The organism is Variovorax paradoxus (assembly GCF_029919115.1).
GTDB lineage: Bacteria > Pseudomonadota > Gammaproteobacteria > Burkholderiales > Burkholderiaceae_C > Variovorax > Variovorax paradoxus_O.
Genome location: NZ_CP123990.1, coordinates 3,957,021 through 4,858,853, shown reverse-complemented (window position 1 = coordinate 4,858,853; position 901,833 = coordinate 3,957,021). Strand labels below are relative to the sequence as shown.

Sequence of the window (901,833 nt, the reverse complement as noted above, 5' to 3'; positions counted from 1 at the left end):
GCAGTGCCTTCACCACCGCGGGCGACGCCAGTTCAGCCGGAAACAGCTTGAGCCCGGTCGCGCCCGCGGCCAAGGCGCCGAAGGCTTCGGTCGGCGTCATCACGCCGGGCAGGCACACCATGCCGAGCCGCACGGCTTCGGCGATGACTTCGGCGTTGAAGTTGGGCGACACGATCAGCTCGCCGCCGGCGGAGTGCACATAGCGCACCTGCTGCGCATCGAGCACTGTGCCGGCGCCCACCAGGGCCTGCGGAAAGCGCGTGCGCATCAGCGTGATGCTGGCATAGGGCTTGGGGGAATTGAGCGGCACCTCGAGCAGCCGGAAACCCGATTCGACGATGGCGTCGCCGACATCGGCGGCCTCCGGCGGCGTGAGTCCGCGCAAGATGGCGACCAGCGGCAGCTCGCGCATGGCGGCATCGAATTTTTGTAGGGGAGTCGTCATGAGGGAGTTCTGTCTGCGTCGAGAAAACCGGACAGTGCATGCAGCCCCGCCCAGGTGGCTTCGGCGCCGAGTGTGCGGGTGGCGGTGCCGGTTGCGCTGAGCGCAAGCGTGTAGCGCTGCGTCAGTGCGGGGGAGCCGATCAGCACCACTTCGCCGAAGGCATGCAAAGACTGCGTGCGCAGTTCTTCGCCGATCAATAGGCCGGAGAGATAGCTCGCAAGCTCCTGCGTGGGCATGCGCTCGAAAAGCGACAGCGTGCGCGCGCCGAATGCGTTGTGCAGCAGGCCCTGGCCGTTGTCGGCGAGCGTAACGCCCTGCACAAAAGCGGCTTCGTCGAGCGATGCATTTGCGTCGAGCGTGCGCGCAAGAATCGAATGCTGGCTCAGCAGCGCATAGAACTCACCAGTCATGAAGGTGCGAAAGCCCGTGACCCGGCCCTTCTTGACCGTGGCCCACTTGTTGTGGGTGCCCGGCAGTACGAAGACGCCTTCGTCGACGTCCATCAACGCCATGGCACCGAAGATCTGCACCTCTTCGCCGCGCATGACATCGGGAACACCGTCATGCTCGTCGCTGAGGCCCGGCACGATGGCAATGCGCGAACCCGGCCGCGCATCGATGTCGATGATCTTGCGGCCGACTTCGACGCGGCCCGCGGGGCAGGCGCAATACGGCGCCTCGACCCAGCCCTGCTTGCTGCCGGCCATGCCGGATATGAGGCAGCGGGTGCCCTCGGGTTGCATCCAGTCGCCGAACAGTTCATCGAACACTGCGGGAAAACCACCCGCCGGCACCTTGAGAATGCCGCGCGTGTCGCTGCGCTCTTCAAGCACCTTGCCGCCGGCGTCGATCAACGCGCCGCGCAGGGAGCTTGTGCCCCAGTCGATGGCTACCAGTCTGGTCATCCTAGTGATTGTCGCGCGGCACAAACCCTCCGCGGCGGCCGCGCAAGAAGGCCAGGTCGGCGCCCTGGTCGGCCTGCAGCACTGTGTCGACATAGAGCTTCCAGTAGCCCGAATCGAGCGGCGCCTTGGGCGCGACCCATTTTTCGAGCCGCTTGGCCAGTTCCTCGTCGCTCACATGCAGGTGCAGCTTGCGGTTGGGCACATCGAGCTCGACGATGTCGCCGTCTTGCACCAGCGCGAGCGGGCCGCCCGCCGCGGCTTCGGGCGACGTGTGCAGAACCACCGTGCCGTAGGCCGTGCCGCTCATGCGCGCATCGCTGATGCGGACCATGTCCGTGATGCCCTTGCGCAGCACCTTCGGCGGCAGCGGCATGTTGCCCGACTCGGCCATGCCCGGGTAGCCGCGCGGGCCGCAGTTCTTCAGCACCATGACGCAGTGCTCGTCGATGTCCAGGTTCTCGTCGTCGATGCGCTTGTGCAGGTCGTCGGCGTTTTCGAACACCACCGCACGGCCCTTGTGCACCAGCAGCTCCGGCGTGGCGGCGCTGGGCTTGATGATGGCGCCGTTGGGTGCGAGGTTGCCGCGCAGCACGCAAATGCCGGCCTTGTCCTTGAAGGGCTCTGCCAGCGGGCGGATCACCTGCGGGTTGTAGTTTTCGGCGTCCTTTACGTTGTCCCACAGCGTCTGGCCGTTGGCAGTGATGGCGTCCTTGTGCAGGTGCTCCGCAATTTCCTTGATGACCACCGGCAGGCCGCCCGCGTAGCAGAAGTCTTCCATGAGAAAGCGGCCCGAGGGCTGCAGGTCGACCAGGCAGGGCAGCTCGGAAGCCAGCCGGTCGAAGTCGTCGAGCGAAAGGTCTACGCCAATGCGGCCCGCAATGGCCAGCAGGTGAATCACGAGGTTGGTCGAGCCGCCGATGGCCGCATTGACCTTGATGGCGTTCTCGATGGCCTGGCGCGTGAGGATCTTCGACATGTTGAGGTCTTCATGGACCATGTCGACGATGCGGCGGCCCGCCATGCGCGCCAGCACGTTGCGGCGGCCGTCGACCGCCGGATACGCCGCATTGCCCGGCAGGCCGATGCCGAGCGATTCGACCATGCAGGCCATGGTGCTTGCGGTCCCCATCGTCATGCAGTGGCCGTGGCTGCGGTGCATGCAGCTCTCGGCCTCGAAGAAGTCCTTCAGCTTGAGCGTGCCGGCGCGCACCTGCTCGCTCATTTGCCATACGCCGGTGCCCGAGCCCAGCTCCTGGCCGCGCCATTTGCCCGAGAGCATGGGGCCGCCCGAAACGCCGATGGTCGGCAGGTCGACACTGGCCGCGCCCATCATGAGCGCGGGCGTGGTCTTGTCGCATCCCATGAGCAGCACCACGCCGTCGAGCGGGTTGCCGCGAATGCTTTCTTCCACGTCCATGCTCGCGAGGTTGCGGTACAGCATGGCCGTGGGGCGCAGCAGCGTTTCGCCGAGCGACATCACCGGAAACTCGACCGGAAAACCGCCTGCCTCGTACACGCCGATCTTCACCTGCTCTGCAAGCGTGCGGAAGTGCGAATTGCAGGGCGTGAGTTCGCTGAAGGTGTTGCAAATGCCGATGACGGGGCGCCCGTCGAACTGGTCATGCGGCACACCTTTGCCCTTCATCCAGCTTCGGTAGATGAAGCCGTCGCGGTCGTTGCGGCCGAACCATTGCTGGCTGCGCAGGTCTTCGGGATTTTTCTTCTTCGGCGGGGTGGTCATCGCTTGTCTCCGGTAACTGGAAGTGTGCCGGCAGGTCAGGGTTTTTCCTGCCGAAATGCGTTTTCAATCATCATATGATAAGCGTGAGACGCTGTCACGGCGTTCAGGGTTTTCGAGTGGCTGGCGGTGTCCGCGGCCAGTCATTAACGGCAACAAGCAAACGCAAGAAAACATAACAAAGACAAACCGCAGGCACGCATGATCAAGAACGTTCACGGCAATACCGTCGACCGCATCGGAAGCGACATCGTCGCTGGCCGCTATGCGCCTGGCGCGTCGATTCCGCCGGAACCGCTTCTGTGCGAGGAGCTCGGCGTGAGCCGCACCGTGGTGCGCGAGTCGATCAAGTCGCTGATTGCAAAGGGCCTCGTGACCAGCGGGCCCAAGGTGGGCACGCGCGTGCAGCCAGCGGACCAGTGGAACTGGTTCGATGCCGACGTGATCGTCTGGCAGACCGAGGCGGGCCTGTCGGCCGAGTTTCTGCGCGACCTGCAAGACCTGCGCCGCGTGGTGGAGCCGGCCGCCGTGGGGCTTGCCGCCGCGCGCGCCACGGCCGAAGACATCGCCGACATGGAAGAAGCCTATGCGGGTATGAAGCGCGCCATCGAGTTCGGCGGCGACTACATCACGCCCGACCTGCGCTTTCACCAGGGGCTCATCCGTTCCAGCCACAACCGCATGCTGGTGCAGATGAGCCGCGCGCTGGGTGCGCTGCTGCGCACGAGCTTCGAAATATCGACCAGCCGCAAAAACGGGCCCGCCAGTTCGCTGCCGCTGCATCGCGCGGTGCTCGACGCGGTGATTGCGCGCGACTCGGCGCGGGCCGAAAAAGCCGTGCTGGTGCTGATCGACGGCGCGCGGCACGACATCGAGCAGGTGCTCGCCTCGCGCAAGAAGCTTCCGCGCATCAGCCGCCCGGCCACCCGGCTGAAGGCGTTCCCGCTTTAACGCGCCACAGATTCCATAACAACAGTAAGAGCGACAGGAGATGAACTATGAGTAGAGTGATCGACGGGTTTTTCCGGGTGCTGGAATTCCTGGTGGTGGTGTGCATGGTGGCCATGGTCGTCATGGTGTTCGGCAACGTGATCCTGCGTTATGGCTTCAACTCCGGCATTTCGGTGTCCGACGAAATGTCGCGCTACTGCTTCATCTGGCTCACCTACATCGGCGCCATGGTGGCCATGCGCGAAGGCGCGCACCTGGGCGTGGACACGCTCATCAAGCGCCTGCCGCTTGGCGGCAAGAAGTTCTGCTTCTTCCTGAGCCAGTCGCTCATGCTGTTCTGCAACGTGCTGTTTCTCATGGGCACCTACGAAATGCACGAGCTGCAGGTCACCAACATATCGCCCGTGGTGGGCATCTCGATGATCTGGATCTACGGCATCGGCTACGTGGTTGCCGTGGTCATGGGCACCTTCAATATCGAGAAGCTGTGGCGCCTGTTCCGCGGAAGGGTGCCTGAGCAGGAGCTCATACAGGTCATGGAATCCGAAGAGCAGGTGCTCGAAGTGTCCGCACACGGCAAGGTGGCCCCATGACAGTCACCATCTTCATCGTGTCGCTGCTGGGTGCCATGGCAATTGGCATTCCAATCTCCTATTCGCTGCTGGTGTGCGGCGTTTCGCTGATGGGCTGGCTGGCCGCAACCGGCGGCCTGCCGGCGTTCGACAGCCAGATCATCGCGCAGCGCTTCGTCGACGGCGCAGACAACTTTCCGCTGCTTGCAGTGCCCTTCTTCCTCTTGGCCGGGGAGTTCATGAATGCCGGGGGGCTGAGCCGGCGCATCGTCAACCTGGCGATGGCGTGGGTGGGCCACTACCGCGGCGGCATGGGGTATGTGGCGGTGGTGGCGGCCATCATCATGGCGTCGCTGTCGGGTTCGGCCGTGGCAGACACCGCCGCGCTGGCCGCATTGCTGATTCCCATGATGAAGGCGGCCGGCTACCAGCTGAACCGCTCGGCCGGCCTGATTGCCGCGGGCGGCATCATCGCGCCGGTCATTCCGCCCTCGATCGGCCTCATCGTGTTTGGCGTGGCCGGCAACGTGTCGATCACCAAGCTGTTCCTGGCCGGCATCGTGCCCGGTGTCCTGATGGGGCTGGCGGTAGGTATCGCCTGGTGGATCGTCGCCAAGAAGGAGAACGTGAAGTCCGCGCCGCGGGTGAGCTGGGGCGAGCGGCTCAAGGTCACGGCGCAAGGCAGCCTTGCGCTGGCGCTGCCCGTCATCATCATCGGCGGCATGAAGTTCGGCATCTTCACGCCGACCGAGGCCGCCGTGGTGGCGGCGGTGTATTCGCTGATCGTCGGCCTCTTCGTGTATGGCGAGCTGAAGGCCAAGGACCTGTACCGCCTGACGCTTGCCGCCGGCAAGACGACCGCCGTGGTGATGTTCCTCGTGGCCGCCGCCATGGTGAGCGCATGGCTCATTACGGTAGCCAACATCCCGACCGAAGTGGTCGCGCTTCTGGAGCCGTTCATGGGCAACAAGGTCTTGCTGATGTTCGTGATGATGGTGCTCATCGTCATCGTGGGCACCGCGCTCGACTTCACGCCCACGGTGCTGATCCTCACGCCGGTGCTGATGCCGGTGGTGCTCAAGGCCGGTATCGACCCGGTGTACTTCGGCGTGCTGTTCATCATGAACAATGCCATCGGCCTCATTACGCCGCCTGTGGGCACGGTGCTCAACGTGGTGAGCGGCGTGGCGCGCATCTCGATGGACGATGCCTTCAAGGGCGTGATGCCTTTCTTCATCGCTCACCTGGTGGTGCTTTTCACGCTGGTGTTCGTGCCTGAAATCGTCACCATTCCGCTCCAGTGGTGGATGGGACGCTGAGTTTTTCTGTCAGTTCATTCATCAACAACCTCAACCGAAGGAGACAAGCATGTTGTTTCGCAGAACCCTGATGACCGCCGCCCTCGTGGCCGGCGGCCTGCTCGCATCGACCGGCGCCATTGCGCAATTTGCCGACCGCACCATCAAGTTCACCAATGGCGTGAACGAAGACCATCCGGTGGGCGTGGGCGTCAAGAAGATGCAGGAGGTGCTGGCCGCCAAGACCGGCGGCAAGATGAAGATCGTTGCCTTCTGGGGCGGCGCTGCGGGCGGTGACCTGCCGGCTACGCAGGCGCTTCGCGCCGGTACGCAAGAAATGGTGTGCACCTCCAGCTCGCCGCTGGTCGGCATCGTGAAGGAACTCGGCGCGTTCGACCTGCCGTTCTTGTTTGCGAACGAGAAAGAGGCCGATGCGGTGCTCGACGGCCCAGCCGGTGAATACTTCAACAAGAAGCTCGAAGCCGCGGGCCTGGTGAACCTGGCCTACTGGGAGAACGGCTTCCGCAACCTGACCAACAGCAAGAAGCCGGTGGCCAAGCCCGAGGACTTCGAAGGCGTGAAGCTGCGCGTGATGCAGAACAACATCTTCCTGGACTCGTTCAAGACGCTGGGCGCCAACGCCGTGCCCATGGCCTTCGGCGAAGTGTTCACCGCGCTTGAAACCCGCACCATCGACGGCCAGGAAAACCCCTTCGTGACCATCGAGACCTCGAAGTTCAGCGAAGTGCAAAAGTACCTGAGCGTGACGCGCCATGCCTACACACCTTTCCTCATTCTCTACAGCAAGAAGTTGTGGGACCAGCTCAACCCGCAAGAGCAGGCCGTGCTGCGCGAAGCCGCCAAGGAAGGCCAGAAGGTCCAGCGCGAAGCCAATCGCGCGCTCAACGAGAAGGCGCTTGCCAACCTGCGCAAGACCATGACGGTGAACGACGTGTCGCCGGCCGAGCAGAAGCGCATGCTCGAAAAGGTGAAGCCCGTGTACGACAAGAACGTGCCCAACATCGGCGCCGAAGCCGTGGGCGTGGTGACCGACGCGCTCAAGAAGGCGCGCGGCGGCTGATCGATTCCTGAAGAGTGGTATCGGGGCCGCGCAGCGCAAGCTGCTGCGGCCCTTTTTTTTGCGGAGTTTCAAATTGAAGATCACCCAAGTGGAAACCATTCGCCTTGGCGAGTTTCCCAACATCGTGTGGGTGCGCCTGCACACCGACGAGGGCCTGGTCGGCCTTGGCGAAACCTTCATGGGCGCCGAAGCGGTCGAGGCCTATCTGCATGAATGGGCGGCGCTCAAGCTGCTCGGCACCGATCCGCTGCAGATCGAGGCACGCAATCGCGACATCACCGGCTACCTGGGCTGGCGCGGGTCGGGCGTGGAAACGCGCGGCAACTCGGCCGTCGACATTGCGCTGTGGGACTTGTTCGGCAAGGCCGCCAACATGCCGGTGCACACCGCCCTGGGCGGCAAGAGCCGCGATGCGATCCGCATCTACAACACTTGCGCCGGCTACCAGTACATCCGCAGCGCCACCAACCAGACCAGCGCCAACTGGGGCCTTGCCAACAACAACGGGCCCTACGAAGACCTGCAGGGCTTTCTGCACCATGCCGACGAGCTGGCCGAATCGCTGCTGTCCGAAGGCATCACGGCCATGAAGATCTGGCCCTTCGACCCCGCTGCGGAAAAGAGCCACGGCCAGTACATCAGCAATGCCGATCTCGACGCCGCCTTGGAGCCGTTCCGCAAGATCCGCAAGGCCGTGGGCAGCAAGATGGACATCATGGTCGAGTTCCACAGCCTGTGGCGCGTGCCGATGGCTCAAAAGATCGCCCGTGCGCTGAAGGAGTTCGACACCTTCTGGCACGAAGACGCCATTCGCATGGACAGCCTCGACCTGCTCAAGCAGTACGCGAAGGATTGCGATGCGCTCATCTGCGCGAGCGAGACGCTCAGCTACAAGTGGGGCTTCAAGGACTACCTGCAAACCGGCGTGGCCGGTGTTGCCATGCTCGACCTGAGCTGGTGTGGCGGCCTTACCGAAGCACGCAAGATCGCCGCGATGGCCGACGCATGGCAACTGCCGGTGGCGCCGCACGACTGCACCGGCCCGGTGGTCTGGGCCGCATCGACGCACCTGAGCCTGCATGCGCCGAACGCGCTCATCCAGGAGAGCGTGCGCGCCTTCTTCACCGGCTGGTACAAGGAGCTCGTTACCGAGCTGCCGAAGGTCGAAAACGGCATGATCAGCCTGAACGACAAGCCCGGGCTCGGGCTGGAACTGCTGCCGGACCTGCACAAGCGGGCCGACGCGATGGTGCGGGTCTCCAAGCTTTGAGTGTCGTTGTTGTGTTGCGGCCGACGCTCAGTCGGTGCGCAGCCTCAGCAGCGCCCGCACAAAGCCGTGGTCCGAGCGTGAACGGTCGCGTCCTTCGTGCAGGTGGTCGTTGAAATAGTCGACCCGGCGCACGTCGCCCAGGCTGCGCTTGCTGGCCGCAACGAACTCCTCGCTCACGAAGATCTGGTCGAGCACCGCCGGAAAGCCCTGGTGGATGTGCGAATAGGCCACGTCCTTCTTGAGCGCCGATTCGCCCTGCATCTCGTAGGCGTTGAACAGCGCCACGTCGCGCGCGGCCTTGTCGTAGGCCACATCGGAAGTGGCGGCCACCAGCTGCGTGGTCACGCTGTGCGGCTCGTCGTTGAAGTCGCCCATCACCACCAGCGGCGTGTCCGTGCCCTGCAGCAGGTCGATCACGATGCAGCGCAGGGCAGCCGCTTCAACGCCCCGCATGACGAGCGAGCGCAGCGAAGCCATGGCACCCACTTTGCGGTCCTCGCGGTCCTCGAGGTGATTGCCTTGTGCGTCTTGCAGGAACTTCGGGCGCTTGGACTTGAGATGTGCCGTCAACACATGCACCTGCTGCCCGTGCTTCATGCGCAGCGTGACCAGGAGGGGCGGCCGCTCGAAGCGCGTGTGCGGGCCCAGGCCCGGCACATCGACGGCGAAGCCGGGCGGAAAGTCGACGAAAGACTGCACATGGTCCACCTGCAGCCGCGTGGCAATGCCCACGCGCGGCGTGCCCTGTGCACCGTTGTGCGGCGGCGTGTTCTCGGCGCCGGGTGCAGAAACGAAGTCATAGCGCAGGCCGCTGCGCGCAATGGCGGCCTTCAGTGCGCTCTCGTCCCAGACCTCCTGAACCGCCAGCACATCGGCATTGAGCGCGTGAAAGCGCTCACCGATCCAGCCGATCTTGCGGTCGTATTCGCGCTCGTCGTAGGCGTCCTGGTTCTCGTAGTACACGCGGTGCGGGTTCGCGAGATTCAGCAGATTGCAAGTCGCAACGAAGAGGGTGGCGTAGTTGGGCGGTATGTACTGCATGGCTCCCGATTGTGTCGGGCTGGCCTGACGGGCGCGATGCCTTGGCCTGAAAAAAACAAAGGGCACCGAGGTGCCCTTGTTCAATTGCAGGGTAGGTTGTCTACCCGCGCTTCGGCTCAGCGGCCGAACGAACGGCCCCCACCGCCGCCGCCGGAGCGGTTGCCACCACCACCGCCGCCGTAGCCGCCGCCACCCGAGCGGCCACCGCCGCCCGAACGGTTGCCGCCGTAGCCGCCACCACCGCCGCCGCCCGAACGGCCGCCGCGACCGCGGCCGCCACCCATGTGGTCGACGCTCGTGCGCAACGGATCCGGCTGGCCGTCGCCACCCGCGACTGCTTCGGCGCGCAGGTGTGCAACCTGGTTGGCTTGCGTCGGGCTGTGGCTGTTGCCGTGATGGCGCGGTTGGCGCTCGTCGTGCGGCAGGTGGTTCTGCTGATGATGCTGGGGCGCGTGGTGCGGTGCGCGCGCCGGGCCTTGCGGTCCGCGGCCTTGTGCCGGGCGAGCGCCCTGGCCGCGCGGGCCTTGGCCTTGGCCGCCGCCATTCGCGTTGCGGCCTTGACCGCCGCCACCTTGGCCGCCGCCGCGGCGTTGACCGCCGCCGTTGCCGCCACCGCCGGCGCGTTCGCCGCCGCCCTGGCCGGCCTTGTTCTCGCGAATGCGTTGCAGCATTTCGGTGCGGGCAGCCTTGGCGGCCGCCTGCATGACGTCGCGGCTCGGCGGACGGCCGGCGCCGCCCCAGATCGTCTGGCGGCCCATGGCGATGGGCTCGGCGCGTTCGCCGTCTTCAGGGCCGAAGCCTTCGACGAACTGCACCGGGATCGTCTGCTTGGTGAAGCGTTCGATTTCCTGCATGAAGCCTTCTTCGTCCAGGCAGACAAAGCTCACGGCCTCGCCGCTCGAACCGGCGCGGCCGGTGCGGCCGATGCGGTGCACGTAGTCTTCGCTGACGTTCGGGATTTCGTAGTTGACGACGTGCGGCAGCTCGTCGATGTCGATGCCGCGGGCGGCGATGTCGGTGGCCACCAGCGCGCGGATCTCGCCGCTCTTGAAGCCGGCCAGCGCCTGCGTGCGTGCGCTCTGGCTCTTGTTGCCGTGCAACGCCATGGCTTCGATGCCGTTCTTGGTCAGGAACTCGGCCACGCTGTTGGCGCCGAACTTGGTGCGCGTGAACACGAGCACCTGGCTCCACTTGTTCTCGTTGATGATGTGCGCGAGCAGCGCCTTCTTCTTGCCGCGGCCCACGGGGTGGATCACCTGGGTGATGCGCTGCACGGTGGTGTTGCGCGGCGTGACCTGGATGCTTTGCGGGTTCTTGAGCAGCGTGGCGGCCAGGTCGCGGATTTCGTCGCTGAAGGTGGCCGAGAACAGCAGACTCTGCTTTTCGCGGGGCACCAGAGCAAGAATTTTCTTCACGTCGTGGATGAAGCCCATGTCGAGCATGCGGTCGGCTTCGTCGAGGATCAGCATCTGGACCTGGCTCAGGTCGAGCATGCCTTGCTGTTGCAGGTCGAGCAGGCGGCCGGGGGTGGCCACGAGGATGTCGACGCCCTTCTTGAGCTTGCTGATTTGCGGGTTCATGCCCACGCCGCCGAAGATCACGGTGGAGTCGAGCTCCAGGTACTTGCCGTAGGTGCGGACCGACTCTTCGACCTGGGCCGCGAGTTCGCGCGTGGGGGTGAGCACCAGGGCACGAATGCCGATGCCGCCGAACTTGTTGGTGGCGCTGGCGCCCATGCTGAGCTTGTGCAGCATCGGCAGGGTAAAGGCGGCCGTCTTGCCGGTGCCGGTCTGGGCGCCGCCCAGAAGGTCATGGCCTTCCAGAACCGCGGGAATGGCTTGCGCCTGGATGGGGGTGGGGGTGTCGTAACCGTGCTCGTGCACAGCCTTCAAGATGGCGGGGGCCAGCTTCAGTTCGTCAAAATTCATTGGAAACAATAAGCGCCATACACGGCGCAGTGGCATCGGCCCGCTAGGCGTCTTTTGGTAACGCCGAGCCAGTCAAGGCAGATGAAGGTCAGGGGTGGGAGCCGGAAAGTCCGCCCTCGCAAAAGGGTTGGAAAGGTCTTTCTTCGTCCCCGGCAGAGAGCCGGTGTTGCGGGCAACTGGACCCGGCAACGGTGCTTATTGTCGCATGAGTCGATAATCTATGGTTTGCCGCGTCCGAAAGCTTCTTCGGGCGCCCGCACTTTCCGCCCAATTTCCGCTACCCAAGGTAACTATCCACAGATGGCCCAATACGTCTATTCGATGAACCGTGTCAGCAAGACCGTGCCGCCCAAGCGGCAGCTCTTGAAAGACATTTCGCTCTCCTTCTTCCCCGGCGCCAAGATCGGCGTGCTCGGCCTGAACGGCTCGGGCAAGTCCACGCTGCTCAAGATCATGGCGGGCGTGGACAAGGAGTTCGAGGGCGAGGCGCTGCCCATGCCGGGCATGACGATCGGCTATCTTGAGCAGGAACCCAAGCTCAACCCCGAGCACACCGTGCGCGAATCGGTCGAAGAGTCCATGGGCGCGGTGTTTGCGGCCAAGGCGCGCCTCGAAGAGGTGTACATCGCGTATGGTGCCGAAGACGCCGACTTCGACGCGCTGGCGGCCGAGCAGGCCCAGCTCGAAGCCATCATTGCCACCGCCGGCACCGATTCCGAGCATCAGCTGGAAATTGCCGCCGACGCGCTGCGCCTTCCGCCGTGGGACGCGAAGATCGGCCTGCTGTCAGGCGGCGAAAAGCGGCGCGTGGCGCTGTGCCGCCTCTTGCTGTCCAAGCCCGACATGCTGCTGCTCGACGAGCCGACCAACCACTTGGACGCCGAATCGGTGGAGTGGCTCGAAGTGTTCTTGCAGCGCTTCACGGGCACCGTGGTGGCCATTACCCACGATCGCTACTTCCTCGACAACGCAGCCGAGTGGATCCTGGAAATGGACCGCGGCCGCGGCATTCCGTGGAAGGGCAACTACAGCACCTGGCTCGAGCAGAAGGGCGAACGCCTGGCGCAGGAGCAGAAGAGCGAAGAAGCCCACGCCAAGGCGCTGAAGAAGGAACTCGAGTGGTCGCGCCAGAACCCGAAGGCACGCCAGGCCAAGAGCAAATCCCGCCTGGCCCGCTTCGAAGAGCTGAGCGACATGGAATACCAGAAGCGCAACGAGACGCAGGAAATCTTCATTCCTGTGGCGGAGCGGCTGGGCCAGCAGGTGTTCGAGTTTCACAACGTCAGCAAGTCCTTCGGCGACCGCATGCTGATCGACAACCTGAGCTTCACCGTGCCGCCGGGCGCCATCGTCGGCATCATCGGCCCGAACGGGGCCGGCAAGTCGACGCTGTTCAAGCTGCTCGCGGGCAAGGAAAAGCCGGATTCGGGCGAGGTCGTCATCGGCCAGACCGTGAAGATGGCCTTCGTCGACCAGCACCGCGACGAGCTGGCGTCCGAAAAGACCGTGTGGGAAGACATCTCGAACGGCCTGGACATCATCAACGTTGGCAAGTTCCAGATGGCGAGCCGCGCATACGCGGGCCGCTTCAACTTCAATGGCGCCGACCAGCAGAAGAAGGTCGGCACGCTGTCGGGCGGTGAACGCGGCCGCCTGCACCTGGCCAAGACGCTGATCGCGGGCGGCAACGTGCTGCTGCTTGACGAACCGTCGAACGACCTGGACGTGGAAACCCTGCGCGCCCTGGAAGATGCACTGCTCGAGTTCGCCGGCACCGTGATGGTCATCAGCCACGACCGCTGGTTCCTCGACCGCATCGCCACGCACATCCTCGCGGCCGAAGGCGACAGCCAGTGGACCTTCTTCAACGGCAACTACCAGGAGTACGAAGCCGACAAGAAGAAGCGCCTGGGCGAAGAAGGCGCCAAGCCCAAGCGCATGCGCTACAAGGCTCTCAAGTAACCTCAGGGTGCTTCGACAGGAGCGCGTGGTTCCGCAAGGGGCCGCGCGCTTTTTTCATCGTCGGCCGCAAACACCTCGCGTGCGGCCGTCAGCCCATTCAGCGCCGCCGGAAAGCCCGCGTACACCGCCATCTGCATGATGGTCTCGACGACCTCGGTGCGCGTGACGCCGACGTTGAGTGCGCCCTGGATATGCACCTTGAGCTGCGGCGCGGCGTTGCCCATGGCCGTGAGCGCGGCCACCACCGCGATCTCGCGCGAACGCAGGTCGAGGCCGGGGCGCGAGTAGATGTCTCCGAACGGAAACTCGACGAGGAGGCGCGCGAAATCGGGCGCGATGCCGGCCAGGCTTTCGACGACCTTGGTGCCGCCTTCACCGTCGATCTGCTGGAGCTTGGCCAGCCCGCGCTCGTAGCGCAGGTTGTCGTTGCCGTTGCGGCTTGCTTGTGGGTTCATCATCGCTCGTCTTTCCTTTGTGGGCTGTGCCCGGTGACGAGGGACGCTTCTTGTCGATCGCACGGTAGTGCGCGATCTTCAGCGACAGCGCCTGCATCGATTGCTGCAGCGCCGCCACCTTGGCCTGGACTTCGGCAAGATGCTGTTCGAGCATCTCGCGCCGCGCTCCGACACTGGCGTCCCCCTGGCTTCGAAGCCTGGCGAAGGCTTGCATGCCCTGGATGGGCATGCCGGTCTCGCGCAGGCGCAACAGGAAGGCCAGCCAGTCCAGGTCGGCGCGTGCGTAGCGGCGCTGGCCGCCCGGTGCACGTGGCACCGCGGCGATCAGGCCGATGCGCTCGTAGTAGCGCAGCGTGTGAGCCGTGAGGCCGGTGCGCTGGGCGACTTCCGCAATGGTCAGGTGGTCTTCCATGGCGGGAATTCTCGAAGTTGGAGCGCGCTCTAAGTCAAGCGTTTTAAATCAAGCGGTTTCTGCAGCAGGTGCTTTCGGCGGTGGTGTCCGGGGTGCGAAGTCGCCGGGCTGCGGCCAGCGCAATTGCACTCGCCGCTGCACCGTATGGATGTTGTTGCGCAGCGCATAGAGCTCGTCGGCATAAGAAAGCGGCACGGCCACCTTGTTCACCACGCGGTCGAGCTCCTCGAGCTCGCTGAGCAATTCCTCGCGCCCGCCTTGCTGTGCATCGATCTTGGCTTCGATGTCGCGCAGCCGCGCATACCAGCGGAACACGCGCCGCCGCACGCGGAACTGGTAGAGCGGCGGCACCACGCGGCTCAGCGGCAGCATCAGCACCAAGAGGCCGCCGAGCACGAGCCACATGCGCTCGATCAGGTTGCTGGCCCAGAAGGGCAGGTAACGCTGCCAGAACGGCGGCGTGCCGTTGATGGCGCGGTCGCCCTCGGGGCTCACGGGCAGTTCGCTGGTGCGGGTGTTCGGAAAGTCGCGCGCGCGGTTGAACCAGCCGGCATCGCTGTGCAAGCCCTGGGCGGCCTGCGCAAAAAGCTGCCGCAGCGCCGAGTGCGTTTCTTCGCGCGAGAGCATCGACGTGGTGGCCGCGAGCAGCGTCACGTCCGAAGGCGGCAGGTCTTTCGACAGGTCGACCACGCCGCGCGGCAGCGTTACCGCTGAAAGAAAAGGAAAGCGCCGCGAATAGGCATCGGCCTGGCCGAAGTCCATCAGCTTGATGTCGGGCGCACGCAGCAGGCGCTGCACCTGCGGCGACTGCGGGGCCGAGGCCAGCACGATGACGTCGAGCAGGCCGGCCTGCAGGGCTTCGGCCGCGGCCGCCTGTTCAAGGTTGGAGAGCTGCAGCGCGTCGGGCTCCAGGTGGTTGGCCTTGAAAAGCCTTTCCATGATCTCGGGCAGCCCGCTGCCCGGCATGTCGACGTTCACACGCAAGCCGCGCAGTTGCGTGAGCGATGTCAGCGTGCTCGTCTTGCGGTCGATCTTCTGTGCGGTGTCCGCACGATAGAAGAGCCAGATCGGTTCGTAGAACAGGCTGCCCAGAGAGGTGAGCCCAGCTTCCTCGTCGGCCACTGCGTCGGCGCTGCCGCCGCGCACAAAGCCCACGTCGGCGCCGCCGTTGCGCAGCAGTTGCAGGTTCTCGGTCGATCCGGTGGTGGCCTTCAGCTCTACCTCGATACCGCTGCCCTTGAGCACTTCGGCATAGCGCTTGCCGAACTGCGCGTATGCGCTGCCGGTAGGGCCGGTGGCCAGCGTCACGTGCTTGGGCGGCTGCGGCTGCAGCCACCAGTAGGCGGCAATCAGCATGCCGATCACGAGGAACACGACGGGACCTGCCGAGGCGATGAGGTCGCGTATCGACAGGAGGATGAGCTTCAGCGTCTTGGGCATGGCCATGAGGAGTTCAACCTTTCGTAGCTGCGAGATCGGCCGCGCACGGAACATGCAAATCGCCGGCGGTGACGGAGCGCGCCGCCAGCACCGCGCGCAGGGTGGCGCGCGCCACTGCTTCGGCCGCCATGGTGCCGAGCACAGTCATGCCGGGCCTGGATTCGGCGCCGGGGCCTTCGAGCGGAACGCGGCCGGTGGCCAGCGCAAACAGCGTGTCGCCGTCGCTCATGGTGTGCACCGGGTTGATGGCGCGCGCGAGGCCGTCGTGCGCCACGCTGGCAAGGCGGTTGGCCTGCACCTTGGTCAGCACCGCATCGGTCGCGATCACGCCGAGCGTGGTGTTGGTGCCGGCGAGCAGCGGTGTGGGGAGCTCGCCACGCAGCAGGGCCCGGCGAGTGTCGAGCAGTGCGAGTCCGTCTTGGGTGCGCGCTCCGGCTACCGGCTGCGCGGTGTCAGGATCGATCACGTCGCCCAGGGCATTGACCGCGACGAGCGCGCCCACCGTTACGCCGCCCACGGTGACCGAGGCCGTGCCGATACCGCCCTTCATCGCCCGGTGCACGCCGAAGAGCTTGCCCACCAGCGCGCCGCTGCCGGCGCCGACGTTGCCTTCGGCCGGGGCATTGCTGCTTGCCGCATCGCAAGCCGCATAGCCGGACGCGGCGTCGGGGCGGATGCGCGCGTCGCCCATGGGCAGGTCGAACAGCACGGCCGCAGGCACGATGGGCAAGGTCCCAAAGCGCACGTCCATGCCGATGTTCCGCTCCTCGAGCCAGCGCATTGCGCCCTCGGCGGTGGCAAGGCCCCAGCCGCTGCCGCCCGCCAGCATGACGCCGTGCACTTGCTGGACCAGGTTGCCGGGCGCAAGCAGGTCGGTCTCACGCGTGCCGGGAGCGGCGCCGCGCACGTCGACGCCGGCAACAGCGCCCTCGCGGGCAAGAATCACCGTGCAGCCGGTGGGCCGGCGCGTGTCGGAAAAGTGGCCGACTTCGATGCCGGCCACATCGGTGATGGCGCCTGAAGACGACGAAAGAGAAGAGGATGCAGATGACGAAGCAGGCATGGCGGCCGATTATGGGACCGCGCCCTCTACGATAGGCACCATGACAGTTGCAAGAAGTTTCTCCGCGGGCGGCCCTGCACGCCACGTGGTCGTGATTGGAGCGGGTGCCGTGGGCAGCGCAACCGCCATCGAGGCATTGCGGGCGGGCCTGCGCGTGACCGTGGTGGAGCCCGGCGAACCGGGCGGCCCGCATGCCACGAGCTATGGCAATGCGGGTTGGTTGTCCTCGCATTCGGTGGTGCCGCCCGCGCTGCCGGGCGCATGGCGCAAGGTGCCGGGCTGGCTGGCCGATCCGCTGGGGCCCCTGGCGCTGCGTTGGCGTTACCTGCCGCGCGCGTTGCCGTGGCTGCTGCGTTATCTCGCATCGGGGTGGACCGAGTCACGCGTGCAGCGCACCGCCGACGCATTGCGCACGCTGCTCGCCGATGCGCCGGCGCTGCATTCCCGGCTTGCTGCCGAGGCCGGCGTGCCGCAGCTCATCGAACAGCGAGGGCTGTTGCATGCCTACCGTTCGCGCGAAGAGTTCGAAGGCGACGCGCTCGGCTGGCGCGTGCGCGGACGCACCGGCGTGCAATGGGAAGAATGGCCGGAGCCGCAGTTGCGGCAGCGCGAGCCTGACCTCGACGCGCGCTACACGCTGGGCATCTTCGTGCCCGAGGCCGGCCACTGCCGCAACCCGGGTGCCTATGTGTCCGCGCTCGCGCGGCATGCGCGCGAAGCCGGTGCGCAGCGTGTGGCAACGCGCGCCACGGGCTTTCGCATCGAGGGCGGGCGGCTGCGTGCGGTGCTGACGCAAGCCGGTGAAATCGCCTGCGATGCCGCCGCCATCTGCGCCGGCGCGCACTCAGGTCCGCTGGCCGCGGCGGCCGGTTCCCCGGTGCCTCTGGAGTCGGAGCGCGGCTACCACGTCATCGTCGAAGGCGCCGCAGTGGGGCCTCGCACGCCGACGATGGTGGCCGACGGCAAGCTCATCGCGCACTGGATGGACGGCGGCTTGCGCGCGGCGGGGCAGGTAGAAATCGGCGGCCTCGAAGCCGCGCCCGACTGGCGCCGCGCCGAGATCCTGCATCGGCACCTGCAATCGATGTTTCCCGCGCTCGGCGATCAGGCGGCGGAATCGGTCTCAGTGAAGCACTGGCTCGGGCACCGGCCCAGCGTGCCCGATGGCCTGCCATGCATAGGAGCCTCGAAGGCCAGCAAAGACGTTGTGCTGGCTTTCGGGCATGGGCACGTCGGCCTGTGCGGGTCTGCGCGCACCGGCCGGCTCGCAGCGCAACTGCTTGCCGGTACATCGCCTGAAACGCCGCTTGCCCCTTTCGACCCCGGCCGCTTCAGCTGAGCGGCACGCTACCGCGCGCTTTCGCCTCAGCGGTAGCTCTGGTACACGCGGCTGCCGCCATCGGCGAGCACCAGCAGCACATCGTAAGGATCGCGCCTGTCCCCGTAGGCCGGGCCGTCCATGCCGGGTGAGCCCACCGGCATGCCGGGCACCGCAAGGCCTGCGGCTTTCGGCTTTTCGCGCAGCAGCCTGTGCACCTCGCGCGCGGGCACGTGGCCCTCGAGCGCATAGCCGCCGACGAGGCCGGTATGGCACGAGCCCAGCTTGGCCGGAATGCCAAGCCGCGCGCGTGCGGCATCGTTGCCGTTGTCGTGCACGCGGGTTGCGAAGCCGTTTGCGTTGAGGTGCTTCACCCAGTCCTGGCAGCAACCGCAGTTCGGGTCTTTCCAGATCTCGACCATTGGTGCGGCGGCCAATGCGGCCAACGGCCATGCTGTCGTCGATGCGAGCGCCAGAGCTGGCGCGGCACGCAGAAGAAGGGTTCGTCTTTGCATGTGGATTCTCCTCAGGACGCGAGTTGCGCGCGGGCCTTGTCGACCCAGACCTGCAGATTGTCGAGCAGGTCTTTCTGGCTGAAGGAACAACTCTCTTCGCTGAACAGCGCGCTCGACTCCAGCCGATCGAGCAGGTTCAGCAGCACTTCGCCATAGCGCGGCGGCAGCGCCGCGAGCAGCTCGGCACTCGCCCGTGCTTTGTTCGAGAGTGCGGTGATCGATTCGCCGCGGCCGCTGCGCAGCGCGTCGATGCGCGCGCCAATCGCGTCGAGTTGCGGTGCGGCGTTCATGCGCCGGCCTTTCCGGGCGGCGGCAGCGAGAGGCCGCGCTCGCGCATCAGGTCGCGCAGCACGTCGGGGTAGTCGGTAATGATTCCATCCACGCCCCAGTCCATGAGCCGCAGCATGTCGGCGCGCTGGTTCACGGTCCAGGGCAGCACCTTGAAGCCGAGCTTTTGCGCTTCCTTGATGGCTGCTGGCGTCAGGTCGTTGTAGGCAGGCGACCAGGTCACTTGCGCGCCCGCGTTGCCGGCGGCGGCCTTCACCAATTGCGGCGTCGAAGAAAACTCGGCTGCGTTGAGCCCGGTCGTCCACCGGCTGTCCTTGAGCGTGCGCGCAGAGCTCAGGTATGCCCGCGGCAGTTGCGGTGCAAGTTGGCCGACCAGCGCCAGCGTGCGCCAGTCGAAGCTCTGCACCGTCACCCGGCCGCCCATTTGCGCCTTGTCGATTTCTGCGAGCAGGGCGCGCACCATCGGCTCGGGCGCGGCGGTTTCGTCGGGCTTGGTCGGGTCGATCTTGGTTTCGATGTTGAAGCGGACCGTTGCGGCGTTCGCGCCGCGCGCACGCACATGGTCGAACAGGGCGGCCAGTGTAGGAATTCGCTCGCCGTCGCGCGGCTGCTGCAGCGCAAACTGCTTGCCGTAGTTGCTGGCGGGATTCAGCCGGCCTACGTCGTAGCCCTGCAGCTGCGCCAGCGTAAGCGAGCGAATAGCCGGGCCCGCCTTCGATGCAAGCCAGGCGCCGTTCGCGTCGCGCGTGTGGTCTGCATTGAGCGTGGTGTCGTGCGAGATGACGACCACGCCGTCGGCCGTGAGCCCGATGTCGAGTTCGAGCGTGGTCACGCCCAGGTCGATGGCGTTGGAAAATGCGGCAAGCGTGTTCTCGGGCGCAAGGCCGCGCCCGCCCCGGTGGGCTTGCAGGTCGAAATGCTGCTTTGCAGTGGGGAGAATGGCCGCGCAGCCCGCAACAAGCAACGCGGCTGCAAGCAGTGGATATTTCATTTCAGCTGCACCTTGATGCCGTTGTCCAGTACGGTGATATCGCCAATCTCGTAGGTCTTGCGGCCGACAGTGAGCTCATCCGCGGTAAAGCTGCGCAGCACCTGGCCCTGCAGCAGTTCCTGCGCCACCACCGCGCCCACCTTCTGCAGCCGCTCGGCATCGCGGCCTTCCACACCCTGCAGCTCCAGCCGCTCGGCCTTGGGCTGGTCGAGCCGCAGCGCACGCGTGGCGGCGTCGTAGCGCAACGCGCTGCTGACCGATACCACACCCTGAACGGGCGAGGCTGCGAGCAACGGGCTTGCGATGGTCAGTGTGGCCGTGATGGCCGCCCGGTTGCCGCGTGCGTCCAGGCCCAGTTGCGGGTCGCGCAGGCCGACCATGAAGATTTCGGCATAGCGCTCGGCCACCGGAAAGCGCCTGGCGATCTGCGTTTGCAGTTCGTCGCGCGTTGCGGTGTATTCGCTGGTGAAGAAGTTGAAGCCGGCCAGCGCCGCGAGCGGCGACTGCAGGGCGGCAGCACCCAGGAGAGCACGCAGCATCCAGCGGCGGGAGTGGGGGGGCAAGGTGCGAATTTGCATACTTCTGGGAGCTTGCCACATCCTGCATGGTTCCGTTCCGCGCGCTGCTACACGAAAAGGCAATTTTCCTACGCCTGGGGAATGCCCGGCGCGCAACCTTTGCACCTCGGCGGAACAGAAGACGAACGATGCAGGGCACCACGCGAATAGGAATTTCTGGCTGGCGCTATGCGCCGTGGCGAGGGCGCTTTTACCCGAAAGGCCTGGCGCAGCGGCTCGAGCTCGACTTTGCCTCGCGCATGCTGCCCACTATCGAAATCAACGGCTCTTTCTATTCGCTGCAGCGTCCCGTGTCGTACCAGGCGTGGCACGACGCAACGCCTGACGATTTTGTTTTTGCGGTGAAGGGGCCTCGCTACATCACCCATAACCTGCGGCTGAAGGAACCGCGCGCTGCGTTGGCCAACTTCTTTGCCTCGGGTGTGTTTGCGCTGCGCGCCAAGCTGGGGCCGATCCTGTGGCAGTTGCCGCCGTCCTTCGTCTACAACGCCGATCGGCTCGAGGAGTTTCTGGCGCTTTTGCCGCGGGACGGCCGGTCTGCCCTTGCGCTGGCACGGCAACACAACGAGAAGCTGGACGACGACCGCGCGTTTCTGAAGGTGCCCGCGAAGCTGCAGATCCGTCACGCGCTAGAGGTGCGGCATGCGAGCTTCGAGAACCCCGGCTTCGTCGCAATGCTGCGCCGCCACGGCGTTGCGCTGGTGGTTGCAGATACCGCGGGGCGCTGGCCCCTGCTCGAAGACCTTTGCGCCGATTTCGTCTACATGCGGCTGCACGGCGACAAAGAGCTCTATGCCAGCGGTTACAGCAAAGAAGCTCTCGACCGCTGGGCCGAGCGCATCGACGCCTGGCGCAGCGGCCGGCAGGTCAAGGACGCAAGGCTGGCCGAACCCTCGCGCCTGCTGTCACGAAAGAAGGGGCGCGATGTGTACTGCTACTTCGACAACGATGTGAAGGTGCATGCACCGTACGACGCCGCGCACCTGGCAGCCCGGCTCGGCGTGGAGACTGGCATCGGGCCCGACGACAACTTCGATCCGCCGCCCGGAATGGTTGTGAGCAAGCGGGCGAAGGCGCGGGCTCGCAAGTAGCGAAAGCGTTCCGCTTCAGTCGGCTCAGTCGTGTAGCGACGAAAGAAACTGCTTCAGCTCCGCCGTTTGCGGATTGCCGAAAAGCTCCGCGGGCGGTCCCATCTCATGCACGCGGCCCTGGTGCATGAAGATCAAACGGTCGCTCACCTTGCGTGCAAAGCTCATCTCGTGCGTGACCATGAGCAGCGTCATGCCTTCGTCGGCCAGCGACTCCACCACGCGCAGCACGTCGCCCACCAGTTCGGGGTCTAGGGCCGAAGTGATCTCGTCGCACAGCAGCACCGCCGGCTCCATTGCCAGCGCCCGTGCAATGGCCACGCGCTGCTGCTGGCCGCCCGAAAGCTGGTCGGGCATGGCGTCGAATTTTTCGGCCAGGCCCACGCGGTCGAGCAGCTTGCGCGCTTGCGAGGCCGCTTCCATGCTGCTGCGCTTCTTTACCAGCGTGGGCGCGAGCATCACGTTCTTGCCCACGGTGAGATGCGGAAACAGGTTGAAGCTCTGGAAGATCATGCCCACCCGCTGGCGCAGCTCGCGCATTGCCATGGCGCTCTCGTGCAGCAGCGGCTTGCCGTCGACAGTGAGCGAACCTTCCTGGAACACCTCGAGCCCGTTGATGCAGCGCAGCAGCGTGCTCTTGCCCGAGCCGCTCTTGCCGATGATGGCGATGACCTCGCCGCGCTTCACTTCGAGGTCGATGCCCTTGAGGACCTCGTTGGCACCGTACGATTTGCGCAGCGCGGTCACGCGCACGATGGGTGCGGCGGAAGTCTGGGGTTCAAGCACGGCGGCCATGGGATTTCCTCTCGAGGTTCTTGGCGTACAGGCTTACCGGGAAGCACAGCACAAAATAAAGCAGCGCCACGCAGCTGAACACCACGAATGGCTGGAAGGTGGCGTTCGAAATCATGCTGCCGGCCTTGGTGAGTTCGACAAAGCCGATCACCGAGGCAAGCGCCGTGCCCTTGATCACCTGCACCAGAAAGCCGACTGTCGGCGCAATGGCGATCTTCACGGCCTGCGGCAAGATGACGTGGCGCATCTGCTCGGCAAAGCTCAGCGCCAGGCTGCCCGAGGCTTCCCACTGGCCCTTGGGAATGGAGGCCACGCAGCCGCGCCATATTTCGGTGAGAAAGGCACTGGTGTAGAGCGTGAGCGCCACGCTCGCCGCGGTCCATGCAGACACATCGACACCGAACAGCGCAATGCCGAAGTAGGCGAGAAACAGCTGCATCAGCAGCGGCGTGCCCTGGAAGAGCTGCACGTAAAAGCCGACGGCGCGGTTCATGGCGCTGCCGCCGCGCAAGCGCAGGAACAGCAACAGGCCGCCGACCAGCCCGCCGCCGATGAATGCGATGAGCGACAACACGACCGTCCAGCGCAGCGCCATGAGCAGGTTGCGCAGGATGTCCCAGAGAGAAAAATCGACCATGTGCTTTCCCTCTTCTTTCAGCGGCCGAAGAAGAATCTGGGTCCGGCCCAGTTGAGCAGCCTGCGCAGCCCAACGGCCAGCGCCAGGTAGACCAGCGTGGCGACGATGAAGGCTTCGAAGGCGCGGAAGTTGCGGCTCTGGATGAGGTTGGCCGCGTAGCTCAGCTCTTCGGTGGAAATCTGTCCGCACACCGCGGAGCCCAGCATCACGATGATGATCTGGCTCACCATGGCGGGCCACACCTTCTTGAGTGCCGGCGGCAAGATGACCCGGGTGAACACCTGCACCTTGTTGAGCGCCAGGCTCACGGCCGCTTCGATCTGCCCCTTGGGCGTGGCCTCGATGCCGGCGCGGATGATTTCGGTGGCGTAGGCGCCAAGGTTCAGCACCATCGCAATGATCGACGCCGTCTCCGGCGTGAGCTTGACGCCCGCGGCAGGCAGCCCGAAGAAGATGAAGAACAGCTGCACGATGAAGGGCGTATTGCGGATCAGCTCCACGTAGCTGCCGACCAGCCAGCGAAGCCACGCAGGCCCGCTGGCGCGCGCCCAGGCGCAGGCCACGCCCACGGCCATGCCGATGAGAGTGGCAATGGCTGTCAGCCCCACCGTCCAGGCCACCCCTTTGGCAAGCAGCCGCCAGTCGACAAGAACTGCACCGAAGTCGAATTCCATGGCTGCGCCTTCTTCTTTGCTCGTCGGGGTTCAGCGGTGGTCGGTCAGACCGGCAGGTCGCCGGCGGCCTTGCCCAGCCACTTCTTCGACATCGTGTCCAGCGTGCCGTCCTTCTTGGCCGCGGCAATGATCTCGTTGACCTTGGCCTTCAATGCGGTTTCGCCCTTGGCAATGCCGATGAAACAGGGGCTGTCTTTCAGCAGCAGCTTGAATTCGGCGCTCACCTTCGGGTTCTTGGCGAGCATGTCGCCCGCCACCGCGGCGCTGGTTGCAAGGGTTTGCGTCTGGCCGGCCACGAAGGCTGCGATGGTGGCGTTGTTGTCTTCGAAGCGGCGGTAGTCGACGTTCGGCGGCGCCACCTTGTTCAGCTCCTGGTCTTCCATTGCGCCGCGCGTCACGGCCACGGTCTTGCCGGCCATGTCGGCAAAGCTGGTGAGCTTCATGCTCTTGGCCGCGTACACGGCCTGGAAGAACGGGGCGTAGGCCGAAGAAAACTCGATCACCTTCTCGCGCTCGGCGTTCTTGCCGAGCGTGGAGATCACGAGATCGGCCTTGCGCGTCTGCAGGTAGGGAATGCGGTTGGCGCTGGTCACGGGTACCAGTTCGACCTTCACGCCCAGCTTGGCGGCAATGAGCTCGGCCATTTCAACGTCGAGGCCCTGGGGCTTCATGTTCTTGTCCACCGAGCCGTAAGGCGGGTAGTCGGTCGGCACGGCGATCTTGATGGTCTTGGCCTTCAGCACGTTGTCCAGGGCGTTCTGGGCCTGGGCGGTGCCGGCTGCGGCCAGCATGGCAACGGAAGCAAGCGCGAGCGAGAGGCGGCGTTTGGACGAAGAGAAAGTCATAGCAGGGCTCCTAGGTAAGTCGAAGAATCGGTGTCATTGGGAGAAGACGCGGCCGCCTTGCGCCGCTTGGGCCTGGCCGCGGTGTTCTGTTGCAGCGGCGCCAGCGCGTCGCGCAGTTGCGCAAGCGGATCGGTCGGCGCCTGCACACGCAGCGCTGACTGGACGGTGCCGATGTGCGCAGCCATCAGGGCTTCGGCGGCGGCGTGGTCGCCCCGTTCGAGTGCGGCAACGATCTGCACGTGGTCTTCGCAAGACTGCACCGCGTCGTGCGTGCTCTGATAGAGCATGGCGATCAACGTGGTGCGCGCCGTGAAGTCGCGCAGCGTGTCGGCCAGCAGCGTGTTGCCCAGGCACTCGGCCAGGCACACATGGAAGTCGCCCAAGAGAAAGCTGCGGTTGCCGACGTCGCTTTCCTTCAGCGCCGCCTTTTCACGCTGAAGGTGCGCCTTCAGCTGGCGCAGCGCGGTCTTGTCGATCTTGCCGGCGCTGCCCGTACTGCGGATCAGGCCAAGCTCGATGACGCGGCGCGCCTCGAAGGCTTCGCGTGCTTCTTCCTGCGAAGGCTCGATAACGAACCAGCCGCGCCGGGCGCTCACCGTCACGATGCCACGTGCCGCCAGCCGGGTGAGGGCTTCGCGCACGATGGTGCGGCTGCAGTCGAACAGCATGGCCAACTGCTGTTCGCCCAGGCGCGAGCCTGGAGCGAGCTTCTGCGCCATCACCGCTTCGACGATGCGTGCACTGATTTCGGATGCGGATGTAGACATTGGTCTGCATACCAGCAGCTTTTGTGCCAACTGGTATGCAAGATATGTGCACCGAAATGGGTTTGCGCTGCATGCCGGTGGTGCGTGGCGCTTGTTTTGGCGCCGCTGTTCAGGGCGGCGCACCCGCCGACGGGGTACCTTTCTCCGCGAATGTCCCCCGGCCTGCGGCCTCCTCCTTTATTTCGCTGCGCAAGGCACCCCGCCAGCGGGTGCGTTGCATAGAGCCGCGGTTGATCAGCGGTAAACCACGAGCGTGCCCATGCCCTGAATCGACACCCCCAAAACCGCCAGCAAATCAATCCATCCGCGCGCCCGAAGCCTTCACCGCCCTGTCCCAGCGCGGCGTTTCGGTGGCAAGAAAGCGCGCGAAATCCTCGCTGCCCAAATAGGCCGGGTCCGCCCCCTGGCTCACCATGCGGTCACGCACCTCGGGGCTGGTCAGCACTTGCTTGAACGCATCGCTCAGTCTGGCGACCACGTCCTTGGGAGTGTCCTTCGGGGCGAAGAAGCCGTAGAAGCCGACCACCTCGAAGCCCTTCACGCCCGATTCGATCACAGTGGGTACGTCCGGCAGTGCAGGGTTGCGTTCGCGGCTGGTCACGGCCAGGGCGCGCACCTTGCCTTGCTTGTGATAGTTGGCCGCCTGCGGAATCGATTCGGCCATGAACTGCACCTGCCCGCCCATCAGGTCCGTAAAGGCCGGGGCGCTGCCGCGGTAGGGGATGTGCACCATGAAGATGCCTGTCGCCGTCTTGAACATCTCGGGCACCAGGTGACTGATGCCGCCGTTGCCCGCAGAGCCGTAGTTGACCTGTCCGGGCCGCGTCTTGGCGTAGTCGACGAACTGCTTGAGGCTTTGCACCGGCAGCTTGGGCGTCACCAGCAGGGCCAGCGGCTGCATTGCGGTGCGCGCAATGGGCACGAAGTCGCGCTGCGTGTTGTAGGGCAGCTTGCTGTAGAGCGCGCCATTGATCACCGCCACGCCGGTGTTCGCCAGCATCAGCGTGTAGCCGTCGGCCGGGCTCTTGGCCACCGCGTCGGCACCCACCGAGCCGCCCGCCCCGGGCTTGTAGTCGACGATCAACGGCTGGCCGAGCACGGCCTGCAGCTTGTCGGTCAGGAGGCGCGCGTGCTGGTCCAGAGGGCCGCCGGCCGGAAAGCCGATGACCACCTTGATCGGCTTGTCGGGATAGGCGGCCAGGGCGGGGGCGGCCGCGCCGAACGACGCGATGGAAAAGCCGCCAGGATGGCGGCGCGGACGGGGTGAGCCATGGATCGTCTCCTCTTTTTAGTGGAGACGATCATAAGCAGCAGCGCTAGCCTGCCAGCGTCGCCTTCAGCGTGATCTCCGGCACGCTGGCCAACGCCTTCGACAGCGGGCAGCCCGCCTTGGCGGCGGCTGCAATCTGCTGGAACTTGGCTTCGTCCAGGTTCGGCACGGTGGCGTCCAGCTCGAGCGCGATGCGGTCGATCTTGAAGCCTTCGCCGTCCTTCGCCAGCCGCACCGCGGCCCTGGTGTCTACCTTGGTGGCGGTGAAGCCTTCTTTCTCGAGCGCGAAGGCAAAGGCCATCGTGAAGCAGGCCGCGTGGGCCGCGCCGACGATCTCCTCGGGGTTGGTGCCGCGCTTGTCATCCTCGAAGCGGCTCGCGAAGCCGTAGGGGTAGTCCTTGAGGGCGCCGGTCTCGGTGCTGATCTGGCCCTTGCCGGTCTTGCCGGCGCCTTCCCAGTGAACGCTTGCGTGCTTGTCTGCTGCCATGGGAGTTCCTTCTTTGCGGTGGGTGGATAGAGGGAGCGACAGGTATCGCGCGAAAAGCCCGCCGTGTCTGTAGTCGCACGGCGCGTGCGCGATCTGTCCAAAGTGAGAAGAATGGGCGTCACCAAGGTGACGCTCCGGGGGGCTTCCCCGATGGGAGGCGCGGCCGGGGCGGCTTAGGCTGCGGGCTGCCTTTTTTCTTTCTCTCTTCGTTCGCCCGCCTTGACCATGCAACAACGCCCGCATCACAAGTTCTGGCCCAAGCGCCTTCCGCATTCGATCACCGTTCCCGCCACCTCGTTGTGGCACAACCTCGCAACCTCGGCGGCGCGCTACCCCGACAAGGCTGCGCTCGTGTTCTTCGGCCGGGTAATGAGCTACCGTGAATTCGCCGGCCAGGTCGAGCGCCTGGCCGGCACGCTGCATGCCATGGGCGTGAAGCGCGGCGACCGCGTGGTGCTGAACATGCAGAACTGCCCGCAGCTCGTGATCGCGCATTTCGCGATCCTGCGTGCCAACGCCGTGGTGGTGCCCGTCAACCCGATGAACCGGGCCGAAGAGCTCAAGCACTACATCGTCGACCCCGATGCGAAGGTGGCCATCACCACCGGCGACCTGGCCGCCGAGCTGGCCAAGGCCAGCAATGCACTTCCGCGCGGGCAGCAGCTCGACCATCTCATCGTGACCCAGTTCACCGATGCCTTCGACGCCGATGCAAGCGGCGACGACGCGCCCGCGCCGGCATGGAAAGAATGGCTCACCACCCGCCACCCGCTGCCCGAACTGGCACAAGGCAAGGCGATGGCCTGGACCGATGCGCTGTCGGCCGGCCATGCGGCGCCCGAGCATGTGGTGGGCGCCGACGACATGGCACTGCTGCCCTACACCAGCGGCACCACCGGCCTTCCCAAGGGCTGCGTGCACCACCATTCGAGCCTCATGCACAACGCGGTGGCCGGCCAGCTCTGGGGCCAGGCCACGTCCGAAGCGGTGGTGCTGGCGGTGGTGCCCATGTTCCACATCACCGGCGTGGTGAGCATGATGCACACCTCCATCCTCGCGGCGGGCACGCTGGTCATCATGCCGCGCTGGGACCGCGAGGTGGCAGGCCGGCTCATCTCGCGCTGGAAGGTGACCAGCTGGACCAATATCCCCACCATGGTGATCGACCTCATGGCCAGCCCCAACTTCGCGAGCTACGACCTGTCGAGCATCACGCACATCGGCGGCGGGGGCGCCGCCATGCCGCAGGCGGTGGCGCAGCGCCTGTTCGAGCAATACGGCCTCAAGTACCAGGAGGGCTACGGTCTTACCGAAACCGCGGCGCCGTCGCACACCAACCCCTCGGACCACCCCAAGCAGCAGTGCCTGGGCATTCCCTTCATGAGCACCGACGCGCGCGTGGTCGACCCCGACACGCTCGCCGAAATGCCCATCGGCGAATCGGGCGAGATCATCATCCACGGCCCCGAGGTGTTCCAGGGCTACTGGAAACGGCCTGACGCGACGAGGGCCGCGTTTGTCGAATTCGAGGGCAAGCGCTTCTTCCGCTCGGGCGACATGGGCCGCATGGACGAGGACGGCTATTTCTTCATCACCGACCGGCTCAAGCGCATGATCAACGCGAGCGGCTTCAAGGTGTGGCCCGCCGAGGTGGAGCTGCTGATGTTCCGCCACCCCGCCATCCAGGAGGCCTGCGTCATCTCCACCAAGGACAACTACCGCGGCGAATCGGTCAAGGCCGTGGTGGTGCTGCGCGCCACGCACAAGAACACCACCGAGCAGGAGATCATCGACTGGTGCCGCGAGAACATGGCCGTCTACAAGATCCCGCGCAAGGTGCAGTTCGTCGACGCGCTGCCCAAGAGCGGCAGCGGCAAAGTGATGTGGCGGCTGCTGCAGGAAGACGAGAACGAGACTGCCGCGTAACAGCGGGTTCGTGGGCGAGGGCCGGGGCAGTTCGCAACGAGAATCCGTGACTTTCTCCGCCACGTTCCTTCTCTCTCTCTCTCTGCTCCATGCGTTTGCGTTCTCTCGCCGCCGTCTGCCTCGCGCTCCTTCCACTGCTTTCACCCCAGTTGTCGCACGCGGCCCCGCCGCGAACCTGCCTCGTTGTGGGCATCAGCGACGGCGACACGCTCACCGCCCGCTGCGGGCGCTTCGGCTCCTACGAGGAAGTGAAGGTACGCATCGCCGCCATCGACGCACCGGAGCGCGCCCAGCCCTACGGACAGCGCAGCCGGCAGGCTCTGAGCCGCCTGTGCTACTTCGAACAGGCCGTGATCACCGAGCGCGACACCGACCGCTACGGCCGCACGGTGGCCGACGTGAACTGCGACGGGCAGGACGCCGGAACGCGGATGGTGGCCGAAGGGTGGGCCTGGGTGTACGACTTCAACGGCATCGCCACGCGGCGCGGCGGCGGCTTGTTCAAGCTGCAGGAAAGCGCGCGTGAGCAGCGCCTGGGCCTGTGGGCCGGTGCCAAGCCGACCGCGCCGTGGGAGTGGCGGCGCCGCGAGCGCGAGAACCGCGCGAACGATTCGCTGTTCTGAGCGGCTTGACGGGAGCGGTTAGACAGCCCCTTGCGTCAGGCAGCTTCCCGCAAATTTGCTGCTAAGACTCGCTCTTGCCCTGCACGTCCGCCACCACGCGCGCGTTGCGCTGGAAGCTCCAGTACGCGCTGGCCCAGTCCATCATCACGACGATGCGGTTGCGAAAGCCGATGAGGAAATACGCGTGCGCAAACAGCCAGAAGAGCCATGCGAGCCGCCCGCTGAAGCGCAGCGGGCCCAAGGGCGTGCCCAGGTCGACCACCGCCGAGTTGCGGCCGATGGTCGCCAGGTTGCCGTAGTCGCGATAGCGAAAAGGCACGGTCGGCGTACCGGCGATGCGGCGAAGAATGTTCGAGGCGGCGGCGCGGCCCATCTGCTTGGCGCCGGGCGACACGCCCGGCACGGGCTTGGGCGGCTTGCCGGGCGCGTGGCTCATGGCGGCCGCAAGGTCACCGACCACGCTGATTTCGGGGTGGCCGGCCAGGCTCTGGTCGGGCTCGACCTTGATGCGGCCCGCGCGGTCGCATTCGGCGCCGGTCGCTTCGCCCAGCATTCGGCCCAGCGGCGAGGCGGCAACGCCCGCGGCCCACACCACGCAACTGCTCTCGATGCGGTAGCCGGTGGCCGGCGCGCCGTCTGCGCCGCCGCCTGACTGCACTTCGAGTCCGTTGGCATCGATGGCCGTCACCCGCGCATTGAGCCGCACTTCGACGCCGAGCTTTTCCAACTGCTCCAGCGCTTTCTGGCTCAGGCTTTCCGGCATGGCCTGCAGCACGCGCGGGCCGCCTTCGACCAGCAGCACCTGCGCGCTGCTGGGGTCGATGTGGCGGAACTCCCCGGACAGCGTGTGCTTGGCAATTTCAGCCAGGGTGCCGGCCATTTCGACACCCGTCGGCCCGGCACCGATCACGACGAATGTCAGCAATGCGCGGCGGCGCTGCGGGTCAGTGGCGGTTTCGGCCGCCTCGAACGACATCAGCACGCGCCGGCGGATTTCGAATGCATCGGCCAGCGTCTTGAGGCCGGGCGCGAGGGGTGCCCATTCGTCGTGGCCGAAATAGCTGTGGGTGGCGCCGGCCGCAACGATCAGGTGGTCATAGCTCACCCGGCTGCCGTTGGTCAGCTGAACCGCGCGGCCCGCCGCATCGATGGCGCTCACTTCGCCCAGCAGCGTGGTGATGCGTGGCTGCTTGCGGAAGAGGGTGCGCACTGGCGCTGCGATCGAAGGTGCGGCAAGCCCGGCGGTCGCCACCTGGTAGAGCAGGGGCTGGAACAGGTGGTGATTGGTTTTCTCGATCACCGTCACGTCCACGTCGGCGCTGTCGAGCCTGCGGGCAGCTTCGAGCCCGCCGAACCCGCAGCCGACGATGACGACGTGGGGGCGGGTGGAGGCGTTGTTCGTTTGCATCGAGCGGATGATACGCAGCCGCCCTGCAAGCCGGCGCGTCTTGTGCCAAAGTAGCTCCCCCCGACGGTTTGGCGCCCTTTCAGCAAGAGAGCGAGGGCGAGAACTTGTCCTACGTACCGCTGCAATACGAATCGGCTACAACGAGCAGTTGCCCGACTGGAGACACCATGACGCTTTCCCGGCCGATCGCCCAGGCGGCGAGCGCATTGCGCGAAAAGTTTCGCGAAGTGCGCGCCGCCAGCCTGTCGCTCGCCGCACCGCTCTCCGCCGAAGACCAGTGCATCCAGTCGATGCCCGACGCGAGCCCGACCAAGTGGCACCTTGCGCACACGACCTGGTTTTTCGAGACCGTGCTGCTGCAGCCTCACTCCGCAGGCTACCGGCCGTTCGATGTGCGCTTTCATTACCTCTTCAACTCGTATTACGAGGCGCTCGGCCCGCGGCATCCGCGGCCGCAGCGGGGGCTGCTTACGCGCCCCTCGGTGAGCGAGGTACATGCCTATCGCAGCCATGTCGACGAGGCGGTGCTCGCGCTGCTCGACCGCGACATTGCCGACCAGGACTGGGCCGACATCGAGCCCATCGTCACGCTGGGCCTGCACCATGAACAGCAGCACCAGGAACTGCTGCTCACCGACATTCTTCATGCCCTGTCATGCAACCCGCTGCTGCCCGCCTACAAGCCGGCGGCGGGGCCCGCGCTGCGGCTGGCCGCAGTGCCGCCGGCCATGCGCTGGCTGCCGCAGCCCGGCGGGGTGGTGCAGGTGGGCCATGAGGGGGCGCGGCAAGGCTTTGCCTTCGACAACGAAACGCCGCGCCACGATGCGCTGCTTCAGCCCTATGCCATTGCCGACCGGCTGGTGAATTGCGGCGACTACGCCCAGTTCATTGCCGATGGCGGCTACAAGCGGCCCGAGCTCTGGCTGTCCGACGGGTGGGCCGCGGTGCAGGCGCAGGGCTGGCGGCATCCGGCCTACTGGCTGGAGCCTGACGATCCGCGGCTCGGCCCACAGCAGCACCAGGGCGGCTGGCATGTGTTCGGTTTGCACGGCGTGCGGCCCATGGAGGCCGATGCGCCGGTCTCGCAACTGAGTTTTTATGAGGCCGCCGCGTACGCTGAATGGGCCGGCGCGCGGCTGCCCACCGAATTCGAGTGGGAGGCCGCATTCGACGCGTCCGGCATTTCGCAGATGACCGGCCATGTCTGGCAGTGGACGCGTTCCTCGTACGACCCCTACCCCGGTTTCAGGCCCATGCCCGGCATTGCCGCCGAATACAACGGCAAGTTCATGGTGGGCCAACTGGTGTTGCGCGGTGGCAGCGTGGCCACGCCGGCAGGGCACACGCGGCCCAGCTACCGCAACTTTTTTCCGCCGGCGGCGCGCTGGCAGTTCTCGGGGCTGCGGCTCGCGAAAGACATCTGAAATCATGCGCAATCCAACATCCTCGTCATCTTTGTCTTTTGCCGCCGCACAACAGCAGCGCCAGCCTGCGGTGCCGGCCCCCGCCGCTGCTGCGAGCGAACCGCCCCTCTGCGAATTCGGCCGCGCGATGCAGGCGGGTCTTGCACGCAGGCCGCGCAGCATTTCACCCAAGTTCTTCTACGACGCGGCCGGCTCGCAGCTGTTCGACCGCATCTGTGAATTGCCCGAGTACTACCCCACGCGCACCGAGCTGAGCATCCTCGGCGAACGCGCCGGCGAGATTGCCGAGCAGATCGGCCCCGGTGCCGAAATCGTGGAGTTCGGTGCCGGCTCCCTGACCAAGGTGCGGCTGCTGCTGGACGCGCTCGAGGCGCCCAGGCGCTATCTGCCCATCGACATTTCTGGCGAGCACCTGCAGGCCGCCGCCGACCGGCTGAAGGCCGACTACCCCGAGCTGGTGGTGCAGCCAATTGCGGCGGACTACACCATGCCGCTGGTGCTGCCGGCGCCGATGCCCGGCGCGGGCAAGCGCGTGGGGTTTTTTCCGGGGTCGACGATCGGGAATTTCGAGCCTGATGAAGCGCTGGCTTTTCTGCAGCTTGCCGCGCGGATGCTGCGAGGGGGCGGGCTGCTGATCGGCGTCGATCTGGTGAAGGACCCGGCTCGTCTGCACGCGGCTTACAACGATGCGCAAGGGGTGACGGCTGCGTTCAACCTGAATTTGCTGCGGCGCGCCAATGCCGAGCTCGATGCGGACTTTGATCTGGATGGCTTTGCGCATTCGGCGTTCTACAACGCGCCGAGACAGCGGATCGAGATGCACTTGGTGAGCCGTCGGGCTCAGTCTGTTTCACTGCACGGTGAGCGGTTCGGGTTCGAGGAAGGGGAGACGATTCATACCGAGTACTCGCACAAGTTCACTGTGGATGGGCTGCGGGCGCTGGCTGTGAAGGCGGGGTTTCGGCCGTTGGCGGTTTGGACGGATCCTGAGAGGCTTTTTAGTGTGCATTGGCTGGGGGCCTGATTCTTTTTTGGTTTGTTTGCTTCCCGAGGCCGGGATTCCGCCCGGCGGACGACTCAATGCCAGTCACTGCGGCGCGCAGCGCCGCAGTGGCTTGGTGGCCGAGCGAAGCAAAGGCCCGGGTGGGCTGCACCCCCTCTGTATGCGCCGAGGAGCGGAGGGTTTCGCGGATCAGGGCCGCAGCTGTTTGAGCGCAGCGAGTTCTGCGGACCCCGCGAAAACCGAGCACCGCAGGTTGCCCGTAGCGAAGCGCAGGGTCGCAGACAGTGGGGTCGCCTTTTCTTTGCTTACTTTCTTTTGGCGAAGCAAAGGATCAGGGCCGCAGCTGTTTGAGCGAAGCGAGTTCTGCGGACCCCGCGAAACCTGAGCACCGCAGGTTGCCCCGTAGCGCAGCGCAGGGGTCGCAGACAGTGGGGTCGCCTTTTCTTTGCTTACTTTCTTTTGGCGAAGCAAAAGAAAGTGAGTCCGCCGCCGGGCGGAATCCCGGCCTCGGGAAGCAACCCAAGCCAGCAGATCAAAGAGTCAGAGCGTATGACTCCGATCCCCCTCCCCAAACCCCATCGCCTCCCAAGCCTCCCCCACAGCAAACCCCACAACCTTGAACAGCTCCCCCATCTCATGCTCATGAATGAGCCGAGCCGCCATTCCCCTCTCCGCAGCAGAGCCCTGCTCCATCCTCGCAAGCAACCCGCAGTTCAACAGAAACCGAGCCTGGCTGGTATAGCCCAGCACTTCGAGCCCCGCCTCCTGCCCCGCAAGCGCAATGCCCGTGAAGTTGACGTGCGCGGTGATGTCCTTGTAGCCCACGTCGGACAGCGGATCGCCGTCGGCCTGGTGCGCGCGGTGGCACATCACGGTTCCCATGTGGCGCTGCGGGTGGTAGTACTCGCGCTCCGGAAAGCCGTAGTCGATGAAGAAGGCCGCGCCCTTCGTCAGGCGGTCCGCCAAGGTCGCGACGAACGCCTCGGCCTGATGATGGATTTCGGTCAGGTAGTCGTGCTCGCCCGGCACCTCGAGCGGCGGCCGCAGTCCGGTCTCTCGGTCGGCCCAGGTCCAGCCGGAACCTTGCGCATCGCGCACGATGCCGCGCTCGAACCATCGGCCGCCCACGCGCGCCAGCAATTGCACCGGCATTGCGTCGAGCACCTCATTGCCAATCACCACGCCTTGCATCGATTCGGGCAGTTCGGCGAGCCAATCGACGCGGTCTGCGTAGCGCACCAGTGCCTGCTGCTGGCGCTCCCGCAAGGTGCCTGAAAGATCGACGATGCGATATCGCACGTCGCTGCGGCCGATTTCATCCAATGCATGCAGCAACTGCACGGCCAGGGCGCCGGAGCCGGCGCCGAATTCCCAGACCGTGTCGGTGCCGGTCTTCTGCAGCGCCTCGGCCACCTGCGCGGCAAGCGCCTGGCCGAACATGGGCGTGAGTTCGGGGGCGGTCACAAAGTCGCTGCCCGAAGACGGCATGTGGCCGAACTTGGCCGAGGTGTTGGCGTAGTAGCCCAACCCCGGGGCATACAGGGCCAGCGCCATGAAGCGGTCGAACCCGATCCAGCCACCGGCGCGCTCCACGGCGCGGGCGATCAGGGTGTCGAGGGCGATGGGTAAACTGTTCGTCGTCTTTGTCGTCACCCCCCGATTGTCCCTTCTCTGCCCGCATGAGCACAGCACCGCTTTCTTCAGGCCCCCGCACCGTCCTCGTCACGGGTGCGGGCCGCCGGCTGGGGCGCGAGATTGCGCTGGCGCTGGCCACAGGGGGCTGGCAGGTGGCGGTGCACTACCGCAGCTCACGCGCGGAAGCCGAGCAAACGTCCGCCGAATGCGCGGGCCTTTCGGGCAACTCGGCGGTTTTCGAAGCCGACCTGCTCGACGAAGGCGCCACCCGTGCCTTGCTGCCGCGCGTGGCGGCGCATTTCGGCGGGGTCGACGCGGTGGTTCACAGCGCGGCACTCTTCGAGCATGACGACGCGGCCAGCTTCAGCTATGCCCTCATGGAGCGCCATGCGCGCAGCAACACCGGCGCGGCCATTCTGCTGGCGCAGGCGCTGCGCGACCACCTGGCGCTGCGCGATGCGCAAGGCGCGGTGGTGCACCTGCTCGACCAGAAGCTCTGGAACCCGAACCCCGACTTCCTGAGCTACACGCTCTCCAAAGCCGCTCTGGAAGCTGCCACGCCCATGCTGGCGCTGGCGCTCGCACCGCGGGTGCGGGTGGTCGGCGTGGCGCCGGGCCTCACGCTTTCGAGCCACATGCTGGACGAAGAAAAGTTTGCGCAGTTGCACAAGCTGTCGCCGCTGGGCCGCTCTTCCACGCCGGCCGATGTGGTGGCCACGGTGAAATTTGCGCTGGAGAACAACTCGATCACCGGCACCACGCTGCTGGTGGACGGCGGCCAGCACCTGATGAGATTCGAGCGCGATTTCTCGCTCATGTGAGCACCACCAACACCATGTCTTCCATACCGCACGGCCATCAGACACTCACCCTCCAGGGGCTGCGCTTCGACGCCAACCTGGGCATCCTGGAGCAGGAAAAGCGGGCGCCGCAGCCGATCCTGGTCGACGCCGAACTCAACCTGGGGCCGCAGCCGCTGCTGCCGCAGGACGACGACATCTTCCATGTGCTCGACTACCGCAAGGTGCGCCGCATCATCATCGACGAGTGCACCGCCGAGCACGTGAACCTGCTCGAAAGCCTGATCGGCAAGCTCGCGCAGCGGCTGCTGCAACTGCCCGGCGTGCGCGGCGTGCGGGTGAAGATTGCCAAGCTCGAAATCTTCGACGATTGCGAGGTGGCTATCCGCATCGAAGCCGGGGAATGGTGATCCAAGGCAAAATCGGGGGTCTTCCCCTCATTTGCCTGAAGTAGTCCACCAATGAACGCCGTCTGGATCGACGAGGCGCCCGTCGCCGGCGCCGCCACCAATTCCCTGAAGATCGAGCGCGAAACGCACAAGCTCGAAAAGCGCCTGTGCCGCGAGGTGGGCCGCGCCATCGTCGACTACAACATGATCGAAGAGGGCGACAAGGTCATGGTGTGCGTCTCGGGCGGGAAGGACAGCTACGCCATGCTGGACATCCTGCTCAAGCTGAAGGCACGCGCGCCGATTCACTTCGACATCGTGGCGGTGAACCTCGACCAGAAGCAGCCCGGCTTTCCGGAAGAAGTGCTGCCCAAGTACCTGAGCGAGCTTGGCGTGGCCTTTCACATCGAGAACCAGGACACCTACAGCATCGTCAAGCGCGTGATTCCTGAAGGCAAGACCACCTGCGGGCTGTGCAGCCGCCTGCGCCGCGGCATCCTGTACCGGGTGGCCGACGAGCTCGGTGCCACCAAGGTGGCATTGGGCCACCACCGCGACGACATGCTGCAGACCTTCTTCCTCAACATGTTCTTCGCGGGCAAGCTCAAGAGCATGCCGCCCAAGCTGGTGAGCGACGACGGCAAGCACATCGTGATTCGCCCCCTCGCCTACGTGGCCGAGAAAGACCTGGTGCGCTGGGCGCAGCACCGCGAATTTCCGATCATTCCGTGCACCTTGTGCGGCAGCCAGGAAAACCTGCAGCGCAAGCAGGTCGGCGAAATGCTGCGCGAGTGGGACAGGAAGTACCCCGGCCGCGTGGAAAACATGTTCACCGCGCTGCAGAACGTGGTGCCTTCGCACCTGCTGGACGGAACGCGGCACGACTTCAAGGGTCTGAAGGCGACGGGCGTGGCCGACGAAGACGGCGACAAGGCCTTCGACGCGCCCTCTTTCGACTTGCTCTCCCAGGCACCCGCAGCCCTGCGCATTCTTCAGGGCTGACCCGGCAACCCAGGGGAATTTTGGGCCGCGGAGCCCGGAGACCCTCATGAAACGTGCGTTCTTTGCTCTCTTTTTGGCAGCAACACTGAGCGGCTGCGCCACCTCCTGGGTGGTGGACAGCGATGTGAAGAGCTTTTCTTCGCTCGCCGCGGTGCCATCCGGCGCCACCTACCACTTCGAACGCCTGCCTTCTCAGCAGGCCGACGCCGCCCGGCAGGAGTCGCTGGAAGCGATGGCGGCCGCGGCGCTCGAAAAGGTGGGCCTGCGCCGCGACCATGCCCGCCCGACCTACAGCGCGCAGATCGGCGCGCGCGTCACGGCCGGCCTCTCGCCCTGGGCGGACCCGTGGCTCTTCGATGGCCCGTGGGGTCATGGAGGTTATGGCGGCTACGGTTATCACGGCTACGCCCGCCGGTGGTATGGCGGCGGCTGGTACGGCGGCCCGGCCTTCATGCCCCCGGCTGCCAACCCCTGGTACGAACGCGAAGTGAGCATCGTGCTGCGCGACATCGGCTCGAACCGGGTGGTCTATGAAACGCGGGCCCGCAACGACGGGCCGTACAACGCGAGCGCGGCCATCCTGCCGGTGATGTTCGATGCCGCGCTGCAGGGGTTTCCGAATCCGCCGCAGGGCGAGCGCCGGGTGAACATCGAGCTGCAGTCAGCCAAGAAATAGCGCGCTTCTAGAATCCCGCCGGATGGAAGAAATTACCCGCCTGATTGCCGTTCGCCATGGCGAAACCGCCTGGAACGTCGACACGCGCATCCAGGGCCAGCTCGACATCGGGCTCAACGCCACCGGCTTGTGGCAGGCCCGCCGCGTGGGGCAGGCACTGGCCGACGAAGACATCGGCGTGATCTATGCGAGCGACCTGTCGCGCGCCTGGCAGACCGCGCAGGAAATTGCGAAACCCCATGGCCTCACCGTACTGCCCGAGCCGGGCCTCCGCGAACGCGCCTTCGGCCGCTTCGAGGGCATGAGCTTCGCGGAGATCGAGGCGACGCTCCCCGAGCAAGCCAGGCGCTGGCGCGAGCGCGACCCTGAATTCGAGCCCGAAGGCGGCGAGAGCCTGCTGGTTTTTCGCGATCGCGTGACGCGCATTGCATCGGCACTTGCCGCGCGCCATCCGGGCCAACTGGTCACGCTGGTGGCGCATGGCGGCGTGATGGACGTGCTCTACCGCGCCGCCACCCGCCAGGAGCTTCAGGCGCCGCGCACCTGGCAACTCGGCAATGCGGCCATCAACCGCATGCTCTGGACGCCCGAAGGCTTCAGCCTGGTCGGCTGGAGCGACACCGCCCACCTGGCGGCGGACGACGACGTTCTGGACGAAACGACCACCTAGGCGTGCGACGCCGTCGTGTGAGCCGCGGCGGCCTCGGCCTTGGCTTCGCCCGGCAGCTCGACCATGGGCCCGGTGCCGCTGTAGCGGTCGAGCGCCAGGTAGATCGCGGGGGTGATGTAGAGCGTGATCACCTGCGAGAAGATCAGCCCGCCCACCACGGCCACGCCGAGCGGCTGGCGCAGTTCGGCACCGGCACCCAGCCCCAGTGCCAGCGGCAGTGCGCCCATTAGCGCAGCCAGCGTGGTCATGAGAATGGGGCGGAAGCGCAGCCGGCAGGCTTCGCGGATGGCGTCGACCGGCTTCATGCCTTCGGTGCGCTGGGCGTCGAGCGCAAAGTCGATCATCATGATCGCGTTCTTCTTCACGATGCCGATCAGGAGCAGGATGCCGATGGTCGCGATCAGCGTCAGGTCGAAGCCGAATATCTTCAGCGAGATCAACGCGCCCACCGCCGCGGAAGGCAGCCCGGCCAGGATGGTCAGCGGGTGGATGTAGCTTTCGTACAGCACGCCCAGCAGCACGTAGATGACCAGCACGGCCAGCACCAGCAGCACGGCCTGGCTCGATTGCGAACTCTGGAACACCGCCGCATCGCCGCCATAGGTGGTGATGATCGACTGCGGCATCTTCAGCTCTTCCTTGAACTGGTCGATCTTCGCGGTCGCATTGCCCAGCGGCACGTCGGGCGCCAGGTTGAACGACACCGTCACGGCCTGCAGCTGGCCTTGGTGGTTGACCGAGGTCGGCCCCACCGTCCGCTTGACGGTCGAGAAGGCCGAGAGCGGCACCAGCCGGCCCGTGGTGCTGCGCACCGAGAGGCGTGAGACGTCGTCCTCGAACTGCCGGTCGCTGTCCGCGGCCGAAAGAATCACCTGGTAGGTGTTGCTCGCACCGTAGATGCTGCCGATCTGCCGGTCGCCATAGGCGTTGTAGAGCGCCAGGCGCAGGTCGCCCACCGCGACGCCGAGCACGCCGGCCTTGTCGCGGTCGATTTCGAGCGTGGCCTGCAGGCCGCGGTTCTGCGAGTCGCTGGTCACGTCGCGGAAAACCGGGTCGGCGCGCATGCGCTCCATGAGCCGCGTGGACCACGGCACCATTTCGCCGGCGTTGACGCTTTGCAGCGTGTACTGGAAGCGCGCCTTGCTCTGGCGGCCGCCCAGGCGCAGGTTTTGCACCGGCTGCATATAGACCGCAATGCCCGGAATCTCACGGAAGCGCTGGCGCAGCGATTCGAGCACCTTGGCCATCTTGGGGCGCTCGCTGCGCGGCTTGAGCACCGCAAAAAGACGCCCGGAGTTCTGCGTGGCGGTCGGGCCGCCCACGCCGACGAACGAGCTCACGTAGGCAACGCTGGGGTCGGCCTGGAGCGAGGCGGCCACGCGCTCCTGCAGCGCGTTCATGGCGGTGAATGAAATGTCTTCGGCCGCTTCGGTGGTGATCTGGATCTGGCCGATGTCTTCTTCGGGGAAGAAGCCCTTCGGAATGGAGACGAACAACCAGGCCGTGACAACGAAGGTAGCACCCGCCATCAGCAGCATCAGCGTGCGATGGCCGAGCGTCCAGTCGAGCGTTCGCATGTAGGTGCCATGCACCCAGCGGTAGCCGCGCTCGAAGGCGCGGCCAATGGCGGTGCCGGGTTCCGGGTGCTCTTCTTCGTGGTCGATGGCGCCTTCAGGCCGCGGCACATGCTTGAGCAGCCGGCTCGCGAGCATTGGCACCAGCGTGAGCGACACAACGGCCGACACCAGCACGGCCAGGGCAACAACCACCGCGAACTCGTGGAACAGCAGGCCGATCACGCCCGGCATGAAGAAGATGGGAATGAACACCGCCACCAGCGAGATCGAGATCGAGATGATGGTGAAGCCCACTTCGCGCGCGCCGCGCAGCGCCGCCGCAAACGGCTCCATGCCCTTCTCGACGTAGCGCATGATGTTTTCGAGCACCACGATGGCGTCGTCCACCACCAGGCCCACCGCCAGTGTGATGCCGAGCAGCGACACGTTGTCCAGGCTGTAGCCGAAGGCATAGAGCAGCGCGACCGCACCGATCAGCGAAATGGGAATGGTGGCCGCCGGAATGAGCGTGGCCACCAGCCGGTGCAGGAACAGGAAGATCACCAGCACCACCAGCGCAATGGTGCCCAGCAGCGTGAGCTGCACGTCGTGCACCGCCTCGCGGATGGACAGGGAGCGGTCGTTCACCATGTGGATCTCGACCGACTGCGGCAGCTCCGCCTTGAAGCGCGGAATGAGCGCGCGCACCGCGTCCACCACCTCCACGGTATTGGCGTTGGGCTGGCGCTGCACGGCCAGCGAAATGGAGCTCTGGCCGTTGAAGCTGCTGGCGGTCTTGACCGACTCGAAGCTGTCTTCGATGGTGGCCACCTCGTCGAGCCGCACCGGTGCACCGTTGCGCTGCCCGATGATGAGCTTGGCAAAGTCTTCTGCCTTGGTGAGCTGCCGGTTGGCCTGGATGGTGAGCGTCTGGCGCGGGCCGTCGAGCGTGCCGACGGGCGTGTTGGCATTGGCCGAATTCACCGCCCTGGCGAGCTCGTCGAGCGTGATGTTGCGTGCGTTGAGCAAATCGGCATTGGCCTTGATGCGCACCGCGAAGGCCTTGCGCCCGTACACGGCCACCTGCGCCACGCCATCGATGGTGGAAAGCGTGGGCGAGATCAGGTTCTCGGCGTAGTCGTTGAGCTCCGACGGGTTCATCGACGGCGAAATGAGCGCGATGAACAGCACCGGCGCATCGGCCGGATTCACCTTGCGGTACGAAGGCAGCTGCGTCAGCTCTTGCGGCAGCTGGCGCTGGGCGCGCAGCAATGCAGCCTGCACGTCGACGGCGGCGGCATCGATGTCGCGGCTGCTCACGAACTCGAGCGTGATCGAGCTCACACCCTGCGTGTTGACCGAGCTGATGGTCTGCAGGCCCGGAATGGTCGAGAACTGCTTTTCGAGCGGCAGCGCAACCGACGAGGCCATGGTGTCCGGGCTTGCGCCTGGCAGTTGGGCGTTGACGTTGATGACCGGGGTGTTGTAGCTCGGCAGCGCAGCCACCGGAATGCTGAGATACGCAAAGATGCCCGCCACCACCACGGCGGCGGACAAAAGCACCGTCATGGCGGGACGACGGATGCACAGCTCCGAGATGTTCATGCGCGTTCCCGCGGGGTCTTGGTGTCCGACGAGGCGGCGCTGCCCGGCGTGACACCGGTGGTGCCTGCCGGCGCGGCCTTCGCGTCGACGCGGACCTTGCCGCCCGGGCGCACGTTCTGGCTGCCCTCGATGACCACCTGCTCGCCTGGCTCGACACCGCTCACCGCGGCCTTGGTGCCGAAGGTGTAGAGCACCTGGACCTTGCGGCGGGCGGCAAGGCTTGCCTTGTCGACCACGTAGAGCGAGGTGCCGTCAGGCAGCATCATGAGCGCCGCGGCGGGCACCACCGTGGCGCCTGCCAGCGTGCGCACCGTGATGCGCGTGCCGACGAATTGCCCGGGCCACAGGCTTTGATCGGCGTTGTCGAACACCGCCTTTGCGCGCACGGTGCCGATCTGCGGATCGACCGTGTTGTCGACGAAGTTGAGCACGCCGCTCAGCGGCTCGCGGCGCCCGGTGACAAGGGCCTCCACCTTGGAGCGGCTGCGCGCCGCCGCCAGCAGGTCTTGCAGGTTGGCCTCAGGCACGGGGAAGCTCACCGCAATGGGATCGAGCTGCGTGATGGTGACGAGCGACAGCGTGGGCTGGACCAACGTGCCGGGGTAGATGTTGACGCCGCCGATGCGCCCCGCGATGGGGGCGCGCAGCGTGGCGTAGCCCAGCGCCACTTGCGCCGATTGCACCGCGGCGCGATCGGCTGCCACTGCGGCGCGCTGTGCCTCGAGTTGCGACAGTGTGGCGTCGCTGGCGCTCTTGGAAATGAAGTTCTGCGCCAGCAGTTCCTGGCTGCGCTTGTACTGGCGCTCCAGGTCGGCCAGCGTGGCCTCGTCGCGCTTCTGCTGCGCGCGGGCACGTGCCAGGTTGGCCTGGTCGTTGCGGTCGTCGAGCGTGAAGAGCAACTGGCCCTCCTTGACGAACTGCCCTTCCTTCACGTGCACCGCCGCCACGGTATTGGTGACCTGCGGCCGAAGATCGACGCTGTTGAGAGACACCACGCTGCCGTTGACCTGTACCGTAACCGGAACGTCCTGCCGCACGGCGGTTGCGAGCGTCACCAGCGCGGGCGGCGCACCGTTGGCAGGTGCTGCGCCCTTGGGGCCCGCGGCGGGCTTGGCGTTGCCTGCGGCAAGCCGATCGCCAGATCCGCTCCACCACCATCCTGCGGCGGCTACGATCGACACACCTGCAAGGGCGAAGACGAGTTTTTTCTTCATGGATTTTTTGTGCACTTTGGGCTGACAGCGGCTATTGGATCAGCGGCCAGTTCACAGTGTCGACGGGTTCCGTAAAGATAAGTAAAGCGGCAACGCAATGGCCCGTGCACAACCCGCTGTGGCAAGCACCGGGCGAATACAGCACCACCGCTAAAATCGCCGCTCCACAGCCTCTGGATATACCCCATGAACCGCTGCAAGAAACCCACGAATGCTCTCACTTTCATAGCGCTTTGCACAGTAGCTGCAAGCGTTTTTTCCGTTGACGCCGCGGCCCAGGCCGACGTGCCCCGCCCGCAGACCCAGAACGAGTCGTTGGTGGGCGGGCGCACGTTCCCTGTCGGCACGCTGCGCGGCAAGTTCATGGTGATCGACGGGGTCGATGTCGAACTCGACGGCAAACCCGATCGCATGGCGCCCGGCGGGCGCATCCGCAGCGCGCAGAACATGCTGGTCACGTCGGGTGCCATCACCGGCCAGAAATTCCTGGTCAACTACACGCGCGACTCGGCAGGCCTGTTGCGCGAGGTCTGGATCCTGACGCCCGACGAAGCCGTTGCCAGGCGCGAATCGCTCGACAAGCCGTTCTTGAACATCTGGCCGTTCACCACGAACGACACCCTCAATACGCAATAAAAATGCCAGCGGGCCCTCGCCCGCTGTGCTGCAGGGCGCCGCACGAGCACCCTGCGTTTCGCCTTCCCGCTCGGGAGGGCCAAGAGAGCACCCCATGAGCAAAAAAGTCTTCATCAAAACCTTCGGCTGCCAGATGAACGAGTACGACTCGGACAAGATGGCCGATGTGCTGAACGCCGCGCAGGGCTACGAACCCACACAGAACGTGGACGAGGCCGACCTGATCCTGTTCAACACATGCTCGGTGCGCGAAAAAGCCCAGGAAAAAGTGTTCTCCGACCTTGGCCGCGTGAAGCACCTGAAGGCCAAGGGCGTGAAGATCGGCGTGGGCGGCTGCGTGGCCAGCCAGGAGGGCGACGCCATCATTGCGCGCGCCCCTTATGTCGACATCGTGTTCGGCCCGCAAACGCTGCACCGCCTGCCCGAAATGCTGAACGACCGCGAGCGGCTGGACCGCCCGCAGGTGGACATCAGCTTTCCCGAAATCGAAAAGTTCGACCACCTGCCGCCTGCGCGCGTCGAGGGCGCGACCGCGTTCGTGTCGATCATGGAAGGCTGCTCCAAATACTGCAGCTACTGCGTGGTGCCCTATACCCGCGGCGAAGAAGTGAACCGGCCGCTGGACGACGTGCTGGTGGAGATTGCCGGGCTGGCCGACCAGGGCGTGCGCGAGGTCACGCTGCTGGGGCAGAACGTGAACGCCTACCGTGGCCGCATGGGCGATACAGCCGAGATTGCCGACTTCGCGCTGCTCATCGAGTACGTGGCCGAGATCCCCGGCATCGAGCGCATCCGCTACACGACCAGTCACCCGAACGAGTTCACGCCGCGGCTCATCGAGGCCTATGCCAAGGTGCCGCAGCTGGTGAGCCACCTGCACCTGCCCGTGCAGCATGGCAGCGACCGCATCCTGATGGCCATGAAGCGCGGCTACACCGCCATGGAATACAAGAGCACGGTGCGCAAGCTGCGCGCCATCCGGCCCGAGCTTGCGCTCTCCAGCGACTTCATCGTCGGCTTTCCCGGCGAAACCGACGAAGACTTTGCCAAGATGATGAAGCTGATCGACGACTGCCAGTTCGACAACAGCTTCAGCTTCATCTTCAGCCCGCGCCCCGGCACGCCGGCCGCGGCGCTGCATGACGACACCCCCCATGCGGTGAAGCTCGCGCGGCTGCAGACGCTGCAGCGCGTGATCGACGGCAACGTGCGCCGCTTTGGCGATGCGCTCGTGGGCACCACGCAGCGCGTGCTGGTCGAAGGGGCTTCGCGCAAGGACGCGAACGAGCTGATGGGCCGCACCGAGTGCAACCGCGTCGTCAACTTCGAAGGCGACGCGCGGCTCGTCGGGCAGATGGCCGACCTGCGCATCACGCGCTCGCTGGCCTACACGCTGCGCGGCGAAGTGGCCACGCGAGAATCGTCGACGACGGCGCCGGCTCCGGCCGCGCTCGCCGCCTGATGGCGAAGCGGCCATCGACGCGGGGCTCGTTCCAGCAGCTCCTTCTTTTTGCATTCCTGCTCATCACCGCCCTGCTGGTGGGCGTGGTGCTGCGATCGGTTTTCCAGTACGACGCGCTCATGAGCCAGAGCCGAGACGCGGCCGCCCGGGCGCTGCGGCTCTCCGGCGCGGCGCAGTCGTTGGCCGAGCGCAGCGCAGCCATGGAGCGCGCCGGGCGCCAGTCGCTGGTGCTGAACGACGCGGTGCTGCGCCGCCGGTTCGACGACGCCGCGCGCGAAGCGCACCAGGTGCTCGAACGGCTCGAGAACAACGGCCTGGCGCCGGCAGGCATCGAAATGTGGCGCGCCCAGCTCGGCGTGATCGAAGGCCTGATGAGCGGAAGCCCGGACAGCGCTCTCGCGCGAGAAAGCACCATGGCCATGCAGTTCCGCGAACTCGATTCGCTGAACACCAACCTGGCGCAGCAGGCGCAGTTCCTGATCGAAACGCAAAACGACGCGCTGGCCAAGCGCATCGAGAACGCACGCCGCCGCCTGATGCGCGAAGTGGTGGCCGCCAGCGTGCTTGCGGTTACGCTGGCGCTGGCTTTCGGCATCTGGCTTGCGCGCCCGTTCAAGCGGCTGGAGCACGCCATCGTCGGCCTCGGGCAGAACCGGCTCGACGAACCCATCGACATTCGCGGTCCGGCGGACATCCGGCGCGTGTCGCAGCAGCTGGAGTGGCTGCGCTTGCGGCTGACCGAACTGGATGCGGACAAGGCCCGCTTCCTGCGCCATGTGTCGCACGAATTGAAGACGCCGCTCGCAGCGCTGAGGGAGGGCGTCTCGCTGCTCGAAGACGGGGTGACTGGTCCGCTCAACCCGGCCCAGCTGGAGGTGGCGCAAATCCTGAACCAGAACACCGTGTCTCTGCAGGGCCAGATCGAAGCGCTGCTGCGCTTCAATGCCGCGGCCTTCGAAGCGCGGGAGCTGCGCCGCGAGCGCACCGAGCTGCTGCCGCTGATCGAGGAACAGATCGAGGCGCAGCGCCTGCAGTGGCAAGCGCACGGCTTGCGCGTGCGCGCCGAGGGCGAGCCGCTCACGGTCACGGTGGACCGCACCAAGCTTGGCACCGCCATCGCCAACCTGCTGTCCAACGCCATCCGCTATTCGGCAAGTGGCGGAGTCATCAATATCGTGGTGTCGAGCACGCCGGATTCGGCCTGCATCGATGTCAATGACGCCGGCCCGGGTATTGCCGAAAGCGACCGCGACCGCATCTTCGAGCCGTTCTACCGGGGCGAGCGCCAGCCCGAGCATGCCGTCAAGGGCACGGGCATCGGCCTTTCCATCGTGCAGGAGTACATTGCTGCCCATGGGGGCCGCATCACACTGCAGCCGAGCGGGCCTGGCGCGCGCTTTCGCATCGAACTGCCGCGCACGGCCTGAACCCGGATCCAGCCTCCTGAACAACCCATCGCGAATCCATCGTGAAGCCTTCGGGCACCCACCTGAAACACTGCCTCTTGTCTTTTTTCCGCCGATCCATGTCTTTTTCGTTCGTCCGCAGTTCGACCTTCTCCGGGGCGGTGGCCGTGCCTTTCGTCCTGCTGCTGGCCGCCTGCGCGACGCAGCCCGAGCCCCCGGCCGAGGCCAACGCCCTGCCGCCGCCGCCCGCGGTGCCGCGCGTCATGCCCGTCGAGGCCGAACCCACGGCGCCCGCCACGCAGCCGGCCTCGCTCTTCACACTGATGACTCAGGGGCCCGTGGCGGCCATGCTGGCGTATGCCGACAAGGTCCGGCCACTCGGCGGTGCCGAGCTGACGGCCGAAATCACCCGTGCCGGCGATCCGGGCGATTCACCCAGCGCGCAGATGCAGCTGGCGCTGCTGCTTGCCCAGACGCGCGTGCCGGCCGACCTGGCGCGCGCCCTCGGACTGATGCAGCGCGTGGCATCCAACCCCTCGCCCGAGGCCCAGCCCCTGCAGCCGCTCGCGCGCGCACTGGCCGCGCGCTATGTGGAACAACGCCGCGTTGAGGACGACCGCGACAAGCAGGTGCAGCAGTTGCGCGAGAGCCAGCGCCGCATCGACCAGCTGAACGACCGCATCGAGGCGCTGCGCGCCATCGAGCGCAGCTTCGCGCGGCCGAACCAGCCAGCGCCCACCCTGCCCCCACCCAACGGCACCAAGCCCAGCCCATGAACATGCAGCGGTTGCACAAGGAGTTCCCTCGATGAGCACGACCGGCGCACGCCTGCTGGTGGTGGACGACGACCCGGACATGCTGCGGCTGCTCTCGATGCGGCTGAGTTCGGTCGGCTACCAGGTCACGGCCGTGACCTCGGCTGAAACTGCGCTCACGCAACTAGAGATCGAACATCCGCAACTCGTGCTCAGCGACGTGCGGCTGCCCGGCCGCGACGGGCTCCAGCTGTTCGACGAAATCAGAAAGCGCCATCCTTCGCTGCCGGTGATCCTGCTGACCGCCCACGGCACCATTCCCGATGCCGTCGAGGCCACGGCGCGCGGCGTGTTCACCTACCTGACCAAGCCGTACGACGGCCGCGAGCTGCTCGACAAGATCGCCCAGGCGCTGGCGCTCGGCGCGCCCGCCAGCACCCCCGCGAAGGCGGGCGACGAAAGCTGGCGCGCCGAAATCGTGAGCCGCAGCAACCGCATGTCCGAGCTGCTGGCCGAGGCGCGCATGGTCGCCAAGTCGGACGCCTCGGTGCTTTTGCGCGGCGACAGCGGCGCCGGCAAGGAGCTGCTGGCCCGTGCCATTCACCGCGCGAGCGCTCGCGCCGACAAGCCCTTCGTGGCCGTCAATTGCGGCGCCATCCCCGAGGCGCTGCTCGAGTCCGAACTGTTCGGCCACATGAAGGGCGCCTTCACAGACGCCCATGCCAACCACAAGGGCCTGTTCCAGCAGGCCGACGGCGGCACGCTGCTGCTCGACGAAATCGGAGACATGCCGCCGGCGCTGCAAGTCAAGCTGCTGCGCGTGCTGCAGGAGCGCGCGGTACGGCCGCTCGGCGCCAGCCAGTCGATCGAGGTCGATGTGCGCATCATCTCTGCCACCCACCGCGACCTGGACGCGGCCATGGAGGCGGGCCAGTTCCGCGAAGACCTTTATTACCGCCTGAACGTGGTCACGCTCACGCTGCCGCCGTTGTCGGCCCGGCGCGAGGATATTCCGCTCCTGGCCAACCACTTCCTGCAGAAGCTCTCGACCAAATATGGCAAGCGGCTCTCGGGCTTTGCGCCCGAGGCGCTGAAGGCGCTCGCCACCGCCGCCTGGCCCGGCAACGTGCGGCAGCTCTACAACGTGGTGGAACAGGTTTGCGCGCTGTCGAGCTCGCCCCTCATTCCGCTGGCGCTGGTGCAGCGGGCGCTGCGCGTGCCGACGGTCGAGGTACAGACCTATGCCGAGGCCAAGCAGCGCTTCGAGCGCGACTACCTGGTCGGGCTGCTGAAGCTCACCGACGGCAATGTGGCCGACGCGGCCCGGCTGGCCGACCGGAACCGTACCGAGTTCTACCGCCTGCTGCAGAAGCATGAGCTCACTCCCGGGCACTTCAAGGCCGACGCTGTCGCTCCGGGCAGCGAGCCTGTCGCCGAGTAGCGACGCTGCTAAGTTGTTGATTTAAAAGGCCGTTTTCCACCAACCCATAAGGCTTGTCGGGATTCGGCGACAAAAACAGGGGTTTCGGGGCCTTCCAGCCGGCTCCAAACCCGAAAACCACGTTCAGATCGCTCCAAGTTGTTGATCTGTAAGGGTTTTTTCTACCTGGCACAGGGTTTGCCCCTGTACAGGCATGACAGCACTCAACAGCCCATCTTTCGCACTGCGCCAGCAGCGCGACGGCCTGCGTCAAAAGCAGTTTTCCCCCGCGCGGCCCCGTGCCGCCGGTCATTCGCTGGCCGCGCTCGCAAGCGCAGGCGGCGCCGAACCGGATTGCGTGATCAAGCGCTTTCCTGCCATTGGCGACACCCCTTCCCTCGACAAGCAACGTTGGTAAATCACACATGAAGCCGAACGACTTCTCCCAACTGAACGTGCTGACCGAAGCCGACTTTTCGCACCGCAGCCCGGTGCGCGAAGAACGCCACCCCAATTCCGTGACCGCTCCGCCGGTCAACCGCGGCTCCATGGCGCCCCGCCCCTGGCGCGGCTTCTGGAACAGCATCGGCACCGCCTTGCTGGTCAAGCTCGGCGCCGGCGGCAAGCCGGAAAGCGAAACCGCCGAAGCCGGCGCACAGGTCAAGCAGCCGTGGCAGCGCGCCGCGGCGCAACGCCGCTTCGCCTTCATGGCGCTCACGCTGCTGAGCACCGTGATCGCGTCGTCCCTGTTTGCCGGCGTGCAGCCCGACTACGACAACATCTGGCTCGAATACGGCCAGATCGGTTTGTACGGCCTGCTTTCGGGCTGGGTCGTCACGGGCTTCGTCACGGCGCTCATGGGCTTCTATGTCTCGGTGCGCGGCGACAAGCATGCACTGTCGGTCAAGCAGGTGGCCAACCACCCGATGAACCCCGAGGCACGCACCGCGATCATCATGCCGATCTGCAACGAAGACGTTGCCACGGTGTTCGCCGGCCTGCGCGCCACCTGCGAATCGGTCGCGGCCACCGGCCACGCGAAGCAATTCGACGTGTTTGTGCTGTCCGACAGCTACAACCCCGAAACCGCCGCCGCCGAGCGCGCTGCCTGGGAAGATCTTCGCGCCGCACTGGCCGACAGCCCCAACCAGCCGCAGGTCGAGGTGTACTACCGCCTGCGCACCCGCCGCACGCACCGCAAGGCCGGCAACGTGGCCGACTTCTGCCGCCGCTGGGGCAAGGACTACCGCTACATGGTGGTGCTCGACGCCGACTCCGTGATGAGCGGCGACTGCCTGACCTCGATGGTCAAGCTGATGGAAGCCAACCCGACCGCCGGCATCATCCAGACCGCCACCCAGGCCATCGGCCACGTGACGCTGCATGCCCGCGCACAGCAATTCGCCTCCCGGGTGACGGGCCGCCTGTTCACGCTGGGCATGCAGTTCTGGCAACTGGGCGAATCGCACTACTGGGGCCACAACGCGATCATCCGCGTCGAGCCCTTCATGAAGCACTGCGCGCTTGCTCCCATCAAGGGCACCGGCGGCATGTCGGGCGGCATCATGTCGCACGACTTCGTCGAAGCCGCGCTGATGCGCCGCGCCGGCTACAACGTGTGGCTCTGCGCCGACCTGGTCGGCAGCTACGAACAGCAACCGCCGGACCTGCTGGCCGAACTGCAGCGCGATCGCCGCTGGTGCCAGGGCAACCTGCAGAACGCCCGCCTGATGGCCGAGCCCGGCATTCACCCGGTGCACCGCGCAATGTTCGTGACCGGCACCATGGCGTATGTCTCGGCACCGCTGTGGCTCGCGTTCCTGACGCTGGGCACCGCGCTGTGGCTGAGCGGCTCGAGCCTCATCTCCAGCTGGAGCGTGCTGCCGGCGGAACTGGCCGGCCTGTGGGTCTGGACCCTGTGCCTGTTGTTCCTGCCCCGCGTGCTCGGCATTGCTGCCGTGCTGATGCGCGGCGAGCAACGCCAATACGGCGGCCTGTGGGGCCTGGTGAAAAGCTCGGTGCTCGAAAGCGGCCTGGCCATCGTGCAAGCGCCGGTTCGCATGCTGGCTCACTCGCTGTTCGTGCTGGTCGCCCTCACCGGCATCAAGCTCGACTGGAAGTCGCCCCCGCGTGAAGCCGCTGCCGTGCCGTGGAAGGTTGCCGTGTCGCAGCTCGCTCCCATGAGCATCGTGGTCGGCGCGCTGGCCCTGGGCGTTGCAATGATCGACCCGAGCGCGCTGATCTGGCTCATGCCCGTTGGCCTGCCGCTGCTGCTGGCGATTCCGCTCACGGTGCTGACCAGCCAGATCGCCCTGGGCACGTCGCTGCGCGACCGCGGCTTCCTGTTGATTCCCGAGGAATCGCGCTCGCCCGCCGTGCTGCGCCGCGCCTGGATGCATGCGGTGCGCCTTGCGCGTCCGGCGGCACTGGCCACGGCCTGATGCGCCGAAGACACAGCCCCCTAAAAAAGCCGGCCTCAGGGTCGGCTTTTTTTATGGTGCGTGGCTAGAATCGCGCCTTCCTTTTTTCAACCCACGGATCCTTCGATCCCCTGGAGCGCCAAGTGCCCCGATTCGCCGTCACCACCCTCTGACGCCGACAACACCACTCGCTGGTCATGTCGGGCGCCTAGCTGCGTTCCCTCACTGACCAGGCACGGCCCGCTTCGGCCGCCGAGTCGATCTCTCTTCCAGCTTCGCTCCCGCACGTTGTCGGTTCTTCCTGGTTTGCATCTGGAGAACAACGTGTTCCCTCTCTCTTCTCTTTCATCCGTTCCGCTGCTCAAGTACCCGCGTACTGCGCATCTGGAAGGCTCGCGCTTGCAGGCCGGCGACACCGACGATGGCCAGACGCCGTTGTCCGCGCTGCAGGGCCAGCATGTGGTCATCGAGGAAAAGCTCGATGGCGCCAATGCGGCCGTGTCGTTCACCTCTGGGGGCGAGCTGCTGCTGCAATCGCGCGGCCACTATCTCGCGGGCGGCGCCAGCGAGCGCCAGTTCAACCTGTTCAAGCACTGGGCTGCCGCGCACGAGCCAACGCTGCTCGAGCGACTCGAGGACCGCTACGTGATGTACGGCGAGTGGTGCTTTGCAAAGCACAGCTGCTGGTACGACAGGCTGCCCGCGTTCTTCCTGGAGTTCGACCTCTACGACCGCCAAGCGCAGTGCTTCCTGTCGACACCCGCGCGGCATGCACTGCTCGACGGCAGCCCGGTACTTTCGGTGCCTGTGCTCTACGAAGGCGAGATGCCGCACCAGGCGAAGGCACTGCGCTCGCTCGTGCGGCCATCGCTTGCGCGCAGCCCCGGCTGGAAAGCGGCTTTCGAAAAGGCCGTGTTGCAGGAAGGCCAGCCACTCGACCTCGCGCGGCAGCAGACCGACCTGTCCGACTTGGCCGAGGGCCTGTACCTCAAGACTGAATCGCAGGGCGAGGTGACCGGCCGCTACAAGTGGGTGCGGCCTGACTTTGTCCAAACCATCCTGGATTCGGGATCGCATCACAGCCGCCGGCCCGTGCTGCCCAACCAGCTCGCGCCGGGTGTCGACCTCTACGCGCCGACGCCGCAAGTGGGCTGGCAAGACCTGGGGCTACGCACGTTCCGCGACCCCGCAGAACTGACAACAACAAGGAGGCCGCGATGACCTACGACGACTTGCGCGCACTGGTGCCGACGCCTCCGCAGGGCTACGACTGGGCCAAGTGCTGCGAACTGCTGCCGGCCTTGCTGCGCCTTGAAGAGACGCCGCAAGACCCGTACTACCACGCCGAAGGCAACGTCGGCATCCACACTCGCATGGTGCTGGACGCGCTGATGCAGGATCCGCACTACCAGCGTGCCGGCGCCGACGGCCGTTTCGTGCTGTTCATGGCCTGCCTGCTGCACGACATCGCCAAGCCGGACACCACCGTGATCGACGAAGCCAGCGGCCGTATCGGCCAGCCGGGCCATTCGCGCCGCGGCGCGGTCGATGTGCGCGTGCTGATGTGGAAGGCCCGCGTGCCGTTCGCGCTGCGCGAAGCCGTGTGCCGGATCATCGCGGTGCACCAGTTGCCGTTCCATGCCTTTGCCTCGCGTAAGGGGGTGCGGCCCGAGTGGCTGGTGCACAAGCTCTCGTGGGAATTGAGCCTGCCCGACCTGTGCTGCGTGGCGCGCTGCGACATGCTCGGGCGCCACTACGAGAAGCGCGCAGACAGCATGGCCGATATCGCGCTTTTCGAGGAATTGGCCCGGGAAGAAGGCTGCTGGGAAGGCCCTCGCCAAATGGCGGATGCCCACACGCGGCTGGCTTACTTCCGTGGCGCGGACACCAGTCCCGACTACCCGTTGTTCCAGGCTGCGGGTTCGCAGGTAACGGTGATGTGCGGCCTGCCCGCGAGCGGCAAGAACCACTGGGTGGCGCAGCACCGCAAGGGCTGGCCGGTCGTGTCGTTCGACGATGCGCGTGCCGAACTGGGGTTGAAGCACGGCGAGAACGACGGGCTGGCCGCGCACCATGCGGTCGATGGGGCCAAGGCGCTGCTGCGCACGCAGGAGCGCTTCGTCTGGAACGCCACGCACCTGAGCCAGCAGATGCGCACCAAGACGCTGGACCTGCTCTGGGCGTATCACGCCCGGATCGAACTGGTGTACCTGGAGGTGCCGCATCCCGAGCTGATGCGCCGCAACCGCGAGCGCGACACCACGCTGTCGAACGCGGGCATCGAGCGGATGCTGCATCGCTGGGAGCTGCCGGCGCCCGTGGAGGCGCATGCGACGGTCTACGACGTGCAGACCTGAAAACGACGAAGCCCGCCGGAGCATCCCCGGCGGGCTTCTGTCTATATATATGCGTGGGGCTCAGAACGGCAGCTTCGGCCCGCCAGGGCCACCCATCCCGCCCATGCCCTTCATGCCGCCCATGCGCTTCATCATCTTCATGAGGCCGCCGCCCTTCATCTTCTTCATCATGCCCTGCATCTGCTCGAACTCGTTGAGCAGGCGGTTCACTTCCTGAACCTGCACGCCCGCACCGGCCGCGATGCGGCGCTTGCGCGTGGCCTTGAGCAGTTCGGGCTTGCGGCGTTCCAGCGGCGTCATGCTCTGGATGATGCCTTCCTTGCGGCGGATGTCGCGCTCGGCGCGGGTCATGTCGGCCTCGGTGGCCTTGGCGGCCATCTGCTGCGGCAGCTTGTCCATCAGGCTCGACAGGCCGCCCATCTGCTTCATCTGCTGCAACTGGCCGAGAAAGTCGTTCAGGTCGAAGCCCGCGCCGCTCTTGACCTTGGCCGCCAGCTTCTGCGCCGCCGCCACGTCGACGCCGGCCGTGACCTGCTCGACCAGCGCAACGATGTCGCCCATGCCCAGGATGCGGCCGGCATGGCGCTCGGCGTCGAACACTTCGAGCCCGTCGATCTTCTCGCTCGTGCCGGCAAACTTGATCGGCACGCCAGTGACTTGCCGCACCGACAGCGCCGCACCGCCGCGCGAATCGCCGTCGGTCTTGGTCAGGATGATGCCGGTGAGCGGCAGCGCGTCCTTGAAGGCCTTGGCGGTATTGATCGCATCCTGGCCCTGCATCGCATCGACCACGAACAGCGTTTCGACCGGATCGAGCGCGCCGTGCAGCTGCTTGATTTCGGTCATCAGCACTTCGTCGATGGCGAGGCGGCCGGCCGTGTCGACCAGCAGCACGTCGAAGAAATGGCGCTTGGCGTGGTCGAGCGCGGCGCGTGCAATGTCGAGCGGCTTCTGGTCCGGCGTGCTCGGGAACCATTCGGCGCCCGCCTGCCTGGTGACCATCTTGAGCTGCTCGATGGCGGCGGGCCGATAAACGTCACCCGACACAGTGAGCACCTTCTTCTTGCGCTTTTCGATCAGGTGCTTGGCCAGCTTGGCGGTGGTCGTGGTCTTGCCCGCGCCCTGCAGGCCGGCCATCAGGATCACCGCGGGCGGCTGGGCCGCAAGATTGATGTCGGACACGCCTTCGCCCATGGTGGCGGCGAGTTCGCGGTTGACGATGCCGACCAGTGCCTGGCCGGGCTTGAGCGAACCCAGCACTTCCTGGCCGAGCGACTTTTCCTTGACGCGGGCGACGAAGTCGCGCACCACCGGCAGTGCCACGTCGGCCTCGAGCAGCGCCATTCGCACTTCGCGCAGCATGTCCTGCACGTTGCTTTCGGTAATGCGCGCCTGGCCGCTCATCGTCTTGACGAGGCGGGAGAACTTTTCTGAGAGGGCGGTGGCCATGGAAGAAATGCCTTGCTGCCCGCCGCGGCGGGTCATTGGAAAGTCGTGACTGATATGGGTGCCGGGCCGCAGGTGTTGTCCCCGGGAGGGGGTTGGCGACGCGCCACGAAGTGCGCGAAGACGGGGGGCGAGCCTATTACACTCCTGCAATGATTTTAGCGATCCCCTCCCCACTTGCCGTGGCGCTGGGCATCGCCACCGCGGCTGCCTACGGATTTGCCGCCGCCGCGGGTGCCCGCCTGAGCCGAAAAGCCACCCAGTGGGCCTTGGGGCTCGCATGGCTGCTGCACGCCGCGGTGCTGGCCCACGGCCTTGTTGGCCGCGAGCCCAGGTTCGGCTTTGCGCCGGCCCTTTCCGTCACGGCATGGCTGGTGCTCACCGTCTACGCGGTCGAAAGCCGCATGTACCCGCAGCTGAAGGTTCGGCGGGCATTGGCCTGGTTGGGCGCGGCCGCGGTGCTGCTGGCGGTTATGTTTCCCGGTACGCCGCTTCATGTTTCAGCATCGCCCTGGCTGCCGCTGCACCTTGCACTGGGCATTGCCTCGTATGGACTGTTCGGCGCCGCGGTGGTGCATGCGTGGCTGATCACCCGGGCCGAAAAACAGATTCGCCTCGCCACCGAGCCGCAAGCCGGCGTACCGCTGCTCACGCTCGAACGGCTCACCTTCCGCTTCGTCACAGCGGGCTTCGTGCTGCTTTCCGCCACGTTGCTCGCAGGCCTGCTGTTCAGTGAAACGCTGTACGGCGCCACCGTGCGCGCCTGGAAGTGGGACCACAAGACGGTGTTCTCGGTGCTGGCTTGGATGAGCTTTGCCGTGCTGCTGGTGGGACGCGTCCGCTTTGGTTGGCGCGGCCGCACGGCACGCCGCGTGCTGTATGCGGGCTCGGCCCTGTTGCTGCTGGCCTATGTGGGATCGCGCTTTGTGCTCGAAGTGGTGCTGGCGCGCGGCACGGCATGAAATACCTGCTCGTTCTCGCGGTGCTCTGGGTGGCAATCTGGCTCTGGCGCAAGAACCGCCGCGAAGAAATGCGCGACGCCCAGCGCGAAAAGGCGGCCCGCGCCCAACGCCAGCCCGCCGCACCTGCGCCGCCCAAGGCCATGCTGCGCTGCGCGCATTGCGGCTTGCACCTGCCTGCAAGCGATGCGCTCGGCGGCCCGGGCGACGCGGTGTATTGCAGTGCGGCACACCGTGACGCCGCGGAACGCGGCTGAACGGGTCTTGCTTCCATGAGTTCGTCCCTCTGGTCGCGCGCCGAGGCCATCACCACCGATTGGGACGTGCTCGAACCGGGCCGGAGCGAAAGCGCCGCGCTGCTGCGGCTGTGGCGCGGCTTCATGGCGGCGCGCTGCTTTGTGGCGCTGGTGCTCGTGCTGCTGCAGGGCGTGGCCCTTGCGCTCGGCCAGACGATGCAGCCGCTGGCCATTGCGCTTTCGGCGGGGTACCTGGCCGCCAGCTGGCTGGGGGCGCGCTACGCGCATTTCAAGCCGCCCATCCGTGGCTTTGCGGCGCTGTGGTTCGTGACCATCGGCATCGACCTGGGCACCTTCACTGCGCTCCAGGTGCTGCAGGGCGGCAATATCAACTACACGCCGCTGTTCGCACTGCCGGTGCTCATGAGCGCGGTGCTCGGAACGGTGACCGTCGGCCTGGGCACCACGGCCACCGTCACGCTGCTGCTGCTGGCCGACGCGGGCTGGCACTGGCTCCAGCAGCCCGGCGATTCGTCCACGCGGTTCGTGCAGGCGGCGCTCACCGGCACAGGGCTCTTCGTGGTGGCGCTCTTGGCACACGAGCTGGCCCGCCGGCTGGCGCGCGAAGAAGAAACGGCGCTGCGCAATCGCAGCAGCGCGCAAATGCAGGCGCAGGTGAACGACCTGGTGATCGAAACGCTGAGCGAAGGCGTGCTGGTGATCGACGCCGAAGGCATGGTGCATGCGGCCAACCCCGCCGCCGACGCCATCCTGGGTCAGGGCCTGGCAAAGCTCCCTCTTCCGTTCGCGTTGCACACGCAGCCCGCATGGCACGCGCTTGCCGCGCTGGCGCGCCAGACCTTCGCACGCCGCGCGCCGCAATCCGAAGAGATTCCGGTGGCCCAAGCGCGCGGCGCGGCGCGCGAAGTGCGGGTGCGCACGCGGCTCACGCCCACCAGCGACCAGCGCGTGGACAGCCTGTGCGTGATGTTCCTTCAGGACTTGCGCGAAATCGAGGCCCGCATCCGCACCGAAAAGCTGGCCGCAATGGGCCGCATGTCGGCCGCGGTGGCGCATGAAATCCGCAACCCGCTGGCCGCCATCACGCAGGCCAGCGCGCTGCTCAACGAAGACCTGACCGATCCCGCGCACCGCAAGCTGACAAGCATGGTGCAGCACAACGCACAGCGGCTCGCGCGCATCGTGGACGACGTGCTCGACGTTTCGCGAGCACGCCAGCAGCGCGTGCTTTCGCTGGGCGAGCAGGTCGTGCTCGACCCCGCGGTACGCGCACTCGCCGAAGAGTGGGTGCGCCAGACGCAGCGCCAGGGCGTTCTGATCACCCTCGATGCCGCCGACAGCGAAGTGCGCTTCGACGTCGAGCACCTGCGCCGGCTGCTCGTGAACCTGCTGGACAACGCGGCGCGCTACGCCGGCAAGCGCGAGGGTTCGATCCAGGTCGTCACCACCATGCAGCGCGGCAGCTCAGCCCGCCCGAGCCTGCAAGTGTGGAGCGACGGCGCACCCCTGGAACCGGCGGTGCAGCGCCATTTGTTCGAGCCGTTTTTCTCGTCCGAAAGCCGATCGAGCGGGCTCGGCCTGTTCCTGTGCCGCGAACTGTGCAGGCGCCATGGCGCCACCATCGGCTACGAGCGCCGGGCGCTTGTCGCGGGCGGACCCGAGGGCAACGAATTCTTCGTCAGCTTCGCCCCCAGCGAAAACCGGCTGACACAATAGCGCCGTGACCACTCCCATCCCTCCTTCGCTGCAGCGCCCGGCCAACATCCTCGTCATCGACGACGAGCCCGACCTGCGCACGCTGTATGAACTCACGCTGCTGCGCGAGGGCTACCGCGTGGAAGCCGCGGGCAGCGTTTCGGAAGCGTGGGAGCACCTGGAGGCCGGCCAATTCGATGCGGTGATCACCGACATGCGGCTGCCCGACGGCCAGGGCATGGAAATCATCCACCGCATCCAGAAAGACCAGCGCACCGAGCGCTGCGTGGTGATGACAGCCTATGGCTCCGCCGAAAACGCAGTCGAGGCGCTGAAAGCCGGCGCCTTCGACTACCTGACCAAGCCGGTCGACCTGAAGCAGTTTCGCGCCGTGGTCGCATCGGCCGTTCAAGCACAGCAGGCCGCGCCAGCCAAGGCCACGAAAGCGGCACCGGCGGCGCAAGGCGAACGTGCGGGCGACACCCCCGTCGTTCCAGGCGGCGGCATCGCGGCCCTCGAACGCCTGGTGGGCAACTCGGAGCCGATGCGCCTGGTCAAGTCGCGCATCGCCAAGGTTGCGCGCGGCATGGCGCCCGTGCTGGTGCGCGGCGAATCGGGCACCGGCAAGGAGTTGGTGGCACGCGCCGTACACGCCTGCAGCCAGCGCAGCGACGGCCCGTTCGTCGCGGTCAACTGCGGCGCCATTCCGGAGAACCTGCTCGAAGCCGAATTCTTCGGTGCGCGCAAGGGGTCGTACACCGGCTCGTCGCAAGACCGCGACGGCTACTTCCAGGCCGCGCGCGGCGGCACGCTGTTTCTCGACGAAATCGGCGACCTGCCGCTGGCCATGCAGTCCAAGCTGCTGCGGGCAATCCAGGAGCGCAGCGTGCGTTCCATCGGTTCCACTCAGGAAGACGCAGTCGACGTGCGCATCGTGAGCGCCACCCACAAAGACCTGCACGCAGAAGTCAACGCCGGCCGTTTCCGCCAGGACCTTTTCTACCGGCTCAACGTGATCGAGATTGCGGTGCCCGCGCTGCGCGACCGGCGCGAAGACCTGCCGGCGCTGTGCGCTGCATTGCTTGCGCGCATCGCGCATGACGGCGGGCTGCCGGTGCCGCATCTTTCCGCCGACCTGCTGCAGCGTCTTGCGCAGCATCCGCTGCACGGCAACGTGCGCGAACTCGAGAACCTGCTGCACCGGGCGGTGGCACTCAATGACGGCGACGAATTGCACCTGGACCTGATGGGAGGCGGGCAACCCGCCGTCGCGGGGCTTGCGGCTTCGGCGCCCTCGCCTTCTCCGCCGCCGGACGACGGCGAACCGCCCGCCGCTGCGGCGCCCGCAGCCGCATCCTTCGTGGAACCCAAGACCGCGCCGCCGCCCTTGCCGTCCGACCTGCAGGCCTACCTCGACCAGCAGGAGCGCGAAATTCTTGTGCGCGCACTGCATGAAAGCGGCTTCAACCGCACCGCGGCCGCCGCGCGGCTCGGCATGAGCCTGCGCCAGATCCGCTATCGCATCGCGCGCTTGGGCATCACCACGCCCAATGGCGAAGAAGGCACCGCGAGCAATGCCGACGACTGAAGCATCAGCGGCCAACGCGAGCGGCGGCGACGGCCTCTGGCGCGCCGGCTGGTACCGCTTTGCAAAGGCGCTGCAATCGCCGAATTTCGGCCCGCGACCGACAGGCGCGCAGACCGACCTGATCGTGCTGCACTCCATCAGCTTGCCGCCCGGCGAATATGGCGGCAATGCGGTGCAGCAACTCTTCACCAACGAGCTCGACTGGGACGCGCATCCCTACTTCCAATCCATTCGCGGCCTCGAGGTTTCCTCGCACTTCTATGTGCGGCGCAACGGCGAACTCTGGCAATTCGTGAGCTGCGACGACCGCGCATGGCATGCGGGCGTGTCGTCCTGGCGCGGCCGCGAAAACTGCAACGACGATTCGATCGGCATCGAGCTCGAAGGCCTGGAAGGCCAGCCCTTCGACGAGGCCCAATACGAAACGCTGGCCAGCCTTTGCGCAGCGATTGCGCAGCACTACGCCATCGCGTTCATCGCGGGCCACGAGCACATTGCACCGGGCCGCAAACAGGATCCGGGCGCGGGCTTCGACTGGCAATTGCTGCGCGGCCAGCTCGGCTGGAGTCCGCGGATGTTCCCCGAACAGGTGCTGCCGCTCTAATTTTTTTTATCGGCCGGCGGTATGCGATGCGGCGTTCTTGCGCCGCAGCAATCTCTAAAATCCAGAGCGCGCCTCCAGCAACCATGCGCCTTGCAGGCCCAAATCCGCTTGCAAGCCACAGCCCGCGCGGGTTGCGCGACCATAGGCCAGTATTCATGGGGCATCGCTGGCCGAGTGCCGCGCCCAAACAAATACGCCACTGTGTTGAATATCTCAAAAAACACTACATCTAGTGGTTGTAGACGCTTCGCACCCTAGATATAGTGTCTTCCGTCCGGTCATCACGCACCGGCGCAATGCCCCGCCAAGGCATTGCCACCCAACAAGAATTGCCACACCGAGAGGAAGCGAATGCAAACAGCCCTGAACACCCCATCGACCCCGCGTGCCGTTCCCTCGACGCCGCAGCAGCAGCAACGAGACACTGCTGGCTCGCCCACCGGCCAGAACCTTGCGCACTACCAGATCATCCGCCGCAACGGCGCCGTGGTTCCCTTCGAACCCAACAAGATCGCCATCGCGATGATGAAAGCCTTCCTGGCGGTGCACGGCACCCAGGGCGCGGCTTCGGCCAGCGTGCGTGAAACGGTCGACGCCCTCACGCAAGGCGTGATCCGCGCGATGGTCCGTTCGCGTCCGGGCGGCGGCACCTTCCACATCGAAGACGTGCAAGACCAGGTCGAGCTCGGCCTGATGCGCGGCGGCCACCACGAAATCGCGCGTGCCTATGTGCTGTACCGCGAACGCCGCACGCAAGAGCGTTCCAAGCAAGGCACGCAGGAAGCGCCGGCCGCGCCGCTGCTCCACGTGCTGGACCGCGGCGAGCGCGTGGCGCTCGACCTGAACGAACTCAAGGGCCTGATCGAATCGGCTTGCGAAGGCCTGGGCGACGGCATCAGCGCCGCGCCGATCGTCGCCGAGACGATGCGCAACCTGTACGACGGCGTGCCGCTCGACGAGGTGTACAAGGCCTCGATCCTGGCCGCCCGCACGCTCATCGAGAAGGACCCCGACTACACCTTCGCGACCGCCCGCCTGCTGCTGCACACGATCTTCAAGGAAATCATCGGTCGCGAAGTCATGCCCGCCGAGCGCGCGCAAACCTACGCCGACTACTTCCCGCAGTTCATCAAGAAGGGTGTCGAGAACGAACTGCTCGACGAGAAGCTGCTGCAGTACGACCTGCCCCGCCTGGGCGCGGCGCTCAAGGCCGAGCGCGACAACCAGTTCGACTACCTTGGCCTGCAGACGCTGTACGACCGCTACTTCCTGCACGTGCGCAAGTCGCGCATCGAGCTGCCGCAGGCCTTCTTCATGCGCGTGGCCATGGGCCTCTCGCTGAACGAAATCGACCGCGAAGCCCGCGCCATCGAGTTCTACGAAGTGCTGTCGTCGTTCGACTTCATGTCGAGCACGCCCACGCTCTTCAACGCCGGCACGCTGCGCTCGCAGCTTTCCAGCTGCTACCTGACCACCGTGCCCGACGACCTGGACGGCATCTACGAGTCGATCAAGGAAAACGCCCTGCTCTCCAAGTTTGCAGGCGGCCTGGGCAACGACTGGACCCGCGTGCGCGCGCTGGGCAGCCATATCAAGGGCACCAACGGCGAATCGCAAGGCGTGGTGCCGTTCCTCAAGGTGGTGAACGACACCGCCGTGGCGGTGAACCAGGGCGGCAAGCGCAAGGGCGCGGTCTGCACGTATCTTGAAACCTGGCACCTCGACATCGAGGAGTTCCTGGAACTGCGCAAGAACACCGGCGACGACCGCCGCCGCACGCACGACATGAACACGGCCAACTGGATTCCCGACCTCTTCATGCGCCGCGTGATGGAAAAGGGCACCTGGACGCTGTTCTCGCCCTCCAACGTGCCCGACCTGCACGACCTGTTCGGCGCCGACTTCGAAAAGGCCTACGTCGCCTACGAAGAAAAGGCCGCGCGCGGCGAGATCAAGCCTGCCCGCACCATCCAGGCGTCGGACCTGTGGCGCAAGATGCTCACAATGCTGTTCGAGACCGGCCATCCCTGGATCACGTTCAAGGACGCCTGCAACGTGCGCTCGCCGCAGCAGCACGCCGGCGTGGTTCACTCGTCGAACCTGTGCACCGAAATCACGCTGAACACCAGCGACACCGAAACCGCCGTTTGCAACCTGGGTTCCGTGAACCTGCTGCAGCACCTGAAGGACGGCAAGGTCGACCAGGAAAAGCTCAAGAAGACGATCTCGACTGCCATGCGCATGCTCGACAACGTGATCGACATCAACTACTACGCCGTGAAGAAGGCGCGCGACTCGAACCTGCGCCACCGTCCGGTCGGCCTGGGCCTGATGGGCTTCCAGGACGCGCTGTACGAACTGCGCATTCCCTACGCATCGCAAGAAGCCGTTCAGTTTGCCGACGAGTCGATGGAAGCCATCTGCTATCACGCCTACTGGGCCTCGACCGAGCTGGCCAAGGAACGCGGCAAGTACTCGAGCTACAAGGGCTCGCTGTGGGACAAGGGCATCCTGCCGATCGACACGCTCGACCTGCTTGAAAAAGCACGCGGCGGCTATGTCGAGGTCGACCGCTCGGCCACGCTCGACTGGGACGCGCTGCGCCAGAAGATCAAGGCCGACGGCATGCGCAACTCCAACTGCGTGGCCATCGCACCGACCGCGACCATCTCGAACATCATCGGCGTCGACGCCTCCATCGAGCCTTGCTTCGGCAACCTCTCGGTCAAGTCGAACCTGTCGGGCGAGTTCACCGTGATCAACCACTACCTGGTGCGCGACCTGAAGCGCCTGGGCCTGTGGGACGACGTGATGGTGATGGACCTGAAGCACTTCGACGGTTCGCTGCGTCCGATCGACCGCGTGCCGCAAGACGTGAAGGCGCTCTACGCCACCGCGTTCGAAGTGGAAACCACGTGGCTCGTCGAAGCCGCCTCGCGTCGCCAAAAGTGGATCGACCAGGCGCAGTCGCTCAACATCTACATGGCCGGCGCATCGGGCAAGAAGCTCGACGACACCTACAAGCTCGCATGGCTGCGCGGCCTGAAGACCACCTACTACCTGCGCACGCAGAGCGCGACGCACGCCGAAAAATCCACCGTGCAATCGGGCCGCCTCAATGCGGTGTCGTCGGGCAGCGATGCACCGTCGGGCATGAGCGCACTCGACGCAGCAGCTGCTGCAGCAAAGGCGCAGATGAACGCGATTCCTGCAACCGACATCGCGTTCTGCGGCGTGGACGATCCGACTTGCGAAGCATGCCAATGACGCGTCGGTGAAGCGAGCGAGGTCCATGCACAACGCGCGAACCCTCAGTCGATCACGGCATTGACTGACATCGCGCGATGCATGAGAGCAACATAACAACCACATAAATGGAGCGCGACGTGAACGAGCACTTTGCAACTCACATCGTTGCTCCGATAATTGAGCATTGGATTTTTCTATGTTGACCTGGGACGAAGAAGTCAAGCCCTCCTTACCAAAGGATATGCAACAAGGATTGCAGCAACACCACGCATCGACCAGCGGCTTGCCCGCAGGCCGACCGGTGGACGCTCCGACTTCGTCGATTGCACAACCCACGGCCCCCGTCGCAGCGCAGCGCGTCAAGGCTTCCGACAAGCGCATCATCAACGGCCAGACCGACGTCAACCAGCTGGTGCCGTTCAAGTACAAGTGGGCCTGGGAAAAATACCTCGCCACTTGCGCCAACCACTGGATGCCGCAAGAAGTGAACATGACGCGCGACATCGCGTTGTGGAAAGACCCCAACGGCCTGACCGAAGACGAGCGCCGCATCGTCAAGCGCAACCTCGGCTTCTTCGTGACCGCTGACTCGCTGGCCGCCAACAACATCGTGCTGGGCACCTATCGCCACATCACGGCGCCCGAGTGCCGCCAGTTCCTGCTGCGCCAGGCTTTCGAGGAAGCGATCCACACGCACGCGTACCAGTACATCGTCGAGTCGCTCGGCCTGGACGAGAGCGAGATCTTCAACGCCTACAACGAAGTGCCGTCGATCCGCGAGAAGGACCAGTTCCTGATCCCGTTCATCGACGCCATCAGCGACCCGCACTTCAAGACCGGCACGCACGAAACCGACCAGACGCTGCTCAAGTCGCTCATCGTGTTCGCCTGCCTGATGGAAGGTCTCTTCTTCTACGTCGGCTTCACGCAAATCCTTGCGCTGGGCCGCCAGAACAAGATGACCGGCGCCGCCGAGCAGTACCAGTACATCCTGCGCGACGAGTCGATGCACTGCAATTTCGGCATCGACCTGATCAACCAGCTCAAGCTCGAGAACCCCGGCCTCTGGACTCCCGAGTTCAAGGCCGAGATCAAGGCCCTCTTCATGAAGGCCGTCGAGCTCGAGTACAAATACGCCGAAGACACCATGCCGCGCGGTGTGCTCGGCATGAACGCCTCCATGTTCAAGGGCTACCTGCGCTACATTGCCAACCGGCGTGCACAGCAGATCGGCCTCGAAACGCTCTTCCCGAACGAGGAAAACCCGTTCCCCTGGATGAGCGAAATGATTGACCTGAAGAAAGAGCGCAATTTCTTTGAGACCCGCGTGATCGAGTACCAGTCGGGTGGCGCGCTCTCCTGGGATTGAATCTTTCCGATAAGAATTAATGAATTCAAGAATTGCCCTTGCCACCGATCGCGCCGAAGAGCGCGGCATGGACGAGGGCTCAGGTGTTCATGGTGCTGGAGCACAGATTCCAACGCCATGAATCGCTTTGCGCTACCAACGTGCGCGGAGTGCTTCAATAGGTTGATTTTTTCAACTTGATCAAGGAGAAATAGAAATGGCAACTGCAAAGAAAGCGCCGGCTAAGAAAGCCGCTGCAAAGAAGGCTCCGGCAAAGAAGGTCGCGGCCGCTAAGAAGGCTCCCGCCAAGAAGGTAGCAGCGAAGAAGGCGCCGGCCAAGAAGGTCGCTGCCAAGAAGGTAGCCGCCAAGAAGGCGCCTGCGAAGAAGGTAGCCGCCAAGAAGGCAGCTCCGGCAAAGAAGGCCGCTGCCAAGAAGGCTCCGGCGAAGAAGGCCGCAGCGAAGAAGGCTCCTGCCAAGAAGGCGGCGGCGAAGAAGGCTCCGGCGAAGAAGGCCGCTGCCAAGAAGGCCCCTGCGAAGAAGGCTGCCGCCAAGAAGGCTCCTGCCAAAAAGGCTGCGGCCAAGAAAGCCGCGAAAAAGCCCGCTGCCAAGCCTGCCGCTGCTGCCAAGAAGCCTGCTGCGAAGAAGGCCGCAAAGGCAGCACCTGCCGCAGCGCCTGCTCCTGCTGCGCAAACGACGCTGAACCCGCAGGCAGCCTGGCCGTTTCCGACGGCCAGCAAGCCCTGAGCTTCTCAGCGGCCTTGACGGCAAAAAGCCCGGCACCTCACGGTGCCGGGCTTTTTTTATGCGCGCCGCCCGCGAAGGCGAGCGAGCGACGGGCGGCTCAGAGGCCCAGCGCCTTCTTGTCGATCTGATAGTTCTGAGGCCCGCGCTGCGCGATCTTGAGCGCACCGATGCGGTTGCCAAGTGCCGCGCACTGCGCAAGCGGCCATTCCTTTTCCAGACCGAAAAGCAGCGCGCCGCGCCATGCATCGCCGCAGCCGGTGGGTTCGACCACCGCGGTCGGCGTCACACCCGGCACGTGCTCGCGCTCACCGTCGGTCCACACCTCGCAGCCTTCGGCCGCCAAGGTAACGACCAGGCCGCGCACGCGCTTGGAAATTTCGGCCAGGCCCCAGCCGGTGCGCTGCGAGAGCATCTTTCCCTCGTAGTCGTTGACGACCACCCAGCTTGCCAGGTCGATGAAGTGCTTGAGCGCCTCGCCATCGAACATCGGCAGGCCCTGGCCCGGATCGAACACGAACGGAATGCCGGCGGCGGCGAATTGCTCGGCATGCTGCAGCATCGCTTCGCGGCCGTCGGGCGCGATGATGCCGACGCGGATGTCTTCGCGGGCGGCGATCTTCGTGAGATGCGCCTGCTGCATTGCACCGGGATGAAACGCCGTGATCTGGTTGTTGTCGACGTCGTTCATGATCATCGCCTGCGCGGTGAAGGTGTCGCCCTGCTGGCGCACGAACTCGGTGCTGATGCCCAGCGTACGCAGGCGCTCCAGGTAGTCGGCTCCGTCGCTTCCGAGCGTGGCCATCGGCAATGCCGTGCCGCCCAGCGCGTTGAGGCTGTAGGCGATGTTGCCGGCACAGCCCCCAAAGTCACGCCGCAGGCCCGGCACCAGGAACGACACATTGAGAATGTGCAGCTGGTCCGGAAGGATCTGGTCGGCAAACCGGCCCTCGAAAGTCATGATGGTGTCGAACGCGAGGGAACCGCAAATCACTGCTGCCATGGTGAGCCGTTGGTTGAAGGTGAAGGGATGAAATGAACAAGGCGCGGGCGCGAACCCTGCCTAAGGATAGAACGCTTCCACGCGGTAGCCGGCAATGGGCGGCAGCGTTGCCGACTCCGTTGCCGACAGCGTGAGCGGGAGCGACGCGGCCTGATCGGAACGCGCCGCGAGCACCGCCGGCGCACCGTAGTCCGAAGCCGTGAGTACGCGGCGCACCACTGCCCGCTCCTGGGTATCGAGCAGCGAAAGCTCGATGGCCGGCATGGCCAGCGGAACCATCGCGCCATTGCGCAAGGTAAAGCTGAGCCGGTAGTCGTTGTTGCCGGTTTTCTCGCGCGCGAAGGCCGCGCCTTCGATCACGATGTCGCCGATCTGGCGCAACGCCATGAGCTCGCAGCCGGTGAACCGGCACATCGCAGCAAACGCCGGGCGCAGGTTCGGTTGGCGGGCCACGATGCCGTCGCGCTCGTGATGCAACACTTGCACTGCGAACAGCAGGACTGCCAGCACGGCCAAGAACCAAAGCGCGAATCGCACGACGCCGCGCTGCCAGAACCCTTCGGTGCCACGGTCCACCTTCTCGTCACCGGAGAAAGGAGCCCTGTCCGAGTCCTCTGCTTCGTGAATCGGCGCAGGGAGCGGCAAGGGACCCGAATCCGCATCGGGTTCGCTCGCCTCTCGCACCATCGAGCCCGCCGCCTTTGCGGCGCTGCGTTCGTCGCGCGCCTTGGCACTCGCGATCTTGGCCGACTTGATGCGAGCCCGGCGCAGCGCCTTTTGCATCTGCACCTGGTCGCGGTCCTGTGCGGCCTCGTGCTTTTCGTCTTCGACGCTGGCAGACGCCGCCATTTCGCGGGCCTTGATGCGCAAGGCCGGCAATGGAGGCGGCGGTGGTGGCGGCGGCGAAGGCGGTGCCGCAAGATTCAGGTCGATGTTCGGAAACGGCGGCAGCGAACTTGCCGGAGGCCGCCATTCGGGCTCATTGGCTTCGAAGTCGGACCACAGTTCGTCGGCAATGATTCCGTGCGCGGGCAGGACGAAGGCCGTTGCGGACGGCGTGGCGGCTGCGGGACTTGGCGCATTCCCAGGTGCGGGCCTGGTCTCGGGAAGCGGTGCCGGCGGCAGAAGCTCGTCAGTCTCTTCCGGCGGCGACGAAGGGACAGCGTCCGACGGTTCAATATGCTCAGGTTCGTCGTCGAAGAAGTCCGCGTCTTCCGCGGTATGCGAAGACTCCGACGCGAACTCCGCTTCGGCCTTTGCGGAAGGCTCCGTTGGAGGCGGAGGTGTAGCTGCCGGACCCGGGACGCCGTCTGGCGCCTCGTGCAGATCGAGCGTGGCGTCGAAGACATTGCTGCAGCGGCCGCAACGCACCCAGCCATCCGAGATGCGAAGCTGGTCGCGCACCACCTTGAAGGTGGTGGCACAGGCGGGGCAACGCGTGACAAGGCTCATGACCGGGCGATTGTAGGGTCGGGCCCCCGCCCCGCGAGCGGTGCGCGGCGGTGCGAAATCCCGGCCGCGCTGCTCAGCAGCGAGCCGTCATCAGGATCCAGCCGTCCTCGCTGTCGCTCACCTCGAGCGCGGCATAGGGCGCATAGGCCTGCTTCAGCTCGTCGGCCTGCCGCTCGAGAATGCCGGCGAGCACAAGCGACCCGCCCGGCGCCACGTGGCTGCGCAGCAAGGGCGCAAGCACCTTGAGCGGCGTCGCGAGGATGTTGGCCAGCACCGTGTTGTAGTTGCCCTTGGCCGCTTCCGGCAGGCCGGCATTCAGACGCACGCCATTGGCTTCGGCATTGAGGCGTGTCGACGAGACGGCGGCCTCGTCGATGTCGACGGCATCGATATCGATTGCGCCGAACTTTGCCGCGCCAATGGCAAGAATGCCTGAGCCGCAGCCGTAGTCGAGCACGCGCTGGTCGCTGAATGCACCTTCGCCCTGCTTCGCGATCCAGCGCAGGCACATGCGCGTGGTGGGATGCGTCCCGGTACCGAAGGCGAGCCCCGGGTCGAGCCTGATCAACTGCCTGGCTTGCTCGGGCGGCTCATGCCAGGTGGGCACGATCCAGAATTCGGGCGTGATCTCGACCGGCGCGAATTGCGACTGCGTGAGCCGCACCCAGTCTTGGTCGGGCACCGGCGCCACGCCGAGCAGCGCGCAGCCTTCGAAGAAGTCCTGCAGCGCGAGCACCGACGCAGCCTCTTTGGCCAGTGCTTCGTCGGCGAACAGCGCGATGACGCGCGACCGCTGCCAGCCCTCCTTGGGCGGCGGCATGCCGGGCTCGCCGAACAGCGCCTGCTCGGCATCGGTCTGCGCGTCGGCATCTTCCACCGACACGCTCAGCGCGTCGAGTGCGTCGAGCGCGTCGCTGAGCATTTCGACCCGGTCTTCCGGCGCCATCAGGCGAAGTTCAAACATGGTGGCGTCGGGTGCTGCTCAGCGCTTGTGCGCCGCCAGCCACTCTTCCAAATAGTGGATGTTAGTGCCGCCGCTCATGAACTTGGCGTCGACCATCAGTTCGCGGTGAAGCGGAATGTTGGTCTGGATGCCTTCGATCACGGTTTCGTTCAGCGCCGTGCGCATGCGCGCCATGGCCTGCTCGCGCGTGTCGCCATACACAATGATCTTGCCGATCATGGAGTCGTAGTTGGGCGGGACGAAGTAGTTGGTGTACGCATGCGAATCCACGCGAACCCCGGGGCCGCCCGGCGGGTGCCACATGGTGATGCGGCCCGGCGACGGCGTGAACTTCCAGGCGTCTTCGGCGTTGATGCGGCACTCGATCGCGTGGCCGCGCATTTCGATCTGGCGCTGGGTGAACGGCAGCTTTTCGCCCGCCGCCACCATGATCTGCGTCTTCACGATGTCGATGCCGGTGGTGAACTCGGTCACCGGGTGCTCCACCTGCACGCGCGTGTTCATTTCGATGAAATAGAACTCGCCGTTTTCGTACAGGAACTCGAAAGTGCCGGCGCCGCGGTAGCCGATTTTCTTGCAGGCCGCCGCGCAGCGCTCGCCGATCTTCTCGATCAGCTTGCGCGGAATGCCGGGCGCCGGCGATTCCTCGATCACCTTCTGGTGGCGCCGCTGCATGGAGCAGTCGCGCTCGCCCAGGTAGACCGCGTTCTTGTGCTTGTCGGCCAGGATCTGGATTTCAACGTGGCGCGGATTCTGGAGAAACTTCTCCATGTACACGGCCGGATTGTTGAAAGCAGCGCCGGCTTCCGCCTTGGTCATCTGGATCGCGTTGACCAGTGCCGCTTCGGTGTGCACCACGCGCATGCCGCGGCCGCCGCCGCCGCCCGCGGCCTTGATGATGACCGGATAGCCGATGGCCCGCGCAATGCGCTTGTTGGTGGCGGCGTCGTCGGACAGCTCGCCCTCGGAGCCGGGCACGCAAGGCACGCCGGCCTTGATCATGGCCTGCTTGGCCGAGACCTTGTCACCCATCGTGCGGATGTTGTCGGGCGTCGGGCCGATGAACTGGAAACCGCTTTGCTCCACGCGCTCGGCGAAGTTGGCGTTTTCGCTCAGGAAACCGTAGCCGGGGTGAATCGCTTCGGCGTCGGTGACCTCGGCCGCCGAGATGATCGCCGGCATGTTGAGGTAGCTCAGCGACGACGGTGCCGGGCCGATGCACACGGCTTCTTGCGCCAGCTTGACGTACTTTGCGTCGCGGTCCGCTTCGGAATAGACCATCACGGCCTTGATGCCGAGCTCGCTGCAGGCGCGCTGGATCCGGAGGGCGATTTCCCCCCGGTTTGCAACCAGGATCTTCTTGAACATGGTCACTCGATGATGAACAGCGGCTGGCCGTATTCGACTGCCTGACCGTTTTCGCCGAGGATCTGGGTGATCGTGCCGGACTTGTCCGCTTCGATTTCGTTGAGGATCTTCATCGCTTCGATGATGCAGACCGTGTCGCCCTCGTTGACCTTGCTGCCGACTTCGACGAACGCCGGTGCGCCGGGGCTGGACGACCGATAGAAGGTCCCGACCATGGGCGACTTGACTGCGTGGCCCGTGGGCGCGGCTTCGGCGGCCGGTGCGCTGGCAAGCGCAGGCGCTGCCGGAGCACCGGCTGCGGGAGCGGCAGCAGCAGGTGCCGCCACGGTCTGTACATATTGCACCGGGGCAGCGCCGCCGCCTTTGACGATGCGAACCTTGCCTTCGGTTTCGGTGATTTCCAGTTCGGAAATATTGGATTCAGACACCAAGTCGATCAGTGTCTTCAGTTTGCGCAGATCCATGGGGCTCCAGTGCCGACTTTGCCGGTCAATAGGATGTAACTTGGCTAAAAATCGTTGATCTTTAGCGATTGGCGGCGAATGCCGAGGTGTATCTGATTCTAACCGTGAACGAGTTCACGCCGCCAACCGTCCAGATCGGCGGGCTCAAGCTTGCCCATTTTACGAGCCGCGACAGTACCGTCCCCGCTCAAGACCAGCGTGAACGGCAGGCCGCCTGCTGTGTTGCCCAGGCTTTTTACCAGTTCCGTGCCCTGCAAACCGGCCAATCCGACCGGGTAACTGACCGGCGTTTTCTGGAGGAACTTGCGCACGGCGCTCGGCTGATCGATAGCCAAGCCTACGACTTGCCATCCGTTGCCGCTACTTTCGCGGAAGAAGCGGTCGATCATCGGCATTTCTTCTACGCACGGCGGACACCAGGTCGCCCAGAAGTTCAGCAGCAGCGGCTTGCCGCGAAGCTTGGAAAACTCCAGTTCGCCGCCTTCCGGGCGGTCGAAACGCTGTGCCCAGAAAGCCGCGTCGAGAGCTTCGCCCTTGCTGCCGCTCCCGCGCTCACGCCACCATGCGCCGCCCAGGCCCGCCGCTGCAGCCGCAACCGCCACGCCGCCATACATGAGGCGCCGCCGTGTGGGCGAAGAAATCATTCACTTGTCCTTTTCTCTTTCAATCAGCCGGCGCAGCGCGGCCAGGTCGCCGCGCGGCGTACGCCCTTGGGCGTCGGGCCGGAGCGCTCCGCGCAGGTCGTCGAGATCGTAGACCAGCAGGTGGACTCCAATCTCCTCGCCGAGCGCGCGGCTCGCGGCATGCACGCTCAAGGCCTCGACCTGCTCACCGTGAAACCCGGTAACCATCCGCGGCTCGTAGTCCACATGATGGTCGATGAGGGCAATTTCGGCCGACTTGGAATCATCGCAGAACAATTGAATATAAATGTCTGACAGCCGGGTGGCCGTGCCGTGCCAGACGGCTCCCCCGATGTGCGGCCGGAACGCCGCCATGCGCTCCATCCATTCGAGCGCGAGCAACCTCAGCGCATGCAGCTCCTGCGGCTGGGTATCGGCGCAATAAAGCGCGATGTAGTCACGCACTTCGGCCTCGACCTCGTCGTTGTTCGGCAGTGCCGTGCGCGACGAAAGCCCAAGGTCGCGCACCGCCCGGCGCTTGGCCGGGCCGTACTCCAGCCCCTCCTCGACGACGAGGCGGGCTGCGGTGGCGGCGATCTCACGCTTGGTGGTCGTGTCCATCGGAACATTTTGCCCGCACTACGCCGCCCTCACACCAAACATCAGTACAAAGGGCAAGGCCGCGGCGCGGCCGCGGCATGCGGCCTCCCTAGAATCGCCCGATGCACATTCATATTCTTGGCATCTGCGGCACGTTCATGGGCGGATTGGCCGCCCTGGCGCGCGAAGCGGGCCACCGGGTCACGGGCTGCGACGCCGGCGTGTACCCGCCCATGAGCGACCAGCTCCGGTCGCTCGGCATCGACCTGATCGAAGGCTTCGGTGCCGACCAGCTGGCACTTTCACCCGACATGTTCGTGGTCGGCAATGTGGTTTCGAGGGCCCGGCTGCCCGATGGCAGCCCCAAGTTTCCGCTGATGGAAGCCATCCTCGATGCCGGCAAGCCTTACACCAGCGGCCCGCAGTGGCTCGCCGAGCATGTGCTGCTGGGCCGCCACGTGCTTGCCGTGGCCGGAACCCATGGCAAGACCACCACCACGTCGATGCTGGCCTGGGTTCTCGAGCAGGGCGGCAAGGCCCCCGGCTTTCTGGTGGGCGGCGTTCCGCTCGACTTTGGCGTGTCTGCACGGCTTGGCGACGGACCGGCATTCGTCATCGAGGCGGACGAGTACGACACCGCCTTTTTCGACAAGCGCAGCAAGTTCGTGCACTACCGACCGCGCACGGCCATTCTCAACAACCTGGAATTCGATCACGCGGACATCTTCGACGACCTTGCCGCCATCGAACGGCAGTTCCATCACCTCGTTCGCACGGTGCCCGGCAGCGGCCGGCTTGTGGTGAACGCCACCGAAGAGAGCTTGCAGCGCGTGCTGAGCCAAGGCTGCTGGAGCGGGCTCGCCCGCTTTGGCGCTGGCGGTGAATGGCAGGCGCGCGGCACGCACGACGCCTTCGACGTGCTGTACCGGGGCGAGCCCGTGGGCCGCGTTGAATGGGAGCTTTCGGGCCTGCACAACCAGATGAACGCACTGGCCGCGATAGCCGCGGCCGAGCATGTGGGCGTTGCGCCGGCCGATGCCGCCAAGGCACTCGGCAGTTTTCGCAACGTGCGCCGACGCATGGAGTTGCGCGGCACGGTCGAGCGCAGCGGCGGCGCAATCACCGTCTACGACGACTTCGCCCATCACCCGACCGCCATCCGCACCACGCTCGACGGCTTGCGCAAAAAGCTCGACGAGGCCGGCAAGCAAGGCGAGCGCATCCTCGCGGCCTTCGAACCGCGCAGCAACACAATGAAGCTCGGCGTGATGGCAGCGCAGTTGCCGTGGAGCCTGGAAGCGGCCGACCTGTCCTTCTGCCACACCGCCGGGCTCGACTGGGACGCCGCCGCGGCCTTGGCCCCGATGGGCGGCCGCGCGCAGGTAGCCGATGCCGTCGAGCCGCTGGTCGCGCAGATCGTTGCCGCGGCGCGGCCTGGCGATCACATCGTCTGCATGAGCAACGGCGGCTTCGGCGGCGTGCACGACAAGTTGCTTGCAGCACTCCGCGCCGCGGCGGCACCATGACTGCCATGCGCGCCCGCGAACTGATCGAGAGCCTGAAGCTGCAGCCCCACCCCGAGGGCGGCTGGTACAGCGAGGTGTTCCGTTCGGCCGCGAGCGTGGTTCCCACCGATGGCCGCGCGCCGCGCAGCGCGCTCACCAGCATCTACTTTCTGCTGGAGGCCGGCCAGCATTCGCGCTGGCACCGGGTGCTGTCCGACGAAGTGTGGGTACACCTTGAAGGCGTGCCGCTGGCACTGTGGACGTGCGATGCCGCCATGCGCACCGCGCCGGCGCACGTGCGGCTGGGGCCGGTCGACGCACACGGCACGCGCCCGCAGCACGTGGTGCCGGCAGGCCAGTGGCAAGCCGCCCGGCCGATCCAGGGCCACACGAGCGGCGACTACACGCTGGTCGCGTGCATGGTGGGGCCGGGCTTCGACTTTGCCGATTTTTCAATGGTGCCGCCGGACAGCGATGAAGCCACCGCCATGCGAAACCACTGGCCCGAGCTGGCCGGGATGCTCTGATCCCGCCCAGCCGCCTTACCCGCGGCGCTGCTTGACTGCCTGTGAAAGCACGTCGAGCACCTGCACCGAATCGTCCCAGCCCAGGCACGCATCGGTAATGCTCTTGCCGTATTCGAGGCCCGCGATCTGGTCCTTGCCTGGCGTGAACTTCTGGGCGCCGGCTTGCAGGTGGCTCTCGACCATCACGCCGAACACGCGGTTCGATCCGCCCGCGATCTGGTTGGCGATGTCCTTGGCCACGTCGATCTGCTTCTGGTGCTGCTTGGAACTGTTGGCGTGGCTGCAGTCGACCATGAGCGTGGGCGGCAGCTTGGCGGCTTCGAGGTCCTTGCAGGCGGCCTCGACGCTCGCGGCGTCGTAGTTCGGCGCCTTGCCGCCGCGCAGGATAACGTGGCAGTCGCGGTTGCCGTTGGTCTGCACGATGGCCACCTGGCCGTTCTTGTGCACCGAGAGAAAGTGGTGGCCGCGCGCCGCCGCCTGGATGGCGTCGGTGGCGATGCGGATGTTCCCGTCGGTGCCGTTCTTGAAGCCGATGGGCGCGGAGAGACCCGAGGCCAGTTCGCGGTGCACCTGGCTTTCGGTGGTGCGCGCGCCGATGGCGCCCCAGGCGATCAGGTCGCCGATGTACTGCGGCGAAATCACGTCGAGAAACTCGCTGCCCGCCGGCAGGCCGAGCCGGTTGATGTCGATGAGCAGCTGGCGCGCAATGCGCAGGCCCTCGTCGATGCGGTAGCTTTCGTCCAGGTACGGATCGTTGATGAGGCCCTTCCAGCCCACCGTGGTGCGCGGCTTCTCGAAGTACACGCGCATGACGATTTCCAGCGTGCCGGCGTACTTTTCGCGCTCCACCTTCAGGCGGCGGGCGTATTCGAGCGCGGCGGCGGGGTCATGGATCGAGCACGGCCCCATGATCACCAGCAGCCTGTCGTCCTTGCCCGCCATGATGTTGTGGATGTTGCGGCGCGTGCCCTCGATCAGCGTTTCGACCGGCGTGCCGCGAATCGGAAAGAAGCGGATCAGATGTTCGGGAGGGGGCAGCACGTTGATGTCCTTGATGCGTTCGTCGTCGGTCTTGCTGGTTTTTTCGACGCTCGCATACCAGCTGTCGCTGGCGGGGGCAGTGTTCGTGCTCATGGTGCTTTTCCTTGTTGGAGTGAAATCGTCAGGGCATAAAAAAACCGCCGGGGGCTCTGGGCCACCGGCGGTTCTGGGAGGGTGTTCGTTTGCTTTACGCGCTCGCCTCTCGTCCGCCGGAAACCGGGAACCAAAAGTAGGCAAAGAAATAAGCGCGGAGGGCGGACATGTGGGCGAAATGTAGCACGGAAAACAAAAAGCCGGGCAAAGCCCGGCTCCGAACGCTTAGCGGTAGCCCGACTCGTTGGGGTTGTGGATGATCCAGATCAGGTTGCCGCCCGAGTAGTCGCCCATGCCGCCACCTGCAAAAACCAGCCGCCCCTGGCCCTTGTAGGTCATCTCGTAGCGGTGGCGGTCGCTGCCGAAGTAGAACGGAATGAAGGCCTTGCCCGTGACATAGGCGCCCTGGTCCGTCGGCTGGCCGGCGAGGTCGGTCACCTGCTTGGCGCTCATGCCGATCTGCAGGCGCGAGAACTTGCTGTTGCGTGCGGGAACACCCGTGATCTCGCCTTCGTAGCCGTTCAGGCCCTTGACGGTACGGCCGCTGCCGGCTTCGACCTTGGACGAATCAATGACGTTGCCCTTGGCGTCCATGCCGGCCTTGACGCCGCCGCGCGCCGGGGCGGCGGGTGCGCTGGCAGCGGGCGCCGACGCCGTGGGCTGGCTGTTGTCGCCCGAACCGCCGCGCGAAGCGCAACCTGCGGTTGCGAGCGCCACTGCGGCAGTTGCAGCCCACAGGGCTGCGGACGAATTGATCCTGATCCTCATCAAGTGCTCCTCTTTTTGAAAAATAAGGAGCCGAGCTTAGCAAGCTCTCAGGCCGTTCCGCCTACGGTCAAACCATCGATGCGCAGCGTAGGCTGGCCAACGCCCACGGGCACGCTCTGGCCTTCCTTGCCGCAAGTGCCCACGCCGGAATCGAGCGCCATGTCGTTGCCGATCATGGTCACGCGGGTGAGCGCGTCGGGGCCGTTGCCCACGATGGTCGCGCCCTTCACCGGGTACTGGATCTTGCCGTTCTCGACCCAGAAGGCCTCGCTCGCCGAGAACACGAACTTGCCGCTGGTGATGTCGACCTGGCCGCCGCCGAAGTTGGTGGCGTACAAGCCCTTCTTGATGCTGGCCACGATTTCCTTGGGGTCCTTGTCGCCGCCGAGCATGTAGGTGTTGGTCATGCGCGGCATCGGCACGTGGGCGTAGCTCTCGCGGCGGCCGTTGCCGGTGGGCTTGACCTTCATGAGGCGTGCGTTGAGCGAATCCTGGATGTAGCCCTTGAGGATGCCGTCTTCGATGAGCACGTTGCGCTGGCTTGCGTTGCCCTCGTCGTCCACGTTGAGCGAGCCGCGGCGGTCGGCAATGGTGCCGTCGTCCAGCACTGTGACGCCCTTGGCCGCCACGCGCTGGCCGATGCGGCCCGAGAACGCGCTCGAGCCCTTGCGGTTGAAGTCGCCTTCCAGCCCGTGGCCGATGGCTTCGTGCAGCAGAATGCCGGGCCAGCCGGAGCCGAGCACCACGGTCATTTCGCCGGCTGGCGCCGGACGGGCGTCGAGGTTGGTCAGCGCAGCCTTCACGGCTTGGTCAACGTATTCGGCAATCTGTTCGTCGGTGAAGTAGGCCAGGCCGAAACGCCCGCCCCCGCCGCCGGAGCCAACCTCGCGCCGGCCGTTCTGCTCGGCAATCACGGTCACCGACAGGCGCACCAGCGGCCGCACGTCGGCTGCCAGGGTGCCGTCGGCGCGCGCCACCAGCACCACGTCGTACTCGCTCGCCAGGCCGGCCATGACCTGCGCCACGCGCGGATCGCGCGAACGGGCGAGCTTCTCGACCCGCTCGAGCAACTTGACCTTGGCCGTGCTGTCGAGCGTGGAAATGGGATCGACGCCGTTATAGAGCGAGCGGCTCGAAGCAATCTTGCGAGCCGGCGTCTTCACGCGGCCAGTGCGGCCGGCGGAGGAAATGGAGCGGACCGTGCGGGCCGCGTCGAGCAGCGATGCCTCCGAAATATCGTCCGAATAGGCGAATGCGGTCTTCTCGCCGCTGACCGCGCGCACGCCGACGCCCTGGTCGATGCTGAAGCTGCCGGTCTTGACGATGCCCTCTTCGAGGCTCCAGCCCTCGCTGCGCGTGTACTGGAAGTACAGGTCGGCGTCGTCCACCTTGTGGGCGGTGATCTCGGCCAGTGCCTTGCTCAGGTGCGATTCGTCCAGGCCGAAGGGCGTGAGAAGGAGTTGTTGCGCCGTGGCAAGGCGCTCGATGGTAGGTTCGCGAGAGATCATTGACGGATTATTGCTCGCGCCCGGCTTCTGCGCTTCAGCGGGGGCGGGCCCGCTTGATCGCGCAGGAACTCGTCGGCCAGCTCGCGAAGGATGGCCAGTGCCGGCGCCTCGGTGCGGCGGGCGAGGGTCACCACCGCAAAGCGCGCCACGCGCGCCAGCGCCGGACGCACGTCGAGCTCCTGCAGATCGGGCGCCGCGGCACGAATGGCCAGCAGCACCGTGTCGCTGCTGCGCGCAACCTCGACCAGGCTCGGCACCTCTTCACATTGCAGCGTGACGCATGCCGAGGGATGCGCCTGCGGCCCGTGGGCCTCGACCAGGGCTGCCGCTACCTGATCGCTGAGCGGCGTGGAGGCGATGGGGTAGTTCTGCACGTCGGCAAAAACAACGTCTCCGCGCTTGCGTGCGAGCGGGTGGCCAGGCCGGCACATGAACACGCCGCGCATCTCGCGTACGGTGTCCAGCTTCAGGTCGGGCGCCGGCTTGAGCGAGAGTGCATCCACCACCAGCGCATCCAGCGTGCGGGCCCGCAGCGCCTGGAGGAGCATGTCGGTGTGTCCACGGGCCACTACCGTGCGGACCTTCGGGTGGCGCTCGGCCATGCGCATCAGCAACGGCGTCATCAGCATGGCACCGGGGCCCGAGCCCATGCCGACGCGCAGTTCGCCGCCCTCGGCATGGCCGACGAGGCGGCCGCTGCCGTGCAGGTCTTCCGCGTCGAGCACCAGTTGGCGCGCACGCTCGAGCGCCTGCTTGCCGAACGGCGTGAGTTCATTGCGGCGCCCCACCCTGTCGAACAGGGGCAGACCCAGTTCGTCTTCCAGCGCACGAATGCTGCGGCTGAGCGCCGGCTGCGTCAGGTGCATGACCTGCGCCGAAGCGCTGAAAGAGCCGGTGGCGGCCAGCGAGATCAGATGCCGAAGCTGCACCAGGGTCATGGGCACGGATGAACAAAAGAATGAGTTGAACTCATGCTAATGCAAAGAACAATGCATTGGACGAGGGGTTTTCGCGCCCCTAGGATGAATTGGCGCGCCCTTCTGCTGCGCTCACCGAATCGCCCTCAACCCACGAAAGCGACACACATGACGACGACGAAGTCCTTCTTCCGCAGGCGCAACCTGCTCGCCTGCGGCTTGCTGGCGGCCACCGGCGCCGCGGCACTCGCGCAGCAGCAGCCTTATCCGGCCAAGCCCATCAACCTCATGGTTCCGTATCCCGCGGGCGGGCCTTCCGATGCCACGGCGCGCATCTTCACGGTACCGCTGGGCCGCGAACTCGGGCAGCAGGTGATCGTGGAGAACCTGGGCGGCGTCAGCGGCGCCCTTGCCGCGCAGAAAGTGCTTTCCGCGCCGGCAGATGGCTACTACGTCTTTCAGGGCTCGCCCAACGAGGTCATCCTTTCGCCGCTCGCGAATGCGGCCGTGAAGCTCAAGGCCGAGGACTTTCGCCTGGTGGCACCGGTGGCCGAGGCGGTAATGGTGTTCGTGGCGCGCAAGGACCTGCCGGCCAACAGCGTCGACGAGCTCATTGCACTGGCCCGCAAGTCGTCCGCCGAGCCGCTGAGCTACGGCAGCGTAGGCATCGGCTCGCTCTACCACCTGCTGCTCGAAAAGGTACAGCTGCAGACGGGCATCAAGCTCAACCATGCGCCCTACAAGGGCAACGCGCCGCTGCTGCAGGACATCGGCGGGGGCCAGGTCGACTTCGCGGTGCTGGTCTACAGCGCGGCGATGGGAGCGCTGGCCGAGCAAGGCCGGCTAAAGGTGATCGGGCAACTGGGCGCTCGCCGCTCCGAACTCCTGAAGAACGTGCCCGCAATGAGCGAGAGCAAGGAACTCAAGGACTTCGACTACAAGACCTGGAGCGGCTTCCTGGTGCCCAGGAAGACGCCGGAGGACGTCGTGCAGCGCCTGCACAAGGCAATTGGCGCCACACTGGTCGATGCGGGCGTGCGCTCGCAGCTTGCGGCACAGACGCAGTTGGCCTCGGCCCCCACCTCGCTGGCCGAAGCACAGAAATTCTTCGAAAGCGAAACCGCACGCTACCGCGACATCGCAAAGTCCATCCACCTGCAACCCCAATAGGCACCACTGCATGAACAACCTGATTGAAGACTTGCAGCACCACGCCGAAGAATTCATCGGCATTCGCCGCGACATCCACCGCCACCCGGAACTGGCTTTCGGCGAACACCGCACCGCCGCGCTGGTCGCCGAGAAATTGCAGGCCTGGGGCTACGAGGTGGCACAGGGGCTGGGCGGCACCGGCGTGGTGGGCCGTCTGGTCCGCGGAGACGGAGCGCGGCGCCTGGGCATTCGCGCCGACATGGATGCATTGCCCATCGACGAGGCCACCGGCCTGCCCTACGCCAGCTGCAATCACGGCGTGATGCACGCCTGCGGCCACGACGGCCACACCGCAATGCTGCTGGCCGCGGCGCACCACCTGGCCGCGCGCGGGCGTTTCTCCGGCACGCTCAACCTGATCTTCCAGCCTGCCGAAGAAGGCGGCGGCGGCGCGCTTCGCATGATGGAAAACGGCCTGTTCGACAGGTATCCGTGCGACGCCATCTTTGCCATGCACAACATGCCGGGCCTCTCGCAAGGCCGGTTTTCGCTGCGCGAGGGTGCCGCCATGGCTTCTTCCGACTACGCCACCGTGGTGATCGAGGGCGTGGGAGGGCACGGCGCCATGCCGCACCGCACCGCCGACCCGGTGGTGGCGGCAGCCAGCATCGTCATGGCGCTGCAAAGCGTGGTCTCCCGCAATATCGACCCGCTCCAGATGGGCGTGGTCACGGTGGGTGCCATCCACGCGGGCAAGGCCAACAACGTGATTCCGGCCAGCGCGACGCTGGAGATCAGCATGCGGGCGCTCGACCGCGAGGTGCGCGCGCTGCTCGAAAATCGCGTAAAGGCCGTCATTGCCGCGCAGGCCGAGAGCTTCGGCTGCAAGGCCGTGATCGACTGGCGCAAGGGCTATGCGGTGCTGGTCAACACGCCGGCCGAAACGGATTTCGCGCGGCAGGTTGCGGTGGAACTGGTGGGAGCCGAATGCGTGACACCGCAAGGCCCGCCGCTGACTGGCAGCGAGGACTTCGCCTTCATGCTCGAACAGGTGCCGGGCAGCTACCTGCTGATAGGAAATGGCGACGGGGACAGTGCCGGGGCCTGCATGGTCCATAACCCTGGCTACGACTTCAACGACGACAACGTTGCGCTCGGAGCCGCGTATTGGGTGCTGCTGGCCGAGCGCTTCCTGGCCGGCACAGGCTGAAGCTAGTTCGACTGGGACAGCTTCCTGGCCCGGGCGATCGACATCAAGATGCCCAGCCCCAGCCCCAGCGTCACCATGGCAGTACCGCCGTAGCTGATGAACGGCAGCGGCACGCCCACCACGGGCAGGATGCCGCTCACCATGCCCATGTTGACGAAGGCATAGGTGAAGAAAATCATCGTCACCGCCCCGGCCAAGAGCCGGGAGAACAGCGTGGTGGCGTTGGTCGCAATGGCCAGCCCGCGAAAGATCAACAGGATGAAAGCCGCAATCAGCGCAAGGTTGCCCACGAGGCCGAATTCCTCGGAATACGCGGCAAAGATGAAGTCGGTGGTGCGTTCGGGAATGAATTCGAGGTGCGTCTGCGTGCCCTGCATGAACCCCTTGCCGCCCACGCCGCCCGAACCGATGGCGATCATCCCCTGGATGATGTGGAACCCCTTGCCCAGCGGATCCTTGCTCGGGTCGAGCAGTGTGCAAACGCGCTGCTTCTGGTAGTCGTGCAGCACCCGCCAATCGACGCCATCGGCGCACAGCTGCGACTCGAAGCCCACGATCAGCGTGATGGCCACGGCGCCAATCACCACTGGCGGCACGATGAGCTTCCACGGCAGCCCGGCGAAAAAGATCACCGCCAGACCGGCGGCAAGCACCAGCAGCGAAGTGCCCAGGTCGGGCTGCTTCATGATGAGCCCGACCGGAATGGCCAGCAGCACCGTGGCCACCACGAAATCGAGCGGCCTCAGCTGGCCCTCCCGGCGCTGGAACCACCAGGCCAGCATCAGCGGCATTGCAATCTTGAGGATTTCGCTGGGCTGGATCACCACGCCGACGTTGATCCAGCGCGTCGCGCCCTTTTTCGTGATTCCGAACAGCGCAACGGCAACCAGCAGCGACACCCCCGCCACGTAGAGCGGCACTGCGAACATCATCAACCGCTGCGGCGGCACCTGGGCCACCACGAACATGATGAAGCCGGCCAGCAGCATGTTGCGCCCATGATCCGCAAAGCGCGAGCCGTGGTCGTAACCCGACGAATACATGGTCAGCAACCCGGCAAATGCCAGCAACAGCACGGCAAAGGCCAGAAAGCCGTCGAAGCCCTGGAAGATGGGCGCGACGCGGCGCGCCAGGGAGGGCTGATTGAACACGGCGGACATGGGGCTGGATTATCCGCGCCCCGCAACGCCCGTCAGTCGAATTCGAGTTGAACGACCGTGCGCCCCACTCGGCTTTCGACCGCAAGCCGAGCGCCGACCGCGCCGGCCTGCTCCGCCAGCGCCCGGGGCACCCGCGCTGCGTCGAAGCCCCGTCCGTCATCGATCACGCGCAGTTGCACCGCGCCGGCCGCCGGTTGCGCCTCGATGCGGAGCGTTTTGGCCTGTGCATGCTGCAGCACGTTGGAAATGGCCTCGAAGAGCAGGAACTGCAGTTGCCGCATGCCCTGCGCGTCCAGCCCCCTGACCGTGGGCACCTCTTCCACGCCCCACTCCAGCCTGATGCCCGCGGCCGCAAGGCGCGGTTCCAGCCGGTAGCGCAGCGCCGCCAGCAGGGCGCCGACATCGCCCGGCGGCAGGTGAATGGAGTCGATGGACAGCTTGAGCTGGTCGAGCGAGTCCTGCAGGGTCCGCAGCAGCTCCTCGGGGCTGGTCTGGCCCGACTGCAGCTGCCGGATGGCCGAGCTGATGCGCGAACCCACGCCGTCATGCATGTCGCGCAGGATGCGTTCGCGCTCATGGGTGCGGGCCTGGTCGCGCGCCACCTGCTCCAGCGCCGCAAAGGTCGATGCAAGCTCGCGTTCGCGCTGCGCCACCCGCTCGGCCAAAGCCGCAACCGAACCCCGCGCCTCGATGCTTGCGGCGTGAAAGCGCCTGAGCACGATCAGCAGCAGTGCAACGCCGAAGAAAACGGACGAATAGCGCACCCAGGTGGTCTCGCCGTAGGAGTCGCTCAGGCGAATCACCAGCCAGTCCCTGATGCCGAAGCCCAGCGTTACCAGCGCGGCGGCCGCCACCAGCAGGCGCTCCATGGTCGGCCGCCTGACCGTCCCCACCACAAAGGCCGAGACGAACAGCGTGATGAACACGATTTCTCCCGCGAGCCAGCCGGTGAGCCAGTACGGCTCTTCACGGAACAGCGCCATCGAGCTGGCGCCGATGGTTCCGGCCACCACGCCCGCCATGGGCCAGCGCAGCCAGCGCAAGCGGGGCCGGCCGTCCCAACCCGCAAGGTGATAGCAGAACATCATGGCGGAGGCCATCCAGCCGGCGTAGCAGGCGGCCATGAGCACACCCCAGGCCGGCCAGGGAAGGGGCGGTTCGGCAATCACGCCGTCGGCCACCCGCAGGGCCCAGCAGAATTCGGCGAGCGCGGCCCAGAAATAGATGCTTTCGCGCCGATGCCCCGCCACGGCTTCGACATCGACCTGCGTAAGCCACAGCGCCAGTGCAATGCCCCCGACGATGAGACTGAAAGCGGTCAGGAGCACCGAGCCGGTAAAACGCCAGCCATAGGCACTCTCGAATAGATCGGTGCGTACCGGCGTGGCCGGCCCGATGGTCACGCGCGACAGACCCGCCCGCCGGGCGCCGTCGGCGCGGATGCGAATCCGGATATGGTTGTCGCCCGCCTTCAACAGGTGCCCGGGAACCGGCACGTAGATGGGCGCCTTGGCGTAGTCAGCGCCGTTGCCGCGGCCGAGGTCGCCATAGACCTGGAGCAACGCGTCGTTGAGCGACACCTCGAACACGTTGCCGGCACGGGGAATGAAGATGCCCCACGGCGTCTCGGGCACAGCATCGAGCGTAAAAGGCAGCTCGAAGCTCGCGAAGCCGGGGCGACCCTGGTGCTTGCGATCCCAGTGATAAGAAAGCTCGACCGCCGCCGTGTGCGTGGCGCCGTCGACAGTGACGGTCGCCGTGCCGCTGCGCAGTTCAATGGGGCCTTCCGCCGCTGCGGCGCCCGCCGCTGCCATCAAGGCTACCGCGAACCAAAGCGCGAGCAGCGCCCCCCACGGCTTTGCGAACAGGCCCCCCGCCACACGGTTCACCCGGGATGGGAAAGCAGGCCGAGCCGCGTGGCCTCGAACACCGCCTCGCTCTTGGAGTGCACCGCCAGCTTGCCGTAGAGATTCTTGATGTGGGTCTGCACCGTGTGCACGCTCAAGCTCTTGAGCCGGGCGATTTCCGCGTAGGAAAAGCCGCGCGCTATGAGCGTCAGCACCTCGTGTTCGCGAGCGGAGAGCAGGCTGGGCGCTGCGCTGTCGGCAGCCGCCTGGGGCACTGCCGCGACGGGCGTGCCCGCCAGTTGCAAGCTGCGGTACTTGGCAAGAACCCGCCGCGCGATCATGGGCGAGATCGGCGAGGCGCCGGCCTTCATCTCGACGATGGTCTGCGCAATGTCCTCGGGCGCCGCGTCCTTGTGGATGTAGCCGACCGCACCGGCCTCGATGCTGGAAAGCACGTTTTCCTCGTCCCCGAAGACAGAGATCACCAGCGGCTCGCAGCCCGGAAAGCGCGCAACAGCCTCGCGGATCACGTCCAGCCCGCTTCCGTCGGGCATGCCAAGGTCGACCAGCAGCACGTCGGGAATGGTGGCCGTCTGGGCAAGCCACGCCAGCGCCTCTTGCACGGTACCGGCGCTTCCCAGCCAGAAGAGGCTCGGGCTGCGCTGCACGCTGGCCTCGAAGAAGGCACGCGCGCGGCTGTCGTCCTCGACCACGAGGACGCCCCAGCGGCGCGCAGTTCCGGCATCAAGAGCCTCGATATTCATGGGCTTTAGCATAAGCCGCCGGGCCCATTCAAAAGGCCGCGGCGCCTCCCATCTTCATGGGATGCAGGCACCGGCGCGGGCCGCGAAACTTCGCCGCCTTGCAAAAATGCAACACGACCCGATCGACTTGGCCGTTTTTGGCGCGCCAGCTGAGTACTTTCGGGTTCCGAGACAAGGCCAGAGCCACTCGGATGCAGAAAATTCCGCGCCCCGGAGACCCCAGTGGTAAACAATCAGCTTCCCGTACGAAGCCTGCGTGCGAGAAGAGCCCTTACCGGTAGCCGCGCCACGCACACGGACCTCATGCAAAATTACCCGGCTCCTTCCATGGAGTTGCGTCGAACGCAACACTTTCAGTCTCCGCCTCGCATGGATCCGAAAACCACTCACCTGTTGTATCTGCATGGTTTCCGCTCCTCGCCGCGCTCGACCAAGGCGCGGCTGATGGCGCGCCGCGTGGCGACGGAGCATCCCGACCTGCAGTGGTGGTGCCCGCAATTGCCGCCCTCCCCGCGCGAGGCGATCGACATGGTGATGAAAGGCATTGCAGACTGGCCGCGCAAGTCGATGGCCGTTGTCGGCTCTTCGCTCGGCGGCTTCTATGCCACCTACGTTGCGGGAATGACGCGCTGCCGCACCGTGCTGCTCAACCCCGCCGTGCACCCCGCACGCGACCTGCAGCTCTATATCGGCGACCAGACCACGTGGCACGACCCGGCCGAGCACTTCTATTTCCGGCCCGAGTACATCCAGGAGCTGCGCACCATGGAGGTGGGCGCCCTCACGCGCCCCGAGCGCGTGCTGGCCATCATCGCCAAGGGCGACGAGGCGCTCGACTGGCATGAGATGTCCGCACGCTACCCGGACAGCAATATCAAGCTGCTCGAAGGGGGCGACCATGCGCTGTCCGATTTCGAACAGAACCATCTGGACGACATCATCGAGTTCATCAACCCGGTCTGAGTCCCTCCGGCGCCGAGCGGCGCGCCAGGTCCAGCGTGGGACAATCGGCTCATGTTTGTATTGTTTGAAGAAGCCGGCAAGTACCTCGGCGGCCGCGTGCTGTCGGAGGCCGAAGCATCGGCGCAGGTCGAGCTCGACACCGGCAAGCGCGTCAAGGTCAAGGGCGCCAACATCGTCCTGCGTTTCGAGAAACCGGCCCCGGCCGAGCTGATTGCCGAAGCGCGTGCCATCGCGGCCACGATGGACCTCGACTTGGCGTGGGAATTCGCGGCCGAGGGCGAATTCGGCTTTGCCGAGCTGGCCGCCGACTATTTCAGCGACAAGCCCACGCTCGCGCAGCAGGCCGCCGCGCTTTTCGCGCTGTTCGAGGCGCCGCACTACTTTCGCCGCGCGGGCAAGGGGCGCTTCAAGAAGGCGCCGGCCGAAATCGTGCAGCAGGCGCTGGCCGCCATCGAAAAGAAAAAACTCGTCCAGGCGCAAATCGTCGAATGGGCCGGCCAGCTGGCCGAAGGCATTTGCCCGCAGCCCATTCGCGAGCAGCTCTACAAGATCCTGTTCAAGCCCGACAAGAACGCGCCCGAATACAAGGCCGTGGTCGACGCCGCGCGCGCCACGCAGCGCCCGCCGCTCGATCTGCTGGAGCGGGCCGGCGCCATCGACTCGCCCTACCAGTTTCACTGGCGCCGCTTTCTTTTCGAGAATTTTCCCAAGGGCACGGGCTTTCCGGCACTCGCCGCACCCGCCATCGTGGACGACCTGCCGCTGGCCGCCGGCGTGCAAGCCTTCTCGATCGACGATTCGCAAACCACCGAAATCGACGACGCGCTGTCGGTCCAGGGCCTGGGCAGCGGCACGGTCACGGTCGGCATCCATATTGCCGCGCCGGGCCTCGCCCTCACGCCCGGCAGCGCCATCGACCAAGTGGCACGCGCACGCATGTCCACGGTCTACATGCCGGGCCACAAGATCACCATGCTGCCTGACGAGGTGGTCAGCGCCTACACACTGCTCGAAGGCGGCGACCGCCCGGCGGTGTCGCTCTACGCGCGCTTCGACGAAGCCACGCTCGAGCTGCAATCGACCGAGACCAAGCTCGAACGCGTGCCCATCGTCGCCAACCTGCGGCACGACCAGCTCGACAGCATCGTCACCCAGCCCTGGCTCGAAGACGCGTCTTTCACGAACGAGAACACGCCCGAGGCTGCTGCAAAGCTGCGTGCCCCGCTCTCCTTCCTGTTCCGTCTCGCAAAGCAGCTGAAGGCCCAGCGCGAAGTGGTGCGCGGCAAGCCCGAGAACTTCAACCGGCCCGACTACAACTTTCGCCTGGTCGGCAATGACGGCGAGCCGGATGGCAGCGAGCAGGTGCAGATCACCACGCGCCAGCGCGGCGCGCCGCTCGACCTGATCGTGTCCGAGGCCATGATCCTGGCCAACAGCAGCTGGGGCGGCTGGCTCGGCGAGCTCGGCGTGCCCGGGCTCTACCGCAGCCAGGCGAGCCTGGCGCCGGGCATCAAGGTGCGCATGGGCACGCGGGCGCTGCCGCATGCGGGCCTGGGCGTGAAGAGCTATGCCTGGAGCACCTCGCCGCTGCGCCGCTACACCGACCTGGTGAACCAGTGGCAGATCATCGCAGCCGCGCGCCACGGCAAGACTGCCGCGCTGGCCGCGCCTTTCAAGCCGAAGGACGCCGACCTGTTCTCGATTCTCTCGGGCTTCGACGCCGCCTACGCGACCTACAACGCCTACCAGGGCGGCATGGAACGCTTCTGGACGCTCAAGTACCTGGAGCAGCAAGGCATCACCGAGCTTGAAGTCACCGTCATCAAGGACATCCAGAACGGCGCGCTGGTGCGTGCGGACACGCTGCCGCTGGTGTTCCCGGTGGCGGGCCAGCAGGAGCGCGGTGCGCGCCTTCGCGTAAAGCTCGGCGAGATCGACGAAATTGCGCTCGACGTGCACGGCACGGTGCTCGAGCGCCTCGACGCGCCCAAGGCGGATGCCGCAACCGAAGAGGAAGGCGGCGACGAGGAAGAAGAAGTGGCCGGCCCCATTGCCATTGCGGTCGATCTCACCGACAGCGAGCCGGCCCCGGAGAACACGCCGGCATAAGTGCGGCGCGGAACATACAAAAAACATTCAATGAGCCGCGAGGAGCGTCGTCAATGAACTTCAGGGATCTGAGCACGCTGCAGATCGCACTCGGTGTGTCGGTCATCGCGCACGCCGCACTTCTGACGGTGCGTTTCGTCGACCCTGAATCGTTCAACCGGGTCTTCAGCGACACGCCGCTCGAGGTAATCCTGGTCAACAGCAAGACCAACGACAAGCCCGACGCCACGGCCCGGGTCATGGCGCAAACCTCGCTGGCGGGCGGCGGCGACCTCGAACGGGGCCGTGCCACCAGCCCGCTGCCGCCTTCGAGCTTTACCGCCGTGGGCGACTCCGCCGAGGAAGCGCAGCGCCAGGTCGAGGCCATGCAGGCGCAGCAGATGCAACTGCTCGCGCAGCTCAAGCGCGACCTGGCCGCCATGCCCGCCCCCGACCCGCGCGTTTCGGGCGATCCCAAAGAGGCCGTGGCACGCGAGGAAAAGCGGCGCCAGATGGTCGAGCTGCTGGCCGAGATCGAACGGCGTGTGAACGAAGAAAACGCCCGCCCCAAGAAGCGCTACCTGAGCCCTTCCACGCGCGAGGCGGCCTATGCCATCTACGTGGACACGCTGCGCCGCCGCATCGAGGTGCGGGGCACCGAGAACTTTCCCACGGCCGCCGGCAAGAAGCTCTACGGCCAGCTCAAGATGACGATCACCATCAACCACGACGGCAAGATCCTCGACACCGTGGTCGACGAAAGCTCGGGCGACGTCACCCTCGACCGGCGCGCCAAGGCCATCGTGCACAGCATCGGCAACTTCGGCAAGTTCACCGATGCAATGCGCAAGCAGACCGACCAGATCGTGCTGCAGTCGCGTTTCAAGTTCACACGCGACGAAACCATCGAGCTCTCTTCTCAATAGCAACCCAACAGCAACAACTGCGAACCACGGCGCCATGGACCTGTACTGCGTAATGGGCAACCCCGTCGAGCACAGCCGCTCGCCCCGCATCCATGCCCGATTTGCCGAGCTCTGCGGCCAGCAGCAGATGGCATACACCCGCCGGCTCGTGCCGATCGGTGCCTTTGCCGAAGGCGTCGCCAGCTTTCGGCGAGAAGCCGCTGAGCAGGGCAACGTCGCGCGCGGCTGCAATGTCACGGTGCCGTTCAAGTTCGACGCGGCCGCGCTTGCGCAGCACACCAGCGAACGCGCGCAGCTTGCGCAGGCGGTGAACATGCTGCGCTTCGAAGCGGACGGCAGCATTCATGCCGACAACACCGACGGCATCGGCCTGGTCAACGATATCGTGCGCAACGCCGCCGTACCTTTGGCAGGCTGCGAGCTGCTGCTCATCGGCGCAGGCGGCGCTGCAGCGGGCGTGCTGGGGCCGCTGCTCGATGCGGGCGCCTCGCGCATCGTGGTGGCCAACCGAACCGTCGGCAAGGCCATGGCCCTGGTGCAGCGACATGCGGCCTTGGCATTGCGCCACGGCGCCACGCTGGAAGCATGGGCGCTCGACGAAGTACCCGGCAATTTCGACGTGGTGATCAACGCCACCGCCTCCAGCCTTGCGGGCGATGCGGTGCCGGTGCGTGCGCAGGTGCTGCGCCCCGGCGCGCTCGCGGTCGACCTGATGTACGGGCCTGCCGCCGCCGGCTTCATTGCCTGGGCCGAAGCGCACGGCGCCGCAGGGCGCGACGGACTCGGCATGCTGGTCGAGCAAGCGGCCGAAGCCTTCGAGGCCTGGCGCGGCGTGCGCCCGCCCGCCGCACAGGTGCTGGCCGAACTGCGCGCCTCCCTCGCCGCCGGCCAATGAAGGGGCTGCTGCGGCTGATCGGCTGCCTGCTGGTGGCGGGCGTGGCGCTCGAGCTTTTCTTTGTGGCGCGCATCGCGGCCATGGCCGTGATCGCTCCGCAGAGCACGGCGTTCCAGCGCTCCGAAGCCTGGCAGATTGCGATTCACCAGGGCAGCAAGGGCGCTTGGCGCCAGGAGTGGGTGCCCTACGCGCAGATCAGCGACAACCTCAAGCGTGCGGTCATCGCCAGCGAGGATGCCGACTTCATCGACCACAACGGCGTGGAGTGGGAAGCCATCGAGCGCGCCCGGCAACGCAATGCCAAGGCCGAAGAGCTCGCGGCCCGGCGCGCGGCGCGTGCCATTGCGCGCGGCAAGCCGGTGCGGCCGGTGCAGCTGCGGGGCGGCTCCACCATCACGCAGCAGCTCGCAAAGAACCTGCTGCTCTCCGGCGAGCGCACACTACTGCGCAAGGGCCAGGAGCTGGTGCTTGCCATGACGCTCGAGGTGCTGCTCGACAAGCGGCGCATCCTCGAGATCTATCTCAACAACGTGGAATGGGGCGAAGGCGTGTTCGGCGCCGAAGCCGCAGCCCAGTACTACTTCAAGAAACCCGCCTCACGCCTGAGCGCGGGCGAAGCCGCACGCCTGGCGGTGATGCTGCCGAGTCCCAAGTTCTTCGAGCGCCGGCTGGGGTCTTCTTCTTACCTCAGCGGGCGGGCTTCGACGATCGTGGCGCGGATGCCTGCAACCGAGCTGCCCTGATAGCGCCATACAGCGCTTCGATGGCCAGCACGGCCGCAAAGCCGATCAGGTAGGCCGCCACGTCCCACCAGTCGGCCGTGCTGCCGAGCACGATGCGCAGCGTGCGATTCGGAATGTGCAGGTGCCAGGCCGATGCCAGTAACTGCCCCAGTTCGACCGCCAGGCCCACGCCCAACGCGGCCAGCGCCAAGGGCAGAACGCGCGCGGCAATGAAAGTCTTGAAGACGACGTACACCCATGCCACGGCCAGCACGTCGCCGAAGAAACTCCGCAGCCAGCCCCAGCGCGCGCCGACGGTGGCCAGCAGCACGAGAACAAAGAACAGGGCCACCGCCCACACCAGAGAAAGAGGATCGAAACGCCATCGCATGACCCGTATCATCGCGCCCATGCTGGCAAAGCTCACAGGTTGGTTGTTGTTGGGAATCGTCCGGTTGCTCACCGGGGCCCAGGCACGCTGGTACGGCTGTCCGCCCAAGGCCGAGCAGCGCATCTATTTCGCCAATCACCAGAGCCACGCCGATCTCGTGATGATCTGGGCCGCCCTGCCCGAGGAGCTGCGCAGCATCACGCGGCCCATTGCCGCGCGCGACTACTGGGCCAATACGCCGTTCAAGCGATGGATCACGACGGAGGTGTTCAACGCGGTGTATGTTGAACGGGCGGCCACTGCGCCCGCTTCGGCAGCACCGGCGGCAGCCGCTGCGGCGGAACCTGAGGCGCCGCCCGCGCCAGTACGCGTCACCGTTACAGCGCCGGCCGAGCGCATCGAGCCTTCGATGGAGCCGCTGTTGCCGGCGGCGCCGATGGCACCGCCTATCGTCGATGTCACCCCCGAGGCGTTCGACGAAGTGCAAGGGCGGCTCGATCTTCCGGCGCCGCCGCCTCCCCCGCCGGCTGCCCCCTCTGTCGAACCGCCGGCCGTGATGGCTGAAGCAGCGCCGTCCGAGTCCGCTGCGGCCTCCGCGCCCGATCCGCTCGCACCTTTGGTCGAAGCGCTGCGCAGCGGCGACTCGATCATCATCTTTCCCGAAGGCACGCGCGGCCACACGGGCGAGCCGCAGAAGTTCAAGTCCGGCCTCTACACACTCGCCACGCTGTTTCCCGAAGTGGTGCTGGTGCCGGCATGGATCGACAACGTGCAGCGCGTCATGCCCAAGGGCGAGATCGTGCCGGTGCCGATCTTGTGCTCGGTCACGTTCGGTGCGCCGATCCGCGTGGAAGAAGGCGAAGAGCGCCGCCCTTTCCTGGATCGCGCGCGTGCCGCGGTGATCGCCTTGCGCGACGTCTGAGCGGAACCTTGCGATGAACCAGTTCCTGCGCAGCCTCACCGCGACTCAGCAAGTCGCGACCCTGTTCCTCATCGTCTTCGGCCTGCTCGTGATTGCAAGCACGGCAGCGCTCTTCCTGAGCTTCAGGGAGCGCCGCAACCCCGTGCACGACGCCGCATGGCAAGCCGAGCTCGCCCACTACCGCAAACTGCTGGGCACTACCTGGTTCATGGTGATCGTGTTCTGGGTCGGCTGGGCCTTGGGCGAAACTGTGGCCACCGTGCTGTTCGCGCTCATTGCGTTCTTCGCGCTGCGCGAGTTCATCACGCTCTCGCCCACACGGCGCGGCGACCACCGCAGCCTCATCCTCGCATTCTTCGTGGTGCTCCCGATCCAGTTCTGGCTCGTCGGCACCGCGCGTTTCGACCTGTTCACCGTGTTCATTCCGGTCTACGTGTTTCTTGCGATTCCCGTGGCAAGCGCACTCGCCAACGATCCGAGCCACTTTCTCGAGCGCAATGCCAAGCTGCAATGGGGCATCATGGTCTGCATCTACGGCATGAGCCATGTGCCGGCGCTGCTTCTGCTGAGCTTTCCGGGCTACGAAGGCAAGAGCGCCTTTCTCGTGTTCTTTTTGGTGTTCGTCGTGCAGACCTCGGTGCTGGTGCAGCATGTGATCTCGCGCCGCACGCAACGCAAACCCTTTGCGCCCAACGTCAGCCGCAGCTTCAACTGGACCAGTTGGGGCATAGGCATCGTGGTAGCCAGCTTGGTAGGCGCGTTGTTCTCGTTCATCACGCCCTTCAAGTTCGGCCAGGCGCTTGCGGTGTCGTTCATCGCCTGCATTGCAGGCTCCATGGGCCACCTGGTGATGAAGGCGCTCAAGCGCGACCGCGGCATTCCCAACTGGGGCAAGAAGGGTGTCGGCGTGACTGGTGCCAACGGCCTGCTCGACCGTGTGGACGCACTGTGTTTTGCGGCGCCCATCTTCTTTCATTCGATCCGCTGGTACTTCAACGTCTGACACATGCGCATTCTCGGCATCGACCCCGGCCTTCTCACCACCGGCTTCGGCGTGGTGGACGCGGACGGCCACGCGCTGCGCTACGTGGCAAGCGGCACCATCAGCACACGGCACCTGGGCAGCGGCAACCTGCCGGCCCGCCTCAAGGTGCTGTTCGACGGCATTGCCGAAATCGCAGAGCGCTACCAGCCCGATGCTTCGGCGGTCGAAATCATTTTCGTCAACGTCAATCCGCAGTCGACGCTCCTGCTGGGCCAGGCGCGCGGCGCTTGCGTAACCTCGCTGGTCAACAGCAAGCTCACGGTGGCCGAATACACCGCGCTGCAGATGAAGAAAGCCGTCGCCGGCCACGGCCAGGCCGCCAAGGCGCAAGTGCAGGAAATGGTGAAGCGCCTGCTCGACCTGCCCGGCTTGCCCGGCGCAGACGCGGCCGACGCGCTCGGCATTGCCATCACCCATGCGCAGGTGGGCCGCTCGATGGCGCGGTTGGCCGAGGCGGCCGATCTGTCGAAAACGCATGCCGGCACTTACCGGCAAGGGCGCTCGAGGTAGCAGTGCCGTTTCAGGCCCAGCCTGCTGCTAGGCCACCCGTTCGGCGATCAGCACCGCAAAGAAGCCGAAGGCGGCAAGCAGCGTCCACTTGAGCACGATCCAGCCGAACCGCCGGTACCTGGCCTGCCCCGTTCCGGCATAGAACGCGAAGGACACGCCCGCCACCAGCAACAGCAGCAGAATGGCCCAGCGGAAGACGAGCATTGCCTGGAGGTGAGAAGAAGAAAGAAGAGCCCGCTACCAGGCCCGCGCCACTTCGCCGAAACCGCGCGGTGCGCGCTTTTCGTCTTCGAAGGTCACAACCTCGTAGGCGTCGCTGTTGGCCAGCAGTTCGCGCAGCAACTTGTTGTTGAGCGCATGGCCCGAGCGGAACGCGGTGTAAGCGGCCAACAGCGGCTTGCCGATGATGTACAGGTCGCCCATGGCGTCGAGGATCTTGTGCTTCACGAACTCGTCGTCGTAGCGCAATCCGCCGGCATTGAGCACCTTGGTGTCGTCCATCACGATGGCGTTGTCGAGCCCGCCGCCAAGCGCCAGGCCCTTGCTGCGCATGTATTCGACCTCTTTGGTAAAGCCGAAGGTTCGGGCGCGCGCAATGTCGCGGCTGTAAGAGTCGGAACCCAGGTCGAACTCCACGCGCTGGCCGGTGGAATTGACCACGCGGTGGTCGAAGTCGATCTCGAAGCTCAGCTTGTAGCCGTGGTACGGCTCCAGGCTCGCCCATTTCTCGTTGGCGCCCTCGCCCTCGCGCACCTCGACCTTGCGGGTCACACGAATGAAGCGGCGCGGCGCCTTCTGCAGTTCGATGCCTGCGCTTTGAAGCAGGAACACGAACGACGAGGCCGATCCGTCGAGGATCGGCACTTCGTCGGCCGTGATGTCGATGTAGAGGTTGTCGATGCCCAGGCCTGCACAGGCAGACATCAAATGCTCGACGGTCTGCACCTTGGCCCCGCCGGTCGAAACCGTGGAAGCCAGCCGCGTGTCGGTTACCGCTTCAGCGGTCATGCGGATGTCGACCGGCTCGGGCAGGTCGACGCGCCGGAACACGATGCCCGTGTCCGCCGGCGCCGGGCGCAGCGTGAGCTCCACGCGTTGTCCGCTGTGAAGCCCCACGCCCACGGCGCGGCTGATCGACTTGAGGGTTCTTTGTTGCAGCACGCCCGCAATTTTAGGCGCGCGACGGGCATGGCTGCCTATGCCCCTCGCTATGGCACCGATAGACATAGGTTCTATTTCAAGCGCCCACGATGGACGCAAGGGGCACGAAGCGAACGCAGCGCGTAGAGCCGGCGGAAGTCCCTTTCAGTTCTTCCCCGTGCCCCTTACGAACCTTCGTGCCCTCTGCGTTCGGTGGCCCGGCCTCAGTCAGCTTGACGGCGCAGGAATGCGGGAATCTCGAAGTCGTCCATGCCGCCCGACGACAGTGCGTCCACCTTGGCAGCGGCCATCGTGCGGTTGGTACGCCACACGCTGGGAACCGCCATGCCGTCATAGTTGGGCTGGCTCACGCCGTGGCCGCCATGGCCCGCATGGCCCGTGCCGAGCGTTGGCACGTTGAACGGGATGTTGTCGGTGCCGGTACGAATCACTTCGAGCGTCGGTGCCTGGCGGCGTGCGTCGGCGCGCGAGAGGCCGGTGGCCACCACGGTCACGCGCATCTCGTCGCCCAGGCTTTCGTCGTAGGCAGCGCCGTAGATCACGTGCGCATCGGGCGAAGCGTAGGCGCGGATGGTGTTCATCGCGAGCTTCGATTCGTTCAGCTTCAGCGAACCCTTCGATGCGGTCACCAGCACCAGCACGCCCTTGGCGCCCGAGAGGTCGATGCCTTCGAGCAGCGGGCAAGCCACGGCCTGTTCGGCGGCGATGCGCGCGCGGTCGGGGCCGGCAGCGGCGGCCGTGCCCATCATGGCCTTGCCGGGCTCACCCATCACGGTGCGCACGTCTTCGAAGTCGACGTTCACGCCGCCGTACTCGTTGATGATTTCCGAGATGCCGCCCACGGCGTTCTTCAGCACGTCGTTGGCATGCGCGAATGCTTCGTCCTGGGTGATGTCCTCGCCCAGCACGTCGAGCAGCTTCTCGTTGAGCACCACGATCAGCGAATCGACATTCGCCTCGAGCTCGGCCAGGCCGGCGTCGGCGTTGGTCATGCGGCGGCCGCCCTCCCAGTCGAAGGGCTTGGTCACCACACCCACGGTGAGGATGCCCATTTCCTTCGCCACGCGTGCGATCACGGGAGCCGCGCCGGTGCCGGTGCCGCCGCCCATGCCGGCGGTGATGAACAGCATGTGCGCGCCGTCGATGGCCGCACGGATGTCGTCCACCGCGAGCTCGGCCGCTTCACGACCCTTGTCGGGCTTGCTGCCCGCGCCCAGGCCGCTGGTGCCCAGCTGGATGTTCTTGTGGGCATTGCTGCGCTGGAGCGCCTGCGCGTCGGTGTTGGCGCAGACGAACTGCACGCCCTGCACGCCACGCTCCATCATGTGCGCGACGGCATTGCCGCCACCGCCGCCCACTCCGATCACCTTGATCTGAGTGCCTTGGTTGAATTCTTCGACTTCGATCATTTCGATGGTCATTTCTAACTCCTTGAATTTTGCAGTTGCCGTTGTGTATCAATGAATTTTTCTGGTGTCTTGACGAGTTCAACGTAGCCGTCGTCGCGGCGGTGGACCTGTGCGCCGCCATCGCTCGTTGAAATGCAATGGGGGGCCGCCGCGTGCGAGCCAGAGTGGGGAGTGATTCATGGTCAGAAGTTCCCCACGATGAAGTCCTTGAAACGTCCGAACGCAGTCTTTACGGATCCGTTCTTCTGCGCGACCTTGAAGCCGCGCATGCGTGCGAAGCGCGCTTCTTCGAGCAAACCCATCACAGTGGCGGCGCGCGGCTGTGCGACCATGTCGGACAGCGCGCTCGAATATTTCGGAATGCCGCGCCGCACGGGCTTCAGGAAGATGTCTTCCCCCAGCTCGACCATGCCGGGCATCACCGCGCTGCCGCCCGTGAGCACCACGCCCGAAGACAGCACCTCTTCATAGCCCGACTCGCGCACCACCTGCTGCACGAGCGAAAAGATCTCTTCGATGCGCGGCTCGATCACACCGGCCAGCGCCTGCTTGCTCAGCATGCGCGGGCCGCGATCACCAAGGCCGGGCACTTCCACCTGCGTGTCGGGGTCGGCCAGCAGTTGCTTGGCATAGCCGTTCTCCACCTTGATGTCTTCGGCGTCCTTGGTGGGTGTGCGCAGCGCCATGGCGATGTCGCTGGTAATGAGGTCGCCCGCAATCGGAATCACGGCCGTGTGGCGGATTGCGCCGTTGGTGAAGATCGCCACGTCGGTCGTGCCCGCGCCGATGTCCACCAGCACCACGCCGAGCTCGCGCTCGTCCTCGGTCAGCACCGCCTGGCTCGAGGCGAGCGGGTTGAGCATCAGCTGGTCGACCTCCAGGCCGCAGCGGCGCACGCACTTGATGATGTTCTCGGCCGCGCTCTGTGCGCCGGTCACGATATGCACCTTGGCTTCGAGCCGCATGCCGCTCATGCCGATCGGCTCCTTCACGTCCTGGCCGTCGATCACGAACTCCTGCGGCTCCACCAGCAACAGGCGCTGGTCGCTCGAGATGTTGATGGCGCGCGCGGTTTCCACCACGCGGGCCACATCGGCCGGCGTCACTTCCTTGTCCTTCACCGCCACCATGCCGCTCGAATTGATGCCGCGGATGTGGCTGCCGGTAATGCCCGTGTAGACGCGGCTGATCTTGCAGTCGGCCATCAGCTCGGCCTCCTTCAAGGCCTGCTGGATGCTTTGAACGGTGGCGTCGATGTTCACAACCACGCCGCGCTTCAGGCCGTTGCTCGGTGCAATGCCGAGTCCGGCCAGCTTGAGTTCACCGCCGGGCAGCACCTCGGCCACCACCACCATCACCTTGGCGGTGCCGATGTCGAGTCCGACAACCAGGTCTTTGTATTCTTTGGGCATTGAATGTCCTCGGTATTCGCTATTTACTTCTTCTTGGTCTTCGGGTCGGTAACGACCGTGGTGACGCCACGAAGGCGCAACGCATAGGCATCGTTGTGGCGCAGATCGGCCCCTTCGACGTCCGCCGCGGTGCGGTGGTATTGGCCCGCGACCTGCGTCACGGTCTTCAGGAAACGTTGTGCGCGGGCGGCCACTTCTTCGGGCTGGCCGCGGCCAAGCTCGATTTCGGCGCCGCTGTTGAGCACCACCTTCCAGCTGCCCCGGCTCGAGAGCGTGAGCTCGTCGACGCTGAAGTCGTAGGGCTGGAAGATCGGCGCAATCACGCGGTACATGCCCAGCACCTGGCCGGCCTGCTCGATGGGGCCGTCCAGGCGCGGCAGGCGGTCGTCCACCTCGGCCACGTTGGCTTCGAACACATCGCCGAAGCCGTTGATCAGCTTCGAGCCCGCCTCGTCGCCCCAGTTGGCCACGGGCACCTGCTCGGTCAGCGTGACGCGCAGCCTGTTCGGAAACTCGCGCCTCACCACCGCCTTGCGCACCCAGGGCACCGACTCGAAGGCCGTTCTCGCGCGGGCAAGATCGACCGTGAAGAAGTTGCCCGCGAGCTGGGGCGCCACGTTGGCGCGCAAGGTCACTTCGTTGTTGTGCGTCACGTCACCGTCGACCTTGATGCCGGCAATGGGAAAGAAAGGCTGCCGCAGCACCCACCATGCACCCGCCGCCAGCAGCATGAGCGCCACCACCGCGAACGCGAGGTTCGAGACGATGTTCATGAGCTTGACGTCGAAAGGCGCGGGGATGCTGTCGGCCATGGCTATTGCGCTCCCCCCTTGGCGTCCAGCGAGGCCGATGCCAGCACGCGCAGGCACAGGTCTTCGTAGGCAATGCCCGATGCGCGCGCCGACATCGGCACGAGCGAATGGCTGGTCATGCCGGGGGACGTGTTCATCTCGAGCAGGAAGGGCTTGCGGTCGCTCGCGCGAATCATGACGTCGGCACGGCCCCAGCCGCGGCAGCCGAGCGTGCGGTACGCGGCGAGCGTGATGCGCTGGATCTCATGCTCTTCGGCCTGCGGCAGGCCGCTTGGGCAGTGGTACTTCACGTCGTCGGTGAAGTACTTGTTCTGGTAGTCGTAGGCACCTTCGGGCGCGGCAATGCGCACCACCGGCAATGCGTGCGCGTCCAGGCCGCTGCCAAGCACGGCGCAGGTCACTTCCTCGCCCTCGATGAACTCCTCGCACAGCACGTCGGCGTCGTACCTGGCCGAAAGCGCCACGGCGTCCTGCATCTGCGAGTAGCCCTCGACCTTGGTCACGCCGATCGAAGAGCCCTCGCGCGGCGGCTTCACGATGAGCGGTAGCCCCAGCACGTCCGGCACGGCGCGAATCTGCTCGCGGCTTTGCTGGTCGAAGGCCAGGCGCACGTATTTGGGCGTCGGCAAGCCGTCGGCCTGCCAGATGCGCTTGGTCATGACCTTGTCCATGGCCACGCTCGAAGCCATCACGCCCGAGCCGGTGTAGGGAATGCCGAGCAACTCGAGCGCACCCTGCACCGTTCCGTCTTCGCCATGCCGGCCGTGCAGCGCAATGAAGCAACGCGCGAAGCCGTCGCGCCGAAGCTCGACCAGGTCGCGTTCGGCCGGATCGAAAGCATGCGCATCGACGCCGCGCGAGCGCAGCGCCTCAAGCACGCCATTGCCGGACATGAGGGAAATTTCGCGCTCGGCGGAGCTTCCGCCGAACAGCACGGCAACCTTGCCGAATTGCTTTGGGTCTTGAAGAGTCATGGGGTAACCTCCGCGCCGCTCGCCGCAGTGGCAATTTCGACAACCTTGCCCGGCACCGCACCAATGGAGCCCGCACCCATGCAAAGCACCACGTCGCCGGCACGCGCGTTGTCCAAAATGGCTTGTGGCATGGCATTGATGTCGTCCACAAACACCGGCTCGAGCTTGCCGGCCACGCGGAGGGCGCGCGCCAGCGAGCGGCCGTCGGCCGCCACGATGGGCGGCTCGCCCGCGGCGTACACCTCGCCAAGCAATACAGCGTCGGCGTTGCCGATGACTTTCACGAAGTCTTCGAAGCAATCGCGGGTGCGGGTGTAGCGGTGCGGCTGAAAAGCCAGCACCAGCCGGCGGCCCGGGAACGCGCCGCGCGCAGCGGCAATGGTCGCGGCCATTTCGACCGGGTGGTGACCGTAGTCGTCGATCACGGTGAAGGTGCCCGGTGCATCCACCCCGGCTTGGCCTTGCACCGCAACGTCGCCATAGCTCTGGAAGCGGCGGCCCACGCCCTTGAAGCCGGCCAGCCCGCGCTGCACTGCTTCGTCGGGAATACCAAGCTCCACCGCCACCGCGATCACCGAGAGCGCGTTGCGCACGTTGTGCTCGCCAGGCAGGTTCAGCACGATGGGCAGGTCGGGCAGCGTGACGCCGTTGCGGCGCTGCGCCGTGAAATGCATCTGCCCGCCCACCGCGCGCACGTCCACCGCGCGCACCTGGGCGCCTTCGTCGAACCCGTAGCTGGTGACCGGGCAAGTAACCTCGCCCACGATGTCGCGCACCGCCGGATCGTCGGTGCACAAGATCGCCACGCCATAGAACGGCATGCGGTGCAGGAAATCGACGAACGCCTTCTTGAGCTTCGCGAAGTCGTGCCCGTAGGTTTCCATGTGGTCGGCGTCGATGTTCGTGACCACCGCCATGATGGGCAGCAGGTTCAGGAACGAAGCGTCGGATTCGTCCGCCTCCACCACGATGTAGTCGCCGCTGCCGAGCTGCGCGTTGGCGCCGGCACTGTTCAGCCGGCCGCCGATCACAAAGGTCGGGTCGAGCCCTGCGGCTTCGAGCACGCTTGCCACCAGGCTCGTGGTGGTGGTCTTGCCGTGCGTGCCCGCAATGGCAATGCCCTGCTTCAGGCGCATCAGCTCGGCCAGCATCATGGCGCGCGGCACCACGGGAATGCGCTTTTCGCGCGCCGCCAGAACTTCAGGGTTGTCCGACTGCACCGCGGTAGATGTGACGACCGCGTCGGCGCCCTCGATGTGCGCGGCCGCATGCCCGACAAAGGTACCGATGCCCAGGCTCGCAAGCCGCCGCAGCGTGGCGCTGTCGGCAAGGTCGGAGCCCGTGATGCGGTAGCCCAGGTTCAGCAGCACCTCGGCAATGCCGCTCATGCCCGAGCCGCCGATGCCCACGAAGTGAATATGACGAATCGCGTGCTTCATTTGGCAAGCTCCTCGCAGGCGCGGACGACCGCTTCCACTGCTTCGGTCTTCTGCATGGTTTTGGCCTTGGCGGCCTTGTCGATCAGCGCGGTGCGCTCGGTTTTCTGTAGCAAGTCAGCCAGCAATTCAGGTGTGAGGTCGGTCTGCTGCACCAGCCAGCCGCCGCCCGCATCGACGAGGAAGCGCGCGTTGGTGGTCTGGTGGTCGTCGACCGCCGAAGGAAAAGGCACGAACAGCGCTGCTGCGCCGACGGCCGCGATTTCTGTGACGGTGCTGGCCCCGGCGCGCGCGACGATGATGTCGGCGTCCGCATAGGCCTGCGCGGTGTCTTCGATGAACGGCGTGAGTTCGCCCTCGATACCGGCCGCGGCGTAGTTGGCGCGCAGCTCGTCGATCTGCTTGGCGCCGCTCTGGTGCAGCACCCGTGGACGGGTGCCCGGCTCGATGCGCGCAAGCGCCTGCGGCACCACGGCATTGAGCGCCTTCGCACCCAGGCTGCCGCCAACCACCAGCAGCCGGAGCGGACCGCTGCGGCCCGCGAAGCGCACGGCCGGGGCAGGTTGCGAGGTGAACGCCGCTCGCAGCGGATTGCCCACCCAATGCGCCTTCTTGAGCACATTGGGAAAAGCCGTGAACACGCGATCGGCCACGCTCGCCAGCACCTTGTTGGCAAGACCGGCAACCGAGTTCTGTTCGTGCAGCACCAGCGGCTTGTTGAGCAGCACGCTCATCAGCCCGCCCGGAAAAGTGATGTAGCCCCCAAGGCCAACCACCACGTCGGGCTTGACGCGGCGCACCACGCCAAGGCTTTGCCAGAAAGCCCGCAAGAGCCGCAGCGGAAGCAGGAACAGGGTGAGCGGCCCCTTGCCGCGCACGCCGCCGAACTGGACCGGCTCAAACGCAAAGCCGCGCGGCGGCACCAGTTTTTCTTCCATGCTGCCGGGCGCGCCCAGCCAGTGCACACGCCAGCCGCGCTCGCGCAAGGCCTCGGCGACCGCGAGTCCTGGAAAGATGTGGCCACCGGTGCCACCGGCCATGACCAGTGCGGTGCGGCCGGTCATATGCGGCCTCCGCGCATCAGCACACGGTTCTCATAATCGATACGAAGCACCACGGCCAGCGCCACCAGGTTCATCAGGATGGCCGAGCCGCCAAAGCTCATCAGCGGCAGCGTCAGCCCCTTGGTCGGCAGCGCGCCCAGGTTCACACCCATGTTGATGAAGGCCTGGAAGCCGATCCACACGCCCACGCCCTGGGCCACGAGCCCCGAGAACACGCGGTCCAGCGCAATCGCCTGGCGGCCGATGTGCATGATGCGGCGGGTCAGCCAGAGGAACATGCCGATGATCAGCAACACGCCGACCAGGCCGAACTCTTCGCCGATCACTGCCAGCAGGAAGTCGGTGTGCGCCTCAGGCAGCCAGTGCAGCTTCTCGACGCTGCCGCCCAGGCCCACGCCGAAGATCTCGCCGCGGCCGATGGCGATGAGCGAGTGCGAAAGCTGGTAGCCCTTGCCCAGCGCATGCTCCTCGCTCCACGGATCGAGGTACGCAAAAATGCGCTCGCGCCGCCATGGGCTGGTGGCGACGATGGTGCCGAAGGCCACCACTACCAGTGCGGCAATGACGAAGAACATGCGCGCGTTCACGCCGCCCAGAAACAGGATGCCCATGGCAATCACGGCAATCACCATGAAGGCGCCCATGTCGGGCTCGGCCATGACCAGCATGCCCACCACCACCACGGCAATGCCCATGGGCAGCACCGCGCGGAAGAAGCGCTCCTTGATTTCCATCTTGCGCACCATGTAGCTGGCGGCATAGAGCACCATTGCGAGCTTGGCGAGCTCGGAGGGCTGAAAGCGCATGAAGCCCAGCGGCAGCCAGCGCCGCGCGCCGTTCACGTTGATGCCGATGTGCGGAATGAGCACCGCCACCAGCAGCAGCAGCGAGGCCACGAAGAGCCAGGGCGCGGAACGCTCCCAGGTCTTCATGGGAATTTGAAAGGCCAGCAGGGCCGCGACGAACGCAAACGCCACCGAGGCCGCATGCCGCGTGAGAAAGAACACCGGCCCGTAGCCCGCACGTGCGAAGCGCGGGTTGTCCGGCAGCGCGATGGAGGCCGAATACACCATCACCAGGCCCCAGGTGAGCAACGCGACAGTCACCCAGACCAATGCCTGGTCGAAACCCAGCACGCGCATTGGCGCGGCCTTGGTCTGCGCGATGCCGGCGCCGCCCAGCCGCACCGGCAGGTGCATGGGCAAGGCGTCGATGCCGCTGCGCGCGCGACCGAACCAGCCGCCGAAACGGCGGGGCTTGGTGTTGGGCGTGGCGCCGGCGGTTGCAGTGTTCAAACCGGGTCTCCCGAAGAAGAAAAGTCGGCATCGTTCGACGAGGCCGCCTCGCGCGGGTTGTCCGCCAGCGTTTGCACGGCTTCGCGGAACACCGCGGCGCGATGCTCGTAGTCCTTGAACATGTCGAAGCTTGCACAGGCCGGTGACAGCAGCACGGCATCGCCCGGGTTCGCGCGCGCGGCGGCAAGGTTCACGGCCTCTTCCATCGAGCCCGCATGCATGAGCGAAACGCCGGTGGAAGACAGCGCCTGTTCGATCAGCGGCGCGTCGCGGCCGATGAGCACCACGGCGCGTGCGTACTGGCGCACGGGCTCCGCGAGCGGCTCGAAGTCCTGCCCCTTGCCTTCGCCGCCAAGAATGACCACCACGCGCCGGTCTTCGCCAAGGCCGCTCAGGGCCGCAACGGTGGCGCCCACATTGGTGCCCTTGCTGTCGTCGAAGTATTCGACATCGTCCACCAGCGCGATCGGTTCGACGCGATGCGGCTCGCCGCGGTACTCGCGCAAGCCGTAGAGCATGGGGCCGAGCGGGCAATCGGCGGCGCTGGCGAGCGCAAGCGCGGCCAATGCGTTCATGGCGTTGTGCCGCCCGCGGATGCGCAAGGCGTCGGCGGGCATGAGGCGTTGAAGGAAGATTTCTTCTTCCACCACCGCGCCGCGCTTGCGCTTTTGCGTTTCGTCCGCCTCGAGTGCGCGGACCAGCCAGGCCATGCCGTTGACGCGCTCGATGCCGTAGTCGCCCGGGCGCAGCGGCATCGCGCTGCCGAAAGTGATGTGCGTGCGGATCTGCGGACGCTGCAGCTTGACCCTGACCGGTGCGGGAAGCATCGCCATCACGCCCGGGTCGTCGCGGTTCAGCACCATGAGGCCCTGCGCGCCGAAGATGCGTGCCTTGGCCGATGCGTAAGCCGGCATGTCGCCATGCCAGTCGAGATGGTCCTGCGTGAGGTTGAGCACCGTTGCGGCGGTGGGCTCGAAGCCCTGCACGCCGTCGAGTTGGAAGCTCGAGAGTTCGAGCACCCACACGTCGGGAAGCGTCTCGGCGTCGATGTGCGCAGCCAGGGTGTCGAGCAGCGTGGGGCCGATGTTGCCTGCGACCGCCACGGTCTTGCCCGCACGTTCGACCAGCTGGCCGGTGAGCGCGGTGACGGTGGTCTTGCCGTTGGTGCCGGTAATGGCGAGCACGGCGGGCGTGTAGCCCTTGGGAGCAGGCGGCTCTTCGATCGGCACCAAGGGGAGCTGGGCCGTCGGCTCTTCCTCGACGGCCGCGGAAGCCGGGTTGGAGGCGGAGAGCTCGGCAATCTTGGCGACGAATTCGGCGGCTTCCCTGGCCGCTGTAGGCATGTAGGGCTTGCCGGTGCTCGGCAGCCTGGATGCAGCGGCGGGCCCTGGCGACGCAGCGGGCGCATCCGGCGTTTGTTCCGCAGGTGCTTCGTCCGCCGGCGGTGAGACAGGAACGCTCAGGGAAGGATCGCGCGGCATGGCTTCGGCCATCGCGGGGACGGGTTCGCCCTCCGGCTCGCCCTGGATTGGCTCGGCCGGCTCAGGCACTTCGGAAGGCGCTTCCGCGGCTTCGGTTACCACCGGAGCCGCTGCCGACTCCGGCGGAACTCCGGCCTGCTCGACAGGCGCAGCAGCTTCCGCCGGCTCGGCTTCCAGCGCCAATTCGGCCTGTGCTTCGGGCTCGGCGACTTCCACGGGCGGCTCTGCGCCCAGTTCAACTTCGGCCGGGGTCTCAGTTTCGGGATCCGCTTCCGCCGGCACTTCGACGGTCCGCAGATCCTGCAGCGCACGCGCAAAGAGATCGAGTTCTCCGCCGACCGGCAGGCCCACGGCGCGCGCCGCATCGGCGACCGGTGCGATCGTGGCAGGCGAAAGGCCCGGGGAACGGTACACGGCCCGGATCGGCGTGCCTTCGATCAGCGCAGCCGAGAACGGTCCGCCGACAAACGTCACCTCGGGCAGCTCCGCGCGCAGTGTTTCAAGCAGTGCGGGCGCCTCGCGCGTATCGGCCACGGTCACCTGTGCGCCGTGGCGTGCGCACCAGCGCGCCATCGCCAGCCCGGACGCACCAAGGCCGAGGATCAATACGGGGAGGTCTTTCAGGTGTCGCATGTGCCCGTTACCGCAGCTTCAGCGTTGAAAGACCCACGAGGCACAGCAGCATCGTGATGATCCAGAAGCGCACCACGACCTGCGTCTCGCGCCAGCCGCTTTTCTCGAAGTGGTGGTGCAGCGGCGCCATCTTGAGCACGCGCCGGCCTTCGCCGTAGCGCTTCTTGGTGTACTTGAAGTACATGACCTGCGCCATCACCGAGATCGCCTCGACCACGAAGATGCCGCCCATGATGAAGAACACAATCTCCTGGCGCACGATGACCGCGATGGTGCCAAGCGCGCCCCCGAGTGCGAGCGCGCCCACATCGCCCATGAAGACCTGGGCCGGATGGGTGTTGAACCAGAGAAAAGCCAGCCCCGCGCCGGCCATGGCCGAACAGAACACCAGCAGTTCGCCTGAGCCCGGAATGTTGGGGAACAGCAGGTACTTGGAGTACACGGCGCTGCCCGTGACGTAGGCGAACACGCCCAGCGCAGAGCCCACCATCACCACCGGCATGATCGCCAGGCCGTCCAGGCCATCGGTCAGGTTGACGGCATTGCTCGCGCCCACGATTACCAGGTACGTCAGCACCACAAAGCCGATGCCGCCCAGCGGATAGCTCACCTCTTTGAAGAACGGCACCAGGAGGTTGATCTTCGGCGGAAAGTCGAGGTCGAAGCCCGACTGCACCCAGGCAAAGAACAGCTGCAGCACGCGCCAGTTGGAGCTTTCCGAAATGCTGAAGAGCAGGTAGAAGCCGGCGATCAGGCCGACCACCGACTGCCAGAAATACTTCTCGCGCGAGCGCATGCCTTCCGGGTCCTTGCGCACCACCTTGCGCCAGTCGTCGACCCAGCCGATGGCGCCGAAGCCCATCGTCACCCACAGCACGATCCAGACAAAACGGTTCGACAGGTCGAACCACAGCAGCGTCGCAAAGGCAATGGCGAACAGCACCAGCACGCCGCCCATGGTGGGCGTGCCGCTCTTGGTCAGGTGCGTTTCCATGCCATAGCCGCGCACCGGCTGGCCGATCTTCAAGGCAGCCAGGCGGCGGATCACATAGGGGCCGGCGACCAGGCCGACCACGAGGGCAGTCAGCGAAGCCATCAGCGCACGGAACGTGAGGTACTGAAAAACGCGCAAGAACCCGAACTCGGGCGAAAGTGTTTGCAGCCACTGGGCCAGGCTCATCAGCATGTTGTCTTGCTCGGCTCATGCGTCATGACCGGCCTCCTTTTGTTGTTGTGATTGCTCGATGGCCTGCACCACCCGCTCCATCTTCATGAAGCGCGAGCCCTTGACCAGCACGCTGCCGACCTGCGGCAGGCGCGCCAGCACTGCAGCGTTGAGCGCGTCGATTTCGTCGAAGTGCCGGCCGTCATTGCCGTGCTCCCCGCTGCCGGCGCCGCCGAACGCGGCAATGCTGTGCGCGGTTTCCGCGCCCAGCGCATACACCGCCTCGATGCCGCGCTGCCGCGCCCAGTCGCCGACTTCGGTATGGAATTCGGCCGCGCGGTTGCCCACCTCGCCCATGTCGCCGAGCACCAGCAGGCGCGGGCCCGGCAATGCAGCGAGCACGTCGATGGCGGCGCGCACGGAATCGGGGTTGGCGTTGTAGCTGTCGTCCACGAGCGTGATCGGGTGCCCGCCGGGCAGCACGACCTCGCTTGCCTTGGAGCGGCCCTTCACCGGCTGGAACCTTGTGAGGCCCGCCGCAATGGCTTGCAGCGGAACACCGGCTGCGAGCGCGCAGGCAGTCGCAGCAAGCGCATTGACGACGTTGTGCCGGCCCGCAATGTGCAGGCGTGCATCGAAGTTGCCGAGCGGCGTGCGCACATGCACCTGCCACGCGCCCTGCTGCCATTCGGCGCGGACCAGCGAAATGTCGGCGTCCGCCTGCTCGCCGAAGGTCATGCAGCGGCGCGGCGCGCCGTCGTGGGCCATGCCGTTCCACAGCGGCGTGAACTCGTCGCCGTGCGGGAACACCGCAGTACCGCCTTCGGGCAAGAAGGAAAACACCGCGCCGTTCTCGCGCGCCACCGCATCGACCGTCGCCATGAACTCGAGGTGCTCGCGCTGGGCATTGTTCACCAGGGCAATCGTCGGGCGCGCAATGGCAGCAAGGCGCGCAATCTCACCCGGATGGTTCATTCCCAGCTCGACCACCGCAAGCTGGTGCTTGGCACGCAGGCGCAGCAGCGTGAGCGGCACGCCGATCTCGTTGTTGAAGTTGCCGGCCGTCGCCAATGCGCGATCCGCCCTGAAGGCAACCAGGATGGCCGCGATCATTTGCGTGACCGTGGTCTTGCCGTTGCTGCCGGTCACCGCGATCAGCGGCAGATCGAACTGCGCGCGCCAGCGTGCGCCCAGCGCGCCCAGCGCCGTGAGCGAATCCGGCACTTCGAGGCCGGCAAGACCCGCAGCCTCCAGCCCATGGTGCGCAAGCGCAGCGACGGCGCCTTGCGCCTTGGCATCGGCCAGGAACTCGTTGGCATCGAAGCGCTCGCCCTTGAGCGCGACGAACAGGTCGCCGGCGGACAGCGTGCGGGTGTCGGTGTGGACGCGGGCAATGGCGATCTTGGCATCGCCCACCAGGCGCGCACCCGGAATCCATTGCTGCGCCTGGCCCAGCGTGAGCATCATCGGCTCGCTCATGCGGCACCTCGCTTGGCCAGCGCATCCTGCGCGTGCGCCCGGTCGGAGAACGGGATGCGCTGGCCGGCCATTTCCTGCCAGGCTTCATGTCCCTTGCCGGCGATCAGCACCACGTCTTGCGGCGCGGCCTGTGCAATGGCGTCGGCAATGGCAGCAGCTCGGTCGGGCTGCACCTGCGCAGCTTCAGGTCGCGACAGGCCGAGCAACACCTGGCTGATGATCGCGTCGGGGTTTTCGCTGCGCGGGTTGTCGCTGGTCACGATCACGTGGTCGGCCTGGCGCTCGGCCACCGCCGCCATCATCGGGCGCTTGATCGGATCCCGATCGCCGCCGCAGCCGAACAGGCACCAGAGCGCGCCGCCGCGCTGCTGCGCGAGCGGGCGCAAGCCGGCCAGCGCCTTGTCGAGTGCGTCCGGCGTGTGCGCATAGTCGACCACCGCCAGCGGCGCGTCGGCGCCGGCACCCACGCGCTCCATGCGGCCCGGCACGCTGCCGAGGTTGGCGCACGCCGCCACGGCCTGTGACAGCGTCAGGCCGAGCGCGCGCAGCGTGCCCAGCACGCCCAGCAGGTTGGCCACGTTGTACTGGCCGATCAGTCCGGTGGAGATGCGCTCCACCGCATCGGTGCCGTGCTCGGCCACCGAAAATTGCAACCCCTGCGCGTCGTAACCCACGTCGCGTGCCATCAATCGCGCCGGGGAACCGGCAGCCGAAACGGTCCACACGTCGAGTGCGCCGACGCCGGCTTCGATCAGGTTTGCGCACAAGCTGGCGCCATGCACGTCGTCGATGTTGATCACTGCGGCGCGCAGTGCAGGCCAGCGGAACAGCTCGGCCTTGGCTTGCCAGTAGGCTTCCATGCTGCCGTGGTAGTCGAGGTGGTCCTGCGTGAAATTGGTGAACACGGCCACCGCAATGCGCGCGCCGTCGAGCCGCCGTTCGGCAATGCCGATCGACGAAGCCTCGATGGCGCAAGCACCGAAGCCGCGTTCGACCAAGGCGCGCAGTTCGCGCTGCATCATGACCGGGTCCGGCGTGGTGAGGCCGGTGTAGGTGAGCGCCGGCGGCACGCCGATGCCCAGCGTACCCATGACCGCGCAGGGCGACGGCACAGAGCGCTCGGTGCTGCCGTCGAGCCGCAGGGTGCGCACGCCGCCGGGCACGGTCAAGGTGGACAGCGCTTCGGCCAGCCACCAGGCGGTGGACGTCTTGCCGTTGGTGCCTGTTACCGCCAGCACTTCGAGCGCAGCCGACGGGTTGCCGTAGAACGCCGAGGCAATGGGGCCCGTGGCGGCCTTGAGGCCCGGGTAGCTCGCAATGCGGTCGCTGAACTCGCCCTTGTCGAAGCCGAAAGCTTCGACGCCATCGTGCTCGACCAGGCAGGCTGCTGCGCCTTGCGCCAGTGCGGCCGCCACGTGCTTGCGGCCATCGGTTGCGGCGCCGGGCCATGCAATGAAACCGTCGCCGGCGCCCACCGGCCGGCTGTCCGCATGCAGCGCACCCTGCACGCGCTCCTGGAGCCAGAGCGCGGCGAGCTGGGGGGATGTGAGTGTCAGCATGCTCAGAAGCTCTCGTCGACGCCTTGCGTCACCACCAGGGGTTTGACCGCGAGGTCGGGCGGAACGTTCATCATGCGCAGGGTCTGCTGCACGACTTCGCTGAAAACAGGCGCGGCGGCCACGCCGCCGAAGTACTGGCCGTCGCTCGGCTCGTCGATCATCACGCCGACGATGATTCGCGGCTTTTCAATTGGCGCCATGCCGGTGAACCACGCCCGATATTTGTTGCTTGCGTAACCTTTGCCAACCTGCTTGTGCGCCGTGCCCGACTTGCCGCCGACCGAATAGCCGATGGTTTGCGCGCGCGTTCCCGTGCCGCCCGGCCCCGCAGCCATCTGCAGCATCTTGCGCACCGCCAGCGCGTTCGACGGCGAGAACACCCGCACGCCCACGGGCGACTCGGTGTTCTTGAGGATGGTGACCGGAATGATCGCGCCGTCGTGCGCAAACGCTGTGTACGAATGCGCCATTTGAAACAGCGATGCAGACAGGCCGTAGCCGTAGGCCATGGTCGCCTGCTCGACCGGCTTCCAGGTCTTCCAGGGGCGCAGGCGCCCGGTCACCGCGCCGGGAAACTGGATCTGAGGCTTCTGGCCGTAGCCAAGCGCTGTGTAGGTGTCCCACATTTCGTGCGGTGACATCTTCTGCGCGATCTTCAGAGCGCCCACGTTGCTCGACTTCTGAATGACGCCTTCGACCGTGAGCGTGCCGTAGTTGTGCGTGTCGCTGATGGTGAAGCCGCCCATCTGGTAGCGGCCCGGCGAGGTTTCGATGAGCGTGGACGGCTTCACGCGGCCGGCCTCGAGAGCCATGGCCACGGTGATCGGCTTCATGGTCGAGCCGGGCTCGAAGGTGTCGGTGAGCGCGCGGTTGCGCAACTGCTCGCCGGTGAGGTTCTGGCGCTTGTCGGGCACGTAGCTCGGATAGTTGGCCAGCGCCAGCACTTCGCCGGTCACGGCGTCGAGCACCACCACGCTGCCGGCCTTGGCACGGCGCGCGGTTACCGCGTCGCGCAGCTTCTGATAGGCAAAGAACTGCACCTTGCTGTCGACGCTGAGCTGGATGTCCTTGCCGTCGACCGGCGGCACCTGCTCGCCCACGCCCTCGACCACGCGGCCCAGGCGGTCCTTGATGACGCGGCGCGAGCCGGCCTTGCCGGCCAGTTCCTTGTTGAAGGAAAGCTCGATGCCCTCTTGCCCGTTGTCTTCGACGTTGGTGAAGCCCACCACGTGCGCGGCGGCCTCGCCCTCCGGGTATTGGCGCTTGTATTCCTTGCGCTGGTAGATGCCCTTGAGGTTGAGCGCCGCAATCTGCTTGGCAATGGGTTCGTCGACCTGCCGCTTGATCCAGACGAAAGTCTTGTCCTCGTCCTCGAGCTTCTTGTCGAAATCCTTCTGCGGCATTTCGAGCAGCTTGGCCACCTGCTTGAGCTTGGCGCGCACCTCGGGGTCGTCGCGCTCGATGTCTTCCGGAATGGCCCAGATGCTCGGCGCCACCACGCTGGAGGCCAGGATGAGCCCGTTGCGGTCAAGAATGCGCCCGCGGTTGGCCGGCAGCTCCAGCGTGCGCGCAAAGCGCACTTCGCCCTGCCGCTGGAAGAAGCTGTTGTTGAACACCTGCACGTACGCAGCCCGGCCTGCCAGCATGACAAAACCAAGCGCGATGCCGGCCACGATGAACTTGCTGCGCCACACCGGCGTCTTGCTCGCGAGCAAGGGGCTGGTGGTGTAGCGAACGCTGCGCCGGCTCATCGCTGGGCCCTCGCAACAGGCTTGGGCGCCGGGCCCGCCGGCGGTGCGGGCGGCGGGGCCACAACGGCCGGAATCACCGTGCCGTCAGGGCGCACGTATTGCGTGATGGCCGGCGTGGTGGTGCGCATCTGGAGCTGCTCCTTGGCGAGCTTTTCCACGCGCAGCGGCGTGGCCTGCGCGCGCTTTTCCACTTGCAGGCGGTCGTGGTCGAGCTCGAGGCGGCGCGCCTCCTGCTGGGTGCGATCGAGTTCGGTGTACAGCTGGCGCGACAGATACTGCGTGTGCACGAGGTACAGCGCCGTCGCAATGACGGCCACCAGAAGGAGCAGGTTGAGGCGGGTCATGCGGCCTCGGTGCGCTCTGCCACGCGCAGGATGGCGCTGCGCGAGCGCGGGTTGCCGCGCACTTCGGCGTCCGACGGCTTGATGCGCTCGAGCGCATTGAGCTTCATGACCTTGGGCGCCGCAAAGGGCGCACGGCGGTCGTACACCTCCTTGGAGTGCTTGGCGATGAACTGCTTCACGATGCGGTCTTCCAGCGAGTGGAAGCTGATCACCGCGAGCCGCCCACCGGGCTGCAGCACCGAAAGGCTCGCCTCTAGCGCCTGTTGCAGCTCTTCAAGCTCGGCGTTGATGAAAATCCGAAAAGCCTGAAATGTGCGCGTTGCAGGGTTCTGGCCCTGCTCGCGGGTTTTGACCGTGCCAGCCACGAGCTCGGCCAGTTCGGTGGTGGTTGAAATTGCGCCCCGTTCTTGTCTGCGAGCAACAATCGCCTTTGCAATCTGAACAGCAAACCGTTCTTCGCCATAGTCACGGATCACCTCTGCAATCTGCTGAAGTTCGGCTGTTGCCAGCCATTCGGCCACACTCTCGCCGCGCGTGGTATCCATGCGCATGTCGAGCGGGCCGTCGAAACGAAAACTGAAGCCGCGCATCGGGTTGTCGATTTGCGGCGAACTCACGCCCAGGTCCATCAGCACACCCGCCACGCTGGCATCGGGCAATTCACCCAGCGAACGGAATCCCTGGTGCCGGATGGAAAAACGCGCATCCGAGATGCGCGCTGCTTCGGCCACCGCTTCCGCATCCTTGTCGAATGCGATCAGCCTGCCTTCCGGTGCCAGCCTCGCCAGAATGGCGCGCGAATGCCCTCCGCGCCCGAACGTTGCGTCCACGTAGGTGCCGGTCGCCGCCGTGCTGCCGGAAAGAAGGGCTTCCACCGCTTCGTTCAGCATCACGGTTGTATGAATCCATGGAGTGTTCACACAAGCCCTCAGAACGCGAAGTCCTGAAACACATCGGGCATGTCGCCCTGGGTGGCCTCGGCCTCCTTGGCCTCGTAGGTGGCCTTGTCCCAGAGTTCGAAATGGTTGCCCATGCCCAACAGCAGCGTCTCGCGCGTAATGCCGGTGGCCGCGCGCAGTTCGGGCGACACGAGGATGCGGCCGGTGCCGTCCATCTCGACGTCCATGGCGTTGCCGAGGAAAACGCGCTTCCACCACTGTGCCGACATCGGCAGCGCGGCGATGCGCTCGCGGAATTTCTCCCACTCGGGACGCGGGAACACCATGAGGCACCCGTGCGGGTGCTTGGTGATGGTGAGCTGGCCGTTCGCAGTCGCGCTCAGGACGTCACGATGCCGGGTCGGCACGGAGAGCCGCCCCTTGGCATCGAGACTGAGCGATGAAGCGCCTTGAAACACGACCAGGACCTTTGTGTTGGGAAGGCCGCGGCACCCGAAAGGGGCACCATCCGCACTTTTTCCCACTTAACTGCACTTTTTTGCACTGTAGCAGGAAACACTTCACGCGCAACTGGTCGTTGGTGGTATTTTTTGTAATGGAATCAACGACTTAGCGCCGATTTCCAAAGCTGGAAACCGGCGAATTTCGTTGAAAAAGAAGCACTTAGCTCACGCAATGAATGTAATGCGTGAAGCGCAACCCCGTAACAGGGGCTGCAAAGCGGCGTTCAGAGGATGAAGCGCGAAAGGTCTTCGTCGTGACTTAGTGCCGCAAGGCGCTCGTCGACGTAAGCGGCATCGATGCGGATGGTCTGTCCCTCGATGCGCGTGGCGTCGAAGCTTACCTCATCGAGCAGGCGTTCCATCACGGTCGACAAACGGCGCGCCCCGATGTTCTCGGTGCGCTCGTTCACTTCGAAGGCAATGGCCGCAAGGCGGTTGACGCCCTCGGGCGTGAAGTCGAGCGTGACGCCTTCGGTGGCAAGCAGCGCCTGGTACTGCTTGACGAGCGATGCGCGCGTTTGCGTGAGGATGCTTTCGAAGTCCGCCACCGAGAGCGATTGCAGCTCGACGCGAATCGGAAAGCGTCCCTGCAGTTCGGGGATCAGGTCGCTCGGCTTGCTCAAGTGGAAGGCCCCGCTCGCAATGAAGAGCATGTGGTCGGTGCGCACCACGCCGTACTTGGTCGTCACGGCCGTGCCCTCGACCAATGGCAGCAGGTCGCGCTGCACACCCTGGCGCGACACGTCGGAGCCCTGGGCTTCGCTGCGCGTGGCGACCTTGTCGATCTCGTCGATGAAGACGATGCCGTTCTGCTCGGCGTTGGTGATGGCCTGGGCGCGAATTTCGTCTTCGTTCACCAGCTTGGCAGCTTCTTCGTCGATCAGCAGGCGCATGGCCTCGGCGATCTTGAGCTTGCGCGTCTTGCGCTTGCCACCGCCAAGCTGGCCGAACATGCCGCGCAGTTGCTCGGTCATTTCCTCCATGCCCGCCGGGCCCATGATTTCGAGCGGGGCGCGAGTCTCGGCAAGATCGAGTTCGATCTCCTTGTCGTCGAGCTGGTGTTCGCGCAGCTTCTTGCGGAAGGCCTGCCGGGTGGGGTTGGGGCCATCCAGCGCCGGCGCGGCGCCATCTGCAACACGTGCGGGCGGCAGCAACACGTCGAGGATGCGGTCTTCCGCGGCGTCTTCGGCACGGGCGCGCACCTTGGCGCTTTCGGCCTCCCGGGTTTGCTTGACGGCAATTTCGGCCAGGTCGCGAATGATCGAATCGACGTCCTTGCCCACATAGCCCACTTCGGTGAACTTGGTCGCCTCGACCTTGATGAAGGGCGCGTCGGCCAGCCGCGCAAGGCGGCGTGCAATCTCGGTCTTGCCCACGCCCGTGGGGCCGATCATGAGAATGTTCTTCGGCGTGATCTCGGTGCGAAGCTTTTCTTCGACCTGCTGGCGGCGCCAGCGGTTTCGCAGCGCAATGGCCACGGCGCGCTTGGCGGCCGGCTGTCCGACGATGTGGTTGTCGAGCTCGGAGACGATTTCCTGCGGGGTCATGGACATGGTCAGAGCGCTTCCACCGTGTGGTTCATGTTCGTATAAATGCAGATTTCGCCCGCTATCGCGAGCGATTTGCGCACAATTTGCTCAGCACTAAGGTCCGTGTTGTCGATCAGCGCCTTGGCGGCCGACTGCGCATACGCACCGCCCGAGCCGATGGCAATCACGCCGTCTTCGGGCTCCAGCACGTCGCCGTTGCCGGTGATGATGAGCGAAGTGGTGGCGTCGGCCACGGCCAGCATGGCTTCGAGCTTGCGCAGCACGCGGTCGGTGCGCCAGTCCTTGGTGAGCTCGACCGCGGCGCGGGTCAGGTGGCCCTGGTGCTTTTCGAGCTTGGCCTCGAAGCGCTCGAAGAGCGTGAAGGCGTCGGCGGTGGCGCCGGCAAAGCCGGCCAGCACCTTGCCGTGATAGAGCCGCCGCACCTTGCGCGCCGTGCCCTTGATGACGATATTGCCGAGAGTGACCTGCCCGTCCCCACCAATGGCGACTTGGTCGCCCTGGGGGGTCTTGCGGCGCACGCTCACGATGGTGGTGCCGTGAAACTGTTCCATCGAAGCCATCTGGGGACGCCCCAGGGCAATGCAACCCCGCGCGCGTGCAAGTCGCGCGGCAAGAGTCAGTTCTTGCGAACTGCTACCGTGGCGTGGTCGGCAATGCCAACCAGGTCGAAAAGCGCCGCAATCAGGCGGTGGGCGTCCACGAACTGGACCCGCTCGCCCTGGGCGTCGCGTGCGCGCACCCAACTGAGCAGTGTGCCGGCGGCGGCAAGGTCCATGCGCAGCAGCGCCGCACATGAAATAACCGGGGCGGTGGTGTTGCGCAGGTCGACGTCCAGCCGCTGCAGGCTCGAATGGGCTTCGCCGCGAAGATCTCCAGCCAGCGCGGCAAAACCGCTGTCGGTCGAAGGAAAACTGGATTCGCCGTTGACGGACAGCAGCGACCACACGGAGCCCGCACCCGAACGGCTCGTCTCCGGCGCCTCGATCGTGGTGCACTCGCCATTCGGGTCTTGCCAGGCCGGTGGCGACACCTCGTAGGTAATGCAGTAGTTGAGCGCCACCAGCTCGAAGTCGTCCGGCAGGTTCATCATGCGCAGCGTTGCCAGGTGGAGCTGCCACCAGACGTCTTCGGTGCTGCGCTCGTTGTTGGGCGTTGCTTCGGCCAGCACGGCAAGCAGCTTTGCCGAACCGATGAAGCGCAGCTTGACCGGCGAATTGGCCCAATGGGTGAACAGCACGCGCAGCGGCGAGGCGGCATCGGCCTCGACGGCCGCCAGCGCGCGCCAGTCGAGCGTCCAGATGGCGCCGGCCTGCGACAACGCACGCGTGAGGTTCACCAGCCCATCGCGCGACAGGCGTGCAGGGCTGGTCCAGTCGGCAGCGGCCGAAGCCAGCTCGGCATGCTCGCTTGCAGCCACTGCCTGCACGTCGCGCGCCAGTTCGTCGAGCGGCACCCAGTCGGGGCCCATGCGCTTCATGCGCTGCGCATAGCGCATGCGGGCGGCGGCAAAGCGCGTGGCGTCGCCGGTGGCGCGGTACAGGTCGAACAATGCGCGCCAGCGTGTCTCGTCGCGGTCGGCGGCGGCGTGGTCGCCCTCGGCGGCGGCGCTCTCGGAGGCCAGGGCCTGCAGAAGAATGGCTTCGGCGCCGGTGTCGTCGCCGTGCGCGAAACGGATCACGGCCTCTTCCAGCGCGCTGTCGCGCGCAAGCCGCGCCGTCAGCAGCGAGGTGTCGTCGACCCCCGGGCTCGCAGCAAGCGCAGCGGCAGCGGCAGCGGGCGCAGGAGCGGAAGCGGCAGCATCCGCCGCAGCGGCAGGCGCCGCGCCAAAAGCAGGCGCCGCGAGCAAGCTGGCCACCTCGGCCTCGTCCATGGGCGGCGGCAAGGTCTCGGCGCCGGCTTCAGGTGGCGCATTGGCCAGCACCTCGCCATTGGGGCCGCGGCCTTTCCACCACTGCTGCGACATCTGCTCCTCGATCTCGTCGATCTTCTTGAGCGTGAGAGCGCGTCCCTCGGACTTTTCCGTGGTGGTGTTCAGGTTGAAGGACGACGGCGTGACCGTTCCTTCGAAGGCATGGGCGGCCGCTTCGCGTTGCCGGAGCTTGCGGAGCATGTCGAACTCGCGCCGGCGCACAAAGTCGTTGCGCTGGCGCCGCTCGATCATCTCCTTGAGCATTTCCCGGCTGTAAGCCTGGTCAGGGAGCGTGGAATCGGCGGCCGCATTCAGCTCCGACCAATCCTTCAGGGGATTGCGGACGAACTTCGCCACCTTGGAAAGGAGGCGGCCCGTTTCTTCCTTAGCCATCTACAGGAATTTCGCGGCGAACTGGAATCTCTCTTTGCCTTGCCTGCTCAGTCCCCGAACATCTTCTGCTTGAGTTCGCGGCGCTGCTGCGCTTCGAGCGACAGCGTGGCCGTGGGGCGGGCCAGCAGGCGGCCGACGCCGATGGGCTCGCCGGTTTCGTCGCAGTAGCCGTAGTCGCCGGCATCGATGCGCTGGATCGACTGCTCGATCTTCTTGAGCAGCTTGCGTTCGCGGTCGCGCGTGCGCAGCTCGAGTGCGTGTTCTTCCTCGATGGTGGCGCGGTCGGCCGGATCGGGCACCACCACGGTGTCTTCGCGCAGGTGCTCGGTGGTTTCACCGGCGTTTTCGAGAATGCCGCGCTTGAGCTCGACCAGCTTCAGGCGGAAGAACGCCATCTGCTTTTCGTTCATGTACTCGGAGTCGGGCATGGCGATGACCTCGGCGTCGGTCAACTCGGCAGGCGACTTGGCTTTCCAGTTGTTGGCGAGCTTCGGGTCTTTCTTGACCGCGACGGGAGGCGGCGGCACCAGCGCATTGGAGGGCGCCTGCGAGAAAGAAGACTTGGCAGCGGTGGAAGCCACCGATTGCGGCATGGAAGGCACGGTCAGCTGCGACAGCCGCGACACGCGGCCACCTCGCGCGGGGGCGGGTGCGGCGGTCTGAGCGGGTATCGAAGGTGTCGCCGTAGCGGAAGAAGAGGCGGCAGCCGTTTTTTTCATTGGTATCGGAGGGGCAGAAGGAACGGCAGCAGTGCGGCCGACAGTTTTGGATGGCGGTAGACCCGCATCTGCAGTTTTGGTTGCACTCCTGGCCGGGGCGGATGCCACCGGCGGCGCAGCAGACTTTGCAGGCTTGACGGGCTTCGTTGCAACGGTCGCGGCCTTGGCCGTTGGCGTTGCTGGCTTCTTTGGAGCGCTTTTTTCTTTCGTTGCCGGAGCTTTTGCAGCGGAAGAAATCTTTTTTGCCGCGGGTACAGCCGGCTTTGCAGCCACCGCTTTGGTGGCGGCGGACTTGGTTGCTGGCATTGCCTTGGCGGCGGGTTTCTTCACGGTGACTGGCTCCTTGAACGAACTGGAACGCGCTTTCACTGGGTGTCTCCTCCCAAGGGAACCACTGCGGGGCTGAGGCCCCGGGCTCCACATTGTCGGAGTGCTCGCAGCGACGAACCCCGGGGTTATACCCCCGAAAGCCCGCCAGAAACTTGCGGCGCCCCCTGCCGTAAGCCACATCTCGCCCTTAAAACGAAAGCGTGGCTGCCGGAACAGGCGCGCGATTGTATAGAGAACTCAAAACGGAAGGGAGATGTACCTGCAAACCGCTTACGTCCGTTAGCATCCCCGGCGTTGCCGGAGGGGGCAACAAGACCTGCCGAGCCCAAGCGGCCCAGCGGATCGATCCGATCATTCATACAAAAGAGAAGAAATCTTGAGCAAAAAAGCAGTTTTGGGCACGCTGGCCGCAGCCATCGCCGTTGCCTATGGTGGCAGCACCTGGTGGGCGGGCTCCAAAGTCAAGTCCAGCTACGAAGCCGCCCTGGAGGAGTTGCCGAAGCAGACCGCGCTGGTGCGCGTGATCGACCGCAAATACGAAAGCGGATTCTTCGGCGCAGTCAGCACCGTGACATTCGAGTTCGGATGCGCAGCCGACACCTCCGCCGCGCAGGTGCCCGCCGTCGCCAAGCCCGCCGAGGGCGATGAAGACGACGAGGAAACCGAGGCCGAGAGCACGCCGTTCAAGCCTGTGCGCATTACCGTGCGCGATACCATCCGCCATGGCCCGATTGCCGGCGGCACCCTGGCCGCCGCAACGATCGACAGCGAACTGGTGCTCGACGTGAAGGCCCAGGCCGAAGCCGAAAAGCTCTTCGGCAAGGCCAAGCCCCTGACCGCCCACACCAAGGTGGCGTTCAACGGCGGCTACGCGACCGACCTGACGGTGGCGCCGATCAAGCTGGCCGAAGAAGGCAAGGGACAGTTCACCTGGCAAGGCGCGCAAATGCGCGCCGAGATGAACGGCGCCCGTACCCTGGTGAACTACAGCCTGGCGATGCCCGGCCTGGACCTGACCGACACCCGCACCGGCGTGACCCTGAAAATGGGCAAGCTGGCCGGCAAGGCCGACATGAACAAGAGCGAAGGCTGGATCCTGGCCACGGGCAAGACCGAAGCCCGGCTCGACAGCTTCGAGTTCTCGGCGCCCAAGGGCCTGGGCGCCAGCGGCAGCGGCAAGCCCCTGCCCGCCGTGCTGCTGCAGAACATCGACATGATTGCCGATGCCAACATCAAGGACGGGCTCTACGAATCGATCGGCACCATCAAGGGCACCGGCAAGGTCGGCGAAACCAAGATCGACAAGTTCGAGATGACCAGCGGCGGCCGCCGCATTCATGCCGCCGGCTACAAGAAGCTGGCCGACGCGTGGATGCAGTCGGCCGCCATCAACGGCTGCGGCAAGGGCGGCGGCAAAGCCTCCCAGGCCGCCATGCAGGCGCTGATGGACCAACTCGCCCCAGACCTCAAGGCCATGGCCAAGTACAACCCCGAGCTCGGCGTTGACAAGATGCTCGTCGAAATCGGCGGCAAGCGCGGCGAAATCAGCTACACGGCCGGGCTGGTCGGCGTGACCGACGAAGACCTGAAGGAACCCGGCATGGCGCTCCTGATGAAGCGCGGCGTGCTCAAAGCCAGCGTGCGGCTGCCGATGCAATGGCTGGAGCAGGTTGCCGCCACCGGCGCTGAAAGCGGCCAGCTGCCGCCGCCTGAAATGGTGGCCGGGCTGGTCGAGCAAGGCGAAGGCATGGGCTTCGTCAAGCGCGACGGCACCGACATCACCAGCCAGGTGGAATACAGCGAAGGCAACCTGAAGGTCAACGGCAAGCCGCTGGGCGGCATGGCCGGCAAGTAAGCCTCGGCTGAAACAAAAAAAGGTGCTGCCCCTCCTCGGGGCAGCGCCTTTTTTATTTGGCTGGGCTCAGTGCAGGCAGCGCGCCGTTACACCAGGCACTGCTCGAGCCCCTGCTCCAGTATTTCGCGCGGCAGCTCGATGCCGATGAACACCATGCGGCTCTGGCGCGCTTCGTCCTTGCCCCACTCGGGGCCCAGGTCGCTGCCCATCAGCTGGTGCACGCCCTGGAAAATTACCTTGCGCTCGGTGCCCTTCATGCTCAGCACGCCCTTGTAGCGCAGCATGCGCGGGCCGTAGATGTTGACGATGGCGCCCAGGAAATCCTCGAGCTTGGCCGGGTCGAAGGGGCGGTCGGCCTTGTAGACGAAGCTCTTCACGTCGTCGTCCGTGTGGTGATGGTGGCCGTGCCCTTCGTGCTTGTGCGAGGGGTGGTCGCAATGCTCGCCATGCGCGTGGTCATGGTCGTGATGATCGTGGTCGTCTTCCTTCAGGAAGTCCGGATCGATGTCGAGCTTGGCGTTCAGGTTGAAGCCGCGCAGGTCGAAAATGTCCTTCAGCGGCACATCGCCGAAATGCGCCTTTTGCTGGGGCGCGCGCGGGTTCATGTGCTTCAGGCGGTGAATCAGCGCCTCGGTTTCCTCGGCCGACACCAGCTCGCTCTTGCTGATGAAGATCTGGTCGGCAAAACCCACCTGGCGGCGCGCTTCCTGGCGGTCGTTCAGCTGCTGCGGCGCATGCTTGGCATCGACCAGCGTCAGGATGGAGTCGAGCAAATAGCTTTCGGCAATTTCGTCGTCCATGAAAAAAGTCTGTGCCACGGGGCCGGGATCGGCCAGGCCGGTGGTCTCGATCACCACGCGGTCGAAGTCGAGCAGGCCCTGGCGCTTCTTGGCGGCCAGCAGCTGGAGCGCCTCGCGCAGGTCTTCGCGAATGGTGCAGCAGACGCAGCCATTGCTCATCTGCACGATCTGCTCTTTCGATTCGGTCACCAGAATGTCGCTGTCGATGTTCTCTTCGCCGAACTCGTTCTCGATGACAGCGATCTTCTGGCCGTGGGCCTCCGTCAGGATGCGCTTGAGCAGCGTGGTCTTGCCCGAGCCTAGAAAGCCGGTAAGGATGGTGGCGGGAATAAGGGCCATGGTGTGCTCCGAAGGCGGAAATCTGGGAAGAAGGAAAACTGGAGAGGCAGTTTAGCCAATGCCACTCAGTTGCGTTGCCGCGGGGTCAAGCCGGCTTTTTCACCACCACCAGGCCCTTGAGGTATTCGCCTTCGGGAAATTCGATGGTCATGGGATGATCGGGCGCCGCACCGAGGCGTTCGCTGATGTAGCCGTCAACTTGGGCGTCGATGCCCGCCGAAGCCACTATTTTGTGAAAAAGGTCGGCGCTGATGCCGCCCGAACACGAAAAAGTGAGCAGCACTCCGCCGGGCTCCAGCAGTTTGAGCGCCAGCCGGTTGATGTCCTTGTAGGCGCGGGCCGCGCGATCGGCATGGGCGGCGGTGGGCGCAAACTTGGGCGGGTCGAGCACGATGGCGTCGAAGGTGCGGCCCTGTTCGATGAACTCGCGCAGCACGGTATTGACGTTGGCGTCCAGGAATTCGGCCTTCACGCCCGAACCCTCGCCGCCGAAGCCGTTCAGCGCCAGATTGGCCCGCGCCTTCTCGAGCGCGGGCTGCGACGAATCGACCGACACCAGCTCCGCGCCATCCATTGCGCCCGCGGCCTGCAGCCCCGCGAGCGCCGCTACGGTAAAGCCGCCGGTATAGCAAAAGCAGTTGAGCACCCGCCTGAAGCGCCGGTGCTGCGCCAGCTCGGCAAAGCGCTGGCGGCTGTCGCGCTGGTCGAGGTAGAAGCCGGTCTTGTGGCCCGTCGCAATGTCGAGCGACAGCTTCCAGCCATGCTCGCGAATCGTCATTTCGGTGGCGCCCTCCCCGCGCAGCCAACCCGTGACGGGCTTCAGGCCCTCGCGCTCGCGCCCGCTGGCGTCGGAGCGCTCGTAGAGCTTGTGGAGGCCGGTCGCCTCGAGCAGCGCATCGGCAATGGTGGCCTTCCAGCGCTCGACGCCGGTCGAGAGGAACTGCGCCACCAGCGTGTCGCCATAGCGGTCGACGATGAGGCCCGGCAGCCCGTCGGCCTCGCCGTGGATCAGCCGCACACCGTCGCTATGCAGGTCGAACAGCCCCCGGGCCGCCACCGCGCGGGCGCACACCGAGGCCAGAAAGGCGGCGTCGATGCGCTGCGTTTCGACAAAGCTCCAGGCCCGTGCGCGAATCTTCGAAATCGGGCTGAAAGCGGCCCAGGCCAGGAAGGCGCCGTCATGAGATTCGACGCGCACCGTTTCGCCGGAATCAGCACCGCCGCGTGCAATGGCGGATTCGAAGATCCAGGGGTGGCGGCGCTGCAGCGAGCGCTCTTTGCCGGGCTTGAGGCGGAGGGTTTTCATTTGTTGGAATCGTCTTTTCTGGGCTTGGCGCGCGCGCCCTCGGGGCGGGCCTGCGCGCGCGGATGGGCCGCGTCATAGGCCTTGGCCAGGTGCTGAAAATCCAGCCGGGTATAGATCTGCGTGGTGGCAATGTTGGCGTGGCCCAGCAGCTCTTGCACGGCCCGCAGGTCGCTGCTCGACTGCAGCACGTGGCTCGCAAACGAGTGCCGCAGCATGTGCGGATGCACCGGTGCCGCCAAACCGGCTTTCAGGCTGCGCTCGCGCAGCAGCTTCCACACGGCATGCGACGACATCCGCAAGCCCTTGCTGTTGATGAAGAGCGCCGCGGCGCCCGCCGGGTCCCGCAGCCCGGCCGTCGCCAGCGCCGGGCAATCGCCGCGCACCGCGAGCCAGTCGCGCAGCGCCTCGGCCGCCTTGCTGCCCAGGGGCACGATGCGCCGCTTGCTGCCCTTGCCGAGCACATTGGCTTCCATCGCATCCAGGTCGACCCAGCCGAGCGCCGTGTTGCTGGCGCGTGCATCCAGGCCGGTGAGCTCGCTCACGCGCAGGCCGCAGCCGTAGAGCACTTCGACGATGGCGCCGTCGCGGGCCTCGGTCCAGGGGTCGGCCTCGGGGTCGTAGGTTTCGGCGAGCCGCACCGCATCGTCCACGGCCAGCGCCTTGGGCAGCGGCCGCGCAGCCTTGGGCGCATGCACGTCCTGCACGGGGTTGAAGCCCACCAGCCCTTCGTTGCCTAGCCAGCGGTAAAAGCTGCGCCAGCATGAAAGCACCAGCGCAATGCCGCGCGGCTCGCGTCCCGCGCTGTGCAGCTGCGCCATCCAGCGCCGGATGTGCGCGGTTTGCACGCGGTCCAGTGCAAGGCCGGCTCCGGCGGCGTTGTCCACCAGAGCCTGCAGGTGAATGGCGTAGAGCTCGACCGTGCGCGCGGCCAGCCGGCGCTCCACGCGCACGTGCTCCAGGTATTTTTCTACCCAGCGCGTGTCGGTCGTCTCAGTGGAGGTAGCCATTGAACGCATTGTTCACGACAGCCAAAGGCTCGCGCAATGCACCCTTGAAAACCATGCCCCAGCGCTGCCAGCAGCGCGTGCTGGCAGCGGCGTATTGAACGTCGAATTCCTTGTCGAAACCAGCGGCCCGCACCAGGCGCTCCACGCGCCACAGGTGATAGGGCTCCGACACCACGATCACGCTGCGAACGCCCGCCGCCTGCAGCAGGGGGCGCGAGAGCGCAAGGTTCAGCCGGGTAGAAGTGGAGGCCGGCTCCAGCAGCAGCGGACCGGCATAGCCTTGGGCGCGCGCGTGCTGCTGCATCACCTCGGCTTCGATGCGGCCGTCTTCCTTGTCCACACCGCCCGAGAACGCCAGTTGCTTCACGCGGCCCGCGTTCGCGAGCGCGATGCCGGCGTCGACCCGGCCTGTCAGGCAGGGGTTGGGCTTGCCATCGAGGTAGGCGCGGTTGCCCAGAATCAGCGCGGCATCGGCCGTGCGCTGGGGCGGGTTCCCGAGGGTCTGGACCGCATGCCGCCAGACAATGGCCGCAATGGCCAGGTACGCCAGCAGTCCGCCGAGCAGCACCGTCCACAACACGGGCCGCACGGCCCGCCAGGACCGGTGCCGCCCGCTCAAGGCCGCAGCCGCGACAAGGCGCCCGAGGCCAGTTCGGCGATGCGCTCGAGAAAGTCGGTGCCCATTTCGGCGTTGAAGCGCTGGGCGTCCGGCGAGGCCAGCACCAAGAGGCCGAATGCCGGCGACTCGGCATCGGGCCGCAGCGGAATCAGCGCGATCGACATGGCGCCGGCCGGCTCGGGCAGCCAGTTGGCCGCCTCGAAACCCGAATTGAGCCCGCAATAAGGCGATGTGAGCGAGGTGGCCAGCGCCTTCACGTCGTCGCTCACCCACTGGGCGTAGGCCTCGTTCAGGTAGTCGGCCTCGCAGTCCCACACCTTGATGGCGGTTTGCGGCACCAGAAACAGCGACTGCAGGTCGACCGCAATGCGGTACGGCAGGCTGCGCGGGTCGCGCGTGGTCAGGAGGCCCTTGGTCCAGCGCTGCAGGCGGTCGGCGATGACCACGTTTTCAGTGCCGTGGCGCACCATGTCCATCAGGCGATGCTCCAGCGCCTTGATTTTCTCGCGCAGCATTTCGGCCTGGCGCTCCTGCAGGCTCACGGCGCGGTTGCCGTGCGGGCTGGTGAGCTGCACTTGCGCCAGCAACTGTGCATGCCGCTCGAAAAAGTCGGGCGTGTTCGCCAGGTAGTTGGCGATGTCGTCTTCGGTGATCGGGTTCATGGCGTTGGCGTGGTCGTCTTTGTTGTTTCTGAAGTTGGTCATGGCAGCTCGGGCACCTCGATGTCCCCCTCGAAAACCGTGGTGGCCGGCCCGGTCATGAGCACGGGGTTGCCCTCGCCCTCCCAGCCGATGGTGAGCACGCCGCCGTGCGTGTGCACGTCGACGCGGTTGTCGAGCAGGCCCAGCCGAATGCCCGCCACCACCGCCGCGCACGCGCCGGTGCCGCAGGCCAGCGTTTCGCCGGCGCCGCGCTCGAACACCCGCAGCTTGACGTGCGTGCGGTCGACCACCTGCATGAAGCCGGCATTCACCCGCTGCGGAAAGCGCGGATGGTGCTCGATTTGCGGCCCCTGCCGCTCCACCGGTGCCGTTTCGACGTTGTCGACCACCTGCACCGCGTGCGGGTTGCCCATGGACAGCACCGCCACCGAAACGATCGCCGAATCGGCATGCGTGCCAAGGGCCAGGTGCCAGGTGTGCCACGAGCCCGTGGGCTGCGCGTCGAGCCCGGCGGTATCGAAGGGCACGCGGGCCGGCTCGAAGATGGGCGGGCCCATGTCCACCGTCACGCGGCCGTCCTCACTCATGCGCGGCTCGATGATGCCGGCCAGCGTTTCGACGCGCACCGTGTCCTTGTCGGTCAGGTGGTGCTCGCGCACAAAGCGCATGAAGCAGCGCGCACCGTTGCCGCACTGCTCCACCTCGCCGCCGTCGGCGTTGTGGATCACGTATTGAAAGTCGATGCCCTCGCCCGCGTCTTTCGACGGGGGGCGCACCGTCAGGATCTGGTCGGCGCCCACGCCGAAGTGGCGGTCGGCCAGAAAGCGGTATTGCGCGGCCGTGAGGCCCAGCGTGCCGCGGGTTTCGTCGAGCACGACAAAATCGTTGCCGGCTCCCTGCATCTTGGTAAAGCGGATTCGCATCGGGCGATTATCCGCCCCTGGCGTGCCGCAGCTGGTCCAGGGCCCGGTCCAGAAACGCCAGCCGGTCTTGCCCCCAGAAACGCTCGCCATTCAGGATGAACGTGGGAGCGCCGAACACGCCCGCCTCTATGGCATCGGCGCTGTTGGCGCGGTAAGTGGCCAGGGTTTCGGCCGACTGCTCCAGCGCCTGCAGCAAGGCGCCGTCGTAGCCGTTTTCATCGGCCACCGCGATGCGCACCGCCGCTTCTGAGGTGTCGCGCTCTTCGGCCCACAGCGCGCGCAGCAGCGCATGCGAGAGCGGCTGCGCGTCGAGCCCCTTCAGCTGTGCGGCAATCACCATCCAGCCGGGGTACTTGTTCCAGTTGGGATCGACCGGGGCGCCCTTGGGGTAATACGCCGGCTCCAGGTTGAGCGGCATGCCCAGGTAGTCGCGCCAGCGCGCCAGTTCGAGCGCGTGGTACGTGCGGCGCGGTTCGGGCCGGGTCTTCAGCGGAATGCCGCCGGTTTGCGGCACCACCGCCTGAAAGTCGTAGGGCTTGAGGGTGAGCCGCACATGGTGGCGGCGCACGATGTCTTGCAGCTGCGGGCCGCCCAGGTAGGCCCATGGCGAAGAAAGGCTGTAGTAGCAGTCGAGCGCGATGGGGGTGGAGTTTGTCGTCTTCGTCGTCATCGCGGAATTATCAAATCAACTCCGGTCAGCCGCAGCGCGCGGCCACCACAAGCCCCTGCGGATCGACATCGACGTTGAGCCGCGCCGGATCGGCCGGCGTTGGCAACGGCGTGCCGGCCGGCGAGGTGCGCGCAGACGTGGAGCCGGTGCGGGCGCGCATTTCTTCCAGCAGCAGCGGGTCGAGAGAGCGGCCGAGCGCGTAGCGGGCCTGCGCGGGCTGGCAAGCTTCCTCGGCGGGTACGGTCACGAAGGTCGGCGGCGGCGGCGCCTCGGAGGTGAGAGGGCGGAATTCAGGCTGCGACTGGCAGCCGGCGATGAACAAGGCCGTGGCGCAAAGGGCACCCGCCACGGCTCCACGCGCACGAATGGAAGAAATAAAACCGGATTGCTGAGAAATGGGCATGGCGTCTCTTGCTTCTTCCAATGGATCGTACCTTTCTACGCCCATAGCGGCGTGCAGCCAGCGCAATCAACGCAGCACAGAACTCTCGGCCGCCTGCCTGATGAGCCGATCCCGATCCGCGGGCAGAAGAAAGCCTTCGGCAGACGCCTTCTCGGCCGCCGCGCGCACTGCCGCCTGGTAGCCCTCGTGGCTGCCATAGCGTTCTTCGAGCGAAAGGCGCGGGTCGCCGCTCGCAAGGCGCTCGGCACGCGTGCGCGCAAACGGCACGTAGCCGCCCACGTAGTTGCACACCTGCCCCTTGTGGAAGCCCGCGGCGGTGATGTTGAAGCCCAGGTAGGTGCCCAGCGGCGCCATCACGAGTACGGTCGGTACGCCGTCTATCTCGTTGCCGTCGGCGTCGACCTTCGGCACCTTCATGGCAATTGCCTTCCCGATGCGCGGCGGCACGCCAGTCGGTACGCCAGAGGCTTCAGAGTGGTTGAATTGCGGCCCCCAGTCGTAGTCGAACACCGGAAACGCAAAGTTCTCCGGCAAGAAGATCGAATCTGGAATGCCGGGCACACCGCTCGGAAAGCCCATTGCCTTCTTGTTGGCCTCGACCAGCGTCTTGCCCGCAAGCGTGGGCCAGCGGCTGGGCGGAGGCGGTGTTCCGTTCAGCACCCAGTCGCGCATGGCCAGGCGCAGCACGTTGGTGATTTCTGTGTGCGGCACCGGATTTGCCGGCAGCGTGCCGGTGCCATAGCTGTTGCCGGGGCAGCTTGCGCCGGTGGTGGTTGCCGGCATGTGCGTAAAGCCGCCCGCGCCGCCGCCATGGTGAGAGCCCGGCACGTAGTAGCGCCGCACGTTGCGCGGCAGCGGAATATCCGCATCGCCCGCCGTGCCGATCCACTCGGGCGTGAGCTTCAGCGCATACACCTCGGCCGAACCGAAATGCTCGATCACCTTCGGACACGTGTCATTGGTGCTGCAGCGGGAAAAGATGCTGCCTGTGGGTTGCTTGCGCACCGGGTCAGGCCAGTCCGTCCACCACTGCGGGCCTTCGCTGCCCTGCTGGTAAAGCTCCAGCACGCCGTCCGGCTGCGCCCAGCGCGAGTTGGCCGCAACCCGGCGGCCCGCGATGATGGGCCACGCCCCGTCGTACACCTTGCGGTTGCGCTCGTCCTGGTTCAGGCCCATGAAGATGAACTGCCGCACCATGTTTCCGGACTGCGACACACCCCGCACCGCCGTGCCCTTGACCAAACCCGACACCGGATTGCGCGTGCCGAAGTCGTCGGCCGCCTCGTAGCGAAAGAAAGTGCCCACGTCGCGGAACGCTGCCATGCCCACGCCCAGGACGTAGGCGTTTTGCGCCGGGTACACCACCTGGTACAGCAGGTTGGCATCAAAGCCGTTGCGCAAGCAGATATGCACCGGCAGATTGCCGGGCGCATTGGCAGGGTCGATGTCGATGGGCGTGCCCGGAAACGGATTACCCGCATCGCACTTTGCAAACGCCCAGTCGCCCGCCGCAATGGCCGGGCCTTCGGTAACAACGCCGTCGACCGTCTCCCTGAGGTGCGTCTTCAGCGTTGCCTTGGTGGTGTCCAGCGTGGCAGGAAGATACGGCACCGGGTTGGCCTGCACCATCAGCGGCTTCGAACTTGCGCCGCCCTGGTTGACGATGCGCGCGAAAACCTCGCCTGCCACCGGTACGCCGTTCACCTTGGCAATGGGCGCCGCCACCCAGTGATTGGTGCCTGCGGCCCGGTTGGCCGGCACGCCCGTGTTGCCTGCGTTGTCTGCCTGCCAGCCGCTGCGAAGGCCGATGTCGCCCAGTTCGCGCTCCTCCACAACAATGGTGCCCGCGCCGCCGCGGTTGGGCACGTCGTGCCACATGAAACCGCTCACCCGGTTCATGTCCACCGGCTTCACCAGATTGAACGAGGTTTCATACCGCACCTTGCCACCGGCCGTGTCCGCGCCCAGCTTGATGTCGGTAATGACGCTGTTGTGCGGATCGTTCGGGTCGAGCTCGCCAAAGGCCCGCCCGCGAATCTGCTCATACGGAATCGCCTGCCCGGTGAGCGGCGCGACATCGTCGATCACGATGCGGGTGACACGGGCCTCGGCCGGCGCGGCGGCCATGACGGCAGCCATGGCTGCTGCTGCAGCAAGCCAATGCAGACGCGACTCGCGGCGCCCGTTCGGGCTGTTGGAATGCATGTTGTCTCCTGTTCTTCTTGCGATGCTCCGACGCAGTCGGCGCCTTGCATCGTCACGATTCGGAGACACGCCTGCAATTCGCGTCTTGCTTACCCAGTCTTGACCGATGGTTAAGGAGCGGCCCCGCGCACCGGTGCCACCGCCTCGTCGACCCCGCGAATCGGCGTTCCCACCCAAGCCAGAACCGCGGCCGCCACCAGCAGCAACCCCGCCCCCGTGAACAACTGCGGCAGCGACACCACCTGCAGCAGCCACCCCGCCGCCGCCGATGACACGGGCACGAGCCCCATGAAGATGAACATGAACAGGCTCATCGAGCGGCCCAGCATTGCCGGCGGCACGCGCTTTTGCACCCAGGTGAATACCGCCACCTGCATGAAGCCGCCGAGCACGCCCACCAGCACCATCAGCAAGGCGCCCTGCCAAGCGGCTGAGATGCCGCCCATGGGCACAAACAGCAGCCCGATGGCGATGTCGGCCAGCAGCACGCTGGTGCCCAGGGTGCCGATGCGCAGCCCCGGCCGCAGTCCCGACACCACCATGCCCAGCAAGGTGCCGGCGCCATGCGCGCCGACCATCACCCCAAGGGCCGAAGCACCCAGACCCGGCCGGCTTTCCGCCAGCACCGGCAGCGCGATGTGCAACGGGCCCAGCACCAGCACGGCGACCGCGCCCCAATAGAGATAGAGCGTGCGCAGCTGCGCATCGCCCCAGACGTGCCGCACGCCGCTGACCATGGAGGCCCAGATCGGCGCGTGCCGCGCGGGGTCCGCGGGAAGGGTGCGCATCTTTACGTGGGCGAGCGTCCAGGCGGACAGGGCGAAGCTGAAGGCGTCGAGCGCGAGGGCCACCGCAATGCCGCCTGCGTTCTGTACGCCACCCGAGCCATCGCCGAACAGCGCAATCAGCACGCCCGCCGCGAGCGGCCCGACGAACATGCTCAGCTGGCGCACGCCCATCATCACGCCGTTGGCGGCGCCCAGCTGCGCGGGCGCCAACGCGTGCGGCAGGATCGAAGTGCCCGACGGGATGCTGAAGGCACTGCTGATGCCCAGCGCCAGCGACAACGCGTAGATCGCCGGCAGCGTCAGCACGCCTTGCCACACGCCCAGCGCCAGCAGCCCCAGCAGCACGAAGTTGACGTGCTTGGTAAGCATCAACACGCGCTGCGGCGAGAAGCGGTCGACCACCGCGCCGCCCAGCAGAATGAATACGGCGCGCGGAATGCCCACCAGCGCCAGCACGGTACCCAGCGCCACCGTGTCGCCGGTCAGGCGCAGCACCAGCCAAGGCAGCGCGAGCAGGGTGAATTGGTCGCCCAGCAGCGAGATGGCGCTGCCGGTGATCAGCCAGCGGAAGTTGCGGTCCTGGAAAAGGGCCGCGCGTGCGGCCGGGTCTGTTTTTTTCGTTGTCATGTCGGTCCTCTGAAACAGGGACCGACTGTGCGGGCTCACGCTACGTGAGGGTCAAGCACTTTCATCGACGGGCGACAGGAATTCGCGCACTTCGCGCCCGAGCGGCAGGCCGGCCAGCAGCAGCGGGTGCCCGAGATGCAGGGTGGCGAGCTTGGCAAACAGCGCGGTGTTGCCGCCGCAGGTCTTGTGCAGCAACGCCGCCCAGCGCTTGCGCAGCGCCCGCGCCTTCGCACCATCGCGCCGCTCGCCCGCCCGTAGCAAGGCCCGGCCCTCGGCATCGATCGCCTGCGCCTCGGCGTCGGGCATGGGGGGCAGGCGGAATTCCACGCTGCCGCAGTGCTCCTGCATCAACCGCACACGCAGCTGGATAGCCGACTCCATGAACTCCATCATGTCCGTAGGCGGCGCGCCGCCCTGCCCGCGCACCTTTGACTCCTGCCGGAACATGGCGCCCCAGCGCTCCATCAGCGCGTAGTTGCCGCCCATCCAGCGCACCATCAGCATCGTCCAGCGGCGGGTGAGCACCTGGCACTCCCACGTGTCGATGCCACCGCCCGTGTCCATGTAGCGCCGGACCTCGGCCTGCAGCTGCAGCCAGTCTTGCTCGACGCCGACATACGCGCCGAGGATCTGCTTCAGCTCGCCCGCCTCGAAATAGCGGCCAAAGGTGGTCATCAGCGAAAGCGTCTGCACCCAGTCGTCCATGCTGGGGCTGCCACCCTTGCGCAGCATGCCGTGCATCAGCGCCAGCCGCTCGCGCAACTCGGTGGCCTGGCGGATCTGGTGGTCCAGCGCGTGCATCTGCTGCTCGATGACGCGCTCAGGGGCAGCTTCGCTCCCATCGAGGAGAGGCCCGATCTCGGCCAGCGCCAAGCCCAGGTGCCGCAGCGCCTGGATCGCGTGCAGGCGCGCGACGTCGCCTTCGGAGTAGAGACGGTAGCCGGAGTCGGAGCGGCCGGAGGGCTTGAGCAGGCCGATCTCGTCGTAATGGTGGAGGGTGCGGACGGTAAGACCGGTGGAGCGGGCGAGGTCGCCGACTTTGATGCGCATGGGGGGATTGTGGCGCTGCGGGCGTTTCCTCAAACCACGGTCTGTTGGCACTTTGACAGCAAACGCGGATATCGCCATCGCCCGACGATGTTCGCGCATGCTGGTTCCAGTTGCCATGCGTTCCAGGTTCTATGCGGCCTCGGTCGAACGTCTTTGCGAGCTGATGCGAAAGGCTGGCTTCGAGAATGTGAAGCGACTCGACGCAGCGTTCTATCAGCCGGTGTTGGTCGGTACCAAGCCTACATGTGGATAGCTTGTATCCAAGGACAGAATGCGGCCAGAACCGGGCACCCGCCGATATCCGCTTAGGAGCCCGCCAACTTCACGCCAGGCGCGCAGCACGCTGCCGATGCGTGTACCTTCCCAGCATCGATGGCGGGCGCGGCCAGCTCATCCAGGATCGGGCAGTCGAGGACGGCGCCGCCCGCGCAGGCGGTGTCACAGCTGCGCACGAACGCTGCCATGCTCTTCTCGAGTGCCTGAAGCTCGGTCAGCTTTGCGCGCAGTTGCGACAGGTGAACGGCCGCGATGTCACGAAGTTCTGAGCACGGCCGATTGGCGTCGTCGGAAAGGCCAACCAGCTCGCGCACCTGTTCGATGACTTTCCAGGGTTTCATCGATTGCTCCTTTGAAGACAGACTCAAGGTCCAACCGCAGGTTAGAACCTCAAGTGGCTTGAGGAGCAAGCGCTTTCTGTGAGTCGGCCTTGCGCGCAATGGATGGCATGGCCATCATCATGTTCGGGCAGCGGGAAGCCTGAGGATGGCCATGTTCGTACGACTGCTGCGAACGCTCGATGCGCGCCGATGGCACATCTGGGGGCGCTCAACTCATTGACTCCGCTTCTTTGCTGCCCAACGATATGCACACGGCCGTCAGCGACCCGGAGGTAACCGATCCTTGGCGAGTACAGCAATTCGAATCGAAGGGTCAGCCTTTCAGTTATGACGAAGCCGAGTCCCTTTTGTCGGCCGGCAGAATGCGGCCAACACCGGGCCTTCGCAACAACGCCTCAGTCGAGCGAGTTTCACGAGGAGCAGGGATGTTAGTTCGCAGCATTGCTATTGCCGATTTCGATGCAGTCCATCGCTTGCTGACGTGCAACGGGTGGGCCCATCGCGTCGGTAACGTTGAAGAATTCGGCCGGCTGATCTTGGCTTCGCAGCGAGCGTTGGTTGCGGTGGCAGACGACCAGGTCGTCGGTTTCGCTCGCGCAATCACCGATGGAATTTCAAACGGGTACTTGTCCATGGTGGTGGTTTCTGAGTCGCACCGGAGGCGAGGCATCGGGCAGGCACTCGTCGAACGCCTTGTCGGGTCGGAACCGAACATTACCTGGGTGCTTCGAGCCGGACGAGAAGGCGCGGCAGGATTCTTCGCGAAGCTTGGCTTCATCGCCTCTGCGACCGCTATGGAGCGCCTGCGAAGTTAATGTGGATGAACTGTCGGCCGGCGCAGAAGACAAAATGCCGCCAACGCCAAACATTGGCGGGGTGAAAAAATCCAGACTAAAGTCAAAGCGCCATGACCTTGCTTGCTGATCGTGAACTGCAGGTCCTCCTCGAAAGGGTGCAAAAACTTTTGCCCTTGGAGTCGACCGATCTTCGCCAAGCGAACGTTCGCTCGACTCCGCTCGATCTTGATGCAACGGTCGGACAAACTGCACTTGCCAACGACCCCGAAATCCTGCTGCGCTTTGCGCGATAGTTCATTTTGGATGGCAAATGAATCTGTTACGAGCTTTCTCCGCCGTCATTGCTTCCGCATTGCTGGTGTACACCAGCGCGGCATCTGCACAACGAGCGACCGAAGCATCGGCGAGCGAACGCGAGATGTTGGAGGCCATCGAGACTCTCAATTACTCGAGGGCAGAAAAGCTCCTTCAGCGTGGCTTCGTTCCAAACACGCCATTCTCGGGATCAGGTACTTCGGCAACGCATGTCGCCGCACGCATCGGTGATGCAAGGATGCTTGCGCTTTTCGTTGAACATGGCGCGATAGTTGATCTGCCGACACAAGACACCAGGAGGGATTCGCCACTCTTGATTGCCGCAGGTGCGGGAAATCTGGGGACAGCTCACTATCTACTGGCTCATGGTGCAAATCCGAACTACCAAAATGGCGTCAAGAACAACGACTATGCCGTCGCTCACTACGCGACCGCGAGTCAGAACGGATTGAAGATGCTGAAGTTGTTGAGTCGCTACAAGACCAACTTCAACGTGATTTCCCTGACCAAAACGTCCGTCCTGGACACTGCCATTTTCTCAGGCCATGCTGACGCTGCAGATTTTCTATTGACCAATGGCGTCGACGGAGAAGCGAAAGACCTTGCCGGATTGCGCCCTGTATGCCATGCAGTTCTTCAAGAAGACCTAGGCGTGATTCGCGTCATGGTCAAACATCGCGTCTCACTGAATCATCTTGATTGCGCCGATGGCGTGTCTGGTGGGCTCTCACCGCTGCACGTCGCGTCCGGGGCCGGATCGATAGAAATCGTACGCGTGCTAACGAAGGCTGGCGCGAGCTTGGAATTGCGTTCGACCCGAGGAATGCTCGCGGAAGATCTCGCCAAGGCTCAGGGGCACACCGAGACTGCATCCTACCTAAGAGGGCTGATGATGGAGCGCCGAAAGCGGGGCGCGCGTGGCTAAGATCGCGGTTAACGAGAGCTCGAAGCTCATGTCGACGGCAGAATTTGGGGAAGCTATGTCACTTCGTGAGACCTTGAACAACCTCGAAGGGGCCATCTCGGCCGCCTGGACCAACTCGCCTGACGAATACCCGGATTGGAGCAGTTGGACATTCGAAACTCACATGAGGGACTTGCGAGGCCTATGGGTACTGGCAGAGCCACGGCTGAGAAACCGCGACGTGGCTCAGCAGGTCGGTTCGGATCTGATGAAGATGATTGCGGCATTCGAATCGGGCGACAAGGCCGCCGGCAGGAGCCTTGCCGGCGAGCTGTACAACCGGCAAATCTCGAAGCTGTCTTGAGAACCAGGCACCGAACATCGAAATGACAAAGCTGCTGACCCTCGATCTTCGGCGCGACGTCCCTGCACCAGAAGCGACTCCTCATCAAGCGGACCTCGCCAGGATATTTGACGACTTGAGCATCGAACTCAATGAAGGTCAGCTTTGCGGACGGAACTGGGGGCGGATGAGGGTCGCTCTTCGAGATGATCGGGAAAGCCCTGCGGGGCTGACCGACTTCATCATGACGGTCCCTTTTTGGATCGTCTCACAGCGGTTTGCGCTCCTCTTGCAAGCACATCAGTGCCAATGCGAATTTCTTCCTCTAGAAGTCACCTATAAGAAGACGAGCCTGACGGGCGAGTTCTTCGCGCTCAATGTTTTGGCCGTGGAGGGAACGGCAATCGATTTGTCTCAGTCGAAATTTGATCCGCGGCTGCTCAAACACGGCTTGATGAGGGATGTGAGCAAGCTCGTTCTGAAGCCCGACGCATTGACCTCTACGCCGCTGGCATATCTACCGCAAATCGGTCAGATTGCAGTGCAAGATGGGTTGTCCAAAAGAATCGAGCGAGAGCTTCTTGGCGTGAAATTGCTAGAGCCTTCAGTCTTCACCAGTTGATTGATGAAGCTCCCGCTCCCCTAGGACAACAATCGGCCAGACGCCGTCATTCAACGTTGAGAGGCCCAATTCGCTCGGAAACAGACATTCGGTGCGCGTGCACACAAACTGGTGGCCATGAACAATCCACCGGAATCACAGGCCATATCTTCTAGGAGGCACGCGACCTCATGACCGAGGAATCGAATCTGCGCACGCCTGCTACTCGACGTTAGTCCTCTCATGTCAAACGCTAGGCATCGAAAATGCGAAAAATTCTCTGCACCCTGGTTCCCGCAATCGCCTCGGCGGCCGCGTTCGCGCAGCAGTTGCCTATCGAACTCCCAACGCAACAGGTTTCTCCATCGTTCCCAGATACCGGGTCCCGACCTACGGATGCACAAGCCCGGAAATTGGTTGAGCAAACCTACGCCTACTTTGCAGCGAAAGATGAAGGGCGCTTTGCGGATGCGTACTCAACCTTCTCCATAAGCCAGAAGCGGGCGGTGTCATTCGATGGGTGGAAAGCCCTGCTTGAGGACTTCTACCGCAAGGCGGGAAGCGGGCAAGGAAGGAAACTTCAGAAAATTACCTGGTACAAAAATCCGCCCAACACCCAACCCGGCGTCTATGCGGCGGTCGATTTCACCGGCCAGTTTGCCAATCTGAGCCTCTATTGTGGCTTTGTCGCATGGCGCCAGCAGATGGACGGGTCGTTCGAACTGGTTCGCGAAGAAGCGAATTCAATCGAGAAGTCTGTCGCGGAGAAAATGACTCCCGATATGATTCAACGCGCTCGAAGTCAATTCCGATGCTAGAGAAACCGATGCCGAACCAGTCGCTCGAGCCGACGTCCCTCGACAAGGCTCGGTCCGCGGCTCAGCTTCGCCGCTAGACGGCAGTCGGCCAGAAGCTGACGGTCAGGCCTGTGGCAGGATTCAAAGATGTCGCCTCGCGTCATCAAAGAATTGAACCAGGAGCTTCAGGATGTCGTTTGTTCTTGACGGTGGCTGCCTCTGCGGAGCGGTCAAGTTCCGCGTCAAACAGGCGCCACTTAGAACCCTTGTTTGTCACTGCACTTTCTGTCAGCGGATGACGGGCTCCTCGTTCTACGCCAACTCCGTATTCCCCGTCGAGGGAGTCGAGTTCAACGATGGCGAGATACGCAAGTACGAGCACACATCGGATGTAAGCGGGAAGAAAGTCTATGTCGAGTTCTGCCCAACTTGCGGAACGACCGTCGGCCTTACCTTTGAGCGCTGGCCCAATCTGCGCGCACTCTCTCGGGGTTGCTACGACGACCCCAATGCGGTGGAGGTAGCGGCGAACATTTGGACCCGCTCGGCGCAATCGGGCGTCGCCCTGCCTGCTGAGATTGACTGCTTTGCGAAGGCAAGGCTGACCCCCGAAGGGCAGCCGGAGCATCCTGCCAAGTATCCAGTACCAGTCATGGCCCGGTAGTAGCTCAACGATGCTCAATGTCTCATTTGCGCTTGGTGGAGGCTCTCGCCGATTGGTCGATTGCACGGCCAAGGCTGTTCCTGCATCACGCCAATCGGCGCTACATCCCGGTTCCGTTCGCGTTCTTCTCGCGCGGCTGGTTGCTGTCTGACAACTGCTCCGACGGTGGGCCGAGTGCCCCGCTGTCAGCACCCGCGCTTTTTGAAGTCCCGCCGCGCCGGCTGTTTTTACCAGTGCCTGAGTAGATCTCATCGTCGTCGAAATTAACTTCGGCTTCCGCTCCGGCGTCACCGCCGCTCACTCGGCCGTGCGACGGCGGATTGGGGCCATGAGGGCCGATGGGGTCGAGGCGGCCCGCCTCATCACCAGGATCTTGTGCTCGCTTGGGCATGCCTGCTCCTTTTCATCATTTCGGCAAGAAGCCAAGATTCAATGCTCGCGGCGATGCCGTGGCGTGGGCTAAACGGGATTGCCGGTGTAGGAATTGCGCCCAGGTATTGGGGTCCTGGTCATTGACGCACCTGGCCGGCGGCGGCGTCACCTGTATGGTTGAACGCTTCGATGTCTCGACCTCAACGAGATTGCGAGCATTTCACGATAAGCTGAGCCCGGTGTTTCCTGACGGGACCGTCCTTACCTTCGGAGCCGGCGAACTGCGCCTCAAGTCTGACGAATGGTTTCACGCGAGCGCGGTCGTGGAGATCTTCCTGTGCTTAGGCATGGACGCAGCTATCCAGACACCGTGGTGGGTTGGAAGAACTTCTGGATCACCGCGAACCTGCCCTGGCGTTCATCGAGGCTTGGGCGAGCGCTGCGGACCTGGCCATTGAATTGCTTCCTCCATCCGTGGATCGTGACTCCGTGCTGCAAGAGCTCCAAGTCACCACACGCTCGACACTGGGAGCCATCGCGTACGAAACCGGAGGCATCTTGATTGATGGCGGGTGGCTCAGGATGCTGGGATCAGGGCATCCCAAGCTCACGCGCAACCTGTCTACATGGAATCAAGGTCGGTCCGACGGCTTTCTCCTTGTGGCAGATGATGCTGTGGGCGGCTTCTTTGCGATCAACGGCGGTGCACTGGGCGACGATCTGGGGACGATTTACTATTTCGCTCCCGACACGCTGGCCTGGGAGTCGCTAGAGGTTGGGCACTCCGCGTTCACCCAATGGGCGTTCACGAGTCGACTGCACGACTTTTACAGCGGCATGCGATGGGATGGATGGGAATCGGATGTAGCAGCACTGCACGGAGACACCTGCTTCAATTTCTATCCCTTTCTCTTCACCGAGCAAGGTTCCACCCGAACAAGTTCGCGTAAGCCGGTGCCCGTCGCGGAGCAATATGCCCTCAATGCGGCTAGGTCGGAGGGGATTTAAATGCCCCCCCGTCTGAACTTCTATCGCCGAGAGACTTGAGTCGGGCAGAAGCGGTTATTTAGCGCAGGCTCGAAAAGGGTTGCCCAGAACTTGAACGGGGCAGATGTGCTTCCAAAGCCGCAGGAATTCAGTATCGCGGAACGATCCTGTCACTGCGCTCAGCCCGTGTGCATTCAATCTTCCAAAAGAGCTGGATCAACCGTACGACTGCGCTGAGCCGAGGAAGTTGTCGTGGGTCGTCGCTGGATCGCCCGGCGATGCTAACGATCACATCCACAGCGACATCCTTTTCCCATTCAAGCATTGACACGGTGCGTGGCGGGCTTTCTATTGGCGGTGTCCCGAATGACGTTGCAAACCTGCACGCGGTACTCCGAGAAGAACACCTGCCGCCCCGTCTTCTTGGCCTCCATGTGTTCGGGATGGGTCGCCCAAGCCCGCAGGCCTTCCTCGGAATCAAACTCGACGATCGTCACACGTTCGCCATCTGCGGCGGTGAAGCCCTTGTGCGAGATGTAGCCGGCAATGCCTTTGGCAAGTTCGCTCATCCGAGCTGCAGTTTGTTGGTATTCGTCTTGAATTTCGGCGTTCAGTCTGGATCTGAAAACGGTCACGATCATGGGGTGCCTTGCAAGGAGAGGTGGTCTTCGACAATGAAGTGGCCGTAGTCTATGAATCGGATTCCGTCTCGTAAAATGAATAGTTCGAACGAACTTATTCTCCGATTGAGAACATGGACCTCTCCGATTTGCGCGTCTTCCAAGCCGTTGTTACGGCCGGCGGCATCACGCGAGCAGCCGAGCTGCTGCATCGCGTTCCCTCCAATGTCACGACGCGCATCAAGAATCTCGAAGACGATCTCGGCGTCGCGCTCTTCAGCCGGGAGGGCCGGCGTCTCCAGCTCTCACCGCAGGGCAAGGTGCTACTCGACTTCTCGAACCGCCTGCTGTCGTTGGCCGAGCAAGCGCGGAATGCCATGCACGAACAGGTGCCGCGCGGCGTCCTTCATCTGGGCGCCATGGAAAGCACAGCGGCCATCCGCCTACCGTCGCTTCTTGGGCAAATCCACGAGCGCTACCCGGAGTTATCGATAGAGCTTTGCACAGGCGCGCCGCGTCCGCTAACAATCCGCGTATTGTCGGGGGAACTCGACGCAGCACTGGTCGCTGAACCAGTCTCCGATCCACGGCTGGACAGCCTCGTGGCGTGTACGGAACAGCTGGTGATCATTGGTCCCGTCGGTCATCCGCCGATTCGCTCCGCCCACGACATCCGCAAAGGCACGCTGCTGGTTTTCGAGCCCGACTGTCCCCATCGGCAACGATTGGAAGCCTGGTGCGCCCGAGACAACATGGCGCCTCGACGAATCATCGAGGTCGGCTCCTACCACGCCATCCTCGGGTGTTGCGTGGCGGGCATGGGCGTTGCACTCATTCCGGCGGCCGTGTTGGACACCTACACCGAGCGCGCGAGGCTCTCGGAGCACAAGCTCAAGGGTGATTTCCGGACGGTGAGGACGATGCTCATTTGGCGCAAGGACTCGCCGCAGTTCAAAGCAAAAATACTGGCGGACCTGATCCGGGAGGAGCAGCTCGGACTGCCAAAATCATCGGTGCAGATCGTCAAACCCAAGACGGCTTGAGGGCTCGAGAGCGTGCTTGTGTGCCTTGATCGAACGACTGCTTTAGCGTGCGGCGAATGGCGGAAGTAGGCCCACTCCAGCCGTTCGCCGCGTCAGAGCCTGAACACGCTGACCGCCTGTGAGAGGCTGCCGGCCTGCGCCTGCAGCGATCCCGCGGCAGCGCCCGCCTGCTGCACCAGTGCGGCATTCTGCTGCGTGCCTTGGTCGATCTGCGCGATGGCCTGGTTCACCTGCTCGATGCCGTCGGTCTGCTCCCGGCTCGCGACAGTGATCTCGCTGATGATCTCGGTGACGCGCTGCACGCTGGCGACGATCTCCCGCATGGTGCGGCCGGCCTGACCCACCAGTTCACTGCCCGCTTCGACGCGGCCCACCGAATCGCCAATCAAATCCTTGATCTCCTTGGCCGCCGCGGCCGAACGCTGCGCCAGGCTGCGCACCTCCGAGGCCACCACGGCAAAGCCGCGGCCCTGCTCGCCGGCCCGTGCCGCCTCGACCGCCGCGTTCAGCGCAAGGATGTTGGTCTGGAAGGCGATGCCGTCGATCACACCGATGATGTCGACGATCTTCTTCGACGAGCCATTGATGGCCGCCATGGTGTCGATCACCTGGCCAACGATCGTTCCGCCCTCGGCAGCCACCGACGATGCGGAGACCGCGAGCTGGTTGGCCTGCCGCGCGTTCTCGGCGTTCTGCTTGACGGTGGAGGTCAGCTCTTCCATCGAAGCCGCCGTCTCCTCGAGCGAACTCGCCTGGTGCTCGGTGCGCGACGAAAGGTCACGGTTGCCGGCCGAGATCTGGGCCGAGGCTTCGCCGATGTTCGCCACGCCGCGGTGCACCTCGCTGACCAACCGGACGAGGCTGGTGTTCATGTCATGCATCGCCCTCATCAACAGGCCGGCTTCGTCACGGCCGGCCGGCATCACCTGGGTGGCAAGGTTGCCGGCGGCGACCGACTGCGCCACGCGCACTGCCTCGTTGAGCGGCCGCGTGATCGAACGCGTGAGCCACAGCGCAGCGGCGATGCCCAACGCCAGAGAGAGACCACTGAGCAGCAGCATCAGCCAGCGGGCAGTTCGGTAGGCCTGCGCGGCCTCGGCCGCGGTGCGATCCGCGCCTTCCTTGAGCGCCTTCTCGAACGTGCCGACATGAGCGATCACCTGCGTCAGGAGCGGCATGCATTCCTGCGTCAGCGCGCGCACGGCGTCCTCGGTTTTGCCGCCGGTCGCGAGCGACACGACCTTGCCCGCGATCACCAGGTACTGCCCCTCGAGCGCCTGCAACTGCGCGAGCAGGCGCTGCTCTTCTTCCACCGCGGCCGAGTGGGGGTCTTTCAAGATCGCGCCCAAGGTCTTCATGCCCTCGTCGATCTCGGACTGGGAGGACTTCACGAGGTCCAAGTCCTTCTTCTGCAGCTGCGCATCGCTCACCAGCGCCAAATTGCGCGCCGCGATTGCCCGTGTGCCGATCGCGAAGCGAACCCGGTTCAGCGCATAGAGCTTTCCGCCGGCCACTTCGTTGACGACCCGAATCTCATCGGCGAGCCTGGCCATCTGTTGCAGGCCGATCGCGCCGATGGCAAGCAGGAGCAGCAGCAGCAGCAGCAGCGTGAAGCCCATCCCTAGACGGGTGCCGATCTTAAGGTCTCTCATGGAATTTTTCGGGAACGAATGGAGGTTCGATTTTCCCGGGGGGCCTCGTCGCGACAGTGGGCGAACAAGGGGCGCAATGCGGTTCATTTCGGGCGTTTGCCCGTGGGCCGGCTACGCAGCGATTGCTCTCGGTCGCATACGAGAGCTTTCGACGTCAGCTATTGGCGACGAGTCGTCACCGATGCGACTACCTGTAGTAGCGGTGCGGTCCGGCGATGAGCTCGACTGGCAGCGAAAATCCCATGGGGTCTCCTCTGAATTGGCGCGCCGAGCGTTGCCGGTTTCAACTCTCGGGACAGTTCTCTAAAAGAACACCCGTGAGGTCAGTCTGCAGGCGTGCTCGAAGTTCATCGGTGAACTGCATTGTCTTTGCCATTGGCGTGGTTCGACAGAAGGTCATGCGGACCTTCTTTGGCTTGAGCCGGACGACCTCGTCAACGACCGGCGTAGCAATGGACGACTTGACATTGCCCACCTGATACCCGGAAGGCATGATCCGAACCTCCAAGGGCTTGGACCAGTCATCACAACCAGCAAGCAGCAGTACCGAAAAGAGAAGTGTTCGCCCAAGCATGAGTCATTGTGCCCCGTTGTTTACCGGGCACGACAACCGCCCAGATCAAAGCTCCGCGCAATACCAGCTCACAGGCGCACAAGCCAGCTGCGCCTCCAGCGCACTCCAGGCGCCCGACGCCACTGCGCGGTCGATATGCGCTTGATGGTGGCTTTGCGATTCCCATGATTCGACCAGCGTGAACACGCACGCGTTGTCGCTGCGGCCGAACAGCTGCACGCCCCGGCAGCCATCTGCCGACGGCAGCGACTGCTTGACCTGGTTCATGAGCTCGGCGAATGCGGAGGCGCCCTCGGGCTTGGCTTCGAAAGTAATGATGACGTTGATCGGGTCCATGAAATTTCGCGCTGCTTTCAACAAAAGAAAAAGGAAGCAGGCAGATTAGCCAGCGCCCTCCCCCGCGCCAAGACGCGAAGCTGCGAACCCATTGACCATGGCTGCGAAGCTGCCGCAGCCCCGTCCCCTTAACCCGACTGCACGCGCCGCACGTACTCCGCAGGCGTTGCCTCGAACCGCCTGCGGAACGCGCGGTTGAAATGCGCCGCGCTCTCGAAGCCCACCTTCGCGGCCGCATCGCCGGGGCCCAGCCCGGTGCCCAGCATCAGCATGCGCGCCTCTTCGAGCCGCAAGTCGCGAATGCAGCGCATCGGCGTGACCCCGGCCACCTCCCTGAAACTGTGCGCAAAGTGCGAAGGGCTCATGTGCACGTGGCTGGCAATTTCGGCCACGGACAGCGGCCGGCCCAAGTGGCGGCGCATGAAGGCGATGGCCGCCTGTATGCGTGCGCCCGCCTTGGTAACGGCGCTCGCGCTGCGAATGGCCGCCGCTGCTTCGGAGCGCAGCAGCCGCAGCACGATTTCTTCGACCGCCAGCGGCGCCAGCGTGCGGCGGTCCACCGGGTCGTCCGCCGCCAGCAGCAGGCGAGCGAAGGCCTCGACCACCTCCTGCCCCACCGGCGCCGTGAAGTTCTCGGTCACCCGCGCCGGCTCGGCCGCGAGCGTGCCGCTTTCTGCCAGCGCGACGAAAGACTTGACCAGCACATCGGGCGGCAGGTCGAGATGAATGGCGAGGTACGGCTCTTCGGCGCTCGCCCCCACGACGGTGCCCAGGCACGCGACCTCTGCGCCGAGCACCAGGCATTGGGTGGCGCCGTAGTCGAGCGAGCGGCGGCCACTATTACCGAGGTGCGCGGTCTTGCGGCCTTGCAAGACGACCACGACGCCGGGCGTGAGGCGTTGGGTTTTCTCGTAGCGAATGGGGTGGGAGAAGCGGTAGTAGCGCAGGCCGGGGTAGAGGGCGTCGGTGCGGCCGTCTGAAGAGGCTCGCGCCGCGACCATGTTCCGCAGGCGTGCCCAAGTGGCGGGAACGCTTTCAGATTTGCCATCGGCAACGGGTGAAACGGGCATCGGCTGTGTTGTGGAGAAAAGCTGGCGCTACGTGGCGCCGGGGGTGCCCCGTTGAAGCGCTTGGTGAACCACGCCAGTGGCAGCGTTGACGGTGTTGATGCGGACCAGCAGGGCGTCGTTGAGCAGGCGCAGCAAGGCGCTCAGTTCGGTGCGACTTGGAGGGAGTACTTCGCAGTCGCTCAAGGCGTTGGTGTCGATGAGCTTTTCGAGCGCCGTGTAGGCGCGTACTACGTCGTTGAGGGCGCCGGCATCGTCGCAGGCTTGCAGAGCGAGTGCGTCGAATTCGGCGTCGAGAGAAGAAGCAGAAGAACTGCGAGATTGCGGACGCGCACGGGAAGATTCAGCCATGAGATGGTCTCCAAGGTTCGCAGAGGTTTCATCAGGCTTCCAAACCCGGCCGCACCATCGGAGGACGCGACGGGGCGCAGTATATCGACGAGCTTCCATCTTTCCAGGCTCATCCGCTCCACCGAACGAGAACGAAGCCCGCGTTGATACTTGAGCCAAGCGCAACTATCTTCTGCTCAGAACCCCATTTATCCGCAAAGGTAATCCCAAGACACTCCTCCTAACCCAAGAAGGAGTGCCTCATGCCAATCGCCTTGCTCGCGCTGACCCTCAGCGCCTTCGCCATCGGGACGACCGAGTTCGTCATCGTTGGCCTCATCCCCACTGTCGCTGCTGATCTCGGCATCGGCCTGCCCTCGGCGGGCCTGCTGGTCAGCCTCTACGCGCTGGGCGTCGCCATCGGCGCGCCGGTGCTCACCGCGCTCACGAGCAAGCTGCCGCGCAAGGCGCTGCTGCTCGGGTTGATGGCGCTGTTCACGCTCGGCAATCTGCTGGCGTGGCAGGCGCCGAGTTATGAATCGCTGATTGCCGCCCGCGTGCTCACGGGGCTGGCGCACGGCGTGTTCTTCTCGATTGGCTCGACCATTGCCACCGGCCTGGTGCCGAAGGAAAAGGCCGCGAGCGCCATTGCCATCATGTTCACCGGGCTCACGGTGGCGCTGGTTACGGGTGTGCCGCTGGGCACGTTCATCGGGCAGCACTTTGGCTGGCGCGAGACTTTTCTGGCGGTGTCTGCGCTGGGCGTCATCGCGTTCATCGGCAGCTGGGTTTTCGTGCCCAGCAACATCCGCCACACGGCGCCTGCCTCGTTGGCGCAGCAGGCCAAGGTTCTGGCGGAGCCGCGGCTGTTGATGGTGTATGCCAAGACGGCCATCGGCTACGGCGGCTCGTTCATTCCGTTCACGTTTCTTGCGCCCATCCTCACCGATGTGTCGGGCTTCAGCGCGGGCGCTGTGGGCTGGGTGATGCTGGTGTACGGAGTGTCGGTGGCGGTGGGCAACATCTGGGGCGGCAGGCTGGCCGACCGCATGGGGCCGATTCCGGCGCTGAAGATCATCTTTGCGTTGCTGGCCGCGGTGCTGCTGGTGTTCAACTTTGCAGCGCCGCACAAGTGGCTGGCGCTGGTGGCGGTGCTGATGTGGGGCGCAGTGGCTTTCGGCAACGTGCCGGGGCTGCAGGTGTATGTGGTGAAGCAGGCCGAGCGCTTTACGCCTCAGGCGGTCGATGTGGCCTCGGGCCTGAACATCGCGGCCTTCAACCTGGGCATTGCGCTCGCCGCATGGGTGGGCGGGCTGATCGTGACGCACCTTGGCCTGATGCACACGCCGTGGATCGGCGCGCTGGTGGTGCTGGTTTCGCTGGCGCTCACGCAGTGGAGCGGAACGCTCGACCGCCGTGCCGGCATTCCGGTGCGGGCTTCGGGCCCGGTGCCGGTGGGGCACTGAGCGGCCTCTTCTTTCTCTTTTTTAAAACGCACAACTAGGACGAACAACATCATGACAACCGACAACACCATTCCCGCCTTCGGCCTGGGCACCTTTCGCCTGAAGGGCCAGGTGGTGATCGACTCGGTGAAGAACGGGCTCGACCTGGGCTACCGACTCATCGACACGGCGCAGATCTACGGCAATGAGGCCGAGGTGGGCCAGGCCATTGCCGAAAGCGGCGTGCCGCGCGGCAAGCTCTTCATCACGACCAAGATCTGGACGGACAACTACGCAAAAGACAAGCTGGTGCCCAGCCTGAAGGAAAGCCTTGCCAAGCTGCGCACAGACCATGTCGACCTGACGCTGATCCATTGGCCTTCGCCCGGCAACCCGGTGCCGGTGGCGGAGTTCATGGGCGCGCTGGCCGATGCCAAGGCGCAGGGGCTCACGCGGCAGATCGGCGTTTCCAACTTCAATATTGCGCTGATGAAGGAAGCCATTGCGGCGGTGGGCGCGAATGAAATTGCCACCAACCAGATCGAACTGCATCCCTATCTGCAGAACCGCAAGGTGGCCGAGTTTTCGAAGAGCCAGGGCATCCACATCACGTCTTACATGACGCTGGCCTACGGCAAGGTGCTGGGCGACCCGGTGATCGAGGCGATTGCCAAGGCACACAACGCAACCACTGCGCAGGTGGTGCTGGCTTGGGCCATGCAGCTGGGCCATGCGGTCATTCCGTCGTCTACCAAGCGCGCCAACCTCGAGGGCAACCTGAAGGCGCAGCAGCTGCGGCTGTCCGATGCAGAGACGGCGCAGATTGCAGCGCTCGACCGCGGGCAGCGCCTTACCGACCCGGCGGGCCTTTCGCCGGCGTGGGATTGATACGAGTGTTTCTGCACTGAGGTACCCCAAGATCGGGCCGGGACCACGGCCCCGCGTGGCATCCTGAAGAGGGGCTGGATTCGCTTTGCGACGGCTTCTTCCTGGACTGAAACCACAGACGATCAAGGAGTCGCAATGCAGCAGCTCGGACGCAGCCTGCGCTCGCTTTTATTTTTTGGAGGCTGGGCGCTGGTGCTCGGCATGGCGAGCTGCGGTGGTGGTGGCGGCGGAGGTGGTGGCACCGCGCTGCCCTTTGCCGCCGTGGGCACTGCTGCGCCGCCCAGCGACCCGCCTGCTGCGCCAGCCACGCCGCCCGCCGCGCCACCCGCGACACCCACACCGCCACCACCAGCCGAAGAGCCGGCTGAACCGCCCCCGGCAACCAGCCGTGTTGCCACCGACACCATTGCCTCGGCCAAGACGGGCGCAACCTACCCGCTCGAGATTTACCTGCCGGCCTCTTATGACGGCGGCTCGGCCAGCTACCCCATCATCTATGCGATGGACGCAGACGGCATCTTCAACCCGCCCGACACGCGCTTTTCAAACCTGAAGAACATTCTCGACAAGCGCGGCACGCAAGCGATTCTGGTCGGCATTGGCGGCACCTCGCGCCGCGAGCAGGACTACACCATGCCCGGCGCCACGGCCTACCACGACTTCTTGACGCAGGAGCTGGTGCCCTTCGTCGAAGCCAGGTACCGCGCCGATCCGGGCAAGCGCATGCTCACCGGCCTCTCGCTGAGCGGGAGCATGGCGGGCATTGCGCTGTTTCTCGAAGGCGCAGCCAACAACCTGACGTTCTCGTACTTCCTGTCGTTTGAAGGCGCGTATGCGCACCAAGGGCCGGAGTACGAAAACCTGGAGCAGCAAATGCACGACGCCCTCAACGGCAGGCCGTTGCCGGCAACGCTCATCCTTACGCGCTGCGACAACCAGGACGAGTGCAACTTTGCGCCGGTCGATTCAATGTTCAATCGGCTCCGGGGGCGCGGCTACCAGGGCCTGGCAGTAGAAGAAACAACCTACTCGACGACGCACACCGAAACCGACATTCCGTCGTTCGCCGATGCGGTTGCAAGGCTGCTGCCGTAGCCCCGGTTCTTCTTCGGCTGCCGGTCAGAAGCGGTCGGCAAGCCCCATGGCCGGGTCGCTCACCGAGTGGCGGCCGGTTTCTATGCGGCCCGCAAAGCGCCGGTAGAACGATGGGTCGGCGTCGCAGGTGACGACAAAGTCATACCACTGGCCGCTGGCGTCCAGGCTCCAGCGCATGGCGGTGTCGCCACCGCCCTTGACGCGAATGCGCCATGAGCCGTCCGGGTGGGTGCCGTACACGCCGTTGTTGTCGTGGTCTTCGTGGCCTTCGTGGCCATGGCCTCCATGCCCGTCGCGTCCGCGGTCGTCGTGGCGGCCCCTGCCGCCTGCCTGGTAGGCATCGGGCCGCGGGTAGGCCTTGTTCGACTGCACGGTAAAGCGGCAATCGCGCCGGCCGTCGTTGCGCATCTGCAGGTAGATGTCGCCGCGGCGCGCGTCGTAGCCCACGCGAATTTCTGGCGCGGCCGCACCGCCCGCGCGCAGGCGGTTGAGGTCGCCCTTGAACTGGCGGTGATAGCCGTTGGGGCCAAGCACCCACAGGTCGTACAGGCCGGCGTTGTCGGTCATGGCGTTCCAGTAGCCGTCGAGCTGCTTGCCGGGCTCCACCACGTAGCGGCGCGGTATGCGGTCGGCCAGGTGCAGCTTGTCGTACACATGGAACACGGCGGCAGCCTTGCCGCTGTTGGCAAACAGCAGCTGAACGCGGCCGTTGAGCGCATCGCTGCGCGCGCTGGTGTGCAGCTCGTAAGGCAAGGCGCGCGAGGGCCGCACGCCGGTGGCCTGCACGGGCAGGTCGGCGTCGGCCATGGGCACGATCTTGGGCAGCGCCTCTTGTGCGGTGGTAAGCGCATCGGCCTCGGCCTTGGTCTTGCGGCCGGCCAGCGTGGGCAACGGCTCGTCGTTCGGGCGCTCGAAGTTGAAGGCGCTTGTCAGGTCGCTGCAAACGGCGCGGCGGTGCTTGCTGATTTGCGGCTCTGCAACGCCAAAGCACTTTTCCAGAAACATGAGGGTCGAGGTGTGGTCGCACACCTGCGAGTTGACCCAGCCGCCGCGGCTCCACGGCGACACAATCCACATCGGCACGCGCGGGCCGGGGCCGTAGGGGCGGCCGTCCATGGCGGGCTGCTTGGGCGTGGCCGGCGTGTAGTTGTGATATTCCACGGCCACGTCGGCTTCGGCCATGGTGGTGGCGCCGGCCAGCGATCCGTCGGGGTTGCGCGAGGGCACTGCCGGCGAAGGCAGGTGGTCGAAGAAGCCGTCGTTCTCGTCGAAGTTGATGAGCAGCACGGTCTTGCTCCACACCTCGGGGTTGGAGGTGAGTGCGTCCAATACTTCTTGCACATACCAGCCGCCCTTGGCCGGGCTCGAAGGGCCGGGGTGCTCGCTGTAGGCTGAAGGCGAAATGATCCACGACACTGCCGGCAAGGTGCCGTTGCGAATGTCTTCCTTGAAGGTTTCCAGAAAGCCGTAGGGCATGGTGTTGCCGAAGCCCTTGGCCAGAGGGCTCAGCGGGTCGTCGATGGCCGCGTCGTAGAACGGCCCTGCGGCGGTGACCGGCTGCGTGATGTCGGTGGCGGGCACATACACGGGGCGGCGGGCCTCGGGCATTTGCTCGATGGCGGTGCGCCAGTGCCTGAAGCTCATCATCTCGTTGCAGCCGAAGTTGTCGATCAGGCTCTGGTAGACCTTCCACTTGACGCCGGCTTTTTCGAGCCGGTCGGCATAGGTGGTCCATGTCCAGCCCTCGGTGGAAGCGCCAATGTCGTTGCCGGCGTTGAACTGGTTGTTGAGCACGGCCAGCTGCACCTTGCTGCCGTCGGCAGGGCTGGTGCCGTTGGGCCCGTTGGTGCCGCTCCAATAGAACAGGCGATTGGCAATGGTGCCGGTGTGCATGCCACAGTGGTAGTGGTCGCACAGCGTAAAGGCCTCGGCCAGTGCGCGCTGAAACGGCACTTCGGCGGTGTCGTAGTAGCCCATCGACAGCAGGTTCTTCACGTCGGGCCACTTGAACATGCGGCCGTGGTCCCACGCGGCCTGCGAATCAGACCAGCTGTGCGGCGTGCTGCCCGCGCGCTGCGCGTTGCCCTTGCTCTCTTCGAGCCGGTAGGGCGTGTAGGTGCTGGGCGGCGTGGTCTTGGTGTAGGTCTGGTGAAAGATGGTCTTGCCGTTGGGCGCGGGCACGGCAAAGCGGTCGCCATAGCCGCGCACGCCCTTGAAGGTGCCGAAGTAGCTGTCGAACGAACGGTTCTCCTGCATCAGCAGCACGACGTGCTTCACGTCCTTGATGGTGCCGGTTTCGTGGTGCGCCGGAATGGCCAGCGCGCGGCGGATGCTGGGCGGAAAAGTGGCCAGCGTGGCGGCTGCAATGCCGGTGCCCGTGGCGCTCTGGAGAAACTTGCGACGTGTGGTCATGGTGGGTTGGTCAGTCTCGAATATTTGATGGTTGCGCCTCAGGGGGCGTAGCTCACGGTGGGTTCGGTGACGCCGGAGTCGGGCGCGGCCGATCCGGCATCGGCCTTGCCGGCAGTGTTGTCGCCACCGTCTTTTGCCGTGGCCGTGCCGCTGAAGCCGGCGGCGGCACCGCCGCCACCATCGCCGCCGCCACATGCGGCCAACGCGAAGGCCATGACCGAGAGCGCGAGCGGCGCGCGCAAATAAGAAAGCCGTGAATGCATGGAAGAGTCACTCCTGATTTCGCCAAGGCAGTTTGAATGGCCACGACGAACGGCAGTGTCTCCGCCACCGCGCATCAAGGCAACATCGAGCGTACGAAGTCGCTGTGACACAGCGATGTAGTAGCAATGCGAACCTTGGTAAGCACTACCGGAGCAGGTCAGTCAAAAGTTGACCACTGGCCTGAAGCGAAACACACGGTTGCGCGCTTGCCGTTTACCCGCACCTGCTCTTCGTCGAGTTGCGATGCGCTCGAAGGATCGACGTCGAACGCGACGCCGAGTGCGCGCGCCACGTGGGCATCTTCAATGGAAAGCTCCCAGGTCAAAAACAACTGGCTGCAGTCGTTCTCAGGCCCGAAGTCGGCCGCGTCGAAAGTACTGCCGCCGCGCGGCACCACGGCATGAGGTTGGCAGGTGTCGAAGATCAGCACCGTGCCCCGAGCAAGCGGAATGCGATGGCCTGTGGAAGCAAAGTGAACGTCGAGCCCCTTGTCTTCGCTCACGAAGAGATTGCAGAACGCCGCACCGCCATATTGCGCGCCGTCGTGGTGGTAGCGCGCCCCGCGGCAAGCCATGAGCGCGACGTCGCTCGATGCAAGCACATCCGCCAGGCCGAGCGTGCGCGTCCAATCGGCTACCGCCTGCACGCACCGTGCGTAGTCGGGCCAGCGCGCACGTGCCCGCGCCAGCGGCATCGCCTCGACGTCGCCAGGCTCCAGGGCCAGGCGGCCGGAGATCTCGCGCTCCCAATCTGCCGTGAGCCTTGCGGGAGGCTCGGGCACATCGACCATGCCTGAGAGCACGGCATCGCCCACGCTGCGGCTGCGAATGGCGTCGCCGCTGAAGAAGTAGGAGGTCAGCAGGTCTCGCATGTCGCGCTGCGATCAAGGGTGTGGCTCATCGCAGCAGTGTAGTGAGCCGCACTGCAGGGCGCGTTGCGCTACGCGAACTCGATGACTGCCTCTTGCGCGATGTAGGGCACGTAGCGAAAGTCGCGTATGAACGTAATGCCGTCTTCCGAGAACTCGAGCTCGATGAAGTAGCCTGGCCGCACGGCGCCCGGATCGGCAAACGCCGCCAACACCTCGCGTCCATCGAGCCGGCCCGGCACCAGCTTCCAGCCCGCGAGCTTCGAGTAGTTGGTGAAATACAGCGCCACCTCGCGGCGGCCCGCGGCCTTGCGCCGCGACACAAGGTCGAGCCTCACTTCATCGGCGAGCATGGCGCGAACGCCATCCCAGTCGTGCGCATTGAACAGGCTCGCATAGCGCAGCAGCGCCGGCTGAAATGCACGGCCCGACGGCTGCGCGGGTGCGGCCCCCGAGAGTTCGCGCAGTTGCGCGCGCCCGCGATGCAGCGCGGCCTTGACGGCGGGCACGCTCAAATCGAGTTCGCCGGCAATCTCTTCGAGTGAATGGTCGAGCACGTCTTTCAGAATGACGCAACCGCGCTGCGCGGGCGCGAGTTGCAGAAAGCAAGAGATGGCCGCATGCACGGCCTGGTGCCGCGCCAGCGCTTGGTCGGGCTCGAAGGCTTCATCACCGGCAAGGTCCGATGCGGCATCGAGCGGCTCGGCCATGCGATGCACATCGTGCCGCCAGCGGTCGACTGCGCGGTTGTGGGCAATGCGAAACAGCCACGGGCGCAGCGGCGGCAGCTCTTTTTGTTCAGACAGCTGGTAGTAGGCGCGGGCCAGCGTGTCTTGCACCACGTCTTCGCCGTCAGCCACGGAGCCGGTCATGCGCGTGCAGTAGCGATGCAGCTCGGGTCGCACGTCGTCCACCAGCGCCAGAAACTGCCGGCGGGCTTCCTCGAGCGTGCCGAGAATCGACGCCTGCCCGGTGCCGTTCGGTTGCTCCGGTGCAGGTTCTGGGCCTGTGGGTTTATTCGCCGAAGAATCCATAGGAACCGATCTCCTTCATTTCGACGTTGACGGGCGGTGCCTCGCAGCGCTCGCGGATGCCCGCGGTAAACGCCTCGAACGCGGGGAGCGACGTCAGTGCGCTGCTGCCGCCTTCGCTTTCGTACGACACCAGGTGAACAAAACTCACGCCGTCTGCAAGCCGAAAGGTAGCGTAGCGCAGGCCCGCGGGCTTGGCTTGGTGGAGCGCCTCGTACACCGCGCGAACGTAGCCTTCGTTCTCGGCCACGCGATCAGCCTTCACTTTGTATTGCACCATGCGTTTCATGATTGGAGTCCTTTCCTTGTTTCTCAGGCCGGGGCCCGAATGGTTTGCAGTTTTTGGTTTCTGGACGGAAGCCACCACGCGGCAAGTGCAGCCAGTGCCGAAAGCGCAGAGCCGGTACCCATTGCGTACGCGAACCCGTGGCTGAATGCCCCTGGCGACGCAAGGCTGCCGAACTGCGCAAACACCTCGACGAGCAGCGCTATGCCGAACATGCCGCCCAGATAGCGAAACATGTTGAAGGTGCCCGAGGCCTTGCCTATCTCGAGCGGCGCCACCGCGCTCAGCACGGCGTTCTGGGCAGCGGGCATGGCCATCGAGACACCAGCGCCGGCAAGCACCAACGGCGGCACGAGCTGGGCATAGGAAAGATCGGGCGCCGCAACCAGCGCGATCCAGCCGCTGCCAATGGCCTGCAGCAGCACGCCGCACACCACCAGCGGGCGCTCGCCCCAACGGTTTACCAACCCGCCCGCAAAGGGCGCAACCACGAACAGCGTCGCAGTCCACGGCAGCAGGCGCAGCCCCGCACCAAGCGGCCCCGCGCCCTGCGCCTGCAAAAATTGAGGCAAGAAGAACACGGTCGCATACATCGGCGCGTAAAAAAGAAAGCTGGCTGCAATGCCCGCCGAGAAAGCACGCGAGCGGAACAGCCGGAGCGGCAACATGGGTGCCCGTGCCCGCTGCTCCCGCACAACGAATCCAACGGCCAGCACCACGGCCGCGCACAGCCCCCCTGCCACTTCAAGGCTGGCCCAACCGGCCTCATGCCCGCGCGTAAGGCCCCACACCGCCCCAAGCACTGCGCCGGTGGCAAGCAGCACGCCCGAAAAGTCGAGCGCGGCGGCGGGCCCGCGGCTCTCCGGAATGCGGCGCAGCATGAGCGCAACGACGACCACGCCCACAGGAACGTTGATCCAGAAGATCCACGGCCACGCCAGCCCTTCGGCCACCGCGCCGCCGGCGGCCGGCCCGACGATCAGCGCCAGCCCCGTCACGCTGCTGAAGATGCCGAGCGCCTTGGCCCGCATCTCCTTCGGGAAGGCCCCGCTCAGCAACGCCATTGCCAGCGGCATCGCCAGGGCGGCGCCCACACCCTGCAGCGCACGCGCTGCAATCAGCCATGCCGCGCTGGTAGCCGTTGCGCAACCTGCAGAGGCCAGCACGAAGATGGCGACGCCCGTGACCAGCATGCGCCGCCGGCCGAAGCGGTCGCCAAGCGCCGCTCCAGTCATGAGCAGCACCGCAAAGCTCAGGTTGTAGGCGTTGACGATCCATTCGAGCGCCTCGAGCGGGGCATCCAGGTCGAGCCGGATCGCACTCAGCGCGGTCGTGACGACCAAGGCGTCCAGCGCGATCATGAAAGACACCAATGACGCGAGGGCCAGTACCCAGCGTCTTCGGGAGATTTCTTCGGGGGTGTCTTCGGAGTGGAGTGAAGCGGAGGCCATGGTGGTTCCTTGATTGCGGGACATACCACCAGGACGTTTGGGTGGGGCAAAAGGATGCGGTCGGTATTGCATCTTTTCGAGAATGCCGATCCGGCTGCGTCATTGACCACTGACATAGGCCGCGACGATGATCCGGTGCGTTGCGAAATGCCTCGACAAGAATGGAAGCCGCCATGCAATTCAGAGGGAGTTTTTACGCGCTCATGTCCGCAGTCTGCGGCACGCTGCTCATTGCGCTGACGGCCTGCGGCGGCGGAGGCGGGGGCGGAGGCGGCGGTGCCGCTTTGCCGATACTGCCCGCAACGGGTGCGCCGCCCGCCACCACGCCATCGGCTGCTGGCCGAACGGAAACCGTGAGCATCAGCTCTGCAAAAACCGGTGCAACCTACGAACTGCAGATATACCTGCCGCCCTCTTACAGCGGCAGTTCTGCGGCGTTTCCCGTCGTCTATGCGCTGGACGGCGATGCGCTTTATGCCCCCGTCTCGCGCTTCTACAACTTGAAGGAAATACTCGAACGACGCCGCGTCGAAGCCATCCTCGTCGGGATAGGCGGCACCATACGCAGGCAAACCGACTACACCTTTCCCGGTGCCCTTCACTATCATGAGTTTCTCAAGTCGGAGCTGGTGCCGTTCATCGAATCCAGATACCGGGCCGATCCGGGCAAGCGCATCCTCACAGGGCTCTCGCTCAGCGGCAGCATGACGGGCCATGCGCTCTTTCTCGAAGGTGCGAGCGGCACGCTCACTTTCTCGCATTTCCTTTCTTTCGAAGGCTCCTATGGCTTCCAAAAGGACAATACGAACGCCCTCGAGCAGAAGATGTACGACGCGCAGAAAGGCAAGGCCATCAACGCCACGTTGATCCTCGCGCGATGCGGAGACCCTGTGGGCTGCAACTACGTGTGGGTGGGCGAGATGTATGAAAAGCTCCTGCAGCGCGGATACCCCGGCTTGACGCTGGTGGAAAAAACATATTCGACGAACCACGTCGGAGCGGATCTGCCGGCTTTTGAAGATGCGCTTTCGATGATCTTCAAATAGGCCGCAGCCCAGCTTGCAAACAAACGGCCCATCGGCGTTTGGCGCCAGAATGCGCGCATGAGCCAACAGAACGACACGCAGGAGACCGCCGAACACATTCCCTTCGAGGAATTCCGCGAGGGGCTGCCGCACGGGCGCTTTCGGGTCATCGTGAACCCTGCGCTTGTGGTGCCCTTCGTGTCGCACCGCATGCATGCAATGGCACTGGCGCTTGCACTCATCGGCCCGGGCATTGCCGCGGCGCTGGCCGGCTATCCGTGGATTGGCGGGCCGCTGGTGCTGGCCGGCGTGCTGGTGCGGTGGTCCGTCAAGAAGCAGGCGCCGCGCATCCTGCTGCACCTGGCAACGCGCGTGCCTTCGGTCTATGAGCAGGCCGGCGAGCATGGCGTGATGGAAGTGCGCCGCGCCTGAGGAGCAACGCAATGCCAACAGCAAACCTGTACGCCCGACAAGGCGGCGAAGGCCCGGACCTGCTCCTCATGCTGCATGGTATGGGCGCCACCGGGGCCGTGTGGTCGCCCATGTGCGAAATGGCAAACGCCCGGTGGGCCGGGCGCTGGATTGCCGTGGACCTGCCGGGCCACGGCGGCTCGGGCCGGCAAGACTCTTACGCGATTGGCCAAAGCGCCGCAACCGTTGCGCGCGCCGTGTTGCCGCACCTCGACCCTGCTGGCAAGCTGGTGGTGCTCGGGCATTCGCTGGGCGGAGTGATCGGCCTCGCACTGGCCACGGGCTGGTTCGGCGCAATGCCGCATCAGGTCTTTGCGGCGGGCATCAAGATTTCGTGGAACGACGATGAGCTCCGCCGCATGGAAACGCTGGCGTCTCAACCCGCCAAGAAGTTTTCGACAGAAGAAGAAGCCTGGGAGCGATACCTGAAGGTTTCAGGCCTTGCGGCAATTGCCGATGCATCAGCGGCTACCGCTGCAAGAGGCGTAGAGCGCGATACCGGCGGATGGCACCTTGCGATGGACCCCAAGGCCAATGCGGTCGGCAAGCCGCCGCTGACCGAGCTGATGGCGCTGGCGCGCTGCCCGGTGCACCTGGGCCGTGGCGGCAACGATGCCTTGGTGACGCTGGAGCAGACCCGCGCGCTCGACCCCGATGCCCGCGATCTTGGGCCGCACGGCCATAACGTGATGATCGAGGCGCCCGCGCAGGTTTGGGACTGGATGGCAGCGTCCACAAAGGCGCCGCTGGGCGGAACGCCTTCTGAAAATTCGCTGCAAGGGTAATGCGATGGAAGCGCTTTCGTTCAGGCCATTGGCCGAACACGACTTTGCAATGCTCCACGAATGGGTCCGGCGGCCCCACGTGGCCGAATGGTGGAGCGAGCCCAGCACGCTGGAAGAAATAAAGGACGACTACCTTCCCACGCTCGACGGCAGGTCTTCGACCAAGGCGTTCATCGCCACACTCGATGGCGAGCCGATCGGGTTCATCCAGGTCTATGTGGTGCAAGGCTCTGGCGGCGGCTGGTGGGAAGACGAGACGGATGCCGGCGCAAGAGGTATCGACCAGTTCCTGGCAGACGCCGGCCGACTGAACCAGGGCCTGGGCACCGCAATGATCAAGGTGTTCGTCGAGCGTCTCTTTCAAGACCCCGGCGTTTCAAAAGTGCAGACAGACCCCTCGCCCGTCAACGCCCGCGCTATACGCTGCTACCGGAAAGTCGGCTTCAAGGACGTTGGCGAAGTCATGACGCCGGACGGACCTGCGCTGCTCATGCGCTACGAAAGAGCAAACCCGAACTGATGACTGCCTCACTGCCCGAAGAGATCACCCAGCAGACTTCGAATGTGCAAGCCGTGCTCGAGCGCAAGCTCACCGCCATGGTGGCTGCATCGGCCCCGCTGATGGCCGCACTGCGCAACGTTCGTTCGCTTCAACTCCAGTCCTGGTGCATAGGCGCCGGCGCCATCCGCTCGTTGGTGTGGGACATCCTTCACGGCTTCGACCAGCATTCGCCGGTCGACGACATGGACGTCGTCTACTTCGATGCGGATGCGGCGCCGGAGCACGATGCCCATCTCGAAAAGCAGCTTCACTCGGCCATGCCAAACCTCCGTTGGGAGGTAACAAACCAGGCCGGCGTTCATCGCTGGTTCGCCGACGCGCTCGGCCAGGTTGTCGCGCCCATCGCCTCGCTGGAAGAAGGCGTTGCAACGTGGCCCGAATTTGCCACGTGCGTTGGCGTGTACCTGAACGGCGACGGAACGCTGGGCGTCGTTGCTCCGCATGGGCTCGACGACCTCTTCAGGCTGCGCGTTCGGCACAACCCGCAGAGGGCAAGCGCTGCGGCCTACCGGGAGCGTATTCAGGCCAAGCGGTTCGCCGAGCGTTGGCCCCAGCTGTCCATCGAGGCGGCCTGATCCCCGCACCCCGAACATTCAATGGCACTGACACGCGACAACTGGCCCAGCCGGGCAGCCGTACAAGCCTCGTTGGCGGCCCGGTTCAACCTGCCTCCCCTGCCCCCGCCGATTCAAGAGTGGTTTGCCTGGTGCCGCCGCATGGAAGCGCAGACTCTCATGCTGGAGGAGGCTGAATGGCGCGACGGTGACGGCGAGGTGCTTACCGGCTCGGGCGCGGTCGATGTGCCCGGCCTGCTGGCGGAAATGGAAGGCTATCGCTTCATCCTGGATCAGCAGGCAAGCACGCCCGGGCATCTGGTGTGGAGCGACGCCGCGGACACGGGCGACTGGCAGCCGCATTGGGTGGTTCTGCAAAACGCGGGCGGCGACCCGCTGATCGGCGACATCAGCCGGCCGGAGGTGCCGGTGCTGTGGGACTGGCATGGCCAAGGCCACTGGTCACCGCAGCCGCTCTACCCGAGCCTGCAAATGCTGATGGAGCGCATCGAGGTGTACACACCACCACCTGCGACGGGCGTTTCGCCGACGGTCTTCTATACGGTCCACCTCACGGATCTGGGCGACCAGCCGCTGAAGGTACTCACCGCGCTCAAGGCGCATGCCAGCTACAGCCAGTTGGCAGGTGCCAACCTGCTGAAGCTCAAGCACCAGTTGCCGTTGAAGCTGCTGGACGACAACATCAGCGAGAGCTGGAAGGATGAGCTTGTGCGCCGCTTCGAGGCGCTGGGCGCGCGAGTGCAGGTTACCGGGCGGGTTTTTCGCGCGGCGGACCCAGGGAGCTGAACGCCTCCGCCAGCGACAGCACTTGGCCGCAGTTCACCGCCTGGTAGCCCGGCAGCCGGTTTACCGCTTGTTGATAGGCATCGCTGCGCAGAATGTCGAGCATGCGCTGCACGATGGGCGCCGCGAGCGAGCGTTCATCGCACAGCAGAAAGTAGCGCTCCACCTGGTTGGAGATGAAGTCCAGCTTGAACTGCCGCGCCGGCGTTTCCACGCCGTAGCCCGCGTCGGCCATGCCGCTGGCCACGAAGGCCGCCACCGCCGCGTGCGTGAACTCGCATTGCTCGTAGCCCTTGATCGACTCGGGTGCAATGCCCTGCTCGCGCAACTGGAGATCGAACAGGTAGCGCGTGCCTGAACCCGCCTGCCGGTTGATGAAGCGCACATCGGGACGCGCGAGGTCGGCCAGCGAGTAGATCTTTTTCGGGTTGCCGGGCGCCACCATCAGGCCCTGGTGGCGCGTCGCCATGCCGATGACCTTCTGCGTGTCGGCGTTGAGCCAGGCGCCGTAGTGAGTGACGGCTTCGGCCTCGAACGCGCCAAGCGGCACATGAAAGCCCGCCACGTCGCAACTGCCGTGATGCAGCGAGGCCACAGCCTCTTCGCTGCCGCAGTAGCGCAAATCGCCCGGAACCTGCGCCGCGGCCAGGAAGCCGTGCAATGCCTCGATGGCAAAGCCGTGGCTCGCATGAATGCGCAGCAAGTTGGGCGCAGTGGGAATCAGCTTTTCTATTTCAGCGCCCAGTTCGGAGGCCAGCGAATCGAGCAGGGGCGAAAGGCGCGCGGTAATGCGCCGGTCTGCCCACACCAGCTTTTCGCCAAGCGGCGTAAGGCTGGAACCCTTGCCCCGCTGCATGGCCACGAGCGGCTGGCCAAACATGGCTTCGCCCTGGCGGATGAGCTCCCACGCGTGCCGGTAGGACACACCGGCCTCCGTGCAGGCACTTGAGAGGCTGCCGTGCTCCAGCACCTTCACCAGCAGCTCGATCACCCGCGGCGCCAGGGTTGCGCCGTCGGGCTGGCGGATGGTCCATTGCGGCTTGATGTGCACTTCATGCATGGCTTTAGGCTTTTCGAAGCATATTTAATGGGCTGGTCGCCTCATATTGTGGCACTTGATGCTGCTCCATACACTCGCGCAACCACGGGTATGGCAACTCCGAAATTAGGAGATTGAAAGCATATGACAGAGACAACACATACGGCAGAACCGGGCATCGCGGCATCCATTGCCGCCGCGCACAAGGACGTGCCCGGCGGGCTGCTGCCCGCGCTGCACGGCATACAAGACGCGCTGGGCTACGTGCCGCCCGATGCGGTGCCGCTCGTGGCCGAGCAGTTCAACCTGTCGCGCGCCGAGGTGCATGGCGTGGTCAGCTACTACCACCACTTTCGCTCTGCGCCGGCGGGCCGGCTGCTGGTGCAGGTCTGCCGGGCCGAAGCCTGCAAGGCCATGGGTGCGGACGCGCTGCTGGCGCATGCCGAGCAACGGCTGGGCTGCGGCGTGCATGGCACCTCGGCCGACGGCCAGTACTCGCTGGAGCCGGTGTTCTGCCTTGGCCTGTGCGCCTCGTCGCCGTCCATTGCAATCAACGACGAAGTGCACGCCCGCATCACGCCGGCGCTGTTCGACGAAATCGTCGAGGAAGCGCGGCAAGCCTCATGACCACCACCGTTTATGTTCCCCGCGACTCCGCCGCATTGGCGGTGGGCGCCGACCGCGTGGCCCGGCAGATTGCAGCCGAAGCGCTTGCGCGCAACCTGCCGGTGCGCATTGTGCGCAACGGCTCGCGCGGCCTCTTCTGGCTCGAAACACTGGTCGAAGTGCAAACACCGCAAGGCCGCGTCGCCTATGGCCCGGTCACGCGCGCCGACGTGGCCGGCCTGTTCGACGCAGGTTTTCTTGGCGGCGGCGCGCATGCGCTGAACCAAGGCCTGACGGAAGAGATTGCCTACCTGAAGAAGCAGGAACGCCTGACCTTTGCCCGCATGGGCGTGACCGACCCGGTATCGGTGGCCGATTACGAGGCGCACGAAGGCTTTGCGGGGCTGCGCCGGTCGCTGGCGATGGCGCCGACGGATATCGTGCAGCAAGTGCTCGACTCCGGATTGCGCGGCCGCGGCGGCGCCGCCTTTCCGGCCGGCATCAAGTGGAAGACGGTGCTGGCCGCGCAGGCGCGCCAGAAGTACATCGTCTGCAATGCGGACGAAGGCGACTCGGGCACCTTCTCGGACCGCATGACGATGGAAGGCGATCCGCTCATGCTGGTCGAAGGCATGGCCATTGCGGGCATCGCGACGGGCGCGACCGAGGGCTACATCTACGTGCGGTCGGAATACCCGCATGCCATTGCCACGCTGAACGAGGCCATCCGCAATGCGGAGCAGGCGGGTTTTCTGGGCGACGACATCCTGGGCTCGGGCCGCAGCTTTCGCTTGATCGTGCGCAAGGCCGCGGGTGCCTACGTGTGCGGCGAAGAAACCGCGCTGCTCGAAAGCCTGGAAGGCCGCCGCGGCATCGTGCGCGCCAAGCCGCCGCTGCCGGCATTGCAGGGGCTTTTCGGCCAGCCCACGGTCATCAACAACGTGATCACGCTGGCGTCGGTTCCCCTCATCCTGGCGCGCGGGGCCGACTTCTACAAGCACTACGGTGTGGGCCGCTCGCGCGGCACGCTGCCGTTTCAGCTGGCCGGAAACATCCGGCACGGGGGCCTCGTCGAAAAGGCGTTCGGCCTCACGCTGCGCGAGCTCCTGTACGACTTTGGCGGCGGCAGCGCGAGCGGCCGGCCGATCAAGGCGGTGCAGGTCGGCGGGCCGCTGGGCGCCTACGTGCCCGAATCGCAATGGGACCTGCCGCTCGACTACGAGGCCTATGCCGCCGTAGGCGCGGTGGTGGGCCATGGCGGCATCGTGGTGCACGACGACACGGCCGACATGTCGCAGCTGGCCCGCTACGCCATGGAGTTCTGCGCCATCGAATCGTGCGGCAAATGCACGCCGTGCCGCATCGGCTCCACGCGCGGTGTGGAAGTGATCGACAAGATCACGAGCAACCAGAACCGGCCGCAGCAGGTCATTTTGCTGCGCGACCTGTGCGACACCATGCTGCACGGCTCGCTCTGCGCCATGGGCGGCATGACGCCCTACCCGGTGCTGTCGGCCATCAATCACTACCCGGAGGACTTCGGCATCGAAGCCCCCGACCGCGCCGCGGCATGACCGACGAGACGAACAGGAGACACATCCCATGCTGAACCCATCGCAAGACATCGACTACGGCACGCCCAGGCGCGAGTCCACCGAAGAAGTCACGCTCGAAATCGACGGCATGCCGGTGACGGTGGCCAAGGGCACTTCGCTGATGCGCGCCGCGGTGGACGCGGGCGTGCAGGTGCCCAAGCTGTGCGCCACCGACAGCCTGGAGCCCTTCGGCTCGTGCCGGCTGTGCCTGGTGGAGATCGACGGGCGCAAGGGCTACCCAGCGTCTTGCACCACGCCGGCAGAGGCCGGCATGAAGGTGCGCACGCAAAGCCCCAGGCTGCAGGAGCTGCGCAAGGGCGTGATGGAGCTGTACATCTCCGACCATCCGCTCGACTGCCTTACCTGCGCGGCCAACGGCGACTGCGAACTGCAGGACATGGCCGGCGTGACCGGGCTGCGCAACGTGCGCTACGGGTATGACGGCGCCAACCACCTGAAGAGCGCCAAGGACGAGTCCAACCCCTATTTCACCTACGATCCGTCCAAGTGCATCGTGTGCAACCGCTGCGTGCGTGCCTGCGAAGAAACGCAGGGCACCTTCGCGCTCACCATCAGCGGGCGCGGCTTCGAGTCGCGCGTATCGCCGGGCCAGGACCAGCCCTTCATGGAATCCGAATGCGTGAGCTGCGGCGCCTGCGTGCAGGCCTGCCCCACCGCCACGCTGCAAGAAAAGTCGGTCATCTGGCTGGGCCAGGCCGAGCACAGCGCCATTACCACCTGCGCCTACTGCGGCGTGGGCTGCGGCTTCAAGGCCGAGATGAAGGGCAATGAAGTGGTGCGCATGGTGCCGTGGAAGGACGGCAAAGCCAACGAAGGCCACTCCTGCGTGAAGGGCCGCTTTGCCTGGGGCTACGCCACCCACAAGGACCGCGTGCTCAAGCCCATGATCCGCAGCAAGATCACCGACCCGTGGCAAGAGGTGAGCTGGGAAGAAGCCGTCAACTATGCCGCCAGCGAGTTCCGCCGCATCCAGGCCAAGTACGGCACCGACTCCATCGGCGGGCTCGTGTCGTCGCGCTGCACCAACGAGGAAGGCTACCTGGTGCAAAAGCTGGTGCGCGCGGCCTTCGGCAACAACAACGTCGACACCTGCGCGCGCGTGTGCCATTCGCCCACAGGCTATGGGTTGAAGCAGACCATGGGCGAATCGGCCGGCACGCAGACCTTCAAGTCGGTGGAAAAGTCGGACGTGATCATGGTGATCGGCGCCAATCCGTCAGACGGCCACCCGGTGTTCGCATCGCGCATGAAAAAGCGCCTGCGCGCCGGTGCGCGGCTGATCGTGGTCGATCCGCGCACCATCGACCTGGTGAGGTCGCCGCACGTCAAGGCCGACTATCACCTCAAGCTCAAGCCCGGCACCAACGTGGCGGTCATCAGCGCCATGGCGCACGTGATCGTGACCGAAGGGCTGGTCGACGAAGCCTTCGTGGCCGAACGCTGCGAGCCCAAGTCGTTCAATGAATGGCGCGAATTTGTCGCCCGCCCAGCCAACTCGCCCGAGGCCATGGAAGAAGTGACCGGCGTGCCGGCCGCCGACCTGCGCGCCGCGGCGCGGCTGTTCGCCCAGGGCCATGACGGCAAGCGCAATGCCGCCATCTACTACGGTCTGGGCGTGACGGAGCACAGCCAGGGCTCGACCATGGTGATGGGCATTGCCAACCTGGCCATGGCCACGGGCAACGTGGGCCGCGAGGGCGTGGGCGTGAACCCGCTGCGCGGCCAGAACAACGTGCAGGGCTCGTGCGACATGGGCTCGTTTCCGCATGAGCTGCCGGGCTACCGCCATGTGTCCGACAGCACCGCGCGCGGCAGCTTCGAGTCGGCCTGGGGCGTGGAGCTGCGGCCCGAGCCGGGCCTGCGCATTCCCAACATGTTCGATGCCGCCATTACCGGCAGCTTCAAGGGCCTGTACTGCGAAGGCGAAGACGTGGTGCAGTCGGACCCGAACACCCAGCACGTGGCCGAGGCCATGATGGCGATGGAGTGCATCGTGGTGCAAGACCTGTTCCTGAACGAGACGGCCAAGTACGCCCACGTGTTCTTGCCGGGTGCGTCGTTCCTGGAGAAAGACGGCACCTTCACCAACGCCGAACGGCGCATCTCGCGCGTCACCAAGGTCATGCCGCCCAAGGCGGGCTATGCCGACTGGGAGGTGACGCAGCTGCTCTCCAACGCGCTGGGCTACCCCATGAACTATTCGAGCGCGGAAGAAATCATGAACGAGATCGCCGCGCTCACGCCCACCTTCACGGGGGTGAGCTACGCCAAGCTGGCAAAGCTGGGCAGCGTGCAGTGGCCCTGCAACGATGCCGCGCCCGAAGGCACGCCGACCATGCACATCGACGAGTTCGTGCGCGGCAAGGGCAAGTTCATCATCACGCAGTACGTGCCCACCGACGAGAAGGTCACGCGCATGTACCCGCTGATATTGACCACCGGGCGCATCCTCTCGCAGTACAACGTGGGCGCGCAGACCCGCCGCACCGAGAACAACCAGTGGCACAGCGAAGACCGGCTCGAGATCCATCCGGCCGACGCGGAGGACCGCGGCATTGCGGAAGGCGACTGGGTGGGCATACGGAGCCGCGCCGGCGAAACCGTGCTGCGGGCCACCATCACCGAGCGCGTGCAGCCGGGCGTGGTGTACACCACCTTCCACTTCCCGGAATCGGGCGCCAACGTGATCACCACAGACAACTCCGACTGGGCCACCAACTGCCCCGAATTCAAGGTGACCGCGGTGCAGGTGATGCCGGTGATGCAGCCTTCGGAATGGCAGCAGGAGTACAGCCGCTTCAACGCGCTGCAGGAAGAACTGCTGAACAAGCGGCTCGGCGAAGCGGCGGAAACAGCGGTGGCCAAATGAACCTGGCCGACATACCGCTGCGACCCGGAGGCGCCGAGTTGCTGCCCGTGCGCGGCGTGCGGGCACGGCAGGCTTTCGACAACCGCGACTGGGTGGCCGTGGAGGTGCCGGTTGCGCTGGAGTTCAACGGCATTGCGCACGCGGTCATGCTTGCAACGCCCACCGACCTGCCCGACTTCGCGCTCGGCTTTGCGCTCAGCGAGGGCATCCTGCTGGGGCGCAATGAACTCTATGGCATTGAGGAAGAGTACGCGCCCGAGGGCATCACCCTCAAGCTCGAAGTCGCAAGCGCGGCTTTCGCGCGGCTGAAGGAGCGCCGCCGCTCGATGGCCGGCCGCACCGGCTGCGGGCTTTGCGGCACCGAAAGCCTGGCGCATGTTGCGCGCACGCTGCCGGCTTTGCCGCCGGGCCCCTCGCTATCGAAGAGCGCCGTCGCCCGCGGCATGCGGGAGCTTGCATCGCTGCAGGTGCTGCAGAAGGTGACGGGCGCAGTGCACGCGGCGGCCTGGTGCACCGCAGAAGGCGAGGCCCTGCTGGTGCGTGAAGACGTCGGCCGGCACAACGCGCTCGACAAGCTGGTGGGTGCGCTTGCCAAGAGCACGTTGGCCGCTTCCACAGGCTTCATCGCCGTGACAAGCCGCGCGAGTTTCGAGATGGTGCAAAAGACTGTTGCGGCCGGGGTGCCGCTGCTGGCCGCGGTGTCGGCGTCGACCTCGATGGCCACCGCAGTCGCGCAGGAAACCGGCCTGACGCTGGCGGGCTTCGTGCGCGGCGACGACCTGGTCATCTACACGCATCCGGGGCGGCTGAACGGCTCGCCCGCCAACGCCGGAGGTTTTCAGCAATGCATGTAGACCAGCTGATTCGCATGGTGAACCAGATGGGCAGCTTCTTCGAAGCCATGCCCGACCGCGCGGAGGCCTTGCAAGATCTTGCGCTGCACCTCAAGCGCTTTTGGGAGCCGCGCATGCGCAGGGAACTGCTCGCGCACCTGGATGCGGATGGAAGCGGGGCGTTGAACCCGGTGTCGGCCGAGGCGATTCGCGTTCACCGGGCGCTGCTCGAATAGCACCGCGGCAGGCCCGCCCCTGCCATCAATCGATGCTGATGTTCGCGGCCTTGGCCACCTCGGCCCACTTCACGCGGTTGTCGTGCACGGTCTTCTTGAACTGCGCTGGCGTTTCGATGCGCACGGTGTTGCCCTGGCTTTCGAAGCGCTCGCGAATTTCGGGCTGCTCCAGCACCGCCTTTACCGCGGCGTTGAGCTTGTTGACGATCTGCGCGTCGGTGCCCTTGGGCGCGAAGATGCCGAACCAGATGGAGCTGTCGAAGCCCTGTGTGCCTGCAAGGCCGCTCGAGGCGATGGTGGGCACCTCTTTCACGGCCGCGACGGGCGTGGCCGTGGTCACGCCCAACAGGCGCACCTTGCCCGCCTTGTAGTGCGGCAGCACGGTCTGCACCTGGTTCATGATGCAGCAGGTTTCCCCCCGCACCACCGACGTGATGGCCTCGGGCCCGCCCTTGTAGGGCACGTGCACCATGTTCAGGCCAAGGCGCGAATTGAATTCGGCAAACGCCATGTGCGTGCCGGCGCCGTTGCCTGTAGACGCATAGTTGTACTTGCCGGGGTTGGCCTTGACGAGATCGACGAACTCCTTCAATGTCTTTGCGTTGATCACGTCGGGGTTGATGGTGAGCACGTTCGAAACATCGAGCACCGGCGCCACGGGCACGAAGTCGGCCTCCACGTCGAACGGCAGCTTCTTGTAGAGCGCGGCGTTGCTGCCGTGGGTGGCTGCGGTGCCAAAGGAGAGGGTGTAGCCGTCCGGCTTGGCGTGGGCCACGTACTCGCTGGCAATGTTGCCGGCCGCGCCCGACTTGTAGTCGATGATCACGGGCTTGCCGAGTTGCTTTGCAAGCGGCTCCTGGATGGCGCGGGCTACCACGTCCACGCCGGAGCCGGCCGGAAAGCCCATGATCAGTGTCACGGGCTGCTGCGGCCACTCGGCTTGTGCAAAGGCGGTGGGCGAGGCAGCGGCAGCAAACAGGGCAGCGCCGGCCAGCAGCAGGCGGGAGCCGAAGAAACGCGAAAAGGGAGAATGAGTCATGACTGTCTTTTTCCTCGATGCGGGCGGTGCAGCCCGGGATTGTGGCGCGCGGTTCATGCCCGATCCGGTATGAGCTTATGCGGGACACCGCCGCATTGCAGTACCTCTCCATAATCCCCGCATGGTCCGCCCCACCCAACAACTCCACCCCGCACGCGAGCCGGTGCCCGTGCGCGCGGCAGCCACCGTGCTGCTGCTGCGCGATTCCGAAGCCGGCATCGAAGTGCTGATGACGCGCCGTTCCGACAGAGCAAGCTTCGCGCCAGGCGCCTATGTGTTTCCCGGCGGCCAGATCGATGCGGCCGACGAAGCCGCCCAGCGCATTGCCACGCACCGCCCGACCCAGAGCGGACTTCAACTCACGCAGGCCATTGCGGCCATTCGCGAAGGCTTCGAAGAACTGGGCGTGCTGCTCGCGCGCCATGCCGACGGCCGGCCCGTGAGCGCGGAAGCCATCGCGTCGATGGACCGCAGCACCACGTCGCCCGTTTCCTTTGTGGCGCAGTGCGAACAGCGCGGGCTGCTGCTCGCGTCCGACCAGGTCTTCACCCTCGCCCACTGGATCACCGACCGGGACTTGCCCAAGCGCTTCGACGTGCCGTTTCTGGTGGCGCGCATGCCCGAAGGCCAGACGCCCACGGCCGACGAAAGCGAGCAGTTCGAACCCTGCTGGGTGCGGCCTGCCGATGCGTTGGCGCGCCACGCGGCGGGCAGCTTCTTCATGATCTTTCCGACTGTTCGCACGCTGCAGCGGCTGGCGGCCTATGCCAAGGTCGACGCGGTGCTGCAGGCCTGCGCCGGCGAAAAACCGCTGTGGACCAGTTGCCCGCGCGCCGGGCTGCTCGGCGGGCAGGATGCGCGCTACATGGAAGGCGAATCGCCCTACGGCGAGCTCGCGCTGGTGTGCCCCGACGGCCAATTGCTGCACACGCTCGACTGGCAGAGCGAGCACGCGGTGCCGCTGCTCAAGAACGTGCAGCGCCTGACCGCACCCAATGCAGGCGCCATGACTGGCCCGGGCACCAACAGCTACATCGTGGGCGATGCGGCCACGGGCTACCTGGTGATCGACCCCGGGCCGAACGATGCCGCGCACATCGGCCGGCTCTGGCGCGCGACGCAGGGCGACATCCGCATGATCGTCTGCACGCATTCGCATGCCGACCATTCACCCGGTGCGGCGCCGCTGCAGGCGCTGTGCGAAAAAGCCAAGCCACCGATCCTCGGGCTGTCTTCGGCACCCACGGCGCGATCGTCCGCCCGCTTTGCCGCAGAGCGCGAACTGCTCGACGGCGAGCGCCTGGTGCTTTCGGGCACCGACGCCGAGGGCCAGGAAATCACCCACACGCTGCGCGCCATTTACACGCCCGGCCATGCCGCCAATCATGTGTGCCTGGTGCTGGAGGAAGACAGCCTGCTGTTCTCCGGCGACCACATCCTGAACGGCAGCACCACGGTGGTCGACCCGCCCGATGGCGACATGAACGCGTACCTCGATTCGCTGGACAAGCTGGACGCAGCCTGCGAGGCGGGCGGTATCGAGTTCATCCTGCCGGCGCACGGCTACGTCATCGGCAGCGCACGCGCGGCCATCGCCCAACTGAAAGCGCATCGCCTGAAGCGCGAAGCCAAGATTGCCTCCGCCATGAAAAAACTCCCCCAAGGCACGCCCGAAGACTGGCTGCCGCTTGCCTACGACGACGTGCCCGAGCGCATGTGGCCCGTGGCGGCCCGCTCGCTGGCCGCGCACGTGGCGCGCATCCGGCAACTGGCTTCCGCCCAATGACCGGCGCCAGCGAAGAAGGCATTCGCCTTGCCAAGCGCGTGGCCGCCATCGCCGGCTGCTCGCGCCGCGAGGCCGAGCTGCTCATCGAGAACGGCTCGGTGCGCGTCGACGGTGTGCCGGCGCTGCTGCCGCAGTCGCGCGTGCAAGACCATCAGAAGGTCGAGATCGAGCCCGGTGCCAAGCCCGAACCGGTGGTGCCCGTTACCCTGCTGCTGCACAAGCCCGCCGGCATGCCGACCGAAAACGCGCACCGGCTGCTGGTGGCCGCCAACCACCACGAGCCCGAGCGCGCCGGCATGCGCTTTCTGCCGGCGCATGCCAAAGGCCAGAACTGCATGACGCCGCTCGAAACCGGCGCCAGCGGGTTGGTCGTCTACACGCAGGACTGGCGCATCGAGCGCAAGCTGCATGAAGACGCAGGCGTGATCGAACACGAAGTGATGGTCGACGTGGCGGGCACGGTCAGCCCAGAGCAGCTGGTGCGCTTCGAGCGCTCGCCCGCGCGCGTGAGCATCGGCCGCCAGGCCGACGACCAGACCGGCCTGCGCTTTGCGCTGAAGGGCGCGCGGCCGGGGCAGATTGCGCACTTGTGCGACAACGCCGGCCTGCGCATTCTTGCGATGCGGCGCATCCGCATCGGCCGCGTGCCGCTGTCGGGGCTGCAGCCCGGGCAGTGGCGTTATCTTTCGCCGCACGAACGCTTCTGACCCACGATAGCGACAACAACAATCAAGAGGCTATCGAGGGACAGGGACACAGACAGGGACAGGAGAAAAAGAGATGAAGTTCGGAATCAAGACCGCAGCACTTGCCTGCACGGCGCCTCTTGCGCTGGCGGGCTGCAGCTACCTGGCGCCATTGCTGCCCAACCAATCGCCGCCCGCGCCAGCCGCCCCGCCACCGGTCGTGTCCCCCAGCGGGCTCGCACCCATCACCGAAGAGCAGGTGGAGCGCATCCGCGAGGCCATCGTCGCCAAGCCGCCCACGCCGGCCGTCGCCAAGATCGTGCAAAGCGCCGCGCCCACTATCGAGTCTTTTGTGCGAACCGAAGGCTGCATCACGGCGCGCAACGGCGCCGTGCTCAACCCCTTTGCGGCGCCCGGGCGGCTGTTCGACGGAACGGGCTTCCAGGGCGGCCCCATGGCCGAAATGCACTACCACGACAAGACAGCCTGCGTCACCGTCAAGCGCATCCAGAACTGGAAGATGGTGTCGCCCAAGCTGCTGCGCTTCGACGTGGTGTACGTGGGCGACGACGGGGAAGAGCGCTCGGTAAGGCGGCACGAGCTGATGCGCCAGCCCAAGGGCGGCTGGCTGTTTACGCGCTGAGCGTGCGCTCCGCGGCAGCTGCGCAATGGCTCGCTGCCCCGGGGCAAGAAAAAGTGTGAAGCCCGCCGATAAGCCGGATTCTGTGCGTTGGGGTTGCCCCCAACGTGACCGCCATTACTCTGGGCCGTTTGTCGCCAAACGGCTCGATGCCACCTACCCGCCAGCTCAGCGGAACCACCTCGATACTGGCCTACTTGGTGTTGCTGCGCGCAGAGATTGCCCGTTTCACCCGAACTGAATCGGCTCGTCTCTGTTGCTCTGATCCTCACCTCACGGTGGAGAGTCGTTAACTCCTGCGCTGTCCTGTGCAGTCCGGACGTTCCTCCAGTGCGGTCTTTCGACGCGGCGCCTTGCGGCGTCGCCCCTTTCGGGCTTGCACCAGCGGCGGTCTGGCGTGCTTCACGAGGGAATTATCGCCTGATCCCCTCGCATCCGCTGGCAGCCCGTTTCACAATGGCGCTTCGATTGACCTGCCCTGCCCCATAAAGCCCAAGGAGATCCAATGAAGGCCCAGAACATCCTCCAGACCATCGGCAACACGCCGCACATCCGCATCAACCGCCTGTTCGGCAATGCGAAGCAGCAGGTGTGGATCAAGTCCGAGCGCGCCAACCCGGGCGGCTCCATCAAGGACCGCATTGCACTTGCAATGGTGGAAGACGCCGAGAAATCCGGCGCGCTGAAGCCCGGCGGCACCATCGTGGAGCCCACCTCGGGCAACACCGGCATCGGCCTGGCGATGGTTGCGGCTGTCAAGGGCTACAAGCTCATTCTGGTAATGCCCGACAGCATGTCGATGGAGCGCCGCCGCCTGATGCTGGCCTACGGCGCCACCTTCGACCTGACGCCGCGCGCGGGCGGCATGAAGGCCTCCATCGCCCGCGCCGAGGAAATCGTGGCCGGCACGCCGGGCGCGTGGATGCCGCAGCAGTTCAACAACCCCGCCAACGTCGACGTGCATGTGCACACCACGGCCGAGGAAATTGCGGCCGACTTTCCCGACGGCATCGACGTGATCATCACGGGCGTGGGCACCGGCGGCCACATCACGGGCGTGGCGAAGGTGCTCAAGAAGAAATGGCCCAAGCTGCAGGTGTTCGCGGTGGAGCCGGTGGCCTCGCCCGTCATCTCCGGCGGCGCGCCTTCGCCGCACCCGATCCAGGGCATTGGCGCGGGCTTCATTCCCAAGAACCTCGATACCTCGCTCCTCGACGGCGTGCTGCAGGTCGATGCCGAGCCGGCCCGCGAAATGGCGCGCCGCTGCGCAGTGGAAGAAGGCATCCTGGTCGGCATTTCTTCCGGCGCCACGCTCGCGGCCATTGCGCAGAAGCTGCCCTCGCTGGCACCCGATGCCGTGGTGCTGGGCTTCAACTACGACACGGGCGAGCGCTACCTCTCGGTCGAGGGCTTTTTGCCGGCCTGACCAGCTATCTCTTTCATAGCGCCTCCGGCGCGTAAAATCCGCGGTCTGCTTGATAACCACAAGCCACCGTCATGCTGAGAATCTCCGAACTCAAACTCCCGCTCGACCACGCGCCTGAAGCGCTCGTCACCCTGATCGCCCGGACCCTCGACGTCCCGCTCGAAGCGATCGCCTCCCACACCGTCTTCAAGCGCAGCTTCGATGCGCGCAAGGTCGACCTGCTCACGGTCTACATCTGCGACGTGCAGCTGGCCGATGCAAAGCTGGAAGCCGCCCTGCTCGCCAGGCACGCCGGCCATCCGCACATACAGCCCGCGCCCGACATGCGCTACACGCCGCCGGCGCATGCGCCCGAGGGTGCGCCCCGGCCCGTGGTGATCGGCTTTGGCCCCTGCGGCATCTTTGCGGCGCTGATGCTCGCAAAGATGGGCTTCAAGCCCATCGTGCTCGAACGCGGCAAGACGGTGCGCCAGCGCACCCGAGACACCTGGGGCCTGTGGCGCAAAAGCGTGCTCAACCCCGAGTCGAACGTGCAGTTCGGCGAAGGCGGCGCCGGCACTTTTTCGGACGGCAAGCTCTACAGCCAGATCAAGGACCCGCGCTTCCTCGGCCGCAAGGTGATGGAAGAGTTCGTCAAGGCCGGCGCGCCGCCAGAGATTCTTTATGTCGCGCATCCGCACATCGGCACCTTCAAGCTGGTGAAGGTGGTCGAGAACATCCGCGAACAGATCGTGGCGCTGGGCGGCGAGATCCGCTTCGAGCAGCGCGTGACCGATGTGCACATCGAAGACGGCCAGCTTCGCGGCCTCACCGTGGTCGACCAGGCCACCGGCACCAGCAGCGAATTGCGCGCCGACCACGTGGTGATGGCGCTCGGCCACAGCTCGCGCGACACCTTCGCCATGCTGCACCAGCGCGGCGTGCACATCGAGGCCAAGCCCTTCTCCATCGGCTTTCGGGTCGAGCACCCCCAGGGCCTGATCGACCGCGCGCGCTGGGGCCGCCATGCGGGCCATCCGCTGCTCGGCGCGGCCGACTACAAGCTGGTGCACCACGCGAGCAATGGCCGCTCGGTCTACAGCTTTTGCATGTGCCCGGGCGGCACGGTGGTTGCGGCCACCAGCGAGCCGGGCCGCGTGGTCACCAACGGCATGAGCCAGTATTCGCGCAACGAGCGCAACGCCAATGCGGGCATCGTGGTGGGCATCGACCCGCGCGACTTTCCGGGCTGGACGGCCGAAACCGCGGGTGACGCGCTGGCCGGCATCGCGCTTCAGCGCGAGCTCGAATCGAACGCCTTCGTGCTCGGCGGTGGCGACTACCGCGCGCCCGGCCAGCTGGTGGGCGACTTCATCGCGGGCAAGCCTTCTACCGCGCTCGGCAGCGTGACGCCTTCGTACAAGCCCGGCGTGACGCCCACCGACCTGCACCAGGCACTGCCGGCCTACGCCATCGAGGCGATGCGCGAGGCCTTTCCCGCCTTCGGCCGCAAGATCAAGGGCTTCGACCTGCACGATGCGGTGCTGACCGGCGTCGAAACGCGCACCTCGTCGCCGATCCGCATCACGCGCGGCGACGACTTTCAAAGCCTCAACGTGCGCGGCCTGTACCCGGCCGGCGAAGGCGCAAGCTACGCCGGCGGCATTCTCTCGGCCGGCGTGGACGGAATCAAGGTGGCCGAGGCAGTGGCACGCAGCGTCACCGGAGCATAAGGAGCCACAGCCATGTCCAGCATCGACGACATCACCAACAACGACAGCGAAGACGGCTTCCACTTCTACGAGCCCGCCAAGGGCCACGGCCTGCCGCACGACCCGTTCAATGCCATGGTCGGTCCGCGGCCGATCGGATGGATCTCGTCGCAGGACGAGAACGGCGCGCTCAACCTCGCGCCGTACAGCTTTTTCAACGCCTTCAACTACACGCCGCCCATCGTGGGCTTTGCGAGCATCGGCGCCAAGGACAGCCTGCACAACATCCGCCAGACGCGCGAGTTTGGCTGGAACCTGGCCACACGGCCGCTGGCCGAGCAAATGAACCAATCGTGCGCGGCCGTGCCGCCCGAGGTGAACGAGTTCGAGCTTGCCGGCCTCACGCCCGTGGCTTCGCGCAACATTGCGGTGCCCCGCGTGGCCGAAAGCCCGGTGTCGTTCGAATGCCGGCTCACGCAGGTTCTGCAGCTCGAAGGCGTGGACGGCGTGCCCGTGCCCACCTGGCTCATCCTGGGTGAAGTGGTGGGCGTGCACATTGCACGGCACCTGCTGAAAAACGGCATCTACGACACGGCTGCCGCGCGCCCCATCTTGCGCGGCGGCGGCCCGGCCGACTATTTCGAGATCAGCCCCGACAATCTCTTCAAGATGTTCCGACCGCGCTGAGCGCGAGGGATCATTGCTTTCTTTCTGCCTGCTGCCAACCTGACAAGAACCGACCGATGACCGACACCGCTACACCTCAAGAAGAAATCCAGGAAGTCCAGCAAACGGAAGCCGAGGGCACTGCCCAGCAGCCCCGTGCCGAGGGCGCCCGCCCGCCCCGGCAGCCGCGCCAGCCACGGCAGCAACAACAGCAAAGACAAAAGCCCGGCAAGCAGGCCGCACAGCAACAGCAGCCGCAGCGCGCACGCAAGGTGCACCCCGCGCTCGAAAAGCTGTTCGAGCTTTATCCCGGCATGTTCGGCGCGCGCTTCCTGCCGCTCAAGCTCGGCGTGTTCCAGGACCTGCTCGAGAAGCATCCGGACGATTTCAAGAAGGACGAGCTGAAGGTCGCGCTCGGCCTGCACGCACGCTCCACGCGCTACCTCGAGGCGGTGGCGGCGGGCCTTCCGCGGCACGACCTCGACGGGAACGTGGTCGAACCCGTGGCGCCCGAGCATGTGCACCACGCCATCCTGGAGCTCCATCGCCGCCGCGCGCAGCGCAACCCCGGCGAAGACCTGCGCCCACAGCTGGTGGCACGCATTGCCCGCGCAGTGGAAGCCTCGGGCCTCGACCGCGAAGCCTATGCGGTGCTGGTGCGCTCACGCGACGAAGAAACCAACGCTGTGCTCGACGAGGCGCTGGCCGAACTGGGCCGGCAAGCCGCCAAGCGCGAGGCGCTGCTGCGCGCCTTCGAGGCGAGCGGGCGCGACAGCGAGCAGGCCTTTGCCGAGATGTACGGCATGGATGCCGACGAAGTGGCGCACACGCTCGCACGCGCACGTGCAGAGCGCCAGCCGGCAGCTCCGGCGGCCTGATCGCGCCGGCCGTTGCCGCTGAGCCACCCGTGACCGACTTCGCGAGCTTCGTCGCCCCGGCGGCCTCAGCGGGTGCCGCGGAGGCGGATGCGATCCGCGAAGCCTCCGCCTGCCTTGACCGGTTTACCGAGCGCTTCAATGCCTGCGACACCGCAGGCATGGACGGCGAGCTTCACTTTCCGCATGTGATGCTCTCGGGCGCGGAGCGGCTCGAGTGGCAGGCGCCCGGCAACCACCCGGCCGACTTTTTCGACAAGCTCAAGGCTTCGGGCTGGCGCCTCACGCGCTACCAGTCGAAGGAAGCCGTGCTGGCCAGCGCCGACAAAGTGCATTTCGTCGTCACCTACACGCGCGAAGACGGAGTGGGCATGGTGCTGAGCACGCACCGCAATCTCTGGATAGCCACCCGCCTTGCGGGGCGCTGGGGCATTTCGCTGCGTTCGTACTGACGAAGCTTCGGCCCCCATTAAAAAAAGCCGCCACGGTTGCCCGTGACGGCTTTTTTGTTGGCTCGGCGGAAGATCAGCGCGCGTTCTGCAGCGCCGCAATGCGCTCTTCGATTGGCGGGTGCGTGGCAAACAGCTTGCCGATGCTGCCCGTGATGCCCATGGCTTCGACCGCCTTGGGCAGTTCGCCGGCCGGCAAGCCGCCCAGGCGGGCAAGCGCGTTCATCATCGGCTGGCGGTTGCCCATGAGCGCAGCAGCGCCGGCGTCGGCACGGAACTCGCGCTGGCGCGAGAACCAGGCCACCACGATGGCAGCTGCAAAGCCCAGCACGATGTCCAGAACGATGGTGCTCACGTAGTAGCCGATACCGGGGCCCGACGAGCGGTCGTCGCCGCGGCGCAAAAAGCTGTCGACCGCATAGCCGATCACGCGCGAGAGGAAAACGACGAAGGTGTTCATCACGCCCTGGATCAGCGTCATCGTCACCATGTCGCCGTTGGCGATGTGCGCCACCTCGTGGCCGATGACCGCCTCGACTTCTTCGCGCGTCATGTTCTGCAAGAGGCCGGTGGACACCGCCACCAGCGACGAGTTCTTGAACGCGCCAGTGGCAAAGGCATTGGGCTCGCCCTCGAAGATGCCGACCTCGGGCATGCCGATGCCGGCCTTGTCGGCAAACTTGCGCACGGTGCCGACAATCCAGGCTTCGTCGGGCGACTGGGGGTTGTCGATCATGCGGATGCCGGTGGTCCACTTGGCCATGGGCTTGCTGATCAGCAGCGAAATGATCGCGCCGCCAAAGCCCATGATCAGCGCAAAGCCGAGCAATGCCGTCAGGTTCAGCCCGTTGGCCGTCAGAAAGCGGTTGACGCCGAGCAGGCTGGCAACGATGCCCAGCACTGCAACGACCATCACATTGGTCAAAACGAACAGAAGGATACGTTTCAAGTTGGATTCTCCATGGGGGAACGCTGCCGCACAGATGAGGACCGGATGGCCCTCTTCAAGCCGTGCATCGACTGGCCCCCTTCCGTTGTTGTCTTTTGGTTCTGAAGGCGGCCGGCACGGCGGCTTGCGGGTAGAGCGATGATAGGAGCAAAAGTTCTACCGCCCGGGCCGGAAGACCTTCGCGTCGGTGTAGAAATCCGGCGATTCGTTCTCCGGCCACCAGCCGGGTACGCCAAGCACCGGCAGCGGAACGAAGGGTTTTTGCACCAGGTAATCCGCGTCGAGGCTGCATGCCAGTACCCGGTCGTCCAGCACTGACAGGCCCTCCGCACCTGGCGGAGGCAGCAGCACATGGGCGGTAACCGCCTTGCGCGGACTGGTGAGCTTCTCGAGCAGCGCATGGCCGAACACCAGCAGGCGGGCTTCGGCCCACAGGGCGCGCTGCGTCACGAAAAGCGAATGCCAGTCGCGTGCCGCCAGCGCTTTCCACAATGCCGCGGGCGCATCGAGCACCGCGCCGTTCTCGTCAAAGAGCGTGAGCGCATCGCGCAGCGGGCCGCGCGTGGAGGCGATGCCCCTGCGGGCGATCTCCGCGGCTTGCAGCTCATTGAGGCGGCGCTTGCTTTGCGGGTAGGCGAGCCAGACAAGGCCGTTGAAGAAGTCGTGCAGGTTGTCGCGGGTGGGCACCGTGCGAGTGCGCCAAATGAAGGCCTCGTAGGCCTCGTCGGGCGGAAGGTGTTCCTGTGGCACAAATTGCACGAACCCCGGCTTGGCCGCATTGAGGGCTTCATGCAACGAAAGCCCCGAGCGCCATGCCGTTTCGACTTGCTGCCGGCCCGCGAACGGCCAGTGCCAGCGCGCATCGAGGTTTTCGGGCGCCGCTTCAACCGACTGCATACCGGTCAAGGCGATGGGATGTACCGGATCTGATTCGGCTGCTTCGGCGGCAACAGTTCAAAGTGAAACGGAAACTTCTTGAACAGCTTGGTCGACGTTGCGTTCTTGCCGAGCAGCTTGGCATCGTGCAGCAATTTGACGACTTCACCGAGCGACTGGGGTTGCCCAGCCCGCAACGAAGAGACGGCGTTCAGTATCTGGTCGACAGTGACTGCGCCGACTGCATCGCCCGCGTTGGTTTTTGCAGCAGGCTTGGCTTTCTTGGCGGCGACCTTCTTGGCGGCCGGAGCCTTCTTGGCAGCGGCCTTCTTGGCGGGCGCTTTTTTTGCCGCGGTTCGCACGGCCGGCAATTTGGCTGGGGGTGGAACCGGCTTTTGCAACTCGGCAGCATGCGGCTTCAGCACCTCGGCCGCTTGTTCCTGTCCGACAAAGATCACATGGTCGTAGGCGTAAACGGCTTCCGGAGCCATCTTGCCCTGCTCGGACACGCAGACCATGCGAAATCCGCGTTCACGCAGCCGCAGCACCAAGGGCACGAAATCGGCGTCGCCGGAACCGATGGCAATGACGGTCGGCCGAGGGGTCTGATACGACAGCTCCATGACATCGACGGCCAAGGCTACGTCGGTCGTGTTCTTGGACAACGCAAGATTCACGAACGGGCGTATATGCCGCGTGCGAAGCACGTCCGCCAAGCCCTTGAGCTTTTCGGCGCTGCCATAAGCCCGGCGCATCATGACGCGGCCCTCGCCCTCTTCCAGCTTGCGAAGGGATTCCTCGACCCACGAAGACACGCAAAGGTTATCGGCGTCTATGAAAAAAGCGATCATCGTGCGCGCCCTTGTATGAGGAATCGATCGGCAGTCAGCCCTGCAAGCGCCAGGCCACCGCCTCACCCCCGCGCAGCGGCTTGAGCGTGGCGTCGCCGTAGGGCACCGTCTCGGGCACGGTCCAGCTTTCGCGCTTCAGCGTGACGGTGCCGCTGTTGCGCGGCAGGCCGTAGAAGTCGGGTCCGTGGAAGCTCGCAAAGCCCTCGAGCTTGTCGAGCGCGCCCACGCTGTCGAAGGCCTCGGCATAGAGCTCGATGGCGGTCAGCGCGGTGTAGCAGCCGGCGCAGCCGAGCGCATGCTCCTTCAGGTGGGCCGGGTGCGGCGCGCTGTCGGTGCCCAGAAAGAAGCGGTCGCTGCCGCTTGTGGCCGCCTCGACCAGCGCCACGCGGTGCGTCTCGCGCTTGAGCACGGGCAGGCAGTAGTAGTGCGGGCGAATGCCGCCGGTGAAGATGGCGTTGCGGTTGTACAGCAGGTGGTGCGCCGTGATGGTGGCGGCCGTGAAGCGGCCTGCGTCGCGCACGTAGTGAGCGCCCTCTTTCGTGGTGAGGTGCTCGAACACCACCTTGAGCTCCGGAAAGTCGCGGCGCAGCGGAATCATCACGCGGTCGATGAAGACGGCTTCGCGGTCGAACAGGTCGATGGCGGGGTCGGTCACTTCGCCGTGCACCAGCAGCAGCAGGCCGTGCTTCTGCATGGCCTCGAGCGTCTTGTAGGTGTGGCGGATGTCGGTCACGCCGGCATCGCTGTTGGTGGTGGCGCCGGCCGGGTAGAGCTTGAGCGCGCGCACGCCAGCCTGGGCCGCCAGGGCAATTTCTTCGGGCGGCAGCTTGTCGGTCAGGTAGAGCGACATCACGGGCTCGAAGGCCGTGCCTTCGGGCACCGCCGCACGAATGCGGTCGCGGTAGGCCGCGGCCTGCGCTGCGGTGGTTACGGGCGGGCGCAGGTTGGGCATGATCAGCGCGCGGCCGAACTGGCGGGCACTGTGCGGCACCACGGCTTCGAGCGCGGCGCCGTCGCGCACGTGCAGATGCCAGTCGTCCGGGCGGGTGATGGTGAGGGTGTCTGTCATGGGAGGGCAATTGTCGCATCGCCCTTCTTCGCCGCTCCTCTGGCCGGCCCCCCTGCCCAGGCTAGCGCTGGAACACGCGGTAGGTGCGGGTGGGCACTTCCTGGATCCACTTGAAATAGCCGACCGAATAGCGTGCACCGATGTTCGGCGGCCACGGATCGAAGATGCGCAAGGTGGTGCCGCGGCCGCTCGGGTCGTTGTCGCCGCGAATGCCCGCGACGACGATCATGTGGCCCGGGCTGCCGAAGCCTTCGGCGTACTCGCCCGACTTCCACAGCATGTCGAACATCAGCGCGCCGCTTCGCAGCGCATCGCGCAGCGCACTGACCGGCCACGACATGGGCGGGCGCACGGTGAGCCCGTGCGCGGAGGCATAGCGCTGGCCGCTGGTCATGGCGTCGTTGGTGTCGGAAAAATTTCGCAGCCCGCCGCCGGGCGCGATCAGGTCGGGCGGCGTGCGCGCCAGCACCGCCGGCACGCTGGTGCGCGTGATCATCGCGGTGCTCGCGGCCCAGCACTGCGTGGGCGTGGGCTGCGGGATCAGGCTGATCGGGTGGAGGATGGGCGCGTTGCCTTCGGTGTCGAACGCCACGTTCTGCGTGCAGGGCCCCGCCTCGCCGTCTTCCACCAGCCAGTTCTCGGCTTGCAGCCGGATCACAGCGGCGCGGGTGCGCGATCCAAATTGGCCGTCGGGCACCAGGCCGGGGCTGGGAAGCAGCTTGCGGTTCAGTGCTTCTTGCAGCTGGCGAACCTGCGGGCCCATCGAGCCTTGTCTGAGTACGGTCATCGTCTGCTTTCGAACGTGGAACGTGAAGTACGAACGCATGCATTGTGAAAACCGGGCCTCGCCGCGTCCATTCACCGGATGGCCTAGCCGGTACGGCGTGCGGCCGAACACGCCCGGTGCCCGAGGAAAGCGTGGAAACCAATGGCTGGCACACGTCGTGCTTCATCACCGGTTCGACACCTTTTGTCTTCTCATCCCTAGGAGTTCCATGTGAAGCGTGCTGTTCCTGCCTCGATCCTGAAACCCCTGGCCGCCTGCGCGGCAGTGGCCACCCTGGCCTTGGCAACGCCGGCCCTGGCCCAGGAAAAAACACTGCGCATCGCCATGACGGCGGCAGACATTCCGCGCACGCTGGGCCAGCCCGACCAGGGCTTCGAGGGCAACCGCTTCACCGGCATTCCGATTTACGACTCGCTCACGCAGTGGGACCTGTCGAAGGCCGATGCGCCGAGCGTGCTGATCGCCGGGCTCGCCACCTCATGGGCCGTCGATGCCAAGGACAAGACCAAGTGGGTCTTCAAGCTGCGGCCCGGCGTCAAGTTTCATGACGGCTCGGCCTTCAATGCCGACGCCGTGGTGTGGAACGTGCAGAAGGTGCTCGACAAGGACGCACCGCAGTTCGACCCGAGCCAGGTGGGCGTGACCGCGTCGCGCATGCCGACGCTGCGCACCGCGCGCAAGGTCGACGACATGACGGTCGAGCTCACCACCAGCGAGCCCGACGCGTTCCTGCCGATCAACCTGACGAACCTGTTCATGGCCTCGCCCGCGCAGTGGCAAAAGAAGTTCGACGCCGCGGCCGGCGCCTCCCCCGCCGACAAGTCCAAGGCCGCATGGACCGCCTTTGCCGCCGACCCCGCCGGCTCGGGCCCGTTCAAGGTCACGCGCTTCGTGGCCCGCGAGCGGCTGGAGCTTGCCGCCAACAAGACGTACTGGGACGCCAAGCGTGTACCCAAGATCGACAAGGTCGTGATGCTGCCGATGCCCGAAGCCAACGCGCGCACCGCCGCGCTGCTGGGCGGCCAGGTCGACTGGATCGAAGCGCCCGCGCCCGACGCCATGCCGCAGATCACGCAGCGCGGCTTCAAGATCTATTCGAACGCGCAGCCGCACGTGTGGCCGTGGCAACTGTCGTTCGCCGAAGGCTCGCCCTGGCTCGACAAGCGCGTGCGCCAGGCCGCCAACCTGTGCATCGACCGCGGCGGCATGAAGCAGCTGCTCGGCGGCATGATGGCCGAGCCCAAGGGCACCGTGCCGCCCGGCCATCCGTGGTGGGGCAATCCCAAGTTCGACATCAAGTACGACGTGAAGGCCGCGCAGGCGCTGATGACGCAGGCCGGCTACTCGGCAGCCAAGCCGATCAAGGTGAAGGTGCAGATCTCCGCCTCGGGCTCGGGCCAGATGCAGCCGCTGCCCATGAACGAATTTGCGCAGCAGTCGCTCAAGCAGTGCTTCTTCGATGTGGAATTCGACGTGATCGAATGGAACACGCTCTTCACCAACTGGCGCAAGGGCGTGAAAGATCCTTCGGCCAACGGCGCCAACGCCACCAACGTGAGCTTCGCAGCGATGGACCCGTTCTTTGCCATGGTGCGCTTCGTGAGCACCAAGACATTTCCGCCGGTGTCCAACAACTGGGGCTACTACGGCAACGCCGAGGTCGACAAGCTCGTGGCCGATGCGCGCACCAGCTTCGACGACAAGGCGCGCGACACCGCGCTGGCCAAGCTGCATGCGCACATCGTGGACGACGCGCCGTTCGTCTGGATTGCGCATGACGTCGGCCCGCGCGCAATGTCTGCCAAGGTGAAGAACGTCGTTCAGCCTAAAAGCTGGTTCATCGACATCGCAACCATGACGATGGACTGATGCTGGCCTATCTGCTGCGTCGCGTGGTCTACGCCGTGCCGATCATGATCGGCGTGGCGCTGGTGTGCTTTCTGCTGGTGCACATCGCGCCCGGCGATCCGCTGGTGTCGATTCTTCCGCCGGACGCCTCGGCCGACCTGCAGGCGCAGCTGCGCGAGCTGTACGGCTTCAACCGTTCGCTGCCCGAGCAGTTCGCGATGTGGATCTGGCGGGCGCTGCACGGCGACCTGGGCGTTTCGATTGCGAGCAACCGGGCGGTGGCGGGCGAGGTGTTCACGGCCGTGGGCAACACGCTGCGGTTGGCCGTGTTGGCCACGTTCATCGGCTTTGTGCTGGGCTGCCTTTTCGGCTTTGTGGCCGGGTACTTTCGCAATTCGTGGATCGACCGCTTCGCCTCGATGCTGTCGGTGCTCGGCGTGAGCGTGCCGCACTACTGGTTGGGCATGGTGATGGTGATCGTGTTCTCGTCGCAGCTCATGTGGCTGCCCGCCACCGGCGCGGGCCCGGGGGGCTCGAGCGACTGGGCGTGGGACTGGGAGCATGTGCAATATCTGCTGCTGCCCGCGCTCACCATGTCGGTGATTCCCATGGGCATCATCGCGCGCACGGTGCGCGCGCTGGTGGCCGACATCCTCGACCAGGAATTCATTGTCGGCCTGCGCGCCAAGGGCCTCACGCACTTCGGCGTGTTCCGCCACATGGTGAAGAACGCGGCGCCCACGGCGTTGGCCGTGATGGGCCTGCAGCTGGGCTACCTGCTCGGCGGCTCGATATTGATCGAGACCGTGTTCTCCTGGCCAGGCACCGGCTTTCTATTGAACTCCGCCATCTTCCAGCGCGACCTGCCGCTGCTGCAGGGAACCATCCTGGTGCTGGCGCTGTTCTTCGTGTTGCTGAACCTGCTGGTCGACGTGCTGCAAACCATGCTCGACCCGCGGATTGCGCGGGCCTGACTACCATGAGCGCACTCCCCATTCCTTCGTCCCCTGCTGCTGCAGCAGCCGATGTAAAACCGCTGCCGATGCAGCGCTCGCGCGGCTACTGGACCTCGGCGCTGCTGCGCTTCACGCGCGATCCGATCGCCATGGGCGCCGCCTTGATGGTGCTGCTGCTCATAGGCCTGGCCGTGTTCGGCCCCTGGCTCGCGCCGGCCGACCCCTACGCATCGTCGATGCTCAAGCGGCTAAAACCCATCGGTACCGAGGGCCTGCCGCTCGGCAGCGACGAGCTGGGCCGCGACATGCTGTCGCGCCTGATCGTCGGCGCGCGGCTGTCGCTGTTCATCGGCATCACGCCGGTCATCTGCGCCTTTGTGCTCGGCACGGTCATCGGCATCGTTGCGGGTTACGCAGGCGGCTTTACCAACACGCTGATCATGCGCACCATCGACGTGTTCTACGCCTTCCCGTCGGTGCTGCTGGCCATTGCTCTCTCGGGCACGCTGGGTGCGGGCGTGGTCAACTCGCTGATCTCGCTCACCATCGTGTTCATTCCGCAGATTGCGCGCGTGGCCGAAAGCGTGACGACGCAGGTGCGCACGCGCGACTACGTTGAGGCGGCGCGCGCCTCGGGCGCCAACCCGTTCACCATCGTGCGGGTGCATGTGCTGGGCAATGTGCTCGGACCTATCTTCGTGTACGCCACGAGCCTGATCGCGGTGTCGATGATCCTGGCGTCGGGCCTGTCGTTCCTGGGCCTGGGCGTAAAGCCACCGGAGCCGGAGTGGGGGCTGATGCTCAACACGCTGCGCACTGCAATCTACGTGCAGCCGTGGGTTGCTGCGCTGCCTGGGGCGATGATCTTCATCACCTCGATCTCTTTCAATCTCTTGTCCGATGGGTTGCGGTCGGCGATGGACAACAAGGGGTGAGGATGCTTTGCGTTGTATGTGCTGCGCTGTCTTCAGGGCGCGCCCCCGCCGACGGGGTACCTTTCTCCGCGAATGTCCCCCGGCCTGCGGCCTCCTCCTTTATTTCGCTGCTGTCCCCCGGCCTGCGGCCTCCTCCTTTATTTCGCTGCGCAAGGCACCCCATCGACGGGTGCGTGATTCAGAGCGGTCGTTGATCAGCGATACACCAGCAGCGTGCCCCAGTGCACAGGGCATCGGGTGTTCCCCGCAGCGAAATAAAGGAGGAGCCGAAGGCGGGGGACATTCGCGGAGGGGAGCACCCGGTGGCCCGGGGGACATTCGCGGAGGGGAGTACCCGGTGGCCTTTGCACACGTCCTGGACAACAGCGCCAAGAACACAGGAGCACGACCACATGGACGCACTGAAAGACATCGGCGGCCCCGCACAACCTCTGCTCACCATCACCGGCCTAGTCAAGCACTTCCCGCTCAAGAAAGACCCTCTGGGTCGTGGCGGCGGTGTGGTGCGTGCAGTAGACGGTGTCGACTTCGAAGTCCTGAAAGGTGAAACGCTGGGTGTTGTCGGCGAATCGGGCTGTGGCAAGTCGACCACCGCGCGGCTGCTGATGCAGCTCATTGCGCCGACCCGGGGCGAGGTGATTTTTGATGGCCGCGAAGTCGGTGGCCGCGAACTTCCGCTCAAGGAGTTTCGACGCCAGGTGCAGATGGTGTTCCAGGACAGCTATGCCTCGCTCAACCCGCGCCTCACCATCGAAGACTCGGTTGCCTTCGGTCCGCAAGTGCATGGCGTCAGCCGGCGCGAGTCTGTGGCGCGTGCGCGAGATCTGCTTGCGCGCGTGGGCCTGGAGCCGCAGCGCTTTGCCGAACGGTATCCGCATGAGCTGTCGGGCGGACAGCGCCAGCGCGTGAACATTGCACGCGCGCTTGCATTGCAGCCGCGCATGGTGATTCTGGACGAGGCCGTGTCGGCGCTCGACAAGTCGGTGGAAGCACAGGTCATCAACCTGCTGCTCGACCTGAAGGCCGAGTTTGGCCTGACCTATCTTTTCATCAGCCATGACCTCAACGTGGTGCGCTATGTGAGCGACCGCGTCATGGTCATGTACCTCGGCCAGGTGGCCGAGATCGGCCCGGCCGATGCGCTCTACGATGCGCCCGCGCACCCCTACACGCGCGCCCTGCTCTCGTCGATGCCTTCGATGGACCCCGACAACCGCACCGAAGAAGCCGCGCTGGCCGGCGACCCGCCGAATCCGATCAACCCGCCCTCCGGCTGCCGCTTTCATCCACGCTGCGCGCTGGCCGCGCCGGTGTGCAGCCAAGTGGTGCCCGAGCCCGTCGCCACGGGTTCGCTGCATGCGGCGAGCTGCCTTGTTCTCGAGCCCGGGAGCGGGCACCCGATGGCGCAAACGCCGATGAGGCAGGCAGCATGAGCGACAGCCGCAGCACCAACAACGGCAGCACCAACGTCATGCCCGCCGGCGAGCCGATGGTCCGCCTGCTCGACCTCAGCGTCACCTTCAGCGGCGGCCGCAAGCCCGTGCATGCGGTCAGTGGCGTGAGCCTGGAAGTGCAGCGCGGCGAAGTGGTCGCGCTCATCGGCGAATCCGGCTCCGGCAAGAGCGTGACCATGCGCACGCTGCTGCGCCTGCACTCCGAGCGCCGCACGCGCATGGGCGGGCAGGTGCAGGTGGCCGGGCGCGACGTGCTGGCGATGCCCGCGCGCGAGCTCGACGATTTCCGCGGCAAGGTCGCTTCGATGATCTTCCAGGAACCGCTGCTCGCGCTCGACCCCGTGTATTCGGTCGGCGCGCAAATCGTCGAATCGATTCGCCGGCACGAGAAGAAAGTGACGGCAGCCGAGGCGCACCAGCGTGCGCTCGCGCTGTTCGAGCGCGTGCGCATTCCCAGCCCCGAGCGGCGGCTGGCTGCGTATCCGCACGAGATGTCTGGCGGCATGCGCCAGCGCGCGATGATTGCGCTCGCGCTGGCCTGCAAGCCGCAGCTGCTGCTGGCCGACGAGCCGACCACCGCGCTCGACGCCACGGTGCAGATCCAAATTCTTCTGCTGCTGCGCGAACTGCAGCGCGACCTGGGCCTGTCGGTGATCTTCGTGACGCACGACATCGGCGCCGCGGTAGAGGTCGCCGATCGCATCGCCGTGATGTATGCCGGCCGCATCGTCGAGGAAGGCACGGCGCGCGAGCTGATCCGCTCGCCGCGTCACCCCTACACCATCGCGCTGCTCAAGAGCCGCGCGCATGGGGCGCTGGCGCGCGGCGCGCGGCTGGAGACCATCGGCGGCGCGCCGCCCGATCTCTCCGCGTTGCCGCCGGGCTGCGCCTTTGCCGAACGCTGCGCACTTGCCACCGATGCCTGCCGCGCCGCGCAGCCGCCGGTGGTCGAGCTCGCACCCAACCACCGCGCGCGCTGCATCCACACCGAGGCCGCAGCAGCCATCGCGCCCACGCTGGTCGCCTGACCCGCACCGCACAAACTCCTACTGACGCACCATGCCCTTGCACGATCCCGCCCACGCCTTCGTTCCGTACCCCGACGCGCCGGTGCCGCACGCGCCCACCGGCCCGCTGGCCGACCTGAGCTTTGCTGCCAAAGACCTGTTCGACGTGGCCGGCTACCCCACCGGGGGCGGCAACCCGATCGTGCTGGCGATGTCGGGCATAAAGACGCGCACCGCGCCCACCGTGCAAAAGCTGCTCGATGCGGGCGCGCGCTTTACGGGCAAGACGGTGACCGACGAGCTCGCGTTCTCGATGAACGGCAACAACGCGCATTTCGGCGCACCGATCAACGGCGCGGCCAAAGACCGCATCACAGGCGGCTCGTCGTCGGGGTCGGCCTCGGCGGTGTCGTCGGGCCTTTGCGACTTTGCGCTCGGCACCGACACCGGCGGCTCGGTGCGCGCGCCGGCCAACCACTGCGGCCTGTACGGCCTTCGCCCGACGCACGGCCGCGTGAGCCTGGAGGGCGCGCTCGACCTTGCGCCGAGCTTCGACACCTGCGGCTGGTTCGCGCGCGACATCGGCACCTTTGCGCGCGTGGCCGATGTGCTGCTGGGCGCCGACGCATCGGCCCTGCCCGATCGCATGCGCCTGCTGGGTCCCGACGACGTGTGGGCCCTGGCCGCACCCGCCGCCACGAAGGCGCTGCAAGCCGTGATCGACCGTGTGCAGGGCCTGCTCGGTCCCGCGCAGGGCACGACGGTGGCAATGGAATCGTTCGACGCGATGTACTGGAACTTTCGCTACCTTCAGTCGCGCGAGGCCTGGCTCACCGACGGCCCGCTGATCGAGCGCTATGCGCCGCCGCTGGGCCCGGGCGTGGCCGAGCGCTTTGCGTGGTCGCGCGAAGTGACCGATGCGCAGGTGGTGGCCGCGCGCGTCTTTCGCACCGCGTTTCGCGCGCACCTGGCCGCGCTGCTGGGCACCGACGGCGTGCTGCTGATGCCCACCATGCCCGACATTGCGCCGCTGCGCAGCGAGAGCGAGGCCGGGCTGGAGGACTACCGCAACCGCGCGATACGGATGCTGTGCATTGCGGGACTCAGCGGCTTTCCGCAACTGTCGATGCCGCTGGCGCGGCGCGACGGCGCGCCGCTCGGGCTGTCGCTGCTGGGGCCGGCGGGCTCGGACCGTTCATTGATCCGGGTGGCCGAGCGCATTGCCGCTGGCTGACACCGCGTACCGCGGCTTCGTCCAAGTCGGCGACACTGCGCTCTTTTCATCCGGCGCATGGCGCCAGCACATCATGTCGGAAGCCTCGGCGCAGTTTGTCGATTTCATCGTGGACCGGCTCTCTGCAATCCCCCGCATCGCCAAGACGCGCTTCTTCGGCGGAACGGGACTCGTGGCCGATGCCACGCAGTTCGCGATGATCATGGGCAGCACCGTGTATTTCGTGGTGGACGACACCACCCGGCCAAAGTACGAGAAGCTGGGCAGCCGGTGCTTTGCCTACGACACGAAGGCGCGGCGGGTGCAGGTGCGGAAGTATTTCGAGGTTCCCCTCGACATCATCGAAGACCACGAGGCGTTGGCGGCGCTGGCCAGGGAGGCCGTGCTGGTGGCAAAAAGCCTCGCCGCGAAAAAGCCGCCCGGCAAGCGCGCCTAGCCCTTCCAGTCGACAACCGCCGGTGCCGCGAGCGCGCAGAGATCGCAATCGACCGCCTCTCCGGCGCGCTCGATCACCACGAAATCTCCCGCATCCACCGCCAGCAGCGCGTGGTGCCAGGTGCCGGGCGCGAGCACCACGCCCTGCCGACCGTCGGTAACGAAGGCGGCCAGGTCTCCCGCAGAGGCCGGCGCTTCCCCCGCGCGAGCGACCACGATCACAAAGCGCCGCTCGCCCAACGGCACGAAGGTCTGGCTGCCGAGCGCATGGCGTTCCATCTCTGCCACGTCGTGCGGAAAGCTGCGCGCCCCGGCGCGGAACAGCGCGAGCATCGCGCGGCCGCCCGCGGCATCGAGCTGCAGGTTGTCGAGCAGGTCGAAGCGCCTTGCGTTGCCGCCGTTGATGGCGCGGCCTCCGGCAGCGGGCGCCTCGATGACGGTGCCATAGGGCGCAAAGGCGTGCGGCGTGAGCGGTGCGATGCGCAAAGGGGCTGCAGCGGAAGCTTGTTCTTTCATGCCGCGACTGCAGCAGAAAGCGTGCCGCGCCGCCGCAAGGTCGGCCAGCCAGCGCTCGAAGGCTTCGGCGCGCTCCACGTCGGGCAGGCGCAGCAGGGCCGACGGATGCAGGGTCACGAACACGGGCCGGCCATCGCCGCGCTCGTGCAGCCACGCACCGCGCTCGGCCTGCACCGCCACCGGGCGGCCCAGCAGGGTGCGCGCGGCGGTGGCACCCAGCGCCACCAGGGCCTGCGGCCGGACCAGCGAAATTTCGCTCTCGAGCCAATGGGCGCAGGCTTCGGCCTCGCGTTGGCCTGCGGTCTTGTGGATGCGGCGCTTGCCGCGCAGCTCGTACTTGAAGTGTTTGACGGCGTTGGCCAGGTACACGGTGTCGCGCGCCCAGCCCAGTTGTGCCATTGCGCGGTCGAGCAACTGGCCCGCGGGGCCGACGAAGGGCCGGCCCGCCAGGTCTTCCTGGTCGCCCGGTTGCTCGCCGACCAGCATGTGCGTGGCGCCGAGCGGACCTTCGCCGCACACGGCCTGCGTGGCGAGCGCGCCGATGGGGCAGTCGCGGCAGGCACGCGCCGCGGCGCGCAATTCACCAAGGTTGGCGGGTTCCACGCCCGCCGCCGGCCGCAGGTGCAGCGCAATGGGCGCGCGGATGCGGCGCGGCGCGGTAGGCGGCGCCTCGATCATCGACTGGCTGCGCGCGGCAGCGGCCTCGGCCAGCGGCTGGATCAGCGTGGCCTCGGGCAGGTTGCGCCAGTAGCGGCGCGGCATTTCGCGCCGCATCATCGCGAGCTTGAGCCGCGCCGGGTTGAAGATGTGTTCGTAGTAGGTCAGCCAGAGCTGCTCGCCGGCATCGGGCGGCGGCTTCTCGCGGCGGTCGGCGCCATCGCGGAAGGCCAGCGCATGGCCGTTCCATTCCACACAACGCTCGGGCGTGAGGATGGCCCAGCGCATCTGCGCGAAGCGGCGCGCAAAAAAAGCTGCGTTGGCTTCGACGATGCGGTGCTCGGGCTCGAACCACGCCACGTGGCGTTCCAGGCCGTCTTCGCCCGTCACGCGGGTAAAGCGCACGAAGGCGCGCATCTTGTGGATGTCGCGGTGCACGGCCTTGGCCATCTGCCGGGCCTGCATCAGGTCGGCGTCGAGCGGGTCGTGCCGCAACGCGGGCTCGTGCGAAAGGCGCCACAGCAGCCGGTACAGCAAAGCAAGGCGCTGCGGGTCGCGGTGCAGGATGACGTCGCCGCACAGTTCGACGAACCATGCGGGCACGGGCTGCCGTTCTGCGGCGGTAGCAAGCGCTGCTGGCGGCGCGGCATCGCCCCCCGCACCGAACAGATCGGCGGCATCGCCGGCGGCCTGCACCGCGTTCCATTCGACGCGGTCCGGCGCCACGCCCGCTGCGAGCAGCTGCCGCGCGTGGCGGCGAAAGGCGTCGAGATCGACCGGGTCGTCGAGCCGCACGTGCATGGCAAATGGCTCGGCTCAGAACAGCGAGGCTTGCGCAGCGCGCTGCGGCACCGGCGAAGGCATGGGCGCCCCGCGCGATGGCCGGTGCCCGTCCGCAACGACAAACGGCAGCACCTTGCGCGCCGGCACGTGCAACCGCCGGAGGTCGTCCGCGCGCACCCGGCGCACGCGCCGCGCCTGCAGCAGCCGTTCGACGGCTTTCACGCCGAGCCCCGGCACGCGCAACAGCATTTCGCGCGGCGCATGGTTCAGGTCGACCGGAAAGCGGTCGGCATGCGCGAGCGCCCAGGCCATCTTGGGATCGACGTCGAGCCGCAGCAGGCCGTCGGGCTCGGCCACGATTTCCTGGTGCCCGAAGCCGTAGAAGCGCATGAGCCAGTCGGCCTGGTAGAGCCGGTGCTCGCGCATCAGCGGCGGCGCCACCAGCGGCAGCGCGCGGGCGGCGTCGGGAATAGGGCTGAAGGCGGAGTAGTACACGCGCCTGAGCTTGTAGGCGCCGTAGAGCGTGGCGCTCGAGGCAAGGATCTGACGGTCGTCGGTGGCGTCGGCGCCCACGATCATCTGCGTGCTCTGGCCCGCGGGCGCAAAGGGCGGCGGATTTGCGGCGGCGGGCGCCGCGCCAGGCAGCGCGCGAATCGGCACCACGCGGCGCGCCTCTTCGCGCGTGTCGTCGATGCGCAGCCGCAGCCGCGCCATGGAACGGCGAATGGCGCTTTCATCCTTCTCGGGTGCGAGCGCCTGCAGGCCTTCGGTGGTCGGCATCTCGACGTTGATGCTCAGGCGGTCGGCATAGCGGCCGGCGCGCGCGATGAGCTCGTCGCTTGCATCGGGAATGGTCTTGAGGTGGATGTAGCCGCGAAAGTCGTGGTCTTCGCGCAGCGTGCGCGCCACCTCGACCACCTGCTCCATCGTGTGGTCCGGCGACTTGACGATACCGCTGGACAGGAACAGGCCCTCGATGCAGTTGCGGCGGTAGAAGTCGAGCGTGAGCTGCACCACCTCGTCGACGCGAAAGCGCGCGCGCGGCACGTTGCTCGACGCGCGGTTGACGCAGTAGAGGCAGTCGTACTGGCAGTGGTTGGTGAGCAGCACCTTGAGCAGCGAGATGCAGCGCCCGTCCGGCGCGAAGCTGTGGCAGATGCCGGCGCCCTCGGTCGAGCCGATGCCGCGCCCGCCGATGGAGTCGCGCGGCTGCGAGCCGCTGGACGCGCACGAGGCGTCGTACTTGGCGGCGTCCGCAAGGATGGCGAGTTTGCGCTGGAGGTCCACGGGAAACTGGGCACTTAAAATACTGTATGAATATACAGTTTTGAAGGCTGTGTGTCTTGCAGAACGGGGAAAGCCCCCAGGCTTTTCACCCGCTAAAGTCCCGGGCTCGTTCACCCGTGCGCAGCGATGCGCTTTCCGATGCGCCGCTCACCTGCTCTCTCCGCTTTTTTCGCCCTGCCCCTCGCGGCCCTCGTCCTCGCCGGATGCGCCGCGCGGCCCGCGCCCCGCGTCACCTGGTTGGGCGACGGCGTGTTCAAGTCGCCCAGTCCGCAGGACGCCGAGGCCTACTGCCGCAATTTCGGCGCTCCGATGCGCTATCTCGACCCCAAGGGCTCGCGCGCGCCGGTCGTCGGCGAAGTCACCTACCGCTGCGACTGATTGGCCGAATCCATGGCGGGCGGCCGCACCCGCTCCAGGATGAAGTCGATGAAGGTGCGGATCGCCCGCGTGTGCTGCCGGTTCGGCATGTAGAGCATGAACATCTGCGTGCCGAAAATGCTCAGGCGCCAGTCGTCCAGCGTGGTCACCACCTCGCCCCGGCGCACGTCGTCCTGCACCACGTAGTCGGGCACCAGGCCAATGCCGAGCCCCGCGAGGATGGCTTGGCGCAGGAACAAGAAGTTTTCTGAAATCAGCGTCGGCTCGAGGATCACCTCGCGCCGGGTCTCACCCTGGTAGGCCGACACCCGCAGCTCCCGGCCGATGACCGCGGCGGTGACCACCGGCGCGCCCTGCAGCTCGTCCAGCTGCACCGGCAGCGGGTGCTTCTGCGCATAGTCGCGCGAGGCGCAGGCCACATAGCGCACCGGCCCCAGTTCCCGCGCCACCAGGTTTTGTGGCGGCTCCGGCACCACGCGGATCGCAATGTCGACCTCGTCGCGCAGCAGGTCTTCGATGCGGTTTTCGAACACCACGTCCAGCACGATGCCGGGGTACTGGCGCTTGAAGTCGATCAGCCAGTCGGCCATGACCAACTGACCGTAGCCGCTTGGCACGCTCAACCGCACGCGGCCCTGCAGGCCCTCGCCCAGAGTGGTGACGGATTCTTTTGCGGCCAGCAATTCGGCCTGGATGGCAACGCCGTGCTGGTAGAGCCGCAGGCCGATCTCCGTGGGCTCGGCGCGGCGGGTGGTGCGCCGCACCAGCTGGGCGCCGACCGAGCGCTCCAGCTGGTTCAGGTGGTAGCTGACATTGGCGCGGCTCATCTTGAGGCGGCGTGCCGCCGCGCTCAGGTTGCCGGCGTCGAGGATTTCCACCAGCAAAGTCAGCGATTGGAGCTCCATGCACCCGATTGTGTCAAAAATCCTTTGACAGTCTGTCAACCGGCTATGCAATTGTCAAAGCCGCGCATCGGGCAAAGAATGCTGGGTTCACCCTGGAACCCGCAAGAGACAAGAGAGACAAGACATGGCCACCACCGACTCCAGCCTTCCCGCGTCTTCTTCCAACCCCGTCAGCTTCGAGCGTTCTCCCAAACCGGGCGGCGTGTTCGTGGTGACCATCGACAACCCGCCCGTCAACGCCCTGGGCGTGGATGTGCGCCGAGGCCTGGTGGCCGCCATCGAGGCGGCGGAGGCCGACAGCGCGGCCGCCGCGGTGCTGATCGTCGGCGCGGGCCGCAACTTCATCGCGGGTGCGGACATCCGCGAGTTCGGCAAGACGCCGCAGCCGCCTTCGCTGCCCGAGGTGTGCCTGAAGATCGAGAACTGCACGAAGCCGGTGATTGCCGCCATCCACGGCGCGGCGCTGGGCGGCGGGCTCGAAGTGGCGCTGTCGGCGCACTACCGCCTTGCCGCTCCGTCGGCCAAGCTGGGACTGCCCGAAGTGCAGCTCGGCCTCTTGCCCGGCTCGGGCGGTACGCAGCGCGCGCCGCGCCTCATCGGCGTGAAGCCCGCGCTTGAGCTCATGCTCAGCGGCCGCCATGCGGGTGCGAAGGAAGCGATGTCGCTCGGGCTGGTCGACCGCCTGGGAACCGAGGCCGACGCGCGCGCCGAGGGCCTTGCCTATGCGGAAGAACTGGCCGCGGCCAAGACGCCGGTGCGCCGCGCGCGCGAGGCCGCCGGCCTGGCCGATGCAGAGGCCAGCCGCGCCGCGCTCGAAGCGGCGCGCGCCGACACTGCCAAGAAGAGCCGAGGCCTGTTCTCGCCGATGAAGATCATCGAAGCCGTCGAAGCCGCGCTCACGCTGCCCTTCGACGAAGGTATGGCGCTGGAGCGCAAGCTGTTCCTGCAGTGCATCGACAGCCCGCAGCGCGCCGGCCTGATCCACGCCTTCTTCGCCGAGCGCGAAGTGCTGAAGGCGCCCGAAACCAAGGCCGCCAAGCCGCGCGCGCTCGAATCGGCCGGCATCATCGGCGGCGGCACCATGGGCGCGGGCATTGCGGTGGCCATGCTCGATGCGGGCCTGCCCGTGACCATGATCGAGCGCGACGAGCCCAGCCTTGCGCGCGGCCGCCAGCACGTTGAAAAGGTGTACGACGGCCTGATCGGCAAGGGCCGCATGACGCCCGAGGCCAAGGCGGCCGTGATGGCGCGCTTTTCGGGCTCCACGAGCTACGACGCGCTCGCGCAGGCCGATATCGTGGTCGAAGCCGTGTTCGAAGACATGGGCGTGAAGAAGGCGGTGTTCGCCGAACTCGACCGGGTGTGCAAGCCCGGCGCAGTGCTGGCTACCAACACCTCGTACCTCGACATCGACGAGATCGCGGCCAGCATCTCGCGCCCGCAGGACGTGGTGGGCCTGCACTTCTTCTCGCCGGCCAACATCATGAAGCTGCTCGAGATCGTGGTGCCCGCCAAGGTGAGCGCCGACGTAGTGGCCACGGGCTTCGAGCTTGCGAAGAAATTGAAGAAGGTGCCCGTGCGCGCCGGCGTGTGCGACGGCTTCATCGGCAACCGCATCCTCGCGGTGTACCGCCAGGCCGCCGACCACATGATGGAAGACGGCGCCTCGCCCTACCAGATCGACGAGGCGGTGCGCAACTTCGGCTACCCGATGGGGCCGTTCCAGGTGTCCGACCTGGCGGGCGGCGACATCGGCTGGGCCACGCGCAAGCGCAAGGCGGCCACGCGCGACCCCAAGGCGCGCTACGTGCAGGTTGCCGACCGCATCTGCGAGCGCGGCTGGTTCGGCCAGAAGACGCAGCGCGGCTATTACCTGTACCCCCAAGGCGCGCGCACCGGCGTGCCCGACCCCGAGGTGCTGGCCATCATCGACGCCGAGCGCGAGCGCGCCGGCATCGAGCCGCGCGCCTTCACCGAAGAAGAAATCATGCGCCGCTACATGGCCGCAATGATCAACGAGGGCGCCAACGTGGTGCACCAGCGCATTGCGCTGCGCCCGCTCGACGTGGACGTGACCTTTCTCTACGGCTACGGCTTTCCGCGCCACCGCGGCGGCCCGATGAAGTACGCCGACACCGTGGGCCTGTCGAAGGTGCTGGCCGACATTCGCGAGTTTGCGAAGGAAGATCCGTTGTTCTGGCAGCCCTCGCCGTTGCTGGTGGAGCTGGTCGAACGCGGCGCTAACTTCGACAGCCTCAACCACGCCTGACCCCTTTCTGAAAGAAGCGACGCCATGGACCTGAACTTCACCCCTGAAGAAGAAGCCTTCCGCGCGGAAGTGCGCGCCTTCCTGGCCGACAAGCTGCCCGCGCGCCTCTCGGCCAAGGTGAGCAGCGGCAAGATCCTCGCCAAGGCCGACATGGAGGAATGGCACGCCATCCTCAACGCGCGCGGCTGGCTCGCCAACCACTGGCCCGAGCAGTACGGCGGACCGGGCTGGACGGCGGTCGAAAAGTTCATCTTCGAGCACGAATGCGCGCTGGCCTTTGCGCCGCGCATCGTGCCCTTCGGCGTGAACATGCTGGGGCCGGTGCTCATCAAGTACGGCAACGAGGCGCAAAAGCGCCACTGGCTGCCGCGCATCCTCGACGGCTCCGACTGGTGGTGCCAGGGCTATTCGGAACCCGGCGCGGGCTCCGACCTGGCGGCGGTAAAGACATCGGCCGTGCGCGGCATCGACACCCAAGGCGACCACTACATCGTGAACGGCCAGAAGACCTGGACCACGCTGGGTCAGCATGCCAACATGATCTTCTGCCTGGTGCGCACGAACCGCGAAGCGAAGAAGCAAGAGGGCATCAGCTTCCTGCTGATCGACATGACTTCGCCCGGCGTGGAAGTGCGCCCGATCATCACGCTCGACGGCGAGCACGAGGTGAACGAGGTGTTCTTCTCCGACGTGCGCGTGCCGGCCGAGAACCTGGTCGGCGAAGAGAACAAGGGCTGGACCTGCGCCAAGTACCTGCTCACCTACGAGCGCACCAACATCGCGGGCGTCGGCTTTTCGGTGGCCGCGCTCGAACAGCTCAAGGGCATTGCGGCCACGCAAACGAAGAACGGCAAGCCGCTGGCGGAAGACCCGGCCTTTGCCGCGCGCATGGCGCGTGTCGAGATCGACCTGGAGAACATGAAGACCACCAACCTGCGCGTGATTGCCGCAGTGGCCGGTGGCGGCGTGCCGGGCGCGGAGAGCTCGATGCTCAAGATCCGCGGCACCGAGATCCGGCAAGAGATTTCTTCGCTCGCGCGCCGCGCAATGGGCGTGTACGGCCGGCCCTTCATCGAAGAAGCGCTGCACGACGGCTTCGACGGCGAAACCTTCGGACCCGCCTACGCGTCGGCCGCGGCAGCGCGCTACTTCAACAACCGCAAGCTGTCGATCTTCGGCGGCTCGAATGAAATCCAGAAGAACATCATCAGCAAGATGATCCTCGGCCTTTAAAGGAGACATGCAATGAACTTCGAACACACCGAAGACCGGCGCATGCTCGCCGACAGCCTGAACCGCTTCATCGCAGAGCAGTACGCCTTCGATGCGCGCGACCGCATTGCGAAGTCGCAGCACGGGTTCAGCAAGGAGATCTTTCAACAGTTCGCAGAACTGGGCGTGATCGGCGCGCTCTTCAGCGAGGCCGATGGTGGCTTCGGCGGCGGCGGCTTCGACATTGCCGTGGTCTTCGAGGCGCTGGGCCGCGGCCTCGTGGTCGAGCCGCTGCTGGGCGCGGTAATGGTCGGCGAGGCGCTCAGCGCAGCCGGCAGCGATGCGCAGAAAGAAAAACTCGGCGACATCATCAACGGCGCCATCGTCGCCGCCTTTGCGCACGACGAAGCCGGCGCGCACCACGAGCGCACGCACGTTGCCACCCGCGCCGAGCGCAGCGGCGACGGCTGGGTGCTGAACGGCGCCAAGGCCGTCGTGCCGCAGGGCGAGCAGGCCGACCTGTTCCTCGTCTCCGCCCGCACTTCCGGCAGCATCGACGACGAAGCGGGCATCTCGCTGTTCCTCGTGCCCGCGAAGACCGCGGGCCTTACGGTGCACGGCTGCCCCGCCATCGACGGCGGCCGCGTGGCCGAACTCGCATTCGACGGCGTGAAGCTGGTTGCCGATGCGCTGCTGGGCACCGAAGGCCAGGGCCACGCCACGCTGGAACGTGCCATCGGCCGCGGCGTGCTCGCGCTGTGCGCCGAGGCCGTGGGCGCCATGGAAGCCGCCAAGACTGCCACGCTCGACTACCTGCGCACGCGCAAGCAGTTCGGCACGCTCATCGGCAGCTTTCAGGCGCTGCAGCACCGCATGGCCGACCTGCTGCTCGAGATCGAGCAGGCGCGCTCGGCGGTGATCAACGCGGCAGCCGCCATCGACGGCACCGACCGCGTGGCGCGCGAGCGTGCGCTCTCGGCCGCCAAGTTCAGTATCGGCCGCATCGGCGCGCTGGTGGCGGAAGAAAGCATCCAGATGCATGGCGGCATTGGCATGACGTGGGAGCTGCCGCTGCCGCACTATGCCAAGCGGCTCGTGATGATCGACCATCAGCTCGGTGACGAAGACCATCATCTGCAGCGCTACATCGCGCTTGGCAAGGAGACTGTGCAATGAGCGACAAGACCGTTCTCATCTCCCAGCAGGGCGCCGTCCGCATCCTGACCAACAGCAACCCGGGCGCGCGCAACGCGATCACGCCAACGCTGTATGCGGAACTGAGCGCCGCGCTCACCGATGCGGAGAACGATCCCGAAGTCGGCGCCATCGTCTTCACCGGCGCGGGTGATTTCTTCTGCTCGGGCGGAGACCTGAACCTGCTCGCCAAGCGCCGCGAACTGCCCGCCTCCGAGCGGCGCGAAAAGCTCGAAGGCCTGAACAACCTGATCCGCGCCATTCGCGATTGCGGCAAGCCCGTCATCGCTGCGGTCGAAGGCGGCGCTGCCGGCGCGGGCCTTTCGATGGCGCTGGCGTGCGACATGCTGGTGTCGGCGCGCGATGCGTTCTACACGGTCGCCTACGTCAAGGTGGGTCTCACCCCGGACGGCGGCGCCACGGCTTTCCTGTCGGAGTTCGTCTCGCGCCAGGTGCTCACCGAAATGTGCCTGACCGGCGACCGCATGACGGCCGAGCGCCTGCATGCGCTGGGTGCCGTCAACCGCCTCACCGACAAGGGCGCCGCGCTGGCCGAGGCCGTTGCGCTGGCTGCCAAGGTGGCCAACGGCCCGCAGCGCGCGAGCGCACGCATCAAGACGCTGTGCCGGCAGGCGCACCGGGCCACGCTCGAAGAACAGCTCGACGCCGAGGCCGTGTACATGGTCGAGTCGCAAGCCGACGCCGAAGCGGCTGAAGGCATTGGCGCCTTTCTCGGCAAGCGCACGGCAGATTTCACCGCGCTGCGCCGACAGAAGCCCAACCCTTCCTGACGCCGCCAGCCGCATTCACCCCACATCACGCCTCGCACACGCTGCGGGGCTTTCTCGTTTCAAGGGAGTTGCTCTCATGCCCGTGCTGAATTCCTCGCTGCCGCTTGCCGGCGTGCGCGTTCTCGATCTGTCCCGCATCCTCGCGGGCCCCTGGTGCGGCATGGTGCTGGCCGACATGGGCGCCGAAGTCATCAAGGTCGAGCACCCGGGCCGCGGCGACGACACGCGCGACTGGGGCCTGCGTGTCGGCAACACCGAGACGGCCTACTTCAACAGCGTGAACCGCAACAAGCGCTCGGTCACGCTCGACCTGCAGACGCCCGAAGGCCAGCAGATTGCGCGCGACCTTGCCAGACAGTGCGACGTGGTGATCCAGAACTTCAAGTTCGGCGGCATCGACAAGCTGGGCCTCGGCTACGAACAGCTGAGCAAGGAAAACCCGAAGCTCATCTACTGCTCGATCTCGGGCTATGACCGCACCGGCTCCGAGGCCGCGCGCCCCGGCTACGACCTTGTGGTGCAGGGCGAGGCGGGCCTGATGGCGCTGAACGGCGAAGCCAACCAGCCGCCGCTGAAGTTCGGCGTGGCGGTGGTCGACCTGTTCACCGGCATGTATTCGGCCCAGGCCGTGCTGGCCGCGCTGTACCAGCGCGAGAAAACCGGCAAGGGCCGCCACGTGGAGATGGCGCTGTTCGATTGCGGCCTGATGATCACCGCCTACTACGGCCTCGAAGCACTGCTGATGGGCGAAGACCCGCCGCGCTACGGCAACTCGCATCCGTCGATCGTGCCCTACGGCGTGTTCGACGCGGCGGATGGCCCGCTGGTCATTACCGTGGGCAACAACGCCCAGTTCTCGCGCTTTTGCACCGACGTGCTCGAGCGGCCCGACCTTGCGGCGGACGAACGCTTCAAGACCAACATCCTGCGTTCGGCCAACCGCGCGGTGCTGCTGCCCGAGCTGCACGCCGAACTGGCCAAGCGCCAGCGCGCCGACCTGCTCGAAAAACTCACGCAGTCAGGCATTCCCTGCGGCGAGGTGCTCGGCCTGCTCGAAGCCCTCAACTCCAAGCGCGCGACCGACGCGGGCCTTGTCACCGAGCAGCCGCATCCGGTGGCCGGCAAGGTCAACGTGCTGGCACCGCCCTACCGTTTCGACGGCGAGCGCCTGCCGGTGCGCAGCGCGCCGCCGCAACTGGGCGAAGCCACGCACGAGGTGCTGCAGTCGCTGCTCGGCCTTTCGGACGACAAGCTCGCGCAACTTAAATCGAACGGCGTTCTCTGAAGACGCTCTTTCCTTCTCCTCATTGATTCCCTGAAGAAGTCATGGCATTTCCTTTCTCCCGCTCCCTTCGCAATCCCGCACGCCGCGCGCTCATCGCCCTGGCCCTTCCGCTGGTGGCAGGCGCCGCCTTCGCGCAAGCCTGGCCGGCCAAGCCGATCACCGTGGTCGTGCCCTTTCCGCCAGGCGGCCCGACCGACGTGGCCACGCGCATCGTGGCGCAGAAGATGTCGCAGGGCCTGAAGCAGAACATCCTCATCGACAACCGCAGCGGCGCCTCGGGCACCATCGGCGCGGCGGCTGCCGCCAAGGCCGCGCCCGACGGCTACACCTTCGTGATGCTGGCCACGCCCACGCTGCTGGCCGCGCATCTGTACGGCCCCACGCCCTACGACATCTTCAAGAGCTTCACGCCCGTGGGCACGGTGTACGACCTGCCGATCGTGATGGTCGTCAATCCGAAGTCGCTGCCCGAAGTCACCGGCCTGCAAGGCCTGATCGCCAAGGCCAAGGCCGAAGGCGGCAAGCTCAACTACACGACCGCCGGCGCAGGCAGCTTCGGCCACCTGACGACCGAGCAGCTCAAGAACATCGGCAAGTTCGACATGCAGCACGTGCCCTACCGCGGCAGCGCGCCGGCCGTGACCGACCTGATCGGCGGGCAGGTGCCGGCCATGTTCTCGGACCTGGTGGCGGTGATGCCGCACATCCGCGCCGGCACGCTGCGCGCCATTGCGGTCGGTTCTGGCAAGCGCGTGAGCCTGCTGCCCGACGTGAAGACGGTGGCCGAACAAGGCTTCCCGGGCTTCGATGCCACCTCGTGGGGTGGCCTGCTGGCGCCCGCGGGCACGCCCAAGGACGTGGTCGACCGCATGAGCGCCGAGCTGAAAAACGCGCTGGCCGACAAGGACGTGCAGGACAAGCTCGAAAGCGTCGGCTCCTTTGCGGCCTACGGCACACCCGGGCAGACGGGCACGCGCATGCGCCAGGATTTCGAGCGTTGGGGCAAGGTCATTCGCGACAACAAGATCACGAACCAGTAAAACAGCGCTTCGCACGCGGCCGGCAAAGAGACAACACCAGGAGACACGCATGGCAGACAGCAAGAAGACCAAGATGGCCGGCGAGCCGTTCCGCCCCCTGTTTCCGGTGCGCAGCCTCGCCGATATCCGCAGGCTTGAAGAAACGCCGCTCGCGCAGGCGCTGACGGTGCGCAGCACCTACGAGATCTTTCGCAACGCGGGCGCAGCCTTCGGCGGCAAGACGGCGCTCACCTTCCTGCGCACCGGCAACCCGGCCGATGAGCCGATTCGCTGGTCGTATGCCGACTTGCTCGCGGGCATCCACCAGACCGCGAACATGCTGCATGCGCTGGGGGTGGGCCCCCAAGACGCGGTGGCCGTGCTGCTGCCGGGCTGCCTCGAATACCACCTGGCGCTGTGGGGCGGAGAAGCGGCGGGCATCGTGCAACCACTCAACCCGCTGCTTACCGACGAGAAGCTGGTTGCGCTGATGACCGCCGGCCGCGCCAAGGTGCTGATCACCTATGGCTCGGACAGCGAATCGGGCATGTGGTCGAAGGCGATGCGCCTGCGCAGCCAGGTGCCGACACTCACCTCCGTGCTGCGCGTGGCCCCGCATGACGAGGCACCGGGCGCAGCGGGCGCGCTGCCTGAAGGTGTCGCCGAGTTCAATACGCTGCGCGCCGCTCAGCCTGCCGACCGGCTGGTGAGCGGCCGCGACATCGCGCCCGTCGACATTGCCGCCTACTTTCACACCGGCGGCACCACCGGCGCACCCAAGCTCGCGCGCCACAGCCACGGCGCGCAGGTGTTCACCGCCTGGGCCAGCGTGCAGGTCGCGGGCATGAACGACCAGGGCATCTCGATCAACGGCTATCCGCTGTTCCACGTGGCGGGCGTGCTGCCGGCTTCGCTGGCGTCGCTCTCGGCCGGGGTGGAAGTGATCATTCCGACCACCTCGCTGCTGCGCAACAAGGAGGTGCTCGCCAACTACTGGAAGCTGGTCGAGAAGTACCGGCCCACCTCGCTCTCGGCCGTGCCCACGGTGCTGGCCGCATTGGCCAACGTGCCGCTGGACGGCGCCGACATTTCATCGATCGGCTACTGCCGCACGGGCGCTGCGGTGCTTTCGCCGGAGCTGGCCGCGCGCTTCGAGCGGCTGTTCGGCCTGCATGTGCACGAGAGCCTGGGCATGACCGAGATGGCCGGCATCTCCACCATCACGCCGCCGGGCGTGGACGGGCCGGCGGGCTGCGTCGGCTTTCCGCTGCCGTATATGCAGATGCGCATCGTGGCGCTCGATGAAAGCGGCAACGCCAGCGACCGCGACCTGCCGCCGGGCGAGCAGGGCATGGTGCTGTTCAAGTCGCCCAACCTCTTCTCGGGTTTCGTCGACCCGGCGGACAACGCCAAGGCCTTTACCGCCGACGGCTGGCTTGCGACCGGCGACCTGGGCTGGATCGACGGCGAAGGGCGGCTCAATCTCAGCGGTCGCTCGAAAGACCTGATCATCCGCAGCGGCCACAACATCGACCCCAAGGTGATCGAAGACGCGCTGGGCGCGCATCCGGCGGTGCAGCTGTGCGCGGCGGTGGGTGCGCCCGACGCGTATGCGGGCGAGCTGCCGGTGGTGTTTGCAACGCTGGTGCCGGGCGCATCGGCAACCGACGAAGAACTGCTGGCCTTCACCGCCGCGCGCGTGGACGAGGCACCGGCCAAGCCCAAGTCGGTGATCGTCATCGAGAACATGCCGATGACCAACGTCGGCAAGATCTACAAGCCCGAGTTGCGCGCAATGGCGGCGAGCCGCGTGGTGGCTGCGGCCGTCGAGCAGGCGTGCGGCGAGCTTGGCGTCGACGCAGGAGCCATGCCGCGCGTCGCCCATGAGGGAGAGCGCCTGGTGCAGGTGCGCATCGAGGCCGCCGCCGCAGGTGCGCTTGCAGCGCCGCTGCGAGAGCGGATCGAAGCAGCGCTGGCGCCGCTGCCGTTCAAGACGCAGGTGCTCACCGAATAGCCCTGTATCCATCTGGCTGGCGGCACGCACATAAAAACAGATCAACCATCGGAGACATCGAGAACATGAACAACGCCACATTCACCACCCGCCGAGCCCTGCGCGGCCTTGTCCTTGCATCGCTCGCGCTCGCGGCCACCACCGCCGGCTGGGCGCAGACCTATCCGGCCAAGCCGATCCGCATGGTGGTGCCCTTTGCCCCGGGCGGCGCCACCGACGTGCTGGCCCGCGTGATCGGCGAGAAGATGGCCGCGGGGCTGGGCCAGCCGGTCATCATCGACAACAAGCCCGGCGCCGCCGGCATCATCGGCACCGACACCGTGGCCAAGGCGCCGCCCGACGGCTACACCCTGGTGCTGGCGCTGAGCAATTCGCTGCTGACCAACCAGTTCCTCTACCAGAAGCTGCCCTACGACACCCAGCGCGACCTCACGCTGGTCTACCAGATTGCCACCGCGCCGCTGGTGCTGGTGGTGCACCCAAGCGTGCCGGTGAAGAACGGGCCGGAGCTCTTGAAGTACGTGGCCGCCAATAAGGGCAAGGTGGCCTACGGCTCGTACGGCGTGGGCGCGTATCCGCACCTGGCCGGCGCGCACATGAGCCTCACGCAGAAGGCCGAAATGAACCACGTGGCCTACAAGGGCGAGGCGCCGATGCTGCAAGACCTCATCGGCGGCCAGATTCAGATGGCCTTTGCCAGCGCGCTGGTGGCAAAACCGCACATCGAGGCGGGCAAGCTCAAGGCCGTTGGCGTGAGCGGCGAGCGCCGCATGGCCACGCTGCCCGACGTGCCGACGCTGGCCGAGCAAGGGCTGGGCGACGAGGCCTACCGCGTGGCGGGCTGGCTCGCCATTGCCATGCCGGCCGGCACGCCCAAGCCGATCGTGCAGCGCATTGCCGAAGAAGTGGGCAAGGCCACGCGCCAGCCCGACGTGCAGGCACGCGTGGCAGCCATGGGCTTCGACCTGAAGGAGAGCTCGCCCGAGGCCTTTACCGCCGTGTACAAGAAGGAAAGCCCGATCTGGGAGCGCCTGATCAAGGATTCTGGCGCCAAGCTCGAATAGCCCGTTTCGAGAGGGCCGGAGGGGGGCGGAAATGGGGCCGCAGCTTAGGAAAACCCCGATGAACGGATGGACATGGATCGTTACCATCCATGGCTGCTTTCCCCCTCCCTCTCGATGACCACTCCCAACGAGTCCGGCCCCTTGCTGGACGCCGCCAGCCCCCTCCCCCCAGACATCGAAGCCGCCGACGAGCCCACCAAGGTGCCGCTCGCCATCGAGGACTGGCTCACCGTGATCATCATGGGCGCGTTGGCACTCATCACCTTTGCCAACGTGCTGGTGCGCTACTTCACCGACTCTTCGTTTGCCTGGACGGAGGAGTTCTCGGTCTTTCTCATGATCATGCTGGCGCTGGTGGCCGGCTCGGCCGCCGTGGCGCGCGACAGGCACATCCGCATCGAATATTTTTCGGAGAGCGGCTCCATGGCGCGGCGCAAGCGGCTCGCGCAGTTCGGCGCGCTCATGATCGCCATTCTGTTCACGCTGATCGGCGCGCTCAGCATCCGCATGGTGTGGGACGACTACCGCTTCGACGAGACCACGCCCGGCATCGGCCTTCCGGCCTGGTGGTATTCGATGTGGCTGCCCATCGTGTCCTTTGCCATCGCGCTGCGCGCCGTGGGCCTGATGATCCGCCGCGGCCGCAAGGCGTACACCCCCGAGCAAGACCGCAAAAAAGGCGACGCATCGTGATCGCCACCCTGCTTTTCGTCGCCTTCGTCGCGATGATGCTGGTGGGCGTGCCCATCGGTGCCGCGCTCGGCCTGGCCGGCGCCGCCTGCATTGCGCTGGCCAACAGCGACGCCCAGTGGTTCGGCTTGCTGGCCGTGCCGCAGAACTTTTATGCCGGCCTCGGCAAGTACCCGCTGCTGGCCATTCCGATGTTCGTGCTGGTGGGCTCCATCTTCGACCGCTCGGGCGTTGCGCTGCGGCTCGTCAACTTTGCGGTCGCCATCGTCGGCCGCGGCCCAGGCATGCTGCCGCTGGTGGCGATTGCGGTGGCGATGTTCCTCGGCGGCATCTCGGGTTCGGGCCCGGCCAATGCCGCCGCCGTGGGCGCAGTGATGATCGCCGCCATGTCGCGCGCCGGCTACCCGGCCGCGTTCTCGGCCAGCGTAGTAGGCGCCGCGGCGGCCACCGACATCCTGATTCCGCCTTCGGTCGCGTTCATCGTCTACTCGGTGCTGGTGCCCGGCGCCTCGGTACCGGCGCTGTTTGCGGCCGGCATGATCCCGGGCGTGATGGCCGGCCTGGCGTTGATGATTCCGGCCGTGCTGCTGGCCCGCCAACACAAGATGGGGGCACTCGAATCGACGTTGCCGCGCCCGCCGTTCTGGAAGAGTTTTCGCGAGGCGATCTGGGGCCTGGCGGCGCCGGTGCTGATTCTGGGCGGCATGCGCGCGGGCTGGTTCACTCCCACCGAAGCAGCAGTGGTGGCTGTGTTCTACGGCCTGTTCGTGGGCATGTGCGTGCACCGGACCATCAAGGTGCGCGACCTGTTCGTGATCTTGCGCGAATCGGGCGAGCTCTCGGCGGTGATCCTGCTGGTGGTGTCGCTCGCGGGGATCTTTGCGTACTCGCTTTCGACGCTGGGCATCATCGACCCAGTGACGCGCGCCATCGTCAATTCGGGCCTGGGTGAATACGGCATCCTGGCGTTGCTGATCCTGCTCTTGATCACTGTCGGCATGTTCCTGGACGGCGTGTCGATCTTCCTGATCTTCGTGCCGCTGTTGCTGCCGATCGTCCAGTACTACAAGTGGGACCCGGTGTGGTTCGGCGTCATCCTCACGCTGAAGGTCGCATTGGGGCAGTTCACGCCACCGCTCGCGGTCAACCTGATGGTGTCGTGCCGCATCGCCAAGGTGCGCATGGAAGAAACCGTGCGCTGGGTGGGCTGGATGCTGTTCTCGATGTTCCTGGTGATGGTGCTGGTGATCGCATTCCCGGAACTTGCGTTGTGGCTGCCTCGGAAGCTCGGGTATTGAGATGCGACCCTGCTTCTCTTTGCTTCGCGCTGTTCGGTTAGCTCCTTGTTCAGGGGGCGCACCAGCAGCGTGCCCCAGTGCACAGGGCATCGGGTGCTCCCCGCAGCGAAATAAAGGAGGAGGGGCGCAGCCCCGGGGGACATTCGCGGAGGGGAGTACCCGGTGGCCTTTGCACACGCCCTGAACAGCAGCGCCAAAACATCAGCAAACGTTCCCGAAAACATCCACCACTTAGTTGTGTTCAGAAAACAAGGAGACCTCTCATGAAATTCCGCCGCACCCTCTTGGGCCTTGCCGCCGTAGCCACCGCCCTGGGCATGTTCTCGACCGGCGCCATGGCGCAGGCCGCCTACAAGCCCGAATACAAGATGTCGCTCGTGCTCGGCCCGCCCACACCCTGGGGCCAGGCCGGGAAGATCTGGGCCGACCTCGTGAAGGAGCGTACCCAGGGCCGCATCAACATCAAGCTCTACCCCGGTGTTTCGCTCATCCAGGGCGACCAGACCCGCGAGTTCAGCGCGCTTCGCCAGGGCGTCATCGACATGGCCGTGGGCTCGACCATCAACTGGTCGCCGCAAGTCAAGCAGCTCAACCTCTTCTCCATGCCCTTCCTGATGCCCGACTACGCGGCCATCGACGCGCTCACGCAAGGCGAAGTCGGCAAGGACATGTTCAAGACCCTCGACAAGGCCGGTGTGGTGCCCCTTGCCTGGGGTGAGAACGGCTACCGCGAAATCACCAACTCCAAGAAGCCGATCAAGTCGCCTGAAGACCTGAAGGGCATGAAGATCCGTGTCGTCGGCTCGCCGATTTATTCCGACATGTTCACCGCGCTGGGCGCCAACCCCACGCAGATGAGCTGGGCCGATGCCCAGCCCGCACTCGCCAGCGGCGCGGTCGACGGGCAGGAGAACCCGCTCTTCCTGTTCACCGTGCTCAAGATGCAGAACGTGGGCCAGAAGTTCGTCACCACCTGGGGCTACGTGGCCGATCCGCTGGTCTTCGTGGTCAACAAGGAAATCTGGGCTTCGTGGACGCCAGCCGACCAGGCCATCGTGCGCCAGGCCGCCATTGATGCCGGCCAGCAAGAGATTGCCATTGCACGCAAAGGCCTTGTCGAAGCCGACAAGCCGGTGCTGAAGGACATTGCCGGCATGGGCGTGACCGTGACCCAGCTCACGCCCGCCGAGCGCGAAGCCTTCGTGAAGGCCACGCGGCCGGTGTACGAAAAGTGGAAGGGCACCGTGGGTGCCGACCTCGTGGCAAAGGCCGAGAAGGCCATTGCTGCACGGAAGAAGTAAGCAGCAAGCAACACCGTGCCGCTTCAGGGTGGCGCCGCGACAATGTCGCGATGCACACCCTGATCATCGACACGGATCCCGGCGCGGACGACGTGATCGCGCTGCTGTTCGCCATGGCGGCGCCTGAAACGCTGAAGCTCCAGGCGCTGACCACGGTGGCCGGCAATGTTCCGCTGGCCAAGACCTCGCGCAACGCGCGCCTCGCCTGCGAATGGGCCGGCCGGCCAGATGTTCCGGTGTACGCCGGTGCGGAGCGCCCGCTGCAGCGCACGCCGATCTACGCGGCCAACATCCACGGACGCGAAGGCATCACCGGCGTCGAGGTTCACGAGCCGGCTGTGCCGCTGGCCGAAGGGCACGCGGTCGATTACCTCATTCGCACGCTGCGTGCGGCGCCCGAGAAAAGCGTGACGCTTGCCATGCTCGGCCCGCAAACCAACCTTGCGCTGGCGCTCGGGCAAGCCCCCGACATCGTGCGCGGCTTGCGAGAACTCGTGCTCATGGCCGGCGCGCATTTCAACGGCGGCAACATCACGCCGACCGCGGAGTTCAACGTGTTCGCCGATCCGCATGCGGCAGAGGTTGTGCTGAAAAGCGGCGTGCCGACGACGATGCTGCCGCTGGACGTGACGCACAAGATTCTCACGAGCGAAGAGCGCATCGCGCGGCTGCGCGGCATCGGCAACCGGGCCGGCACCATCGTCGCCGACATTCTGGACGCCTATGCACCGCAGGAAATGCGGCACTACGACATGCCCGGCGGACCGGTGCACGACGCCACCGTCATCGCCTACCTGCTGCAGCCTTCGCTCTTCAGGGGCAGGCCGGTCAACGTTGAAATCGACAGCCGAGAAGGCATGGGTTTTGGCCAGACGGCGGCCGACTGGTACGGCAGCCTGAACCGCCCCGCCAACGCAAACTGGATCGTCGATGGCGATGCGCAGGGATTCTTCGACCTGCTGAACGAACATATCGCACGGCTGCCCTGAGAACCGGGGTAATAAAAAAGCCACGCTGCGAACAGCGTGGCTTTTGCTTTTTGTGCCGCAGCGAATCGAATCGATCAGTGCTGCAGGATCTTGTTGAGGAAATCCTTGGTGCGCGGCTGACGGTTTTCCGGGTGGCTGAAGAACTCGTCCTTCGGGCAGTCTTCAAGAATCTTGCCGCCCACGTCGATGAAGATCACGCGGCTGGCCACCTTGCGGGCAAAGGCCATTTCGTGCGTCACCACCATCATGGTCATGCCGTCCCTGGCCAGGCTCACCATCACGTCGAGCACTTCGCCGACCATTTCGGGATCGAGCGCCGAAGTGGGTTCGTCGAACAGCATCACGATCGGGTCCATGCTGAGCGCACGGGCAATGGCCACGCGCTGCTGCTGGCCGCCGGAGAGCTGACCCGGGAACTTGTCCTTGTGCGCCATCAGGCCCACGCGGTCGAGCATCTTGAGGCCGCGCGTCTTGGCTTCTTCGGGACTGCGGCCGAGCACCTTGATCTGGGCGATCGTGAGGTTCTCGGTGACCGAGAGGTGCGGAAACAGCTCGAAGTGCTGAAACACCATGCCGACCTTGGAGCGCAGCTTGGGCAGGTTGGTCTTGGGGTCGTGCAGCGGAATGCCGTTGACGGTGATCTCGCCCTTCTGGAAGGGCTCGAGCGCATTCACGGTCTTGATGAGGGTGGATTTGCCCGAGCCCGAGGGCCCGCACACCACCACCACGTCGCCCTTGGAGATGCTCACCGAACAATCGTTGAGCACCTGCACCGGGCCATACCACTTGGAGACGTTCTTGATTTCAATCATTTTTTCGGACATTTCTTTCTCCGGTTCAGCCACTCAGCGAATGATGGCAATCTTCTTGTGGAGGCGCTTGACGAGCCACGACAAGGCATAGCACATGATGAAGTAAACGACGGCCGCGAGCAGGTAGGCCTCGATCGGGCGGCCGAAGTTCTTGCCCGCGGTCTCGAAGCCCTTGAGCATGTCGTACGCGCCGATGGCGTACACCAGCGAGGTGTCCTGGAACAGGATGATGGTCTGCGTGAGCAGCACCGGCAGCATGTTGCGGAAAGCTTGCGGCAACACCACCAGGCGCATGTTCTGGCCGTAGGTCATGCCGACCGCCTGGCCCGCATACACCTGGCCGCGCGGAATCGACTGGATGCCCGCTCGCATGATCTCGCTGAAGTAGGCCGCCTCGAACGCGATGAAGGTGATCACGGCCGAGATTTCCGAGCGGTAGTTCGAGCCGATGGAGCCGAAAGCCGCGTAGAACGAGGCCGGCACCAAGAGGAAGAACCACAAGATGACCATCACCAGCGGAATGCTTCGCATGCCGTTGACGTAGATGGCAGCAGGCGCATCGAGCCACTTCTTGCCCGAGAGCCGCATAAGCGCCAGCACGGTGCCAAAGAGCACGCCGCCAATGGTGGCGACGATCGTCAGCATGATGCTGAAGTAGAAGCCCTTGACGACGAAGTTGCTGATGACGTCCCAGTTGTAGAACGACAGGTCGAGATTCATTGTGCCTCCTGCCGGGCCGCCCCAAAGGGGGCACGCGCCCCCTCGGGGGGCAGTGAAACGGCGTAGCCGCGAACGTGGGGGTACGTCATGTCAATGCCCCCCGCCGCCGCTGGCCGAGACGATGAAGCCCGGCACACGCGTCTTCTTCTCGATGAAAGCCATGATGCGGTTGATTGCAAAGGCCGAGATCACGTAGAGCCCGGTTACCGCAAGGTACACCTCGATGCCGCGCGAGGTCTCTTCCTGCGCCTGCATGGCGAACATCGTGAGTTCGGTCACCGACACGGCAAACGCCACCGACGAGTTCTTGAAGATGTTCATCGTTTCGCTCGTGAGCGGCGGAATGATGATGCGGTAGGCCATTGGCAAGATCACGTAGCGGTAGTACTGCGTGGTGGTAAAGCCCACTGCCATGCCTGCGTAGCGCTGGCCCTTGGGCAATGCCTGAATGCCCGAGCGCACCTGCTCGGCAATTCGCGCCGAGGTAAAGAAGCCCAGCGCCAGCACCACCAGCACAAAGCTCGGCACGCCCTTCATGACCGGAATCAGCGCCGGAATGACGTGGTACCAGAGGAAGATCTGCACCAAGAGCGGAATGTTGCGGAACAGCTCGACCCAGGCATTGCCCAGGCGCACGAGCCAGGGGCTGTTGGGCAAGGTGCGGATGATGCCGATGAGCGAACCCAGCACCAGCGCGACGATGAGCGCCAGCAGCGCCACCGACACGGTCCAGCCCCATGCGGACAACATCCACTCCCAGTAGGTCGGGTACTTCCCGCCCGGGTCTTGCAAGAAGACCTGCCAATCCCAGTTTGATCCCATCGGGGACTCTCCTTCTTTCAGATTTCCAGACTGCCAGCTTGCAGAGGCCATGCCCGCGCGCCGCATTGCGTTGCCTGCGAAAACAAACGCCCGCCGGGGGCGGCGGGCGTTCGCGGATGACCTTCGTGGCGATTACTTCTTCGCGGCGTACTCTTCCATCGGCTTGTCGTTGGGGTTGGCCCAGGCCGACTTGGTGGCTTCCGACAGCGGCAGGTTCACGGTGACGTTTGCCGGGGGAATCGGCTTCAGGAACCACTTGTCCCAGAGCTTGGCGAGTTCGCCGTTCTTGATCTGCGCCTTGATGCTGTCGTCCACCACCTTCTTGAAGGCGGCGTCGTCCTTGCGGATCATGATGGCGATGGGCTCGACGCTGAGCACTTCGCCCACGATCTTGTAGTCGGCAGGCGACTTGGACTTGGCGATGTTCGAAGCCAGGATGGAACCGTCCATCACGAAGGCGTCGGCGCGGCCCGATTCGAGCAGCAGGAAGCTGTCCGAGTGGTCCTTGCCATACAGCTCCTTGAAGTCGATGCCGCCGGCGCGTTCGTTCTTGCGCAGGGTTTGCACCGACGTGGTGCCGGTGGTGGTGGCCACGGTCTTGCCGTTCAGGTCCTTGATGCTGGTGATGCCCGAGTTGGCCTTGACTGCAATGCGCACTTCCTCGACGTAGGTGGTGACAGCGAACGAAACGTCCTTCTGGCGCGTGGCGTTGTTGGTGGTGGAGCCGCACTCCAGGTCGACGGTGCCGTTTTGCACCAGGGGCACGCGGTTTTGCGAGGTCACGGGCTGGAACTTGGTTTCCAGCTTGGCCAGGCCGAGGTGCTTCTGGATGTCGCGAATGATGTTGGCGCAGACGTCGTAGTGGAAACCGGTGTACTGGCCATTGCCCAGCGTGTACGAAAGGCCGGAAGATTCCCGCACGCCTTCGGTGATGGTGCCCGAGGCCTTGATCTTGGCCAGGGTGTCATTGGCTTGTGCAAACGCGCTGCCGGCAGCCACGGCTGCGATTGCCAATGCCAATACTTGCTTTTTCATACGGAAAACTCCTGAGGTGACTGGAAGATACAGATACAACTAAATTTTAGACATTCAGGTCATGGGGAATACCCGGGCCAACCCGGTGCATTCTCGATGACGTTTGCACCGGCCCCGCGCATCGCAGCGCCGTCGTGGTGCAAGGCTACCCATTGGCATTGTCCGACTTTCACTAAGCAGCCTTTGTGCCCGAGGGCTCAGCAGCCGGCGGCACCGGTGCGGACAGGCGAACCGGCTGGGTCAGGTTTTCGGGCACGAGCAGCGCGTCCATCTCGGCGCGCGTCATGATGCCCAGCGATTCGGCCACCAGGTCGATGGGCCCGCCGGTGGCCAGCGCGGTCTTGGCGATGAGCGCCGCCTTTTCGTAGCCGATGAGGGGATTGAGCGCGGTAACCAGCGTGACCGATTCCCGCACCCGCTTGGCCAGGAACTCGCGGTTCGCCTCGATGCCCTCGACGCAGTTCTGCCGCAGCGTGATGCAGGCGTTGCTCAGGTGCCGGATGCTCTTGAACAGGCTCCACCCCATGATGGGCTCGAAGGCGTTGAGCTGCAGCTGGCCGGCTTCCGATGCCATGGTGACCGTGATGTCGTTGCCGATGACCTCGAAAGCCACCTGGTTCATGACTTCCGGGATCACCGGATTGACCTTGCCCGGCATGATCGACGAGCCGGCCTGCCGCGCCGGCAGGCGGATCTCGCCGAAGCCGGCCTGCGGGCCGCTGGACAACAGGCGCAGGTCGTTGCAGGTCTTGCTGAGCTTGGTGGCCACGCGCTTGAGCACGCCCGAAAGCTGCACGAAGGCGCCAGTGTCCTGCGTGGCCTCGATCAGGTTGGCGGCCTGCTTCAGCGGCACGCCGCTCTGTTCGGCCAGGTACTGGCAGGCCAGGTTGGCATAGCCGTGTGGTGCGTTGATGCCGGTGCCGATGGCGGTGGCGCCGAGGTTGATTTCTTCGATGAGCGCACGCGCCTCGCCGAGCCGTGCCTCGTCTTCGCCGATCATGATGGCGTAGGTCAGGAACTCCTGGCCCAGAGTCATGGGCACGGCGTCCTGCAGCTGGGTGCGGCCGATCTTGAGGATGTCCTTGAACTCGAGCGCCTTGGCTTCGAAGCTCTTGCGCAGCGCCGCCATGGATTCGAGCAGCTTGCCGATGGCAAACCACAGCGCCAGCCGCACCGCGGTGGGATACACGTCGTTGGTGCTCTGCGAGGCGTTGACGTGGTCGTTGGGGTGCAGCACGTCGTAGCGGCCTTTTTCATGGCCCAGCTTCTCGAGCGCGAGGTTGCAGATCACCTCGTTGGCGTTCATGTTGGTCGAGGTGCCCGCGCCGCCCTGGATCACGTCGACCACGAATTCGTCGAGCAGCTTGCCTTCGACCAGGTCGTCGCAGGCCAGGATGATGGCCGCCGCGCGATCGCGGTCGATGGCGCCCAGGTCGGCATTGGCGCGCGTGGCGGCCTTCTTGACCAGCGCCAGGGCGCGCACCAGGTCGGGCATGGCCGACACGCGGGTGCCTGAAATTGCAAAGTTCTCGACCGCGCGCGCCGTGTGCACGCCCCAGTAGGCAGAGGCAGGAATCTGCTTTTCGCCGAGGAAGTCGTGTTCGGTCCTGAAATTGGGGCTCATACAGGTTCCTCGGCTAAAAAAAAGCACGCGGGTGGCGCGTGCCGTAAGACTTGCTGTGACAGCGATCTGAAAACTGCCGCGACTGTAGTGGCGGCCAGCCCGCGACGCCAATGCCTTTTGCGGGGGGCCTCATGCGCAGCATTTATAGATTGTGCAGCGCACAAATTCGAAGCGTCAACATCGCAACGCGTTTCAACGGGTCGGCTGGGCGCCAACCAGGTAAGACCACAGCGCATCGGCCGTGCGCTTGGGCTGCAGGCTTTCCGTGACCGCCGCAGCTTTTGCGGAGCGGCCCGTGCCGGCCTTCACGGGCACGGGCGCGCTGGGCCGCTCGCGGTAGGCGCGGATTTCCATCGTCGCTTCCAGGCTGTCGATTTCGGGCGGCAGCGCGCTCACCAGCTTGCGCGCCTTGATCTCCTTGCGCACCGCGCTTTGCGGCAGGAACGCAATGCCGTGGCCTTCGAGCGCCATCACCTTCAGGCCCTCGGCCATGTCGGTTTCATAGACCCGGTCGAGGTGGATGGCGGTGCCCGATTCCTTCAGCAGCTGGTCGACCACCCGGCCCAGGTAGGCGCCTGGCGCGTAGCCCAGGTAGGGCAGCGGCTGGCCGGGCCGGCCGGGCAGGCGAAAACGCGGCGCGCCCTCGGCGTCGGCCTTGACCCACGGGGCCACGGTTTCTTCGCCGAGACTGACCATCTCGTACTTGTTGGCGTCCAGCTGCAGCGGCTGCGAGGGATGGTGATAGGCAATCAGCAGGTCGCAGCTGCCTTCGACCAGGCGCAGCACCGCGTCGTGCACGTTGAGTGCGATGAGCCGGCTCTTGATGGGCCCGAAGTGCTCGCGCAGGCTGGTCACCCACGAGGGAAAAAAGGTGAAGGCCAGTGTGTGCGGCACCGCAATCTCGATCACGTCCTGCCCGGCGGCCGAATGGCCGCGCAGCATGGCCCGGGTGCTCTGCAGCGATTGCAGCATCTCAATGGCCTGGCTGTAGAGCGTTTGGCCCGCGGGCGTGAGGCGAGTGGGGTACGAGCTGCGGTCGACCAGGTCGGTGCCGGCCCAGCCCTCCAGCGCCTGGATGCGCCGCGAAAAAGCCGGTTGTGTAACGTGCCTCAATTGGGCCGAGCGGCTGAAGCTGCGCGTTTCCGCCAGGCTGATGAAGTCTTCTAGCCACTTTGTTTCCATACGCGGCGATTATGCGAGCGCCGCGCCATACTGGGCGCCCCTCCTTTTCCCGCACTCGCCATGTCTGTTGCCGACCTGCCCGAACTGAACGCCACCGAACTGTCGCAGCTGATTGCAGCGCGGAAGGTGTCTTGCCGAGAGGTGATGCAAGCTTCGCTGGCCCGCATCGAGGCGCTCAACCCCCGCTTCAACGCCATCGTTTCGCTGCGCGAACCCGAGGCCCTGCTGGCCGAGGCAAACGAGCGCGATGCCGAGCTCGCACGCGGTGAGCGGCGCGGCTGGATGCACGGCTTTCCGCTGGCGGTAAAGGATTTGAGCCATGCCGCCGGCCTGCCGACCTCGATGGGCTCGCCGCTTTCGCCGCGCTCTCCGGCGCGCACAGACAGCCTGCACGTGGCGCGCATGCGCGAGTCGGGCGCCATCGTCATCGGCAAGACCAACACGCCGGAGTTCGGCCTGGGCTCGAACACCTACAACACGGTGTTCGGCATTACCCGCAACGCCCATGCGCCCGACCGCAGCGCCGGCGGCAGCAGCGGCGGCGCGGCAGTGGCGCTGGCCCTGGGCATGCTGCCGGTGGCCGACGGCAGCGACATGATGGGCTCGCTGCGCAACCCGGCCGCCTTCAACAACGTGATCGGCATGCGGCCTTCACGCGGCCGCGTGCCCGGCGATCCCGAGCAGGAACTGTTCTTTCAGCAACTGGGCACCGAAGGACCGATGGGCCGCACCGTCGAAGACACTGCCCGGCTGCTCACAGTGCAGGCGGGCTTCGACACACGCGTGCCGCTGTCGTCGCCGCAGGCCTTGCCCGCGCCCGATGCGCTGCGGCTCGATGACAACGTGGAGGGGCTGCGGGTGGGCTGGCTGGGCAGTATCTGGCCCGATCTGCCGCTGGCGCCGGGCATCCGCGAACTGGGCGAAGGCGCACTCGACACCTTTCGCGGCATCGGCTGCGACGTGGAGCCCTGCACGCTCGACGTGCCGCGCGAGCACAACTGGAGCGCCTGGCTGCGCCTGCGGCAGCTGCTGGTGGGCGGCAAACTCGGCGCGTACCTGAGCGACCCGAAGCTCTTTGCCCAGCTCAAGCCCGAGGCGCAGTGGGAAATCGAGCAGAGCCGCCACCTGGATGCGGCGTCGCTGTACCAGGCTTCGGTCTATCGCTCGAATGTGTACCGCGCGTTCCTCAGGCTGTTCGAGCGCTTCGACTTCGTGCTGGCGCCATCGGCGCAGGTGTTCCCTTTCGACGCCGAGCTGCACTGGCCGGCCGAAGTGGCCGGCGTGCCGAGCGACACGTACCACCGCTGGATGGAAATCGTGACGCCGTTCACCCTGGCTGGCCTGCCGACGCTGAATGTGCGCGCGGGATTCGGCGAGGGAGGATTGCCGATGGGCCTGCAGCTGGCCGGGCCCATTCATGCGGACCTCGATGTGCTGCGGCTTGGGCATGCGTACGACCAGGCCTGCGGCTGGGGCGCCCGGCGTCCCGCGGCTTTGGGCTGACTCCCTCCCCTTCCGGGGGAGGGTTGGGGTGGGGGCAAGCGGCGCATCCGATGGGCGCCCTGCCCGCCCCCATCCCAACCTTCCCCCAGAGGGGGAAGGGGCAAGGCATCAGACCGGGGTCAAGACGCCGCGCCCTGCGAAATGCCCTTCGGCATTCGCAAGAAAATGGTCGACCGACTTCTGCGTCGCCTCCGGCGACCAGCCCGCCATGTGCGGCGTCAGCAGCACATTGTCCAGGCCCACCAGCGGCTCGGGCCGCTTGGGTTCGCTTTCGTATACATCGAGCCCTGCGCCCGCAATACGGTTCTCGCGCAGCGCCGCGGCCAGCGCCTCGGTATCGACCACGCTGCCGCGGCCGATGCTGACGAGAAAGCCCTGCGGCCCCAGCGCATCGAGCACCTCGGCATTCACCAGGTGGCGCGTGGCGGGGCCGCCTGGCGCGGCGAGCACCAGAAAGTCGGCCCATGTGGCGAGCGACTTCAGGTCGTCGAAGTAGCGCTGCGTTGCGCCTTCGCGCGGCTTGCGGTTGTGATAGCCCACTTCCATGTCGAACGCGGCGGCGCGCTTGGAGATCTTCTGACCGATGGTGCCCATACCGAGGATGCCGAGCTTCTTGCCCGACACGTTCGGCGGCTGCGGAATGGCCTCGCGCCACACGCCCTCGCGGCACAGCCGGTCGAGCTGGCGAAACCCGCGAACGATGCTGATCAGCAGGCCGAAGGCATGGTCGGCCACGCAATCGTCATTGGTGCCGGCGCCGTTTGCGGTCACGATGCCGCGCGCCCGGGTCACGTCGAGCGGCACGCCTTCGTAGCCCGCGCCCATGCAGCAGACGAGTTCGAGCGCCGGCATGGCCGCGATTTCCTCAGGCGTGATGCCGATCACGCCGATGGTCAGCACCGCGCGAAATTTCTTGCCGTGTTCGGCAACGGCTGCGGCACGCGCGGCGGCATCGAAGGCGTAGGTCACGTCGTAGACCTCGGCAATCTGGGCCTGGTGGGCGCTCGAGAGGCTGTTGAGCACCAGCAGGGGAATCTTGGTCGGCACGTCTGAACTCCTGGATCGATGAAAGTAAGGATGAATGAATGATCGGGCTACATCAGTGGTGTGGCTTCGCTCTTCTGCAAAGCCCACATCTGCGCATAGCGGCCCTGCCTGGCCAGCAACTCTGCATGCGTGCCGCGCTCGACGATCACGCCCGCTTCGAGCACCAGGATTTCGTGCGCATCGACCACCGTCGAGAGGCGGTGGGCAATGACCAGCGTGGTCTTGTCCTGTGCCGCGCTCTTGAGCTCGGACTGGATGGCGCGCTCGTTGGCGGAATCGAGCGCCGAGGTGGCCTCGTCGAAGATCACGATCGGCGGGTTCTTGAGCAGCGTGCGGGCAATGGCCACGCGCTGCTTTTCTCCGCCCGAAAGCTTGAGGCCGCGCTCGCCGACGGTGGTTTCGTAGCCCAGGGGCGTGGCCGAGATGAAGTCGTGAATGCGGGCTGCGCGCGCCGCGGCTTCCACTTCTTCACGCGTTGCGCCAGGGCGGCCGTAGGCGATGTTGTATTCCACGGTGTCATTGAACAGCACCGTGTCCTGCGGAACAATGCCGATGGCGCGGCGCACGCTCGACTGCTGCACCTCGCGGATGTCTTGCCCGCCGATGGTGATGCGGCCCTGCTGCACGTCGTAGAAGCGGTAGAGAAGGCGTGCCAGCGTGGACTTGCCCGAGCCTGAAGGGCCGACCACGGCCACCGTCTTGCCGGCGGGAATTTCGAAGCTCACGTGCTTCAGGATGGGGCGCGCGGGCTCGTAGGCAAAGCTGACGTCTTCGAAGCGGATGGTGGAGTCGACGCCCGCGAGCGGCTGCGCGCCGGGCGCGTCGCGCACCTCGCGCTCCTTTTCCATCAGCACGAACATCTTGTCCAGGTCGGTCAGGCTCTGCTTGATCTCGCGGTAGATCACGCCCAGAAAATTGAGCGGAATGTAGAGCTGGATCATGAAGGCGTTGACCATGACCAGGTCGCCCAGCGTCATGCGCCCTTCGACCACGCCAGAGGTGGCACGCCACAGCATCAGCACCAGGCTGGTCGCAATGATCAGCTGCTGGCCGGTGTTGAGCATGCTCAGCGTGCGCTGGCTCTTGATGGCGGCCTTGCGGTAGCGGTCCAGGCTGGCGTCGTAGCGACTGGCCTCGAACTCTTCGTTGTTGAAATACTTGACGGTTTCGTAGTTCAGCAGCGAATCGACCGCGCGGCTCTGGGCCATGGAGTCGAGCTCGTTCATGGTCTTGCGGAACTGGGTGCGCCACTCCGTGACCGTGACCGTGAAGGTGATGTACAGCACCAGCGCCGCGCCGGTAATCCACACAAAGAGCGAATCGAACTTCACGCCCAGGATGGTGAGCACCAGCACCAGCTCGATGATGGTCGGCACGATGCTGTAGAGCGACATCGAGATGAGCGAGTGCACGCCGCGCGTGCCGCGTTCGATGTCGCGCGTCATGCCGCCGGTCTGGCGCTCCAGGTGAAAGCGCAGGCTCAGCGAGTGCAGGTGGCCGAATACCTCCAGCGCAATCTGCCGGGCCGTGCCCTCGGTGGCCTTGGCAAAGATCAGCTCGCGCAGTTCGCCGAAGAGCGCGGTCGAAAAGCGCAGCAAACCGTAGGCCAGCAAAAGCCCGATGGGCACGATCAGGAGCGCCTGCGCCATGTCCGGCTTGGGCGTCATCGTGTCGATGAGGTTCTTGAGCAGAACCGGCACGCCCACATTGGCCACCTTGGCGCCCACCATGAAGGCAAGCGCGGCGATCACCCGCCATTTGTACTGCCAGAGGTAGGGAAAAAGCCGGCGCAGCGTGGCCCAGTCGGAGCGGTCGCTGCGCGCCGGGGGGTGCCCGGCGACGGGATGGGAGGAAGGGGGTAGGGCTTCGCCGCTGCGGCGCATGAGGGACAATCGTGGTTGCTTTGTTCTGCCTCAGATTGTGCCCATGTCCGATACTTCCAGCACCGCCGCCGCCGCAACCCTCAAAAGCCTGCCCACCGACATGGAGCTGGTGCTCAAGGTCATTCCCATGCCGGCGGACTGCAACGCCAATGGCGACATCTTCGGCGGCTGGGTCATGGCGCAGTGCGACCTGGCCGGCTCGGTCATTCCGGCGCGCTACGCCAAGGGACGCCAGGCCACGGTGGCGGTGAACGAGTTCATCTTCAAGCAGCCGGTGCGGCTGGGCGACATTCTCTCGTTCTATTCAAAGCTGGTTCGCGTCGGGCGCACCTCGGTCACGGTGACGGTCGAGGTGTTTGCCGAGCGCTTTCGGGCGCAGGGCGAGTACATCAAGGTGACGCAAGCCACGTTCACCTACGTGGCCATCGACGACAACGGCCGCCCCCGCCCGATAGAAAAGTAATCGGAGCCCGGGGGCCAAAGGCCCTCAGACCTTCGAAAAATCAGGCTTGCGCTTTTCCATGAACGCGCCGAAGGCTTCGCGCGCGGCCGGCTCGCGCAGCATGCGGCCGAAGCTCGCGCCCTCTTCGTCCATGCGCTCGAGCACGGCGGGCATTTGTGCTTTTTTCAGCAGCCGCTTGGTCTCGACCAGGGCACTCAGCGGCTTGGCCGCGAGCTTGCGGGCCTGCACCTGGGCAATGGCGTTGGCCTCAGTTGGCGGCACGATGCGGTTGACCAGGCCCACCTCGAGCGCAGCCTCGGCCATGAAGGGCTCGCCCAGCAGCAGTGCCTCGGCCGCGCGGTGGTAGCCCAGCATCTGCGGCACCAGCAGGCTGGAGGCCGCCTCGGGGCACAGGCCCAGGTTCACGAAAGGCATCGAAAACGCCGCGTTGTCGCCCGCGTAGACGAGGTCGCAGTGGAACAGCATGGTGGTGCCGATGCCCACGGCCGGGCCGCAGACGGACGCGACAACGGGCTTGGGAAAGGTGGCGATGCCGCGCAAGAAGCGGAACACGGGCGACTCCTTGCCCGCGGGCGGGGCATTCAGGAAGTCGCCGATGTCGTTGCCGGCGCTGAAAATGGTCGGGTCGCCCTGGATCAGCACGCAACGCACGGCCGCGTCGCTCTCGGCCGTGGCCAGTGCATCGGCCAGTTCGGCGTACATGCCGCTGGTGATGGAGTTCTTCTTGTCGACGCGGTTGAAGGTAACAGTCATCACACCGGCTTCGGTGTGGACGAGGATGTCGCTCATGGGAATGGTCCTTGAATAAAAACGGGTGGCGCCACGCTCAGGCGTCGAGGGCTTCTCGCACAAAATCCAGGCGGTCCTGGCCCCAGAACATCTGGTCGCCGACGAACATGGTGGGCGCGCCGAACACGCCGCGCTCCACGGCTTCTTGCGTGACGGCCTTCAGGCGATCCTTGACCTCCTGCGAACCGGCCAGCGCAAGCAAGGCAGTGGCGTCGAACCCCGCATTTTGAAGCACGGCGCCGACGACGGCCGGGTCATTCATGTTCTTGGGCTCGACCCACATGGCGTGAAAAATGGCGTCGACGTAGGCACCGAAGCGGTCCGGCTCCTTCATCTGGATGCCAGTGGCACCGCGCATGAGCAGCAGCGTGTTGATGGGGAAGTGCGGGTTGTGCACAAAGGGCACGCCGTAGCGCTTTGCAAAGCGCTGCAGGTCGATGGTCATGTACGGCGCCTTGGGCACCACTTCGGCCGGAGACCGGTTGCCGGTGGCCTGGAACACGCCGCCCAGGAGCATGGGTTTCCAGACGAGCTCGGCGCCGGTGTCGGCGCAGACGTGCGGCAGCTGGGTGGCGGCCAGGTAGGCGGCGGGGCTGCCGAAGTCGAAATAGAAATCTACGGATTTTTTCATTGGAGTCTCCTTGGGGGTGCGCTTGTTCGGGGCTCTTGTTCTTGGGGCTGTTGTTCGGCGCGCTGCTGTTCAGGGCGTGTGCAAAGGCCACCGGGTACTCCCCTCCGCGAATGTCCCCCGGGGCTGCGGGGCTGCGCCCCTCCTCCTTTATTTCGCTGCGCGGAGCACCCGATGCCCTGTGCACTGGGGCACGCTGCTGGTGTACCGCTGATCAACGACTGCTCTTTACAACGCACCCGCTGGCGGGGTGCCTTGCGCAGCGAAATAAAGGAGGAGGCCGCAGGCCGGGGGACGTCCCCCGGCCTGCGGGCTTCCGCCCCTCCTCCTTTGTTTCGCTGCGCAAGGCACCCCGCCAGCGGGAGCGTTGCACAGAGCAGTGGTTGATCAGCGGTACACCACGAGCGTGCCCAGGTGCACAGGGCATCGGGTGCTCCCCGCAGCGAAACAAAGGAGGAGGGGCGGAAGCCCGCAGGCCGGGGGACATTCGCGGAGAAAGGCACCCCGTCGGCGGGTGCGCGCCCTGAATGAGCCATCGAACGCACACCACAAAACACCAACATCAAAACTTCTCCGACCATGGCCGCAGATCAAGCTCATGCGTCCATGCATCACGCGGCTGCGAATGCAGCATCCAGTAGCTGTCCGCAATGTGCTCGGGGTTCAGGATGCCGTCGCTCTCCTTCAGCGCATAACGCTCGGGAAAATTGGTGCGGATGAACTCGGTGTCGATGGCGCCGTCGACCACCACATGCGCGACGTGAATGCCCTGCGGCCCGAGCTCGCGGGCCATCGACTGGGCCAACGCACGCAAAGCCATTTTTGCGCCCGAGAAGGCGCCGAAGTTCGCGGCGCCCCGCAGCGATGCGGTGGCGCCTGTGAAGATGATCGTGCCGCGATGCCCGCCTTTCGGGAGTTCGCGCGCCACCATGCGCTTTGCAACCTCGCGCCCGTTGAGAAAGCCCGAGAAGCAGGCCATCTCCCATACCTTGAAATACTTGCGCGCGGTTTCTGTCAGGATGCTCTCGGGCACGTTGGCACCGATGTTGAACACCATCACCTCGATGGGGCCGATGGTCGATTCGATCTGTTCGACCAAGGCGACCACTTCTTCTTCCTTGCGAGCATCGCAGCCGAACGCATGGGCGCGGCCGCCGTCGGCTTCGATCTGCTCAACCAGCGGCTGCAGCTTGTCGAGGCTGCGGCGCGTCACGCAGGCGGCATAGCCTTCGCGCGCGAAGCGGCGGGCAATGGCGCCTCCGGTGGCGTCGCCGGCTCCAACGATGAGTGCGGTCTTTTGCATGGGCGTTCTCTCGCTATTCCTTGTAGTAGACGATCTGGTTCGACGTGGCGAGCAGCACGCCCTTCTCGCTCCACAGATGTGCCGCCTGGTCGAAAAAGCCGTTGAAGAACTGCTGCCCCACCGCGCGGCCCAAGAGGTAGCCCGAGCCGACCTCGGCCAGTTGCTCCGGCCCGGCATGGAAGTAGGTGGTGATCGACACCGTGCCCGCCGGCACATGCTTGGCGCGGCGCAGCCACACGCGCGGATAGAACATGTCGCTCATCGCGGCCAGCGAGCAGAAGTCGAGCGGCCGCTCCTCGGCATCGCGCAGCCAGAGCCGGCTTTCGCTGTGCTGCAGGCTGCTGTCCCACTTCGCGGGAATGCCGCCGCTGATCGGGCGCATCTCGTAGCGATCCAGCCAGGCCACGCCGGCGGGGCCGATGCTGAAGCGCTTGACCGCCTCTGGCGGCGGCACCTCGGGCATCGGCATGTCGCTTTCGCCCCAGGTTTCGCGCCGTGCAGCCGTGACCACCGTGGCCGTGGTCGTCATGTTCGGCGCGCCGCCCACAACCGGCTGGGTGATCTGCACCGTCCAGTGTTGCGTCGAGCGGTTGGTGCGCACCGGTGTGGCCTGCACGTCGAACGGGCCGGCCTCGAGCGCCGCGGCAAAGTTGACGGTCAGCGCGAGCGGCGTGCCCAGCAGGTCCGGGTGCCGCAGCACCGACTGCAGCGCAACGGCCGCCGTGGCGCCGCCGAAGGGCCCGACCATGTTCCAGTAGTCGGGGCTGGTGGCGCCGGTGAAATGACCGGCGCGAATGTCGCTGTGCTCCAGCGCCAGGGCTTTGTCGAAGGGATGCGTGATCATGGTGATTTGCAGTGTGCCTCCGATGCGTGGCGTCACGCAGTCGTGTGCGGGACGCCGGGTTGCTGCACCGCGGTAAGTGCGGCCAGGCGGTGCAGCTTGTCGACGGTGCTCGGCCAGAGGCTGCTCTTGAACTGTTCGCGGAAAAAGCCGAAATGGCCGATGCGCCGCGCCTGCACATCGGCGGGCGCAATGCGTTCGACGGCGCGTGGCGCGCCCGCATAGAAGCTCACCAGGCTTTCGGTGCCGGCCAGCGTCATGAGTTCATCGTCCGTCATCGACAGTGCGAGCACCGGAAAGCGCACTCGCCCGTAGCTCTGCAACGCGCTTTCGCCTTCGGCGCCAACGCTGTAGCGCGGATGAAGGCACCAGCGGCGCCACTGCAGGATGACCCCGCGCGGCAGGTCACCCACCTTCTTGAGCTTGCGGCCCGGAAAGTAGCCGCACAGCCGCGTGACCAGCGGCACCAGCACAAACCAGAAATAGAGAATGCTGCGCTTGAGCTTGGGCGCGTTCTCGCGCCAGTAGCCGCTGCCCGCGGCGATGCTGACGAGGCCGTCGACCTGCTCCGGCCGCTGCAGGAAGCCCGGCAATTGCGCACCGAGGCTGTGGCCCAGAAGATAGAGCGGCTGCTTCGGCAGCGCGGCCTTTGCGGCGCCGATGACGGCTTCGTAGTCGCGCGCCCAATCGAACAGATCGGCCTCGAAGCCGCGCAGCGAGGCGCCGTTGTGCGAATCGCCCGAGCCGCGATAGTCGAAGGTCCACACCTGCAGGCCCTGCTGCGCAAGCCACTGCGCAAAGGGCTCGTAGAACGACTGGCGCACGCCCATGGCACCGCCGATGACGATGCTGGCACGCGGTTGGCCGGCCGGCTCGTAGCGGCGTACGGCCACCTGCACGCCGTTGTCGATCCGTAGTTGTTGTGCCTGCATCGCTTGTCTCCTTCTCGTTGATCGATCACCGCCCCGCGACGTAGCGAGCGGGATGAGATGCAAGGCGCGGGTCGCGGGAAACCGGAGCGACCTTCAAGGTCGTGAGGATTTCCCGACGGGCCCCGCAACGCCGCAGATCGCCCGCGCAGCAGCCGCCCTACACGCGCTCGAAGATGCCGGCGGCGCCCTGCCCCATGCCTACGCACATCGTGACCATGCCGTACTTCAGGTTCTCGCGGCGCAGCGCGTGCACCACGGTCGCCGCGCGAATCGCGCCGGTCGCACCGAGCGGGTGGCCGAGTGCGATCGCGCCGCCCATCGGGTTGACTTTGCTTGGATCGAGCCCCAGCGTGTTGATGACTGCGAGCGACTGCGCGGCGAATGCTTCATTGAGTTCGAACCAGTCGATGTCCTCATGCTTGAGGCCTGCGTAGCGCAACGCCGCCGGAATCGCCTCGATCGGGCCGATGCCCATGATGTGCGGCGGCACGCCCTTGCTTGCAAAGCTCACGAAGCGGGCAAGCGGCGTGAGGCCGTATTGCTTCACGGCCTTCTCGCTTGCGAGGATGAGGGCGCCAGCGCCGTCCGACGTCTGCGAGCTGTTGCCCGCGGTGACGGTGCCGCGCGCGGCAAACACGGTGCGCAGCTTGGCCAGGCCTTCAAGGCTGGTGTCCGGGCGCGCACCTTCGTCGAGGTTCACCGTGCGGGTCTTCGCAATCGATTCGCCAGACTCGAGGTTCGGCGTGCGATCGGTCACTTCGATGGGCGTGATCTCGTCCGCGAACTTGCCGGCCTTCTGCGCGGCCAGTGCCTTCTGGTGCGAGGCGAGCGCGAACTCGTCCTGCGCCTCGCGGCTCACCTTCCACTGCTGCGCGACTTTCTCGGCCGTCAGGCCCATGCCGTAGGCGATGCCCACGTCGCCTTCGCGCTCGAAGATCGAGGGCGAGAGCGACGGAGAGTTGCCCATCATCGGCACCATGCTCATGCTTTCGACACCGGCGGCGATCATCACGTCGGCCTCACCGACGCGGATGCGGTCCGCGGCCATCTGCACTGCAGAGAGGCCCGAAGCGCAGAAGCGGTTCACTGTGATGCCGCCGATACTGGTGGGAAGACCCGCCAGTACGGCGCCGATGCGCGCGACGTTCAGGCCCTGCTGCGATTCCGGGATCGCGCATCCGCAGATGATGTCTTCAATGGCCTTGGGGTCGAGGCCGGGCACGGCGGCGAGTGCGGCCTTGAGGGTGGTCGCGAGCAGGTCGTCGGGACGGTAGTTGCGGAAGTAGCCGCGGTGCGACTTGCCGATGGGGGTGCGGGTAGCGGAGACGATGTAGGCGTCTTGGATTTGTTTCATGGATAGCTCCTGGATTTGGCTCCTTCCCCCTCTGGGGGAAGGTTGGGATGCTGGGATGGGGGCAAGCGGCCGTCAATTCATCAAGTCGATTGATGACCGCCTGCAACACCCCTTCAAAATTGACAAACGGGTCGTTCGACCCGAAGCGCAAGACCTCGAAACCTTGGGCACGCAAAAAAGCGTCGCGTCGCCCGTCGTAGCCTTCCTGTGTCTGATGCTGCGATCCGTCGAGCTCGACAATCAGTTTCGGATCGAGACAGGCGAAGTCGGTGATGTAATTTCCGAGCGGATGCTGCCGGCGAAACTTCACTCCCAATTGCTCGCTGCGCAGACCACTCCAGAGCTTTCGTTCGGAGTCGGTCATCTCGCGCCGAAGAGCGCGAGCATTCTTTTGCGCGTTGGGAGTGGATTGGTTTTGCATAGGCCGATGCCCCCATCCCAACCTTCCCCCAGAGGGGGAAGGAGGAAGAGGAAAGCTCGTCAGTTCCGCACCGGCTTCCCCGTGCTCAGCATCCCCATGATCCGCTCCTGCGTCTTCGGATGCACGATCAGCGAGCAGAACGCCTTGCGTTCCAGCGTCATCAGGTATTCCTCGGTCACGAGCGATCCTGCGTCCACGTCGCCGCCGGTCACCACGTTGGCGATCAGGCTGGCAATGTGGAAGTCGTGCGCGCTGATGAAGCCGCCGTCGCGCATGTTCACGAGTTGTCCCTTGATCGTCGCGGCGCCGCTTCGGCCCGCCACGCGGAAGGTGCGGCGCAGCGGCGGGCGGTAGCCGGCGTCGGCCATGGCCTTGGCCTGCTGCAGCGCCACGTAAAGCAGTTCGTCCTTATTCGGCACGATCACGTCGCTGTCGAGCAGGTAGCCGAGCTTCTTCGAATCGAGAGCGCCCGTGCCCACCTTCGCCATCGCCGCGGCGGTGAAGCCTTCGGTGAGGAACGGCAGCAGGTCGGTGCCCGTGGAGGCCGCTGCGTTCTCGGCCGCGCGGCGCGCAATGTAGGTCAGGCCGCCCGCACCGGGTATCAGGCCCACGCCCACTTCGACCAGGCCGATATAGCTTTCCATCGCCGCCACGCGCTTCGACGAATACACGGCCAGCTCGCAGCCGCCGCCCAGCGCCATGCCGCGCACCGCGGAGACCACCGGCACGTTGGCGTAACGGATCTTGAGCATCACGTTCTGCAGCTCTTCCTCCGCGCCTTCGACCGCGCCGATGCCCGCGACCACGAAGGCCGGCAGCATTGCCTGCAGGTCGGCGCCGACCGAGAACATCTCGTCGGGCGACCAGATGACCAGGCCCTTGTATTCAGCCTCGGCCAAGTCGACTGCCGCGCCCAGCGCCTCGGCCACGTCGGGGCTGATGGCGTGCATCTTCGAATGGATGCTGGCGATGAGCACTTCACCGTCCAGCGTCCACACGCGCACATCGCCTTCGTCGCTGATGGTGGTGCCGGCCGTGTTGGCGTCGGCCGCGTTCGCGCCGAGCACGCTCTCGGGGAACAGCTGGCGGTCATGCACCGGCAGCTTGCGCTGCGGCACGAACTTGCCTTGCGATGCGCTCCACGAGCCTTCAGGCGTATGAACGCCGCCGGCCTCGGCCACCGGGCCTTCGAACACCCACTTGGGCAGCGGTGCTGTGCTCAGCGCCTTGCCGGCGTCGATGTCTTCCTGCACCCACTTGGCAACCTGCGCCCAGCCGGCTTCCTGCCAGAGTTCGAACGGGCCCTGCTTCATGCCGAAGCCCCAGCGCATCGCAAAGTCGATGTCGCGTGCGCTCTCTGCAATGGTTTCCAGGTGCACCGCCGCATAGTGGAAGCTGTCGCGCAGAATGGCCCAGAGGAACTGTCCTTGCGGCCCTTCGCTCTCGCGCAACAGCTTCAGGCGCTCGCCCGCGGGCTTCTTGAGCATGCGGCCATACACCTCGTCGGCCTTGGCGCCTGCGGGCACATACTCGCCGCTCTTCAGGTCGAAGCGCAGGATGTCGCGGCCCACCTTCTTGAAAAATCCGGCCTTGGTTTTCTGGCCGAGGTTGCCCAGTTCGAGCAGCTTGGCAAGCACCGGCGGCGTCGAGAAGTTGGCGTAGAACGGATCGGTCTCCGCGTTCAGGTTGTCCTGCAGCGTCTTGACGACGTGGGCCATGGTGTCCAGGCCCACCACGTCGGCGGTGCGGAACGTTCCCGAGCTCGCGCGGCCCAGCTTCTTGCCCGTGAGGTCGTCCACCACGTCAGGCGTGAGGCCGAACTTTTCCACTTCTTTCAGCGTGGCCAGCATGCCGGCAATGCCGACGCGGTTGGCAATGAAGTTGGGCGTGTCGTGCGCGCGCACCACGCCCTTGCCCAGCGTGCTGGTGACGAAAGCCTCGAGGTCGTCGAGCACCTTCGGTTCCGTGGTGGGCGTGTTGATCAGCTCCACAAGGAACATGTAGCGCGGCGGGTTGAAGAAGTGAATGCCGCAGAAGCGCGGCTTCAGGGCTTCGGGCAGCGCTTCGCTCAGCTTGGTGATCGAGAGGCCCGAGGTATTCGAGGCCAGGATCGAATGCTTGGCCACGTGCGGCGCGATCTTCTTGTAGAGATCGAGCTTCCAGTCCATGCGCTCGGCAATGGCCTCGATGATGAGGTCGCACTCGCCGAGCTTGGCCAGGTCGTCTTCATAGTTGGCCTGCTCGATGAGCACCGCATCGGCCACGTCGCCGAGCGGCGCGGGCTTGAGCTTCTTGAGGTTGTCGATGGCGCGCGTGACGATGCCGTTCTTCGGGCCTTCTTTGGCAGGCAGATCGAACAGTACGACCGGAACGCGCACGTTGACGAGGTGGGCCGCGATCTGCGCGCCCATCACGCCGGCGCCGAGCACGGCGACCTTCTTCACTTGAAATCGGGACATGTTGATTGGTATTTCTTGGATTGAAAGTGCGGCGGCTTACTGGACACGGTTCCAGGTTTGAGTGCGCCAGAACGGGCCGAGGTATCCGCGCACCTCGAGCTTCTTGCCGCCGTCGATGGGCGTGAAGCTCGCGCGGTATTCCTTGCCGTTCTCGGGGTCGAGGATCTTTCCGCCTTCCCAGACGTCTTTCCCCTCGGCCTTCTTGCCGCCACGGATGATTTCGAGGCCGGCAATGGGCTTGCCCTTGCGGTCATCGGTGCATTCGTCGCAGATCGCGTCGGACTTGGTGTCTTTCTTCAGCGACTTCTCGATGCGGCCGATGAGCGCGCCGCCGGCCTCGCCGATGCGGATCTCGGCCTTGACCTCGCCGGTCTTGTCGTCGACGTTGCGCCACAGGCCCACCGGAGTGCTCTGCGCCATGGCCGTGGCAGAAATGGCAGCAAGGACGATGGCTGCAAGCGTCGTTTTCATGAGCGGCTCCGATTGAACGATCTCAACGTAGATGGGCGGCCTCAGGCCAGCGCCGCTTCCGTGTCCATCAGCACCTTGCTGCCGGCGCGCGCCGTGCGCATCAGCGTTGCCGTCTCCGGGAACAGCTTGGCAAAGTAGAAGCGCGCCGTCTGCAGCTTTGCGACGTAGAAGGGATCGGTGTTGCCGGCAGCAATTTCGCGCAGTGCCACCTGTGCCATGCGGGCGAACAGGTAGCCGAAGACGAAGTGGCCGGCCACGCGCAGGTAGTCCACGGCGGCAGCGCCCACTTCGTCGGGGTTCTGGAAGCCCTTGAAGCCGATTTCGGTCGTGAACTTGGTGAGCTGGTCGCCAAGGCCCGCAATCGGGTTGATGAACTCGGCCATCTTTTCGTTCACACCTTCTTCGTCGACCAGCTTCGCAACCAGTTTGCCGAACTTCTTGAGCGACGCGCCGTTGTTGCCCAGCACCTTGCGGCCCAGCAGGTCGAGCGACTGGATGGTGTTGGTGCCTTCATAGATCATGTTGATGCGGTTGTCCCGCACGAACTGCTCCATGCCCCATTCCTTGATGAAGCCGTGGCCGCCGAACACCTGCATGCACGCGTTGGTCGCGATGTGGCCGTTGTCGGTGATGAAGGCCTTGACGATGGGCGTGAGCAGCGCCACCAGCTCGCCCGAGTCCTTGCGCACCTTCTCGTCGGGATGGTGGTGCTCCTTGTCGAGCAGCAGCGTGCAGAAGATCTGCAGCGCGCGGCCGCCTTCGGCATACGCCTTGGCGGTGAGCAGCATCTTGCGCACGTCGGGGTGCACGATGATCGGGTCGGCTTCCTTGTCCTTGGCCTTCACGCCCGAGAGCGAGCGCATCTGCGTGCGGTCCTTGGCATAGGCCAGGGCGTTCTGGTAGGCCACTTCGGTCAGGCCCAGCGACTGGTTGCCCACGCCCAGGCGGGCGGCGTTCATCATCACGAACATGGCCTGCAGGCCTTTGTTCGGCTCGCCCACCAGCGAACCGGTGGCGCCTTCGATCACGATCTGCGCGGTGGCGTTGCCGTGAATGCCCATCTTGTGCTCCAGGCCGGCGCAGAAGATCGGGTTGCGCTCGCCGAGCGAACCGTCGGCCTTGACCTTGTACTTGGGCACCACGAACAGGCTGATGCCCTTGCTGCCCTTGGGCGCATCGGGCAGGCGGGCCAGCACCAGGTGGATGATGTTGTCGGCCATGTCGTGCTCGCCGGCCGAGATGAATATCTTGCTGCCGGTGATGCGGTAGCTGCCGTCGGGCTGCGGCTCGGCCTTGGTGCGAAGCAGGCCCAGGTCGGTGCCGCAATGGGGTTCGGTCAGGCACATGGTGCCCGTCCACTCACCGCTCGTGAGCTTGGGCAGGTAGGTCTTCTTCTGCTCTTCGGTGCCGTGGGCCACCAGCGCCTCGTAGGCACCATGCGAAAGGCCCGGGTACATGGTCCAGGCCTGGTTGGCGCTGTTGAGCATTTCGAACAGGCATTGGTTCACCACGAAGGGCAGGCCCTGGCCGCCGAAGGCCGGGTCGCACGACAGCGCAGGCCAGCCGCCTTCGACGTACTTGGCGTAGGCGTCCTTGAAGCCCTTCGGCGTCTTCACTTCATGCGTGGTCTTGTCGAGCGTGCAGCCCTCTTCGTCGCCGCTGATGTTGAGCGGGAAGGTGACTTCGGCCGCGAACTTGCCAGCCTCTTCGATCACCGCGTTGATGGTGTCGGCATCGGTCTCGGCATGGGCCGGAAGCGCCTTGAGTTCATCAGCGACGTTGAGCATTTCGTGCAGCACGAACTGCATGTCGCGTACGGGCGGGTTGTAGGTAGGCATCCGGGACTCTCCTGGTCGAAACTTGGATAAAAGGAAAAAGGAAAACGAAAAAAAGCGGGACTGCTCAGCGCACGGGCTTGAGCCGGCGGGCAGCAGGTTTTGCGGCTGCAGGCTGGGCTGCAGGCGGCGCATCGGGCGTGGCGCTGCGCGCGAGGATGTTGTCGAAGCCGGTGTTCGCGCGGCCGATGGAGCCCGGCACCTGCAAAAAGCGTGCTTCGTAGTGCAGCGCGAGGATCAGGCCGTGGATTTCGAAGGCAACCTGCCGCTCGTCGGCGTCGGCGCGCAGATGGCCTTCGCTCTTCGATTGCACGATGGCGCGCAGAACGGCCGCCTGCCAGATGCTGACCGACTCCACGAGCGCATCGCGCACCGGGCCGGGGCGGTCGTCGAATTCGGAGGCGCCGCTGATGTAGATGCAGCCGGAATCGATCTCGGCCGAGGTGCGCTTCATCCAGTTGGCAAACATGGCGCGCAGGCGCGGCAGGCCGCGGGGCGCCTCGAGCGCCGGAAAAAACACCTCTTGCTCGAAACGTGCGTGATACTCGCGCACCACCGAGATCTGCAGTTCCTCGCGCGAACCGAAGTGGGCGAACACGCCCGACTTGCTCATCTTGGTGATTTCGGCCACGGCGCCGATCGACAGGCCCTCGAGCCCGATCTGCGCAGCCAGCGCCAGCGCCGCGTCGACGATGACGGCCTTGGTCTGCTGGCCCTTCTGGGCGGCGCGGACCGGCTTGGCGGGAACGGCATTGACAGACATCGTGGAAGCTCCGAATAAAACGAACGGTCGTTCTATTTTGCAGGGGCTTTCCGCTTTTCGATGTCAATGCCCTTCCGCGGTTGAAGGTTAATCGATGGGATCGGGACCGTCGCCGGCCCCGCCCCGATCAGAACTCCTGAGCAACCGGCCGCAGCACCACCTCATTGATGTCCACGTCCGCGGGCTGCTCCACCGCATAGACCACAGCGCGGGCCACGGAGTCGGCGGGGATCTGGTTGGCCTCGTAGAAAGCCTTTACGCCGGCCGCGCTTTCAGCGTCGGTGCTGCCGAACTTCAGTTCCGAATCGACAGCGCCGGGCGACACGATGGTCACGCGCACGCCGCTGTTGCCCATTTCCACGCGCAGCCCCTCGGAGATGGCGCGCACGGCGTGCTTGGTTGCGCTGTACACGGTGCCGATGGGCGTGAACACCTTCAGCCCGGCAATGGAGGCGACGTTGACGATGTGGCCGCTGCCCTGGGCCTGCATGCGCGGCAGCACCGCGGCAATGCCGTAGAGCACGCCCTTGATGTTGACGTCGATGGTGCGGTCCCACTCGTCGACCTTGAGCTTGTCGATGGGCGACAGCGGCATCACGCCCGCATTGTTGACCAGCACGTCGATGCGGCCGAAGGCCTCGACGGTTGCGGCCGCGAGCTTGTCCAGGTCGGCGCGCCGGGCCACGTCGGTGGCAACGGCAATGGCTTCGCCGCCCGCCTCGCGGATTTCGGCGACCACCTTGTCGAGCCGGTCGGTGCGGCGCGCCGCAAGCACCACCTTGGCGCCGCGCGCCGCCAGATGGCGGGCGGTCGATTCGCCGAGCCCGCTGCTCGCGCCGGTGACGATGGCAACCTTGCCGCGGATGTTGTCTTGAACGGATGTCATGGAAGTTCCTTTCGGGGGTGATGAAGAAAAACAGGAAGTGCACGCAGTGTGGAAAATCCATGCATTCCCGTAAATGAAACTCTTGCGACTTCAGAATTCCTGAAAATGGAATACTCCTTCTTCCGCCTCTCTTGAAAGCGCCACCATGGCCAACCGCCTCGAAGCCCTGCGCGTGTTCTGCACCGCCGCGGATGCCGCCAACTTCCGCGAGGCGGCCGTGCGCCTGTCGGTGTCGCCCCAGGTGGTGACGCGCGCGGTGCGCGAGCTCGAAGAAGAACTGGGCGAGCCGCTGTTCCACCGCAGCACGCGCGGCGTGCAACTCACCGATTTCGGCCGGCAGCTTGCGGAGCGCGCCCGCGTGGCGGTGGGCGGCGTGGACGAGCTGTTTCACCAGATCGACCGGCGCACGCTGTCCCGCCATGCGGGCACGGTGCGGGTCACGGCGCCGCACATGTATGCGCGGCTCATTCCGCAGGCGCTGGCGCCGCTGCTGGCGGCCCACCCGGGGCTGGTGCTCGACCTGCGCCTGTCCGAGCAGCATGCCGACGTGGTCGACGAGCAGATCGACATCGGCATCCGCGTGGGGCCGATGCGTGATGCGCGCTTTGTGGCGCGCACCGTCGGGAAAATGCCGCTGCATGTGGTGGGCGCACCGGCACTCATCGAAAGGGTCGGCACGCCGCAAAGCCTCGATGCGCTTTCGGCGCTGCCGCTCACCGCGCTGATCGACCTGAGCTCGGGCCGCCCCTGGCCGTGGGCTTTCAGCAAGCGGCGCATCGTCACTGTGACGTCGCCGGCCTTCGTGACTGACGACATCGATGCCGAATGTGCCGCCGTGCTGGCCGGCGTCGGCTTCGGCCAGCTCATCGCGCCGCTGGCGGAACCCTGGCTGCAAACGGGTGCGCTCGTGGCCGTGCTGGAGGCCGATGCACCGGAGCCATGGCCGATCAACGTCTACCGCCCTCAGCGCGCCCCGGTGCCGGCGCGCGTGCGGCTGGTGTACGACGAGCTGATCCGGGTGCTGCGCTGAGGCCTCAGCCTCCGCGGCGCGTCAGTCGTATTTCTGGCCGATGCGCATCAGCTCCGGCGTGCCGATCACGTCGTTGAGCGCGTCGAAGTCCAGCATCTGCGGCCGCCACGGCTGCGTGGTGCGGTGCCGGTGCAGGCTGGCGTAGTAGCCCTGCAGGGTGTGCGCCACCGCGCGCGCCGTGCCGCCCGGAAAGATCGCGATGCGAAAGCCGTGCTTCTGCAGCGCGTCCGCATCCTGGATCGGCGTCTTGCCGCCTTCGACCATGTTGGCGAGCAGCGGCACACGGCCAGCGAAGCGCTGGCAGGCCGCGTCCATCTGCTCGGGCGAGCGCAGCGCCTCGATGAAGAGCGCATCCACGCCGCAGGCGAGGTACGCCTCGGCGCGGTCGAGCGCGGCCTCCAGCCCTTCGACCGCCACCGCATCGGTGCGCGCGAGGATCAGCGTGTCGCTCGAGGTGCGCGCGTCGAGTGCGGCCTTGAGCTTGCCGACCATCTCGCGCTCGGGCACCACGGCCTTGCCATCGAGATGGCCGCAGCGCTTGGGAAAGGTCTGGTCCTCGATCTGCACCATCGCCGCGCCCGCGCGCTCGAAGCCGCGCACCGTGCGCTGTGTGTTGAGCGCGTTGCCGAAGCCGGTGTCGGCATCGACGATCACCGGCAGGCTCACGCGCTCGGTGATGCGAGCGAGCGTATCGGCCACCTCGGTGAAGGTGGTCAGGCCCACGTCGGAGCGGCCCAGCCGGGTGTAGGCGATGGAGGCGCCCGAGAGGTACAGCGCCTCGAAGCCGGCCTGCTCGGCCACCAATGCGCTGAGCGCGTCATACACGCCGGGTGCGAGCACGATGTCGTTGCGCGCGAGCCGGGTCTTGAAGGAGGGGTTCGTCATCTGGACGCTTTCGTCGAATGGATCAATGCGGCGGCAGTGCGCGCCGCGATGTAGCCGCCGGCCACGGCGCTCAAGAGGCCGTTGCCGGAGAGATAGCCCCACACCGCGTCACCCGACACGCCGCCCGCCGCGCCGCCGGCCGCAAGCAGGTTGGCGAAGGGCGTGCCGTTGTGGTGCAGCACGCGCATGTCGGGCGCGGTGTCGAGGCCGCCTTGGGTGTGGAAAAGAGCGCCCGTGACCTTCACCGCGAAGTACGGTGCATCGAGTGCGCGTGCGAACACGCGGCCGTCGGACAGGGGCTCGTTGCCGCGCATGGCGTCAAGCGTGGCCCGCAGAACGGTTTGCTCGCAGCCGATGCAATCCGCCAGCGCAGCCACCGATTCGCAGCGGCGCAGCGCACCTGCAGCTTCGGCATCACAGAAGTCGGGAAAGCCGCGCGCCAATGCGAGCAGCGGCGTATCGAACACGTTCCACGCAATGCCGCCCGGCTGCGCGAGCACATGCACCGCGGCCTCCGAGTAGCCCTGCGTCTCGTCGTGGAAGCGCCGGCCGTCGGAGTTGATCTGCACGCCACCCTCCATCATCACGGCCCATGACATCAGCGCCCCTTGCGGCGTGACCCACGAGCCATGGCCCTGGTAGCCGCGGAGGTCGCGCAGCCGCGCGCCGAGCGATTCGCCCCAGAGGATCGCGCTGCCGTCGTTGCCGGCGTGCCCGCCGAAGGTGGCTTCGGCCATTTCGGGCAGCAGCGCGCGCACCATCTGCGCGTTGCCGCCGAAGCCGTTGCAGGCGAGCAGCAGCGCGTCGCAGGCCAGCGTTTCGCGGCTGCCGTCGGGCCTTGTGTAGTCGATGCCGAGCACGCGGTCTTCGGCATCGAGCACCAGCGTATCGACCAGCGCCTCCGTCAGCACGGGAATGCCCGCTGCCTCTACCGCCGACTGCAACGCGGCCATCAGCGCGGCACCGGTCTTCTGCGGCAGCGCGTGCATGCGATGCACGCTGTGCCCCGGATAGAGAAAGCCGTCCAGCAGCATCCACTGCAGCCCGTGCCGCTCCTGCAGCGCGTCGAGCGCCGGACCGATGGACCTTGCATAGGCGTCGACCAGCGCGGGCGCCGCGCGTCCGTGCGCCTTGGCCTGGATGTCGGCGGCAAAGCGCTCGGCACTGTCGCCCTGCGCACCGTGCGCGCGCTGCGTGCGGGTGCCGGGCGCGGGAATGAAACCCGAGGACAGCGCGGTCGATCCGCTCGGCAGCGCATCGCGCTCCAGCACCACGCACTCCACGCCCGCATCGGCCAGCATCAGCGCGGCCGTGAGTCCGCAGGCGCCGCCGCCGACGATGGCGACCGGTACGTGCGCATCAGCCTCCAGCCTTGCCACGCGGCGGATGAGGCGCGTGGGGCCTGCAGTCATGCGAGCGATGCGGCGAAAGCCGCGCAGTCCATCACCTCGGCCACATTGCGCATGTCGGCCAGCGAGGTCTGGTGGCGCTCTTCGCCGAAGGCCGCGCAGCCGTCGGCAAGCACCAGCGTGCGGTAGTCGCGCATGTGCGCATCGCGCACCGTGCTCGCGACGCCGCCATTGGTGACGATGCCGCAGACCGCCACGGTGTCGATGCCCGCGCGGCGCAGCACCCAGTCGAGCTGCGTGTTGAAGAAGGCCGAGTACGCGACCTTGCTCACCGTGACGTCGATGAGCCCGGCCAGCGCATCGACATTCGCCTGGCCCCAGCTGCCGGGTGCGAAGTCGCCCTTCTTCAGGTACGGGCGCAGCGCCTTCAGGTGCGGCGAGACCATCGGTTCGCCGTTGGCATCGGGCCACAGCGTGAACTGGCTCGCGACGACAAGGCCGCCCACCGCCTTGAGCGCACGCGCCACTGCGGCCACGCGCGCCGGCAAAAGCAGAGCCGGCGGGTTGGTGTCGCCGCCGCGCGAATAGGCGCCCTTGGCATCCAGAAAGTCGTTCTGCAGGTCGATGATGACCAGCGCCGTCTTCGACGCAATGGGTTTCGCCGTTTCGCTCATGACAGCCTCACCAGCAGGTTGCCGTGCGCATCGACCTCGGCGTTGAAGCCGGGTTCGAGCCACACGGTGGTGTCGGCCTGTTCGAGGATTGCAGGCCCTTCGATGCGCGCGGCCACCGGCAGGTCGAGCCGCGCATAGCGCACGGCCTCGTGCCACTGGCCGTGGTGGAACACGCGCTGGGTGCCCAGCGGCGCGGTGCTGCCCTCCCTTTCGGGCGCGAGCACCTTCAGGTCGAACTTGGGCCGCACGCCGATGCGCGCATAGCGCAGGTTCATCACGCGCACAGGGATGCCTTCGAGCACACGGCCGAATGCGGCGGTGTAGCTGGCCTCGAATGCGGCGCGGATCGATGCCGCCGTGAGCGGCGCCTTGCCCGCATCGGCGAGCACCACGGGCAGCGTGTGCGTCTGGCCTGCGTAGAGCATGTCGAGCGCGATCACCTCGCGCACTTCGTCGAAGCGCACGCCCGAGGAGTCGAGGCGTTGCTGGCAGCTTGCCGCCAGTTCGTCGATGCGGCGCTGCACATCGCCCACGTCGAGTTCGGTCAGCGGCTTGTTGAGCGTCTGCACCGCGTCGTGGCGCATGTCCGCCATCACGCAGCCCAGTGCCGAGGTCACGCCGGGGTAGCGCGGCACAATGCCCGTTGCCACGCCCACCTCGCGCATCATGGCGCACACATGCAGCGCGCCGCCGCCGCCGAAGGGCATGTAGGCGAAGCGGCGCGGGTCGTGGCCGCGTTCGATGGAAACAAGACGGATGGCACCCGCCATGCGCGCATTGGCCACCGTGAGAACCGCTTCGGCCGCGGCATGCACATCCAGGCCCAGCGGCCGTGCGACGTGTTCCTCGATGGCCTGGCGCGACTTCTCCGCATCCAGCGCCGCGAGCAAACCACCGCCCAGCGGCCGGTCCGCCGCGATGCGCCCGAGCAGCACGTTCGCATCCGTCACGGTCGGACGCATGTTGCCGCGTCCGTAGCATGCCGGCCCCGGCACGCTGCCGGCCGACTCGGGCCCCACCTGCAGCATGCCGCTCGCATCGACCGAAGCGATGGAGCCGCCGCCTGCGCCGATGGTCTCGATCTGGATCATCGGCGAGCGGATCACCATGCCGAACTCGATGGCGGTCTGCGCGGCCAGCGCGGCCTCGCCGTTTGCGACCAGCGACACATCGAACGAGGTGCCGCCCATGTCGCCGGTGATCGCGTTCGGAAAGCCCGCCGCGCGCGCAATGGCCGCGCAGGCAATCACGCCGGCCGCGGGGCCCGACAGGGCCGTGCGCACCGGCAGGTCGCTTGCGGTCTGGCGCGACATCACGCCGCCGTTGCTCTGCACCACCAGCAATTCACCCGCGAAGCCTTGGCTGCGCAGGTCGGACTCGAGCCGCTCCAGGTAGCTGCCCACCACCGGCTGCAGCGCCGCGTTGAGCGTGGCGGTCGAGCAGCGCTCGAACTCGCGGATCTCGGGCAGCACTTCGCAGGCCGAAGTGACGTGCGGGTTGGGCCACAGCTCGCGCACTGCCGCGACGGCAAGGCGCTCGTTCTCGGGGTTGGCGTAGGTGTTGATGAAGAACACGCACACGGCTTCGCAGCCGGCCTCGAGCAGCGAACGCGCCTGGGCACGCACCTGTTCGAGATCGACCGCGGTGTGCAGCGTGCCGTCGGCCAGCACGCGCTCGTCCACCTCGCGGCGCAGGTCGCGCGGCACCACGGGCGTGAAGCTGCCGCGAAGGCCCCAGGTCTCGGGGCGGTCGCGGCGGCGCATCTCCAGCACGTCGCGAAAACCGCGCGTGGTGATGATGCCGGTGCGCGCCACCTTGCGTTCGAGCAGCGCATTGGTGCCGACCGTGGTGCCGTGCACGATGGTTGCAATGGCCGCGGCCGAATCGGCCACGCGCGCCACGCCGTTCATGAAGCCGCGCGCTTCCTCGCCGCGCGTGGAGGGCACCTTCACGATGCGCGCCGTGCCGTTGGCCTCGTCGAGCACGAAGAGGTCGGTGAAGGTGCCGCCGACATCGACGCCGACGACAAGGGATTTACCGGTGGAAGTCATTCGGACGCTTTCTTGTCGCTGCTGCCGGCATTGGCTCCGGCTTGGGTGCCGGTGGTCACATAGCCCATCGCGCTGTCGGCCTGGCGCTCGGGCGCGGTCCGCCCGGCCGCATGGCCCCAGCCGCCACCGCCCGGCGTTTCGAGCCGCACGCGCTCGCCGCGCGCAAGCTGGATGCCGCGCATCTTCGAGACCATGGGCGGCGTGTGCCACTCGCCGGCGTTCTCGTAGCTGAACCTGTTGACCGCACCCTCGCCTCCGCCGGCAATGCCCTTGGGCGGCGAGGTGCCGCGCTCGCCGAAGACGAACACCTCGGCGTCTTTCTCCAGCAGTTCAATTTCGTACACGGCGCCAAGGCCGCCGCGGTGCCGGCCGTCGCCGCCCGAATCGGCACGCAGCGACCATTCGGTAAAGCGCACCGGGTACGCGGCTTCGAGAATCTCGAGCGGCGGAATCGTCGCGGTGGAGATTGGCGCGTTGCCGTGCGAGAGCCCGTCGCCGCCCGAGTGGCCGCCATGGCCGCCGCCGAAGAAGCTGAACATGACCCAGCGCTGGCCTTCGCGCCCCTTGTCGCTGCGGTGGCCGGCTATCGACAGCGCGTTGATCGTGCCGTAGGCCTGCGCCACCGCGCGCGTCGGGTCGGCCTGCGCCGCGGCGCTGAAGATCACGTCGATCATGCGCAGGATGGTTTCGGTGTAGCCACCGACCGGGCGCGGGCGCTCGCAGCTGATCACCAGCTTGTCGGGAATGTCGAAGTCCACCGCGTCGAGCACGCCGGCATTGGCGGGCACATCGGGGAACAGGTGCTTCAGCGCGACGTAGCAGGCGGCCACCGCGGTGGCGCGCGAGATGTTCACCGGCCCCGCGCATTGCGGCGAGGTGCGCGAGAAGTCGAGCAGCAGCCGGTCGCCGGCAACCGTCATGTCGAGCGCGATGGTGAGCGGCTCGTTGGTGATGCCGTCGTTGTCCAGCACGTCCTCGAAGCTGTAGCGCCCGTCGGGCAGCGAAGCGATGTGCGAGCGCATGAGGCGCAGCGCTCGGCCGCGCAGCTCGCCCAGCGCGTTCAGCACCAGGTCGTCGCCGTATTCGTCCAGCAGGCCGTGCAGGCGCTTCTCGCCGAGCTCGAGCGCCGCGAGCTGGCCGTTCAGGTCGCCCCAGAGGCTGTCGGGCAGGCGCGTGTTGGCCTGCAATATAGCGAGCACGTCGGCATCGAGCACGCCGCCGCGCACGATGCGCACGGGCGGAATCTGCACCGCCTCCTGCCAGCACTCGGTGGCCGCCGGGTTGTAGTTGCCGGGCACCGCGCCGCCCACGTCGTGCCAGTGCGCGGCCGAGGCCATGTGGCAGTAGAGCTTGCCGTTGCGAAAGAACGGCTTGACCAGCTTGAAGTCGTTGGCGTGCGTGCCGCCGTCGTACGCGTCGTTGCTGATCCAGATGTCGCCGTCCTTCATCCCTCCGCGCGGCTCGGCCGCCTTCACGGTGGCGCGCACCGCAAAGGCCATGGCGCCCACGAACACCGGCAGGCCCGACTTGCCCTGCACCAGCGTGTCGCCGCTTGCCGCGTCGTACAGGCCGTGGCAGGCGTCGTGCGCCTCGGCAATGATGGGGTTGAACGCGCTGCGGTAGAGCGTGGCGTCCATCTCGTCGGCCACCTGCTCGAGGCGGCCGCGCAGCACGGCGAGCGTGACCGGGTCGAGGGTGCCCGTGGGGGAAGAAGGTTCAGGCATTGCTTGCTTTCTGGATAAGCGTGGCGCCGGCGCGCTGGCGCAATTGATTCATCAGTCCGCCGGCGCGGACCATGTCCATGAGGAAATCCGGCACGGGCTCGCATGCCAGCCGCGTACCCCGGGACGAAACGACCGTGGGAGCCGCGATGTCGAGCGCGACGCGTTCTCCATCGACCAGCGATTCGGCTTCGGCACAGGTCAACAGCAGCAGGCCGACATTGAACGCATTGCGAAAGTAGAGCCCGCTGTATGACGGTGCGATCACCGCCGCAACGCCCAGTTGCACGAGCACGGCCGCGGCCTGCTCGCGCGAGGAGCCGATGCCGAAGTTGGGGCCGGCCACGATCACGTCGCCCGGTTGCACCTGGCTCGCGAAATCGGGGCGGATGGCCTCCAGGCAATGCTTGGCGATGATGTCGATGCCGTGCTTCATCGCGTGGCCGGGCGCGAGCGCGTCGGTGTCGATGTCGGCGCCCAGGCGCCACACCCGGTGCAGGGCCTGGTCTTTCATGCGAGCACCTCGCGCGGGTCGGTCACGAAGCCGCGCAATGCGGCCGCCGCCACCGTGTAGGGTGAGCCCAGGTAGACCTGCGCGGTCGGCGAGCCCATGCGGCCCTTGAAGTTGCGCGCGGTGGTGGAGATGACGGTGACGTCGTCGCCCATCGGGTCGCCGTAGCCGGAGCAAGCGCCGCACGCGGTGGGGAACAGCTCGGCGCCCGCATCCATCAACACCTGCAGCACGCCCTCTTCACGCGCCTGTTCCTGGTCGCGAATGCTCGCGGGCGCCACGATCAGGCGAATGCCGCTCGCGACCTTGTGCCCGCGCAGCACCTGCGCGGCGGCGCGCAGGTCGTCGAGCTTGGCGCCGGTGCAGGCGCCGATGTAGGCCACATCGACCGGCGTTCCCGCGTAACGGCTCACGCCGTGCGCATTGGCCGGGCTGTGCGGCGCGGCCACGTAGGGCTCGAGCGTGGAGGCATCGAAGCGATGGTCGGTGAGTGCGGCATCTTCGTCGGTAAACCACGGCGCCATGTCGACAGCCGGCGCGCCGGCGCCAGCCAGAAACTTGGCTGTGGTCGCATCGGGCGCAATCAATCCGGCCTGCGCCCCCAGCTCGGCGCTCATGTTCGAGAGCGTCATGCGCTCCTGCATCGACAGCGCGGTAACCGCCGGCCCCGCGAACTCGACCGCCTGGTAGCGCCCGCCGTTCATGCCGAAGCGGCCGATCATGTGCAGCATCATGTCCTTGGCGGTCACGCCGGCGGGCAGTGCGCCGTCCCACCACATGCGGATGGTCTCGGGCACGCGCAGCCAGATCTCGCCGGTCACCATCACGCCCAGCATCTCGGTGCTGCCGATGCCGAACATGTAGGCACCGAACGCGCCTCCGGTGGGCGAGTGCGAATCGCCGCCCACGCACAGCATGCCGGGGCGGATGTGGCCGTGCTGCGGCACCACCACGTGGCAGATGCCCTGGCTGTCGTACACATGCGGCAGCTGCTGGTCGCGCGCCCAGTCGCGCGCAATGCGCACGATGCGGCGCGAGTCGTCGTCGCGCTCAGGCACGTAGTGGTCCATGACCAGCACCACGCGCGAGCGGTCCCAGATCTGCGCGCCCAGCTCCTCGAGCATGGGTTGGAGGCGCCGCGGGCCCGATGAGTCGTGGAACATCGCCAGGTCGACGCCGCAGGTGACGATCTCGCCCACCGACACCCGCTCGCGTCCGCTCGCGCGTGCGATGAGCTTCTGCGCCAGCGTCTGGGCCGGCGCGCGGGTTGGAGCCGTCGACGTCATTCCGGCTTGGCTCCCGAGAACTTGACCACCTGGGCCCAGCGCGTGATTTCGCTCTGCACGAAGACGGAGAACTGCTCGGTCGAGTTGCCGACGGGAATCGCGCCTTCGGTTTCCAGGCGCTGTCGCATGTCGGCCTGCTGCAGCGCGTTGCGCGCGGCATCGCCGATCTGCCTGACCCGCTCGGCAGGCATGTGGGCCGGCCCGAAGAGCCCGAACCATGCGCTCGACTCATAGCCCGGCAGTGCCTCGGCAATCGCCGGCACGCTGGGAAAGGCCGGCAGCCGCTTGGCCGTGGTGACGCCCAGCGCCTTGAGCTTGCCGGCCTGGATGTGCGCCTTGACGTTGCCCACGGCCGCGAACATCAGCTGCACCTGGCCCGCGAGCACGTCCTGCACCGCGGGCGAGGTGCCCTTGTAGGGAATGTTCACGATGTCCACGCCTGACTGCATCTTGAAGGCCTCGCCTGCCATGTGGAGCGACGAGCCCACCGCGCCGATCGCGAAGTTCAGCTGCCCCGGCTTGGCCTTGGCGAGCGCGATGAGCTCGCGCACGTCCTTGGCGGGCACCGACGGGTGTGCCACGAGGATCGAGGGCGAAGTGGCCACGCAGGTGAGCGCAGTGAAGTCCTTCACCGGGTCGAAGGGAAGCGTCGGGTAGAGCGTGGCGTTGATCGCGTGGCTGGTGAAGCTCATGAGCAGCGTGTTGCCGTCCGGCGCGGCCTTGGCCACAGCATCGGCGGCGATGTTGCCGCCCGCGCCGGGCCGGTTCTCGACGATGACCGTTCGGCCGAGTGCCGGCCCCATGCTCACGGCGAGCGAGCGCGCAAGCGTGTCGGTCGAGCCGCCCGCGGGCGCGCCCACGAGGATGCGTACCGGCGCATTGCCGATCTGCGCAAAGGCGCCGCCGGCCCATGCCGCGGCCAGCGACGAGAGGAGGATGTCGCGTCTTTTCATGTGTTGTGTCTCCGAGGAAATCGGGGGTGTTTTATTCGGGCTTAGAGCCCCAGGTAGGCACGCCGCAGTTCGTCGCTGCCAAGCAATTCGCCGGGCAGGCCCGAGAAGCGCACGCTGCCGTTCTCCAGCACGTAGGCGCGGTCGGCAATTTCGAGCGACTGACCCACGTTCTGTTCGACCAGCATCACCGCAAGGCCGCCGTCGCGCAGCTCGCGGATCAGCGAGAACATCTCTTCGACCAGGAGCGGCGAAAGCCCGAGCGAAGGTTCGTCCAGGATCAGCAACACCGGCTCGGCCATGAGCCCGCGTGCGATGGCCAGCATCTGCTGCTCGCCGCCGCTCATCGTGCCGGCGTGCTGCGCCATGCGCTCGCGCAGCCGCGGGAAGATGTGGAACATCTTCTCCACGTTGGCCGCGCGCCGCTCGCGAGCGCGGGTGAAGGAGCCGAGTTCCAGGTTCTCCAGCACGCTCAGGTTGGGAAACACCTTGCGGCCCTCAGGCACCTGGATGAGGCCGGCCTTGACCACGTCGCGGTAGTGCGCCCCGCTCAGGTCCTTGCCGTCGAAGCGCACCGTGCCGCCCCAGGCGGGGCACAGGCCGCAGACCATCTTGTTGAGCGTGGACTTGCCCGCGCCGTTGCTGCCGAGCAGCGCGACCATCTCGCCGGCATTTACCTGCAGGTCGACGCCGCGCAGCACCTCGACGCGGCCGTACCCGCCGCGCAGGCCTTGAATCTCCAAAAGCGCGCTCATGCCTCAACTCCCGATGCGGCCTTGCGCAACCGCGCCGCGGTGCCATGGCCCAGATAGGCTTCGACGACCTTGTCGTCGGAGGTCACTTGCGCCGGGCTGCCCTCGGCAATGAGCTGGCCCTGCGCGAGCACCCACACGTGCTCGGCGAGGTTCATCACGGCCTGCATGACGTGCTCGATCATCAGCACCGTGACGCCGCTGTCGGCAATGCCGCGCACCACCGGCATCATCTCGGCAATCTCCTGGGGGTTGAGGCCGGCGAGCACTTCGTCCAGCAGCAGAAGGCGCGGCTTCGTGGCAAGCGCGCGGGCCAGTTCGAGGCGCTTGCGGCCGGCCACGGTGAGGTCCGATGCGGGCTTATCGAGCTGCGGCGCAAGGCCCACGCGCAGCGCGACGGCCTCGGCGTTCTGCAGCGCCTCGGCGCGGCCGCGCACATGCAGGTGCGCACCCACGGCGATGTTCTCGCGCACCGTCTGCGCCGCAAAGGGCTTCACGATCTGGAAGGTGCGGGTCATGCCCAACGCGGCATTGCGGTGCGGCTCGCGGCCGGTGATGTCCTCGCCCGCGAAGCGCACGGTGCCGGTGTCGGGCTTCAGGAAGCCGGACATCAGCGCGAACAGCGTGGTCTTGCCCGCGCCGTTCGGTCCGATCAGCGCGCTGAGGCTGCCCTCGCGCACCGAGAGGCTCACGTTCTGCACGGCCTTCAGGCCGCCGAAAGAGCGCGAAAGGCCGTCGATGGCCAGCAGGGCGTCAGTCATGGCGGTCTCCTTTCGACTGCCAGAGCTGCCGCACCGACAGCCCGATGCCCGCGATGCCGCGCGGCACGAAGATGACGATCAGCACAAGCACCGTGCCGTAAATCACCATGTTGATGCCGGGCAGTTCGCCGAAGAGGTTGCGCGTGAGGTCCGACAGCACATGGAGCACGACCGCGCCGAGCACCGGCCCCCACATCGTTCCCATGCCGCCGACGATGGCCGCGACCAGCGCCTCGATCGACACGGCCGGGCCGTAGGCAATGCCCGCGTCGATGTACTGGAACACCTGCACGTAGAACGCGCCCGCGGCGCCCATGAACGCCGCCGAAAGGCCGATGGCCCCGAGCTTCACGCGGAACGGGTCGACGCCGACGGCGCGGGCCGCATCTTCGTTGTCGCGCACCGCTTGCAGGTAGGCGCCGAAGCGTCCGTTGCGCAGCCACCAGGTGACCAGCAGCGCCGCGACGACCATTGCCAGCACGACCCACAGGTAACCCGCGCGCGACGAGAACTGCAGGTTGGCCACCGATTCGCGCAGCGGCACCATCAGGCCCACGCCGCCGCCCGTGAAGTTAACCGACAGCGCGAGGATGCGGAACACTTCCGCGAAGGCCAGCGTGACGAGCGCGAAGTAAGACCCCTTGAGGCCATAGCGGAAGCTGAGCGCGCCGACGAAGAGCCCGACAAGCGCACCGCCGATGATGGCCAGCGGCAGCGCGATCCAGGCGTTGATGCCGCCTTGCAGTTGCGCGATGGCCTGGATGTAGGCCCCGGTGCCGAAGAACAGGGCGTGCCCGAACGAGAACTGCCCGCCGAAGCCGCCCAGGATGTTCCAGGCCTGTGCGATGAGCGTGGCGTAGAGCGCCATCATCACGAAGTTGAGCGCGACGCCCGACTTTGTGACGAGTGGCACGCAGCCGACCAGCACCGCAAAAAGCGCGATGCCCGCGAGTTGCCTGTGTGCGCCTTTCATGCCTTGGCCCCGAACATGCCCTGCGGCCGGAACAGCACCACGCCGATGAAGATCGCAAAGATGCCGATCTGCCCAAGCGACTCGCCAAGGTAGAGACCACCAAGCGATTCGACGATGCCGACAAGGAAGCCGCCGACCAGCGCGCCCACGAAGCTGCCCATGCCGCCGAGCACCACGATGGTGAAGGCCACGAGCACGAAGCCGCCGCCCACCTGCGGATTGACGTAGTACGCCGGCAACAGGAAGCACGCCGCCGCGCCCAGGCACGCCAAGCCGATGCCGAAGCTCATTGCGTAGACATGGTCCACGTCGATGCCCATGAGCTTGGCGCCCTCCTTCTCCTTGGCAACCGCCCGGATGGCACGGCCGAGATCGGTGCGCCCCATGATCCAGAACAGGATGCCCGAGACCACGAGCGCGCCCGCGAAGGCCACGAGCTTGGGCACCGCGATCATCGCGGGGCCGATGGCAACGGTGCTGAGCGAATAGGCGGTGTCGATGTTGCGCGTGTCCGACTTGAAGAACAGCAGCGCGAGGTTCTCCATGACGATGGCGATGCCCAGCGTTGCGAGCAGGATGTTCTCGTCCTTGCCGTGGCCCGCGCGGTTGATGACCACGCGCTGCAGCGCATAGCCGAGCGCGAACATGCCGGTCACGACGATGGGCAGCGCAAGGTAGGGATCGATTCCCAGCCGCTCCTTCAGAAAGTACACCGCGTACAGCGCCAGCATGAGGCTGGCGCCATGCGCGAAGTTGATGATGTGCAGGACGCCGTAGATCAGCGTGAGCCCCAGCGCGATCAGTGCGTACACCGCGCCCGTCGTCAGCCCGTTCAGGACCGACGGGAAAAGAATGCCGAAATCGAACATCCCGCCTTCCGCTTCAGGCCGTGCGCAGCGGGAACACCGGGTCCACTTCGCGGTAGTCGCGCGGAATGATGACCTTGATGTCGTTCTTCACCACCTGCGTCATGAGCGGTTGCGCGCCCTCGTTCTGGCCGTTGACGAACTTGGTCGGGCCGTAGGGCATGAAGTGGTTCGAGAAGGTGCTCTTCTCCAGCGCATCGACGATAGCCGCGCGCTCTGCGGACTTGGCGCGCTCCAGCGCATCGGCCAGCAGCCACATCGACGCGTAGGTCATGAAGACCTCGTAGCTGAAGAACTGGCCCTTGGCCTCCACGCGCTTGCGCAGGTCCTGCGCGCGCTTGTCCTTGGGGTTGAACCAGTGGTTGCAGTCGATGATGCCGTTGGCCGCATCCGGAAACTCCTTCACGAACTTGTAGCTCGACGCCGCGCCGCCCAGCACCGAGAAGATCGCCTTGGGCACCACCTTCTGCTGCTGCATGGTGCGCACGAGCAGCGCGTACTCGTTGTAGTAGTTGGCCGGAATCACGATGTCGGGGTTGATCGACTTCATGCGCAGCACGATGTTGTTGAAGTCGCGCGTGGGGTTGGCGTGCTTGACCACCTCCTTCACCTCGAAGCCGTAGCCCGGCAGCTCGCGCGAGAGCAGCTGCGCGGTGCCTGCGCCGAAGAGCGACTCTTCGTGGATGATCATCACCGTCTTGGCGGGGTTGCCAGCGGCCTTGTTGAGCACCAGCAGGTTGGCCATGGCCACCTCGGTCGACTTCTTGTAGCCCGGGCCGAAGCGGAAGGTGTTCTTCAGGCCGCGCTCCACGATCTGGTCGGCCACGCCCACGTCCACCACGTGCGGCAGGTTGTACTTGGCCGCAGCCTGCGTGGTTGCCAGGCAGATGGCCGAGGCATACGCACCCACAATGGCCGAGACGCCTGCCTCGTTCATCTTCTCGACCTCGGCAGCGCCCGCCTGCGGCTGCGACTGCGCATCGCCGAGCAGGGCCTCGAGCTTTGCGCCGCCGAGCGACTTGATGCCGCCCGCTGCGTTGATGTCCTCGATGGCCATGAGCGCACCCAGGCGGCACTGCTGGCCCGAATAGGCGAGCGCACCGGTGACCGGATGCAGCACGCCGACCTTGACGGCCTTGGGCTGCGCGCCGGCCACGAGCGGGAAGGCAACGGCAGTTGCCAGGGCGGCGGACTGCGACACGAAACTGCGGCGGTTCTGCATGGTGGGCTTTCCTTTTTCTCTTCAGTTGAACTTGGCTGACACGTCTTTGCTGACCCACACCTTCGCGTCGATGCTGCCCACGCGGGAGAGCTGCATCTCGTAGGTGTAGCGGTCGGGGCGGTAGAGGCCGTGCAGCCACTGCACGGGCCGCTCGTCTTCGTCGTAGATGAGGCGGCGCACCGCGAGCAGGGCCGAGCCGACCGACACGTCCAAGTGCTGCGCAAGCACGTTGTCTGCCAGGCGCGCCGAGATCGTCTGGTGAGCGCGGCCCACCTTCACGCCCGACTCCTCCAGCAGCACGAGGATCGGCTTCTTCGACAGCTCGCGGCGGCCGAAGCGGCGCGCGATGGTGTCGGGCACGTAGGTGGTGATGTGGGAGAGCGGCCCCTCCTTGGTGGAGCGCACGCGCACCGCCTTTTGCACGGCATCGCCCAGCTGCAGCTGCAGCGCCTCGGCCACCTGGGTGGAGGCCGTGATCGTCGCCACCTCGATCACCTTCACGGAGGTGTGCAGGCCCATGGTGACGAGGTTCTCGAGCAGGCCGCGCAGGTTGGCGCGCTCAAGGCTCGTGGTGCCGGAAGGGTCGCCCGCCCCTGGCGGCGGCAGTGCGCGCGTGCGGCGGCCGGGGTTGCGTGCGATCAGCCCTTCGGAGGAGAGCTGTTCGAGCGCGCGGCGCACCGTGACGCGCGCCACGCCGAACTGCGCCATGAGCGCGAGTTCACCGGGCAGCCCCTCCGCAAAACGCCCTTCGTGCAACTGCTCACGCAGGACCAGATAGATCTGGTGGTACTTCGGCAAAGGCATTTGCGACATGCCTTTGATGTTTTTGCAGTTTCAATGTTCTGTCAATGGGACATTTAAAACGGCGACTTCACAAAGAGAAACGGCGCGCCGGGAATTGCCCGCCGCGCCGTTTGTGGCTGTTCGCTTGCCGCTTATAGCTTGAACGGAATCACTTCCTGGCGCTGCTCGCCGAGCCCTTCGATGCCCAGCGTCATCACGTCGCCCTTCTTCAGGTACAGCGGCGGCTTCATGCCAAGGCCAACGCCGGGCGGCGTGCCGGTGGTGATGACGTCGCCGGGCAGGAGCGTCATGAACTGGCTCAGGTAGCTCACGATCTTGGCAATGCTGAAGATCATGGTCTTGGTGCTGCCGGTCTGCATGCGCTTGCCGTTGAGGTCGAGCCACATCGACAGCTTTTGCGGGTTGGGCACTTCGTCGCGCGTTACCAGCCAAGGGCCGATGGGGCCGAAGGTGTCGCAGCCCTTGCCCTTGTCCCAGGTGCCGCCGCGCTCGATCTGGAACTCGCGCTCGCTCACGTCGTTGATGGTGCAGTAGCCCGCCACGAAGTTGAGCGCGTCCTTTTGCGAGACATAGCGCGCGCGCGTGCCGATGACCACGCCAAGCTCCACTTCCCAGTCGCTCTTGACCGAGTTCTTGGGCAGCATGACCGGATCGTTCGGGCCCTGGATGCAGCTGGTCGCCTTCATGAAGACCACCGGCTCGGCAGGAATCGGCAGGCCCGACTCGGCCGCATGGTCGGCGTAGTTGAGGCCAATGGCAATGAACTTGCCGACGTTGGCCACGGGGCTGCCGAAGCGGGGCTTGCCCTTGACCAGCGGCAGCTTGTCGATCTTCTGCTTGCGCAGCTTGGCAATCGCGGCATCGCCGAGTTGCTCGGGCCCGATGTCCTTGACCACCGCGCTCAGGTCGCGCAAGCGGCCTTCGTCATCGATGAGACCGGGCTTTTCCTTGCCGGGGTTGCCATAGCGAACGAGTTTCATGTTGTCCTTTCTTGGGGGATCTTGGGGGGAGACGGTTGTCTGACTAGTAAGTGGATCGGCCACCGGAGAGATCGAACACGGCGCCGGTGGAAAACGAGCAATCTTCGGTGCAAAGCCAGCCGACCATCGCGGCCACCTCTTGCACCGTGCCGAAGCGGCCCATCGGAATTTTCGAGAGCATGAATGCGATGTGCTCCGGTGTCATCTGGTCGAAGATGGCGGTCTTTACTGCAGCGGGCGTTACGCAATTGACGCGAATGCCGGTGTCGGCCAGTTCCTTGCCCAGCGACTTGGTGAGCGCAATCACGGCAGCCTTGCTCGCACTGTAGGCGCTGGCGTTGGGGTTGCCCTCCTTGCCTGCCACGGAGGCAATGTTGACGATGCGGCCGTAGCCCTGCTTGCGCATTTGCGCCACCACTTCGCGGCAGCACAGGAAGACGCCGTTGATGTTGACGTCCATCACCTGCCGCCAGTCGTCCGCCGGGTAGTCCCAGAGCTTGGTGTTGGGGCCGGTGATGCCCGCGCTGTTGACCAGCGCGTCGATGCGCTGCGAATGCGCCAGCGTTTGCGCAACGGCTGCCACAACCGAAGGCTGCTGCGCCACATCGACCTTGACCGCAAAGGCCTTCGGCCCCAATGCAGCAGCGGCCTTGCCTGCCGCGGCCTCGTCGCGGTCCCACAGGGTGACGCTGCCGCCCGATGCGATCAGCCGCTCGGCAATGCCGTAGCCCAGCCCCGCCGCGCCGCCGGTCACCACGGCATGGCGCCCGGCGAAGTCGAGCTGGTTCATATGGTGATGCCGCCGTCTACCGTGAAGGCCTGGCCTGTTGCAAAAACCGATTCGTCGCTGGCCAGGAAGACGACCACAGGAGCGATTTCTTCGGCTTGCGCGAGCCGCCCCATGGGCTGCCGCGCAATGAAGGCCTTGCGCGCGGCATCCGGGTCTTCGTTGGCGTTGATGCGCTCGCCGAGCGAGGGTGTGTCGACGGTGCCTGGGCACACGGCGTTGCAGCGGATGCCGCGCGCCACAAAGTCGGCCGCCACGCTCTTGGTAAGCCCGAGCACCGCCGCCTTGGTGGTGCCATAGACGAACCGGTTGGGCAGCCCCTTCATGCTCGAGCACACGCTTGCCATGTTGATGATGCTGCCGCGCCCCGCGGCCAGCATGCCGGGCAGCGCTGCCTGGATGGTCCAGAACTGCGCGCGCACATTCAGGTTGAACGCGAACTCCAGGTCCTTGTCGGAGGCCTCGAGCGCGGTGCCGTTGTGCACCACGCCCGCGCAGTTGAACAGAACGTCGAGCGCGGGAAGACTCTTGAAGAAGGCGCCGATGGCTTCCTTGTCGAGCACGTCGAGCCTGGCCGTACGGACGTTGGCCACGCCGGCGTAGCGTTCGAGCAGTTTCTCGTTCACGTCGGTCGCCCAGACCTGTGCCCCTTCGGCGGCCATGGCGAGCACGCTCGCGTGGCCAATGCCTTGTCCGGCCGCCGTCACGAGCACGGTCTTGCCCTTGAGTCTCATGCATGTCTCCTTGAAAGATGGGAACCGGCCGTTCAGGGTTTGGCCTGATGGCAATGGCGCGGTGCGGATCGTATTCTGAATTGGCCTTACCACTTGTCCAATTCAGGACAACCCTTAACAACCATCCGTGCCGCTACAGACCGTCGAACCCCAGCGCTTGTACCGCCAGATTGCCGACCAGCTCCGCGGGCTGATCGGCCAGGGCGAATTCGCGGTCGGCGCACGGCTGCCTGCCGAACGCGACCTGGCCAAGCAGCTCGGCGTGAGCCGGCCTTCGGTGCGCGAGGCGCTGATCGCGCTCGAGGTCGAGGGCTGGGTCGAGGTTCGAACCGGCTCGGGCGTGTATGTGCTCGACCGGTCGCACCGCGCAAGCAAGCCTGTGGCGCCCACCGAATGGGGGCCGCTGGAGTTGATTCGCGCGCGCCGGGTGATCGAGGGCGAAACGGCAGCCATTGCGGCCACCGTCGGCAAGCGCAAGGACATCGACGCCATGAGCCGCGCGATCGAGCTGATGCGCGAACTTGCCGACCGCGACGTGCTGCCGCTGGACGGCGACCGCGCGTTCCACGTGGCCATCGTCTCGGCCAGCGGCAATGCCGTGCTGGTGGAAACGGTGCAGAGCTTCTGGGATTCGCGCAATGGGCCCATCTTTACGCGCCTGGGCGGCTACTTCGAGACGGTGCCCTCCTGGCGCTCTGCCATTGCCGAGCACGAGGCCATCCGCGACGCAGTGGCCGCGCACGACGCCGAGGGCGCGCGCGCCGCAATGCACATCCACATGGACAACTCGCACCAGAGATTCAGCGCGAGCTGGCGCCGCGCAAAAACTTCCTGAATCGCCAGCAGCATTTTTCTTTCAGCCACTAAAACGGAGACAACCCGATGAACAGCAGCAAACGCAACACCCTGAAAGCCGTCGCCGCCTGCGCCCTGGCAGCCACCGCGCTGGGCACCGCCGGCATGGCCGGTGCGCAGACCAAGCTCAAGTGGGCCCACGTGTACGAAACCTCGGAGCCGTTCCACAAGTATTCCGTGTGGGCGGCCGAAGAGATCAAGAAGCGCACCAACGGCAAGTACGACATCCAGGTGTTTCCCGCATCGAGCCTTGGCAAGGAAGCGGACATCAACCAGGGCATGACGCTCGGCACGGTCGACATTGTGCTGACGGGCGCGAGCTTTGCAGGCAACACGTACAAGCCGCTGGCCGTTACCTACTTTCCGTTCATCTTCCGCGACGCGGAGCATCTGCTGAAGTACGCCAAGAGCGACGTGTTCCAGGAGCTTGCCAAGGGCTATGACGAAAAGAGCGGCAACCACATCACGGCGCTCAACTACTACGGCGCGCGCCACGTGACGTCGAGCGCAGCCAAGCCGGTGACCAAGCCGGAGGACATGAAGGGCCTGAAGATCCGCGTGCCCGATGCACCCGCGTACCTGGCATTCCCCAAGGCGCTGGGCGCCAATGCCACGCCCATTGCCTTTGCAGAGGTTTACCTGGCGCTGCAGAACAACACGGTCGATGCGCAGGAAAACCCGCTGCCGACCATCGAGGCCAAGAAGTTCTTCGAGGTGCAGAAGAACATCTCGCTCACGGGCCACATCGTCGACTCGCTGTTGACGGTGACCTCCGGCCAGCTGTGGGGCAAGCTCTCGGCAGACGAGAAGAAGATCTTCACCGAAGTGATGCAGGAAGCCGCTGAAAAGACAGGCCGCGACATCATTGCTTCGGAAGCCCGCCTGGTCGAAGAGTTCAAGAAGAAGGGCAACAACGTGATCACGGTGGACAAGGCCGCGTTCCGCGAAGCCGTGCTGAAGAACACCAAGCCCACGGACCACGGCTATCGCCAGCAGGACTACGACCGCATCACGGCAATCAAGTAAACCCCCAGTCTGCGCGCACTTCGTGTCGCTTCGCCCACCCCCTTGCAGGGGGCAACACCAGCGGCCCGGCAAAGCCGGTTCCGCGGTGTTCCTGGAATGGGCCCGCACCCTTTCACGAGACTTGGCATGACCGAACAAAAAATCATTGACGACGAGGGCCACTTCCATGCGGAAGACGAGGCCGTCGACCTTTCCTCCACCATCACCGAAGGCTGGATCTCGCTTGCGATCTTCTGGCTGCTCGGACTCACGGTGTTCTACCAGTTCGTCACGCGCTACGTGATGAACGACTCGGCCGCGTGGACCGAAGAAGTGGCGCGCTACATGCTGATTGCCGTGGTCTTCATCGGCGCGGCCGTGGGGGTCGCGAAGAACAACCAGATCCAGGTCGACTTTTTCTATCGCCACATGCCTGCTGCGATGGGCCGATGGGTGTCGCGCGCGGTCGATGTGCTGCGCACCGCCTTCTTCGTTGCGGCCGTGATCATGACGGTGCAAATGATGCTGAAGATCGGCAACAACACGCGCATGACCATCGTCGATGCGCCGATGAACATCGTCTACGCGCTGTGCCTGTTCGGCTTCATCGCGATGACCTGGCGTTCGGTCCAGGTGGCGCGCATTCACTGGAAGCGCGGCTACAGCGTGCTCGAACGCCCCGAATCCACCCTGGCCGACCACTGAGCCCGACGAGAACACTGCATGCTCAAAATATTTTTCCTGATCTTCATGGCGGGCGGCATTCCGGTGGCCGTGGCCATGGCCGGCGCGTCGCTGGCCTACATCCTGGTGAGCGGCAGCCTGCCGCCGTTCGTGGTCATCCACCGCATGGTGAGCGGGATCGACAGCTTCCCGCTGCTGGCGGTGCCTTTCTTCATCCTGGCCGGCAACCTGATGAACAACGCGGGCATTACCACCCGCATCTACAACTTCGCGCTGGCGCTGGTGGGTTGGCTCAAGGGGGGCCTCGGCCATGTGAACGTGCTTGGTTCGGTGATCTTCGCGGGCATGAGCGGCACGGCCATTGCCGATGCGGCCGGCCTGGGCACCATCGAGATCAAGGCCATGAAGGAGCACGGCTATTCGACCGAGTTTGCCGTAGGCGTGACTGCCGCCTCGGCCACGCTGGGTCCGATCATTCCGCCGAGCCTTCCGTTCGTGATCTACGGGATGATGGCCAATGTGTCGGTGGGGGCGCTGTTCCTTGCGGGCATCTTGCCCGGCGCGCTGCTGGCCATCTTGATGATGCTGACGGTCGCCTACTTTGCCCACCGCAACGGCTGGGGCGGCGACGTCAAGTTTTCGAGCACGCGTTTCTTCAAGGCCATGTGCGAACTGGCCGTGGTGATCGCCTGGCCGCTTCTGATCTGGCTGCTGGTGGCAAAGCTGGGCACGCCGCCGCAGCTCACGGTGTTTGCAGGCTTGGCATCGCTCTTCGTGCTCGACAAGATCTTCAAGTTCGAGGCGCTGCTGCCTATCATGACGCCGGTGCTGCTGATCGGCGGCATGAGCACGGGCCTCTTCACCCCGACTGAAGGCGCGATTGCCGCCTGCGTGTGGGCCATGATTCTCGGCTTTGCCTGGTACAAGACGCTCTCGTGGAAGATGTTTGTCAAGGTGTGCCTCGACACCATCGAGACCACGTCGACCGTGCTGTTCATCGTGGCGGCTGCTTCCATCTTTGGCTGGATGCTCACCGCAACCGGCGTGACCACCGACATCGCCAGCTGGGTGCTCGGCTTCACCAAGGAAGCCTGGGTGTTCCTGCTGCTGGCCAACCTGCTGATGCTGTTCGTTGGCTGCTTCCTGGAGCCCACCGCCGCCATCACCATTCTGGTACCCATCCTGCTGCCGATTGCCACGCAGCTGGGTGTCGACCCGATTCACTTCGGCCTGGTGATGGTGCTGAACCTGATGATCGGCCTGCTGCATCCGCCGATGGGCATGGTGCTGTTCGTGCTGGCGCGCGTGGCGGGGCTGAGCTTCGAGCGCACGACGATGGCCATCCTGCCGTGGCTCATTCCGCTGCTGCTGGCATTGGTCGTGATTACCTATGTGCCTTCATTGGTACTGTGGTTGCCCAAAATGTTCTTCTAAGAAATGTTGCACACCCCCAGTCTTCGCGCACTTCGTGTCGCTTCGCCAACCCCCTTGCAGGGGGCAACACCAGCGGCCCGGCAAAGCCGGTTCCGCGGTGTTCCCCAGGAGATTCATCCATGGCATCCATGACCCCGTTTATTCGTCTCCATCCGGCCGACGATGTCGTGATCGCGCGCAGCCAGCTGGTCGGCGGCGCCAAGGTCGAAGACTTTGCCGTGCGCGGCCTCATTCCCGCCGGCCACAAGGTAGCGACGCACGCCATTGCCGCGGGTGAGCCGGTGCGCCGCTACAACCAGATCATCGGTTTTGCGAGCAAGCCGATCGCGGCCGGCGAGCACGTGCACACGCACAACCTCGACATGGGGCCCGACAAGGGCGACTTCGAGCGTGACTACGCCTTCGGCGCCGACGTGAAGCCGGCGCCCGCCAAGCGCGAGGCCACATTCATGGGCATCAAGCGGGCGGACGGCCGCGTGGCCACGCGCAACTACATCGGCGTGCTCACGAGCGTGAACTGTTCGGCCACGGCGGCGCGCGCCATAGCCGACCACTTTTCGCGCAAGACCAATCCGGCTGCGCTGGCGGACTACCCGAACGTCGACGGCGTGGTGGCGCTCACGCACGGCACGGGCTGCGGCATGGACACGCAGGGCATGGGCATGCAGATCCTGGAGCGCACGCTCACGGGCTATGCCACGCACCCGAACTTTGCGGGCGTGCTGGTGGTGGGCCTGGGCTGCGAGGCGAACCAGATCAACGCCTGGCTGGCAACGGGCCACCTGGCAGAGGGCGAGAACTTTCGCACCTTCAACATCCAGGACACGGGCGGCACGCGCAAGACGGTCGAGAAAGGCATTGCACTCATCAACGAGATGCTGCCGCGCGCCAATGCGGTAAAGCGCGAGCCTTGCAGTGCGGCGCACATCACCATCGGCCTGCAATGCGGCGGCTCCGACGGCTACTCGGGCATCAGCGCCAACCCGGCGCTGGGTGCGGCGGTCGACCTGCTGGTGGCGCATGGCGGCACGGCCATCTTGAGCGAAACGCCCGAAGTCTATGGCGCCGAGCACCTGCTCACGCGGCGGGCGGTGCGGCGCGAGGTGGGCCAGAAGCTGGTGGACCGCATCAAGTGGTGGGAGCACTACACCGAGATCAACCAGGGCGAGATGAACAACAACCCCTCGCCGGGCAACAAGGCCGGCGGCCTCACGACGATTCTCGAAAAGTCGCTCGGCGCGGTGGCCAAGGGCGGCACCAGCAACCTCGAGGCGGTGTACGAATACGCAGAGCCCGTAACGGCGCACGGCTTCGTCTACATGGACACGCCGGGCTACGACCCGGTGAGCGCCACGGGGCAGGTGGCGGGCGGCGCGAACATCATCTGCTTCACGACGGGGCGCGGCTCGGCCTATGGCTGCGCGCCCTCTCCTTCGCTCAAGCTCGCGACCAACTCGGCACTGTGGCAGCGGCAGGAAGAGGACATGGACATCAACTGCGGCGAGATCGTGGATGGCAGCAGTTCGATCCAGGAGATGGGCCAGCGCATCTTCGAATTGGTGCTGGCCACCGCGTCCGGCGAACCGTCGAAAAGTGAAAAGCATGGCTACGGCCAAAACGAATTCGTGCCGTGGCAAGTCGGCGCCGTGATGTAAGGAACCTATGCCTCAAACACTTCCAGCCTCTTATCTCCGCTCGCACTGCGCCCGCATCCTCGAAGCCGCCGGCAGCACGCCGGCCGAAGCCGCACAGGTGGCAGCCAACCTGGTGCTCGCCAACCTGAGCGGCCATGACTCGCACGGCGTGGGCATGCTGCCCCGCTACGTCGACGCAGTGGCCGAAGGCGGCCTGGTGCCCAATGCATCGGTCAAGATCAACGCAGACATCGGCACCCTGCTTGCGCTCGACGGCCAGCATGGCTACGGGCAGGTCGTGGGCGTGCAGGCGATGGAGGTCGGCATTGCACGTGCAAAGCAGCAGGGCAGCTGCATCTTCACGCTCGCGAACGCGCACCACCTGGGCCGCATCGGGCACTTCGCCGAAATGGCGACGGCCGAAGGCCTGGTGTCGATGCACTTCGTCAATGTGCTGTCGCGGCCTGTTGTGGCGCCATGGGGCGGCGGCGACGGACGCTTTGGCACCAACCCTTGCTGCATCGGCATTCCGCTGGCGGGGGCCGAACCCTTTCTGCTCGACTTTGCGACCAGCCGCGTGGCACAGGGAAAGATGCGCGTTGCGCACAACAAGGGCGAGAAGGTGCCCGACGGCTACCTGATCGACGAGCGCGGCGCGCCGACCAACGACCCGGGCGTGGTGGTGGTGCCGCAATCGAATGGGCTGTTCGGCGCGCTCATGACCTTCGGCGAGCACAAGGGCTACGGCATGGCCATGGCTTGCGAGCTGCTGGGCGGCGCACTCACCGGCGGCGGCACGTGGCACCGCCCTGCCGACACCGCGCGCACGGTGCTCAACGGCATGCTGACGATCCTGATCGATCCCACGAAGCTGGGAACGCAGGAAAGCTTCGCGCGGGAAGCGACGGCCTTCGTCGACTGGCTGCGCCAGAGCCCACCGGGCGCGGGCTTCGACCAGGTGCAGATCGCCGGCGAACCCGAGCGCGCCGCACGCGTGGCGCGCGAGCGCAGCGGCATCTGGCTGGACGATGCGACCTGGGGAGAAATCGTCGCGGCCGGCTCGAAGGTGGGCGTGGCAATCGCGTAGAAGCGCCTGCGCTCCTGCTGCCAGCTAGCGCCGTGCGTTGCGGGACTTCTGGCTCAGCACAATGGCAATGCCGCCCAGGATGGCCACCGATGCGGCGGCCAGCCGCGGCGTGATCGCTTCCGACAGCAGCAGCACCCCGCCGAACGCAGCCAGGAGCGGCACCGACAGCTGAACGGTGGCCGCCTGCATGGCAGAAAGACGGGCCAGCGCCGCATACCAGACGACATAGCCGATGCCCGAGGTCAACGCGCCGGAGGCCACGGCCAGGGCAATGCCCGTCGCGTCCGCATGGGCGCGTGCCACAAAGATGACGCTGAGCACCAAGGCCAGCGGCACGGCCCGCAAGAAGTTGCGCGACGTGGCGGCCAGCGGATCAGCCACGCCACGGCCCCTAAGCGAATACACGCCCCATGCGACGCCGGCAACGGCCATCAGCACCGCACCGAGGAGCGGTGGCGCGGCGACGCCAGGCAACACCAGGTAGACGAGCCCGCCTGCCGCCAGCACAAAACCGAGCCATGCAACGGCCCCGAAGCGCTCGCCGGAACCCAGGCCCGCGCCCAGCATCGTGAGCTGCACCGCCCCAAACAAGATCAGCGCTCCCGTGCCTGCGGAGAGGGTGAGGTAAGCAAAGGAAAAGAAAGCGACATAGGCAAACAGCATGGCGGCGGCCAGCCAGTCGGCGCGACGGGCCGAGTGCGGCCGCGCCCTCAGCTGCACCACGAGCGCGAGGGTGATTGCACCGGAAACAAGCCGGATGCTGCCGAAGCTTGCCGGATCGATGCCTTGCCGCTGCAGCGCGAGCCTGCACAACAGCGAATTGGCCGCGAACGCGAGCATGGCCACCGCCGTCAGCACAATGGTCCGCAGGGTGGAAGGGCCGCGGCGCAGCTCTGAAACGGCTTCAGACATGGCTCGCCACCACGTAAACGGCCCATCCCAGCAGCGCGAACCCGAGCGGCGCGCTCAGCCGGCGGCCCCACGAAACGTTCTTCTCCAATGCCATGACCGCTGCCAGCAGCAGCATCCAGCCAAGGCTGCCGGTGCCGAGCGCGAACATCAGCAGCATGAGCGCCCAGCAGCAGCCGACGCAGAAGAGGCCATGGTGGGTGCCCAACGCAAACGCATGGCGCGCTTTCCCGTGGCCGCGCCAGTGCTCGATGACAAAGCTCAAAGGCGTGCGGCACTTTTCGAGGCACTGGTGCTTCAGGCGGCTGAACTGGAAGGCGCCGGCCAGCGCAATGGTCGCGGCACCGAGGACCCAGCCATGCCAGGCCAGCGTCGGCGCGCTGGCCAGCAGCGCCAGCACCGCGCTGTGCAGCCCATGCGCCAGCAAGCCGAAGGCGCCCCACACCGCCATGTAGCCGAGCCCCAGCAATGCGAGCAGGCGTGCATGGTCGGGCCGCCCGGCGGTCAGGCGGTCGAAGGCGTTGAACAGCGGCAGCGTGGTCGGCAGCATCATGGCCGCTGTCATGAGGATCCACGCCGCGGCATAAAGCACGGCAGGCACGACCACATCGCCTGCGGGAACGACCTGGCATAGGAAGGCGGCCGGGCCCGAGGCGGTCCAGTCGCCGTGTTCGAGATAGCGTCCGTAAGGGCTGCGCGCCCAGGCCCACAACGCCACCCATGCCAGCGTGACCAGCGCGACAAGAACCGGCACGAACACGCGGCGGTGCCGGACGGCGCTGCGCGGCAGCACGGCGCTCATGAGTCGAACACGAAAGTGCTTTGCAACGCGTTGTGGTTCTTCAGGTTCAGGTCGATGCCCAGGGCGGGGTTCTTCGACCGGTAGGTGGGCGCCTTGCCGACGAACACCGGGGCGCCCGGCACGGTGGAAAACACGGTGTCGGAAAGCGTGGTCTGCCCGCCGGTGGCGCCGCGGTAGGGCTCCAGCTCGGCGTAGTAGTCGGTGCCGATCTCCAGCTCGCCCTTGCCTTCGCTCACAGTAAAGCGAATGGGCGCCCGCTCCACCGACACGACCTCGCCGATGAGCTTGGCCAGGTCGGCAATCGGCCCGCCCGCTTGCCCGGTGTAGACCTTGAGCAGCGCTTCTTCCTGCTCCTTGGAAGCGTTGTCGTCGACGAAGATGGCCGCCGTCCAGTTGCCCTGGAGGATGTTTCCGGGCACATGCGCCACGGCCGCGATGGTGTTGCCGCCGACATCGATGCCGTCGATGGTTCCCTTGTCGATGCGCCACGCGACGATGGTGTCGCAGGTGCCGTTGTCGGGGTCCTCGCCGATCCAGCAGGGACACAGCACATTGCAGTTGCAAACTTCAAGCAGGCGACCTTCCAGGTGATAGCTCATACGAACCTCCGTTCAGAAGCTTCACGAACTCGGCTTGTCGCCGCGACTCATCAGCGGCAAGGGGGCGCTGATCGTACGCCCGGGCATTGCGCAAGTCGAGCGGCAAACCCTGCCTGGCTGTTGCCGTGGGTACCCCAGAGAGGCCCGGAGTCGCCCGCGCCGCGGCTCAGACGATCAGCGCGATCGTGGCTTCGAGGTGTTCCGAAGGCGCGCGGCGGAAACCCGAGCGCGTGAAGCGCTGCAGCTGTCCGACCACGAAGGCCGTGAGAGCGGCGGCGCGCACCTGGGCGTCCACCGTGGGGGTTGCAGAGCCATCGGCGGCGGCGGTGCCGCGCAACACCTGGCGCAGCGTGGCTTCGATCTTGTCGAAGAACTGGTTCATGCGCTGCTGGAGCCGCTCGTTTTCGAACACCAGCGCATCACCCACCATGACGCGCGTCATGCCTGGGTTGCGCTCGGCAAACTGGACCAGCAGCGTGAGGATTCTTGCGGCCTGCTGCGCGCCGGTGGCACCTTCGCGCTCGAGAATCTGGTTGACCAGTGTGAAGACGCTCTGCTCGATGAAATCGATGAGGCCTTCGAACATCTGGGCCTTGCTTGCGAAGTGGCGGTAAAGCGCGGCCTCGCTCACGTCCAGCCGGGCGGCCAGTGCCGCGGTGGTTACCCGCTCGGAGCCGGGCTGTTCCAGCATGGCGGCCAGTGCCTGCAAAATCTGCACGCGCCTCTCCCCGGGCTTGGGGCGCTTTCGCACGGGGGCGGCGGCTGCCAGCGCCTCTGTGGGAGTTTCTACGCCGGGATAGCTTGTCTCTTCGTTCTGCATGGGAGCGCGTGCAAAGATGTAATCAATTGATTCTCGCACAGGGTCGCGCAGTGAGCGCGCGCAAACGGGGCGGGAAAGCTCGTACAGAATCAACCTACCTTACAAAGTAAAGAGTTTTTCATGGCCAACAGCGTACTGGTGACCGGTGGGGCTGGATTCATTGGCAGCCACACGTGCGTGGCGCTGGCCGCGGCCGGCTATGTGCCGGTGATCCTGGACAACCTGGGCAACAGCGACGTGCGGGTGCTGGAACGCTTGCGCCAGATCACGGGCAGCGCGCCCCGGCTGATCGAAGGCGACGTGCGCGACAGGGCCCTGCTCGACCACGTGCTGGGCAGCGAACGATTCTCGGCCGTGATCCACTTTGCCGGTCTCAAGGCGGTCGGCGACTCGGTGGCCGACCCGCTCGCCTACTACGACAACAACGTGCACGGAAGCTTCGTGCTTGCCTCGGCCATGCGGCAGGCAGGCGTGCGGACCCTGATTTTTTCGTCGTCCGCCACGGTGTACGGCGAACCCGACCATTCACCCATTCCGGAAGACGCACCTTGCAGGCCCGCCAGCCCCTATGGCCGTTCGAAGCACATGGTCGAAGAAGCGTTCACCGATTTGCACCGCGCCGAACCGGCTTGGCGCATTGCACTGCTGCGCTACTTCAACCCTGTCGGCGCACATGAAAGCGGGCTCATCGGAGAACACCCGCAAGGAAAACCGAACAACCTGATGCCCTTCGTGTGCCAGGTGGCCGTGGGGCAGCGAGACAAGCTGGTCATCCACGGCAACGACTACCCCACGCCCGACGGCACCGGTGTGCGCGACTATGTGCACGTGATGGACCTGGCCGAGGGACACGTGGCAGCCCTGCGGCATGCGGAGGCCAATCCAGGCCTGGTCACGCTGAACCTCGGCACCGGCCGCGGCGCTTCAGTGCTGGAGGTTGTGCATGCGTTCGAGCGCGCGAGCGGGCGAACGATTCCTTGCGACATTGGCCCGCGCCGGGCCGGCGATGTGCCTGCGTATTGGGGCGACCCTTCGCTCGCGCAGGCCACGCTGGGGTGGCGCGCGCATCGCGGCCTCGACCAGATGTGCGCGGACAGCTGGCGCTGGCAGCAGGGCAATCCGAACGGGTACGAGGGCTGAGCCAGACCCGCAGCGGATGGCTCAGCGCGCGCGAATCATCGTGCCGTAGGCCTGGTCGGTCAGGATTTCGAGCAGCATGGCGTGCGGCACGCGTCCGTCGATGATGTGCACCGCGTTCACGCCGCTCTTGGCGGCATCGAGCGCGCCTTCGATCTTGGGCAGCATGCCGCCCGAGATGGTGCCGTCCGCAAACAGGTCGTCGATTTCGCGCGCGCTCAGGTTGGTGAGCAGCTTGCCGTCCTTGTCGAGCACGCCGGGCGTGTTGGTCAGAAGCATGAGCTTCTCGGCCTTGAGCACGGTGGCGAGCTTGCCGGCGACCACGTCGGCATTGATGTTGTAGCTCTCGTTCTCCTCGCCGAACCCGATGGGGCTGACCACCGGAATGAAGGCGTCGTCCTGCAACGCCTTGACCACGCTGGGATCGATGGAGACGATGTCGCCGACCTGGCCCACGTCGTGGTGCAGGTTGGGGTCGGTGCGGTCGGCCATCTTGAGCTTTTGCGCCCGGATCATGCCGCCGTCGCGGCCGGTCAGGCCCACGGCCTTGCCCCCGGCCTGGTTGATCAGGCCCACGATGTCCTGCTGAACCTCGCCGGCCAGCACCCATTCGACCACTTCCATGGTCTCGGCATCGGTCACGCGCATGCCCTGGATGAAGCTGCCCTTCTTGCCCAGGCGGTTGAGCGCCGCCTCGATCTGCGGGCCGCCGCCGTGCACCACCACCGGGTTCATCCCGACCAGCTTGAGCAGCACCACGTCTTCGGCAAAGTCGGCCTGCAGGGCCGGGTCGGTCATGGCATTGCCGCCGTATTTGATGACGATGGTCTTGCCGTGGAACTTGCGGATGTACGGCAGCGCCTGGGCCAGGATCTCGGCCTTGTCGCGCGGGGGAATGTTCAGGACGGGGTCGGTCATGGGCGGGCAGGCTCCAAAACGGTGAGAACGGTGGATAGATGAAATTGTCGCAACAAGCGGGCTGTCCCGGGCGCCATCATGGACGCAGCCAGCGCGGCACCTTGAATCGCACGATCATCAGGTACGCGCCGACGTAGGTCGCGACGAACAGCAGGCAAAAGAGCATCAGCACGACGGTGTTGTTCCAGAACAGCACGGCCGGCACGACCGACAGCGCCGCAAACATCCACAGGTAGGGAGATGTCCGGTTGTTGCGGGCGAGCAATTGGCGAGCCTCGTCGTCTGCAAAGGCCACCCGCACAATGCGGCGAAAAATGAGCTGGTGAAAATGCAGCGCGTCCGCCGTGCCGGGCGACTGGCCTCGCGCGAGCTTCCGATAGATCGAAAACAGCGTCTCCCAGACGGGGTAGATCAGCAGCAGCATGGGAAACCATGGCGAGACCACGCGATGCCGCTGAACCAGCGTGACGCAGGCCACGGCAATCACCATGCCCCACACATAGGCCCCTCCGTCGCCCGCAAAAATCTTGCCGCGCGGGTAGTTCCAGATCAAAAAGCCGACGGTGGCGCCCACCAGGCAGACCATCATCGCCGCAAGCTGGCGGTCGCCCACCTGCAGCGCCACATGCGAAATGGCAAGGCAGACCAGCACCGCCACGGTGCCGGCGAGCCCGTTGTAGCCGTCGATGATGTTGAAGGCATGCGGCAGCCCGCCGATGGCAAGTGCCGCGAAGACCACGGCGCCGTAGGGAACCAGCGCCAGCCAGCCGTCGACCGTCTCGATGCCGGTGCGCGACAGGCTGAGCCCGAGCAGCCAGCACGCCAGCAAGGCGGAGCCGATGGTGAGCCCCAGCCGGTAGCGCACCCTGACGTTCTGCGTCACGTCCTCCACGATGCCGGCGATGACGGCCGGCGCAATGCACAGCAGCGTGAGCATCGACGCCTTGACCGGCCAGGACACGTTGAACGGATCCGTTCCGGTGATGCCAGCCGCCAGCCACGCCACGCCCATTCCAAACATGATGCCGGCGCCGCCGAGGCGCGGCACATGGCCCTTGTGGAAGCGCTGGGGCATGTCCGTGCCATAGAGCCGCGCATGCCTGCGCGCCCGGCGCATGAACAGCTGCACCGCAAAGGCAGAGGCAAAAAAACTGATGACGATCAGAGCAATCATGTGTGGGTGTTGGGGAACTCTAGAATTCCCGAGCGAAATTAGACCATGCCAGCGCCCTCCCCCACCCTTCCCCCCATCACCGTTTCGATCGTCAGCCACGGTCAGCTCGCGCTGATCAAGCCGCTGCTCGAGCAACTCGGCCACTTCAGCGGCGGGTCGGTTGCGAAGGTAGTGCTCACGCTGAACATTCCCGAGCCCGACGGCGTGCTGGCGGGCCAGGAATCGGGCTTTCCGGTCGAGCGCATCGAAAACGCCAGCCCCAAGGGCTTTGGCGCCAACCACAACCAGGCGTTCCAGCATTGCGATACGCCTTGGTTCCTGGTGCTCAACCCCGACATCCGCTTCGACGGCGACGTGCTGGCGCCGCTGATTGCACAGGCTGCCCCTGACGCCGGCCTGCTGACGCCGCGCATCCTGGAGCCGGGCAAGAGCAGCCCCGAGCAGCACCGCGAGATCATCACACCGCTCGAGATCGTGACCCGTCGGAGGCCAGGCTATGCGCGCCCGGCGGTGCCGGCCTGGATTCCGGGCCTGTTCATGCTCTTTCGCAGCGATGCCTACCGCCAGATCGGCGGCTTCGACGAGCGCTTTTTCATGTACGGCGAAGACTTCGACATCTGCGCCCGGACCCAACTCGCGGGCTGGAAACTGCAGGTGGGAGAAGACCTGCTGGCGCGCCACGAGGCCCAGCGCGCCAGCCGCAGCAGCAAGAAGCACCTTTACTGGCACGTGACCAGCTTGCTGAAGGTGTGGACTTCGGGTGCGTTCTGGCGATACAGGCGGCTGAAGGCGAGCACTCGCTAAGCCCGGCCCAGTGTGCCGGCGACCGACTACCCGCGCTCGAGCAGGTCCTGCGCCACCGCGTGCCAGCCGCGGCCGAATTGGTCATAACGCCCGCGCGCGGCCTCCAGCATCACCGGACCGAGGCGCGCAAGCCTCGAGCGCGGCAATTCGGCCCTGAAGCGCTGGTGCGCCACCTTGGCGCGCTGGGCCTTGACGTACTTCGGTTGCACCTTCGCGCCGAGGGCGCTCAATCGGTCAAGAAGCGCCTCCGCCCTGCGCAGCCGGGCCCAGTGCTTGTCGCCGCGCTCGACGAAGGCCTTGCCGATCTTTTCGGAAAGGGTCGGCCGGCGCGCGCCGATCTGGTTGCTTGCATGCTGCCGGTAGTCGATGAGCGGCTCCGCCAGCACGTCGACGCGACCGGTGGCCGCGGCCACGGCGCCGAGCCATTCATCGTGCACCCAGCCTTCCGGGAACGGCAGCGCGGATGCGAGCAAATCCTTGCGAAGCAGGGTCGTGGCACCGGTCACCAGGTTGCGCCGCAGCAATACGCCGAAGGCATTGCCATTTGCAATGGCCGCCAGTTCAGCCGGGCGCACTTCGAGCGCATGAAAAAGCGAAGTGCCGAGCGGTGCGAGTTCGGCATCGACCAGGCGGGCATCGGTGTGCAGCAGCAGCAACTCGGGCTCTGCTTCGAAGCGCGCAGCCATGCGAGCCAGCCGGCCTGCGTGCCACACGTCGTCCTGGTCGCACAGCGCAATGAGCTCATGGGTGCACGCCCGCACGGCCTGTTCGAAATTGCGGGTGACACCCAGTGCCGGGGAATTCTGGAAAACGACCAGTTCGATGCGATCGGCGACGCCGCAATCTGCCAGGGTGCTGCGCGCGGTGGCGATGGTCTCGTCCGTCGAGCCATCGTCCGAAAGCACAATCTGGCGCGGAAGCCTGTCCTGCGTGCAGATGCTTCGCACTTGCGCCGCCACATAGCGCGCGCCGTTGCGCGTGCAAAGCGCGACCGAAATATCCAGCATCTTCAGACCGGCGCCAGGCGCGGCGGCCAGGCGTAGCTGAAGTCTTCGCGCGCGAGCATCAGGTTCGGGCTGTAGGCGGGGTCATTCTTCAACAGCTCGCCCCATCGTTGCTGCATGTAGGCAGCCTCTTCCTCGAACTGCTCTTTTCTCTTCTGCGACACATTCTTGGACCGGGTCGCGGACTCGTGGTGAAACAGCTCCGCATAGGGCGTCCAGACGTTGCGCAGTCCCGCCTCGCGCAGCCGCAGGCAAAAATCGATGTCGTTGAACGACTCCTTGAGATGCACCTCGTCAAGGCCGCCAACCTTCAGGTAGTGGCTTTTCTGGATCACCAGGCAAGCGGCGGTGACGGCCGAGAGCGACTGGATAAGCGCCGCGCGCCCTGCATAACCCTCTCTTCCTGCCGGCATGCCGCGATGCGAATGCGCAGCGATGCCTCCCACGCCCAGGATCACGCCGCCGTGCTGGAGGGTCTTGCCGGGATACCAGAGCCGCGCGCCCACAGCACCGACGCCGGGCTGCAGCGCAAGGCTCACCATTTCGCTCAGCCAATCGGGCGAAATGACTTCGATGTCGTTGTTGACCAGCGCTAGCACGTCGCCTTGCGCGATGGCAGCCGCACCGTTGTTGAGCGCCGAATAGTTGAAGTCCCGGTCGTCGCGCAGCACGCGAATGTTGGGGTTGTCCGCGGCAACACTCTTGAACCAGGCCAGCGCGGCGGGATCGTCGGAGCCGTTGTCGACGATGATGATTTCATAGCGCGAATAACTCGTCTTCTGCAAGATGGAGTCGATGCACTGGCGAGTCAGCTGCAACGCATTGCGCGTGGGGATGATCACCGAAACCAACGGTAAGACATCAGGCAAGGCGTAATGCACCCGGTAACCAAAATCGAGATGTTCGGCAGTGGCGCGCACGCCGGTGCGTACGAAATGCTCGTTGAGCGCCCGCTCGCCCGCAATGGCCGCATAGGGCTTGGCCGTCATCGAGCGGGCCGTGCTTTCGGCATGCACGCGCCAGTGATAGAGCACGCGCGGAATGTGTTGAATCTGCCCCGGCTCCACGCGTTCCATGCAACGCAGCACCAGGTCCCAGTCCTGGGAGCCCTCGAGCCCCACCCGAAACCCGCCGACCGAACGCATGAGCCCGGTGGACAGCACGCCGAGGTGGCTGAACATGTTCTGCGACCGAAAGAGATCGACGTTCCAGTCGGATTTGAAATAAGGCCCGAAGCGATGACCGGCTTCGTCGACCTTGTCCTCGTCCGAATAGATCAGCTGCACGCCGGGGTGCTCGACAATGCAATCGGCCACCCAGAACAGCGCATGCGCAGGCAGCAAATCGTCATGGTCCATGAGCGCCACCCAGGGGCCCGCAGCCAGTTCCAGCGCGCTGTTCGAAGCGGCCGAGATATGGCCGTTTTTTGGACGGAACACCACCTTGATGCGCGGGTCCGTCTCGCTGTATGACTTGAGAATCTCGCGCACCTCGGCCGATGGCGACGCGTCGTCGGCAATGCACAGTTCCCAGTGAGGGTAGATCTGCCCACGCACCGACTCGACGGCTTCGCGCAGCCATGCCGGGTTGGGGTTGTAGGTGGGCATCAACACGGAGATCAGCGGCGGGTTTTTCATTGCCGCTACGCGTTGCGCAATCTTTTCGTGCAGTTCGGGGGTGAGCGTGTCGTAGCGCCGCACCCATTTCGAATAGTCGTTGTAGCCGCCAATGCGCCGGCCGAGTTCCCAGCGGATGCCCGGCCAACCCGACTTCTTGAACATTCGCCATGCCCGCTGCACGCGCCCCATCATTCCGGGGCCCTGCCAAAGTCCGGCCAAGCCGAGGATGAATCGATAGACAGATTTCATAGAGATTGCGCACCCGCCGAGAGGGATAAAGCGGAGCTTGTGAGGAAATGCCTGAAATAGACCGAGCGGTGCCCGAACACCGCATCGTCTGGCTTTGCGGCTGGGATTATCTTCGCAACCGGCGCCAACAAAGGAGGAGCCTGCGGCCGCCGCCCCCCCCGCGAAGTGCCGCCGAGGGGCTGCCCGTAAAATTGCCTTGTTAAAAAGCTAAAGGAAAACAATGAGACTACTCTCAGTGGTGCTCTCGGGAGGCGCCGGCTCCAGGCTCTGGCCTGCTTCCCGCCAGGCTTTTCCCAAGCCATTCATGAAGATCGGCGATTCCACACTGCTTCAGCAGGCCGTCGAGCGCGGACAGGCATGCGGAACCGGCGACCTGATGGTCGTGACCAACAAGGACCATCTGTTCCTCACGAAGGACGTTCTCGGCCAGATGAGCGACCCGCCGGCCGCGACGTTTCTCCTCGAGCCCAAGGGGCGCAACACCGGCCCGGCCATTGCACTGGCGGCACTTCAATGTGCGCGCCAGTTCAGCGGCGACACGGTGATGCTCGTCCTTTCCGCGGACCACCTGGTTCCCGATGTGCATGCTTTCGTGGCCAGCGCCACGGAAGCCTTCCGCCTGGCGCAAGAAGGCAAGCTCGTGGTATTCGGGGTGAGCCCGACGAGCCCTGATACGGGCTTTGGCTACATCGAAGTCGAGCACGTGTCCCGCGAAAGCCAGGGGGTCAAGCGTTTCGTCGAGAAACCCGACCTCGAGACCGCACAAAAGTACCTGGCCACCGGGCGGTACTACTGGAACAGCGGCATGTTCGCGTTCACGGCAGACACCATCATTGCGGCGCTCGAGACCCACGCACCCGACGTGATCAGGGCGGCAAGGCACGCACTCGACACGGCCAAGACCTCCGACACCTCCGTCAACTTCGATCTGCACGCCTTTGGCTTGCAGCCGGACATCAGCATCGACTACGCGGTGCTGGAGCGCGCCTCGAATGTCCATGTGGTGCCGGCAAAATTCAGCTGGAGCGACGTGGGATCTTGGCCCGCGGTGTCCAATGCGCTGATAGCCGACGCCAGCGGCAACACATTTCCTGACGACGTCGTGGCTCTCGACACGACCGGCACGCACGTACAGGTGGAAAGCTATGGCCCGAAGGTCGTCGCCACTGTCGGCGTTCATGACCTCGTGATTGTCGATACGCCTGACGCGCTCCTCGTGCTTCACAAGGACAGCGCACAAAAAGTGAAGAAAGTCGTCGACGCGCTCAAGGCCCGCAAGCACGATACCGTGCACCTGCCGCCGGTGGTGCATCGGCCATGGGGGACGTACGCCTCGCTCAAAGAAGAAGAAGGCTACAAGGTCAAGCGAATCACGGTCAAACCCGGCGAAGCGTTGTCCCTGCAATATCATCACCAGCGCGCAGAGCACTGGGTGATGGTCCAGGGTCGCGGCATCGTGCAAATCGGAGAAACCGAGTACGAGACGCTTCCCGGCCAGTACCGCTACATTCCCTTGAAGGAAAAACACCGCCTCACCAATATCGGGGACGAAGAGCTGGTGCTCATCGAAGTCCAATGCGGCGGATACCTCGGCGAAGACGATATCGTCCGCCTTGCAGACACTTACGGGCGTACATGAGTCAAGTTCATTCCAATCTCCACCGCAGCGCCTGGTCCGACTGGTGGCAGGGCACCCGTCGCACCGACATCTGGTGGACTCTCGCCTGGTTCGACATCGTGCTGCGCTACCGGCGCTCGATGCTGGGGCCCATGTGGCTCACACTGAGCATGGGCGTGATGATTGCGGGCATGGGGCCGCTGTACAGTTCGCTCTTCGGCACCGAACTTTCGAGGTTCTTTCCACATCTTGCGTTGGGCATCATCTTCTGGGCTTTTTTCTCCAGCATCGTGACGGACGCGTGTAATGCGTTCGTAGGATCTTCCAACTATCTCAAGCAGGGATATTTTCCAATCAGCCTGTTCGTCTGGCGCAGCCTGGCGCGCAACCTGATCCAGTTTGCCCATCAGATCGTGCTCTACATTCCGGTGGCGATCTGGGCCGGCATTTCGCTGTCCTGGTCGGTGCTGCTTGTGCTGCCGGCATTTGTCATCCTCATCATCAACGCACACGCGCTCGGGCTTCTACTCGGCCTGGTGTGCACGCGTTATCGTGATGTCACGCAAATCGTCACCAGTGTCATGCAGATGCTGATGTTTTTGACGCCGGTATTCTGGCTGCCCGAGAGCCTGCCGGGGCGCGCAAAGTACGTGCTGTGGAATCCTTTTGCGCAAATGCTCGACCTTCTTCGCACGCCGCTGATGGGCGGCGTCGCGCACATTCACAGCTGGATCGGCATCCTGTTCTGGACGGCGCTGTGCCTCGTCGTGGCCGTTCTGCTGTTCTCCAAGTACCGCCGCCGCGTGGTCTATTGGCTCTGATCCATGGCATTTATTTCACTTAAAAACGTCGCCGTTAACTTTCCCATCTACGGCGCCGGCGCCAACTCCCTCAAGAAAACTCTTGCGGCCTCCGTGACTGGCGGCCGCTTTGGCAAGGAAACAGGTGTCACCGTCGTTCAGGCGCTTAGCGGCATCAATCTTGAGCTCAAAAGCGGAGACCGGCTCGGCTTGGTGGGACATAATGGCGCAGGCAAGTCAACGCTGCTGCGTACGCTTGCCGGCGTGTACGAACCGTCCTCGGGAGAATTTACCCGACAGGGCACGGTTGCCAGCCTGATCGACCCCTCGCTCGGCATCGAGATGGACGCCACGGGCATAGAAAACATCATGCTGCGCGGACTCGTGATGGGCATGAGCAAGAAGCAAGTTGACCAACTCACGCCTGAGATCTGCGAATTCAGCGGACTGGGCGAATACGTCAACATGCCGGTGCGTACCTATTCGACGGGCATGATGATGCGGCTGGCGTTCTCGATCTCAACAAGCGTGCAGGCAGACATCTTGCTCATGGATGAGTGGCTGTCTGTAGGCGATGCAGAGTTCACGGAGAAGGCCGAGCAACGGATGCGCGATGTAGTGTCGAAATCGGGCATTTTGGTGCTCGCGTCCCACTCACCAGACCTGATCGCAAAAGAATGCAATCGTGTGATCCACCTTGAGCACGGGCGCGTGGTCGAACAATAGGTCGGGCGGATTCACATTCTTCAGTCGCCCGCCTTTCGCAGGGCCCGGATCTCTTCGATGCGCGCAGCCATCCGCCGACCTGCCGTCTCGAGCGAGAGGTGCGCCTCCGCGCTTGCCTTGGCGCGGGCTCCTACCTCGCGAGCCCAATCCTGGTCCTCGAAGACACGCCGCATGAGCATTGCCGCATGTTCAATTGAGGGCTCGGCCCATTCGAGGTCAGCATCGTAGGGAGGGATGGGCTTGCCCACCTTGACTAACTCGTATGGAACGAGAAGGCTGTTGTCGTCATCCATGAAGTCGACATTTCCAGAGAAGCGGGTTGCAATGACTGGCTTACCCATCAGCATGGCCTCGGCCATCGTCAAGCCCAAACCCTCGCTCCGATGCAATGAGACGTACGCATCGCAAGCGTCCATCAGGGACAAAACCTCGTCAGGGCTATAGACTTGGTCGATCAAGGTGATATTGGCGCCCTTGGCGGCTTTGCGCAACTGCTGAAATTGCTTGGGATGCTTGTGCCCAAAAGAAGTCTTCAAAACCAGCCGTACCGAATCGCTGTTGCCGAAAGCGTCCCTGAAGGCGCGTATTAACCCCAGGGGGTTTTTCCGCTCCATCACGCTCATCATGTGGAAGGTGAAAAGGAAGGTGTAGGGCGCTTCGGGCAAGCCGAAATATGCTCGACCCCGCTTTTCGTACGAGGCCAGCTTAATACCTGGGAACAGCGTGCGCACCGGGATGTCAAGGCGCTCGCGCAACCCACGCGCGACAAATTCTGTTGCAGCCCATACTTCATCCACCGCTTGCGCGTGCTCGGCCCAAGAGGCGGGAATGGAATCGAATTCCCAGTACCAGTACGCAATTCGATATGTACGAGGGTTGCGTTCGATGACCTGCGACCGCTCATAAGCCACACCGAAGAACGGTTCGGGCTGCGCATGGATTATGGTTACATCGTGAACTTCCATGCCACGGAAGTCGACGTGGTGAGGATCGTCGTTAGCCTCGGTTTTCAGGTCGCGAAGAGATACCTGAACTCCCACGGCCTTTGCAGCCTCCACCAACGATTCGGCCGACACCCTCAGCCCCGACGGGTAGCAAAAGTGCCCAATGACGTTGACGCCGGCTGTTGTTAGTTGCACCGCAATCGCTCCCTGATCGAGTCGCGCACACCAATCGCATACATCCTTCGAAAGCCCCGACTCCTCAGTGGCCAACCATGCCAGCAATGCTCGAGCGCTCGCCTCCTCGTTCAAAGCGTTTGGCCACTTCGCTCGCCACTCCTGACTTGCCCAATAGCCCGCGAGAATTTGCAAAGCCGGCGTTCCCCACTTCGGCCACGAAGAAGGATCGGTCCACCGTCCCTCGACGCCGTATTCTTCGACGATCCATCGCGCGAAGTTGACTCTGCCAAACACTGTCAACCCGGCGGGGTGGCGTTGCTGCCACGTCCTCGAAAAAGAGTGCGCCAGCATCAGCTCGCGCCCGGGGTCGCCCTGTGCCTCCAGGAAAAGCCACCAAACCTCTTCCAGTCGCAGGCCTGCACCGCGAGCACCGCCTCGCATGAACCAGGAAAAAAGAGTCCTGATACCCGCAGGCGTCAAGCCGTACGGCAACACAGCATTTAGCGTCTCGTTGACCAAAAATGCCTGGCGGGCCCGATCGGAAATGCCCGCCTTCAATGCCTCCTCCACATGGCGCAAAGCGTCCTGGCTCAACCCCAATTCGGCTACCTCCAAGCCCCTTGGGAACTGCGCACAAATGCCCTTCTGCGAACGCCAGGAGTCGATCAGGAATCGTGCCGCAGACCATCGATCCGTCACTTCTTCGGGCTTGATCGGCGTCCAAAGAATCTCGCTCAAGGCAAGGCCGGCGGCGCGCGAAACGGCATCGTTGTCGAACAAATCGAGTGGCTCGGGCGGCTCGACCTTGGCGCCTCGCTGCCGCAACGAGATGCGAGCCCGCTCCTGCTCGACCAGTAGCGTCATCTCGGCGGCACGCGCGTCTGCCAGCGCTCGGTCACGCATGAATGAAATACGTTTGGGCATGCTCCAAGGGGTTGCGAGCCACCACAACCCCTTGAACGCCCTTCTGAGATACCTTCTGCCCTTTTTCTCACTGGTTGATCCAGCGGACACCGGCACAGGAGCCTGCGGCAAAAACGCCCCTGCATGCCGCGCATACGCCGCAGCAACCGCATCGAGAACGATGCCAGCACTTCGATCCCAACTGAACAAGGCCGCGTGCTCAAGTCCCTTTGAGGCCAGCATGTCCCTGTATGACGCCGAGGCAGCGATTCGCCGGATTGCCTCTACCACTCCGTCGACGTCATCAGCGTCGAGCACGACACCCGCATCGCCGACGACTTCGGGCAAGGAGGACGCGTTGGAACATATCACCGGCGTACCGCAGGCCATGGCTTCCAAGGGAGGTAGACCGAACCCCTCGTAGCGGGAAAGATATACGAAACACAAGGCATCGCTATAGAGCGCAGATAGATCGGCATCGTCGACGAACCCAGTCAGGATGATCCGGTCGCGCGACCCGCCGGCAGCATCCAGAGCCTGGTTGAGTTTGTCGAGCTTCCAGCCGGACATTCCCGCCAGAACCAGATGCATGTCGCTGGATGGATCCCGCGCCAGCAACTGGACGAATGCATTGACGACCTGATCGAGATTTTTTCGGATCTCCAGTGTTGCGAGACTGAGCACATATCGCACGCCTGGGGGAATGCCATACCGTTGTCGCACCGCCGCGCGCTCAGCGCTGTCTCGACATGGGTGGAACCGGTCGCCAGCCGCAAGCGGCATCACTGTGACCTGTTCTGCCTTTAGATCGGGTCGATACTCGAGCAGATCTCTTTTCGTGTGCTCCGATACCGCGAAAATAAGCGTTCGCTCATCAAAGCTCGCAAAAATGCTTGCCACGCTCTTTGCCGTCTCGGCATCGAAATATTCGGGTCGGTAGACGGCGATCAGATCATGGACAATGTGGGCGTGGAGCACATTCTTGTCGGCCAGCCACTCGACGGGGGCAACAGTGAACGGCGAAAGGAAGATCTCTGCATCCGCAGACGGGGTGGCGCGGTTTTGATAACCACGTGCTTCCATCTTCGTCGCGGACAGGTATGTTCGGATCCTCGGCGCATATCCGTCTCTTACGAAAAGATATGTTTCGAAGCGGCGCGATGCATACAGCCTTCGAAATAATTCGTCGCAGACCCTGTAGACACCCGTCTTTACGTCTTCGGCCAGCACATGCGCGTCAAGTGCGAGGCGTGGCTTTTGATGTTGGTCGTCCATGCAGCCCCTTAGTCGGAAGACGCGCGCAAAAGCGGATGGAGACAGGGCATCGACCGACTGTGTGCCCGGCGAGAGGGATCTTCGTTCTTCTTAAAAGGCCGCGGAAAAATCAGCATGTGGGTCTACTTTTTTTTTGAGTGCACAGTTGCGGCGGCGTCACAACGGCGATATCGGCGATGCGATGTCGATACGCATGTTCCAGATGCAGTTGCTTCGACAGCCCGTCCGCACTCAACCTTCGAGGGTCCGCGTGATTTTAAGTCTCATGCGCCAGCAAGTACGGCTCGAGGACGCCTGTTGCTTTAGGGCAAAATCCAGGGGTTTGGTGACTGCAAATGCATCACCGTCATTTGTATCGGAGAGTTTCCATGAAAAAACGTGCAGTAGTCACCGGCATCACCGGTCAAGATGGCGCATATCTAGCAGAACTACTGCTTACCAAGGGATACGTGGTCTACGGGACTTACCGGCGGACGAGCTCGGTGAACTTTTGGCGCATTGAAGAGTTGGGCATCCAGAACAATCCCGATCTTCACCTCATCGAGTACGACCTTACCGATCTCGGAAGCTCGCTAACCCTGATGAAGGAAGCCGCTCCAGACGAGGTCTACAACCTCGCCGCACAGAGTTTCGTGGGCGTGAGCTTCAACCAGCCCGATGCGACCGCTCAAATCACGGGTATGGGCGCGTTGCACCTGCTCGAAGCGATCCGTTTGACCAACCCCAAAATCCGCTTCTACCAAGCATCAACATCCGAGATGTTCGGCAAGGTACAAGCAATCCCGCAGGTCGAGGAAACGCCGTTCTATCCACGCAGCCCCTACGGCGTCGCCAAGCTGTTCGCGCATTGGATGACCATCAACTATCGCGAAAGCTACGGCATCTTTGGGTGTAGCGGTATTTTGTTCAATCACGAGAGTCCCCTGCGTGGCCGGGAATTCGTCACTCGCAAGATCACCGATTCGGTCGCCAAGATCAAGCTCGGCAAACTCGACGTGCTCGAATTGGGCAATTTGGGCGCCAAGCGAGATTGGGGCTTTGCCAAGGAATACGTTGAAGGCATGTGGCTCATGCTGCAGGCACCCGAGCCCGATAGCTTCGTGTTGGCGACCAATCGCACTGAAACAGTCCGGGAGTTTGTCGATATGGCCTTCAAGGCTGCCGGGTATGAGCTGCGCTTCGAAGGCTCGGAACAGAACGAAGTTGGTATCGACATCAAGACAGGCAAGACGCTAGTTCGCGTAAATCCAAAGTTTCACAGACCTGCGGAAGTGGACTTGCTGATCGGAAATCCAGCCCGCGCGAAAGAAAAGCTGGGTTGGGAGCCAAAGACAACGCTGGAACAGCTCTGCAGCATGATGGTAGAGGCCGATCTTCGCCGGAATGCTGAAGGGCATTCTTTCTAGAGCACCGACGGAGGCACAGACCTCGGTCGGCCATTTCTACGTCTCGGCTTCTTTATCACGACAGGGCGTCCATGGCTTCGGACCGTGGCCTGCCTTTTTAGCGGAAGCCCCTTAGATGGATTCAACACAAAAGACAGCGCGACCCGGGGTGGACATACGTGTCGCGCTGTCTTCCTCAACCAAGACGACTGCTCTCAAGGGGCGGCAGGGGCTGAGTGCGGCCGGGCCCCAGCTCGAACTACCATTGATCGCCATACCACTGCGAAGAAAAGTCAAAGCTGCGATCAGACGGATTGCGCGCCTTTGCTATCGCGCGGTGAAACCCTTTGCTCGCCCCATCGCCTTCAGGCTCCGTGCGTACTTCACCGTTGTTCTCCAGCAGGAGATCCAACAGGCTCATCTGCGAACGGTCAAGGAACTCGAACACCACGCGCGCCTGCAGCGCCAGTCGACGGAGCGCTTGCTGGCGACGCACACTGCCACCCTCCTCAAAGCGTTCAAATCCTCTCAGAGGGCAACCTCCCCCGCGTTGGAAGCCTTGCGAACGCAATCTGGCGAACAGCTTGCTGGCGTGCAGCAGCTGATGCAGAAGTTACTGGTTCCAGGTGACACCTTTGTGAATGTCGGGGCTGGCGTGGGAGCAAATGCGCTGGCAGCACACCTTGCACTAAACGGGCAAGGACGTGTTGTGGCGTTCGCGCCGCTGTCTGCGACACACGCGTCCATACGCGGTCCACTGCGGATCGACGACATCCTTGGCGACAACGGTCGCGCCGACCTCATCGTGATTGATTCGAGCAACGCCGGACTGCATGTGCTCGAAGGTGCGTCTCGATCCATCGCATTCAACCGGAATATTGCTGTAGTCGTCGAATTAGGCGCACGCCAGCCAAGTGAGACGGGTGACTCAAGCAATAAATTGCTCGGTTTCTTCACTGATCGCGGCTTTCAGTACGCCGGGATCGATTCCGCCTCCGGCACATTGCACGAAGGCGCCAGCCCCACGGTGGAGCAGACGAAAGCGGTCAGCCTGCTTTTTGCTCGACCGGATTCTCCTGCGTGGGCGCGGGCGCGAGGCGAACGATGACTTTGGGCGTCGTCATCGTCGGAGCCGGCGGACACGCCAAGGTCTGCATCGAGTTGTTGCGAGCCATGAATAAGCCCGTGGCTTTCTGCATCGGTGCAGAGGGCAGCGAAAGCAGTTGCCTTGGCGTGTCTGTACTTCAGGGCGATGCGCACTTGGAGGAGCTTCGTCGCGCTGGCTATGCCTCGGCGTTTATTGCCGTCGGCTCAAATGCGCTTCGCCAGCGCCTCGGCGCCTTGGCAAAAGGCCTGGGCTATGAACTGGTCAATGCCATCAGTCCGACGGCAGCGGTTTCGCCTACGGCTCGGCTCGGTTGCGGCATTGCGATCATGGCAGGCGCCGTCGTCAATGCAGACACTTGCATCGGTGACCTCGTCATCGTCAATACGTCGGCCAGTATCGATCACGATGGCCGGATCGGCGAAGCCGCCCACGTTGCCCCGCACTGCGGTCTCGCGGGCAATGTCACGCTCGGCCCTCGCGTGTTCCTAGGGATTGGCTGTAAGTTGATTCCCGGCGTGTCCATCGGTGCCGACGTCGTGGCAGGTGCCGGCTCGGTCATCATTTCGGACATCCCCGACCAATCCAGAATCGCCGGCATACCGGCTAAAAATCTTCAGAAAAAGGACAAGGATAAATGAATCGCATCTCCGTTGCTCATCCCAAACTCGAAGGCAACGAGCGCAAATATGTCCTCGATTGCCTCGACACCAATTGGATTTCCTCCAACGGCAAATACATCGGTGCGTTCGAGGAGGCCTTCGCCGCGTTCTGCGGAGTCAAGCACGCGGTCGCCGCCAACAACGGCACGACGGCATTGCACCTTGCACTCGTAGCTCTTGACCTGCAGCCCGGGGACGAGGTCATCATTCCGACGGTGACCTACATCGCAACGGCTAACGCCGTGCGTTATTGCGGCGCCGTTCCCGTGCTGGTCGATGTCTGTGCCCACACGATGAATATCGACCCAAAACAGGTCGAAAAGATGATCACGCCGCGCACGCGCGGCATCATTCCAGTGCACCTTTACGGCCACCCCGCCGACATGGACCCACTCGCAGCTATTGCGAAGAAGCACGGCCTCTGGGTCCTGGAGGACGCGGCAGAGGCGCACGGCGCCGAAGTGAACGGCAAGCGCGTCGGCAGCATCGGCGAATGCGCGACTTTCAGCTTCTTCGGCAACAAGATCGTGACAACCGGTGAAGGCGGCATGGTCACCACGAACGACGACGCGCTCGCAGCCAAGTTGCGGCTGTATCGCGGCCAAGGCGTCGATCCAAAGCGCCGCTACTGGTTCCCGGTAATCGGCTACAACTACCGCATGACTAACATCCAGGCCGCGATCGGCTTGGCGCAAATGGAAACCGTCGACGCTTCTCTGAAGGAACGCCAGGAACTCGCAAGAATGTACGACGAGGCGCTAAGCCCGCTGAAAGACTTGCTCGTCTTACCGACAACACAGGCAGGCATGCACCACGTCTATTGGATGTACACCGTGTTCCTGCGCAGCGGCGATGGAGTTCAGCGCGACGCACTCATGCACGCGCTCGACGAAGCCGGCATCGAGACCCGTCCGGTGTTCTATCCCATGCACGTGTTGCCTCCCTACAAGGAAGACACGGCCTACCCCGTGGCCGACGAGTGGGCGCAGCGCGGACTGAACTTGCCGACCCACCAATACCTGTCCCGCGACGACATCGCTCGCGTTGCTGCAGCTATTACGGGCGCGCTCGGACGATGAAAATCGCGCTCTGTTCTTCGTTTGTTCCGTTCGTGAATGGCGGTTACCGGAACATCGTCGAATGGCTCGAGCTCGCGCTGCTGGGTGCAGGGCATGAGGTAGAGCGCGTTTATCTTCCCGAGGTGGACGCCCCCGAACTGCTGTTTAAGCAGATGGCGGCGTTCCGCTTTGTGGACCTTGCAGCCGCCGACCGGATCATTTGCTTCAGGCCGCAATCGCACCTGATTCGGCACCCGCACAAAATCATCTGGTTTATTCACCATCTGCGTCCGTTCTACGATTTATGGGACAGCGAATACAGAGGCTTTCCCGCAGATTCAGCGCATCGGGGCATTCGCGATGCGCTGCGCACTGCAGACACCGCGGCGCTACGCGAAGCGAAGAAGGTGTTCTCGAACTCCCAGGTGGTCTCAGACAGACTTCGACGCTACAACGACATCGATAGCGAACCGCTCTATCCGCCAGTGCTGGGCGCAGAGCGTTTTCACCACCGCACGATGAACGATGAGATCGTATGCATCTGCCGAATCGAACACCACAAGCGACAGCACCTGCTAGTCGAGAGTCTGAAGTATTGCCGCACGCCGGTTCGGCTGCGTCTTTGCGGCGCGGCGTCGGATTCGGACTATGTCGGCGCGCTGGCACGTGCGGCTGAGGAAGCCGGCGTCGCGGACCGGATCGCACTGGATCACCGTTGGATCAGCCAGGAAGAAAAGATTGATCACCTGGCGGACTGCCTGGCGGCCGCCTATGTGCCTGTGGACGAGGACTCCTACGGGTATCCGACGCTGGAGGCTGCGCACGCGGCCAAGCCGATCCTGACCACCACGGATTCCGGTGGCCCGCTCGAGTTCGTGTTGAACGACATAAACGGACTGATTACCGAACCGCAGCCCGAGGCCGTCGCGCTGGCCATGGACCGCCTCTACACGGACAAGGAAGCATCTCGACGCATGGGGCTCAACGCCAACGCGCGCATCGGCGAACTGAAGATCGATTGGGCTCACGTCCTGCAAAGGCTCTTGGCATGAGGGTTCTCATCGTCAACAACATGGCGCCCTTCGTCTCCGGCGGTGCCGAAGCCATGGCCGAACACCTGAAGCGAAACGTGGCCTTGGCCGGCCACGAGGTCGAAGTACTTCGAATTCCATTTCAATGGGAACCGGCGATGCGCATCCCATCGCAAATGTTGATGGCCCGCGCTTTCGAGTTGCAGAACGTCGACCATGTAATTGCACTGAAGTTTCCCGCCTACCTGATCCCTCACGCGCGCAAGACCTTGTGGCTGGTTCACCAGTACCGTCAGGCCTACGACCTCTACGATGCGCAGCAATCGAATTTGCCACCCGGAGAACTCGGCGCCGATATTCGCCGCGTGATCAAGAACGCGGACGACGAATGCTTTCGCGATGCACGGCGCATCTTCGCTATTTCGGATGTCACGCAAAAACGGCTCAAGCACTACAACGGCTTCTCATCGGAGGTGCTGCGCGCGCCTATCAACGATCCCGAGATTTTCACGGGTGGCCGCGATGAGGGCTACATCTTTGCGGGTGGAAGGGTGAACGATGCAAAACGGCAGCATCTGCTGCTGGAGGCACTCGCGCTCTGCCCTGGCACTGTGCGCCTTGTCATCGCCGGCCCGCCGGACTCGCCGGCCGATGCCGAAAAACTTCGCCGCGTGACTGAACGACTAGGCCTGCAGGACCGCGTGCGGTTGGACCTGAGATTCCTCGCGCGCAGCGAATACGCCGCCTACATCAACGGCGCCTCGGCGGTCGCGTCGCTGCCCTTCGATGAAGAGTCGTTTAGCTACGTGGCCATGGAAGCCGCAACGGCGAAAAAACCCCTGATCAGCACCACTGACAGCGGCGGTGTGCTCGGCCTCGCAAAGAACGACAAGACCGGCTGGGTGGCCGAGCCAGACGCGAAGGCGCTGGCCGATGCGATGAGCAATGTCTACGCAAATGCGAAACGCACGCGCGAAATGGGCGCCGCTGCCAAGGCTCTCTGGGTTCAATACCGCATCACTTGGCCTGCCACGGTCCAGGCGCTCCTGACATGAAGTTCGTCTTCTTCAGCCCCATGGCGACCAACTCGGCGATTGGCCGAGTCACGGTTCTGATCGTTCGCGCGCTGATGGCACAAGGTGATTCGGTCGTGGTTGTGCGTACCGAGCATGAGCAGCGATTGGACAAGCCCGCGCATGCCTGCGATACCGAGTTGATCGACTGGACGCAAACCGTCGCGGTCGAGGCAGCCATTAGCAGTGCGGATGCACTCATCTACCAGATCGGCAACAACTACAGCTTCCATTGCGGCGGACTGCATTGGCTCGCCACGCACCCAGGGATCGTTTGCCTCCACGACTTCATGGTCACCCACCTCTTCTCCGAGTGGGCCGAAGGACGCCGCGCAGAAGCCGAAGCGATTCTCGCGGACTGGTATGGCGAAGAGCTTGCCGAGACGTTTTACAAGGCCAACACTGCCGAGAGCTTCATTGAAATGGCGACCCAGTCCTGTCCGATGACGGAATGGATCTGCTCGATGGCCCTAGCTGTGGTGTCGCACAGCCATTGGGGCATGGCGCGCGTTGCGCAATCATGCGCGGGCCCATTGCGCGTTGTTCCACTTCCCTACGACGCGCCCTCCTGCACAAGTGCCATGAGCCTAGCTGCATCGCCGCCTCCGCAAAAGAGTCGCGTCAATATTCTCACGGTCGGCCACGTCAACCCCAACAAGCGGGTCGACTCGGTCATTCGTGCCATCGGATCGAGCGCATTGCTCAGAGATACGGTTTCCTACAGACTGTGCGGACTGATCGGCCCGCAGGTCGAACAAAGCCTTAGCAGACTCGCACGCGATCTGGGTGTTCACCTCGTCATTTCGGGTGAAGCCGACGATGCCGCGCTACAGCAGGCGATGAACGAGGCGGATATCGCCTGCTGCTTGCGCTGGCCGAGCTTGGAGGCCGCATCAGCGACGACGATCGAGGGACTGCTGTATGGCAAGGCAGTAATCGTGATGGACGCAGCTTTTTACAGTGAATTGCCTGATGACTGCGTGAGAAAGATTTCTCCATTCAATGAAGTCGCGGAGTTGACCGAAGTACTGGAAGAACTCTGCGGCAATGCAGCGACACGCCAGGCGATGGCGCATCGTGGACAAGTCTGGGCCGAGCGCACATTCAGCGCACCCAACTATGCCCGCGAGCTGGCGAACCTATCGGTCAACGCAGCAGCCGCACAGCCGGTCCTTTCGATGGTCGGCACGTTGGTCTCAACGCTTCACCGATGGGGCGCATCACCAGCCCTGATGATGTCCGACGAAATCGCGGATGCGCTTCAGCTATTTCAAGGGCATGGCCAAGCTGCCGTTTAATCCGGGGACGCAGCCCTGTTCTAGTGATGAAGGTGAAAAAATGATTCCGTTGTTCTCTGCCGCCGCGGCCAATGCGGGTTTGGACCTGGCGTCCGTTGTTCAACGTGTCGTCGATAGCAACTGGTACGTCCTCGGCAGCGAAGTCACAGCGTTCGAGCGCGAATTTGCCGATTACAACGGCGTCAATGAGTGCGTTTCGCTAGCCAATGGCACCGATGCGCTGGAGTTGGCCTTGCGCGCGCTGGGCGTGTCCGCCGGCGACAAGGTCGCATGCGTGGCCAACGCCGGTTTCTACAGCAGCACCGCTATTCTTGCCATTGGCGCGACGCCCCTGTATGTCGACGTCGACGAGGCATCGTTGAATATGTCAGCACGCTCGCTATCCGAGGCGCTCACGCGGCGGCCCAAAGCCGTGATCGTGACGCATCTGTATGGCCAGCTGGCGGAGATTGAAGAGCTCGCGAAGCTGTGTCATGCGGCAGGCGCGGCCGTCATCGAAGACTGCGCACAGGCACATGGGGCCATGCGCGGCCCGCGCCGCGCAGGAAGCATCGGCGACATCGGCTGTTTTAGCTTCTATCCAACCAAAAACCTCGGCGCGCTTGGCGACGGCGGCGGCATTGTCTGCAATGACGCGAAACTTGCAGCCACGGTGCGAACCTTGCGGCAGTATGGTTGGTCGACCAAGTATCACGTCGCCACACCTAACGGTCGCAACAGTCGCCTCGATGAAATGCAGGCTGCTGTGCTCCGCGAAAAGCTCCCGAAGCTGGACGGATGGAATTCGATGAGGCGAGATATCGCGACCAGGTACAACGCTGCATTTGCCGATCTGCCGCTGGTGCTTCCGCCGTCGACCGGTGAAGACTACGTTGCGCATCTCTATGTAGTCCGGGTCGAGTCGCGTGAGGATTTCCGCGCGCATCTGCGATCGCACCATGTCGGAACCGACGTTCATTACCCGCTGCCCGACCATCGCCAGACGGCCTACGATCTGACAAGCACGACCATTTCGCTCACGCAAACCGAGCGGACCTGCGATTTGCTCGTTTCGCTCCCTTGCTTCCCGGGCCTATCTGCGCAAGAGGTGGACGAAGTCATTCGCGCCGTCCGCTCATACTTCCAACGCTGAGGTCGCGCCGTGCTGACGCTCGTGATCCCGGTCTACCGGAATGAAGGTTCCATACCGGACTTGCTGCGCGCCGTGGCGATGCTGCATAGACAGCTGGACGGACAAATGCAAGCAGTGTTTGTCATCGACGGCAGTCCGGACCGTTGCTATGAATTGCTGCGAGATGCACTACCCTCGCAGCCCTTCCCTTCCAGGCTGATGCTCCTATCGCGCAACTTCGGCTCGTTCTCCGCCATCCGCGCGGGGCTCGAACTGTGCGAGAGTGAACGCTATGCGGTGATGGCGGCCGACCTCCAGGAGCCACCAGAATTAGTGCTCCAAATGGACCGCGCGCTACGTGGCGAGCCAGTCGACGTCGTGGTCGGCACGCGCAGCGGCCGCGAAGATCCCTTGCTGAGCCGCCTGCCAGCCCAGCTCTTTTGGGCGCTTTACAGAAAATATGTGGTACCCGATGTTCCACCCGGCGGCGTGGACGTGTTCGGCTGTAACCGGGTCTTCAGAGATTCGCTGCTGCAACTCGATGAGCGCCACAGCTCGCTGATTGCGCAACTCTTCTGGCTCGGCTTTCGACGCAAGCTTATTCACTATGTTCGCCAGACTCGCCAACATGGCAAGTCTGCGTGGACGCTCCGTAAAAAGATCAACTATCTGATGGACAGTGTGTTCTCGTTCACCGACTTGCCGATCCGCCTATTGGTGCGCGTGGGCGGGACCACCGCGGCGCTCGCAGGATTGCTGGGTATCGTCGTCATGATTGGCAGACTGACAGGCTTCATCTCCGTTCCCGGCTATGCCATGACGATGCTGACCATCGTCTTCCTGGGCGCTGTAAACCTCTTCGGCCTAGGCATCGTGGGTTCTTATGCCTGGCGGATCTACGAGAACACAAAGGGCCGTCCGCACACAGTAGCGATGCGCATCCACGAATTCGACAAAGCGGCTTAGCCATGGACTACTTTGCACATCCGAACGCTCTCTGCGAGAGCACCCAAATCGGTAGCGGCACCCGAGTGTGGGCATTTGCGCACGTGCTGCCGAATGCGCGAATCGGAAGCGATTGCAATATTTGCGACAACGTTTTTGTCGAGAACGACGTAGTCGTTGGAGACCGCGTTACGGTCAAATGTGGTGTGCAGTTGTGGGACGGCGTAGTCATCGAGGACGATGTATTCATCGGCCCGAATGCGACCTTCACGAATGACTTGTTTCCCCGCAGTCGTCAGTATCCCGAGGCCTTCGGCAAAACGCTCATTCAGGCCGGTGCGTCGATCGGCGCCAACGCCACGATACTGCCCGGCATTACCGTAGGCCGCAACGCAATGATCGGTGCAGGCTCGGTCGTTACGCGGTCTGTGCCACCCAATGCCATCGTGGTCGGCAACCCAGCGCGCATTACCGGATACGTCGACGCGCACGCGAATACGCACTCGCCCGCCGAGCATGGCAATTCGAAATCGGTAGGTACCAGCACCACATCGATCGAAGGCGTGACACTACACACATTGCGCGCAGTGCCAGACATGCGCGGCAGCTTGTCGGTGGGCGAATTCGAGCGTGATATTCCCTTCAAGCCGCTTCGCTATTTCCTCGTCTACGACGTACCGACGGCGGAAACGCGAGGCGAGCATGCGCACCGCACCTGCCATCAGTTTCTGATCGCCGTAAAAGGCAAGGTCAGCGTCGTCGCCGACGACGGCAAGCGGCGAGAGGAATTCAAGCTTGACTCACCGTCAATTGGTGTCTACCTACCACCCATGACTTGGGGTATCCAGTACCGCTATTCAGCGGATGCGGTGCTGCTGGTGTTCGCGTCCGACTACTACGACAACGCCGACTACATTCGCGATCATGGTGAATTTTTGCGCCTGAAGGTCGGCGGAGCCGGCCAATCCTGACGCCGTCGCCAATGCCCGCGCGGCAAATCGGATCGCCATTCGTCCGATTCCTGGTTTCAGGCGGTTTGAACACGCTCGGCACCTACCTGCTGTACCTGGCTCTGCTGCAGGTATTGCCATACTGGCTTAGCTATGCATTCGCATTCGTGGCCGGGATCGCACTTGCTTATGTGCTGAACAGAATCTTTGTCTTCGGCGCGCCACGCAGCGAGAAGAAAGCCGCAATGTTGCCGCTTGTCTATCTGGTGCAGTACCTGGTGGGTGCCCTGATCATTTATGTGTGGGTCAACGCGCTAAATCTGCATCCGACCTTCGCGCCGATCGCAAGCATCGCCATCACCATTCCGCTGACGTTCGCCGCGAGTCGGTGGCTGTTTCGTTAAAGCCGGCCCGACCCAATTTTCGCTCTTGATGAAATACGTGAGAAGAACCTGGCCCGCTTTCGCATTGCCATCGGTTGTCGTTGTACTGATGCTTTGGCTGCCATTCGGCTTCAGCCTGCACGGCCTGCTCGAGGAATGGGGAGTGCTGGGGCTTTTCACGAACACAGGACCGGTGCTGTTCGTGAAGTCCCAAACGATGCTGGAAGCGCACAGACTCCGGCCCCTCACGGTGTTCCCGCACGCGGTTGCCTATCTGCTGGATCGCGACTCGTTCGACTCTTGGAACTGGATATTGATGGCCACGCTGGTCTTGAAAGGGGGCGCGGCTTCATACCTCGCAGCTATTGCAACGCGCTCACCGCGTTGGGGCGTGTTCTTCGGGGTGCTGGTCTTGCTGTACCCGGCCGACACAATGCAGTTGTCGTTTCGCAGCCAGCACATTAATCTGTCGCTGTCGCTGCTGCTTCTCGGCGCCGCCGTGCTCGTTCGCACCCAGTACCAAGAAGCCGGATGGGCTCGCAGAGTCCTTATTGCACTGGGCTGTGCAAGCATGCTCGCGGCACAAATGATGTACGAGGTGGCGCTGATGATCATCGGGCTACCGCTTTTCGTGCTCTGGTGCCGAGAAGGGACTGCCGCAACGCTGCGCGAGCTGCGGCGCAATCTGTGGCCGGCATTGGGCTGGATCGCCTCTGCGGTTCTGTACGTGCTCTACGTCGTCGTAGCGTCGGCATCCGGTGGAGACTCCTACCAGCAAACCATCACGAACCGCAACTCGCCCTTTACGGTGCTGTACCAGGCGCTGCCGAAGCTCTTCGACGTCGGCATCGCTCGCGCTTTGGTCGGTGGATGGTTTGATGCTTGGGGCATGGCTGCACGCGAATTCCGAAGCTACCTCTATTTGTTCGCTTTCGGCTTAATCTCTTCAGGATGCATCCTGTTCTTTCCAGCTTCGGAACAAGAGAGATCAGGGCACAGCGTCGTCTTCGCAAGTAAGTTCCGCGCGGTGTTCTCGCAGATGCGCATGGCCGTTGTGGGCGCGCTGCTGCTGGTGTTGGGCTATGTGCCGTATCTATTCTCTGCTTCCCACGTCCTCATTTCTCAAAGAACGTTTCTCTTCTCGACGTTAGGTGCTGCACTGATAGTGACAGCCCTCGTGATGTCGCTTGCCAAATTCTCAAAAATGTTGGCGTGTGCGTCTGTCGCGCTTCTTCTGACCACCGGAGCCGCTTCTCAGCTCTATCAGTTCCACCACTACGTGGCCCTATCAGAAGATCAGCGCAAGATTTTGCGCGCAATCGTTGAGAATTTTGATCCGAGCACTCAAACCGGCAAGACGCTTTTAATCCTCGATCATTCGGGCCGGCTATCGCACAGCTGGATGCTGCGCGACAACCTCGACTTTGCCTTGACCTACCTCTATGGCAAGTCAGTTGAATCACCCTATATTTGCCTGATGCCTACCGGAGATTGGCAAAAGCTCGATTCGATTGCCCGCACGGGCCGTTGCATCGAAGATTCCCAGGCCTGGACCTTCAGGCCCGCAGAGATGATTGCAAAGATGCCGGCCCCCGCCGCCTCGGACATCGTAAAACCTAAATCGCAATTACTACAAATTTCGATTGACCTGAATGGCAACGTCGCTCCCGACAGTGGGCTCGCCCCCTATCGAAGGCTGCTGGAGACAGCCGACACACCCTCTGCAAGGAGGTATCGCAACATTCTGAAGCCAGATCGACCTTTAGCGGCATTGAACCTGTTTAGGTCGGCTGAGGGCGAATCGACCTATCGATGGGATTTTGGCAAGTGGTGGAGTCTGGAGCAACCGACCCAGGGCAGTGGCTGGCGCGAGGCCGAATGGAGCCAAGGTTATCTGCACCATGATGCCGCTGCGTGGAAATCACAGGAAAAATCCAGCCTGATCTTCAACATCAACCCAAGCGATCAGCTCTACGAGGTGGCGGGAACATTCGACCTCGTTCGGAACGCCTCTATCCGAGAAAGCATGCGAGTGCTCGTCAACGGAGATGAGCTGCCAATTCGCTGGGCCACCGCCAGCAATTTCTCGGCTTCCATTCCAAAGGGTTTGCTGCGCCATGGCACGAACGTTCTTGAGTTGAATTCCGCCGTCGACAAAGATTACTACGGGCTCTCCGCGCGTCTGACCAGTATCGAGGTCCGTGTGAGTCCGGCACAGCATTGATGCCACTTGAAATTCGAGCTAGAGCCACATCCAAAAGAACTTCATCAGCGGGCACCAATAACTGGGCTCCTTATTCCTGCAGCAACTGCGCCTTGGACAGACAACACATCGAGCCGGCCGCCGCCGCCTTCCCGATCAGATCAGCCGGCAGGTACTCGCAACGCGCTATGACACCACTGCTGTCGATCTTCTTCAGGAAGGCTGGAAGCTGTCTGCCGATGTCGGCGCCGAAGGCATAGCTCGACACATAGAGCACGTTGATGGGCTGCCGGCCGCGCGGGAACGCGAAGTAGCCGGAGCCATCGACCACCAGCCGCGGATCGCCGTCGTGAATGCCGCACTGCGCGGCCAGGGCCCGCAAATCTGAGCGGCGGTCTGCGCTGAGAAAGACCGGGGTGGAGAGCGGTTGGCCCGAGATAACGTAGCCGTCGGCTTTTGCGAGGCGAACCAGCTCCGGTGCGATCAGACCTGCCAGCGCTGCCGTGCTGACGAGCGCCAAACCCCATCCGTAGCAGGCCACAGCTGTCGCGCCGGCCCTCATCCATGGCGCAGTGACAACGCTGCCTCGAACCGCCAGCATCAACAGCAGGATCAGTGCGGGAACGATCAGTCCCGGCGTGTAGAAGTGCCAGATGGAAACGCTGTAGATGCTTGCATGCACGAGCAACGACATCAGCAAGGCCAGGCCCAGGAGGCTTTCCGCGCTTAACTCCCGCCGCTTAAGGTCGGAGGCTGCGCGAACCAGCACGAAGGCGACCAGGAACACACCTCCGGCCGCGAGACTGGCTTTCAGGATCTTGCCGAAGCCCAGAAGCACAGGAGCGAATTCCGGCGCATCGATCGATGGTAGCCAATTCGACTGAAAACTGGTCGTGACAGGCACACGATCCAGCACGGCACCGGGCGCTAAGACCAAATTGCGCAAAGCCGACTCGACGAAGTTCATCGGCTGGGAAAAAAGCAGCCTGAAATCCAGCGTCTGCTGCGCAAGCATTTGCGAGACCACTGGCGCATTCGCGCATTGACCAATGGTCTGCGCATGCTGGAAGGTCTGAAGGATCATGAAACCGACGATCGGCAACATAGCCATCCACGGCCAACCACCTTTTCGAAAAACCAGCGCGCAGGACACCAGAATGACCGGCGCGAAGAACAAGGCTTTCGGATGGGCCAGCAGAAATACAGAGCTGAGAATCAGGAACATCACGGCCTTGAACCACCGCATGGCCAAATGGTCATGACGAGTGACGGCCCCATGCAGCGGCATCAGGCAATAGGCGGCCAGTGCGATAACCATCAACTGCTCGGAACGCGCGAGAATCAGGACGAGTGGCACCACGCCCAGCAGGTTCAGCGATAGCACGAACGTTTGAAAGCTGAGTCGCGGCAACAAGGTCTGCGGATGACGCCCTGCCCATGTCCAGAGGATCGACAGCCACACCAGGTACAGCGCGATACCTCGAAACCGAAGGCCGAGTTCGCCAGCACCAGCGTACAGCACCGCATTCACGGCGGCGCCGGGGTACCACGAGAGCGGAACCGACAGTGAAAGATCCCGGCACTGCGGTAGCAGATTGAGAAGGTGGCCGCCTTCGACGAAGAAGCGCGATCGCGCCATCTGCATGGCGATCTCGTCCGAATACAGCGGCACCAGCAATGCCATCGACGCCACCAAAAGCACCGACGCCCACATGACTGTGGCGACTGGTTTTTGCAGGGCTTTCATTAATGGCAAACGGGAGGCAAGGTCAGAAAGCAGGCCTGGCGTCGAGTCCGGAGATACAAGCTGGCCGCATTATTGCCAGCGACCGTCTATCCAGTTCGCCGCAGGCTCGCCGGCGACCTTTCGCTCCCAGGCGCGGAGCAGGAACTCCTGAAACTCCGCGCTGCTGTCGGTGCTTTCAACGAAGCGCGAAGACTTCTCGCGGAGCTCGGCGCTCAGCCGCTGTCGCCACGCCGGATCATTGGCGAGCGCCACCGCGATGCTCACGTACTCTTCACGACTGCTCGCCGTCAATCCCTGCACGCCTATGTACTGATAGATGGCCGACGTCCATTCCCCGAACGGAATGCCGGAAGGCAGCGTCACGATTGGCACGCCCAGCATGGCTCCATCGAAGCTGGAAGACATGCCGCAGAGCGGGAAAGAGTCCAGGCAACAGTCCACGGCGCGAAGCAGCCGGTGTGCATCGTCCTTCGGCAAACCAGGAAGGAACACAACCCGCTCGGAATGAGCCCCCAGCTTGCGCTGCAACCGAAGCTTCAGGTTCTTGTACTCGGCGCGAAGGAAGACGAGGACCCCTTCCTTGTCGCGCTCGAGCAGATCGAGAAAGATGTGATCCATTTCGGGATGGACCTTGGGCGGCGTATTGGCGCAGAGATACACCCGGACGTCGGAGCCGCATTTCAACAGCCTGCGCCGAACCTCGGTTTTTTCATCCTCGGAGATTGGCTGCAACTGCTGCGGCGCCGGCTTCTCGATCCAGTAGGGTGGATGTTGAAAGTAGGCGACGGAGGAGGCATAGAACTCGGCGGGCTTCTTCGGCTCAGCGAGTCCCCATGAAATGTAGTAGTCCGAATTCTTGAGCCCATCGGTCCAGTTGGGCTCCAGCAGGATCATCTGCAGCGGCGCCAATCGAGCCATCATCGGATAGAAAGTGGCCGCCATCGCAGGTCCGGAAATGATGATGTCGAGACGCTCATTGGAGATCGTTTCGATCGCGCTATAGACGTCGATGTCCGAATACTCGACGACGGCGCCCGCACGCTCGCACCAGCCCTTCGAGGCTGTCGATTGGCCTGGCTTTCCCGGGCGCAGGTACACAGTTTCGAAGAGGGAGTGGTCCAAACGAGGCAACAGCCCGGACATCATCGGCATGGAGTCATGCACGTTGAAGCCGATCCTGAGCTTGCGCTTCATGCCCTCGACCGGCTTGGTTGCCGCCTGCACATGCGGCGCGACATGGTCGAGCCGAGGCCAGGTTGAAAAGGCCACCGATTCGAAGGCCGACATTGCCTCGGCATAGAGCCTGGGAGCAGCATGGCAGAAGATCAGCTGCCAAGGCGTCCAGTTGGCCGTGACGTCCGAGATCGGGTCGGTCATTAAGGCCCTGGGTTTCGCCGACAACTCCCGGGCAGCACTGATGAATGCGCGTATGACCTGCTCCGGATCGGCCGCATAGTGCGGAATCATGGGCAAAGTGAGGTCATGGAGAATCTTCAGCGAATGCCTCTCGGCTTCGTCGTAGTCGGCTGCCGGGTTATCGAGCAATGCCGCGAAGATCTCGGCATCAATCTCGGGATCGGTATCGAGATATCTGCAGAAGAAGGCCACCACCCGCGCCACTTCGATGGGTAGCGGCTGATCGCGCAGATACGCGAGCATATCCTGCCGCAGTAGGGTGAATATCTGAGGGTCGAGTTCGACTTCCAGGCTCTTGAGGTTGAGCATGAAGTCGACCGGCGCCATGCGGCTCGCAGCCTTGTAGAAGTCCAGGAGGGGCAATGGCTGCGCACCTATCCCGTTCTTCGGCTCCTGCAGAAATCGGGTGTATCGCGGGTAGTCCAGAACTCGCGAGCAAAGCTGAAGGTACAGGGTCAGAAGCTCATTCAGACAGCCGTATTTCGTCTGCCCGGCCTCGAGCAGATCCAGACACTGCGCCAGTTTCTCGAGCCTCAACAGGCCTAACGCGGCGTAATAGCAGTCTTCGGGGGTGTTCGGCTCTCGCTCCGAGAGCTGCTGATAGATTTCCGCCGCATCGTTGCGGCGCGCCAGGCGCGAATACAGTTCGGCCACGCCCCAGAGCGTTATCGGATCGGTCGAATGGGTCTTGATGAACTCCAGCCTGCGGTCTGCAAGTCCCAGCAATTCATGCCTGAGACAGTAGTCGATCAGCGGCACCTCGATGGGCGTATCCTGGAAGCGTTCGAAAAGCAGCCTGCAGACTTGCTCCTGATCCTTTCCGTCGGCACCGATGAATCGAATCATTCTTTCCATCTGTCCAGTGTCAGCGCTGATCCGGGTAAGTTGTTCAAGCAAGCGATCGGACTGCGGAAAACGCTCAAGTCCCGCTTCCAACCGTTCGATCGCCGCCTGCTGGTCCCCCAGCCGGTCAAGGGCGAGTGCTGAATAAAAGTAATCTTCGGGTGTCAATGTCGGCCGGCTCGACAACTCGCGATAGATTGAGCGAGCCTCTTGGGGCAGTTGGTTCTGCAGCAGCACATCCCCCAACTGCCAAAGCGCTTGCGAAGGTCCGAGTTCCTTTCGCGCGGTCTCAAGGTGGTCGATGGCGAACGAGCGGCCCTCCCCTGTCAAGAGGTAGGCGATCAGACTCACCTGGATGAAAGAATCCGGGAACTTCTGGAACAGCGCTTCGTGAGCGTGCTTCTCACTCGCCGCCTCGGGCGACACACTTGCCACCAATCGATCGACGCGACCAGCTTCCAAGCTGACTCGCGCGAAGTTCAATCGCAAGGCTTGGGCGTCGGGATGCTGTCGAAGGCCAGCTTCGAACAACGCCAGTGCAGATTCGACATTCTGAAGGCGATATTCGGAGAGCGCCACAAACATGAACTCCGTTGCCGTCTCGGCGGGCCGCTTTGCCAGATGTCGATAAATTTCGTTTGCGGCCTCCCGCTGCCTGGCCTGCAGAAGTTCATCTCCAAGCGCCCACAGCACTTCCAGGTTTTTCACCCTGCCCATCAGCGTCGACAGCCCATGTTGCGAGACGTCGACCCCGCTCCTCAGAAAGCTGCGGATCAGTTCGATCTGCGCCTCGGGCGTCGAGCAGGCGCCCATGAGCAACTCCCCGGCTTTGTCCGACGTGCCGTAGACAGAGGACAGGAAGCGAATCGCCCGCGCGAGACTCTGTCGCGCCAAGCACTTGCGAATATAGGCATCCAGCAGCGCTGCTGACGCGGGATGCGCGAGCAAGCCTTGTTCCAGACGATCGATGGCACGATCCAGATTGCCGAGTCTGGACGATGCGTGCGCGGTATAAAGGAAGCCCCTCTCCCCGCGAAGATCCAGGTCTTCGATTTGGCGGTAGAGCCAGGGCTTGAGGGAATCGATCGACGACTTGAACTTCATGGAACGCACCCTCGGAGAGGCTGGATGGGGGACATTGGCATTACAGTGCCGCGAGTCACGGCTCACGCTGGAACACCGGTGGACGCACCCGGCCGGCCTCACCAGGTGATGCATGGGACCGTTCTTGTTCCTGAAATCGGCGAAGCGACATAGGAACGCGGTCTCTTCTTCTCAGTACTTCTTCCAGACCACGCGATTCACGTAGTCGACATAGCTGTGGATGATCCGCAGGACCTTGTCCGACACGTTCGGCATGCTGTAGTCAGCCACCAAGCGCAGGCTGCGCTTGTCGCCGCGTGACTGCGATGCAAGGATCTCCAAGCCCTGGCGCACGCGCTCAGGCTCCAGCCCAACCATCATCACGGCCGCCTCTTCCATCCCCTCGGGGCGCTCATGCGCCTCACGCAGATTGAGTGCGGGGAAGTTGAGGATCGACGATTCCTCGTTGATGGTGCCGCTGTCCGAAAGCACTGCGCGCGCCGACTTCTGCAGCTTCACGTAGTCATGGAAGCCCAACGGCTTGAGCAGCCGCACCTGGGAGTGGAAGGCGACTGACTGCGCATCCACGCGCTTCTGCGTACGCGGATGGGTAGAGACGATGACCGGCAAGCCATGGTCTTCGGCCACCGCGTTGAGAGTGGCAACCAGCTTGCCGAAGGAACGATCGGATTCGATGTTCTCCTCGCGATGCGCGCTGACCACGAAGTACGAATCTGCCGTCAACGACAGGCGCTGGAGCACGTCGGAGGCGTCGATCTGCGGCAGGTAGTGGTGTAGCACCTCGTACATGGGACTGCCGGTCTTGATGACTTGGTCCGGCGGCAGGCCCTCTCGCAGCAGATAGTCGCGCGCGATCGTGCTGTACGTGAGGTTGATGTCCGAGGTGTGGTCGACGATCCGGCGGTTGATCTCTTCGGGCACCCGCAGGTCGAAGCAGCGGTTGCCGGCTTCCATGTGAAAGATGGGAATCTTGCGCCGCTTCGCAGGGATTACGGACAAGCAACTGTTGGTGTCCCCCAGCACGAGCATTGCTTCAGGCTGGACCTCGGCGAGCACCCTATCGACTTCGATGATGAGGTTGCCGATGGTATGGGCCGCTCCAGTGCTGTTGGCCGCGCTGTTCAAGAAGTAGTCGGGCTTGCGGATCTTCAGGTCGTCGAAGAAGACTTGGTTCAGCTCGTAATCGTAGTTTTGCCCCGTGTGCACCAGCACGTGCTCGCAATGCGCGTCGAGCGCAGCAAACACCCGCGACAGGCGAATGATTTCGGGTCGGGTTCCGACCACGGACATGACTTTCAGTTTCTTCATGGGAATCACACCGGGCAGGCGAAGGTATCGGGCAGGTTGCGATCGAACAGCTCGTTGGCCCAGAGCATGACGACCATCTCGTCATCGCCAACGTTGGTGATGTCGTGGGTCCAGCCCGGAACGGTCTCGACAATCTCGGCCTTGTCGCCGCTCGTGACCAGCTCGTACGTTTCGTGGGTCTGGATCTGGCGGAACTTGAAGCGCGCACGGCCCTTGATGACCAGAAACTTCTCGGTCTTGCTGTGATGGTAGTGGCCGCCGCGCGTGATGCCGGGATGCGCAGTGAAGTAAGAGAACTGGCCGCTGTCCGGCGTGCGCAGCATCTCGACGAACACGCCGCGCGGATCGCCGTGGCTGGGCACGGTGTACTTGAATTCCTCCACCGGCAGCGCGCTGACGTAGGTGCTATACAGGGCTCGCACGAGGCCGGTGCCCACGCGCTCCGTCACCAGCGTCTCCCTGCTCTTGCGGAATCGCCGGATGAGGTCGGCCACTTCGCCGACGGTGGTTGTGTACTGGGGTGTTACAGTCGAGAAGCCCGCGGCATCCACGGCGGCATCAGCGCCATCGAGCAGCTGGATGAAGCGCGCCACCAGGTCGTCGATGTACACCAGCGTGAGCGGCGCCGCCGGATCGCGCACTTCGATGGGCAGCCCGCGCGCAATGTTGTGGCAGAACGTGGCGACGGCCGAGTTGTAATTGGGGCGGCACCATTTTCCGAACACGTTGGGCAAACGGAAGACCTGCGCCGCAAAACCGTGGCTAGCGGCGGCCGCGAAAACCGCGTGCTCGGCTCCAAGCTTGCTCTCCCCGTAAGGATTGTCCTGTGCGGCGTGGACTGACGAGGTCAGGACCAATCGCACCTTTTTGCCGCCCGCATCGATCTGCCGGCCGATCGCGTCGCACAGAGCCCGGGTCAGGTCGCGGTTACCCGTAGTGAATTCCTTCGGGTCCTGAGGCCGGTTCACGCCAGCAAGATGGAAGACGAAGTCCACCCCTTCCAACAGCGCGGGCAACTGCGACACGTCGTTGTTGCGGTCGAAGGCCACGAACTCGACATCCCGACGCTCCGCCAAGGCTTGGCGAAGGTTCTTGCCGATGAAGCCGCCGGCGCCGGTCACCAGGACCTTCACCGCCTAACCCTCCAGGACCGCGGGCTCGCCGCGCGTCACCTTCTGCATGAAATCGAGCTTGAGCAGCAGCTTCTTCATGCCTTCCACATCCAGGCGGGTGGTGTTGTGGGAGTTGTATTCCTCGCCATGCAGTGCGCGGGTGATGCGGCTCTCGCCCTCTTCGACGAACTTGGCATAGTTCAGGTCGCGGCCGTCCGGCGGCACGCGGAAGTAGTCACCCAGGTCCTCGGAGCAGGCACGCTCTTCTTTGCTCAGCAAGGATTCGTAAAGCTTCTCGCCGTGGCGCGAGCCGATGATGCCGACCGGATGATCCTTGCGATCCATCAGTTCGAGGATGGCCTTGGCGAGGGTCTCCATCGTCGCGGCCGGCGACTTCTGCACGAAGATGTCTCCGTTGCTGCCATGCTTGAAGGCATACAGCACCAGATCGACCGCATCTGGCAGGGTCATCATGAAGCGGGTCATGTCGGGGTCGGTGATGGTGATCGGGCTGCCATCCAGCACCTGCTGCACAAAGAGCGGAATGACCGAACCGCGCGATGCCATCACGTTGCCATACCGCGTGCCGCAGATGACCGTGCCCATGCCTTCCAGGTTGCGGCTGGCTGCGACCATCACCTTCTCCATCATGGCCTTGCTGATGCCCATGGCGTTGATAGGGTACACAGCTTTGTCGGTGCTCAGGCAGACCACGCGCTTGACTCCAGCCTCTACTGCGTGTTCGAGCACGTTCTCGGCGCCAAGAACGTTGGTGCGCACGGCCTGCATTGGATAGAACTCGCAGGACGGCACCTGTTTGAGCGCTGCCGCATGAAACACATAGTCCACGCCGCGCATGGCCGACACGAGACTGCGACCGTCACGCACGTCGCCAATGTAGAACTTGAGCTTGGCGTTGTTGTAACGCTTGCGCATGTCGTCCTGCTTCTTTTCATCTCGACTGAAGATACGTATCTCGCCGATGTCGGTGGACAGGAAGCGATTGATCACGGCGTTCCCGAAAGAGCCGGTCCCGCCGGTGATCAGGAGGGTTTTGTTGTTGAACGTCTCTTGCATTTTGTATTGTCCCTGGGAAGCTGAGGCGAAATCGAACTTTCCACTTTAACATAGGCAAAGTAGGGCACGGTCCTTGCTATGGCGCCGCCATACCGGGCGGCAGCCCGCCTGGATTGGGAATGCCGCGCTTGTCCCGCGCAGCCTCACGATGGCGCATTCATGCGCACCGCGCAATCAGGATTGCGCCGAGAGAGCCTCGACGAGCACGTCGACAACCCGATCCTGCTTTTCCTTCGTCAGACCTACCCAGAGGGGCAGGCGAATCAGGCGCTCCGACTCGCGATCGGTGACCACGAGATCGCCATGCGCCCGGCCGAAGCGCCGGCCCGCGGGCGAGGAATGAAGCGGAACATAGTGGAACACCGAGGAGACCTCGGCCCGCTTCAGGGCATCGAGCACCTGCTGGCGATCGATGCCCGGCGCCAGCAACACGTAGTACATGTGTGCGTTGTGCTCACAACCCGCGGGGATCGTGGGCCGCCTCAGTGCACTTTGGGTCTCCAATGGATGCAACAGATCGTGATAGCGGTTCCAGGCGTCGAGGCGCACCTGTGTGATGCGCTCGGCATCTTCCAGTTGCGCCCACAGGAATGCAGCGACCAGTTCGCCGGGAAGGAAGGACGAGCCAACGTCCTGCCAGGTGTACTTGTCAACTTCGCCGCGAAAGAAGCGACTGCGGTCAGTGCCCTTCTCGCGGATGATCTCGGCGCGCAGCGCCAGCGCGGGATCGTTGATCAGCAGCGCGCCGCCTTCGCCGGAAATCACGTTCTTGGTCTCATGAAAGCTCAGCGCCCCGAGCTGGCCGATGCTTCCCAGCGCTCGCCCCTTGTAGCGGGCCATCACGCCCTGCGCGGCGTCCTCGATCACCTGCAGTCCATGACGTGCGGCGATGTCCATGATGGCGTCCATCTCGCAGGCGACGCCTGCATAGTGCACCACCGCGATGCCCCGCGTGCGCGGCGTGATCGCGGCTTCGATCAACTTCTCGTCGATGTTCAACGTGTCGGCCCGGATGTCGACGAACACCGGAACCCCACCGCGCAGCACGAAGGCGTTGGCGGTCGACACAAAGGTGTACGAGGGCATGATGATTTCGTCGCCAGGCTGAATGTCCATCAGCAGCGCGCACATCTCGAGGGCTGCGGTGCAGGAATGCGTGAGCAACGCTTTGTGACTGCCGCAGCGCTCCTCGAGCAAGCGGTGGCAGCGCGCGGTGTAGGGCCCGTCTCCAGCGAGGCGGCCGTTGAAGTGCGCCTCAGCGATGTAGTAGAGCTCCTTGCCCGTCATATGGGGCCAGTTGAAAGGAATGCGATCGCTTTTCATAGGGATAGGGCGAAGGAGACGTCAGATCTTTTTTGCGACAACAAGCCTTGATCCTCCCACAGGAAAGCTCAGGCCCGCGCGAATCGAGGCCCGCTCCCAAGAAAGAATCCGCTCCAACAGCGCGTTGATGCTGCGAGGAATGGCGAATTCGGCCAGCGGATCGAAGGCCTCCAAGGCCGTCTTCCGAGTCCGCAGCCTCGATACGACCAGGGCCGGCATCAGCGCAGTCACGAATGACGTGCTGCGCAGCAACTCGAAGCCTGCTTCCCGCACCTTGCGATGGAGTTCCGCCGCGCGATAGCGGCGCACATGGCAGGCGTATTCGTCGGACGCACTCCACAGCCACGGGTGTTGCGGCACGGTGAGCACGATGCATCCCCCGGGCTTAAGCGCCGCATGCGCCTGCGCCAGGACACGCTCATCCTCCTCGATGTGCTCGATGACGTCGAAGGCGCCCACCACGTCGAACTCTTCCCGGAAGGGGATGGCACGCGCATCCATCTGCACGAATTCGGCTGAAGGCAGACGCTTTGCCGCAAAGCCCAGTCCCGCCACGAAGATTTCGCTCCCGACCAGACGGGCATCGGGAAAAGCCTGCGCCACACCCGACAGCACATAGGCGGTTCCGCATCCGATCTCGAGCATCGACCGGAAGCCGGGTTGATATTTGTGCAGCGCCCAGAGGATCAGGGCGTTTCGGGCGCGAAACCAGAAGTTCTCGCCTTCCAGCCGGGCCAAGTCGTCATAGTAGTTCGCCTTGAAGCCGCCGCCATCGCGGGCGAAATTAGGGGCGAAGGCCACAAATCCGTCGATCCGCGCCGGGTCGTCGCCGCACGCCGGACAATGCGGCGTACCGCCTTCGAAGGTAGAGTTGCAATGCAGGCAGCGTCTCACGGCGTCTGGGCTCCGCTCCGGTTAACGCCGGGAAAAACAAAAAACTTGAAGGAGACGAACAGGAAGCCCGCCACGACGAAGATTGCGAGGCCCTGCGCGATCTGATGTGCCCAGCCCCATCGGTCAACCAGCAAATACAGCAGTGCGAAGTTGATCAGGTACCCGCAGCCATGTGCCAGAAGGTACCGGACACCGACCGCCAGCCCACTCTCCTGATGCGCGAAGGTCAGGTTGCGGTTGCCCCAGAAGCCGATACCGGCCCCGACGGCGTACAACACCGTCATCGTGATCTTGGGGCCCAGGCCCAGGTGCGTGATGAGCAGATAGACCAGATAGCCCGCGAGATTGCTGGCCAAGCCGACGATTGCATAGCTCAGGAGTTGCGCGGCTAGAGAGCGTCGCGGCGCCGGCATGGTGGCCTCAGGCATGCTCGAAAACCGCGAGGCCGAAGCCGGTCCTGCCGTAGCCGTTTCCGTTGTAGAGCATGTAGCGCCGGCCACTGTGGTCGAGGACGAAAGGGTATTCGATCATTTCCGAATCCCAGCCGCCGGTCGACACATCGATTCCCGCATCCTCGAGCGCAAGTTGCCACTCGAGGCCATCCGCACTGGCCGCGTACCCGATTCGGTAGCTCTGGCCGCTCCCGCTGCGGTAGGAGAACCACATGTGATGCCCGTCCGCATCTTGGATCACCGTCGGCCTTGAGAAGGCCTGCGCCAGACCCACGCGATGAGGCACGGCCGACCCATGCTTGCGCCAGTTCTCGCCATCTTGCGACGAGGCTTGGCGGATGAGGTGGCTCATTTCGCCGTTGCCGGCATCCCAGGCCACGGTCGATCCGTACCACATCCGGAAACCGGAGGACGCACTGCCCTCTACCCACGGATAGGAAAGGCTGATCGGATCTTCGGCGTCCAACGGCATAAACGCGCCGCCGGTTCCATCCAGCGACAAGCCGAGGTCCTCGTGCACGCGAAGTCGACCGATTTCTCCATGCCAATGCGCATCGGCGGGATTGCGCCACCCCATGAACAGCATGAAGTGGCCGGCAGCTGTTTCGTAGCAGTTGCCGATGCTCACGCCGTCTGCATAGAAACTGCCTTCGGGACCGTGTTCGAACAGAGGCTCTGGGTGCTCGTACAGCACCTGGCGCGCGACCAGATCGATGTCAACGGCACCCACCGAAGAACGATTGCGTGCATCCCGCCCGCTGAAGAAGACGCGATAGACATCGCCCTTCAACTGCACCGGTAGCGGATTTGCGGCATGGGTCAAGAGCTTGGGATGACGGTTTTCACCGGCTGGACAGAAGAGCGCACCCAGCTTTCTCCAGGAGCCCTTCATAGGCTTCGCAACCTGTTGCTCGGCACCCGCGAGCGCTCGGTGGCAGCTCCGATATACACCCCGTGTGCTTCAGCGTCCGCGAGCATCAGCGCACCCGCGCCGATCACGCAGCGTTCGCCGATCGTGATGTGGTCACGCAATGTTGCGTTGACGCCCACAAAGCATTGCTCGCCGACGACCACGCCGCCCGACACCACGATGTGCGACGCCAGAAAGCAATGATCACTAATGATCGAATGGTGCCCGATGTGATTGCCGCTCCATAGGGTGACGTTGTTGCCGATCCTGGCGAACGGCTGGATGGTGTTGTCCTCGAGAATGAAGCAGTTCTCGCCGATGTGATCGTCGTTGAGAACGGTCGCCTGCCGGCTCACATAGCTGGCGATGCGGTAGCCCTTAGCCTTGGTTTCCAGGTACTTGTCCTTGCGCACCGCATTGAGCTTGGCGTAGCTCAAGGCCACGAACATCTCGTACTCGTCCGGTGGGTAGCGACCTGCGACCTCTTCGAACGGGATCACTGGCAGCCCGCAGAAGCTGGGCTCGCGCACGTAGGCCGCATCGACGGTGAATGCCACTATCTCGAATCGCGGATCCTTGCCGAAGTAATAGTGCGCCAGCTGCGCGATGTCGCCGGTACCAAAGATGACGAGACGTCGGGTCATGGCTGCTTCCTGACGAGAATGGTGAATTCGTAGAGCCCATAGTCGTGAAGCAGCGCGACATTCTTTGCATAGCGCCGCTTGCACAGATCGAAGAACTGGCAGGGATCGGCGTAGTAGAGGTCAGCCCGCATCCGATCTGTATCCGAATAGGAGGTGAGGCAATTGAAGGCGAAGCCTATCCGACTGCCGCGGTCGAGTTGATCGAGTGTCTGCTCCAGGTACGCCCGCCATTCGGCATCAGTGCGTCCCAGCCTGACATTGAAGATGCCGCTGGCGATTCCGTAGTCGCTCACCTCGTCGGGTGAGCCAGCCTGCAGCAGCCGCACCTTCGCCCGGTTCCGCAAACGCTCGCGCGCCGCCTGGATCATGGATTCCGAAACGTCCACGCCAAGGTAGCTGAAGTCGTGCCCCTTGGCAGCCAGATGGTCGTGGAGGGCGCCATAGCCGCAACCCAGGTCGGTCAGCGAATAAGGCCGGCTGCCGTCGATCACGCGGCAAAGCTCCTGGAAGCGCAGCGTCTGCCCTTCCGGGCCATTCCAGTCCACCCCGCGCGGGCTTTGTCCGTGCTGCGCGAGCTTGTCGGAATAGTAGGTCGCGACCTCAGACAGTAGCGCCGTCTCTCGGGGCTCAGCAACGGGTGAGCTCGTCAGCTTGGCACTCTCGCTATCTTGGGCGCTCATCGAATGGTCTCCCGGTCAGAATTGGATGTATGGATCTTTCGAAGAATCGTATAGGGGCGCTGCTTGACCTCGGAAAAGATCTTCGCAATGTAGATACCCTGCACGCCGATGAAGGAAATGATCAGCCCCGAGAAGAACCAGATCGATGCCACGATGGATGTGTAGCCGTCGGGCGGAGACGAGGCCGAGAAGTAGCGCGACACCAGATACAGGATATAGAACAGCGCGGTCACTGAAATCAGCAGTCCCGAATAGAAGGTGAAGACCAGTGGCAAGCTGCTGAACGACGTCACCGCATTTACGAGGTGACTGACTTTTCTCGATAGCGAATAAGTGGTCGGACTCGAGGAATGCTTCTTCACCACCCGATGCGTTTGCCGAAAGCCCGTGATGATCCAGAGGCCGCCAATGTTTAGTTCGCGTTCGCGGTGCAGCAGAAGGGCATCGACGTAGCGGCGCGTCATCAGGCGTGCGGTGACGATATTGTCGGGTTGCGCAATGCCGGTGAGCAGCCGGAACAGCTTGTAGAAGACCGCGCCCGTCAGCCGTTCGAAGCCGCCGCCCTTGCGCGCCGCCTGTACTCCGTAGACAACGTCGCTCGCGTCCTCGTTCATTTGCCGCCAGAAGGGCTGAAGCCACTCCGGCTCCTCCTCAAGGTCGCTATCGATAAGGAGGACGTGGTCTCCGCGGGCCTCCCCAAGCCCCGTCATCATGGCCTTGTGATGCCCGAAGTTGCGCGACAGGTCGACGACCACAAGATGCGGATCCTGGGCCGTAAGCTGCACTGCGACGTCGAGACTCCGATCGGGAGAACCGTCGTTGACGAGGATGATCTCGTAGTCCTCGCCCACGAGTGAGCGCGCCGCAGCACTGGCGCGGCGGTGGAACTCAACTATGTATGGCTGCGACTGGTAGAGCGTCGCGACGATGGACAGCTTCATTTGCCTACATACCTCATGAAGCCCGGTGCTTCCCGGCCGCAGTTGAACAGAAGGTCCAGCACGGTTACCCCGTGCGTGAATTCGCCCCACAACTGCGGATACTCATGATAAGACGAATAATCGAACCAATGCAGGCCAACCCCCCGCTTCGTGAAGACCGACTCGTCCATGTAGTCCTTCGCGGCCGGACCCGAAAAGTATTCGTCGGCGCCAGCCTGCACGCAGATGTCCGCGAGGCGTTCAGTCTTGCCCTCGCTCAACACATAGTCGGATGAACTGGTGATCCGGGTGGTGATGCCGAGATAGGCGCAGACCGCTTCAATCAAGCCGCGATTCAGCGCAGACAGATGCACCGGGAACGGGGTGGAAAGATAGTACGGCGCGAGCCACCGCGCAATCTCTTCGAAATGCGCTGCACGCCGGTAGTTCTGTTCGAAAGCCTTCCAGTGAAGCGTCGCCCAGTCGGTGCCGTCGATCTCGGTGTCCTTGATCTTTTGCGTGTACTTGCCTTTGACTACGACCGGAACCGTGAGCCATTGGACACCTTGCGGCGTCTTGATCTGATTGCGATTACGCCAATCACGCCGGGTGTATTGCATGTCGTCGTACAGCACGAACTCATCGACAGCCGCGATCAGGTCGAAGTACCCCTTCCAGGGTATGTAGTTGGACTGGACGATGGCGATCTTCTTCAATTCATTTCTCGCTCTGATGATTTCCCGGAGTACTTCTCAAACTAGTTCGAGCGCAACCCAGTCCGTACGCACGGAAAGACCAAAGAAGTTCCGGTCGACCGTGAAGTCAGGATCAGCTAGTTGCGGCCGCTTGCCAACAGCCCTGGGCGCCGAAGCGTTCAAAACGCCCGTCGCCGCCCCATTTCGAGCCGACGTTCTGTCCATTGATCCTGGTGCGCATGCCGTCTCGGATGTCGCCATTTTGCGACGACGGTGAACACGCCCCGCAACACACAATGGTTCAAGCGAATGCCGCCAGAGGCACACCGTCCGCCAGTCAAACCCGTACGTCCCGTCACTAAGACCTTCCGGCCGGCAAATGCTGTTTCGAAATCGCTCGAGCCTTCACGGAAAGAACTCCGCATTGTCCATCGTCGAGGCTTGCAAGTCCTTGCCGGACAACTGCGGTAGGACACCCGTTTCCGGCCACTCGATGCCAAGTTTCGGGTCATCCCAGCGGATGGCGCGCTCGTGCGCGGGCGCATAGTAGTCCGTGGCCTTGTACAAGAAATCCGCCGACTCGCTCAGGACAAGGAAGCCGTGCGCCAAGCCTTCAGGGACCCACAATTGCTTGTGGTTGTCCTCCGTGAGCTCAATGCCGACCCACCGCCCGAAGGTCGGTGACGACTTGCGGATGTCCACGGCCACATCGAACACCGCACCGCGCGCCACGCGCACCAGCTTTCCCTGCGTTTGCTGCACCTGGTAGTGCAGCCCTCGAAGGACGCCCTTCGCCGATCGCGAATGGTTATCTTGAGCAAACTCCACGTGCCGGCCTACAGCCTCATCGAAGGCCTTGCTATTGAAGCTCTCCATGAAGAAGCCTCTTGCATCGCCGAACACCTTCGGCTCGATGACGAGGACATCAGGGATCAAGGTCGGCGTGACCTTCATGAGCGTACCTCGTCATTCAGCAAGTGCTTCAGATACCTGCCGTAGCCACTCTTCTCCAGCGGCCCGGCGAGCTTTTGGAGTTGCTCGGTCGTAATGAATCTGTTGCGCCACGCGATCTCCTCCGGGCAGGCAATCTTCAGTCCTTGCCGGTGCTCCAGAGTTGCAATGAACTGCCCCGCCTCCAGCAAGCTCTCGTGCGTGCCGGTATCCAGCCACGCGTACCCGCGCTGCATGATCTGCACGCTCAACTGATCGAGGCCGAGATACGCCTGGTTGACAGCGGTGATTTCCAGCTCGCCGCGCGCGCTGGGCTTCACTGCCTTGGCGATGTCAACGACCTGGTTATCGTAAAAATACAAGCCCGTCACCGCATAGCTGCTCTTCGGCTTCAACGGCTTTTCTTCGATGCTGCTGGCCTTGCCCTTGGCATCGAACGCCACCACGCCGTAGCGCTCGGGGTCTTGCACGTGGTACGCGAATACCGTCGCACCCGACTGCTTCGCGTCGGCATCGGCGAGCAGATGCACGAGGTCATGCCCGTAGAAGATGTTGTCCCCCAGAACCAGCGCGCTGGGGTTGTTACCTACGAACTTGTCCCCGATGATGAACGCCTGCGCAAGTCCATCCGGACTCGGCTGCACCGCGTACTGCAGGTTCATGCCCCACTGGCTGCCATCGCCCAGCAGTTGCTGGAACCGCGGCGTGTCCTGCGGCGTGCTAATGATCAGGATGTCGCGCATGCCACCCAGCATCAACGTGCTGAGCGGGTAATAAATCATCGGCTTGTCATACACCGGTAGCAGCTGTTTGCTTATCGCCAGCGTTGCGGGGTGCAGCCGGGTGCCCGAGCCCCCGGCGAGAATGATGCCTTTGCGTTGCGTTGTGGTCATGCGTTTCTTCTCGTGTGAATTTACTCTTCAGAGCGTCTCGCGCAGCATGCGCGCAACGCCTTCCTGCCAGGGCGGCAGGCGTAGACCAAAAATGGTCTGCAGTTTGGCGGTGTCGAGGCGCGAGTTGTGTGGCCGTTTCGCTGACGTCGGAAACGCGCTGGTCGGCACAGCTTCGACAGCATCGGGCCCAGCCTTGAGCTCGACGCCGGCCTGTTGCGCTATCTCGAGAACGAAGCGCGCATAGCCGCACCAGGTGGTCTCCCCACCGGCCACCGCGTGATACAGGCCCGCCTTGGAAGGGTCCTGGAAGGTGGCGCGAATCGCATGCGCGGTTATGTCCGCGAGCAGCTCGGCACCTGTCGGCGCACCGAACTGATCGTCGATGACGGTCAGCTTGTCGCGCTCCTTGGCAAGCCGCAGCATGGTCTTTGCGAAGTTGCCGCCGCGCGCAGCAAACACCCAGCTGGTGCGAAAGATCAGGTGCTTGGCACAGTGCGCAGCCACCAGTTGCTCACCCTCGAGTTTTGTGCGGCCATACACGCTGAGGGGTCCGGTGGCGTCGTCTTCCTGCCAGGGCTTGCTGCCGCTGCCGTCGAACACGTAGTCGGTCGAGTAATGCACCATGAGCGCGCCGATCTGCCCGGCGGCTTCGGCCACCACGCCGGGCGAGGTGGCGTTGAGCTTGCGCGCAAAGTCGGGCTCGCTCTCGGCCTTGTCGACGGCCGTGTGTGCGGCCGCATTGACGATCACGTCAGGCCGAACCTTGAGCACGGTCTCGGCAAGCTGCTCCGGACGGCTGAAGTCGGCGTTGAAATCGGTGCTGTCGAAATCGAGCGCCACCAGTTCGCCCAACGGCGCAAGGCTGCGCTGCAGCTCCCAGCCGACCTGTCCGCCCTTGCCCAGCAGCAGCAACTTCATGCGGTCGCCTTTGTCGTGTCGTATTGCTTTTCGACCCATTCGCGGTACGCACCGCTTTGCACGTTGCGCACCCATTCGCCATTGGCGAGGTACCACTCGACGGTCTTGCGGATGCCGGTGTCGAAGGTTTCGGCGGGCTTCCAGCCCAGCTCACGCTCCAGCTTGCGTGCGTCGATGGCGTAGCGCCGGTCGTGGCCGGGGCGATCGGTGACGTAGCTGATCTGTTCCTTGTAGGGCTTGCCGTCTGCGCGCGGGCGCAGTTCGTCGAGCAGCGCACACACGGTGTTCACGATCTCGATGTTGGGCTTCTCGTTCCAGCCGCCGACGTTGTATGTCTCGCCCAGCTTGCCGGCCTCGAGCACGCGGCGGATGGCGCTGCAATGGTCCTTCACGTAGAGCCAGTCGCGCACCTGCATGCCATCGCCGTAAACCGGCAGGGGCTTGCCGACCAGCGCGTTGACGATCATCAGGGGGATGAGCTTCTCGGGAAAGTGGAACGGCCCGTAGTTGTTGGAGCAGTTGGTGGTGACCACCGGCAGGCCGTAGGTGTGGTGCCAGGCGCGCACGAGATGGTCGCTCGCGGCCTTGCTGGCCGAGTAAGGGCTGTTGGGCTCGTATTTGTTCTCTTCGGTAAATGCAGGGTCGGTCTTGGAGAGCGAGCCGTAGACCTCGTCGGTCGACACATGCAGAAAGCGGAAGGCATCCTTTTGCTCGGCCGGCAGCGCGCTCCAGTAGCCGCGCACCGATTCGAGCAGGCGAAAGGTACCAAGCACGTTGGTCTGCACGAAGTCTTCGGGGCCGTGAATGGAGCGGTCGACGTGCGACTCCGCGGCAAAGTTCACGACGGCACGTGGCTTGTGCTCGGCCAGAATGCGATCGACCAGGGCGCTGTCGCCGATGTCGCCCTGCACGAAGATGTGGCTCGGGTTGCCCTTGAGCGATGCAAGCGTCTCGAGATTGCCGGCATAGGTCAGCTTGTCGAGGTTGACGACGGGCTCATCGCTCTGCGCGATCCAGTCGAGTACGAAATTGGCGCCAATGAAGCCTGCGCCGCCGGTTACCAGGATCATGAAGTCCCCTGTTGTTGTCGAACGATCGCCCTCTGGCGAATGAACGGGCGATTATCCCATTGGCCCTCCGCCGGGCCGGATCAATGGTTGGCGCGTTCGCAAGCCCCGCCTACAATCAGCCCACTGCAGGAGAGCGGGCAACCCCGGTTGCCCTACCGAAGGCGCAAACTCCCATAAACGCTCAGGTCGGCCCGACGAAGTTCTCGAAATTTCGGCAAGGGGCCTGTACTGCACCAACTGACACGCCGTCTGGAGAGCCATCACCCCGCGTGATGCACCGAAGGAGCAAACCCGTTGCGGGCGCAGCGGGTGAATCTCTCAGGTACCGAGGACAGGGGGAGCGGCAACTTGGACGGCGGTCGTCCGGTTGCTTGCTATTTATTCAATAGCAAACCTCGCCCGCAGTTCAAGCGCTTCAACCTCAAAGGTATTTGAAATGCGCGTGATCGTTCTTGGCGCCGGCTTGCTCGGTGTTACCTCGGCTTACTACCTCCAGCAACTCGGCCACGAAGTGACCGTTGTCGACCGGCAGGCCACCCCCGCCGCCGAGACCAGTTTTGCCAATGGCGGGCAGATCTCCGTCAGCCATGCCGAACCCTGGGCAAATCCGAGCGCACCGCTCAAGGTGCTGCAGTGGCTCGGCAAGGAAGACGCCCCGCTGCTCTTTCGCATTCGCGCGGACATGCGCCAATGGCTCTGGGGCTTGCAGTTCCTGCGCGAATGCACCCCCGGCCGCACGAAGCACAACATCGAGCAGATCGTGCGCCTGGGCACCTACAGCCGCGAAGTGCTGCAGCAATTGCGGCGCGACACCGGCATCGCCTACGACCAGCGCACGCAAGGCATCCTGCACTTCTATACCACGCAGAAAGAGTTCGACAGCGCTCTTGCGCCCGCCGAGCAGATGCGCGCACTCGGCTGCGAACGGCAAGTCATCTCCGCGGATGAGGCAGTGAAGATCGAGCCCGCCCTGGCCCACATCCGTCCGCAATTGGCCGGCGCCACTTACACGGCAGAAGACGAATCCGGCGACGCCAACCTCTTCGCACGCGAAATGGCACGGCTAGCGGCAGCGGCCGGCGTGAAGTTCCTCATGAGCCACACGGTGACCGCGCTGCGCGAAGCGGGCGGCAGCATCGACCACGTGGAAGCCACCGACAGCGAAGGCCGCTTCCAGCGCATTCGGGGCGATGCCTTCGTGCTCGCGATGGGTTCGTTGAGCCCCCTGTATGCCGCACCGCTGGGTATTCGCCTGCCGATCTATCCGGCCAAAGGCTATTCGGTCACGCTGCCTGTAAAAGACGCGACAAAGGCGCACCAGGTTTCGCTGACCGACGATGAATTCAAGCTGGTGTTCTCGCGCTATACATCGGCATCTGGCGACCGCCTGCGCATTGCCGGAACGGCCGAGCTCAACGGCTACGACCGCGACTTGAACCGCGTGCGCTGCGAAGCGATCGTACGGCGCGTTGAACAACTCTTCCCCGGCGCAGGCGACACCACCCAGGCGCAGTTCTGGACCGGCCTGCGCCCCGCGACGCCGAGCAACGTGCCGTTGATCGGCAAAACGAAGCTGCCCAACCTGTACCTGAACACTGGGCACGGCACTCTCGGCTGGACGCATGCATGCGGCTCGGGCAAGTCGGTGGCGCGGATCGTGAGCGGGCTCGCACCCGAAGTCGATTTCGCGTTTGCCGGGATGCCTGCACCGGCAGCGCGCGTGCTCCAGCCGGCCTGATCAGGCCGGGGCGGCGGGTCAGTCGTTGCCGGTAAACACCGTCAAAACACCCGTATACCCATACAGGTGATGCCGCGCAATTTCACCCGCAGCAAAGAACCCCACCAGCGGCACGTCGCCCAGGGCGTGCCGCACGATCTGCAGCTCGGCGCCCGGTGCGCCGAAGTGCGGCCCGCCGCGTCCTGAGCAACTCACGTACACGGCGCCGGCGATGCGGCGCGCCGGGTGCGGCGCTGCTTCGGCCTCCCCGGCCGCCACGGCGCGCGCGGTGGCCAGGGTCTGCTCTTCAGGCTCCAGCTCTTCGCGGATTTCCGCGCAGATGCGCATCAGGTCGGCGCGAGCGGCCTGGGCATTGCGCCGACAGAAGGTCAGGCGCATGCCGGCCTCGGCCACGTCGGCAATGGCGATGCCGCGCCGCGTGGGGTCCAGGCCGATGATGTGGCGCACCAGCACGTCGGCACCGAGGTCGCCGGTGCGGCGAATGCCGTCGCTGCCCGCATCGGCCAGGCCCACCAGGGTGGCGCGCACGGCATCGATGGCTTCTTGCGGGCGCTCCAGCGACACCTGCAGGTCAGCCAGCAGCACGTCGAGCGCGGGCTCACCATCGAGCTTGAGCAGCAGGTTGCCGTCGGCTTCGGTGATCTCGCGCTCGCGCCCCCCGCCGGAGCGCAGCGGCTGGCAGCCTTGCGTGACGCGCGACACCAGCCGCACGCCCTCGCCGAACACCACGCCAGACAAACCTCCCGAGAACACGCCGCCCGCGGCGCCGTGGCCGCGGATGTTTCCGTTGCCGCCGACTGCAAACTGCAAGGCGCCCGCACGGCCCGACGAGAGGCCGCCGAACAGATAGCCGGTGTCGGTGCGGCCCGCCATCTCGCCGATCAGTTCGGTGAGGTCGGGGGTGGCGGGGTCCGCGTGCACGAGCGCCGTATGCGCCTCGAAACCGCTCATTTCGGAGTTGCCCAGCGGCGCAACGCCGGAGAACACGCGGTACTGATCGCTCGGCAGCGCGCAGAGCATCAGGCTCAGGCCGGGCTCGTCGAAGTATTCGGCATTGTTGGCCGACACACCGATGCCGACGGTGCCGGACCAGTCGGTCACCTCCGGAAGCTCGGCGCTCAGGTGGTCGAGGATGTCTTGCGCGTCCGACGCGTAGTGGTCGGTGATGTAGAGCAGCCCGAGCGTCGGCGCCGAGGCGTAGTCGGGCAGCGCCATCTGGGCGCGCAACTGGGCCAGCACAAGGCCGGCCGCCATGCGCCATTGCGGATGGGTGGCGTGACCGGAGGGAAACAAATTCATGATGCGTGCCAACCCGTTCTCTTCAAGATGTGTGTACGTATGACGTCAGCGCCGTCCGGTCGTTCGCTTTCGCGCGGCGGTCGGCGCCTTCTTTTTGGCGGCAGTTGCTGTTGTCGCCTTCCTTGCTGCCGGTTTTGACGCGGCGGGAGCGGCGGCCGGCGCCGGCACCTTGATCTGGGCCGCGTCGTGCAGGGCCGATGTGGCGATCTGCTGGAACTGCTCGGTCAGCGAACCCCACCATTGCATCGGATCGATCACGCCACCGTCGCCGCCCGATGCGGAAGCAGCCGAGGCCGGCTTGCTGCGGGCTTTTTTGGCGGGTGCCGGCGTTTCCTCCTCCGCCTCGACTTGTGGCTCAGGCTCCGCCGGCGGGGCAGCAACCGGCGCAGCCGGAGCCGCCTGCTTGGTGAACGCGCTCGCGATATCTTCCATCCGCACGTTCATGCCGCGCAAGGTCGAAAGTGTCATCTTTTGCACCTCGAGCGCCTGGATGGTCGCCTTGAGCGCATGGCCGTTCTGCTCGAGCCAATATTGCACTGTCTTGAGCTCCTGGATGCGCTTGTCGACCTCTTCCACGCTGAGCGTGGGCGCTACCCAGCTGGCAAGGCTCGGCAAACCGGGCACGGCGCTCGTGGCAGCGCCCGATCCGGCGGCGGCACCGCCTGCGAGATTCTTCAGAAAGTCGAATCCGGGGACAAATTGACTGAAGTCAAAAGGCTGGCTGGCGTTGCTCATGCAGGGGTCTCCGGGTTGGGTTTTCTTGTGATGCCAGCTTACTCCAACGCACCGGCGATTTGGGCCTGAGGCCCTCGCGTTTACCTGCCCGGAGCTGTCACAGCTCCGCACGGACCTTGCTGAACACCTTCCAGAAAGCGGCGTCCTGCGAGGTCGCGAAGTTGATGCGCATCATCGTGCTCGGCGGCCGTCGCGCATGAAAGAGCGAGCCCGGCGCGAGCAGGTAGCCCTGGTCGAGCATGCGCTGGGTGAGCGCGTCGGTGTCCACGCCGGTATCGACCCAGCCGAACAGCCCCGCAGGTTCCGAGGCGAAGGTGCAGCCGTGCGCCATGGCCAGCTTGACCGCACGGCTGCGCGCACCGTCGAGCCGGATGCGTATGCGATCGGCATGCCGGCGCAATTGCCCCTGGTCGATGCACCATGACAGCGCCCGCTCGAACAGCGTGGGCGTGGTCAGCGTGGCCAGCAGCTTGGTTTCGAGCAATCGCTCCTTCAACTCGGGCGATGCGGCCAGAAAGCCGATACGCCAGTTGGGCGCAAGGATCTTTGCGAACCCGCTCACGTAGATGGTGCGCTGCAGCCCGTCGAGCGCGCTGAGCCGCGTGGCGTGCTCGGGCGCGAGATGGCTGTAGGTGTCGTCCTCGACGATGTGGAAGTCGTGCTCGTTGGCCAGCTTCAGCACACGGTGCGCGCTGCCCGGCGTCAGGCTGTAGCCGGTCGGGTTATGCAGCACGCTCACACTCACGAACAGTTTTGGGCTGTGCAGCGCGCAGTACTGCGCCATCACTTCCAGGTCGGGTCCGTCGGCGCGGCGCGGCACCGGCAAGATGCGCATCCCCAGCGCCTCGAGCCGTGCGAATTCGAGCGCCCACCCGGGCTCTTCCACCATGACCGGATCGCCCGCGCGCAGCAGCGTGCGGCTCACGATGTCCAGCGCATGGGTAGCGCCGACGGTCGTCACGATCTGGTCGGGCGCCGCCGGCACGTTGATGCCCACGAGCTTGTTCGACAGGCTGCGCCGCAAGGCGGCATCGCCCGAGGGTTCGCCGTACTGGAGCGAGAGCTCCTGCAGCGCGGCTGTATTGGTCATGCGGCGCACCGCGGTCGGCATGAAGGTCGACGACATCCAGTCCGGCGGAAACACGCCCATGCCCGGCTGCGGCTTGTCGCTTGGCCTGTGGAACATGCTGCGGATGAGCGAACTCGCATCGGCCGGTACACGCGACGCCATCATCTGCGCGACCATGGGCGCCGCATTGGCCGGGCGCCCCTCCGGCGCGGGCGCCGCATCGCGCACATAGAAGCCGCGCTGCCGGCGCGCCTCGACCAGGCCCTGTGCCAGCAGCTGGTCGTAGGCGGCCACCACCGTATAGGGGCTCACGCCCTGCTGGCGCGCGCATTCGCGCACCGAGGGCAGGCGCGCGCCGGGCGGCAGCAGCCGGGTGCGAATGCGCTCTGCCAGCCGGTCGGCCAATTGCCCTGTGAGCGACTGGGTGGAGGTTCGTGTCAGCATCGGCCTTGCGCTTCTGTGTCGAGTGGCAGGCCAATACAGTTTTCAAATATGTTTGATCAACTGTATTGGAACTGTAATGGTCTCAAAGTTTAGAGTGTATGCAATGAACTGGCAAGAATTCACCGCGCTGCTGGTGCTGGCCACGGCGATGAGCTTCTCGCCCGGCCCCAACACCACGCTCTCCACCGCCTTGGCCGCAAACGGCGGCCTGCCGCGCGCCATGCGTTTTGTCGTGGCGGTTCCCGTGGGCTGGACGCTGCTGCTGGTGCTGTGCGCGGCCGGTATCGGCGCGCTGGTGGTGGCAGTGCCGTCGCTGCGCCTGGCCATCAAGGCGCTCGGCGTGGGTTACCTGCTGTGGCTCGCCTACAAGCTGAGCGGCAGCGGAACGCTCGGTCGTGCAGACGGCGCCAATCTCGATATCGGCTTTGGGCAGGGCGTGATGCTGCAGTTCGTCAACATCAAGGCCTGGCTGCTCGCCCTCACGCTGGTCGCCGGCTGGATTGCAGGGCAACCCGACCAGCTCGGCCGCTTCGCCATCGTCGCGCCGGTGATGCTGGTCTACGCCTTCATCAGCAACTTCACTTATGCACTGGTCGGCGCGCTGCTGCGCGAATGGCTCTCCAAGGGCAAGCGCCTGCTGTGGTTCAACCGCGCGATGGGGCTGGTGCTGGTGCTCACGGCCTGGTGGATGCTGAGCGTATGACCGGCCGGCTCACGATCAAGGACGAAACCCTGGGCATGTGGCTGGGCGTGATCGGCGTGGCGCTTTTCGCCGTCACCCTGCCGATGACGCGGCTGGCCACCGGCACGCAAGACGCGCCGCAGCTTTCGCCGTGGTTCGTCACGCTGGGCCGCGCCGCATTGGCCGGTGTTCTCTCGACCATCTTCCTGCTCGCCACGCGATCGCCCCGGCCCGCGCCGCACCAGTGGAAGCCGCTCGGCATGGCGGTGCTCGGCAATGTGATCGGCTATCCGCTGCTGCTGGGCTATGCCTTGCGCGTGGTCACGGCCAGCCATGCGGCCGTGGTCACCGCGCTGCTGCCGCTGGTGACCGCCGCGGTCGCAGCCCTGGTGCTGCACCAGCGCGCACGGCTCGGCTTCTGGCTCTGTGCCGTTGCAGGCAGCGTGCTGGTGGTGCTGTTCTCCGTGTTGCGAGCGAGCCAGAGCGGACACGGATTCGGTTTCGAATGGGCCGATCTGCTGCTGGTCGGCGCGGTCATCGCGGCTTCGTTCGGCTACATCTACGGCGCGCAGGTCACGCCGTCGCTCGGCGCGGAGCGCGTGATCTGCTGGGTGTGCGTGATGGCGCTGCCTGTCACGTTGCCGGCCACGTTGCTCCTGTGGCCGCAGGAACCCATCGCCACCACCGCTTGGGCGGGCTTCGTCTATGTCGGCGTGTTCTCGATGTGGATCGGCTTCTTCGCCTGGTACCGCGGGCTTGCAATGGGCGGCGCACTGCGTGTGAGCCAGACCCAGCTGCTGCAGCCTTTTCTGTCGATACTTGCCTCCATTCCGTTGCTGGGCGAGCCGCTCGATGTCGTGACCCTCGGTTTTGCCGCCGCAGTGGTCTGCACCGTGGTGCTCGGCAAGCGCCTTTCGCAATCGCAGGCCGCTCCTGCCGTTTCGCCGCGTTCAGCGCGCGCCGAACAATCCTGAAAATTCGCCCCTCACCTCACCCGCCTGAAAGAAGAATCATGAACTGGAAACTCGCCGCCCGCGCCGCCAAGATGAACCCGTCGGTGCTGCGCGAAATCCTCAAGGTCACCGAGCGCCCCGGCATCATCAGCCTGGCCGGCGGCCTGCCCTCGCCCAAGACCTTCCCTATCCAGGCCTTTGCCGACGCCTGCGCCGAGCTGCTGCACAAGGACGGCCAGGCAGCCCTGCAATACGCCGCGAGCGAAGGCTATGCGCCGCTGCGCCAGGCCGTGGCCGACATGCTGCCGTGGAACGTCGACCCTGCGCAGGTGCTCATCACCACCGGTTCGCAGCAGGGCCTGGATCTTGTCGCCAAGGTGCTGCTCGACCCGGGCAGCAAGGTGCTGGTCGAAACGCCCACCTACCTTGGCGCGCTGCAGGCCTTCGGTCCGATGGAGCCTGAGCCCGTGAGCGTGGCAAGCGACGACGACGGCGTGATCGTCGAAGACCTGGTGGCCAAGGCAAAGGATGCGCGCTTCATCTACCTGCTGCCCAATTTCCAGAACCCCACCGGCCGCACCATGACCGAAGAGCGCCGCGCGGCGGTCTCGGCCGCGGCTGCCGCTGCGGGCCTGCCGATCGTCGAGGACAACCCCTACGGCGAACTGTGGTTCGACGAAGCGCCGCCGCTGCCGCTGACCGCGCGCAACCCCGAAGGCTGCATCTACCTGGGCTCGTTCTCGAAGGTGCTGGCACCCGGCTTGCGCCTGGGCTTTCTGGTCGCGCCAAAGGCCGTCTATCCCAAGCTGCTGCAGGCCAAGCAGGCGGTCGACCTGCACACGCCCATCTTCACGCAACGCATGGTTTCGGCGGTGATGAAAGACAACTTCCTCGACAGCCACGTGCCCACCATCCGCGCGCTCTACAAGCGCCAGCGCGACGCGATGATCGCCGCGCTCACGCGCGAGATGGCCGGCCTGGACGTGAAGTTCAACGCACCCAAGGGCGGCATGTTCCTGTGGGCGCGCATGCCCGAGGGCATCGACACCGTGGCGCTGCTGCCCAAGGCGGTGGAGCGCAACGTTGCCTTCGTTCCGGGCGCGCCGTTCTACGCGGGCCAGGGCGATCCGCGCACGCTGCGCCTGTCGTTCGTCACGGCCAGCGTCGAAGAGATCGACGTCGCCATCGCTGCGCTGGCAGCGGCACTGCGCGAAGAACTGGCGCTGCTGGCCGAACGCAAGCTCGCGCCCGAACCCGTCTGAGCCGCCATACACGCCATACACAGAGGCACCACCATGCACATTGCCATACTGACCTTCGACGGCTTCAACGAACTCGATTCGCTGGTGGCGCTCGGGGTGCTCAACCGCATCAAGAAGCCGGGCTGGCGCGTGACGCTGTCCGCGCCCAGCGCCACGGTCACCTCGATGAACGGCGTGACCGTGCATGCGAGCTCCACGCTCGAAGCCGCCACCGAGGCCGAGGCGGTGCTCGTCGGCAGCGGCATCCGCACGCGAGAGATCGCGGCCGATCCCGCCATCATGAGCGTGCTGCGCCGCCTCGACGCCAAGCGGCAGCTGATCGGCGCGCAATGCTCGGGCACCCTGCTGCTCGCCAAGCTGGGCCTGCTGGGTGCGGTGCCCGCATGCACCGACCTCACGACCAAGCCGTGGGTGCAGGAGGCCGGCGTCGAGGTGCTCAACCAGCCTTTCTTCGCGAGCGGCAATGTGGCCACCGCCGGCGGATGCCTGTCGGCGCCCTACCTCGCGGCATGGCTCATCGCGCGCAGCGAAGGCGTCGAGGCTGCGAAGAGTGCGTTGCACTATGTCGCGCCGGTGGGCGAGAAGGACGACTACGTGGCACGGGCCATGCGCAACATCGAGCCGTACCTCCCGCAGGTTGCGGCAACCGCGACAGCCTGAAGACGCATTGCCGTTCACACCATGATCAGCTTCGCCACGCTCGCGCTATTCCTCCTCGCCGTTCTCGCGCTGTTCCTGTCGCCCGGGCCGAACATGGCCTTCGTGCTCTCGCACGGCGTGGCGCACGGGCCGCGCGGCGGGTTTGCGGCGGCGCTCGGCATTTCGTCGGCCGACCTGGTGCACACGCTTTTTGCCGCCACCGGCGTCACCGCGCTGGTGGCGGCATGGCCTCCTTCCTTCGACCTGCTGCGCTATGCAGGCGCGCTGTACCTGCTGTGGCTGGCAATGCAATCGCTGCGCAGCAGCAACGGCGGATTGCCCGGCGGCACACGCGCGCAGCCCTCCGCCTTCGGACGCATCGTGCGCATGGCCTTTTTCAACAACCTGGTCAATCCGAAGGCACTGCTGTTCTTCATGGTGTTCCTGCCGCAATTCGTCGACCCGGCGCGCGGCAGCGTGCCCTTGCAACTGGTGCAGCTCGGCGTCATGCTCTCGGCTGCCGCGCTCGCATTCAACACGCTGCTCGGCGCATGCAGCGGGCAAGTAGGCCGCTGGCTGCAGCGCCGCCCGGGGGCTGAAAGATTCCAGCGCGGCCTGCTGGCGCTGGTGATGGTCGGCCTGGCAATTCGCCTGCTGCTGCTCGACCGTCCTTCCATGCCTTCTGCCCTGTCCGCCACACCTGCTCAAGGAAGCTGAACACCATGCTCAACATCTGGGGCCGCATCAGTTCGATCAACGTGCGCAAAGTCGTCTGGTGCGCGCAAGAACTCGGGCTCGACTTTCAACGCACCGAAGCCGGCGGCCGTTTCGGCGTGGTGCAAACGCCCGAATACCTGGCTCTCAACCCGAACGCGATGGTGCCCACCATCGACGACGGCGAAGGCAGCGAGCGCGTCACGCTCTGGGAATCGAACGTGATCGTGCGCTACCTGTGCGCCAAGCATTCGCACGGCAAGTTCTACCCAAGTGAACTGGCGGCGCGCTTCGACGCCGAACGCTGGATGGACTGGCAGCAGACCACGCTCAACCGCGCCAGCCGCGACGCCTTCGTGCAATGGGTGCGTACAGTGCCGGCCGAGCGCGAACCCGCGCTCATCGCAGCGTCGGTGCGCGCGAGCGAAGCCCTGTTCGCGATGCTCGACGCGCACCTTGCACGCCAGCCCTTCATGGCGGGCGACCGCTTCACCATGGCCGACATTCCCATCGGCTGCGAAGCGCACCGCTGGTTCGGCCTGCCGCCGGCCGAATACCAGCGCCCCAGCTGGCCGAACCTCGAACGCTGGTACGGCGAACTCCTCTCCCGTCCGGGCACGCGCGGCGTGCTCGATCTCCCGCTCGAATGACACCCATGAAACCCCGCCCGTTCAAACAAGTCGACGTCTTCACCGCAACGCCCTACCTCGGCAATCCGCTTGCCGTGGTGCTCGACGGCTCCGGTCTGGACGACGCCGCCATGCAGCGCTTCGCGCAGTGGACCAACCTGTCGGAAACCACCTTCCTGCTGCCGCCGACCGAGCCCACGGCCGACTACCGCGTGCGCATCTTCACGCCGGGCGGCGAGCTGCCTTTCGCGGGCCACCCGACCATCGGCAGCTGCCATGCCTGGCTGCAGGCCGGCGGCAAGCCCAAGGCGGCGGGCCGCGTCGTGCAGCAGTGCGCGGCGGGCTTGGTGCCGCTGCGCCTGGAAGGCGAGCGCCTGGCTTTCTCGGCTCCGCCGCTCAAGCGCAGTGCGCCCAGCCCCACGCTGTTGGCCAAGGTGGCCGGCGCGCTGGGCTTGAAGGCGCAGCAGATCGTCGCGGCCCAGGTGCTGGACAACGGCCCGGTCTGGTTCGGCCTGCTGCTCAGTGATGCGGACACCGTGCTGCGGCTCGTGCCCGACCATCGAATGCTCAAGGAACTGGGTGTCAAGGCCGGCGTGGCGGGTGTGCCCGGGGCAGAGGGTTCGTCGATGCTCATCGGCCGTTCGAACCGTGAGGCGCGCGCCTTCGGCGGCAAGGCTCAGGCCGCGGAAGGCGGCGGGCAGAAGATCGACCTGGAGGTGCGCGCGTTCGCAGCGCCCATCGGCGTCGAGGAAGATCCCGTCACCGGCAGCCTCAACGCCGGCCTTGCCGAATGGCTGATTGCCGACGGCCACATGCCCGCGCGCTATGTGGCTGCGCAGGGCCAGTGCCTTGGCCGCGCCGGGCGCGTGTACATCGAGCGCGACAGCGACGGCATGGTGTGGGTCGGCGGCGACGCCGTGACCTGCATCGACGGCCAGGTCACGTTGTAGGGGGCAAGGCACCATGGCCGCACAACTCGACCACCTGGTGATCGCCGCCGCCTCGCTGGCCGAAGGCGTGGCGTGGTGCGAAGCCACCCTGGGCGTGACGCCGGGCCCCGGCGGCGCGCACCCGCTGATGGGCACGCACAACCGGCTGCTGAACATCGCGAGCGACGCCTTCCCGCAGGCGTACCTGGAAATCATTGCCATCGAACCCGGCAAGAGGCCTTCGCGCCCCGGCACGCGCCGCTGGTTCGACCTTGACGATGCGGTGCTGCAGGCAGGCTTGGTGCGGCGCGGGCCGCGGCTGGTTCACTTCGTTGCGCGGGTGCCCAATGCGCAGGCGACGCTGCAGGCGCTGGCGCACGACGAGCGCGCCCACATCGATCGCGGCCACCTGCTCGAAGCCTCGCGCGACACGCCCGCCGGCCGGCTCGAGTGGCAGATCACGGTGCGCGACGACGGCCAGCGGCTCTTCTACGGCGCGCTGCCCACGCTGATCCAATGGGGCCCGGTGCATCCGACCGATGCCATGCCGGCCTCCGGCCTTGCACTGCAATCGCTGCAGGCCACGCACCCGCGCGCGGCCGACCTGGCCGCGGCGCTGTCCACCATCGGCATGGCCGACATGGCCGTGCAGCCCGGTGCTCCCAATCTCGTGGCCGTGCTCGACACGCCGCGCGGCCCCGTCACGCTTCAATCCGAAGGACTCTGACCGTCATGCTGACCCTGACCGAAATCGCCTGGTTCGCGCTCGCCGCCGTATTGCTCGCGCTCACGCCCGGGCCGAACATGATCTATTGCGTGTCGCGCACGCTCATCCAGGGTCGCCGCGCGGGGCTCATCTCGCTCGGCGGCGTGCTGACGGCCTTTCTGGTGCACCTGTTTGCCGCCGCACTCGGGCTCACCGCACTGCTGCTGGCCGTGCCGCTCGCGTTCGACGCCATTCGCCTTGCCGGCGCGGCTTATCTGCTGTGGCTTGCGTGGCAGGCGGTCAAGCCCGGCGGCGATGCGCCCTTCGCGGCACGCGCGCTGCCAGCCGACCGGCCGGGCAAGTTGTTCCGCATGGGCTTCATCACCAACCTGCTGAACCCGAAGGTGGCGATGTTCTACCTTTCGTTCTTTCCGCAGTTCATCCACCCCGAGCGCGGCTCGGTGCTGCTGCAGAGCATTCAGCTGGGCGCCGCGCAAATCGCCAGCAGCGCCGCGGTCAACACCGTCACCATCTTCGGCGCCGCGAGCATCACGGCCGTGCTGTCGCAAAGTGCCGGCTGGCTGCGCGCGCAGCGCTACATCATGGGCAGCGTGCTGGCGGCGCTGGCGGTGCGGGTCGCGCTGACCGAACGCAAGTAAAGGCCGCTCGTGAGATTCACCCGCGAAGAAATCGAATCCGCGCAGCGCACCGTCGCCGCCGCCATGCCGCCCACCCCGCAGTACGCGTGGCCGCTGCTCGCGCAACGTCTCGGCGCCGCGGTGTGGGCCAAGCACGAAAACCACACGCCGGCCGGGGCATTCAAGATTCGCGGCGGGCTGACCTACTTCGAGACCCTGGCGCGCGAGCAACCCGCCGTGCGCCATGCCATCAGTGCCACGCGCGGAAATCACGGCCAGTCGGTCGGCTTTGCGGCGCGGCGCCACGGGCTCGCGGCCACCATCGTGGTGCCGCACGGCAACTCGCTCGAAAAGAACGCCGCAATGCGCGCGCTGGGCGTACAGCTGGTCGAGCATGGCGAAGACTTTCAGGAGGCGGCGGAGCATGCCGCCATGCTCGCCGAGCGAGACGGCATGCATCGGGTCCCATCGTTCCACCGCGAGCTGGTGCGAGGCGTGTCGACGGCGTATGTCGAATTCTTCAGCGCACTGGAGAGCGCTCCGCCCGACGTGCTCTTCGTGCCGATCGGCCTTGGTTCCGGCTTTGCCGCAGCGGCTGCGGCGCGGGCCCATTGCGGCGTGTCGACCAGGCTCATCGGCGTGGTGTCGGCCCATGCCACGGCCTACCGCGACTCGTTCCGCGCGGGGCGGCCCATCGAATCGCCCGCCAGCACACGGCTTGCCGACGGCATGGCCTGCCGCACGCCGGTGCCCGAGTCGGTGGAGGTGATCCTGCGCGAGGCCGACGACGTGATCACCGTTACCGACGACGAGGTTGCCGAGGCCATGCGCATTCTCTTCAGCGACACGCACAACGTCGCCGAGGGCGCGGGCGCGGCGGCGCTCGCGGGGGCGTTGCAGCAGCAGGAGCGCTGGCGTGGCAAGACGGTCGGCATTTGCGTGAGCGGCGGCAATGTCGATTCGGAGATGTTCGCGGGGGTGCTAGGGCGGGGTGGCGTGCGGACCTAGAGGTTCTTGCGTTCTTCGCGCTGCCGTTTGGGGCGCTGCTGTTCAGGGCGAGTGCAAAGGCCACCGGGTACTCCCCTCCGCGAATGTCCCCCGGGGCTGCGCCCCTCCTCCTTTGGGCTGCGCCCCTCCTCCTTTATTTCGCTGCGGGGAGCACCCGATGCCCTGTGCACTTGGGCACGCTGCTGGTGTACCGCTGATCAACGACCGCTCTTTACAACGCACCCGCTGGCGGGGTGCCTTGCGCAGCGAAACAAAGGAGGAGGGGCGGAAGCCCGCAGGCCGGGGGACATTCGCGGAGAAAGGTACCCCGTCGGCGGGTGCGCCGCCCTGAATAAGGCAGCCAAGCAAGCGAACCAATGACTAAGGCAGCGGCCCAGTCTTGGCCGTATCCAACGGCAGCCGAGACACCTCAGCCAACAACAACGCCAACTGCTCCGCAGCCGCATCGACAACAGCCTGCCCACGCGCAGCAGTCGCCGCGGCCGCATTGCCCGCCGCGCCTTGCGGGTTGTAGTCCTCCATGGCCCAGCCGAGCTTCGCGCTCTTGCCGTTGCCGAGGATGGCGTAGTCCGCTGCGCGCTGCTCGGAGGTGGAGCGGAAGTTCTTCGCCTCGGCCATGCGCACCTGCTGCGGCGCAAGCGCCAGCATCATCGATGTTTCGATATCGCCCGCATGCACGCCAAAGCGGTGCTCGCCGGCGCCGAACTGCGCGCCCGCATCGCCCAGCGGAAGGTTGAACCAACTCACGCTGTAGACGATGAGGCCGTGCTCCGCGCGCAGCTCGCGCGCCACGATGTCCATTGCACCCACGTGCCCGCCGTGTGCGTTGAACAGCACCAGCTTCTTCACGCCGGCCCGCGCCACGCCGGCGCCGATTTCCTTCCACATGCGGATCACTGTTTCGGCCGACAGCGTGAGCGTGCCCGCAAAGCGCGCGTGCTCGGGGCTCAGGCCGATCTGCTGCGTCGGCAAGAACAGCACCGGAAGATCGGCCGGCAGCAGCGGCAGCGACGCGGCCACGATGCCGCCGGCCAGCACGGTGTCCACGCCCAGCGGCAGGTGCGGGCCGTGCTGTTCGGTCGCGCCGAGCGGCAGCACCGCCACGGTGGCTGCCACATCGAGCGCGGCAAAGTCGCGCGTTGTCAGTTGAGACCAGTAGCGGGGCAGGGATACCGAGGATGCGTTCATCCGCCGATCTTAGAGCGGTGATTCAATCCACGCGACCCCGCGCCGCGCGGCGTTCTTTCTTTCTATTCACGATTCAAGTCAAGGACTCTCACATGGATCTCCAGCTCCAGGACCGGCACGTTCTCATTACCGGCGGCAGCAAGGGCATTGGCCTGGCCTGCGCGCTCGGTTTCTTGCGCGAGGGCGCGCGCGTGAGCCTGGTCTCGCGCGACCTGAAGAACCTGGAGCAAGGACGCAAGACGCTTGTCGAGGCGTTTGCAGAAGCCGAAGGCCGGGTGTCGGTACATGCCGCCGACCTCAAGGACCCGGCTGGCGCCGTGGCCGCGCTCGATGCCGCCGAGCAGGCTTTTGGCCCGGTCGACGTGCTGGTGAATTCCGCGGGCGCCGCGCGCCGTACGCCGCCCGACGAGTTGAACGCCGCCGCCTGGCATGACGCCATGGACGCCAAGTATTTCACCTACATCCACATGATCGATCCGGTGGTCAAGCGCATGGGCCAGCGCGGCCAGGGCGCCATCGTCAACGTGATCGGCCAGGGCGGCAAGGTGGCGAGCCCCGTCCACATGGCGGGCGGCGCGGCCAACGCAGCGCTCATGCTGGTGAGTGCCGGCATGGCGTCGGCCTATGCGGCCAAAGGCGTTCGGGTGAATGCGGTGAACCCCGGCCTCACGCTGACCGAGCGGCTGCAGGAAGGCCTGAAGGCAGATGCAAAGCTGCAAGGCATCGGCAGCGATGAAGCGCTGCAGCGCGCCAAGGCAAGGCTGCCGCTCGGCCGCATTGCGGCGCCCGAAGAAATTGCGAACGCCGTGGTGTTTCTCGCATCGCCGAAGGCGAGCTACATCACCGGCGCCATCGTGGCGATGGACGGCGCCGTCACGCCGATGATCTAGCCGGGCATCGGCGCCAGCGCGTCGAACTTGGCAGCCAGAAAATCCACCAGCGCCCGCACGCGCGCCGGCACAAAGCGCCCGCTCGGCAGCAGTGCGTGCAGCGGATAGGGCTCGGTGTCCCACTCGGGCAGCAGGCGCACCAGCGTGCCCTTGCGCAGGTCGTCCCGCACATCGAGTGCCGACTTCAGCACGATGCCCCGCCCCGCCACGGCCCACTCGCGCGCGAGCGATGCGTCGTCCACGCTGCGGTCGCCCTTCACCCGCACCTCAGTCCATTGGCCGTTCTGTGCAAAACGCCAGGTGCGGTGGCGGCGCCCGCCGCGGTCGAAGGTGAGGCAGTTGTGGTGCACCAGGTCTTGCGGCGTCTTGGGCGCGGCATGGCGGCGCAGGTAGCCGGGCGATGCGGTGAGCAGCGGGCTGGTCAGCGCAAAGGGCCGTGCCACAAGGCGTGAATCGGCCAGCGCCCCGTAGCGCAGCGCCACGTCGACCTCGTCGCGAGTCACATCGAGCAGCCGGTCGCCGACCGAAAGCGACAGCTGCACGCCCGGATGCAGCGCCAGGAACTCGTCGAACCAGGGCAGCAGCGTGCTGCGCGTGAGGTCCGAAGGAGCCGCCACGCGCAAGGTGCCGACCAACTCGCCGCGGTCGGCCGTGACCAGCGATTCGCCTTCGTCCAGCAGCTCGAAAGCGCGAACGGCGTAGTCGAGCAGCGTCTGGCCTTGCGACGTCAGGCGCATGGCGCGGGTCGATCGCTCGAACAGCCGCGCGCCCAGCTGTGTTTCCAGCCGCTTGAGCGTCGCGCTCGCGGCAGCGGGCGTCATGCCCAGCGCATGCGCGGCGGCCGTAAGGGTACCGCCGCGGGCGGTCTGAACCAGCACTTGCAAGTCCGAGAGATTTTCAATTTTCATTTGAAGGTGTTGCTTCAACGGGCATTCTTATCAAATTTCATTTGCCATCCTACAGTCGAGCCATCGTTCAAGAAAGGTCCTTCGACATGAAAGCCATCGGTTACTACCAGTCCCTTCCCATCGACCACCCCGAGTCGCTGCAGGACATCGAATTGCCCACGCCCGAGGTCGGCCCGCGCGACCTGCTGGTGCGCGTCAAGGCCGTCTCGGTCAATCCGGTCGACACCAAGGTGCGCAAGAACATGGCGCCCGAAGCCGGCCAGGCCAAGGTGCTGGGCTGGGACGCCGTAGGCACGGTCGAGGCCATTGGCACCGGGGTGAAGAACTTCAAGGTCGGCGACCGGGTGTACTACGCCGGCTCCATCGTCCGGTCCGGAACCAATGCGGAACTGCATGCGGTCGACGAACGCATTGCGGCCCTTGCGCCCAAGAGCCTCGACGATGCGCAGGCCGCGGCACTGCCGCTGACCACCATCACCGCGTACGAACTGCTGTTCGACCGCCTCAAGGTGCCGAAGGGCGGCGGCGCGGGGCAGACGCTGCTGGTTACCGGCGGCGCCGGCGGCGTCGGTTCGATCCTGATCCAGCTCGCGCGCCAGCTCACGCAACTGCGTGTGGTGGCCACGGCTTCGCGCGCCGAGACGCGGGCGTGGTGCCTGGCGCTGGGCGCGCACGCGGTCATCGATCATTCGAAGCCGCTCGCGGCCGAGCTCAAGGCGGCGGGTATCGGCGAGGTCGAAATGGTTGCAAGCCTCACGCAGACCGGCCAGCACTACGCGCAGATCATCGAAAGCCTCAAGCCCCAGGGCCAACTGGCGGTGATCGACGACTTGCCGGCGCTCGACGCGATGCCGCTCAAGACCAAGTGCATTTCGCTGCACTGGGAAATGATGTTTGCGCGCTCGCGCTTCGAAACGCCCGATATCGCCGAGCAAGGCGCGCTGCTGGCCGAAGTGGCAGCATTGGTCGACGCGGGCCGCATCCGCACCACGGCAAACGCGAGCTTCGGCACCATCAACGCGGCCAACCTCCGCAAGGCGCATGCGCTGATCGAAAGCGGCACCGCGCAGGGCAAGGTGGTGCTCGCGGGGTTCTGAGCACAATCGGCCGCATGGCCGAAAGCATCACCCAGCCCCCGATCGAGTTCGAAACCCCGCGGCTTCGCCTGCGGCAGTGGCGCGAGAGCGATCTCGCGCCCTTTGCCGCGCTCGCGGCCGACGCGGAAGTCATGGCATTTCTCCTGCCGCTTCCCACGCGGGCCGACAGCGATGCAATGGCCGAACGCCTGAAGGCGCGCATCGACGAGAACGGCTGGGGCTTGTGGGCCGTCGAGCACAAGGACTCGGGCGAATTCGCCGGCTTCACGGGCCTGAACGTGCCGCTGGCCGCGCTGCCCTTCTCACCGTGCGTGGAGATCGGCTGGCGCTTCGGCAGAAAGTGGTGGGGCCAGGGGCTCGCGAGCGAGGCTGCGCGCGGCGCGCTGCAGGTCGGTTTCGAACGGCTCGGCTTCGACGAGATCGTGGCGTTCACGGCCGTCGGCAACCTTCGGTCGGCCGCCGTGATGGAACGCATCGGCATGCATGAGGACGAGGCAGGCGCCTTCGACCACCCTGCCGTGCCCGAGGGGCACCCGCTGCGCCGGCACCGGCTCTACCGCATCAGCCGCGCCACGCAACAACGCCGGTGAGCGCGAACTCCGCCCGCGCAGCTACTTTGCAGCCGACACGCGCCAGACCACGTTGCCCACGTCGTCGGCCACCAGCAGCGCGCCGCTCTTGTCGAGTGCCACGCCCACAGGCCGGCCCTGCGCCTTTTCGTCGGCCGAGAGAAAACCGGTCAGCACATCGACCGGAGGCCCGCTCGGCTTGCCGCCGGTGAAGGGCACGAACACCACCTTGTAGCCCGACTTCGGCTTGCGGTTCCACGAGCCGTGCTCGCCGACGAAAGCGCCGCTTGCAAATTGCGGCGGCATGCCCCTGCCGTCCGAAAAGACGAGGCCGAGCGGTGCCACATGCGAGCCCAGCGCATAGTCGGGTGCGACGGCCTTGGCGACCATTTGGGGGTTCGGCGGCGTCACGCGCGCATCCACGTGGCCGCCGTAGTAGCTCCAGGGCCAGCCGTAGAAGGCACCGTCCTTTACCGAGGTCAGGTAGTCGGGCACCAGGTCGCTGCCGATCTCGTCGCGCTCGTTGACCACGGTCCAGAGCGCTTTGGTTTCGGGGTGCCAGGCCAGGCCGTTGGGGTTGCGCAGACCGCTTGCGAACAGTCGCTTCTCGCCGCTTTTCACGTCCACTTCCCAGATGGCGGCGCGCCCTTCTTCGGCCGCGAGCCCGTTCTCGCCGATGTTGCTGTTGGAGCCGACTGTCACGTAGAGCTTGGTGCCCTCGGCGTTGGCGATCACGTTCTTGGTCCAGTGGTGGTTGATGCCGGCGGGCAGCGGCGTTACCACCGTGGGCGCGGCGTTGGCCGAGGTCTGGCCCTCGGCGTAGGGCACCTTGACGAGCGCATCGGCATTGGCGATGAAAAGCTCGCTGCCCACCAGTGCCATGCCGAACGGCGAACTCAGGTTCGACAGGAACACCTGCTTCACTTCGGCCGTGCCGTCGCCGTCGGCGTCGCGCAGCAGCGTGATGCGGTTGGGGCTAGGCACGCCGGCACCGGCGCGGCTCATGACCTTGTCCATGACCCATTTGCGGACCTTGGCCACCGGGCCGCTGCCGCCGTCGGTGCTGCCCTCGGGCTTGGGCGGCTTATTGCTCTCGGCCACCAGCACGTCGCCGTTGGGCAGGGTGTACACCCAGCGCGGATGGTCGAGCCCGCGCGCCAGCGCCTGCACGCGCAAGCCGCTGGCGGGCTTGGGAGCCGCAGCGTCGGCCCAGCCGACCGCGGTGGCCACGTTCACGGTGGGAACCAGCGTCTTGTTGGGCTCGGCCAACTGCGGGCGGGGTCCGGTCGTGGCTTCGGGCGCGATCTTGGCGGCTTCGCCGCAGCCGGCCAGCGCCAGCACGGCGGCCGCGGCGGCAGTGACAGTGGCCATGGAGGCCAGCGAGGAAACGGCGGTGCGAGGGACCTTCATTCGCTCTCCTTGGTTGTTGCGGCAAGCGGGCCGCATCCCCGCAAATCATGCGGTCGGCACCTGCATGGACTGTCGGCCATGGGCGCTTTTTGGCGTGGGCGCACCTCATTCACGCATCGCCGCTACCATCGCCGCATGACCGACGACCTGTTCCGCGCCGACGCGTACCTGCGCGCCTGCGAAGCCCGCATCCTGCGCATCGACGACTCCGGCATCGTGCTGGACCGCACCGTGTTCTACCCGCTCGGCGGCGGACAGGCCGGCGATACGGGCGTGCTGGCGCTGGCGGACGGCCGCGAAGTGGTCATTGCCGACACCCGCAAGGCCAAGGATGAAGACGGCCAGCCGACGAGCGAATTCGTTCATGTGCCGGCGCCCGGGCAGGCCGAACTGCTGGCCGGGCTGAAGCCGGGCGACACCGTGACGGCACGCCTCGACTGGGAGCGCCGCCACCGGCTGATGCGCTTTCATACCGCGAGCCATCTGCTGTGCCACTTGGTGCCGGTGCCGGTGAACGGCTGCTCGATCACGCCCGACTACGCGCGCATCGACTTCCACATGACCGACCCGCTCGACAAGGAAGCGCTGACCGCCGGCCTCGCCCGGCTGGTGGAAGCGGCCCATCCGCTGACCGTGGGCGCCATCACCGACGAAGAGCTCGATGCCAACCCCGCGCTGGTGAAGAGCATGAGCGTGCAGCCGCCGCGCGGCACGGGCACGGTGCGCACCATCCGCATCGGCGGCGAAGGCGACGCGCAGATCGACTTTCAGCCCTGCGGCGGCACGCATGTTGCAAACACTGCGGAGATTGGCGCGGTGATGGTCACCAAGATCGAGAAAAAGAGCGCCAACAGCCGCCGTGTGGTGCTGGGCTGGGCCGCTTGAGCGCCCATCGCGCCCGATAACGCCCCTAACGCCCGGAACTTCGCTCCGCCCGCCCGCTCCGACTGATCGGCATGATCCTCTCCCGCTTCCAATTTTTAGCTACGTTTCTGGTAGCAACCGCCGCAGCCTGCATGCCGGCCGCGGCGCAATTGGCCTCCAGGCCAGGCGCTGCCGTCACCACCCCTCATGTGCGCGCCGAACTGGTTGCGCATGCGCCCAACGGCGTGTCGCCCGGCGCACCGGTCTGGGTCGGGCTGCAGATCACCCACCAGCCCGAGTGGCACACCTACTGGAAGAACGCCGGCGATTCCGGCTTGCCGACGGAGCTGAACTGGACCCTGCCGGCGGGCGTTGCCGCCGGAGAGATCGCCTGGCCCGTGCCCAAGAAGATCCCGATCGGCAACCTGGCCAACTACGGCTACGAGGGCACGGTGCTGCTGCCGGTGCCGCTCGAGGTGTCGAGCAATTTCAAGCCGCCGCTGGCGCTGGGCACGGGTGCCTCGGGCCTCGACGTTCGGCTGAAGGCCACCTGGCTGGTGTGCCGCAAGGAATGCATTCCCGAAGAAGGCGAGTTCACGCTCGCGCTGCCGCTGCAGGGATCGACCGCGCTGCACAAGACCGAGTTCGACGCGGCCCAGGCCGCGCAGCCGCAGCCGCTCGACAAGCCGGGCACCGTGGAAGTCAGCGGCAACAACCTGCAGGTGCGGCTCGACGGCCTGCCCGCCGCCGTCCAGGGCAAGGCCCTCGGGTTCTTCCCCGAAACGCCCGAGCTGATCCGCACCGCCGCGGTCTCGGGCAAGGACTGGACGCAAAGCTGGCAAGGCGGCACCTGGACCGCCACCTTGCCGCTGGCCGACCAGCGCAGCGCGAGCCCCACGACCTTGCCGCTGGTGGTGACGCTGGCCGAGGCGGACAGGCAGCCGGGCCAGCCGGTGGCCTGGCGGACCGAGGCGCCGGTGAGCGGCACCTGGCCGACCGCCGCGCCGCGCGCCGAGGTTTCGCCCGCGCTGCAGGCCGCGCTTGCCGCCAATGCGGCGAATGCGGCTGCCGCCGCGCCGCCCGCGGACCTGCCGGCCCAGCCCGCCGGCACCTTCATCGTCGCGCTGCTGGGCGCCGTGCTCGGCGGCCTGCTGCTCAACCTCATGCCCTGCGTGTTCCCCATCCTGGCCATCAAGGTACTGGGCTTCGCGCGGCAGGCGGGCAACCGCAGCGCCCACCGCACGGCGGGCTTGGCCTACACGGGGGGCGTAATGCTCTCGTTCCTCGCGCTGGGCGGCGCCATGCTGGCCCTGCGCGCGGCGGGCGCCCAGCTCGGCTGGGGCTTCCAGCTGCAATCGCCGGCCGTGGTGGCTGCGCTGGCTGCGCTGTTCACGCTCATAGGTCTCAACCTGGTGGGGCTTTTCGAATTTGGCCGCGCGGCACCGTTGTCGGTGTGCTCCGCCCAGGCCAAGCATCCGATTGCCAATGACTTTCTCTCGGGCGTGCTGGCGGTGGTGATCGCTTCGCCCTGCACCGCGCCGTTCATGGGCGTTTCGCTCGGCTTTGCCATCGGCCTCCCCGCCGCGCAGGCCCTGCTGTTGTTCGCGGCGCTGGGCCTCGGGTTGGCGCTGCCCTACCTGGTGGCGGGCTTCGTTCCGGCCATTGCCCGGCTGCTGCCCAAGCCCGGCCCGTGGATGAACACGCTGCGCCGGCTGCTGGCGTTCCCGATGTTCGCAACCGTGGCGTGGCTGGTCTGGGTGCTGGGGCAGCAAAGCGGCATCGACGGCGCGGGCACGCTGCTCGCGCTGCTGGTGTGCATGGCCGCCATCGTCTGGGCGCTGACGCTGCGCGGCCGCACGCGGCTGGTCATTGCCACGGTGCTGGTCGCCTTTACCGCGGTGCTCACCGCGGCCATTGGCCGCAACGTGCTGCAGACGGTGGAGCCGGCCAGGCTCGCATCGGGCGCCGGCCAGCGCTGGCAGCCGTGGTCGGCCGAACGCGTGGCCGAGCTCACGGGCGCAGGGCAGCCGGTGTTCATCGACTTCACCGCCGCATGGTGCGTGACCTGCCAGTACAACAAGAAGGCCACGTTGGCCGACGCCGAAGTGCTGGCCGATTTCGACAGCAAGAAGGTCGCGATGCTGCGCGCCGACTGGACGCGCCGCGACCCCGCCATTACCGCCGCCCTGACTTCGCTCGGGCGCAGCGGCGTGCCGCTCTACGTGCTGCAGGCGCCTGGCAAGGCGCCGGTCGTGCTGACCGAAATTCTGGGCAAGGACGAGGTTCGCGCAGCGCTCTCGGCGCTTTGACCCCCGGCGTGACATGGGTTGTCACATGCACTTGAGAAAAGCGGCCTAAGCTGTCGCCGTTGTTTGTTTTTTTATTCTGGAGTTCAAGCTGGCCATGTCACTTTCGCCATCGTCCGACTCGCGTTCCATTCGTGCCGCGCGCCACGCCCGCGCCGCCCTCTCCCGTGCCTCGCGCCGCGCCGTCGTGGCGGCGGCCGTGGCGCTCGGCGCCAGCTTTTTGATGGGCAATAACGCCTTCGCAGCGCCCGCCGTGGGCCAACAGGCGCCTGACTTCGTTGCAGTGGACACCAGCGGCGCCAAGCACAAGCTCTCCGACTTTGCCGGCAAGTTCGTGGTGCTCGAGTGGACCAACCCGGGCTGCCCCTTCGTGCGCAAGCACTACAACAGCGGCAACATGCCGGCCACGCAAAAGTCAGCCACGGCCCAGGGCGTGGTGTGGCTGTCGGTCAACTCCACCGAGCGCGCAGCCAGCGACTACCTGCAGCCCGCCGCGCTCGACGCATGGATGAAGTCGCAAAAGGCGTCGCCCACCGCGGTGCTGATGGACGAAGACGGCGTCATCGGCCAAGCCTACGGCGCGCGCACCACGCCGCACATCTTCATCATCGATCCCAAGGGCATGCTGGTGTACGCGGGCGGCATCGACAGCATCGCCTCAGCCCGGCCCGACGACATCAAGAGCGCGACCAACTACGTCAACCAGGCGCTCGGCGAAGCCTTCGGCGGCAAGCCGATCTCGGCTGCCTCCACGCGGCCCTACGGCTGCTCGGTCAAATACAAGACCTGAAGTAAAAGCCGGCCGGCAATGACAGGTACCTGACCGCGGTGGTCAGGCGGCGGTCGGGAACCCCGGCCTACCCTCGGGCGAACTACTTCGCCCAAGGGGACAACGAAATGAATACCGCGCACACCGCCGCGCAACCGGGCTCGGCCGCCCGCGCTTCTTCAGGCACCGCAGCCTCTGCTGCTTCGACGTCCTCTTCCTCTTCTTCAAAATTCGCCACCGTCCTGCGTGTGACGGGCGGCAATTTCATGGAGATGTTCGACTTCTTCCTGTTCGGCTTCTACGCCACGCAGATCTCCAAGGCCTTCTTCCCGGCCGGCGACGAATTCGCCTCGCTGATGCTGACCTTCATGACCTTCGGCGCCGGGTTCCTGATGCGGCCGCTGGGCGCAATTTTTCTGGGCGCGTATGTCGACCGCGTCGGCCGCCGCAAGGGCCTGATCGTCACGCTCGCGCTGATGGCGCTGGGCACGCTGCTCATCGCCTGCGTGCCGGCCTACGCCACCATCGGCTTCGCGGCGCCGCTGCTGGTGCTGGTCGGCCGGCTGCTGCAGGGCTTCTCGGCCGGCGTGGAATTGGGCGGTGTCTCGGTCTACCTGTCCGAGATGGCCACGCCGGGACGCAAGGGCTTTTACGTGAGCTGGCAGTCGGCCAGCCAGCAAGTCGCCATCGTCGTGGCGGCGGCGCTCGGCTATTGGCTGAACGTGACCTTCACTTCGCAGGAGATCGGCGACTTCTATTGGCGCATTCCGTTCTTTGTCGGCTGCCTGATCGTGCCGGTGCTGTTCATCATTCGCCGCTCGCTGCAAGAGACCGAGGAGTTCATGGCGCGCAAGCACCGCCCCGATGCGCGCGAAATCTTCCAGTCGATGATGGCCAACTGGGGCCTGGTGGTCGCCGGAATGATGCTGGTGTCGATGACGACCGTGTCGTTCTACCTGATCACGGTCTACACGCCAACCTTCGGCAAGTCGGTGCTGCACCTGAGCACGACCGATGCGCTCATCGTCACGCTCTGCGTAGCCATTTCCAACTTCATCTGGCTGCCGATCATGGGCGCGCTTTCCGACCGCGTGGGACGCAAGCCGCTGTTGATCCTGTTCACGGCGCTGACCATCCTCACCGCGTACCCGTCGCTCAAGTGGCTGGTGGGCGCGCCGAGCTTCGCGCGCATGCTCGAAGTGGAGCTGTGGCTCTCGTTCCTCTACGCGAGCTACAACGGCGCGATGGTGGTGGCCCTCACCGAAGTGATGCCGGTCAACGTGCGCACCGCCGGCTTCTCGCTGGCCTACAGCCTGGCCACGGCGCTGTTCGGCGGCTTCACGCCGGCCATTGCCACCGGCTTGATCGAGATGACGGGCGACAAAGGCGCGCCGGGTTTGTGGATGACCGCAGCGGCCGTCTGCGGGCTGGTCGCCACGTTGCTGCTGTATCGGCGACAGGTGAATCCTGTGGATTCGGTGCGGGTGCCGGTGGTCTGATTTCTGACCCAGGAGCAGCTTGCCCAAGTGCACAGGGCATCGGGTGCTCCGCGCAGCGAAATAAAGGAGGAGGCCGAAGGCCGGGGGACATTCGCGGAGGGGAGTACCCGGTGGCCTGTGCACCCGCCCTGAACAGCGGCGCCAAGAACAACAGCCCCTCCCCCTGCGACAATCGGGAAATGCCTTTCGCCCCATTGCAAAACGACACTTTCCTGCGGGCCTGCTGGCGCCAGGCTACCGACCACACCCCCGTCTGGCTCATGCGCCAGGCCGGGCGCTACCTGCCCGAGTACGTGGCCACCCGCGCCAAGGCCGGCAGCTTCATGGGGCTGGCGACCAACACGGACTACGCCACTGAAGTCACCCTGCAGCCGCTCGAACGCTATGCGCTCGATGCCGCCATTCTTTTCTCCGACATCCTCACCGTGCCCGACGCCATGGGCCTTGGCCTTTCGTTCGAGGCCGGCGAAGGCCCGCGCTTTGCACGACCCGTGCGCGACGAGGCCGCCGTTGCCGCGCTCGAAGTGCCGGACATGGCCAAGCTGCGCTACGTGTTCGATGCCGTGGCGTCGATCCGCAAGGCCCTCGACGGCCGCGTGCCCCTCATCGGCTTTTCGGGCAGCCCCTGGACCCTGGCGTGCTATATGGTCGAGGGCGCGGGCTCCAGCGACTACCGGCTCGTGAAGAGCATGCTCTACAGCCGCCCCGACCTCATGCACCGCCTGCTCGCGGTCAATGCCGACTCGGTGGCCACCTACCTCAATGCGCAGATCGACGCCGGCGCCCAGGCCGTGATGGTGTTCGACAGCTGGGGCGGCGTGCTCGCCGACGGCGCCTTTCAAGAATTCAGCCTGGCCTACACCGCACGCGTACTGGCCGGCCTGAAGCGCAACGGTGCCGACGGCCAGCCCGTGCCGCGCATCGTGTTCACCAAGGGTGGCGGCCTGTGGCTCGAAGCCATGCGCGAGCTCGACTGCGAAGTGCTCGGCGTCGACTGGACCGTGAACCTTGCGGCCGCGCGCCGCCTGGTCGGCGAAGGCAGCGACGGCAAGGCCAAGGCACTGCAGGGCAACATCGACCCCAACGTGCTGTTCGCGCCCCCCCAGCAAATCGAGGCCGAGGTGGCCAAAGTGCTCCAGGCTTTCGGCAAGCCGCACGCCGGCTCGGCCAAGGGGCCGACCCACATCTTCAACCTGGGCCACGGCATCAGCCAATTTACGCCGCCCGACCACGTGGCAGCGCTGGTGCAGGCGGTGCATGTGCAATCCCGCTCCTTGCGCAGTTGAAACTGTTACACGCCGGGCCTGCCGCGACGGTGAACCAGTTTTCGCCGAAAAGCAGTTCACGGCCGTTTGTCAAGCGTAAAAACGGTGTAGGAGGCCCGACTTATGCACAAAACACGTGCTGCACTGCGCAAGATTATCTGAGGCGGGCCCCTCTTTGCTCCTAAACAAGTAGCGCTCGTAAGTAGTTGATTTATATAGGATTTGAACTTTGCTTTTTTTGAGGGCAATCCAGTCAGACGCTTGATTTTCAAGGCTCCGCAGCGTGTCGAGCCCTGTTGTCAACAAAGTTATCCACAGAATCTCTGGATGAGCTTCAAAGCACTGGAAAATCAACGACTTAAGTGATTTTGCTCAAAGTCGCATTAACAAACATTGCCAACCGAGACGCCCATTTCCACCGCCATCAGCCCAGACCCGGAAACGGCGGCGGCGCCGGCTAGCACGCCCGCCGCAATGGCCTGGCGGCTCGACATCGCCGTGCAAACCCCCGCGCATGCGGCGCTTGGCGACCTGCTGAGCTACGCCAGCGCGGCGCCGCTTGCGCCCGGCACGCTGGTTCGGGTGCCGCTGGGCCGGCGCGAAGTGCTGGGCGTGGTGTGGAACGACCCCACCTCGCTGCAGGGCGCCGAGCCGGACATGGCCCTCAAGCCGGTGGGCGCGGCGCTCGATGCGCTCGCGCCCCTGGGCGAAGCCTGGCGAGACCTCGTGGCCTTTGCCGCACGCTATTACCAGCGCTCGATCGGTGAAATCGCGCTTGCAGCCTTGCCGCCGCAACTGCGCGACCTGACCGGCACGCAACTGGCGCGCCGCCTCAAGCGCAAGACCACCACCGGCCCAGTGGCCGAGACGGCCGAGGCAGCCAACCTGATCGCGCTCAGCCCGGAGCAGACCGCAGCCCTCGCGCGCATCGAGGCCGAAACAGGCACCTTCCTGCTGGTCGGCAGCACCGGCAGCGGCAAGACCGAGGTGTACCTGCGCTGCGTGGCCGACCTGCTTGCGCGCGATGCCGGCGCGCAGGCGCTGGTGATGGTGCCCGAGATCAACCTCACGCCGCAGCTCGAAGCGCGCTTCAAGGCGCGTTTCGGGGACGACGCCGTGGTGTCGCTGCACAGCGGCATGACCAATCCGCAGCGGCTCGCAAGCTGGCTTGCGGCGCACAGCGGCGCCGCGCGCATTGTGCTGGGCACGCGCATGGCGGTGTTCGCGTCGATGCCGGGGCTCAAGCTCATCGTCGTCGACGAAGAGCACGACCCCAGCTACAAGCAGCAGGAAGGCGCACGGTATTCGGCGCGCGACCTCGCCGTGTGGCGCGGCCAGCGCGAGAGCGCGAAAGTCATCCTCGGCTCGGCCACGCCCTCGCTCGAAAGCTGGCACCAGAGCCGCCCCGCCGAGGGCGAAGATCCTGGCGGCCGCTACGTGCGGCTTGCCATGCCGTCACGCATTGGCGCAGGTGAACTGCCCGCAGTGCGGCTGGTCGACATGAACCTGCAGCCGCCCAAGACCGTGCTCTCGGCCGCGCTGCTCGACGCCATCGGCCAGCGCATTGCGCGCGGCGAACAGAGCATGGTGTTTCTCAACCGGCGCGGCTATGCGCCGGTGCTGGCCTGCGCCGATTGCGGCTGGAAGAGCGAATGCCCGCACTGCAGCGCCTACCGCGTGTTCCACAAGATCGACCGCACGCTGCGCTGCCACCACTGCGGCTTTACCGAGCGCGTGCCGCGCGCGTGCCCGGCTTGCGGCAACCCCGACATCGCGCCCGTGGGACGCGGCACCGAGCGGCTCGAAGAGCACCTGGCCGAGCTGTTCGCCAGCGTGAAGCGGCCCGACGGCAACGCGGTGCGCATTGCGCGCATCGACGCCGACAGCACCAAGAAGCAGGGTGCGCTCGAATCGCAGCTCGCGTCCGTGCATTCGGGCGAGGTCGATGTGCTGGTCGGCACGCAGATGATCGCCAAGGGGCACGACTTCAGGCGCATCACGCTGGTGGCCGCCGTGAACCCCGACGGCGCGCTGTTCTCCAGCGACTTTCGCGCCCCCGAGCGGCTGTTCAGCCTGCTGATGCAATCGGCCGGGCGCGCGGGGCGCGATGCCGCGTACCTGGCAGCGCAAGGCGCCACGGCCGAGATGTGGATCCAGACGCACCATGCGCAGCATCCGCTCTTTGCCGCGCTGCGAAGGCACGACTACGCCGCTTTCGCGCGGCAGCAGCTCGAAGAGCGCGCCGCGGCCGGCATGCCGCCGTTTGCATTCCAGGCATTGCTGCGCGCCGATGCGCGCTCGCAAGAGGCGGCCCAGGCGTTCCTGAATGCGGCAAGTGTGGCGGCCGATGCACTCGAAGGCGCCGACCGCGTGCTGCGCTACCCCGCGGTGCCGCTGGCCATTCAGCGCGTGGCCAATGTGGAGCGGGCTCAGATGCTGATCGAAAGCCCGTCGCGCGCCGCACTGCAGCGCCTGCTCGCAGCCTGGCAGCCGCTGCTGCACGCGTTGCGCCGCACGCCTGAAGGCAAGGGCGTGATCCGCTGGCTGGTCGACGTCGACCCGCACAGCATCTGAGGCGGCCTCGTACCGAGGCCAGCCCCTGTCGTCAGTGGTGCAGGCCCGCCGGCTCCTTGCCCATGTCGACGTAGCGCAGCTCGCTGCTGCGCCGCCGGGCGATGCTTCCGGGCCATGCGAACACCACGAGGCTCAAGGCGCCAAGCGCAAGCGACGTGGCGGTGCCGAGAGTGTCGGCATGCCACAACCAGCCCACGCTGGCGACCCAGGCCAGCCACAGCAGAATACGAACAAGTATTGCCATAGTGCCCCCATACGTACTTTGATTTGCAAACACTTTAGCAGTGTTTTGAAAACACAAGCACTCATCTGTAGTGATAACGATAGCTATGGCTTATGGCCTACAAGTGAATCAGAAATAATCTGCAAAAACGGTTGACTGCATGCCCGCCTGCTATTCAAGCTGTCACAGCGCGGGACCGCTCCGGTTCGCGCGTCAAGCAAGAACGCTGCTCGCCTGGGGTTGCCGTGAAACTGCCTTCATCTCTCGGTCTGGCTCTTTTTTTCGCATGCCTCGCATGCTCCGCGGCCGAACTCGAACTGAAGGGCAGCCAGCTTGTGGTTTCGGGCATGCTCGACGGCACGGCAATCAAGACCTTTACCGAGTACCTCGACAAAGGCACGGTGCGCACCGTCGTGTTCGAGGATTCGTTCGGCGGCACCGCCGAAGCGGCCGGCGCCTTTGCCGATGCGATCCGTTCGAGCAACGTCGAAACCGAAGTTCGTGGCCAGTGCATGGCCGCCTGCGCCTACGCTTTTCTTGCCGGCAGGACGCATCGCTTCGGCGACGGCTTCCAGGTGAACGGCGTACTGCTGCCCGTGGCCGCCAGGCCTTCCGCGTCCGAACTGGCAATGCGCTGGCGCGGCGGAGAAGTCCACAAGACGCTGGCCGAATTTTCGCCCTCCAGCACCACTCCTGCCGTGACTTCGCCCGGCGCAGCCGGCACCGCGGAGCTCGGCACCGGCCCGGTCAAGGACAACTGGCAACCCGACCACGGGGTGCTCTTCACGGCCAGCCCGACGCTGTTCGGCCGCATCTACAACGCCTTCTATTGCGATGGCACCCAGGGCCGCGACTTCACCAAGTGCGAGCGCCTTTCAGACGCCGATCCGTTCAAGCTCGGCGTGCTGACGCCCTGATTCAACGAAAGCGCATTGCAGCGCGCCGGCTCAGCGCAGCAGGCCCACCGCCCACGGAAAGCTGAAGAACGTCGCCACCGTCGTCCACAAGATGATGCGGGCGATGCGGCCGTTATCGGCGCCAAAGCGCTCGGCCAGCATGGCCACGTTGCTGGCGCTCGGAAGCGCAGCCACCAGCACGATCACCATCAGCGCCGAAGAAGAAAGCGGCAGCCCGAGCGCAATGGCGCCCTGCCCCACTATCCACACCAGCGCGGGATGCACCAGCAGCTTGATGCCCACCACGGGCAGCACGTCGGCCAGCGGCGCCCTGCGCGCAAGCGCCGACTTGACGCCCATTGCAGCGGCAACCTCAGCGCTTGCGGCGTGCTCGCGGGCGAGCAGTGCCGACCGGGCCAGCACCGCGCCAATGGTGAAGAGCGCCACCGGCGAAGCGGCATCGGCCAGCATGGCCACGGTGCGCTCCACCGGCCCGGGCAGGCGCCAGCGCGCGGCGGACAACAGCACACCCAGCAGAATGGACCACGGCATTGGGTTGACCAGTACGCCGCGCAGCGCCTGCCGAGCCGCCTGCCGCGGGCCGTGATGCCCTGCACCGGCGCTCGCGCCACCCGCGCCGCCCGCGCCATCGAGCCGCGAGAGGGCAATGCACAGCGACGAAGTCACCACCAGGTCGAACGCAATGGTGATGATCATCGGCCCCGCAGCCTGCGCGCCCAGCAGCGCCACCAATAGCGGCACGCCCATGAAGCCGGTGTTCGGAAACGCCGCCACCAACGCGCCGAAGGCACCGTCGTTCCAGCCGATGCGCTGGTTGCGGGTGAAAGCGACGGTGCCCGCCACCACAGCCAGCGCGCACAGGCCCCACACCAGTGCAACGCTGCCGTCGAGCAACTGCCCAATGGGCGTATCGGCGCCAAAGCGCAGCAGCATGCAGGGCAGCGCGAAGTAAAGCACAAAGGTGTTGAGGCCGGGAATCGCGTCCAGTGGAAGGACGCGCGACCGCGCAGCGCCATAGCCTGCAGCAATCAACGCGAAGAAAGGAAAGGTAACGAGAAATACGGGCAGCACGGTGTGATTGTCGTTGCATCCCGCATCGTGAACTTCGGCGGGGTTGCGCGAGAGCTGCGCCCCGTATCATTGCCCGCTTTGCGCCTGCCCGTTCGCTCGCGGCCTTCCGTTCCCACTCCTCATGTCTTCCGGTCTCAATCTCGCGCAACAAGAAGCTGTCAATTACCTGCATGGCCCCTGCCTCGTGCTCGCGGGTGCGGGCTCGGGCAAGACGCGCGTCATCACGCACAAGATCGGCCGGCTGATCCAGGCCGGCCTGGAGCCCAAGCGCATTGCGGCCATCACCTTCACCAACAAGGCCGCGAGCGAAATGCGCGAGCGCGCCAAGGGGTTGATCGGGCGCGATGCGAAGCATGTGGTGATCTGCACCTTTCACGCACTGGGCGTGCGCATGATGCGCGAAGACGGCGCCGTGCTGGGCCTGAAGCCGGCCTTCAGCATTCTGGACAGCGACGACGTCACCAAGATCCTGAAGGACGCGGGCGGCACCACCGACACCGCCACCGCGCGCATCTGGCAGTGGACCATCAGCAAGTGGAAGAACATGGGCCTGAACGCCGCACAGGCCGAGGCCGCCGCGGTGGACGACAACGAGCGCATCACCGCACGCATCATGGCGCGCTATGAAGAGCGGCTCACGGCCTACCAGAGCGTCGATTTCGACGACCTCATCGGCATGCCGCTCAAGCTGCTGCGCGACTACGAGGAGGTGCGCAGCAAGTGGCAAAACACGCTGGGCCACATCCTGGTGGACGAATACCAGGACACCAACGCCACCCAGTATGAAGTGCTGAAGGCGCTGGCCGGCGAGCGCGGGCGCTTTACCGCTGTGGGCGACGACGACCAGTCGATCTACGGCTGGCGCGGCGCCACGCTGGACAACCTGCGCAAGCTGCCGGTCGACTACCCCAACCTGAAGGTCATCAAGCTGGAGCAGAACTACCGCTCCACCAGCGCCATTCTGCGGGCGGCCAACAACGTGATCGGCCCCAACCCCAAGCTGTTCCCGAAGACGCTGTTCTCGGAGCTGGGCGAAGGCGAGCCGGTGCGCATTGTCGATGCCGACTCCGAGGCGCACGAGGCCGAGCGCGCGGTGGCGCGCATCATCAGCCTGCGCGCGGGCGACGCCACGGCGCAGGGCAAGCAGTACAAGGAATTTCGCGACTTCGCCATTCTTTACCGCGCCAACCACCAGGCGCGCGTGTTCGAGCAGGCGCTGCGCAAGGCGCAGATTCCCTACAAGGTATCGGGCGGCCAGAGCTTTTTCGACCGCGCCGAAATCAAGGACCTGTGCGGCTGGTTTCGCCTGTGGGTCAACAACGACGACGACCCGGCGTTCCTGCGCGCGATCACCACGCCCAAGCGCGGCATCGGCCACACCACGCTCGCGAGCCTCGGCACCTTTGCGAGCCAGTACAAGCTCAGCCTGTTCGAAGCGCTGTTCAGCCCCTCGCTGCCGAGCGTGATGCCCAAGCGCACGCTGGAGGGCATCCACGAGTTCGGCCGCTACATCAACGACCTGGAATACCGCGCGCGCCGCACCATGGGCGCCGAAGATTCGCGCACCTTCATGCTCGACTGGCTGAAGGAGATCGACTACGAGAAGCACCTCTACGACGGCGAGGACAGCGAACAGGCCGCGGCCGCGCGCTGGACCAACGTGCTGGAGTTCGTCGACTGGATGTCGCAGCGTGCCGGCGGCACCCTCGACGACGCCTCGGGCGCCGACAACAACATCGAGAGCGAGCGCAAGAGCCTGCTCGAAGTGGCGCAGACCATTTCGCTGCTCTCGACCATCAGCGAGCGCGAGCAGGACCAGAACGTGGTCACGCTTTCGACGCTGCATGCCTCCAAGGGCCTCGAGTGGCCGCACGTGATGCTGATCGGCGTGACGGAGGGGCTGCTGCCATTCAAGCTCGAGGACGACAACGGCCGCCAACTCAAGGTGAGCGACGAAACGCTGCAGCGGCTGCAGGAAGAGCGCCGCCTGATGTACGTGGGCATCACGCGCGCGCAGCGCAGCCTGGCGGTGAGCTGGACCAAGAAGCGCAAGCAGGGCCGCGAAATGGTGCCTTGCGTGCCGAGCCGATTCATCGCCGAAATGGGCCTGGACAAGGCCACCACCCGCGAAGACCCCCGCGAGAAGCTCAAGGCGCTGCGAGCCGAGTTCGCGCGCAAGGCCCAGGACAGTGCGGCGGCTGCAGCGGCCGCAGCCTCCGCGTCATGAAGGCGCGGGTTCTATCGCTGTCGCTCGCCGCGCTCTGCACCGCATGCGCTGGCCCTGGGGGCCCAAACCCGGCACCGCCCGGATGCCCCGCCACCGCGCGGGACTTGCCGGTGGAAGCGCTGTACGGCAGCTGGCAGGCGCGCTTCGACGGCCTTCCGGGCACGGCCACCGTGGTGCTCGGCAAGCACCCCGAATACGTGGGCGTGCGCGGCACCATCACGCGTGCGGCGGGTGCTCCCTCGGCAAGCCCATCGGTCGCGCAGCTGGCGGGCGATGTCGATGACGAGGGCGAGCTCGCCATCGACGAATCGCTCGACGGGCGCAGCATCAGCGGCGTGTGGTCGGGCACGCTGCAGCCGGACTCCTGCGGGCACGAGTTCAGGGGCACCTGGCGCAACGCCGCCGACGAAACCACACATCCCTTCACTCTGAAAAAGACGGAAAGGACCGCAGAGAAATGAACGCAATCCACCTACGAACCACTCTTGCCGCGAGCCTGCTGGCGCCCGGCCTCTTTGCGTCGTCTCTGGCCAGCGCACAAGCGGTGGAAAAGCCCTCCAGCCCGCTGGCTGATGCCCAACTGACCTGGCAGCAGTGCGCCGCACTGGGCAACAACAACGAAGCCCGGCTGGCCTGCTTCGACCGCTGGGCGCAGCAGCAGACACTGCCCTCGGTGTCGGTGCCGGCCGCGCCGCCGGTGCTGGCAAGCACGCAGCCCGCACCGCCGGTGGATGGCTCCATTCCGGCCACCCGCGTGGTGTCGGTCGCCACCAGCGAGGGCTGCCGCGACCGGCAGTATTCGGCGCTCTCGCGCTTCTGGGAGCTGGAGAACGGCAGCGACTGCGGCACCTTCGTGTTCCGCGGCTACCGGCCATTGAATGTGTCGGCCTCGGCCGCCACCAGCAAGCCGGACACGCCCACCTCGCCCGCCGAAGGCCACACCGCCTCTCCCGTGAACTACCAGGCGAATGAAATGCGCATCGGCCTCTCGGTGCGTACCAAGATCGCGCAGGGCCTGCTCACGCAGAACGACCCGATCAAGAAAGACTCGCTCTGGTTCGCGTATTCGCAGCAGTCGACCTGGCAGCTGTTCAACGGCTCGATCTCGCGGCCGTTCCGCACCACCGACCATGAGCCCGAGCTGATGTATGTCTATCCGCTGGACTTCAAGCTGCCCGGCGGCTGGCGCTGGCGCTATGCGGGCGTGGGCCTGGTGCACCAGTCGAACGGCCAGAGCCTGCCGTTGTCGCGCAGCTGGAACCGCGTGTACCTGATGGGCGGGGCCGAGCTGGACGACCGCTTCAGCATTACCGGGCGCGTCTGGCAGCGGCTGTCGGAAGACGTGGCCAAGGACGACAACCCCGACATTTCCAGCTACATCGGCCGTGCCGAAGTTACCGGCCGCTGGAACTTCAACCGCGACAACAGCCTGGGCCTCACGGTGCGCAACAACCTGCGCGACAGCGGGCGCGGTTCGATCCGGCTCGAGTGGCTGAAGGCCATCGGCGATCCGACCACCAGCAACCTGCGCTTCCACACGCAACTGTTCCACGGCTATGGCGATACGCTGGTGGACTACAACCGGAAGCGCACCGTGCTGAGCATCGGTCTCAGCCTGGTCGATTTCTAATCCCGCTCCAATGAATGAATGAATGCAGAAAGGCCGTCCATGAATGCTGGTGAACTTGCCCCCGTCGACGCCGTGCAGCGCGAGATCATTGCCGCGCTGCATGTGGCGCCGGTGTTCGATGCCGCACAAGAGGTCGAGCGGCGCATCGACTTTCTGGCCGGCTACCTGCGCACCACGGGCTTGAAGACATTGGTGCTGGGCATCAGCGGCGGTGTCGATTCGCTGGTTGCCGGCTGCCTTGCGCAACGCGCGGTGGAGCGGCTGCGCGCCGAAGGACGCGACGCCACGTTCATTGCCATGCGCCTGCCCTACGGCGTGCAGAAGGACGAAGCCGAGGCGCAACGCTCGCTCACGGTGATCAAGCCCGACCGCACCCTGACCGTCGACATCCGGCCCGCCGCAGACGGCATGCTCGCGGCATTGAAAGGCGGCGATCTTGTGTTCCGCGATGCGGCGCATGAAGACTTCGTGCTCGGCAACATCAAGGCACGCCAACGCATGATTGCGCAGTTCGCAGTGGCCGGCGCGCACGACGGCATCGTCATCGGCACCGACCATGCGGCCGAGGCCCTGATGGGCTTCTTCACCAAATTCGGCGACGGCGCGGCCGACGTGACGCCGCTCACCGGCCTCAACAAGCGCCGCGTGCGTGCGCTCGCGCAGCAACTGGGCGCACCCGATGCGCTGGTGTTCAAAGTGCCCACCGCCGACCTCGAATCGCTGGTGCCGCAAAAGCCCGACGAAGACGCGTTCGGCGTCAGCTACGAGCAGATCGACGACTTCCTCGAGGGCAAGCCGGTATCCCCCGCGGCGCGCGAGATCATTCTTTCAACGCACCGCAAGAGCGCCCACAAGCGGGCGCTGCCCGTGGAGCCGCCGCACCCGGCCTAGGACCGCGACGTTTCGAGCAGTTGTTCGAGCAGCGCGGTCAGCTTGTCGATGTCCACGGGCTTTGTCAGGTGGGCGCGAAAGCCCGCCTCGAGGCTGGTTTCCCGGTCGCTGGCCTGGCCGTAGCCGGTAATGGCAATCAGCGGCGGCGGGTTGATCATTTCGGCCCGCAGGCGCTTGGCAACTTCATACCCGCTGAGGTCCGGCAGGCCGATGTCCAGCAGCACCACGTCCGGGTCTTGCGCCTTCACCGCCTCGATGGCTGACAGGCCGCCGTGCGCAACGCTGGCCTTGTAGCCCAGCGCATCCAGCAGCAGCGCCATGGTTTCGGCCGCGTCCACGTTGTCGTCCACCACCAGCACGCACTGCTCGCCCACGGGCCGCGGCTGCGCCTCGAGCGTGGTCACCGGCGGCTGGGTGGTGCGGAACTGCACCACGAACTCGCTGCCTTCCCCCGCCCTTCCGGTGCTGAATGCGCTCACCCGGCCCTCGTGCAGGGCCGTCAGTTGCTGCACCAGGCTGAGCCCCAGCCCCAGGCCACCCTGCGTCCTTGCCATGTTCTGCTCGCCCTGCACGAACAGGTCGAAAATCCGCTGCAGGTCTTTCGGCGGTATGCCGGGCCCGTCGTCGCGCACGCTGATGTCGGCATCTTCGCCGACCTGCGAGAGCGAGACATGGATGTTGCCGCCGTTGTGGGTGAACTTTGCGGCGTTGTGAATCAGGTTGCTGACGATCTGGATGATGCGTGCGCGGTCGCCCGAGATCCACGGGTCGTCCTGCCCGCAGTGCAGATGCAAGGCCTGCGACTTGCTGTCGATCAGCGGCCGGACTGCCTCGGCGGCCTCTGCAATGGCGTCGCGCAAGCGCACCGGCTTGCTCTCCAGGTGGATCTTGCCGCTGGTGATGCGGCCCACGTCGAGCAGGTCGTCCACCAGCCTGGTCATCTGCCTGAGCTGCCGGCCGATGATGTCGCGCCCGTGGGCAATGACCGCCGATTCCGTCTTCTCGCGCTTGAGCAGTTCGAGCGCATTCGAAATCGGCGCCAGCGGATTGCGCAGTTCGTGCCCGAGCATCGCAAGAAAGTTGGTGACCCGGCGTCCCTCGTCTTCCAGCGCGGTCACGCGGCGCCGCTCCGTCAGGTCGCGCGTCACCTTGGCAAAGCCGCGGTGGCGACCGGTGGCGTCGTGCAGCGCGGTGATGACCACGCTGGCCCAGAAGCGGCTGCCGTCCTTGCGTATGCGCCAGCCTTCGTCCTCGAACCGCCCATCGCGCAGCGCGTTGCGCAGCTCCTGCTCGGGCCAGCCGATTGCGGCAACCTCGGGCGGATAGAACACCGAGAAGTGCTGCCCGATGATCTCCGAGGCCTCGTAGCCCTTGTTCTTTTGCGCGCCGAGGTTCCAGCTCACGATGTGGCCGCCTGGGTCGAGCATGAAGATCGCATAGTCCTTCACGCCCTCGACCAGCAGCCGGAAGCGCTCTTCGCTCATGCGCAGCATCTCGTCCTGGCGGCGGCGCTCGCTGAGGTCTCTCGTGATCATCGAGAAGCCGCGCACCTCTCCGCCCGGGGCGGTCATCCGCGTGATGACCACGCTGGCCCAAAAGCGCGTGCCGTCTTTTCGCAGGCGCCAGCCTTCTTCTTCCATGCGGCCGGTCTTGCGCGCCGCTTCGAGCGCGAGTTCGGGCTGGCCCTGCTCCAGCAGCTCGCTCGGGTAGAAAAGGGAAAAGTGCCGCCCCATCGCCTCCGGTGCGTCGTACCCCTTGAGCTTTCGTGCCCCGTCATTCCAGCTGATGACGATGCCGCCCGGATCCAGCAGGATGATGGAATAGTCCGAGACCGTTTCGACCATCTGCCGGTAGTCGGCGTCGGTCAGAGTGCGTTGATTCAGAGGTGCACTCCCACCGCCGTGATCTGCCATTGCTCTTTTTCCTCCAGTGGCCGTGCATCTGCGCAACGGCATGCGGTTCCTGCTTGTGCGGCAGGTGCCGCCAATTTAGGACAGAGGCAGGTACTTTCCGCGTAGGACAAGACCCAGATTCCGCCAGATCCGCCAGATCGCGCGAGCCGCCCTCAGGCGCTCGACGGCTCCTGGCGCGGCCATGGGGCACTGTCACTGTCCGGAGCCCCGTTCCCGGGCGCAGCCATCATGAACCGGTTCTTGCCCTCTTTCTTGGCGGCGTAGAGGGCGGCATCGGCGCGCATGAACAAGGACGAAAAATCCTCGTCGCCCTGCGACATTGCCACGCCGATGCTGGCAGTGGCCTGCAAGGTGCGGCTGGACAGGTGGAATGCCGGCCGCATGGCGGCAAGCACCTTTTGCGCGACCATGCCTGCTTCGGAGGCACCGCCGACGTTTTCAAGAAGAATCACGAACTCGTCGCCGGCGTAGCGCGCCGCCATGTCCGTCTCGCGCACGCTCTCCTTGAGCCGGCGGCCGAACTCCCTGAGCACCGCGTCACCCGCGGCATGGCCAAGCGAATCGTTGATCGACTTGAAGTAGTCGATGTCCAGGAACAGCAGGCACACCGGCTTGCCCGAGCGCCGCGACCTGGCCATGGCCTCGCGCACATGCTCTTCGAACGAACGGCGGTTCGGCAGGCCCGTGAGCGCATCTTCCCGCGCAAGGGTGTCCAGTTGCCGCTGCTTCTGCTTGAGGTCCGTCACGTCGTGCGCAACCACGTACAGCCCGACCACGGCGCCCTCGGCGTTCCTGTGCGGCAGGTAAGTCGTCTGCAGGGTGCGCTCGCCGATCAGCAGCTCGGCCGTCTGTTCGAACGACAGCACCTCGCCCGCGAAGGCGCGCGCCAGGAGCGGCTTGCGCACCTCGTAGTTCGCCTCGCCGATGGTCTCCCGGATGTGCCGGTTCATCATCGAAGCCGGCTCGATGCCGAGCCATGTGCGGTACCTGCCGTTGCAAAAAACCACGCGCTCTTCAAGATCGAGTTCGGTCAGCAGCGCCGGCACGTTGTCGGTGAGGCCGCGAAGGCGCCGCTCGCTGCTGGCGCTTCGCATCTCGGCCTGCTTGCGCTCGGTGATGTCGAAGGTCATGACGTAGTAGCCCACCACGCCTTCGTCGCGCATGTCGGGCAGCAGGTGGCATTCGAAGAAGCCCTCCTTGCCCTTGCGCTCGTAGGTGCCCTCGGTGCGTGTCGGCGTTCCTTCGAGCGCCTTGGCAACCTGCGGCGCAAGTTGCCGGTAGACCGCATCGGGCAGCGATTCCTGCATGGTCATGCGGCCGATGTCCGCCTGCGTCCTGCCGCGCATCCGCAGCCCCGGCTTGTTCGCGAACAGGCAGCGCTGCTTGCTGTCGAAGTAGGCGACCACGGCCGGCAGGTTGTCGGTGACGTCGCGCAAGAATCTTTCGCTCGCCTGCAAGCTCTGCTGGGCCGCCCGGCGCTCCCGCATGAGCGAGTTGAAGGTGTACGAAAGATCGCCCACTTCGTCGTAGCCAGGCTCCTCCTCCAGGGGCGTATAGCCCGAGTTGGCACGCGACACCTGCATGTGTTCGCGCAGGCGCGACAACGGCGCGAGCTGCGAGCGAACCGTTGCAAAGGTGAGCCCCCCGGCCAAGAGCGTCAGCAAGAGTGCGCCCGTCCACGCGAAGCGCTCGATCTGCTCCGTCCTGGCAAAGGCTTCCTGGCGCGGATACATCGCACCCAGCACCCAGTTGGTCTGCTGCAGGTGCTTGAAGGCATAGAGGGCATGCACGCCCCTGCGGTTCACCCCTTCGGCTGCACCGTCCAGGCCTGCAATGGCGCGATCGACGGCAGGATTGGGTATGCCGTCGGCATCGATGTGCTGCAGAAGCCGGGACTTGTCGGGATGGTCGACGATGATTCCAGCGGTGTTCACGATGAACATGTACCCGCTCTTGCCGAATCTCACGCTGGCAAGCTCGCCGAGAAAGTTCTGTTCGCTCAGCGTGATGAACGCTGCAATGACATAGGCAACCTTGCCATCCCGGTCGAGCACGGGCTCGGTCATGGCAACTTGCGCGAGCCCGCTGATGCGGTTCCTGAAAGGCTGGGAGACCACCCCCGCCTTGGCCGAGATGGTTCCCTGGAAGTAGTCGCGGTCCCTGACGTTGATCTTGCCGATCTGCTGCGCACCGTTCATGTTGGCCACGATCTCGCCTTGCGCGTCGATGAAAGCCAGGTTGTCGAACGCCTCCTTGAGCGACTTGTGCTGCATGACAAGGTCCTGCAGCCTTTCCGCGCCTGTGAAATCGTGGCTCTCGACGCTGTCGCCGAAGGTCTTGAGCAAGGTGCGGCGGCTCAGGAACTTCTCGTCCACCGCATCGGCAATGGCCGAGATCCGCTCGAACTGCTCCTCGGCGATGGTCGCCTGCATGTTGCGCTTGATGAAGTAGAGCGCAACGCCGGCAATGCCCGCCGTCGTCAGGAAAACGATGGCCACCACACCCGCCGAAAGGCGGGCTCGCAGGCTGAAACGCGTCAGGTCGGGAATCTGGAGACGCATCGTATGTGGACTCCGGCGTGGCGTGGCGGGCGCTCAGTCCGCCATGGCAACATCCAGCTGCGCTTCGAACTCTTCGAGCGGCACTGGCCTGCTGAACAGGTAGCCCTGGCACAGCATCGTTCCGTGCATTTGCAGAAACTCGAACTGCTGCTGAGTTTCAACGCCCTCCGCCACGATTTCGAGTTCGAGGTTGCGGGCCATGCCGATGATGGCCTGGATGATCAGCTCGACCTTCGGATCGGTGCCGATGCTTTGCACGAAGAACTTGTCGACCTTGATCTGGTCGAGCGGCAATTGCGTCATGTACGAAAGCGACGAATAGCCGGTACCGAAGTCGTCCATCGAAAAACGGATGCCCATCGACGCGAGCAGCTGCATCTTGCTGACGGTTTCGGTCATCTTGTCCTGCAGCAGGCTTTCGGTGAGCTCGAGCTTCAGCTTCGTCGGGTCTGCGCCGGTTCTGCGCAGCACATCGCGAACCCGCTCGGCGAAGTCGGCGGTGCGGAACTGGCGCGCGCTGACGTTGACAGCCAGCTGCAGGTGCCGCCGCCTCGGGTCGTGGCTCCAGCGCTCCAGCTGGACGCAGGCCGTCTCGAGCACCCACATGCCGATGGGCACGATCAGCCCGGTTTCTTCCGCCAGCTCGATGAAGCCGCCGGGCGGCACCATGCCACGCTCCGGATGGTGCCAGCGGATCAGCACTTCCGCGCCGGCAACATGGCCGTCGGACGTGACCTGGCTCTGGTAGTGCAAGACGAACTGGTTGCCGGCGAGAGCCGCGTGCAGTTCGCTTTCCAGCGTTGCGCGGGCCGTGATCGCGGTCTGCATCGCGGTTTCGAAAAAGCGCAGTGCGTTGCCGCCGGCCGACTTGGCGTAGTACATGGCAATGTCAGCCTGCTTGAGCAGGTCTTCCAGAGACTGGTGCGCCGCGCTGAAGACCACGGCGCCAATGCTGCACGTGCTGTGGTATTCGTGGTCTTCCAGCTGGAACGATTCGCCCAGCTCCGCAAGAATGGCTTCGCCGGTCGCGTTGGTCTGCATTGCCGCAACGGCGGGGTCTTCGCTGAGGTTTTCGAGCAGCACCACAAACTCGTCGCCGCCGAGCCGCGCAACCGTGCCGCCTTCGCTCAGGCTGCCTTGGAGCCGGCCGGCAACCTGCTTGAGCAATGCGTCGCCCGTGGCGTGCCCGAGCGCATCGTTGAGCGTCTTGAAGTCGTCCAAGTCCAGGAACAGCAGCGCCCCGTGGCGCGTGCGGCGAAGGTTCGAGTCGACGGCGGCCTGCAGCCGGTGCAGCAGCAGCTGCCGGTTGGGCAGGCCCGTCAGGTTGTCGTAGAAAGCAAGATGCTCGATCTCGCGGGCAGCCAGCTTGCTTTCGGTGATGTCCCGCAAGATGACGATGAATCGCGCGTCGGCGCCCTCGCCCACCAGTTTGCGGGAAACGGAAATCTCGAACCAGACGACGCCCTTGAGAACCCGGGTCTCGAATTGCCTTCCAGAAGAAAAACCGAACTCGAACGCATCGCGCAACGCGACCATGACTTCTGCCGCGGCGTTGGCGGGCAAGAGATCGGACATCATCTTGCCGACCGGCTCGCGCACCTTGATCGAAGACTTGGGCCTGCGCGGTGAATGGAAGCGGTAGCAGCGGCCGTCGATGCCGGCCTCCAGAAGCACGTCGGGCAGTGCGTCCAGCGTGGCCTGCAGTTGCGCCTTGCCTTCGAGAATGTCGGAGATGTGGCGCTTCTTCTCGGTGATGTCGCGGTAGATGCACACCAGGCCGCCGTCCGGCGTCGGGCTCTTCACCGCAACAATCACCTGCCCGCCCGGCAGGACGAGTTCCTGCTCGCTGTGCGCATTCAGGCCGCGGGAATTCTGTTCATCGATCGGCTGGAACGGCGCCTGGGGGGCAAGCAGCTTTTCTGCCCAGGGAAAGTAATCGACGAATCGGCGGTTCCAGGTGATCACGCGGCCATCGGGATCGAGCAGCACGAAGCCGTCCGCCATGGATTCGAGTGCCTGGTCCAGCGTGGCCTTGGAGCGGACCAGGTCGGCACGCGCGCGCCACTGCCGCGACAGCTGCGCGCGGGCGAAATAGCTGACCGACAGAATCAGCAGCGCGAAAGCCAGCGTCACGCCGAGGATGGAGTTGCGCTCGCTGCGCCAGTCCTCCAGGGTGAACTCGAGCGGAATTCCGGCGACGATCAGCAGGTTCCTGTGCAGCGTGGGCCGGGCGACCACGATGGCGGGCAGGCCGCTGAGCCGCGCGTTCATGCGGTGCGGGCGCCCGTCGCTGGCCTGGTCCATCAAGGCCGGGCCGACGGACCGGCCGGCAAGGTCGTCGCGCGGCGGCGTGCTGGCCAGCAGGGTTCCCGACTCGCGCTCCAGGGTGACCTCGAGCCCCTTGATGTTCGCCCCCTGCGCAAGGATCGTGGTGAGCATGGAAACCTGCACTTCGGCCACCGCCACGATCTTTCCGCCGTCCGCAAGCCGGAGCACGCGCCCAAAATAAAGCACCTGCTGCGAGGTCGCCTGGCTGACAGTGGGCGCGCTCACCGACAGCATGGAGCCCGGCCGGCTCAGGATTTCTTTCAGGAATCCCTGCGGCAGCTGCAGCGCCAGCTTCGCGCCGCGGCGGTCGGAAGACGCGATCAGCGTGCCGTCGGAATCCAGCAGCGCAACATACCGGACCAGCAGGCTCTGGCGGACAACAGTCTCGATGAGCTGCGCGGTGTCGGGCTTGGCCATGTCGGCGGCAACGCTGTCCACGCTGGCGTTGCGCAAAAACTGGCCCATGCCCGCCAGCAGCATGTCGACGGCCAGCAGGCTGCGGTTCAGCGCGGCTTCCGAGGTAACGACGAAGCGCATGGCCTGGCTCTCGTCGTCGGAGATCGCCTTTTCGTAGGTCTGCCACATCGTGAATGCGGCAATGGCGAGAACAGCCGCCAGGAACAGCGCCGCCACGCCGTAGATAAAGGCGGTGATGCGGCGGGGCAGCAGCTTGTTCACTGCCCGACGGGAGCCTTGATGCCCACGACCGGGCCGACAGTCTGATCCCAGACCTCCGCACACACGGATCCGCATCGCTGCACCCAGCGGGGCAGCACGCTCGCGGCGAATATTTCGCGCCTGCGGCGTTCGTCATTGGCGGAAGGGCGTGCCTCGACCATGGCGCCCTTGGTGCCCTTTACGCATGTAGCCGCACCCGTGTTGCATGCAATGCCGTTGCCGGTGTCGCGCTCCGACTCTTCCCAGACCGCGGCCTCCAACTTGGGGAGCTCGCTTTTCAGCAAGGTTTTCAGTTCTGCCGGGAGCGCGTTCCATGCGTCGGTGTTGGCGCCGAATACCGCAACGCCCCAATTGATGGGCAACGTATAGAGCGAGGTGGTGATCTTGTGCAGGCCGAGCGTGTTGCCGGACATCGCACCGGTGATGGCGCATTCGGTGTTGGCCGAGCTCATGTTTGCCATGACCTCGGCAAACTCGGTGAACACCGGCACGCCGCCAAGTGCCCGCACGAAGTCGGCCTGGGTGGCGCCCGAGACACGAACGCGCCGGCCAGAGAGATCGGAAAGCTGCTTCATGGGCTGCTTGCAGAAGATTACCTGGGCCGGATACACATACACCGCCAGCAGCTCGACGCCGTGGCGCTCGCGCAGCGTTTTTTCGAGGTAAGGCCGGAATGCGCCGATCACGCGCCGCATGGCGGGCATGTCGGGGTTGAGGCCTGCGATGTCTGGCGTGCCGATTTCGGGGTATTCGTTGCTGATCTGGCTCAGCAAGGCCGTGCCGAACGGAATGACGCCCAATCTCATGAGATTGAGCATTTCTTGCCCGGGCACACCGGCCTGATTGAAGGGAACGATGCTCGCGCTGTATTTGCCGCCGCTCAGGCGGGCCAGGTCTTTGCCCCAGAAGCGCTCCTCGTGCAGCGCGTACTGGTTCAGGCCGGCCAGTCCGCCCACGACGCGAAGCCGCGTTGGCGTGGATTGCTGTGCTGCGCTGTGCGTTGCCGCGAAAGCCAAAGCAAGAGCGGCGACACGAACCCAGAGGGCAGGTCGCCAGGCTGATGCTGCTTCGCCGGTCTTCATGCCCCGGATCATGATGCCGATTGTGCTTCCTGTAAGAAGTTTTTTACAGAATCGCGTGTTTCCCATCATTCGCAGACTGGAAAGTCAGGCGGACCCGTTGCGCGCAAGGCACAGAGATACCATCCGCAAACCCCGGAGCCGGGGCCGTTTTATCCAAATTCCAGATCGATGTCCGCGCCCGACCTTTCCAGCCGCCAGTTGCGCGCCTTCACGGCGCTGGCCGAGCAGCGCAACTTTACGCGCGCGGCGCAGACCTGTCATTTGTCGCAACCCGCATTCAGCGCGCTGATCCGCACGCTGGAAGAAACGCTCGGCACCCGCCTTTTCGACCGGGACACGCGCAGCGTGCAGCTCACGGCCGAAGGCCGGCTGTTCGAACCCTCGGCTCGGCGCCTGCTCGACGACATGCAGGACGCAATCGGCGATCTTGCCGACCACACGGAACGCCGCAAAGGCCGCGTGAGCGTGGCGGCGCTGCCTTCGCTCGCCGCCGGCTGGCTACCGGCCATCCTTGCCGAGTTCATGCAAACCTGGCCAGGCATCACGGTGGAACTGCACGATGCGCTGTCCGATGCGTGCATTGCCCAGTTGCGCGGCCACCAGGCCGACTTTGCGCTGGCAGCCACAGGCGCCGACGCAGCCGCAGCCGGCGACCTGCGCGGCCGCAAGCTCTGCGAAGACCGCTTTCACCTGGTTTGCCGCAAGGACCATCCGCTGGCCGACGTACCCAGGCTGACTGCCAAGCAGCTCGCGCCCTGGCCCTTCATACAGATGGCGCGCAACAGCAGCGTGCGCCAGTCGCTCGACGCGGCGCTGCATCCGTTGCGTCTCAATGCGGTGTTCGAGGTGGAGCACCTGGCCACGGTCACGGGGCTGGTCGAGGCCGGCATCGGCATCAGCGTGGTGCCGGAGCTCACGCTGTTTCACTTCCGGCGCGACACGCTGGTGACGCGGCCCTTGCCGCTGCAAGGCCTCACCCGAACCATCTACCTGGTTCAGCGGCGCGAAGGAAGCCTCTCGGTGGCCGCCCAGACGCTGTACGACCTCATTCTTGCGAGGCTGGGCACGCTGGCCTGAGGTTCGCGCGACGTGCGGGCAATAAAAAAACGGCCCCGAAGGACCGTTTTTCTTGCCGGCAGCCTTGCGGCCACAAGCCATGCTCGCCGAAGTCTTACTTCTTGGCGGCCTTCTTGGCGGGAGCGGCGGCCTTCTTGGCCGGTGCTGCCTTCTTGGCGACGGGCTTGGCGGCTGCCTTGTCGGCCTTGCGCTTTGCAGCCTTGGGGTCGATGGCGGCCTTGAATGCGGCGCCCGGCACGAACTTGGGCACCTTCTGTGCGGCGATCTTGATCTTGGCGCCGGCTTGCGGGTTGAAGCCGGTGCGCGCGGCGCGAGCCACTTGCTTGAAGGTGCCGAAGCCGATGAGCTGGACGGGGTCGCCCTTCTTCACTGCGGCGACGATGGAACCCGTGACGGTTTCCAGGATACGGGCGGCTTCTGCCTTGCTCACGTTATGGGCGGCGGCGATCTTTTCGACCAGTTCGATACGGTTCACTTGAAAATTTCCTTTGGATTGTTCTCGTCATGTTGCCTATGACGGCGCAGCAGCTGAGGCCACTGCAAGCGGCGCGGAGTGTAGCGCACGCGGGAACCGGTTTCTTCGCCTTCAGGCGCTCGCCTTGATGGCATCCGTCAGGAATTGCACGAATGCCTTGCCTGCGTCGGGCAGCGACCGGCCCGCCAGCGTCTCCACTTCGAGGTGGCGCTCGTTCATTTCGCGGTCCTTCAGCGCAATGGCGACCAGCGCCTTCGACTTGAGCTGGGTGCGGATCGACAGCTCCCCGTAGAACGCGATGCTGCCGCCCCCTGCGGCCGCAAAGCTCACGAGCGCGTTCGCATGGTTGCTCGACATGGCCTGCACGTAGTGCAGCCCCTGCCTGCTGCAGCTGGTGTCCAGCAGTTGTCTGATCGAGCTGTCCTGCGGCGGCAGCCCCAGCGGATAGGCCACCACCTGGCGCAGCGACAGCTGCCGCTGCGCCGCCAGTGGGTGGTCGTTGGCCATCACCGCGAGGATGGGGCTGGGGTGGCGCAGCTCGATCCTGATGCCCGGCTCGGGCACCGAACTCAGCGTAATGCCGATGTCCGCCTCGCCGTCGCGTATGCGCGCGGGTACGTCATGCGGCGGGCAGACCTCCAGGTGAAAGCGGATGCCTTCGTGCTTGCTGCGAAAGCGCGCGATCAGCGTCGGAAGAAAGTCGAAGGCAAAGCCCTCCGTGCTCACCACGCGCACGCGGCCGCTGCGCAGGCCGCGCAAGCCCTGGATGTCGGTTGCCACCCGCTCGATGTCCTGCTGCATGCGCTTGGCATGCGCCGCCAGCAACTCGCCGGCGGCATTGGGGACCATGCCGCGTGCGTGGCGGTCGAACAGCAAGGTGTCGAGCTCGCGCTCCAGGCGTGCCACCTGCCGGCTCACGGCCGATGGGGCCACGTTGAGCTTGAGCGCGGCCTCTTTCACGGAACCGGTTCGCACCACCTCCAGGAAGTACCGCACGGCGGTCTCCTGCAGCGCGTGAAGTGCCATGGAATTCTCCGTTGCAAGGGCGGCAAACGGCCGTGTCGATTGCCGAAACGGCAATCCACAATTCTAAACATTGCGCTTGTGGCAGCAGGCTCCGGCTCCTAGGATGCAATTGCATTCGCCGTCCGCCCCTCCCACCCGTCCCTCAGGAGCACTTCATGAAACGCCTCCCCGCATTGGCCAGCCTGCTGCTGATGTCCTGCCTCGGCCTTGCCTCGATGGCAGCCGCCGCGGAGACCGCGTTTCCGTCGCGTCCCGTCACGCTTGTGATCCCCTTTCCTCCGGGCGGGGCCACGGACGTGAACGGCCGCGTGATCGCCCAGCGCCTGGGCAAGGAGCTCGGCCAGCCCGTGGTCATCGAGAACCGCGCGGGTGCCGGCACGGTGATCGGGGCGAGCTATGTCTCCAAGGCGGCGCCGGACGGCTACACGCTGCTGGTGAGCTCGGGCACCACCTTCACCGTGAACCCGGCCATCCGTTCGAATCTTCCATACGACCCGGTGAAGGGCTTCGACCAGATTGGCCTGGTCGGGCGCGTCGGCCTCATCCTGCTGGCCAACAGCGAGGTGCCGGTAAAAACGGTGAAGCAGTTCGTCGACTACGTGAAGGCATCGCCCGGCAAGTACTCGTATGCCTCGTACGGCACCGGCACCACGTCGCAGTTCGCCGGAGAAACCATCTTGAGCGCCGCCGGCCTGAAGATGACGCATGTGCCTTACAAGGGCAGCGCCCCGGCCATGACCGACCTGATGGGCGGCCAGGTTCCGTTCAGCATCGACACCGTGAGTGCCGCCATTCCCCAGCTCAAGAGCGGCAAGATCAAGGCCATTGCGGTGACCACGTCCAAGCGCTCCACCCTGCTGCCCGATGTGCCCACCATGGCCGAGAGCGGCTACCCGGACATCAACATGGACTCGTGGCTGGTCGTGTCCGCACCCAAGGGCCTGCCTGCCGACGTGAAGGCCAAGCTCGAAAAGGCGCTTGCCGCCACCGTTGCCGACGCCGACACCCGCGCCAAGCTGACTGCGCAGGGCCTGGAGCCGGCCTTCAGCAACGGCGCCGCCGTGAGCGAGCTGATCAACAAGGAACTGCCGCTGATGCGCGCCGTTGCGGCCCGCGCCAACATCACCGCTGATTGAAGGACGCCAAATTGATCGAACAATCCGCCGTCGAACTGCGCCGGCTCATCGGCAGCAAGGCCGTCTCGCCAGTGGAGCTTATGGAGGCTTGCATTGCGCAGATCGAACGGGTGAACCCATTCGTCAATGCCGTGACCGCCACCTGCTTCGACCGTGCGCGAACCGAAGCCAAGGCTGCTGAAGCCGCCGTGATGCGCGGCGATGCGCTCGGCCTGCTGCATGGCCTGCCGCTGGGCGTGAAAGACCTGGAGCCGACCGAAGGCCTGCTCACCACCTGGGGTTCCGCCATCTTCCGCGACCACGTGCCCGACGAAGACATCGAGCTGGTCGCGCGCCTCCGAAAGGCCGGCGCCATCGTCGCAGGCAAGACCAACGTGCCGGAGATGGGCGCGGGCGCCAACTCGCGCAACGAGGTGTGGGGCGCCACCGGCAACCCGTTCGACCCCAACCTGAATGCGGGGGGCTCCTCCGGCGGCTCGGCTGCGGCCCTGGCGTGCGACATGCTGCCCGTGTGCACCGGCTCCGACACCGGCGGCTCTCTGCGGATCCCGGCCGCCAAGTGCGGCGTGGTCGGGTTCCGGCCTTCGCCGGGCATTGTGCCGAGCGTGCGAAAGCTGCTGGGCTGGACGCCGATTTCCGTCGTGGGCCCGATGGGCCGCACGGTGGAAGACGCCTGCCTGCAAATGGCGGCCTCCGCCGGCATGCACGCCGGCGACCCGCTGAGCTACCCGCTCGATCCGCTGTCTTTTCAGAAGCCGATCGACGTCGACCTGAGCAGGCTGCGCGTGGCATGGACCGAAGACTTCGGCGTTTGCGCGGTGGACGACGACATCCGCGCCACCATGCGCCGGAAGATCGGCGCCATGCGGCACCTGTTCAAGTCTTGCGACCAGGTGACGCTGGACCTGGGCGAGGCGCACCGCTGCTTCGACGTGCTGCGCGCCGAAGCCTTCGTGGCCGGCATGCATGCGGCCTACCAGCGCGACCCGGCCAGCCTGGGGCCGAACTCGCGCGCCAACTACGAGATGGGCGCGCAGATGAGCCTGCTCGACAGCGCCTGGGCGCAGGCCGAGCAGACGCGGCTCATCAAGCGGTTCCAGGCGACCTTTGCCGGCTACGACCTGATCCTGTCGCCCACCACGCCGGTGTCGCCCTTCCCGTGGACGCAGATGTATGCGGACACCATCAACGGCGAGAAGCAGGCCAACTACTACCGTTGGCTGGCGCTGACCTATGTCGTCACGCTGACGACGCATCCCGCGCTTTCGCTGCCCTGCGGCGTCGACTATGCGGGCATGCCGTTTGGACTGCAGATCGTCGGCGGCTTCCGGGCCGACCACCAGGTGCTGGGCGCGGCGCATGCCATGGAAATGGCATTTGCCGCCGATGCGCAACTGCGCCGCCCGCGCCCCGATCTTGCGGCTTTGCGCATGGCGGAACCTGCGCTCACATCCATCGTCACCGCACCGCCGGGAACGCATGGCGGCGCTCCTGCGGCTGCGGCGCGGCCAGCGGTTTCCGCCGTTTGAGAAGGCCGCGCCAAAACTAAAAAAAAAGCCCCCGGCTCTGCGAAGAACCGGGGGCTCTTTTTTGGCTTGGCGTTCAGCGGCTGGCGGGGGCTGCGCGATTGGAAGTCAGCGTCACCGAGGGAAAGCGTACCAACGGACGCCCGTTGAGCTCCTGCAGCTTCCGGTTGTTGTGGGCATAGCGCGCGCGGAACTGCGAAATTTGCGCCGGAGACAGCGACACCGGTGCCTGCAGCAAATACCACTCGACGTTTTCAGTCAGCGGCGGCGTGGTGAGCGAGCCCAGGTAGTGGTAGTAGGCCTTGTCCTTGGGCAGGAGAACGGAGATGTCGGCCTTGGACAGCTCGCCATGCCCTTCCTTCTCGAGCGCTGCCAGCACCTTGGCCGCCAGCGGATTGGCCGGGCCTTCGCGGTACATCACGCCCACCACGGCCAGGCGGCCGTCCGCGGCACGGAAGACGAAGTGGCCTTCGAGCGGAAAGTGCTTGCCGTCCACCGTGTGCTCGCTCTCGGCATGAAAGTGGAACTGCAGCAGCTTGAAGTGCCTGCCGCGGATCATCGCGTCAGGCCCTTTCGCCTCGACCTCCACCGCATGACCGTTATCGACGACGTCGAGCGCCGCGCGAGCGTTGCTCAGGCGAATGCCCTGCGGCTCGAGCGCATCGCCGGCCTTGGCTTCACCAGTGGGAATATCGATCGGCGATTGGGCACTGTCGTGAACCGCCTTCCAGCTTTCCTGATGGTCGTAATCCAGCGCCTGGGCGTGGACCGTTGAAGCCGCGAGTAGCGCAACGCTCAGGAGACAGCGAGAAACTGGGGACATGCCAAGGATTCCAGAGGAAAAAAGTTGTAAGAGGAGCCGCAACCCCTCCAGAGAAGGGCATGCAGAACAGGCTTGACCTTGCCACGATGTCAACCCTGAAACTGAACTCCGCTTTCAACAATCAAGGAGTTGCCATGCAAGAGTTCGCGATTCGGCCGATGACCTGCGACCACTGCGCAAGCAGGCTAGCCGCCGAAGCCGGCGCGATTGTCTGGACGCCTACCTGACCGGGGGCTGACCCTCAAACCTCGCCTGCCTGCGCCCCCGCGACACGGGCGGCCCCATGGTTCCCGCTGGAGAATTCGAATGAACGACATGCGTTCCAACCCAGGACACGACCACCACCATCATCAGCACCACCATCACGGCGGCCACCCTGTGCCGGTGAATGCCGTCGAACCCGGCGCGGCGGACGGATCGCCGACGATCTACACCTGCCCCATGCATCCGGAAGTACGGCAGGACCATCCCGGCAATTGCCCCAAGTGCGGCATGACGCTGGAACCCGAAATGCCGAGCCTCGACGCAGAGGAAAAAGAGGATCCCGAGCTGCACGACTTCAAGCGCCGGTTTCTCTGGACACTGCCGCTCACCATTGCGGTCGCCGTGCTCGCAATGGCGGGCCACAGGCTGCAGTGGTTCGAGATGGCAACGCAGAGCTGGATCGAGCTGGCCCTTTCGGTGCCGATCGTGCTGTGGGCAGGATGGCCCTTCTTCGAGCGCGCGGTGCAGTCGGTAGCCAACCGCAGCCCGAACATGTGGACGCTCATCGGCCTGGGCACTGCCGCCGCCTTCGTCTACAGCGTGGTGGCCACCGTAGCGCCCCGTGCCTTTCCCGATTCGTTCATGTCGATGGGCCGCGTGGCGGTTTACTTCGAGGCCGCGGCAGTGATCATTTCGCTCACCCTGCTCGGCCAGATTCTCGAGCTCAAGGCGCGCTCGCAAACTTCCGCGGCCATCAAGTCGCTGCTGGGCCTTGCGCCCAAGACGGCTCGGCGCATCGGTGCCGACGGCACTGAAGAAGACGTTCCCATTGCGCATGTGCATGTCGGCGACAAGCTGCGCGTGCGGCCCGGCGAAAAGGTGCCGGTGGACGGCGTGGTGGTCGAGGGCGCAAGCGCGGTCGACGAGTCCATGCTCACGGGCGAGCCGCTGCCGGTGACCAAGCGCGTTGGAGACAAGCTCATCGGCGCCACGCTCAACACCAACGGCGCCCTTGTCATGCAGTCGGAAAAAGTCGGCTCGCAAACCGTGCTCGCGAGCATCGTGCAAATGGTGGCGCAGGCCCAGCGCTCCAGGGCGCCGATGCAGCGCATGGCCGACCACGTGGCGGGCTACTTCGTCATGGTCGTCATCGGCATTGCGCTGCTGACCTTCTTTGCGTGGGGGTTCTTCGGGCCGGCGCCCAGCTGGACCCACGGGCTCATCAATGCGGTGGCGGTACTCATCATTGCCTGCCCCTGTGCGTTGGGTCTTGCCACACCCATGTCGATCATGGTGGCCACCGGCAAGGCCGCCACGCAGGGCGTGCTTTTCCGCGATGCGGCCGCTATAGAGAACTTTCGCAAGGTGGATGCGCTCATCGTCGACAAGACAGGCACGCTGACCGAAGGCAAGCCGCGCTTCGAACGCGCAGTGGCCCAGCCCGGTTTTACCGAAGACGACGTGCTGCGCCTTGCGGCCAGCCTCGACCAGGGGAGCGAGCATCCGCTGGCGCACGCCATCGTCGCGGCGGCGCGCGAACGCGGCCTGGCGTTGACCGCGGCGGATGAGTTCGAGTCGAGCAGCGGCATCGGCGTGAGCGGCATCGTGGGCGGCAAGAAGCTGGCGCTGGGCAACACCGCGCTGATGGACCAGTTGCGCGTGCCCGTCGACGCGCTCAAGCCGCAGGCCGAGGCCCTGCGCGCCGAAGGTGCCAGCGTCATGTTCCTTGCGGCCGACGGGCAGCCGGCGGGCCTGCTCGCCGTGTCCGATCCCGTCAAGGCCACCACCATGGAGGCGCTGGCGGCGCTCAAGGAATCGGGCATGCGCGTGATCATGGCAACGGGCGACGGGCTGACGACAGCGCGCGCCGTTGCCGCAAGGCTGGGCATTGACGAGGTGCATGGAGAAGTCAAGCCGGCCGACAAGCTGGCGCTGGTCGAAAAGCTGCAGCGCGAAGGCCGCATCGTCGCCATGGCGGGAGATGGCATCAACGATGCGCCCGCGCTCGCCAAGGCCGACGTCGGCGTGGCCATGGGCACCGGCACCGACGTTGCAATGAACAGCGCGCAGGTCACGCTGGTGAAGGGCGATCTGCGGGGCATCGCGCAGGCGCGCATCGTCTCCGAAAAGACCATCGCCAACATGAAGCAGAACCTGGGCTTCGCGTTCATCTACAACGCGCTGGGCGTGCCCCTGGCGGCCGGCGTGCTGTTTCCGTTCACCGGCTGGCTGCTGTCGCCGATGATCGCGGCACTGGCGATGAGCCTGAGTTCGGCGTCGGTTATTTCCAATGCGTTGCGGCTCCGGACGGCGAGCGACGAAAAGAAGTCCGCTTGAAAAGTCGAATCGGACGCAAAGCCCGCAGCATTCGAATTCGACCTACAGACATCCGCCCCCGGCTTGTGCAAGTTGAGGCCATGACACAACCCATCGAACTCATCATCGAGGAGCCAGCCCTCGGCTCCTATGTCTGGCGCCTGCTTGAAACGGATACGGACGGAGCGAACCCCAAGGTGCTTCGCGACGCCTTCGATCCGGCGGACACCTACGAAGCCGCGCTGGCGGCGGGGCAGCGTGCACTTCAGAGCGAAATTCGCCGGCGGGCCGCACCTGCAGCCCCCGCGCAGCAGCACTAGCCTGCGGCCGGTCTCACGGCGCAGCGAGGCCGACCGCGCGCATCAGCCAGCGAAAGACCAGCGCCACCGCGAAGAGGGTGCCGACGCTGGACAGCCAGATGGCGAGCAGCCATCCGAAGCGGCGCAGCCATTTGCCGCGGCCGGCGGGGCCGGGGTCAGTGATACCCATCCCCATGCCTCACCTTCCCCCTGAACACCCAGTAGCTCCATGCCGTGTACATCAGGATGAACATCAGGATGACCGGAATGATCAGCAGCGCCCCCACCAGCGCAAAGCCCAGGCTCTGCGGCGGCCCCGCCGCCTGCCAGATGCTGATGTCCGGCGGAATCACGTTCGGCCACAGGCTGATCCCCAGCCCCGTGTGAGTGCCGGAAACAGGATGTGGAACGAGATCGTGAAGCCGAACTGGATTCGGGCGAGCAGGAGGGCGTCCATGCGGCTCACCTTAACGTCACAACCCGATCGCCGCAACAGGCGCGTCCGTAAGATGAGCGCCGGCCACTGCCCATTGCAGCCGTTGCCTCGTTGGCGCAGTTGCGGGCTTGCCGCTTTCACAAAGACAAAAGGAGATTTGCAGATGCAGAACGGACCCCTCCAACCGCGCCGCCGCTTCCTCAAGGCTGCCGCGGGCTCGGGACTCGCAGCCTTCGCCGGCCTGGCCGGCGCGCAGTCTTTCGACTTCAAGCCCAACCAGCGCTACCCGGACCCCTCGGTGTTGATACTGGACCCGAGTTTTGCCAAGTACCGCATCTACAGCAGCACGGTCGAGCAGCTTGGCACCGGCATGCGTTGGGCGGAGGGGCCGGTGTACTTTCCGGAAGGCGGCTACCTGTTGTGCAGCGACATTCCGAACAACCGGCTCATGAAGTTCGACGAAAAGACCGGCAAGTTGACCGTGCACAAGCAGAACGCCAATTACGCCAACGGCAACACGCGCGACCGCCAGGGCCGGCTTGTGACCTGCGAGCACTCCGTCACGCGCCGCGTGGTACGCACCGAGAAGGACGGCCGCATGACGGTGCTGGCCGACAGCTACGAAGGCAAGAAGCTCAACGCGCCCAACGACGTGGTGGTCAGGTCGGACGACACGGTGTGGTTCACCGACCCGACCTTCGGAATCAACGGGGAGTGGGAAGGTTCGAGGGCAACGCCTGAACAGGCGACCACCAATGTCTACCGCATTGCCAAGGACGGCAAGCTCACCGCAGTCATCACCGACCTGGTCAACCCGAACGGCCTCGCGTTTTCGCCGGACGAGAAAAAACTCTACGTGGTCGAGTGGAAAGGCACGCCCAACCGCAGCATCTGGAGCTACGACGTTTCAGCCGACGGCACCAGCGTGTCGAACAAGACAAAGCTGGTGGATGCCGACGGCCCGGGCGCGCTCGACGGCTTCAGGGTCGACCGGGACGGCAACCTCTGGTGCGGCTGGGGCTTCAGCGGCGCCTTCTCGCCGGAGCCCTCCGATGTGGGCGGCGGCATGAAGGCGCACTTGCCGCTTGGCAAGTCCGAAGAGATGGACGGCGTGAAGATCTTCAACCCGCAAGGCAAGCCCATCGGCTTCATCCGCCTTCCGGAGCGGTGCGCAAATCTCGAATTTGGCGGGCCCAAGCGCAACCGCCTGTACATGACGAGCAGCCATTCGCTCTACGCACTCTACGTGGAGGCGCACGGCGCGGTGTAGCGCGCCGCGGCTGCCTCGGCGGCTCGCCTCAGTCCAGATTCACCAGGTTCAAGATTGCCATCGGGCCGCCTGGGAACTGCACGATGCGGCCTTCGTTCACGCCGCCCAGGTCGATGGGGGTGAAGCCCAGGCGGGCGATCAATTCGCTCACCGTCTTCTTCGCATCGGCGTCTTCGCCAGACAGAAACAGCACGCGGCGGCCGCCGGCCACCTTCGGGTCGGCCTCGAGCGCGGCCGCTGCCAGGTGGTTGAAGGCCTTGACCACGCGAGCGCCCGGCGCCAGTTCGGCCACCACTTCGCTGGACGCGCGGCCGCCCAGGTCGAAGGGCTCGAACGACGGCACCCGAACGGCATTGTTCGCATCGACGAGGATGCGGCCGTTCCATGGCCCGAGGTCTTTCAGCGCGTCGGGCAGGCGGTTCCAGTTGACCGCGAGAAATACCAGGTCGGCCTGGGCCGCTTCCTTGAGTTCGACGGCCTTGATGCGGGGACCCAGCTCGTCGACCAACGGCTGCAGCGTTTGCGGACCGCGGCTGTTGGCAATGGAAGCGTCGATGCCGTTGCGTGCTAGCTGGCGAGCGATGGCGGAGCCGATTTCGCCGGCGCCGATGATGGAGATTTTCATTTGCTTTTCCTTTTGCTGAAGTACGCAAGATCGTCTTGCTGGGCTCAACTTTAGGCATTCACCTCCTATAGCAATAGTCGCGACTGGCTTGAATTACTTTCAAGCATTTGTTGAAATGAGGTGAATGGAAACCCTCGCCAACCTCGAATCCTTCGTGCGCAGCGCCGAGACGGGCAGCTTCTCGTCGGCTGCGCGCCGGCTGGCGCTCACGCCGGCGGCAGTCAGCCGCAACGTGGCCCAGCTGGAGCGCAACCTTGGCGTGCGCCTCTTCCAGCGCAGCACGCGCGGCCTTACGTTGAGCGAGGCGGGTGAACGCTTCCTGCAGTCGGTGCAAGGCGGGCTCGACAGCATCCAGGGCGCGATCGCCGACATCACCGTGAATGCCGGCCAGCCGGCCGGGGTGCTCAAGCTGAGCGCGGCGCCCGGCTTCGGCATGGACTACCTGTTGCCGCTGATGCCCGCTTTTCTCGAAAAGTATCCGGCCGTCGTTCCGGACTGGTTCTTCGACAACCGTCCGCTCGACCTGATTGCCGGCGGCTTCGATGCGGCTGTCGGCGGGGGTTTCGAGTTGCCGCCCGGCATGGTGGCACGCGAACTCGGGCGCATCCACCTGATTGCGGCGGCGGCGCCGGATTTCCTGCGCGGCAAGCGCCGCCCTAAAGACCCGGCCGGGCTTGCGGAACTCGCAGCCGTGTCCATGCGATCGCCGCTGCATGGCCGCTTGCGCACACCGGTCATGCGCAACGCCGCGGGGCGCGAGATGGCGGCCACGCAAAAGCCGGTGATGATGGTGAACGACCCCGATGCGCTCTGCCGCGCAACACTGCTGGGCCTGGGCGTCGGCCTGATCGCCGTGCCGCATGCCGCGCCCCACCTGCACAGCGGCGCGTTGGAGCGGCTGTTGCCCGACTGGCATTGCGACCTTGGGCCGCTCTCGCTGTACTTTGCCAGCCAGAAGCTGCTGCCGGGCAAGACGCGCGCGTTTGTCGATTTTGTGACCGAGGCCTTTCGCGAGCAGAAGCTGGCCCAGCGCCTGTCCGGCGGCATTCGGGCGCGCGGTAACACAGGCTGACTTGTGCGGCGGGGATGATGCGGCATACTCCCACCCCCCAAACTCGCCAGAAGCCCGCTGAATGGACAAGGAAGTCGACCCCCGTGTACTCGCCGTCATCGACGAGATGCGACTGTCAGGACCACGGCTCAGTCCGGTCGAAATCGTCGCCAAGATGGGCGTGTTCGACGCGCGCGACAAGCCGTTCGAGTACGCCTGGATGGCAACGGGCGACAACGTCATTGCCACCATCTGGGCGGAGTACGTGAACGTCGGCGCGAGCGGGCGCTGGTTCTATCTCGAATCGCTCGATACGCAGCATCGCCCGGGCGGCGGCGCGCGAACGCCCAACCAGGTACAGCGTGCCAAGGATCGCCTCGCATTGCTGAAGCGCACCTTCGATGCGGGCCAGGGCTTCCGGGCCGTCGTGCAGACCAACCGCATCGCCATTGCCGAACTGGAGAGCAACAAGAACGCGAAGGTGTCCACGCGCGTGCGCGACGACTCCGAATGGCACGTTGCAAGCTGGGAGCCCGAGCAGCTGCTGGCGGTGCTGGTGCGCGGCCCGCGCGGCTGGGTTCCCGATGAAGCCGACATGCAGGCCGCCAAGGCGCGAGGCGGCGTTCCCGCGGCTGTGGAAGCGGAGCCCGAGGCGGCCAAGCCGGCTTCGGCAGAAGAGGTCCAGGCTGCCGCCATGGCGTATGTCATGGGCCACTTCAAGGGCTACGGCTACAACGCCGAGGACGTGACCAGCCAGAAGCTGGGCTACGACATCGAGGTGTCGAATGCGAAAGGCGCAACCCTGCTCAGGGTGACCGTGAAGGGCACCTCCACCGCAACGCCCAACTTCCACCTCACGCCCGAAGAAAACGCCTGCTCCGCACGCGAGCCGCTCTGGCGCCTGCTGGTGGTGGCAGACGCCGGCGGGCCCACCGCGCAGCACAAGATCTACAAGCCTTCGGAAATGAGCCAGGCGCCCGGCTTCAAAGCCGGGGGCTAGAGCAGCGCCGCGATTTCCGCGGCGCCCAGCGCGCCCTGATAGACGCGGAAATCGTCCAGTTGGGCGCGCAGCGCCGGATCGTTCGGATACTGGGAGCGCCCGAGAAAGTTCTGCGTGGTCTCTCCCAGGTCGAAGGGCGCCAGCGTCATCTGCGCGTTGCCGCCCACCGCCGCGCCGTCGACATACAGCGTGCCGAGCGTGCCGGCCAAGGTCACCGCCACATGCACCCAGCGCCCGGTCGGCAATGGCGATGTGCCTTCGATCACCTGCTCGTTGTAGCCGTGAACCCTGGAGATCGCGTAGCGCACGGTGCCGGCATTGCTGCGCGGCGTGAGCATCATGTAGCGGCGCGTGCCGGAGCCGAAGTCGAAGACGCGCGACCACGTCGAGAGGCTGTCCACGTACACCCAACATGCGATCGAGAAGTCGGCCGTGTCCTTCACCAGCCCCGCGGGCAGGTTGATGTGGGCGCCCGTGCCACCCAGGGCGATCGCCCCTGCTGCGTTGCGGCCCGCAGTCCAGGCCGCGCCACCGGCAAGTTCGCTGGCGGCGAACCGGCCTGTCGCATCGGCGGCGGAGTTTCCTTGCGCTTCGTCGAACCTGAGGTGCATCAGCAGCTCGGGCTTGAGGGCGGCCCGGGCTTCGGCGGATGGCTCGCTCTCTCCGCCTGCGTTCACGGCAACCACGGCGTAGTAGTACACCTCTCCCGCGACGCCCGTGGCGTCCGTGAAGGTCAGCGTGTCGGTAATGCCTGAAGCCACGGTGGTGCTGTAGGGCCCGCCCGCGGTGGAGGCGCGCCTGACCGCGTAGCTCAGCGCACCGGTGCTGCCCCACCACGACAACTCCACTTGCGATGCGCGCACCCGCGCAGTGAGCCCGCTCGGCCGCACGAGCGCCGTGAGCGGATCGCGCGTGAAGGTCAGGGTTCCGAAGCCGAGCTGGTCGCCGTTGCTGCCGTCCGTTTCCGGGCGCATCTGCTCGGCCTGCAGCGCGGTGTAGGGCGTGGCAATGCCGAGGCGGTTTGCATAATGGTTGTACACGCTCTCCCAGATGCCGCGCCGATGCCCCTGCCCACCCGTCGCCAGCACCGACTGCGTTCCCTGCCGGTTCACGTTGGTGATGAAGGGCACGGTGTAGAAATTGCCCGCGCCGTCGCGCAGATTGGACTTGGCGACGTACTCGGCACCGGCCAGGAAGCGGTTGTTCTCATAGCCGTAGATGTCGTCGCCCTGGTTCCATGCCATTTCGCAGAACGCGCCCGCAAGCCCGATGCCCAATGTGCAGTGGCCCTGGTCGCGGCCGCTTTCCTGCCATTGGCCCAGATAGCCAGCATGCACGTGATAGACCGCTTGCAGGCCGGCCCCGTTGCCCGCACCGTTGCGGTAGTAGTCGATGGCCTCGTCGTAGATGTCGCGCCGGTCGCACAGCACGCCGATGGCCAGGATGGCGCCAATCGTGCACTGGTCCCAGTTGGCCCAGTAGTTGGTGATCTCCGAGTCGTTGTGGTTGACAAGAAAGCTGTGGTTGAGCGGATAGAACACCGTCAGCATCATGTTCTGGAAACGCGCGAAGTCACTTGCGGCCCAGCCCGGATAGGTGCGCATGATCTCGGCCGCATTCGCGAACTGCTGGCCGTAGATGCCAGCCGCAAGAAAGCGGTCGGCGTTGCCCTCGATCGCCGTCAACGTGGACGACCACTCGTTGAGGAACCTGATCGCCAAGTCGGCATAGCGCGTGTCCTGCGAAACCTTCCAGCGCAGCGCCAACTGATAGGCGCGCGCGACGTCGATGTAGAACTGCGCGAAGTTCTGGCCCGGGACGTCCCCCCGAATCACGGTGGCCAGCGGCCGCGGCGTGGCACCGAGCTGCGAGCGGCCGTTGGATGTGAGCGCATTCCATCCGGCGAGCCAGGGCTGTGCGTTGGCCGCGACCTTGAGACGCATGCGCTCGAAGTCGGCCTCGGTGTGCAGCAGGCCGGGGTGAACGAACGGCTTCGCTCGCGCGGGCGAGGGTGCTGGCGCCGGCACGTCTTCGGAGCCGGAGCCCGTTGCGGACCCGGGTGCCGCACCAGCGGTGCCCTGCGTCGCACCGCCAAGCAGGCCGACGCTGCCCGCTCCGCTGCCGCCTCCTCCTCCGCCGCAAGCGGCGGTTCCGAGGGCGGCGAGACTCATCGCGCCCATGCAGAACATGCGGCGGTCCAGGGAGTTGTCGAGGGTGTTGTCGGGGAGGTTGTTGTCTTCGCTGGCCGGTTGATGCATGTTGTATTGAGGTTTTGTTAAACCTTGCTACCGCAACATGCATGCCCAATCCGCGATTGAACCCTTTCCTACTCGCCGTGCAGGCGGATCGCTTCGCACGGCGGCCCGATTGCCCGCAAAACTTCTCGCACATGACAATCCGTGTCACGCGCGCGGCGCGGCGTGTTCAGAAATGTCACGCTGCGCGCCGCGCCGCTAGAGCTGCAGGTTCACGTCGACCCTGGGCGTTCCGGGCGCCGATTGCGCGACCACCACGATGCGCTCTTCCAGGCGCTGGAAGTGCAGGTCCACCCGCGCACTCCCAACATGCAGCCCCTGCACATGCAGCTGGTCGATGTCCGCCGGCAGGTGCGGTTGCACGATCCTCACCTCGCGCTGGATGCCGTCCACATGCAGGCCCAGGCAAGCCTGCAGCAGCATGAACACAGACCCCGCCGCCCACGCCTGCGGCAGGCATGCCACGGGGTAGGCAACGGGTGACTGGCCGGGCTGGCGGTCGAATCCGCAGAAGAGTTCGGGCAGGCGCATGCCGAAGTGCGAGGCCGTCTCGAACAGGTTGTCCAGGATGCGCACCACGCCGTCTCGCTCGCCGTAGTGCGCAAGCCCCGCCGCGCACAACGCCACATCGTGCGGCCACACCGAGCCGTTGTGATACGACATCGGGTTGAAGCGCACAGCCTCCGTTGGCAAGGTGCGAATGCCCCAGCCCGATGCGAATGCGGACGACAGCAACTGATGGCCAACCGACAGAGCCCGCTCTTCGACCGGCAGGCCCGTGAAGAGCAGATGCCCCGCATTGGAGGAACGCACGCGGCACGGCTGGTTGGCGCCGTCGATGGCAAGCGCGTAGAACTTCAGGTCTTCGAGCCAGAAGCGGCTTTCGACCGCTTCGCGCATGGCCTCCGCACGTTGCCGCCAACGGCTGGCGCCGGAGTCGCCCTGCCACTCCGCCATCGAGGCCATCGCTAGGAAAGCCGCATAGACATAGCCCTGCACCTCTACAAGTGCAATCGGCCCTTCGGGCGTGCGGCCGTCGGCGTGGAAGATCGAGTCGTGGCTGTCTTTCCACCCCTGGTTGGCAAGGCCGCTCGCTTCACCGCGCTGGTAGGCCAGCAGGCCGTGCGGGTGGCGTGCCATGTTGCGCTCCATCCACTCGCAAGCGGCGCACAGCGCGGGCCAGATGTGCGCGATGGTGGCGCGGTCGGCGGTGCGCCGCGCATAGGCACCTGCCAAGGCCACGAAAAGCGGCGTGGTGTCGACCCCGCCGTAGTACTGGCCGAAGGGCAGCTCGTCTACCGCGGCCATTTCGCCCTTGCGGGTCTCGTGCATGATTTTCCCGGGCTCGGCATCGCGAAAGCTCGAGGTCTGGTGCGCCTGCCGCGCCGCAAGAAATTCGAGCACGCCCTGCGCGAGCCTCGGATCGATCCACAGCGTCTGGAAAGCCGTCACGATGGCGTCCCGGCCGAAGGGCGTGGAGAACCATGGAATGCCCGCATACGGATACGGCCCCGTGGGCAGGTCGGTGGTGAGCAGCGCAAGGTCGGCGCGCGAGCGGTCGAGCCACGCCTGGAACAAGCGCCCCGACGCCTGCAGGCGCGAACCGCGGCGCTGGCGTGCGCGCATGCGCCACCGCGCTAGCACGCCGGCTTCTCGGAACCGCACTGCATCGGGCACCCCGGGTTCCGTGCCCACCTCCATGTACAGCGTCCACTCGCCATGCGCCGCAAGAGGCACGGTGAATTCTGCGGTACCTGCATCAAGGCGCTGCGGCGCTTGCGAAAAATCGATGCACGCGAGCCGCGTGACCGAGTCGAGCCCCTGGTAGCGCAGCACCACGCCTTGCGCGCCCACCTCCGGTGCGCCGATGTCGCCACGCCGCGCGCGCTGCTGGCCGCGCACTTCGAACATGTCCCGAAAGTCCGCGCCGAACTGCAACGCGAGCGGCGCCTGCGCGGGCTGGTCGCTGTAGTTGACGAGCCGGATGCGCTCGAACAGCCGCGCGTTCCACAGAAAGCGCTTGCGCTCCAGATGAATCACGCCCTGCGGCATCGATGTCGATCCGAGCACCGGCAAGGGCCGGTTGGTGAGATTGGCGGTGAAGAAGACGTTGTCCTGGCTGACCCCGCTGGACAACAGCGACGGCCGTGCGCCGTCGAGCCGCAGCACGAATGCCGACAGCATGCGCGTGTCGTCATGAAAGAGACCGTCCACGCCGCCGCCCACGTCGCCGTGGCCGTCCATCACAAAATAAGTGTCGCCCTCCTTGAGCACGAACGCGTGCTGCACCGCGCGCTCGGTTGCCGGCTCGGCTTGTTCGACAGCAGGCGCTTCGACGCTCATCGCTCAGGCCACCTCGTGATAGACATGATCTTGCGGCGGCAGCACCCCGCCACCGATCAGCCGCTTGTATTGCTCCACATAGGCACTGGCCATCGCGTGCGCGGAGAACCTGCTTTCGAACGCCTGGCGCACGCGGTGACGGTCGAGCTTGCCAATGGCGTGCACTGCCTCCACCGCCTGCGACTCGTCTTCGACGATGAGCCCGCTCACGCCATGCTCTATCACTTCGGGCACCGAGCCGCAGCGCCATCCGATCACCGGCGTGCCGCAAGCCATGGCCTCGATCATCACGAGGCCAAAGGGCTCCGGCCAGTCGATAGGAAAGAGCAGCGCCCGTGCACCGCCAAGAAACCTCGCCTTGTCCGCATCGCCGATCTCGCCGATGTATTCGACCAACGGGTCGTCGAGCATGGGCTTGATCTTTTGCGCAAAGTAACTCGCATCCGCTGCATCGACCTTGGCCGCAATCTTGAGCGGGAGCCCGGCCTTCCTTGCGATCTCGATAGCGCGGTCGGGCCGTTTTTCCGGAGAGATGCGCCCAAGAAAGGCCAGGTATCCGTCAGGCTTGGGCTGGAATGCGTAAGGCGTTTCGTCGAGCCCGTGGGGAATGGTTGCAAACCAGTTGGCAAAGGGCATGGGCCTGCGCTGGTGGCGCGAGATGGAGACCAGTGGATACCGGTTCCAGCGCATGTACGCACCCGGCAAGTCTGCAATGTCGAGCCGGCCATGCAGCGTGGTGAGCGTGCGCCCGGCCATGTCGTCGAAGAACGGAAAGTGCATCAGGTCGACGTGGAAATGCAGCACGTCGAACTGGTGCGCCCGCCGCCTCACTTCGTGAAGCATGCTCAGGTGGCTGGCCAGGTCCGACTTGAGCGGCGCGGGGTCCAGGCGCAGGGCCTGCGCGCGCATGGGAGCGAGCTCGGCCCGTGTCTGGGTATCGGCCGAAGCGAACAGGGTGACCTCGTGGCCCTGGTCGACCAGCGCATTGGCCAGGTGAGCGACAACCCGTTCGGTGCCGCCGTAAAGCCGCGGCGGAACGGCTTCATAGAGGGGGGCGATCTGCGCGATCTTCATCGTCAAGACAGTCTCCTCGCAAGGAAATGAATGAACAAGGAATGAGAGCGAAGAAAACGGAGGCGCGTGGCTTCCGAGCCGCCATTTTGAGCCGCCTGGTTTTATTTTCAAGAGCATTCAAAAGCGCGGCTGCGGCGTTTGCCGCTTGCAGCCCACGCCGGCTTGTTCTAGATTTTTTTCGTTGCATTGGAGGTCTCTTGATGAACATTCTCGAAACCGTTGCCGACCAGTCCGACGCGATGCGCTTGCCGCTCTATGCGGTCACCGTGACTGCCGTGGCCCGCGAAGAAGCGCCTGCGTTGCTGTCGCTGCACTGGCACGGCTTCTTCCGGCAGACGCCGCTGCGGCTGCCGGGCCTCGAATTGCCGGCGCGGCCGGTGCCGCAGTCGATGGCGCAGTTCGACCTGCCCCAGGGCGTGCTCGATGCATTCGATGCGCTCGAGCAGTCGCTGCTCGAGGCCGCATGGCAGCTCGGCGCCTGGGACGTCGAGCGGCTGGAGCGGCCGGCATGGTGGCGGCTTGGTGCGCCCGCAACCGAAGTGAGCGACGGCCGCCGCGCTTTCGGCTACTACGAAGACGACGAAAGCGATAGCGCGCACCTCATGGCCGACGCGCCCGATCGCGAAGAGCTGATGCGGCTTGCCGCCCACCGCGGCTACCTGCGCTGGCTCTTCAGGCCGCGCAAGCGCGGCATCTGGGCCGAAGTGCAAGACGACGGCGACGACACGCTCGACGAGAGCGGCGGCCGCCCCCTGCCCTGCCCCGTCATGCCCCAGCCCCTGCATGGCGGCCACGCTGCGCGCCGCACCGTATACCGGCTGGGCCGCGCCGATCGCATCCTGCGGAACGGCGGCTGAAAAACATCGTCACAAAAAAATTTGCGGCGCAACCTCTTGAAGCCTTTGCGGCCAGCCCATAGCTCTCGCGCGCCGGCGTTTCTCGGCGCCGGTTCAACTTTTTTGATGACCTGTATCGCTTAGGAGATTGAACATGAAACTTCATCCTCTGTACGACCGGGTGATCGTCAAGCGAATCGAACAGCAGCGCAAGACGGCTTCCGGCATCGTGATTCCCGACTCGGCCGCGGAGAAGCCCGAACAGGGCGAGGTGCTCTCGGTGGGCCAAGGGAAGCTGCTTGCGGACGGCACCCTGCGCCCCTTGCACCTGAAGGCGGGCGACCAGGTGCTCTTTGCCAAGTACGCGGGGCAGACGGTCAAGGTCGAAGACGAGGAACTGCTGGTGATGCGCGAGGACGACGTGCTCGCGGTTGTCGACACCAGCGAACGCGGCGGCCTGAAGCGCGTCGCCTGATGGTGTCCGGAAACCCGTTGTGAAAGGAGTGATGACAAAATGACTGCCAAAGAGGTCAGGTTCCACGACAACGCCCGCCAGCGCATCGTCGCGGGCGTCAACATCCTTGCCGATGCGGTGAAAGTCACGCTCGGGCCCAAGGGACGCAACGTGCTGCTCGAACGCAGCTTCGGCGCTCCCACCATCACGAAAGACGGCGTGTCGGTGGCCAAGGAGATCGAGCTTGCCGACAAGTTCGAGAACATGGGCGCGCAGATCGTGAAGCAGGTGGCCTCCAAGACGGCCGACGTGGCGGGTGACGGCACCACCACCGCCACCGTGCTCGCGCAGGCCATCGTGCAAGAGGGCATGAAGCACGTGGCCTCGGGCATGAACCCGATGGACCTGAAGCGCGGCATCGACAAGGCCACCGCCGCGGTGCTCGAAGAGCTGCGCAAGCTCTCCAAGCCCATCTCCACCGGCAAGGAAATCGCGCAGGTGGCCGCGCTTTCGGCCAACTCCGACGAAGCCATCGGCAAGATCATTGCCGACGCAATGGACAAGGTCGGCAAGGAAGGCGTGATCACGGTGGAAGACGGAAAGTCGCTCGAGAACGAGCTGGACGTGGTCGAGGGCATGCAGTTCGACCGCGGCTACCTGAGCCCCTATTTCATCAACGACCCCGAGAAGCAGGTCGCGCACCTCGATGATCCACTGGTGCTGCTGCACGACAAGAAAATCTCGAACATCCGCGAACTGCTGCCCGTGCTCGAAGCCGCGGCAAAGGCGGGCAAGCCGCTCCTGATCGTGGCCGAAGAGGTCGAGGGCGAAGCGCTTGCCACGCTGGTGGTCAACTCCATGCGCGGGGTGCTGAAGGTGGCGGCCGTCAAGGCGCCGGGCTTCGGCGACCGCCGCAAGGCGATGCTCGAAGACATTGCGGTGCTCACCGGCGCCACGGTGATTTCCGAAGAAACCGGCAAGCAGCTCGACAAGGCAACGCTCGAAGACCTGGGCCGCGCCAAGCGCATCGAGGTGCAGAAGGAAAACACCATCATCATCGACGGCGCGGGCGACCAGGCGCGCATCGATGCGCGCGTGAAGTCGATCCAGGCGCAGATCGAGCAGGCGACCAGCGACTACGACCGCGAGAAGCTGCAGGAGCGCGTGGCCAAGCTCGCGGGCGGCGTGGCGGTGATTCGCGTGGGTGCCGCGACCGAGGTCGAGATGAAGGAGAAGAAAGACCGCGTCGACGATGCGCTGCACGCCACGCGGGCCGCCGTCGAGGAAGGCATCGTGCCCGGCGGCGGCGTGGCGCTGCTGCGCGCGCGGGCGGCCGTTGCCGCACTCAAAGGCGCCAACGCCGACCAGGACGCGGGCATTCGCATCGCGCTGCGCGCGCTCGAGGCGCCGCTGCGTGCCATCGTGTCCAACGCGGGCTTGGAACCGTCGGTGGTCGTCTCCAAGGTGCTCGAGGGCAAGGGCAACTACGGCTACGACGCGTCGACCGGCGAGTACGGCGACCTGGTGCAGATCGGCGTGGTCGACCCCAACAAGGTCACGCGCACCGCGCTGCAGAACGCGGCATCGATCGCGGGCCTGATCCTCACGACAGACGCCACCGTGGCGGAGCTGCCCAAGCCCGTGGAAAAGGCACCCGCCATGCCCCCGGGCGGCATGGACTATTGATGAGTTCGCATCGCGCTTCCTGAAGCATGAGGCGGCGTCCTTTGCGGGACGCCGCTTTTTTTGCGGCACGGCGCGGCTGGGAAACAAAGCAGCACCTGCGAATTTGGCCCAGACTACGCAGATGCGAACAACGGTGCCGTCGCCTGCAAACGGAAAGCGCGCGAGCGCGCGATCGTCGTGCGCCGCGCCGCTGCTTCTGCTTTTGAATGTGCCCATTGCAAGTGCGCATTCGCCCGAAGCGACATCGGCCGCACCCGCGATCGGATGGAGCCTCGAGCCATGGGTTCTCGCCTGCCTGGCCATCAGCCTTGCGCTGTATGTGGCCGGCCTGCTGCGGCTGTGGCGCAAGGCCGGTGCGGGCCGCGGAGTCGGCAAGGCGCGCGCCGCTTCTTTCGGCACCGGCTGGCTTGCGCTGGTGCTGGCGCTCGTGTCGCCGCTCGACGCACTTGGCGGCTTTCTTTTTTCTGCCCACATGGTCCAGCACGAGGTGCTCATGATCGTGGCCGCGCCGCTGCTGGTCATGGGCCAACCGCTCGCTGTGTGGACCTGGGCGCTGCCGGATAGGTGGCGTTCGCGGACGAGCCGCCTCGTGCACCTGCCCGCGGTGGCCGGAACCTGGAGCGTGCTGACCCATGCGCCGGTTGCCTGGGCCCTGCACGGCATTGCGCTGTGGGCCTGGCACTTGCCGCCGCTCTTCGAGGCGGCGCTGCGCAGCCCGGGTGTGCACAGCCTGCAGCACACAAGCTTTCTTGTCACCGCGCTGCTGTTCTGGTGGCCGCCGCTGGGCGGTGCTTCGCGCGCGGGCCACGGCGGCTCGATGCTGTATCTCTTCACGACCATGGTGCATACCGGAGCCCTTGGCGCGCTGCTGACGTTTTCGACCGTGCCCTGGTACCCCATCTATGCAGCGGGCACGCCCGCGCTGGGCTTCGACCTGCTCGAAGACCAGCGGCTCGGCGGGCTGATCATGTGGGTACCCGCGGGCCTTGCCTACCTGGCGGTGGCGCTTGCGGCGGCTGCACGGCTGCTGCGGGGCGAGCCGGCGCGCGCCTGACGCGTCCCGCTCATCAATAGCTGCCGATAGCCTGTCGGCTTGCCGCCCTACAGCCTGCGGGCCTTGCCTTGCTATGTTGCTGGGGCCCCCATGTCGGACCGGCAATCGATGCGAAGCCATAACCACACACAGAAGCGAAGCGTGCGATGGGCAAGCCTCTTGGCAGGCAGCCTTTTGCCGGGCGCGTTCGCGCTTGCACAGCCCGCCGCTCCGGCGGATGCGCCGCCACCCGGCGAGGGCGAATGGACGATGCCTGCGCGAGACCACGCGAGCACGCGCTTCGGCCCACTCGCAGAAATCACGAGCGCCAACGTTGCCAGGCTGCAGCCGGCGTTCACCTTCTCCACCGGCGTGGTGCGCGGACATGAAGCAGCGCCGCTGGTGGTGGGCGGCACCATGTACATCGTCGGCCCCTACCCCAACGTGCTGTTTGCGCTCGACCTCGCCAAGCCGGGCGCGCCGCTCAAGTGGAAGTTCGAGCCCCGGCCCGACGCAGGCTCGCAAGGCGTTGCGTGCTGCGACCAGGTGAACCGCGGCGCAGCCTATGCCGACGGGCGCGTGTTCTTCAACACGCTCGACAACCAGACGATTGCAGTCGATGCGGCGAGCGGCGCCGAACTGTGGCGCGTGAAGCTCGGCGACATCCGCCTTGGCGAAACCATGACGATGGCGCCGCTGGTGGTCAAGGGCAAGGTGCTGGTGGGCAACAGCGGCGGCGAATTCGGCGTGCGGGGCTGGCTCGTCGCCCTGGATGCGGCCACCGGCAAGACCGTGTGGCGCGCGTGGAGCACGGGGCCGGACCGCGACGTGCTGATAGGCGCGCAGTTCAAGCCCTTCTATGCGCAAGACCGTGGCAAGGACCTGGGCGTGAGCTCGTGGCCGCCCGAGGCCTGGAAGATCGGCGGCGGCAATGCGTGGGGCTGGATCTCGTACGACCCCGAGCTGGACCTCATCTACTACGGCACCGGCAATCCGGGCCCGTGGAACCCCGAGCAGCGACCCGGCGACAACCGCTGGACCGCAGGGCTCTTCGCACGCCGGCCCGACACCGGCGAGGCGGTCTGGTTCTACCAGTTCAGCCCGCACGACCTGCACGACTACGACGGCGTGAACGAAAACATCCTGATGGATGCGGAGATAGGCGGCAAGCCGCGCAAGGTGCTGGTCCACCCCGATCGCAACGGCCACGTGTACCTGATGGACCGCACCAGCGGCGAGGTGCTGTCCGCCCAGCCTTTCGTGGAGGTGACCACCTCTTTCGGCGTGGACCTGAAGACGGGGCGCCTGCGCTACGACCCCGCCAAGGAGCCGAAGGTGGGCCGGATCGTGCGCGGGATCTGCCCTGCCTCGCCCGGCGCCAAGGACTGGCAGCCTTCGGCCTGGTCGCCGCGCACGCGGCTCGTCTACATCCCGCACCAGAACCTGTGCCAGGACAGCCAGCCCTACCAGGTGAGCTATATCGCGGGCACACCCTACGTGGGCGCCGAGACGCGCATGTACTCCGGGCCCGGCGGCCATCGCGGCCGGTTCACCGCGTGGGACCCGGTTGCCGGCAAGGCTGCATGGTCGAAGGACGAAAACTTCCCGGTCTGGAGCGGCGCACTCGCGACCGCGGGCGACGTGGTGTTCTACGGCACGATGGACGGCTGGTTCAAGGCACTCGATGCGCGAACCGGCGCCCTGCTGTGGCAGTACAAGACCGAGTCCGGAATCATCGGGCAACCCGTGTCCTACCGCGGACCCGACGGCAAGCAATACGTGGCCGTGTTGTCGGGCGTTGGCGGCTGGGCCGGCGCCGTGGTGGCGGGCGACCTGGACGCACGCGACGGCACAGCGGCACTGGGCTTTGCCAACGCAATGAAAGACCTGTCCGCGGCAACGCGCAAAGGCGGCAAGCTGTATGTCTTCAAGCTGCCCGATTGATTTCTCTCGCGCCGCATTCACGGCCCTGCTCATGCTGCTCGGCGCAATGCCTCTTGCCCGCGCGCAAGAGAAGGCCGGCGCCGTGCAGCCGGCGGCGCTGCGCGTTTGCGCCGAGCCCGACAACCTGCCCTACTCGCGCGAGGACCAGAGCGGATTCGAAAACCGGATTGCGCGCCTCCTGGCCGACGACCTGCAGTTGCCGCTGCATTACCAGTGGCTGCCCGACCGGCGCGGCTTCGTGCGCAAGACCCTCGGCGCCGACGGTTGCGACTTGATCATCGGCGTGCCCGCGGGCGACGAACGCGTGCTGACCACCAAGGCCTACTACCGCTCGAGCTATGTGTTCGTCCAGAACGAAACCGGCGCGGCAAGAAGCGGTGCCCTGCGTTCCTTCGACGACGCCCGCCTGCCATCGCTGCGCATCGGCGTGAAGCTGGTCGGCAACGACCTGGCCGCCACACCGCCCGGACATGTGCTCGCGCGGCACGAGGCGGTGCGCAACGTGGTCGGCTTTACCGTGTTCGGCGACGGGCCGCCTGCCCAGCGCATGGTGGACGCCGTGGCTCGCGGCGAACTCGACGCCGCGGTGGTCTGGGGGCCGCAGGCAGGCTACTTTGCAGCCCGCGCAGTGCCTGCGCTGCATATCACGCAGGCAGCCGCACCGGCCGACCCGGACCTGCCCTTCAGCTTTTCGATTGCAATGGGCGTGCGCAAGGGCGACCGCGCCATGAAAGCGCGCCTCGACGATTTTCTGGCACGGCGTGCTGCCGACATCGGCAGCATCCTGGATGCCTATGCGGTGCCGCGCCTGCCGCTTGCCAGTGTGGAGAAGCCATGATGGCAACGGCTGGATCGGCCTTGCGCATCGCGGCGCTCGCGCTCTTTGCGGCGCTGGCGCTGTGTGCCTGCGAGCGCGAGATGCGCCGCTTTCAAACCCCGCCCGACAACCGCTCGAGTCCGCGCCCGGAGACACCGAGAACCAGCACCCTGCAACCCGCCGAAACGCGCGACGATCCGGTGCGCATGCCGGCAGGCAACGGCGAAGGCTACGAAGGCAACGCCTACAACGTGGCACAGGGCAAGCGGCTGTACCGCTGGTACAACTGCGGCGGCTGCCACGCGCAGGGTGGCGGCGGCATGGGGCCTGCACTCATGGACGATCAGTGGCGCTATGGCAGCGAGCCGGCGCAGATCTTCAGCACCATCATGCAGGGGCGGCCCAATGGCATGCCTTCTTTCGGCGGGCACCTGAGCGAAGACCAGGTGTGGCAGCTCACCGCGTATGTGCGCTCCATGAGCGGGCAGTTGCGAAAGGACGTTGCGCCGGGCCGCGCCGACAGCCTGCAAGCCAACGAGCCGGAAGCGGCGCGCGACCGCGAACCCGCCCGGCCGGGAGCCAAATGATGCAAGCGCTGCACGACGTGCTCGCCCCCTTCGGCCCGCAGGCCGCGCATGTGCGCGAGCTGTGGCTGCTGACACTGGCAGTGTGCACGGTGGTCTTCGCGGCCGTGCTGGCGGCCTTGCTTCTTGCGCTGCTGCGTGCGCCGCGCGCCAATGCACAGAGCTCGCCAGACCTGTCCGCACTGATGCGGCCCGAGCCCGGCAAGCGGCGCAGCGTGATTGCCGCCGTGGCCGCCTCCACATTGCTGCTGCTCGCACTCATTGCGGCCAGCATCTTCACCGACCGCGCGCTTGCAAGGCTTTCCACCGAAGGTGCGCTGCGGCTCGATGTGACGGCCCATCAATGGTGGTGGGAAGTGCGCTACGTGGAGCCCAACGTGGCCGACAGCTTTGTGACCGCCAACGAAATCCACGTGCCGACGGGCCGCCCCGTGATCGTGACGCTCAAGGCAGACGACGTGATTCACAGCTTCTGGCTGCCGAGCCTTGCAGGCAAGAAGGACCTGCTTCCGGGCCGCACCGCCACCATGCACTTTCGCGCCGACCGCGACGGCATCTATCGCGGGCAATGCGCGGAGTTCTGCGGATCGCAGCACGCGCTGATGGCCTTCTTCGTGGTGGCCGATCCGCCGGAGCGCTACGCAGCATGGGCGGCCGCACAGCGCCGCACGGCAAGCGAGCCCACGAGCGAGCAGCCGGTGCGCGGCCGCGAGATATTCATGCGCTCGAGCTGCGCCATGTGCCACGCCATCGATGGCACCGCGGCCCAGGCCGTGCGCGGCCCCAACCTGACCCACGTGGCCAGCCGCGGCACCCTGGCAGCGGGTGCGCTACCCAACACCCCCGAAGACCTGAAGCGCTGGATCGCCGACCCGCAGCAGACGAAACCCGGCACCTACATGCCGGCCACCAAGCTCGCGCCCGAAGAAATGGACGCGCTGGTCGGCTATTTGCAAACCCTGCGTTGAGTTGCACCACATGCAAAACGCGCACGCCATGAACCCGCCCGGCGACGCCCCCGCTTCGCGCCTGAAAGACGGCCCCGGCCCGGGCTCGCGCGAAGCCGCCGCGCTGGACGCCACCTGGAGCGATCCGCCGGGGCTGCTCGGCTGGCTCGCCGCGGTCAACCACAAGTCGATTGCGCGCCGCTTCATCGCCACCACCTTCTTCTTTTTCCTGGCGGGCGGGCTGCTTGCGCTGGTCATGCGGCTGCAGCTCGCGCGCCCCGGTTCAAAGCTGGTGGGGCCCGATCTCTACAACCAGCTGTTCACGATGCACGGCTCGACAATGATGTTTCTCTTTGCCGTGCCGGTGATGCAGGCCGTGGCCGTATACCTCGTGCCGCTGATGCTGGGCACGCGCAGCATCGCGTTTCCGCGGCTGAACGCCTTCGCCTACTGGATCTTCCTGTTTGGCGGCGTGATGCTCTACGTGGTCTTTGTGCTCGGTGCCGGGCCCGACGTGGGCTGGTTCTCGTATGTGCCGCTGGCGGGGCCGGACTATTCGCCCGGCAAGCGCGCGGACTTCTGGGCCCAGATGATCACCTTCACCGAACTTTCGGCGCTGCTCGAGGCCATTGTGGTGATCACCACGGTGTTCAAGCTGCGCGCACCGGGCATGACGCTCAACCGCATTCCGCTGTTTGTGTGGGCCATGCTGGTCACGGCCTTCATGGTGCTGTTTGCCATGCCCTCGGTCATGCTGGCAAGCACCATGCTCATCATGGACCGGCTGGTCGGCTCGCACTTCTTCAACCCGGCCGAAGGCGGCGACGTGGTGCTGTGGCAGCACCTGTTCTGGTTTTTCGGCCACCCGGAGGTGTACCTCATCTTCTTGCCCGGGCTCGGGTTTCTCTCGGCCATCATCCCCACCTTTGCGCGGCGGCCGATCTTCGGCTACACGGCCATGGTGCTGTCGCTCATTGCCACCGCCTTCCTGGCCTTCGGGCTGTGGGTGCACCACATGTTCGCGGTCAACCTGCCCGAACTCGGCAAGAGCTTTTTCACCGCAGCGAGCATGCTGATCGCCATTCCATCGGCGGTGCAGATTTTCTGCTGGCTTGCCACGCTATGGAGCGGCAAGCTCGACTTCAAGACACCGCTTCTCTTCGTGCTGGGTTTCTTCTTCATTCTTGTGCTGGGCGGCATGACCGGCATCATGCTGGCCTCGGTGCCGCTGGACCTGCAGGTGCACGACAGCTACTTTGTGGTGGCGCACCTGCATTACGTGCTGATAGGCGGCGCGGTGTTTCCGCTGTTCGGCGCCTTCTACTACTGGTACCCCAAGATCACGGGGCGGCTCATGAGCGAGCGCCTCGGGCGCTGGAACTTCTGGCTCTTCTTCACCGGCTTCAACGTGGCCTTCTTTCCGATGCACCTGCTCGGCCTGAAGGGCATGCCGCGCCGCGTCTACACCTACCAGGCGGGGCTTGGCTGGGACACCATGAACATGGTTGCGACCATTGGCGCGTTGACCATTGCCGCGGCCGTGCTGCTCTTCATCGTCAATGCGGTGCGCAGCCTGCGGCACGGCGCGCCCGCGGGTGCCAACCCGTGGGGCGCGGGCACGCTCGAATGGGCTACCGAGTCTCCGCCGCCGCCGTGCAACTTTCATGCGATACCTGTGGTGCATGGCCGCGAGCCGCTGTGGGAGCCTCCGCGTACGGAGGCCGACGGCGCGCGGCCCGCCTTCACGCATGTGGGCGGGCTGGCGGCCGATACGCGCGAACTGCTCGCCACCACGGTGCTCGACGCCCGGCCCGATCTGCGCGTGAATTTTCCCGATCCCACCATCTGGCCGTTTGTGAGCGCGGTGGCCGTGACAGCGCTCTTCATCGGTTCGATCTTCACGCCCTGGGCGGTTGTGTGGGGCAGCATTCCAATTGCCATTGCCCTCACGGCGTGGTTCTGGCCCCAGCGTGCAGAAACCTCGGTGCACCTGAGCCTGGAGCGCAAGCCATGGCAATGACCCGGCGCGAACTCGACGTCTCGGGCCTGCCGAGCTATGCCTTCGGCCACCGCAGCCTGATGTGGTGGGGAACCTTCGGGCTGATCGCGATCGAGGGAACCCTCTTCGCGCTTGCCATCGGCTCTTACCTGTACCTGCGCAGCCAGTCCGACGCATGGCCGATTGGAGCGCCCCCGCCGCAGCTGCTGTGGGGCACCGTCAATACGCTCATCCTGCTGGCCAGCACCTGGCCGAACCACAAGGCCAAGCGGGCAGCCGAAGCGTGCGACCTGTTGCGGACACGCCGTTGGCTGATGACAGGCCTTGCGTTCTCGGTGGCCTTCCTGGTGGTGCGCGGCTTCGAGTTTGGCGCCCTGCATACCCGCTGGGACAGCAATGCCTACGGTTCCATCGTGTGGATGCTGCTTGGCCTGCACACGGTTCACCTGCTCACAGACACCTACGACACCGCGGTGCTGGGGGTGCTGCTCTTCACCGGTCCGATGGAAGGCCAGCGGTTTGCAGACGTGAGCGAGAACGCGCTGTACTGGTACTTCGTGGTGTTTTCCTGGCTTCCGATCTATGCGGTCGTCTATGGTGTGCCACGCCTTCAATGAGGCCTGTCCATGGCAATTTTCAGGGGCTCCAAGACATGGCTTGCGCTGTTGGTGGTTCCCGCCTTTGCGCTGCTCTACCAGACGCTGGCGTATGCCGCCGTTCCCGGCGCATGCGACCTGCAGAACGTGTTGCTGTTGCACGCACTGAGCGTGGCGGCATTGTTGGGCTGCCTTGTGCCGACGCTGCTGTCGGCGCACGAATGGCATCGCCTTGGCTCAATGCCTCGCAGTGAGCACAGCCTGGACAGCGACGCCGCAGTGCCTGCCGCGCGGCGGCGCTTCATGGCCGCTGCGGCAACCGGGGTGGGTGCGCTCTTCACGCTCGTGGTGGCATCGCAATGGTTTGCAGCCTGGGTGCTTTCGCCTTGCCTCCATTGAGCGGGCGGTGGCGGCGCAGCCTTCGGTTCAAAGCGCCGGTGGCAGGCGGATCTCGATCGGGTGCGTGCGCTCGTACAGTTGCTGGCATTCGACGCAGCGGGCGGATGCGGGCAGTGCGTCGAGCCTTTCCACCGGAATCTCCGTCCCGCAATCCACACAGGTTCCGAATTCACCGGTGCGCAGGCGCTCCCGCGCAGCCTCGATGTCCCGCAGCTCGGAAACGTCACGGTCCATTTCCGCATTTCGCAGCGCGCCGCGCAGCCGCTCTTCGGCGGCATCGACCGTGTCCGGCACTTGCACGTGCGGCGTTCGGGTGGGCGCCTCGGCTTCATCGGCCTTGGCGGTCCTCAGCTCCGACTCGAGTTCGGCCGCCCGCTCATCGAGCTTGCGGTGCCACTGTTCTGTGTTCTTCATCATGCCGGAACCATGGCAATCCGCATGCCTGGGCCTGGCGTGCGATGCTCCACCTTGACGCGCTTCAACCTGGACTGAATTGCAGTACCCCGATACCCTTCTTCTGACCACCCTGCGCAACGCACCGCGCAGGTACCGCATGCCGCCTTTGCCCGCCGATGCCGAAGCGGCGACGGCAAGCGGCACCGATGCGGCGCTGGCCTTTGCAATCGAGGCCGCCCGCATCTCGAGTGAAGAGCGCGGTATGCCGCCGCCGGTTGAGGTGCGGTTGTTGTTTACCCAAGCGCTGGCACGCCTGATCCAGAAGGCCCTGGTGCCCGAAGGCGGGGACCCGGCCTTCCAGGCGCTGGTGATGCAGGCGCAGGATGCGGCGGTCAACGAGCACGCACAGCTGTGGCGGCAGCGCGAAGCCGATCAGCGCGCGGTCAGGGCCGCGATAAATGCCATTGCCCATCCGGGCAAGTTGCGCCGCATGCCGGGGGGCGAGGTGCGCGATGCGCTGGCGCAGCTGCACGACCTGGCGGCAGGGGACTTGTGGGAAGAGCTCGCGCCGGCCATCGCGAATTTGCTCGACCGGAAACTCCTTGAACTGAAAAGTTTTCAACCGGCGCTGCGAGCAATTCTGTCCAACCCTTCGCTCGACCGCTTGGCGCGCGGCAACGAGTTGCTGCACCTGGAGGCCGTGCAGCGGTACCAGGCGCTTGGTGAAAGGCAGGGCCCGGCGGCCGGCAGCGACGCTGCTCTCCTGAAGGGTCGTGCGTCGGCGCGCCGGGGCGAAGCGGCCGAAGAAACAAGCACCCGTGCGCTCGCCAAGATCGCGGATCTGCTGAACCGGCACAACAAGGGCAGGGCCAGCTATCGCGTGGTGCGCAGCCTTCGGAACCCGCCTGCTTTTCCGGGCGAAGCGAACAAGGCGAAAGAAGAATGGGACGCAGCCATTGTTTGCGGCCCTGCGGGCGAGGCCGCCGAGCTTGTTCTTCTCGCGGAGATCAAGGCTTCTCCCGCTGCTGCAACGGCCGACTTCTCGCGTCTGCTGCGCGGCTTGCGCCGGCTGGCCGAGGCAAGCGCCGAAGAGACCTATGCCTTTGCATCCGCGGACGGCCCCGCGCGCATTCATGGCGCATCGCTGCGAAGGCTCTTGCCCGATGGCGATTCATTGCCGCCGCACGTGATCTATTGCTGCTCGGCAGCCCCTGAAGCGCGCCCGCCCATGTTGAGTGCGGCAAGCAAGGCCGTGCTGATGGCCGAGCCCGCGAGCCTCGAATTTGCGCACCGGCTTCTTGCGGGCGCTCAGGCGCCACCGCCCGACTCTCTGGCTGCTGTGTGGCAAGCGCTCATGACAGAGCCGAGGCTGCGCGCGGCGCTGTATCAGTACGACACCGCCCGAAAGGCGCGCGCCGCAATGCTGCACCCGGCCGATCTGCTGGCTTGCGCGGCCCGTCAGCTTGGTGAGGCTCCCGGCGCATCGGAAGACGGCCCGTAGCCACAGGCTCTAGTGCTTGGCGGCGCGCGGGGCTTGAGGAGCATCGTCGATGCGGGGACCCCGTTGCCCGGCCTCAGCGGAATTGCCGCCGTCGGACGTGACGTACACGCTGCGCGCCGGTAGTGCGAACTCCAGTCCCAGGGCGTCGAACTCCCGCATCATCTGCAGGTTGAGGCGCTGCTGCTCGTCCATGTAGAGGCCATAGTCCGGCGTCGTCACAAAGTAGACCACTTCGAAATCGAGCGAGCTTTCGCCGAAGGCCTGGAAGTGCACGCGATCCAACCGCAGCTTGGGCCGCGACTCGATCAGCCGCTTCACGATGCCGGGAACAGCCTCCAGCTTTTCCGGGTCGCTGCGGTAGCTCATGCCAAACTTGAACGCAATGCGGCGCTCGTCCATGCGGCGATAGTTCTTCACCACCTGCTTGAGCAGGTCGGTGTTGCTGATGACGATCTGCTCGCCGGTGAGGCTGCGCAAGCGCGTGGTCTTCAGGCCGATATGCTGCACCGTGCCAGACAGGTCGCCAATGCCGATGGCGTCGCCCACTTCGAAGGGTTTGTCGACTGCAATCGAAAGCGATGCGAACAGGTCGCCAAGAATGTTCTGCACCGCCAGGGCGATGGCAATGCCGCCGACGCCGAGGCTGGCCACGAACGCAGTGATATTGACGCCCAGGTTGGACAACACCGCCAGGAGCACCACGGCCCAAAGCAATGTGCGAAGCGACCACGACAGGAGCACCGCCGACGCACTGACCTGCGTCATGCCGGACGAGCTATGGCGCTCCTCGTAGCGGCGGAGCCCAAGGCTGATGGCCTTGGTGAACCAGAGTCCGATTTGCAACGCAAGCGCAATGAACCACAGTTGCTCGACGCGCTGGTTCCAGCGTTCGGACAGGTCGAGCATGCCCACGCCGACGAGCAATGCGGCAAGCAGCAGGAACACGCGGTTGGTACTGCCAAGCACGTCGACCACCATGTCGTCGACATGATTGCTCGTGCGCTGTGCAAGCTGGCGCGTGCGGCCGATCACATAGCGCAGCACCAGCCGCATGGCGAGATAGGCCGCAAGAGCGGCTGCAATTGCCAGCGCCACGTCGCGCGCCGGCAGGCCCAGCAAGGTTGTGTCGGCGAGCGCCTCGAATCTCTCGTTCATCTGCGGGGGCCCTTCGTCGTATTGAATGCGTACCGGGCGAGGTGGGTAGCAAGGAAAAGATTCACGTCTTCGTTCCTTCGAATTGAAAGCATGTGCAAGTGTTTGCGTACATGTGGCCTTCGTGGCCCTTGCGAGAACGGGGAGATGAAGCAGGCGGCTCGTGTTTGTTGATATTCTGGGTCGTCGATAAATCCTCGGCATGCAGTGAGTTTCTCTTGCCGTGATAAGCGGCGCCCCGTGACGCTGAGGCAACCCGCATGCACTCGAAGCCCTCCGCACGCACCAGGCACCCGGCTTGCCGTGTACTCCCAATGCCCAACCCGGCGGCCCTCCGCCCGACCCTGGAACACAAACGATGACGGAAAGCAGAGCCCGCCCCGGTGACCATGGCGCGACGCGCACCAACGACCGCACGCAACCCCAAGCACCGGTGTCCGAGGCTGGCGTTGCACGCACCTATGACCGGCTCGCGCCGCTGTACGACACCTTGTTCGGCCAGGTGCTGGAGCCCGGGCGCAAACGCATGGCGCAGGTTGTTCGCACGCTGCAGCCGGCATCGCTGCTCGAAGTGGGTGTTGGCACGGGGCTGGCGCTGGCCGGGTATCCGGCCGAATGCAAGATCGTGGGCATCGATCTTTCGCACGATATGCTCGAACGCGCGCGCGAGCGCGCGGCCCACCTGCCACAGCACAACATTGCCATCGAACACATGAACGCCGAGCGCATGCGTTTTGCCGATGGCACTTTCGACTGCGTGACCGTGCCCTATGTGCTCTCGGTAACGCCCCGACCGGCCGAGCTCGTGCGCGAGATACGGCGCGTGTGCAAGCCGGGCGGAAACATTGTGGTGCTGAATCATTTCAGCGGCAGCAAGCTGTGGTGGCTCCTGGAGCGCGCCGTTCGCTCGGCGGCCGAGCACGTGGGGTTTCGCTCCGACTTCAAGTACGACGAACAGATACTCACGCACGACTGGCAGGTGCTGAGCGCCGATCCGGTCAACCTGTTCGGCCTTTCGAAGCTCGTGGTGTTGAACAACAACCGCTGATGCGGTCTTCGGGCGCGTTCGGCGCCATTGTGAGTTGTGCGGCAAATGTTGCGGCATGTGGGCGCGGTGCTGTTCGTCAACCCTTCGCACGAACGTGGATCTCCGGGTACTTGTCGTCATAGAACGCCATGTACTCTTTCAGCGCCAGGTGCTCCTGGTACGGGTCTTCGTACGTCCACACCGCGTCGTCGAGTTGCCGCTCGCCCAGGTTCAGGCTGTAGTAGCTCGCGTGCCCCTTGAACGGGCATTCGGTGGTCGTCTGCGAGCGCTTCAGCTTTTCCATGCGGACGTCGGCGCGCGGAAAGTAATAGCGCACCGGGGATTTGTCTTCGACAACCTTGATGACGTTGCTCGAAGTGGCGACGATGGTGCCTGCGACCTCGACCTCCATTGCCTGTTGAACCGGTTCTTCGCGCACCTTGTGGTCGGGCCATTTTTGGTGCCCCGGTGACTTGCTGCTCATTTCGCATTGCTCCTGGGTTGGTTGAGATGGCTTTTGAACCAGTCGCGGGCCAATGTGGAAACTGCGCCAAGCGCGTCGGGCTCTTCGAACAAGTGCGTTGCGCCCGGCACGATGGTGAGGCGCTTCTCGCAATGCATCGCCGCCATGGCCCGCCAGTTCATGTCGATCACCGGACCGTCGTTGCCGCCGACGATCAGCAGCGTGGGCGCACGCACGCGCTCCAGCGCCGCGCCTGCCAGGTCTGGCCGGCCGCCGCGAGAGACGACCGCATCGACTGCGTCGGACCGCTGCGCCGCCGCCGCCAGCGCGGCACCGGCACCGGTACTCGCACCGAAGTAGCCGATTCTCAAGCCGGCGGTTTGCTCATTGCTGAGCAGCCAATCGGTCAGGCCCACCAGCCGGTCGGCCAGCATCGCAATATCGAAGCGCAGTTCGCGCGTGCGATCGTCCTCGGCTTCTTCGTCGGGCGTCAGCAGGTCGACGAGCAAAGTGGCCAGCTTTGCCGCGTTGAGGTTTTCGGCAACCTGGCGGTTGCGCGGGCTCAGGCGGCTGCTGCCGCTGCCATGCGCGAACAGCACGATTCCGCTGCACGACGCGGGCAGGCTCAGGTCTGCATCGAGCGATACGGAAGAAGAACGCAGCGGAATGCGAAGCGCGCGGCGCTCCGCGGGTCTGGATGCGGAATCCACCAGCTACACCCCTGCAGAAGAGATCGTTGGAGGGTGTGTTCCGCACGCGCCGGCAACCGCCGGCATTCGGAACATCTCGACAGTCATTCGGTTTCCTTTGTGCGAGGGCTCGACACCTGTCGAGCTCGCCATCGGTCACCTTAATTTCTTGCCGGTGTTCTTCTGTAGGGTGATGCCCACATTCGCGTAGGCGCAGTGGAGCGTTGCAACTTGAAAAGAAGAGTGGCGCCGCGGCGCATTACGCGGAGGGCTTGCCCTGCGGAATGGCAATGGCGCGGCGGGCCAACTGAGCCAGGGGAACCGCTCGCGCGAGAGGCCGGGCTTCAACCACCGGAGGCGCCACTGCAGGCTTTTCGTCCTCATCGTCGAGCTTGAAAGTAGCCACCACCTGCGACAGGTTGCCTGCCTGCTCTTGCAACGATTGGGCCGCGGCTGCAGCCTCTTCGACCAGCGCCGCGTTCTGCTGCGTGACCTGGTCCATCTGTGCGATGGCCTGGTTGACCTGCTCGATGCCCTGCGCCTGCTCGTGACTGGCCGCGGTGATCTCGCCGATGATGTCCGTCACGCGCTTCACGCCGCTCACGATCTCTTCCATCGTCTTTCCGGCTTCACTCACCAGTGCACTGCCCACGTCGACCTTGCCTACCGAGTCGTCGATGAGGCCCTTGATTTCCTTGGCCGCTGCGGCCGAGCGCTGCGCAAGGCTGCGCACCTCGGAGGCCACAACCGCAAAGCCCCGGCCCTGTTCACCCGCACGCGCCGCTTCGACAGCCGCATTGAGAGCGAGGATGTTGGTCTGGAACGCAATGCCGTCGATCACGCCGATGATGTCGACGATCTTCTTGGACGACGCATTGATCGATGCCATGGTGTCGACCACCTGCCCCACCACGCTGCCGCCCTTGACTGCAACCTCGGAGGCCGAAAGCGCGAGCTGGTTGGCTTGCCGTGCGTTGTCTGCGTTCTGCTTGACGGTGCTGGTGAGCTCTTCCATCGACGCGGCCGTTTCTTCGAGCGAGCTCGCCTGCTGCTCGGTGCGCGAAGACAGATCGTGATTGCCCGCGGTGATCTGCCCCGATGCCACCACGATCGAATCGGTCGACGCCTTGATGCGCGTCACCACGTCGGTCAGCGTGTCTTCCATCTCGCCCATGCCGCGCAGCAGGCGACCAAAATCGCCGCCGCGCTCGGTCTCGAATTCTTTGCTGAGGTCGCCCGAGGCCACGGTTTCCGCAATGAAAATGGCCTCGCCAAGCGGTTGCATGATGCTGCGCGAAAGCCAGATGCTGCCGCCCACGCCCGCCAGCAGCGCGGCCAACCCGAAGCCCATCATCAGGCTGCGAGCCGACTCGATACGCCGTGCGAGTTCAGGTGCAACGCCGCTGCCCGCAGCGACGTCGCCAAGACATGCGAGGCCGATGACAAGCCCCGTCGCCATCAACAGCAACACGATCCCGAACGCCATGCCCAGCTGGGCACCGATCTTCCAATTGCGCATGTGCTCTTCCGTGACGGCCACCGACGCGGAGGCCTCCTATCCAGGCATATCGGCAGATGAGGGCCGGAACTTGAGGGGCGGAAGCTAGGGAGAAACCCGGAGACTCCGCATACGAAGCTTCATGGCTCCATGGGCTGCGTGGTGGTCCTGCGTGGGATGAGTGCGGAAAGGCCCCTCGCTATACTGGGTTCGTCACGTCGAAAAAGGGCGTGATCGGGCTTGGTCTCCCGTTGAAGCTCTGCGACGAAAGCCGCAGTTTCCCCGCAGGATTTGCGGCTTTGTCGTTCGTGCCTCCAGTTTTGGCGGCTCGATGGGCGGGCGCAAGCCCGGCCGGTTCTCGCAAGAGCTTCCCGGTAGACCAACCCGTCGAGTCGCCGCCCTCGATTGGTCTCGGGAGCGGCGGTTTTTTCAAACCGAAGCTCTTGGAGGCCATTGATGGCGAGATATGCTCGCGCGCCCGCGCAATCCCCCTCGCCCTCCGCGTCATCTGGAATCGCCACTATTGCCGCGCCTGCAGCGCGCTTGCGCCCACTGCAAGACAGCGCCGAAGCACTCACGCTGCGGGCATCCGACGAAATCGACACCATTCACGACGTGCAGCGCGCGTACGCGTGTCTCGAAAGGCTCATCGCTCCGCAGCGCGTGAACGACCCGGAAGAGGTGCATGTGACCCGCAGCGAGCTGGGCGCGCTCTTGCGGTTGCTGAACGCCGAACTGCAGCGCGGCATCGATACCGCCGTGACCACGATCGAATCGGTACGCGCGGCCTTGATCGAAGGTTCGTGAATAGAAAAACTCTGGCTCGTTGGGCTACGCATGGCTGGCGATCACGCCCCGTACCGGCATTCTGTCCAATTTTGCTATTTTTGCCATAATGGCAACAAAGGAGCACATCATGGCCGCCGTACTGCCCAGCCTCAACGACCTGCCTCGCCAGAACGCATCCCACGTCAAGAACCGGTGGGGCGACGTGGTTCGCCAGGTGCAGCAGTCGGGCAGCGTGGCGGTAACCAACCACTCGACCGTGGAGATGGTGCTCCTGACCGCAGCCACCTACAACCAGTTGGTGGAAGACGCGCAGGCACTCAAGGCGCGTGAACAGTCGGTGCTCGACGACCTCGGCCGCCGCTTCGACGCACGCCTTGGCGCGCTGCAGCAGCCCGATGCCGCGGCGAACCTGAACAGCCTGTTCGCGGCCAAGGGCAAGCTCGCGCGACCTCCCAAGGCAGGCGACACGTTCTGATGGCGCCAGCGGCAGCAGCAGCGCGCCCGTTCATCCTGGTGCTAGCCGGAGTCAACGGAGCGGGCAAAAGCTCGGTGGGCGGCGCCCTGCTCGCCGAACACGGGCTCGCCTGGTTCAACCCCGACACGTTCGCGCGCGAACTCATCGCGCAGCTCGGGCTGACATCCGAAGAAGCGAACGCCCGCGCATGGAACCTGGGCCGCGAGCGGCTGGAGGCGGCCATTGCGCAAGGCGCCAACTACGCGTTCGAAACCACGCTGGGCGCAAACACCATTCCCGCACTGCTCGCCCGCGCCGCGTCGAGCCATGATGTGGTCATGATCTATTGCGGTCTTTCTTCGCCCGAGCAGCACATAGCCCGCGTCCGCGCGAGGGTGGCGCGCGGAGGCCACAGCATTCCCGAAGCCAAGATTCGCGAGCGCTGGATCGCATCGCGCGCCAACCTGATTCAGCTGCTGCCAAAGCTCACACGGCTCCAGGTCTTCGACAACAGCGCGGAAGCGCCGCCCGGAGAAGAGATTGCAGATCCGGTGCTGGTGCTTGAGCTGAGTTCGGGCGAGCCGATTTTTCCGCAGCCCGATGATCTGGCCGCGCTCGCGGCAACGCCGCAGTGGGCGCGGCCCATCGTTCAGGCTGCAATCGACTTGCTGGGCTGACCGGACGCCCTGTTTGGCAGCCGGGGCTGGGCCTCGATTGAATGAAAAAAGCCCTAAGCAATTGATTTACTTAGGGCTTTTTAACTTTGGCGGACGAACTGTCAAAGTGATGAATGGTGGCCTGGGGCGGAATCGAACCACCGACACGCGGATTTTCAATCCGCTGCTCTACCAACTGAGCTACCGGGCCTTGGTGTGCAGCCTTAAATTATACAGCGCTTCTGCGCCCTCTCGAAAGATCGACGCCAAGTTGTTTGAGCTTGCGATAAAGATGGGTGCGTTCCAGGCCGGTCTTCTCGGCGACGCGGGTCATGGAGCCGTTCTCCATGGCGAGGTGAAACTCGAAGTAGGCCTTCTCGAAACCGTCGCGCGCATCGCGCAGCGGCCGGTCCAGGTCGAAGCTCTGGGTCGACTGCGGGCCTGCATCGGGCACGGGCACTGAAGCCAGCGAAGCGAGCAGCAGGCTGTCGCCGGTGGTGGTGATGGCTGCTGCCGGGTTCACGCCGGTTGCCGGCGGCACAACGCCGGCGGCGGCGCGCCGGGCGCTTTCGCGGGCAAGACCCTGCTCCACTGCCTTGAGCAGCTTTTGCATGGTGATGGGCTTCTCGAGGAATGCAAAGGCGCCGATGCGCGTGGCGTCCACGGCGGTGTCGATGGTGGCGTGGCCGCTCATCATGATGACGGGCATGCTCAGGAGGCCGGCGGTCGACCATTCCTTGAGCAGCGTGACGCCGTCGGTGTCGGGCATCCAGATGTCGAGCAGCACAAGGTCGGGCCGTGCGCGTTGCCGGGCTGCGCGTGCTTCGGCGGCGTTTTCCGCCAGCTCCACGTTGTGGCCTTCGTCATTGAGAATTTCGAAGAGCAGGTCCCTAATGCCCAGCTCGTCATCGACCACGAGAATGTTTGCCATGAGTGCTGCTTGTTGTATGCGCCGGTATCTGCAATGGTGTGTATGGTCCGCCAGCCGATCCATCGACTGAGCGCAATGGATTTCTTTCGCGCTCAGGCGGCGGAAGACTTCGAATCTTCGGTGTGAGCGACCGCTGTTTGCGACTCGCCTGCCAGCGCGAATGATAGCGAGACTTGCGCCCCCGCTACAGCCCCATCGACAACGCGGTTGGAAAGCTCGATTCGGGCGCCGTGCTCGTCTGCGATCTTCTTGACCACGGCCAGCCCCAAACCGGTACCTTTTGTTTTCGTGGTGACGTAGGGTTCGAAGGCGCGCTTGAGAATGTTCTCGGCAAAGCCGGGGCCGCTGTCTTGCACGGTCAGGCGCACGCGCTGGCCCGAATCGCCCAGGCGGGTGCGAATGACGACCTCGCCCGCCCTGCCGGTGCTGCTGGCGGCGGCCTCGGCGGCGTCTTGCGCGTTTTGCAGCAGGTTGTGAATGACCTGGCGGATCTGCTGCGCATCGCCGCGGATGGGCGGGCAGCGCTCGTCCAGTTCGGAGCGCAGCGCAATGGGCGCGTTCTCGGCGCTGTAGAGCTGGAGCACGTCGGCCAGCAGCGCGTTGAGGTCGACGGGCTTGAGGTCGGCCGCGGGCAGGCGGGCGTAGTCGCGGAACTCATTGACCAGCCGCTTCATTGCATCGACCTGGTCGACGATGGTCTTGACCGACTTGACGAGCACGGCCTGCTCGGGCGGCGCGACCTTGCCGGAAAGCTTCATCTCCAGCCGCTCGGCGGAGAGCTGGATGGGCGTGAGCGGGTTCTTGATTTCGTGCGCCAGGCGGCGCGCGACCTCGCCCCAGGCCTGTGCACGCTGGGCCGAGACGATTTCGGAGATGTCGTCGAACACCAGCAGCCGCGCGGCCCCGGGCAGCTCGGCCCCGCGCGCGACGATGTTGATGGCGCTGCCCTGCTGCGGCAGGTCGTTGCCGGTGGCATGCAGCTCGAAGGCATGCTGCCAGTGGTCGAGCCCGTGCTGCAGCCGCTCGACCTGGAACTCGTCGAACTGCTGTTGCACGCTGTTGCCAAAGTCTGCCAGGCCGGGCACCTGTGCAAGCGGCTGCCCTTCGTAGGCGGCCAGCGGCGCGCGCAGCACGCGGGTGGCGCCGGGGTTGGTGGACAAGATGGTGCCCTTGGCGTCGAGCACGATCACGCCCGAGGTCAGGTTGTCCAGAATGGTCTGCAGGTTGGCACGGGCGGCGTCGAGCTGGCCCATGGTTTTTTCGACGGCGCCGCGGGCATCGGCCAACTGCTGGGTCATGACGGCGAAGGAACGGGTCAGGCCGCCAAGCTCGTCCTTGCCTTGCAGCACGGCGGTCGGCCGCAGGTCGCCGGCGGCCACCTGGCGAACGCCCTCCGCCAGCACGAGCAGGGGCCGCGCCAACTGGTTGCCGAACAGCACCGCGAGCAGCACGGCGCCGAACACGGCCAGGAACAGGCTGAGCGTGAGGGTGCCGATGTACATGCGCCGCAGGCCCTCGCGGGCCAGGGCGCGCTCCTGGTACTCGCGGTTGGCCTCTTGGACGGCAAGCGCATTGGCCACGACGGCGGGCGGCAGCGGCTGGGTCACCTGCAGAAAGCGCGGCGCGGTGTCGAAGTCGAAGCCGGGGCGCTGCACCATGGCAATGGCGCGCACGGTGGCCGGAGGCAGGCTGGCGCCCGGCGCCGCGGTTTCGTCCAGGCCCTCGATGTGGGCGATGGCACGGTCCGCGCGCACCTGCCGCAGTTGCTGGATGGTCGGCCGCTCGGGGTTCAGCTGAAAGCGCGAGGTGCCCGCCCCCGCAATGAGTTGCCCGGTGCCCGTCCAGAGCACCACATCGCTGGCCTGCAACTGATCGCGAATGCGCTCGAGCGCAAGGCCCGCGCTCGCATCGGGCACTTGTGCAAGCTGGGCGCTGGCGGCGCGGGTCTTGGCAGCCAGGTCGTCCGAAAGCGAATCGAGCGTGGCACGGCCCAGGTTGAGGCCGGCATCGAGCGCGCCCTCGACTTTGACGTCGAACCAGCTTTCGATCGAACGCGCCACAAACTGGTAAGACACCACATAGACGAGCGCGCCCGGCACCACGCCCACCAACGCAAAAATGGCGGCCAGCTTGATGAGCAGGCGGCTGCCGAACTTGCCCTGCCGCAGCCGGCGCAGCAACCGAAACGCGACCCAGCCGATGACCAGCACCAGCAGCACGGCCACCACCACGTTGATGCCGAAGAGCCGCACGTAATAGCGTTCGTACAGCGCGCGGTTGTTGGTGGCTTGCGCCAGCAGAAACATCAGCACCAGGCCGATGGCCGTGACCAGCGCGGCGCCCACGCCCACGGCCCAACGCACCGCGCGCGAGCGGCGGGCGGCAGGTGTGGCCGCTGCGCCGCTGCGCGGTTTGGTGCTCACCGCTGCTTCTCCAGCGGCAGCTTGGCGCTGCGCTCGACCACAATGTTCCAGTCGGCCTGCCCGACCACGCCGATCTGGAACGGACGCGGCAGCTGCGAGGTGTCGAGCCGGAAGCGGAACACGACCTGGTGCTGCGCCTCGTCGCCGATGTCGGCGGCGTCGCCCAGCCGCAGCCGTCCCACTCGCTTGACCGCGTCCATCGCATCGGCAAGGCTGTCGAAGTTCTGGTTCAGCGAGACGCCGAACCCCGCGGTGCCAGTAATGGGCACCGGCGACACGTTGAGCCGCCAGCGGCGTGTGAGGGGCTGGTAGGCCAGCCGCATGTGACGCGTGACCTGGGCGACCTTGCGGTCGGTCCAGTACCAGCGCTCCTGGAAAACCTCGGCTTCGGCGACGAAGTAGATGGCAATGCCCTTGTCGAGCACTTCTTCGACCAGCGACGGCAGTTCGAACTGCACCGCCGCGGTGAGATAGACGCCATCGTCGGCCTGCTCGAGGCGCATCTGGGTGACCGAAGGGCCGTTGCGCCCCTGCGCGGCCGCGGCCATGGGCAGCGAGCCCACCAACATCATCATGGCCAGCAGCAGTGCGGCGAAGAGCGCCGAGCCGCGCCGGCCCCAAGGTCTAGCGGGGACGTTTTTCAAGCAGGGCGTAGAAGAAGCCGTCGTGATCACCTGAGGGATTGTCCGGGACGGCGTGGGCATTCGCCCTGCTTTGGGGGAGCAAATGACCCGGCGATGCCTTCAATCGGGCGTTGGTGTTGTGCGCAAGAAACGCATCGATTTGTTGCGAGCCCTCTTCGCGGAACACCGAACAGGTGCAATAGAGCAGCCGGCCGCCGGGCCGGACCAAGGGCCAGAGCGCCGCCAGCAGCGCCGCCTGCTGCACCGCGAGCTGGGCCGTGTCGCTCTCGCGGCGCAGCCATCGCACGTCGGGGTGGCGCCGCACAATGCCCGAAGCCGTGCAGGGCGCATCGAGCAGGATGGCGTCGAAGGGCGTGCCGTCCCACCATGCGGACGGGCGTGCGGCATCGGCCACTACTACTTTAGCGGTCAGTCCTAGCCGGTTCAGGGTTTCGTCGATGCGGCGGCTGCGAACCGGGTCGACCTCCAGCGCTGTCACGTCGATGGCGCCGGGGCCAGCCACTTCGAGCAGATGGGCGGTCTTGCCGCCCGGAGCGGCGCAGGCGTCGAGCACTCGCAGGGGCGCGGTGCCGCCCTCGGAAAGCAATCCTTCGAGCAGCAGCGGTGCTGCCATTTGCGCGGCGGCATCCTGCACCGAGCAATCGCCGTCGGCAAAGCCGGGCAGTTGCAGCACCGGCCGGGCACGCGCCAGTTGCAGGCCGGAAGCCCCCACGCGGATGGATTCCAGGCCGATTGCCTCGAGTGCCAGCTGATAGGCGGGAACGGTGGTCTTTTGAACATTGACGCGCAGCGTCATGGGCGCGTGTGCGTTGTCCGCGGCAAGCACGCGCTGCCAATCGCGGGGATGGTCGCGCTTGAGCCGTTCGATCCACCAGCGCGGATGGTTCCATTGGGCGACGGGTTCATGGTCGGTTGCGGCCACGAGCTCGTCGCGCTCACGCAGGAAGCGGCGCAGGCAGGCATTGATGAAGCTCGCCTGCGCGCGCGTGGCGGGGTTGCGCTTGGCGGCCTCCACAGCCTGGTCGACCAGGGTGAAGGGTTCGTACGGCGCGTGCTGCGCGTCCCACGCCAGCGCCAGCGCGGTGCACAGCAGTGCATCGGGCAGCGGCGGCGGCGTGCGCTTGGCAAGATGGCGGCGCAGGGCTTCGGCGCGGCCAAGCCAGCGCAGCACCTGAAAGCCGAGTGCCTGCACGCCGGGGCGCATGGCGGGCTCGACGGATTCGAATGCGGCGGTGCCCGAACTGCCGGCGCGAATCGACGCGAGCGCCGCCGCAGTCAATTGCAGTTGGCGCCACAGCGGGGGTTGCAGATGCGGGGCGGTGCCGCCTGCGTGGTCGGAAGATAGTTCTGGCAAGTTGGGGCGATGGTAACGGGCTGGCATGACGCACAGCGCCGCTCAGGATTAAGAAAAAAGATACAGCCTTGAGTGCACGGCCTCAAAGCAGGGGCGCGGCGGGACGCAAACGCACCAACCATGCCACCAGCAGCGCCGGAAACTGGACGATCGCGGCGTTGTAGTGGCTGACAGCCACATTGAACTGGCTGCGCGCAATTTCAGCCGAGGCGGAGGGTTCGGGCCAGGCCATGGGTTCGAACGCAGCGGGCAAGGCGGCGTCGGCACCGGCACCTGCGCCGGCCACAGACGAAAGCAGCGGCGCGGGGCGCGAGAGCGTGCCGTCCGCATCGAAGACGGTGACGGCATCCGGATGCTGCCGCTGCCAGGCGTTGATCAGCACCTGCAGCGCCGTTGCCAGTGCGGCCATGGCACCCGGGTCGAGCGGACGCAGCCGGGTTGCGCCGAGCACCGAGGCAAGCTGGGTGGTGGCGGCCTGCAGCGGCGCCACCGCCGCCGAATGGAGGTTGCCAGCGGGCGCATCCTTCTGCGGCGGGGTGGCCGTGATGCTGGCCTGGACGAAGTCGAGCTGCTTTCGCAACGCGGCATCGAGGGTGGCGTAGGCCTGGAGCACGGCTGCGCGCAAGCGCACCAGCCGGTTGTATGCGCCCACGAACCAGAACAACAGCACCGCGGTGACGATCCAGCCGGCCAGCGAATCGGGCAAAGCGCTCATCGACAAAAACGCCTCATGGAAAGAGAAAGAGAAAGCTGAAAGAAAAACGCCCCCCAACCGGAATCGGTCGGGGGGCGTCGGATACCGGTCATGACCGGTGATGCTAGCCGCTTATTCGGACGCGGCGCCTTCGCTGGCGTCGGCCGTGCTGTCGACATCGCTGGTCGAACCGGCCAGCTCTGCAGCTTCCGATTCGGCGATGGCGCGGCGCTCGGCCTCGTCCATCTGGTCCTTGACCTTGCGCGCCTGGTGGTAAGCCATGCCGGTGCCCGCAGGAATCAGGCGGCCGACGATGACGTTTTCCTTCAGGCCGCGCAGTTCGTCGCGCTTGCCCATGATCGCGGCTTCGGTCAGCACGCGCGTCGTTTCCTGGAACGAAGCGGCAGAGATGAACGAGTCGGTCGAGAGCGATGCCTTCGTGATACCCAGCAGCAGGTTGGTGAACGTCGCGGGGATCTTGCCTTCGGCGCGCAGGGCGTCGTTGGTGTTGAGCATTTCGCTGCGTTCGACCTGTTCGCCCGAGATGTAGCTCGTGTCGCCGATGTTGTCGACCACGACGCGGCGCAGCATCTGGCGAACGATCACCTCGATGTGCTTGTCGTTGATCTTCACACCTTGCAAGCGGTACACGTCCTGCACTTCGTCCACGATGTAGCGCGCGAGTTCTTCCGAACCCAGCAGGCGCAGGATGTCCTGCGGGTCCGCCGGACCGTCGACCACGCTTTCGCCCTTGTTCACCACCTGGCCTTCGTGCACCAGGATGTTCTTTTCCTTCGGCACGAGGTCTTCCCAGACCGTGCCTTCCGGATCGGTGATCTGCAGGCGGATCTTGCCCTTGGTCTCCTTGCCGAACGACACGGTACCGGTCATTTCGGCCAGCATGCCCTTGTCCTTCGGCGAGCGGGCTTCGAAGAGCTCGGCAACACGCGGCAGACCGCCGGTAATGTCGCGCGTCTTCTGGCCTTCGACCGGAATGCGCGCCAGCACTTCGCCGGGGCCCACGTCCTGGCCGTCACGCACCTGCACCAGGGCGCCGATCGGGAAGCCGATCGTCACCGAGTGGTCGGTACCCGGGATCTTCACTTCGGCGCCGGAGGCGTCGATGAGCTTCACCTGCGGGCGAACGACCTTGGCAGCGCCGCGGCGCTTGGGGTCGATCACGACCAGGGTCGACAGGCCGGTCACTTCGTCCACCTGCTTCGCAACCGTGAGGCCTTCCTCGACGTTTTCGAACTGCGTCTTGCCGGCGAACTCGGTGATGATCGGGCGCGTCAGCGGATCCCAGTTGGCAAGCACGTGGCCGGCCTTGATCTGCTGGTCGGCCTTGACGGCCAGGGTCGCGCCGTACGGCACCTTGTGGCGCTCGCGCTCGCGGCCGTGTTCGTCATGAATGACGATCTCGCCCGAACGTGCAATCACCACCAGCTCGTTCTTGCTGTTGGTCACGTAGCGCATCGTGGCGTTGAAGCCGATCGTGCCGTTGGACTTGGCTTCGACGCTCGAGGCCACTGCCGCACGCGACGCCGCACCACCGATGTGGAACGTACGCATCGTGAGCTGCGTGCCGGGTTCGCCGATCGACTGCGCCGCGATCACACCGACGGCTTCGCCGATGTTGATCAGGCCGCCGCGGCCCAGGTCGCGGCCATAGCAGGTCGCGCAGATGCCGAAGCGGGTTTCGCAGGTCAGCGCGGTGCGGACCTTGACTTCGTCGACACCCTCGGCTTCGAGGAGTTCGATGTTGTCTTCGTCGAACATCTCGCCGGCCTTGAGCAGCACCGAACGGTTTTCCGGGTGCAGCACGTCGTCCGCAGCCGAGCGGCCGAGGATACGGTCGCGCAGCGACTCGATGACTTCACCGCCTTCGACGATGGCGCGCATCAGGTAGCCGCCATGCGTGCCGCAGTCCTGCTCGGTCACCACCAGGTCTTGCGTCACATCGACCAGACGACGGGTCAGGTAACCCGAGTTCGCGGTCTTCAGTGCCGTGTCGGCCAGACCCTTACGGGCACCGTGGGTGGAGATGAAGTACTCCAGCACGTTCAAGCCTTCGCGGAAGTTCGCGGTAATGGGCGTCTCGATGATCGAGCCGTCCGGCTTGGCCATCAGGCCACGCATACCGGCCACCTGGCGAATCTGCGCTGCGGAACCGCGGGCGCCGGAGTCGGCCATCATGTAGATGGAGTTGAAGGACTCCTGCTCCACTTCCTTGCCGTGGCGGTCGATGACCTTCTGCTTGGACAGCTTGGACATCATGACCTTCGACACTTCGTCGCCGGCCTTGCCCCAGATGTCCACCACCTTGTTGTAGCGCTCGCCGGAGGTCACCAGACCCGAGACGTACTGCTGCTCGATCTCTTTCACTTCCTTGGCGGAACGCTCGATGATGCCGTGCTTTTCAGCAGGCACCAGCATGTCGTCGATCGCGATCGAGATACCGGCCTTGGTTGCCAGGCGGAAGCCGTTTTGCAGCAGCTTGTCGGCGAACACGACGGTCTCTTTCAGGCCGCACTTGCGGAACGAGACGTTGATGAGCTTGGAGATTTCCTTCTTCTTCAGCGCCTTGTTGATGTTCGAGAACGGCAGGCCCTTCGGCAGGATCTCGGAAAGCAGTGCACGGCCCACGGTGGTGTCCACCAGCGACGTGGAAGGAGTGAATTCACCCGTTTCCTTGTCCTTGGTGTACTCCGTGATGCGCACGGCAACCTTGGCGGTCAGCTCGACTTCATTGGCGTCGAGCGCGCGCTGCACTTCACCGATGTCGGAGAAGATCAGGCCCTCGCCCTTGCCGTTGATGCGGTCGCGGGTGGTGTAGTACAGACCCAGCACCACGTCCTGCGAAGGAACGATCGACGGTTCGCCCGAAGCCGGGAACAGCACGTTGTTGGAGGCCAGCATCAGCGTGCGGGCTTCCATTTGCGCTTCCACCGACAGCGGCACGTGAACGGCCATCTGGTCGCCGTCGAAGTCGGCGTTGAACGCCGCGCAAACCAGCGGGTGCAGCTGGATCGCCTTGCCTTCGATCAGGATCGGCTCGAACGCCTGGATGCCCAAACGGTGCAGCGTAGGCGCACGGTTCAGCATGACCGGGTGTTCCTTGATCACTTCTTCCAGGATGTCCCAGACCACCGGCGTGCCGGATTCGACTTCCTTCTTGGCAGCCTTGATCGTGGTCGCGATGCCCATGGCTTCGAGGCGCGAGAAGATGAAAGGCTTGAACAGCTCGAGCGCCATCAGCTTGGGCAGGCCGCACTGGTGCAGCTTGAGCGTCGGGCCCACCACGATGACCGAACGGCCCGAGTAGTCGACGCGCTTGCCCAGCAGATTCTGGCGGAAGCGGCCGCTCTTGCCCTTGATCATGTCGGCGAGCGACTTGAGCGCGCGCTTGTTGGCGCCCGTCATGGCCTTGCCGCGGCGGCCGTTGTCCAGCAGCGAGTCGACCGCTTCTTGCAGCATCCGCTTTTCGTTGCGCGCGATGATTTCCGGAGCCTTGAGCTCCAGAAGGCGGCGCAGGCGCGAGTTGCGGTTGATGACGCGGCGATACAGGTCGTTCAGGTCGGAGGTCGCAAAGCGGCCGCCGTCCAGCGGCACCAGCGGACGCAGGTCCGGCGGCAGCACGGGCAGCACGTCGAGCACCATCCACTCGGGCTTGATGCCCGACTTGCGGAAGGCCTCGAGCACCTTCAGGCGCTTGGAGTTCTTCTTGACCTTGACTTCCGAGCCGGTCAGGTCGCCGCGCAGGCGTTCGATCTCGCTGTCGAGTTCGATGCCCTCGAGCAGGTCCTTGATGCCTTCGGCGCCCATCTTGGCGACGAACTCGTCGCCGTATTCCTTGCGCTTCGCGTCATAGTCGTCCTCGGACATGATGCCGAACTTCTTCAGCGGGGTCATGCCGGGGTCGGTGATCACGTAGGCTTCGAAGTACAGCACGCGTTCGATGTCGCGCAGGGTCATGTCGAGCACAAGGCCCAGACGCGACGGCAGCGACTTCAGGAACCAGATGTGCGCGCAGGGCGCCGCCAGGTCGATGTGGCCCATGCGCTCGCGGCGCACCTTGGTCTGCGTGACTTCAACGCCGCACTTCTCGCAGATCACGCCGCGGTGCTTCAGGCGCTTGTACTTGCCGCACAGGCACTCGTAGTCCTTGATGGGGCCGAAGATCTTGGCGCAGAAGAGACCGTCGCGCTCGGGCTTGAACGTGCGGTAGTTGATCGTCTCCGGCTTCTTCACCTCGCCGAAAGACCACGAACGGATCTTCTCGGGCGAAGCCATGCCGATCTTGATGGCATCGAAATGCTCATCGGGTGTGAACTGCTTGAACAGGTCGAGTAGCGATTTCATGTGACTCTTTCCTCTTCTGATTACGAACGCTCGAGCTCGATGTCGAGACCCAGCGAACGGATTTCCTTGACCAGCACGTTGAACGATTCCGGCATGCCGGCTTCGATCGTGTGTTCGCCCTTGACGATGCTTTCGTACACCTTGGTACGGCCTTGCACGTCGTCGGACTTCACGGTCAGCATTTCCTGCAGGACGTAGGCGGCGCCGTAAGCTTCCAGCGCCCACACTTCCATTTCACCGAAACGCTGGCCGCCGAATTGCGCCTTGCCGCCCAGCGGTTGCTGAGTGACGAGCGAGTACGGGCCGGTCGAACGGGCGTGCATCTTGTCGTCCACCAGGTGATGCAGCTTCAGGAAGTGCATGTAGCCGACGGTGACGGGACGCTCGAACTGGTCGCCGGTGCGGCCGTCGAACAGGTACGCCTGGGTACGGGTGTCGGTCAGGCCCTTGAGCTTGGCGATGTCGTCCGGGTAGGCGAGCTTCAGCATGCCGCGGATTTCTTCTTCCGAGGCGCCGTCGAACACCGGCGTTGCAAAGGTGGCGCCGCTCTGCAGGTTGGCTGCCATTTCGAGCACGTCGGTGTCGCTCAGCTTGCTGAGGTCTTCCTTGCGGCCCGAGCCGTTGTACAGCTGCTCCATGAACTTGCGCAGCTCGGCCACCTTGGCCTCTTGCTGCAGCAGGTCGCCGATGCGCTGGCCGATGCCCTTGCCGGCCCAGCCCAGGTGCACTTCGAGCACCTGGCCCACGTTCATCCGCGAAGGCACGCCCAGCGGATTCAGGCAGATGTCGCACGGCGTGCCGTCGGCCATGTGGGGCATGTCTTCGACCGGAACGATCTTCGACACCACACCCTTGTTGCCGTGGCGGCCGGCCATCTTGTCGCCGGGTTGCAGGCGGCGCTTGACGGCCAGGTAGACCTTGACCATCTTGAGCACGCCCGCGGGCAGCTCGTCGCCCTGCGTGAGCTTCTTGCGCTTTTCTTCGAACGCGAGGTCGAAGCTGTGGCGCGTCTGCTCCAGCGAGTTCTTGATCGACTCGAGCTGCGTTGCCACTTCGTCGTCCGCCGGGCGGATGTCGAACCAGTGGAACTTCTCGACCGACGACAGGTAGGCCTTGTCGAGCTTGGTGCCCTTGGCCAGCTTGTTCGGGCCGCCGTTGGCGACCTTGCCGGTCAGGATCTTCTCGATACGGTCGAACGCGTCGGCTTCGACGATGCGAAGCTGGTCGTTCAGGTCGAGGCGGAAGCGCTTGAGCTCGTCATCGATGATCTGCTGGGCGCGCTTGTCGCGCGTGATGCCTTCGCGGGTGAACACCTGCACATCGATCACAGTGCCTTGCGAGCCCTGGTCCACGCGCAGCGAGGTGTCCTTCACGTCGGAGGCCTTCTCGCCGAAGATGGCGCGAAGCAGCTTCTCTTCAGGCGTGAGCGTGGTCTCGCCCTTCGGCGTGACCTTGCCCACCAGCGTGTCGCCCGGCTGCACTTCGGCACCGACATAGATGATGCCGGATTCGTCGAGGCGGTTGAGCTGCTGCTCGGCCAGGTTCGGAATGTCGCGCGTGATTTCTTCGGCACCCAGCTTGGTGTCGCGAGCCATCACCACCAGTTCCTCGATGTGGATCGAGGTGTAGCGGTCTTCCGCGACGACGCGTTCCGAGATCAGGATCGAGTCTTCGAAGTTGTAGCCGTTCCACGGCATGAACGCGATCAGCATGTTCTGGCCGAGGGCCAGTTCGCCGAGGTCGGTCGATGCGCCGTCGGCCACCACGTCGCCCTTGGCGATCTTGTCGCCGCGCTTGACGATCGGACGCTGGTGGATGTTGGTGTTCTGGTTCGAACGCTGATACTTGATCAGGTTGTAGATGTCCACACCGACTTCACCGGCTGCCGCTTCGGCGTCGTTCACGCGCACCACGATGCGGGTCGCGTCGACGTAATCGACGATACCGCCGCGGGTGGCCGTGACCACCGTGCCCGAGTCGACCGCGGAAACGCGCTCGATACCGGTACCGACGATCGGCTTTTCAGGACGCAGCACAGGCACGGCCTGGCGCTGCATGTTGGCGCCCATGAGCGCGCGGTTCGCATCGTCGTGCTCGAGGAACGGCACGAGCGAGGCGGCCACCGACACGATCTGTGCGGGCGACACGTCCATGTACTGGACGCGCTCCGCCCCCACCAGGATCGATTCGCCGGCTTCACGCGCGGAGACCAGGTCGCCGGTCAGCTTGCCGTCCTTGTCCAGCACCGCATTGGCCTGGGCGATGACGTACTTGCCTTCTTCGATGGCCGACAGGTAGTCGATGTCCATCGTGACCTTGCTGTCGACCACGCGGCGGTACGGCGTCTCGATGAAGCCGTATTCGTTCAGGCGGGCATACAGGGCCAGCGAGTTGATCAGGCCGATGTTCGGGCCTTCAGGCGTTTCGATCGGGCACACGCGGCCGTAATGGGTCACGTGCACGTCGCGCACTTCGAAGCCTGCACGTTCGCGCGTCAGACCACCCGGGCCAAGGGCCGACACGCGGCGCTTGTGGGTGATTTCGGACAGCGGGTTCGTCTGGTCCATGAACTGCGACAGCTGCGAGGCACCGAAGAATTCCTTCAGCGCGGCCGAGATCGGCTTGCTGTTGATCAGGTCGTGCGGCATCAGCGGCTCTTGCTCGGCCTGGCCCAGACGTTCCTTCACAGCCTTCTCGATACGGGCGAGGCCGGTGCGGTACTGGTTTTCGGCCAGTTCGCCGACGCAACGCACGCGGCGGTTGCCCAGGTGGTCGATGTCGTCGACTTCGCCGTTGCCGTTGCGCAGGTCAACGAGGATCTTGACCACGGCCAGGATGTCTTCGTTGGTCAGCACCATTGGGCCGGTCGATTCGTCGCGGCCGACCTTGGCGTTGAACTTCATGCGGCCGACGCGCGACAGGTCGTACGTGTCCGGGTTGTAGAACAGGCGCTGGAACAGGGCCTGCACGGCGTCTTCCGTCGGCGGCTCGCCGGGGCGCATCATGCGGTAGATGGCCACGCGGGCGGCAAACTCGTCCACCGTTTCGTCGATGCGCAGGGTTTGCGAGATGTACGCGCCCTGGTCGAGTTCGTTGGTGTAGATCACCTGGATGTCTTGCACGCCGGCCGTGCGCAGCTTCTTCAGCAGCGCTTCGGTCAATTCGTCGTTGGCCTTGGCCAGGATTTCGCCGGAGTCGGCGTCGACGATGTTGCGCGCGATGACGCGGCCGACCAGGAAGTCTTCCGGCACGCTGATGTGCGTGGTACCCGACTGCTCGAGTTCACGCGTGTGGCGTGCGGTCACGCGCTTGTCCTTGGCGACCACGACCTTGCCCGACTTGTCGGTGATGTCGAAGCGCGCGACTTCGCCGCGCAGGCGCTCGGGAACGAATTCCATCTGCGCACCGCTGTCCATCAGGCGGAAGTTGTCGTTCACGAAGAAGTTCGCGAGGATCGATTCCGGGTTCAGGCCGATGGCCTTCAGCAGAATCGTGACCGGCATCTTGCGGCGACGGTCGACGCGGAAGTACAGCATGTCCTTCGGGTCGAACTCGAAGTCGAGCCACGAGCCGCGGTAGGGAATCACGCGTGCCGAGAACAGCAGCTTGCCCGAGCTGTGCGTCTTGCCCTTGTCGTGTTCGAAGAACACGCCGGGCGAACGGTGCAGCTGCGAGACGATCACGCGCTCGGTACCGTTGATGATGAACGAACCCTTTTCGGTCATGAGCGGCACTTCGCCCATGTAGACCTCTTGTTCCTTCACTTCCTTGACCACCTTCGACTGCGACGTCGACGACTCGCGGTCATAGATGATGAGCTGAACCTTGGCGCGCACGGCCGAGGCGAAGGTCAGGCCGCGGGTCTGGCATTCGCGCACGTCGAAAGCCGGCTTCGCGAGGTTGTACTCGAGGAACTTCATCTCGACAAAACCGTTGTGCGAGACGATCGGGAAGGCAGCATCGAACGCGGCCTGCAGGCCTTCGACGGTGCGTTGCTTGGGTGGAATGCCGGCTTGCAGGAACGCGGTGTACGCGTCTTTCTGCATCTGCAGCAGGTAGGGGATTTCGACGACGCTGTCGCGGTTACCGAAACTTTTTCGGATGCGCTTGCGTTCGGTGTAACTGTACGCGGACGATTGGGCCATGAGAGCTCCGGAGCTTGAGATCTTCAGCGACTTGTCAGCAATGCCGAGGCACTACTGCTTGGCGGCTGGCCACTACCAGCCGTTGGCGGACAGCGATGCGTTGCACATCGCCCGAACCAAGGGGTCTTCTGCAGTCGGGGTCAGAAGACACTCAAAAAACGCATGAAGACGGCGTCTTTTGGGTGCGCTCTGAAAGCGGCAAAGGCTGGAGGGCCTTTTTCAGGCACCTCCAGCCCTCTAGGGGGTCTGAATTACTTCAGTTCCACCTTGGCGCCAGCTTCTTCCAGCTTCTTCTTGGCGGCTTCAGCGTCAGCCTTCGACAGGCCTTCCTTGACTGCCTTGGGAGCGGCTTCCACCAGGTCCTTGGCTTCCTTGAGGCCCAGGCCGGTGATTTCGCGCACTGCCTTGATGGCCGAAACCTTGTTCGCGCCTGCATCCATCAGCATGACGTTGAACTCGGTCTGCTCTTCGGCAGCAGCGGCGGTAGCACCACCACCAGCGCCGGCGGGGGCAGCCATTGCAGCGGCGCTCACGCCGAACTTCTCTTCGATGGCTTTCACCAGGTCGTTGAGTTCCAGGACCGTCATGCTGTCGAGCGCGGTCAGAAATGCGTCTTTATCGAATGCCATTTTTGTTTCCTAACAATTGGGTTGAATATTTCAAACGCAAGGCTCAAGCGGCCTGCGCTTCTGCCGGTGCATCGGCGGGTGCAGCTTCGCCACCACCGCGCTTCTCGGCCAGCGCCGCGAGCACGCGGGCGGTACGAGAGATCGGGGATTGCATCAAGCCCAGCAATTGCGACAACAGCACTTCCTTGGAAGGGATGTTGGCCAGTTGCTTCACGCCCTCGACGTCCAGGACCTTGCCGCCAAACGCGCCGCCGCGAATCACCAACTTGTCGTTGGTCTTCGCGAAGTCGGCCACCACCTTGGCGGCGGCCACTGCGTCTTCGGAAAAGCCGTAGATCAGCGGACCGGTCATCTGGTCACCGACGACTTCGAATGCGCTACCAGCAACAGCACGGCGTGCCAGCGTGTTCTTCAACACGCTGAGAGTCACACCCTTGCTGCGAGCTTCGGTGCGCAGTTTGGTCATATCGGCAACGGTGATGCCACGGTATTCCGCCATCACGAGCGTTTGAGCTTTAGCGGCGAGGCTGGTCACATCACTGATGACCGCTTCTTTCTCACTGCGATTCAGACTCAAGGTCTACTCCTTTTAATGCGACCTTCGGCCGGGGCCTCGGATCGCGCTTCATGCAGCGACCAACTGTTTCGGAACAAAAAACAAATTCCTTGCAGTGGGGTCGCCATCTGCGCTGGATACCGGAAGGATCGATCCGGCGATTAAGTGCAGCGCCCTGCACACCAGCGGTCTTGGATGGCTCGCGGCAACCGAAGCCGCCGCGACCCACCACATTCGCCCTGCTCTTTTCAGAGCCGGGCAAATCTCTTTAGCTCGCCGAGATGGTTTGCGTGTCCACGCGGACACCCAGACCCATGGTCGACGAAACAGCCACCTTGCGCAGGTACACGCCCTTGCTGGTCGCCGGCTTGGCCTTGACCAGAGCGTCGATCAGCGCAGCGAGGTTGCCCTGCAGCTTGTCGGTGTCGAACGAACGGCGGCCGATCGTGCCGTGCACGATACCGGCCTTGTCGACGCGGAACTGGACCTGACCAGCCTTGGCGTTCTTCACGGCCGTGGCGACGTCCGGCGTCACGGTGCCAACCTTGGGGTTGGGCATCAGGCCGCGCGGGCCGAGGATCTGGCCGAGCGTACCGACCACGCGCATGGCGTCGGGGGCGGCAATCACGACGTCGAAAGGCATGTCGCCAGCCTTGACCATTGCAGCGAGGTCGTCCATGCCGACGATGTCGGCGCCGGCGGCCTTGGCTTCGTCAGCCTTGGCGCCTTGGGCGAACACGGCCACGCGCTTGGTCTTGCCGGTGCCGTTGGGCAGCACGACGGCGCCACGCACGACCTGGTCAGACTTCTTCGCGTCGATGCCGAGCTGCACGGCCACGTCGATCGATTCGTCGAACTTGGCGGTGGCGGCTTCCTTCACGAGGCCGATGGCGTCAGCCAGCGGGTACAGCTTGTTGCTGTCGACCTTGCCTGCGAGCGCTTTTTGCTTCTTGGTGATCTTGGACATTTACACGCCCTCCACATTCACGCCCATCGAACGGGCAGTACCGGCGATGGTGCGAACCGCGGCGTCCATGTCGGCGGCCGTCAGGTCCTTCATCTTGGTCTTGGCGATTTCTTCGAGCTGAGCGCGCGTGATCTTGCCAACCTTGTCGGTGTGCGGACGGGCCGAACCCTTGTCCAGCTTGATCGCCTTCTTGATCAGCACGCCAGCCGGGGGCGACTTGATGATGAAGGTGAAGCTCTTGTCGGCGAACGCGGTGATGACCACCGGCAGCGCCAGACCCGGCTCGTAGCTCTGCGTTTGCGCATTGAACGCCTTGCAGAACTCCATGATGTTCAAACCACGCTGGCCCAGTGCGGGACCGATGGGTGGTGATGGGTTGGCCTTACCAGCTGGCACTTGCAGCTTGACGAAGCCGACGATTTTTTTCGCCATGTTTTGCTCCTTGCGGGTGATATCGCCTTGGCTCTCGCCTCGGCTCCCCGGGGTTAAACGACTCTTCGATCAAGGCCGCGCGCCGAGTCGGACAACGCGCAGCCGAAAATGGTTCCGGTCCGAAGACCGGGGACTCAGGTCTTCTCGACCTGGCCGAATTCGAGCTCCACAGGCGTCGCGCGGCCGAAAATCATGACCGACACGCTGACCTTGCTCTTTTCGTAGTTCACGTCTTCGACGGTACCGTTGAAGTCGGTGAACGGGCCTTCCTTGACGCGCACGAACTCACCCACGGTGAACTCGACCTTGTGGCGCGGCTTCTCGGTGCCCTGCTGCATCTGGCTGACGATGTCCTCGACCTCTTTTTGCGAGATCGGGGCCGGACGGTTCTTGGCGCCGCCCACGAAACCCGTCACCTTGTTGGTGTGCTTCACCAGGTGCCAGCTCTCGTCGTCCATGATCATTTCGACCAGCACGTAGCCCGGGAAGAAGCGGCGCTCGGTGGTGCGCTTCTGGCCGTTCTTGATTTCGACCACTTCTTCGGTCGGAACCAGGATGCGGCCGAACTTGTCTTGCATGCCGGCGCGGTTGATGCGCTCGGTGATGTTGCGTTCGACGGCCTTTTCCATGCCCGAATAGGCATGCACCACGTACCAACGCAAATCAGGGTTGGCGGCGGGAGCCAGCACGGAGGTGTTTTCCTCTTCCGGGCTGCTCGGCGTGGTTTCAACAGCGTCGTCAGTCATTTATTTTCTCCAGCCCAGAATGAGGTCGAAAAACACCCATTCGAGCGTCTTGTCGGTGAGCCAGAGGAAAACGGACATGATTGCCACGAAGGCAAACACGTAAGCCGTCATCTGCATTGCTTCCTTGCGGGCCGGCCAGACGACCTTCTTGACCTCGCGCCACGAGTCGCGGCCAAAAGCCCACAACTGGCGGCCATTCTCCGAACTGCCGAACGCGCCCACAGCCGCGGCCAAGCCGACCAGCAGCGCAGCCCATTGCACCAGCGAGCCCTGGCGCGCGAGCAGGTAGAACGCCACGATGGCGCCCACTGCCAGCAGCACCGACACAGCCAATTTGGCCTTGTCGGCACCCGTGCTCACGGTTTCGATTTGAGAAGTGGCCATGTTTGGCTGATTTCCTGCGGCCTTCCGGCCTTCAATTCAATGCGTCTTCTTGAGACGCCGAAGCCCATCGGGTTGCGATGGGCTTTTTTCGGGGTGCCACCTAGGTGGCAGGGGCAGTAGGAATCGAACCTACAACCTTCGGTTTTGGAGACCGACGCTCTGCCAATTGAGCTATACCCCTCCGGTACTCTTTGCGCTCGGCTTAGATGTCGAGGATCTTTGCCACGACGCCCGAACCCACGGTGCGGCCGCCTTCACGGATGGCGAAGCGCAGGCCTTCTTCCATCGCGATCGGGTTGATCAGCTTCACGGTGATGCTGACGTTGTCGCCAGGCATGACCATTTCCTTGTCCTTGGGCAGCTCGATCGCGCCGGTCACGTCCGTCGTGCGGAAGTAGAACTGCGGACGGTAGTTGTTGAAGAACGGCGTGTGACGGCCACCTTCGTCCTTGGACAGCACGTACACCTCGGCGGTGAAGTGCGTGTGCGGCTTGATCGAGCCGGGCTTGCACAGCACTTGGCCGCGCTCGACTTCTTCGCGCTTGGTGCCGCGCAGCAGCACGCCGACGTTGTCGCCAGCCTGGCCCTGGTCCAGCAGCTTGCGGAACATTTCCACACCGGTGCAGGTGGTCTTGACAGTCGGGCGGATGCCGACGATCTCGATTTCCTCGCCGACCTTGATCACGCCGCGCTCGACGGCGCCGGTCACGACGGTGCCGCGGCCGGAGATCGAGAACACGTCTTCGACGGGCATCAGGAAGGTGCCGTCCACGGCGCGCTCGGGCGTCGGGATGTAGGTGTCCAGCGCTTCGGCCAGCTTCATGATGGCTTCTTCACCGAGCTTGCCCTTGTCGCCTTCCAGGGCGAGCTTGGCCGAGCCATGGATGATGGGGGTGTCGTCGCCCGGGAATTCGTACTTGTCCAGGAGTTCGCGCACTTCCATTTCGACGAGCTCGAGCAGTTCGGCGTCGTCGACCATGTCGCACTTGTTCAGGAAGACGATGATGTAGCCCACACCCACTTGGCGCGCCAGCAGGATGTGCTCGCGGGTCTGGGGCATCGGGCCGTCAGCGGCCGAGCACACGAGAATGGCGCCGTCCATCTGGGCGGCACCGGTGATCATGTTCTTGACGTAGTCGGCGTGGCCGGGGCAGTCGACGTGTGCGTAGTGGCGGTTGGCCGTTTCGTACTCGACGTGGGCGGTGTTGATGGTGATGCCGCGGGCCTTTTCTTCGGGCGCCGCGTCGATCTGGTCGTAGGCCTTGGCTTCGCCGCCGAACTTGGCCGACAGCACCGTCGCGATCGCAGCCGTCAGCGTGGTCTTGCCGTGGTCAACGTGACCGATCGTGCCCACGTTCACGTGCGGCTTGGTGCGGGTGAATTTACCTTTTGCCATTTTTCGACTCCGAAAAAAACGATTTCAACGTATGCAGATGGGTTGCAAAGCTGCCGTTGCAACCCCCAAAAACTGGTGCCCTTTGCGGGAATCGGACCCGCGACCTCTCCCTTACCAAGGGAGTGCTCTACCACTGAGCCAAAAGGGCTTTGTCTAACCAATCGCTTCCGGCGCCGAACCGGGTCTCTGGAGCGGGAGACGGGAATCGAACCCGCGTCATCAGCTTGGAAGGCTGGGGTTCTACCATTGAACTACTCCCGCATCGGGGGCACTCAAAGGCACCCAAAGCGCTAGATCCAATCGCTCTTAGAAACCAAATTCATCGCTGGTGGAGAGGGCTGGATTCGAACCAGCGTACTCGTAAGAGGGCAGATTTACAGTCTGCTGCCATTAACCACTCGGCCACCTCTCCGGCGAACCTCGAAATATAGCACGGTTTTGTGACTTCACAGAACCTCCAGCACCAATAAGACGCAGGAACTGCACGAGGCGAACTGGCGGGAATTATCCGCGAAATCAATCACCCTGCTGGTGCGCCTCCCGCCAGGCACGCGCTTCGCCGAAATGCCCGCAGCCGATGAAAGGCACCGGCGGGCGCATCGCCGAAAGCGGCGAGGGGTGGTTCGACATCAGCACCTTGTGGCGGTTGATGTCGATCAACGCGCGCTTGCTTTGCGCATGCGAGCCCCACAGCATAAAAACAACAGGTTTTGCACCGTCGGATACATGCCGGATGACTGCATCGGTCAGCACCTCCCAACCGCGCCCCGAGTGGCTGGCCGGCTGCCCCTCTTCCACCGTGAGGCAGGTGTTGAGCAGCAGCACCCCATGGGTTGCCCAGTTCACCAGGCTGCCGCCCGGGCTCGGAAACGGCGGCGGAGGCGTTCCAAGGTCGCGCTGAAGCTCCTTGAAGATGTTGCGCAGCGACGGCGGCAGCGCCACGCCGGACGCCACCGAAAAAGCCAGTCCCTCCGCCTGGCCGCGCCCGTGGTACGGGTCCTGGCCCAGGATGACCACGCGCACTTCTTCGGGCGGGGTCAGCTCCAGCGCCCGAAGGGGTTGGGGCGGGAATATCACGGCCCCGGCATCCAGGCGCTCACGCAGAAAGCCCAGCAGCTTCTGCCCGACGATGCCGCCGAAGAAAGCATCGACCAGCGGCCGCCAACCCGGCGCCACCGGCCAGTCGGCAGGGTTGCTGCTCGACAACTGATCGGGCCGGCTCATTTGAACAATGCGGCGAGCGCCTCGCCCGGCTCCTTGGCGCGCATGAATGCTTCGCCGACCAGAAAGGCATGAACGCCGGCCGCACGCAGGGTGGTCACGTCTTCACGCGTGGCAATGCCTGATTCCGTTACTGCCAGCCGATCGGCCGGCAACCGCGGCAGCAGGTCGATGGTGGCCTGGATCGACACCTCGAAGTTGCGCAGGTTGCGGTTGTTCACACCGATGAGCGGCGTCTTGAGCTTGAGCGCGCGGTCGAGTTCGGCCGCATCGTGCACTTCGACCAGCACCGCCATGCCCAGGCCGCGAGCAATGGCTTCGTAGTCTTTCATTTGCGCGTCGTCGAGGCAGGCTGCAATCAAGAGAATGGCGTCGGCGCCCATCGCACGCGATTCGTACACCTGGTAGGGGTCGACGATGAAATCCTTGCGCAGCACAGGCAGGTCGCACGAGGCGCGCGCCTGCTTGAGATAGTCGACGCCGCCCTGGAAAAACTGCCTGTCGGTCAGCACCGAAAGACAGGCGGCGCTGATTTCGCCGTCACCCTCCGCATAGCTCTGCGCGATGTCGGCCGGAATGAAGTCTTCGCGCAGCACGCCCTTGCTCGGGCTCGCCTTCTTGACCTCGGCAATCACCGCGGCGTGGCCGGCGGCGATCTTGGCACGCAGGGCACCTTCGAAATCACGCGTCAGCACGCGGCTTTCGGCGTCGAACCGCACGGCTTCGAGCGGGCTCTTCTTCTGCGCCGCAGCAATTTCCTGCCGCTTGACCGCAATGATCTTGTCGAGGATGTCGGACATGTTCTGTTTTCGTCTTTAGCGGTTGTTCAAACCGTTGTTGAGGCCTTGACCAGTTCGGCCAGCTTGGCCCGTGCCGCGCCGGAGGCCACGGCCTCGCGCGCGCGCTCGATGCCGGCAGCCATCGAATCGGCCACGTTCGCGGCATACAACGCCGCGCCTGCATTCAGCAGCACGATGTCGAGCGCCGGCCCGGCGTGATTGTCGAGCACCCCCAGCAGCATGGCCTTCGACTGCTCGGGCGTTTCCACGCGCAGCGTGCGGTTGCTCGACATGGCAAAGCCGAAGTCTTCAGGGTGCAGTTCGTACTCGCGAATCTCGCCGTCCTTGAGTTCGCCGACCATGGTGGCGGCGCCGAGCGAAATCTCGTCCATGCCGTCGCGGCCGTACACCACCAGCGCGTGCTCGGTGCCAAGCCGCTGCAGCGCGCGCACCTGAATGCCCACCAGGTCGGGGTGGAACACACCCATCAGGATGTTCGGTGCGCCCGCCGGGTTGGTCAGCGGCCCCAGGATGTTGAAGATCGTCTTGATGCCGAGCTCCTTGCGCACCGGCGCCACGTTCTTCATGGCCGGATGATGGTTGGGCGCGAACATGAAGCCGATGCCCACCTCTTCGATGGAGCGCGCAATCTGCTCCGGCTGCAGGTTGATGTTGACGCCCAGCGATTCGAGCACGTCGGCGCTGCCCGACTTGCTCGACACGCTGCGCCCGCCATGCTTGCTCACCTTGGCGCCCGCGGCCGCCGCCACGAACATCGAGCACGTCGAAATGTTGAAGGTGTGCGAGCCGTCGCCGCCGGTGCCGACGATGTCGACCAGGTGCCTGGTGTCCTTCACCGGTACCTTGGTGGACACCTCCCGCATCACCTGCGCCGCGGCGGTGATCTCGCCGATGGTCTCCTTCTTGACGCGCAGGCCGGTAATCAGCGCCGCCATCATCACCGGCGAGCACTCGCCGCTCATGATGAGCCGCACGATGTGCAGCATTTCGTCGTGGAACACCTCGCGGTGCTCGATGGTGCGCTGCAGCGCTTCCTGGGGGGTGATCATGAAAGTCTCCTCGGTGTTTTCAGGGGCCGACGCGGCCGGCCGGCGCGTCCGTGAATGCAAGCTTGAGGCCGAAGCCGATGAACAGCACGCCGGCCGCGCGATCGAGCCAGTGCATGCCTTTTTGCACCGCGCTTCTGCGCGCCATCCAGCCCGCGAATGCGGCCCATCCCACGACGATGGGAATGGAGTTCAGATTGAACAGAACGCCCAGCATGACGAAGTAGAGGCTCTTGTTGTCGGCGTCGGGTGCGATGAACTGCGGCACGAACGCGAGGAAGAACAAGGCCACCTTGGGGTTCAGCACATTGGTCCAGAAGCCGCCCAGAAAGATGTCCTTGAGCCCGCGCTCGGCGGAGCCCGCGGCAGCCGCTTGCATATCGGCAGGCGGCTTGGCGCGCGACAGCACCATGCGTACGCCCAGGTACAGCAGGTATGCCGCTCCCACGTACTTGAGCACGGCAAAGGCCGCCGCCGAGGTGGCCAGCAGCGTGCCGACGCCGATGGCCGCCGCGAAGATATGGACGAAGCAGCCGGTGAGAACGCCGAACCCGCCCACGATGCCGGCGCGCACGCCCGAGCGCAGCGAATTGGTCACGATGTAGAGCACATCCGGCCCTGGCGTGAGGTTCAGCAGCCAGCCGGCGGCGATGAAGGCGAGCAGATGGGGAAGATCGGGCATCGCGTCCTCGCTGGCGTCAGGCTTTGAAGAAGGCGCGGATCGCGGCCACGGCGCGATCGACACCCGCTTCGTCCACATCGAGGTGCGTCACGAGGCGAAGGCGATACAACCCCGTTGCCAGGATGCCCTGGCTGTTGAGGCTCGCGATCAGCTCCGCCGAACGCGCTTGCGCCGCGCCGGTGAGGTCGGCAAACACGATGTTGGTGTGCGGCGCCTCGACCTTCAAGCCATCGATGCCTTCAAGCCCCTGTGCCAGGCGCTGCGCCAGCGCATGGTCCTCGGCAAGGCGATCGACATGGTGGTCGAGCGCGTGCGATGCCGCCGCGGCGAGCAGCCCCGCCTGCCGCATGCCGCCGCCTGCCATCTTGCGAATGCGGTGCGCCCGCGCGATGAACTCGCGCGACCCCACCAGCGCCGAACCGACCGGCGCACCCAGGCCCTTGCTGAAGCAGACCGATACGCTGTCGAAGCACTGTGCGATTCGCCGGGCCTCGGCCCGGACATCGCTGCGCTTGTTCAGCGCAGCCTGCGCCGTTGCCGCATTGAAGAGCCGCGCGCCGTCAAGGTGGCGCTGCAATCCCTTGGTCTTCGCAAGTTCCGTCGCGGCTTGCACATAGTCGAAGGGCAGCAGCTTGCCGCCCAGCGTGTTTTCCAGCGCCAGCAACTTCGTGCGCGCGAAATGTGCGTCGTCGGGCTTGATGGCCGATTCGATCTGCGCCAGCGGCAACGTGCCATCGGGCGCATGGTCGAGCGGCTGCGGCTGCACGCTGCCGAACACCGCGGCGCCGCCGCCCTCCCACCGATAGCAGTGCGCCTGCTGGCCGACGATGTACTCGTCACCACGCCCGCAGTGCGAAAGAATGGCGCACAGGTTGCTTTGGGTGCCGGTCGGAACGAAGAGCGCCGCTTCGAAGCCCAGCAGCGCGGCGATCTTTTCCTGCAGCGCATTCACGCTCGGATCGGTGCCGAAAACGTCGTCGCCGAGCGGCGCCGCCATCATGGCCTCGCGCATCGCCGGGGTGGGTTGTGTGACGGTGTCGCTGCGCAGGTCGACGATGGAGGAGCGGTCGGTCATGGCGGTCAGTCCAAAAAGTTCTTGAGCATGGCGTGGCCGTGCTCGGTGAGGATCGATTCAGGGTGGAACTGCACGCCTTCGATGCGCACGTCATGCGCAAAGCCGGTGTGCCGCACGCCCATGATCTCGCAGTCGTCGGTCCATGCGGTAATCGCCAATTCCTTCGGGCAGCTTTCGCGCTCGATTGAAAGCGAGTGGTACCGGTTGACGATGAACTTCTCGGGCAGCCCCGCGAACACGCCCTCTTGCGTGGTCGTGATCTCGCTGGTCTTGCCGTGCATCAGTTGCTGCGCACGAATGATCTTGCCGCCAAAGGCCGCGCCAATGGCTTGGTGGCCGAGGCACACGCCCAGAATCGGCAGCTTGCCCGCAAAGGCCTCGATGGCCGCCACCGACACGCCCGCCTCTGCCGGCGAGCAAGGCCCCGGCGACACCACCAGCCGGGTCACGCCCGAAGCGATGAGTTCGCCGATTTGTGCAACGGTGATCTCGTCGTTGCGGTGCACCTGAACATCCGCACCCAGCTCGCCAAAATACTGGACGATGTTGTAGGTGAACGAATCGTAGTTGTCGATCATCAGCAGTTTCATGGCTTGCTCACAATCCGGTGCACGCCCTTGACCACGGGGAACACGTTGAAGTTGATCAGAAGGCCCAGCTTGAGGCCCGAGAGACGCAGCGCGGCAAGCACCTGCGCGCGGTGCAGGTCGGTCAGCACATCGACCGCCTTAAGCTCGACGATGACCGACTGCTCCACCACGAAGCCCGCGCGGTACACCTCGCCCAGCGAGCGGCCCTTGTAGCTGGCCGAAAGCGCCACGCCCTGCGCAAAGCCGATCTCGCGCTCGGCGAGTTCGATGGCCAGCGCGGCGGCGTAGGCGTCCTCGTTCAGGCCGGTGCCGAGCACGCGCTGCACCTCGACCGCGGCGCCGATGATCTCGTGCGAAAAGTCGTTTTGAATATCAGGCACGTTGCTCATTCCAGCCCCTCCTCGACCAGTTCGGCGGCACGCAGCAATGCGCGCGCCTTGGCTTCTGTTTCTTTCCACTCCAGCTCGGGCACGGAATCCGCCACCACGCCAGCCGCGGCCTGCACGTGCAGCATCTGGTCTTTCACGATCCCGGTGCGAATGGCAATGGCCACGTCCATGTCGCCCGCATAGCTGATGTAGCCGCAGGCGCCGCCATAGAGGCCGCGCTTGGTGGGCTCCAGCTGGTCGATGAGTTCCATTGCATGCACCTTGGGCGCGCCGGTCAGCGTGCCGGCCGGGAACGTGGCCCTGAGCACGTCGATGGCGGTCATGCCGTCGTTCAGCGTGCCTTCGACGTTGCTCACGATGTGCATCACGTGGCTGTAGCGCTCCACCGCGAAAGCCTCGGTCACCTTCACGGTGCCGGTCTTGGCGATGCGGCCGATGTCGTTGCGCGCAAGGTCGATCAGCATCACGTGCTCGGCGCGCTCCTTCGGGTCGTTGATGAGTTCTTCCTCGGCGGCCTTGTCGAGCTCCAGCGAAGCGCCGCGCGGGCGTGTGCCGGCCAGCGGGCGGATGGTGATCTTCTGCTCGCCCTCGCCCGTGTTCTCCTGGCGCACCAGGATCTCGGGCGAAGCGCCCACCACGTGGAAATCGCCCAGGTGGTAGTAATACATGTACGGCGATGGATTGAGCGAGCGCAGCGCGCGGTACAGCGACAGCGGCGATTCGGTGTAGCGCTTGCTGATGCGCTGGCCCACCTGCACCTGCATGAAGTCGCCGGCGGCAATCATGTCCTTGGCCCGCTCCACGGCCGCAAGGTAGTCGGCCTTGGCAAAGCTGCGCTCAGGCGGATGCGGCTGCGTCGGCTTGACGATGGGCGCGCTCACCGAGTACTTGAGCTTTTCCTTCAGCTCGCGCAGGCGGCGCTTGCCTGTCGCATAGGCCTCGGGCTGCTTCGGATCGGCATAGACGATCAAATACAGCTTGCCCGAGAGGTTGTCGATGACGGCCAGTTCCTCGCATTGCAGCAGCAGGATGTCGGGGCAGCCCAGCGCATCGGGCGGGCAGCTTTTTTCAAGCTTGCGCTCGATATGGCGCACCGTGTCGTAGCCAAAGTAGCCCGCAAGGCCGCCGCAAAAACGCGGAAGCCCCGGACGCAACGCCACCTTGAAGCGCTTCTGGTATTCGGCAATGAAATCGAGAGGATTGCCCGCGGCGGTTTCGACGACCTGCCCATCGGTGACCACCTCCGTCACGGCATCGGCGCCGAAACCGCTGGCGCGCAGCAGCGTGCGTGCAGGCAGGCCGATGAAGCTGTAGCGACCGAAGCGCTCGCCGCCCACCACGGATTCGAGCAGGAAGCTGTGCTTGCCGCCGCCCTGGGAGTGGGCCAGCTTGAGATAGAGCGAAAGAGGCGTTTCGAGGTCTGCAAAAGCCTCGGCCATCAGCGGAATACGGTTGTAGCCCTGGGCGCTGAGGCTCTTGAATTCAAGTTCGGTGATCACGGATTCGTTCTCCAATTGCCTCGCGGCGCTTCTTGGCCGGCGGCAAGGTCATTCACGGGTGGTCCGGCGTCTGCAGCGATCCGGTACCGCGGGCGCACGGCGTGCGCCGTGCAATCAAACAGTCAGCGATGTATGGCTACGCCAGGGCCAGGCTCCCCGGCTGCCTTGACCTGTTTGAATGATGTGATGAACGAACATGGAGCATGGAGTTTAGCCCACGAAAACGCCGCCGCGTGCAGCTCTGGCCTTCAGGGTTCCCCCGAGGGGCGGGAGTAAAACGAAAAGATACATTCGAACGATCGTTCGCAAATCGAGGAGATCCACGTGCCTTTTCTTTCGGTCCCGCCCCTGTTCTCCCGCCTTGCCGTGCTGGCCTGCGTTGCGGCAACCGCGCTTGGTGCATCGGCCGCACAGGTAGACGTAGCCGGCGTCAAATTGAACGACACCCTCGACCTGCGCGGCAGCACCTTGCAGCTCAACGGCGCGGGCGTGCGCTACAAGGCGGTGTTCAAGGTGTACACCGCCGGCTTCTACGTTGGAAAGAAAGTCTCCACGCCCGAAGAGGCGCTGGCGGCGCCAGGCCCCAAGCGCGTTGCCATCACCATGCTGCGCGACATCGAGGCCAATGAACTCGGCAAGCTCTTTACCAAGGGCGTGGAAGAAAACTCGCCCAAGACCGAAATGGTCAACCTCATTCCGGGCCTGCTGCGCATGGGCCAGATGTTCGCGGACCAAAAGCAACTCAAGGCCGGCGACACCTTCACCATCGACTGGCTGCCGGGTACCGGCACGCTAATTACCGTGCGCGGCGTGCCTCAGCCCGATCCGATCAAGGAACAGGCGTTTTTCAATGCGCTGCTGCGCATCTGGCTCGGCCCCGTACCGGCCGACTGGAAACTGAAGGACGCGCTGCTCGGAAAGCAGTAGCCCGGCAAGCAAGCAAGCCAGCACGCGCCGCGCGCGCTTTTCAGACCGCCGCGCGGCCCAGCTCGGCCAGCGAATCCACGAAACCGTCGGCGTCCACGCCGCGCACCGGTTCGCCGTGGTTGTACCCGTAGGTCACCAGCACCACCGGGCATCCGGCGGCACGCGCGGCCCTGGCGTCGTTGCTCGAGTCGCCGATCATCAGCGTGCGCGCAGGCTCGGTGCCCAGCGCCTCGCAGGTCTTCAGCAGCGGCAGCGGGTCGGGCTTCTTGCGCGCGAAGGCATCGCCGCCGAACGCGAATTCGAAGAATCCATCTAGCCCTTTTGCAGCCAGCAACGGCGTGGCGAACGAGGTGGGCTTGTTGGTGAGGCACGCCAGGCGCAGGCCCCGCGCCCGCAATGCCCGCAGGCCCTCGGCCACGCCGGGGTACACCGCCGAGTGTTGTCCGTTGATGGCCAGGTAATGGTGCTGATAGCGCTCCCAGGCGCGGTCGAAAAGAGCCTGCGCCCGCTCGTGCAGAGCGTTCGCGCCGGCAGCCGAAGCCGCTTCGCCGCCAGAAGCCATGACATGCGCGAGCGCTGAAAGAATCAGGTGCTCCGATCCCTTGCCCACCATTTTCTCGATGGCGGCCGGCGGCACCGGCGGCAACGAAAGGTCGCCGAGCATGTGGTTGAGCGACACCGCAAAGTCGCCGAGCGTGTCGACCATGGTGCCATCGAGATCGACGATGGCGGCGTCGAAGCGAGTGAGGTCGAAGCCAATAGAGTTCAAGACGAATAACCAGAGCTGAAAAAACCGGCCCTCACTTTAGCGAGCCGCCGGGGCATTCCGCGTCTTCGGCGTTTGGCGATTGCGCCCATTCAGAAGCATAAAGTTGCACAGTTCATAAAAGGTAACATATCGGCCGTTCACCCAACGGGCGTTCTGCTCTGGCTGGACACCGCCCCCCCTGATCAGCGGGGCAACAGTTCAACCTACGCGCAGCCTCATGAGGCACTCGCGCGCCTGCTGGAGAGGAACCCGCCGATGAACCGGATCTACCGCATCGTCTTCAACTGCTGCACAGGCATGTGGCAGGCCGTCAGTGAAACAGCGCACGGGCGCCAAAGAACAGCCTCGTTCGGCGATGCAAGCCGAAGCCGAAGCCGAATGGCATGGCCCCTGCGCCCGCTGGTCGCAGCTGTGGGCTTGGCGCTGGCGCAAGCCGCGAGCGCGCAGGTGCCAGGGGGCGGCGTCATCACGGGAGGCAGCGGAACAATCGATCCGCTGGACGCAACGATGGTGTTGGTCGATGCGACGACGAGCCGGATGGCAATCGATTGGGGAACCTTCGATCTGGGACCAAACCCTGACTCCGAGATCATCTTCAGCCAGTTGAGCCCTCAAGCAACCGTACTCAACAACATCAACTCGACCACTGCAAGCCAGCTCGGGGGTATGTTGACATCCAACGGCCAGGTTTTTCTGCAGAACCGGATGGGGCTCTTCTTTACCGGTACGGCGAGTGTCGATGTCGGCGGGCTGTTGGCCACCTCACTGATCATGACGCCCAGCAATTTCATGGGCGGCGGCTATACGCTGGAAAAGGCCAGCGGATCGTCGGGAATGGTTGCGAACCACGGCTTCATCAATGCGTCTTCCGGCTCGGTAGGCCTGCTGGGCGCCGGCGTTTACAACAGCGGTACGATCGTCGCCCCATACAGCATCGAACTCATGGCCGCCGACAAGGCCATGCTCCTCCCGGAAGGAAACGGGTTCAGCGTTATCGCAACCGGCGCATTGCAATCGCAACTCAGCTACGAGGCCGTTAAAAACACCGGCACGCTGTACGCGCCGGGCGGACGCATCAGCCTGAAGGCACATGCGGAACCCGGCATGTACAACGCTCTCATCACAAACGACGGCGTCATCGATGTCGCGTCCGCCAACGGCAATTCCGGGTCGGTCTCTTTCGTCGCCCGCGGGGCCGATCAACTTGCCGTCTCGGGCGGCGGGAGTGTCAATGCAAGGAACGGCACCGTCAGCTTCGATGTCGACAGCAACGTCGCGCAAAGCGGTACATACACTGCCGGCACGTTGAGGGGTGTCATTTCCGGCGACGCGACCTTTTCAAGCGGCAAAAACGAGATCGACGTGCTGAGCACGCTGGACGTGTCGGGCAATCTGGACCTGCACAATGCGGTCCCGCTGACCCAGACAGGCACGCTGTCGGTCGGTGGCACCAGCAAATTCGAGATGAGCGGCCATGACCTGACGCTCACGAACGCCGCAAACACTTTCGGCGGTGCGGTCACGGTCAATGCCGCCAACGTGGCCCTGACCAGCAGCGGTGCACTCAGCTTGCAGGGCGCGGTGTCCGGCGGCCTGAATGCGCGCACCGCCGGTGCAATCACCCAAAGCGACGCGCTCGCAGTCAACGGCCAAAGCATCTTCGACAGTTCCAGCTCCCCGATCGCGCTGATCAATGCGGGCAACGACTTCGGCGGCACCGTCTTCTTGAGCGGAGGTTTCACGCAGATCAGCGACAGCAACGCGCTGGCACTCGGAACAGTGGCCACAGGGGATCTCACCGTCACGAGCAAGGGCGCATTGAGCCTGGGCAGCGGCGTCGTCAACGGCAAGCTGACGGCCGTCAGCAATGGAAGCGACGTCGGCCAGGCAGGTTCGATCACCGTCGCAGGCAATGCCTCGATCAATGCCGGTGCGGGTGCGATCACGCTTTCAGAGGCCGGCAACGACTTTCAGGGTGCTGTATCCCTCATCGGCACAACTGCCCGGGTACGCAACAGCCGCGACCTGACGCTCGGCGCGGTCACCGTGACCAAGGGGCTTACGCTCAATGTCAATGGCACGGCCTCCACCACCCAGGCGCTTACGGCTGGCACGGTCGCCGTCGATGCAGGCACGCTGCGCGTGGCGCACGAAGTCACCACAAATGCGGTGCAGGTGGGCAACGGCGCCGCGCTTACGGGCACCGGCGCCATTTCGGGCGCGGTCAACGTGGCTTCGGGCGGCACGCTGAGCGGCATTGCGGGCTCTACGCTGACCATGGGTGCGCTCACCCTCGACAGCGGTGCAACCGTGGACGTGACGCTGGGCGCGCCCGCCGCGGCCAGCCTGTTCAAGACCAGTGCTCTGACGCTGGACGGCACGCTCAATGTGCACGACATCGGCGGCTTCGGCGCGGGCGTGTACCGGCTGTTCGATTACACCGGCCCCCTGACCGACCACGGGCTCGACATTGGCAGCGCGCCTGCAAACGGCGTGCTGGGCCTGCAGACCGCCGTTGCCGGACAAGTCAACCTCGTGAACGTTGCCGGCCAGCCCCTGGTCTTCTGGGACGGCGATGCGGCAGGCACCGCCAACAACAACGTGGTCAACGGCGGCAGCGGCACCTGGACGGCCACCTCCGCCAACTGGACCACGGCCGGCGGCAGCCTCAACGCCAGCATCACGCCCACGCCCGGGTTCGCCATCTTCCAGGCCGCACCCGGTACTGTCACGGTGAGCGATGCCCAGGGCCCGATCGCCGTCACCGGCATGCAGTTCGCGAGCGACGGCTACCGGCTCGAGGGCGATGCAATCGCGCTGAGCGGCGCGCACGCCATCGTCCGCGTGGGCGACGGCAGCGCAGCGAGCGCCGGCTACACCGCCACCATTGCCAACAGCCTCACCGGCGCTGCGCGGCTGGAGAAGACCGACGCGGGCACCCTGGTGCTGAGCGGCGCCAACAGCTACACCGGCGGCACCCTGGTAAGCGGCGGCACCCTGCAGGGCACCACCACCAGCCTGCGCGGCGACATCGTCGCCAACAACTCCACGGTCGCCTTTGTGCAGGACGCGGCAGGCAGCTTTGCCGGAACACTGAGCGGCAACGGATCGCTCCGCAAGGCGGGCAGCGGCACCTTGACACTGACAGGCTCGCACACCTATGCGGGCGGCACCACCATCGAGGCCGGCACGCTGGTCGGCGGTGCAAACAGCTTTGGCAGCGGCGCCATCGCCAACCAGGCGGCATTGGCGATCGACCAGGCCAGCGACGCGGTGTTCGCCAACAACGTTTCCGGCAGCGGCAGCCTGACGAAGACCGGCGCGGGCACGCTGCGCCTTTCGGCCGCCAACACCTATGGCGGCGGCACCACCATCGAAGCGGGCACGCTCGTCGGCAGTACCCGCAGCTTCGGCAGCGGCGCAATCGTGAACCGTGGCGCGCTGGTGATCGACGAGGCGTCGGACGCCGTGTTCAGCAATGCGCTCTCCGGCAACGGCAGTGCAAGAAAGACCGGCGCGGGCCTGGTGACTTACACCGGCGACGGTTCAGCCTATACCGGCACATTCAACATCGACGGCGGTGCGTTCTCGGTCAACGGAACGCTCGGTGGGCAGATGGTCATCGGCAGCGGCGCAATGCTCAAGGGCACCGGCCATGTGGGCAGCACCACGCTGGCTGCCGGCGCAACCGCGGCGCCGGGCAACTCCATCGGCACCCTGCGCGTCAACGGCGACCTGGTGTTCCAGCCCGGGTCGGCCTACCAGGTCGAGCTCGATGCTGCAGGGCACAGCGACCGTATCGACGTAACGGGCAGCGCCACGCTGGGCGGCGCGTCCGCCACGGTGCTCGCGGCCAACGGCAACTGGGCACCGGTGACCCGCTACACCATCTTGCGCGCCGAGGGCGGCATCCTCGGCACCTTCGGCGCGCTGTCGTCGAACTTCGCCTTCCTGACACCGTCGCTGAGCTACGACGCGCAGCAGGTCACGCTCATGCTCGAGCGCAACGATGTCAGCTTTCCGCAGGTCGGCATATCCGCCAACCAGCGCAGCGTCGGGCAGGCCGTCGAGCAGCTGGGCGCGGGCCCCGTATACGGCGCAGTGCTGAAAGCCGATGCGATCACCGCACGCAGCGCGTTCGACAGCCTCTCGGGTGAAATCCACGCAACGCTGCGTTCCAGCCTTACCGAAGACAGCCGCTTCCTGCGCGATGCGGGCCTTGCGCGGCTGCAGCAGGCCGGCGGCTCGGCCTCTGCAGCCAGCGGCCTGCGCGTTCGCGAAAACGAGGCTGGCGACGGTGTGTGGGTCCGCGCGTACGACAGCAACGGCCACGCTGACGGCGATGGCAACGCGGCCCGTGCAAAACGCAGCGCGAGCGGCGTGCTCGTGGGGGCCGATCGCCGCGCCGGCGACTGGCGCGTGGGCCTGATGGGCGGTGCAAGCCGCAACCGCACCCAGACCGCCGAACGAAACGCGAGCGCTTCCGTCGACAGCTACCACCTGGGCCTGTACGGCGGAACCCGCTGGGGCGCACTCGCGCTGCGCACCGGCCTTGGCTATGCGCGCCACGACATCGAAACGCAACGCAGCGTCGCATTCACAGGTTTTGCCGATGCCACGCGTGCCGACTATCACGCCGACACGGCGCAGGCCTTCGGCGAACTGGGCTGGCAACTGCGGGCCGGGAGCGTCGATCTGGAGCCGTTCATCGGGCTGGCGCACGTGCGCCTGCGCAATGGCCACTTTGCGGAATGCGGCGGCGCAGCAGCACTGCTGGGCCAGAGCGAAAACTCGAGCAACACCTACTCGACCCTGGGCCTGCGTGCAGGCAGCAGCTTCGAAGTAGGCGGAGTGCAAGTGGCTGCACGCGGCATGCTGGGTTGGCAACGCGCTTTCGGCGACGTGACTCCGACGGCAAGAATGGCCTTTGCCGCCGGCCCCGCATTCACGGCAGCCGGTGTGCCTCTCGCGCAAAACGCGCTCGTGGCGGAGGCCGGCGTGGAAGTAAAGCTGCAGCCCGCATTGACGCTCGGGTTGTCCTATGCCGGGCAACGCGGTGACGGCACCCGGAACAACAGCCTGAAGGCCGACCTGCTCTGGCGCTTCTGAAAAAGCCCGGCGCAGGCGCCCTACTTCGCTTGCTTACTTGCTGGCGCGCATCTGGTCGCGCAACTGCTTGATCTGGTCGTGGTTGCGTTGGGCGCCGTCGGCCTGCTGCTGGATGATTGCGCGCACGTCGGCGGGCAGGTCATTCTTCAGCGCCTTGCGATATCGCGCCACCGCCGCGTCTTCACCACGCTCGCACTCCTCCAGCATCGAGAGTGCGCTGTTTGCGCCCACCGAGCCCTTCACATGCACCCAGCCGCGATGCATGGCGCCGCTCACGGTGCCGCCATCGTCGGGCGAGCCGCCGAAACGCCTGACCAGTTGAACCAGCTCGGCTGCCGCCTTGGCGCATTCCGCCGAGCGATTCTGGAACACCTGCTTGAGCTGCGGAGACTCCACTTCCTCCGCGCAGGCGCGGAAACCGTATTCACCGTCCCGTGTGTTTTCGAGCAGATCGTTCAGAACTTCGACGACGTCTTCGCTGTTCGCGGTTTCGGCAGTGTTCGTGTAGTTGGCCATGGAATGACTCCTTCGTTGGCCTCATGAAGAGGCGGGTTGAAAATTGCAGCGCATGCGTGCCCGGAGGCGGCCGCATTGCGCTGGTCCCAGGACAGATGGTGTTCGCGCGGATCGGGATCCATGTCGGCTTCGCCCGACGCCGCCTGTAGGGGTTCTTCGGGGCGTCGATGCCGCCTCGGTTCATTCCTCGCGAAACGGTTTTTCGGGCCGGCCCGGTTGGCTGTAGGGCGAGCTGCCGTGGTTGTCGGTTTCGCCCACGCCTGCATCGCCCGGCGTCGGCGGCTTGCGCCGGCCCGTGACTGCAGGGCCGTTGTCGGGCTCGACGGGATCGCCGTTTTCCGCCGGCGTCCTGGCCTCGCGCTTCATGCTTTTCTCCGCGGGTGTCGGCTTGCTGTATGCAGCCGAAGCGCCCCAATCGGCCTCGGCGTCCGGCGTGGCGGGTCGGGCTTTGGTCGTTCGTGTGGTCACACGGTGTCCTTTCTGCCTTTCGAAAACTTCACCGTGCCCCGTGCCGGGGCGCCCGTGCGTAGGAAAGCGTCGCGTTTGCGGCGCAAGCACGCGGCAATCGGCCAGGCAGGCACGCAACCGGCGCAAGGACGGTGCGCTCGCCTACAAGAACCGCATCTCGTTGCGCGAGAGAAAGAAACCTTCAGCTTTCGAGGAATTCATTCATGGCCAACCAGAAAGACAGCCGCAGCGACAGCGACGCAAGGCGCTTCGATCTGCGCCTTTTCACGATGTACGGCTTCGCTGCCACATTGCTGCTTGCCGCAGCAGCAGTGGCCGCGCAGCCCACCGGCAACCCCAAGGGAACGCGCCCGCCACCCATCAGCGACTCGGCCGAGCCTCAGGGCGCGCGCCCGGCAGACCAGCCCCGCGGCGACATCGACCAAGGCAAGCTGGGCGCCGACAAGGGGCCCGCCAGCGCGCGCACGCAAACCTCGCGCCCGCCATCGAGCGGCAACCCCGGTGGCATTGCACCCACGCGCGATGGCGACCCGTCGAAGGAGCAGCGCGGCAGCAACAAGCGCCATGCGCAGCCCGCGCCGCAATAGATGAACAGCGAACCAGCCATGACATCCACCACGCAGATCGATGCCCGTATCGCAGGCCCTGTCGAATTTCGGGCGGGCGACGGGCCGCAACTGAAGATTCCGGAAGGAAACTGCCAGGTCCTGATGGCGGACGACAGCGTCGTTCTCACCTGGACCGAGGGCGGCCAGTCGCTGACTGCGGCCATACCGAAGATCGAATTCGACCGCTACATCGCAGACGGCGCGATCGTGCTCGGGCGGGGCTGAATCCCCGTCTTGCTCAATCGCGCACTCTGGGCTCGGTGTCGATGGCCTGTGTGTACCAGGCAGCTTCCTCTTCGGTCATGGAGCCTTCGAGTTCGGCCAGCTCGAGCTGCTCGAAGTCGTAGGAAATCCATTCGAACAGGTGCGACTTCGGCATTTGGTCGAGGCTTTCGCAATCGCTCCACGATTGCAGCCGCGTGGGGGCGCTCTCCAGCAGCATGCGAAGGTAGAGCGCGCGCGCAACCTTGATCTCGGCAATCTGCCGCGGGTCTTCGATCACGAAGCGCAGTTCTGCCAACGCCTGCTCGCAGTGCAGCACCCGGCGATGTGCCTCGCCGATGACCGCTTCGGCCTCTTCCGATTCTTCTGCCCGCGCATGCCAGGCGCGGGCAAACTCACGCGCAATGCGTGCATAGGCGAGCTGCTGGAGCCCCTGGAGCGCGCAATCGAGTTGGCGATGCATGGTCATGGCGGTGTCCGGCGAACGGCCCGGGTTCAGGCGAGACTGTCTTGGTCGTCTTCATCTTCCGGCTCGCCTGCCTCATCGGCCAGCTCGTCCGGCATGGCCACGTCCTCCAGGCCGCCGGATGCAGCCGCATCGGCCGCGCTCCCAGGCACGATGCCCACGCGGTCCGGCAAGATGTCCGCGTCGGGCTCGACGGGCGGCGCATCGGCCGATGCACGCTCGCCGGTGCCTTCGGCGTCGCTGCTGCTTTCATGCGCCACCGGAATGGCTCCCTCGGCGGCATCTTCAGGAATGGCAGAGCGCTCGCGCGAGGTTCGCACATCGCTTCCGCTGTCGCTCGTGTCGCTGGGGCCGAGGCTGTCGACGTCGGTTCCCTTCGGTTCGGCCGGTACGTGGTCGCCTCCCAGAATGCTGCTCGTGGCCATGGCTTCCTTCACTTCATGAAAAAAACGTTGATGAACAAGATGGGCCAGTGGTCTATGACCCTTTCGTTCAGACTGGGCAGCCACGGCCCGCCTGTGCGTAGGAAAGGCGCGCATACGGGCCGCAGTCATTCGCGAAGATTGCGCCTGTGGGTGGGTACCCCGTGGCGGCTCGGAGACAAGACAGGGCGACGGGAGCTTGGGGCCTGCTCCTACGCGCCGGCCGGCCGGGGTAGGTAGCCTCGCGCTTTTCGCTCTCCACCCCACCTGGGAACTCCATCCATGCAGAACATGAAGAACCTCCGCTACCTGATGATTGCCGGCGTCGTTGCGCTCGGCGCCTGCGCCAATACCAACACCTCGGCGCCAAGGTCCACCGCTTCCGCCGAGAACAAGCCCGACCCGACCATCCTGCTGGTGCCGGTGCGCATCGAAGACCCCGCCCTCGCTTCGGGCTGCTGGGCGCAGTTCTACACGGGGCGCAACTTCCAGGGCGACATGCTCACGCTGGTGGGCCCCGCCGAGGTCCAGAGCATGGACCGGGGCACTGCAAGGCAGTTGAAGCGCGACATCGACAGCGTGAGCGTCGGCCCGCGCGCAACGCTGCAGGTGTATGAACACGCAATGTTCAGGGACCGCACCGTCAATTTTCCGGCCAACAGCCGTGAAGGCGGCCTGATGCGCAAGCTGGGCTTCGGCGGACGGATCGAGGCAATGAAGCTCAGCTGCTCCTGAACGTTCTCAGGAAAGAAGGAAGGCAGACTGGCAAGCCTCAGGCTTGCGCTTCTGTCAGGGCCTGCGCGGCCACCACCGCCTCGGTGCGGTTGCGCACGTTCAGTGCCCTGAAGATTGCGGCAAGGTGAATCTTGACCGTGCCTTCGCTGATACCCAGGCTGCGGCCGATGAGCTTGTTCGGCTTGCCTTGCGACAGCAGCTGCAGCACCTCGACCTGGCGCTCGGTGAGCACGCTGCGCAGGTGCTCCAGCGTTGCGGACGATGCGCCGCCAGAGCGCGCGTCGCCGTTCTGCGTGGGCGCCACGCCGGCCACGATGCCGGGCGGCAGCGCCGTCAGCATCATCGGCGGAACATACACGCCGCCTGCCAGCACCAGCCGCACGGCGGACAACATCACTTCCGGCGAATAGGCCTTGGGAATGAAGCCGAGCACCCCCCGCTCGAGCGCGCTGCGCATGATGGCGGGGTCTTCGTAGCCGGAAAGCACGATCACCGGCACAGCCGGATGCCTGCGGCGGATTTCGTCGATGTGGGCCTGGCCGTCCGCGCCAGGCATGTTGAGATCGATCAGGGCCAAATCGAGCTCGTCGGTTGCCCCGGCAAGCAGTTCGTCGACGCTCATGGCCAGGACGAACTCGATGCCGGGCTCCAGCTCCGACAACTTGGCTTTGACCGCCTCGATGACGAGCCGGTGGTCGTCGGCGATCAGGATTTTCATGGCATGTCCCAGTGTCCCAGCGTGCATTGAATTCAGCGGAAGCCGAAGATACCGGCGATTGCCCCGCGCAGCAATACCGCGTTGACCCCCGAACGGCATAGACCCCAAGCGATATGGCGCCCGCCGCGCCTCGTTTGGAAGAATGAACGCCCACTCGAAGGAACCGGGGACATAGGCATGCGCCATTGCTGCAGACGCCGGTGCAAGGCATCCTTCACCATGCAAGCGCAGTGAGCGGGCACGGCACATGGCCCGCCTGCTCGACAGTTTTTCGGCATTCGTTTCATTCGGCCTCGCCCTTGATGCGTCTGTTGCGGCATCGATCGCCGGCGGCCACACCACGCTTTCGCATGATGCTGCACAGCAACAGGCCCGCCGCCTGCTCGATGCGGCGCGTACCGCCGCCAGTGCAGCGGGCGCCCCGGCGGCGCAGGTCGAATCGGCCGCCTTTGCCATGGTGGCCTGGATCGACGAGATCCTGGCGCGCCACCCCGGCGCCCAGAGCGCCGTGGCGCCGCTCCAGGTGCAGCTCTTCAATTCGAACAACGCCGCCAGCGAGTTCTTTCACCACCTTTCGGCGCTCACCCCAGAGGACGACGAAGTGCGCGAGGTCTACTGGCATGCGCTGGTGCACGGCTTCAAGGGGCAGTATTACTTCGAGAGCGGCGACCAGGGCGAGCTCGGCAAGCTGAAGGAACTGCACAGCCGGCAGTTGCGGCTCCAGCCGCTGACGCTGGCAAGCCTTGTGCAAGACCGCATCACGCCGCAGCCCTACCGCGTGGCCGACCCGCCGGGCCCGCACGATGCACGGCGCCGCGACCGGGCCATGCTGCGCGCCACGGCGTCGCTGACCCTGTTGCTGCCTCTGCTCTACCTTTTGTGGTGGCACTGGCTCGCCGGTCCGCCCACCGCCGAGCCCGAGCTGGCCGGCCGCGTCGAACAGCAGCTGCAAGCCTATGCGTGCGCCGACCTTGCCGCCACCGGCGGCAAGGACGGCAACCTGCGCGTGAGCGGTTTCGTCTCGCTGCCCGAAGACCTGGATCGGGTCGAGCGCGAGGTGGCCGCCATACCCGGCGCCGGAACGCCCACCTTCGACGTCGAGCTGCGCCGCTGGCCGCACTGCGAGGTGTTTGCGATTCTCAAGCCCTACCAGCTGCGCAACCGCGAAAAGACGCAGGGCCTGGCAATGGACGTTCCCAGCGCCAGCAACGACGAGCTTCGCGAGGGCGACAACGTGCGTGTGCAGGTGTCCGCGCCCACCCACGACAGCTACCTGTGGATCGACTACTACACCGCCGATGGTTCGGTCATGCACCTGAACGCCGGCCAGTCGGCCACACGGCTGCGGGGGGGCGAAAAACTCGAGCTCGGCCCCGACATTCCGTCGAGCTGGCTCGTGGGACCGCCGTTCGGCCGCGTCCTGATCACGGTGGTTTCGTCGCCAATGCCGCTCAGCGCCCTTGCAGACCGGCCGCCCTACGAGCTTGCATCGGCCTACCTGCTGCGGCTGCGCGAAGCGCTTGTGGCCGGCAAGGGAAGCGAACGGCTGATCGCCGACTTCGTGTTTCTCGAAACGGTCGCGCGCTGAAAAAGAACTGCCGGGCCATCGCCATGACCGCTGTTCTTTCGCCGCTGCATCTCTTCTGGTTCTTGCTCGCGTTGTGCCTCGTCGGCTTTGCGCTCTTGTACGCCACCGTTCGCGATGCGGGCCGCGGTGCGCGCCGCCGTGCGCTGCAGCGGCGCATCGATGCACTCGGCCCCTGGACCGCAGAGGCCGACGAAGCCGCGGTGCCCACCATGCGCGAAGCCATGTCGCGGGCCCGGCAGGCCCTGCGCCAGCCGCCGTGGCAGCGCGACGCGCCGGTGCCGTGGTTTCTCGTTCTGGGCGACGCGGCGGCCAACCTGCCTGGACTGCTGGCGGCAGCAGGTGCCGAACGGCTTGCGCCGCCAGGCGGCGAGCCGTTCGGAGAACCGTACTGGCGCTGGTGGCTCACGGGCTCGATGGCCGCCATCGAACTCCATCCGGTCGCCGTGAGCGAAAAGGCCACCGAGCCCCACACGCGCGGCCTTTGGCTGCAGGCGCTCATGGCACTGGCCGAGCGGCGCGAGCGCTTGCCGCTCAACGGATTGGTGGTGTGCGTTGCGGCAAGCGAACTGCTGCATGCCGACGGCGAAAGCGCGAAACCGCTCGCGGCAAGAGTGCGGCGGTTGCTCGACGAGGCCGGCGACACCCTGCGTCTGCAGTTGCCGGTCTACCTTGCCGTGACTGGCCTTGAACAGCTCGCGGGCTATGCCACGCTGCGCGGCGCACTACCGCCCGAAGTGCTCGCGCAAGCTATCGGCCATCGGCTCGCAGAGCCCTTTGCCGCGAACGGCCCAGCCTCCGCGCGGCTCGACGCCCTGTTCGACCCCATCGCAGAGCGGCTGCATGCGCTTCGCATGGCGCTGCTGCGAGAACAGCCGGGTGCATCGCGCCGGCTCGCAATCCATGAGTTCATCGAGGCCTTGCGGGCGCTGCAACCCGGGCTGCGCCAGGTTGCCGATGCCTTGTTCGAAGGCCATGGCCGCGGTTCGCGCGGGCTTCGGTGGCGCGGCCTCTACTTCACGGCCGCCGCATCCGATGCGGCTGGCGGCGCCTTCACTGCAGACTTGTTCGGGCGCTTCCTGCCCGCCGATCAACCGCTCGTGCGGCCAGGCCGCCACTCGAACGCGAGCCTGCAGTGAACAGCCGCTTCGGCCTACTTGCTCTCGACGCGGATCTGGCGGGCGCCGAAGGTCACCGTCATGGCCTGGGCCTTGCCTGTCTGCACAGGGCTCACTTCGCGCCAGCGTGCGCGGTCCAGGTCGCGGAAGGCCGCCATCACGCCAATGGCCTTGGCATCGGGCGGCAGGGTGAGATCGAGCTTGCGGGTCTCGCCGGGCCTCAGCAGCATTTCTTCGCGCTGCACCAGTTCGGCGCCGAGCGTGGCCTGGTCTTTCTCGAACAGCGAGAAGAAGTCGGCACCTTCGAAAGGGCCTGGCGACTTGAGTGCATACACGCGCACCGTGAGCGGCGAAGCGCGGCCGCGCGCATCGGGGTTGGCATCGGCACCCGCAACCAGCGTGATCGACACCGTGGTGACCACGGGCTTGGGTGCGCAGCCCGCAACCAGCATGCCGGTCAACACAAGGCCCGAGGCCAGTGCAAGGCGCCGCGAGACCGCAGCAGGAGAGCGTCCATAGGACGAATGGTGTGTACCCAGCGTGCGCATGCTATTCCCTTCGTTGCATTGACCGGTTCTGCTGCATCTTTGATTATCACCAGCCAACTCGAACAGGCAACATGCTGACCAACGAACTTGTCGAAGCCCTGCTCACGCCCATCGGCGAGGCATCGCCGTGCGGTGACGATCTGGAGTACGACGCCGCCTTTACCGCGCTGGCCGCTTCTTCGGAGCGCAAGCCCGAGCAGCAGTTCGGCGACACCGTCATTCCGGCGGTGGAGCCGGAGTGGCGCGACGTGGCCGAGCAGGCCGACGCCATCCTCCGCCGCAGCAAAGACGTGCGTGCCGCCGTGCTGCTGCTGCGCGCTTCCACGCGGATGCAGGGCGTGCCGGGTTTCGTTGCGGGCCTCCAATTGCTGATCGGCCTCTTCGACAGCTTCTGGGACGGCATACATCCAACGCTCGATGCCGACGACGACAACGACCCCACCATGCGCCTCAATGCGCTTGCACCGCTGTGGGACGAGAACATGGTGCTGCGCGACCTGTACGACGCGCAGGTGGGCATGGCCCCGGGTGTCGGTCCGATCCGCGTGCGCGACATTGCCATTGCAAGCAACACCCTCACCGCGGTGGGCGGCGAACCTACCTATTCGATGGCGCAGATCCAGGGCGGCCTTGCCGCGGTGCAGGCTTCGCACCCCGAGCTCTTGCAGGCCGCCATGGGCGCAACCCGCCTGGTGGAGCAGCTGCAGGCCCTGCTGACCGAACGCACCGGCCGCGCCGATGCCGTGGACCTTGGTGCGCTGCGCGGCATTGCACGCATGCTGCAGAAGGCCTGCGGCGTTGCAGTGGGCGCCCCCGCAGAAGCGGACGCCGGCGATGCCGCCGAGGCCGCACCCGCTTCGCAAGCAGCGGGCGATGCACCGCGTCCCGCTGCGGCGCGCGGCGAAATCCAGAGCCGGCAGGACGCCGTGCAAATGCTGGACCGCGTGATCCGCTATCTCGAACAGGCGGAGCCCGGCAACCCGGCGCCGCTCTTGATTGACCGCGCAAAGAAGCTCATTGGCGTGAGCTTCCTCGAAATCATGGCCAACCTCGCGCCTAACGCCATGGACACCATCGAGACCGTGACAGGCAAGCGCCCGTCCGAATAAGCCGCTTCGTTTCTCTCTTTTTGCTTTCTTCCTTTTCCATCGACCCGCCACATTCACACCCGCAAGGAGCATTCCCATGGCCAAGAGCAGTCAGAAATTCATCGCCAGAAACCGGGCGCCCCGGGTCCAGATCGAGTACGACGTGGAGCTGTATGGCGCTGAGAAGAAGGTGCAGCTGCCCTTCGTGATGGGCGTGCTGGCCGACCTGTCGGGCAAGCCGGCCGATCCGCTCGCACCCGTGGGCGACCGCAAGTTCCTGGAGATCGACACCGACAACTTCGACTCGCGCATGAAGGCCATGAAGCCGCGCGCCGCCTTCGCGGTGCCCAACACGCTGACCGGCGAAGGCGACCTGAAGGTCGACATCACCTTCGAGAGCATGGACGACTTTTCTCCCGCCGCGGTGGCGCGCAAGGTCGATGCGCTCAACAAGCTGCTCGAAGCACGCACCCAGCTGTCGAACCTGGTCACCTACATGGACGGCAAGGGCGGCGCTGAAGACCTGCTGGCCAAGGTGCTGGAAGACCCGGCCCTGCTGGCGACGCTTGCCGCGAGCAAGAAGCCCGAGGACGGCGCCACGCCGGCCGCCTGAACACCTACCGGACCACGAGGAGAAACACCATGGCAGAAGCACTCGAACAGCAGAGCGCACTCAAGGACGTTGCCTACGAAGGGAGCGACTTTTCTTCGCTCCTGCAGAAGGAATTCAAGCCCCGCAGCGACGAGGCCAAGAGTGCCGTCGAAGCCGCCGTGCTCACGCTGGCGCAGCAGGCGCTGAGCAACAGCGCCATCATCGGCAAGGACGTGACCAAGTCGATCCAGGCCATGATCGCGGCCATCGACAAGAAGCTCACCGACCAGGTCAACGCGATCCTGCACAACGAAGACTTCCAGAAGCTCGAAAGCGCCTGGCGCGGCCTGCACTACATGGTGAACAACACCGAGTCGGACGAGCACCTGAAGATCCGTGTGATGGACATCTCCAAGAAGGACCTGAGCAAGACGCTCAAGAAGTTCAAGGGCGCGGCCTGGGACCAGAGCCCGATGTTCAAGAAGGTCTACGAGCAGGAATACGGCCAGTTCGGCGGCGAGCCCTTCGGCGCGCTGGTGGGCGACTACCACTTCGACCAGAGCCCGCCAGACGTCGAGCTGCTCGGCGAAATGGCCAAGATCGCCGCCTCGGCGCATGCGCCCTTCATTACCGGCGCCAGCTCCAACCTGATGCAGATGGAGTCGTGGCAAGAGCTTGCCAATCCGCGCGACCTCACCAAGATCTTCCAGACGCCCGAATACGCCGCCTGGCGCTCGCTGCGCGAATCGGACGACTCCAAGTACCTGGGCCTGTGCATGCCGCGCTTCCTGGCACGCACGCCCTACGGCGCCAACACCAACCCGGTGGAGGAGTTCGACTTCGAGGAGGACGTGGCCGGCGCCGACCACAGCAAGTATTCGTGGGCCAACGCCGCCTATGCAATGGCGACCAACATCAACCGCTCCTACAAGCTCTACGGCTGGGGTTCGCGCATTCGCGGCATCGAGTCGGGCGGGGCGGTGGAAAACCTGCCGCTGCACACCTTCCCGAGCGACGACGGCGGCGTGGACCAGAAGTGCCCCACCGAGATCGCGATCAGCGACCGGCGCGAAGCCGAGCTTTCCAAGGCCGGGCTGCTCTCGCTCATCCACCGCAAGAACTCCGACTTTGCGGCCTTCATCGGCGCGCAGTCGCTGCACAAGCCGGCCGAATACGACGACCCCGACGCCACGGCCAACGCCAACCTGGCCGCGCGCCTGCCCTACCTCTTTGCCTGCAACCGCTTTGCGCACTACCTGAAGTGCATCGTGCGCGACAAGATCGGCAGCTTCAAGGAGCGCGAGGAAATGCAGCGCTGGCTCAACAAGTGGATCATGAACTACGTCGACGGCGACCCCGTCAACTCGTCCGAAACCACCAAGGCCCAAAAGCCGCTGGCGGCCGCCGAGGTGGTGGTGGAAGAGGTCGAGGGCAACCCCGGCTACTACACCTCCAAGTTCTTCCTGCGCCCGCACTACCAGCTCGAAGGCCTCACCGTGTCGCTGCGGCTGGTGTCCAAGCTGCCGTCCGGCAAGGGCGCGAAGTAAGGCCATTTTTTTTGAAAAGACCTGCGCCGGCTTCTTTGAAACCCGCGCCCCTTTTTCGTTCTAGAAGCAGCCGGCCAGGAGCCTCACCGCAACACCGGCCGACATGGACCGAGGCCCCGCCTCGAAGCAGATTTTCATCAACCCGGCCATCTCATCAAACTGGCCACCAAGGAGAACCGACATGAGCATCGATTGCCATTTGAAGCTGGACGGCGTGAAGGGCGAATCCGCCCACAAGGACCACAAGGACGAGATCCCGCTGTTCAACTGGAACTGGGGCGTGCACAACGCGTCGTGCACCGTGGGCGGCGGCTCGGCCGTCGGCAAGGGCACGCCGGGCATGCTCAGCTGCTCGAAGAAATACGACAGCGCCTCGCCCACGCTGGCCAAGTTCTGCGCCAACGGCAAGCACTTCGACACCGCCACGCTCACCATGGCCAAGTCGGGCGAAGGCCAGCAGACCTTCATGACCGTCAAGCTGAAGGAGGTGTACATCTCCGACGTGAACATCAGCGCATCGCAAGGCGGCGACGTGCACGAGAACGTGTCCATCTCGTACGGCGACATCGAGTTTGCCTACAAGCCGCAAAAGCCCGACGGCAGCATGGGCGGCGACATCAAGTTCGGCTGGGACACGCGCAGCACCGAAACCCGCTGAGGAAAAGATGGTGCTCTCCATTGCCCGCTCAGTCGGCTTCGGGGGCGCCAACCTCCAGCAGGACGTCAGGTGCATCCAGGACCTGCTCAACCTGGTTCCCGGGCCGCGCGGCGGCCCGATGCCGCTCCTGGAATGCGACGGCCTGTGCGGGCCGTTCACCATCGGCGCGATCCGCCAGTTCCAGAAGACTGCGGCCGTGCCGGTGGTCGACGGCCGCATCGACCCCATGGGCGCCACGCTCAAGGCCATCGAGCAATTGCTGAAGACCCTGGGCATCACGCCGGGCGCAGTGCCCGTGATTGCGGGCATGAGCCCCGTGCGCGCAGCCATCGTGGCCATGGCGCATTCGATGGTGGGCAGCGTGTCCGACCAGTTCAGCGAAACCCGGCTTCCGCTGCCCGAAGGCGCCGCCTCGCTCGCGCAGGTGCGGCGCGGCTGGCGCAACCTGCAATCGTTCTTCGACGACGCGACCACGCCAACTCCCAACTGGACCATTCCGCGCAACTTTCGCGGCGTGTGGGGCAAGCAGCACAAGGTTCCCAAGGCGCTCGGCGATCCGAACGACGGCATGCCCAACGACAAGGGCACCACCACGGGCGGTACCGACTGGTGCGGCATCTTCACCACCTGGGTGTGGCGCCGCGTCGGGCTCAACGTCATGTGGAACCCGACGGGTACCGTCAAGTTCAACATCTCCGGCGAGGCGGGCCGCATCGACGTGGCGCGCTCCGGCCAGCTGGACCCGAAGACCAAGAAGCTGCAGGTGATTGCGCCGCGCCCGGGCGACGTATGCGGGCTTTTCGGCACCTTGGCCCACCACCTGATCGTTGTGAGCGAACCGGTCAACGGCGTGTTCCAGACCGTGAACGGGAACTCCGATTTCCAGGGCATCGTTGTGAAGCCTCACAACGTCAAGGAAGTGTTCTCGCTTTTCTCGCCGCACGACGACATCGTGCCCACGCTGGTTGCTCCGCGCGGCTCCTCGCTGGTGATGCCGCCGGGCGGCTGGCCTTCGTTCTGACAGCGGCCGCCCCGGGCCGGCGCTATTCGCCCACGGGCGAGTCCGGCCCCGGCTCCATGAGCCGCGTCGCGTCGGCGTCTTCATCGATCACCCACAGCGTGAGCGCCGTGTAGTTGTCATGCCCCGGCTTGGCGTGCGCCCTGATCTGCGCATCGAGAAGTTCGGTCCACTGGCTGGGGGTGCGCGATGCGTGCAGCGTGTCTACCAGGCATTCGTCGCCGAGCGGCTCCCACACGCCGTCGCTGCACAGCAGCAGCACGTCGCCGGCCACCAGGCGCATGCGGTCGGACACGGTGATGTCGGGCGCCTCTTCCACCGAGCCGAGCGCCGACAGCAGCATGTTGCGCTGCGGATGCAGGCGCGCGCCCTCCTCGTCGAGCATGCCGCCGGCCACCATCTGCTGCACCAGGCTGTGATCGGTGGTGCGCGCCACCACGGCGCCGCCGCGAAACAGATAGGCCCGGCTGTCGCCGCTGTGCACCCAGGCGAGCGCCTGCGTCTCCAGGTCGATGGCGGCAAACACCACCGTAGAGCGCATGCCGGCCAGCTTGCCGCCTTCGGACTGGCGCGCGACCACGTCCAGGTTGGCCTGCTCGACGAGCGCACGCAGGGTGGCTTCGTCCAGGCCGGGTGCGGCCGAAAAGCCGCCCAGCATGCTGCTGCGCGCAGTGGCTGCGGCCACGTCGCCGCCGCCGTGGCCGCCCGCACCGTCGGCCACCAGGCAGGCGACGTAGCGCTCGTCGTGCCAGTGGCCGTGCACGTCTTCGTTGTAGTTGCGGCCGCCCTGGCGGGACAGCGTGACAATTTCGATTTCCAAGCGCGGTGCCTTTTGCTTTGTATCGGGGGTTCGGCTAGCTGCCGGACGGCGCGTCGGACTTCAGGCGCGCCATCTGTTCTTCGTAGGCCTCCAAAAAGGCCTTGCCGAAGAGGTTGTGGAAATCGTCCTCGGCCTCGCTCGCAATGCCGCCGTAGAGCGCCACGAACTGGTCCCAGAGCTTGGCCTTGCGGTTGGCGCTGAAGAGTGCGTCCAGCGCCGACTTGGCGCTGATCTTCTTCTCGAGCTCGTCGGGCTCGAACCGCGCAATGACGTGCGCCAGCGCCGCGCGCATGCCCACCATCACGCCGAACTGGTGCGCGCGCAGGTCATTGAAGGCATCGCGCATTGCGGCCTCCGGCGGCATGAAGCCGCGCACGCCGGGCCCCAGCAGGTGCGCAAGCGCCACCTCCACCGTGGGCGAGAACTTGAGCGGGTTGTTGGCCTGAGAGGCGATCATCGTCACCTCTGCCCGCACCTCGCGCTTGAACTCCTGGCGCGTGAGGAGCAGCTGCAGAGTGCCTTCGGTGGCACTGCGAAGAATGGTGCCGATGCGCTCCATGAGGCCGGGCGTGAGCATCTCCGGCGGCTGGTGGGTGCTGGCCAGGCCGCGCAGGAAGGCCGCGAGCAGTTCGTCGTCGGAGGCGCTGCGCTGCACGGCGGGCGCCGCGGCTTTGGCGACCGGTGCCGGCGCGGGTTGCGCCCGGGCAACTTGCGGTGAGGCCGGCAAAGGCGGCACCAGCGGTTCGATCGGATCGTCGAGCAGCGAAACCTCGGGCCCGCTGATACGGATCGGCTGGCCCGTGATGTCGTCGAACTGCGGCAGCTCCGGCTTGGGCCGCGGCGCTTCGATTGCCCGGGGCGGCGTAAAGCCGAACTGGTCGATGGGCAGGTGATCGGCACGCGGTACCGGCGAGGCAGGCGCCGCACGCTGCAGCGCCGCCAGCGGATCGGCATCGGAAGCCGTGTTGGGTTGCAGGAGCGGATCCGCCAGCGGAGAAAGCGCGAGCGGATCGCCGCCGATGCCGCCACCGCCTCCCATGCCGCCGAACAGCTCGTCGATGCCGGCCGCCTTGCCGCCCGCGGGCGGTGCGCCAAGATCGGAAAAATCGTCGAGCGCACCAAGCCCGCCCGCAGGTGCCGGCGAAGAAGGCGTGGGCCCCAGCAGGTTGGCGAACGGATCGATCTGCGCAGCCTGCGCATTGCGCGAGCCGTCTTGCATCGGATCGGCGAACAACAGCGAATCGGCAGCCGCCGGCGAAGCCGAGGGCGATGCCTTGGCCGCGGGTGCCGGTGCTGCCGGCGGCGCAAGGCCCGCCAGCAAGTCGGCAAAAGGATCGTCGCTCGACGTTGATGCCACGGATGCCGCTACGGGAGCTTTCATCACCGTGTTCGGCACCGCCAGCGAAGGCGCGGCCGCGCCGGCCAGCGCGCGCACGCGAAGCTCGAAGCTGCCCACCACCAGCTGCGTTCCGTCGGTGAGCGGTGCTTCCTTGCCCGAGCCCAGCGGCACGCCGTTGCACTGCATCGGATTGCTGCCCCTGTCGATCACGAAATACTGGCCGTCGCGGCACAGCACCTGCGCATGCACGCGCGACACCGTGCGGTCGGGGTCGTCGAGCACCAGCGTGTTGGTGTCCGCACGGCCGATGGTGCCCCCGTTGGGGCCGAAATCGGCGGCAATGGCCTGCCCCGCCGGGGCGCCTTGCCGGGTGATGACAGCGATATGAATCATGAATCGGCCCCCGGGGCTGCGCCCGAACATGGCTCGCGCAAGCACGAGCCCAAAAACTCAGAAGGAGTATTCATTCCGGGGGGCCGCTTGGCAATCTCGCCTTAAGAGGTATGCCTTTGTTGCAGTGGCGCTTCAGGCCACGCTGTCGAGCCAGCGCCGCTGCCGCCACGCAGGCGCGCTGGTGGCAAACAACGGCGCGCGCGGCTCCAGCAGGCACAGGTGCAGCGCAGACGCCACGCGCTGCCGCTGGAAGCCTTCGCGCAGCACCTTCGTGCAACCGTCGAGCGAGACCGGTTGCCCCATGAAGAGCCGCACGCCGGGTGCGAAGCTCGGACCATTCTTGGCCCACCAGGCGCGAACCTTGTCGACGTCGGGCCAGGGCAAGGCAATGTCTTCGGGGAGCTCGACGTTCTCGTCGTCGGGGTCGTCGGTGGGCCCGTCCTCGAAACCATCGGGCGGCATGGTTTCCATCTGCTCCAGGTTGAAATCCACGCCCGTGATGGTGACGAACGCTTCGGCCGCAATGCGCGCGACGGCCGGCTGCGTCATCTGCTCAATGAGCCAAGGCACATAGCGCGCATCGCCGATGAAGCCCGAACCGATGATGCGCAAGCGCTGCACTTCGGGCAGGGTGCCGCTCTCGAGCAGGAGGTCGTGTCCCGATACGACCTCCACGGCCTGCAGCGCCAGCTGGAAGGCACGCGGCTGGCGCGGCCCGCTCTTCAGCGCAAAGGCCGCGAGCGCATCGAGCGCCTGCGCCCGGTCGCCGAGCAGCACCGCCGCCCATGCGGCCCAGAAGCGCAGTTCGGGCTTGGGCTCGCCGAGCAGCGACAGGGCCTGAGGCAACAGGTCGGCGCGGCCCAGCTCGCCGGCCGCTCGCAGCGCGCGGATTCGCACGCTGTCCGGCGCATCCACAAGCAGTTGCCCGAGCAACGCTCCCGGATCGCGCCGGTGCAGCGCACAGGCCGCCACGCCGAGCTTTTTCGCGAGCGGCGAGGCGTCTTCGAGCAACGCCTTGACACGCCCGCCGAGCTGCTCCGGCTCGACCCAGCCGATGGCGGACATCAAGCCGGGCACGACTTCGGGCAGGTCCTTGGCGCGCTCGACCAGGTCGTCGAAGCGGCTATCGACTGCTTCGATGGCGAGCACAGCGGCGACGAAGAAGTCTTCGGGGCCTTCGTTGTCGGTCAACGCGAGTGCGTGCTGCCAGCCTTCTTCGCCGGCAACGCGCAAGCCGTCGATGTGGGCGGCAAGCCGTTCGTCGAGGTCGGCAAACTGCTGGGGCGAATAGTTGGGCGCGTGAACCGCGCTGGCGCGCTGCAGCCAGAGGAAGGAGGCTTCGTCGGCATGCTCGGCCAGCACATGCGCCAGTGGCCGGTCGGACACCACGTTCACGATGCGTCTCCGGCAAAGCGACCTGTCCACGCCTGCATCGATTCTTCGTCGAAGCCCATGTACGGCACGGTTCGCGGATAGATCGCGGCGTTCAACAGGCTGAAAACCGACTGGTACAAAGTCAGGTCCTGGCGGCGATTCACGTCGCCGGAGATCGGCAGCGAGCCCAGTGTCACCTGAAGGCGCTCGCCATCGAGATGCTCGACGCGCGCATCGGTATCGGCCAGGGCTGCCAGCAGTCGCACCTCGCCTCCGGCGAGGGCTATGGCCGCCGGCCCCAGGAAATTGCACCAATATGCGCCTTTCGCGCCCACACCGGTTTCGAAGCAATCGACCAGCAGCGCCGGAATGTCCAGGCAGCGATAGCGACGGCACAGGCGGGCGACCGCATTCATCGCCACGTTCTCGTCGATACCTTCCCGCCAGATGAAGGCCGGCGCCACGTAGCCGCTGGCGATAGGCAAGACGCGCGCACACCGAACGGCAAAGTCGCATATGTCGCACAAGCCGTTTTCGTCCATGGCCTCCAGCGAGAAGGTGAAACGCAGTCCGCACACCGCGTGCGGCCAATCGAGTTGCGCAAGATGTTCGCGGTCCATGCCGCAGTAAGCGGCCGAGAAGCGCGGCGCGTGCAGCGCGCTGTCGAGCAGGGCGAACTTGGGAGGCTGTGCGGGATGCACGACACGTGCCTCGAGCAACGCATCGACGTCCTCGATCTTCGCCTCGCCGAAAATATCGTCGTCCGGGTAGCAGACCAGGCCGCCGGACATGAAGCGTGCCGCAAAGGCCTGCATCGCCGACTTCACGAGAGCGGCGTGGTCCGCATGCGCATTGCTCAGAAAAAAAGTGGCCACGATGCCGTTGCGCAACAGCACGTTGGCGTTCCCATCGGTGAGGTCGATGGCGATGTAATCGTAGGCTGTCATGGCTTCATGGCCTCAGCGGAAGGGCAACCGGATCTTGAGCAGTTGCGCCGCCACACGCAACGCTGTACTAGCACTGCCCGCAATCAGCGCGTTGTGCGGCGACACCAGTTTCGCCACGACGCGAAAAGTTGCCAGGTAGTCGGCCCCCTGGTTGCCCGACCAACTCGGGCTGTTGGATCCGGGTGGACACGGCGCCTTGAAATCGTAGACGGCACGGGCCGCAGAAACCGCCGACAGCGGACCAGGCGCATGCAAAACGACGTCGGGCCGCACCGTGTTGGCCACCACTTGCCCCGGCGCGCCAACCGCCTGGACGGCCCCCGCCCCTCCCCCGCGCACGTTGCGGAACGACTGGTCGAGGGCCACCTCGTTCGAACGGCCTTGCGCTGCCATTGCGGCGGCCACGCAGTCGGAGGCGTCCTGCCCGATCTTCTCGCCGCGCGCCTGCCGCCGGCTCGAAGATGCGCAGAACTTCTTGTAGTCCGTCGGACCGTTGGCGCTTTCCCAATCGTCGGAGGCTTTGTCCATGCAATCCTTGAGTATCTTCTCGAAGTCCGGCACGGCGATCGGCGGATTGATGCAGCCCGAGAGGTTGGCTGCATTTTCCGAGTTGTGGAACATCTTGTCGCCCAGCCGGCTGGCGTTCTTTCCGTCCATCTTGACGTCGAAAGAGTAGAGGATCCATGTCGCCTCCTTCATGAAGGTGCTCGACTTCACCCCGCCCGCCACGCCGGCGTTGTCCCCGTTGGACAGCGCGAACTTCGACCCTTTGTTTGCGGCCATCGCCTTGTCCCCCTTGACGGTGCTTGTGCCGTTGGAGAGGGTGATCGAGTTCGCGATGTTGGGATATGGCACCGGCACGGGCCCACCCGGGCTCGGCGTCTTGCACACGTCGGGGATGGTGGCGGTGGTGAGGCCGGTGCTGAACTTGTGCACCAGCGACAGCGTCGTTCCATTGACTTGGATACTGACAGGCATGGTTCAGCCTTCGCTTTCAGGCGCACGCCAGGGCTGCGCGTGCAACACTGCCGCGCCGCGTTCCCCTGAGGCGGAACTGCCCCAAACCATCGACATCGCCCCTCTGCCGTAGTGCTTGAGGTGAGCGATGGCTGCCAGTGCCATGTGCAGCGGCAAGCCCGCCGCGCCCACGTCGCCCCAGCAATCGGCCGGCGCAACAAAGTCGGTGGCGGCGCGAAGACGATTGCCGGCGCGCAGCACGGCGAACCCGTATTCATCAGCGCGCCAGGCCTCGCCGTTCATGTCGCACACCACGTTGTCGATGCAGACCCCGCTCGCGAGCTCGTCGAGCGCCGCCCTGAACGCTTGAGAAAGCCCTTCGCCCGTGATCGGATCATCAGTACCTGGCACCTTGCCTTCCCGGCCAATACCAACGGCATCGATGGCGGCCATGGGCGTGAGGCCGTGACGTTGCAAGAACCCGCCGCCGCTGACCAACACCACGCCTGCCGCTTCTCCCGGAACGAAACCCCATGCGTTGTTCTGCGGTCCGGCGCCATGCAGCTGGTCGCATGCCTCGATCCAGTCCAGCGTCTCCGGATCCAGATACGAATCGACGGCGCAAACCATGCACGCATCGATCAACCCGGCGTCGCAGTCCTTGGCGGCTGCATCCAGTGCGAGATATCCGCCGGCGTGGCCGGCCTCGAACACTCGCGCGGGACCGAAGCGACCCGGATACCGGTGCGCCATGCGCGTCAGCAGATCGCCAGCCAGCGACGCTGCCCGGCCAGGACGCGGAGGCGGCAATGCCAACGCGACGCCGATGCGAGCGGGCACGCCACGCCACCCAGCCATCGCCTCGTCGATTGCGGGCAGCAGAAGCTCGGCATAACGCTCCACTCCTTCGATCTCGATGTCGACCCAGGGCGCAGCCGCGATCCGCATTGGCTCGCCGGCCGTATCCACCATGTACGGATGTTCACTGAACCCGCAGACCCCTGCACGCGCTGCGGCGGCGCTCGCCCACATATCGCGTCCGACGGGCGTACTCGCGCCAAAGGCCGAAAAGTACAGCGGCGAATCGACTCGGCTCATGCCAGAAGCCTCGCTGTATGTTGCATCACAGGCCACCATTCAGTCGCAATATGCATCTCGGACCACCTCTTCCCGACCATCGGCGCCGAGTTGCACCAGTCTCTTTTCGACAATGCGCGTTTTCTGCAGCTTATTGACCGATGAATGGCATGGCAGGGCGCTGTGCCATACCAGCGAAACACGGGACAGATCGGGCTCGGCGAGCACGGTGTGCAACTTGGGGCGCTCATGCGGCCTCCGGCTCCCATCGAGGAAAGAGCTTTCAAGACCCAGGATCACCCTCGGCAAGTTGAAGCGCAGCACCTCTGCACGCGGCCACACGTTGATCAGCACCACCGGCTCCCCCCCGCGCAAGAACTGCGGCGCCTGCTGGTCCGCAGGCGCGCACTGGTAGTGCCGGTCGTCGAAGTCCGTCGGCAGCAACGGCGACCTGTCGCGCTGCCACGCTTCGTCGTAAGTTCCCGCAAACCCCGCGCGCGGCTGCCAGTGGTTGCACTGCGGCCCGAACCCCGCGGGCTCGGGCCGGTCGCTGCACGAGCGCACGCATTGGTCGGGGTACTCGATGTTCGGCAGCCGCACGCCTTCCGCATGTGCGGCCTCCGCCACATAGCCGGTGCCCACGGGGTTGCGCACGTCGAACTGCGGCAGCGGCGCATCGCGTGTCCATGGGTCGATGCCACCGTATGCGCGCTCCCACACCAGCGGCATGGTGCTGAAGGGCTCGGGCTCCGACGGCGCGCCGCCGAGCCACACGCGGTCGCCGGTCACGCGCAGGCGCTTGGCGATGGGGCCTACACGCAAGCCCACGTCGAGTTGCGTCACGGGCACGCCGCCGGGCGAATGCGCATGGCCGATCAGCAGCACGTCGGTCGTCTGCTTGGTGCGCACCAGGTCCATCTCGTAGAGCAGGCTCGGCTGGGGCGAGGCCGGGTCGATAAAGACGGGCGCCTGCGCAACAGGCGGCTGCTCGGGCGCGACGCTGGTCTCGCCTTCGGGCGAAATGTCGAAGCTGCATTTCACCGCCACGAGCCAGATCTCCGCACCGTCGCGGTCGCGCACCCACGTGCGTTCGGCGGCGTAGGGCGTGCGGTTGTCCAGCTGCCACATGGCGCATGCCTTTCAGTTGATGCCCACGTAGGCACCTTTGACGCGGTTGGCGCCGCGCGAACGCGAGAGCACGTAGTTGCCGTTGATCAGCACCTTGCCCGCGCGCGTGAGCACGATGCTTGCGTCGCCGCAGCGCAGCTCGACGCGCTCGCGCGCCTGCAGCAGCACGCGCTCGCCGTCCACGCTGGCCTGCACCTGCGCAGCTTCGGCCGCCGGCGGTGCCTTGGCATGCGGCGGCTGCACGCGGCCGACGACGACGGGGTGCCGCACCTCGCCCTGTTCGAAGGCCACGACAACGGCCGCGCCGGCATCGCCGGGCGCGAGGCCGACGGTCGACAGCGCCTGCACCGGCGCCATGCCTTCGCCCAGCGTGACAAGAAAGCGCCCCTCTGCATCGAAGCCGGCAAAGGCCGCCAGCGCCACGCCCTGGCCCGACAGCCTCGACCATGCGGCCACGCTGTGCAGCACGCTGCGCGCGCTCTGGAGATCGGTGTGGTCTTCCACGGCTCAGTCCTCCCCCAGGTTGGAGCCCTTGATCTTGATCGACCCCCCGGCCTTGAACGACGCGCTGCCGTCGGCCTTGATGGTGATCTTGGCGCCCTTGATGGTGATGCCGCTGGCGTTCATGACGATCTTGCTGCCGCCGGCCTTGAGCATGATGGTGGGTGCCTCGACCATGCAGATGGCGCCCGCCTTGATCTTGATCGGCCCCTTCGACGTTTCGGAGATCACCGCCGCCGAGAGCTTGTGCGGCCCACCGACGGTGATGGACTGCAACGCACCCACGCTCACCTTCTGCAGGCCGCCCACGCTCACGATCTGCGCGCCGCCCACCGTCACAGCCTGCACACCGCCCACGGTAATGGCCTCCCCCGCGCCCACGCTGTGCATGCGCCCGGCCCCGACCGTATGCATCTCGGCCACCGAAATGGTGGTGGTCTGCACGCCGTTCACGGTGTGGCTGCGCCCGCCGTTGACCGTCACGGTTTCGCCGCCGTTCACGGTTTCGGTGCGGTGGCCGCCAATGGTGATGGTCTCGGTGCCGCCCACCTTCTCTTCGCGGTTCGAACCGACTGAAATGCTCTGGTTGGCGCCGATGCTCTGCTTCTGGTTGCTGCCCACGGTTTCCGTGTCGTCGACATCGACCGCGTCGGTGCGGTTGTTGTGCACGGTGGTGGTCTGGTCATGCTCCACCGTGGTGTTCATGTCGTACTGGCCGTGGATGGTCACCTTCTCCTTGCCCGCGGTGTCGTCCATCGACAGTTCGTTGTAGCCCTTGCCCTTGTGCGTGTTCGACTTGATGCCGCTCACCACGGCGCCGGCGGGCAGGCCGAAGGGCGCCATCGATTCGCCGTTGTAGAAGCGCCCGACGATGATGGGCTGGTCGGGGTCGCCGTCCAGAAAGTCGACCACCACCTCCTGGCCGATGCGCGGAATGCTCACCGCGCCCCAGCCCTTGCCGGCCCATGGATGCGACACGCGCACCCAGCATGAGCTGTTCTCGTCGTTCTTGCCGTAGCGGTCCCAGTGGAACTGCACCTTCACGCGGCCGTGCTCCTCGGTCCATATCTGCTCGCCGCTGCGGCCCGTGACGATGGCGCTCTGCGGCCCCGGCATGGTGACGCGCGGCGTGAGGCGCGGCGGTCGCCACGGGGTGTTCAGCGGAACCAGCGTCAGCAGAAAGCTGCTGCTCGCGCGCTGGCCGCTGCGCAAGGCGGGTGTCTCGGAAATCAGGTCGGCCACCACTTCGTGCAGCCCTGTGTTGACGGGGTCGTCGGCCAGCGCATCGTGCAGCACGGCGTCGATCGGGCGCGGGCTCTCCGAAATGTCTGCGCCTTCGTAGCCTGGGTGGCTTGCAACGAAGGTGCAGGCTGCAATCAGGTAGTCGCCGTCGTGCTTGCCTTCGGGGTCTCCCTTGAAGGCAAAGCTGCGTCCGGCCGTCACGTCGGGCCAGCCGGTCAGTGCCCAGTGGCGCTGCCGGCGGCCTATGAGTTCATCCAGCCGCAGTTGGGCCAGGTTGTCGGTGTCGTCGCCGGAGGCGTAGCCGCCCGGAAACTCGAACACCTCCAGGTCGGACAGCTCATGCGTGTCGGGGTCTCCCTTGTCCGCGAACAGCTGCTTGCTGATGACCTTGAAGTCGCGGTCGCGCGATGCGAACTTGCCCGACTCGAACTGCCGCGAGCTGATCCACCGCGTGATCTCGTTGAAGCGCCCTTCCGATGCGTCGCGCTCCACATGGTGCAGCGTGTCGGCAACGGGCAGCTTCTCGTGGGCCAGCGTGCTGGTGTCCGACAGGTGCAGCGTGCCGGGCGCGTCGTGCGCGTCGAACCAGTAGTAGATGCCTTCTTCTTCCAGGACGCGCGACAGGAACTGGTAGTCGCTCTCGCGGTATTGCACGCAGTAGCCGTGGGGCGCATGCGGGCCGACCACGCCGCCCGACTTGATCTTCTTCAGGCTCCCGACGGGGCTGTCGTCCAGCACGGCGTCGATCACTTCCAGCACCGGCTTGTTCTGCAGGATGCGGGCGTTGACGCGCTTGCTCAGCAGCCAGAACCAGGAGCGCAGGCTGATGCGGTATTCGACGAAGCGCCCGCTGCGCCCCACGCGCGTGAAGCGCACCGCATGCCCCTGGCAATGCCGTTTGTGGGCGCCGCCATCGGCATCGGCAAACTCGATCGCCACGTCGAAAGAGCGGCCCAGCACGTCCGCGGGCTCGATGCTTTCGTTGTCGGTGAGCACGGTGAGCTCATAGGCCGAGGGGCGCGCCAGCACCTCGTGGCCCACGATGCGCCAGAACAGAAGCTTGTCGACGATGGGCGAGTCGCCCTGGATGCTGAACGTGTGATCGGTCATGCTTCCCATCCCTTTTTACATTCTCCCTCCCTCCTGAACCTCGCCGCCGTTGTTCCGGCGGGCTCTGCGCCTAAGGCGACAGCAGAAGCACCAGCGCCTGGCTCGGCACGAGCCGCACTCCGGGGCAGTTGGTGCTGTTTTGCAGCGACACGCTGGTCATGCGCGTGGCCGGCATGCCGTTGAGCAGCACGGTGAACGCACCGGTCACGTGCCGCGACGGACCCATGACGGTGCCCGAGGCCACGCCCATGTTCACGCCCGTGTTGTCCCCGTTGGTCATGGGAATGGTGGTTGCCAGGTTGTGCGCGGGCATGCACATGAAAAGAATCGTCGGGCAGTTCGGAATGGCCATCGGCCCCATCGCGATGTTGGGATACGGAATGGGCACCGGGCCCGCCGGCGTAGGCGTCAGGCACACATCCGGAAAGCCCATGTCGGTGCCCATCATCTGGCAGTTGGCAAACATGACGATTCCCTTCAGCCGAAGTGGATCTGCGCGCCGCGCGCCTTGACCAGCTGCTCGCCTTCCACCAGCGTGTGCTCGCCATGGATCTGCAGCAGCTGGCGCGCCTGCAGCTCCATGTGTCCGGCCTGGGTGCGGTCCAGGCCCTCGGTACTGCGCATGTATTGCTTGCTGTGGTGGTGCACCCGGTCGAACAGCGTCGACAGCGCGGCGCCAATCGCCTTGACCGTGCCGCCCACCAGGTTGAGGCGCTCGCCCATTGCGTCGGCCTGCTCGCAACTCAGGCGCACCTGAGGCGCGGCCAGCTGCAGAAGCTCTCGCGCGTTGGCGCTGACGGTGGGCGCGCTCAGTTCGAGCTTGCCCTGGCTTTGCAGCACCACGTCCTGTGCGCCGCTGCGCTCCAGCACCGCCATCACCCAGCACTGGCGCTGGTCGTCGAGGAAGGCCGCGACGACGTCGCCGACCTGCACCGCCACCACGCAACTGAAAGCCTGGCGCGCGCCGACCTCGTGAGCGCCTTCGCGATCGATACGCAGGCGAAGTTGTCCTGCGCCGGGCACGGCAAGCACGACGGCGCGATGCCAGCCGGCTTGCGCGGCAGCGGGCGCGTCGGGTTGCTTGCTCGGCTTGCCGTGCTTGTGTGGAGCCCTGGTGCGGCGTTCGGTAACGGTGGCGGTCATGGATGGCCTCATGGGTGAATGGCGTTCGTCGCGCGGTGCTTCAGGCGGCAGCCCACTGTTCGGCGCGCGCCAGCTCAGGATCGGTGCCGAGCGCGCGGCTCCGGTCGGTGGCTTGCGCGTCCTTCAGCTGCGAGCGGTGGAAGACGGCGCGAAACAACTCGGCTTCGCGCAGATCTGCGCCCTCAAGGTCGGCATGCCGGAAATCGGCATAGGTGCAATCGGCACCCGAGAAAACCGCGCGCGCCAGCTTGGCCTGCGCAAAGTGGCACTGGTGCAGCTGCGCAGCGCCGAAGTGGGCGCCCGGCAGCACGGCCTCGGTAAAAAGCGACTGGCGCAACTGCGCCTTGGTAAAGCGCGCGCCTTCCCCCTTGGTGGCGCAGAAGATGGCTTGCGGCGCCTGTGCGTTGCTGAAGTCGCAGCCGTTGAGGGTGCTGCCCTGAAAGTTGCATTGCCGCAGCTTCGCGCCTGCAAAGCTGCTGCCGCTCAGGTCTGCATCGGCAAACTGGCACGACTCGTAGTTGCCGCCGTCGAAGCGCATGTTCTGCAGGCTGAGCTTCGAAAAGACCACGCGCGTCATCGGCGCGCCCACCCAGGTCATGAGGCTCAGGTCGCAACCGGTCACCACCGTGTGCGTCCACTGCGAGTGGTCGGCGTTGACGTCGAGGAGTTTCGATTGCGAGAACACCGTCGATTCGAGGTTCGCACCCTGCATGCCGGCGTGGTCGAGCGCGCTGGCATGAAACCTGGCCATGGCCATCGACGCCTTGCCGAACTGCGCATGCGTCAGGTCGCACTCGTTGAAGGTGGCGGTGTGCAGGTTGGCGCCGCGAAAATCCGCGTGGTCGAGCTTGCAGCGGTTGAACACCGCATGGCGCAGGTTGGCGCCCGCAAACAGCGCGCCGCCCATGTCGCACTGGTCGAACACCGCCTCGCGAACGTCGGCTTCGCGCAGGTCCGCGCCGCTCCAGCGGCACTGCGTGAAGATACCGCCCCCCAGAAAAGTCTTGGCGTAGTGGCCGCCGCTGAAGTCCTGCCCTTCGAAGGTTTCTCCCAGGCCGGCGCCCAGCGAAAGAAGCTCGGCGCTCACCCTCATGCCGCACCTCCTTCGGAATTGCCGGCCGCATCTCGCGCCGCGGCAATGGCCTGCTGTTCTGCGTTCAGGCGCGGCCATGTGCGGCTGCGCGTGAGCAATGCGCCGTCGAACTGCGTGTCGCCGCTCAGTGCCACCCGCGTGAGGTCGGTGCCGAAGAGATTGGCGCGCCGCAGGTCCGCACCGATCAGGTTGGCGTAGCTGAAGACGGCATCATGAAAATTGGCACCGGCCAGCCGCGCACGGCTGAAGCGCGTCTTGCGAAAGAGCGCGCCCTTGGCGGATGCCAGCCGCAGGTCGGCACCTTGCAGGTCGGCCATGCCCAGGTTGGCGCCGTCGAACAGCGCCTTGGGCGCGCGCATGCCGATGGCACTGCATTCGCCGAGGTTCGCGTTCGAAAGATCGGCGCCGCTCGCATCCACGCGGTCGAGCACGGTGTTCTTCACGAACACCACGCCCTTGGCACGCGCGGCAACCATGCGTGCGCCCTGCAGCTGGCAGGTGACGAAGGTGGCCGACTGCAGCAATGCGCCTGAAAGATCGACACCGCGCAGGTCGCATTCAATGAAGTTGGCGCCGCGGAGGTCGGCCTCGCGCAGGTCGAGGCCCTGCAGCACGCGCTTGTAGAACACGTTGCCCGCCAGTTGCGCGCCGCTCCAGTCGGCAACGCCCCATTCGGTTTCGAGCAGGTTGGCGCCGGCAAGGTGGGTGCGCCGCATCTGCGTGCCGGCAAGCGCCGTGTGCATGAGCATGGCGCCGCCGAGGTTGGAGCGGTCGAACACCGCGCCGGCAAGGCGCGCGCGGCCCAGGTTGGCGCCGGTGAAATCGGCCTCTATGGCCATGCAGCCCTGCATGTCGGCATGCGCGAGCACCGCGCCGGCAAACTTGCAGCCCGATATGTTGGCCTTGCGAAGGTTCGCGCTCTCCAGCCACGCACCCGAAAAATCGAAGCCGTGCAGGTCGAGGCCCGACAGGTCGACGCCGGTGAGATCGATCCACGGCAGCGTGCGGTGGCCTTGCCCGGCCAGCCATTGCACCTCTTGCCGGCGCTTGGCGCCCTCTTCTCCTTTCAGCGCAAAAGCCGGTGGCTGCATGTGGGCCGACTGCAAATAGCCCAGCCGCTCCGCGCCCTGGCGGTCGCGCAGCTTCTGCAACAGCTGCGCCTCGGGCATCGGCAGCTTGCCGAACTGGGCCTTGAGCTCGGCGAGGTGCTTCTCGGCGGTGTAGAGCGGCGGGCCGCGGTGCGCCAGTTCGGCCATGCGCTTTCTGTCTTCACCGCTCAACGCGAGCAGCTTTTCGAGCTGGTCCAGCATGTCTTGCGCGACCGCGAGCTGCTGCGCCTCCGCCTCCTTCTGGCTGGCCTTGACGTAGGCGGGCAGCTCGGCCAGGGTCGGCGGCTTCTCGCGCACCGGCGGCTTCAGGCCCAGCGCGTCCGGGTCTTTGCCAAAGGCCACGGCCTTCTCGCGCGCAAGGGCCACGTCGATCTCTGCGCGGCGGAACTGCGCATCGGCCTGGAGGCCCTCCATCTTGTAGATCTCGGACGCCTTTTCGAAGTCGGGGTCGGCGGTGTCGATGTCGTCGGGCACCAGGTCGGCATCGTTCAGGCTCTCGATGCCTCCTTGCACCGGGTCTGTGCGCCGGGCCAGCACGCCGGCATAGTGGGCGTCGCCGCGCGGCTGGCCCAGACGCTCGACGGCAGTCATCAAATGATCGATGTCGCTGCCGTCGTACTCCGCCACCTCGGCCAGGCCATGCCAGATGAGCAGCATGCGCTCCACTTCAGGAAAGAACCAAACGGTGGTGAGCCGCATCGGCACTTCCTTGAATTTGTGCGAATCGCCGCCCGGTGCCACCTGCTCCGGCGGCAACCGGTAGTTGGCGAACACGCGGGCCCGCAGACCCGGCAGGTTGCCTTGCAGCAGCGGCTTGGTGGGGTGCAGGTGCTCGAGTGCAAAGGCCTCGTCGCCGCGCAGGGGTGCGTCCAGCCACTGGTCTTTCGGCGCCATGTTGAAGTGGCGCCAGTCCACGTCGGGCGGAAAACCCGGCGCATGCTGCTTGAGGTAGTTCTCGTCGTAGGTGCCGCGCAGTGCGGCACGCTGCGGATGCATCACATCGAGCGCGCCAAAACCTGCGGGCTGCACCACGTCGCCAGGTGCGGTGATGCGCGAGCTCGGCAACTCCAGCGGCGGCAGCCAATGCACGCCGCCTGCCGCTGCGGCGCCCATGCCCAGCGGGTTCTCGGCCACCGTCGGGCCGCCGTATGCATTGGCCCAGTCGAGCGGCACCGGCTGATAGACCTCCGACTGCACCACGCGCGCGCCGTCCCAGTAGCGCGGCGAAAAGGCCATGACGGCCTTGCCGGCATTGCCGAGCCGCACGCGCGCAACAGCCCCGCGCGAACCGGCTTCGCCCGCATGCACGCGGCCGACCACCAGGTATTCGGGCGTGAGCTTGGCAATGCCTTCGTCGACCAGCGGCATCGCCATGAGTTCGGAGATGCAGTTCCACATCGATTGCTCGCGCAGCAGGCCGCCGCCTTCCGGCGACATCGGTGCGAAGAGCATGGTGCTCACGCACAGCCCGGCCTTGGACCGGTACTCGATCGGCCGAAAGCTCAACGCGGCGACATGGGGCTTGAGTATCTGCATGAAGAACGGGTGGTGTCGTGCGCGCGGCTGTGCGGAGCGGCGCTCAATCGGCAGACGCCGGCGGCGTGGGCAGCCCCTTGGAGGCGGCCGGCTGGGGCGCTTCGGTGGGCATCTTCGACGAGCCTGCGGCAATCTTCGATCCATCGCCCACAACGGCATCGGGCGGCGCGCCCAGCCGCTTGTCGTCCGTGTATTGCGCGGCCTTGTCGGCCGGTGCCGAATGCAGGCGAATGTTGTCGGGGTTGGCCCAGCCGTTGTCCCTGCGGGCTTCGGCAATGCCCTTGGCAGTGGCCAGGCGCGACGCCATGCCGTGCAGCCCGAGGGCTTTGGCCTGCGTCGCGGCTTCCTGCAGCGCAGCGGCCGCATCCGTGTACTGCTGGTTGGTGGCCTTGATGTCGGTGTACGCAGCCGCAATCGAATATGCGACGGCGCCGATTGCAGCGCCGATGGACGCGCCCATGGCAAATGCCCCCCCGGCTCCCGCGCCCGCACCGCCGCCGGGCATGATGACCTTGGCTGCCCGCTGCTCCACGTCGACAGGCGAAATGCTCAGGTCCACCCCCGCAAAGCCGAGCTTGAGCGCCGCCGCCGTCTCCATTTGCAGCGCCAGGCACGAAGCCATGCTCAGGCCCATCATCGTGTCGATCGACAGCCCCATGAAGGTCGAGCGGGCCATGCCCATGTTGGCTTCGCTGTTGACGCCGATGTAGCCGCTGGAGTTAGGGCCCAGCACAGTGGTGTTGGAGCCGTTCGAGGTGGCGTTGATGTTGCCAACGGCGAACATCTCGAGGTTCGAGTTGGACACCGCCTTGATCGAATTGGCGAAGATGCTGTGCGCGCCGACGCTCGCATCGACGCGGTCTGCGTTGGTGGCCAGCTTCAGCTCGCCCACCGAACTTATTGCGATGTTCGCGCCCGAGGTCAGCGCCACCGCGCCCACGGAATTGACCGTCATCGAGGCCGAGGTCTGAGAGAACGCGCCCACGGTGCTAAGGGTGTAGGTGCTGTTGGTGTGCGAGGTGACGGGGCCGTTCACCACCGTGTCCTGCTTGCCCTTGGTGCCGACGGTCTGGTTGCCCAGCGTGGTGGTGAAGGTGTCCGCGTCGAACTTGTTGGTCTGCGCCAGAACCACATGGTTCATCTGCGTCTTCATGACCGTGTGTTCTTCCTTGCCCTTCACCATGATCGTGCGGTGGCGGTCGACGGTCAGGCTCTGGTCGCGCATCACGTGGCCCGAGTCGTCGTTCTCCACCGTGGTGGCCATGTTCTTTTCGGCGTGGATGTTCAGGAGCTCGTGCCCCTTCTTGTCCTCGAACATGATCTCGTTGTAGTTGGCGGGCCCGCCGCCCGGCGTGGAGCGCGTCTTGAAGCCGCTCTGCGTGGGCGACTTGTACGGAATGGGCTGGTCGTCGTTGTAGACGCGGCCCGTGATGATGGGCCGGTCCGGGTCGCCGTTCATGAACTCGACGATCACCTCTTGCCCGATGCGCGGCGTGAAGTAGCCGCCCCAGCCCTTGCCGGCCCAGGGTTGCGAGCAGCGTATCCAGCACGTGGCCTTGCCGTCGCCGTCGTTGTAGCGGTCCCAGTGAAAATGCACCATCACGCGGCCCTCGTCCACGTGGAGCTCTTCGCCTTCGGGGCCGCAGACGATGGCGCTCTGCGGGCCGGGCATCGTCACACGCGGCGTCAGCGGCGGCGGACGGAAGGTGCGCTCGACCGGCAGCGCGGTAATCAGGAAGGCGCTCGCGCCCCGCGCGCCGGTGCGCAGCGACGGATGCCGCTCGATCACCTCGGTGAAGGCGGTCAGCACGTCGGCATTCACCGCGTCGTCCAGAATGGCTTCGGCCAGCAGCGCCGCGGCCGATTGCGATTCGCCGTCTTCATCGGCGCCTTCATAGCCCCGATGGCTGGCCACGAACACGCAGCCGCCAATGACGTACTCGCCGTCGCGCAGGCCGCCGCGGTCGCCCTCGAAGTCGAAGCTGCGGCCGGCCGCCACATCGGGCCACGGGGTAAGGCCCCAGTGGCGCTCGCGGCGGCCGTCGAATTCTTCCAGGTGCACCTTCACCGCCGCGTCCACCTCTTCGCCGGTGAAATAGTTGCCAGGGTATTCGAACACTTCGAGGTCGGAGAGCTCGTGCTTTTCCTGCACGTCCACTTCCACGCTCAGCGGCTTCTTGATTGCCTTGTAGTCGACGTCGCGCGAGGCGTACTTGCCGCTGTCGAAGCGGCGCACGTCGATCCATTCGCTGATCTCGTTGAAGCGCGCCTCGCTCACATCGGGCGATGCAAAGCGCAGCTTGGCCTCCACCGCGAGCTTCTCGTGGGCAATGCCGCTCGCGTCCGACAAGTGCATGGTGCCCGGCGCATCGTGCGCATCGAACCAGTAGTAGATGCCTTCGGCCTCCAGCAGGCGCGACAGGTAGTTGTAGTCGCTCTCCTGGAACTGCACGCAATAGCGCCGGGCCGGGTGCGTGCCCACCACGTTGTCGGTGCGCGTCTTCTTGAAGCGCTTGATCGGGCTGTCCTCGAACACCGCGTCCAGGATGCCGAGCACCGGCTTGTCCTGCAGGATGCGCGAGTTGGCCCGCTTGGTGAGCAGCCAGAACCATGAACGCAGCCGTATCTGGTAGCGAAAGTAGCGCCCCACCTGCCGCCCGCGGGTAAAGCGCACCGCATGCCCCTGGCAATGCCGCTCGTGCTTGCCGCCGTCCGCGTCCGAGAACTCGATCACCACATCGAAGGCATGGCCCAGGATGTCCTTGGCGTCGACGAAGGCGTTCTCCGAAAGCACCGTGAGCTCGTAGGTCGAGGCCCTTGCCAGGGCCTCGTGCCCTGCAATGGCCCAGAACATGAGCTCGTCCTTGGCGGGCGATTCGCTCTCGATGCGGAAATCATGCGACATGTGTTGTTCTCTTCAGGCGTGGCGTCGGGCGTGCAAGGCGCTAGTCGAAGGCGTAGGTGAAATCGGCGTCCTTCACGTCCAGCGCCACGCGGCGGATCTCGCCGCCCGAGGCCAGGCGTTGCAGGTACTCGACCGAGATCGTCGGCAGCACGGTGTTGGTCAGGATCGCGTCGATCACCCGGCCGCCGGACTCCGGGTCCTGGCAGCGTGCAACCACCTGCTCGACCACCGCCTCGCTGTACTCGAAGGGCACGCCGTGGTTGGTCTCGACGCGCTTCTTGATGCGGCCCAGCTGCAGCCGCACGATCTTCTTCATCATGTCCGGCGACAGCGGGTAGTAGGGAATAGTGACGATGCGGCCCAGCAGCGCGGGCGGAAACACCTTCATGAGCGGCGCCTTGAGCGCATCGGCCAGCGCGTTGGAATCGGGCAGCAGCTCGGGGTCGCGGCACATGCTCATCACCAGCTCGCTGCCGGCATTGGTGGTGAGCAGGATGATCGTGTTCTTGAAATCGATCATGCGGCCCTCGCCGTCTTCCATCCAGCCCTTGTCGAACACCTGGAAGAAGATCTCGTGCACGTCGGGGTGGGCCTTTTCCACCTCGTCGAGCAGCACCACGCTGTAGGGCCTGCGGCGCACGGCCTCGGTCAGGATGCCGCCTTCGCCGTAGCCCACGTAGCCGGGCGGTGCGCCCTTGAGCGTGGAGACGGTGTGCGCCTCCTGGAACTCGCTCATGTTGATGGTGATGATGTTCTGCTCGCCGCCGTAGAGCGCCTCGGCCAGTGCCAGCGCGGTCTCGGTCTTGCCCACGCCCGAGGTGCCGCACAGCATGAAGACGCCGATGGGTTTCTGCGGGTTGTCGAGCCGCGCGCGCGATGTCTGGATGCGGCGTGCAATCATTTCCAGGCCGTGCTTCTGGCCGATGACGCGCTGGTTGAGCGTGTCCGCAAGCTTGAGCACCGCCTCGACTTCGTTCTTGACCATGCGGCCGACGGGAATGCCGGTCCAGTCCGCCACCACCGAGGCCACGGCCTGCTCGTCGACCGAAGGAAGAATCAGCGGCGACTCGCCCTGCACCGCATGGATCTTCGCCTGTAGCGCATGCAGCTCTTCAAGCAGCGCAGCCCGGTCTCCGCTCCCTCCCCCGCCGGGGGAGGGCTGGGGTGGGGGCACAGCGGCGTTGGCCTCGCCGTCTGCAGGTACCGCATCCACCGGCTTGTTCCCCGCCCGCAATTTGCTGCGCAATTCCAGCAGCCGGTCGACCAACCCTTTTTCTTCCTGCCAGCGCGCATTCAGCGCATCGAGCTGCACCTTCGATTCGGCCAGCAGCGCCGTGACCTGCGCCGCGCGCTTGGTCACGTCGATGCCGATCGCCTCCTCGCGGCCGATGATCTCCTGCTCGACCGTGAGCCCTTCGATGCGGCGCATGCAATCTTCCACTTCAGGCGGCGTGGCGTGCTGCGACACGGCCACGCGGGCGCAGGCGGTGTCCAGCAGGCTCACGGCCTTGTCTGGCAGCTGGCGTGCGGGAATGTAGCGGTGCGACAGCTTCACGGCGGCCTCGATGGCCTCGTCGAGCAGCTGCACGCGGTGATGCTTTTCGAGCACGCTGGCCACGCCGCGCAGCATGAGGATGGCCTTCACCTCGTCGGGCTCGGGCACCTGCACCACCTGGAAGCGCCGCGTAAGGGCCGGGTCTTTCTCGATGTATTTCTTGTACTCGGCCCAGGTGGTCGCGCCAATCGTGCGCAAGTTGCCGCGCGCCAACGCAGGCTTCAGCAGGTTGGCCGCGTCGCCCGTGCCGGCCGCGCCGCCGGCGCCCACCAGCGTGTGGATCTCGTCGATGAAAAGAATGATGGGCGTCGGCGAGCTCTGCACTTCGTCGATCACCTGGCGCAGGCGCTGCTCGAATTCGCCCTTCATGCTGGCGCCGGCCTGCAGCAGGCCGATGTCGAGCGTGAGCAGCTTCACGTCTTTCAGCTGCGGCGGCACGTCGCCGCGCGCAAGGCGCTGCGCAAAACCCTCGACCACGGCCGTCTTGCCGACGCCGGCCTCGCCGGTGAGCAGCGGGTTGTTCTGGCGGCGCCGCATCAGGATGTCGACGATCTGGCGGATCTCTTCGTCGCGCCCGGTCACCGGGTCCATCTCGCCCTTCTTGGCTTTCTCGGTCAGGTCGACGGCAAATTTCTTCAGCGCATCGCCCTTGCCCATGGCCGCCGGGGCCATGGCGCCGGAGTCTTCGCCCGGCGCGCCGCTGCCCATGCCGGTTCCGTCCTGCGCGCGCATCTGCGATTCGGGCGAAGGGTCGCAGATCTTCACGAAGTTGTCGGCCAGGTCTTCGACCTTGATCTTCTCGAACTGCTTCGACAAACCGAAGAGCGGGTTGCGCAGGCTCTGCGTCTTGAGCATGCCCACCAGGATGTAGCCGGTGCGCACCTGCGCCTCGCCGAACTGCAGCGTGGCGTAAGTCCAGGCGCGCTCGATGGCGTTTTCGATGTGCGGCGAAAAGTCGCTGATGGCGGTGGCGCCGCGCGGCAGGCGGTCGAGCGCGGCCGTCATGTCCTTCGCAATCACCGACACGTCGAGCCCGTAGTGCTGGATCACGCGGTGCAGGTCGGAGTCTTGCGCCTGCAGCAGCTGCGCAAACCAGTGCTCCAGTTCCACATAGGGATTGCCGCGCATCTTGCAGAACACGGTGGCGCCCTCGATGGCTTTGTAGGCCAGCGAGTTGAGCTTGCCGAAAAGGGCGGTGCGGCTGATTTCACTCATGGAGGACTCCGTATCTCTTCAAGACGAATGAAGCTGGGTTTATTGAAGTGGTAGCTCGGCCGATCGCCGGCCTGCACCGGCCGGCTGGCTCGCAATGCGCACGTCGGCCGCATCGCGGGGGCGTGGCCTTTGCCCGAGCCACGCGATCCATCCAAGGCGCGGCGCGTTGCCTTTTGCCTGGCCAAGGCGCGTGGGCGGCACCTGTGCGCCTTGCAATGCAAGCTGCGCGTCCCACTCGAGCTCGTCGCCGAGCAGCTGCTGCATCCAGCGTTGCAGCACGGGCTGCGCGTCGCCGATGGGAAGAAACATGCGGTACTGCTCGAGCGTGAGCGGGCCCACGTGCAGGCGCACGCGGTGCTGCCGGTCCCAGGCGCGGGTGCCGAGCATGGCGCCCATGCCCATCGAGCGCGAGGTCTCGCCCTGGCCGAGCCGCGTGAGCTCGCCGGTGGGCAGGCTCATCCAGTGGCCGACCCAGCGCTCCAGCCTGAACGGCACGCCGAAGTAGCTGCACAGCACCGCCTCCACACCTTCGGCGTTGTGCACGCGCCGTGCGAGCCGACCCGAAAAATGCAGGCGCGCGTCGTCGTGCACCTCGTCGCGGCCGATGCGCCCCGGCGTGCCGATGCCGACCAGCGCCCCAACCTGCAGCCTGAACCTGTCTTCGCCCGGCCGGTCGAGCGCCACGGCCGGCCGCGACTGCGCCCAGGCCCGGTAGAAGTGCAGCGAGAAGCGATGCGAAAAGCTGTCGAGAAAGGCGAGCCACGTGGGATCGCCATGGTTGATGCTGCGCTCGCGAATGAAGTCGCTCAGGTGCACGGGCAGCGGACCGTTGGGACCGATGTAGCTGAAGAAGTGCTGGCGCAGCCGCGGCGGCGAATAAGCGGTGGCCGCCTCGAAGCGGCTGAAGCTCGCGGGCGCAAAGGAAAGCGAAGGCTCTTGTCCCACGCGCACCGGCTCTGCATTGGGCAGCAGCGCACGGCCCCAGCGCGGCGTGGTGCCGGCAATCGACTCCAGCCGCCGCAGCACCGCGAAGTAATCGAAAGCCCACGGCTCGGCCGACCATTCGCGCAGCGCGTTGTCGACCCGCACCGCTACAGAATCTGGCGTGTTCCGCACAGCGGCCTCCAGCGCATGATTTCGCCCTTGCCCGAAATGCGGAGCACGGCCTCGACGAAGTGGTTCACCTCTACATGGCGCGCCAGGTAGTGCGCCATGACCGCGCCAAAAAGAAAAGCGCTGTGGCCGTGGAACGCGTCCTTGTCGACCTCGAGCGTTACTTCGAGCCCGCGCCCGAAAGCGATGGGTCCCGGAAGCGGCAACCTGCGCGCCACCGGCTTGCTCTTGACCGACAGCAGGCCGCGCACCTGGCCTTGGCGCATTTCGTCCGCATGCACGGCGTAGAGCATCAGGGTTTCGCGCAATGCGGCGGCGCCCTGCTCGGGTGTGCTGTCCGAGATCGACAGGTAGTTGAGCGCCAGGTGGTCCACCACGCGCCAGCCGAGCCCCTGGCTCACCACCGGCGACACCGGGCGCGAAGGCCCGCGCACCATGCGAACGCGCTGCGCCGGAAAGGAGTCGATGCAATCGAAGTCGTTGTCGCGGCCCAGCGGCATCAACAGCGGCAGGTCGCGGTTGGTGCACAGCGCCGTCACCGCCAGCTGGCGCAGCGCGGTCGAATACGGCGCCTGCTGCGGATCGACGATCTGCATGTAGACCTCGGAACCGATGTGGCTGCTGCGGTGCCCTTCGGTGCGCTGCCGCACCGAGAGCATGCGCGGCTCGCGCGTGGTCGTGTAGTAGGCCGGGTGCGCGTGGCGGCTGCCATGAAACGCCGAGTAGAACGGCCGAAACGACTGCTCGGTGGCGGCCTCTGCGCCGCCGGGTGCGCCGTGGCCGGTGACTTCGGTCACGGTGTGCACTTCAAAGTCTTGCGGGCGCGTGCGGTCGGGTACCAGGTGGAACTGGCTCACGCCCTCCGACACCGGCACGCGATCGAGCCGCTTGCTGAAGAGGTTGACCACGGGCACGCAGTGCAGCTGCACGTTGTCCGCGCTCACCAGCTTTTCGAGCGCGGCATCGCCTCGCGAGAACAGCAGCACAACCTCGACCTCCGTCACGGCCATGTCCGCGAGCAGCGGCTGCAGGCCGCCGATGCGCGCGAACTGGAAGCGCTGCGGAAACGCAAAGTATTCCTGCAGCAGCCTGAAGCCCGAGAAGCCCGTGGCCGTGACCGGCAGCAACGCTTCGTCTTCTTCGAAGCCCACCGCCTTGATCGCGCTGCCGGGCAGCGTCTTCATCGCACCCTGCATTGCGCCGCCGGCCGCCATCGGCCGCACCAGCACACCCACCGGCTGGCCGAGCGCACATTCGTGCAACTGCCATGCAACGTCTTCGGCGCCGCTGAAGTGCAGCAGCAGTTCGTCCATGGCAATCTGGCTGAAGTTCAATCCGGCCGTCGCGCGCAGCGAAATGCGCAGGCCGCCGCGGATCGCGCGCGATTGCGGATGCGCATTGAGCGGCAAGTCCGGCGCGTAGGTGAAGTATTGGGCCCGAAGGATTTCAACGGGCCAGACGCGCAGCGTGGCCGCCGTTCGAAATTCGCAATGCGTGTTCTGCCCCACCGCCTGCCGTGCACGCAGCCCGCTGCCGCGCGCAAGCGTCGGGCCCGTTGCAAGCTTGGCGTCGTCGGCGTCGGGCACCACCGACACAACCGCCATGGCCGGCGTGGGCGCCAGGAAGTGCGGGTAGACGATGTCGAGCAGGTGGCCGGTGAAGCGCGGGTACTCGGCATCGAGCTTGAGCCCCACGCGTGCCGAAAGGAATGCGGTGGCCTCGATCAGCCGCTCGACGTACGGGTCTGCAACTTCCTGGCCTTCGATGCCCAGGCGGTGCGCAATCTTCGGAAAGGCGCGCGCAAACTCCGACGAGCTCTCGCGAAAGTAGCGCAGTTCCTGTTCATACAGGCTCAGCAACCTGGGGTCCATGGCGGACTTACCTCTGGGATTGCGCCATGTCCACGATCTCTATGCGGCCTTCTTCCAGATCGACGCGGCTGCGCATCAGGAACTCGAGCGGCACGGGCTGCGCCCACAGCATGCCGCGAATCTGCAGACCGATGCTGTTGTGGGAGTCCAATGCCGAGCCTTCCATGACGAGTTCAACTTCGAGAGTGCGGGACAAGATGCGTGGCTCGAACTGCAGGATTGCGTTCTTCAGAGCCTGCTCCATGCTGACACGCTGCACCGACGAGGTGTACTGGCCAGACAGCATAGGCAATCCGTAATTGATGACGGAACGCGCCGCGTTGGGATAGCGCTTGTCGTCCATCTCGAGGCCGTAGCCGGTGGCGTTGAAGAGCCAGCCAAGGTCGCGCAGCACGGCCTGGCGCAGCGCCTGCTTGGTGAGCGTGCGCTTGTCGTCGCTCTCGCGCTTTTCGTTGGGCGCGTGATCGACGAGGCGGTCGAGCAGCGAAGGCTGCAGCCGCTCCTGCGCGGTGAGTTCAGCCATCGGCCCCGTCCTCCGACGGCGTGGCGGCCTCCGCAGTGGCCGTTGCGGCGGAAGGCGTGAACAGGATTTCTCGCACATCCATCAGCGCGTACTCGCCGGCGTCGCTGCCCAGCACGCGCTGGCCGGTGCCCACCCACACCTCGGGCCGCAGCTCGCGCCATTCGGTCTTGCGCGCAAGCTGCAGTTCGCCGTCCTCGCTTTTCTCGCTGCCTTCGTAGCGCGTGGGAATCAGCGCGAGCGTCTCGCCGCCGTTCTCGAATTCGAGGTGCGCGGGCATCCACACGCAATCGCGCAGGTCTTCGGGCGGCTCGATCTTGATGTGGGCAAGCCGGGCATAGGGAATCCAGTAGTACTTGCCATTGACGAAGGCCTCGAGCACCGGCCCCAGGCGCATGTCGGCATCGGCCAGCCATTCGAAGGGCGCACCGTCGATGGTGCCGCCGATGGCGGGTGCCGCATCGAAGGCGCGCTGGCGCAGGTCTTCGGCCATGGCGTGGTCGCCGCTCCCCTGGCGCAGCAGCGATTCGATGAGCAGCGCAAGCCATTCGTCGGGCTGGCCGAACACCATGGGCGTTCGCTTGCCCGCAAACACTTCGGCGCGCAGGCCTTCGCAGCGCACGGCTTCGCCGTACACCTGCTTCATGGGCACTGCCAGCGCGTCGAGTTCGGCGGCCACGGTGAGCTGGTTGAGTGCGCGCTCCCACTGCCCAAGCACGCAGAGCAGCTGCGCCATGAAGACGCGGTGCTTGCTGTCGGACGGCTTCGCGCGCACTTCGTCGCTCAACGCCTTGAGGGCGGCGGCCGGATCGGCAGCCTTCAGCAGTTCGGATGCGGTCATGGTGTGGTGCCCCGTTTGGTTGCGGTCACTCGGCGGACTCGAAGACGCACTCGCGCACCGCGCCGCGGGCGCCGGTGTTCTTTTGCGGCGCCGATCTGATGGTGAAGCGCCTGAACGCGAAGCTGATGATCTCGGTGGGTGCGCCCAGCACGCTGTTGGTGAGCATCATGTGGCTGGTCACGCGCACCTTCTCCATGGTGAACTCCAGCATGGGCTGGGCCTCGGTCGACTTGAGGTCGCCGCCCGACTTGTAGATGCCGACGATCACCTTGCCGGCTTCTGCATTGACCCGCAACATGCTCGCGATGGAGGCCGTGGCCGCATCGGTGCGGCGCACCACGATGAAGTTGGACAAGGTGCGCGCCGCGGCGGCGCGGCCGGACTGCGTGTGCTGGTGACCGCCGCAAAAGTAGCCGGCAATTTCCATGCGCGGCTTGCCGTCTTCGAACTGGCGCGCCAGCTCGCCCTCGATGGGGCTGCCCGCGTTCTCGATCATCATCACGAGGTCGCAGCCGCTTGCCGCTCCCAGCGCCAGGTCGAGCATGCGCAGCGCGTCGTCGGGATCGGGGACTCCGTTGGAAGTCATGGACATTTGCTTCTCCTTCTCGGTAATGTGATTCGGTAGTGGGTGTGCGTGCGAATGAATGAGGTCAGGGCGTGGCCGCGTTCGTCCAGCGCAGGATGGCGCCGTACACCTGGCGGTCGCGCTCGGGCGTGAGCTGCCCGCGCACGCGCAACTCCGCGGTGTTTGCCCCGGCGTTTGTCGCGGTTTCGGCCATGCCGGCGCCAAACAGCCGGGGCGCGCTGCGGGCCTGCGCCGGCGTGGCCAGCACCAGCAGCCTGGCGGCACGGCCGGGCTTGAGCCAGGGCAGCGCAAAGCGCTTGGAGGCAGGCGCCTCGCGCGTGCCGCGCTCGAAGCGATTGGCCTCGCCAAGGTCTTCGGGATAGACGGCCCGCAAGATCCCCTGCGCATCGATGCCCACCACCACAAGGTCGATCGAGTGGCCGCTGCCGTTGCGCACGATGAGCTCGGCGCGCTCACCCTGCCTGAGCACCAAGGTGCCGCCTGCGGTGTCGCGTACCTCCGCGCTGCGCAGCACGCGGCTCTCGTCGCGCACTTCGAGCACCGCGTCGAATCCGTCGAGCCGCCCCTCCTTTGCCAGCTCGGCAAGGCGCGACATCCACTTGAGTTGCGCCAGCGCCTGCAGCCGCACACGGGCCTCCGCCGCATCGCGCACCACGGCGCCGGCCGGCGCCGCACCCGCTTGCGCAGCGGCTGCGAGCGCGGGAGACAGCACTTCGAGCCGCCCGCCCGCCGCGCCCAGATCGACCCAGCGCACATCGGCCTGCGCATCGGCCGCGGCGCGAATGGATGCGGGGTAGTCGAGGCTGATACCGCCGGGCAGCGCGGAATCGCTGCGCACCCGCAACGCCGCAGAGGCCGGCTCCGCCACCGGCGTCACGCTCCATGAGGTGGCCTGCGCCAACTCGCCCAGCGCGGCGGGAACAGCCAGCCGCGCACTGCCGAGGTCGGCCTGCACCAGCCTGCCCTGCGCCGTGCGCTGGAGGCCGTCAGCCAGCGTGGCAACGATGCGAACCTCTTGCCCTGGCTCCAGTCCATCGAGCAGGCCCACCTTCAGCGTGAGGCTGCCGCCCGCGCGTTCGGCACGCCACACCGGTCGGGTCGACAGGGGCGCTGCGGCGTTGGAGAAGATCGGCAGGTCGAGGTTGCCCTCGGCCACTGGCGACGGCAGCTCGCGCGCGGGAAAGCGCGATTCGAGCTCTTCGATCACCGGCGGATACAGGTCGAGCACGCCGTTGAAAAGATCGCGCCAGGTTGCGGGCTTCTGTTGCAGGGCCTCGGCCACGGCCCAGGTGAGCAGGCCCTGGGGCTGCGCATTGCGCGCATTGCGCGCCTTGCGCGGCAGGCGCAGCTCGGGCGTGACCTGGTGGCTCTCCGATGCGAAGAAAGCCACATAGCGCGCACGGGGCACGCCGGCGGGCTCGGGCGGCGGTGGTGCCGCTGGCTGTGCCAGCGCGGGCTGCCCGCTTGCGGCCAGCTGGCCGGCGCGTACGCCGCGAAAGCGCACTTCGTCGTCCGCGGGGCCGACGTCTTCCACCGGCTGTGCGGCGCTGCGCGTCATCGATGCGGCGGAGCAGGTGTCGAACACCGACCAGACGAACACGTTCTTGCCCAGGAAAGCGCGTATCCAGCGGTCGAAGTCGACATCGCGCAAGCCGCCCGGCAAGCTGCCGCCGGATGAATCGGTGCCGCGGGCGTCGCGCGCCAGAAAGTTTTCCGCCAGGCCGTCCGGCTCCTGGTAACGCTTGGTGCTGTCGCGCAGCCGCGTGCCGTGGCCCGAAAAATAGAGCATCACGAAGTCGCCCGCGCGCGACTGTTCGAGCAGCCTGGCCAAGGCTTCGTTGATGCGCTGCGCCTCGGGCAGCGCAGCGCCTGCCACGCCGTCGGCCAGCATCGTGATGTCGGCCGGCGCAAAGCCTTGCTTCATCAGGGTCTGGCGCATCAGCATCACATCGTTGCGCGGCGCCTGCAGCCACAGGACCTGCGGCTGGTTCACCAGTTCCGACACCCCCACGAGCAGCGCGCGCTGCACTGCCGCCGCGTTGCCGCCCGTGGCAAACAACACCAGCAACAGCATCAGGCGCGCCGCAATGGTCATGGCCGCTCCGGTGCCGGGCCGGCCGATGCAACCAGGGGCGATGCCGCCAATGCGGCCAAGCCCTGCACAGGGTCGGCCACGCGCAGACGCCAGCGCCCGTCGACACCTGGGCCGCCGACCACTTCGGCCGAGATCGATTGCAGCAGTCGGGTGGTGTCTTCGACGCGCGCCTCGGGCTTCCAGCGCACCACCAGATCGGCAGGTGCAACGGCGGCGGCGGGCGGTGCGGAGCGGAACCGCACATCGTCGCCTTCTTCGGTGCGCTGGCCGAAGAGGCTCACGTTCTCCACCACGACCACCAGCGCCAGCACCGCGAAGGCGGGGCGCATCCAGCCATCGGCGGTGAACCAGCGGCTGATGCTGCCCCACCGGCCGGCCGAGGGCTTCAGCTGCGGAATGGCGCGCGCCGCGCCCGCCGCGGCGGATGCGCTGCTCAGCTGCGATGCTGCGTCGCGGTAGAGCGCCTGGTAGTCGGCGCGCGGGTCTTGGGCGCCCAGCGGCGTTCCGCAGAGCACCGAGAACACGTCGCCCACGGTGCGCAATGCGATGTGCCCGGGCTCCGGCGCAATGGCCAGCGGCGCCTGCGCGCTCCACTCGTCGTGCACTGCGCGGATCGCGGCGAGCCGCGTGGCCGAGACTTCGCCGAGCACGCGCGCGCAAAGCTGCGGGCTGGGTTCGAGCGTGAGCACGTTCCAGGCCTGGATCAATCCGAAGGCGGGCTCGAAGGGTTCGTCGTCGGGCTCCAGCAGCACGTCGTGCGCGCTGGCCCAGTCCGCCTCGCCCGCGGCCATCCAGCCTTGCCACAGGTCGTCGTGGATGCAGCGGTCGAGCAGCACGCCGAGCAGCCGCCCTTCGTGCACCACGCTCACAAGGCGGCCCGGCGCCCATCGCGCCGTGAAGGCACGCTGGGCCACGGCCTCGCGGCGCCGGGCCAATTCGGTCAGGGGCAGCAACAGGTCGAGCACGGCGCGCGGCGGTTCGTCGGAGGCGCCGCTGCCGGGTGCCGTGCCCGGCATGGCCACGACGGACTCGTGGCCCGCGGCGTCCGGGGCCGCAGGCGTGGCGCCCCCGGCCTGGAACGCACTTCGGATCACGCTGAGAGGGGGCCAGAGTTCGGTGTTCATGGCGGTCTGTTCCTGAATGGCTCTGTCTTCAGGCATAAGACGCTTCAGCACCGAGGATTTTGAAAACCTGCAGGATCGCGGCCATGTTGTCGGGCTCTATGGCAATGCCCAGGGTCTGCTGGATCCAGCCGCCCAGGCGGGTCTTGGCGTAGTCGGCCGTGAGCCCTTCGCGCTTGTGCACCAGGCCCAGCCGGCCCGCACGGTAGTGGTACGAGGCAATGGCATGGCGCGAGGCAATGCCCGAGAGGCCGCCCTCGGCCTCCTTGCCGAAGCCTTCGCACAGCAAGATGCGCTCGGGCTCGGGCAGTTCAGCAATGAATGCGCGCGCGGCCAGCTGCACCGCGGCGGCACTCAGGCCGTGCTCCGCAAGGCAGCCCTCGTGCTCATCGCCGCCGCCGATCGCGTCTTCAAGCTGCGCCTCGGTCACCTGGTCGCCGATGGAAAGCTTGCGGCGGAACGAGCTCGCGCGCGTGCAGTCGATCAGGTAGCGCCTGAAATAGGCGCACAGCGCAAACGCGCTGGAGGGTGCGCTGTGGCTCGCGCGCTCGTCGGCCTCGTCGGGGTCGGCATCGAGCCGCAGCACCTTCACGTAGATGAACTGCGCCACCAGCTCCTGCCGGCCTTCGCCGAGCACCTGGAGTTCCGGCGGATTGCAGGCCACGAGCGCATCGCCCACGATGCGGTACATGGTGCCCATGTCGTTCGAAGACAGCGTCTGCCGGCGCCGCCAGAGGCGGACGAGTTCAACGCTTTCCGCGGACGACAGCGTTTCTTGCATGAGGCGGCAAGGATTCGGAAGGCAGCCGGGCTAGTCGTCCACGCACACGCCTTCGGTCGGCACCAGGCATTGCGGCAAGCCTGCGCCTGCCGGACCGCCGCGCGTGCGGATCGCCGAAGACACCGCCGCCGACGCCACGGCCAGGCCGCGCGGCAGCAAGATCCAGAGCTGGCCGCGCTCCTTCATGCGGCGCGCGTTGGTCGCGGCCTGCTGGCCGTTGCCGAAGAAATAGTCGGCCCGCACCGCGCCGCGGATCGCACCGCCGGTGTCCTGCGCAATGGTCAGACGCTGCATCGGCGCACCGGTGCCGGGCGCGCGGGTGGAAACGAACACGGGGTAGCCGAGCGGCGTGCTGCGCGGGTCTACGGCAATCGAACGGCCGGCCGACAACGGCACGCCGAAGGCCCCCACAGGCCCACCCGCGGGCGACGCCGATTCCTTGAAGAACACGTAGCTCGGGTCCTTGATGCCCGAGCCGACGACCGGCCCGGCCGTGCGCCGCCCCGGCACCACGACCGCGCCGCTGGCGGTGGGCCGCGCCAACGTGAAGCCGCGCGTGCGAATGGTGTTGGTCGATGTGCCGCCGGCGTCTTCGTCGTCATCGCCGTCGTCCAGGTCCAGCTCGATGGACGAGCCGCGCACCTTCACCGGGCTGCGGGGCTTGCCGTTGGGCGCCTGTGCCAGCGTGGGGCGGAAGGGCTGGCCGTTCTGCTCTGCATAGGCCACGCGAATGATGTCGCCGTTGGCCAGCTTGATGCGGCCCGAGCCCTGGATCTGCATTTCGTAGAGCGCGGTGGCGCTGCTCACGAAGGCGAGCACCTTGGCGTTGGGTGCGCCCTTGGTCTCGATTTCTTCGCGCGTGTAGTACGGCAGCAGCTGCTTGCCCTCGATGCGCAGGCGCACCTTGCGGTCGAGCGTGTCGCGCGTAATGGCCGAGAGGTCGAGCGCAAAGAGGCCCGGCGCGCCCATGTCGCGCGTGCTGAGCCCGGTCTGCACCACCACGTTGCGCCCTTCGACCCGCGCCGCCACCGTGCCGTTGCCGGCCGGCAGCTTGCGCGCATCGGCAAACAGCATGTCTTCGGGCTGGCCGTACACCGGGTAGATGAAGGGCGCCGCGTATTGGCGGCTGCCCGGGATCTCGGGCTCGAAGTAGCCGGTGACCACGCCGTCGGGCTTGCGGTCGTCGTCGCGGATCTGGTAGGCCGAGAACTCCTGCTCGAAGAACGCGCGAATGGCCGTGCTGCTCTTGCTGTCGACCCTGAGGGCGCGCGCACACACGTCCTTCCACTCGGCGCCGCGGCCGGTGAGCACCTTGCAGCTTCCCAGAAACGCGGGCCAACTGTCGGAGAAATCGTCTCGGGCCCAGCCGGGCACGGCATCGAAGCTGACCGAGGTGTAGGTGGCCAGTTGCGTGGAGAAGGTGCGCGCCTGGCCGGCCACGCTCGCGCCGACAGGGGCTGGGCGCGTTGCCGTCGCCCCTGGCGCTCCGCTTGCCGTTGGAGCTGAACCCGCCGGGCCCGCGTTCGCATCGGTGGACGATGCAGGTGGTGTATTGACGCAACCTGCTGCGAATACAGCCGTGGCAACGGCAACCCAGCGAAGGGCGGGAAAAAAGAAAATCGGCGACCGGGTGTTCATGAAAGCCTCCTTGTCCGGAAAGACGGCCCCTCGGGGCCAACGCTCTACAGACGATTACTTCTCGACGATTTTGAAATTCGCGACGCCGTAGACGTCGTTGCATGGGGTGTTGGGCGTACACACCGGCTTGCCCAGCAAAGGCGACGGCCCCGTGCCGCGCGTGGCTTCGAGCGCAGCCAGCACGGGCAACGGGAACTGCGGAAACACGCCGTCGTTCTGGATGCCCGATGCGCTGAAGTCGCGCTCGCGCTCGCTCACGAGCACCGCGAACTGGTTGGTGCCGGCCGGGCCGCCGGCATCCATGGGCCACGAAGCGCGCGGCAGCGAAAGCGGGCTTCCGGCGGCGATCTTGTTGTGCTTGTCGAGCAGGTTCGGAAACAGCAAGAACATCTCTCCGCCGCTGGACAGCAGGAACACGTAGACAAAACCATCGCGTTTGCTGCGCACCTCGAAGGCGAGCCTGTCCTTGCCGATCGCAACCTCTGGCTTCTTCGGCACCGCCGCCACATCGAAGCCCGGGGCCGCACCTGCGGCGAGCGACTGCAGCGAGTCGAGCGGCGTGCGCGGTGCCGGAGGAGGAGGAGGCGGCGGCGGTGGGGGCGGTGTCGCGGTCACGCGGGTTTCGGGCGGCGGGGGTGGCGCCACGATGGCCTGCTTGCTGCCGCTGCCGTCGCCCTCCACACCCGGCGTGCGCCCCTGGTACCACCACCAACCGCCGCCGGCCACGATGGCAGCCACTGCCAACGACGCGATGGCGGGCACGGCCTTGCTTTTCTTGCCGGCGCTGCTTTCGTCCGTGCCCTGCACGGGCGGCTTGCCGCGGCCGATGACCGTCGGTGCGTCGGCGTTGCTGCCGGCCTTGCGTGAGCCGGGAGTCACAGGCGGGTTGGTACGCGGCACCGGCGCAATGCTGTGGCCCACCTCCAGGTCGAGCGCCGCTCGAAACTCGGCCATCGACTGCGGCCGCGCTTCGGGCCGCACGCCCAGGCCTGCATCGATGGCCTGCAACAGCCGCAAGCTGTAGCGCTGGCGAAGGATTTCGTTGCCCGCAAGCGGCACATAGCTGTCGGACAAGAGCCGCGCCACCGAAGGCGGCGGCGCGCGCCCGCAAACGGCCACGTGCATCACTGCCGCAAGCGCATAGACATCGGTCCACGCGCCCTGCGACATGTCGGGCATTTCGGCGTACTGCTCGATGGGTGCGTAGCCGGGCTTGAGGATGACGGTGATCGCCTGCGTCTTGTCGGTGATCACGCGGCGCGCGGCACCGAAGTCGAGCACCACCGGCCGGCCCGAGCCTTCGAGCAGGATGATGTTGTCGGGCGCGATGTCTCGGTGGTAGCAGTTGGCGCCGTGCATCACACCCAGCGCCTGCGTCACGCCGTCCATGATGCGGATGAGCCAAGCCTCGTCCACGCCCGCCGGAATGGAACCCAGCGACTGGCGCAGCGTGTCGCCGCGGTAGAACGGCATGACCATGTAGGTGGTGCCGCGCTCCTGCCAGAAACGGTAGACCTTCAGCAGCGAGGGATGGTCGAACTGCGCGAGCAGGCGGGCTTCGTTGATGAAGCTGCGCATGCCGAGGTCGAAGGTTTCCCTGTGGCGCTCCGACAGGGGGACGACTGTTCCGTCCTGCTGCCTTGTCGACAGGGAGGTCGGCAGGTATTCCTTGATGGCGACAACGCGTTCCAGGGCGTGGTCCCAGGCCTCGTAGACCACGCCGAAGCCGCCCTGGCCTACGACCCGGGTGATTTCGAATTCTGCGAGGCGGCTGCCTACGGGGAGGAGTCCGGCTTCGTTGGCTTCTGTGGCTGGGCTTGTGACGGGGATGTTGGACAGGCTTGTGGGGCTGGCGGTGATTACCGTGACTGAGGTGTCTGTTTGCTGGGCGGGTCGTGACATGACCTGGGTGCGGTCGTCTTCTGCCGGCTTGTTTGTCTTAGGTGTTTCGGTCATTGGCTGGCTCCCGTATGGACGCTGACGGGGGCTTGCTTTCCGAGGCCGGGTATCGCCCCGGCGGGCGACTCACTTTCTTTTGCTTCGCCAAAAGAAAGTAAGCAAAGAAAAGGCGACCCCACTGTCTGCGACCTGCGGTGCTCGGGTTTCGCGGGGTCTCGCAGAACTCGCTTCGCTCAGACAGCTGCGAGCCCTGATCCCGCCTCCATCTGAACTCGCTTCGCTCAAACAGCTGCGGCCCTGATCCCGCCTCCATCTGCGCTCCTCGGCGCATACAGAGGGGCTTGGAAACCGAACGGGCCTTTGCTTCGCTCGGCCACCAAGCCGCCGCAGCTGTTTGAGCGAAGCGAGTTCTGCGGACCCCCGCCGGAGTCGAGCACCGCAGGTTGCCCGTAGCGAAGCGCAGGGGACGCAGACAGTAGGGGTCGCCTTTCTTTCGTCACTCTCTTTGGCGAAAGAACGTGACTCGCCTGCCGGCGCTACGCCCTGTCGTGGAAATGGCACCTTTGAAATCGACAAAAGCGGGCCATTTATTGCACGCGTGATTTCCATCACGCATGTCGCCACAATTTAAAAGATTTCTGAAATTTGTAAATTTCTCGTGCCAAGTGATGACTCTTGGCACTTGATGTGCTGCCCTTTAAAAACTAAGCTCTTATGCAAGCGCGTCCCAATTGCAATACTTATCGGGAGACTTTGTGAAAAGAATGATCATGTGTGGACTCGGGTTTTCTTTTGTTCTGTTGACGGCCTGCGGTACGGTGGGAGGGAACTCGTCCATAGAAAATGCGACAACTCAATCGCTGAGCCAGTCTTTGAAAACTGGAGTGACTACGACCGATGACGTCAAGAGATTGTTCGGCAACCCCGACTATGTAAAAGACTCCAACGACGGATCTGCGTATTGGAATTACGGAGGAGGGAGAAATAGTCAGAAAAATGCTATTGCCGGTTTGGCGGGCATCCCTTATTTGTCAAAACTCGATGACATCAATACTGCATCCGGTGCCAAGAGAAAATCCCTGTCGCTTTATTTTAATTCGAATAAAAAACTGAGAAGCTATTCCTTGAGCTCAAGTTAGAAGGTTTTTGTGCATAAGGCAATCCGGGCTGGATGGCCACGGGCGGACATTCCCCGACGCATCATTAGGTAGCGGATGTGCCGCCGGATAGCGAATCCGACGGGCTAAGTCGTAAGCTGGAAATCTTTGCCGACCAGCACCTCGCTTGGGAAAGTGCGTACAAGGCCAGACCGCAAAGCGCTGTTCGTTAGCGAGCATTTCACACCGTGATCGTTCGCTTGCCGCAGCACGAGTAGCCTGTTGGTGGCCGAACTGTTCGCGCACAGCGCGAAGCCCGGGTTTGTATACCGTCATCAGTAGGGTCGCCGCACGACCTTGGTGGTCCGGGCCAAACCCCTCGTTGCAGCCGGCATGTACAACCACTTGCGCCGCCGCCATCGGATCACCATCGATGGGAGGCAAACAAACTCAACTCAAAAATAAGCTACCAACAAAGAGTTCGTTTGAGAAAGCATCCCCCAAACCTACATTGGCGGGATGAGCTCCAAGCCCGATCCCACCCGGCAGCACTTCGAAGTCCGCCCCTTCAACGCCCCCGTAGGCGCCGAAATCATCGGCCTCGACATCTCCAAGCCCATCAGCGCTGAAGACTTCAAGCGCATCCACCAAGCGCACCTCGACCACCACGTGCTGGTCTTCCGCCGCCAGCGGATCACCCCGCAAGAGCACATCGATTTCAGCCGTCGCTTCGGCCCACTCGAAATCCACGTGCTGCACCAGTTCCACCTGAAGAACCACCCCGAGATCCTGATCGTTTCCAACATCAAGGAAAACGGCGAACCCATCGGCCTGGGCGATGCGGGCGTCTACTGGCACTCGGACATCTCGTACAAGCCCCAGCCGAGCCTAGGCTCCCTGCTGCATGCGCAAGAGCTGCCGAGCGAAGGTGGCGACACGCTCTTTGCCGATCAGCATCTCGCTTGGGAAGCGCTCGACCCCGAGCTGCAGCAGCGCATCCTGCCGCTCAAGGCCGAGCACAGCTATCTCGCCAAGTACGAAGAGTTGCGCGCCAAGAACCCGTGGCGCCCCAAGCTCTCGCAGGCGCAGATCGACCAGGTCGCCCCCGCGGTGCAGCCGGTGGTGCGCACGCACCCGGAAACGGGCCGCAAAGCGCTGTTCGTCAGCGAGCATTTCACGACACGCATCGTCGGCCTCCCGCAGGAAGAAAGCGACGCACTGCTGGCCGAGTTGTTCGCGCACAGCGTGAAGCCCGAGTTCGTGTATCGCCACCAATGGGCGCCGCACGATCTGGTGTTCTGGGACAACCGCTCGCTGATGCACCTTGCGGCGGGCACGCCCGACCATCTGCGACGGCGCCTCAACCGCACCACCATCGTCGGCGACACGCCTTTCTGATCTTCTCCTGGACTCATTTCAATGAACCGATTCACACGCAAGGCCGCCGCGCTCGTCACCGGCTTCGGCCTCCTCGCAGGCAGTCTTGCCGCGCATGCCGAGGGCCAGATCCGCATCGCCGAGCAATTCGGCATCGTCTACCTGCTGCTCAATGTCGCGCAGGAACAGAAGCTCATCGAGAAGCACGCCAAGGCGGCCGGTGTCGATGCCAAGGTGGAGTGGATCAAGCTTTCGGGCGGCTCGGCGGTGAATGACGCGCTGCTCTCGGGCAACATCGAGATCGCGAGTGCCGGCGTGGGCCCGCTGCTCACGCTGTGGGACCGCACCAAGGGCAAGCAGAACGTGAAGGGCGTGGCATCGCTGGGCAACTTTCCGTACTACCTGGTGAGCAACAACCCGAACGTGAAGACCATTGCAGACTTCACCGACAAGGACCGCATCGCCCTGCCGGCGGTGGGCGTCTCGGTGCAGTCGCGGGTGCTGCAGTTCGCATCGGCCAAGCTCTGGGGCGACAAGGAGTTCAACCGGCTCGACAAGATCAGCGTGGCGGTGCCGCATCCCGATGCTGCGGCGGCCATCATCAAGGGCGGCACCGAGATCACGGCGCACTTCGGCAACCCGCCGTTCCAGGACCAGGAGCTCGCGGGCAATCCGAACGCGCACATCGTGCTCAACTCGTACCAGGTGCTTGGCGGGCCGGCCTCGGCCACGGTGCTTTATGCCACCGAAAAATTCCGTAGCGAGAACCCGAAGACCTACAAGGCGTTTGTCGACGCGCTCGACGAGGCGGCGAAGTTCGTCACGGCCAATCCGGAGAAAGCGGCGGACATCTACCTGAAGGTGGGCAACGCGAAGATCGACCGCGAGCTGCTGCTGAAGATCATCAAGAACCCCGAGGTGCAGTTCAAGACCACGCCGCAGAACACCTATGCGCTGGCGGAGTTCATGCACCGCGTGGGCGCGATCAAGAACAAGCCGGCTTCGGTGAAGGACTATTTCTTCGACGATGCACAGAACGCTTCGGGGAATTGAATGAGCACGGCGAAGGCGCGATCCGGCTTTGACTCCTTTCCCCTTTGGGGGAAGGCGGGGATGGGGGCGGGCAGAGCGATTGCGACGCCAACGCTGCTTGCCCCCACCCCAGCCCTCCCCCGGGAGGGGAGGGAGGAAGACGAGAGGCAAGACATCGCGCCGCTCCTTCAGGTCGACGGCGTCAGCCTCGAATACCGCACGCCCGAGCGCATGGTGCGCGCCACCCACCGCGTGAGCTTCGACGTGCACGCCGCCGACCGTTTCGTGCTGCTCGGCCCCTCGGGTTGCGGCAAGTCCACTCTGCTGAAGGCCGTCGGCGGGTTCATCCAGCCCGTCGAAGGCGAAATCCGCCTCGACGGCCGGCGCGTGGCGCAGCCGGGCCCCGACCGTATCGTCGTATTCCAGGAGTTCGACCAGCTGCCACCGTGGAAGACCGTTCAGCAGAACGTGATGTTCCCGCTGCTCGCCTCGCGCACCCTCGGCAAGAAGGAAGCGGCCGAACGCGCGCTGCATTACCTCGACAAGGTGGGCCTTGCCAAGTTCGCCGACGTGCATCCGCACCAGCTGTCGGGCGGCATGAAGCAGCGTGTGGCCATTGCGCGTGCGCTGGCGATGCAGCCGCGCGTGCTGTTGATGGACGAGCCTTTTGCCGCGCTGGATGCACTCACGCGCCGCAAGATGCAGCAGGAGCTGCTCGAGCTGTGGGACGAGGTGCGCTTCACGCTGCTTTTCGTCACGCATTCCATCGAGGAGGCGCTGGTGGTTGGCAACCGCGTGGCACTGCTGTCGCCGCACCCGGGCCGCATGCGTGCCGAATTGAACAGCCACGGCTTCTCGCTGGCCAGCCTGGGCGGGGCCGAGTTCCAGGGCACGGCGCAGCGCATTCACGACATGCTGTTCGAAGAAGAGCATGAGCAAGGGCAAGAGCACGAAGAGGCTGCAGCATGAGCGCACTCGTTCCGCCCATCCGCCCCGAGTACGAGCGCACGCTCGAGCCCTTCACCGAGGTGCCGGTCGAGCGGACCCTGCCGCTGCCGACGCGCATCTGGGCCCAGGCCGGCTTTCGCAAGGGCCTGATCCTGATCGTCATCGCGGTGCTCTGGGAGCTTGCGGCCCGATGGCAGGACAACGACCTGCTGCTGCCTACCTTCAGCGCCACGGCCCTCGCGTTGGCCGAGGGGCTGGCGAGCGGCGAACTCATAGAGAAGGTGCGCATCTCGCTGGCGGTGCTGCTGCAGGGCTACCTGGCTGGCGTGCTGCTGGCCTTCGCGCTCACCACGCTCGCGGTGTCGACGCAGATCGGGCGCGACCTGCTGGACACGCTGACTTCGATGTTCAATCCGCTGCCCGCCATTGCGCTGCTGCCGCTCGCCTTGCTGTGGTTTGGCCTGGGGCGCGGCAGCCTGGTGTTCGTGCTGATCCATTCGGTGCTGTGGCCGCTGGCGCTCAACACCTATGCGGGCTTCCAGGGCGTGCCCGAAACACTGCGGATGGCGGGGCGCAACTACGGGCTCAAGGGCTTGCGATACGTGCTGCAGATCCTGGTGCCGGCCGCGCTGCCGTCGATCCTGTCGGGGCTGAAGATCGGCTGGGCCTTTGCCTGGCGCACGCTGATCGCGGCCGAGCTGGTGTTCGGCGCCTCGTCGGGCAAGGGCGGCCTTGGCTGGTACATCTTTCAGAACCGCAACGAGCTCTACACCGACCGCGTGTTCGCCGGCCTGGCGATGGTGGTGCTGATCGGCCTGTTGGTGGAAAGCCTGGGCTTCAAGACGCTGGAGCGCCTGACGGTGCGGCGCTGGGGCCAGCAGCGCTGATCGGACGATTCAGCCGGCGCCGGGCTTCGCGCTGCCCTTGCGCAGCGTGCGCAGCTCGGCATTCAGGAACTCCTTGGCGTCCTTCAGCGAGCCATTCGGCATCTTGACCTGGTAGGCCTTGCCCGTCATTTCTGAGCGGGAGGCGCATCGGTCGATGAAGTCTTCCGCCGTGGCGATCTCGTCTTTGAAGTGATCGAACTTGGCCTGCATGTGCTTGGCGGCGTCGTCGGCATCGTGCTCCTTGCCGTTGCGCATGAAGGTGACGGTCTTCATCTGCGAGACGCGCTGGATCAGCGTGTCGATGAGCTTCTGCTCCGACGCGGAAGGGGCGGCCTGGGCCAGCACGGCCAATGAGCCGAGCAGAAGCGCCAGCAGTGCGGCGCGCAAGAATCGAATTGGGGCCATTCAGTGGTCCGGTGGTCAAGGCGGGTGGTTGCGGACCATGCTAGAGCGCCGACCCCTGGCGTGTCAAACCCGGCTCGGCTCGGGTCTAATCGCAGTTTTGGCACGCGTCACTTCCCCGTCACTTCCCTCATGAGCTCTCCGCCCCCCGATCTCCTGTCGATTGCCGATGCGCTGGCCGATGCGGCCGCCGCGCAGTCGATGCGCTATTTCCGCACGCCGCTCGACATCATCACCAAGGCGGACGAAAGCCCCGTCACGCTTGCAGACCGCGCCGCCGAAACGGCCATGCGCGAGATTCTCGGCACCCGTGCGCCGGCGGACGGTATCTATGGCGAAGAGCACGGCCTTGAGCGGCTCGACGCAGAGCGCGTCTGGGTGCTCGATCCGATCGACGGCACGCGCAGCTTCATTACCGGTTCGCCGCTCTGGGGCACGCTGATCGGCGTGCTGCAAGGCGGCCGCGTGGCGCTCGGCATGATCGACATGCCGGTGCTCAAAGAGCGCTGGATCGGCCGGGCCGGCAAGGGCGCCACGCGCGACGGCCAACCCGTGCACGCGAGCGGCTGCACCGAGGTGGCCAAGGCGCGCATCGTCACCACCTCGCCCGACATCTTTGCACCCGCCGACTGGCAGGCCTTCGACCGGCTCAGCCGCCAATGTGCAATGCGGCGTTTTGGTGGCGACTGCTACGGCTATGCCCAACTGGCGGGCGGCACGATAGACCTGGTCGTGGAAACCGGGCTGCAGCCCTACGACTACCTGGGCCCCGCGGGCGTGATCGAGGCGGCGGGCGGCGTCATCACCGACTGGAAGGGCCGGCCGCTCGGGCTGGAGTCCGACGGCAGGGTCATCGCGGCCGCAACGCCCGAACTTCACCGACAAGCCATGGCCGCCCTTGCGGCCTAGACTGCCTGCATGATCCGCTGGCTGATCGTCGTCGTCCTTGCCCTGGTGCTCATGAGCGGCCTCACGGCCTGGCTGCGCCGGTTCGGCTTCGGGCGGTTGCCAGGCGACTTCGAGTTCCGCGCTTTCGGCCGCGAGTGGCAGTTGCCCATCTCCAGCACGCTGGTGCTCAGCATGATCGCGGCGCTGGTGGCGCGCTTCATCTAGCGCCATCGATGAACCAGAAACCGAAAAGAAAGAGAAGAACCACGCGATGAGAGCCTGCGTAGACATCGGCGGCACGAAGGTGGCCGTGAGCCTTTCCGCATCGAGCGACGCGCCGCTGATCGGCCGCCGCAGCGAACCGACGGCCAAGACCGGCGACAACGATGCCGTGGCCGTGCAGATCATCCGGATGATCGAAGAGATTTGCGTCGAGCAGGGCATCGCCCCCGCCGCCATCGACCGCGTTGGCGTGTCATCGGCGGGGCCTTTCGAGTTGCGCGAGGGCATGGTGGAACTGGCCACGCCCAATATCTGCGGCGGCATTGCCGGCCCGGCGCGCGGCTTGCCCAACAACTGGATGACCGCGCTCATCGAGGCGCCGCTCGCCCGGCGCTTCGGCAGCGTGCGGGTCGAGAACGACGCCGTGGCCGCTCTGGAGGCCGAGCGCCACTGGGGCGCGCTGCAGGGCCTGGACCATTGCGCCTACGTCACCTGGAGCACCGGCGTGGGCGTGGGCCTGTGCGTCGACGGCCGCCCCCTGCGTGGCAAGAACGGCAACGCCGGCCATGCGGGCCACAGCTTCGTGGTCGACGACGCAAGCGGCGCGCTTTGCGGCTGCGGCAATCTTGGCGACGTGGAGGCGCTGGTGGCGGGCAACTCCATTGCGCGCCGTTTCGGGCAGCCTGCGCCCGACCTGTTCGCTGCCGCTTCCGCGGGCGAGCCGCATGCCATCGGCATCGTCGATGCGCTGTGCCGAGTCATCGGCCGCATGCTCTACAACCTGGTGGCCACGCTCGATCTGCAGCGCATCAGCCTGGGCGGCAGCGTGTTCTGGCATCACCGCGACTTTCTGCTGCCGCGCCTGCAGGCACAGGTCGACGGCAAGCTGCCGCCGCTCACGCGCGGCGTGATGCTGGTGCCCGCGGGGCTTGGCGAGAAGGTTGGCGATTACGCTGCGCTGGCACTGCTCGACTGAGGCCGGCGTGCCTCGGCCGGCCACGCGCGAGTTGGCGATAACCGGGGCGCCGGTTGTACCGGCGCCGCACTGGCGCCGCGGCCCAGCGTTTCGATGATCTGCCCCAGGCGGCGCAGCCCGGCATCGACCGCTTCGCCATAGGGCCAGCCGCAATTGATGCGCAAATAGTGGTCGAACCGCGACGAGTTCGAGAACAGCGTGCCGGGCGCCACCACGATCCGTTCGGCCAGCGCCGCGTCGAAAACCCGCGATGACGAAAGGCGCTCCGGCAGCTCGACCCACAGCTGCAGCCCGCCGGGCGGCAGGTTGATGCGGGTGCCCGCGGGAAAGTAGCTGGCAATTGCATCGGCGGTCTGCTCGCGCTGCGCCTTCAGGCAAGTGCGCAGGTGCCGCAGGTGGCGGTCGTAGGCGCCGGTCCCCATGAACAGGCCGGCCGCGCTTTGCGAAAGCCCCTCGTTGTTGCGCGTTTGCGCAAACTTGAGCATTTCGACCCGCGCCTGCCAGCGCCCCGCCGTGATCCAGCCCAGCCGAAGGCCGGGCGCCAGGATCTTGTGCAGCGAGGCGCAATGGATCACGTTGCCGCTGGTGTCCCAGGACTTGAGCGCGCGCGGCGGCGTCGGGGCGTCGACGAGTTCGCTGTAGGTGTCGTCTTCGATCAGCGGAATGGCGTGCCGCTCGCACAGCTGCGCAAGCCGTGCCTTGTGGGCATCGGGCATCACGCTGCCCAGCGGGTTCTGCAGGTGCGGCACCACCACCACCGCCTTGATGTTGTCGTAGGTGCTGATTGCGAGCTCCAGCGCCTCGATTGAAATGCCGGTTTGCGGGCTGGTCGGGATTTCGAGCGCGCGCATGCCCAGGCTCTCGAGCACCTGCAGCAGGCCATAGAAGGTGGGTGACTCCACTGCCACCGTGTCGCCCGGCTGCGCTACCGCACGCAATGCGAGGTTCAGCGCCTCGATGCAGCCGTTGGTCACCAGGATGTCTTCTGGCGAGATCGCCATGCCCACGCGCAGGCTGCGCTGGGCGAGCACTTCACGGAACTGGCGCTGCCCCTTCAGCTGCGCCGCCACCGTCAGCAGCTCCGGTTGCTGGCGCAGCATGCGCGTCATTGCATTGCGCAGCGCCTCGGCGGGGTACAGCTCGGGGGCGCCGCGCGCAATCGAGAGATTGAGCTTTTCGGGAATCTGCCGGCGGCGCGCGACGAAGTCGGAAACCTTGGCGTGAATGCCCACGTACTGCGCCGGATCGGGCGGCACGCCGGCCGCGGGCTCCTCCATGGGCGCAATGGCCAGCCGCTTGGGCCGGCGCACGAAGTAGCCCGAGCGATCGCGCGCCTCGACCCATCCGTCGCTCTCCATCGTGCGGCACAGCTGCAGCGCGGTCGAAAGGCTGATGCCGTGCAGGCGCATGAGGCTGCGCAGCGAAGGCAGCTTGTCCCCCTGCTTGAGCGAGCCGGTGTGGATGGCGTCCACGTAGTGTGCTGCGAACTGGCGGTAGAGCGGTAGCGAATCCATGGCGTTGATGCTCCCCCTATCGGGCATCTGAAAACAGATGCAGATGCGAAGGAAAACGACCATAACAGATGCGCGGCGGCAACCGCTGTTCCGGTGCGAATCGCCTTGGCGTGTGCCTGTTTTCCGGGCGGGTTAATTCCTACGATGACCCCACCAACTCCGGAAGCCACGCCATGTCCCCCCTCACCCTCGACCGACTGCCCGATACCGTCACGCTGCACCCGGGGCAGGCCTTGCGCACCTCGCTCGACCCTGCCAGCTGGCTCGAAATGCTGGAGGGCTGCGCACAGCTCGTCTCGCCGCCCTCGTGGTTCGGCGACACGGTGTTTACGGTGAAGACGGTGCTGAACGATGGCGACGTGCATCGACTGGAGCGCGGCGGGTGGATCGAACTGTCGGCGCTCACGCCGGTGCGGCTGCGCGTGCACGCTCCGCAACAGGTGGCTGATGCGCCGGCCTCCCGGCCTGTGGAAACGCGGCCGGTGATGCGGCTGGTGAGGCTCCTCACCGGAACCTAGCCAGCCGTTCTCTTTCTACCGCTGGCTCGCGGCCTCGCGCAACGCGTCGAGAAAGCTGCGCCGCCACCAGTGGATGTCCTGCTCGCGAATGCGCGACAGCAGCTTCTGGTGCCGCTCGCGCCGCTCCTCGAGCGGCATCTGAAGCGCCTGCTGCACGGTCTCGGCGGTGCCGTGCGTGTCGTAGGGGTTCACCAGCAGCGCTTCCTTCAGCTGCTCGGCCGCACCGGCAAAGCGCGAGAGCACCAGCACGCCGGGGTCGGCCGGGTCTTGCGCCGCAATGTATTCCTTGGCGACCAGGTTCATGCCGTCGCGCAGTGGTGTTACCAGCCCCACCGCCGCCGCGCGGCAGAGCCCCGGCACGCGCTTGCGGGCCACCATGCGGTGGATGTAGCGTACGGGCATCCAGTCGAGCTCGCCGTAGTCGCCGTTGATGGCGCCGCACAGCGACTCGAGTTCGCGGCGGATGTCGCCATACGCATCGACCGTTTCGCGCGTGGGCGAAGCGATCTGGATCAGCGTGGCGCTGCGGCGGTTCTCGGGATAGTTGGCAAGCAGCTCGCGGAAAGCGCGCACGCGTTGCGGAATGCCCTTGGAATAGTCCAGCCGGTCGATGCCCAGCAGAAGGCGGCGCTGCGAATACTCGCGTTTCATGGTCTCGAACATGTCGCGCGACTCCTTGGCATGCGTGAGCGCCGCGAACTCGTCGACGTCGATGCCGATCGGAAACGCGCTGCAGCGCACCGTTTGCCCGTAGGCCCGGTACATGTCGTTGCCCAGGTATTCGCCATGCGCCTCGTTGCGCACGTAGTGCTCGAAATGCTGCACGTCCTGCTGCGCCTGGAAGCCGATCAGGTCGTACGAGAACAGCGAGCGCATGAGCCACTCGTGCTGCGGAACGGCCGCAATGATGATCTGCGGCGGCAGCGGAATATGCAGGAAGAAGCCGATGCGCTGCTTGCAGCCCATGGCGCGCAACTCGGCCGCGAGCGGCATCAGGTGGTAGTCGTGGATCCAGATGATGTCGTCGGGCTTGAGCATCGGCATCAGCTTGCGCGCGAACAGCTGGTTCACGCGCCGGTAGCCGCCGATGAAGCCGGCTTCGAAGTGAGCCAGGTCCAGCCGGTTGTGGAACACCGGCCACAGCACGTCGTTGCTGTAGCCCAGGTAGTAGCTGTCGTGGTCTTCGCGGCTCAGGTCGATGGTGGCCAGGGTGACCTTGCCGGCATGCTGCATGTGCAGTTCGCCTTCGCCCGTGGGGCCGCCCTCCACGATCTGGCCGCTCCAGCCGAACCAGAGGCCGCCGCTTTGCTGCAGGCTTTCGCCGAGTGCAACCGCCAAGCCGCCCGCCGCGGGCTTGCGTGGGTCCGCCACGCGATTCGAAACAACAACCAGACGACTCATATGCACGAATCCCAAGGCGCCGACAGCCGCACCGCTGCGTTGATGATGCCGACCATCGAATACGTCTGCGGAAAATTGCCCCACATCTCGCCCGTGACCGGATGCGTGTCTTCGGAGAGCAGGCCGAGCGGGTTGCGCGCCGCCAGCATGGTCTCGAAAATCTGGCGGGCTTCGGCCTTGCGGCCGATCTTGGCGAGCGCATCGATGCGCCAGAAGGTGCAGATGTTGAAAGCAGTCTCCGGCTTGCCGAAGTCGTCGGCCGCCTCGTAGCGGCGCATGTAGGGGCCGTCGCAGAGCGACTTTTCCATCGCGTCGACGGTCGAGATGAAGCGCGGGTCGCGCGCGTCGATCAGCCCGACCTCCACCATCAGCAGGATGCTGGCGTCCAGTTCGTGGCCGCCGAAACTCTCGGCAAAGGCCTGGCGCTCCTCGCACCACGACTTGGCCAGTATTTCTTCCTTCATGCGCGCGGCATGGCCGTGCCAGTAGGCGGCGCGGTCGGGCAGTTCGAGTGCGCGCGCAATCTTGGCCAGCCGGTCGCAGGCGGCCCAGCTCATCAGTGCCGAGCTGGTGTGCACGCGGGCGCGGGTGCGCAGCTCCCACATGCCGGCGTCCGGCGTGCCGTAGACCCGGATCGCCTGCTCGCCCACCGCCTCGAGGTGCGGAAACTCGGCCACGCCCGCGCGTGCGAGCAGCCGGTGGTCATGAAACGCCTGCGCGGCGCCCAGCACGATGTTGCCGTAGACGTCGTGCTGAAAGTGCTCTTGCGCCTGGTTGCCGACGCGCACCGGGCCCATGCCGCGATAGCCGGGAAGGTTCTCGACCATCGACTCGGGCAGTTCGCGTTCCAGCCCGATGCCGTAGAGCGGCTGGATGTGCTCGCCGTGCGAGCCGATCACCACGTTGCCGAGCCAGCGCAGGTAGTCTTCCATGGTGCCGACTTCGCTCAGCGAGTTGAGCGCGCGCACCACGAAGAAGGCGTCGCGCAGCCAGCAGTAGCGGTAGTCCCAGTTGCGCTGGCTGCCCGGCGCCTCCGGAATGCTCGTGGTCATGGCGGCCACGATGGCGCCGGTGTCTTCGTAGAGCGATAGCTTGAGCGTGATGGCCGCGCGGATCACCGCGTCCTGGTATTCGAACGGAATGGCCAGGCGCTTGCTCCAGGTGCGCCAGTAGGCAATGGTTTCCTGCTCGAAGCTGCGCGCCGTATCGGCAATGCCGTCGAGCAGCGTTTCATCCACGCCGAACATGAAGTTGTATTCGCGCGAGATCACGAAGGGCTGGCGCGAAAGAATGTGCGAAATCGATGCGTCGGTGTTGAGCCGCAGCGTAACGTCCGGGCCCACATAGCGAAGGTGGTTGCTGCCGCGCGTGACTTCCACTGGCGCCGATGCTCCCCACTGGAAGCGCGGATCGAGCGCAACGCGGATGCGCGGCGCACCGGCAATCGGACGCACGCGGCGCACCATCATCAGGGGCCGAAAGTAGCGCGAGCGGCTGTAGAAGCGCGGCGCAAAGTCGGTGATCTCGATGCCCTGGCCGGCGCTGTCGAACAGCTGTGTGCGCAGCACCGCGGTATTGGGTTCGTACCACTGCTTGCTGGAAGCGAAGTCTTCGATCTCGATGGCCCAGGCGCCTGCGTCCTCACCCGGGTGCAACAGGGCGTTGAATACCGGGTCGCCATCGAAGCGCGGCAGGCAGCACCACACGGCGCGCCCCCGTGCGTCGATGAGCGCGCTGTAGGCGCAATTTCCAATCACGCCAACGTTGAGCGAAGGATCCGCAGGCGGGCCAAAGCCGCGCGGCACCGCCGATGCCGCGGCGCGCGGATCGACCGGCGCCCGGTCGTCGGGCCCGGCAGCGCCGGAAAGGGAAATGCCCGCGCGGTCTTCGGGTGCCTTGGACAATTGCAGCTCGCTCATCCGGCGCTCCTCGGGGAATCGTCTTTCTTGTGTTCCGATGCGGCCAGTTGATCGCGCAACTGCACCAGCCATTCATAAACCGCGCGTGACGATTCGAGCCGGTGCAGCGCCAGGCTGGGCCCCGAGCCCACCTTGATGCCGATGCCGCCGCGCGGCTGCACCACCGCAAAGCCGCTTTCGTCGGTGGTGTCGTCACCGGCAAAGACGGGTTTGCGGCCGGCAAACGGCGGCTCATTCATGAACGCTTCGATGGCAATGCCCTTGTTGATGCCCGCCGGCTTGACCTCGAACACGAACTTGCCGTGCATCAGTTCGAGCTGCGGCCGGCCCGCAATGGCGCGCGTCATCGCGTCGCGGCACACGGCCTCCAGCTGCGGCGCGAGCCGGTAGTGCAGGGCGATGGCCGCGTGCTTGCGTTCGACCAGCAGGCCTTCGTGCACGCGCGCCAGTTCATTGGCAATCTCGAGAATGGGCACCAGGTCGGGGGCGTGCTGCTCCTGCATGTGGCCCTTGGAGTCGCGCCGCTGCACGCCGTGTTCGCCCGCTGCAGGCAGCCGCAGCGGCGCCAGGAAACGGTCGATCGCATCGATCTGGCGGCCCGACACCACCGCCAGCGCGCCGCCGAGCTGGTCGCGCAGGTTCTCTAGCAGTGCCACCAACGCGGGAGGCACTTCGACAGCCTCGGGAGTGGGCGCAAGTGCGACCAGCGTGCCGTCGAAGTCTAGGAAAAGGGCTGTATCTCGCCCCAACGGAGGAGGCAATTCGGAGGGCACGTGGGAGGACATTGGCATCGCCGAAAACCATAACACGGGCATAGCAATTCTCGTGTCGGCCAAAGTCGGACGTTGCCCGCGGCGGGGCCGCTTCAGCCCGGCAACGCCGCCACGGCCTCGACCCGGGCGCGGTGGATCGCCTCGCCGATCTGCGGCCCCGTGGCGCCCGACTGCTGTGCCGTGCGTGCCACCGCATCGGTGGCCACGCCGGCCGCTGCGCGGTGCACCGCCATCAGCCGCTCGCGCTGCGGATAGGGCTGGTCTTCAAACCCCAGCCGGCCGCGCGAGTCGCACTCGCAAGCCAGCAGCACCTCGGCAAAGCGCGCGGGCTTGCGGAACGCATCGCAGCGCTCGAGCAGGCGCACCAGTTCGGGTGCATCGAGTTCGCCGCTGGCGTGGATGTTGCCGTGCTCGCGCGCCACCACCTCGGCCAATTCGCGAATGTCGACCGGCACGCGCCAGCGGTCGCATACGGCGTGCAGCAGTTCGGCGCTGCGCTTTTCGTGCCCGATGTGGCGCGGCAAGAGGCCGGGCTCGGTCGTGCCTTTGCCAAGGTCGTGCATCAGGCAGGCAAAGCGCACTGCCAGCGGCGCCTGCAGCCTGGCGCTGGTATCGACCACCATCATCAGGTGCACGCCGGTGTCCACCTCGGGATGATGTTCCGCGGATTGCGGCACGCCCCAGAGCCTGTCGACCTCGGGCAGCAGCACGGCCAGCGCGCCGCAGGCCCGCAGCACTTCGAACATGCGCGAGGGGCTTGTTTCCATCAGGCCGCGAGCCAGCTCCTGCCAGACGCGCTCGGCCACCAGCGCATCGGTTTCGCCCGCCTGGACCATCTCGCGCATCAGGGCCATGGTTTCGGGCGCGACCGAAAAATCGTCGAAGCGCGCCGCGAAGCGTGCCACCCGCAGGATGCGCACCGGGTCTTCGCGGAAGGCGTCGGTCACGTGCCGCAGCAGCTTTTGCTGCAGGTCGCTCCGGCCGTTGAACGGGTCTTCGAGCTTCTCAGGGGTGGGGTCGAAGCGGCCCTCTGCGTCCACCAGCTCGGCGGGCATTGCAATGGCGTTGACCGTGAGGTCGCGCCGCGCCAGGTCTTGCTCCAGGGTGACGTCGGGCGAGGCATGAACGGTGAAGCCGCGGTAACCGGGAGCGCTTTTGCGCTCGGTGCGGGCGAGCGCGTATTCCTCGCGGGTCTGCGGATGCAGAAACACCGGAAAGTCGCGGCCCACGGGCAGGTAGCCGCGCGCAGTCATTTCTTCGGGCGTGGCGCCAACTACCAGCCAGTCATGGTCGGACACCGGCCGCCCGAGCAGCCGGTCGCGCAGCGCACCGCCGACAAGATAGGTTTTCATGCGCCGAGTGTAGGGATACCCCTCAGAGATAAAAATAGAACGGTCGTTCGATAATTGCTTTGCAAGCTGGCATTCATTCGCCGGTTTGCCTGAAAAGAAGCGGTGCTGGCAGCGGAACCCGCTTCGTTGCAGATTTTTAAACCAAAAGGAGCAATCAACGATGAAGAAAACGATGTTTGCGCTGGCCGCCGTGGGCGCGCTGGCGTCCGGCGGTGCGTGGGCGCAAAACGCCGGAGACTGGGTGGTGGGTGCGGGTTGGCTCCATTTCTCGCCGCAGGATTCGAGCAAGCCCCTGACGCTGACGGCGCCGGTGCAGAGCGTGCTGGTCGGTTCGGGCGCATCGGTCAAGGATTCGGACACCCTGGGCCTGAGCGCTGTCTATTTCATCGACAGCCACTGGGCCGTCGAGGGCGTGTTCGGCGTTCCGCCCAAGTTCAAGCTGGAGGGCACTGGCACGTTGGGCCGCCTGGGCGAATTGGGCGAAGCGCGCCAATGGAGCCCCACGATTCTCGGCAAGTACTACTTCAACGAAGGCAACTCGGCCTGGCGCCCCTTCGTGGGCCTGGGTGCGACGTATGTCTGGTATAGCGACGTGAAGCTGACGCCCGAGCTCCAGGGCGCCCTTGGCAGCCAACTGCGCCAGCGGCCGCTCTCCACCTCGACCACGGCCAAGCTCGACAGTTCGTTCGCGCCCGTGCTCAACGCCGGCGTGGCCTACCAGATCGACAAGCACTGGGGCGTGTCGTTCTCGGTTTCCTATATTCCGCTCAAGACCAAGGCCAAGCTCACGACGTCGACCATCACCGGCGTACCGGTCGGAATCAGCGAGGCCAGGCTGAAGCTGAACCCGATCGTGACCTACCTGTCGGCGACCTACCGCTTCTGAAAAAAGCCGAAGAGGGCTTCAGCGGCCCTTGCGGTAGGGCTCTTCGAACCGCAGGAAGTCCTTCTCGGCCAAGGCATCGTCGATCCATGCCTTGATGCCGGGCAGGGCCTGCACGCGCTCGATGTAGGCCGAAATGGACGGCGGCACCGGCAACCCGTAGGTCTTGATCCGTGTGCCGACGGGCGCAAAGTAGGCGTCTGCATTGGTGAACTCCCCGAACAGCATGGGGCCGCCGTGGGCGTCGAGCAGGTCGGTCCACATCTGCGCGATGCGGTCGACCTCGCCTTGCAGGCCGGGGTTGTCCTTCAGCAACTGCGCGCCGACGTCCGCCAGGGATGCCTCGATGTTCATGCCGCAAAGGGTGCGAAGGTTGCCGAAGCCCGAGTGCATTTCGGCGCAGATGCTGCGCGCGCGTGCCCGGTCGGCCAAGGCGCGGGGCCACAGCTGCTTTTCGGGAAAGGTCTCGGCCAGGTATTCGGCAATGGCCAGCGTGTCCCATACCACCAGGTCGCCGTCGACCAGCACCGGCACCTTGGCGACGGGATTCAACGTGCTGATGGTTTTCTTGAACTGAGAGTTGGCCTCGAAGGAATCGAAGCGCACCTTCACTTCCTCGAACGGAATGCCGGCCTGCTTCATGAGCACCCAAGGCCGCATGGACCAGGACGAGTAGTTCTTGTTGCCGATGTAGAGCTTGCGCATCGTGTGATCCTGCGGTTCAGATGAAACGGAAACCTTCAATCCTAGCCCGGCCGTGCTTGCCGATTGATGCCGAAGCGCGCGCGAATTGATGCGTGCGGCGCACCGCGCTTTTTGCTTCTTCAGCGCGGCGGCGCGTCTTCTGGCGAGGCGATCACGCGGGCGGCCTTGCCGTCCTTGTCTTCACCGCGCGGCGGGCCGACCACGCGCTCGATCAGGTCGACCAGGCGCGGCACCAGTGAAAGCACGGCCAGCGCGAGCAGCGCGCTCAGTACCGCGGTCACTTCGCGGCCGAGTCCGCAGGCCATGCCAATGGCGGCCGTCATCCACAGGCCCGCCGCGGTGGTGAGGCCCTGCACCTGGTGCTCGTCCTTGCCCTGCTTGAGGATGGTGCCCGCGCAGAGAAAGCCCACGCCCGCCACCAGGCCCTGGATCACCCGGCTCATGTCGGCCGGAACAATGCCCGTCTGCTGGGGAATGAGCACGAACAGCGCCGATCCGATGGCCACCAGCATGTGGGTGCGCACGCCGGCCGCCTTGCCCTGCTGCTCGCGTTCGAAGCCGAGCAGGAAACCGATGACCGCCGCCAGCATCAGGCGAACCACGATGCGGGCGAGCTGGGCGATGTCGCCCACGTCCGAGAACTCGGCCGCGACGGTGTCGAGTACCTGGTCGCCCCAACTCATCTCAGGGGAGGTCCTTGTTGGGCTCGGGCTCGGAGGCGTCGCGCGGGCCCACCCGGCCCAGGCGCTCTTTCAGCGACTGGGGGCGGCCGCTGATCAGTGCGGCGTAGTTGGTGGTGTTGGCCAGCACCTTCTTCACGTAGTCGCGCGTTTCGTTGAACGGCACGTTCTCGGCCCAGATTGCAGCTTCCATGACCGGGCCATTGCGCCAGCTGCGCGGCCGGCCGGGGCCGGCGTTGTAGGCCGCGGCGGCCAGGGCCATGGAGCCGTCGAAGTCGTCGAGCGCCAGCTTCAGGTAGTTGGTGCCGATGGTGATGTTGGTTTCGCGGTCGGTAATCTGCCCGGGCGTGAAGTCGTTCATGCCGATCTTGCGCGCGGTCCAGCGCGCGGTGGCAGGCATTACCTGCATGAGGCCCGAGGCACCCACGCCCGAGCGCGCGTCCATGATGAAGCGGCTCTCCTGGCGGATCAGCCCATAGACGTAGGCCGGGTCGAGCCCGATGTCCTGGCTCTTGCGCAGCACCGTGTCGTGGAACGGCATGGGGAAGCGCTGCTCCGCGTCGATCACCCCCTTGGTGCGCTCGCTGGTGTTGATGCAGCGGTCCCACACCTCGCGCTGGCAGGCGAGGTCGGCTGCGGCCAGCAGCGCGCGGTCGTCCATGCCGCCCTTGTCGTGCAGGTTGGTGGCGTAGTTCCATTCGCGCGTGCCCTCGGGGCGCAGGCCGATGCCGATGGCGTAGAGCGCGCGGCTGAGCGCGGGGTTGCTGCGCGCGGCGTTTTTCTCTTCAGGCGTGAGGGGCGCGGGGCGAGTGGGCGTGACGGTGCGCTGGCCCAGCTCTTCGAGCGCCAGCATTTCATAGAAGCCGCGCGTACCGGCAATGCTCTGGTAGAGCTCCCGAGCCTGTGCGCGGCGCTCGTCGTCGCCCGCGGCGCTGAGCGCGCGCGCTTTCCAGTAGACCCAGGTCGGGTCGAGCTGGGCGGTTTCGCTCATGGCGTTGATGGCGGGCAACACCTCTTTCCACTGGCCGTTGCGCAGCGCGGCGCGCACGCGCCAGCCGAGCATGTCGTCGGACAGGTCGCTGTTCTTGGTGACGTTGCCGAAGTAGCTGCCGGCCATGGGCGAGAGCTTGCTTGCCGACTGGCGGCCGATGGTGCCCCAGAGCCAGTTGCGCTCCTCGGCGGAAAGCATGGGCCCCCATTTGCTGTCGAGCTGGGTAGCGGCCTGTTCCGGGTCGGCCATGGCAGTCTTGATGAGCGCAAGCACCACCAGCTCCTTGCGCGACTTGGCGGCCACGAAGGCGCGGCCGGTCAGGAACTTGGGTGCGCTCGCGTTGAGCTCTTCGAAGAGCGGCAGCGCATCGGGCGCCGCGATGGTCACGGCGCCGCGCGCGGCTTGCGGGCGGTTGGCTTCCATGGCCAGGCGGGCTTTCTTCCAGACGTCGTTGGTCGAGATCAGACGCGCGGCAACCATGCGGTCGGCGGCGGTAAGGCAACCGTCGTCCGCCTCTTTCTGGCTGAACCAGTTGCGGCGTACTTCGTCGGCCTGGGCCTGGGTGGCGGTGCCGGAGCGCAGGGCTTCGACCAACACCGCATAGCAGCGCACCTGCGCGTCGTCGCCCATGCGGAAGCCGGCGATTGCGGCGGAAAAGCCGTCCCAGTCGCGGCGCTGGCCCAGCAGCAGCAGCCAGTCGTTGCGAAGGCGGTCTTCCTGGTAGGTGCCGGGGTAGCGCGCGAAGAAGTCTTGCACCTCGTTCGGCGTGGCTTCCTGCAGGCGGGCCTTGAGCTCCCAATAGGCGGCCCACGGTTCGAGCGCGTGGCCGCGCGCCTGGGGCAGCAGGGCGGCAAGGCGCGCCTTGTCTCCGCGCTGGAACGCCTGCTTCATCTGGATGAGCACGTCGTCGTTGCTGTTGTTCTGTGCGGCGGCGGGCTGCTGCGAAAGCAGTGCGGCAGCTGCCAGAACGGCGGAAAAAACGAGTGCGGGTGTTGCGCCGCGCGGGCGATGGCGCATGGATGCCAAAATGCTTGGGAACTGCATCGGGGGATTATGGACAAGTCAAAGGATGCCGACACCTCGGCGACCGTGAGTTTTCTCAAGGATCAGCTGCGAAAAGCACTGATCGAGCAGCGCCTGGCCATGCCCGACCGCCTGGCCAGGGCCGACCTTCTGCAGCGGGTCATGCGAATCTGGCTGGTCGGGCGGCCCGACACCGTGATTGGCGCCTACTGGCCCATCAAGGGCGAATTCGATCCGCTGCCCGCATTGCACCGCTGGAAGGAAGACGGCGAGCTCATCGACGAACCGCAGCGCCGCCGTATCGGCCTGCCGGTGATGAACAAGGTGCACAAGACGCTGACCTTTCACGCCTGGTACCCCGGCTGCCAGATGGAAGAAGACGCCTACGGCATTCCCAAGCCCAAGGACACCGAGCTCATCGTGCCCACGCTGCTGTTCGTGCCCTGCGTGGGCTACAGCGCCGGCGGCTACCGCCTGGGCTACGGCGGCGGCTTCTACGACCGCACGCTGGCCGCGCTGGAGCCGCGCCCTTTCACGGTGGGGCTGGGCTTTACCAACGGCTTTCTCGACGAATACGAACCCGAGGCGCACGACCTGCCGCTGGACGCCATCCTCAACGACAACGGCGTCGTCTGGCCAACCTCCTGAGCGCGGTCAGTCGATGTTGTCCACGGTGTCCGGGTCGGGCACCTCGCCGATGGTCTCGCGCGTGGTGATGGCCTGCGCCTGCAGCCAGTCCCAGAAGGCCCTGATTTCCGGCCGCAGCGCATTGCGCGGCCCCGCGATCAGCCAGTAGCCCATCGGCGAATCCATGCGGTGCTGCGGCAGCACCTCGACCAGGTCGCCGTTGGCCAGGCTTTCGGCAATGAGCGAGCTGCGCGCGAGCGTTACGCCCTGGCCGGTAAGGGCGGCTTGAACCATCTGGTAGGCATAGTTGAAGTAGAGCCAGCGCTTGGGCTGCGCCCTTTCGAGTCCGTTCACCTCGAACCAGCGCCGCCACGTCAGCCATTCGAGGTGCGTGCGGTGCGCATCGCCGGCCTCGATCAGCGTAAAGCCGGCAATGTCGGCCGGTGTCTTGATGGGCGGGCTGCTCTTCAATAGCCAGGGGCTCGCCACGGGCGTCAGGGTTTCGCCAAACAGGCGCACGGCAGTGGCCGGCATGGCTTCACGCGGACCGTAGCGAAGGGCAATGTCCACATCGGCCACTTCCAGGTCTACGGCGACGTCGCTGGCGTCGATGCGGATGTCGATCTCGGGGTTGTCGCGCTGAAAAGCCTCGAGCCGCGGAATGAGCCACATCGATGCAAAAGAGGCAAAAGTGGTGAGCGACACGCTCTTGCGCCCCGCGCTCTGGCGGATCTGCCGCACGGCCGTATCGATGCGCGGCAGCGATTGCTGCACCGCCAGCAACAGCTGCGCCCCGGCGCTCGTGAGCTCCACGGCCCTCGTATGGCGCAGGAACAGCGCCACGCCCACTTCTTCTTCCAGCGACTGGATCTGGCGGCTCACCGCCGACTGGGTGAGCGCCATTTCTTCGGCGGCCGCCCGAAAGTTCAGGTGCCGCGCCACGGCTTCGAAGGCGCGCAAGTGCCCGGCAGAAATGGGGCGGGAGCGCAGATGGGTTTGGGAGTGCTGCATGGACGGGGGCGTGGAGGGCATCGGGCCATTGATGCGGATTCGGAATCAGTAGGCTACTTCGTTTTCATTGGACTGCCAACAGGCCCCGAACGATCATTCATTCCCGAACTGCGCCATTGCCTCCGTCCTGTCATCGCACTTCGGCAAAGTCCAAGGAGTTTCATCATGTCCACAGCCGTCTGCACCAACCAATCGCTCGCTTCCCTGTCGCCCGCCGCTCGCACCGCTTCCGCCGTTCCGCCGGCCGTGCGCCGTGGCGCCTGGCAAATTGCCCCCGGCGAGGCGATGAGCCTGAAGGCGCGTTCGTCCAGCGTGCTGCGGGTCAAGCAGGGCCGGGTGTGGATCACGCCCGACGCCACGGCGGCCAATCCCAGCGAAGACCTGGTGCTGGCACCGGGCGAATCGCTGAACGTGGCTGCCGGCCAGCGCATTGTCATGGAAGCGTGGGATGGCTACGGTGCCACCTACTCGTGGGACCCGGCCGCCTGAGCCGGCCAGCTCCCACGGACGGAAAGGCGGCTTCGGCCGCCTTTTTCGTTTTCAGCCGTTGATGTCGAAGCTGGACCGCAGCGCCAGGAAATGCTGGAGCGCGGCCTCGCCCTCCAGTGCATGCACCCCGGCCATGAGGTGGGGGCCCTCGCTTTCGGCCAGGCCCAGGCCAAAGCCCGTGTAGCGGCGGGCGGTCAAGGCGCCTTGGTAAACCACCCGCACATCGGTATGCCTCGTGTCCTGGTCGATGCGCTGCATCAGCGCCTTCACGGCGTCTGGCGGGCCTTCGAGGTGCTGGCAGAAGCGCATGCCGTCAAAAACAAGAAGACCGGTGATCTCGTGCTGCGCATTGCGTGCGCGGGCCTGGGTCACGATGGCGCCGACCGTGGCGGGGGGCATGTCTTGCGTGAGCACGCTGCAATAAAAAATTTCGAAAAGCTGCTTTTCTTCTGTCATGCGAACGGGGGCGGAAAACGTGCGAAGTGTATGGACCCTCGGCACACGCCGAAATGTAAAAAGACACTGGTAAAAAGCCTATAGTGACGCGTGAAATTCGAGGACCATTTACCTCCCGCCTTGCCGCCCCAGGGAGCCAATCCCTGTGACGACTGCGCGTTGCGCAAGCTCGATGCCTTCTTGCCGGCGTCAACTGAAGAGTTAAAGACCATCGAGTCGTTCCGGGTCGGCGCCCGCCGCGTGCCGGCCGGCGGCGCCATCGTCGAAGAGCACCGGCCAAGCGCCCAGCTGTTCACCCTTTATTCGGGCTGGGCGTTTCGCTACAAGACGCTGAGCGACGGGCGGCGGCAGATCCTGAGTTTTCTGCTGCCGGGCGATTTCATCGGCCTGCAGGACGAGTTTGCCGACGGCCAGACGCACGGCGTGGAGGCCGTGACGGACGCCACCCTTTGCGCGTTCTCGCGCGAACGGCTCTGGGAGCTGTTCCATGCCCAGCCCAAGCTGGGCTACGACATCACCTGGCTTGCCGCACGCGAGGAAAAGATGGTCGACGACAACCTGGTGACCGCCGGCCGCCGCAACGCGAACGAACGAGTCGCCATGCTGCTGATGCACCTGTACCGCCGGGCCGAGCGGGTCGGCATGGTGCGCGACGGCTGGGTCGAGTTTCCGTTCAACCAGCAGCACCTGGCCGATGCACTCGGACTCTCGCTGGTGCACACCAACAAGACGCTGCGCAAGCTGCAGGGCCTGGGGCTCTACAAGCTCGATGCGGGCTGGCTGCGCATTCTCGAGCCGCACGCGCTCGAGACGCTGGGCGACTATTTCGAACGCCCCATGCGGCCGACGCCCCTGATCTGACCTTGCTGTGCCTCGTGGCACAGCAGGTTCAGGGCGCGGCCGAGAGTTGCCGAAGATCGTCCTGGTAGGCCTGCAGCCGCCGCACGGCCTGCTCGCGCTGGCTAGCGCTGGTGGCGTTGTGCAGCGCCGCCAGGTTGCGGCAGCCCTCCTGCAGCAGTGCCTGTTGATGATCGCGCCACGGCCCCGGCGGCGGATCGGCAATGCGCATCACATAGGCGTGGATGGCCGCTCGCGCCTCGGGCGCCGGTGGCTTGGCCCTGTTGAAGCCGCGCAGCAGGACCAGCGCCTCTTGCTGCCGCTGGCGGCGCTCGGCGGCGGCCATGCGCGGATCGAAGACTGATTGCGCCACCTGGCGCCGGACCAGCTCGCGCTGCTCGGGCGTCAACCGGCCATAGAAATCTTCCAGGCGCTCGAGAAACTTTTCGTAGCGCTTCTCTTGCACTTTCGAGGGGCTGCGGTCGAGCCACTCCTTGCGGTATTCGGCGTTGTTCTTTGCGTACTTGCGCTCCAGCTGCTGCAACTGCGGCTCGGACAGGCTCAGCGCCAGTTCGGTGCCGGCGGGTTCCGCGTGCTCGGCCACCGCCAGCAGGCGTTCGCGGATCTGGTCCGCCATGCGGCAGGCCTGGGCCGCGGTCACGTCGCGCGGCGCCAGGGCCTGCGCTTCCTGCAAGACGCCGAGCACCCGAGGCAGCTCGTTCTGACGGTGCCAGCTCAGCAGTTGCGCGAGTTCGTCGCGCACCTTCGGCGTTTGCGAGCCGTCGAAATCAACGTAGGCGTCTAGCCACCAATAGCTCAGCTCGGGCAGGTTGTTGTAGGCCAGCTTGATCGTGCTGCAGGCGCCCAGCGCGGCGGCCGCGAGCAGCACGCCGATAATTCGCGCCAACTTGGCGCAACGCATTCGGGTAGAAAGAAGCATGAATCAGATTTCGCAAGACAACCAGGGACCGGTCGACGTGGTCATCATGGCGGCCGGCAAAGGCACGCGCATGAAGAGCAGGCTGCCCAAAGTGTTGCATCGTTTGGCCGGGCGTGCACTGCTCGCGCATGTGACCGACACCGCGGCGCGCATTGGCGCCCGCCATGTGGTCGTGGTGACCGGGCACGGCGCGGCCGAGGTCGAGGCCGCCATGACTTCCGGCAACACGGGCGGCGCCGGCCTGCAGTTTGCGCGGCAGGAGCCGCAGCTGGGCACCGGCCACGCGGTGCAGCAGGCGGTTCCGCTCCTGCCCGAGGACGGCACGGTGCTGGTGCTTTCGGGCGACGTGCCGCTCATCGGCGAGGAAACGCTGCGCGCGCTGATTGCCGCGAGCGCCGGCCAGCGGCTCGCGCTGCTGACCATCGAATTCGACGACCCGACGGGCTACGGGCGCATCGTCCGCGCCACCGAGGAGGAGGGCGGCGGAGTCACGGCCATCGTCGAGCACAAGGACGCGACCGAGGCGCAGCGCGAAATCCGCGAAATCTACAGCGGCGTGATGGCCGTGCCCGCCCGCCTGCTCAAGGGCTGGCTGGCGCGGCTGGACAACCGCAATGCCCAGGGCGAGTACTACCTCGTCGACATCGTCAAGCTGGCCGCGTCCGACGGTGTGCCGGTGGTCGCGCAATCCACGACCGACGCGCTCCAGGTGGCGGGCATCAACAGCCCCGCGCAGCTGGCGGCCCTCGAGCGTGCCTGGCAGCTGCGGCAGGCCGAAGCGCTCATGGCACAGGGCGTGCGGCTTGCCGATCCGGCGCGCTTCGACCTGCGCGGCACGCTGTCTTGCGAGGCCGATGTCGAGATCGACATCAACTGCGTGTTCGAAGGCTCGGTGTTCCTGGGCGAGGGCGTGCGCATCGGTGCCAACTGCGTGATTGCCAATGCGCGCATCGAGGCGGGCGCGGTGATCCATCCCTTTACCCACATCGAAGGCGAAAAGGCGGGCGTGACGGTCGGCGAACGGTCGCTCGTCGGCCCCTTTGCCCGGCTGCGGCCGGGTGCGCAGCTGGGCGCCGAAGTGCACATCGGCAACTTCGTCGAGGTCAAGAACTCGACCCTGGCCGAGGGTGCCAAGGCCAACCACCTGGCCTATCTTGGCGACGCCACCGTGGGCCGGCGCGTCAACTACGGCGCGGGCAGCATTACCGCCAACTACGACGGCGCCAACAAGCACCGCACCGTCATCGAGGACGACGTGCACGTGGGCAGCAATTGCGTGCTGGTGGCTCCGGTCACCATTGGCGCGGGCGGCACCATCGGGGGCGGCTCCACCGTGAACAAATCGACCGAGCCGGGAGCCCTTACGGTGGCGCGGAGCAAGCCGGTGAGCTTTCCCAACTGGAAGCGTCCGCAGAAGAAGCCCAAGGCCTGAGAAGACGAGGGCTTCAGCCCAGCGGCAGCCGGGGCTCGAACTTCGCGCGTTTCAGGCTGAAGAAGGCCTTGACGTTGCGAACGTTCGCGTCCGCGTTGAAAAGCCGCTGCGCGAGTGCGCCGTAGCCGGGCATGTCGCGGGCGGCCACCACCAGCACGAAGTCCGGGCCCGGCGAAACGCGCCAGCACTGCTGCACGGCGTCGTCGGCGATCACGCGCGCTTCGAAGGCGTCGAGCGCTGCCGCGTCTTGCCGGTCCAGCGAGATTTCGACCACGGCCTGCAGGCCGTGGCCCAGCGCCGCTGCCAGGCGGTCTGGCGAGAGCAGCGCGACTTGCCGCTCGATGAGACCCTCTTGCCGCAGGCGTTGAACGCGCCGCAGGCAGGTCGGCGGCGAAATGCCTGCGCCTTCGGCCAGCCGCTGATTGGTCTGCGATGCGTCGCGCTGGAGCGCGTCGAGCAAGCGGAGGTCTATTGCATCCAGCGAGATTGATTCCATATATTGGTGAATTATGGAAGAAAAATTCGAATCAGTGGGGATGTGAAATTAATGCTCAAATTTCAATGTAATTTTGAATGCAAATTTTCCCGTTCGATATCTACTATCGGGTCTCCTATTCATTCAAAGGCAGTTCACCATGTGCGGCATCGTCGGCGCAGCGTCCCATCGCAACATCGTTCCGGTCTTGGTCCAGGGGCTTCAAAGGCTCGAATACCGCGGTTATGACTCCTGCGGCGTGGCGGTTCATGCGGGGGGCCTCACGCGTGCGCGCACCACATCGCGCGTGGCGGACCTCGTCACGCAGGTGCGCGAAGACCATGTCGAAGGCCTGACCGGCATTGCCCACACCCGCTGGGCCACGCACGGCGCACCGGCGGTGCACAACGCGCACCCGCACTTCAGCCATGGCCCCGGCGCCGATGCGCAAGGCGCGCGCCCCGGCCGCATCGCGCTCGTGCACAACGGCATCATCGAAAACCACGAAGCCCTGCGCGCCGCGCTCGAAGCCAAGGGCTACCTGTTCGAGAGCCAGACCGATACCGAGGTGGTGGCCCACTTGGTCGACAGCCTGTATGACGGCGACCTGTTCGAAGCCGTGAAAGCCGCGGTGCTGCAGCTGCACGGCGCCTACGCCATTGCCGTGATCTGCCGCGACGAGCCGCAGCGCGTGGTCGGCGCCCGCGCGGGCTCGCCGCTCATTCTTGGCGTGGGCAAGGAAGGCGGCGAAAACTTTCTTGCAAGCGATGCCATGGCCCTGGCCGGCGTCACCGACCAGATCGTCTATCTCGAAGAAGGCGACGTGGTCGATGTGCAGCCCGGCAAATACTGGATCGTCGACCGCAGCCACAAGCCCGTGCAGCGGCAGGTGCGCACCGTGCAGGCCCACAGTGGCGCGGCCGAGCTCGGCCCCTACCGCCACTACATGCAGAAAGAAATCTTCGAGCAGCCGCGCGCCATTGGCGACACCCTCGAAGGCGTGGCCGGCATCGTGCCCGAGCTGTTCGACGGCATCGGACAGGACGGTGCCACCGGCGCCAGCGCGCACCGCGTGTTCAAGGACATCGACAAGATCCTCATCCTTGCGTGCGGTACCAGCTACTACAGCGGCTGCACCGCCAAGTACTGGCTCGAGGGCATTGCCAAGATATCGACGCAGGTCGAAATTGCGAGCGAATACCGCTACCGCGACTCGGTGCCCGACCCCAAGACGCTCGTCGTCACCATCAGCCAGTCGGGCGAAACCGCCGACACGCTCGCCGCGCTCAAGCATGCGCGATCGCTCGGCATGGAGCAGACGCTCACCATCTGCAACGTGGCCACCAGCGCCATGGTGCGCGAATGCAAGCTCGCCTACATCACGCGCGCCGGGGTCGAAATTGGCGTGGCCTCGACCAAGGCCTTCACCACGCAGCTGGCCGGGCTTTTCCTGCTGACGCTCGCCATTGCGCAGAGCAAGGGCCGCCTCACCGAAGCCGACGAGGCGCGCTACCTGAAGGAAATGCGCCACCTGCCCGTCGCGCTGCAGTCGGTGCTCGCGCTCGAGCCGCAGATCATCGGCTGGGCCGAAGACTTCGCACGCAAGGACAACGCGCTCTTCCTCGGCCGCGGTCTGCACTATCCGATTGCGCTCGAAGGCGCGCTCAAGCTCAAGGAAGTGACCTACATCCACGCCGAGGCCTATGCCGCCGGCGAGCTCAAGCACGGCCCGCTCGCACTGGTCACCAGCGAAATGCCCGTGGTGGCCGTGGCGCCGAACGACGCCCTGCTCGAAAAGCTCAAGAGCAACCTGCAGGAAGTGCGCGCGCGCGGCGGCGTGCTCTACGTGCTGGCCGACGGCGACACCAGGATCAAGGGCAGCGAAGGCCTGCACGTCATTCGCATGCCCGAGCACTACGGCGCGCTGTCGCCGTTGCTCCACGTGGTGCCGCTGCAGCTGCTCGCGTACCACACGGCCTGCGCGCGAGGGACCGATGTGGACAAGCCGCGCAATCTTGCGAAGAGCGTGACTGTGGAGTGATTGCGCGGCTCTAAAGCGGCGAGATCCTGGCGCTCTTCATCATCTGCCCTGTCAGCTCGACTTCATGCCGGATAACCTGCAGATAACCCTCGGGTGTCGTAGGCGAAACCTGGCTGCCCAGTTCGGTCAACGACGCGATCACCTGGGGGTCTTTGAGCATCTGGCTGAAGACCTCGTAGACACGCGCCGCAATAGGGTCGGGCGTGCCCGCGGGCAGCGAGAGTCCGCCCCATGACGTCAGCTCCACGCCCTGCAGGCCTTGCTCGGCCAGCGTGGGCACGTCGGGCAGGCTGGCATTGCGCCGGGTGCCGGCAACGCCCAGGGCCTTGAGCTTGCCGGCCTTCACCTGCGGGAAGGCCACCGCAAAGATGGGCATGCCAAAGCTCACCTGCCCGCCCAGCACCGCGTTGACCAGTTCCGACGCGCCCTTGTACGGCACATGCGTGGCGCTGACGCCGGCGGCGTTCAGGAACAGCTCCACGCCAAGGTGCGAGGGCGTGCCCACGCCGCCGGAGGCGTAGTCGAGCTTGCCGGGGGCGGCACGCGCCTTGGCGACCAAGTCCTGCAGCGTCTCGATGCCCGATGCCGGGTTGACCACCAGCAGCACGTCCGACGTGGTGAGCCGCATGACATGGCGGAAGTCCTTCATCACGTCGTAGCCGGGGCTGCGGTACATCAGCACGTTGGCCGCCATGGGCGCGGCGGAGTAGATCCAGGTGTACCCGTCGGGGGCGGCACGGGCCACCTGGCGCGCGCCAATGTTGCCGGCGGCGCCGCCCTTGTTTTCGATGATGACCGGCTGGCCAAGCAAGCGGCTGGCCGCCTCAGCAAGGATGCGCGCGCCGGTGTCGGGGCCGGTGCCGGCCAGGTAGGGCACCACCCACTTGATGGGGCGGCTGGGCCATGGGTCGGCGGCCTTTGCGATGCTTGCGAGCGGCAGCAGGGGCGATGCAGCCAGTGCGCGGCAGAGCGCGCGGCGTGATTGGTCGATGCGATCGGCAGGTTCGTTGTTCAATTTCGCTTGTCTCCGGATCATTCTGTTTTGCGATTGGTGCGGGCCGGCCTACGGCGCCTCGCCGAGCAGCTCGCGCGCGATGATGTTCTTCTGTATCTCGCTGGTGCCGGTGAGCACGCGGTACATGCGCAGCATGCGAAACAGGAACTCCACCCGCCGGCCCTGCACGATGCCTTCCCCGCCATGGATCTGCACCGCCGCGTCGGCAATGCGAAAGGCCGCTTCCGAGCAGAAGAGCTTCGCCATCGACGCATCGGCCCGCGCGTCGCCGCCTGCGTCGAGCTGGCGCGCGGTCGAGATCATCAGCGCGCGCGCCGCCGCCAGTTGCGTGGCCATGTCGGCCAGCGAATGCTGGATGGCCTGGAACTGCGCGATGGGCCGGCCGAACTGGCGGCGCGTGCGCGCGTAGTCACGGGCGTCCTTCAGGGCCACCGTGGCCAGGCCCACCATGCCGGGGCAATGCAGCAGCCGGTTCACGGTAATACGGCCCAGCGCCAGTGCCAATCCGCGGCCCGGCTCGCCAATGAGGTTGGCAGCGGGCACACGGCAATCGGTCAGCAGGATGTCGCCGGTGGTCGACTGCCCGGCCATGGTCTTGTAGCCGGCCTTCACCTCCACGCCGTCCTGCCGCAGGTCGACGAAGAAGGCCGAGATCTCGCGCCGTTCGGGGCTGTCCGACGTGGACGCCATCAGCACCGCGTAGTCCGCGAAGGGCGAGCCCGAGATGAAGCGCTTGCGCCCGTTGATGACGTAGGTGTCGCCCTCCAGGCGTGCCTGCGTCTGCAGCGCGCCGGGGTCCGAGCCGGCCTCGGCCTCGGTGAGCGCGAAGCAGATGGCCTTTTCAGCCTGTGCCACCGGCACGATGAAATTGGCAAGCTGCATCGGCGTGGCGTAGCGCGCCAGCGCACCCACGCGCGGCGGGCCGCTGAGTTCGCCGAACACATGCGGTGCCAGGGGAGAGCCGCTCGCGTAGATCGATTCCTTGATCAGCACGTGGTCGAGCAGCGAGAGCCCGAGGCCGCCCATCTTCGTGGGCAGCGTCATGCCGTAGAAGCCCAGTTCATGCGAGCGGCGCCACACGCGCTGCAACGTCGCCTTGCCGGCGCCGTGCTCATGGTCGATGCCTTCCTCTCGCACCAGTGCGGCCAACTCGCCGTTGATGAAATCACCGATGCGCACAATCAGTTCGGCCGCCTGTTCCGAACCTTCGAAAGGCCCGTCGAACAGCGGGGAGCGCACGCTGGAAGCAGCGGTGGCTGCACTTGTGGGCCCGGATTCAATGGCTTGCGTTGTCATGGTTGCGCGGCTCCTTAGTTCACGCGGCGATCGTGGCCCGCCCAGTACGGCTGCTGGATGACCTTGCGCGCGATTTTTCCGTTGGCGTTCTTCTGCAGCGCCTCGACAAACTCGATGCGGCGCGGCCGCTTGAAGCCCGCCAGCCGTTCGGCGCAGAAGGCATCGAGCGCCGCAGCATCCGCAGCCGCTCCGGCCTTCAGCACGATGTGCGCGGCCACGGCCTCGCCCCACTTGTCGTCGGGCACGCTGAACACGCACGCTTCATCGACCGCTGCGTGCTGGTACAGCACCGCCTCCACCTCCGACGGGTACACGTTGAAGCCTCCGCTGATCACCATGTCCTTCTTGCGGTCGACAATGTAGATATAGCCGTCGTCGTCCGCGCGTGCCAGGTCGCCTGTGTGGTAGCGGCCGTTCTTCAGCACTTCGGCCGTGAGCTCGGGTGCACGCCAGTAGCCCGCAAAGACATCGGCGCCGCCCACCACGATCTCGCCGATCTCGCCGGTGGCCACGGGCTGGCCTTCGTCGTCCACGATGTCCACCTGCGACTCGAGAAACGGCCGTCCGCACGACGCCAGCCGTTCGGGCATGGCGGCCCTCGCGAACAGGTGGTCTTCAACGCTCAGGCCGCACACGCCCGAGGTCGTTTCCCCTGCGCCATAGCCTTGCGAGAGCACCGGGCCGAACACGTCCATGGCCTGCATGATGCGGGCCGGCGCCATCGGCGCGGCGCCGTAGCCCAGGCGCCGCAGGTCGGGCAATGGGCGGTAGCGGCCCTGCACCTCGGCCAGCAGCATGTTGATCATGGTCGGCACCATGAAGGTGTGGGTCACGCGTTCGCGATTCATCTCCGCAATGAAGCGGCCGGGATCGAAGCCGCTGAAAAGCCGGATCGTGGCGCCGCTGCACAGCGCCGGCACCAGTTGCATGCCCGATGCATGCGTGATCGGCCCCACCAGCCCCAGCAGGTCGCCGGGCTGCAGACTGTCGGCGCGCATCAAAAACTTGCGCAGTTGCGCGAGCCGGTTGCCGAAGGTCTGCATTGCGGCCTTGAGCACGCCGCTGGAGCCCGAGGTGTAGTGCAGCACCGCAAGCTCGTCGGCGCTCACCCGCGCTGGGGTGAACCGGTCGCTGGCGCGAGAGAGCACGCCTTCGTATGAAGCGGGAGAGCCCTCCGCGGCATCGAGCAGCAGCAGGCGCGGCGCGCCCTTGAGCTGCGGCAGAAAGCTCTCGGCGCGTTCAGCGGTGGTGACGATCAGCGTCGCCTCGCTGTTCGCGATGACCTCGGCCACCTCGACTGGCGCCAGCCGGGCGTTGATGGGCGCCTTCACCAGCGCGGCCTTGTAGCACGCCAGTTCGAGCTCGACGATTTCGATGCAGTTCGGCAGGTACACGCCCACGCGGTCGCCGCGCTGCAAGCCCAGGCCGCACAGCGCGTTGGCCAGGCGGTTGGAGCGCTGATCGAGTTCCTGGTAGGTGACCGAGCGCTGCGCGCTGGTAACGGCAAGCCGCTTCGCGTGAATGCGTGCGGCACGGGACGTGAGCTCGCCGACGTTGGCGACCCCGGGGGCTGTGGTTTGCAAGTTGTCTCCTGGCTGTATGTCCGCGCCACGGCACGGGATGGAGACGACTTTGGCAGCGGAAGGTGCGCAACAACAAATACCGATTGCTGATGCGCGGCCATCAAAAGCGTTGATGGCCCCGCCGGACCGGAACGCCCGGCGCTATGGCCTGGCCGGCGCTGCCGGCGCCGACTTTTCTCCCAGCAGGAACTCGGCCTCCCAGCGGCCCGATGCGATCATGCGGCGGGTCTCTTCGACCAGCACGGTCATCACCGCCCGGGTCGCGGGGTCGGGCTCGCGCGCCGATGGGGTCGCAAGAAAGTAGGAGCGCGTCAGGTCGGGCTGCACCACGCGCGCCACCAGCCACTGCCTGCCGCCCGCTGGCGCATCGCCCAGCGCGCAGGCGGGCGAAAAGGTGAAGCCCGCGCCCGCCAGGTAGAGCGAACGGATCACGCGGGCGGAATCGTGCTCGTGTGCAATGTTGAGCTCCAGGCCCAGGTCCGATGCGGCGCGCTCGACCTGCGCGCGAATGCTGAAGCGGCGCGATTGCAGCACCAACGGCAGGCCGGCCGCCCGGGCGAAGGGCATCTCGAGCCGGGGCACCGCAGCCGCCTTGCGCTTCTTCGATGCACCGGCGGCGGGCTGCACGGTCATGGCTGCAACCTCGCCGTCGGCGTCGTGGCCGCAGACGAACATCGCCTCTCGCGCAAGCGGTTGCACGTCGAGCCCGTTCACTTCGTCGCTGTCCACCAGAATGCCGATGTCCGCGCGACGCTCGACCATGGCCTTGCGCACCATCAGGCTCAGGTCGTCGATGACGAACACGCGAATGCGTGGATGCGTTTGCTTGAGCCGCGCCAGCACCGGCCCGAGCAGCAGCGAGGCGAGCAGGAACGGTACCGCCACCGTGACCGAGCCTTCGGGCCCATCGGGCGTGCGCTGCAGGCGCTCGCGCATTGCGCTGGCGTCGGACAGCAGCTTGCGCGCGTCGTGATACAGCTGCAGCCCTGCCGCCGTGGGCGTGACGCCGACGTGCGAACGCTCGAAGAGCTGCGTGCCAAGCTCTTCCTCAAGCTTCTTGATCTGAGCGGTGAGCGCGGGTTGCGCCACGTACAGCGCACCCGCCGCGCGCGAAAGACTGCCGGCTTCCAGCACGGCGATGAAGTAGCGCAGCGATCGGAGTTCCATAGGCACTGGATTCTGGACCCGCGCCGTCCATGGATCGCGCGTTCGTCAGAAGGCGCTCTTGACGACGCCGCCGTCGACGCGAAGCGCCGCACCCGTCGTCGCCGAGGCGAGCGGACTTGCCACGTAGGCCACGAGCGAGGCCACCTCCTGCGGCGAGGCGAAGCGCTTGATGAGCGAGGTCGGGCGAACGTGGTCGAAGAACTCTGCCTCTACCTGCTCGAAGCTCTTGTCGCTCGAGCGTGCCATGCCTTCCACGAAGTCGCCGACGCCGCGCGATCTGGTTGGACCCGGAAGCACGCTGTTCACGGTGATGTTCGTTCCGGCGAGCGATTCGGCAAGGCCGCGCGACACCGCCAGTTGCGCGGTCTTCGTCGTGCCGTAGTGGATCATCTCGGTCGGTATCTGCACGGCGCTCTCACTCGAGATGAAGATGATCCTTCCCCAATTGGCGCGCTTCATTTCCGGCAGTACCAGCCGTGCGAGGCGAACGCCGCTCAGCACGTTGACGTCGAAGAAGCGCTGCCAGTCTTCATCGGGAATATCTTCGAAAGCCTTCGCCTCGAAGATGCCCAGGTTGTTCACCAGGATGCCGATGCCGGGATGACGACGCACGGCTTCCTCGGCGGCATCTGCCCGGCTCAGGTCGCCGGCATAGCCGAGCACCGTGCCTTGCGTTTCCGAACGGATGCGCTCCGCCGCCTCGTCGACCGCTGCCTGCGATCTGCCGTTCACGATCACGCTTGCGCCCTCCTGGGCCAGCGTGCGCGCAATTGCGTAGCCGATGCCGGCGGTGCTTCCGCTCACCAGCGCGAGCTTTCCGTGTAGTTGCAGGTCCATGTGGGTTCTCCTGGGTTGGTTCAGCGTTCATGTTCGCCGAGTTCTGTTGTTCGTGCCACCCGCGGGCAGCGAGTTCGGGGCAGTTCCCCGTCAGCCGAGGAAGTTGACCAATGCCGGAATGACCTGCTCCGGTGCCTCTTCCATCAACCAGTGCCCGGAGCCTTTGACGATGACGCCCTGCACATTGGTTGCGACCATCTTTCCCTGCTCGATCAGAAAGGTTCCGCCGGCCTTTTCACCGGAGAGCACCAGCATCGGCATGGGCAGTGGCGTCTTGCCCAGTTCGGCGAACTCGGCCGCATCCTGCTCGAAGGCCTTGAAATATTCAAACCCTGCACGCATGCCGCCGGGTTGCGCATAGGCCCTGGCGTAGAACTGGCGGTCGGCTTCGGGCACCGAGTGCTTGGGGTCGGCCGCAAAGTCGTTCCAGAAGTGCTCGAAATAGATGCGCTCGCGTCCTTTTACAAGCGCCAGCGGCGTTGCACCGTGGAAATGAAAATGCCACAGGTCGCGCAGGAGCCACACGTTCTGCCATTCGCCGATCCCGGGGAGGAAGGCGTCCATGAGCACCACCTTGTCGGTCTCCGAAGGAAACTGGGCGGCATACGCGTAGGCCACCATCAGGCCGATGTCGTGCCCGACGATGCTGACGCTGCGAATGCCGAGCGAGCGCACAAGCTCGTGGATGTCCACAGCCATGTTCTTCTTGCCATAGCCCGTCTCGGGCTTCGAGGAATTGCCGGCCCCCCGAAGATCGGGCACGACCACCGTGTGCGTCCTTGCCAGGAGCGGCATCAGCGGGTTCCACATGTGCCCGGTCTCGGCGTAGCCATGCAGCAGCACCACAACCGGCCCGCTGCCCCCTATGCGGTAGTGGATGCGGGTGCCGTTCACTTCGGCGCTGCCCGAACGGAAGCCGGGCACCGCGTCGGCGGCGGGTGCCGCGTGTGCGGCGCCGCCCAACGTCAGGGCGGCGCCGACGGCGACTGCGCCGGCAAGCAAGTCGCGGCGGTTGGGAGCAGAGGGCGTGGCGGGGTTGAAACGGGTTGCGGTCATGGCGAACTTCCTTCTCTGTTGGTTTCTGGGATGCAGTGAATTTATGGTTCAGCTTCACTTCCAGAAAGAGCCCAAAAGTGGTTTACTCATTCAGCTTTCATGAATGATTGGAATTGCCGCTCATGGACCGGTTGCGTGCGTACGAGGTATTCGTCACCGTGGTGGCGCGGGGCAGTTTCACCAAGGCGGCCGACGCGCTGGACACCTCGCCGGCCAACGTGACGCGCTACATCAACGAGCTGGAGGCGCATCTGCGCACGCGGCTCATCAACCGCACGTCGCGCCGCCTGTCGCTCACCGAAGGCGGTGAAGCGCTTTTCGACCGGGCGAAATCGATTCTTGAAGAAGTGGCGGAGACCGAGGCCCTGGCCACCACCGCGTCATTGCAGCCTCGGGGGCGCCTGCGCATCAACGCGCCGTTGAGCTTTGGCAGCCTCGTGCTGGCGCCGTTGTGGCCGAAGTTCATTGCAAAGTACCCGGACGTCGAGCTCGACATCGCGCTCATCGACCGCGTGGTCGACATCGTCGAAGAGGGCTACGACCTGGCCATCCGCATCTCGCGCACCACATCGGGCAGCCATATCGCACGCCGCCTGGGCCGCTCGCCGAACCTGGTCTGCGCCTCGCCCGCCTACCTTGCGGCCCACGGCATGCCCCAGGTGCCGGCAGACCTTGCCAGGCACCTTTGCCTGGGCTACACGTACGGTGCGACATCCGACGAGTGGCAGTTTGCCGGCCCCGGCGGAACCCTGGAGTCCGTGCGGGTGCGGTGGGCCTTGCGCGCCAACAATGGCGAGACCGCCCGCGCCGCGGCGATTGCCGGTGCCGGCGTCATCTGGCAGCCGAGCTTCGTGATTGGCAAAGATGTGCAGGCCGGCCGGCTAGTGGAGGTCATGCCCGGTTATCACATGCCGCCTGTCGACATCCTGGCGATTTATGCGAGCCGTCGGCATCTCAGCGCGAAGGTGCGGCTGATGGTCGACTTTCTGGTCGATGCTCTACAAGAGTGATGGCACGTGCGCGGCACATAGCCGCAGTGCCCTGTCGGCGATCACTGGCGCGGAGATTTTCCTACCGCAAGGGTCGCTTTTTCCCTGCGCCCGCCGAGGTGGCGCTGGCTACGGTGGCTGCATACCCACCACCAAGGAAAAGTCACATGAAAAGCATCATCCTTTGGCTATGCGGCGTGCCCATTGGCGTCATCATCCTGTTGAAGGTATTCGGGGTCTTTTGAGAGCTCGATCGGCCGACTCGACACTTCTCGCGTAGCCGGGGGCGGCTCGCACGCTGGATCGAGCAAGCTCTGCGAATGAGCTCCGGTTGTGCCGGAGCTCATTCGCCTCCGGGCTCATTCCGGCTGGATGCCCGCCTCCTTGACCACCTTGCCCCACTTGGCCAGGTCAGCCTTGATCACCGCGGCGTATTCCTGCGGTGTTCCGCCCTGGATCTCTATGCCGGCAGCTTGCAGCTTGGTTCGAACATCGGGCAGCTTCAGCGCTGCGTTGATTTCGGCATTGAGCTTTTCGACGATCGCCTTGGGCGTGCCCGCGGGCGCCAGGAACCCGCCGTTCGTGTTGGCGTCGTAGCCCTTGAATCCCTGTTCGTCCGCGGTCGGCACGTCGGGCAGCGACTGCGTCCGCTTGCGCGTCGATACGGCCACCGCGCGCACATTGCCGGCCTTCACTTGCGGCTGGATGGCGCTGATGGTGTCGATGAAGAGCGCGGTGCGTCCGGCCAGCAGGTCCGGATGCGCAGCGGAGGAGCCCTTGTAGGGGACCAGCAGCATCGGTGAGCCGCTTGCCATGCGGAACATTTCGGCCGCCATCTCTTGCGCGCTGCCGCGGCCGGAAGTGGCGACCTTGGCCTCGTCCGGATGGGCCTTCATCCATGCCACGAGCTCGGGCAGCGTCTTGGCGGGAAGCTGCGGGTAAATGGCGAACACCAGCGGAACCTCGTGCGTGTAGACGATCGGCTCGAAGCTTTTCTCAGGGTCCCAGCCGAGGTTCTTGAACAGGAACTTGTTCGTGTTGTGGCTGCCGCCCACGATGCCGATGGTGTAGCCGTCGGGCGCCGATTTGGCGAGCGCGTCGGTGCCGAGGTTGTTGGATGCGCCGGGCCGGTTGTCGACGATCACCGGCTGCCCCATCGACACCGCGAGCTTGTCGCCGACCACGCGGGCAATGGTGTCGATGGCGCCGCCGGGCGGGGCGGGCACGATGATCTTGATGGCGCGGGCCGGGTAGGCGGCCTGTGCCAATGCCACGGCGGGCACGGCGGCCAGCGATGCCGAGACGGCAAGGATCTTGAACAGGGAAGCGAGCTGCATGAATGTCTCCTTATCGGGGGGGCTCTTGTTGTGAAAGGCGGCTCGCGCGTTCACTCGATGGTGATCTTGCGGCTGCGGATGATCTGGGCGTAGCGGCTTCTGTCGTCGCCGATGAGCCTGGCGAACTCCTGCGGCGTGGTGGCACGCGGCACGCCGCCCAGGCCGATGAAACGTGCCTTGACCGATTCGTCCGCGAGCACGGCGCGCACATCGGCCGCAACGCGGTCGACCACGTCCTGTGGCGTGCCCGCTGGGGCCAGCAGCCCGATCCAGGAGATCGCGTTGAAGCCCGGCGCTGCGCCTTCGGCCAGTGTGGGAACGTCGGGGAACGCGGGCACGCGCTTGTCGCCGGTCACGGCCAGTGCACGCAGCTTGCCCGCCTTGATGTGGCCGGAGGCCTCCAGCACGGTCATGAACGACAGCTGCACATGGCCTGCGAGCAGGTCGGCAATGGCCGGGCCGCCGCCGCGGTAGGGCACATGCAGGATGAAGGAGCCCGTCTGGTCCTTGAACATCTCGGCGGCCAGGTGCGGTGCGCCCCCGGCGCCCGAGCTGCTGTAGCTCATCTGGCCCGGTTTCGACTTGGCCAGCGCCACGAACTCGGCCGCGGTCTTCGCAGGCACCGACGGATGCACCATCATCGCGAGCGGCAGCTCGGCCACCAGGGACACCGGCGCAAAGGCCTTGTCGGCGTCGTAGGGCAGCTTGGCATACAGCAGAGGATTGATCGCCTGCGTGCCGATGTTGCCCAGGAGCAGCGTGTAGCCGTCCGGCTTGGCCTTGGCGACGTAGTCGGCGCCGATCTGCCCGGCGGCGCCGCCCCTGTTCTCGACAATGACGGGCTGGTTCCAGCGCCGGCCCAACTGCTCGGCGATGACTCGGCCGCCGGTGTCCGTGCCGCCGCCCGGCGGGAACGGAACCACGAGCGTCACGGGGCGGGAAGGGAAGGTCTGCGCAAAGCCGGGCAGGTGCATCGCGCAGAGCGCGAGGGCGAAGGGGAGGGCGAGGGGGATCGCAAGGCGTCGAGTGAACAAGGGTGTGTCTCCTTCATTTGTTTTGAATGCGGTCGCTTTGCCGCGAGTGCAAGTGCTCAGGTGCTCAGGCGCTCAGGTGGTCAGGCTCATGGCCGGGCGCTCGCCCGAGAGGGCCTGGGCGATGCTCGCCAGCACCATCTCGCCCATGGCGGTGCGGGTCTCCCACGTGGCGCTTGCGCGGTGCGCCTGCAGCGTGGTGCGGCCGGACTGGCGCAGCGCCTGCGGCACGCGTGGTTCGTCGACGAAGACGTCAAGGCCCGCACCCGCGATGCGGCCCTCGGCCAGGGCCTGCGTCAGGTCGGCTTCGTTGACGAGGCGGCCGCGAGCCACATTCACCAGGAAGCCGCGCGGCCCCAGCGCCTCGAGCACGGCCGCATCGACAATGCCTTCGGCACTGTCCGCAGCCGCGCACAGCACCAGCGCGTCGGATTCGCGGGCCAGGTCCAACAGGTCCGGCACAAAACGGTGCACGACATCGTCCATTGCGCGCAGGTCGGTGTAGGCAATGGCGCAACCGAAGGCAGCCGCCCGTACGGCCACGGCGCGGCCCACGCGGCCCATCCCGACGATGCCGACGCGCATGCCGCTGAAGCGCCGCGCGAGCGGAATGGCGCTGGGCTGGGGATGAAGCTCCCACAGGCCGTCGCGCACAAAACGGTCGCCCGCGCACAGGTTCCGGCACGCCGCAATGAGCAGCCCGATGGCCAGGTCGGCCACGTCTTGCGTGAGCGCGCCCAGCGTGGCCGTGACGGGCAGCGCGCGTTCGCGGCAGTACGCCAGGTCGACCGCGTCGGTGCCGACGCCGTTGATGGCCACCACCTTCAGGCTTGGCAGCTGCTCCAGCAGGGCCCGCGAGATGCCTGTGTGCCCGCCGGTGATCACCGCATCGATCGATGCGCCATGTTGACGCAGCCAGCCCTGGGGGTCTGGCAGTTCGAAGTGCTTGTGCACGGCATAGAGCGACGCGAGCTTGTCGTTGATCGCGGGAATGAGGATCGGATTGAGCTGGAGGACTTGGGGTTTCATTTCGCTGTTCGTTTCACGTCGGCCGGAAGGGCCAGGCGTCGGACGCATGCTATTAATGGATTGACATATGAGTCAATATTGATACATATAATCAATATAAATTGACTCGGAGCGGCACCGCGATGGCTTCCTGGATTTCGATGAACGAGGCGTGCAACCGCCTGGGCGTGCAGGCCCAGACGCTCTACGCGTACGTGAGCCGCGGCAAGCTGGAAGTCATGCCCGACCCCGCCGATACGCGGCGCCGGCTCTACCGCGCCGAAGACGTGGCTGCGTTGGCCAAGCGCAAGCAGGCCGGGCGCAAGCACGAGACGCTGGCCGCCAACACGCTGTTCGGCTCGGAGCCGAGCATTCCGACGGCGCTTTGTTCGTTCTCCCGCGGGCGGCCGTACTACAGGGGGCGCGATGCCGTGGCGCTGGCCCGCACGGCCACGCTCGAAGATGCGGCCCAGCTGTTGTGGGACGCCGGGCGCGCGGTCGATTTCTCGTGCCCGGCGCCGGTGCGCGCCGGAAAGCCGGGCCGCGACGCAGCCTTTACGGCGCTGGCAGGCCTGGCGGCCGCAGGCCATTCCACCGGGGGGCGCCTCACGCGGGTGCTGCATGCCGAGGCGCAAGGCCTCGTGGGCCGGCTGGCCCATGCGTTCGGCGCCACTTCAGGCGCCGAACCGCTGCATCTGCGCTTTGCGAAAGGCTGGAAGCAGCCGGCCAAGGTGGCCGAATTGCTGAGAACCGCGCTGGTGCTGCTCGCCGACCACGAGCTCACCAGCTCGGCGTTTGCCGCGCGCATTGCCGCTTCGACCGGCGCATCATTGCCCGCATGCCTGCTGGCGGGATTGACCACGCTCTCCGGCCCCTTGCATGGCGATGCCTCGGGGCGCGTGCGGGCGCTGTTCAGCGAGGTGGAGCGGCTGGGGGAAGACCATGTGCTGGCGCACTACCTGGCGAACGGCCTGTCCCCCGCCGGGTTCGGCCACCATCTCTATCCCGACGGCGATCCGCGCGCGGCCGCGTTGCTGGCCCTGTTCGATCCGCCGAAGGTCATCGCGCGCTTTATCGACAAGGTGACCAAGCTGACCGGGCTGCAGCCCAACATCGACGTGGCGCTGGCCGCGCTTGCGGCGCACCATCGGCTGCCGGCCGATGCGGCCTTCGGCCTGTTCGCAACGGCGCGCAGCGTGGGGCTGCTGGCGCACAGCCTCGAGCAGCTGGGCGTGGCGCAAGTCATTCGCCCGCGTGGGCGCTATGTAGGGCCTATGCCCGAACCGTATGAGTGTGCCTAGTGGAGCAGCCGGAGACAGACTGCGTCGAACAAGGGCCCCAAGCGCCAAGGCCGTGACCGGCTACAGTCGGCCAGGATCGGTCGTTTGCGGCGCATGCCAATCTAGAAGCCTTCGAGAATGCCTCCATCAACTGAAGCCCTGCAACGGCTGAGCGACTTCGTCTCTGGAAAAACCCCGGTGCCTGAGTTCGAGCAACAGCTCTACAACGATCCGGACATTGAAACGTTGCTCTCGGAGGAGAGCGCTCCCCGATTTTGCCAAACGGGGATTACGCTATTCCACTACCTGATTGGACTGAACCTCAGCGACCCAGGCGACGTGCTCAGCGCAAAGGACGTATTGGTCTCGTTGCTTCAGAAGCACGGAGTGAAGGCGGCGATTCCCGCGGCCGCAACCGCGGAATATGCGCTGCTGCTCGATGCCCAGCCGCGCTGGCTCGACGCGGACGTCAAGTTCATTGCCTCGTTGCTCGATGCCGCGCCGTGCCTGCCTCCCAAACAGAGAAAGGCATGGCTGCGTCAGAGAATCCTGGAGCTGTTCAAGTACGCCAAGCAGCCCCCGCGCTGGTTGCAGTCTCCAGCGTGGCCCATCGGAGATGCTGGCCCTTTGGTCTTCCTGGGGCAGATTCCTGTCGCCGACTACTTTCATGACGAGGCGGCGGTGTATGTCTTCCATGACCCGGCGAAGGACGCCTTCACGACATTCGTTCAGCACTGCTGAGCTCGCGGCATGAGGACGACGATCACCAGGACGCCTCCTCACGGCCAGGAGCGGCAGTTCGTCCAATCCTTCGGCAAGAAACCCGCAAGGCGGGCCTGCTCCGGGCCGGCATGGCTACTGTGCCGCGCATGTGTCGTCACGCTGCTTCTGCCCTTCGGGTGCGCTTGCGCAACGCCTGCAGCGCCAGTGGTCTTCCCGGGAGCCTCCTGGTCGGTAGCGCCCGAGCCTGACGGGGCGAGACATCTATCAGGCTTTCGCGGACGAGCTCGCCGCGCCGCTGCAGCTGGAAGATTTTGAGCTGGCCCGCCACGCACGCAGCGGCGATGCGCAGCGCTCGCAGCACTTGGCTTACCCCTTCTATCTGTCCACGCGTGACATGGCACGCCTGGGTTACTTGATGCTGCGTCATGGCGATTGGCGCGGCCAGCAACTCGTGCCGGCCGGCTGGGTCGAACAAATGACGCACCAGACCACGCCCGCTGCACAGATGCATCCGCCGCACACGGCAAGGCGCGGCTTCGGATATGGGTATCTGTGGTGGCTGCTTGAAGAGCCAGAAGGCTCGCCGCTGAACGGTGCGTACATGGCTTGGGGCATACGTGGCCAGTACATCCTCGTGGTGCCAAAGCGAGAGATGGTGATCGCGCACAAGCGCCAAGTGCCGGTCGCGGGCAACTGGAACGCCAGTTGGGTCGGCCCGGTGGCATTCCTGCGCGCAGCGCGGATGTTGGCCGCAGCGCCCTGTCGGATGGGGGAGCGGTAATCTTGCTGTGCCTGGACAAATGCCTGGTCTTCGCTCACTGCCCGCCGATTCACGGCTGCGACCCGGCGCCCCGCCCGTCCGATCGACCCGCCGCCTCCACCAGGAAACTGACCAGCGCCTGCACCCGCGCGCTGCGGCCCTTGCGCGTGGGCACGAGCACCACCACCGGCGCGGCGCCAAATTCCCAGTCGGCCATCACGCGCTCGAGCCGGCCGGCGGCCAGCGCTTCGGCGGCGTCCCATTGGGAACGAAGCACGATACCCAGGCCATCCTCGGCCCACTGGCGCGCCACGCTGCCGTCGTTGCTGACGAACGCCGGGTTGATGCGCAGCGTCTCGCTCTTGCGGGCGCCGCTGCCCGCGGGCCGCATGTGCCACAGCGTCACGTCCTCGTCGTTCTCGCGGATGCAGATGCAGGCGTGGTAGGCCAGGTCCGCCGGGTTGCGGGGCGTGCCGTGCTCGCGCAGGTAGCCGGGGCTCGCGCACAGCCAGCGTTCGTTGGAAGCGAGCGTATGGGCCACCCAGGACGAGTCGCGCACCGTGCCCACGTGCACCACCGCGTCGGAATCGTGCTTGTCGGGCCACGGAGTTTCGCGCAGGTCCAGTTGCAGCCGCAGGGCCGGATGCAGGCGGGAGAAACGGGACAGCCACGGCGCGACATGCGTGCGGCCATAGCCGAAGGAGGCGGCCACCCGCAGCGTTCCGCTCAGGCGCCGGTCGTCGCGCTGCAGGGATTCGCGCAGGCCGTCGAACTTCAGCAGGAGTTCATAGGCCTCGCGCCCGAACCGTTCGCCTTCCGAGGTCAGGTGCAGCTTGCGCGACGTGCGGTTGGCCAGCACCAGGCCCAGCGAGGCCTCGAGCTTGCGCAAGCGCATCGACAGCGCGGGCGGCGTGACACCGAGCGAGCGCGCAGCCGCACTGAGCGAGCTCTCGCGCAGCAGCGCGGCAGCCAAGCGAAGGTCTTCGATCTGCATCATTCAGCAAAGCTTAACTATTGATGACGAAAGAGTGAAGCACGAAAGCGCCTTGGCACACCTACAGTGAGCGCCATGCAAAACACTTCGACTCCCATTGCCGCCGACGCCGGGCGCTATCCCCGGGCCGTGCTGTTCGACCTGCTTACTGCGCTGCTCGACTCGTGGACCGTCTGGAACGCGGCTGCGGGCTCCGAGCAGATGGGCCGTGCCTGGCGCGCCGAATACCTGCGGTTGACCTATGGCTGCGGCGCCTACGTGCCCTACGAAGACCTGGTGCGGCAGGCCGCCGCCACCGTGGGGTTGCCCGCGAGCGCCCCGCAGTCGCTGGACGACCATTGGGACGAGCTGCCCGCATGGAGCGGCGCCACCGAGCTGCTGCGGGCGCTGCAGCCTCACTGCAAGCTGGCCGTGGTGACCAACTGCTCGCGGCGCCTGGGCCAGCGTGCCGCCGAGCGCCTGGGAATCGACTGGGACGTGGTCGTGACCTCCGAGGAGGCGGGCTTCTACAAGCCCGATCCGAGGCCCTACCGGCTCGCCCTGGAGCGCCTGGACGTGCAGCCGGCCGAGGCAGCCTTCGTTGCCGGTTCAGGCTACGACATGTTCGGCACCGCCAGCGTGGGCCTGCGGACGTACTGGCACAACCGCGTCGGCCTCGCCCGGCCCGAAGGCGCGCCGCCGGCGGAGGTCGAGTCGCCCACGCTCAATGACGCGCTGCCATGGCTGCGCGGCTTCCGACCGGCCGCTTCCTGATTCAACCCACCACTCCAGGACCTGCCCATGATCCGCTCCCTTCGCCTGGCCGGCAGCCTTGCTTCCCTTTGTGCCGGCTTGCTGGCCGTGTCCGGCGCCTTCGCAGAGGCGTATCCGAACCGCCCGGTCACCCTGATCGTTCCCTTCCCGGCCGGCGGCCCCAGCGATGCACTGGCCCGCGCTGTCGCACAGAAGATGGCCGCTCCGCTGGGCCAGCCTATCGTCATCGAGAACCTCGGTGGCGCGAACGGCGTCATCGGCCTGACCAAGGCGACCAAGGCCGCCGCCGATGGCTACACCATCTCGTTCGGAGGCATCGGCACGCACGTGGCCAACCTTGCGCTGTACAAAAAGCTGGCTTATGACCCCGTCGCCGATTTCGCGCCCATCGGGCCCGCGGGCGCGGCACCGATGCTGCTGCTGGCCCGCGCCGACCTGCCGGCGAACGATCTGCGCGAGTTCAGCGCCTGGCTGGCGAAGCACAAGGACAAGGCCTCCTACGGAAGCGCGGGCGTGGGATCCATTTCGCACTATGGCTGCGTGCTGTTGCTGTCTTCCCTCGGCCAGAACGCCACGCACGTGCCCTACAAGGGAGTTGCGCCGGCAATCAACGACCTGATGGGCGGGCAGACCGACTTCATGTGCGACCAGACCACCACTGCGCTGCCGCAGATCGCCGGTGAGCGCATCAAGGCCGTCGCCGTGCTGTCGGGCACGCGCCTCGCGCAGCTGCCGCGTGCAGCCACCGCGGCGGAAGCTGGCCATGCCCTGGACGTGCGTTCCTGGAATGCCTTCTTCGCCCCGCGCGGCACCCCGCAGCCCGTGCTTGCCAAGCTGACCGGCGCGCTGCAGCAGGCAGTGGCCGATCCGGCGCTTCGCAAGCAGATGGAAGGGCTGGGTGTCGACTTGCCCGCACCCGCCGATGCAACGCCCGCGGCCGTCACCGCGCTCATCGCGCGCGGCATCCGCGACGACGTGCCGGCCCTCAAGGCCAAGGGCCAATACCTGGACTGATCCGAGAGAACACATGCAGAAACCCCCCCCAAATCATCTTGCCGAGATCGACACCCCCGCAGCGATCGTGTCGCTTCAGCGCATGCAGCGGAACATCGCGCGCATGCAGCAGCAGGCCAATGCGTTGGGCGTGCGCTTCCGCCCGCACGTGAAGACCAGCAAATGCGCCGATGTGGTCGCGGCCCAACTTGCCGCAGGTGCGGCGGGCATCACGGTATCGACGCTGAAGGAGGCCGACCAGTTCTTCGCCCGCGGCGTGACCGACATCCTCTATGCCGTCGGCATGGCGCCGCACCGGCTGGCGCATGCGCTGGAGCTGCGCCAGCGCGGCTGCGCGCTGCAGATCCTGACCGACAGCGTCGAGGGTGCGCGGGCCATCGCCGAATACGGCCGTGCGCACGGCCACGTCTTCGAGGTGCTCATCGAGATCGACACCGACGGCCACCGCTCCGGCATCAAGCCGGGCGAGGACCTGCTGCTCGAGGTTGGCCGCGCGCTGCACGGGGGCGGCATGCGCCTGGCCGGCGTGCTCACGCATGCGGGCTCCAGCTACGAACTGCACACGCCCGAAGCCCTGGCCGCCTTGGCCGAGCAGGAACGCGCCGGCTGCGTACAGGCTGCGCAGCGCCTGCGCGCCGCGGGCCTGCCGTGCCCCATCGTGTCGGTAGGCTCCACGCCCACGGCGCTGGAAGCCGCCTCGCTAGAGGGCGTGACCGAACTGCGCGCCGGGGTCTATGTCTTCTTCGACCTGGTGATGCGCAACGTGGGCGTCTGCAGCGTTGACGACATCGCGCTGAGCGTGCTCACCACCGTCATCGGGCACCAGGCCGACAAGGGCTGGGCCATCGTCGATGCCGGCTGGATGGCCATGAGCCGCGACCGGGGCACGGGCAAGCAGCAGCGCGACTACGGCTATGGCCAGGTTTGCACCGTGGACGGGACGCCGATCGAGGGCTACCTGCTGTCGGCCGCCAACCAGGAGCACGGCATTCTGTCGCGCGAAGGCGCCGCGGACCCGGACATCGTGGCGCGCTTCCCGGCCGGAACCCGGTTGCGGATACTGCCCAACCATGCCTGCGCGACCGGTGCGCAGTTTCCCGCCTACCAGGCGCTGGCCGCGGACGGCACGGTGCAAACCTGGGAGCGCTTCCATGGCTGGTGAGAACGCCGCTGAACCACGCAATAGGTCGGGCCCGGTCCATGTCGCAACGCCCGCCCTGGCCAGGCCGGGCGGCCACTACAGCCATGCCGCCGTGGGCGGCGGCCTGGTCTTCATCGCCGGGCAACTGCCGATCACCCCACAGGGCGAGCGCCTGGCCGATGCGGCGTTCGAAGTCCAGGCGGCGCAGGCGCTGGCGAACGTGCAGGCCGCCTTGCTGGCCGCGGGCTCAGGCATCGACAAGCTGCTGCAGGTGAGGGTCTACCTCGACGACATCGCCAACTGGCCGGCGTTCGACAGCATCTATGCGCAGTGGGCCGGACCATCGCGCCCGGCCAGGGCCATCGTGCCGACCGGGCCGCTGCACTTCGGGTTCAAGGTCGAGGTGGAGGCGATGGCGCTTGCGTGATCGGGCGATTGACCGCTCAGGGGTGTCGCGACCGCTGCTTCGGGCTTCAAAGCTACAAGGCGCGACCGGCAACGGTCGGCCAAGAGCGGTCCTCTGGCGCCGGCGGAGGTTCATCTCAGCGCCGCCTGGTAGGCCTCGATCTGCGGCATGAGCTGCAGGCGTCGGGCCAATGCTTCGGCGGACCAAACTGCTTCGCGCTCGTAGAACTCGGCGAAGGCTGGCACGTTTGACGGAATGATGACCCAGGGCTGCTTCGTGCCGGTGAATATATGAACATCTGGCGCCATCAAATCGGGATTGTCGAGCGTTCCAACGCGAACAAACTTCGTTACCGGACCGGAACCTGCGTAGTGGCTCCAGATCGCAACACGGCACTTTGGGCACCGGGCGATCTGCTGTCCAGAACCGCTTGCGGAGGGTGTGTTCACCACGTCGGCGTCCCCTGCAAGGTTCACGACCTCGTCGGCCTCATACATTGCGTTGAGTGCGAAAGCGGCACCAGACTCGCGTTGGCACCAACGGCAGTGACAGCAATGCACGATCATCGGTGCTTTAGCCAGGCGATAGCGGATGTAAGCGCAACCGCATCCGCCCTCGATGGGATATGTCATGGAAGCCATGATATGGCTGGATTGGAGCAAACGGAAAGACTGCTCAGGGTCCGAAGCGCCGAGGCGACGACCGGCTGCAGTCGGCCACAAGCGGTCACCCGCATCTGCCTTCCAACGACGGCCTTTGACGTGGTCACGCGCCTTTCGCCCCTTCTTTGAGGTTCATGCAAATGTTGGAGTCTCTTGTATTGGGAAGGCCTGCCTCGGCGCTCTTCAAATCTTTGATGGGAGCCGATGACTCGCTCGACGCTCGGGCGCTAGACAACATACTCGGCCTTGAGTACCCCAACATTAGTCCAGGCGCCTTTATTGCCATACGCCGGTGGTTGAATCTGGGAGGTGGGTTTGAGGTTTCGGACGAGGACTTAGATGCCCTGATTGCGCACTATCTGAAAGAAGCCGGATACATCGACTAGTTCGACGTTCGGTTCCTCGAGGGCGGCGGTGCAGATGTGGGAGGATGCGGCCAACAGCAGTCATTTGGTGCTACCCAGATCCATTTGCAAAAGACACGTGAGTTCAGATTCATGGCCGCGTACTCCAGCCTCTATTTCACTGATTCGCCCTTACCGCCAGCGACTGGCGCCTTGCCCGATTTCAACGAGCCGTACCTTCAATCAAGATATCACCTGCCCCTCTTTTGGCTTGCTATGTATGAACAAAGGGATCTGGCGGTTCTCACCGCAGACGAGAACGGAGAGGCCTGGCCCTATCTGGTCAAGCGACGGCTCGACGCGATAGAAATGCTTGCTTCTCGTGAAAGCTGGCTTGTCTCCCACTTCCCTACGCTGGATCGCGCATGGCTGAACGCATTTCAGTCCATGCTCAGTCAAAATTCTTCTGACTACGTTCACTTCGATACTTCAGATATCGGAGGAATGGTGGGCTCAGCTGAAGACTGGCTACCAGAACTTTCGGCCCATCTGAAGATCTTCGACGTGCCTCAAGATCAAGAAGACCAGAACGAATCGTGGAGGATATTTCGACAAATAGAAGGATCATTTTCTGGGGCCAGCGCGCGTGAGTCTTGGGCCTTTTGCGGAACCAGTGATGATGGCAACATGGACTGGGAACGCTATCCCTAAAATCGACATGCAACTAAGAGCTAAACCCTTCGGCGAACGCCAGCCAGTCCATTGGGGGTCTGACATCGCCAGCTTGAACTTCAACGACGCCGGCCTGTTCATTCGGCTCAGTTGCGATTTGGTCGGTGACACCGTGCAAGGGCTCGATGTCGTCTTCCGTCACGCGTCGGGATTTCGGCTTCTCGACGAACTCGAGCTCGCTCGATACTGGACTTCGGTGCACTTCCCGCGCGGTTTTCACGTCCTCGAGGTGGAAGAAGGTGGATGGCTGGACGAGGAGTCTCAATTGCAAGGGTACGCGAAACCGCGCAGAGAATGGCTTATCGTCACTGGGAATGCATGCATCAGCGTCTTTTGTTCCGAGGACCCAGCAGTCGAGGACGCTTCATGGAGACGAGGTACTGACGCATCGTTTGAAGGTGCGTCCACGCAGGGCGCAAGCTAATTTTTGATTCAGGATTTGTCATGCCAGAACTCGTGTGGGAGCCAGTCGACTTCCTTGAACTTCTGGGAGTAGCTCCAGACGAAGAGGAGTACGGAGTCTCCTTTCACTATGTTGTTCATCGTCGCGAACTACGCCTAGAACTAACGGTGTGGCCGATGAGCGGCGACGTCGCGGTCGGCGTCTATTGTTCTACGCAATCCCAACCGGTTGTCACCCTGAGCCTGCTGGACTGTCCCGGTGCTAGGGTCATCAACGACAAGCGTGGGAGGTTTATTGAGTTCGCAGCTGCAAACCTGTTTACAGGCCGCTTTGACAATACCGCGCCAGCGCCGTACGGATTTAGGGTGCAGGTCGACCCGTTTGTTCAGGTCTCTCCGTACTCCTACTGAAACGGCTGAGCAGTTCCACATCTCATGTTGGTGACCGTCCGGTTTGGAGCAAGCCCAACGTCTCAAGTGGGCCCATACCTGCCGTACGCGCCGCTCGAAAACCGCCCATCGAAGTCAACGGGCTCCTGCCCGATACCCGGACGTCAGCGCGGGAGTTGAGTGCGAAGCACCTTCAACGCTTCCCAGCCCGAATCGGCCCAAGAAGAGTGGAAGGTGTTGCGTAACCTACCTGATCGTGCATCGAGACATCAACGGTAAGAACCCGCCGCTGCTATCCATGCCCTGGCGCCCCAAAACACAATGCCGCGGCCGGCCGCATAGACTCGGCCGATGCAGCGCGACTCCACCCCCAACCGCAAGAACCGTCAGCAGATGGTTTGGTTGGCCGCCGCGCTGTGGCTTGCCTTGCCGCTGGCTACCACGCCATGTGCAAACGCCATGCAGCCCGCAGTTGCGAACGCAGCAGCACCCCAGCCCGATGGCGCCGTCCACATTACCCGGGCCGAGTTGCTGTCCATCCCTGGGACCGGCTATTCACCCCCGCCGCGACGCATCGAGGACGCAGGGCTCCCGGCTGACGGATGGCAGGAGGTCAGCCTGCCGCATACGGCCGAGCGCGAACTGGTTCCCACGTCGTCGGGCGGTTTGAACACCATCACCGATTGGTATCGCATCGACCTGGCCGGCCTGGCGCCATCGGCGGCGCAGCCGCTCCTTTTGTACCTTCCGCGTTGGAAGACCTTGGGCCGCATTGCCGTGTACGGAGACGGCGTGCTGCTCTACCAATCGCAAGGCAGCGCCGTGCACAACGGCTACAACCGCCCCCTGCTTGTGCCGCTGAATGCGGCAGCCAACACGCCTTCGCCCGCGCTGGTGCTGATTCGCGTCGATCGCCTGCGAAGCAGCGGCAGCGGCTTCTCGACTGTATGGGTGGGCGGCCAGGATTCGCTGGGCTGGCGCTACCAGGTTCGCCAATTGCTGCAAGTGCAGCTGCCGTTCATGGGCAGCGCCGCATTCCTTGCAGTCGGCGCATTCGCGTTTGCGGTGTGGCTGGGCAGGAGGCGCGAATTGCTCTACCTGCTGTTCTTTGCCATCTCGGCACTGGCCTACCTGCGCACGCTTCACTATTTTGTGAGCGGCGACTATCTGCCGATTTCGGACGAATGGTTCGAATGGATCACCGTCGTCTCGCTGCTCTGGCTGATCATTCTCATCCACTTGTTCTTGCAGCGCCTGCATCGGCAGCCCTCGGCCTGGCTGACCCGTTTGTCGGTGGCCCTGGCGCTGGCCTGCAGCGTCGCGACGCTGCCGCATGCGTCTGCGGCAGTGCCAAGCCTCTATCTGTTCACGCCCCTGCTCAACCTGGCGGTGCTGCCGGTTGCGGTTTTGATCTTTGCCGTGAACCTGCGCAAGGCATTGCGCGCCAAGTTGCCCGAGGGGCGCCTGGTGGCCGGCTGGGCGGTGGCAGCCGTCGCATTCACCTCGTATGACGGGCTGCTGCAAAACAACCTGGTGAGCCCGGAGAGCGTGTACACCTCTCCCTACGCCATCATCAGCCTGTTCTTCATCTTCTCGTACATCATGTTCCACCGGTACACAGGCGCGTTCGCCGAAGTGGCCCGGTTGAACAAGGGCCTGGCGCAACGGCTGCACGCGCGCGAAACCGAGCTGGAGCAAAGCTATCAGCGGCTGCGCGTGATCGAGAACGAGGCGATGCTCGGTGCCGAGCGCCGGCGCCTCATGCAGGACATGCACGATGGGCTGGGGTCGTCGTTGATCAGTGCCATCCGCTCGGTCGAGCAAGGCGCCATGACCGGCAGCGAGATCTCCGGCGTGCTCAAGGGCTGCATGGACGACCTGAAGCTGGCCATCGATTCGATGGAAAGCGTCGATACGGACCTGCTGCTGTTGCTGGCGACCTTGCGTTTTCGTCTGGCACCACGCATCGAGAGTGCCGGCCTTGCGCTGCGCTGGGAGGTGCAGTCAGTGCCTGCGCTGTCCTGGCTCAACCCCGGCAGCGCACTGCACATCTTGCGCATCATGCAGGAGTGCGTGGCCAATGTGCTGCGCCACACCCGGGCCACCACCATCCGCTTCAGCACGGCGACGGACGGCCAGGGCGTGTGGGTGATGATCGAAGACAACGGAGAAGGGTTTGCCGTGGAGGAGGCCTTGGATCGAAGAGGCCGGGGACTGCGCAACCAGCAGCGGCGTGCAATGGCCATCGGCGGCACTGTCAACTGGGAATCCGGCAGCGCCGGAACCCGCTTCACGCTCTGGCTCCCGCTCGAGCAGGCAGCCGGCGACGGAAAGAGCTTGAGCGCTTCCTGAGCCCGCGCTTTCAGGCGCGCAGGTCGAGCCTTTTCCAGGCCTCGAACACTTCCAGCTGCTTTCGCAGCCAGTCCAAAGGCACCGAATTCGTTCCCCAGTGATGCAGCCGCCCGGCCGCCTCGCCAAGGTTCCACAGGTGCCTGAGTTGGACGAAAAGCGGCAGCGCTGCCGCATCGCGCTCGCTCACTTCGCCGCCGCCGGCGCGGTAGCCGTGCAGGTAGTGCGTCCAGCGCTCGCGCAACGCATCGTCGGGCTCCTTCAAATTCTTGCGGAACATGTACGACCAGGGCAGCACGCTCAGGTCGTACGCCAGGAAGCCCGGGCCCGCATCGTCGAAATCGAAGAACACCGCTCTCCGGGCGCCGGACTCGTCCGTGTTCACATGGTTGTTGAAGCCGTGCGTATCGCCGTGGCAGACGACCCGCGTCAGCCCTTGTTCGGCCGCGGCGAGTTCGTCGACAAGCTCGTGCACCAGGCGGCGGTACGTGTCGAACAACGCCGCGTCCACCTCAGGGTGCGATTCCAGGTAGCCCAGGGTTCTGCCGGCAAGATGGTGGCCATCGAGCGTGTAGCGGCTTGGCGGGCCTGCGTAGTCGCGTGCGGCCTCGTGGATGTTCGCCAACGTGCGGCCGGTCAGTTCGTATTCGTCCAGCGTGTCGGGCGTCGTGCCCTCTGCGTGGTGAAACAGGGCCAATGCACGCAGCCCTTCAGGAAATTGCAGCTGGATGTGCGCGCGTCCGTCTGCCGCCACCACCGGCGCGGCCACCCCCACGCCCTTGGCTGCCAGGTGCGCCAGCAGCGCGACTTCGAAATCGACGTTGAAGCCGCCCCGCGGGCGAATCGAGTACAGGCGAGCCACATACCGGGTTCCGTCGGCCGAACGCAGTGCGTAGTTGTCGTTCAGGCCGCGGCGGATCAGGTGGCACTGCTGTACCTCGAAGCCATGGTGCCGTGCCACCCAGCGCGCAACGGAATGCGTGGCGGCCGTCGTGTGGGTGGAGACGAGATCGGGGTCGTTGTTCTTGCTGTCGGTCATGGCGGATCGTTCATCCAGGGGGAGCCTCGCCGATGCAGCCGCGCTCGTTTTTTGATGGGGCAGAATTTACCTTGCATTCCCGCTTGCCAGAATGAACAACCACCGCTCCAACCATGTAAGCCTCGTGCGCGACAGCCAGAGCGGCGTCGAGGCGGTGCGGGCGCGTTTCGTCGGCCATGCGTACGACCCTCATCGCCACGACGAATGGCTCGTGGGCGTTACCGACAGCGGTTTTCAGGACTTCTTTTGCCGAGGCGCGCGGCGCATGAGCACCGCCGGTCGCATCATCCTGATCGAGCCGGGCGAGCTTCATGACGGACGCTCCGGCGGTGAAAGCGGGTTCAGTTACTCGATGCTCTACCTGCCCGCGGAATGGCTCCAGGCGGGCCTTGGCGGGGTTCGAGACGACGGCATCGGCTTTCGGGCGACGTTGAATGACGATCCGCGGCTTGGTGCAGCGATCCGCCGTGCGTGCGACTTGCTTGGCCGCCCGCGCGAACGGCTTGCGCGCGACGCGGCGCTCGACGACGTGGTATCGGCACTTTGCCCGCATCTGGGACGGCCCGTTGGAGAAGCTGAGCCGGAGGCCGCCCCCGCGAACCTCGTTGCGCACCGCGCGCGAGACCTCTTGCATTCGGCCATGGCAGAAGACCCGGGCGCCGATGCGCTGGCGCGCTCGGCCGGCGCATCCGATCGCTTCACGCTTGCACGCGCATTTCGCGCCGCGTACGGAACCTCGCCCCATGCCTACCTGGTGCAGCTTCGCCTTACCGAAGCTCGGCGGCGCCTTCGGGGCGGGCAAGCGCCCGCACTGGTTGCCGCCGATTGCGGCTTTGCAGACCAGAGCCATTTCGGCCGCTGGTTTCGCCGCGCCTACGGCCTTACGCCGGCCGCGTACCGCGCCTGTTGCACAAGCGCTCGCACAAACCTTCGCACGAACGTTCCAGACGAGGCGACCTGATCTTGCGACAGTCCTGGCGACCGAAGCAAAACAAGGACTGGCAGATGGTGTTCGATACGAAGGTCGCGATTCTCGTGCTGGAGGATCTTGCGGTATGGCAAAAACTGAACGTGACGGCGTTTGTGGCGACCGGCATTGCCACCGGCGCGCCCGATGCCATTGGAGAGCCGTATGTCGATGCCGCCGGCCGGTCTCATGCGCGGCTGCTTGCACAACCGATCCTCATCTTTGCGGCCTCTGCCGAAACATTGCTTCGCGCCTACGAGCAATCCGTCAAGAGAGGCCTTGCGCGCGCGCCCTACGTCAGCGCCATGTTCGAGACGGGACACGACGCGGCGAATCGTGCGGCCTTTCTGGCCGAGCCCGCCGACGCTCCCAACCTGGTGGGCCTGGCCCTGAGGGGGCCGAAAAAAGATGTCGATAAAGCGCTCAAGGGCGCGGTGCTGCACGCGTAGCCACCGCTGAGGGCCGTCGAGAGGCTGGGGGCTCAGCGGCTGAGGCCAACCGCGTTCATGAAGAAGCGGAGCACAAGGGCGAGCAGGTAGAGCGAAACGACGCTCGCCAGCCAGATGCCCCCGAGCCAAGCCAGGCGGCGCAACCACTTGGGCTTGCGGTCTTCAGTGGTACCCATCCCCATGCCTCACCTTCCCCCTGAACACCCAGTAGCTCCATGCCGTGTACATCAGGATGACCGGAATGATCAGCAGCGCCCCCACCAGCGCAAAGCCCAGGCTCTGCGGCGGCCCTGCCGCCTGCCAGATGCTGATGTCCGGCGGAATCACGTTCGGCCACAGGCTGATCCCCAGCCCCGTGTAGCCCAGGAACAAGAGCCCCAGCGTGAGCACGAACGGCGAGGCATGTCCCTGGCCGCCCAGCTCCCGCAGCAGCCGCCACGTGACCAGCGCCACCAGCGTGGGCACCGGCGCAAACCACAGCACATTCGGCAGACTGAACCAGCGCCTGGCAATCGCCTCGTGCGCGAGCGGCGTCCAGATGCTGATGGCGATGATCACCACTGAACCAGCGCCTGGCAATCGCCTCGTGCGCGAGCGGCGTCCAGATGCTGATGGCGATGATCACCGCCAGCATCAGCCAGGCCAGCGGCCGCGCCAGGCTGCGCATGCGCATCTGCAGGCGGCCATCGGTCTTCATCACCAGCCACGTGGCCCCCAGCAGCGCATAGGCCGCCACCAGCGCCGCGCCGGTAAAAAGCGAGAACGCAGAGATCCAGTCGAACGCCCCGCCGGCGTAGTTGCCGCCTTCCACCGGCAGGCCGTTCAGGAACGCCCCCAGCGTCACCCCCTGGAAGAAGGCCGCCGTGACCGAGCCGCCGATGAAGGCATGGTCCCACCAGCGGCGCTTGCCCGCGCGCGCCTTGAAGCGGAACTCGAACGCCACCCCGCGGAACACCAGCCCCACCAGCATCAGGATGAGCGGCAGGTAGAACGCGCTGAGGATCACCGCATACGCCAGCGGAAACGCCGCCAGCAGCCCCGCGCCGCCCAGCACCAGCCAGGTCTCGTTGCCGTCCCACACCGGTGCCACCGTGTTCATCAGCACGTCGCGGTCTTCCTTGGCCGGCACGAACGGAAACAGGATGCCGATGCCCAGGTCGAAGCCGTCCATCACCACGTACATCATGATGCCGAACAGGATGATCACGGCCCAGATCAGGGGAAGATCAATGCCCATCGCGCTCGCCCTCCTTGCTCGCTGAATCGGCCCTGCTGTCGGTCTCCGCCTGGTCGTCTTCGGGCGCGGCCGAGAGCGGGCGCATCGGCGTTCGCGTCTCGCCCGGCCCGCCCCAGGCGGGACGTTCGGCCTCGTCGCCCGCCGGCCCCTTGACAATGAGCCGCAGCCCGTAGGCCGTGCCCGCGCCGAACACCACCAGGTACACCGCCACGAACAGCGCCAGCGTGAAGCCCACCTGCGCCGCCGAATGCTGCGGCGACACCGCATCGGCCGTGCGCATGAGGCCGTAGACGATCCACGGCTGGCGGCCGATCTCGGTGGTGTACCAGCCGGCCAGGATGGCCACCAGCCCGGCCGGAGACATCGCCACCGCAAGGCGCAGGAAGTTCTTGCTGGCATAGAGCCGCTGCCCGCGCCGCAGCCACAGCCCCCACAAGGCCAGCGCGATCATCAGCACGCCCAGGCCGACCATGGCGCGGAAGGTCCAGAACACGATGGCCGAGTTGGGCCGGTCTTCGGGCGCGAAGTCCTTCAGCGCCGGGATCTGCCCATCCCAGCTGTGGGCCAGCAGCAGGCTGCCGGCGCGGGGGATCTCCAGCGCGTAGCGGGTGACTTCGGCCTGCATGTCGGGCCACCCGAAAAGAATGAGCGGCACGCCTTCGCCCTCGGGCGTGCGCTCCCAGTGGCCTTCGATGGCCGCGAGCTTGGCCGGCTGGTGTTCGAGCGTGTTCAGCCCGTGCTGGTCGCCGATGACCGCCTGCAGCGGCGCGGCCGCCAGCAGCATCCACAGGGCCATCGAGAGCATGGTGCGCACGCGCGTGTTGTCGTGGCCGCGCAGCAGGTGCCAGGCGCCCGCGCCGCCCACCATCAGCGCGGTGGCCAGGTAGGCGGCCGTCACGGTGTGGGCGAGCCGGTAGGGGAACGAGGGGTTGAAGATCACCCGGAGCCAGTCGACGGGCACCACGCGCCCGTCGATGATCTCGTGGCCCTGGGGCGTTTGCATCCAGCTGTTGGAGGCCAGGATCCAGGTGGCGGAGATCAGGGTGCCGACGGCCACGGCCAGGGTGGAGACGAAGTGCAGCGCGGGGCCCACGCGTTCGCGCCCGAAGAGCATCACGCCGAGGAACCCGGCTTCCAGGAAGAAGGCGGTCAGCACCTCGTAGGCCAGCAGCGGGCCGGTCACGCCGCCGGCAAAGCGCGAGAAGTTGCTCCAGTTGGTGCCGAACTGGTAGGCCATGACCAGGCCGGAGACCACGCCCATGCCGAAGGCCACGGCAAACACCTTGATCCAGAACTGGTACAGGTCCAGGTACACCTTGCGCCCGGTGCGCAGCCACAGGCCCTCCAGCACGGCCAGGTAGCTCGCCAGGCCGATGGTGAGTGCCGGAAACAGGATGTGGAACGAGATCGTGAAGCCGAACTGGATTCGGGCGAGCAGGAGGGCGCGAATGCCTCGCTGGGTCTGAGCAGTCTTGTTGGTCACTATAGCGCTGGCCGCTTGGCGCATTGCGCGAAGAAAGGAGGCTCAGGAGATCGGCCGCCCTCAGGGCGCAGAGTGCCCCGCCGCAAGGGCCCGGGCGGCGAAAAGCCCGTATTGTGCTGGCTGGCTCTTTCCTCCCGACGCTTGTGCACGTGCTTGTGCTTCTAAGCGTTCTCTAGCAACAGTGCCGTGAGCTTCTCGGCCGTTCGATCACCGATTCCACTGATGTCCGCAAGTTCGTTGCGGGCGGCCGCAGCACGCAATTCACCCAGCGTTGCCACGCCGCGCCTCTTCAGCGGCTTGAATGCGCTGCCTAACCAAGGCTGCAGGTCCACGAGAAGCGTCTCAGCGTCCTTCGGAAATGGAATGTCATCGCGATCGATGAAGCCGATGCGCCAAAGCTCAGATACCGTGTGATTGTTTTGGAAGGTGCGGCCGGTTTCAACGAGCCTCTTGTAGATCTCCTGCCGCTCAGAGCGCCCGAAGCGCATCGCCAGGTCTCTCGCTGGCGTCGCACGCAGTTCGCCAACTGTCTTGTAGCCGGTGCGGTGCGCTCGCCCCAGCGTGGGACCGCGCAATCCGAGCAGGGAGACCGGGGCGCCGTCAGGCAGACCTCGCAAGGTCGCGGCGAGGATTTCGCCTGGAAGCGCCCGTAGCGCACTACTTTCGTCGAACGCGCGCCCGCGTGGGTCGGGATTCGGCAAGAAGTCCAGTCCGATGGCCTGCAACAGCTCCCTCAAGCGGCCAACCGTCTTTACGCCCAAGCCTTCGCCTCGAAGAAGCTCGTTCTCGCTCGTTGCCGAAAGGTCTTCGAGGCAGAAGACGTTCTTCTGGTGCAGCACGAAGCGGACCCTCGGGCGCACGGGCAACTCGCTGATCGGCGTTTCCGGCCCGAGCGTCGCAGAAAGCGCGGAGAAAGGCTCGCGCGACCCAGTCGGCTTCCAGACGAACGTTTGGAACTCGAAAGCAGCATCCGCAGGGACCAATCCTTCGCGTAGTGCGGCCGCATGCTGCCGCTTGGCTTCGACAATTCCCCGGTGCAATGCTGCCAGGCAGGCCGGCAAATCGCCTTCAGGCACATTGGCAAGTTCAGCGATCGAGCGGATGGTGTGTGTCTTTTTCATCGATCCGAGGTTTTCAGTGATTGGATCACTGGTTGAGGTTGACCGCCTCCTCCGTGGGTCAGTAGCCACAGGGGAAGCTTTAAAACACTCCCCTTTATCGAAGAGATCCCGAGTAACGCGCATTGAGGTACCAATCCTCGTGCAGCCAACTCTGCCAAAACGGAACACACGCCCTCTTCCTAAAAGCTATGCAACCGGATGTGAGTGCAATCACATTGGGACCAATCACATCATGTCGAAGCAGCGGATTTTGTGGCTCAATGATGTCGCGCTGCGGGGAGGTGCCCTCAGTCAACGAAAACTACAACGAGGAGACAGATACATGGCAGATTTTTTCGAGGTCGACTTTTTGGGAGTCGAAACGAAGTCCAGCGGTGACGCCATCGCTTTGCGCTATTCGATCGGCGGTGGGCCGCAGGCGATTCACGTCGTCGATGGCGGCTACATCGCGACTGGCGAGAAGATCGTCGAACACATCAGAAAGCACTATGGTTCGACAGTCATCGACAACGTCGTGTTGACTCACCCCGACCGAGATCATGCAAACGGCCTGCGTAAGGTTCTCGAGGACTGCACTGTTCGTAGGCTTTGGATGCATCGTCCGTGGAACTACGCCGAGCAACTCCTGCCCTCTTTCCCAACCTACTCCTCGGCAGACCGGTTGCGTTCGAAGCTTCGCTCGGTGTACGCGGCTCCTGTTGAGCTCGAGACGATCGCCCTGGAAAAGGGAATCTCGATCGCCGAACCGTTTCAAGGCCAGATGATTGGCCCATTTAACGTGATGGCACCGACTTTTGACCGCTGGCTCAAGTGCGTTGTCGATTCCAATAAGACACCCGAAACGGCGAACGAGTCCACGATGGACAGTGCTTTGGCAAACATGTGGAATGTCGTGAAGGCAGCGGCGGCGAAGCTTAAGGCTGCTGCATGGGGTGAAGAATACTTCCCTTCCGAGGGCACGAGCGCAGAGAACGAGATGAGCGTGGTGCAGTACGCGTTCCTGAACAACACGAAGGTGCTGCTCACCGGCGACACCGGCCGGGACGGTTTGCAAGAAGCCATCGACTATGCGCCTGCGGTCGGCCTGACGCTGCCGGGCATCACTCTCTTTCAGGTGCCACACCACGGAGGGCGACACAACGTTTCTACGGAAGTTCTCGACCAGTTGCACGGGCCACGACTCTCTGCACTCCCAGAGGAAACCGCGTGGACTGCCATTTGCAGTTCCGCAAAGGAAGATGCAGACCACCCTCGACTGTCCGTGAAGCGCGCAATGCTGCACCGCGGCGCTCATTTTGCGGCGACCGAGGGTCGCGATCTGTGCTTCGGGCGAGGAATTTCGCGCGAGGGCTGGTCGGCCGTTCCGCAGGAAACCTATCCGTACGAGCAGGAAGACTGATGGCCGAAGACAAAGGGAGCGGCAAATCCCTCAAACAAGCGAACTTTGTTTGGCTTTGCACCCTGGTCACGTTCGACGTTGTTGTGCTCGCCGTTGTCATCTTCCCTGACATCGTAAGGGACGCGACGGTAAGCAACATCGCGCTCGCGCGAAGCATCAGCAGCATCCTGCTGCCGGTTGTGCCGCTCTTGCTGACGAACACGATTTCTCAGCTCATGAAGGCGAGATTGGTGTACTGGAAATGGAGCGATCCCTTGCCAGGTTCAAGAGCATTCACCACGTTTGTCAAAAAGGACGAACGCATAGACGAAGCCAAGCTGTTGAAAAATGTGGGTGCCTTCCCGGCCGACCCGAAAGAGCAAAACAGCAAATGGTATGGCCTCTACCTGAAGGTCAAGCACGAGGTTTCCGTCGTGGATTCACATAAGGCGTTTCTGCTGTATCGCGACATGGCCTCGCTCTCGTTGATCCTTTTGGTGCTCGCAGCGTCTGTGTTGTGGTACTTGGATTTCCCGCGCAACGATATCCAGAAGGTCTGCGGTGTATTTCTCCTTCAGTACCTGCTGACCATGATGTCTGCCCGCTTGGCAGGCCATCGGATGGTGTGCACGGTTCTGGCCGTCCATTCAACGCGCAAGATCGCTAACCCGAAGTAGCTCGGGCCGGTGCGGGGCTGCTCCCCCATGCGAACGTAACACCAGCGTGCGCCGCCTCGGGATTGATTTCGTGGATTTTGTGGAATAACGTACGGGCCGGGCCGGCCCGGCCCGGCCGACGTATCACATCACATCACCAAGGAGATTCCTCTTCACCATCCAGAAACCGTTGCCACCACCGAATGGCTACAACAGCTGGCTCGACTATGCCGTCGAGTGCTTTGAAACCCGTGATGTCTGGCTGGAAAGCCACTTCAACGCCTGCTTCGACGAGAAGGCGGTCGAGCTTGATCGGGAAGACATCCGCGAGTCCGCCCGTCTGGAGTTGCGTGCCTTGCGAAAAGCTGCCACCCTCCCCCATTCATAAACATTTCCGAGCAACTCAGGCTGCTCAGGATCGCTGCTGCGAGCAGATCAATCCTCTCGTGCCGCGAACGCCGCATTCATCTGGAGAGCCCGCTTGACCTCATCGCCGTGCAGGTAGATTGAGGTGGTCGTGATCGAAGCGTGGCGCAAGTTGTCGCGCACGGTCGTGAGTTCCGCACCTCGCGCCAGCGCGTGTGTGGCATGGGTGTGGCGCATCCAGTGGGGACTGGCACGGCGCAGCTTTTCGGCGAGGGCTGGGCTTTCCGCCCCAATGACCTCGGCCACCTGCAGGAAAAAGCGCCGCATGATGCTCCACAGGCGCGTCGCGGTGATGCCATCGGCACTGTCCAGGTCCAGACTGCCGACGAGCGGCGTCTTCGGATTCCATCGCGCCGGCGTGATGGGTAGCTGTCGCTGCATCAAATAGCGATCCAGCGCAGCTCGGGCCAGTGGCGGCAGCGCAACCTTGCCCGGCTTGCTGCCTTTGCCCATCAGGCGTAGCCAGTGATCGCCGTGGACATTCGTGTCGATCTGGCCGAGCGTCGCGTTGACCAATTCGCCAATGCGCAAGCCGGTCGCATACGCAAAGTCCAGCACGAAGCGCAGCCTCTGTGCCGCCGCCGGTTTCCAGCCGTGCACCCATTCCAGACCCTCCGCCACGGCTTGGACGATCGACCATTCTCCTTCACTGAAGACCCGCGTCAGGGCCGAGGATTCTGTTGGCGATGCGCCCCGAACCCTGATTCCGGCGAAAGGATTGGCCAGGACATAGCGCTGCTGGATCAGCCAGCGAAACAATGCGCCGGCAACGGAAAGCGCATACGCGATCGAGCGCGCCGAGAGATCTCCCGCGAATGGCCGCCACTCGGATAAGGAGCGCGCAGCTGCGGGGCCTACCCAGCGTCCTCGCGGCGAAGGGTGGCGCAAGAATGCGCGGTAAGCCAGCGCGTCTTCCGTCGTGAGCGACGACAACGCCTTACGACGCTCCACAATCGCCCAGAGGATCAGCCGCTCGGCTTCCTTGCGGTACGCGCGCTGGGTGGCGGCCGACTCGTGCAACGACAACCAGGCCTGTACTGCTTCGTAGTCGTTGCTCGCGGCAAGAATGCAAGTTGTGGGCGGTGCGCGGAAGGCGCCGCGCGAGCCGTCAACGTCACCCGGCACGCTCAGCCTCTCCAGGGGGACCACATCCTGCTGAAGTCTGACCGGCAGCAACGCGCGCGCTTGGGCTGTCAATGATGGGTGGGCGGCGAAGAACGCTTCGATTTGCCCTGCCCCGGTGGCGCCAAGCCGGGGAATGACGGACCACCAGCGGCGCCGGCGTGGGACCCGCACTGTCAGGTCAGCCAGCGTGCGCAGTCCGTAGTCGAATAAAGGGCCGGCCAGTCGAGTCGGCAGCCAGCGTTCGATCGCATCCGTCACCAACGGCTGCGGGGCCGAGAGCCCACGCAGCTCTTCCATCGCCGCCAGCACCGCACGGGCGCGCTTGTGCCGCTCGACCGCGGGATGCTTGATCAACTGCCCCAGGTCGTCACGCCGGCAATGGCGCGCATGGGCCTCCAACTGCCGGCGGACGTCGGCCAGCACGGAACGGGAGGAACGCCCTCCTCCGCTTCCCTGCGGCAGATATTGCGCTACCGCGTCGGTCGCACTCATGCCCGCGTACCAGGCACGCAAGGCAGCCAATGCCGAAGCCGCGGGAAATCCCGGCAGCCCCTGCTCCGTCCTTGATGCGCCGAGGCTACTTTTCATGGAGCGAGTTTAGCGTCTTGCAAGTGCTATTGCGATAAGAAGGATTATCTGAATAGCGCCGGTGCGAGAGGACGATCTGCCCCGGGCAATGAACGCGCGAGGGCTCCGGACCTGCGGCAGGCCGACACAAGCGGTCTCTGGCGCCGCACGCGTTAGGTCCAAAGCACTTCGTCAATCTGATTGTCGGTTCTCAGCTAACTCTGAACTTTTCTCGCTTACCTCTGTACTCGAGCAGATCGTTGGAATCCAACAGCTAAGTGGGAATCGACACGTATCCGTCCGGCCAAGTCATCTTGAAACCGGGGCTGACGGCAGAAAGGATCGCGTCCACCCAACTTAGGTGGACTTGATTACAGGAGCAGGGTAGTGATGAAGTATGGCATCACCCCCTACGTCGTAGACCGATGGCCGAAATTAGCTCGCGCCGAGGAGATGGCCACGCCCACCAAGGAGCTTGACCTTCGTACTAGACTTGCTCGCCATGTCGTCCGCGTCTACAGAACTGTTCTCGAACGTGCGTCCCAGGTTGATGGCTATTGGCTATCGCATGCTTTCGTCCGTACAGGAGGCGGAGGACTTGGTGCAGGACGCATGGTTGCGCTGGCATGAGGAGACGAAATCGTCCCAGGCCCAAGTCTTGAATGCTGAAGCTTGGCTCGTGACCGTGACCACGCGGATGGCGATTGACCGTCTTCGGGCGGCCAAACTGCGGAGAGCGACGTACGCGGGCCCGTGGTTCCCGGAGCCGCTACTGGAACGGGCGCCGACCACGCCTGAGCAAGCGTGTGAGACCGCCGACAATGTGTCCATCGCCTTCTTGCTACTTCTGGACTGCCTGTCGCCGGAAGCGCGGGCCGCGTTTTTGCTGCGTGAGGTGTTTGACGCTGAGTACGAGCAAGTAGCCGAGGCTATTGGCCGAAGCAAAGCCTCCGCCCGGCAGATTGTCCATAGAGCCAAGCGAAGGCTGGAGAACGCACGCGAATCAGCGGGCATGAAGGCGCCGCCAATGCCAGCAGTGGCTCAGCTGGAACTGTTGCGACGACTCGTTCAAGCAATTTCGAGCGGTCACCTTGAGGGCATTAAGAGGCTGCTCGCAGAGGAAGCGGAGATGCTGGGCGACTTTGGCGACGTCAGGCCAAGCTTCACGGGGCCTTTGTTTGGAGCTCAACGCATCGCTCAGCTTTACTACGCGATGCACCTTCGCCACGGTGACGCTATGCGACTTGAGCTGGCCATACTGAATGGCGAATGGTCCCTCCTGCGCTACATCGATGGTGCGCTTGACTCCGTACAGACATTTGAGTTCACCAATGTCCAGGTCTCTCGGGTTCGCATCCAGCGGAATCCGGTGAAGTTGGCAACGTTGAAGGAGAAGCCACTCGTCTCCTGAGCTCCCGGCCAAACGCGCCGCCACCAGGAACCTGAGGCCTGGGGCGACATTTCTTTCCCCTGCGACTGTCACAACGCGATCACGTCAAACGTCTTGGGACCAGGTTGCTCCTGCAGCCGCATCCAGTCTCAACTTGAAGAAAGCGTTTCATGACCCGCGCAGTTTGGTTCCAAGTATCCCCGGAGGGCGCAAAGGCCATCGGTGGCCTGCATCACTTCGTCACCTCTGGCACGTCCTTGCCCAGCCAGCTTATCCATCTGGTGTTCCTGCGAGTCTCGCAGATCAATGGCTGTGCCCACTGCATCGACATCCATACCCGTGACCTGATGACTGGCGGAATGTCGGTTGAGAAAGTAGTCCTCGTGCCGGTGTGGCACGAAGCGGAGTACCTGTTCTCGGAGCAAGAGCGAGCGGCCCTCGCCTGGTCCGAGGAAGTCACCCGCGTCAACGAAACACACGCTTCCGATGAAGCCTACGAGGCGGCGTTGGCAGTGTTCGGCGAGAAGGACTTGGTCAACCTGACCCTCACCATCGCCGCGATGAACGCCATTAACCGCATGGGCATCAGCTTCCGCATGAAGCCGCGGGCGAAAGCTTAACGGCTGCGGCGCGCCGCTCTATTGGCTGAGCTCGTGGGTTCCATTCAGTAGTGCGGCATCAACTTCCCGATCTTGCTGGCCGGCTACTGCGACGTATGCGCCAGGCGAAGTCATCTTGACGCCGGAGATGCCGCAGCTCAGGTCAGCGGCGTCCAGCGGTACGGCAGCAGATCGCGCAGTGCAGATGCTGGCTGGGTCGGCAGCCGCTGCAGTACGTCCTTGAGGTAAGCGGATGGCTCATGGCCATTGAGCCTGGCGGTGTGCAGCAGGCTCATGATGGCGGCGGCGCGCTGGCCCGCGCGCAGGCTACCGGCGAACAGCCAGTTCTTCCTGCCCAACGCGACGGGGCGGATCAGGTTCTCGATGCGGTTGTTGTCTGCGGCAAGGTCGGCGTCGTCGATGAAGCGCGTCAGCGCAGCCCAGCGCTTGAGGCTGTAGTCGATGGCCCTGGCCGTTGCACTGCCATCTGGCACTTTCTGACGTTTAGCCATCAACCAGGCGTGCAACAAGTCGGCCGCCGGCCTGGACCTGGCTTGCCGCACGCGCAGCCGCTCGCCCGGCCCGAGGTCCTTGACCTCGCGTTCGATGTCGTAGAGGTTGGCGAACAGCTTGAGCGCCCCCTCGGCAAGCATGCTGCTGTGGTTGGCCCACAGCTCATGGAACTTGCGCCGTGCGTGCGCCAGGCAACCGGCCTCGGTCACGCCAGCGCTCATCACCTGCTTGTAGCCCGCGTAGTCGTCGCAGATCAGCGTACCTCGCCAGCCGCCGCTGCCGTCTTCGGCGATGCCCAGGAAGCGCCGTGCGTTGTGCCCGGCACGGCTCTCGGCGAAGTCGAAGACCACGGCGTTGACCTTGTCCCAGACCGTGGTGCAGTAGCTCCACAAGTAGGCTCTGTGCGTCTTGCCATGACCTGGCTTGAGCATCGCCACCGGGGTCTCGTCGGAGTGCAGCACGTGGTGCCCGAGCAGGTCCTCGCGCATGGCCTGCACCAACGGCGCCAGTTCCACGCCGATGGCGCCGATCCATTCGGCCTGGGTGGAGCGCGGCACTGCGAAGCCTGCGCGACCCAGGCTCGTCTCTTGGCGGTACAGCGGCTGGTGGTCGATGTACTTGGCCACTGCCACGTGCGCCATCAGGCCCGCGGTGGCCATGCCTTTGTCGATCACGCAGGCCGGCACTGGTGCCTGGATCAGCGTCTGGCACCGGGTACAGGCCCACTTGCCGCGCACATGGCGCTGCACGCTGAAGCGTCCAGGCTCATAGTCGAGCTTCTCGGCCACGTCCTGGCCGATGCGCTTCATCTGGCAGCCGCAGCCCGGTGTGGTGCAGGTGGTGTCGTCGGGTTCGTGGTGGATGTCGTAGCGCGGCAGGTGGGCCGGCAGCGCCTGCCGCTTCGGGGTCTGCTTCTCCCCTGCTGCCTTGGCTGGCGACTGCAGCTTGCCTACCTCGCGCTCCAGGGCTTGCAGGTCCTCGTCGATGGCCTCTTCCAGCAGGTTGCGCTGCTCGGGACTGAAGCGTTCGGCGCTGGCGGCGAACTTCAGCCGCTTGAGCACGGCCATCTCATGGGCCATCTTGGCGTTCAGCGCCTGGGCGTGCCGTACCTCGGTCTGCAGTCGGCTGGCCAAGGCGCACACCTCGGCAAAGCTCATGCCCGAGAACGCCGGATCAGGAGCTGCATCAAGGGCGTTGGCGCTGCTGCTGTTCATCACGGCGGTGATGGTGCCAGCAGGCTCAGCCGGCCACCATCGGCACAGTCCGCAATGGACGGGCTCACACCACCTTGATCACGCCGGCCTCGCCGACACGCTGCCACGGCAGTCCGAGCACCAAGGCGTTCAGCTGCGAGTGGGTCAGCGACAGCGTGCTGCCATCCCTGGGCCAGACGAAGCGGCCGCTGTTCAGCCGCCGCGCTGCCAGCCACACACCGATGCCGTCGTGTACCAGCACCTTCATGCGGTTGGCCCGTCGGTTGGCAAACAGGTAGGCGTGGTGGGGCCTGGCCTCGCCGAAGACCTTGACCACGCGGGCCAACGCCGACTCGGTGCCAGAGCGCATATCCAGCGGCTCGCAGGCCAGCCACACCGCCTCCACACGGATCACCGCAGCAACTCGCGTGTCCAAATCGCGAAGTCCGTTGCGGCACTGGCCGGCCATGTGATGGTCATCGTGATCGGGCCGCGGCGCAGTTCGACGCGGATGTCTGCCGATGAGGCAGCAGCCTCGGGTGACGCCATCAGCGGCAGTGCGATGAACTCGCCAGCCTTGACGGGTCTCACTTGGCCTTCGCGGGCCAATTGCCGCCAGCGGTGCACGACGTTGGCGTTGATGCCGTGCGCCATCGCTACCTTGGCCACCGACGCGCCGGGCTCATTGCATTCGGCTACCACCTGGGCCTTTGCCGCAGCGCTGTAGCGTCGCCGGGACTGTGTCTTCTCGCTTGTCATCGCGTCCACCTAAGTTACGTGGACGCGATCCTTGCCGCCGCTTCTCTTCAGTTCAAGATGACTTGGCCGGACGCATACATCGACACTGATCTTTTCTCGCAATCACCGTCCGATGCGGAGTGAATGGTGGATAAACCGCGGACGCACCGATGCGTCCGGACTTGCTCTGCTCGGTACCGAGCAAGCACTTGCAGCCATTCAGTCGAGTGCTGCGACGCCGCACCATGCATGCATTCGTGCTGCGTTCATGACTCGTTGCGGCGACCGGAAACCGGGTGCCGCTGTAGAGGCATCTGGGTTCGCAGATGAGCGATGACGGCCACCCTGTGGCCGAACCATGGTGACTGGCAGAATCCTTCTTGATACCAAGCTAGACAGAAACAACGTTGCGTCCCGAGCACTTCTTCACCTCGGCTCACGCCCCTGTGAATTGGCTTTCTGAACATCTGTTTCGGAAGAATGTGCCACTGGAATGAGAGGCCGTCCTTGGATGCGGCTCAACGGAGAGCAGTTACGTGTAGCCCGCTACGTCAACCGCATCAAATCGCGCTCACCCCTTTCAATGCTGCCGATCGATTCCTTCAGCCCCCTCATCACCTCTAGGCGGTCGAGAAGGGCCTGCCGACGTTCGTTCAAGAGCGAGACCATGTGGTTCGCTCGATCGATCGCAGCCTGTTCGCCTGATGTCCGGAAACGGGGGCCGTCTGTGGCTATCCACCAATAGGGGGCCGGAGCGGGCAACGCGGGGTTGAACCCGGGGAACACCGGCAAATTCAATGAGTCCGCCATCGAAGTCTGTGGCACTCGGTCGATGCCGATCAACTTGAACGGCATGTTAACTCCCCCCTGGATATTTGCCACACAAGCGTAGTAAGGGTTTGGTCCGTCCAATCCGCCTAAATCAAAGTCAAATTCGCCGAGGCCGGCAGCGTTCCCGTAGGTCAGCCAACCCCGCTTCGGAAATGCGTCGACAGCGGCAGCCTCCTGAGCAACGCCGGGAGCCATCGCGTTGACCGTGGCAGTGAGGATGGCAACCCACTCGGCGAAGTAGACACCGTAGTCTTTCAGGAAGCTCCGGGAGGTCTCAACTGGCAAGCCTAGTATCCGGTGCCCGAGAAATAGCATGGCAAGGCCGGCCTGCACCTGCACAAACATGGGGAGACCTTCGGGTATGCCCTCCTCCCGCTTTCTGGCCAGTTCTCCAAGGTCGTTCGTGAGTGCAGTAACTTGATCGCGAAACAGTATGCGGTTGTCGCCCTGGAGCGATCCCTGCGCTGCGGCGCCGCGAAGATGGCTTCGCATTGCCTTGATGTGCGTCTGGATCTTGGCGTCCGAGGTATCCCGTGCCCGTTGAATGTCATGGGCAATGATGAAGTCCTGCAGTCCGATCACCGCTCTGAGAATCGTATCCAATTTCTGAGTGATTGCCTGAAGCTGCGCCGCAAAATCGTCCTCTGTACCGCCGAACATGCGCTTGATCAGTGCTTGACCGATGCCTTTTCCAACCTCCTCCGCTATAGCCGAAATGATCTTGCCCAGGACCACGTCCCAAATAATTTTTCCGGCCACCACGGCGCCCTGAGCGGCTGGCGTGACTACGAAGAAACGATTGCTATTCGGTCCAAAACGGTAGCGATTCCCCTCGTGCTCCACCGGTTCAATTTCAGAGTCTTTCATTGCTATTCGCCCCTAAGTTCCGCAGCCTCTTTGAAGACTGATTCCGCTGGCTTCAAGCCGTTCAGTAGGAACATCAAAAGATCAGCCGATGTCATAGTCTCGTAACCGAGCAGCAAGCAGCAAAGTCCATGCACGGCAAGGAGACAATAATGACTGATCGCTCCTTCAGGCGCCCACCGTTCAAAAAATCTTCACCTTGATCTTGACGAGGCCCCCACTGATCACGGATATCTGATTCCCGATGTGCTTGTTGAACGCGTTTCTGACATCGCCCTTGCGGATGGTGTCGATTACGTCGAGCTGCTTGGCAACAATGTCTGAAACCTTGTTGGTGAAAATTTCTTCAATCTCAGAAACCGGAACGAAGTCGAGCACTCGCAACTGAAGATTAATGATGTCCGCAACAACGGAGTTGGGGCCGATCGGCAAGTTCAACGTCGCGGCGAGCTTCCTTAGATCATTGTTTGGTCCGAAGCAGTCTCCTTTGCCGAACTCCTTGCCCTTGCAGTTCTGAAGCTCTTTGACAGCCAATCGCCCAACCGTGCATGTCGACGATGTGACAGGGTCGCCGCCGGACTCGGCAACGCATTGGAGAAAAATTCGCTGGTCTCTTGTGAGATTGTTGCCTGCCATGCAAATGGCCGTGGCCAGCGATTCATAATTGCTTTCAATGGCGCAGGCAGCAAACTTGGCGCCGTCCCCGCCAAGCGTCTTGGCGGTCTCTCCGAGTAAGCACTCGCCGATTTGCCCAGACTTGCGTTTAGATGGATTCTTGTAGCAGGTTGCAAGCGTCTGAAGCTCCTTCGGCACGCCTTTCGCACCATCGCTGGCACACAGGGCCGCATCCATCCATCCATCCTTGCCATCGAGCTTGTCGTAGCATTTCTTCGCCAAACCGGCGTCTTGCCCAACGCATTCGCGCAGTTTCTTTTCGGAAGGATTGGACTCAAAGGCAGATCCGCATCGCAGCACATGACTGACTTGAGAATTGATTCCATTGCCGTCCATGCAAGCGAAGATGCCCACGGCATTTCGATTGGTCTCACTAAAGCATTTGGCCTGCATGCCTTGCTGCGGGCTCATCTCTTTGAGCGCGCATTCGACGGCGCGGTCGCCGTGACTGCGGTCCGATGCTGTTTTCAGGCAATCCAAGGTTTTCCGTCCGCCTGTCGACGCAGACTTGCGGTTGATGCACTCGACTGTTTTCACGGTATCTCCGCCGTCTGACGCATAGCACTCTCCGATGGCTTTCATTGCTGTGCTGTCAGGGCCAAGAACGTAGCGGGGGAAGGCATTGCCTGCTGCGAGCTTTCCAATCGAAGTCCGGGGCGCAATGAAAAAGAGATCCAACTCAAGCCTCTGGCCGATCATGGCGAGCACTGGTGGAGGTATGCAAAGTTCACCTGACGCGCAAGCAGCGAGGAGCTTGCTATCAACGAGGTATCCGGAACATGCTTGAACCTCTTCAGGGCTAGCCGCACCTCGGAGGCGCTGACATTCAAGCAACCGCGTGCGCGCAAATTCATCCGAGATGTTGCTCAAGGCAATGCCGGATGGTGCGGGTCTCCTGCTCCCATCCGCCTGCGGCGGAAAAACCAGTGACGGCGTGTCGATGACGTCAGCGACCGCAAGCAGCGACCTCACGTTCAAGGGCAAGACTTCAGCCGCAGCGAAGCTGATGCTTTCCTCTTTCGATCGACGACGCTTTGCAAGTCTTACAAATTCATCGCCCGCTTTGTTCGCATCAACTTCCGGAGGCCATGCATGAGCTGCCGGACGAAGCGTTGCGAACAGCTCTATGCGATCAAGACCATTTGTTGGCCCTAAACCCAGCCGATACGGCTGTCTTAGTGCGGTGGCGTTTGCGTTCTTGGATCGTGCCCAGGTTCTGAGCTTCGCGTAACGGTCGAACCGACGGTCTTTCTCGCCAAGTCCGTCCGCAAAGTAAACGCACTTCTTGGCTTCTTCGCAGCGGAGATCGATGATCACTAACTCAAAGTCGTTGTCCGAAATTCCGAGATCGGCCACCTGTAGCTTGGAACGAAATCTCAGCGCCGCTCCATGAAGGATTAAAGAAACCCTGTCCGAGACCGTACGGTTCGTTTTGTCGATCGTTGCCTTGACATCCGGCTTCGGCTCTTCCATCGCTGCTTCGATCAACTCACTCGGCCGCGGTACATCCGCGTCAAGATTGCGAATGACCTCGTCGATCATGTCGTTGAGTAGCTTTGCCTGCTTGGCATAAGCTTCCGGAAGAACTGACTTGCCCTTCTTTACATTAAAGAACGGCGCTGGACCTGCGATGGCCAACCAATACTTGCGTCCCACCCGGTTCCCATTCGAGTCCAAGCCGGTTGCCACAGCGGCAAGGCTGCGTTGCCACCATATCCGCGGCGCCCTCATGCATTCGAGAAAAGTTGGCTGGCGAGAGTCTCCGCACTCTTTCAAGACGGGTGCTTGAAGGTGCGAGGAGGAGTACCGCTCATCAACTGAAGAATCGTCCATCGCCTTCTTGCTGGCAACAGCAATCTTCGCCTTGCCCGACTTGGTGGCCCTGGCCGGCTTTTTTGGCACAGACTTTGTTGCGGCCAGGATCGCTGTGGCAGCCTTTGCTGCAGTAGTTGAGGTGGGCTTCGTCTTTCTGGCCGCGAGCGGCTTTTGAGTACCAGACGGTGCAGGATTTTTCTTGGCGCCCTGCCCGGTTGACTCCACCTTTTTGGAAGCCTTGTCGACCGGGGAAGACGTTGATTTGCCAGCGGATTTGCCCTGTACTGACGTCGCGTTCTGAGCGATCGTCGCCGACAGGCAACTGAAAAGGACACATGCGACCCACGCGCGCTGGACAACGAGACATCGTTTCATGACCCCTCCAAATGCCAGATTGCATTCCGACGACTGGGCGCTGGTGCAAGGCTGCGTTCTTCGAAGGCCGCAACATGCGCTCTTGTTGAGCGGCGGCCAAGTGGCTTGACCCGCGGCACGGCATACTACCCCGCAAGGTAGTTGTGATCCTTCGACTCTTTACCGTGGCTTCGGGCGCACTGTAGGCGCTCTCCAGCGGCGGCGCAATGCCCCATTTTGGGTAGGCGCTGGGTACCCAACAAAGCGAAGATCTCGCCGTCTAGCTCTTTGCGAGGTGCTGCGCTATCGTCTGGCTAGTCGCTCTCCAACTTCGCGTGCACCCAGGTCCCTTACTGCCGCAAGGCTTTCGAACTGCACTATCCGCAGACGTGCCTTGCCTTGTTCCCAGTGGTAAATCGTCTGCCCGGATACGCCTACGAGTTGACCGTAGCTCGCCGCAGAGAGCCCGAGCTTGGCCCGATGTGTACCCAGTTTGGTCGCACTGAATCGGCGCTTCGTGCCCGCTGCCACTTCAGCGTTTAAGTCAGAACCTACCCTGGAACGTAGCGCCTTTCACGACACGACGCAGCTCCTTCTCAAGCGCACTCACCTGGCGACGCAGTTCGGCAATCGACGCGCGATGCGCGATGCGCGATGCGCGACTGATGCTTTCTTAAGTGTTTCGATTTCGGCGCGCACTTCTTTGCGAGCGACGCGGGAGATCTCGGCTTTGAGAATCGAGGCAACGTTTGGCATCGGCGCATTGTGCCGTTCCGTCTATCTGGCCTCCCCTCGCGTCATCACCGGCTCAAGCCATTTGAGCGCGGCTGCCTGCGGCGACAGCGTGCGTAGATGCGCCTCGCATGCCAGATCTGTCGCCAACTCCTCGAGCTGCTCAGGATCAACCGTCCGCCAATGGCGCTTGAGCTGCTGCGCGCAATAGTAGATCCACAGATCGGTCGGAATATCGTCTTCCATGATCCATACTACTGTATATTCATACAGGCGTGCTGCGAAGTGTTTAGATACCGGTTCGAGGGCCAAGAGCTTTCCACCAAGGAGGCGGTGAAGCACACGCGCCGCATCGGAGAACTGCTCTATGTGCCGCGCATCCATGACCCGCGCCCGGGCCGCAGCCTGATGATCGCGATGCTGCTGGCCGACGACCAGGAGAGCTATGTGATCCCGCTGCTCAACCGCGCTTACATGCTTGAGGTCCGGGGCGGTTTCTTCATCGAAGGCACCGAGATCAATCCGCGTGGGCGGGCGCTCAAGAACATCAAGGCCGACACCTACCCGCAGCGCTGGTTCTGCCGGCCGGTGCCGCGGCCCGCCCCGCCCGATGCGAAGGCCGCCCGCCTGGAGGCGCAGCGCCACGGCGAAATGATCGCCAAGGCGCTGCAGCGCTGGCCATCGCGCCGCGGCAGTTCCAGCCTCGGTGGAAATGCGTAGCGCATTTGCGAACTTGCTCAAGGAGATGACCATGGACCAAGCTGAACTCTTCTTCCCGCAGCCGATAGCCACGGCGCAAATCGACGCCGCGCCGCAGGAGGCCAGCGACGACGACACGCCGTTCCGGTTCGAAGAGGTGGAACCGGAACCTCGCGTCGCCTATCTGGTGCGGCTCTCCGACTATCCGCATCCGGCCGCCGCCGATGCGGTGAAGGTGGCGGAGCAGCGCTTCGGGCGTGAGCTCGACCGGCAACTGGGCCATGACGTGGTGCCGGCGCTGCGCGCGTTCCAGAACGCGAGCGAGTCGGGCGAAAGCGATCTCACCAAAGACGAGGTGATGCTGGCGAAGCGCTGGGTCAAGGCCTTCGACGCGGCCAGGACGGCGGGCTTCCGCGATTTAGGAGATACCGACGAAGCCTATTTCGCCGTTCGTGTTCTGTGAGATGGCAGCAGCTACGATTTGGCCATGACCAAAGAGATTGCACGCCTCTCTCCGGCGAGTTGCGTTCAGCTACTCGACGCTCTGCAAGCATTGGGGTGGAGGTTCGAGCATCCCCGCAGCGCCGAGATCACGGGCTGGAGCAATCTAGGCGAGGAGATCGGCCTCATCTCTCCTGAGGAGGCCTTCGTTTTTCTGACAGCCGCGGTCGGACACGGTGTCCAGCTTTGGGCGGCGCCGGGCAAAGATCTGTTTCTTAGCTGCGGCAAGACGCTGCAGATTTACTTCGATGGATTCTCTCCTGAGGAAAGCGCATCGCTGCAAGCCGCCTTAAGAGGCTGTGGATTGAACTTCGACGTGAGCGATGGCAACGCCTGAATGAAGGGTATGCAGGTGCACAAATACGGGATCGCAACTTTTTCCCGGGCTGGGCTAGTCCCCTGTGCCGTTATGCACGAGAACCTCAGCTCCACCCTTGGGTGGCCCCGATTTACTCACCGATGACTTCAAGCATCTGTCGAGGTTGCGCGCACCAAACCCATTAGTTGCTCGAGCACCTCCCCATGGTTGCGCTCCAGGTAACGGAACACCGCTTTGTTGTCGACCAGCTTGGCGACATAGCCTCTGGCCAGCACAAGGTTGAGCATGTCCTCTCCAAAACCCTGCTCGATCATCCTGTACTGGTCCTGCAGACCAGACATCTCCCGCTCCATCCGATCGACCTGTTCTCGGCTGACGCCTCGATCCTTGTGCGGGCGCTTTCCGGCAACCAGCATTTCCGTGGCAGTGGCCATCTCCAAGGCTCGCGCGTATGTGACCGTGATGCTGTTCGCAGCGATCATCAACTCCACCGCCTCGACCTGACGGGTCGGTTTCATTCTGCGTAGTGCAACCGTGATCTCTGGGGAGAAATGGCGGTCTTTGAGCAGGTCGACGGCTTCGGGGCAAACCCCATCGAGCAGGGTCACCTTTTTGACGACCTGGGCCAGGTCCACGCACAGGGCTTTGGACAACCGCTCCGGCGAGATGCCGCGATCAATCGCGCGGCGCATCATGAAGTGCTCCTGCACTGACGACAAGCGGTTGATCCGGTTGTTGTAGGTATATGACTCGTCGTCCGTTGCCACCAGACACGGCACCTCCGTGTTTCCGAGCTCTTTCAGGGCCAGCAGACGGATGTGCCCGTCCAGCAGAACGTGCTGGCCGGTTTTCCGGTCGACCGCGCTGACCGCAAGCGGCTCGATAAGGCCGATCTCCCTGATCGAAGTCACGACCATCCGGTACTTCTTGGTTCCCAGCAGGCCAAGCGGCGGTTTGTGCGATGGCAGGACGTTGTCGATCGGAACCATCATGGGCTTCGGCAGAAAGCCGAGTTCGACCGTCACCCCAGGCTCCCATGAGGCCCGATTCGATCCGCGAGGTACTTTGGCAGCGCATCCAGACCTTCAGCCCGCAGAAGCGTGACGAAGTTCTCTTCGAAAAAAAGCTGCCGCAGGGCGCCGGCGACAAAGAGAAGCCGCTGCTGCGCAAAGGCCGCGCGGCGTACCATCAATTGCTGGCGCTTGACCTCTTTCTGATAAGCACGAACGAGGCTTGACGAAGTGACATCGGATGGCTGGGGCGACGGATGCCGACCGACCGAGCGCCCCAGGTGCTGTCGGCTCTGCACCAGGCGCCGAGCGTCCATGAGTTGCCGTCCTCGCAACTGTCCCGTTTCGTAGGCCTCCTGCAGCGCCGCCTGAATTGTCTTGTCGCTATTCCCCGCCCGGGAAATCTCGATCGCGATCGTCAGGGGGACTTTTCCGCGTTCGACGGCCACCAGCAGGCGCTCCTCGCCTTGATCGATCAGCGTGAGGATGTCAGTGACGTACGAGATCGTGAGTCCCGTCTTCTGGGAGATCAAGCTCGCAGAGTAGCCCTTGACCTTCAACTGGGTGATGCCTGCCAGAAGCTCCAGCGGGCGGTAGACGCGGCGTGCCATGTTCTCTGCAAGGCTCATGATGAACGCGCCCTCGTCGTCGATCTGTATCACCAGGGCAGGAACTCGCACTTCACCGAGCTTGCGCAGGGCCTTCATCCGTCCTTCGCCGCAGACCAGGAGATAGCGCTCCGCGCCATCGCTACCCGGCCGCGGCGTGACCGTGATCGGTTTCTTCAGGCCGATCGAACCAATGTTCTTCACGATCTCCGCGAACACCTCTTCATTGCGATCCCGCGCGTTGAGAACGTCGATGCGATCGATGGGAATCATGCGCAGATCGCCGGCAGCGGGCCTGCCGGTCATGCCGCTCTCCGCAGGCGGATCTGGGCGGCCATCCCGTAGAGATACTCCAGGGTGTCGAAGCGATAGCTCTCCAGCTCCACCGCATTGTGCTCAGCCAGGCTGAGGCGAGGCTGCGCGAAGTGAAGCCGTGGGAGCAGGTAGTAGTCGAACGGCTTGTCGTTGCCCGGCGCCAGCCGGACGGCGACAGTGATGTCGGGAAGCAGTCCTGTATCGAAGCGGATCTTCCAGCGACGACGGCCGTTCTCGCCGGTCTGGCAACGTGCCAAGGCCAGAGAGACGCTGAACTCGTGGTTGACGTCGAGCAGGTCCGTCGCCGGATCTCGGTAGAGTCTGCCGCCCAGGCTCTCCATCTCGGACTCTGCCTCGACCACGATCTTGGGGTGAAGGCGCCTGAGGAACCGGTTGACCTCCAGGTACTGGTAGTCCCGCCCGGGCGTGAAGCCCACCATCTGGTAGGCCCGGATCAGGCTGCCAAACCGGTGCGCATAGACCGCCGACGAGGGCATTCCTTCCGCTTCGTCGATCACCAAGCCCGACAGGAATCCCCGGTGCCGATAGAGACCTAGCAGGCGCTCGATGAGCTCCTCGTTGGAATACCGGCGTGCGCGGGCACGGATGATGCCCTGCGCCGTGTAGAAGATGTCCCGCGTGACGATCGGCTCAAAGGCATCGTCCTTGCGGATCCACATGTCCGGCGTGTTGACCACGCGCAGCTTCTTGAGCTTGAAGGAGACGCGGTTGTAGACGTTGCTGCCGATGTACTTTTCATTGATCAGCACTTGGTGGACCGTGGCCCGCGTCCACTCGCGGTCGAGGTCCGTACGGGTGTGCATCAGGTTGAGCCGGCGGGCGATCTCCGATTCGACCAGTCCTTCGTCGGTGAACCATTCGTAGATTTTCTGAACTGTCTTGACCTGGTCTCCGGGCCCGGGGGTGAGAATCACGCGGTCGGTCTGGAGACTCTTCTGCTCGCCGCGCTGGAGTTCGGTCTTGACCGCGCCCGATTGGTCCACCAGCATCCGGCGCAGGCCGTACCCAGCCGCGCCGCCTTGCCGGAAGCCGAGCTCCACCAAGCGGCATTGACCGGCGAAGACCTTGGTCGACAGTTCGCGGCTGTACTCGCCGGCCATCGCCCGTTTGACGCCCTTGACGATGGTGGAGACGGGAGAGCCGTCGTTCTCGAACTGCTCCGCGCAGTACGCCACCTGGATGCCGGCACGGCGGCAGATGTATTCGTAGTAGGCGCTCTCGTCGGCATCCTGGAAGCGCCCCCACCGGCTCACGTCGTAGACGAGGATGATGGTGAAGTCGGCCGTCCCGGCCTGGACGTCACGAATGAGGCGCTGCAACGCGAGCCGTCCGTCGATCCTCAGCCCGCTCTTGCCCTCGTCGGCGTAGGTCCTGACGATCTCGATGCCGCGGTGCGCGGCGTATTCGCGGATCTTGTCGTTCTGATTGAGGGTGGAGTACTGCTGATGCTCCGTCGACATCCGAACGTACTCCGCGGCGCGAAACAGGGGGGCACTTGTGTCCGCGTCAACCCCGATGTGGTTCTGATCCATGCGAGTACCCATCCAGTCCGTTCAAGCGAATTCTTCGCTGCGAACGCCTGGCGACACCGGGTGCCCGCATACCGGCAAGGTACCAGTCCTGCTCTCAGGGATCGATCAAGTCCTCTCTTTGCAATCAACGAAATTTGGCACGGTCAGAGGTGCTGGCGAGCAAGCACAGTGATCTGAACCGTCCACGCGACCATCTTTGCAAATCCGAGACCCTCTAGCGGACGTAGTTCGTAGAGACCATCATCGAAGAGCGGCGTGACACCCGACGCATCCATCTTTGCAATACCGGCGGTGGAGCGCTTGGCGTTGCGTCTACGTTGGTCTGTGCGGTTGCGGACTGCGTATTCGGGGTGATTCTCCCGATACGCCGACCAGTAGGCGGAATTTCGTTTCGACCACGCGCGCTGGGCCTGCGCTTGGTTCTGGAGGTAGTCGGGATCGCTTCGCCGCTTTGTTTGCTGCCAAAGCCGTCGTCGCTCGCGCTGGCACACAGGTTCAGCACAGTAGCGCTGATGGGGCGCCTGAGCACGAGGGAGGAATTCACAGCCGCAAGCGGTGCACCATCGTTTGTCCATGAGCCTCTCCGAGGGGAGCCGGTGGAGGACCTGCGTGGCGTCGCTCGAGCATGAAGGCAACTGCGATGGATACTCGGCCGGCAAAGGCCTGATAGTGACGTCATCGCGCGTTCTGCGCTGAACCGGCGAACGGGCTGCCGAGCATGACGCCACTTGGGGGGCGCGTCGGCGCGATACGCGAAGGGCAGAATACGGCCGATTGTGTTGAAAAACTCCGCTGAATTCTAGGAACTGACTCGCAGTTTGCATGCCCTTCATCATCGATGGAGGTTCGCATCATGATGGGTCGGAGCATTGTTCAAGACCAGTTGTTCTACGCATTCAACCTCGAAGACCACGTCCCACACGATCACCTGCTGCGGGGCGTTGACCGTTTCCTCGATCTCAGCGAATTGCGCCAACATCTGGCTGCGTTCTACAGCCAAACTGGCTGGCCCTCGATCGATCCCGAACTCATGATCCGCATGCTGGTCATCGGCTACTGCCTGGGCATCCGCTCTGAGCGCCGGCTGCGCGAGGAAGTCCATCTCAATCTGGCCTATCGTTGGTTCTGTCGCCTCGGCGACCTTCTGCACTGCGGCCTGAAGAAGCACCTCCACTCTCTCTGCCAATCGCCTGGGCGAGCGCTCACAGTGAAGTGAACTCCGCAACAATCAGGCCTCACGTCCTTATCGCCGTGTTCAGTTGAGTTGCGGGATTCCTGCCAACGCAAGCCCCTGCTGGGAGTGCAATGCCGTGCCAATCGAACCTGATCTCGAACTCGCATGGTGCCGGCACTTTGGCTGCGTGGTCTGCAGACATGCCAGGGTGGGTAATAGACGGCCTCCCTGGTCAGGCACAAAGCGGTGGGGCGGGGCGCGCCAGCAGCTCGTGCTTCGGAGGCTCGATGGCCACTATAGGCGCATCGGGCTGAGAGGTCGAGGAACGATGTGGGCGCCGTATGGGGGCATCATCACTGCCCGCGTCACCACACCCAACGGGTTGGACTACAGCACGCCGCGCCGGTGGCCGACCTCGCCGCGCCGCAAGCGGCGAATGATGGGTGCCAAGCGAGGCCAACACTCGCTCGAGCTCAACCACCATTCAAGGAATGCCCATGACACAAGCCAAGACCCCCTCCGAGCGCAGCGACATGAATCTTGACCCCATCACCGGTGAACCCGGCTCGCATCCGGTCGGCACGGGCGCGGGTGCCACCGGCGGCGCCCTCGCCGGCGCTGCTGTCGGTGCCATCGGCGGACCGGCAGGCGCGGTAGCCGGCATGCTCGTGGGCGCCGTGGCCGGCGGCATGGGCGGCAAGGCCGTGGCAGAGCGCATCAACCCCACCGCGGAACATAGCCACTGGAAAAGCGCCTACACGCGCGAGCCTTATTACGAACCGGGCCTGAGCTACGAGCACTACGCGCCCGCCTACGAACTCGGCTGGAGCCGGCGCGCAACGGTGGACGACGACTTCGCGGCCGTTGAGCCGTCGCTGGCGCAAGAATGGGAAACACGCCGTGGCACTTCGTCGCTCGCCTGGGAGCAGGCGCGGCCTGCATCGCATGCAGCGTGGGAGCGCGCCGACCGGCTCTACATGCGCGAAGAAGACTCGTCGTTCCCCGAGGGCGATCCGCTCTCAAACGACGACGTGGTGGATGTGTTGAACGATGTGCTCGAGAACACGCGCGACGGCGAGGCGGGCTTTCGCACCTGTGCCGAAGAGGTCGAAACGCCCCAGCTGAAGCAGCTGTTCGCCACGCGCGCCGCGCAGTGTCGCGAAGCCGCGGCGCAACTCTCGCAGCTGGTGGTCTCCTACGGCGGAGAGCCGGCGGACGGCGGTACCGCCTCGGGCGCGCTGCACCGCGGCTGGGTGCATCTGAAGGGCACGGTGGGCGCGAACAGCGAGCTGTCCATCCTCGAGGAATGCGAGCGCGGCGAGGACGCGGCGGTCGCGCGCTATCGCAAGGCCTTGCGACAGCCACTGCCTCAGGATGTGCGCGAGGTGGTGCAGTCGCAGGCGTATGCCGCGCAGCGCAACCACGATCAGATCCGTGACCTGCGCAACGAGGCACGCGCGGCGCGCGCCTGACCCAAGCGCCTGTGACCCAGGTGCGCGATACGCAGACGACCGCGCGGACTTGCTCCATGCGGCGGTCGTCTCGTTTGCGGGCCTTCACGGAGACGATGGGTCGCGTTGCGGTGCCGCTTTTGTAGGCGTAGCGCCTCCACGTAGATGTGGCGGCGCTCGCCGGCGATGCGTACACGCTTGTCCACTGCCTTATCCACCGAAACGGTGGAGAACTCACTCAAGCTGAACGTGCCGCAAGTTCTTCTGCATTTTTTGCAGCAAGAGTGCCCATCGCAGCTGTCACTCGGAAGTGGCGCGCTCCGGCGGATCTAGGCACTCAACTTGCCTGTCCTCTCTCATGAACGAACGACTATCGCATCTCGATGATCTCCGGCGACATGCTGCCCGTTCGCGAGCCGCGGCCATTGGTGTTCAGCGCGCTCTCGCCGGTAAGCTGGCGGATCCTGAGACGTGCACCCTGGTTACTGATTTAGAGCACCAGGCTAGCGCTAGCCTCATGCAGCTTGCATTTGCGGCGGAGTCTCTGTACCTGCGAGAGGTCAGAAGGAGTAGCTCAGCAATCCTCGGCCAAAGTGCAGCGATATAAGTCGCCGCAGCGCGGCACCGGGAAGACCGGTCAACTGAGCGGCTCGCGCTAACGGCCGGCACTTGCTCATGGCCGAGTACCGCCACCGAACCAGGTCGCCTCGGGCGTGCGTTCACAGCAATCTCAGCCCCCGACCAAAATGAAGCGTCGTCTCGACGAGCTTGGGGATGTCGCCCATTTTCACGATCTCGGCACGTCCTTCCTCAGTGATGCGGAATACCGTAGCCAGCCGTGGCGAGACGTATGGTGCATTGACCTTGAGGGGAACGATTTCGGCCTCGATCAGACCCGTCGCCAAAAGCACCGAAACGCGCCGGACTTCTTCTGGCTCAACGACGCGAATCGGGAGCTGCACGTGCTGCAGCCTGTACAAGAACGAAAGCGGCATTCGGTCCTCCGAGTGCCGGCGCTTGCTCAACCAAAAACTCCGGCCGATTTTTGGTCGGCGAAATGTAGCTACTAGCGTCACCCAGCGCAACCACTGACTTACGGTTGCAAGCCATTTTTGCGGAATATTTCACGTTGCCGCGAGGCGGCGGAGGATGGACTGCGACTCGGGGCGGACTGCGCACTCGCACCGGATCTCGACGACCTCCACGCGAGTACGTGCACTGGAACGACCTTCATGTCGGGCTCCAAAACTCGCAGGAACGCTACTCACTTCCACCGAGGCTAAAACTGCCGCGGCGCGATGGCCAGCGCTGCAGCGCCTTCGCGATCATTTCGCCGTGGCGCTGCGCCTCCAGTCGGGCCGCCTTCGCATCGGGAGGGCGGGCCGCGGTACCGGCCGGCTGTTGGATTCCACTGATCTCTGACCCTAGGGGGTGCGGACAAAAACTTGGACTACCAGGAGGTAGTTCATGTATTCGTACGAAGACAGGGTTCGAGCGGTCAAGCTCTACATCAAGCTCGGTAAACGCGTCAGAGCGACTATTCGTCAGCTGGGTTTCCCAACCAAGAATTGAATCGCCCCGGCTTTCATGTAGGCCGGTTGGTTTAAGTTATGCCGCCATCGTGGCGGTCTGACTGGCGAGTTGCCGGTAATAGTTTGCCTCAGCTTCTGCAGGCGGGATGTACCCGATGGGTTCGAGCAGGCGATGGTGGTTGAACCAGGACACCCATTCCAGGATTGCGAATTCCACCGCCTCCTTGGTCTTCCACGGTGCACGGCGATGGATCAACTCAGCCTTATAGAGGCCGTTGATCGTCTCGGCCAGGGCGTTGTCATAGGAGTCGCCTTTGCTGCCCACTGATGGCTCGATGCCAGCCTCGCTAAGTCGTTCGGTGTAGCGGATGCTGACGTATTGCGAGCCGCGATCCGAGTGACAGGTCAAGCTGCCGTCGCGCTCGGGTTGACGGTCGTACAGCGCTTGCTCCAACGCATCGAGCACGAAGTTCGTGCGCATCGAACTGCTGACCCGCCAACCCACGATGCGCCGGGCGAACACATCGATCACGAAGGCCACGTACAGCCAGCCCTGCCAGGTCGAGACGTACGTGAAATCGGACACCCATAGCTGGTTCGGGCGCTGCGCCCGGAACTGTCGGTTGACCCGATCCAGCGGGCATGGCGCTCTGGCATCGCTGATCGTGGTCTTCACCACCTTGCCTTGCCTCGCATCACGCCTCGCAGCCCCAGGCGCCGCATCAGCCGCTCGACCGTGCAACGCGCCACCGCGGTGCCTTCGCGTGCCAGTTGCCTCCAGACCTTGTCGGCGCCGTAGACCTGCATGTTGGCCTGCCAGACGCGTTGTATTTCTGGCAAGAGGGCATCGTCGCGCTGCGCCCTGGCGCAGCGCTTGTGCGGCTCGCGCAGCAGCGCCGCGTACCGCCGATAACCCGACGGGACGACCTGCAAGACCTTGCAGATCGGCTCGACCCCGAAGGTGGCGCGATGCTTGTCGATGAAATCCCTCAGGACTTCAGCCGGCGGTCGAGCTCCGCCTGGGCGAAAAACGCGCTCGCCAGCTTCAGGATCTCATTGGCCCGGCGCAGCTCCTTGACCTCGCGCTCGAGCTCCTTCATCCGCTGGGCCTCGCTGGTCGTGACGCCTTCACGCACGCCGTTGTCGATCTCGTCGCGCTTGACCCATTCGTTCAGCGTCTGCGGCACGCAGCCGATCTTCGGTGCAATCGATTCGATCGCGGCCCAAAGCGATGGGTACTCCCCACGGTGCTCCTGCACCATCCTCACCGCGCGCTCACGCACCTCGGGTGAGAACTTGTTCGACTTCTTCATGGCTCAATCCTCTCAGAGTGTTGAGCCTCCACAAATCCGGGGCGATTCACAGCGCCGAACGAGAAGTGGCTGACCGACATCACCGAGTTCCAGATCCCGGCCGGCAAGGTGTACCTCTCGCCCGTCATCGACTGCTTCGATGGCTTGGTCATCAGTTGGTCCATTGGGGAGCATCCAAATGCTGAGCTGGTCAACACCATGCTGGATGCGGCCATCGAGACCGTGGCCGACGGCAACGCCCGGCCCATCGTTCACTCTGATCGCGGTGCCCACTATCGTTGGCCTGGTTGGCTATCGAGGATCGGTGACGCGAAGCTGGTTCGCTCGATGTCTCGCAAGGGGTGCTCGCCGGATAACGCCGCGTGCGAAGGCTTCTTCGGGCGGCTGAAAACGGAACTGTTCTACCCTCGGGACTGGAAGGCCACCACGATCGAGCAGTTCATCAAAGAAGTTGATTTCTACATCCGCTGGTACAACGAGAAGCGGATCAAGCTCTCCCTTGGCTCTCTCAGCCCCATCGAATATCGAGAGAGTCTTGGATTTGCGACATAAACCAGTCCAAGTTTTTATCCGCACCCCCCAACACTCAGTGGTAGTCCTCTTCGCGCTGATGACGAATTGCCAACACCCTGACTTCCCGCCCTGGAACGATTTCGTAGAGGGCCACATAGCCTGTGGAACCAAGCCCTACGATTAACTCTCGGCGCGTTGTACGCCTGCCGTCGCTCGCTTTCCTATACGCCCAAGGATTCTCGGCCAGCCGCTTCTTGATACTGGTGCGAAGCTGGTGCAGTACATGCTGAGCATGGTCCAGTTTCTCCAAGGTCTCTGACCGTGCGACGAGGAACTCAAACAACTGTTCAAGGTCATCCTCGGCTTGCGGGGTCATCTCAACCCCGAACAACTCAGTCACGTGCCAGGGCCTTGCAATTCGCGACGTCGTGCATCAATGCGGGCCTGGACGCGGTCAAACACTTCGTCCACGGGGCGTGAAACACCGGTTCGCAGGTAGGCCTGCCAAGCGGCCTCGCCACGCGCATGGAAGTCCGTTTGGACGCGACGGAAATCAACTGCTCGGCGCACGGCATCGGCCACAAAGGTGCTGATGGTTTCCTCTTCACCCAGGACCGCTTCGAGCTCGGCACGCAGTTCCGGCTCAACGCGAACGGCAGGTAAGGTGCACGATTTCATGGCCGCAAGCGTAGCACATTTGTAATGCATTTGCCACTTTGTCCCGACGCCGACATTGGAGGTGACTTCGAGGGTCAATTTTGTTGGGGGCGGGTGACTTCGGTTAGCGCGATTTTTCCTTGCGGCCGAGCATCGGATGGAGAAATCCGAGTTGTCACATCGGCCGTGAACCCCGGACCAGTTGCATGAGATCTGGGATGCCTGTGCACCCGCGCCGTTCGAAACGGGGGTGACAACCCAAGCGAGCGGTCAACACGCGGTCGGTGGCGCGATGGCTGCGACGGACCTCAGCGCTCTCCTCGGTAGCCTCCAGAGCACCAGCCTGGATGAACGATCGCATCTAGTATTCGATGCGCTGGTTCTTCTCCGCATAGGTGAAGCTCACGACGTCTTCAAGATCGAAGAATGTGCTGACATGCGTGCTGGCATCCGCCAAGGCTGTGGACGAGCCCGTGACGCAGGCCGTGCGCTGCTCGGCAGAATGCTTGAACATTCCCTTCAGAACGATGCCGTTGTACAACGTCACTGCGACCGCTTCGACTCGCACATCACGGCCATCCCTCGTGAGCGTGGCGATAGCTTCCTGAACCGCAAGCAGGGACATGATGCGCTCCGTACAAAGCAGTGCAGTGTGACACAGCGCCTGACCAGTGGCATTTCAAAACAGTGCCAAAGTTCGCGAAGGCCCGAAGCCGACAGAGCGCCGACCCCAAGCGGGCACGTCGCTCGTGGTCTCTGGACCTGGAGGTCAACCACAGCTCAACGCAATGGCAGCCCGCATGTTCCTGCGGCGCAGCGTCCAGAGAGGAACTGTGCTCCCTGCGAACCCTGCTCGGGGTTCTCGAATTGGGCTCCCGACGGGCTGCGCAGGCTCCGCGCCAAGCCGCGTTTCCATGAACCGGGGGGCGGGCGGGGACGCGCCGGCGAAGGCAGGTGCCCCGACTGCCGTTTTTCGGTAACGAAGTGCGGCCATAAGTTCTACGTCGTCGCGGCGGCTCACTCTCGGGAGGCTGTCAGCGAAATGCGTCAATGGCCTGCACGGGGCAGCCGACTTACCGGTTCAAGTGATTCAGGCGCCGCAGCGCAGCAGCGGCACCGCCTCGCAAGGGACGCAAGGAGCATGACCATATGGCAGACGACAAGATCGATGTGGGCGCCCAGGGGGGCAGCGCAACCACCTCAACGGAGCCGGCGAGGACAGAAGCTGGTCGGGCGTGCTCGGCGTGACAGCGCCAGCGTTGCGAGATGAGCTGGTTGTCGCAGGCGACGAAGGCGGCAGAGTCCGGGCCTTCCTCACCAAAGATCCTCAGCCGGGCAAGGCAGTGGCTGCGCCATGCGCCAGTGCGATGATGGGTGGCGTCAGGGTCAAACTGGGAGCAGGTCCGCTTTGAACACTGGGTCCACGGACATTGCGCCTGCGGGAAAAAGCCGAAGCCTGCAGTTCGAGCTTGTGTTCAGTTTCGGCGTTGTCGTCACCTTGGTGGTCGCGTTGGGCCTGGCGTTCTATGTCAGCTTGCAGCGCTCCGCAGCCGGCATCGCCAAGTCATCGGTCAGCGAGAACAGCATGGCGAACCTGAGTCTGCGAAGCTCGTTGGAGATGTACAAGACACGGGCTGCCGAAAGCGACGTGCTGCGATCCGTCGGCCCCCTGGGAACGGGCTTGGCAACCGAGCGCGCCCTGTCGAAGATGCAAGCGCATCTGCGCAACCTGCGAGGACACCTCGCGAGCCTACGCTCGCTCTCGGCCGATCCGCGAAGCCGGCATCAGGTTCAACAGCTGGAGCTTCTGCTGCAGCAGTACGAAGACGGATTTCTCGCATTCGTCGGGATGCATGACCGGGGGCCCGACTCAGACGCCAGGCATCACCCGCGCCAATCCTATGTGACTGCGGCGGTCGCCATCGAATCGGCGCTGGAGCATCTGCACGCCGCCGCGACCGAGCACGAGTTTCAGGCGCGAAACGAAGTGGAAGGCGCGGCACGCCTCGCGCGGTGGCCCGCGGTGGCCGTGGTCCTGTTGGCCGCGCTTCTGGCCATGGCTGTCGCAACGATTGTCTGTCGGCGCATCATGTCCTCAATCGGCGCGATCGCCGCTTTCTCCCGGCGCGTCGCATCGGGAGACTTCAGCGCGCGCATTGCGGACAACCGACCGGACGAATTCGGCATCCTTGCGCGCTCCATGAACCAAATGGCCGAGTACATCGAGAGATCCAATGTGCTTTTGGCCAGCAGCGCCGACACCTTGAAGCACCAGACCAGCCACGATGCGCTGACGCGTCTTCCGAATCGCGCATTGCTGGAAGACCGCCTGCGACAGGCCATTTCCTATGCGGATCAATATGGTCGATTGATGACGTTGGTGTTCATCGACCTTGATGGCTTTCAATTGATCAACGACAGCCTGGGCCACAGGGCGGGGGACGAATTGCTGAAGATCATGGCCGAACGCTTGAGCGGCTGCCTGCGCAGCGTCGACACGCTCGCGCGGACGGGCGGCGACGAATTCGCAATCGTTCTGTACGACCAGCCGGGGGACGGGACAGAGATCATGCCGGCGCTGCAAGGACTGCTGGAGGCGATTGCGCGGCCGGTCCAGGTCGGTGGCCAAGGGGTCCAGCTCACGGGCAGCCTGGGCGTGGTCGTCTATCCTGCGGACGGGACGGACGCCGATGCCTTGCTCATGAACGCGGATGCCGCGATGTACCGCGCCAAGGCCGCCGGCCGCAACAACTTCCAGTTCTATGCGGCCGGGATGAGCGGCACGATCCGGGAAAAGCTCGCCCTGCGTGAAGAGTTGCGCCACGCCGTCGAACGCGGCGAGTTCCACCTCGAATATCAGCCTCAGGTCGAGATGGGATCGGGTCAGGTGATCGGCGTGGAGGCGTTGATCCGGTGGCAGCACCCAAAGCGCGGCTTGGTGTCGCCGGCGGACTTCATCCCGCTGGCGGAAGAGGCGCGGCTCATCGTTCCCATCGGCGAATGGGTGCTGCGCACGGCCCGCTTCCAGAACAAGGCCTGGCAGGAGGCCGGGTTGCCCGCCTTCAGCGTCTCGGTCAATGTGTCCGCCCGGCAGTTCAAGGAGCGGACCTTGATCGAACAGATCGCGCGGGCGCTCAAGGATAGTGGGCTCGAGGCCCGCTTTCTTGAACTGGAGCTGACCGAAAGCATGGTCATGGAAGACCTGGAGAAGGCCCTGGAGTCGATGCAGGCCTTGCGCGCGACGGGCGTTCAGTTCTCGATCGACGATTTCGGAACCGGCTACTCAAGCCTGAGTGCGCTCAAGCGCTTTCCGATCGCCAGGATGAAGATCGACCGCGCCTTCGTGCGCGACATTCCCGGCGACGAAGAGGACAAAGCCATCGCCAAGGCCATCATTTCACTGGGGCATGAGCTCAATCTCAAGGTCATCGCCGAAGGCGTCGAAACCGAGGAACAGCTGGAATTCCTGCGCGCCCATGGCTGCGATGAAATGCAGGGCTACCTGTTCAGCCCGCCCGTGCCGCCCACCGAACTGCCCGCGTTGATTGAACGCGCCCTCGTGTCGCACAAGGACGCGCAATGACCGCGGCAACGTGGAGTGGTTGGGGCTGCGCCCGCCTGTTCCAGGCACGCCATGCTGGTGCAGAAGATCTGCGCTCGATGCAGGCAGCCGAAGGCGCGAGCAAAGCCCCGCCGTGGTGCGATGATCAGCGCGCCCGTGCGCGGGGAGGTAGAGCCCAGCGTTCGATGTTCTTTGTGGCGTCAGACCTTCGATGAAAAAAGCTTCCTCTCCCGATTCGAAGGAGCCTGCTCAGGCCGCATCCATCGGCCCACGGCCCGTAGCCGACCCGGGCTCCGTCGCCCGAAAAACGGATCTCCAAAGAAGTCGCGTCATTTACGGAACGACCTCGTTTGTCGTGTTCGTGTGCGTGGCACTGCTGGTGATGAACGCATGGCTGGTCGTTCGCGCGCGCACGGCGGAAAACGAGCAGATCGCGCGGGCCAATACCAACCTGGCGCGCGCGGTCAGCCAGCAGATCGACAGCACCGTGGCCCTGGCCGAGCACATCATCTCGGGCATTGTCTTCGAGCTCGAGCGCACGGACATCACGCCCGACGCGCTGCAGCGCCTTCAACCGGTCCTGGTGAACCATGCTTCCGAGATCCAGGCCATCAAGGGGCTTTTCATCTATGACGAGCAAGGCCGCTGGCTGGTCTACTCGGAAGCATCTCCGGCCGGAACGAAAAACAACTCGGACCGCGAGTATTTCATTCACCATCGAAACAACCCGAGCGCACGCACGCTGATCAGCGGCCCTATCGTGAGCCGCTCTTCGGGCGAATGGGTGATCCCGGTGTCCCGGAGGATCAACGACCCGGACGGAAATTTTGCCGGTGTCGTACTGGTCACGCTCAGCGTCAAGCATCTGCTCAACGTCCTGGATCGCTTCCAGATCGGCGAGCAAGGCGCGATCGCGCTGTTCGGGCCGGACCAACTCCTGGTTCGCCGGCCCTTCCGGGAGGCCGACATGAACAGGCGCAACAAGGAGTCGCCGTTCCATCAGATCTTCCAGGCTTCGCGCTCGGGCACCGTCGAAGGAAGATCGGCGATCGACGGCGTGACGCGGATCATCAGCTTCGAGCACCTCCTCGACTATCCGCTCTTCGTGACGGTAGCTGTCGGCAAGGGTGAGGCTTTGCAGGAGTGGAAGTCTGCGTCGATCTATCAAACAACGTGGGTGGTCCTCTTGTGCTTGATCGTCGCGGTATCAGGACGCTACCTGATCCGATCGATGCGCAGACGACTGGTGGCCGAGCTGAATCTGCGAAGCGCCCGCGACGCCCTGACCGAGGCCAATGAACGCCTGGAGCATCTTGCCCAGGAAGACGGGCTCACGGGCCTGGCCAACCGCCGCTACTTCGATGCGCGCTTGGTCTTCAACTTCCAACAGGCACTGGAAAGCCAGACGCCGCTGGCGGTGGTCATGGTCGATGTCGACGAATTCAAGAAGTACAACGACCTGTACGGCCATCTGGAAGGCGATGAGTGCCTGCAGCGGATCGCCCTGGCACTGCGCACGGCGGTGCTGCGCTCGACCGATCTCGTCGCGCGCTACGGGGGCGAGGAAATGGTTCTGCTATTGCCTGGAACAGACGCTGAAGGTGCGCTCGAGGTTGCGCAGCGGGCAAGGCAGGCCGTTATCGATTTGCACATTCCCCACGCGGCGGCAGTGCTGGGTACCGTGTCCATCAGCCTCGGCGCGGCGGCCTGGGTTCCGCAGCCTGGCAGCACGCCGTTCGAGCTATTGAAAGCCGCGGATGAAGCGCTCTACCGTGCCAAAGAAGCAGGGCGCAATACGGTCAAAGTGCACGATTGACTCGCCCCCGAGGGTCATCCATGGCGCGTGCGCATGGACAGGCCCGGGGCGTCCAAGTTCCGAATGGGGCCGCACGTGGCGAGGAAGCGCGGCGCGAGGTCGACAGGCGCGCTCGGGCAAGCTCGATCCTGTGCCGACGATTCTTGAGCGGACGTCGTGTTTCCAGAACCTGCTCGGCTGTGGAAAGCAATGTCACGTCTTCGCCTCAACAGCGACGGCGTAAAGTCCGAGCGTTCGACCCCCTCTCCTCAGTAAATCACCGTCACCCTCGTCGCGCGGTGGGCGTCACCCGTCAGTAGGGCGCCTTGCGGCAAAGCGCCGCGGCTGGTGGACGGCGTCGCATCGATCTGGACGCGCCAGGCCGGGCCGAGGCTGTCATGGCGCTCGGCATTGGTGCGGGCCACTGTGAAGGACGCTTCTCCGATCTTGTCGAAGCGGTATTCGCGCCCTCCGATGAGCACCGATTTCATGTTGGTCCAGACGCGGTATGCGTGGCCGCTCTTCATCGGCGTGACCTCGAGCACCTTGAAGGTCGGAAGAACCACCCTCATGACCTGGAACCGGTGCTGGGAACTGCTCATGGCAGGCATTGGCTCGGCAGCATGGGTCGGGGCTGGCCACATCGGCATGGCCAGGAGCATGCCAAGGACCGCGAGCGGTGATGCTGCTCGCGGTGGGCGCGAGCCGATCGCGCCCGCAGGGGACATGTTTGCGGACATAGGAACTTGCCTCCGCCAACCCCGTTAGGCGCATCACGTCGATGCTCCCGCGTGTTTGTCGTCAGGCTACTCCGAAAACGAATGCAGTCAAACAATCAATGGCGTTGCCGCGCAGGCCTGCGCAGCGCAGCGCCTGGAAAGCGCGACCTTGTCTTCGGTGAGAACGCTCCGCCCGATTCGCTGGGCCATCAGCCGGGGCTGGGATCAGCATTCGATGCGAGCCAACACGATGGGAGCGGACAGTCGCTGATCCCGGCATTGCGCACACGGCAAGGTGCGGGGGCCGCGGGGAGACGAGATCACCGGGCGCGCAGCAAGCCGCCTGCCGCGACAACGGGCAAGGGCCCTTGCATGGCGACCCAGCAAGGCAAGTCGGCGCTCCGCTCCTGACGCACCCAGCAGGCAATCGGACGTGCTATGTGAGTCTCCGCACAGACGCCGTCGGCGCAGGGCACTAGAAGCAAGAGTCTGGCTTGGCGCCGCGCTCTCCTTGGACCCCATGATCTACTCTGCACACACTGGATTGCCTCATCATCTCGCACCCCAGCCGCTGTCTGGGGAAATCCCGCTGGTCCTTCGCCGCGACGAACTCGACGACTGGGCCGAACTCCTGAAGGCACTCACCGCCCGGTTGCGGGCGGCAGCGAGCGAGGAGCTCGCGGACGTGTCGAGCGATGGCGCATCCCGCCTGAGGCACGTGGTGCTGGAATGCGCGGGCGATCTCGACATCCTCTTTGGGGCACTTCGCGCGGGAAGCATGCCTCACCCGTTGCGCGTCGCAGGCGCGCTGCGGGTGATCACGGATCCGGGCCTGCCGTTGGAGTACAGGCCGTCATATACGTCGATCGAGGTGAAAGCCACGCCGTGGTGGGAAAAGCGCCCGGCCGTTTTCTCCAGGATCTTCAGTTGAAAGCACGCACCATGGCCGCTGACCCGTCCCCCGCGCAGGCTGGGTTATCGCCGAGGCGGTCGGATCGTGAGAAACCTGCGCCGGGGATCTCTCCAAAGGGACTTGCGATGGACACCCAGCTGCTGATGCGCTTGGATCGCATGGCGCCGCCACGGCTCCTGATCCTGTCGGCCGATGTCGCTGCGGCCAAGCGGCTGGTCGAGGGCGGACTGATCGAGGCGACCCTGCAGGCGAGAACCGACAACCAAGTGCTGATGCTGCACGCCATGTACGTTCTACGGATCACGCCGCGCGGGCTGTCGGCCGTTGCGCAGGAGAAAGTCCGGTGGCGCCACGGCGGGCATCGCGCCACGACCGTGCCGCCTGCCATTGAAGCATCTTCTGCGCCCCGCCTCAAGAGACCCTCGTAAGGCAAGCCCTCTGCTGCGGCTGCGGCTGCGGCTGCGGCTGCGGATTTTGCGCGCGGGCCGGTCTTTGCGGGCTTCGAGCCGACTCGGCGCCATCTCTTGTTTCGGCGGTGGTCGCATCGGCGAAGAGCCGCCGTGCGACTGCCGTCACATGTCAGAGGACCAATTCCGCATAGCTGCGCCGGTTGGCGCGATAGCAGTCGCATGCGGCGTTTTCCAGCCCCGGGCGATCCGTGATGGTGATGACGCCGCGGCGGTAGTCGATCAGGTGCCGCGCATGCAGTGCCGTGGCCGCGTTGGTGATGCCGACCCTGCGAACGCCCAGCATCCGGCCCAGCACTTCGTGCGTGAGTGCCAGATGCGCCGAGTGCGCGCAATCCTGTGTCGTGAGGAGCCACCGCGCGAGACGCTCTTCGATCTGGTGGAACTGGTGGCACAGGCCCAAGCGGCCGAACTCCGTAAGCAGCGCGCACACGTAGCGATGGAGCACGCGCTTCAGCGGAGGACTTGCAAGCAGTTCCTGCTCGAGCGCCTGCGCAGTGAGCCGCCATGCGAGGCCGGAGCCCTGGACCAGCGTGCGCAGCGGGGAACGCTGCACGCCCAGCGACAGCTCGTGGCCCACAGCACCTTCGCTGCCCACCATGCCTGTCTGCAGGCCGTCGTGACCATCGGCCGTCGACACCAGCGATACGAATGCGCTCGTTGGAAAGTGGATGTGTAGCATGGCGTCGCCAGGTTCGTACAGGACCTGCGGCGCAGTCAACTCCACGCTGTCGCAGCGCGCCAGCAGGTGTGCCCGGTCGGCAGGCGGCAGCGCCTCGAGCAATCGATTGAGCGCCGGAGCGGCCGAGTCTGAAGTCACGCCACCGCCCTTGAAAAAAGGAAAAGCCAGAGGTGCCCGGGCGGGTCCGCGCTGGCGCCCGCATTGTGGCCGACAGAGCTGCTGCGCTATGTGCGCCTGCGCACCCAGCAGCAGCCGAAAGTGCGCGAACGCGCCAACTCAGGGGACCGGCCGGTGCGGCAGCAGCCGGTCCGTCTCGCGCTTGACGACTTGGTAGCACTCGCACACCTGACGTTCGAGCCCGGGTCGATCGAGCACGGTGATATGCCCGCGCGCGTACTTGATCAGGTTCAGCCGTTGCAGTTTGCCCGCCGCCTCCGTCACCCCCTCGCGCCGCACGCCGAGCATGTTGGCAATGAGCTCCTGCGTCATCACCAGTTCGCTGCCCGGCAGGCGATCCAGACTCAGGAGCAGCCAGCGACACAGTTGCTGCTCCAGTGAGTGGTGCCGGTTGCAGACGGCGGTTTGCGACATCTGCGTGATCAGCGACTGCGTGTAGCGCAGCAAAAGCTGCAGCAGCGGACCGCCCTGCTGGGTCATGTCCTTGATGTGAGCTGCGCTGAGCCGGAACGCCTGGCCCGCGCTTTGCACGACCGCGCGATTGGGCGTGCTACCTCCACCCATCAGCAGCGACACGCCGACCATGCCTTCGAAGCCGACCACCGCGATCTCGGCAGATTGCCCATTCTCCAGCACGTACAGCAACGAGACGATGCATCCGGTCGGGAAATACACGTGCTCCTGGACGACGCCCGACTCATAGAGCACCTCCCCGAGACGCAGTGTCACCAGCTCCAGAAACGGCTCCATCCGGGCCATCACCTCGGGAGGAATGGCAGCGAGCAGACCATTGCGCGCGGCAGCCGCTGGCAACGAAGACGAACGCTCAGGCAGGACCATGGCAGGGAGCCGCTTCCAAAGTTTTCATGATTCTGCGGCCAGTGTCATAGCGTCTGTACGGTGGCGCACCAACCGAGGTACTTTATTTTTGACGCCACGGTGCGCTGGCGCACAGTGGCGCTCGGTTTTTCTGACTAGCGTGGCCTATGAATCCCGCCCCTGACAGAAAGACCCTAATGCCGCTTTCGTTCTTGTACAGACTGAAACACGTGCAACTCCCGGTTCGGGTTGTCGAGCCAGAAGAGATTCGGCACGTCTCGGTGCTATTGGCTACCGGCCTCATCGAGGCCGAGATCATGACCCTCAGCTCGTTCACCCCCTACGTCCCGCCTCGCTTGGCCACAGTGACGTGTATCACCCAGGCTGGGCATGCCGAGCTGGCGGAGATGAGCGAGATGGCGGCACCTGTAAGAACCTCGATGCAATTCAGCCGCGGTTTCCGGTTGATGTAACTTGGCCTCTTGTCGGCAGGCCGAGAGCTCAAATGCAGGAACATCCCGGCGAGTTTTCCACCGTTGCGGTGGATCAATATGGCGGAATGCTTTTCTTTCCGCCGTGAAAAGTTTCATCGAACCCTCAGCGACACCCCGAAGAGACTGATCATGAGACGAGGTTCGCCGCCGCCGGCCCAATGGATTGCTGAAACCGCGGATGTTCCGGCTCCTCGAACGCTGGTAGCGAGAATTCGGCAAGGTTCACGAGCGTCGATTCGAAGCGCCCATGAGCCTGCGCGAACTCATGAGCCCGCTCGGCGATCGCCGGTCCGACGCGGCCCGGCCGCTTCGGGGCTAAAAGCGTAAGTCGAGCTTTTCCTGAAGGCGGACGTTCGAGCTGAAGGTCTGGAACGGGACACCGAGACCCAACTGGAAAACGCCCGAAGGGGACACTCAGGACGCAACCTTTGCGATGAGCTGATTCCAGGCGTCGGCTTCGCGAGGTGTTGTGCGGAGGATAGAACATGGTCTTGCATGTCACCTGCAGAGTGGCTTGCGAGACCTCTTTTCAAGCGTCTCAGGCCGCCAAGGCACGGCTTGCATTGCGGAGCACGTCTTCGAGCGGAACAAGTCCCTTCATAGCGCCGTTGCCGCCACCCGGCTTGCCGTCTTCGACCGCCAGTGCAAAGCGAAACGCAGGATCGGCTTCGATGCGCTGGCGCAGCGCGCGAATGCGCGGATAGTCGCGCGGTTCGATCGCCTGGTGGAAGTCCGCCCAACGCGCCACGCCGGCGAACACGGCGTCCGCCAGCGTTGGCTCGTTGCCGAGCAGATAGTCGCTGTCGCCGATCATCGCCTCCAGCTGTTCATGTCGCAGGGCAACGAAGCTGCGACCGAACTTGCGCAGGGTTTCTTTCTCGCCTTCGGTGGCGTCCGCCGCTTCCAGTGCCACCCACATGGGATAGAAGGCGCCGGTGAAGCCGGTGTTGAGGAAAGCCAGATACTGGTGCATCCGATCAGCCTGCGGTGTGCCGGGCTCGAAGCTGATGCGGCGCTCGGTATCGCGTCCCTCCAGCCACAAGGCGATCGCGATCGTCTCGGTGAGCACGCGGCCTTCGTCGGTGATCAGCACAGGGGTTTCCACCCTGCCGTTCAGGCGTTTGTAGGCTTCCGTGCGCATCTCGCCCAGCATGTCCACGCGGGTCAAGCGGTAGGGCTGGCCGAGCCATTCAAACGCGGTGACGAGCCCTGCCGAGCTGCCGAGCGGGAAGCCAGAGGTGAAGATGGGTTCAGAGGTCGCTTTCATTTCATTTCTCCGTTATCGGTGGATTTGAAATGTACAAACGTGAACTTTGATCGAAAAGATGGGTAAATTGATACTCAATGTCCACATGAGTAGACGTCGATGCTGAACCTTAACGACTTGCACTTCTTCGCTCAGGCGGTCGACAGCGGCGGCTTCGCCGCAGCCGCCCGGCGTCTCGGCTGCCCAAAATCGACCATCAGCAAGCGTGTCGCGGCTTTGGAATCCACGCTTCGCGTGCAGTTGCTTCATCGCAGCTCGCGCAACTTCACGCTGACCGAGGTGGGACGCGATGTGTACGACCACGCCCGTGCGGTGATGATCGAGGCGGAGGCGGCCGAAGCAGTGGTGCATCGGCGACTGGCGGAACCGAGCGGCACGGTGCGAATCACCACGTCAGTGCCCACCGCGCAGTTTCACCTCGCGGATCGCTTGCCCATTCTCGCTTGGCAGTATCCGAAGCTGCGTATCCAGTTGCATGTCTCCGACCGCTTCGTTGACCTGGTGCAGGAGGGCTTCGACCTCGCCATCCGCAGTCATTTCGCGGCGCTGCCGGATTCCGACCTGGTGCAGCGCCGCATGAATGAGGAGCCGCTGACGCTGGTGGCGGCGCCGTCCTATGTCGCCATGCGAGGCGAGCCGCCAACGCCGGAGGCCTTGAGCGATCACCACGCACTGATGACCAACGCGACGACGAAGCACTGGCGCTTGAGCGATGTGAATGGCCGCGCGGTGGACGTTGCGCCTCGGACGCAGTTCTGTGCCGATGAATCCGTGGCATTGTTAAAGGCAGCGGAAGCGGGTCTCGGCATTGTCTGCCTGCCGGAAGCCATCTCGGCGAAAGCAGTCAGGGAGAGACGGTTGGTGCGCGTGTTACCGGCATGGACCGCTGGTAGCGTGATGACGACGATCCTGACACCGCACAAGCGTGGGCAACTTCCCGCCGTGCGCGCGGTGATTGACTTCCTGACGCAGAAGGATGCAATCCCTCCGCATTAGCGTCGGCACCATCCCATTCCAGCGCTCCAAGGTCCGACTCTGGCGCGGAGCAGATCGTTCGCGTTCTCGTTGCTGCCACGTCGCAAGGGCGGCGTGGTGCATAGCCGCGAGCTGGAGAACTGCGTTCTCTCGTGAGCTGGCGTTTCCGTTGATGACGATTTCAGGGCCGGCTTAAGCGCAGCAAACACGCGACAGCGGAGCATTCAACGAATTCGCCACGAAGATCGCGATCCGCGTTTGCACGGGAGCGATACCCAGAACTTCGCCGCAGCTTCCGATGCGCGCCGTGGCCCGATTCAGTAGGCAGTGATCTTCGCGTCGACGACGACCTTTTTCCAGCGCGCCAGATCGCTCTTGATGAGCGATGCGAACTGCGCCGACGTTCCCGTGCGAACGATCCGACCTTGCTTCGCGAGGGCTGTCAACCACATCTGGCGAGTGAAGGGAACGCTGGGTATGGGCTGCGGGCGTCGCTCAACAGCATCCGGTTGGCTCGCAATAGGTGTTTCCGCGGCCATCACCTACACGCGATCCCTATACGCCCCCACGTGATGGCGCGCACGACCTCGCCCCAATACCTGCTGCACAACCGCTTTGCTCTTTTGAAAGGCAGCCATGGCAGACGACACAAAGACAGCTTCCCAACTTGCCGAAGAGGCTCGCCAGGTCGCACATGACGCATCGACGGCGGCGGGCGGCCTCGCGGGCGAGGCGAAGACGATCGCCACGGATGCAGCCCAAGCGTTGCGGACAAGCGCCATGGATGCAAAGGCGACCGCTGGCGAGGCCTTCGACACCGTTCGGGGGATCGCGGCGGACGCGGCAGACGTGGCCTCGGACGCTGCCAGCACGGGCAGGGCCTACGCCCGAGAGGCCGTCAACGAGGCCGGGAAAACCATGGCGAGCCTCAGGGAGCATGCAGATGATTGGCAGGCCTCCTGTGTGAAGCGGATCGCGGACGAACCGGTCAAAGCGGTACTGATCGCCGCGGCAGGCGGCGCGTTGCTCGCCGGCTTGCTGCTGGCTTTCAACCATTCCGGGCGGCGCGGGGACTGAACGCCGCATGGTCCAACCGATGGACCCGCCGTGAAGGTCGCGTGCGCGGGGGAAGCGGAGTCGTAATCACCCGGACGTGGTGCTGACGCCTGCCACCGTTCGGGGTGGTCGCTGGGCTGATTTGCCAGCGCGAAAAACACGCGGGTGTCACGTCCGACCGTGTATTCCGGACCTCGGCGATGCCTAGTGACCGGCAGGAGCTGCACTGCACCATTGAACCTTCAAACCTGGAGGCGTGGCGATGGGCTTGATGCAAGGCGACTGAGAACTCACATCAGCCGCAATCCATTGGAAAACTGCATCGTGGTCTTGGCCAGTTCGGGCCGCTTTCCAAGCTTCGCGATCTCGGCCCGCCCCTCATCGGTAATGGCGATCACCGTCGCCATGCGTGGTGCGGCGTATAAGCCGGTGGGCTCGAGCCCCGAGATCTCAGCCACGATGAGGCCCGTGGCAAGGAGCACCGAGACATGTCGAATCTCCTCGGGTTGGACCACCCGCACGGGAAGTTCTGTCTGAAGAAGCCTCATCAGAAATAAGAGCGGCATTCATTTCCCCTTTGATCGCCTTGCCGAGCCCAAAGGCCGAGCCTTTGTCCGAAAGCGCTTGTATGCACAGGTGGTGTGCTTTTGGTGCCTTTTGGCTTACGGATTGTGTATGTGAAGACATCACATTAAGTCGAACTGCCTCTTTGGTACGTTTCCGAATCGCGAACTCTGACGTAGGCGTGCGCCCCGAGTGCCGGGTCTTGCGCGGCGAACGCGCGAGGCGGCCCCTTGCATCTGGTATCGCCTACCCGGGCGTCTTTATCGGAGAATGCTCGAACACGTGTTTGGGGAAACGTCGGTAGTGCGCATCCTTTGACAGGATGTCGGCCCCGGCGACGCGCCCTGGGCTGACGAGCGCTGTCCGGCATGCAATGGCGCCGAAGAGCTCGCCATCTTCTACATCGAAGACGATGATGGCTAGCGATGTGATGTTGCGAAGCGGCCGAATCCACTGTTTGGAGCGATGTGTCGAACCCCAACTTCCCGGTGGTGCATATAACGATCAGCGCGTCGGGGTCGGCCGCTGCCATCATCACCGGCAAGGCGGCCGGTTTGCTGGCTGCGGCCATCGACGCGGGCAACCATCTGGATCTCAATGTGACCGTGTGGATCGAGGTGACTCAACCGCGTATGCCGCTGTTTGTTGCTGAGGCGTTCGACAGGCTTGCGGGGTATGGCGCTGCCATCGTGCTCACCCACGCCACATGGGATGGAATACTTTGCTCGCACCCGCCGGGAAGGCAGCTGCCGAGGACTTTCCTCGAACGGCTCGCCAAGGCCAGCAGGACTGGCAAGGTGTGGCATCCCATCGCGCACAGGGCTGTGCTTGGCATCGACATCTGAGGCGTCTGTTCTCCAGCGCCGGGGCGAAGTCCGCGATGGCCGTTCACCGGAACGCGCATACCGCCAAATCACGCGTCTCCATCGCGCATGGCAGGCGTGGCACAGCGCCAGCCGCCGGCCGCACGTGGGCTGTCAGGACCGGCCTTGCTGCGGCCCGAAACATCGGTCGTCGAACCTCGGGCGTCTCAGGGCAAACCCCGCACGGATCGACGGCGCGGCGACATCGAGGATCGACACCACGGCCATGCATACGGGAATCTCCCCACAGGGATTCATCGAAACTTCGCCGCCGCCTTACCCGTCCTTCACAGTCCGGCCTCAGTATCGGAGCTCCTGAATACGACTCAAAGGAGTTGCAATGAAGAAGCTTTCCCTTGCATTCGGTGCTGCAGCCTTGCTGGCGCTGTCCGCGCTCAGTGCGCCCGCGCAGGCGCAGCCGCATCCTGGAGACCGCGGTTACCGGCCACACGTGGTCGTGGTGGCCCCGCCGCCGCCGCGCCACGTGACACGCCATCGCTATGACCACCGGCACGACCGCCGCGCCGACTACCGTCATGCGCGTCGGGACAGCGACCGCGACGGCGTCCCTGACCGCTATGACCGTCGCCCCCACAATCCCTACCGCCGCTGAGCGGGGCGTCTTCCCGCCGCATTCCTGCGCAGCTGCTTGCGCGCAAAGCGCCCAAGGCTGAGCGCACTGCGCGTTGTCGCCGTGCGAACGCGCCAGCCTCTGGCGGCAGGGCCCCGTCACCTTGAGGCACACCAGCGATGTGCCCCTTCGCGCCACAGGTGCGCATTCCTGGGCACGCCGCTGACTTGGCCGTGGGACGGCATGTGTCTGGATCGCGAACGCAGCGCTTTCGCGTAGGTTCCCTCCGACAACGAGCGGGGCCCGCCGCGCACAGCAGGGGTCCGGGGCAGGCGCCAAATGGCCACCCGCTTCAAGGAGACACGGCATGACCGCACTCACTCACGCGCTGGCGGCAGCTTGCCTGGCGCTCGGATCCTTCGCTTCCTCGGCCCAGACGCCGGCCCCGGGGGCACCACCCACCCATCCTGCCGTCGGCGGCGATGCAACATCGACGCCGAGCCCGACCACGCCTCCGACGCACCCGGCCGGTGGCACCAGCGCTGCCACGCCGGAGGCTGCACGCCAACAGAGCCCGTCGGGGGGCGGCTCTGACGGCTCTGGAGCTGCGAGCGGCCATCCAAAGCCGGCTGCCCAAGGCGCCGCCGAACGCAGCCGTACACGCCCTGATCGGAAGGCCAGCGACAGCAGGTCGACGCCTCCGGCCGCGGAACCGAAGTAGGCCAGCCGCGCCGAATGTCCGGGCCGTAGATGGCCGCCGGCCGGGGCCGGCAGGTGGACGCCAGCGCCGGGTCAGATCGCCGGGCTTCTCGTTTTCGAGGGACGTGTGCTGCGCAGCCGCGCGCGTTTTTCGCCGCACGGCGGCGGGGACCACATGCTCTGTGGGATCGGATCAGCGCGCGGTGCGCGGTCGACGCGGCGCGGGCTCCAGCAGGCCCGGCGTCGTGTCTTGCGCATCATGCAGCTGACCGTGAAGATCGTGCTGCACCAGCAGCTGCCGCGCCCGCTGCCAGGCGGACAGGCGCGCAGGAGGCACGGAAATGTACGACGCCAGGGCGAACAGCGACGAATGCTCCTGGTCCGGCGGTGCACCACGCCGGTGTTGCATCCGCCGCAGTGGTGCGATGGCCAGCATCGAGGCGAGGATCGCGCCGATGACGATGGCGTAAAGGCCCAGCAGCTGCAGCACCTCGGGTTGCGAGCGTGCGCCGAGCACGTACGGCCAGGCATACCAGATGGCACAGAACCAGATCCCCATGTTCACCGCCGGTCGCAGAACGCGCAGCCACAGGTACATGGCCAGTGTTCGCTGGGGCGAGCGGCCGGTGCCGAAGGCGCGCAGCGGGATGCGCGCGGCGTCGATGATCGGTTCTTCTCCGGCGGGCTGGCCCCAGGAGCGGCGCCGCACGGGCGGAGCGGTGTCGCAGCTGGTGTCCGTGTGGGTGGCTTGCGGGTGTCGGTTGGATTCAGGGTGCATTGGAAACTCCTCGGTCAGGGCTTGTCCACACCGCGCGTTTGCCGCGGCGGCGCAACAGAGCCTTAGGTAAGGCGACCACCGTGGCCGCCATCGTGATGGTCCAGAAGGCGATCGGGTACCAGATCGTTCCGACGAAATAGCGCATCAGGTCCCGGTCGTAACGACGGTCGATCCACAGGCTCAGCAGCATCTGCAGGATGCAAGTCATCGCAAGCAAGGTGCCTTGCCAGTGAGGCAGCAGCGCCGAATGCCATGCCGATCCGGCGGGCAGGAGAGGGCGCAGAACGCCGATGATCAGCACGAGTGCCATGGCATAGGCCCACGCCACGCTGACCATGTACTCGGCGTAGATCAGCCACATGCGCCAGTGGCGCGGCCGCAGGATGCGCGTGGTGTAGCGCAGCATGGTCTGGATGCCACCGAGGGCCCAGCGCTCGCGCTGGTGCCAGAGCCCGCGCAGCGTCTCGGGCATGAGGATCCAGCACAGCGCGCGTGGCTCGAATCGCAGCTGCCAGCCAGCGAGCTGGAGCTTCCAGCTCATGTCGATGTCCTCGGTCATCACATCGGGACTCCAGAAGCCGACGTCGATCACCGCGCGACGGCGGAACATCGCGATCACACCCGAGACGGTGAACAAGGTGCCCACCAGTTGCTGCGAGCGCTTGATGAGGCCGATGATCGACGAGAACTCGCCGACCTGCATGCGTCCGAGCAGCGAGGTGCGCGTGCGGATGCGCGGATTGCCGGTCACGGCGCCGATGCGCTCGGACGCCAGCATGGGCTTGAGCATCCACGCGATGGCGTTGGCGTCCACCAGCGCGTCGCCGTCGATCCCGAGAATGTATTCCCCGCGCGCGAGTTGGCAGGCGGTGTTCAGGCCCACGGCCTTGCCTTGGTTGCTCGTGTTGTGAATCACCCGCAGCCGGCTGTACTCCGCGGTCATGGCATCGAGCAGGTCGCCCGTGCCGTCGGTGCTGCCGTCGTTGACCGCGATCACCTCGAAGTTCGGATAGCGCGTACGCATCAGCTGCTCGATCACCTCGCGCAGGTGCGGCGCCTCGTTGAAGCAGGGCACGACCACCGTGACCAGGGGTTGTGATGGAAGCGTCTGCAGCGGATCGGCGTCGACGTCTCGCTGGCGCTCGAAGAACCAGGCGTGCGACAACCCACCCGCCATCCACACGTACGCCATGAAGAACGGGTAGTAGAAGACGAAGCCGAACAGCAGCGATGGCAGCGCCTGCGAAAGGGCGTGGAAGGTGTTCATGGCGAGCGGCTCTCAGGCGCAGTGGTGGCTGCGGGGGATATCGCGGGAATCGGCAGTGCGCGCCACAGCAGGGTGCGCACCGAGATCGCGCGGCGCACGACCTCCAGCGACGGCTGGTTGTTGAGGAAGTCGTCCGGGTAGTAGCCCAGGTGCCTCACGCCCATGCGATGCAGCAGCGCCCACTGGCGCGAGAGTTCTTCGTCGGCCACCGGTTTTCCGGTGCGCCAGTCACGTGCCTGTAGCTCGAAGACGGTGCCATCCAGGCCGCGCGGCGTGCCGGCCACTCGGCGCGCCAGGCGCGCAAGCCAGGCGTTCGCATCGTCCTCGCGCTCCATGCGGGGCATGGCCATCAAGGCCACGTAGTCGTAGGCCGCGAGCGAAGCCTCGTAGCTCTGTGCGAACCACTGCTCCGCCGCGCGGTCGAGCACCGGCCGCGCATAGAGGTTGCGCGCGGTTTCGAGGCCCGCCCGCCAGGCCCCCGTGCGCGCGGCGAGCTCTTGGGTGAATTCCGTCAGGTGGCGCGTCTTTGCGTCCGTCCATTGCGCCATCAACGCCGGATCGGCCCGGATGGCGGCCACATCGGCCGGCAGTCCCCAGCGGCCATAGGCCGCGAGCGCGAAGGGGCTCGCGTCCTCGTCGTCCGAGAGCGTCGCGTCGTCATGGAACAGGAGGCCCTCAAAGAAGGCATGGCGTCCCAGGTCTTCGTAGATGTCGCCCACGAGCGCGCGCACCGCCGGATCGAAGGGCGACAGCCGGTGGTAGCGGTCCGGCGGAGCGCTGCCGTTCGCGGTACGCACCGTGTGCATCGCCAGCGGGTGGGATGTCGGCAGGCGAAACGCCATGACCGGCATCCATGCGTAGACCTTCACGCCGGCGCGGCTGCGCAACTGCCAGGCCGCGCGGCCGAAGAGGTCGGCGCGTACCGGAAGGTGGCGGTTCGGAAAGTAGAGCGCATCGGCCACGCCGTCGCCGTCGGGATCGGCATAGGCCTGCAGGAACACGGCGCGCGGCCGCACGGCCGCCACGCGGTCGATCAATGCCGAAAGATTGCGTTCCTGCTGCGCCGGGTCGGTGTCGTAGACATGGTCAAGGTCCACGTGCATGACGCGGTTGATCGGCCGCAGTTCGCCGCCGACCGGGCTGCGCAGCAGCCGGGCGTAATCGGGGGCTTCGTTGTCGTAGGCCGCGAGCGCGCGGCGGATCCGAGACAACGGCACCGAGGGCGCGTTCGGCCCGTCGTCGAGCGTGAAGGTCACCGGCATGCCTGCCCGTTCGGCGGCCTTCAGTGCCGCGGCGTTGTAGGCGCCATACGGCCAGACCATGGCGCGCACTTTGGCGCCGGTGCGCGCCTCGATGATCTCCCGGCTGCGGTTGAGGTCCGACTCGATGCGCTGCACGTAGGTGGCGTCGTCCTCATAGCGCGCCGTGGCGGGGTCGTAGCGATGGGTGGCCGCCGACGGCAGCATGCTGCCCTGGGGATTGGCCTGCACGCCTGTGTGCAGGGCGTCGCTGTGGCTCGCGAGCTCGACCAGGCCGGAGCGCGCCATTTCCGCGGCCTCGCGCCAGCGCAGGAAGTCGCTGCGGGGCACAGGCTTGTCGCCGTAGGCGACGTTGCCGTCCTCCGGTACCTCGAGCCAGCTTGTCACCAACGCCAGCAGCGCCGGATATTTGAAGCGCTGCAGCAGCGGGAAGACCTGGGTATAGGCGCTGCGGTAGCCATCATCGAAGGTCAGCAGCACGGGTTTGGAAGGCAGGGGTTTGCCGTCGGCGCGCGCATCGATCACCTGCTGCAGGCTGATCGGGTGGTAGTCGTTGTGTTGAAGCCAGGCGAACACCTCGGCCAGCGTGCGCTCGTCGATGGCGGTTTCGTCGGGTGAGTTTTCGAAGCTCGCGCGCACGTTGCCCGCACGTCGTGAAAGGAGAGCACGCGAAAGCTCATGCCGTCATCGGGGTCGGCGAGCGGCAGCGGCTGCGCCTGGCCCGGCAGCGCAAGGCCCAGCAGCAGCCAGGCAGCGGCGAGGCGCAGGAAGGGGAGGAGGTGGGTTCGCATCACGGCAGGGGCATCGAAAGGTTCATGAAGACGCTGCGCTGTCGTTCGCGCACACCGTCGTAGGGATGGCCGGAAATGCCCAGCCCGTATCGCAGGGTCAGCTTCGGGCCCAGGAGCCATTTGTGTTCGTAGCGCAGGGACCAGAGCGGACCGGCCCCGAAGCCGGCTTGGTGATAGCGCCCGCCGCTGGCCTCGACGGCCTGAAAGAACTGCCGGTCGTCGCGTTTCCAGTGGAGCCATTGCGCGCGCACGGTCAGCTCGGTGCTGGCGTCTCGCGATGGGCTGAAGTACGGCACCGCCTGCTGGCGGCTGTGGCTGGTGCCGCCACCGAGTCGCGTCTCGAGTTGGAAGCGCGGTGTGCTGACCCAGCGTTCGCGCCAGGTGAGATCGAGGGCGTTGCGCAGATTGCCGTCGCTGAAGTCGAGCCGCCGCCATTGCACATCGAAGCGGCGCGCCTCGTTGACGACATGGCCGATGGTGGCGCCGGTCTCGCGGGCGCCGATACCGGCGACGCGCGCCTTCCACGGCAATTCCTTGCTGTCGCCATCGAAAGTGGCCGAGAGCCGCCATGCGTCTGCCGCGCGGTAGTCGATGCGCCCGGCCGCGCTGGATCGGTAGGGTCCGGCGTTCGAACCTTGCACGGTACCTTCCGCCAGCCAGGGGCCCCGCTGCCAGTTCAGGCCGAGGCCGCTGCGCGCCCATCGGGCATTGCCGATCGAGGTATCCCCGCGCCCGAGCGACTGGTCGTAGAACACGCGCCATTCGTCGTCGATCAGGCCCGAGCTGAGCCGGCTGTCGATGCGCCATTCGCGATCTGCGATGGCGCCGCCGCCCGTCGAGCCCTCGGCATCGACATCAAGCCGGGAGCCGGTGGTCGCGCGTCGTGTGCGGCCCAGCTCGCGCACTTGCGCCGTGTCCGGCGCGTCTGCTTCGAGCGACGCGGCGCGGCGGCGGGCTTCGGCAAACTCGCCCGCGTCGAGCAGCGCCTCGACATGGCCGGTGCGCGCGCCGATGTCCAGCGGGTGGTCGGCGGCCAGCGCCTCGAAGCGTGCGAGCGCCGCTTCGGGATGGTCGCGCAACCGTTCGGCCTGTGCAGCGCCGGCGGCGAATTCGGAATTGAGGGGCGCTTCGCCGGTCAACAGGGCAAAGCGCTGTTGCGCGAGCGCGTGCCGGTCGCCGTAGAGCAGCAGCATGCCGCGCATGCCGTTCATGTCGGTGTACTGGTCATTGGGGCGGCCGACTTCGGGCGCGAGCCGCATCAGCGCCGGCGTGGCGGCTTCGATTCGCGTCAGCAGCGCGTCGGCTTCTTCGAAGCGCCCAGTGTCGAGGTAGGCATAGGCCAGCCCCAGATAGATCGGATCGGGCATCGGCAGGCTCGCGTTCCCCGCGGCGACGGCCGCTTCGAACAACGGCACGGCCTCGGACGAGCGGCGTTCTTCCGCGAATGCGCGCGCCGCCGCGCCGAGCGCGTACGGCGGGAGACTGGCGCCGCGGGCGCGCAGCATCTCGTACTGCGCGATGGCATCGGCAGGGCGGCCACGCTCGACGAGTGCCAGCAGGCGATCGGACTCCAGGCGCAGGCGAAGCGCGCGCCATGCGTCGGTGTCCATCGGTTCGGCACGCAGCGCCGATGCATCCAGCACGGTCAGCGCGCCTTGCTGTCGTGCGAGCACCTTGTCGAGCGCGGCCACGCGGGCAGGGCCCACGAGTTCGTCGCGTTCGCGCACGGCCCAGCGCAACTGCTGGGCGAGGGCCTGTTGCTGCACCGTCGACAACGCCAGCGCAGAGAAAGTGCCAGGGCGTGCCTGCTCGGCCGCTTCGGCGTCCTTGAAAGCGGGCGACGCCGCGCCATTCGATGCGAGCAGGAACGCCGCTTCGCGGTGCGCATCGCGGCTTGCGGGCTGCAGTGCGGCGATCTCGGTGTATGCCAAGCTCGCCTCCAGCGGGTGCCCTTCGGCACGCGCGATGGCCGCATGCAGTTCGAGCAATGCGACACGCTCGGCGGTTTCCGTGGGCGCGGGTTCGGCAAGCGCACGATGGATGGCTCGGGCCTCGGCGGTGTCCCCGCTGTCGAGGCGCCAGAAGCCCTCATGGATCCGCGGATCCCGCGCATCGGGCAGGCGGGCGCGCCAGACCGCAACGGTCTCGCCTTGCAGCGCAAGGTCTTGCGCGCGGCGTGCGGCTCCCGCCAATGGCCCCAGGGCGTAGCTGTTCACTCTGGCGGGCGATCGCTCGCGACCGAGGGCCGCCGCATCGGCGAACTGGCCCGCGTCCACGGCGAGCACGACCGCGTCGGAAACCATGCGTTGGCGTTCGGCGTCGCTGAGGGGCATGGCGAGCCACGCCTTCAATTGCGCGAATGCCCGAGCGGCCGTGATGCGTCCCGCCCGTTGCGCGCCAATCAGCGCGTCGTGTTGCCGGGCGTCGTAGGACGCGTGGCTGCGATCGGCGGCCGCCGGCGCGGCGATGCCTCCCGGATTGGCCAGCGCCGCTGAGGCGCCGAATGCCAGGATGCAAACGAGGGGAGATAGGACTCGCGCCGTCTGTGCGAGATGGCGAGGCAAGGCGTCGGGCTGTGCTGAATTGCACGCGGCCACGACCCTGCCTCCATCAATTTTGTGGAATCGCACTCTGCTCCCTTGGATGGCACCGCTGCGCAGCGAGTCGCCAGGGCAGAAGCGAACGTTCGGGCACAACTGGGTGCCGGAACGTTAAAAAAGCGGACTCTACGGGGATTTGTTAACAAAAGGCCCAGCGATGACAAAGATGTGGCCGCAGCGTGACCTGGTGCGCAAAAAGCGGCCCATCGCGGTGTTGGGCCGCACGAAAGGCCCTCCGAAGGGCTCGCAACGCGTGTCAGCCGATGCGGTCATCGGAAGCAGGCCCTTGTCCGACGCTTGCAAACGGGGGGAGGACCTAACTTAAGTACTCCCGCTTCCTCTGCGGGACCTCAGTGCGCCACCGCACCGAGGTTCACACCCAGCTGCTCGCTGGGTTTTTTTCGCTCACGAGGACACACATGCCCCTGAAAAAGAACGACACGCTCGCCTGCATTCGGCAGAAGTTCTCCGTGCCCGCGCGGCGCGGCGGCTTGGTCGAAATCGCGGGCGTGAGCGGCGTCATCACCGGCATGAGCGGCGATTGCGTCAGGGTCAAGCTGGTGGGAATGGAACGAGGTGTTCCATTCCATCCGCATGAGATCACCTACTCGTAGGCTGCCCGGTACGACCGGCGCGTTCAGCGGGAGCGCAGCCGGGCAAAGCTGCCCACGTGCACACACGGCACAGGCGATGATCCGAAGGGCGCCTCGAATCTGCGATGGCGCCTCGCGCCGGGCGCGCACTTGGGGTGGGCTTCCGCATGGTCCCCGGACCACGCCAAACAAGGGGACGTCGCGACCCGTCCATCGGCCCCTTGTCGAGTGGATGCCGCATCGCACGCGGGTGGCTCGCCGGGCCCTAAGAGCACACGTGATCCCGGGACGCGTACCCCTCGTCGGGAGCGGACGTTTGTTCGGTGTATGACTTCGATGGCGTCTGGACGGATCGCCGCTTCGGCCGCCGGCCCCCGCGCTTCAGTAGGTGACAGTGACCGTCACGACGTCCCGGTAGCTGTCGGGGCGCACGTTGGCGCTGCTGCCGAGGACACGGCTGTACACCGTCAGCGCCTGCGCCAATCCGTTGCCGGCCCCTGCGACCGTGTTCGCGCCGGCGGTGCTGCCCCAGGGGCTCGAACGGGCCGCGTTGCGGTGCAACTGGTACGCGACGGAGTCGGTGTTGCCCGGCACACCACCTGTCGGCGTCATCGCGCCGGCGCCGGTTGTCGAGCCATTGGACGGTGTCAGGGCGACCGTGTACGCGGTCGGCGTCGTGCAGATGATGCTGATCGTGCTCGCCTGGTCGACATCGGCGGCGCCAGGCAGGCCGGATACCGTACCGAAGTTCAGGGGATCGGCCGTGAAGAGGCAGCTCTTGGCCACCGTCGCTGTGACCCTGAAAGCGAATCTGTTGGAGAGCAGTACGTTGTTGCAGTTGGTGGGCATGGCGAACGCGTTCGATGTGACCATGATGGAGGTGTGCCCACCCGAAAAATCGTCTTGGTAGATGGCTGGCGGCACCGTGCTTTGGCCTGCGACCAGTTCCCCGCGCAGGTTGGTGCTTCCCGAGACGCGCCCCACGCCGCCGAAAAGCGTCCAAGGCGGGATGCTCAGTCCAACGGTAAAGGGGTTCGGCGCGACCGCATTGCCGTTCGATCCCCACACCAGGCCGCCCGTCGCTTGGTAGAGCTGAAAGCTCAAGGTGTTCCCCGCAGGATTCTTCATGACGCGCGGATTGAAGTTTCCCAACCCTTCGTTGCCGTCGCCGATGTTGAAGCAGACCCTGGCCTGTTCGGTGAGCAGCCCGTCATTCGTGCAGGTGTAGTTCAGCGTGGCGTTGGCGGGCGAGGGGGAGCCCCCGGCGACCAAGTCGACCGTGCCGAATGCGACGTTGTCCATAGTCGCAGTGCAGTTGACGGCCGCCAGCGCGCTGCCCGCCGACAGCCACCAGAGCAGCGCACAGAGCAAGCACAGGCCCAGCGCCTGCGACGGCTGGCGGGCGTCCGTATGCCGAGCGTGCTTGGATGACTGAACGTGTAAGCGCGACATCAAGGTGTCGCTGAACACGACGCTGCCACCGAACGCGTGCACGGCGGTGGGCGCGCAGAGGCGGGAGGTGTTGTTGCGGCCTTGTGTGCCATGGAAGTCGCAGTTGATCACCAAACCGCGCCGCGTGCCTGTTTCTGTGGCGTGATCATCGAAGTGTGGCGCTTCGTGGACAGGCGAAGCACGTCGGCGGCCATCGGATTTCGCAAAACCTTGAATGCGTCCCCGGCCGAGCGTGGGCCCGAGCCCAGCGGAATGCCCCTGTCGAGATCGTGTTTCCAACGCTTGGCACCGGATCAACCCGCCACGCGAGAGGTCGAACTTGGCCAGTGGGCCCGATGCGGTCCATTGCGGACGCCTTGGCGATGGACGGGTCCGAATACGCCATCCACGTGCCGGCGCGGGCTGCATCGACGGCAAGCGAGCCTGCGAAGCGCTGCGAGCCGCGCGATCCGCCCGCCAAAGTGTCCGCTGCGCAGGCGCTTGCGCGAGCGAGACCATTCAAGACACCGCGGACCGGGGAAGCGGTGCATGATGGCCCATGACAGGCAATGTGTTGCTGACCTTCAATCCCGGGTCCTCATCGATCAAGCTCGGGCTGTTCGCGATCGACGCCGGCGCGGCACGCGCCATTGCCCGATGCACCTTCGATGCGTCGCCCGATGCCTTGTCTGGCGTGATGGCGAAGGCACTGGATTGGGTCAACGATGCCGCGCCCCGCGCACGGCTCGTCGCGGCCGGCCACCGCGTCGTGCACGGGGGGGACGCGTTCGACGGCCCTGTGGCAATCACCGAGGGCACGCTCGCCGCAATCGAGGCACTGGCGTCGCTCGCGCCGCTGCACCAGCCGCAGAGCCTGCGACTGATCCATGCGCTGCGGCGCGTCGCACCGGCGCTGCCGCAGTCGGCCTCGTTCGACACGGCCTTCCACCGAAGCCAGAGCGCTGCGTCGCGCCGCTATGCGCTGCCGCGCGCGCTGTTCGACCAGGGCATCAGGCGCTACGGCTTTCATGGCCTGTCGTACCAATGCATCGCGTCGCAGCTGCGGCAGCAGCACCCCGGGATCGCCACGGGTCGCGTCGTGGTCGCGCATCTGGGCAGCGGTGCACAGCTTGTGCGGCTTGCTGCACGGTCCGAGCCGCGAGACCAGCATGGGCTTTTCCACGCTCGACGGCATTCAGATGGCCACGCGCAGCGGCGCGCTCGACCCCGGCGTACTGATTCATCTGCTCAGGCAGCCCGGTCAGTCGATCGACATGGTCGAAGACATGCTCTATCACCGCTCGGGCCTCTTGGGGCTGTCCGGCGTCTCGGGCGACGTGCGCGAACTGCTCGCGAGCGACGTGCCCGAGGCACACGAATCGCTCGCGCTGTATGCACTGCGCATCGCGCGCGAAGTGGCCGCGATCGCCACCACGCTCGGCGGGCTCGATGCGCTCGTGTTCACGGCCGGCGTCGGCGAGAACCAGCCGGCTGTGCGAGACGCCGTATGTCGCCATCTCGCCTGGCTCGACATGCCGCCCGGGCCCGAAGACGCTCGGATCGCCATGCTCGTCATGCACACCGACGAAGAACAGGTGATCGCTGACGAGGCCTGCCAAGTCCTTTCCCTTCATCCAACCCCCGGAGCCTGCCCATGAACCGCCCACCCGAACGCGCCCCTCCCGAAGACTTCAGGCTGCTCGACGCCTGGTGGCGCGCGGCCAACTACCTGTCGGTCGGACAGATCTACCTGATGGACAACCCGCTGCTCCAACGCAAACTGGAAGTTGCGCACATCAAGCCGCGGCTGCTCGGCCACTGGGGAACAACACCGGGCCTGAACTTCGTCTACGCCCACATGAACCGCGCGATCGTCGCGCGCGACCTCGATGCGCTCTTCGTCGCCGGCCCGGGCCACGGCGGCCCCGGCGTCGTCGCCAACACCTGGCTCGAGGGCACTTACAGCGAGGTCTACCCGGAAGTCGGCCTCGACGCGGACGGCATGCAGCGCCTCTTCACCCAGTTCTCCTTTCCTGGTGGCATCCCGAGCCATGTCGCGCCTGAAACGCCGGGCTCGATCCACGAAGGCGGCGAGCTGGGCTACTCGCTGCTGCACGCCTACGGCGCCGTGTTCGACAACCCGGGGCTCATCGCGTGCTGCGTGATCGGCGACGGCGAGGCCGAGACCGGCGCGCTCGCGGCGAGCTGGCATTCCAACAAGTTTCTCAATCCCGCGCGCGACGGCGCGGTGCTACCCATCCTGCACCTCAACGGCTTCAAGATCGCCGGCCCGACGGTGCTGGCGCGCATCGGCGACGAGGAACTCACCCAGCTGATGCGCGGCTACGGCCATGAGCCGCATTTCGTTTCCGGCGACGATCCGGAGACGATGCATCGCGCGATGGCCCTGGCGCTCGACACGGTGCTCGACGTCATCCGCGCGATCCAGACCGAAGCGCGCCAAGACGGCTTCACCCGCCGGCACCGGTGGCCGATGATCGTGCTGCGTTCGCCCAAGGGCTGGACCGGTCCGAAGGTGGTGGACGGCGCGCCGATCGAAGGTACGCAGCGCGCGCACCAGGTGCCGCTGACCGGCTTTGCGCAGCACCCGGCGCACATCAGCCTGCTCGAAGACTGGATGCGCAGCTACCGGCCCGAGGAACTGTTCGACGCCCAGGGCAGGCTCCACGCCCACATCGCCGCCGTCGCGCCGCGTGGCCAGCGCCGGATGAGCGCCAATCCGCACGCCAACGGCGGCGCGCTGCTTCGCGACCTCCAGCTGCCGGACTTCCGCGACCATGCCGTGGCGGTCGAGTCGCCCGGCGCCTCGCAAGGCGAAGCCACGCGGGTGCTCGGCGGTTTCCTGCGCGACGTGATGCGGCGCAACGACGAACAGCAGAACTTCCGGGTGATGGGCCCGGACGAGACCGTGTCGAACCGCCTGGGTGCGCTCCTCGAAGTGACCAACCGGACTTCGACGGCACGCATCGAGCCGACCGACGACCACGTCGCGCCCAACGGGCGCGTGATGGAAGTGCTCAGCGAGCACCTCTGCCAAGGTTGGCTCGAAGGCTATCTGCTCACCGGACGCCACGGCTTCTTCTCGTGCTACGAGGCCTTCATCCACATCATCGATTCGATGTTCAACCAGCACGCCAAATGGCTGAAGGTGACGCGCCACATCGGCTGGCGGCGCCCCATCGCGTCGCTCAACTACCTTTTGACCAGCCATGTCTGGCAGCAGGACCACAACGGCTTCAGCCACCAGGACCCGGGCTTCATCGACCATGTGGTCAACAAGAAAGCCGAGGTGGTGCGGGTCTATCTGCCCCCGGACGCGAACACGCTGCTGTCGGTGGCAGACCATTGCCTGCGCAGCCGCAACTACGTGAACGTGATCGTCGCCGGCAAGGCACCCGCGCCGCAGTGGCTCGACATCGAGGCCGCCGTGCGGCACTGCAGTGTCGGCTTGGGCATCTGGGACTGGGCCAGCAACGATGCCGGCGTCACGCCCGATGTGGTGATGGCCTGCGCCGGCGACGTGCCCACGCTCGAAACCATGGCGGCGGTCGACCTGCTGCGAACGCACCTGCCCGAGCTCAAGGTGCGGGTGGTGAACGTGGTCGACCTGATGGCACTGGAGTCGCCGTCAGCGCATCCGCATGGCCTGCCGGACGCGGTGTTCGATTCGATCTTCACGACCGACAAGCCGGTGATCTTCGCGTTCCACGGCTATCCGGCGCTGATCCATCGCCTGACGTACAAGCGGGCCAACCACGGGGGCTTTCATGTGCACGGCTACCAGGAGGAAGGCACGACCACCACACCCTTCGACATGACCGTGCTGAACCAACTCGACCGCTTCCATCTCGCCGCCGATGCGATCGACCGGGTGCCGCGCTTGATGAACAGCGCGGCGCATGTTCAGCAGCACCTGCGCGAACAGTTGCTGGCGCATCGGGCTTACGTCACCACCAAGGGCGAGGACATGCCGGAGATCGCGGGATGGCGGTGGCGCGGCAGGACGGCCGCAGGGGCCTGATGGATGCGTCATCACTGTCAGGCACTCACAAGGGAGCGTGCGGTACGAGCCTCGTCAGGCACTGCAGAGCACCGGCCGAAGACGCCAAGCGCTGTGTGCTGTTTCAGGTCTGGGCCAAGGGTGAATCTTCGCAGGCGCACGCTGCGCGGTCGAGCAGGTGCACAACGCGAGGTGCAGCAAGGCGACAGTTCAGGCGCCCACCATCGCGGTTTAAGATCGCCTCCGCCGCTGGATCGACCAGCATCGATCAGGGGCAATACGGTCATAAAACCTGGAGGGGAATCGATGGGCATCAGGGACACCCTCGGGCACGCGCTGCTCGACAACGAAAAGCTCAACTTCGGCACCGAAGAATCGCTCACCGCCGAAGAGCGGTGGCTGGTCACGCTGAGCGCGCCTCTCTCGGCGTTCAACGGCGACCATGTGAATGCGCTTGCCACCGGGAAGGACGATGAGGCGCTGCGCGAGGGCATCTCGGAAGTCTGGAACGTGCACGACCGCGAAAGCTTCGAACAAATGGCCCACTGGCTCGCCGCCGAGGGGCAGCGTTCAAGCTACCTTTCCACATGGCAGGCCGTCGGTGCGATCGATGCAGCGACCCAAAGCACGCCGGCCGTGCTCCGGCTGGTCATGGAGGCGTGTTTTCCGGCGTTCTTCCAGATCAAGGCGCGCAAGAGCCTGGACTATCGCGCACTGTCGGCGGACAGCGGGCGGCCGGTATCGGAACTTAGCCAACTGACGATGGGCAGCCAGAGCTGGGTCAACGCGTTGCGCAAGCATTTCAACGTTTCGCCGCCCCAGATCTCGAACCTGGTCGCATGGGATGCCGTGAGGCTGGCGAGCCTGTCGCGTTGGGCTGTGCAGCTCGGCTTCATTGGGCGCGAAGAATTCACAAGTTTCGCGGGTGCGTTGAACTCGCAGGTGCGCGAGGCCTATGCCGATTGGTCGCAGGTGAGTGCCGCGTACATTGCCGCCGGGCTGGTCTGGCGCTATTCAGACGCGCGCGAAGAACACCTGTTGCGCACGAACCGCATGCTGTTGAGCGACCCCCGCAGCCCGTACCGCAGCGTTCCTTTCCGCTGAGCGGTTCCAGGCATGAAGGTAAAACGGCACCTGGAGGTGCCTTGCCGCGAAATGGATGGCGGTAGGGGCTTTGAACCTCCGACAGCGGACATCAACAATCTCGAAAGAAGCAGCCATGGGACTACTTGATGGGATGCTTGGCAACGCGTCCAAGATCGATCCGGCAAAGATCCAGCAGGAGTTCCACCAGATCTTGGCGAATGGGGAAGTGGTTGAGCATGCCTACCAGCTCATCCGCGATTACCTCGTGTTTACCGACAAGCGTTTCGTCTTGGTGGACAAGCAAGGCATCACCGGCAGCAAGATTGAATATCACTCCATTCCCTACAAAAGCATCACGCACTTCAGCGTCGAGACAGCTGGTACCTTCGATCTCGACGCTGAGCTCAAGATCTGGATCTCAGGAACGGCCACTCCGATTCAGAAGCAATTCAATAAGAAGCTCAGCATCTACGAGGTGCAGAGTGTGCTGGCGAGCTACGTTCTTAGGTGAAGCGCCGGAGGCCCCGGGCATGATCGACCAACAGGCGTGCCCCGCTAAACGCTGACGCTGCCGGCGCTTCGAAAGGGTCGCGGCGGTTCGGCCTGTTTTCGGCCAGGAGCGAACATCGTGGGGCCGCTCCAACGCATCCCCTCGATTGGACGTTCGACAAAGAAGGTGCGTGCACGCCAACCCGCAGCGCGTCAACAATCGGCCAGAAGCCGTCTCTCGTTGTCGACGGCTGATTGGAGCCCCCCCTTTTTGCTGGAGAAACAAATGGCTCGTCATATTGTTTTCACATCGAAGGCTGCCAAGCCACCGCAGACATACAGTCAGGCCGTCAAAGCCGCTGGCCTCGTTTTCGTTTCCGGCACCTCGCCAGCGGACGTCGTCACCGGTGCAATAGTGGGCAGCACAATCCAGGAACAAACTCGACAGTGCCTGACCAACGTGCAAGCGATTCTTGAGGAAGCAGGTAGCTCCATGGACAAGGCGGTGAGCTTCACCGTCGTCCTCGCTGACGAGGATGACTTTGTGGGCATGAACGAGGAGTGGCTCAGGTGGTTCCCATCCAATCCGCCTGCGCGGCAGGGAGCGAAGCTGCCTGCACGAATTCCGGGCCTGAAGATTTCCATCGCGGCTGTTGCTGAGGCCTAGTATTGCACTTCGGTCTCCGGCCGAGACCGGTCGTTCGGCGCGGGCACCAGGTTCATCGAAATGTTCATTCGCTTTGTAATCCACAGCAACGACATCGATTCCGGACGAAGGCAAGGTTTGTTTCAGGCCGTCGGAGAACTCGAGACACAAGGATTGCTCCTGGAGCACGAAGTTGAGCGGTACTACGAGCTTCGTGACTGGTTCCGAAAAAATCTCCGCAAGCCCGTGAGCTTCACTCGCTCATCCAAGCCGCATGCAAAGAAGGTGGCGCTGAGTTGGTTCAAGGACACTGCAGCTGAGCACATCGACATGATGCGCGGCTTGGCTCGGGTGCTGACCAAATCGTGGGTTCGCTCGCGCGATCACCGATGGGATTGCCAACGGGTACGTGTCCATGGTGGTGGTAGCCGAGTCGCACCGGCGGCGAGGCATCGGGCAGGCACTCGTCGAGCGCCTTGTCGGGTCGGAACCGAACATCACCTGGGTGCTTCGGGCCGGAACAGAAGGCGCCGCTGGGTTCTTCGCGAAGCTTGGCTTCATCGCCTCGATGACCGCTATGGGGCGCCCGCGAAGTTCATGTGGACGAACTGTACGGTCAACGCAGAAAGCACCACGCGGCCAGGACCGGTCATTCGCCGAGCCAGCACAATGTGGTCAGGCGTGGTCCCTCGTCACACTGCCAAGTGATACTTCCTCTTCACACGACGAGCGGAACACAGCAACCATGATTGGCATCACATTCATCCACGAAGAAAACCCTGAGCGACTGAAACCTTTGGGTGAAGAAGGAGCAGATGCGCTGGACGATCTGACAGTGGTCGACATGGACGTAATGAATTCGCTGGATTTCTCGGTTCTGTGTGGCGACGCGGTGAAGTGGAACCAAGGGGACCCTGCCGTATTGCTGGAGGACTTGGTGGTCGTTCGAGTGACGCCCGAAGCGCTGAATCATGTCCTCGGCGGCCAGCACGAAGGTCTGGATCCAGACCAACGTGCAGACCTAGAGCGGCTAAAAGAGTTTGTAGCGCTGCATGGCAAAGAGCATGTGTGGGAGTTCGCTGCGTTTTAGCGTTAAACGGTCCGGGAAACAACGCTGTCCGCCATGCCAGCTTCTGAGCGCCCGTTTTTTGCTGTCGGCGCGACAGTCCGCGCGCGGCCTACAGTCGGCCACGACCGGTCCTTCGCCGCACCGGCAAAATTCGGCTGAAAGAAGCCGCTTGAAAAGCCCTCAACAACAAGAGGGTGACATTGCGCCCCAGAAGGAGTTCCCTGCCGATGACTTGGTCACTGTTCTACCGGTTTGACAATGAGGCGCCGACGGACTTTCACGAGCTGCGCCAATTCGGCAGTTCGCTGTGGGCCGCGAACGGCAAGGTGAAGACCATGGGACGCTCCATGGTCTCCGAGTTCGCAAGTCCCCAAGCCGCAAAGGATGCCCTTGCGCAGCGCGGCAACGAGATCGAGGCGCAGGGCTACAAGCGGATGCGCCAAGGCATACACGATCCGGCCCGCATCGACTTCCCCTTGCTCACCGCAGAGATTCGCGAAGGTGCTCGCCGTGCCTTCCAAGCGATCCGGGCGGCCCATCCTGACGGGACCATCCGCCTTTTCGCGCTTGGCAGCGATGACGGTGCGATGACCATCGTGCATGCTGCGAGCAATCTCGCTTTGGGCGCCCCGGGCGACATGGACGATGAAAGCGAGGTCTGGTGCTTTGCAGAGTGGCCCTACGCGGAGGGCGGCGAGTTCCTCGATATCGCTTACCGCATGATCCTGCCATGCCATCGCAGCGACTTGCCTTGCGACGTTGAATTCGACGTGCTGCACGCAGGCCTCTTCGAGGCTTGCATTGCCGCGATGGAACAACTTGATCGTGAAGGTTTCTTCGGCACGGGCGACGCGCGTGAAGAGGTTGTGCTGCTATGCCAGAGCGAAGGCACCGAAGATATGGAAGGCTCGACCGGCCGACTCAACACTTCTCGCGTAACGGGCCGGCTCGAACGCTGGATCAAGCTCTGCGAATGAGCTCCGACGGGTAGCTTGGCGGATTTGCCGGCGTAACCATGAAGCTTCGACCGAGTGATCGTTTGACGAAGTTTCCACGGACTGCTCAGGGCCCGCTCGGGATTGTGTCGCGACCGGCTTCAGCCGGCCCGAACCGGCCTTCGGGCCTTGCGCCAGAATTCGTTTTGGCCATCCTGCCGGCGGACGGTCAAGATGCGGTAACCAGACAAAGGGCTCGTGTGGGCAACGAAATCCTGTTCACCATCGGGGCAATATTAGCCGCGGCAGCGCTGCTGCATCTGATGTATCGAAGCCGGCGAGTCTCGACTCGCCCATAAGCCCTGCCGACATGAATATGTTCAATTGCGGCCGGTTGACGATGGCATGCCGCTAAGCGGCACCGCATACTCCGGGAAGCAGCATCGGTGACGCGAGCGCTTCCCGTGTCAACGTCTTTGGTGGGTGTACGCCCTCAGCGCCGGGCGAGTCAACCAGCGTCTGCCATCGCCTTGGCGCCGACGGCGGCGACCTGCGCGTCCTGTGTCGATTGCATGCCAGAAACACCGATCGCTCCAACCAACTGGCCCCCCACCATCAGCGGGAGTCCTCCCTCGAGCGGACATGCACCGTCCGTCGCCAGTAGTCTCAGATTGATGCCACCTGTCGTCAGCGCTTCCTCAAACACCTTGGTCGGGCGCTTGAACCGCACGGCGCTCTCCGCCTTTGCCTGCGCAATCGTGACGCTTCCAGTCTGGGCTTGATCCATCTTGTGCAAGACGACCAGGTTGGAACCGCTGTCCATGACGGCAATAACCATGGGCCAGCCGTTCGCCTTCGCTTCGGACTCTGCGGCGGAGGCAATCTTCCGCGCAACGTCGAGCGACAGGGGAGGGCCGTATGGAATGATGTGTGAAACCGAGGTCATGTCGAGATCCCTGTGAGCGAATGAAGGGGGCGATGCTAGGGGCCAGGCGACCTCATGCCTATTCCAGATTTCTTCGCATCTGCTGTGCACAAATTACCCGATCAACATATTCCCTCAGCGCAGGCCTCGTCTGCATTGGACGACGTGCGCTTCTTCCTGGCGGTGGCTCGCGAAGGGAGCTTGTCCAGCGCTGCGCGAACACTGAAGGTCGAGCACTCCACCGTCGCGCGGCGTGTCGGCGCGCTGGAGGCGAGCCTCGGCGTGCGCTTGTTCGACCGGCTTCAGAGGAGCTGGACATTGACGAGCGAAGGAGAGGCGCTAGTCGCGCCGGCGGAGCGTCTCGAGCTCGAAGCTTTGGCATTCACCCGTGCAGCCATATCGGCCACGAGCATGCACGGAACAGTCCGCATATCCGCGCCGCCAGTGTTTGTGAGCCAGTTCCTTGTACCTCGCCTCGCCGGCATCGCTGACCGATGGAAGGGCATCGACCTGGATCTCGTCGGGGAGGTTCGAACGGCCAACCTACATCGCCGCGAAGCGGATCTATCGCTTCGCTTCATGCGACCGGACGAGCCTGGATTGGCCGCACGCAAGCTGGGCGAACTGAGCTTTCGCCTTTACGGGACACCGACCTGGCTCTCACGGGCCGAGTCGGAATGGAGCTTCGTCGGCTATGCCGATGCGTTAAACGAAGTGCCTCACCAGCAGTTGCTCGCGCGCATCGCCGGTGAGCGACCTTTCGTCCTGCGCAGCAACGATCTCGCAGCGGTGCACCAGGCCTGCCGAGCCGGGATGGGACTCGCTATGCTTCCTTCGTTTCTGGCACGCACAGACGACGCTCTGATCGAAGTTCCAGGCGCAGACCGACACATGCTGCGAGAAATATGGTGCGTCGTGCACCCCGACGTTCGTCGCTCGCCTCGTGTCAGATTGATGGTGGATCTGATTGGCGAACTGATTCGGCGAAGTTCTGCGGTTCTGGTTTGATCGCGATGGAGGGTGGCTGACTTGGGCGCGAAGCAGCAGGCAAGATTTGGTCGGCAGCGGGCAAGCGCTGGCGAAGCGCTGAAACAGCCGGTGGGGAAGGGATCATGATCGTGATCCTGTCGAAGAACGAGGCCGATTGCCTCGGTTCCCAACATAGACAGGGCGCGATATTTGCTAGATCACAGATTGTGCGGCGGGCTACCGCGCGAGCAGTTTAGCCCTGGGGCGCCAAGCGGTCATCGGTCTTGCTCCGAAGCAGCCTTCGCTGTCTGTTTCCTCTTGGCTTAAAGCGCGCCGTTGGCTGCGGGCTCTCTGAGCAATGGCAGCCCTGGGCGATTCCGGACGTCGATCATCGAGTAGACCGCCTTCTCGTCGCGGCTTCCGCCTCATGCAGATAGGTTGCGAAGCCATCCCTGGCCGAGGGAATTGAATTGAGCAGCATCACTGCGCTGACCTGCCCGCGATGTCCCGTTCCATGCGTGACGACGTGCATGAGCATTTCCTCGCGAGACATGCGCCCCGGCGCACCGTCAGTGAACGCGAAATCGATTGTTTCCGCCAGTTCCGGAAGATCAAGCGTCGATACATAGTCGATGTATTCCTTGTCGCTTTGCTTGAGATCCGCGGCCAGGGCCTCGAGCCTTGGCATCTCGCTCAAGTTCGCCGAGGGGTACGCGTGAGTTGCCCGCCTGAGGTGCGCGGCAAAGATGCGGTCGACCACATACGTGTGGCTTAACGCCTTGACGGCCAAGGCAGTGACCGGTGAGTTGTCGCCAAGGCCAGAGAGCGCCGCCAATAGCTCGTCGTTGGCCCAAGCCTTGTAGGTGAAGAGGCGATGCAATGTATCGTTCATTTCGCAAATCTCCTGAGATGGTTCACGGGGTTCGCATGCAGAATGCTTGCTTCGCGCTTCCGTGTCTTCCGAGAATATGAGCGATCATTCGCTTTTTCTACTCGCATTGACGGCATTGAAAAGTGGCAAAAAAACCGATCACCAGGCCCAGGAAAATCGCGATCCAGGAGAGGTCGCGCGCGACTGTCGATACCCTCGTCGAGGCAACTGCTCGCATTCTGGTGAAGGATGGCTTCGACAAGGCGAGCACAAACCGCATTGCCGAAGTTGCGGGCGTGAGCATCGGCTCGCTCTATCAATACTTTCCCAGCAAGGAGGCACTTGTCGCCGCGGTGATAGAGCGCCACCAGCAGCAGCTCATGCAAAAGGTCCGCCGCGAGCTGGCGGAGGTCTCGAACGAGCCGCTTGAAGAAGCCGTGCACAGGTTCGTCTCAGTCGCGGTGGAGGCGCATCGAATCGATCCGCAACTGCATAGAGTGCTTGCAGAGCAGATTCCGCGCGTTGGAAAGCTCGAAAAGATCCATTCCTTCAGCCGAGAGAACTTCAGTCTTTTCAGCGCTTACCTGGAAGGCACTCGAGACCAACTCGGCGTCGACGATCTCGAACTCGCATCATTCGTATGCGTGACCGCCATCGAGGCATTGACGCACAACGCGGTGCTGCACCACTCCAAAGAGCTGACCGTAGACCGGATGCAAGCGCTCATCGACGAAGGGGCCCGGCTGGTGACCGGATATCTGAGGGGCACCCCACGTTTTTGACGCTCACCACCGGCACGTGAGACATTGCGTCCAGTGAGGCAAAGGCGTGTTCTCCGGCCGCCGAGTCATGGCGGAGTTTCGCCGTGCCACGGGCCTGCCGACCGCCACCAACATGGTTGCGACCGACTGGCGCGAGATGGCACAGCCTCTCGGTGCAGTCGGCGGACATTCCCCTGGCCGATCCGCATTTCTGGACCATGCAGGGCTCCGTGCGCGTGGCGCAGCTGTGCCAGGCCTGGGGCCTCACCTGGGGCTCGCATTCGAACAACCACTTCGACGTGTCGCTCGCCATGTTCACGCACGTGGCGGCGGCGGCACCGGGCAAGGTCACGGCTATCGACACGCACTGGATCTGGCAGGACGGCCAGCACCTGACCAAGGCGCCGCTGCAGATCGAAGGCGGTTTCGTGAAGGTGCCGACACGCGGCGCGCTGGGCGTCGAGCTCGACATGGACGAGGTCGAAAAGGCGCACCAGCTTTACCTGAAGCACGGGCTCGGTGCTCGCAACGATGCGCAGGCCATGCAATACCTGATTCCGGGATGGACTTTCGACAATAAAAAGCCTTGCATGGTGCGCTGAGGCAGGTCGAAAGACGGCGCCGGCCGCGCCTGTCGGTGGCGTCCGCACTGGCAATGGCTTCCAGCCGGACCTTGCAGATCGCGCAGTCGACGCCGCCCGCCGCGCCGTTCACTCAAGCGAGATCGCCCACGGGAGACAAGGCTGCACGGCAGTCAAGCGCCGACCCCATCGAACACGATCACGCTGCGGGCGACCTCGCCGCGCGTCATCGCAGCGAAGCCCTCGTTGATGTCTTGCAGCCGGATACGACGCGACACCAGGTCGTCGAGGTTCAGCCGGCCCTGCATGTAGAGCTCGACAAGCCGCGGAATGTCCTCGCGGATGCGCGCTGAACCCAGCGCCGAACCTTGGATCCTTTTTTCCAGGAAGAAGTCGCTGCCTTCGATGGAAGCTTTGACGCCCGGTGCGAAAAGGCCGACGACAGTCGCTGTTCCGCCGGGCTGCAGCATCTTGAAGCATTGCTCCACGGTGGCTGCGATCCCAATGCACTCAAAGGAGAATTCGACACCGCCCTGCGTGAGCTCGGCGACCTTCGCAACGACGTCGCCCTCGCTCGCGAGCACGGTGTCGGTGGCGCCGAACCTGCGCGCGAGCTCCAGCTTTGAGGGCACGTTATCGATGGCGATGATCCGCGCGGCACCGGCGATGCTGGCGCCATTGACGGCCGCCAGGCCAACACCGCCACAGCCCACGACCGCCACCGATGCACCGGCTGGCACCCGGGCGCTGCGGAACACCGCGCCAGTGCCGGTGATGACCGCGCAGCCCAGCAGCGCCGCGCAATCGAGCGGCATGTCCTTGCGGATTCTCACGAGTGCGTTGCGGTGCACCAGCATCTGCTCGGCGAAGCCCGAGAGATTGAACACCTGGCTGACGGGGTCGCCTGCGTGCGACAACCGCCGGGCCTTCCCTGGAGGCTGCTTGACGTCCGTGTCCATGCACAAAGCGAACCGGCCGCCCAGGCACTGCATGCAGGTGCCGCAGAACACCGACAGCGCGCCGACCACGTGGTCGCCTGGCTGCAGGTCCTTGACGCCGCTGCCAACGGCCGCGACGACGCCGGCCACTTCGTGGCCGAGCACGCCGGGGAGCGGGATCTTGCGCATGCCCTGCATGTAGTGCAGATCGCTGTGGCACAGGCCTACGGCCGCCGTGTGCAAGAGAACTTCGTTCGGTCCCGGCGCGCCGATCGCCACGTCCTGGATCACCAAAGGCTGGCCGAATTCTTCGAGGACTGCTGCTCGCATGGTCTTGGGGGACTCCCTGTGGGTTGTGGGAAGGCAGGCGGGCAAGCCGCGCCTGGAGCAGTGTAGGAGGACCGTTTCACGCAATCCCTGAGCCTTGTGCAAAGTTGGTTTGCACCTCACGAGAAGCCGCGGGGCACATGCCCCCGAAATAATTCGTGCGCCCGGGTTGGCATCCCGCCCGCCAGGTGCGCCAACAGGAAAGAACAGGAGACAACCATGAACCGCCGCAGACTCTTCTTCGGAATCCTGGGGATCACATCGATGGTCGGTGCCGCCATGGCGCAGCAACAGCCGACCAAAATCGTGGTGCCCTTCGCCGCGGGCGGCGGCACCGACGCCTACCTGCGGCTGCTGGCCGACGAACTGACGAAGCGCGGCGCACGTACCATCGTTGAGAACAAGCCCGGCGGCAGCGCGGTGGTCGCCGCCGACTACGTGGCGAAGGCCCGGCCGGATGGGCAGACCCTGGTCATGTCGTTCGTCGGCATGCTCGGCACCAATACCGTCCTGTTCGACAAGCTGCCCTACGATCCGCAGAAGGATTTCACGGCGGTGTCGCAGGTGGCGTACCAGCCGACCATCATCGTCGGCCGCACCGAACTGCCGTACAAGAACATCAAGGAAATGGTGGACTACGCCCGCGCGAACCCGGGCGCCATCAACCGCGGCTCCCCGGGCGCGGCGATCCTGAGCAACCTGGCACCCGTGGCGTTCGAGAAGTCGCTTGGCATTCGCACCAATCACATACCGTTCAACGGCGACGCACCCGCCATCCAGGCGATGCTCAGCAATTCCATCGATGTGTACGGCACCTCGATCACGAGCTCCTTGCCGCACATCAAGTCCGGAAAATTCCGCGTGCTCGGGGTGATGGACGCCAGGCGCCTGCCACAGGTACCCGAAGCGCCGACCTTCAAGGAGCTCGGCTACGACTTCGAGGCGCCGCTGCGCTACTACCTGTCCGCGCCTGCGGCCACCCCCAGGGATGTGGTGGCCCGACTGAACAAATCGATCAACGAGGTGATTGTGGATCCGGCCTTCGTCGAGCGCGCGCGTGCCATCGGCATGGAGCCACAAGGTGGAAGTCCTGAAGACATGGAGCGGCTTCTCAACGCAGAGATCGCACGCTGGAACCCCATTGTGAAGAGCCTGAACCTGCCGAAAGCGGGTCAATAGCAAGGGGCAGGCACGGGACTGCGGCTTGTGTGGATCGCCACCGAAATCGCGAGCGAAGCGGTCGCGGTGCTGGAAAAGCTCGGCGATACCTTGGGCTTGGCGTGGCGGATCTCTTTCTTGTCGAGGGCTCGGGCCCGACGGTACTGCGAACTTGCAAGGACCGAGCCTCGCACGAAGGATGGTCGTATTGACGAACCATCCAACCGACGAAATGCGCCGTCGCAGTCCGGCGTTGTGGAAACTGGACGGTCCGGTAATGAAGCGCTCCAGCAGCGTGTACCGGCCTGGCGTCCGATCCTCGAAGCCAGCAGGTGCGTGCCCGAATCATTTACGTTGCACGAGCAACGTCCATCGCTACCCTGCGCATTACTTCACCGATGGCCTGCCGGTCATAGGGCTTAACAAGCAATTGAGCGTTGTGGGGAGAAGGGCGACATCTTGCCCTGTAGCGAACACCACCTTCAGGCCAGGCAGGCGTCGGCAAGCGGCTTCTGCGAGCGCCGCACCCGACATTCCGGGCAGTCCGACATCCACCATGAGGACATGAATACCTGGGTGCCTCTCTAAATCCGCAAGAGCCTGCTCGCCGCTGGACGCTTGCGTCACCACATGGCCAAGTGCAACCAGCATCTCTGCAGTTGCCGCACGAGTGATGTCATCGTCGTCGACCACCATTGAAGTGCAGACTCTCCTTGCTACACCACCGGAGTCACGCCGTTCTCGCCGGCACGAGCTAACGCCCGCTAGCGCTGATTCGCGAGCGTGTGCCGGACCTTGCGGGCGAGATCTTCGCGTGCATACGGCTTGGCGAGCAGTTCTACCCCTGGGTCGAGGCGTCCGCCGTGCACGATGGCATTCCGGGTGTAGCCCGATGTGAACAGCACCGCAAGCCCTGGCACCAGTTCGCGCGCCCTGCGCGCCAGGTCTGGGCTGCGCAAGGGACCTGGCATCACGACATCGGTGAAGAGGAGGTCGATCTTGATACCGCTTTGGATGATGGCGAGTGCCTGCTCGGCATCGCTCGCTGCGAACACCTTGTAGCCTAGCTGCTGCAGCATCTCCACCACAGTGGATCGCACGTGCTCGTCGTCTTCCGCAACCAAGATCGTCTCGGTCCCACCCACCACCGGGCCCATGTCGGCTGAGGCCACTTCCTCCTCGGCGTTCCTTGACCGCGGCAGATAGAGCTTGACGGTCGTCCCGTCACCCACCTCGCTGTAAATCTTCACATGGCCGCCTGATTGCTTCACGAAGCCGTACACCATGGAAAGCCCCAAACCGGTGCCTTTGCCCTCTGGCTTGGTCGTAAAGAACGGATCGAAAGCTTGTGCAATGACATCGGGCGGCATGCCCGCGCCGGTGTCCGACACGGCCAGCATGACGTAGTCTCCGGCGGCGAGGTCGGCATGTTCCCGGGCATACGCGGCGTCGAGGGTCGCGTTGGCAATCTCCACCGTGAGCTTGCCCGAGCCCTCCATCGCATCGCGCGCGTTGATGGCCAAGTTCAATAGAGCGTTCTCGACCTGCGCCACATCGACGAAAGTGCTCCAAAGGTCATCGGCGACGGTGGTCTCCAGCAGAACGGCCTCGCCCAGAGCACGCTGCAACATCTCATGCATGGCCTGCACGATGCGACCGAGATTCACGACCTTCGGCTCGAGCGTCTGCCTGCGGCCGAAAGCCAGCAGCTGCCCGGCCAACTTGGCCCCTCGCTGCACACCGGCGAGCGCGTTCTCAACACGCCGTTCGGCCCGTTCCAGTCCTGCCACGTCGCGAGCCAAAAGCTGCAGATTGCCAGCGATGACTTGCAGCAGATTGTTGAAGTCGTGTGCGACGCCGCCCGTGAGCTTGCCGATGGACTCCATCTTCTGGGCCTGCATCAGCGCCTTTTCCGTGCGCTTGAGCACCTCGGCCGCCTCTCGACGTTCTGTAACGTCGCGAGTTATTTTGGCGAAGCCAAAAAACCTTCCGTCGTCATCATGAAGTCGATCGATGATCACATGGGCGAAGAACTGGCTTCCGTCCTTGCGGACGCGCCAGCCTTCCTGCTCGAAGCGGCCTTCTGCCGACGCAGTGGCAAGTGCTCGAGCGGGCAACCCAATCGCCTGGTCCTCCGGGGTATAAAAGCGTGAAAAATGCGTTCCGAGCACGTCAGCCTCGGCATATCCCTTGATGCGCTGAGCGCCCGCGTTCCACTTGGTGATCAGGCCATTTGGATCGAGCAGGTAGATCGCATAGTCCGTCACTCCCTGCACGAGCAGCCGGAACTCTTGTTCGCTTTTGCGGAGCGCCTCCTCCGCAGCCTTGCGATCGCCCACGTCGCGGGTGATCTTGGCAAAGCCCAGCAGGCGCCGATCGGCGGTATAGATGGGGTCGATGACCACGTTCGCCCAGAAGCGAGTGCCGTCCTTGCGCAGTCGCCAGCCTTCGGCCTGGAAGGTCCCTTCCTTTTGTGCGGTTTGCAGGGCGCGCGCAGGAATTCCGGCCGCGCGGTCTTCTGGCGTGTAGAAGCGCGAAAAGTGCTGGCCCACGATTTCGCCAGCCGCGTATCCTTTGAAACGCTCGGCACCAGCGTTCCAGCTCACTACATGGCCTTGGGGATCCAGCATGTAGATCGCGTAGTCGTGGATTGCAGAAACGAGCAACTCGAAACGTTGCAGTTCGATCAGCCTGCTGTCATCGGGAAGGTCGCTGGTGTCCATGGCTGATTTCTAGGCGGCTGTAAATTGAACTGGGCCTCCACGCCCCGATCAGCGGGATTCCACTGTTCGGGAGAGGAGGGCCCTTGAGATCCCGGCAGCTGCCTTCGATAGCGGCGCTAGCTTGCCAACCGGCCGGGATTTTGACATCTCGGGTCAGACTGCGATTCTCGCCACCCCAAGAAGACAGGATACTCCCACCCTGCACGCCTGGCCGTGCTCCCCCGGTACCAGCGTCTCCTCGCAAGGCACGTCGACTCGACATGCATTTCCAATTGCAAGAGACCAAAAAGAGACGCTGCATGCGCTCGGAGGCGAGTAGCTCCACACCCACTGCCTCCGCTGTGTCTTCTGTGTTGCGTCAGTGAGAAGAAGCAGACGGGACCGATGTTCGGCATCTGGCACTGTGCGTCTCGCAACCAACCAAAACGTCGAAAACGTTCGAATCGTCCATGCTCCATCGTAAGCTGCCGTGCTTCACGGCGGAAGTTGGCGCGTTCTTTTCGAGCGCCGCGGCGTAGGAGCCATGCACAGCGCGGTCAGTTCGAATGATGTCTTCGATCTATCGCGCAGGCGGGACTGGAATGACTTAGTGCTCGGGGGCCTCCGGGCAAAGCAGACGCGGGCGCCGGACGACCTGCGGGCGGCGCGCGAATGAGTCGCGTGCGCTGACTGCCCAGCAGGGGGATCAGGCCCGCTCAGCCCTTGCCGTTACTGTGAGTCCGGGTATCCCACATCGTGCGCGCCTCGGCATGACCTGCCTCGGTGATTCGAAGCACCATGGCGGCGCGGGACGCCGCATAGCGGGGCGTTGAATGTAATGTCTCGATCTCGGCCTCAATCAAGCCGGTGGCAAGAAGCACCGAGATAGCTTGCAAGTCCTCAGGATCGGTGATCCGCAATGGAAGCTGCAGATGCAGCAGCCTTAACAAGAACAAGTAGGGCATTCGACTCTCCGAGTGACGGCTCTTGCCGGACCAAAAACGCTGGCCATCGTTGGCGCATCAAATGTAAGTCTTTAATGTTACTTGTTCGCAGTCCATTGCTTCTGCAGGGCAACCATCTTCTGCAGAATGCTTCACGAATACCGTATCCGGCACAATCGGATCACGTGATAACTACAGTTATCGCCGAGGTGGGAAGGCACTCCCGCCAGGATGACCGGCTCTCCATCGAGCCGCGACCGTTGGAAGGAGCAGAGATGTTCACAGTCGAACAGCTGCAGAAGCGCTCCGCCACCGAGCGCCGTGTAATGATTCGGCCCAAGGTGGCCGTGCAGGCTAAGACGCCTGAGCAAAAGCGTGAGATCTCGCAAATCGCCAAACAGGTGATCGCTGAGCATTACGCCGTGCTTGCCGCGCTGAAGGACCGCTGATTTGCTCGACTTCGATTTCGTTGGCGGTCCACCATGAAATCATCCAGGCATTCGGCGGCTTAGCTGGATACGCAGGTGGCGGCGAAGTGGCCGTGCCAGCAGCTCTCGCGAATTCAGAATCACGCACTCTACGCAAGGCTCGATAACGTGCTCGGCATTGCTGCCCTATACGCCGAGGCCATAGCGCGCGGTCACGTATTCGGCGACGCAAACAAAAGAACGGGGCTTACTTGTGCGACTGCCGATCTCGCGCAACAAGGGATCCATGTTCGCAATGACCCCGTGCTCGAGGATGTCACGGTGATGTGGCAGAGGGGCGGCTCTCAAAGATGATTTTGCTTGGTTGCTTGGCCTCCTCGCAAATTTGGTGCAATACGAAAGCCAACCTCAGACTACACAAGCCCTCTCCTGAGGGCTTTTTCAAGTCGGCCCCAGCGGTTCAACGCCTCTAAGACGAGGTAGACCACAGCATGTTGGATTCCACCGGCCAGTCTTTGCACGGGCCTGTTCCAGGACTTCGGCCTGATCGTCCTTGCTCAGAGCGACGAAGTGCTCAGCCACGCAGTGCCTCTTCGCCGATGGCTCTTGTCATCCAGGACGGTAGGGTAGCGCGCGCCGACGTCAGCGTCCGCCACTCGGATGGCGGCAGCGTGCGGCGCAAAGCGGCCAGCGATTCGCCCGCATGCGCTGGTCCCATCCAGGCCACCGCACGCACGGCCGCACCGGCTGGCCCGGCTCCAAGCGCCAGCATCCAGTGCGGGGCATGCTTCACCATGACTTCGGAGCGTCCGAGCTTGAGTTTGCGCGTGCGTCCCGAGGTCAGGTAGGCCTCTCGGATTGGTACCTGCCGGGTCAATCCCAACGCGTTGGATGCGTTAGCGCCGTGCAGTGTCACGACCTCGCCGCTTTGGGCCGCCAGCGCGTTCACCACCTTCTCAGGCGCCGGCGCGCGTGTTCCAACACGGCTCGACACCGGAGTGACGTAGGTTCCGCGCGCGACGCGCAGCAGCTTGCCTTCCTTGGCGAGCCAAGACAGGGCTTGGTCGACGGCGGCGCGGCTTCCGAGGTGCAGGAACTCCTTGGGCGATAGCACGCCTCCCTCAGGCAAGGACTTGGCGTGCAGCACGATGGATTCGGGAAGTGTGACCATCATCATTTCACGATGTCAGAATTACATCTTCGCTTCTGACATAGTGCCGCTCTGCGACACGTCCGGTGCTCAGGAGAGTAGAAGCTCGACGCTTTGAGAAAGTCGGTGTGGGGCCAGGGAATTTCTCCCAATAGCGTTGAAGTTTCGAGCCTGGCGGTTAGGTTTGGAAGAACTGCCGCATGCGTGAACAGGTTCTAGGCTGAGAGGTCACGCCCGCCGGGCCATTCGCCCCGACTGCGCACGCCAATACTCGACACGGTGCCTCTGCATCACCCGCTCTCGTAGACGCCCGTCTTGGCCAAGCGCCATTGAGCAGTGACAGCGGCCGGCATCATCGACGCGTCTCACTGAGCAATTTCTCTTTTCCCATTGCCTCTACCAGCGCCGAAACCGGGTGAGCCTGGGACTTGCGACATAAAACCAGTCCAATTTTTATCCGCACCCCCTAAGGGTCAGAGATCAGCGGAATCCAACACGGCGAGCCTGAGGCCCGTTTTGTCTTCGCGCCTCCATCAGATGCCCCGAAATAGCAGGGCATCCTGATGGAGCGGACGGCTACTCTCTACATTATCTTCAGAATGGGGTGGCAATCTGATGCGATCGAAGTCATGCCACCGCATGCTCGCGTTGGCGCGGGCGCACCTCACGTTCGATCTGCTTAGCCGCATCCTTCTCCGCGATCTTCAGATCGTAGACGGATTGCATGTTGAGCCACCACTGCGCCGAACCGCCGAAGTAGCGGGACAGGCGCAGTGCCATGAGCGGGGACACGCCACGGCGCTCACGAACGATCTCGTTCACCGTCGGCGCGCCAACGTGCAATTCCTTTGCGAGCGCGTTGGCGCTCATGTTGAGGGGAGCCAGATAGTCCTCACGAAGAATCTCGCCGGGATGAACCGGACGCATTCCATTCTTAAACATGGCTTCTTGCCTTTCTGCCCTGAGGGCTGTCGCGTCTTGCGAAGAATAGTTTCGAGCATTTGCGCCGCCCGACCCGCGCTAATGTGGGTCGTAAATCTTCCCGTTCTCCGGGCCATCGCCGGTCCATTGCCACGCGAGCCGCCACTGGTCATTGATCCGGATATGCCAGAAGCCGTCGTAGAACTTCAAGTCATTGCCGGACACGCCCATGTGCAGCCCCAGAGTAACGGCATGGCCGACAGCTTCGTGAACACGTACAAGCGCGACTACGTCAGCCGCATGGACCTTGCCGACGCGAGAACGGTGATAGCGCGGATGGCCGCAGCCTTCGAGCACTTCAATGAGGTGCGTCCGCACTCTGCATTGAAGATGAAATCACCCAGGTAGTTCAGGCAGCATCGCGCTGCGAAGCAGCGCGATGCTCAGATCGAGCAGACGCTACATTGCGAATAGCCCGTGTCCTGAAATACAGGGGCACGATCAGTCTAGCGCCCCACGACAATTCGGACCCGGCCGATCAGCGCGAGCAGGCTCCATGCGCAGCCGGTACGCCACGCCATCGCGGCCCGGGTCGGCGCCGCCGTGCAGGCCATCGGCCTGTACCTGCACGCCGTGAACCCAGCCGATGGTGTAGTTGTAAGGGTTGCGGCCGATGCCATAGCCCTGTGCTTCCAGTGTGCGCGTGGTGGAACGCGGAATGCGATTGCACACGTCGATGGCATTGCTGGTGGACGAGAAGCGCGGCGCCGACACGGCAGCCTGCATCTCCATGCCGTGGTCGATCACGTTGAGCAGCACCTGCAGCACGCCCATCGCGATCTGCGTACCACCGGGGGCGCCGAGTACCACGTCGAGTTCGCCGTTCTTGAAGGTCATGGTGGGGCATGACGAAGTGAAGCGGCTCTTGCCCGGCTGGATGCTGCCGGCGCGGCCCGGGCGCGGGTCGAACACGCCCATGCAGCCGTTGTACAGAAAGCCCATCCCGGGGGTGATGATGCCCGAGGGCATGGCCAGCGAGTGGGTCAGGGAGACGGCGTTGCCGTCGGCGTCCACCACGCTCAGGTGGGTGGTGTCGCGCGGCACGGGCGCACCGGGGTTCACGCGCTCCACGTTGAAGCGATGGCCCGTGCGGATTTGCTCGGCCACGTCGCGGGCCATGACCTTGGACAGCAACTGGTTCAGCGGCACGTCGAAGAACTTTGGATCGCCAATGCAGCGGTCCTTGTCGATCGTGGCCTTCTTCATGGCCTCGCACACCGTTTGCAGGTAAGCGGGGCTGTTGTGCTCCAGGCTCGCCAGATCGAAGTGTTCGAGGATGTTGAGCATCTCCAGCAGCATGGCGCCGCCGCCCGGAGGCTGGTTGGTCGTGATGGTGCGGTCGCGGTAGCGGCCCACCAAGGGCGCGTTGCGCTGCACCTCATAGCGGGCCAGGTCCTCGCCCGTGATCAGCGCGCCCAACGACTGCAGATGCGCCACCATCTTGTGCGCCAGGTCGCCATCGTAGAACGGGCGCGCGCCTTCCTCGGCAATCTGGCGCAGCACGGCGGCCATGCCCTCGTTGCGCAGCGGCGCGCCGATGGGCTTGGGGCGGCCGTCGGGGCGGCAGTACAGCTGGCGGCTGTCCTCGCAATACTGAAGGCGCTCCAGGTTGCCAACGCGGCCCATCGTGGGCTCGTCGATCCAGAAGGCGTGCATGCCGGGCCGCACAAAGTAGCCGTCCGCCGCCCATCGGATGGCCGGCTCCACCACCTGCCGCCACGGCAGGCGGCCGTGCGCCTGGTGCATGGCCTCCAAGCCCTTGAGCGTGGCCGGCGTGCCGATGGACTGGGGGCCGATGTCGTTGACGCGGCCCTTGAGGATGAAACCAAAACCGTCCTTGGTTTCGCCCTCCAGCAGGTGCTCCCACATGTCTTCCCTGGCCGCCAGGGGTGCGGGGGAGTGGAAGTCGAAATACTCGTGCACCTGCGCGCCGGGCAGGTACACGGCGGCGGTGCCAAAACCTGCGATGCCGCACATCAGCGGATCGACCACGGTCTGCGCCAGCGCTGTGGCCACGGCGGCATCCACCGCGTTGCCGCCTGCGCGCAGGATGTCGATGCCGGATTCAGCGGCCTCCGGCTGCGGGCAGACCACCATTGCTTCTTTTTTCATGAGGTGTGTTGCGCGGTCGCCGGGTTACTTGGCGCTGAGGTTCAGCGCCCCGAGCGTGGGCCCCCAGGCCTTGGCATCGCGCGCCGCCGTCTCCATGACGAGCGCGGAGGGCCCTGACATGGCAATCACGCCCATGCTCTTGAGCTTGGCCTGCACCTCGGGGCTGTTGTGGAAAGCCGCCGTCGCCTTATTGAGCTTTTCCACGATCTCGGGCGGCGTGCCGGCGCGTGACACCACGGCGCTCCAGCCCATGTTGTCGAAGCCTTTCACGCCCAGCTCGCCAAGCGTGGGCACGTCGGGCAGCTCAGGGGTGCGCTGCGGCGACAACACGGCCAGTGGATTGAGCTTGTGGTTCTTGATGTGGGGCAGCGCCGTGCCATACACCGGTGCCATCACTTCCGTCTGCCCACCGATGGTGGCCAGGATGCCGTCGGCCTCGCCCTTGTAAGGGATGTGGGTCATCGAAATGCCCAGGGCATTGTTCACCAGCTCGACCGCCAGGTGGGTGGAGTTGCCCAGGCCGGCGGACGCGAAGTTCAGCTTGCCCGGCGCCGCCTTGGCTTTTTCCGTCAGGTCCTTGAGCGTCTTGATGCCCGTGGCCGGGTTGGCCGACAGCACGAAAGGGACCGTGGTCAGCATGGTCACGCCCACGAAGTCCTTCTCCGGGTTGTAGGGCAGCGGCTTGTAGGTGAACTGGTTGAGCACCATCAGCGACACGCTGCCCAGCAGCAGCGTGTAGCCATCGGCCGGCGCGTTCAGCGCCGTCTGCGCGGCAATGATGCCGCCCGCGCCGGGCTTGTTCTCCACCACGATGGTCGCGCCGATGGCCTTGCCTGCGTGTTCGGCCCACATGCGTGCGATCGTGTCGCTGCTGCCGCCCGGGGCCTGCGATACGACCAGGCGCACTGGCCGGCTGGGGTAGGAGGCCTGCGCGTACACGGTGGTGGCCGTGGCGGCCGCGACCGCGACGCCCATCAGGATCTTGTAGACGTTCGTGATTGCTCTAGACACAGTGATTCCTCTGAGACTCTGACATAAAAGATGAAGTAATTTTCATGACAACCCTGCCATCCACCTAGTGAAAATGCAAAATGGAGTCATGAAGGTTTACTCATGATCGAGCGTGCAGAAGGCCTCTCCTGGGCGCGGGGCATCAAGGTGCGGCATCTGGAATCATTCTTGGTTCTCGACGAGGCGGGCACCCTGACCGAGGCGGCGGCACGGCTGCACATGACGCAATCAGCCATGTCGCACTGGCTGGCCGAGCTTGAGCGCGTGGCCGGCACGCCGCTGATGGTGCGCGGGCGCAAGGTGCAGCTGACACCTGCGGGGCATCTGCTCAAGCGGCTGGCCATCACCGTGCTGGGCGACATCGCCCGCACCGGCCGCGAGATGCATGCGGTGGCCGCGGGACGCGTGCCGCGTCTGAACGTGGGCAGCGTCTGGGCAGGCATCGCCGGCGGCCTGCCCGAAGCCGTGACCGCGTTCCAGCAGCGCCATGCCGATGTAGCCGTGTCCATTCACGACGGGCTGTTCGACGACCTGCTCAAGGGCCTGGACACGCGTGCCATGGATGCCGTGATCGGCGTTCTGGATGCAAGGGCGCACCAACCGCAGCTGGCGCATCACGTGCTTTTTGACGACCAGGTGAGCATCGTCATCGGCCAAGGCAGCAAGCACTGGGACAGCGAGCAGCCGCCGGGCTTTGCCGATGTGCTGCGGGAGCAATGGGTGATGCCGCCCCTTGGCACGCTCACTCGCATCCAGATGGATGCCTACCTCATCGAGCAACAAGCATCGTGGCTGGTGCCCAAGGCAGAAACCGCCTCGCTGGCCATGATGCAGGCATTGCTGCAAAAGGGCGACTATGTCGGCGTGTGTGCGGAATCCATGGCGGATCACCTGGCCTCACTGGGGCTGCTGAGAAAGATCGCCATTGATTCGCACATCCGCTTCGGCCCGATCACCGTGGTGTGGAACCGCGAACACATCTCGGCCACTCTCATGGATTTCATCGACTGCCTGAAGGCGCATGCGCGGGGCTTGCCTGCCGCGCCAGTGCAGGCGTCGTCCAGCGCTTAGCCCCCGCGCCAGCGCTGTGGCTGTCGTCGCTTGTCGGGGGATGGGTGGCGCAACCGGTCATGCTATCTGACACTCCTTTCTTCATTGCAGCCTGCTCACAGGCATCGCCCAGGAGGCAAGTTGTAAGGACCGGTGGACGAGATTGGGCGCAGTGCCTTGAACTGGTGCCGCTACAGGTGGAAGCTCCGAAAGCAGCGTGATGCCGCCTCGAAGCGCGCGCAGCACGCTGCCGAAGTGCGAGCGGCGACGGAACGCCGGGCCAATGCGAAGACCGAGCAGCTCAAGCAAGCGTTCCTCATGGCGAAGGCGGATGCGCGTGTTCGACAACTCGAGGCATTTCTGGACCCGCTCGAACCAGGCGTCGACGGCTTGGCGCCTCCCTATCCGGACCGCGCCGGTGTTGGATTCGGGCCGTCAAAGGGCAACTTGCCGCCAAGCATCCAGTTGATGAAATGCTGATGCGATGCCTTAGTGGGCCCTTTTGGGTCCCATGACCACCAGACTCGGGCTGCCGGATCTACCCTCTGAATGAAGGTGCCAGCTGACGAAGAGTGCCAGCTTCCTTCCTGCTCCGTCGGTTGCGAATATTGCGTTTTTTGCGTATATTTCGCTTGAGCCGTCGGCCTAACGCCAGCTCTTAAGGATCCAGCATGACCCAGATACTCGACCCAGCCAGCGAAATGGAAGCGGAAATGGCCGGTGCGGCGACGGCGTGCTTGGTTGCAGCCTTGGATCACTCGAAAGCAAAAGTCGTCAAGGTGACCATCGAAGTGGACGGGGACGGAAAAGGTGAAGCGCCCGTGCTGCTGCTGCCTCCGCGTGCCCTGCGCTTCTTTGCGGACGTGCTTCGCCAGATGGCCAAGCGCGAGCCGATGATGCTCGTCCCCCAGAAGTTGGAACTCACAACGCAGCAAGCTGCGGCACTTTTGAATGTATCGCGTCCCTTTGTGATCAAGGAGATCGAGGCTGGCCGGTTGAAGTGCCGGCTGATCAACCGGCACCGTCGCATCGAGTTCGAAGAGCTCATGCGCTACAAGGACGCGCAGAAGCAGCGATCGGCCGGCGCCCTCAAACGATTGAACGACCTCTCCCAGGAGATGGGCGAGGAGCTGTGAGTGGCGGGGAGCGACCAGTACACAGCAGTGCTCGATGCCAACGTCCTGTATCCGGCGTTGCTGCGCGATGTGCTGCTCAGCCTGGCTGACGCGGACCTCTATAGCGCGAAGTGGTCAGTCCACATCCGCGAGGAGTGGACACGCAGCTTGCTACGAGACCGGCCCGGTATGGGAGCTCAGATTGCCACCGCTGCGCAAGCCATGGAGGACGCCATTCCGGATTGCCTCGTCTCCGGCTACGAACACCTGATCGAGGGCTTGAAGCTACCAGACGCTGATGACCGCCACGTGCTGGCGGCTGCGATCACTGGGCACGCGGATGCGATCGTGACATGGAACGAAAAGGACTTTCCCAGGGAAGTACTGGACCCGTTCGGCATCGAGGTGCAGACTCCTGACGAATTCGTCCTCAACCAGTTGATGCTGGAGAAACTCACCGCGCTTGCGGCTTTGAAGCGAATGCGCGAGCGCTGGGCTCGGCCACAGTACGACGCGATCGCGTTGGTCGCCCTGCTCGAAAAGCGCGGGTTGCCCCAGACTGCGGCGCACCTGCGCGATGTCGTGGCACTCATCTAGCCGGCTTGGGGCATGGCGGGGCGTAGCTTTTCCAGATCGTTCGTGAAGTAAACCGCACCGAGGGTAGGACTGTTCTGCTGGTCGAGCAGAACGCACACCATGCGCTGGGGCTTGCAGACCATGCTACGTTCTTCAGCATGGAGAAATCGCGCTGTCTGGGACGTGAGCCGAACTGCTCAGCAGTCCGGACGTTCTCTTTACCTCGCAATAGCAACCATCGGCTACACGCCTGCCGGATCGAAGTCTCGCCAAAGCCCGTCTTCCTTGTCATCAATGTGCTGGCCTTCGGACGCGAGTGGAATGAGCCGGCGTCAGCAGAAAGCATGACCGGCTCGTTCGACCCCTCGGCAGGCTCCTGGTTATCAATTGGGGTCGAAGGAGGCTACATCTCAAGGTGCCGCTGACCCGAAAACCGAATGAGGAGAACTACAAGCATCACGCGCTTCGGCTGCGCTGCGTGCCTCGCGAGGGTCGGCGATTGCTGCGCGTCTAGTGGCAGGAAAGAATGAAGGTTTTGATTCGTCACGGGCGTGAACGATCAATCGTCATGCAGGCACCAAGGCGCGTTGCATCAGGCGCGACGCCGAACACAGGATCGGCATGCCCTCGCATACCGGTGGCACCCGACGCCCCGGTTGCTCTTACGGTGGTCGTGCTTCTCGGGCTCCTCACGCGGGTAGCAGGATGTCGAGGCGCTGTGGGCCAAGCTCGATTTCTATGCCGACAAGCCAGCGATTTGCGGGCGTCAGCGTGCCGCGGATTGACGCTCGCCTGAGAGCTCTCGCCCCTCACCATGTGTACTTCGCCCCAAACCGAACGGTGGCGTTGCGATAGTCTTGCTTGCCCCACTGATATCCGACGTTGCCCCAGCCAGACCAGCCGTTACCCAAATCGGCATTTCCGGGCCTGAAAGGCTCCCGTGGGCGAGAACCTCACATTGCAACGGCAGGTGAGCTGGCGCTCAGATGTGGATGTTGGCCCCGGCATTTCGGCTTCCTGACAGATGATGTGGTCGTCAAGGGTTGATGCCACGGCTGAGGCGTGCTCGAGCCCGTGGGGCGGCGGCCTGCTCACGCGTAGCATTTGACCGTCGAATTGCGACGCCAACGAAGTTGCCAAATTTGCCAAACAACGAAGACTTCCCCGATGAGCAACATGAACATTTTCCTTCCGGAAGCTATGAAATCATTCGTGGATGAGCAAGTGGTCGAACGCGGCTACGGCACGAGCAGTGAATACGTGCGGGATCTCATTCGAAAAGATCAACAGCGGCGCCAGTTGCGCATGCTCCTGGTCCAGGGAGGCCTCTCGGCCCCGGCCGCTGAGGCGGACAAAACCTACTTCGAGAGCTTGCGAGAGAGGGTGCGCATCGCGGGCGGCAAGGCGGTCGACCGGGTCCGAGGCCGGTGAATGCGAAGACAGCCATCCCAAGGGAACTGGCAAACCAAGACATCGATCCCGGATCAGCGCAGTGGCACGCTCGGTGACGCCTGGCGCCAGTTGCTGGGCCGATCTCGCTTGCGCGAGACCAGCCCGGCTACACCTTCGTTCTTGTACCGCTGGACCAGACGCTCGAGTTGGCGTCGACTCAGACCCAGTCGCTGTGCAGCCTGGCCGACCCGCAGCATCCGGTCGACCACCGCCTGAATCGTCTTGAGCCGATCGGCTTCGCGCATCGACATGGTGATAGTTGCCGCCGGTGTTGCCATCGCTGTGCCTCGGATCCAGAAGCTGGACCGGGACAACAATGCGACATTTCTATTCGGTCAAAACACGACATTACTAATCAGCCGCTACAGGAGCGAGCAATACAATGTATGTTATGTTAAATCTCAAACCGGCTTGGTTGTTTGTATAAGCGGTGGTGCCCATCTACGCCGAACTAGGCTGTCCGACCCCTCGGTCCGAGCGCTGATCCCCAGCGTCCTAGTGGTAGTCATCTCCGCGTTGATGACGGATGGCGGCGACCCGACCACGACCTCTCGTTCGCTGATCATTCGAAACATTGCGACGTATTCCGACGCCCCGAACGGAATCACCAACTCGCGCTCAAGCCGGTCAGCGTCAGCGATGCGATAGGTGAACGGATTCTTTTCAAGGATTCGAAATTCCGTGCGGCTTGCCGCTATGGCCCGGCAAGGCAAGTCCCAATCGCCGTACCGCAAAGTGGACTCGAGCAAGAACTCTTCAAGACGCAGGAGATCTTCAAGAGCCTCGCGCGTCAGAGTGACCGCATAGGTCATGGCAGGACGACTCTGCTGGGCCTCTTCTGCGCAAGCTGCGAAACCCTTGCATTAAGGCGTGCTTGCATTGCGTCGAGCGCGTCCTTGGCAGAAAAATACTCGCCGCTCTTCTGAGCTCGTTTCAGCGATTCACGGCCACGCGCAAGGAACTCTTGCTGGGATCTCCGGCGCTGCGCGGACTGCACTGCCGTATTTTCCACAAACTGCGACAGGGTTTCGCCTTGGCGCAGGACGCTCTCGATCTCGTCGCGCACGGATTGCCGCACATGCACGGGAGGCAACTGGGCAGTTTTCATAGATTCGACTGTAGAGCAATTGCTATGCAAACGCCGGTCGAACGCGGCTTGGTTTAGGGCCGAACGACAACGTGGCTGTCGCCTCCTCAAGCACCAGCTAACTGGCACGTTGGCCGTGGGTCGGGCCTGTCTGGTCCTTTGAATTGAGTTCGTGTTCGGGAATCTGCTTCTGGCCGACTGCCGGCGGCTAAGTCGTCCTCAGCGCTCGTCAGTCGCTGGGCGCCCTCCTCGCTCCATCCACCGATCCACTCGATGCCGTCGGCAGTCGAGCGAATCAGTGTCCATTCGTGCTCTGTGAACACCCGGGATGCATCAAGGGTGCCGCCACGGCTTGCTCCCTTGACTTCACGCGAGCAAACGGATTGGCCAGCACATAGCGCTGCTCGATCAGCCAGCGATACAGCGCACCGATCACGGACAGCGAGTACGCCACGGAGCGCGGCGCCAATGGTCCCTGGAACGGGCGCCACTCCGCGGACGTGCGCGGCCGCGCGGTCCCGACCCAGCGGTCCCGCGGCGATGGGCACCGCAGGAAGGCGCGGCAACTCGACCGCTTCGAACTGACGCGCCGGCTTTTTTCCCCGAAGCGACGCCGTGAACTGCTCCACAGGCGACGCGACTTCGTAGATGTAACCCAAATCAACTATTGGTAGAAATTAGTACTTTGGGTTACCCTGAGCTCAATCAAAGCTTGCCGGCAACTTTGATCGAGTAAGCGTCCGGCATCGGAGGATCGAATGCCGTCACTCTTGTTCTTGATGCAGCTTCAGCATGTGCAGCTTCCTGCCCGAATCACATTCCCGGAGGAGATCCGGCATGTCAGTGTGCTCTTGGCGACGGGGTTGATTGAAGCGACGATTGAAGCCGTTGGGGTTTCGACGCGCTACAACGTCCGACCGAGGTTGGCGACAGTGCTTAGCATCACGGACGAAGGCTTGCGGGAGATCGCGACAATGGGGAACCTCCCCGAATATGTAGGCGCGTCCATGGGATTCGCCAGGCGCCTCCATCTGATCTAGGGAATCGCTCGAAGGGGCGCCAGGGTTCACCAAGTCAATAGCTGGAGTTGCCGTACCCCAAGACGCATGGCCAGCCATGCTCGATCGAGATTGCCGTGCCAAAGGCATAGGATTCCGCCGTCACTCGAAAACGACTTTTGGAGGCGCAGCTGAAGTGCAAGCGCGCCATCCTTGCACCATCCCCCGCGTGGTGCCGGGGCAACGGGAGACTTTATGGCAACCTTTGCACAGAAAGCCGGCCCTACTCGCAAGCTCTTTTTGCCGCAGGAAGCGTACGCATTGCACTCGTGTACCCAGAGGCTCGCTGGCGGAGAAATGCGCTCGTGCCCCACCCTCTCAACCCCGCAGGTGCTGGGTTAAACGGTGGTGGACCGCAATGCGCACGCACACGGCCCTCTACGATGCCTGGGTCCAAGCGCAGGATCGGGCGCTTGTGGCGCAGCGAGAACTCTGCAGGAGAAGCTCGCAACCCGGTCCTGCGTTGCCCGAAGAGGTTAGCCGCGTAACGTCGCTGTGGGCCGAAGCTTCAGAGTTGTTAGGCCGATTGGTGCAAGACAACTCCGTGCCTGAAAGGGGGCACGGGCCCGATGATCCACGCGCTTGAACCTGCTCTCATTGACATTCGATCCGAAGCCGGCATTCCCGCAGGCATGCGGATTGCCCGGGCCGGGTGCATGGAAAAGCCCTACGCGTATCTTTCGGACCTGCGTGCGCACGCCTCCGAAGCCAGACGGGATTCAACCGAGCTGCAGCGACTGCTGGTCGCGAAGATGCGCGACAGCGGCCCGATCTCCCAGCAAGAGCTGTTCGCGGCTCACGCCATCATGCGGCTTGCCGCCGCGGCGCAGTCGCTGTACCTCAGCGAAGTCACGCGCTGCCACTCGGAAACTGGGAACGCTAAAGCGGCCAGCCGATGGAGGAGACTGCGGGGGCGATAGCGCGGCTGCTCTACACCAGGAGGCAATCATGGACGGAGACACCGCCCACTGCAGTAAAGAAAAGTGCCATGCCCACGCCGAGTTCGAGCGCATCGCTGTCAAGCTCGGGCTGGTACAGGCCGGCGAAGCAATGGATCCGGCGCTGCTTGCGTATGGCCTTCGGGTCGCCGAACTCTGCGCTTCGATCGGGGACCACTACTCGTCGGTTGGCAAGGGCAATGCGGGCGAGCACATCCGCTCTGTCTATGGCGCCCGAGGCACCTTCTCGACTAAGTCGTAAGAACAACTACCCGAAGCGGGCCGGCTCAGTGGGAGTTAGACCGCGCGCGACTTGGCGCTGCGGTGCCCGTGTTAGACGTGCAGCTCGATCACGGCGACCTTACCACTCTCTTCCTGATGGAGGGGAGCTTCGATGAAATCGCAGCGTATTGCGAGAGCGGGCCCAGCTCATTGGCCATTGCGCCCGCTCGTCTACCTGAGGCAGGAGAGCGTGGAGCGCGCCGTGCGCACCGTTTGCGCGGAGCGGGGGGAGGCCTGGGTGAAGTATCAGGGCGACTGGAAGTTGAAGGGGCCTAACGCGGTGCGCCGGAACTTGATTGGCCTTGAGATCTCATCGCCCTTTACGAGGACTACGGCACATCATCAAAACAGAATACCGTAAGGTCAATTAAGAGAGTAGGGTCGGGAACGTTCAAAGTTTTCTCGCTATCTCTCGCAATCGCGCGGCAGCTCGAGTCGTATTAGGAGCCCGTTGGGCTTCGCCACCGTCCTCACCCGGTCCTCGCTGCGCTCGGCTGCGGCTTGCGGGCGGTCCCTGGACAGCGTCCCGGGCGCGCTATGCGTCGGCCAAGAGGCGGCTTCGAACGCAGAGTTCACGCGGACAGCCCGAAAGCGCCTGCACGCGACGCCTGCGCCGCGCCGCCGAAGGCGCATGCCGACGAGGCCGCTGCGAAGCGCACCTGCGCCCCATGTCAGGAACCGCCGAGGCGGGCGGCCTGGCCGGTGACCGCCGTGCAGACACGGCCACTTCGCGAGCGCGCGCCGGTTCCCCGCTCGACGGCCCCTCGGCAGACCTTCGAGCGCGTCGGCGTCCCGTCATCACCGCCTCGGCGCACCGAACGCCCGTCATGCCACACGCAGGCGCGCCCAGCGGTGCCACGGTCGAGCTCCGCGAAGGCTCGAGTGATTCGGCCGCTGCGTCCACTGTTCCAAATCACAGTCGACAGCGGCCTGGAACTTCGCATGCGCACGGCAGAACCGCCGCACAACAGAGAACACACACGAGGACAAAGAAGAGGCGGAACAGAAAGAAGGCGACCGGCCGGTCCACCGAGGCTCACGAACCCCGGCTTCGGGCCACCTGGCTCAAGATCGCACGGACCCACGACGACATCGGGGCCCTCCGCGTCGATCGCCTCCGCAGCCAAGTGGTCCGGGGATCGAACGCGGACATTGAACTCGGCTATTTGCAGAATCGGGCAATGAAAAAAAGCCGGCTGGCCCATCTGGCCTCGTCCTTCTCCGCGCAGGGCCTTGCGTCGACGCACCGGCCGAGCGCAAGGCACTATATTTCCGGGGTGTCTGCCACCACGCCCATCCCGTTTGACCTCGCCCGCTTCATCGAGGGCCTGATACGCCGCCTCGACGGCATGCGGCCATCGGCAGCGCGCGCGGCCAGTCGCACACAGCACGCGCACCGGGGATCGGGCGGCGCAGCGATGGATCAGCGGGCGCGCGACCTCCAGGCGCTCGTCCCGCGGACCGCCCGGTTTTCCGCGGTGCGCCTCCGAGGCGTGCGCCATTTCCGCCGAAGCGGCACCGCACCGGACCGTCTCGCACAGGCTGTGCGAGACGGTGGCCGCAAGGCCGGGCGCCCTCGGGGTTCCAGCGTGCTCGCGGCCGTCGATGCCGGGCCCGTCGGACGGCACGACGCGCGCGCACGGCCTGCGAAGGCAGGCACCGGGGCGCCGGCCGGCGAGAACGCGACCGGCAGCGCACGCGACGTCATCCGGGTGGATGGGGTCGCGTCATGAGCCAGGGCGGTCCATCGCGGCGCCGCACGCCGGCCACCACGGCGGAAGCGGGCTTCGGCGAAGTGCTCGACCTGATCCAGGGTGCGCGGCAGCGCGTGGCCAGGGCCGCCAACGCCGAAGTGATCGAGCTCTATTGGCGCATCGGCCAGTACCTCCATCGGCGCATCGAGGCCGACGGCTGGGCCAAGGGAACCGTGGAGCAGCTGGCCGCCTACATTGCCCTGCGCGAACCGGGGCGGCGCGGCTTCTCGGCCCAGAACCTGTGGCGCATGCGGCAGTTCTTCCAGGCCTATCCGCCCGGCTCCAAACTCTCAACGCTGTTGAGAGAAATCCCCTGGTCCTCGCACCTGCACATCCTCAGCCGCGCCAAGCGCGAGGAGGAGCGCGAGTTCTATCTGCGCATGACGGCCCAGCAGGGCTGGCAGGTCCGCGAGGTGGCGCGCCAGATCGACAGCGGCCTCTTCGAACGCGCCCTGCTGCAGCCACCCAAGGTCTCAACGGCGTTGAGAGAAATGCAGCCGCAGGCTGCGCAGCAGTTCAAGGACGCCTACCTGCTGGATTTCCTGGCCCTGCCCGAGCCGCATACCGAGGCCGAACTGCACCGCAGCCTGCTGATGAACCTGGGCCGCTTCCTCACCGAACTGGGAAGGGACTTCTGCTACATCGGCAGCGAGTATCCGGTGCAGGTGGGCAGCCAGGATTTCGCGCTCGACCTGTTGTTCTTCCACCGCGGCCTGAACTGCCTGGTGGCCATCGAACTGAAGGTCACGGCCTTCGAGCCCGAACATCTGGGCAAACTGAACTTCTACCTGGAGGCGCTGGACCGGGACGTGAGGAAGCCGCACGAGAACCCGTCCATCGGCCTGCTGCTGTGCGCCAGCAAGGACAGCGAGGTGGTGGAGTACGCGCTGAGCCGCACGCTCTCGCCTGCGCTGGTGGCGCAATACCGGATGCAGCTGCCGGACAAGGGGATGCTGGCAGCGAAGCTGCACGAGTTCTATGCCTTGAGCGCACCGTTGGACACGGCATCGGACACCGCCGCGCCGCGTGCGGCCCGAAGCAGGAAGCGTCGATCCTGACCTCCAGTCCGATCGGAAAACGACGGCCTGAGCCAGCCGGGCTGCCAGCGGTTGGAGGGAGCGCGAGGCGGCACGCCGGCAATGAGTCCTCCCATCTTCACCCCACGGTGATCCCCCTCGGAAAAAAGCGGCCTTGGCGCAGCGTTGTTCGCGCGGGCCTTCGTTACCACTTCACACGTACGCCGATCGACCCGTTGATCGAGCTCTTCACCTTCGCATTCCCACCCGAAGACCAGAGCTTTCCGATTTCGCCGTAAAGGCTCGTCGTCTGCCCGAGGGCCAACGTGAAGCCGCCTGCCAGTTCCGTGCTCGTGCCGCCGGTCGGCGCCTCGATGCCGGTGCGGGTCGCGCCATGGAGGAAGTGCGCAATGTCGGTGCCGCTCGAGGCCTTGTAGACGTTGAAGCGGCCATAAGGCTGCAGCGCGCCGATACCCGTGTCGATCTGGCCCTTCACGCGAACGCCTGCGCGCGCGATCCAGCCGCTGTCGGCGTCGGGTTGCACGGCGGCGCCCACGATGGTCGAGTTGCCCAGGTCGAGGCGCTGGTGGATCAGTTGCAGTTGCGGTTCGATGCGCCAGCCGCTCCCGCCCAAAGCAAAGATTTGGCCGACTTCGAGCGAGCCCAGCAGGCTGTTGCCCTTGCCCTCGGCACCCATGCCGATGCTCGATTGAACGGTGTAGCGATGGCGGGCCGACTGCACCACGGCATCGGCGTAGAAGCCGCTGTCGCCGGTGTAGGTGCCGTAGACCCCCACGTACTGGCTGCGCAAGTCGGCACGGCCGGCTCTCAGGTGATTCACGCCGCTTGCGAAGCCGCTGACGCTCGCGTCGCCATCGAGCTGGCCGACGTAGAGGCCGGCGCGCCAGTTCGGCGTCGTCAGCAGGTCGGTGCCGGCCTGGAAGCCGGTCCATCGGCCCGTGCTCGTCGGCGAGACCGTACCGCCCTGCCGGATGTCGATGTCGCTCGACAGCACGCGTGCCCACGCGCGGCGGTCCGCGCCGGTCGGCGTGGTGGCGGTGCCCTTCACATCGTCATCGCCCACGCGCTTGCGCAGGTCGCCCAGCATCGCGAGATTGCCCTGGCGCAGCTGGTTCGGCAGCGCCGCGTACAGGGAGGCTTCGGCGCGGTACGTGATGACAGGCGCGGCCGGCGGCGTGGCGCCGGGGATGCTGGAGCGCAGGTACCAGTTCTCGCCCGCGCCGCTCGCATCCGCTGCGTAGAGGCGGTACTCGTAGGCACCAGCGTTCACCTGGCCGCCCGCGAGCGTGAAAGCATCCTTGGTGGTCTGTGCGGTGGTCGTCGCGCCGTTCAGCGCGGTGATCACCTCGATGCCGTCGCCGCCAGTGAGCGCGCCCAGCCCACCGAGATTGGCGAACTGCACGCTCGTCTTTCCGCTCGCCGTGCCGCCGTTGATCACGAGGCGGTCCGACGGGCCCGTTGCGTTCAACGCGGTGCCCAGCCTCAGCACGCCGTTGTTGCCTGCATAGTTGCCATTGACCGTGAGCGTCGTGCCCGGTGTGGCGCCCATGAGCGAGACCGTGCCGCTGTTGGCGAGCGAGGCGACCGTCTGGTTGAAGCCGGCGAGGTCGAGCGTCGCACCCGCAGCCACGCTGTGCGCCGAGCTCGCGCTGAGCGTGCCGGCCGAGCCGGCCTTCAGCGTGCCTTGGGCCACGTGGGTTGCGCCGGTGTAGCTGTTGGAGCCGAGCAGCGTCAGCGTGCCCGTGCCCTGCTTGGTGATGAAGCCGCCGCCGCTGATGCCGCCGCTCAGCGTGCCGTCGAAGGCGCCGGTGTCGATGACCGGGTCGTTCTTGCCGGTGAGCTGGATCGCATTGGCGATGTTCAGGCCGTCGGCGCCGAAGCCCAGCGTCGTGTCGTCGTCCATCGTCAGCACACCGCTGCCCAGCGCCTGGTCGTGGGCGACGTTCAGCCGGCCCTGGCGCAGCGCGGTGCCGCCGGTGTAGGTGTTGGCGCCCGACAGCGTGAGCGCGCCGCTGCCGACCTTGACGATCGAGCCGCCCGTGCCCGAGATTGCGCCAGAGATTTCGGTGTCGGCATTGAGCCCTCCGGTGGTCAGCGCCTTGGCACCGAGGATCACCTCGCCCGCACCGCTGAGCGAGCCGATCGAGATGCCGTCCGCGGCGAGCGAGCGGATGCGTAGGCGCGCACCGGCTTCGTTGACCACCGTGGCCTGGTCGGCGGTGGCGTTGTCGAAGACGTCGATCAGGCCGCCGCTTCTGTTGATGAAGCGCGCCTGTCCCGCGCTCGCGTTGTCCAGCAAGTTGATCTGGCCATCGGCGAAGTTGGTGATGGTCGCCTTCCCCGCCGTGGCGTTGAACGAGAAATTGCTGAGGCCGCCATGATTCTCGATGACCGCGTTGCCGGCGCTCGCGTTGTCGCGGAACTCGGCCGCGGCGCCGTTGTTCATGACGAGCCGGGCGCTGCCCGCCGAGCTGCTGCCACCGAAGCGCACGAAGCCCGCATTGCCGGTGCCGCCGCGCTCGGCGGCGGTGATGGTCACGCCCCCCGCGTCGGCGCTGCCGGTGAAGAGCAGCGAGGCATTCGCCGCCACCGATACCGGCCCGCTGCCGAGCGCGCCCGCCACGGCCGCTTCGAGCGAGCCCGCGTTCACGGCCGTGCCGCCCGTATGGCTGTTGGCCGCGCCGAGCACCAATGTGCCGCGCCCGGTCTTGACCAGCGCGCCGTCGCCCGAGACCGCGCCGTTCAGTCCGAGCACCTGGATCGGATCGACTTCGACGCCCCCGCCGCCCGCGCCGAGCGTGACCGCCCGGTGGGTCGCGAAGCCGCTCGTCGCGCGCAGCGTGCCGCCGTCGAGCGTGAGGCTTTCGCCGGCCGCGCCCAGGTTGTTGTCGGCCGCCACCTGCAGCGTGCCAGCGCGCACCGTGGTGCCGCCGGTGTAGCTGTTGGCCCCGCTCAGCACGAGCGTGCCGGCGCCGGTCTTCGCGAGCCCGTCGCTGCCTGCGATGGAGTTGGCGATGGTAGCGGTCCAGCCGGCGCTCGCCGAACTGCCGTCGCCCACGCGCACCTCCACCGGTGCGGGATGGCCGGCCTTGGCCGCCAGCATGAGGGTGCCGCCCGAGACGCGGTAGCCATCGCTCGCGAACTGCATGCCGCTCGCGGCGACCGGGCCGTCGGTGGTGCTGACCGCCACGTTGCCGGCCGCGCCGCCGAAGATCGCGAAACCGGGTTGCGGCTGGAGCGGTCCGCTCGCCACGCCGCCTTCGTCGGCCCAGTTCGGCTGCGTGGCCGACCAGATGCCGTCGCCGCCACCCAGTTGCGACGGGCTCGCCAGCCCGTTGCCATTCCAGAAGTTCAGCGTATAGCCCGCGGCGGTGATGAGGTTGATCTGCTTGCTGCTCGTCAGGATCTGCACACTGCTGCCCGCAGGCGGCGCGAAGCCGCCGCCTGCGATCGTCAGCCCGCTGCCCCATGTGAAGAGGTTGTAGAGACCCGGCCCCATGCCGCCCGCATTGCGCACGTTCAGCGTGGAAGCGCTGATGGAAAGATGGCCTCCGACCGAGACGCTGTCACCCTGTCCCGGCACCGACGCGACGCCGCTCGGCGCGCCGAAGTCGAAATCGAGCTGGCTGCCTGCGCCCAGCGTCAGGTTGCCGCCGATGCGCAGCGTGCCGATGCCGTTGCCCGCTGCAGGGTCGCCGGGGGCGAGATGCGCGCCGCCGCCGATCGTCACATCGCCGCCGATGCTGCCGAAGCCGCCGAGCGTGGCGCCCGAAGCCACGTCGACCGCGCCCGCGATGCGCGCACCGCTGTCGGCGGCGGTGGCGCCCACCGACAACCGGCCGGCCTGCACGACAGTCGTGCCGGTGTAGGTGTTCACGCCGTTGAGATAGAAAGTGCCGCTGCCCTGCTTGAGCAGCCCCCCCGAGCCTTCGATCACGCCGCCGAAGACCGCATTCGCGGCACCGACGGTCCGCAGCGTCTTGGCGCCCAGCAGCACGCGCCCATCGCCTGCGAGCGACCCGATGGTGGTGCCCGCGGCGTCGAGCCCGGCAATGCTGAAGGTGGCGCCGCTCGCCACATCGACCGCGCTGCTGCCGATCAGCGAGCCGGCGCCCGCGAGGGCCAGCGTGCCGCCCGAGACCGACGTGCCGCCGGTGTAGGTGTTGGCACCTGCGAGGGTCAGCGTTCCCGTGCCGGTCTTGAAGAGCGCGTTGCTGCCGTGGATGCTGCCGCTGAAGTTGCCGTTCGCGGCACCGGCCAGCGTCAGCGACTTCGTGCCCATCTGCACCGTGCCGCCGCCCGACAGCGTGCTGACGGTCATGCCCGCGGCATTGACGGCCGAGGCATCGAAGCTCGCGCCGCCGTTCACCAAGAGCGCACTGCCGGTGGGCAGCGCGCCGTTGCCCGCGAGCATCAGGTTGCCCTCGAAGACGGTCGTCGCGCCTTCGTAGGTTGCCGCCTCGCGCAGCGTGAAGCTGCCGGCACCGTCCTTGTGCAGGTTGCCCCGGCCTTCAATCACACCCGAGAAGTCGCCGGCCTGCACGCCCACCGCACTGGCTTCGATGGTGCCGGTGCTGACGCGTCCGTTGCCCTGCAGGTTGCGGATCGACACCGGATAGGCGAGGCTGTCGTTGAAGTCCAGCAACGCGCCCGACGCCACGTAGGTGGTCGGCGCGACCTCCACCATGCGCGCCAGCATGCCGCCGTCCGCACGCAAGGTGCCGTGGTTGACGCGCAGGTCGCCGGCGTTCAAGAGCCCGCCGTTGTCGCTCGCGATCTCCACGGTGCCGTTCTGGCCCGGCGCGCCGATGTTCAGGTCGGCGCCGAAAGCGATCTCGCCCGTCAGGCGCAGCGTCGTGCCCGGGCTGGCCGCGAACGTGGCTGCGCCGGCGAGATTGATCGGGTTGGCCACGCTCATCGTGGCGGTGCCCTGCAGTTGTCCATCGGCGATCAACAGCGCGCCGGTTCCGAGTGCCGACGCATGGCCGAGGGCCAGCACGCCTTGGAAGAGGCGCGTGCCGCCGCCGTAGGTGTTGGCACCCGAGAGCGTGAGCGTCCCCGGGCCGGTCTTGATGAGCTCGCCGCCGCCCGAGAGCACGCCCGAGAGCGTCGCGCTCAATCCATTGGTGTCGAGGGTGGAGCCCGCGCCGGTCAGCGTGGCGTCGATGCCGGTGTTCAGGTCGGCGCCGCTCACGCGCAGTGTGCCGCCCGACCAGTTGAACGCATCGCTGGCCACCGGCTTCGCGGGCACCAGGCCGTTGTCCCCGCCCGTTTCGAGCGTGCCGCCGGCGTTGAGATTGAGCGTGCCCACGCCACCGGCGTCTGCGCCGAGTTCGATCACTTCCGCGCGGACCGTGCCGCCGTTGGAGACCGTCAGCGTGCCCGGCGCGGAGAAGCCCACGAGCAGGCGGCCCGCGTTGAACACCGAATTGGCGCCGTCGACCAGCATCGTCGCCGGGCCCGTGAATCCGAACATCGATCTGGCGACGGTGAGCGTGCCGCCGTTCGTCACCGACGCCGAGCCCTCGGTGTCGGCCTGCGTGATGGTGAAGAAATTGGCCCGTGCGACGACACCGCTGCCCGAGACCTGCGCCGTGCCGGGACCGAAGACGACCACGTTGTCGGCTGCCGTCGGCACCGCGCCGACGTCCCAGTTGCCAGGGTTGAACCAGCTGCCCGCCACTGGCGACACCCACACGAATTGCGCCTGTGCCCGCGCCGGCGGTGCAGCCGCGATGAGCAGCGCGGCACCCACGGCCAAGGCGCAGCCGAGCGCCGGACGCCCCCCGGTCGATGCCTTCGCGGTTTCGGAAACGGCTTGGCGGGCGCCGGTGCGGCGATTGACGACGATGCGGTGGGTACGGTTCATGGCATGGCCACCCGGACGCAAGCCGGGCCAGAATGGTGGGGAACACGGAAGTGGTCTGCGCCTTGCGCGTTCACTCGCGGGGCGCTTCTCCCCGAATTAATCGGTTTTTTTTGTAGCCGATTGTTACGTGTCACCACGATTTCTGCAAATTGGAGGGATGGGGACAGCGTCCGTGGCAGCCCGGCACCGGAGCAGCAGGCATCCAGCTTTCCCTGCCTGGACCGTGATCGGTCGTCCAAGGCGCTGTGCTCAGGATGGGGTCGGTACCCGCCTCATGCGCAAGCCACCGGCGCCGCAGGACGATGAAGGCGCCGATCTCGTTGCGACCGCTTGTGGTCCTTGAAGTGCTTTTCGACCGCCTCGGCACGGCTGCCCACGGGGATCCCCTGCGTGTGAACTGTCCATCGACCACCGGGTGGACGCGAGCCCTCAAAGGTGACGTGGCCCGAGCAGGCGCGTGGGCGGCGGGTTCGCACGGTGCAGCAATGGCCGCTCGCAACTCGCGCGAGCCCTGCTTTCCGGACTGGCCCGTCCTGGCTGACGACGAGCGGCGGGACGGGCTCCGCGTCGTCGTGCCGCCGGCGCCAAGGTTCGACGACCACCCTGTCAAGGTTTTGCGCAAGCGGTCCTCTAGCACCCCAGACCCGCTCCCCGCGGGCGGGCTGCTGGAGGCCAGGCAGGCGCGCGCCGGCGCGACGAAGGTGCTGGGGTTCGCGAAGAAAGGCCAGATGCCTCGAGGAACGCGCTGCGAACGTCAAGTCACTGCCCCACCTCAGCGCGTTCCGCTCGCGTTTTTCTCGCGCGGTTGATTGCTGTCTGACAACTGTTCCGAGGGTGGGCCGAGTGCACCGCTGTCTCCACCCCCGCTTTTGGAAGTGCCGCCGCGGCGGCTGTTGTTGCCGGTGCCGGAGTAGATCTCGTCGTCGTCGAAATTGACTTCGGCTTCTGCGCCGGCGTCGCCGCCGCGCACTTGGCCGCGCGACCGGGGATTGGGACCGTGAGGGCCGATGGGATCGAGACGGCCCGCTTCGTCGCCCGGATCTTGTGCTCGCTTGGGCATGGCTGCTCCTTTTTCATCATCTCGGCAAAATGCCGAGCCCCAATGCTCGCGGCAACGCTGGAGTGTCCTGTGGGCTGAACGGGATGGCCGCTGTAGGAATTGCGCTTAGGTGCCCCGGTCTTGCCGACTTCGGACTTGCGCAACGCGGCCCGGCCATGGAGGTAGCTCGATGAACCGCGAAGACCTGGAGCACACCAGCCGGGCAGCCTACGACGCCACGGGCGAGTACGTCTTCATCATCCGGCGTTGGGTCAAGTTGCTGCGCGCACGGGCCACGACATTTCAGGCCACGACTGATGATGCACACTGCGCCAACACTGCGATTGGCCCGAACAGGTGGATTGAATGAGCGCCGATAAATTCTTTCAAAAAATCCGCACTTACGCAGACCTCTCCGAGGAAGCACAGCGCGCCTGGGCACCGCTCTTGCGGCAACGGCACTACCGCAAGGACGAGTCGTTCATCGTGGCGGGCGAAGTACCGACCACATTCGCGTTCGTGTCCGAGGGGCTGTTCTCGCAGCACCACGTCGGCCCGGACGGCAACATGGTGATCAAGTATTTCTTCCCGGAGGGCCGCATCGCCGCCTCGGTCAGCGCGACCTTGCTCAGCCAGCCCAGCCTCTTCACGATCACTGCGATCGAGGACAGCACCGTTCTGGAGTACGAATTCGCTGCGTTCAGAGCACTCGTGCGCAGCTTTCCCGACGTCGCGGCGTTCTACATCCGATACTTGGAGCGTCACTGGATCATCGAGAAGGAACCGGCCGAGATCGCGTTCCGCCACGACACCGCCATGCAACGCTACCGCGACTTCATCCGCAGGGAACCGGAGCTGCACAAGCGCTTGAAGCAGCACCATGTCGCGGCATGGCTGGGCATCACCCCCGAAAGCCTCAGCCGTCTGCGCAAGGCCATCGCGCTCGGGGCCGGCTAGGCGCGGCGCACGTCTTACCAAACGTCAATGCGTGGCGCAGTGACGATTCGTATGGTTCGGACAGGCGAGCAAGGGTGCTCGCCCCAACCTGCGGAGACTCTCATGACCAAGTCGATTTTCGTGAACCTGCCAGTGGCCGATCTGCCCCGATCCAAGGCCTTTTACGAGGCGCTGGGGTTCGACAACAACCCCCAGTTCACCGACGACACCGCCGCCTGCATGGTGTGGAGCGAGAACATCTGCGTGATGCTGCTCACCCATGCGAAATGGCGCAGCTTCACCAGCCGCCCGCTTCCCGCCGCAGGCTCGAGCGAGGTGATGCTCGCGATCACCTGTGAGAGCAAGCGCGCGGTCGACCTGATGAACGACGCCGCGGCGAAGGCGGGCGGCACTGCCGACGTCAACCCCATCCAGGATCTGGGGTTCATGTACAACCGCAACCTGGCCGATCCGGACGGCCACGTCTGGGAAGCCCTTTGGATGGACCCGATGGCGATTCCGCCGCAGTGACCACGGCTACCTTGGTCGCTTCCACAGGGGAACATGGGTGCCCCGACTGCCGCCTTGGCGCAGGCCGAGCTGGCGGGGACCTCTCAGCGTGGCTGGCAAGCGGCAACCGTGCTGTCCCAGACAAGGAGGGATAACGGCACGACCGAAACGACGTCGACCCGCCATGGGGTCGGTGGCGCTCTGTCTACCGTGAGACTGCGAGAGGCGCTGATCCGTTTTGCAGTCGAAGTACAGCGCGAACCTGTCAGACCCCTCGGGCGCCCTCAACGAACACCGAGGTTTCCACTGGCCCGTGTCTTTGCGCAAGGCCGTGTGTCGACCTCATCTCACCCGATGAACGCTATGCTTTGCGCATGAGCAAGCACTGCACCCATACCGATGCGATCCACCATGTCACGCCCAGTGCCCTTGGGTGCGAGGAATGCCTGAAGTCAGGCAGCCCCTGGGTGCACCTGCGGCTGTGCCGGACCTGCGGCCACGTCGGCTGCTGCGACGACTCGCCCAATCGCCATGCGCGCGCGCATTTCCACGCCACCGGCCATCCGGTCATCGAGGGCTACGACCCGCCTGAGGGCTGGGGCTGGTGTTTCATCGATCGCGTGGCGCTCGACCTGGGCGATGACACCACGCCGCAGAAGGGACCGATTCCGCGATTCGTTTGAAAGGCGGAGGCATCGGTTTGTGAACACGCATTCAAGCCGACGTCGGTTTGGCGATGAGTGATCGCTATGCGCAGCGCCCTCAGCCGAACTGCCTGGCGCTCCTCTTTCGTGTACCGCTGGGCTCCGCGACCACGGCCCCCGTCGTCTCAGCGTCCTTACTCTTGGAGCGGGAAGTGACGCTGGCTTCGAGCGTAAAAAGCCCTCCAGAGAGAGCCGTCATCCAATCACGGCGCCGCGCTCTATGAACGCGTTCGCAATACGAGCGAGCTTTCGCATCAGTGTTTGATGTGGTCCGCAATAACGCCACCTCATGTGCGGTCGGCTCACCTAGGATGTAAATCAGCAAGTGGCCATGGGTTTGGTCACTCGCATACACCAGCGCTCGATCACTCACCTTTCGTGATCGTCTCCGCCACTGAAGATTCCACTTCACAAGCGCAGCAGTTTCCAGGGGGACCAGATGGACATGTTCCAGTCCAGCTGGGGCAACATACGAGCCGTCTTTTCCAAACAAGTAGTTGGAGTACTCCCCAGCCAAGCCGAGCGATTTCCATTGGTCAAATTCGGCAGCGAAGTTGTCCGGATCTTCGCCCAAAGTGGTGAGTTGCCGACGCAAGGCTTGCGTGCAACGAGTCGCCAACGGAGGCTCGGCTCAGTCGATGTGCGCGAAAGCGTCTAGCGCGGACTCAGCCGTAAAGAGGTGCGCGTTAGCCGGGTCTGCGATCTTGCGGAACGTGTTGTACGTCTGATCGCTCACGCGCACGACTGTCTGTGGACGCTTCTTCAGGACGCGTACTGCGTAGCTCGCCCGCCCCGCTCGACGCGTAGGCGTGAGGTGCTTCTTGAGGGCTGTAACGGTGACTACGGCGGTCGTCATAAGTTGCTGTTCGTGGTCTTAACTTCCAACGGAAGTTATTTTCCCTAATTAACGTTTTTGATAGTAGGTCAAACGCCATGCCCTTGGGAGTACCGTAGATGATGCGGCCTCCAAGAGTTTCAACTTTTCCCTGGTTCCTCAGTTGACATCCCGTCAGCACTACGCCGCAACATTGAGGACGGGAGCCTGTCGAACGAGAGACTCGCGGCCGAGGCGCCCAACAATTAATGCCGTTAATTAGAGGTCCTCCTCCTCCTGCCATTCATCACGCCACCGGCGCAGCATCGAACTGTCCAACGGGCGGCACCTTCAACATCGTCTTCGCTTCCTCGACGGTGCACGTCAGCCAGCGGTCGAAGTCGTGCGCCTCAAGCGGAATCAGTCGGCGCTTGTCCTGCTGGTCTGGCGAAAGCTTCGGGTCGGCTTGTGCATGCGCCCCATGAGCGGGTGGCCATCGGCGTTCAACGTCAGCATCGTGCAGTTGTCCCGCACCTCCCCGGTTTCCTTGTCGATCCAGGTATTCCAGAGCCCGGCCAAGCCCCAGGTCGCACCATCAGCACGCCGAAAACGCCACCAGACGTTCTTGCCCGTTTCCCAGTTTGGTTCATCGAAGCTGGCGCCGGAATGATGCAGCGCTTGCCGCGCGCCCAAGCGTCCTTGCTGTGGGCTATTCGGGTCAAGTCCCCAAGTACTCGAAGGCGCAGAAGGAGACGGCTGTCGAGCACTACCTCACTCATGATCGCTGCATTGCTGCAACGACGAGGATCTTGGATTATCCGGTCGGGGGACGTTGACTGAGTGGGTTCGCGAGGCGCTTCCTGAATCGAGGAAGGCCACGGCGAGAGTGTCTTGGACTTGCGACATAAACCAGTCCGAGTTTTATCCCCACCCCCGCTGGGTCAAATTTCGGCGGCAATCAATACCAAGTTGTCACTGCGTCGGAAACTGGTCGCGCGCTCAGCTGGGGCGCCGTTGTCGTCGAGCAGACCGTGGAAGTACTGGAGAATCTCGCGGCCCACCACGTCACATCGAACGCAACCATGCGCCGCTGGAATGCCGCTTTTTTTTCACGCGCCGCACGCACAATCGCGACTCAGTTGCCGATACGCCGCAGGCGTGCTGCCGAAGCGTTCCTTGAACGCCGTCGTGAAGTTCGCGGCACCCGAGAACCCAATCGCGTGCGCCACGTCCTCGATGCTGAGCCGCGACTGGGCGAGGAGATGCTGGGCGCGCGACAGCCGTTCCTCGCGCACGAACTCGAGCACGGTTCGCCCCGTGTGGGCACGGAATGCCCGCGTGAGCCGCTTCTCGTGCGTGCCCACGCGTGCGGCGAGCGCGGGCAGCGGTGGGATGTTCGCAAGGTCGCGCTCAATGAGCCGCTGCGCGGCCGTGGCGATCACGCGGTCCAGCTTGTAGGGCACTTCCTCTTCGGACTCCGACGGTCTGCGGCGCGCCTCGGCGACACCGTCGCGCGGTTGCGCGCCGCGGCGTGCGAGCGCGAGATGGACCGAGATGCGGACCAGCACTTCGTCGGGTTGGAAGGGTTTGAGGATGTAGTCGACGCCGCCCTCTCGCAGACAGGTCAGCCGCTCCTCGAGCGTCGCGCCTGTGGTGAGAAAAATCACCGGAATGTGCGCTGTGGTTTGATCCGCCTTCAGCAGCCGGCACACCTCGAAGCCGCTGGTGGCTCCCAAGTGCATGTCAAGAAGAATCAAGTCCGGCTGCAGCACTTCGGCGCGGCGGTAGCCTCCGAGCGCGTCGAAGTCTAGGCTGATGCGATGGCCGGCGCGACGCAGCGGGGCAAGCAGCACCTGGAGCTCCTCGACGCTGTCGTCGATGACCATGATGTGCGCACGCTCGGAAGATTGGAACCAATAGGACATGTAGATGCGGCGCGTTGCGCGTACCGCATGTTGCAAGCCCTGATTGTTTGTTTCATGCGCCCTTCCTGACCTTTTCTGACGGTTCCTGACCATGCGCGGCCCCGGGCGCCCCGACAGAGCGCAGCGTCAGTTCGCCAGCACGTACCCTGTGCCGCGCACCGAATGCAGCGGCAGGCGCATGCCGAGCTTCGCGGCCTTGCGCCGCAGCCGGCTGGCGATCGCATCGATGCGGTGCTCGTCGAAATCGAACACGTCGCCACCAAGCGCGCGGATCAGGTCGTCGCGGCTCGCCGCTGTGCCGCGCTGCCCGAAAAGACAGCCGAGGAAGGCGCGCTCGCTCGTGGTGAGGGCCATCTGCCGCCCTTCGGGGTCGCCCAGGATCCAGTCGCCCTCGAGCAGGCGCCAGCCGGCGGGTGCGGGCGGCGAGGTCGCTGCGTCTCCCTGCGAGGCGACCGTGAGTCGCCGACCGACGGCGTTGAGCGTCTCGGCCAACTCCAGCATGTTCACCGGCTTCACCAGGTAGGCGTCTGCGCCTTCGCGCAGCCCCAGCAGCCGGTCCTTAAGCTCGCCCCGTGCGGTGACCAGTACCAGTCCCAGCCGTCGCTGCACTGCGCGCAGATGTGAAACGATCGCGAGGCCGCTCTCGCCCGGCAAGCCGATGTCCACCACGGCGATGTCGCAGGGCCGGACCGCGAAGGCCTTGTAGAACGACGGGGCGTCGCCGAAGCCTTCCACCTCGAAGCCGAGCTCTCCGAGTGCGAAGACGGTTTCTGCACGGATGTCTTCGTCGTCCTCGATCACATGGACGAGAAGACCGGTACGCTGGCTCGGGGATGGCATGGCCCGGAAAGTATAAAGTCGCGTCCCAATGCGCCTCGACGTCGAAACCACCCGGGCGGGTCCGGGCCGCTTGCTTGTTCTGCTGTTCCTGCTGCTGTGGTGCTTTGCGATGCCCGCCCAGGCGCTGGTACTGTCGGCTTCCGATGGCCTCGGGCACGGCATCCAACTCTCCGGGGGCTTCGAGATCCAGCGCGATCCCTCGGGCGGGTGGCGTATCGCCGACGTCGCGCGCGGCGCGCAGCGAAGCGGCTTCGCGCCGCTCGAAGGGCCGGTGGAGGAAGGCTTCAGCCGCGACGCGGTGTGGCTGCGCTTCTCGCTCGCGCGCACGGTCGATGCGCCCGCACGATGGCTGCTGCGCGTGCGACCGCCGCGCATCCACGAAGTCACCTTGTATGCGCCGGACGGTCGCGGCGGATTCATCGACACGTCGCTCGGCGACGCCCGCCCGTTCTCGGAGCGAGAGATCCCCGACCACAACTTCGTATTCCCGCTCGACATTTCGACCGAGCCGGCTGTCTATTTTCTGAGGGTGCGCAACGACGGGCCGTCGCTGCGGGCCGAACTGGAACTGTGGCAGCCTATCGGCTTCGAGCGCGACCGCACGGCCGACTACACCATCATGGGCGTGCTGCTTGGCGCCGTCCTGCTCGCCGTCTGCATGAACCTGATCTTCGGGGCTTGGCTGCGGGACGGGCTCTACGCCCACTACGCGCTGTACGTGCTCTGCATCGCGGCTCTGTCGATCAACCGCCAGGGGTTTGCAGCGCAGTGGTTCCTCGACGCTCGCCCCGAACGCGTCGCTCAAACGCTGCTTGCCGTCAATTGCTTCTTCAACATGGTGGGTACCGCGTTCATGTCGCGCATCTTCCAGTTTCGGCGCCACTGGCGGCCCGCGGCACATTTCTTCAACGCCGTCGTGGCCTTCAACTTCGTTGTGCTCGTGCTGGTCCTGGCCGGCCATCACGCCGCCATGGCGAGCTGGGCGAGCGCGGGCAGCACCGCGTCCACGCTGTTCGGCGCGGTTTTCGTCTGCTACCTGCTCTTCGTGCGGCACCAGTTCCAATACCTGCTTGCGGCCTCCGCCTTCGCGGTGGGAACGGTGCTGGGGCTTTACGGGCTGTTGAAGCTCTGGCTCGGCGACGGGGTGCCCGGCGTGCCACCCGACCGCATCTATTGGCTCGGCACCATGTGCCACCTCGTCCTGCTGAATGTGGCCGTGGCCGACCGGACGCGGCGCGCCGAGCGCGACTACCGCATCGAGCGCGAGCGCGTGCACGCGGTGCGGCTGGAAGCTGAGCAGGCGCTTGAAGGCACGGTCGTCCGACGCACCGCCGAACTGCAGCAGACCAATGCCGCGTTGCACGAGGAGATTGCGGCCCGCGCCCGTCTGGAAGCCCGGCTGCGAGAGTCGCTCGAAGTCGAGCGCCAGGCGATCGTGCAGCAGCGCGAGTTTGTCTCGATGGTGTCGCACGAGTTCCGCACGCCCTTGACAGTGATCGACGGCGCGGCGCAATCGCTCGACATCTCGAAGCTGGGCGTGGAGCCGATGGTGAAGCAGCGCACCGAGCGGATCCGGCGCGCCGTGCAGCGCCTGACCATGCTGATCGAGAACATCCTGCTGGCCGACCGCCTCCAGCCCGAGAACCGGGTGCTTCGCCTCGAAGTCTTTGACATGGCGCCGCTCGCGCGCGGCCTGTGCGAGAGCTTCCATTTTCCCGGCGCTCCGCGCCTGTCCATCGACGTGCGCGAACCCCTGCCCAAGGTGCGCGGCGATCGAGCGCTGCTCGAGATCGCGCTGCAGAACCTGATGCAGAACGCATTGAAGTACTCGCCGCCGGAGCGACCGGTGCATGTGGTGCTGCGGCAGACGGGCGACATCGTGCAGGTCGACGTGATCGACCGCGGACCGGGAGTCGCAATGGCCGACAAGGCCCGCATCTTCGAGAAATATTTCCGTGCCGAAACGGCGAGCGCAGTGGCCGGCACTGGACTGGGGCTTCACCTGTCGCGCGAGATCGCGAGACGCCATGGCGGCGACGTGACACTGCACGAGACAGGCACCAGCGGTTCGACATTCCGCCTCGCGCTTCCGGCTGCGCCGCTCGAACAAGTCACCTGACCCATCGCACGGCATGCGAGAACGGGAACACGGCCGACGCACCGGCTGCGGCCTTGAGAAGGCAAAGAGCCTCACGCAGATGTTCTCACATCAATGCCCACGCGCTTTCCGTGTCCCAGGTTCGTGCAGGGAGTGTTGGAGGCCAGAGATCGGAGGAGTCCAACAGGTCAGTAGTCCAGCCGGACTGTCACTCCCAGGGTGCGCGGCGTCCCGACCGATGCTACGTAGGCACCGTTCGCAGTGGCAGCCACGGTCGGAAAATACTTCTTGTCGAGCGCGTTGCGCAACCAGAGCGAAATGCTCCAGATTTCATTGCCCCGTGCGACCTTCCAACCGGTGGCGAGGTTCAGCAGGCCATAGGCTGGAATGCGCGAGTGGACCGACCCGTCGAGCGTGCCGTCCTGTGCGGACCGCCAGGCGTACGCCGCTGAAACGAAGTGCTGGGTGGCGGGGCTCACGGACCTGCGGTATTCGGCGCCCACGTTGATTGTCCAGCGCGGCGTCCCGGCAACCTGCCGTCCGGTCAGGCTGCAGCGCCCCTGTGGCGCGAACGCGCGCTCTGACGGGCAAGGCGCGTCCTCGTAGCGTCCATAGCGTGCATCGTTGAAGGCGGCGTTGGCCCACACGGTCAGGCCGCGCGCCGGTCGCGCAGTGGCATCCAGCTCCAGTCCACGGCTGCGGAGATCGCCCGCGTTCGTGAGGATCTCGACGTAGTTGCCCGCACCTGCGCCGGCGGGCACGAACATCGACGTCTGGTAGCCGCGCACGCCTGCCAGGAAGGCGTTCAGGTTCAGTGCCAGGCGATCATTCCACAGGCTGCTCTTGACGCCAACGTCCAGGCTGTCGACACGTTCAGGCCCGATGATCAGCGACGAGGCGCCGAGCGGGCCGGGAGCGGCACCCGGTCCCGCCAGATTGATCCCACCCGACCGCTCGCCGTGCGAAAAGCTCAAGTAGCCGATCGCGTCGTCGCCCAGCCGATAGCTCGCACTCAGGAGCGCCGATGGGCTGGTCTTACGGATGGCCAGCGAGCCTGTGTCGTAGGCACCAAGCACGATCGGACGATTGCGCAGGAACGCGGTGGCAGGGGCACCACCCGTCGAGTCGCCGCGTTGGGTGCGCCCGTCCTTGCGCTCCTGCGTGATGCGCAGGCCGGCCGTGAGGTCGAGCCTGGACGTGGCGTGCCACGTGGCCTGGGAGAAGAGCGCGAAGCTCTCCGTATCGAGCGCGCCGAAGCTCACGGTGCTCGCGTTGGCGAGCACCGGCACGGACGTTCCCTGCAGAACGATGTCCGCCCGCGGACCGAACACGGTGAATATCTCGTTGCGCATGCGCTGGCGCATGTAGAACGCGCCCACCACATAGTCGACCACACCGCCGGTTGGCCCCGCGTAGCGCAGCTCCTGCGAGAACTGCTGCTGGCGCACGCGGGAGCCGCCGTCGATCAGCACGGGGATATTGAGGTTGTCGTTGGTCGTCGGCACGAAACTCCATGAGCGGCCGGCGGTGATGGACGTGACGCTGGCGCCGGACCCGAGCTTCCAGCTCGCTTCGGCCGACACGCCACCCTGGTCGAGATCGACGCGCTCCACGCCATCGGTATTGACCGCATAGCGCCGCGGGTCGGTGACGATGCCGGTGGCGCCGCCGGCCAGTGCACGGGCCAGCGCCGGTCCGCTTCCCAGCGAGTAGAGGACACGGGTGCCGTAGGTGGAGCGCTCGCGGTGCGCATCGGCGATCAGCCGCAGGCTGAAGGTGTCGCCACGGCGCAGCAGCCATTGGCCGCGAACGCCGGATCGGTTGCCTCCGTTGACGCGGCCGCCATCGTAGATGTTCTCGATGCTGCCGCGTTCATGGGTGCCGTACACCAGCAGCCGGCCCCCCGTCTCTTCCGACAAGGCGCCCGAGAAGATGGCTTGCCCCTGCGCGAGGCCGCGCTGCCCGATCGAGAGTTGCAGGCTGCGCTCGGTCTCGCGGCTCGGCGGACGTGTGTGTAACGCCAGCACGCCGGCGGTCGTGTTCTTGCCGAAAAGCGTGCCTTGCGGCCCGCGCAGCAGCTCCACCCGGTCGAGGTCGAGCAGGTCGAATGTCGCCATGCCCGCGCGGCCCAGGTAGACGTTGTCGAGGTAGATGCCCGTGCTGCCCTCAAGGCCGTCGTTCGATGGATTCCTGCCGACGCCGCGCACCGCGACGGCCGATTGCCGCGGATCGCCGAAGGTGATGCTGGTGCTCGGCAACCATTGCTGCAGGTCTTCGAGCCGCCAGCTTTGCTGCGTCTCGAGGGCCTCGCCATCGATCGAGGTCAGCGGGATCGGAACTTGCTGGGCGGCCTCCGAACGGCCCCTTGCGTTCACTGTGATGGAGGGAAGCGTTTCGCCCTTGTCCAACGGCGTCGACTGTGCATGGGCCGCGGCGGCGAGCCCAAGGGCCAGAGCGCCGACGGCCAGGGAACGGGCGAGGAGATCGCATGGGCACAAGGACATGCGCGTACTCTAATAGACGCTTGCGCGCTCGCGCCTTCGCAAACATTGATGCGTTCATCGGGAAACTGCGCAAATACGAGCGCTCGCCTGTGTTGCCGTTGCCGTTGCAGCTGCGATCGGTGCCCGTGGCTCATCTGCTCCTTGAACAGTTCGTGGCCGGGTGCATGGAGAAGACGCATTGCACTTTCTTGAAATGCGCCTCGCTCACCCCGGCGCTACGGCGATGCCGATGTCTTGCGATCTTCATTCCAGGGTCATGTGCGACGCGGCGACGATCTGTGCCATGCGCGCGCGTTCTTCCTGCAGGAATCTTTCGAAGGCTGCGCGCGGCAGCAGCATCGGCTGCGCGCCGCCGCGTTCGGTCTGTGCGACGAGGTCGGCATCTTCCTTGTAGGCGGCGATCGTTACCTCGGCAATCCGGTCGAGGATCGTGGCGGACGTTCCCTTCGGGGCGAAGATCCCACCCCAGTGCTGCATCAGGATCGTCGGAAAACCCTGCTCCACGGTGGTGGGCACCTGCTTCAAAGGTCCCGTGCGCTCGCGCGCCGCGAGGGCCAGCGCACGCAGCTTGCCCGACTGCACGAACGCCGCCACGCCGATCGGCGCTTCGGAGGCCAGGTCGACTTCGCCGCCCACGATGGCGTTGACCGTCTGCGAGCCGCTCTTGTAGTGCACGAGCGTCACGGGCACCCCGAGCGCCGACTCGACCATCTCGGCGACGAAATGCCCGGTGCTTCCGCTGCCCGCGGTGCCGAAATTGAGACGCCCCTTCGCGCGCGCCCAGGCCTGCAGTTCCTTGAGGTTCTGCACCGGCACGCCGGCGTTGGTGACCAGCACCGACGGCGCGCTGCTGGTGCCCACGACCGGCACGAGGTCGCTCTCCGCATAGGGCATCTTCGGCCGCAGCAGCGCATTGGCGATGGCGCCGTTGCCGGCCGAGAGCCAGGTGTAGCCGTCGGGCGCGCTCTTGGCCACGTACTCCGAGCCGATGATGCCGCCCGCTCCGGGGCGGTTGTCCACGATGATGGTCTGGTTCAGCCGCTTGCCCTGGGCCTGCGCCATCGCGCGCACGTTGGTGTCGCCCGGGCCGCCGGCGGAGAAGGGCAGCACCAGGCGGATCGGCTTGCCTCCGGGCCAGGGGTCCTGCGCGCGGGCGGGCATGGCCGCGGCGGCCGCAAGGGCCAGCAGGCCGAGAGAGAAGCTGCGGCGATCGTGGCGAGGCGATGTGTTCTTCATGATGACTTGTTTCCTTTCAGGGACGGCTTCAGTCGAAGGCCGCCGCAACCGGCGGCGCCAGCAGCGCGAGCAGCTCGCGCACGTCGGGCAGGTCTTCGATGGAGCGCGTCATGTCCTCGATGGCCCGCTGTCGCGCGCTGTCGATCAGCCCGTCGGTCAGCATGCGGTACTTGGCCGCGACCTCGTCATTGGACTGCGGCGATTCGATGGCACGCGAGGCATTGCGCTCGATCTGGATGCGCTGGCCGTCGGTGAAGGTCACGGCCAGCCGCACGCGGCCGCGCTTGAGGGGTCCGCCCGCATCGAACTCGGGCTGGTGCCGCACCTCGATGCGCGGCAGCAGCGCCCACACGTCGTCGGCATCGATGCGTGCCGGCGAGAACTGCCTGACCATCGCCGCGCCGTCGAGCACCGCCACCGCCAGTGCGTAGCCGATGTTCATCTGCGCGCCAATGGGCGTGAGCGGCCGCTCGGGCACCCACCAGCCGTGGTGGTAGACCGCATGGCTCACCTCGACCTCGATGCGCGCGATTTCCTCGGCCCTGAGCTCGCGCTGCGCGCCGGCATCGAACAGCGCATCGAGCGGCGAGTGGATGCCGCCCATCGCCGCATAGGGTTTGATGACGATGCGCTCGACCTCCCAGCGCTCGCCCAGCGCCTCGGTGATCTTCGAGGCGTCGGGATCGTGGCCTTCGCCGAACGTGGAGAGAAAGCCGCCGTACTCGCGCTCGAACACACGCTTGATGCCGGTGTAGCCGCCTTCCGCCAGCACCGCCGCATAGAGTCCGTTGCGCGCCGAGAAGCCGTGGTGCATGCGCTTGCACATCGCCTCGTACTGCGCGGCCATGAGGCCGGCCGACTGCGTGCCCGCGAGGCCCAGCGCGTCCTCGAAGCGCGCTGCATCCAGGCCCAGCAGTTTGCCCACCGAAGCGGCCGCCGCATGCGTGCCGAACACCGAGCCCGAATGCCACCCGCGCGACAGCATTTGCGCGCCATGCAGTGCCATGCCCACGCGCGGGCCGACCTCGTAGCCGGCCAGCGCGGCTTCGAGGAACTGCCGGCCGCTGACCTTCAGCTCGCCCTCCGAGGCGGCCCACAGCGCGGGGAGGACGATCGAGGCGCTGTGCAGCGGGCCGAGTGGGTGGTAGTCGTCCAGCTCGAAGCCTTGGATGAACGTGCCGTTGAGCAACGCCGCGCCTGGCGCGCTGGTGTGTGCGCCCCAGCCGACGATGGTGCGATCGCCGCGGCCTTCGAACTTCTGCACGATGTGGGCGGCGGTGCGCGACCACGGCAGTTGCGCGCCGACGATCGCGCAGGCAATGCCATCGAGGGTGAGCGCCTTGGCGCGCTCGCGCGCTGAGGCGGGCGCGTCGTCGAGGCGAAAGCCGGCGAGCCAGTGCGCGAGGCGCCCGGTGGGGCCCGCGGGGTCGGTGGCATGCGTGGTGCGGGTAGCGTCAGGGGCGGGAGCGGTTACTTCCATCAAGGATTTCCGTTTCGATGAGTGAGGGGCCGGCTATTCGAGCGGATAGAGCTTCACGAGCGCCGCGAGGCGATCGCTCTCTTGGCGCACCTGCGCGGCGAACGCGGCCGGCGCATTGACCACCGGCTCGGCGCCGGCCGCGGCGATGGTCTTCTGCACGTCAGTGTCTTTCACCGCCTCGCGCAGCGCGGCGACGATGCCTTGCGTCACGTTCGCCGGTGTCCCTTTGGGCGCGAACAGCCCGAACCAGGTCACCGACTGGAACTGCGGATAGCCGGCCTCGGCGGTGGTCGGTACCTCGGGCAGCGCAGCCGCGCGCTTCGGGCCCTGCGTGGCGAGGATCTTCAGCGTGCCGGCCTTGTAGTGCGGCAGCGCGGCGGTGATGCCGGTGAACGCCATGTTGACGTTGTTGGCGATCATGTCTGTCACGATCGCGCCCGTGCCGCGGTAGTTCACAACGATCAGGTTCGGCAGGCCCGCCTCGGCCGCGAGTTGCTTGGCCGAAATGCGTGCCGTCGACTCGCCGGTGCCGAGCGAGCAGGGCTGCGCGGCGGTCTTGCAGTACTGGACGAATTCGCCGAAGGTCTTCACCGGGAGCTTCGCGCTCACGACCACGGCGGCGGGCGATTGCGAGATGGCGGTCACGGGCTCCAGCCGGGCGAGCGGATCGATGCCCTTGAGGCCCGGCGTGTACTTCGTGACGACGATCGACGGAACCTGCAGCAGCAGCGTGTAGCCGTCGGGCCTGGCTTCCATCACGCGGCGTGTGCCGATGAGGCCGTCGGCGCCGGGCATGTTCTCAACGACCACCGGCTGCTTCCAGATCACGCCGAGTTGCTTGGAGACGGCGCGCGCCGTGGCGTCGGTGCCGCCGCCTGCCGAGTAGGGCACAACCAACGTCACTGGGCGGTCGGGCTGCCAGGCTGTTTGTGCAAGGGCAGGTGGCCCGAGCGAGAGCAAGGCGGCTGCGGCAAGCAGGCCGGGGCCCGGTGGTGGCTTTTGATTTCTAAAGCATTCGAGGGTCATGTTGTCTCCGTCTTTTTGAATTGAATGGAACCGGGGGCGTGCAGCAGGTTCAGGGCGAAGGTGCGATCGGGCGACCTCGCCAGTCCCGGCGGTAGGTCCCTTCGACCCGGCCGCGTGCCAGTGCGTGCACGCGCAGCCAGGGCAGCAGCGTGGTGTCGCGCGACAGGCCTGCGGGCGGGGCCGTATCGAGCGCGTAGAGCTGGAAGACATAGCGGTGCGGACCATGCCCGGGCAGCGGGCGGGGGCCGTCGTATCCGTCGCGGCCGAGGCCGTTAGGCGCCCGCGCCACGCCCGCAGGCGCGTGGCCGACGTTCAGCGCGCCTTCGGGCAATGCATCGAGCGAGCGCGGCCCCCACGCGAGCAAGTGCGTGATGGCGCGCGCCATCGGCACGTCAGGGTCTTCGCACAGGAGCAGCCAGTGCGCGGCCTGCGGTGGCAGGGCATTCCATGCGAGCGCCGGGGAACGGTTGTCGCCGACGCCTTCCCCCGCATGCCGCAGCGCCATTGCGGCGCCATGCGCGAAGTCTGGGCTGCGCAACGCGAGCGTCACAGGCAGCTTCGCCGGCACATCGTCGCTGGAGGCCAGGCTCGCATCGCCGGCATGCCGGCCGCGCGTGAGGAGGCCGGCCCAGCGCAACACCCAGGGGTGACGCCGCAGCGAAGGGGTGGCGGCCGCGTTCAAGCCGTGGCTCCTTGCACAACGGGCCAGGCCCAGGGGCGGCGCACCCGGTCGGCCTGCTGCCATTCGCGAATAAGTGCATCGTCCTTCAGCGTCAGGCCGATGTCGTCCAGCCCGTGTAGCAGCGCCTCGCGACGCAGCGGGTCGACGTCAAAGGGCAACGCTCGTCTGTCGGGCGCGGTGACGGTTTTCGCATGCAGGTCGACCGTGACCGGCGCGCCGCCCGCGCACTGGGTGGCCAGCGCCTCGACCAGCGCCATCGGCCAGCGCACCGGCAGCACGCCGTTCTGGAAGCAGTTGTTGAAGAAGATGTCGCCGAAGCTCGGCGCGATCACGCAGCGGATGCCCAGCCCCATCAGCGCCCAAACGGCGCCTTCGCGCGAGGAGCCGCAGCCGAAGTTCTCGCCCGCGAGCAGCACGGGCGCGTTGCGAAACGCCGGCTGGTTGAGCACGCAGCCCGGGTCTTCGCTGCCGTCCGGGCGTAGGCGTAGCGCCTCGAAGGCATAGGGGCCGAGTTGGTCGCGCTGGAAAGCGGTGAGGCGCTCGATACGCACGATCACGTCGGTGTCGATGTTGGCACGCATCAGCGGTGTTGCGGCGCCAGTGACGGCAGTGAATGGCGTCATAGTCATTTGAGCGTCCTCACGTCGGTGATGCGGCCGGTGACGGCGGCGGCCGCGGCCATTGCCGGGCTCGCCAGGTGCGTGCGTGCGCCCGGTCCCTGCCTGCCGACGAAGTTGCGGTTGGAGGTGGAGACGCACCTCGCCTTCGGCGGCACCTGTTCGCCGTTGGCCGCGACGCACATGCTGCAGCCTGGCTCGCGCCATTGAAAGCCCGCGGCCTCGAACACCTCGCGCAGCCCTTCGGCCTCGGCCGCGCGCTTCACGTTCTCGGAGCCGGGCACCACCCATGCGGTGACGCCGTCGGCCACGCGCCGGCCGCGCGCCACATCGGCCGCGGCGCGCAGGTCGGGCAGGCGCGAGTTGGCACACGAGCCGATGAAGACCCACTCGACCGGCGTGCCCGCGATGGCCGCGCGGGGTGCGAGGCCCATGTAGTCCAGCGCAGCCTCTATGGCACTGCGCGCCGAGGCGTCCGGGGCATCGGTCGGGTCGGGCACGTGGCCGTCGATGGCGATGGCGTCCTCGGGACTGGTGCCCCAGGTGACGGTGGGCGCGACCGCGGCGGCGTCGATGACCTCTTCGCGGTCGAACTGCGCGCCTTCGTCGGAGGCCAGCGAAAGCCAGCGCGCAGCGGCCGCATCGAAGGCCGCGCCCGTAGGCGCGAAGAGGCGTCCGCGCACCCAGTCGACAGTGCGCTGGTCGGGCGCGATCAGCCCGAAGCGCGCGCCCAACTCCACGGTGAGGTTGCACAGCGTGAGCCGCGCCTCGACGTCCAGTGCGCGCACCGCCTCGCCCGCGAATTCGATCGCGCAGCCCACGCCGGCCGCGGCGCCGAGCGTGCCGATGATGTGCAGCGCCAGGTCCTTCGCGGTGACGCCCGCACCGAGCTCACCATCGCAGCGGATGCGCATGCGCCTGGGTTTCTGCTGGCGCAGCGTCTGCGTGGCGAGGGCGTGCGTGCTTTCCGAGGAGCCGACACCGAAGGCCAGCGCACCGAGGCCGCCGTTGGTGCAGGTGTGGCTGTCGCCGCAGATCACCGTAAGGCCGGGCAGCACGATGCCCAGCTCGGGCCCCATCACATGCACGATGCCCTGGCCCGGCTGGCCCAGGTCGTAAAAGCGCACACCCGATTTCGCGCTGAGATCGCGCAGCGCGCCGTGCAGTCGGCCGCCGAGCGGGAAGGTGCCGGGGGTGCGGCCCGGCTGGCTCGAGGCGGCGTGATCGGGCGTGGCGAAGTCCAGCTCCGGGTTGTGCAGCGGCAGCCCGCGCGCCGCCACCTCGGCCATCGCGGGCGGACCCGAGAGGTCGTGCAGCAGGTGGCGGTCGATGTGCAGCAGCGCCCAGCCGTCGCCGAGCTCGCGCACGACGTGCGCGTCCCAGAGCTTGTCGAACAGGGTGCGGGGCATGTCAGCGCTGCTCCATGGTCGCGCCGGCGTTGAAGCGCGTGCGCAGGGCGTCCCAATCGTCGGCACCGAAGCGGCGAAAGGTCTGGGCCACCGTGGCATTGACGGTCGGCGCGCGGAATGTGGCCTTGAGCTCGGCGAGCGCTGCGTCGCCGGCCTCGATGGTGGCCTTGAGCATCAGGCCGGGAAGGATCGCGAGCTTGTAGCCCATGGCTTCGGCTTCGCGCAGGTCGAACACTGGCGTTCGGCCGCCCGGCACCAGGTTGAGCAGGCACGGGCCTTGCACGCGCTTCGGCACCGCCGCGACTTCCTCTGGCGTCTGCGTGGCCTCGACAAAAGCCATGTCGGCGCCGGCTTGCAGCGCCGCGTTCGCGCGGGCGATGGCTTCGTCCAGGCCGAGCATGGCGCGCGCATCCGTGCGGGCGATGACCACGAATTCTTGCGAGCGCCGGGCTTCCACCGCGGCGCGGATCTTCGAGACGAACTCCGCCTGCGAAATCACCTCCTTGCCGTCGAGGTGGCCGCAGCGCTTGGGCGAGACCTGGTCCTCGATGTGGATCGCGGCAATGCCGCGCGCCTCGTACTCGCGCACGGTGCGCGTCACGTTCAGTTCGTTGCCGTAGCCGGTGTCCGCGTCGGCGATCAGTGGAATGGCCACCGAGCGCGCCATGACCGTGGCGTTGTCGACCATCTCGCTCATCGTGAGCAGGCCGAAATCGGGAAAGCCGCGCGCCGCCGAGGTGCCTGCGCCCGTCATGTACACGGCGGCGAAGCCGGCCTGCTCGATCAGGCGCGCGCCGATGGCGTCGTAGGCGCCGGGGGCGATCACCATGCCGGGCGCATCGAGCAGCCGGCGAAGCGTGGAAGAGGAAGTCATGGCGGCGTTGTCCTGTGTGAACCGGCTTGAGTTTATGTGTTTATATTCTAAATACAACTGAGCAAGGACCGCAACTGCCGGCCCGACTGTCGGCCGCCTCCTTGCTATGCTCGGCGCCCAACTCCTTGCGCCATGGCACGTCCCCCCGCACCCTCTCCTTCGTTCGACCGCCTTCCCGGCACCTCGCTACACCGGCAGCTGTTCGTGGTGCTGCGCGATGAGATCACGCGCGGCGTCTACGCCTCCGGCGCGCTGCCGAAGGAAGAGGCGCTGTGCGAGCGCTTCGGCGTCTCGCGCATCACGGTGCGGCGTGCGCTGGCCGATCTGGCCGCGCTCGGGCTGGTGGAGCGCCGCCACGGCCTGGGCACCTTCGTTCGCACTGGTCTGCCGAAGGCACGGGCGCAGCCCAGCCTGGGGCTGGTCGACGGGCTGCGCAAGACAGCGCTCGAAACCGATGTCGAGGTACTCGAAGTGGCGCAGGCGGTACCGCCGCACGACGTGGCTGCCGCGCTGCACCTGGAGGTCGGCGAGAAGGCGGTCCATGCGCTGCGCCTGCGCAGCATCGACGGCACGCCGGTGATGCTGACCGATGCCTGGGTGCCCGCGCGCCTGGGCAAACGGGTCTCGGCCGCCGCGCTGCGCAAGCAGGCGCTCTACGAAATCCTGCTCGCGCAAGGCGTGAAGTTCGGGCGGGTGGTGCAGGAGATCACGGCCGAGGTGGCCGAGCCGGCCCGTGCAAGGCTCTTGAACCTAGAGACCGGCGCGCCGCTGCTCAAGTTTGTTCGCCTGCTACACGACCTCAATGCGCAGCCGGTGCAGCACCTCACCGTGTCGCTGGCAGCCGAGCGCAGCCGCATCCTCATGGACATCCCGGGCGAGACGATCAATACGCTTTCCGCGGGTCAGGTGGTGCACGATGTGCACCCGGCCAATACGAAGCGACAGCCCTAGCTCGATTTGCCGGGCCAGGCCACGCGCTACGAGGCGCTGTGCGAGTCCGATCATGGCGAGCCCGATCACCATCACTTTCATTGGGGCGACTGCGGGAGGGTGTTTCCGATCCACGGCTGCCCCGGACGCATGGAAGACTTGGCGCCCAAAGGTTTTCTGGTGCTACGCCACGATCTGACGCTGCACGGGCGATGCGCTGACTGCGTCGGCGGTGCTCGAAGCAGGTCGCTGAAAGTGCCGCGCCCAAGGCGATGAGCACATGCAGCTGGCCATTTGCCTGCCAGTGCGCTTGAGCAGAAGCTGACTCAGCAATTTCCCTGCTCCGGATTGGTGGACCTGCGAGTAAGCGCTCCTGGGATCGGTCAGTGCACTTTGCCGTCTCCGGCCTCGAGCAGCGCGAGCGCAGCCTCCATCTCTTCGCTGGTGCCACTCACGCACCAGTCCCAAAATGTCTTGTCTGCCCGGTGCATGCGCAATGCCACGCAGTCGTGCTCGGCCACTCCTATTCGATCGAGAAGATCCGCCACTTCAAGCGCATCCATCTCGGCGTCCACATGGAGAATGAAGGTGGTCAATGGGAGTTCGCGTGTTGCGGCTGCGTGAGAGAGGCGTCTGTGCCTTGCGCTGCAATGTCACCGCGCTGCTTGTTCATCGCGTCACTCGACGTCCATGTCGCGCAGAGGAGGTCACTTTCAGCGCTCGGCTGGTCTCGGGGTCGGCATCATAAGAAATTTCTGTCGCTCGAGTCCCAACCTTCGAGGCGAGCGCGTACGCGCGATGCCGCCGGAACGGACGATCGACATTCGGGTTTGCAGTCAGCGAGCGACGCGGCACGTCCGTGAGCATCTGCCCAAACTGGTGTTTGGCCACGGCTCTGGCACGCTTTGCCACCGCATAATCTTCCGCCTTGGGCGCCGGAGACATGCCGCGGAAGTAGGCGACGAGTTTCCTGCTCAGGCTCCCCTCGGCGCAACGGGCAAATCTCTCCAGCTCTTTCCAGAGCCGAAGCGAGGCCAAAGACGCGGATTCTTGTAGTGGCATGACAACTCCCTCCAATACGAAGGGCGTGATGATGGACCGCCCGTTCGACCGCCATGTAGGAAAAATCCCTGCTTGACGAAGGACGAGGCAGTTCTCTGCGCTAAGTCACATCCGCCGGAATCAGCGGTTCCCATGCATCGAGATGCTCCCGCACGCAGGCCTCACCCCTCCGGATCTCGGTCAACCCGTCGTCCGTGATGCGAAGGACCGTGGTTCTGGGTGACGCCGCATAGCGGGCGGTCGGGTCCAGGGCCTCGATCTCGGCTTCGATCAACCCGGTGGCCGTGAGCACCGACACACGGCGCACCTCCTCAGGTCTCACGACGCGAAGCGGCGGCCGCCGGTGCTGCAGCTTCATCACGAACAAGAGGGGCATTCGATTCTCCGAACGCCGGCGTTGACTGCCTTAAAGAGGCTGTCGGCGCCGAATGGTAGTGACGCGTAGCTCTACAGTGCGCATCTCCGCAGCAGGCTTCTTGCAAGTTGGCGGTTTTTGTGAAATCGATCACACCGACGTCGGGCAGCGAACGTCTGGCCGGCCGACTCGCTGCTGCAACCGCGATGAAGACCTTGGAGCGGATGCGAACTCGCGGGGGCAAGGCAGGAGGGTCGTGTTTGGCTTGGGTACCCGGGCACACGCGACGCCCGGGCATGAAAAAGCCCGCAAAAGGCGGGCTTTGAGATTTGGTCGTGAACTCTCACGCGGTCCACGGTTACGGCAAATTTTCACTTGCGGAAGCCACGTGTTGTTTTTCTCGTCGCAGTGACTTCGACGCGCCGGTGTGAGATTCGGCTTGACTGGCCAGTCAACACCCAAATCAAGTTCAGGCAAACTGGATTGTACCAGCCGGGCAACGCGCTTGGGCCGTGGCACCCTCCGTGCTGCCGAGCAGTCCGTCCGCGCGAGAGCTTTGCGCGTATGCACGTCTACCGCAGTGACAGTGACCTCGCACCTGGATCGACACAGGGCTGGCGATCCTGCATTGCGCCCACGTTTCCCGTGGTTGCTTCGATTTCCAAGCCCAGAGCGCCTATAGTGGCATCGAGCCTCCGAAGCACGAGCTGCTGGCGCGCCCCGCCCCACCGCTTTGTGCCTGACCAGGGAGGGAGTGCCGGAAACAGGATGTGGAACGAGATCGTGAAGCCGAACTGGATTCGGGCGAGCAGGAGGGCGAGGGGTTCCATATCGGTTTCCGTTCGACCGGGTTGCCACAACGCTCGTGAGCCGAATGATGGGCGGAGCCGGTCAGTTGCCGCTATTACACGGCCGCGCGGCGATTCAGGGAATTGGGCGTTTTGCCCTACCGCGCGCGGACACCGGCAGCTTTTTCAACGCGGCTTGTCCGGCTACATTCGGCCAAACGGACGTTCACCATGACCATCACCATCACCGCATTCGAACGGTCGCCCGACGGCGGCAAGGGCCTGGCGCGCGACACGCGCGTGCGCTGGGCGTTGGAAGAAGCGGGGTTGCCCTACGAGGTGCGCCTGGTGTCCTTTCGCGCGATGAAAGAGCCAGCGCACCTGGCGCTGAATCCCTTCGGCCAGATTCCCACTTACGAGGAAGGCGGCCTCGCGCTGTTCGAGACCGGCTCCATCGTGATGCATATCGCCGAGCGCCATCCGGGACTGTTTCCGCCCGACGCCGACGCAAGGGCGCGCGCCATCACATGGATGTTCGCGGCACTCAATACCGTCGAGCTTCCCATCCTGGAGCTTGTCACCGTCAAGTTCGCGGAGGGCGACAAGCCCTGGAAGGCCGACCGCATGCCCCTCGTCGAAGACCGTGTGCGCGCCCGATTGAACCAGCTGGCCGCCTGCCTGGGCAATGCCGAGTGGCTGGACGGCAGCTTTACCGCAGGCGACCTGCTGATGGTGTCGGTGCTGCTGCGGCTCAGGCCATCGGGCCTGCTGAACGAGTTTCCCGGCCTGGCCGCTTATGTCGCTCGCGGCGAAGCGCGGCCTGCCTACCAGCGCGCGTTTGCCGCGCAACTGGCGATCAACGCTGCGCCGGTCGTGAACTGACAACACGCTGGAGCCGGTGTTACGATGCCGGCTTCGGGAAAACAGCCTCCCGTTCTGCAAAGTTAGACGGTGTCCCGTCCAAGCGCTGGTGACTCATGACGGAGCACTCCGTGGACACCGCCTTGCCTGACGCAACTGACACGCCTCCCGCGCTTTCTGCGCACTCCCAGCCTGTTTCCTTCGCCGAAGCTCTTCGCTTCTGGCTCAGGCTCGGCCTCATCAGCTTCGGCGGGCTCGCGGGCCAGATCGCGATCATGCATGCCGAGCTGGTCGAGCGGCGACGCTGGATCAGCGAGAAGCGCTTCCTGCACGCGCTCAACTTCTGCATGCTGCTGCCCGGGCCCGATGCGCAGCAACTCGCCACCCCGACTCGCTGTTTCTCGCAGACCTTGCTGCTTCCCCAACTGCGCTGAAGGAGCCACCATGGACGTCCGGATTCAACCCTTGCCCTTCGACCCCGCCACGCTGCGCGGCCTGTCGGAAAAGCTGCTCGCCAGCCACCACCAGAACAACTATGGCGGTGCGGTGAAGCGCCTCAACGCCATTCGAACGCAGCTTGCGGCAACGCCGCACGCATCCGTGCCGGGGTTTCAAGTCTACGGACACGAAGTGGGCCGCAGCACCGCAATGCGGCTGCGCGCAATGGGCCTCGATGCGCGGTACTTGCGCGGCGGTTTCGACGGCTGGCAAGCCGCGGGCCTGCCGGTCGAGGCCAAGCCTCCCAGGCTAAGCCGATGAGCGCCGCACCTTCGCCGACGGTGCGCACCGGTCTCGCGAGCCTGCTGCCGGCCGGGGTCGACCCGGGCGCCATCCCCTTGCTCGCCGCGCGCGGACTGCGCGCCTTCGGGGACGGCTACATGGCCGTGTTGTTGCCGGCCTACCTGCTGTCGATCGGCCTGGGTACGCTGGAGGTCGGCGTCGTCGCCACGGCGACGATGCTGGGCTCGGCGCTTGCCACTCTTGCAGTGGGCGCCTGGGGATACCGATTTGCGGGCGGCCGGCTGCTTCGCGGCGCCGCCTTGCTGATGGCGGCCACGGGCCTGGGCTTTGCGGGCCTCACGTCGTTCTGGCCGCTGCTGCTTGTCGCGCTGGTCGGCACGCTCAATCCCAGTTCCGGCGACGTCAGCGTGTTTCTTCCGTTGGAGCATGCCCGGCTGGCTGCCGCGGCGCAGGGCCATGCACGTACGGCGCTGTTCGCACGCTACAGCCTTTTGGGTGCGCTGTGCGCAGCATTGGGTGCATTGGCGGCCGCCGTGCCCGACTGGCTGGTTCGGCACAGCGGGCTCACGCGGCTCGATGCACTGCGCGGAATGTTCGTGATCTACGCGGCCATCGGACTGGCCGTGTTCTGGCTCTACCGGAATCTGCCGGCCCACGCCGGCGGCAGCGGCAACGCAGAGAGCGCGCCCGTCGCCCCGGCCCCGCTCGGGCCGTCACGCCGCGTCGTGATGCGGTTGGCGGCGCTCTTCAGCGTCGATTCGTTTGCGGGCGGATTGGCCATCAACGCACTGATGTCGCTGTGGCTGCTGGAGCGCTTCGGCCTCTCGCTGACGCAAGCGGGCGTGTTCTTCTTCTGGACCGGTCTGCTCGGTGCGGCATCGCAGCTTGCCGCACCCGTGGTCGCCCGGCGCATCGGGCTGCTCAACACCATGGTCTTCACGCACCTGCCTGCCAACGTCTGTCTGGTGCTCGCGGCGCTGGCGCCCAGCTTGCCGATAGCGCTCGGCCTGTTGATGGTTCGCAGTGCGCTTTCTTCGATGGACGTGCCCACGCGAACGGCCTACGTGATGGCGGTGGTCACGCCCGCGGAGCGCAGTGCCGCGGCGAGTTTCACGGCCGTGCCGCGCAGCCTCGCAGCGGCCATCAGCCCGACGATCAGCGGCGCGCTGTTTGCAGCAGGCTGGATCTCGCTGCCGCTCATCGCCTGCGGGCTGCTCAAGATCGGCTACGACCTCGCGCTCTGGCGGGCCATGCGGCGGGACCGGGTGGATGGCGAGTAGCCGTGCGGCGCGCAAGGTCAGGCACGCGGGCTGCCCTTGAGGTATCCGGCCACGAGGCGAGCCCCTTCGTCGACGAGCGCCTCCATCCGCTCTCCGGCCAGGACCTTGGATTGGTGCAGCACAGCGTTGTGCGTCAACGCCTCGATGGTGGTCACGCATACGAATGATGCGAGCTCGAGATCGTCGACGCCGAGTTGGTCTCGAGCCCCTTCCAGGTAAGCGCTGAACAGACTGAAATTCTCCCGGCTGAAGGTCTCCATTCTTTCGAGTTTTCCAACGCGCGGAATCTGCTCGGCAAGCACCCTGTGCAGTTGCGGATCGATCCGATGCGCACGCACCGCGACTGCGACGAACCTGCGCACCGCTTTTTCAAGCGGCTCGCCGGAGACCTCGGCCAGCTCGCTGCGCACCGTTTGCATGATCTGCTGCTGGTGGCGCTCTATGACTGCGGCGACAAGAGCCTCCTTGCTGGGGAAGTATTGATAGAGCGAGCCGATGCTCACGCCCGCAACTTCGGCAATGCGGTTGGTACTCGCCTTGTCGAACCCGTCTTTCACCAGAATGCGAGCAGTTGCCTCGACAAGGCTGTCGACAGTCGCGCGCGACCGCTCTTGAGTCGCAATTTTCCTGGGCCTGGTGACCGGTTTCTTCGCCATTTCTCGAGGTCGTCAATGCGAGTGGAAAAAGCGAATGATCGCTCATATTCTCGAAATACGCAGAAGCGCAAAGCAAATGTCTTGCATGCGAACCGCGCAATCATTCCAGGAGATTCACGACATGAACGACACACTGCATCGGCTCTTCACATTCAAGGCTTGGGCCAACGATCAGCTATTGACGGCGCTCTCTCGCCTTGGCGGCAACTCTCCGGTCACCGGGTTGGCCGTCAAGGCCTTGAGCCACACGTATGTGGTCGACCGCATCTTTGCCGCCCACCTGAGGCGGGAAGCTCATGCGTATTCGTCGGCCAACCTGAGCGAGATGCCAACGCTCGAGGCTCTGGCTGCCGACCTGAGAAGAAGCGACAAGGAATACATCGACTATGTATCGGCGCTCGATCATGCGCAGCTGGCGGAAAAGATCGATTTCGCGTTCACTGACGGCGCACCCGGGCGCATGTCTCGCGAGGAAATGCTCATGCATGTTGTGACGCACGGAGCGGGACATCGCGGGCAGGTCAGCGCGGTGATGCTGCTCAATTCGGTCCCGCCGGCCAGGGATGGCTTTGCAACCTATCTGCACGAGGCGGAAGCCCCGGCGAGAAGGCGGGTTGCCGCCTGAACGCACCCGGGCAGCGCAGCAACTGGCTACCATGCAGTTTTCCCAATCGGCAATCATGGCCTCGCACATCGCTTCCAAATGCTGACTCCCCTTGGCCCCGGCTGCAAATTCGGACAACGGCTCGCATCGCAGTACGGCATCGATGCAATCCAGTCGCTCGTGAGCAGGTCGCATCGCGGGGCGGAGTTGGGCGTTGCGCGCATGCGCTATGAGCTGCCGCATCTGTTTGTGCTGGCGCCGCTGCCCACCGAAGACGCGTTCCTGCTCAGCGTGGAAATCAACTCGGGCGGCAGCCGGCGTATCGTGCGGCACGACGGCAAGTCCCGGCAACTCGGCCTGCAGCAAGAGGGCGCGTTCCACATTGCCGATCTGTCGCAGCGCGCTTCGGCCTACGTGAGCAGTCCGTTCCATTCGATGTTCTTCCATCTGCCGCGTGCAACCATCGATGCGTTCACCGAAGAGATGGAAATGCCCCGTGTCGACCGCTTGTGCTGCACCGCCGGCACGCTCGACCCGGTGGTCGCCAATCTGGGCCGGGCCATGCTGCCGGTGCTGATGCACCCGGAAGATGCGAGCCGGTTGTTCATCGATCACTTGACGATGGCGCTGAAGGCGCATGTGGTGCATGCCTACGGCGGTGTGCCCGGCCCGGCGCCCGTTCGAGGGCGTGGCCTCGCGCCCTGGCAGGAGCGCCGGGCCAAGGAGTTCCTGATGCAGCACCTTGCCCACGACGTGTCGCTGGCCGACGCCGCCCGCGAATGCGCGTTGTCGCGCAGCCACTTCAGCAAGGCCTTCAAGCAGACGACGGGCCAAACGCCGCATGCATGGCTTGTGGCGCAGCGCATTGAAGCGGCGCGCAGCCTGCTGGCGCATCCCGATGTTCCGATTGCGGAGATCGCCAGCAGCTGCGGCTTTTCCGACCAGAGCCATCTGACGCGCGCGTTCACCGCGCACATGGGCACTTCGCCCGCTCGGTGGCGGCGCCTGAACGTCGGTTGATTCAGGGCTGATCGGGGGGGTTCAGGCCGACCTGGGCAAGAGCGCCGGCACCAGCTGCCGGTTCAACTGCTTCACCCACCACTGCAGCGCCTTGCCCTTTGCGCCGGTCTTCCACGCGAGCCAGAACGCCTCGGGTGCGCGCGGTTCTTCGGTCTGTAGCTCGATGAGCGTGCCGCGCGCCAATTCGCCTTCAATGCATGCCCGCGGCAGGAATCCGTGGCCGAGGCCCGCAGCCTGGCAGGCGATCTTGGCGGCCATGGTCGGTACGGCAACGCGGTGCTGGCCGGCGACCAGCCCCACGGTGCGGTCGGACAAGGTGCGCGCGCTGTCGCTCACCACAATGGCGTTGTGCTCCAGCAGGTCGCCGCGATGCAGCGGCCGGTCGAGCCGGGTCAGCGGATGCGTCGGCGACACGCAAAAGGCGAAGTCGAGGCTGCCCACCATCACCGCCTGGTAGCCCCCGCCGGCAGGCCCTTCGCCGGCGGCAATGACGATGTCGGCGCGCCCTTCGCGCAATGCCTCCCAGCTGCCCGTGAGCGCCTCGCAGCCTATGCGCAGCCGCGTGCCGCAGCGCAATGCCTCGAAAGCGCGAATGTCGTCGATGAGCGCCTGCGTGGGAACCAGCGAATCGTGAACCAGCCGCAGCTCCGATTCGAATCCGGTGGCAATTTGCCGCATGCGCGATTCGAGCTCGCCCGCGGCGCCGAGCAGCCATCGGCCTTCCTTCAGCATTTCTTCGCCGGCCGCGGTAAGGGTAACGCGCGGCCCATTGCGCACGAACAGCAGCATGCCCAGCTGCTCCTCGAGCTTGCCCACGGCGTACGAGATGGTCGAGGGCACCTTGTTCAGCCGCGCGCCCGCGGCGGCAAAGGAGCCGTAGCGCGCAATGGCGTCGACGAGTTCGATGGCTTCGAGACTGAGCTTGAGCACGGAAGTCCTTGGAAATGAATCATCGAAAAATTCGATGATGAAGGGATAAAAGTTTCGTCAAAAGGCACGACTGAAAGAAAGATGATTCAGTCATGCCTCGGGAAAATCTCTTCGGGGCCATTGTGAATCAGATCGAACTCAACGACCACCAAGGACCCAGATCATGTTGGAAATTCGCAGCGCCAATGACCGCGGACTCGCAGACTTCGGTTGGCTCAAGTCCCGCCACACCTTTTCTTTCGGCCACTACCACGACCCGGAGCAAGAAGGTTTCTCCGACCTGCTGGTGATCAACGACGACCGCGTGCATCCCGGCCGCGGCTTCGGCACGCATCCGCACCGCGACATGGAAATCTTCTCGTACGTGCTCGATGGTGCGCTCGAGCACAAGGACTCGATGGGCACCGGCTCCGTCATTCGCCCCGGCGACGTGCAGATGATGAGCGCGGGCACCGGCGTGCGCCACAGCGAGTTCAATTCGTCGGCCACCGATCCGCTGCACTTCCTGCAGATCTGGATCGTGCCGAACGCCAAGGGCGTTGCTCCCCGCTACCAGCAAGTGCACTTTGCGGCTGAAGAAAAGCGCGGCCGCCTGCGGTTGATCGTTTCGCCAGAGGGCACCGATGGTTCGCTGGCGGTGCACCAGGACGCACGCGTCTACGCAGGCCTCTTCGACGGCGATGAATCCACGTCGCTCACGCTCGGCCCCGATCGCCATGCCTATGTGCATGTGGCGCGCGGCAGCATCGAAGTCAACGGCCAGCGGCTGGGTGAAGGCGACGGTGCACGGGCGCGCGGCGAACAGCGCCTCGACTTCGCCCGGGGCGAGGGCGCCGAGGTGCTGGTGTTCGACCTGCGCCCGAATGAGTTGCCTTCCTTCTGACAGCGAATGTGCGCCCAGGGCCGGCGCGGACGGCAAATGTCCAAACGGCCCGACTAATCGACAAGACACGCATCGGCGCTGAAACGACGATGCATGCAAGGCAAGACCATTTTTTCAATCACCGACTTTCAATCACCAACTTCCGGAGAACTCCATGTCCATCAAAGCCACCCCCACCGCCGGATCCAAGCTGCTGACCCCCGCCGATCACACGCTGGTCATGATCGACTTCCAGTCGCAGATGGCTTTTGCCACGCATTCGATCGATGCCGTCAACCTGCGCAACAACGCCGCCCTGGTGGCCAATGCAGCGGCCGGTTTCGGCGTGTCGACCATCCTCACGACCGTGGCTGAAAAGAGCTTTTCGGGCCCGATGTTCAGCGAGATCACCGATGCGTTCCCGGGCCAGAAAATGCTCGACCGCACCTCGATGAACACCTGGGAAGACGCCGCGGTGATCGACCGCGTGAACGAGATCGGCAAGAAGCGCATCGTGCTGTCGGGCCTGTGGACCGGCGTGTGCATCGTGGGCCCTGCACTGTCGGCCATCGACCAGGGCTTCGAGGTGTTCGTGATTGCCGACGCCTGCGGCGACGTATCGGCCGAGGCGCACAACCGTGCCATGGACCGCATGGTGCAGGCCGGCGCGCAGCCGATGACCTCGCTGCAATACCTGCTGGAGCTGCAGCGCGACTGGGCCCGCACCGACACCTACGAGCTCACCACCGGCATTGCGAAGAAGTTCGGCGGCGCCTATGGCCTAGGCGTGACCTACGCCAAGACCATGTTCGGCGCCCACGAAGGCTGATTGCTGGAGTGAGAGCAATGAAGCCCTACGTCCTGTCGCTCGCGCTCGGCCTGCTGGTCGGTGTGATCTACGCACTGTTCCAGGTGCGCTCGCCGGCCCCGCCGGTCATCGCCCTCGTGGGGCTGCTCGGCATCCTGCTCGGCGAGCAGATCCCGCCGCTCATCAAGAGCGTGATCAAGCCCGATGCCGTCGCCACCTCGTGGCTGCGGCACCAGGTCAAGCCGCATGTGTTTGGCGAACTGCCGCAATGCGCCAAAGGCCGCCCAGGCGCTGTAACGGGTGAAGACGCATGAGCGATTCATTCGACGAGCAACGCCGCCGGCTTTGCCTTGGCACGCTCGGCGCCGCATTTGCCGGAGCGGCAATGGCCCAACCCAAACCTCCGAGGACACCCGACATGGCCGGAAGCACCGCCCCCCAACTGATCCTGCACAACGGCCGCTTCACCACGCTGGACCGCGCCAACCCTGTGGCCGATGCCGTGGCCATTGCGGACGGCCGCTTCACCCGCGTGGGCCGCGCGCAAGACGTCCTGCCGCTGGCGGACGGCAGCACCCGGGTCATCGACCTGCAGGGCAGGCGCGTGCTGCCGGGGCTCATCGACAACCACCTGCACATCATTCGCGGCGGCCTCAACTTCAACCTCGAGCTGCGCTGGGACGGCGTGCGCAGCCTGGCCGACGCCATGGCGATGCTGAAGCGCCAGGTGGCGATCACGCCCGCGCCGCAATGGGTGCGCGTGGTGGGCGGCTTCACCGAACACCAGTTCGTTGAAAAGCGCCTGCCGACCATCGACGAGCTCAATGCCGTGGCGCCCGATACGCCGGTGTTCCTGCTGCACCTGTACGACCGCGCGCTGCTCAATGGCGCAGCGCTGCGCGCGGTGGGCTACACCAAGGACACGCCCGCGCCGCCCGGCGGCGAGATCGTGCGCGACGCGGCCGGCAACCCGACCGGGCTGCTGCTGGCCAAGCCCAATGCGAGCATCCTGTACGCCACCCTGGCCAAGGGACCGAAGCTGCCGTTCGAATACCAGCTCAACTCCACGCGCCACTTCATGCGCGAACTGAACCGCTTGGGCGTTACCGGCGCCATCGATGCGGGCGGCGGCTTCCAGAATTTTCCCGAGGACTACCAGGTCATCCAGCAACTGGCCGATGCCGGCCAGCTCACCATTCGCCTCGCCTACAACCTGTTCACGCAAAAGCCCAAGCAGGAGAAACAGGACTTTCTCAACTGGACGTCGACGTCGAAGTACAAGCAGGGCGACGACTACTTTCGCCACAACGGCGCGGGCGAAATGCTGGTGTTCTCTGCAGCCGACTTCGAAGACTTTCGCCAGCCGCGGCCCGACATGGCGCCCGAGATGGAAGGCGAGCTCGAAGAAGTCGTGCGCGTGCTGGTGCAGAACAAATGGCCGTGGCGCCTGCACGCCACGTATGACGAAACCATCGACCGTGCGCTCGACGTGTTCGAAAAGGTCGACCGCGACACGCCGCTCGCGGGCCTGAACTGGTTCTTCGACCACTGCGAAACCATTTCCGAGAAATCGATCGACCGCATTGCCGCGCTCGGCGGCGGCATTGCGGTGCAGCACCGCATGGCCTACCAGGGCGAATACTTCGTCGAGCGCTACGGCGCCGGTGCGGCAGCGGCCACGCCGCCGGTCAAGCGCATGCTCGAAAAAGGCGTGAAGGTGTCCGCGGGCACCGACGCCACGCGCGTTGCGTCGTACAACCCGTGGGTGTCGCTCTCGTGGCTGGTTACCGGCAAGACTGTGGGCGGCATGCAGCTCTACCCGCAGCGCAACTGCCTGGACCGCGAGGCCGCGCTTCGCATGTGGACGGAGAACGTCACCTGGTTCTCGAACGAGGTCGGCAAGAAGGGCCGCATCGAAGCCGGCATGCTGGCCGACCTGGTGGTGCCCGACCGCGACTTCTTCGCCTGCCCCGAATCGGACATTGCAGACACCACGGCGCTCCTGACCATGGTCGGCGGCAAGGTGGTGTATGCCGCGGGTCCGTTCAAGCCGCACGACGAAGGCGCGCCGCCGCCGGCCATGCCTGACTGGTCGCCGGTGCGCAGCTTCGGTGGCTATGCCGGCTGGGGCGATGCAGAGGGCGCGCCGCTGCAAAAGGCAATGCGCCACGCGGCCATGGCCTGTGCGTGTGCCAACAACTGCAACGTGCACGGCCACCAGCACGCCACCGCCTGGAGCAGCAAGCTGCCCATTGCAGACCTGAAGAGCTTCTGGGGCGCGCTGGGGTGCGCCTGCTGGGCGGTGTGATGGCCATGCGCTGGACCACTTCACCGGCAGTGCGCTGGGTCGCCTTGCTGCTGCTCTGCGCGGCCTACCTGCAAGGCGGGCTCAACAAGGCCATGGACTTCAACGCCGCCATCGCCGAGATGAACCACTTCGGCCTGTCGCCAGCGGCTCCGCTGGCCGTGGCCGTCATCGTGCTCGAACTGGGCGCCTCGGCGCTCATCCTCACCGGCTTCCTGCGCTGGCTGGGCGCGTTGGCGTTGGGCGGCTTCACGCTGATGGCAACCTTCGTCGCCTTGCGCTTCTGGGAAATGCCGCAGCCCGAGCGCTTCATGGCGGCCAACTCGTTCTTCGAGCACCTGGGCCTTGTAGGCGGCTTTGTGCTGGTGGCCTGGCTCGATCTGAAGGAGCGCACCCATGGCTGATTCCCCCAAGGGCGCCGCCGCTTCGCCGCCCGGTGCCTTCGCTCCCCTGCGCCAGCCGGTGTTCGCGGTGCTTTGGGCCGCCACCGTGCTCGGCAACATCGGCAGCTTCATGCGCGACGTGGCGAGTTCGTGGCTGGTGACCGATCTGTCGGCCAACCCGACCGCGGTGGCGCTGATCCAGACCGCGGCCACGCTGCCGATCTTCCTGCTGGCGATTCCGGCGGGCGTGCTGTCGGACATCCTCGACCGGCGGCGCTTCCTGATCTTTGTGCAGTTGGTGCTCGCGGCTGTGAGCGGCACGCTGCTGGTGCTTTCGCACACGGGCGCGCTCACCGTCGAATACCTGATCGTGCTGACCTTTGTCGGCGGCATCGGCGCGGCGCTCATGGGGCCGACCTGGCAATCGATCGTGCCCGAGCTGGTGCCGCGCAGCGACTTGAAGAGCGCGGTGGCGCTCAACTCGCTGGGCATCAACATCGCGCGTTCCATAGGGCCGGCGGCCGGTGGGTTGATTCTGGCGAGCTTCGGTGCGGCCGTGACCTACGGCATCGACGTGCTGAGCTATGCATTCGTCATTGCGGCGCTGCTGTGGTGGAAGCGCCCCGCGGCCGCCGACACCGGCCTGTCGGAGAACTTCTTCGGCGCCTTCCGCGCGGGTATTCGCTACACGCGGGCGAGCAAGGAGCTGCATGTGGTGCTGCTGCGCGCGGCGGTGTTCTTCCTGTTCGCAAGCTCTGTGTGGGCGCTGCTGCCCCTGGTGGCGCGCCAGATGCTCGGCGGAACCGCCGGCTTCTACGGCGTGCTGCTCGGCGCCGTGGGTGCGGGTGCCATCGGGGGTGCGCTGGTCATGCCGCGGCTGCGTGCCCGGCTCGATGCGGACGGCATGCTGCTGCTGGCTTCGCTGCTCAGCGCGGCGGTGATGGGTGGGCTGGTTTTTGCGCCGCCGCAGTGGCTTGCGGTGGTGCTGCTGTTGTTGCTGGGCCTCGGCTGGATCATTGCGCTCACCACGCTCAACGGCGTGGCGCAGTCCATCCTGCCGAACTGGGTGCGCGGCCGCGGGCTGGCCGTGTACCTCACCGTGTTCAACGGCGCAATGGCGGCCGGCAGCCTGGGCTGGGGACTGGTCGCGCAGCAGATCGGCGTGCCCTACACGCTGGTGGCTGGCGCGGTGGGCCTGGTGGTGGCCGGCCTCATCTTCCACCGGGTGCGCCTGCCCGCCGGCGAGGCCGACCTGCAAGCCTCCAACCACTGGCCCGAGCCCCTCTTGGCCGAACCCGTCGCGCACGACCGCGGGCCGGTGATGGTGCAGGTCGAATACCGCATCCGCAAGGAAGACCGGCCTGCATTCATGGAGGCGGTAAGGCGCCTGTCGCTCGAACGCCGCCGCGACGGCGCCTACGCATGGGGCGTGACCGAGCACACGGGCGACCCGGAGCGGGTGATGGAGTGGTTTCTGGTCGAGTCATGGGCCGAGCACCTACGCCAGCACCAGCGCGTGTCGCATGCCGATGCCGACCTGCAGAACGAAGCCGTGCGCTTTCACATCGGCCCCGGAAAGCCCGAGGTGCACCACTTTCTTTCCCTCTGATCTTCCAAAGCCCGCTTCCTTTTTCTTTTTTCCTTTTCCTCCACTCCCGCTACCACTGAAAAAAACATGACCACACTCACATTGCGCGACGGCACCGAGCTCTACTACAAGGACTGGGGCACGGGCCAGCCCATTCTTTTCAGCCACGGCTGGCCGCTCAGCGCCGACATGTGGGACGCGCAGATGCTGTTCTTCGCGGAACGCGGCTACCGCGCGATTGCATTCGACCGCCGCGGTTTCGGCCGTTCGAGCCAGCCCTGGACGGGCTATGACTACGACACCTTTGCCGACGACATCGCCGAGCTGATCGAGAAGCTCGACCTGAAGAACGTCGTGCTTGCCGGCTTCTCGATGGGCGGCGGCGATGTGACCCGCTACATCGCGCGCAAGGGCAGCGCACGCGTGGCAAAGCTGGCGCTCATCAGCGCCGTGACGCCGCTCTTCATGAAGACCCAGGACCACCCCGTGGGCCCGGACGCATCGCTGTTCGCGAGCATTCGCGCAGGCCTGGCCGCCGACCGCCCGCAGTTCCTGGACGACTTCAGCACGCTCTTCTACGGCACCAACCGCCCCGGCGCCAGCGTGTCGCAGGGCGTCTTCAAGCAGACGCTGCAAATTGCGCTGCAAGCCTCGATCAAGGCCACGATCGATTGCGTGACCGCGTTTTCGGAAACCGACTTCCGCCCCGACATGGCCATGATCGACGTGCCCACGCTCGTGATTCACGGCGACGACGACCAGGTGGTGCCGATCGATGCCACCGGCAGGCTTGCGGCCAAGATGATCAAGGGCAGCCAGTTCAAGGTGTACGAGGGCGCGCCGCACGCCACCTGCACCACCCACAAGGACCAGCTGAACGCCGATCTGCTCGCGTTCATCCAGGGCTGATTCGGGGGCGGCGAGAACATGGGCACGCAAGGCGCTTATGGCGACCTCCTGGGGCGCTACTTCGAGCTGCCTTCCGTGCCCGCTCTGGTGATGCTGCCGGCGCCCAAGGCGCCTTTCGTTGCAACGCGCATCACCTGCCTGCCCGACCAGCTGGGCATGAAGCAAGAGATTCCTCCCGAGGACGCCTTCGTGGTCACCCTGCACCTGGCCGGCGTGGGCCATCACGAGTTGTGGGTGCGCGGCCGGCCATCGGTGGTGCGCGGCTATGCGCGCGGCGCCATCAGCATCGTCGACCTGCGCGACGAGGTGGCGAGCTACCTGGGCAGTCCGCTGGACGCCCTTCATTTTTATGTGCCGCGCGCACTGGTGGACGCCGTGACCGATGCCGCAGGCCTGCCGCGTGTGTGCGGCCTTGCATGCCCGCCGGGGCTGGTCGATCCGGTCATGGAAAACCTGGGCGCGGCGGTGCTGGCGCTGCTCGAGGGCCCGCAGCGCGAGAGCTCCGCCGTGAGCGAGCACCTGGCCATCGCCATATGCGCCCACCTGGTCCATCGCTTCGGAAACAAGCCCGAACGGGCCCGCGGCCGCTTTGCACATTAGTGCGCCCGGCAAGGGTGCACGGCGGGCGACTCTTGTTCAAGACGGGCGCTCCGGGGCGCGGTACACACGAGTCGAGACAACCCCGCACCCGATAACTCAATGACGACCCAGCCCCATCACAGGCCACCCACCTTGACCACGGCCAGCGGCGCGCCCGTTGCGGACAGCCAGCACTCGATCACCGCGGGCCCGCGCGGGCCCATCCTGCGGCAGGACTACCAGATGAGCGAAAAGCTCGCCTACCTGGCGCGCGAACGCATTCCGGAACGGGTGCTGCACGCCAAGGGCGCGGCCGCCTTCGGTACGCTGCGAATCACGGGCGACATCTCGCGCTACACGCGGGCGCGGGTGCTGCAGCCGGGGCAAACGACGCCGGTGCTGGTTCGCTTCTCAGTGTTGACGGGCGAACAGGGCTGCGCCGACGCCGAGCGCGACCTGCGCGGCTTCGCCTTGAAGGCCTATACCGAAGAAGGCAACTGGGACCTCGTCGGCAGCCACTTGCCGGTGGCCTGCATACGCGATCCGCAGAAATTTCCGGACCTGGTGCGCGCGCTCAAGCGGCACCCGGTAACGCACCTGCGCTCGCCCACGGCAACCTGGGACTTCTGGTCGCTGTCGCCCGAGAGCCTGCACCAGATCTTGATGCTGTTCTCGGACCGCGGCCTCCCGGCGGGCTTTCGGCACATGCATGCCTATGGCGCGCATGCCTTCGGGCTGGTCAATGCCGCCAATGAAAGGGTGTGGGTCAAGTTTCACCTCAAGACGCTGCAGGGTATTCGGTGCCTCACGAATGCGCAGGCCCGCGAGGTGATTGCCGACGACCGCGAGAGCGCGCAGCGCGACCTGTTCGACGCCATCGAAAAAGGCGAGTGCCCGCGCTGGTCGCTGCAGATCCAGGTGATGAGCGAGGCACAGGCGGCGCAGTTGCCGTTCAACCCGTTCGACGCCACCAGGGTCTGGCCGCAGGCTGAGTTTCCGCCGGTCGAAGTCGGCGTTCTTGAGCTGAACGCCAACCCCGACAACTATTTTGCGCAGGTCGAACAGGCCACCTTCAATCCGGCCAACATCGTTCCGGGCATCTGCTTTTCGCCCGACAAGCTGCTGCAGGGGCGGCTGCTGGCCTATGCCGATGCGCAGCGCTACCGCGTCGGTACGCATCACGAGGCGCTGCCTGTCAACCGGCCACTGTCGCCGGTGCATACCTACCATGCCGACGGCGCCATGCGGCTGGATGTGCCGCCGCGCACCAATGCCTACTACGAGCCCAACTCGTTCGGAGGCCCGCGCCCGGACCGCACGCTGGCCGAGCCGCCTCTGCCGCTGGAAGGCGATGCCATGCGCTTCGATGACCGCCAGGGGCTGGGCGACCACGCGCAGGCGGCCGTGTTGTACCGTGGCATGGACGAGGGCCACAGGCAGCGGCTGTTCGAGAACATTGCGCGCTCGATGGCCGGCGTGCCCGAGGCCATCCAGCGGCGCCAGGTGGCGCACTTCAGGCTGGTCGACGCCTCGCTGGGCGAGGGCGTGGCGCAGCGGCTTGGTCTTTAGCCGGCTTGGGGGCCGTCGAGCAAACGCTGGATGGTGTCTCGCAGCTGCTGCAGCCCGAAGGACACGTCCGTGAAGTGTTCATTCACATAGAAGGTGGGCGTGGCCCGCACGTGCAGCCGATTGCCGATTTCGATCTGTTCTTGCACGCGCTGGCGGTAGACGCCGTCCTTCAGTTCGTTTTCGAAGCGCGGCATGTCCAGGCCAAGCTGCGCCGCGTAGCCGCTCAAATGGCGCGCATCGAGCTGGTTCTGGTGATTGAAAAGCAAGTCGGCGTAGGGCCAGAACCGGCCCTGCGCCCCCGCTGCTTCGGCGGCCTCTGCCGCCAGTTCCGCATGCGCATGCACTTCGCGCAGCGGAAAGTGCCTGAAGACAAAGCGCACGCGCTCTCCGAAGTGCTGCAGCATGAACTGCACCGCCGGATGCGCCTGGCGGCAGGACGGGCACTCGAAATCACCAAATTCGACAACGGTGACCGCGGCCGAGGCGGGGCCGGCGATGTGGTCGACCGCCGGATCGGGAACGAGAACTGAACGGGGCTGAGGCGATGTCGTCATACGGCCTTGCGAAGGGAGTGTGGGTTGGAAAGATGGGGGAAGGCTGCGCTAGTTTCCGACCCGCATCCTGCGCCGCCAGATGCCCGGCGGAACGCCCGAATGCTGCGAGAAAACGCGGGTGAAGTGGCTTTGATCGGAAAAGCCGCAGGCCGCGGCAACCTCGGCCAGCGAGGTCTCCGCGTTCGTGAGGAGTGCGCGCGCGTGCTCCAGCCGCTGCGCGATCAGCCATTGGTGCGGCGTGTGCCCGGTGGTCTCGCGAAAAGCGTGAATGAAGTAGCTGCGCGAAAGCCCGCACGCATCGGCAATCTCGGTAATCGAAATGCTGCCGTCGATTCTGCTGCGCAGCATCTCCTTTGCCCTTGCTTCATGCGAGCGCGACAGGATGCGGTTTGTCCTGGGCGTTGTGGGCGCCGCGCCGCCGTAGGTCTCGACGAGATAGCTCGTCATGGCAATGCTCAACTGCTCGACGAACAGCATGCTCGCGCCGGCGGGGTGCTCGAGCGCGGGCGTCAGGGCTTCGGCGAGATTGAGCAGCACGTCGTCCCGGACACCCGTGACCTGGACGAGGCTGCCGACGCGCTTTCCGTGCTTTTCCTCGATGGCACGGTCCAGGCTGGCCTGCGATATTTCGAGCAGCACAAAGTCGAATGGGCGCTGGATGTCGGCGCGATAGCGTTCGGAAAAACCGCGAATGTAGATGGCGCCCTTGTCGAAATCGTGGCACGACGCATGCCGCCCCGACACGATGCGCCGGCTGTGGCCATCGCGCATCGAAATGCCGAGCAGCACGCCGCGCGCGCTGCACTCCGTCTCCACGTAATGGAGATGCTGCGTGTCCATCGTCTTGCGATGGATCTCGATTCCGTTCGCGCAAAGGCCCTGGTCCCGTTGCAGGTGGCTGGACATGCAGCCCAGCGTGTCCTTGGGCGCCGGAGCGACACGCAGCGACGAGGCTTGCTGGGCCGGCGGAGGCAGGTTTCTGCTTTGCGCTGAATGGTCGCTTTCGACGTGCATGGGCGGATGAAACAGGGGAGGGGAGTTGGCGACCGCCTATTTGCCGCTTTCGAAACGTTTGCAGATAGAAGGTTTGAGCGCTTTATTGAACATTTTGCACCCAGTTGATTGCACGGCAGGAGGCGCCGGCCACCTCCTGCCGTCTGGTTCGCTCGCGGCTTCAGCTCTTGAAGAACGCAAGAAGGTCGGCGTTGATGAGGTCGGCGTGCGTGGCGCACATGCCGTGCGGCAGCCCGGGGTACACCTTCAGCGTGGCGTTCTTGATGATCTTGGCGGTGAGCTCGCTCGAGATTCCGATGGGCACGACTTGGTCGTCGTCACCGTGCATGACCAGCGCGGGCACGTCGATCTTCTTCAGGTCTTCGGTGAAGTCGGTCTCCGAGAACGCCTTGATGCCGTCGTAGTGCGCCTGGATGGAGCCCATCATTCCTTGCTGCCACCAGTGCTCGCGAATGCCTTCCGAAACGGTGGCGCCCGGCCGGTTGAAGCCGTAGAACGGCAGGGTGAAGTCCTTGAAGAACTGCGGCCGGTTGGCGGCGACTGCCGCGCGAATGCCGTCCAGCACTTCGATGGGCACGCCGTTGGGGTTGGCCGCGGTCTTGAGCATCAAGGGTGGCACCGCGCTGATGAGAACGGCCTTGGCAACCCGCTTGCTGCCGTGGCGGCTGATGTAGCGTGCAACCTCGCCGCCGCCGGTCGAGTGGCCGACGTGGATCGCCTCGCGCAAGTCGAGCGCTTCGGTGAGCGCGGCCAGGTCGTCGGCGTAGTGGTCCATGTCGTGGCCGGCCGAACCCTGGCTCGAGCGGCCATGTCCGCGGCGGTCGTGCGCAATCACGCGGTATCCCTGGCGCAGGAAGAACAGCATCTGGCCGTCCCAGTCGTCGGCGCTCAGCGGCCAGCCGTGGGAAAAGACAACGGGTTGCCCGCTGCCCCAGTCCTTGTAATAGATTTGTGTGCCGTCCTTGGTGGTGATGGTGCTCATGGATCGCGTTCCTTGGTAAGGGTGATGTCGGATGCGGCGTCGATTGCCACGCCGTGGACGAGCCTACGCATTGCCGGTTGAACTGGCTTGCACGATTTAACGCTCCGTTGTCTGTTTGTCGGGGCTCTCCCAGCCCGCAGCCACGATCACATGCGCCTGGATCTTTCCGGCCACCGGGCCTTCTCCGTGGCAGCTTGCAATGGCCTCGGCCGCGCGGTCGGTGGCCAGCTGAAGCAAGGTGGCGTCACGCGCCTCGATTTCGTTGCGCAGGGGCGTTCCCTGGCAATAGGCAGTGGCAACCTCGCGTGCCGACTGGGAGCGGCTCACCTTCTCGCGCGTTGCAATCTCCACGTTGGTGAACCCTGCGCGGCCCAAGTCGTCGCGGATCAGCGCCACGTCGTTGTAGCCGTGCGGCGTGCGGGCAAGAAACCGCGGAGGGTCTTGCGGAAACACCGTGGCAACCGCGCGGGTGACTTCGTCGGCAAAGGCGTTTTCTTCGATGCGGTCCCAGACGTTGAAGACAAAGCGACCGCCCGGCTTCAGCACGCGGCGCGCCTCTGCGTAGCCCGCAACACGGCTGGGAAAAAACATCGCGCCAAACTGGCAGCAAACCACGTCGAAGGAAGCGTCCGCGAACGGCAGGCCCAGCGCGTCCGCCTGCTGCCATTCGATGCGGCTGTCGGCGCCCTGCCGGGTGGCGGCATAGTCGAGCATGGGCTGGTTGAGGTCGGTTACCACGTACCGCGCATCGGCGCGCAGCCTTGGTGCAAGCGCCCGTGTGACAACGCCGCTTCCCGCTGCCGTTTCGAGGACCGAGCCGGGAGAAAAGGCGGCGACGATCTCCGCCATGTCGGCCGCATAGCCCTCGAAGATCAAGGGGACCATCAGCGTGTCGTAGAACTTCGGAATGGAGCCCGTGAACACCTTGTCGCTCTCAGCCATGAGACCTCCTCGAGTTCTGAACGGTGCCCTTCGACCGGGCCATGGCACCGAGCGTGCGCAGGCCCTTTTCGATGCGGGCGTCCCAGCCGTGGCCGCCGCTCAGCCGCAGGCAATTGGCGTACTTGCCGCTGGCCGAGAACACGACCCCCGGCGCAAAGCATATGCCTTTTTCGAGCGCTTGCGTAAACAGCAGCCGCGTGTCCGCAGGCTCCGGCAGCTCGACCCACAGCACAAAGTTTCCTTGGGGCCGGGACACCTTCGTGCCCGGGGGAAACGCCTGCTCGACCACCCGCGTCATGCGTTCGAGGGTGTCGGCAAACTCGCGGCGAATGCGGCGCAGGTGGCGGTCGTAGTCGCCGTTGGAGAGAAAGGTGGCCAGCGCAACCTGCGTCAGCACCGGCGTGGCAAGGCTGGTGGCAAACTTGGTTTCGAGCACCCGCGCCATGTGCCGGCCAGTCGCGATCCACCCGATGCGGTAGCCGGGCGCCAGCGTCTTGGAGAATGAGCCGCAATAGATGACGTTGTCGTGCGTGTCGAGCGCGCTGAAGGGCAGGGGCCGCTCCTCGCCAAAATGAACGTCGCCGTACACGTCGTCTTCGATCAGCGGGACGCCGTGCTCGGCAAGCAGGCGCAGCACGGCGCGCTTGTTTTCTTCAGGCATGGTGCAGCCCAGTGGATTGCTGAAGCTCGACGCCAGCACGCAGGCGCGCACCTTGCCAGCGGCCACAACCTCGCGCAGCGCATCGACGTCTACGCCGGTGACCGCATCGGTCGGCAGCTCGACCACCTTGAGCCTCTTGGCGCGCAAGACCTGGAGCAGCCCGAAGTAGGTGGGCGACTCGATCGCGACCGTGTCGCCGGGCTCGGTGACCGCGTCGAGCGCCAGCGCCAGTGCCTCGGTGCAGCCGCAGGTAATGGCAATGTCGTCCGGCGAAAGCGCCTGGCCGTAGCGCAGCGCGCGGCGGGCGATCTCCATGCGCAGCAGCATCTCGCCGCGCGGCGGTGAGTAGGTGTTGCATTGCCCGCCCTTCACGCGGGCGGTGCGCGCAAGAACGAGGTCGAGCTTGGACGAAGACAGGAGCCGCTGGTTGGGAATGGCGCAACCGAGCGGCACGAGGGCTTCGTCCGAGGCGTGCTCCAGCAGATCGAGCATGAGACCCGAAAGCTCCACCTTCGCAGGCCGCACCGAATGCCGTGTGGTGGTGGGAACGGGCAACGCGGGCGGCGCCTTGGCAACGTAGTAGCCCGACTGCGGACGCACTTCGAGAATGCCGCGGTCCTCGAGCAGGCGGTAGGCCTGCACGGCCGTGCTGAGACTGGTGCGCTGCTGCGTGCTTATCTCGCGCAGCGAAGGCGCCCGCATGCCGGGCTGCAGCGCGCCACGGCCGGCCAGGCCGGCCACGAAATCGGCGACTTCTTCATAGCGGAACCGGGGAGGCTGCGACACGGTTGAACCTTGCTTTCATGAGTGGCACGGGCTTCAACTGTACTGCACGTAATTTCAATAAATTGTGGCTGTTATCGCAAGCCGTGAAACGGCAACATTGCTGCCAGCGACAACAACGGAGCAAGCAGCAGTACATGTCACGGTTTCCGGACAATGAAATCATCTCCCTGGTCGGCAAGGCGCCCCGGTTCGACCTTGCGGAAAGCGTGGGCCCCAGCCTGCGGCTGGCGGAACTGATCGACATGGCCTTTGGCAACGACGCCGATTTTTCGCTGGACTACGCGACGGCGGTGGGCAACCCGGAGCTGCGCCAGCACATCGCTAGCGAGAACGGCGTGGATGCAGACGACGTCGTGGTGACGGTCGGCGGCATGCACGCGCTTTTTCTCATTGCCTTCACGCTGTGCCAGGCAGGCGACGAAGCTGTCGTCGTAGAGCCAGTGTTTCCGCTGGCGCGCAACGCGCTCACCGCCGTTGGCGCCGTCACGCGTGCCCTGCCGCTCAGCTTCGACACCGGCTATCGGATCGAGCTGGACGCGCTGCGAAAACTGCTGTCCCCAAAGACGAAGCTGGTGAGCCTGGCCTCGCCGCAGAACCCTTCGGGAGTCGCCATTCCGGCGCAGACCTTGCGGGAGATCGTGGCCTTGCTGGCCGAGCACGCGCCCGATGCCCGGCTGCTGATCGACGAGACCTACCGTGAGGCAGCCTACGGCGAAGACCGCGCAGCGCCAAGCGCCGCCTGCCTCGGTGCGGAAGTCATCTCGGTTTCATCGCTCTCCAAGTGCCATGGCGCGGCGGGGTTGCGAATCGGCTGGGCCATCACGCGCGACAAGGCGTTGAGAAAGGCGCTGGTAACGGCAAAGTTCAGCACGGTGATCTCCTGTTCGCCGGTGGACGAGGCGCTTGCCCTGGCCGTGTTCAGGCAGCGCGAGCGAATCATCGGCGAGCGGCGCACGCTGCTCGCGCAAAACCTGCAGTTCGTCGAGCAATGGGCGCAGCGCCATCGAGGCTACGTCGACTGGGTGCGCCCGGATGCGGGGGCGTTGTGTTGCATGCGGCTCAAACCCGCGGTCTTCGATGCAGCGGCGGTCGAGCGCTTCTATGCGGCGCTCGCCAAGTACAGCACGCGCGTCGCGCCCGGCGCTTGGTTTGGTGATGACCCGCAGGTGTTCCGGCTGGGCTTTGGGCTGCCCACGCTCACGGCACTGGCCATTGGCCTGGAGTGCGTTTCCGTGGCGTTGACCGAAGCCGTGCGTCCGGCACGCGCGGCCGCTTCCTAGGCTAGCCCGCGCTCTGCCCAGGCTGCGTCCAGCGCAGCGACACCCAGGTGCCTTCGCCGCGGCGGCTTTCGATGCGCAGCCGGGCGCCAATGGCTTCGGCCTGTTCCCTCAAGCCCACGATTCCATAGTGCCCCGGCGCGCCCGCGGCCGGCTCGAAGCCCGTGCCGTCGTCGCCGATCTCCAGCTCCACTTCGTCGGTTGCAACGCAGTGCAGGCGAATCAGCAGCCTGCGCGCGCCCGCGTGGCGCTCGACGTTGCGCAGCACCTCCTCGCACATGTGAAACACGGTTGCCGCGGGCTCGGCAGCCAGGGCAAACAGGGCGGGGTCGATCTGGCAATCGAGCGCCATGCCCGAGCGCTCGCTCAGGTTCTTGGCCAGTTCGCTGAGCGCCGCACCCAGCCCGATGTCGCGCACCGGGTTGCTGCGCAACTGGTCGATGGCGCGGCGCGCCTCGTCCAGCCCGTCGCGCGCTGCGCGCTCGGCGCGCACCAGTTCGTCCGGCAGCGCGTCGGGCCGGCTCGATGCCAGGTGCTTGAGCACACGGATCTCGGTGAGCATTGCCATCATCGAATGCGCCAGCGTGTCGTGCAACCCGCGCGCCAGGCGCAGGCGCTCGCGCACCACTTCGGCGGCACGCGATTCCTGCGCCAGCCGGCTGATCTCTTCGGTGCGCTGCCGCACGCGTTCGTCCAGTTCGGCATTGAGGCGGCGCAGCTCGTCGCGTTCGCGCTGCAGCGTGTTCAGCAAGCGGTCGAGGGCACTTCCCAGCCGCGCGGCTTCGTCGGCGCCTTGGGGCACCTCGATGCGCGTTGCGCTGCCGGCCAGCACCGCGTCTGCCGAATGCGCAATCACGCTCACGCGGCGCGTGAGGCGGTGCGCCACGATGATGCCGGCGATTGCAGCGCCGAGCCCCAGCAGGCTCAGCACGATGGAGATGCGCCATTCGATGGCGGTTGCAAAGGCCGCCACCGATTCGACGGGCTGGATCACCACGGCCTGCCAGCCGAGACGGCGCAAGGTGCCGTCGCGCGCATTGGGCGGCGAGGCGATGAGGTAGGGCCGGTTGTCCAGCAGCCGCCTTGTGCGGATGCGCGTGGGCAGGTCGGATCCGTCGTTGCCCAACCCGGCAACGACAGGGTCGAACGGCGTGATTGGGTCGCCGACATCGTGCCAGCGCTTTCCCAGAAGGGCGCCCGGTCCGTGGCGCACGATACCGTCGCGGTCGACCAGCAGCCATTCGCCGGGCGAGGCGCGGATTTCGGCGACCATCTTTTCCACCCAGCTCCAGCTGAGGTTGGCGGCAACCACGCCGATGATCGCGCCGTCGGCATTGCGCACCGGCGCGGTGAGCTTCAGGAAGCGTTCGCCGGGGGTGCGGCCTTCCTCGATCCACGCGGCGTCCAGGCCTTGCGAGATCCAGGCGTGCTGGTTGACGTTCTGGCCGACCACCTGCTCGTCGGTCGCCGCAACGATGAAGCCGTCGGCATCGGTCACCGCCAGCCAGATGAGGTCTGGCACGCCGCGGCGCACCGCCTGCAGCGACCGCTTCAGGCGCTCGCCCTCGCTGTGCTGCACGTCTTCGGACAGCATGGCCGCCACCACGCTGACGGCCTGCAGGCGCAGCAGCAGGGCCGTGTCGAGCTCGGCGTTGACGTGCTCGGCGGCGGCTTCGAGCCGCTGGCCGTGCTGCTCGAGCAGCGTTGCCCGCACAAAGCCGCGCAGCCACAGGTTGGCCACGAGCGCCAGGCACAGGGTGAGCGCAATCAGCAGCCAGCCGATCGCGGCGGCCATGGAGCGCCGTGGGTCGATGCGACGTGCGAGGTTCATTGGCTGCGGATTCTCGCAAACGGCAGCCATGACTTTCGGCATGGGTAGTTCCCCTGAGCACTCGGGGTTTGTCTCGACTCGTCGCGTGACTTCCGGCAGGCGCGCCGGCCGCGGTTTGCGGCAACAGTTGCACCCATCGCGATCCGTGCCCCCAGCGCGACTGAATCCCAACCCCTGCAACGTGCCGCGACGCGATCGGCGCGACAACGAATGGAGACGAAGCGAATGAACCCCACTTCCCCGACATACATCTCGTCCGGCGCGCCGCCGCGATTGATCGACAACCGCTGGCTGCAGCTGGCGGTCGGCATCGTCTGCATGATCGCCACGGCCAACATCCAGTACGCATGGACGCTGTTCGTGCCGGAAATCCAGGGCAAGTTCGGCTGGGAGCGTGCGTCGATCCAGGTCGCCTTCACTATCTTCGTGCTGGTGCAGACCTGGCTCGCGCCCATCGAGGGCTACTTCATCGACAAGTTCGGACCACGGCTGATCGTGGCCTTTGGCGCGCTGTTCATCGGCGCGGCCTGGTTCATCAACTCGCAGGCCACCACGCTGATGGGCTTCTACATTGGCGCGGCCGTCGGCGGTATTGGCGTGGGCTCGATCTACGCCACCTGCATCAACAACGCGCTCAAGTGGTTTCCTGACCGCCGAGGCCTGGCAGTGGGCCTGACGGCCGGCGGCTACGGCGCCGGTTCGGCTGCCACCATCTTGCCGATTGCCGCAATGATCGAATCGTCGGGCTTCCAGCAGGCCTTCCTGTTCTTCGGCCTGCTGCAGGGTTCGCTGGCCTTCGCCGCGGCCTGGTTCCTGCGCCCGCCAAAGGGCAACGAGGTGCGCGGCTCGACCAAGGTCGCGCAGAGCCGCCGCGACTACACGCTGGGCGAAGCGCTTCGCACACCGCTGTTCTGGTTGATGATCGTGATGTTCTCGTGCGTGGTTACCGGCGGCATGATGGCCGTGGCGCAACTGGGCGTGATTGCCCAGGACCTGGGTGTGAAGAACTTCAAGGTCGACCTGTACTTTGTGACCATGGCCGCGTTGCCGCTCGCGCTGATGCTCGATCGCGTCATGAACGGCATTTCGCGCCCGATGTTCGGCTGGATCTCCGACCACATCGGCCGTGAGAAGACGATGGTGATCGCCTTCACGCTGGAAGGCATCGGCATCATCGCGCTGGGCTACTTCGGCCACAACCCGTGGGCCTTCCTGATCCTGTCGGGCGTGGTGTTCCTGGCGTGGGGCGAGGTGTATTCGCTGTTCTCCGCACTTGCGGGCGACGCCTTCGGCACCAAGCACATCGGCAAGATCTATGGCGTGCTGTACTGCGCCAAGGGCATCGGCGCGCTGTTCGTGCCGCTCGGCAACCTGATGATGGAAGCCACCGGCACCTGGTCGACCGTGCTCTACACCGTGGCGGGCCTCGACCTGTTCGCAGCGTTCCTGGCGATCGTCGCGCTGCGGCCGATGCTGGCAAGGCACACCGCCAGCAACATTGCCGCATCGCATGCGCCTTCGCCGGCGCCCGACCTTGCGATGCCAGGCGGCCTTGCACCCGCAGCCCGCACGGCCTGACCGGCACCCGCTTCGGTTGTTTTCGATGCACCCGCCGGACCGGCCTTGCCGGGCCAGCGGGTGCATCTTGCATTTGGGAAGTTCGGATGGCGCACTAGGCGCGCCGGGCGCAGCGCCCTATTTCTTGAGCACGAGCACCGCCAGTTCGGTGCGGGTATTGGCGTGGAGCTTTTGCATGATCCGGCTGACGTGGTTCTTTGCCGTTCCCTCGGCCAGGTTCAGCGCCGCGGCGATCTGGCGGTTGCCGTAGCCCTTGGCGATCAGCTCGAGCACCGCGGCCTCGCGGTCGGTGAGCGGCTTGGTCATGGCGTCAGGCTGCGACAGCTCGCCGGGCCCGGTGGCTTGCGCTTCCGCACGATGGTCTGGCGCAGGCGCGGCGGGCTGCTCTTGCGCTACGCGGTCGGCCAGCAGCCGGAACTGGTCCATCACCTTGCGGGCGATTTGCGGCGTGAGCCGTGATTCGCCGCGATGCACCGCCCGCACGGTGTCCAGCACTTCTTCTTCCGAGGCGTCCTTGAGCAGGTAGGCCTGCGCGCCGGCACGCACCGCGTCAAAGACGAGGTCGTCGCGGTCGAAGGTGGTCAGCACCATCACGCGCGTGTGCGGCAAGGCGCCCGAGATCTCGCGCGTGGCGAGCACGCCGCCCTTGCGCGGCATGTGCAGGTCCATCAGCACCACATCGGGCAGCAGGCGGCGGGCCAGCTCCACGGCCTCGATGCCGTCGGCGGCCTGGCCGACCACTTCGATGTCCGCCGCGGCATCGAGCAGCATGGCCATGCCGCGACGGATCAGTGCCTGGTCGTCGGCAATCAGCACGCGGATCCGCGGCGCGGCATGCGGCACGGGTGCTGACGGCTCGGCAATGGTGCTCATGGCAGGGCTCAGACGCCTTCGACGATCCGCAGATCCCGCTCGGCGCCGTCGCCCAGTGCCGCCAGTGCGGCCTGGTAGTCGGGGCTGTCATGCACGGCACGAGCCTGCTCGACGCTGTCGAACTCGATCAGCACGGTACGCTCTTGCAAGCCGTATTCATAAACCTGCGCGGGCAAACCCCGCGCCAGAAAACGCCCGCCGCCCGCAGCGATTGCGGGGCCGGCGAGTTTTGCATAGGCCGCGAGTTTGTCGGCATCCTTGACGGCACGGTACGCGCTGACCCAATAGGCTTTTGCCATGGTGATTTCTCTCAGTTGCAGAGCGAGCAATATAGCTTGCTCGCCGCCTCACCGCTTGGGTTTGAAACTCAGGATGTGCACGCGTAGTTGGCCGCCAACCTGGACGCCGCGGCATCGTTGGCCGGCCCGGTGTACCGCGGATATTGCGGGTACTGGCACAAGGGCCGGCTGAGCAGAACCGATCCATCGGTATCGCGCTTCTGCGCGACCAGCGTGGCCGGCGCGGCGCTCTTGGTTACCCATTGGTCGAGCGCCGTCAGCAGGTCGGCCGTATCGGCGCCTGGCCCGCCGGCGCAGTGGTTCACCCCCGGCGCAATGTAGAAGCGCGTGGACGCATCGGCCGCCGCGGCGCCGACCGAAGTGCGCATGTTTCCGTAGTACTCGAGAGTCGATTTCGCGCTGAGGGCCGAGTCGTTTCCGCCATGCCACAAGATCAGCTTGCCGCCGCTGTTGATGAACGGCCGGATGTCCGTGTTGGTTGCGTCGTTGAGTGCGGCCATGGCATAGAGCGCGTTCTGGTTCTGGTCCCAGGGTGTATAGGCCAGCGAGTCTGCGGTTCTGTCGCGCGCAAGGTAGTTCTTGACGGTCGTATCCTGAAACAGAAACTGCAGCGCCATGGTGACATTGCCGTCGCCCGTGAGCCAGGTGCGCCAGGCGCCAGGGTCGTCCTCGTTGCCCGTCAGGTTCCAGCCCGCATTGCGGAAGGTGGTGCTGCCTGTGAATGCGGCTTCGGTGTTCCACGACGTGACCACGTCCAACTGTGCGTCCGACAGGCAGGTATCGCCTGTATCGGTTCCGCCGGCGCAGCGCAGCGCCGCAACATTGGCCACCGCCGGCGTGCATGCGGCCTGGTTCGACACAACACCGTCCGCAATGCCGTCGAGCCCGTCGCAGGCGTCTCGCACATGCTTGCTCAAGAGGGCGGTCTTTGCCGCGCTGAATGCACCGCCAGGCGCGGCAAGCGCCCGGGAATTGCGGTTGAAGGCACCCATGAAGCCGACCCAGTTGTAGGCCGGTGCGCGCGCAATGACGCCGTCGAAGAGATTGGGTGAGCGCTGCACCGCCATCAGTGCCTCCCGTCCGCCGTTCGAGCAGCCCTCGAAATACGACTTTGCGGGCAAGGCCCCGTAGGCGGTCGCCAGGGTTTCCGTTGCGGTCGACATCACCGTGGGTACCGAGAGGCTGCCGAATAGCTGGGCGGCAAAGGTGTCGGTCAACGCAAAGTTGGCGCTCAATGCGTTGTCCTGGTGGCCGGAGTCGCTGGCGACCACGGCGTAGCCCTGGCTGAGCGCCGCTGCGCCGGGCGGCGTGATGGCGCCGTTGTAGCCGCCGCCGCCCTGGTAATAGAGCTTGCCGTTCCATGTCTCGGGCAAGGAGATCTGGAAGTTCAGCGCCGGCGCTATCGTGCCGGTGACTTTGCAGTACACGGGAGTGGGTGCCGACGCAGCCTCCATCGTCGCCGTCAGGGTCGCGCCTGCAACCGTTTTTCCGTTCAGGTCGGCGCAGGCCTTTTGAGCCGTGACAGCGGGGGCGGGCGGAGGGCTTGCCGGTGGCGCGGCTGGCGGGGCAGCCGGAGGTGCGGGGAGCGGCAAGAACGGCGCGCCGTTGTCGGAACCACCGCCGCCGCAAGCCGCCAGCATGGCCACGCTGACAGCAGCAGCATGGAGCTTTGCGCGAGGCAACAAGGCCTTTGAGGATAAGAAGTGCATGTCTCTATTCCTTTGTCAGTTTTCAGCCTGCGCACCGCATCGAGATTGAGCGATGCCCACCAGATTCTGAAAGGCGAGAACTTGGGCAACTGTTCCGGGACGGACATTCGGGCCGCTAATTTCTAAGGAAAAACCCTCCGCTCCAGATGCGCGGGATTCCGGTCAGGGATACCGGGCAAGTGCCTGCCGGTCCATCACGGTGATGTAGCCGTAGCCCCGTTGGATGAGGCCCGCGGTTTCGAGTTCGGTCAACGCGATGTTGACGCGCTGGCGCGAGATGCCGACCAGCAGCCCGATCTCCTCCTGGTTGATCCGCAGCGTGGAGTCGGTGTTCGGGTAAAGCACCGGATGGAAGAGGCTGGAGATGCCGCGCGCCACGCGCGCAGTCGGCTCGAGCAGGCGGTCGAACTTCACCATGGCAATGAACTGCCCGAGCCGTTCATTCAAGTGCGAAAGCATGAAATGGTTGAACGGAATGCTCCGGTCGAGCAACCAAGAGAACGTGGCCCTCGGCAGGTGGACGGTGATCGTCGGCCGTGTTGCCATGACCTCGTACCTGCGGTGCTCGGGCTTCAGCAGCGACCCTTCGCCGATCCATCCGCTGGCCGCGACCCCCGTGAACATGATCAGGCGGCCGTCCACCGTGGTGTCCTGCACTCGAAGAAAGCCTTCCAGCACGCCAATCCAGCTGTCGGCCATCTCGTCGCGCTGGCACACATAGGAGTGCGCTTCATGGTGCCGGACGTACAGGGCCTCGAACGCCTTCGTTCGCTCCGCCTGTGTCAGCGCGCGCGGCCAGATGCAGCGCTCGAAGAAGGCATTCAGTTCCTTGGCCGGAAGCATGCGTTACCACCGCGCCATGCGACAGATATCGGCACGGGCAAAGAACGAACCAGAGCGGACTCTCATCGCGAATTTCCTTCAGCTGCCGAATCCTATGGGCGCTGGCTTGCCGAGTTTGTAGCGTGGACGAGATTTACGCCTTTGCACCGCTGGGACAAACCCTGACGAGAGCGCGCCGCGGGGCGCTTCGCATGGCGCGAAAAGAAAAAGGGGCGCTCCTCGCGGAGCGCCCCTTTGTTCGTTCAGTTGAGCCGCGAGCCCTTCGGCAGTCGGCTTGCGAGCCAATCGTGCACGTCGGCTCGCACGTTCCGGCCTTCCAGAAGAAAGTCTTCCCAGCGGCTTGGCACGTACGGCAGGTAGACCAGCTTCATGTCCGCTTCCTCGGGCAGGCGGTCTGCTTTTTCCGAGTTGCAGGCGCGGCAGGCCGCGACCAGGTTCATCCAGTCCCAGCTGCCGCCGCGGCTGATGGGAAGAATGTGCTCGCACGTGAGGTCTTGTTCGCGAAAGTGCTGCGCGCAGTAGGCGCAGGTGAAGCGGTCGCGCACGAAGAGCTTGCGCCGGCTGAAGGCCGGGGTGTGATCGAACAGGTTCACCTTCGCGCAGCCCTTGAGCGCGATGATCGGCGAAATCTCGAGCCGCGACTCCGCGCCGCGCGCCACGTTGAAGCCCCCACGCATCGTCGCCAGCGGACCGGCGCCGTCTTCCCATACGACGGAATCCGTCGCGTAGTGAGCAGCGGCGTGCTCAAGCGAGATCCAGGCCTGCGGCGTTCCCTGGATGTCGAGCTGAAGAACTTGGGGTTTCATGATGACGGCCTCCTTTCATGGCCTCGCTTTTGTGGGGGGACTCTCCTGTTTGTTGGTTGTGGCTCCTCGACCTGGGTTCGAACCAGGGACCTTCGCATTAACAGTGCGACGCTGCTACCAGCTGAGCTACCGAGGAAAAAAGAATGTGTTCGAGCGAGGGGGCGGCGGCAGCATTGCCGCGGCTGTTACCACTCGCCGATTTCGCGCACGCGCTGATCGAAGTCGAGCTTCTCGAAGCGCTCGCGTGCGCGCTCGGCGTCCCGCTGGCGCTGCCCGGTCATCGCGCCGAAGCTGCGAGTGACCGCCTGCACAAGCGCGTTGCGAGGCCTGGGCTCGGACACCAAAATGCTGTTCGCCGGCCGGCGATGGCTGGTGGTGAGTCGCATGGATGTCCTCCTTTTGGCCGCGCTGGGCGGTGGTGAATGATCTCTCTCTGTATATCGGCGGGCGCCGTGAAATGTTGAGCGGCTGCTCGCACTCCAGGTGTATGGCCCCACGCACACGATTCGAACGTGCAACCCCCGGCTTCGTAGGCCGGTGCTCTGATCCAGTTGAGCTAACGCGGGAAGGGGGAAAGGCCTCTCGGCCAATGCTCCAATGGTGTCCGGTTACGAGTTCCGGCGCCTCCCGATCTTTGAGGCCGGTTTCCACGAGAGGACGATGTGAATCGCCCGGTCTCGCTCTTGTGTGGTCGGGGCGGCAGAAATCGAATCTGCGACCTGATGCTCCCAAAGCAACCGCGCTGCCAACTGCGCTACGCCCCGAAACTTTCGAATGAATCTGGTTGGGGCCCCAAGAGAGCCTCGAACTCTCATGACTTTCGTCCCCGGCTTCTGAGGCCGGTGCGTCTTCCAATTCCGCCATCGGGGCATTCCATTTCGGTTGTGTCTTCACGCGATTCGAGCGCTTGCGCGCCCACGTCGGCATCGCTGCACATGGTTGGGTCCAGACCGTGCACATCCCTCCAGGCCGCCGGCGCGGTTGGCCTCTGGAGGTGCTGCAAAGGCACACCCGAAATGGAGCAGCAGGAGGGCTTCGATCCCTCGGCCTCAACGTTGGCGACGTTGCGCTCTACCTGGCTGAGCTACGGCTGCATGTTCTTGCGGATCGTCGGCCCACCAGTAAGGGGCGCGACCCGCGGCAAGTTTTTAAAGAGCATTCACCCGCGCAGTTCAGCGGGTGAGTTCACGGCAGCGCGATCACTGCAGTGGCGGCGTGCAACGGGTGCCGTTCGCGGTTTGCGCTGCGAATCGGAGTCCGCGACATGGGGTGAGTAAAAAAACAAAAAGGCCCGGAATCCATTTCGGAATCCGGGCCTCTGGCAAGAGAGCTTGGAAGGTATGCGCCTACGCGCTACCTCCACCCGGGTGCGGCTGATCCTCGTATTGCTGTCCGAGCCACAAGGTGGCTGGCATTGCGGGAAGGGAGTTCAGCTGCGAATGCATGTTGGACGCCGCCAGATTGCGACCGCCGCGAAACGAGACGCGCACGAACGTCCGACCCGATGCCGGTCGGTTGTTCAGTGAGATCATGTTTGCTTTCACGATGGTTTCCAGTGCTTGGCGAAGTTCTCGATGATTCGAAGTTGGTTGTTGCGGATGAAACGGGGACGAAGCAATTTCGTCGATGGGATGTACTGTAAACTCGGTTTACTAATTCACGCAACACTTTTTTTGAGTGTTGTGTTTTTTTCTCACCAAGCATGTCCCTTCCAGCCATTCGCCGCAACAACGTCCTGCTTCTGTTCGGGGAGTTTGTTGCGGAGCATGCGGCCAATGGGGCGGAGCCGCTCGGCCTTGCAGCCAGGTTTGCACAGAAGCTGCAAATCTCGGCCAGCATGTGGAGCCAGATCAAGAAGGGCCGGGTGATCTCGGACAAGCTGGCCCGGCAGATCGAGTCCCATTGCGGTAAGGCTCCACTCTGGCTCGATGCACCCCAAGCCGCCGACCCTTTGCCAGACGCGGGAGAGGAGAGGTTCGTGGAACTGGCGCGCCAGGCCTACAGGGCGCAGAACGCGCGCGGCAAGCGTGCGCTGCGCACCATCTTGCTGGAGCACGCGAACCCGCCAGGGGCCCAAAGCCCCGGGTAGGTCGGCAGTGCCACCGCCCGCCCGGCTCAGGCCACCGGCGGCAGGCGGTCCAGCAGCTTGTCGAGCGTGATCGGGTAGTTGCGCACCCGAGCGCCCGTGGCGTTGTAGACGGCATTGGCCACCGCTGCCGCCACGCCGCACATGCCGAGTTCGCCCACGCCCTTGGCCTTCATCGGCGACGAGATCGGGTCCGTCTCATCGAGGAAGATCACTTCCTGGTGCGGAATGTCGGCGTGCACGGGAACCTCGTAGCCCGCGAGGTCGTGGTTGACGAAAAATCCGTGCCTCTTGTCGAGCGCCAACTCTTCCATCAACGCGCCTCCAACGCCCATCGTCATGGCGCCGATCACCTGGCTGCGCGCCGACTTGGGATTGAGAATGCGGCCGGCCGCGCACACGGCCAGCATGCGCCTGACGCGTATCTCGCCCGTGGCTGCATCGACGCCGACCTCCACGAAATGCGCGCCGAAGGTCGACTGCTGGTACTTCTTGTCGAGGTCGCCGTACTCGATGCCGTCTTCGGCCGCCAAGCCGTTCGCACCCGCCGCTTCTGCCATGGGCACCACGCGCTCGCCGGACCGCACCATGCCGCCCGAAAACTCCACGCCTGCCGCAGATGCAAAGCCCAGCTTGCTTGCAACGGCTTCGCGCAGCTTCATGCAGGCGGCATAAACGCCCGAGGTCGAGTTGTTGGCTCCCCACTGCCCGCCGGAGCCTGCCGACACGGGGTACGCCGAGTCGCCCAGGCGCACCAGAACCTTGTCGAGCGGCACGCCCATCGTTTCTGCAGCCGTCTGCGCGATGATGGTGTACGAGCCCGTGCCGATATCGGTCATGTCCGTTTCGACCGTGACCATGCCGCGGCTGTCCAGGCGCACACGCGCAGCCGACTTCGTCAGCAGGTTGTTGCGGAACGCCGCGGCAACGCCCATGCCGACGAGCCATCGCCCGTCGCGTTGGCGGCCCGGCGTGGCGTTGCGCTTGCTCCAGCCGAAGCGCTCGGCACCCGTGCGCAGGCACTCGATCAGCTTGCGCTGCGAGTAGGGGCGCTCCGGTTTTTCCGGGTCGACCTGGGTGTCGTTGAGCACGCGAAACTCGATGGGATCGATGCCGAGCTTTTCGGCCATTTCGTCCATGGCAATCTCCAGCGCCATCATGCCCGGCGCCTCGCCGGGCGCGCGCATGGCATTGCCCTCGGGCAGGTCGAGCACGGCAAGCCGCGTGGTCGTCAGCCGGTTGGCGCCCGCATAGAGCAGCCGGGTCTGGTTGACCGCCGTCTCCGCCTGGCCGCCAGGCAGGTCGCCGGACCAGCCTTCATGCCCAATGGCCGTGATCTTGCCGTCTTTTCCGGCGCCGATGCGGATGCGCTGGATGGTCGCGGGCCGGTGCGTGGTGTTGTTCATCATCAGCGGCCGCTGCAGTGCCACCTTCACGGGCCGCTTGGCGGCGCGCGCGCCCAATGCGGCAAGCAGCGCATCCGCGCGCACGAACAGCTTGCCGCCAAAGCCGCCGCCGACAAAGGGCGACACCAGGCGCACGTTCGCCTTCGGAATGCCGAGCGTCTTGGCGACGTCGCCGACGCCCCAGGCGATCATCTGGTTCGATGTCCAGATGGTGAGCTTGTCGCCCTTCCACTGTGCAATGGAAGCGTGCGGTTCCATCATCGCGTGCGACTCGTCGGGCGTGGTGTAGGTGGCATCGAGCTGCACCGGAGCTGCGGCAAATGCGCCAGGAAAGTCCCCGGTCTTCGTTTCAGGCTGCCCAGAAAACGGGTTGGGCTCCGGCAACTGCGCCCCGCCCATTTCTGCCGACAGGTCGAAGCGGCCCGCTGCGCGCGTGTACTCGACACGCACCAGTTGCGCCGCTGCGCGCGCCTGCTCGAAGGTGTTGGCAACGACCAGCGCCACTGCCTGGTGGTAATGGTCGATATCGGGCCCGCCCAGCAGCTTGGCCGTGTTGAAGTCGCCCTTGCCGAGCTTGCCCGCATTGCGCGCCGTGACGATGGCCAGCACGCCCGGCGCCGCGCGGGCGGCGTTCAGGTCCATCGAGGCGATGCGGCCTTTGGCAATGCCCGCGCCCACCACGTACCCGTAGGCGGCGTTGGGTACTTCGGTGTTGCGTTCGTAGGCATAGCGCGCCGAGCCCGTGGTCTTGACCGGACCATCGATCCGATCCGTCGCCTTGCCGATGATCTTGAGCTGGTCGATGGGGTTGGTGGTGGCGGGTGTGTCGAATTTCATGATGGTCAGCTCCTCGCTTGCACCAGCGCCGCAGCCAGCGCGCGCTCGGCCAATGGCAACTTGAATGCGTTGTCGTGCGTCGGCTGCGCGCCGGCCAGCAGCTGGGCGGTCACCGCCTTGGCGCCCTGAGGCATCGCGGCCTCCGCGGACTCCAGGCGCCACGGCTTGTGCGCCACGCCGCCCAGGGCCACGCGGCCGGAGCCGTCGCGCTGCACGATGGCCGCAACCGACACGAGCGCAAAGGCATAGGAGGCGCGGTCGCGCACCTTGCGGTACACCTGGTTGCCGCCAATGGGCTTGGGAAGCGTGACGGCGGTGATCAGCTCGTCCTTCTCCAGCACCGTTTCGATGTGCGGCGTGTCGCCCGGCAGCCGGTGAAAGTCGGCAATCGGGATCACTCGCGTGCGGCCATCGGGGCGAACCGTTTCAACCGCCGCGTCGAGCACGCGCATGGCCACCGCCATGTCGCTCGGATGCGTTGCGATGCAGGCCTTGCTCGTACCGATCACCGCATGCTGCCGCGTGATGCCGCCGATGGCGCTGCAACCGCTGCCGGGCTGTCGCTTGTTGCACGGCTGGTCGGTGTCGTAGAAGTAGGGGCAGCGCGTGCGCTGCAGCAGGTTGCCCGCCGTCGTTGCCTTGTTGCGCAACTGGCCCGAGGCGCCCGCCAGCAGCGCGCGCGAGAGCACGCCATAGTCGCGCCGCACGCGCTCGTCGGCCGCCAGGTCGGTGTTGCGCACCAGCGCGCCAACACGCAAGCCGCCCTCGGCCGTGGGCTCGATCTTGTCCAGTGCAAGGCCGTTCACGTCGACCAGGTGCGGCGGCGCTTCGATCTGCAGCTTCATCAGGTCGAGCAGGTTGGTGCCGCCTGCAATGAATTTGCCACCCGGGTTGCGGGCCACGGCTGCGGCGGCCTCCGCCGGGGACTGTGCCTTCTCGTAGGTGAATGGCTTCATGCCCTGCTCCCCGCCACTTCGGTGATGGCCTCGACGATGTTGGAGTACGCGCCGCAGCGGCAGATGTTGCCGCTCATGCGCTCGCGCAGCTCGTCGGCCGAGAGGATGGGGCGTGCAGTGAGGTCGGCGCTCACGTGGCTCGGAACACCGCGCTTCACCTCGTCGATCACGCCGACGGCCGAGCAGATCTGGCCCGGCGTGCAGTAGCCGCACTGGTAGCCGTCATGCTTGACGAATGCCGCCTGCAGCGGATGCATGTTCTGCGGAGTGCCGAGCCCTTCGATGGTGGTGACCTGCCCGCCGTCGTGCATGACGGCGAGCGTCAGGCACGAGTTGATGCGCCTTCCGTCGGCAATGACCGTGCATGCGCCGCACTGGCCGTGGTCGCAGCCCTTCTTGGTGCCCGTCAGGTGTAGATGCTCACGCAGCGCGTCGAGCAGCGTGGTGCGCGTGTCGAGTTCGAGCGAATGCGTCTTGCCGTTGACGTTCAGCGACAGCTTTGCGCGCGGCACTGCGCCTGCCCCAGAGGCCGTGGGCGCAGCGGGTGCCGCAGAAGCAGGCGATGAAGACGAGACCGCCGTGGCCGTGGCGGCGGTTGCGGCGCCGACAATGAGCGCGTCGCGTCGCGAGATCAAGGGGGTCGTGGCACTGTCCATGTCAGCTCCTGTTGTTCGAGGTTCGTGGGGTTCTTTGGGCGATCACCGCTGATATCGCGAGCCATCGGCAATGGCAATAGGAGACGGGCTCTTTGTTGCCGGTTGGGTTCCCCGACAGCAAAAAGTCCTCAGCCCGAAAGGCAAGGCCGGATCACCGTTTTTAGAAGCCGCGCGCGGGATCTGATAGAGCAATCCGCTTCATTTCTTGCCTGATCCGCTGAGCTCGACACCTCGCAGCACGTCGATGTCCCGCTTGGGCGGAGCGCCGAACAACCGGCTGTATTCGCGGCTGAACTGCGAGGGGCTTTCATAGCCGACGCTGAAGGCGGCGCTCGCCGCGTCGGAGTGCTCGCTCAGCATCAACCGCTTGGCTTCGTTCAGCCGCAGCCACTTCTGGTACTGCAGCGGGCTCATTGCGGTGAGCTGGCGAAAGTGGTGATGGAACGTGGGCGTGCTCATCTGCACGCGCGCCGCGAGCTCATTGACGCGAAGAGGCGAGGCATAGTTGAGCTTCAGCCAATCGATGGCTCTTGCAACCCTGTAGCCTTGGCCATCCACGGAGGCGATCTGCCGCAGCTTGGGCGCCTGGTCGCTCATCAGCAGCCGGTAGTGAATTTCTCGGTGGATCAGCGGCGCAAGAACAGGAATGGCCGCGGGCTCGTCCAGCAGTTCCAGCAGGCGGCCGAACGGCGCCAGCAGCGCGGGTGTTGCCGTGCCGATGCCCACGCCCACCCCTAGCGGACGATCGCGATGCGGCGGGAGGCCGCCCTGCGCGACCAGCTCGGCCAGTATCCGCACGTCCAGCTTCAGCACCAGCCCGAGGCAGGGCCGCTCAGGGCTTGCCGCCAGCACTTCTGAGTTGGCGGGCACGTCGAGGGAGGTGACGAGAAAACGCGATGTGTCGTACGGATAGGCGTCACCACCCACCCACATCTGCTTTGCGCCTTGCGCGACAAGCACGATGCTCGGCTCGACCATGCACACCATCGGCGCCGCCGGGACGTCGCGCCTGAAGAAGCCGAGGCCTGCAATGGGCGTTTCGAAGTCGCCAGAGCCCGTGGTGCGCGCGCCGATGATGCGGACCATTGCCTCCTGCGGCGGAACGGGCAGGGCGGCCGTGTCGTGGGGTTTGGGTGCCATGTTGCTGGAGCCTTCCGCGGAACACTCTAGCGCCGGGGCAAATCCTTGACTGCAAAAGAGCGGCAGTGCCAGAGGATCAGGCAAGAAATCGAGTGGAATGCGCAAACGATCGGTTGGGCAGTGCGCCGGAACGTACAGCCTGCGGTGTCGTGCCGGTCCACCCCTGAAACGCCCGCACAAAGGAGTTCGGGTCCTCGAAGCCCAGCAGAAACGAGATTTCCGCGCCGGACATGTCGGAGTTCTGCAGGTAGGGGTGGGCCAGCGAGGCTATTCCGAATCGCTCGACCATGAAGTCCGAGGGTTCGGAATCCGCGTGGCATTGGTGGAGCCGGCCTTCACCCGCACGGCGCTCGAGGAGAGTGCGGCCCAGCCCGATCGCATGTCCGAGGCATACGAACAGGGCCGCTCGGGAATGAATGCCACCTGGCGCAAGGCCATCGCCTCAGGCGATACTGCGGAAGAAGTTGCAAGCACGGTGGTCAAGGCGGCCACTGCTGCAGCGCCGAAGCTGCGCTACACCCCCGGCAAGAAAGCGGGGCAGCTGCGCCTCATGCGGCGCTTTGTGCCCGAGAAGACTTTCGAGAAGAGTTTCCGCAAGGAAATGAACCTGTCGGCCTGATTCAAGGAGCCCGAATGAAATACTACCTGTGCAAGTTCCTGCCTCCGCGCGCCGATTTTCTGGCGACCATGAGTTCCGAAGAGGCCGACCTGATGAAGCACCACGCGGCCTTCCTGAACGATCTGCTCGACAAGGCCGTCGTGGTTGCGCACGGGCCGGTGGACGATCCGGCGGGCGGATGGGGCCTGTCGCTCTATCAGGTCGGCGAAGATCAGGACATCCACGCCCTGACCTCGCAAGACCCGATGGTGGCTGCCGGCGGTGCGCGCTACGAGATTCTTCCGATGCGCCACTTGCGTTCGCGCGGCTGAGCCGGCGCTACGCAGTCTTCCTGTTTTCTTCCGCAGCCAGCTCGTCGATCTCGTCCAGCCTGTCACACAGGTCGCCCGAGATGCCGCTGCCGACCTTGCGCACGAACCACCTGTCGGACGCGACGATTTCGTCGCAGTCCGCGGCGTGAAACCAGCGCGACAGCGAGGGGTCGATCAGGTGCAGGTTGGCCGCATCCCACACGCCCGAGCCGCTGACGCGCTTCACGCTGTGCCGCAGCGGAGAGTGTGCAAGCAGCGTATGAAAGTAGATTTCGTCCGGCGCTTTTGAAAACCGCAGAAAGCGCTTCGCCGCCCCTTCGAGCGGGTGCGAAACGAGGTACCCCACGGCTTCGGGTGTCAGCGCCCACCATTGGGAGCCGAAATGCCATTGTGGAATGGCCGCAAACGAACGGCGGCCGAGCTTGCCGGCAAACTGCAGCAGGCCGCGCGCCAGCCTTACGAGGGTGAACTTGCGGCCGTCGACCGGAAGGTCCTGGTAGAACCAGAAATGGCGAACGCGCTCATGCAGCTTGCGCGTGCTTGCGAGCGGAATCATCTTCAGAAAGTTCATGCCCGCATGCGACCGCGAATAGTCGCGAAACTCTTCGAGCGGACGCACCGGGTAGCAGTTGCCGGAGAGCAGCACGAAATGGCTGACCTGCGTCGCGTCGCATCTGGCGAGTGCGGTGCGCATGAGCTTCAAGGTGGCATCGACCTGCGAGATGGCGCCCCAGCGCACGTCGACGCGGTCGTGCAGGTAGTTCACGCGCGAGTCCTCGATGCGGAACGCCGAAAGGTCGGACTTTGCATCGACATGGACAAAGCAGCGGCCCACGGGAACCAGCCGCTGCAACAGGCGCTTTACCTGCTGTGGGTCTGCGTGGACAAGCAATAGGAATACCGGGCTCATGTCACGGTGCGCTCAGTGTTGGGGTTCTTTCGATCATGCAAGAAGAATGCCCCGGACACCAGTGCGCCCCGCTACTGGGTACCCTGCAGGCTGCTTCGCAGCGCCAGCTTGCGCACGATGGTCGAGAACGCGCGCGTGGCCGCCGCGTCGCGCGCCACAGGCGACCACAGCATGCCGGGCGTGCGCACCGGCGTGGGGCTTTCGAGCCGAACGACCACGAGGCCCGACTGAGCAGTAACGACATTGGCGGCCATGATGGAGGCCAGCTGCGTCTTGGCGACGAGGTCCATCATGGGTGCCAGCGTGTTGATTTCCGCCACCACGTGGGGCTGCGCGCCGCAGGAGCGAAAGCATTCGTCGAGCATCTGGCGGGTGGCGAAGCTGCCTGGCAGAAGCACCATGGGCAGGCGATGCAGCTCCACCATGCGCACGCGCTTGCGCCGCGCAAGAGGGTGCTTCTTCGCCACCACCAGAACCATCTCCTCGTTGTAGAGCGGCTCGAACTGGAGCGGGCCGGGCGTATTCGGCCGGTAGGCAATGCCAAGGTCGAGCGTGCCCTGTTGCAGCCGCGCGGCAATCTGGTCGGCCGAGAGTTCTTCCACCACCACCTTCACCTGCGGGTGCTTGCCGTGAAAGCTCGCGATGCAGTCGGGAATGAAGCCGAGGTTGAAAGTATGCGTGGAGCCCACGCGCAGTTCGCCCGCCACGTCGGAGCTGCTCTGGCGCAGCGCGCCCAGGCCCAGGTCGATCTCGTGCAGGGCCTTGGTGCAGTAGTGCAGAAACTCGTCGCCCGCCTCGGTCAGGCTCACCCGCTTGCCGATGCGGTCGAACAGCGGTTGGCCGATTTCTTCTTCGAGCTGCTTGATCTGGTGCGACAGGGTCGACTGCGTCACGTGCAGGCGCTCGGCCGCGCGGGTGAAGTTGAGCGAGCCTGAGAGGGCGATGAAGTAGCGCAGGTGCCGGAGTTCCATGGCGGTTTTGGGTGCCGATGATCGATGGCATCGATGCTAACGATGAAAAACAATCATTTTCAGAAACGGCCGGCGCCGCCTACAGTTTCTTCCAGTCCTTACAACAATCAGGAGACGCCTCGGTGCAAAAAGTCCTCAGCGGCATCAAGGTGCTGGAACAAGGCACGTTCATCACAGGGCCGGCCGCGGGCATGTTTCTCGCAGACCTGGGTGCCGAGGTGGTGAAGATCGAGCAGCCCGGCGCGGGCGACCCGTTCCGCGCTTTTCGCGGCGGGCTCTACAGCCCTCACTTCCAGACCTACAACCGAAACAAGCGCAGCATCACGCTCAACCCCAAGCTGCCCGAAGACGCGGCCGTGTTCGACGAACTCGTCAAGGACGCGGATGTCTACATCCAGAATTTCCGGCCCGGCGCGGCCGACCGGCTTGGGGCCGGCGAAGCCCGCCTGCGCGCGCTCAATCCGCGGCTGGTGTACTGCGCCATCAGCGGCTTCGGGCAAACGGGCCCCGCCGCCGGCCGTCCCGCCTACGACACGGTGGCGCAGGCCGCGAGCGCCTTTCTCAAGCTGCTGGTGAACCCCGCCAACCCGCGCGTGGTGGGCCCCGCGTTGGCCGACGCCATGACCGGCTTCTATGCCGCCTATGGCGTGCTCGGCGCGCTGGTCGAACGGGGCCGCACCGGCGTTGGCCGCGCGGTGGAAGTGTCGATGCTGGAGGCCATGTGCCACTTCAACCTCGACGCATTCACGCACTACTTTTCAGAGAGCGAGGTCATGGGCCCGTTCAGCCGGCCGAGCGTGTCGCAGTCCTACGTGCTGGAGTGCGCGGACGGCCTCTGGATTGCGCTGCACATGTCGTCGCCCGAGAAGTTCTGGCAGGGCTTGGCCAATGCGATCGAGCGGCCGCAGCTTTTCGCGGACCCGCGCTTTGCCTCGCGCGAGGCGCGCATCGCCCACCAGGAAGACCTGATCACGCTGCTCGGTGAGCTGTTCCGCCAGCAGCCGCGCGCCACCTGGTGCGCCCGGCTCGAGGCGGAAGACGTGCCGCATGCCCCCATGTACGACACCCGCGAGGCCATGGAAGACCCGCAGGCGCGGCACCTGCAATTGGAGGTGAGCGCGCCGCATCCGGAGGGCGGCGAATGGCGCACCATCCGCTCGCCCGTGAGCTTCGACGGCGAGCGCGCGCTGGAAGTGACGGCGCCGCCCACACTCGGCGCCGACAACGCATCCATCGTCGATCCGATCCGCAAGCGCCTGGGGCAGCCGCCGGGCGCGAGCTGAATCTCTCTCGACACAGCCCTTGAATCAAAACAGAGCCAGGAGACAAAAGAACATGACCCCATCGAACGAAAGCGAGCTGACGCACGCCGTGCTGCAGCGGCTGGAAGGCGCCGGCGATGCGCGCTTTGCAGAGATCATGCAGTCGCTCATCACCCACCTGCATGCGTTCATCCGCGAGGTGGACCTGAAGCCCGATGAATGGATGAAAGGCATCGAGTTTCTGACGGCGGTGGGCCAGACCTGCACCGACAAGCGGCAGGAGTTCATCCTGCTGTCTGACACGCTGGGCGCCTCGATGATGGTGGTGATGCTCGACCAGCTGCGCGCCGCCGCCGGCAAGCGCAGCCGCGCGGGCAGCGGTGCCACAGAAGCCACCGAGCTGAGCGAGGCCACGCACGCCACGGTGCAGGGCCCCTTCTATTGGGAAGGCGCACCCGATCTGCCGCTGGGTGCCGACGTGGCGCAGGGCGCGCGGGGCGAGCCGACCTTCTACAGCGGCCGCGTGACCGACACCCATGGCCAGCCGCTGCAGAGTGCGCTGCTCGACATCTGGTCGGGCGACGGCGAGGGCGTGTACGACATGCAGATCGAAGGCGCCGCTATGGCCGCGCGCGGGCGCATCCGCACCGACCATGAGGGCCGCTACTGGTTCTGGTCGATCCGCCCGACCTTCTATCCCATTCCGGTCGACGGGCCCGTGGGCCGCATGCTCGATGCGATGGGCCGCCATCCCAACCGACCCGGGCACATCCACATGATGGTTTCGGCGCCGGGCCATGTGCCCGTGACCACGCACCTGTTCGTGGCCGGCAGCCCGTACATCGAATCCGATGCGGTGTTCGGCGTGCGGCCCAGCCTGATCGTCGATTTCGAATCGCACCCCGCGGGTCGCGCGCCCGACGGCAAGACGCTGCAAACGCCGTACTGGTCGGCGCACTACGACTTCCGCCTCGAACCCCAACACGCCTGAAAGACGCCAGCCATGAAGATCGGAAAGTCCACCGTCCCAAGCACCGCCATCTGCACCTCGGACGAACACACCATCGTCGTGCGCGGGCAGGACCTGTGCCAGGAGCTGATCGGGCACCTCTCGTTTGCCGACTATTTCTTTCTGCTGCTCACCGGGCGGCGCCCCGATGCGGCGTGCAGTGCCGTGCTCAATGCCACGCTGGTCGCCATTGCGGAGCACGGCCTGGTGCCCAGCGTTCAGGCCAGCCGCATGACCTTTGCGGCAGCGCCCGATGCGCTGCAAGGTGCGGTGGCGGCGGGCATCCTCGGCTGCGGCTCGGTGATCCTCGGCGCCTCTGAAACGGCCGGCCGCCTGTTCATGGACGTGGCGGCACGCGTGGATGCGGGCGCCACGCTGCCAGACGCCGCCACGGCAGCCATTGCCGAGCTGAAGGCGGCGCGCGCGGCCATTCCGGGCTACGGCCATCCGCTGCACAAGGAGCGCGATCCGCGCGTCGACCGGCTGATCGAAGTGGCTACGCAGGCAGGTGCAGACCTGCGCTACGTGCGCATTGCGCAAGCGCTCGAAGAAGTGATTCCGGGCATCGTCGGCAAGGACCTGCGCATGAACGTGTCCGCAGCCATTCCGGCGGTGCTGCTGGGTGTGGGTTTTCCGGTGGCGTCGCTGCGGGGCGTGCCGATTCTTGCGCGCACGGCGGGGCTCATTGCGCACCTGGCGGAAGAAGCTGAAACGCCGAGCGGCTTTGCGCTGTCCTATCAGGCCACGCGCGAGCTCCAGTACAACGGCACCGTGCCCGCGGGCTTCGGAAAACCGGCATGAAGCGCCGCGCAGTCCTGGCAGCGGCAACACTTGCCGCCACGCTGCTTTCGCAGGCCGGCGCTTGGGCGCAGGCCGGCGACAGCAGGCCCATCAAGCTGGTCGTGCCCTTTGCCGCCGGCACCTCGACCGACATCGTCGGGCGCGTGTTGGCCGAAGCCTTGGGGCGCCAGCTGTCGCAGCCAGTGATCGTCGACAACCGGCCCGGTGCGGGCGGCGCCATCGGCAGCGAGCTGGTGGCCCGTTCGGGTGCGGAAGCGCACACCGTGCTGCTGGGCACCGTGGGCACGCATGCCATCAACGCCTCGCTCTACAAGCGGCTCTCCTACCAGCCGCAGCGCGACTTCGTGCCGCTGGGCTTTGTGGGCGCGACGCCCACGCTGCTGGTGGTGCCCGCCGCGGCACCGTGGAAGACGGTGGCGGACATGCGGCAGGCCAGCGGCAAGTCGGTGAGCTTTGCGTCGGCCGGCAACGGCACCTCGGGCCACCTTGCGGGCGAACTGCTGAACCTGCGGCTGGGCAAGGACTTCGTGCACGTGCCTTACCGCGATGGCGCGCAGGCGCTCACCGAGGTGATGGCGGGCAACGTGCAGTTCATGTTCTATCACCCGGCCGCCGTGCTGCCGCAGGTGCGCGCCGGCAAGCTGCGCGCCCTCGGCGCATCGAGCGCCCGGCGGAGCACGGCCGCACCCGATGTGCCCACGCTCGCCGAGCAGGGCATACCCGACTTCGACCTGGTCGCGTGGTTCATGTTGTATGCACCCGCCGACATGCCTGCCGCGCAGCGCGACCGGCTGCGCGAAGCAACGCAGGCCGTGCTCGCCCAACCTGCGGTGCGCGACAAGCTGGCAGTGCAGGGCATCGAGCCCATGGCCATGAACGCGGCGGAGATGGCGGCCTTCGGCACGGCCGAGATCGCGAAGTGGGGCGAGGCCGTGCGCCGTTCGGGCGCACAGGTCGATTGAAGAAAAGACAAGAAGCGAAATTACCAAAACACGGGCACGCAGCGGCCCAAGGAGACAAAGAAATGCGTTCGACAACCTTCAACAAGATGCTCGGCCTGGTGCTGGGCATTGCGGGCAGCGTGGCCTCTGGCCTTGCAGGTGCCCAGGCACCCGAATGGCCGAGCAAGCCGATCAGGATCGTGGTGGGCTTTGCACCCGGCACGCCGCCCGACATCTTTGCGCGCCTGTACGGCGAGTACGCAAGCCGCAAGCTCGGCGTGCCCGTGCTCATCGACAACAAGCCCGGCACGGCCGGCAACCTTGCGTCCGACACGGTCGCCAAGGCGCCGCCTGACGGCTACACCTTTCTCTACAACCTCTCGACGGCGTTCACCATCAACCCGTACATCTACAGCAAGCTCCCGTTCGATCCCGACAAGGACCTGGTGCCGGTTGCAACGACGATGCGCCAGGGCCTTGTGCTCATCGCCAACTCCAAGTTTCCGGCCAAGACCATCAAGGAACTGGTGGCCGCCGCCAAGGAGAAGCCGGGCACCTACTCGCATGCCTCATATGGCGCGGGCAGCCCGTCGCAGCTGATCGTCGAGTCGCTGAAGGACGAGGTGGGCATCAACATGCTGCACGTGCCTTACCGGGCCAGCCCCATCGCCGACTTGGTGGGCGGGCAGGTCGACACGCTCATGGAGCCCATTGCCACGGGGTATCCGCTCATCAGCAGCGGCCGTGTGCAGGCCCTGGCGTACTCGGGGCCCACTCGCCATCCGGCATTGCCTGACGTGCCCACGCTGTCAGAGGTGATGCCAGGCTTTTCGATGATGTCCTGGCACGGCATCTGGGCGCCGGCCGCCACGCCAGCCGCAGTGCTCAACCGTTTCAACGCCGTGTTCGTCGAAGCCAGCAAGGACCCGGACCTTGCCAAGCGCATCAAGGAGCTCAACAGCGAACCGCTGGGTGTCACGCGCGGCGAGATGAGCGCCATGGTGCGGCGCGACGCGGAAATCTACAGCAAGGTGGTGAAGGCCCGCAACATCCGGGTGGATTGAAGCAGGCAGCCGCCGGCGCGCCTCAATCCACCTTGCGCTCTTCGATGCTGCGCGCCAGGAAGCGCCAGATCCGCTCGTCCTCGCTGAACGCCACGTTGAAGCGCAGCCAGCCGGTGGGGCGCGGGTTCACCAGAAACAGCTGCCCCGGGCCGAGCATGATGCCTTCCGCTGCGGCAATCCTGGACAGCTCGGCGGTGTCGGTCAGGTCGGGGTGGCGCGCCCACAGGTAGAGGCCCGCCGCGGGCTCGTGAAAAAGCTCGAAGCCCTGGCCTTCGAGCCGCCTTGCCACATTCGAATGCGCCTCGGCCAACCGCTCGCGCAGCGACTTCAGGTGCTTGCGCCAGCGCCCGTCGGTCACGGCGCCGAAGACCAGCCGCTCGGTAATGTCCGAAGACGTGAGCCCCGAGACCATCTTCAGCTGGGCCAGGTCTTCCATCAGCTCGGGCTGCGCCACCACGTAGCCGACCCGCAGGTTCGGAGAAATGGTCTTGGAGAAGCTGCCGACGTACACCACCTGGCGCAACTGGCTCAGGCTGGCAAGCGAGGGCCTCGACGAGGCGTCCATGTCGGCGTAGATGTCGTTCTCGACCAGCGTGAACTGGTGCTCCTGCGCGAGCTGCAGCAGCCGCACGAGCTGCGGCATCGACGCCAGCGAGCAGGTGGGGCTTTGCAGCCGCGGCTGCGTGAAGAAGGCCTTGGGCCGGTGCACCGCCAGCAGCGCCTCCAGCGCGGGCAGGTCGTAGCCGGTGGGCGTGCGCGGCACGCCGATGATGTTCACGCCCAGGAAGCGCAGCATGAACATCAGGTTGGGATAGCCGGGGTCGTCCACCAGCACCTCGTCGCCCGGTTTCAGCAGCTGGCGCGCCACCAGATCGAGCGCCTGGCTGGAGCCCTGGGTGAGCAGCACCTGGCCCGCCTCGACTGCAATCTGCCGCTCGCAGAGCGAATCGGCCACCGCCATGCGCAGCGCCATGTGGCCGAACGGCAGGCCGTAGCCGCCGATGTCCGTGCCGCCGGCCGCGAGGCTGCGCAGGCTGCGGCGCATGCCGTCCTCGAAAAGCCAGTCGTGCGGCAGCCATCCGCAGCCCGGCTTGAGCGGCAGGTTGCGGTTTTCGAAGATCTGCCGCAAGTACCAGCGCGCATCGAAGCGCGGGTCGGGCTGGGCGGCGGTGGCTCCGCTGCCGGCGGGGTTTTCGTCGCTTCGCCGCTTGACGAAGAAGCCCGCATTGGCGCGCGACACCAGGAGCCCCTGCGCCACCAGCCGGTCGTAGGCCTCGACCACCGTGAAAACGCTCACGCCATGGGTCGCGGCAAAGGCGCGAATCGAAGGCAGCTTGCTGTCGGCCTTGAGTTTCTGGGCGCCGATCAGCCCGCGGAGCCCTTCCACGATCTGACTCACGAGCGGAGTCGGCTGTTCGGGATGAAGAATGAGCATCGGAGGGGGCCCGGCGGGCCGAATCTGCACCATATTGAGGAAAGTATGTACAGGATACAAGACCAGCACAGTCCGCCGATCCACGGCTCGGGGTGTACATGGTCAGGCCCGGATGCGAAACCTAAAGTGCCAGCATCTTCTTTCAGGCACAGGTCGTATCCATGCAGCGCGAACCCCATCTCACCAATGCCGCCCTCATGGCCCGCCGCGGCGCGGCCGTGGCCCGCGGCGTTGGCCAGGCCCATGAAATCTTCGTCAGCCGGGCGGCCAACGCCGAGGTCTGGGACGTGGAAGGGCGCCGCTACATCGACTTTGCCGGCGGCATCGCGGTGCTCAACACCGGCCACTGCCACCCCGAAATCAGCGCGGCGGTCAAGGCGCAGGTCGACCTGTATTCGCACACCTGCTTCCAGGTGCTGGCCTACGAACCCTATGTGGAGCTGGCCGAGCGGCTGAACGCGCTGGCGCCGGGCAACTTTGCGAAGAAGTCGATCTTCCTGAGCACCGGCGCCGAGGCGGTCGAAAACGCCGTGAAGATCGCCCGCGCCTACACCAGGCGGCCGGGCGTCATCGCCTTTACCGGCGGCTACCACGGCCGCACCATGATGACGCTGGGCCTCACCGGCAAGGTGGCGCCCTACAAGATCGGCTTCGGCCCGTTTCCGGGCGAGGTGTTCCATGCGCTGTACCCGAACGCACTGCACGGCGTGAGCGTGGACGACGCCCTGCATTCGGTCGAGCTGCTGTTCAAGAACGACATCGAGCCCGAGCGCGTGGCGGCCTTCATCCTGGAGCCGGTGCAGGGGGAGGGCGGCTTCTACGTCGCGCCCAACGATTTCGTCGAAGGCCTGCGCGCGCTGGCGGACCGCCACGGCATCCTGATCATTGCCGACGAAGTGCAGACCGGCGCCGGCCGCACCGGCACCTGGTTTGCCAGCGAGCAGTGGCCCGTGGCGCCCGACCTGATCACCACCGCCAAGTCGATGGCGGGCGGCTTTCCGATCTCCGGCGTGGTCGGCCGCGCCGAGGTGATGGATGCGCCCGCGCCCGGCGGGCTGGGCGGCACCTACGCCGGCAGCCCCATCGGCTGCGCCGCGGCGCTGGCGGTGCTCAAGGTGTTCGACGACGAGCAGCTGCTGGCGCGCAGCAGGGCGCTGGGCGAACGGCTCACGGCGGGCCTGCGCCGCATGGCGGCCGAGATTCCGGCCATCGGTGACGTGCGGGGCCTTGGCGCCATGGTGGCCATCGAGCTATTCGAAGAGGGCGATACGGCGCGTCCGGACGCGGCATTGACCCGCCGGGTGGTGGCTGAAGCGGCGCGGCGCGGGTTAATCCTGCTGTCATGCGGCACCTACGGCAATGTAATTCGCGTGCTGGTGCCGTTGACGGCATCCGACTTGCTTGTGGACGAAGGCCTGTCGCTTCTCGCGGACAGCTTCGCCGCGCTGCGCTGACCGGTCCCTTTTTCTCTTGAACACCTCCATGACAGCAGAACCCCTGGTGCGTTTCCAGCGCGTTCAGAAAACCTACGACGGCGAGCACCTGGTGGTGCGCCAGCTCGACCTGGACATTCACCGCGGCGAGTTCCTGAGCCTGCTCGGACCGTCGGGTTCGGGCAAGACCACCACGCTGATGATGCTGGCGGGCTTCGAGTCGCCGACCTCCGGGGAAATCCTGCTGAACGGCAAGCCGATCACGGGCACGCCGCCGCACAAGCGGCACTTCGGCATGGTGTTCCAGAACTACGCGCTGTTTCCGCACCTGAGCGTGGGCCAGAACGTGGCCTACCCGCTCACCGTGCGCAAGGTGCCGAAAGACGAGCAGCAGCGCCGCGTGCAGCGCGCGCTCGACATGGTTCAGCTGCGCGGCATGACCGACCGGCTCCCGGGCCAGCTTTCGGGCGGCCAGCAGCAGCGCGTGGCGCTGGCGCGCGCGCTGGTGTTCGAGCCCCAACTGGTGCTGATGGACGAGCCGCTGGGCGCGCTCGACAAGCAGCTGCGCGAGCACATGCAGATCGAGCTGAAAGACCTGCACCGCCAACTGGGCGTGACCTTCGTCTACGTGACGCACGACCAGAGCGAGGCGCTCACCATGAGCGACCGCGTCGCGGTGTTCAACGAGGGCGTGATCCAGCAGCTGGACACGGTCGACAGGCTGTATGAAAAGCCCTCCAACCGTTTCGTGGCCGGCTTCGTCGGCGACAACACGGTGCTCAAGGGGCAACTGAGCCGCGCCGGCGAACACGCCGAAATGACGCTGCCCGACGGCCGCGTGCTGAGCGGCCTCAACGTGGGCGCAGCCGCTGCCGGCAGCGCCGTGGAGGCATGCATTCGCCCCGAGCGCGTGGTGCTGCACCGCGGCAGCGAGGTGTCGGGCCCCAACATGCTGCAGGCCGAGGTGGCGCGCGTCATCTACTTTGGCGACCACCTGCGGCTGCTCTGCAATGTGGGTGGCGGGCAGGCCGAAGCCACAGTGAAGCTGCCGCTCACCGGCCTCAACGGCGCGGCCGCACCGCAAGGCGGCGAGTCGGTGTCGCTCGAATTTCCGGTTGCGCATGCGCGCATGTATGCACTCTGACGTGCGCTCCGAATCCCGTTCCGTTTCTCGCTCCCGTTCATTACCCAGGACTCAAACCACCATGAAAAAGACACTCATCGCCTGCACCGTCGTCGCCAGCTTCGCGCTGCCGGCGCTTGCCCAGCAGCAGCTCACCGTCGTCAACTTCGGTGGCGCCAACGCCAACGCGCAAAAGAAGGCGTACTACGAGCCCTACGAGAAGGCCGGCACCAAGATCATTCCGGTCGAATACAACGGCGAGCAGGCCAAGATCAAGGCCATGGTCGAAACCAAGAAGGTCACCTGGGACGTGGTCGAGGTCGAATCGCCCGATGCGGCGCGCGGCTGCGACGAAGGCCTGTTCGAAAAGCTCGACTACGCGAAGATCGGCAACAAGGCCGACTTTCTTCCGGCAGCGGTCACCGACTGCGGCGTGGGCCTCTTCGTGTGGTCGACCGTCATGGCCTACAACGGCGAAAAGCTCAAGACCGCGCCCACCAGCTGGGCCGACTTCTGGGACGTGAAGAAGATCCCGGGCAAGCGCGGCATGCGCAAGGGTGCGCGCTACAACCTGGAGTTCGCGCTCATGGCCGACGGCGTAAAGCCGGCCGACGTGTACAAGGTGCTGGCCACCAAGGACGGCGCGGAACGCGCGTTCAAGAAGCTCAGCGAACTCAAGCCGAACATCCAGTGGTGGGAAGCCGGCGCGCAGCCGCCGCAGTTTCTGGTGGCCGGCGACGTGGTGCTCACCACCGTGTACAACGGCCGCATCGACGCCGCCAACCGCGAGGGCCGCGACCTCAAGATCTTCTGGCCGGGCGGCATCTACGACCTGGACTACCTGGTGATTCCGAAAGGCGCACCCAACAAGGAAGCCTCGCTCAAGTACATCCAGTTCGTGATGCAGCCGGCCAACCAGGCGGTCTACGCGCAGAACATCGCCTATGGTCCCGCCAACACCAAGGCACTGGCTTCGCTCAGCCCCAAGGTGCTGGCCGATCTGCCGACATCGGCGGGCAACGCGAAGGAAGCGCTGCAGTTCAACGTCGCCTTCTGGGCGGACCAGGGCGAGGCGCTCGAGAAGCGCTTCGCATCCTGGGCCACCCAGTAACCGGCAAGCGAGCGAACGAAAGAGGCCATGCACGCGGCAACGACTGTTCCCCTGGTTCCGGCGGAGGCGCCCCCTGTTTCGCTGCGGCGTGCGCTGGCCCGCGCCGAGGCGCGCCGCAAATGGCGGGCGTTCGCGCTCACGGCGCCGCTCCTGGTGTTCCTGTTGCTGACGCTGCTGGTGCCCATCGTCGCGCTGCTGCAGCGCGCAGTCGAGAACCCCGAGGTGGCCAATGCGCTGCCGCGCACCGTGCGTGCACTCGTCGGATGGAACCGCAAGGAGGCGCCCGCGCCCGCGGCCTACGCCGCCATGGCGGCCGACCTGGGGCAGTTGCCCGACAGCTCCGACGCGGGTGCCCTGGCGCGCCGCCTCAATACTGAAATTGCCGGCGCACGCTCGCTGGTGATGAGCACCTTCAGGGCGCTGCCGATTGCCGGCACGCCCGAAGAAGTCAAGGCGCGCATGCTGGAGCTCGATCCGCGCTGGGGCGAGGCACCGTACTGGCAGGCCATTGCCAAGAACGGCTCGCGCTGGACGCCCGACTACCTGCTGGCCTCGCTCGACCTGCGGCGCAACGTGGCGGGAGAGGTAGAGCGCATGCCCGACGACCAGCGCGCATTCGCCAACATTCTTCTGCGCACTTTTCACATCAGTGCGGTGGTCACGTTTTTCTGCCTGCTGCTGGCCTATCCGCTGGCGTGGTGGCTGTCGACCTTGCCCGCGCGCAAGGCCAACGTGTTGATGATCCTGGTGCTGGTGCCGTTCTGGACGTCCATCCTGGTGCGGGTGGCGGCGTGGATCGTGCTGCTGCAATCCGAAGGGCTGGTGAACCGTGGCCTCATGGGCATCGGCCTGATCGACCATCCGCTGGCGCTGCTGTTCAACCGCACCGGCGTGATCATCGCCATGGTGCACATCCTGCTGCCGTTCATGATCTTGCCGCTCTACAGCGTGATGAAGAGCGTGCCGCCCACCTACCTGCGCGCGGCCGTCTCGCTGGGCAGCTCTCCACTGGCGGCGTTCTTTCGCGTGTATGTGCCGCAGACCTATCCCGGCATCGGCGCGGGCGCGCTGCTGGTCTTCATCCTGGCCATCGGTTACTACGTGACGCCGGCGCTGCTCGGCGGGGCCGACGACCAGATGCTGAGCTACTACATCGCGCGCTACACCAATGTGGAAATCAACTGGGGCATGGCCTGTGCGCTGGGCGCCGTGCTGCTGGTCGCCACGCTGGTGCTGTATGCCGTGTACCGCCGCATCGGCAAGGCCGAGCTGAGCCTCGGCTGAACGGCACGAAGGACACACACGCATGTTCAAGCTTCCTCAATTTCCGGCCTACGCCACCTTCGCCGACAAGCTCGGCTGGTGGCTGGTGCGCGCCGGCTGTGTCGCGGTGCTGGCTTTTCTGCTGGCGCCCATCCTGGTCGTGATTCCGCTTTCTTTTTCAGACAGTTCGTTTCTGGCCTACCCCATCCGGGGTTGGTCGCTGCAGTGGTACCGCCACCTGTTCGAGTCGCCCGAGTGGGCACGCGCGGCGCGCAACAGCTTCATCGTCGCGCCGGCCGCGACGGCGCTGGCCACCGTGCTCGGCACCCTGGCGGCGGTGGGTTTGTCGCGCACCAACTTCGCGTTCAAGGGCCTGCTCATGAGCGTGCTGATCTCGCCGATGGTGGTGCCTATCGTGGTGGTTGGCGTGGCCGCGTACCTGTACTTCGCGCCCCTCGGCCTGGCCGACACCTACTTCGGGCTGATCGTTGTGCATGCGGCGCTTGGCGCGCCATTCGTGCTGACCACCGTGCTTGCCACGCTGGCGGGCTTCAACCACAACCTGGTGCGCGCGTCGCTGAGCCTGGGCGAAACGCCGTTCAGGACTTTCATGCGCATCACGCTGCCGGTGATTGCGCCGGGCGTGATTTCGGGCGCGCTGTTCGCCTTTGCCACTTCGTTCGACGAGGTGGTGGTCACGCTGTTTCTCGCAGGGCCCGACCAGGTGACCTTGCCGCGCCAGATGTTCACCGGCATTCGCGAGAACATTTCGCCCACCATTGCGGCAGTGGCAACGCTGCTGATCATTTTCACCACCGCGCTGCTGCTCGCGCTCGAATGGCTGCGCGGCCGGCAGCGCTAAGGCGAGGCTCCCATGACCACACCGAACCAGCCGCTCGGCGGCAACAGCATGCCGCGCTTCGCCGGCCCTGGCACCATGATGCGGCTGCCGGCCGCAGCGTCGGCGCAGGGGCTCGATGCAGCGTTCATCGGCGTGCCGCTGGACATCGGCACCTCCAACCGGCCGGGCGCGCGCTTCGGGCCGCGCCAGATCCGCGCTGAATCGGCGCTGCTGCGGCCCTACAACATGGCGACAGGTGCGGCGCCTTTCGACCGGCTGAACGTGGCCGACCTGGGCGACGTGCCCATCAACACCTATTCACTCGAAAAATCGGTCGACATCATCTCGGCCTTCTACGACACGGTGCTGGCCGCCGGTTGCGCGCCGCTCACGCTCGGCGGCGACCACACGATTGCGCTGCCGATCCTGCGCGCGGTGGCGCGCAAGCATGGTCCGGTCGCGCTGGTGCATGTCGACGCGCATGCGGATGTGAACGACGACATGTTCGGCGAGCGCATCGCGCACGGCACGCCGTTTCGCCGCGCGGTGGAAGAGGGGCTGCTGGCGTGCGACAAGGTCTGGCAGATCGGCCTGCGTGGCACCGGCTATGCGGCCGACGACTTCGACTGGCCGCGCCAACAGGGCTTTACCGTGGTGCAGGCGCACGAGGTCTGGTACCAGTCGTTGGCGCCTTTGATGGCACAAGTGCGCGAGCGCATCGGGCCTTCGCATCCGGTCTACATCAGCTTCGACATCGACGGCATCGACCCTTCGTTTGCCGGCGGTACGGGCACGCCGGAGATCGGTGGGCTTACGGTGCCGCAGGCGTTGGAGATCGTGCGGGGGTGCCGGGGCTTGAATGTGGTTGGGGCCGATCTGGTGGAGGTGAGTCCGCCTTACGACGTCAGCGGGAATACTGCGCTGCTGGGGGCCAATCTTTTGTATGAGATGTTGTGTGTGCTGCCTGGGGTGCCTTATCGGTGACGGTGCGTGGTCTTTTTAGGCGCTGCTGTTTTCAGGGCGAGTGCAAAGGCCACCGGGTACTCCCCTCCGCGAATGTCCCCCGCCTTCGGCTCCTCCTTTATTTCGCTAAAGGCCACCGGGCACTCCCCTCCGCGAATGTCCCCCGCCTTCGGCTCCTCCTTTATTTCGCTGCGCGGAGCACCCGATGCCCTGTGCACTGGGGCACGCTCGTGGTGCACCGCTGATCAACGACCAGCGCGTATGACGCACACGTCGATGGGGTGCCTTGCGCAGCGAAATAAAGGAGGAGCATCGGGTGCTCCCCGCAGCGAAATAAAGGAGGAGGCCGCAGGCCGGGGGACATTCGCGGAGAAAGGCACCCCGTCGGCGGGTGCGCACCCTGAACAGCAGCGTCACCAAACAAGCCCCTCAACCAAACAGAATCGCAAACAAAACTCGAGACCATCGACATGAAAACATCTCCCCTTGCATTGCTGAACGACCCGACCCTCCTGAAGACAGACGCGCTGATCGCCGGCGAATGGATTCGAGGCAAGAGCCGCTTCGATGTGAACGACCCGGCCACCGGGCTGAAGCTGGTCGACGTTGCCAACCTCACGCGTGCGGACGCTGCCCAAGCCATTGCGGCGGCCAACAAGGCGCTTGCTGCCTGGCGCGGCAAGACGGGCAAGGAGCGCAGCATCGTGCTGCGCAAGTGGTTCGACCTGCTGGTTGCCAACACCGAAGACCTGGGCCGCCTGATGACTGCGGAGCAGGGCAAGCCCTTTGCCGAGGCCAAGGGAGAGGTGGCCTACGGCGCGAGTTTCATTGAATGGTTTGCGGAGGAGGCCAAGCGCGTGAACGGCGAGGTGCTGCCGCAGTTCGACAACAACCGGCGCTTGCTGGTCATGAAGCGGGCCATTGGCGTGTGCGCCGCCATCACGCCTTGGAATTTTCCGCTCGCCATGATCACGCGCAAGGTTGCACCGGCATTGGCCGCGGGCTGCACGGTCGTCATCAAGCCGGCGGAGCTCACGCCGCTTACCGCACTGGCCGCGGCCGAGCTGGCGGTGCGCGCGGGCATTCCGGCGGGCGTGCTCAACGTGCTCACGGCAGACAGCCAGAACAGCATTGCCGTCGGCAAGGAACTTTGCGAGAGCGACATCGTGCGGCATCTGAGCTTCACCGGCTCCACCGAGGTCGGCCGCATCCTCATGAGCCAGTGCGCGCCCACGGTGAAAAAGCTCTCGCTCGAGCTTGGCGGCAATGCGCCCTTTTTGGTGTTCGACGATGCCGATGTGGATTCGGCGGTCGAGGGTGCCATGGCCAGCAAGTACCGCAATGCCGGCCAAACCTGCGTGTGCGCGAACCGGTTGTATGTGCAAGACGGCATCTACGACAGCTTCGTCGAGAAGTTCGCTGCCAAGGTCAAGGCGCTCAAGGTGGGCAACGGCTTTGACGAGGGCGTGGTGCAGGGACCGCTCATCGAAGATGCGGCCGTCGACAAGGTGCAGCGGCACGTCGACGACGCGATTGCCAAGGGCGGCAAGCTGCTGGCCGGCGGCCACAAGATCGAGGGGCAGTTCTTCGAGCCGACGGTCATTGCCGAGGCCACGCCGGACATGCTGTGTGCGAAGGAAGAAACCTTTGGCCCCTTTGCGCCGGTGTTCCGCTTCAAGACCGAGCAGGACGCCATCGATGCGGCGAACAACACCGAGTTCGGCTTGGCCAGCTACTTCTACACCCGCGACGTGGGCCGTATCTTCCGCGTGGCGGAGGCGCTGGAGTACGGCATGGTCGGCATCAATGCCGGCGTGATCGCCACGGAGCACGTGCCCTTCGGCGGCGTGAAGCAGTCAGGCCTTGGGCGCGAAGGTTCGCACCATGGCATGGACGACTACGTCGAGATCAAGTATCTCTGCCTGGGCGACATCCAGAAGTAGAAGCAGCAGGGCTCCTTGGGCGACGGGTCGGCGTTTTGTGCCGACTCGTCTCGCCCGTCAAGCCGGCGCCGCATCGTTGCCTTGCGGCCGCTCCAGGTTCTCGGCAAGTTCCCACAGCGACCCCATCTGCCCTGAATGAAAAAGCAAGGGTGGCGTGTCCGTTCGGGAGAACCGATCCACACGGCCAAGGATGATGGTGTGGTCGCCTTCCTGGTGGCGCGAGTAGGTCGAGCATTCGAAGGTCGCGACGCTCTCGACGAGCCTTGCACACCCATTCGGCGCGACCTCGAATGCCTCGGAAAAGCGTTCGAACTTGTCCGCTGCGGGCTTCGCGAAATGCCAGGCCAGGTCCCTCTGCCCGGCGGTCAGCACGCTGAGATTGAACGGCCGTGCCGCAAGGAATGCATCGGCGCTGCGGGTGTCGTCGCGAATGCTCCACAGGATCAATGGGGGATCCAGCGACACCGAAGCGAACGAGTTGATCGTCATCCCTTCGCGCTTGCCGTCCGGTGTAGTGGTGGTCACGAGGCACACCCCCGTGGGAAAGGCGCCGAGCGCCTGACGCAGCTGGCGGGCATCGACCGTTTCGGCCGCATCGCCCGTAATGAGAGCCCAGGAGTACATGGCCGTTGTCCCGGTCAGTACTGGCCCTTCGGCTCCAGGCCGAGCAGGTACTGGCCCACCATCGAAGAAACCGCGTCCCAGTTGAGGCTGATGTGGCGCGAGATGGCATTCGTGTCGCGCCACATGCGCTGGATCGGCTGGTTCAGCGACAGGCCCGCGCCGCCCACGCTGGCGAATATCGCTTCGACGGCATCGCGCGAGAGACGTGCGGCAAACGCATGGTCGCGCCGGTTACGGATTCGCTGTTCCACGCTGATGATGTGGCCGTCGACCGCCATCTGCTCCACCTGCGCGGTGTCGCGATAAAGCAGGAGCCGCGCTGCATCGACGCTCGCCGAGGCTTCGGCCAGCCGCGACTGCACTGGAAAGAACTCGCTCAGCCTGCTGCCGCCTCCGGCAACCGCCCCTCGCGTGACGCGCGTTCCGGCCAGCGCGATCAGCTCGTCGACCGCGCCTTGCGCGGTGCCGATGATCGGCGATACAAGGCAAACCGGCACCGCCGAAAGAAAGGGAATGCGGTAGATGGGATTCGTGTTGACCACGGCACCGGGCGGGCTGTTGGACGAAGCTTCCGCGAAGGTCAGCTTGCGGTGCCCCGGAATGAACAACGGCTTGTCGATCACGATCGCCTTCGAGCCGGTACCCGCCTGCCCGGCCACGTGCCAGTTGTCCTCGATGGCCCAGTCCGCTCGCGGTGCGAGCAGGAAGCCGGCGCTGGGCGGCGCGCCTTTTTCTTCGGGTGGAAATTGAACCCCCAGCAAGGCCCACTGGGAGTTGTCCACGTTGGATGCAAAGAGCCACTTGCCTTGCACGAGGTAACCGCCGTCTACCTTTTCGGCCATCGTCGCGGGAGCATACGAACCGCAAACGATCGCGTTCGGGTCCTTGCGCCAGACGTCGTCCTGCGCCTGTTCCGGAAAGATCGCGACGAGCCATTGGTGAATGGCGCCCAGCGAGCAACCCCAGGACGACGATGTGCAGCCCCGTGCCAGTTCGCTGACCACGTCGATGAAAGCGGTAAAGCCGTACTCGTAGCCGCCGTAGCGCGCGGGTTGCATCAGCTTGAAGAAGCCAGCCTCATGGAATGCCTGCGTGGTTTCTGCGGAAACGCGGCGCTCCTGTTCGGTGCGTTGTGCCCGTTCGCGAAGTATTGGCACCAAATTGCTTGCAGACGCAACTAGTTTTTCGATCGGAGGTGCATCTCTCACGGGCGACTTGCGGCCCGGGGCGGTAAGGTCGACGCGGTCCAGGCGGGCGAAGGGGTTCAAGGCTTCAGTCATGGGTTGTCTCCGGATGGGTGGATGGGGAACTCGACAGGCAGGCCTCGATTGGAGCTTATGAAACTTGCAAATGCAAATAATAAATGCTTGGGGTTTACGCTATATCCATGACGCGTTTCGCCTGTAGCATTCGTCATGGTCACAAGAAATTCACCCGAGGCAAAGGCTCGGCAGAGGCGCGGCACACGCGCCGAGACGATGTCAAAATTGAATGCAACTGCAGATAAATTGCCGGATCACGATCTGGAGCGGGCCATTCCATACCTGCTTGCACGCGCAGGTATGCGAATGGGCCAGTCGTTCAGCAAGGAGCTCAAGCAGTTCAAGCTCTCGCTCACCGAATGGCGGGTTTGCGTCGCGCTGCACCACAAGGCGCACCAGCGGCTCTCCGACCTTGCGCTGCACACATCCACGGACCCTTCCACGCTCTCGCGGGTGGTCGACGGTCTTTTGCAGCGCGGCGTGCTGGTGCGCGACCGGTCGGACGAGGACGCCCGCGCGCTCGCGCTGAGCCTGACCGAGGCCGGCCGCGACCTCACGTTGCGAATCATCCCGCTGGCCCAGGTCTACGAGCGCGTATCGTTGTCCGGACTGACTGCCGCACAGGCCGAATCCCTGCGCGACATGCTCCGGATGGTCTACGACAACCTGGCGGTCCTGGACAACGAGTAACGCTCGGAAGGAGGCGGCGCGGTGAACATCAACTCCATTGACCTGAATCTCTTCCTGGTGTTTCAAGCGATCTACGCCACGCGCAGCGTCACGCTCGCGGGCGACCGCCTCGGCATGACGCAGTCTGCGGTGAGCAACGCCCTCAAGCGCATGCGCGAGCGCTTCAACGACGCGCTCTTCGTGCGGTCGGCAGATGGAATGGTCCCCACGCCGGTGGCCGAGCGGCTCATCGCCCCCATCGAGGAAGGCATCGCCTGCCTGGTGCAGGCCGTCGATCAAGGCCGGACGTTCGAGGCGGAGACATCCAGCCGTATTTTTCGCATTGCGGTCAACGACATCGGACAACTGGTCATGATGCCCGAGCTGCTGTCGGTCGCCCGCGGCATCGCGCCCGGGGTTCGCTTCGAAACCGTGGACGTCTCCATGGCCGACGCCCGGCAGCGAATGCTCCACGGCCAGGTCGACATCGCGCTGGGCAGCTGGGAATCGATGGGGCCGTCGTTCTATCAGCAGCGGCTGTTCGACGAGACATTCGTCGTCCTGATGTCGAAGACGTCGCCCCTGGGCACCCGCGAGCGCATCGAACTGGACGACTATCTTGCGGCCGAACACATCGCCTACCGGCCGCAGGGAACAACCGATTCGCAACTGCAGCAAACCCTGGAGAGGGCGGGTGCGCTCGACCGGCGGCGGGTGGTGCTGACTGCCGCCCATTCGCTGGGCCTGTCATCGATCGTCGCTACCTCGGGCCTGTTGCTGACCGCACCGGCCCGTCTTGCCAAAGCGATGGTGGCGTCGCGCGCAGACCTGCGCAGCGTCGAGGCTCCCTTCGATGTCACGCCCTTCGAAATACGCCAGCAATGGCACGAGCGGTTTCACCAGGACAGCGGCAACCGCTGGTTGCGCGAGCTGATATTCGGCCTCTTCCACGAACGCTCGAGCCGCGAGCTTGTGCCACCGCAGGCGCGGCACAGGTGACGCTCAAGGCCTCGGCGGCGCGCCATCCATTGCCCGGCCGAGCAAGGCGTGCAGCGCCACCCGTTCGAGCGGGCGCGGATTCGGGTACTGGTTCGAAGCCGCCAATTCCACGGCCCTTTCGAGCCCATCAGCCGGCATGCCGAGTGCCTTCAGCGACACGGGGGCGCCATGGGTTCTTGCCAGTTCGAAAAAGCCCATGGCCGCATCCGCGACGCCAAGGGCCCTCGCGATGCGCGCCATGGCCTCCGGCGCCGCCCCGGCGTTGTATTGGAGCGCATGCGGAAGAACCACCGTGTGCACTGGCGCATGCGGCAGGTCGAACGTGCCGCCCAGCGTGTGGCACAGCTTGTGGTGCAGGCCCATCGAGACGGCTCCCAGGACCGTTCCGCAAAGCCAGGCGCCGTAGAGCGCCAGGCTGCGCGCAGGCAGGTCGCGCGGGTTGTCCCGAAGCGGCTGCAGCGACGCCGCGCACGCGCGAATTCCCTCTTCGGCCATCAATGCGATCACCGGATTTCCGTCGTGCGCGTACAGGCCTTCCGCCGCGTGGGCCATCGCGTTGATCGCGCTTGCGACCGTCAGGTCCCTCGGCAATGACAGCGTGAGCTTGGGGTCGTAGACCACCACGCTCGGAAGCACGCGCGGGTCGCGCCCGGTCTTCTTCAGGCCGTCTTCGGTAATGCCGTAGATGGGCGTCACTTCGCTGCCTGCATAGGTCGTCGGCACCGCAATGATGGGCAGGCCGGACTCCAGGGCAATGGCCTTGCCGAGCCCGATGGTGGATCCGCCGCCTACAGCCACGGCGCAGTCGGCCTCCAGCTCCGAAGCGAGCATGCGCGCCTTGCGCGCAGTTTCGATCGGCACGTGCATGGCGGCCTCGTCGAAGATGAATGCGACGCGGCCGGGAAGCCGGTCGGCAATGGCCTCGGCCTGGGCGCGCTGGTTGGGCGTGCACAGGACCAGAGCGCGCCGGGCGCCCAGGCGATCGATCTCCGCCGGAAGCTGGTCGATGCTGTCTGCACCGAAGACGATGCGCGAAAGGTTTGCGGTGTAGACGAAGCGGTCCATGCTTCTAGTCCTTCAGCGCAGGGTTCAGCACGAAGTCGTAGTCGAGCGTGTAGAACGGTACGTCCATGCGTTTTCCGTCCGGAGCCACGCCGGGTTCGTGGCGCTTCCAGTCGGCAATGAGCGAGGAGCGCACGCCGAACACGGCGTCCGAATTCAGGTAGCTGCCGCCCGAGCGGAACACATGGGTGATGAGCGTCTCGTAACCCGGCGCCTTGATTATGAAATGCAGGTGCGCAGGGCGCCACGGGTGGCGGCCGAGCTTTTCCAGCAGCTGGCCCACCGGCCCGTCGTGAGGAATGGCGTAGGGCACAGCCACGATGGATTTGAAGTAGTAGCGCCCGTCCTCGAGGCCGCTCAGATGACCCCGTCCCTGCGCATGGTCCAACTCGGGGCGCTGCACGTCGTACCAGCCTTCATCGTCGGACTGCCACACGTCGATGCTTGCATGGGCAATCCGTTCGCCGCCGATCCCCCGGATGGTCCCGCTGACGAAGCAGGGTTCGCCGCTCGCGCCGTTCGAGATGTCGTCCCCGTGGTTGTACTCCGGCGCGTCGGGTACGTAGAACGGGCCGAACACGGTTGCCTCGGTGCATCCTGCGGGGCGCCGGTTGCACTGTGCGGTGACGAGCGTCGAAAGGCCCAGCACGTCGGACAACAGGATGAACTCCTGGCGCTTGTCGTCCGTGATCTTTCCGGCACTCGTTAGAAAGTCGATGCCCAATGCCCACTCGGCTTCGGTGAGCTGCACCTCGCGTGCGAAGTCGTGAAGATGCCGCACCAGGCTGTCCATCACGGTCTTCAGGCGCGGGTCCGGTGCGGCGCCCTGCGCCTTCAGCGTGGCGCCGGTGATGGTCCACTCGTCGATGTCGATCATGCGTGCCTGCCTTTCCGCGCGGCTCAGGACAGCTTGAACAGCGACAACGCGTTGGTGCGGCCGATCTTCTTCCGGTCGGCCTCGCTGATGCTCGTGTCGTTGAACCAGTTCGATGCATGGTCGACGTTCTCGAAAGGCCAGTCGGTCGAGAACAGGATCCGGTCCGATCCGACTTCCAGCATCGCGTCGATCAACGTCTGGGTGCGGAAGTTGCCCGAGGTCGTGAGGTAGAAGTTTTCGTGGAAGTAGTCGCAAAGCTTGCGCTTGGCCGGGTAGCCTTTGGGCGTTTCGACCCAGGCGTTGCGATGATCGACACGCCACATGTTGTAGGGCAGGCCTTCGCCCAGGTGGCCAAGGATGATCTTGAGGCCGGGGTGGCGGTCGAAGAGGCCACTTGCCATGAGGCGCAGCGCATGCACCGCGGTTTCTTGCGCAAAGGCCCACGTGGGGCCGAGCAGCCACGGATGGCCTTCATAGATCTGCGACCAGCTTGCGAGCGGGTTGCGAGGATGCAGATAGAACGGTGCGTCGAGGCGTTCCACCGCGGCCCAGAAGGGCGCGTACTGCGGCGCGTCGTAGTAGACGGCGTTGTCAGGCGTGCCGACCTGCGAGAACCCGTTGACCAGCGCGCCGCGGAAGCCGAGCTCGGTCATGCACCGTTCGAGTTCCTGCGTCGCCTTCTCGGGGTCCTGCATCGGCAGTGCCGCAAACGCCTGGAAGCGGTCGGGCCGCTTTGCCACCTGTTCGGCGAGAAAGTCGTTGGCGCGCACCGCGAGCTCGTAGGCTTTCACCGGATCAGGCACCGCCTGGACGGCGGGCGCGTTCAGCGAAAGGATCATCATCTCCATGCCGTTCTCATCCATCTGGCGCAGCCGCCCGTCGTGGATGTCGAGAAGGCGCCTGCTGAGCTCCTTCCAGTACACACCGGGCACAAAGCCGGCCGAATCCTGCAGCGTGTCCGGAATTGCGAAATGTTCTTCGAGGCCGATCTTTCCTTGCATACCTGTCTCCTTTTGTGCGGCGCACCGCAAACACCTGACTCACGGCAGCTCCACAGCGGTGCTTAGCCTGCGGCCAATCTACGGGCGCCGAAAGCATGGGTCCAACAAAGATCGGTGATAGCGCGCATTCGAAGATCGTATGAAGGGGAGAACAGGTACACCCCGGGAGCGTGGCCTATGGGTAGACCCGCCCCAACATTCACAGGCCGCATAGAGGGCATCCGAAAAATGCGTTGGACCTGCCAAACCGGCGCGCCCATGATCGCCAGCACCGCCGGCCACCTGCAGCTCCCACGCGAAGCCAGGGCGGCGCACAAGGCATCTTTGCCATTCGAACCGGAGACAAGAGTCATGCGTCAAATCGACCTTCACAAGCTGGCAGACGACGCCCGCTTCAACCGTTTTCATGGGCTGGTGCTGTTCTGGTGCGCGCTGATCATCGTGTTCGACGGCTACGACCTGGCGGTCGTCGGCATTGCGCTGCCTTCGATCATGAAGAAGATGGGTGTCGACGCGACCAATGCCGGGTTCATGGTCAGTTCCGCGCTATTCGGCATGATGTTCGGTGCGATCTTCATGGGGACCATCGCCGACAGGATCGGCCGCCGGTGGGCAATGGCTGCTTGCGTCGGCCTCTTCAGCGTCTTCACTGCCGCGGCGGGGCTGGCCGAAAGTCCCGTCGCATTCAGCGCGATGCGTTTCCTGGCCGGGCTCGGCATTGGAGGCGTCATGCCGAATGTGGTGGCGCAAATGACCGAGTACTCGCCCAGGAAGATCCGCGCCACGCTCGTCACTCTGATGTTCAGCGGCTATGCCGTCGGGGGAATCATCGCGGCGCTGCTGGGCAAGGGGCTCATAGAGGCCTACGGTTGGCAATCGGTGTTCTTTGCGGCCGGCCTGCCGGTGGTCCTGATTCCGTTCATCCTGAAGTCGGTTCCGGAGTCGATGCCGTTCCTGCTGGCCAAGGGCCGGACCGAAGAGCTGAAGAAGATCGCCTCGCGGCTCGAGCCCGGCTATCAGCCGCTGGCCACCGACAGTTTTGCCGTTCCGGCCAAGGACAGGGCCGACAGCGCACCGATCAAGCACCTCTTCTACGACGGCCGCGGATTCAGTACCGTGATGTTCTGGATCGCGTTCTTCATGTGCCTGTTCATGGTCTTCGCGCTGAGTTCGTGGTTGACCAAGCTCATGGCCAGTGCGGGCTACAGCCTCGGGTCGGCGCTGACTTTTGTCGTGGTGCTGAACATCGGTGCGATGGTCGGTGCCATCGGAGGCGGGTGGCTCGCCGACCGGTTCCACATCAAATACGTGCTCGCGGGAATGTACGCGCTGGCGGCCATTTCGCTCACTCTGCTGGGCTACAGGATGCCGGCACCGGTGCTGTTCATTCTGATCGGGCTGGCCGGTGCATCGACCATCGGCACGCAAATCGTGGCCAACGCCTACACCGGGCAGTTCTATCCGATGGCCGTACGCGCCACCGGCCTCGGATGGGCATTGGGGGTCGGACGCAGCGGTGCGATCCTGGCGCCGATCCTGATCGGCGTGCTGGTCGGCATGAATCTTCCGCTGCACCAGAACTTCATTGCCATTGCGATTCCGGCCGTCATCGGCATGGTCGCAGTGCTGCTCATCAAGCACGACCGCTCGGCATCGGCATCGGCGTCCGCGCTGCGCGCGGAATCCGGCTCTGCGTTGAACAAGGTTGCGGCGGGGGTGCCCGGAACGCCCGGAGGCTGATCCGCCTGCCGGTGGTGCAAAAAAAAGGCCGGGATTGCCCCGGCCCTTGCCTTTACTTGGCCTTGGTGTCGAGGCGCTTCTGCATTGCGGCAGCGCGCTCGCTCGACGGCGGGTGCGAGCTCAGGATCGAGCTGCCCGAACTGCCGCTGCTGAGCGCAGCCAGCTTCTGGAAGCTGCTCACCAGACCCTTGCGCTCGAGCTTGCGTTCAGTGAGCAGGTCGAACGAGTAGTTGTCGGCCGCGCTCTCTTGCGATTGGGAGAACTGGGCGTTGATGAACTTCTCGCCCAGGTCACCGGCTTGCGACTGCGACAGTTGGCCCACCACACCGCCGGCTGCGCTGGCAAGGCCGCGAACGGCCGAGGCCGCGTACGCGGTTTGCATGCGTGCCTTCGAATGGCCCAGTGCCACGTGGCCGATTTCATGGCCGATGACGCCGCGCAACTCGTCGTCGTTCATCAGGTCCATCAGGCCGCTATAGACACGGATGCAGCCGTTGGCCATGGCCCAGGCGTTCACGTCCTTGGTCAGGTAGACCTTGTAGTTGGCCGTCTTGCCGTTCACGCTGTTGGGCATGGCGCGCACCACCTGGTTCAGCCGCGTGGTGTAGCGGCTGTTGGCGGGTGCGACTTCGTTCTTCTGGTCCATTGCGGCGCAAGACTGGTCGGACATCGTTGCAATGTCCGCGTCGGTCAGCGACATGGCCTTGTAGGCAGAGCCGCCGACTTGCGCGAGAGCGCCGGTGTCTCCACCCTTCATGGCTCCGCAACCTGCGAGGGCGGCAGCCATGACGACGGAGACGGCGATTGGTAGTTTGAGATGGTGCATTGGAGCTCCCCTTCTTATGAATATTAAAAGTCAGTGCATCGAGCTGGCCGCGCCGCATCGCCCGACATTGCATCGGCGCGCTGCGCGGCAGCGGCGACATCATAGGTGAGCCGAAGCGCTCGGAGCCAAGGCTTTTTCGCTGCAACGCGTCTTGTAATTCTTTCGTTGGATGGCCGCGCAACCAATCCCGCACCAGGTTTGCTGGTGTTGCGCCCGTCGTTAGAATTGCGGCATATGTATCGGGTCCGCCTGTTCGTTCTTTGGGTCATGATGATCGCCGTGCCGTTCCAGGGGTACGCGGCGGTCGCCATGGTCTTTTGCGGACCGGACCACGGCGGTGCACCTGCGGCTGCAACGGCCGCGGCCGAGCACAAGCATGGCGACGGACACGCGGACCATCACCACGCCAAAGCCCAGGACGAAGCAAAGCAATCTGCCGGCCATGGCGCCGACAAGACCGCCAGTGCCGAGCCCGACGCAATGCACAAGTGCAGCACGTGTGGTACCTGCGGCGCATGCCACGGCACCGCTCTGATCAGCACGCTTGAGCTTCCGGTGCTCCATGGCCTGCCTCGCGCAGACCTCGCGGAGCCGCCCTTCGCGATGGCCACGCTCGCGCCTCGCGTTCTCGACAAACCTCCTCGCGCCTAACGCGTTCGTGTGCGTGCACGCGCGCCTGTGACCTGGTCACGGCCGCCGCTGCCGCGAACGCTCATGCATCGCTGCGCCGCGCCCGTTCCGGGCCGCCTTGGCGCACTCCGTTCATGAACACGTTGCGAGGACTCCATGTTCCATCCATTGCCGGCCCGTTGGCTGGCTGTATTTCCTGCCATGGCGGCGGTGGCTGCCATGGCGCAGCCCGCGCCGGGCGAAGCGCCGGCGGCTGCGCCCCCAGCCCTGACCTACAAGTCCGCGCTCGAGGGCTACCGGCCTTTCACTGACGAAAAGCCCATTCCGTGGAAGGAGGCCAACGAGACCGTGCGCCAGCGCGGCGGTTGGCAGGCCTATGCCAAGGAAGCGGCGGGCAGCGGCACCGCAGGGACCGAGCCGCCCAAGGGCCAGTCGGATGCGCCTGCCGCGCACCAGGGCCACACGATGCCCATGCCACCCAAGAAGGAGCCGCAGCCATGAAGCCCGCCCTTCGCCTGGGCGCCGCCGCATTCGCGGCCGCCCTGCTGGCAGGCTGCGCCTCGGTCGGGATCGACGATGCGCTGCAAGAGACGAACACCACTGCCCGGCAGTTCACCGGCGGCAAGCTCGAACTCAGCCGCACGCAAGAACAGCGCGACCGCCGCTCGGCGCTCACGCAGGAGCTGCTCTCCAAGCCGCTGTCGCAGACCGATGCGGTGCAGCTCGCGCTGGCCAACAGCTCCTCGGTGCAAGCCCTGGTGGCGCAGGGCTGGGGCGACCTTGCCGCGGCCAACCAGTCGAGCCGCTTGCCCAACCCGGTCTTCACCTTCGAGCGCATGCGCCTGAACAGCGAACTCGAGCTCGGCCGGCTGCTGTCCTTCGGGCTGGTGGATCTCATCCTGCTGCCGCAGCGCCTGTCCATCTCGCGAAGCCAGGCCAGCCAGGCCAAGGTGCAACTCACCGGCGCCGTGATCGACCAGGTCACCCAGGTGCGGCAGGCGTGGGTGCGTGCCGTGGCGGCGCAGCAGACGCTGCACTATGCCGAACAGGTCAACCGCTCGGCCCAGGCCAGCGCGGAGCTTGCGCGCCGCATGCAGCAGATCGGCAACTTCAGCAAGCTGCAGCGCGCGCGCCAGCAGGTCTTCTACGCCGATGCGACCACTCAACTGGCTTCGGCGCAGCACGCCGCCACGGCTGCGCGCGAGGAACTAGTTCGCGCGCTGGGTCTGGACGATGCGCAGGCCGCCAGGCTGGCCCTGCCGGAACGTTTGCCCGATCTACCCAAGACGCCGCGTGACGCGAAGGAAGTGGCCGCAACCGCAACGGAGCAGCGTCTCGACGTGCAGCTCGCGCGTGCGCAGCTCGACGTGGCGGGCAAGTCGCAGGGCATCAATCTGCTGTCGACCTTCGTCGACGTGGAGGCGGGCGGCCGGCGCGACACGGTCTTCGACAACGCCGAGGGCACCAAGAGCACACGGCGCGGCTTCGAGCTCGACATGCGGTTGCCGCTGTTCGACTGGGGCTCGGCCCGGCGCGAGGCGCTGAACGCGCAGTCGCTGGCCGCGGCCAACCGGTACGACGCCACGGTGCGCGGCGCCTCGTCGCAACTGAGAGAGGGCTACTCGGCCTATCGCACCGCCTACGACATTGCGCGGCACTACCGCGACGAGATCGTTCCGCTGCGCCAGGCCATGGCCGATGAAAACGTGCTTCGCTACAACGGCATGCTGATCGGCGTGTTCGAGCTGCTGGCCGAAGCGCGCGACCAGGTTTCCAGCGTGACCAACGCCATCAACGCCCAGCAGCAGTTCTGGCTGGCCGATGCCGCCCTGGCGGCTTCGGTGATCGGAAAGCCCGTGGCCATGGGCGCCGCCGCAGCCGGCTCAGGCGGCGAGGCCGCCACCGCAAGCGCCGCCCACTGAGCGCGCACGCTCATCAACCCATTGAACGACATGACCAACAGACGCAACTTCCTGAGCGGTGCGGGTGCCATCACCGGCGCCCTGGCCGCGGCGAGCGTGAGCAAGGTGGCAATGGCCGCCTTGCCGGAGCCCGTGACCCGGACAACGCCCGACACCATGCCGCCGCTCGCGCCTTCGAGCGGGCGGCCCTACAACCCCGTGGTCACGCTCAACGGCTGGACCCTGCCTTGGCGCATGAACAACGGCGTGAAGGAGTTCCATCTCGTGGCCGAGCCCGTGGTGCGCGAAATGGCGCCCGGCTTCAAGGCCAACCTGTGGGGCTACAACGGCCAGTCGCCCGGCCCGACCATCGAGGTCGTCGAGGGCGACCGCGTGCGCATCTTCGTGACCAACAAGCTGCCCGAGCACACCAGCGTGCATTGGCACGGGCAGCGCCTGCCCAACGGCATGGACGGCGTCTCCGGCCTGACGCAGCCGCCGATCCGTCCGGGCAAGACCTTTGTCTACGAGTTTGTCGCGCGCCGGCCCGGCACCTTCATGTACCACCCGCATGCGGACGAGATGACGCAGATGGCCATGGGCATGATGGGCTTCTGGGTGACGCACCCCAAGGCCGAGCATCCGCTGATCGAGAAGGTCGACCGCGACTTCGTGTTCTTGCTCAACGCCTACGACGTGGAGCCCGGCAGCGCGACGCCCAAGATCATGACGATGCTGGACTTCAACCTGTGGTCCTGGAACAGCCGCATCTTTCCGGGCATCGATTCGCTCAACGTGAGGCTGAACGACAAGGTGCGTATCCGCATCGGCAACCTGACGATGACCAACCACCCGATGCACCTGCACGGGCATGAGTTCCTCGTCACCGGCACCGACGGCGGCCCGACCCCCAAGAGCACGCGCCAGTACGAGGTGACCACCGACGTGGCGGTCGGCCAGATGCGGCAGATCGAGTTCCTGGCCGACGAGGAGGGCGACTGGGCCTTTCATTGCCACAAGAGCCATCACACCATGAACGCCATGGGCCATGACGTGCCCACGATGATCGGGCTTGACCACGAGGACGTGGTCAAGCAGATCACCAACCTGGTGCCCGACTACATGGTGATGGGCGAGCGCGGCATGGCCGACATGGCCGAGATGGAGATGCCGATTCCCGACAACACGGCGCCCATGATGACGGGCCAGGGGCCGTTCGGCTCAGTGGAGATGGGCGGCATGTTCAGCGTGGTGAAGGTGCGCAAGAACCAGAAGCCCGGCGACTACAGCAACCCAGGCTGGTTCAAGCATCCGAAGGGCACGGTGGCCTACGAGCTGGACGGTCCGCCGCCGGAGCCTGCGCGCCAGCGCGGCGCAGGTGCGGCCGCCATGCCCGCGCGGAACATGCCCGCCAACAACATCGAAGTACAGGTCCGCAAGCCGGGCAAGGCCGGTTCCGGCCATGTCGGCCATTGATTTTTTATTGAAAGGAAAACCATGAAACACACGCTTCGCCATATCGCGTTCACCGCTTTCTCCGCCTTCGCCGCGCTGGCGGCCGCGGGCGCTTCGGCCACGGGCAACCACGCCGGTGGCCATGGGCACGATGCAGATGCCGCCATCGGTAAACCCGGCATTGCCGCCAAGGCGACGCGCACCGTCAACGTCGACATGGCCGACTCGATGCGCTTCACGCCGGCCGACATCGCCGTGAAGCAGGGCGAGACCGTGCGCTTCGTCGTCAAGAACTCCGGGCAGCTGAAGCACGAGCTCGTGCTCGGAACCGAGCAGGAACTCAAGGAGCACTACGAAGCCATGAAGAAGAACCCCGAAATGGAGCATGCCGATCCGAACATGGTGACGCTGGCCGCAGGCAAGACCGGCGAGATCGTCTGGCAGTTCACCAAGGCCGGCAAGGTCGACTTCGGCTGCCTGCAGCCGGGCCACTACGACGCCGGCATGAAGGGCGCCGTGAAGGTGGCCAAGGCCGCCAGGTAAACAAGGAAAGGAAAACCCAGATGCCGAACATTCGTATCGCACTCGCGGCCTTCGTTGCCGCACTTTCGCTTACCGGCGCCGTGGCCGCCGCGGAACTCACCGACGGCGAAGTCCGCAAGGTGGACAAGGACAACAAGAAGCTCACCATCAAGCACGGCCCGCTGACGGACCTGGACATGCCCGGCATGACCATGGTTTTCGGCGTCAAGGAAGACGCCTTGCTCGACAAGGTGAAGACCGGCGAGAAGGTGCGCTTCCAGGCCGAGAAGATCGACGGCAAGTTCGTCGTGACCGCAATCGAACCCGCGCAGTGAAAGGCGGTTCAGCCCGCCATTGAGCGGCACGCTGCCGCGCACTCCCGGCATGCCTTGGCGCATGCCTGGCAGTGCCCGGCCTTGTGCTTGGCGCATTCTTCGCCGCACGCCTGGCAGATGTCCGCGCACAGGGCGCAAATGGCTTTTGCATGATCGCTGCCGCGCGCCATTGCGGCGGCGGCAAACTGGCAGGCGGCCGCGCAGTCGATGTCCAGTGCGATGCACCTGGCCATCATGGCGACGTCGGTTTCCTTCAGGCACGAGGCCGCGCAGTGGTTGCACGCCGTGGCGCAGCCGTTGCAGGCTTCAATGCATGCGGCATAGGTTTCATGGGGCATTTGCTGACTCCTTGAGGCGTTCGAGAAAATGCTCTTCCCGCGACCATTTGCATGTGTAGGAAGAAGGCCCACTGGCTCGTGAGGCGGCGGCGACGCATGGCTGCCGCAGGAGCGTGCAACTGCTGGCCGCACCGACGCCCGCACCGGCGTTTTTCCTACCCCGCGGGCCTGGCCGGCGAAGAGCATTCGCCTTGAATTCGGTGTTTCTTCAACGCAGGAGCATTTCGCATGAGCACTACCTTACGCAGCAACGCCCCGGCCATGCCGATGCAACCGGCACCGCGCAGTTGATCCGTCATCACCGCGTTGCCGCAAACGGCATCGGCTTTCACCTGGCGACCTGCGGCCCGGAGGACGGGCCCGCGGTGGTCTTGCTGCACGGCTTTCCGGAGTTCTGGTACGGCTGGCGGCACCAGATGGAGCCGCTTGCAGATGCCGGCCTGCGCGTGATCGTGCCGGACCAGCGCGGGTATGGCGAATCCGACAAGCCCGGCGGCATCGGTGCCTATGCGCTCGATACGCTGGCTGACGACGTGTGCGGCATATGCGGCGAGCTGGGGCATGAGCGCTTCGCTGTCGTGGGGCATGACTGGGGAGGCATCGTTGCATGGCATCTCGCCGCACGCGAGCCGGAGCGGCTGAGCCGCCTTGCGATCCTCAACGCACCGCATCCGGCCACGTTGGCGAGCTATGCGTTCACGCATCCGCTGCAGGCGGTGCGCAGCGCCTATGTCGGTTTTTTCCAGATGCCTTGGCTGCCGGAGATGGCGCTGAGCGCAAACGACCACGCGCTGCTCGCGCTGGCCCTGACCGGCCGAAGCCCGACCGGAACCTTCGACGAGGCAACGCTGGCCAAATACCGCGAGGCGTGGTCGCGGGAGGGCGCGCTGAGTGCCATGCTCAACTGGTACAGGGCAATGCCGCTGGCACGGCCACTGACCCGGCGCATCGAAATTCCGGCAATGGTTCTCTGGGGCGATGAAGATCCGGCGCTCTCCAGCGGTCTGGCCGAAGCGGGCGCGGCATTCTGCGGCGCCTGCGAAGTGGTTCACCTGCCCGGCGCGACGCACTGGCTGCAGCACGAGATGCCCGAAGCACTGAATGAGTCGTTGATCGCGTTTCTTGCCGGAGCCTGAACGATCAGCGCATTGCCGAACCGAGCGATTGCGCCGCGTCGAGGTGCGAGCGCAAAGCAGGCAGCGTCCTGCTCGCCCAGGTGCGCAGCTCGGGGTCGCGAAGCTCGCGGCTTGCCCGCTCGAAGAGCGCAATGTCCGACTGGTGGTCTTCGATGCCGACGATACGGATGTACAAGCGGTCGAACTCGCTGCCGGCGGCCGACGCCAGGCGGTCCAGCTTGGCGCGCTTGTCGCGCGGGAGCACGCCGGGCAGCCGCATTCCACGGGCACGCACCAGATCCATGAGTTCGCTGTTGGCCATCGTGTGGTGGTCGATGAGCATCTGCGCGTAGCTTCGCACCTGGGGGCTTGTGGCACGGTACATGGCCAGCCGCGAGGCCTGCACTTCGTAGCGGCCGTTGCCGGCAGCCGCGTCGATGAACTGCGGGTCTTGAAGGCCGCCTGGGCGGACCGTGGCCGGGGCGGCGGGGCCTTGCGGGATCGAACATCCGGCTGCAAGCGCCGCCGCGCAGACGAGCATCAGGGCACGGGTAAGGGTTCGGAGCGTTTTCATTGTTTTCCTTGCAGCCGGGCAATGGCCGGACCTTCGCCTCTGCGAGGCTGGCCTCATCTATATGTCCGGGCCGCGCTGACCCGTGTCGGACGCCGGCTGCACCTGCGGCCTGCCAATCACTCGAATTCGCTGCAACTCATCAATTCCAGCGCGTGTAAAGTGACATCCCGTGAAATTTTTCACACTACGTAAGCGGTGCGAACTTTGCACTGCATCGAACCGGCAGAGCACAGGGGCAGCGATGGAGCTCATTCCGCAAGGGCGCTACTTTCATAAAGGATGGGAGATCGCCTTCTTCTCCGAAAAAGCAGCAAGCGGAGGCCAGAGTTCCGGCGTGGCCGAAGTGCGAAAGGAAGGCGAGCTCCGCTGTTCGCTGCTCTCCACGGGCAATTTCGAGAGCCGCAGCAACCTGTTCGAAAGCCTCAAGGCGCGCGGCATCCGGTGGATCGACGAGCACGAAGCCAGGAGAGACGTTGTTGCCGATTGGGAGGAGTCCCGCTCATGAGCAAAGACCTGGGTTCGTTGCCGCCATTGACACCCGAAGTCTTGCAGCACCGCTTCGCGCACAAGCCGGCAGTGCTTCTTGTACCCGGTTGGGACGACAGCAAGCACGAGCAGTACGACCGCATCGGCGCTGCGCTGGACGAGCAGGGCTGGTTTACGCGCCGCGTTGATTTTCCGGGGGACCGGCGCCAGGAGGTCTCGCGCGAGGAAATGAGCCGCGACCAGCATTTGAAAGAACTCGTTGCGGCATACGACAGCCTGGTGGCACAGCGGGTGGTCGAGGGGAGGGCCGTTGCCTTCATCGGCTTCAGCTATGGCGGCTACCTTGGCGCACTCTTGAGCGCCCAGAGGCCGCTCCACTGGATGGCGCTGCGCTCACCTGCGCTGTATCGCGACGAGGACTGGTTCGTTCCCAAGGAAGAGCTGGACAAGGACGAACTCGACCGCTACCGGCGCGGCGTAAGAAGCCCCGAGGAAAACGCGGCGCTTGCCGCATGCGAAGCATTTGAAGGCGACGTTCTGCTGATCGAATCCGAGGACGACGACACGGTGCCTCATCCTGCGGTCAAGAGCTACAAGGCGGCCTTCAGGAATGCGCGGTCCTTCGATTACCGCCTTCTCGAAGGGGCGGACCATGAGCTGTCGAGCAGGGCGGCGCAAAGCCGGTTCATCGATGAACTATTGCGCTGGATGAACCAGGTTACCGGCGGCGCCGCCGCTGCGCTGCGGTAGGCGTCAAGACTTCCGGCGCTTCAGGAAACCCGGCGCGTTCTCGCCTTTGCCGGGCTGCGCCTCGTCGTCGGCCATGTCTCTTGCCTCTTCCGGCGTCGTCGATTCATCCGCCTCGAGGTCGTTTGCGCGTACCTCGGCCTCGAGCGGCAGCTTGCCCGGCGTGAGGGGCGCGGATTCCGCCGGCGTGGCGGACGTTTGCTTCCGATTCATGACTGGTGCTCCTGCTGTTTCGGCAATGGCCATCCTCCTGCAGTCGGCGCGGCGGCAGGTCGGACGAAAAGTGCACGCGGTGCAGGCGCCGTCCTGCGCAAGAGTGCAGCCGGATTCAACCTACAGCAGTGTGGCGCGCATACCGAGTCCGAAGCGCATGGGAGTCTGCAACATGAAAAACGGATTTCGTTCTTTTCCGTTCTTTCAATCCCATTTGCCTAAGGAGCCCCACGCATGTTTTCTCACAACAAGCGACTGCAATACACCGTGCGCGTCAGCGAGACCAATCCCGGCCTTGCCAACCTCATGCTCGAACAGTTCGGCGGCCCGCAGGGCGAGCTGGCTGCCGCCTGCCGCTATTTCACGCAGGCCGTGGGCGAGGACGACCCCGGCCGCAAGGACATGCTGTTCGACATTGCCACTGAAGAGTTGAGCCACCTGGAGGTCATCGGCACCATCGTCGCCATGCTCAACAAGGGGGCCAAGGGCCGCCTCGCCGAAGGCGTGGATGCCGAGGCGGAGGCTTTCCGCAGCATCACAGGTGCGGGCAACGACAGCCATGTGACGCAGGTGCTCTACGGCGGCGGCCCTGCGCTGGTCAACTCCGCCGGCGTGCCCTGGACGGCCGCCTACATCGACACCATCGGAGAGCCCACGGCCGACTTGCGCTCCAACATTGCGGCGGAGGCACGCGCCAAGATCGTGTACGAACGCTTGATCAACCTGACCGACGATCCGGGCGTGAAGGAAGCGCTGGGCTTCTTGATGACGCGCGAGATTGCGCACCAGAAGTCCTTCGAGAAAGCGCTCTACGCCATCCAGCCCAACTTTCCGCCGGGCAAGCTGCCGGGCATGCCCGAGTTCACGAAGGTCTACTTCGACATGTCCAAGGGCGGCGAGGTGCGCGGTCCCTGGAACCAGGGCGAAAAATGGGACTACGTGAGCAAGCCCGAAGAGCAGATGGCCGTGGACGGCGGCTCCGGCGAACCTACCGTGCAGCTCACCGCCGAAGACCAGGCGGCGGTGGAAGCCATGGCCACCCGCACGGCTTCAGACCCGACCAGCAATCCGCCGACGGGTGCGGAGCTGGGCATGTCGGACGATGCCATCCTTGATGAGCTGGCAACCGAGCTGGGAAAACCCAAGATCTAGCTGCAAGGCGAGCTTCATCGTGCAGGCCCATTCCGAACCCGCCGCCGATGCGGTCGTTGTCGGCGGTGGTCCGGCCGGACTCATGGCGGCCATCTACCTGGCCCGCTTCCGCCGCTCAGTGGTGCTCGTCGACGCGGGCCAGAGCCGTGTCGAGAAGATTCCGCGCTCGCACAACTATCCCGGTTTTGCCGACGGAATTGCGGGCGCGAAGTTGCGCGACATGCTGCGTGCGCAGCTGCGCAGCTACCCGGTCCGCGTCGTCGAAACTTTCGTCGACCGGGCGGAGCGCGCGCCGGAAGGCTTTCGCCTGGCAACCCAGCAGGGGCCCATCGAGGGCAGACGGCTGCTGATTGCCACCGGCGTGACGGACATTCCGCCCGCCATGCCGCACGTGCGCGCGGCGCTGGATACGGGCGTGCTGCGCTATTGCCCGGTGTGCGACGCCTACGAGGTCATCGGCAAGGCCGTCGGCGTGTATGCCAACGGCCCGGCCGGCGTGGCGGAAGCGATCTACCTGCGTCACTTCAGTGCCGACATCACCCTGTTCATGGCACAAGGCGGGCCGGGCCTTGCCGCGGAAGAGCGGCGCCGCCTGGCCGACGCCGGCATCCGCTGGAACAACGCGCCTGTGGACGCCATACGCAAGGACGGCGAGCGCGTCGAGCTGACGCATGCAAGCACCCGGACGCTGTGCGACACGCTCTATTGCGCGCTCGGCCTGACCGTGCACTCGCGGATTGCGGTGGCGCTTGGCGCATCAGTCGACGGCACGGGTTACGTCCAGGTCGATGCCCACCATGCGACGACCGTGCCGGGCCTGTATGCGGCGGGCGATGTGTCCGCCGGCCTCAACCAGATTGCGGTGGCCATGGGCGGCGCGGCCATTGCGGCCTCGGCCATTCACCGCGAGCTTGGGCCCGACTGGCCGCCGCGCGCCGGCGCTTGACGCAATGTGGGTGCTGTCCGACGAGGCCTGTGGGTCTCTGCTTGCGCGGCGCACTCGCCCGGCGCAGATGCTGGGCCCGTATTCAAGAAGGAGCAACCGATGCTGGCAATGAACTACCGCGGCCCCTACCGGATTCGCGCGGTGCACAAGCCCGAGCCCGAGATCGAACACCCCGGCGACGCCATCGTGCGGGTGACGCGCTCATGCATTTGCGGGTCCGACCTGCACCTGTACCACGGCATGGTGCCCGACACGCGCATCGGCTCCACCTTCGGGCATGAGTTCACGGGCGTGGTCGAGGAGGTGGGCTCGGCGGTGCAGCACCTGAAGCCGGGCGACCACGTGCTGGTGCCGTTCAACATCTTCTGCGGCAGCTGCTACTTCTGCCAGAAGGAGCTCTACAGCAACTGCCATTCGACCAACCCGGAGGCCACGGCGGTGGGCGGCATCTTCGGCTACTCGCACACGGCGGGCGGCTACGACGGAGGACAGGCCGAATACGTGCGCGTGCCCATGGCAGACGTGGGGCCCACGGTGATTCCGGCCGACATGGACCTGGACGATGCCGTGCTGCTGACCGACGCACTGCCCACCGGGTACCAGGCCGCCGAAATGGGCGACATTCGCGAGGGCGACACCGTCGTGATCTTCGGCGCGGGGCCTGTCGGCATCTTCGCGGCCAAGTCGGCCTGGCTGCTGGGCGCGGGACGCGTGATCGTGGTGGACCATGTCGACTACAGGCTGGAGTTCGTGCGCTCGTATGCGCAGTGCGAGGTCATCGACTTCAAGCAGGTGGGCGACATGGCGATCCACATCAAGAAGATGACCGACGGCCTTGGTGCCGATGTGTGCATCGACTGCGTGGGCTGCGAGGCGGCGGGCAACTTTGCCCAGACGCTGCTGGGCGTCAAGCTCAAGCTGCAGGGCGGTGCGGCCACGGTGCTGCACTGGTGCATCAATTCGGTCCGCAAGGGCGGAACCGTATCGATCGTCGGCGTCTATGGGCCCACCTTCAACGCGGTGCCCATCGGCAATGCGGTGAACAAGGGGCTCACGCTGCGCATGAACCAGGCCAGCGTGAAGCGGCATCTGCCGCGCCTTATCGAACACATCCAGGCTGGCCGGCTGGAGCCGCGCCGCGTGATCTCGCACCGCATCGACCTGCGCGACGTGGCCGACGCGTATCACATCTTCTCGAGCAAGCTCGACAACTGCATCAAGACCGTGCTGGTGCCGCCAGGCATGGTGCGCGAAACCACCACCGCCGCCGCGAGCCTTTGATCGATTGGAGCGCACCAATGAACATGCAAGATCCTTCGAACACCCGTTCGCCGTCGCCCAGCCATGCGCACATCATCGGCTGGGGCGCCGACCTCGACCCCGCCATGCGCCCGGCCTACCCCAAGGAGCGCACGCCGCCGCGGCTGCCACACCCGGTGGAGCCGCCGGAGCAGCAGCACTCGCATGCGGAGGTGCTTCACTCGACCGAGCGCCCCGGCATCACGCCCATCTTCGGCAGCACCTTGCCGCCTTCGGGCCTGAGCGGCCGCTTGCGGCGCGTGGCGTTCCGGCATTCGGAAAACGACCTCCGGCACTGGCTCATGCTGCTGCTGGCAGACCGCGTGCAGATGGGCGAGGGCCTCGTCGAAGACATCTCGCGCGGGCACGTGCCGAATGTGTACGCCGAAATGGGCGGCCGCGCCGAGCTCAGGCACAACCCGATGGGCGCCGCACGCAAGGTGGCCATCGGCGTTGCCGCGCTGGCGCTCGTGGCCATGGCGTTCAAGGGGCGCAGGCGGACTCGCCGGCTGCGGGGCTAGGCGGCTGCTTCAGGAGGCAATCAGGGCGTTTCCTGCCCTTCGGCCTGCAGCCTCCAGAGCTCGGCGTACACGCCGCCGAGCGCGACGAGCTCGTCAGGCGTGCCGTCTTCGACGACGCAGCCGTTGACCAGCACGATGATCCGATCGAAGTTGGCGACGGTAGAGAGCCTGTGCGCGACGGCCACTACCGTGCGGCCATGCATCAGCCGTCCCAGTGCCGCCTGTATTTCCGCTTCGGAGCGGCTGTCGAGCGCCGAGGTGGCCTCGTCCAGCAGCAGCACCGGCGCATTCTTCAGCATGGCTCGCGCAATGCTGATGCGCTGGCGCTGGCCGCCCGAAAGGCGCGCGCCGCGCTCACCCACGACGCTGTCGTAGCCGTGCGGCAGCGCGCGTATGAAGTCGTCGCACAAGGCATGGCGCGCGGCGGCCACCACCTGCGCATTGGTTGCATCGGGGTTTCCGTAGCGCAGGTTCTCCATCACGCTGCGGTGAAAGAGCGATACATCCTGCGGAACCACACCGATCGCGTCGCGCAGGCTGTCTTGCCGCACCTGCGAAATGTCGACGCCGTCGACCATGACGCGGCCATAGGTCGGGTCCATGATGCGCCCGATCAGCCGGATGAAGGTCGACTTGCCCGCGCCCGACGGGCCCACCACGCCGAGCCGCTGCCCGGCCGGAATGACGAGGTCCAGATGCTCGAAGATCGGCCGCTCGTCGTTATAGGCAAAGCCCACGTCGTCGAAGACGATGGTGCCGGCGCGGGGCAGGAAGGGCGGCGCATGCGGCTTGTCCGAAACCTCGTGCGGCACCGTTACCACGTGCAGCATTTCGGCAATCACGCCGAAGTGCTGGGAAGCATCGACCAGCGACAGCGCAAGCTCGCGCGAGCCGTGCAGGATGCGAAAGGTCAGCGCACTGATCAGCACCACGTCGCCCGCCATGTTCTCGCCCGCGCGCCAGGCCTCGACCGCCCAGATCAGCATCGAGCCCGCCATGAGCCACATGCACAGGTCGTGAAAGGCGCGGGCCTTTTCAAGAAAAAGCCAGCTGCGGCGCTGGGCCTGCGCCTCCAGGCCGAAGGCTTCGTGCAGCCGCCGGTATTCGCGCTCGCGCGCCGAGAAGGCCATGACGGTGAAGATGTTGGAGACCACGTCCACCAGCTCGCCGCCGACCTGCGACGCCTTTTCTGCAAACGCCTGCTGCAGGGGCCGCACGCGCAGCCCGAAGAAATACATGAAGCCCGCCACCACCGCCACAAAGGCGATCAGCGTGAGCGCCATGCGGATGTCGATGGTGCACAGCACCACCACGGCGCCCAGAAAGTCCACGCAGGGCGGCAGGATCTTCCAGATGAGCGTGCCGAAGATGGCGCCGGTGGCGCCGGCCGTTACCGTGATGCGGTTGCCCAGCGACCCCGCGAGATGGCGCGAGAAGTATTCGAGCGAATGGCCCGAGAGATGGCGGAACAGGTCGAGCCGCACGTCCACGCCCGTGCGCACCACGGTCAAGCAGCCGAGCCAGCCGCTCAGCCGCCAGAAGGCGCTTTCGGCGCCGATCAGCACGATGAACAGGGCGAGCCACTGCCACACCGCGCGCGAGGTGCGGTCTTCGCTGGCCATCGTGTCGACGATCAGCTTCATGCCGTACTGCACGCCCACCGAGCATGCGGCGGCGGCAACGATCAGCGCGAGCAGCGCGCCGAAAGCCCCCCGCCGGCGCTGTACGTAGTGCCACAGGAAAGCGATGGGCCGGCCCGGCAGCGGGGAGGCGCCGGTTGTGGCCGCGGCGTTCAGGCTGCCACCGCCACGGCCGGTGGCGCCGGGTTGGCATTCAGGCCAAGCGCCGCTTCCGCCGCCTTGCGCCCGGCCACGAAGGCGTGGTCGGAGTTGTAGTACTCCCATTCGCTGTAGCGGCCCGCCAGCAGGATGTCGGCTTCGGCCAGCCAGTTGCGAATGGCTTGCACATGCGCCGCGCGCGCGTGGTCGTACACCACATAGGCGCAAGGCATGTCTACTTCGTTCGCGGCAAGAAGCTGGTCGTCGGGCCGCAGCAGCCCCACGCGCACGCAGTCGTCGAAGCAGAGGCGCACCAGCGCATCGCCCTCGGCCGGCAGCGGCTTCAGCGGCGAATAGGTGATCTCGCAGGTCAGGCCGAAACCGCCCGGCGCGTTGCAGTGCGGGCTGGCGTTGCCCTGCACGAAGATGCGGTGGAACACCGTGTCCTCGGGGTAGTAGATCCAGTGCTTGTCGGTGATGTTTTCGCGCGCCACGCCCAGGTTGACGCAGCGTACCGACACATGGCGCAGGTGGCGGGCGGCCTCGCGCACGAACGCCGGCGCCTCCGCGCCGATGGCCTCCACCAGCCGGGGCAGCGGCATGGTGCTGATCAGCGTGTTGAACGACACGGTACGGCCGTTGTCGAAAGTCACCGTCTTGCGCGAGGGCGACACGGCGGTCACCCGCGTGCCAAGCGCCAACTCTCCTTCGAGCAGCGGCAGGAAGCCGTTCATCAGCGCCTGGAAGCCGCCGCGCAGCGGGTAGCCGAAGCGTGCGTTGGGGCCGACGGGCTTGCGCACCGGTTGCAGCGCGCCCTCGATCATTTCTTCCAGGTCGGGCAGCGGCACGCGTCCGCCGAGCCAGGAGGTTTCCATCTCGCTGAGCGGCACGGCCCATAGCTTGCGGTTGTACGGAATGGCAAAGTGCTTGGCCACGCCTTCGCCCCAGACCTTGTAGATGAACTCCTCGAAGTTGCGAGGCGGTGTGGCGGGCGCGGCCGCATGCGGCACGGCTGGCGCAGGGCTCTCCAGCGCGGCGGGTGGCGCCGCCGCGCGCGAAGGGCCGGTGGGCGAAACGCGCAGCTCCGGCTTGCCGATGCTGCCGAAACGTGCCTCGATGGCGCCGATCAGGCATTCCTTGAGCACCGGCGGCGGCAGGCCGTGCAGCGCCGACTGGAAGGGATAGCGCGTATAGACCGACTTGCTGTAGATCCAGGCTTCGCGGTCTTGCCAGTGCACGTTGTCGCCGAGCAGGCGCTTGTACAAATCGAGCACGTACGGATCGTTGGAGAACATGATGTGCCCGGCGTAGTCGAAGGTGAAGCCCTTGTCCTCGACCGAGCGGCACCATCCGCCGACGGTTGCGTTCTGTTCGACCAGCAGGCTGCCACGGCCTGCGTGCAGTGCGGCGGCCAGGCCCGTGGGGCCGGCGCCCAGGATCACGGTGGCATACGCATCGGCCATTCCGTCGGCCTGCTCGTTTGCGGCCGGTGCCAGCGTGAGGGGCGCGAGCGTGTTGTTGCTGCTGGTGCCGTGCGCCTGCGGCGGCGCTTGCCTCGTGCGCTTTTTTTCGTCTTCCTTCTCGATCAGCGACGCCATCTCGTCGGCGGTACGGTCCCAAGAGGTGGCCCGCACGATCGCCTCGCACGCGGCGGCCCGCCGTGCCTGTTCTTCAGGGGCGCGCGTGAGCACGGCTTCGCATGCTTCGACGAAGGCTGTGCTGCCGTCGGCTATGGCCACCACGCCCGCATACGGGCCGACCACGTCGTGGATCGGCGTGCTGACCACGGGGCGGCCCGCAGCCATGTACTCGAGCGTCTTGGTGGGGCTGATGTAGCGCGTGGCCTCGTTCAGCGCAAAGGGCATCAGGCACACGTCCCAGCCGCCGATCAGCGCCGGCAGTTCGCCGTACCCGCGCTGGCCGAGCCAGTGGATGTTGGGCCGCTGCGGCAGCGTGGCGGGGTCTATCTTCACCACCGGGCCGACGGCCACGATCTGCCATTCGGCATTCGCGTCGGCCAGCGCGGCAAGAATGTCCAGGTCGATGCGCTCGTCGATCACGCCGCAATAGCCCAGCCGCGGGCGGCCGATGCCGGCCTGGGCCTCATGCTCCCGGTGGTCGCCGGGCGCGCGTGCGAAGTGGGCCGCGTCGACGCTGCTCGGAAAGCAATGCACGCCGGGGTGCCGCTCGCGCTTCGACTCGTACAGGCTCTGGCCTCCGGTAAACACCAGGTCGGCCGCCTGCAGCAGGGCGCTCTCGCGCTGCAGCAGCTGGCGCGGCGCGTGGCGAAATGCGGAGAGCTCGTCCATGCAGTCGTACACCACGCCGGCTGGCGAGAGCCCCGCGGCCAGCGGCATGGCCATGGGCGTGTAGAACCACAGCCAGTAGTCGTCGATGGCCGCTTCGCCCAGGTATTCGGCAAGCAGATCCTGCAGTTGCGTAATGTGGTCGTCGTGAAAGCCCGGCGCACTCGCGGTGAGGTGGGGGCGCAGCACCACCACGCCTTCGCAGGGCGACAGCATTTCGAGCACCGGCTGCGCTGCGCCCGGCATCGGCTCTTCGACGAACACCACGGGGAAGCGGTGCGCCAGCCGAGAAAGCAGCTGCTGCGGGCGCTGGTAGACAAAGTTCCAGCGCAGGTGGGAGAAGACGATCAGGTGGGTCATGGGCTTTCCTGGAGTTGAAGGCGATGAAGAAGGAGGTGCCTCGGTGCCGGCCAGAAGCGCCTGCCAGTGCTCCAGGCGGCGCGCCGACGGGCGGTGAAGGGTTCGCGCGCCCGTGCGTTCGTCCATGTCCCACAGGCCGCTGCGGTGCCAGGCGCGGGCGTCTTCCCAGTCGGGGCGGTCGATGAGGGGGTACAGGCAGATGCCTTGGAGCGGTACTCCGGCCGTCTTGCAGCGCATGGCCAGCGAGCCCACTTCGTCGATCCACTGCGCGCGCCCATCGCCGACATGGCCCGTCTCTGCGATGAACACGGGGCGGCCGTAGCGCTCGCACACCTCGGCCACCATGGCCACGGGATCGCGGCGGCGCGCATCGCGCAGGTGCCAGTGGAGGCGCTCGTTGGTCGGGTGCTCCCACTGGTTGTTGTGGTAGTAGTTGAGGCCCAGAACATCCAGGTAGCGCGGCGCGCCGCCCAGGCCCGGTTCGAGCCGGCCGCAGAGCATGTCCCAGGCCTGGTATTGCGCGGCGGAAAGCGCGCGCACCTCCTCGGCCCATTCGGGCTGGTCGCCCGTGGGCACGATGTGGATGATGGGATCGGTGTGCACGATGCGCGCATCCGGGCAGGTGGCCCATAGCGCATCGCAGGCCTGCAACGCGGCGCGCGCAAGGTTGCACTTGAGCTCGTAGCCGCGTTCGGGCGAGCCGGCCTGGAACGGATGGATCAGCGGCGTGCTGCTGGCGGCCCAGCTCAGGAAGGAGATCTCGTTGACGGGCTGGAAGAAAAGCGGCTCGCCATCGCTGCTGTCTTGCAAGGCGCGCGCAACCTGGTCGCAGAAGCCGGCGAGGCGCGCGGGAAAGTCGCGCGAAAACATGTCCACGCCGTCGGGCACACCGTAGTGGTGAATCGTCCAGATGACCTGCAGGCCGAACTTGCGGGCGGCCTCTGCGGTGCGTGCGAGGCGCGCCATTTCGGCGCCGGGCCCTGCCGCGGCGCTTGCGCGCCAGCCGATGCTCTCGCGGATGGTGCGAATGCCGAAGCGCGCGAGCTGGGCGTAATCCTCTTCGAGCCGCTCCCAATGACGATTGCTGCGGTTCATCAGCACCTGTTCGCCGCGGCTGTTCACATGGTCGGCACCTTCGAAGCCTCCCATCCAGAACGAGCGGAACAGTGGCTTGGCGGAGGGCGGCTGCGGCTCGCTGCGTTCTTGCGAAGGCGGTACGGCTGTGTTCAAGGTGGCTCTCTTCTTGTCGAGTGAACGCCGAGGTGGCGCGGCTCCTGTGCAGGGCAACGGCCATGCCCGCGTGTGCGCGCATCGGCCCGGCCAGAGGACCAGCGCACGTCCGCAGCATTTGCGGCAATTTGTGCCGCCATGCAGTCAGCGCGCCGCGCCGACACGCCGCGTGGGCGCGCTCTCACAAGGAGGCTGCCGCGCGGCAGGCAGATTGGCGGCCGGCCATGCAACAGAGGAGAAGCAAACTGGAGAAGACCACGCAGCAAGAAAAACCCGAACGGCCCTCCGTCCGCAAGAAGCGGGCTGCGCCGACGGCAGAAGCCGGCGTGGACCGGGTGCTTCACGAAGTGTTCGGCCACGAGCGCCTGCGCCCCGGGCAGCGCAGCGTGATCGACAGGGTGGTCGCAGGCGAATCGACGCTCGCCGTCATGCCCACGGGCGCCGGCAAATCGCTTTGCTACCAGGTGCCCGCGGTTCTCGCGTCCGGGCAGACCGTGGTCGTATCGCCGCTGATCGCGCTCATGAAAGACCAGTGCGAGAAGCTCAATGCGAACGGCGTGCGCGCTGTGCAGCTGAACAGCCTGTGCGCAGCCGACGAGATCGATGCGGCGGAAGCAGCCATTGCCGACGGCTCGGCGCGTGTGGTCTTCAGCACGCCGGAACGATTGGCGGACGCTGCCTTTCTGAAGCTGCTGCAGCAGCGGGCAACATCGTTGCTGGTCGTCGACGAGGCGCATTGCATCTCGCAGTGGGGGCACGACTTTCGGCCCGCGTTCCTGGAGATAGGCGCGGCGGTGCGCGCCCTGCGCAAGCCGGTGGTGCTGGCGCTCACGGCCACCGCCAACGACGAGGTGGCCGAAGAGATCATGGAGAAGCTCGGCATCCCGCGCGCGGGCCTGATCGACACCGGTGCCTACAGGCCCAACCTGCACTACACGGTCGAGCCGATGATGCGGGAGGAAGATAAGCTGCAGCGTGCGATGGCGCTGGTTGCGGGCCTCGAAGGAAGCGGCATCGTCTACACCGCCACAGTGAAGGCGGCCGAGTCGCTTGCCGCCAGTCTTGCGGATGCGGGCGAGTCGGTGGGCCTGTACCACGGCAAGCAGCGCTCGGGCGAGCGGCACGCGGCCCAAGATGCGTTCATGGCCGGCAAGCTCCGCGTGATGGTGGCCACCAATGCATTCGGCATGGGCATCGACAAGCCCGACATCCGCTTTGTGCTGCACTACCAGATGCCCTCGAGCCTGGATGCCTACTACCAGGAGTCGGGTCGCGCGGGACGTGACGGCGAGCGCGCGGATTGCGTGCTGCTCTACCTGCGGCGCGACAAGGCCGTGCAGCAGTTCTTCCTGGCCGGCTGGTTGCCCGAGGTGCCCGAACTGCGCGCGCTGCAGCAGGCCTTGTCGAGCCCGCCTCCCGCGGCCGAAGGTTGGACGGCGGCGGAGCTCCAGCAGCGCGCGCGCCTGCCGCGCGGCAAGCTTCGCGTGTTGCTGAGCCTGCTGCGGCAGGAGGGCCTGCTGAAGCGCAACAGCGAGGGCCTGCTGCGCTGGGCAAGAAAGCAGCCGCTCGAGGACGCCGAGCTCGATGCGCTGCTGAACGGCCACCGCGAAAAGCGCGAGCAGGAGCGCGAGGCGCTGGAGCGCATGACCTTCTATGCGATCACCGGCATGTGCCGATGGCAGGTGCTTCTTTCGGGATTGGGGAGCGACGAGCTCGCGCAGCGCTGTGGTGCCTGCGACAACTGCGTGCGCCTGGCCAGGCACGAGCGGGCGCAGGCCGCGCGAGATGCGCAGGCGGAACCAGTGACCGAAGAAGAAGCCGGCGCCACTTCGCCGCGTGTCGCCTTTGCGAAAGGCGATTCGGTGCGCGTTCCGCGCTACGGCGTCGGGTCCGTGGCAAGTGCCGATGCGGTCTCTGTCACCATCGAATTTTCCGATGGCAGCCAGCGCTGCTTTCAGCCCCAGTTCGTGCGTCCGGTGCTCGCGCGGCGGGCGACCCGGGCGGCGCAGCGTCTGGTAACAGGCCGTGCGAGCCAGCGGTGAGAATCGATGAATGCATCAAGCAAGCAATCTTTCCATTTCGCGCTTCAACAGGTTCGCACTCTTGGCCGCATCGGCGGCCGTTGCCGCATTGCTGGCCAGCTGCGCATCCGCTCCACCGCCCGCCGCCGCAAAGCCGCCCGCATCGGCAACCGGTGCCCGGCCCGCAACCGCACCTGCGACATCAGGAGCGGCTGGTGCGGAAGACCAGGCAGCCGAACAGCGGTTCGCCAAGTGGGTGGCTGATTTCCGAGCCACCGCCCGCGCGGAAGGCATCAGCGATGCCACGCTGAAGAGCGCGTTCGACCAGGTCCAATATTTGCCGCGCGTGATCGAACTCGACCGCGCCCAGCCCGAGTTCACGCGCACCGCGTGGGAGTATCTGGACAACGCCGTCACGCCGCAACGCGTGGCAACTGGGCAGGACAAGCTATTGCAGGTTCGCGCCGAGGCCGATGCAGCCGCTGCGCGCTACGGCGTGCCGCCCGCGGTGGTCGTTGCCATCTGGGGCATGGAAAGCAACTACGGCAGCAACTACGGCAACACCCCGGTCATCGACGCGTTGGCGACGCTCGGCTTTGAAGGGCGCCGCGAAGACTGGGCCAAGCGCGAGTTGCTGGCGGCATTGAAGATTCTCGACAGCGGCGACATCGCGCGCGAGCGGATGATCGGCTCCTGGGCCGGTGCCATGGGCCAGACGCAGTTCCTGCCCTCCAACTTCCTGGCCTATTCGGTGGATGCCGATGGCGACGGTCGGCGCGATATCTGGGGCAGCATGCCCGATGTGGTGGCTTCCACCGCCAACTTTCTTTCGCGCTCCGGCTGGCAGGCTGGTGTGCCGTGGGGTGTGGAAGTGAGGCTGCCGCCGGGCTTCGACTACGGCCGTGCCGATACGTCGGTGCGGCAGTCGTCCACGCAATGGGCGGCCGAGGGGCTCCGCGCGATCGACGACCAGCCGTTGCCGGAGTTTGCCGAGGCCACGGTGCTGCTGCCGGCGGGTGCGCGCGGGCCGGCCTTCCTGATCGGGCCGAACTTTCGTGCCGTTCTTCGCTACAACAACTCGACGAACTACGCACTCGCGGTCGGCCTTCTTGCGCAGCGGCTGGGCGGCGGTCCCGGCGTGCAGGCGGCTTGGCCGCGGGACCTGCCCGCGCTCTCGCGCAGCCAGATGGTCGAGCTGCAAACCGCGCTCAACCAGCGCGGCTTTGCAACCGGCGCCGCGGACGGTGTGATGGGCCCCGCCACGCGCGAAGGACTGCGCCGCTACCAGCGCAGCGTCGGCCTGCCGGCAGACGGCTATCCGAGCGCGGAGCTGCTGCAGCGCCTGCAGCAGCCGTAGCCTGGCTTGCAGCGAATCGGGCCCGCGGAACAAGCCCGAAGCCCGCTAAACTGGCATCGGGTGCGGTGCCGTTTCGTGGCGTCGCAGGTTCATGCGCTGGTCGGGCCGCCGCGCGGACCGGTCACGCCAATTCCATGCAAGAACCCACCATCCAGTACATCGCCGCGGGCCTCTTCGCCGTCGCGCTCATTCACACCTTTGCCGCCAAGCAGTTCGAGCGGCTGTCGCACCGCTTTCCCCGTCATGCCGGCCTGTTCCACCTGCTGGGCGAGGTCGAAGTCGTGTTCGGCTTCTGGGCCATCGTGCTCGTCCTTGCCATGGCGCTGGTGGTCGGAGCCGGTCCGGCGCTCGGCTATGCGGAATCGCGCAACTACACCGAGCCGCTCTTCGTCTTCGTGGTGATGGTGGTGGCCGCTTCATGGCCCGTGCTGCGCACGGTGATGTCGGGCGTGAGCCTTGTCGCACGGGTGCTGCCGGTGCCCACGCCCATGGCGTCGGCCTGGCTCGGCCTGGCGGCCGTGCCGCTGCTGGGCTCGCTCGTTACCGAGCCGGCAGCCATGACGATCGCGGCGCTGATGCTCGCGCCGCAGATCTTCAGGCCGCAAGTGCCTGAGCCGGTGAAGTACCTGGCCCTTGGGGTGCTGTTCGTCAACATATCGATCGGCGGCACCCTCACCTCGTACGCCGCGCCGCCGGTGCTGATGGTCGCTTCGACATGGCAGTGGGACAGCGCATTCATGCTCGCGACCTTCGGGTGGAAGGCCGCCGTTGCCGTAGTCATCAACGCGACCGTGGCCACCTTCGTGCTGCGCAAGCACCTGAATGCTGCGCCGTCGGCGGTCGTTACCGAAGCGCCTGTGCCACCCGCCGTGGCCCTGGTGCACCTGGCGCTGCTCGCAGGCATTGTGCTGTTCGCTCATCATCCGGTGGCGTTTCTCGGGCTTTTCCTGATGTTTCTCGGGTTCACGCAGGCTTATGAACGCCACCAAAGCCCGCTGATCATCAAGGAGGCCCTGCTCGTCGGCTTCTTCCTGGCCGGGCTGGTGGTGCTGGGCGGCATGCAGCAGTGGTGGCTGGAGCCGGTGGTTTCGAGCCTGGAGCCGCTCGCCCTGTTCTTCGGCGCGCTCGGCCTCACGGCCATTACCGACAATGCCGCGCTCACCTACCTGGGCTCTTTGATCGCGAACATCTCGGACGAATCCAAATACATGCTGGTGGCCGGCGCGGTGGCGGGCGGCGGACTCACGGTGATCGCCAATGCGCCCAATCCTGCGGGCGTGGCTTTGCTCAAGCGCGGTTTTTCGGACGAGACCATCGGTGCGGGCGGGCTGCTGCTGGGAGCTCTCGGTCCAACGGCAGTGGCTGCCGCGGCATTCATGCTGCTCTAGCAGGCCGGGTCTCTGCCATGGGCGGCATATGAAGGAGACAAGAACATGTTCATGCGCTCTCTCACGGGCCTTGCCGCAGGCGCGGCAATCATGGCCCTGGCCTTCGTGCCGGCCGGCTGCACTTACCCGGGCGGCGCCGTTCCAACGCAGGCACGGGCCGAGCGACCGCCCACCGATTGCCGAGCGTGGGTCGGTGTCGACCGCAACCACGAACTGCCCGGCTACCTGCTGCCGCAACCCGGCGGCCATGCCGCTTGCGTTCCGCTCGGCGTTACCGCCCATCGGCCTCCCGCCGGATACAGGGGCGACTACTACGTCGACGAGTTCACCGACGCGCGGCTGAAGGAGCGCTGGCGCACCTGCAAGGCCGATGCCGCCTGCTTTGCGCGCATCGATGCGCAGATGCAGCGCTGGCTTCCGCCGAACAAGGCACGTTCGACGCGCTCGACCGGCACCGTCGATCCTTCGGGAAAGATCGATCCAGATGGCGCGGTGGACCTGCGGGAGATCCGCCGCCCGGCGTTCTTTGCGAAGGCGCCTTATGCGGAGGCCATTGCGCGGGCCGAGGCCGGCACCTACATCGTCGAGTTCACCGTGCCGCGCGACACCTTCGAGCGCATCGACCTGAAGATGACCGACCCGGTCAAGCTGCGCGGCTGGTACATCGAAGGCCGTGGTGTCGATGACGGCAAGGGCGGCATCACGCGCGCACTGGTGGTCATGGCGCCGGGCGGCGGCGGGCAGCTCACTGCAATCCAGCACCCAGACGAAAAGCCCTACCGCATCGATCCGGCCACGGGCAGCGCAGTGGACATCCGCTTTCCGAACGCCACCACCGAGACGATGGGGCAGCGCTGGTGGCGCGAGAACCTCGATGCGCTGAACCAGGCGGGCTTCGATGTGCTGGCCTACGACCGGCGGGGCGAGGGTATCTCGGGTGGGTTCAGCGACACGAACACGCTGGAGCAGGGCGAAGATGTCTTTCGCGTGCTGGCGCAGTTCGACACCGGCAACGGCCTGCGGCTTCTTGCGCCGGACGGACGCGTGCTTGCGGGCGATGAGGCAGGGGGCAAGCTGCTGGGCGGCATGAAGTCGACCCGCATTCCCATCCTGCTGGGCGGCTATTCGCGCGGCTCCATGTCGACGGCATGGGCCATGGCCAAGAACTTTTCAGGTGCATGCAGCTATGACATGCCGGTGCCCGAATGCACCCCGCCCAAGGGGCTGGCGAACATCAAGGGCGCGATTCTCCTCGCGTCTTTCGCGAGCGGCGCGGGGTACCTGCCGTCGTCGCCTGATCTGGCCGACCGCAACCTGTTTCTCGGCGCCATGGCGGCCGAGCATCACATCCTGTTCTATCCCAACTCGGCGCCGCTCGCGGGCATGCACAAGTGGCCGGCTGCGTTCTTCGGCAAGGGTTTGTGGGACCGTGCGGAAACGCTGGAGGGCACCGTCGCGGCCTACGACCGCATTCGCGGCGCGCGCGAAATCGTGGTGGCCCGCGCACCCCATTCGATCGAGACCTGGCCGGAGAGCGACAGGCAGTATCTGCGCGAGCGGATGGTCGCCTTTGCCAAGGTTGCGGTTGCCGGAGGCACGGCTGTGCCGGGGGCCAAGCCGTGGTCGAACCTGAGAGAGCTGGTCGCGACCACGCCCGATCCGTGGGAGCCTTCGTCCAAGCCCAGGGGCCGCTGAGGTAACTCTCATCGTGTCTTGACTTTGTTTCCATCATGTTGGATATTCTTCCGACATCATGGAAAAAGAATCCTCCAGCCTGAATGAACGCATCGCGCAACGCGTGCGAGACCTGCGCGCCGCGCGCGGCCTCTCGCTCGACGCGCTGGCTGTGCACTGCGGCGTCAGCCGCTCGATGATCTCGCTCATCGAACGCGGCGAAAGCAGCCCGACGGCGGTGGTGCTCGAAAAACTTGCCACCGGCCTCGGTGTTCCGCTGGCCTCGTTGTTCGAGGCGCCCCAGCCCGAGGCCGGGCCGGTGTCGCGGCTGGCCGACCAGCCGCAGTGGCGCGATCCGCATTCCGGCTATGTGCGCCGCAACGTTTCGCCCGCCGGCACGGCATCGCCGATTCACATCGTCGAAGTGCTGTTTCCGCCCAAGGCCCGCGTGGCCTACGAAACCGCAGCGCGCGAACCGCAGGTGCACCAGCAGGTGTGGATGCTCGAAGGAACCATCGAAGTCACGCTGGGCGACGAACGCCACCGGCTCGACGCGGGCGACTGCCTGGCGCTGGTGCTCGACCGGCCGATGAGCTACTACAACCCCACCCGCAAGATCGCGCGCTATGCCGTCGTGATCGCGACCTCGCCCTTTGCTTCAAGATGATCGTGGAGATGAGATGACAGATATGGCAACACTCGCGCCAGGCATTCGAGCGCTTAACAGCGTCAACGACGCGCACATCTGGCAGCTTGCCGATGTGCTTATCGATTGCGTCGAGGGCGGCGCATCCGTGAGCTTCATGCTGCCGCTCACCCGCGATCGCGCGCTCGGCTTCTGGCAGCGCGTGGGCGAGGGGGTGGCACGCGGCGAACGCGCGCTGCTGGTGGCCGAAGACGCGCAAGGCATCGTCGGCACCGTGCAGCTCGTGCTCGACCAGCCCGAGAACCAGCCGCACCGCGCCGAGGTTTCCAAGATGCTCGTGCACCGTCGGGCGAGGCGCCGGGGCGTGGGTGCGCTGCTGATGCAAGCCGTCGAGCAGCTTGCCCGCGATCACGGAAAGACCTTGCTGGTGCTCGATACATCCAGCCCGGAGGCCGAGCGGCTTTATGCCCGCCAGGGCTGGACGCGCGCGGGCGTGATTCCGGGCTTTGCACTGCTGCCGGGCGGCGAGCCGTGCGATACCACTTACTTCTACCGGGTGCTGGATTAGCGTGCCTGCAGGGCGCGAGGCCTGTCATCATTCGCGCCTGCATGAACCACGAAATGACGCTCATGGATCTGTTCGATCGCGCCAGGAAGGTGCTGACGGCGCCAGACGGCACGCTGCCGGGCACCGCTGCCACCCCCGAGGCCGGCTGCGTGATGTTTGTCGCGCTGGGCGACGGTGCGAGCCGCGCACGCGTCACTATGGGGCGCGGCGGCACGGCCGAAGAGGCTTGGCAGAAAGCGCGCGATGCGGCGCTTGCGCTCACCGAACGCATCGGCTTGCAGCCCCGCCGCATGCGTGTAGAAATCGTCGACGAGGTCGAGCCCATGAGCTGGGGCGCATTGAAGGAGCGCCTGTCGCGCACCAAGCGCAACTACTTCAACCGGGGCGTGTCGTTCGATGCGAAGTTCGAGGTGGCGCTGCTCGCGCCGGAGATCAACGGCAGCGCCATCTTCTACAACGGCACCGTGGAACATGCCGAGCCCAACGCGGGCAACCTGCGCCTGCACGGGCAGCGGCGCTTCGGAAGAGACATCGACTTTCCCTCGGGCGACGACGCGCCGGTGTGGTGCTTCACGACCCGGGGCGCCTACGTCGACGCCGAGGGGGCATGGCCTCTCACGGCCAAGGGGCAAGCGGCAGGCTACCGGACGCTGCCCGATTGGAGCGCGGACCAGGTGCGCCACCTGGTGGACACCGCGAGCGACTACCTCGCCGCGCAGGTCAAGCCCTCGGGCGAGTTCTACTACGGTTGGTTTCCGTGTTTCGACCGGCCGATCCCCACCTACAACACCTTGCGGCACGCAAGCTCGACCTACGCGCTGCTCGAAGCCTGGGAGCTGACCCGAAGCGACACACAGAAGGCGGCCATCGACCGCTCGCTGGCCTTCTTGAAAGACCGGCTCATCCGCCAGGTCGACCTGCCCGACGGCACGCGCGCGGCCTACCTGCTCGACGTGGGCAATGAAATCAAGCTCGGGGGCAATGCGGTGTGCCTGCTGGCGCTGGTCAAGTACACCGAGCTCACCGGCGATGCGCAGTACCAGCCGCTGATGGAGCAACTCGCGCTCGGCATCCAGGCCATGCAAGACCCGGCGAGCGGGCGCTTCGTGCACGTGCTCAGTTACCCGTCGCTCGACGTGAAGGATGAGTTCCGCGTCATCTACTACGACGGCGAAGCGGCATTCGGCCTGATGCGTCTCTATGGCCTCACGCGCGATGAGCGGTGGCTGGCCGTGGTCGAGAAAGCCTTCGAGCATTTCATTGCCGCGGAGCATTGGCGCGCGCATGACCATTGGCTGAGCTACTGCGTCAACGAGCTCACGCGCTACCGGCCCGAAACGCGCTACTACCAGTTCGGGCTGCGCAACGTGGCGGACTACCTGGACTTTGTGCTGCAGCGCATCACCATCTTTCCCACGCTGCTTGAACTGATGATGGCTGCGCGCGAAATGGTGGCGCGGCTCGATGCCGACCCTGCGCTGCGTCCGCTGCTCGAAGGGCTCGACCGCGACAAGTTCGACCGCGCGCTCGAGCATCGCGCGCGCTACCTGGCCAATGGGTATTTCTGGCCCGAGCTCGCAATGTTTTTCCGGAACCCCGACCGTATTGCGGGTTCGTTCTTTATCAAGCACCACAGCTTCCGCGTTCGCATCGACGACGTGGAGCACTATCTTTCGGGCCTTGTCGCCTACTGGAAATACCGCCGATGAACAGCAGCATCACCTCGCGCGAGTTCGGACGCATGCCCGATGGCCGCGCCGTGACCGAATACACCCTGGACAACGGCCGGGGCCTCAGCCTGAGTGCCATCAACCTTGGCGGCATTGTCACGGCGCTGCATGTGCCCGATCGCGAAGGGCAGAGCGGCAACATCGTGCTCGGCCTACCCACGCTCGAGGACTACCTGAAGCCGCATCCGCACTTCGGCACCATCGTCGGCCGCTATGCCAACCGCATCGCGCGCGGGCGCTTCATGCTCGACGGCGTTGCGCACCAGCTTGCAGTGAACGACGGCGCCAATTCGCTGCACGGCGGCCACAAGGGCTTTGGCACGCGCTTCTGGCACATTGAAGAAGTGCCTGCCTATACCGCCGCGGATGAAGTGGCCATTGAACTGCGCTACACCAGTGCGGACGGCGAAGAGGGCTTTCCGGGCGAGGTGCGGGTGACCGTGCGCTACGTGCTCGGCACCACCGAAAACACATGGCGCATCGACTACCGCGCCGTGGCTGACCGGGCCACGGTGTTGAACCTGAGCCATCACGACTACTTCAACCTGGCCGGCGGCGGCGCAGTGCGGGACCACCGGCTGACCATTCCGGCGAGCCGCTTCTGCCCGGTGGACGCTGGGCTGATTCCACTTGGCCTCGCGCCCGTGAACGGAACACCTTTCGACTTTCGCGTGCCTACGCACATCGGTGCGCGCATGGGCGAGCCGCACGAGCAGTTGCGCGTGGCGGGCGGCTACGACCACAACTGGGTGCTCGACCGCGAGCCGGCCGGCATGGCGCTGGCGGCGCGCCTCGAGCACGAGCCCTCAGGCCGCGTGATGGAGGTGCTGACGACCGAGCCGGCGGTGCAGTTTTATTCGGGCAACTTTCTCGACGGCAGCCTTCGCGGTCGCGACGGGGAAACCATTCGCCAAGGCGCGGGGCTGTGCCTGGAAACGCAGCACTACCCCGATTCGCCGAATCAGCCAAGCTTTCCTTCGACGGTGCTCCGGCCCGGCGAAGCGTTCAGCAGCAGCACGCTGCACCGCTTCGGCGTGGCTTGAATAGTTAGCCGTTGACCGCGGCCGCGCCGAACTCCGCGGCGGGCAGGCCGGGGCTCCCGATGCGAACCGAGAACAGCGCGCCGGACAGCGGCTCCGCTTCGATCTGCTCAGCCGTGAGCCCGCTGCGCGCGGTGGTGATGTAGAGCGTGCACATGTCTTCACCGCCGAAGGCGCAGTCGGTGACGTTGCTTGCGGGCAACTCGATGCGGCACAGTTCGGCGCCGCTCACCGGGTCGTGGCAGCTCACGCAGTGGCCGCCCCAGCGCGCAATCCACAGCCGGCCGGCCGCGTCGGTCGTCATGCCGTCGGGCAGGCCGTCGCCGTCTGCAAAGCGCAGCCACACCCGCTTGTTGCTCACCGTGCCGGCTTCGCTGTCGAAGTCATAGGCATAGACGCAGCCTTCGACGGTGGCGTTGAAATACATCGTGCGTTCGTCGAGCGACCAGGTCGGCCCGTTGGTGACCGCAAAGCCGTCGTCGTGGCGCGTGCAGCGGCCATCGGCATCGAAGCGGTAGAGCGCACCCGTCGGCGCCACGCAGTCGAAGTCCATGGTGCCGCCCCAAAAGCGGCCCTTGCTGTCGCACTTGCCGTCGTTGAAGCGGTTGCCGGGCCGGTCGGGTTCGGGCTGGTGCAGGTAGCGCGGCGGCGCGTCGACTGCGGGGTCGAACAGGGCGAAGCCGCGGCGCATGGTGACGATCAGCCCCGGCGCGCCCGCGCGCTCGGCCAGTGCGGTGATCTCTTCGTCGAAGGCCCAGCTCCGGCGCGCGCCGCCCCGCGGGTCGTAGCGGTACAGGCGGCACCCGAGGATGTCGATCCAGTAAAGCGCCTGCTCGCGCGGCGACCACAGCGTGCCTTCTCCGAGCGTGGCTTCCGCAGGCCACAGGCATTCGGGCTGGCCGAGGATCGTTGGCGCACCAAGGGGTGCGGGCGTGGATGTGCTGCCGTTCTGGGTCATTTTGTTTTTGCGCCTTCGTTGTCTCAGTCCTTGACGCGGCGGATCGTATCAAGGCATATTGATAATAGAAATCAAAGTTTATGGCATTGATTGATATCTTTTTTGCAATGCCACTTCCCCGACCTGGAGACACACACCTTGAAGGATTCCCCGAAGCTCTCGATCTACCCCAGCCTGGAGGGGCGCGCCGTGTTTGTCACCGGCGGCGGCAGCGGCATTGGCGCGGCCATTGTTGCCGCCTTTGCCGCGCAGGGCGCTCGCGTGGCGTTCATCGACATTGCCGAAGGCGCCAGCGCAGCCCTGGCGCAGCGCATTGCCAATGAAGGCCATGCGGCGCCATGGTGGCGCGCCTGCGACGTGCGCGACATCGGCGCCATGCAGAAGGCCATTGCCGACGCGGCCGCCGAGCTGGGCGACTTTGCCGTGCTGGTCAACAACGTGGCAAGCGACGACCGCCACACGCTGGAATCGGTCACGCCCGACTACTACGACAACCGCATGGCCATCAACGAGCGGCCCGCGCTGTTCGCCATTCAATCGGTGGTGCCGGGCATGCGGCGGCTGGGCTTCGGCTCGGTGGTCAACCTGGGATCGACGGGCTGGCAGACCAAGGGCTCGGGCTACCCCTGCTATGCCATTGCAAAGTCTTCGGTCAACGGACTCACGCGCGGCCTGGCGGTGGACCTGGGCCGCGACCGCATCCGCATCAACACCGTGTCGCCCGGTTGGGTAATGACCGACCGGCAGGTGAAGCTGTGGCTCGACGACGAGGGCGAACAGTCCTTGAAGCGCAACCAGTGCCTGCCCGACAAGCTCATGCCCGAGGACATCGCGCGCATGGTGCTGTTTCTCGCGTCGGACGACGCAAAGATGTGCACCGCGCAGGAATTCACGGTGGATGCGGGCTGGACCTGATCAGTCCATCTCCAGCTTGCGGCCGTAGACGCTGAGGCTCGCGGTCTTCAGCGCCTTCATCATCACCTTGGCCGCCGGCGAGAGCAGCCGGTCGGTGCGCGTAATGATGCCGAAGGCGTCCATGTGGCAGGGCATGTCGAGCGGCAGCAGCGACACGATGCCGTGCGCGGCGTAGTAGCGCGCCACGTCGCTGGCGAGCACGGCCACCATGTCGCTTTGCTGCAGCATGCGCGTGATGAAGAGCAGGGCCGAACTCTCGATGACGTTGCCCGGCGGCGAAAGCCCTTCTTCCTGGAACATCAGCTCGAAGCGGTGCCGCAGCACGCTGCCCGCGGGCGGCACGATCCAGCCGGCGCCCACCACGTCGCGCAGCGTGAGGCTGCTCACGCCCAGCAGCGGATGGCCGGGGCGCACCAGTGCGCACACCGGCTCTTCGGCCAGCGCTTCGTAGCGCAACTGCGACTTGTCATGCTCGGCAAACAGCCGCGCCACGAGGATGTCGAGCTTGCCTTGCTCGAGCCGGTCGATCAGCACCGCGCTGGTCTCGATCTCGAGCGACACGCGCAGGTCGGGCTGTTCGCGCTTCACCATGGCCACCGCGGGGGGCATCAGCGTAAGGCCCGGCGCGGTGATGGCGCCCACGCCCACCTGGCCGAAGCGGCCCGCCTTGAGCGCGGTGAGCTCGTCGTGCGCCTGGTTCAGGCTGGCCAGTGCCACGCGGGCGTGGCGAATCATGGTTTCGCCGTACCAGGTGGGGCGCATGCCGCGCGGCAGGCGGTCGAAAAGCGGCACCTCCAGCACGTCTTCCAGGTCTTTCAGCAGCTTGGAGGCTGCGGGCTGCGTCATGTTGAGCACCTGCGCCGCGCGGTGGATGTTGCCTTCCTCCGCCAAGGCGACCAGCAAAAGCAGCTGCCGCGTCTTGAGGCGGGCTCGGATGAACCAGTGGTTGTAGTTGGTCATTGGTTATTGAAACTTTGGGCTGCGCGGGTTTTCCAGAATCCAGCGATTGATATGCATTTTGTCGAAAAAATGATTGGATTGATATCAATTCTGTTTCTAGACTCGCGGCACTTCAAAACGAGAGACAAGGCGCACGGTGATTCACGGCGAGCTCCATCAGAGCGTGCGGCAGTACATCAACGGCCGCTGGGAAACCAGCGCGACCACAGGTGTGAGCGCCAATCCTTCGGACACCAGCGAAGTGGTGGCCGAGTACGCACGTGCCGACCGCCGCCAGGTCGAGCTTGCAATCCGCGCGGCCGCCGACGCCTTTCCGCACTGGAGCCACAGCACGCCCCAACGCAGGGCCGACGTGCTCGATCGCATCGGCACGGAACTGCTGGCGCGCCGGGACGAACTCGGCCTGCTGTTGGCGCGCGAAGTCGGCAAGACCCTGCCCGAAGCCGTTGCCGAGGCCACCCGCGCGGGCCAGACCTTCAAGTTTTTTGCGGGCGAGGCAATGCGGGGCGGGGGCGAAAACATGGCCTCGCTGCGCGCCGGCGTGCAGGTCGACGTGACGCGTGAGCCGGTGGGCGTGGCCGGGCTCATCACGCCGTGGAACTCCCCGCTGGCAGTGCCGGCCACCAAGATTGCGCCCGCGCTCGCGCATGGCAACAGCGTGGTGTTCAAGCCCGCCGAGCTGGTGCCGGCCTGCGGCTGGACGCTGGCCGAAATCATCAGCCGCGCCGCTTTGCCGGCGGGCGTTTTCAACCTGGTGATGGGCAGCGGCCGCGAGGCGGGGCAGGCGCTGGTCGACAGCCCGCTGGTCGATGCGGTGAGCTTCACCGGCTCGGCGCGCAACGGTGAACGCATTCTGCAGGCGGCCGCCGCACGGCGCGCCAAGGTGCAGCTGGAGATGGGCGGCAAGAACGCGCTCGTGGTGCTGGCCGATGCCGACATCGATCACGCCGTCGATTGCGCGGTGCAGGGCGCCTACTTTTCGAACGGGCAGCGCTGCACGGCGTCGAGCCGTCTCATCGTCGAAGCCGCGGTGCACGACGTTTTTGTGGCGCGTCTGCGCCAGCGGCTCAAGGCGCTGAAGATCGGCCACGCGCTGGAGCGCGGAGTGGACATCGGCCCCCTGATCGATGAAGAGCGGCTTGCGCGCACTTTGGCCTGGGTCGAGGTTGCCCGCGAAGAGGGCGCCGAACACGTGTGGGGCGGAGAGCGGCTCAAGCGCGCCACCGCGGGCCATTACATGAGCCCCGCGCTGTTTCTTGCCAAGCCGGAGCACCGCATTGCGCGCGAGGAAATCTTCGGCCCGCTGGCCTGCGTGCTGCGCGCTGCCGACTACGACGAGGCGTTGGCGCTGTGCAACGACACGCCGTCGGGCCTGAGTGCGGGCATCTGCACCAACTCGCTCAAGCACGCGATGCATTTCAGGCGGCATGCCGAGGTCGGCATGACGATGGTCAATCTGCCGACCGCGGGGGTGGACTTCCACGTGCCCTTCGGCGGCCGCAAGGGGTCGGGCTACGGGCCGCGCGAACAAGGGCGCCACGCCGCGGAGTTCTACACGACGGTCAAGACCGGCTTCATGCTGGCCTGACCACCACGGACGGTTTTCAACAAGCACTTAGAAAGAAGGAGACAGCCATGACACTCAATCGCCGCACCCTCAACATCGCGCTCGCCGCAGCTTCGCTCGGCGGCCTCCTGCCCGCCACGGCGCTGGCGCAGAAAAAAATCGTGCTGGGCTTCAGCCAGGTCGGCGCCGAAAGCGAGTGGCGCACCGCCAACACCGAGTCGATCAAGGCTTCCGCCAAGGAGGCCGGCATCGAGCTGAAGTTCTCCGACGCGCAGCAAAAGCAGGAAAACCAGATCAAGGCCATCCGCTCGTTCATCGCGCAGAAGGTCGACGTGATCGCGTTCTCGCCGGTGGTCGAATCGGGCTGGGAAACCGTGCTGCGCGAAGCCAAGGCCGCAAAGATCCCGGTGGTGCTGACCGACCGCTCGGTCAACACCAAGGACGACTCGCTCTACGTCACCTTCATGGGCTCCGACTTCGTCGAGGAAGGCCGCAAGGCCGGCCGCTGGCTGGTCGAGAAGATGAAGGACCAGAAGGGCGACGTGAACATCGTCGAGCTGCAGGGCACCGTGGGCTCGGCTCCGGCCATCGACCGCAAGAAGGGCTTCGAGGAAATCATCAAGGCCGATCCCAAGTTCAAGATCGTGCGCTCGCAAACCGGCGACTTCACGCGGGCCAAGGGCAAGGAAGTGATGGAAGCCTTCCTGAAGGCCGAAGGCAAGAAGATCAACGTGCTGTACGCGCACAACGACGACATGGCCATCGGCGCCATCCAGGCCATCGAGGAAGCGGGCCTGAAGCCGGCCAAGGACATCACGATCATCTCGATCGATGCCGTCAAGGGCGCCTTCGAAGCCATGATCGCCGGCAAGCTCAACGTGTCGGTCGAATGCAGCCCGCTGCTCGGCCCCCAGCTGATGAGCGCAGTGAAAGACATCAAGGCCGGCAAGCAGCTGCCCAAGCGCATCGTGACCGAAGAGACGATCTTCCCGATGGAAGTCGCAGCCAAAGAATTCCCCAACCGCAAATATTGAGCTCTCCCCCAGTCTTCGCGCACTTCGTGTCGCTACGCCAACCCCCTCACCGGGGGCGGCACCAGCGGCCCGGCAAAGCCGGTTCCGCGGTGCCCCTGGAAAAGACAGTACCCATTAAAAAACGGACCACAACATGAAACGCAACTTCCTCAAGGCCTCGCTCGCAGGCATCGCATTGGCCATGGCCGGCATCGCGCCGCTCGCGCATGCGCAGGACAAGGGTCCGATCGCCATCTCCATGCCCACCAAGTCGTCGGCCCGCTGGATCGCGGACGGCGCCAACATGGTCAAGTACTTCAAGGAAAAGGGCTACAAGACCGACCTGCAGTATGCCGACGACGACATTCCGAACCAGCTCGCGCAAATCGAGAACATGGTCACGAAGGGCTCCAAGGTGCTGGTGATTGCGGCCATCGACGGCTCCACGCTGTCCGACGTTCTGCAGAAGGCGGCCGACAAGGGTGTGAAGGTCATTGCGTACGACCGGCTCATCAAGGGCTCGAAGAACGTCGACTACTACGCCACCTTCGACAACTTCCAGGTCGGCGTGCTGCAGGCGCAGTCCATCGAGGCTGCGCTGGGGCTGAAGAGCGGCAAGGGCCCGTTCAACATCGAGCTCTTCGGCGGCTCGCCGGACGACAACAACGCCTTCTTCTTCTACAACGGCGCCATGTCGGTGCTCGAGCCGTACATCAAGAGCGGCAAGCTGGTGGTGCGCAGCAAGCAGATGGGCATGGAAAAGGTCGGCACGCTGCGCTGGGACGGCGCGGTGGCGCAGGCGCGCATGGACAACCTGCTGTCGGCCTACTACACCAAGGACCGCGTCGATGCGGTGCTGTCTCCGTACGACGGCCTTTCGATCGGCATTCTGTCTTCGCTCAAGGGCGTGGGCTACGGCTCGGCTTCGCAGCCGATGCCGGTCGTCTCGGGTCAGGACGCGGAGATTCCTTCGGTCAAGTCGATCTTGCGCAAGGAACAGACCTCGACCGTGTTCAAGGACACGCGCGAGCTGGCGAAGGTAACGGTGGCCATGGTCGACGCCATGCTCTCGGGCAAGACGCCTGAAGTGAACGACACCAAGACCTACAACAACGGCGTGAAGGTGGTGCCCTCGTACCTGCTCAAGCCTGTGAGCGTGGACGGCGGCAACTGGAAGCAGGTGCTGGTCGACAGCGGCTACTACAAGGAAAGCCAGGTCAAGTGAAAAGCGGCATGGAAGCAGACTCGCGCAGCATCCTCGAGATGCGCGGCATCACCAAGACGTTTCCCGGCGTGAAGGCGCTGAGCAACGTCAACCTGGCCGTGCGCGCGGGCGAGATCCATGCCGTGGTCGGCGAGAACGGCGCGGGCAAGTCGACGCTCATGAAGGTACTGAGCGGCGTCTACCCGTGCGACTCGTATACCGGGGAGATCCACTTCGAGGGGGAGCTCCGCCGATTCAAGGGCATTGCCGACAGCGAGAAGCTCGGCATCATCATCATCCACCAGGAGCTGGCGCTGGTGCCGCTCCTGTCCATTGCCGAGAACATTTTTCTCGGCAACGAAATTGCGCACGGCGGCGTGATCGACTGGTTTGCCGCCTATGCAAGGACGCGCGAGCTGCTCGCCAAGGTGGGCCTGAAAGAACCCCCCACCACGCTGGTTACCGATCTTGGCGTCGGCAAGCAGCAGCTGGTTGAAATTGCCAAAGCGCTGGCCAAAGAGGTCAAGCTGCTGATTCTGGACGAGCCCACGGCCAGCCTGAACGAGAACGACAGCGACGCATTGCTGATGCTTCTGCTCGAGCTCAAGCGCCAGGGCATCGCGTCGATTCTCATCTCGCACAAGCTCAACGAGATTGCCAAGGTGGCCGACTCGATCACCGTGCTGCGCGACGGCGCTACGGTCGAGACGATGGATTGCCGCAACCAGCCGATCAGCGAAGACCGCATCATTCGCGGCATGGTCGGCCGCGACATGGCGCACCGCTACCCGCAGCGCCATCCGAAGATCGGCGACACCGTGTTCGAAGTGCGCGACTGGCGCGTGCACCACGCGCTGCATGCCGATCGCGAGCAGATCAAGGGTGTGAACCTGCATGTGCGCCAGGGCGAGATCGTCGGCATTGCGGGCCTGATGGGCGCGGGGCGCACCGAACTTGCGATGAGCGTGTTCGGCAAGTCCTACGGCCAGCGTATCAGCGGCACGGTGCTGATGCACGGCAAGCCTGTGGACGTAGGCACGGTGCGCAAGGCCATCGACCAGGGCATTGCCTATGTCACCGAAGACCGCAAGGGCCTGGGGCTGGTGCTGGAAGAAAACATCCAGAAGAACGTGAGCCTGGCCAACCTGGAGGCGGTGTCGAGTTCTATGGTGATCGACGACGCGCGCGAATTCAAGGTGGCCAGCGACTACCGCAAGGCGCTCAACATCCGGTCATCGGGCGTGGAGCAGCTGGTGGTCAACCTGTCGGGCGGCAACCAGCAAAAGGTGGTGCTCAGCAAGTGGCTCTTTACCAAACCCGAACTCTTGATTCTCGACGAGCCCACGCGCGGTATCGACGTCGGCGCCAAATATGAGATCTACACCATCATCGACCAGCTCGCGAGCGAGGGCAAAGGCATTCTCATGATTTCTTCCGAACTGCCGGAACTGCTAGGTATGTGCGACCGCATCTATGTGATGAACGAGGGCCGCTTCGTGGCCGAATTTACGGCGGCCGAGGCTTCGCAGGAACGCATCATGCACGCCATCGTGAGCGCGGGGAGTTCAGTCCATGTCGCAGCCTGAAGCCAACGCGGTGAATGCCGCCGTCCCAGTGGCAGAGGCTGCCCCGAAGCTGCACGCCGGCTTCCTGAAGAACAACCTGCGCGAGTACGGCATGCTGATCTCGCTGGTCGCGATCATGGTGCTGTTCCAGGTGCTGACCGACGGCACGCTGCTGCGGCCGCTCAACCTGACCAACCTGCTGCTGCAGAACAGCTACGTCGTCATCATGGCGCTGGGCATGCTGCTGGTGATCGTGGCGGGACACATCGACCTTTCGGTGGGTTCGGTCTGCGGCTTCATCGGCGCGCTGGCGGCGGTGCTGATGGTCGAATACGAATGGCACTTCGTGCCCACGGCCCTCATCAGCATTGCCGCGGGCGCGGTCATCGGCGCGGCGCAGGGCTGGTTCGTCGCATTCCGCAAGATTCCGTCGTTCATCGTCACGCTCGCGGGCATGCTGGTGTTCAAGGGGCTCACGCTGGCGCTGCTGGCGGGGCAATCGGTCGGGCCGTTTCCGGTCGAGTTCCAGCGGCTGAGTTCGGGCTTCATTCCCGATCCGCTGGGCGGCGACACCTTGCGCACCACGTCGCTGGTGGTGGGCGCGCTGGCCGCCGCGGCGCTGGTGTTCTTCAAGCTGCGCGGCCGGGCCAAGCTTGCGGCGCATGGCATGGATACGGAGCCTTATGTGTTCTTCCTGGTGAAGAACTTGTTCTTCGCGGCCATCATCCTGTTCTTCAGCTACCTGCTCTCGACCTACAAGGGCCTGCCCAACGTGCTGATCGTGATGGCGGTGCTGATCGTGGTGTACGACTTCGTCACCAACCGCACGACCATCGGGCGGCGCATCTACGCGCTGGGCGGCAACGAGAAGGCTGCACGGCTGTCGGGCGTCAAGACGCAGCGGCTGGCATTCCTCACCTTCGTGAACATGGGCGCACTGGCCGCGCTTGCAGGCCTGGTGTTTGCGGCGCGGCTCAACACGGCCACGCCCAAGGCCGGCCTGGGTTTCGAGCTTGACGTGATCGCGGCCTGCTTCATCGGCGGGGCCTCTGCATCGGGCGGCGTGGGCCGCGTGATGGGCGCGGTGATCGGCGCGTTCATCATGGGCGTGATGAACAACGGCATGTCGATCTTGGGCATCGGTATCGACTACCAGCAGGTGATCAAGGGCCTGGTGCTGCTGGCCGCGGTGTTCATCGACGTCTACAACAAGAACAAGTAAGCGCATGACGGGCAGCAGCATTTCACCCGTGCTCGAACTTCGGGGCATTCACAAGCAGTTCGGCGACATTCCGGTGCTGCGCGATGTGCAGCTGCGGCTCTACCCGGGCGAGATCCATGCGCTGATGGGCCAGAACGGCGCAGGAAAGTCGACACTGATCAAGGTGTTGACGGGCGTGCTGCCTTCGAGCGCCGGGGAGATACGCCTGGACGGCCAAGCCATTCACCCCGCTTCGCCGCTCGACGCGCAGAAGCTGGGCATCAGCACGGTCTACCAGGAAGTGAACCTGTGCCCGAACCTCTCGGTGGCTGAGAATGTGTTCGCGGGCCGCTATCCGCGTTGCGGCGCGGCGCAGGGCTTTCGCATCGACTGGGCTGCGGTCAACCGGCGTGCCGCCGAGCTGCTGGCGCGCATCGGGCTCGATATCGATGTGACGCGGCTGTTGTCGAGCTACTCGGTGGCGGTGCAGCAACTGGTAGCCATTGCGCGCGCGCTCGGTGTGTCGTCGAAGGTGCTGATTCTCGACGAGCCAACTTCGAGCCTGGACGACGACGAGGTGGAGAAGCTGTTCGAGGTGCTGCGGCGCCTTCGCGGCGAAGGGCTCGCCATCGTCTTTGTGACGCACTTTCTCAACCAGATGTATGCGGTGTCAGACCGCATCACGGTGCTGCGCAACGGCAGCTGGGTAGGCGAGTGGCGCGCTGCCGATCTGGGACCGCAGGCGCTGATTGCCGCAATGCTGGGGCGGGAGCTCGCTGCGCAGTCGGCGCGGCCCGCAGCGCTGCCGGTTTTCGACGAAGCGGCGCCGGCCCTGCTGCAGGCTGAAGGCCTCGGGCAGGCCGGTCAACTGCAGGCAACGGATTTGCGCGTGCGAGCTGGTGAGGTGGTCGGCATTGCGGGGTTGCTGGGCGCTGGCCGCACCGAGCTCGCACGCCTGCTGTTCGGCCTCGAAACGCCCGACCGCGGTGTGCTGAAGATCGACGGCCGTTCGGTCAGTTTTTCCAACCCTGCGGACGCTGTTCGCGAAGGGCTGGCGCTGTGCCCCGAAGAGCGCAAGACCGATGGCATCGTGGCCGAGCTGTCGGTGCGCGAGAACATCGCGCTGGCGCTGCAGGCGCGGCTCGGCACGCGGCGCTATCTGCCCCATGCTGAGCAGACCGCGATGGCGGAGCGTTTTGTCGCCTCGTTGGGCATCAAGACCGCGAGTGTGGAAACTCCCATCGGCCTGCTCTCCGGAGGCAACCAGCAGAAGGCCATGATCGCGCGCTGGCTCGCAACGGAGCCGCGCCTGCTGATTCTCGACGAGCCCACGCGCGGCATCGACGTGGCGGCCAAGCAGGAAATCATGGAAGAGATTCTTCGGCTTGCGCGCGCGGGCATGGCGGTGATCTTCATCTCTTCAGAGATCAGCGAGGTGGTGCGCGTGGCGCACCGCATCGTGGTGCTGCGCGACCGCAAGAAGGTGGGCGAACTGCCGGGCGGTTCGACCGAGGACGAGGTCTACGAAATGATTGCAGCCGCATGACGCGCTCTTTGTTTTTCTCCCTCCCCTTCCGGGGGAGGGCAGGGGTGGGGGCACAGCGGCCTTCGATGGAGAGCTGCTGCCTTGCGCGCGCCGTCTGCCCCCATCCCAACCTTCCCCCGGAAGGGGAAGGAGCAAGGCAGAACATATGACGCGCTTCTCTTCCTTGATGCGCCACCGCTTGGCTTGGCCCATCGTCACGCTGGTGCTCCTGCTTGCAGTGAACACGGCCTTCAACGCCAGCTTCCTGCACCTCGAGTGGCGCGACGGCCATCTCTATGGCAGCCTGATCGACATCGTGAATCGCGCGGCGCCGCTGGTGCTGGTGTCGCTGGGCATGACGCTCGTCATTGCCACGCGCGGCATCGATATTTCGGTGGGCGCAGTGGTGGCCATTGCCGCAGCCGTGGCGGCCTGGATGATCGGCGGCTCTGTGGCAAGCGACGTGAGCCGCTTTCCGATGTGGCTGGCCATCCTGGCTGCCCTTGGCGTCGCCTTGCTGTGCGGCCTGTGGAACGGCCTGCTGGTGGCCAAGGTCGACATGCAGCCGATCATCGCGACGCTGATCCTCATGGTGGCGGGGCGCGGCATTGCGCAGCTGATTGCCGACGGCCAGATCATCACCATCTACTACAAGCCGTTTTTCTTCCTTGGCAGCGGCTATCTGCTGGGCCTGCCGTTCTCGCTGTTCATCGTGGCGGCGGTGTTCGTGCTGCTGTACCTGGCTATCACGCGCACGGCGCTCGGCCTGTTCATCCAGGCGGTGGGTATCAACCCGACGGCGGCTCGCGTAGCCGGCGTGCAGGCGCGGCGGCTCATCGTCGGCGCCTACGCGTTCTGCGGGGTGTGCGCGGGCATCGCGGGGCTCTTGATCAGCTCCAACGTCAAGAGCGCGGACGGCAACAACGCGGGCCAGCTGCTGGAGCTCGACGCGATCCTGGCCGTGACGCTGGGTGGCACGGCGCTCACCGGCGGGCGCTTCAGCCTCATGGGCAGCGTGATCGGGGCGTTGATCATCCAGACGCTGACCTATGCCATCTATTCGCTCGGCGTACCGCCGGAAATCAACCTCGTCGTGAAAGCCGTGGTCGTGTTCGCGGTAATGCTGCTGCAGTCGCCGGAGTTCAGGGCGGAAGTGCGGTCGCTGGTGCAGCGGCCTGTGCATGAAGGGGAACGGGCATGAGCGCGGTGATTGAAACTGCACCCTCACCCCAACCCTCTCCCGCTCACGGGAGAGGGGGCAAGGCGGGGCTCAACCCGAAGTACTTTCCGTTGGCCGCGACCATTTCGCTGTTCATGCTGATGGCAACGCTGGGCTCGGTGTTCTACGACGGCTTCTTTGCGGCGCAGGTGTTCCTTAACCTGCTGATCGACAACGCCTTCCTGATCGTCGTGGCCGTGGGCATGACCTTCGTGATTCTTTCGGGCGGCATCGACCTCTCGGTGGGTTCGGTGATTGCGCTCACCACGATGGTGTCGGCCTCGCTGGTCGAGAAGCACGGCTGGAGCCCCGCGGTGGTCATTCCGCTGGTACTGGCCATGGGCACGGCCTTCGGCGCGTTCATGGGGTTGCTCATCGAGCGCTTCAGGCTGCAGCCATTCATCGTCACGCTGGCGGGCATGTTCCTGGCGCGCGGGCTTTGCTACCTGATCAGCATCGATTCGATCAGCATCATCAACGAGTTCTATTCGCAGGTTTCGCAGATCCGCATTCCGGTCTGGGGCGAGGCGTCGCTTTCGATCAGCGCGGTGATCGCCATTGCCGTGCTGCTGGCGGCGGTGTTCATTGCGCACTGCACGCCCTTCGGGCGCGCGGTTTACGCCATTGGCGGCAGCGAGCAGTCGGCCATGCTGATGGGGCTGCCGGTGCGCTCCACGCTCATTGGCGTGTACACGCTGTCCGGCTTCTGCTCGGCGCTGGCGGGCGTGATCTTCACCTTCTACATGCTCTCAGGCTACGGCCTGCACGCGCTGGGGCTGGAGCTCGACGCGATTGCGGCCGTGGTCATCGGCGGCACGCTGCTCACGGGCGGCGTGGGCTATGTGGCGGGCACGCTCTTCGGCGTGCTGATGCTCGGGATCATCCAGACGCTGATTTCGTTCGACGGCACGCTGAGCTCGTGGTGGACGCGCATCGTGGTGGGTGCGCTGCTCTTCGTGTTCTGCCTGCTGCAGCGCTTCTTCACTTCGCGTGCGCCACGGCGCTGACGCGTTCTTCTCTCATCTTTCTCTCGCTTTCAGGAAATTTCCGCATGCCGGACCAAACTCCCAAGAAGAAGCTTCGCTCGACCGAATGGTTCGGCTCGGCCGACAAGAACGGCTTCATGTACCGCAGCTGGATGAAGAACCAGGGCATACCGGACCATGAGTTCGATGGCCGGCCGATCATCGGCATCTGCAACACATGGTCGGAGCTCACGCCGTGCAACGCGCACTTTCGCAAGATTGCCGAGCATGTGAAGCGCGGCATCTCGGAGGCGGGCGGTTTTCCGGTCGAGTTCCCGGTGTTCTCCAATGGCGAATCGAACCTGCGGCCCACCGCCATGCTCACGCGCAACCTTGCGAGCATGGACGTGGAAGAGGCCATTCGCGGCAACCCGGTCGATGCGGTGGTGCTGCTCACAGGCTGCGACAAGACCACGCCCGCGTTGCTGATGGGTGCGGCAAGCTGCGACATTCCCGCCATCGTCGTTACCGGCGGGCCCATGCTCAACGGCAAGCTCGAAGGCAAGAATATCGGCTCGGGCACGGCGGTGTGGCAACTGCACGAGTCGCTGAAGGCCGGAGAGATCAACCTGCACCAGTTCCTTTCGGCCGAAGGCGGCATGTCGCGCTCGGCGGGCACCTGCAACACCATGGGCACCGCCTCGACCATGGCCTGCATGGCCGAAGCGCTGGGCACTTCGCTGCCGCACAACGCGGCCATTCCGGCGGTGGATGCGCGGCGTTATGTGCTCGCGCAGATGTCGGGTATGCGCGCGGTTGAAATGGCGAAAGAGGGGCTCACGCTCTCGAAGATTCTCACGCGCGAGGCTTTCGAGAATGCCATTCGCGTCAATGCGGCCATCGGCGGTTCGACCAATGCGGTGATTCACCTGAAGGCCATTGCCGGGCGCATCGGCGTCGACCTTGAACTGGAAGACTGGACGCGCATCGGCAGCAACACGCCCACCATCGTCGACCTGATGCCGTCGGGCCGTTTCCTGATGGAAGAGTTCTACTACGCAGGCGGCTTGCCCGCGGTGCTGCGGCGCCTTGGCGAAGCCGGCCTGCTGCCGCATCCCGGCGCGCTCACCGTCAACGGCCAGTCGATCTGGGACAACGTGCGCGAGGCGCCGAGCCTCGATGACGAGGTGATCCGGCCGCTGGAAAAGCCGCTGATTGCCGACGGCGGCATTCGCATCTTGCGCGGCAACCTGTCGCCGCGCGGCGCGGTGCTCAAGCCGTCCGCAGCGTCGCCAGAGTTGCTGAAGCATCGCGGCCGCGCCGTGGTGTTCGAGAACCTCGAGCACTACAAGGAACGCATCGTCGATGAAAACCTCGAGATCGACGCCAGCTCCGTAATGGTGATGAAGAACTGCGGCCCCAAGGGCTATCCCGGCATGGCCGAAGTGGGCAACATGGGCCTGCCGCCCAAGCTGCTGCGCCAGGGCGTGAAAGACATGGTGCGCATTTCTGACGCGCGCATGAGCGGCACGGCCTATGGCACCGTGGTGCTGCACGTGGCACCCGAGGCGGCCGATGGCGGGCCGCTTGCGGCGGTGCGCGACGGCGACTGGATCGAGCTCGATTGCGACGCAGGCCGGCTGCACCTGGACATCAGCGACGAAGAGCTGGCGGCGCGCCTGGCGTTGCTTTCGAGCAACGACGCACAGCCCATGAGCACGCGCGGCGGCGGCTACCAGAAGCTCTACGTCAACCACGTGCTGCAGGCCGATGAAGGCTGCGACTTCGACTTTCTGGTGGGCTGCAGAGGCTCCGCCGTTCCCCGTCACTCACACTGATCCATCATGACTCCCAGATACCGCGGCATCTTTCCGGTGGTGCCAACCACCTTTACAGAGCAGGGCGCGCTCGACCTCGAGAGCCAGAAGCGATGCGTCGATTTCATGATCGATGCGGGCTCTGACGGCCTGTGCATCCTGGCCAACTTTTCAGAGCAGTTCGTGCTGTCGGACGAAGAGCGCGAGGTGCTCACGCGCACGATGCTCGAGCACGTGAAGGGCCGTGTGCCGGTGATCGTGACCACCACGCACTACAGCACCAAGGTGTGCGCCGAGCGCAGCCGTCGTGCGCAAGACATGGGTGCGGCCATGCTGATGGTGATGCCGCCTTACCACGGCGCCACGTTCCGCGTGCCCGAGCCGCAGATCTTCGAGTTCTACGCCGGCCTGTCGGACGCCGTGAGCATTCCGATCATGATCCAGGACGCACCGGCGAGCGGCACGGTGCTGTCGGCGCCGTTCCTCGCGCGCATGGCCAAGGAGATCGAAAACGTCGCCTATTTCAAGATCGAGACACCCGGCGCGGCATCGAAGCTGCGAGAGCTGATCCGCCTCGGCGGCGATGCCATCGAAGGCCCATGGGATGGCGAGGAAGCCATCACGCTGATGCCCGACCTCGATGCCGGCGCCACCGGCTCGATGACCGGCGGCGGCTACCCTGACGGCATTCGCCCGATCATCGAGGCGCACCGCGCAGGTGACCGCGACAAGGCATTTGCGCTCTATCAGCAGTGGCTGCCGCTCATCAACTACGAGAACCGGCAGGCTGGCCTCCTGGCCTGCAAGTCGCTCATGAAGGAAGGCGGCGTGATTGCCTGCGAGGCGCCGCGGCATCCGTTGCCGGCAATGCACCCGGACACGCGCGCAGGACTGATCGAAACCGCGAAACGGCTCGATCCGCTGGTGCTGCGCTGGGCGCGCTGAAGAGAAAAAAGAAGTGAAAGAGAAGGGCGCTCAGCTCTTCTCCAGCTCGCTCACTTGAAGCGAAAGGTCGAACAGCTTCGACTTGCTCGCGTAGTAGCGGTCGAGCCGCCACTCCTTCAGGATGTCCATGGCGAGCTCGAAGCTCTTGTAGTCGAGGCTGTATAGCGTGACCAGCTCGAAACTGCGTTCGGATTCGAGCGCCAACACGAGCTGGGCCAGGATCTTGGCCGATTCGTTGGCCGGGTCCGTTTCTATGAATCGGCGAGCGACCTTGATGGCATTCATGGGAAAGGTTTCCTCGGTAGGCAGAGACCGAGAACTATAGCTAGCAGGCCGCCCTGATTTATGACAGTACCGTGACAAGCGGGGGCATCGCGGTATGCGTGCCTCCTGCTGCAGCCCCGCCGCCGCATTGAAGAAGCGATGGGGCCGCAGGGCTACCAGCAGTGCTTCATCGTGCAGGCAGTGGTGCCGGCATGGGCTGCATTGGCGCCATCGGTGCCATCGGCGCGATGGCCGGTGCCGGAACGCGTGAAGGCGCGGGCACCGGGGCCGGCATCACAGCGGGCGCCGGCATCACGGCCGGAGCCGGCATGACGACGGTGGTGACCGACTCGCGAATCACGCCACCGCCCATCACGCTGCCGTCCACGGCGCCGCGGGTGCTGCCGCTGCCGCCGAGCACCCGTGCTTCGCAGTCCGCACGATCGGCCGGCGGCTGGAGCCCGCAGCGCGCGAGCGCATTGCGCTGGTAGTCAGGCGCGCTGGTCAGGCCGCCTCGAGCGGCTTCCTGGCGCGCGGCGCCGGCTTCGCGAATGCAGGCGGCACGGTCTTGCTGGTTGTGCCCGCAGACCGCAATTTCTTGCTGGTAGGTGGAATCGCCGCGGCGCGGCTGCGCCGCGGCCGATGTGGCCGCGGCAATACCGCCCACGGCAATCAGGGCGGCAATCATCGAACGTGTAGTGCTGTTCATGGTGTGCTCCTCTAAGTGGCGTGAAACCAAAGCTGAAAACTATTCGATCGGCGGCTTCAAGTCGGGTTCCACGCGTGGGTTTACTGCTCAGCGCGAAGGCGCGGCAGGTTGGGGCGGCAGCGGTGTCACCGTTTCCCGGATCACGCCGCCACCCATCACGCTGCCTTCGGTGGTGGTGCGTGCGCCGCCCTGCAGGCGGGCTTCGCAATCGGCGCGGTCGGCAGCCGGCTGTTCGCGGCAGCGCGCCATGGCATTGGCATCGGCACGGCCGGGGCCTACGTTGGTGAGTCCGTTGCGGTTTGCTTCTTGCCGGGCAGCGCCGGCTTCGCGAAGGCATGCGGCGCGGTCTTGCTGGACACCGTCGCACACGGCGCGCTCTTGCTGCGCGCGTTCCGCGGAACCAGGCGCCTGGGCCAGCGCCGGGGCAGATATGAAAAAGCCGCTTGCTGCAAAAAGCGCGGCAGCACAAAGGGTGGAACGAACTGTTGTTGTCATCGGGTGCTCCTGGTTGAGGCGCGCCCTCCGAAAGCGCGACCGGAGCAACAGTGTGGTCCGGCCGGCCCCTAAGGGGTGTGGGACTGCAGAGACAGCAGCCCCGGCCAGACTCGCCGATGCGTGTGGGACGTGTCCGGCACCCGGCGGGATCAGCCCGCTGCGATGCGCTGCGCCAGGTGTGCGAGCGCTTCTTCGACCTGGTCGACCAGGATCAGCGACAGGTCGCCCGGTTGCAGGCGCGCGAGCGCCGTATCGATGGCGACGAATTCTCCGCGGATCTCATCGATGTAGCGCGTGCGTGCCGCGCCCTGCAGGCCCTGGCGCAGCAGCGCCATGACCTCGCCGTCGGCACGGCCGCGCTGGGCTGCGTCCTGGTAGAGGATGACGTCGTCGAAGGCCTGGCCAAGAATGGCTGTCTGGTCGCGGATGTCGGAGTCGCGCCGGTCGCCCGCGCCGCTGATCACCACCGAGCGCTTGTTGGCCGGCATGGTGTCCACGGCCGACACCAGCGCGCGCATGGCGTCGGTGTTGTGGCCGTAGTCGGCAATCACCGTAGCGCCGCGGTAGTCCATGACGTTGAAGCGTCCCGGCACGCCGGCGGCGTCGTTCATGAAGCTTGCGAGGCCGCTGCGAATGGTGTCCCAGTCAAGGCCCACGGCCCATGCCGCGGCCACCGAGGCCATCACGTTGTCGACCTGGAATCCGATGGTGCCGTTGCGCGTGATCGGCACGTCGCGCAGCGCAATGCGCTCGCGCCACGAGCCTTCGGCGGCAACCAGCGTGTCCTGGTCGACGTACACGGTGCGCTTGCCCTGCGCGCGGTGCGTGGCCATGACCGGGTGCTGCCGGTCGGCGGTAAAGAAGATCACGTGGCCGGGGCAGCCGGCTGCCATGGCGGCCACATTGGGATCGGCGGCGTTGAGCACGGCATAGCCGTCGGGCGCAACGTTGCGGACGATCACGCGCTTGAGCACCGCCAGGTCTTCAACGGTGGTGATGTAGTTGAGGCCCAGGTGGTCGCCGCTGCCGATGTTGGTGACCACGGCCACCTGGCAGCGGTCGAAGCCGAGGCCTTCGCGCAGCACGCCGCCGCGCGCCACTTCGAACACGGCCGCATCCACGTCGGGGTGCATGAGCACATTGCGCGCGCTCTTGGGGCCGCTGCAGTCGCCGCTGTCGGTCTGGCGGCCGTCGACGTACACGCCGTCGGTGTTGGTCATGCCGGTGCGCAGGCCGCTCGATGCGAGCAGGTGGTTGATGAGGCGCGCCGTGGTGGTCTTGCCGTTGGTGCCGGTAACGGCCACTACCGGAATGCGGCCGTCGTCGCCGGGGGCGAAGAGCGTGTCCACAATGGCCTCGCCCACCGCGCGGCCGCGGCCGAACGAAGGCGAGATGTGCATGCGCAGGCCAGGCGCGGCGTTCACTTCGACCACGCCGCCGTGCTGCTCTTCGAGCGGACGCAGCACGTTCTCGCAGACCATGTCGACGCCGCAGATGTGCAGGCCGACCATCTGCGCCGCATCGACGGCGCGCGCGGCCACTTCGGGGTGCACGGTGTCGGTCACGTCGGTGGCGGTGCCGCCGGTGGAAAGGTTGGCGTTGTTGCGCAGCACCACGCGCTGGCCGCGCTCCGGCACGCTCTCGGGCGTGAGGCCCTGGGCTTCGAGCCGGCCGATGGCGATGTCGTCGAGACGGATCTTGGTGAGCGACGTGGCGTGGCCCTCGCCGCGGCGCGGGTCGAGGTTGACGGTGTCCACCAGCTGGCGCACGGTGGAGCTTCCATCGCCGATCACGTTCGGCGGATCGCGCCGCGCGGCCGCCACCAGGCGGTCGCCCACCACCAGCAGGCGGAAGTCGAAGCCCGGTAGAAATTTCTCGACCATGACTTCGCCGTAGGCCGCAGCCGATTCATAGGCCGCCGTGAGTTGCTCGCGCGTCGTGATGTTGACGGTAACGCCCTTGCCCTGGTTGCCGTCCTGCGGTTTGACGACCACGGGCAGGCCGATTTCCATGGCCGCGGCCCAGCCGTCTTCGGCATCGGCCACGGGCCGGCCCAGCGGCACGGGCACGCCGGCGGCATTGAGCAGTTGCTTGGTGAGTTCCTTGTCCTGCGCAATCGATTCGGCCACGCCGCTGGTGCTGTCGATCTCGGCCGCCTGGATGCGGCGCTGCTTGGAGCCCCAGCCAAACTGGACCAGGCTGCCGCTGGTGAGACGGCGGTACGGAATGCCGCGCGCCACGGCTGCATCGACGATGGAGCCGGTGCTCGGGCCAAGGCGCTCCGATTCGTCGAGGTCGCGCAGTTCGGTAATGGCAGCGTTGGCATCGAAGGGCGTGTCGTCCAGCGCGGCTGCAATCAACTCTTCGGCCAATGCGAGTGCGCGGCGGCCGACGGCTTCTTCGCTGTACTGCACGGTGACTTGGTAGACACCATCTTCGACGGTGGGGGAGGTGTGGCCGAAGTTGACCGCGCAGCCGGCCTGGGCCTGCAATGCGACGGCGGCGTTCTCGAGCACATGCGCCAGCGCCAGCGGCTGGCCCAGCACCATCGGGTGCAGTTCGCCGATGGTGGGAAAGCGTGCACGCAGGCGGGCTTCGAAACCGGCCAGGCGGCTGATGGCGTTTTCATCGCCTTCGCAAGCAACGACGGCTTCGACGGCGGTGTGGCGGCTCCAGAGATTGGGACCGCGCAAGGCGCGGATACGGGTGACTTTCATGGGGCGACGCGCATCAGGCAAGTTGGGGTTGGGACGAAAGCGGCTGCGTCTGCGAAAGCTGCAGCGAAGCCAGCGCCGCCTGCAGGTCGGCTTCGAAAGCCTCGACACCGGCACCGATGAGGTTCAGCGGAATGCCCAGCGCCCAGGCTGCGGCCACTGCGGCCAGCACGCTCTCCAGGCCGACGCCCGCGTGCGTTGCACGCCAGACGGTCAGGCGGCCAAGGCCGGGCAGGAACGATTCGCTGCTGCCGTTGGCCAGCACCACGCGGTCTTGCCGCACCAGCACGGCCTTGCCGCCCGCGGCCTGGTGCGCGGTGAGCGCGGGGGCCTGCGGATCGGCGGCATACAGAATGACGGAACCGTCGCACAGCGGCGCCAGGCCCGCCACGCGCGGATCGCCCGCATTGAGCACGGCCGTGCCCTCGGCAAGCACCACGTCGACCTGCGTGCGCAGCACCTTGACCATCTGGTCGCTTTCGGTGATGTCGTAGTCGGCCAGCGCCTCGACGCCTTCCAGGTCGGTCACGATGCCGACTTCACAGCGGTCGTAGGCAAGGCCATCGCGCAGAATCGTTTCGGCGCCGTTCTCGATGACCACGGCTTCCACCGCGCGGTTCACGAGCAGGCGGTGGCCGGCGTCCCAGTTGGCGCTGTCGCGTGCATCGACGCGGCGGCGCTCCAGGAACAGGCCGTCGCGGCAGGCAAGGCCGGTGTGGCGCCCGCCAAGGTTGATGACCCAGGCGACCAGCCGCGCAAGCACGGCGGTGCCTTGGGAGCCCGCAACGCCCACCACCGGAATACGGCCAGGTGCGTCGTTGGGGAACAGATGGTCGCAAATGGCGCGGCCCACCGGGCGCGGCGAGCCGACAGCCGGCTTCAGGTGCATCAGGAGGCCGGGGCCGGCATTCACTTCGACGATGGCGCCGCGCTGCGGGCCGAGCGGCTTGCCAATGTCTTGCGCCACGAGATCGATGCCTGCAATGTCGAGGCCGACCACGCGCGCGGCCAGCACGGCGGCATGCGCCACTTCAGGGTGCACCTGGTCCGTGCAGTCATTGGCCATGTTGCCGTTGCGCTGGATCGTGACCACGCGGCCGGCGGCCGGCACGGAAGCACCGTCGAGCTCCTGGCGCTTGAGCTCCAGCTGCAGCTTGGCGTCGGTCGCCAGCACGATCAGGTCGAGCGGATATTCCTCTTCGGCGCCGCGGCGCGGATCGCTGTTGAGCTGCTTTTCGATGAGTTCGGCCACGGTGCTCTTGCCGTCGCCTGTCACGGTGATGATCTCGCCGCGCGCGGCCGCCACCACTTCGCCGCCCACCACCAGCAGGCGGTGTTCGTGTCCGCGAATGAAGCGCTCGACCATCACGTCGCTGCCTTCGGGCTCGGCCACCGCATAGGCGGCCATGACTTCTTCGCGCGTGGTGAGTTCGAGCGACACGCCGCGGCCGTGGTTGGCGTCCGATGGCTTCACGACCACGGGAAGGCCGATGTCCTCGGCAGCTTCCCACGCTTCTTCGGCGCTGGCCACCACCTGGCCTTCGGGCACCGGCACGCCGCAGCTGGCGAGCAGAGACTTGGTCAGCTCCTTGTCGCTGGCAATGGATTCGCCGATGGCGCTGGTGTAGTCGGTCTCGGCGGTCCAGATGCGCTGCTGGTTGGCACCGTAGCCCAATTGCACCAGGTTGCCGCTGTTCAGCCGCATGTGCGGAATGCCGCGGTCGGTGGCTGCCGAGACGATGGCCGCGGTGCTCGGGCCCAGGTAGCAATCTTCGACCTTGGCCTTGACCGCATCGACGGCCTTTTGCACATCGGCGGCGGTGAACGGGTCGTTGTTGATGGCGGCCATCAGCAGGCGATGGCCCTCGGCCAGCGCCACCCGGGCCACCTGCTCGTCGCGCGCGCGGAACACCATGCGATAGACGCCGTGCTCCGAGGTGCTGCGGGTCTGGCCGAAACCGGTCGGCATGCCGGCCAGGTTCAGCAATTCGATCACCACGTGTTCGAGCACGTGGCCCGACCAGGTGCCTTCGGTCAGACGCTGGATGAAGCCGCCGCGCTCGCCCACGCCGCAGTGGTGCTCGATGAGCGCCGGCAGCAGGGTCGTCAGGCGGTCGGTAAACCCGTCGATCTTGTTGGAGGGGTAGTCTTCGAGCTGGCCCAGGTCGAGCCAGACTTCGAGCACCGGACGGTAGGTCCAGAGGTTCGGGCCGCGCAAATAGTTGATGCGCAGCAGGCGGATGTCGTCGAAACGGGTCATGCAAACGTTCGATGTGCTTTGGCCGAGCACCACGGCGCCTTCAAGCGCGCCCATGGCAATCGGTCAGAATCGGCGCCCGACAAAGGACGCCATGACGCGGTCCCTGAGGCCCGCGACGGGCAAGAGTCAAAGAAACACAATGCAACATCACGATCCAGTCGGCACCCGGGAGGGCGAAACAGAGGCGGCATCAGACGCGCTGAAAAGCCGGCTCACTGCCGCGGAAAACGTTCTGGTCACATTACCGGTTGACCTTGACGATGAACTTCTGTTTACGTTTGGCCTGGTGGCACTGACCGACCGGCGGCTGCTGGCGCTGCAACCGGGCGGGCAATGGTGTGAGTGGTCACTAGCGGACGAATCTGTCGAACTGTATCTCAACGACCATTCAGGCGTTGGCACCCTCGATCTGGTGGGCGCCAAAGGCCGGCTTGCGCGCTGGCGTTACACCTTGGCCAACCAGCCTGCCGCGCTGCGGTTGCTCAAACTGTTCGGCCAGCGGGTGAACGGCGTTGTCGCCGAGGCGACAGCGGAGCCCGACGGCGACGACCCGGCCACTGCAGACGCCGAACTGCAGACGCCCCCTTCGACGTGGGTGCTGCTGCGCCTGGGCCGCTTTGCCAAGCCTTACCGCAAGCAGCTGATCGCGGGTTTCTTCCTGACCCTGATTTCCACTGCCGCGACCCTGGTGCCGCCGTACCTGACCATCCCGCTGATGGACGACATCCTGATTCCGTTCCAGAACGGGCAGAAGATCGATCCCTCGCGCGTGGCGCTGTACCTGAGCGGGCTGCTCGGCGCGGCGCTGGTCGGCTGGGGCCTGGGCTGGGCGCGCACCTACCTGCTGGCGCTGGTGTCGGAGCGCATTGGCGCCGACTTGCGCACCACCACGTACGAGCATCTGCTGACGTTGCCGCTCGACTATTTCGGCGGCAAGCGCACGGGCGACCTCATGGCGCGCATCGGCTCGGAAACCGACCGTATCAACGTGTTTCTCTCGCTGCATGCGCTCGACTTTGCCAACGACGTGCTGATGATCGTGATGACTGCGGTCATCCTGGTGTCCATCAACCCGCTGCTGGCGGTGGTCACGCTGGTGCCGCTGCCTTTCATCGCCTGGATGATCCACGTGGTGCGCGACCGGCTGCGCACGGGCTTCGAGAAGATCGACCGCGTATGGTCGGAGGTCACCAACGTGCTCGCCGACACCATTCCGGGCATTCGCGTGGTCAAGGCCTTTGCCCAGGAGCGCCGCGAGGCCGAGCGCTTCCGCATTGCCAACGTCTACAACCTGCAGGTCAACGACAAGCTCAACCGCACCTGGTCGCTGTTCACGCCCACCGTTTCGCTGCTGACCGAAATCGGCCTGCTGGTGGTGTGGGGCTTCGGCATCTGGCAGGTGGCGCGCGGCAGCATTACCGTGGGCGTGCTCACCGCTTTCATCGCGTACATCGGCCGCTTCTACACGCGGCTCGATTCCATGAGCCGCATCGTCTCGGTCACGCAGAAGGCGGCGGCTGGCGCCAAGCGCATCTTCGACATTCTCGACCACGTGAGCAACGTTCCCGAGCCGGCCAACCCGGTGAAGATCGAACGCGTGCAGGGGCGCATCGAGATGAGCGGGCTAGGCTTTCGCTACGGTTCGCGCGCGGTGATCCGCGACCTGGACCTGACCATCGAACCCGGCGAGATGATCGGCCTGGTGGGCCACAGCGGTTCGGGCAAGAGCACGCTGGTGAATTTGATCTGCCGTTTCTACGACGTGACCGATGGCGCCATCAAGGTCGACGGCACCGACATTCGCCGCTTTGCCGTGGCCGACTACCGGCGCCACGTGGGGCTGGTGCTGCAGGAGCCGTTTCTGTTCTTCGGCACCATTGCTCAGAACATTGCCTACGGCAAGCCCGATGCCACGCGCGAAGAAATCGTGGCCGCAGCACGCGCCGCGCATGCGCACGACTTCATCCTGCGCCTGCCGCACGGCTACGACTCGCTCGTCGGCGAGCGTGGCCAGGGCCTTTCGGGCGGCGAGCGCCAGCGCATCAGCATTGCGCGCGCGCTGCTGATCGATCCGCGCATCCTGATCCTCGACGAAGCCACTTCGGCCGTGGACACCGAAACCGAAAAAGAAATCCAGAAGGCGCTCGACAATCTCGTGCAGGGCCGCACCACCATTGCCATTGCGCACCGCCTGTCGACGCTGCGCAAGGCCGACCGGCTGGTGGTGATGGACCGCGGCGAGGTGGTCGAAGTCGGTCCGCACGACGAATTGATGGCGAAGCAGGGCGCCTACTGGCGGCTCTACCAGGCGCAATTGCGGCAGGCGGACGACGATGCCAGCGAGGGCGCGGTGAACGAACGCGCGGGCGCCCAGATGCAGTTGGTGCCGAGCCATGCGGCGCACCCGGCGGGAGACGCGTGATGAACAACAGCAACAATCCCACAGCCGCCGTCCCCGTTTTCAGTCTTGCACGCGACGCCTTCGGCCGCCTTGTGCTGACCGATGCCGGCGGCGAGACACACGTGGGCGTGACGCCTGTGCGCGCCTTTCCGCTCAGCGCGCCTGGAGAGGGCGTGTCGCTGGTCGGCAGCGAGGGCCGCGAACTGGTCTGGATCGATCGCGTCGAGGTATTGCCGCCCGAAACGCGCGCATTGCTGGAGCAAGAGTTGGCGGTGCGCGACTTTGCGCCCACGCTGCTGAAGCTGCACGGCGTGTCGAGCTTCGGCGTGCCCAGCACTTGGACGGTGAGCACCGACCGCGGCGAAACCAGCTTCGTGCTCAAGGCCGAAGAGGATATTCGCCGGCTCGAAGGAGGCGCGCTGCTGATTGCCAGTGCCCACGGCGTGCAGTTCCGCATTCCCGACGTGAAGACGCTCGACCGCCCCTCGCGCAAGCTGCTCGAGCGCTTTCTGTAGCAGGCTGCGAAAATCGGGGCTTTTGTACCGCGACGGACCACTGCCCTCGAAGAGAAATGCCCCTGCACACCACCGCCCTCGTCCTGTTCTCCGGTGGCCAGGACTCGACCACCTGCCTCGCGGACGCGCTCTCCAAGTACCAGCGCGTCGAAACGCTGGGCTTCGACTACGGCCAGCGGCACCGCGTGGAACTCGACGTGCGCGGCACCATCCTTTCGAAGCTGCGCGAACGCTTTCCAGGCTGGGCGCCGCGCCTGGGCGAAGACCATGTGCTCACGCTCGCCGCGCTGGCGCAACTCGGCGGCTCCTCGCTCACGGAAGAGGTGGCGTTCGAAATGCAGGCCGACGGCCTGCCTAACACCTTTGTGCCCGGCCGCAACCTGCTGTTCCTCACGCTTGCCGGCGCACTGGCCTACAGGCGCGGCCTGCAGGTGATCGTCACCGGCGTCTGCGAGACCGATTTTTCGGGCTACCCCGACTGCCGCGACGACACCATGAAGGCCATGCAGCTCGCGCTCTCGCTCGGGCTGGAGCGTCGCCTCGTCATCGAAACGCCGCTGATGTGGATCGACAAGGCCGAGACCTGGCAGATGGCGCACCGCCTGGGTGGCGAGCCGCTGGTCGACCTGATCGTGGAAGAAACCCACACCTGCTATCTCGGCGACCGTGAGCACCGCCAGGCATGGGGCTACGGCTGCGGCGAGTGCCCTGCTTGCGACCTGCGCAAGAAGGGCTGGGAACGCTACGCGGCAACGCCGCCTGCGGGCGTCACCTCCACGCGGTAGCGCGCGGAGGCGCCTTCGGCCTCCGGCACCAGCGTCCAGCGCTGGGTGTGGAATTCGCCCACGGCTGCGCGGTGCGCAATGGAAACCATCGCGCCGTTTCGGGCACGCACCATCTCTGAAAGCCGCTGATAGAGCGCGTGCTCGGCCGGCCCGTCCAGCGCACTGCTGATCTCGTCCGCGAAGACCCAGCGCGGTTTCTTCAGCAGCACGCGCGCTATTGCAAGCCGCTGCTGTTCACCGCCCGAGAGCTTCTGGCTCCAGGCGTCGCTGTCGTCGAGCCGGGCGGCCAGGTCAGGCAGCAGGGCGTCGGCCAGTGCCTGGCGCAGCTCGGCATCGCTGTACCTGGCGGCGTCTTCGGGATAGGCCAGCGCCTGGCGCAGCGGGCCGTTGGGCACGTAGGGCCGCTGCGGCAAGAACATCGCGTCCGCCGGCACCTGTACCTTGCCGCTTCCGAACGGCCAGATGCCCGCGAAGGCGCGGAACAGCGTCGACTTGCCGCTGCCCGAGGGGCCCTGCACCAGCACGCTGTCGCCGGCCGCGGCCGAAAGGGCTGCATTCGCGAGCAGTGGCTTGCTGCCGCCCGGCAGGCTCAACGAGAGGCCGTCCGCGCGCAGCACCTCTGCATCGCTGCGTTCGAAGGCGTTCGACTTTTCGGCGTGCGCACGAATCGCGTCGTCAAAGCTTGTGAGCCGGTCGGCCGTCGCACGCCACGAGGCCACGTTGTCATAGTTGTCGACGAACCAGCTCAGCGCGTCCTGCACCTTGCCGAAGGCCGACGAGATCTGCATCAGTTGCCCCAGCTGGATTGCGCCGCTGAAGAAGCGCGGTGCCGCCACCACGAACGGGAAGATCACTGCCGCCTGGCCAAAAAAGGCGGTGAAGGTCACGAGATTCTTCTGCTGCTTGATGAGCGCGAGATAGTTGCGCAGCACCGCGCCAAAGCGCAGGTCGAGCTGCCCGCGTTCCACCGTCTCGCCGCGGTCCAGCGCAATGGCCTCGCTGTATTCGCGCACGCGCACCAGGTGGTGCCGGAAGTCGGCCTCGAAGCGCTGCTGGCGAAAGTTCAGCCCGATCAGCGGACGGCCGATGTAATGGGTGATCACCGTGCCGACCACGCAGTACACAAGTGCGAGCCAGACCATCGAACCGGCGATTTCGTAGGTGCTGCCGCCGATCGGCAGCGCGGTGGTGCCCGACAGGCCCCAGAGAATGCCCACGAAGCTGATCAGCGTGACCACGGCGTTCAGCAGCCCCATCGAGAGCGTCATGGTCGCGGCGGTGAAGAGCTGCATGTCTTCCTGGATGCGCTGGTCGGGGTTGTCGGGCGTGGCGCCGTCGCTCTTGGCATAGCGGGCGAGCTCCAGCTCGTAGAACGTGCGGTTGGCCATCCAGCGGCCGAGATAGTTGCGCGTGATCCAGGCGCGCCAGCGCAACTGCAGCAGCTGGGTCACATAGAACTTGAGCACCTGCAGCGCGATATTGAAGAAGGCCAGTACGCAGAACACACGGACCTCGCGCCAGAACACGGCCGCGTCTTTGTTCTGCAGGCCGTCGTAGAAGCGGCCGTACCACTGGTTGAAGAGCACCAGCGCATAAACGTAGGCCAGGTTGAGAGCGACGATGGCCGCGAACATCAGCCGCGCACGCCACTTCTCCTCCGACCGGAAGTAGGGGGCCGCGAGCGCTAAGACGCGTCGCAGCACCTGGACGAAGGTTTTCGCGCGTTCGTTGACGGAAGGAGACATGCGGGGCTTTCCTCGGAGGCGCTTGCGCGCGGAGATCTTGAGGGAGCCATCCTAGACAAATTTCTTAAGCCGGCCTGAAGCTGGCGCGCGCAGGCCCGAGGGGCCGCAGCCTCAGCGCAGCATGACCCGGGCCGCAATTTCCAGAAAGTGCTTGAGCGGCGGCGTCTGGAGCCCGGCCACCTTGGCCTCTTCGTCCCAGAGCCGCAGCCGGATTGCATCGCCCGACCAAGGGTGGTCGGCAAAGCGCCGGGCGGCCTCCGCGCTCATTGGCCCGCCCTGCAGTGCGAGGCTGCGCACCGAATCGGGTGACAGCCGCGAGAAGTAGTCGGGCCGCGTCGCGCAAAGATATCGCTTGGCATCCACATGCAGGCGGATCGGCTCGCGCACTTCCAGCCCGAAGGCGCCGCGCAGCACCGGCATGGCAATGTATTGGTGGCGGTCGTCGATGCCCAGTTCGCTGGGTGAGCGCGAGAGCGTCTGATGCTCGGCGATCAACAGGTGGCCAAGATCATGCAGCAGCGAGGCCGTGACCAGCGCGTGGTCCGCGCCGGCCTGCTCGGCCAGCCACGCGCATTGCAGCGCATGCTCGAGCTGCGACACCGGCTCGCCTGCATAGGCGACCTCGCCCCGTTCGGCGAACAGGCGGGCGATCTCGGCGAGGTCGAGTGTCATGGCTCTGAAACAAAAGGCGGAAAGCGCAGGCGGCAGTGCGCGAGCTTCGTGCATTGGGGTGACAAGGGCATGACGAAGCCCCGCAAACACCGTGCCGGCGCGTGCCTTCTGACAAATGCCTGTCACACGCCGCTGCCAGCATCGCCGCGTTCATGGCGCTAGCCGTGCGTACTTTTTTCTTCCGCATTCCTTTCCGCTTCGTCTTCTTTTCCGAGGTATTCCCCATGCTGCGTCGTTCTATCCGCTGGGCCGCCGTGCCGGCCGCTCTGCTCTCGCTGGCTTTTGCTGCTTCGGCCCAGGGCCGCACCGAGTTGCTGGTGTACACCGCGCTCGAGGCCGACCAGGTGCAGGCCTACAAGGCCGCCTTCGAAAAGGAGAACCCGGCCGTCGAACTGAAGTTCGTGCGCGACTCCACCGGCATCGTCACCGCCAAGCTGCTGGCCGAAAAGGCCAACCCGCAGGCCGACGTGGTGTGGGGCCTGGCCGCCACCTCGCTGATGCTGCTCGACAAGGAAGGCATGCTGCAGCCCTATGCGCCCAAGGGCCTCGACGCCATCAAGCCCACCATGCGCGATGCGGCCAACCCGCCCAAGTGGGTGGGCATGGACGTGTGGTCGTCGGCCATCTGCTTCAACACTGCCGAAGCGCAGAAGAAGAGCCTGCCCAAGCCCACCAGCTGGGCCGACCTGACCAACCCGGTCTACAAGGGCCAGATCACCATGCCCAACCCCGCGGCATCGGGCACGGGCTACCTGATGGTCTCGGGCTGGATCCAGATGATGGGCGAAGAAAAGGCGTGGAAGTACATGGACGCGCTGCACCAGAACATCGGCATCTACAGTCAGTCGGGCAGCAAGCCCTGCCGCCAGGCCGGCGCCGGCGAGTTCGCGCTCGGCATGTCGTTCGAATACCGCGCCAACAAGACCAAGCGCGACGGCGCTCCCATCGACATCGTGCTGCCCAAGGAAGGCCTGGGCTGGGACATGGAAGCCACCGGCATCCTGAAGACCAGCAAGAAGCAGGAAGCCGCCAAGGCGCTGGCCGACTGGGCCGTGACCAAGCAGGCCAACGAGCTGTATGCAAAGAACTTTGCGGTGCTCGCGCTGCCGGGTATCCAGGAAAAGCTGGAGTTTGTGCCGGGCGACGTGGAGAAGCTGCTCGCCAAGAACGACTTCACCTGGGCCGCCGCCAACCGCGACCGCATCCTGACGGAATGGTCGAAGCGCTACGAATCCAAGTCGGAAAAGAAGCCGATGTGATGACCAGCTTTCTTTCTCTTCGCGGCATCGGCAAGTCCTTTGGCGCCACGGGGGTGCTCGACGGCATCGACCTGGACATCGAGCCAGGCGAGTTCGTGTGCCTGCTCGGACCTTCGGGCTGCGGCAAGACGACGCTGCTGCGCATCGTGTGCGGCATCGAGCGTGCCGACAGCGGACAGATACTGCTCGGCGGGCAGGACATCGCGGGCCTGCCGCCCGCGGCGCGCGGCTTCGGCGTGGTGTTCCAGTCGTATGCGTTGTTCCCCAACCTCACGGCCGCGCAGAACATTGCCTACGGCCTGCATCCCACGGGCGCACTGGCCCGCGAGATGGCCAAGCGCTCGCGCGAGATGCTCGACCTGGTCGGGCTGGCCGCGCACGCCGACAAGTACCCGGTGCAGCTTTCGGGCGGACAGCAGCAGCGCGTGGCACTGGCGCGCGCGCTGGCACCCAACCCGCGCCTGCTTTTGCTCGATGAGCCGTTGTCGGCACTCGATGCGCAGGTGCGCGCAAGTCTGCGCAGCGAAATACGCTCGCTGCAGAAGCGTCTGGGCATCGTCACCATCATGGTCACGCACGACCAGGAAGAAGCTCTTTCCATGGCCGACCGCGTGGTGCTGATGCACAACGGCCGCATAGAGCAGGCCGGCACGCCCGACGAGCTTTACCGCCAGCCGCGCACGCGCTTCGTGGCGGGCTTCGTCGGTCGCATGAACATGTTGCCCGCCACGGTGCTGGCCGATGGCAAGGTGCGTGTGCGCGACAGCGAGTTGTTTTGCGCGCCGGGCAGCCTGAGCGTGGGTGCGAAGGCCACGGTGGGAATTCGGCCCGAGCATGTGGTGGTCAAGCGCTTCGGTTCGGAGCTCGGCGACAACAGCTTTGCGGCGCGGCTGTTGGACACGGAATTCTTCGGCAACCGGACCTCGGCACGGCTGGCTTGCGAGCCGTTGGGTATCGAGATCGAGGCCGAGCTGCCGGCCGATGCGCGCGGCGATGGCGGCGAGCCGCTGGTGCCCAGCAGCATGGTGCATATCCAGTTGCCTTTGAATGCGCTGTCTGTTTTGGCGCATTGAATGCAGCTTCTTTCTCTTTGCTGCGTTGTGTTTGACGTGCGCGGTTCGGGGCGCGCACCCGCCGACGGGGTACCTTTCTCCGCGAATGTCCCCCGGCGCAGCGAAATAAAGGAGGAGGCCGCAGGCCGGGGGACATTCGCGGAGGGGAGTACCCGGTGGCCTTTGCACCCGCCGTGAACTCAACCACCGCCAATTCGCGAGCGGGGTCCTGCTGACATGAGCAGCTCTCCCGAAGCCATCGCCACCATTCCAACGGTGACGCAACGCAGCAGCGCATTCGACCGCGAACGCTGGCTGACAAGCGCCGCTGTGTGGCTCGTCGTATTGCTGCTGGTGGTGATCGTCGCGCTGCCCGTTGGCGCACTGGTCGGACAGAGCTTTTTCGACCGCACCGGCGTGTTCGTCGGCCTCGCCAATTTTGCGCGTTACCTCGAGAACCCCGCACTGGTGCAGTCGGCTTTCAACAGCCTGGGGCTTGCCGCAATCAGTGCCGTGATCTGCACGGCCATTGCCTATGTGTACGCCTATGGCCTCACGCTCTCTTGCATGCCGGCCAAGGGTGTGCTGCGTGCGGTGGCGCTCATTCCGCTGCTTGCGCCTTCGCTGTTGCCGGCCATCAGCCTGGTCTATCTGTTCGGCAACCAGGGGATCTTCAAGGGCCTGCTGGGCGATGTGTCGATCTATGGCCCGCTGGGCATTGTGCTGGGGTCGGTGTTCTGGACGCTGCCGCATGCGCTGCTGATTCTCACCACCGCCATGGCCACTTCGGATGGGCGGCTTTACGAAGCAGCGCAAACGCTCGGCGCGTCCCGCTGGCGCATCTTTCGCACGGTCACGCTGCCGTCTTCCCGCTACGGCCTCATCGTGGCGGCGATGGTGGTGTTTGTGCTGGTCATTACCGACTTCGGCGTACCCAAGGTGGTCGGCGGGCAGACTGGCGTGCTTGCTACCGACATCTACAAGCAGGTGGTCGGGCAGCAGAACTTCCAGATGGGCGCGGTGGTCGGCCTGGTGTTGCTGATTCCGGCGGTGCTGTCGTTCCTGGTCGAGCGGCACGTGCGCAGCAAGCAGGCCGCAGCGCTCTCCGCGCGCGCCACGCCTTACCGGCCAGAGCCCGTCAAGACGCGCGACCGTGCGCTGCTCGTGTTCTGCGTGCTCACGGCCTGCGCCATCCTCGTGATGATCGGCATGGCGGTGTTCGCATCGCTTGCTACCTACTGGCCCTACAAGCTCGCGCCGTCGCTCAAGAACTACGATTTCAGCAACATGGACGGCGGCGGCTGGGGCAGCTACTTCAACTCGCTGCGGCTCGCGGTGTGTGCCGCGGTGGCGGGTGCGTTCGTTACCTTCATTTCGGCCTACCTGGTCGAGAAGCCGCGCCACTTCGGCCTGCCGCGCGAGTTGCTCAATCTGCTCGCCAACTTGCCGCTTGCCGTGCCGGGGCTGGTGCTGGGCGTGGGCTACATCTTCTTCTTCATCTCGCCTTCGAATCCGCTGCGCGTCATCTACGGCAGCATGACCATCCTCGTGGTGTGCACCGTGGCGCATTTCTTCTCGGTGGCGCACCTCACTTCGCTCACTGCCCTGCGCCAGCTCGACCGCGAATACGAGCTGGTGTCCGAATCGATGGGCGTGCCTTTCTGGCGCACGCTCTGGCGCGTGCACCTGCCGGTGGCGCTGCCCACCGTGCTCAACGTGGGCGGCTATTTCTTCGTCAACGCGATGACGACTGTTTCGGCCGTCGTGTTCCTCTACTCGCCGCAGACCACGCTGGCCGCCATTGCCGTGCTCAACATGGACGATGCCGGCGACGTGGCGCCCGCCGCCGCCATGGCCTCGCTGATCATGCTCACGGCCGCTGTCGGCCGCGGCGTGTTCGCGCTGGCCGGGCACTGGGCGCTTGCGCGAACCCAAACCTGGAGAAACCGGTAATGCCCGGACCCCAAATCAACAACAGCAAAGACAGCTTCGACGTGATTGTCGTCGGCGCCGGCATCGTGGGCATGGCTCATGCGTATGCGGCGGCGAAGCGCGGCCTCAAGGTGTGCGTGGTCGAGCGCGACGCAGCCTGCATCGGCGCGTCGATCCGCAACTTCGGTTTCATCACCATCACAGGCCAGGCGCCGGGCGACACCTGGCGCCGCGCGATGCACGCCCGCGAGGTCTGGCAGCACATCGCGCCGCAGGCCGGTATCGACATCGTGCACCGCAACCTCTGGCTCGCGGCCTACCGCAGCGAGGCGCACGATGTGCTCGAAGCCTTCATGCGAACGCCGATGGGCCAAGGCTGCGAGCTGCTCGATGCAGCCGATGCGCAGGCCAAGGCGCCGGCGCTGAGCTTGGCCGATGCACGTTCGGTGCTGTTCAGCCCGCACGAGTTGCGCGTGGAATCGCGCACCGCCATCGGCCTGCTCGCCAAATGGCTGGCCGAAGTGCACGGCGTGGTGTTCCGCTTCGGTGAAACCGTGCACGAAGTCGAAACGCCGCGCGTGCGGACGTCGCGCGGCACCTTGCGCGGCGAGCGCGTGGTGGTGTGCACCAACACCGACCTGCACGGTCTGTTTGCCGATCGCATTGCCGCGCAGGCGCTCACGCTGTGCCGCCTGCAGATGCTGCGCGTCAAGCCGGAGGCCGGCTTTCGGCTGCCGGGCTCGGTGATGATGGACCTGAGCCTGGTGCGCTACGAGGGCTACAGCACCTTGCCCGAAGCCGCCGCCTTGCGCGCGCGGCTGCAGGAAGAGGAGGCCGCCTCGCTCGCGCACGGCATTCACCTCATCGTGGTGCAGAGCGCCGACGGTTCCTTGGTGGTCGGCGACTCGCATCACTACGGCGATGCGCCCGAGCCGTTTGCGATGGAAGAGGTCGACCAGCTCATCCTTCGCCACCTGCGCAGCACGCTCAATCTCGAAGCAGCGCAGGTCACCGAGCGGTGGACCGGCGTCTATCCCTCTTCGAAGAGCGCGCCCTGCGTGATCGATGCGCCCGACGACGCGACGCGCGTGGTGCTGGTCACCAGCGGCACCGGCGCGAGCACCGGCTTCGGCATTGCGCACGACGTCTTCGAGACATGGTGATCAACCCCTTTTTATGAACGCCCACAACCACTCCAAGCTCCAGGCCGTCGTTTTCGACTGGGCCGGTACCATCATCGACTTCGGTTCCTGCGCGCCCATGGGCGCATTCGTGAAACTGTTCGAACAGTTCGGCGTGAACATCACCATCACCGAGGCACGCGGGCCGATGGGCATGGCCAAGTGGGACCACATCAAGGCGCTGGGCACGCTGCCTCGCATTGCATCGCAATGGGAGGCAGCGCAGGGCCATGCCTTCAGCGATGCCGATGTCGACCGCCTCTACGAAGTATTCACGCCGATGAATGCAGCCAGCGTGCGCGACCATGCGGGCTTCATTCCCGGCGCGCTGGAGGCCGTCAACGCCGCGCGCGAACGCGGACTCAAGATCGGTTCGACCACCGGCTACAACCGGCCGATCATGGAAGTGGTGGTGCTGATTGCCGCGGCTGGCGGCTATGCGCCCGACAACCTCGTGTGCGCCGGCGATCTTGCCGAAGGCCGCCCCTCGCCGCTCATGATGTACCGCTGCTTTGCCGACTTGGGGGTGTGGCCGCCGCACACGGTGGTCAAGGTCGACGACACCGGCGTCGGCCTGCAGGAAGGCCTCAACGCGGGCACCTGGGCCGTGGGCCTTGCGGTGAGCGGCAACGCGGTCGGACTCACGCTTGCCGAATGGAGCGCGCTCGATGCTGCACAGCAGCAGGAACACCGCGAGCGCGCCACCTCGCAGCTGCAGGCCGCGGGCGCGCACTACGTGATCGACAGCGTGGCCGAACTGCCCAATGTGCTCGAAGACATCGAGCGCCGGCTGCATGGCGGCGAGCGGCCGAGTGCCGCCTGACGGCTTCTCGATACCGCGCGGCACGGCGCCGCGTCCGACTTGACTTGCAGGGTGGCGGGCATAGCATCCGCCGCATGAGAAGCACAGCCTTCGTTCTTCTGTTCTGCATCGGCCTGGTGACGGCCGGCTGCAACGACAAGCCCAAGCCGGGCGGGCCAATGCCCAAGGCTTCGGCGAATGTCGTGGTGCCGGTGCTGTTCGCAGGCTGATTCGCCGCATCGGGGCGCCAGGCGGCACCCGCCGCCGGTTATTGCGCGCTCGCGTTCATGCGTCTCCGTGCCCGAGGGTATCCTCGCGGCGGAGAAAAACAATGACGACACCCGAGACAAGCATCCATCAAGCCGATTCACGCTATGCCATGGTGCGGCTCGGCCTCACGCTGCTCGTCATGACTGTCGGCAGCAGCGGCATGTACGTGGTCTCGGTGATGCTGCCCGCGGTGCAGGCCGAGTTCGGAGTCGCGCGTGCCGATGCTTCGTTGCCCTACACCCTGTTGATGCTCGGCTTCGGCATGGGCGGGGTACTGATGGGCCGGCTGGCCGATCGCTTCGGCGTGATGTGGCCCTTGCTGATCGGCGCGTTGAGCCTTGGTGTGGGCTATGTCGCGTGCGGCATGGCCGACGGCATCGTCGCCTTCATCGCGGCGCAGGCGGTGCTGGTCGGGCTGCTGGGCAGTGCCGCGGCTTTTGCGCCGCTGGTGGCGGACACCTCGCTGTGGTTCGTCAAGCGGCGCGGTATTGCGGTGGCGGTGTGCGCAAGCGGCAACTACGTGGCCGGCGCGATCTGGCCGCCCATTGCGCAGCACTTCATCGAGACGGTCGGCTGGCGCCAGACCTACATTGGCATGGGCATTTTCTGCGGCCTGGCGATGGCGGCGCTCGCGCTGTTCTTTCGTGCACGGCCGCCAGCATTGGCTGCCGCGCCGGCCGGCCCTAAATCCGGTGCGGCGCCGGTGCGCGACATGATGCGGCCCTTCGGCTTCAGCATGGGCACTGCCCAGGGGCTGCTGTGCGTGGCAGGCGTGGCCTGCTGCGTTGCCATGGCAATGCCGCAGGTACACATCGTGGCCTACTGCGGCGACCTCGGCTACGGCGCTGCTCGAGGTGCGCAGATGCTGTCGCTGATGCTGGGCTTCGGCGTGGTGAGCCGGCTGGTGTCGGGCGCCATCTGCGACCGCATCGGCGGGCTGCGAACGCTGTTGCTTGGCGGCGTGCTGCAGTGCGTCGCGCTGCTGCTGTTCCTGCCGTTCGACGGGTTGGTGCCGCTGTATGTGATCTCGGCGCTGTTCGGCCTGTTCCAGGGCGGGCTCGTGCCTTCTTACGCAATCATCGTGCGCGAGCACTTCCCGCCCGCGGAAGCAGGCGCGCGCGTGGGTACGGTGCTGATGTTCACGCTCTTCGGCATGGCGCTGGGTGGTTGGATGTCCGGCAAGATCTTCGACCTGACGGGCAGCTACCACGCGGCATTCCTGAACGGCATTGGCTGGAACCTGCTGAACGTCAGCATCGCGGCGCTGCTGACGTTCAGGGTTCGGCAGCTGTGGCTTCGCACCGCCACGGCATAGCTTGCGCAGCTACAGGTCGACCAGGCCCATCGCCGGATCGCTCACGGTGTGCCTGCCGGTTTCCACACGGCCGGCAAAGCGGCGCAGGTAGCCGGGGTCGGCATCGCAGGTGACCGCGAAGTCGTACCACTGGCCGCTGGTGGCAAGCTCCCAATGCTGTTCGGCCGCGGCGCCGCCATCGACGGTTGCGACCCACGGGCCATCGCTGCGGTAAGCCTTGGCGCTCACAGTGAACTTGCAGCTCTTTGTTCCGCCGTTGCGCATGTCGAGGTACACGTTGCCGTTGGCAATGTCGTAGCACACACGCACTTCAGGGATCGCGCCGCTCGTGCGCAGTGCGTCCAGGTTGCCCTTGAAATGGCGGTGAAAGCCGTTGGGCCCGAGCACCCACAGGTCGTAGAAGCCGCTGTTGTCGACGGCCGAATTCCAGGTGTCGTCGAGCGTCTTGCCGGCTTCCACCGTGTAGCGGCGCGGCAGGCGGCCGAGGTTGAGCTTGTCGTACACATGGAACACCGCGCCTGCCTTGCCGCCGTTCGCGAACAGCAATTGCACGGTGCCGGCAGCCGCGTCGGCGCGCGCACTGGCATGCAGCTCGTACGGCAGCGCACGCGACGGGCGGGTGCCGGTCGGTTGGCGCGGCAGTTGCGGGTCGATCGGCAGCGGCACCTGGCCCAGCGCCTCCTGGCTCAGCCGAAGCTGGTCGGCCTGGTCGCGGGTGCTGCGGCCCGCCAGCGTGGGCAGAGGCTCGTCGTTGGGGTTGGCAAAGTTGAAGGCGCTCGTGAGGTCGCCGCACACCGTGCGCCTGAATGCGCCGATGTTGGGCTCCTTGACGCCGAAGCGCGCTTCGATGAAGCGGATCACCGATGTGTGGTCGAAGGCCTGCGAGTTGACCCAGCCGCCGCGGCTCCAGGGCGAGATCACGTACATCGGCACGCGCGGGCCAGGGCCGTAAACGCGGCCGTCGGGCGCGGGCTGCTTGGTGCTGCCGGGTGGCGCCGCATGGGTGAAGTACTCGGGGGCCAGGTCTGCGGCGGGCAATGTGGTTTTGCCGGCGAAGGTGCCGTCGCCCAGCGGCGATGGCGCCGAAGGCGAAGGCGCGTGGTCGAAGTAGCCGTCGTTCTCGTCGAAGTTGACGAGCAGCACGGTCTTGCTCCAGATCTCGGGCACGGCGGTGAGCGAGTCCAGCACCTCTTGCAGGAACCATGCGCCCTGCACCGGGCTCGACGGGCCCGGGTGCTCGCAGTAGATCGACGGGGCGTTCATCCAGCACACCTGGGGTAGATTGCCTTCGCGAATATCGCGCCTGAAGGCGTCGAGGTAGTCCTCCGGCCGGGTGCCCGGCAGCGTGTTGGCCACACCCTTGTAGAGCGGACTCTTCGCATCGTCGGTCGCTCGGTCATAGGCGCGGTAGGGCAGCGGTTGGCCGGTATCGGCATAGGGCGAGTTCGGCTCGCCGCCGCTGGACACCGGAAAGCCCGAATCGAGGTTCGCCTGGCGAAACTGCCGGAAGGCACCCAGCATGTTGTCGCCCCATTCGTCGGGCATGTTCTGGTAGCTGATCCAGCGCACGCCGGCTTCTTCGAGCCGTTCGGCATAGGTCTTCCATGTGTAGCCGGTATTCACCGACTCTGGTCGCCCGTCGATCCAGTCCCACTCGTTCTTGACGAAGGCCGTGTTGGTGGGAATGGCGCCGTTGGTTCCGGTGAGATGAAAGGCGCGGTTGGCGTCGGTGCCGGTGTGCATGCTGCAGTGGTACGCATCGCAGAGCGTGAAGGCGTTGGCCAGCGCAAACTGGAACGGGATCTCCGCCTGCTTGTGGTAGCCCATGGCCTTGCTGGTCTTGTAGCGTGGCCACTGGTACATGCGGCCGCTGTCCCAGGCGTTCTGGCTGTCGGCCCAGTCGTGGGGCGTGCCGCCGTCGCGCTGCGCGTTGCCCTTGCGGCTGTCCAGGTGGTAGGGCAGCACCAGCTTGCCGCTGGCGTCGGTCTGCTGCCACACGTTCAATCCCTTGGGCAGCGGAATGGTGAACCGGTCGCCAAAGCCGCGCACGCCCATGAGCGTGCCGAAGTAGTGGTCGAACGAACGGTTCTCCTGCATGAGGATGACGATGTGCTCGACGTCCTGGATGGTGCCGGTCTTGTTGTTGGCCGGAATGGCCAAGGCGCGGCGAATGCTCGGCGGAAAGGCCGAGAGCGCGAGCGCTGCGGCACCGGTGGTAGCGGTGCCCGTGAGAAACCTGCGGCGTGAGTTCATTACGCGTGCAGCCCTCACAGGTCGGCCAGGCCCATGGCCGGATCGCTCACCGAGTGCTTGCCGGTTTCCACGCGCCCCGCAAAGCGGCGCACGAAGCTGGTGTCGGCATCGCAGCTCACCGCAAAGTCGTACCAGGCGCCGCTGGCTGCCAGGTCCCAGTGCAGTTCGGCCTTGGCGCCACCCGCCACCGTTGCGGTCCACGGGCCGTCGGTGCGATAGGCCTTGGCGCGCACGGTGAACTTGCAGGCGTTCTTGCCGCCGTTGAGCATTTCCAGGTACACGTTGCCGTTGGCAATGTCGTAGCACACGCGCACTTCAGGCGCGGCCGCGTCGCCGCTGCGAAGGGCGTTCAGGTCGCCCTTGAAGTGCCGGTGGAAGCCATTCGGCCCGAGCACCCACAGGTCGTAGAAGCCGCTGTTGTCGCTCATCGAGTTCCACGTGTCGTCCAGCGTCTTGCCGGGCTCGACCGTGTAGCGGCGGGGCAGGCGGTCGAGGTTGAGCTTGTCGTACACGTGGAACACCGCGGCGGCCGTGCCGGTGTTGGCGAACAGCAGTTGGGTTTTTCCGCCCGTGGCGTCGATGCGGGCGCTCGTGTGCAGCTCGTAGGGCAGCGCGCGCGAGGGGCGCGTGCCTTTGGCTTGAAGCGGCAGTTGCGGCAGCGCCGGAAAAGGCACTTGCGAAAGTGCCTCCTGGTCCGTGCGCAGCTGGTCGGCCTGCGCCTTGGTCTTGCGGCCTGCGAGCGTGGGGAGTGCTTCGTCGTTGGGCGAGGCGAAGTTGAAGGCGCTGGTGAGATCGCCGCACACCGCACGGCGGAAGCCGCTGATGTTCGTTTCCTTCACGCCGAAGCGCGCCTCGATGAAGCGGATCACAGAGGTGTGGTCGAAGGCCTGCGAGTCGACCCAGCCGCCGCGGCTCCAGGGCGACACCACATACATCGGCACGCGCACGCCGGGGCCGTACACGCGGCCGTCAGGCGGCGGCTGGTCGGTGGTGCCGGGCGGATTCGGATGGTTGAAGTATTCGGGAGCGAGCGCTTCGAGCGGCAGCGTGGTCTTGCCAGCTGGCGTGCCGTCGGCGTTGATGGACGGGGCGGCCGGCGAGGGAACGTGGTCGAAGTAGCCGTCGTTCTCGTCGAAGTTGATGATGAACACGGTCTTGCTCCACACCTCGGGCACCGCCGTGAGCGCGTCGAGCGTTTCCTGGATGTACCAGCCCCCCTGCACGGGGCTCGAAGGGCCGGGGTGCTCGGAATAGGTGGCGGGCGCAACGATCCACGACACCTGGGGCAGCTTGCCGTTCTTGATGTCCTGGCGGAACCGCTCGAGAAAGCCGCCGTCGGGCATGGTGTTGGCAATGCCCTTGTAGAGCGGATTGCCGGCGTCGTCGCTGGCCGGGTCGTAGGCGGGCGAGGCCACGTCGTTGCTCACGGGCTTGCCCGAAGCTTCGTTGGCGAGGCGGTACTGCTTGAAGCCGGCCAGCGAGTTGTCGGTGAAGTTGTCGGGCATGTTCTGGTAGACGATCCAGCTGACCTTGGCTTCCTGCAGGCGCTCGGGGTAGGTCTTCCAGGTGTAGCCGTTGGCGGAGCTGTCGATGCCGTCCCACTCGTTGTTGACCGTGGCCACATTCGCGCCCGTGGGGCCGTTGGTGCCGGTCCAGAGAAACATGCGGTTCGAATTGGTGCCGGTGTGCATGCTGCAGTGGTACGCGTCGCAGATCGTGAAGGCGTCGGCCAGCGCAAATTGAAACGGCAGTTCCGCATCGTTGAGGTAGCCCATCGATTGGGTGAAGGGCGCCGTCTTGGTCTTCTTGTATTTCACCCATTCGTGCATGCGCCCGCCGGCCCATGCAGCCTGGCCGTCGCTCCAGCTGTGCGGCGTGCCGGCCACGCGTTGCGCATTGCCTTTGGAGCCGTCCAGGTGATAGGGCAGCACTTCCTTGCCGGCGTCGTCGAGTTGCTGCCACACGCTGCGTCCGTTGGGCAGCGGAATGGTGAACCGGTCGCCAAAGCCGCGGACGCCCATGAGCGTGCCGAAGTAGTGGTCGAACGAACGGTTCTCCTGCATGAGGATGACGATGTGCTCGACGTCCTGGATGGTGCCGGTCTTGTTGTTGGCCGGAATGGCCAAGGCGCGGCGGATGCTGGGCGGAAAGGCGGCGAGTGCAAGCGCGGCGGCACCGGTGGTGGCCGTGCCCTGCAGGAATTTGCGGCGTGAGTTCATGGCTTGTTTTGTTTGGTCTTGGGGTTTGCGGTCGGGCGCTGGGATGGGCTGTGCAAGTTGTTGCAATGGGCGCTCAGGGCGCGCAGCGCATCTCGGGCTTCACGCCCGTGTCCGGTGCGGGCGGGTTCGGATTGGCCGGCGTGTCGGGCGTACCTGGTGTGGTGGGCGCGCCGCCGCCGGGCAGGAAGCCCGAAAAACCGCCGCCTCCGTCGCCGCCACCGCAGGCGGAAAGAGCGCAGGCCAGGGCCAGTGCGGAAAAGAGCCGCACGGAGGGAAATGAAAATCGCATGATGGGTTTCCTTGGTGTTGTGGTGTGTGCGCTCGGATGCGGAAAAAAAAATGGCGCCATGAAGGCACCGCGCACCGGACAGACCGCAAGACTAGGGAGAACCCGTTACATCGCCATGAAGGAGCGATGACAACGCGAAGGCGCGAGACGCACCACCGGAGCGGGGCGCCGCAATGGCGCCCGCACCGCAAGAGGCTCAGCCCTCGTTGCTGATGCCGCTGGAGACGTGGCCGGCCGGCACGTGGCGTGCCGCGGCGTCGACGTGGCCGGTCTGGTCGTCGAAGAAGAAGTCGGGTTCGAATTCGCGCAGGAATTCGCCTTTTGGCAAACCGCCGAGGAACATCGCTTCATCGACGCGGATGTTCCACTTCATGAGCGTGCGAATCGCGCGTTCGTGCGCGGGCGCGCTGCGTGCGGTAACCAGTGCGGTGCGAATGCGCATCTGCGCATTGCCGGCCATCTGCAGCCGATGCAGCGCGGAGAGCAGCGGCTTGAACGGGCCTTCGGGCAGCGGCAGGTCGGCCTTGCTGAGTTCGTGCGCTTGGAATGCGTCCAGGCCCTCGGCCTGGAACACGCGCTCGGCTTCGTCGGAAAACAGCACCGCGTCGCCGTCGAAGGCAATGCGCACTTCGTTGGGCCAGGCATCGCTGGCCTTGACCGATTCGACCAGCACCCGAGCGGCCGGAAAGCCCGCGTTGAGCGCCTCGCGCACGTCCTGCGCGTTGACCGACAGGAACAGGTGCGCGCGCAGCGGCCGCAGGTAGCCGAAGGGCGGGCGGCCCTGAGTGAACACGCCGCGCTGCAGCTTGATGTCGGCGGCCGCGCTGGAGCGGAAGATGCGCATGCCCGAGACCGGATCGTTGCGCGAAAGAATGACCACCTCGACGCGCTGCACGCCGTCGTCGTTGAAGCGCAGCAGCTTGCGGATCAGCGAGTAGGCAATGCCCGGTGCGGCCGGCACGTCGATGCGGTCGAGCTGCAGCTTCATGTAGCCCTCGTTGTCGCCGGCCTCGAAGATCTTGTTTTCTTCTTCAAGGTTGAACAGCGCGCGCGACGATATCGCGACCACGAGCTTGTCTTCGAGCGTGACGGGCATGAGGTTTTTCGGATTCCCTGGCGGGGTTACTTGACGAACTGGTTCAGCTGGATGATAGGCAGCATCACCGCCAGCACAATGAGCATCACCACGCCGCCCATGGCCACGATCAGCAGCGGCTCGAGAATGGTGGCCAGGTGCATTGCGCGGCGCTGCACTTCGGCGCCGAGCTGGTTGGCCGCGCGCTGCAGCATCAGTGGCAGCGTGCCGGTCTGCTCGCCGAGGCGGGCGAACATCGACACCAGCCCTGGAAAGCGCTTTTTCTGCGCCAGTGCCGAGGCGAGCGGCGCGCCTTCGCGCACCAGCACCAGCGCGTCGAGCGCGTCCGCGCGCATTGCGCGGTTGCCCAGCGTTTCGGATGCGGCCTGCAGCGCACGCAAGATCGGCACACCCGCAGTCGCGAGCATGGCCAGCGTGCTTGCAAAGCGCGCCGCGTTGTAGCCCCGCGCGAGCTTGCCGACCAGCGGCAGCTTGAGCCACGCGGCATCGAACTTCAGGCGGAAGGCTTCTTGCGCCAGCGCCAGTCGCGCGGCAATGGCAGCGAACACCACGCCGCCCAGCATCCACCAGCCGTAGTTGCGCACCGCCGCGCTCAGCGACAGCATCACCGTGGTGAGAAAAGGCAGCGAGCGCTTGGTACCCGCGAACACCTGCGCCACCTGCGGCACCACATAGCTCACCAGAAAGATCACGATCACGATGGCCACCAGCGTGACGATGGCCGGGTAGAGCGCCGCGCCGACGAGCTTCTGCTGCAGCGCCTGCCGCTCTTCCAGGTCGTCGGCAAGCCGGTCGAGCACGAGACCGAGATTGCCGCTCTGCTCACCCGCGCCGATCACGGCCGTGTAGATGGGCGAGAACTCGCGCGGGTGGGCCGCGAGTGCACGCGCGAAGGGCGAGCCCGCGTTGACCTCTGCGCGCAGCGACGCGACGAGATTGCGCTGCGGCTCGGTCTCGGCTTCGTCGGTGAGTGCGGTCAGCGCGCGTTCGAGCGGCAAGCCCGAAGACACGAGGCCCGCGAGCTGGCGCGTCCACACCGCAAGGCCCGTTGAATTGAAAATTCTTGCGCCGCCGCCGAGCCACCGGCGCAGGCCCCCGTTGCCCGTGCCGTTGACATGGCTGCTGCCGACCGGCGTGACCGACAGCGGAATGAGCGCCTGTGCGCGCAGCAGGCTGCGGGCGCTGCGCGCTGTGTCGGCCTCGAGCACGCCCTCGCGCGACTGGCCGCTGGCATCGATGGCTTCGAAGGAATAGGCGGGCATGGCAGAGCGAAGAGATTATTCGCGCGTGACCCGCAACAGTTCGGCACGCGACGTGATGCCGGCCTGCACCAGCCGCTCGCCGTCCTCGCGCATCGACCGCAGGCCGCCGCGCGCGCCGGCTTCGAAGAGTTGGCTTTCGGCGGCCTTGCCGTGGATGAGCGCCTGCACTTCGTCGTCGGCCACCAGCAATTCGAAGATGCCGGTGCGGCCCTGGTAGCCGGTCTGGCCGCAGACCTCGCAGCCGGCGCCCCCGCATGCCGTGCACACCTTGCGCACCAGGCGCTGGGCCAGCACGCCCAGGAGAGATGAGCTCAGGAGGAAAGGCTCCACCCCCATGTCGGTGAGGCGCGTGACGGCGCTGACCGAGTCGTTCGTGTGCAGCGTGGCGAGCACCAGGTGGCCGGTGAGAGAGGCCTGAATGGCGATCTGCGCGGTTTCGAAGTCGCGGATCTCGCCGATCATGATCACGTCGGGGTCCTGCCGCAGGATGGCCCGCAGTGCTTTCGCAAACGTGAGCTCGATCTTGGCGTTGATCTGTGTCTGGCCCACGCCGGGCAGTTCGTATTCGATGGGGTCTTCCACCGTCATGATGTTGCTGCGGCTGGCGTCGAGCCGGGCCAGCGCGGCGTACAGCGTGGTGGTCTTGCCCGAACCCGTGGGGCCGGTCACCAGGATGATGCCGTGCGGCTGTGCGATGAGTTTTTCAAAGCGCTCGAGCGTGTCGCCCTGCATGCCGACCGATTCCAGCGTGAGCTTCGATTCGGTCTTGTCCAGCAGGCGCAGCACCGCGCGCTCTCCATGCGCGCTTGGCAGCGTTGAAACGCGCACGTCGACCGCGCGGGTGCCGATGCGAAGGCTGATGCGCCCGTCCTGCGGCAGCCGCTTTTCGGAAATGTCGAGGTCGGCCATGATCTTCAGGCGCGAGATCAGCGCGGCGTGCAGCGCGCGGTTGGGCTGCACCACCTCGCGCAGCGTGCCGTCGATGCGAAAGCGCACGGACGAAGTGCGCTCGTAGGGCTCGATGTGAATGTCGCTTGCGCCGTCGCGCGCGGCCTGTGTGAGCAGCGCGTTCAGCATGCGGATGATGGGCGCATCGCCCGCGCTTTCCAGCAGGTCTTCGACAGCTGGCAGCTCCTGCATCATGCGCGAGAGGTCGGCGTCGCTCTGCACCTCGCTCACCACCGCGGCGGCGCTCGATTCGCCTTGCGCATAGGCCGCGCTGATGCGCTGCGCGAGCGGGCCGTCGGCCAGCACTTCGAAGGCCTGCACGCCGTACTTGCGCGTGACTTCGCCGAGCGCGCTGCGCGATGGGTGGCTCGACATCCACAGCGTGTAGCGGCCGTCGTCGGCCTCTTCGAGCAGCAACTGCTGGCTGCGTGCGAACGCGTAGGGCAGGGGGTGGCGCATGGGCGGGATCGGCGGTGCGTTTTCTTAGGGCGGCGGGCCGCGGCTTCAGGGCAGTTCGCGCGAGCTGGTCGGGTCGGCCGTGGGCGGCAAGGCGCCGCGCAGCGGACTCGGGCGCAGGCTGCGCGTATCGGCTGGCGGACGCGGCGGCGGAATGAGTTGCGTGCCCTGGATGCGTTCGCTGCTGCTGTTGCTGCTGCTTGTGCGGTCGGGGCGCGGCGCCGGTGCTTCGGGCAGAACAGGCGCGGAGTCGACGCCGCGCAGCATGATGTTGTCGGTGTTCGGTTGCGCGCGCTGCTGCATGCCGCGGATCTCGTCGTAGCGGTCATACGAAAACGCTTCGGTCGAGGCGCCGTCGCGCATGACCGCGGGGCGCAGGAACATCATCAGGTTGCTCTTGGTGCGCGACCGGATTTCGTTCTTGAACAGGTTGCCGAGCACCGGAATGTCGCCCGCCACGGGCACCTTCTCGATCGTGTTGTTGTAGTCGTCCGAGAGCAGGCCTCCAAGCATGACAAGGCCGCCGTCCTCCACCAGCACGCTCGATTCGATGGAGCGCTTGTTGGTGGTGGGACCATTGGGGTTGCTGACCGTGTTCTGGTCGACGGTCGAGGTCTCCTGGAAGATGGTCATTTTCACGGTGCCGTTCTCGTTGATGGTCGGGCGCACGCGCAGCGTAAGTCCCACGTCCTTGCGTTCGACGGTGGTGAACGGGTTGATGCCCACCGAACCCGAGGTGCTGGCGTACTGGCCCGTGACGAACGGCACGTTCTGGCCGATGACGATCTTGGCCTCTTCGTTGTCCAGCGTCAGCAGGTTGGGCGTCGAGAGCACGTTCGCGTCGCCGTCGCTGTTGAAGAAGTTGGCGATGGCGCCCAGGATGTATTGCCCGCCGATCTTGCCGGCGATGCCGAGGTTCAACCCCGACGACGGCCGCACATTGGCCACGTCGCGCGTGGCCAGGGCCTGCGTCAGCGCCAGGATGTTGGCGCTGGCGAGGCTCGAATTGGTGCCGATAACGGCGTTGTTGCCGAGCGCGCTCTGCCACTGCACGCCGAAGTTGGCAGCCTTCTTGGCGCTGACCTCAACGATCAGCGCCTCGATCATCACTTGCGCGCGCCGGCCGTCAAGCTTGTCGATCACCGCACGCATCTGCCGGTATTGCGGCTCGGGCGCGGTGATGATCAGCGAGTTGGTCGAGGGGTCGGCCTGGATCTGCCCGCCGGTCGAAGGCTGGTTGGCGTTGTTCAGCGGTGCGTTGGCGGCGGCCGAGCCGCCCTGGCCGCTGAGGCTCGTCTGCTGCATGGGCTGCGGAATATTGGCTTGCGGCTGTGCCTGGCCTCCGCCGCCCGCAGCGCCAGGCGTACCCGGCGTGCCGGGCAGCTGGTTGGCCGCCATGGCGGCGCGCAACGTGGCCGCAAGACGCACGGCATCGGCGTTCTTCAGGTACACCACGTAGATGTTGCCGGCCGCGCCGTTGCTGCTTTCGGCCGGCGCGCGGTCGAGCTTCTCGACCAGCGTGCGCACCAGTGCCGCACGGGCCGGATTGGCCGCGCGCAGGATCAGCGCATTGCTGCGCGGGTCGGCGAGCAGGGTGGTGCGGAACGAAGCGTCGGCCGTGCCCGGCGCGGCGGCGCCCGGTGCGCCCGAGCCGCTGCCGTCGACCAGCCGGGTGATCAGCGGCAGCATGTCGGTGGCAATGGAATGCTTGAGCGGAATCACCTCGATGTCCGAAGCGTTCGGCACGTCGAGCGCCGCGATGATGCGGCTCAGGCGGCGCATGTTGTCCGCGTAGTCGGTGATCACGAGCGAGTTGTTGCCCGGGTTCACGTTGATGGTGTTGTTGGGCGGAATGAGCGGGCGCAGCACCGGCAGCAAGCTGTTGGCGGACTCGTAGTTGAGCCTGAAGATCTGCGTGACGATCTGGTTGCCGGCCACCGAGCCTGCGCTGGGCGTGGCCGTGTTGACGGTCTGGGTCTGCAGCTTGGCGTCGGCCTCGGGCACCACCTTGTAGAGGCCTTCGGACTCGACCACTGCAAAGCCCTGCAGGCGCAGTGCAGAGGCGAACTGATTGAACGCGGCGGCCGGCGCAATGGCTCGGTCGGTGACAAGGTTCATCGTGCCCTTGACGCGCGGGTCGACCACCACGTCGCGGCCGGTCACCACCGCCATGGTGCGGGCCACGGCCTCGATGTCGGCATTGGCAAAGTTGAGCGTGATGGGTTCGCCACGGCGCGGCGCATCGGGGCTGGTGGCTTGCGCGAACGCGGGCGGCACGGCCTGCAGGAAGGTGGCGGCGATCAGCATTTGCGCTGCGAGTGCAACGATGCCGAGGCGACTGCCGTGCGAAGTCAATGGCTTCATCATGATCAACCCAGGGTGATGATCGAACGCGTGTTGTCACGCCGTCCGATGATGTTCAACAAATTGGAAAGTGCGTCTTCGCGGCCGGGTGCGGCGCTGGCTTCGCCGTTGAAGCGGAAGGCGGTGCCGTTCCAGCTGCCGCTGCCGTTCAGCTGCAGGCTGCCTTCGCGCGTGCTCAGCAGCAGGGTGGGCCAGTTGCCGCCCTCGAGCGTGAGCCGGTAGCTGCCCATCGGCTTCAGGGTCGACAGGCTCGACGACACATCGGTGGCGTCGAGCGTGGCCTGGCCTGCGATGCGCAGCACGGGGCCGTCCCACTGCATCGTGAGGGCCCTGGTGGAAAGATCGAGCGTGCCCTCGAGCTTGAGCGTGTTCCAGGGCGCACCCAGGCCCGTCAGCAAGGTGGCGGGCCACCGTGAGCTGCCATCGCCCCACTGCAGCTGCATGCCGTCCGCGCGCGGGCTGGCCTTGAGCTGCAGCGGCCGGGCTGCGCAGCAGGGCAGGTCGAGCGCGGCGAACATGCCGTTCCAGGTGGGCCGCATGCGCCAGTTGAGGGAGCCGGGCAGCGACACCGCTTCGGCGCCGCCCGTACCGCTTGCAAGCACCACTGTTGCGGCACCGTTCCAGACCGTACCGCGCGGGTTGACGAGCAACAGCCGGCCCTGGCTCCAATTGGAAAGAGCCGAGGCCAGCCAGCGGGCCGGCGCGAACAGGACGAGTGCGAGCAGCGCACCGATCGCGATCCCGAGCAAGGCCCAGCGCCAGCCGCCGCGCGGCGTCGGTTCGGAGAGTGAAGAGCGCGTCACCATGCGGCGGTGCTCGTGCTCAACGGGCCGCGGGCAGTGCCATCACGAGCGTGCCCTCCCAACGCAGCTTCGGCGGTTGCGGGTCTTTGCTGCCCGCGGCCGGCGGCGCAGCGGCGGCCCGGGTCAGGTGGGCTTCGCGCGGCACGGCGTGGGCGTTGCCGCGCGCCTGCGAGAGCCACTCGGCGAGGTCGTCCGGTGTGGCGCGCAGCGTGACGGTGGCGGCACCGTCGCCGCTGGCCGTGACGAGCTGGGCATTGGTGCCCAGGCTCTGCCGCACGGAAGTTTCGAGGGCACGCAGTGCGTCGTCGCGGTTCAGCCGGGGCTGGGCCTGCAGCGCCTTTGCGCGGTTCTGCAAGGTGGCCATCTGCTGCAACTGCGCGTCGAGCCGCGCGTGTTCGGCCCGGGCCGCTGCAAGCGTTCGGAGCGCCGGGGCGAGCGCAATCCACCACAGCAGCGCGAGCGCCACGAGCGTCACGGCAACGCCAACCATGCGCCGCTCGCGCAGCTCGAGCGCAGCCCAGCGGGCCCGGAGTTGTTCGGTGAAGTTCATCGCGAAGCCTCGGCTTGCACCAGCAGCAGATCGCCTTCGGCACGCACGCTGTAGCCACGCGGGCCCATGGCACCCGAAAGCCTTGTGAGCTCGGAAGGCTGCAGGCCGAGGCCACGCAGGCGCAGCTGGCCGGCGCTGTAGTCGACGGCGGTGGGTATGCGGCCGGGTGGAAGATTGGAGGCGAGCGCGCCAACCATCGGTTCGAAGTCGCTGCCGGCCACATCGCCCACAGCCTGCTGCAGTGCCGCGACTTCGCGGGCCATTTGCACGGGCGCATCGACCACCAGCTTCACGGAGGGAAAAGTCTCGGTCAGCATGGTCTTGACAGCCTGGCGCTTGGCGTCGAGGGCACTGCGTTCCTTCCAGGCCCAGGCGTTGAGGCCGACCAACTGGGTGAGCAGCAGGGCAATGACGCCCCAGCGCGCGGCGCGCCACTCGGGCGCGTAGCGAAGCGTCTGGACCACCGATGCGAATTTTTTGCCGGCGCGCGCGCGGCCCGTGACGGCGAGGTCGAACTGCGCAAGCTCCCAGGGTGAACGCGCGGCCTGCAGCCAACGCTGGGGCGCCTGCACGATGGGCAGCCGGCGCTCGAGCAGTTGCTCGGCGGCCTGGGCGACGGCGGGCTCGGCTGTGATGACGGCGGTGTCGAGCGGCAGGCTGCCGGAGAGCGCCAGTCCGGCACCCGCGAGCGGCAGCGAAACCACGCCGTCGGCGTCGCACACCGTGAGTTGCGGTGCCTCGGCTTCGCCCGTGACCTGCAGGAGCGGCGGGCCGTCCGCTGGCTGTGGCGCGAACTCAGGCACGATGCGCATCACGCGCCGCCCCGCCGATTCGAGCCCCTGCACGACGCTGCGCAGCCAGATGCGGTTGCAGGCCGCCACCCACACCGGCACGCCGGCCTTGGCATCGGGTTCGAGGGCAAAGTGCAGCGCCTCGGGATCGTCGAGCAGATGTTCTTCGAGCAGGCCGTCGAGTACGGCGCGCAGCTTGGAGGCGCTGCCCATGCTGCCCTTGGGCAAGGTGACGCGGTGCCACGAGAGCGCCGCGGCGGGAATGCCGAGCGTGATTTCCGCGCTGGCCGGGAGCAGCGCGAGCAAGGCGCGGCCATGGTCGCGCAAGGCGATGCCGTCGTCGCCGGCCTGGGCCCAGTCGTACTCGCCCGCGGCGTCCGCCGGAGGGAGGGGGGCGATGAGCAACAGCGGTGTCATTTCGATTTCGGAAGGGCGGCTGATTGTAGGGGTGCGCTTATTGCATTGACGCTACTTTATTTGTAGCGTGTGACGTAGTTGCGACGGGCGTTAGGCAATGATTTTGGTGCAGGAAAACTGGTGGAGGAAGCCGGACTCAGGGTTTAGCCGGAGGGGCCGTCATTCCGGCCCCGCGATTGCGCCAGATGGTCTTCACGGTGACGCCGTCGCGCTGCAGCAGCGACCGCTCTTCCACCCAGGTGCGGTCGAGCCGCAGCCGGCCGTAGACCTCGAAGAACTGGGTGCTCACGCTGTGCTGGGCCGCATTGAACTGCGTGCCGCCATTGGGGAGGGCGGCATTGGCATCGGCAATCTGCTTGAAGAACGAGCGGGTGCGCTTCTCTACCAGTTGGCGCGCATCGCTGATGGTCAAGGACGGCAAGCTGGCGCTGATGGCCTCGGCGCTTGCGGTGTTGATGTTGAGGGGGGTGCGAATCGGCAGGATCGTCACGTAGGGCTCGAGGGCCGCTGCGGTCGAGGGCGAAAGGCCGAGCCACACCAGCTGCGACACCTCTTGCGGCATGAGCGGCGCGGCGCCGGCATCGCCGCCGCCGGCCGGGTCGGTACTTGTTGCCAGTGCGCGCACGAGCGAGCTTGTCATCGCGCCGAGCTCGGACACCGGCAGGCCCAGGATGTTGAACAGCTTGGTGAAGGTGGCAACACTCGCCGGTACAGGCTTGTTGCCATCCACCAGCGACAGCACATTGAGCTTGGATTGCGCATCGACGATGCGGCCCGACAGGAATGCGTCCGGCAGGCCTTCGAGGTTGTCGCTTGCCACGTTTTTCTCGGCCGACAGAAAACTGGTGAGCCGCGCCTCCGCGAGCGGCACGGCCCACGGTTCGGCCAGGTGGTCGGGGCCGCCGGTGAGGGCGTCTTCGCGCAGGATGAGGCGCGACCAGTCGAGTGCGCCAATCAGCACCCACGCGGCCTGCACGCGCCCGCGTTCCGCGGCCTCGACCTCTGACGAACGCCATTGCTGCCACAGCGCGGCGGCGGAGAAGGTTGCGACCAGCATCACGGTGAGCATTGCCGCGAGCAATGCGGCGCCGCGTTGGCAGTTCGGCTGTCTGCGGCTGGCGAAGGTGGGCGCGGTCATGATCGCGGCGCTCCCACCGTGGGCTTGACCCAGTCGCGCGTGAGCGTGCCTGCCAGCCCTTCGCCAGGGGCGAGATTCAGCACCAGGCGAATGCCGTCCGGCATGTTCACGATCGCGCCTGTCGGGTTGGACGGGTTCGCCGGATTAGGCGCACCGGTCGGCAACTCGCCCGCGGGCGTCCAGGTATTTTCGCGAAAGTAGTAGAGCTGCCAGCTGTCCACAGGCATCAGCGCGACCTCGCCGGCGCCGCCTTCCTGCGCCCAGGAGGCGGCCATGTTCCAGGCCTGCTGCCATTCGCCGCGCGTGGTGAAGGGCGGCGATTGCCAGCGCCGCCAGCGGGTGCCGTCGGCACCGGAGCGCAGCGTCCATGCGACCACGTGCATGGCCGGCGCTGCCGCATCGCTGCCGCGCCGTGTGAGCCGCAACACGCGGCCGTTCCAGTCGATGGGGCGCGTTTGCGCGAGCGCGGTCACCGCGTCGAGATCGGCGCTCCATTGCGCGAGTGTGGTCTGCAGCGTCAACACTGCGTCGGCGCGTTGCTGGTTTTGCGTGGTGGCGCGCGACATGCCGTCAAGCCCCCGCCAGCTCACGAGCGCCAGCAGCGCCATCACCGCAATGGCCACGAGCAGTTCGATCAGCGTGAAGCCCCGTCGGCTTTTTTTCTGGCGTGCGGCGCGGCGCATCAGAAGCGGCCCACCACGGTCGAGATGCGCAACACCGGCGCGTTTGCTTCGTCGCGCACCTGCACGTCGACCCGCCGGAAGTTGGGGTTCAGCGTGGCGATGGTGGAAGTGGTCACGTTGAACGAAACGCCAGCCTGAACGCAGATCGAACCCGAATCGCCCACGGCCGGCATTTGCCGCGCGAGCCGCGCCTTGGCGAGCTCGTTCTCGGCGCACAGGTCGGCCAGCAGCAGGTCCGATTGGCGCTGTGCATTGCGGGTGAGCGACATGGTGGCCTGCGAACCCGCCGCCAGCGCCAATGCAACGATGCCGAGCGCAATCAGCACTTCGATCAGCGTGAATCCGCCGTATGCCGAACGCCGCCTGCTGCTCATGGCGTGGTGACGGTGAAAGGCCGCAGGCCGTCGGTCGCAATGCGCAGCGACCGCGCGGGCGGGCCTTCGGAATACAGGACGATCTGCTGTGCGGCAATGATCGGATCCGGGCCCAGCTGCACGGCGGCAACCGGGGCGCCGCCTGCCAGGGAAGCCTGGGCAGTGATACCGCTGGAAGCCCATCCGCTGGGCAGCGCATCGGGGGCCAATCCGTCGAAGACGAAGCCGCCGCCTTCCACGATGCGCCATCGCACCGCGACGCCGCTTGCGCGCGATTGGGCGCGAGCCGATTCGAGCAGCGCGGCCAGCCGGTCGGCCTCGCGGTCGAGCGAGGCGGCGCTGCTGTCGCGCAGCGCAAAGCTCACGCCGGCGGTGGCCATCGCGATGATCGCGATCACCACGATCAGCTCGAGCAGCGTGAAGCCGCGAGCCTGGCTATTGCCAACTGCCGATGTCGGCATTCTTGCCCTCGCCGCCGGCCTGGCCATCGGCGCCGAGCGAGAGCACGTCGATTTCGCCCTTGATACCCGGATTCATGTATTGATACGGATGGCCCCACGGGTCGTTCGGCAGCTTCTCGACGTAGGGTTTCCAGTTGGGTGCGGCAGGGCCGGCGGTGGGGCGCGTGAGCAGCGCCTGCAGGCCTTGCTCGGCCGTGGGGTAGCGCTGGTTGTCCAGGCGATAGAGCTTGAGGGCCTGCATCAGGTTGTTGATGTCGGTCCTGGCGGCGGTCACGCGGGCGTCGTCGGCGCGCTCGATCACGTTGGGCACGATCAGCGCGGCGAGCACGCCGATGATGACCAGCACCACCATCAATTCGATCAGCGTGAAGCCGCGCTGGGCGGTGCGGGCTGCGTCGCGAAGGATTTTTTTCATAGCTTGGATGACATGTTTCGGAAAGCGCGCTGCATGATAATCCGCGGCCATGACAAGTCCCTATTCCGCTGCCCGTTGGCACGCCCCTGTTGCAACCGCGGGACTCTGGGCGCTGGCGGCCGGCGCCGCGGTGTTCTGGGGACTTCGCCTCGCCAGTCCGGCCGAGCCGGTAGCGGCCGCGGCAACAATGCCGCGAGCGCCGGTGTCGGCCGATGCGGAGGCGGTCGCAAGGCTGCTGGGCGCGGTTTCGGCAACGGAAGCTGCGCCTTCGGCGCCCGAGGCAGCCAGCCGCTTTGTGCTTTCGGGCGTGGTGGCCGATCCTTTCAACCAGGGCGCCGCACTGATCTCCATCGACGGCAAGCCTCCGCGCCCGTTCCGTGTCGGCTCGCGTGTCGGCGACAACTATGTGCTGCAGTCGGTGGGCGTGCGTGCGGCGACGCTCGGCACCAGCGCGCAGGGGCCGGCGGCATTTACGTTGCAGTTGCCCGTGCGGGCGCCGATCAGCGTCGGCAACACGGGCTTGCCGAGCATGCCGGCAGCGCCTTCACCTGCGGCACGGCCCAGCGGGCTCTTTCCGGCAGCGGTTCCCCCGGTGATTGCACCTTCGCCTGCCGATGCGGCTGCGCAGCAATCGCAGCAGCCGCAACAGGTGCCACCTCCGGCACCTGCACAAACAGCGCAATAGGGAGCTTCGGTCAGGCCTGCAGGAACAGGCGATACGCCGGATTCGCGGTTTCCTCGACGTAGGGGTAGCCCAGCGTTTCGAGAAAGGCATCGAAGGCGGCTGCATCGCCGGCCGGCACCTGCAAGCCCACCAGAATGCGCCCGTAGTCGGCACCCTGGTTGCGGTAGTGGAAGAGGCTGATGTTCCAGTTCGGCCGCATCAGGTTCAAAAACTTGAGCAGCGCCCCCGGCCGTTCAGGGAAGACGAATCGCAGCAGCCGCTCGTCATGCGCCAGGCCCGTGCGCCCGCCCACGAGATGCCGCAGGTGTTCCTTGGCAAGCTCATCGTGGGTAAGGTCGAGTGCGTCGAAGCCGTGGGCGTTGAATGTCTGCGCGATGGTGGTCGATTCGCCGCGCGTCGACGTGGTCAGGCCCACGAACACATGCGCCTTGGCCGCATCGCTGATGCGGTAGTTGAACTCCGTCACGTTGCGCAGCGCGCCGCCGGTGGAGCCCGCCTCTTGCGACTCGCTCGCCGGCATCTCGCCGACCAGTTCGCAAAAGCGGCGGAAGCTGCCGCGCTCTTCTGGAATCGTTACCGCAAACAGAGCCTCGCGCTCTTCGCCCACCTCGGCGCGTTCGGCGACAAAGCGCAGGCGGTCGAAGTTCATGTTGGCACCGCACAGGATGGCTGCGTAGGTTTCGCCATGGCGGCCATGTCCGGCCACGTATTGCTTGATGGCGGCCACCGCGAGTGCGCCTGCCGGCTCCACGATGCTGCGGGTGTCGACGAAGACGTCCTTGATGGCCGCGCAGACGGCGTCGGTGTCGACCGCAATGTATTCATCGACCAGGTTGCTGGCAATGCGAAACGTTTCTTCGCCGACGAGCTTGACCGCGGTGCCGTCTGAAAACAGTCCGACGTCGGACAGGCTCACGCGTTGATGCGCCGCCACCGATTGCATCATTGCGTCGGAGTCGTTCATCTGCACGCCGATGATCTTGATCTCCGGACGTACCGCCTTGATGTAGTTGGCCACGCCCGAGATGAGTCCGCCGCCGCCTATTGCGACAAAGACGGCATCGAGCCGGCCTTGATGCTGCCGCAGGATCTCCATCGCGATGGTGCCCTGGCCCGCAATCACGTCGGGGTCGTCAAACGGATGCACGAAGGTCAGGCCTTGTTGTGCCTGCAGTTCGAGTGCATGCAGATAGGCATCGGAATAGCTGTCTCCATGCAGCACGACTTCGCCGCCGAAGCCGCGTACTGCATCGATCTTGAGCCGGGGTGTCGTCACCGGCATGACCACCACCGCGCGCGTACCGAGCTTGCGTGCGCCCAGTGCAACGCCTTGTGCGTGGTTGCCGGCCGATGCGCAGATGACGCCACTCGCCAGCTGCTCGGACGTGAGATGCGCCATCTTGTTGTACGCGCCGCGCAGCTTGAAGCTGAAAACCGGCTGCTGGTCTTCGCGCTTGAGCAGCACGGTGTTGCCGAGCCGCTGGCTGAGCGCATTTGCTTTCTCGAGTGCGGATTCGACGGCCACGTCGTAAACGCGGGCGTTCAAAATTTTTCTGAGATAGTCGGCAGGCGTCAGCGCCGGAACAGGGGCATCGCGCACGATTTTTTCCAAGGGAGTTTTCATTTGATAACTGACGATGATAAGAGGCATCGGGATTGCTTGTGGATATGACATGGACACAAATGTCATAAACCTCATTCAAAGAGCCCCGGCCGCGAACGATTCGGGATTTTTTGCGCGTGCTTATCCCGCGATTCATCCGTCCGCAAGTCAGTTAACAGATGAGCAAAATTTGTTATCAGTTTCTGTCAGCGACCTCTCCAAAGGGTTGATGCAAGCAGAGGCTGCGCGCGTACAGCGCGGTGAAATTGGTCGGCCCACCTGGCAGGTGATGGGCAACAGGTTGCGAGCCCACATCGTTCCGCTGCTGGGTGCCGTGCAGGCTCAGGCATTTGCCACGGCTGATGCGCAACGCCTGATCGACCATCTGGGGGCGCAGGGCTTCACCAGCACGACGATTGCGCAGTACCTGGTACTGCTGCGCAAAGTGATCACGCATGGCGTGAACACCGGCGTGCTTCGCAGCGCGCCGGCGTTTCCGAAGGTCAAGGTGCGCAGTCAGCCGCGCGGCAGCTTCAGCGTTGCGGAGTACCGTGCCGTTGTGGCGGCTGCACGCAGGTTGCGCGGGCAGCCGCATCCGGTGCTCGAGCAACTGAGCGCCGGCGAGCGCTTCTGGATCGCGCGCGAGTTGCTCGTCATGCCGGAGGAGCTTCCCTGGCTGATTCGCTGGATGGTGAACACCTTCGTTCGTCCGAGCGATATCAAGCTCATGAAGCACAAGCACATTGAAGTCGTGCGCGCAAAGCACGTCTATTTGCGAATGAACTTGCCCGAGACCAAGCGGCACAGCCAGCCCATCGTGAGCTTGCGTCCTGCGGTGCGGGTTTATGAATGCCTGCTTGCCCATCGTCGCGAGCAAAGCTGTGGCGGGGCGGAAGACTACATCTTCATGCCGCAATTGAAGAATCGTGAACACGCTCTTGCGGTGCTCAACTTTCTTTTCCATTGGGCGTTGGAAGTTACCGCGCTGGAGAAAGGTCCGCTCGGCCAATCGAGAACGCTCTATTGCCTGCGCCACACCGCAATCACGTTGCGGCTGTTGTACGGGCAGGGCATCGACATGCTGACCCTGGCGCGCAATGCGCGCACGAGTGTGAACATGGTCGAGCGGTTCTATGCTTCGGTCCTGAACGGTGAAATGAATGTGGGCCTGCTGCAAAGCAGACGTGGCCGCGTGAGTTGAGCAAGGCCAAAAAGCCGCCCGGCTTGCGCTGGGCGGCTTGACACTGAATCGACTCGAACTGGCTGGAGCCAGCATCGGATCAACGGTGATCAGAAAGCGTGGCGAATGCCGAAGTCGTAGCCGGTCGAGGTCTTCGGGGTGAAGACGTTGCCGCCGATGAAGGGCTGGTTGCCCACCGACAGCGATGCGCCGTTCTTGTTGCTCACGCGAGCCACCGTTGCGTACAGGGCCGTGCGCTTCGACAGGTTGTGAACATAGCCCAGAGCCAGCTTGTTGGCCTTCGGATTGCTGCGTTGGTCGTTGAAGAACAAGTCGTCGGTGCCGCCCGTCTTGTACTTCACGGCCGAGTACGACGCGCGAATCAAGCCGGCGCCGACGGGGACCGTCACGCCCAGCAACCAGCCATTGAGCTTGGTCGACGGCACGGAGCCCGGCTGGACGATGAAGTTGCCGTCGATGTCGGTCTTCAGCTTGGCTTGCGACAGTTCACCGAAGAGCTTTGCGGGACCGAAGTCGTACGAAGCACCGAGGTTCAACGTGTTGACCTTGTTGGTCATGCCGGCGTAGAAGTCGTCGCCCACGGTGCTTTGACCATAGGCCAATGCAACGTCCAGCGGGCCGTTGGCGTAGCCGAAGCGGCCACCGACATAGCGGCCTGCGCGCGAGTTGTTTGCGACATTGGGCGTGGCGAGGCCAGGGCTGTACTTGGTCTTCTCATGGAACGCGTACATCACTTGGCCGTAGAAGCCACCCAGGTTCGGCGGCAGGAAGTAGCCGATCGAATTGCTGGCGCGCGTCGAATTGAGGTTGCCGCCGAAACCGCCAGCGCCGCCGTCGGTGTTGAAGCCGTTGGCCGTCGAGATCAGGTTGGTGCCAACGCCGTTGGTGCCGAACGGATCGAACACTGTTGAAGCCGTTGGCCGTCGAGATCAGGTTGGTGCCAACGCCGTTGGTGCCGAACGGATCGAACACGGTGTCGTTCCAGAACGTGGGGGTGTAGTCACGGTCACGGCCGAGGCGGACTTCACCGAAACCACCCGACAGGCTCACGGTCGAGCGACGAGCGAACGTCGAAACACCGGTTGCGCCGTCGTCGTTGGTGATTGGGGCTTCGAGCCAGAAGCTGGCTGCCAGGCCGCCGCCGAGGTCTTCGGTGCCACGGAAGCCCAGACGGCTGGAGTTGTAGCCCGACCACGGAAGCCCAGACGGCTGGAGTTGTAGCCCGAATTGGCCATGACCGTCTTGCTGGTTTTGACGCTGCCCCGGTTGACGTAGAACGGGTTGTAGACGGGAACGCCGAAAGCGTTGTACGAGACGCCGTTGTACATGTCACGCGAGGTGGACGAGTAGCCGCTGATCGACGCGTCGACCACACCGAAGTCACGCGAGGTGGACGAGTAGCCGCTGATCGACGCGTCGACCACACCGAACAGCGTGACGGACGACTGAGCCGAGGCAACACCGGCAACAGCCAGGGCAGCCAGAGCAACTGCCCTTTGCGGTGCCGAAACTAGAGTGGGTGCCAGTCTCCAGGTATCTGAAGGCACAAAGAAAAAAGCCCCGAGCCTTGCAGCTCGGGGCTAAATCCACCAATTGGAAGGGTGGAGGAGACAACCGGTGCGCACGGCTTCGTGCGCGATGAAATAAAGTATATCGGTTGTTTGCTGCGTTGCAACAAGCGAGTGACGCTTTTCCCACACACAAATTGATGTCTCAGCGAACTTTTTTCACTGAACAATCTTGATTGGATCTGACAAGATGGAATGCACAGTAAGTTGGACCGGCGATTCCGGCACCCGTTCTGCCATGGGGTTCGTGGCTGAAACAGGCAGCGGGCATGTATTGGCGATGGATGGCGCGCCGGATGCGGCAAAGCCCGAAAACGGCGGCCAAAACCTCGCCCCCAGGCCCATGGAAACCGTGCTGGCGGGCACGGGCGGCTGCACCGCTTACGATGTGGTGCTCATCCTGAAGCGGGGCCGGCATCGCGTGGAGCGCTGCAGCGTCAAGCTGACCAGCGAACGCGCGGAAAAAGACCCCAAGGTCTTCACGAAGATCCACATGCACTTCACCGTCGCGGGCAAGGGCATTCCCGCCGCTGCGGTCGAGCGCGCCATCGCAATGAGCCACGAGACCTATTGCTCGGCGAGCATCATGCTTGCGAAGACCGCCGAGATCACCACCAGCTTCGACCTGATCGAAACCTGAGGCGACACGCTTCAGATCCGGTGCGCCACCGTGGTCATTACGCGGGAGGCGAATCGCATCAGGGCCTTGGCCGGGGCCGGCAATTCCACGGCTCCCGCATCGATGGCCTGTTCGGCATGCCGGGCTTCATCGACCTTCATCTGCTCGACCACGGCCCTCGAGGCGCTATCGGCAGACGGAAGACGGCCCAGATGACTCTCCAGATGGGCTTCCACCTGGCGTTCGGTTTCTGCGACGAAGCCCAGGCTCAAAGGGTCTCCCAGGCGTCCGGCTACCAAGCCCAGGCCGAATGCACCCGCATACCAGAGGGGGTTCAGAACCGAAGGCCGGGCGCCGAGCTCGTTCAGACGCTGCTGCGTCCATGCCAGATGGTCGGTTTCTTCGTGCGAGGCTTCGAGCAAGCGGGCGCGCAGGACCGGATCGCGCGCCACTGCGGCCTGTGCGGTGTAAAGCGCTTGTGCACACACTTCTCCGACATGGTTCACCCGCATCAGCGCTCCGGCCTCACGCCGCTCCGAATCAGTCATTTCACCTGGAGCCAGAGCCGGGTGTGGCATGGCCCGCGTGGCGTGGGGCCGCGCAAAAAGAGTACGTAATGCCGCATCCGCTGCGGCCAAGGCGGGATCGAGCGAAAAGATCATCGGCCTATTTGAACCCAAGCAAAAAGTGAGCGGGCGAAACCCTGTTTCATTTCATATTATGGTTTGACGGAGCGCCCAAGCCCTTTGTTGCAGGACTGCAACGAAACGGATGGGCCACCGGAGTTTTCGGGCGAATTGTTTTGCCCTGCCGCAGCGGCTCTGGTGCAATAGCATCAACTTCCCAAAAGGAGGTTGGCCCGGGGTCCGGTGGGAGCACAAAGTGCCAGTCACGGTGAGCCCTTCGCACCGGAGCCCTATGTTTAACCTTGGAGAAACTTGCAATGAAAAAATCTCTAGTTGCTCTGGCTGCCCTGGCTGTTGCCGGTGTTGCCTCGGCTCAGTCGTCCGTCACGCTGTCGTCCGTCACGCTGTTCGGTGTGGTCGACGCGTCGATCAGCGGCTACTCGTCCACCTCGCGTGACTTGAACCCGACGGTTTTTCGGTGTGGTCGACGCGTCGATCAGCGGCTACTCGTCCACCTCGCGTGACTTGAACCCGACGGTTTTCCCCAATGCTTTCGGCATTCCCGTCTACCTGAACCAAGGCAGCGTCAAGGTCAGCCGTCGCGTACTGGCTAACTCGGGCTACAACTCCAGCCGTCTGGGCTTCCGTGGTCGGGCTACAACTCCAGCCGTCTGGGCTTCCGTGGTACGGAAGACCTCGGTGGTGGCCTGGCAGCCAGCTTCTGGCTCGAAGCCCCGATCTCCAACGACGACGGCCAGCAAGGTATTGCGACGTTCGCTCGTCGCTCGACCGTGAGCCTGTCGGGTGGTTTCGGTGAAGTCCGCCTCGGCCGTGAGCCTGTCGGGTGGTTTCGGTGAAGTCCGCCTCGGCCGTGACTACACCCCCACGTTCTGGAACGACACCGTGTTCGATCCGTTCGGCACCAACGGCGTTGGCGTGTTCGATCCGTTCGGCACCAACGGCGTTGGCTCGAACCTGATCAACACCGCAAACGACGCTTTCGGCAGCTTCCTGACCCCGGCAGCTTCGACGGCTCCGTTCACGAACGTTGGCAACAGCAACTACGTTCGCGCCAGCAACACCATCGGCTACTTCCTGCCGCCGAACCTGGGTGGTTTCTACGGCCAAGTCCAGTACGGCTTCAGCGAGAAGACCAAGTACGACAACGGCACGTTCACGCCTAACGTTGCGAACAACTCGCGCGCTGGTCGTTACGTTGGTGGCCGTTTCGGCTACGCCAATGGCCCGCTGGACGTCGCAGTTGCTTACGGCAGCAGCACGATCGGTGACCAGTTCTATGTTGGCACGACCACCAAGGTCAACACGCTGAACCTCGGCGCTTCGTATGACTTCGGTCCCGTGAAGCTCTTCGGTGAAGTGTCGCGCGCCAAGAACAAGGTTGACTACGAAGTCACCCCCCTGTTCACCGGCGGCCGTCCTGACGTTGACCTGACCGGCTACCTGCTCGGCGTGACCGTGCCGGTTGGCGCTGGCCTGATCCGCGCTTCGTACTCGCGCGTCAAGTACGACTTCAACGAAGTCCAACTGCCGTTCGAACCCGCAACGGCTGACCCGAAGGCTAGCAAGCTGGCTCTGGGCTACGTGCACAACCTGTCGAAGCGCACGGCTCTGTACGCTACCGTTGCTCGCGTGAGCAACAAGAACGGCTCGGCTCTGACGGTTGGCGGTCCTGCCTTCGTGACCGGTGCCTTCACCCCGAAGAACTCCACCGGCTACGACTTCGGTATCCGTCACGCTTTCTAATTTGAGGCTGGCTTAGGCCAGCTTTGAATCGAAAGACAAAAGCCACTCGACGAAAGTCGAGTGGCTTTTTTTATTGGGGTTTTGCCGGTGCGTGCCTCGGGTAAACGCACCATCGGCGTGCACCCCCGGGGAATCACCGTGCGGGCACGCACCTTGCACTGCTAGCATGCCTGCTCACTCTGTTTGCTGAATGATTGCCTTCGTCCTGCGCCGCCTGATCCAGGCCGTGATCGTCATGATCGCGGTTGCGTTCATTGCCTTCCTTCTCTTTCAATATGTGGGCGACCCGGTCGTCTTTCTGTTGGGCCAGGACGCCAAGCCCGAGCAGATTCGCGAAATGCGCGCCGCATTGGGGCTCGACCAACCCTTCTTCGTGCAGTTCTGGCACTTTCTCGTCAATGCAGCGCAAGGCGAGTTCGGCCTCAGCCTGCGCCAAGGCGCAAAAGTGTCGCGCCTCATTGGCGAGCGCTTCCCTGCGACGCTCGAGCTTGCGCTCGTCGCCGCGGTGCTAGCGTTGTTCATCGGCATTCCGATGGGCGTCTACACGGCGTTGCGCCGCGGCACCTTTCTGAGCCAGGTCTTCATGACCGTATCGCTGCTCGGCGTGTCGCTTCCCACCTTCCTGATCGGAATCCTGCTGATCCTCGTCTTTGCCGTCACACTGGGTTGGTTTCCGAGCTTCGGACGTGGTGAAACCGTGCAGTTTGGCTGGTGGAGCACCGGCCTCCTGCGCGCCGACGGCTGGCATCACATCGTCTTGCCCGCAGTAACGCTCGCGATATTCCAGCTCACCTTGATCATGCGGCTGGTCCGCGCGGAAATGCTCGAGGTCCTGCGCGCCGACTACATCAAGTTTGCACGGGCCCGCGGGTTGACGAACCGGGCCATCCACTTCGACCACGCGCTCAAGAACACGCTGGTGCCGGTCATGACCATCACCGGCCTGCAGCTCGGCGGCCTGATCGCTTTTGCCATCATCACCGAGTCGGTATTCCAGTGGCCCGGCATGGGCCTGCTGTTCATCCAGGCCGTGACTTTCGCCGACGTCCCGGTGATGGCGGCCTACCTGTGCCTCATTGCGCTGATCTTCGTGGTGATCAACCTGGTGGTCGATCTGTTGTACTTCGTGGTCGATCCAAGGCTGCGCGTTGGCAAGGCGGGAGGACATTGAGATGACGGCTGTCGCAGCACCCCGGCTGCAAGCTTCGGGAAGGGCATTTGCTCACATCGCGAGTTTTTATCCGGAGATCACGGCCTTTCGCCGCGACCTTCATGCGCATCCTGAACTCGGCTTCGAAGAGGTCTACACGGCCGGCCGCGTGCGCGAAGCACTGCGTGCCTGCGGGGTGGACGAAATTCACGACCGCATCGGCAAGACCGGCGTGGTGGGCGTCATCCGTGGAAAGTCCACTGCAAGCGGACGAATGATCGGCCTGCGCGCCGACATGGATGCACTGCCCATGCGCGAAGACAACGACTTCGGCTGGCGCTCGGCCAACGACGGCCTGATGCACGGTTGCGGGCACGACGGGCACACCGCCATGCTGGTCGGGGCCGCGCGCTACCTGGCCGAAACCCGCAACTTCGACGGCACGGCGGTGCTGATCTTCCAGCCGGGCGAAGAAGGCTTTGCCGGCGCGCGCGTGATGATCGAAGACGGCCTGTTCGACCGCTTTCCGGTGCAGTCGGTCTATGCAATGCACAACTGGCCCGGCATGCCGGCCGGCACGGTAGGCATCAACCGCGGCGCCATGATGGCTGCGGCCGACCGCATCACCATCGAGATCAAGGGCAAGGGCGGTCATGGTGCCCATGCGTACCAGACCATCGATCCGGTGGTGGTTGCCGCGCACATCATCACTGCCGCGCAAACCATTGTCTCGCGCAGCGTGCGTCCCATCGACGCGGCGGTCGTCAGCATCTGCGCCGTGCAGGCAGGCGACCTGGGCGCGATGAGCGTCATTCCGGGCGAGGCCACGCTCGTCGGCACCGTGCGCACCTTCAGCGCGCGCGTGCAGGCGCAGGTCGAGCAGAGGCTGACCGAGCTCTGCACGGCCGTTGCCGCGGGCTTTGGCGCAACCGCCACCATCAAGTACGAGCGCATCTATCCGGCCACCATCAACACCGCCCCCGAGGCGATGTTCGCGGCCGACGTGGCCGAATCGCTGGTGGGTGCCTCCAATGTCGACCGCAGCATGGAGCCCAGCATGGGCGCCGAAGACTTCTCTTTCATGCTGCAGAAAAAGGCGGGCGCCTACCTGCGCATTGGCCAGGACGTGAAGAACGGCGCCTTCCTGCACAACAGCCGCTACGACTTCAACGACGAGATCCTGCCGCTCGGCGCCGCATTGCATGCGGGGCTGATCGAGCAGGGCATGCCGCTGGCTGCTACCCGCAGCGGGCAGCCCGTGAAAGACGCCGCTACCGCGGCGCCTTGATGTATTTCCGATTCCAACCCGAGGAGTGTTCCCAATGAGTTTCAAGAAGAAAGTGGCCGCGGCCACCGTTCTGTGCGCCCTGGGCGCCATCAGCCTGGTCGCGAGCGCGCAGACCATCCGCATTGCCAACCAGGGCGACGCGCTGTCGCTCGATCCGCACTCGCTGAACGAGTCGCTGCAGTTGAGCGTGACCGCCAACGTCTATGAAACCCTGGTGGGCCGCAACAAGGACCTGAGCCTGGCGCCGCTGCTCGCTACCAGCTGGAAGCAGACCTCGCCGAACATCTGGCGCTTCGAACTGCGCAAGGGCGTGGTGTTCCACGACGGCACGCCGTTCACCGCCGATGACGTGGTTTTCAGCTTTGCGCGTGCGCAGGGCGACGGCTCCGACCTTCGCGCCACGCTGAGCGACATCAAGGCCGTGCGCAAGGTGGGCGACCTCGCCGTCGAGATCGAAACCAACGGCCCGTTCCCGATCCTGCCCGACGTGATCTCGCTCACCATGATCATGAGCAAGAAGTGGTGCGAGGAAAACCAGGCCACCAAGCCTGTCGACCGCCGCAAGGGCATCGAGAACACCGCATCGTTCAAGGCCAACGGCACCGGCCCGTTCCGCGTGCGCGAGCGCCAGCCCAACGTGCGCACCGTGTTCTCGCGCAACGGCACTTACTGGGGCAAGATCGACGGCAACGCGCAAGAAATCGTCTTCACGCCCATCGCCAACCCCGCCACCCGCGTGGCCGCACTGGTCTCCGGCGAAGTCGACGTGATGGAGCCGGTGCCTGTGCAAGACATTGCGCGCATCAATGCGGCGCCGAACGCACGCGTCATTACCGGCCCTGAACTGCGCACCATCTTCCTGGGCATGGACCAGAAGCGCGACGAGCTGCTGTATTCCAACATCAAGGGCAAGAACCCGTTCAAGGACAAGCGCGTTCGGCAGGCTGTCTACCAGGCCATCGACATCGCCGGCATCCAGCGCACCGTGATGCGCGGCGCCTCGCGTCCGACCGGCCTCCTGGTGGGCCCCGGCATCAACGGCTGGACCGCCGAGCAGGACAAGCGCCTGCCTTTCGACGTCGAAGCCGCCAAGAAGCTCATGATCGAAGCCGGCTACCCGAACGGCTTTGAAGTGACGATGAACTGCCCGAACGACCGCTACGTGAACGACGGCCAGATCTGCCAGAGCGTGGCTGCCAACCTTGCGAAGATCAACGTCAAGATCAACCTGGCTGCCGAGACCAAGGGCACCTACTTCCCCAAGATCCTGCGCCGCGACACCAGCTTCTACATGCTGGGCTGGACCCCGACCACCTACGACTCGCACAACGCGCTGAGCTCGCTCACCGCCTGCCCGGACGACAAGGGCACGGGCCAGTTCAACCTGGGTGCTTACTGCAACCCCAAGCTCGACGAGCTGACGAAGAAGATCCAGTCCGAAAGCGACAAGACCAAGCGCAACGAGCTGATCAAGGAAGCCTTCAAGATCCATGCGGACGACATCGGCACCCTGCCGCTGCACCAGCAGTCGCTGGCGTGGGGCGTGAGCAAGAAGGTCGAGCTGGTGCAGCTGGCCGACAACTTCATGTACTTCAAGTGGATGAGCATCAAGCCGTGATTCCGCTGGCCGCCCACCGGGTGGCCTGACCATGGGCCCGCTTCTTGCGGGCCCATTCCTTTTGCTTCACGATGAAAAAAACACTTGCCCGCTGGCTCGACAGCGACGTCGGCTACAGCTTCCGCACTTCACCCGTGGCAATCGGTGCGGCACTCATCGCGCTGGCCTGCGTGTTCTGTGCGGTCTTTGCCGGATGGGTCTCCCCGCACAACCCGTTCGACCTTGCAACGCTCGAACTCGGCGATGCGCGTCTGCCGCCTGCATGGAGCGCTGAAGGCTCGTCCAAATACCTGCTCGGCACCGATGACCAGGGCCGCGACATTCTCTCGGCCGTGATCTACGGCGCGCGCATCTCGTTGATCGTGGGCGTCGTCTCCGTGTTGCTGTCGATCACCGTCGGCGTCGTGTTCGGCCTGCTCGCAGGCTTTCTCGGCGGCTGGCTCGATTCGTTCCTGATGCGCGTATGCGACGTGATGCTGTCGTTTCCGCCCATTCTGGTGGCACTCCTCATCGCGGGCGTCGGCCGCGCTCTGTTCCCGGGCGCCCATGAGTCGCTGGCCTTCGGCGTGCTCATCATCTCCATCTCCTTGACCGGCTGGGTGCAATACGCGCGCACCGTGCGCGGCTCCACGCTGGTGGAGCGCAACAAGGAATACGTGCAGGCTGCCCGCGTGACCGGCGTGGCCCCGCTTCGCATCATGCTGCGCCACGTGCTGCCCAACGTGATGGGGCCGGTGATGGTGCTGGCAACCATTCAGGTGGCCACCGCCATCATCACCGAGGCGACGCTGTCGTTCCTTGGCGTGGGCGTGCCGCCGACATCTCCTTCGCTCGGAACGCTGATCAGCATCGGCAACCAGTACCTGTTCTCGGGTGAATGGTGGATCACCGTGTTTCCGGGTTTGATGCTGGTGCTGATTGCGCTCAGCGTGAACCTGCTCGGCGACTGGCTGCGGGACGCATTGAACCCGCGCCTGCGCTGAAGCAACGAAAAAAGGACAACGCCCCCATGACGCTGCTCCAGGTCAAAAACCTCGTCGTCGAGTTTCCGCATCGCCGCGGCACGCTGCGTGCGCTCGACGGCATTTCTTTCGACATTGCGCCCGGTGAAATCCTGGGTGTGGTGGGGGAGTCGGGTGCCGGCAAGTCGCTCACGGGCGCCGCCATCATCGGGCTGCTCGAGCCGCCGGGCCGCGTGGCCAGCGGAGAAATCGTGCTCGAAGGCCAGCGCATCGACAACCTGGGTTTCGATGCGATGCGCCCCATTCGTGGCCGCAAGATCGGCGCGATCTTCCAAGACCCGTTGACTTCGCTCAACCCGCTCTACACCGTGGGCCGCCAGCTGGTCGAGACCATCCGCACCCACCTGCCGGTGACCGAAGCCGAAGCGCGGCGCCGTGCCATCGGCCTGCTGCAGGACACCGGCATTCCGGCCGCCGAGCAGCGCATCGACCATTTTCCGCACCAGTTTTCGGGCGGCATGCGCCAGCGCGTGGTCATTGCACTGGCGCTCGCGGCCGAGCCCAAGCTCATCGTGGCCGACGAGCCGACCACCGCGCTCGACGTCTCCATCCAGGCGCAGATCATCCAGCTGCTCAAGCGCGTCTGCAAGGAGCGCGGTGCCGCCGTGATGCTGATCACGCACGACATGGGCGTGATCGCCGAAACCTGCGACCGGGTGGCCGTGATGTACGCGGGCCGCGTTGCCGAGATCGGCCCGGTGCACGAAGTGATCCACCAGCCGGCGCATCCCTACACCTCCGGCTTGATGGCGTCGATTCCCGACATGGCCAGCGACCGCGAGCGCCTGAACCAGATCGACGGCGCCATGCCGCGGCTCAACGCCATTCCGCAAGGCTGTGCCTACAACCCGCGCTGCCCGCGCACTTTTGCACGCTGCCTGACGGAGCGGCCCGAACTCATGCATGCGGGTGCCACGCGCGCCGCCTGCTGGCTGCACGACGCCGCCGATCCGCACAAGGGCCAGGCCGAACTCGCGGCCCGGCACCACGATGCGCAGCTTGCCGGCGAGCGCGCCGTTCCCGATGCGGCCGCACCGATTGCAGAGGTCACCCGATGAGCGCAGTACTCGAACCCCGCAGCACGGAAGCCGGCGAGCCGCTGGTCGTCGCCCACGATCTGGCCCGTACTTTCGACGTGTCGCCGCCTTGGCTCAACCGCGTGCTCGAGCGCAAGCCGCGCGTGCTGCTGCATGCCGTCGACGGCGTGAGCTTTTCCATCGAACGCGGCAAGACGCTGGCGCTGGTCGGCGAATCGGGCTGCGGCAAGAGCACCGTTGCGCGCCTGCTGGTCGGCCTGTATGCACCGACCCGAGGTGGCCTGCAGTTCGACGGACAGGATGCGCACGCCGCATTCAAGACGGCCGAAGGCCGCAAGCTGCGCCGCCGCATCCAGATGATCTTCCAGGACCCGTACGCGAGCCTGAACCCGCGCTGGATCGTCGAAGACATCATCGGCGAGCCGCTTCGCGAGCATGGCATCCTGAGCGGCAAGGCCGAGTTGGGCGAGCGCGTGGGCGAGCTGCTCAGGTCCGTCGGCCTCTCGCCGCTGGACATGAGCAAGTACCCCCACCAGTTCTCGGGCGGCCAGCGCCAGCGCATTTCCATTGCGCGAGCGCTTGCCACGCAGCCCGAGTTCCTGGTGTGCGACGAGCCCACCTCGGCGCTCGACGTGAGCGTGCAGGCGCAGGTACTCAACATCATGAAAGACCTGCAGCGCCAGCAGGGGCTCACCTATCTCTTCATCTCGCACAACCTTGCGGTGGTGCGGCATGTGGCCGACCAGGTCGGCGTGATGTACCTGGGCCGGCTGGTCGAGGTGGCCGACAAGCAGAAGCTCTTCGCCGAGCCGCAGCACCCGTACACGCGCATGCTGCTCGACGCAATTCCGCAGATGAAGCACACCGGCCGCGCGCGCACGCCGGTTCGGGGCGAGGTGCCGAACCCGCTCAATCCGCCGACGGGCTGCGCGTTTCACCCGCGTTGCCCGCATGCGAATGCGCGGTGCTCGGCGGAGCGGCCGAAGCTCTTGAGCATCAAGGGTGTGCAGGTGGCGTGCCACGCGGCGGAGGAAGGCCGCATCTAGCCAGCGGTGTGCGTAAACGCACTGACCTGCCCGGCAAGCCGGCGCAGAGTGCGGCCATGACGATGAAGAAGCACCCGAGCGAAGAAATCAGCCCAGCGATGCAAACGGAGCTCGGCCGCCGCGGCTTTCTCATGGGCTCCGCGCTCGGTGCAACCGCAATGCTGGCATCCCTTTGTTCTTTGTCGCATGCCGCCGATGCCCCGGCGCGGCGCATGCCCGTCATCTTCATCGGCCACGGCTCGCCCATGAATGCGCTGGCGGACAACGCCTTTACGCGCCGCCTGGCCGCATGGGGCAAGGAGCTTCCGCGGCCCTCAGCTATTCTGAGCGTGTCGGCCCATTGGCTGAGCCGCGGCGCCACCGGCGTCGGAATGCAGGAGCGGCCGAAGACGATTCACGATTTCGGCGGCTTTCCCCAGGCGCTTTTCGACATCGACTACCCGGCGCCGGGCCATCCCATGCTCGCACGCGAAGCCATCGGCGCAGTCAAGCAAACCCCGGTGGTGGGCACACAGCAGTGGGGCCTGGACCATGGAACGTGGACGGTGCTGAAGCACCTGTACCCCAAGGCCGACATTCCCGTGTTCCAGCTCAGCATCGACTACGACAAGCCCGCGGCATTCCACTACGCCATCGGCCGCGATCTTGCGGCGCTGCGCGACAAGGGTGTGCTGGTGATGGGAAGCGGCAACGTGGTGCACAACCTGCGGGCCACCGATCGCGGCACGCCCGACGGGCCTGCGGCCAGCCGGCCGTGGGCGCAAGGATTCGACGATGCGGTGAAGGCCGCTCTGTCAGGCCGGGACGACCGAGCACTGGTCGCCTACGAAAAGCTGGAGGGCGCCGCGACCGCGGTCGCAACGCCGGACCACTACTTTCCGTTTCTCTACGCTCTCGGCGCCGCAGACTCGAGCGAGCGCGCGAAAACGGTCTACGAAGGCTTTCAGTCAGGCACGCTGAGCATGCGCTGCATCCAGTTCGGCTGAGCGCGCGGTCTACTGCTCCTCGCCCCACGAGAATCCGTCGCGCGCAATCATCGCGCTCGAGGCGCTCGGGCCCCAGGTGCCGGCCGCGTAAGGACGCGGCCCGCCATCCGATGCCCAGCTGTCGATCAGCGGCTCGACCCAGCGCCACGCTTCTTCCTGCTCGTCGCTGCGCACGAACAGGTTCAGGCGCCCGTCGATCACGTCGAGCAGCAGCCGTTCGTAGGCACCCACGCGCTCGGCGCCAAAGCGCTTGTCGAAGTCCAGGTCGAGCTGCACCGGCGCCAGCTGCGCGGCGCTCTGGTGGCCGTTGCTGCGGCGGTTGTCCTGCGCCTGCGCAAGCATGTGCAGCTCCAGGCCGTCCTTCGGCTGCAGGTTGATCACCAGCTTGTTGACCGCGCCCGATGGCGCACGATAAATCGCGTGCGGCGTCGGCCGGAAGTTCACCTCGATGCGCGCATCGCGCGAGGCCAGCCGCTTGCCGGTGCGAATGTAGAGCGGCACGCCCGCCCAGCGCCAGTTGGCAATTTCGGTGCGCAGCGCCACGAAGGTCTCGGTACGGCTGTCGGGGTCGACGCCGGGCTCGTCCCTGTAGCCCGGCACGCGCTCACCGTAGGCCGTGCCGGCCGTGTACTGACCGCGAATGGCATGCAGGCCGAGCGTTTCTGGCGTCCAGGGCTTGAGCGCTCGCAGCACCTTGAGCTTTTCGTCGCGAATGGCATCGGCATGCGAGTTGATCGGCGGCTCCATGCCAATGGCACAGACCAGCTGCAGCGCATGGTTCTGCACCATGTCGCGCAGAGCGCCGGTCTGGTCATAGAAGGCGCCTCGCTTTTCAACGCCCAGGTCTTCCGCAATCGTGATCTGGATGTTCGCGATGTGCTCGCGGCGCCAGATCGGCTCGAACAGCGCGTTGCCGAATCGCATGGCGAACAGGTTCTGCACCGAGGGCTTGCCCAGGTAGTGGTCGATGCGGAAAACCTGCTTTTCCTCGAGCACCTTGCACACAGCGGCATTGATTGCGCGGTTCGACGCCAGGTCGTGCCCCAGCGGCTTTTCGAGCACCATGCGCGTCGTCGGCCCGTTCAGGCCCGCAGCGGCGATCTGCTCCACCACCTGGGTAAAAAGCGCCGGTGCCGTGGCCACGTACATCACCACGATGTCGGCATTGCGCTGCTTCAGCAGGTCGGCAAGCCGTGTGTAGTCGGCCGGCTTGGACAAATCCATGCGCAGGTAATGCAGCAGCGAGGCGAACTTCTCGAATTCTTCGGCCGAAGGGCGCTTGGCACCTTCGACGGCATTGAAGCGCGACTGGATCAGTTCGCGGTACTGGTCGTCCGAGAGGTCGTCCCGCGCCACACCCACGATGCGTCCGTCTTTCGGCAGGCTGCCGTGCCTGAAGGCCTGGAACAGCGCGGGCATCAGCTTGCGCCATGCAAGATCGCCAGTACCGCCGAACAGAACGAGATCGAAGCTCATGTGTCGAATTTCCTTTTGTCTTGGTGCCGAGTGGGCTTGTTTCAACCGAATGGTACTTGTACCGATTCATGAAACCTGTACGAAAGCTACGCTCCACCCCGGCCGGGAGGCCTATTTTTGTTTTCGAGGCGGGGTTTTCACATGAAGAAGCTTTTTACTGCAGCGGCCTTGGTGGGTTTGTCGGCCGTCGCGTCGGCGCAGGGCACGGTCAACGTGATCTGCTCGGTCCAGGCCGAATGGTGCAACGTGATTGCCACCGTGTACGCGCGCACCACCGGTACCCGCATCAACATGTCGCTCAAGGGTTCGGGCGAGGCGCTGGCCCAGCTCATTGCCGAGAAGGACAACCCCAAGACCGACGTGTGGTTCGGCGGCACCGGCGATCCGCACCTGCAGGCGGCCGAACAGGGCCTGACGCTCGAATACAAGTCGCCCACGCTGGCGCAGCTGCACCCCTGGGCCCAGCAGCAGGCCAAGCAGTCGGGCTACAAGACGGTCGGCATCTATTCGGGCCCGCTGGGCTTCGGCTACAACCCCGAGCTGCTGGCCAAGAAGAAGCTGCCCGTGCCCAAGACCTGGGCCGACCTGCTCAAGCCTGAATACAAGGGCGATATCCAGGTGGCCAACCCGGCCTCGAGCGGCACGGCCTACACCATGATTGCCACGCTGGTGCAGCTCATGGGCGAAGACAAGGCCTTCGACTACCTGAAGGCGCTGCACAAGAACGTGGGGCAGTACACCCGTTCGGGCACTGGCCCCATCAAGGCGGTGGCGCGCGGCGAAACAGCGGTTTCCATCAGCTTTGTGCATGACGGCCCGGGCGAGAAGATGCAGGGCTTTCCGGTCGAGACAATCACCCCCAGCGACGGCACGGGCGCCGAAATCGGCTCCATGAGCATCATCAAGGGCGCCCGCAATCTCGAGGCCGCCAAGAAGTTCTACGAATGGGCGCTGACGCCTGGCGCGCAGGAGCTCGGCGCCGCCAACAAGCAGTTCCAGCTGCCCAGCAACAGCACTGCCAAGCTCGATCCGCGCATTCCGGACTTCAAGAAGATCAAGTTCATCAACTACGACTACGCCAAGTACGGCGCCAGCGCCGAGCGCCGGCGCCTGATTGCGCGCTGGGAAAAAGACGTCAACTCGCTGCCGCGCTAAGTGGGCACCGTCGCTGCCGGCGCCGCGCCGGTCAATCCGGCCGCCGCGGCTTCGGCCCGGCGCTCGCAGCGCTGGGTCTGGGCCTGGGTGGCACTGGGTTTTGCGGCCTACCTCGTGCTGCCCTGGTATGCGATCCAGGATTCGACCTGGTACGAGGCCGTTCCCCAAGTGTTCGGGCAAGCCGAAGGCGCCAACGGCCTGATGCAGGCGGCCACGCAAGGCCGCAGCTGGCTCTTCGTCGGCCTTGCGGGCCTGGTCATGTGCGCCATCGGCGCGTGGTTGCCGGCCGGCCGGTCGCAAGGGCGCTGGTTGTTGGCGGGCGGCGCCCTGGGCGCCATCGGCCTTGCAGCTGCGGGCTTCACGATTGGCGCGCGCGGCTGGAGCGTTGCGGCCCTCAACACGCAGTTCGGCGAACTGGCCGTCAACCAGTTCGGCATTGGCGCAGGCGGCTTCGTGGCGCTCACCGCGCTCACGCTGCTCGCGGCGTTCGGCATTGCGCGGCTGGGGCTCTTCAAGGGCGACCTGTTCGTGGCCGCCGCGGTCATCGGCTGCGGCGTGCTGATGGCGTTGTTCATTGCCTACCCGGTCAGCAAGGCGCTGGCGGGGGCGTTTTTCAATGAAGAGGGGCAGTGGTCGATCGCCGCGTTCGTCGCGCGCGTGTTCACCGAACGTATCTGGGGACTGGGCTGCATTGCGGGCGGCGTGCGCTGCGGCGTGGCATGGAACACGCTGGTGCTGGCCTTGCTCACGGCCGCCGGCACCACTTTTCTCGGCACGTTGATGGCGCTGATGGCCGAGCGCGGCAGCAAGCGCGGGCAGGGTGCGCTGCGGGTGCTGGCGCTGCTGCCGATCATCACGCCCCCCTTTGTTGTGGGCCTGGGGCTCATCCTGCTGTTCGGCCGTGCGGGCATTGTCAACCAGTTGCTCGAAAACGTCTTCGGCATCGAACCGACACGCTGGTTCTACGGCATGCCGGGCGTGCTGGTGGCGCAGCTCTTCGCCTTTACGCCCATCGCCTTCATGATCATGCGCGGCGTGGTGCAGGGCATTGCACCCAGCCTCGAAGAAGCGGCGCAGATGCTGCGCGCCGACCGGCGCCGCACTTTCTTCACCGTCACGCTCCCGCTGTTGAAGCCCGGGCTGGCCAATGCCTTCCTGGTCGGCTTCATCGAGAGCATTGCAGACTTCGGCAACCCGGTGGTGGTCGGCGGGCAGTTCTCGGTGCTGTCGACAGACATCTTCTTTGCCATTGTCGGCGCGCAGTATGACCAAGGCCGGGCGGCTTCGCTGGCATGGGTGCTCACGCTTTTTGCGCTTGGCGTGTTCGCGCTGCAGCGCGGCGTGCTCGGCAAGCAGAACTACACCACGGTGAGCGGCAAGGGCGATGCGGGCATTGCCATGGCGCTGCCCGACGGCGTGCGCCGCACCATCCAGTGCATTGCGCTGCCGTGGATCGCCTTCACCGCCGTGGTCTACCTGTTCGCCTTTGCCGGCGGCTTTGTGCAGACCTGGGGCCGTGATTACAGCTTCACGCTCAATCACTTCAGGAGCGCGTTCGCGCTGGAGTGGGGGCAGTTCGGTCTGGTGTGGGCGGGCACGGCATGGAACTCGCTGATCACCACGCTCAAGCTCGCGGGAATATCTGCGCCCATCACCGCGGCTCTCGGCCTGCTCATTGCATGGCTGCTGGCCCGCAACGAGTTCAAGGGGCAGGGCATGTTCGAGTTTGGTGCGCTGCTGGCCTTTGCCATTCCGGGTACGGTGCTCGGCGTGAGCTACATCCTGGCCTTCAACGTTCCGCCGTTCGAGTTGACGGGCACCGGGCTCATCATCGTGCTGTGCTTCATGTTCCGCAATTTGCCGGTGGGGGTGCGGGCCGGCACGGCAGCCTTCAAGCAGCTCGACCGCTCGCTCGACGAGGCCTCGCTGATGCTGCGGGCCTCCACGTCGCAGACGCTTTTCAAGGTGGTGCTGCCGCTCCTGAAGCCGGCATTGGTAGCCGCGCTGGTCTACAGCTTTGTGCGCGCAATGACGACCGTGAGTGCGGTGATCTTTCTGGTCACCGCCGAAAACGAACTCGCCACCACCTACATCATCGGCCGCGTGGGCAACGGCGACTACGGCATTGCGCTGGCCTACTGCACGGTGCTCATGATCCTGATGTCGCTCGCGATTGCGCTGGTGCAATGGGTGGTTGGGGAACGCAAGCTGGGGCGCCGCAAGGCAGGCGTGCCGGTGGTGGCTGCGCCCGTGGTGCAATGACCGGGAGAAGAACGCATGAGCAACGGCATCGAATTTCGCAACGTCACCAAGCGCTACGGCACCGACAAGAGCGGTCCGCTCGCGGTCAAGGGCATCAGCTTCGAGGTGCCGGTCGGCACACTCACCACCATCCTCGGGCCTTCCGGGTGCGGCAAGACCACCACGCTGCGCATGATCGCGGGGCTCGAATCGCCGACTTCGGGCTCCATCCTGATGGGCGGACGCGACGTCACGACCCTGGGGCCGGGCGAACGCAACGTGAGCATGATGTTCCAGAGCTACGCGCTGTTTCCGCACATGAACGTGATCGAGAACGTGGGCTACGGCCTGCGCATGAGCGGTGTGAAGAAGGACGAGGCCACCGTTCGCGCACGCGATGCGCTCAAGGGCGTGGGCCTGGTCGGATTCGACGAGCGGCTGCCCAGCGAACTCTCAGGCGGCCAGCAGCAGCGCGTGGCGCTGGCGCGCGCCCTGGTGCTGGAGCCCGCCGTACTGCTGTTCGATGAGCCGTTGTCCAACCTGGACGCCCGGCTGCGCCGCGAAATGCGTGAAGAGATCCGCGCACTGCAGCAGCGCCTCAAGCTCACGGTGGCCTATGTGACGCACGACCAGAGCGAGGCGCTGGCCGTGAGCGACCAGATCATCGTGATGGACCACGGCGTGATCGCCCAGCGCGGCACCCCCGAGCAACTCTACGGCCGTCCCGAGAGCGAGTTTGTCGCCGGGTTCATGGGCGAGGCGATGGTTTTTCCGGCCGTGGCGCAGGCCGATGGCAGCGTTACCGTCGGCCCGCTGCGCCTGCAGCCGCGCCATGCGGTAGCTCCCGGCGCCGTGAAGGTGGCGGTGCGGCCCGAGGCCTGGAACATCGGCGCCGCCGGCGCGGCCCAGGGGTTGCCTGCCACATTGCGAAAGGCGGCCTACCTTGGCAGCTTCTACGAATACGGCTTCGACACCCCGATGGGGCCCGTCTTCGTGGTGTCCACCGATCTTTCGCGCCCCCTGGCCGCAGGCGCGCAGGCCACGCTGTCGCTGGCGGCGCACGGCGTGAGCGTGGTGCCCGGCGCATGAAACAATGGCGCCATGAACGTGGTTTTCGATCTTGGCGCCGTGCTCCTGGCATGGGAGCCCACCCGGCTGGTGCAGGCCCATCTACCCGAGCACGCGCCCACTGAGCTTGCCGCCGCGGCGCTGGGCCGTGCGCTCTTCCACCATGACGACTGGCTGTGTTTCGACTGCGGCACGCGCTCGCTCGAAGATGCCATTGCGCGCATGGCCCAGCGGCTGTCGCTTCCCGCCGCGCGGCTCGACGAGATGCTCGGCACGCTGGGCGAGCGCCTGGAGCCGATTCCGGTCACGGTCGAACTGCTCGAAGGGCTGTTTGCGCGCCGCGATGCCGGTGAGGCGCTGCGCCTTTACTACCTCTCGAACATGCCAGCGCCTTATGCGCGTGCCATCGAGCGCCGCCACGGCTTCATCCGGCGGTTCGACGGCGGGGTTTTCTCTGGCGACGTGAAGTTCATCAAGCCGAATCGCGAAATCTACGAGCTGCTCGCGGTGCGCCATGCGCTTGATCCGCAGCAGACGGTTTTCATCGACGATTCAGCCGCCAACGTGGAAGCGGCGCGCGCCTTCGGCTGGCACGCCATTCACTGCACCCACCCCGCCGCACTGGCGGCGCAGCTCGGGCGCCACCTGCCGGCCGGATCGGCTATCGGCCGGTAAGCACCACCTTGGCGGTGTCGAACCCGAGGCTGGCGGCGTAGTCCAGCTCGGCCTGCAGCGCGTCGTCCTCCAGGCGGGGAGCGCGCGACAGAACCCAGAGGTACTGGCGGTCGGGTGTACCGACCAGCGCCACCTGGTAGTCGCGGTCGAGCTTCAGGATCCAGTAGTCGCCCCACACCATCGGCAGCCAGCTCAGCCAGGAAGGTGCAAAGCGCACTTCGAGCCGGCCCGCGCCGGGCTGGCCTGCCACCGGCACCACGCGCGCTGTGCCTATTGCTTCGTCGAAGTTGCCGTCAGGCCGAACGCAGCGGTTGATGACCTGCAGCGTGCCGTCCGGCTGGGGTGTGTATTCGGCGGTCACAGGGCCTGCGCACTGCTTCTGGAAGCGGTTCGGCAGCCGTGCCTGTTCGTGCCACACCCCGGCATAGCGCTGAATGTCCACCGGCGCCACCACCTGCAGCGGCGCGCGCATGAGCGGTGCCCCATCGGCCGGGCCGGGCACTTGCGCACGGGCGGTACGTCCGGCGCCGAGCGCAAGCCAGGTGGCCACGCCGCCCACCACGAAGGCGGTGGCCAGCGTGCCAATGGCGGAGCTGGTGCGGCGGTCATCGAAAGGAGCGCGGTTCGCCGCTGCGGAAGCTGCGGTGCGGTGGCGGAAGGACATTGGGGGCACTCCTGTAGTCAGTCGAAAGCATCAAGGCGGGAAGCCAAAGCCTAGCCCGCGAAGGCAAGCGCTGCCGTCAGCGGCGGACCACAGCCCATGTAGGGCGGGGCAGCCGGCGTACAACCCTGTCGGCCGAAGGCCGATGCAGCGCAGCGAAAAGCCGTGCTACGGTGCGCATGAAAACATCGGCCCCAGCGCAATAGCGTGCAGGACTTGTCATCACCCGCACAGGATAATCCTCGACATGAATCAACTCGATGCTCTCCGTCAATGGACCACCGTGGTTGCCGACACCGGCGACTTCAAGCAACTCAGCATTTCCAAGCCGCAGGACGCGACCACCAATCCGTCGCTCATCCTCAAGGCAGTGCAAAAGCCCGAGTACCGGCCGCTGCTCGACGAAGCCGTCAAGAGCCATGCGGGCAAGCCGCTGGACGAAGTGATCGACCGGCTGCTGGTGCGCTTCGGCGCCGAGATTCTCTCGATCATTCCAGGTCGCGTGTCGACCGAAGTCGACGCACGCCTGTCGTTCGACACGGCCGCCACCATTGCACGCGGCGAGCGCATCGTGGCGCTCTACAAGGCCGAAGGCATCGACACCGAGAAGCGACTGCTGATCAAGGTGGCCTCCACGTGGGAGGGCATCCAGGCGGCGCGCGCGCTCGAGCAGAAGGGCATTCGAACCAACCTCACGCTGCTGTTCTCGTTTGCGCAGGCGGTGGCCTGCGCCGAGGCCGGCGTGCAGCTCATTTCGCCCTTTGTGGGCCGCATCTACGACTGGTACAAGAAGTCGGCCGGCGCCAAGTGGGACGAGGCGGCGAGCGCTGGCGCGAACGATCCGGGCGTCAAGTCGGTGCGCGAAATCTACAACTACTACAAGCAGCACGGCATCAAGACCGAGGTAATGGGCGCGAGCTTCCGCAACGTGGGGCAGATCCAGGCCCTGGCCGGCTGCGACCTGCTGACCATCAGCCCCGAGCTGCTGGCCGAGCTGGCCGCGAGCAACGAGCCGCTAGCACACGCACTGGACGCCAAGAAGGCCGCCGCGACGGCCAGCGTAGAGAAGCTGAGCTACGACGAGCCGAGCTTCCGCTTTGCGCTGAACGAAGACGCCATGGCCACCGAGAAGCTCGCCGAGGGCATCCGCGCCTTTGCGGCCGACGCCGTGAAGCTGGAAAAACTCATGCAGGAAAGCGGCAAGTAAACATGGCCATGACCCTTCGCTGCGACCGCGCGCCCGCCTGGGCGCAACTGCAGAGCTACTTCGAGACCGCGGGCCGCCAGTTCGACGTGCGCCACGCCTTCGTCGACGATGCGGGGCGCTTCGAGCGCTTCAGCCAGGAGGCGCCTTACGTCTTTGCCGACCTGTCGAAGAACCTGATCGACGCGCGCACCGAGGAAATGCTGCTCGCGCTGGCCCGCGAATGCGGCCTCGAGGCGCATCGCGATGCGATGTTTGCCGGCGAGCACATCAACAACACCGAAGACCGCGCCGTGCTGCACACGCTGCTGCGCGCACCCGCCAATGCCGCCGCAGGCAAGACTGCGGCCGAGCTGCGCGAAGTGCACGCCACGCTCGACGCGATGCTGGCCTATGCCGAGAAGGTGCGCGGCGACCACACGATCACCGACGTGGTCAACATCGGCATCGGCGGCTCCGACCTCGGCCCGCAGATGGCGGTGCTCGCGCTGGCCGAATTCGCCGCGCCGGGCAAGCGCTTTCATTTCGTTTCGAACGTCGACGGCCATGAGCTCGACGGCGTGCTGCGCGACCTGGCCCCCGAACACACGCTGTTCCTGATTGCGTCCAAGACCTTCACCACCACCGAGACGATGACCAACGCGCTCTCGGCCAAGCGCTGGTACGAGCAGTCGGGCGGCACGGACATCGCCGGCCACTTTGCGGCGCTCACCACCAACGTCGAGGCAGCGAAGCAATTCGGCATCGACACCACCTTCGGTTTCTGGGACTGGGTGGGTGGCCGCTATTCGCTGTGGTCGGCCATCGGGCTGCCGATTGCATTGGCCATCGGCGCCGACGGATTTCGCCGGCTGCTGGCGGGCGCGCATGCAATGGACGAGCACTTCCGCACCGCACCGCTCGAAAAGAACCTGCCGGTGCGCCTGGGCCTGATCGACGTCTGGTACCGCAACTTCCACAAGTTCACGAGCCGCGGCATCGCGCCGTATCACAGCGCGTTGAAGCGCCTGCCGGCCTACCTGCAGCAGCTCGAGATGGAAAGCAACGGCAAGCAGGTCGATGCAAGCGGCGAGCCGCTGCCCGCGGGACTGGGCACTTCGCCCGTGCTCTGGGGCGAGCCCGGCACCAATGGCCAGCATGCCTACTTCCAGATGCTGCACCAGGGCACGGATGTGATTCCACTCGAGTTCGTGGCGGTGCGCGACGCAGCGCACACGCTCGAAGGCCACCACGCCAAGTTGCTGGCCAATGCGCTCGCGCAGGCGCAGGCATTGATGGTCGGAAAGCTCGACGCCGGTGGCCACAAGAACTTTCCGGGCAACCGGCCGAGCACCTTCTTTGTTTTCGAGAAGCTCACGCCCGAGTCGCTGGGTGCGTTCCTTGCGCTGTACGAACACCGCGTGTTCACCAGCGGTGCGCTGTGGGGCATCAACAGCTTCGACCAGTGGGGTGTGGAGCTCGGCAAGGTGCTCGCGAAGGACATCGAGCCGCGCCTTGCTTCGGGCGACATCATGGGGCTTGATGCTTCTACGGCCGGGTTGCTGAAGCGGCTGGGTTCCTGAGCTTGTTTGGTTCTTCGGAGTAGGGGCGCGTTCAGGGCGGCGCTCCCGCCGACGGGGTACCTTTCTCCGCGAATGTCCCCCGGCCTGCGGCCTCCTCCCGGGGGACATTCGCGGAGGGGAGTACCCGGTGGCCTTTGCACACGCCCTGAACAGCGGCGCCCCAAACAGCAGCGCCCCGAACAAAGAGCCAAAAACAAAACGTCACTGCCACCCGTACCGCCGCGCATACCACCCCTTGACCGTCTGCGTGAGCGTTGCATAGCCGGCCAGCATCGCGGCCAGCCATGGAAAGTAGGCCAGCGGAAGCGCCTGCAGCCTTAAGTAGTGCGCAAACCGTCCCATTGGCAGCCAGATGCCCACTGCGGCAATGACGCCGCCCATTGCCAGCAGCGGCCAGGCGGCACGGCTTTGCAGGAACGGGATCTTTCGCGTGCGGATCAGGTGCACGATCAGGGTTTGAGACAGCAGGCCTTCGACGAACCAGCCGGACTGGAACATGGTCTGGTGCGCAACCGTGTTGGCCGAGAACGCGAACCACATCACTGCATAGGTCAGGATGTCGAACACCGAACTCAGTGGCCCGAAGAACACCATGAACCGACCCAGGTCGGCCGGGTTCCAGCTCTGCGGCTTGCGCAGGAACTCGGCGTCGACGTTGTCGAACGGAATCGCGATTTGCGACACGTCGTACAGCAGGTTCTGCACGAGCAGATGCAAAGGGAGCATCGGCAGAAAGGGCAGGAACGCACTCGCCACCAGCACCGAGAACACATTGCCGAAATTCGAGCTCGCCGTGAGCTTGATGTACTTGAGCATGTTGGCGAACGTGCGGCGCCCTTCGATCACGCCCTGCTCCAGCACCATCAGGCTCTTCTCCAGCAGGATGATGTCCGCCGACTCCTTGGCCACGTCCACCGCGCCGTCCACCGAAATGCCGATGTCCGCCGCACGCAATGCCGGCGCATCGTTGATGCCGTCGCCCATGAAGCCGACCACGTGTCCGTTGGCATGCAGCGCGTGCACGATGCGCTCCTTGTGCGCCGGCGTGAGCTTGGCAAACACCTGGTGCTGCTCGACCAGCGTGCGCAAACCCGCGTCGTCCAGCGCCTCGATCTCGCGGCCGAGCACCACGTGGCCGGCTTCGATGCCCACGTCGCCGCAAACCTTGCGTGCGACCAGTTCGTTGTCGCCCGTGAGCACCTTCACCGCCACGCCATGCTCCGCCAATGCACGCAAGGCCGGCGCGGTCGATTCCTTTGGCGGATCCAGGAACGCCACGTACCCCAGCAGTGTTAGCCCGGATTCATCGGCCACGCCGTAGGCGGGCTTGCGGGCGTTAGCTCTCAGTGCACGGCTGGCGACGGCCACCACGCGCAGCCCCTGCGCGTTCAGCTCCGATGCCACGCGGTGGATGCTCGCCAGCAAGTCGCCATCGAGCGCCAGCACTTCCGCGCCGCGCTCGACCGCGGTGCACACTGAAAGAATCTCTTCCAGCGCGCCCTTGCAGATCAGCAGGTGCTCGCTGCCGCCGTTCTCCACCACCACCGACATGCGGCGGCGCGAAAAGTCGAACGGCACTTCGTCGATCTTGCGCCAAGCCGTCTGCAGGCGCGTTTCGGGCTGCATCTCGGCGTGGTTCAGCACGGCCTTGTCGAGCAGGTTCTTGAGGCCCGTCTGGTGAAAGCTGTTCAGGTAGGCCATCTGCAGCACATGGTTCGACGCCTCGCCCCACGCATTGGTGTGGCGCTCGAGCACGATGCGGTCCTGCGTCAGCGTACCGGTCTTGTCAGTGCACAGCACGTCCATTGCGCCAAAGTTGTGAATGGCTTCGAGCCGCTTCACGATCACCTTCTGGCGCGACATCACCACCGCGCCCTTGGCAAGCGTGGCGGTCACGATCATCGGCAGCATCTCGGGCGTGAGGCCGACGGCGATCGACAGCGCAAACAGCGCCGCTTCCCACCAATCGCCCTTGGTCACGCCGTTGATCACCAGCACCAGCGGCGCCATCACCAGCATGAAGCGGATCAGCACCCAGCTCACGCGGTTGATGCCGGCCTGGAACGCGCTCGTGCCCTGGTCGGCCGCGGCCACGCGCTGCGCGAGCGCGCCAAAGAAGGTGCGGTTGCCGGTGTGCACGATCAGCGCGGTGGCGGTGCCGCTGATCACGCTGGTGCCCATGAACAGGAGGTTCTCGCGCTCCAGCACGCCGGCCTCGCGGCTGCCCCGGTCGACAGGAAATTTTTCGACCGGCATGGCTTCGCCGGTCAGGGCGGACTGGCTGATGAACAGGTCCTTGGCGCCCAGCAGGCGGCAGTCAGCGGGAATCATGTCGCCGGCCGAAAGCGCGATCACGTCGCCTGGCACAAGGTCGCGCATCGGCACTTCGACGCGCGGCACGCTTGCGGCGCCGGCTGCGGGCCGCAGCACGGTGGCGGTGTTGCTCACCATTGCTTTCAACCGCTCGGCGGCCTTGTTGGAGCGCGACTCCTGCAGAAAGCGCAGCACCGTCGACAGTCCCACCATGCTGCCGATCACGAGCGCGGCCTTCATGTCCTCGGTCACGTAGGAAACGAGTGCCAGCACCGTGAGCAGCAGGTTGAACGGATTGCGGTAGCACTGCCACAGGTGCGTCCACCACGGCAGCGGCTGCTCGTGGCGCACCTCGTTGCTGCCAAGGCGCTTGCGCAGCGCCTGCGCCTCGTCTTCGCCCAGGCCTTGCGGCGAACTGCCGAGCGTTGCGAGCAACTCGCTTGCATCGGCATGCGATGCGGCGGCCAGCGCCTTCGCAATGTCGGGCGGCATGGCGGCGGAGGCTACGCCGACGGGCTTCGAGCCCAGCATGGTTTGCCAGCGCTCGAAGTGATGCAGCATGCGGCGGCTACGCAGGAAGCTCTCGAAAACGGACTTCAGGACGTTCTTCATTTCTTTTTCCTTCGCGGCGCGGGCCGCGAAGGGAAGAACCTCCCGCGTCAATCAGGCGTGGGAGCCCCCTTGCGGCGCGGTGCGCTGCAAACTGTTGTTATCGATGGGTCGGAACATGGGCGGCGCGCAGGGGCGCCAATGAGAAGCGGGGTCGTCCATGGAAGGCCTCCTTGTTTCGTGCATGCCGAGCTGTGCGGTGCTTCAGCGTTGCGTGGTTCGGGAGGGTTGCTCCAGCAGCAAGAAGAAGCTGCGGATGCGCCGCGTGGTCCAGAGCGCGGCGGCGCGGTCCAGCGTTTCGTTGTCCACGTCCTGCCTTGTGGCCGCCGCGCGCGCAGGCATGTGCGCCGAAGGGCGAACGGTTTCGTGCACCGGCTGTTGTTGCTGCTGTTGCAGCTGCTGACGAGATTCGAATTGACGCATGGCAAGGCTCCTTCGCGTTGAAGGGCCTCGCGCACGGACGCACGCAAGCTGACTGAAAAAGTCAGTGACGGGGAACGACGGGATTCGGAAGGGGAGAACCGCTGGCCTGATGGGCGAACGGGTCACGCTGCGTGCACGGCGGCCGCAGCGCAAGAGAGCCTGCGCTAGAGGGCCGGATGTGTCACGCCTGCCGAGGCACGCGTCTTGTCACTGATCCAACTGGCACTGTCCACGCACGAGGCTCCGAAGTGAAGATCTTGCGATTGTTGCACTGCGTCATGAGGTGCGTCAACCCTTGGCGGCATATTCCGCGCTGCCAGCGCGGTGGCTCCGAAGGTGCGGGAGCGCCTTTTGGCTTCAGTTGGCGATGCACTGAAACAGCACGCCCGACTCGGCGGGCGCCCTGCCAAGCCACTTGGGCGTTGCATTCCGTGCGCTGCAGTAGTCGGAGGCCTGCACGTAGGTAGGGGCACGCAGCGCGCCGTCGCGAAACGGCGTCACCTCGTTGGGAGGCGAGGAGCAGCCGGTAACAACAAGCAAGGCGAGCGGAAAAAGAAGGTGCCGGTTCATCAGGCCATTCTAAGTAAGAGCGGGTAAGCACGATAAGGGCAAGCGAGCGCGGGTCTCCTATTCGCACAGCGCACGAATTTCCGGCGGAATCGGCACCGCGCGGATGCCGCCGCCTTCGCGTTTGGCCGCAAAGATGCGCACTTCCTCGCACTCGAGAATGAGCTCGTCGCCGCGCGTCACGCGGTACGTTTGCACAAAGCTCTTGTCGCGCCATTCGGCAATGCGCACCGCAATCATCAGCGTGTCCCCGTAGCTCGCGGCTTTGACGAAGCGCGTGTGCGTGTCGACCAGCGGGGTGCCGATCACGCCGAGCGTCTTCGTCGTTTCTTCCCAGCGCGAGACGCCGCATTCCGCAAAGAAGTGGCGCGAGGCCGCATCGATCCAGCGGAAGAAGTTGGGAAACCAGACGATGCCGGCCGGGTCGCAGTCGCCGAACTCGACGCGCGCGGTGTAGGTGATTTCTTTGCTGCTGCTCATCTGTTCATTGTCGCGGTGCTCAGTCGGCAACGATTTTCCGGTCGCGTATCAACGCCCCGAAGCGCTGCGAATCGGCTGCGGCGCGCTGCTGGAACTCGGCCGGCGTGCCCGGCAACGCTTCGCCGCCGAGTGCGGCAATGCGCTCTTTCACGGCCGGCAGCGCAAGTGCGCGGTTGATTTGCGTGTTGAGCTGGGCCACCACTTCGGGCGGCGTGCCGGCAGGCGCGTAGAAACCGAACACCGTGTCGGCATCGAAGCCGCGCAGTCCGGCCTCGTCGAGCGTGGGCACGTCCGGGAACTGCGACGAGCGGTGCGGGCTGCCCACCGCCAGCAGCCGCAGCTTGCCTGCGCGCACCTGCTGCAGGCCGATGCCGGGGTCGAAGGCGTAGTCGATCTGGCCCGCGAGCAGGTCTTGCAGCGCGGGCGCCGCGCCGCGGTAGGGCACATGCAGCGCGAAGACGCCGGCCTGGCTCTTGAACATTTCGCCCGCCAGGTGCGGCGAGCTGCCGCTGCCCGGCGAACCGTACGAGAGCTTGCCCGGGTTGGCCTTGAGGTAGGAAATGAACTCGCGCACGTTGGTGGGCGGCAGCGAAGGCTTGACCACCAAGAACACCAGCACGCGCGCGGCTGCGGCCACTGGCACCAGGTCCTTCGCGGGGTCGAAGCTCATGCGCGAGTACAGGTGCGGGTTGACCGACACCATGCCGCCCGAACTCATGAGCAGCGTGTAGCCGTCTGCCGGCGCGCGCGCCACCGACTCGCCGCCGACGTTGCCGTTGGCACCGGCGCGGTTCTCGATGACCACGGGCTGCTTGAGCGATTCCTGCAGCGGCTGCGAAACCGCGCGCGCAATCTGGTCCGCGGCGCCGCCCGGCGGAAAGTTGACGACGACCTTGATCGGCTTGGCGGGCCATGCGCCGGGGTGCGCCTGGGCATGCGTCTGCGCATGCGCGCAGGCCAGCAGCGCGCAGGCGGCGGTCAAAAGAAGGCGGCGTCGCCAGGAAAGGGCGAGGTGGGGCATGGTGTTATGTCTCCTTGGTTGTTATGAAATTTGCATCAGGTAGTGGCGGAAGGCGGCCGCTTCATCCAGCGGATGGGCTGGGCCTGCAGTGGCCGCGGCGCGGCGCCATGGCGCACCAGCGCGGCGTCGAGCGCCTTGCCGCCTTCGTCCGCCAGGGCCGCTTCGCGCGCCGCAGAAACCGCCTCTGCGCGCTTCGTTGCAGGCAAGGCCGTACGGCCCGCGAGCTCGTCGATCACGTGCAGCAGGTTGTGCTTGCCACGCTCGTTGGTGGTGCCGTAGCCCTTGATGAGCCGGCCGCACAGTGCAAGTTCGTGGCCCAGCGCCCAGGCTTCTCGCGTGCCGGTTACCACGGCCGAAAGCCAGCGTTCGATCAAGGCCTGTTCTTCGGCGAAGCGCTGGCCTCGGCGGCGCAGCCATTTGAGAGAAGACAGGAGCCGCAGCGACGCCATGCCGAACACCGAGTGGCTGCCCACTTTGAGCGGCAGCGCCCAAGGCTCCCGGCCGCGCGCTTGGCGGGCGCGGTCCCATGCGGTCACGCGGCGCGCAAGACCGGGCGGCAGCAATGCGGCGAACTCGGGCGCGCCGGGCTTGAAGTGGTCGTAGACCTTCACGATATCTTCATCGGTGGCCCGCACCTCCTGCCGCACGCGCTGTGCGCGGCTTGCGCGGCCTTTCAGCGCGGCCACGCGAACGATGTCGTCGAAGGCCATCCACAGCGCGAGCCAGCGCGCGGCTTCGCGGGTAACAGCAAATCCCTGCGCCCCGGCGGGGTCGGCGGCACGCTCGGCATCGAGCACCCTGGCCAGCCGCGCGGCATAGAGCTTGGCGTAGTCAACGTCCTGGTAGTCGAGCACGCGCGCATGGCCGAGCGCGAGCATGTCGTGCACCGCCGGTGGAAAGCCCCGGGCCACGTCGTCGGGCAGCGCGCGGGCCGGTGGCGGCGCGTCGGCCGTGTCGCCCGCCATCACGCTGCTCACGAAGGCGGCCTGGGCTCGCGGCGCGCTTACCGCGTCGAAGGCGGCGGCAAAGCCGCGCAGGCTGGCCGCCGCCATCTTGTTCAGCTTTTCTGGCGCACTGGTGTCGCCGCCGCGCACCACGTGCTCGTAGGCCTCGCGCGGGAACGGAAAGAGGCCGCTCCCCGCAATGGCGCCGAGCATCACGGCGCTGACCACGGTGCCGGCCTCGCGCGCCACGGCGTTCATGTCGAACACATGGTGCTCGCGGCTGAAGGCCTTGACCACGTCGAGCAGGTGCTGCGCGTCGGCGCGGCCGTCACCGGGCTGCATGCGTTCGGCCGTGGTGAAGATGCGCGCCGACGAGCTGATGACCAGCGTGCGCAGCGGTGCGCTCATGCCGTTGCCGATCTGGCGCGCGGTCTCGAGCAGCTCCGACGACACGATGGCGTCTAGCGCGCCCGGTATCGGGCTCAGGCTGAACACCGGGCGCCTGCCGGCAAGCTGCGCGAGCGGCACCGGAAACACTTCGATGTAGTAGGTGGTGGCGCCGGTGCGCTGCGCCACGCCGGGTATCGACGTGCTCTGTGCGGCATAGCCGGCGTGGCGGGCAATGTCTACCAGCCATTCGGTGAGCACGCCGCCGCCTTCGCCGCCGAGGGCGCAGACGAGAAGGGTGATGGGTCGGTTCTGTTCCATGGCGCGGCTCATGCGGGTTGAAGGGCACGCACCACGGCGCCGCGCAGCGAGTGCAGCAGGCGTTCATGCCACTTGGGGTTCTGCACCACTTCGGCGCGATAGAAGCTCGGGCACAGCGTGGCCGCGTGCGCGTTTTCGCCGCACAGCCCGCAGCCCACGCAGCCGTCGATCACGGTCGCGACCGGGTCGACCTTGAGCGGATCGGGGTTGTCCTTGAGCGTGAGCGTGGGGCAGCCCGAAAGCCGGATGCAGGCGTGGTCGCCGTTGCACACGTCTTCGTCCACGCCGTATTTCACGCGCACCACGCGCTCGCCCTTTTTCAGCAGGCTTGCAAGCCACGGCTTAATGCGGCGCTGGCGCTCCAGCTGGCACTCGCCTTCGGCAATCACCACCTTCAGGCCGTTGAAGTCGCTGGTGAGCGCCTCGGTCAGCGTCCTGCGCATGCGATCCACGTCGTAGGTGGTGACGGTGCGCATCCACTTCACGCCCAGGCCCGTCAGCGTGGCTTCGATGGTCTGGTTCTTGTCGACCAGGCTTTGCTGCTTGTCGACGGCGCGCTCCTTCATCTCGTCGTCGGGCGTGGAGATGATGTCCTGCGTGCCCGTGGCCGAGGTGTAGCCGTTCTTGAAGATGAGCAGCACCGCGTCGTCGCCGTTGAAGAGCGCGCTCTGCACGCCCGTGAGCAGGCCGTTGTGCCAGAAGCCGCCGTCGCCCATGATCGACAGCGTGCGGCGGTTCATCATCGGCGCCACGCCCGCGCGGCTTGCCAGGCTCATGCCGTAGCCGAGGATCGAATGCCCCATCGAGAAGGGCTCGAAAGTGCCGAAGGCATGGCAGCCGATGTCGGCCGCAATGTGCACCGGCCCGGTGTCCTGTTGCGCGAGCTTCAGGGCCGAGAACACCGGGCGCTCCGGGCAGCCGACGCAAAAGCTCGGCGGCCGGTTGGGCAGCGGCGCGGAGAGCTGGCGCGCCACGGCCTCGCGCCTTTCGCGGTTGCCGGCCAGCCAGGCCGCGGCGGACGAAGAGGCTTCGCCCGGCCCGGTGTATTTGGCCGTGAACACGCCGATGCCGCCCGCGAGCACTTCCACGCCGTATTCACCCGCGGAAGGCAGCATGTCCTTGCCGTGCAGCGGTGTCTGGATGTCGCGCCGGCGCAGCAGCGTGGCGATGTCCTGCTCGATGTATTCGGGCTGGCCTTCTTCCACCACCAGCACCGCGCGTTTGCCCACGCAAAAGTCGGCCACCTGCTCGGGCACCAGCGGGTAGGTCACGTTGAGCACCAGGATCGGAATGTCCGTCTCGCCGAACGCATCGGCCAGCCCCTGCTGCTGCAGGCTGCGGATCAGCGCGTTGTAGAGCCCGCCCTGCACCACGATGCCCAGGTCGGCATGGCGGCCGCCCGGAACGAGCTCGTTGAGCCCATGCTCGACGATATAGCGCCGCGCCGCCGGAATGCGCTCTTCGCCCTTGAGCTTTTCATGGCGAAAGGTGACGGGCGGATGCGCAAGGCGCATGTAGTCGAAGGCCGCGGGCTCGCTCATCAGCGCGCGGGTCGATACGGCAGGCGCAATGTTGTCCTTGCATTCGAAGCTGCCGCGCACGTGGCAGGTGCGGATGCGCAGCTCCATGAGGCAGGGCATGTTCGATGCCTCCGAGAGGCGGAAGCCGTGCTCGACCATGCGCACCATCTGGCCGAGATCGGGCCGAGGGTCGAGCAGGCACATGCTCGACTTGAGCGCATAGGCATGCGTGCGCTCCTGGATCACGCTCGCGCCCTCGCCGTAGTCCTCGCCCACCACGACCAGCACGCCGCCGGTCACGCCGGGCGACGAGAGGTTGGAGAGCGCATCGGCTGCCACGTTGGTGCCGACGATGGACTTCCATGTGACGGCGCCGCGCAACGGGTAGTGGATGGAAGCGCCGAGCATGGCGGCCGCGGAGGCCTCGTTGGAGCAGGCCTCCACGTGCACGCCCAGTTCGTCCATGTATGTCTTGGCCTGCACCATCACGTCGAGCAGGTGGGAGACCGGCGCGCCCTGGTAGCCGCCGACGTAGGCCACGCCGGATTGCAGCAGGCCTTTGGTGATCGCGAGGATGCCCTCGCCGTGGAACGTGTCGCCGGCGCCCAGGCGCAGCAATTGCACTTCCTTGCTGAATGAAACTTCCAAGAGGTTCGGCTCCGTTGGGTTGATGCAGGTTGAAAGTTAGAGGCGAAGGCGCGCGTTTCCTGCGCCGCGCTTGCGCCGGCGTTGCGCTGCGGTATCGGTGGCTACTTGCCGGGCGGCTTGGCGGCGGTGCCGGGAAAGCGCGCCACGTAATACGCAAGGGTGTCCAGGTCTTCCGGCGGAATGCCGCTCACGGCCTCGGTCATCGCCTGCGTGTAGCCCGGCCGTTTGCCGGTGCGAAAGCCGTGCAGCGTCGTCTGCAGGTAGTCTTCGCGCTGCTGGGCGATGCGGGGCACCTGCTGGCCGCCGCTCAGGTCGGCGCCATGGCAGATCACGCAGCGGTGCGTCTGCGCCAGCGCCTGGCCGCGCGCCATGCGGGCCGCATCTGGCGGCGCTGCCGACGGCGCCGCGGGCACCGCGGGCACCGCGGGCAGCGTGGCGATGAACTCCGAGAAGCCGCGCAAGTCTTCGTCCTTCATGGTCTTGGCCACTGCCGACATCGCAGGGTTGTCGCGCCGGCCTTCGCGAAACAGAAACAGCTGCGTGATGGCATAGAACGAATGCTGGCCCGCGAGCACCGGTGTTCCCGCCATGTCGCTGCGCCCGTTGGCACCGTGGCACGAGGCGCACACCGCCGCATAGCGCTGCGCATAGCTGCCCTGCGCGGCCTGCGTGCCTTGCGCACTGGCGGAAGGTGCTGCTGAACCGAGAAGCGTCAAGGCCATGGCGGCAACTGCCTGCGTGAAGGCCGCAAGAACGAAACCCCTGCTCATCGGCCGCCGTAGCTGATGCGGTAGATGGCACCCGCGTGGTCGTCGCTCACGAGCATGGAGCCGTCCTTCAGCACCAGGAAGTCCACCGGCCGGCCGAGATAGTTGTTGTTCTCGACGAAGCCCGTCATGAACGGCTCGACCTTCGCGCCGCCCTTGCCGTCGGGCCATGCAACGGCAATGTCTGCGTACTTCACCGTGCGGTTCCATGGGCCGTGGCGCGCAATGAACATGGCGCCGCGGTACTTGGTCGGGAACATCTTTCCGTTGTAGAACGCAAGACCCAGGCCGGCGGCATGCGGGCCGAGCAGCGCGGCGGGCTTGGTGAATTCGCCGCAGTTCTTGCCCCAGCCGAACTCGGGGTCGGCGATGTTGCCTTGGTGGCAATACGGATAGCCGAAGTGCTGGTTGGGTGCGGTCACCACGTTCAGTTCGTCGTTCGGCAAGTCTTCGCTGAGCCAGTCGCGCCCGTTGTCGGTAAACCAGAGGTTGCCCGTCTTCGGATCGAAGTCGAAGCCCACCGTGTTGCGCACGCCGCGTGCCACGGTCTCGATGCCGCTGCCGTCCAGGTTCATCCGAAAGATGCGTGCGTGCGCCTCGTCCGGGTCGCAGATGTTGCAGGGTGCACCCACTGCGTAGTACAGCTTGTTGTCGCGCACGCGCAGGTAGCGCCAGCTGTGGTCCTGTCCGCCGGGCAGCTTGTCGTTGAGCACGGCCGGCGTGCCCGGGTTGTCCAGCTTGTCTTCGATGCCGTCGTAGCGAACGATCTGCTTGTGGGTGGCAAGGTACAGCGCGCCCTTGTGATATTCGATGCCGGTGGCGAACTCGGTCTTGTCGACGATGGTCTTGGGCTTGCGGTCGCCCTTCTCGGCAATGGCATACACCTTGTTGCCCACGAAGAGCGTGCTCACGAACACCGTGCCCTTGTCCCCCTGGCGCAGCGACCGTGCGTCGAGCACGCCCGAGGCCCAGGTTTCCACTTTGAAGCCGGGCGGCAGCTTGAACTTGGCGGTGGGCAGCTGGTCGACCGCTGTCGGAATGGGGAAGGAAGGCACCGGCGCCATGCGCGTGGCCGCCTCGGTCTTGGGGCGCCCCTTGGCCCAGCCCGGCTCTTCGGCCGGAGGCTGCTGGGCCCACGCGGCAGTGGTAGCAATGCAAAGCAGGGCGGCAATTGCCGCATGCGGACGCAGTCTGGCCATGTCTTGTCTCCTTCTCGTGGGTGGGCTCTTCGTGTTCGCCGAATGTCGGTCTGGTCAGCGACGGCGGCCAGTGTGCGAGCCCTGCACCGGGTCTTCAATAAAATAATCGAGCTAAGTAATATGCACGCCATGCATATTCAAACGATAGACCTCAACCTGCTGCGCCTGTTCGATGCGGTCTATCGCGCGCGCAGCGTGAGCCGCGCCGCCGAAGAGCTCGGCCTTACGCAGCCCGCCGCCAGCCATGGCCTGGGCCGCCTGCGCCTGCTGCTGAAAGACGCACTCTTTACCCGCGCGCCCGGCGGTGTGGCGCCCACCCCGCGCGCCTACCGGCTGGCCGTTGCGGTGCAGGCCGCGCTCAACACGCTGGAAGAAGCGCTGCAGGAGCCCGGGCGATTCGAGCCGCAGGCCTCGCGCAAGACCTTTCGCATTCACATGAGCGACATCGGCGAAGGCCGCTTCTTGCCTCCGCTCATGGCGCGGCTTGGCGAGCTGGCGCCCGGTGTGCGCATCGAGACCCTGCCGCTGTTGCCGACCGACATAGCGCCCGCACTCGACAGCGGTCGCATCGACTTTGCCTTCGGCTTTTTGCCCAAGGTGCGCGACACGCAGCGCAAGCACCTGCTGAAAGACCGCTACATCGTGCTGCTGCGCAAGGGCCATCCGTTCGCGCGCGGCCGGCGCAACAGCCAGGCCCTCATCGAGGCGCTGCAAACGCTCGAATACGTGGCGGTGCGCACGCATGCGGAAACGCTGCGCATATTGCAGCTGCTCAACCTGGAAGAACGCGTGCGGCTGACCACCGAGCACTTCATGGTGCTGCCCGCCATCGTGCGCGCTACCGACCTTGCGGTGGTGATGCCGCGCAACATCGCGCGCGGGTTCGCAGAAGAGGGCGGCTACGCCATCGTGGAGCCCGCTTTTCCGCTGCGCGACTTCACGGTTTCGCTGCATTGGAGCAGGCGCTTCGAGGCCGATCCGGCCAACCGCTGGCTGCGGCAGGTGATCACCGAACTGTTCTCGGAGGGCGCCTGATGAAAAAAGCGGCACCCGCCGGGGCGGATGACGCCCGATGTGGCCCAGGAATTGCTCACTGGCTCAAGGGTTTCCCCGTAGCTTGCATACCAGCCCCCACATACGCAATATGGGCCCTGCGGTATGTATCCGGCGGCGCAAGCCGCTAACGTCAACGCTTGGCCGAAACGAGCCGCCCACGAGCACGAAGAGCATGAGCACCGAGAGCAGCAACAAGACCCAACCCATCCGGTTTTTCCACCGCGGAAAAACCGTCGACGTCAGCGGCGTCCATCCCACGCGCTCCGTCCTCGACTGGCTGCGCGAGGATGCGCACTGCACAGGCACCAAGGAAGGCTGCAACGAAGGCGACTGCGGCGCCTGCACCGTGGTCATCGGCGAGCTGGCCGAGGCCGGCGGCCTGAAGCTGCAGACCGTCAACGCCTGCATCCAGTTCTTGCCCACCTTGCACGGCAAGGCGCTCTTCACGGTCGAAGACCTCAAGGACCAGTGCCAGGCCCATGCGGCAGGCGAGACCGAAGTGAAGGCGCAAGACAAGCGCCCGCATCCCGTGCACCGCCTGCACCCGGTGCAGCAGGCCATGGTCGATTGCCACGGCTCGCAGTGCGGCTTTTGCACCCCGGGGTTCGTGATGTCGCTGTGGTCCGCCTACGAGCACCACCAGGCCGAGGGCACGCTGCCCACGCGCCAGCAGCTGGCCGATGAGCTTTCGGGCAACCTGTGCCGCTGCACCGGCTACCGGCCGATTCTCGATGCCGGGCAGCGCATGTTCGACCTGCCTCCGGTGCGGCTCGATGCGCAGCCGGTGGTGGCCGCGCTCACGGCGTTGCAAGGGGATTTGCAGCAAGAGGGCCTCGACTACGCAGCGCCGCTCGGCGCCCGCATCGACCACTTTCATGCGCCCAGAACGCTCGCGCAGCTTGCGGCATTGCGCGTGCAGAAGCCGGGCGCACAGCTGCTCTCGGGCTCCACGGACGTCGGCCTGTGGGTCAACAAGCAGTTTCGCGACCTGGGCGACATCATCTACGTGGGCGACGTGGCTGAAATGAAGACCATCGAGGCGCGTGCCGACGAGCTCTACATCGGCGCCGGCGCATCGCTCGAATCCGCATTCGAAGCCCTGGTGCAGCGCGTGCCCAGCCTGCAGGACGTGTGGCTGCGCTTTGCGTCGCCGCCCATCCGGCATGCCGGCACCATGGGCGGCAACGTGGCCAATGGTTCGCCCATCGGCGATTCACCGCCGGTGCTGATGTCGCTCGACGCAGAGATCGAACTGCGCCGCGGCGATGCGGTGCGCCGCCTGCCGCTGCCCGATTTTTATATCGACTACATGAAGAACCAGCTGCAGCCGGGCGAGTTTGTGCAGGGGCTTGCGGTTCCGCTCGCGGCCATGCGCCGCCAGGTGCGTGCCTACAAGATCAGCAAGCGCTTCGACTGCGACATCTCCGCGCTGTGCGCCGGTTTTGCGGTGGAGCTGGAAGAGGGCAGCGACACGGTGAAGGCCGTGCGCCTGGCCTTCGGCGGCATGGCCGCCACCGTGAAGCGGGCTGTCCAGGCCGAGGCCGCGCTCGTGGGCAAGCCCTGGACGCAAGCCAGTGTGAACGCCGCCAAGCTCGCGCTCGCGCAAGACTTCAAGCCGCTGTCGGACATGCGCGCTTCGGCCGACTACCGGCTGCAAGTGGCGCAGAACCTCATCCAGCGCCTCTGGCTCGAAACCCGCGCCGACGACGCACTCTCGCTCGAAGAGACCAGCGTCTGGAGCGTGATGCCCCATGCCCCGGCCAAGGCCGCGGCGGAAGGAGTCTGACCATGAACAAGCCCATCGACGCCCGCCTGCTGCAGCCCGCCGAGCCCTTTGCCGACTACCTGAAGAACGCCGCGGCGCGCATCGACCCCGCGGCCGAGGCGGTGGCGCACGAACTCGGCGCGCGCGTCGGCATCAGCCGCCCGCATGAATCGGCGCACCTGCATGTGGCTGGCGAGGCCACCTACATCGACGACATTCCCGAAATTGCCGGCACGCTGCATTGCGCGCTTGGGCTCTCGCCCGCAGCCAACGGCCGGGTGACGGCGCTGTCGCTCGATGTCATCCGCGCCATGCCGGGCGTGGTGTGTGTGCTGACGGCCGACGACATTCCGGGCACCAACGACTGCGGCTCGATCGTGCACGATGACCCGATCTTGCTTTCGTTGAAGGACGGCGGCCAGATCCGCTACCTGGGCCAGCCGGTGTTCGCGGTGATCGCCGAAAGCCGCGATGCCGCCCGCCGTGCCGCCGCAAAGGCGAAGGACGCCATAGCCGTCGAAGCCGAGCCGCCCGTGCTCACGCCGCAAGACGCGCACGCCCGCGGCCAGTACGTGGTGCCGCCAATGCACATCGTGCGCAGCGGCGGCGTGGCCAACGAAGGCGACGAGGCGGCGGTGCGCGCGGCCATTGCCGCCGCGCCGCACCGCCACAAGGCCACGCTCGACGTGGGCGGGCAAGAGCAGTTCTATCTCGAAGGCCAGATCAGCTACGCCATTCCGAAGGAGGGCGGCGCGCTGCACATTCATTGCTCCACGCAGCACCCGAGCGAGATGCAGCACCTGGTGGCGCATGCGCTGCACCTGCAGTCGAACGAGGTGCATGTCGAGTGCCGGCGCATGGGCGGCGGCTTCGGCGGCAAGGAGTCGCAGTCGGCGCTGTTCGCCTGCGTGGCCGCGGTGGCGGCCAGCAAGCTGCGCCGTCCGGTCAAGCTCAGGCTCGACCGCGACGACGACTTCATGATCACCGGCCGCCGCCATTGCTTCTGGTACGAGTACGACGTGGGCTATGACGACGAGGGCCGCATCCTCGGCGCCGAAATCACCATGGTCTCGCGGGCCGGCCACTCGGCCGACCTTTCGGGCCCCGTGATGACGCGCGCGCTGTGCCACTTCGACAACGCCTACTGGCTGCCCAACGTGGCGATGCACGGCTATTCGGGCAAGACCAACACGCAGAGCAATACGGCTTTTCGCGGCTTTGGGGGGCCGCAGGGCGCCATCGCCATCGAGAACATCCTCGACTCGGTCGCGCGCGAGCTGAAGAAAGACCCGCTCGACGTTCGGCGCGTCAACTTCTACGGCAAGGTGGAGAACAACGTCACGCCGTACCGGCAGACCGTGACCGACAACATCGTGCACGAACTCGTGGCCGAGCTCGAAACGAGCAGCGACTACCGCGCCCGGCGCGAAGAGATTGCCGCGTTCAACCGGAAGAGCGTGGTGCTCAAGCGCGGCCTGGCGCTCGCGCCGCTCAAGTTCGGCATTTCGTTCAACGTGAAGCATTTCAACCAGGCCGGTGCGCTGGTGCATGTGTACACCGACGGCTCCATTCTCGTGAACCACGGCGGTACCGAGATGGGGCAGGGCCTCAACACCAAGGTGGCGCAGGTGGTGGCGCACGAGCTGGGCGTGAGCTTCGAGCGCGTGCGCGTGACCGCCACCGACACCACCAAGGTGGCCAACACTTCGGCCACGGCCGCGTCGACCGGCGCCGACCTGAACGGCAAGGCCGCGCAAGACGCAGCGCGGCAGATCCGCGAGCGGCTTGCGCAAAGCGCGGCCGAACGCCATGGCGGCAAGGCAAGCGAAGTGCGCTTTGCGAACGACAAGGTCGAAGTCAACGGCCGCACGCTGGCCTTCAGCACCGTGGTGGGCGAGGCGTATCTCGACCGCAAGCAGCTCTGGTCGGACGGCTTCTACGCCACCCCGGGCCTCAGCTGGGACAGGGAAAAGATGCAGGGCCGCCCGTTCTACTACTACGCCTATGGCGCAGCGGTGAGCGAGGTGGTCGTCGACACGCTCACCGGCGAATGGAAGCTCTTGCGCGCCGACATCCTGCACGACGCGGGCAAGTCGCTAAACCCGGCCGTGGACATCGGCCAGGTCGAAGGCGCCTTCATCCAGGGCATGGGCTGGCTCACGACCGAAGAGCTGGTGTGGCACCCCCAGAGCGGCAAGCTCACCACGCACGCCCCCAGCACCTACAAAATTCCGACGGCCAACGACTGTCCGCCCGTCTTCAACGTGCGCCTGTTCGAAGGCCAGAACTTCGAGGACTCCATCCACCGCAGCAAGGCCGTGGGCGAACCGCCGCTGCTGCTGCCGTTCTCGGTGTTCTTCGCCATCCGCGACGCGGTGTCCGCCGCGGGCGGCCACAGGGTCGATCCGCCGCTGAAGGCGCCGGCCACGAGCGAATCGATTCTTCGTGCCATCACGGCCGTCCAGTCCGCATAGCCCACTCGTAGACTTTGGCGCATGTCCAAAGTCATTCCAATGCCCTACGCCCTCGTCCTCTTCGCGAAACACCGCGGAACCGGCCTTGCCGGGCCGCGGGTGCGGCCCACCGCCGGGAGGCCAAGCCATGCGTGACCAGGCCCTGTTCGACAAGATCGATTTGCACCTCATCCGGGTGCTGCACACCGTGCTGACCGACCGCAGCGTTTCGCGCGCCGCCATTCGCTTGGGCATGTACCAGCCGGCCGTGTCGGCCGCGCTGAAGCGCCTGCGCGAACTCTCGGGCGATCCGCTGCTGGTGCGCTCCGGTTCGGGCATGGTGCCGACGGATGCGGGGCTGCGCATGATCGAGCCCGCAGCGAGCATCTTGCGCGCGGCTGAAATGCTGTTCTCCGATGCGCGCGGCTTCGAGCCGCAATCGGCGGCCACCACCTTCCGCATTGCGGCCAGCGACTACATGGACCCGCTGTTCCTGCCGATGCTGGTGGCCCACGTCAAGCGCGAGGCGCCTCTGTGCCAGATCGAGATCCATGCGCTCACGCCTGATTCCGACTATCACGGCCACCTTGCGCTCGGCCAAGTCGACCTGGTGATCGGCAACTGGCTCAAGCCGCCCGAAGACCTGCACATGGCGCGGCTCTTCGGCGACGAGGTGGTGTCGCTGGTCAACCAGGACCACCCGGCCGTGCGCCGCGGCTGGGACCTGGAGACCTGGCTCGCGGCCGAGCACATTGCGCCCACGCCCATGCACCCGGGCGGGCGCGGCATCATCGACCAGATGCTCGACGAGCTCGGCAGGCAGCGCAACATCACCGCGCGCTGCGCGCACTTCAGCCTCATTCCGGACATGGTGGCCTCGAGCCTCCTGGTGCTCACCACCGGCCGCCAGTATTGCGAGCGCTTTGCCGCGCGGCTGCCGGTAAAGATTCTCGATTGCCCGGTGGCGCTGCCGCGCCTCATGTACTACCAGCTGTGGCACGAGCGCACCCATTCGTCGAGCTCCGCGCGCTGGCTGCGCGAATGCATCAAGGACGTTGCCGCCTCGCTGCGGCCCGCCTTCACCACGGCGGCCCAGCGCAGCAGCGCGGCCGAAGCGCCCGACCCGCCCTGACGAATTCCCCGGACGCGCCGGCGTCGCGGCCGGGGCGACGATGAACGAACCGCCAAATACAACAGCTGGAGACAAGCGACATGAACAGGTTTGAAGAGGTGCCCAAGGTCACCGATCCCCACGCCTCGGGGACAGCCGCGCGCAGCGCGCCGCACAACGCGAACTGGCTCGAACGCGTGTTCAAGCTCACCGAGCACAACACCACCGTGCGCACCGAAGTCATCGCGGGGCTCACCACGTTCCTGACGATGGCCTACATCATCTTCGTGAACCCGTCGATCCTCGGCGACGCGGGCATGCCCAAGGGCGCGGTGTTCGTGGCCACCTGCCTGATCGCGGCGCTGGGCACGCTGATCATGGGCCTGTATGCCAACTACCCGATTGCCATGGCGCCGGGCATGGGCCTGAACGCCTACTTCGCCTACGTGGTGGTTCTGGGCATGGGCTACACATGGCAGGTGGCGCTGGGCGCGGTGTTCATCTCGGGGACGCTGTTCCTGGTCGTCACCGTCACCGGATTGCGGGAGCTGTTCATACAGGGCATACCGCAGTCGCTTCGAACGGCGATCACGGTGGGCATCGGCATGTTCCTCGCGCTCATCGCGCTCAAGAGCGCGGGCGTGGTGGCCGCCTCGCCAGCCACCTTCGTCACGCTGGGCGACCTGCATTCGGCACCGGTGGTGCTGGCCACGCTGGGCTTCCTGGTGATCGTGGCGCTCGACCGGCTCAAGGTGCGCGGCGCCATTCTCATCGGCATCATGCTGGTGACGGTGCTGTCGTTCTTCTTCGGCGGCAACAAGTTCCATGGCGTGTTCGACGCACCGCCCTCGATTGCGCCCACTTTCATGCAACTGGACATCATGGGCGCGCTGAAGGGCGGCATCCTGAACGTGGTGCTGGTGTTCTTCCTGGTCGAGATGTTCGACGCCACCGGCACGCTGATGGGCGTGGCCAAGCGCGCGGGCCTCCTGGTGCCCGGCAAGATGGAGCGCATGAACAAGGCGCTCCTGGCCGACAGCGGCGCCATCTTCGCGGGCTCGCTTCTGGGCACATCGAGTACCACGGCCTATGTGGAAAGCGCGGCCGGCGTACAGGCGGGCGGGCGCACCGGCCTCACGGCCGTGGTGGTGGCGGGGCTGTTTCTCGCGTGCCTGATGATCTCGCCGCTCGCGGGCTCGGTGCCGGCCTATGCCACCGCGCCGGCGCTGCTCTTCGTGGGCTGCCTCATGCTGCGCGACCTCGTCGAGCTCGACTGGGAAGACACCACCGAGGTGATTCCCGCGGCGGTGACCGCGCTGGCCATGCCGTTCACCTACTCGATTGCCAACGGCCTGGCCTTCGGCTTCATTACCTACGCCGTGCTCAAGCTCTTTACCGGGCGGGCACGGGAAGTGCATGCAATGGTCTGGGTGATCGCAGCGATTTTCCTGTTCAAGTTCGCCTACATCGGCGGACACTGAGCAAAGCGCCGTCGGGCGCCGATGGATGCGGGGACGCAGGGGCCTGTAAGCGCTATATTCGGTTCCGCGAAGGCATGCCAGGGCGGGCCAATCAAGGCGCGCGACGCGAAATAAAGGAGGAGGCCGCAGGCCGGGGGACATTCGCGGAGGGGAGTACCCGGTGGCCTTTGCACACGCCCTGAACAGCGCAACACAAAGCGCGGAAAAACGACATGAACGAAACCCAGGCTAGAGAAGAAATCTGCCGCGTAGGCCGCAGCCTTTTCGAACGCGGCTATGTGCATGCGACGGCAGGCAACATCAGCGTGCGGCTTGACGACGGCTTTCTCATCACGCCAACCGATGCCTGCCTCGGCTTCCTCGACCCTGCACGCTTGGCCAAGCTCGACACCCAGGGCAACCAGACAGCCGGCGACCGCGCCAGCAAGACCATTGCGCTGCACACGCGCATCTATGCGGCGGCGCGCAAATTCGATGCGGGCACCGCCTGCGTGATTCATACGCACAGCACGCACTGTGTTGCACTCACGCTTGGCGCACAAGGCGACGAACTCCTGCCCGCGCTCACGCCGTATTTCGTGATGAAGGTTGGCCATGTGCCGCTCATTCCCTATCACCGCCCCGGCGCTCCCGAAGCGGCCGAGCTGGTCGCACAAGCCATCGAGCGCCGCGGTGCGGCCGGCACGCCGGTTCGTGCCGTGATGCTCGAACGTCTTGGTCCCAATGTGTGGCACGAGACGCCCGGCGCGGCGATGGCCGTGCTCGAGGAACTCGAAGAAACCGCAAAGCTCCATCTGCTCACCGGCACGGCCAAACCCCAGCCGCTGAGCAACGAACAGATCGACGAACTGCGCCGCACTTTCGGTGCGCGCTGGTAATAGTAAAAAGTACCCCATGCCTCAATTTGCCGCCAACCTCTCGATGCTCTATCCGGAGCTCGACTTTCTTGACCGCTTCGAAGCCGCCGCGAAAGACGGCTTCAAGGCTGTCGAATATCTTTTTCCCTACGCCTATGACCGCAACGAGATTGCTGCGCGCCTGAAGCACAACGGCCTGCAGCAGGTGCTCTTCAACGGCCCTCCGGGCAACTGGGACGGCGGCGAGCGCGGCCTTGCCTGCCTGCCGGGCCGCGATACCGAGTTTCGCGAAGGCATGGCCAAGGCCATCGACTACGCCGCCGCGCTCGAGTGCCCGCGCATCCACATCATGGCGGGCCTGGTGCCCGAGGGCCTGGAACGCGAAGCCGTGCAGCCTGTGTATGTGGACAACCTGCGCTGGGCTGCGGCCGAAGCAGCCAAGGCCGGCCGCGACGTGCTGATCGAGCCGATCAACACGCGCGACATTCCGCGCTTCTTTCTGAACCGGCAAGACCACGCGCACGAAATCGTCGACATGGTGGGCGCGCCCAACCTCAAGGTGCAGATGGACCTGTACCACTGCCAGATCGTCGAAGGCGACGTGGCCATGAAGATCCGAAAGTACCTGCCGACCGGCCGCGTGGGCCACATCCAGATTGCCGGCGTGCCCGAACGCCACGAGCCCGACATCGGCGAACAGAACTACCCATACCTGTTCGACCTGATCGACGAAGTCTCGGCGCAGTGCGGCTGGCAGGGCTGGATCGGCTGCGAATACCGGCCCAGCCGCGGCATGGAACCCGGCGGCACTTCGGACGGCCTGGGCTGGCTGCGGGCACTGCAACAGCGCGCATGAAGCTCGAGTCCGTGCGCATTCCGACGCGGCTGCGGGGCTTTGCCGCGGGCGATGCGCAGGTGTTCGACGTGACGTTGGCCGGCGATCGCGTGCAGGCCGTCGTGCCGAGCGCATCGCAGTCGGGCGCGCGCGGCATCTTGCTGAGTGCGCTTGTCGAAGCGCACGCGCACATCGACAAGAACTACACCGTGCAGGAAGTCGGCGCGGCCGAGGGCAACCTGTTCGCGGCCATCGAGCGCATGGACAAGCACCGCGCGGGCTGGACCGGCGAAACGCTGCGCCCTCGCATGGAGCGTGCGCTGCAAGGCGCCTGGCAATCGGGCACCCGCGCGCTGCGCACGCACATCGACTGGGTGCAGGCCGATCCGCCGGCCGCACTCGCCGTGTTCGAAGCCTTGCGCCATGAATGGCGTGGCCGCATCGAGCTGCAGTTCGTCTCTCTCACCCCGCTGGATCTGTTTGCGGACCTTGCCGCCGGCGAGCACATCGCGCGCGAGGTCAAACGTGCGGGCGGCACGCTGGGTGCTTTCGTTTATCGCAACGAAGGCCTCGTGCACAAGCTGGGCCGCGTGTTCGACCTGGCACAAGACCATGCCCTGGGCCTCGACTTTCATGTCGACGAAGGCCTCGATGCCGATGCGAGCGGTTTGCGCAGCATTGCGCAGCTGATGCGCGCGCGCGAATTCCGGCGCAGTGTGGTCTGCGGCCACTGCTGCTCGCTGGCGGTGCAGGACGATGCGGTAGCCAACGAAACGCTGGCACTGTGCGCCGGCGCGGGCCTTCACATGGTCGCGCTGCCGACCACCAACCTGTACCTTCAGGGTGCCTGGGACCGCACGCCTGTGCAGCGCGGCATCACGCGCATTCACGAGGCGGCGGCACGGGGCTTGCGTGTGAGCCTGGCAACGGACAACGTGCAGGACGCCTTCTATCCCTATGGCAGCTACGACCTTCTCGAGACCTTCGGCCTCGGCGTGCAAATGGCGCACCTCGCACCTGCGGGCGAATGGTTCGACGCGATCACGGTCAGCCCCGCGAAGGCGCTCGGCCTTGCGTGGGACGGCCGCATTGCGCCGGGCTGCCCCGCCGACCTGGTGCTGCTCGCGGCCACCGCTGAGCATGAACTCATCGGACCGCGCGGGCGCCAACGCACCGTGATCCGTGCCGGTCAAATTCTGGAGCAAACACAATGAGCATGGGCAAGCCAATGGCCAACTACGCCGCCGCCAAACGCGTCGGCGATTTCGTCTTCATGAGCGGCGTGGTGGCGGTCGATCCGGCCACGCGGCGCGCCGTGGCCGGCTACGACGCCATTCCTGAAGAAGCCCGCACGGCCTTGCAGGGCGTGGGCTATGCCACGGGCCAGATGTCGGTCGACATCTTCGAAGCACCCATCGTGGCGCAGAGCTGGTTCGTGCTCGAACGCATCCGCCAGATTGCCGCCGAGCATGGCGGCACCATGGAAGACGTGGTGAAGCTGGTGCAGTACTTTCGGCACCTGCCGCACTATGCGTTCTACAACCGCGTGCGCGGGCTGTTCTATCCGGGTGAGCCGCCGGTGAGCACGGTGGTCGAGGTGTCGCGCTTCCTGCCGGGCGACGAGGTGCTGGTGGAAGTGGAAGCCACCATGTACCTGCCCCAGCACCGGCCTATTTGACCCCCGCGCCCTTCAGCAGGAACTCGGTCACCTGCTCGATCAGGTAGCGCCGGTCCCTGTCGTCGCCGTCTTGCGCAACATTGCGGAAGTACGCGGCCTGCGTGGCGTGGTCGGCATAGAACTGCGTCACCGCCCAGATGTGGAACAGCACCAGCATCGGGTCGGCGTTGTCCATCAGGCCCTGGTTCATCCAATTCTGGATCACGGCGGCGGCCTGGTCTGTGCGCTGCTTGCTCGTGTCCATCATGCTGTTGAGCACGGGGGCGCCGTGCATCATTTCGGCCGTAAAAATACGCGAGCGCAGCGGGTGTTCGAACGAGAACACCATCTTGCGGTGGATCAGGTCGCCCAGCACCTTGCGCGGGCCGAAGGCCTCGTCGGCAAAGCCGAACACCACGATCCAGTCGTTGAGAATGTCCTGCAGGATCTGCCGGTACAGCGCTTCCTTGCTCTCGATGTAGTAGTGCAGCTGCGCCTTCGAAAGCCCGGCCTTGTCGGCAATCGCCTGCGTGGACGCGCCGGCCAGCCCTTCGCTGGCAAACACTTCGATGGCGGCCTGGTTGATGAGGCCGAGCACCTGGGTGTACTTGCGCGAACGGCCGCGCGTGGCGGGCGCCTCGCCGATGCTTTCGTCTGCGGTGCCGATGGCGGGCCGCGCATTCACAGCTGCAGCACCAGTTCCTGGCCCTTGGCGCGCGAGCAGCACAAGGCCACTTTCGTGCGGCGCTCGGTGCCGGTGAGGCAGAAGTCGCGGTGCTCCGCGCCTTCGCCGTCTCCTTCGACCACGCAGGTGCCGCACAGGCCCTGCTGGCACGACACCGGAATGTCGATGCCGACTTCATGCAGCGCATCGACGGCGGTCTGGTCGGCCGCCACCGGCACCGTGATGCCGCGCTGCGCGAGCTTCAGCGTGAAGGGCAGGCCGGTGCTGGTATTCGCATCGGCCGGCGCGGCAAAGTATTCGGCGTGCAGCGCGTCTTCGGGCCAGTGCGCAGCCGCTTCGCGCACCGCCTTCATGAAGCCGCCGGGGCCGCAGACGTACAGGTGCGTGCCGGGTGCACGCTCGGCCAGCAATGCGCGCAGGTCGATGCGCTGCGTGACATCTCCCTGGTCGAGGTGCAGCCGCAGGTGCGGTGCCAGCGTCGGCGAATGCAGTGCGTCTGCAAAGGCCAGGTGCTCTTCGCTGCGCGCGAACACGCACAGGGTGAAGTCCGCGCCGCGTGCTGCGAGCGCCTGCGCCATGGCCAGCAGCGGTGTCATGCCGATACCGCCGGCCAGCAGCAAGTGCCGCTTCGCCTCTTCGCGCAGCGGAAAAGTATTGCGCGGCGCGCTGATGGCCAGCAGGTCGCCCTCGCGCACGCGCTCGTGCATCGAGGCCGAGCCGCCGCGGCTTTGGGCTTCGCGCTTCACGCCGATCACGTACGAGGCGGCCTTCGACGGCTCATCGGAAGACCATCGCGCCAGCGAGTATTGGCGCGAGAAGCCGCCCGGCATGAACACATCGATGTGCGCGCCGGCTTCGTAGCCCGGAAGACCACGGCCCCACGGATGCGCCAGCTCGAAAGCCAGAATTTCCGGCGTCTCGCGCGAGATGCGTTCGACGCGGACGGTGAGCATGCGTTCAAGGCTCATGGTGTGTGTCTCCCTGGCTAGATGCTCTGCAGCTTGCGCGACACGCGTTCGATGAAATGGATGCGGTCGCGTTCGGTGACGGCGTTCATGTCGTGCAGCTGCAGCCACGTGACCTTGCAGCGCCATGCAAAAAGCGCCCGCAGCGCGCGCGTGAAGAGCCGCCGGCCCGGATCGCCGATGAGCATCACGAACCAGCGCGGCGAGCCGCCCGTGGTCACGACGGTCAGCCGCCGGATGTGCCGCATGCCTGACTTCGCGACCTGCCCCTTGCGCTCCGCAGGGAGGAATGCAACGCCCGGCAGCCACACGCGCTCGAGCCAGCCCTTGAGCATCGACGGCGGGCCATGAAACCAGGTGGGATAGACGAACACGAGGTGCTCGGCCCACAGCAGCGCTTCGACATGGGGCTTCACGCGTTCGCGGATGAGTTCGGGGTTGTCCAAGTAGGCGATGCGCTCTTCGCGCGTGAGCGTCGGGTCGAAGCCCTCGGCGTACAGATCGATGGCCTTGACGGGGTGCCGCGGCTCCAGCGCTGCAAGGGCCGTGCGGTAGAGCGCGTGGTTGAAGCTCTCAGGATTCGGATGGCAGTGGACGACGAGCGTTTTCATGAAAGAGAGGGCCGGTTCGCCTGTCGGCGAGACGGGGTCAGAGCCCAGTGAACATGGAGCCGCGCAGTGCCTTATGGCAACCCAGGCGCCGGCATCTGACCCCGGCGCAAGCCCCGCGCGGCCCGCGGGAAAAACACAACGCGCGCCGGCTACTTGCCGGCGAGCTTCTTTCGGACGTCGAGCCCGACGCCCTTGTTGACGAACTGCGTGGTCACGACCTTCGAAAGGTCGATCTCGCCGGGCTTGTACAAACCGGCCTTCACCATCTTGTCGTAGAAGTCTTTCACGCGTGCTTCGTCCATCGCGCCGATGCCCTTGGTGAGGGATTCGCCGCTGTCGACAATGCCCATCTTCTTCATGAGTTCGATGGAGCCCTGCGATGCGGCCACGGGCGAGTCGGGGTTGATCTTGGCGATCATCTCGTTGGCAGCCTTGTTGTCGCCGTAGAGATAGTTGTTCCAGCCGATGATCGAAGCTTCGACAAACTTGCGCACGGTTTCGGGCTTGGTCTTGACGAGGTCGGCACGCGTCTCGATGGTGGTCGAGTAGGTCGAAAAGCCGTTGTCGGCCAGCAGCTGCACCACCGGTTCAAAGCCTGCCTGCGCCTTGATCGAAAGCGGCTCCGAAATGGCGTAGCCCTGCTGAATAGACTTCTTGTCGGCCAGGAACGGGCCCACGTTGAAGGTGTAGGGCTTGAGCTGCGAATCCTTGAAGCCGTGCTCCGACTTCATCCATTGCCAGAAGCTGAACTGGCCGTCCTTGCCGATGAAGGCGACGGGGGCCTTGGCCATGTCCTTGAAGGTGTCGAAGCCCTGGCCAGGGTGCGCAAACATGGCCTGCGGATCTTTCTGGAAGAAGGCCGCAACCACGACGGTGGGCACGCCGTTCTTCACGTTGTCGAAAGACTGCAGCAGGTTGCCGGTCATCAGAAAATCGACCTTGCCGGCGGGCAGCATCGGCCGGTTGTTGACCATCGGGCCGCCCTGCTGAATATCGACGTCGAGGCCGTATTTCTTGTAGGTGCCGTCCACCAGTGCCTGGTAGAAGCCGCCGTGGCCGGCCTGCGCTTTCCAGTTGGTGGCAAACACCACTTTTTCCTGCGCCTGTGCGGCGAAGGTAGCGGCCGCGAGGGCGAGGGCTAGAGCAAGCGGACGGATGGTCAGAGCGGGAACGCGCATGGCAGTGGACTCCTGGGTTGAATACTGCGGGGGATTTTCATGTCAGCGGGCGTGTGATGGAACTTTTGGGCGCCGTTTTTGGAGGTGCTGTTGTTCTTGGCGCTGTGTTCAGGGCGTGTGCCCAGGCCACCGGGTACTCCCCTCCGCGAATGTCCCCCGCCTTCGGCTCCTCCTTTATTTCGCTGCGGGGCGTGTGCAAAGGCCACCGGGTACTCCCCTCCGCGAATGTCCCCCGCCTTCGGCTCCTCCTTTATTTCTCTGCGGGGAGCACCCGATGCCCTGTGCACCAGGGCACGCTCTGGGTGTACCGCTGATTAACGACTGCTCTGGATCACGCACCCGTCGATGGGGTGCCTTGCGCAGCGAAATAAAGGAGGAGGCCGCAGGCCGGGGGACACCGTCGATGGGGTGCCTTGCGCAGCGAAATAAAGGAGGAGGCCGCAGGCCGGGGGACATTCGCGGAGAGAAATAAAGGAGGAGGCCGCAGGCCGGGGGACATTCGCGGAGAAAGGTACCCCGTCGGCGGGTGCGCGCCACGAACAGCTGCCCTCGAGACCAACGCCGCCAAAGACAAAGCACGACGTCATTTCAACGCTCGACAGCCATATCTGAAGTCCAGCCGCGCGTCTTTCCAGGGTTCATCAAACCCATCGGGTCGCTGCGCTTCTTGAACTCGATCTGCTGCGTGTCGATGGTCTTCATTCCGCCGTCCTCGATGGTGAAGACATGCGGATTGAAGATCTGGCAGCCGCCCTGCGATTCGATCTCGCGAATCACCTCGTACTGGTGGGCCTCGCCCTTCCATCGCACCAGCAGGATGCCGAAGGTGCCGCATTCACCGCCCGCGCGTGCGAAGTCCTGGTGCTGCAGCACGTCGTCGCCGAAGATTTGCAGATGGCGCTCGACAACCGCGGGGTCGAATGGCTGGGCGTAGGCGACTTGCAGATAGGTCCAGCCGCGGTCGGCCTTCAATGCCTGCAGGGTCGTGTGGTTGAACGCGCATTCGTAGGCGGGCGGCAGGCCGTCGGCGAGCAGCTCGGCCTCCGTGCCGGCCACGGAGATCGTGCCGCCTTGCGCATCGGCGAGTGCGCGGAAATCCGCCATCGATTCGGGCGAGACCATGGCGAATACCGCATGCCGATCGGGCGGAAAGCGGTCGCGCATGGCCGTGTAGTAGGGCGAAAAGCGCGATTCGACGGTCGAGAGTAAAAAGATGTCCAGCGTCGGCGCCTGCGCCGCAATGCCGAAGTCGAGTGCGCCGCGGTATGTATCGAACAGCACCGTGCAGTGCACCCATTCGACGGCCGGGCTCAGCGCCACCTCCACGTCGAGGATCACGCCGTTGGTGCCGTAGGCGTGGTGCACCTGCTGGATCTCGTCGCCGTGCAGTTCGATGATGCGCGGCTCGCGCTCCACCGTCATCACGCGCGCGCGCAGCAGGTTGCCCGGGTCGCGAAGGATGCCGTGGCGGAACGAGCCGATGCCGCCGAAGCCGCCTGCGATGAAGCCGCCGATGCTGGCCACGTGCCAGGTCGAGGGCCACATGCGCAGCGCCTGGCCTGTCTCGCGCGCGGCAAGGTCGATGTCGTGCATGCGCGCACCGGCCTCCACGCGCATGCGGCCTGGCTGGATGTCGAGCACGCGGCACATCTGCGTCACGTCGAGCACCACGCCGCCTTCGAGCGGCACGCACTGGCCGTAGTTGCCGGTGCCTCCGGCGCGCACGGTGAGCGGCAGCTTCCACTTGGCAGCCACGGCGGCGGCCTGGCGCACATCGTCCTCGGTGCTGACCTTCACCACGAGGTCGGCCACGCAGCCCGCCAGCTGCGCGGTGAGGATGGGGCTGTACCAGTAGAAGTCTTTCGAGAGCTGTTTGCGTTGGGCCGGCGCGGTGATGACGTTGAGGCCGCGCAGATCTTCGCGCACGGAGTCCCAGTCGATGGCGGCATGCAGCGCGTCAGCGTTCACGTCGCATCTCGCTTTCGTGCCAGTGACCCAGAACCAATCGCGACAGCGCAGCGAACACGATGAAGATCACGATACCGAGCAGCGACACCAGCAGCAGCGCCGCGAACATCATCGGGATCTCGGTGCGAAAGCTCGATTCGAGAATGCGTGAAGCCAGCCCGGTTTCCTTGCCCGCCGTGCCGGCCGTGAATTCCGCCACCACCGCGCCGATCAAGCTCAGTCCGCCCGCAATCTTCAGCCCCGCCATGAAGTAAGGCAGCGCGCTGGGCGCGAGCAGGTAGCGGAAGGTCTGCCACGGCGAGGCCTTGTAGAGCTGGAACAGGTCGCGCAGATTGCTGTCGGCGCTTTTCAGGCCGACGACGGTGTTCGACAGGATGGGAAAGAAAGCCACGATCCATGCGCACAGCAACAACGCCGCGGTGGTGCTCGAGACGTAGATCAATATCAGCGGCGCGATCGCGATGATCGGCGTCACCTGCAGGATCACGGCGATAGGGAACAGGCCGATCTCCACCCACTTGAAGAGCGCGAACGCAATGGCCAGCAGCACACCGCCGACGATGGCGGCACCGAGCGCGAGCAGCGTGAGCTTGACCGTGAACCACAACGCGCTGGAGAGCGAGGCCCAGTTGTCGAACAGCGTGCGCAGGATGAGCGAGGGCGCAGGCAGTATGTAGTGCGGAATGTTGTTGGCGCGCACCATCCATTCCCATGCCAGCAGCAGCGCGATGACGATGGCCGCCGGCACCACGATGCGCAGCATCGAGTCGCGGCGGCGCAGCTTGTCTTCATGCGCGCGCAGCATCGCTTCCGAAGGCGCAACGTCGGCCGCATCCAGCGGCACCTTGGCGGCCGGCGCCACGGGCTCAGTGATCGACGTCATGCAGCGCTCCGTGAAGGGATTGCGACACCGCCGTGCAGTGCGCGTTGTAGCGGCTCGAGGTGCGGAATTCTTCGCCCCGCGGATACGGTTCGTCGATACGGATCTCGTCGATCACGCGGCCGGGGCGCGCGGCCATCACCACGATGCGGTTCGAGAGATACACCGACTCGTACACGCTGTGCGTGACGAACACGACCGAGAAGCGATGCTCGCGCCAGATGGCGAGCAGGTCGTTGTTGAGCTTGATGCGCGTCATTTCGTCGAGCGCGGCGAAGGGCTCGTCCATCAGCAACAGGCGCGGATGCGTGACCAGCGCGCGCGCAATCGACACGCGCATCTTCATGCCGCCCGAAAGCTCGCGCGGATACACGTCGGCAAAGCGCGATAGGCCGACCATCTCCAGCACCTGCTGCACCACCGGTGCGGCCGCGTCGCGGCTCATGCCGGCCAGCTTGAGCGGCAGCCACACGTTGTCGAACACCTTGGCCCAGGGCATGAGCGTGGGCTCCTGGAACACGAAACCCAGGTCGCGGTCGCTTTGCGTCTTTCCGGTGTTGGTGCCGGACCAGTGCATGTCGCCCGAGCTGAGCCTCGTGAGCCCGGCGATGAGCCTGAGTGCGGTGCTCTTGCCGCAGCCCGAGGGGCCGAGAAAGCTGATGAAGTCGTGCTCGCCGATGTCGAGCGTCATGCCCTGCAACGCGAGCGTGCCGTTGGCAAAACGCTTGCTGACGTGGCGCAGGCTGACCAGCGGCGGGGTGTCGGTGGTGGAGCTCATTTCCAGGCGGGCTCGTTGGCAAGGCGCGAGAGCGGAAAGCGGTCGACCTCGTGCAGCAGTTCGACAAAACGCCGGCCCACGTGGTCGAGCACCGCGGCGCCCTTCTCGGCGGTGGCGCGCGTGGCGTCGCCGGCGGCGCCCGAAGGGTTGATGTCGTGCATCTGCCAGCCGAGCTTGCCGCTGGGCGTGATGGAGAGAAACTTGTTCTCGGCGGCCAGCTGCTCGGTCATCGAGCTGAAGTTCTGGAACTGGTCCTTCCGCACGTAGTTGGGCGTGAGGTGCAGCATCACCGAGCTTTCGAGGTCGCCCGCGTGAATGCCGTGCCTGCCCTCATGCGCGGTGAACAGGCCTTCGGGCAGGCCGAGCGTGTACCAGTTGGCGGCCACGACCATCATGCCGTGCTCCTCGCGCAGGTCGCGCGCCACGATGTCCATCACGCTCATCTGGCCGCCGTGGCTGTTGTAGAGCACCAGCTTGCGCACCCCGGCCTTCGCAACGCAGGCGCCGATGTCCTTCCACATCGAGATGAGCGTGTTCGCGGACACGGTGAGCGTGCCGGGGTAGCGCGAGTGCTCGTTGCTCTTGCCGTAGGGCACGGTGGGGAGAAACAGCACCGGCAGGTCGTCGGGCAGGTGCGGGAGGGTGGCGCGCACCATGCCGTCGATGGTGGCCGTGTCGGTCGACATGGGCAGATGGGGCCCGTGCTGTTCGGTGGCGCCCACCGGCAGCACGGCAATGAGCCGTTCACGGTCGAGGCGGGAGAACTCTTCGCTGGTCAGGTCGGACCAGAAACGGCTGCGCAGGGGGACCGGGTTCATCGTGGCGTACCTCGTGGTGACGGGCAATCAGGGCGGGATGATGGTCTAAATTATCCAATCGGTCAAAAAAACATGGATCGGTAGTTACCCAGACAGGCCGACCGCCCCTGTAAAACCAACTGCTGCAAACCTGAGCGCCCGGTCTGATTCAGCGCTTCACCACGTAGCGCGTCACCACGGGCGGCGACTCGCCGATGTGAAACGCCAGCCGCCGTTCGCGCAAGGCCATGTCGGCGGCCGTGGCGCGGTTGAAGCGGCGCAGGTGGTCGGTCCAGCTTTCGTCGACGATCTCTTCCACGTAGCGGCCGGGCTCCGAAATGTCGTGCAGCAGCTCCCAGCCGATGGCCCCCTGGCCGAGCCGTGCGCGGCGCGTCTGGTGCATCACGAGGTGGAAGGCCGCCGCGCGTGCGGGGTCGATCATGTATTCGATGGTGATCACCACGCGGCCGTTTTCTTCGGGCTTTTCTGCAGGCGGGCCGGCGGCCCAGCCGGCGCGCGCGGGGCTCATGTCGGCCTCTTCACCCGAGACGTCGGTCACCCAGCGCAGCGCCGCCAGCATCAGCAGCGTGCCGCTCACCGCCGCAATCTCCAGGCTGGAGCGCAGGTTGGTCACGGTGGCCACCTGGCCCCAAAGGGCTGCACCGATCGCGCTCGCACCCATGATGGCCATCTGGTAGGTCGACATTCCGCGCGCGCGCACCCAGTCGGGCAGCGCCAGTTGCGCCGATACCGAGAGCGAATTGGCCACGGTGATCCACGCCATGCCGCCGAAGAACATGGCAGGCACTGCGACCCACGCGTTGGGCGCAAAGGCCATCACCCCGGTGGCGAGCGATTGCAGCGCCGTGCCGCGCAGCACCAGCTGGTCGCGCCCCAGCGCCTGGCGTAGCCGCGGCAGAAACAGCACCGCGATGATCGCGCCCGAGCCCATGGCCGCCAGCAGCAGCGTGAAGGTGCCGGCACCGCCGCCCTCGAGGTTGCGCGCCAGGAGCGGTAGCAGCGCAAGCAGCGCGGTGGAGTGAAAAAAGAAGATCGTGATGCGCGAGAGCACCGCCCGCATGCGCTGCGACTGCCACACGAACTGCACGCCCACGCGCATGGCGCTGATGAGCCGCTCGCGCCCGAGCGGGTTGGGCTTGTGCTCGCGCCGCCAGCGCAGCACCACGAAGCCCGAGGCCACCGACAGCACCGCATTGAGCGCAAACACCCAGACGCTGCCCGCGCTGGCAATCAGCATGCCTGCCGTGAGCGGGCCGATGATGCGCGAGGCGTTCATTGCGATGCCGTTCAGGCCCAGCGCCGCCGGCAACTGCGGCCGTGGCACCAGCTCGGGCACGATGGCCGAGAACACCGGCCAGCGCAGCGCCAGGCCAATGCCGTTGGCGAAAGTGAGCGCCAGCAGAAGCGGCGCGGTCATCATGTCCAGTGCGATGGCAGCGCACAGCACGATGGCCGTTCCCGCCAGCCAGAACTGCGTGGCCACCAGCCAGCGCCGGCGATCGAGAATGTCGGCCAACGCCCCGCTGGGCAGGCCCAGCAGGAACACCGGTAAGGTGGAGGCCGACTGCACCAGCGCCACCCAGACGGGCGAAGTGGTCAGCGAAGTCATCATCCACGCCGCCGCCACGTCGCTCATCCACATGCAGATGTTGGCGATGAGCCAGGTGCTCCACAGCATGCGGAACACGGGCAGCTTGAGCGGCTCCAGCGCCGCGAACTTCGGCGGCTGCGGCCGGGTGGGGGGAATGGGTGTCTCTTCGGGGGAAATCGGTGGCATGTCGCCCGATTGTGCCTATCCCCTGTCGCTGCGCGCCAGGCGGTGTTCGAGCCGCCGCAGCATCGTGGTGAGCACCAGCGTCATGACCCAGTACACCACCGAAATCGCAAGGTACGGCTCCCAGTAGCGCGCATAGGCGCCGGCCACCGTGCGTGCGGCGTAGGCCAGTTCGGCCAAGCCGATGGCCGAGACCAGGGAGGTGTCTTTCAGCAAGGCGATCGCGTTGTTGCCAAGCGGCGGCAGCATGCGGCGGAAGGCCTGCGGCAGCACCACGTAGCGCATGACCTGCGCGGGCGTGAAGCCGATCGACCGGCCCGCATCGAACTGTCCGCGCGAGATCGACTGGATGCCGGCGCGGAACACTTCGGAAATGTAGGCCGCGGAGTTGAGCGTGAGCGCCACCACGCCGGAAATGAGCGCGCCGTGTTCCTGCTTAAGCGTGCGCGCTAGGTCGCCGTCGATAAGGAGGCCGGTGGTGGGATGAATGAACACCGGCATCACCGCGAAGTGAATCAGCAGGATCTGCACGAAGAGAGGCGTGCCGCGAAAGAAGCTCACGTACACCGTCGCCGGCCACCGCAGAAAGAACCGCGCAACCCAGGTCCAGGGCGCATGGCGCGGCTGCGCGAGCCGCGCGAGCGCCAGGCACAGGCCCCAGCTTGCGCCCAGCAGCACGCACACCACCGTCATGCGCAGCGTCATCCAGGCGCCTTGCCAGAACAGGTCTTTGTATTCGACCAGGATGTCCCAGCGGAACCATCCGAACAACAGGATCGGCTGTTCCATCTAGTGCTCCCTTGCGCCCGGGCCGGACGTGCTGCTCATCGGGCGTTCGGGTCCTTGTTGAACCACTTCTTGTAGATCGTGTTGTAGCTGCCGTCGGCGCGGATCGCAGCCAGGCCGGCCGTGAGCTTGTCGAGCAGCGCCTTGTCGCCCTTCTTCACGACGATGCCGAAGCCCTCTTCAGGGAAGGACTTGTCGTCGATGGTCTTGAGCTCGGGATTTTGCGCCACGCGGTAGGCGATCACGCCGTTGTCGCCCATGGCGGCATCGACGCCGCCGCCGGCCAGTTCCGAAATGATGAGCGGCGTGCTCTCGAAGCGGCGGATGTTGGGGCTGGTCTTGCCGAACTCGCGCGAGGCGATGTCGTCGGCGGTGGAGGCGCTCACCACGGCAATCTTCTTGCCGGCAAGATCCTTCAGCGAGGCGACCGTGCTGCTCTTGGGCAGTGCGATGAGCTGGCGCGCCGCAAAGTAGGGCGGCGTGAAGTCGTAGCTCTGCTTGCGCTTTTCGTTGATGGTGACGCCCGAAATCACGAGGTCGACGTCGCCGTTGTTGAGCGCGCCGAAGATGCCGGTGAACGGCGTGTTGACCACCTTGATCTTCAGGCCTTGCTGCTTGGCGATGGCGTTGATGATGTCGATGTCGAAGCCGACGATCTGCTTGTCCTTGTTCTCGAAGGCGAAAGGCGCATAGGTGGCGCTCGAGGCCACGGTGAGTTCGCGGTTCTGTGCCTGGGCGCCAAAGGCGAGCGCGGCGGCGGCAAGGCCGAGCGCCAGGGTGCGGCGGATGGAGTTCATGGGGTTTATTCCTCTTGTTCCGCCCGGCGGGCGGCGTGTGTCTGTGGTGGACGGGAATTCTAGGTTGCAGCTAGCGTGCCAGGTGCCCGAGCGGCCAGGCGCTGCTGGCCTTCACCTCGCCCAGCGAGAAGCTGGTGTGCAGGTCTTTCACATTGGGCAGGTTCATCAGGTGGCGCCTCGCAAAGGCCGAGAAGCTGTCCAGGTCCTGCGCCACCACCTGCAGCTCGAAGGTGCCGGTGCCGCTGATGTAGTGGCAGGCCACCACCTCGGGCAGCTTGCGGATGGCGTCCTCGAGCTGCTGGGTGGCGTCGTGCGTCACACGTTCGGTGTCCACGCGCACGAAAGCGAGCACGCCGAGCCCGATCTTGTGGCGGTCGATCTCGGCGTGATAGCCCTTGATGAAGCCGGCTTCTTCCAGCGCGCGCACCCGGCGCCAGCAGGGTGCGGCCGAAAGGCCTACGCGCTGCGCAAGCTCGGCATTCGTCAGGCGGCCATCGGCCTGCAGTTCTTGCAGGATTGCAAGGTCGAACTTGTCAATGCTTTCCATAAGCACCGATATTAAGCAAGATTCTTTCTGAAAGGCGTTTTTTTGAGGCGAAGAACGCAAACACCTGTCGCTGGCCCCGGCATACACTTTGCGTGATCATGGGCTCGCGCCCGACCCGGGCACAGACCCACACCCATCAGCCAGGCCCACGAGGCCCCGCCATACGGAGACAGACAAACATGAACGCACCGCTGCCCGAGCACATCCGCAAGGCGCTGGAAACCGTCACGCTCGACGACAAATACAGCCTCGATTACGGCCGGGCCTTCATGAGCGGGGTGCAGGCGCTGGTCAAGCTGCCCATGCTGCAGCGGCTGCGCGACAAGCAGGCCGGCAAGAACACCGCGGGCTTCATCAGCGGGTATCGCGGCTCTCCGCTAGGCGGCTACGACCAGGCGCTATGGAAGGCGAGCAAGTTCCTGAAGGAACAGAACATCATCTTCCAGCCCGGCGTGAATGAAGAGCTTGCCGCCACGGCGCTCTGGGGCACTCAGCAACTGGGCTTCTCGCCCGCGGGCACCAACAAGTTCGACGGCGTCTTCGGCATCTGGTACGGCAAGGGCCCGGGCGTGGACCGCTGCTCCGACGTCTTCAAGCACGCCAACATGGCCGGCACCACCGAATGGGGCGGCGTGATTGCGGTGGCAGGCGACGACCATATTTCGAAGAGCAGCACGGCCGCGCACCAGAGCGACCACATCTTCAAGGCCTGCGGCACGCCGGTGTTCTTTCCGGCCAACGTGCAGGAAATATTGGACCTGGGCATTCACGCCTTTGCCATGAGCCGCTTCTCGGGCATCTGGTCGGGCATGAAGACGATCCAGGAAATCGTCGAGTCGAGCGCCACGGCCATGATCGACCCGGACCGCGTCGAGATCGTCATTCCCACCGATTTCCAGATGCCGCCCGGCGGCCTGCACATTCGCTGGCCCGACCACGCGCTCGAGCAGGAAGCGCGGCTCATGCACTACAAGTGGTATGCCGCGCTGGCCTACATCCGCGCCAACCGGCTCAACCACAACGTGATCGAAGGCCCGAACGATCGCTTCGGAATCATGGCCAGCGGCAAGGCCTACAACGACACCCGCCAGGCGCTGATCGACCTCGGCCTGGATGACGCCACCTGCCGCCAGTTGGGCATCCGGCTGCACAAGGTGGGCGTGGTGTGGCCGCTGGAGGCGCAGCTCACGCGCGACTTTGCCACCGGCCTGCAGGAAATCCTGGTGGTGGAAGAAAAGCGCCAGGTCATCGAATACCAGCTGAAGGAAGAGCTCTACAACTGGCGCGCCGACGTGCGCCCCAACGTGCTCGGCAAGTTCAACGAGCTCGACGGCGATTTTTCGGGCGGCGAATGGGCCATGCCCAATCCCACCGCCAACACGCTGCTGCGCGCCAACGCCGACCTGAACCCTGCGCTCATCGCCAAGGCCATTGCCCAGCGCCTGCGCAAGCTCGGCATCCTGGACCAGGCGGGCACCGACATGCATGCGCGCATCGATGCGCAGATCGCCATCCTCGAAGCCAAGGAGCGCTCGATGGAAGCGCTCAAGGTGGGCGGCGTGCAGGGCGCCGACCGCCAGCCGTGGTTCTGCTCGGGCTGCCCGCACAACACCAGCACCGTGGTGCCCGAGGGCTCGCGCGCCATGGGCGGCATCGGCTGCCACTTCATGGCAACCTGGATGGACCGCTCCACCATTGGCTTCACGCAGATGGGCGGCGAGGGCGTGCCGTGGGTGGGCCAGCAGCCCTTCACCACCGACCAGCACATCTTCGCGAACCTGGGCGACGGCACGTACTTCCACAGTGGCCTGCTCGCCATCCGCCAGAGCATTGCCGCGGGCGTGAACATCACCTACAAGATCCTCTACAACGACGCCGTGGCCATGACCGGCGGCCAGCAGGTCGGCGAGCGGCCCGAGGGCCACTCGGTGCTGCAGATTGCCGAAAGCCTGCATGCCGAAGGCGCGAAGAAGGTCGTCATCGTGACCGACGAGCCCGAGAAGTACGAGGGCGTGAACATCCCCGGCGACCACGTCGAGGTGAAGCACCGCGACCTGCTGGACGACATCCAGCGCGAGTTCCGCGCGATTGCCGGCACCACCGCCATCATCTACGACCAGACCTGCGCCACCGAGAAGCGCCGCCGCCGCAAGCGGGGCACGGCCGTCGATCCGGCCAAGCGCGTGGTCATCAACGACCTGGTCTGCGAAGGCTGCGGCGACTGCAGCGTGAAGAGCAACTGCCTGTCGGTGGAGCCGCTCGAAACCGAATTCGGCCGCAAGCGCACCATCAACCAGAGCACCTGCAACAAGGACATGAGTTGCCTCAAGGGCTTCTGCCCGAGCTTCGTCACCGTCGAAGGCGGCCAGCTCAAGAAGAAGGCGAAGAACAAGGCCGATACGCCGCTCGAACTCGGCCCGCTGCCCGAGCCAACCGTGCCGGCACTGGCGCAGGGTCAGGTGTGGGGCATCGTGGTGGCCGGCGTCGGCGGCACGGGTGTCATCACCATCGGCCAGCTGCTGGGCATGGCGGCGCACATCGAGGGCAAGGGCATCGTCACGCAGGATGCGGCTGGCTTGGCCCAAAAGGGCGGTGCCACGTGGAGCCATGCGCTCATCGGCGAATCGCAGGACGCGATTCGCACCACGCGCGTCGGCACTGCCGCGGCCGACCTCATTCTTGCGGCCGATCCGCTGGTGGCGGTGAACGCCGAAACCCTGGCGCGCATGCGCGAAGGGCGCACGCACGTGGCGCTCAACACGCACAGCACGCCCACGGCCGCTTTTGTGCGCAATTCCAACTGGGTCAATCCGCAAGACGATTGCGCGAACCAGATCGCGCGCGTCGTGGGCACCGATGCGCTCGGCACCTTCGATGCGGATGCTGCCGCCACGACGCTGATGGGCGACAGCCTCTACGCCAACCCGATGCTGCTGGGCTTTGCCTGGCAAAAGGGCTGGATCCCGCTGGCACTCGAGTCGCTGCTGCGGGCCATCGAGCTCAACGCCGTGGCGGTCGATAACAACAAGGCCGCCTTTGCCTGGGGCCGCCAGGCGGCGGCCAACCCGGACGCACTGCAAAAGCGCGTTCGCCCCGGCCACGTCATCGAGTTCAAGAAGCGCGAAACCGTCGAAAGCCTGGTGGCGCGCCGGGCCGAATTTCTGACGGGCTACCAGAACGCGGCTTATGCCGACGAATACCGGCAGTTCGTGGGCAAGGTGCAGCAGGCCGAATCGGTGCTGGGCAAGACCGCGCTGACCGAGACCGTTGCCCGCTACCTGTTCAAGCTGATGGCGTACAAGGACGAATACGAAGTGGCGCGCCTGCACACCGACCGCAGCTTCCTGGACCGGGTCGAGGGCATGTTCGAGGGCGAGATGGGGAAGGACTTCAAGCTCAACTACCACCTTGCGCCTCCTATCATCGCCAAGAAGAACACCAAGGGCGAGCTGCAGAAACAGCAATTCGGCCCGTGGATGCTCTCCGGCTTCAGGCTGCTGGCGCGGCTCAAGGGCCTGCGCGGCACTGCCCTGGACATCTTCGGGCGCACCGAAGAGCGCAAGACCGAGCGCGCGCTCATCGGCGAATACCGTGCGAGCATCGAAGAGGTGATTGCCGGCCTGCACGCCGAGAACCACGCGCTGGCGCTGGAGATTGCCAGCCTGCCCGAGCAGATTCGCGGCTACGGCCATGTGAAGGAGCGCAACCTGGCCGCTGCCCGCACCCGCTGGAGCGAATTGCTCGCCAAGTGGCGCAACCCGCAGTCGGCGCAGCGCGCGGCAGCCTGATTTTTGCGACGAGGCCGGCCTGTCGCCGTGCCCTGCTCCTGAAAACATAGCGCCAGACGCGCGCCCCGAGCCCTGGAAAGCCCTGCCCGGCGCGCCGGATAAGCGCGCGGGGCGGGGCATTGCCACGAATACAATGCCCGCTGCTGTGCGCGGCCGTTGCCGCTTCACGCTCTGACTCGCGGCCTTTTCCACGGGGCCGCGGAACCGCGGGCCCGTTCCGCGCTTCTGACATTCCTCTTCTCTCTGCTGGAGACTCTCTTGTTCATTTCCTCTGCTTTCGCCCAAACCGCGCCCGCTGCTTCCGGCGGTGGCGACATGTTGTCTTCGCTGGGCAGCATGCTGCCCCTGGTGCTGATGTTCGTGGTGCTGTATTTCGTGATGATCCGCCCGCAGATGAAGCGCCAGAAAGAAGCCCGCGCCATGATCGAGGCGCTGGCCAAGGGCGACGAGGTGGCAACGGCCGGCGGCGTGCTGGGCAAGATCACCTCGCTCGGCGACCAGTACCTGGGCCTTGAAATTGCCAATGGCGTGGAGATCAAGATCCAGCGCAGCGCTGTGATCCAGGTCTTGCCCAAGGGCGCCGTCAAGTAAGCAATAAATGCGTGGCCCGGCCTTGCGCTTTGTGGAGCAAGGCCTCAAGTCACGCCGTGTTTCGTTTCTGAAAAGCGCTCTCTCATGAACCGTTATCCGGTCTGGAAGTACGCGATCATCGTGATCGTGCTGCTTGTGGGGTTGATCTATTCCCTGCCCAATTTCTTCGGCGAGGCGCCTGCCGTGCAGGTGTCCGCGGCCAAGTCGACCGTCAAGGTCGATGCCGCCACCCAGGGCAGGGTCGAGGAGGCGCTGAAAACAGCCGGGCTCACGCCCGACCTGCTCACGCTCGAAGGCGGCTCGCTGCGCGCGCGCTTCGGCACGCCCGACGAGCAGCTCAAGGCGCGCGACGTCTTGCAGCGCACGCTGGTGCCCGATGCGTCAGACCCGCCGTATGTGGTGGCGCTGAACCTGGTTTCGCGCTCCCCGGCGTGGCTCACGTCGCTGCACGCGTTCCCCATGTACCTGGGCCTCGACCTGCGCGGCGGCGTCGACTTCTTGCTGCAGGTCGACATGAAGGGCGCCATCGACAAGAAGGCCGAGTCGTTTGCAGGCGACCTGCGCACCACTTTCCGCGACAAAGGCATCCGCGGCACTTCGGTCAACCGCAATGGCCAGACCATCGAGGTTTCGTTCCGCGACGCGGCGGCGCTGCAAACGGCCAAGCAAATCATCCAGGACCAGTTCCCCGATCTCGCAACCACCGAAGCGCAAGACGGCAGCAATTGGCGACTCACCGCCACCATCAAGCCCGAGGCCGCGCGCCGGCTGCAGGATGCGGCGCTCAAGCAGAACATCACCACCCTGCACAACCGGATCAACGAACTCGGCGTGGCCGAACCTGTGATCCAGCAGCAGGGCCTGGACCGCATCGTGGTGCAGCTGCCCGGCGTGCAGGACACGGCCAAGGCTAAGGACATCCTGGGCCGCACCGCCACGCTCGAAATGCGCCTGGTCGACGAAAGCGCAGAAGGCCGCGCAGCCGAACTGAGCGGCGGACCGGTGCCCTTCGGCTCCGAGAAATTCCTCGAGCGCAACGGCCGCCCGGTGATCGTCAAGAAGCAGGTGCTCGTCACCGGCGAAAGCCTCACCGACGCGCAGCCCGGCTTCGACCAGCAGAGCAACCAGCCCAAGGTCGACCTGACCATGGACGCCAAGGGCGGCCGGATCATGCGCGACGTGAGCCGCGAAAACTACAAGAAGCGCATGGCCATGCTGATCTTCGAAAAGGGCAAGGGCGAAGTGCTCACGGCCCCATCGATCAACGGCGAGCTCGGCAACCGCTTCCAGATTTCGGGTTCGATGACCGTGGCCGAGGCCGCCGACCTGGCTCTGCTGCTGCGCGCCGGCTCGCTGGCCGCGCCGATGGAAATCATCCAGGAGCGCACCATCGGCCCGAGCCTGGGTGCCGACAACATCGAAAAGGGCTTCAAGAGCGTGATGTACGGCTTCATCGCCATCATGATCTTCATGTGCGCGTACTACGCACTGTTCGGCCTGTTCTCGTCGATTGCGCTGGCCGTCAACCTGATGCTGCTGGTGGCCATTCTCTCGATGCTGCAGGCCACGCTCACGCTGCCCGGCATTGCGGCCATGGCGCTGGCCATTGGCGTGGCCATCGACTCCAACGTGCTCATCAACGAGCGCGTGCGCGAAGAGCTGCGCAACGGCGCCTCGCCTCAGGCTGCCATTCATGCGGGCTACGACCGCGCCTGGGGCACGATTCTCGACTCCAACGTGACCACGCTGATTGCCGGCATCGCCTTGCTGGCATTCGGCTCGGGCCCGGTTCGCGGTTTTGCGGTGGTGCACTGCATCGGCATCGTCACCTCGATGTTCTCCGCGGTGTTCTTCTCCCGCGGCCTCGTGAACTTCTGGTACGGCCAGAAGAAGAAGCTCAAGACGGTGTCGATCGGCACGGTGTGGCGCCCCAAGACCGACGGCACGGCCGTGGTTGACGCCGAGTAAAGGTCAAGGACAAGCGCCATGGAATTCTTCCGCATCCACAAGACCATCCCGTTCATGCGCCATGCATTGGTGCTGAACATCATTTCCTTCGCCACCTTTGCGCTGGCGGTTTTCTTCCTGCTGCATCGCGGGCTGCACCTGTCGGTGGAGTTCACGGGCGGCACCGTGATGGAGGTGGCCTACCAGCAGTCCGCCGACATCGGCAAGGTGCGCGAGGCCATCGGCAAGCTCGGCTACCCGGACGTGCAGGTGCAGAGCTACGGCACGTCGCGCGACGTGCAGATCCGCCTGCCGGCGCAAAAGGGCATGAGCTCCGACCAGCAAAGCGCGCAGGTCATGCAGGCGCTGAAGTCGGTCGATCCTTCGGCCACGCAGCGCGGCATCGAGGTTGTCGGGCCGCAGGTGGGCGACGAGCTCACCACCAACGGGCTCAAGGCGCTCGGCATGGTGGTGGTCGGCATCATGATCTACCTGGCGGTGCGCTTCGAATGGAAGTTCGCCGTGGCCACCGTGCTGGCCAACCTGCACGACGTGGTCATCATCCTGGGGTTCTTTGCATTCTTCCAGTGGGAGTTTTCGCTCGCCGTGCTCGCCGCGGTGCTGGCGGTGCTGGGGTATTCGGTCAATGAATCGGTCGTGATCTTCGACCGGGTGCGCGAGAATTTCCGCCGCTACCGCAAGATGAGCACGGTCGGGATCATCGACAACGCGATCACCTCGACCATCAGCCGGACCATCATCACCCACGGCTCGACGCAGCTGGTGGTGCTCTCGATGTTCTTCTTCGGCGGCCCGACCCTGCACTACTTTGCCCTGGCGCTGACCATCGGCATCTGCTTCGGCATCTACTCGTCGTGCTTCGTGGCGGCGGCCATTGCCATGTGGCTCGGCATCAAGCGCGAAGACCTCATCAAGGGCACGCCAGCCAAGCGCGACGGCGATTCCGAGGACGACCCGAACGCCGGCGCCGTGGTCTGACGCCGCCGGATCGAATGAAAGTGCCGCGGGAGGCCAGCAAGTGCAAGGAAGCTGATGCACACTTGTGCAGTTGCTTTTCCCGATGCAAGCTCTCGTCAGTTGCCCACAATAGAGCTTCACCGGCCTTTCCGATCTTTCAATGAGTATTGCGCGGTCCGCCTCTTCCTTGCAGCTCGCACGCGAGACGCGTGAGCGTTTCGTGCTGGCGACCGAGGGCGTCATCGTTCCCTTGGCGCAGGCCATCCGGGACCGCCTGACCAGGCAGGCTTCGGAAATCGGCAGTGCGCGCGTCATGCAGGAAAGCCGCGACGACTTCGTGGCATTCCAGGGACAGGCCACGCAATGGGTGTCGCTTTCCCAGACCCATTGGCGCAAATCGGTGAGCACCCCGGCTACCGCGGGCGGCGCATCGTCCACCGGCGGGCTGCGGCTCGAACTGATCGGCGACGACGTGATGGAAGGCAACATCCTGTCGTCGCGCCTGGCGCAGGCGATCCAAGACAAGGCCAGCTTCGAGCTCAGCGACCTGCGGCTTCGCATCCAGTACCTCGAAGACACCGCCGAACTCGACGCCCATGACGTGCTCAAGCCCGAAACGCTGGCCAAGCTGCTGGTGGACCAGTGGCTGGCGGCCGGCTTGAGCCGTGCGCTCTGGGCCCGCGTGCAGGACACCGTGCAGCAGCATCTGATCGGCGTGGTCGTCAAGGCCTACGAAGACGCCAACGCGTTCCTGATCTCCAAGGGCGTGATGCCGGAGATCGATCTCAAGAGCTTTGTGCGCCGCACAGGCGCTTCCGGAGGACCGGCCACGGTGCCCGGGGCGCCGTATTCCGCTGGCACCGCCGGCCAGGTACCAGGCGCTGCATCGCAGCACGGCTCGCACGCATCGCCGCAAACGCGAGGCTTCGGCGCATCGGCGCCACAGCTAACGACAGGTGGTTCGCCGTTGCTGCTCGCTCGCCAGCGTGCGCAGACGGCGCTCTTGAGTCTCAAGCGCTTTGTGGCTGCACGCATCGGCGCGGCGGACATGCCATCGACGATGTCGTCCTCACCGCAATCGGTAACCGGAGCGGACGGCCGGACGCCGGGCGCCGGCAGCAACGCTGGCGGTGGTGGGGGCGGGTCCGCGCAAGCCTTTTCCAAGACCTTTGCAGGCGTGATTGCCGATGCCGAAGCCGCCTACAGGATGGCGGCCACGCAATACATGCAGAACCCGGGCGACGCGGCCACCATCATCCAGCAGGCTTCGGTCGACTTGCGCCGGCGCAGCGCCGAGATCAAGAAGCGAGCGCCCACCACTGCCGACAAGGCCACCGTCGAGATCGTGGCGCTCATGTTCCAGGCCATCCTCGCGGAAGAGCGCATTCCTTTCTCGGCCCGCGTGTGGTTTGCGCGGCTGCAGATGCCGGTGCTGCGCGTGGCCATTGCCGAGCCCGAGTTCTTCGGCACGCTTCAGCATCCCGCGCGCATGCTGATCGACCGCATGGGTTCCTGCGTGATGGGCTTCGATGCCGCGGCCATTTCGGGCAGCGCGCTCGAAGGCGAAATCCGCCGCGTCGTGCAGGTGATCGAGCAATACCCCGAAACCGGGCAGCGCGTCTTCAAGCTGGTGTTCGACGAGTTCGTTGCGTTCCTCGGCCGCTATCTCACGCAAAGCGACACCACCCAGCGTGTCATGAGCGTGGCGCAGCAGGTCGAGCAGAAGGAAACGATGGCGATCCAGTACACCATCGAACTGCGCAAGATGCTCAACGACATGCCGGTGCGCGACGAGATACGCGAGTTTCTCTTCAAGGTGTGGGCCGAGGTGCTGGCCATTGCCGCGCTGCGCTACGGCGCGCAGGGCGAGCAGACCGTCATGCTCAAGCGCGTGGCCTCCGAGCTGGTGTGGGCCGCGAGCGCCAAGCCCAACCGCGCCGACCGCGCCCGCGTGATCCAGGACCTGCCGCAGCTGCTGCAGCGCCTGCGGCTGGGCATGAACCTGCTCGGCATCATCGACGAGCCGCAGGAAGCCCACATCAAGACCATCGGCGCGACCCTGTCCGACGCCTTCCTGTCGAAGACCGAGGCCATTCCCGCTGCCAAGATCGAAGCCATGGCCGAGCGCCTGGCGCACCTGGAAGACTTTGTGAGCGACGACGGCGGTGCCTCCAACCTGCCGCTCGACGCGAACAGCATCGAACTGCTGCTGGGTGTGGATGCGGCGTCGATCGAGGTCGTGCCCGACACCGTCGGCAGCGTGGTGGCCGAAGACATGCTCGAATGGGCGCACGAGCTGCAGGTGGGCAACTGGTTCATGCTCGACCACAATGACCGCGTGACCCAGGTGCAGTTTGTCTGGCGCAGCGACCGCAAGCAACTGCATCTGTTCGCCTCGGCCGACGGCCGCAGCTTTCTCATCCAGGTCGGACGCCTCGCCAACTACCTGCAGGCCGGCCTGCTGGTACCGGCAGAGGAAGAAACCCTCACGGTGCGCGCCACGCGCGAGGCGCTCGCCAAGCTCGACGCCAACCCGGAACGCCTGCTGAACTAGCCGGCTAGTGCGCGATGCGCCCTTCGCGGCTTTCGCAGAGTTCGTCGAGCACCAGCGCATCGGGCTCGATGCCGGTACTCCAGTGCACCATCAGCACGATGATCTTGAGTTCGTCGAGCGCAACCGGGTCGCCTGGTGCGGCCATGGCGCGCTCGATGACGATCTCGCGCAAGCCGCAAGACAGCACGTTCGACGATTCGAGAAAACGGATGAAACCGAGGCAATCGGCGCCCAGGTGCTCCTGCTCGGCCTGGGAATACACCCGCATGGCATTGCTCGACTGGGGCAACGCCGCTTCGGGAGCGCCACGCAGCGTGACCGTGGCAACGGCATCGTCGCTGGCACTTCGCTCAAGCTGCATGCCTTGCGTGGCAAGGCTCAGGCCGTCGAGCCAGTGCAGGGCCTCGCGGATCTCTTCTGCCTCGAAGCCGTGTGCGCTGAGCTTGCGGCCCAGTTGTTCGGGTTCGGGGCAGGCATCGCCGCGCCAATAGTTTTCGTAGACAAAAACGAGCACTTCGAACATGAGCCCAATATAGCCGAAGCTTGTTGCGGGCTCCCGGGCTCCATGTCACTTCTTCACCCCTTTTTGGGGGGAGGAAAATACTAGGCTGCGGCCGTTCTCTGGAAGAGCCCGCCGGGCAGGCGCGCCACGTGGCCGTCGAGTTCGAGTTCGAGCATCTTGGCTTGGAGCGCGGCCGCGCTCCAGCCGGTGCGTGCGCTCAGGGCGTCGAGGTTCACGGGGTCGAAGCCCAAGGCCTCGAGCAGCGGATTTTCCGCGGCTGCCGCAGAGGTGGAGCAAGAAGAACCGACCGCACCCTCATTGTCGAAAAGACCCGCATTCGCGCTGGCTGCGCGAAGGTCCGGCAGCTCTTCGAGGATGTCGTTCACCGATTCGACCAGTTTCGCGCCCTGGCGGATCAGCGCATGGCAGCCCCGCGATTGCGGCGAATGGATCGAGCCCGGAATGGCGAACACTTCCTTGCCCTGTTCCGAGGTCAGGCGAGCCGTGATCAGCGAACCCGACTGGAGCGCGGCCTCGACCACCAGCGTGCCGCGCGCCAGGCCGGCAATGAGGCGGTTGCGTTTCGGAAAGTTCTGCGTGAGCGGCGGCGTGCCGAGCGGCAGTTCGCTGACGATCAAGCCCTGCTGCCTGATGCGGTGCGCCAGGTCGCGGTGCCGGGCCGGGTAGACGCGGTCGAGGCCCGTTCCCACAATGGCCACCGTGGCGAGCCGGGGCGAGTCGCCGGCCGCGTCGAGCGCGCCCTGGTGCGCGGCGCCGTCCACGCCGAGCGCCAGGCCCGATATCACCGGCAAGCCCGCTTCGCCCAGCGCCCGTGCAAAGGCGCGCGCATTGGCGGCTCCTTGCGGCGTGGGATTGCGGCTGCCTACCACCGCAATGCTGTTGGCAAGCTGTGTCAGGTCGAAGTCCGCCGCGCCGAGCACGTAGAGCATCAGCGGGGGGTCGACCATTTCGAGCAGCGATGCGGGGTAGCTCGCATCCCCCAGCGTCACGATGCGGCGCTTGGTACCGTCGTCCTGGCCGGGTTGAAGCCATTGCCAGGTCAGGTCGATTTGCGCCTGGAGCCCGTTGGGCTGCTGCTGCAGTGCATCGGCCTGCGCCTGCGAGACCACCTGCCGGAGCGCCGCGCCAGTCTGCGCAAAAATGCCTTCAGGCAGCCCGAAGGCCGCCAAGAGTTTGCGTGCGGCGCCGTCGCCGATGCCCGGCGTCAGTGAAAGCCGCAGCCAGCCTGCGAGTTCTGCTCGTTCCAAACGAAGTGGAAAGGAAGCGGAAGGGCGTCAGGGATTGACGAGGAAGTCGCCGGCGCGCGGGGTGTCGGTGATTTCGAGCACCAGCGCGTACGAGACCTTTTCGAACGGCCGGAACACCATCAGCAGGCCGATGCGTTCGTTCGGAAGCTTGATCGTTTCCTTGCGTTCGCCGGTCCGGTCGAGAATGGTTTCGCCGTTCTTCAGAATGGCCAGCACATGGCCGCTGTCGATGCCGTCGCGGGTGCCCTTGTTGATGGCCACCACCTGGTTCTGCGCCGCGAACTGCACCGCATTGCCGTAGACGGAAATGATGCGGCCTTCGACCTGCGTGGAAGGTGCGCGTGGCACGTAGCTCAGCAACTGGCGCGGCGGCTCAGGCAGCAGGCGGTCGCCGGCGCGGATTTCCTCGCGCGCCGCAATGATGTCGATGCTGGCCGGCACCACGGTGATGACGTCCTTGTCCTTCTCGGTTTCGACGGTGGTCGATTCGCCGCGCTGGAGCTGGGCCTTGCCCAGGTACTGCGCCTCGTAGCCGAGGATTTCGCCCGTTCCCGGGTCCTTGAGCGGCGTGGCGCTGCGGAACACGCGGAAATTCTTCAGCGGGCCCGGCGTTTCGAGCAGCGGGGTGTCGGCATTGCCGCGTGCATAGGCGCGGTCGCCGCGCGACAGCAAGACCCGGCTGTCGTTGCCGGCCACGATGCGCGGCGCGGCTTGCAGCGTGTCGGCATCCACCACGATCGGCTCGCTGAGGAAGGGCTCGATGATGCTCGGGTTGAGCGTGGGCAACGCCATGCCCGCCAGCGAGTCGAAACGCGTGCGCGGCGACAGCTTGATGGTGCCGCCGTCTGCGCTGCCGCTCCCGCCGCGGCGCATGGTGAGGCGTGCGCGCCCGCCCGTCTTGTCCAGGTACAGCACCTGGCCGGGGTAGATCCGGTGCGGGTTGGCAATCTCGTTGATGTTCATGCCCCACAGTTCCGGCCAGCGCCAGGGGCGCAGCAGGTACAGGCGCGAAATGGCCCACAGCGTATCGCCGGGCTTGACTGTGTATTCGTCCGGCGCGCTGGCCGCCAGTTCGCTCAGCGGAACACCGTTTTGGGCGGTTTGCTGTGCCGTGGCGCGTTGCTGCGGGGTGACGGGGTAGTTCTGAGCCCAGGCCGTCGTGCCGCCGCTGATCACCGCAAGGGCTGCCAACGTGGTGAAAAGATGCGTGCGATGGCGGACAGGGGTTCGGAGCTTTTTCATGTCTGGATGGGTGAGCGCATCAAAGTATCGGTGCGCATACGAATCTCACAATTTGCTACGAATTCTGCGCCCGAAGCCCTTTAAAGGGCAACGTTTTCAGGTGATCCGAGCTCATCGAGTCGCGGAATTGGCGAAAATAGCCACAACTTTTCCCGTTTTTCATGGCCAAACGAATCATTCTGAGTTACCCGGACAAGCGCCTGCACACGGTTGCCAAGCCGGTACAGGGCGTCGACGCACGCATCAAGGCCCTGGTTGCCGACATGCTGGAGACCATGTACGACGCCAATGGCATCGGGCTGGCCGCCACCCAGGTCGATGTGCACGAGCGCCTGGTCGTCATCGACGTTTCCGAAGAGCGCAACGAGCCGCTGGTGCTCATCAACCCCGAAATTATCTGGGCAAGCGACGAAAAGGTGCTGAACGAAGAGGGTTGCCTCTCGGTGCCGGGTATCTACGACGGCGTGATGCGCTCCACTTCGGTCAAGGTCCAGGCGCTGGACGAAAACGGCGAACTGCGCACCATCGAGGCCGAGGGCCTCCTCGCCGTGTGCATCCAGCATGAGCTGGACCACCTGCTGGGCAAGGTGTTCGTCGAATACCTGTCGCCGCTCAAGCGCAACCGCATCAAGAGCAAGCTGCTCAAGCAGCAACGCGAAGAAGCCAAGGAAGGCCGGGCCTGAGAATGAGGCTTGCCTGGTCTCACGCCTTTGTTGTTGCAGCCGGGTTGCTGCTGGCCGGCTGCGCCAGCGAACCCACGCGCATCGTGCCGGGCACCACCGCGGCCGAAACCCTGCAGCGGCTGGGCGCGCCGACGGGCCGCTACCCGCTCAACGGCGGTGGCGAACGCCTGCAGTATTCGCGCATGCCGGCCGGCTTCGAGGTGATCGACATCGACATCGACGCCTCGGGCAAGGTCGTCTCGGTCACCCAGGTGCTCAACGAGGCGCGTTTCGGGCACGACATCAAGGTCGACCAATGGCGCCAGAACGACGTGGTCGCCTTTTATGGCCGGCCCTACGAAATCAGCCGTGTCAGCTCTTTTGACGGTACCGTCTGGACCTGGCGCTACAAAGCGGTGAACGAGCGCCGCATGCTCTATATCTATATCGATCCCACAGGCGTGGTTCGCCGCTATCACACGGGGGATGACCTCGAATTCGATCGGATCCGGGATTGAACCCCCTCAAGGTCGTTTTTGCGGGCACGCCCGAGTTCGCGCGTGTCGCGCTCGAGGCCGTTGCCGGCGCCGGACATGAAGTGGTGCTGGTGCTGAGCCAGCCCGACCGCCCTGCCGGCCGCGGCATGAAGCTGCAGGCCTCCCCGGTCAAGCAGTGCGCCGTTGCCAACCACTGGCCCGTGGCGCAGCCGCGCAGCCTCCGGCTCGACGGCAAGTACCCTGAAGACGCTTCGGCTGCGCGCGAGGCCCTTCTGGCAGCAAAGCCCGACGTGATGGTGGTTGCGGCCTATGGGCTCATCCTGCCGCAATGGGTGCTCGACCTGCCGAAGTTCGGCTGCCTGAACATCCACGCCAGCCTGCTGCCGCGCTGGCGCGGCGCGGCGCCGATCCACCGAGCCATCGAAGCCGGCGACTCGCAAACCGGCATCACCATCATGCAGATGGACGCCGGCCTGGACACGGGCGACATGCTGCTGCGCGAGTCGGTGGATATCGGCAACGACAGCACTGCCCGCCTGCACGACCGGCTGGCAGAACTGGGCGGCCGCATGATCGTCCAGGCGCTGGCCGATATCGGCCAGCTGGATCGTACCCCGCAGCCTGCCGAAGGCGTGACCTACGCCAACAAGGTCGAAAAGCACGAGGCGCAGGTCGACTGGAACCAGCCCGCCGACCCCATCGTGCGGCGCATTCGCGCGTTCGATCCTTTTCCCGGTGCCAACAGCGTGCTCGATGGCGAAACCATCAAGCTCTGGGCCGCCTACGCGGCGCCAGCCGAGCAATCCGCCGCACCCGGCACCATCCTCGCTGTTACCGACGCGGGCGTTGCGGTGGCCGCGGCCGGCTCGATCGTGATGGTCACCGAACTCCAGCGTCCCGGCGGCAAGCGCCTGGCCGTGGCCGATTTCCTGCGCGGCTTCGACCTGAAGCCCGGGCAGGTGTTCGGCTGATGTTCCTGTCTTCAGCCATACGGCGCCGTCCCGAATTCCGCGCCGGCATCCGCGACATGTCCTCGGCCGCGCTGGGCATCGGCGCCTGGGGGCTCATGACCGGCGTTGCCATGGTCAAGTCGAACATGAGCGTGCTGGAATCGGTGGCGATGACGCTGCTGGTCTATGCCGGCAGTTCGCAGCTCGCCGCCATTCCGCTGCTGTTCGCGGGCGCGCCGGCCTGGGTGATATTGGCCACGGGCTTTTGCGTCAACCTGCGCTTCGTGGTCTTCAGCCTGCACCTGCGGCCGTACCTCATGCACATGCCGCGCTGGCGCCGCATGACACACGGCTATCTCACCGCCGACCTGAGTTATGCGCTCTTCACTCGGCGGTATACGTCGCCGCCGGTCGGGCTCGACGAGCAGAAGGCGCAGGAGGCCTATCTCACCGGCAACTACTTCGTGACCTGGTGCTCGTGGATGGGCATGAGCCTTCTGGGCATTGCGCTGGCCAACTTCATTCCGCAGAACTGGGGCCTCGGCTTTGCGGGCGTGCTGAGCCTGGTGGCCATCGTCTGCTCGATGGCGACCACGCCGCTGCGCATGCTGGCCGCGTTGATTGCCAGCGTGACCGCGGTGGCGGCTTACACGCTGCCGCTCAAGCTCAACATCGTGGTGGCCATCGGTGCGGCGGTGCTGCTGTGCTTCTGGCTGGAAAAGCAGCTCGGGCTCGACCCGGATGCGGAAGACAACAAATGAGCGGCACCACCGATTTCTGGACGCTCGCGGTCATCGTCGGACTGGCCGGAGTCACCGTGCTCACGCGGTGCTTCTTCTTCATTCTCGACCGGCCCTGGGGCTTGCCCGACTGGGCGCACCGCGCACTGCACTACGCGCCGGCCGCTGCGCTCGCGGGTGTGATCGCGCCGGAGATCGTGATGACCCAGGGCCACCTGATCACCACGCTGCACGACGCGCGCCTGTATGCCACGGTGGTTGGCGCTGCTTATTACTACTGGCGGCGCGGCGTGCTCGGCACGATGCTGGCGGGCATGGCGGTGTACCTGCCCCTGCACCTGTGGCTCGGCTGGTAAAAAGTTTCAGTCCAGCTTCACGCCCGCGGCCTGGATGATCTTGCCCCAGCGGTCGCTCTCCGCCCGCGAGAGTTTGTAGAACTCCTGCGGTGTGCCCGGCAGCGGCTCGAAGCCGAAATCCGTGAAGAGCTTCACCACCTTGGGTGCCTTCATCGCCTTCTGCAGCTCGCTGTTGATGCGCGCGACCGCTTCCGGCGGCATGCCGGCCGGGCCGATCAAGCCGTGAAAGGCATAGGCGTTCACGTCGCTGAAGCCCGCTTCGACGAAGGTCGGCACTTCGGGCAACGCGCCCGCACGCTGCGGCAGCGCAATCGCCAGCACCCGCACCTTGCCCGCCTTGATGATCGGCAGGCCCGAGGCCAGGTCGAGCATCATCGTGGGCACCTGGCCGCCCATCACGTCGGTCATGGCGGGTGCGGCGCCCTTGTAGGGCACGTGCGTGATGCTGATCCCGGCCTTCTGCTTGAAGAGCTCCATCGCCATGTGGTGCGGCGATCCGTTGCCCGGCGAGGCGTAGCTCACCTTCTCGGGGTTGGCCTTCACGTAGCGCACGAACTCGGCCACGTTCTTCGCGGGAAAGTCCGGGTGCACCACCAGCGCCACCGGAAAGCGGCCGATGGTGCCGATGTAGGTGAAGTCGCTCGCAGGCTTGTAGGGCAGCTTGGCGAACATGTGCTCGTTGAAAAGCAGCGCCGCGTTTTCGGCCTGCATGATCGTGTAGCCGTCGGGCTTGGCCTGCATCAGCACCGACACGCCGATGTTGGTGGATGCGCCCGGCCGGTTGTCGATGATGAGCGGCTGCCCGAGCGAAGGCTGCATGGCCTCCGCCAATGCGCGCGCCAGGTTGTCGGTGCCGCCGCCGGCCACGTAGGGCACGATCCATTTGACGGGTTGGCTCGGGTAGGCGGCCTGTTGGGCAGATGCGAAAGGCACCGCCGTAGCCAGCGCAAGGGTTGCGGCCAGCAGGGGAAGAAATCGTTTCATCGTCTTTGTCTCCATCGCTTGTTTTGAAAATCGGTAGCGGGTCAGTCCCCGCGCAGCGTCTGCCAGAGCTCGCGGTCGCGCTCCGCCGTCCACACCACGGGGTGTTCGATACCGCGTAGCTCGTCATAGGCGCGCGACACGTCGAAGGGCAGCACGTGCTGGAACACGGGCCATGCGCCGAAGCGCGGGGTCATCGCCGCTTCTGCGCGCGCGAAGCAGCCCTTGAGCGTTTCGCCCGCGGCAATGCCGGCCTTCACGCTGTCGAGCAGCGTTCCAAGAAAAGCCTGGGTGAGTCCGATGGCTTCGGCGCAGGCGGCTTCGTCCTGCAGCACGGCGCCGCGTCCGGGCACCAGCACGCGGGGCTTCAAGGCGCGCACCGCGTCGAGCGTGCCGGCCCAATCGCGGATGTAGGCATCGCCCGCGTACACGCCGCAGTGGTTCTCCACCACGTCGCCCGAGAACAGCACGCCGCAGTCGGGTAGCCATGCGACCGTGTCGCCGCTCGAATGGCCGCGGCCCAGCGCCATCAGGCGCAGTTCACGGCCCAGGCCGGGACGTGGACCGAGCCACAGGCTCATCTCGCGCTCGAAGCTCATCGTCGGGAAGGTGAGGCCCGGAATTTCTTCCACACCCGCGAACAGGCGCGGAAAACGCCCGCCCTCCGAATCGAAATCGGCCTGTCCGCGCGTGCGGATCCAGTCGAGCGTGCCGTTGCTGGCGAGGACGGCCTCGACCTCGTCGAAGGCGCTTGCGCCCATCACGCGCACCGCGTGGTAGTGCGTGAGCACGATGGTCTTGATGGGCTTGTCGGTCACTGTGCGAATGGCGGCGAGAAAGTCGCGGGCCATGCGCGGCGTGGGCCGCGTGTCGATCAGCACCACCTGCTCGTCGCCGACCACGAAGCCGCAGTTCGGATCGAAGTCGCTGATGTAGCCGTACACGCCGGGCGCGAGTTCGCGCAGCTGGGGTTTCTGCTCGCGTGTGTCGGAGGCGGAAGCGAAGGAGACGTTGGCGTTCATGGGGCTTGAATGGTCGTAGGGTCTTCGGCCGCTGCACGGATGCAATCGAGCAGCACGGCATGGTCGCCGCACTGGTTGGCCAGCAGCAGCACGAGGCGGGCATTGAGGTCGGCGCTCTGCGCTTCGCTCAAGCCTTCGTGCGCTGCGAGCAAGGCGGCGTAGAAGCCGTCCGGATCGGGGATGCGGGGCTCGGTGATCATGAGTGGGTGTTCCTGGCAAGCGCCGTGTGCAGCGCGTCGGAAATGGCCGCGGACGTGGCATTCGTCAACGTCGCGGCGCGGTAGGCGTCGGGGCGCACGAGCACAAGGCTGCCCGCGTCATGCAGGCCCAGGTGGTTCGTGAGCAGGTCGTCGGCCTGCAGCGTAGGCAAGCCGCTGTCGCCGCCGACGGCCAGCAGGCACAGCGGCAACGATGCGGTCGCCTCCATCGCCGCCGTGGCCTCGGCGCGCGTCGGCGCCAGCCACAGCCCAATGCACTGCGTGCCATCGGAGAGCAGCTGCATCAGCGTCGTCTCGCTTCCGTCGGCCCAGCGCAGCGGAACGTTCTGTACGCTGCGCCCGCCTTCGGGCAACTGCGGCGCGGGGGGATAGTCGTTCGCAACCGACATGCGGCCCGTGTTCACCAGCGCCCGCGCAAACGGATGGCGCGCGGCCAAGGACACCACGGCGCGGCGCAGCGTGTGCTCGGCCGGCGAACGCGGCGCAAGGAAGCGCGCCGAGCGGCTCGTCACCCGCAGGTTCTCTTGCGCGGCGGGTTGGCGTTCGGCGTCGTAGCTGTCGAGCAGCGCATCGCTCGCCTGCCCTTGCGCAACGAGCGCCAGCTTCCAGCCGAGGTTCGCCGCGTCCTGGATGCCGCTGTTGCCGCCGCGCGCCCCGAACGGGCTCACCACATGCGCGGCATCGCCGATGAAGAACACATTGCGGTGGCGAAAACTGTCGAGCAGGTGGTCGCGGTAGCCGTAAGGCCCGATCCACACGAATTCGAACTCCACGCCCGGCCCCAACTGTTCGCGCAGCCGCGCGCCCGCCACTTGGGGCTTGCTGATGTAGCTTGTGTCGCAGTCCTCGGGCATCTGGTAGTCGATGCGCCACACGCCGTCGGCCATCAGGTGCTGCCACACGCCGCGGCCTTCGTTGAAGGGCGCATCGACCCAGGTCCAGCGCTCGGTGGGCAGCGGCTTCTTGAAGCGCACGTCGCTGATGCACCAGCGGTCGGTGCTGCGCGACGAGTGCGCATCGATGCCCAGCTGCGTGCGGATCGGGCTGTTGGCGCCGGTGGCGTCGATCAGCCGGTCGGCCTCGATCGTGTAGCGGCCGGCGGGCGTCTCGACCTCGATGCGCACGCCGTCGTGCAACTGCTCGACGCTGCTGACGCGGCTCTTCCAGCGCACGTCGGTCCGCCCGAGTTCGAGGATGCGCTCGACCAGGAACCATTCGACATAAAACTGCTGCAGGTTGATGAACGGCGGCTGCCTGGAGACGCTGTTCGCCTGCAGGTTGAAGTTGTAGACCTCCTGGTCGCCCGAGAAGGTGCGCCCGAATGACCAGGTGATGCCCTTGGCGGCCATGCGCTCGTAGATGCCCAGGCGCTCGAAGATCTCCAGGCTCTTCTGCGCGTAGCAGATGCCGCGCGACGAGGCGCCGCGCACCCCGACGGTGTCGTCCTCGTCGAGCAGCACGGCGCGCACGCCGCGTTGCGCCAGGTCGCAGGCCAACGTGAGGCCCGAAGGCCCGGCGCCGACGATCACGATCGGGTGGCGAACGATCTTTGTGCCGCCCAGTTCGGGCGGTGGCGTGAAAGGCCAGCTCGGCAGTTCGTAGGCCGGCGCAAATGCAAAGGTTTCCATGTCCGGTCTACAGCGCGTGGGCAAATTCGGCGATCGCGTCGGCCGCCTTTGGAACGAGCTCAGGCTGTCCCGCCAGGTAGTGGTTGCCGCCCACGATGTCGACATTGCGGATGCGCGCGCCGCCGGCGGCCATCCACGCATCCCGTGTGCTCGGAAAAGTCGACTGGTCGCCCGTGTAGGTGAGCAGCAGCTTGGGCACCGTGGTGCGCGCGAGGCTGGTGGGCCCGTCGGCCTGCGACCGCGAAGACCACTGCGAAAGAAACGCCGTGAGCGAGGTGGTGCGTCCCATCGCATTGGCCGAGTAGTTCACTTGCCGCGCATCGCCCCACACGCTGCCCGGCAGCCGGTCGTTCGCATCGAGCGAAAGATCCACGCAGCGCGGGTCGGCATGCGTGCGGTAGACGATGAAGGTCTGGTCGCGCGGTGCGCCCGGTGTGCCGCGCAGCAGCGCGAGCCGGTCGATGCACCATTGCTCGATGCGCCCGAGCCGCGCCTTCTGCGCCGCGCTGAAGCGGGCGAGAAACTCGGGCTCGTAGGGCACGCGGTGGCGCGGGTCGTACATGTCGAGCTCGGGGTCCACCGAGAGCGGGTCGTGCTCGTCGACGACCGAAGGGTCGATCCAGTCGCGCATCAGCCGCGTGCGGCCCAGGTGCGCGGCGCACAGGGCAATGCCGTCCACGGGCGGCAGGTCGTCCGGGTGAAGGTGCGTCGGGTCGCCGTCCGGAAAATGCGTGGCGGTGAGCTTTTCGGCCTGCGCCTGGTAGAAGCTTGCGAGCGCCGCGCCGCCCGAGTTGCCGACCAGGAACACCTTCTCGTAGCCGGCCGCGCGCAGGTACTGCACGCCGGCCCCGAGGTCCTGGATGGCGCGCTCCATCAGCAGCACCGTGTCGTTGCCCACGTAGCGCGAGTTCAGTCCCATGCAGCAGATGCCGCGCTCGGCCAGCGGGCCGATGAGGTAGTGGCCCATGAAGTTGCTGGTCGGGTGCATCACGATGGCCGCGATCTTCTTGGTGCCTTGCGGCGCGCGAAAGGCGCCGTAGATGCGGGGACGCAGCATCTGCAGGCCCGACTGGCTCTCCATCGCAGCGCCGGGCTTCACGTCGATGACGGCGAGCTGCAACTCAGACATTGGCGCTGCCCCTCGCGGTGCGAAGCTCGGCCTTGCGCACGGTCCACGCGTCGAGGTCCGCGCGGGCGCGCCGCGCATGCGCTTCCATCTCGGCCTGCGGCACGGTGGGCGTGGTCAGCTCGACGCGAATGCCGTTGGGGTCGAAGAAGTAGATCGATTCGATGATGTGGTGGTCGGTCACGCCCAGCACTTCGACGCCCGCGGCTTCGAGCCGCGCCTTGGCGGCAAGCAGGTCGTCCACCGAGTCCACCCGCAGCGCGATGTGGTTCACCCACGCGGGCGTGTTCGGCGAAGGCAGCGCCGCCACGTCGTCGCCCAGGTCGAAAAAGGCGATGTACGAGCCGTCGCGCATCTGGAAAAAGATGTGCACATAGGGGCAGTACTCGCCCGTGCTCGGCACGTGGTCGCTCTTGATCACGTGCGCGAGCGGCAGGCCCAGCACGTCTTCGTAGAAGCGGCGGGTCTCCTCGCTGTCGCGGCAGCGCCAGGCAAAGTGGTGCAGTCCGCGCACTGGCGGGGCGGGTGGGGGCACCGTGTGGTCGGTCGTCGGCATGGCTTCTTGTCTCCGGTGAGCCGTGATTGGGCGACGCCGCGTCTTATGATGCAATCGAAATTAATTCATCGATTGATGAAATAGACATATGAATCTGACCTTGCGCCAGTTGCGCGCCTTTGCTGCGGTGGCCGAGACCGGCAGCTTTACTGCTGCGGCGCAGCAACTACATCTCACGCAATCGGCGCTCAGCGTGCTGGTGCGCGAACTCGAGCGCGAAATCGGAGTGAAATTGCTCGACCGCCACACGCGGAGCGTGCAGCTTTCGGAAGCGGGCCGTGAGTTCCTGCCTTCCGTGCACCGGTTACTCGGCGACCTGACGAGCGCGGTGGCTGGCGTGACGGATTTGCGTGACAAGAAGAAAGGAGTGTTGCGCCTTGCAGCGCCCCAGCTCATGGCCTGCACCCTGATGCCGCGGGTGATCGCTCTTTATCGCGAGGCGTACCCCGATGTCGACGTTCGCCTTGCCGATACCTTGCCCGAACACCTGCTCGCCGGCGTTGCGGCCGGCGATGTCGAACTCGCTGTAGGGCAGGACGTGGCCGTTGACGGCGCGATCGAGCGCCGCACGCTGCTGCGCGACAGGCACTGGCTGATCTGTCCGCCTGCCCACGCCTTTGCCAGGCGCCGCAAGGTGCGCTGGCATGAGCTCGGGCCCTACACCTTCATTGCCCCCACGCGCGACTTTCGCCAGCGCGTGCTGCCCGAACTGGGCCCGGCGGAGCGCGACTACATGCTGCGCCCGGGCACCCAGGAGGTGTCGTACATGACCACCGCGCTCGGCATGGTGGCCTCGGGGCTGGGGCTTACCGTATGCCCGACCTATTCCGCGTCGCTCGTGCGCGCCCACGGCCTGCAGATGGTGCGATTGGAGTCGCCCGACTTCCACCGCGAGGTCTGCATCTACAGCGCCGCGCGGCGCACCCTGTCGCCGGCTGCGGCGAGCTTTGTCGAAGTGCTCGAACGCTTCGCCAAGGCGCAGCCGAAAGGTTGACGCAAAGCATCGGAACGCCGCAAGAGGCGTGTAGAGCTGCCGCTGAGCGAAACCTACAATGCAAGGCGACTTGTCTTCCACGAAACACAGACCATGAACGTCATTCGATTCACCGACCTCTGCGCGCAGGGCAAGGCCGCCGGCCAGCGCGTCTTCATCCGTGCCGACCTCAACGTGCCGCAGGACGACGCAGGCAACATCACCGAAGACACGCGCATTCGCGCCTCGGTGCCCTGCATCCAGCTGGCGCTCGACGCTGGCGCCGCCGTCATGGTCACCTCGCACCTGGGCCGCCCGACCGAAGGCGAGTTCAAGCCCGAAGACTCGCTTGCCCCCGTGGCCAAGCGACTGGGCGAGCTGCTGGGCCGCGAGGTTCCGGTGGTCGCCAATTGGGTCGACGGCGTCGATGTGAAGCCCGGCCAGGTCGTGCTGCTCGAGAACTGCCGCGTCAACAAGGGCGAGAAGAAGAACGACGAAGCGCTGGCCCGCAAGCTCGCAGCGCTCACCGACATCTACGTGAACGACGCCTTCGGTACCGCGCACCGCGCCGAAGCCACCACCTACGGCATTGCGCAGTTCGCCAAGGTGGCCGCGGCCGGCCCGCTGCTTGCCGCCGAACTCGATGCCATTTCGAAGGCGCTGGCCCTGCCCAAGCGGCCGCTGGTGGCCATCGTGGCCGGTTCCAAGGTGAGCACCAAGCTCACCATCCTCAAGAGCCTGTCGGCCAATGTCGACCAGCTGATCGTCGGCGGCGGCATCGCCAACACCTTCATGCTCGCGGCGGGTCTCAAGATCGGCAAGTCGCTGGCCGAGCCCGACCTCGTCGACCAGGCCAAGGAAGTGATCGAATCCATGCGCGCACGCGGCGCCGACGTGCCGATTCCGGTGGACGTGGTCACGGCCAAGACCTTTGCGGCCGACGCGCCCGCCACGGTAAAAGACGCGAGCAACGTGGCCGATGACGACCTGATCCTGGACATCGGTCCGAAGACCGCCGAGATCCTTTCGGCGCAACTGCGCGAAGCCGGCACCATCGTCTGGAACGGCCCGGTGGGCGTGTTCGAGTTCGACGCCTTCGCGGGCGGCACCAAGGCCATTGCGCAGGCCATTGCCGAGAGCAGCGCCTTCTCGATCGCAGGCGGCGGCGACACGCTCGCGGCCATTGCCAAGTACGGCATCGAGAAGCAGGTCGGCTACATCTCGACCGGCGGCGGCGCCTTCCTCGAGGTGCTCGAGGGCAAGACCCTCCCGGCCTTCGAAATTCTTGCCAAGCGTGCCGCAGGCTGATTTTTCGCGCCCGCGCCGCGGTGCCCGCTTCCTGTTGTCACACAAAGTGTATACAGTAGCGGATACAAAATGGAGACAAGCTCAATGATCACGGATCGCCTTCCCCGCCACGCCACCAAGATCGTCGCCACGCTCGGCCCGGCTTCCAATACGCCCGAGCTGCTGGAGCAGATGATCCTGAACAAGGTCAGCGTGGTCCGGCTCAACTTCAGCCACGGCACCGCGCAGGACCACATCGACCGCGCCGCCATGGTGCGCGAAGCCGCCCGCAAGATCGGCCGCGAGGTGGCGATCATGGCCGACCTGCAAGGCCCCAAGATCCGCGTCGGCAAGTTCGCGCAGGGAAAGGTCTGGCTCGAGCCGGGCGCCAAGTTCGTGCTCGACGCCTCGCGCACCGAGCCGGGCGACGCCGATGCCGTCGGCCTCGACTACAAGGACCTGCCGCGCGACGTGCGCCCCGGCGACAGGCTGCTGCTGAACGACGGCCTCATCGTGCTCACGGTCGACGCTGTGCGGGGCGAGGCGGTTCACACCACCGTCAAGCTGGGCGGCGAGCTCTCCAACAACAAGGGCATCAACAAGCAGGGCGGCGGCCTCACGGCGCCGGCGCTTACCGCCAAGGACATGGAAGACATCAAGACTGCCATGAGCTTCCAGGCCGACTACGTGGCGGTGAGCTTTCCCAAGAACGCCACCGACATGGAAATGGCGCGCCAACTGTGCAACGTGGCCGCGGCCGAATACGGGCACAAACCCGGACTCATCGCCAAGATCGAACGCGCCGAAGCCATTCCCAAGCTCGAAGAAATCCTGCGCGCGAGCGACGGCATCATGGTGGCGCGCGGCGACCTGGCGGTTGAAGTCGGCAACGCCGCTGTGCCCGCCTTGCAGAAAAAAATGATCCGCATGGCGCGCGACATGGACAAGGTGGTGATCACCGCGACCCAGATGATGGAGTCGATGATCACCAACCCCGTGCCCACCCGCGCCGAGGTGAGCGACGTGGCCAACGCCGTGCTCGACGGCACCGATGCCGTGATGCTCTCGGCCGAAACTGCTTCTGGCCGCTACCCGCTCGAAACCGTGCAGGAGATGAGCCGCATCTGCGAAGCCGCCGAATCGGCCGAGGACCAGACGCTCGACGCCGACTTCAGCGGCAAGACCTACAGCCGCATCGACCAGTCGATTGCCATGGGCGCACTGTTCACCGCCCACCACCTGGGCGCCAAGGCGATCGTGGCGCTCACCGAGTCGGGCTCCACGCCGCTGTGGATGAGCCGCCACCGCGCGCACATTCCGATGTACGCGCTGACCTCGCGCCTTGCCACGCAGCGCCGCATGGCGCTCTACCGCAACGTGCGCCCGCTGCTGATGGATTCCGAGAGCGACCGCGACACCGCGCTCGAGCAGGCCGAAGCCCACCTGAAGAAGCGCGGCATCGTGCAGACCGGCGACGTCTACGCCATTACCTGCGGCGAGCCGATGGGTGCCCCGGGCGGCACCAACATGCTGAAGATCTGCCGCGCGAGCTGAGTTCGCTCAGCCGTTGCGGAACAGGAAGCTGTAGGCGTTCAGCGCAGGCACGCCGCCCAGGTGCGCGTACAGCACCTTCGAACCCGCCGGGAATTCGCCCAGGCGCACCTTCTCGATCATCCCGTGCATCGACTTGCCCTCGTACACGGGGTCGGTCAGCATGCCTTCGAGGCGCGCGCAGAGGCGAATCGCTTCCAGCGTGCCTTCGTTGGGCAGGCCGTATTCGGGGCCGCCGAAGCGGCGGTCGAGCACCACGTCCTTGTCGGTGATGTCGCGGCCCAGCTCGACCAGTTCGGCCGTGCCCTTGGCAATGCGCACGATCTGCTCGAAGGTCTGCTGCGGCTTGGCCGAGGCGTCGATGCCGATCACGCGGTCGGCGCGCCCATCGGCCGCAAAGCCCACCACCATGCCGGCCTGCGTGCTGCCTGTGACCGAGCAAGTCACGATGTAGTCGAACTTGAAGCCCAGCTCGGCCTCCTGCTGCCGCACTTCTTCAGCGAACCCCACGAAACCCAGGCCGCCGCGCGGATGCTCCGAGCAGCCGGCGGGAATGGGAAAGGGCTTGCCGCCGCCCTTGCGGACATCGTTCATGGCCTCTTCCCAGCTCTTGCGAATGCCGATGTCGAAGCCCGCGGCATCGAGCCGCACGTCGGCGCCCATGATGCGTGACATCTCGATGTTGCCGACCCGGTCGTACACCGCGTCGGAATAGTTGACCCAGTTCTCCTGCACCAGCACGCACTTCAGGCCCAGGTGCGCGGCCACGGCCGCCACCTGCCGGGTCTGGTTCGACTGGATGCCGCCGATCGACACCAGCGTGTCGTAGCCGCCCTCGAGCGCCTCGGGGATCAGGTACTCGAGCTTGCGCGTCTTGTTGCCGCCGAAGGCCAGGCCGCTGTTGCAGTCCTCGCGCTTGGCGTAGAGCTCGACCTCGCCGCCCAGGTGGGCGCTCAGGCGCTTGAGCGCGTGAATCGGCGTTGGGCCGAAGGTGAGTGCGTGGCGGGGGAATTTCTTGAGATTCATCGGTGCTGCTCCAGAAAAGGATGCATCGATGGTAGGAAGAAGCCGCCGAAACGTGCTTGCAAACTTAGGTGGAATTTCGGCGTTAAAAAAGACAAGATCGCGCAATCAGAGATTTTTGGTTCGCCAGGATAAAGATGAGCACAACAAAGTTGCGTGCCACGCCGGCACAGGCGGCCGAGGCGGCGGCAGAGCTCGACCGCACCGATCGCGCCATTCTTCGCGCCCTGCAGCGCGACGCCTCGGTGTCGAACGTGGCGCTGGCGGCCAAGGTCAACTTGAGCGCGCCCGCCTGCCTGCGCCGCGTGGAGCGGCTCAAGGCCGCCGGGCTCATCAAGGGCATCGTGGCGTTGCTCGATGCCGACGCGCTCGAACTCGGCATGCTGGTGATGATCGGCGTGGTGCTCGACCGCTCCACGCCCGATTCCTTTGCCGACTTCGAAAAGGCCGCGCAAAAGGTGTCGGGCTGCCTCGAATGCCACGTGGTCACGGGCGAGTTCGACTACTTCATGCTCGTGCGCACGCGCGACAACGACAGCTTCAACCGGCTGCATGCGGAGCAGCTGCTGTATTTGCCGGGCGTGCGGCAGATCCGGACTTTCGTGGTGCTCAAGCAGGTCTTGTCGACCACGCAACTGCCGATCTAGGGGCGCGCGCCACGACACGGCTCGTCCCTGGAGGTACCTGTCAGTGCCGTCCCACAAGGGGGCTCGATAGAATTGCGGCAGTTTTCTCCTGTCTTTCCGCCTTCTTTTTCCCCTATATCCGCGAGGTATTTCCCATGGCACTCGTCTCGATGCGCGAACTGCTGGACCACGCAGCCGCCAACGGCTACGGCATTCCGGCCTTCAACGTCAACAACCTCGAACAGGTCCAGGCCGTGATGGAGGCCGCCAAGGAAACCGGCGCGCCCGTCATCCTGCAGGCCAGCGCCGGTGCCCGCAAATACGCCGGTGAGGCCTTCATCAAGCACCTGATCCAGGCCGCGATCGAGCAGTACCCGAACATTCCGCTGGTCATGCACCAGGACCACGGCCAGAGCCCGGCCATCTGCCAGGGCGCCATCGACCTCGGGTTCTCCTCCGTGATGATGGACGGCTCGCTGCATGAAGACGGCAAGACGCCCGCCTCCTTCGACTACAACGTCGACGTGACCCGCAAGGTGGTGCAGCTGGCACACAAGGTCGGCGTCACGGTCGAAGGCGAGCTGGGCTGCCTGGGTTCGCTCGAGACCGGCATGGCCGGCGAGGAAGACGGCATTGGCGCCGAAGGCGTGCTCGACCACTCCGCGCTGCTTACCGACCCCGAAGAAGCCGCCCAGTTCGTGAAGGCCACGCAGCTCGACGCGCTGGCCATTGCCATCGGCACCAGCCACGGCGCCTACAAGTTCACCCGCAAGCCCACGGGCGACATCCTGTCGATTTCGCGCGTGAAGGAAATCCACGCTCGCCTGCCCAACACCCACCTGGTGATGCACGGCTCGTCGTCGGTGCCGCAAGACCTGCTCGAGATCATCCGCAAGTACGGCGGCAACATGAAGGAAACCTACGGCGTGCCCGTCGAGGAAATCCAGGAAGCCATCAAGTACGGCGTGCGCAAGATCAACATCGACACCGACATCCGCCTGGCCATGACCGGCGCGGTGCGCAAGTTCCTGGCCGAGAACCCCGAGAAGTTCGATGCCCGCGAATGGCTCAAGCCCGCGCGCGAAGCCGCCAAGCAGATCTGCAAGCAGCGCTACATCGAGTTCGGCTGCGAAGGCCAGGGCGCCAAGATCAAGGGCGAGACGCTGCAAGTGGTTGCTGCCAAGTACGCCAAGGGCGAGCTCGCGCAAGAAGTGGTCTGAAGAAACTTTTTCCGCGATTCGCAGGCCACCGTTCGCGGTGGCTTTTTTCTGCGCGCACAATCCGTTTTCCCGTCACCCGTTTCCGTACAGCATCGCCCCATGACCACCGTCCACACCTCCTCCATCCAGAGCCTGCCCCTGCTTGCGCGCGGCAAGGTGCGCGACAACTACGCCGTTGGCGAAGACCGCATCCTGATGGTCGCGAGCGACCGGCTCAGCGCCTTCGACGTGATCATGGGCGAGCCGATTCCGGGCAAGGGCGAAATCCTCACGCAAATGGCGCTGTGGTGGTTCGAACGGCTTGGCCAGCTGTGTCCCAACCACCTGACGGGCGAAGCGCCCGAAAGCGTGGTCACGGCCGAAGAAGTGCCGCAGGTCACCGGCCGATCGATGCTGGTCAAGCGCCTGACGCCGATTCCGGTCGAGGCCGTGGTGCGCGGCTACCTGGCCGGCAGCGGCTGGAAGGAATACCAGGAAAGCCGCTCCGTGTGCGGCGTTCCGCTGCCCGAAGGGCTCACCAACGCGAGCAAGCTGCCGCGCCCGATTTTCACGCCCGCCGCCAAGGCCGCGGCCGGCGAGCACGACGAGAACATCAGCTATGACCGCGTGGTCGAGATCGTCGGTCCCAAGCTGGCGCAGCAGATTCGCGAGACCAGCCTCGAGATCTACGAAACCGCCGCGCAGATCGCTCTCACCAAGGGAATGATCATTGCCGACACCAAGTTCGAGTTTGGCCTGGACGAGGCCGGCACGCTGGTGCTGATGGACGAAGTGCTCACGCCCGACAGCTCGCGCTACTGGCCGGTCGAGGGCTACCAGGCCGCACTGGCTGCGGGCGCCAATCCGCCGAGCTACGACAAGCAGTTTGTGCGCGACTGGCTCGAAGCCACCAAGATCAACGGCAAGCCCTGGGACAAGACGCCGCCCGCGCCGCGCCTGCCGGCCGAAGTCATCGAGAAGACCGCGGCCAAGTACCGGGAAGCGCTGGAGCGCCTCACCGGCTGAACCGGCTGCCCCTCTTTGACGAGGTAGCCTTGGCGGCTATCTCAGCGGTTTCCTGAACTCAGCGTCGCCACTGTCCGCCCGCTCGCATCGAGCAGCGCCAGCCGGCCGGGGCCGGCCAGCCTGTAAGTGGCGGTGGTCTGCAGCGCAGAGATGAATTGCGCTTCGTTGGCGCCGCGCACCGGGTCGGTGCAGGCCATGCGGGTAGAGGCCAGCTGGCCGATGGTCAGGGCGCTGCCGCTGCGCGTGAACGATCCCGACACGCGGTTGCAGCCGCCCGAACCGCTGACGCGGCCGCTGCTGCGATCGAACTGAATTTGCGCGTCGCCGCCGGGCGCCACGGGCTCGTTGCCCAGTTGAGCGAGGCGCCACACCGGCCCCTCGATCGGCTCGTCCAGGCTGATGCCGCTGCCGCAACCGGACAGCGCGGCTCCCAGGACGGCGGCCGCGAAAACGGGGAGCGCGGGGCGGGCGCAATGGCGGGCGAGGAAACGCATGGCCGGTTTTTCCTTCTCAATTGCAACAAGTTGAATCGCCGCCAATCGTATTCGACGGCGCACAGGCCCGCCAATGCCGCGCCTTGTCAGCCTCACTCAGAGCCCTTCGCACAATAAAAAAGCGACTCTCAAGTCGCTTTTTTATCTAGTTGCTCAGCTCAACACCACGCTGCTGAGCCGGCGGCGATATGTGGCCACCAGCGGATCGTCCGGCGGAATCTGCCCGTCGGCCACTTTCACCTTCGGCGGCTCGATGAGATCGAGGATGGCGATGTAGGTCTTGCGCGCGAGTTCTTCGTTCCAGCTCTTGTCGCGCATCAATATTTCGAGCAGTTCGTCCATGGCGTCGGTCCAGCGCTGCTCGGCCATCAGCAGGCGGGCGCGGCCGAAACGGGCGTCGAAGTCGCGCTTGCCGGCTGCGATCTTGCTGTCGAAATCGGTCAGCGAGGGCGCGGCTCCGGAAACCGGCGCCGCAAAATCGATGGCGTCCATCCAGCGCTGCAGCGAATCGAAGCGGCGCACCAGCGTGGTCTTGGCGATGACGGGGGCAAAAGCCACCTTGGCATCGTCGACGCGGCCCTGCTGCAGCAGCAGCTTGATGTAGTCGAAGCGCGCATCGTCGTTGGCCGGGTCGGTGGCCACCGCATGCTGCAGCCGCTCGAGCGCGCCTTCGGTGTCGCCCTCGGCCAGCGCTTCCTGGGCCGCCGCCTCTTCCGAAGCCGCCTCGACCTCTTCGGCGCCGGGCACGTGCTTGTCGAGGAATTCGCGGATCTTGTCGGCCGGAATGGCGCCGACGAAGCCGTCCACAGGCTGGCCGTCCTTGAACATCACGCAGAACGGAATGCTGCGCACGCCGAACATTTCGGACAGCTGCGACGAAATCTGCGGCACCTTGTCGGCGTCGAGCTTGGCCAGCGTGAAGCGGCCGGCGTACTCGGCTTCGAGCTTTTCGAGCACCGGGCCGAGCTGTTTGCAGGGGCCGCACCATTCGGCCCAGATGTCCAGCAGCACCGGCGTGGCGACCGAGCCTTCGATCAGTTCGGCCTGAAAATTTTCGAGAGTGATGTCGATCATCGGAACCAGCTGGGGGTGAAACGTAAAATTGAAACCATGAACGAAACCATTCAGGTCGGTGTAGTGATGGGCTCGAGCTCCGATTGGGAGACGATGCGCAACGCGGTCGAGATTCTCCAGCAATTCGGAATCAAGCACGAAGCGAAGGTGGTCTCGGCCCACCGGATGCCCGATGCGCTCTTCGCGTACGCCGAAAGCGCCGCCGGGCGCGGGCTCAGCGCAATCATCGCGGGTGCGGGCGGTGCGGCCCACCTGCCGGGCATGCTGGCCTCCAAGACCACCGTGCCAGTGCTGGGCGTGCCGGTGGCCAGCCGCCACCTGCAGGGGGTGGATTCGCTCTACAGCATCGTGCAGATGCCCAAGGGCGTTCCGGTGGCGACCTTTGCCATCGGCAATGCGGGGGCCGCCAATGCGGCCCTTTTCGCGGTGGCGATGCTGGCGGTGAATGACCCGGCGCTGCGCGCCCGGCTCGACGCCTTCCGCACCGCGCAAACCGCTGCGGCCGTGGCCATGACGCTGCCGCCGCCTCCAGCGGCGGAGGCGGGCGCCGTCTCGCCTTTTTCGCCGCAAGGCGGGGGTGCCCTGTGAGCAAGAACGACCTTCCCATTCTTCCGGGTGCCACGCTCGGCGTGCTCGGCGGCGGCCAGCTGGGCCGCATGTTCGCCCACGCTGCCCAGCGCATGGGCTATTTCACGGCGGTGCTCGACCCCGACGCCGACAGCCCGGCCGGCCGCGTGAGCCATCACCACATCCATACCGACTACGCCGACGTCGACGGCCTGGCACGGCTCGCGGGCCTGGCCGACGCGGTGACGACAGAGTTCGAGAACGTGCCCGCGCCGTCGCTCGACAAGCTGTCCGTCGCCCGGCCCGTGGCGCCCGACGCGGCCGCCATTGCCATCGCGCAGGACCGCATTGCCGAAAAGGCCCATTTCACGCGCTGCGGCGTGGCGTGCGCGCCGTACGCCATCATCGAGACGGCGGCGCAGCTGGCCGCCGGCGAGGACGGGCTCCTGCCCGGCATTCTCAAGACCGCCCGCCTCGGCTACGACGGCAAGGGACAGCAGCGCGTGTCCACCCGGGCCGAGCTGATCGATGCCTGGCAGGCTGCGGGTTGCGTGCCGTGCGTGCTCGAAAAGCTGCTGCCGCTCGAGTTCGAATGCTCGGTCATCGTGGCGCGCGGCCGCGACGGGCAGATCGTGCACTTTCCGCCCCAGCGCAACCTGCATCGCGACGGCATCCTGGCGGTGACCGAGGTGCATCCGCAGAACATGCCCAAGACGGTGGCGCAGGCCGCCATCAACTCGGCAAAGAGCATTGCGACCGGGCTGAACTACGTGGGCGTGCTGTGCGTCGAGTTCTTCGCGCTGGCCGACGGCTCGCTGGTGGTGAACGAAATGGCACCCCGGCCGCACAACAGCGGCCACTACACCATGGAAGCATGCGACGTGTCGCAGTTCGAACTGCAGGTGCGCACCCTTGCCGGTTTGCCGCTGGCCGCACCGCGGCAGCACAGCCCGGCAATCATGCTGAACCTGCTGGGCGACCTGTGGTTCACCGCCGAGGGCGGCGACAAGCCGACGGCGCCGCGCTGGAGCGAGGTGCTCGCGCTGCCGGGCGCCCACCTGCACCTCTACGGCAAGGTCGAACCGCGACGCGGCCGCAAGATGGGCCATATCACCTTCACCGGCGCCACGCTTGAAAGCGTGCGTGCTGCGGCATCGCAAGCCGCCGTCCTGCTCGGCCTGCCGGCGCTTACGGCGGCCGACTTCGCATGATTCTCGACGGCCAGTCTCCCCAGGCCATTGCCGAGGCCGCGCGCGTGCTGCGCGCGGGCGGGTTGGTCGCGTTCCCGACCGAAACCGTCTATGGCCTGGGCGCCGATGCCACCAGCGACATGGCGGTGGCCGGCATCTTCAAGGCAAAGGGGAGGCCTTCGGACCATCCGCTGATCGTTCATGTGGCGGCGGGCATCAAGGGCACAGAGGCGCTGTCGCGCTTTGCGCAGCCGCTTCCGCCTTTCGCGCAAAAGCTGGTGCAAGCCTTCTGGCCCGGCCCGCTGACGCTGATCGTCACGCGCCAGCCCGGTGTCGCGGCAGCGGCGGCCGGCGGGCAGGACACCATCGGCCTGCGCTGCCCCTCGCATCCGGTGGCGCAGGCGTTGCTAGAAGCCTGCGCCGAGCAGGGCGTACCCGGTCTTGCGGGGCCCAGCGCCAACCGGTTCGGCCGCGTGAGCCCGACCACGGCGCAGCATGTGTTCGATGAATTCGGCGATTCGCTGCCGGTGGTCGACGGCGGCGCCTGCGAGGTGGGCATCGAGTCGACCATCATCGACTGCAGCCGCGGCGCGCCCGTGCTGCTGCGGCCGGGCCTGATCACGCGCGCGCAGGTCGAGGCAGCGCTGGGCGAGCGCCTGAGCGACCGCGAGGTGCTCGAAACGCCCGATCCGCGCGCCCCGGGCACGCTGGAGGCGCACTATGCCCCCAACGCCAAGCTGCGGCTGATGGATGCCAAGGCTATCCAGACCGGGCTCGACGTGCTCGGTGCCGGCGCTGCGAACATCGCGGTGTGGACGCGCGCCGGGGTGCGCAGCCATTCGCAGCGCGTGCTGCAGCGGCGCATGCCCGACGACGCAGCGGCCAGCGCGCACCAGCTGTTCGCGGTGCTGCGCGAATTCGACGCGCAGGGCGTCAAGCTGATCTGGGTCGAGACGCCGCCAGACACGCCCGAGTGGGAAGGCGTACGCGACCGCCTTCAACGCGCGTCGATGGGCTGACCCTCAAGGGTCAGCCGCCGGCGGCCAGCACGCCCTGGAAGAAGCCGCGCGCCGAAGCCAGGCAGAACGGCGGCGCCAGCGTGCCGTGATAGGCCAGCGTGACCGCCCGCGCCTTGTCGGCATCGCTGCCCGAAGTGTTCTGCGCCAGGGTGCTCTTGGCCTGCGCAAACCCGGCCCGCGCAGCGGAATAGGCGTCGGTGGTGGCGTTGTCTTCCAGGTCGACCACGGTCAGCGCTGCGGCGGGTATGCCCCGGGCCCGGAAATAGCCGGCGGTGGCGCGGGTGCTCAGGAAGTTGACCGTCGGATCGTTGGCGCCGCCGCACATGAGCACGGGCCGGGTCGGCAGCCAGTTGCGCAGGTCGTTGGCGCGTGCCGCCTTTCTGAAGCCCACGGCCGGCCGGCAATCGAGCGGCGAGGTCGTGCTGAACGAAGCAGGCGTGGGAGGCAGCGCATTGCCGGGACAGGGGTTGGCCTGGATGTCGCTGGCCGCCTGCGTCAGGTAGCTCTGGCGAATCAGGTTGTTGGCGCCGTAGAAGATCGACAGGTCGGGGCTCACCGGCCCCGGCGTGGCGCCTGCCGGAAAGAGCGCCAGCTGAGGCAGCTTTCCATTGGCAAAAAGCGTGGTGATCGGCGTCAGGCTCGGCAGCAGGGTGTCGATGCCGGCGGCGTACTGCGATTCATAGATGTCGCCGGTATTGCCGTACACGTCGCCGAACTGCTGTTGCCAGCTGGCCGAGAGCAGCGGCACGAAGAGCGTGCTGCCCAGCGCCGGCCAGCCCTGGAAGGTGTAGTCCGCCAAAAGGCCGATGGCCGACGGCGCAGAAAGCGGCGCCGACGCGGTCACCGGCTTGCCCGTGGCCTGCATCTCGCGGTGCGCCGCCATGGCCACGTAGCCGCCCTGCGAATAGCCGGTGATCAGCAATGAGCCCGCATCGGTCGCGTTGATCTCCGAGAAGGTCTTGCGCGCTGCGGTGAGCGCATCGACCATGTCCTTGCCCTGCTGGTCGCCGTTGAGGTACGGGTGATAGGGAAGCGTCGACTTGTCGTAGCCCGCGTAGTTGGGCGCCACCACGATGTAGCCCTGCGCCGCAAACATGGCGGCAACGGTCAGGCCTTCGCCGGCTGCGGGCTGGCCGGCTTCGGTCCACTTGGCGATGTTGAAGTTGCGCGCGGCGGTGGTGCCGTGGGCATACAGGACCACAGGACGTGCGCCGCTGCAGGCCACATCCGAGCCGGTCGGCACCATGACCGCGGCCGTGGCGTTGGTGGCTTCGTTCTTGCCGCCGATGGTCCGGTATTCGAGGTAGCGCGTCTCGATGCCGCATTTGGGCGTGCCGGTCACCTGGAGCAGCGCCCTGCCGGAAGCATCGGCCTCCAGAAGCGACTTGAGCTGGTCCGCGCTCAGCTTGGACGCCTGCTCGGGCGGGGTCGTCACGACCGAACCCCGGCCTGTGTCCGACGCGGGCGGCGGAAAGCCGATCCCGATGCCGCCTCCGCCACCGCCACCGCCGCCACCTCCTCCGCCGCAGGCTGCCAGCAACAGCGCAGCGCCGGCAAGCGCCGCCGATGCCACGGCCTTCTTGTGCGCCGGGGCGGGGGATGGTTGTTGCGGTGTCTTCAAGGCATATCTCCTGTGTTGCACGGGTGTCGAGCCGAACGGGCGTTCGATTCTGTGCAGTGCCCTGGTCGCGCGCAAGCGGCCATTACCTACAGAAGTTTTCAGTACAGCGGGCAGGCAACCAAGCGGCCAGGCGCCCGGGCCTAGTTGTCCTGGTACGCCCAGTCGACCAGCGCGTCGAATGCAGCGCGCGCAGCGCCCGCGTTCTCGCCGTTGGCAATGGCCACCAGCACGTAGCGCCGCCCGCTCGCGCCATGCACATAGCCCGCCACGCCTGACGAGTCTCGCAGCGTGCCCGTCTTCAGGTGGGCCGCGCCGCCCGAGCGCAGCGCGCGCCGCTTGAGCGTGCCGTCCACGCCCGAGGCCGGCAGCGACGACACCAGCTCGGGCATGACCGGCGAGCGCCACGCCACCTGCAGCATCTTGCCCAGCGCCGCGGCGCTGATGCGCTCTTCGCGCGAAAGGCCCGAGCCGTTGTCGAACACCGGCTGTGCCTCGCCCGTGCCGATGCGATCGCGCCACCACTGGCCCAGCGCGTTGCGCGAGGCCTCGAACGTGCCGCGGTTCTTTTGCGCAAGACCCAAGGTGAGGAACACTTGTTGCGCCATCACGTTGTTGCTGTACTTGTTGATGTCGCGAACCACTTCCGCCAGCGGCGGCGAGGCGAATTCGAACACCGGCTTCAGGCCCGGCGGCACTCGGCCGTCGCGCATCTGCCCGCCGACGCGGCCGCCCATTTCGGCCCACATGCCGCCCACGGCGCGCAGGCCGTAGGTGCGCGGGTCGGCATAGGCCACGGCCCAGCTCTTCTCGCCGCACGCGGCCGGAAGACCGCCATTGAAGCGAATGCGGTTCGGGTCGCTGAAATCGGGCCTGATTGCCGTGCGCCAGTCACCGCATTCGCCGGGCGCGAGTGCGATGGTGGGCTGCATGGACACGCTGGCGAGCGGGGGCTCGTAGTTGATGCGCGCCAGCTGCCCGCCGCGCTCGGGCGTGAAGGTCATGTTGACCGACTTGAAGTTGACCAGCAGCGCGTCGGGCGAGGCGTTGTAGGGACGCAGCGGCTCGCCGTCGAAGGCGGCCGGGTCGTTCTCGGCCGTGTTCTCGAAGGTGCTGCGGTCCAGCACGATGTCGCCGCTCACGGTGGTAATGCCCAGGCCCTGCACGCGGCGCAGCAGCAGCCACACCCGTTCGAGCACCAGCTTGGGATCGCCCTGGCCCTTGATGTACAGGTTGCCGTTGAGCACGCCGTTGCTCACCGTGCCGTCGACGTAGACCGGTGTGTTCCAGCTGTAGGCCGGGCCGAGCAGGTCGAGCGCGGCGTAGGTGGTGACCACCTTCATGATCGATGCCGGGTTCACCGGCACCTGCGAGCGCCACGCCAAGCGCGGCGGGCGCAGGCCTTCAGCGTCGGCCACCAGCATGGTTACCGAATCGCGCGGCACCTTGGCGCGCGCGAGGGCCGTCTCCACTTCGGCCGGAAAGGCTTGCTGCGCGTAGGCGCCGGAGGCAAAAAACGCGGCCAGCACGGAAAGAGACAGCGCGCAGACGGGCCGGAGGAAGGAGAGACGAGGAAGAACCATCGGCCGATTATCTCGGCGGAAAAACATGCAGCTGCGCGTGGTACAGCAGCATGACGGTCTTGGCATCGGCAATGCGCCCGTCCGCCACCATGGCCAGCGCCTCGTCGATACCGAGTTCGAGCACCTCGATGTCCTCACCCTCGTCGGCCAGGCCGCCGCCATCGCCCACGCGCATCGAAGGCTCGTATTCGGCAACGAAGAAGTGCAGCTTCTCGGTCACCGAGCCCGGGCTCATGAAGGCTTCGAAGACCTTCTGCACTGCGCCCAGCCGCAAGCCCAGCTCTTCTTCCACCTCGGCACGTATGCGTTCTTCGGGCGCGGCATTGTCGAGCAGGCCTGCGGCCGCTTCGATCAGCAGGTCGTCGTGGCCGTTCACGAAGGCGGGGTAGCGGAACTGCCGCGTCAGCAGCACTGTGCGCCGCGCCAGGTTGTAGGGGAGCAGCGTGGCGCCGTTGCCGCGGTCATAGGTTTCGCGGTGCATGCGCTGCCACTCGCCGTCGTTCCGCCGCCAGTCGAACGCGGTGGTCTTCAGCGTGTACCAGTTGTCGGAAAGCAGGGTGACTTCGTGCACCCGGACGCGGTCTTGAAGGGTCATGGTGCATGAGCTTATGCGCAAATTCATGCATAAACAAGAAAAGTCGTGCAATACCCGGCTTGGCCGGATACGATCGGAAGATGCTCACCCGCCAGCGCAAACAACACATCCTCTCGGTCCTGCAGCGCGACGGCAATGTCGTCGCGAAGTCGCTCAGCGAGGAGCTCGCGCTGTCGGAAGACACCATCCGCCGCGACCTGCGCGAGCTCGCCGCCGAAGGCCTGCTGCAACGCGTGCACGGCGGTGCGCTGCCGCTTGCCAGGGCCGAGGCCGACTTTGCGGGCCGCCTGCAGCTGGCAACCGCCGAAAAGGTGGCCATCGGCCGTGCCGCAGCACGCCTGGTGCAGCCGGGACAGGTGGTGTTCATTGACGGCGGCACCACGGCCGTGCAGATGGCGCGGCACTTGCCCAAGAACCTGCGCGCCACGGTGGTGACGCACAGCCCCTCGGTGGCGGTCGAGTTGGCCGGCCACGCCGGCGTCGAGGTGGTGCTGGTCGGCGGACGGCTTTTCAGGCATTCGATGGTGGCGGTGGGCGCCGTGGCCATGGACGCCATCTCGCGCATCCATGCCGACACATTCTTCATGGGCGTGACCGGCGTGCAGGCCGAAGCCGGGCTGACCACCGGCGACGACGAGGAGGCCGCGATCAAGCGCGCGCTCATGGCGGCGGCGGCCGAGACGGTGGTGCTGGCTTCTTCGGAAAAAATCGGTGCTGCTTCGGCCTGGGTGATCAATCCGGTTTCCGCCGCCACCAGCCTGCTGGTGTCTCCGGAGGCGCCGGCCCCGGCGCTGGCGGCGCTGCGCAAGGCGGGGCTGGCCATCCTGCGCAGCGGCGACGCCTGACGGGCGCGTTCACGCCTGATTCGCCCCTTGCCGGCGGGACTCCGGCGGGCCCTCGATAATCGGGGGATGCCTGCCAAGCCCCGTTTTTCGCCCCGCACCCTCGGCATTGGTGCGGCCGTGGTCACCGTGCTGGTCTGGACCGCTTTCATCGTGATCGCCCGGGCCTCGGCCGGACGCTCGCTCACACCTTTCGACCTGGCCCTGGCCCGCATCTGCGGCGCCAGCATGGTGCTGGTTCCCTGGGGCGCCTGGCTGGTCATGAAGAGCCGCCGCCATCCCGGCAGCGGCGCCGTCTCGTCGCTGTTCGGCCTTTCGCCGCTCTCGCTGCGGGTGACTGCCACCGCCGGCGTTTTCGGCGGCCTGGCCTACGCCATGCTCGCCTACAGCGGCTTCTTCTTTGCGCCCGCGGGCCATGCCTCGGTGCTGATGCCGGGCAGCCTGCCGCTGTGGACCACGCTGCTCGCGGCCCTGGTGCTGCGCGACCGCATCACGCCCGGCCGTGCGTTCGGCCTGGCGCTGATCGTTGCCGGCGACCTCATGGTCGGCGGGCGCAGCCTGCTGCACGCCTTCGAGGGCGGTGAGGTCTGGAAGGGCGACCTGCTTTTCATGGGCGCGGCCTTCTGCTGGGCCTGCTACAGCGTGGTGGCGCGCCGCCATGGGCTCGACGCGGTGCGTGCGACCATTGCCATCACCGTGTTCGCGCTGCTGACCTATGTGCCCGTTTACAGCCTGCTGGTGGCAGGCGGCGCGGTCGCGAGCCACATCGGTTCTGCGCCATGGGGCGAAGTGGCCTTTCAGATGGTGTTCCAGGGCATCGGCTCGGTGGTGATCTCGGGCATTACCTTCACGAAGATGATTCAATATTTCGGGCCGGTGCGCAGCACCATGATCACCGCGCTGGTGCCCGGCCTTTCGGCCTTCGGCGCGGTCATCTGGCTGGACGAGCCGCTGTACTGGAACCTGATCGCCGGCCTGCTGCTGGTGACTGCCGGCATCCTGTTTGGCGTGCAGAAAGCGGCCGGAGCGCGCAACACCGCGATGCGCGCCGTCCCCGCTGTTCCGGCCGCAGCCATGGGGCGCCGCGATGCATAAGCTCCTGGCCTTCGACACCAGCACCGAACACCTGTCGGTCGCGGTGCGCCACGGCGAGCGCCTGTTCACGCACAGCGGCGTGGGCGGCGCGCAGGCGTCGAGCACGCTGATCCCGCTCATCCTGCAACTGCTGGCCGATGCGGGGCTCGAACTGGCCGCGCTCGACGCCATCGTCTTCGGCCGCGGACCGGGCTCGTTCACGGGCTTGCGCACCGCCTGCTCGGTGGCACAGGGCCTGGCCTTCGGCTCCGGCGTGCCGCTGCTGCCGGTCGACACCCTGCTGGCCGTGGCCGAGGAAGCGCGCCACGCCTTCGGCGCCCGCCAGGTGGTTGCGGTGCTCGACGCGCGCATGGACCAGCTGTATGCCGCCCGCTACGACTTCGAAGGCGGCGGCGAACTCGGCGCGCTGCAGGGCAACGACAACGAACCGCTGCTGCTTGCCCCCGAAGCGCTGCAAGTGCCCGCCGGCTGGTCGCTCGCTGGCAATGCCTTTGCCGCCTACGGGGCGCGCCTGGCGCCGGCCGCCGCGCGCCACGAGGTGCTGCCGGCCGCCACCGCCATGCTCCGGCTTGCGCCGGCGCTGCTGGCTGCCGGACGCACGGTAGATGCGGCACATGCCTGGCCGCTGTATGTTCGCGATAAAGTGGCGCAAACCACGGAAGAGCGCGCCGCCATCAAGGCGGCCGCAGTTGCGATTTCGCCAGTGTGACCCACCCATGAGTGCCGTTCTCCAACCCGTAGAGGCCCGCCTCGAACCGCTCACCATCGAGCGGCTCGATGCTGTCTGCGCGGTGGAGCAGACGGCCTACAGCCATCCCTGGACGCGAGCTAATTTCATCGATTCCATGGCCGTCGGCTATCACTGCCAGTGCCTGCTTGCGCCGGTATCGTTGCCGCACCTCGCCACGCCCGTCACCAGCCTCGGCGAAACGCTGATCGGCTATTTCGTGGCCATGAAGGGCGTCGACGAGGTGCATCTGCTCAACATCACCGTGGCGCCGGCGTTCCAGCGCCAGGGTTGGGCGCCGTTGATGCTCGAGGCGCTGACCGGATGGTCGCGCGGCGAAGGCGCCCAGTGGCTGTGGCTCGAGGTGCGCCAAAGCAACCAGCGCGCGCTCGACATCTACGTGCGCCAGGGGTTTCGCAGCGTCGGCGTGCGCAAGGGCTATTACCCGGCGCACGAAGGCAAGCGCGAAGATGCCGTGGTCATGAGCCTGAGATTGAACGAAACAGGCTCCGCCTGGGGAGCCTTGCGATGAGTGCGGTACAGACACTGAAGCTCGATACGCGCCAGCGCGCGATGCTCGACGAAATGGGCGTGAAGGTCTGGTGGCCGATGCCCGAGGCCGTCGAGGCGCCCGCCGCTGCTGTGGAGGCCAAGGCGGTTGCCGCGGAGCCGCCGCCCGTCGATGAGCCCGAGCCTTACGCCGAAGCGCCCGCGGCGCCTGTTGCGCCGCCTGTGAATGCACCGGCCGCGCGGCCCGCCATGGCGCAACCGCCGGTGGCGCGGCCCGCTGCCGCAGCACCGCTTGCCCACGGCACCGCCGTGCTGGTCGAAACGCCCCGCCGCCTCTACGCTGAATCCGGAACCGGGCCGGCGCAAGGGGGGTGGCTGGTCGTCGCCGATATGCCCCCAGAAGCCGACGGCCGCCATGGCGAACCCTTTGCGGGCGACGCCGGCAAGCTGCTCGACAACATGCTGCGCGCCCTCAAGCTGCACGACGGCAAGACGCCGGTGCACCTGATGCGCACGCACCGCGGCGTGGCCGCCGGACAGCCCGGCAGTCCGCGTCCCATGGCCGAGGCGTTCGAGGAACATGCCGCCGCATTGGCGCCCACCCTTGTGCTCGCCATGGGGCCGCTGGCCGCCCAAAGCCTGATGCAAAGCACCGATCCGCTCGGCAAGCTGCGCGGCCGGGCCGTGCCGCTGCACTCGGTCAACGGCGTGCCAGTGGTGGCCACCTACCACCCCGCGTACCTGCTGCGAAACCCCGCCGACAAGGCGCGCGCCTGGGCCGACTTGTGCCTGGCTGCCGACCAGCAAACGCCATCGAATCAGGCGGCGGCCGGCGGTCCGTAAAATCGGGCCCCATGACTTTCCTCGACAAGCTGGCCACCGCACAGCAAAAAAACGGTTCGTTGCTCTGCGTGGGGCTCGATCCGGAGCCAGCCAAGTTCCCGGGGCAACTCAAGGGCGACGCAAGCCGCATCTATGACTTTTGCGCGCGCATCGTCGATGCGACGGCCGACCTGGTCATCGCCTTCAAGCCGCAGATCGCCTACTTCGCGGCTCACCGCGCCGAAGCCCAGCTGGAGCAGCTCATGGAGCACATGCGCCGCAACGCGCCCCATGTGCCAGTCATCCTGGACGCCAAGCGCGGCGACATCGGCTCCACTGCCGAGCAGTACGCCATCGAGGCATTCGAGCGCTACGGCGCCGACGCGGTCACGCTGTCGCCCTTCATGGGCTTCGACTCGGTGGCGCCGTACCTCAAGCACGAAGGCAAGGGCGCCTTTCTGCTGTGCCGCACCAGCAACCCCGGGGGCTCCGACCTGCAGGGCCAGCGGCTGGCGGACATCGAGGGCCAGCCGTTCCTCTACGAGCACGTCGCCAAGCTCGCGCAAGGCCCGTGGAACCTCAACGGGCAACTCGGCCTCGTGGTGGGCGCCACCTACCCGGCCGAGATCGAACGCGTGCGCGAACTCGCGCCCACGGTGCCGCTGCTGATTCCCGGTGTTGGGGCCCAGGGCGGCGATGCGGTGGCCACGGTGCGCGCCGGCTGGCGCGCCGATGCACCGATCATCGTGAACTCGTCGCGCGCCATCATCTACGCCTCGTCGGGCGACGACTTCGCCGAGGCGGCCCAAAAGGCCGCGCGCATTACGCGCGACGCGCTCGAAGCCGCCAAGCCCTGAAACCCTGAGGTTCAGGCTCTGCGGAGCCGGGTGAAGGCTTCGAACTCCCAGTTGCGCATGCCCAGCAGCAGCGTGTAGCCCTCGCGGTCCTTGGCCGAGAGCTTCTGGTCCGTCTGGTGCTGCTGCGCAAAGTCTTGCGCCACGCGCTGCAGGCGCTCCAAAAACGCCGGCGCCAATGACCGGCTGATGGAGCCGTGCACGAGCAGCAGCCCCTCGGCCGGGCCATCGAAGCCGCCGCGGTAGTAGTCGAGCACCACGTTCTCGCGAAAGAACTCCATCACCGGGCCGTGCGGCCGCCAGCGGAAGGTCTTGGCGAGCTTCAGCCGGTAGCGGTTGAGCGGGCGCAGTTCGATGATGCCGATACGGTCCAGCTGCGCCAGGAAGCCGATGCACTCCGCCTCGGTGATCCGGTACGAAGCCACGATCTGCTCCAGCGTCCACTGGCTCAGCACGCTGATGGCCACCAGCAGCAGCTTCTTGTCCTTGACCACCGCCTTTTCCTGCTCCTGCGTGAGCTCTTTCAGCAGCGGCTGGGCGTCGGCCACGCGGCGGGCCAGCTCGGCAAAGTCGATCTTGAGCGCGCGGCAGATCGCATCGACGCGCGAGAGCGGCATGTCGCTCTTGGCCAGCATTCGCTTGACGCTGGATTCCGCCATGTCGAGCGACCGCGCCAGGTCGGCGTAAGTCATGCGGGCGCTCTTGAGTTCGTTCTTGAGGGCTTGGACAAGGTCGACGGTGGTGCTCATGAAAGATGGCTTGTGCGGGAAGGGGTATCGAAAAAGGATACCGAAAGGTGTGAATTAATACCTCGTATCGATTCTCGATGCCTACAGAGAGGCTGGCAACTAAATTCCGCGGCTCGTACCACCCAACCAACGAGGCCCGCCATGTTCCTGCCCACTCTCAGCCGCCGCGAACGCGGGCTGCTCTTCGCGTTTGCGCTGCTTGCGCTGGTCGCTCTGTTCGGCCCCGCGCTGCCTGCGGCCGACGTGGCGATTGCCTCGGTGTTTGCCGACGACCGCGCCTGGCACGGCCTGCCCAACGCAATGGACGTGCTGAGCAACCTGCCTTTCCTGCTGATCGGCTGCTGGGGCCTGTACCGGCTCAACCGCATCGACCGGGCCCACCAGCAGGCGCTGGCCCAGTTTCCGCTGGCACCGCCAGCCAGCGACCCGCCGGACAACACGCTGGACTGTGCCTGGCTGTTCTTCGCAGGCCTGATCGCCACAGCGGCGGGCTCCGCCTTCTATCACCTGCTACCCGAAGCTCCCCGGCTCGCGGCCGACCGCGCCGGCATGGCCGTGGCTTTTGCGGGGCTGATCGGCATGGCCGTCTGCGAGCGCGTGAGCCAGCGTGCCGGCTGGCCGGCGGCTTGGTTCGTACTGACGGCAGGGCTGCTGGCGGCAGAGCTGGTGCAGGAAACCGGCAACGTGCTGCCCTGGGCCCTCGTGCAGTTCGGCGGCATGGCCCTGGTGCTGACGCTTGCGCTGGCCACCCCGATGCGTGGTGCGGTCGGCCTCAAGCTGGGCTGGGTGATCCTGTTCTACGCAGTGGCCAAGGCTTTCGAGCTGGCGGACCACCAGGTCTATGAGGCCTCCGGCCACCTGATTTCGGGCCATAGCCTCAAGCACCTGGTGGCGGCGCTGGCGGGCCTGCCTGTGCTGGCCGCACTCCGGAAGCTCGATGTGAGCTGGCGCGGGGCCCTGCTGCGGCACAATCCCGACGCAGCCGTCGTAACGGCCTGAGGAGAATTCTTCGAATGACAACCCCCGCCGCTGCTGCGACTGCCGCCACCGCGCCCCATGACGCGAACGCGCACGCCAACCAGTTCGCCCTTCTCAAGCAGCGGCGTTTCGCGCCCTTCTTCTGGACGCAGTTCGCGGGTGCTGCGAACGACAACCTCTTCAAGTTCGCCTTCACCGTCTTGGTGACCTATCAGCTGCAGCTGAGCTGGATGCCGCCGGCCATGGCGGGCCTGGTGATCGGGGCGCTGTTCATCCTGCCGTTTCTGCTGTTCTCGGCAACGGCCGGGCAGCTCACCGACAAGTTCGACAAGACGAAGATCATTCGCTTCGTGAAGAACTTCGAGATCGCGATCATGCTGATTGCAACCTGGGGCTTCGTGCGCGCAGATGCGGTGGTACTGCTGGGCTGCGTGTTTCTGATGGGCCTGCATTCCACGCTGTTCGGGCCGGTCAAGTTTGCCTACTTGCCGCAGGTGCTCGACGCGCGCGAGCTCACGGGCGGCAACGGCATGGTCGAGATGGGCACGTTCGTCGCCATCCTGCTCGGGCAGGTGGCGGGCGGGTTGCTGGTGGCGCTGCCGCAAGTCGGCCACACCACGGTGGCGGTGGCTTGCGTGCTGCTGGCGTTGGTCGGCCGCGGTGTGGCGCAGGCCATTCCACGGGCGCCCGCCACCGACCCCGCGTTGGTCATCAACTGGAACCCGGTCAGCGAGACGTGGCGCAACCTCAAGCTGGCGCACGGCAACACCGTGGTGTTCCGCTCGCTGCTGGGCATTTCATGGATGTGGTTCTTCGGTGCCGTCTTCCTGAGCCAGTTTCCGAGCTTCGCGAAAGAAGTGCTGCACGGCGACGAGCAGGTGGCTTCGCTGCTGCTGGTGGTGTTTTCAGTGGGCATTGGCGTGGGCTCGCTGCTGTGCGAGACGCTGAGCCGCCGGCAGGTCGAAATTGGCCTGGTGCCGCTGGGCGCCATCGGCATGAGCGTGTTTGCCATCGACCTGTACTTCGCGTCGCGCGCGCTGCCGCCGGTTGCCGTCATGGGCCTCGGCGCCTTTGTGAGCCAGGCCGCGCACTGGCGCGTGATGGCCGACCTGGCGCTGCTGTCGCTCTTTGCGGGGCTGTACAGCGTGCCGATGTATGCGCTGATCCAGCTGCGCAGCCAGCCCACGCACCGCGCGCGGATCATTGCGGCCAACAACATTCTCAATGCGCTGTTCATGATCGGCAGCTCGGTGCTCGCGGGCGCATTGCTGGGCGCCGGCTTCACCATTCCGCAGATCTTCCTGTTCACCGGCATTGCCAACGCGGTGGTGGCGTTCTACATCTTCATGCTGGTGCCGGAGTATCTGCTGCGCTTCATTGCGTGGATGCTGTCGCACTTCGTCTATCGCTTCGAGATCAAGGGCGATGAGCACATTCCCACCGAAGGCGCGGCGGTGCTCGTGTGCAACCACGTGAGCTTCATCGATGCCATCCTGCTGATGGCCGCAAGCCCGCGGCCGATCCGCTTCATCATGGATCACCGGATCTTCAAGGTGCCGGTGCTCGGCTGGCTGTTCAAGCTGGCCAAGGCCATCCCCATCGCGCCGCAAAAGGAAGACTCCGCCGCCTATGAAGCCGCCTTCGCCAAGGCGCTGCAGGTGCTGCGCGAAGGCGACCTCCTGGCGATCTTTCCCGAAGGCGCGATCACCCGGGACGGCACCCTGCAGCCTTTCAAGGGGGGCGTGATGAAGATCGTTGAAAGCGCGCGCGCCGAAGGCATCGAACCGCCGGTGATTCCCATGGCGCTGACCAACCTCTGGGGCTCGTACTTCAGCCGCATCGAGCTGCGCGGCGGCCAGAACGTGGCCATGGCCAAGCCCTTCCGCCGCGGCTTCTTCAGCCGCGTGGGGCTCAACGTCGGCCACGCGGTGCCGCCGGTCGAAGTGCAGCCGGAGGCGCTGCAGCAGCGCGTGAGCAGGTTGCTGGCAACCACCTGACGTCCCGAGGCAAGGCCTCGCCGGCGCGCAAGGCGCCGAAAAGTATCTTTTTGGGATACCGCAAGCGGCTTAAACCGGAACTGGTCGAAGCATTTGATCCTCGCGGTGCGGGAGCGAATCATCATTCGCCCACCTTCACTACGCCGCGAGGCATTCATGCAAACCTTCCCTTCCACCACCGTTTCGATCCAGCGCGATACGCGGGCCTGGCAGCTCCAGGTCTGGGCTTCTTTCGCGATTGCCGTGTTCCTGTGCGCCACCGGCTTGAGCTGGCTGCCGCGCGAGGCGCTGGACCGTGCGTTCATGGTGATGGGCTACGTGTTCTGCCTGAGCACCGCCTTCATGCTGGCCAAGTTCATTCGCGACAACCAGCATGCGGACGCCGGCGGCGCCGCAAGCCGCGACGTGCCGATGTGGCGCCTGGTGGTCTGGGGCAGCTTCTTCACGGCCATGGGCCTGACCGGCTGGGGCTTGATCCGCATGGAGATCAACGACGCCTACAAGGCCTTCCTGGGCGTGAGCTGGCTGTTCCTGATCAGCTCGGCCTTCACGCTGGCCAAGACGCTGCGCGACCGTCACGAGGCCGACTTGGTCGAAGCGCGCCTGCAAGGCCGCCGTGCCGCCCGGCAGGAAGCGGCTGCCGCCGGCTCGGCTGAATGAGCGGCGCGTCTTCCGCTTTTTTTGACCCACACCTCAACCAACGAAAGATTGTCATGAAAAAGTCGATTGCAGCTCTTCTTGTCGCCGCCGGCACCGTGTTCGCCGGTGCCGTGCTTCCCCTTCAGGCCCATGCGCAGAGCCAGGCATCCGAGGCGTCCGGGGCACTTTCACTGCTGCCTGTGGCCTCGGTGGTGGGTGCCGCTTCAGCCGTCGGCGCTTCGGCTACCGCGGTGGTCGCGGTGCCGGCCGCGCTCTCGGTGGGCGGCTCGATGCTCACCGTGATGGCAGTCGAGGCCTCGGCGGACGGCACCGTCTACGTGCTGGAGCGCGCGTCCGATGGCGCCCGCGCCAGCGTCAAGGTGATGGGCCGCGCCGCCAATGGCGTGTCCGCATCGGTGGGCACGGGTGTGCTGGTCAGCGTGATCGGTACCGGCATCGTGCTGTCGGCCGCGGGCGAGGTGCTGGCCTTTGTGCCCAATGCCATCGGCCGCGCGTTGTTGCACAACGAGAGGCTGTCATGAAGCGCGCGCTCTTCCCTGGGCTCCTTGTGCTCGCGGCGGCCCTGCCGCTTCAAACGCACGCCGGCCGTTCCTGCGAGCAGGCCAAGCCGACCGCCGAGTTGATCGTCAAGGGCATGCAGTTGGCCGAGCGCACCTCGCAGCAGCTGGATGCGAGCGGGGCCCGCGTCGTGCTGCTGGCCCGGGCCGGGCAAGACCTGAGCAAATACGGCCTGCGCTATTCGCACCTGGGCATCGCCTTCAAGACGGAGCAAGGCCCGTGGCGCGTCGTGCACAAGCTCAACCAATGCGGCACGGCCGTGGCTGCGGTGTACCGGCAGGGGCTTGGCGAGTTCTTTTTGGACGACCTCTGGCGCTACGAGGCGGCCTGGGTGGTGCCCACGCCGCAGGTGCAGGCCCAGTTGCTGGCCGCGCTGCAGGAGCCGCCGCCCCGCATCGTGCGGCTGAACGTGGCGCCCTACAGCATCGTGAGCTACGTGTGGGGGCAGAAGTACCAGCAGTCGAACCAATGGGCCGTCGAGACGCTGGCCGCGGCCATGGAGCCCGCCACCATCGGTAGCCGCGGGCAGGCCCAGGCGTGGATGCAGTTCAAGGGCTACGAGCCGACGACGCTGCGGCTCGGCCCGCTCACGCGCCTGGGCGGCCGTGTGGGGTCGGCCAACGTGGCGTTCGACGATCACCCGAATGACAAGCGCTTTTCGGACCGCATCGAAACGGTCACTGTCGATTCGGTATTCGCATGGCTGCCGCGCGCGGGGCTGGGTGCTGCACCGGTGGCGTTCAAGCTGTAGTTGCAAGCCGGGCGTTCGCGCTTCGAAAAGAAAACGAGGAAGAAAAAAATGAGCAAGTCATTGCGACTGTCCGAAAAGTGGTTTCGCCGCGGCCTGTGGCTGGTGGCCCTCGTGTTCGCGAGCTTCCTGATAGGGCTTGGCGGCACCATCGTGGGCGACCTGCCGCAGGTGGAGCGGGCCCTGCAGCTGGACGACTTCATCGACCGTGCCGCGGCCGAGCCGCTGCGCAACACGATCAAGGCGGCGGAGCAAACCGAGCTCGTCGCAACACGCGAGCTGGAGCAGGTTCGCCTGCAGCTCACTGCCGCACAGCAGGCCAGTGCCAACGCCCGCGAGACTTTCGCCAACTGGATAGCCACGCGACGCGCCACCGCGCAGCCTGACCAGGACACGGAACTCATCGCGCGCACCAAGGCGCTCGATGTCTTCAAGCAAAAGGAAAACGAGGTTCAGCAGCAGGTGAATACACAGCGCCAGATCGTGCTCGATGCGCGGCAGGGCGAGCAGCGCGCGCGCCAATCGCTGGCGGTGCTGGAGCGCGTTGCCCAGGAGAAGCTGGAGGCCGAGTACCGCCGGGTCGAATTGCGCGTGTTCGGCTACCGGCTTGCGCTGACGCTGCCCCTGCTGGTGGTGGCGGGCTGGCTCTTCGTTAAAAAGCGGAAGGGCACCTACTGGCCTTTTGTTTGGGGCTTCATCTTCTTTGCGGTGTTCGCCTTCTTCGTCGAGCTGGTGCCCTACATGCCGAGCTATGGCGGCTATGTGCGCTACGTGGTGGGTATTCTGGCCACGGTGCTGGTGGGGCGTTATGCCATCGTGGCGCTGAACAGCTACCTGGCCCGCCAGAAGCTCGCCGAGCAGCAGCCCGACCAGGTGCGACGCGAAGAACTCAGCTACGACACCGCGCTCACGCGGCTCGGCAAGAACGTGTGCCCCGGTTGCGAGCGGCCGGTGGACCTGAAGAACAACGAAATCGACTTCTGCCCGCATTGCGGCATTGGCCTGTTCGACCATTGCGGCCAGTGTGAAACCCGCAAGAGCGCGTTCTCGAAGTTCTGCCATGCCTGCGGTACATCCGCCGCGCCACCGGCGTCGCCTGCATCCGCAGGAGAGTCTGCGAATTCGTTCACATCCGGCGCGGCGGTTCGGCCTGCGGTGTAGCGGGAGCGCCGCAGGGCCGTGCTACAACGTCCGGCGGCGACACAACTGTGGCCGCAGGTTTTCCTTTTTCAACATCGACGGAGCACACGCATGAGCATTTTCGGCAGCATTCTTTCCAAGATTTTCCCGTCCGCGAACGCCGCCACCGCGCCCGCTCCGGCAGCCCCGGTGTCCGCCGGCGCACCCGCCGCTGCCGCCCCCCCGGCGGCCATTACCGTGGTCGACGTCGAGGCCCTGCTCGACGGCATGCCCGGCGCGAGCAGCCTGAACTGGCGCACCTCCATCGTCGACCTGATGAAGCTGCTTGGCCTGGACAGCAGCCTCGATGCGCGCAAGCAGCTCGCGGCCGAACTCAGCTACGGCGCCGACACCAGCGACAGCGCCAAGATGAACATCTGGCTGCATCGCCAGGTCATGACCAAGCTGGCGGCCAACGGCGGCAAGGTTCCGGCCGAACTGCGCGATTGATCGGCTGGTCGCCAACCCGCAGGAAGCCCGGCATGCCGGGCTTTTTTTGCTTCAGGTCCAGCCGGCATCCACCACGAAGTCTTGCGCGGTGCACATTTTCGAATCGTCGGCCGCCAGGAACAGGGCCATGGCGGCAATGTCTTCGGCCATCACGCGGCCCGGCAGGCACTGCGCCGCATCGATCTCGGCACCGGACTCGGGCTTAACCCACAGCTTGATCTGCCGCTCGGTCATGACCCAGCCCGGCACGATCGAATTGACGCGGATGTTCTCCTTGCCCAGGTCTCGCGCCAGCGACCGCGTGAGTCCGCGCGCGGCCGCCTTGCAGGCCTGGTAGACGGGGTAGCCACGGCCCTTGATCATCCAGCTGATCGAACCGAAGTTGATGATCGAGCCGCCGCCCAGCGCGCGCATGTCGTCCGCAACAGCCTGTGCCGCGAAGAACTGGTGCTTGAAGTTGACCGCCACGAGCCGGTCGAAATCTTCGCTGGTCACGTCGGCCATTTCATGGCGGCGGTCATTGGCCGCGTTGTTCAGCAGCACGCCGATGGGGCCGAACTGCGCGCGCACCGCGGCAATGGCGGCGCTGAGGGCCGCGGTGTCTGTTACGTCGCATTCGCAGAACAGCGCCGGGTTGCCGCCCTGGAGCTGGGCCGCGAGCGCACGGCCTGCCGGGGCATCAAGGTCGCAGAAGCCGACCTTCGCGCCTTGGTTGTGGAAGGCCCGCACCAGCGCTTCGCCAATGCCGGTGGCGCCGCCGGAGATGAACACGGTGCGGCCGGCCAGCGAGGGATAGCGGGCGCTGTATGCGGTAGGTGGTGATGAAGAAGCGGTGGTCATGGCGTTGAGCGTAGCGGATGTGTATCTGTAAGCGAACCCGGTCTACTCCTGCATACCTCCGGTGTACGTGGCGTATGGCTTCCGGCATGTGGGCAGCGGGCGCCTGCGTGGGTAGGCTTGTCGCCCATGAACAATTCCTACCGTCGCCGCGCGCTGAGCGGCCTTTCCGCCCTGGCGCTTCTGCCCTTGGCAGCCGCCGTGCGGCCCGCCCGCGCCCAAGCGCCGGCGCCGATCCAGCTCTTCAAGGTGGTCTCGCCGAAAGACGAGATCATCGTCGGGGTGGAGGCGGCGCAGCTCGGCACCGGAGCCGGCCCCGGCGTGCAGCGCCTGGCCGAGCTGCTGGCAGCCAAGGGGCAGCTCACGCTTTGGCAATACGCATCGCAGAAAGATGCCGCAGGTGCGCTGGTGCAGGCGCCGCTGCGCCAGGTGGCCGTCTTCAAGAACGACCTGCTGCGCATCGAGCCGTACACCACGCCGCTTGCCGTCAAGGCGCCCGCCGCTGCAAAGTAGAGCGAGCCGGTTCGACCGGGCCGGGTGCGGCGGCTACACGCCGCGCGCGCGGTCGGCCTTGAAGCGCGCCCTGAAAGCCGTGAAAGTGCCCGCCTCGAGCGATTCGCGGATTTCGCGCATCAGGTTCAGGTAGTAGTGCAGGTTGTGGATGGTGGTGAGCATCGGCCCGAGCATTTCGGCGCAGCGGTCCAGGTGGTGCAGGTACGCGCGGCTGAAGCCCTCGCGACCGCCGTCGTTCCAGCTCACGCCCGAGGTGCCCGCACAGGCATGGCAGGTGCAGCTCGGGTCGATGGGCTGAGGGTCGTTCTTGTGGCGCGCATTGCGCATCTTCAGGTCGCCGAAGCGCGTGAACAGCGTGCCGTTGCGCGCATTGCGGGTCGGCATCACGCAGTCGAACATGTCGACGCCGTCCGCCACGCCCTGCACCAGGTCCTCGGGCGTGCCCACGCCCATCAGGTAGCGCGGCTTCTCGGCCGGCAGCCGGTGCGGCGTGTGGCCCATGATGTGCAGCATCTCTTCCTTGGGCTCGCCCACGCTCACGCCGCCAATGGCGTAGCCTGGAAAGTCCATGTCCACCAGCGCGGCGAGCGATTCTTCTCGCAGGTTCTCGAACATGCCGCCCTGCACGATGCCGAAGAGCGCGTTCGGGTTTTCGAGCCGCGCAAATTCATGCTGGCAGCGCTTGGCCCAGCGCAGGCTCAGTTCCATCGAGATCCGCGCCTCGGCTTCGGTGGTGATGTGGCCCTTGGTGTCGTAGGGCGTGCACTCGTCGAACTGCATCACGATGTCGCTGTTCAGGATGGTCTGGATCTGCATCGAGACCTCGGGCGTGAGGAACAGCTTGTCGCCGTTGACGGGCGACGCGAACTTGACGCCCTCTTCGCTGATCTTGCGCATGGCGCCCAGCGACCAGACTTGGAAGCCGCCCGAGTCGGTGAGGATGGGCTTGTTCCATTTTTCGAACTGGTGCAACCCGCCGAAACTCGCCATCACGTCCAGGCCGGGCCGCATCCACAGGTGGAAGGTGTTGCCCAAAATGATCTGCGCGCCCATCTCTTCGAGGCTGCGCGGCATCACGCCCTTGACGGTGCCGTAGGTGCCCACGGGCATGAAGATCGGCGTTTGCACCACGCCGTGGTTGAGCGTGAGCGTGGCACGGCGCGCGTGGCTGTCGGGGTCGGTCTTGAGAAGTTCGAACTTCAGGCGCGGCAAGGTGGTGTCGGTCATTTCCGGGGGGCGGCGCCGGTGTCCGGCAGCAGCATCAGGATGGTACGGTTGAAGTCTTCGACGGCGAGCAGGCGGCCCTGCCGGTCGACGGTGATGCCGGTGGGGCGGCCCATGGGTCGCACACCGGGCTTGGGGTTCCAGCCGGCGAGCCATTCGATCGGCTTGCCCGACGGCAGGCCCCGCGTATCGAGCGTGTAGCCCACCACGCGGTGGCCGGGCGCCTGGTGGCCGCGCCACGCCACCAGCAGCTGGCCCGCGAAGCGGCTGTTCGCGGGCCCGGTGATCATCTGCAGCGGCGCGACGTGCGCGGGCCAGAGCATCAGCGGGGCTTCGGTGGCCTTGCAGTCATGCCGGTTCTCGTAGCCGCGCGCGGGCCGGCGGTTGCCGACGCAGTAGGGCCAGCCATAGTCGCGCCCGGCCTGCAGCCGGTTCAACTCTTCGGGGGGCTGGCCCACGTCTTCGTAGTCGATGGAATTCTCGCCCTGCAGCACGGTGCCCTTGGCCGGGCCGTCCGGCAGCACCGTCAATGCGACCGAGTTGCGCAGGCCCGTGGCAAAGGGCTTGAAGCTCTGCAGCTTGTAGTCCGGCCCGGCGAGCACGGCTTCGTACACCGTGGCGCGGGGCTTCGGTCCGGCCAGGTCGGGGCAGGGCAGCGGGTATTGTTTCGACGAGGTATCGCGGCAGGCATCGGAATCGGAGCCGACGTTCACGTAGAGGCGCCCGCCGGGTCCGAACGCCAGTTCCTTGAGCGGATGCGTGCCGTCGCCCGGCAGCCCGTCGATCACCGTTTCGCGCTGCAGTGCACCGCCGGGCGAAGGAATAGCCGTGCGCCAGACCGCGCCCGACTCGCCGATGTAGATCTTGCCGTCAGGTCCGGCAACGAGACCCAGGGGACGGTCGAGCTGCTCGGCCAGCACGCTGAAGCGCGCGCGCCGCGGCGCAGGACCATCGGCAGGCAGCACCATCTCGAGCAGGCGGCCACGGCGCGGTTCCCACGATCCCATGTCGACCACCCAGTAGCGGCCGGGCGCGACCTCGAGAATGCGACGTGGCGCGCGCAGGCCCTGTGCCTCGTCGGCCAGCAGCGCGACGCAAGTGCCCACGGGGCTGCCGATGTCGAGCCGCGCGTACACGCCGCAGAGCCCCTGAGGCGTGTAGCCGCGCGCATGGCCCGCCGTCGGCAGCAGCATCGCGCATCCGAACGCGGCCAGCCAAAGGCGGAGGGCACTGAACTTCATGGGGCAGAGCGCGCCAGCAGCATGGAGTCGCCGTAGCTGAAGAAGCGGTATCGATGGGCAATGGCGTGGGCATACAACGCCATCACGCGCTCGTAGCCCGCAAAGGCCGAGACCAGCATCATCAGCGTGCTCTTCGGCAGATGGAAGTTGGTGACCAGCAGGTCGATGTGCTCGAAGGCGAAGCCCGGCGTGATGAAGATGCGCGTGTCGCCGCTCGTTTCGCCGCTCTTGGCCCACGATTCGAGCGTGCGCACGGTGGTGGTGCCAACCGCGACCACGCGGCCGCCGCGTGCCTTGCATTCGGCAATTGCGCGCTGCGTGGCTTCGGGCACCTCGTAGCGCTCGGCATGCATCGTGTGCTCGGCAATGTTCTCGGTCTTGACCGGCTGGAAGGTGCCGGCGCCCACGTGCAATGTCACGTTGGCGCGCTGCACGCCGCGGGCTTCGAGCTCGTCGAGCAGCGCTTCGTCGAAATGCAGCGCGGCCGTTGGTGCGGCCACGGCGCCGGGCACGCGCGCGAACACGGTCTGGTATCGGCTCTCGTCGTCGGCCGAATCGGTGTGGGTGATGTAGGGCGGCAGCGGCACGTGGCCGCAGCGGGCCATCAGCGCATACGGGTCCTCGCCGGCGTCGCTTTCAAAGCCGAACCGGAACAGCGCGCCATCTTCCTCGGGCCAGCGCCCCAGAAGCGTCGCACGAAAGCCGCCCACCATCTGCAGCGTGGTGCCCACAGGCGGCTTCTTGCTGACCTTCATGTGTGCGACCACCTCGTTGCCCTGCAGCACGCGTTCGACCAGCAGTTCGAGTTTGCCGCCAGTCGGCTTCTCGCCGAAGAGGCGTGCCTTGACCACGCGCGTGTCGTTGAAGACCAGCAGGTCGCCTTTGCGCAGAAGCGAAGGCAGGCTCTTGAAGATGCGGTCGACCGGCTCGCTGCCGGTGCCATCGAGCAGGCGGGACGAAGTGCGTTCGGTGGCCGGATGCTGCGCCACCAGTTCGGGGGGCAGGTCGAAATCGAAATCGGAAAGCGTGAAGGCGCGCATGGTGCTTGAGGGCCGGACGGGCCCGTGCCAAGGAGGCGTGGAAGATGAGTAAAAGCGAGGCCGGAGCCGGGCAGAATTGTCCCATGCCCGCTTCCGCGAAGTCAGTGCCGCCCGAAAAGACCTCAAGCCCGCCCGCCGCCGCCCCAGCCGCGCCCGGCGCCGGCCTGAGCGCCGTGCAGCGCGCGCTGCGCAAGCTCGGCCTGGTGCGCGACATCGACTTTGCGCTCTACCTGCCGATGCGCTACGAGGACGAGACCCGCATCGTGCGGCTGGCCGACACGCGCGACGGCGACATGGCGCAGGTCGAAGGCGTGGTGACGGAGTGCGAGGTGGTGTTTCGTCCACGCCGGCAATTGATCGCCACCATCGACGACGGCAGCGACACCTGCCAGCTTCGTTTTTTCAACTCCTATCCCTCGCAGCAAAAGCAGCTCGCGGTGGGAGCCCGCGTGCGCGTGCGCGGCGAGGTGCGCGGCGGCTTTGTCGGGCGGCAGATCATGCATCCGACCGTCAAGGCGGCCGGCACTTCGCTGCCCGAGGCGCTCACGCCCGTGTACTCGACGGTGGCCGGGCTCCCGCAGCCGGTGCTCCGGCGCGAGGTGCGTTCGGGCCTGGCGCGTGCGGTGCTCGACGAGACGATTCCGGTGCAGATCGGCCTGCGCGGCGCCTGGGACCTGCGCAGTTCGCTGACCTTTCTGCACTACCCCACGCCCGACGTGGCCATGGCCACGCTCGAAGACCACAGCCATCCCGCCTGGCAGCGCATCAAGGCGGAGGAACTGCTGGCGCAGCAGCTCTCGCAACTGCAGGCGCGGCTGGAGCGAGCGGCGCAGCGCGCACCGGCGCTGCCCTCTTCCGCCGAGCCGGAGCTGAGCTCGCTGCATGCGCAATTGCTCGCGGTGCTGCCTTTCGGCCTGACCGGGGCGCAGCAGCGCGTGGGCGAAGAAATCACGCGCGACCTGGGCCGCGAGATTCCGATGCACCGCTTGCTGCAGGGCGACGTGGGCTCGGGCAAGACGGTGGTGGCGGCGCTTGCCGCGGCGCGGGCCATCGACGCGGGGTTTCAGTGCGCGTTGATGGCGCCGACGGAAATCCTTGCCGCCCAGCACTTCGGCAAGCTGGTGGGCTGGCTCGATCCGCTGCTGGCCGAGCGGGGCTTGCGCGTGGCTTGGCTCACGGGCAGCCAGAAGAAGAAGGAGCGCGACACCATGTCGGCCGCGGTGGAAAGCGGCGAGGCGGCCCTGGTGATCGGCACGCATGCCGTCATTTCGGAAAAGGTGCGCTTCAAGAACCTGGCGCTCGCGATCATCGACGAGCAGCACCGCTTCGGCGTGGCCCAGCGGCTCGCGCTGCGCGGCAAGGCTGGCGGGCATCTCGAACCCCATCTGCTCATGATGAGCGCCACGCCCATCCCGCGCACGCTGGCGATGAGCTATTACGCCGACCTGGATGTGTCCACGCTCGACGAGCTGCCGCCTGGCCGAACGCCCATCGTTACCAAGCTGGTAGCCGATCACCGGCGCGATGAGGTGATCGATCGCATCCAGGCGCAGGTCGAACAGGGGCGGCAGGTGTACTGGGTGTGTCCGCTCATCGAGGAGAGCGAGGCCGTCGACCTGCGCAACGCGACCGAAACACGCGACGAGCTGGCCGATGCATTGGGCCCTGCGGTCAATGTCGGGCTGCTGCATTCGCGCATGCCCACTGCCGAGAAGCAGGCCGTGATGGCGGCTTTCACGGCCAACGAGATCCAGGTGCTGGTGAGCACCACCGTGATCGAGGTGGGGGTGGACGTGCCGAACGCCTCCTTGATGGTGATCGAGCACGCCGAGCGCTTCGGCCTCTCTCAGCTGCACCAGCTGCGCGGCCGGGTGGGACGTGGCGCCGCGGCATCCGCCTGCGTGCTGCTCTATGCGCCGGGCGACAGCGGGCGCGTGGGCGAGGCGGCGCGGGCCCGGCTCAAGGCCATGGCCGAAACCAGCGACGGCTTCGAGATAGCGCGCCGCGACCTCGAGATTCGCGGCCCTGGCGAGTTCCTGGGCGCGCGCCAGTCGGGCGCACCGTTGCTGCGCTTTGCCGACCTGACCACCGATGCGATGCTGCTCGATTGGGCGCGCGAGCTGGCGCCCGTCATGCTGCAAAAGCACCCGGACCTGGCGCAGCGGCATATCGACCGCTGGCTCGGCACGAAGGCCGAGTACCTCAAGGCATAGGCCTGCTTGCTGCGCCGGTGGCCCGAAAGGCGACCCCAGGCGGAGTCCGGTCACACACCCTTGCGCATAATTGACGCAAGCTATGACTCTCACAGAACTCAAATACATCGTCGCAGTAGCCCGCGAACGGCACTTCGGCAAGGCGGCAGAGGCCTGCTACGTCTCCCAACCGACGCTGTCGGTGGCCATCAAGAAGCTCGAGGACGAGCTCGAGGTCAAGCTCTTCGAGCGCAGCGCGGGCGAAGTGACCGTGACGCCGCTGGGCGAGCAGATCGTGCAGCAGGCGCAAAGCGTGCTCGACCAGGCCGCGAGCATCAAGGAAATTGCCAAGCGCGGAAAAGACCCGCTGGCCGGTCCCCTGAACCTGGGGGTGATCTACACCATTGGTCCCTACCTGCTGCCCGACCTGGTGCGCCAGGTGATCGCGCGCACGCCGCAGATGCCGCTGGTGCTGCAGGAGAATTTCACCGTCAAGCTGCTGGAGATGCTGCGCGCCGGCGAGATCGACTGCGCGATCATGGCCGAGCCTTTTCCCGATACCGGCCTGGCCATGGCGCCGCTCTACGACGAGCCGTTCATGGCGGCACTGCCGGCAAAGCACAAGTTTGCTGACCGGGAGTCGGTGACCTCCGACGAACTGCAGAACGAAACCATGCTGCTGCTCGGCACGGGCCACTGCTTTCGCGACCATGTGCTGGAGGTGTGCCCCGAGTTCGCGCGCTTCTCCAGCAATGCAGAGGGCATCCGGAAAAGCTTCGAGGGCTCGTCGCTCGAAACCATCAAGCACATGGTGGCCTCGGGCATGGGCGTAACGCTGGTGCCGCGCCTCTCGGTGCCTGCCGAAGCGCTCAAGCCCAAGGTCAAGGGCCGCAGGGAGCCCGAGCAGATGGTGCGCTACCTGCCGGTGCGCGATGCGCAGGACCGCGACCCGCCCACGCGGCGCGTGGTGCTGGCGTGGCGCCGCACGTTCACGCGCTACGAGGCGATCGCGGCATTGCGCAATGCCATCTATGCGTGCGAACTGCCGGGCGTCAAGCGGCTGTCATAAGGCTGCCGCAAGAGAGAGCAAACTCGCGAACTTGGCCTACGTGGAGGCCATTCGAATTCATTGATCGCTGGGATAGAGTGGCGCTGTTGCGAAGCCGCGGGCCGGCTTTCAGAATAACGGTTGTCCCTAAGACTTGAAGAAAGAGTTTCACGCCATGGCAAAAGATTCGAAGAAAGCGTCGTCGTCCTCTTCATCCGGCAAGGTGCCCAAGAAGGGTGATGCCCTGGTGGCCCAGGAGTCGGGGAGCCGCAATGCCCCAATCATCAACATCGGCATCGAACGCCAGGACCGCGCCGCCATTGCCGAGGGCCTGAGCCGCGTGCTGGCCGATACCTACACGCTCTACCTCACCACGCACAACTTTCACTGGAATGTGACGGGGCCGCACTTCAACTCGCTGCACGCCATGTTCATGACGCAGTACACCGAGCTCTGGGGCGCGACCGACATCATTGCCGAGCGCATTCGCGCGCTGGGCCACTATGCGCCCGGTTCCTATGCCGAGTTCAGCAAGATATCCACCGTGCCGGACGTGCCGCAAACCCCGCCGAAGGCGATGGAGATGGTGCGCATCCTGGTGAAGGGCCACGAAACCGTGTCGCGCATCGCGCGCGAGTTCATCCCGGTGGCGGAAGAGGCCGGCGACGACCCGACGGCCGACATGCTGACCGCGCGCTGCACGGTGCACGACCAGACCGCATGGATGCTGCGTTCGCTGCTCGAAGACTGAGCGGGCACGCAAACCCGAACCCCGAGAGCGGCACAATGGCCGCTCTTTTTTTGCCTGCCGCATGCTTGCCCGCCGTTTTGCGCTTTATCTCGACCTGATTCGCTGGAACCGTCCCGCCGGTTGGCTGTTGCTGCTGTGGCCCACGCTGGGTGCCCTCTGGTTTGCGGCCGGGGGATGGCCAGGCTGGCACCTGCTGGCCGTGTTCGTGCTGGGCACCATCCTGATGCGCAGCGCGGGCTGCTGCGTCAACGACGTGGCCGATCGGGACTTCGACCGCCATGTGAAACGAACCGCGCAGCGGCCGGTCACCAGCGGGGCGGTCTCGGTCAGGGAGGCGCTGGTGCTGGGCGCGGTGCTGGCGTTGCTGGCCTTTGCGCTGGTGCTCACGACCAATCGGGTGACGGTGCTGTGGTCGTTCGCGGCGCTGGCCATCACGCTGGTCTATCCGTTTGCCAAGCGCTTCGTCTCGGTTCCCCAGGCGGTGCTTGGCATTGCCTTCAGCTTCGGTATTCCGATGGCGTTTGCGGCGGTGCAGTCCACCGTGCCGGTGTTTGCCGCCTGGTTGCTCGCCGGGAACCTGTTCTGGGTGCTGGCCTACGACACCGAATACGCCATGGTCGACCGCGACGACGACCTCAAGATCGGCATGAAGACCTCGGCCATCACCTTCGGCCGCTTCGACGTGGCCGCGATCATGGCGAGCTACGGCATGTTCCTGGCGGTCTGGGCCTGGGCCGGTGCCAGCCGGGGGCTGGGTGCGGTGTTTTTCGCAGCCATTGCCATTGCCGCGGCGCAGGCGGGGTGGCACTGGCGGCTGATTCGCGACCGCACGCGCGACGGGTGCTTCAAGGCCTTCCGGCTGAACCACTGGCTCGGCTTCACGGTGTTCGCCGGCATCGCGGCCGGCTACGCCATCCGCTAGACAGACGGGACGCACCATGCTCGAACGCCTGACGCACAAGATCGGCCAGGAAGGCCTGTCCGGCTGGCATCTCATCACGCAGGAGATGGTCGACCGGTACGCGGCACTGTCGGGCGACGGCGAGGGCGAATGGATCCATCTCGACCCGGAGCGCGCCGCACGCGAGGCGAACTACGGCGGAACGATCGTCCCGGGCTTCTTCCAGGTGTCGCACCTGATCCGGCTGACCGGCGAGGCCATGCGGACGCTGCTGCCCTTCGATGCGAACCACGCGTTGAACTATGGATTCGACCGGTTGCGCTTTGTCAGGCCGATGCCGGTGGGTGCGCGCTTCCGGGCGCGGGTGCGCATTCTTGAAGTGACGCCCAAGCCTGGCGACAGCTTCCTGCTGAAGGAGGAGGTGCTGCTCGAGCTCGAGGACGGCACCGTCACGCTCGCGGCCGAGTGGCTGGTCTTCCTCGGGCCGCGCGCATTGCCGGCCTGACGAGACTCAGGCGCGGCCGAATTCGTCGCCCAGTTCGGCGGCGCGCTGCTGGGCCGCGCGAATGGCGGCCTTGAACTTCGCCTTGACGTCGGCGCCTTCGAGCGACGCAAGAGCCGCATAGGTCGTTCCGCCCTTCGACGTCACGCGTTCGCGCAGCACCGATGGCGGCTCGGTGGCGCTGTGCGCCAGCGCCGAGGCGCCGGTGAAGGTGCCGACCGCCAGACGCAGGGCCTGATCGGACGAGAGGCCCATTTCGACGCCGGCCTCGGCCATCGCCTCGATGAAATAGAACACATAGGCAGGACCCGAACCGGACATGGCCGTGACCGCGTCCAGCGCGGCCTCGTCGTCGACCCAGAGCAGCTCGCCGGTGGGCGCCAGCAATTGCGCGACCAGTGCGCGGTCGGCAGCGTCCACGCCGGGCCGCGCGTAGAGACCGGTCATGCCCTGGCCGACCAGCGCCGGCGTATTGGGCATGGCGCGCACCACGCGCTCGCTGCCGAGCCAGCGTGCGATGCTGTCCGATGGAATGCCCGCCGCGACGCTCAGGTGCAATGCGTTTTCGGCAAAGGCGCGCACCGGACGGGCGGCTTCCGCAAAGGTCTGCGGCTTGACCGCCCACACCACCACCGCGCAGCGCGAGAGGGCTTCGCTCGCCTCGGCCTGCGCGATGATGCCGAAGGACTGCGCCAGCTTCTGGCGGGCTTCTTCGAACGGTTCGACCACCTCGAAAGCGTCGGCGGGCGTGCCCTGCTTGATGAGGCCGCCGATGATGGCGCTGGCCATGTTGCCGCCGCCGATGAAGGCGACGGGAGGAAGCGGTGCCGGCGCGGTGCGGGGCAGGAAAGTGACGGCGATGGTCATGGTCGGTCGGTGTATTCGAATGCCGCGAACTGGGTTGTCTGCAGCGGGTTGAAATTGTCGTCGCTCACCACGACCAGCATGCGTTTGTCGTCCGGCAAGGCCGGGCCCCAGCAAAGGCCTTCGGTGTTGTCCAGGCGCGAAAGGCCGAGCGAGGCGAAGTCGGCGACCAGCTCTTTTGGCGCCGGCCGGTGGTTGCCTGTGGCGAGCACGTCGGTATTCAGCACATCGGTCGCGTCGCGGATTTCGATCTCGTAGAGGCGCAGCGAGTTTCCGGCGCCGGTGGCGTAGGCGCGCTCGAGCACCAGCATGCGGTCGTTGTCGAGCATCAGGATCTCGCTGATGCCGTTGTCCGCATGGCTGCCGGGGAGGAGCGGCCGCAGCGGAATCGGGTCGGGAACGTAGGCTATCTGACAAACGGCCCGACCGGTTTCCAGGTCGACCTGGGTCAGCCGGCAAGGGCCTCCGGCCGCCTGGGTGGTGGGAACCGGGCCGTCCTGGATCAGGGCGTTTTCCATCGCGAGCCAGGCATGGCGGCCGTCCGGCGTCACCGCCAAGCCCTCGAAACCCAGGTTGTCGCGCGGGCCTCGCTGCCGCGCCGGATCGGGAGTGAACATGGCCGGCAGCGGGAATTCGCGAAGCAGGCGGCCATCGCGTGCCGATTCATAGAGGGCGGGACCGAATCCGCGCAGGACATCCCCTTCGCTCACCCAGAGCAGGGTGCCGGCCCCTGGCCGCACGCGCAGCGATTCGGGGTCTGCCACAGGGGTGCCCGGGTCGGCGCGGCGCCGGTCGGGCCAAGGCCCGCCGCCGGGTCGTTGCAGCTGAACCACATCTTTCGGGGCGGGCGCCTGCGCCCAGGGCGCGGGCCACGAGGCGGTATAGAAACGTGCGGGGCTCAAGTCAGATCGGTCATCGCTGAGTAGCAAGTACTCGCTTCTTTCAACGTCGTAGTCAATGCCGGAAAGACCGCCCGCCGTCGTGCCCTGTATATTCAGCCGGTGCGGCCAGTGGGCCTCCGCGATGCGGCGCAGTCGTCCCGCCCCTGGCAGCGGCATCGCCGGACTTCCGCAGCCCCACAGTCCCGAGCCAGCGAAAGCGGCGGCTACGCCGGCCAGCAGCAGCCGGCGACGCGCGGGTGATTGGGCTTCCTGCGGGTCTGGAATAAAGGTGCGCACGCCGCCAAGTCTAGTTCCAGCGCATTTCCGGGCCAGAAGGCAGTTGACAGCCTTTTGCCTGCGTGCCACAATCGCTGGCTTCGCTTCAAAAAGGCGAAGCTTTCAGCCCAAAGCGGAAGTGCCTCGAGTGGTTCGAGGTGCAGACGACGGGCCCAAGACTGACCGCAGCGTCTCCCTCCTGGAGGCGCATCGGTACAAGTTGGGAACTACTAGCAATGATCCAAACTGAATCCCGGCTCGAAGTGGCCGACAACACAGGCGCGAAGTCCGTCCTGTGTATCAAGGTGCTCGGTGGCTCCAAGCGGCGTTATGCCAGCGTGGGCGACGTCATCAAGGTCAGCATCAAGGAAGCCGCTCCGCGTGGTCGCGTCAAGAAGGGCGAGATCTACAGCGCAGTGGTGGTCCGCACCGCCAAGGGCATCCGTCGCGCCGACGGCTCCCTCGTCAAA

General features: G+C 65.5%; 822 protein-coding genes, 10 tRNA genes, 1 other RNA gene, 18 pseudogenes, 2 riboswitches and 1 other annotated feature (2 of these 854 running past the window's edge). Of the genes and pseudogenes, 410 read left to right on the top strand and 441 right to left on the bottom strand.

Annotated elements, in window-relative coordinates; genetic code table 11:
- The 3 genes in view from QHG62_RS23335 to QHG62_RS23325 are tightly spaced (at most 1 nt apart) and all read right to left on the bottom strand, a layout consistent with a single transcriptional unit that may run on beyond the window.
- On the bottom strand, positions 1–445 hold the 5' portion of the coding sequence (locus QHG62_RS23335) for a 2-dehydro-3-deoxy-6-phosphogalactonate aldolase (protein WP_281148004.1). The gene continues 197 nt to the left of window position 1, outside the view; only the first 445 of its 642 coding nucleotides appear in the window; it begins with the start codon at positions 443–445; its stop codon lies off the left edge, out of view.
- Positions 442–1,350 (bottom strand): 2-dehydro-3-deoxygalactonokinase, encoded by a 909-nt coding sequence (locus tag QHG62_RS23330; protein WP_281148003.1) that lies wholly within the window; start codon positions 1,348–1,350, stop codon positions 442–444. Before QHG62_RS23330 ends, QHG62_RS23335 begins: the two co-directional genes overlap by 4 nt.
- A 1-nt stretch (position 1,351) precedes the next feature.
- A complete protein-coding gene (locus QHG62_RS23325; RefSeq protein WP_281148002.1) occupies positions 1,352–3,091 on the bottom strand; it encodes an IlvD/Edd family dehydratase in 1,740 nt (579 codons plus the stop codon).
- A 198-nt stretch (positions 3,092–3,289) separates the two neighbouring features.
- On the opposite strand from QHG62_RS23325, the gene QHG62_RS23320 reads away from it, so the two are divergent.
- From QHG62_RS23320 to QHG62_RS23300, 5 genes are all read left to right on the top strand, one after another.
- Positions 3,290–4,039, top strand: coding sequence for a FadR/GntR family transcriptional regulator (locus QHG62_RS23320; protein WP_281148001.1), 750 nt, complete (start codon positions 3,290–3,292; stop codon positions 4,037–4,039).
- Positions 4,040–4,086: 47 nt separating this feature from the next.
- A complete protein-coding gene (locus QHG62_RS23315; RefSeq protein WP_281148000.1) occupies positions 4,087–4,632 on the top strand; it encodes a TRAP transporter small permease in 546 nt (181 codons plus the stop codon).
- Complete coding sequence (locus tag QHG62_RS23310; RefSeq protein ID WP_281147999.1) at positions 4,629–5,930, top strand: TRAP transporter large permease subunit; 1,302 nt, start codon at positions 4,629–4,631, stop codon at positions 5,928–5,930. The genes QHG62_RS23315 and QHG62_RS23310 overlap by 4 nt, the downstream gene beginning before the upstream one ends.
- Positions 5,931–5,979: 49 nt before the next feature.
- The gene (locus tag QHG62_RS23305) at positions 5,980–6,990 is read left to right on the top strand and encodes a TRAP transporter substrate-binding protein (protein WP_281147998.1); all 1,011 of its coding nucleotides are present in this window, start codon (positions 5,980–5,982) and stop codon (positions 6,988–6,990) included.
- Positions 6,991–7,063: 73 nt separating this feature from the next.
- Entirely contained in the window at positions 7,064–8,260 is a 1,197-nt protein-coding gene (locus QHG62_RS23300) for a mandelate racemase/muconate lactonizing enzyme family protein (RefSeq protein ID WP_281147997.1), read from the top strand.
- Between the two features lie 27 nt (positions 8,261–8,287).
- Here QHG62_RS23300 and QHG62_RS23295 read toward each other — a convergent pair whose 3' ends face one another.
- Together QHG62_RS23295 and QHG62_RS23290 are read right to left on the bottom strand one after the other, a co-directional pair.
- Positions 8,288–9,301 carry an endonuclease/exonuclease/phosphatase family protein gene (locus QHG62_RS23295; RefSeq protein ID WP_281147996.1) on the bottom strand — a complete coding sequence of 338 codons (1,014 nt, stop codon included), beginning with the start codon at positions 9,299–9,301 and terminating at the stop codon, positions 8,288–8,290.
- A 116-nt stretch (positions 9,302–9,417) separates the two neighbouring features.
- A complete protein-coding gene (locus QHG62_RS23290) occupies positions 9,418–11,229 on the bottom strand; it encodes a DEAD/DEAH box helicase (protein WP_281147995.1) in 1,812 nt (603 codons plus the stop codon).
- A gap of 300 nt (positions 11,230–11,529) precedes the next feature.
- On the opposite strand from QHG62_RS23290, the gene ettA reads away from it, so the two are divergent.
- Positions 11,530–13,191, top strand: a complete 1,662-nt coding sequence (ettA, locus tag QHG62_RS23285; RefSeq protein ID WP_281147994.1) for an energy-dependent translational throttle protein EttA — start codon at positions 11,530–11,532, stop codon at positions 13,189–13,191.
- Positions 13,192–13,193: 2 nt separating this feature from the next.
- Here ettA and QHG62_RS23280 read toward each other — a convergent pair whose 3' ends face one another.
- The 4 genes from QHG62_RS23280 to QHG62_RS23265 are packed head-to-tail and all read right to left on the bottom strand — an operon-like array spanning position 13,194 to position 16,561.
- Positions 13,194–13,649: a carboxymuconolactone decarboxylase family protein gene (locus QHG62_RS23280; protein ID WP_281147993.1), complete on the bottom strand. Its 456-nt coding sequence runs from the start codon at positions 13,647–13,649 to the stop codon at positions 13,194–13,196.
- Positions 13,564–14,058 (bottom strand): MerR family transcriptional regulator, encoded by a 495-nt coding sequence (locus QHG62_RS23275; RefSeq protein ID WP_281147992.1) that lies wholly within the window; start codon positions 14,056–14,058, stop codon positions 13,564–13,566. Before QHG62_RS23275 ends, QHG62_RS23280 begins: the two co-directional genes overlap by 86 nt.
- Before the next feature lie 48 nt (positions 14,059–14,106).
- Positions 14,107–15,504 carry a TAXI family TRAP transporter solute-binding subunit gene (locus tag QHG62_RS23270; protein ID WP_281147991.1) on the bottom strand — a complete coding sequence of 466 codons (1,398 nt, stop codon included), beginning with the start codon at positions 15,502–15,504 and terminating at the stop codon, positions 14,107–14,109.
- A 7-nt stretch (positions 15,505–15,511) separates the two neighbouring features.
- Positions 15,512–16,561 carry a P1 family peptidase gene (locus QHG62_RS23265; RefSeq protein ID WP_281147990.1) on the bottom strand — a complete coding sequence of 350 codons (1,050 nt, stop codon included), beginning with the start codon at positions 16,559–16,561 and terminating at the stop codon, positions 15,512–15,514.
- 40 nt (positions 16,562–16,601) lie between these two features.
- On the opposite strand from QHG62_RS23265, the gene QHG62_RS23260 reads away from it, so the two are divergent.
- Positions 16,602–17,900 carry an NAD(P)/FAD-dependent oxidoreductase gene (locus QHG62_RS23260; protein ID WP_281147989.1) on the top strand — a complete coding sequence of 433 codons (1,299 nt, stop codon included), beginning with the start codon at positions 16,602–16,604 and terminating at the stop codon, positions 17,898–17,900.
- A 26-nt stretch (positions 17,901–17,926) separates the two neighbouring features.
- Here QHG62_RS23260 and QHG62_RS23255 read toward each other — a convergent pair whose 3' ends face one another.
- Genes QHG62_RS23255 through QHG62_RS23240 form a run of 4 tightly spaced genes read right to left on the bottom strand, consistent with a single transcriptional unit; the run spans position 17,927 to position 20,236 of the window.
- Complete coding sequence (locus QHG62_RS23255; RefSeq protein WP_281147988.1) at positions 17,927–18,394, bottom strand: DUF411 domain-containing protein; 468 nt, start codon at positions 18,392–18,394, stop codon at positions 17,927–17,929.
- 11 nt (positions 18,395–18,405) lie between these two features.
- Positions 18,406–18,684 (bottom strand): hypothetical protein, encoded by a 279-nt coding sequence (locus QHG62_RS23250; RefSeq protein WP_281147987.1) that lies wholly within the window; start codon positions 18,682–18,684, stop codon positions 18,406–18,408.
- Positions 18,681–19,673: a glycerophosphodiester phosphodiesterase gene (locus QHG62_RS23245; protein ID WP_281147986.1), complete on the bottom strand. Its 993-nt coding sequence runs from the start codon at positions 19,671–19,673 to the stop codon at positions 18,681–18,683. The genes QHG62_RS23250 and QHG62_RS23245 overlap by 4 nt, the downstream gene beginning before the upstream one ends.
- Positions 19,670–20,236, bottom strand: a complete 567-nt coding sequence (locus QHG62_RS23240) for a DUF1439 domain-containing protein (protein WP_281147985.1) — start codon at positions 20,234–20,236, stop codon at positions 19,670–19,672. Before QHG62_RS23240 ends, QHG62_RS23245 begins: the two co-directional genes overlap by 4 nt.
- A gap of 143 nt (positions 20,237–20,379) precedes the next feature.
- On the opposite strand from QHG62_RS23240, the gene QHG62_RS23235 reads away from it, so the two are divergent.
- On the top strand, positions 20,380–21,342 hold the full coding sequence (locus QHG62_RS23235; protein ID WP_281147984.1) for a DUF72 domain-containing protein: 963 nt from the start codon (positions 20,380–20,382) through the stop codon (positions 21,340–21,342).
- A 24-nt stretch (positions 21,343–21,366) separates the two neighbouring features.
- Here the strand turns inward: QHG62_RS23235 and QHG62_RS23230 are convergent, their stop codons facing one another.
- The 7 genes from QHG62_RS23230 to QHG62_RS23200 all read right to left on the bottom strand — a co-directional run bounded on the left by QHG62_RS23230 (position 21,367) and on the right by QHG62_RS23200 (position 26,814).
- A complete protein-coding gene (locus tag QHG62_RS23230; protein WP_281147983.1) occupies positions 21,367–22,134 on the bottom strand; it encodes an amino acid ABC transporter ATP-binding protein in 768 nt (255 codons plus the stop codon).
- Positions 22,118–22,771, bottom strand: a complete 654-nt coding sequence (locus QHG62_RS23225; protein ID WP_281147982.1) for an amino acid ABC transporter permease — start codon at positions 22,769–22,771, stop codon at positions 22,118–22,120. The genes QHG62_RS23230 and QHG62_RS23225 overlap by 17 nt, the downstream gene beginning before the upstream one ends.
- Positions 22,772–22,788: 17 nt before the next feature.
- On the bottom strand, positions 22,789–23,445 hold the full coding sequence (locus QHG62_RS23220; RefSeq protein WP_258501510.1) for an amino acid ABC transporter permease: 657 nt from the start codon (positions 23,443–23,445) through the stop codon (positions 22,789–22,791).
- A gap of 44 nt (positions 23,446–23,489) precedes the next feature.
- Positions 23,490–24,290, bottom strand: a complete 801-nt coding sequence (locus QHG62_RS23215; RefSeq protein WP_281147981.1) for a transporter substrate-binding domain-containing protein — start codon at positions 24,288–24,290, stop codon at positions 23,490–23,492.
- Positions 24,287–25,057 carry a GntR family transcriptional regulator gene (locus tag QHG62_RS23210; protein WP_281147980.1) on the bottom strand — a complete coding sequence of 257 codons (771 nt, stop codon included), beginning with the start codon at positions 25,055–25,057 and terminating at the stop codon, positions 24,287–24,289. The genes QHG62_RS23215 and QHG62_RS23210 overlap by 4 nt, the downstream gene beginning before the upstream one ends.
- A 295-nt stretch (positions 25,058–25,352) precedes the next feature.
- Positions 25,353–26,288, bottom strand: coding sequence for a Bug family tripartite tricarboxylate transporter substrate binding protein (locus QHG62_RS23205; protein ID WP_281151789.1), 936 nt, complete (start codon positions 26,286–26,288; stop codon positions 25,353–25,355).
- Positions 26,289–26,373: 85 nt separating this feature from the next.
- A complete protein-coding gene (locus QHG62_RS23200; RefSeq protein ID WP_281147979.1) occupies positions 26,374–26,814 on the bottom strand; it encodes an OsmC family protein in 441 nt (146 codons plus the stop codon).
- 225 nt (positions 26,815–27,039) lie between these two features.
- Here QHG62_RS23200 and QHG62_RS23195 point away from each other — a divergent pair, with 225 nt between their 5' ends.
- Complete coding sequence (locus QHG62_RS23195) at positions 27,040–28,740, top strand: long-chain fatty acid--CoA ligase (protein WP_281147978.1); 1,701 nt, start codon at positions 27,040–27,042, stop codon at positions 28,738–28,740.
- Between the two features lie 89 nt (positions 28,741–28,829).
- Positions 28,830–29,363: a thermonuclease family protein gene (locus QHG62_RS23190; RefSeq protein ID WP_281147977.1), complete on the top strand. Its 534-nt coding sequence runs from the start codon at positions 28,830–28,832 to the stop codon at positions 29,361–29,363.
- A 61-nt stretch (positions 29,364–29,424) separates the two neighbouring features.
- Here the strand turns inward: QHG62_RS23190 and QHG62_RS23185 are convergent, their stop codons facing one another.
- Entirely contained in the window at positions 29,425–30,771 is a 1,347-nt protein-coding gene (locus QHG62_RS23185; protein WP_281147976.1) for an NAD(P)/FAD-dependent oxidoreductase, read from the bottom strand.
- 167 nt (positions 30,772–30,938) lie between these two features.
- Here QHG62_RS23185 and egtB point away from each other — a divergent pair, with 167 nt between their 5' ends.
- Both egtB and egtD read left to right on the top strand, forming a co-directional pair.
- The gene (gene egtB, locus QHG62_RS23180) at positions 30,939–32,195 is read left to right on the top strand and encodes an ergothioneine biosynthesis protein EgtB (RefSeq protein ID WP_281147975.1); all 1,257 of its coding nucleotides are present in this window, start codon (positions 30,939–30,941) and stop codon (positions 32,193–32,195) included.
- A gap of 4 nt (positions 32,196–32,199) precedes the next feature.
- Entirely contained in the window at positions 32,200–33,219 is a 1,020-nt protein-coding gene (egtD, locus tag QHG62_RS23175; RefSeq protein ID WP_281147974.1) for an L-histidine N(alpha)-methyltransferase, read from the top strand.
- Positions 33,220–33,738: 519 nt separating this feature from the next.
- Here egtD and QHG62_RS23170 read toward each other — a convergent pair.
- Positions 33,739–34,851, bottom strand: coding sequence for a class I SAM-dependent methyltransferase (locus QHG62_RS23170; RefSeq protein WP_281147973.1), 1,113 nt, complete (start codon positions 34,849–34,851; stop codon positions 33,739–33,741).
- A gap of 26 nt (positions 34,852–34,877) precedes the next feature.
- Here QHG62_RS23170 and QHG62_RS23165 point away from each other — a divergent pair, with 26 nt between their 5' ends.
- The 5 genes from QHG62_RS23165 to QHG62_RS23145 are packed head-to-tail and all read left to right on the top strand — an operon-like array spanning position 34,878 to position 38,370.
- On the top strand, positions 34,878–35,654 hold the full coding sequence (locus tag QHG62_RS23165; RefSeq protein ID WP_281147972.1) for an SDR family oxidoreductase: 777 nt from the start codon (positions 34,878–34,880) through the stop codon (positions 35,652–35,654).
- 14 nt (positions 35,655–35,668) lie between these two features.
- Positions 35,669–36,043, top strand: a complete 375-nt coding sequence (locus QHG62_RS23160) for a dihydroneopterin aldolase (protein ID WP_126747977.1) — start codon at positions 35,669–35,671, stop codon at positions 36,041–36,043.
- A gap of 51 nt (positions 36,044–36,094) precedes the next feature.
- Positions 36,095–37,024, top strand: coding sequence for a tRNA 2-thiocytidine(32) synthetase TtcA (gene ttcA / locus QHG62_RS23155; protein WP_281147971.1), 930 nt, complete (start codon positions 36,095–36,097; stop codon positions 37,022–37,024).
- A 46-nt stretch (positions 37,025–37,070) separates the two neighbouring features.
- Entirely contained in the window at positions 37,071–37,700 is a 630-nt protein-coding gene (locus tag QHG62_RS23150) for a DUF4136 domain-containing protein (protein WP_281147970.1), read from the top strand.
- 22 nt (positions 37,701–37,722) lie between these two features.
- Positions 37,723–38,370, top strand: coding sequence for a histidine phosphatase family protein (locus QHG62_RS23145; RefSeq protein WP_281147969.1), 648 nt, complete (start codon positions 37,723–37,725; stop codon positions 38,368–38,370).
- On the opposite strand, the gene QHG62_RS23140 is transcribed toward QHG62_RS23145, so the two are convergent.
- Both QHG62_RS23140 and QHG62_RS23135 read right to left on the bottom strand, forming a co-directional pair.
- Complete coding sequence (locus QHG62_RS23140; RefSeq protein ID WP_281147968.1) at positions 38,367–41,531, bottom strand: efflux RND transporter permease subunit; 3,165 nt, start codon at positions 41,529–41,531, stop codon at positions 38,367–38,369. The genes QHG62_RS23145 and QHG62_RS23140 overlap by 4 nt on opposite strands.
- Positions 41,528–42,745 (bottom strand): efflux RND transporter periplasmic adaptor subunit, encoded by a 1,218-nt coding sequence (locus QHG62_RS23135; RefSeq protein WP_281147967.1) that lies wholly within the window; start codon positions 42,743–42,745, stop codon positions 41,528–41,530. The genes QHG62_RS23140 and QHG62_RS23135 overlap by 4 nt, the downstream gene beginning before the upstream one ends.
- Positions 42,746–42,931: 186 nt before the next feature.
- On the opposite strand from QHG62_RS23135, the gene QHG62_RS23130 reads away from it, so the two are divergent.
- The 9 genes from QHG62_RS23130 (at position 42,932) to QHG62_RS23090 (ending at position 53,201) form a co-directional block, all read left to right on the top strand.
- Positions 42,932–43,381 (top strand): hypothetical protein, encoded by a 450-nt coding sequence (locus tag QHG62_RS23130; RefSeq protein ID WP_281147966.1) that lies wholly within the window; start codon positions 42,932–42,934, stop codon positions 43,379–43,381.
- A 94-nt stretch (positions 43,382–43,475) separates the two neighbouring features.
- Positions 43,476–44,843, top strand: coding sequence for a tRNA (N6-isopentenyl adenosine(37)-C2)-methylthiotransferase MiaB (gene miaB / locus QHG62_RS23125; protein WP_281147965.1), 1,368 nt, complete (start codon positions 43,476–43,478; stop codon positions 44,841–44,843).
- Positions 44,843–46,270: a sensor histidine kinase gene (locus QHG62_RS23120; protein ID WP_281147964.1), complete on the top strand. Its 1,428-nt coding sequence runs from the start codon at positions 44,843–44,845 to the stop codon at positions 46,268–46,270. The genes miaB and QHG62_RS23120 overlap by 1 nt, the downstream gene beginning before the upstream one ends.
- A 98-nt stretch (positions 46,271–46,368) precedes the next feature.
- Complete coding sequence (locus QHG62_RS23115; protein ID WP_281147963.1) at positions 46,369–47,025, top strand: hypothetical protein; 657 nt, start codon at positions 46,369–46,371, stop codon at positions 47,023–47,025.
- Between the two features lie 31 nt (positions 47,026–47,056).
- On the top strand, positions 47,057–48,445 hold the full coding sequence (locus QHG62_RS23110) for a sigma 54-interacting transcriptional regulator (RefSeq protein WP_281147962.1): 1,389 nt from the start codon (positions 47,057–47,059) through the stop codon (positions 48,443–48,445).
- 193 nt (positions 48,446–48,638) lie between these two features.
- The gene (locus QHG62_RS23105) at positions 48,639–48,842 is read left to right on the top strand and encodes a hypothetical protein (RefSeq protein WP_157612076.1); all 204 of its coding nucleotides are present in this window, start codon (positions 48,639–48,641) and stop codon (positions 48,840–48,842) included.
- A gap of 7 nt (positions 48,843–48,849) precedes the next feature.
- Positions 48,850–50,865, top strand: a complete 2,016-nt coding sequence (mdoH, locus tag QHG62_RS23100) for a glucans biosynthesis glucosyltransferase MdoH (protein WP_281147961.1) — start codon at positions 48,850–48,852, stop codon at positions 50,863–50,865.
- 303 nt (positions 50,866–51,168) lie between these two features.
- The gene (locus QHG62_RS23095) at positions 51,169–52,065 is read left to right on the top strand and encodes an RNA ligase family protein (protein WP_281147960.1); all 897 of its coding nucleotides are present in this window, start codon (positions 51,169–51,171) and stop codon (positions 52,063–52,065) included.
- Positions 52,062–53,201, top strand: coding sequence for an AAA family ATPase (locus tag QHG62_RS23090; RefSeq protein WP_281147959.1), 1,140 nt, complete (start codon positions 52,062–52,064; stop codon positions 53,199–53,201). The genes QHG62_RS23095 and QHG62_RS23090 overlap by 4 nt, the downstream gene beginning before the upstream one ends.
- Before the next feature lie 60 nt (positions 53,202–53,261).
- Here QHG62_RS23090 and ffh read toward each other — a convergent pair whose 3' ends face one another.
- A complete protein-coding gene (gene ffh / locus QHG62_RS23085; protein ID WP_281147958.1) occupies positions 53,262–54,650 on the bottom strand; it encodes a signal recognition particle protein in 1,389 nt (462 codons plus the stop codon).
- Between the two features lie 149 nt (positions 54,651–54,799).
- On the opposite strand from ffh, the gene QHG62_RS23080 reads away from it, so the two are divergent.
- The 8 genes from QHG62_RS23080 (at position 54,800) to QHG62_RS23045 (ending at position 65,092) form a co-directional block, all read left to right on the top strand.
- Positions 54,800–55,609 carry a cytochrome C assembly family protein gene (locus QHG62_RS23080; protein WP_281147957.1) on the top strand — a complete coding sequence of 270 codons (810 nt, stop codon included), beginning with the start codon at positions 54,800–54,802 and terminating at the stop codon, positions 55,607–55,609.
- On the top strand, positions 55,606–55,863 hold the full coding sequence (locus QHG62_RS23075; protein WP_281147956.1) for a PP0621 family protein: 258 nt from the start codon (positions 55,606–55,608) through the stop codon (positions 55,861–55,863). Before QHG62_RS23080 ends, QHG62_RS23075 begins: the two co-directional genes overlap by 4 nt.
- A gap of 15 nt (positions 55,864–55,878) precedes the next feature.
- A complete protein-coding gene (locus tag QHG62_RS23070; protein ID WP_281147955.1) occupies positions 55,879–57,579 on the top strand; it encodes a two-component system sensor histidine kinase NtrB in 1,701 nt (566 codons plus the stop codon).
- A 4-nt stretch (positions 57,580–57,583) separates the two neighbouring features.
- On the top strand, positions 57,584–59,146 hold the full coding sequence (locus QHG62_RS23065; protein ID WP_432445556.1) for a sigma-54-dependent transcriptional regulator: 1,563 nt from the start codon (positions 57,584–57,586) through the stop codon (positions 59,144–59,146).
- Positions 59,133–59,750, top strand: coding sequence for a 1,6-anhydro-N-acetylmuramyl-L-alanine amidase AmpD (gene ampD / locus QHG62_RS23060; RefSeq protein WP_281147954.1), 618 nt, complete (start codon positions 59,133–59,135; stop codon positions 59,748–59,750). The genes QHG62_RS23065 and ampD overlap by 14 nt, the downstream gene beginning before the upstream one ends.
- Before the next feature lie 351 nt (positions 59,751–60,101).
- Complete coding sequence (locus QHG62_RS23055) at positions 60,102–63,017, top strand: ribonucleoside-diphosphate reductase subunit alpha (RefSeq protein WP_281147953.1); 2,916 nt, start codon at positions 60,102–60,104, stop codon at positions 63,015–63,017.
- A 178-nt stretch (positions 63,018–63,195) separates the two neighbouring features.
- Positions 63,196–64,368: a ribonucleotide-diphosphate reductase subunit beta gene (locus QHG62_RS23050; RefSeq protein ID WP_281147952.1), complete on the top strand. Its 1,173-nt coding sequence runs from the start codon at positions 63,196–63,198 to the stop codon at positions 64,366–64,368.
- A 196-nt stretch (positions 64,369–64,564) separates the two neighbouring features.
- The gene (locus QHG62_RS23045) at positions 64,565–65,092 is read left to right on the top strand and encodes a histone H1-like DNA-binding protein (RefSeq protein ID WP_055801757.1); all 528 of its coding nucleotides are present in this window, start codon (positions 64,565–64,567) and stop codon (positions 65,090–65,092) included.
- A gap of 97 nt (positions 65,093–65,189) precedes the next feature.
- On the opposite strand, the gene QHG62_RS23040 is transcribed toward QHG62_RS23045, so the two are convergent.
- The 7 genes from QHG62_RS23040 to QHG62_RS23010 all read right to left on the bottom strand — a co-directional run bounded on the left by QHG62_RS23040 (position 65,190) and on the right by QHG62_RS23010 (position 71,584).
- The gene (locus tag QHG62_RS23040; RefSeq protein WP_281147951.1) at positions 65,190–66,092 is read right to left on the bottom strand and encodes a carbohydrate kinase family protein; all 903 of its coding nucleotides are present in this window, start codon (positions 66,090–66,092) and stop codon (positions 65,190–65,192) included.
- A gap of 60 nt (positions 66,093–66,152) precedes the next feature.
- Positions 66,153–67,544, bottom strand: coding sequence for a zinc-ribbon and DUF3426 domain-containing protein (locus tag QHG62_RS23035; RefSeq protein WP_281147950.1), 1,392 nt, complete (start codon positions 67,542–67,544; stop codon positions 66,153–66,155).
- A gap of 73 nt (positions 67,545–67,617) precedes the next feature.
- On the bottom strand, positions 67,618–68,508 hold the full coding sequence (gene prmA / locus QHG62_RS23030) for a 50S ribosomal protein L11 methyltransferase (RefSeq protein ID WP_281147949.1): 891 nt from the start codon (positions 68,506–68,508) through the stop codon (positions 67,618–67,620).
- Between the two features lie 18 nt (positions 68,509–68,526).
- Positions 68,527–69,876 (bottom strand): acetyl-CoA carboxylase biotin carboxylase subunit, encoded by a 1,350-nt coding sequence (gene accC / locus QHG62_RS23025; RefSeq protein ID WP_126747952.1) that lies wholly within the window; start codon positions 69,874–69,876, stop codon positions 68,527–68,529.
- A gap of 2 nt (positions 69,877–69,878) precedes the next feature.
- Entirely contained in the window at positions 69,879–70,340 is a 462-nt protein-coding gene (gene accB, locus QHG62_RS23020; protein WP_281147948.1) for an acetyl-CoA carboxylase biotin carboxyl carrier protein, read from the bottom strand.
- Positions 70,341–70,438: 98 nt separating this feature from the next.
- Complete coding sequence (locus QHG62_RS23015; protein WP_281147947.1) at positions 70,439–70,984, bottom strand: TlpA family protein disulfide reductase; 546 nt, start codon at positions 70,982–70,984, stop codon at positions 70,439–70,441.
- Positions 70,985–71,584: a hypothetical protein gene (locus QHG62_RS23010; RefSeq protein ID WP_157612065.1), complete on the bottom strand. Its 600-nt coding sequence runs from the start codon at positions 71,582–71,584 to the stop codon at positions 70,985–70,987.
- A gap of 101 nt (positions 71,585–71,685) precedes the next feature.
- Between QHG62_RS23010 and mpl the strand changes: the two genes are divergently transcribed.
- Both mpl and QHG62_RS23000 read left to right on the top strand, forming a co-directional pair.
- Positions 71,686–73,089 carry a UDP-N-acetylmuramate:L-alanyl-gamma-D-glutamyl-meso-diaminopimelate ligase gene (gene mpl / locus QHG62_RS23005; RefSeq protein WP_281147946.1) on the top strand — a complete coding sequence of 468 codons (1,404 nt, stop codon included), beginning with the start codon at positions 71,686–71,688 and terminating at the stop codon, positions 73,087–73,089.
- Positions 73,086–73,595, top strand: coding sequence for a cupin domain-containing protein (locus QHG62_RS23000; RefSeq protein ID WP_281147945.1), 510 nt, complete (start codon positions 73,086–73,088; stop codon positions 73,593–73,595). Before mpl ends, QHG62_RS23000 begins: the two co-directional genes overlap by 4 nt.
- A gap of 15 nt (positions 73,596–73,610) precedes the next feature.
- Here QHG62_RS23000 and QHG62_RS22995 read toward each other — a convergent pair whose 3' ends face one another.
- The 4 genes from QHG62_RS22995 to QHG62_RS22980 all read right to left on the bottom strand — a co-directional run bounded on the left by QHG62_RS22995 (position 73,611) and on the right by QHG62_RS22980 (position 77,943).
- Complete coding sequence (locus QHG62_RS22995; protein WP_281147944.1) at positions 73,611–74,729, bottom strand: 3-deoxy-7-phosphoheptulonate synthase; 1,119 nt, start codon at positions 74,727–74,729, stop codon at positions 73,611–73,613.
- A 225-nt stretch (positions 74,730–74,954) separates the two neighbouring features.
- A complete protein-coding gene (locus QHG62_RS22990) occupies positions 74,955–75,497 on the bottom strand; it encodes a hypothetical protein (protein ID WP_281147943.1) in 543 nt (180 codons plus the stop codon).
- A gap of 47 nt (positions 75,498–75,544) precedes the next feature.
- Positions 75,545–77,005, bottom strand: coding sequence for a metalloprotease TldD (tldD, locus tag QHG62_RS22985; protein WP_281147942.1), 1,461 nt, complete (start codon positions 77,003–77,005; stop codon positions 75,545–75,547).
- Positions 77,002–77,943 carry a LysR family transcriptional regulator gene (locus tag QHG62_RS22980; RefSeq protein ID WP_281151784.1) on the bottom strand — a complete coding sequence of 314 codons (942 nt, stop codon included), beginning with the start codon at positions 77,941–77,943 and terminating at the stop codon, positions 77,002–77,004. The genes tldD and QHG62_RS22980 overlap by 4 nt, the downstream gene beginning before the upstream one ends.
- A gap of 147 nt (positions 77,944–78,090) precedes the next feature.
- On the opposite strand from QHG62_RS22980, the gene QHG62_RS22975 reads away from it, so the two are divergent.
- Complete coding sequence (locus QHG62_RS22975) at positions 78,091–79,092, top strand: tripartite tricarboxylate transporter substrate binding protein (protein ID WP_281147941.1); 1,002 nt, start codon at positions 78,091–78,093, stop codon at positions 79,090–79,092.
- 10 nt (positions 79,093–79,102) lie between these two features.
- A complete protein-coding gene (locus QHG62_RS22970) occupies positions 79,103–80,284 on the top strand; it encodes a M20 aminoacylase family protein (protein ID WP_281147940.1) in 1,182 nt (393 codons plus the stop codon).
- Between the two features lie 2 nt (positions 80,285–80,286).
- Here QHG62_RS22970 and rodA read toward each other — a convergent pair whose 3' ends face one another.
- From rodA to QHG62_RS22955, 3 genes are read right to left on the bottom strand one after another with little or no spacing between them, the layout of a single operon-like run.
- Positions 80,287–81,444: a rod shape-determining protein RodA gene (gene rodA, locus QHG62_RS22965; RefSeq protein ID WP_281147939.1), complete on the bottom strand. Its 1,158-nt coding sequence runs from the start codon at positions 81,442–81,444 to the stop codon at positions 80,287–80,289.
- A 32-nt stretch (positions 81,445–81,476) separates the two neighbouring features.
- On the bottom strand, positions 81,477–83,333 hold the full coding sequence (locus QHG62_RS22960; protein ID WP_281147938.1) for a sensor histidine kinase: 1,857 nt from the start codon (positions 83,331–83,333) through the stop codon (positions 81,477–81,479).
- A complete protein-coding gene (locus tag QHG62_RS22955) occupies positions 83,330–84,067 on the bottom strand; it encodes a response regulator transcription factor (RefSeq protein ID WP_281147937.1) in 738 nt (245 codons plus the stop codon). The genes QHG62_RS22960 and QHG62_RS22955 overlap by 4 nt, the downstream gene beginning before the upstream one ends.
- Positions 84,068–84,424: 357 nt before the next feature.
- Between QHG62_RS22955 and QHG62_RS22950 the strand changes: the two genes are divergently transcribed.
- The 5 genes from QHG62_RS22950 to QHG62_RS22930 are packed head-to-tail and all read left to right on the top strand — an operon-like array spanning position 84,425 to position 89,670.
- Positions 84,425–85,018 (top strand): YqiA/YcfP family alpha/beta fold hydrolase, encoded by a 594-nt coding sequence (locus QHG62_RS22950; RefSeq protein ID WP_281147936.1) that lies wholly within the window; start codon positions 84,425–84,427, stop codon positions 85,016–85,018.
- 51 nt (positions 85,019–85,069) lie between these two features.
- The gene (locus QHG62_RS22945; protein ID WP_281147935.1) at positions 85,070–87,127 is read left to right on the top strand and encodes a ribonuclease catalytic domain-containing protein; all 2,058 of its coding nucleotides are present in this window, start codon (positions 85,070–85,072) and stop codon (positions 87,125–87,127) included.
- A gap of 53 nt (positions 87,128–87,180) precedes the next feature.
- A complete protein-coding gene (locus QHG62_RS22940) occupies positions 87,181–88,032 on the top strand; it encodes an energy transducer TonB (protein WP_281147934.1) in 852 nt (283 codons plus the stop codon).
- Positions 88,033–88,066: 34 nt separating this feature from the next.
- Positions 88,067–88,927, top strand: coding sequence for a shikimate dehydrogenase (gene aroE, locus QHG62_RS22935; RefSeq protein ID WP_281147933.1), 861 nt, complete (start codon positions 88,067–88,069; stop codon positions 88,925–88,927).
- Positions 88,924–89,670 carry a transglycosylase domain-containing protein gene (locus QHG62_RS22930; RefSeq protein WP_281147932.1) on the top strand — a complete coding sequence of 249 codons (747 nt, stop codon included), beginning with the start codon at positions 88,924–88,926 and terminating at the stop codon, positions 89,668–89,670. Before aroE ends, QHG62_RS22930 begins: the two co-directional genes overlap by 4 nt.
- Here the strand turns inward: QHG62_RS22930 and QHG62_RS22925 are convergent.
- Entirely contained in the window at positions 89,615–90,052 is a 438-nt protein-coding gene (locus tag QHG62_RS22925) for a DUF2809 domain-containing protein (RefSeq protein WP_281151782.1), read from the bottom strand. The genes QHG62_RS22930 and QHG62_RS22925 overlap by 56 nt on opposite strands.
- 7 nt (positions 90,053–90,059) lie before the next feature.
- On the opposite strand from QHG62_RS22925, the gene QHG62_RS22920 reads away from it, so the two are divergent.
- The 3 genes from QHG62_RS22920 to ruvC are packed head-to-tail and all read left to right on the top strand — an operon-like array spanning position 90,060 to position 92,517.
- On the top strand, positions 90,060–90,962 hold the full coding sequence (locus tag QHG62_RS22920; RefSeq protein ID WP_281151780.1) for a 1-acyl-sn-glycerol-3-phosphate acyltransferase: 903 nt from the start codon (positions 90,060–90,062) through the stop codon (positions 90,960–90,962).
- 13 nt (positions 90,963–90,975) lie between these two features.
- Positions 90,976–91,965 (top strand): phosphatidate cytidylyltransferase, encoded by a 990-nt coding sequence (locus tag QHG62_RS22915; protein ID WP_281147931.1) that lies wholly within the window; start codon positions 90,976–90,978, stop codon positions 91,963–91,965.
- Between the two features lie 3 nt (positions 91,966–91,968).
- Complete coding sequence (gene ruvC / locus QHG62_RS22910) at positions 91,969–92,517, top strand: crossover junction endodeoxyribonuclease RuvC (protein ID WP_126747934.1); 549 nt, start codon at positions 91,969–91,971, stop codon at positions 92,515–92,517.
- A 27-nt stretch (positions 92,518–92,544) separates the two neighbouring features.
- Here ruvC and QHG62_RS22905 read toward each other — a convergent pair whose 3' ends face one another.
- The 21 genes from QHG62_RS22905 to dksA all read right to left on the bottom strand — a co-directional run bounded on the left by QHG62_RS22905 (position 92,545) and on the right by dksA (position 116,465).
- Positions 92,545–92,721, bottom strand: a complete 177-nt coding sequence (locus QHG62_RS22905) for a hypothetical protein (RefSeq protein WP_281147930.1) — start codon at positions 92,719–92,721, stop codon at positions 92,545–92,547.
- A 33-nt stretch (positions 92,722–92,754) separates the two neighbouring features.
- Positions 92,755–93,678 carry a UDP-3-O-acyl-N-acetylglucosamine deacetylase gene (gene lpxC, locus QHG62_RS22900; RefSeq protein WP_281147929.1) on the bottom strand — a complete coding sequence of 308 codons (924 nt, stop codon included), beginning with the start codon at positions 93,676–93,678 and terminating at the stop codon, positions 92,755–92,757.
- Between the two features lie 203 nt (positions 93,679–93,881).
- Positions 93,882–95,099, bottom strand: a complete 1,218-nt coding sequence (gene ftsZ / locus QHG62_RS22895; RefSeq protein ID WP_281147928.1) for a cell division protein FtsZ — start codon at positions 95,097–95,099, stop codon at positions 93,882–93,884.
- A 170-nt stretch (positions 95,100–95,269) separates the two neighbouring features.
- Complete coding sequence (ftsA, locus tag QHG62_RS22890; protein ID WP_007832444.1) at positions 95,270–96,499, bottom strand: cell division protein FtsA; 1,230 nt, start codon at positions 96,497–96,499, stop codon at positions 95,270–95,272.
- Between the two features lie 23 nt (positions 96,500–96,522).
- Positions 96,523–97,311: a cell division protein FtsQ/DivIB gene (locus QHG62_RS22885; protein ID WP_281147927.1), complete on the bottom strand. Its 789-nt coding sequence runs from the start codon at positions 97,309–97,311 to the stop codon at positions 96,523–96,525.
- 2 nt (positions 97,312–97,313) lie between these two features.
- Positions 97,314–98,285, bottom strand: a complete 972-nt coding sequence (locus tag QHG62_RS22880) for a D-alanine--D-alanine ligase (RefSeq protein WP_281147926.1) — start codon at positions 98,283–98,285, stop codon at positions 97,314–97,316.
- Positions 98,282–99,724: a UDP-N-acetylmuramate--L-alanine ligase gene (murC, locus tag QHG62_RS22875; RefSeq protein WP_281147925.1), complete on the bottom strand. Its 1,443-nt coding sequence runs from the start codon at positions 99,722–99,724 to the stop codon at positions 98,282–98,284. The genes QHG62_RS22880 and murC overlap by 4 nt, the downstream gene beginning before the upstream one ends.
- Complete coding sequence (murG, locus tag QHG62_RS22870) at positions 99,721–100,785, bottom strand: undecaprenyldiphospho-muramoylpentapeptide beta-N-acetylglucosaminyltransferase (RefSeq protein ID WP_281147924.1); 1,065 nt, start codon at positions 100,783–100,785, stop codon at positions 99,721–99,723. Before murG ends, murC begins: the two co-directional genes overlap by 4 nt.
- Positions 100,782–102,080, bottom strand: a complete 1,299-nt coding sequence (gene ftsW / locus QHG62_RS22865) for a putative lipid II flippase FtsW (protein WP_281147923.1) — start codon at positions 102,078–102,080, stop codon at positions 100,782–100,784. Before ftsW ends, murG begins: the two co-directional genes overlap by 4 nt.
- Positions 102,077–104,194: a UDP-N-acetylmuramoyl-L-alanine--D-glutamate ligase gene (gene murD, locus QHG62_RS22860; protein ID WP_281147922.1), complete on the bottom strand. Its 2,118-nt coding sequence runs from the start codon at positions 104,192–104,194 to the stop codon at positions 102,077–102,079. Before murD ends, ftsW begins: the two co-directional genes overlap by 4 nt.
- Before the next feature lie 7 nt (positions 104,195–104,201).
- Complete coding sequence (mraY, locus tag QHG62_RS22855; RefSeq protein WP_126747925.1) at positions 104,202–105,380, bottom strand: phospho-N-acetylmuramoyl-pentapeptide-transferase; 1,179 nt, start codon at positions 105,378–105,380, stop codon at positions 104,202–104,204.
- A 15-nt stretch (positions 105,381–105,395) separates the two neighbouring features.
- Positions 105,396–106,838 (bottom strand): UDP-N-acetylmuramoyl-tripeptide--D-alanyl-D-alanine ligase, encoded by a 1,443-nt coding sequence (locus QHG62_RS22850; RefSeq protein ID WP_281147921.1) that lies wholly within the window; start codon positions 106,836–106,838, stop codon positions 105,396–105,398.
- Positions 106,835–108,397 carry a UDP-N-acetylmuramoyl-L-alanyl-D-glutamate--2,6-diaminopimelate ligase gene (locus QHG62_RS22845; protein WP_281147920.1) on the bottom strand — a complete coding sequence of 521 codons (1,563 nt, stop codon included), beginning with the start codon at positions 108,395–108,397 and terminating at the stop codon, positions 106,835–106,837. The genes QHG62_RS22850 and QHG62_RS22845 overlap by 4 nt, the downstream gene beginning before the upstream one ends.
- A 2-nt stretch (positions 108,398–108,399) precedes the next feature.
- On the bottom strand, positions 108,400–110,148 hold the full coding sequence (locus QHG62_RS22840; protein ID WP_281147919.1) for a peptidoglycan D,D-transpeptidase FtsI family protein: 1,749 nt from the start codon (positions 110,146–110,148) through the stop codon (positions 108,400–108,402).
- Positions 110,145–110,492: a cell division protein FtsL gene (gene ftsL / locus QHG62_RS22835; protein ID WP_281147918.1), complete on the bottom strand. Its 348-nt coding sequence runs from the start codon at positions 110,490–110,492 to the stop codon at positions 110,145–110,147. The genes QHG62_RS22840 and ftsL overlap by 4 nt, the downstream gene beginning before the upstream one ends.
- On the bottom strand, positions 110,489–111,412 hold the full coding sequence (gene rsmH, locus QHG62_RS22830; RefSeq protein WP_281147917.1) for a 16S rRNA (cytosine(1402)-N(4))-methyltransferase RsmH: 924 nt from the start codon (positions 111,410–111,412) through the stop codon (positions 110,489–110,491). The genes ftsL and rsmH overlap by 4 nt, the downstream gene beginning before the upstream one ends.
- An 8-nt stretch (positions 111,413–111,420) precedes the next feature.
- Positions 111,421–111,849, bottom strand: coding sequence for a division/cell wall cluster transcriptional repressor MraZ (mraZ, locus tag QHG62_RS22825; RefSeq protein WP_281147916.1), 429 nt, complete (start codon positions 111,847–111,849; stop codon positions 111,421–111,423).
- Positions 111,850–112,118: 269 nt separating this feature from the next.
- A complete protein-coding gene (hslU, locus tag QHG62_RS22820; protein ID WP_281147915.1) occupies positions 112,119–113,447 on the bottom strand; it encodes an ATP-dependent protease ATPase subunit HslU in 1,329 nt (442 codons plus the stop codon).
- 2 nt (positions 113,448–113,449) lie between these two features.
- Positions 113,450–113,995: an ATP-dependent protease subunit HslV gene (hslV, locus tag QHG62_RS22815; protein WP_042578379.1), complete on the bottom strand. Its 546-nt coding sequence runs from the start codon at positions 113,993–113,995 to the stop codon at positions 113,450–113,452.
- Between the two features lie 65 nt (positions 113,996–114,060).
- Entirely contained in the window at positions 114,061–115,746 is a 1,686-nt protein-coding gene (locus QHG62_RS22810) for an STAS domain-containing protein (protein ID WP_281147914.1), read from the bottom strand.
- Positions 115,747–115,793: 47 nt separating this feature from the next.
- On the bottom strand, positions 115,794–116,465 hold the full coding sequence (dksA, locus tag QHG62_RS22805; RefSeq protein WP_432445555.1) for an RNA polymerase-binding protein DksA: 672 nt from the start codon (positions 116,463–116,465) through the stop codon (positions 115,794–115,796).
- A gap of 76 nt (positions 116,466–116,541) precedes the next feature.
- Between dksA and QHG62_RS22800 the strand changes: the two genes are divergently transcribed.
- Entirely contained in the window at positions 116,542–116,871 is a 330-nt protein-coding gene (locus QHG62_RS22800; RefSeq protein ID WP_281151844.1) for a hypothetical protein, read from the top strand.
- Between the two features lie 300 nt (positions 116,872–117,171).
- The gene (locus QHG62_RS22795; RefSeq protein ID WP_281147912.1) at positions 117,172–118,650 is read left to right on the top strand and encodes a YdgA family protein; all 1,479 of its coding nucleotides are present in this window, start codon (positions 117,172–117,174) and stop codon (positions 118,648–118,650) included.
- 86 nt (positions 118,651–118,736) lie between these two features.
- Here QHG62_RS22795 and QHG62_RS22790 read toward each other — a convergent pair whose 3' ends face one another.
- The 12 genes from QHG62_RS22790 to QHG62_RS22735 form a co-directional block, all read right to left on the bottom strand.
- A complete protein-coding gene (locus tag QHG62_RS22790) occupies positions 118,737–119,789 on the bottom strand; it encodes a CobW family GTP-binding protein (RefSeq protein ID WP_157612035.1) in 1,053 nt (350 codons plus the stop codon).
- Between the two features lie 85 nt (positions 119,790–119,874).
- Entirely contained in the window at positions 119,875–121,095 is a 1,221-nt protein-coding gene (locus QHG62_RS22785; RefSeq protein WP_281147911.1) for a class I SAM-dependent rRNA methyltransferase, read from the bottom strand.
- On the bottom strand, positions 121,092–122,102 hold the full coding sequence (locus tag QHG62_RS22780) for a tyrosine-type recombinase/integrase (protein ID WP_281147910.1): 1,011 nt from the start codon (positions 122,100–122,102) through the stop codon (positions 121,092–121,094). The genes QHG62_RS22785 and QHG62_RS22780 overlap by 4 nt, the downstream gene beginning before the upstream one ends.
- Positions 122,086–122,691, bottom strand: a complete 606-nt coding sequence (locus QHG62_RS22775) for a YdcF family protein (RefSeq protein WP_281147909.1) — start codon at positions 122,689–122,691, stop codon at positions 122,086–122,088. The genes QHG62_RS22780 and QHG62_RS22775 overlap by 17 nt, the downstream gene beginning before the upstream one ends.
- Before the next feature lie 26 nt (positions 122,692–122,717).
- Positions 122,718–123,425 (bottom strand): DUF484 family protein, encoded by a 708-nt coding sequence (locus tag QHG62_RS22770; protein WP_281147908.1) that lies wholly within the window; start codon positions 123,423–123,425, stop codon positions 122,718–122,720.
- Positions 123,422–124,306, bottom strand: a complete 885-nt coding sequence (gene dapF, locus QHG62_RS22765; protein WP_281147907.1) for a diaminopimelate epimerase — start codon at positions 124,304–124,306, stop codon at positions 123,422–123,424. Before dapF ends, QHG62_RS22770 begins: the two co-directional genes overlap by 4 nt.
- A gap of 7 nt (positions 124,307–124,313) precedes the next feature.
- Complete coding sequence (locus QHG62_RS22760; RefSeq protein WP_281147906.1) at positions 124,314–124,976, bottom strand: 2-hydroxychromene-2-carboxylate isomerase; 663 nt, start codon at positions 124,974–124,976, stop codon at positions 124,314–124,316.
- A 25-nt stretch (positions 124,977–125,001) separates the two neighbouring features.
- Positions 125,002–125,379 carry a hypothetical protein gene (locus QHG62_RS22755; protein WP_281147905.1) on the bottom strand — a complete coding sequence of 126 codons (378 nt, stop codon included), beginning with the start codon at positions 125,377–125,379 and terminating at the stop codon, positions 125,002–125,004.
- Positions 125,380–125,445: 66 nt separating this feature from the next.
- Positions 125,446–127,584: an alpha/beta hydrolase domain-containing protein gene (locus QHG62_RS22750; protein ID WP_281147904.1), complete on the bottom strand. Its 2,139-nt coding sequence runs from the start codon at positions 127,582–127,584 to the stop codon at positions 125,446–125,448.
- 110 nt (positions 127,585–127,694) lie between these two features.
- The gene (locus QHG62_RS22745; RefSeq protein ID WP_281147903.1) at positions 127,695–128,999 is read right to left on the bottom strand and encodes an MFS transporter; all 1,305 of its coding nucleotides are present in this window, start codon (positions 128,997–128,999) and stop codon (positions 127,695–127,697) included.
- A gap of 51 nt (positions 129,000–129,050) precedes the next feature.
- Entirely contained in the window at positions 129,051–130,049 is a 999-nt protein-coding gene (locus QHG62_RS22740; protein WP_281147902.1) for a MerR family transcriptional regulator, read from the bottom strand.
- A 305-nt stretch (positions 130,050–130,354) separates the two neighbouring features.
- Complete coding sequence (locus QHG62_RS22735) at positions 130,355–130,666, bottom strand: MerR family DNA-binding protein (RefSeq protein ID WP_281147901.1); 312 nt, start codon at positions 130,664–130,666, stop codon at positions 130,355–130,357.
- A gap of 425 nt (positions 130,667–131,091) precedes the next feature.
- Here QHG62_RS22735 and QHG62_RS22730 point away from each other — a divergent pair, with 425 nt between their 5' ends.
- The 7 genes from QHG62_RS22730 to QHG62_RS22700 all read left to right on the top strand — a co-directional run bounded on the left by QHG62_RS22730 (position 131,092) and on the right by QHG62_RS22700 (position 135,087).
- Positions 131,092–131,481, top strand: coding sequence for a GNAT family N-acetyltransferase (locus QHG62_RS22730; protein WP_281147900.1), 390 nt, complete (start codon positions 131,092–131,094; stop codon positions 131,479–131,481).
- A 92-nt stretch (positions 131,482–131,573) separates the two neighbouring features.
- Positions 131,574–131,756 carry a hypothetical protein gene (locus QHG62_RS22725; protein ID WP_281147899.1) on the top strand — a complete coding sequence of 61 codons (183 nt, stop codon included), beginning with the start codon at positions 131,574–131,576 and terminating at the stop codon, positions 131,754–131,756.
- 17 nt (positions 131,757–131,773) lie between these two features.
- Positions 131,774–132,703, top strand: a complete 930-nt coding sequence (locus tag QHG62_RS22720; protein WP_281147898.1) for an ankyrin repeat domain-containing protein — start codon at positions 131,774–131,776, stop codon at positions 132,701–132,703.
- Positions 132,704–132,776: 73 nt separating this feature from the next.
- Positions 132,777–133,046 (top strand): hypothetical protein, encoded by a 270-nt coding sequence (locus QHG62_RS22715; protein WP_281147897.1) that lies wholly within the window; start codon positions 132,777–132,779, stop codon positions 133,044–133,046.
- A gap of 22 nt (positions 133,047–133,068) precedes the next feature.
- Positions 133,069–133,647 (top strand): imm11 family protein, encoded by a 579-nt coding sequence (locus QHG62_RS22710; RefSeq protein WP_281147896.1) that lies wholly within the window; start codon positions 133,069–133,071, stop codon positions 133,645–133,647.
- Between the two features lie 245 nt (positions 133,648–133,892).
- Positions 133,893–134,444, top strand: coding sequence for a DUF4019 domain-containing protein (locus QHG62_RS22705; RefSeq protein ID WP_281147895.1), 552 nt, complete (start codon positions 133,893–133,895; stop codon positions 134,442–134,444).
- A gap of 169 nt (positions 134,445–134,613) precedes the next feature.
- Entirely contained in the window at positions 134,614–135,087 is a 474-nt protein-coding gene (locus QHG62_RS22700; protein ID WP_281147894.1) for a GFA family protein, read from the top strand.
- A gap of 100 nt (positions 135,088–135,187) precedes the next feature.
- Here the strand turns inward: QHG62_RS22700 and QHG62_RS22695 are convergent, their stop codons facing one another.
- The gene (locus QHG62_RS22695; RefSeq protein WP_281147893.1) at positions 135,188–135,478 is read right to left on the bottom strand and encodes a hypothetical protein; all 291 of its coding nucleotides are present in this window, start codon (positions 135,476–135,478) and stop codon (positions 135,188–135,190) included.
- Positions 135,479–135,837: 359 nt separating this feature from the next.
- On the opposite strand from QHG62_RS22695, the gene QHG62_RS22690 reads away from it, so the two are divergent.
- A complete protein-coding gene (locus tag QHG62_RS22690) occupies positions 135,838–136,467 on the top strand; it encodes a DUF2625 domain-containing protein (RefSeq protein WP_281147892.1) in 630 nt (209 codons plus the stop codon).
- Between the two features lie 296 nt (positions 136,468–136,763).
- Here the strand turns inward: QHG62_RS22690 and QHG62_RS22685 are convergent, their stop codons facing one another.
- Entirely contained in the window at positions 136,764–137,087 is a 324-nt protein-coding gene (locus QHG62_RS22685; protein ID WP_281147891.1) for an antibiotic biosynthesis monooxygenase family protein, read from the bottom strand.
- A gap of 113 nt (positions 137,088–137,200) precedes the next feature.
- Between QHG62_RS22685 and QHG62_RS22680 the strand changes: the two genes are divergently transcribed.
- Positions 137,201–138,109, top strand: a complete 909-nt coding sequence (locus QHG62_RS22680) for a LysR family transcriptional regulator (RefSeq protein WP_281147890.1) — start codon at positions 137,201–137,203, stop codon at positions 138,107–138,109.
- Positions 138,110–138,201: 92 nt separating this feature from the next.
- Here QHG62_RS22680 and QHG62_RS22675 read toward each other — a convergent pair whose 3' ends face one another.
- From QHG62_RS22675 to QHG62_RS22660, 4 genes are all read right to left on the bottom strand, one after another.
- A complete protein-coding gene (locus tag QHG62_RS22675) occupies positions 138,202–139,761 on the bottom strand; it encodes a methyl-accepting chemotaxis protein (RefSeq protein ID WP_281147889.1) in 1,560 nt (519 codons plus the stop codon).
- A 619-nt stretch (positions 139,762–140,380) separates the two neighbouring features.
- The gene (locus QHG62_RS22670) at positions 140,381–140,671 is read right to left on the bottom strand and encodes a putative quinol monooxygenase (protein WP_281147888.1); all 291 of its coding nucleotides are present in this window, start codon (positions 140,669–140,671) and stop codon (positions 140,381–140,383) included.
- A 128-nt stretch (positions 140,672–140,799) separates the two neighbouring features.
- Positions 140,800–141,741, bottom strand: a complete 942-nt coding sequence (locus QHG62_RS22665; protein WP_281147887.1) for an AraC family transcriptional regulator — start codon at positions 141,739–141,741, stop codon at positions 140,800–140,802.
- A gap of 27 nt (positions 141,742–141,768) precedes the next feature.
- Positions 141,769–142,089 carry a hypothetical protein gene (locus tag QHG62_RS22660; RefSeq protein WP_281147886.1) on the bottom strand — a complete coding sequence of 107 codons (321 nt, stop codon included), beginning with the start codon at positions 142,087–142,089 and terminating at the stop codon, positions 141,769–141,771.
- Between the two features lie 242 nt (positions 142,090–142,331).
- Here QHG62_RS22660 and QHG62_RS22655 point away from each other — a divergent pair, with 242 nt between their 5' ends.
- The 3 genes from QHG62_RS22655 (at position 142,332) to QHG62_RS22645 (ending at position 145,496) form a co-directional block, all read left to right on the top strand.
- Entirely contained in the window at positions 142,332–143,534 is a 1,203-nt protein-coding gene (locus tag QHG62_RS22655) for an MFS transporter (RefSeq protein WP_281147885.1), read from the top strand.
- Positions 143,535–143,585: 51 nt separating this feature from the next.
- Positions 143,586–144,401 carry a 2,5-didehydrogluconate reductase DkgB gene (gene dkgB, locus QHG62_RS22650; RefSeq protein ID WP_281147884.1) on the top strand — a complete coding sequence of 272 codons (816 nt, stop codon included), beginning with the start codon at positions 143,586–143,588 and terminating at the stop codon, positions 144,399–144,401.
- A gap of 135 nt (positions 144,402–144,536) precedes the next feature.
- Positions 144,537–145,496: an alpha/beta hydrolase gene (locus QHG62_RS22645; RefSeq protein ID WP_281147883.1), complete on the top strand. Its 960-nt coding sequence runs from the start codon at positions 144,537–144,539 to the stop codon at positions 145,494–145,496.
- Positions 145,497–145,520: 24 nt separating this feature from the next.
- Here the strand turns inward: QHG62_RS22645 and QHG62_RS22640 are convergent, their stop codons facing one another.
- From QHG62_RS22640 to QHG62_RS22615, 6 genes are all read right to left on the bottom strand, one after another.
- Positions 145,521–147,908 (bottom strand): phosphocholine-specific phospholipase C, encoded by a 2,388-nt coding sequence (locus QHG62_RS22640; RefSeq protein ID WP_281147882.1) that lies wholly within the window; start codon positions 147,906–147,908, stop codon positions 145,521–145,523.
- Positions 147,909–147,946: 38 nt separating this feature from the next.
- Positions 147,947–148,171: a hypothetical protein gene (locus QHG62_RS22635; RefSeq protein ID WP_281147881.1), complete on the bottom strand. Its 225-nt coding sequence runs from the start codon at positions 148,169–148,171 to the stop codon at positions 147,947–147,949.
- 158 nt (positions 148,172–148,329) lie between these two features.
- Complete coding sequence (locus QHG62_RS22630) at positions 148,330–149,043, bottom strand: hypothetical protein (RefSeq protein WP_281147880.1); 714 nt, start codon at positions 149,041–149,043, stop codon at positions 148,330–148,332.
- Positions 149,044–149,111: 68 nt separating this feature from the next.
- Positions 149,112–150,074 (bottom strand): RNA polymerase sigma factor, encoded by a 963-nt coding sequence (locus QHG62_RS22625; protein WP_281147879.1) that lies wholly within the window; start codon positions 150,072–150,074, stop codon positions 149,112–149,114.
- Entirely contained in the window at positions 150,055–150,360 is a 306-nt protein-coding gene (locus tag QHG62_RS22620) for a hypothetical protein (protein ID WP_281147878.1), read from the bottom strand. The genes QHG62_RS22625 and QHG62_RS22620 overlap by 20 nt, the downstream gene beginning before the upstream one ends.
- 23 nt (positions 150,361–150,383) lie before the next feature.
- Positions 150,384–151,808 carry an MFS transporter gene (locus QHG62_RS22615; RefSeq protein ID WP_281147877.1) on the bottom strand — a complete coding sequence of 475 codons (1,425 nt, stop codon included), beginning with the start codon at positions 151,806–151,808 and terminating at the stop codon, positions 150,384–150,386.
- A gap of 203 nt (positions 151,809–152,011) precedes the next feature.
- Between QHG62_RS22615 and QHG62_RS22610 the strand changes: the two genes are divergently transcribed.
- From QHG62_RS22610 to QHG62_RS22585, 6 genes are all read left to right on the top strand, one after another.
- On the top strand, positions 152,012–152,854 hold the full coding sequence (locus QHG62_RS22610) for an alpha/beta hydrolase (protein WP_281147876.1): 843 nt from the start codon (positions 152,012–152,014) through the stop codon (positions 152,852–152,854).
- A gap of 57 nt (positions 152,855–152,911) precedes the next feature.
- Entirely contained in the window at positions 152,912–153,265 is a 354-nt protein-coding gene (locus tag QHG62_RS22605; RefSeq protein ID WP_281147875.1) for a hypothetical protein, read from the top strand.
- A gap of 11 nt (positions 153,266–153,276) precedes the next feature.
- Positions 153,277–154,089 (top strand): alpha/beta fold hydrolase, encoded by an 813-nt coding sequence (locus QHG62_RS22600; protein WP_281147874.1) that lies wholly within the window; start codon positions 153,277–153,279, stop codon positions 154,087–154,089.
- A gap of 4 nt (positions 154,090–154,093) precedes the next feature.
- Positions 154,094–154,609 (top strand): GNAT family N-acetyltransferase, encoded by a 516-nt coding sequence (locus QHG62_RS22595; RefSeq protein WP_281147873.1) that lies wholly within the window; start codon positions 154,094–154,096, stop codon positions 154,607–154,609.
- A gap of 77 nt (positions 154,610–154,686) precedes the next feature.
- On the top strand, positions 154,687–155,226 hold the full coding sequence (locus QHG62_RS22590; RefSeq protein WP_281151778.1) for a nucleotidyltransferase family protein: 540 nt from the start codon (positions 154,687–154,689) through the stop codon (positions 155,224–155,226).
- 141 nt (positions 155,227–155,367) lie between these two features.
- Positions 155,368–156,012, top strand: coding sequence for a hypothetical protein (locus tag QHG62_RS22585; protein WP_281147872.1), 645 nt, complete (start codon positions 155,368–155,370; stop codon positions 156,010–156,012).
- Here QHG62_RS22585 and QHG62_RS22580 read toward each other — a convergent pair.
- On the bottom strand, positions 155,972–157,069 hold the full coding sequence (locus tag QHG62_RS22580) for a substrate-binding domain-containing protein (RefSeq protein ID WP_281147871.1): 1,098 nt from the start codon (positions 157,067–157,069) through the stop codon (positions 155,972–155,974). The two genes, QHG62_RS22585 and QHG62_RS22580, sit on opposite strands and share 41 nt — an antisense overlap.
- Positions 157,070–157,192: 123 nt before the next feature.
- Here QHG62_RS22580 and QHG62_RS22575 point away from each other — a divergent pair, with 123 nt between their 5' ends.
- From QHG62_RS22575 to QHG62_RS22555, 5 genes are read left to right on the top strand one after another with little or no spacing between them, the layout of a single operon-like run.
- A complete protein-coding gene (locus tag QHG62_RS22575; RefSeq protein ID WP_281147870.1) occupies positions 157,193–157,675 on the top strand; it encodes a formate dehydrogenase subunit gamma in 483 nt (160 codons plus the stop codon).
- The gene (locus QHG62_RS22570; protein ID WP_281147869.1) at positions 157,672–159,228 is read left to right on the top strand and encodes a formate dehydrogenase beta subunit; all 1,557 of its coding nucleotides are present in this window, start codon (positions 157,672–157,674) and stop codon (positions 159,226–159,228) included. Before QHG62_RS22575 ends, QHG62_RS22570 begins: the two co-directional genes overlap by 4 nt.
- A gap of 28 nt (positions 159,229–159,256) precedes the next feature.
- Positions 159,257–162,139 (top strand): formate dehydrogenase subunit alpha, encoded by a 2,883-nt coding sequence (gene fdhF / locus QHG62_RS22565; protein ID WP_281147868.1) that lies wholly within the window; start codon positions 159,257–159,259, stop codon positions 162,137–162,139.
- Positions 162,136–162,993: a formate dehydrogenase accessory sulfurtransferase FdhD gene (gene fdhD / locus QHG62_RS22560; protein WP_281147867.1), complete on the top strand. Its 858-nt coding sequence runs from the start codon at positions 162,136–162,138 to the stop codon at positions 162,991–162,993. The genes fdhF and fdhD overlap by 4 nt, the downstream gene beginning before the upstream one ends.
- On the top strand, positions 162,984–163,208 hold the full coding sequence (locus QHG62_RS22555) for a formate dehydrogenase subunit delta (protein WP_258503981.1): 225 nt from the start codon (positions 162,984–162,986) through the stop codon (positions 163,206–163,208). Before fdhD ends, QHG62_RS22555 begins: the two co-directional genes overlap by 10 nt.
- A gap of 25 nt (positions 163,209–163,233) precedes the next feature.
- Here QHG62_RS22555 and QHG62_RS22550 read toward each other — a convergent pair whose 3' ends face one another.
- Positions 163,234–164,247, bottom strand: coding sequence for a Bug family tripartite tricarboxylate transporter substrate binding protein (locus tag QHG62_RS22550; RefSeq protein WP_281147866.1), 1,014 nt, complete (start codon positions 164,245–164,247; stop codon positions 163,234–163,236).
- A gap of 121 nt (positions 164,248–164,368) precedes the next feature.
- Here QHG62_RS22550 and QHG62_RS22545 point away from each other — a divergent pair, with 121 nt between their 5' ends.
- The 3 genes from QHG62_RS22545 to QHG62_RS22535 all read left to right on the top strand — a co-directional run bounded on the left by QHG62_RS22545 (position 164,369) and on the right by QHG62_RS22535 (position 167,362).
- Positions 164,369–166,033: an MBL fold metallo-hydrolase gene (locus QHG62_RS22545; RefSeq protein ID WP_281147865.1), complete on the top strand. Its 1,665-nt coding sequence runs from the start codon at positions 164,369–164,371 to the stop codon at positions 166,031–166,033.
- Complete coding sequence (locus tag QHG62_RS22540) at positions 166,030–166,740, top strand: RNA pseudouridine synthase (protein WP_281147864.1); 711 nt, start codon at positions 166,030–166,032, stop codon at positions 166,738–166,740. The genes QHG62_RS22545 and QHG62_RS22540 overlap by 4 nt, the downstream gene beginning before the upstream one ends.
- 73 nt (positions 166,741–166,813) lie before the next feature.
- On the top strand, positions 166,814–167,362 hold the full coding sequence (locus QHG62_RS22535; RefSeq protein ID WP_281147863.1) for a hypothetical protein: 549 nt from the start codon (positions 166,814–166,816) through the stop codon (positions 167,360–167,362).
- A gap of 53 nt (positions 167,363–167,415) precedes the next feature.
- Here the strand turns inward: QHG62_RS22535 and rnpB are convergent.
- Positions 167,416–167,763: RNase P RNA component class A (gene rnpB / locus QHG62_RS22530), an RNA gene on the bottom strand.
- A gap of 101 nt (positions 167,764–167,864) precedes the next feature.
- Between rnpB and cysK the strand changes: the two genes are divergently transcribed.
- The 5 genes from cysK (at position 167,865) to QHG62_RS22505 (ending at position 172,469) form a co-directional block, all read left to right on the top strand.
- Positions 167,865–168,785: a cysteine synthase A gene (gene cysK, locus QHG62_RS22525; RefSeq protein ID WP_281147862.1), complete on the top strand. Its 921-nt coding sequence runs from the start codon at positions 167,865–167,867 to the stop codon at positions 168,783–168,785.
- 71 nt (positions 168,786–168,856) lie between these two features.
- Positions 168,857–170,497: an NAD(P)/FAD-dependent oxidoreductase gene (locus tag QHG62_RS22520; RefSeq protein ID WP_281147861.1), complete on the top strand. Its 1,641-nt coding sequence runs from the start codon at positions 168,857–168,859 to the stop codon at positions 170,495–170,497.
- Between the two features lie 12 nt (positions 170,498–170,509).
- Positions 170,510–171,163: a flavin reductase family protein gene (locus tag QHG62_RS22515; RefSeq protein WP_281147860.1), complete on the top strand. Its 654-nt coding sequence runs from the start codon at positions 170,510–170,512 to the stop codon at positions 171,161–171,163.
- Between the two features lie 56 nt (positions 171,164–171,219).
- Positions 171,220–172,020, top strand: coding sequence for a ProQ/FINO family protein (locus tag QHG62_RS22510; protein ID WP_281147859.1), 801 nt, complete (start codon positions 171,220–171,222; stop codon positions 172,018–172,020).
- A 29-nt stretch (positions 172,021–172,049) separates the two neighbouring features.
- On the top strand, positions 172,050–172,469 hold the full coding sequence (locus QHG62_RS22505; protein ID WP_281147858.1) for a hypothetical protein: 420 nt from the start codon (positions 172,050–172,052) through the stop codon (positions 172,467–172,469).
- A gap of 73 nt (positions 172,470–172,542) precedes the next feature.
- Here QHG62_RS22505 and htpX read toward each other — a convergent pair whose 3' ends face one another.
- The 5 genes from htpX to QHG62_RS22480 form a co-directional block, all read right to left on the bottom strand.
- Complete coding sequence (gene htpX / locus QHG62_RS22500) at positions 172,543–173,415, bottom strand: protease HtpX (RefSeq protein WP_126747554.1); 873 nt, start codon at positions 173,413–173,415, stop codon at positions 172,543–172,545.
- Between the two features lie 156 nt (positions 173,416–173,571).
- On the bottom strand, positions 173,572–174,312 hold the full coding sequence (locus QHG62_RS22495) for a DUF3025 domain-containing protein (RefSeq protein WP_281147857.1): 741 nt from the start codon (positions 174,310–174,312) through the stop codon (positions 173,572–173,574).
- Positions 174,313–174,317: 5 nt separating this feature from the next.
- Positions 174,318–175,142 carry an NYN domain-containing protein gene (locus QHG62_RS22490; protein ID WP_281147856.1) on the bottom strand — a complete coding sequence of 275 codons (825 nt, stop codon included), beginning with the start codon at positions 175,140–175,142 and terminating at the stop codon, positions 174,318–174,320.
- 34 nt (positions 175,143–175,176) lie between these two features.
- Positions 175,177–176,211, bottom strand: coding sequence for a dihydroorotase (pyrC, locus tag QHG62_RS22485; RefSeq protein ID WP_281147855.1), 1,035 nt, complete (start codon positions 176,209–176,211; stop codon positions 175,177–175,179).
- A 61-nt stretch (positions 176,212–176,272) separates the two neighbouring features.
- Complete coding sequence (locus tag QHG62_RS22480) at positions 176,273–176,998, bottom strand: peptidoglycan-binding protein (RefSeq protein ID WP_281147854.1); 726 nt, start codon at positions 176,996–176,998, stop codon at positions 176,273–176,275.
- Positions 176,999–177,208: 210 nt separating this feature from the next.
- Here QHG62_RS22480 and QHG62_RS22475 point away from each other — a divergent pair, with 210 nt between their 5' ends.
- From QHG62_RS22475 to QHG62_RS22445, 7 genes are all read left to right on the top strand, one after another.
- On the top strand, positions 177,209–178,867 hold the full coding sequence (locus QHG62_RS22475; RefSeq protein WP_281147853.1) for an ABC transporter substrate-binding protein: 1,659 nt from the start codon (positions 177,209–177,211) through the stop codon (positions 178,865–178,867).
- Positions 178,867–179,820 (top strand): ABC transporter permease, encoded by a 954-nt coding sequence (locus QHG62_RS22470; RefSeq protein ID WP_281147852.1) that lies wholly within the window; start codon positions 178,867–178,869, stop codon positions 179,818–179,820. Before QHG62_RS22475 ends, QHG62_RS22470 begins: the two co-directional genes overlap by 1 nt.
- Positions 179,821–179,825: 5 nt before the next feature.
- On the top strand, positions 179,826–180,737 hold the full coding sequence (locus tag QHG62_RS22465; RefSeq protein ID WP_281147851.1) for an ABC transporter permease: 912 nt from the start codon (positions 179,826–179,828) through the stop codon (positions 180,735–180,737).
- Positions 180,738–181,129: 392 nt separating this feature from the next.
- Positions 181,130–182,170, top strand: a complete 1,041-nt coding sequence (locus QHG62_RS22460; RefSeq protein WP_281147850.1) for an ABC transporter ATP-binding protein — start codon at positions 181,130–181,132, stop codon at positions 182,168–182,170.
- Positions 182,171–182,226: 56 nt separating this feature from the next.
- The gene (locus QHG62_RS22455; protein WP_281151776.1) at positions 182,227–183,219 is read left to right on the top strand and encodes an ABC transporter ATP-binding protein; all 993 of its coding nucleotides are present in this window, start codon (positions 182,227–182,229) and stop codon (positions 183,217–183,219) included.
- Positions 183,220–183,250: 31 nt separating this feature from the next.
- Positions 183,251–184,432 carry an amidase gene (locus tag QHG62_RS22450; protein ID WP_281147849.1) on the top strand — a complete coding sequence of 394 codons (1,182 nt, stop codon included), beginning with the start codon at positions 183,251–183,253 and terminating at the stop codon, positions 184,430–184,432.
- Positions 184,419–184,868: a TfoX/Sxy family protein gene (locus QHG62_RS22445; protein WP_281147848.1), complete on the top strand. Its 450-nt coding sequence runs from the start codon at positions 184,419–184,421 to the stop codon at positions 184,866–184,868. Before QHG62_RS22450 ends, QHG62_RS22445 begins: the two co-directional genes overlap by 14 nt.
- Here the strand turns inward: QHG62_RS22445 and QHG62_RS22440 are convergent.
- Both QHG62_RS22440 and QHG62_RS22435 read right to left on the bottom strand, forming a co-directional pair.
- Entirely contained in the window at positions 184,865–186,841 is a 1,977-nt protein-coding gene (locus QHG62_RS22440; RefSeq protein ID WP_281147847.1) for a UdgX family uracil-DNA binding protein, read from the bottom strand. The genes QHG62_RS22445 and QHG62_RS22440 overlap by 4 nt on opposite strands.
- 15 nt (positions 186,842–186,856) lie before the next feature.
- Positions 186,857–188,110 (bottom strand): putative DNA modification/repair radical SAM protein, encoded by a 1,254-nt coding sequence (locus QHG62_RS22435; protein ID WP_281147846.1) that lies wholly within the window; start codon positions 188,108–188,110, stop codon positions 186,857–186,859.
- 126 nt (positions 188,111–188,236) lie between these two features.
- On the opposite strand from QHG62_RS22435, the gene QHG62_RS22430 reads away from it, so the two are divergent.
- Entirely contained in the window at positions 188,237–188,488 is a 252-nt protein-coding gene (locus QHG62_RS22430) for a hypothetical protein (RefSeq protein ID WP_281147845.1), read from the top strand.
- On the opposite strand, the gene QHG62_RS22425 is transcribed toward QHG62_RS22430, so the two are convergent.
- Positions 188,473–189,393, bottom strand: coding sequence for a LysR family transcriptional regulator (locus tag QHG62_RS22425; RefSeq protein ID WP_281147844.1), 921 nt, complete (start codon positions 189,391–189,393; stop codon positions 188,473–188,475). The two genes, QHG62_RS22430 and QHG62_RS22425, sit on opposite strands and share 16 nt — an antisense overlap.
- A 124-nt stretch (positions 189,394–189,517) precedes the next feature.
- Between QHG62_RS22425 and QHG62_RS22420 the strand changes: the two genes are divergently transcribed.
- The 12 genes from QHG62_RS22420 (at position 189,518) to QHG62_RS22365 (ending at position 204,519) form a co-directional block, all read left to right on the top strand.
- Positions 189,518–191,662, top strand: a complete 2,145-nt coding sequence (locus tag QHG62_RS22420) for a 3-hydroxyacyl-CoA dehydrogenase NAD-binding domain-containing protein (RefSeq protein ID WP_281147843.1) — start codon at positions 189,518–189,520, stop codon at positions 191,660–191,662.
- Between the two features lie 24 nt (positions 191,663–191,686).
- Complete coding sequence (locus QHG62_RS22415) at positions 191,687–192,895, top strand: acyl-CoA dehydrogenase family protein (RefSeq protein WP_281147842.1); 1,209 nt, start codon at positions 191,687–191,689, stop codon at positions 192,893–192,895.
- 12 nt (positions 192,896–192,907) lie between these two features.
- Entirely contained in the window at positions 192,908–194,050 is a 1,143-nt protein-coding gene (locus QHG62_RS22410) for an acyl-CoA dehydrogenase family protein (protein WP_281147841.1), read from the top strand.
- Positions 194,047–194,859 (top strand): oxepin-CoA hydrolase, alternative type, encoded by an 813-nt coding sequence (locus tag QHG62_RS22405; RefSeq protein WP_281147840.1) that lies wholly within the window; start codon positions 194,047–194,049, stop codon positions 194,857–194,859. Before QHG62_RS22410 ends, QHG62_RS22405 begins: the two co-directional genes overlap by 4 nt.
- Before the next feature lie 76 nt (positions 194,860–194,935).
- Positions 194,936–196,144 (top strand): CaiB/BaiF CoA transferase family protein, encoded by a 1,209-nt coding sequence (locus QHG62_RS22400; protein WP_281147839.1) that lies wholly within the window; start codon positions 194,936–194,938, stop codon positions 196,142–196,144.
- A 41-nt stretch (positions 196,145–196,185) separates the two neighbouring features.
- Positions 196,186–197,184: a Bug family tripartite tricarboxylate transporter substrate binding protein gene (locus QHG62_RS22395; RefSeq protein WP_281147838.1), complete on the top strand. Its 999-nt coding sequence runs from the start codon at positions 196,186–196,188 to the stop codon at positions 197,182–197,184.
- 49 nt (positions 197,185–197,233) lie between these two features.
- Positions 197,234–199,177 carry an acyl-CoA synthetase gene (locus QHG62_RS22390; RefSeq protein WP_281147837.1) on the top strand — a complete coding sequence of 648 codons (1,944 nt, stop codon included), beginning with the start codon at positions 197,234–197,236 and terminating at the stop codon, positions 199,175–199,177.
- A gap of 65 nt (positions 199,178–199,242) precedes the next feature.
- Positions 199,243–200,241: a Bug family tripartite tricarboxylate transporter substrate binding protein gene (locus QHG62_RS22385; RefSeq protein ID WP_281147836.1), complete on the top strand. Its 999-nt coding sequence runs from the start codon at positions 199,243–199,245 to the stop codon at positions 200,239–200,241.
- A gap of 114 nt (positions 200,242–200,355) precedes the next feature.
- Positions 200,356–200,934 (top strand): TRAP transporter small permease, encoded by a 579-nt coding sequence (locus tag QHG62_RS22380; protein ID WP_281147835.1) that lies wholly within the window; start codon positions 200,356–200,358, stop codon positions 200,932–200,934.
- Positions 200,931–202,229, top strand: a complete 1,299-nt coding sequence (locus tag QHG62_RS22375; protein WP_126747581.1) for a TRAP transporter large permease — start codon at positions 200,931–200,933, stop codon at positions 202,227–202,229. The genes QHG62_RS22380 and QHG62_RS22375 overlap by 4 nt, the downstream gene beginning before the upstream one ends.
- A 263-nt stretch (positions 202,230–202,492) precedes the next feature.
- Positions 202,493–203,530: a DctP family TRAP transporter solute-binding subunit gene (locus tag QHG62_RS22370; RefSeq protein ID WP_281147834.1), complete on the top strand. Its 1,038-nt coding sequence runs from the start codon at positions 202,493–202,495 to the stop codon at positions 203,528–203,530.
- Between the two features lie 50 nt (positions 203,531–203,580).
- Positions 203,581–204,519: a nucleoside hydrolase gene (locus tag QHG62_RS22365; protein ID WP_281147833.1), complete on the top strand. Its 939-nt coding sequence runs from the start codon at positions 203,581–203,583 to the stop codon at positions 204,517–204,519.
- A 74-nt stretch (positions 204,520–204,593) separates the two neighbouring features.
- Here the strand turns inward: QHG62_RS22365 and QHG62_RS22360 are convergent, their stop codons facing one another.
- From QHG62_RS22360 to QHG62_RS22335, 6 genes are all read right to left on the bottom strand, one after another.
- On the bottom strand, positions 204,594–205,331 hold the full coding sequence (locus QHG62_RS22360) for an amino acid ABC transporter ATP-binding protein (protein ID WP_258508239.1): 738 nt from the start codon (positions 205,329–205,331) through the stop codon (positions 204,594–204,596).
- A gap of 33 nt (positions 205,332–205,364) precedes the next feature.
- Entirely contained in the window at positions 205,365–206,051 is a 687-nt protein-coding gene (locus tag QHG62_RS22355; RefSeq protein ID WP_281147832.1) for an amino acid ABC transporter permease, read from the bottom strand.
- A gap of 90 nt (positions 206,052–206,141) precedes the next feature.
- Complete coding sequence (locus QHG62_RS22350; RefSeq protein ID WP_281147831.1) at positions 206,142–206,873, bottom strand: amino acid ABC transporter permease; 732 nt, start codon at positions 206,871–206,873, stop codon at positions 206,142–206,144.
- A gap of 132 nt (positions 206,874–207,005) precedes the next feature.
- A complete protein-coding gene (locus QHG62_RS22345) occupies positions 207,006–207,908 on the bottom strand; it encodes an amino acid ABC transporter substrate-binding protein (RefSeq protein WP_281147830.1) in 903 nt (300 codons plus the stop codon).
- 172 nt (positions 207,909–208,080) lie between these two features.
- Positions 208,081–209,532, bottom strand: coding sequence for an aspartate ammonia-lyase (locus tag QHG62_RS22340; protein WP_281147829.1), 1,452 nt, complete (start codon positions 209,530–209,532; stop codon positions 208,081–208,083).
- A gap of 192 nt (positions 209,533–209,724) precedes the next feature.
- On the bottom strand, positions 209,725–210,714 hold the full coding sequence (locus QHG62_RS22335) for a LysR substrate-binding domain-containing protein (protein WP_281147828.1): 990 nt from the start codon (positions 210,712–210,714) through the stop codon (positions 209,725–209,727).
- A 60-nt stretch (positions 210,715–210,774) separates the two neighbouring features.
- On the opposite strand from QHG62_RS22335, the gene QHG62_RS22330 reads away from it, so the two are divergent.
- Positions 210,775–212,217, top strand: coding sequence for an amidase (locus tag QHG62_RS22330; RefSeq protein WP_281147827.1), 1,443 nt, complete (start codon positions 210,775–210,777; stop codon positions 212,215–212,217).
- Between the two features lie 108 nt (positions 212,218–212,325).
- On the opposite strand, the gene QHG62_RS22325 is transcribed toward QHG62_RS22330, so the two are convergent.
- Entirely contained in the window at positions 212,326–213,264 is a 939-nt protein-coding gene (locus tag QHG62_RS22325; RefSeq protein WP_281147826.1) for a 2-hydroxyacid dehydrogenase, read from the bottom strand.
- A gap of 47 nt (positions 213,265–213,311) precedes the next feature.
- Positions 213,312–215,147, bottom strand: coding sequence for an ABCB family ABC transporter ATP-binding protein/permease (locus QHG62_RS22320; RefSeq protein WP_281151772.1), 1,836 nt, complete (start codon positions 215,145–215,147; stop codon positions 213,312–213,314).
- Positions 215,148–215,190: 43 nt separating this feature from the next.
- Here QHG62_RS22320 and QHG62_RS22315 point away from each other — a divergent pair, with 43 nt between their 5' ends.
- Positions 215,191–215,610 (top strand): acyl-CoA thioesterase, encoded by a 420-nt coding sequence (locus QHG62_RS22315; RefSeq protein ID WP_281147825.1) that lies wholly within the window; start codon positions 215,191–215,193, stop codon positions 215,608–215,610.
- Between the two features lie 24 nt (positions 215,611–215,634).
- Here the strand turns inward: QHG62_RS22315 and QHG62_RS22310 are convergent, their stop codons facing one another.
- The 12 genes and pseudogenes from QHG62_RS22310 to QHG62_RS22255 form a co-directional block, all read right to left on the bottom strand.
- Positions 215,635–216,399, bottom strand: coding sequence for an enoyl-CoA hydratase (locus tag QHG62_RS22310; RefSeq protein ID WP_281147824.1), 765 nt, complete (start codon positions 216,397–216,399; stop codon positions 215,635–215,637).
- 37 nt (positions 216,400–216,436) lie between these two features.
- The gene (locus QHG62_RS22305; protein WP_281147823.1) at positions 216,437–217,030 is read right to left on the bottom strand and encodes a 2-hydroxychromene-2-carboxylate isomerase; all 594 of its coding nucleotides are present in this window, start codon (positions 217,028–217,030) and stop codon (positions 216,437–216,439) included.
- 559 nt (positions 217,031–217,589) lie between these two features.
- The gene (locus tag QHG62_RS22300; protein ID WP_281147822.1) at positions 217,590–218,330 is read right to left on the bottom strand and encodes an SDR family oxidoreductase; all 741 of its coding nucleotides are present in this window, start codon (positions 218,328–218,330) and stop codon (positions 217,590–217,592) included.
- Between the two features lie 13 nt (positions 218,331–218,343).
- Complete coding sequence (locus QHG62_RS22295) at positions 218,344–219,174, bottom strand: acyl-CoA thioesterase (protein WP_281147821.1); 831 nt, start codon at positions 219,172–219,174, stop codon at positions 218,344–218,346.
- A 32-nt stretch (positions 219,175–219,206) separates the two neighbouring features.
- A complete protein-coding gene (locus QHG62_RS22290; protein WP_281147820.1) occupies positions 219,207–220,103 on the bottom strand; it encodes an alpha/beta hydrolase family protein in 897 nt (298 codons plus the stop codon).
- A gap of 157 nt (positions 220,104–220,260) precedes the next feature.
- Positions 220,261–221,457 (bottom strand): acetyl-CoA C-acyltransferase, encoded by a 1,197-nt coding sequence (locus tag QHG62_RS22285; protein WP_281147819.1) that lies wholly within the window; start codon positions 221,455–221,457, stop codon positions 220,261–220,263.
- 142 nt (positions 221,458–221,599) lie between these two features.
- Positions 221,600–221,821, bottom strand: a pseudogene (locus tag QHG62_RS22280) (DUF559 domain-containing protein); the annotation flags it as partial.
- Between the two features lie 116 nt (positions 221,822–221,937).
- Positions 221,938–224,337 (bottom strand): 3-hydroxyacyl-CoA dehydrogenase/enoyl-CoA hydratase family protein, encoded by a 2,400-nt coding sequence (locus tag QHG62_RS22275; protein ID WP_281147818.1) that lies wholly within the window; start codon positions 224,335–224,337, stop codon positions 221,938–221,940.
- Between the two features lie 36 nt (positions 224,338–224,373).
- Positions 224,374–224,808, bottom strand: coding sequence for a DUF2147 domain-containing protein (locus QHG62_RS22270; protein ID WP_281147817.1), 435 nt, complete (start codon positions 224,806–224,808; stop codon positions 224,374–224,376).
- A gap of 41 nt (positions 224,809–224,849) precedes the next feature.
- Positions 224,850–226,646, bottom strand: a complete 1,797-nt coding sequence (locus QHG62_RS22265; RefSeq protein ID WP_281147816.1) for an acyl-CoA dehydrogenase C-terminal domain-containing protein — start codon at positions 226,644–226,646, stop codon at positions 224,850–224,852.
- 64 nt (positions 226,647–226,710) lie between these two features.
- Positions 226,711–227,406, bottom strand: coding sequence for a TetR/AcrR family transcriptional regulator (locus tag QHG62_RS22260; protein WP_281147815.1), 696 nt, complete (start codon positions 227,404–227,406; stop codon positions 226,711–226,713).
- Between the two features lie 127 nt (positions 227,407–227,533).
- A complete protein-coding gene (locus QHG62_RS22255) occupies positions 227,534–228,292 on the bottom strand; it encodes an SDR family oxidoreductase (RefSeq protein WP_281147814.1) in 759 nt (252 codons plus the stop codon).
- A gap of 145 nt (positions 228,293–228,437) precedes the next feature.
- Between QHG62_RS22255 and QHG62_RS22250 the strand changes: the two genes are divergently transcribed.
- A complete protein-coding gene (locus QHG62_RS22250; protein WP_281147813.1) occupies positions 228,438–229,322 on the top strand; it encodes a LysR family transcriptional regulator in 885 nt (294 codons plus the stop codon).
- 21 nt (positions 229,323–229,343) lie between these two features.
- On the opposite strand, the gene QHG62_RS22245 is transcribed toward QHG62_RS22250, so the two are convergent.
- The 17 genes from QHG62_RS22245 to QHG62_RS22165 all read right to left on the bottom strand — a co-directional run bounded on the left by QHG62_RS22245 (position 229,344) and on the right by QHG62_RS22165 (position 246,628).
- Entirely contained in the window at positions 229,344–230,207 is an 864-nt protein-coding gene (locus QHG62_RS22245) for an isocitrate lyase/PEP mutase family protein (RefSeq protein ID WP_281147812.1), read from the bottom strand.
- On the bottom strand, positions 230,204–231,619 hold the full coding sequence (locus tag QHG62_RS22240) for an FAD-dependent oxidoreductase (RefSeq protein ID WP_281147811.1): 1,416 nt from the start codon (positions 231,617–231,619) through the stop codon (positions 230,204–230,206). Before QHG62_RS22240 ends, QHG62_RS22245 begins: the two co-directional genes overlap by 4 nt.
- Complete coding sequence (locus tag QHG62_RS22235; RefSeq protein ID WP_281147810.1) at positions 231,616–232,230, bottom strand: cysteine hydrolase family protein; 615 nt, start codon at positions 232,228–232,230, stop codon at positions 231,616–231,618. Before QHG62_RS22235 ends, QHG62_RS22240 begins: the two co-directional genes overlap by 4 nt.
- Positions 232,227–234,281: a hydantoinase/oxoprolinase family protein gene (locus tag QHG62_RS22230; RefSeq protein WP_281147809.1), complete on the bottom strand. Its 2,055-nt coding sequence runs from the start codon at positions 234,279–234,281 to the stop codon at positions 232,227–232,229. The genes QHG62_RS22235 and QHG62_RS22230 overlap by 4 nt, the downstream gene beginning before the upstream one ends.
- Positions 234,278–236,005 (bottom strand): hydantoinase B/oxoprolinase family protein, encoded by a 1,728-nt coding sequence (locus QHG62_RS22225; RefSeq protein ID WP_281147808.1) that lies wholly within the window; start codon positions 236,003–236,005, stop codon positions 234,278–234,280. The genes QHG62_RS22230 and QHG62_RS22225 overlap by 4 nt, the downstream gene beginning before the upstream one ends.
- Positions 235,998–236,516 carry a 3-isopropylmalate dehydratase gene (locus QHG62_RS22220; protein ID WP_281147807.1) on the bottom strand — a complete coding sequence of 173 codons (519 nt, stop codon included), beginning with the start codon at positions 236,514–236,516 and terminating at the stop codon, positions 235,998–236,000. Before QHG62_RS22220 ends, QHG62_RS22225 begins: the two co-directional genes overlap by 8 nt.
- On the bottom strand, positions 236,513–237,799 hold the full coding sequence (locus QHG62_RS22215; protein WP_281147806.1) for a 3-isopropylmalate dehydratase large subunit: 1,287 nt from the start codon (positions 237,797–237,799) through the stop codon (positions 236,513–236,515). The genes QHG62_RS22220 and QHG62_RS22215 overlap by 4 nt, the downstream gene beginning before the upstream one ends.
- On the bottom strand, positions 237,796–238,752 hold the full coding sequence (locus tag QHG62_RS22210; RefSeq protein ID WP_281147805.1) for a tripartite tricarboxylate transporter substrate binding protein: 957 nt from the start codon (positions 238,750–238,752) through the stop codon (positions 237,796–237,798). The genes QHG62_RS22215 and QHG62_RS22210 overlap by 4 nt, the downstream gene beginning before the upstream one ends.
- A 41-nt stretch (positions 238,753–238,793) precedes the next feature.
- Positions 238,794–239,504: an ABC transporter ATP-binding protein gene (locus QHG62_RS22205; protein WP_206177139.1), complete on the bottom strand. Its 711-nt coding sequence runs from the start codon at positions 239,502–239,504 to the stop codon at positions 238,794–238,796.
- On the bottom strand, positions 239,501–240,262 hold the full coding sequence (locus QHG62_RS22200; protein ID WP_281147804.1) for an ABC transporter ATP-binding protein: 762 nt from the start codon (positions 240,260–240,262) through the stop codon (positions 239,501–239,503). The genes QHG62_RS22205 and QHG62_RS22200 overlap by 4 nt, the downstream gene beginning before the upstream one ends.
- Positions 240,255–241,235, bottom strand: a complete 981-nt coding sequence (locus QHG62_RS22195; RefSeq protein ID WP_281147803.1) for a branched-chain amino acid ABC transporter permease — start codon at positions 241,233–241,235, stop codon at positions 240,255–240,257. Before QHG62_RS22195 ends, QHG62_RS22200 begins: the two co-directional genes overlap by 8 nt.
- Positions 241,232–242,104: a branched-chain amino acid ABC transporter permease gene (locus tag QHG62_RS22190; protein ID WP_281147802.1), complete on the bottom strand. Its 873-nt coding sequence runs from the start codon at positions 242,102–242,104 to the stop codon at positions 241,232–241,234. Before QHG62_RS22190 ends, QHG62_RS22195 begins: the two co-directional genes overlap by 4 nt.
- A gap of 13 nt (positions 242,105–242,117) precedes the next feature.
- On the bottom strand, positions 242,118–243,323 hold the full coding sequence (locus tag QHG62_RS22185; protein WP_281147801.1) for an ABC transporter substrate-binding protein: 1,206 nt from the start codon (positions 243,321–243,323) through the stop codon (positions 242,118–242,120).
- A 21-nt stretch (positions 243,324–243,344) separates the two neighbouring features.
- Positions 243,345–244,127, bottom strand: a complete 783-nt coding sequence (locus QHG62_RS22180; protein WP_281147800.1) for a GntR family transcriptional regulator — start codon at positions 244,125–244,127, stop codon at positions 243,345–243,347.
- 131 nt (positions 244,128–244,258) lie between these two features.
- Positions 244,259–245,107, bottom strand: a complete 849-nt coding sequence (locus QHG62_RS22175) for a fumarylacetoacetate hydrolase family protein (protein WP_281147799.1) — start codon at positions 245,105–245,107, stop codon at positions 244,259–244,261.
- 43 nt (positions 245,108–245,150) lie between these two features.
- Entirely contained in the window at positions 245,151–245,897 is a 747-nt protein-coding gene (locus QHG62_RS22170) for an SDR family NAD(P)-dependent oxidoreductase (protein ID WP_281147798.1), read from the bottom strand.
- Positions 245,894–246,628: an SDR family oxidoreductase gene (locus QHG62_RS22165; protein WP_281147797.1), complete on the bottom strand. Its 735-nt coding sequence runs from the start codon at positions 246,626–246,628 to the stop codon at positions 245,894–245,896. The genes QHG62_RS22170 and QHG62_RS22165 overlap by 4 nt, the downstream gene beginning before the upstream one ends.
- A gap of 127 nt (positions 246,629–246,755) precedes the next feature.
- Between QHG62_RS22165 and QHG62_RS22160 the strand changes: the two genes are divergently transcribed.
- The 6 genes from QHG62_RS22160 (at position 246,756) to QHG62_RS22135 (ending at position 253,327) form a co-directional block, all read left to right on the top strand.
- Complete coding sequence (locus QHG62_RS22160; protein ID WP_281147796.1) at positions 246,756–247,463, top strand: FadR/GntR family transcriptional regulator; 708 nt, start codon at positions 246,756–246,758, stop codon at positions 247,461–247,463.
- Between the two features lie 47 nt (positions 247,464–247,510).
- Complete coding sequence (locus QHG62_RS22155) at positions 247,511–248,509, top strand: sialic acid TRAP transporter substrate-binding protein SiaP (protein ID WP_281147795.1); 999 nt, start codon at positions 247,511–247,513, stop codon at positions 248,507–248,509.
- Between the two features lie 126 nt (positions 248,510–248,635).
- Positions 248,636–249,193, top strand: a complete 558-nt coding sequence (locus QHG62_RS22150) for a TRAP transporter small permease (protein ID WP_281147794.1) — start codon at positions 248,636–248,638, stop codon at positions 249,191–249,193.
- A gap of 18 nt (positions 249,194–249,211) precedes the next feature.
- On the top strand, positions 249,212–250,606 hold the full coding sequence (locus QHG62_RS22145) for a TRAP transporter large permease (RefSeq protein ID WP_281147793.1): 1,395 nt from the start codon (positions 249,212–249,214) through the stop codon (positions 250,604–250,606).
- A gap of 128 nt (positions 250,607–250,734) precedes the next feature.
- Positions 250,735–252,261 (top strand): UxaA family hydrolase, encoded by a 1,527-nt coding sequence (locus tag QHG62_RS22140; protein ID WP_281151756.1) that lies wholly within the window; start codon positions 250,735–250,737, stop codon positions 252,259–252,261.
- Between the two features lie 7 nt (positions 252,262–252,268).
- The gene (locus QHG62_RS22135) at positions 252,269–253,327 is read left to right on the top strand and encodes a malate/lactate/ureidoglycolate dehydrogenase (RefSeq protein ID WP_281147792.1); all 1,059 of its coding nucleotides are present in this window, start codon (positions 252,269–252,271) and stop codon (positions 253,325–253,327) included.
- 24 nt (positions 253,328–253,351) lie between these two features.
- Here the strand turns inward: QHG62_RS22135 and QHG62_RS22130 are convergent, their stop codons facing one another.
- The 4 genes from QHG62_RS22130 to slmA all read right to left on the bottom strand — a co-directional run bounded on the left by QHG62_RS22130 (position 253,352) and on the right by slmA (position 256,457).
- Complete coding sequence (locus tag QHG62_RS22130; RefSeq protein WP_281147791.1) at positions 253,352–254,239, bottom strand: DMT family transporter; 888 nt, start codon at positions 254,237–254,239, stop codon at positions 253,352–253,354.
- Positions 254,232–255,038, bottom strand: a complete 807-nt coding sequence (locus tag QHG62_RS22125; protein WP_281147790.1) for a DUF2182 domain-containing protein — start codon at positions 255,036–255,038, stop codon at positions 254,232–254,234. The genes QHG62_RS22130 and QHG62_RS22125 overlap by 8 nt, the downstream gene beginning before the upstream one ends.
- Complete coding sequence (locus QHG62_RS22120) at positions 255,035–255,637, bottom strand: DUF1326 domain-containing protein (RefSeq protein WP_281147789.1); 603 nt, start codon at positions 255,635–255,637, stop codon at positions 255,035–255,037. The genes QHG62_RS22125 and QHG62_RS22120 overlap by 4 nt, the downstream gene beginning before the upstream one ends.
- Positions 255,638–255,803: 166 nt before the next feature.
- Positions 255,804–256,457, bottom strand: a complete 654-nt coding sequence (gene slmA / locus QHG62_RS22115) for a nucleoid occlusion factor SlmA (RefSeq protein ID WP_281147788.1) — start codon at positions 256,455–256,457, stop codon at positions 255,804–255,806.
- Between the two features lie 120 nt (positions 256,458–256,577).
- Here slmA and galE point away from each other — a divergent pair, with 120 nt between their 5' ends.
- Positions 256,578–257,597 carry a UDP-glucose 4-epimerase GalE gene (gene galE, locus QHG62_RS22110; RefSeq protein ID WP_281147787.1) on the top strand — a complete coding sequence of 340 codons (1,020 nt, stop codon included), beginning with the start codon at positions 256,578–256,580 and terminating at the stop codon, positions 257,595–257,597.
- 21 nt (positions 257,598–257,618) lie between these two features.
- Here the strand turns inward: galE and argB are convergent, their stop codons facing one another.
- Together argB and QHG62_RS22100 are read right to left on the bottom strand one after the other, a co-directional pair.
- Complete coding sequence (gene argB / locus QHG62_RS22105; protein ID WP_093021615.1) at positions 257,619–258,512, bottom strand: acetylglutamate kinase; 894 nt, start codon at positions 258,510–258,512, stop codon at positions 257,619–257,621.
- Between the two features lie 76 nt (positions 258,513–258,588).
- Positions 258,589–259,686, bottom strand: coding sequence for a glycosyltransferase family 4 protein (locus tag QHG62_RS22100; protein WP_281147786.1), 1,098 nt, complete (start codon positions 259,684–259,686; stop codon positions 258,589–258,591).
- A 45-nt stretch (positions 259,687–259,731) separates the two neighbouring features.
- Here QHG62_RS22100 and QHG62_RS22095 point away from each other — a divergent pair, with 45 nt between their 5' ends.
- On the top strand, positions 259,732–260,490 hold the full coding sequence (locus QHG62_RS22095) for a glycosyltransferase family 2 protein (protein ID WP_281147785.1): 759 nt from the start codon (positions 259,732–259,734) through the stop codon (positions 260,488–260,490).
- A gap of 26 nt (positions 260,491–260,516) precedes the next feature.
- Here QHG62_RS22095 and QHG62_RS22090 read toward each other — a convergent pair whose 3' ends face one another.
- Together QHG62_RS22090 and QHG62_RS22085 are read right to left on the bottom strand one after the other, a co-directional pair.
- A complete protein-coding gene (locus QHG62_RS22090; RefSeq protein ID WP_281147784.1) occupies positions 260,517–261,497 on the bottom strand; it encodes a glycosyltransferase family 2 protein in 981 nt (326 codons plus the stop codon).
- Between the two features lie 2 nt (positions 261,498–261,499).
- Positions 261,500–263,362 carry a glycosyltransferase family 2 protein gene (locus tag QHG62_RS22085; RefSeq protein WP_281147783.1) on the bottom strand — a complete coding sequence of 621 codons (1,863 nt, stop codon included), beginning with the start codon at positions 263,360–263,362 and terminating at the stop codon, positions 261,500–261,502.
- Positions 263,363–263,582: 220 nt separating this feature from the next.
- Here QHG62_RS22085 and QHG62_RS22080 point away from each other — a divergent pair, with 220 nt between their 5' ends.
- Genes QHG62_RS22080 through QHG62_RS22070 form a run of 3 tightly spaced genes read left to right on the top strand, consistent with a single transcriptional unit; the run spans position 263,583 to position 266,506 of the window.
- Complete coding sequence (locus QHG62_RS22080; RefSeq protein WP_281147782.1) at positions 263,583–265,001, top strand: mannose-1-phosphate guanylyltransferase/mannose-6-phosphate isomerase; 1,419 nt, start codon at positions 263,583–263,585, stop codon at positions 264,999–265,001.
- Positions 264,998–265,801: an ABC transporter permease gene (locus QHG62_RS22075; RefSeq protein WP_281147781.1), complete on the top strand. Its 804-nt coding sequence runs from the start codon at positions 264,998–265,000 to the stop codon at positions 265,799–265,801. The genes QHG62_RS22080 and QHG62_RS22075 overlap by 4 nt, the downstream gene beginning before the upstream one ends.
- Positions 265,802–265,804: 3 nt before the next feature.
- Positions 265,805–266,506: an ABC transporter ATP-binding protein gene (locus QHG62_RS22070; protein WP_157611922.1), complete on the top strand. Its 702-nt coding sequence runs from the start codon at positions 265,805–265,807 to the stop codon at positions 266,504–266,506.
- A gap of 20 nt (positions 266,507–266,526) precedes the next feature.
- Here QHG62_RS22070 and QHG62_RS22065 read toward each other — a convergent pair whose 3' ends face one another.
- Positions 266,527–269,805 (bottom strand): glycosyltransferase, encoded by a 3,279-nt coding sequence (locus QHG62_RS22065; RefSeq protein ID WP_281147780.1) that lies wholly within the window; start codon positions 269,803–269,805, stop codon positions 266,527–266,529.
- A gap of 368 nt (positions 269,806–270,173) precedes the next feature.
- Between QHG62_RS22065 and gmd the strand changes: the two genes are divergently transcribed.
- The 12 genes from gmd (at position 270,174) to QHG62_RS22005 (ending at position 283,030) form a co-directional block, all read left to right on the top strand.
- The gene (gmd, locus tag QHG62_RS22060; protein ID WP_281147779.1) at positions 270,174–271,211 is read left to right on the top strand and encodes a GDP-mannose 4,6-dehydratase; all 1,038 of its coding nucleotides are present in this window, start codon (positions 270,174–270,176) and stop codon (positions 271,209–271,211) included.
- 115 nt (positions 271,212–271,326) lie between these two features.
- On the top strand, positions 271,327–272,298 hold the full coding sequence (locus tag QHG62_RS22055; protein WP_281147778.1) for an FkbM family methyltransferase: 972 nt from the start codon (positions 271,327–271,329) through the stop codon (positions 272,296–272,298).
- Positions 272,295–272,936, top strand: a complete 642-nt coding sequence (locus tag QHG62_RS22050) for an acetyltransferase (protein WP_281147777.1) — start codon at positions 272,295–272,297, stop codon at positions 272,934–272,936. Before QHG62_RS22055 ends, QHG62_RS22050 begins: the two co-directional genes overlap by 4 nt.
- Positions 272,933–274,036: a DegT/DnrJ/EryC1/StrS family aminotransferase gene (locus QHG62_RS22045; protein ID WP_281147776.1), complete on the top strand. Its 1,104-nt coding sequence runs from the start codon at positions 272,933–272,935 to the stop codon at positions 274,034–274,036. The genes QHG62_RS22050 and QHG62_RS22045 overlap by 4 nt, the downstream gene beginning before the upstream one ends.
- Positions 274,033–275,067 (top strand): glycosyltransferase family 4 protein, encoded by a 1,035-nt coding sequence (locus QHG62_RS22040; RefSeq protein ID WP_281147775.1) that lies wholly within the window; start codon positions 274,033–274,035, stop codon positions 275,065–275,067. Before QHG62_RS22045 ends, QHG62_RS22040 begins: the two co-directional genes overlap by 4 nt.
- Positions 275,068–275,087: 20 nt before the next feature.
- Entirely contained in the window at positions 275,088–276,101 is a 1,014-nt protein-coding gene (locus tag QHG62_RS22035) for a glycosyltransferase family 4 protein (RefSeq protein ID WP_281147774.1), read from the top strand.
- Positions 276,098–277,417, top strand: a complete 1,320-nt coding sequence (locus tag QHG62_RS22030; protein ID WP_281147773.1) for a glycosyltransferase family 4 protein — start codon at positions 276,098–276,100, stop codon at positions 277,415–277,417. The genes QHG62_RS22035 and QHG62_RS22030 overlap by 4 nt, the downstream gene beginning before the upstream one ends.
- Positions 277,374–278,549, top strand: a complete 1,176-nt coding sequence (locus QHG62_RS22025) for a DegT/DnrJ/EryC1/StrS family aminotransferase (protein WP_281147772.1) — start codon at positions 277,374–277,376, stop codon at positions 278,547–278,549. Before QHG62_RS22030 ends, QHG62_RS22025 begins: the two co-directional genes overlap by 44 nt.
- 9 nt (positions 278,550–278,558) lie before the next feature.
- A complete protein-coding gene (locus QHG62_RS22020) occupies positions 278,559–279,494 on the top strand; it encodes a glycosyltransferase family 2 protein (protein WP_281147771.1) in 936 nt (311 codons plus the stop codon).
- 2 nt (positions 279,495–279,496) lie between these two features.
- Positions 279,497–280,444 (top strand): WxcM-like domain-containing protein, encoded by a 948-nt coding sequence (locus tag QHG62_RS22015; protein ID WP_281147770.1) that lies wholly within the window; start codon positions 279,497–279,499, stop codon positions 280,442–280,444.
- Positions 280,445–280,455: 11 nt separating this feature from the next.
- Positions 280,456–280,827, top strand: a complete 372-nt coding sequence (locus QHG62_RS22010) for a GtrA family protein (protein ID WP_281147769.1) — start codon at positions 280,456–280,458, stop codon at positions 280,825–280,827.
- 28 nt (positions 280,828–280,855) lie between these two features.
- Positions 280,856–283,030 (top strand): hypothetical protein, encoded by a 2,175-nt coding sequence (locus QHG62_RS22005; RefSeq protein ID WP_281147768.1) that lies wholly within the window; start codon positions 280,856–280,858, stop codon positions 283,028–283,030.
- A gap of 70 nt (positions 283,031–283,100) precedes the next feature.
- Here QHG62_RS22005 and QHG62_RS22000 read toward each other — a convergent pair whose 3' ends face one another.
- The 17 genes from QHG62_RS22000 to rfbB form a co-directional block, all read right to left on the bottom strand.
- Positions 283,101–284,756: a hypothetical protein gene (locus QHG62_RS22000; RefSeq protein ID WP_281147767.1), complete on the bottom strand. Its 1,656-nt coding sequence runs from the start codon at positions 284,754–284,756 to the stop codon at positions 283,101–283,103.
- 69 nt (positions 284,757–284,825) lie between these two features.
- Positions 284,826–288,119 (bottom strand): tetratricopeptide repeat protein, encoded by a 3,294-nt coding sequence (locus QHG62_RS21995; protein WP_281147766.1) that lies wholly within the window; start codon positions 288,117–288,119, stop codon positions 284,826–284,828.
- A 171-nt stretch (positions 288,120–288,290) separates the two neighbouring features.
- Entirely contained in the window at positions 288,291–289,427 is a 1,137-nt protein-coding gene (gene wecB, locus QHG62_RS21990) for a non-hydrolyzing UDP-N-acetylglucosamine 2-epimerase (RefSeq protein WP_281147765.1), read from the bottom strand.
- A 5-nt stretch (positions 289,428–289,432) separates the two neighbouring features.
- Positions 289,433–290,560, bottom strand: coding sequence for a UDP-2-acetamido-2,6-beta-L-arabino-hexul-4-ose reductase (gene wbjC / locus QHG62_RS21985; protein ID WP_281147764.1), 1,128 nt, complete (start codon positions 290,558–290,560; stop codon positions 289,433–289,435).
- 3 nt (positions 290,561–290,563) lie between these two features.
- Complete coding sequence (locus QHG62_RS21980; RefSeq protein ID WP_281147763.1) at positions 290,564–291,616, bottom strand: polysaccharide biosynthesis protein; 1,053 nt, start codon at positions 291,614–291,616, stop codon at positions 290,564–290,566.
- 174 nt (positions 291,617–291,790) lie between these two features.
- Positions 291,791–292,939 (bottom strand): dTDP-4-amino-4,6-dideoxygalactose transaminase, encoded by a 1,149-nt coding sequence (gene rffA / locus QHG62_RS21975; protein ID WP_281147762.1) that lies wholly within the window; start codon positions 292,937–292,939, stop codon positions 291,791–291,793.
- 21 nt (positions 292,940–292,960) lie between these two features.
- Positions 292,961–293,833, bottom strand: coding sequence for a class I SAM-dependent methyltransferase (locus QHG62_RS21970; RefSeq protein ID WP_281147761.1), 873 nt, complete (start codon positions 293,831–293,833; stop codon positions 292,961–292,963).
- A complete protein-coding gene (locus tag QHG62_RS21965; RefSeq protein ID WP_281147760.1) occupies positions 293,830–294,261 on the bottom strand; it encodes a GtrA family protein in 432 nt (143 codons plus the stop codon). The genes QHG62_RS21970 and QHG62_RS21965 overlap by 4 nt, the downstream gene beginning before the upstream one ends.
- Entirely contained in the window at positions 294,254–295,177 is a 924-nt protein-coding gene (locus QHG62_RS21960; RefSeq protein ID WP_281147759.1) for a hypothetical protein, read from the bottom strand. Before QHG62_RS21960 ends, QHG62_RS21965 begins: the two co-directional genes overlap by 8 nt.
- Positions 295,174–295,839, bottom strand: coding sequence for an acetyltransferase (locus QHG62_RS21955; RefSeq protein ID WP_281147758.1), 666 nt, complete (start codon positions 295,837–295,839; stop codon positions 295,174–295,176). The genes QHG62_RS21960 and QHG62_RS21955 overlap by 4 nt, the downstream gene beginning before the upstream one ends.
- Positions 295,836–296,519: a class I SAM-dependent methyltransferase gene (locus QHG62_RS21950; RefSeq protein WP_281147757.1), complete on the bottom strand. Its 684-nt coding sequence runs from the start codon at positions 296,517–296,519 to the stop codon at positions 295,836–295,838. The genes QHG62_RS21955 and QHG62_RS21950 overlap by 4 nt, the downstream gene beginning before the upstream one ends.
- Positions 296,516–297,460, bottom strand: a complete 945-nt coding sequence (locus tag QHG62_RS21945; protein WP_281147756.1) for a glycosyltransferase family 2 protein — start codon at positions 297,458–297,460, stop codon at positions 296,516–296,518. The genes QHG62_RS21950 and QHG62_RS21945 overlap by 4 nt, the downstream gene beginning before the upstream one ends.
- The gene (locus QHG62_RS21940; protein ID WP_281147755.1) at positions 297,457–298,155 is read right to left on the bottom strand and encodes a WbqC family protein; all 699 of its coding nucleotides are present in this window, start codon (positions 298,153–298,155) and stop codon (positions 297,457–297,459) included. Before QHG62_RS21940 ends, QHG62_RS21945 begins: the two co-directional genes overlap by 4 nt.
- 384 nt (positions 298,156–298,539) lie before the next feature.
- Positions 298,540–299,088 carry a dTDP-4-dehydrorhamnose 3,5-epimerase gene (rfbC, locus tag QHG62_RS21935; RefSeq protein WP_281147754.1) on the bottom strand — a complete coding sequence of 183 codons (549 nt, stop codon included), beginning with the start codon at positions 299,086–299,088 and terminating at the stop codon, positions 298,540–298,542.
- The gene (gene rfbA, locus QHG62_RS21930; protein WP_281147753.1) at positions 299,085–299,978 is read right to left on the bottom strand and encodes a glucose-1-phosphate thymidylyltransferase RfbA; all 894 of its coding nucleotides are present in this window, start codon (positions 299,976–299,978) and stop codon (positions 299,085–299,087) included. The genes rfbC and rfbA overlap by 4 nt, the downstream gene beginning before the upstream one ends.
- 27 nt (positions 299,979–300,005) lie before the next feature.
- Positions 300,006–300,896, bottom strand: a complete 891-nt coding sequence (gene rfbD / locus QHG62_RS21925) for a dTDP-4-dehydrorhamnose reductase (protein ID WP_281147752.1) — start codon at positions 300,894–300,896, stop codon at positions 300,006–300,008.
- Positions 300,893–301,966 carry a dTDP-glucose 4,6-dehydratase gene (gene rfbB / locus QHG62_RS21920; protein ID WP_281147751.1) on the bottom strand — a complete coding sequence of 358 codons (1,074 nt, stop codon included), beginning with the start codon at positions 301,964–301,966 and terminating at the stop codon, positions 300,893–300,895. Before rfbB ends, rfbD begins: the two co-directional genes overlap by 4 nt.
- Positions 301,967–302,082: 116 nt before the next feature.
- Positions 302,083–302,173: riboswitch (glycine riboswitch) on the top strand.
- Positions 302,174–302,205: 32 nt separating this feature from the next.
- Positions 302,206–302,311, top strand: a riboswitch (glycine riboswitch).
- A gap of 91 nt (positions 302,312–302,402) precedes the next feature.
- Between rfbB and QHG62_RS21915 the strand changes: the two genes are divergently transcribed.
- The gene (locus QHG62_RS21915) at positions 302,403–303,704 is read left to right on the top strand and encodes a D-amino acid dehydrogenase (protein WP_281147750.1); all 1,302 of its coding nucleotides are present in this window, start codon (positions 302,403–302,405) and stop codon (positions 303,702–303,704) included.
- A gap of 18 nt (positions 303,705–303,722) precedes the next feature.
- On the opposite strand, the gene QHG62_RS21910 is transcribed toward QHG62_RS21915, so the two are convergent.
- The 3 genes from QHG62_RS21910 to QHG62_RS21900 form a co-directional block, all read right to left on the bottom strand.
- Positions 303,723–305,003 (bottom strand): FIST signal transduction protein, encoded by a 1,281-nt coding sequence (locus tag QHG62_RS21910; RefSeq protein ID WP_281147749.1) that lies wholly within the window; start codon positions 305,001–305,003, stop codon positions 303,723–303,725.
- Positions 305,004–305,048: 45 nt separating this feature from the next.
- Positions 305,049–305,738, bottom strand: coding sequence for a PhaM family polyhydroxyalkanoate granule multifunctional regulatory protein (locus tag QHG62_RS21905; protein WP_281147748.1), 690 nt, complete (start codon positions 305,736–305,738; stop codon positions 305,049–305,051).
- A gap of 97 nt (positions 305,739–305,835) precedes the next feature.
- Positions 305,836–307,251, bottom strand: coding sequence for a PLP-dependent aminotransferase family protein (locus QHG62_RS21900; protein WP_126747656.1), 1,416 nt, complete (start codon positions 307,249–307,251; stop codon positions 305,836–305,838).
- Positions 307,252–307,354: 103 nt separating this feature from the next.
- Here QHG62_RS21900 and QHG62_RS21895 point away from each other — a divergent pair, with 103 nt between their 5' ends.
- From QHG62_RS21895 to QHG62_RS21850, 10 genes are read left to right on the top strand one after another with little or no spacing between them, the layout of a single operon-like run.
- Positions 307,355–307,954 (top strand): LysE family translocator, encoded by a 600-nt coding sequence (locus QHG62_RS21895; protein ID WP_281147747.1) that lies wholly within the window; start codon positions 307,355–307,357, stop codon positions 307,952–307,954.
- Positions 307,951–308,907 (top strand): DMT family transporter, encoded by a 957-nt coding sequence (locus QHG62_RS21890; protein ID WP_281147746.1) that lies wholly within the window; start codon positions 307,951–307,953, stop codon positions 308,905–308,907. Before QHG62_RS21895 ends, QHG62_RS21890 begins: the two co-directional genes overlap by 4 nt.
- A gap of 38 nt (positions 308,908–308,945) precedes the next feature.
- Positions 308,946–310,148, top strand: a complete 1,203-nt coding sequence (locus QHG62_RS21885; RefSeq protein ID WP_281147745.1) for a PLP-dependent aminotransferase family protein — start codon at positions 308,946–308,948, stop codon at positions 310,146–310,148.
- A 33-nt stretch (positions 310,149–310,181) separates the two neighbouring features.
- Positions 310,182–310,808: a DJ-1/PfpI family protein gene (locus QHG62_RS21880; RefSeq protein ID WP_281147744.1), complete on the top strand. Its 627-nt coding sequence runs from the start codon at positions 310,182–310,184 to the stop codon at positions 310,806–310,808.
- 21 nt (positions 310,809–310,829) lie between these two features.
- Complete coding sequence (locus QHG62_RS21875; protein WP_281147743.1) at positions 310,830–311,504, top strand: LysE family translocator; 675 nt, start codon at positions 310,830–310,832, stop codon at positions 311,502–311,504.
- A 5-nt stretch (positions 311,505–311,509) separates the two neighbouring features.
- Positions 311,510–312,151, top strand: a complete 642-nt coding sequence (locus QHG62_RS21870) for a glutathione S-transferase family protein (protein ID WP_281147742.1) — start codon at positions 311,510–311,512, stop codon at positions 312,149–312,151.
- Between the two features lie 5 nt (positions 312,152–312,156).
- Positions 312,157–313,080 carry a PhzF family phenazine biosynthesis protein gene (locus QHG62_RS21865; protein ID WP_281147741.1) on the top strand — a complete coding sequence of 308 codons (924 nt, stop codon included), beginning with the start codon at positions 312,157–312,159 and terminating at the stop codon, positions 313,078–313,080.
- A gap of 13 nt (positions 313,081–313,093) precedes the next feature.
- The gene (locus tag QHG62_RS21860; RefSeq protein ID WP_281147740.1) at positions 313,094–313,786 is read left to right on the top strand and encodes a VOC family protein; all 693 of its coding nucleotides are present in this window, start codon (positions 313,094–313,096) and stop codon (positions 313,784–313,786) included.
- A 5-nt stretch (positions 313,787–313,791) separates the two neighbouring features.
- A complete protein-coding gene (locus tag QHG62_RS21855) occupies positions 313,792–314,424 on the top strand; it encodes a LysE family translocator (RefSeq protein WP_281147739.1) in 633 nt (210 codons plus the stop codon).
- A gap of 9 nt (positions 314,425–314,433) precedes the next feature.
- Positions 314,434–315,411 (top strand): threonine dehydratase, encoded by a 978-nt coding sequence (locus QHG62_RS21850; RefSeq protein WP_281147738.1) that lies wholly within the window; start codon positions 314,434–314,436, stop codon positions 315,409–315,411.
- Positions 315,412–315,771: 360 nt separating this feature from the next.
- Here the strand turns inward: QHG62_RS21850 and QHG62_RS21845 are convergent, their stop codons facing one another.
- Positions 315,772–316,599, bottom strand: coding sequence for a creatininase family protein (locus tag QHG62_RS21845; protein ID WP_281147737.1), 828 nt, complete (start codon positions 316,597–316,599; stop codon positions 315,772–315,774).
- Between the two features lie 92 nt (positions 316,600–316,691).
- On the opposite strand from QHG62_RS21845, the gene QHG62_RS21840 reads away from it, so the two are divergent.
- Positions 316,692–317,489, top strand: a complete 798-nt coding sequence (locus QHG62_RS21840; protein ID WP_281147736.1) for an SDR family oxidoreductase — start codon at positions 316,692–316,694, stop codon at positions 317,487–317,489.
- Here QHG62_RS21840 and QHG62_RS21835 read toward each other — a convergent pair.
- A complete protein-coding gene (locus tag QHG62_RS21835) occupies positions 317,486–318,397 on the bottom strand; it encodes a LysR family transcriptional regulator (RefSeq protein WP_281147735.1) in 912 nt (303 codons plus the stop codon). The two genes, QHG62_RS21840 and QHG62_RS21835, sit on opposite strands and share 4 nt — an antisense overlap.
- 86 nt (positions 318,398–318,483) lie before the next feature.
- On the opposite strand from QHG62_RS21835, the gene QHG62_RS21830 reads away from it, so the two are divergent.
- Positions 318,484–319,494 (top strand): zinc-binding alcohol dehydrogenase family protein, encoded by a 1,011-nt coding sequence (locus tag QHG62_RS21830; RefSeq protein ID WP_281147734.1) that lies wholly within the window; start codon positions 318,484–318,486, stop codon positions 319,492–319,494.
- Between the two features lie 14 nt (positions 319,495–319,508).
- Positions 319,509–320,084, top strand: a complete 576-nt coding sequence (locus QHG62_RS21825; RefSeq protein ID WP_281147733.1) for a GNAT family N-acetyltransferase — start codon at positions 319,509–319,511, stop codon at positions 320,082–320,084.
- A 21-nt stretch (positions 320,085–320,105) separates the two neighbouring features.
- On the opposite strand, the gene QHG62_RS21820 is transcribed toward QHG62_RS21825, so the two are convergent.
- Positions 320,106–321,473 carry a PQQ-dependent sugar dehydrogenase gene (locus QHG62_RS21820; protein ID WP_281147732.1) on the bottom strand — a complete coding sequence of 456 codons (1,368 nt, stop codon included), beginning with the start codon at positions 321,471–321,473 and terminating at the stop codon, positions 320,106–320,108.
- Positions 321,474–321,608: 135 nt separating this feature from the next.
- Between QHG62_RS21820 and QHG62_RS21815 the strand changes: the two genes are divergently transcribed.
- The 6 genes from QHG62_RS21815 to QHG62_RS21790 all read left to right on the top strand — a co-directional run bounded on the left by QHG62_RS21815 (position 321,609) and on the right by QHG62_RS21790 (position 330,750).
- Positions 321,609–322,358: an alanyl-tRNA editing protein gene (locus QHG62_RS21815; RefSeq protein ID WP_281147731.1), complete on the top strand. Its 750-nt coding sequence runs from the start codon at positions 321,609–321,611 to the stop codon at positions 322,356–322,358.
- A 71-nt stretch (positions 322,359–322,429) separates the two neighbouring features.
- A complete protein-coding gene (locus QHG62_RS21810) occupies positions 322,430–324,646 on the top strand; it encodes a protein-disulfide reductase DsbD family protein (RefSeq protein ID WP_432445554.1) in 2,217 nt (738 codons plus the stop codon).
- A gap of 94 nt (positions 324,647–324,740) precedes the next feature.
- Entirely contained in the window at positions 324,741–325,433 is a 693-nt protein-coding gene (locus QHG62_RS21805; RefSeq protein WP_281147730.1) for a redoxin domain-containing protein, read from the top strand.
- Between the two features lie 107 nt (positions 325,434–325,540).
- Positions 325,541–326,911, top strand: a complete 1,371-nt coding sequence (locus QHG62_RS21800) for an MFS transporter (RefSeq protein ID WP_281147729.1) — start codon at positions 325,541–325,543, stop codon at positions 326,909–326,911.
- Between the two features lie 179 nt (positions 326,912–327,090).
- On the top strand, positions 327,091–328,197 hold the full coding sequence (gene hemE / locus QHG62_RS21795) for a uroporphyrinogen decarboxylase (protein WP_281147728.1): 1,107 nt from the start codon (positions 327,091–327,093) through the stop codon (positions 328,195–328,197).
- 453 nt (positions 328,198–328,650) lie between these two features.
- A complete protein-coding gene (locus QHG62_RS21790; protein ID WP_281151752.1) occupies positions 328,651–330,750 on the top strand; it encodes a primosomal protein N' in 2,100 nt (699 codons plus the stop codon).
- 31 nt (positions 330,751–330,781) lie between these two features.
- Here the strand turns inward: QHG62_RS21790 and QHG62_RS21785 are convergent, their stop codons facing one another.
- Positions 330,782–330,994: a hypothetical protein gene (locus tag QHG62_RS21785; protein WP_157611880.1), complete on the bottom strand. Its 213-nt coding sequence runs from the start codon at positions 330,992–330,994 to the stop codon at positions 330,782–330,784.
- Between the two features lie 326 nt (positions 330,995–331,320).
- Here QHG62_RS21785 and QHG62_RS21780 point away from each other — a divergent pair, with 326 nt between their 5' ends.
- A complete protein-coding gene (locus QHG62_RS21780; RefSeq protein WP_432445628.1) occupies positions 331,321–331,890 on the top strand; it encodes a hypothetical protein in 570 nt (189 codons plus the stop codon).
- A gap of 30 nt (positions 331,891–331,920) precedes the next feature.
- Here QHG62_RS21780 and QHG62_RS21775 read toward each other — a convergent pair whose 3' ends face one another.
- Positions 331,921–332,961, bottom strand: a complete 1,041-nt coding sequence (locus QHG62_RS21775; RefSeq protein WP_281147726.1) for an AEC family transporter — start codon at positions 332,959–332,961, stop codon at positions 331,921–331,923.
- A gap of 121 nt (positions 332,962–333,082) precedes the next feature.
- On the opposite strand from QHG62_RS21775, the gene QHG62_RS21770 reads away from it, so the two are divergent.
- The 4 genes from QHG62_RS21770 (at position 333,083) to nadE (ending at position 337,709) form a co-directional block, all read left to right on the top strand.
- Positions 333,083–335,188: an ATP-dependent helicase gene (locus QHG62_RS21770; protein WP_281147725.1), complete on the top strand. Its 2,106-nt coding sequence runs from the start codon at positions 333,083–333,085 to the stop codon at positions 335,186–335,188.
- A 110-nt stretch (positions 335,189–335,298) separates the two neighbouring features.
- Entirely contained in the window at positions 335,299–335,649 is a 351-nt protein-coding gene (locus QHG62_RS21765) for a hypothetical protein (RefSeq protein WP_281147724.1), read from the top strand.
- Positions 335,646–336,818: a phospholipase A gene (locus QHG62_RS21760; RefSeq protein ID WP_281147723.1), complete on the top strand. Its 1,173-nt coding sequence runs from the start codon at positions 335,646–335,648 to the stop codon at positions 336,816–336,818. Before QHG62_RS21765 ends, QHG62_RS21760 begins: the two co-directional genes overlap by 4 nt.
- A gap of 39 nt (positions 336,819–336,857) precedes the next feature.
- Positions 336,858–337,709, top strand: a complete 852-nt coding sequence (gene nadE, locus QHG62_RS21755; RefSeq protein ID WP_281147722.1) for an ammonia-dependent NAD(+) synthetase — start codon at positions 336,858–336,860, stop codon at positions 337,707–337,709.
- On the opposite strand, the gene QHG62_RS21750 is transcribed toward nadE, so the two are convergent.
- The 4 genes from QHG62_RS21750 to QHG62_RS21735 all read right to left on the bottom strand — a co-directional run bounded on the left by QHG62_RS21750 (position 337,706) and on the right by QHG62_RS21735 (position 346,283).
- Complete coding sequence (locus QHG62_RS21750) at positions 337,706–339,622, bottom strand: PAS domain-containing hybrid sensor histidine kinase/response regulator (protein ID WP_281147721.1); 1,917 nt, start codon at positions 339,620–339,622, stop codon at positions 337,706–337,708. The two genes, nadE and QHG62_RS21750, sit on opposite strands and share 4 nt — an antisense overlap.
- A gap of 152 nt (positions 339,623–339,774) precedes the next feature.
- Entirely contained in the window at positions 339,775–342,183 is a 2,409-nt protein-coding gene (locus tag QHG62_RS21745) for a sensor domain-containing diguanylate cyclase (protein ID WP_281147720.1), read from the bottom strand.
- 33 nt (positions 342,184–342,216) lie between these two features.
- Positions 342,217–345,189 carry a bifunctional diguanylate cyclase/phosphodiesterase gene (locus tag QHG62_RS21740; protein WP_281147719.1) on the bottom strand — a complete coding sequence of 991 codons (2,973 nt, stop codon included), beginning with the start codon at positions 345,187–345,189 and terminating at the stop codon, positions 342,217–342,219.
- Positions 345,186–346,283 (bottom strand): TRAP transporter substrate-binding protein, encoded by a 1,098-nt coding sequence (locus QHG62_RS21735; protein WP_281151750.1) that lies wholly within the window; start codon positions 346,281–346,283, stop codon positions 345,186–345,188. The genes QHG62_RS21740 and QHG62_RS21735 overlap by 4 nt, the downstream gene beginning before the upstream one ends.
- Positions 346,284–346,439: 156 nt before the next feature.
- On the opposite strand from QHG62_RS21735, the gene QHG62_RS21730 reads away from it, so the two are divergent.
- Positions 346,440–347,348, top strand: a complete 909-nt coding sequence (locus tag QHG62_RS21730) for a LysR family transcriptional regulator (RefSeq protein ID WP_281147718.1) — start codon at positions 346,440–346,442, stop codon at positions 347,346–347,348.
- A 94-nt stretch (positions 347,349–347,442) separates the two neighbouring features.
- Here QHG62_RS21730 and QHG62_RS21725 read toward each other — a convergent pair whose 3' ends face one another.
- Both QHG62_RS21725 and QHG62_RS21720 read right to left on the bottom strand, forming a co-directional pair.
- Positions 347,443–347,823 carry an HU family DNA-binding protein gene (locus QHG62_RS21725; RefSeq protein WP_126747720.1) on the bottom strand — a complete coding sequence of 127 codons (381 nt, stop codon included), beginning with the start codon at positions 347,821–347,823 and terminating at the stop codon, positions 347,443–347,445.
- A 111-nt stretch (positions 347,824–347,934) separates the two neighbouring features.
- On the bottom strand, positions 347,935–348,849 hold the full coding sequence (locus tag QHG62_RS21720; RefSeq protein WP_281147717.1) for a LysR family transcriptional regulator: 915 nt from the start codon (positions 348,847–348,849) through the stop codon (positions 347,935–347,937).
- A gap of 155 nt (positions 348,850–349,004) precedes the next feature.
- On the opposite strand from QHG62_RS21720, the gene QHG62_RS21715 reads away from it, so the two are divergent.
- Positions 349,005–349,985, top strand: coding sequence for a Bug family tripartite tricarboxylate transporter substrate binding protein (locus tag QHG62_RS21715; protein ID WP_281147716.1), 981 nt, complete (start codon positions 349,005–349,007; stop codon positions 349,983–349,985).
- Positions 349,986–349,996: 11 nt separating this feature from the next.
- Positions 349,997–351,514 (top strand): amidase, encoded by a 1,518-nt coding sequence (locus tag QHG62_RS21710; protein ID WP_281147715.1) that lies wholly within the window; start codon positions 349,997–349,999, stop codon positions 351,512–351,514.
- Positions 351,515–351,587: 73 nt separating this feature from the next.
- On the opposite strand, the gene QHG62_RS21705 is transcribed toward QHG62_RS21710, so the two are convergent.
- The gene (locus QHG62_RS21705; RefSeq protein WP_281147714.1) at positions 351,588–352,334 is read right to left on the bottom strand and encodes a carbonic anhydrase; all 747 of its coding nucleotides are present in this window, start codon (positions 352,332–352,334) and stop codon (positions 351,588–351,590) included.
- A gap of 306 nt (positions 352,335–352,640) precedes the next feature.
- On the opposite strand from QHG62_RS21705, the gene QHG62_RS21700 reads away from it, so the two are divergent.
- Together QHG62_RS21700 and QHG62_RS21695 are read left to right on the top strand one after the other, a co-directional pair.
- A complete protein-coding gene (locus QHG62_RS21700; RefSeq protein ID WP_432445553.1) occupies positions 352,641–354,875 on the top strand; it encodes a copper-transporting P-type ATPase in 2,235 nt (744 codons plus the stop codon).
- Positions 354,876–354,955: 80 nt separating this feature from the next.
- Positions 354,956–355,174, top strand: a complete 219-nt coding sequence (locus QHG62_RS21695) for a hypothetical protein (protein ID WP_281147713.1) — start codon at positions 354,956–354,958, stop codon at positions 355,172–355,174.
- Positions 355,175–355,187: 13 nt separating this feature from the next.
- On the opposite strand, the gene QHG62_RS21690 is transcribed toward QHG62_RS21695, so the two are convergent.
- Together QHG62_RS21690 and QHG62_RS21685 are read right to left on the bottom strand one after the other, a co-directional pair.
- Positions 355,188–355,343: a DUF2474 domain-containing protein gene (locus QHG62_RS21690; RefSeq protein ID WP_281147712.1), complete on the bottom strand. Its 156-nt coding sequence runs from the start codon at positions 355,341–355,343 to the stop codon at positions 355,188–355,190.
- Positions 355,330–355,539, bottom strand: a pseudogene (locus tag QHG62_RS21685) (cytochrome d ubiquinol oxidase subunit II); the annotation flags it as partial. The pseudogene QHG62_RS21685 and the gene QHG62_RS21690, both read right to left, overlap by 14 nt.
- A gap of 213 nt (positions 355,540–355,752) precedes the next feature.
- Between QHG62_RS21685 and QHG62_RS21680 the strand changes: the two are divergent.
- Positions 355,753–356,859, top strand: a complete 1,107-nt coding sequence (locus QHG62_RS21680; protein WP_281147711.1) for an SMP-30/gluconolactonase/LRE family protein — start codon at positions 355,753–355,755, stop codon at positions 356,857–356,859.
- A 28-nt stretch (positions 356,860–356,887) separates the two neighbouring features.
- Here QHG62_RS21680 and QHG62_RS21675 read toward each other — a convergent pair whose 3' ends face one another.
- Positions 356,888–357,484, bottom strand: a complete 597-nt coding sequence (locus QHG62_RS21675; RefSeq protein WP_432445552.1) for an NADPH-dependent F420 reductase — start codon at positions 357,482–357,484, stop codon at positions 356,888–356,890.
- A gap of 124 nt (positions 357,485–357,608) precedes the next feature.
- Here QHG62_RS21675 and QHG62_RS21670 point away from each other — a divergent pair, with 124 nt between their 5' ends.
- Positions 357,609–358,556, top strand: a complete 948-nt coding sequence (locus QHG62_RS21670) for a LysR family transcriptional regulator (RefSeq protein WP_281147709.1) — start codon at positions 357,609–357,611, stop codon at positions 358,554–358,556.
- A gap of 61 nt (positions 358,557–358,617) precedes the next feature.
- Positions 358,618–359,535, top strand: coding sequence for a protein NO VEIN domain-containing protein (locus QHG62_RS21665; protein ID WP_281147708.1), 918 nt, complete (start codon positions 358,618–358,620; stop codon positions 359,533–359,535).
- On the opposite strand, the gene QHG62_RS21660 is transcribed toward QHG62_RS21665, so the two are convergent.
- From QHG62_RS21660 to QHG62_RS21650, 3 genes are all read right to left on the bottom strand, one after another.
- Positions 359,532–361,793 (bottom strand): LamG-like jellyroll fold domain-containing protein, encoded by a 2,262-nt coding sequence (locus QHG62_RS21660; protein ID WP_281147707.1) that lies wholly within the window; start codon positions 361,791–361,793, stop codon positions 359,532–359,534. The genes QHG62_RS21665 and QHG62_RS21660 overlap by 4 nt on opposite strands.
- Positions 361,794–361,988: 195 nt before the next feature.
- Positions 361,989–364,133 carry an amylo-alpha-1,6-glucosidase gene (locus QHG62_RS21655; RefSeq protein WP_281147706.1) on the bottom strand — a complete coding sequence of 715 codons (2,145 nt, stop codon included), beginning with the start codon at positions 364,131–364,133 and terminating at the stop codon, positions 361,989–361,991.
- Between the two features lie 3 nt (positions 364,134–364,136).
- Complete coding sequence (locus QHG62_RS21650; RefSeq protein WP_281151747.1) at positions 364,137–365,207, bottom strand: glycosyltransferase family 4 protein; 1,071 nt, start codon at positions 365,205–365,207, stop codon at positions 364,137–364,139.
- Positions 365,208–365,407: 200 nt separating this feature from the next.
- On the opposite strand from QHG62_RS21650, the gene QHG62_RS21645 reads away from it, so the two are divergent.
- The 11 genes from QHG62_RS21645 (at position 365,408) to QHG62_RS21595 (ending at position 376,502) form a co-directional block, all read left to right on the top strand.
- A complete protein-coding gene (locus tag QHG62_RS21645) occupies positions 365,408–366,064 on the top strand; it encodes a diguanylate cyclase (RefSeq protein WP_281147705.1) in 657 nt (218 codons plus the stop codon).
- Positions 366,065–366,197: 133 nt separating this feature from the next.
- Positions 366,198–366,518, top strand: coding sequence for a co-chaperone GroES (locus QHG62_RS21640; RefSeq protein ID WP_258503849.1), 321 nt, complete (start codon positions 366,198–366,200; stop codon positions 366,516–366,518).
- Between the two features lie 39 nt (positions 366,519–366,557).
- A complete protein-coding gene (gene groL / locus QHG62_RS21635; RefSeq protein ID WP_281147704.1) occupies positions 366,558–368,183 on the top strand; it encodes a chaperonin GroEL in 1,626 nt (541 codons plus the stop codon).
- A 208-nt stretch (positions 368,184–368,391) separates the two neighbouring features.
- Entirely contained in the window at positions 368,392–369,237 is an 846-nt protein-coding gene (locus QHG62_RS21630) for a cytochrome c oxidase assembly protein (protein ID WP_281147703.1), read from the top strand.
- A gap of 141 nt (positions 369,238–369,378) precedes the next feature.
- Positions 369,379–371,160, top strand: a complete 1,782-nt coding sequence (locus QHG62_RS21625) for a methanol/ethanol family PQQ-dependent dehydrogenase (protein WP_281147702.1) — start codon at positions 369,379–369,381, stop codon at positions 371,158–371,160.
- Complete coding sequence (locus QHG62_RS21620) at positions 371,138–371,998, top strand: substrate-binding domain-containing protein (RefSeq protein WP_281147701.1); 861 nt, start codon at positions 371,138–371,140, stop codon at positions 371,996–371,998. The genes QHG62_RS21625 and QHG62_RS21620 overlap by 23 nt, the downstream gene beginning before the upstream one ends.
- Entirely contained in the window at positions 371,995–372,564 is a 570-nt protein-coding gene (locus tag QHG62_RS21615; RefSeq protein ID WP_281147700.1) for a c-type cytochrome, read from the top strand. The genes QHG62_RS21620 and QHG62_RS21615 overlap by 4 nt, the downstream gene beginning before the upstream one ends.
- Positions 372,561–373,529, top strand: a complete 969-nt coding sequence (coxB, locus tag QHG62_RS21610; RefSeq protein ID WP_281147699.1) for a cytochrome c oxidase subunit II — start codon at positions 372,561–372,563, stop codon at positions 373,527–373,529. The genes QHG62_RS21615 and coxB overlap by 4 nt, the downstream gene beginning before the upstream one ends.
- 10 nt (positions 373,530–373,539) lie before the next feature.
- Positions 373,540–375,528, top strand: coding sequence for a cytochrome c oxidase subunit I (ctaD, locus tag QHG62_RS21605; protein WP_281147698.1), 1,989 nt, complete (start codon positions 373,540–373,542; stop codon positions 375,526–375,528).
- Entirely contained in the window at positions 375,519–376,124 is a 606-nt protein-coding gene (locus QHG62_RS21600) for a cytochrome c oxidase subunit 3 (RefSeq protein WP_281147697.1), read from the top strand. Before ctaD ends, QHG62_RS21600 begins: the two co-directional genes overlap by 10 nt.
- Positions 376,125–376,133: 9 nt before the next feature.
- Positions 376,134–376,502 carry a hypothetical protein gene (locus QHG62_RS21595; RefSeq protein ID WP_281147696.1) on the top strand — a complete coding sequence of 123 codons (369 nt, stop codon included), beginning with the start codon at positions 376,134–376,136 and terminating at the stop codon, positions 376,500–376,502.
- Between the two features lie 27 nt (positions 376,503–376,529).
- On the opposite strand, the gene QHG62_RS21590 is transcribed toward QHG62_RS21595, so the two are convergent.
- The gene (locus QHG62_RS21590; protein ID WP_281147695.1) at positions 376,530–376,919 is read right to left on the bottom strand and encodes a TraR/DksA family transcriptional regulator; all 390 of its coding nucleotides are present in this window, start codon (positions 376,917–376,919) and stop codon (positions 376,530–376,532) included.
- 76 nt (positions 376,920–376,995) lie between these two features.
- Between QHG62_RS21590 and QHG62_RS21585 the strand changes: the two genes are divergently transcribed.
- Positions 376,996–378,399 carry a hypothetical protein gene (locus tag QHG62_RS21585; protein ID WP_281147694.1) on the top strand — a complete coding sequence of 468 codons (1,404 nt, stop codon included), beginning with the start codon at positions 376,996–376,998 and terminating at the stop codon, positions 378,397–378,399.
- A gap of 9 nt (positions 378,400–378,408) precedes the next feature.
- On the opposite strand, the gene QHG62_RS21580 is transcribed toward QHG62_RS21585, so the two are convergent.
- Positions 378,409–379,554: a mechanosensitive ion channel family protein gene (locus QHG62_RS21580; RefSeq protein ID WP_281147693.1), complete on the bottom strand. Its 1,146-nt coding sequence runs from the start codon at positions 379,552–379,554 to the stop codon at positions 378,409–378,411.
- Between the two features lie 355 nt (positions 379,555–379,909).
- Here QHG62_RS21580 and QHG62_RS21575 point away from each other — a divergent pair, with 355 nt between their 5' ends.
- A complete protein-coding gene (locus tag QHG62_RS21575; protein ID WP_281147692.1) occupies positions 379,910–380,599 on the top strand; it encodes a class I SAM-dependent methyltransferase in 690 nt (229 codons plus the stop codon).
- A 76-nt stretch (positions 380,600–380,675) separates the two neighbouring features.
- Here QHG62_RS21575 and QHG62_RS21570 read toward each other — a convergent pair whose 3' ends face one another.
- The 3 genes from QHG62_RS21570 to QHG62_RS21560 form a co-directional block, all read right to left on the bottom strand.
- Entirely contained in the window at positions 380,676–381,062 is a 387-nt protein-coding gene (locus QHG62_RS21570; RefSeq protein ID WP_281147691.1) for a DUF427 domain-containing protein, read from the bottom strand.
- Positions 381,059–381,751, bottom strand: coding sequence for a dienelactone hydrolase family protein (locus tag QHG62_RS21565; protein ID WP_281147690.1), 693 nt, complete (start codon positions 381,749–381,751; stop codon positions 381,059–381,061). Before QHG62_RS21565 ends, QHG62_RS21570 begins: the two co-directional genes overlap by 4 nt.
- A gap of 238 nt (positions 381,752–381,989) precedes the next feature.
- Positions 381,990–383,249 (bottom strand): methyl-accepting chemotaxis protein, encoded by a 1,260-nt coding sequence (locus tag QHG62_RS21560; RefSeq protein WP_281147689.1) that lies wholly within the window; start codon positions 383,247–383,249, stop codon positions 381,990–381,992.
- Between the two features lie 522 nt (positions 383,250–383,771).
- Here QHG62_RS21560 and QHG62_RS21555 point away from each other — a divergent pair.
- The 3 genes from QHG62_RS21555 (at position 383,772) to QHG62_RS21545 (ending at position 385,148) form a co-directional block, all read left to right on the top strand.
- Positions 383,772–384,035 carry a hypothetical protein gene (locus QHG62_RS21555; protein ID WP_281147688.1) on the top strand — a complete coding sequence of 88 codons (264 nt, stop codon included), beginning with the start codon at positions 383,772–383,774 and terminating at the stop codon, positions 384,033–384,035.
- 109 nt (positions 384,036–384,144) lie between these two features.
- Positions 384,145–384,492 carry a type II toxin-antitoxin system prevent-host-death family antitoxin gene (locus QHG62_RS21550; protein WP_281147687.1) on the top strand — a complete coding sequence of 116 codons (348 nt, stop codon included), beginning with the start codon at positions 384,145–384,147 and terminating at the stop codon, positions 384,490–384,492.
- The gene (locus QHG62_RS21545; RefSeq protein ID WP_281147686.1) at positions 384,492–385,148 is read left to right on the top strand and encodes an AAA family ATPase; all 657 of its coding nucleotides are present in this window, start codon (positions 384,492–384,494) and stop codon (positions 385,146–385,148) included. Before QHG62_RS21550 ends, QHG62_RS21545 begins: the two co-directional genes overlap by 1 nt.
- 114 nt (positions 385,149–385,262) lie before the next feature.
- Here QHG62_RS21545 and QHG62_RS21540 read toward each other — a convergent pair.
- The 27 genes from QHG62_RS21540 to trpE all read right to left on the bottom strand — a co-directional run bounded on the left by QHG62_RS21540 (position 385,263) and on the right by trpE (position 412,092).
- Positions 385,263–385,338, bottom strand: a tRNA-Phe gene (locus QHG62_RS21540).
- 18 nt (positions 385,339–385,356) lie between these two features.
- The gene (locus tag QHG62_RS21535; protein ID WP_281147685.1) at positions 385,357–386,058 is read right to left on the bottom strand and encodes a response regulator; all 702 of its coding nucleotides are present in this window, start codon (positions 386,056–386,058) and stop codon (positions 385,357–385,359) included.
- Positions 386,059–386,150: 92 nt separating this feature from the next.
- Positions 386,151–388,481, bottom strand: coding sequence for a sensor histidine kinase (locus tag QHG62_RS21530; RefSeq protein WP_281147684.1), 2,331 nt, complete (start codon positions 388,479–388,481; stop codon positions 386,151–386,153).
- On the bottom strand, positions 388,478–389,056 hold the full coding sequence (locus tag QHG62_RS21525; RefSeq protein WP_281151746.1) for a DUF4390 domain-containing protein: 579 nt from the start codon (positions 389,054–389,056) through the stop codon (positions 388,478–388,480). The genes QHG62_RS21530 and QHG62_RS21525 overlap by 4 nt, the downstream gene beginning before the upstream one ends.
- 49 nt (positions 389,057–389,105) lie before the next feature.
- The gene (gene rsmB / locus QHG62_RS21520; protein WP_281151745.1) at positions 389,106–390,434 is read right to left on the bottom strand and encodes a 16S rRNA (cytosine(967)-C(5))-methyltransferase RsmB; all 1,329 of its coding nucleotides are present in this window, start codon (positions 390,432–390,434) and stop codon (positions 389,106–389,108) included.
- A gap of 127 nt (positions 390,435–390,561) precedes the next feature.
- Positions 390,562–391,194 (bottom strand): lema family protein, encoded by a 633-nt coding sequence (locus QHG62_RS21515; RefSeq protein ID WP_281147683.1) that lies wholly within the window; start codon positions 391,192–391,194, stop codon positions 390,562–390,564.
- Between the two features lie 111 nt (positions 391,195–391,305).
- On the bottom strand, positions 391,306–395,535 hold the full coding sequence (rpoC, locus tag QHG62_RS21510) for a DNA-directed RNA polymerase subunit beta' (RefSeq protein WP_258503827.1): 4,230 nt from the start codon (positions 395,533–395,535) through the stop codon (positions 391,306–391,308).
- A 20-nt stretch (positions 395,536–395,555) separates the two neighbouring features.
- Entirely contained in the window at positions 395,556–399,680 is a 4,125-nt protein-coding gene (gene rpoB / locus QHG62_RS21505; protein ID WP_281147682.1) for a DNA-directed RNA polymerase subunit beta, read from the bottom strand.
- Positions 399,681–399,931: 251 nt separating this feature from the next.
- The gene (gene rplL / locus QHG62_RS21500; RefSeq protein ID WP_258503826.1) at positions 399,932–400,309 is read right to left on the bottom strand and encodes a 50S ribosomal protein L7/L12; all 378 of its coding nucleotides are present in this window, start codon (positions 400,307–400,309) and stop codon (positions 399,932–399,934) included.
- A 43-nt stretch (positions 400,310–400,352) separates the two neighbouring features.
- On the bottom strand, positions 400,353–400,886 hold the full coding sequence (rplJ, locus tag QHG62_RS21495) for a 50S ribosomal protein L10 (protein WP_126749936.1): 534 nt from the start codon (positions 400,884–400,886) through the stop codon (positions 400,353–400,355).
- Positions 400,887–401,133: 247 nt separating this feature from the next.
- Positions 401,134–401,832: a 50S ribosomal protein L1 gene (gene rplA, locus QHG62_RS21490; RefSeq protein ID WP_126749935.1), complete on the bottom strand. Its 699-nt coding sequence runs from the start codon at positions 401,830–401,832 to the stop codon at positions 401,134–401,136.
- Positions 401,833–402,264 carry a 50S ribosomal protein L11 gene (gene rplK / locus QHG62_RS21485; protein WP_028258525.1) on the bottom strand — a complete coding sequence of 144 codons (432 nt, stop codon included), beginning with the start codon at positions 402,262–402,264 and terminating at the stop codon, positions 401,833–401,835. It abuts the gene before it with no gap.
- A gap of 134 nt (positions 402,265–402,398) precedes the next feature.
- Positions 402,399–403,010, bottom strand: a complete 612-nt coding sequence (nusG, locus tag QHG62_RS21480) for a transcription termination/antitermination protein NusG (RefSeq protein ID WP_126749934.1) — start codon at positions 403,008–403,010, stop codon at positions 402,399–402,401.
- Positions 403,011–403,394 (bottom strand): preprotein translocase subunit SecE, encoded by a 384-nt coding sequence (gene secE, locus QHG62_RS21475; protein ID WP_157611826.1) that lies wholly within the window; start codon positions 403,392–403,394, stop codon positions 403,011–403,013.
- A 105-nt stretch (positions 403,395–403,499) separates the two neighbouring features.
- Positions 403,500–403,575 (bottom strand) — tRNA-Trp (locus QHG62_RS21470).
- A gap of 21 nt (positions 403,576–403,596) precedes the next feature.
- Complete coding sequence (gene tuf / locus QHG62_RS21465; RefSeq protein WP_012745744.1) at positions 403,597–404,790, bottom strand: elongation factor Tu; 1,194 nt, start codon at positions 404,788–404,790, stop codon at positions 403,597–403,599.
- 73 nt (positions 404,791–404,863) lie between these two features.
- Positions 404,864–404,938, bottom strand: a tRNA-Thr gene (locus QHG62_RS21460).
- A gap of 39 nt (positions 404,939–404,977) precedes the next feature.
- A tRNA-Gly gene (locus tag QHG62_RS21455) sits at positions 404,978–405,051 on the bottom strand.
- A gap of 65 nt (positions 405,052–405,116) precedes the next feature.
- Positions 405,117–405,202: transfer RNA gene (locus tag QHG62_RS21450), tRNA-Tyr, on the bottom strand.
- A gap of 104 nt (positions 405,203–405,306) precedes the next feature.
- Entirely contained in the window at positions 405,307–406,014 is a 708-nt protein-coding gene (locus tag QHG62_RS21445) for a uracil-DNA glycosylase (protein WP_281147681.1), read from the bottom strand.
- On the bottom strand, positions 406,011–406,811 hold the full coding sequence (gene trpC, locus QHG62_RS21440; protein ID WP_281147680.1) for an indole-3-glycerol phosphate synthase TrpC: 801 nt from the start codon (positions 406,809–406,811) through the stop codon (positions 406,011–406,013). Before trpC ends, QHG62_RS21445 begins: the two co-directional genes overlap by 4 nt.
- Positions 406,812–406,837: 26 nt before the next feature.
- Positions 406,838–407,860, bottom strand: coding sequence for an anthranilate phosphoribosyltransferase (gene trpD / locus QHG62_RS21435; protein WP_281147679.1), 1,023 nt, complete (start codon positions 407,858–407,860; stop codon positions 406,838–406,840).
- A gap of 19 nt (positions 407,861–407,879) precedes the next feature.
- A complete protein-coding gene (locus QHG62_RS21430) occupies positions 407,880–408,539 on the bottom strand; it encodes a LysE family translocator (RefSeq protein ID WP_281147678.1) in 660 nt (219 codons plus the stop codon).
- A gap of 16 nt (positions 408,540–408,555) precedes the next feature.
- Entirely contained in the window at positions 408,556–409,614 is a 1,059-nt protein-coding gene (gene ltaE, locus QHG62_RS21425; RefSeq protein ID WP_281147677.1) for a low-specificity L-threonine aldolase, read from the bottom strand.
- A gap of 5 nt (positions 409,615–409,619) precedes the next feature.
- Positions 409,620–410,204: an anthranilate synthase component II gene (locus QHG62_RS21420; RefSeq protein WP_281147676.1), complete on the bottom strand. Its 585-nt coding sequence runs from the start codon at positions 410,202–410,204 to the stop codon at positions 409,620–409,622.
- Positions 410,201–410,593, bottom strand: a complete 393-nt coding sequence (locus tag QHG62_RS21415) for a GxxExxY protein (protein WP_157611819.1) — start codon at positions 410,591–410,593, stop codon at positions 410,201–410,203. Before QHG62_RS21415 ends, QHG62_RS21420 begins: the two co-directional genes overlap by 4 nt.
- Positions 410,590–412,092 carry an anthranilate synthase component I gene (gene trpE / locus QHG62_RS21410; RefSeq protein ID WP_281147675.1) on the bottom strand — a complete coding sequence of 501 codons (1,503 nt, stop codon included), beginning with the start codon at positions 412,090–412,092 and terminating at the stop codon, positions 410,590–410,592. The genes QHG62_RS21415 and trpE overlap by 4 nt, the downstream gene beginning before the upstream one ends.
- A gap of 324 nt (positions 412,093–412,416) precedes the next feature.
- Here trpE and QHG62_RS21405 point away from each other — a divergent pair, with 324 nt between their 5' ends.
- On the top strand, positions 412,417–413,019 hold the full coding sequence (locus tag QHG62_RS21405; RefSeq protein WP_281147674.1) for a chalcone isomerase family protein: 603 nt from the start codon (positions 412,417–412,419) through the stop codon (positions 413,017–413,019).
- Between the two features lie 40 nt (positions 413,020–413,059).
- Here QHG62_RS21405 and gph read toward each other — a convergent pair whose 3' ends face one another.
- Positions 413,060–413,788 (bottom strand): phosphoglycolate phosphatase, encoded by a 729-nt coding sequence (gph, locus tag QHG62_RS21400; protein WP_281147673.1) that lies wholly within the window; start codon positions 413,786–413,788, stop codon positions 413,060–413,062.
- 255 nt (positions 413,789–414,043) lie between these two features.
- Between gph and QHG62_RS27840 the strand changes: the two are divergent.
- A pseudogene (locus tag QHG62_RS27840) lies at positions 414,044–414,148 on the top strand (ESPR domain-containing protein); the annotation flags it as partial.
- 18 nt (positions 414,149–414,166) lie between these two features.
- The gene (locus tag QHG62_RS21395) at positions 414,167–418,897 is read left to right on the top strand and encodes an autotransporter domain-containing protein (RefSeq protein ID WP_281147672.1); all 4,731 of its coding nucleotides are present in this window, start codon (positions 414,167–414,169) and stop codon (positions 418,895–418,897) included.
- Positions 418,898–418,930: 33 nt separating this feature from the next.
- Here QHG62_RS21395 and QHG62_RS21390 read toward each other — a convergent pair whose 3' ends face one another.
- Positions 418,931–419,413 carry a ferritin-like domain-containing protein gene (locus QHG62_RS21390; protein ID WP_281147671.1) on the bottom strand — a complete coding sequence of 161 codons (483 nt, stop codon included), beginning with the start codon at positions 419,411–419,413 and terminating at the stop codon, positions 418,931–418,933.
- A 180-nt stretch (positions 419,414–419,593) separates the two neighbouring features.
- Complete coding sequence (locus tag QHG62_RS21385; protein WP_281147670.1) at positions 419,594–419,881, bottom strand: hypothetical protein; 288 nt, start codon at positions 419,879–419,881, stop codon at positions 419,594–419,596.
- Between the two features lie 203 nt (positions 419,882–420,084).
- On the opposite strand from QHG62_RS21385, the gene QHG62_RS21380 reads away from it, so the two are divergent.
- Positions 420,085–420,468, top strand: coding sequence for a translation initiation factor IF-2 (locus QHG62_RS21380; RefSeq protein WP_281147669.1), 384 nt, complete (start codon positions 420,085–420,087; stop codon positions 420,466–420,468).
- Between the two features lie 18 nt (positions 420,469–420,486).
- Positions 420,487–420,714, top strand: coding sequence for a hypothetical protein (locus QHG62_RS21375; RefSeq protein ID WP_281147668.1), 228 nt, complete (start codon positions 420,487–420,489; stop codon positions 420,712–420,714).
- A 13-nt stretch (positions 420,715–420,727) separates the two neighbouring features.
- Here QHG62_RS21375 and QHG62_RS21370 read toward each other — a convergent pair whose 3' ends face one another.
- Positions 420,728–421,180, bottom strand: a complete 453-nt coding sequence (locus QHG62_RS21370; protein ID WP_281147667.1) for a hypothetical protein — start codon at positions 421,178–421,180, stop codon at positions 420,728–420,730.
- A gap of 26 nt (positions 421,181–421,206) precedes the next feature.
- A complete protein-coding gene (locus tag QHG62_RS21365) occupies positions 421,207–421,602 on the bottom strand; it encodes a hypothetical protein (RefSeq protein ID WP_281147666.1) in 396 nt (131 codons plus the stop codon).
- Positions 421,603–421,890: 288 nt separating this feature from the next.
- Between QHG62_RS21365 and QHG62_RS21360 the strand changes: the two genes are divergently transcribed.
- The gene (locus tag QHG62_RS21360) at positions 421,891–422,334 is read left to right on the top strand and encodes a beta/gamma crystallin domain-containing protein (RefSeq protein ID WP_281147665.1); all 444 of its coding nucleotides are present in this window, start codon (positions 421,891–421,893) and stop codon (positions 422,332–422,334) included.
- A 37-nt stretch (positions 422,335–422,371) separates the two neighbouring features.
- Here QHG62_RS21360 and QHG62_RS21355 read toward each other — a convergent pair whose 3' ends face one another.
- Positions 422,372–423,052, bottom strand: a complete 681-nt coding sequence (locus QHG62_RS21355; RefSeq protein WP_281147664.1) for a response regulator — start codon at positions 423,050–423,052, stop codon at positions 422,372–422,374.
- A 247-nt stretch (positions 423,053–423,299) separates the two neighbouring features.
- On the opposite strand from QHG62_RS21355, the gene QHG62_RS21350 reads away from it, so the two are divergent.
- Both QHG62_RS21350 and QHG62_RS21345 read left to right on the top strand, forming a co-directional pair.
- Positions 423,300–424,640 (top strand): DotU family type IV/VI secretion system protein, encoded by a 1,341-nt coding sequence (locus QHG62_RS21350; RefSeq protein WP_281147663.1) that lies wholly within the window; start codon positions 423,300–423,302, stop codon positions 424,638–424,640.
- 23 nt (positions 424,641–424,663) lie between these two features.
- Positions 424,664–425,776: a type VI secretion system protein gene (locus QHG62_RS21345; protein ID WP_281147662.1), complete on the top strand. Its 1,113-nt coding sequence runs from the start codon at positions 424,664–424,666 to the stop codon at positions 425,774–425,776.
- A 14-nt stretch (positions 425,777–425,790) separates the two neighbouring features.
- Here the strand turns inward: QHG62_RS21345 and tssJ are convergent, their stop codons facing one another.
- Positions 425,791–426,303: a type VI secretion system lipoprotein TssJ gene (gene tssJ / locus QHG62_RS21340; RefSeq protein WP_281147661.1), complete on the bottom strand. Its 513-nt coding sequence runs from the start codon at positions 426,301–426,303 to the stop codon at positions 425,791–425,793.
- Between the two features lie 71 nt (positions 426,304–426,374).
- Between tssJ and tssA the strand changes: the two genes are divergently transcribed.
- From tssA to QHG62_RS21315, 5 genes are all read left to right on the top strand, one after another.
- Positions 426,375–427,412: a type VI secretion system protein TssA gene (tssA, locus tag QHG62_RS21335; protein ID WP_281147660.1), complete on the top strand. Its 1,038-nt coding sequence runs from the start codon at positions 426,375–426,377 to the stop codon at positions 427,410–427,412.
- A gap of 76 nt (positions 427,413–427,488) precedes the next feature.
- Positions 427,489–428,004 carry a type VI secretion system contractile sheath small subunit gene (gene tssB / locus QHG62_RS21330; RefSeq protein WP_354328526.1) on the top strand — a complete coding sequence of 172 codons (516 nt, stop codon included), beginning with the start codon at positions 427,489–427,491 and terminating at the stop codon, positions 428,002–428,004.
- A 29-nt stretch (positions 428,005–428,033) separates the two neighbouring features.
- Positions 428,034–429,530, top strand: a complete 1,497-nt coding sequence (gene tssC, locus QHG62_RS21325; protein ID WP_281147659.1) for a type VI secretion system contractile sheath large subunit — start codon at positions 428,034–428,036, stop codon at positions 429,528–429,530.
- A gap of 181 nt (positions 429,531–429,711) precedes the next feature.
- Positions 429,712–430,188: an Hcp family type VI secretion system effector gene (locus tag QHG62_RS21320; RefSeq protein WP_281147658.1), complete on the top strand. Its 477-nt coding sequence runs from the start codon at positions 429,712–429,714 to the stop codon at positions 430,186–430,188.
- Between the two features lie 7 nt (positions 430,189–430,195).
- Complete coding sequence (locus QHG62_RS21315) at positions 430,196–431,209, top strand: peptidoglycan-binding domain-containing protein (protein WP_281147657.1); 1,014 nt, start codon at positions 430,196–430,198, stop codon at positions 431,207–431,209.
- A gap of 22 nt (positions 431,210–431,231) precedes the next feature.
- Here the strand turns inward: QHG62_RS21315 and QHG62_RS21310 are convergent, their stop codons facing one another.
- The 25 genes from QHG62_RS21310 to QHG62_RS21190 all read right to left on the bottom strand — a co-directional run bounded on the left by QHG62_RS21310 (position 431,232) and on the right by QHG62_RS21190 (position 465,172).
- Positions 431,232–432,026 (bottom strand): PP2C family protein-serine/threonine phosphatase, encoded by a 795-nt coding sequence (locus QHG62_RS21310; RefSeq protein WP_281147656.1) that lies wholly within the window; start codon positions 432,024–432,026, stop codon positions 431,232–431,234.
- A gap of 34 nt (positions 432,027–432,060) precedes the next feature.
- The gene (gene tagH, locus QHG62_RS21305; RefSeq protein WP_281147655.1) at positions 432,061–433,758 is read right to left on the bottom strand and encodes a type VI secretion system-associated FHA domain protein TagH; all 1,698 of its coding nucleotides are present in this window, start codon (positions 433,756–433,758) and stop codon (positions 432,061–432,063) included.
- 132 nt (positions 433,759–433,890) lie between these two features.
- Positions 433,891–435,153, bottom strand: a complete 1,263-nt coding sequence (locus tag QHG62_RS21300) for a TIGR02270 family protein (RefSeq protein WP_281147654.1) — start codon at positions 435,151–435,153, stop codon at positions 433,891–433,893.
- Positions 435,150–436,079 (bottom strand): type VI immunity family protein, encoded by a 930-nt coding sequence (locus tag QHG62_RS21295; RefSeq protein ID WP_281147653.1) that lies wholly within the window; start codon positions 436,077–436,079, stop codon positions 435,150–435,152. The genes QHG62_RS21300 and QHG62_RS21295 overlap by 4 nt, the downstream gene beginning before the upstream one ends.
- Positions 436,080–436,091: 12 nt before the next feature.
- Positions 436,092–437,057 carry a DUF4150 domain-containing protein gene (locus QHG62_RS21290; RefSeq protein WP_281147652.1) on the bottom strand — a complete coding sequence of 322 codons (966 nt, stop codon included), beginning with the start codon at positions 437,055–437,057 and terminating at the stop codon, positions 436,092–436,094.
- A gap of 3 nt (positions 437,058–437,060) precedes the next feature.
- On the bottom strand, positions 437,061–438,134 hold the full coding sequence (locus QHG62_RS21285; protein ID WP_281147651.1) for a beta-ketoacyl synthase N-terminal-like domain-containing protein: 1,074 nt from the start codon (positions 438,132–438,134) through the stop codon (positions 437,061–437,063).
- A gap of 39 nt (positions 438,135–438,173) precedes the next feature.
- Positions 438,174–439,241: a DUF2169 family type VI secretion system accessory protein gene (locus QHG62_RS21280; RefSeq protein WP_281147650.1), complete on the bottom strand. Its 1,068-nt coding sequence runs from the start codon at positions 439,239–439,241 to the stop codon at positions 438,174–438,176.
- Positions 439,242–439,253: 12 nt separating this feature from the next.
- Positions 439,254–439,745 carry a DUF6484 domain-containing protein gene (locus tag QHG62_RS21275; RefSeq protein ID WP_281147649.1) on the bottom strand — a complete coding sequence of 164 codons (492 nt, stop codon included), beginning with the start codon at positions 439,743–439,745 and terminating at the stop codon, positions 439,254–439,256.
- A gap of 3 nt (positions 439,746–439,748) precedes the next feature.
- Positions 439,749–442,094, bottom strand: a complete 2,346-nt coding sequence (locus QHG62_RS21270) for a type VI secretion system Vgr family protein (protein WP_281147648.1) — start codon at positions 442,092–442,094, stop codon at positions 439,749–439,751.
- Positions 442,095–442,164: 70 nt separating this feature from the next.
- Positions 442,165–442,560, bottom strand: coding sequence for a DUF4150 domain-containing protein (locus QHG62_RS21265; protein ID WP_281147647.1), 396 nt, complete (start codon positions 442,558–442,560; stop codon positions 442,165–442,167).
- An 11-nt stretch (positions 442,561–442,571) separates the two neighbouring features.
- The gene (locus tag QHG62_RS21260; protein ID WP_281147646.1) at positions 442,572–443,237 is read right to left on the bottom strand and encodes a DUF3540 domain-containing protein; all 666 of its coding nucleotides are present in this window, start codon (positions 443,235–443,237) and stop codon (positions 442,572–442,574) included.
- Positions 443,238–443,277: 40 nt separating this feature from the next.
- Positions 443,278–444,330: a pentapeptide repeat-containing protein gene (locus QHG62_RS21255; protein WP_281147645.1), complete on the bottom strand. Its 1,053-nt coding sequence runs from the start codon at positions 444,328–444,330 to the stop codon at positions 443,278–443,280.
- On the bottom strand, positions 444,327–446,975 hold the full coding sequence (locus QHG62_RS21250) for a DUF2169 family type VI secretion system accessory protein (protein ID WP_281147644.1): 2,649 nt from the start codon (positions 446,973–446,975) through the stop codon (positions 444,327–444,329). The genes QHG62_RS21255 and QHG62_RS21250 overlap by 4 nt, the downstream gene beginning before the upstream one ends.
- 43 nt (positions 446,976–447,018) lie before the next feature.
- Entirely contained in the window at positions 447,019–449,880 is a 2,862-nt protein-coding gene (locus QHG62_RS21245) for a type VI secretion system Vgr family protein (protein ID WP_281147643.1), read from the bottom strand.
- 40 nt (positions 449,881–449,920) lie between these two features.
- The gene (gene tssH, locus QHG62_RS21240; RefSeq protein WP_281147642.1) at positions 449,921–452,650 is read right to left on the bottom strand and encodes a type VI secretion system ATPase TssH; all 2,730 of its coding nucleotides are present in this window, start codon (positions 452,648–452,650) and stop codon (positions 449,921–449,923) included.
- Positions 452,651–452,689: 39 nt separating this feature from the next.
- Complete coding sequence (gene tssG, locus QHG62_RS21235) at positions 452,690–453,766, bottom strand: type VI secretion system baseplate subunit TssG (RefSeq protein WP_281147641.1); 1,077 nt, start codon at positions 453,764–453,766, stop codon at positions 452,690–452,692.
- Positions 453,742–455,634, bottom strand: coding sequence for a type VI secretion system baseplate subunit TssF (tssF, locus tag QHG62_RS21230; RefSeq protein WP_281147640.1), 1,893 nt, complete (start codon positions 455,632–455,634; stop codon positions 453,742–453,744). The genes tssG and tssF overlap by 25 nt, the downstream gene beginning before the upstream one ends.
- A gap of 7 nt (positions 455,635–455,641) precedes the next feature.
- Positions 455,642–456,157: a type VI secretion system baseplate subunit TssE gene (tssE, locus tag QHG62_RS21225; RefSeq protein WP_281147639.1), complete on the bottom strand. Its 516-nt coding sequence runs from the start codon at positions 456,155–456,157 to the stop codon at positions 455,642–455,644.
- Positions 456,150–456,995: a type VI secretion system accessory protein TagJ gene (locus tag QHG62_RS21220; protein WP_281147638.1), complete on the bottom strand. Its 846-nt coding sequence runs from the start codon at positions 456,993–456,995 to the stop codon at positions 456,150–456,152. Before QHG62_RS21220 ends, tssE begins: the two co-directional genes overlap by 8 nt.
- A gap of 25 nt (positions 456,996–457,020) precedes the next feature.
- Positions 457,021–457,587 (bottom strand): type VI secretion system tube protein Hcp, encoded by a 567-nt coding sequence (locus tag QHG62_RS21215; RefSeq protein ID WP_281147637.1) that lies wholly within the window; start codon positions 457,585–457,587, stop codon positions 457,021–457,023.
- A gap of 58 nt (positions 457,588–457,645) precedes the next feature.
- A complete protein-coding gene (locus tag QHG62_RS21210) occupies positions 457,646–459,676 on the bottom strand; it encodes a caspase family protein (protein WP_281147636.1) in 2,031 nt (676 codons plus the stop codon).
- A complete protein-coding gene (locus QHG62_RS21205) occupies positions 459,673–460,800 on the bottom strand; it encodes a hypothetical protein (protein WP_281147635.1) in 1,128 nt (375 codons plus the stop codon). The genes QHG62_RS21210 and QHG62_RS21205 overlap by 4 nt, the downstream gene beginning before the upstream one ends.
- A gap of 28 nt (positions 460,801–460,828) precedes the next feature.
- The gene (locus QHG62_RS21200) at positions 460,829–461,578 is read right to left on the bottom strand and encodes a hypothetical protein (RefSeq protein WP_281147634.1); all 750 of its coding nucleotides are present in this window, start codon (positions 461,576–461,578) and stop codon (positions 460,829–460,831) included.
- 30 nt (positions 461,579–461,608) lie between these two features.
- Positions 461,609–463,216 (bottom strand): murein transglycosylase A, encoded by a 1,608-nt coding sequence (mltA, locus tag QHG62_RS21195; protein ID WP_281147633.1) that lies wholly within the window; start codon positions 463,214–463,216, stop codon positions 461,609–461,611.
- A gap of 54 nt (positions 463,217–463,270) precedes the next feature.
- Entirely contained in the window at positions 463,271–465,172 is a 1,902-nt protein-coding gene (locus tag QHG62_RS21190) for a protein kinase domain-containing protein (protein WP_281147632.1), read from the bottom strand.
- A gap of 698 nt (positions 465,173–465,870) precedes the next feature.
- Here QHG62_RS21190 and QHG62_RS21185 point away from each other — a divergent pair.
- The 5 genes from QHG62_RS21185 to QHG62_RS21165 all read left to right on the top strand — a co-directional run bounded on the left by QHG62_RS21185 (position 465,871) and on the right by QHG62_RS21165 (position 470,456).
- Complete coding sequence (locus QHG62_RS21185; protein WP_258504086.1) at positions 465,871–466,254, top strand: outer membrane protein assembly factor BamE; 384 nt, start codon at positions 465,871–465,873, stop codon at positions 466,252–466,254.
- A gap of 477 nt (positions 466,255–466,731) precedes the next feature.
- Positions 466,732–467,610, top strand: coding sequence for a TauD/TfdA dioxygenase family protein (locus QHG62_RS21180; RefSeq protein WP_281147631.1), 879 nt, complete (start codon positions 466,732–466,734; stop codon positions 467,608–467,610).
- A gap of 21 nt (positions 467,611–467,631) precedes the next feature.
- Positions 467,632–468,642 carry an ABC transporter substrate-binding protein gene (locus QHG62_RS21175; protein WP_258504088.1) on the top strand — a complete coding sequence of 337 codons (1,011 nt, stop codon included), beginning with the start codon at positions 467,632–467,634 and terminating at the stop codon, positions 468,640–468,642.
- 60 nt (positions 468,643–468,702) lie between these two features.
- Positions 468,703–469,590 carry an ABC transporter ATP-binding protein gene (locus QHG62_RS21170; protein WP_281147630.1) on the top strand — a complete coding sequence of 296 codons (888 nt, stop codon included), beginning with the start codon at positions 468,703–468,705 and terminating at the stop codon, positions 469,588–469,590.
- A complete protein-coding gene (locus QHG62_RS21165; protein ID WP_281147629.1) occupies positions 469,587–470,456 on the top strand; it encodes an ABC transporter permease in 870 nt (289 codons plus the stop codon). Before QHG62_RS21170 ends, QHG62_RS21165 begins: the two co-directional genes overlap by 4 nt.
- A gap of 9 nt (positions 470,457–470,465) precedes the next feature.
- Here the strand turns inward: QHG62_RS21165 and QHG62_RS21160 are convergent, their stop codons facing one another.
- Positions 470,466–470,861: a DUF5329 family protein gene (locus tag QHG62_RS21160; RefSeq protein ID WP_281147628.1), complete on the bottom strand. Its 396-nt coding sequence runs from the start codon at positions 470,859–470,861 to the stop codon at positions 470,466–470,468.
- Positions 470,862–470,990: 129 nt separating this feature from the next.
- Here QHG62_RS21160 and hisN point away from each other — a divergent pair, with 129 nt between their 5' ends.
- The 3 genes from hisN to QHG62_RS21145 are packed head-to-tail and all read left to right on the top strand — an operon-like array spanning position 470,991 to position 472,944.
- On the top strand, positions 470,991–471,767 hold the full coding sequence (hisN, locus tag QHG62_RS21155) for a histidinol-phosphatase (protein WP_281147627.1): 777 nt from the start codon (positions 470,991–470,993) through the stop codon (positions 471,765–471,767).
- Between the two features lie 9 nt (positions 471,768–471,776).
- Complete coding sequence (locus QHG62_RS21150; RefSeq protein WP_281147626.1) at positions 471,777–471,971, top strand: DUF2905 domain-containing protein; 195 nt, start codon at positions 471,777–471,779, stop codon at positions 471,969–471,971.
- A gap of 46 nt (positions 471,972–472,017) precedes the next feature.
- Positions 472,018–472,944, top strand: a complete 927-nt coding sequence (locus QHG62_RS21145; RefSeq protein ID WP_281147625.1) for an ROK family protein — start codon at positions 472,018–472,020, stop codon at positions 472,942–472,944.
- Here QHG62_RS21145 and QHG62_RS21140 read toward each other — a convergent pair.
- Positions 472,917–474,458: a PLP-dependent aminotransferase family protein gene (locus tag QHG62_RS21140; protein WP_281147624.1), complete on the bottom strand. Its 1,542-nt coding sequence runs from the start codon at positions 474,456–474,458 to the stop codon at positions 472,917–472,919. The two genes, QHG62_RS21145 and QHG62_RS21140, sit on opposite strands and share 28 nt — an antisense overlap.
- A gap of 173 nt (positions 474,459–474,631) precedes the next feature.
- On the opposite strand from QHG62_RS21140, the gene QHG62_RS21135 reads away from it, so the two are divergent.
- Positions 474,632–474,976, top strand: a complete 345-nt coding sequence (locus tag QHG62_RS21135) for a hypothetical protein (RefSeq protein WP_281147623.1) — start codon at positions 474,632–474,634, stop codon at positions 474,974–474,976.
- A gap of 15 nt (positions 474,977–474,991) precedes the next feature.
- On the opposite strand, the gene otsA is transcribed toward QHG62_RS21135, so the two are convergent.
- The 4 genes from otsA to QHG62_RS21115 form a co-directional block, all read right to left on the bottom strand.
- Entirely contained in the window at positions 474,992–476,377 is a 1,386-nt protein-coding gene (gene otsA, locus QHG62_RS21130; RefSeq protein ID WP_281147622.1) for an alpha,alpha-trehalose-phosphate synthase (UDP-forming), read from the bottom strand.
- Positions 476,374–478,296: a glycoside hydrolase family 15 protein gene (locus tag QHG62_RS21125; protein WP_281147621.1), complete on the bottom strand. Its 1,923-nt coding sequence runs from the start codon at positions 478,294–478,296 to the stop codon at positions 476,374–476,376. The genes otsA and QHG62_RS21125 overlap by 4 nt, the downstream gene beginning before the upstream one ends.
- Positions 478,293–479,087, bottom strand: coding sequence for a trehalose-phosphatase (gene otsB, locus QHG62_RS21120; RefSeq protein WP_432445551.1), 795 nt, complete (start codon positions 479,085–479,087; stop codon positions 478,293–478,295). The genes QHG62_RS21125 and otsB overlap by 4 nt, the downstream gene beginning before the upstream one ends.
- Positions 479,088–479,161: 74 nt before the next feature.
- Complete coding sequence (locus QHG62_RS21115; RefSeq protein WP_281147619.1) at positions 479,162–480,421, bottom strand: multifunctional CCA addition/repair protein; 1,260 nt, start codon at positions 480,419–480,421, stop codon at positions 479,162–479,164.
- 160 nt (positions 480,422–480,581) lie between these two features.
- Here QHG62_RS21115 and QHG62_RS21110 point away from each other — a divergent pair, with 160 nt between their 5' ends.
- Positions 480,582–481,307 carry an OmpW/AlkL family protein gene (locus tag QHG62_RS21110; protein ID WP_281147618.1) on the top strand — a complete coding sequence of 242 codons (726 nt, stop codon included), beginning with the start codon at positions 480,582–480,584 and terminating at the stop codon, positions 481,305–481,307.
- Between the two features lie 18 nt (positions 481,308–481,325).
- Here the strand turns inward: QHG62_RS21110 and QHG62_RS21105 are convergent, their stop codons facing one another.
- The 3 genes from QHG62_RS21105 to QHG62_RS21095 form a co-directional block, all read right to left on the bottom strand.
- Entirely contained in the window at positions 481,326–482,009 is a 684-nt protein-coding gene (locus tag QHG62_RS21105; RefSeq protein WP_281147617.1) for a glutathione S-transferase family protein, read from the bottom strand.
- Positions 482,010–482,128: 119 nt separating this feature from the next.
- Positions 482,129–482,692, bottom strand: coding sequence for an MgtC/SapB family protein (locus QHG62_RS21100; protein WP_281147616.1), 564 nt, complete (start codon positions 482,690–482,692; stop codon positions 482,129–482,131).
- 1 nt (position 482,693) lies between these two features.
- On the bottom strand, positions 482,694–484,697 hold the full coding sequence (locus QHG62_RS21095; protein ID WP_281147615.1) for a lytic transglycosylase domain-containing protein: 2,004 nt from the start codon (positions 484,695–484,697) through the stop codon (positions 482,694–482,696).
- A 36-nt stretch (positions 484,698–484,733) separates the two neighbouring features.
- Between QHG62_RS21095 and QHG62_RS21090 the strand changes: the two genes are divergently transcribed.
- Positions 484,734–485,351 carry a 5-formyltetrahydrofolate cyclo-ligase gene (locus QHG62_RS21090; protein ID WP_258504104.1) on the top strand — a complete coding sequence of 206 codons (618 nt, stop codon included), beginning with the start codon at positions 484,734–484,736 and terminating at the stop codon, positions 485,349–485,351.
- A gap of 6 nt (positions 485,352–485,357) precedes the next feature.
- On the opposite strand, the gene QHG62_RS21085 is transcribed toward QHG62_RS21090, so the two are convergent.
- A complete protein-coding gene (locus QHG62_RS21085) occupies positions 485,358–486,341 on the bottom strand; it encodes a LysR substrate-binding domain-containing protein (protein WP_157612102.1) in 984 nt (327 codons plus the stop codon).
- A 165-nt stretch (positions 486,342–486,506) separates the two neighbouring features.
- On the opposite strand from QHG62_RS21085, the gene QHG62_RS21080 reads away from it, so the two are divergent.
- Positions 486,507–486,830: a DUF2917 domain-containing protein gene (locus QHG62_RS21080; protein WP_281147614.1), complete on the top strand. Its 324-nt coding sequence runs from the start codon at positions 486,507–486,509 to the stop codon at positions 486,828–486,830.
- Between the two features lie 51 nt (positions 486,831–486,881).
- Here the strand turns inward: QHG62_RS21080 and QHG62_RS21075 are convergent, their stop codons facing one another.
- Positions 486,882–487,286: a BLUF domain-containing protein gene (locus QHG62_RS21075; protein ID WP_281147613.1), complete on the bottom strand. Its 405-nt coding sequence runs from the start codon at positions 487,284–487,286 to the stop codon at positions 486,882–486,884.
- Positions 487,287–487,445: 159 nt separating this feature from the next.
- On the opposite strand from QHG62_RS21075, the gene QHG62_RS21070 reads away from it, so the two are divergent.
- Complete coding sequence (locus QHG62_RS21070; RefSeq protein WP_281147612.1) at positions 487,446–488,147, top strand: Crp/Fnr family transcriptional regulator; 702 nt, start codon at positions 487,446–487,448, stop codon at positions 488,145–488,147.
- Positions 488,148–488,175: 28 nt separating this feature from the next.
- Here QHG62_RS21070 and QHG62_RS21065 read toward each other — a convergent pair whose 3' ends face one another.
- Positions 488,176–489,063, bottom strand: a complete 888-nt coding sequence (locus QHG62_RS21065; RefSeq protein ID WP_281147611.1) for a DUF6279 family lipoprotein — start codon at positions 489,061–489,063, stop codon at positions 488,176–488,178.
- Between QHG62_RS21065 and glmU the strand changes: the two genes are divergently transcribed.
- A complete protein-coding gene (glmU, locus tag QHG62_RS21060; protein WP_281147610.1) occupies positions 489,062–490,495 on the top strand; it encodes a bifunctional UDP-N-acetylglucosamine diphosphorylase/glucosamine-1-phosphate N-acetyltransferase GlmU in 1,434 nt (477 codons plus the stop codon). The genes QHG62_RS21065 and glmU overlap by 2 nt on opposite strands.
- A gap of 13 nt (positions 490,496–490,508) precedes the next feature.
- On the opposite strand, the gene QHG62_RS21055 is transcribed toward glmU, so the two are convergent.
- On the bottom strand, positions 490,509–490,991 hold the full coding sequence (locus tag QHG62_RS21055) for an Lrp/AsnC family transcriptional regulator (protein WP_281147609.1): 483 nt from the start codon (positions 490,989–490,991) through the stop codon (positions 490,509–490,511).
- A 139-nt stretch (positions 490,992–491,130) separates the two neighbouring features.
- On the opposite strand from QHG62_RS21055, the gene glmS reads away from it, so the two are divergent.
- Entirely contained in the window at positions 491,131–493,011 is a 1,881-nt protein-coding gene (gene glmS / locus QHG62_RS21050; protein WP_281147608.1) for a glutamine--fructose-6-phosphate transaminase (isomerizing), read from the top strand.
- A gap of 10 nt (positions 493,012–493,021) precedes the next feature.
- On the opposite strand, the gene QHG62_RS21045 is transcribed toward glmS, so the two are convergent.
- The 6 genes from QHG62_RS21045 to QHG62_RS21020 form a co-directional block, all read right to left on the bottom strand.
- Positions 493,022–494,047 carry a Bug family tripartite tricarboxylate transporter substrate binding protein gene (locus QHG62_RS21045; protein ID WP_432445550.1) on the bottom strand — a complete coding sequence of 342 codons (1,026 nt, stop codon included), beginning with the start codon at positions 494,045–494,047 and terminating at the stop codon, positions 493,022–493,024.
- A 27-nt stretch (positions 494,048–494,074) separates the two neighbouring features.
- Positions 494,075–495,322, bottom strand: a complete 1,248-nt coding sequence (locus tag QHG62_RS21040; protein WP_281147606.1) for an acyl-CoA dehydrogenase family protein — start codon at positions 495,320–495,322, stop codon at positions 494,075–494,077.
- A gap of 14 nt (positions 495,323–495,336) precedes the next feature.
- A complete protein-coding gene (locus QHG62_RS21035) occupies positions 495,337–496,905 on the bottom strand; it encodes an AMP-binding protein (protein ID WP_281147605.1) in 1,569 nt (522 codons plus the stop codon).
- 141 nt (positions 496,906–497,046) lie between these two features.
- Complete coding sequence (locus tag QHG62_RS21030; protein WP_281147604.1) at positions 497,047–498,072, bottom strand: LysR family transcriptional regulator; 1,026 nt, start codon at positions 498,070–498,072, stop codon at positions 497,047–497,049.
- A 45-nt stretch (positions 498,073–498,117) separates the two neighbouring features.
- Entirely contained in the window at positions 498,118–498,909 is a 792-nt protein-coding gene (locus QHG62_RS21025) for an SDR family NAD(P)-dependent oxidoreductase (protein ID WP_281147603.1), read from the bottom strand.
- Between the two features lie 90 nt (positions 498,910–498,999).
- Positions 499,000–499,965, bottom strand: a complete 966-nt coding sequence (locus QHG62_RS21020) for an alpha/beta fold hydrolase (RefSeq protein WP_281147602.1) — start codon at positions 499,963–499,965, stop codon at positions 499,000–499,002.
- 122 nt (positions 499,966–500,087) lie between these two features.
- Here QHG62_RS21020 and QHG62_RS21015 point away from each other — a divergent pair, with 122 nt between their 5' ends.
- Positions 500,088–500,975, top strand: a complete 888-nt coding sequence (locus QHG62_RS21015; RefSeq protein WP_281147601.1) for a LysR family transcriptional regulator — start codon at positions 500,088–500,090, stop codon at positions 500,973–500,975.
- A gap of 338 nt (positions 500,976–501,313) precedes the next feature.
- On the opposite strand, the gene QHG62_RS21010 is transcribed toward QHG62_RS21015, so the two are convergent.
- From QHG62_RS21010 to QHG62_RS21000, 3 genes are all read right to left on the bottom strand, one after another.
- Positions 501,314–502,291, bottom strand: a complete 978-nt coding sequence (locus QHG62_RS21010; RefSeq protein WP_281147600.1) for a Bug family tripartite tricarboxylate transporter substrate binding protein — start codon at positions 502,289–502,291, stop codon at positions 501,314–501,316.
- A gap of 50 nt (positions 502,292–502,341) precedes the next feature.
- Positions 502,342–503,325: a Bug family tripartite tricarboxylate transporter substrate binding protein gene (locus tag QHG62_RS21005; RefSeq protein ID WP_432445549.1), complete on the bottom strand. Its 984-nt coding sequence runs from the start codon at positions 503,323–503,325 to the stop codon at positions 502,342–502,344.
- A gap of 72 nt (positions 503,326–503,397) precedes the next feature.
- The gene (locus QHG62_RS21000; protein ID WP_281147599.1) at positions 503,398–504,351 is read right to left on the bottom strand and encodes a 2-hydroxyacid dehydrogenase; all 954 of its coding nucleotides are present in this window, start codon (positions 504,349–504,351) and stop codon (positions 503,398–503,400) included.
- A gap of 122 nt (positions 504,352–504,473) precedes the next feature.
- On the opposite strand from QHG62_RS21000, the gene QHG62_RS20995 reads away from it, so the two are divergent.
- The 3 genes from QHG62_RS20995 (at position 504,474) to QHG62_RS20985 (ending at position 507,114) form a co-directional block, all read left to right on the top strand.
- Complete coding sequence (locus QHG62_RS20995; protein ID WP_281147598.1) at positions 504,474–505,631, top strand: citrate synthase family protein; 1,158 nt, start codon at positions 504,474–504,476, stop codon at positions 505,629–505,631.
- Between the two features lie 117 nt (positions 505,632–505,748).
- Positions 505,749–506,351: a hypothetical protein gene (locus tag QHG62_RS20990; protein WP_281147597.1), complete on the top strand. Its 603-nt coding sequence runs from the start codon at positions 505,749–505,751 to the stop codon at positions 506,349–506,351.
- A 226-nt stretch (positions 506,352–506,577) separates the two neighbouring features.
- Positions 506,578–507,114: a serine hydrolase gene (locus QHG62_RS20985; RefSeq protein ID WP_281151739.1), complete on the top strand. Its 537-nt coding sequence runs from the start codon at positions 506,578–506,580 to the stop codon at positions 507,112–507,114.
- 49 nt (positions 507,115–507,163) lie between these two features.
- Here QHG62_RS20985 and QHG62_RS20980 read toward each other — a convergent pair whose 3' ends face one another.
- The gene (locus QHG62_RS20980) at positions 507,164–508,090 is read right to left on the bottom strand and encodes a LysR family transcriptional regulator (RefSeq protein WP_281147596.1); all 927 of its coding nucleotides are present in this window, start codon (positions 508,088–508,090) and stop codon (positions 507,164–507,166) included.
- 72 nt (positions 508,091–508,162) lie between these two features.
- Between QHG62_RS20980 and QHG62_RS20975 the strand changes: the two genes are divergently transcribed.
- From QHG62_RS20975 to QHG62_RS20960, 4 genes are read left to right on the top strand one after another with little or no spacing between them, the layout of a single operon-like run.
- A complete protein-coding gene (locus tag QHG62_RS20975; protein WP_281147595.1) occupies positions 508,163–508,840 on the top strand; it encodes an HAD family hydrolase in 678 nt (225 codons plus the stop codon).
- 27 nt (positions 508,841–508,867) lie between these two features.
- Positions 508,868–509,854 carry a tripartite tricarboxylate transporter substrate-binding protein gene (locus QHG62_RS20970; RefSeq protein ID WP_281147594.1) on the top strand — a complete coding sequence of 329 codons (987 nt, stop codon included), beginning with the start codon at positions 508,868–508,870 and terminating at the stop codon, positions 509,852–509,854.
- 13 nt (positions 509,855–509,867) lie between these two features.
- Positions 509,868–511,016, top strand: a complete 1,149-nt coding sequence (locus QHG62_RS20965; RefSeq protein ID WP_281147593.1) for a DSD1 family PLP-dependent enzyme — start codon at positions 509,868–509,870, stop codon at positions 511,014–511,016.
- Entirely contained in the window at positions 511,006–511,422 is a 417-nt protein-coding gene (locus tag QHG62_RS20960; protein WP_281147592.1) for a RidA family protein, read from the top strand. The genes QHG62_RS20965 and QHG62_RS20960 overlap by 11 nt, the downstream gene beginning before the upstream one ends.
- A gap of 110 nt (positions 511,423–511,532) precedes the next feature.
- Here QHG62_RS20960 and QHG62_RS20955 read toward each other — a convergent pair whose 3' ends face one another.
- The gene (locus tag QHG62_RS20955) at positions 511,533–512,033 is read right to left on the bottom strand and encodes a GFA family protein (protein ID WP_281147591.1); all 501 of its coding nucleotides are present in this window, start codon (positions 512,031–512,033) and stop codon (positions 511,533–511,535) included.
- Between the two features lie 527 nt (positions 512,034–512,560).
- On the opposite strand from QHG62_RS20955, the gene QHG62_RS20950 reads away from it, so the two are divergent.
- Positions 512,561–513,118 carry a hypothetical protein gene (locus tag QHG62_RS20950; protein WP_281147590.1) on the top strand — a complete coding sequence of 186 codons (558 nt, stop codon included), beginning with the start codon at positions 512,561–512,563 and terminating at the stop codon, positions 513,116–513,118.
- A gap of 13 nt (positions 513,119–513,131) precedes the next feature.
- Here the strand turns inward: QHG62_RS20950 and QHG62_RS20945 are convergent, their stop codons facing one another.
- Positions 513,132–513,404 carry a hypothetical protein gene (locus tag QHG62_RS20945; protein ID WP_281147589.1) on the bottom strand — a complete coding sequence of 91 codons (273 nt, stop codon included), beginning with the start codon at positions 513,402–513,404 and terminating at the stop codon, positions 513,132–513,134.
- A gap of 179 nt (positions 513,405–513,583) precedes the next feature.
- Between QHG62_RS20945 and QHG62_RS20940 the strand changes: the two genes are divergently transcribed.
- Together QHG62_RS20940 and QHG62_RS20935 are read left to right on the top strand one after the other, a co-directional pair.
- A complete protein-coding gene (locus QHG62_RS20940; RefSeq protein ID WP_281147588.1) occupies positions 513,584–513,952 on the top strand; it encodes a hypothetical protein in 369 nt (122 codons plus the stop codon).
- A 330-nt stretch (positions 513,953–514,282) separates the two neighbouring features.
- Positions 514,283–516,283, top strand: a complete 2,001-nt coding sequence (locus tag QHG62_RS20935) for a sensor histidine kinase (protein WP_281147587.1) — start codon at positions 514,283–514,285, stop codon at positions 516,281–516,283.
- A gap of 10 nt (positions 516,284–516,293) precedes the next feature.
- Here the strand turns inward: QHG62_RS20935 and QHG62_RS20930 are convergent, their stop codons facing one another.
- Positions 516,294–517,319, bottom strand: coding sequence for a phosphotransferase enzyme family protein (locus QHG62_RS20930; protein ID WP_281147586.1), 1,026 nt, complete (start codon positions 517,317–517,319; stop codon positions 516,294–516,296).
- 91 nt (positions 517,320–517,410) lie between these two features.
- Between QHG62_RS20930 and QHG62_RS20925 the strand changes: the two genes are divergently transcribed.
- Together QHG62_RS20925 and QHG62_RS20920 are read left to right on the top strand one after the other, a co-directional pair.
- On the top strand, positions 517,411–518,280 hold the full coding sequence (locus QHG62_RS20925) for an AraC family transcriptional regulator (RefSeq protein ID WP_281147585.1): 870 nt from the start codon (positions 517,411–517,413) through the stop codon (positions 518,278–518,280).
- Between the two features lie 47 nt (positions 518,281–518,327).
- The gene (locus QHG62_RS20920; protein ID WP_281151737.1) at positions 518,328–518,735 is read left to right on the top strand and encodes a DUF2000 family protein; all 408 of its coding nucleotides are present in this window, start codon (positions 518,328–518,330) and stop codon (positions 518,733–518,735) included.
- A gap of 32 nt (positions 518,736–518,767) precedes the next feature.
- On the opposite strand, the gene QHG62_RS20915 is transcribed toward QHG62_RS20920, so the two are convergent.
- From QHG62_RS20915 to QHG62_RS20900, 4 genes and pseudogenes are all read right to left on the bottom strand, one after another.
- Entirely contained in the window at positions 518,768–518,911 is a 144-nt protein-coding gene (locus QHG62_RS20915; RefSeq protein WP_348638671.1) for a DUF2474 domain-containing protein, read from the bottom strand.
- Positions 518,898–519,972, bottom strand: a pseudogene (gene cydB / locus QHG62_RS20910) (cytochrome d ubiquinol oxidase subunit II). Before cydB ends, QHG62_RS20915 begins: the two are co-directional and overlap by 14 nt.
- Positions 519,962–521,455 (bottom strand): cytochrome ubiquinol oxidase subunit I, encoded by a 1,494-nt coding sequence (locus tag QHG62_RS20905; RefSeq protein WP_432445548.1) that lies wholly within the window; start codon positions 521,453–521,455, stop codon positions 519,962–519,964. Before QHG62_RS20905 ends, cydB begins: the two are co-directional and overlap by 11 nt.
- Positions 521,456–521,616: 161 nt before the next feature.
- Positions 521,617–522,576 (bottom strand): helix-hairpin-helix domain-containing protein, encoded by a 960-nt coding sequence (locus QHG62_RS20900; protein WP_281147583.1) that lies wholly within the window; start codon positions 522,574–522,576, stop codon positions 521,617–521,619.
- Positions 522,577–522,898: 322 nt separating this feature from the next.
- Between QHG62_RS20900 and QHG62_RS20895 the strand changes: the two genes are divergently transcribed.
- The 3 genes from QHG62_RS20895 (at position 522,899) to QHG62_RS20885 (ending at position 524,998) form a co-directional block, all read left to right on the top strand.
- Positions 522,899–523,975, top strand: a complete 1,077-nt coding sequence (locus tag QHG62_RS20895; RefSeq protein WP_281147582.1) for a competence protein ComEC — start codon at positions 522,899–522,901, stop codon at positions 523,973–523,975.
- Positions 523,975–524,631: a hypothetical protein gene (locus tag QHG62_RS20890; RefSeq protein WP_281147581.1), complete on the top strand. Its 657-nt coding sequence runs from the start codon at positions 523,975–523,977 to the stop codon at positions 524,629–524,631. Before QHG62_RS20895 ends, QHG62_RS20890 begins: the two co-directional genes overlap by 1 nt.
- A 169-nt stretch (positions 524,632–524,800) precedes the next feature.
- Positions 524,801–524,998, top strand: a complete 198-nt coding sequence (locus QHG62_RS20885) for a hypothetical protein (RefSeq protein WP_258506166.1) — start codon at positions 524,801–524,803, stop codon at positions 524,996–524,998.
- A 47-nt stretch (positions 524,999–525,045) separates the two neighbouring features.
- Here QHG62_RS20885 and QHG62_RS20880 read toward each other — a convergent pair whose 3' ends face one another.
- Complete coding sequence (locus QHG62_RS20880) at positions 525,046–526,749, bottom strand: phage integrase family protein (RefSeq protein WP_281147580.1); 1,704 nt, start codon at positions 526,747–526,749, stop codon at positions 525,046–525,048.
- Between the two features lie 454 nt (positions 526,750–527,203).
- Between QHG62_RS20880 and QHG62_RS20875 the strand changes: the two genes are divergently transcribed.
- Complete coding sequence (locus tag QHG62_RS20875; protein WP_348638670.1) at positions 527,204–528,139, top strand: sigma-70 family RNA polymerase sigma factor; 936 nt, start codon at positions 527,204–527,206, stop codon at positions 528,137–528,139.
- Between the two features lie 149 nt (positions 528,140–528,288).
- Entirely contained in the window at positions 528,289–528,738 is a 450-nt protein-coding gene (locus tag QHG62_RS20870; protein ID WP_281147579.1) for a carboxymuconolactone decarboxylase family protein, read from the top strand.
- Positions 528,739–528,875: 137 nt separating this feature from the next.
- Here QHG62_RS20870 and tnpC read toward each other — a convergent pair whose 3' ends face one another.
- From tnpC to QHG62_RS20830, 7 genes and pseudogenes are all read right to left on the bottom strand, one after another.
- Positions 528,876–530,444, bottom strand: a complete 1,569-nt coding sequence (tnpC, locus tag QHG62_RS20865) for an IS66 family transposase (protein WP_432445627.1) — start codon at positions 530,442–530,444, stop codon at positions 528,876–528,878.
- A gap of 64 nt (positions 530,445–530,508) precedes the next feature.
- On the bottom strand, positions 530,509–530,859 hold the full coding sequence (gene tnpB / locus QHG62_RS20860; protein ID WP_281147578.1) for an IS66 family insertion sequence element accessory protein TnpB: 351 nt from the start codon (positions 530,857–530,859) through the stop codon (positions 530,509–530,511).
- Complete coding sequence (tnpA, locus tag QHG62_RS20855; protein WP_281147577.1) at positions 530,835–531,182, bottom strand: IS66-like element accessory protein TnpA; 348 nt, start codon at positions 531,180–531,182, stop codon at positions 530,835–530,837. The genes tnpB and tnpA overlap by 25 nt, the downstream gene beginning before the upstream one ends.
- Positions 531,183–531,707: 525 nt before the next feature.
- Complete coding sequence (locus tag QHG62_RS20850) at positions 531,708–532,859, bottom strand: hypothetical protein (protein WP_281147576.1); 1,152 nt, start codon at positions 532,857–532,859, stop codon at positions 531,708–531,710.
- A 180-nt stretch (positions 532,860–533,039) separates the two neighbouring features.
- Positions 533,040–535,721, bottom strand: coding sequence for a hypothetical protein (locus QHG62_RS20845; protein ID WP_281147575.1), 2,682 nt, complete (start codon positions 535,719–535,721; stop codon positions 533,040–533,042).
- Between the two features lie 282 nt (positions 535,722–536,003).
- Positions 536,004–536,456: pseudogene (locus tag QHG62_RS27835) on the bottom strand (helix-turn-helix domain-containing protein).
- A 21-nt stretch (positions 536,457–536,477) separates the two neighbouring features.
- Complete coding sequence (locus tag QHG62_RS20830; protein ID WP_281147572.1) at positions 536,478–536,678, bottom strand: hypothetical protein; 201 nt, start codon at positions 536,676–536,678, stop codon at positions 536,478–536,480.
- A 39-nt stretch (positions 536,679–536,717) separates the two neighbouring features.
- On the opposite strand from QHG62_RS20830, the gene QHG62_RS20825 reads away from it, so the two are divergent.
- From QHG62_RS20825 to QHG62_RS20815, 3 genes are read left to right on the top strand one after another with little or no spacing between them, the layout of a single operon-like run.
- Positions 536,718–537,152, top strand: coding sequence for a hypothetical protein (locus QHG62_RS20825; RefSeq protein ID WP_281147571.1), 435 nt, complete (start codon positions 536,718–536,720; stop codon positions 537,150–537,152).
- 31 nt (positions 537,153–537,183) lie between these two features.
- Complete coding sequence (locus QHG62_RS20820; protein WP_281147570.1) at positions 537,184–537,594, top strand: hypothetical protein; 411 nt, start codon at positions 537,184–537,186, stop codon at positions 537,592–537,594.
- Between the two features lie 24 nt (positions 537,595–537,618).
- Positions 537,619–537,969 carry a hypothetical protein gene (locus QHG62_RS20815; protein WP_281147569.1) on the top strand — a complete coding sequence of 117 codons (351 nt, stop codon included), beginning with the start codon at positions 537,619–537,621 and terminating at the stop codon, positions 537,967–537,969.
- Between the two features lie 128 nt (positions 537,970–538,097).
- On the opposite strand, the gene QHG62_RS20810 is transcribed toward QHG62_RS20815, so the two are convergent.
- The 4 genes from QHG62_RS20810 to QHG62_RS20795 all read right to left on the bottom strand — a co-directional run bounded on the left by QHG62_RS20810 (position 538,098) and on the right by QHG62_RS20795 (position 542,012).
- Complete coding sequence (locus QHG62_RS20810; RefSeq protein WP_348638669.1) at positions 538,098–538,976, bottom strand: plasmid partitioning protein RepB C-terminal domain-containing protein; 879 nt, start codon at positions 538,974–538,976, stop codon at positions 538,098–538,100.
- On the bottom strand, positions 538,973–539,875 hold the full coding sequence (locus QHG62_RS20805) for a plasmid partitioning protein RepB C-terminal domain-containing protein (RefSeq protein ID WP_281147568.1): 903 nt from the start codon (positions 539,873–539,875) through the stop codon (positions 538,973–538,975). Before QHG62_RS20805 ends, QHG62_RS20810 begins: the two co-directional genes overlap by 4 nt.
- Positions 539,872–541,437: a recombinase family protein gene (locus QHG62_RS20800; protein ID WP_281147567.1), complete on the bottom strand. Its 1,566-nt coding sequence runs from the start codon at positions 541,435–541,437 to the stop codon at positions 539,872–539,874. Before QHG62_RS20800 ends, QHG62_RS20805 begins: the two co-directional genes overlap by 4 nt.
- Before the next feature lie 143 nt (positions 541,438–541,580).
- Positions 541,581–542,012: a hypothetical protein gene (locus tag QHG62_RS20795; protein WP_281147566.1), complete on the bottom strand. Its 432-nt coding sequence runs from the start codon at positions 542,010–542,012 to the stop codon at positions 541,581–541,583.
- Positions 542,013–542,290: 278 nt separating this feature from the next.
- On the opposite strand from QHG62_RS20795, the pseudogene QHG62_RS20790 reads away from it, so the two are divergent.
- Positions 542,291–542,575: pseudogene (locus tag QHG62_RS20790) on the top strand (transposase); the annotation flags it as partial.
- A gap of 533 nt (positions 542,576–543,108) precedes the next feature.
- Positions 543,109–544,083, top strand: coding sequence for a ferritin-like domain-containing protein (locus tag QHG62_RS20785; protein ID WP_281147565.1), 975 nt, complete (start codon positions 543,109–543,111; stop codon positions 544,081–544,083).
- Between the two features lie 698 nt (positions 544,084–544,781).
- Here the strand turns inward: QHG62_RS20785 and QHG62_RS20780 are convergent.
- Both QHG62_RS20780 and QHG62_RS20775 read right to left on the bottom strand, forming a co-directional pair.
- Positions 544,782–545,057, bottom strand: a complete 276-nt coding sequence (locus QHG62_RS20780; protein WP_281147564.1) for a hypothetical protein — start codon at positions 545,055–545,057, stop codon at positions 544,782–544,784.
- A 613-nt stretch (positions 545,058–545,670) separates the two neighbouring features.
- Positions 545,671–546,907: pseudogene (locus QHG62_RS20775) on the bottom strand (IS3 family transposase).
- Positions 546,513–546,629: a sequence feature (AL1L pseudoknot), on the bottom strand. (Overlaps the previous pseudogene by 117 nt.)
- Positions 546,908–546,958: 51 nt before the next feature.
- Between QHG62_RS20775 and QHG62_RS20770 the strand changes: the two are divergent.
- Positions 546,959–547,459: pseudogene (locus tag QHG62_RS20770) on the top strand (IS3 family transposase); the annotation flags it as partial.
- Between the two features lie 34 nt (positions 547,460–547,493).
- Here the strand turns inward: QHG62_RS20770 and QHG62_RS20765 are convergent.
- From QHG62_RS20765 to QHG62_RS20755, 3 genes are all read right to left on the bottom strand, one after another.
- Positions 547,494–547,820 carry a type II toxin-antitoxin system RelE/ParE family toxin gene (locus QHG62_RS20765; protein ID WP_281147563.1) on the bottom strand — a complete coding sequence of 109 codons (327 nt, stop codon included), beginning with the start codon at positions 547,818–547,820 and terminating at the stop codon, positions 547,494–547,496.
- Positions 547,817–548,176 carry a YlcI/YnfO family protein gene (locus QHG62_RS20760; protein WP_281147562.1) on the bottom strand — a complete coding sequence of 120 codons (360 nt, stop codon included), beginning with the start codon at positions 548,174–548,176 and terminating at the stop codon, positions 547,817–547,819. Before QHG62_RS20760 ends, QHG62_RS20765 begins: the two co-directional genes overlap by 4 nt.
- A gap of 262 nt (positions 548,177–548,438) precedes the next feature.
- Entirely contained in the window at positions 548,439–548,702 is a 264-nt protein-coding gene (locus tag QHG62_RS20755; RefSeq protein WP_281147561.1) for a hypothetical protein, read from the bottom strand.
- Between the two features lie 783 nt (positions 548,703–549,485).
- Between QHG62_RS20755 and QHG62_RS20750 the strand changes: the two genes are divergently transcribed.
- A complete protein-coding gene (locus QHG62_RS20750) occupies positions 549,486–551,660 on the top strand; it encodes a putative bifunctional diguanylate cyclase/phosphodiesterase (RefSeq protein ID WP_281147560.1) in 2,175 nt (724 codons plus the stop codon).
- Positions 551,661–551,850: 190 nt separating this feature from the next.
- Positions 551,851–553,455, top strand: a complete 1,605-nt coding sequence (locus QHG62_RS20745) for a diguanylate cyclase (RefSeq protein WP_281147559.1) — start codon at positions 551,851–551,853, stop codon at positions 553,453–553,455.
- A 248-nt stretch (positions 553,456–553,703) separates the two neighbouring features.
- Here QHG62_RS20745 and QHG62_RS20740 read toward each other — a convergent pair whose 3' ends face one another.
- Positions 553,704–554,036 (bottom strand): hypothetical protein, encoded by a 333-nt coding sequence (locus tag QHG62_RS20740; protein WP_281147558.1) that lies wholly within the window; start codon positions 554,034–554,036, stop codon positions 553,704–553,706.
- 637 nt (positions 554,037–554,673) lie between these two features.
- Here QHG62_RS20740 and QHG62_RS20735 point away from each other — a divergent pair.
- The gene (locus QHG62_RS20735) at positions 554,674–555,084 is read left to right on the top strand and encodes a hypothetical protein (protein WP_281147557.1); all 411 of its coding nucleotides are present in this window, start codon (positions 554,674–554,676) and stop codon (positions 555,082–555,084) included.
- A gap of 107 nt (positions 555,085–555,191) precedes the next feature.
- Positions 555,192–555,494: a hypothetical protein gene (locus tag QHG62_RS20730; RefSeq protein WP_281147556.1), complete on the top strand. Its 303-nt coding sequence runs from the start codon at positions 555,192–555,194 to the stop codon at positions 555,492–555,494.
- 151 nt (positions 555,495–555,645) lie between these two features.
- Here QHG62_RS20730 and QHG62_RS20725 read toward each other — a convergent pair whose 3' ends face one another.
- The 3 genes from QHG62_RS20725 to QHG62_RS20715 all read right to left on the bottom strand — a co-directional run bounded on the left by QHG62_RS20725 (position 555,646) and on the right by QHG62_RS20715 (position 558,972).
- Complete coding sequence (locus QHG62_RS20725; RefSeq protein WP_281147555.1) at positions 555,646–556,353, bottom strand: Crp/Fnr family transcriptional regulator; 708 nt, start codon at positions 556,351–556,353, stop codon at positions 555,646–555,648.
- 138 nt (positions 556,354–556,491) lie between these two features.
- Complete coding sequence (locus QHG62_RS20720; protein WP_281147554.1) at positions 556,492–557,232, bottom strand: Crp/Fnr family transcriptional regulator; 741 nt, start codon at positions 557,230–557,232, stop codon at positions 556,492–556,494.
- Between the two features lie 1,011 nt (positions 557,233–558,243).
- Positions 558,244–558,972 carry a glutathione S-transferase family protein gene (locus QHG62_RS20715; protein ID WP_281147553.1) on the bottom strand — a complete coding sequence of 243 codons (729 nt, stop codon included), beginning with the start codon at positions 558,970–558,972 and terminating at the stop codon, positions 558,244–558,246.
- Between the two features lie 99 nt (positions 558,973–559,071).
- On the opposite strand from QHG62_RS20715, the gene QHG62_RS20710 reads away from it, so the two are divergent.
- Positions 559,072–559,968: a LysR substrate-binding domain-containing protein gene (locus tag QHG62_RS20710; protein WP_281147552.1), complete on the top strand. Its 897-nt coding sequence runs from the start codon at positions 559,072–559,074 to the stop codon at positions 559,966–559,968.
- A 296-nt stretch (positions 559,969–560,264) separates the two neighbouring features.
- Here the strand turns inward: QHG62_RS20710 and QHG62_RS20705 are convergent, their stop codons facing one another.
- Complete coding sequence (locus tag QHG62_RS20705) at positions 560,265–560,399, bottom strand: hypothetical protein (RefSeq protein WP_281147551.1); 135 nt, start codon at positions 560,397–560,399, stop codon at positions 560,265–560,267.
- 184 nt (positions 560,400–560,583) lie between these two features.
- Between QHG62_RS20705 and QHG62_RS20700 the strand changes: the two genes are divergently transcribed.
- The gene (locus tag QHG62_RS20700; protein ID WP_281147550.1) at positions 560,584–561,024 is read left to right on the top strand and encodes a hypothetical protein; all 441 of its coding nucleotides are present in this window, start codon (positions 560,584–560,586) and stop codon (positions 561,022–561,024) included.
- Between the two features lie 269 nt (positions 561,025–561,293).
- On the opposite strand, the gene QHG62_RS20695 is transcribed toward QHG62_RS20700, so the two are convergent.
- Positions 561,294–561,569 (bottom strand): hypothetical protein, encoded by a 276-nt coding sequence (locus tag QHG62_RS20695; protein WP_281147549.1) that lies wholly within the window; start codon positions 561,567–561,569, stop codon positions 561,294–561,296.
- Between the two features lie 465 nt (positions 561,570–562,034).
- Here QHG62_RS20695 and QHG62_RS20690 point away from each other — a divergent pair, with 465 nt between their 5' ends.
- Together QHG62_RS20690 and QHG62_RS20685 are read left to right on the top strand one after the other, a co-directional pair.
- Positions 562,035–562,412: a hypothetical protein gene (locus QHG62_RS20690; protein WP_281147548.1), complete on the top strand. Its 378-nt coding sequence runs from the start codon at positions 562,035–562,037 to the stop codon at positions 562,410–562,412.
- A 358-nt stretch (positions 562,413–562,770) separates the two neighbouring features.
- Positions 562,771–563,043: a hypothetical protein gene (locus tag QHG62_RS20685; protein ID WP_281147547.1), complete on the top strand. Its 273-nt coding sequence runs from the start codon at positions 562,771–562,773 to the stop codon at positions 563,041–563,043.
- A gap of 850 nt (positions 563,044–563,893) precedes the next feature.
- Here QHG62_RS20685 and pgaD read toward each other — a convergent pair.
- The 4 genes from pgaD to pgaA all read right to left on the bottom strand — a co-directional run bounded on the left by pgaD (position 563,894) and on the right by pgaA (position 570,392).
- Positions 563,894–564,478, bottom strand: a complete 585-nt coding sequence (pgaD, locus tag QHG62_RS20680) for a poly-beta-1,6-N-acetyl-D-glucosamine biosynthesis protein PgaD (protein ID WP_281147546.1) — start codon at positions 564,476–564,478, stop codon at positions 563,894–563,896.
- Positions 564,468–565,745 carry a poly-beta-1,6-N-acetyl-D-glucosamine synthase gene (gene pgaC, locus QHG62_RS20675; RefSeq protein ID WP_281147545.1) on the bottom strand — a complete coding sequence of 426 codons (1,278 nt, stop codon included), beginning with the start codon at positions 565,743–565,745 and terminating at the stop codon, positions 564,468–564,470. The genes pgaD and pgaC overlap by 11 nt, the downstream gene beginning before the upstream one ends.
- On the bottom strand, positions 565,742–567,643 hold the full coding sequence (gene pgaB / locus QHG62_RS20670; RefSeq protein WP_281147544.1) for a poly-beta-1,6-N-acetyl-D-glucosamine N-deacetylase PgaB: 1,902 nt from the start codon (positions 567,641–567,643) through the stop codon (positions 565,742–565,744). Before pgaB ends, pgaC begins: the two co-directional genes overlap by 4 nt.
- A 151-nt stretch (positions 567,644–567,794) precedes the next feature.
- The gene (gene pgaA / locus QHG62_RS20665; RefSeq protein ID WP_281147543.1) at positions 567,795–570,392 is read right to left on the bottom strand and encodes a poly-beta-1,6 N-acetyl-D-glucosamine export porin PgaA; all 2,598 of its coding nucleotides are present in this window, start codon (positions 570,390–570,392) and stop codon (positions 567,795–567,797) included.
- Between the two features lie 422 nt (positions 570,393–570,814).
- On the opposite strand from pgaA, the gene QHG62_RS20660 reads away from it, so the two are divergent.
- The gene (locus QHG62_RS20660) at positions 570,815–571,009 is read left to right on the top strand and encodes a hypothetical protein (RefSeq protein ID WP_281147542.1); all 195 of its coding nucleotides are present in this window, start codon (positions 570,815–570,817) and stop codon (positions 571,007–571,009) included.
- Positions 571,010–571,369: 360 nt separating this feature from the next.
- Here the strand turns inward: QHG62_RS20660 and QHG62_RS20655 are convergent, their stop codons facing one another.
- On the bottom strand, positions 571,370–572,551 hold the full coding sequence (locus QHG62_RS20655; RefSeq protein WP_281151728.1) for a Csu type fimbrial protein: 1,182 nt from the start codon (positions 572,549–572,551) through the stop codon (positions 571,370–571,372).
- A gap of 427 nt (positions 572,552–572,978) precedes the next feature.
- On the opposite strand from QHG62_RS20655, the pseudogene QHG62_RS20650 reads away from it, so the two are divergent.
- The 8 genes and pseudogenes from QHG62_RS20650 to QHG62_RS20615 all read left to right on the top strand — a co-directional run bounded on the left by QHG62_RS20650 (position 572,979) and on the right by QHG62_RS20615 (position 580,707).
- A pseudogene (locus tag QHG62_RS20650) lies at positions 572,979–574,077 on the top strand (acetate/propionate family kinase).
- Positions 574,074–576,461, top strand: a complete 2,388-nt coding sequence (locus tag QHG62_RS20645) for a phosphoketolase family protein (protein WP_281147541.1) — start codon at positions 574,074–574,076, stop codon at positions 576,459–576,461. Before QHG62_RS20650 ends, QHG62_RS20645 begins: the two are co-directional and overlap by 4 nt.
- A 171-nt stretch (positions 576,462–576,632) precedes the next feature.
- Positions 576,633–577,544 carry a DUF1266 domain-containing protein gene (locus QHG62_RS20640; protein WP_281147540.1) on the top strand — a complete coding sequence of 304 codons (912 nt, stop codon included), beginning with the start codon at positions 576,633–576,635 and terminating at the stop codon, positions 577,542–577,544.
- A gap of 115 nt (positions 577,545–577,659) precedes the next feature.
- Positions 577,660–578,037, top strand: a complete 378-nt coding sequence (locus tag QHG62_RS20635) for a PH domain-containing protein (RefSeq protein WP_281147539.1) — start codon at positions 577,660–577,662, stop codon at positions 578,035–578,037.
- A gap of 264 nt (positions 578,038–578,301) precedes the next feature.
- Positions 578,302–578,682, top strand: coding sequence for a RidA family protein (locus QHG62_RS20630; RefSeq protein WP_281147538.1), 381 nt, complete (start codon positions 578,302–578,304; stop codon positions 578,680–578,682).
- Between the two features lie 358 nt (positions 578,683–579,040).
- Positions 579,041–579,217 (top strand): annotated as a pseudogene (locus QHG62_RS20625) (GNAT family N-acetyltransferase); the annotation flags it as partial.
- Positions 579,218–579,406: 189 nt separating this feature from the next.
- Positions 579,407–579,751 carry a hypothetical protein gene (locus QHG62_RS20620; RefSeq protein WP_281147537.1) on the top strand — a complete coding sequence of 115 codons (345 nt, stop codon included), beginning with the start codon at positions 579,407–579,409 and terminating at the stop codon, positions 579,749–579,751.
- 206 nt (positions 579,752–579,957) lie between these two features.
- The gene (locus QHG62_RS20615) at positions 579,958–580,707 is read left to right on the top strand and encodes a DUF4303 domain-containing protein (RefSeq protein ID WP_281147536.1); all 750 of its coding nucleotides are present in this window, start codon (positions 579,958–579,960) and stop codon (positions 580,705–580,707) included.
- A 466-nt stretch (positions 580,708–581,173) separates the two neighbouring features.
- Here the strand turns inward: QHG62_RS20615 and QHG62_RS20610 are convergent, their stop codons facing one another.
- Complete coding sequence (locus QHG62_RS20610) at positions 581,174–581,611, bottom strand: GlcG/HbpS family heme-binding protein (protein WP_281147535.1); 438 nt, start codon at positions 581,609–581,611, stop codon at positions 581,174–581,176.
- Positions 581,612–581,665: 54 nt separating this feature from the next.
- Here QHG62_RS20610 and QHG62_RS20605 point away from each other — a divergent pair, with 54 nt between their 5' ends.
- A complete protein-coding gene (locus QHG62_RS20605) occupies positions 581,666–582,598 on the top strand; it encodes a LysR family transcriptional regulator (protein ID WP_281147534.1) in 933 nt (310 codons plus the stop codon).
- Between the two features lie 349 nt (positions 582,599–582,947).
- Here the strand turns inward: QHG62_RS20605 and QHG62_RS20600 are convergent, their stop codons facing one another.
- Positions 582,948–583,451 carry a DinB family protein gene (locus QHG62_RS20600; protein WP_281147533.1) on the bottom strand — a complete coding sequence of 168 codons (504 nt, stop codon included), beginning with the start codon at positions 583,449–583,451 and terminating at the stop codon, positions 582,948–582,950.
- A 122-nt stretch (positions 583,452–583,573) separates the two neighbouring features.
- Between QHG62_RS20600 and QHG62_RS20595 the strand changes: the two genes are divergently transcribed.
- Positions 583,574–584,212 carry a TetR/AcrR family transcriptional regulator gene (locus QHG62_RS20595; protein WP_281147532.1) on the top strand — a complete coding sequence of 213 codons (639 nt, stop codon included), beginning with the start codon at positions 583,574–583,576 and terminating at the stop codon, positions 584,210–584,212.
- Between the two features lie 49 nt (positions 584,213–584,261).
- Positions 584,262–584,793, top strand: a pseudogene (locus tag QHG62_RS20590) (enolase C-terminal domain-like protein); the annotation flags it as partial.
- A gap of 152 nt (positions 584,794–584,945) precedes the next feature.
- Here the strand turns inward: QHG62_RS20590 and QHG62_RS20585 are convergent.
- Positions 584,946–586,040 carry a Zn-dependent alcohol dehydrogenase gene (locus QHG62_RS20585; RefSeq protein ID WP_281147531.1) on the bottom strand — a complete coding sequence of 365 codons (1,095 nt, stop codon included), beginning with the start codon at positions 586,038–586,040 and terminating at the stop codon, positions 584,946–584,948.
- Between the two features lie 216 nt (positions 586,041–586,256).
- Here QHG62_RS20585 and QHG62_RS20580 point away from each other — a divergent pair, with 216 nt between their 5' ends.
- Entirely contained in the window at positions 586,257–587,216 is a 960-nt protein-coding gene (locus QHG62_RS20580; RefSeq protein ID WP_281147530.1) for a Bug family tripartite tricarboxylate transporter substrate binding protein, read from the top strand.
- A gap of 366 nt (positions 587,217–587,582) precedes the next feature.
- Here QHG62_RS20580 and QHG62_RS20575 read toward each other — a convergent pair whose 3' ends face one another.
- The 3 genes from QHG62_RS20575 to QHG62_RS20565 form a co-directional block, all read right to left on the bottom strand.
- Positions 587,583–587,891, bottom strand: coding sequence for a response regulator (locus tag QHG62_RS20575; protein ID WP_281147529.1), 309 nt, complete (start codon positions 587,889–587,891; stop codon positions 587,583–587,585).
- Positions 587,892–587,959: 68 nt separating this feature from the next.
- On the bottom strand, positions 587,960–589,918 hold the full coding sequence (locus QHG62_RS20570) for a hybrid sensor histidine kinase/response regulator (protein ID WP_281147528.1): 1,959 nt from the start codon (positions 589,916–589,918) through the stop codon (positions 587,960–587,962).
- A 695-nt stretch (positions 589,919–590,613) separates the two neighbouring features.
- Positions 590,614–590,862, bottom strand: coding sequence for a hypothetical protein (locus QHG62_RS20565; RefSeq protein ID WP_281147527.1), 249 nt, complete (start codon positions 590,860–590,862; stop codon positions 590,614–590,616).
- Positions 590,863–591,116: 254 nt separating this feature from the next.
- Between QHG62_RS20565 and QHG62_RS20560 the strand changes: the two genes are divergently transcribed.
- Both QHG62_RS20560 and QHG62_RS27745 read left to right on the top strand, forming a co-directional pair.
- Entirely contained in the window at positions 591,117–591,290 is a 174-nt protein-coding gene (locus QHG62_RS20560) for a hypothetical protein (RefSeq protein WP_281147526.1), read from the top strand.
- 75 nt (positions 591,291–591,365) lie between these two features.
- A complete protein-coding gene (locus QHG62_RS27745) occupies positions 591,366–591,623 on the top strand; it encodes a Fic family protein (RefSeq protein ID WP_348638668.1) in 258 nt (85 codons plus the stop codon).
- 220 nt (positions 591,624–591,843) lie between these two features.
- Here the strand turns inward: QHG62_RS27745 and QHG62_RS20555 are convergent, their stop codons facing one another.
- On the bottom strand, positions 591,844–592,440 hold the full coding sequence (locus tag QHG62_RS20555) for a DUF6088 family protein (protein ID WP_281151726.1): 597 nt from the start codon (positions 592,438–592,440) through the stop codon (positions 591,844–591,846).
- Between the two features lie 606 nt (positions 592,441–593,046).
- A complete protein-coding gene (locus tag QHG62_RS20550) occupies positions 593,047–593,361 on the bottom strand; it encodes a HigA family addiction module antitoxin (protein WP_281147525.1) in 315 nt (104 codons plus the stop codon).
- Positions 593,362–593,577: 216 nt separating this feature from the next.
- Here QHG62_RS20550 and QHG62_RS20545 point away from each other — a divergent pair.
- Positions 593,578–593,814 (top strand): annotated as a pseudogene (locus QHG62_RS20545) (integrase core domain-containing protein); the annotation flags it as partial.
- A 27-nt stretch (positions 593,815–593,841) separates the two neighbouring features.
- Here the strand turns inward: QHG62_RS20545 and ggt are convergent.
- Together ggt and QHG62_RS20535 are read right to left on the bottom strand one after the other, a co-directional pair.
- Entirely contained in the window at positions 593,842–595,512 is a 1,671-nt protein-coding gene (ggt, locus tag QHG62_RS20540; RefSeq protein ID WP_281147524.1) for a gamma-glutamyltransferase, read from the bottom strand.
- A gap of 24 nt (positions 595,513–595,536) precedes the next feature.
- A complete protein-coding gene (locus tag QHG62_RS20535) occupies positions 595,537–596,523 on the bottom strand; it encodes a Bug family tripartite tricarboxylate transporter substrate binding protein (protein WP_281147523.1) in 987 nt (328 codons plus the stop codon).
- 102 nt (positions 596,524–596,625) lie between these two features.
- Here QHG62_RS20535 and QHG62_RS20530 point away from each other — a divergent pair, with 102 nt between their 5' ends.
- From QHG62_RS20530 to QHG62_RS20510, 5 genes are all read left to right on the top strand, one after another.
- The gene (locus tag QHG62_RS20530; protein WP_281147522.1) at positions 596,626–597,594 is read left to right on the top strand and encodes a LysR family transcriptional regulator; all 969 of its coding nucleotides are present in this window, start codon (positions 596,626–596,628) and stop codon (positions 597,592–597,594) included.
- A gap of 156 nt (positions 597,595–597,750) precedes the next feature.
- On the top strand, positions 597,751–598,053 hold the full coding sequence (locus QHG62_RS20525) for a hypothetical protein (protein WP_281147521.1): 303 nt from the start codon (positions 597,751–597,753) through the stop codon (positions 598,051–598,053).
- 191 nt (positions 598,054–598,244) lie between these two features.
- Positions 598,245–598,709: a helix-turn-helix domain-containing protein gene (locus QHG62_RS20520; protein WP_281147520.1), complete on the top strand. Its 465-nt coding sequence runs from the start codon at positions 598,245–598,247 to the stop codon at positions 598,707–598,709.
- Positions 598,710–598,736: 27 nt separating this feature from the next.
- Entirely contained in the window at positions 598,737–599,285 is a 549-nt protein-coding gene (locus QHG62_RS20515; RefSeq protein ID WP_281147519.1) for a PIN domain-containing protein, read from the top strand.
- A gap of 1,146 nt (positions 599,286–600,431) precedes the next feature.
- Positions 600,432–600,695, top strand: a complete 264-nt coding sequence (locus QHG62_RS20510) for a ribbon-helix-helix domain-containing protein (protein ID WP_281147518.1) — start codon at positions 600,432–600,434, stop codon at positions 600,693–600,695.
- 42 nt (positions 600,696–600,737) lie between these two features.
- On the opposite strand, the pseudogene QHG62_RS20505 reads toward QHG62_RS20510, so the two are convergent.
- From QHG62_RS20505 to QHG62_RS20490, 4 genes and pseudogenes are all read right to left on the bottom strand, one after another.
- Positions 600,738–600,994: pseudogene (locus QHG62_RS20505) on the bottom strand (helix-turn-helix domain-containing protein); the annotation flags it as partial.
- 123 nt (positions 600,995–601,117) lie between these two features.
- Complete coding sequence (locus QHG62_RS20500) at positions 601,118–601,528, bottom strand: hypothetical protein (protein ID WP_281147517.1); 411 nt, start codon at positions 601,526–601,528, stop codon at positions 601,118–601,120.
- Complete coding sequence (locus QHG62_RS20495) at positions 601,525–601,824, bottom strand: YlcI/YnfO family protein (protein ID WP_281147516.1); 300 nt, start codon at positions 601,822–601,824, stop codon at positions 601,525–601,527. Before QHG62_RS20495 ends, QHG62_RS20500 begins: the two co-directional genes overlap by 4 nt.
- 209 nt (positions 601,825–602,033) lie before the next feature.
- Positions 602,034–602,404 (bottom strand): annotated as a pseudogene (locus tag QHG62_RS20490) (integrase); the annotation flags it as partial.
- A 1,026-nt stretch (positions 602,405–603,430) separates the two neighbouring features.
- Here QHG62_RS20490 and QHG62_RS20485 point away from each other — a divergent pair.
- From QHG62_RS20485 to QHG62_RS20470, 4 genes are all read left to right on the top strand, one after another.
- Positions 603,431–603,781, top strand: a complete 351-nt coding sequence (locus QHG62_RS20485) for a hypothetical protein (RefSeq protein ID WP_281147515.1) — start codon at positions 603,431–603,433, stop codon at positions 603,779–603,781.
- A 28-nt stretch (positions 603,782–603,809) separates the two neighbouring features.
- Positions 603,810–604,061 carry a hypothetical protein gene (locus tag QHG62_RS20480; RefSeq protein WP_281147514.1) on the top strand — a complete coding sequence of 84 codons (252 nt, stop codon included), beginning with the start codon at positions 603,810–603,812 and terminating at the stop codon, positions 604,059–604,061.
- 1,201 nt (positions 604,062–605,262) lie between these two features.
- The gene (locus QHG62_RS20475) at positions 605,263–605,814 is read left to right on the top strand and encodes a hypothetical protein (protein WP_281147513.1); all 552 of its coding nucleotides are present in this window, start codon (positions 605,263–605,265) and stop codon (positions 605,812–605,814) included.
- Positions 605,811–606,893 carry a PDDEXK nuclease domain-containing protein gene (locus QHG62_RS20470; RefSeq protein WP_281147512.1) on the top strand — a complete coding sequence of 361 codons (1,083 nt, stop codon included), beginning with the start codon at positions 605,811–605,813 and terminating at the stop codon, positions 606,891–606,893. Before QHG62_RS20475 ends, QHG62_RS20470 begins: the two co-directional genes overlap by 4 nt.
- 163 nt (positions 606,894–607,056) lie before the next feature.
- On the opposite strand, the gene QHG62_RS20465 is transcribed toward QHG62_RS20470, so the two are convergent.
- Both QHG62_RS20465 and QHG62_RS20460 read right to left on the bottom strand, forming a co-directional pair.
- Positions 607,057–612,741, bottom strand: coding sequence for an autotransporter outer membrane beta-barrel domain-containing protein (locus QHG62_RS20465; RefSeq protein WP_281147511.1), 5,685 nt, complete (start codon positions 612,739–612,741; stop codon positions 607,057–607,059).
- A 772-nt stretch (positions 612,742–613,513) separates the two neighbouring features.
- On the bottom strand, positions 613,514–613,801 hold the full coding sequence (locus tag QHG62_RS20460) for a hypothetical protein (protein WP_281147510.1): 288 nt from the start codon (positions 613,799–613,801) through the stop codon (positions 613,514–613,516).
- 169 nt (positions 613,802–613,970) lie between these two features.
- On the opposite strand from QHG62_RS20460, the gene QHG62_RS20455 reads away from it, so the two are divergent.
- From QHG62_RS20455 to QHG62_RS20440, 4 genes are all read left to right on the top strand, one after another.
- Positions 613,971–614,150 carry a hypothetical protein gene (locus QHG62_RS20455; protein WP_281147509.1) on the top strand — a complete coding sequence of 60 codons (180 nt, stop codon included), beginning with the start codon at positions 613,971–613,973 and terminating at the stop codon, positions 614,148–614,150.
- Positions 614,147–614,737 carry a Crp/Fnr family transcriptional regulator gene (locus QHG62_RS20450; protein ID WP_281147508.1) on the top strand — a complete coding sequence of 197 codons (591 nt, stop codon included), beginning with the start codon at positions 614,147–614,149 and terminating at the stop codon, positions 614,735–614,737. Before QHG62_RS20455 ends, QHG62_RS20450 begins: the two co-directional genes overlap by 4 nt.
- Positions 614,738–614,839: 102 nt before the next feature.
- Positions 614,840–615,247, top strand: coding sequence for a VOC family protein (locus tag QHG62_RS20445; RefSeq protein ID WP_281147507.1), 408 nt, complete (start codon positions 614,840–614,842; stop codon positions 615,245–615,247).
- A 353-nt stretch (positions 615,248–615,600) separates the two neighbouring features.
- A complete protein-coding gene (locus tag QHG62_RS20440; protein WP_281147506.1) occupies positions 615,601–615,909 on the top strand; it encodes a UBP-type zinc finger domain-containing protein in 309 nt (102 codons plus the stop codon).
- Positions 615,910–617,051: 1,142 nt separating this feature from the next.
- Here QHG62_RS20440 and QHG62_RS20435 read toward each other — a convergent pair.
- A pseudogene (locus tag QHG62_RS20435) lies at positions 617,052–617,445 on the bottom strand (SOS response-associated peptidase family protein); the annotation flags it as partial.
- On the opposite strand from QHG62_RS20435, the pseudogene QHG62_RS20430 reads away from it, so the two are divergent.
- Positions 617,443–617,621, top strand: a pseudogene (locus QHG62_RS20430) (IS3 family transposase); the annotation flags it as partial. The pseudogenes QHG62_RS20435 and QHG62_RS20430 sit on opposite strands and share 3 nt — an antisense overlap.
- A gap of 232 nt (positions 617,622–617,853) precedes the next feature.
- Here QHG62_RS20430 and QHG62_RS20425 read toward each other — a convergent pair.
- Together QHG62_RS20425 and QHG62_RS20420 are read right to left on the bottom strand one after the other, a co-directional pair.
- A complete protein-coding gene (locus tag QHG62_RS20425) occupies positions 617,854–618,669 on the bottom strand; it encodes a response regulator transcription factor (protein WP_281147505.1) in 816 nt (271 codons plus the stop codon).
- Between the two features lie 126 nt (positions 618,670–618,795).
- Positions 618,796–619,509: a response regulator transcription factor gene (locus QHG62_RS20420; RefSeq protein WP_281147504.1), complete on the bottom strand. Its 714-nt coding sequence runs from the start codon at positions 619,507–619,509 to the stop codon at positions 618,796–618,798.
- Positions 619,510–619,537: 28 nt separating this feature from the next.
- Between QHG62_RS20420 and QHG62_RS20415 the strand changes: the two genes are divergently transcribed.
- Positions 619,538–621,628, top strand: a complete 2,091-nt coding sequence (locus QHG62_RS20415) for a sensor histidine kinase (protein ID WP_281147503.1) — start codon at positions 619,538–619,540, stop codon at positions 621,626–621,628.
- Between the two features lie 167 nt (positions 621,629–621,795).
- Here QHG62_RS20415 and QHG62_RS20410 read toward each other — a convergent pair whose 3' ends face one another.
- The 8 genes from QHG62_RS20410 to QHG62_RS20375 form a co-directional block, all read right to left on the bottom strand.
- Positions 621,796–623,982 carry a TonB-dependent receptor gene (locus QHG62_RS20410; protein WP_281147502.1) on the bottom strand — a complete coding sequence of 729 codons (2,187 nt, stop codon included), beginning with the start codon at positions 623,980–623,982 and terminating at the stop codon, positions 621,796–621,798.
- A gap of 372 nt (positions 623,983–624,354) precedes the next feature.
- Entirely contained in the window at positions 624,355–625,347 is a 993-nt protein-coding gene (locus QHG62_RS20405) for a tripartite tricarboxylate transporter substrate binding protein (RefSeq protein WP_281147501.1), read from the bottom strand.
- A 28-nt stretch (positions 625,348–625,375) separates the two neighbouring features.
- A complete protein-coding gene (locus QHG62_RS20400) occupies positions 625,376–626,827 on the bottom strand; it encodes an MmgE/PrpD family protein (protein WP_281147500.1) in 1,452 nt (483 codons plus the stop codon).
- A 33-nt stretch (positions 626,828–626,860) separates the two neighbouring features.
- Positions 626,861–627,853 (bottom strand): Bug family tripartite tricarboxylate transporter substrate binding protein, encoded by a 993-nt coding sequence (locus QHG62_RS20395; protein ID WP_281147499.1) that lies wholly within the window; start codon positions 627,851–627,853, stop codon positions 626,861–626,863.
- A gap of 49 nt (positions 627,854–627,902) precedes the next feature.
- A complete protein-coding gene (locus QHG62_RS20390; protein ID WP_281147498.1) occupies positions 627,903–628,535 on the bottom strand; it encodes a YbhB/YbcL family Raf kinase inhibitor-like protein in 633 nt (210 codons plus the stop codon).
- Positions 628,532–629,158 (bottom strand): 3-isopropylmalate dehydratase small subunit, encoded by a 627-nt coding sequence (gene leuD, locus QHG62_RS20385; protein WP_281151724.1) that lies wholly within the window; start codon positions 629,156–629,158, stop codon positions 628,532–628,534. The genes QHG62_RS20390 and leuD overlap by 4 nt, the downstream gene beginning before the upstream one ends.
- Before the next feature lie 2 nt (positions 629,159–629,160).
- Positions 629,161–630,561: a 3-isopropylmalate dehydratase large subunit gene (gene leuC, locus QHG62_RS20380; protein ID WP_281147497.1), complete on the bottom strand. Its 1,401-nt coding sequence runs from the start codon at positions 630,559–630,561 to the stop codon at positions 629,161–629,163.
- A gap of 1 nt (position 630,562) precedes the next feature.
- On the bottom strand, positions 630,563–631,435 hold the full coding sequence (locus tag QHG62_RS20375; RefSeq protein ID WP_281147496.1) for an isocitrate lyase/PEP mutase family protein: 873 nt from the start codon (positions 631,433–631,435) through the stop codon (positions 630,563–630,565).
- A 132-nt stretch (positions 631,436–631,567) separates the two neighbouring features.
- Here QHG62_RS20375 and QHG62_RS20370 point away from each other — a divergent pair, with 132 nt between their 5' ends.
- Positions 631,568–632,386 carry a GntR family transcriptional regulator gene (locus QHG62_RS20370; RefSeq protein WP_281147495.1) on the top strand — a complete coding sequence of 273 codons (819 nt, stop codon included), beginning with the start codon at positions 631,568–631,570 and terminating at the stop codon, positions 632,384–632,386.
- A 362-nt stretch (positions 632,387–632,748) separates the two neighbouring features.
- On the opposite strand, the gene QHG62_RS20365 is transcribed toward QHG62_RS20370, so the two are convergent.
- The gene (locus tag QHG62_RS20365; RefSeq protein ID WP_281147494.1) at positions 632,749–632,961 is read right to left on the bottom strand and encodes a hypothetical protein; all 213 of its coding nucleotides are present in this window, start codon (positions 632,959–632,961) and stop codon (positions 632,749–632,751) included.
- A gap of 566 nt (positions 632,962–633,527) precedes the next feature.
- On the bottom strand, positions 633,528–633,803 hold the full coding sequence (locus QHG62_RS20360) for a hypothetical protein (RefSeq protein WP_281147493.1): 276 nt from the start codon (positions 633,801–633,803) through the stop codon (positions 633,528–633,530).
- A 998-nt stretch (positions 633,804–634,801) separates the two neighbouring features.
- Here QHG62_RS20360 and QHG62_RS20355 point away from each other — a divergent pair.
- The 4 genes and pseudogenes from QHG62_RS20355 (at position 634,802) to QHG62_RS20340 (ending at position 637,452) form a co-directional block, all read left to right on the top strand.
- Positions 634,802–635,452, top strand: coding sequence for a glutathione S-transferase family protein (locus tag QHG62_RS20355; RefSeq protein WP_281147492.1), 651 nt, complete (start codon positions 634,802–634,804; stop codon positions 635,450–635,452).
- Between the two features lie 110 nt (positions 635,453–635,562).
- Positions 635,563–635,817: pseudogene (locus tag QHG62_RS20350) on the top strand (chromate transporter); the annotation flags it as partial.
- A 58-nt stretch (positions 635,818–635,875) separates the two neighbouring features.
- Positions 635,876–636,190 carry a rhodanese-like domain-containing protein gene (locus tag QHG62_RS27830; RefSeq protein WP_432445547.1) on the top strand — a complete coding sequence of 105 codons (315 nt, stop codon included), beginning with the start codon at positions 635,876–635,878 and terminating at the stop codon, positions 636,188–636,190.
- Positions 636,187–637,452 (top strand): MFS transporter, encoded by a 1,266-nt coding sequence (locus QHG62_RS20340; protein ID WP_281147491.1) that lies wholly within the window; start codon positions 636,187–636,189, stop codon positions 637,450–637,452. Before QHG62_RS27830 ends, QHG62_RS20340 begins: the two co-directional genes overlap by 4 nt.
- A gap of 17 nt (positions 637,453–637,469) precedes the next feature.
- On the opposite strand, the gene QHG62_RS20335 is transcribed toward QHG62_RS20340, so the two are convergent.
- Entirely contained in the window at positions 637,470–638,108 is a 639-nt protein-coding gene (locus QHG62_RS20335) for a TetR/AcrR family transcriptional regulator (RefSeq protein ID WP_281147490.1), read from the bottom strand.
- A gap of 121 nt (positions 638,109–638,229) precedes the next feature.
- On the opposite strand from QHG62_RS20335, the gene QHG62_RS20330 reads away from it, so the two are divergent.
- Both QHG62_RS20330 and QHG62_RS20325 read left to right on the top strand, forming a co-directional pair.
- On the top strand, positions 638,230–638,733 hold the full coding sequence (locus QHG62_RS20330) for a DinB family protein (protein WP_281147489.1): 504 nt from the start codon (positions 638,230–638,232) through the stop codon (positions 638,731–638,733).
- Between the two features lie 78 nt (positions 638,734–638,811).
- Complete coding sequence (locus QHG62_RS20325) at positions 638,812–639,732, top strand: AraC family transcriptional regulator (RefSeq protein ID WP_281147488.1); 921 nt, start codon at positions 638,812–638,814, stop codon at positions 639,730–639,732.
- Positions 639,733–639,753: 21 nt separating this feature from the next.
- Here QHG62_RS20325 and QHG62_RS20320 read toward each other — a convergent pair whose 3' ends face one another.
- The gene (locus tag QHG62_RS20320; protein ID WP_281147487.1) at positions 639,754–640,662 is read right to left on the bottom strand and encodes a LysR family transcriptional regulator; all 909 of its coding nucleotides are present in this window, start codon (positions 640,660–640,662) and stop codon (positions 639,754–639,756) included.
- Positions 640,663–640,825: 163 nt separating this feature from the next.
- Between QHG62_RS20320 and QHG62_RS20315 the strand changes: the two genes are divergently transcribed.
- The 9 genes from QHG62_RS20315 to QHG62_RS20275 all read left to right on the top strand — a co-directional run bounded on the left by QHG62_RS20315 (position 640,826) and on the right by QHG62_RS20275 (position 649,665).
- Positions 640,826–641,545 (top strand): pirin family protein, encoded by a 720-nt coding sequence (locus QHG62_RS20315; protein WP_281147486.1) that lies wholly within the window; start codon positions 640,826–640,828, stop codon positions 641,543–641,545.
- A 154-nt stretch (positions 641,546–641,699) separates the two neighbouring features.
- Positions 641,700–642,353, top strand: coding sequence for a hydrolase (locus QHG62_RS20310; protein ID WP_281147485.1), 654 nt, complete (start codon positions 641,700–641,702; stop codon positions 642,351–642,353).
- A gap of 17 nt (positions 642,354–642,370) precedes the next feature.
- A complete protein-coding gene (locus QHG62_RS20305; RefSeq protein WP_281147484.1) occupies positions 642,371–642,646 on the top strand; it encodes a DUF1427 family protein in 276 nt (91 codons plus the stop codon).
- Between the two features lie 104 nt (positions 642,647–642,750).
- Positions 642,751–644,640 (top strand): amidohydrolase, encoded by a 1,890-nt coding sequence (locus QHG62_RS20300; RefSeq protein WP_281147483.1) that lies wholly within the window; start codon positions 642,751–642,753, stop codon positions 644,638–644,640.
- Positions 644,641–644,645: 5 nt separating this feature from the next.
- Positions 644,646–645,041 carry a DoxX family protein gene (locus tag QHG62_RS20295; RefSeq protein ID WP_281147482.1) on the top strand — a complete coding sequence of 132 codons (396 nt, stop codon included), beginning with the start codon at positions 644,646–644,648 and terminating at the stop codon, positions 645,039–645,041.
- Positions 645,034–646,629, top strand: a complete 1,596-nt coding sequence (locus QHG62_RS20290) for an MFS transporter (RefSeq protein ID WP_281147481.1) — start codon at positions 645,034–645,036, stop codon at positions 646,627–646,629. The genes QHG62_RS20295 and QHG62_RS20290 overlap by 8 nt, the downstream gene beginning before the upstream one ends.
- Before the next feature lie 66 nt (positions 646,630–646,695).
- A complete protein-coding gene (locus QHG62_RS20285) occupies positions 646,696–647,517 on the top strand; it encodes an alpha/beta fold hydrolase (RefSeq protein ID WP_281147480.1) in 822 nt (273 codons plus the stop codon).
- An 18-nt stretch (positions 647,518–647,535) separates the two neighbouring features.
- A complete protein-coding gene (locus QHG62_RS20280) occupies positions 647,536–648,117 on the top strand; it encodes an AraC family transcriptional regulator (RefSeq protein ID WP_281147479.1) in 582 nt (193 codons plus the stop codon).
- A 99-nt stretch (positions 648,118–648,216) separates the two neighbouring features.
- Entirely contained in the window at positions 648,217–649,665 is a 1,449-nt protein-coding gene (locus QHG62_RS20275; RefSeq protein ID WP_281147478.1) for a catalase, read from the top strand.
- On the opposite strand, the gene QHG62_RS20270 is transcribed toward QHG62_RS20275, so the two are convergent.
- From QHG62_RS20270 to QHG62_RS20250, 5 genes are all read right to left on the bottom strand, one after another.
- A complete protein-coding gene (locus QHG62_RS20270; RefSeq protein ID WP_281147477.1) occupies positions 649,662–650,219 on the bottom strand; it encodes a DsbA family protein in 558 nt (185 codons plus the stop codon). The genes QHG62_RS20275 and QHG62_RS20270 overlap by 4 nt on opposite strands.
- Before the next feature lie 48 nt (positions 650,220–650,267).
- Positions 650,268–651,233: a helix-turn-helix transcriptional regulator gene (locus QHG62_RS20265; protein ID WP_281147476.1), complete on the bottom strand. Its 966-nt coding sequence runs from the start codon at positions 651,231–651,233 to the stop codon at positions 650,268–650,270.
- 160 nt (positions 651,234–651,393) lie between these two features.
- Positions 651,394–652,215, bottom strand: coding sequence for an alpha/beta fold hydrolase (locus QHG62_RS20260; protein ID WP_281147475.1), 822 nt, complete (start codon positions 652,213–652,215; stop codon positions 651,394–651,396).
- 96 nt (positions 652,216–652,311) lie between these two features.
- Positions 652,312–653,157 carry a class I SAM-dependent methyltransferase gene (locus QHG62_RS20255; protein ID WP_281147474.1) on the bottom strand — a complete coding sequence of 282 codons (846 nt, stop codon included), beginning with the start codon at positions 653,155–653,157 and terminating at the stop codon, positions 652,312–652,314.
- On the bottom strand, positions 653,150–654,604 hold the full coding sequence (locus QHG62_RS20250) for a PLP-dependent aminotransferase family protein (RefSeq protein ID WP_281147473.1): 1,455 nt from the start codon (positions 654,602–654,604) through the stop codon (positions 653,150–653,152). Before QHG62_RS20250 ends, QHG62_RS20255 begins: the two co-directional genes overlap by 8 nt.
- A gap of 134 nt (positions 654,605–654,738) precedes the next feature.
- Here QHG62_RS20250 and QHG62_RS20245 point away from each other — a divergent pair, with 134 nt between their 5' ends.
- Positions 654,739–655,884, top strand: coding sequence for a pyridoxal phosphate-dependent aminotransferase (locus QHG62_RS20245; protein ID WP_281147472.1), 1,146 nt, complete (start codon positions 654,739–654,741; stop codon positions 655,882–655,884).
- A gap of 1 nt (position 655,885) precedes the next feature.
- Here the strand turns inward: QHG62_RS20245 and QHG62_RS20240 are convergent, their stop codons facing one another.
- On the bottom strand, positions 655,886–657,712 hold the full coding sequence (locus tag QHG62_RS20240; protein ID WP_281147471.1) for a sensor histidine kinase: 1,827 nt from the start codon (positions 657,710–657,712) through the stop codon (positions 655,886–655,888).
- A 225-nt stretch (positions 657,713–657,937) separates the two neighbouring features.
- Here QHG62_RS20240 and oxlT point away from each other — a divergent pair, with 225 nt between their 5' ends.
- A complete protein-coding gene (gene oxlT / locus QHG62_RS20235) occupies positions 657,938–659,290 on the top strand; it encodes an oxalate/formate MFS antiporter (protein ID WP_281147470.1) in 1,353 nt (450 codons plus the stop codon).
- 117 nt (positions 659,291–659,407) lie between these two features.
- Here oxlT and QHG62_RS20230 read toward each other — a convergent pair whose 3' ends face one another.
- From QHG62_RS20230 to QHG62_RS20180, 11 genes are all read right to left on the bottom strand, one after another.
- Positions 659,408–660,163, bottom strand: a complete 756-nt coding sequence (locus tag QHG62_RS20230) for a response regulator transcription factor (protein WP_281147469.1) — start codon at positions 660,161–660,163, stop codon at positions 659,408–659,410.
- An 8-nt stretch (positions 660,164–660,171) separates the two neighbouring features.
- Positions 660,172–660,462: a DUF1330 domain-containing protein gene (locus QHG62_RS20225; RefSeq protein ID WP_281147468.1), complete on the bottom strand. Its 291-nt coding sequence runs from the start codon at positions 660,460–660,462 to the stop codon at positions 660,172–660,174.
- A gap of 68 nt (positions 660,463–660,530) precedes the next feature.
- Positions 660,531–662,171, bottom strand: a complete 1,641-nt coding sequence (locus QHG62_RS20220) for a tannase/feruloyl esterase family alpha/beta hydrolase (protein ID WP_281147467.1) — start codon at positions 662,169–662,171, stop codon at positions 660,531–660,533.
- Between the two features lie 162 nt (positions 662,172–662,333).
- Complete coding sequence (locus tag QHG62_RS20215) at positions 662,334–663,014, bottom strand: Crp/Fnr family transcriptional regulator (RefSeq protein WP_281147466.1); 681 nt, start codon at positions 663,012–663,014, stop codon at positions 662,334–662,336.
- Between the two features lie 242 nt (positions 663,015–663,256).
- The gene (locus QHG62_RS20210) at positions 663,257–663,820 is read right to left on the bottom strand and encodes an HNH endonuclease (protein ID WP_281147465.1); all 564 of its coding nucleotides are present in this window, start codon (positions 663,818–663,820) and stop codon (positions 663,257–663,259) included.
- Between the two features lie 59 nt (positions 663,821–663,879).
- Positions 663,880–663,956: transfer RNA gene (locus tag QHG62_RS20205), tRNA-Asn, on the bottom strand.
- A gap of 49 nt (positions 663,957–664,005) precedes the next feature.
- Entirely contained in the window at positions 664,006–664,206 is a 201-nt protein-coding gene (locus QHG62_RS20200; RefSeq protein ID WP_281147464.1) for a short-chain dehydrogenase, read from the bottom strand.
- Between the two features lie 102 nt (positions 664,207–664,308).
- Positions 664,309–664,386, bottom strand: a tRNA-Arg gene (locus tag QHG62_RS20195).
- Positions 664,387–664,508: 122 nt separating this feature from the next.
- Positions 664,509–664,584: transfer RNA gene (locus tag QHG62_RS20190), tRNA-Pro, on the bottom strand.
- A 21-nt stretch (positions 664,585–664,605) separates the two neighbouring features.
- A tRNA-Leu gene (locus QHG62_RS20185) sits at positions 664,606–664,690 on the bottom strand.
- Positions 664,691–664,837: 147 nt separating this feature from the next.
- A tRNA-Gly gene (locus QHG62_RS20180) sits at positions 664,838–664,914 on the bottom strand.
- A 608-nt stretch (positions 664,915–665,522) separates the two neighbouring features.
- On the opposite strand from QHG62_RS20180, the gene QHG62_RS20175 reads away from it, so the two are divergent.
- Positions 665,523–665,909, top strand: a complete 387-nt coding sequence (locus tag QHG62_RS20175; RefSeq protein ID WP_281147463.1) for a hypothetical protein — start codon at positions 665,523–665,525, stop codon at positions 665,907–665,909.
- A gap of 26 nt (positions 665,910–665,935) precedes the next feature.
- Here QHG62_RS20175 and paoC read toward each other — a convergent pair whose 3' ends face one another.
- The 5 genes from paoC to QHG62_RS20150 form a co-directional block, all read right to left on the bottom strand.
- Positions 665,936–668,149 (bottom strand): aldehyde oxidoreductase molybdenum-binding subunit PaoC, encoded by a 2,214-nt coding sequence (paoC, locus tag QHG62_RS20170; RefSeq protein WP_281147462.1) that lies wholly within the window; start codon positions 668,147–668,149, stop codon positions 665,936–665,938.
- 5 nt (positions 668,150–668,154) lie between these two features.
- Positions 668,155–669,105 carry an FAD binding domain-containing protein gene (locus tag QHG62_RS20165; RefSeq protein WP_281147461.1) on the bottom strand — a complete coding sequence of 317 codons (951 nt, stop codon included), beginning with the start codon at positions 669,103–669,105 and terminating at the stop codon, positions 668,155–668,157.
- Positions 669,102–669,761, bottom strand: coding sequence for an aldehyde dehydrogenase iron-sulfur subunit PaoA (gene paoA / locus QHG62_RS20160; protein WP_281147460.1), 660 nt, complete (start codon positions 669,759–669,761; stop codon positions 669,102–669,104). The genes QHG62_RS20165 and paoA overlap by 4 nt, the downstream gene beginning before the upstream one ends.
- A 198-nt stretch (positions 669,762–669,959) precedes the next feature.
- Positions 669,960–670,901, bottom strand: a complete 942-nt coding sequence (locus QHG62_RS20155) for an AraC family transcriptional regulator (protein ID WP_281147459.1) — start codon at positions 670,899–670,901, stop codon at positions 669,960–669,962.
- A gap of 76 nt (positions 670,902–670,977) precedes the next feature.
- Positions 670,978–671,133 carry a hypothetical protein gene (locus QHG62_RS20150; RefSeq protein WP_432445626.1) on the bottom strand — a complete coding sequence of 52 codons (156 nt, stop codon included), beginning with the start codon at positions 671,131–671,133 and terminating at the stop codon, positions 670,978–670,980.
- Positions 671,134–671,214: 81 nt separating this feature from the next.
- Between QHG62_RS20150 and QHG62_RS20145 the strand changes: the two genes are divergently transcribed.
- Both QHG62_RS20145 and QHG62_RS20140 read left to right on the top strand, forming a co-directional pair.
- Positions 671,215–671,520, top strand: coding sequence for a hypothetical protein (locus tag QHG62_RS20145; RefSeq protein ID WP_281147458.1), 306 nt, complete (start codon positions 671,215–671,217; stop codon positions 671,518–671,520).
- Positions 671,521–671,534: 14 nt separating this feature from the next.
- Positions 671,535–671,831: a YciI family protein gene (locus QHG62_RS20140; protein ID WP_281147457.1), complete on the top strand. Its 297-nt coding sequence runs from the start codon at positions 671,535–671,537 to the stop codon at positions 671,829–671,831.
- 7 nt (positions 671,832–671,838) lie between these two features.
- Here QHG62_RS20140 and QHG62_RS20135 read toward each other — a convergent pair whose 3' ends face one another.
- Positions 671,839–672,741: a beta-1,6-N-acetylglucosaminyltransferase gene (locus QHG62_RS20135; protein WP_281147456.1), complete on the bottom strand. Its 903-nt coding sequence runs from the start codon at positions 672,739–672,741 to the stop codon at positions 671,839–671,841.
- Between the two features lie 71 nt (positions 672,742–672,812).
- Entirely contained in the window at positions 672,813–673,712 is a 900-nt protein-coding gene (locus QHG62_RS20130; protein WP_281147455.1) for a LysR substrate-binding domain-containing protein, read from the bottom strand.
- A gap of 122 nt (positions 673,713–673,834) precedes the next feature.
- Here QHG62_RS20130 and QHG62_RS20125 point away from each other — a divergent pair, with 122 nt between their 5' ends.
- From QHG62_RS20125 to QHG62_RS20105, 5 genes are all read left to right on the top strand, one after another.
- A complete protein-coding gene (locus tag QHG62_RS20125; protein ID WP_281147454.1) occupies positions 673,835–674,995 on the top strand; it encodes a CaiB/BaiF CoA transferase family protein in 1,161 nt (386 codons plus the stop codon).
- Positions 674,996–675,047: 52 nt separating this feature from the next.
- Entirely contained in the window at positions 675,048–675,965 is a 918-nt protein-coding gene (locus QHG62_RS20120) for a dioxygenase (protein ID WP_281147453.1), read from the top strand.
- A gap of 12 nt (positions 675,966–675,977) precedes the next feature.
- Entirely contained in the window at positions 675,978–676,784 is an 807-nt protein-coding gene (locus tag QHG62_RS20115) for a citryl-CoA lyase (RefSeq protein WP_281147452.1), read from the top strand.
- Complete coding sequence (locus tag QHG62_RS20110; protein WP_281147451.1) at positions 676,781–677,746, top strand: Bug family tripartite tricarboxylate transporter substrate binding protein; 966 nt, start codon at positions 676,781–676,783, stop codon at positions 677,744–677,746. Before QHG62_RS20115 ends, QHG62_RS20110 begins: the two co-directional genes overlap by 4 nt.
- 62 nt (positions 677,747–677,808) lie before the next feature.
- On the top strand, positions 677,809–678,789 hold the full coding sequence (locus QHG62_RS20105) for a Bug family tripartite tricarboxylate transporter substrate binding protein (protein WP_281147450.1): 981 nt from the start codon (positions 677,809–677,811) through the stop codon (positions 678,787–678,789).
- A 22-nt stretch (positions 678,790–678,811) separates the two neighbouring features.
- Here QHG62_RS20105 and QHG62_RS20100 read toward each other — a convergent pair whose 3' ends face one another.
- Entirely contained in the window at positions 678,812–680,224 is a 1,413-nt protein-coding gene (locus tag QHG62_RS20100) for a PLP-dependent aminotransferase family protein (protein WP_281147449.1), read from the bottom strand.
- Between the two features lie 161 nt (positions 680,225–680,385).
- Between QHG62_RS20100 and gabT the strand changes: the two genes are divergently transcribed.
- The 7 genes from gabT to QHG62_RS20065 all read left to right on the top strand — a co-directional run bounded on the left by gabT (position 680,386) and on the right by QHG62_RS20065 (position 688,901).
- A complete protein-coding gene (gene gabT / locus QHG62_RS20095) occupies positions 680,386–681,678 on the top strand; it encodes a 4-aminobutyrate--2-oxoglutarate transaminase (RefSeq protein ID WP_281147448.1) in 1,293 nt (430 codons plus the stop codon).
- Positions 681,679–681,706: 28 nt separating this feature from the next.
- Positions 681,707–682,801 (top strand): ABC transporter ATP-binding protein, encoded by a 1,095-nt coding sequence (locus QHG62_RS20090; protein WP_281147447.1) that lies wholly within the window; start codon positions 681,707–681,709, stop codon positions 682,799–682,801.
- Between the two features lie 61 nt (positions 682,802–682,862).
- Entirely contained in the window at positions 682,863–683,891 is a 1,029-nt protein-coding gene (locus QHG62_RS20085; RefSeq protein WP_281147446.1) for an ABC transporter substrate-binding protein, read from the top strand.
- Positions 683,892–683,918: 27 nt separating this feature from the next.
- The gene (locus QHG62_RS20080; protein WP_281147445.1) at positions 683,919–685,175 is read left to right on the top strand and encodes an ABC transporter permease; all 1,257 of its coding nucleotides are present in this window, start codon (positions 683,919–683,921) and stop codon (positions 685,173–685,175) included.
- Positions 685,176–685,197: 22 nt separating this feature from the next.
- On the top strand, positions 685,198–686,016 hold the full coding sequence (locus QHG62_RS20075; protein ID WP_157612203.1) for an ABC transporter permease: 819 nt from the start codon (positions 685,198–685,200) through the stop codon (positions 686,014–686,016).
- A 12-nt stretch (positions 686,017–686,028) separates the two neighbouring features.
- Positions 686,029–686,979, top strand: coding sequence for an agmatinase (gene speB, locus QHG62_RS20070; protein WP_281147444.1), 951 nt, complete (start codon positions 686,029–686,031; stop codon positions 686,977–686,979).
- A gap of 443 nt (positions 686,980–687,422) precedes the next feature.
- Positions 687,423–688,901 carry an NAD-dependent succinate-semialdehyde dehydrogenase gene (locus tag QHG62_RS20065; RefSeq protein WP_281151723.1) on the top strand — a complete coding sequence of 493 codons (1,479 nt, stop codon included), beginning with the start codon at positions 687,423–687,425 and terminating at the stop codon, positions 688,899–688,901.
- Between the two features lie 57 nt (positions 688,902–688,958).
- Here the strand turns inward: QHG62_RS20065 and QHG62_RS20060 are convergent, their stop codons facing one another.
- Positions 688,959–689,525: a flavin reductase family protein gene (locus QHG62_RS20060; RefSeq protein ID WP_281147443.1), complete on the bottom strand. Its 567-nt coding sequence runs from the start codon at positions 689,523–689,525 to the stop codon at positions 688,959–688,961.
- A gap of 14 nt (positions 689,526–689,539) precedes the next feature.
- Complete coding sequence (locus tag QHG62_RS20055; protein WP_281147442.1) at positions 689,540–690,805, bottom strand: acyl-CoA dehydrogenase family protein; 1,266 nt, start codon at positions 690,803–690,805, stop codon at positions 689,540–689,542.
- Positions 690,806–691,003: 198 nt separating this feature from the next.
- Here QHG62_RS20055 and QHG62_RS20050 point away from each other — a divergent pair, with 198 nt between their 5' ends.
- Both QHG62_RS20050 and QHG62_RS20045 read left to right on the top strand, forming a co-directional pair.
- Positions 691,004–691,477 (top strand): MarR family winged helix-turn-helix transcriptional regulator, encoded by a 474-nt coding sequence (locus QHG62_RS20050; RefSeq protein ID WP_281147441.1) that lies wholly within the window; start codon positions 691,004–691,006, stop codon positions 691,475–691,477.
- Positions 691,478–691,498: 21 nt separating this feature from the next.
- Positions 691,499–692,455, top strand: coding sequence for a LysR family transcriptional regulator (locus tag QHG62_RS20045; protein WP_281147440.1), 957 nt, complete (start codon positions 691,499–691,501; stop codon positions 692,453–692,455).
- A gap of 3 nt (positions 692,456–692,458) precedes the next feature.
- On the opposite strand, the gene QHG62_RS20040 is transcribed toward QHG62_RS20045, so the two are convergent.
- From QHG62_RS20040 to QHG62_RS20030, 3 genes are read right to left on the bottom strand one after another with little or no spacing between them, the layout of a single operon-like run.
- Entirely contained in the window at positions 692,459–693,520 is a 1,062-nt protein-coding gene (locus QHG62_RS20040; protein WP_281147439.1) for a maleylacetate reductase, read from the bottom strand.
- Positions 693,521–693,524: 4 nt separating this feature from the next.
- Positions 693,525–694,394, bottom strand: a complete 870-nt coding sequence (locus QHG62_RS20035) for an intradiol ring-cleavage dioxygenase (protein ID WP_281147438.1) — start codon at positions 694,392–694,394, stop codon at positions 693,525–693,527.
- Between the two features lie 23 nt (positions 694,395–694,417).
- Entirely contained in the window at positions 694,418–695,395 is a 978-nt protein-coding gene (locus tag QHG62_RS20030) for an amidohydrolase family protein (RefSeq protein ID WP_281147437.1), read from the bottom strand.
- A gap of 351 nt (positions 695,396–695,746) precedes the next feature.
- Between QHG62_RS20030 and QHG62_RS20025 the strand changes: the two genes are divergently transcribed.
- Positions 695,747–697,135, top strand: a complete 1,389-nt coding sequence (locus tag QHG62_RS20025; RefSeq protein WP_281147436.1) for an MFS transporter — start codon at positions 695,747–695,749, stop codon at positions 697,133–697,135.
- 52 nt (positions 697,136–697,187) lie between these two features.
- On the opposite strand, the gene QHG62_RS20020 is transcribed toward QHG62_RS20025, so the two are convergent.
- A complete protein-coding gene (locus QHG62_RS20020; protein ID WP_281147435.1) occupies positions 697,188–697,961 on the bottom strand; it encodes a M48 family metalloprotease in 774 nt (257 codons plus the stop codon).
- 234 nt (positions 697,962–698,195) lie between these two features.
- On the opposite strand from QHG62_RS20020, the gene QHG62_RS20015 reads away from it, so the two are divergent.
- The 6 genes from QHG62_RS20015 (at position 698,196) to QHG62_RS19990 (ending at position 702,804) form a co-directional block, all read left to right on the top strand.
- Complete coding sequence (locus QHG62_RS20015; RefSeq protein ID WP_281147434.1) at positions 698,196–698,612, top strand: hypothetical protein; 417 nt, start codon at positions 698,196–698,198, stop codon at positions 698,610–698,612.
- A 135-nt stretch (positions 698,613–698,747) separates the two neighbouring features.
- Positions 698,748–699,092: a hypothetical protein gene (locus QHG62_RS20010; protein ID WP_281147433.1), complete on the top strand. Its 345-nt coding sequence runs from the start codon at positions 698,748–698,750 to the stop codon at positions 699,090–699,092.
- Positions 699,089–700,513, top strand: coding sequence for a TolC family protein (locus QHG62_RS20005; protein ID WP_281147432.1), 1,425 nt, complete (start codon positions 699,089–699,091; stop codon positions 700,511–700,513). The genes QHG62_RS20010 and QHG62_RS20005 overlap by 4 nt, the downstream gene beginning before the upstream one ends.
- Before the next feature lie 30 nt (positions 700,514–700,543).
- On the top strand, positions 700,544–701,968 hold the full coding sequence (locus QHG62_RS20000; RefSeq protein WP_281147431.1) for a multicopper oxidase family protein: 1,425 nt from the start codon (positions 700,544–700,546) through the stop codon (positions 701,966–701,968).
- Between the two features lie 21 nt (positions 701,969–701,989).
- On the top strand, positions 701,990–702,490 hold the full coding sequence (locus tag QHG62_RS19995; RefSeq protein ID WP_281147430.1) for a cupredoxin domain-containing protein: 501 nt from the start codon (positions 701,990–701,992) through the stop codon (positions 702,488–702,490).
- Positions 702,491–702,510: 20 nt separating this feature from the next.
- Entirely contained in the window at positions 702,511–702,804 is a 294-nt protein-coding gene (locus tag QHG62_RS19990; protein WP_281147429.1) for a copper-binding protein, read from the top strand.
- A gap of 8 nt (positions 702,805–702,812) precedes the next feature.
- Here QHG62_RS19990 and QHG62_RS19985 read toward each other — a convergent pair whose 3' ends face one another.
- Positions 702,813–703,142 (bottom strand): four-helix bundle copper-binding protein, encoded by a 330-nt coding sequence (locus QHG62_RS19985; RefSeq protein ID WP_281147428.1) that lies wholly within the window; start codon positions 703,140–703,142, stop codon positions 702,813–702,815.
- Positions 703,143–703,342: 200 nt separating this feature from the next.
- Between QHG62_RS19985 and QHG62_RS19980 the strand changes: the two genes are divergently transcribed.
- On the top strand, positions 703,343–704,278 hold the full coding sequence (locus QHG62_RS19980) for an alpha/beta fold hydrolase (RefSeq protein WP_281151721.1): 936 nt from the start codon (positions 703,343–703,345) through the stop codon (positions 704,276–704,278).
- 4 nt (positions 704,279–704,282) lie between these two features.
- Here QHG62_RS19980 and QHG62_RS19975 read toward each other — a convergent pair whose 3' ends face one another.
- A complete protein-coding gene (locus QHG62_RS19975; RefSeq protein WP_281147427.1) occupies positions 704,283–704,831 on the bottom strand; it encodes a DUF4142 domain-containing protein in 549 nt (182 codons plus the stop codon).
- 241 nt (positions 704,832–705,072) lie between these two features.
- On the opposite strand from QHG62_RS19975, the gene QHG62_RS19970 reads away from it, so the two are divergent.
- Entirely contained in the window at positions 705,073–705,336 is a 264-nt protein-coding gene (locus QHG62_RS19970; RefSeq protein ID WP_281147426.1) for a hypothetical protein, read from the top strand.
- Positions 705,333–706,067 carry an alpha/beta hydrolase family protein gene (locus QHG62_RS19965; protein WP_281147425.1) on the top strand — a complete coding sequence of 245 codons (735 nt, stop codon included), beginning with the start codon at positions 705,333–705,335 and terminating at the stop codon, positions 706,065–706,067. Before QHG62_RS19970 ends, QHG62_RS19965 begins: the two co-directional genes overlap by 4 nt.
- A 3-nt stretch (positions 706,068–706,070) precedes the next feature.
- Here QHG62_RS19965 and QHG62_RS19960 read toward each other — a convergent pair whose 3' ends face one another.
- A complete protein-coding gene (locus QHG62_RS19960) occupies positions 706,071–706,277 on the bottom strand; it encodes a hypothetical protein (RefSeq protein ID WP_281147424.1) in 207 nt (68 codons plus the stop codon).
- Between the two features lie 234 nt (positions 706,278–706,511).
- Between QHG62_RS19960 and QHG62_RS19955 the strand changes: the two genes are divergently transcribed.
- The 4 genes from QHG62_RS19955 (at position 706,512) to QHG62_RS19940 (ending at position 710,195) form a co-directional block, all read left to right on the top strand.
- Positions 706,512–707,429, top strand: a complete 918-nt coding sequence (locus tag QHG62_RS19955) for a manganese catalase family protein (RefSeq protein ID WP_281147423.1) — start codon at positions 706,512–706,514, stop codon at positions 707,427–707,429.
- 19 nt (positions 707,430–707,448) lie between these two features.
- Positions 707,449–708,375, top strand: coding sequence for an NAD(P)/FAD-dependent oxidoreductase (locus tag QHG62_RS19950; protein ID WP_281147422.1), 927 nt, complete (start codon positions 707,449–707,451; stop codon positions 708,373–708,375).
- 99 nt (positions 708,376–708,474) lie between these two features.
- A complete protein-coding gene (locus QHG62_RS19945) occupies positions 708,475–709,656 on the top strand; it encodes a zinc-dependent alcohol dehydrogenase (protein ID WP_281147421.1) in 1,182 nt (393 codons plus the stop codon).
- 17 nt (positions 709,657–709,673) lie between these two features.
- Positions 709,674–710,195 carry a hypothetical protein gene (locus tag QHG62_RS19940; RefSeq protein WP_281147420.1) on the top strand — a complete coding sequence of 174 codons (522 nt, stop codon included), beginning with the start codon at positions 709,674–709,676 and terminating at the stop codon, positions 710,193–710,195.
- 20 nt (positions 710,196–710,215) lie between these two features.
- Here QHG62_RS19940 and QHG62_RS19935 read toward each other — a convergent pair whose 3' ends face one another.
- Positions 710,216–712,099 carry an ABC transporter ATP-binding protein gene (locus tag QHG62_RS19935; RefSeq protein WP_281147419.1) on the bottom strand — a complete coding sequence of 628 codons (1,884 nt, stop codon included), beginning with the start codon at positions 712,097–712,099 and terminating at the stop codon, positions 710,216–710,218.
- Complete coding sequence (locus tag QHG62_RS19930; protein WP_281147418.1) at positions 711,988–715,869, bottom strand: FAD-dependent oxidoreductase; 3,882 nt, start codon at positions 715,867–715,869, stop codon at positions 711,988–711,990. The genes QHG62_RS19935 and QHG62_RS19930 overlap by 112 nt, the downstream gene beginning before the upstream one ends.
- 224 nt (positions 715,870–716,093) lie before the next feature.
- On the opposite strand from QHG62_RS19930, the gene QHG62_RS19925 reads away from it, so the two are divergent.
- The 8 genes from QHG62_RS19925 (at position 716,094) to QHG62_RS19890 (ending at position 726,296) form a co-directional block, all read left to right on the top strand.
- A complete protein-coding gene (locus tag QHG62_RS19925; RefSeq protein ID WP_281147417.1) occupies positions 716,094–717,911 on the top strand; it encodes a RecQ family ATP-dependent DNA helicase in 1,818 nt (605 codons plus the stop codon).
- Between the two features lie 10 nt (positions 717,912–717,921).
- Complete coding sequence (locus tag QHG62_RS19920) at positions 717,922–719,247, top strand: lytic murein transglycosylase (protein ID WP_281147416.1); 1,326 nt, start codon at positions 717,922–717,924, stop codon at positions 719,245–719,247.
- A gap of 134 nt (positions 719,248–719,381) precedes the next feature.
- Positions 719,382–720,635 carry a putative Na+/H+ antiporter gene (locus tag QHG62_RS19915; RefSeq protein WP_281147415.1) on the top strand — a complete coding sequence of 418 codons (1,254 nt, stop codon included), beginning with the start codon at positions 719,382–719,384 and terminating at the stop codon, positions 720,633–720,635.
- A gap of 45 nt (positions 720,636–720,680) precedes the next feature.
- On the top strand, positions 720,681–722,330 hold the full coding sequence (locus tag QHG62_RS19910) for an alpha/beta fold hydrolase (RefSeq protein ID WP_432445546.1): 1,650 nt from the start codon (positions 720,681–720,683) through the stop codon (positions 722,328–722,330).
- A 58-nt stretch (positions 722,331–722,388) separates the two neighbouring features.
- Positions 722,389–722,976: a helix-turn-helix domain-containing protein gene (locus tag QHG62_RS19905; protein ID WP_281147414.1), complete on the top strand. Its 588-nt coding sequence runs from the start codon at positions 722,389–722,391 to the stop codon at positions 722,974–722,976.
- Positions 722,977–722,998: 22 nt separating this feature from the next.
- The gene (locus tag QHG62_RS19900; protein ID WP_281151717.1) at positions 722,999–723,523 is read left to right on the top strand and encodes a GNAT family N-acetyltransferase; all 525 of its coding nucleotides are present in this window, start codon (positions 722,999–723,001) and stop codon (positions 723,521–723,523) included.
- A 62-nt stretch (positions 723,524–723,585) separates the two neighbouring features.
- Positions 723,586–725,232, top strand: coding sequence for a Mur ligase (locus QHG62_RS19895; RefSeq protein WP_281147413.1), 1,647 nt, complete (start codon positions 723,586–723,588; stop codon positions 725,230–725,232).
- Positions 725,229–726,296 (top strand): aldose epimerase family protein, encoded by a 1,068-nt coding sequence (locus QHG62_RS19890; protein ID WP_281147412.1) that lies wholly within the window; start codon positions 725,229–725,231, stop codon positions 726,294–726,296. The genes QHG62_RS19895 and QHG62_RS19890 overlap by 4 nt, the downstream gene beginning before the upstream one ends.
- Positions 726,297–726,300: 4 nt before the next feature.
- Here the strand turns inward: QHG62_RS19890 and QHG62_RS19885 are convergent, their stop codons facing one another.
- On the bottom strand, positions 726,301–727,251 hold the full coding sequence (locus QHG62_RS19885; RefSeq protein WP_281147411.1) for an SMP-30/gluconolactonase/LRE family protein: 951 nt from the start codon (positions 727,249–727,251) through the stop codon (positions 726,301–726,303).
- 138 nt (positions 727,252–727,389) lie between these two features.
- Between QHG62_RS19885 and QHG62_RS19880 the strand changes: the two genes are divergently transcribed.
- Positions 727,390–728,166, top strand: coding sequence for an SDR family NAD(P)-dependent oxidoreductase (locus tag QHG62_RS19880; protein WP_281147410.1), 777 nt, complete (start codon positions 727,390–727,392; stop codon positions 728,164–728,166).
- On the opposite strand, the gene QHG62_RS19875 is transcribed toward QHG62_RS19880, so the two are convergent.
- Positions 728,167–729,126, bottom strand: coding sequence for a LysR family transcriptional regulator (locus QHG62_RS19875; RefSeq protein ID WP_281147409.1), 960 nt, complete (start codon positions 729,124–729,126; stop codon positions 728,167–728,169). It lies immediately after the preceding gene.
- Positions 729,127–729,262: 136 nt separating this feature from the next.
- On the opposite strand from QHG62_RS19875, the gene QHG62_RS19870 reads away from it, so the two are divergent.
- The 10 genes from QHG62_RS19870 to QHG62_RS19825 all read left to right on the top strand — a co-directional run bounded on the left by QHG62_RS19870 (position 729,263) and on the right by QHG62_RS19825 (position 742,147).
- Entirely contained in the window at positions 729,263–730,714 is a 1,452-nt protein-coding gene (locus QHG62_RS19870) for an aldehyde dehydrogenase family protein (protein WP_281147408.1), read from the top strand.
- Positions 730,715–730,761: 47 nt separating this feature from the next.
- Complete coding sequence (locus tag QHG62_RS19865) at positions 730,762–731,727, top strand: ABC transporter substrate-binding protein (RefSeq protein WP_281147407.1); 966 nt, start codon at positions 730,762–730,764, stop codon at positions 731,725–731,727.
- Positions 731,728–731,860: 133 nt separating this feature from the next.
- Positions 731,861–732,931, top strand: a complete 1,071-nt coding sequence (gene chvE, locus QHG62_RS19860) for a multiple monosaccharide ABC transporter substrate-binding protein (RefSeq protein ID WP_281147406.1) — start codon at positions 731,861–731,863, stop codon at positions 732,929–732,931.
- 8 nt (positions 732,932–732,939) lie between these two features.
- Positions 732,940–734,496, top strand: coding sequence for a multiple monosaccharide ABC transporter ATP-binding protein (gene mmsA, locus QHG62_RS19855; RefSeq protein ID WP_281147405.1), 1,557 nt, complete (start codon positions 732,940–732,942; stop codon positions 734,494–734,496).
- Positions 734,483–735,697 carry a multiple monosaccharide ABC transporter permease gene (gene mmsB / locus QHG62_RS19850; RefSeq protein WP_281147404.1) on the top strand — a complete coding sequence of 405 codons (1,215 nt, stop codon included), beginning with the start codon at positions 734,483–734,485 and terminating at the stop codon, positions 735,695–735,697. The genes mmsA and mmsB overlap by 14 nt, the downstream gene beginning before the upstream one ends.
- A gap of 4 nt (positions 735,698–735,701) precedes the next feature.
- A complete protein-coding gene (locus QHG62_RS19845; protein ID WP_281147403.1) occupies positions 735,702–737,222 on the top strand; it encodes a sugar ABC transporter ATP-binding protein in 1,521 nt (506 codons plus the stop codon).
- A gap of 145 nt (positions 737,223–737,367) precedes the next feature.
- On the top strand, positions 737,368–738,402 hold the full coding sequence (locus tag QHG62_RS19840; RefSeq protein ID WP_281147402.1) for an ABC transporter permease: 1,035 nt from the start codon (positions 737,368–737,370) through the stop codon (positions 738,400–738,402).
- A complete protein-coding gene (gene yjfF / locus QHG62_RS19835; RefSeq protein ID WP_281147401.1) occupies positions 738,399–739,427 on the top strand; it encodes a galactofuranose ABC transporter, permease protein YjfF in 1,029 nt (342 codons plus the stop codon). The genes QHG62_RS19840 and yjfF overlap by 4 nt, the downstream gene beginning before the upstream one ends.
- Positions 739,428–739,471: 44 nt before the next feature.
- Positions 739,472–741,223 carry an IlvD/Edd family dehydratase gene (locus tag QHG62_RS19830; protein ID WP_281147400.1) on the top strand — a complete coding sequence of 584 codons (1,752 nt, stop codon included), beginning with the start codon at positions 739,472–739,474 and terminating at the stop codon, positions 741,221–741,223.
- Between the two features lie 6 nt (positions 741,224–741,229).
- On the top strand, positions 741,230–742,147 hold the full coding sequence (locus tag QHG62_RS19825) for a dihydrodipicolinate synthase family protein (protein WP_281147399.1): 918 nt from the start codon (positions 741,230–741,232) through the stop codon (positions 742,145–742,147).
- A 30-nt stretch (positions 742,148–742,177) separates the two neighbouring features.
- Here QHG62_RS19825 and QHG62_RS19820 read toward each other — a convergent pair whose 3' ends face one another.
- The 5 genes from QHG62_RS19820 to cphA (QHG62_RS19800) all read right to left on the bottom strand — a co-directional run bounded on the left by QHG62_RS19820 (position 742,178) and on the right by cphA (QHG62_RS19800) (position 748,589).
- Positions 742,178–742,432: a hypothetical protein gene (locus tag QHG62_RS19820; RefSeq protein ID WP_012746204.1), complete on the bottom strand. Its 255-nt coding sequence runs from the start codon at positions 742,430–742,432 to the stop codon at positions 742,178–742,180.
- A gap of 166 nt (positions 742,433–742,598) precedes the next feature.
- Positions 742,599–743,120: a hypothetical protein gene (locus tag QHG62_RS19815; protein WP_281147398.1), complete on the bottom strand. Its 522-nt coding sequence runs from the start codon at positions 743,118–743,120 to the stop codon at positions 742,599–742,601.
- A gap of 87 nt (positions 743,121–743,207) precedes the next feature.
- On the bottom strand, positions 743,208–743,615 hold the full coding sequence (locus QHG62_RS19810; RefSeq protein ID WP_281147397.1) for a hypothetical protein: 408 nt from the start codon (positions 743,613–743,615) through the stop codon (positions 743,208–743,210).
- 149 nt (positions 743,616–743,764) lie between these two features.
- The gene (gene cphA, locus QHG62_RS19805; protein ID WP_281147396.1) at positions 743,765–746,332 is read right to left on the bottom strand and encodes a cyanophycin synthetase; all 2,568 of its coding nucleotides are present in this window, start codon (positions 746,330–746,332) and stop codon (positions 743,765–743,767) included.
- Positions 746,333–746,345: 13 nt separating this feature from the next.
- Positions 746,346–748,589, bottom strand: a complete 2,244-nt coding sequence (gene cphA, locus QHG62_RS19800) for a cyanophycin synthetase (protein WP_432445625.1) — start codon at positions 748,587–748,589, stop codon at positions 746,346–746,348.
- Between the two features lie 139 nt (positions 748,590–748,728).
- On the opposite strand from cphA (QHG62_RS19800), the gene QHG62_RS19795 reads away from it, so the two are divergent.
- The 3 genes from QHG62_RS19795 to queC are packed head-to-tail and all read left to right on the top strand — an operon-like array spanning position 748,729 to position 752,290.
- Positions 748,729–751,011, top strand: coding sequence for an ABC transporter ATP-binding protein (locus QHG62_RS19795; protein ID WP_281147394.1), 2,283 nt, complete (start codon positions 748,729–748,731; stop codon positions 751,009–751,011).
- Positions 751,011–751,505, top strand: coding sequence for a DUF1854 domain-containing protein (locus QHG62_RS19790; RefSeq protein ID WP_281147393.1), 495 nt, complete (start codon positions 751,011–751,013; stop codon positions 751,503–751,505). Before QHG62_RS19795 ends, QHG62_RS19790 begins: the two co-directional genes overlap by 1 nt.
- 56 nt (positions 751,506–751,561) lie before the next feature.
- Entirely contained in the window at positions 751,562–752,290 is a 729-nt protein-coding gene (gene queC / locus QHG62_RS19785; protein ID WP_281147392.1) for a 7-cyano-7-deazaguanine synthase QueC, read from the top strand.
- Here queC and QHG62_RS19780 read toward each other — a convergent pair.
- Both QHG62_RS19780 and QHG62_RS19775 read right to left on the bottom strand, forming a co-directional pair.
- The gene (locus QHG62_RS19780) at positions 752,248–754,035 is read right to left on the bottom strand and encodes an ABC transporter ATP-binding protein/permease (RefSeq protein ID WP_281147391.1); all 1,788 of its coding nucleotides are present in this window, start codon (positions 754,033–754,035) and stop codon (positions 752,248–752,250) included. The two genes, queC and QHG62_RS19780, sit on opposite strands and share 43 nt — an antisense overlap.
- Before the next feature lie 111 nt (positions 754,036–754,146).
- A complete protein-coding gene (locus QHG62_RS19775) occupies positions 754,147–754,707 on the bottom strand; it encodes a phosphonate degradation HD-domain oxygenase (RefSeq protein ID WP_281147390.1) in 561 nt (186 codons plus the stop codon).
- Between the two features lie 224 nt (positions 754,708–754,931).
- On the opposite strand from QHG62_RS19775, the gene QHG62_RS19770 reads away from it, so the two are divergent.
- The 7 genes from QHG62_RS19770 to QHG62_RS19740 all read left to right on the top strand — a co-directional run bounded on the left by QHG62_RS19770 (position 754,932) and on the right by QHG62_RS19740 (position 762,518).
- The gene (locus QHG62_RS19770; RefSeq protein WP_281147389.1) at positions 754,932–755,966 is read left to right on the top strand and encodes a putative 2-aminoethylphosphonate ABC transporter substrate-binding protein; all 1,035 of its coding nucleotides are present in this window, start codon (positions 754,932–754,934) and stop codon (positions 755,964–755,966) included.
- On the top strand, positions 755,966–757,039 hold the full coding sequence (locus tag QHG62_RS19765; RefSeq protein ID WP_281147388.1) for an ABC transporter ATP-binding protein: 1,074 nt from the start codon (positions 755,966–755,968) through the stop codon (positions 757,037–757,039). The genes QHG62_RS19770 and QHG62_RS19765 overlap by 1 nt, the downstream gene beginning before the upstream one ends.
- 216 nt (positions 757,040–757,255) lie before the next feature.
- Positions 757,256–758,971: a putative 2-aminoethylphosphonate ABC transporter permease subunit gene (locus tag QHG62_RS19760; RefSeq protein WP_281147387.1), complete on the top strand. Its 1,716-nt coding sequence runs from the start codon at positions 757,256–757,258 to the stop codon at positions 758,969–758,971.
- Complete coding sequence (locus tag QHG62_RS19755; RefSeq protein ID WP_281147386.1) at positions 758,971–760,113, top strand: TIGR03364 family FAD-dependent oxidoreductase; 1,143 nt, start codon at positions 758,971–758,973, stop codon at positions 760,111–760,113. Before QHG62_RS19760 ends, QHG62_RS19755 begins: the two co-directional genes overlap by 1 nt.
- Before the next feature lie 13 nt (positions 760,114–760,126).
- Positions 760,127–760,954 (top strand): phosphonoacetaldehyde hydrolase, encoded by an 828-nt coding sequence (phnX, locus tag QHG62_RS19750; RefSeq protein WP_281147385.1) that lies wholly within the window; start codon positions 760,127–760,129, stop codon positions 760,952–760,954.
- 74 nt (positions 760,955–761,028) lie between these two features.
- Positions 761,029–761,163: a hypothetical protein gene (locus tag QHG62_RS19745; RefSeq protein WP_281147384.1), complete on the top strand. Its 135-nt coding sequence runs from the start codon at positions 761,029–761,031 to the stop codon at positions 761,161–761,163.
- 101 nt (positions 761,164–761,264) lie between these two features.
- Complete coding sequence (locus QHG62_RS19740; protein ID WP_281147383.1) at positions 761,265–762,518, top strand: MFS transporter; 1,254 nt, start codon at positions 761,265–761,267, stop codon at positions 762,516–762,518.
- 9 nt (positions 762,519–762,527) lie between these two features.
- Here the strand turns inward: QHG62_RS19740 and QHG62_RS19735 are convergent, their stop codons facing one another.
- The 15 genes from QHG62_RS19735 to gspG form a co-directional block, all read right to left on the bottom strand.
- Positions 762,528–764,771: a phosphocholine-specific phospholipase C gene (locus QHG62_RS19735; protein ID WP_281147382.1), complete on the bottom strand. Its 2,244-nt coding sequence runs from the start codon at positions 764,769–764,771 to the stop codon at positions 762,528–762,530.
- A 14-nt stretch (positions 764,772–764,785) separates the two neighbouring features.
- On the bottom strand, positions 764,786–766,990 hold the full coding sequence (locus QHG62_RS19730) for a phosphocholine-specific phospholipase C (RefSeq protein WP_281147381.1): 2,205 nt from the start codon (positions 766,988–766,990) through the stop codon (positions 764,786–764,788).
- A gap of 73 nt (positions 766,991–767,063) precedes the next feature.
- A complete protein-coding gene (locus tag QHG62_RS19725; RefSeq protein ID WP_281147380.1) occupies positions 767,064–767,279 on the bottom strand; it encodes a hypothetical protein in 216 nt (71 codons plus the stop codon).
- Between the two features lie 196 nt (positions 767,280–767,475).
- The gene (locus QHG62_RS19720) at positions 767,476–768,375 is read right to left on the bottom strand and encodes a 5'-nucleotidase (RefSeq protein ID WP_258504304.1); all 900 of its coding nucleotides are present in this window, start codon (positions 768,373–768,375) and stop codon (positions 767,476–767,478) included.
- A gap of 26 nt (positions 768,376–768,401) precedes the next feature.
- Complete coding sequence (gspF, locus tag QHG62_RS19715; RefSeq protein ID WP_281147379.1) at positions 768,402–769,637, bottom strand: type II secretion system inner membrane protein GspF; 1,236 nt, start codon at positions 769,635–769,637, stop codon at positions 768,402–768,404.
- A 15-nt stretch (positions 769,638–769,652) separates the two neighbouring features.
- A complete protein-coding gene (locus tag QHG62_RS19710) occupies positions 769,653–771,044 on the bottom strand; it encodes a GspE/PulE family protein (protein ID WP_157612340.1) in 1,392 nt (463 codons plus the stop codon).
- Positions 771,045–771,089: 45 nt separating this feature from the next.
- Positions 771,090–773,408 (bottom strand): type II secretion system secretin GspD, encoded by a 2,319-nt coding sequence (gene gspD, locus QHG62_RS19705; protein ID WP_281147378.1) that lies wholly within the window; start codon positions 773,406–773,408, stop codon positions 771,090–771,092.
- Positions 773,409–773,410: 2 nt separating this feature from the next.
- Positions 773,411–774,211: a type II secretion system protein N gene (gene gspN / locus QHG62_RS19700; RefSeq protein ID WP_281147377.1), complete on the bottom strand. Its 801-nt coding sequence runs from the start codon at positions 774,209–774,211 to the stop codon at positions 773,411–773,413.
- Positions 774,212–774,227: 16 nt separating this feature from the next.
- Positions 774,228–774,758, bottom strand: coding sequence for a type II secretion system protein GspM (gene gspM, locus QHG62_RS19695; protein ID WP_281147376.1), 531 nt, complete (start codon positions 774,756–774,758; stop codon positions 774,228–774,230).
- A complete protein-coding gene (gene gspL, locus QHG62_RS19690; RefSeq protein ID WP_281147375.1) occupies positions 774,755–775,966 on the bottom strand; it encodes a type II secretion system protein GspL in 1,212 nt (403 codons plus the stop codon). Before gspL ends, gspM begins: the two co-directional genes overlap by 4 nt.
- Before the next feature lie 136 nt (positions 775,967–776,102).
- Complete coding sequence (gene gspK / locus QHG62_RS19685) at positions 776,103–777,104, bottom strand: type II secretion system minor pseudopilin GspK (RefSeq protein WP_281147374.1); 1,002 nt, start codon at positions 777,102–777,104, stop codon at positions 776,103–776,105.
- Positions 777,101–777,787, bottom strand: coding sequence for a PulJ/GspJ family protein (locus tag QHG62_RS19680; RefSeq protein ID WP_281147373.1), 687 nt, complete (start codon positions 777,785–777,787; stop codon positions 777,101–777,103). Before QHG62_RS19680 ends, gspK begins: the two co-directional genes overlap by 4 nt.
- A complete protein-coding gene (gene gspI, locus QHG62_RS19675; RefSeq protein ID WP_281147372.1) occupies positions 777,787–778,161 on the bottom strand; it encodes a type II secretion system minor pseudopilin GspI in 375 nt (124 codons plus the stop codon). Before gspI ends, QHG62_RS19680 begins: the two co-directional genes overlap by 1 nt.
- Positions 778,158–778,622 (bottom strand): type II secretion system protein, encoded by a 465-nt coding sequence (locus QHG62_RS19670; protein WP_281147371.1) that lies wholly within the window; start codon positions 778,620–778,622, stop codon positions 778,158–778,160. Before QHG62_RS19670 ends, gspI begins: the two co-directional genes overlap by 4 nt.
- Positions 778,597–779,037 carry a type II secretion system major pseudopilin GspG gene (gene gspG, locus QHG62_RS19665; RefSeq protein ID WP_281147370.1) on the bottom strand — a complete coding sequence of 147 codons (441 nt, stop codon included), beginning with the start codon at positions 779,035–779,037 and terminating at the stop codon, positions 778,597–778,599. The genes QHG62_RS19670 and gspG overlap by 26 nt, the downstream gene beginning before the upstream one ends.
- A gap of 49 nt (positions 779,038–779,086) precedes the next feature.
- Between gspG and QHG62_RS19660 the strand changes: the two genes are divergently transcribed.
- Positions 779,087–779,722, top strand: coding sequence for a type II secretion system protein N (locus QHG62_RS19660; protein WP_281147368.1), 636 nt, complete (start codon positions 779,087–779,089; stop codon positions 779,720–779,722).
- A 10-nt stretch (positions 779,723–779,732) separates the two neighbouring features.
- On the opposite strand, the gene ilvA is transcribed toward QHG62_RS19660, so the two are convergent.
- Positions 779,733–781,346 carry a threonine ammonia-lyase, biosynthetic gene (ilvA, locus tag QHG62_RS19655; RefSeq protein WP_281147367.1) on the bottom strand — a complete coding sequence of 538 codons (1,614 nt, stop codon included), beginning with the start codon at positions 781,344–781,346 and terminating at the stop codon, positions 779,733–779,735.
- 49 nt (positions 781,347–781,395) lie between these two features.
- Between ilvA and QHG62_RS19650 the strand changes: the two genes are divergently transcribed.
- Positions 781,396–782,526, top strand: a complete 1,131-nt coding sequence (locus QHG62_RS19650; protein WP_281147365.1) for a hypothetical protein — start codon at positions 781,396–781,398, stop codon at positions 782,524–782,526.
- An 89-nt stretch (positions 782,527–782,615) separates the two neighbouring features.
- Here QHG62_RS19650 and QHG62_RS19645 read toward each other — a convergent pair.
- Positions 782,616–784,052 (bottom strand): annotated as a pseudogene (locus QHG62_RS19645) (porin).
- Positions 784,053–784,284: 232 nt separating this feature from the next.
- Between QHG62_RS19645 and QHG62_RS19640 the strand changes: the two are divergent.
- Complete coding sequence (locus tag QHG62_RS19640; protein WP_281147363.1) at positions 784,285–784,734, top strand: OsmC family protein; 450 nt, start codon at positions 784,285–784,287, stop codon at positions 784,732–784,734.
- Positions 784,735–784,745: 11 nt separating this feature from the next.
- On the opposite strand, the gene coq7 is transcribed toward QHG62_RS19640, so the two are convergent.
- The gene (coq7, locus tag QHG62_RS19635; RefSeq protein ID WP_281147361.1) at positions 784,746–785,375 is read right to left on the bottom strand and encodes a 2-polyprenyl-3-methyl-6-methoxy-1,4-benzoquinone monooxygenase; all 630 of its coding nucleotides are present in this window, start codon (positions 785,373–785,375) and stop codon (positions 784,746–784,748) included.
- A gap of 281 nt (positions 785,376–785,656) precedes the next feature.
- On the opposite strand from coq7, the gene QHG62_RS27825 reads away from it, so the two are divergent.
- The 10 genes from QHG62_RS27825 (at position 785,657) to ygiD (ending at position 795,250) form a co-directional block, all read left to right on the top strand.
- Complete coding sequence (locus QHG62_RS27825) at positions 785,657–785,863, top strand: porin (protein WP_281147359.1); 207 nt, start codon at positions 785,657–785,659, stop codon at positions 785,861–785,863.
- 147 nt (positions 785,864–786,010) lie between these two features.
- A complete protein-coding gene (locus QHG62_RS27820) occupies positions 786,011–786,196 on the top strand; it encodes a porin (protein WP_432445624.1) in 186 nt (61 codons plus the stop codon).
- Positions 786,153–787,103 carry a porin gene (locus tag QHG62_RS19625; protein ID WP_432445545.1) on the top strand — a complete coding sequence of 317 codons (951 nt, stop codon included), beginning with the start codon at positions 786,153–786,155 and terminating at the stop codon, positions 787,101–787,103. Before QHG62_RS27820 ends, QHG62_RS19625 begins: the two co-directional genes overlap by 44 nt.
- A gap of 190 nt (positions 787,104–787,293) precedes the next feature.
- Positions 787,294–788,274, top strand: a complete 981-nt coding sequence (locus QHG62_RS19620; protein ID WP_281147357.1) for an ABC transporter permease — start codon at positions 787,294–787,296, stop codon at positions 788,272–788,274.
- A 1-nt stretch (position 788,275) separates the two neighbouring features.
- The gene (locus tag QHG62_RS19615) at positions 788,276–789,541 is read left to right on the top strand and encodes a M20 aminoacylase family protein (protein WP_281147355.1); all 1,266 of its coding nucleotides are present in this window, start codon (positions 788,276–788,278) and stop codon (positions 789,539–789,541) included.
- 34 nt (positions 789,542–789,575) lie between these two features.
- Positions 789,576–791,159 carry an ABC transporter substrate-binding protein gene (locus QHG62_RS19610; protein ID WP_281147354.1) on the top strand — a complete coding sequence of 528 codons (1,584 nt, stop codon included), beginning with the start codon at positions 789,576–789,578 and terminating at the stop codon, positions 791,157–791,159.
- A 71-nt stretch (positions 791,160–791,230) separates the two neighbouring features.
- On the top strand, positions 791,231–792,142 hold the full coding sequence (locus QHG62_RS19605; protein ID WP_258504323.1) for an ABC transporter permease: 912 nt from the start codon (positions 791,231–791,233) through the stop codon (positions 792,140–792,142).
- Between the two features lie 26 nt (positions 792,143–792,168).
- A complete protein-coding gene (locus QHG62_RS19600) occupies positions 792,169–793,239 on the top strand; it encodes an ABC transporter ATP-binding protein (RefSeq protein ID WP_281147350.1) in 1,071 nt (356 codons plus the stop codon).
- Positions 793,236–794,264, top strand: a complete 1,029-nt coding sequence (locus tag QHG62_RS19595) for an ABC transporter ATP-binding protein (RefSeq protein ID WP_281147348.1) — start codon at positions 793,236–793,238, stop codon at positions 794,262–794,264. The genes QHG62_RS19600 and QHG62_RS19595 overlap by 4 nt, the downstream gene beginning before the upstream one ends.
- Positions 794,265–794,320: 56 nt before the next feature.
- Entirely contained in the window at positions 794,321–795,250 is a 930-nt protein-coding gene (gene ygiD / locus QHG62_RS19590) for a 4,5-DOPA dioxygenase extradiol (protein ID WP_281151715.1), read from the top strand.
- 9 nt (positions 795,251–795,259) lie between these two features.
- On the opposite strand, the gene zwf is transcribed toward ygiD, so the two are convergent.
- A complete protein-coding gene (gene zwf / locus QHG62_RS19585; RefSeq protein WP_281147346.1) occupies positions 795,260–796,726 on the bottom strand; it encodes a glucose-6-phosphate dehydrogenase in 1,467 nt (488 codons plus the stop codon).
- 141 nt (positions 796,727–796,867) lie between these two features.
- Between zwf and QHG62_RS19580 the strand changes: the two genes are divergently transcribed.
- Genes QHG62_RS19580 through QHG62_RS19565 form a run of 4 tightly spaced genes read left to right on the top strand, consistent with a single transcriptional unit; the run spans position 796,868 to position 801,865 of the window.
- The gene (locus QHG62_RS19580; RefSeq protein ID WP_281147344.1) at positions 796,868–797,881 is read left to right on the top strand and encodes an ABC transporter substrate-binding protein; all 1,014 of its coding nucleotides are present in this window, start codon (positions 796,868–796,870) and stop codon (positions 797,879–797,881) included.
- Positions 797,882–800,143: an ABC transporter permease gene (locus QHG62_RS19575; protein ID WP_281147342.1), complete on the top strand. Its 2,262-nt coding sequence runs from the start codon at positions 797,882–797,884 to the stop codon at positions 800,141–800,143.
- A 15-nt stretch (positions 800,144–800,158) separates the two neighbouring features.
- On the top strand, positions 800,159–801,211 hold the full coding sequence (locus QHG62_RS19570; protein ID WP_281147341.1) for an ABC transporter ATP-binding protein: 1,053 nt from the start codon (positions 800,159–800,161) through the stop codon (positions 801,209–801,211).
- 12 nt (positions 801,212–801,223) lie between these two features.
- Positions 801,224–801,865: an HAD family hydrolase gene (locus QHG62_RS19565; protein WP_281147339.1), complete on the top strand. Its 642-nt coding sequence runs from the start codon at positions 801,224–801,226 to the stop codon at positions 801,863–801,865.
- Here QHG62_RS19565 and QHG62_RS19560 read toward each other — a convergent pair.
- Complete coding sequence (locus tag QHG62_RS19560; RefSeq protein WP_281147338.1) at positions 801,852–802,529, bottom strand: lipocalin family protein; 678 nt, start codon at positions 802,527–802,529, stop codon at positions 801,852–801,854. The two genes, QHG62_RS19565 and QHG62_RS19560, sit on opposite strands and share 14 nt — an antisense overlap.
- Positions 802,530–802,773: 244 nt before the next feature.
- On the opposite strand from QHG62_RS19560, the gene tal reads away from it, so the two are divergent.
- Both tal and pgi read left to right on the top strand, forming a co-directional pair.
- Entirely contained in the window at positions 802,774–803,733 is a 960-nt protein-coding gene (gene tal / locus QHG62_RS19555; protein WP_281147336.1) for a transaldolase, read from the top strand.
- A 2-nt stretch (positions 803,734–803,735) separates the two neighbouring features.
- Entirely contained in the window at positions 803,736–805,292 is a 1,557-nt protein-coding gene (gene pgi, locus QHG62_RS19550; RefSeq protein WP_281147335.1) for a glucose-6-phosphate isomerase, read from the top strand.
- 201 nt (positions 805,293–805,493) lie between these two features.
- Here the strand turns inward: pgi and mgtA are convergent, their stop codons facing one another.
- The 9 genes from mgtA to QHG62_RS19505 all read right to left on the bottom strand — a co-directional run bounded on the left by mgtA (position 805,494) and on the right by QHG62_RS19505 (position 816,491).
- Positions 805,494–808,217, bottom strand: coding sequence for a magnesium-translocating P-type ATPase (mgtA, locus tag QHG62_RS19545; protein ID WP_281147333.1), 2,724 nt, complete (start codon positions 808,215–808,217; stop codon positions 805,494–805,496).
- 201 nt (positions 808,218–808,418) lie between these two features.
- A complete protein-coding gene (locus tag QHG62_RS19540) occupies positions 808,419–808,637 on the bottom strand; it encodes a hypothetical protein (protein WP_281147331.1) in 219 nt (72 codons plus the stop codon).
- A 357-nt stretch (positions 808,638–808,994) separates the two neighbouring features.
- A complete protein-coding gene (locus QHG62_RS19535; protein WP_258501777.1) occupies positions 808,995–809,207 on the bottom strand; it encodes a hypothetical protein in 213 nt (70 codons plus the stop codon).
- A 57-nt stretch (positions 809,208–809,264) separates the two neighbouring features.
- Complete coding sequence (locus tag QHG62_RS19530; protein ID WP_281147329.1) at positions 809,265–809,684, bottom strand: acyl-CoA thioesterase; 420 nt, start codon at positions 809,682–809,684, stop codon at positions 809,265–809,267.
- Between the two features lie 19 nt (positions 809,685–809,703).
- The gene (locus tag QHG62_RS19525; RefSeq protein ID WP_281147327.1) at positions 809,704–810,705 is read right to left on the bottom strand and encodes a Bug family tripartite tricarboxylate transporter substrate binding protein; all 1,002 of its coding nucleotides are present in this window, start codon (positions 810,703–810,705) and stop codon (positions 809,704–809,706) included.
- Positions 810,706–810,740: 35 nt separating this feature from the next.
- Positions 810,741–812,357: an indolepyruvate oxidoreductase subunit beta family protein gene (locus tag QHG62_RS19520; protein ID WP_281147326.1), complete on the bottom strand. Its 1,617-nt coding sequence runs from the start codon at positions 812,355–812,357 to the stop codon at positions 810,741–810,743.
- An 8-nt stretch (positions 812,358–812,365) separates the two neighbouring features.
- Positions 812,366–814,525, bottom strand: a complete 2,160-nt coding sequence (locus tag QHG62_RS19515) for an indolepyruvate ferredoxin oxidoreductase subunit alpha (protein WP_281147324.1) — start codon at positions 814,523–814,525, stop codon at positions 812,366–812,368.
- Between the two features lie 101 nt (positions 814,526–814,626).
- Complete coding sequence (locus QHG62_RS19510) at positions 814,627–815,247, bottom strand: c-type cytochrome (protein WP_281147323.1); 621 nt, start codon at positions 815,245–815,247, stop codon at positions 814,627–814,629.
- Between the two features lie 44 nt (positions 815,248–815,291).
- A complete protein-coding gene (locus QHG62_RS19505) occupies positions 815,292–816,491 on the bottom strand; it encodes a PQQ-dependent sugar dehydrogenase (RefSeq protein ID WP_281147321.1) in 1,200 nt (399 codons plus the stop codon).
- Between the two features lie 129 nt (positions 816,492–816,620).
- On the opposite strand from QHG62_RS19505, the gene QHG62_RS19500 reads away from it, so the two are divergent.
- From QHG62_RS19500 to QHG62_RS19460, 9 genes are all read left to right on the top strand, one after another.
- On the top strand, positions 816,621–817,526 hold the full coding sequence (locus QHG62_RS19500) for a LysR family transcriptional regulator (protein ID WP_432445544.1): 906 nt from the start codon (positions 816,621–816,623) through the stop codon (positions 817,524–817,526).
- Positions 817,527–817,719: 193 nt separating this feature from the next.
- Positions 817,720–819,333 carry a xanthine dehydrogenase small subunit gene (xdhA, locus tag QHG62_RS19495; protein ID WP_281147319.1) on the top strand — a complete coding sequence of 538 codons (1,614 nt, stop codon included), beginning with the start codon at positions 817,720–817,722 and terminating at the stop codon, positions 819,331–819,333.
- Positions 819,334–819,335: 2 nt separating this feature from the next.
- Positions 819,336–821,786 (top strand): xanthine dehydrogenase molybdopterin binding subunit, encoded by a 2,451-nt coding sequence (gene xdhB / locus QHG62_RS19490; RefSeq protein ID WP_281147318.1) that lies wholly within the window; start codon positions 819,336–819,338, stop codon positions 821,784–821,786.
- Positions 821,787–821,913: 127 nt separating this feature from the next.
- On the top strand, positions 821,914–822,897 hold the full coding sequence (locus QHG62_RS19485; RefSeq protein WP_281147316.1) for a LysR family transcriptional regulator: 984 nt from the start codon (positions 821,914–821,916) through the stop codon (positions 822,895–822,897).
- A gap of 80 nt (positions 822,898–822,977) precedes the next feature.
- Positions 822,978–824,357, top strand: coding sequence for an NCS2 family permease (locus QHG62_RS19480; protein WP_281147314.1), 1,380 nt, complete (start codon positions 822,978–822,980; stop codon positions 824,355–824,357).
- Positions 824,358–824,569: 212 nt separating this feature from the next.
- Complete coding sequence (locus QHG62_RS19475; RefSeq protein WP_281147312.1) at positions 824,570–825,235, top strand: aldolase; 666 nt, start codon at positions 824,570–824,572, stop codon at positions 825,233–825,235.
- 16 nt (positions 825,236–825,251) lie between these two features.
- Entirely contained in the window at positions 825,252–826,070 is an 819-nt protein-coding gene (gene otnI, locus QHG62_RS19470; protein WP_281147310.1) for a 2-oxo-tetronate isomerase, read from the top strand.
- On the top strand, positions 826,067–827,263 hold the full coding sequence (locus QHG62_RS19465) for an amidohydrolase family protein (RefSeq protein WP_281147308.1): 1,197 nt from the start codon (positions 826,067–826,069) through the stop codon (positions 827,261–827,263). The genes otnI and QHG62_RS19465 overlap by 4 nt, the downstream gene beginning before the upstream one ends.
- Positions 827,260–827,727 (top strand): RidA family protein, encoded by a 468-nt coding sequence (locus QHG62_RS19460; RefSeq protein WP_055807648.1) that lies wholly within the window; start codon positions 827,260–827,262, stop codon positions 827,725–827,727. The genes QHG62_RS19465 and QHG62_RS19460 overlap by 4 nt, the downstream gene beginning before the upstream one ends.
- Here the strand turns inward: QHG62_RS19460 and QHG62_RS19455 are convergent.
- The 12 genes from QHG62_RS19455 to QHG62_RS19400 all read right to left on the bottom strand — a co-directional run bounded on the left by QHG62_RS19455 (position 827,720) and on the right by QHG62_RS19400 (position 839,493).
- Positions 827,720–828,391 carry a TetR family transcriptional regulator C-terminal domain-containing protein gene (locus tag QHG62_RS19455; RefSeq protein WP_281147304.1) on the bottom strand — a complete coding sequence of 224 codons (672 nt, stop codon included), beginning with the start codon at positions 828,389–828,391 and terminating at the stop codon, positions 827,720–827,722. The genes QHG62_RS19460 and QHG62_RS19455 overlap by 8 nt on opposite strands.
- Positions 828,388–829,359: a PDR/VanB family oxidoreductase gene (locus tag QHG62_RS19450; protein WP_281147302.1), complete on the bottom strand. Its 972-nt coding sequence runs from the start codon at positions 829,357–829,359 to the stop codon at positions 828,388–828,390. Before QHG62_RS19450 ends, QHG62_RS19455 begins: the two co-directional genes overlap by 4 nt.
- 17 nt (positions 829,360–829,376) lie before the next feature.
- The gene (locus tag QHG62_RS19445; protein WP_258502940.1) at positions 829,377–829,967 is read right to left on the bottom strand and encodes an NAD(P)H-dependent oxidoreductase; all 591 of its coding nucleotides are present in this window, start codon (positions 829,965–829,967) and stop codon (positions 829,377–829,379) included.
- Between the two features lie 149 nt (positions 829,968–830,116).
- Positions 830,117–831,145, bottom strand: a complete 1,029-nt coding sequence (locus QHG62_RS19440; RefSeq protein ID WP_281147300.1) for an ABC transporter substrate-binding protein — start codon at positions 831,143–831,145, stop codon at positions 830,117–830,119.
- A 588-nt stretch (positions 831,146–831,733) separates the two neighbouring features.
- A complete protein-coding gene (locus tag QHG62_RS19435; protein WP_432445623.1) occupies positions 831,734–833,098 on the bottom strand; it encodes an FAD-binding oxidoreductase in 1,365 nt (454 codons plus the stop codon).
- Positions 833,099–833,102: 4 nt separating this feature from the next.
- Positions 833,103–833,996 (bottom strand): ABC transporter permease, encoded by an 894-nt coding sequence (locus tag QHG62_RS19430; RefSeq protein WP_281147294.1) that lies wholly within the window; start codon positions 833,994–833,996, stop codon positions 833,103–833,105.
- On the bottom strand, positions 833,980–834,771 hold the full coding sequence (locus QHG62_RS19425; protein ID WP_281147292.1) for an ABC transporter ATP-binding protein: 792 nt from the start codon (positions 834,769–834,771) through the stop codon (positions 833,980–833,982). Before QHG62_RS19425 ends, QHG62_RS19430 begins: the two co-directional genes overlap by 17 nt.
- Entirely contained in the window at positions 834,768–835,589 is an 822-nt protein-coding gene (locus QHG62_RS19420) for a creatininase family protein (protein WP_281147291.1), read from the bottom strand. Before QHG62_RS19420 ends, QHG62_RS19425 begins: the two co-directional genes overlap by 4 nt.
- A 148-nt stretch (positions 835,590–835,737) precedes the next feature.
- Positions 835,738–837,366, bottom strand: coding sequence for an MFS transporter (locus QHG62_RS19415; protein WP_281147289.1), 1,629 nt, complete (start codon positions 837,364–837,366; stop codon positions 835,738–835,740).
- Positions 837,367–837,381: 15 nt separating this feature from the next.
- Positions 837,382–838,152, bottom strand: a complete 771-nt coding sequence (locus tag QHG62_RS19410) for an amino acid ABC transporter permease (RefSeq protein ID WP_281147288.1) — start codon at positions 838,150–838,152, stop codon at positions 837,382–837,384.
- Positions 838,153–838,187: 35 nt separating this feature from the next.
- Entirely contained in the window at positions 838,188–838,946 is a 759-nt protein-coding gene (locus QHG62_RS19405) for a basic amino acid ABC transporter substrate-binding protein (RefSeq protein WP_281147287.1), read from the bottom strand.
- Positions 838,947–839,016: 70 nt separating this feature from the next.
- Complete coding sequence (locus QHG62_RS19400; RefSeq protein WP_281147286.1) at positions 839,017–839,493, bottom strand: Lrp/AsnC family transcriptional regulator; 477 nt, start codon at positions 839,491–839,493, stop codon at positions 839,017–839,019.
- 179 nt (positions 839,494–839,672) lie between these two features.
- On the opposite strand from QHG62_RS19400, the gene QHG62_RS19395 reads away from it, so the two are divergent.
- The 5 genes from QHG62_RS19395 (at position 839,673) to QHG62_RS19375 (ending at position 849,351) form a co-directional block, all read left to right on the top strand.
- Positions 839,673–843,281 (top strand): indolepyruvate ferredoxin oxidoreductase family protein, encoded by a 3,609-nt coding sequence (locus tag QHG62_RS19395; protein WP_281147285.1) that lies wholly within the window; start codon positions 839,673–839,675, stop codon positions 843,279–843,281.
- Between the two features lie 258 nt (positions 843,282–843,539).
- Positions 843,540–843,872, top strand: a complete 333-nt coding sequence (gene yajC, locus QHG62_RS19390) for a preprotein translocase subunit YajC (protein WP_281147283.1) — start codon at positions 843,540–843,542, stop codon at positions 843,870–843,872.
- An 84-nt stretch (positions 843,873–843,956) separates the two neighbouring features.
- Positions 843,957–845,840, top strand: a complete 1,884-nt coding sequence (gene secD / locus QHG62_RS19385) for a protein translocase subunit SecD (protein WP_281147281.1) — start codon at positions 843,957–843,959, stop codon at positions 845,838–845,840.
- An 18-nt stretch (positions 845,841–845,858) separates the two neighbouring features.
- Positions 845,859–846,818 carry a protein translocase subunit SecF gene (gene secF, locus QHG62_RS19380; protein ID WP_281147280.1) on the top strand — a complete coding sequence of 320 codons (960 nt, stop codon included), beginning with the start codon at positions 845,859–845,861 and terminating at the stop codon, positions 846,816–846,818.
- Between the two features lie 139 nt (positions 846,819–846,957).
- Positions 846,958–849,351 (top strand): DUF1631 family protein, encoded by a 2,394-nt coding sequence (locus tag QHG62_RS19375; protein WP_281147278.1) that lies wholly within the window; start codon positions 846,958–846,960, stop codon positions 849,349–849,351.
- 4 nt (positions 849,352–849,355) lie between these two features.
- On the opposite strand, the gene QHG62_RS19370 is transcribed toward QHG62_RS19375, so the two are convergent.
- The 3 genes from QHG62_RS19370 to QHG62_RS19360 all read right to left on the bottom strand — a co-directional run bounded on the left by QHG62_RS19370 (position 849,356) and on the right by QHG62_RS19360 (position 852,363).
- Complete coding sequence (locus QHG62_RS19370; protein ID WP_281147276.1) at positions 849,356–849,874, bottom strand: DUF494 family protein; 519 nt, start codon at positions 849,872–849,874, stop codon at positions 849,356–849,358.
- Positions 849,875–849,954: 80 nt separating this feature from the next.
- A complete protein-coding gene (gene dprA, locus QHG62_RS19365) occupies positions 849,955–851,121 on the bottom strand; it encodes a DNA-processing protein DprA (RefSeq protein ID WP_281147274.1) in 1,167 nt (388 codons plus the stop codon).
- 27 nt (positions 851,122–851,148) lie between these two features.
- Entirely contained in the window at positions 851,149–852,363 is a 1,215-nt protein-coding gene (locus QHG62_RS19360; RefSeq protein WP_281147272.1) for a LysM peptidoglycan-binding domain-containing protein, read from the bottom strand.
- Between the two features lie 161 nt (positions 852,364–852,524).
- Between QHG62_RS19360 and def the strand changes: the two genes are divergently transcribed.
- Genes def through QHG62_RS19335 form a run of 5 tightly spaced genes read left to right on the top strand, consistent with a single transcriptional unit; the run spans position 852,525 to position 855,568 of the window.
- The gene (def, locus tag QHG62_RS19355) at positions 852,525–853,046 is read left to right on the top strand and encodes a peptide deformylase (RefSeq protein WP_281147270.1); all 522 of its coding nucleotides are present in this window, start codon (positions 852,525–852,527) and stop codon (positions 853,044–853,046) included.
- A 2-nt stretch (positions 853,047–853,048) separates the two neighbouring features.
- Positions 853,049–853,543 (top strand): hypothetical protein, encoded by a 495-nt coding sequence (locus QHG62_RS19350; protein WP_281147268.1) that lies wholly within the window; start codon positions 853,049–853,051, stop codon positions 853,541–853,543.
- Positions 853,540–854,493 carry a methionyl-tRNA formyltransferase gene (fmt, locus tag QHG62_RS19345; protein WP_281147266.1) on the top strand — a complete coding sequence of 318 codons (954 nt, stop codon included), beginning with the start codon at positions 853,540–853,542 and terminating at the stop codon, positions 854,491–854,493. Before QHG62_RS19350 ends, fmt begins: the two co-directional genes overlap by 4 nt.
- Positions 854,493–855,233, top strand: a complete 741-nt coding sequence (locus QHG62_RS19340) for an AzlC family ABC transporter permease (protein WP_281147264.1) — start codon at positions 854,493–854,495, stop codon at positions 855,231–855,233. The genes fmt and QHG62_RS19340 overlap by 1 nt, the downstream gene beginning before the upstream one ends.
- Positions 855,230–855,568, top strand: a complete 339-nt coding sequence (locus QHG62_RS19335; protein WP_281147262.1) for an AzlD domain-containing protein — start codon at positions 855,230–855,232, stop codon at positions 855,566–855,568. Before QHG62_RS19340 ends, QHG62_RS19335 begins: the two co-directional genes overlap by 4 nt.
- Positions 855,569–855,574: 6 nt before the next feature.
- Here QHG62_RS19335 and QHG62_RS19330 read toward each other — a convergent pair whose 3' ends face one another.
- From QHG62_RS19330 to QHG62_RS19305, 6 genes are read right to left on the bottom strand one after another with little or no spacing between them, the layout of a single operon-like run.
- Positions 855,575–856,552 (bottom strand): Bug family tripartite tricarboxylate transporter substrate binding protein, encoded by a 978-nt coding sequence (locus QHG62_RS19330; protein WP_281147260.1) that lies wholly within the window; start codon positions 856,550–856,552, stop codon positions 855,575–855,577.
- Between the two features lie 41 nt (positions 856,553–856,593).
- Positions 856,594–857,571 carry an MBL fold metallo-hydrolase gene (locus tag QHG62_RS19325; RefSeq protein WP_281147258.1) on the bottom strand — a complete coding sequence of 326 codons (978 nt, stop codon included), beginning with the start codon at positions 857,569–857,571 and terminating at the stop codon, positions 856,594–856,596.
- Positions 857,568–857,771: a DUF2783 domain-containing protein gene (locus tag QHG62_RS19320; RefSeq protein ID WP_281147257.1), complete on the bottom strand. Its 204-nt coding sequence runs from the start codon at positions 857,769–857,771 to the stop codon at positions 857,568–857,570. Before QHG62_RS19320 ends, QHG62_RS19325 begins: the two co-directional genes overlap by 4 nt.
- On the bottom strand, positions 857,768–859,417 hold the full coding sequence (locus tag QHG62_RS19315) for an FAD-dependent oxidoreductase (protein WP_281147256.1): 1,650 nt from the start codon (positions 859,415–859,417) through the stop codon (positions 857,768–857,770). Before QHG62_RS19315 ends, QHG62_RS19320 begins: the two co-directional genes overlap by 4 nt.
- Positions 859,418–859,424: 7 nt before the next feature.
- Entirely contained in the window at positions 859,425–860,546 is a 1,122-nt protein-coding gene (locus QHG62_RS19310) for an alpha/beta hydrolase family protein (RefSeq protein WP_281147255.1), read from the bottom strand.
- A complete protein-coding gene (locus QHG62_RS19305; protein WP_281147254.1) occupies positions 860,539–861,099 on the bottom strand; it encodes a VOC family protein in 561 nt (186 codons plus the stop codon). Before QHG62_RS19305 ends, QHG62_RS19310 begins: the two co-directional genes overlap by 8 nt.
- 88 nt (positions 861,100–861,187) lie before the next feature.
- Here QHG62_RS19305 and QHG62_RS19300 point away from each other — a divergent pair, with 88 nt between their 5' ends.
- The 3 genes from QHG62_RS19300 to pyk all read left to right on the top strand — a co-directional run bounded on the left by QHG62_RS19300 (position 861,188) and on the right by pyk (position 864,913).
- Entirely contained in the window at positions 861,188–862,093 is a 906-nt protein-coding gene (locus QHG62_RS19300) for a LysR family transcriptional regulator (protein ID WP_281147252.1), read from the top strand.
- A gap of 93 nt (positions 862,094–862,186) precedes the next feature.
- A complete protein-coding gene (locus QHG62_RS19295; protein WP_281147250.1) occupies positions 862,187–863,380 on the top strand; it encodes a phosphoglycerate kinase in 1,194 nt (397 codons plus the stop codon).
- Between the two features lie 84 nt (positions 863,381–863,464).
- The gene (gene pyk, locus QHG62_RS19290; protein WP_281147248.1) at positions 863,465–864,913 is read left to right on the top strand and encodes a pyruvate kinase; all 1,449 of its coding nucleotides are present in this window, start codon (positions 863,465–863,467) and stop codon (positions 864,911–864,913) included.
- A gap of 6 nt (positions 864,914–864,919) precedes the next feature.
- On the opposite strand, the gene QHG62_RS19285 is transcribed toward pyk, so the two are convergent.
- Positions 864,920–865,936 (bottom strand): 1-aminocyclopropane-1-carboxylate deaminase, encoded by a 1,017-nt coding sequence (locus tag QHG62_RS19285; protein ID WP_281147246.1) that lies wholly within the window; start codon positions 865,934–865,936, stop codon positions 864,920–864,922.
- A gap of 134 nt (positions 865,937–866,070) precedes the next feature.
- Between QHG62_RS19285 and QHG62_RS19280 the strand changes: the two genes are divergently transcribed.
- From QHG62_RS19280 to QHG62_RS19270, 3 genes are all read left to right on the top strand, one after another.
- Positions 866,071–866,580: an Lrp/AsnC family transcriptional regulator gene (locus tag QHG62_RS19280; RefSeq protein WP_281147245.1), complete on the top strand. Its 510-nt coding sequence runs from the start codon at positions 866,071–866,073 to the stop codon at positions 866,578–866,580.
- Positions 866,581–866,714: 134 nt separating this feature from the next.
- Positions 866,715–867,779 carry a class II fructose-bisphosphate aldolase gene (gene fba / locus QHG62_RS19275; RefSeq protein WP_258502908.1) on the top strand — a complete coding sequence of 355 codons (1,065 nt, stop codon included), beginning with the start codon at positions 866,715–866,717 and terminating at the stop codon, positions 867,777–867,779.
- A 99-nt stretch (positions 867,780–867,878) separates the two neighbouring features.
- The gene (locus tag QHG62_RS19270; RefSeq protein ID WP_258502906.1) at positions 867,879–868,784 is read left to right on the top strand and encodes a phosphoribosylaminoimidazolesuccinocarboxamide synthase; all 906 of its coding nucleotides are present in this window, start codon (positions 867,879–867,881) and stop codon (positions 868,782–868,784) included.
- A 41-nt stretch (positions 868,785–868,825) separates the two neighbouring features.
- Here QHG62_RS19270 and QHG62_RS19265 read toward each other — a convergent pair whose 3' ends face one another.
- The gene (locus tag QHG62_RS19265) at positions 868,826–869,278 is read right to left on the bottom strand and encodes an META domain-containing protein (RefSeq protein ID WP_281147242.1); all 453 of its coding nucleotides are present in this window, start codon (positions 869,276–869,278) and stop codon (positions 868,826–868,828) included.
- Positions 869,279–869,431: 153 nt separating this feature from the next.
- Positions 869,432–870,352, bottom strand: coding sequence for a tetratricopeptide repeat protein (locus QHG62_RS19260; RefSeq protein WP_281147240.1), 921 nt, complete (start codon positions 870,350–870,352; stop codon positions 869,432–869,434).
- Positions 870,353–870,388: 36 nt separating this feature from the next.
- Here QHG62_RS19260 and purE point away from each other — a divergent pair, with 36 nt between their 5' ends.
- From purE to QHG62_RS19245, 3 genes are read left to right on the top strand one after another with little or no spacing between them, the layout of a single operon-like run.
- Positions 870,389–870,940 carry a 5-(carboxyamino)imidazole ribonucleotide mutase gene (gene purE / locus QHG62_RS19255; protein ID WP_281147238.1) on the top strand — a complete coding sequence of 184 codons (552 nt, stop codon included), beginning with the start codon at positions 870,389–870,391 and terminating at the stop codon, positions 870,938–870,940.
- Positions 870,937–872,130 carry a 5-(carboxyamino)imidazole ribonucleotide synthase gene (locus tag QHG62_RS19250; protein ID WP_281147236.1) on the top strand — a complete coding sequence of 398 codons (1,194 nt, stop codon included), beginning with the start codon at positions 870,937–870,939 and terminating at the stop codon, positions 872,128–872,130. Before purE ends, QHG62_RS19250 begins: the two co-directional genes overlap by 4 nt.
- Complete coding sequence (locus tag QHG62_RS19245; RefSeq protein ID WP_281147234.1) at positions 872,127–873,128, top strand: L-threonylcarbamoyladenylate synthase; 1,002 nt, start codon at positions 872,127–872,129, stop codon at positions 873,126–873,128. The genes QHG62_RS19250 and QHG62_RS19245 overlap by 4 nt, the downstream gene beginning before the upstream one ends.
- Positions 873,129–873,138: 10 nt before the next feature.
- Here the strand turns inward: QHG62_RS19245 and QHG62_RS19240 are convergent, their stop codons facing one another.
- From QHG62_RS19240 to QHG62_RS19230, 3 genes are all read right to left on the bottom strand, one after another.
- On the bottom strand, positions 873,139–874,749 hold the full coding sequence (locus tag QHG62_RS19240) for an alpha/beta hydrolase family protein (protein ID WP_281147232.1): 1,611 nt from the start codon (positions 874,747–874,749) through the stop codon (positions 873,139–873,141).
- A gap of 140 nt (positions 874,750–874,889) precedes the next feature.
- Positions 874,890–876,329 (bottom strand): D-alanyl-D-alanine carboxypeptidase/D-alanyl-D-alanine endopeptidase, encoded by a 1,440-nt coding sequence (gene dacB / locus QHG62_RS19235; RefSeq protein ID WP_281147230.1) that lies wholly within the window; start codon positions 876,327–876,329, stop codon positions 874,890–874,892.
- 7 nt (positions 876,330–876,336) lie between these two features.
- Complete coding sequence (locus QHG62_RS19230) at positions 876,337–876,924, bottom strand: GDP-mannose pyrophosphatase (RefSeq protein WP_281147228.1); 588 nt, start codon at positions 876,922–876,924, stop codon at positions 876,337–876,339.
- 80 nt (positions 876,925–877,004) lie between these two features.
- Between QHG62_RS19230 and QHG62_RS19225 the strand changes: the two genes are divergently transcribed.
- The 6 genes from QHG62_RS19225 (at position 877,005) to pyrF (ending at position 881,777) form a co-directional block, all read left to right on the top strand.
- Positions 877,005–877,769 (top strand): DeoR/GlpR family DNA-binding transcription regulator, encoded by a 765-nt coding sequence (locus QHG62_RS19225; RefSeq protein ID WP_281147227.1) that lies wholly within the window; start codon positions 877,005–877,007, stop codon positions 877,767–877,769.
- Positions 877,770–877,835: 66 nt separating this feature from the next.
- Entirely contained in the window at positions 877,836–878,861 is a 1,026-nt protein-coding gene (locus QHG62_RS19220) for a DMT family transporter (RefSeq protein ID WP_281147226.1), read from the top strand.
- Complete coding sequence (gene tsaB / locus QHG62_RS19215) at positions 878,854–879,570, top strand: tRNA (adenosine(37)-N6)-threonylcarbamoyltransferase complex dimerization subunit type 1 TsaB (protein WP_281147225.1); 717 nt, start codon at positions 878,854–878,856, stop codon at positions 879,568–879,570. Before QHG62_RS19220 ends, tsaB begins: the two co-directional genes overlap by 8 nt.
- 7 nt (positions 879,571–879,577) lie before the next feature.
- Entirely contained in the window at positions 879,578–880,120 is a 543-nt protein-coding gene (gene rimI, locus QHG62_RS19210; protein WP_281147224.1) for a ribosomal protein S18-alanine N-acetyltransferase, read from the top strand.
- Entirely contained in the window at positions 880,117–880,941 is an 825-nt protein-coding gene (locus QHG62_RS19205; RefSeq protein ID WP_281147223.1) for a uracil-DNA glycosylase family protein, read from the top strand. Before rimI ends, QHG62_RS19205 begins: the two co-directional genes overlap by 4 nt.
- A gap of 11 nt (positions 880,942–880,952) precedes the next feature.
- Positions 880,953–881,777, top strand: coding sequence for an orotidine-5'-phosphate decarboxylase (gene pyrF / locus QHG62_RS19200; RefSeq protein WP_281147221.1), 825 nt, complete (start codon positions 880,953–880,955; stop codon positions 881,775–881,777).
- 11 nt (positions 881,778–881,788) lie between these two features.
- On the opposite strand, the gene QHG62_RS19195 is transcribed toward pyrF, so the two are convergent.
- Positions 881,789–882,523, bottom strand: a complete 735-nt coding sequence (locus QHG62_RS19195) for a helix-turn-helix domain-containing protein (RefSeq protein WP_281147219.1) — start codon at positions 882,521–882,523, stop codon at positions 881,789–881,791.
- Between the two features lie 141 nt (positions 882,524–882,664).
- Here QHG62_RS19195 and QHG62_RS19190 point away from each other — a divergent pair, with 141 nt between their 5' ends.
- From QHG62_RS19190 to QHG62_RS19160, 7 genes are all read left to right on the top strand, one after another.
- Positions 882,665–883,522, top strand: a complete 858-nt coding sequence (locus QHG62_RS19190; protein ID WP_281147218.1) for a hypothetical protein — start codon at positions 882,665–882,667, stop codon at positions 883,520–883,522.
- A gap of 14 nt (positions 883,523–883,536) precedes the next feature.
- Positions 883,537–885,498 carry an MFS transporter gene (locus tag QHG62_RS19185; protein ID WP_281147216.1) on the top strand — a complete coding sequence of 654 codons (1,962 nt, stop codon included), beginning with the start codon at positions 883,537–883,539 and terminating at the stop codon, positions 885,496–885,498.
- Positions 885,499–885,654: 156 nt separating this feature from the next.
- Positions 885,655–886,158: a YiaA/YiaB family inner membrane protein gene (locus QHG62_RS19180; RefSeq protein WP_281147214.1), complete on the top strand. Its 504-nt coding sequence runs from the start codon at positions 885,655–885,657 to the stop codon at positions 886,156–886,158.
- A 53-nt stretch (positions 886,159–886,211) separates the two neighbouring features.
- Positions 886,212–886,679, top strand: coding sequence for a hypothetical protein (locus QHG62_RS19175; protein ID WP_281147212.1), 468 nt, complete (start codon positions 886,212–886,214; stop codon positions 886,677–886,679).
- On the top strand, positions 886,676–887,467 hold the full coding sequence (locus QHG62_RS19170) for a DUF2145 domain-containing protein (RefSeq protein WP_281147210.1): 792 nt from the start codon (positions 886,676–886,678) through the stop codon (positions 887,465–887,467). The genes QHG62_RS19175 and QHG62_RS19170 overlap by 4 nt, the downstream gene beginning before the upstream one ends.
- Positions 887,468–887,515: 48 nt before the next feature.
- Positions 887,516–888,625, top strand: coding sequence for a zinc ribbon domain-containing protein (locus tag QHG62_RS19165; protein ID WP_281147208.1), 1,110 nt, complete (start codon positions 887,516–887,518; stop codon positions 888,623–888,625).
- A gap of 90 nt (positions 888,626–888,715) precedes the next feature.
- Positions 888,716–889,093, top strand: coding sequence for a DUF3597 domain-containing protein (locus tag QHG62_RS19160; protein WP_281147206.1), 378 nt, complete (start codon positions 888,716–888,718; stop codon positions 889,091–889,093).
- Between the two features lie 51 nt (positions 889,094–889,144).
- Here QHG62_RS19160 and QHG62_RS19155 read toward each other — a convergent pair whose 3' ends face one another.
- Positions 889,145–889,933: an SDR family NAD(P)-dependent oxidoreductase gene (locus QHG62_RS19155; RefSeq protein WP_281147204.1), complete on the bottom strand. Its 789-nt coding sequence runs from the start codon at positions 889,931–889,933 to the stop codon at positions 889,145–889,147.
- A gap of 126 nt (positions 889,934–890,059) precedes the next feature.
- Here QHG62_RS19155 and QHG62_RS19150 point away from each other — a divergent pair, with 126 nt between their 5' ends.
- Positions 890,060–890,443, top strand: coding sequence for a hypothetical protein (locus QHG62_RS19150; RefSeq protein ID WP_281147202.1), 384 nt, complete (start codon positions 890,060–890,062; stop codon positions 890,441–890,443).
- A gap of 33 nt (positions 890,444–890,476) precedes the next feature.
- Here the strand turns inward: QHG62_RS19150 and tgt are convergent, their stop codons facing one another.
- From tgt to queA, 3 genes are read right to left on the bottom strand one after another with little or no spacing between them, the layout of a single operon-like run.
- A complete protein-coding gene (gene tgt / locus QHG62_RS19145; protein WP_281147200.1) occupies positions 890,477–891,670 on the bottom strand; it encodes a tRNA guanosine(34) transglycosylase Tgt in 1,194 nt (397 codons plus the stop codon).
- A complete protein-coding gene (locus QHG62_RS19140; RefSeq protein ID WP_281147198.1) occupies positions 891,667–892,908 on the bottom strand; it encodes a PQQ-dependent sugar dehydrogenase in 1,242 nt (413 codons plus the stop codon). The genes tgt and QHG62_RS19140 overlap by 4 nt, the downstream gene beginning before the upstream one ends.
- Positions 892,905–893,948 (bottom strand): tRNA preQ1(34) S-adenosylmethionine ribosyltransferase-isomerase QueA, encoded by a 1,044-nt coding sequence (queA, locus tag QHG62_RS19135; RefSeq protein ID WP_281147196.1) that lies wholly within the window; start codon positions 893,946–893,948, stop codon positions 892,905–892,907. The genes QHG62_RS19140 and queA overlap by 4 nt, the downstream gene beginning before the upstream one ends.
- A gap of 83 nt (positions 893,949–894,031) precedes the next feature.
- Here queA and recG point away from each other — a divergent pair, with 83 nt between their 5' ends.
- From recG to QHG62_RS19110, 5 genes are all read left to right on the top strand, one after another.
- A complete protein-coding gene (gene recG, locus QHG62_RS19130) occupies positions 894,032–896,161 on the top strand; it encodes an ATP-dependent DNA helicase RecG (protein ID WP_281147194.1) in 2,130 nt (709 codons plus the stop codon).
- Positions 896,162–896,243: 82 nt separating this feature from the next.
- Entirely contained in the window at positions 896,244–897,209 is a 966-nt protein-coding gene (locus tag QHG62_RS19125) for a LysR substrate-binding domain-containing protein (protein ID WP_281147192.1), read from the top strand.
- A gap of 154 nt (positions 897,210–897,363) precedes the next feature.
- Complete coding sequence (locus QHG62_RS19120; protein WP_281147190.1) at positions 897,364–897,939, top strand: Dps family protein; 576 nt, start codon at positions 897,364–897,366, stop codon at positions 897,937–897,939.
- A 61-nt stretch (positions 897,940–898,000) separates the two neighbouring features.
- Complete coding sequence (ubiA, locus tag QHG62_RS19115; protein WP_281147188.1) at positions 898,001–898,861, top strand: 4-hydroxybenzoate octaprenyltransferase; 861 nt, start codon at positions 898,001–898,003, stop codon at positions 898,859–898,861.
- Positions 898,862–898,877: 16 nt separating this feature from the next.
- The gene (locus QHG62_RS19110) at positions 898,878–899,345 is read left to right on the top strand and encodes a MaoC/PaaZ C-terminal domain-containing protein (RefSeq protein WP_281147186.1); all 468 of its coding nucleotides are present in this window, start codon (positions 898,878–898,880) and stop codon (positions 899,343–899,345) included.
- A 6-nt stretch (positions 899,346–899,351) separates the two neighbouring features.
- Here QHG62_RS19110 and proC read toward each other — a convergent pair whose 3' ends face one another.
- Entirely contained in the window at positions 899,352–900,209 is an 858-nt protein-coding gene (gene proC / locus QHG62_RS19105) for a pyrroline-5-carboxylate reductase (protein ID WP_281147184.1), read from the bottom strand.
- Positions 900,206–901,384: an esterase-like activity of phytase family protein gene (locus QHG62_RS19100; RefSeq protein ID WP_281147182.1), complete on the bottom strand. Its 1,179-nt coding sequence runs from the start codon at positions 901,382–901,384 to the stop codon at positions 900,206–900,208. The genes proC and QHG62_RS19100 overlap by 4 nt, the downstream gene beginning before the upstream one ends.
- Before the next feature lie 215 nt (positions 901,385–901,599).
- Here QHG62_RS19100 and rplN point away from each other — a divergent pair, with 215 nt between their 5' ends.
- Positions 901,600–901,833: the 5' portion of a 50S ribosomal protein L14 gene (rplN, locus tag QHG62_RS19095; protein ID WP_009124801.1), read on the top strand. 135 nt of this gene lie beyond the right edge of the window; 234 of the gene's 369 nt are visible here — the first part of the coding sequence; the start codon lies at positions 901,600–901,602; its stop codon lies off the right edge, out of view.

What these genes read in the sequence shown, in the direction of transcription:
- QHG62_RS23330 (WP_281148003.1), bottom strand. Translation starts at nt 1,350, where the DNA reads ATGACCAGACTGGTAGCCATCGACTGGGGCACAAGCTCCCTGCGCGGC.
- QHG62_RS23325 (WP_281148002.1), bottom strand. Translation starts at nt 3,091, where the DNA reads ATGACCACCCCGCCGAAGAAGAAAAATCCCGAAGACCTGCGCAGCCAG.
- QHG62_RS23320 (WP_281148001.1), top strand. Translation starts at nt 3,290, where the DNA reads ATGATCAAGAACGTTCACGGCAATACCGTCGACCGCATCGGAAGCGAC.
- QHG62_RS23315 (WP_281148000.1), top strand. Translation starts at nt 4,087, where the DNA reads ATGAGTAGAGTGATCGACGGGTTTTTCCGGGTGCTGGAATTCCTGGTG.
- QHG62_RS23310 (WP_281147999.1), top strand. Translation starts at nt 4,629, where the DNA reads ATGACAGTCACCATCTTCATCGTGTCGCTGCTGGGTGCCATGGCAATT.
- QHG62_RS23305 (WP_281147998.1), top strand. Translation starts at nt 5,980, where the DNA reads ATGTTGTTTCGCAGAACCCTGATGACCGCCGCCCTCGTGGCCGGCGGC.
- QHG62_RS23295 (WP_281147996.1), bottom strand. Translation starts at nt 9,301, where the DNA reads ATGCAGTACATACCGCCCAACTACGCCACCCTCTTCGTTGCGACTTGC.
- QHG62_RS23290 (WP_281147995.1), bottom strand. Translation starts at nt 11,229, where the DNA reads ATGAATTTTGACGAACTGAAGCTGGCCCCCGCCATCTTGAAGGCTGTG.
- ettA (WP_281147994.1), top strand. Translation starts at nt 11,530, where the DNA reads ATGGCCCAATACGTCTATTCGATGAACCGTGTCAGCAAGACCGTGCCG.
- QHG62_RS23280 (WP_281147993.1), bottom strand. Translation starts at nt 13,649, where the DNA reads ATGATGAACCCACAAGCAAGCCGCAACGGCAACGACAACCTGCGCTAC.
- QHG62_RS23275 (WP_281147992.1), bottom strand. Translation starts at nt 14,058, where the DNA reads ATGGAAGACCACCTGACCATTGCGGAAGTCGCCCAGCGCACCGGCCTC.
- QHG62_RS23270 (WP_281147991.1), bottom strand. Translation starts at nt 15,504, where the DNA reads ATGGCCATGCCCAAGACGCTGAAGCTCATCCTCCTGTCGATACGCGAC.
- QHG62_RS23265 (WP_281147990.1), bottom strand. Translation starts at nt 16,561, where the DNA reads ATGCCTGCTTCGTCATCTGCATCCTCTTCTCTTTCGTCGTCTTCAGGC.
- QHG62_RS23260 (WP_281147989.1), top strand. Translation starts at nt 16,602, where the DNA reads ATGACAGTTGCAAGAAGTTTCTCCGCGGGCGGCCCTGCACGCCACGTG.
- QHG62_RS23255 (WP_281147988.1), bottom strand. Translation starts at nt 18,394, where the DNA reads ATGCAAAGACGAACCCTTCTTCTGCGTGCCGCGCCAGCTCTGGCGCTC.
- QHG62_RS23250 (WP_281147987.1), bottom strand. Translation starts at nt 18,684, where the DNA reads ATGAACGCCGCACCGCAACTCGACGCGATTGGCGCGCGCATCGACGCG.
- QHG62_RS23245 (WP_281147986.1), bottom strand. Translation starts at nt 19,673, where the DNA reads ATGAAATATCCACTGCTTGCAGCCGCGTTGCTTGTTGCGGGCTGCGCG.
- QHG62_RS23235 (WP_281147984.1), top strand. Translation starts at nt 20,380, where the DNA reads ATGCAGGGCACCACGCGAATAGGAATTTCTGGCTGGCGCTATGCGCCG.
- QHG62_RS23230 (WP_281147983.1), bottom strand. Translation starts at nt 22,134, where the DNA reads ATGGCCGCCGTGCTTGAACCCCAGACTTCCGCCGCACCCATCGTGCGC.
- QHG62_RS23225 (WP_281147982.1), bottom strand. Translation starts at nt 22,771, where the DNA reads ATGGTCGATTTTTCTCTCTGGGACATCCTGCGCAACCTGCTCATGGCG.
- QHG62_RS23220 (WP_258501510.1), bottom strand. Translation starts at nt 23,445, where the DNA reads ATGGAATTCGACTTCGGTGCAGTTCTTGTCGACTGGCGGCTGCTTGCC.
- QHG62_RS23215 (WP_281147981.1), bottom strand. Translation starts at nt 24,290, where the DNA reads ATGACTTTCTCTTCGTCCAAACGCCGCCTCTCGCTCGCGCTTGCTTCC.
- QHG62_RS23210 (WP_281147980.1), bottom strand. Translation starts at nt 25,057, where the DNA reads ATGTCTACATCCGCATCCGAAATCAGTGCACGCATCGTCGAAGCGGTG.
- QHG62_RS23200 (WP_281147979.1), bottom strand. Translation starts at nt 26,814, where the DNA reads ATGGCAGCAGACAAGCACGCAAGCGTTCACTGGGAAGGCGCCGGCAAG.
- QHG62_RS23195 (WP_281147978.1), top strand. Translation starts at nt 27,040, where the DNA reads ATGCAACAACGCCCGCATCACAAGTTCTGGCCCAAGCGCCTTCCGCAT.
- QHG62_RS23190 (WP_281147977.1), top strand. Translation starts at nt 28,830, where the DNA reads ATGCGTTTGCGTTCTCTCGCCGCCGTCTGCCTCGCGCTCCTTCCACTG.
- QHG62_RS23185 (WP_281147976.1), bottom strand. Translation starts at nt 30,771, where the DNA reads ATGCAAACGAACAACGCCTCCACCCGCCCCCACGTCGTCATCGTCGGC.
- egtB (WP_281147975.1), top strand. Translation starts at nt 30,939, where the DNA reads ATGACGCTTTCCCGGCCGATCGCCCAGGCGGCGAGCGCATTGCGCGAA.
- egtD (WP_281147974.1), top strand. Translation starts at nt 32,200, where the DNA reads ATGCGCAATCCAACATCCTCGTCATCTTTGTCTTTTGCCGCCGCACAA.
- QHG62_RS23165 (WP_281147972.1), top strand. Translation starts at nt 34,878, where the DNA reads ATGAGCACAGCACCGCTTTCTTCAGGCCCCCGCACCGTCCTCGTCACG.
- QHG62_RS23160 (WP_126747977.1), top strand. Translation starts at nt 35,669, where the DNA reads ATGTCTTCCATACCGCACGGCCATCAGACACTCACCCTCCAGGGGCTG.
- ttcA (WP_281147971.1), top strand. Translation starts at nt 36,095, where the DNA reads ATGAACGCCGTCTGGATCGACGAGGCGCCCGTCGCCGGCGCCGCCACC.
- QHG62_RS23150 (WP_281147970.1), top strand. Translation starts at nt 37,071, where the DNA reads ATGAAACGTGCGTTCTTTGCTCTCTTTTTGGCAGCAACACTGAGCGGC.
- QHG62_RS23145 (WP_281147969.1), top strand. Translation starts at nt 37,723, where the DNA reads ATGGAAGAAATTACCCGCCTGATTGCCGTTCGCCATGGCGAAACCGCC.
- QHG62_RS23140 (WP_281147968.1), bottom strand. Translation starts at nt 41,531, where the DNA reads ATGAACATCTCGGAGCTGTGCATCCGTCGTCCCGCCATGACGGTGCTT.
- QHG62_RS23135 (WP_281147967.1), bottom strand. Translation starts at nt 42,745, where the DNA reads ATGAAGAAAAAACTCGTCTTCGCCCTTGCAGGTGTGTCGATCGTAGCC.
- QHG62_RS23130 (WP_281147966.1), top strand. Translation starts at nt 42,932, where the DNA reads ATGAACCGCTGCAAGAAACCCACGAATGCTCTCACTTTCATAGCGCTT.
- miaB (WP_281147965.1), top strand. Translation starts at nt 43,476, where the DNA reads ATGAGCAAAAAAGTCTTCATCAAAACCTTCGGCTGCCAGATGAACGAG.
- QHG62_RS23120 (WP_281147964.1), top strand. Translation starts at nt 44,843, where the DNA reads ATGGCGAAGCGGCCATCGACGCGGGGCTCGTTCCAGCAGCTCCTTCTT.
- QHG62_RS23115 (WP_281147963.1), top strand. Translation starts at nt 46,369, where the DNA reads ATGTCTTTTTCGTTCGTCCGCAGTTCGACCTTCTCCGGGGCGGTGGCC.
- QHG62_RS23110 (WP_281147962.1), top strand. Translation starts at nt 47,057, where the DNA reads ATGAGCACGACCGGCGCACGCCTGCTGGTGGTGGACGACGACCCGGAC.
- QHG62_RS23105 (WP_157612076.1), top strand. Translation starts at nt 48,639, where the DNA reads ATGACAGCACTCAACAGCCCATCTTTCGCACTGCGCCAGCAGCGCGAC.
- mdoH (WP_281147961.1), top strand. Translation starts at nt 48,850, where the DNA reads ATGAAGCCGAACGACTTCTCCCAACTGAACGTGCTGACCGAAGCCGAC.
- QHG62_RS23090 (WP_281147959.1), top strand. Translation starts at nt 52,062, where the DNA reads ATGACCTACGACGACTTGCGCGCACTGGTGCCGACGCCTCCGCAGGGC.
- ffh (WP_281147958.1), bottom strand. Translation starts at nt 54,650, where the DNA reads ATGGCCACCGCCCTCTCAGAAAAGTTCTCCCGCCTCGTCAAGACGATG.
- QHG62_RS23080 (WP_281147957.1), top strand. Translation starts at nt 54,800, where the DNA reads ATGATTTTAGCGATCCCCTCCCCACTTGCCGTGGCGCTGGGCATCGCC.
- QHG62_RS23075 (WP_281147956.1), top strand. Translation starts at nt 55,606, where the DNA reads ATGAAATACCTGCTCGTTCTCGCGGTGCTCTGGGTGGCAATCTGGCTC.
- QHG62_RS23070 (WP_281147955.1), top strand. Translation starts at nt 55,879, where the DNA reads ATGAGTTCGTCCCTCTGGTCGCGCGCCGAGGCCATCACCACCGATTGG.
- ampD (WP_281147954.1), top strand. Translation starts at nt 59,133, where the DNA reads ATGCCGACGACTGAAGCATCAGCGGCCAACGCGAGCGGCGGCGACGGC.
- QHG62_RS23055 (WP_281147953.1), top strand. Translation starts at nt 60,102, where the DNA reads ATGCAAACAGCCCTGAACACCCCATCGACCCCGCGTGCCGTTCCCTCG.
- QHG62_RS23050 (WP_281147952.1), top strand. Translation starts at nt 63,196, where the DNA reads ATGTTGACCTGGGACGAAGAAGTCAAGCCCTCCTTACCAAAGGATATG.
- QHG62_RS23045 (WP_055801757.1), top strand. Translation starts at nt 64,565, where the DNA reads ATGGCAACTGCAAAGAAAGCGCCGGCTAAGAAAGCCGCTGCAAAGAAG.
- QHG62_RS23040 (WP_281147951.1), bottom strand. Translation starts at nt 66,092, where the DNA reads ATGGCAGCAGTGATTTGCGGTTCCCTCGCGTTCGACACCATCATGACT.
- QHG62_RS23035 (WP_281147950.1), bottom strand. Translation starts at nt 67,544, where the DNA reads ATGAGCCTTGTCACGCGTTGCCCCGCCTGTGCCACCACCTTCAAGGTG.
- prmA (WP_281147949.1), bottom strand. Translation starts at nt 68,508, where the DNA reads ATGTTTGAACTTCGCCTGATGGCGCCGGAAGACCGGGTCGAAATGCTC.
- accC (WP_126747952.1), bottom strand. Translation starts at nt 69,876, where the DNA reads ATGTTCAAGAAGATCCTGGTTGCAAACCGGGGGGAAATCGCCCTCCGG.
- accB (WP_281147948.1), bottom strand. Translation starts at nt 70,340, where the DNA reads ATGGATCTGCGCAAACTGAAGACACTGATCGACTTGGTGTCTGAATCC.
- QHG62_RS23015 (WP_281147947.1), bottom strand. Translation starts at nt 70,984, where the DNA reads ATGATTTCTTCGCCCACACGGCGGCGCCTCATGTATGGCGGCGTGGCG.
- QHG62_RS23010 (WP_157612065.1), bottom strand. Translation starts at nt 71,584, where the DNA reads ATGGACACGACCACCAAGCGTGAGATCGCCGCCACCGCAGCCCGCCTC.
- mpl (WP_281147946.1), top strand. Translation starts at nt 71,686, where the DNA reads ATGCACATTCATATTCTTGGCATCTGCGGCACGTTCATGGGCGGATTG.
- QHG62_RS23000 (WP_281147945.1), top strand. Translation starts at nt 73,086, where the DNA reads ATGACTGCCATGCGCGCCCGCGAACTGATCGAGAGCCTGAAGCTGCAG.
- QHG62_RS22995 (WP_281147944.1), bottom strand. Translation starts at nt 74,729, where the DNA reads ATGAGCACGAACACTGCCCCCGCCAGCGACAGCTGGTATGCGAGCGTC.
- QHG62_RS22990 (WP_281147943.1), bottom strand. Translation starts at nt 75,497, where the DNA reads ATGAGGATCAGGATCAATTCGTCCGCAGCCCTGTGGGCTGCAACTGCC.
- tldD (WP_281147942.1), bottom strand. Translation starts at nt 77,005, where the DNA reads ATGATCTCTCGCGAACCTACCATCGAGCGCCTTGCCACGGCGCAACAA.
- QHG62_RS22980 (WP_281151784.1), bottom strand. Translation starts at nt 77,943, where the DNA reads ATGACCCTGGTGCAGCTTCGGCATCTGATCTCGCTGGCCGCCACCGGC.
- QHG62_RS22975 (WP_281147941.1), top strand. Translation starts at nt 78,091, where the DNA reads ATGACGACGACGAAGTCCTTCTTCCGCAGGCGCAACCTGCTCGCCTGC.
- QHG62_RS22970 (WP_281147940.1), top strand. Translation starts at nt 79,103, where the DNA reads ATGAACAACCTGATTGAAGACTTGCAGCACCACGCCGAAGAATTCATC.
- rodA (WP_281147939.1), bottom strand. Translation starts at nt 81,444, where the DNA reads ATGTCCGCCGTGTTCAATCAGCCCTCCCTGGCGCGCCGCGTCGCGCCC.
- QHG62_RS22955 (WP_281147937.1), bottom strand. Translation starts at nt 84,067, where the DNA reads ATGCTAAAGCCCATGAATATCGAGGCTCTTGATGCCGGAACTGCGCGC.
- QHG62_RS22950 (WP_281147936.1), top strand. Translation starts at nt 84,425, where the DNA reads ATGGATCCGAAAACCACTCACCTGTTGTATCTGCATGGTTTCCGCTCC.
- QHG62_RS22945 (WP_281147935.1), top strand. Translation starts at nt 85,070, where the DNA reads ATGTTTGTATTGTTTGAAGAAGCCGGCAAGTACCTCGGCGGCCGCGTG.
- QHG62_RS22940 (WP_281147934.1), top strand. Translation starts at nt 87,181, where the DNA reads ATGAACTTCAGGGATCTGAGCACGCTGCAGATCGCACTCGGTGTGTCG.
- aroE (WP_281147933.1), top strand. Translation starts at nt 88,067, where the DNA reads ATGGACCTGTACTGCGTAATGGGCAACCCCGTCGAGCACAGCCGCTCG.
- QHG62_RS22930 (WP_281147932.1), top strand. Translation starts at nt 88,924, where the DNA reads ATGAAGGGGCTGCTGCGGCTGATCGGCTGCCTGCTGGTGGCGGGCGTG.
- QHG62_RS22925 (WP_281151782.1), bottom strand. Translation starts at nt 90,052, where the DNA reads ATGATACGGGTCATGCGATGGCGTTTCGATCCTCTTTCTCTGGTGTGG.
- QHG62_RS22920 (WP_281151780.1), top strand. Translation starts at nt 90,060, where the DNA reads ATGCTGGCAAAGCTCACAGGTTGGTTGTTGTTGGGAATCGTCCGGTTG.
- QHG62_RS22915 (WP_281147931.1), top strand. Translation starts at nt 90,976, where the DNA reads ATGAACCAGTTCCTGCGCAGCCTCACCGCGACTCAGCAAGTCGCGACC.
- ruvC (WP_126747934.1), top strand. Translation starts at nt 91,969, where the DNA reads ATGCGCATTCTCGGCATCGACCCCGGCCTTCTCACCACCGGCTTCGGC.
- QHG62_RS22905 (WP_281147930.1), bottom strand. Translation starts at nt 92,721, where the DNA reads ATGCTCGTCTTCCGCTGGGCCATTCTGCTGCTGTTGCTGGTGGCGGGC.
- ftsZ (WP_281147928.1), bottom strand. Translation starts at nt 95,099, where the DNA reads ATGACCATCGAAATGATCGAAGTCGAAGAATTCAACCAAGGCACTCAG.
- ftsA (WP_007832444.1), bottom strand. Translation starts at nt 96,499, where the DNA reads ATGCCCAAAGAATACAAAGACCTGGTTGTCGGACTCGACATCGGCACC.
- QHG62_RS22885 (WP_281147927.1), bottom strand. Translation starts at nt 97,311, where the DNA reads ATGGCCGACAGCATCCCCGCGCCTTTCGACGTCAAGCTCATGAACATC.
- QHG62_RS22880 (WP_281147926.1), bottom strand. Translation starts at nt 98,285, where the DNA reads ATGACTCTTCAAGACCCAAAGCAATTCGGCAAGGTTGCCGTGCTGTTC.
- murC (WP_281147925.1), bottom strand. Translation starts at nt 99,724, where the DNA reads ATGAAGCACGCGATTCGTCATATTCACTTCGTGGGCATCGGCGGCTCG.
- murG (WP_281147924.1), bottom strand. Translation starts at nt 100,785, where the DNA reads ATGACCGGCCGCACCGCACTGGTCATGGCCGGTGGCACCGGTGGCCAC.
- murD (WP_281147922.1), bottom strand. Translation starts at nt 104,194, where the DNA reads ATGCGACACCTGAAAGACCTCCCCGTATTGATCCTCGGCCTTGGTGCG.
- mraY (WP_126747925.1), bottom strand. Translation starts at nt 105,380, where the DNA reads ATGCTGATGAGCCTGGCCCAGTGGCTGCAAACACTTTCGCCCGAGTTC.
- QHG62_RS22850 (WP_281147921.1), bottom strand. Translation starts at nt 106,838, where the DNA reads ATGAGCGAGCCGATGATGCTCACGCTGGGCCAGGCGCAGCAATGGATT.
- QHG62_RS22845 (WP_281147920.1), bottom strand. Translation starts at nt 108,397, where the DNA reads ATGCTGACACTCACATCCCCCCAGCTCGCCGCGCTCTGGCTCCAGGAG.
- QHG62_RS22840 (WP_281147919.1), bottom strand. Translation starts at nt 110,148, where the DNA reads ATGAGCCGGCGCAGCGTTCGCTACACCACCAGCCCCTTGCTCGCGAGC.
- ftsL (WP_281147918.1), bottom strand. Translation starts at nt 110,492, where the DNA reads ATGACCCGCCTCAACCTGCTCCTTCTGGTGGCCGTCATTGCGACGGCG.
- hslU (WP_281147915.1), bottom strand. Translation starts at nt 113,447, where the DNA reads ATGTCCATGACCCCGCAGGAAATCGTCTCCGAGCTCGACAACCACATC.
- hslV (WP_042578379.1), bottom strand. Translation starts at nt 113,995, where the DNA reads ATGGAACAGTTTCACGGCACCACCATCGTGAGCGTGCGCCGCAAGACC.
- QHG62_RS22810 (WP_281147914.1), bottom strand. Translation starts at nt 115,746, where the DNA reads ATGGCTAAGGAAGAAACGGGCCGCCTCCTTTCCAAGGTGGCGAAGTTC.
- dksA (WP_432445555.1), bottom strand. Translation starts at nt 116,465, where the DNA reads ATGAAAAAAACGGCTGCCGCCTCTTCTTCCGCTACGGCGACACCTTCG.
- QHG62_RS22790 (WP_157612035.1), bottom strand. Translation starts at nt 119,789, where the DNA reads ATGGCCCTTATTCCCGCCACCATCCTTACCGGCTTTCTAGGCTCGGGC.
- QHG62_RS22785 (WP_281147911.1), bottom strand. Translation starts at nt 121,095, where the DNA reads ATGAAAACCCTCCGCCTCAAGCCCGGCAAAGAGCGCTCGCTGCAGCGC.
- QHG62_RS22780 (WP_281147910.1), bottom strand. Translation starts at nt 122,102, where the DNA reads ATGGCTACCTCCACTGAGACGACCGACACGCGCTGGGTAGAAAAATAC.
- QHG62_RS22770 (WP_281147908.1), bottom strand. Translation starts at nt 123,425, where the DNA reads ATGACCAACTTCAGAAACAACAAAGACGACCACGCCAACGCCATGAAC.
- dapF (WP_281147907.1), bottom strand. Translation starts at nt 124,306, where the DNA reads ATGCGAATCCGCTTTACCAAGATGCAGGGAGCCGGCAACGATTTTGTC.
- QHG62_RS22760 (WP_281147906.1), bottom strand. Translation starts at nt 124,976, where the DNA reads ATGACGACGAAGACGACAAACTCCACCCCCATCGCGCTCGACTGCTAC.
- QHG62_RS22755 (WP_281147905.1), bottom strand. Translation starts at nt 125,379, where the DNA reads ATGCCCATTTCTCAGCAATCCGGTTTTATTTCTTCCATTCGTGCGCGT.
- QHG62_RS22750 (WP_281147904.1), bottom strand. Translation starts at nt 127,584, where the DNA reads ATGCATTCCAACAGCCCGAACGGGCGCCGCGAGTCGCGTCTGCATTGG.
- QHG62_RS22745 (WP_281147903.1), bottom strand. Translation starts at nt 128,999, where the DNA reads ATGACAACGAAAAAAACAGACCCGGCCGCACGCGCGGCCCTTTTCCAG.
- QHG62_RS22740 (WP_281147902.1), bottom strand. Translation starts at nt 130,049, where the DNA reads ATGCGCATCAAAGTCGGCGACCTCGCCCGCTCCACCGGTCTTACCGTC.
- QHG62_RS22735 (WP_281147901.1), bottom strand. Translation starts at nt 130,666, where the DNA reads ATGAAACCCTGGAAAGTCATCGAACAGGTGCGCGAGCTGGTTGGCCTT.
- QHG62_RS22730 (WP_281147900.1), top strand. Translation starts at nt 131,092, where the DNA reads ATGTTAGTTCGCAGCATTGCTATTGCCGATTTCGATGCAGTCCATCGC.
- QHG62_RS22725 (WP_281147899.1), top strand. Translation starts at nt 131,574, where the DNA reads ATGACCTTGCTTGCTGATCGTGAACTGCAGGTCCTCCTCGAAAGGGTG.
- QHG62_RS22720 (WP_281147898.1), top strand. Translation starts at nt 131,774, where the DNA reads ATGAATCTGTTACGAGCTTTCTCCGCCGTCATTGCTTCCGCATTGCTG.
- QHG62_RS22710 (WP_281147896.1), top strand. Translation starts at nt 133,069, where the DNA reads ATGACAAAGCTGCTGACCCTCGATCTTCGGCGCGACGTCCCTGCACCA.
- QHG62_RS22705 (WP_281147895.1), top strand. Translation starts at nt 133,893, where the DNA reads ATGCGAAAAATTCTCTGCACCCTGGTTCCCGCAATCGCCTCGGCGGCC.
- QHG62_RS22700 (WP_281147894.1), top strand. Translation starts at nt 134,614, where the DNA reads ATGTCGTTTGTTCTTGACGGTGGCTGCCTCTGCGGAGCGGTCAAGTTC.
- QHG62_RS22695 (WP_281147893.1), bottom strand. Translation starts at nt 135,478, where the DNA reads ATGCCCAAGCGAGCACAAGATCCTGGTGATGAGGCGGGCCGCCTCGAC.
- QHG62_RS22685 (WP_281147891.1), bottom strand. Translation starts at nt 137,087, where the DNA reads ATGATCGTGACCGTTTTCAGATCCAGACTGAACGCCGAAATTCAAGAC.
- QHG62_RS22680 (WP_281147890.1), top strand. Translation starts at nt 137,201, where the DNA reads ATGGACCTCTCCGATTTGCGCGTCTTCCAAGCCGTTGTTACGGCCGGC.
- QHG62_RS22675 (WP_281147889.1), bottom strand. Translation starts at nt 139,761, where the DNA reads ATGAGAGACCTTAAGATCGGCACCCGTCTAGGGATGGGCTTCACGCTG.
- QHG62_RS22670 (WP_281147888.1), bottom strand. Translation starts at nt 140,671, where the DNA reads ATGGACCCGATCAACGTCATCATTACTTTCGAAGCCAAGCCCGAGGGC.
- QHG62_RS22665 (WP_281147887.1), bottom strand. Translation starts at nt 141,741, where the DNA reads ATGCCCGTTTCACCCGTTGCCGATGGCAAATCTGAAAGCGTTCCCGCC.
- QHG62_RS22660 (WP_281147886.1), bottom strand. Translation starts at nt 142,089, where the DNA reads ATGGCTGAATCTTCCCGTGCGCGTCCGCAATCTCGCAGTTCTTCTGCT.
- QHG62_RS22655 (WP_281147885.1), top strand. Translation starts at nt 142,332, where the DNA reads ATGCCAATCGCCTTGCTCGCGCTGACCCTCAGCGCCTTCGCCATCGGG.
- dkgB (WP_281147884.1), top strand. Translation starts at nt 143,586, where the DNA reads ATGACAACCGACAACACCATTCCCGCCTTCGGCCTGGGCACCTTTCGC.
- QHG62_RS22645 (WP_281147883.1), top strand. Translation starts at nt 144,537, where the DNA reads ATGCAGCAGCTCGGACGCAGCCTGCGCTCGCTTTTATTTTTTGGAGGC.
- QHG62_RS22640 (WP_281147882.1), bottom strand. Translation starts at nt 147,908, where the DNA reads ATGACCACACGTCGCAAGTTTCTCCAGAGCGCCACGGGCACCGGCATT.
- QHG62_RS22635 (WP_281147881.1), bottom strand. Translation starts at nt 148,171, where the DNA reads ATGCATTCACGGCTTTCTTATTTGCGCGCGCCGCTCGCGCTCTCGGTC.
- QHG62_RS22630 (WP_281147880.1), bottom strand. Translation starts at nt 149,043, where the DNA reads ATGCGAGACCTGCTGACCTCCTACTTCTTCAGCGGCGACGCCATTCGC.
- QHG62_RS22625 (WP_281147879.1), bottom strand. Translation starts at nt 150,074, where the DNA reads ATGGATTCTTCGGCGAATAAACCCACAGGCCCAGAACCTGCACCGGAG.
- QHG62_RS22620 (WP_281147878.1), bottom strand. Translation starts at nt 150,360, where the DNA reads ATGAAACGCATGGTGCAATACAAAGTGAAGGCTGATCGCGTGGCCGAG.
- QHG62_RS22615 (WP_281147877.1), bottom strand. Translation starts at nt 151,808, where the DNA reads ATGGCCTCCGCTTCACTCCACTCCGAAGACACCCCCGAAGAAATCTCC.
- QHG62_RS22610 (WP_281147876.1), top strand. Translation starts at nt 152,012, where the DNA reads ATGTCCGCAGTCTGCGGCACGCTGCTCATTGCGCTGACGGCCTGCGGC.
- QHG62_RS22605 (WP_281147875.1), top strand. Translation starts at nt 152,912, where the DNA reads ATGAGCCAACAGAACGACACGCAGGAGACCGCCGAACACATTCCCTTC.
- QHG62_RS22600 (WP_281147874.1), top strand. Translation starts at nt 153,277, where the DNA reads ATGCCAACAGCAAACCTGTACGCCCGACAAGGCGGCGAAGGCCCGGAC.
- QHG62_RS22595 (WP_281147873.1), top strand. Translation starts at nt 154,094, where the DNA reads ATGGAAGCGCTTTCGTTCAGGCCATTGGCCGAACACGACTTTGCAATG.
- QHG62_RS22590 (WP_281151778.1), top strand. Translation starts at nt 154,687, where the DNA reads ATGGTGGCTGCATCGGCCCCGCTGATGGCCGCACTGCGCAACGTTCGT.
- QHG62_RS22585 (WP_281147872.1), top strand. Translation starts at nt 155,368, where the DNA reads ATGGAAGCGCAGACTCTCATGCTGGAGGAGGCTGAATGGCGCGACGGT.
- QHG62_RS22580 (WP_281147871.1), bottom strand. Translation starts at nt 157,069, where the DNA reads ATGCATGAAGTGCACATCAAGCCGCAATGGACCATCCGCCAGCCCGAC.
- QHG62_RS22575 (WP_281147870.1), top strand. Translation starts at nt 157,193, where the DNA reads ATGACAGAGACAACACATACGGCAGAACCGGGCATCGCGGCATCCATT.
- QHG62_RS22570 (WP_281147869.1), top strand. Translation starts at nt 157,672, where the DNA reads ATGACCACCACCGTTTATGTTCCCCGCGACTCCGCCGCATTGGCGGTG.
- fdhF (WP_281147868.1), top strand. Translation starts at nt 159,257, where the DNA reads ATGCTGAACCCATCGCAAGACATCGACTACGGCACGCCCAGGCGCGAG.
- fdhD (WP_281147867.1), top strand. Translation starts at nt 162,136, where the DNA reads ATGAACCTGGCCGACATACCGCTGCGACCCGGAGGCGCCGAGTTGCTG.
- QHG62_RS22555 (WP_258503981.1), top strand. Translation starts at nt 162,984, where the DNA reads ATGCATGTAGACCAGCTGATTCGCATGGTGAACCAGATGGGCAGCTTC.
- QHG62_RS22550 (WP_281147866.1), bottom strand. Translation starts at nt 164,247, where the DNA reads ATGACTCATTCTCCCTTTTCGCGTTTCTTCGGCTCCCGCCTGCTGCTG.
- QHG62_RS22545 (WP_281147865.1), top strand. Translation starts at nt 164,369, where the DNA reads ATGGTCCGCCCCACCCAACAACTCCACCCCGCACGCGAGCCGGTGCCC.
- QHG62_RS22540 (WP_281147864.1), top strand. Translation starts at nt 166,030, where the DNA reads ATGACCGGCGCCAGCGAAGAAGGCATTCGCCTTGCCAAGCGCGTGGCC.
- QHG62_RS22535 (WP_281147863.1), top strand. Translation starts at nt 166,814, where the DNA reads ATGAAGTTCGGAATCAAGACCGCAGCACTTGCCTGCACGGCGCCTCTT.
- cysK (WP_281147862.1), top strand. Translation starts at nt 167,865, where the DNA reads ATGAAGGCCCAGAACATCCTCCAGACCATCGGCAACACGCCGCACATC.
- QHG62_RS22520 (WP_281147861.1), top strand. Translation starts at nt 168,857, where the DNA reads ATGCTGAGAATCTCCGAACTCAAACTCCCGCTCGACCACGCGCCTGAA.
- QHG62_RS22515 (WP_281147860.1), top strand. Translation starts at nt 170,510, where the DNA reads ATGTCCAGCATCGACGACATCACCAACAACGACAGCGAAGACGGCTTC.
- QHG62_RS22510 (WP_281147859.1), top strand. Translation starts at nt 171,220, where the DNA reads ATGACCGACACCGCTACACCTCAAGAAGAAATCCAGGAAGTCCAGCAA.
- QHG62_RS22495 (WP_281147857.1), bottom strand. Translation starts at nt 174,312, where the DNA reads ATGCAGTCGGTTGAAGCGGCGCCCGAAAACCTCGATGCGCGCTGGCAC.
- QHG62_RS22490 (WP_281147856.1), bottom strand. Translation starts at nt 175,142, where the DNA reads ATGATCGCTTTTTTCATAGACGCCGATAACCTTTGCGTGTCTTCGTGG.
- pyrC (WP_281147855.1), bottom strand. Translation starts at nt 176,211, where the DNA reads ATGACAGACACCCTCACCATCACCCGCCCGGACGACTGGCATCTGCAC.
- QHG62_RS22480 (WP_281147854.1), bottom strand. Translation starts at nt 176,998, where the DNA reads ATGACCGTACTCAGACAAGGCTCGATGGGCCCGCAGGTTCGCCAGCTG.
- QHG62_RS22470 (WP_281147852.1), top strand. Translation starts at nt 178,867, where the DNA reads ATGCTGGCCTATCTGCTGCGTCGCGTGGTCTACGCCGTGCCGATCATG.
- QHG62_RS22465 (WP_281147851.1), top strand. Translation starts at nt 179,826, where the DNA reads ATGAGCGCACTCCCCATTCCTTCGTCCCCTGCTGCTGCAGCAGCCGAT.
- QHG62_RS22460 (WP_281147850.1), top strand. Translation starts at nt 181,130, where the DNA reads ATGGACGCACTGAAAGACATCGGCGGCCCCGCACAACCTCTGCTCACC.
- QHG62_RS22455 (WP_281151776.1), top strand. Translation starts at nt 182,227, where the DNA reads ATGGTCCGCCTGCTCGACCTCAGCGTCACCTTCAGCGGCGGCCGCAAG.
- QHG62_RS22450 (WP_281147849.1), top strand. Translation starts at nt 183,251, where the DNA reads ATGCCCTTGCACGATCCCGCCCACGCCTTCGTTCCGTACCCCGACGCG.
- QHG62_RS22440 (WP_281147847.1), bottom strand. Translation starts at nt 186,841, where the DNA reads ATGCACGTGCGGCTCGACGACCCGGTCGATCTCGACGCCTTTCGCCGC.
- QHG62_RS22430 (WP_281147845.1), top strand. Translation starts at nt 188,237, where the DNA reads ATGCGCTTTCCGATGCGCCGCTCACCTGCTCTCTCCGCTTTTTTCGCC.
- QHG62_RS22425 (WP_281147844.1), bottom strand. Translation starts at nt 189,393, where the DNA reads ATGGAGCTCCAATCGCTGACTTTGCTGGTGGAAATCCTCGACGCCGGC.
- QHG62_RS22420 (WP_281147843.1), top strand. Translation starts at nt 189,518, where the DNA reads ATGGCCACCACCGACTCCAGCCTTCCCGCGTCTTCTTCCAACCCCGTC.
- QHG62_RS22415 (WP_281147842.1), top strand. Translation starts at nt 191,687, where the DNA reads ATGGACCTGAACTTCACCCCTGAAGAAGAAGCCTTCCGCGCGGAAGTG.
- QHG62_RS22410 (WP_281147841.1), top strand. Translation starts at nt 192,908, where the DNA reads ATGAACTTCGAACACACCGAAGACCGGCGCATGCTCGCCGACAGCCTG.
- QHG62_RS22405 (WP_281147840.1), top strand. Translation starts at nt 194,047, where the DNA reads ATGAGCGACAAGACCGTTCTCATCTCCCAGCAGGGCGCCGTCCGCATC.
- QHG62_RS22400 (WP_281147839.1), top strand. Translation starts at nt 194,936, where the DNA reads ATGCCCGTGCTGAATTCCTCGCTGCCGCTTGCCGGCGTGCGCGTTCTC.
- QHG62_RS22395 (WP_281147838.1), top strand. Translation starts at nt 196,186, where the DNA reads ATGGCATTTCCTTTCTCCCGCTCCCTTCGCAATCCCGCACGCCGCGCG.
- QHG62_RS22390 (WP_281147837.1), top strand. Translation starts at nt 197,234, where the DNA reads ATGGCAGACAGCAAGAAGACCAAGATGGCCGGCGAGCCGTTCCGCCCC.
- QHG62_RS22385 (WP_281147836.1), top strand. Translation starts at nt 199,243, where the DNA reads ATGAACAACGCCACATTCACCACCCGCCGAGCCCTGCGCGGCCTTGTC.
- QHG62_RS22380 (WP_281147835.1), top strand. Translation starts at nt 200,356, where the DNA reads ATGACCACTCCCAACGAGTCCGGCCCCTTGCTGGACGCCGCCAGCCCC.
- QHG62_RS22370 (WP_281147834.1), top strand. Translation starts at nt 202,493, where the DNA reads ATGAAATTCCGCCGCACCCTCTTGGGCCTTGCCGCCGTAGCCACCGCC.
- QHG62_RS22365 (WP_281147833.1), top strand. Translation starts at nt 203,581, where the DNA reads ATGCACACCCTGATCATCGACACGGATCCCGGCGCGGACGACGTGATC.
- QHG62_RS22360 (WP_258508239.1), bottom strand. Translation starts at nt 205,331, where the DNA reads ATGATTGAAATCAAGAACGTCTCCAAGTGGTATGGCCCGGTGCAGGTG.
- QHG62_RS22355 (WP_281147832.1), bottom strand. Translation starts at nt 206,051, where the DNA reads ATGAATCTCGACCTGTCGTTCTACAACTGGGACGTCATCAGCAACTTC.
- QHG62_RS22350 (WP_281147831.1), bottom strand. Translation starts at nt 206,873, where the DNA reads ATGGGATCAAACTGGGATTGGCAGGTCTTCTTGCAAGACCCGGGCGGG.
- QHG62_RS22345 (WP_281147830.1), bottom strand. Translation starts at nt 207,908, where the DNA reads ATGAAAAAGCAAGTATTGGCATTGGCAATCGCAGCCGTGGCTGCCGGC.
- QHG62_RS22340 (WP_281147829.1), bottom strand. Translation starts at nt 209,532, where the DNA reads ATGAGCCCCAATTTCAGGACCGAACACGACTTCCTCGGCGAAAAGCAG.
- QHG62_RS22335 (WP_281147828.1), bottom strand. Translation starts at nt 210,714, where the DNA reads ATGGAAACAAAGTGGCTAGAAGACTTCATCAGCCTGGCGGAAACGCGC.
- QHG62_RS22330 (WP_281147827.1), top strand. Translation starts at nt 210,775, where the DNA reads ATGTCTGTTGCCGACCTGCCCGAACTGAACGCCACCGAACTGTCGCAG.
- QHG62_RS22320 (WP_281151772.1), bottom strand. Translation starts at nt 215,147, where the DNA reads ATGCGCCGCAGCGGCGAAGCCCTACCCCCTTCCTCCCATCCCGTCGCC.
- QHG62_RS22315 (WP_281147825.1), top strand. Translation starts at nt 215,191, where the DNA reads ATGTCCGATACTTCCAGCACCGCCGCCGCCGCAACCCTCAAAAGCCTG.
- QHG62_RS22310 (WP_281147824.1), bottom strand. Translation starts at nt 216,399, where the DNA reads ATGAGCGACATCCTCGTCCACACCGAAGCCGGTGTGATGACTGTTACC.
- QHG62_RS22305 (WP_281147823.1), bottom strand. Translation starts at nt 217,030, where the DNA reads ATGAAAAAATCCGTAGATTTCTATTTCGACTTCGGCAGCCCCGCCGCC.
- QHG62_RS22300 (WP_281147822.1), bottom strand. Translation starts at nt 218,330, where the DNA reads ATGCAAAAGACCGCACTCATCGTTGGAGCCGGCGACGCCACCGGAGGC.
- QHG62_RS22295 (WP_281147821.1), bottom strand. Translation starts at nt 219,174, where the DNA reads ATGATCACGCATCCCTTCGACAAAGCCCTGGCGCTGGAGCACAGCGAC.
- QHG62_RS22290 (WP_281147820.1), bottom strand. Translation starts at nt 220,103, where the DNA reads ATGCAGGCACAACAACTACGGATCGACAACGGCGTGCAGGTGGCCGTA.
- QHG62_RS22285 (WP_281147819.1), bottom strand. Translation starts at nt 221,457, where the DNA reads ATGAAACAAATCCAAGACGCCTACATCGTCTCCGCTACCCGCACCCCC.
- QHG62_RS22275 (WP_281147818.1), bottom strand. Translation starts at nt 224,337, where the DNA reads ATGTCCCGATTTCAAGTGAAGAAGGTCGCCGTGCTCGGCGCCGGCGTG.
- QHG62_RS22270 (WP_281147817.1), bottom strand. Translation starts at nt 224,808, where the DNA reads ATGAAAACGACGCTTGCAGCCATCGTCCTTGCTGCCATTTCTGCCACG.
- QHG62_RS22265 (WP_281147816.1), bottom strand. Translation starts at nt 226,646, where the DNA reads ATGCCTACCTACAACCCGCCCGTACGCGACATGCAGTTCGTGCTGCAC.
- QHG62_RS22260 (WP_281147815.1), bottom strand. Translation starts at nt 227,406, where the DNA reads ATGTCTGTCAATGCCGTTCCCGCCAAGCCGGTCCGCGCCGCCCAGAAG.
- QHG62_RS22255 (WP_281147814.1), bottom strand. Translation starts at nt 228,292, where the DNA reads ATGACATCCGTTCAAGACAACATCCGCGGCAAGGTTGCCATCGTCACC.
- QHG62_RS22250 (WP_281147813.1), top strand. Translation starts at nt 228,438, where the DNA reads ATGGCCAACCGCCTCGAAGCCCTGCGCGTGTTCTGCACCGCCGCGGAT.
- QHG62_RS22245 (WP_281147812.1), bottom strand. Translation starts at nt 230,207, where the DNA reads ATGACGAACCCCTCCTTCAAGACCCGGCTCGCGCGCAACGACATCGTG.
- QHG62_RS22240 (WP_281147811.1), bottom strand. Translation starts at nt 231,619, where the DNA reads ATGACTGCAGGCCCCACGCGCCTCATCCGCCGCGTGGCAAGGCTGGAG.
- QHG62_RS22235 (WP_281147810.1), bottom strand. Translation starts at nt 232,230, where the DNA reads ATGAGCGAAACGGCGAAACCCATTGCGTCGAAGACGGCGCTGGTCATC.
- QHG62_RS22230 (WP_281147809.1), bottom strand. Translation starts at nt 234,281, where the DNA reads ATGACTTCCACCGGTAAATCCCTTGTCGTCGGCGTCGATGTCGGCGGC.
- QHG62_RS22225 (WP_281147808.1), bottom strand. Translation starts at nt 236,005, where the DNA reads ATGCCTGAACCTTCTTCCCCCACGGGCACCCTCGACCCGGTCACGCTC.
- QHG62_RS22220 (WP_281147807.1), bottom strand. Translation starts at nt 236,516, where the DNA reads ATGAAAGACCAGGCCCTGCACCGGGTGTGGCGCCTGGGCGCCGACATC.
- QHG62_RS22215 (WP_281147806.1), bottom strand. Translation starts at nt 237,799, where the DNA reads ATGACGTCGACGGCTCCAACCCGCGCGCCGGCCCAGACGCTGGCGCAG.
- QHG62_RS22210 (WP_281147805.1), bottom strand. Translation starts at nt 238,752, where the DNA reads ATGAAAAGACGCGACATCCTCCTCTCGTCGCTGGCCGCGGCATGGGCC.
- QHG62_RS22205 (WP_206177139.1), bottom strand. Translation starts at nt 239,504, where the DNA reads ATGAGCGCGCTTTTGGAGATTCAAGGCCTGCGCGGCGGGTACGGCCGC.
- QHG62_RS22200 (WP_281147804.1), bottom strand. Translation starts at nt 240,262, where the DNA reads ATGACTGACGCCCTGCTGGCCATCGACGGCCTTTCGCGCTCTTTCGGC.
- QHG62_RS22195 (WP_281147803.1), bottom strand. Translation starts at nt 241,235, where the DNA reads ATGAAAGGCGCACACAGGCAACTCGCGGGCATCGCGCTTTTTGCGGTG.
- QHG62_RS22190 (WP_281147802.1), bottom strand. Translation starts at nt 242,104, where the DNA reads ATGTTCGATTTCGGCATTCTTTTCCCGTCGGTCCTGAACGGGCTGACG.
- QHG62_RS22185 (WP_281147801.1), bottom strand. Translation starts at nt 243,323, where the DNA reads ATGCAGAACCGCCGCAGTTTCGTGTCGCAGTCCGCCGCCCTGGCAACT.
- QHG62_RS22180 (WP_281147800.1), bottom strand. Translation starts at nt 244,127, where the DNA reads ATGCCTTTGCCGAAGTACCACCAGATCTATCTGGTCCTGCGTGAGCAG.
- QHG62_RS22175 (WP_281147799.1), bottom strand. Translation starts at nt 245,107, where the DNA reads ATGAAACTCGTTCGCTATGGCAACCCCGGCAAGGAAAAGCCCGGTCTC.
- QHG62_RS22170 (WP_281147798.1), bottom strand. Translation starts at nt 245,897, where the DNA reads ATGAACCAGCTCGACTTCGCCGGGCGCCATGCCGTGGTGACCGGCGGC.
- QHG62_RS22165 (WP_281147797.1), bottom strand. Translation starts at nt 246,628, where the DNA reads ATGAGACTCAAGGGCAAGACCGTGCTCGTGACGGCGGCCGGACAAGGC.
- QHG62_RS22155 (WP_281147795.1), top strand. Translation starts at nt 247,511, where the DNA reads ATGAACAGCAGCAAACGCAACACCCTGAAAGCCGTCGCCGCCTGCGCC.
- QHG62_RS22150 (WP_281147794.1), top strand. Translation starts at nt 248,636, where the DNA reads ATGACCGAACAAAAAATCATTGACGACGAGGGCCACTTCCATGCGGAA.
- QHG62_RS22145 (WP_281147793.1), top strand. Translation starts at nt 249,212, where the DNA reads ATGCTCAAAATATTTTTCCTGATCTTCATGGCGGGCGGCATTCCGGTG.
- QHG62_RS22140 (WP_281151756.1), top strand. Translation starts at nt 250,735, where the DNA reads ATGACCCCGTTTATTCGTCTCCATCCGGCCGACGATGTCGTGATCGCG.
- QHG62_RS22135 (WP_281147792.1), top strand. Translation starts at nt 252,269, where the DNA reads ATGCCTCAAACACTTCCAGCCTCTTATCTCCGCTCGCACTGCGCCCGC.
- QHG62_RS22130 (WP_281147791.1), bottom strand. Translation starts at nt 254,239, where the DNA reads ATGTCTGAAGCCGTTTCAGAGCTGCGCCGCGGCCCTTCCACCCTGCGG.
- QHG62_RS22125 (WP_281147790.1), bottom strand. Translation starts at nt 255,038, where the DNA reads ATGAGCGCCGTGCTGCCGCGCAGCGCCGTCCGGCACCGCCGCGTGTTC.
- QHG62_RS22120 (WP_281147789.1), bottom strand. Translation starts at nt 255,637, where the DNA reads ATGAGCTATCACCTGGAAGGTCGCCTGCTTGAAGTTTGCAACTGCAAT.
- slmA (WP_281147788.1), bottom strand. Translation starts at nt 256,457, where the DNA reads ATGCAGAACGAAGAGACAAGCTATCCCGGCGTAGAAACTCCCACAGAG.
- galE (WP_281147787.1), top strand. Translation starts at nt 256,578, where the DNA reads ATGGCCAACAGCGTACTGGTGACCGGTGGGGCTGGATTCATTGGCAGC.
- argB (WP_093021615.1), bottom strand. Translation starts at nt 258,512, where the DNA reads ATGACCGACCCCGTCCTGAACATTCCCCCGCGCGACAAGGCCGAGATC.
- QHG62_RS22100 (WP_281147786.1), bottom strand. Translation starts at nt 259,686, where the DNA reads ATGATTGCTCTGATCGTCATCAGTTTTTTTGCCTCTGCCTTTGCGGTG.
- QHG62_RS22095 (WP_281147785.1), top strand. Translation starts at nt 259,732, where the DNA reads ATGCCAGCGCCCTCCCCCACCCTTCCCCCCATCACCGTTTCGATCGTC.
- QHG62_RS22090 (WP_281147784.1), bottom strand. Translation starts at nt 261,497, where the DNA reads ATGCTGGATATTTCGGTCGCGCTTTGCACGCGCAACGGCGCGCGCTAT.
- QHG62_RS22085 (WP_281147783.1), bottom strand. Translation starts at nt 263,362, where the DNA reads ATGAAATCTGTCTATCGATTCATCCTCGGCTTGGCCGGACTTTGGCAG.
- QHG62_RS22080 (WP_281147782.1), top strand. Translation starts at nt 263,583, where the DNA reads ATGAGACTACTCTCAGTGGTGCTCTCGGGAGGCGCCGGCTCCAGGCTC.
- QHG62_RS22075 (WP_281147781.1), top strand. Translation starts at nt 264,998, where the DNA reads ATGAGTCAAGTTCATTCCAATCTCCACCGCAGCGCCTGGTCCGACTGG.
- QHG62_RS22070 (WP_157611922.1), top strand. Translation starts at nt 265,805, where the DNA reads ATGGCATTTATTTCACTTAAAAACGTCGCCGTTAACTTTCCCATCTAC.
- QHG62_RS22065 (WP_281147780.1), bottom strand. Translation starts at nt 269,805, where the DNA reads ATGGACGACCAACATCAAAAGCCACGCCTCGCACTTGACGCGCATGTG.
- gmd (WP_281147779.1), top strand. Translation starts at nt 270,174, where the DNA reads ATGAAAAAACGTGCAGTAGTCACCGGCATCACCGGTCAAGATGGCGCA.
- QHG62_RS22055 (WP_281147778.1), top strand. Translation starts at nt 271,327, where the DNA reads ATGGATTCAACACAAAAGACAGCGCGACCCGGGGTGGACATACGTGTC.
- QHG62_RS22050 (WP_281147777.1), top strand. Translation starts at nt 272,295, where the DNA reads ATGACTTTGGGCGTCGTCATCGTCGGAGCCGGCGGACACGCCAAGGTC.
- QHG62_RS22045 (WP_281147776.1), top strand. Translation starts at nt 272,933, where the DNA reads ATGAATCGCATCTCCGTTGCTCATCCCAAACTCGAAGGCAACGAGCGC.
- QHG62_RS22040 (WP_281147775.1), top strand. Translation starts at nt 274,033, where the DNA reads ATGAAAATCGCGCTCTGTTCTTCGTTTGTTCCGTTCGTGAATGGCGGT.
- QHG62_RS22035 (WP_281147774.1), top strand. Translation starts at nt 275,088, where the DNA reads ATGGCGCCCTTCGTCTCCGGCGGTGCCGAAGCCATGGCCGAACACCTG.
- QHG62_RS22030 (WP_281147773.1), top strand. Translation starts at nt 276,098, where the DNA reads ATGAAGTTCGTCTTCTTCAGCCCCATGGCGACCAACTCGGCGATTGGC.
- QHG62_RS22025 (WP_281147772.1), top strand. Translation starts at nt 277,374, where the DNA reads ATGCGCTTCAGCTATTTCAAGGGCATGGCCAAGCTGCCGTTTAATCCG.
- QHG62_RS22015 (WP_281147770.1), top strand. Translation starts at nt 279,497, where the DNA reads ATGGACTACTTTGCACATCCGAACGCTCTCTGCGAGAGCACCCAAATC.
- QHG62_RS22010 (WP_281147769.1), top strand. Translation starts at nt 280,456, where the DNA reads ATGCCCGCGCGGCAAATCGGATCGCCATTCGTCCGATTCCTGGTTTCA.
- QHG62_RS22005 (WP_281147768.1), top strand. Translation starts at nt 280,856, where the DNA reads ATGAAATACGTGAGAAGAACCTGGCCCGCTTTCGCATTGCCATCGGTT.
- QHG62_RS22000 (WP_281147767.1), bottom strand. Translation starts at nt 284,756, where the DNA reads ATGAAAGCCCTGCAAAAACCAGTCGCCACAGTCATGTGGGCGTCGGTG.
- QHG62_RS21995 (WP_281147766.1), bottom strand. Translation starts at nt 288,119, where the DNA reads ATGAAGTTCAAGTCGTCGATCGATTCCCTCAAGCCCTGGCTCTACCGC.
- wecB (WP_281147765.1), bottom strand. Translation starts at nt 289,427, where the DNA reads ATGAAGAAACTGAAAGTCATGTCCGTGGTCGGAACCCGACCCGAAATC.
- QHG62_RS21980 (WP_281147763.1), bottom strand. Translation starts at nt 291,616, where the DNA reads ATGCAAGAGACGTTCAACAACAAAACCCTCCTGATCACCGGCGGGACC.
- rffA (WP_281147762.1), bottom strand. Translation starts at nt 292,939, where the DNA reads ATGAAAAGCGATCGCATTCCTTTCAACTGGCCCCATATGACGGGCAAG.
- QHG62_RS21965 (WP_281147760.1), bottom strand. Translation starts at nt 294,261, where the DNA reads ATGCCTGAGGCCACCATGCCGGCGCCGCGACGCTCTCTAGCCGCGCAA.
- QHG62_RS21960 (WP_281147759.1), bottom strand. Translation starts at nt 295,177, where the DNA reads ATGAAGGGCTCCTGGAGAAAGCTGGGTGCGCTCTTCTGTCCAGCCGGT.
- QHG62_RS21955 (WP_281147758.1), bottom strand. Translation starts at nt 295,839, where the DNA reads ATGACCCGACGTCTCGTCATCTTTGGTACCGGCGACATCGCGCAGCTG.
- QHG62_RS21950 (WP_281147757.1), bottom strand. Translation starts at nt 296,519, where the DNA reads ATGAGCGCCCAAGATAGCGAGAGTGCCAAGCTGACGAGCTCACCCGTT.
- QHG62_RS21945 (WP_281147756.1), bottom strand. Translation starts at nt 297,460, where the DNA reads ATGAAGCTGTCCATCGTCGCGACGCTCTACCAGTCGCAGCCATACATA.
- rfbC (WP_281147754.1), bottom strand. Translation starts at nt 299,088, where the DNA reads ATGAAGGTCACGCCGACCTTGATCCCTGATGTCCTCGTCATCGAGCCG.
- rfbA (WP_281147753.1), bottom strand. Translation starts at nt 299,978, where the DNA reads ATGACCACAACGCAACGCAAAGGCATCATTCTCGCCGGGGGCTCGGGC.
- rfbD (WP_281147752.1), bottom strand. Translation starts at nt 300,896, where the DNA reads ATGAAGTTGCTGCTGCTGGGCAAGGGCGGACAGGTCGGCTGGGAGCTG.
- rfbB (WP_281147751.1), bottom strand. Translation starts at nt 301,966, where the DNA reads ATGATCCTGGTAACCGGCGGCGCAGGCTTCATTGGCGCCAATTTCGTA.
- QHG62_RS21915 (WP_281147750.1), top strand. Translation starts at nt 302,403, where the DNA reads ATGCGCGTGATCGTTCTTGGCGCCGGCTTGCTCGGTGTTACCTCGGCT.
- QHG62_RS21910 (WP_281147749.1), bottom strand. Translation starts at nt 305,003, where the DNA reads ATGAATTTGTTTCCCTCCGGTCACGCCACCCATCCGCAATGGCGCATG.
- QHG62_RS21905 (WP_281147748.1), bottom strand. Translation starts at nt 305,738, where the DNA reads ATGAGCAACGCCAGCCAGCCTTTTGACTTCAGTCAATTTGTCCCCGGA.
- QHG62_RS21900 (WP_126747656.1), bottom strand. Translation starts at nt 307,251, where the DNA reads ATGCTGACACGAACCTCCACCCAGTCGCTCACAGGGCAATTGGCCGAC.
- QHG62_RS21895 (WP_281147747.1), top strand. Translation starts at nt 307,355, where the DNA reads ATGAACTGGCAAGAATTCACCGCGCTGCTGGTGCTGGCCACGGCGATG.
- QHG62_RS21890 (WP_281147746.1), top strand. Translation starts at nt 307,951, where the DNA reads ATGACCGGCCGGCTCACGATCAAGGACGAAACCCTGGGCATGTGGCTG.
- QHG62_RS21885 (WP_281147745.1), top strand. Translation starts at nt 308,946, where the DNA reads ATGAACTGGAAACTCGCCGCCCGCGCCGCCAAGATGAACCCGTCGGTG.
- QHG62_RS21880 (WP_281147744.1), top strand. Translation starts at nt 310,182, where the DNA reads ATGCACATTGCCATACTGACCTTCGACGGCTTCAACGAACTCGATTCG.
- QHG62_RS21875 (WP_281147743.1), top strand. Translation starts at nt 310,830, where the DNA reads ATGATCAGCTTCGCCACGCTCGCGCTATTCCTCCTCGCCGTTCTCGCG.
- QHG62_RS21870 (WP_281147742.1), top strand. Translation starts at nt 311,510, where the DNA reads ATGCTCAACATCTGGGGCCGCATCAGTTCGATCAACGTGCGCAAAGTC.
- QHG62_RS21865 (WP_281147741.1), top strand. Translation starts at nt 312,157, where the DNA reads ATGAAACCCCGCCCGTTCAAACAAGTCGACGTCTTCACCGCAACGCCC.
- QHG62_RS21860 (WP_281147740.1), top strand. Translation starts at nt 313,094, where the DNA reads ATGGCCGCACAACTCGACCACCTGGTGATCGCCGCCGCCTCGCTGGCC.
- QHG62_RS21855 (WP_281147739.1), top strand. Translation starts at nt 313,792, where the DNA reads ATGCTGACCCTGACCGAAATCGCCTGGTTCGCGCTCGCCGCCGTATTG.
- QHG62_RS21845 (WP_281147737.1), bottom strand. Translation starts at nt 316,599, where the DNA reads ATGAACGCATCCTCGGTATCCCTGCCCCGCTACTGGTCTCAACTGACA.
- QHG62_RS21840 (WP_281147736.1), top strand. Translation starts at nt 316,692, where the DNA reads ATGGATCTCCAGCTCCAGGACCGGCACGTTCTCATTACCGGCGGCAGC.
- QHG62_RS21835 (WP_281147735.1), bottom strand. Translation starts at nt 318,397, where the DNA reads ATGAAAATTGAAAATCTCTCGGACTTGCAAGTGCTGGTTCAGACCGCC.
- QHG62_RS21830 (WP_281147734.1), top strand. Translation starts at nt 318,484, where the DNA reads ATGAAAGCCATCGGTTACTACCAGTCCCTTCCCATCGACCACCCCGAG.
- QHG62_RS21825 (WP_281147733.1), top strand. Translation starts at nt 319,509, where the DNA reads ATGGCCGAAAGCATCACCCAGCCCCCGATCGAGTTCGAAACCCCGCGG.
- QHG62_RS21820 (WP_281147732.1), bottom strand. Translation starts at nt 321,473, where the DNA reads ATGAAGGTCCCTCGCACCGCCGTTTCCTCGCTGGCCTCCATGGCCACT.
- QHG62_RS21815 (WP_281147731.1), top strand. Translation starts at nt 321,609, where the DNA reads ATGACCGACGACCTGTTCCGCGCCGACGCGTACCTGCGCGCCTGCGAA.
- QHG62_RS21810 (WP_432445554.1), top strand. Translation starts at nt 322,430, where the DNA reads ATGATCCTCTCCCGCTTCCAATTTTTAGCTACGTTTCTGGTAGCAACC.
- QHG62_RS21805 (WP_281147730.1), top strand. Translation starts at nt 324,741, where the DNA reads ATGTCACTTTCGCCATCGTCCGACTCGCGTTCCATTCGTGCCGCGCGC.
- QHG62_RS21800 (WP_281147729.1), top strand. Translation starts at nt 325,541, where the DNA reads ATGAATACCGCGCACACCGCCGCGCAACCGGGCTCGGCCGCCCGCGCT.
- hemE (WP_281147728.1), top strand. Translation starts at nt 327,091, where the DNA reads ATGCCTTTCGCCCCATTGCAAAACGACACTTTCCTGCGGGCCTGCTGG.
- QHG62_RS21790 (WP_281151752.1), top strand. Translation starts at nt 328,651, where the DNA reads ATGGCCTGGCGGCTCGACATCGCCGTGCAAACCCCCGCGCATGCGGCG.
- QHG62_RS21785 (WP_157611880.1), bottom strand. Translation starts at nt 330,994, where the DNA reads ATGGCAATACTTGTTCGTATTCTGCTGTGGCTGGCCTGGGTCGCCAGC.
- QHG62_RS21780 (WP_432445628.1), top strand. Translation starts at nt 331,321, where the DNA reads ATGCTCGACGGCACGGCAATCAAGACCTTTACCGAGTACCTCGACAAA.
- QHG62_RS21770 (WP_281147725.1), top strand. Translation starts at nt 333,083, where the DNA reads ATGTCTTCCGGTCTCAATCTCGCGCAACAAGAAGCTGTCAATTACCTG.
- QHG62_RS21760 (WP_281147723.1), top strand. Translation starts at nt 335,646, where the DNA reads ATGAACGCAATCCACCTACGAACCACTCTTGCCGCGAGCCTGCTGGCG.
- nadE (WP_281147722.1), top strand. Translation starts at nt 336,858, where the DNA reads ATGAATGCTGGTGAACTTGCCCCCGTCGACGCCGTGCAGCGCGAGATC.
- QHG62_RS21750 (WP_281147721.1), bottom strand. Translation starts at nt 339,622, where the DNA reads ATGGCAGATCACGGCGGTGGGAGTGCACCTCTGAATCAACGCACTCTG.
- QHG62_RS21745 (WP_281147720.1), bottom strand. Translation starts at nt 342,183, where the DNA reads ATGCGTCTCCAGATTCCCGACCTGACGCGTTTCAGCCTGCGAGCCCGC.
- QHG62_RS21735 (WP_281151750.1), bottom strand. Translation starts at nt 346,283, where the DNA reads ATGATCCGGGGCATGAAGACCGGCGAAGCAGCATCAGCCTGGCGACCT.
- QHG62_RS21730 (WP_281147718.1), top strand. Translation starts at nt 346,440, where the DNA reads ATGTCCGCGCCCGACCTTTCCAGCCGCCAGTTGCGCGCCTTCACGGCG.
- QHG62_RS21720 (WP_281147717.1), bottom strand. Translation starts at nt 348,849, where the DNA reads ATGGCACTTCACGCGCTGCAGGAGACCGCCGTGCGGTACTTCCTGGAG.
- QHG62_RS21715 (WP_281147716.1), top strand. Translation starts at nt 349,005, where the DNA reads ATGAAACGCCTCCCCGCATTGGCCAGCCTGCTGCTGATGTCCTGCCTC.
- QHG62_RS21705 (WP_281147714.1), bottom strand. Translation starts at nt 352,334, where the DNA reads ATGTCCCCAGTTTCTCGCTGTCTCCTGAGCGTTGCGCTACTCGCGGCT.
- QHG62_RS21700 (WP_432445553.1), top strand. Translation starts at nt 352,641, where the DNA reads ATGAACGACATGCGTTCCAACCCAGGACACGACCACCACCATCATCAG.
- QHG62_RS21695 (WP_281147713.1), top strand. Translation starts at nt 354,956, where the DNA reads ATGACACAACCCATCGAACTCATCATCGAGGAGCCAGCCCTCGGCTCC.
- QHG62_RS21690 (WP_281147712.1), bottom strand. Translation starts at nt 355,343, where the DNA reads ATGGGTATCACTGACCCCGGCCCCGCCGGCCGCGGCAAATGGCTGCGC.
- QHG62_RS21680 (WP_281147711.1), top strand. Translation starts at nt 355,753, where the DNA reads ATGCAGAACGGACCCCTCCAACCGCGCCGCCGCTTCCTCAAGGCTGCC.
- QHG62_RS21675 (WP_432445552.1), bottom strand. Translation starts at nt 357,484, where the DNA reads ATGAAAATCTCCATCATCGGCGCCGGCGAAATCGGCTCCGCCATCGCT.
- QHG62_RS21670 (WP_281147709.1), top strand. Translation starts at nt 357,609, where the DNA reads ATGGAAACCCTCGCCAACCTCGAATCCTTCGTGCGCAGCGCCGAGACG.
- QHG62_RS21665 (WP_281147708.1), top strand. Translation starts at nt 358,618, where the DNA reads ATGGACAAGGAAGTCGACCCCCGTGTACTCGCCGTCATCGACGAGATG.
- QHG62_RS21660 (WP_281147707.1), bottom strand. Translation starts at nt 361,793, where the DNA reads ATGCATCAACCGGCCAGCGAAGACAACAACCTCCCCGACAACACCCTC.
- QHG62_RS21655 (WP_281147706.1), bottom strand. Translation starts at nt 364,133, where the DNA reads ATGAGCGTCGAAGCGCCTGCTGTCGAACAAGCCGAGCCGGCAACCGAG.
- QHG62_RS21650 (WP_281151747.1), bottom strand. Translation starts at nt 365,207, where the DNA reads ATGAAGATCGCGCAGATCGCCCCCCTCTATGAAGCCGTTCCGCCGCGG.
- QHG62_RS21645 (WP_281147705.1), top strand. Translation starts at nt 365,408, where the DNA reads ATGAACATTCTCGAAACCGTTGCCGACCAGTCCGACGCGATGCGCTTG.
- QHG62_RS21640 (WP_258503849.1), top strand. Translation starts at nt 366,198, where the DNA reads ATGAAACTTCATCCTCTGTACGACCGGGTGATCGTCAAGCGAATCGAA.
- groL (WP_281147704.1), top strand. Translation starts at nt 366,558, where the DNA reads ATGACTGCCAAAGAGGTCAGGTTCCACGACAACGCCCGCCAGCGCATC.
- QHG62_RS21620 (WP_281147701.1), top strand. Translation starts at nt 371,138, where the DNA reads ATGTCTTCAAGCTGCCCGATTGATTTCTCTCGCGCCGCATTCACGGCC.
- QHG62_RS21615 (WP_281147700.1), top strand. Translation starts at nt 371,995, where the DNA reads ATGATGGCAACGGCTGGATCGGCCTTGCGCATCGCGGCGCTCGCGCTC.
- coxB (WP_281147699.1), top strand. Translation starts at nt 372,561, where the DNA reads ATGATGCAAGCGCTGCACGACGTGCTCGCCCCCTTCGGCCCGCAGGCC.
- ctaD (WP_281147698.1), top strand. Translation starts at nt 373,540, where the DNA reads ATGCAAAACGCGCACGCCATGAACCCGCCCGGCGACGCCCCCGCTTCG.
- QHG62_RS21600 (WP_281147697.1), top strand. Translation starts at nt 375,519, where the DNA reads ATGGCAATGACCCGGCGCGAACTCGACGTCTCGGGCCTGCCGAGCTAT.
- QHG62_RS21595 (WP_281147696.1), top strand. Translation starts at nt 376,134, where the DNA reads ATGGCAATTTTCAGGGGCTCCAAGACATGGCTTGCGCTGTTGGTGGTT.
- QHG62_RS21590 (WP_281147695.1), bottom strand. Translation starts at nt 376,919, where the DNA reads ATGATGAAGAACACAGAACAGTGGCACCGCAAGCTCGATGAGCGGGCG.
- QHG62_RS21580 (WP_281147693.1), bottom strand. Translation starts at nt 379,554, where the DNA reads ATGAACGAGAGATTCGAGGCGCTCGCCGACACAACCTTGCTGGGCCTG.
- QHG62_RS21575 (WP_281147692.1), top strand. Translation starts at nt 379,910, where the DNA reads ATGACGGAAAGCAGAGCCCGCCCCGGTGACCATGGCGCGACGCGCACC.
- QHG62_RS21570 (WP_281147691.1), bottom strand. Translation starts at nt 381,062, where the DNA reads ATGAGCAGCAAGTCACCGGGGCACCAAAAATGGCCCGACCACAAGGTG.
- QHG62_RS21560 (WP_281147689.1), bottom strand. Translation starts at nt 383,249, where the DNA reads ATGCGCAATTGGAAGATCGGTGCCCAGCTGGGCATGGCGTTCGGGATC.
- QHG62_RS21550 (WP_281147687.1), top strand. Translation starts at nt 384,145, where the DNA reads ATGGCCGCCGTACTGCCCAGCCTCAACGACCTGCCTCGCCAGAACGCA.
- QHG62_RS21545 (WP_281147686.1), top strand. Translation starts at nt 384,492, where the DNA reads ATGGCGCCAGCGGCAGCAGCAGCGCGCCCGTTCATCCTGGTGCTAGCC.
- QHG62_RS21535 (WP_281147685.1), bottom strand. Translation starts at nt 386,058, where the DNA reads ATGGCAAACATTCTCGTGGTCGATGACGAGCTGGGCATTAGGGACCTG.
- QHG62_RS21525 (WP_281151746.1), bottom strand. Translation starts at nt 389,056, where the DNA reads ATGATGATGTTGGTGGGCTCGCTGCCCATGGCCGCGGCCGCGCAGGGG.
- QHG62_RS21515 (WP_281147683.1), bottom strand. Translation starts at nt 391,194, where the DNA reads ATGAGCGCTTTGCCCGATTCGCTGGCCGGCTGGATCGTCACCGCGGTG.
- rpoC (WP_258503827.1), bottom strand. Translation starts at nt 395,535, where the DNA reads ATGAAATCGCTACTCGACCTGTTCAAGCAGTTCACACCCGATGAGCAT.
- rpoB (WP_281147682.1), bottom strand. Translation starts at nt 399,680, where the DNA reads ATGGCCCAATCGTCCGCGTACAGTTACACCGAACGCAAGCGCATCCGA.
- rplL (WP_258503826.1), bottom strand. Translation starts at nt 400,309, where the DNA reads ATGGCATTCGATAAAGACGCATTTCTGACCGCGCTCGACAGCATGACG.
- rplA (WP_126749935.1), bottom strand. Translation starts at nt 401,832, where the DNA reads ATGTCCAAGATCACCAAGAAGCAAAAAGCGCTCGCAGGCAAGGTCGAC.
- rplK (WP_028258525.1), bottom strand. Translation starts at nt 402,264, where the DNA reads ATGGCGAAAAAAATCGTCGGCTTCGTCAAGCTGCAAGTGCCAGCTGGT.
- nusG (WP_126749934.1), bottom strand. Translation starts at nt 403,010, where the DNA reads ATGACTGACGACGCTGTTGAAACCACGCCGAGCAGCCCGGAAGAGGAA.
- secE (WP_157611826.1), bottom strand. Translation starts at nt 403,394, where the DNA reads ATGGCCACTTCTCAAATCGAAACCGTGAGCACGGGTGCCGACAAGGCC.
- tuf (WP_012745744.1), bottom strand. Translation starts at nt 404,790, where the DNA reads ATGGCAAAAGGTAAATTCACCCGCACCAAGCCGCACGTGAACGTGGGC.
- QHG62_RS21445 (WP_281147681.1), bottom strand. Translation starts at nt 406,014, where the DNA reads ATGAGCCGGCCCGATCAGTTGTCGAGCAGCAACCCTGCCGACTGGCCG.
- trpC (WP_281147680.1), bottom strand. Translation starts at nt 406,811, where the DNA reads ATGTCCGACATCCTCGACAAGATCATTGCGGTCAAGCGGCAGGAAATT.
- trpD (WP_281147679.1), bottom strand. Translation starts at nt 407,860, where the DNA reads ATGATCACCCCCCAGGAAGCGCTGCAGCGCACCATCGAGCACCGCGAG.
- QHG62_RS21430 (WP_281147678.1), bottom strand. Translation starts at nt 408,539, where the DNA reads ATGCCCGATCTTCCCCATCTGCTCGCCTTCATCGCCGCCGGCTGGCTG.
- ltaE (WP_281147677.1), bottom strand. Translation starts at nt 409,614, where the DNA reads ATGACCGACCGCTCCTCCATCGTCGACCTGCGCAGCGACACCGTCACA.
- QHG62_RS21420 (WP_281147676.1), bottom strand. Translation starts at nt 410,204, where the DNA reads ATGAAACTGCTGATGATCGACAACTACGATTCGTTCACCTACAACATC.
- QHG62_RS21415 (WP_157611819.1), bottom strand. Translation starts at nt 410,593, where the DNA reads ATGAGCAACGTGCCTGATATTCAAAACGACTTTTCGCACGAGATCATC.
- QHG62_RS21395 (WP_281147672.1), top strand. Translation starts at nt 414,167, where the DNA reads ATGGCATGGCCCCTGCGCCCGCTGGTCGCAGCTGTGGGCTTGGCGCTG.
- QHG62_RS21390 (WP_281147671.1), bottom strand. Translation starts at nt 419,413, where the DNA reads ATGGCCAACTACACGAACACTGCCGAAACCGCGAACAGCGAAGACGTC.
- QHG62_RS21380 (WP_281147669.1), top strand. Translation starts at nt 420,085, where the DNA reads ATGGCCAACCAGAAAGACAGCCGCAGCGACAGCGACGCAAGGCGCTTC.
- QHG62_RS21375 (WP_281147668.1), top strand. Translation starts at nt 420,487, where the DNA reads ATGACATCCACCACGCAGATCGATGCCCGTATCGCAGGCCCTGTCGAA.
- QHG62_RS21370 (WP_281147667.1), bottom strand. Translation starts at nt 421,180, where the DNA reads ATGACCATGCATCGCCAACTCGATTGCGCGCTCCAGGGGCTCCAGCAG.
- QHG62_RS21365 (WP_281147666.1), bottom strand. Translation starts at nt 421,602, where the DNA reads ATGGCCACGAGCAGCATTCTGGGAGGCGACCACGTACCGGCCGAACCG.
- QHG62_RS21360 (WP_281147665.1), top strand. Translation starts at nt 421,891, where the DNA reads ATGAAGAACCTCCGCTACCTGATGATTGCCGGCGTCGTTGCGCTCGGC.
- QHG62_RS21355 (WP_281147664.1), bottom strand. Translation starts at nt 423,052, where the DNA reads ATGAAAATCCTGATCGCCGACGACCACCGGCTCGTCATCGAGGCGGTC.
- QHG62_RS21350 (WP_281147663.1), top strand. Translation starts at nt 423,300, where the DNA reads ATGGCCCGCCTGCTCGACAGTTTTTCGGCATTCGTTTCATTCGGCCTC.
- QHG62_RS21345 (WP_281147662.1), top strand. Translation starts at nt 424,664, where the DNA reads ATGACCGCTGTTCTTTCGCCGCTGCATCTCTTCTGGTTCTTGCTCGCG.
- tssJ (WP_281147661.1), bottom strand. Translation starts at nt 426,303, where the DNA reads ATGCGCACGCTGGGTACACACCATTCGTCCTATGGACGCTCTCCTGCT.
- tssA (WP_281147660.1), top strand. Translation starts at nt 426,375, where the DNA reads ATGCTGACCAACGAACTTGTCGAAGCCCTGCTCACGCCCATCGGCGAG.
- tssB (WP_354328526.1), top strand. Translation starts at nt 427,489, where the DNA reads ATGGCCAAGAGCAGTCAGAAATTCATCGCCAGAAACCGGGCGCCCCGG.
- tssC (WP_281147659.1), top strand. Translation starts at nt 428,034, where the DNA reads ATGGCAGAAGCACTCGAACAGCAGAGCGCACTCAAGGACGTTGCCTAC.
- QHG62_RS21320 (WP_281147658.1), top strand. Translation starts at nt 429,712, where the DNA reads ATGAGCATCGATTGCCATTTGAAGCTGGACGGCGTGAAGGGCGAATCC.
- QHG62_RS21315 (WP_281147657.1), top strand. Translation starts at nt 430,196, where the DNA reads ATGGTGCTCTCCATTGCCCGCTCAGTCGGCTTCGGGGGCGCCAACCTC.
- tagH (WP_281147655.1), bottom strand. Translation starts at nt 433,758, where the DNA reads ATGATTCATATCGCTGTCATCACCCGGCAAGGCGCCCCGGCGGGGCAG.
- QHG62_RS21295 (WP_281147653.1), bottom strand. Translation starts at nt 436,079, where the DNA reads ATGACAGCCTACGATTACATCGCCATCGACCTCACCGATGGGAACGCC.
- QHG62_RS21290 (WP_281147652.1), bottom strand. Translation starts at nt 437,057, where the DNA reads ATGCCTGTCAGTATCCAAGTCAATGGAACGACGCTGTCGCTGGTGCAC.
- QHG62_RS21285 (WP_281147651.1), bottom strand. Translation starts at nt 438,134, where the DNA reads ATGAGCCGAGTCGATTCGCCGCTGTACTTTTCGGCCTTTGGCGCGAGT.
- QHG62_RS21280 (WP_281147650.1), bottom strand. Translation starts at nt 439,241, where the DNA reads ATGTGGCAGCTGGACAACCGCACGCCCTACGCCGCCGAACGCACGTGG.
- QHG62_RS21270 (WP_281147648.1), bottom strand. Translation starts at nt 442,094, where the DNA reads ATGACCGATCACACGTTCAGCATCCAGGGCGACTCGCCCATCGTCGAC.
- QHG62_RS21265 (WP_281147647.1), bottom strand. Translation starts at nt 442,560, where the DNA reads ATGTTTGCCAACTGCCAGATGATGGGCACCGACATGGGCTTTCCGGAT.
- QHG62_RS21260 (WP_281147646.1), bottom strand. Translation starts at nt 443,237, where the DNA reads ATGACCGCCACCGTTACCGAACGCCGCACCAGGGCTCCACACAAGCAC.
- QHG62_RS21255 (WP_281147645.1), bottom strand. Translation starts at nt 444,330, where the DNA reads ATGAGGGTGAGCGCCGAGCTTCTTTCGCTGGGCGCCGGCCTGGGAGAA.
- QHG62_RS21250 (WP_281147644.1), bottom strand. Translation starts at nt 446,975, where the DNA reads ATGCAGATACTCAAGCCCCATGTCGCCGCGTTGAGCTTTCGGCCGATC.
- QHG62_RS21245 (WP_281147643.1), bottom strand. Translation starts at nt 449,880, where the DNA reads ATGTCGCATGATTTCCGCATCGAGAGCGAATCGCCCGCCAAGGACGAG.
- tssH (WP_281147642.1), bottom strand. Translation starts at nt 452,650, where the DNA reads ATGAGTGAAATCAGCCGCACCGCCCTTTTCGGCAAGCTCAACTCGCTG.
- tssF (WP_281147640.1), bottom strand. Translation starts at nt 455,634, where the DNA reads ATGGACCCCAGGTTGCTGAGCCTGTATGAACAGGAACTGCGCTACTTT.
- tssE (WP_281147639.1), bottom strand. Translation starts at nt 456,157, where the DNA reads ATGGCTGAACTCACCGCGCAGGAGCGGCTGCAGCCTTCGCTGCTCGAC.
- QHG62_RS21220 (WP_281147638.1), bottom strand. Translation starts at nt 456,995, where the DNA reads ATGACCGCATCCGAACTGCTGAAGGCTGCCGATCCGGCCGCCGCCCTC.
- QHG62_RS21215 (WP_281147637.1), bottom strand. Translation starts at nt 457,587, where the DNA reads ATGTCCATGACTTCCAACGGAGTCCCCGATCCCGACGACGCGCTGCGC.
- QHG62_RS21210 (WP_281147636.1), bottom strand. Translation starts at nt 459,676, where the DNA reads ATGACCATTGCGGCGCGCCTGATGCTGTTGCTGGTGTTGTTTGCCACG.
- QHG62_RS21205 (WP_281147635.1), bottom strand. Translation starts at nt 460,800, where the DNA reads ATGAACACCGAACTCTGGCCCCCTCTCAGCGTGATCCGAAGTGCGTTC.
- QHG62_RS21200 (WP_281147634.1), bottom strand. Translation starts at nt 461,578, where the DNA reads ATGCAAGAAACGCTGTCGTCCGCGGAAAGCGTTGAACTCGTCCGCCTC.
- mltA (WP_281147633.1), bottom strand. Translation starts at nt 463,216, where the DNA reads ATGAACACCCGGTCGCCGATTTTCTTTTTTCCCGCCCTTCGCTGGGTT.
- QHG62_RS21190 (WP_281147632.1), bottom strand. Translation starts at nt 465,172, where the DNA reads ATGACCGAAACACCTAAGACAAACAAGCCGGCAGAAGACGACCGCACC.
- QHG62_RS21180 (WP_281147631.1), top strand. Translation starts at nt 466,732, where the DNA reads ATGAGCTCCAAGCCCGATCCCACCCGGCAGCACTTCGAAGTCCGCCCC.
- QHG62_RS21175 (WP_258504088.1), top strand. Translation starts at nt 467,632, where the DNA reads ATGAACCGATTCACACGCAAGGCCGCCGCGCTCGTCACCGGCTTCGGC.
- QHG62_RS21170 (WP_281147630.1), top strand. Translation starts at nt 468,703, where the DNA reads ATGGGGGCGGGCAGAGCGATTGCGACGCCAACGCTGCTTGCCCCCACC.
- QHG62_RS21165 (WP_281147629.1), top strand. Translation starts at nt 469,587, where the DNA reads ATGAGCGCACTCGTTCCGCCCATCCGCCCCGAGTACGAGCGCACGCTC.
- QHG62_RS21160 (WP_281147628.1), bottom strand. Translation starts at nt 470,861, where the DNA reads ATGGCCCCAATTCGATTCTTGCGCGCCGCACTGCTGGCGCTTCTGCTC.
- hisN (WP_281147627.1), top strand. Translation starts at nt 470,991, where the DNA reads ATGAGCTCTCCGCCCCCCGATCTCCTGTCGATTGCCGATGCGCTGGCC.
- QHG62_RS21150 (WP_281147626.1), top strand. Translation starts at nt 471,777, where the DNA reads ATGATCCGCTGGCTGATCGTCGTCGTCCTTGCCCTGGTGCTCATGAGC.
- QHG62_RS21145 (WP_281147625.1), top strand. Translation starts at nt 472,018, where the DNA reads ATGAGAGCCTGCGTAGACATCGGCGGCACGAAGGTGGCCGTGAGCCTT.
- QHG62_RS21140 (WP_281147624.1), bottom strand. Translation starts at nt 474,458, where the DNA reads ATGGATTCGCTACCGCTCTACCGCCAGTTCGCAGCACACTACGTGGAC.
- QHG62_RS21135 (WP_281147623.1), top strand. Translation starts at nt 474,632, where the DNA reads ATGTCCCCCCTCACCCTCGACCGACTGCCCGATACCGTCACGCTGCAC.
- otsA (WP_281147622.1), bottom strand. Translation starts at nt 476,377, where the DNA reads ATGAGTCGTCTGGTTGTTGTTTCGAATCGCGTGGCGGACCCACGCAAG.
- QHG62_RS21125 (WP_281147621.1), bottom strand. Translation starts at nt 478,296, where the DNA reads ATGAGCGAGCTGCAATTGTCCAAGGCACCCGAAGACCGCGCGGGCATT.
- otsB (WP_432445551.1), bottom strand. Translation starts at nt 479,087, where the DNA reads ATGCCAATGTCCTCCCACGTGCCCTCCGAATTGCCTCCTCCGTTGGGG.
- QHG62_RS21115 (WP_281147619.1), bottom strand. Translation starts at nt 480,421, where the DNA reads ATGAAAACCTATCTTGTCGGCGGTGCGCTGCGCGACCGGCTGCTCGGG.
- QHG62_RS21110 (WP_281147618.1), top strand. Translation starts at nt 480,582, where the DNA reads ATGAAGAAAACGATGTTTGCGCTGGCCGCCGTGGGCGCGCTGGCGTCC.
- QHG62_RS21105 (WP_281147617.1), bottom strand. Translation starts at nt 482,009, where the DNA reads ATGCGCAAGCTCTACATCGGCAACAAGAACTACTCGTCCTGGTCCATG.
- QHG62_RS21100 (WP_281147616.1), bottom strand. Translation starts at nt 482,692, where the DNA reads ATGAGTTGGGGCGACCAGGTACTCGACACCGTCGCGGCCGAGTTCTCG.
- QHG62_RS21095 (WP_281147615.1), bottom strand. Translation starts at nt 484,697, where the DNA reads ATGCGCCATCGCCCGCGCGGCGCAACACCCGCACTCGTTTTTTCCGCC.
- QHG62_RS21090 (WP_258504104.1), top strand. Translation starts at nt 484,734, where the DNA reads ATGGACAAGTCAAAGGATGCCGACACCTCGGCGACCGTGAGTTTTCTC.
- QHG62_RS21085 (WP_157612102.1), bottom strand. Translation starts at nt 486,341, where the DNA reads ATGCAGCACTCCCAAACCCATCTGCGCTCCCGCCCCATTTCTGCCGGG.
- QHG62_RS21080 (WP_281147614.1), top strand. Translation starts at nt 486,507, where the DNA reads ATGTCCACAGCCGTCTGCACCAACCAATCGCTCGCTTCCCTGTCGCCC.
- QHG62_RS21075 (WP_281147613.1), bottom strand. Translation starts at nt 487,286, where the DNA reads ATGACAGAAGAAAAGCAGCTTTTCGAAATTTTTTATTGCAGCGTGCTC.
- glmU (WP_281147610.1), top strand. Translation starts at nt 489,062, where the DNA reads ATGAATCAGATTTCGCAAGACAACCAGGGACCGGTCGACGTGGTCATC.
- QHG62_RS21065 (WP_281147611.1), bottom strand. Translation starts at nt 489,063, where the DNA reads ATGCTTCTTTCTACCCGAATGCGTTGCGCCAAGTTGGCGCGAATTATC.
- QHG62_RS21055 (WP_281147609.1), bottom strand. Translation starts at nt 490,991, where the DNA reads ATGGAATCAATCTCGCTGGATGCAATAGACCTCCGCTTGCTCGACGCG.
- glmS (WP_281147608.1), top strand. Translation starts at nt 491,131, where the DNA reads ATGTGCGGCATCGTCGGCGCAGCGTCCCATCGCAACATCGTTCCGGTC.
- QHG62_RS21045 (WP_432445550.1), bottom strand. Translation starts at nt 494,047, where the DNA reads ATGATCCGGAGACAAGCGAAATTGAACAACGAACCTGCCGATCGCATC.
- QHG62_RS21040 (WP_281147606.1), bottom strand. Translation starts at nt 495,322, where the DNA reads ATGACAACGCAAGCCATTGAATCCGGGCCCACAAGTGCAGCCACCGCT.
- QHG62_RS21030 (WP_281147604.1), bottom strand. Translation starts at nt 498,072, where the DNA reads ATGGAACTCCGATCGCTGCGCTACTTCATCGCCGTGCTGGAAGCCGGC.
- QHG62_RS21025 (WP_281147603.1), bottom strand. Translation starts at nt 498,909, where the DNA reads ATGGACCTGCAACTACACGGAAAGCTCGCGCTGGTGAGCGGAAGCACC.
- QHG62_RS21020 (WP_281147602.1), bottom strand. Translation starts at nt 499,965, where the DNA reads ATGACCGCAACCCGTTTCAACCCCGCCACGCCCTCTGCTCCCAACCGC.
- QHG62_RS21015 (WP_281147601.1), top strand. Translation starts at nt 500,088, where the DNA reads ATGGACCGGTTGCGTGCGTACGAGGTATTCGTCACCGTGGTGGCGCGG.
- QHG62_RS21010 (WP_281147600.1), bottom strand. Translation starts at nt 502,291, where the DNA reads ATGCAGCTCGCTTCCCTGTTCAAGATCCTTGCCGTCTCGGCATCGCTG.
- QHG62_RS21000 (WP_281147599.1), bottom strand. Translation starts at nt 504,351, where the DNA reads ATGAAACCCCAAGTCCTCCAGCTCAATCCGATCCTCATTCCCGCGATC.
- QHG62_RS20995 (WP_281147598.1), top strand. Translation starts at nt 504,474, where the DNA reads ATGGCTTCCTGGATTTCGATGAACGAGGCGTGCAACCGCCTGGGCGTG.
- QHG62_RS20990 (WP_281147597.1), top strand. Translation starts at nt 505,749, where the DNA reads ATGCCTCCATCAACTGAAGCCCTGCAACGGCTGAGCGACTTCGTCTCT.
- QHG62_RS20980 (WP_281147596.1), bottom strand. Translation starts at nt 508,090, where the DNA reads ATGATGCAGATCGAAGACCTTCGCTTGGCTGCCGCGCTGCTGCGCGAG.
- QHG62_RS20975 (WP_281147595.1), top strand. Translation starts at nt 508,163, where the DNA reads ATGCAAAACACTTCGACTCCCATTGCCGCCGACGCCGGGCGCTATCCC.
- QHG62_RS20970 (WP_281147594.1), top strand. Translation starts at nt 508,868, where the DNA reads ATGATCCGCTCCCTTCGCCTGGCCGGCAGCCTTGCTTCCCTTTGTGCC.
- QHG62_RS20965 (WP_281147593.1), top strand. Translation starts at nt 509,868, where the DNA reads ATGCAGAAACCCCCCCCAAATCATCTTGCCGAGATCGACACCCCCGCA.
- QHG62_RS20960 (WP_281147592.1), top strand. Translation starts at nt 511,006, where the DNA reads ATGGCTGGTGAGAACGCCGCTGAACCACGCAATAGGTCGGGCCCGGTC.
- QHG62_RS20955 (WP_281147591.1), bottom strand. Translation starts at nt 512,033, where the DNA reads ATGACATATCCCATCGAGGGCGGATGCGGTTGCGCTTACATCCGCTAT.
- QHG62_RS20950 (WP_281147590.1), top strand. Translation starts at nt 512,561, where the DNA reads ATGGCCGCGTACTCCAGCCTCTATTTCACTGATTCGCCCTTACCGCCA.
- QHG62_RS20940 (WP_281147588.1), top strand. Translation starts at nt 513,584, where the DNA reads ATGCCAGAACTCGTGTGGGAGCCAGTCGACTTCCTTGAACTTCTGGGA.
- QHG62_RS20935 (WP_281147587.1), top strand. Translation starts at nt 514,283, where the DNA reads ATGCAGCGCGACTCCACCCCCAACCGCAAGAACCGTCAGCAGATGGTT.
- QHG62_RS20930 (WP_281147586.1), bottom strand. Translation starts at nt 517,319, where the DNA reads ATGACCGACAGCAAGAACAACGACCCCGATCTCGTCTCCACCCACACG.
- QHG62_RS20925 (WP_281147585.1), top strand. Translation starts at nt 517,411, where the DNA reads ATGAACAACCACCGCTCCAACCATGTAAGCCTCGTGCGCGACAGCCAG.
- QHG62_RS20915 (WP_348638671.1), bottom strand. Translation starts at nt 518,911, where the DNA reads ATGGGTACCACTGAAGACCGCAAGCCCAAGTGGTTGCGCCGCCTGGCT.
- QHG62_RS20900 (WP_281147583.1), bottom strand. Translation starts at nt 522,576, where the DNA reads ATGAAAAAGACACACACCATCCGCTCGATCGCTGAACTTGCCAATGTG.
- QHG62_RS20895 (WP_281147582.1), top strand. Translation starts at nt 522,899, where the DNA reads ATGGCAGATTTTTTCGAGGTCGACTTTTTGGGAGTCGAAACGAAGTCC.
- QHG62_RS20890 (WP_281147581.1), top strand. Translation starts at nt 523,975, where the DNA reads ATGGCCGAAGACAAAGGGAGCGGCAAATCCCTCAAACAAGCGAACTTT.
- QHG62_RS20880 (WP_281147580.1), bottom strand. Translation starts at nt 526,749, where the DNA reads ATGAAAAGTAGCCTCGGCGCATCAAGGACGGAGCAGGGGCTGCCGGGA.
- QHG62_RS20870 (WP_281147579.1), top strand. Translation starts at nt 528,289, where the DNA reads ATGACCCGCGCAGTTTGGTTCCAAGTATCCCCGGAGGGCGCAAAGGCC.
- tnpC (WP_432445627.1), bottom strand. Translation starts at nt 530,444, where the DNA reads ATGAACAGCAGCAGCGCCAACGCCCTTGATGCAGCTCCTGATCCGGCG.
- tnpA (WP_281147577.1), bottom strand. Translation starts at nt 531,182, where the DNA reads ATGACAAGCGAGAAGACACAGTCCCGGCGACGCTACAGCGCTGCGGCA.
- QHG62_RS20850 (WP_281147576.1), bottom strand. Translation starts at nt 532,859, where the DNA reads ATGAAAGACTCTGAAATTGAACCGGTGGAGCACGAGGGGAATCGCTAC.
- QHG62_RS20845 (WP_281147575.1), bottom strand. Translation starts at nt 535,721, where the DNA reads ATGAAACGATGTCTCGTTGTCCAGCGCGCGTGGGTCGCATGTGTCCTT.
- QHG62_RS20830 (WP_281147572.1), bottom strand. Translation starts at nt 536,678, where the DNA reads ATGGAAGACGATATTCCGACCGATCTGTGGATCTACTATTGCGCGCAG.
- QHG62_RS20820 (WP_281147570.1), top strand. Translation starts at nt 537,184, where the DNA reads ATGGACCAAGCTGAACTCTTCTTCCCGCAGCCGATAGCCACGGCGCAA.
- QHG62_RS20815 (WP_281147569.1), top strand. Translation starts at nt 537,619, where the DNA reads ATGACCAAAGAGATTGCACGCCTCTCTCCGGCGAGTTGCGTTCAGCTA.
- QHG62_RS20805 (WP_281147568.1), bottom strand. Translation starts at nt 539,875, where the DNA reads ATGACCGGCAGGCCCGCTGCCGGCGATCTGCGCATGATTCCCATCGAT.
- QHG62_RS20800 (WP_281147567.1), bottom strand. Translation starts at nt 541,437, where the DNA reads ATGGATCAGAACCACATCGGGGTTGACGCGGACACAAGTGCCCCCCTG.
- QHG62_RS20795 (WP_281147566.1), bottom strand. Translation starts at nt 542,012, where the DNA reads ATGGACAAACGATGGTGCACCGCTTGCGGCTGTGAATTCCTCCCTCGT.
- QHG62_RS20785 (WP_281147565.1), top strand. Translation starts at nt 543,109, where the DNA reads ATGACACAAGCCAAGACCCCCTCCGAGCGCAGCGACATGAATCTTGAC.
- QHG62_RS20780 (WP_281147564.1), bottom strand. Translation starts at nt 545,057, where the DNA reads ATGCCGCTTTCGTTCTTGTACAGGCTGCAGCACGTGCAGCTCCCGATT.
- QHG62_RS20755 (WP_281147561.1), bottom strand. Translation starts at nt 548,702, where the DNA reads ATGTCCCTGCTTGCGGTTCAGGAAGCTATCGCCACGCTCACGAGGGAT.
- QHG62_RS20745 (WP_281147559.1), top strand. Translation starts at nt 551,851, where the DNA reads ATGAAAAAAGCTTCCTCTCCCGATTCGAAGGAGCCTGCTCAGGCCGCA.
- QHG62_RS20740 (WP_281147558.1), bottom strand. Translation starts at nt 554,036, where the DNA reads ATGAGCAGTTCCCAGCACCGGTTCCAGGTCATGAGGGTGGTTCTTCCG.
- QHG62_RS20735 (WP_281147557.1), top strand. Translation starts at nt 554,674, where the DNA reads ATGATCTACTCTGCACACACTGGATTGCCTCATCATCTCGCACCCCAG.
- QHG62_RS20730 (WP_281147556.1), top strand. Translation starts at nt 555,192, where the DNA reads ATGGACACCCAGCTGCTGATGCGCTTGGATCGCATGGCGCCGCCACGG.
- QHG62_RS20720 (WP_281147554.1), bottom strand. Translation starts at nt 557,232, where the DNA reads ATGGTCCTGCCTGAGCGTTCGTCTTCGTTGCCAGCGGCTGCCGCGCGC.
- QHG62_RS20715 (WP_281147553.1), bottom strand. Translation starts at nt 558,972, where the DNA reads ATGAAAGCGACCTCTGAACCCATCTTCACCTCTGGCTTCCCGCTCGGC.
- QHG62_RS20710 (WP_281147552.1), top strand. Translation starts at nt 559,072, where the DNA reads ATGCTGAACCTTAACGACTTGCACTTCTTCGCTCAGGCGGTCGACAGC.
- QHG62_RS20705 (WP_281147551.1), bottom strand. Translation starts at nt 560,399, where the DNA reads ATGTGGTTGACAGCCCTCGCGAAGCAAGGTCGGATCGTTCGCACGGGA.
- QHG62_RS20700 (WP_281147550.1), top strand. Translation starts at nt 560,584, where the DNA reads ATGGCAGACGACACAAAGACAGCTTCCCAACTTGCCGAAGAGGCTCGC.
- QHG62_RS20695 (WP_281147549.1), bottom strand. Translation starts at nt 561,569, where the DNA reads ATGCCGCTCTTATTTCTGATGAGGCTTCTTCAGACAGAACTTCCCGTG.
- QHG62_RS20685 (WP_281147547.1), top strand. Translation starts at nt 562,771, where the DNA reads ATGAAGAAGCTTTCCCTTGCATTCGGTGCTGCAGCCTTGCTGGCGCTG.
- pgaD (WP_281147546.1), bottom strand. Translation starts at nt 564,478, where the DNA reads ATGCACCCTGAATCCAACCGACACCCGCAAGCCACCCACACGGACACC.
- pgaC (WP_281147545.1), bottom strand. Translation starts at nt 565,745, where the DNA reads ATGAACACCTTCCACGCCCTTTCGCAGGCGCTGCCATCGCTGCTGTTC.
- QHG62_RS20660 (WP_281147542.1), top strand. Translation starts at nt 570,815, where the DNA reads ATGCCCCTGAAAAAGAACGACACGCTCGCCTGCATTCGGCAGAAGTTC.
- QHG62_RS20645 (WP_281147541.1), top strand. Translation starts at nt 574,074, where the DNA reads ATGAACCGCCCACCCGAACGCGCCCCTCCCGAAGACTTCAGGCTGCTC.
- QHG62_RS20635 (WP_281147539.1), top strand. Translation starts at nt 577,660, where the DNA reads ATGGGACTACTTGATGGGATGCTTGGCAACGCGTCCAAGATCGATCCG.
- QHG62_RS20630 (WP_281147538.1), top strand. Translation starts at nt 578,302, where the DNA reads ATGGCTCGTCATATTGTTTTCACATCGAAGGCTGCCAAGCCACCGCAG.
- QHG62_RS20620 (WP_281147537.1), top strand. Translation starts at nt 579,407, where the DNA reads ATGATTGGCATCACATTCATCCACGAAGAAAACCCTGAGCGACTGAAA.
- QHG62_RS20615 (WP_281147536.1), top strand. Translation starts at nt 579,958, where the DNA reads ATGACTTGGTCACTGTTCTACCGGTTTGACAATGAGGCGCCGACGGAC.
- QHG62_RS20610 (WP_281147535.1), bottom strand. Translation starts at nt 581,611, where the DNA reads ATGACCTCGGTTTCACACATCATTCCATACGGCCCTCCCCTGTCGCTC.
- QHG62_RS20605 (WP_281147534.1), top strand. Translation starts at nt 581,666, where the DNA reads ATGCCTATTCCAGATTTCTTCGCATCTGCTGTGCACAAATTACCCGAT.
- QHG62_RS20600 (WP_281147533.1), bottom strand. Translation starts at nt 583,451, where the DNA reads ATGAACGATACATTGCATCGCCTCTTCACCTACAAGGCTTGGGCCAAC.
- QHG62_RS20585 (WP_281147531.1), bottom strand. Translation starts at nt 586,040, where the DNA reads ATGCGAGCAGCAGTCCTCGAAGAATTCGGCCAGCCTTTGGTGATCCAG.
- QHG62_RS20580 (WP_281147530.1), top strand. Translation starts at nt 586,257, where the DNA reads ATGAACCGCCGCAGACTCTTCTTCGGAATCCTGGGGATCACATCGATG.
- QHG62_RS20575 (WP_281147529.1), bottom strand. Translation starts at nt 587,891, where the DNA reads ATGGTGGTCGACGACGATGACATCACTCGTGCGGCAACTGCAGAGATG.
- QHG62_RS20570 (WP_281147528.1), bottom strand. Translation starts at nt 589,918, where the DNA reads ATGGACACCAGCGACCTTCCCGATGACAGCAGGCTGATCGAACTGCAA.
- QHG62_RS20565 (WP_281147527.1), bottom strand. Translation starts at nt 590,862, where the DNA reads ATGCCCTACTTGTTCTTGTTAAGGCTGCTGCATCTGCAGCTTCCATTG.
- QHG62_RS20560 (WP_281147526.1), top strand. Translation starts at nt 591,117, where the DNA reads ATGTTCACAGTCGAACAGCTGCAGAAGCGCTCCGCCACCGAGCGCCGT.
- QHG62_RS20555 (WP_281151726.1), bottom strand. Translation starts at nt 592,440, where the DNA reads ATGGTCACACTTCCCGAATCCATCGTGCTGCACGCCAAGTCCTTGCCT.
- QHG62_RS20550 (WP_281147525.1), bottom strand. Translation starts at nt 593,361, where the DNA reads ATGTTTAAGAATGGAATGCGTCCGGTTCATCCCGGCGAGATTCTTCGT.
- ggt (WP_281147524.1), bottom strand. Translation starts at nt 595,512, where the DNA reads ATGAAAAAAGAAGCAATGGTGGTCTGCCCGCAGCCGGAGGCCGCTGAA.
- QHG62_RS20530 (WP_281147522.1), top strand. Translation starts at nt 596,626, where the DNA reads ATGATCGAGCGTGCAGAAGGCCTCTCCTGGGCGCGGGGCATCAAGGTG.
- QHG62_RS20520 (WP_281147520.1), top strand. Translation starts at nt 598,245, where the DNA reads ATGACCCAGATACTCGACCCAGCCAGCGAAATGGAAGCGGAAATGGCC.
- QHG62_RS20510 (WP_281147518.1), top strand. Translation starts at nt 600,432, where the DNA reads ATGAGCAACATGAACATTTTCCTTCCGGAAGCTATGAAATCATTCGTG.
- QHG62_RS20500 (WP_281147517.1), bottom strand. Translation starts at nt 601,528, where the DNA reads ATGACCTATGCGGTCACTCTGACGCGCGAGGCTCTTGAAGATCTCCTG.
- QHG62_RS20495 (WP_281147516.1), bottom strand. Translation starts at nt 601,824, where the DNA reads ATGAAAACTGCCCAGTTGCCTCCCGTGCATGTGCGGCAATCCGTGCGC.
- QHG62_RS20485 (WP_281147515.1), top strand. Translation starts at nt 603,431, where the DNA reads ATGATCCACGCGCTTGAACCTGCTCTCATTGACATTCGATCCGAAGCC.
- QHG62_RS20480 (WP_281147514.1), top strand. Translation starts at nt 603,810, where the DNA reads ATGGACGGAGACACCGCCCACTGCAGTAAAGAAAAGTGCCATGCCCAC.
- QHG62_RS20475 (WP_281147513.1), top strand. Translation starts at nt 605,263, where the DNA reads ATGAAAAAAAGCCGGCTGGCCCATCTGGCCTCGTCCTTCTCCGCGCAG.
- QHG62_RS20470 (WP_281147512.1), top strand. Translation starts at nt 605,811, where the DNA reads ATGAGCCAGGGCGGTCCATCGCGGCGCCGCACGCCGGCCACCACGGCG.
- QHG62_RS20465 (WP_281147511.1), bottom strand. Translation starts at nt 612,741, where the DNA reads ATGAACCGTACCCACCGCATCGTCGTCAATCGCCGCACCGGCGCCCGC.
- QHG62_RS20460 (WP_281147510.1), bottom strand. Translation starts at nt 613,801, where the DNA reads ATGCCCAAGCGAGCACAAGATCCGGGCGACGAAGCGGGCCGTCTCGAT.
- QHG62_RS20455 (WP_281147509.1), top strand. Translation starts at nt 613,971, where the DNA reads ATGAACCGCGAAGACCTGGAGCACACCAGCCGGGCAGCCTACGACGCC.
- QHG62_RS20450 (WP_281147508.1), top strand. Translation starts at nt 614,147, where the DNA reads ATGAGCGCCGATAAATTCTTTCAAAAAATCCGCACTTACGCAGACCTC.
- QHG62_RS20445 (WP_281147507.1), top strand. Translation starts at nt 614,840, where the DNA reads ATGACCAAGTCGATTTTCGTGAACCTGCCAGTGGCCGATCTGCCCCGA.
- QHG62_RS20440 (WP_281147506.1), top strand. Translation starts at nt 615,601, where the DNA reads ATGAGCAAGCACTGCACCCATACCGATGCGATCCACCATGTCACGCCC.
- QHG62_RS20425 (WP_281147505.1), bottom strand. Translation starts at nt 618,669, where the DNA reads ATGTCCTATTGGTTCCAATCTTCCGAGCGTGCGCACATCATGGTCATC.
- QHG62_RS20420 (WP_281147504.1), bottom strand. Translation starts at nt 619,509, where the DNA reads ATGCCATCCCCGAGCCAGCGTACCGGTCTTCTCGTCCATGTGATCGAG.
- QHG62_RS20415 (WP_281147503.1), top strand. Translation starts at nt 619,538, where the DNA reads ATGCGCCTCGACGTCGAAACCACCCGGGCGGGTCCGGGCCGCTTGCTT.
- QHG62_RS20405 (WP_281147501.1), bottom strand. Translation starts at nt 625,347, where the DNA reads ATGAAGAACACATCGCCTCGCCACGATCGCCGCAGCTTCTCTCTCGGC.
- QHG62_RS20400 (WP_281147500.1), bottom strand. Translation starts at nt 626,827, where the DNA reads ATGGAAGTAACCGCTCCCGCCCCTGACGCTACCCGCACCACGCATGCC.
- QHG62_RS20395 (WP_281147499.1), bottom strand. Translation starts at nt 627,853, where the DNA reads ATGACCCTCGAATGCTTTAGAAATCAAAAGCCACCACCGGGCCCCGGC.
- leuD (WP_281151724.1), bottom strand. Translation starts at nt 629,158, where the DNA reads ATGACGCCATTCACTGCCGTCACTGGCGCCGCAACACCGCTGATGCGT.
- leuC (WP_281147497.1), bottom strand. Translation starts at nt 630,561, where the DNA reads ATGCCCCGCACCCTGTTCGACAAGCTCTGGGACGCGCACGTCGTGCGC.
- QHG62_RS20375 (WP_281147496.1), bottom strand. Translation starts at nt 631,435, where the DNA reads ATGACTTCCTCTTCCACGCTTCGCCGGCTGCTCGATGCGCCCGGCATG.
- QHG62_RS20370 (WP_281147495.1), top strand. Translation starts at nt 631,568, where the DNA reads ATGGCACGTCCCCCCGCACCCTCTCCTTCGTTCGACCGCCTTCCCGGC.
- QHG62_RS20360 (WP_281147493.1), bottom strand. Translation starts at nt 633,803, where the DNA reads ATGCCCCTCTTGTTCGTGATGAAGCTGCAGCACCGGCGGCCGCCGCTT.
- QHG62_RS20355 (WP_281147492.1), top strand. Translation starts at nt 634,802, where the DNA reads ATGACCATCACCATCACCGCATTCGAACGGTCGCCCGACGGCGGCAAG.
- QHG62_RS27830 (WP_432445547.1), top strand. Translation starts at nt 635,876, where the DNA reads ATGGACGTCCGGATTCAACCCTTGCCCTTCGACCCCGCCACGCTGCGC.
- QHG62_RS20340 (WP_281147491.1), top strand. Translation starts at nt 636,187, where the DNA reads ATGAGCGCCGCACCTTCGCCGACGGTGCGCACCGGTCTCGCGAGCCTG.
- QHG62_RS20335 (WP_281147490.1), bottom strand. Translation starts at nt 638,108, where the DNA reads ATGGCGAAGAAACCGGTCACCAGGCCCAGGAAAATTGCGACTCAAGAG.
- QHG62_RS20330 (WP_281147489.1), top strand. Translation starts at nt 638,230, where the DNA reads ATGAACGACACACTGCATCGGCTCTTCACATTCAAGGCTTGGGCCAAC.
- QHG62_RS20325 (WP_281147488.1), top strand. Translation starts at nt 638,812, where the DNA reads ATGCTGACTCCCCTTGGCCCCGGCTGCAAATTCGGACAACGGCTCGCA.
- QHG62_RS20315 (WP_281147486.1), top strand. Translation starts at nt 640,826, where the DNA reads ATGTTGGAAATTCGCAGCGCCAATGACCGCGGACTCGCAGACTTCGGT.
- QHG62_RS20310 (WP_281147485.1), top strand. Translation starts at nt 641,700, where the DNA reads ATGTCCATCAAAGCCACCCCCACCGCCGGATCCAAGCTGCTGACCCCC.
- QHG62_RS20305 (WP_281147484.1), top strand. Translation starts at nt 642,371, where the DNA reads ATGAAGCCCTACGTCCTGTCGCTCGCGCTCGGCCTGCTGGTCGGTGTG.
- QHG62_RS20300 (WP_281147483.1), top strand. Translation starts at nt 642,751, where the DNA reads ATGGCCGGAAGCACCGCCCCCCAACTGATCCTGCACAACGGCCGCTTC.
- QHG62_RS20295 (WP_281147482.1), top strand. Translation starts at nt 644,646, where the DNA reads ATGCGCTGGACCACTTCACCGGCAGTGCGCTGGGTCGCCTTGCTGCTG.
- QHG62_RS20290 (WP_281147481.1), top strand. Translation starts at nt 645,034, where the DNA reads ATGGCTGATTCCCCCAAGGGCGCCGCCGCTTCGCCGCCCGGTGCCTTC.
- QHG62_RS20285 (WP_281147480.1), top strand. Translation starts at nt 646,696, where the DNA reads ATGACCACACTCACATTGCGCGACGGCACCGAGCTCTACTACAAGGAC.
- QHG62_RS20280 (WP_281147479.1), top strand. Translation starts at nt 647,536, where the DNA reads ATGGGCACGCAAGGCGCTTATGGCGACCTCCTGGGGCGCTACTTCGAG.
- QHG62_RS20275 (WP_281147478.1), top strand. Translation starts at nt 648,217, where the DNA reads ATGACGACCCAGCCCCATCACAGGCCACCCACCTTGACCACGGCCAGC.
- QHG62_RS20270 (WP_281147477.1), bottom strand. Translation starts at nt 650,219, where the DNA reads ATGACGACATCGCCTCAGCCCCGTTCAGTTCTCGTTCCCGATCCGGCG.
- QHG62_RS20265 (WP_281147476.1), bottom strand. Translation starts at nt 651,233, where the DNA reads ATGCACGTCGAAAGCGACCATTCAGCGCAAAGCAGAAACCTGCCTCCG.
- QHG62_RS20260 (WP_281147475.1), bottom strand. Translation starts at nt 652,215, where the DNA reads ATGAGCACCATCACCACCAAGGACGGCACACAAATCTATTACAAGGAC.
- QHG62_RS20255 (WP_281147474.1), bottom strand. Translation starts at nt 653,157, where the DNA reads ATGGCTGAGAGCGACAAGGTGTTCACGGGCTCCATTCCGAAGTTCTAC.
- QHG62_RS20245 (WP_281147472.1), top strand. Translation starts at nt 654,739, where the DNA reads ATGTCACGGTTTCCGGACAATGAAATCATCTCCCTGGTCGGCAAGGCG.
- QHG62_RS20240 (WP_281147471.1), bottom strand. Translation starts at nt 657,712, where the DNA reads ATGAACCTCGCACGTCGCATCGACCCACGGCGCTCCATGGCCGCCGCG.
- oxlT (WP_281147470.1), top strand. Translation starts at nt 657,938, where the DNA reads ATGAACCCCACTTCCCCGACATACATCTCGTCCGGCGCGCCGCCGCGA.
- QHG62_RS20230 (WP_281147469.1), bottom strand. Translation starts at nt 660,163, where the DNA reads ATGAGCACCATTGCCGAGCCGTCAGCACCCGTGCCGCATGCCGCGCCG.
- QHG62_RS20225 (WP_281147468.1), bottom strand. Translation starts at nt 660,462, where the DNA reads ATGGCAAAAGCCTATTGGGTCAGCGCGTACCGTGCCGTCAAGGATGCC.
- QHG62_RS20220 (WP_281147467.1), bottom strand. Translation starts at nt 662,171, where the DNA reads ATGCACTTCTTATCCTCAAAGGCCTTGTTGCCTCGCGCAAAGCTCCAT.
- QHG62_RS20215 (WP_281147466.1), bottom strand. Translation starts at nt 663,014, where the DNA reads ATGCTTCCGGCCAAGGAACTGAATGCCTTCTTCGAGCGCTGCATCTGG.
- QHG62_RS20210 (WP_281147465.1), bottom strand. Translation starts at nt 663,820, where the DNA reads ATGAAACCCCAAGTTCTTCAGCTCGACATCCAGGGAACGCCGCAGGCC.
- QHG62_RS20200 (WP_281147464.1), bottom strand. Translation starts at nt 664,206, where the DNA reads ATGCGACTCACCACCAGCCATCGCCGGCCGGCGAACAGCATTTTGGTG.
- QHG62_RS20175 (WP_281147463.1), top strand. Translation starts at nt 665,523, where the DNA reads ATGTCCCTTCCAGCCATTCGCCGCAACAACGTCCTGCTTCTGTTCGGG.
- paoC (WP_281147462.1), bottom strand. Translation starts at nt 668,149, where the DNA reads ATGAAATTCGACACACCCGCCACCACCAACCCCATCGACCAGCTCAAG.
- QHG62_RS20165 (WP_281147461.1), bottom strand. Translation starts at nt 669,105, where the DNA reads ATGAAGCCATTCACCTACGAGAAGGCACAGTCCCCGGCGGAGGCCGCC.
- paoA (WP_281147460.1), bottom strand. Translation starts at nt 669,761, where the DNA reads ATGGACAGTGCCACGACCCCCTTGATCTCGCGACGCGACGCGCTCATT.
- QHG62_RS20155 (WP_281147459.1), bottom strand. Translation starts at nt 670,901, where the DNA reads ATGGCACCCAAACCCCACGACACGGCCGCCCTGCCCGTTCCGCCGCAG.
- QHG62_RS20150 (WP_432445626.1), bottom strand. Translation starts at nt 671,133, where the DNA reads ATGTCCGGCGCGGAAATCTCGTTTCTGCTGGGCTTCGAGGACCCGAAC.
- QHG62_RS20140 (WP_281147457.1), top strand. Translation starts at nt 671,535, where the DNA reads ATGAAATACTACCTGTGCAAGTTCCTGCCTCCGCGCGCCGATTTTCTG.
- QHG62_RS20135 (WP_281147456.1), bottom strand. Translation starts at nt 672,741, where the DNA reads ATGAGCCCGGTATTCCTATTGCTTGTCCACGCAGACCCACAGCAGGTA.
- QHG62_RS20130 (WP_281147455.1), bottom strand. Translation starts at nt 673,712, where the DNA reads ATGGAACTCCGGCACCTGCGCTACTTCATCGCCCTCTCAGGCTCGCTC.
- QHG62_RS20120 (WP_281147453.1), top strand. Translation starts at nt 675,048, where the DNA reads ATGACCCCATCGAACGAAAGCGAGCTGACGCACGCCGTGCTGCAGCGG.
- QHG62_RS20115 (WP_281147452.1), top strand. Translation starts at nt 675,978, where the DNA reads ATGAAGATCGGAAAGTCCACCGTCCCAAGCACCGCCATCTGCACCTCG.
- QHG62_RS20110 (WP_281147451.1), top strand. Translation starts at nt 676,781, where the DNA reads ATGAAGCGCCGCGCAGTCCTGGCAGCGGCAACACTTGCCGCCACGCTG.
- QHG62_RS20105 (WP_281147450.1), top strand. Translation starts at nt 677,809, where the DNA reads ATGCGTTCGACAACCTTCAACAAGATGCTCGGCCTGGTGCTGGGCATT.
- QHG62_RS20100 (WP_281147449.1), bottom strand. Translation starts at nt 680,224, where the DNA reads ATGCTCATTCTTCATCCCGAACAGCCGACTCCGCTCGTGAGTCAGATC.
- gabT (WP_281147448.1), top strand. Translation starts at nt 680,386, where the DNA reads ATGCAGCGCGAACCCCATCTCACCAATGCCGCCCTCATGGCCCGCCGC.
- QHG62_RS20090 (WP_281147447.1), top strand. Translation starts at nt 681,707, where the DNA reads ATGACAGCAGAACCCCTGGTGCGTTTCCAGCGCGTTCAGAAAACCTAC.
- QHG62_RS20085 (WP_281147446.1), top strand. Translation starts at nt 682,863, where the DNA reads ATGAAAAAGACACTCATCGCCTGCACCGTCGTCGCCAGCTTCGCGCTG.
- QHG62_RS20080 (WP_281147445.1), top strand. Translation starts at nt 683,919, where the DNA reads ATGCACGCGGCAACGACTGTTCCCCTGGTTCCGGCGGAGGCGCCCCCT.
- QHG62_RS20075 (WP_157612203.1), top strand. Translation starts at nt 685,198, where the DNA reads ATGTTCAAGCTTCCTCAATTTCCGGCCTACGCCACCTTCGCCGACAAG.
- speB (WP_281147444.1), top strand. Translation starts at nt 686,029, where the DNA reads ATGACCACACCGAACCAGCCGCTCGGCGGCAACAGCATGCCGCGCTTC.
- QHG62_RS20060 (WP_281147443.1), bottom strand. Translation starts at nt 689,525, where the DNA reads ATGTACTCCTGGGCTCTCATTACGGGCGATGCGGCCGAAACGGTCGAT.
- QHG62_RS20055 (WP_281147442.1), bottom strand. Translation starts at nt 690,805, where the DNA reads ATGACTGAAGCCTTGAACCCCTTCGCCCGCCTGGACCGCGTCGACCTT.
- QHG62_RS20050 (WP_281147441.1), top strand. Translation starts at nt 691,004, where the DNA reads ATGTCAAAATTGAATGCAACTGCAGATAAATTGCCGGATCACGATCTG.
- QHG62_RS20040 (WP_281147439.1), bottom strand. Translation starts at nt 693,520, where the DNA reads ATGGACCGCTTCGTCTACACCGCAAACCTTTCGCGCATCGTCTTCGGT.
- QHG62_RS20035 (WP_281147438.1), bottom strand. Translation starts at nt 694,394, where the DNA reads ATGATCGACATCGACGAGTGGACCATCACCGGCGCCACGCTGAAGGCG.
- QHG62_RS20030 (WP_281147437.1), bottom strand. Translation starts at nt 695,395, where the DNA reads ATGCAAGGAAAGATCGGCCTCGAAGAACATTTCGCAATTCCGGACACG.
- QHG62_RS20025 (WP_281147436.1), top strand. Translation starts at nt 695,747, where the DNA reads ATGCGTCAAATCGACCTTCACAAGCTGGCAGACGACGCCCGCTTCAAC.
- QHG62_RS20020 (WP_281147435.1), bottom strand. Translation starts at nt 697,961, where the DNA reads ATGCACCATCTCAAACTACCAATCGCCGTCTCCGTCGTCATGGCTGCC.
- QHG62_RS20015 (WP_281147434.1), top strand. Translation starts at nt 698,196, where the DNA reads ATGTATCGGGTCCGCCTGTTCGTTCTTTGGGTCATGATGATCGCCGTG.
- QHG62_RS20010 (WP_281147433.1), top strand. Translation starts at nt 698,748, where the DNA reads ATGTTCCATCCATTGCCGGCCCGTTGGCTGGCTGTATTTCCTGCCATG.
- QHG62_RS20005 (WP_281147432.1), top strand. Translation starts at nt 699,089, where the DNA reads ATGAAGCCCGCCCTTCGCCTGGGCGCCGCCGCATTCGCGGCCGCCCTG.
- QHG62_RS20000 (WP_281147431.1), top strand. Translation starts at nt 700,544, where the DNA reads ATGACCAACAGACGCAACTTCCTGAGCGGTGCGGGTGCCATCACCGGC.
- QHG62_RS19995 (WP_281147430.1), top strand. Translation starts at nt 701,990, where the DNA reads ATGAAACACACGCTTCGCCATATCGCGTTCACCGCTTTCTCCGCCTTC.
- QHG62_RS19990 (WP_281147429.1), top strand. Translation starts at nt 702,511, where the DNA reads ATGCCGAACATTCGTATCGCACTCGCGGCCTTCGTTGCCGCACTTTCG.
- QHG62_RS19985 (WP_281147428.1), bottom strand. Translation starts at nt 703,142, where the DNA reads ATGCCCCATGAAACCTATGCCGCATGCATTGAAGCCTGCAACGGCTGC.
- QHG62_RS19975 (WP_281147427.1), bottom strand. Translation starts at nt 704,831, where the DNA reads ATGAAAACGCTCCGAACCCTTACCCGTGCCCTGATGCTCGTCTGCGCG.
- QHG62_RS19970 (WP_281147426.1), top strand. Translation starts at nt 705,073, where the DNA reads ATGGAGCTCATTCCGCAAGGGCGCTACTTTCATAAAGGATGGGAGATC.
- QHG62_RS19965 (WP_281147425.1), top strand. Translation starts at nt 705,333, where the DNA reads ATGAGCAAAGACCTGGGTTCGTTGCCGCCATTGACACCCGAAGTCTTG.
- QHG62_RS19960 (WP_281147424.1), bottom strand. Translation starts at nt 706,277, where the DNA reads ATGAATCGGAAGCAAACGTCCGCCACGCCGGCGGAATCCGCGCCCCTC.
- QHG62_RS19955 (WP_281147423.1), top strand. Translation starts at nt 706,512, where the DNA reads ATGTTTTCTCACAACAAGCGACTGCAATACACCGTGCGCGTCAGCGAG.
- QHG62_RS19945 (WP_281147421.1), top strand. Translation starts at nt 708,475, where the DNA reads ATGCTGGCAATGAACTACCGCGGCCCCTACCGGATTCGCGCGGTGCAC.
- QHG62_RS19940 (WP_281147420.1), top strand. Translation starts at nt 709,674, where the DNA reads ATGAACATGCAAGATCCTTCGAACACCCGTTCGCCGTCGCCCAGCCAT.
- QHG62_RS19935 (WP_281147419.1), bottom strand. Translation starts at nt 712,099, where the DNA reads ATGGGAGTACTACAACTCCGACCACGCCTTCGTGGCCGGGCGCAAGGC.
- QHG62_RS19925 (WP_281147417.1), top strand. Translation starts at nt 716,094, where the DNA reads ATGCAACAGAGGAGAAGCAAACTGGAGAAGACCACGCAGCAAGAAAAA.
- QHG62_RS19920 (WP_281147416.1), top strand. Translation starts at nt 717,922, where the DNA reads ATGCATCAAGCAAGCAATCTTTCCATTTCGCGCTTCAACAGGTTCGCA.
- QHG62_RS19915 (WP_281147415.1), top strand. Translation starts at nt 719,382, where the DNA reads ATGCAAGAACCCACCATCCAGTACATCGCCGCGGGCCTCTTCGCCGTC.
- QHG62_RS19910 (WP_432445546.1), top strand. Translation starts at nt 720,681, where the DNA reads ATGTTCATGCGCTCTCTCACGGGCCTTGCCGCAGGCGCGGCAATCATG.
- QHG62_RS19905 (WP_281147414.1), top strand. Translation starts at nt 722,389, where the DNA reads ATGGAAAAAGAATCCTCCAGCCTGAATGAACGCATCGCGCAACGCGTG.
- QHG62_RS19900 (WP_281151717.1), top strand. Translation starts at nt 722,999, where the DNA reads ATGGCAACACTCGCGCCAGGCATTCGAGCGCTTAACAGCGTCAACGAC.
- QHG62_RS19895 (WP_281147413.1), top strand. Translation starts at nt 723,586, where the DNA reads ATGGATCTGTTCGATCGCGCCAGGAAGGTGCTGACGGCGCCAGACGGC.
- QHG62_RS19890 (WP_281147412.1), top strand. Translation starts at nt 725,229, where the DNA reads ATGAACAGCAGCATCACCTCGCGCGAGTTCGGACGCATGCCCGATGGC.
- QHG62_RS19885 (WP_281147411.1), bottom strand. Translation starts at nt 727,251, where the DNA reads ATGACCCAGAACGGCAGCACATCCACGCCCGCACCCCTTGGTGCGCCA.
- QHG62_RS19875 (WP_281147409.1), bottom strand. Translation starts at nt 729,126, where the DNA reads ATGACCAACTACAACCACTGGTTCATCCGAGCCCGCCTCAAGACGCGG.
- QHG62_RS19865 (WP_281147407.1), top strand. Translation starts at nt 730,762, where the DNA reads ATGACACTCAATCGCCGCACCCTCAACATCGCGCTCGCCGCAGCTTCG.
- chvE (WP_281147406.1), top strand. Translation starts at nt 731,861, where the DNA reads ATGAAACGCAACTTCCTCAAGGCCTCGCTCGCAGGCATCGCATTGGCC.
- mmsA (WP_281147405.1), top strand. Translation starts at nt 732,940, where the DNA reads ATGGAAGCAGACTCGCGCAGCATCCTCGAGATGCGCGGCATCACCAAG.
- mmsB (WP_281147404.1), top strand. Translation starts at nt 734,483, where the DNA reads ATGTCGCAGCCTGAAGCCAACGCGGTGAATGCCGCCGTCCCAGTGGCA.
- QHG62_RS19845 (WP_281147403.1), top strand. Translation starts at nt 735,702, where the DNA reads ATGACGGGCAGCAGCATTTCACCCGTGCTCGAACTTCGGGGCATTCAC.
- QHG62_RS19840 (WP_281147402.1), top strand. Translation starts at nt 737,368, where the DNA reads ATGACGCGCTTCTCTTCCTTGATGCGCCACCGCTTGGCTTGGCCCATC.
- yjfF (WP_281147401.1), top strand. Translation starts at nt 738,399, where the DNA reads ATGAGCGCGGTGATTGAAACTGCACCCTCACCCCAACCCTCTCCCGCT.
- QHG62_RS19830 (WP_281147400.1), top strand. Translation starts at nt 739,472, where the DNA reads ATGCCGGACCAAACTCCCAAGAAGAAGCTTCGCTCGACCGAATGGTTC.
- QHG62_RS19825 (WP_281147399.1), top strand. Translation starts at nt 741,230, where the DNA reads ATGACTCCCAGATACCGCGGCATCTTTCCGGTGGTGCCAACCACCTTT.
- QHG62_RS19820 (WP_012746204.1), bottom strand. Translation starts at nt 742,432, where the DNA reads ATGAATGCCATCAAGGTCGCTCGCCGATTCATAGAAACGGACCCGGCC.
- QHG62_RS19815 (WP_281147398.1), bottom strand. Translation starts at nt 743,120, where the DNA reads ATGAACAGCACTACACGTTCGATGATTGCCGCCCTGATTGCCGTGGGC.
- QHG62_RS19810 (WP_281147397.1), bottom strand. Translation starts at nt 743,615, where the DNA reads ATGACAACAACAGTTCGTTCCACCCTTTGTGCTGCCGCGCTTTTTGCA.
- cphA (WP_281147396.1), bottom strand. Translation starts at nt 746,332, where the DNA reads ATGAAAGTCACCCGTATCCGCGCCTTGCGCGGTCCCAATCTCTGGAGC.
- cphA (WP_432445625.1), bottom strand. Translation starts at nt 748,589, where the DNA reads ATGACCCGTTTCGACGACATCCGCCTGCTGCGCATCAACTATTTGCGC.
- QHG62_RS19795 (WP_281147394.1), top strand. Translation starts at nt 748,729, where the DNA reads ATGCAACATCACGATCCAGTCGGCACCCGGGAGGGCGAAACAGAGGCG.
- QHG62_RS19790 (WP_281147393.1), top strand. Translation starts at nt 751,011, where the DNA reads ATGAACAACAGCAACAATCCCACAGCCGCCGTCCCCGTTTTCAGTCTT.
- queC (WP_281147392.1), top strand. Translation starts at nt 751,562, where the DNA reads ATGCCCCTGCACACCACCGCCCTCGTCCTGTTCTCCGGTGGCCAGGAC.
- QHG62_RS19780 (WP_281147391.1), bottom strand. Translation starts at nt 754,035, where the DNA reads ATGTCTCCTTCCGTCAACGAACGCGCGAAAACCTTCGTCCAGGTGCTG.
- QHG62_RS19775 (WP_281147390.1), bottom strand. Translation starts at nt 754,707, where the DNA reads ATGACACTCGACCTCGCCGAGATCGCCCGCCTGTTCGCCGAACGGGGC.
- QHG62_RS19770 (WP_281147389.1), top strand. Translation starts at nt 754,932, where the DNA reads ATGCTGCGTCGTTCTATCCGCTGGGCCGCCGTGCCGGCCGCTCTGCTC.
- QHG62_RS19765 (WP_281147388.1), top strand. Translation starts at nt 755,966, where the DNA reads ATGACCAGCTTTCTTTCTCTTCGCGGCATCGGCAAGTCCTTTGGCGCC.
- QHG62_RS19760 (WP_281147387.1), top strand. Translation starts at nt 757,256, where the DNA reads ATGAGCAGCTCTCCCGAAGCCATCGCCACCATTCCAACGGTGACGCAA.
- QHG62_RS19755 (WP_281147386.1), top strand. Translation starts at nt 758,971, where the DNA reads ATGCCCGGACCCCAAATCAACAACAGCAAAGACAGCTTCGACGTGATT.
- phnX (WP_281147385.1), top strand. Translation starts at nt 760,127, where the DNA reads ATGAACGCCCACAACCACTCCAAGCTCCAGGCCGTCGTTTTCGACTGG.
- QHG62_RS19745 (WP_281147384.1), top strand. Translation starts at nt 761,029, where the DNA reads ATGAGAAGCACAGCCTTCGTTCTTCTGTTCTGCATCGGCCTGGTGACG.
- QHG62_RS19740 (WP_281147383.1), top strand. Translation starts at nt 761,265, where the DNA reads ATGACGACACCCGAGACAAGCATCCATCAAGCCGATTCACGCTATGCC.
- QHG62_RS19735 (WP_281147382.1), bottom strand. Translation starts at nt 764,771, where the DNA reads ATGAACTCACGCCGCAGGTTTCTCACGGGCACCGCTACCACCGGTGCC.
- QHG62_RS19730 (WP_281147381.1), bottom strand. Translation starts at nt 766,990, where the DNA reads ATGAACTCACGCCGCAAATTCCTGCAGGGCACGGCCACCACCGGTGCC.
- QHG62_RS19725 (WP_281147380.1), bottom strand. Translation starts at nt 767,279, where the DNA reads ATGCGATTTTCATTTCCCTCCGTGCGGCTCTTTTCCGCACTGGCCCTG.
- QHG62_RS19720 (WP_258504304.1), bottom strand. Translation starts at nt 768,375, where the DNA reads ATGCCCGTCACGCTCGAAGACAAGCTCGTGGTCGCGATATCGTCGCGC.
- gspF (WP_281147379.1), bottom strand. Translation starts at nt 769,637, where the DNA reads ATGCCCGCCTATTCCTTCGAAGCCATCGATGCCAGCGGCCAGTCGCGC.
- QHG62_RS19710 (WP_157612340.1), bottom strand. Translation starts at nt 771,044, where the DNA reads ATGCGCCACCCCCTGCCCTACGCGTTCGCACGCAGCCAGCAGTTGCTG.
- gspD (WP_281147378.1), bottom strand. Translation starts at nt 773,408, where the DNA reads ATGATGAAGCCATTGACTTCGCACGGCAGTCGCCTCGGCATCGTTGCA.
- gspN (WP_281147377.1), bottom strand. Translation starts at nt 774,211, where the DNA reads ATGGTGACGCGCTCTTCACTCTCCGAACCGACGCCGCGCGGCGGCTGG.
- gspM (WP_281147376.1), bottom strand. Translation starts at nt 774,758, where the DNA reads ATGAACTTCACCGAACAACTCCGGGCCCGCTGGGCTGCGCTCGAGCTG.
- gspL (WP_281147375.1), bottom strand. Translation starts at nt 775,966, where the DNA reads ATGACACCGCTGTTGCTCATCGCCCCCCTCCCTCCGGCGGACGCCGCG.
- gspK (WP_281147374.1), bottom strand. Translation starts at nt 777,104, where the DNA reads ATGACCGCGCCCACCTTCGCCAGCCGCAGACAGCCGAACTGCCAACGC.
- QHG62_RS19680 (WP_281147373.1), bottom strand. Translation starts at nt 777,787, where the DNA reads ATGCGCCGCGCCGCACGCCAGAAAAAAAGCCGACGGGGCTTCACGCTG.
- gspI (WP_281147372.1), bottom strand. Translation starts at nt 778,161, where the DNA reads ATGAGCAGCAGGCGGCGTTCGGCATACGGCGGATTCACGCTGATCGAA.
- QHG62_RS19670 (WP_281147371.1), bottom strand. Translation starts at nt 778,622, where the DNA reads ATGCCGACATCGGCAGTTGGCAATAGCCAGGCTCGCGGCTTCACGCTG.
- gspG (WP_281147370.1), bottom strand. Translation starts at nt 779,037, where the DNA reads ATGAAAAAAATCCTTCGCGACGCAGCCCGCACCGCCCAGCGCGGCTTC.
- QHG62_RS19660 (WP_281147368.1), top strand. Translation starts at nt 779,087, where the DNA reads ATGACAAGTCCCTATTCCGCTGCCCGTTGGCACGCCCCTGTTGCAACC.
- ilvA (WP_281147367.1), bottom strand. Translation starts at nt 781,346, where the DNA reads ATGAAAACTCCCTTGGAAAAAATCGTGCGCGATGCCCCTGTTCCGGCG.
- QHG62_RS19650 (WP_281147365.1), top strand. Translation starts at nt 781,396, where the DNA reads ATGGACACAAATGTCATAAACCTCATTCAAAGAGCCCCGGCCGCGAAC.
- QHG62_RS19640 (WP_281147363.1), top strand. Translation starts at nt 784,285, where the DNA reads ATGGAATGCACAGTAAGTTGGACCGGCGATTCCGGCACCCGTTCTGCC.
- coq7 (WP_281147361.1), bottom strand. Translation starts at nt 785,375, where the DNA reads ATGATCTTTTCGCTCGATCCCGCCTTGGCCGCAGCGGATGCGGCATTA.
- QHG62_RS27825 (WP_281147359.1), top strand. Translation starts at nt 785,657, where the DNA reads ATGAAAAAATCTCTAGTTGCTCTGGCTGCCCTGGCTGTTGCCGGTGTT.
- QHG62_RS19620 (WP_281147357.1), top strand. Translation starts at nt 787,294, where the DNA reads ATGATTGCCTTCGTCCTGCGCCGCCTGATCCAGGCCGTGATCGTCATG.
- QHG62_RS19615 (WP_281147355.1), top strand. Translation starts at nt 788,276, where the DNA reads ATGACGGCTGTCGCAGCACCCCGGCTGCAAGCTTCGGGAAGGGCATTT.
- QHG62_RS19610 (WP_281147354.1), top strand. Translation starts at nt 789,576, where the DNA reads ATGAGTTTCAAGAAGAAAGTGGCCGCGGCCACCGTTCTGTGCGCCCTG.
- QHG62_RS19605 (WP_258504323.1), top strand. Translation starts at nt 791,231, where the DNA reads ATGAAAAAAACACTTGCCCGCTGGCTCGACAGCGACGTCGGCTACAGC.
- QHG62_RS19600 (WP_281147350.1), top strand. Translation starts at nt 792,169, where the DNA reads ATGACGCTGCTCCAGGTCAAAAACCTCGTCGTCGAGTTTCCGCATCGC.
- QHG62_RS19595 (WP_281147348.1), top strand. Translation starts at nt 793,236, where the DNA reads ATGAGCGCAGTACTCGAACCCCGCAGCACGGAAGCCGGCGAGCCGCTG.
- ygiD (WP_281151715.1), top strand. Translation starts at nt 794,321, where the DNA reads ATGACGATGAAGAAGCACCCGAGCGAAGAAATCAGCCCAGCGATGCAA.
- zwf (WP_281147346.1), bottom strand. Translation starts at nt 796,726, where the DNA reads ATGAGCTTCGATCTCGTTCTGTTCGGCGGTACTGGCGATCTTGCATGG.
- QHG62_RS19580 (WP_281147344.1), top strand. Translation starts at nt 796,868, where the DNA reads ATGAAGAAGCTTTTTACTGCAGCGGCCTTGGTGGGTTTGTCGGCCGTC.
- QHG62_RS19570 (WP_281147341.1), top strand. Translation starts at nt 800,159, where the DNA reads ATGAGCAACGGCATCGAATTTCGCAACGTCACCAAGCGCTACGGCACC.
- QHG62_RS19565 (WP_281147339.1), top strand. Translation starts at nt 801,224, where the DNA reads ATGAACGTGGTTTTCGATCTTGGCGCCGTGCTCCTGGCATGGGAGCCC.
- QHG62_RS19560 (WP_281147338.1), bottom strand. Translation starts at nt 802,529, where the DNA reads ATGTCCTTCCGCCACCGCACCGCAGCTTCCGCAGCGGCGAACCGCGCT.
- tal (WP_281147336.1), top strand. Translation starts at nt 802,774, where the DNA reads ATGAATCAACTCGATGCTCTCCGTCAATGGACCACCGTGGTTGCCGAC.
- pgi (WP_281147335.1), top strand. Translation starts at nt 803,736, where the DNA reads ATGGCCATGACCCTTCGCTGCGACCGCGCGCCCGCCTGGGCGCAACTG.
- mgtA (WP_281147333.1), bottom strand. Translation starts at nt 808,217, where the DNA reads ATGAAGAACGTCCTGAAGTCCGTTTTCGAGAGCTTCCTGCGTAGCCGC.
- QHG62_RS19540 (WP_281147331.1), bottom strand. Translation starts at nt 808,637, where the DNA reads ATGCGTCAATTCGAATCTCGTCAGCAGCTGCAACAGCAGCAACAACAG.
- QHG62_RS19535 (WP_258501777.1), bottom strand. Translation starts at nt 809,207, where the DNA reads ATGAACCGGCACCTTCTTTTTCCGCTCGCCTTGCTTGTTGTTACCGGC.
- QHG62_RS19530 (WP_281147329.1), bottom strand. Translation starts at nt 809,684, where the DNA reads ATGAGCAGCAGCAAAGAAATCACCTACACCGCGCGCGTCGAGTTCGGC.
- QHG62_RS19525 (WP_281147327.1), bottom strand. Translation starts at nt 810,705, where the DNA reads ATGCCCCACCTCGCCCTTTCCTGGCGACGCCGCCTTCTTTTGACCGCC.
- QHG62_RS19520 (WP_281147326.1), bottom strand. Translation starts at nt 812,357, where the DNA reads ATGGAACAGAACCGACCCATCACCCTTCTCGTCTGCGCCCTCGGCGGC.
- QHG62_RS19510 (WP_281147323.1), bottom strand. Translation starts at nt 815,247, where the DNA reads ATGGCCTTGACGCTTCTCGGTTCAGCAGCACCTTCCGCCAGTGCGCAA.
- QHG62_RS19505 (WP_281147321.1), bottom strand. Translation starts at nt 816,491, where the DNA reads ATGGCCAGACTGCGTCCGCATGCGGCAATTGCCGCCCTGCTTTGCATT.
- QHG62_RS19500 (WP_432445544.1), top strand. Translation starts at nt 816,621, where the DNA reads ATGCATATTCAAACGATAGACCTCAACCTGCTGCGCCTGTTCGATGCG.
- xdhA (WP_281147319.1), top strand. Translation starts at nt 817,720, where the DNA reads ATGAGCACCGAGAGCAGCAACAAGACCCAACCCATCCGGTTTTTCCAC.
- xdhB (WP_281147318.1), top strand. Translation starts at nt 819,336, where the DNA reads ATGAACAAGCCCATCGACGCCCGCCTGCTGCAGCCCGCCGAGCCCTTT.
- QHG62_RS19485 (WP_281147316.1), top strand. Translation starts at nt 821,914, where the DNA reads ATGCGTGACCAGGCCCTGTTCGACAAGATCGATTTGCACCTCATCCGG.
- QHG62_RS19480 (WP_281147314.1), top strand. Translation starts at nt 822,978, where the DNA reads ATGAACAGGTTTGAAGAGGTGCCCAAGGTCACCGATCCCCACGCCTCG.
- QHG62_RS19475 (WP_281147312.1), top strand. Translation starts at nt 824,570, where the DNA reads ATGAACGAAACCCAGGCTAGAGAAGAAATCTGCCGCGTAGGCCGCAGC.
- otnI (WP_281147310.1), top strand. Translation starts at nt 825,252, where the DNA reads ATGCCTCAATTTGCCGCCAACCTCTCGATGCTCTATCCGGAGCTCGAC.
- QHG62_RS19465 (WP_281147308.1), top strand. Translation starts at nt 826,067, where the DNA reads ATGAAGCTCGAGTCCGTGCGCATTCCGACGCGGCTGCGGGGCTTTGCC.
- QHG62_RS19460 (WP_055807648.1), top strand. Translation starts at nt 827,260, where the DNA reads ATGAGCATGGGCAAGCCAATGGCCAACTACGCCGCCGCCAAACGCGTC.
- QHG62_RS19450 (WP_281147302.1), bottom strand. Translation starts at nt 829,359, where the DNA reads ATGAGCCTTGAACGCATGCTCACCGTCCGCGTCGAACGCATCTCGCGC.
- QHG62_RS19445 (WP_258502940.1), bottom strand. Translation starts at nt 829,967, where the DNA reads ATGAAAACGCTCGTCGTCCACTGCCATCCGAATCCTGAGAGCTTCAAC.
- QHG62_RS19440 (WP_281147300.1), bottom strand. Translation starts at nt 831,145, where the DNA reads ATGCGCGTTCCCGCTCTGACCATCCGTCCGCTTGCTCTAGCCCTCGCC.
- QHG62_RS19430 (WP_281147294.1), bottom strand. Translation starts at nt 833,996, where the DNA reads ATGACGTCGATCACTGAGCCCGTGGCGCCGGCCGCCAAGGTGCCGCTG.
- QHG62_RS19425 (WP_281147292.1), bottom strand. Translation starts at nt 834,771, where the DNA reads ATGAGCTCCACCACCGACACCCCGCCGCTGGTCAGCCTGCGCCACGTC.
- QHG62_RS19420 (WP_281147291.1), bottom strand. Translation starts at nt 835,589, where the DNA reads ATGAACCCGGTCCCCCTGCGCAGCCGTTTCTGGTCCGACCTGACCAGC.
- QHG62_RS19415 (WP_281147289.1), bottom strand. Translation starts at nt 837,366, where the DNA reads ATGCCACCGATTTCCCCCGAAGAGACACCCATTCCCCCCACCCGGCCG.
- QHG62_RS19410 (WP_281147288.1), bottom strand. Translation starts at nt 838,152, where the DNA reads ATGGAACAGCCGATCCTGTTGTTCGGATGGTTCCGCTGGGACATCCTG.
- QHG62_RS19405 (WP_281147287.1), bottom strand. Translation starts at nt 838,946, where the DNA reads ATGAACTCCATCCGCCGCACCCTGGCGCTCGGCCTTGCCGCCGCCGCG.
- QHG62_RS19400 (WP_281147286.1), bottom strand. Translation starts at nt 839,493, where the DNA reads ATGGAAAGCATTGACAAGTTCGACCTTGCAATCCTGCAAGAACTGCAG.
- QHG62_RS19395 (WP_281147285.1), top strand. Translation starts at nt 839,673, where the DNA reads ATGAACGCACCGCTGCCCGAGCACATCCGCAAGGCGCTGGAAACCGTC.
- secD (WP_281147281.1), top strand. Translation starts at nt 843,957, where the DNA reads ATGAACCGTTATCCGGTCTGGAAGTACGCGATCATCGTGATCGTGCTG.
- secF (WP_281147280.1), top strand. Translation starts at nt 845,859, where the DNA reads ATGGAATTCTTCCGCATCCACAAGACCATCCCGTTCATGCGCCATGCA.
- QHG62_RS19375 (WP_281147278.1), top strand. Translation starts at nt 846,958, where the DNA reads ATGAGTATTGCGCGGTCCGCCTCTTCCTTGCAGCTCGCACGCGAGACG.
- QHG62_RS19370 (WP_281147276.1), bottom strand. Translation starts at nt 849,874, where the DNA reads ATGTTCGAAGTGCTCGTTTTTGTCTACGAAAACTATTGGCGCGGCGAT.
- QHG62_RS19360 (WP_281147272.1), bottom strand. Translation starts at nt 852,363, where the DNA reads ATGAAAAAGCTCCGAACCCCTGTCCGCCATCGCACGCATCTTTTCACC.
- def (WP_281147270.1), top strand. Translation starts at nt 852,525, where the DNA reads ATGGCCAAACGAATCATTCTGAGTTACCCGGACAAGCGCCTGCACACG.
- QHG62_RS19350 (WP_281147268.1), top strand. Translation starts at nt 853,049, where the DNA reads ATGAGGCTTGCCTGGTCTCACGCCTTTGTTGTTGCAGCCGGGTTGCTG.
- QHG62_RS19340 (WP_281147264.1), top strand. Translation starts at nt 854,493, where the DNA reads ATGTTCCTGTCTTCAGCCATACGGCGCCGTCCCGAATTCCGCGCCGGC.
- QHG62_RS19335 (WP_281147262.1), top strand. Translation starts at nt 855,230, where the DNA reads ATGAGCGGCACCACCGATTTCTGGACGCTCGCGGTCATCGTCGGACTG.
- QHG62_RS19330 (WP_281147260.1), bottom strand. Translation starts at nt 856,552, where the DNA reads ATGAAACGATTTCTTCCCCTGCTGGCCGCAACCCTTGCGCTGGCTACG.
- QHG62_RS19325 (WP_281147258.1), bottom strand. Translation starts at nt 857,571, where the DNA reads ATGAACGCCAACGTCTCCTTCGCTTCCGCCTCCGACACACGCGAGCAG.
- QHG62_RS19320 (WP_281147257.1), bottom strand. Translation starts at nt 857,771, where the DNA reads ATGATCACCGAGCCCCGCATCCCCGATCCGGACGGCTTCTACGCCGCC.
- QHG62_RS19315 (WP_281147256.1), bottom strand. Translation starts at nt 859,417, where the DNA reads ATGGAAACCTTTGCATTTGCGCCGGCCTACGAACTGCCGAGCTGGCCT.
- QHG62_RS19310 (WP_281147255.1), bottom strand. Translation starts at nt 860,546, where the DNA reads ATGTCTGAGTTGCAGCTCGCCGTCATCGACGTGAAGCCCGGCGCTGCG.
- QHG62_RS19305 (WP_281147254.1), bottom strand. Translation starts at nt 861,099, where the DNA reads ATGCCGACGACCGACCACACGGTGCCCCCACCCGCCCCGCCAGTGCGC.
- QHG62_RS19300 (WP_281147252.1), top strand. Translation starts at nt 861,188, where the DNA reads ATGAATCTGACCTTGCGCCAGTTGCGCGCCTTTGCTGCGGTGGCCGAG.
- QHG62_RS19295 (WP_281147250.1), top strand. Translation starts at nt 862,187, where the DNA reads ATGAACGTCATTCGATTCACCGACCTCTGCGCGCAGGGCAAGGCCGCC.
- pyk (WP_281147248.1), top strand. Translation starts at nt 863,465, where the DNA reads ATGATCACGGATCGCCTTCCCCGCCACGCCACCAAGATCGTCGCCACG.
- QHG62_RS19285 (WP_281147246.1), bottom strand. Translation starts at nt 865,936, where the DNA reads ATGAATCTCAAGAAATTCCCCCGCCACGCACTCACCTTCGGCCCAACG.
- QHG62_RS19280 (WP_281147245.1), top strand. Translation starts at nt 866,071, where the DNA reads ATGAGCACAACAAAGTTGCGTGCCACGCCGGCACAGGCGGCCGAGGCG.
- fba (WP_258502908.1), top strand. Translation starts at nt 866,715, where the DNA reads ATGGCACTCGTCTCGATGCGCGAACTGCTGGACCACGCAGCCGCCAAC.
- QHG62_RS19270 (WP_258502906.1), top strand. Translation starts at nt 867,879, where the DNA reads ATGACCACCGTCCACACCTCCTCCATCCAGAGCCTGCCCCTGCTTGCG.
- QHG62_RS19265 (WP_281147242.1), bottom strand. Translation starts at nt 869,278, where the DNA reads ATGCGTTTCCTCGCCCGCCATTGCGCCCGCCCCGCGCTCCCCGTTTTC.
- QHG62_RS19260 (WP_281147240.1), bottom strand. Translation starts at nt 870,352, where the DNA reads ATGATCGACATCACTCTCGAAAATTTTCAGGCCGAACTGATCGAAGGC.
- purE (WP_281147238.1), top strand. Translation starts at nt 870,389, where the DNA reads ATGAACGAAACCATTCAGGTCGGTGTAGTGATGGGCTCGAGCTCCGAT.
- QHG62_RS19245 (WP_281147234.1), top strand. Translation starts at nt 872,127, where the DNA reads ATGATTCTCGACGGCCAGTCTCCCCAGGCCATTGCCGAGGCCGCGCGC.
- dacB (WP_281147230.1), bottom strand. Translation starts at nt 876,329, where the DNA reads ATGGTTCTTCCTCGTCTCTCCTTCCTCCGGCCCGTCTGCGCGCTGTCT.
- QHG62_RS19230 (WP_281147228.1), bottom strand. Translation starts at nt 876,924, where the DNA reads ATGACCCTTCAAGACCGCGTCCGGGTGCACGAAGTCACCCTGCTTTCC.
- QHG62_RS19225 (WP_281147227.1), top strand. Translation starts at nt 877,005, where the DNA reads ATGCTCACCCGCCAGCGCAAACAACACATCCTCTCGGTCCTGCAGCGC.
- QHG62_RS19220 (WP_281147226.1), top strand. Translation starts at nt 877,836, where the DNA reads ATGCCTGCCAAGCCCCGTTTTTCGCCCCGCACCCTCGGCATTGGTGCG.
- tsaB (WP_281147225.1), top strand. Translation starts at nt 878,854, where the DNA reads ATGCATAAGCTCCTGGCCTTCGACACCAGCACCGAACACCTGTCGGTC.
- rimI (WP_281147224.1), top strand. Translation starts at nt 879,578, where the DNA reads ATGAGTGCCGTTCTCCAACCCGTAGAGGCCCGCCTCGAACCGCTCACC.
- QHG62_RS19205 (WP_281147223.1), top strand. Translation starts at nt 880,117, where the DNA reads ATGAGTGCGGTACAGACACTGAAGCTCGATACGCGCCAGCGCGCGATG.
- pyrF (WP_281147221.1), top strand. Translation starts at nt 880,953, where the DNA reads ATGACTTTCCTCGACAAGCTGGCCACCGCACAGCAAAAAAACGGTTCG.
- QHG62_RS19195 (WP_281147219.1), bottom strand. Translation starts at nt 882,523, where the DNA reads ATGAGCACCACCGTCGACCTTGTCCAAGCCCTCAAGAACGAACTCAAG.
- QHG62_RS19190 (WP_281147218.1), top strand. Translation starts at nt 882,665, where the DNA reads ATGTTCCTGCCCACTCTCAGCCGCCGCGAACGCGGGCTGCTCTTCGCG.
- QHG62_RS19185 (WP_281147216.1), top strand. Translation starts at nt 883,537, where the DNA reads ATGACAACCCCCGCCGCTGCTGCGACTGCCGCCACCGCGCCCCATGAC.
- QHG62_RS19180 (WP_281147214.1), top strand. Translation starts at nt 885,655, where the DNA reads ATGCAAACCTTCCCTTCCACCACCGTTTCGATCCAGCGCGATACGCGG.
- QHG62_RS19175 (WP_281147212.1), top strand. Translation starts at nt 886,212, where the DNA reads ATGAAAAAGTCGATTGCAGCTCTTCTTGTCGCCGCCGGCACCGTGTTC.
- QHG62_RS19170 (WP_281147210.1), top strand. Translation starts at nt 886,676, where the DNA reads ATGAAGCGCGCGCTCTTCCCTGGGCTCCTTGTGCTCGCGGCGGCCCTG.
- QHG62_RS19165 (WP_281147208.1), top strand. Translation starts at nt 887,516, where the DNA reads ATGAGCAAGTCATTGCGACTGTCCGAAAAGTGGTTTCGCCGCGGCCTG.
- QHG62_RS19160 (WP_281147206.1), top strand. Translation starts at nt 888,716, where the DNA reads ATGAGCATTTTCGGCAGCATTCTTTCCAAGATTTTCCCGTCCGCGAAC.
- QHG62_RS19155 (WP_281147204.1), bottom strand. Translation starts at nt 889,933, where the DNA reads ATGACCACCGCTTCTTCATCACCACCTACCGCATACAGCGCCCGCTAT.
- QHG62_RS19150 (WP_281147202.1), top strand. Translation starts at nt 890,060, where the DNA reads ATGAACAATTCCTACCGTCGCCGCGCGCTGAGCGGCCTTTCCGCCCTG.
- tgt (WP_281147200.1), bottom strand. Translation starts at nt 891,670, where the DNA reads ATGACCGACACCACCTTGCCGCGCCTGAAGTTCGAACTTCTCAAGACC.
- QHG62_RS19140 (WP_281147198.1), bottom strand. Translation starts at nt 892,908, where the DNA reads ATGAAGTTCAGTGCCCTCCGCCTTTGGCTGGCCGCGTTCGGATGCGCG.
- queA (WP_281147196.1), bottom strand. Translation starts at nt 893,948, where the DNA reads ATGCGCGCCTTCACGCTTTCCGATTTCGATTTCGACCTGCCCCCCGAA.
- recG (WP_281147194.1), top strand. Translation starts at nt 894,032, where the DNA reads ATGCCCGCTTCCGCGAAGTCAGTGCCGCCCGAAAAGACCTCAAGCCCG.
- QHG62_RS19125 (WP_281147192.1), top strand. Translation starts at nt 896,244, where the DNA reads ATGACTCTCACAGAACTCAAATACATCGTCGCAGTAGCCCGCGAACGG.
- QHG62_RS19120 (WP_281147190.1), top strand. Translation starts at nt 897,364, where the DNA reads ATGGCAAAAGATTCGAAGAAAGCGTCGTCGTCCTCTTCATCCGGCAAG.
- ubiA (WP_281147188.1), top strand. Translation starts at nt 898,001, where the DNA reads ATGCTTGCCCGCCGTTTTGCGCTTTATCTCGACCTGATTCGCTGGAAC.
- QHG62_RS19110 (WP_281147186.1), top strand. Translation starts at nt 898,878, where the DNA reads ATGCTCGAACGCCTGACGCACAAGATCGGCCAGGAAGGCCTGTCCGGC.
- proC (WP_281147184.1), bottom strand. Translation starts at nt 900,209, where the DNA reads ATGACCATCGCCGTCACTTTCCTGCCCCGCACCGCGCCGGCACCGCTT.